Annotated in this window: 857 protein-coding genes, 30 tRNA genes, 6 rRNA genes, 12 pseudogenes and 7 riboswitches (2 of these 912 only partly in view); of the genes and pseudogenes, 247 read left to right on the top strand and 658 right to left on the bottom strand. The window is 44.3% G+C overall.

Annotated features, from left to right (window positions below; all coding sequences use genetic code 11):
* The 20 genes from V5G21_RS16200 to V5G21_RS16105 form a co-directional block, all read right to left on the bottom strand.
* Positions 1–1,530: the 5' portion of a peptidase G2 autoproteolytic cleavage domain-containing protein gene (locus tag V5G21_RS16200; RefSeq protein WP_095295438.1), read on the bottom strand. Its footprint begins 855 nt before the window's first position; the window shows 1,530 of its 2,385 coding nt (coding positions 1–1,530); the start codon lies at positions 1,528–1,530; its stop codon lies off the left edge, out of view.
* Between the two features lie 111 nt (positions 1,531–1,641).
* A tRNA-Arg gene (locus V5G21_RS16195) sits at positions 1,642–1,715 on the bottom strand.
* Positions 1,716–1,741: 26 nt separating this feature from the next.
* Positions 1,742–1,827, bottom strand: a tRNA-Leu gene (locus V5G21_RS16190).
* 29 nt (positions 1,828–1,856) lie between these two features.
* A tRNA-Cys gene (locus V5G21_RS16185) sits at positions 1,857–1,930 on the bottom strand.
* A gap of 11 nt (positions 1,931–1,941) precedes the next feature.
* Positions 1,942–2,013: transfer RNA gene (locus V5G21_RS16180), tRNA-Gly, on the bottom strand.
* Between the two features lie 3 nt (positions 2,014–2,016).
* Positions 2,017–2,090: transfer RNA gene (locus V5G21_RS16175), tRNA-Gln, on the bottom strand.
* Positions 2,091–2,102: 12 nt separating this feature from the next.
* Positions 2,103–2,179 (bottom strand) — tRNA-His (locus V5G21_RS16170).
* A 30-nt stretch (positions 2,180–2,209) separates the two neighbouring features.
* A tRNA-Trp gene (locus tag V5G21_RS16165) sits at positions 2,210–2,283 on the bottom strand.
* Positions 2,284–2,290: 7 nt separating this feature from the next.
* Positions 2,291–2,375, bottom strand: a tRNA-Tyr gene (locus V5G21_RS16160).
* Positions 2,376–2,442: 67 nt separating this feature from the next.
* Positions 2,443–2,515, bottom strand: a tRNA-Thr gene (locus V5G21_RS16155).
* A 13-nt stretch (positions 2,516–2,528) separates the two neighbouring features.
* Positions 2,529–2,604 (bottom strand) — tRNA-Phe (locus tag V5G21_RS16150).
* A gap of 12 nt (positions 2,605–2,616) precedes the next feature.
* A tRNA-Asp gene (locus V5G21_RS16145) sits at positions 2,617–2,693 on the bottom strand.
* Positions 2,694–2,710: 17 nt separating this feature from the next.
* A tRNA-Met gene (locus tag V5G21_RS16140) sits at positions 2,711–2,787 on the bottom strand.
* Positions 2,788–3,224: 437 nt separating this feature from the next.
* Positions 3,225–3,300, bottom strand: a tRNA-Val gene (locus tag V5G21_RS16135).
* Between the two features lie 36 nt (positions 3,301–3,336).
* Positions 3,337–3,411, bottom strand: a tRNA-Glu gene (locus V5G21_RS16130).
* 12 nt (positions 3,412–3,423) lie between these two features.
* A tRNA-Ser gene (locus V5G21_RS16125) sits at positions 3,424–3,517 on the bottom strand.
* A gap of 3 nt (positions 3,518–3,520) precedes the next feature.
* Positions 3,521–3,595, bottom strand: a tRNA-Asn gene (locus tag V5G21_RS16120).
* A gap of 11 nt (positions 3,596–3,606) precedes the next feature.
* A 5S ribosomal RNA gene (gene rrf / locus V5G21_RS16115) occupies positions 3,607–3,722 on the bottom strand.
* A gap of 360 nt (positions 3,723–4,082) precedes the next feature.
* Positions 4,083–7,018 (bottom strand): 23S ribosomal RNA (locus V5G21_RS16110).
* Positions 7,019–7,600: 582 nt separating this feature from the next.
* Positions 7,601–9,151, bottom strand: a 16S ribosomal RNA gene (locus tag V5G21_RS16105).
* Together the 16S, 23S and 5S rRNA genes with 16 tRNA genes alongside form the textbook arrangement of a ribosomal RNA operon.
* A 431-nt stretch (positions 9,152–9,582) precedes the next feature.
* Between V5G21_RS16105 and V5G21_RS16100 the strand changes: the two genes are divergently transcribed.
* On the top strand, positions 9,583–9,948 hold the full coding sequence (locus V5G21_RS16100) for a YgzB family protein (protein ID WP_011246174.1): 366 nt from the start codon (positions 9,583–9,585) through the stop codon (positions 9,946–9,948).
* Positions 9,949–10,018: 70 nt separating this feature from the next.
* Here the strand turns inward: V5G21_RS16100 and perR are convergent, their stop codons facing one another.
* The 4 genes from perR to bcp form a co-directional block, all read right to left on the bottom strand.
* On the bottom strand, positions 10,019–10,450 hold the full coding sequence (gene perR / locus V5G21_RS16095; protein WP_011246173.1) for a peroxide-responsive transcriptional repressor PerR: 432 nt from the start codon (positions 10,448–10,450) through the stop codon (positions 10,019–10,021).
* A gap of 208 nt (positions 10,451–10,658) precedes the next feature.
* Entirely contained in the window at positions 10,659–10,955 is a 297-nt protein-coding gene (locus tag V5G21_RS16090) for a cyclic-di-AMP receptor (protein ID WP_011246172.1), read from the bottom strand.
* 17 nt (positions 10,956–10,972) lie between these two features.
* Positions 10,973–11,935, bottom strand: coding sequence for a D-2-hydroxyacid dehydrogenase (locus V5G21_RS16085; protein ID WP_179289850.1), 963 nt, complete (start codon positions 11,933–11,935; stop codon positions 10,973–10,975).
* Complete coding sequence (gene bcp, locus V5G21_RS16080; RefSeq protein WP_011246170.1) at positions 11,928–12,398, bottom strand: thioredoxin-dependent thiol peroxidase; 471 nt, start codon at positions 12,396–12,398, stop codon at positions 11,928–11,930. The genes V5G21_RS16085 and bcp overlap by 8 nt, the downstream gene beginning before the upstream one ends.
* Positions 12,399–12,565: 167 nt before the next feature.
* Here bcp and V5G21_RS16075 point away from each other — a divergent pair, with 167 nt between their 5' ends.
* Positions 12,566–13,870, top strand: a complete 1,305-nt coding sequence (locus V5G21_RS16075) for a glutamate-1-semialdehyde 2,1-aminomutase (RefSeq protein ID WP_011246169.1) — start codon at positions 12,566–12,568, stop codon at positions 13,868–13,870.
* A gap of 111 nt (positions 13,871–13,981) precedes the next feature.
* Positions 13,982–15,025: an aromatic acid exporter family protein gene (locus tag V5G21_RS16070; protein ID WP_235360840.1), complete on the top strand. Its 1,044-nt coding sequence runs from the start codon at positions 13,982–13,984 to the stop codon at positions 15,023–15,025.
* Positions 15,026–15,179: 154 nt separating this feature from the next.
* Here the strand turns inward: V5G21_RS16070 and V5G21_RS16065 are convergent, their stop codons facing one another.
* The 4 genes from V5G21_RS16065 to fabL all read right to left on the bottom strand — a co-directional run bounded on the left by V5G21_RS16065 (position 15,180) and on the right by fabL (position 18,685).
* On the bottom strand, positions 15,180–16,928 hold the full coding sequence (locus V5G21_RS16065) for an ABC transporter ATP-binding protein (RefSeq protein WP_073304758.1): 1,749 nt from the start codon (positions 16,926–16,928) through the stop codon (positions 15,180–15,182).
* 46 nt (positions 16,929–16,974) lie between these two features.
* The gene (locus tag V5G21_RS16060) at positions 16,975–17,502 is read right to left on the bottom strand and encodes a nucleoside tri-diphosphate phosphatase (RefSeq protein WP_011246166.1); all 528 of its coding nucleotides are present in this window, start codon (positions 17,500–17,502) and stop codon (positions 16,975–16,977) included.
* 213 nt (positions 17,503–17,715) lie between these two features.
* Positions 17,716–17,868 (bottom strand): gamma-type small acid-soluble spore protein, encoded by a 153-nt coding sequence (locus V5G21_RS16055; RefSeq protein WP_011246165.1) that lies wholly within the window; start codon positions 17,866–17,868, stop codon positions 17,716–17,718.
* Between the two features lie 67 nt (positions 17,869–17,935).
* Complete coding sequence (fabL, locus tag V5G21_RS16050) at positions 17,936–18,685, bottom strand: enoyl-[acyl-carrier-protein] reductase FabL (RefSeq protein ID WP_073304760.1); 750 nt, start codon at positions 18,683–18,685, stop codon at positions 17,936–17,938.
* Positions 18,686–18,790: 105 nt separating this feature from the next.
* Here fabL and V5G21_RS16045 point away from each other — a divergent pair, with 105 nt between their 5' ends.
* Entirely contained in the window at positions 18,791–18,991 is a 201-nt protein-coding gene (locus tag V5G21_RS16045) for a hypothetical protein (protein WP_011246163.1), read from the top strand.
* A gap of 15 nt (positions 18,992–19,006) precedes the next feature.
* Complete coding sequence (locus V5G21_RS16040; RefSeq protein ID WP_011246162.1) at positions 19,007–19,357, top strand: hypothetical protein; 351 nt, start codon at positions 19,007–19,009, stop codon at positions 19,355–19,357.
* A 33-nt stretch (positions 19,358–19,390) separates the two neighbouring features.
* On the opposite strand, the gene V5G21_RS16035 is transcribed toward V5G21_RS16040, so the two are convergent.
* Both V5G21_RS16035 and mutY read right to left on the bottom strand, forming a co-directional pair.
* On the bottom strand, positions 19,391–20,140 hold the full coding sequence (locus V5G21_RS16035) for an SDR family NAD(P)-dependent oxidoreductase (protein ID WP_011246161.1): 750 nt from the start codon (positions 20,138–20,140) through the stop codon (positions 19,391–19,393).
* Positions 20,137–21,294 (bottom strand): A/G-specific adenine glycosylase, encoded by a 1,158-nt coding sequence (mutY, locus tag V5G21_RS16030; RefSeq protein WP_011246160.1) that lies wholly within the window; start codon positions 21,292–21,294, stop codon positions 20,137–20,139. The genes V5G21_RS16035 and mutY overlap by 4 nt, the downstream gene beginning before the upstream one ends.
* A gap of 98 nt (positions 21,295–21,392) precedes the next feature.
* Here mutY and V5G21_RS16025 point away from each other — a divergent pair, with 98 nt between their 5' ends.
* The 3 genes from V5G21_RS16025 (at position 21,393) to V5G21_RS16015 (ending at position 22,818) form a co-directional block, all read left to right on the top strand.
* The gene (locus tag V5G21_RS16025) at positions 21,393–22,373 is read left to right on the top strand and encodes a metal-dependent hydrolase (RefSeq protein WP_011246159.1); all 981 of its coding nucleotides are present in this window, start codon (positions 21,393–21,395) and stop codon (positions 22,371–22,373) included.
* A 112-nt stretch (positions 22,374–22,485) separates the two neighbouring features.
* The gene (sspK, locus tag V5G21_RS16020; RefSeq protein WP_011246158.1) at positions 22,486–22,641 is read left to right on the top strand and encodes a small, acid-soluble spore protein K; all 156 of its coding nucleotides are present in this window, start codon (positions 22,486–22,488) and stop codon (positions 22,639–22,641) included.
* Positions 22,642–22,659: 18 nt separating this feature from the next.
* Positions 22,660–22,818, top strand: coding sequence for a YpzG family protein (locus V5G21_RS16015; protein WP_011246157.1), 159 nt, complete (start codon positions 22,660–22,662; stop codon positions 22,816–22,818).
* 39 nt (positions 22,819–22,857) lie between these two features.
* Here V5G21_RS16015 and V5G21_RS16010 read toward each other — a convergent pair whose 3' ends face one another.
* Entirely contained in the window at positions 22,858–23,178 is a 321-nt protein-coding gene (locus V5G21_RS16010; RefSeq protein ID WP_011246156.1) for a YfhH family protein, read from the bottom strand.
* The gene (gene recX, locus V5G21_RS16005; protein ID WP_011246155.1) at positions 23,178–23,999 is read right to left on the bottom strand and encodes a recombination regulator RecX; all 822 of its coding nucleotides are present in this window, start codon (positions 23,997–23,999) and stop codon (positions 23,178–23,180) included. The genes V5G21_RS16010 and recX overlap by 1 nt, the downstream gene beginning before the upstream one ends.
* A 101-nt stretch (positions 24,000–24,100) precedes the next feature.
* Between recX and V5G21_RS16000 the strand changes: the two genes are divergently transcribed.
* The gene (locus V5G21_RS16000; protein WP_011246154.1) at positions 24,101–25,003 is read left to right on the top strand and encodes a TIGR01777 family oxidoreductase; all 903 of its coding nucleotides are present in this window, start codon (positions 24,101–24,103) and stop codon (positions 25,001–25,003) included.
* A gap of 32 nt (positions 25,004–25,035) precedes the next feature.
* On the opposite strand, the gene V5G21_RS15995 is transcribed toward V5G21_RS16000, so the two are convergent.
* From V5G21_RS15995 to rlmD (V5G21_RS15985), 3 genes are all read right to left on the bottom strand, one after another.
* Positions 25,036–25,332, bottom strand: coding sequence for a hypothetical protein (locus V5G21_RS15995; protein WP_011246153.1), 297 nt, complete (start codon positions 25,330–25,332; stop codon positions 25,036–25,038).
* A gap of 120 nt (positions 25,333–25,452) precedes the next feature.
* Positions 25,453–26,526, bottom strand: coding sequence for a S66 family peptidase (locus V5G21_RS15990; protein ID WP_197528316.1), 1,074 nt, complete (start codon positions 26,524–26,526; stop codon positions 25,453–25,455).
* A 35-nt stretch (positions 26,527–26,561) separates the two neighbouring features.
* Positions 26,562–27,977 (bottom strand): 23S rRNA (uracil(1939)-C(5))-methyltransferase RlmD, encoded by a 1,416-nt coding sequence (gene rlmD / locus V5G21_RS15985; RefSeq protein WP_011246151.1) that lies wholly within the window; start codon positions 27,975–27,977, stop codon positions 26,562–26,564.
* A 164-nt stretch (positions 27,978–28,141) separates the two neighbouring features.
* On the opposite strand from rlmD (V5G21_RS15985), the gene V5G21_RS15980 reads away from it, so the two are divergent.
* The 3 genes from V5G21_RS15980 (at position 28,142) to V5G21_RS15970 (ending at position 30,712) form a co-directional block, all read left to right on the top strand.
* A complete protein-coding gene (locus V5G21_RS15980) occupies positions 28,142–28,504 on the top strand; it encodes a hypothetical protein (protein WP_011246150.1) in 363 nt (120 codons plus the stop codon).
* 824 nt (positions 28,505–29,328) lie between these two features.
* Positions 29,329–29,748, top strand: coding sequence for an Rrf2 family transcriptional regulator (locus V5G21_RS15975; protein ID WP_011246149.1), 420 nt, complete (start codon positions 29,329–29,331; stop codon positions 29,746–29,748).
* Positions 29,749–29,815: 67 nt separating this feature from the next.
* A complete protein-coding gene (locus tag V5G21_RS15970) occupies positions 29,816–30,712 on the top strand; it encodes an NAD(P)/FAD-dependent oxidoreductase (RefSeq protein WP_095237423.1) in 897 nt (298 codons plus the stop codon).
* 200 nt (positions 30,713–30,912) lie between these two features.
* Here V5G21_RS15970 and pdaA read toward each other — a convergent pair whose 3' ends face one another.
* The gene (gene pdaA, locus V5G21_RS15965) at positions 30,913–31,692 is read right to left on the bottom strand and encodes a delta-lactam-biosynthetic de-N-acetylase (protein WP_011246147.1); all 780 of its coding nucleotides are present in this window, start codon (positions 31,690–31,692) and stop codon (positions 30,913–30,915) included.
* A 139-nt stretch (positions 31,693–31,831) separates the two neighbouring features.
* Between pdaA and V5G21_RS15960 the strand changes: the two genes are divergently transcribed.
* Positions 31,832–32,653: a DUF368 domain-containing protein gene (locus V5G21_RS15960; protein ID WP_011246146.1), complete on the top strand. Its 822-nt coding sequence runs from the start codon at positions 31,832–31,834 to the stop codon at positions 32,651–32,653.
* A gap of 407 nt (positions 32,654–33,060) precedes the next feature.
* Positions 33,061–34,428, top strand: coding sequence for a hemolysin family protein (locus V5G21_RS15955; protein ID WP_011246145.1), 1,368 nt, complete (start codon positions 33,061–33,063; stop codon positions 34,426–34,428).
* A gap of 137 nt (positions 34,429–34,565) precedes the next feature.
* Here V5G21_RS15955 and V5G21_RS15950 read toward each other — a convergent pair whose 3' ends face one another.
* Positions 34,566–35,213, bottom strand: coding sequence for a histidine phosphatase family protein (locus V5G21_RS15950; RefSeq protein ID WP_011246144.1), 648 nt, complete (start codon positions 35,211–35,213; stop codon positions 34,566–34,568).
* A gap of 168 nt (positions 35,214–35,381) precedes the next feature.
* On the opposite strand from V5G21_RS15950, the gene yfkAB reads away from it, so the two are divergent.
* Positions 35,382–36,491 carry a radical SAM/CxCxxxxC motif protein YfkAB gene (yfkAB, locus tag V5G21_RS15945; RefSeq protein ID WP_011246143.1) on the top strand — a complete coding sequence of 370 codons (1,110 nt, stop codon included), beginning with the start codon at positions 35,382–35,384 and terminating at the stop codon, positions 36,489–36,491.
* Positions 36,492–36,651: 160 nt separating this feature from the next.
* Here the strand turns inward: yfkAB and V5G21_RS15940 are convergent, their stop codons facing one another.
* From V5G21_RS15940 to V5G21_RS15930, 3 genes are all read right to left on the bottom strand, one after another.
* On the bottom strand, positions 36,652–37,455 hold the full coding sequence (locus tag V5G21_RS15940) for a YfkD famly protein (protein ID WP_011246142.1): 804 nt from the start codon (positions 37,453–37,455) through the stop codon (positions 36,652–36,654).
* Positions 37,456–37,631: 176 nt separating this feature from the next.
* A complete protein-coding gene (locus V5G21_RS15935; protein WP_011246141.1) occupies positions 37,632–37,982 on the bottom strand; it encodes a hypothetical protein in 351 nt (116 codons plus the stop codon).
* 105 nt (positions 37,983–38,087) lie between these two features.
* On the bottom strand, positions 38,088–38,237 hold the full coding sequence (locus V5G21_RS15930) for a hypothetical protein (RefSeq protein WP_011246140.1): 150 nt from the start codon (positions 38,235–38,237) through the stop codon (positions 38,088–38,090).
* A gap of 257 nt (positions 38,238–38,494) precedes the next feature.
* On the opposite strand from V5G21_RS15930, the gene V5G21_RS15925 reads away from it, so the two are divergent.
* The 3 genes from V5G21_RS15925 (at position 38,495) to V5G21_RS15915 (ending at position 41,339) form a co-directional block, all read left to right on the top strand.
* Complete coding sequence (locus V5G21_RS15925; protein WP_011246139.1) at positions 38,495–38,665, top strand: FbpB family small basic protein; 171 nt, start codon at positions 38,495–38,497, stop codon at positions 38,663–38,665.
* Between the two features lie 279 nt (positions 38,666–38,944).
* On the top strand, positions 38,945–40,282 hold the full coding sequence (locus V5G21_RS15920; RefSeq protein WP_095255479.1) for a cytochrome ubiquinol oxidase subunit I: 1,338 nt from the start codon (positions 38,945–38,947) through the stop codon (positions 40,280–40,282).
* A 16-nt stretch (positions 40,283–40,298) separates the two neighbouring features.
* Complete coding sequence (locus V5G21_RS15915; RefSeq protein ID WP_212930169.1) at positions 40,299–41,339, top strand: cytochrome d ubiquinol oxidase subunit II; 1,041 nt, start codon at positions 40,299–40,301, stop codon at positions 41,337–41,339.
* Between the two features lie 71 nt (positions 41,340–41,410).
* Here the strand turns inward: V5G21_RS15915 and V5G21_RS15910 are convergent, their stop codons facing one another.
* The 6 genes from V5G21_RS15910 to V5G21_RS15885 all read right to left on the bottom strand — a co-directional run bounded on the left by V5G21_RS15910 (position 41,411) and on the right by V5G21_RS15885 (position 49,639).
* Complete coding sequence (locus V5G21_RS15910; protein ID WP_338464933.1) at positions 41,411–42,211, bottom strand: hypothetical protein; 801 nt, start codon at positions 42,209–42,211, stop codon at positions 41,411–41,413.
* Between the two features lie 134 nt (positions 42,212–42,345).
* On the bottom strand, positions 42,346–44,106 hold the full coding sequence (locus V5G21_RS15905; RefSeq protein ID WP_011246135.1) for a M3 family oligoendopeptidase: 1,761 nt from the start codon (positions 44,104–44,106) through the stop codon (positions 42,346–42,348).
* A gap of 285 nt (positions 44,107–44,391) precedes the next feature.
* Entirely contained in the window at positions 44,392–45,858 is a 1,467-nt protein-coding gene (locus V5G21_RS15900) for a catalase (protein WP_095237208.1), read from the bottom strand.
* Between the two features lie 426 nt (positions 45,859–46,284).
* The gene (locus V5G21_RS15895; protein WP_051881282.1) at positions 46,285–47,589 is read right to left on the bottom strand and encodes a lysine N(6)-hydroxylase/L-ornithine N(5)-oxygenase family protein; all 1,305 of its coding nucleotides are present in this window, start codon (positions 47,587–47,589) and stop codon (positions 46,285–46,287) included.
* A gap of 12 nt (positions 47,590–47,601) precedes the next feature.
* Positions 47,602–48,963 (bottom strand): aldehyde dehydrogenase, encoded by a 1,362-nt coding sequence (locus tag V5G21_RS15890; protein ID WP_035206020.1) that lies wholly within the window; start codon positions 48,961–48,963, stop codon positions 47,602–47,604.
* Between the two features lie 76 nt (positions 48,964–49,039).
* The gene (locus tag V5G21_RS15885; protein WP_011246129.1) at positions 49,040–49,639 is read right to left on the bottom strand and encodes a viroplasmin family protein; all 600 of its coding nucleotides are present in this window, start codon (positions 49,637–49,639) and stop codon (positions 49,040–49,042) included.
* Positions 49,640–49,707: 68 nt separating this feature from the next.
* On the opposite strand from V5G21_RS15885, the gene V5G21_RS15880 reads away from it, so the two are divergent.
* Both V5G21_RS15880 and V5G21_RS15875 read left to right on the top strand, forming a co-directional pair.
* Positions 49,708–49,848, top strand: coding sequence for a hypothetical protein (locus tag V5G21_RS15880; RefSeq protein WP_011246128.1), 141 nt, complete (start codon positions 49,708–49,710; stop codon positions 49,846–49,848).
* 176 nt (positions 49,849–50,024) lie between these two features.
* Positions 50,025–50,276: a hypothetical protein gene (locus V5G21_RS15875; protein ID WP_011246127.1), complete on the top strand. Its 252-nt coding sequence runs from the start codon at positions 50,025–50,027 to the stop codon at positions 50,274–50,276.
* Between the two features lie 176 nt (positions 50,277–50,452).
* Here V5G21_RS15875 and V5G21_RS15870 read toward each other — a convergent pair whose 3' ends face one another.
* The 3 genes from V5G21_RS15870 to V5G21_RS15860 form a co-directional block, all read right to left on the bottom strand.
* Positions 50,453–50,749, bottom strand: coding sequence for an AbrB/MazE/SpoVT family DNA-binding domain-containing protein (locus tag V5G21_RS15870; RefSeq protein ID WP_011246126.1), 297 nt, complete (start codon positions 50,747–50,749; stop codon positions 50,453–50,455).
* A 188-nt stretch (positions 50,750–50,937) separates the two neighbouring features.
* The gene (locus tag V5G21_RS15865; protein ID WP_011246125.1) at positions 50,938–51,258 is read right to left on the bottom strand and encodes a hypothetical protein; all 321 of its coding nucleotides are present in this window, start codon (positions 51,256–51,258) and stop codon (positions 50,938–50,940) included.
* A 39-nt stretch (positions 51,259–51,297) separates the two neighbouring features.
* Complete coding sequence (locus V5G21_RS15860) at positions 51,298–52,665, bottom strand: sodium-dependent transporter (RefSeq protein WP_011246124.1); 1,368 nt, start codon at positions 52,663–52,665, stop codon at positions 51,298–51,300.
* A 625-nt stretch (positions 52,666–53,290) separates the two neighbouring features.
* On the opposite strand from V5G21_RS15860, the gene mreBH reads away from it, so the two are divergent.
* Positions 53,291–54,298, top strand: a complete 1,008-nt coding sequence (gene mreBH / locus V5G21_RS15855) for a rod-share determining protein MreBH (protein WP_011246123.1) — start codon at positions 53,291–53,293, stop codon at positions 54,296–54,298.
* Between the two features lie 105 nt (positions 54,299–54,403).
* On the opposite strand, the gene V5G21_RS15850 is transcribed toward mreBH, so the two are convergent.
* The 9 genes from V5G21_RS15850 to treP all read right to left on the bottom strand — a co-directional run bounded on the left by V5G21_RS15850 (position 54,404) and on the right by treP (position 65,714).
* On the bottom strand, positions 54,404–56,296 hold the full coding sequence (locus V5G21_RS15850; protein WP_035206022.1) for a PTS fructose transporter subunit IIABC: 1,893 nt from the start codon (positions 56,294–56,296) through the stop codon (positions 54,404–54,406).
* Between the two features lie 8 nt (positions 56,297–56,304).
* Entirely contained in the window at positions 56,305–57,225 is a 921-nt protein-coding gene (pfkB, locus tag V5G21_RS15845; RefSeq protein WP_035206023.1) for a 1-phosphofructokinase, read from the bottom strand.
* Complete coding sequence (locus V5G21_RS15840; RefSeq protein WP_011246120.1) at positions 57,222–57,986, bottom strand: DeoR/GlpR family DNA-binding transcription regulator; 765 nt, start codon at positions 57,984–57,986, stop codon at positions 57,222–57,224. Before V5G21_RS15840 ends, pfkB begins: the two co-directional genes overlap by 4 nt.
* Before the next feature lie 157 nt (positions 57,987–58,143).
* Positions 58,144–60,027: an ABC-F family ATP-binding cassette domain-containing protein gene (locus V5G21_RS15835; RefSeq protein WP_035206025.1), complete on the bottom strand. Its 1,884-nt coding sequence runs from the start codon at positions 60,025–60,027 to the stop codon at positions 58,144–58,146.
* 12 nt (positions 60,028–60,039) lie between these two features.
* A complete protein-coding gene (locus V5G21_RS15830) occupies positions 60,040–61,131 on the bottom strand; it encodes a nitric oxide synthase oxygenase (RefSeq protein WP_035206026.1) in 1,092 nt (363 codons plus the stop codon).
* Between the two features lie 52 nt (positions 61,132–61,183).
* Positions 61,184–61,669: a glutathione peroxidase gene (locus tag V5G21_RS15825; RefSeq protein WP_011246117.1), complete on the bottom strand. Its 486-nt coding sequence runs from the start codon at positions 61,667–61,669 to the stop codon at positions 61,184–61,186.
* A gap of 114 nt (positions 61,670–61,783) precedes the next feature.
* Positions 61,784–62,497, bottom strand: coding sequence for a trehalose operon repressor (gene treR / locus V5G21_RS15820; RefSeq protein ID WP_011246116.1), 714 nt, complete (start codon positions 62,495–62,497; stop codon positions 61,784–61,786).
* A 9-nt stretch (positions 62,498–62,506) separates the two neighbouring features.
* The gene (treC, locus tag V5G21_RS15815) at positions 62,507–64,177 is read right to left on the bottom strand and encodes an alpha,alpha-phosphotrehalase (protein ID WP_011246115.1); all 1,671 of its coding nucleotides are present in this window, start codon (positions 64,175–64,177) and stop codon (positions 62,507–62,509) included.
* 103 nt (positions 64,178–64,280) lie between these two features.
* On the bottom strand, positions 64,281–65,714 hold the full coding sequence (gene treP / locus V5G21_RS15810) for a PTS system trehalose-specific EIIBC component (RefSeq protein WP_063609414.1): 1,434 nt from the start codon (positions 65,712–65,714) through the stop codon (positions 64,281–64,283).
* A 285-nt stretch (positions 65,715–65,999) separates the two neighbouring features.
* On the opposite strand from treP, the gene V5G21_RS15805 reads away from it, so the two are divergent.
* Together V5G21_RS15805 and V5G21_RS15800 are read left to right on the top strand one after the other, a co-directional pair.
* Positions 66,000–67,610, top strand: coding sequence for a gamma-glutamyltransferase family protein (locus V5G21_RS15805; RefSeq protein WP_035206034.1), 1,611 nt, complete (start codon positions 66,000–66,002; stop codon positions 67,608–67,610).
* 185 nt (positions 67,611–67,795) lie between these two features.
* Positions 67,796–69,328, top strand: a complete 1,533-nt coding sequence (locus V5G21_RS15800) for a glycoside hydrolase family 10 protein (RefSeq protein WP_073304825.1) — start codon at positions 67,796–67,798, stop codon at positions 69,326–69,328.
* Positions 69,329–69,369: 41 nt separating this feature from the next.
* Here the strand turns inward: V5G21_RS15800 and V5G21_RS15795 are convergent, their stop codons facing one another.
* The 9 genes from V5G21_RS15795 to V5G21_RS15755 form a co-directional block, all read right to left on the bottom strand.
* Positions 69,370–70,704, bottom strand: coding sequence for a polysaccharide biosynthesis protein (locus V5G21_RS15795; RefSeq protein WP_011246111.1), 1,335 nt, complete (start codon positions 70,702–70,704; stop codon positions 69,370–69,372).
* Positions 70,705–70,822: 118 nt separating this feature from the next.
* A complete protein-coding gene (locus V5G21_RS15790; protein ID WP_082111956.1) occupies positions 70,823–72,211 on the bottom strand; it encodes an alanine/glycine:cation symporter family protein in 1,389 nt (462 codons plus the stop codon).
* 126 nt (positions 72,212–72,337) lie between these two features.
* Positions 72,338–72,880: a glycerol-3-phosphate responsive antiterminator gene (locus V5G21_RS15785; RefSeq protein WP_011246109.1), complete on the bottom strand. Its 543-nt coding sequence runs from the start codon at positions 72,878–72,880 to the stop codon at positions 72,338–72,340.
* 3 nt (positions 72,881–72,883) lie between these two features.
* Positions 72,884–74,542: a glycerol-3-phosphate dehydrogenase/oxidase gene (locus V5G21_RS15780; RefSeq protein ID WP_095255475.1), complete on the bottom strand. Its 1,659-nt coding sequence runs from the start codon at positions 74,540–74,542 to the stop codon at positions 72,884–72,886.
* Positions 74,543–74,816: 274 nt separating this feature from the next.
* Positions 74,817–76,319: a glycerol kinase GlpK gene (gene glpK, locus V5G21_RS15775; protein WP_011246107.1), complete on the bottom strand. Its 1,503-nt coding sequence runs from the start codon at positions 76,317–76,319 to the stop codon at positions 74,817–74,819.
* Between the two features lie 117 nt (positions 76,320–76,436).
* Complete coding sequence (locus V5G21_RS15770) at positions 76,437–77,696, bottom strand: ATP-binding protein (protein WP_011246106.1); 1,260 nt, start codon at positions 77,694–77,696, stop codon at positions 76,437–76,439.
* Positions 77,697–77,773: 77 nt separating this feature from the next.
* A complete protein-coding gene (locus V5G21_RS15765; RefSeq protein WP_338464929.1) occupies positions 77,774–79,651 on the bottom strand; it encodes an ABC transporter ATP-binding protein in 1,878 nt (625 codons plus the stop codon).
* A gap of 2 nt (positions 79,652–79,653) precedes the next feature.
* Positions 79,654–81,372 (bottom strand): ABC transporter ATP-binding protein, encoded by a 1,719-nt coding sequence (locus V5G21_RS15760; protein ID WP_212930177.1) that lies wholly within the window; start codon positions 81,370–81,372, stop codon positions 79,654–79,656.
* Positions 81,373–82,079: 707 nt separating this feature from the next.
* On the bottom strand, positions 82,080–84,107 hold the full coding sequence (locus V5G21_RS15755; RefSeq protein ID WP_095237221.1) for a HelD family protein: 2,028 nt from the start codon (positions 84,105–84,107) through the stop codon (positions 82,080–82,082).
* Between the two features lie 504 nt (positions 84,108–84,611).
* Here V5G21_RS15755 and phnD point away from each other — a divergent pair.
* The 5 genes from phnD (at position 84,612) to proC (ending at position 88,919) form a co-directional block, all read left to right on the top strand.
* A complete protein-coding gene (gene phnD / locus V5G21_RS15750) occupies positions 84,612–85,550 on the top strand; it encodes a phosphate/phosphite/phosphonate ABC transporter substrate-binding protein (protein ID WP_011246102.1) in 939 nt (312 codons plus the stop codon).
* A 120-nt stretch (positions 85,551–85,670) separates the two neighbouring features.
* Positions 85,671–86,471 (top strand): phosphonate ABC transporter ATP-binding protein, encoded by an 801-nt coding sequence (phnC, locus tag V5G21_RS15745; RefSeq protein WP_011246101.1) that lies wholly within the window; start codon positions 85,671–85,673, stop codon positions 86,469–86,471.
* Entirely contained in the window at positions 86,440–87,228 is a 789-nt protein-coding gene (phnE, locus tag V5G21_RS15740; protein ID WP_011246100.1) for a phosphonate ABC transporter, permease protein PhnE, read from the top strand. Before phnC ends, phnE (V5G21_RS15740) begins: the two co-directional genes overlap by 32 nt.
* The gene (phnE, locus tag V5G21_RS15735; RefSeq protein WP_011246099.1) at positions 87,225–88,028 is read left to right on the top strand and encodes a phosphonate ABC transporter, permease protein PhnE; all 804 of its coding nucleotides are present in this window, start codon (positions 87,225–87,227) and stop codon (positions 88,026–88,028) included. The genes phnE (V5G21_RS15740) and phnE (V5G21_RS15735) overlap by 4 nt, the downstream gene beginning before the upstream one ends.
* A 90-nt stretch (positions 88,029–88,118) precedes the next feature.
* On the top strand, positions 88,119–88,919 hold the full coding sequence (gene proC / locus V5G21_RS15730) for a pyrroline-5-carboxylate reductase (RefSeq protein WP_011246098.1): 801 nt from the start codon (positions 88,119–88,121) through the stop codon (positions 88,917–88,919).
* 109 nt (positions 88,920–89,028) lie between these two features.
* Here the strand turns inward: proC and V5G21_RS15725 are convergent, their stop codons facing one another.
* The 3 genes from V5G21_RS15725 to V5G21_RS15715 form a co-directional block, all read right to left on the bottom strand.
* Positions 89,029–90,381 carry an MATE family efflux transporter gene (locus V5G21_RS15725; RefSeq protein ID WP_011246097.1) on the bottom strand — a complete coding sequence of 451 codons (1,353 nt, stop codon included), beginning with the start codon at positions 90,379–90,381 and terminating at the stop codon, positions 89,029–89,031.
* Complete coding sequence (locus V5G21_RS15720; protein WP_011246096.1) at positions 90,378–90,968, bottom strand: TetR/AcrR family transcriptional regulator; 591 nt, start codon at positions 90,966–90,968, stop codon at positions 90,378–90,380. The genes V5G21_RS15725 and V5G21_RS15720 overlap by 4 nt, the downstream gene beginning before the upstream one ends.
* 127 nt (positions 90,969–91,095) lie before the next feature.
* On the bottom strand, positions 91,096–91,614 hold the full coding sequence (locus V5G21_RS15715; protein ID WP_235360801.1) for a histidine phosphatase family protein: 519 nt from the start codon (positions 91,612–91,614) through the stop codon (positions 91,096–91,098).
* Between the two features lie 88 nt (positions 91,615–91,702).
* Between V5G21_RS15715 and V5G21_RS15710 the strand changes: the two genes are divergently transcribed.
* Positions 91,703–92,542, top strand: a complete 840-nt coding sequence (locus V5G21_RS15710; protein ID WP_011246094.1) for an alpha/beta hydrolase — start codon at positions 91,703–91,705, stop codon at positions 92,540–92,542.
* A 75-nt stretch (positions 92,543–92,617) separates the two neighbouring features.
* On the opposite strand, the gene V5G21_RS15705 is transcribed toward V5G21_RS15710, so the two are convergent.
* From V5G21_RS15705 to V5G21_RS15670, 8 genes are all read right to left on the bottom strand, one after another.
* A complete protein-coding gene (locus V5G21_RS15705; protein WP_011246093.1) occupies positions 92,618–93,529 on the bottom strand; it encodes an ABC transporter permease in 912 nt (303 codons plus the stop codon).
* Positions 93,530–93,541: 12 nt separating this feature from the next.
* Positions 93,542–94,546, bottom strand: a complete 1,005-nt coding sequence (locus tag V5G21_RS15700; protein ID WP_011246092.1) for an ABC transporter permease — start codon at positions 94,544–94,546, stop codon at positions 93,542–93,544.
* 64 nt (positions 94,547–94,610) lie between these two features.
* Positions 94,611–96,260, bottom strand: coding sequence for an ABC transporter substrate-binding protein (locus V5G21_RS15695; protein ID WP_011246091.1), 1,650 nt, complete (start codon positions 96,258–96,260; stop codon positions 94,611–94,613).
* A complete protein-coding gene (locus tag V5G21_RS15690) occupies positions 96,257–97,255 on the bottom strand; it encodes an ABC transporter ATP-binding protein (RefSeq protein WP_011246090.1) in 999 nt (332 codons plus the stop codon). The genes V5G21_RS15695 and V5G21_RS15690 overlap by 4 nt, the downstream gene beginning before the upstream one ends.
* Entirely contained in the window at positions 97,245–98,234 is a 990-nt protein-coding gene (locus V5G21_RS15685; protein ID WP_011246089.1) for an ABC transporter ATP-binding protein, read from the bottom strand. Before V5G21_RS15685 ends, V5G21_RS15690 begins: the two co-directional genes overlap by 11 nt.
* 288 nt (positions 98,235–98,522) lie before the next feature.
* Positions 98,523–100,352 carry a hypothetical protein gene (locus tag V5G21_RS15680; RefSeq protein WP_011246088.1) on the bottom strand — a complete coding sequence of 610 codons (1,830 nt, stop codon included), beginning with the start codon at positions 100,350–100,352 and terminating at the stop codon, positions 98,523–98,525.
* 64 nt (positions 100,353–100,416) lie between these two features.
* Positions 100,417–100,797 carry a DUF4440 domain-containing protein gene (locus tag V5G21_RS15675; RefSeq protein WP_050748955.1) on the bottom strand — a complete coding sequence of 127 codons (381 nt, stop codon included), beginning with the start codon at positions 100,795–100,797 and terminating at the stop codon, positions 100,417–100,419.
* A gap of 10 nt (positions 100,798–100,807) precedes the next feature.
* Entirely contained in the window at positions 100,808–101,338 is a 531-nt protein-coding gene (locus V5G21_RS15670) for a GNAT family N-acetyltransferase (protein ID WP_011246086.1), read from the bottom strand.
* Positions 101,339–101,443: 105 nt separating this feature from the next.
* Between V5G21_RS15670 and V5G21_RS15665 the strand changes: the two genes are divergently transcribed.
* From V5G21_RS15665 to V5G21_RS15650, 4 genes are all read left to right on the top strand, one after another.
* On the top strand, positions 101,444–102,691 hold the full coding sequence (locus tag V5G21_RS15665; protein ID WP_011246085.1) for a YeeE/YedE family protein: 1,248 nt from the start codon (positions 101,444–101,446) through the stop codon (positions 102,689–102,691).
* Between the two features lie 232 nt (positions 102,692–102,923).
* Positions 102,924–103,910, top strand: coding sequence for an ABC transporter substrate-binding protein (locus V5G21_RS15660; protein ID WP_011246084.1), 987 nt, complete (start codon positions 102,924–102,926; stop codon positions 103,908–103,910).
* Between the two features lie 21 nt (positions 103,911–103,931).
* Positions 103,932–104,942 (top strand): ABC transporter permease, encoded by a 1,011-nt coding sequence (locus tag V5G21_RS15655; RefSeq protein WP_011246083.1) that lies wholly within the window; start codon positions 103,932–103,934, stop codon positions 104,940–104,942.
* Positions 104,926–105,723 carry an ABC transporter ATP-binding protein gene (locus V5G21_RS15650; RefSeq protein ID WP_011246082.1) on the top strand — a complete coding sequence of 266 codons (798 nt, stop codon included), beginning with the start codon at positions 104,926–104,928 and terminating at the stop codon, positions 105,721–105,723. The genes V5G21_RS15655 and V5G21_RS15650 overlap by 17 nt, the downstream gene beginning before the upstream one ends.
* 105 nt (positions 105,724–105,828) lie before the next feature.
* On the opposite strand, the gene V5G21_RS15645 is transcribed toward V5G21_RS15650, so the two are convergent.
* The 5 genes from V5G21_RS15645 to V5G21_RS15625 all read right to left on the bottom strand — a co-directional run bounded on the left by V5G21_RS15645 (position 105,829) and on the right by V5G21_RS15625 (position 110,785).
* A complete protein-coding gene (locus V5G21_RS15645) occupies positions 105,829–106,839 on the bottom strand; it encodes a hypothetical protein (RefSeq protein ID WP_338464927.1) in 1,011 nt (336 codons plus the stop codon).
* Positions 106,840–106,977: 138 nt separating this feature from the next.
* Positions 106,978–108,051, bottom strand: a complete 1,074-nt coding sequence (locus tag V5G21_RS15640) for a sulfate/molybdate ABC transporter ATP-binding protein (RefSeq protein WP_011246080.1) — start codon at positions 108,049–108,051, stop codon at positions 106,978–106,980.
* A complete protein-coding gene (cysW, locus tag V5G21_RS15635) occupies positions 108,026–108,862 on the bottom strand; it encodes a sulfate ABC transporter permease subunit CysW (protein WP_050748953.1) in 837 nt (278 codons plus the stop codon). Before cysW ends, V5G21_RS15640 begins: the two co-directional genes overlap by 26 nt.
* A 3-nt stretch (positions 108,863–108,865) precedes the next feature.
* Positions 108,866–109,690 (bottom strand): sulfate ABC transporter permease subunit CysT, encoded by an 825-nt coding sequence (cysT, locus tag V5G21_RS15630; protein WP_063609406.1) that lies wholly within the window; start codon positions 109,688–109,690, stop codon positions 108,866–108,868.
* A 72-nt stretch (positions 109,691–109,762) separates the two neighbouring features.
* Positions 109,763–110,785, bottom strand: a complete 1,023-nt coding sequence (locus V5G21_RS15625; RefSeq protein ID WP_063609405.1) for a sulfate ABC transporter substrate-binding protein — start codon at positions 110,783–110,785, stop codon at positions 109,763–109,765.
* A gap of 367 nt (positions 110,786–111,152) precedes the next feature.
* Here V5G21_RS15625 and ybaK point away from each other — a divergent pair, with 367 nt between their 5' ends.
* The 4 genes from ybaK (at position 111,153) to V5G21_RS15605 (ending at position 115,897) form a co-directional block, all read left to right on the top strand.
* Positions 111,153–111,629, top strand: a complete 477-nt coding sequence (gene ybaK / locus V5G21_RS15620; RefSeq protein ID WP_011246076.1) for a Cys-tRNA(Pro) deacylase — start codon at positions 111,153–111,155, stop codon at positions 111,627–111,629.
* Positions 111,630–111,726: 97 nt separating this feature from the next.
* Positions 111,727–113,346: a PAS domain S-box protein gene (locus V5G21_RS15615; RefSeq protein ID WP_338464926.1), complete on the top strand. Its 1,620-nt coding sequence runs from the start codon at positions 111,727–111,729 to the stop codon at positions 113,344–113,346.
* Between the two features lie 200 nt (positions 113,347–113,546).
* The gene (locus tag V5G21_RS15610) at positions 113,547–114,932 is read left to right on the top strand and encodes an FAD-binding oxidoreductase (RefSeq protein ID WP_338464925.1); all 1,386 of its coding nucleotides are present in this window, start codon (positions 113,547–113,549) and stop codon (positions 114,930–114,932) included.
* Positions 114,929–115,897: a bile acid:sodium symporter family protein gene (locus tag V5G21_RS15605; RefSeq protein WP_011246073.1), complete on the top strand. Its 969-nt coding sequence runs from the start codon at positions 114,929–114,931 to the stop codon at positions 115,895–115,897. Before V5G21_RS15610 ends, V5G21_RS15605 begins: the two co-directional genes overlap by 4 nt.
* Before the next feature lie 48 nt (positions 115,898–115,945).
* Here the strand turns inward: V5G21_RS15605 and aroA are convergent, their stop codons facing one another.
* Entirely contained in the window at positions 115,946–117,286 is a 1,341-nt protein-coding gene (gene aroA, locus V5G21_RS15600) for a 3-phosphoshikimate 1-carboxyvinyltransferase (RefSeq protein WP_338464924.1), read from the bottom strand.
* Positions 117,287–117,383: 97 nt separating this feature from the next.
* Between aroA and V5G21_RS15595 the strand changes: the two genes are divergently transcribed.
* Complete coding sequence (locus V5G21_RS15595; protein ID WP_011246071.1) at positions 117,384–118,265, top strand: LysR family transcriptional regulator; 882 nt, start codon at positions 117,384–117,386, stop codon at positions 118,263–118,265.
* A gap of 1 nt (position 118,266) precedes the next feature.
* Here V5G21_RS15595 and V5G21_RS15590 read toward each other — a convergent pair whose 3' ends face one another.
* The 3 genes from V5G21_RS15590 to V5G21_RS15580 form a co-directional block, all read right to left on the bottom strand.
* Positions 118,267–119,868: a glutathione ABC transporter substrate-binding protein gene (locus V5G21_RS15590; protein ID WP_338464923.1), complete on the bottom strand. Its 1,602-nt coding sequence runs from the start codon at positions 119,866–119,868 to the stop codon at positions 118,267–118,269.
* Between the two features lie 284 nt (positions 119,869–120,152).
* On the bottom strand, positions 120,153–121,211 hold the full coding sequence (locus V5G21_RS15585; protein WP_095237244.1) for a tetraprenyl-beta-curcumene synthase family protein: 1,059 nt from the start codon (positions 121,209–121,211) through the stop codon (positions 120,153–120,155).
* Positions 121,212–121,303: 92 nt separating this feature from the next.
* Positions 121,304–121,711: a helix-turn-helix domain-containing protein gene (locus V5G21_RS15580; RefSeq protein WP_095237247.1), complete on the bottom strand. Its 408-nt coding sequence runs from the start codon at positions 121,709–121,711 to the stop codon at positions 121,304–121,306.
* Between the two features lie 324 nt (positions 121,712–122,035).
* Between V5G21_RS15580 and V5G21_RS15575 the strand changes: the two genes are divergently transcribed.
* Complete coding sequence (locus V5G21_RS15575) at positions 122,036–122,569, top strand: GNAT family N-acetyltransferase (RefSeq protein ID WP_035206055.1); 534 nt, start codon at positions 122,036–122,038, stop codon at positions 122,567–122,569.
* Positions 122,570–122,852: 283 nt separating this feature from the next.
* On the opposite strand, the gene V5G21_RS15570 is transcribed toward V5G21_RS15575, so the two are convergent.
* The 4 genes from V5G21_RS15570 to V5G21_RS15555 are packed head-to-tail and all read right to left on the bottom strand — an operon-like array spanning position 122,853 to position 127,936.
* Positions 122,853–123,680: a carbohydrate ABC transporter permease gene (locus V5G21_RS15570; protein WP_179290739.1), complete on the bottom strand. Its 828-nt coding sequence runs from the start codon at positions 123,678–123,680 to the stop codon at positions 122,853–122,855.
* Positions 123,680–124,636: a carbohydrate ABC transporter permease gene (locus V5G21_RS15565; RefSeq protein WP_050749031.1), complete on the bottom strand. Its 957-nt coding sequence runs from the start codon at positions 124,634–124,636 to the stop codon at positions 123,680–123,682. Before V5G21_RS15565 ends, V5G21_RS15570 begins: the two co-directional genes overlap by 1 nt.
* Positions 124,629–125,987, bottom strand: a complete 1,359-nt coding sequence (locus V5G21_RS15560) for an ABC transporter substrate-binding protein (RefSeq protein ID WP_051881283.1) — start codon at positions 125,985–125,987, stop codon at positions 124,629–124,631. The genes V5G21_RS15565 and V5G21_RS15560 overlap by 8 nt, the downstream gene beginning before the upstream one ends.
* 23 nt (positions 125,988–126,010) lie before the next feature.
* A complete protein-coding gene (locus V5G21_RS15555) occupies positions 126,011–127,936 on the bottom strand; it encodes a glycoside hydrolase family 127 protein (RefSeq protein WP_035206112.1) in 1,926 nt (641 codons plus the stop codon).
* Between the two features lie 146 nt (positions 127,937–128,082).
* Here V5G21_RS15555 and V5G21_RS15550 point away from each other — a divergent pair, with 146 nt between their 5' ends.
* The 6 genes from V5G21_RS15550 (at position 128,083) to V5G21_RS15525 (ending at position 133,545) form a co-directional block, all read left to right on the top strand.
* Positions 128,083–128,991, top strand: coding sequence for an AraC family transcriptional regulator (locus V5G21_RS15550; RefSeq protein WP_050748952.1), 909 nt, complete (start codon positions 128,083–128,085; stop codon positions 128,989–128,991).
* Between the two features lie 208 nt (positions 128,992–129,199).
* Positions 129,200–129,901 (top strand): lantibiotic protection ABC transporter ATP-binding protein, encoded by a 702-nt coding sequence (locus tag V5G21_RS15545; RefSeq protein ID WP_235360797.1) that lies wholly within the window; start codon positions 129,200–129,202, stop codon positions 129,899–129,901.
* A gap of 3 nt (positions 129,902–129,904) precedes the next feature.
* Entirely contained in the window at positions 129,905–130,660 is a 756-nt protein-coding gene (locus V5G21_RS15540; protein ID WP_011246060.1) for a lantibiotic immunity ABC transporter MutE/EpiE family permease subunit, read from the top strand.
* A 4-nt stretch (positions 130,661–130,664) separates the two neighbouring features.
* Positions 130,665–131,426: a lantibiotic immunity ABC transporter MutG family permease subunit gene (locus V5G21_RS15535; protein ID WP_011246059.1), complete on the top strand. Its 762-nt coding sequence runs from the start codon at positions 130,665–130,667 to the stop codon at positions 131,424–131,426.
* A 62-nt stretch (positions 131,427–131,488) separates the two neighbouring features.
* Positions 131,489–132,151: a response regulator transcription factor gene (locus V5G21_RS15530; protein ID WP_011246058.1), complete on the top strand. Its 663-nt coding sequence runs from the start codon at positions 131,489–131,491 to the stop codon at positions 132,149–132,151.
* On the top strand, positions 132,142–133,545 hold the full coding sequence (locus V5G21_RS15525) for a HAMP domain-containing sensor histidine kinase (protein WP_338464921.1): 1,404 nt from the start codon (positions 132,142–132,144) through the stop codon (positions 133,543–133,545). The genes V5G21_RS15530 and V5G21_RS15525 overlap by 10 nt, the downstream gene beginning before the upstream one ends.
* Before the next feature lie 148 nt (positions 133,546–133,693).
* Here V5G21_RS15525 and V5G21_RS15520 read toward each other — a convergent pair whose 3' ends face one another.
* A complete protein-coding gene (locus V5G21_RS15520; protein ID WP_035206072.1) occupies positions 133,694–134,116 on the bottom strand; it encodes a carboxymuconolactone decarboxylase family protein in 423 nt (140 codons plus the stop codon).
* A gap of 121 nt (positions 134,117–134,237) precedes the next feature.
* On the opposite strand from V5G21_RS15520, the gene V5G21_RS15515 reads away from it, so the two are divergent.
* On the top strand, positions 134,238–134,669 hold the full coding sequence (locus V5G21_RS15515) for an Lrp/AsnC family transcriptional regulator (RefSeq protein ID WP_011246055.1): 432 nt from the start codon (positions 134,238–134,240) through the stop codon (positions 134,667–134,669).
* Between the two features lie 40 nt (positions 134,670–134,709).
* Here V5G21_RS15515 and V5G21_RS15510 read toward each other — a convergent pair whose 3' ends face one another.
* Positions 134,710–135,342 (bottom strand): LysE/ArgO family amino acid transporter, encoded by a 633-nt coding sequence (locus V5G21_RS15510; RefSeq protein WP_095237258.1) that lies wholly within the window; start codon positions 135,340–135,342, stop codon positions 134,710–134,712.
* 107 nt (positions 135,343–135,449) lie between these two features.
* On the opposite strand from V5G21_RS15510, the gene V5G21_RS15505 reads away from it, so the two are divergent.
* Entirely contained in the window at positions 135,450–136,865 is a 1,416-nt protein-coding gene (locus tag V5G21_RS15505; protein ID WP_338464920.1) for a PLP-dependent aminotransferase family protein, read from the top strand.
* A gap of 131 nt (positions 136,866–136,996) precedes the next feature.
* On the opposite strand, the gene V5G21_RS15500 is transcribed toward V5G21_RS15505, so the two are convergent.
* Positions 136,997–137,512, bottom strand: coding sequence for a DinB family protein (locus V5G21_RS15500; protein WP_084140051.1), 516 nt, complete (start codon positions 137,510–137,512; stop codon positions 136,997–136,999).
* Between the two features lie 236 nt (positions 137,513–137,748).
* On the opposite strand from V5G21_RS15500, the gene V5G21_RS15495 reads away from it, so the two are divergent.
* Together V5G21_RS15495 and V5G21_RS15490 are read left to right on the top strand one after the other, a co-directional pair.
* Positions 137,749–138,171 carry a thiol-disulfide oxidoreductase DCC family protein gene (locus V5G21_RS15495; protein WP_011246051.1) on the top strand — a complete coding sequence of 141 codons (423 nt, stop codon included), beginning with the start codon at positions 137,749–137,751 and terminating at the stop codon, positions 138,169–138,171.
* A 346-nt stretch (positions 138,172–138,517) separates the two neighbouring features.
* Complete coding sequence (locus V5G21_RS15490; RefSeq protein WP_095295073.1) at positions 138,518–138,967, top strand: DUF1569 domain-containing protein; 450 nt, start codon at positions 138,518–138,520, stop codon at positions 138,965–138,967.
* Between the two features lie 265 nt (positions 138,968–139,232).
* Here the strand turns inward: V5G21_RS15490 and V5G21_RS15485 are convergent, their stop codons facing one another.
* The 16 genes and pseudogenes from V5G21_RS15485 to V5G21_RS15415 all read right to left on the bottom strand — a co-directional run bounded on the left by V5G21_RS15485 (position 139,233) and on the right by V5G21_RS15415 (position 148,793).
* Entirely contained in the window at positions 139,233–139,607 is a 375-nt protein-coding gene (locus V5G21_RS15485) for a hypothetical protein (protein ID WP_011246049.1), read from the bottom strand.
* Positions 139,604–139,888, bottom strand: coding sequence for a hypothetical protein (locus tag V5G21_RS15480; RefSeq protein WP_338464919.1), 285 nt, complete (start codon positions 139,886–139,888; stop codon positions 139,604–139,606). The genes V5G21_RS15485 and V5G21_RS15480 overlap by 4 nt, the downstream gene beginning before the upstream one ends.
* 115 nt (positions 139,889–140,003) lie before the next feature.
* Positions 140,004–140,474: an SMI1/KNR4 family protein gene (locus V5G21_RS15475; protein ID WP_041823691.1), complete on the bottom strand. Its 471-nt coding sequence runs from the start codon at positions 140,472–140,474 to the stop codon at positions 140,004–140,006.
* A 69-nt stretch (positions 140,475–140,543) separates the two neighbouring features.
* A complete protein-coding gene (locus tag V5G21_RS15470; protein ID WP_212930190.1) occupies positions 140,544–140,975 on the bottom strand; it encodes a hypothetical protein in 432 nt (143 codons plus the stop codon).
* A gap of 226 nt (positions 140,976–141,201) precedes the next feature.
* Positions 141,202–141,396, bottom strand: coding sequence for a hypothetical protein (locus V5G21_RS15465; RefSeq protein ID WP_035206095.1), 195 nt, complete (start codon positions 141,394–141,396; stop codon positions 141,202–141,204).
* 401 nt (positions 141,397–141,797) lie between these two features.
* Positions 141,798–142,040 (bottom strand): hypothetical protein, encoded by a 243-nt coding sequence (locus V5G21_RS15460; protein WP_041823687.1) that lies wholly within the window; start codon positions 142,038–142,040, stop codon positions 141,798–141,800.
* Between the two features lie 9 nt (positions 142,041–142,049).
* Entirely contained in the window at positions 142,050–142,526 is a 477-nt protein-coding gene (locus tag V5G21_RS15455) for a hypothetical protein (RefSeq protein ID WP_011246045.1), read from the bottom strand.
* Positions 142,527–142,714: 188 nt separating this feature from the next.
* Positions 142,715–143,053: a hypothetical protein gene (locus tag V5G21_RS15450; protein WP_011246044.1), complete on the bottom strand. Its 339-nt coding sequence runs from the start codon at positions 143,051–143,053 to the stop codon at positions 142,715–142,717.
* Positions 143,054–143,068: 15 nt separating this feature from the next.
* Positions 143,069–143,446: pseudogene (locus V5G21_RS15445) on the bottom strand (polymorphic toxin type 50 domain-containing protein); the annotation flags it as partial.
* Positions 143,365–143,910: a hypothetical protein gene (locus V5G21_RS21475; protein WP_041823685.1), complete on the bottom strand. Its 546-nt coding sequence runs from the start codon at positions 143,908–143,910 to the stop codon at positions 143,365–143,367. The gene V5G21_RS21475 and the pseudogene V5G21_RS15445, both read right to left, overlap by 82 nt.
* Before the next feature lie 255 nt (positions 143,911–144,165).
* Positions 144,166–144,519 carry a hypothetical protein gene (locus tag V5G21_RS15440; RefSeq protein ID WP_011246042.1) on the bottom strand — a complete coding sequence of 118 codons (354 nt, stop codon included), beginning with the start codon at positions 144,517–144,519 and terminating at the stop codon, positions 144,166–144,168.
* Between the two features lie 11 nt (positions 144,520–144,530).
* Entirely contained in the window at positions 144,531–146,258 is a 1,728-nt protein-coding gene (locus V5G21_RS15435) for an LXG domain-containing protein (RefSeq protein ID WP_338464917.1), read from the bottom strand.
* A gap of 19 nt (positions 146,259–146,277) precedes the next feature.
* Positions 146,278–146,541: a YwqI/YxiC family protein gene (locus V5G21_RS15430; protein ID WP_011246040.1), complete on the bottom strand. Its 264-nt coding sequence runs from the start codon at positions 146,539–146,541 to the stop codon at positions 146,278–146,280.
* A 23-nt stretch (positions 146,542–146,564) separates the two neighbouring features.
* Positions 146,565–146,948: a DUF5082 domain-containing protein gene (locus V5G21_RS15425; RefSeq protein WP_011246039.1), complete on the bottom strand. Its 384-nt coding sequence runs from the start codon at positions 146,946–146,948 to the stop codon at positions 146,565–146,567.
* Between the two features lie 204 nt (positions 146,949–147,152).
* Positions 147,153–148,052 (bottom strand): annotated as a pseudogene (locus V5G21_RS15420) (manganese catalase family protein).
* A gap of 132 nt (positions 148,053–148,184) precedes the next feature.
* The gene (locus V5G21_RS15415; protein ID WP_035203831.1) at positions 148,185–148,793 is read right to left on the bottom strand and encodes a LysE family transporter; all 609 of its coding nucleotides are present in this window, start codon (positions 148,791–148,793) and stop codon (positions 148,185–148,187) included.
* Between the two features lie 150 nt (positions 148,794–148,943).
* On the opposite strand from V5G21_RS15415, the gene V5G21_RS15410 reads away from it, so the two are divergent.
* The 3 genes from V5G21_RS15410 to sda all read left to right on the top strand — a co-directional run bounded on the left by V5G21_RS15410 (position 148,944) and on the right by sda (position 151,357).
* Positions 148,944–150,272, top strand: coding sequence for an amino acid permease (locus V5G21_RS15410; RefSeq protein WP_011246036.1), 1,329 nt, complete (start codon positions 148,944–148,946; stop codon positions 150,270–150,272).
* 110 nt (positions 150,273–150,382) lie between these two features.
* Positions 150,383–151,024, top strand: a complete 642-nt coding sequence (locus V5G21_RS15405) for a spore coat protein (protein ID WP_011246035.1) — start codon at positions 150,383–150,385, stop codon at positions 151,022–151,024.
* A gap of 186 nt (positions 151,025–151,210) precedes the next feature.
* On the top strand, positions 151,211–151,357 hold the full coding sequence (gene sda / locus V5G21_RS15400; protein ID WP_081427575.1) for a sporulation histidine kinase inhibitor Sda: 147 nt from the start codon (positions 151,211–151,213) through the stop codon (positions 151,355–151,357).
* A gap of 98 nt (positions 151,358–151,455) precedes the next feature.
* Here sda and V5G21_RS15395 read toward each other — a convergent pair whose 3' ends face one another.
* Positions 151,456–152,406, bottom strand: coding sequence for a cyclodeaminase (locus V5G21_RS15395; RefSeq protein ID WP_011246034.1), 951 nt, complete (start codon positions 152,404–152,406; stop codon positions 151,456–151,458).
* Positions 152,407–152,556: 150 nt separating this feature from the next.
* Between V5G21_RS15395 and eutB the strand changes: the two genes are divergently transcribed.
* On the top strand, positions 152,557–153,525 hold the full coding sequence (eutB, locus tag V5G21_RS15390) for a hydroxyectoine utilization dehydratase EutB (RefSeq protein WP_338464915.1): 969 nt from the start codon (positions 152,557–152,559) through the stop codon (positions 153,523–153,525).
* Here eutB and V5G21_RS15385 read toward each other — a convergent pair.
* Genes V5G21_RS15385 through V5G21_RS15375 form a run of 3 tightly spaced genes read right to left on the bottom strand, consistent with a single transcriptional unit; the run spans position 153,522 to position 156,437 of the window.
* Positions 153,522–154,772, bottom strand: coding sequence for an Nramp family divalent metal transporter (locus V5G21_RS15385; RefSeq protein WP_251225808.1), 1,251 nt, complete (start codon positions 154,770–154,772; stop codon positions 153,522–153,524). The genes eutB and V5G21_RS15385 overlap by 4 nt on opposite strands.
* Before the next feature lie 21 nt (positions 154,773–154,793).
* Positions 154,794–155,441: a helix-turn-helix transcriptional regulator gene (locus V5G21_RS15380; protein ID WP_082369084.1), complete on the bottom strand. Its 648-nt coding sequence runs from the start codon at positions 155,439–155,441 to the stop codon at positions 154,794–154,796.
* 45 nt (positions 155,442–155,486) lie between these two features.
* Positions 155,487–156,437 (bottom strand): agmatinase family protein, encoded by a 951-nt coding sequence (locus V5G21_RS15375; protein WP_422397343.1) that lies wholly within the window; start codon positions 156,435–156,437, stop codon positions 155,487–155,489.
* 250 nt (positions 156,438–156,687) lie between these two features.
* On the opposite strand from V5G21_RS15375, the gene vanR reads away from it, so the two are divergent.
* From vanR to V5G21_RS15360, 3 genes are all read left to right on the top strand, one after another.
* On the top strand, positions 156,688–157,389 hold the full coding sequence (gene vanR / locus V5G21_RS15370; RefSeq protein WP_338464914.1) for a vancomycin resistance response regulator transcription factor, VanR-F/VanR-M family: 702 nt from the start codon (positions 156,688–156,690) through the stop codon (positions 157,387–157,389).
* The gene (locus V5G21_RS15365) at positions 157,382–158,488 is read left to right on the top strand and encodes a sensor histidine kinase (RefSeq protein WP_035203825.1); all 1,107 of its coding nucleotides are present in this window, start codon (positions 157,382–157,384) and stop codon (positions 158,486–158,488) included. The genes vanR and V5G21_RS15365 overlap by 8 nt, the downstream gene beginning before the upstream one ends.
* A 97-nt stretch (positions 158,489–158,585) precedes the next feature.
* On the top strand, positions 158,586–159,500 hold the full coding sequence (locus tag V5G21_RS15360; protein WP_011246027.1) for a D-alanyl-D-alanine carboxypeptidase family protein: 915 nt from the start codon (positions 158,586–158,588) through the stop codon (positions 159,498–159,500).
* A gap of 119 nt (positions 159,501–159,619) precedes the next feature.
* On the opposite strand, the gene V5G21_RS15355 is transcribed toward V5G21_RS15360, so the two are convergent.
* Entirely contained in the window at positions 159,620–160,306 is a 687-nt protein-coding gene (locus V5G21_RS15355; protein ID WP_035203803.1) for an ArsR/SmtB family transcription factor, read from the bottom strand.
* 95 nt (positions 160,307–160,401) lie between these two features.
* On the opposite strand from V5G21_RS15355, the gene V5G21_RS15350 reads away from it, so the two are divergent.
* Complete coding sequence (locus tag V5G21_RS15350) at positions 160,402–161,022, top strand: flavin reductase family protein (protein WP_095236981.1); 621 nt, start codon at positions 160,402–160,404, stop codon at positions 161,020–161,022.
* Positions 161,023–161,121: 99 nt separating this feature from the next.
* Here the strand turns inward: V5G21_RS15350 and V5G21_RS15345 are convergent, their stop codons facing one another.
* From V5G21_RS15345 to V5G21_RS15320, 6 genes are all read right to left on the bottom strand, one after another.
* Positions 161,122–161,817, bottom strand: a complete 696-nt coding sequence (locus V5G21_RS15345) for an ABC transporter permease (protein WP_063608679.1) — start codon at positions 161,815–161,817, stop codon at positions 161,122–161,124.
* A 5-nt stretch (positions 161,818–161,822) separates the two neighbouring features.
* Positions 161,823–162,752, bottom strand: coding sequence for an ABC transporter ATP-binding protein (locus V5G21_RS15340; protein ID WP_095236982.1), 930 nt, complete (start codon positions 162,750–162,752; stop codon positions 161,823–161,825).
* A 111-nt stretch (positions 162,753–162,863) separates the two neighbouring features.
* On the bottom strand, positions 162,864–163,796 hold the full coding sequence (locus V5G21_RS15335; protein ID WP_257007098.1) for a sensor histidine kinase: 933 nt from the start codon (positions 163,794–163,796) through the stop codon (positions 162,864–162,866).
* A complete protein-coding gene (locus V5G21_RS15330) occupies positions 163,793–164,488 on the bottom strand; it encodes a response regulator transcription factor (RefSeq protein ID WP_095316653.1) in 696 nt (231 codons plus the stop codon). Before V5G21_RS15330 ends, V5G21_RS15335 begins: the two co-directional genes overlap by 4 nt.
* Positions 164,489–164,658: 170 nt before the next feature.
* A complete protein-coding gene (locus tag V5G21_RS15325) occupies positions 164,659–174,168 on the bottom strand; it encodes an isopeptide-forming domain-containing fimbrial protein (protein ID WP_338464911.1) in 9,510 nt (3,169 codons plus the stop codon).
* A gap of 113 nt (positions 174,169–174,281) precedes the next feature.
* Entirely contained in the window at positions 174,282–174,842 is a 561-nt protein-coding gene (locus tag V5G21_RS15320) for a class D sortase (protein WP_011246016.1), read from the bottom strand.
* An 846-nt stretch (positions 174,843–175,688) separates the two neighbouring features.
* On the opposite strand from V5G21_RS15320, the gene V5G21_RS15315 reads away from it, so the two are divergent.
* Together V5G21_RS15315 and V5G21_RS15310 are read left to right on the top strand one after the other, a co-directional pair.
* Positions 175,689–175,895: a sporulation histidine kinase inhibitor Sda gene (locus V5G21_RS15315; RefSeq protein ID WP_011246015.1), complete on the top strand. Its 207-nt coding sequence runs from the start codon at positions 175,689–175,691 to the stop codon at positions 175,893–175,895.
* 172 nt (positions 175,896–176,067) lie between these two features.
* Complete coding sequence (locus V5G21_RS15310; protein WP_011246014.1) at positions 176,068–176,853, top strand: lytic polysaccharide monooxygenase; 786 nt, start codon at positions 176,068–176,070, stop codon at positions 176,851–176,853.
* A gap of 164 nt (positions 176,854–177,017) precedes the next feature.
* Here V5G21_RS15310 and srlD read toward each other — a convergent pair whose 3' ends face one another.
* The 18 genes from srlD to V5G21_RS15220 all read right to left on the bottom strand — a co-directional run bounded on the left by srlD (position 177,018) and on the right by V5G21_RS15220 (position 196,427).
* The gene (gene srlD, locus V5G21_RS15305) at positions 177,018–177,800 is read right to left on the bottom strand and encodes a sorbitol-6-phosphate dehydrogenase (RefSeq protein ID WP_011246013.1); all 783 of its coding nucleotides are present in this window, start codon (positions 177,798–177,800) and stop codon (positions 177,018–177,020) included.
* Positions 177,801–177,819: 19 nt separating this feature from the next.
* Positions 177,820–178,176: a PTS glucitol/sorbitol transporter subunit IIA gene (locus tag V5G21_RS15300; RefSeq protein WP_011246012.1), complete on the bottom strand. Its 357-nt coding sequence runs from the start codon at positions 178,174–178,176 to the stop codon at positions 177,820–177,822.
* A gap of 88 nt (positions 178,177–178,264) precedes the next feature.
* Positions 178,265–179,266 (bottom strand): PTS glucitol/sorbitol transporter subunit IIB, encoded by a 1,002-nt coding sequence (srlE, locus tag V5G21_RS15295; RefSeq protein WP_011246011.1) that lies wholly within the window; start codon positions 179,264–179,266, stop codon positions 178,265–178,267.
* The gene (gene srlA, locus V5G21_RS15290) at positions 179,259–179,828 is read right to left on the bottom strand and encodes a PTS glucitol/sorbitol transporter subunit IIC (RefSeq protein WP_063608601.1); all 570 of its coding nucleotides are present in this window, start codon (positions 179,826–179,828) and stop codon (positions 179,259–179,261) included. The genes srlE and srlA overlap by 8 nt, the downstream gene beginning before the upstream one ends.
* Positions 179,828–180,277, bottom strand: coding sequence for a transcriptional regulator GutM (locus V5G21_RS15285; RefSeq protein WP_063608602.1), 450 nt, complete (start codon positions 180,275–180,277; stop codon positions 179,828–179,830). The genes srlA and V5G21_RS15285 overlap by 1 nt, the downstream gene beginning before the upstream one ends.
* Positions 180,277–181,233: a sugar-binding transcriptional regulator gene (locus V5G21_RS15280; protein ID WP_011246008.1), complete on the bottom strand. Its 957-nt coding sequence runs from the start codon at positions 181,231–181,233 to the stop codon at positions 180,277–180,279. Before V5G21_RS15280 ends, V5G21_RS15285 begins: the two co-directional genes overlap by 1 nt.
* Before the next feature lie 206 nt (positions 181,234–181,439).
* Positions 181,440–182,921 carry a tagaturonate reductase gene (locus V5G21_RS15275; protein WP_338464909.1) on the bottom strand — a complete coding sequence of 494 codons (1,482 nt, stop codon included), beginning with the start codon at positions 182,919–182,921 and terminating at the stop codon, positions 181,440–181,442.
* 13 nt (positions 182,922–182,934) lie between these two features.
* Positions 182,935–184,431, bottom strand: a complete 1,497-nt coding sequence (locus V5G21_RS15270; protein ID WP_095238027.1) for a UxaA family hydrolase — start codon at positions 184,429–184,431, stop codon at positions 182,935–182,937.
* A gap of 3 nt (positions 184,432–184,434) precedes the next feature.
* On the bottom strand, positions 184,435–185,721 hold the full coding sequence (locus V5G21_RS15265; RefSeq protein ID WP_095238028.1) for a Gfo/Idh/MocA family oxidoreductase: 1,287 nt from the start codon (positions 185,719–185,721) through the stop codon (positions 184,435–184,437).
* The gene (locus tag V5G21_RS15260) at positions 185,678–186,385 is read right to left on the bottom strand and encodes a YesL family protein (RefSeq protein ID WP_338464907.1); all 708 of its coding nucleotides are present in this window, start codon (positions 186,383–186,385) and stop codon (positions 185,678–185,680) included. The genes V5G21_RS15265 and V5G21_RS15260 overlap by 44 nt, the downstream gene beginning before the upstream one ends.
* Positions 186,360–186,854, bottom strand: a complete 495-nt coding sequence (locus tag V5G21_RS15255; RefSeq protein ID WP_073304863.1) for a hypothetical protein — start codon at positions 186,852–186,854, stop codon at positions 186,360–186,362. The genes V5G21_RS15260 and V5G21_RS15255 overlap by 26 nt, the downstream gene beginning before the upstream one ends.
* The gene (locus V5G21_RS15250) at positions 186,851–187,963 is read right to left on the bottom strand and encodes a glycoside hydrolase family 88/105 protein (RefSeq protein WP_011246002.1); all 1,113 of its coding nucleotides are present in this window, start codon (positions 187,961–187,963) and stop codon (positions 186,851–186,853) included. Before V5G21_RS15250 ends, V5G21_RS15255 begins: the two co-directional genes overlap by 4 nt.
* Positions 187,960–189,531, bottom strand: coding sequence for a glycoside hydrolase family 43 protein (locus V5G21_RS15245; RefSeq protein ID WP_338464906.1), 1,572 nt, complete (start codon positions 189,529–189,531; stop codon positions 187,960–187,962). The genes V5G21_RS15250 and V5G21_RS15245 overlap by 4 nt, the downstream gene beginning before the upstream one ends.
* On the bottom strand, positions 189,518–190,450 hold the full coding sequence (locus tag V5G21_RS15240) for a hypothetical protein (RefSeq protein ID WP_338464904.1): 933 nt from the start codon (positions 190,448–190,450) through the stop codon (positions 189,518–189,520). Before V5G21_RS15240 ends, V5G21_RS15245 begins: the two co-directional genes overlap by 14 nt.
* Positions 190,451–190,454: 4 nt before the next feature.
* A complete protein-coding gene (locus V5G21_RS15235) occupies positions 190,455–191,330 on the bottom strand; it encodes a carbohydrate ABC transporter permease (RefSeq protein WP_011245999.1) in 876 nt (291 codons plus the stop codon).
* Positions 191,331–191,349: 19 nt separating this feature from the next.
* Entirely contained in the window at positions 191,350–192,309 is a 960-nt protein-coding gene (locus tag V5G21_RS15230) for an ABC transporter permease (RefSeq protein WP_073304870.1), read from the bottom strand.
* A gap of 96 nt (positions 192,310–192,405) precedes the next feature.
* Positions 192,406–193,920 (bottom strand): extracellular solute-binding protein, encoded by a 1,515-nt coding sequence (locus V5G21_RS15225; protein WP_095237000.1) that lies wholly within the window; start codon positions 193,918–193,920, stop codon positions 192,406–192,408.
* 209 nt (positions 193,921–194,129) lie between these two features.
* Positions 194,130–196,427: a helix-turn-helix domain-containing protein gene (locus V5G21_RS15220; protein ID WP_338464903.1), complete on the bottom strand. Its 2,298-nt coding sequence runs from the start codon at positions 196,425–196,427 to the stop codon at positions 194,130–194,132.
* Positions 196,428–196,522: 95 nt separating this feature from the next.
* Between V5G21_RS15220 and V5G21_RS15215 the strand changes: the two genes are divergently transcribed.
* Complete coding sequence (locus V5G21_RS15215; protein ID WP_212930205.1) at positions 196,523–197,401, top strand: AraC family transcriptional regulator; 879 nt, start codon at positions 196,523–196,525, stop codon at positions 197,399–197,401.
* 65 nt (positions 197,402–197,466) lie between these two features.
* Entirely contained in the window at positions 197,467–198,498 is a 1,032-nt protein-coding gene (gene pelA, locus V5G21_RS15210) for a pectate lyase (RefSeq protein ID WP_084140052.1), read from the top strand.
* 138 nt (positions 198,499–198,636) lie between these two features.
* Here pelA and V5G21_RS15205 read toward each other — a convergent pair whose 3' ends face one another.
* The 8 genes from V5G21_RS15205 to V5G21_RS15170 form a co-directional block, all read right to left on the bottom strand.
* Positions 198,637–199,236, bottom strand: coding sequence for a GNAT family N-acetyltransferase (locus V5G21_RS15205; RefSeq protein WP_152024040.1), 600 nt, complete (start codon positions 199,234–199,236; stop codon positions 198,637–198,639).
* A 128-nt stretch (positions 199,237–199,364) separates the two neighbouring features.
* Positions 199,365–200,096, bottom strand: a complete 732-nt coding sequence (locus V5G21_RS15200; RefSeq protein WP_011245992.1) for an NAD-dependent epimerase/dehydratase family protein — start codon at positions 200,094–200,096, stop codon at positions 199,365–199,367.
* Between the two features lie 69 nt (positions 200,097–200,165).
* Positions 200,166–202,514: a glycoside hydrolase family 95 protein gene (locus tag V5G21_RS15195; protein ID WP_338464902.1), complete on the bottom strand. Its 2,349-nt coding sequence runs from the start codon at positions 202,512–202,514 to the stop codon at positions 200,166–200,168.
* 124 nt (positions 202,515–202,638) lie between these two features.
* On the bottom strand, positions 202,639–204,300 hold the full coding sequence (locus V5G21_RS15190) for an ABC transporter substrate-binding protein (protein WP_011245990.1): 1,662 nt from the start codon (positions 204,298–204,300) through the stop codon (positions 202,639–202,641).
* A 23-nt stretch (positions 204,301–204,323) separates the two neighbouring features.
* A complete protein-coding gene (locus tag V5G21_RS15185) occupies positions 204,324–205,220 on the bottom strand; it encodes a carbohydrate ABC transporter permease (RefSeq protein ID WP_041824455.1) in 897 nt (298 codons plus the stop codon).
* Between the two features lie 30 nt (positions 205,221–205,250).
* Positions 205,251–206,216, bottom strand: coding sequence for an ABC transporter permease (locus V5G21_RS15180; RefSeq protein WP_095237004.1), 966 nt, complete (start codon positions 206,214–206,216; stop codon positions 205,251–205,253).
* A gap of 94 nt (positions 206,217–206,310) precedes the next feature.
* The gene (locus V5G21_RS15175; protein ID WP_212930207.1) at positions 206,311–207,792 is read right to left on the bottom strand and encodes a response regulator transcription factor; all 1,482 of its coding nucleotides are present in this window, start codon (positions 207,790–207,792) and stop codon (positions 206,311–206,313) included.
* Positions 207,785–209,584, bottom strand: a complete 1,800-nt coding sequence (locus V5G21_RS15170) for a sensor histidine kinase (protein ID WP_212930208.1) — start codon at positions 209,582–209,584, stop codon at positions 207,785–207,787. Before V5G21_RS15170 ends, V5G21_RS15175 begins: the two co-directional genes overlap by 8 nt.
* Before the next feature lie 448 nt (positions 209,585–210,032).
* Between V5G21_RS15170 and yicI the strand changes: the two genes are divergently transcribed.
* Positions 210,033–212,336 (top strand): alpha-xylosidase, encoded by a 2,304-nt coding sequence (yicI, locus tag V5G21_RS15165; protein WP_212930209.1) that lies wholly within the window; start codon positions 210,033–210,035, stop codon positions 212,334–212,336.
* 105 nt (positions 212,337–212,441) lie between these two features.
* Here the strand turns inward: yicI and V5G21_RS15160 are convergent, their stop codons facing one another.
* The 8 genes from V5G21_RS15160 to V5G21_RS15125 all read right to left on the bottom strand — a co-directional run bounded on the left by V5G21_RS15160 (position 212,442) and on the right by V5G21_RS15125 (position 220,853).
* Positions 212,442–213,665 (bottom strand): MFS transporter, encoded by a 1,224-nt coding sequence (locus tag V5G21_RS15160; protein WP_063608622.1) that lies wholly within the window; start codon positions 213,663–213,665, stop codon positions 212,442–212,444.
* 21 nt (positions 213,666–213,686) lie between these two features.
* Positions 213,687–214,679, bottom strand: coding sequence for an ROK family protein (locus tag V5G21_RS15155; protein ID WP_063608623.1), 993 nt, complete (start codon positions 214,677–214,679; stop codon positions 213,687–213,689).
* A 154-nt stretch (positions 214,680–214,833) separates the two neighbouring features.
* Positions 214,834–216,294 carry a protein adenylyltransferase SelO gene (locus V5G21_RS15150; RefSeq protein WP_212930211.1) on the bottom strand — a complete coding sequence of 487 codons (1,461 nt, stop codon included), beginning with the start codon at positions 216,292–216,294 and terminating at the stop codon, positions 214,834–214,836.
* A 144-nt stretch (positions 216,295–216,438) separates the two neighbouring features.
* Positions 216,439–217,605 carry a UxaA family hydrolase gene (locus V5G21_RS15145; RefSeq protein WP_212930212.1) on the bottom strand — a complete coding sequence of 389 codons (1,167 nt, stop codon included), beginning with the start codon at positions 217,603–217,605 and terminating at the stop codon, positions 216,439–216,441.
* A complete protein-coding gene (locus V5G21_RS15140) occupies positions 217,602–217,892 on the bottom strand; it encodes a UxaA family hydrolase (RefSeq protein WP_011245980.1) in 291 nt (96 codons plus the stop codon). The genes V5G21_RS15145 and V5G21_RS15140 overlap by 4 nt, the downstream gene beginning before the upstream one ends.
* 159 nt (positions 217,893–218,051) lie before the next feature.
* Positions 218,052–219,335, bottom strand: a complete 1,284-nt coding sequence (locus V5G21_RS15135; RefSeq protein ID WP_095237011.1) for a TRAP transporter large permease — start codon at positions 219,333–219,335, stop codon at positions 218,052–218,054.
* Positions 219,313–219,828, bottom strand: a complete 516-nt coding sequence (locus V5G21_RS15130) for a TRAP transporter small permease (RefSeq protein ID WP_035202042.1) — start codon at positions 219,826–219,828, stop codon at positions 219,313–219,315. Before V5G21_RS15130 ends, V5G21_RS15135 begins: the two co-directional genes overlap by 23 nt.
* Complete coding sequence (locus V5G21_RS15125) at positions 219,825–220,853, bottom strand: C4-dicarboxylate TRAP transporter substrate-binding protein (RefSeq protein ID WP_338464901.1); 1,029 nt, start codon at positions 220,851–220,853, stop codon at positions 219,825–219,827. The genes V5G21_RS15130 and V5G21_RS15125 overlap by 4 nt, the downstream gene beginning before the upstream one ends.
* A gap of 168 nt (positions 220,854–221,021) precedes the next feature.
* Between V5G21_RS15125 and V5G21_RS15120 the strand changes: the two genes are divergently transcribed.
* From V5G21_RS15120 to V5G21_RS15105, 4 genes are all read left to right on the top strand, one after another.
* Complete coding sequence (locus tag V5G21_RS15120; protein WP_095237012.1) at positions 221,022–221,873, top strand: helix-turn-helix domain-containing protein; 852 nt, start codon at positions 221,022–221,024, stop codon at positions 221,871–221,873.
* Positions 221,874–222,033: 160 nt separating this feature from the next.
* On the top strand, positions 222,034–222,912 hold the full coding sequence (locus tag V5G21_RS15115) for a fumarylacetoacetate hydrolase family protein (RefSeq protein WP_095316632.1): 879 nt from the start codon (positions 222,034–222,036) through the stop codon (positions 222,910–222,912).
* Between the two features lie 37 nt (positions 222,913–222,949).
* On the top strand, positions 222,950–223,654 hold the full coding sequence (locus tag V5G21_RS15110) for a peptidase E (RefSeq protein WP_095237013.1): 705 nt from the start codon (positions 222,950–222,952) through the stop codon (positions 223,652–223,654).
* A 152-nt stretch (positions 223,655–223,806) separates the two neighbouring features.
* The gene (locus V5G21_RS15105) at positions 223,807–224,628 is read left to right on the top strand and encodes an alpha/beta fold hydrolase (RefSeq protein ID WP_063608627.1); all 822 of its coding nucleotides are present in this window, start codon (positions 223,807–223,809) and stop codon (positions 224,626–224,628) included.
* Positions 224,629–224,983: 355 nt separating this feature from the next.
* On the opposite strand, the gene V5G21_RS15100 is transcribed toward V5G21_RS15105, so the two are convergent.
* Both V5G21_RS15100 and V5G21_RS15095 read right to left on the bottom strand, forming a co-directional pair.
* Positions 224,984–225,439, bottom strand: coding sequence for a CobW family GTP-binding protein (locus V5G21_RS15100; protein WP_306344763.1), 456 nt, complete (start codon positions 225,437–225,439; stop codon positions 224,984–224,986).
* On the bottom strand, positions 225,390–225,962 hold the full coding sequence (locus V5G21_RS15095) for a CobW family GTP-binding protein (protein WP_306344764.1): 573 nt from the start codon (positions 225,960–225,962) through the stop codon (positions 225,390–225,392). The genes V5G21_RS15100 and V5G21_RS15095 overlap by 50 nt, the downstream gene beginning before the upstream one ends.
* Positions 225,963–226,395: 433 nt before the next feature.
* Here V5G21_RS15095 and V5G21_RS15090 point away from each other — a divergent pair, with 433 nt between their 5' ends.
* The 4 genes from V5G21_RS15090 to V5G21_RS15075 all read left to right on the top strand — a co-directional run bounded on the left by V5G21_RS15090 (position 226,396) and on the right by V5G21_RS15075 (position 230,563).
* Positions 226,396–227,397: a metal-binding protein ZinT gene (locus V5G21_RS15090; protein ID WP_212930213.1), complete on the top strand. Its 1,002-nt coding sequence runs from the start codon at positions 226,396–226,398 to the stop codon at positions 227,395–227,397.
* A gap of 64 nt (positions 227,398–227,461) precedes the next feature.
* Positions 227,462–229,036, top strand: a complete 1,575-nt coding sequence (locus V5G21_RS15085; RefSeq protein ID WP_338464899.1) for a metal ABC transporter solute-binding protein, Zn/Mn family — start codon at positions 227,462–227,464, stop codon at positions 229,034–229,036.
* A gap of 55 nt (positions 229,037–229,091) precedes the next feature.
* Positions 229,092–229,799: a metal ABC transporter ATP-binding protein gene (locus V5G21_RS15080; protein WP_073304908.1), complete on the top strand. Its 708-nt coding sequence runs from the start codon at positions 229,092–229,094 to the stop codon at positions 229,797–229,799.
* Complete coding sequence (locus V5G21_RS15075) at positions 229,745–230,563, top strand: metal ABC transporter permease (RefSeq protein WP_011245968.1); 819 nt, start codon at positions 229,745–229,747, stop codon at positions 230,561–230,563. The genes V5G21_RS15080 and V5G21_RS15075 overlap by 55 nt, the downstream gene beginning before the upstream one ends.
* A gap of 176 nt (positions 230,564–230,739) precedes the next feature.
* Here V5G21_RS15075 and gucD read toward each other — a convergent pair whose 3' ends face one another.
* From gucD to V5G21_RS15055, 4 genes are all read right to left on the bottom strand, one after another.
* The gene (gene gucD, locus V5G21_RS15070; protein ID WP_035202054.1) at positions 230,740–232,209 is read right to left on the bottom strand and encodes an alpha-ketoglutaric semialdehyde dehydrogenase GucD; all 1,470 of its coding nucleotides are present in this window, start codon (positions 232,207–232,209) and stop codon (positions 230,740–230,742) included.
* Between the two features lie 50 nt (positions 232,210–232,259).
* Positions 232,260–233,165, bottom strand: coding sequence for a dihydrodipicolinate synthase family protein (locus V5G21_RS15065; protein ID WP_035202056.1), 906 nt, complete (start codon positions 233,163–233,165; stop codon positions 232,260–232,262).
* A 23-nt stretch (positions 233,166–233,188) separates the two neighbouring features.
* Positions 233,189–234,061: a fumarylacetoacetate hydrolase family protein gene (locus V5G21_RS15060; protein ID WP_212937327.1), complete on the bottom strand. Its 873-nt coding sequence runs from the start codon at positions 234,059–234,061 to the stop codon at positions 233,189–233,191.
* Between the two features lie 183 nt (positions 234,062–234,244).
* Positions 234,245–235,021, bottom strand: coding sequence for an IclR family transcriptional regulator (locus V5G21_RS15055; protein ID WP_095316626.1), 777 nt, complete (start codon positions 235,019–235,021; stop codon positions 234,245–234,247).
* A gap of 500 nt (positions 235,022–235,521) precedes the next feature.
* Here V5G21_RS15055 and V5G21_RS15050 point away from each other — a divergent pair, with 500 nt between their 5' ends.
* A complete protein-coding gene (locus V5G21_RS15050; RefSeq protein ID WP_095237020.1) occupies positions 235,522–237,504 on the top strand; it encodes a YjhG/YagF family D-xylonate dehydratase in 1,983 nt (660 codons plus the stop codon).
* Positions 237,505–237,678: 174 nt separating this feature from the next.
* Complete coding sequence (locus V5G21_RS15045) at positions 237,679–239,121, top strand: GntP family permease (RefSeq protein ID WP_095237021.1); 1,443 nt, start codon at positions 237,679–237,681, stop codon at positions 239,119–239,121.
* Between the two features lie 154 nt (positions 239,122–239,275).
* Here V5G21_RS15045 and V5G21_RS15040 read toward each other — a convergent pair whose 3' ends face one another.
* Positions 239,276–239,671, bottom strand: a complete 396-nt coding sequence (locus tag V5G21_RS15040) for a MerR family transcriptional regulator (RefSeq protein ID WP_035202064.1) — start codon at positions 239,669–239,671, stop codon at positions 239,276–239,278.
* Between the two features lie 112 nt (positions 239,672–239,783).
* Between V5G21_RS15040 and V5G21_RS15035 the strand changes: the two genes are divergently transcribed.
* The gene (locus V5G21_RS15035; protein ID WP_073304926.1) at positions 239,784–240,548 is read left to right on the top strand and encodes an SDR family NAD(P)-dependent oxidoreductase; all 765 of its coding nucleotides are present in this window, start codon (positions 239,784–239,786) and stop codon (positions 240,546–240,548) included.
* Positions 240,549–240,769: 221 nt separating this feature from the next.
* On the opposite strand, the gene tkt (V5G21_RS15030) is transcribed toward V5G21_RS15035, so the two are convergent.
* The 26 genes from tkt (V5G21_RS15030) to V5G21_RS14905 all read right to left on the bottom strand — a co-directional run bounded on the left by tkt (V5G21_RS15030) (position 240,770) and on the right by V5G21_RS14905 (position 271,719).
* Positions 240,770–242,776, bottom strand: coding sequence for a transketolase (tkt, locus tag V5G21_RS15030; RefSeq protein WP_212930215.1), 2,007 nt, complete (start codon positions 242,774–242,776; stop codon positions 240,770–240,772).
* Positions 242,777–242,905: 129 nt separating this feature from the next.
* Positions 242,906–244,258 carry a PTS ascorbate transporter subunit IIC gene (locus V5G21_RS15025; protein WP_212930216.1) on the bottom strand — a complete coding sequence of 451 codons (1,353 nt, stop codon included), beginning with the start codon at positions 244,256–244,258 and terminating at the stop codon, positions 242,906–242,908.
* A 34-nt stretch (positions 244,259–244,292) separates the two neighbouring features.
* Positions 244,293–244,574, bottom strand: a complete 282-nt coding sequence (locus tag V5G21_RS15020; protein ID WP_011245957.1) for a PTS sugar transporter subunit IIB — start codon at positions 244,572–244,574, stop codon at positions 244,293–244,295.
* Positions 244,574–246,637: a BglG family transcription antiterminator gene (locus V5G21_RS15015; protein ID WP_244835567.1), complete on the bottom strand. Its 2,064-nt coding sequence runs from the start codon at positions 246,635–246,637 to the stop codon at positions 244,574–244,576. The genes V5G21_RS15020 and V5G21_RS15015 overlap by 1 nt, the downstream gene beginning before the upstream one ends.
* Before the next feature lie 735 nt (positions 246,638–247,372).
* Positions 247,373–247,978 carry an NDxxF motif lipoprotein gene (locus V5G21_RS15010; RefSeq protein WP_338464898.1) on the bottom strand — a complete coding sequence of 202 codons (606 nt, stop codon included), beginning with the start codon at positions 247,976–247,978 and terminating at the stop codon, positions 247,373–247,375.
* Between the two features lie 70 nt (positions 247,979–248,048).
* A complete protein-coding gene (rlmD, locus tag V5G21_RS15005; protein ID WP_338465526.1) occupies positions 248,049–249,425 on the bottom strand; it encodes a 23S rRNA (uracil(1939)-C(5))-methyltransferase RlmD in 1,377 nt (458 codons plus the stop codon).
* A gap of 74 nt (positions 249,426–249,499) precedes the next feature.
* Entirely contained in the window at positions 249,500–249,958 is a 459-nt protein-coding gene (locus V5G21_RS15000; protein ID WP_011245953.1) for a flavodoxin, read from the bottom strand.
* A gap of 178 nt (positions 249,959–250,136) precedes the next feature.
* Complete coding sequence (locus V5G21_RS14995; protein ID WP_095237038.1) at positions 250,137–251,045, bottom strand: diacylglycerol kinase; 909 nt, start codon at positions 251,043–251,045, stop codon at positions 250,137–250,139.
* A gap of 207 nt (positions 251,046–251,252) precedes the next feature.
* Positions 251,253–252,683 carry an Asp-tRNA(Asn)/Glu-tRNA(Gln) amidotransferase subunit GatB gene (gene gatB / locus V5G21_RS14990; protein ID WP_011245951.1) on the bottom strand — a complete coding sequence of 477 codons (1,431 nt, stop codon included), beginning with the start codon at positions 252,681–252,683 and terminating at the stop codon, positions 251,253–251,255.
* 15 nt (positions 252,684–252,698) lie between these two features.
* Entirely contained in the window at positions 252,699–254,150 is a 1,452-nt protein-coding gene (gatA, locus tag V5G21_RS14985; protein WP_338464896.1) for an Asp-tRNA(Asn)/Glu-tRNA(Gln) amidotransferase subunit GatA, read from the bottom strand.
* A 27-nt stretch (positions 254,151–254,177) separates the two neighbouring features.
* Entirely contained in the window at positions 254,178–254,465 is a 288-nt protein-coding gene (gene gatC / locus V5G21_RS14980) for an Asp-tRNA(Asn)/Glu-tRNA(Gln) amidotransferase subunit GatC (RefSeq protein WP_011245949.1), read from the bottom strand.
* A 163-nt stretch (positions 254,466–254,628) separates the two neighbouring features.
* Positions 254,629–255,114: a DinB family protein gene (locus V5G21_RS14975; RefSeq protein ID WP_011245948.1), complete on the bottom strand. Its 486-nt coding sequence runs from the start codon at positions 255,112–255,114 to the stop codon at positions 254,629–254,631.
* Between the two features lie 35 nt (positions 255,115–255,149).
* Positions 255,150–256,118, bottom strand: a complete 969-nt coding sequence (locus tag V5G21_RS14970; protein ID WP_035202069.1) for an immunoglobulin-like domain-containing protein — start codon at positions 256,116–256,118, stop codon at positions 255,150–255,152.
* Positions 256,119–256,292: 174 nt separating this feature from the next.
* Complete coding sequence (locus tag V5G21_RS14965) at positions 256,293–256,652, bottom strand: hypothetical protein (protein WP_035202070.1); 360 nt, start codon at positions 256,650–256,652, stop codon at positions 256,293–256,295.
* Positions 256,653–256,858: 206 nt separating this feature from the next.
* The gene (locus tag V5G21_RS14960) at positions 256,859–257,812 is read right to left on the bottom strand and encodes an ABC transporter permease (RefSeq protein ID WP_011245945.1); all 954 of its coding nucleotides are present in this window, start codon (positions 257,810–257,812) and stop codon (positions 256,859–256,861) included.
* A gap of 2 nt (positions 257,813–257,814) precedes the next feature.
* On the bottom strand, positions 257,815–258,861 hold the full coding sequence (locus tag V5G21_RS14955; protein ID WP_035202108.1) for an ABC transporter permease: 1,047 nt from the start codon (positions 258,859–258,861) through the stop codon (positions 257,815–257,817).
* A 1-nt stretch (position 258,862) separates the two neighbouring features.
* A complete protein-coding gene (locus V5G21_RS14950) occupies positions 258,863–260,401 on the bottom strand; it encodes an ABC transporter ATP-binding protein (protein ID WP_011245943.1) in 1,539 nt (512 codons plus the stop codon).
* Between the two features lie 70 nt (positions 260,402–260,471).
* A complete protein-coding gene (locus V5G21_RS14945) occupies positions 260,472–261,566 on the bottom strand; it encodes a BMP family lipoprotein (RefSeq protein ID WP_011245942.1) in 1,095 nt (364 codons plus the stop codon).
* A gap of 149 nt (positions 261,567–261,715) precedes the next feature.
* A complete protein-coding gene (locus V5G21_RS14940; protein WP_011245941.1) occupies positions 261,716–262,870 on the bottom strand; it encodes a CamS family sex pheromone protein in 1,155 nt (384 codons plus the stop codon).
* Positions 262,871–262,886: 16 nt separating this feature from the next.
* On the bottom strand, positions 262,887–264,902 hold the full coding sequence (ligA, locus tag V5G21_RS14935) for an NAD-dependent DNA ligase LigA (RefSeq protein ID WP_338464893.1): 2,016 nt from the start codon (positions 264,900–264,902) through the stop codon (positions 262,887–262,889).
* A gap of 16 nt (positions 264,903–264,918) precedes the next feature.
* Positions 264,919–267,165: a DNA helicase PcrA gene (gene pcrA, locus V5G21_RS14930; RefSeq protein ID WP_338464892.1), complete on the bottom strand. Its 2,247-nt coding sequence runs from the start codon at positions 267,163–267,165 to the stop codon at positions 264,919–264,921.
* A gap of 12 nt (positions 267,166–267,177) precedes the next feature.
* The gene (locus V5G21_RS14925; protein ID WP_304527869.1) at positions 267,178–267,876 is read right to left on the bottom strand and encodes a heptaprenylglyceryl phosphate synthase; all 699 of its coding nucleotides are present in this window, start codon (positions 267,874–267,876) and stop codon (positions 267,178–267,180) included.
* A gap of 594 nt (positions 267,877–268,470) precedes the next feature.
* On the bottom strand, positions 268,471–269,298 hold the full coding sequence (locus V5G21_RS14920; RefSeq protein WP_011245937.1) for an ABC transporter ATP-binding protein: 828 nt from the start codon (positions 269,296–269,298) through the stop codon (positions 268,471–268,473).
* Positions 269,299–269,314: 16 nt separating this feature from the next.
* Positions 269,315–270,328, bottom strand: coding sequence for an iron ABC transporter permease (locus tag V5G21_RS14915; RefSeq protein WP_338464891.1), 1,014 nt, complete (start codon positions 270,326–270,328; stop codon positions 269,315–269,317).
* Positions 270,325–271,377: a FecCD family ABC transporter permease gene (locus V5G21_RS14910; RefSeq protein ID WP_095255446.1), complete on the bottom strand. Its 1,053-nt coding sequence runs from the start codon at positions 271,375–271,377 to the stop codon at positions 270,325–270,327. Before V5G21_RS14910 ends, V5G21_RS14915 begins: the two co-directional genes overlap by 4 nt.
* A gap of 219 nt (positions 271,378–271,596) precedes the next feature.
* Positions 271,597–271,719, bottom strand: coding sequence for a hypothetical protein (locus V5G21_RS14905; protein WP_255222624.1), 123 nt, complete (start codon positions 271,717–271,719; stop codon positions 271,597–271,599).
* A 257-nt stretch (positions 271,720–271,976) separates the two neighbouring features.
* On the opposite strand from V5G21_RS14905, the gene V5G21_RS14900 reads away from it, so the two are divergent.
* Positions 271,977–272,273, top strand: a complete 297-nt coding sequence (locus V5G21_RS14900; RefSeq protein WP_011245934.1) for a hypothetical protein — start codon at positions 271,977–271,979, stop codon at positions 272,271–272,273.
* Between the two features lie 35 nt (positions 272,274–272,308).
* Here the strand turns inward: V5G21_RS14900 and V5G21_RS14895 are convergent, their stop codons facing one another.
* Positions 272,309–273,190 carry an aldose 1-epimerase family protein gene (locus tag V5G21_RS14895; protein ID WP_011245933.1) on the bottom strand — a complete coding sequence of 294 codons (882 nt, stop codon included), beginning with the start codon at positions 273,188–273,190 and terminating at the stop codon, positions 272,309–272,311.
* A 143-nt stretch (positions 273,191–273,333) separates the two neighbouring features.
* Between V5G21_RS14895 and V5G21_RS14890 the strand changes: the two genes are divergently transcribed.
* Positions 273,334–275,733: a penicillin acylase family protein gene (locus V5G21_RS14890; protein WP_338464889.1), complete on the top strand. Its 2,400-nt coding sequence runs from the start codon at positions 273,334–273,336 to the stop codon at positions 275,731–275,733.
* 226 nt (positions 275,734–275,959) lie between these two features.
* Here the strand turns inward: V5G21_RS14890 and ade are convergent, their stop codons facing one another.
* The 7 genes and pseudogenes from ade to V5G21_RS14855 all read right to left on the bottom strand — a co-directional run bounded on the left by ade (position 275,960) and on the right by V5G21_RS14855 (position 284,745).
* Positions 275,960–277,690, bottom strand: a complete 1,731-nt coding sequence (gene ade, locus V5G21_RS14885; RefSeq protein WP_304527875.1) for an adenine deaminase — start codon at positions 277,688–277,690, stop codon at positions 275,960–275,962.
* A gap of 143 nt (positions 277,691–277,833) precedes the next feature.
* Positions 277,834–278,142, bottom strand: coding sequence for a YerC/YecD family TrpR-related protein (locus tag V5G21_RS14880; protein ID WP_011245931.1), 309 nt, complete (start codon positions 278,140–278,142; stop codon positions 277,834–277,836).
* A gap of 83 nt (positions 278,143–278,225) precedes the next feature.
* Positions 278,226–279,971, bottom strand: coding sequence for an adenine deaminase C-terminal domain-containing protein (locus V5G21_RS14875; RefSeq protein ID WP_095237034.1), 1,746 nt, complete (start codon positions 279,969–279,971; stop codon positions 278,226–278,228).
* Between the two features lie 303 nt (positions 279,972–280,274).
* Positions 280,275–281,326, bottom strand: a pseudogene (locus V5G21_RS14870) (Cfr family 23S rRNA (adenine(2503)-C(8))-methyltransferase).
* Positions 281,327–281,730: 404 nt separating this feature from the next.
* On the bottom strand, positions 281,731–282,663 hold the full coding sequence (locus tag V5G21_RS14865; RefSeq protein WP_011245928.1) for a glycine betaine ABC transporter substrate-binding protein: 933 nt from the start codon (positions 282,661–282,663) through the stop codon (positions 281,731–281,733).
* Between the two features lie 59 nt (positions 282,664–282,722).
* Positions 282,723–283,559, bottom strand: coding sequence for an ABC transporter permease (locus V5G21_RS14860; protein ID WP_063608640.1), 837 nt, complete (start codon positions 283,557–283,559; stop codon positions 282,723–282,725).
* Positions 283,528–284,745 carry a quaternary amine ABC transporter ATP-binding protein gene (locus V5G21_RS14855; protein ID WP_011245926.1) on the bottom strand — a complete coding sequence of 406 codons (1,218 nt, stop codon included), beginning with the start codon at positions 284,743–284,745 and terminating at the stop codon, positions 283,528–283,530. The genes V5G21_RS14860 and V5G21_RS14855 overlap by 32 nt, the downstream gene beginning before the upstream one ends.
* 249 nt (positions 284,746–284,994) lie before the next feature.
* Here V5G21_RS14855 and V5G21_RS14850 point away from each other — a divergent pair, with 249 nt between their 5' ends.
* Positions 284,995–285,540 carry a GbsR/MarR family transcriptional regulator gene (locus tag V5G21_RS14850; RefSeq protein WP_063608641.1) on the top strand — a complete coding sequence of 182 codons (546 nt, stop codon included), beginning with the start codon at positions 284,995–284,997 and terminating at the stop codon, positions 285,538–285,540.
* Between the two features lie 266 nt (positions 285,541–285,806).
* On the opposite strand, the gene V5G21_RS14845 is transcribed toward V5G21_RS14850, so the two are convergent.
* From V5G21_RS14845 to V5G21_RS14755, 19 genes are all read right to left on the bottom strand, one after another.
* Entirely contained in the window at positions 285,807–286,889 is a 1,083-nt protein-coding gene (locus tag V5G21_RS14845) for an AimR family lysis-lysogeny pheromone receptor (protein WP_338464886.1), read from the bottom strand.
* A 413-nt stretch (positions 286,890–287,302) separates the two neighbouring features.
* A complete protein-coding gene (locus V5G21_RS14840; protein ID WP_063608643.1) occupies positions 287,303–287,524 on the bottom strand; it encodes a hypothetical protein in 222 nt (73 codons plus the stop codon).
* A 22-nt stretch (positions 287,525–287,546) separates the two neighbouring features.
* Positions 287,547–288,116 (bottom strand): hypothetical protein, encoded by a 570-nt coding sequence (locus V5G21_RS14835; protein WP_338464884.1) that lies wholly within the window; start codon positions 288,114–288,116, stop codon positions 287,547–287,549.
* A gap of 273 nt (positions 288,117–288,389) precedes the next feature.
* A complete protein-coding gene (locus V5G21_RS14830; protein ID WP_063608645.1) occupies positions 288,390–288,920 on the bottom strand; it encodes an SMI1/KNR4 family protein in 531 nt (176 codons plus the stop codon).
* Between the two features lie 161 nt (positions 288,921–289,081).
* Positions 289,082–289,735 (bottom strand): hypothetical protein, encoded by a 654-nt coding sequence (locus V5G21_RS14825; RefSeq protein ID WP_063608646.1) that lies wholly within the window; start codon positions 289,733–289,735, stop codon positions 289,082–289,084.
* A gap of 18 nt (positions 289,736–289,753) precedes the next feature.
* A complete protein-coding gene (locus tag V5G21_RS14820) occupies positions 289,754–290,005 on the bottom strand; it encodes a hypothetical protein (protein WP_142299401.1) in 252 nt (83 codons plus the stop codon).
* Between the two features lie 263 nt (positions 290,006–290,268).
* Entirely contained in the window at positions 290,269–290,739 is a 471-nt protein-coding gene (locus V5G21_RS14815) for an SMI1/KNR4 family protein (protein ID WP_035206092.1), read from the bottom strand.
* Between the two features lie 69 nt (positions 290,740–290,808).
* Positions 290,809–291,240: a hypothetical protein gene (locus V5G21_RS14810; RefSeq protein WP_063608647.1), complete on the bottom strand. Its 432-nt coding sequence runs from the start codon at positions 291,238–291,240 to the stop codon at positions 290,809–290,811.
* Position 291,241: 1 nt separating this feature from the next.
* Complete coding sequence (locus V5G21_RS14805) at positions 291,242–291,649, bottom strand: hypothetical protein (protein WP_142300146.1); 408 nt, start codon at positions 291,647–291,649, stop codon at positions 291,242–291,244.
* A 298-nt stretch (positions 291,650–291,947) separates the two neighbouring features.
* A complete protein-coding gene (locus V5G21_RS14800; RefSeq protein WP_095237039.1) occupies positions 291,948–292,364 on the bottom strand; it encodes an immunity 70 family protein in 417 nt (138 codons plus the stop codon).
* Positions 292,365–292,377: 13 nt separating this feature from the next.
* Positions 292,378–294,198: an LXG domain-containing protein gene (locus tag V5G21_RS14795; RefSeq protein ID WP_338464881.1), complete on the bottom strand. Its 1,821-nt coding sequence runs from the start codon at positions 294,196–294,198 to the stop codon at positions 292,378–292,380.
* 19 nt (positions 294,199–294,217) lie between these two features.
* Positions 294,218–294,481 carry a YwqI/YxiC family protein gene (locus tag V5G21_RS14790; RefSeq protein WP_251225805.1) on the bottom strand — a complete coding sequence of 88 codons (264 nt, stop codon included), beginning with the start codon at positions 294,479–294,481 and terminating at the stop codon, positions 294,218–294,220.
* Between the two features lie 18 nt (positions 294,482–294,499).
* Positions 294,500–294,883 carry a DUF5082 domain-containing protein gene (locus V5G21_RS14785; RefSeq protein WP_338464879.1) on the bottom strand — a complete coding sequence of 128 codons (384 nt, stop codon included), beginning with the start codon at positions 294,881–294,883 and terminating at the stop codon, positions 294,500–294,502.
* A gap of 628 nt (positions 294,884–295,511) precedes the next feature.
* Complete coding sequence (locus V5G21_RS14780; RefSeq protein WP_051881231.1) at positions 295,512–296,570, bottom strand: ABC transporter permease; 1,059 nt, start codon at positions 296,568–296,570, stop codon at positions 295,512–295,514.
* Positions 296,567–297,793, bottom strand: coding sequence for an ABC transporter permease (locus tag V5G21_RS14775; RefSeq protein WP_338464878.1), 1,227 nt, complete (start codon positions 297,791–297,793; stop codon positions 296,567–296,569). Before V5G21_RS14775 ends, V5G21_RS14780 begins: the two co-directional genes overlap by 4 nt.
* A 9-nt stretch (positions 297,794–297,802) precedes the next feature.
* A complete protein-coding gene (locus V5G21_RS14770) occupies positions 297,803–298,732 on the bottom strand; it encodes an ABC transporter ATP-binding protein (protein ID WP_011245901.1) in 930 nt (309 codons plus the stop codon).
* A gap of 162 nt (positions 298,733–298,894) precedes the next feature.
* Entirely contained in the window at positions 298,895–299,527 is a 633-nt protein-coding gene (locus tag V5G21_RS14765; protein WP_011245900.1) for a response regulator transcription factor, read from the bottom strand.
* Positions 299,505–300,617, bottom strand: coding sequence for a sensor histidine kinase (locus V5G21_RS14760; protein ID WP_338464877.1), 1,113 nt, complete (start codon positions 300,615–300,617; stop codon positions 299,505–299,507). Before V5G21_RS14760 ends, V5G21_RS14765 begins: the two co-directional genes overlap by 23 nt.
* A gap of 16 nt (positions 300,618–300,633) precedes the next feature.
* On the bottom strand, positions 300,634–301,149 hold the full coding sequence (locus V5G21_RS14755; protein WP_338464876.1) for a GNAT family N-acetyltransferase: 516 nt from the start codon (positions 301,147–301,149) through the stop codon (positions 300,634–300,636).
* Between the two features lie 142 nt (positions 301,150–301,291).
* Here V5G21_RS14755 and V5G21_RS14750 point away from each other — a divergent pair, with 142 nt between their 5' ends.
* Entirely contained in the window at positions 301,292–302,239 is a 948-nt protein-coding gene (locus tag V5G21_RS14750; protein ID WP_035204831.1) for an ABC transporter substrate-binding protein, read from the top strand.
* 132 nt (positions 302,240–302,371) lie between these two features.
* Here the strand turns inward: V5G21_RS14750 and V5G21_RS14745 are convergent, their stop codons facing one another.
* The 18 genes from V5G21_RS14745 to purE all read right to left on the bottom strand — a co-directional run bounded on the left by V5G21_RS14745 (position 302,372) and on the right by purE (position 321,846).
* Positions 302,372–303,130, bottom strand: coding sequence for a glucose 1-dehydrogenase (locus tag V5G21_RS14745; RefSeq protein WP_304527884.1), 759 nt, complete (start codon positions 303,128–303,130; stop codon positions 302,372–302,374).
* 25 nt (positions 303,131–303,155) lie between these two features.
* Positions 303,156–304,508, bottom strand: coding sequence for a gluconate:H+ symporter (locus V5G21_RS14740; RefSeq protein WP_011245895.1), 1,353 nt, complete (start codon positions 304,506–304,508; stop codon positions 303,156–303,158).
* Between the two features lie 24 nt (positions 304,509–304,532).
* Positions 304,533–305,573: an NAD(P)-dependent alcohol dehydrogenase gene (locus V5G21_RS14735; RefSeq protein WP_338464875.1), complete on the bottom strand. Its 1,041-nt coding sequence runs from the start codon at positions 305,571–305,573 to the stop codon at positions 304,533–304,535.
* Positions 305,574–305,615: 42 nt separating this feature from the next.
* A complete protein-coding gene (locus tag V5G21_RS14730) occupies positions 305,616–306,368 on the bottom strand; it encodes a glucose 1-dehydrogenase (protein ID WP_011245893.1) in 753 nt (250 codons plus the stop codon).
* Positions 306,369–306,509: 141 nt separating this feature from the next.
* A complete protein-coding gene (locus V5G21_RS14725) occupies positions 306,510–307,520 on the bottom strand; it encodes a LacI family DNA-binding transcriptional regulator (protein ID WP_011245892.1) in 1,011 nt (336 codons plus the stop codon).
* A gap of 154 nt (positions 307,521–307,674) precedes the next feature.
* Entirely contained in the window at positions 307,675–308,799 is a 1,125-nt protein-coding gene (locus tag V5G21_RS14720; protein ID WP_011245891.1) for a M20 family metallopeptidase, read from the bottom strand.
* A 365-nt stretch (positions 308,800–309,164) separates the two neighbouring features.
* Entirely contained in the window at positions 309,165–310,460 is a 1,296-nt protein-coding gene (gene purD / locus V5G21_RS14715) for a phosphoribosylamine--glycine ligase (protein WP_035204828.1), read from the bottom strand.
* 10 nt (positions 310,461–310,470) lie between these two features.
* Positions 310,471–312,006 carry a bifunctional phosphoribosylaminoimidazolecarboxamide formyltransferase/IMP cyclohydrolase gene (gene purH / locus V5G21_RS14710; RefSeq protein WP_011245889.1) on the bottom strand — a complete coding sequence of 512 codons (1,536 nt, stop codon included), beginning with the start codon at positions 312,004–312,006 and terminating at the stop codon, positions 310,471–310,473.
* Complete coding sequence (gene purN / locus V5G21_RS14705; protein ID WP_035204825.1) at positions 312,003–312,587, bottom strand: phosphoribosylglycinamide formyltransferase; 585 nt, start codon at positions 312,585–312,587, stop codon at positions 312,003–312,005. The genes purH and purN overlap by 4 nt, the downstream gene beginning before the upstream one ends.
* A complete protein-coding gene (gene purM / locus V5G21_RS14700) occupies positions 312,584–313,621 on the bottom strand; it encodes a phosphoribosylformylglycinamidine cyclo-ligase (protein WP_035204822.1) in 1,038 nt (345 codons plus the stop codon). Before purM ends, purN begins: the two co-directional genes overlap by 4 nt.
* Positions 313,622–313,644: 23 nt before the next feature.
* On the bottom strand, positions 313,645–315,057 hold the full coding sequence (gene purF / locus V5G21_RS14695; RefSeq protein ID WP_011245886.1) for an amidophosphoribosyltransferase: 1,413 nt from the start codon (positions 315,055–315,057) through the stop codon (positions 313,645–313,647).
* Positions 315,033–317,258: a phosphoribosylformylglycinamidine synthase subunit PurL gene (purL, locus tag V5G21_RS14690; protein ID WP_035204817.1), complete on the bottom strand. Its 2,226-nt coding sequence runs from the start codon at positions 317,256–317,258 to the stop codon at positions 315,033–315,035. The genes purF and purL overlap by 25 nt, the downstream gene beginning before the upstream one ends.
* Entirely contained in the window at positions 317,242–317,925 is a 684-nt protein-coding gene (gene purQ / locus V5G21_RS14685) for a phosphoribosylformylglycinamidine synthase subunit PurQ (RefSeq protein WP_011245884.1), read from the bottom strand. The genes purL and purQ overlap by 17 nt, the downstream gene beginning before the upstream one ends.
* A complete protein-coding gene (gene purS / locus V5G21_RS14680; RefSeq protein WP_011245883.1) occupies positions 317,922–318,173 on the bottom strand; it encodes a phosphoribosylformylglycinamidine synthase subunit PurS in 252 nt (83 codons plus the stop codon). Before purS ends, purQ begins: the two co-directional genes overlap by 4 nt.
* Positions 318,166–318,885: a phosphoribosylaminoimidazolesuccinocarboxamide synthase gene (purC, locus tag V5G21_RS14675; protein ID WP_035204815.1), complete on the bottom strand. Its 720-nt coding sequence runs from the start codon at positions 318,883–318,885 to the stop codon at positions 318,166–318,168. The genes purS and purC overlap by 8 nt, the downstream gene beginning before the upstream one ends.
* Positions 318,886–318,909: 24 nt before the next feature.
* On the bottom strand, positions 318,910–320,208 hold the full coding sequence (gene purB, locus V5G21_RS14670; protein ID WP_035204813.1) for an adenylosuccinate lyase: 1,299 nt from the start codon (positions 320,206–320,208) through the stop codon (positions 318,910–318,912).
* A gap of 19 nt (positions 320,209–320,227) precedes the next feature.
* The gene (gene purK / locus V5G21_RS14665) at positions 320,228–321,358 is read right to left on the bottom strand and encodes a 5-(carboxyamino)imidazole ribonucleotide synthase (RefSeq protein ID WP_011245880.1); all 1,131 of its coding nucleotides are present in this window, start codon (positions 321,356–321,358) and stop codon (positions 320,228–320,230) included.
* On the bottom strand, positions 321,355–321,846 hold the full coding sequence (gene purE, locus V5G21_RS14660) for a 5-(carboxyamino)imidazole ribonucleotide mutase (RefSeq protein ID WP_011245879.1): 492 nt from the start codon (positions 321,844–321,846) through the stop codon (positions 321,355–321,357). The genes purK and purE overlap by 4 nt, the downstream gene beginning before the upstream one ends.
* 113 nt (positions 321,847–321,959) lie before the next feature.
* Positions 321,960–322,061, bottom strand: a riboswitch (purine riboswitch).
* 198 nt (positions 322,062–322,259) lie between these two features.
* Here purE and V5G21_RS14655 point away from each other — a divergent pair.
* Positions 322,260–322,997 (top strand): type II CAAX prenyl endopeptidase Rce1 family protein, encoded by a 738-nt coding sequence (locus V5G21_RS14655; RefSeq protein WP_338464872.1) that lies wholly within the window; start codon positions 322,260–322,262, stop codon positions 322,995–322,997.
* Between the two features lie 59 nt (positions 322,998–323,056).
* The gene (locus tag V5G21_RS14650; protein WP_011245877.1) at positions 323,057–323,608 is read left to right on the top strand and encodes a GNAT family N-acetyltransferase; all 552 of its coding nucleotides are present in this window, start codon (positions 323,057–323,059) and stop codon (positions 323,606–323,608) included.
* A 122-nt stretch (positions 323,609–323,730) separates the two neighbouring features.
* Here V5G21_RS14650 and V5G21_RS14645 read toward each other — a convergent pair whose 3' ends face one another.
* The 11 genes from V5G21_RS14645 to V5G21_RS14595 all read right to left on the bottom strand — a co-directional run bounded on the left by V5G21_RS14645 (position 323,731) and on the right by V5G21_RS14595 (position 332,572).
* A complete protein-coding gene (locus V5G21_RS14645; protein WP_011245876.1) occupies positions 323,731–324,363 on the bottom strand; it encodes a hypothetical protein in 633 nt (210 codons plus the stop codon).
* A gap of 79 nt (positions 324,364–324,442) precedes the next feature.
* Positions 324,443–325,051, bottom strand: coding sequence for a zinc dependent phospholipase C family protein (locus V5G21_RS14640; RefSeq protein WP_338464871.1), 609 nt, complete (start codon positions 325,049–325,051; stop codon positions 324,443–324,445).
* A 157-nt stretch (positions 325,052–325,208) separates the two neighbouring features.
* On the bottom strand, positions 325,209–325,574 hold the full coding sequence (locus tag V5G21_RS14635; RefSeq protein ID WP_011245874.1) for a YybH family protein: 366 nt from the start codon (positions 325,572–325,574) through the stop codon (positions 325,209–325,211).
* A gap of 126 nt (positions 325,575–325,700) precedes the next feature.
* A complete protein-coding gene (locus tag V5G21_RS14630; protein ID WP_073304978.1) occupies positions 325,701–325,907 on the bottom strand; it encodes an NETI motif-containing protein in 207 nt (68 codons plus the stop codon).
* Between the two features lie 350 nt (positions 325,908–326,257).
* Complete coding sequence (locus V5G21_RS14625; RefSeq protein WP_422397437.1) at positions 326,258–326,608, bottom strand: type II toxin-antitoxin system death-on-curing family toxin; 351 nt, start codon at positions 326,606–326,608, stop codon at positions 326,258–326,260.
* A 53-nt stretch (positions 326,609–326,661) separates the two neighbouring features.
* Positions 326,662–326,895 carry an AbrB/MazE/SpoVT family DNA-binding domain-containing protein gene (locus tag V5G21_RS14620; RefSeq protein ID WP_338464869.1) on the bottom strand — a complete coding sequence of 78 codons (234 nt, stop codon included), beginning with the start codon at positions 326,893–326,895 and terminating at the stop codon, positions 326,662–326,664.
* A 263-nt stretch (positions 326,896–327,158) separates the two neighbouring features.
* A complete protein-coding gene (locus V5G21_RS14615; protein ID WP_011245870.1) occupies positions 327,159–328,670 on the bottom strand; it encodes a tripartite tricarboxylate transporter permease in 1,512 nt (503 codons plus the stop codon).
* A gap of 11 nt (positions 328,671–328,681) precedes the next feature.
* The gene (locus tag V5G21_RS14610) at positions 328,682–329,140 is read right to left on the bottom strand and encodes a tripartite tricarboxylate transporter TctB family protein (protein WP_095237337.1); all 459 of its coding nucleotides are present in this window, start codon (positions 329,138–329,140) and stop codon (positions 328,682–328,684) included.
* Between the two features lie 12 nt (positions 329,141–329,152).
* Positions 329,153–330,136: a tripartite tricarboxylate transporter substrate binding protein gene (locus tag V5G21_RS14605; protein WP_422397436.1), complete on the bottom strand. Its 984-nt coding sequence runs from the start codon at positions 330,134–330,136 to the stop codon at positions 329,153–329,155.
* A gap of 175 nt (positions 330,137–330,311) precedes the next feature.
* Entirely contained in the window at positions 330,312–330,983 is a 672-nt protein-coding gene (locus tag V5G21_RS14600; RefSeq protein ID WP_011245867.1) for a response regulator, read from the bottom strand.
* Positions 330,980–332,572, bottom strand: coding sequence for an ATP-binding protein (locus V5G21_RS14595; protein ID WP_179289828.1), 1,593 nt, complete (start codon positions 332,570–332,572; stop codon positions 330,980–330,982). Before V5G21_RS14595 ends, V5G21_RS14600 begins: the two co-directional genes overlap by 4 nt.
* Positions 332,573–332,896: 324 nt before the next feature.
* Between V5G21_RS14595 and V5G21_RS14590 the strand changes: the two genes are divergently transcribed.
* The gene (locus tag V5G21_RS14590; protein ID WP_422397340.1) at positions 332,897–334,852 is read left to right on the top strand and encodes a Na+/H+ antiporter; all 1,956 of its coding nucleotides are present in this window, start codon (positions 332,897–332,899) and stop codon (positions 334,850–334,852) included.
* Between the two features lie 446 nt (positions 334,853–335,298).
* Here V5G21_RS14590 and V5G21_RS14585 read toward each other — a convergent pair whose 3' ends face one another.
* Complete coding sequence (locus tag V5G21_RS14585; RefSeq protein ID WP_041823665.1) at positions 335,299–335,529, bottom strand: hypothetical protein; 231 nt, start codon at positions 335,527–335,529, stop codon at positions 335,299–335,301.
* Positions 335,522–336,127: a sigma-70 family RNA polymerase sigma factor gene (locus V5G21_RS14580; RefSeq protein WP_212930235.1), complete on the bottom strand. Its 606-nt coding sequence runs from the start codon at positions 336,125–336,127 to the stop codon at positions 335,522–335,524. The genes V5G21_RS14585 and V5G21_RS14580 overlap by 8 nt, the downstream gene beginning before the upstream one ends.
* Positions 336,128–336,288: 161 nt before the next feature.
* On the opposite strand from V5G21_RS14580, the gene V5G21_RS21470 reads away from it, so the two are divergent.
* The 5 genes from V5G21_RS21470 (at position 336,289) to V5G21_RS21465 (ending at position 339,676) form a co-directional block, all read left to right on the top strand.
* Complete coding sequence (locus V5G21_RS21470) at positions 336,289–336,444, top strand: YvrJ family protein (RefSeq protein WP_422397339.1); 156 nt, start codon at positions 336,289–336,291, stop codon at positions 336,442–336,444.
* A gap of 676 nt (positions 336,445–337,120) precedes the next feature.
* The gene (locus tag V5G21_RS14575) at positions 337,121–337,840 is read left to right on the top strand and encodes a hypothetical protein (protein WP_095237333.1); all 720 of its coding nucleotides are present in this window, start codon (positions 337,121–337,123) and stop codon (positions 337,838–337,840) included.
* A 240-nt stretch (positions 337,841–338,080) separates the two neighbouring features.
* The gene (locus tag V5G21_RS14570; RefSeq protein WP_011245861.1) at positions 338,081–338,404 is read left to right on the top strand and encodes a PadR family transcriptional regulator; all 324 of its coding nucleotides are present in this window, start codon (positions 338,081–338,083) and stop codon (positions 338,402–338,404) included.
* Positions 338,405–338,406: 2 nt separating this feature from the next.
* Complete coding sequence (locus tag V5G21_RS14565; protein ID WP_011245860.1) at positions 338,407–339,297, top strand: hypothetical protein; 891 nt, start codon at positions 338,407–338,409, stop codon at positions 339,295–339,297.
* 175 nt (positions 339,298–339,472) lie between these two features.
* Positions 339,473–339,676, top strand: coding sequence for a halocin C8-like domain-containing protein (locus V5G21_RS21465; RefSeq protein ID WP_422397338.1), 204 nt, complete (start codon positions 339,473–339,475; stop codon positions 339,674–339,676).
* A 315-nt stretch (positions 339,677–339,991) separates the two neighbouring features.
* Here the strand turns inward: V5G21_RS21465 and V5G21_RS21460 are convergent.
* From V5G21_RS21460 to V5G21_RS14550, 3 genes and pseudogenes are all read right to left on the bottom strand, one after another.
* Positions 339,992–340,116: pseudogene (locus V5G21_RS21460) on the bottom strand (transposase); the annotation flags it as partial.
* A 328-nt stretch (positions 340,117–340,444) separates the two neighbouring features.
* The gene (locus V5G21_RS14555) at positions 340,445–342,442 is read right to left on the bottom strand and encodes an ABC transporter ATP-binding protein (RefSeq protein WP_035204797.1); all 1,998 of its coding nucleotides are present in this window, start codon (positions 342,440–342,442) and stop codon (positions 340,445–340,447) included.
* A complete protein-coding gene (locus tag V5G21_RS14550) occupies positions 342,439–344,190 on the bottom strand; it encodes an ABC transporter ATP-binding protein (protein ID WP_011245858.1) in 1,752 nt (583 codons plus the stop codon). Before V5G21_RS14550 ends, V5G21_RS14555 begins: the two co-directional genes overlap by 4 nt.
* A 786-nt stretch (positions 344,191–344,976) precedes the next feature.
* Between V5G21_RS14550 and V5G21_RS14545 the strand changes: the two are divergent.
* The 4 genes and pseudogenes from V5G21_RS14545 to V5G21_RS14530 all read left to right on the top strand — a co-directional run.
* Positions 344,977–345,467, top strand: a pseudogene (locus V5G21_RS14545) (RNA-guided endonuclease InsQ/TnpB family protein); the annotation flags it as partial.
* Between the two features lie 281 nt (positions 345,468–345,748).
* Positions 345,749–346,861: a hypothetical protein gene (locus tag V5G21_RS14540; RefSeq protein ID WP_011245857.1), complete on the top strand. Its 1,113-nt coding sequence runs from the start codon at positions 345,749–345,751 to the stop codon at positions 346,859–346,861.
* 64 nt (positions 346,862–346,925) lie between these two features.
* Positions 346,926–348,212 carry an MFS transporter gene (locus V5G21_RS14535; protein WP_063608664.1) on the top strand — a complete coding sequence of 429 codons (1,287 nt, stop codon included), beginning with the start codon at positions 346,926–346,928 and terminating at the stop codon, positions 348,210–348,212.
* A gap of 355 nt (positions 348,213–348,567) precedes the next feature.
* Positions 348,568–349,614 (top strand): AimR family lysis-lysogeny pheromone receptor, encoded by a 1,047-nt coding sequence (locus V5G21_RS14530; RefSeq protein WP_011245855.1) that lies wholly within the window; start codon positions 348,568–348,570, stop codon positions 349,612–349,614.
* A 187-nt stretch (positions 349,615–349,801) separates the two neighbouring features.
* Here V5G21_RS14530 and V5G21_RS14525 read toward each other — a convergent pair whose 3' ends face one another.
* Both V5G21_RS14525 and V5G21_RS14520 read right to left on the bottom strand, forming a co-directional pair.
* Complete coding sequence (locus V5G21_RS14525; RefSeq protein ID WP_084140057.1) at positions 349,802–350,353, bottom strand: isoprenylcysteine carboxyl methyltransferase family protein; 552 nt, start codon at positions 350,351–350,353, stop codon at positions 349,802–349,804.
* A complete protein-coding gene (locus tag V5G21_RS14520) occupies positions 350,350–351,450 on the bottom strand; it encodes a type III polyketide synthase (RefSeq protein WP_212930238.1) in 1,101 nt (366 codons plus the stop codon). The genes V5G21_RS14525 and V5G21_RS14520 overlap by 4 nt, the downstream gene beginning before the upstream one ends.
* A 164-nt stretch (positions 351,451–351,614) precedes the next feature.
* On the opposite strand from V5G21_RS14520, the gene V5G21_RS14515 reads away from it, so the two are divergent.
* Together V5G21_RS14515 and V5G21_RS14510 are read left to right on the top strand one after the other, a co-directional pair.
* Positions 351,615–352,370, top strand: a complete 756-nt coding sequence (locus V5G21_RS14515; protein ID WP_073305004.1) for a MerR family transcriptional regulator — start codon at positions 351,615–351,617, stop codon at positions 352,368–352,370.
* 157 nt (positions 352,371–352,527) lie between these two features.
* The gene (locus tag V5G21_RS14510; protein ID WP_011245851.1) at positions 352,528–353,154 is read left to right on the top strand and encodes a GNAT family N-acetyltransferase; all 627 of its coding nucleotides are present in this window, start codon (positions 352,528–352,530) and stop codon (positions 353,152–353,154) included.
* Here V5G21_RS14510 and uxaC read toward each other — a convergent pair.
* From uxaC to V5G21_RS14470, 8 genes are all read right to left on the bottom strand, one after another.
* Entirely contained in the window at positions 353,111–354,529 is a 1,419-nt protein-coding gene (uxaC, locus tag V5G21_RS14505; RefSeq protein ID WP_095326934.1) for a glucuronate isomerase, read from the bottom strand. The genes V5G21_RS14510 and uxaC overlap by 44 nt on opposite strands.
* Positions 354,530–355,360, bottom strand: a complete 831-nt coding sequence (kduI, locus tag V5G21_RS14500) for a 5-dehydro-4-deoxy-D-glucuronate isomerase (RefSeq protein WP_095294785.1) — start codon at positions 355,358–355,360, stop codon at positions 354,530–354,532.
* A gap of 42 nt (positions 355,361–355,402) precedes the next feature.
* Entirely contained in the window at positions 355,403–356,155 is a 753-nt protein-coding gene (gene kduD, locus V5G21_RS14495; RefSeq protein ID WP_011245848.1) for a 2-dehydro-3-deoxy-D-gluconate 5-dehydrogenase KduD, read from the bottom strand.
* Positions 356,156–356,253: 98 nt separating this feature from the next.
* Entirely contained in the window at positions 356,254–357,009 is a 756-nt protein-coding gene (locus V5G21_RS14490) for a DeoR/GlpR family DNA-binding transcription regulator (RefSeq protein ID WP_095237323.1), read from the bottom strand.
* Positions 357,010–357,128: 119 nt separating this feature from the next.
* The gene (locus V5G21_RS14485; protein WP_011245846.1) at positions 357,129–357,668 is read right to left on the bottom strand and encodes a chromate transporter; all 540 of its coding nucleotides are present in this window, start codon (positions 357,666–357,668) and stop codon (positions 357,129–357,131) included.
* Positions 357,665–358,210 (bottom strand): chromate transporter, encoded by a 546-nt coding sequence (locus tag V5G21_RS14480; protein WP_051881235.1) that lies wholly within the window; start codon positions 358,208–358,210, stop codon positions 357,665–357,667. The genes V5G21_RS14485 and V5G21_RS14480 overlap by 4 nt, the downstream gene beginning before the upstream one ends.
* Before the next feature lie 100 nt (positions 358,211–358,310).
* Positions 358,311–359,141, bottom strand: coding sequence for a 1,4-dihydroxy-6-naphthoate synthase (locus tag V5G21_RS14475; protein WP_095237322.1), 831 nt, complete (start codon positions 359,139–359,141; stop codon positions 358,311–358,313).
* On the bottom strand, positions 359,110–359,763 hold the full coding sequence (locus V5G21_RS14470; protein WP_050748947.1) for a futalosine hydrolase: 654 nt from the start codon (positions 359,761–359,763) through the stop codon (positions 359,110–359,112). The genes V5G21_RS14475 and V5G21_RS14470 overlap by 32 nt, the downstream gene beginning before the upstream one ends.
* A gap of 199 nt (positions 359,764–359,962) precedes the next feature.
* Here V5G21_RS14470 and V5G21_RS14465 point away from each other — a divergent pair, with 199 nt between their 5' ends.
* Entirely contained in the window at positions 359,963–361,417 is a 1,455-nt protein-coding gene (locus V5G21_RS14465) for an esterase/lipase family protein (RefSeq protein ID WP_095326933.1), read from the top strand.
* A 198-nt stretch (positions 361,418–361,615) separates the two neighbouring features.
* Here V5G21_RS14465 and V5G21_RS14460 read toward each other — a convergent pair whose 3' ends face one another.
* From V5G21_RS14460 to V5G21_RS14450, 3 genes are all read right to left on the bottom strand, one after another.
* Positions 361,616–363,094, bottom strand: coding sequence for a helix-turn-helix domain-containing protein (locus tag V5G21_RS14460; RefSeq protein ID WP_338464865.1), 1,479 nt, complete (start codon positions 363,092–363,094; stop codon positions 361,616–361,618).
* Between the two features lie 293 nt (positions 363,095–363,387).
* Positions 363,388–363,978: a class D sortase gene (locus V5G21_RS14455; protein WP_011245840.1), complete on the bottom strand. Its 591-nt coding sequence runs from the start codon at positions 363,976–363,978 to the stop codon at positions 363,388–363,390.
* Positions 363,979–363,991: 13 nt separating this feature from the next.
* Positions 363,992–365,662: a hypothetical protein gene (locus tag V5G21_RS14450; protein WP_095326931.1), complete on the bottom strand. Its 1,671-nt coding sequence runs from the start codon at positions 365,660–365,662 to the stop codon at positions 363,992–363,994.
* Between the two features lie 193 nt (positions 365,663–365,855).
* Here V5G21_RS14450 and V5G21_RS14445 point away from each other — a divergent pair, with 193 nt between their 5' ends.
* Positions 365,856–367,028: a hypothetical protein gene (locus tag V5G21_RS14445; protein ID WP_338465535.1), complete on the top strand. Its 1,173-nt coding sequence runs from the start codon at positions 365,856–365,858 to the stop codon at positions 367,026–367,028.
* A 24-nt stretch (positions 367,029–367,052) separates the two neighbouring features.
* On the opposite strand, the pseudogene V5G21_RS14440 reads toward V5G21_RS14445, so the two are convergent.
* Both V5G21_RS14440 and V5G21_RS14435 read right to left on the bottom strand, forming a co-directional pair.
* Positions 367,053–367,994, bottom strand: a pseudogene (locus tag V5G21_RS14440) (adhesive domain-containing protein); the annotation flags it as partial.
* Between the two features lie 1,328 nt (positions 367,995–369,322).
* Positions 369,323–370,171 (bottom strand): glycine betaine ABC transporter substrate-binding protein, encoded by an 849-nt coding sequence (locus V5G21_RS14435; protein WP_011245837.1) that lies wholly within the window; start codon positions 370,169–370,171, stop codon positions 369,323–369,325.
* Between the two features lie 188 nt (positions 370,172–370,359).
* Here V5G21_RS14435 and V5G21_RS14430 point away from each other — a divergent pair, with 188 nt between their 5' ends.
* The 3 genes from V5G21_RS14430 (at position 370,360) to V5G21_RS14420 (ending at position 373,812) form a co-directional block, all read left to right on the top strand.
* The gene (locus V5G21_RS14430) at positions 370,360–370,926 is read left to right on the top strand and encodes a GbsR/MarR family transcriptional regulator (protein ID WP_338464863.1); all 567 of its coding nucleotides are present in this window, start codon (positions 370,360–370,362) and stop codon (positions 370,924–370,926) included.
* Between the two features lie 179 nt (positions 370,927–371,105).
* Positions 371,106–372,581, top strand: coding sequence for a betaine-aldehyde dehydrogenase (betB, locus tag V5G21_RS14425; RefSeq protein ID WP_422397337.1), 1,476 nt, complete (start codon positions 371,106–371,108; stop codon positions 372,579–372,581).
* Positions 372,582–372,603: 22 nt separating this feature from the next.
* The gene (locus tag V5G21_RS14420; RefSeq protein ID WP_338464862.1) at positions 372,604–373,812 is read left to right on the top strand and encodes an iron-containing alcohol dehydrogenase; all 1,209 of its coding nucleotides are present in this window, start codon (positions 372,604–372,606) and stop codon (positions 373,810–373,812) included.
* A 41-nt stretch (positions 373,813–373,853) separates the two neighbouring features.
* Here V5G21_RS14420 and V5G21_RS14415 read toward each other — a convergent pair whose 3' ends face one another.
* From V5G21_RS14415 to V5G21_RS14395, 5 genes are all read right to left on the bottom strand, one after another.
* A complete protein-coding gene (locus V5G21_RS14415; RefSeq protein WP_181291301.1) occupies positions 373,854–374,588 on the bottom strand; it encodes a FadR/GntR family transcriptional regulator in 735 nt (244 codons plus the stop codon).
* A gap of 162 nt (positions 374,589–374,750) precedes the next feature.
* Positions 374,751–375,440 carry a LutC/YkgG family protein gene (locus tag V5G21_RS14410; RefSeq protein ID WP_063609900.1) on the bottom strand — a complete coding sequence of 230 codons (690 nt, stop codon included), beginning with the start codon at positions 375,438–375,440 and terminating at the stop codon, positions 374,751–374,753.
* Entirely contained in the window at positions 375,433–376,860 is a 1,428-nt protein-coding gene (locus tag V5G21_RS14405; RefSeq protein WP_338464861.1) for a LutB/LldF family L-lactate oxidation iron-sulfur protein, read from the bottom strand. Before V5G21_RS14405 ends, V5G21_RS14410 begins: the two co-directional genes overlap by 8 nt.
* A gap of 5 nt (positions 376,861–376,865) precedes the next feature.
* Positions 376,866–377,585, bottom strand: coding sequence for a (Fe-S)-binding protein (locus tag V5G21_RS14400; RefSeq protein WP_338464860.1), 720 nt, complete (start codon positions 377,583–377,585; stop codon positions 376,866–376,868).
* Positions 377,586–377,597: 12 nt separating this feature from the next.
* Positions 377,598–379,385: an L-lactate permease gene (locus V5G21_RS14395; protein WP_338464859.1), complete on the bottom strand. Its 1,788-nt coding sequence runs from the start codon at positions 379,383–379,385 to the stop codon at positions 377,598–377,600.
* A gap of 213 nt (positions 379,386–379,598) precedes the next feature.
* On the opposite strand from V5G21_RS14395, the gene V5G21_RS14390 reads away from it, so the two are divergent.
* Positions 379,599–379,871 (top strand): hypothetical protein, encoded by a 273-nt coding sequence (locus tag V5G21_RS14390; protein ID WP_011245828.1) that lies wholly within the window; start codon positions 379,599–379,601, stop codon positions 379,869–379,871.
* Positions 379,872–379,929: 58 nt separating this feature from the next.
* Here V5G21_RS14390 and V5G21_RS14385 read toward each other — a convergent pair whose 3' ends face one another.
* The 7 genes from V5G21_RS14385 to V5G21_RS14355 all read right to left on the bottom strand — a co-directional run bounded on the left by V5G21_RS14385 (position 379,930) and on the right by V5G21_RS14355 (position 388,145).
* Complete coding sequence (locus V5G21_RS14385) at positions 379,930–381,138, bottom strand: cytochrome P450 family protein (RefSeq protein ID WP_095237135.1); 1,209 nt, start codon at positions 381,136–381,138, stop codon at positions 379,930–379,932.
* 85 nt (positions 381,139–381,223) lie between these two features.
* Positions 381,224–382,756, bottom strand: coding sequence for an AbgT family transporter (locus V5G21_RS14380; RefSeq protein ID WP_095316685.1), 1,533 nt, complete (start codon positions 382,754–382,756; stop codon positions 381,224–381,226).
* A 176-nt stretch (positions 382,757–382,932) separates the two neighbouring features.
* A complete protein-coding gene (htpG, locus tag V5G21_RS14375) occupies positions 382,933–384,810 on the bottom strand; it encodes a molecular chaperone HtpG (protein ID WP_011245825.1) in 1,878 nt (625 codons plus the stop codon).
* Positions 384,811–384,913: 103 nt separating this feature from the next.
* Entirely contained in the window at positions 384,914–385,471 is a 558-nt protein-coding gene (locus V5G21_RS14370) for a cysteine hydrolase family protein (RefSeq protein WP_011245824.1), read from the bottom strand.
* 36 nt (positions 385,472–385,507) lie between these two features.
* The gene (locus tag V5G21_RS14365; RefSeq protein WP_011245823.1) at positions 385,508–385,969 is read right to left on the bottom strand and encodes a hypothetical protein; all 462 of its coding nucleotides are present in this window, start codon (positions 385,967–385,969) and stop codon (positions 385,508–385,510) included.
* 6 nt (positions 385,970–385,975) lie between these two features.
* A complete protein-coding gene (locus tag V5G21_RS14360; protein ID WP_011245822.1) occupies positions 385,976–386,182 on the bottom strand; it encodes a helix-turn-helix transcriptional regulator in 207 nt (68 codons plus the stop codon).
* Between the two features lie 274 nt (positions 386,183–386,456).
* The gene (locus V5G21_RS14355; RefSeq protein WP_338464858.1) at positions 386,457–388,145 is read right to left on the bottom strand and encodes a 5'-nucleotidase C-terminal domain-containing protein; all 1,689 of its coding nucleotides are present in this window, start codon (positions 388,143–388,145) and stop codon (positions 386,457–386,459) included.
* A gap of 436 nt (positions 388,146–388,581) precedes the next feature.
* Between V5G21_RS14355 and pruA the strand changes: the two genes are divergently transcribed.
* Entirely contained in the window at positions 388,582–390,132 is a 1,551-nt protein-coding gene (pruA, locus tag V5G21_RS14350; RefSeq protein ID WP_035204751.1) for an L-glutamate gamma-semialdehyde dehydrogenase, read from the top strand.
* Positions 390,133–390,242: 110 nt separating this feature from the next.
* On the opposite strand, the gene V5G21_RS14345 is transcribed toward pruA, so the two are convergent.
* A complete protein-coding gene (locus tag V5G21_RS14345) occupies positions 390,243–391,778 on the bottom strand; it encodes a sigma-54 interaction domain-containing protein (RefSeq protein ID WP_095326926.1) in 1,536 nt (511 codons plus the stop codon).
* Between the two features lie 171 nt (positions 391,779–391,949).
* Here V5G21_RS14345 and V5G21_RS14340 point away from each other — a divergent pair, with 171 nt between their 5' ends.
* Positions 391,950–392,867 (top strand): proline dehydrogenase family protein, encoded by a 918-nt coding sequence (locus V5G21_RS14340; RefSeq protein ID WP_095294804.1) that lies wholly within the window; start codon positions 391,950–391,952, stop codon positions 392,865–392,867.
* Positions 392,868–392,956: 89 nt separating this feature from the next.
* Here the strand turns inward: V5G21_RS14340 and V5G21_RS14335 are convergent, their stop codons facing one another.
* On the bottom strand, positions 392,957–393,793 hold the full coding sequence (locus tag V5G21_RS14335; RefSeq protein WP_095294830.1) for a metallophosphoesterase: 837 nt from the start codon (positions 393,791–393,793) through the stop codon (positions 392,957–392,959).
* A gap of 150 nt (positions 393,794–393,943) precedes the next feature.
* Here V5G21_RS14335 and V5G21_RS14330 point away from each other — a divergent pair, with 150 nt between their 5' ends.
* Positions 393,944–394,447 carry a YhcN/YlaJ family sporulation lipoprotein gene (locus tag V5G21_RS14330; protein WP_035204745.1) on the top strand — a complete coding sequence of 168 codons (504 nt, stop codon included), beginning with the start codon at positions 393,944–393,946 and terminating at the stop codon, positions 394,445–394,447.
* A gap of 82 nt (positions 394,448–394,529) precedes the next feature.
* The gene (locus V5G21_RS14325; RefSeq protein WP_095294805.1) at positions 394,530–396,119 is read left to right on the top strand and encodes an alkaline phosphatase family protein; all 1,590 of its coding nucleotides are present in this window, start codon (positions 394,530–394,532) and stop codon (positions 396,117–396,119) included.
* Positions 396,120–396,182: 63 nt separating this feature from the next.
* Here V5G21_RS14325 and V5G21_RS14320 read toward each other — a convergent pair whose 3' ends face one another.
* Together V5G21_RS14320 and V5G21_RS14315 are read right to left on the bottom strand one after the other, a co-directional pair.
* Positions 396,183–396,425 carry a hypothetical protein gene (locus V5G21_RS14320; protein WP_142300144.1) on the bottom strand — a complete coding sequence of 81 codons (243 nt, stop codon included), beginning with the start codon at positions 396,423–396,425 and terminating at the stop codon, positions 396,183–396,185.
* A gap of 228 nt (positions 396,426–396,653) precedes the next feature.
* On the bottom strand, positions 396,654–397,955 hold the full coding sequence (locus tag V5G21_RS14315) for an NCS2 family permease (RefSeq protein ID WP_011245814.1): 1,302 nt from the start codon (positions 397,953–397,955) through the stop codon (positions 396,654–396,656).
* Between the two features lie 75 nt (positions 397,956–398,030).
* Positions 398,031–398,132, bottom strand: a riboswitch (purine riboswitch).
* Positions 398,133–398,281: 149 nt separating this feature from the next.
* On the opposite strand from V5G21_RS14315, the gene V5G21_RS14310 reads away from it, so the two are divergent.
* A complete protein-coding gene (locus V5G21_RS14310; protein ID WP_338464855.1) occupies positions 398,282–398,665 on the top strand; it encodes a hypothetical protein in 384 nt (127 codons plus the stop codon).
* A gap of 58 nt (positions 398,666–398,723) precedes the next feature.
* Here the strand turns inward: V5G21_RS14310 and V5G21_RS14305 are convergent, their stop codons facing one another.
* The 6 genes from V5G21_RS14305 to dhaK all read right to left on the bottom strand — a co-directional run bounded on the left by V5G21_RS14305 (position 398,724) and on the right by dhaK (position 403,382).
* On the bottom strand, positions 398,724–399,644 hold the full coding sequence (locus tag V5G21_RS14305; RefSeq protein ID WP_304450470.1) for a phosphotransferase family protein: 921 nt from the start codon (positions 399,642–399,644) through the stop codon (positions 398,724–398,726).
* 42 nt (positions 399,645–399,686) lie between these two features.
* Complete coding sequence (locus tag V5G21_RS14300) at positions 399,687–400,934, bottom strand: MFS transporter (protein ID WP_095294815.1); 1,248 nt, start codon at positions 400,932–400,934, stop codon at positions 399,687–399,689.
* A 108-nt stretch (positions 400,935–401,042) separates the two neighbouring features.
* A complete protein-coding gene (locus V5G21_RS14295; protein ID WP_304450468.1) occupies positions 401,043–401,234 on the bottom strand; it encodes a YfhD family protein in 192 nt (63 codons plus the stop codon).
* A 110-nt stretch (positions 401,235–401,344) separates the two neighbouring features.
* Positions 401,345–401,734, bottom strand: coding sequence for a dihydroxyacetone kinase phosphoryl donor subunit DhaM (gene dhaM, locus V5G21_RS14290; RefSeq protein WP_304450467.1), 390 nt, complete (start codon positions 401,732–401,734; stop codon positions 401,345–401,347).
* 3 nt (positions 401,735–401,737) lie between these two features.
* Positions 401,738–402,352, bottom strand: coding sequence for a dihydroxyacetone kinase subunit DhaL (gene dhaL / locus V5G21_RS14285; RefSeq protein WP_304527907.1), 615 nt, complete (start codon positions 402,350–402,352; stop codon positions 401,738–401,740).
* A gap of 52 nt (positions 402,353–402,404) precedes the next feature.
* On the bottom strand, positions 402,405–403,382 hold the full coding sequence (gene dhaK / locus V5G21_RS14280) for a dihydroxyacetone kinase subunit DhaK (RefSeq protein WP_338464854.1): 978 nt from the start codon (positions 403,380–403,382) through the stop codon (positions 402,405–402,407).
* Between the two features lie 316 nt (positions 403,383–403,698).
* Between dhaK and V5G21_RS14275 the strand changes: the two genes are divergently transcribed.
* The 3 genes from V5G21_RS14275 (at position 403,699) to V5G21_RS14265 (ending at position 406,254) form a co-directional block, all read left to right on the top strand.
* Complete coding sequence (locus V5G21_RS14275; RefSeq protein WP_338464853.1) at positions 403,699–404,160, top strand: ClbS/DfsB family four-helix bundle protein; 462 nt, start codon at positions 403,699–403,701, stop codon at positions 404,158–404,160.
* A 425-nt stretch (positions 404,161–404,585) separates the two neighbouring features.
* Entirely contained in the window at positions 404,586–405,047 is a 462-nt protein-coding gene (locus V5G21_RS14270; protein ID WP_338464852.1) for a MarR family transcriptional regulator, read from the top strand.
* A 22-nt stretch (positions 405,048–405,069) separates the two neighbouring features.
* Complete coding sequence (locus V5G21_RS14265) at positions 405,070–406,254, top strand: MFS transporter (protein ID WP_338464851.1); 1,185 nt, start codon at positions 405,070–405,072, stop codon at positions 406,252–406,254.
* A 170-nt stretch (positions 406,255–406,424) separates the two neighbouring features.
* On the opposite strand, the gene tkt (V5G21_RS14260) is transcribed toward V5G21_RS14265, so the two are convergent.
* From tkt (V5G21_RS14260) to V5G21_RS14245, 4 genes are read right to left on the bottom strand one after another with little or no spacing between them, the layout of a single operon-like run.
* Entirely contained in the window at positions 406,425–408,425 is a 2,001-nt protein-coding gene (tkt, locus tag V5G21_RS14260) for a transketolase (protein WP_338464850.1), read from the bottom strand.
* A gap of 23 nt (positions 408,426–408,448) precedes the next feature.
* Complete coding sequence (locus tag V5G21_RS14255) at positions 408,449–409,723, bottom strand: PTS ascorbate transporter subunit IIC (protein WP_011245802.1); 1,275 nt, start codon at positions 409,721–409,723, stop codon at positions 408,449–408,451.
* Between the two features lie 35 nt (positions 409,724–409,758).
* The gene (locus V5G21_RS14250) at positions 409,759–410,037 is read right to left on the bottom strand and encodes a PTS sugar transporter subunit IIB (protein ID WP_011245801.1); all 279 of its coding nucleotides are present in this window, start codon (positions 410,035–410,037) and stop codon (positions 409,759–409,761) included.
* Positions 410,034–412,097 (bottom strand): BglG family transcription antiterminator, encoded by a 2,064-nt coding sequence (locus V5G21_RS14245; protein WP_220558104.1) that lies wholly within the window; start codon positions 412,095–412,097, stop codon positions 410,034–410,036. The genes V5G21_RS14250 and V5G21_RS14245 overlap by 4 nt, the downstream gene beginning before the upstream one ends.
* Positions 412,098–412,508: 411 nt before the next feature.
* Between V5G21_RS14245 and V5G21_RS14240 the strand changes: the two genes are divergently transcribed.
* The 3 genes from V5G21_RS14240 (at position 412,509) to V5G21_RS14230 (ending at position 414,883) form a co-directional block, all read left to right on the top strand.
* Positions 412,509–413,573, top strand: coding sequence for an ABC transporter permease (locus V5G21_RS14240; RefSeq protein WP_095255244.1), 1,065 nt, complete (start codon positions 412,509–412,511; stop codon positions 413,571–413,573).
* A 10-nt stretch (positions 413,574–413,583) separates the two neighbouring features.
* The gene (locus V5G21_RS14235; protein WP_063608833.1) at positions 413,584–414,252 is read left to right on the top strand and encodes an ABC transporter ATP-binding protein; all 669 of its coding nucleotides are present in this window, start codon (positions 413,584–413,586) and stop codon (positions 414,250–414,252) included.
* Positions 414,253–414,343: 91 nt separating this feature from the next.
* A complete protein-coding gene (locus V5G21_RS14230) occupies positions 414,344–414,883 on the top strand; it encodes a TetR/AcrR family transcriptional regulator (RefSeq protein WP_011245797.1) in 540 nt (179 codons plus the stop codon).
* A 143-nt stretch (positions 414,884–415,026) separates the two neighbouring features.
* Here the strand turns inward: V5G21_RS14230 and V5G21_RS14225 are convergent, their stop codons facing one another.
* Positions 415,027–416,148, bottom strand: a complete 1,122-nt coding sequence (locus V5G21_RS14225; protein WP_212937341.1) for an erythromycin esterase family protein — start codon at positions 416,146–416,148, stop codon at positions 415,027–415,029.
* Between the two features lie 193 nt (positions 416,149–416,341).
* On the opposite strand from V5G21_RS14225, the gene V5G21_RS14220 reads away from it, so the two are divergent.
* The 3 genes from V5G21_RS14220 to V5G21_RS14210 all read left to right on the top strand — a co-directional run bounded on the left by V5G21_RS14220 (position 416,342) and on the right by V5G21_RS14210 (position 420,114).
* Positions 416,342–417,277 (top strand): LysR family transcriptional regulator, encoded by a 936-nt coding sequence (locus V5G21_RS14220; protein WP_073305081.1) that lies wholly within the window; start codon positions 416,342–416,344, stop codon positions 417,275–417,277.
* 76 nt (positions 417,278–417,353) lie between these two features.
* Complete coding sequence (locus V5G21_RS14215) at positions 417,354–418,367, top strand: hypothetical protein (RefSeq protein ID WP_073305083.1); 1,014 nt, start codon at positions 417,354–417,356, stop codon at positions 418,365–418,367.
* A gap of 343 nt (positions 418,368–418,710) precedes the next feature.
* Positions 418,711–420,114: a Na+/H+ antiporter NhaC family protein gene (locus V5G21_RS14210; RefSeq protein ID WP_011245793.1), complete on the top strand. Its 1,404-nt coding sequence runs from the start codon at positions 418,711–418,713 to the stop codon at positions 420,112–420,114.
* A gap of 754 nt (positions 420,115–420,868) precedes the next feature.
* Here V5G21_RS14210 and V5G21_RS14200 read toward each other — a convergent pair.
* From V5G21_RS14200 to V5G21_RS14180, 5 genes are all read right to left on the bottom strand, one after another.
* On the bottom strand, positions 420,869–421,303 hold the full coding sequence (locus V5G21_RS14200; RefSeq protein WP_011245792.1) for a VOC family protein: 435 nt from the start codon (positions 421,301–421,303) through the stop codon (positions 420,869–420,871).
* 1,114 nt (positions 421,304–422,417) lie between these two features.
* Complete coding sequence (locus tag V5G21_RS14195; RefSeq protein WP_338464848.1) at positions 422,418–423,536, bottom strand: erythromycin esterase family protein; 1,119 nt, start codon at positions 423,534–423,536, stop codon at positions 422,418–422,420.
* Between the two features lie 224 nt (positions 423,537–423,760).
* Complete coding sequence (locus tag V5G21_RS14190; protein ID WP_338464847.1) at positions 423,761–427,099, bottom strand: DEAD/DEAH box helicase family protein; 3,339 nt, start codon at positions 427,097–427,099, stop codon at positions 423,761–423,763.
* Between the two features lie 17 nt (positions 427,100–427,116).
* The gene (locus tag V5G21_RS14185) at positions 427,117–428,271 is read right to left on the bottom strand and encodes a restriction endonuclease subunit S (protein ID WP_338464846.1); all 1,155 of its coding nucleotides are present in this window, start codon (positions 428,269–428,271) and stop codon (positions 427,117–427,119) included.
* Positions 428,268–429,725, bottom strand: coding sequence for a class I SAM-dependent DNA methyltransferase (locus V5G21_RS14180; RefSeq protein ID WP_338464845.1), 1,458 nt, complete (start codon positions 429,723–429,725; stop codon positions 428,268–428,270). The genes V5G21_RS14185 and V5G21_RS14180 overlap by 4 nt, the downstream gene beginning before the upstream one ends.
* A 275-nt stretch (positions 429,726–430,000) precedes the next feature.
* Here V5G21_RS14180 and V5G21_RS14175 point away from each other — a divergent pair, with 275 nt between their 5' ends.
* Positions 430,001–431,110, top strand: a complete 1,110-nt coding sequence (locus V5G21_RS14175; RefSeq protein WP_338464844.1) for a hypothetical protein — start codon at positions 430,001–430,003, stop codon at positions 431,108–431,110.
* 209 nt (positions 431,111–431,319) lie between these two features.
* Here V5G21_RS14175 and guaA read toward each other — a convergent pair whose 3' ends face one another.
* From guaA to V5G21_RS14150, 5 genes are all read right to left on the bottom strand, one after another.
* Entirely contained in the window at positions 431,320–432,867 is a 1,548-nt protein-coding gene (gene guaA, locus V5G21_RS14170; RefSeq protein ID WP_011245791.1) for a glutamine-hydrolyzing GMP synthase, read from the bottom strand.
* Positions 432,868–433,066: 199 nt separating this feature from the next.
* Entirely contained in the window at positions 433,067–435,277 is a 2,211-nt protein-coding gene (locus tag V5G21_RS14165) for a transglutaminase domain-containing protein (protein WP_338464842.1), read from the bottom strand.
* On the bottom strand, positions 435,267–436,442 hold the full coding sequence (locus tag V5G21_RS14160) for a DUF58 domain-containing protein (RefSeq protein ID WP_035204717.1): 1,176 nt from the start codon (positions 436,440–436,442) through the stop codon (positions 435,267–435,269). Before V5G21_RS14160 ends, V5G21_RS14165 begins: the two co-directional genes overlap by 11 nt.
* A complete protein-coding gene (locus V5G21_RS14155; RefSeq protein WP_011245788.1) occupies positions 436,442–437,398 on the bottom strand; it encodes an AAA family ATPase in 957 nt (318 codons plus the stop codon). Before V5G21_RS14155 ends, V5G21_RS14160 begins: the two co-directional genes overlap by 1 nt.
* A gap of 126 nt (positions 437,399–437,524) precedes the next feature.
* Positions 437,525–438,082, bottom strand: coding sequence for a thioredoxin family protein (locus tag V5G21_RS14150; RefSeq protein ID WP_035204716.1), 558 nt, complete (start codon positions 438,080–438,082; stop codon positions 437,525–437,527).
* Between the two features lie 120 nt (positions 438,083–438,202).
* Here V5G21_RS14150 and V5G21_RS14145 point away from each other — a divergent pair, with 120 nt between their 5' ends.
* The gene (locus tag V5G21_RS14145; RefSeq protein WP_011245786.1) at positions 438,203–439,147 is read left to right on the top strand and encodes a metallophosphoesterase; all 945 of its coding nucleotides are present in this window, start codon (positions 438,203–438,205) and stop codon (positions 439,145–439,147) included.
* An 85-nt stretch (positions 439,148–439,232) separates the two neighbouring features.
* Positions 439,233–439,442, top strand: coding sequence for a hypothetical protein (locus V5G21_RS14140; protein ID WP_035204711.1), 210 nt, complete (start codon positions 439,233–439,235; stop codon positions 439,440–439,442).
* A 40-nt stretch (positions 439,443–439,482) separates the two neighbouring features.
* Here the strand turns inward: V5G21_RS14140 and V5G21_RS14135 are convergent, their stop codons facing one another.
* The 12 genes from V5G21_RS14135 to V5G21_RS14085 form a co-directional block, all read right to left on the bottom strand.
* Positions 439,483–439,719, bottom strand: a complete 237-nt coding sequence (locus tag V5G21_RS14135) for a hypothetical protein (protein WP_011245785.1) — start codon at positions 439,717–439,719, stop codon at positions 439,483–439,485.
* Positions 439,720–439,783: 64 nt separating this feature from the next.
* Positions 439,784–441,784, bottom strand: a complete 2,001-nt coding sequence (locus tag V5G21_RS14130; protein ID WP_338464839.1) for a penicillin-binding transpeptidase domain-containing protein — start codon at positions 441,782–441,784, stop codon at positions 439,784–439,786.
* A gap of 319 nt (positions 441,785–442,103) precedes the next feature.
* Positions 442,104–442,676, bottom strand: coding sequence for a nitroreductase family protein (locus tag V5G21_RS14125; RefSeq protein ID WP_073305090.1), 573 nt, complete (start codon positions 442,674–442,676; stop codon positions 442,104–442,106).
* Positions 442,677–442,761: 85 nt separating this feature from the next.
* The gene (locus tag V5G21_RS14120) at positions 442,762–443,532 is read right to left on the bottom strand and encodes an N-acetylmuramoyl-L-alanine amidase (RefSeq protein ID WP_063609752.1); all 771 of its coding nucleotides are present in this window, start codon (positions 443,530–443,532) and stop codon (positions 442,762–442,764) included.
* 285 nt (positions 443,533–443,817) lie between these two features.
* Positions 443,818–444,228: a phage holin family protein gene (locus tag V5G21_RS14115; protein WP_338464837.1), complete on the bottom strand. Its 411-nt coding sequence runs from the start codon at positions 444,226–444,228 to the stop codon at positions 443,818–443,820.
* Between the two features lie 112 nt (positions 444,229–444,340).
* Complete coding sequence (locus V5G21_RS14110; RefSeq protein WP_338464836.1) at positions 444,341–444,571, bottom strand: hypothetical protein; 231 nt, start codon at positions 444,569–444,571, stop codon at positions 444,341–444,343.
* A 1-nt stretch (position 444,572) separates the two neighbouring features.
* Complete coding sequence (locus V5G21_RS14105; RefSeq protein ID WP_338464835.1) at positions 444,573–448,628, bottom strand: phage tail spike protein; 4,056 nt, start codon at positions 448,626–448,628, stop codon at positions 444,573–444,575.
* 17 nt (positions 448,629–448,645) lie between these two features.
* Positions 448,646–449,365: a distal tail protein Dit gene (locus tag V5G21_RS14100; protein WP_011245778.1), complete on the bottom strand. Its 720-nt coding sequence runs from the start codon at positions 449,363–449,365 to the stop codon at positions 448,646–448,648.
* Between the two features lie 16 nt (positions 449,366–449,381).
* The gene (locus tag V5G21_RS14095) at positions 449,382–451,163 is read right to left on the bottom strand and encodes a phage tail protein (RefSeq protein WP_011245777.1); all 1,782 of its coding nucleotides are present in this window, start codon (positions 451,161–451,163) and stop codon (positions 449,382–449,384) included.
* On the bottom strand, positions 451,163–451,348 hold the full coding sequence (locus V5G21_RS21455; RefSeq protein WP_422397435.1) for a hypothetical protein: 186 nt from the start codon (positions 451,346–451,348) through the stop codon (positions 451,163–451,165). The genes V5G21_RS14095 and V5G21_RS21455 overlap by 1 nt, the downstream gene beginning before the upstream one ends.
* Before the next feature lie 50 nt (positions 451,349–451,398).
* Entirely contained in the window at positions 451,399–451,848 is a 450-nt protein-coding gene (locus V5G21_RS14090) for a hypothetical protein (RefSeq protein WP_063609758.1), read from the bottom strand.
* Entirely contained in the window at positions 451,838–452,266 is a 429-nt protein-coding gene (locus V5G21_RS14085; RefSeq protein ID WP_220558098.1) for a hypothetical protein, read from the bottom strand. Before V5G21_RS14085 ends, V5G21_RS14090 begins: the two co-directional genes overlap by 11 nt.
* 235 nt (positions 452,267–452,501) lie before the next feature.
* Here V5G21_RS14085 and V5G21_RS14080 point away from each other — a divergent pair, with 235 nt between their 5' ends.
* Positions 452,502–453,332, top strand: coding sequence for an SHOCT domain-containing protein (locus V5G21_RS14080; protein ID WP_035204702.1), 831 nt, complete (start codon positions 452,502–452,504; stop codon positions 453,330–453,332).
* Positions 453,333–453,587: 255 nt separating this feature from the next.
* Here V5G21_RS14080 and V5G21_RS14075 read toward each other — a convergent pair whose 3' ends face one another.
* The 11 genes from V5G21_RS14075 to V5G21_RS14025 all read right to left on the bottom strand — a co-directional run bounded on the left by V5G21_RS14075 (position 453,588) and on the right by V5G21_RS14025 (position 464,458).
* Positions 453,588–454,775, bottom strand: coding sequence for an NAD(P)-dependent malic enzyme (locus V5G21_RS14075; RefSeq protein ID WP_035204699.1), 1,188 nt, complete (start codon positions 454,773–454,775; stop codon positions 453,588–453,590).
* Positions 454,776–454,778: 3 nt separating this feature from the next.
* The gene (locus V5G21_RS14070; RefSeq protein WP_035204697.1) at positions 454,779–456,128 is read right to left on the bottom strand and encodes a 2-hydroxycarboxylate transporter family protein; all 1,350 of its coding nucleotides are present in this window, start codon (positions 456,126–456,128) and stop codon (positions 454,779–454,781) included.
* Positions 456,129–456,328: 200 nt separating this feature from the next.
* Positions 456,329–457,039: a response regulator gene (locus V5G21_RS14065; protein ID WP_035204695.1), complete on the bottom strand. Its 711-nt coding sequence runs from the start codon at positions 457,037–457,039 to the stop codon at positions 456,329–456,331.
* Positions 457,036–458,655 carry a DcuS/MalK family sensor histidine kinase gene (gene dcuS / locus V5G21_RS14060; RefSeq protein ID WP_011245770.1) on the bottom strand — a complete coding sequence of 540 codons (1,620 nt, stop codon included), beginning with the start codon at positions 458,653–458,655 and terminating at the stop codon, positions 457,036–457,038. Before dcuS ends, V5G21_RS14065 begins: the two co-directional genes overlap by 4 nt.
* Before the next feature lie 95 nt (positions 458,656–458,750).
* Complete coding sequence (locus tag V5G21_RS14055; protein WP_011245769.1) at positions 458,751–459,176, bottom strand: ArpU family phage packaging/lysis transcriptional regulator; 426 nt, start codon at positions 459,174–459,176, stop codon at positions 458,751–458,753.
* A 78-nt stretch (positions 459,177–459,254) separates the two neighbouring features.
* Positions 459,255–460,064: an ectoine/hydroxyectoine ABC transporter ATP-binding protein EhuA gene (gene ehuA / locus V5G21_RS14050; protein ID WP_280520386.1), complete on the bottom strand. Its 810-nt coding sequence runs from the start codon at positions 460,062–460,064 to the stop codon at positions 459,255–459,257.
* Positions 460,065–460,072: 8 nt separating this feature from the next.
* A complete protein-coding gene (gene ehuD / locus V5G21_RS14045; RefSeq protein WP_011245767.1) occupies positions 460,073–460,753 on the bottom strand; it encodes an ectoine/hydroxyectoine ABC transporter permease subunit EhuD in 681 nt (226 codons plus the stop codon).
* Positions 460,750–461,421, bottom strand: coding sequence for an ectoine/hydroxyectoine ABC transporter permease subunit EhuC (ehuC, locus tag V5G21_RS14040; protein ID WP_011245766.1), 672 nt, complete (start codon positions 461,419–461,421; stop codon positions 460,750–460,752). Before ehuC ends, ehuD begins: the two co-directional genes overlap by 4 nt.
* A 75-nt stretch (positions 461,422–461,496) precedes the next feature.
* The gene (gene ehuB, locus V5G21_RS14035) at positions 461,497–462,330 is read right to left on the bottom strand and encodes an ectoine/hydroxyectoine ABC transporter substrate-binding protein EhuB (RefSeq protein WP_011245765.1); all 834 of its coding nucleotides are present in this window, start codon (positions 462,328–462,330) and stop codon (positions 461,497–461,499) included.
* A gap of 356 nt (positions 462,331–462,686) precedes the next feature.
* Positions 462,687–463,523 (bottom strand): DUF6612 family protein, encoded by an 837-nt coding sequence (locus V5G21_RS14030; protein WP_095237103.1) that lies wholly within the window; start codon positions 463,521–463,523, stop codon positions 462,687–462,689.
* 128 nt (positions 463,524–463,651) lie between these two features.
* Positions 463,652–464,458, bottom strand: coding sequence for an HAD family hydrolase (locus V5G21_RS14025; RefSeq protein ID WP_257006195.1), 807 nt, complete (start codon positions 464,456–464,458; stop codon positions 463,652–463,654).
* A gap of 271 nt (positions 464,459–464,729) precedes the next feature.
* On the opposite strand from V5G21_RS14025, the gene V5G21_RS14020 reads away from it, so the two are divergent.
* The 6 genes from V5G21_RS14020 (at position 464,730) to V5G21_RS13995 (ending at position 469,928) form a co-directional block, all read left to right on the top strand.
* Positions 464,730–465,686: a glycosyltransferase family 2 protein gene (locus tag V5G21_RS14020; RefSeq protein ID WP_011245762.1), complete on the top strand. Its 957-nt coding sequence runs from the start codon at positions 464,730–464,732 to the stop codon at positions 465,684–465,686.
* A complete protein-coding gene (locus V5G21_RS14015) occupies positions 465,670–466,089 on the top strand; it encodes a GtrA family protein (RefSeq protein ID WP_073305102.1) in 420 nt (139 codons plus the stop codon). The genes V5G21_RS14020 and V5G21_RS14015 overlap by 17 nt, the downstream gene beginning before the upstream one ends.
* Positions 466,079–468,670 carry a YfhO family protein gene (locus V5G21_RS14010; protein WP_338464833.1) on the top strand — a complete coding sequence of 864 codons (2,592 nt, stop codon included), beginning with the start codon at positions 466,079–466,081 and terminating at the stop codon, positions 468,668–468,670. Before V5G21_RS14015 ends, V5G21_RS14010 begins: the two co-directional genes overlap by 11 nt.
* A gap of 120 nt (positions 468,671–468,790) precedes the next feature.
* Complete coding sequence (locus tag V5G21_RS14005; RefSeq protein ID WP_156323107.1) at positions 468,791–468,955, top strand: hypothetical protein; 165 nt, start codon at positions 468,791–468,793, stop codon at positions 468,953–468,955.
* Positions 468,956–469,038: 83 nt separating this feature from the next.
* Complete coding sequence (locus tag V5G21_RS14000; protein ID WP_011245759.1) at positions 469,039–469,218, top strand: hypothetical protein; 180 nt, start codon at positions 469,039–469,041, stop codon at positions 469,216–469,218.
* A gap of 200 nt (positions 469,219–469,418) precedes the next feature.
* Positions 469,419–469,928: a ferritin-like domain-containing protein gene (locus V5G21_RS13995; protein ID WP_095237100.1), complete on the top strand. Its 510-nt coding sequence runs from the start codon at positions 469,419–469,421 to the stop codon at positions 469,926–469,928.
* A 22-nt stretch (positions 469,929–469,950) separates the two neighbouring features.
* Here the strand turns inward: V5G21_RS13995 and fdhD are convergent, their stop codons facing one another.
* Genes fdhD through fdhF form a run of 3 tightly spaced genes read right to left on the bottom strand, consistent with a single transcriptional unit; the run spans position 469,951 to position 474,342 of the window.
* Positions 469,951–470,754, bottom strand: a complete 804-nt coding sequence (gene fdhD, locus V5G21_RS13990) for a formate dehydrogenase accessory sulfurtransferase FdhD (protein ID WP_011245757.1) — start codon at positions 470,752–470,754, stop codon at positions 469,951–469,953.
* A gap of 11 nt (positions 470,755–470,765) precedes the next feature.
* The gene (locus V5G21_RS13985) at positions 470,766–471,392 is read right to left on the bottom strand and encodes a DUF1641 domain-containing protein (RefSeq protein ID WP_011245756.1); all 627 of its coding nucleotides are present in this window, start codon (positions 471,390–471,392) and stop codon (positions 470,766–470,768) included.
* Entirely contained in the window at positions 471,385–474,342 is a 2,958-nt protein-coding gene (gene fdhF, locus V5G21_RS13980) for a formate dehydrogenase subunit alpha (protein ID WP_338464832.1), read from the bottom strand. Before fdhF ends, V5G21_RS13985 begins: the two co-directional genes overlap by 8 nt.
* A gap of 128 nt (positions 474,343–474,470) precedes the next feature.
* Between fdhF and V5G21_RS13975 the strand changes: the two genes are divergently transcribed.
* The gene (locus V5G21_RS13975) at positions 474,471–475,280 is read left to right on the top strand and encodes a formate/nitrite transporter family protein (protein WP_073305111.1); all 810 of its coding nucleotides are present in this window, start codon (positions 474,471–474,473) and stop codon (positions 475,278–475,280) included.
* 14 nt (positions 475,281–475,294) lie between these two features.
* Here the strand turns inward: V5G21_RS13975 and moaD are convergent, their stop codons facing one another.
* Genes moaD through moaA form a run of 5 tightly spaced genes read right to left on the bottom strand, consistent with a single transcriptional unit; the run spans position 475,295 to position 478,708 of the window.
* Entirely contained in the window at positions 475,295–475,534 is a 240-nt protein-coding gene (gene moaD / locus V5G21_RS13970) for a molybdopterin converting factor subunit 1 (protein ID WP_073305113.1), read from the bottom strand.
* Between the two features lie 10 nt (positions 475,535–475,544).
* On the bottom strand, positions 475,545–475,973 hold the full coding sequence (locus tag V5G21_RS13965) for a molybdenum cofactor biosynthesis protein MoaE (protein WP_011245752.1): 429 nt from the start codon (positions 475,971–475,973) through the stop codon (positions 475,545–475,547).
* Positions 475,973–476,488 (bottom strand): molybdopterin-guanine dinucleotide biosynthesis protein B, encoded by a 516-nt coding sequence (gene mobB / locus V5G21_RS13960; RefSeq protein ID WP_167369577.1) that lies wholly within the window; start codon positions 476,486–476,488, stop codon positions 475,973–475,975. Before mobB ends, V5G21_RS13965 begins: the two co-directional genes overlap by 1 nt.
* Positions 476,455–477,741 (bottom strand): gephyrin-like molybdotransferase Glp, encoded by a 1,287-nt coding sequence (glp, locus tag V5G21_RS13955; protein ID WP_035204670.1) that lies wholly within the window; start codon positions 477,739–477,741, stop codon positions 476,455–476,457. Before glp ends, mobB begins: the two co-directional genes overlap by 34 nt.
* A gap of 13 nt (positions 477,742–477,754) precedes the next feature.
* On the bottom strand, positions 477,755–478,708 hold the full coding sequence (gene moaA, locus V5G21_RS13950; RefSeq protein ID WP_249413791.1) for a GTP 3',8-cyclase MoaA: 954 nt from the start codon (positions 478,706–478,708) through the stop codon (positions 477,755–477,757).
* 151 nt (positions 478,709–478,859) lie between these two features.
* Here moaA and V5G21_RS13945 point away from each other — a divergent pair, with 151 nt between their 5' ends.
* Genes V5G21_RS13945 through moaC form a run of 3 tightly spaced genes read left to right on the top strand, consistent with a single transcriptional unit; the run spans position 478,860 to position 480,423 of the window.
* Positions 478,860–479,348, top strand: a complete 489-nt coding sequence (locus tag V5G21_RS13945; protein WP_073305118.1) for a MogA/MoaB family molybdenum cofactor biosynthesis protein — start codon at positions 478,860–478,862, stop codon at positions 479,346–479,348.
* The gene (locus tag V5G21_RS13940) at positions 479,345–479,917 is read left to right on the top strand and encodes a molybdenum cofactor guanylyltransferase (protein ID WP_035204664.1); all 573 of its coding nucleotides are present in this window, start codon (positions 479,345–479,347) and stop codon (positions 479,915–479,917) included. Before V5G21_RS13945 ends, V5G21_RS13940 begins: the two co-directional genes overlap by 4 nt.
* 5 nt (positions 479,918–479,922) lie before the next feature.
* Positions 479,923–480,423, top strand: coding sequence for a cyclic pyranopterin monophosphate synthase MoaC (moaC, locus tag V5G21_RS13935; RefSeq protein ID WP_073305120.1), 501 nt, complete (start codon positions 479,923–479,925; stop codon positions 480,421–480,423).
* A gap of 8 nt (positions 480,424–480,431) precedes the next feature.
* Here moaC and V5G21_RS13930 read toward each other — a convergent pair whose 3' ends face one another.
* On the bottom strand, positions 480,432–481,871 hold the full coding sequence (locus V5G21_RS13930; protein ID WP_073305122.1) for a 4-hydroxyphenylacetate 3-hydroxylase family protein: 1,440 nt from the start codon (positions 481,869–481,871) through the stop codon (positions 480,432–480,434).
* A 105-nt stretch (positions 481,872–481,976) separates the two neighbouring features.
* Between V5G21_RS13930 and V5G21_RS13925 the strand changes: the two genes are divergently transcribed.
* Positions 481,977–482,780 carry an Fpg/Nei family DNA glycosylase gene (locus V5G21_RS13925; RefSeq protein WP_035204662.1) on the top strand — a complete coding sequence of 268 codons (804 nt, stop codon included), beginning with the start codon at positions 481,977–481,979 and terminating at the stop codon, positions 482,778–482,780.
* Positions 482,781–482,908: 128 nt separating this feature from the next.
* Positions 482,909–483,595 carry a queuosine precursor transporter gene (locus V5G21_RS13920; protein ID WP_011245743.1) on the top strand — a complete coding sequence of 229 codons (687 nt, stop codon included), beginning with the start codon at positions 482,909–482,911 and terminating at the stop codon, positions 483,593–483,595.
* Positions 483,596–483,629: 34 nt separating this feature from the next.
* On the opposite strand, the gene V5G21_RS13915 is transcribed toward V5G21_RS13920, so the two are convergent.
* From V5G21_RS13915 to groES, 7 genes are all read right to left on the bottom strand, one after another.
* On the bottom strand, positions 483,630–484,370 hold the full coding sequence (locus V5G21_RS13915; protein ID WP_338464831.1) for an SIS domain-containing protein: 741 nt from the start codon (positions 484,368–484,370) through the stop codon (positions 483,630–483,632).
* A gap of 14 nt (positions 484,371–484,384) precedes the next feature.
* Entirely contained in the window at positions 484,385–485,662 is a 1,278-nt protein-coding gene (locus V5G21_RS13910) for a PTS ascorbate transporter subunit IIC (RefSeq protein ID WP_011245741.1), read from the bottom strand.
* Between the two features lie 43 nt (positions 485,663–485,705).
* Positions 485,706–485,987, bottom strand: a complete 282-nt coding sequence (locus V5G21_RS13905) for a PTS sugar transporter subunit IIB (protein WP_011245740.1) — start codon at positions 485,985–485,987, stop codon at positions 485,706–485,708.
* Positions 485,988–485,999: 12 nt separating this feature from the next.
* Complete coding sequence (locus V5G21_RS13900) at positions 486,000–486,437, bottom strand: PTS sugar transporter subunit IIA (protein WP_011245739.1); 438 nt, start codon at positions 486,435–486,437, stop codon at positions 486,000–486,002.
* Positions 486,434–488,338 carry a BglG family transcription antiterminator gene (locus tag V5G21_RS13895; RefSeq protein ID WP_338464830.1) on the bottom strand — a complete coding sequence of 635 codons (1,905 nt, stop codon included), beginning with the start codon at positions 488,336–488,338 and terminating at the stop codon, positions 486,434–486,436. Before V5G21_RS13895 ends, V5G21_RS13900 begins: the two co-directional genes overlap by 4 nt.
* Before the next feature lie 384 nt (positions 488,339–488,722).
* Positions 488,723–490,360, bottom strand: coding sequence for a chaperonin GroEL (gene groL, locus V5G21_RS13890; RefSeq protein WP_011245737.1), 1,638 nt, complete (start codon positions 490,358–490,360; stop codon positions 488,723–488,725).
* A 34-nt stretch (positions 490,361–490,394) separates the two neighbouring features.
* A complete protein-coding gene (gene groES, locus V5G21_RS13885; protein WP_011245736.1) occupies positions 490,395–490,679 on the bottom strand; it encodes a co-chaperone GroES in 285 nt (94 codons plus the stop codon).
* A gap of 229 nt (positions 490,680–490,908) precedes the next feature.
* Here groES and V5G21_RS13880 point away from each other — a divergent pair, with 229 nt between their 5' ends.
* Together V5G21_RS13880 and V5G21_RS13875 are read left to right on the top strand one after the other, a co-directional pair.
* Positions 490,909–491,631: a CPBP family intramembrane glutamic endopeptidase gene (locus V5G21_RS13880; RefSeq protein ID WP_011245735.1), complete on the top strand. Its 723-nt coding sequence runs from the start codon at positions 490,909–490,911 to the stop codon at positions 491,629–491,631.
* 9 nt (positions 491,632–491,640) lie between these two features.
* A complete protein-coding gene (locus V5G21_RS13875) occupies positions 491,641–491,841 on the top strand; it encodes a hypothetical protein (protein WP_035204656.1) in 201 nt (66 codons plus the stop codon).
* 65 nt (positions 491,842–491,906) lie between these two features.
* Here V5G21_RS13875 and V5G21_RS13870 read toward each other — a convergent pair whose 3' ends face one another.
* The 7 genes from V5G21_RS13870 to V5G21_RS13840 all read right to left on the bottom strand — a co-directional run bounded on the left by V5G21_RS13870 (position 491,907) and on the right by V5G21_RS13840 (position 497,482).
* A complete protein-coding gene (locus tag V5G21_RS13870) occupies positions 491,907–493,001 on the bottom strand; it encodes an iron-containing alcohol dehydrogenase family protein (protein ID WP_011245734.1) in 1,095 nt (364 codons plus the stop codon).
* Between the two features lie 2 nt (positions 493,002–493,003).
* Positions 493,004–493,834 carry a MetQ/NlpA family ABC transporter substrate-binding protein gene (locus V5G21_RS13865; RefSeq protein ID WP_011245733.1) on the bottom strand — a complete coding sequence of 277 codons (831 nt, stop codon included), beginning with the start codon at positions 493,832–493,834 and terminating at the stop codon, positions 493,004–493,006.
* A gap of 55 nt (positions 493,835–493,889) precedes the next feature.
* A complete protein-coding gene (locus V5G21_RS13860; protein WP_011245732.1) occupies positions 493,890–494,558 on the bottom strand; it encodes a methionine ABC transporter permease in 669 nt (222 codons plus the stop codon).
* Positions 494,536–495,561 carry a methionine ABC transporter ATP-binding protein gene (locus V5G21_RS13855; RefSeq protein WP_011245731.1) on the bottom strand — a complete coding sequence of 342 codons (1,026 nt, stop codon included), beginning with the start codon at positions 495,559–495,561 and terminating at the stop codon, positions 494,536–494,538. Before V5G21_RS13855 ends, V5G21_RS13860 begins: the two co-directional genes overlap by 23 nt.
* Before the next feature lie 76 nt (positions 495,562–495,637).
* Positions 495,638–495,744: riboswitch (SAM riboswitch) on the bottom strand.
* Between the two features lie 125 nt (positions 495,745–495,869).
* Complete coding sequence (tatC, locus tag V5G21_RS13850; protein WP_035204653.1) at positions 495,870–496,616, bottom strand: twin-arginine translocase subunit TatC; 747 nt, start codon at positions 496,614–496,616, stop codon at positions 495,870–495,872.
* A 22-nt stretch (positions 496,617–496,638) separates the two neighbouring features.
* Complete coding sequence (locus V5G21_RS13845) at positions 496,639–496,830, bottom strand: twin-arginine translocase TatA/TatE family subunit (protein WP_011245729.1); 192 nt, start codon at positions 496,828–496,830, stop codon at positions 496,639–496,641.
* Positions 496,831–496,846: 16 nt separating this feature from the next.
* Positions 496,847–497,482, bottom strand: a complete 636-nt coding sequence (locus V5G21_RS13840) for a redox-sensing transcriptional repressor Rex (protein ID WP_011245728.1) — start codon at positions 497,480–497,482, stop codon at positions 496,847–496,849.
* A gap of 167 nt (positions 497,483–497,649) precedes the next feature.
* Here V5G21_RS13840 and V5G21_RS13835 point away from each other — a divergent pair, with 167 nt between their 5' ends.
* A complete protein-coding gene (locus tag V5G21_RS13835) occupies positions 497,650–499,563 on the top strand; it encodes an ABC-F family ATP-binding cassette domain-containing protein (RefSeq protein ID WP_011245727.1) in 1,914 nt (637 codons plus the stop codon).
* A 34-nt stretch (positions 499,564–499,597) separates the two neighbouring features.
* Here V5G21_RS13835 and tsaD read toward each other — a convergent pair whose 3' ends face one another.
* The 6 genes from tsaD to V5G21_RS13805 form a co-directional block, all read right to left on the bottom strand.
* On the bottom strand, positions 499,598–500,605 hold the full coding sequence (gene tsaD, locus V5G21_RS13830; protein WP_011245726.1) for a tRNA (adenosine(37)-N6)-threonylcarbamoyltransferase complex transferase subunit TsaD: 1,008 nt from the start codon (positions 500,603–500,605) through the stop codon (positions 499,598–499,600).
* Positions 500,583–501,026, bottom strand: coding sequence for a ribosomal protein S18-alanine N-acetyltransferase (gene rimI / locus V5G21_RS13825; protein WP_035204836.1), 444 nt, complete (start codon positions 501,024–501,026; stop codon positions 500,583–500,585). The genes tsaD and rimI overlap by 23 nt, the downstream gene beginning before the upstream one ends.
* A 4-nt stretch (positions 501,027–501,030) precedes the next feature.
* Positions 501,031–501,750, bottom strand: a complete 720-nt coding sequence (gene tsaB / locus V5G21_RS13820; protein ID WP_011245724.1) for a tRNA (adenosine(37)-N6)-threonylcarbamoyltransferase complex dimerization subunit type 1 TsaB — start codon at positions 501,748–501,750, stop codon at positions 501,031–501,033.
* A complete protein-coding gene (gene tsaE / locus V5G21_RS13815) occupies positions 501,735–502,202 on the bottom strand; it encodes a tRNA (adenosine(37)-N6)-threonylcarbamoyltransferase complex ATPase subunit type 1 TsaE (protein WP_011245723.1) in 468 nt (155 codons plus the stop codon). The genes tsaB and tsaE overlap by 16 nt, the downstream gene beginning before the upstream one ends.
* A 4-nt stretch (positions 502,203–502,206) precedes the next feature.
* A complete protein-coding gene (thiL, locus tag V5G21_RS13810; protein ID WP_011245722.1) occupies positions 502,207–503,199 on the bottom strand; it encodes a thiamine-phosphate kinase in 993 nt (330 codons plus the stop codon).
* A gap of 69 nt (positions 503,200–503,268) precedes the next feature.
* Positions 503,269–503,342, bottom strand: a tRNA-Met gene (locus V5G21_RS13805).
* 442 nt (positions 503,343–503,784) lie between these two features.
* On the opposite strand from V5G21_RS13805, the gene V5G21_RS13800 reads away from it, so the two are divergent.
* Positions 503,785–503,928 carry a hypothetical protein gene (locus V5G21_RS13800; protein WP_156323108.1) on the top strand — a complete coding sequence of 48 codons (144 nt, stop codon included), beginning with the start codon at positions 503,785–503,787 and terminating at the stop codon, positions 503,926–503,928.
* A 69-nt stretch (positions 503,929–503,997) separates the two neighbouring features.
* Here V5G21_RS13800 and V5G21_RS13795 read toward each other — a convergent pair whose 3' ends face one another.
* From V5G21_RS13795 to V5G21_RS13785, 3 genes are read right to left on the bottom strand one after another with little or no spacing between them, the layout of a single operon-like run.
* Positions 503,998–505,134: a trans-sulfuration enzyme family protein gene (locus V5G21_RS13795; RefSeq protein WP_011245721.1), complete on the bottom strand. Its 1,137-nt coding sequence runs from the start codon at positions 505,132–505,134 to the stop codon at positions 503,998–504,000.
* 17 nt (positions 505,135–505,151) lie between these two features.
* Positions 505,152–505,493 (bottom strand): fluoride efflux transporter FluC, encoded by a 342-nt coding sequence (locus tag V5G21_RS13790; protein ID WP_050748941.1) that lies wholly within the window; start codon positions 505,491–505,493, stop codon positions 505,152–505,154.
* Positions 505,493–505,876: a fluoride efflux transporter FluC gene (locus tag V5G21_RS13785; RefSeq protein WP_011245719.1), complete on the bottom strand. Its 384-nt coding sequence runs from the start codon at positions 505,874–505,876 to the stop codon at positions 505,493–505,495. The genes V5G21_RS13790 and V5G21_RS13785 overlap by 1 nt, the downstream gene beginning before the upstream one ends.
* 127 nt (positions 505,877–506,003) lie before the next feature.
* On the opposite strand from V5G21_RS13785, the gene V5G21_RS13780 reads away from it, so the two are divergent.
* Positions 506,004–506,714: an MgtC/SapB family protein gene (locus V5G21_RS13780; protein WP_011245718.1), complete on the top strand. Its 711-nt coding sequence runs from the start codon at positions 506,004–506,006 to the stop codon at positions 506,712–506,714.
* A gap of 1,224 nt (positions 506,715–507,938) precedes the next feature.
* Here the strand turns inward: V5G21_RS13780 and rrf (V5G21_RS13775) are convergent.
* From rrf (V5G21_RS13775) to V5G21_RS13695, 17 genes are all read right to left on the bottom strand, one after another.
* Positions 507,939–508,054, bottom strand: a 5S ribosomal RNA gene (gene rrf, locus V5G21_RS13775).
* 111 nt (positions 508,055–508,165) lie between these two features.
* A 23S ribosomal RNA gene (locus V5G21_RS13770) occupies positions 508,166–511,101 on the bottom strand.
* Positions 511,102–511,350: 249 nt separating this feature from the next.
* Positions 511,351–511,426: transfer RNA gene (locus V5G21_RS13765), tRNA-Ala, on the bottom strand.
* Positions 511,427–511,441: 15 nt separating this feature from the next.
* Positions 511,442–511,518 (bottom strand) — tRNA-Ile (locus tag V5G21_RS13760).
* A 317-nt stretch (positions 511,519–511,835) separates the two neighbouring features.
* A 16S ribosomal RNA gene (locus V5G21_RS13755) occupies positions 511,836–513,384 on the bottom strand.
* 180 nt (positions 513,385–513,564) lie between these two features.
* A tRNA-Ile gene (locus V5G21_RS13750) sits at positions 513,565–513,641 on the bottom strand.
* 31 nt (positions 513,642–513,672) lie between these two features.
* Positions 513,673–513,746 (bottom strand) — tRNA-Gly (locus V5G21_RS13745).
* Between the two features lie 187 nt (positions 513,747–513,933).
* A tRNA-Pro gene (locus V5G21_RS13740) sits at positions 513,934–514,010 on the bottom strand.
* A 3-nt stretch (positions 514,011–514,013) separates the two neighbouring features.
* Positions 514,014–514,090 (bottom strand) — tRNA-Arg (locus V5G21_RS13735).
* Positions 514,091–514,370: 280 nt separating this feature from the next.
* On the bottom strand, positions 514,371–514,733 hold the full coding sequence (locus tag V5G21_RS13730) for a hypothetical protein (protein WP_011245717.1): 363 nt from the start codon (positions 514,731–514,733) through the stop codon (positions 514,371–514,373).
* Between the two features lie 107 nt (positions 514,734–514,840).
* The gene (locus V5G21_RS13725; protein ID WP_035204914.1) at positions 514,841–515,035 is read right to left on the bottom strand and encodes a hypothetical protein; all 195 of its coding nucleotides are present in this window, start codon (positions 515,033–515,035) and stop codon (positions 514,841–514,843) included.
* A 77-nt stretch (positions 515,036–515,112) separates the two neighbouring features.
* Positions 515,113–515,661 carry a hypothetical protein gene (locus tag V5G21_RS13720; RefSeq protein WP_035204917.1) on the bottom strand — a complete coding sequence of 183 codons (549 nt, stop codon included), beginning with the start codon at positions 515,659–515,661 and terminating at the stop codon, positions 515,113–515,115.
* Positions 515,662–515,930: 269 nt separating this feature from the next.
* Complete coding sequence (ant(6), locus tag V5G21_RS13715; RefSeq protein ID WP_338464829.1) at positions 515,931–516,785, bottom strand: aminoglycoside 6-adenylyltransferase; 855 nt, start codon at positions 516,783–516,785, stop codon at positions 515,931–515,933.
* 317 nt (positions 516,786–517,102) lie between these two features.
* A complete protein-coding gene (locus tag V5G21_RS13710) occupies positions 517,103–519,007 on the bottom strand; it encodes a PTS fructose transporter subunit IIABC (RefSeq protein ID WP_338464828.1) in 1,905 nt (634 codons plus the stop codon).
* A gap of 27 nt (positions 519,008–519,034) precedes the next feature.
* Positions 519,035–519,904: a ketose-bisphosphate aldolase gene (locus tag V5G21_RS13705; RefSeq protein WP_035204922.1), complete on the bottom strand. Its 870-nt coding sequence runs from the start codon at positions 519,902–519,904 to the stop codon at positions 519,035–519,037.
* Positions 519,905–519,924: 20 nt separating this feature from the next.
* Complete coding sequence (locus V5G21_RS13700) at positions 519,925–521,793, bottom strand: BglG family transcription antiterminator (protein WP_338464827.1); 1,869 nt, start codon at positions 521,791–521,793, stop codon at positions 519,925–519,927.
* 302 nt (positions 521,794–522,095) lie between these two features.
* Complete coding sequence (locus V5G21_RS13695; protein WP_338464826.1) at positions 522,096–522,491, bottom strand: RidA family protein; 396 nt, start codon at positions 522,489–522,491, stop codon at positions 522,096–522,098.
* 374 nt (positions 522,492–522,865) lie between these two features.
* Between V5G21_RS13695 and V5G21_RS13690 the strand changes: the two genes are divergently transcribed.
* The gene (locus V5G21_RS13690; protein WP_338465523.1) at positions 522,866–524,107 is read left to right on the top strand and encodes an HAD-IIA family hydrolase; all 1,242 of its coding nucleotides are present in this window, start codon (positions 522,866–522,868) and stop codon (positions 524,105–524,107) included.
* Between the two features lie 254 nt (positions 524,108–524,361).
* On the opposite strand, the gene V5G21_RS13685 is transcribed toward V5G21_RS13690, so the two are convergent.
* Together V5G21_RS13685 and V5G21_RS13680 are read right to left on the bottom strand one after the other, a co-directional pair.
* Entirely contained in the window at positions 524,362–524,757 is a 396-nt protein-coding gene (locus tag V5G21_RS13685; RefSeq protein ID WP_011245708.1) for a VOC family protein, read from the bottom strand.
* Positions 524,758–524,863: 106 nt separating this feature from the next.
* On the bottom strand, positions 524,864–525,298 hold the full coding sequence (locus V5G21_RS13680) for a GNAT family N-acetyltransferase (RefSeq protein ID WP_011245707.1): 435 nt from the start codon (positions 525,296–525,298) through the stop codon (positions 524,864–524,866).
* A gap of 173 nt (positions 525,299–525,471) precedes the next feature.
* On the opposite strand from V5G21_RS13680, the gene azlC reads away from it, so the two are divergent.
* The 7 genes from azlC to V5G21_RS13645 all read left to right on the top strand — a co-directional run bounded on the left by azlC (position 525,472) and on the right by V5G21_RS13645 (position 531,222).
* On the top strand, positions 525,472–526,188 hold the full coding sequence (gene azlC / locus V5G21_RS13675; protein WP_011245706.1) for an azaleucine resistance protein AzlC: 717 nt from the start codon (positions 525,472–525,474) through the stop codon (positions 526,186–526,188).
* Complete coding sequence (locus tag V5G21_RS13670; RefSeq protein ID WP_011245705.1) at positions 526,185–526,511, top strand: branched-chain amino acid transporter permease; 327 nt, start codon at positions 526,185–526,187, stop codon at positions 526,509–526,511. Before azlC ends, V5G21_RS13670 begins: the two co-directional genes overlap by 4 nt.
* A 116-nt stretch (positions 526,512–526,627) precedes the next feature.
* Positions 526,628–526,996 (top strand): iron chaperone, encoded by a 369-nt coding sequence (locus tag V5G21_RS13665; RefSeq protein WP_035204935.1) that lies wholly within the window; start codon positions 526,628–526,630, stop codon positions 526,994–526,996.
* Positions 526,997–527,371: 375 nt separating this feature from the next.
* Positions 527,372–527,701 carry an ArsR/SmtB family transcription factor gene (locus V5G21_RS13660; RefSeq protein ID WP_011245703.1) on the top strand — a complete coding sequence of 110 codons (330 nt, stop codon included), beginning with the start codon at positions 527,372–527,374 and terminating at the stop codon, positions 527,699–527,701.
* The gene (locus V5G21_RS13655) at positions 527,698–528,096 is read left to right on the top strand and encodes an SRPBCC family protein (protein WP_035204938.1); all 399 of its coding nucleotides are present in this window, start codon (positions 527,698–527,700) and stop codon (positions 528,094–528,096) included. The genes V5G21_RS13660 and V5G21_RS13655 overlap by 4 nt, the downstream gene beginning before the upstream one ends.
* A gap of 112 nt (positions 528,097–528,208) precedes the next feature.
* A complete protein-coding gene (locus V5G21_RS13650; protein WP_338464825.1) occupies positions 528,209–530,464 on the top strand; it encodes an excinuclease ABC subunit UvrA in 2,256 nt (751 codons plus the stop codon).
* A gap of 50 nt (positions 530,465–530,514) precedes the next feature.
* Positions 530,515–531,222 (top strand): FAD-dependent oxidoreductase, encoded by a 708-nt coding sequence (locus V5G21_RS13645; RefSeq protein WP_338464824.1) that lies wholly within the window; start codon positions 530,515–530,517, stop codon positions 531,220–531,222.
* Positions 531,223–531,517: 295 nt separating this feature from the next.
* On the opposite strand, the gene V5G21_RS13640 is transcribed toward V5G21_RS13645, so the two are convergent.
* The gene (locus V5G21_RS13640) at positions 531,518–532,747 is read right to left on the bottom strand and encodes an MFS transporter (RefSeq protein ID WP_011245699.1); all 1,230 of its coding nucleotides are present in this window, start codon (positions 532,745–532,747) and stop codon (positions 531,518–531,520) included.
* Positions 532,748–532,762: 15 nt separating this feature from the next.
* A complete protein-coding gene (locus tag V5G21_RS13635; RefSeq protein ID WP_338464823.1) occupies positions 532,763–533,806 on the bottom strand; it encodes a metalloregulator ArsR/SmtB family transcription factor in 1,044 nt (347 codons plus the stop codon).
* A 244-nt stretch (positions 533,807–534,050) separates the two neighbouring features.
* On the opposite strand from V5G21_RS13635, the gene V5G21_RS13630 reads away from it, so the two are divergent.
* The gene (locus V5G21_RS13630) at positions 534,051–534,404 is read left to right on the top strand and encodes a VOC family protein (protein WP_011245697.1); all 354 of its coding nucleotides are present in this window, start codon (positions 534,051–534,053) and stop codon (positions 534,402–534,404) included.
* A gap of 145 nt (positions 534,405–534,549) precedes the next feature.
* On the opposite strand, the gene V5G21_RS13625 is transcribed toward V5G21_RS13630, so the two are convergent.
* From V5G21_RS13625 to V5G21_RS13610, 4 genes are all read right to left on the bottom strand, one after another.
* Positions 534,550–535,605, bottom strand: coding sequence for a tartrate dehydrogenase (locus tag V5G21_RS13625; RefSeq protein ID WP_011245696.1), 1,056 nt, complete (start codon positions 535,603–535,605; stop codon positions 534,550–534,552).
* Between the two features lie 220 nt (positions 535,606–535,825).
* Entirely contained in the window at positions 535,826–536,491 is a 666-nt protein-coding gene (locus V5G21_RS13620; RefSeq protein WP_011245695.1) for a GntR family transcriptional regulator, read from the bottom strand.
* 275 nt (positions 536,492–536,766) lie between these two features.
* Positions 536,767–537,627, bottom strand: a complete 861-nt coding sequence (locus V5G21_RS13615) for a VOC family protein (protein ID WP_011245694.1) — start codon at positions 537,625–537,627, stop codon at positions 536,767–536,769.
* Positions 537,628–537,881: 254 nt separating this feature from the next.
* A complete protein-coding gene (locus tag V5G21_RS13610; protein ID WP_011245693.1) occupies positions 537,882–539,066 on the bottom strand; it encodes an oxalate decarboxylase family bicupin in 1,185 nt (394 codons plus the stop codon).
* Positions 539,067–539,272: 206 nt separating this feature from the next.
* Between V5G21_RS13610 and V5G21_RS13605 the strand changes: the two genes are divergently transcribed.
* The gene (locus tag V5G21_RS13605; protein WP_142237595.1) at positions 539,273–539,497 is read left to right on the top strand and encodes a hypothetical protein; all 225 of its coding nucleotides are present in this window, start codon (positions 539,273–539,275) and stop codon (positions 539,495–539,497) included.
* 273 nt (positions 539,498–539,770) lie between these two features.
* Here the strand turns inward: V5G21_RS13605 and V5G21_RS13600 are convergent, their stop codons facing one another.
* The 3 genes and pseudogenes from V5G21_RS13600 to V5G21_RS13590 form a co-directional block, all read right to left on the bottom strand.
* Positions 539,771–541,069 carry an arsenic transporter gene (locus V5G21_RS13600; protein WP_338464822.1) on the bottom strand — a complete coding sequence of 433 codons (1,299 nt, stop codon included), beginning with the start codon at positions 541,067–541,069 and terminating at the stop codon, positions 539,771–539,773.
* A 15-nt stretch (positions 541,070–541,084) separates the two neighbouring features.
* Positions 541,085–541,426, bottom strand: a complete 342-nt coding sequence (locus V5G21_RS13595) for an ArsR/SmtB family transcription factor (RefSeq protein ID WP_035204951.1) — start codon at positions 541,424–541,426, stop codon at positions 541,085–541,087.
* Between the two features lie 151 nt (positions 541,427–541,577).
* A pseudogene (locus V5G21_RS13590) lies at positions 541,578–541,916 on the bottom strand (ArsI/CadI family heavy metal resistance metalloenzyme); the annotation flags it as partial.
* Between the two features lie 173 nt (positions 541,917–542,089).
* Here V5G21_RS13590 and V5G21_RS13585 point away from each other — a divergent pair.
* The gene (locus V5G21_RS13585; RefSeq protein ID WP_035204954.1) at positions 542,090–542,551 is read left to right on the top strand and encodes a CarD family transcriptional regulator; all 462 of its coding nucleotides are present in this window, start codon (positions 542,090–542,092) and stop codon (positions 542,549–542,551) included.
* A 158-nt stretch (positions 542,552–542,709) separates the two neighbouring features.
* Here V5G21_RS13585 and cspC read toward each other — a convergent pair whose 3' ends face one another.
* Positions 542,710–542,910: a cold shock protein CspC gene (cspC, locus tag V5G21_RS13580; RefSeq protein ID WP_011245685.1), complete on the bottom strand. Its 201-nt coding sequence runs from the start codon at positions 542,908–542,910 to the stop codon at positions 542,710–542,712.
* A gap of 373 nt (positions 542,911–543,283) precedes the next feature.
* Between cspC and V5G21_RS13575 the strand changes: the two genes are divergently transcribed.
* Both V5G21_RS13575 and V5G21_RS13570 read left to right on the top strand, forming a co-directional pair.
* Positions 543,284–544,213 carry a Gfo/Idh/MocA family oxidoreductase gene (locus tag V5G21_RS13575; protein ID WP_338464821.1) on the top strand — a complete coding sequence of 310 codons (930 nt, stop codon included), beginning with the start codon at positions 543,284–543,286 and terminating at the stop codon, positions 544,211–544,213.
* A gap of 147 nt (positions 544,214–544,360) precedes the next feature.
* Positions 544,361–545,152, top strand: a complete 792-nt coding sequence (locus V5G21_RS13570) for a TraX family protein (RefSeq protein WP_035204958.1) — start codon at positions 544,361–544,363, stop codon at positions 545,150–545,152.
* 80 nt (positions 545,153–545,232) lie between these two features.
* Here V5G21_RS13570 and V5G21_RS13565 read toward each other — a convergent pair whose 3' ends face one another.
* Both V5G21_RS13565 and V5G21_RS13560 read right to left on the bottom strand, forming a co-directional pair.
* On the bottom strand, positions 545,233–545,706 hold the full coding sequence (locus V5G21_RS13565; protein ID WP_011245682.1) for an HIT family protein: 474 nt from the start codon (positions 545,704–545,706) through the stop codon (positions 545,233–545,235).
* Entirely contained in the window at positions 545,703–546,158 is a 456-nt protein-coding gene (locus V5G21_RS13560) for an NUDIX hydrolase (protein ID WP_095255207.1), read from the bottom strand. The genes V5G21_RS13565 and V5G21_RS13560 overlap by 4 nt, the downstream gene beginning before the upstream one ends.
* A 370-nt stretch (positions 546,159–546,528) precedes the next feature.
* Here V5G21_RS13560 and V5G21_RS13555 point away from each other — a divergent pair, with 370 nt between their 5' ends.
* Positions 546,529–547,041 carry a cupin domain-containing protein gene (locus V5G21_RS13555; RefSeq protein ID WP_011245680.1) on the top strand — a complete coding sequence of 171 codons (513 nt, stop codon included), beginning with the start codon at positions 546,529–546,531 and terminating at the stop codon, positions 547,039–547,041.
* A gap of 164 nt (positions 547,042–547,205) precedes the next feature.
* On the opposite strand, the gene V5G21_RS13550 is transcribed toward V5G21_RS13555, so the two are convergent.
* The 3 genes from V5G21_RS13550 to V5G21_RS13540 form a co-directional block, all read right to left on the bottom strand.
* Positions 547,206–548,015 (bottom strand): class I SAM-dependent methyltransferase, encoded by an 810-nt coding sequence (locus V5G21_RS13550; protein WP_338464820.1) that lies wholly within the window; start codon positions 548,013–548,015, stop codon positions 547,206–547,208.
* A gap of 315 nt (positions 548,016–548,330) precedes the next feature.
* Positions 548,331–548,882: an SMI1/KNR4 family protein gene (locus V5G21_RS13545; RefSeq protein WP_035204960.1), complete on the bottom strand. Its 552-nt coding sequence runs from the start codon at positions 548,880–548,882 to the stop codon at positions 548,331–548,333.
* Positions 548,883–549,386: 504 nt separating this feature from the next.
* A complete protein-coding gene (locus V5G21_RS13540; RefSeq protein ID WP_035204962.1) occupies positions 549,387–551,588 on the bottom strand; it encodes an MMPL family transporter in 2,202 nt (733 codons plus the stop codon).
* Positions 551,589–551,725: 137 nt separating this feature from the next.
* Here V5G21_RS13540 and V5G21_RS13535 point away from each other — a divergent pair, with 137 nt between their 5' ends.
* Complete coding sequence (locus V5G21_RS13535) at positions 551,726–552,259, top strand: TetR/AcrR family transcriptional regulator (RefSeq protein WP_035204963.1); 534 nt, start codon at positions 551,726–551,728, stop codon at positions 552,257–552,259.
* A 125-nt stretch (positions 552,260–552,384) separates the two neighbouring features.
* Here the strand turns inward: V5G21_RS13535 and V5G21_RS13530 are convergent.
* The 8 genes from V5G21_RS13530 to V5G21_RS13495 form a co-directional block, all read right to left on the bottom strand.
* Positions 552,385–552,469 (bottom strand) — tRNA-Leu (locus V5G21_RS13530).
* A 6-nt stretch (positions 552,470–552,475) separates the two neighbouring features.
* Positions 552,476–552,561, bottom strand: a tRNA-Leu gene (locus V5G21_RS13525).
* A gap of 24 nt (positions 552,562–552,585) precedes the next feature.
* A tRNA-Asp gene (locus V5G21_RS13520) sits at positions 552,586–552,662 on the bottom strand.
* A 7-nt stretch (positions 552,663–552,669) separates the two neighbouring features.
* Positions 552,670–552,745 (bottom strand) — tRNA-Val (locus V5G21_RS13515).
* 257 nt (positions 552,746–553,002) lie between these two features.
* Positions 553,003–553,074 (bottom strand) — tRNA-Glu (locus tag V5G21_RS13510).
* A 7-nt stretch (positions 553,075–553,081) separates the two neighbouring features.
* A tRNA-Ser gene (locus V5G21_RS13505) sits at positions 553,082–553,169 on the bottom strand.
* A gap of 1 nt (position 553,170) precedes the next feature.
* Positions 553,171–553,245, bottom strand: a tRNA-Asn gene (locus V5G21_RS13500).
* Between the two features lie 52 nt (positions 553,246–553,297).
* Complete coding sequence (locus tag V5G21_RS13495) at positions 553,298–553,762, bottom strand: SprT family protein (RefSeq protein ID WP_011245675.1); 465 nt, start codon at positions 553,760–553,762, stop codon at positions 553,298–553,300.
* A gap of 81 nt (positions 553,763–553,843) precedes the next feature.
* On the opposite strand from V5G21_RS13495, the gene cmpA reads away from it, so the two are divergent.
* The gene (cmpA, locus tag V5G21_RS13490; RefSeq protein ID WP_094423742.1) at positions 553,844–553,987 is read left to right on the top strand and encodes a cortex morphogenetic protein CmpA; all 144 of its coding nucleotides are present in this window, start codon (positions 553,844–553,846) and stop codon (positions 553,985–553,987) included.
* Positions 553,988–554,014: 27 nt separating this feature from the next.
* On the opposite strand, the gene V5G21_RS13485 is transcribed toward cmpA, so the two are convergent.
* The 14 genes from V5G21_RS13485 to acpS all read right to left on the bottom strand — a co-directional run bounded on the left by V5G21_RS13485 (position 554,015) and on the right by acpS (position 565,010).
* Complete coding sequence (locus V5G21_RS13485) at positions 554,015–556,177, bottom strand: Tex family protein (protein ID WP_051881238.1); 2,163 nt, start codon at positions 556,175–556,177, stop codon at positions 554,015–554,017.
* Positions 556,178–556,276: 99 nt separating this feature from the next.
* Positions 556,277–556,903, bottom strand: coding sequence for a SpoIIE family protein phosphatase (locus V5G21_RS13480; RefSeq protein ID WP_011245672.1), 627 nt, complete (start codon positions 556,901–556,903; stop codon positions 556,277–556,279).
* A 1-nt stretch (position 556,904) separates the two neighbouring features.
* Positions 556,905–557,690, bottom strand: coding sequence for an RNA polymerase sigma factor SigB (gene sigB / locus V5G21_RS13475; protein WP_011245671.1), 786 nt, complete (start codon positions 557,688–557,690; stop codon positions 556,905–556,907).
* Positions 557,650–558,132: an anti-sigma B factor RsbW gene (rsbW, locus tag V5G21_RS13470; protein ID WP_035204967.1), complete on the bottom strand. Its 483-nt coding sequence runs from the start codon at positions 558,130–558,132 to the stop codon at positions 557,650–557,652. Before rsbW ends, sigB begins: the two co-directional genes overlap by 41 nt.
* On the bottom strand, positions 558,132–558,461 hold the full coding sequence (locus V5G21_RS13465; RefSeq protein WP_011245669.1) for an STAS domain-containing protein: 330 nt from the start codon (positions 558,459–558,461) through the stop codon (positions 558,132–558,134). Before V5G21_RS13465 ends, rsbW begins: the two co-directional genes overlap by 1 nt.
* 64 nt (positions 558,462–558,525) lie before the next feature.
* Entirely contained in the window at positions 558,526–559,542 is a 1,017-nt protein-coding gene (locus V5G21_RS13460) for a PP2C family protein-serine/threonine phosphatase (RefSeq protein WP_011245668.1), read from the bottom strand.
* Positions 559,543–559,974 carry an anti-sigma regulatory factor gene (locus tag V5G21_RS13455; RefSeq protein WP_035204968.1) on the bottom strand — a complete coding sequence of 144 codons (432 nt, stop codon included), beginning with the start codon at positions 559,972–559,974 and terminating at the stop codon, positions 559,543–559,545.
* A 2-nt stretch (positions 559,975–559,976) separates the two neighbouring features.
* The gene (locus tag V5G21_RS13450; protein WP_011245666.1) at positions 559,977–560,333 is read right to left on the bottom strand and encodes an STAS domain-containing protein; all 357 of its coding nucleotides are present in this window, start codon (positions 560,331–560,333) and stop codon (positions 559,977–559,979) included.
* A gap of 17 nt (positions 560,334–560,350) precedes the next feature.
* Positions 560,351–561,169: an RsbT co-antagonist protein RsbRA gene (locus tag V5G21_RS13445; protein ID WP_011245665.1), complete on the bottom strand. Its 819-nt coding sequence runs from the start codon at positions 561,167–561,169 to the stop codon at positions 560,351–560,353.
* Positions 561,170–561,438: 269 nt separating this feature from the next.
* Entirely contained in the window at positions 561,439–561,789 is a 351-nt protein-coding gene (locus tag V5G21_RS13440; RefSeq protein WP_011245664.1) for a type II toxin-antitoxin system PemK/MazF family toxin, read from the bottom strand.
* 4 nt (positions 561,790–561,793) lie between these two features.
* Positions 561,794–561,994, bottom strand: coding sequence for a hypothetical protein (locus V5G21_RS13435; RefSeq protein ID WP_050748939.1), 201 nt, complete (start codon positions 561,992–561,994; stop codon positions 561,794–561,796).
* A gap of 142 nt (positions 561,995–562,136) precedes the next feature.
* Entirely contained in the window at positions 562,137–563,369 is a 1,233-nt protein-coding gene (gene alr, locus V5G21_RS13430; RefSeq protein WP_035204969.1) for an alanine racemase, read from the bottom strand.
* 145 nt (positions 563,370–563,514) lie between these two features.
* The gene (locus tag V5G21_RS13425) at positions 563,515–564,537 is read right to left on the bottom strand and encodes a LolA family protein (protein WP_011245661.1); all 1,023 of its coding nucleotides are present in this window, start codon (positions 564,535–564,537) and stop codon (positions 563,515–563,517) included.
* A gap of 119 nt (positions 564,538–564,656) precedes the next feature.
* Entirely contained in the window at positions 564,657–565,010 is a 354-nt protein-coding gene (gene acpS / locus V5G21_RS13420) for a holo-ACP synthase (protein ID WP_011245660.1), read from the bottom strand.
* A gap of 123 nt (positions 565,011–565,133) precedes the next feature.
* On the opposite strand from acpS, the gene V5G21_RS13415 reads away from it, so the two are divergent.
* Both V5G21_RS13415 and V5G21_RS13410 read left to right on the top strand, forming a co-directional pair.
* Entirely contained in the window at positions 565,134–565,895 is a 762-nt protein-coding gene (locus tag V5G21_RS13415; protein ID WP_011245659.1) for a rhomboid family intramembrane serine protease, read from the top strand.
* A gap of 106 nt (positions 565,896–566,001) precedes the next feature.
* The gene (locus tag V5G21_RS13410) at positions 566,002–566,610 is read left to right on the top strand and encodes a YitT family protein (protein ID WP_035204970.1); all 609 of its coding nucleotides are present in this window, start codon (positions 566,002–566,004) and stop codon (positions 566,608–566,610) included.
* Between the two features lie 26 nt (positions 566,611–566,636).
* On the opposite strand, the gene V5G21_RS13405 is transcribed toward V5G21_RS13410, so the two are convergent.
* Positions 566,637–568,520 (bottom strand): LTA synthase family protein, encoded by a 1,884-nt coding sequence (locus V5G21_RS13405; RefSeq protein ID WP_011245657.1) that lies wholly within the window; start codon positions 568,518–568,520, stop codon positions 566,637–566,639.
* Positions 568,521–568,712: 192 nt separating this feature from the next.
* Entirely contained in the window at positions 568,713–569,465 is a 753-nt protein-coding gene (locus V5G21_RS13400; protein WP_011245656.1) for a M15 family metallopeptidase, read from the bottom strand.
* A gap of 335 nt (positions 569,466–569,800) precedes the next feature.
* Here V5G21_RS13400 and V5G21_RS13395 point away from each other — a divergent pair, with 335 nt between their 5' ends.
* The 3 genes from V5G21_RS13395 (at position 569,801) to V5G21_RS13385 (ending at position 572,106) form a co-directional block, all read left to right on the top strand.
* A complete protein-coding gene (locus V5G21_RS13395; protein WP_011245655.1) occupies positions 569,801–570,109 on the top strand; it encodes a hypothetical protein in 309 nt (102 codons plus the stop codon).
* Between the two features lie 92 nt (positions 570,110–570,201).
* Positions 570,202–570,834: a YesL family protein gene (locus tag V5G21_RS13390; protein WP_082111996.1), complete on the top strand. Its 633-nt coding sequence runs from the start codon at positions 570,202–570,204 to the stop codon at positions 570,832–570,834.
* Positions 570,835–570,954: 120 nt separating this feature from the next.
* Positions 570,955–572,106 carry a DNA glycosylase AlkZ-like family protein gene (locus V5G21_RS13385; protein WP_011245653.1) on the top strand — a complete coding sequence of 384 codons (1,152 nt, stop codon included), beginning with the start codon at positions 570,955–570,957 and terminating at the stop codon, positions 572,104–572,106.
* A gap of 42 nt (positions 572,107–572,148) precedes the next feature.
* On the opposite strand, the gene V5G21_RS13380 is transcribed toward V5G21_RS13385, so the two are convergent.
* The 3 genes from V5G21_RS13380 to V5G21_RS13370 are packed head-to-tail and all read right to left on the bottom strand — an operon-like array spanning position 572,149 to position 574,924.
* Positions 572,149–572,892, bottom strand: coding sequence for a sugar phosphate isomerase/epimerase family protein (locus tag V5G21_RS13380; RefSeq protein ID WP_035204971.1), 744 nt, complete (start codon positions 572,890–572,892; stop codon positions 572,149–572,151).
* 11 nt (positions 572,893–572,903) lie between these two features.
* On the bottom strand, positions 572,904–573,941 hold the full coding sequence (locus V5G21_RS13375) for a Gfo/Idh/MocA family protein (RefSeq protein ID WP_073305745.1): 1,038 nt from the start codon (positions 573,939–573,941) through the stop codon (positions 572,904–572,906).
* 14 nt (positions 573,942–573,955) lie between these two features.
* Entirely contained in the window at positions 573,956–574,924 is a 969-nt protein-coding gene (locus V5G21_RS13370) for a sugar phosphate isomerase/epimerase family protein (protein ID WP_035204977.1), read from the bottom strand.
* Positions 574,925–575,098: 174 nt separating this feature from the next.
* Between V5G21_RS13370 and V5G21_RS13365 the strand changes: the two genes are divergently transcribed.
* Entirely contained in the window at positions 575,099–575,950 is an 852-nt protein-coding gene (locus V5G21_RS13365) for a PRC-barrel domain-containing protein (RefSeq protein WP_338464819.1), read from the top strand.
* Positions 575,951–576,174: 224 nt separating this feature from the next.
* Here the strand turns inward: V5G21_RS13365 and V5G21_RS13360 are convergent, their stop codons facing one another.
* From V5G21_RS13360 to V5G21_RS13330, 7 genes are read right to left on the bottom strand one after another with little or no spacing between them, the layout of a single operon-like run.
* Positions 576,175–576,567, bottom strand: a complete 393-nt coding sequence (locus V5G21_RS13360; RefSeq protein ID WP_011245648.1) for a Na+/H+ antiporter subunit G — start codon at positions 576,565–576,567, stop codon at positions 576,175–576,177.
* Positions 576,545–576,820 (bottom strand): Na(+)/H(+) antiporter subunit F1, encoded by a 276-nt coding sequence (locus tag V5G21_RS13355; RefSeq protein ID WP_372513881.1) that lies wholly within the window; start codon positions 576,818–576,820, stop codon positions 576,545–576,547. The genes V5G21_RS13360 and V5G21_RS13355 overlap by 23 nt, the downstream gene beginning before the upstream one ends.
* Positions 576,821–576,828: 8 nt before the next feature.
* Positions 576,829–577,311 carry a Na+/H+ antiporter subunit E gene (locus V5G21_RS13350; RefSeq protein ID WP_035205531.1) on the bottom strand — a complete coding sequence of 161 codons (483 nt, stop codon included), beginning with the start codon at positions 577,309–577,311 and terminating at the stop codon, positions 576,829–576,831.
* 35 nt (positions 577,312–577,346) lie between these two features.
* The gene (locus V5G21_RS13345) at positions 577,347–578,834 is read right to left on the bottom strand and encodes a Na+/H+ antiporter subunit D (RefSeq protein ID WP_095326835.1); all 1,488 of its coding nucleotides are present in this window, start codon (positions 578,832–578,834) and stop codon (positions 577,347–577,349) included.
* On the bottom strand, positions 578,827–579,171 hold the full coding sequence (locus tag V5G21_RS13340) for a Na(+)/H(+) antiporter subunit C (protein WP_011245644.1): 345 nt from the start codon (positions 579,169–579,171) through the stop codon (positions 578,827–578,829). The genes V5G21_RS13345 and V5G21_RS13340 overlap by 8 nt, the downstream gene beginning before the upstream one ends.
* 3 nt (positions 579,172–579,174) lie before the next feature.
* The gene (locus V5G21_RS13335) at positions 579,175–579,597 is read right to left on the bottom strand and encodes a Na(+)/H(+) antiporter subunit B (RefSeq protein WP_011245643.1); all 423 of its coding nucleotides are present in this window, start codon (positions 579,595–579,597) and stop codon (positions 579,175–579,177) included.
* The gene (locus V5G21_RS13330; protein WP_011245642.1) at positions 579,584–582,001 is read right to left on the bottom strand and encodes a Na+/H+ antiporter subunit A; all 2,418 of its coding nucleotides are present in this window, start codon (positions 581,999–582,001) and stop codon (positions 579,584–579,586) included. The genes V5G21_RS13335 and V5G21_RS13330 overlap by 14 nt, the downstream gene beginning before the upstream one ends.
* 627 nt (positions 582,002–582,628) lie before the next feature.
* Here V5G21_RS13330 and V5G21_RS13325 point away from each other — a divergent pair.
* Positions 582,629–583,315, top strand: coding sequence for a universal stress protein (locus V5G21_RS13325; RefSeq protein WP_011245641.1), 687 nt, complete (start codon positions 582,629–582,631; stop codon positions 583,313–583,315).
* A gap of 65 nt (positions 583,316–583,380) precedes the next feature.
* Here the strand turns inward: V5G21_RS13325 and V5G21_RS13320 are convergent, their stop codons facing one another.
* Positions 583,381–583,977, bottom strand: a complete 597-nt coding sequence (locus V5G21_RS13320; RefSeq protein WP_011245640.1) for a nitroreductase family protein — start codon at positions 583,975–583,977, stop codon at positions 583,381–583,383.
* Positions 583,978–584,172: 195 nt separating this feature from the next.
* Here V5G21_RS13320 and V5G21_RS13315 point away from each other — a divergent pair, with 195 nt between their 5' ends.
* Entirely contained in the window at positions 584,173–584,514 is a 342-nt protein-coding gene (locus V5G21_RS13315) for a winged helix-turn-helix transcriptional regulator (RefSeq protein WP_094978853.1), read from the top strand.
* Positions 584,515–584,583: 69 nt separating this feature from the next.
* Here the strand turns inward: V5G21_RS13315 and V5G21_RS13310 are convergent, their stop codons facing one another.
* From V5G21_RS13310 to V5G21_RS13275, 8 genes are read right to left on the bottom strand one after another with little or no spacing between them, the layout of a single operon-like run.
* Positions 584,584–585,582 carry an ABC transporter ATP-binding protein gene (locus V5G21_RS13310; RefSeq protein WP_035204984.1) on the bottom strand — a complete coding sequence of 333 codons (999 nt, stop codon included), beginning with the start codon at positions 585,580–585,582 and terminating at the stop codon, positions 584,584–584,586.
* Complete coding sequence (locus V5G21_RS13305; protein ID WP_051881242.1) at positions 585,582–586,487, bottom strand: C40 family peptidase; 906 nt, start codon at positions 586,485–586,487, stop codon at positions 585,582–585,584. The genes V5G21_RS13310 and V5G21_RS13305 overlap by 1 nt, the downstream gene beginning before the upstream one ends.
* Positions 586,484–587,422, bottom strand: a complete 939-nt coding sequence (locus V5G21_RS13300) for a S66 peptidase family protein (RefSeq protein WP_035204987.1) — start codon at positions 587,420–587,422, stop codon at positions 586,484–586,486. The genes V5G21_RS13305 and V5G21_RS13300 overlap by 4 nt, the downstream gene beginning before the upstream one ends.
* A gap of 60 nt (positions 587,423–587,482) precedes the next feature.
* Positions 587,483–589,129, bottom strand: a complete 1,647-nt coding sequence (locus tag V5G21_RS13295) for a peptide ABC transporter substrate-binding protein (protein WP_011245635.1) — start codon at positions 589,127–589,129, stop codon at positions 587,483–587,485.
* Between the two features lie 13 nt (positions 589,130–589,142).
* Positions 589,143–590,138 (bottom strand): ABC transporter ATP-binding protein, encoded by a 996-nt coding sequence (locus V5G21_RS13290; protein ID WP_035204991.1) that lies wholly within the window; start codon positions 590,136–590,138, stop codon positions 589,143–589,145.
* Positions 590,139–590,141: 3 nt separating this feature from the next.
* The gene (locus V5G21_RS13285) at positions 590,142–591,083 is read right to left on the bottom strand and encodes an ABC transporter permease (RefSeq protein ID WP_011245633.1); all 942 of its coding nucleotides are present in this window, start codon (positions 591,081–591,083) and stop codon (positions 590,142–590,144) included.
* Complete coding sequence (locus V5G21_RS13280) at positions 591,083–592,006, bottom strand: ABC transporter permease (RefSeq protein ID WP_073305729.1); 924 nt, start codon at positions 592,004–592,006, stop codon at positions 591,083–591,085. Before V5G21_RS13280 ends, V5G21_RS13285 begins: the two co-directional genes overlap by 1 nt.
* 15 nt (positions 592,007–592,021) lie before the next feature.
* A complete protein-coding gene (locus V5G21_RS13275) occupies positions 592,022–592,843 on the bottom strand; it encodes a M55 family metallopeptidase (RefSeq protein WP_011245631.1) in 822 nt (273 codons plus the stop codon).
* A gap of 323 nt (positions 592,844–593,166) precedes the next feature.
* On the opposite strand from V5G21_RS13275, the gene V5G21_RS13270 reads away from it, so the two are divergent.
* Positions 593,167–594,435 carry a sensor histidine kinase gene (locus V5G21_RS13270; RefSeq protein WP_304528012.1) on the top strand — a complete coding sequence of 423 codons (1,269 nt, stop codon included), beginning with the start codon at positions 593,167–593,169 and terminating at the stop codon, positions 594,433–594,435.
* Positions 594,432–595,301 carry a response regulator gene (locus V5G21_RS13265; RefSeq protein ID WP_304528013.1) on the top strand — a complete coding sequence of 290 codons (870 nt, stop codon included), beginning with the start codon at positions 594,432–594,434 and terminating at the stop codon, positions 595,299–595,301. The genes V5G21_RS13270 and V5G21_RS13265 overlap by 4 nt, the downstream gene beginning before the upstream one ends.
* On the opposite strand, the gene V5G21_RS13260 is transcribed toward V5G21_RS13265, so the two are convergent.
* From V5G21_RS13260 to V5G21_RS13245, 4 genes are read right to left on the bottom strand one after another with little or no spacing between them, the layout of a single operon-like run.
* Positions 595,298–595,951: an amino acid ABC transporter permease gene (locus tag V5G21_RS13260; protein ID WP_011245628.1), complete on the bottom strand. Its 654-nt coding sequence runs from the start codon at positions 595,949–595,951 to the stop codon at positions 595,298–595,300. The two genes, V5G21_RS13265 and V5G21_RS13260, sit on opposite strands and share 4 nt — an antisense overlap.
* Positions 595,952–596,587 carry an amino acid ABC transporter permease gene (locus V5G21_RS13255; protein WP_011245627.1) on the bottom strand — a complete coding sequence of 212 codons (636 nt, stop codon included), beginning with the start codon at positions 596,585–596,587 and terminating at the stop codon, positions 595,952–595,954.
* Positions 596,588–596,647: 60 nt separating this feature from the next.
* Positions 596,648–597,469, bottom strand: a complete 822-nt coding sequence (locus V5G21_RS13250; protein WP_011245626.1) for a transporter substrate-binding domain-containing protein — start codon at positions 597,467–597,469, stop codon at positions 596,648–596,650.
* A 55-nt stretch (positions 597,470–597,524) separates the two neighbouring features.
* Positions 597,525–598,250, bottom strand: a complete 726-nt coding sequence (locus V5G21_RS13245) for an amino acid ABC transporter ATP-binding protein (protein ID WP_011245625.1) — start codon at positions 598,248–598,250, stop codon at positions 597,525–597,527.
* 155 nt (positions 598,251–598,405) lie between these two features.
* Here V5G21_RS13245 and rarD point away from each other — a divergent pair, with 155 nt between their 5' ends.
* Entirely contained in the window at positions 598,406–599,314 is a 909-nt protein-coding gene (gene rarD / locus V5G21_RS13240) for an EamA family transporter RarD (RefSeq protein WP_338464818.1), read from the top strand.
* 48 nt (positions 599,315–599,362) lie between these two features.
* Positions 599,363–600,427, top strand: a complete 1,065-nt coding sequence (locus V5G21_RS13235; protein ID WP_084140102.1) for a lactonase family protein — start codon at positions 599,363–599,365, stop codon at positions 600,425–600,427.
* Between the two features lie 55 nt (positions 600,428–600,482).
* On the opposite strand, the gene ald is transcribed toward V5G21_RS13235, so the two are convergent.
* The 3 genes from ald to V5G21_RS13220 all read right to left on the bottom strand — a co-directional run bounded on the left by ald (position 600,483) and on the right by V5G21_RS13220 (position 603,872).
* Complete coding sequence (ald, locus tag V5G21_RS13230; protein ID WP_095295134.1) at positions 600,483–601,607, bottom strand: alanine dehydrogenase; 1,125 nt, start codon at positions 601,605–601,607, stop codon at positions 600,483–600,485.
* 47 nt (positions 601,608–601,654) lie between these two features.
* Positions 601,655–602,887 (bottom strand): PucR family transcriptional regulator, encoded by a 1,233-nt coding sequence (locus V5G21_RS13225; RefSeq protein WP_073305725.1) that lies wholly within the window; start codon positions 602,885–602,887, stop codon positions 601,655–601,657.
* Between the two features lie 157 nt (positions 602,888–603,044).
* A complete protein-coding gene (locus V5G21_RS13220) occupies positions 603,045–603,872 on the bottom strand; it encodes a sulfurtransferase (protein ID WP_084140101.1) in 828 nt (275 codons plus the stop codon).
* Between the two features lie 157 nt (positions 603,873–604,029).
* Between V5G21_RS13220 and V5G21_RS13215 the strand changes: the two genes are divergently transcribed.
* From V5G21_RS13215 to V5G21_RS13205, 3 genes are all read left to right on the top strand, one after another.
* A complete protein-coding gene (locus tag V5G21_RS13215) occupies positions 604,030–605,370 on the top strand; it encodes an APC family permease (protein ID WP_035204995.1) in 1,341 nt (446 codons plus the stop codon).
* Between the two features lie 117 nt (positions 605,371–605,487).
* The gene (locus tag V5G21_RS13210; RefSeq protein WP_011245618.1) at positions 605,488–606,090 is read left to right on the top strand and encodes a M15 family metallopeptidase; all 603 of its coding nucleotides are present in this window, start codon (positions 605,488–605,490) and stop codon (positions 606,088–606,090) included.
* A 166-nt stretch (positions 606,091–606,256) separates the two neighbouring features.
* On the top strand, positions 606,257–607,516 hold the full coding sequence (locus tag V5G21_RS13205) for a helix-turn-helix domain-containing protein (protein ID WP_053856811.1): 1,260 nt from the start codon (positions 606,257–606,259) through the stop codon (positions 607,514–607,516).
* 137 nt (positions 607,517–607,653) lie between these two features.
* Here V5G21_RS13205 and V5G21_RS13200 read toward each other — a convergent pair whose 3' ends face one another.
* Positions 607,654–608,796: an alkaline protease gene (locus V5G21_RS13200; RefSeq protein ID WP_011245616.1), complete on the bottom strand. Its 1,143-nt coding sequence runs from the start codon at positions 608,794–608,796 to the stop codon at positions 607,654–607,656.
* A gap of 183 nt (positions 608,797–608,979) precedes the next feature.
* Here V5G21_RS13200 and V5G21_RS13195 point away from each other — a divergent pair, with 183 nt between their 5' ends.
* Positions 608,980–609,123, top strand: a complete 144-nt coding sequence (locus V5G21_RS13195; RefSeq protein WP_156323109.1) for a hypothetical protein — start codon at positions 608,980–608,982, stop codon at positions 609,121–609,123.
* 98 nt (positions 609,124–609,221) lie between these two features.
* Here V5G21_RS13195 and hflX read toward each other — a convergent pair whose 3' ends face one another.
* Complete coding sequence (gene hflX / locus V5G21_RS13190; RefSeq protein WP_050748938.1) at positions 609,222–610,496, bottom strand: GTPase HflX; 1,275 nt, start codon at positions 610,494–610,496, stop codon at positions 609,222–609,224.
* Positions 610,497–610,774: 278 nt separating this feature from the next.
* A complete protein-coding gene (locus V5G21_RS13185) occupies positions 610,775–611,665 on the bottom strand; it encodes an alpha/beta fold hydrolase (RefSeq protein ID WP_063609771.1) in 891 nt (296 codons plus the stop codon).
* A 356-nt stretch (positions 611,666–612,021) separates the two neighbouring features.
* Between V5G21_RS13185 and V5G21_RS13180 the strand changes: the two genes are divergently transcribed.
* Complete coding sequence (locus V5G21_RS13180) at positions 612,022–612,831, top strand: TerC family protein (protein ID WP_035205003.1); 810 nt, start codon at positions 612,022–612,024, stop codon at positions 612,829–612,831.
* Positions 612,832–612,943: 112 nt separating this feature from the next.
* Here the strand turns inward: V5G21_RS13180 and V5G21_RS13175 are convergent, their stop codons facing one another.
* The gene (locus tag V5G21_RS13175) at positions 612,944–613,969 is read right to left on the bottom strand and encodes a PTS transporter subunit IIC (RefSeq protein ID WP_035205005.1); all 1,026 of its coding nucleotides are present in this window, start codon (positions 613,967–613,969) and stop codon (positions 612,944–612,946) included.
* Between the two features lie 149 nt (positions 613,970–614,118).
* Positions 614,119–614,218: riboswitch (TPP riboswitch) on the top strand.
* Between the two features lie 73 nt (positions 614,219–614,291).
* On the opposite strand from V5G21_RS13175, the gene tenA (V5G21_RS13170) reads away from it, so the two are divergent.
* Together tenA (V5G21_RS13170) and V5G21_RS13165 are read left to right on the top strand one after the other, a co-directional pair.
* Positions 614,292–614,966: a thiaminase II gene (tenA, locus tag V5G21_RS13170; RefSeq protein ID WP_338464817.1), complete on the top strand. Its 675-nt coding sequence runs from the start codon at positions 614,292–614,294 to the stop codon at positions 614,964–614,966.
* 39 nt (positions 614,967–615,005) lie between these two features.
* The gene (locus tag V5G21_RS13165) at positions 615,006–615,536 is read left to right on the top strand and encodes a DNA-3-methyladenine glycosylase I (protein WP_063608812.1); all 531 of its coding nucleotides are present in this window, start codon (positions 615,006–615,008) and stop codon (positions 615,534–615,536) included.
* A gap of 221 nt (positions 615,537–615,757) precedes the next feature.
* Here V5G21_RS13165 and V5G21_RS13160 read toward each other — a convergent pair whose 3' ends face one another.
* The 7 genes from V5G21_RS13160 to V5G21_RS13130 all read right to left on the bottom strand — a co-directional run bounded on the left by V5G21_RS13160 (position 615,758) and on the right by V5G21_RS13130 (position 623,263).
* Complete coding sequence (locus V5G21_RS13160; protein WP_011245609.1) at positions 615,758–616,459, bottom strand: TasA family protein; 702 nt, start codon at positions 616,457–616,459, stop codon at positions 615,758–615,760.
* Positions 616,459–616,989, bottom strand: a complete 531-nt coding sequence (locus V5G21_RS13155; protein ID WP_011245608.1) for a signal peptidase I — start codon at positions 616,987–616,989, stop codon at positions 616,459–616,461. The genes V5G21_RS13160 and V5G21_RS13155 overlap by 1 nt, the downstream gene beginning before the upstream one ends.
* Before the next feature lie 44 nt (positions 616,990–617,033).
* Positions 617,034–619,421, bottom strand: coding sequence for a S8 family serine peptidase (locus V5G21_RS13150; protein ID WP_338464816.1), 2,388 nt, complete (start codon positions 619,419–619,421; stop codon positions 617,034–617,036).
* Positions 619,422–619,806: 385 nt separating this feature from the next.
* Positions 619,807–620,619 (bottom strand): histidinol-phosphatase, encoded by an 813-nt coding sequence (locus V5G21_RS13145; protein ID WP_095255197.1) that lies wholly within the window; start codon positions 620,617–620,619, stop codon positions 619,807–619,809.
* A gap of 110 nt (positions 620,620–620,729) precedes the next feature.
* A complete protein-coding gene (locus V5G21_RS13140; protein ID WP_338464815.1) occupies positions 620,730–621,737 on the bottom strand; it encodes a zinc-binding alcohol dehydrogenase family protein in 1,008 nt (335 codons plus the stop codon).
* Positions 621,738–621,845: 108 nt separating this feature from the next.
* Positions 621,846–622,481: a peptidylprolyl isomerase gene (locus V5G21_RS13135; protein WP_011245604.1), complete on the bottom strand. Its 636-nt coding sequence runs from the start codon at positions 622,479–622,481 to the stop codon at positions 621,846–621,848.
* Positions 622,478–623,263: a hypothetical protein gene (locus tag V5G21_RS13130; protein WP_011245603.1), complete on the bottom strand. Its 786-nt coding sequence runs from the start codon at positions 623,261–623,263 to the stop codon at positions 622,478–622,480. Before V5G21_RS13130 ends, V5G21_RS13135 begins: the two co-directional genes overlap by 4 nt.
* 201 nt (positions 623,264–623,464) lie before the next feature.
* On the opposite strand from V5G21_RS13130, the gene V5G21_RS13125 reads away from it, so the two are divergent.
* The 4 genes from V5G21_RS13125 to V5G21_RS13110 all read left to right on the top strand — a co-directional run bounded on the left by V5G21_RS13125 (position 623,465) and on the right by V5G21_RS13110 (position 627,367).
* Positions 623,465–624,535: a DUF3900 domain-containing protein gene (locus V5G21_RS13125; RefSeq protein ID WP_011245602.1), complete on the top strand. Its 1,071-nt coding sequence runs from the start codon at positions 623,465–623,467 to the stop codon at positions 624,533–624,535.
* 12 nt (positions 624,536–624,547) lie between these two features.
* Positions 624,548–625,639: a CdaR family transcriptional regulator gene (locus V5G21_RS13120; protein ID WP_051881245.1), complete on the top strand. Its 1,092-nt coding sequence runs from the start codon at positions 624,548–624,550 to the stop codon at positions 625,637–625,639.
* 244 nt (positions 625,640–625,883) lie between these two features.
* Positions 625,884–627,038, top strand: a complete 1,155-nt coding sequence (locus V5G21_RS13115; RefSeq protein WP_035205018.1) for a glycerate kinase — start codon at positions 625,884–625,886, stop codon at positions 627,036–627,038.
* A gap of 62 nt (positions 627,039–627,100) precedes the next feature.
* Positions 627,101–627,367 carry a hypothetical protein gene (locus V5G21_RS13110; RefSeq protein WP_051881246.1) on the top strand — a complete coding sequence of 89 codons (267 nt, stop codon included), beginning with the start codon at positions 627,101–627,103 and terminating at the stop codon, positions 627,365–627,367.
* A 155-nt stretch (positions 627,368–627,522) separates the two neighbouring features.
* On the opposite strand, the gene V5G21_RS13105 is transcribed toward V5G21_RS13110, so the two are convergent.
* The gene (locus V5G21_RS13105) at positions 627,523–627,975 is read right to left on the bottom strand and encodes a flavin reductase family protein (protein ID WP_011245599.1); all 453 of its coding nucleotides are present in this window, start codon (positions 627,973–627,975) and stop codon (positions 627,523–627,525) included.
* Positions 627,976–628,319: 344 nt separating this feature from the next.
* On the opposite strand from V5G21_RS13105, the gene map reads away from it, so the two are divergent.
* Positions 628,320–629,084, top strand: coding sequence for a type I methionyl aminopeptidase (gene map, locus V5G21_RS13100; protein ID WP_035205020.1), 765 nt, complete (start codon positions 628,320–628,322; stop codon positions 629,082–629,084).
* Positions 629,085–629,151: 67 nt separating this feature from the next.
* Here map and V5G21_RS13095 read toward each other — a convergent pair whose 3' ends face one another.
* Both V5G21_RS13095 and V5G21_RS13090 read right to left on the bottom strand, forming a co-directional pair.
* Positions 629,152–629,607, bottom strand: a complete 456-nt coding sequence (locus V5G21_RS13095; protein WP_011245597.1) for a GNAT family N-acetyltransferase — start codon at positions 629,605–629,607, stop codon at positions 629,152–629,154.
* Positions 629,604–630,884, bottom strand: a complete 1,281-nt coding sequence (locus tag V5G21_RS13090) for an aminotransferase class I/II-fold pyridoxal phosphate-dependent enzyme (protein ID WP_035205022.1) — start codon at positions 630,882–630,884, stop codon at positions 629,604–629,606. Before V5G21_RS13090 ends, V5G21_RS13095 begins: the two co-directional genes overlap by 4 nt.
* Before the next feature lie 337 nt (positions 630,885–631,221).
* Between V5G21_RS13090 and V5G21_RS13085 the strand changes: the two genes are divergently transcribed.
* Positions 631,222–631,728 carry a GNAT family N-acetyltransferase gene (locus V5G21_RS13085; protein ID WP_035205024.1) on the top strand — a complete coding sequence of 169 codons (507 nt, stop codon included), beginning with the start codon at positions 631,222–631,224 and terminating at the stop codon, positions 631,726–631,728.
* 35 nt (positions 631,729–631,763) lie between these two features.
* Here the strand turns inward: V5G21_RS13085 and V5G21_RS13080 are convergent, their stop codons facing one another.
* Positions 631,764–632,111, bottom strand: a complete 348-nt coding sequence (locus V5G21_RS13080) for a hypothetical protein (protein ID WP_011245594.1) — start codon at positions 632,109–632,111, stop codon at positions 631,764–631,766.
* 174 nt (positions 632,112–632,285) lie between these two features.
* Here V5G21_RS13080 and V5G21_RS13075 point away from each other — a divergent pair, with 174 nt between their 5' ends.
* Complete coding sequence (locus tag V5G21_RS13075) at positions 632,286–632,750, top strand: MarR family winged helix-turn-helix transcriptional regulator (protein ID WP_151210669.1); 465 nt, start codon at positions 632,286–632,288, stop codon at positions 632,748–632,750.
* Positions 632,751–632,978: 228 nt separating this feature from the next.
* Positions 632,979–633,143, top strand: a riboswitch (M-box (ykoK) riboswitch).
* Positions 633,144–633,355: 212 nt separating this feature from the next.
* Positions 633,356–634,723, top strand: coding sequence for a magnesium transporter (gene mgtE, locus V5G21_RS13070; protein WP_011245592.1), 1,368 nt, complete (start codon positions 633,356–633,358; stop codon positions 634,721–634,723).
* 120 nt (positions 634,724–634,843) lie between these two features.
* Here mgtE and V5G21_RS13065 read toward each other — a convergent pair whose 3' ends face one another.
* The 4 genes from V5G21_RS13065 to V5G21_RS13050 form a co-directional block, all read right to left on the bottom strand.
* Complete coding sequence (locus tag V5G21_RS13065; protein WP_011245591.1) at positions 634,844–635,443, bottom strand: response regulator transcription factor; 600 nt, start codon at positions 635,441–635,443, stop codon at positions 634,844–634,846.
* Positions 635,440–636,573 carry a sensor histidine kinase gene (locus V5G21_RS13060; RefSeq protein WP_325956099.1) on the bottom strand — a complete coding sequence of 378 codons (1,134 nt, stop codon included), beginning with the start codon at positions 636,571–636,573 and terminating at the stop codon, positions 635,440–635,442. Before V5G21_RS13060 ends, V5G21_RS13065 begins: the two co-directional genes overlap by 4 nt.
* Before the next feature lie 105 nt (positions 636,574–636,678).
* Positions 636,679–637,707: a fatty acid desaturase gene (locus V5G21_RS13055; RefSeq protein WP_011245589.1), complete on the bottom strand. Its 1,029-nt coding sequence runs from the start codon at positions 637,705–637,707 to the stop codon at positions 636,679–636,681.
* 201 nt (positions 637,708–637,908) lie between these two features.
* Positions 637,909–638,793, bottom strand: coding sequence for an AraC family transcriptional regulator (locus V5G21_RS13050; protein WP_035205029.1), 885 nt, complete (start codon positions 638,791–638,793; stop codon positions 637,909–637,911).
* A 138-nt stretch (positions 638,794–638,931) separates the two neighbouring features.
* Between V5G21_RS13050 and V5G21_RS13045 the strand changes: the two genes are divergently transcribed.
* A complete protein-coding gene (locus V5G21_RS13045) occupies positions 638,932–640,233 on the top strand; it encodes an alpha-glucosidase/alpha-galactosidase (RefSeq protein WP_035205032.1) in 1,302 nt (433 codons plus the stop codon).
* A gap of 39 nt (positions 640,234–640,272) precedes the next feature.
* Here V5G21_RS13045 and V5G21_RS13040 read toward each other — a convergent pair whose 3' ends face one another.
* On the bottom strand, positions 640,273–640,884 hold the full coding sequence (locus tag V5G21_RS13040; protein ID WP_035205035.1) for a DedA family protein: 612 nt from the start codon (positions 640,882–640,884) through the stop codon (positions 640,273–640,275).
* Between the two features lie 226 nt (positions 640,885–641,110).
* Here V5G21_RS13040 and V5G21_RS13035 point away from each other — a divergent pair, with 226 nt between their 5' ends.
* Positions 641,111–641,689, top strand: coding sequence for a sigma-70 family RNA polymerase sigma factor (locus V5G21_RS13035; protein ID WP_269029279.1), 579 nt, complete (start codon positions 641,111–641,113; stop codon positions 641,687–641,689).
* A complete protein-coding gene (locus V5G21_RS13030; protein ID WP_011245584.1) occupies positions 641,689–641,937 on the top strand; it encodes a hypothetical protein in 249 nt (82 codons plus the stop codon). The genes V5G21_RS13035 and V5G21_RS13030 overlap by 1 nt, the downstream gene beginning before the upstream one ends.
* 26 nt (positions 641,938–641,963) lie before the next feature.
* Here V5G21_RS13030 and V5G21_RS13025 read toward each other — a convergent pair whose 3' ends face one another.
* The 16 genes and pseudogenes from V5G21_RS13025 to pepT form a co-directional block, all read right to left on the bottom strand.
* Complete coding sequence (locus V5G21_RS13025) at positions 641,964–642,845, bottom strand: carbohydrate ABC transporter permease (protein ID WP_035205038.1); 882 nt, start codon at positions 642,843–642,845, stop codon at positions 641,964–641,966.
* Between the two features lie 10 nt (positions 642,846–642,855).
* Complete coding sequence (locus V5G21_RS13020) at positions 642,856–643,740, bottom strand: ABC transporter permease (RefSeq protein WP_095236888.1); 885 nt, start codon at positions 643,738–643,740, stop codon at positions 642,856–642,858.
* A 79-nt stretch (positions 643,741–643,819) separates the two neighbouring features.
* Positions 643,820–645,043, bottom strand: coding sequence for a response regulator transcription factor (locus V5G21_RS13015; RefSeq protein ID WP_011245581.1), 1,224 nt, complete (start codon positions 645,041–645,043; stop codon positions 643,820–643,822).
* A complete protein-coding gene (locus tag V5G21_RS13010) occupies positions 645,044–646,741 on the bottom strand; it encodes a sensor histidine kinase (RefSeq protein WP_338464814.1) in 1,698 nt (565 codons plus the stop codon). It lies immediately after the preceding gene.
* A 66-nt stretch (positions 646,742–646,807) separates the two neighbouring features.
* Complete coding sequence (locus V5G21_RS13005) at positions 646,808–648,481, bottom strand: extracellular solute-binding protein (protein ID WP_011245579.1); 1,674 nt, start codon at positions 648,479–648,481, stop codon at positions 646,808–646,810.
* 153 nt (positions 648,482–648,634) lie between these two features.
* Complete coding sequence (locus tag V5G21_RS13000; RefSeq protein ID WP_107588585.1) at positions 648,635–649,369, bottom strand: YwiC-like family protein; 735 nt, start codon at positions 649,367–649,369, stop codon at positions 648,635–648,637.
* 63 nt (positions 649,370–649,432) lie between these two features.
* Positions 649,433–650,941, bottom strand: coding sequence for a nitrate/nitrite transporter (locus tag V5G21_RS12995; protein ID WP_035205049.1), 1,509 nt, complete (start codon positions 650,939–650,941; stop codon positions 649,433–649,435).
* Between the two features lie 223 nt (positions 650,942–651,164).
* Positions 651,165–651,812: a response regulator transcription factor gene (locus tag V5G21_RS12990; protein ID WP_011245576.1), complete on the bottom strand. Its 648-nt coding sequence runs from the start codon at positions 651,810–651,812 to the stop codon at positions 651,165–651,167.
* Entirely contained in the window at positions 651,809–652,888 is a 1,080-nt protein-coding gene (locus tag V5G21_RS12985) for a PAS domain-containing sensor histidine kinase (protein ID WP_011245575.1), read from the bottom strand. The genes V5G21_RS12990 and V5G21_RS12985 overlap by 4 nt, the downstream gene beginning before the upstream one ends.
* A complete protein-coding gene (locus V5G21_RS12980) occupies positions 652,885–653,355 on the bottom strand; it encodes a GAF domain-containing protein (protein ID WP_095236874.1) in 471 nt (156 codons plus the stop codon). Before V5G21_RS12980 ends, V5G21_RS12985 begins: the two co-directional genes overlap by 4 nt.
* A gap of 57 nt (positions 653,356–653,412) precedes the next feature.
* Positions 653,413–654,099, bottom strand: a complete 687-nt coding sequence (gene narI, locus V5G21_RS12975) for a respiratory nitrate reductase subunit gamma (protein WP_035205053.1) — start codon at positions 654,097–654,099, stop codon at positions 653,413–653,415.
* Positions 654,096–654,665 (bottom strand): nitrate reductase molybdenum cofactor assembly chaperone, encoded by a 570-nt coding sequence (narJ, locus tag V5G21_RS12970; RefSeq protein WP_212937265.1) that lies wholly within the window; start codon positions 654,663–654,665, stop codon positions 654,096–654,098. Before narJ ends, narI begins: the two co-directional genes overlap by 4 nt.
* Positions 654,658–656,193: a nitrate reductase subunit beta gene (narH, locus tag V5G21_RS12965; RefSeq protein ID WP_035205056.1), complete on the bottom strand. Its 1,536-nt coding sequence runs from the start codon at positions 656,191–656,193 to the stop codon at positions 654,658–654,660. The genes narJ and narH overlap by 8 nt, the downstream gene beginning before the upstream one ends.
* The gene (locus tag V5G21_RS12960) at positions 656,183–659,857 is read right to left on the bottom strand and encodes a nitrate reductase subunit alpha (RefSeq protein ID WP_011245570.1); all 3,675 of its coding nucleotides are present in this window, start codon (positions 659,855–659,857) and stop codon (positions 656,183–656,185) included. Before V5G21_RS12960 ends, narH begins: the two co-directional genes overlap by 11 nt.
* A 255-nt stretch (positions 659,858–660,112) precedes the next feature.
* Positions 660,113–660,232 (bottom strand): annotated as a pseudogene (locus tag V5G21_RS12955) (iron-sulfur cluster repair di-iron protein ScdA); the annotation flags it as partial.
* A gap of 124 nt (positions 660,233–660,356) precedes the next feature.
* On the bottom strand, positions 660,357–661,583 hold the full coding sequence (gene pepT, locus V5G21_RS12950) for a peptidase T (RefSeq protein ID WP_035205064.1): 1,227 nt from the start codon (positions 661,581–661,583) through the stop codon (positions 660,357–660,359).
* Positions 661,584–661,899: 316 nt separating this feature from the next.
* On the opposite strand from pepT, the gene V5G21_RS12945 reads away from it, so the two are divergent.
* Together V5G21_RS12945 and V5G21_RS12940 are read left to right on the top strand one after the other, a co-directional pair.
* Positions 661,900–663,435, top strand: coding sequence for a PTS transporter subunit EIIC (locus V5G21_RS12945; protein ID WP_338464813.1), 1,536 nt, complete (start codon positions 661,900–661,902; stop codon positions 663,433–663,435).
* Position 663,436: 1 nt separating this feature from the next.
* Positions 663,437–664,120, top strand: a complete 684-nt coding sequence (locus V5G21_RS12940; protein ID WP_011245567.1) for an N-acetylmannosamine-6-phosphate 2-epimerase — start codon at positions 663,437–663,439, stop codon at positions 664,118–664,120.
* A 66-nt stretch (positions 664,121–664,186) separates the two neighbouring features.
* Here V5G21_RS12940 and V5G21_RS12935 read toward each other — a convergent pair whose 3' ends face one another.
* The 8 genes from V5G21_RS12935 to V5G21_RS12900 form a co-directional block, all read right to left on the bottom strand.
* On the bottom strand, positions 664,187–664,993 hold the full coding sequence (locus V5G21_RS12935) for a MurR/RpiR family transcriptional regulator (protein WP_011245566.1): 807 nt from the start codon (positions 664,991–664,993) through the stop codon (positions 664,187–664,189).
* A gap of 154 nt (positions 664,994–665,147) precedes the next feature.
* Positions 665,148–665,612 (bottom strand): GNAT family N-acetyltransferase, encoded by a 465-nt coding sequence (locus tag V5G21_RS12930; protein WP_051881247.1) that lies wholly within the window; start codon positions 665,610–665,612, stop codon positions 665,148–665,150.
* Between the two features lie 550 nt (positions 665,613–666,162).
* Positions 666,163–666,669: a PadR family transcriptional regulator gene (locus V5G21_RS12925; RefSeq protein WP_011245564.1), complete on the bottom strand. Its 507-nt coding sequence runs from the start codon at positions 666,667–666,669 to the stop codon at positions 666,163–666,165.
* A 4-nt stretch (positions 666,670–666,673) separates the two neighbouring features.
* Positions 666,674–669,136, bottom strand: coding sequence for an ABC transporter permease (locus tag V5G21_RS12920; protein WP_035205069.1), 2,463 nt, complete (start codon positions 669,134–669,136; stop codon positions 666,674–666,676).
* Positions 669,105–669,824 carry an ABC transporter ATP-binding protein gene (locus tag V5G21_RS12915; protein WP_011245562.1) on the bottom strand — a complete coding sequence of 240 codons (720 nt, stop codon included), beginning with the start codon at positions 669,822–669,824 and terminating at the stop codon, positions 669,105–669,107. The genes V5G21_RS12920 and V5G21_RS12915 overlap by 32 nt, the downstream gene beginning before the upstream one ends.
* 304 nt (positions 669,825–670,128) lie before the next feature.
* On the bottom strand, positions 670,129–670,431 hold the full coding sequence (locus tag V5G21_RS12910; RefSeq protein WP_011245561.1) for a hypothetical protein: 303 nt from the start codon (positions 670,429–670,431) through the stop codon (positions 670,129–670,131).
* A gap of 58 nt (positions 670,432–670,489) precedes the next feature.
* The gene (locus V5G21_RS12905) at positions 670,490–670,984 is read right to left on the bottom strand and encodes a DUF4367 domain-containing protein (RefSeq protein WP_011245560.1); all 495 of its coding nucleotides are present in this window, start codon (positions 670,982–670,984) and stop codon (positions 670,490–670,492) included.
* Between the two features lie 410 nt (positions 670,985–671,394).
* A complete protein-coding gene (locus V5G21_RS12900; RefSeq protein ID WP_156323110.1) occupies positions 671,395–671,565 on the bottom strand; it encodes a hypothetical protein in 171 nt (56 codons plus the stop codon).
* A gap of 502 nt (positions 671,566–672,067) precedes the next feature.
* Here V5G21_RS12900 and V5G21_RS12895 point away from each other — a divergent pair.
* Positions 672,068–673,159: an AimR family lysis-lysogeny pheromone receptor gene (locus tag V5G21_RS12895; protein ID WP_011245559.1), complete on the top strand. Its 1,092-nt coding sequence runs from the start codon at positions 672,068–672,070 to the stop codon at positions 673,157–673,159.
* A 299-nt stretch (positions 673,160–673,458) separates the two neighbouring features.
* Positions 673,459–674,301 (top strand): glycoside hydrolase family 16 protein, encoded by an 843-nt coding sequence (locus tag V5G21_RS12890; RefSeq protein WP_035205073.1) that lies wholly within the window; start codon positions 673,459–673,461, stop codon positions 674,299–674,301.
* 85 nt (positions 674,302–674,386) lie between these two features.
* Here V5G21_RS12890 and V5G21_RS12885 read toward each other — a convergent pair whose 3' ends face one another.
* The 18 genes from V5G21_RS12885 to V5G21_RS12800 all read right to left on the bottom strand — a co-directional run bounded on the left by V5G21_RS12885 (position 674,387) and on the right by V5G21_RS12800 (position 694,103).
* Positions 674,387–674,884, bottom strand: coding sequence for a hypothetical protein (locus V5G21_RS12885; protein WP_035205075.1), 498 nt, complete (start codon positions 674,882–674,884; stop codon positions 674,387–674,389).
* A 273-nt stretch (positions 674,885–675,157) separates the two neighbouring features.
* Positions 675,158–675,661 (bottom strand): hypothetical protein, encoded by a 504-nt coding sequence (locus V5G21_RS12880; RefSeq protein WP_095316390.1) that lies wholly within the window; start codon positions 675,659–675,661, stop codon positions 675,158–675,160.
* Positions 675,662–675,787: 126 nt separating this feature from the next.
* Positions 675,788–676,207 carry a hypothetical protein gene (locus V5G21_RS12875; protein WP_095316391.1) on the bottom strand — a complete coding sequence of 140 codons (420 nt, stop codon included), beginning with the start codon at positions 676,205–676,207 and terminating at the stop codon, positions 675,788–675,790.
* A 572-nt stretch (positions 676,208–676,779) separates the two neighbouring features.
* The gene (locus V5G21_RS12870; protein ID WP_142299540.1) at positions 676,780–677,286 is read right to left on the bottom strand and encodes a hypothetical protein; all 507 of its coding nucleotides are present in this window, start codon (positions 677,284–677,286) and stop codon (positions 676,780–676,782) included.
* A 96-nt stretch (positions 677,287–677,382) separates the two neighbouring features.
* Positions 677,383–677,892, bottom strand: a complete 510-nt coding sequence (locus V5G21_RS12865) for a hypothetical protein (protein WP_095236877.1) — start codon at positions 677,890–677,892, stop codon at positions 677,383–677,385.
* Between the two features lie 15 nt (positions 677,893–677,907).
* Positions 677,908–679,449, bottom strand: coding sequence for a hypothetical protein (locus V5G21_RS12860; protein ID WP_095236879.1), 1,542 nt, complete (start codon positions 679,447–679,449; stop codon positions 677,908–677,910).
* Between the two features lie 24 nt (positions 679,450–679,473).
* Positions 679,474–679,986, bottom strand: coding sequence for a hypothetical protein (locus V5G21_RS12855; protein WP_011245551.1), 513 nt, complete (start codon positions 679,984–679,986; stop codon positions 679,474–679,476).
* Between the two features lie 18 nt (positions 679,987–680,004).
* Complete coding sequence (locus tag V5G21_RS12850) at positions 680,005–680,325, bottom strand: WXG100 family type VII secretion target (protein WP_011245550.1); 321 nt, start codon at positions 680,323–680,325, stop codon at positions 680,005–680,007.
* A gap of 9 nt (positions 680,326–680,334) precedes the next feature.
* Positions 680,335–680,631, bottom strand: coding sequence for a hypothetical protein (locus V5G21_RS12845; protein ID WP_338464812.1), 297 nt, complete (start codon positions 680,629–680,631; stop codon positions 680,335–680,337).
* 60 nt (positions 680,632–680,691) lie between these two features.
* Positions 680,692–681,147 (bottom strand): YueC family protein, encoded by a 456-nt coding sequence (locus tag V5G21_RS12840; RefSeq protein ID WP_011245548.1) that lies wholly within the window; start codon positions 681,145–681,147, stop codon positions 680,692–680,694.
* Positions 681,137–684,298, bottom strand: a complete 3,162-nt coding sequence (gene esaA, locus V5G21_RS12835) for a type VII secretion protein EsaA (RefSeq protein WP_011245547.1) — start codon at positions 684,296–684,298, stop codon at positions 681,137–681,139. Before esaA ends, V5G21_RS12840 begins: the two co-directional genes overlap by 11 nt.
* 26 nt (positions 684,299–684,324) lie before the next feature.
* Entirely contained in the window at positions 684,325–688,749 is a 4,425-nt protein-coding gene (essC, locus tag V5G21_RS12830; RefSeq protein ID WP_338464811.1) for a type VII secretion protein EssC, read from the bottom strand.
* A 23-nt stretch (positions 688,750–688,772) separates the two neighbouring features.
* Positions 688,773–690,083: a type VII secretion protein EssB gene (gene essB, locus V5G21_RS12825; protein WP_035205102.1), complete on the bottom strand. Its 1,311-nt coding sequence runs from the start codon at positions 690,081–690,083 to the stop codon at positions 688,773–688,775.
* Positions 690,084–690,109: 26 nt separating this feature from the next.
* Positions 690,110–690,349 carry an EsaB/YukD family protein gene (locus V5G21_RS12820; RefSeq protein WP_011245544.1) on the bottom strand — a complete coding sequence of 80 codons (240 nt, stop codon included), beginning with the start codon at positions 690,347–690,349 and terminating at the stop codon, positions 690,110–690,112.
* Positions 690,350–690,423: 74 nt separating this feature from the next.
* Positions 690,424–690,717: a WXG100 family type VII secretion target gene (locus tag V5G21_RS12815; protein WP_095317285.1), complete on the bottom strand. Its 294-nt coding sequence runs from the start codon at positions 690,715–690,717 to the stop codon at positions 690,424–690,426.
* A gap of 303 nt (positions 690,718–691,020) precedes the next feature.
* On the bottom strand, positions 691,021–691,905 hold the full coding sequence (locus tag V5G21_RS12810) for a carbohydrate ABC transporter permease (RefSeq protein WP_011245542.1): 885 nt from the start codon (positions 691,903–691,905) through the stop codon (positions 691,021–691,023).
* Positions 691,886–692,767, bottom strand: coding sequence for a carbohydrate ABC transporter permease (locus V5G21_RS12805; RefSeq protein WP_011245541.1), 882 nt, complete (start codon positions 692,765–692,767; stop codon positions 691,886–691,888). Before V5G21_RS12805 ends, V5G21_RS12810 begins: the two co-directional genes overlap by 20 nt.
* A 58-nt stretch (positions 692,768–692,825) precedes the next feature.
* Positions 692,826–694,103, bottom strand: coding sequence for a sugar ABC transporter substrate-binding protein (locus V5G21_RS12800; RefSeq protein ID WP_338464810.1), 1,278 nt, complete (start codon positions 694,101–694,103; stop codon positions 692,826–692,828).
* Between the two features lie 210 nt (positions 694,104–694,313).
* Between V5G21_RS12800 and V5G21_RS12795 the strand changes: the two genes are divergently transcribed.
* Positions 694,314–695,207 carry an AraC family transcriptional regulator gene (locus V5G21_RS12795; RefSeq protein ID WP_011245539.1) on the top strand — a complete coding sequence of 298 codons (894 nt, stop codon included), beginning with the start codon at positions 694,314–694,316 and terminating at the stop codon, positions 695,205–695,207.
* Between the two features lie 100 nt (positions 695,208–695,307).
* On the opposite strand, the gene V5G21_RS12790 is transcribed toward V5G21_RS12795, so the two are convergent.
* Both V5G21_RS12790 and V5G21_RS12785 read right to left on the bottom strand, forming a co-directional pair.
* Positions 695,308–696,120 (bottom strand): ABC transporter ATP-binding protein, encoded by an 813-nt coding sequence (locus tag V5G21_RS12790; protein WP_338464809.1) that lies wholly within the window; start codon positions 696,118–696,120, stop codon positions 695,308–695,310.
* A gap of 353 nt (positions 696,121–696,473) precedes the next feature.
* The gene (locus V5G21_RS12785; protein WP_338464808.1) at positions 696,474–697,346 is read right to left on the bottom strand and encodes a YitT family protein; all 873 of its coding nucleotides are present in this window, start codon (positions 697,344–697,346) and stop codon (positions 696,474–696,476) included.
* Between the two features lie 224 nt (positions 697,347–697,570).
* Between V5G21_RS12785 and V5G21_RS12780 the strand changes: the two genes are divergently transcribed.
* The 4 genes from V5G21_RS12780 to V5G21_RS12765 all read left to right on the top strand — a co-directional run bounded on the left by V5G21_RS12780 (position 697,571) and on the right by V5G21_RS12765 (position 704,091).
* On the top strand, positions 697,571–698,344 hold the full coding sequence (locus V5G21_RS12780) for an acetoin reductase (RefSeq protein ID WP_011245536.1): 774 nt from the start codon (positions 697,571–697,573) through the stop codon (positions 698,342–698,344).
* Between the two features lie 134 nt (positions 698,345–698,478).
* Positions 698,479–700,182 carry a molecular chaperone HscC gene (locus tag V5G21_RS12775; protein ID WP_338464807.1) on the top strand — a complete coding sequence of 568 codons (1,704 nt, stop codon included), beginning with the start codon at positions 698,479–698,481 and terminating at the stop codon, positions 700,180–700,182.
* A complete protein-coding gene (locus V5G21_RS12770; RefSeq protein WP_338464806.1) occupies positions 700,179–702,125 on the top strand; it encodes a DUF1266 domain-containing protein in 1,947 nt (648 codons plus the stop codon). The genes V5G21_RS12775 and V5G21_RS12770 overlap by 4 nt, the downstream gene beginning before the upstream one ends.
* Positions 702,126–702,384: 259 nt before the next feature.
* Positions 702,385–704,091: an IS1182 family transposase gene (locus V5G21_RS12765; RefSeq protein ID WP_338464805.1), complete on the top strand. Its 1,707-nt coding sequence runs from the start codon at positions 702,385–702,387 to the stop codon at positions 704,089–704,091.
* Between the two features lie 13 nt (positions 704,092–704,104).
* Here the strand turns inward: V5G21_RS12765 and V5G21_RS12760 are convergent, their stop codons facing one another.
* From V5G21_RS12760 to yhfZ, 8 genes are read right to left on the bottom strand one after another with little or no spacing between them, the layout of a single operon-like run.
* Entirely contained in the window at positions 704,105–705,298 is a 1,194-nt protein-coding gene (locus V5G21_RS12760) for a phosphopentomutase (protein ID WP_338464804.1), read from the bottom strand.
* A gap of 4 nt (positions 705,299–705,302) precedes the next feature.
* Positions 705,303–706,463, bottom strand: a complete 1,161-nt coding sequence (locus V5G21_RS12755) for a YhfX family PLP-dependent enzyme (protein ID WP_095326772.1) — start codon at positions 706,461–706,463, stop codon at positions 705,303–705,305.
* 9 nt (positions 706,464–706,472) lie between these two features.
* On the bottom strand, positions 706,473–707,579 hold the full coding sequence (locus tag V5G21_RS12750; protein WP_011245531.1) for an aminotransferase class V-fold PLP-dependent enzyme: 1,107 nt from the start codon (positions 707,577–707,579) through the stop codon (positions 706,473–706,475).
* Complete coding sequence (locus V5G21_RS12745; RefSeq protein ID WP_011245530.1) at positions 707,576–708,496, bottom strand: phosphotriesterase family protein; 921 nt, start codon at positions 708,494–708,496, stop codon at positions 707,576–707,578. The genes V5G21_RS12750 and V5G21_RS12745 overlap by 4 nt, the downstream gene beginning before the upstream one ends.
* A gap of 15 nt (positions 708,497–708,511) precedes the next feature.
* A complete protein-coding gene (locus V5G21_RS12740; RefSeq protein WP_011245529.1) occupies positions 708,512–709,807 on the bottom strand; it encodes a YhfT family protein in 1,296 nt (431 codons plus the stop codon).
* Positions 709,808–709,832: 25 nt separating this feature from the next.
* Entirely contained in the window at positions 709,833–710,186 is a 354-nt protein-coding gene (locus tag V5G21_RS12735) for a DUF2620 domain-containing protein (RefSeq protein ID WP_011245528.1), read from the bottom strand.
* 51 nt (positions 710,187–710,237) lie between these two features.
* A complete protein-coding gene (locus V5G21_RS12730) occupies positions 710,238–710,585 on the bottom strand; it encodes a PRD domain-containing protein (protein WP_011245527.1) in 348 nt (115 codons plus the stop codon).
* 59 nt (positions 710,586–710,644) lie between these two features.
* Positions 710,645–711,562 carry a GntR family transcriptional regulator YhfZ gene (gene yhfZ, locus V5G21_RS12725; protein WP_011245526.1) on the bottom strand — a complete coding sequence of 306 codons (918 nt, stop codon included), beginning with the start codon at positions 711,560–711,562 and terminating at the stop codon, positions 710,645–710,647.
* 313 nt (positions 711,563–711,875) lie between these two features.
* Here yhfZ and V5G21_RS12720 point away from each other — a divergent pair, with 313 nt between their 5' ends.
* Positions 711,876–712,931 (top strand): acyltransferase family protein, encoded by a 1,056-nt coding sequence (locus V5G21_RS12720; protein WP_041823603.1) that lies wholly within the window; start codon positions 711,876–711,878, stop codon positions 712,929–712,931.
* A gap of 191 nt (positions 712,932–713,122) precedes the next feature.
* Here the strand turns inward: V5G21_RS12720 and tenA (V5G21_RS12715) are convergent, their stop codons facing one another.
* Together tenA (V5G21_RS12715) and V5G21_RS12710 are read right to left on the bottom strand one after the other, a co-directional pair.
* On the bottom strand, positions 713,123–713,794 hold the full coding sequence (gene tenA, locus V5G21_RS12715; RefSeq protein WP_011245524.1) for a thiaminase II: 672 nt from the start codon (positions 713,792–713,794) through the stop codon (positions 713,123–713,125).
* Between the two features lie 3 nt (positions 713,795–713,797).
* The gene (locus V5G21_RS12710; protein WP_011245523.1) at positions 713,798–715,075 is read right to left on the bottom strand and encodes an acetylornithine deacetylase; all 1,278 of its coding nucleotides are present in this window, start codon (positions 715,073–715,075) and stop codon (positions 713,798–713,800) included.
* Between the two features lie 65 nt (positions 715,076–715,140).
* Positions 715,141–715,249: riboswitch (TPP riboswitch) on the bottom strand.
* 87 nt (positions 715,250–715,336) lie between these two features.
* On the opposite strand from V5G21_RS12710, the gene V5G21_RS12705 reads away from it, so the two are divergent.
* The 3 genes from V5G21_RS12705 (at position 715,337) to V5G21_RS12695 (ending at position 719,181) form a co-directional block, all read left to right on the top strand.
* On the top strand, positions 715,337–716,929 hold the full coding sequence (locus V5G21_RS12705; protein ID WP_011245522.1) for an ATP-binding protein: 1,593 nt from the start codon (positions 715,337–715,339) through the stop codon (positions 716,927–716,929).
* A gap of 51 nt (positions 716,930–716,980) precedes the next feature.
* The gene (locus V5G21_RS12700) at positions 716,981–717,703 is read left to right on the top strand and encodes a response regulator (RefSeq protein WP_338464803.1); all 723 of its coding nucleotides are present in this window, start codon (positions 716,981–716,983) and stop codon (positions 717,701–717,703) included.
* Positions 717,704–717,855: 152 nt separating this feature from the next.
* Entirely contained in the window at positions 717,856–719,181 is a 1,326-nt protein-coding gene (locus tag V5G21_RS12695) for a CitMHS family transporter (protein ID WP_338464802.1), read from the top strand.
* Here V5G21_RS12695 and V5G21_RS12690 read toward each other — a convergent pair.
* Positions 719,161–720,894, bottom strand: a complete 1,734-nt coding sequence (locus tag V5G21_RS12690) for an IS1182 family transposase (protein WP_338464801.1) — start codon at positions 720,892–720,894, stop codon at positions 719,161–719,163. The genes V5G21_RS12695 and V5G21_RS12690 overlap by 21 nt on opposite strands.
* Before the next feature lie 346 nt (positions 720,895–721,240).
* Complete coding sequence (locus V5G21_RS12685) at positions 721,241–721,372, bottom strand: hypothetical protein (RefSeq protein WP_257006176.1); 132 nt, start codon at positions 721,370–721,372, stop codon at positions 721,241–721,243.
* A 256-nt stretch (positions 721,373–721,628) separates the two neighbouring features.
* Here V5G21_RS12685 and V5G21_RS12680 point away from each other — a divergent pair, with 256 nt between their 5' ends.
* The 3 genes from V5G21_RS12680 to V5G21_RS12670 are packed head-to-tail and all read left to right on the top strand — an operon-like array spanning position 721,629 to position 724,662.
* Entirely contained in the window at positions 721,629–722,876 is a 1,248-nt protein-coding gene (locus V5G21_RS12680) for an ABC transporter substrate-binding protein (protein WP_095236700.1), read from the top strand.
* 46 nt (positions 722,877–722,922) lie between these two features.
* Positions 722,923–723,819: a carbohydrate ABC transporter permease gene (locus V5G21_RS12675; protein ID WP_035205551.1), complete on the top strand. Its 897-nt coding sequence runs from the start codon at positions 722,923–722,925 to the stop codon at positions 723,817–723,819.
* 12 nt (positions 723,820–723,831) lie between these two features.
* Positions 723,832–724,662: a carbohydrate ABC transporter permease gene (locus tag V5G21_RS12670; RefSeq protein ID WP_011245517.1), complete on the top strand. Its 831-nt coding sequence runs from the start codon at positions 723,832–723,834 to the stop codon at positions 724,660–724,662.
* 256 nt (positions 724,663–724,918) lie between these two features.
* Here the strand turns inward: V5G21_RS12670 and V5G21_RS12665 are convergent, their stop codons facing one another.
* The 6 genes from V5G21_RS12665 to V5G21_RS12640 all read right to left on the bottom strand — a co-directional run bounded on the left by V5G21_RS12665 (position 724,919) and on the right by V5G21_RS12640 (position 733,524).
* Positions 724,919–725,305 carry a hypothetical protein gene (locus V5G21_RS12665; protein WP_073305685.1) on the bottom strand — a complete coding sequence of 129 codons (387 nt, stop codon included), beginning with the start codon at positions 725,303–725,305 and terminating at the stop codon, positions 724,919–724,921.
* 593 nt (positions 725,306–725,898) lie between these two features.
* On the bottom strand, positions 725,899–728,208 hold the full coding sequence (locus tag V5G21_RS12660; protein WP_073305682.1) for a glycoside hydrolase domain-containing protein: 2,310 nt from the start codon (positions 728,206–728,208) through the stop codon (positions 725,899–725,901).
* 801 nt (positions 728,209–729,009) lie between these two features.
* A complete protein-coding gene (locus V5G21_RS12655; protein ID WP_011245516.1) occupies positions 729,010–730,377 on the bottom strand; it encodes a GntP family permease in 1,368 nt (455 codons plus the stop codon).
* Between the two features lie 72 nt (positions 730,378–730,449).
* A complete protein-coding gene (gene pdxA, locus V5G21_RS12650) occupies positions 730,450–731,445 on the bottom strand; it encodes a 4-hydroxythreonine-4-phosphate dehydrogenase PdxA (RefSeq protein ID WP_011245515.1) in 996 nt (331 codons plus the stop codon).
* Between the two features lie 18 nt (positions 731,446–731,463).
* Positions 731,464–732,750 carry a four-carbon acid sugar kinase family protein gene (locus V5G21_RS12645; RefSeq protein ID WP_011245514.1) on the bottom strand — a complete coding sequence of 429 codons (1,287 nt, stop codon included), beginning with the start codon at positions 732,748–732,750 and terminating at the stop codon, positions 731,464–731,466.
* Positions 732,751–732,768: 18 nt separating this feature from the next.
* Entirely contained in the window at positions 732,769–733,524 is a 756-nt protein-coding gene (locus V5G21_RS12640) for a DeoR/GlpR family DNA-binding transcription regulator (RefSeq protein ID WP_011245513.1), read from the bottom strand.
* Positions 733,525–733,845: 321 nt separating this feature from the next.
* On the opposite strand from V5G21_RS12640, the gene V5G21_RS12635 reads away from it, so the two are divergent.
* From V5G21_RS12635 to V5G21_RS12620, 4 genes are read left to right on the top strand one after another with little or no spacing between them, the layout of a single operon-like run.
* Positions 733,846–735,357, top strand: coding sequence for a spore germination protein (locus V5G21_RS12635; protein ID WP_050748934.1), 1,512 nt, complete (start codon positions 733,846–733,848; stop codon positions 735,355–735,357).
* 19 nt (positions 735,358–735,376) lie between these two features.
* A complete protein-coding gene (locus tag V5G21_RS12630; RefSeq protein ID WP_011245511.1) occupies positions 735,377–736,573 on the top strand; it encodes a Ger(x)C family spore germination protein in 1,197 nt (398 codons plus the stop codon).
* On the top strand, positions 736,573–736,776 hold the full coding sequence (locus tag V5G21_RS12625) for a hypothetical protein (RefSeq protein ID WP_035205133.1): 204 nt from the start codon (positions 736,573–736,575) through the stop codon (positions 736,774–736,776). Before V5G21_RS12630 ends, V5G21_RS12625 begins: the two co-directional genes overlap by 1 nt.
* A gap of 30 nt (positions 736,777–736,806) precedes the next feature.
* Entirely contained in the window at positions 736,807–737,958 is a 1,152-nt protein-coding gene (locus tag V5G21_RS12620) for a GerAB/ArcD/ProY family transporter (RefSeq protein ID WP_011245510.1), read from the top strand.
* Between the two features lie 79 nt (positions 737,959–738,037).
* Here the strand turns inward: V5G21_RS12620 and V5G21_RS12615 are convergent, their stop codons facing one another.
* The 9 genes from V5G21_RS12615 to V5G21_RS12575 form a co-directional block, all read right to left on the bottom strand.
* Positions 738,038–738,619, bottom strand: coding sequence for a DUF4352 domain-containing protein (locus V5G21_RS12615; RefSeq protein WP_035205136.1), 582 nt, complete (start codon positions 738,617–738,619; stop codon positions 738,038–738,040).
* Positions 738,620–738,900: 281 nt separating this feature from the next.
* Positions 738,901–739,758: a tryptophan 2,3-dioxygenase gene (kynA, locus tag V5G21_RS12610; protein WP_063608817.1), complete on the bottom strand. Its 858-nt coding sequence runs from the start codon at positions 739,756–739,758 to the stop codon at positions 738,901–738,903.
* A 20-nt stretch (positions 739,759–739,778) separates the two neighbouring features.
* Positions 739,779–740,420 carry an arylformamidase gene (kynB, locus tag V5G21_RS12605; RefSeq protein WP_095255182.1) on the bottom strand — a complete coding sequence of 214 codons (642 nt, stop codon included), beginning with the start codon at positions 740,418–740,420 and terminating at the stop codon, positions 739,779–739,781.
* Positions 740,420–741,703, bottom strand: coding sequence for a kynureninase (gene kynU / locus V5G21_RS12600; protein WP_095255181.1), 1,284 nt, complete (start codon positions 741,701–741,703; stop codon positions 740,420–740,422). Before kynU ends, kynB begins: the two co-directional genes overlap by 1 nt.
* A 206-nt stretch (positions 741,704–741,909) precedes the next feature.
* Positions 741,910–742,980, bottom strand: coding sequence for a 23S rRNA (adenine(2503)-C(2))-methyltransferase RlmN (gene rlmN / locus V5G21_RS12595; protein WP_011245505.1), 1,071 nt, complete (start codon positions 742,978–742,980; stop codon positions 741,910–741,912).
* Positions 742,981–743,109: 129 nt separating this feature from the next.
* Entirely contained in the window at positions 743,110–744,336 is a 1,227-nt protein-coding gene (locus V5G21_RS12590) for an MFS transporter (protein WP_095255180.1), read from the bottom strand.
* Positions 744,337–744,793: 457 nt separating this feature from the next.
* A complete protein-coding gene (locus tag V5G21_RS12585; RefSeq protein ID WP_035205141.1) occupies positions 744,794–745,141 on the bottom strand; it encodes a YxeA family protein in 348 nt (115 codons plus the stop codon).
* A 420-nt stretch (positions 745,142–745,561) separates the two neighbouring features.
* A complete protein-coding gene (locus V5G21_RS12580) occupies positions 745,562–745,954 on the bottom strand; it encodes a DUF5391 family protein (protein ID WP_011245502.1) in 393 nt (130 codons plus the stop codon).
* A 292-nt stretch (positions 745,955–746,246) separates the two neighbouring features.
* Positions 746,247–748,043: a glycosyl hydrolase family 18 protein gene (locus tag V5G21_RS12575; protein ID WP_338464800.1), complete on the bottom strand. Its 1,797-nt coding sequence runs from the start codon at positions 748,041–748,043 to the stop codon at positions 746,247–746,249.
* A gap of 316 nt (positions 748,044–748,359) precedes the next feature.
* Here V5G21_RS12575 and V5G21_RS12570 point away from each other — a divergent pair, with 316 nt between their 5' ends.
* Positions 748,360–749,106 carry a GntR family transcriptional regulator gene (locus V5G21_RS12570; RefSeq protein WP_041824364.1) on the top strand — a complete coding sequence of 249 codons (747 nt, stop codon included), beginning with the start codon at positions 748,360–748,362 and terminating at the stop codon, positions 749,104–749,106.
* On the opposite strand, the gene chbG is transcribed toward V5G21_RS12570, so the two are convergent.
* A complete protein-coding gene (chbG, locus tag V5G21_RS12565; protein WP_095236708.1) occupies positions 749,103–749,834 on the bottom strand; it encodes a chitin disaccharide deacetylase in 732 nt (243 codons plus the stop codon). The two genes, V5G21_RS12570 and chbG, sit on opposite strands and share 4 nt — an antisense overlap.
* Before the next feature lie 177 nt (positions 749,835–750,011).
* Here chbG and V5G21_RS12560 point away from each other — a divergent pair, with 177 nt between their 5' ends.
* The 4 genes from V5G21_RS12560 to V5G21_RS12545 are packed head-to-tail and all read left to right on the top strand — an operon-like array spanning position 750,012 to position 753,255.
* A complete protein-coding gene (locus tag V5G21_RS12560; protein WP_095255177.1) occupies positions 750,012–751,340 on the top strand; it encodes a 6-phospho-beta-glucosidase in 1,329 nt (442 codons plus the stop codon).
* Positions 751,337–752,650 carry a PTS cellobiose transporter subunit IIC gene (celB, locus tag V5G21_RS12555; RefSeq protein ID WP_179289822.1) on the top strand — a complete coding sequence of 438 codons (1,314 nt, stop codon included), beginning with the start codon at positions 751,337–751,339 and terminating at the stop codon, positions 752,648–752,650. Before V5G21_RS12560 ends, celB (V5G21_RS12555) begins: the two co-directional genes overlap by 4 nt.
* The gene (locus tag V5G21_RS12550; RefSeq protein ID WP_095255176.1) at positions 752,625–752,957 is read left to right on the top strand and encodes a PTS lactose/cellobiose transporter subunit IIA; all 333 of its coding nucleotides are present in this window, start codon (positions 752,625–752,627) and stop codon (positions 752,955–752,957) included. The genes celB (V5G21_RS12555) and V5G21_RS12550 overlap by 26 nt, the downstream gene beginning before the upstream one ends.
* Before the next feature lies 1 nt (position 752,958).
* A complete protein-coding gene (locus V5G21_RS12545) occupies positions 752,959–753,255 on the top strand; it encodes a PTS sugar transporter subunit IIB (RefSeq protein WP_011245495.1) in 297 nt (98 codons plus the stop codon).
* 154 nt (positions 753,256–753,409) lie between these two features.
* On the opposite strand, the gene V5G21_RS12540 is transcribed toward V5G21_RS12545, so the two are convergent.
* Entirely contained in the window at positions 753,410–754,123 is a 714-nt protein-coding gene (locus tag V5G21_RS12540) for an NAD-dependent deacylase (protein WP_095255175.1), read from the bottom strand.
* 77 nt (positions 754,124–754,200) lie between these two features.
* The gene (locus tag V5G21_RS12535) at positions 754,201–754,758 is read right to left on the bottom strand and encodes an STM3941 family protein (protein WP_011245492.1); all 558 of its coding nucleotides are present in this window, start codon (positions 754,756–754,758) and stop codon (positions 754,201–754,203) included.
* 276 nt (positions 754,759–755,034) lie between these two features.
* Between V5G21_RS12535 and V5G21_RS12530 the strand changes: the two genes are divergently transcribed.
* On the top strand, positions 755,035–755,997 hold the full coding sequence (locus V5G21_RS12530) for an arsenic resistance protein (protein ID WP_011245491.1): 963 nt from the start codon (positions 755,035–755,037) through the stop codon (positions 755,995–755,997).
* Positions 755,998–756,270: 273 nt separating this feature from the next.
* Here V5G21_RS12530 and V5G21_RS12525 read toward each other — a convergent pair whose 3' ends face one another.
* A complete protein-coding gene (locus tag V5G21_RS12525; RefSeq protein WP_338464799.1) occupies positions 756,271–757,455 on the bottom strand; it encodes an MFS transporter in 1,185 nt (394 codons plus the stop codon).
* A gap of 423 nt (positions 757,456–757,878) precedes the next feature.
* Here V5G21_RS12525 and V5G21_RS12520 point away from each other — a divergent pair, with 423 nt between their 5' ends.
* Both V5G21_RS12520 and V5G21_RS12515 read left to right on the top strand, forming a co-directional pair.
* Positions 757,879–758,469 (top strand): TetR/AcrR family transcriptional regulator, encoded by a 591-nt coding sequence (locus V5G21_RS12520; protein WP_035205163.1) that lies wholly within the window; start codon positions 757,879–757,881, stop codon positions 758,467–758,469.
* A 217-nt stretch (positions 758,470–758,686) separates the two neighbouring features.
* Positions 758,687–759,271 carry a non-oxidative hydroxyarylic acid decarboxylases subunit B gene (locus V5G21_RS12515; RefSeq protein ID WP_011245488.1) on the top strand — a complete coding sequence of 195 codons (585 nt, stop codon included), beginning with the start codon at positions 758,687–758,689 and terminating at the stop codon, positions 759,269–759,271.
* Between the two features lie 62 nt (positions 759,272–759,333).
* On the opposite strand, the gene V5G21_RS12510 is transcribed toward V5G21_RS12515, so the two are convergent.
* From V5G21_RS12510 to V5G21_RS12485, 6 genes are all read right to left on the bottom strand, one after another.
* Positions 759,334–760,179 carry an SDR family oxidoreductase gene (locus tag V5G21_RS12510; RefSeq protein WP_011245487.1) on the bottom strand — a complete coding sequence of 282 codons (846 nt, stop codon included), beginning with the start codon at positions 760,177–760,179 and terminating at the stop codon, positions 759,334–759,336.
* Positions 760,179–761,255, bottom strand: coding sequence for a mannonate dehydratase (uxuA, locus tag V5G21_RS12505; protein WP_011245486.1), 1,077 nt, complete (start codon positions 761,253–761,255; stop codon positions 760,179–760,181). The genes V5G21_RS12510 and uxuA overlap by 1 nt, the downstream gene beginning before the upstream one ends.
* Positions 761,252–762,289 (bottom strand): zinc-binding alcohol dehydrogenase family protein, encoded by a 1,038-nt coding sequence (locus V5G21_RS12500; protein WP_011245485.1) that lies wholly within the window; start codon positions 762,287–762,289, stop codon positions 761,252–761,254. Before V5G21_RS12500 ends, uxuA begins: the two co-directional genes overlap by 4 nt.
* Positions 762,290–762,743: 454 nt before the next feature.
* The gene (gene tcuA, locus V5G21_RS12495) at positions 762,744–764,246 is read right to left on the bottom strand and encodes an FAD-dependent tricarballylate dehydrogenase TcuA (RefSeq protein ID WP_011245484.1); all 1,503 of its coding nucleotides are present in this window, start codon (positions 764,244–764,246) and stop codon (positions 762,744–762,746) included.
* Between the two features lie 2 nt (positions 764,247–764,248).
* Positions 764,249–765,322 carry an isocitrate/isopropylmalate dehydrogenase family protein gene (locus tag V5G21_RS12490; protein WP_011245483.1) on the bottom strand — a complete coding sequence of 358 codons (1,074 nt, stop codon included), beginning with the start codon at positions 765,320–765,322 and terminating at the stop codon, positions 764,249–764,251.
* 91 nt (positions 765,323–765,413) lie between these two features.
* Positions 765,414–766,283 carry a LysR family transcriptional regulator gene (locus V5G21_RS12485; RefSeq protein WP_011245482.1) on the bottom strand — a complete coding sequence of 290 codons (870 nt, stop codon included), beginning with the start codon at positions 766,281–766,283 and terminating at the stop codon, positions 765,414–765,416.
* A gap of 143 nt (positions 766,284–766,426) precedes the next feature.
* Between V5G21_RS12485 and V5G21_RS12480 the strand changes: the two genes are divergently transcribed.
* The 7 genes from V5G21_RS12480 (at position 766,427) to V5G21_RS12450 (ending at position 772,967) form a co-directional block, all read left to right on the top strand.
* The gene (locus V5G21_RS12480) at positions 766,427–767,551 is read left to right on the top strand and encodes a Bug family tripartite tricarboxylate transporter substrate binding protein (RefSeq protein WP_011245481.1); all 1,125 of its coding nucleotides are present in this window, start codon (positions 766,427–766,429) and stop codon (positions 767,549–767,551) included.
* Between the two features lie 75 nt (positions 767,552–767,626).
* Positions 767,627–769,117, top strand: a complete 1,491-nt coding sequence (locus V5G21_RS12475) for a tripartite tricarboxylate transporter permease (protein WP_011245480.1) — start codon at positions 767,627–767,629, stop codon at positions 769,115–769,117.
* Positions 769,114–769,554, top strand: coding sequence for a tripartite tricarboxylate transporter TctB family protein (locus V5G21_RS12470; RefSeq protein ID WP_011245479.1), 441 nt, complete (start codon positions 769,114–769,116; stop codon positions 769,552–769,554). The genes V5G21_RS12475 and V5G21_RS12470 overlap by 4 nt, the downstream gene beginning before the upstream one ends.
* A gap of 31 nt (positions 769,555–769,585) precedes the next feature.
* On the top strand, positions 769,586–770,740 hold the full coding sequence (locus V5G21_RS12465; protein ID WP_011245478.1) for a 2-methylaconitate cis-trans isomerase PrpF family protein: 1,155 nt from the start codon (positions 769,586–769,588) through the stop codon (positions 770,738–770,740).
* Between the two features lie 286 nt (positions 770,741–771,026).
* Complete coding sequence (locus V5G21_RS12460) at positions 771,027–771,401, top strand: GntR family transcriptional regulator (protein ID WP_011245477.1); 375 nt, start codon at positions 771,027–771,029, stop codon at positions 771,399–771,401.
* Positions 771,398–772,279, top strand: a complete 882-nt coding sequence (locus V5G21_RS12455; RefSeq protein ID WP_011245476.1) for an ATP-binding cassette domain-containing protein — start codon at positions 771,398–771,400, stop codon at positions 772,277–772,279. Before V5G21_RS12460 ends, V5G21_RS12455 begins: the two co-directional genes overlap by 4 nt.
* Positions 772,272–772,967: a hypothetical protein gene (locus tag V5G21_RS12450; RefSeq protein WP_011245475.1), complete on the top strand. Its 696-nt coding sequence runs from the start codon at positions 772,272–772,274 to the stop codon at positions 772,965–772,967. Before V5G21_RS12455 ends, V5G21_RS12450 begins: the two co-directional genes overlap by 8 nt.
* Before the next feature lie 60 nt (positions 772,968–773,027).
* Here V5G21_RS12450 and cysI read toward each other — a convergent pair whose 3' ends face one another.
* The 16 genes and pseudogenes from cysI to V5G21_RS21450 all read right to left on the bottom strand — a co-directional run.
* Positions 773,028–774,749: an assimilatory sulfite reductase (NADPH) hemoprotein subunit gene (gene cysI / locus V5G21_RS12445; RefSeq protein WP_011245474.1), complete on the bottom strand. Its 1,722-nt coding sequence runs from the start codon at positions 774,747–774,749 to the stop codon at positions 773,028–773,030.
* Positions 774,750–774,764: 15 nt separating this feature from the next.
* Complete coding sequence (locus V5G21_RS12440; protein ID WP_338464798.1) at positions 774,765–776,588, bottom strand: assimilatory sulfite reductase (NADPH) flavoprotein subunit; 1,824 nt, start codon at positions 776,586–776,588, stop codon at positions 774,765–774,767.
* A gap of 24 nt (positions 776,589–776,612) precedes the next feature.
* The gene (locus tag V5G21_RS12435; RefSeq protein ID WP_035205182.1) at positions 776,613–777,242 is read right to left on the bottom strand and encodes an NAD(P)-dependent oxidoreductase; all 630 of its coding nucleotides are present in this window, start codon (positions 777,240–777,242) and stop codon (positions 776,613–776,615) included.
* Positions 777,239–778,018, bottom strand: coding sequence for a sirohydrochlorin chelatase (locus tag V5G21_RS12430; protein WP_035205183.1), 780 nt, complete (start codon positions 778,016–778,018; stop codon positions 777,239–777,241). Before V5G21_RS12430 ends, V5G21_RS12435 begins: the two co-directional genes overlap by 4 nt.
* On the bottom strand, positions 777,987–779,417 hold the full coding sequence (cobA, locus tag V5G21_RS12425; RefSeq protein WP_035205185.1) for a uroporphyrinogen-III C-methyltransferase: 1,431 nt from the start codon (positions 779,415–779,417) through the stop codon (positions 777,987–777,989). Before cobA ends, V5G21_RS12430 begins: the two co-directional genes overlap by 32 nt.
* A 36-nt stretch (positions 779,418–779,453) precedes the next feature.
* Positions 779,454–780,062, bottom strand: a complete 609-nt coding sequence (gene cysC, locus V5G21_RS12420; protein ID WP_011245469.1) for an adenylyl-sulfate kinase — start codon at positions 780,060–780,062, stop codon at positions 779,454–779,456.
* 25 nt (positions 780,063–780,087) lie between these two features.
* Entirely contained in the window at positions 780,088–781,164 is a 1,077-nt protein-coding gene (locus V5G21_RS12415; protein ID WP_095326749.1) for an inorganic phosphate transporter, read from the bottom strand.
* A 33-nt stretch (positions 781,165–781,197) separates the two neighbouring features.
* A complete protein-coding gene (gene sat / locus V5G21_RS12410) occupies positions 781,198–782,316 on the bottom strand; it encodes a sulfate adenylyltransferase (protein ID WP_011245467.1) in 1,119 nt (372 codons plus the stop codon).
* On the bottom strand, positions 782,317–783,042 hold the full coding sequence (locus V5G21_RS12405; protein WP_035205190.1) for a phosphoadenylyl-sulfate reductase: 726 nt from the start codon (positions 783,040–783,042) through the stop codon (positions 782,317–782,319).
* Between the two features lie 310 nt (positions 783,043–783,352).
* Complete coding sequence (locus V5G21_RS12400; RefSeq protein ID WP_011245465.1) at positions 783,353–784,657, bottom strand: TRAP transporter large permease; 1,305 nt, start codon at positions 784,655–784,657, stop codon at positions 783,353–783,355.
* Between the two features lie 52 nt (positions 784,658–784,709).
* On the bottom strand, positions 784,710–785,204 hold the full coding sequence (locus V5G21_RS12395; protein ID WP_011245464.1) for a TRAP transporter small permease: 495 nt from the start codon (positions 785,202–785,204) through the stop codon (positions 784,710–784,712).
* 22 nt (positions 785,205–785,226) lie between these two features.
* Positions 785,227–786,237, bottom strand: a complete 1,011-nt coding sequence (locus tag V5G21_RS12390) for a TRAP transporter substrate-binding protein (RefSeq protein WP_011245463.1) — start codon at positions 786,235–786,237, stop codon at positions 785,227–785,229.
* Between the two features lie 455 nt (positions 786,238–786,692).
* Positions 786,693–787,790, bottom strand: coding sequence for a Gfo/Idh/MocA family protein (locus V5G21_RS12385; protein WP_095326748.1), 1,098 nt, complete (start codon positions 787,788–787,790; stop codon positions 786,693–786,695).
* Between the two features lie 58 nt (positions 787,791–787,848).
* The gene (locus V5G21_RS12380) at positions 787,849–789,003 is read right to left on the bottom strand and encodes a Gfo/Idh/MocA family protein (RefSeq protein ID WP_011245462.1); all 1,155 of its coding nucleotides are present in this window, start codon (positions 789,001–789,003) and stop codon (positions 787,849–787,851) included.
* 154 nt (positions 789,004–789,157) lie between these two features.
* Positions 789,158–789,841, bottom strand: a complete 684-nt coding sequence (locus V5G21_RS12375; RefSeq protein WP_011245461.1) for a GntR family transcriptional regulator — start codon at positions 789,839–789,841, stop codon at positions 789,158–789,160.
* A gap of 287 nt (positions 789,842–790,128) precedes the next feature.
* Positions 790,129–790,266 (bottom strand): annotated as a pseudogene (locus V5G21_RS21450) (IS3 family transposase); the annotation flags it as partial.
* A gap of 117 nt (positions 790,267–790,383) precedes the next feature.
* Between V5G21_RS21450 and V5G21_RS12370 the strand changes: the two are divergent.
* Positions 790,384–791,235: a sialate O-acetylesterase gene (locus tag V5G21_RS12370; protein WP_035205198.1), complete on the top strand. Its 852-nt coding sequence runs from the start codon at positions 790,384–790,386 to the stop codon at positions 791,233–791,235.
* 4 nt (positions 791,236–791,239) lie between these two features.
* The gene (locus tag V5G21_RS12365) at positions 791,240–791,788 is read left to right on the top strand and encodes a PadR family transcriptional regulator (protein ID WP_035205200.1); all 549 of its coding nucleotides are present in this window, start codon (positions 791,240–791,242) and stop codon (positions 791,786–791,788) included.
* A gap of 232 nt (positions 791,789–792,020) precedes the next feature.
* Here V5G21_RS12365 and V5G21_RS12360 read toward each other — a convergent pair whose 3' ends face one another.
* The 8 genes from V5G21_RS12360 to V5G21_RS12325 form a co-directional block, all read right to left on the bottom strand.
* A complete protein-coding gene (locus V5G21_RS12360) occupies positions 792,021–792,764 on the bottom strand; it encodes an ABC transporter ATP-binding protein (RefSeq protein WP_011245458.1) in 744 nt (247 codons plus the stop codon).
* Positions 792,765–792,776: 12 nt separating this feature from the next.
* Positions 792,777–793,544, bottom strand: coding sequence for an ABC transporter permease subunit (locus V5G21_RS12355; RefSeq protein WP_338464797.1), 768 nt, complete (start codon positions 793,542–793,544; stop codon positions 792,777–792,779).
* A gap of 13 nt (positions 793,545–793,557) precedes the next feature.
* Positions 793,558–794,667: an FMNH2-dependent alkanesulfonate monooxygenase gene (gene ssuD, locus V5G21_RS12350; protein ID WP_035205211.1), complete on the bottom strand. Its 1,110-nt coding sequence runs from the start codon at positions 794,665–794,667 to the stop codon at positions 793,558–793,560.
* The gene (locus V5G21_RS12345; protein ID WP_035205218.1) at positions 794,667–795,650 is read right to left on the bottom strand and encodes a sulfonate ABC transporter substrate-binding protein; all 984 of its coding nucleotides are present in this window, start codon (positions 795,648–795,650) and stop codon (positions 794,667–794,669) included. Before V5G21_RS12345 ends, ssuD begins: the two co-directional genes overlap by 1 nt.
* Positions 795,640–796,185, bottom strand: a complete 546-nt coding sequence (ssuE, locus tag V5G21_RS12340; RefSeq protein ID WP_011245454.1) for an NADPH-dependent FMN reductase — start codon at positions 796,183–796,185, stop codon at positions 795,640–795,642. Before ssuE ends, V5G21_RS12345 begins: the two co-directional genes overlap by 11 nt.
* 94 nt (positions 796,186–796,279) lie before the next feature.
* Complete coding sequence (locus V5G21_RS12335; RefSeq protein WP_073305650.1) at positions 796,280–796,441, bottom strand: YezD family protein; 162 nt, start codon at positions 796,439–796,441, stop codon at positions 796,280–796,282.
* A 552-nt stretch (positions 796,442–796,993) separates the two neighbouring features.
* Positions 796,994–797,425 carry a DUF4871 domain-containing protein gene (locus V5G21_RS12330; RefSeq protein ID WP_011245452.1) on the bottom strand — a complete coding sequence of 144 codons (432 nt, stop codon included), beginning with the start codon at positions 797,423–797,425 and terminating at the stop codon, positions 796,994–796,996.
* A gap of 76 nt (positions 797,426–797,501) precedes the next feature.
* Positions 797,502–798,158: an MOSC domain-containing protein gene (locus V5G21_RS12325; RefSeq protein ID WP_011245451.1), complete on the bottom strand. Its 657-nt coding sequence runs from the start codon at positions 798,156–798,158 to the stop codon at positions 797,502–797,504.
* A 245-nt stretch (positions 798,159–798,403) separates the two neighbouring features.
* Between V5G21_RS12325 and V5G21_RS12320 the strand changes: the two genes are divergently transcribed.
* The gene (locus V5G21_RS12320; protein ID WP_011245450.1) at positions 798,404–799,309 is read left to right on the top strand and encodes a tetratricopeptide repeat protein; all 906 of its coding nucleotides are present in this window, start codon (positions 798,404–798,406) and stop codon (positions 799,307–799,309) included.
* Positions 799,310–799,352: 43 nt separating this feature from the next.
* On the opposite strand, the gene V5G21_RS12315 is transcribed toward V5G21_RS12320, so the two are convergent.
* On the bottom strand, positions 799,353–800,525 hold the full coding sequence (locus tag V5G21_RS12315) for a hypothetical protein (protein WP_142237585.1): 1,173 nt from the start codon (positions 800,523–800,525) through the stop codon (positions 799,353–799,355).
* 506 nt (positions 800,526–801,031) lie between these two features.
* Between V5G21_RS12315 and V5G21_RS12310 the strand changes: the two genes are divergently transcribed.
* Positions 801,032–801,796, top strand: a complete 765-nt coding sequence (locus V5G21_RS12310; RefSeq protein ID WP_011245448.1) for a hypothetical protein — start codon at positions 801,032–801,034, stop codon at positions 801,794–801,796.
* 87 nt (positions 801,797–801,883) lie between these two features.
* Here V5G21_RS12310 and V5G21_RS12305 read toward each other — a convergent pair whose 3' ends face one another.
* On the bottom strand, positions 801,884–803,254 hold the full coding sequence (locus V5G21_RS12305; RefSeq protein ID WP_011245447.1) for a DUF6612 family protein: 1,371 nt from the start codon (positions 803,252–803,254) through the stop codon (positions 801,884–801,886).
* Positions 803,255–803,651: 397 nt separating this feature from the next.
* On the opposite strand from V5G21_RS12305, the gene V5G21_RS12300 reads away from it, so the two are divergent.
* Complete coding sequence (locus tag V5G21_RS12300; RefSeq protein WP_011245446.1) at positions 803,652–805,289, top strand: AMP-binding protein; 1,638 nt, start codon at positions 803,652–803,654, stop codon at positions 805,287–805,289.
* 161 nt (positions 805,290–805,450) lie between these two features.
* On the opposite strand, the gene V5G21_RS12295 is transcribed toward V5G21_RS12300, so the two are convergent.
* From V5G21_RS12295 to V5G21_RS12235, 13 genes are all read right to left on the bottom strand, one after another.
* Positions 805,451–805,732, bottom strand: a complete 282-nt coding sequence (locus V5G21_RS12295) for a thiamine-binding protein (protein WP_011245445.1) — start codon at positions 805,730–805,732, stop codon at positions 805,451–805,453.
* 292 nt (positions 805,733–806,024) lie between these two features.
* Positions 806,025–807,200, bottom strand: a complete 1,176-nt coding sequence (gene chrA / locus V5G21_RS12290; protein WP_212930156.1) for a chromate efflux transporter — start codon at positions 807,198–807,200, stop codon at positions 806,025–806,027.
* A 206-nt stretch (positions 807,201–807,406) separates the two neighbouring features.
* A complete protein-coding gene (locus V5G21_RS12285) occupies positions 807,407–807,616 on the bottom strand; it encodes a 2-hydroxymuconate tautomerase family protein (RefSeq protein ID WP_035205228.1) in 210 nt (69 codons plus the stop codon).
* On the bottom strand, positions 807,588–808,799 hold the full coding sequence (locus V5G21_RS12280) for a YbfB/YjiJ family MFS transporter (RefSeq protein ID WP_244835561.1): 1,212 nt from the start codon (positions 808,797–808,799) through the stop codon (positions 807,588–807,590). Before V5G21_RS12280 ends, V5G21_RS12285 begins: the two co-directional genes overlap by 29 nt.
* Before the next feature lie 175 nt (positions 808,800–808,974).
* Positions 808,975–809,925 carry an aminopeptidase gene (locus tag V5G21_RS12275; RefSeq protein WP_095255287.1) on the bottom strand — a complete coding sequence of 317 codons (951 nt, stop codon included), beginning with the start codon at positions 809,923–809,925 and terminating at the stop codon, positions 808,975–808,977.
* Between the two features lie 72 nt (positions 809,926–809,997).
* Positions 809,998–810,651 carry an AroM family protein gene (locus V5G21_RS12270; RefSeq protein ID WP_073305641.1) on the bottom strand — a complete coding sequence of 218 codons (654 nt, stop codon included), beginning with the start codon at positions 810,649–810,651 and terminating at the stop codon, positions 809,998–810,000.
* A gap of 1 nt (position 810,652) precedes the next feature.
* Positions 810,653–811,591 (bottom strand): DUF1177 domain-containing protein, encoded by a 939-nt coding sequence (locus V5G21_RS12265; RefSeq protein ID WP_095255288.1) that lies wholly within the window; start codon positions 811,589–811,591, stop codon positions 810,653–810,655.
* A 39-nt stretch (positions 811,592–811,630) separates the two neighbouring features.
* Positions 811,631–812,680, bottom strand: coding sequence for a DUF917 domain-containing protein (locus tag V5G21_RS12260; protein WP_063608744.1), 1,050 nt, complete (start codon positions 812,678–812,680; stop codon positions 811,631–811,633).
* Between the two features lie 18 nt (positions 812,681–812,698).
* Entirely contained in the window at positions 812,699–814,279 is a 1,581-nt protein-coding gene (locus V5G21_RS12255; protein ID WP_011245437.1) for an OPT family oligopeptide transporter, read from the bottom strand.
* Positions 814,280–814,286: 7 nt separating this feature from the next.
* Entirely contained in the window at positions 814,287–814,928 is a 642-nt protein-coding gene (locus tag V5G21_RS12250; RefSeq protein ID WP_041823586.1) for an aspartate/glutamate racemase family protein, read from the bottom strand.
* A 168-nt stretch (positions 814,929–815,096) separates the two neighbouring features.
* Positions 815,097–816,629, bottom strand: a complete 1,533-nt coding sequence (locus V5G21_RS12245) for a PucR family transcriptional regulator (RefSeq protein ID WP_035205241.1) — start codon at positions 816,627–816,629, stop codon at positions 815,097–815,099.
* A 181-nt stretch (positions 816,630–816,810) separates the two neighbouring features.
* Entirely contained in the window at positions 816,811–817,986 is a 1,176-nt protein-coding gene (locus V5G21_RS12240; RefSeq protein WP_095255290.1) for a Gfo/Idh/MocA family protein, read from the bottom strand.
* 79 nt (positions 817,987–818,065) lie between these two features.
* Positions 818,066–818,716: a ThuA domain-containing protein gene (locus V5G21_RS12235; protein WP_011245433.1), complete on the bottom strand. Its 651-nt coding sequence runs from the start codon at positions 818,714–818,716 to the stop codon at positions 818,066–818,068.
* Positions 818,717–818,842: 126 nt separating this feature from the next.
* On the opposite strand from V5G21_RS12235, the gene V5G21_RS12230 reads away from it, so the two are divergent.
* A complete protein-coding gene (locus V5G21_RS12230) occupies positions 818,843–820,018 on the top strand; it encodes an ROK family transcriptional regulator (protein WP_338464796.1) in 1,176 nt (391 codons plus the stop codon).
* Between the two features lie 14 nt (positions 820,019–820,032).
* On the opposite strand, the gene V5G21_RS12225 is transcribed toward V5G21_RS12230, so the two are convergent.
* From V5G21_RS12225 to V5G21_RS12180, 10 genes are all read right to left on the bottom strand, one after another.
* On the bottom strand, positions 820,033–821,067 hold the full coding sequence (locus V5G21_RS12225; RefSeq protein ID WP_338464795.1) for an aldose epimerase family protein: 1,035 nt from the start codon (positions 821,065–821,067) through the stop codon (positions 820,033–820,035).
* 13 nt (positions 821,068–821,080) lie between these two features.
* Complete coding sequence (gene xylB, locus V5G21_RS12220) at positions 821,081–822,580, bottom strand: xylulokinase (RefSeq protein WP_035205250.1); 1,500 nt, start codon at positions 822,578–822,580, stop codon at positions 821,081–821,083.
* A 30-nt stretch (positions 822,581–822,610) separates the two neighbouring features.
* On the bottom strand, positions 822,611–823,930 hold the full coding sequence (xylA, locus tag V5G21_RS12215; protein WP_095294117.1) for a xylose isomerase: 1,320 nt from the start codon (positions 823,928–823,930) through the stop codon (positions 822,611–822,613).
* Positions 823,931–824,201: 271 nt separating this feature from the next.
* Entirely contained in the window at positions 824,202–824,960 is a 759-nt protein-coding gene (locus tag V5G21_RS12210; protein ID WP_035205254.1) for an IclR family transcriptional regulator, read from the bottom strand.
* A gap of 78 nt (positions 824,961–825,038) precedes the next feature.
* On the bottom strand, positions 825,039–826,292 hold the full coding sequence (locus V5G21_RS12205) for a M20 family metallopeptidase (RefSeq protein WP_035205257.1): 1,254 nt from the start codon (positions 826,290–826,292) through the stop codon (positions 825,039–825,041).
* Complete coding sequence (locus tag V5G21_RS12200) at positions 826,289–827,239, bottom strand: DUF1177 domain-containing protein (protein WP_095294114.1); 951 nt, start codon at positions 827,237–827,239, stop codon at positions 826,289–826,291. The genes V5G21_RS12205 and V5G21_RS12200 overlap by 4 nt, the downstream gene beginning before the upstream one ends.
* The gene (locus V5G21_RS12195; protein WP_338464794.1) at positions 827,230–828,225 is read right to left on the bottom strand and encodes a dipeptide ABC transporter ATP-binding protein; all 996 of its coding nucleotides are present in this window, start codon (positions 828,223–828,225) and stop codon (positions 827,230–827,232) included. Before V5G21_RS12195 ends, V5G21_RS12200 begins: the two co-directional genes overlap by 10 nt.
* Positions 828,222–829,238 carry an ABC transporter ATP-binding protein gene (locus V5G21_RS12190; protein ID WP_011245424.1) on the bottom strand — a complete coding sequence of 339 codons (1,017 nt, stop codon included), beginning with the start codon at positions 829,236–829,238 and terminating at the stop codon, positions 828,222–828,224. The genes V5G21_RS12195 and V5G21_RS12190 overlap by 4 nt, the downstream gene beginning before the upstream one ends.
* A 10-nt stretch (positions 829,239–829,248) precedes the next feature.
* Complete coding sequence (locus V5G21_RS12185) at positions 829,249–830,139, bottom strand: ABC transporter permease (protein WP_035205260.1); 891 nt, start codon at positions 830,137–830,139, stop codon at positions 829,249–829,251.
* Positions 830,139–831,104, bottom strand: a complete 966-nt coding sequence (locus tag V5G21_RS12180; protein WP_011245422.1) for an ABC transporter permease — start codon at positions 831,102–831,104, stop codon at positions 830,139–830,141. The genes V5G21_RS12185 and V5G21_RS12180 overlap by 1 nt, the downstream gene beginning before the upstream one ends.
* Before the next feature lie 316 nt (positions 831,105–831,420).
* Here V5G21_RS12180 and V5G21_RS12175 point away from each other — a divergent pair, with 316 nt between their 5' ends.
* From V5G21_RS12175 to V5G21_RS12165, 3 genes are all read left to right on the top strand, one after another.
* Positions 831,421–833,010, top strand: a complete 1,590-nt coding sequence (locus V5G21_RS12175; protein WP_338464793.1) for an ABC transporter substrate-binding protein — start codon at positions 831,421–831,423, stop codon at positions 833,008–833,010.
* Between the two features lie 87 nt (positions 833,011–833,097).
* Positions 833,098–834,189: an amidohydrolase family protein gene (locus V5G21_RS12170; protein ID WP_338464792.1), complete on the top strand. Its 1,092-nt coding sequence runs from the start codon at positions 833,098–833,100 to the stop codon at positions 834,187–834,189.
* Entirely contained in the window at positions 834,186–835,343 is a 1,158-nt protein-coding gene (locus tag V5G21_RS12165) for an amidohydrolase (RefSeq protein ID WP_063608234.1), read from the top strand. The genes V5G21_RS12170 and V5G21_RS12165 overlap by 4 nt, the downstream gene beginning before the upstream one ends.
* Before the next feature lie 148 nt (positions 835,344–835,491).
* On the opposite strand, the gene V5G21_RS12160 is transcribed toward V5G21_RS12165, so the two are convergent.
* The 7 genes from V5G21_RS12160 to V5G21_RS12130 all read right to left on the bottom strand — a co-directional run bounded on the left by V5G21_RS12160 (position 835,492) and on the right by V5G21_RS12130 (position 843,842).
* Complete coding sequence (locus V5G21_RS12160) at positions 835,492–835,986, bottom strand: hypothetical protein (protein ID WP_073305619.1); 495 nt, start codon at positions 835,984–835,986, stop codon at positions 835,492–835,494.
* Positions 835,987–836,135: 149 nt separating this feature from the next.
* Positions 836,136–837,242 (bottom strand): glycerol dehydrogenase, encoded by a 1,107-nt coding sequence (locus V5G21_RS12155; protein ID WP_035205263.1) that lies wholly within the window; start codon positions 837,240–837,242, stop codon positions 836,136–836,138.
* 183 nt (positions 837,243–837,425) lie between these two features.
* Positions 837,426–838,136, bottom strand: a complete 711-nt coding sequence (locus V5G21_RS12150; RefSeq protein WP_035205264.1) for a YesL family protein — start codon at positions 838,134–838,136, stop codon at positions 837,426–837,428.
* Positions 838,137–838,231: 95 nt separating this feature from the next.
* Complete coding sequence (locus tag V5G21_RS12145; RefSeq protein WP_035205265.1) at positions 838,232–839,854, bottom strand: extracellular solute-binding protein; 1,623 nt, start codon at positions 839,852–839,854, stop codon at positions 838,232–838,234.
* Between the two features lie 93 nt (positions 839,855–839,947).
* Positions 839,948–840,817, bottom strand: coding sequence for a carbohydrate ABC transporter permease (locus tag V5G21_RS12140; protein ID WP_035205266.1), 870 nt, complete (start codon positions 840,815–840,817; stop codon positions 839,948–839,950).
* Positions 840,818–840,829: 12 nt separating this feature from the next.
* Entirely contained in the window at positions 840,830–841,741 is a 912-nt protein-coding gene (locus tag V5G21_RS12135) for an ABC transporter permease (protein ID WP_051881268.1), read from the bottom strand.
* 199 nt (positions 841,742–841,940) lie between these two features.
* A complete protein-coding gene (locus tag V5G21_RS12130) occupies positions 841,941–843,842 on the bottom strand; it encodes an alpha-glucuronidase (RefSeq protein ID WP_338464791.1) in 1,902 nt (633 codons plus the stop codon).
* Between the two features lie 179 nt (positions 843,843–844,021).
* Here V5G21_RS12130 and V5G21_RS12125 point away from each other — a divergent pair, with 179 nt between their 5' ends.
* Positions 844,022–844,168 (top strand): hypothetical protein, encoded by a 147-nt coding sequence (locus tag V5G21_RS12125; RefSeq protein WP_157730344.1) that lies wholly within the window; start codon positions 844,022–844,024, stop codon positions 844,166–844,168.
* A gap of 4 nt (positions 844,169–844,172) precedes the next feature.
* Here the strand turns inward: V5G21_RS12125 and V5G21_RS12120 are convergent, their stop codons facing one another.
* Complete coding sequence (locus V5G21_RS12120; protein WP_212937219.1) at positions 844,173–845,840, bottom strand: glycoside hydrolase family 43 protein; 1,668 nt, start codon at positions 845,838–845,840, stop codon at positions 844,173–844,175.
* Between the two features lie 260 nt (positions 845,841–846,100).
* Positions 846,101–847,009: an AraC family transcriptional regulator gene (locus V5G21_RS12115; RefSeq protein WP_249413758.1), complete on the bottom strand. Its 909-nt coding sequence runs from the start codon at positions 847,007–847,009 to the stop codon at positions 846,101–846,103.
* 150 nt (positions 847,010–847,159) lie between these two features.
* Positions 847,160–847,263: riboswitch (SAM riboswitch) on the top strand.
* A 144-nt stretch (positions 847,264–847,407) separates the two neighbouring features.
* Here V5G21_RS12115 and V5G21_RS12110 point away from each other — a divergent pair.
* Genes V5G21_RS12110 through V5G21_RS12095 form a run of 4 tightly spaced genes read left to right on the top strand, consistent with a single transcriptional unit; the run spans position 847,408 to position 851,234 of the window.
* Positions 847,408–848,448 (top strand): methionine ABC transporter ATP-binding protein, encoded by a 1,041-nt coding sequence (locus tag V5G21_RS12110; protein ID WP_094423969.1) that lies wholly within the window; start codon positions 847,408–847,410, stop codon positions 848,446–848,448.
* Positions 848,429–849,109, top strand: a complete 681-nt coding sequence (locus V5G21_RS12105) for a methionine ABC transporter permease (RefSeq protein WP_011245408.1) — start codon at positions 848,429–848,431, stop codon at positions 849,107–849,109. Before V5G21_RS12110 ends, V5G21_RS12105 begins: the two co-directional genes overlap by 20 nt.
* A gap of 37 nt (positions 849,110–849,146) precedes the next feature.
* The gene (locus V5G21_RS12100; RefSeq protein WP_011245407.1) at positions 849,147–850,013 is read left to right on the top strand and encodes a MetQ/NlpA family ABC transporter substrate-binding protein; all 867 of its coding nucleotides are present in this window, start codon (positions 849,147–849,149) and stop codon (positions 850,011–850,013) included.
* A 12-nt stretch (positions 850,014–850,025) separates the two neighbouring features.
* On the top strand, positions 850,026–851,234 hold the full coding sequence (locus V5G21_RS12095; protein ID WP_073305604.1) for a M20 family metallopeptidase: 1,209 nt from the start codon (positions 850,026–850,028) through the stop codon (positions 851,232–851,234).
* 36 nt (positions 851,235–851,270) lie between these two features.
* Here V5G21_RS12095 and V5G21_RS12090 read toward each other — a convergent pair whose 3' ends face one another.
* From V5G21_RS12090 to V5G21_RS12080, 3 genes are all read right to left on the bottom strand, one after another.
* On the bottom strand, positions 851,271–852,551 hold the full coding sequence (locus V5G21_RS12090) for an MFS transporter (RefSeq protein ID WP_304450391.1): 1,281 nt from the start codon (positions 852,549–852,551) through the stop codon (positions 851,271–851,273).
* Between the two features lie 503 nt (positions 852,552–853,054).
* Positions 853,055–853,951 (bottom strand): hydroxymethylglutaryl-CoA lyase, encoded by an 897-nt coding sequence (locus V5G21_RS12085; RefSeq protein ID WP_095294085.1) that lies wholly within the window; start codon positions 853,949–853,951, stop codon positions 853,055–853,057.
* The gene (locus V5G21_RS12080; protein ID WP_095326729.1) at positions 853,944–854,594 is read right to left on the bottom strand and encodes a GntR family transcriptional regulator; all 651 of its coding nucleotides are present in this window, start codon (positions 854,592–854,594) and stop codon (positions 853,944–853,946) included. The genes V5G21_RS12085 and V5G21_RS12080 overlap by 8 nt, the downstream gene beginning before the upstream one ends.
* A gap of 363 nt (positions 854,595–854,957) precedes the next feature.
* On the opposite strand from V5G21_RS12080, the gene V5G21_RS12075 reads away from it, so the two are divergent.
* From V5G21_RS12075 to V5G21_RS12065, 3 genes are read left to right on the top strand one after another with little or no spacing between them, the layout of a single operon-like run.
* On the top strand, positions 854,958–856,169 hold the full coding sequence (locus tag V5G21_RS12075; RefSeq protein WP_035205288.1) for a CaiB/BaiF CoA transferase family protein: 1,212 nt from the start codon (positions 854,958–854,960) through the stop codon (positions 856,167–856,169).
* 14 nt (positions 856,170–856,183) lie between these two features.
* Positions 856,184–856,444: a hypothetical protein gene (locus V5G21_RS12070; protein ID WP_304450392.1), complete on the top strand. Its 261-nt coding sequence runs from the start codon at positions 856,184–856,186 to the stop codon at positions 856,442–856,444.
* On the top strand, positions 856,441–857,970 hold the full coding sequence (locus tag V5G21_RS12065) for a sodium:solute symporter family protein (RefSeq protein WP_304450393.1): 1,530 nt from the start codon (positions 856,441–856,443) through the stop codon (positions 857,968–857,970). Before V5G21_RS12070 ends, V5G21_RS12065 begins: the two co-directional genes overlap by 4 nt.
* A 3-nt stretch (positions 857,971–857,973) precedes the next feature.
* Here V5G21_RS12065 and V5G21_RS12060 read toward each other — a convergent pair whose 3' ends face one another.
* From V5G21_RS12060 to V5G21_RS12035, 6 genes are all read right to left on the bottom strand, one after another.
* Complete coding sequence (locus V5G21_RS12060; protein WP_011245400.1) at positions 857,974–858,771, bottom strand: hypothetical protein; 798 nt, start codon at positions 858,769–858,771, stop codon at positions 857,974–857,976.
* A gap of 319 nt (positions 858,772–859,090) precedes the next feature.
* Entirely contained in the window at positions 859,091–859,711 is a 621-nt protein-coding gene (locus V5G21_RS12055) for a hypothetical protein (RefSeq protein WP_073305599.1), read from the bottom strand.
* A 199-nt stretch (positions 859,712–859,910) separates the two neighbouring features.
* On the bottom strand, positions 859,911–860,531 hold the full coding sequence (locus V5G21_RS12050; RefSeq protein WP_011245398.1) for a hypothetical protein: 621 nt from the start codon (positions 860,529–860,531) through the stop codon (positions 859,911–859,913).
* A gap of 30 nt (positions 860,532–860,561) precedes the next feature.
* Positions 860,562–862,133: a T7SS effector LXG polymorphic toxin gene (locus V5G21_RS12045; RefSeq protein WP_095316408.1), complete on the bottom strand. Its 1,572-nt coding sequence runs from the start codon at positions 862,131–862,133 to the stop codon at positions 860,562–860,564.
* Between the two features lie 14 nt (positions 862,134–862,147).
* On the bottom strand, positions 862,148–862,414 hold the full coding sequence (locus V5G21_RS12040; RefSeq protein ID WP_073305595.1) for a YwqI/YxiC family protein: 267 nt from the start codon (positions 862,412–862,414) through the stop codon (positions 862,148–862,150).
* 14 nt (positions 862,415–862,428) lie between these two features.
* Positions 862,429–862,818 carry a DUF5082 domain-containing protein gene (locus V5G21_RS12035; RefSeq protein WP_011245395.1) on the bottom strand — a complete coding sequence of 130 codons (390 nt, stop codon included), beginning with the start codon at positions 862,816–862,818 and terminating at the stop codon, positions 862,429–862,431.
* Positions 862,819–863,093: 275 nt separating this feature from the next.
* Between V5G21_RS12035 and V5G21_RS12030 the strand changes: the two genes are divergently transcribed.
* Positions 863,094–865,775 carry a DEAD/DEAH box helicase family protein gene (locus V5G21_RS12030; RefSeq protein WP_338464790.1) on the top strand — a complete coding sequence of 894 codons (2,682 nt, stop codon included), beginning with the start codon at positions 863,094–863,096 and terminating at the stop codon, positions 865,773–865,775.
* Between the two features lie 64 nt (positions 865,776–865,839).
* On the opposite strand, the gene aroD is transcribed toward V5G21_RS12030, so the two are convergent.
* Positions 865,840–866,610 (bottom strand): type I 3-dehydroquinate dehydratase, encoded by a 771-nt coding sequence (gene aroD, locus V5G21_RS12025; protein ID WP_095236765.1) that lies wholly within the window; start codon positions 866,608–866,610, stop codon positions 865,840–865,842.
* 134 nt (positions 866,611–866,744) lie between these two features.
* On the opposite strand from aroD, the gene V5G21_RS12020 reads away from it, so the two are divergent.
* Positions 866,745–867,257, top strand: a complete 513-nt coding sequence (locus V5G21_RS12020) for a GNAT family N-acetyltransferase (RefSeq protein ID WP_095236767.1) — start codon at positions 866,745–866,747, stop codon at positions 867,255–867,257.
* Positions 867,258–867,435: 178 nt separating this feature from the next.
* On the opposite strand, the gene wrbA is transcribed toward V5G21_RS12020, so the two are convergent.
* Positions 867,436–868,056: an NAD(P)H:quinone oxidoreductase type IV gene (wrbA, locus tag V5G21_RS12015; RefSeq protein WP_095255299.1), complete on the bottom strand. Its 621-nt coding sequence runs from the start codon at positions 868,054–868,056 to the stop codon at positions 867,436–867,438.
* A gap of 113 nt (positions 868,057–868,169) precedes the next feature.
* Here wrbA and V5G21_RS12010 point away from each other — a divergent pair, with 113 nt between their 5' ends.
* Positions 868,170–868,622 carry a VanZ family protein gene (locus V5G21_RS12010; protein WP_073305592.1) on the top strand — a complete coding sequence of 151 codons (453 nt, stop codon included), beginning with the start codon at positions 868,170–868,172 and terminating at the stop codon, positions 868,620–868,622.
* A 42-nt stretch (positions 868,623–868,664) separates the two neighbouring features.
* On the opposite strand, the gene V5G21_RS12005 is transcribed toward V5G21_RS12010, so the two are convergent.
* The 3 genes from V5G21_RS12005 to V5G21_RS11995 form a co-directional block, all read right to left on the bottom strand.
* Positions 868,665–869,774: an NAD(P)/FAD-dependent oxidoreductase gene (locus V5G21_RS12005; protein WP_073305590.1), complete on the bottom strand. Its 1,110-nt coding sequence runs from the start codon at positions 869,772–869,774 to the stop codon at positions 868,665–868,667.
* Positions 869,775–869,865: 91 nt separating this feature from the next.
* Complete coding sequence (locus tag V5G21_RS12000) at positions 869,866–870,504, bottom strand: DUF2306 domain-containing protein (protein WP_095236772.1); 639 nt, start codon at positions 870,502–870,504, stop codon at positions 869,866–869,868.
* A 22-nt stretch (positions 870,505–870,526) separates the two neighbouring features.
* Positions 870,527–871,561 (bottom strand): DJ-1/PfpI family protein, encoded by a 1,035-nt coding sequence (locus tag V5G21_RS11995; protein ID WP_338464789.1) that lies wholly within the window; start codon positions 871,559–871,561, stop codon positions 870,527–870,529.
* Between the two features lie 212 nt (positions 871,562–871,773).
* Here V5G21_RS11995 and V5G21_RS11990 point away from each other — a divergent pair, with 212 nt between their 5' ends.
* Positions 871,774–872,457 carry a response regulator transcription factor gene (locus V5G21_RS11990; protein WP_011245386.1) on the top strand — a complete coding sequence of 228 codons (684 nt, stop codon included), beginning with the start codon at positions 871,774–871,776 and terminating at the stop codon, positions 872,455–872,457.
* Position 872,458: 1 nt separating this feature from the next.
* Complete coding sequence (locus V5G21_RS11985) at positions 872,459–873,778, top strand: sensor histidine kinase (protein WP_338464788.1); 1,320 nt, start codon at positions 872,459–872,461, stop codon at positions 873,776–873,778.
* An 88-nt stretch (positions 873,779–873,866) separates the two neighbouring features.
* Here the strand turns inward: V5G21_RS11985 and V5G21_RS11980 are convergent, their stop codons facing one another.
* Positions 873,867–874,682 (bottom strand): cytochrome c oxidase assembly protein, encoded by an 816-nt coding sequence (locus tag V5G21_RS11980; protein WP_073305582.1) that lies wholly within the window; start codon positions 874,680–874,682, stop codon positions 873,867–873,869.
* Positions 874,679–875,149: a DUF2243 domain-containing protein gene (locus tag V5G21_RS11975; RefSeq protein WP_011245383.1), complete on the bottom strand. Its 471-nt coding sequence runs from the start codon at positions 875,147–875,149 to the stop codon at positions 874,679–874,681. Before V5G21_RS11975 ends, V5G21_RS11980 begins: the two co-directional genes overlap by 4 nt.
* 166 nt (positions 875,150–875,315) lie before the next feature.
* Between V5G21_RS11975 and V5G21_RS11970 the strand changes: the two genes are divergently transcribed.
* Positions 875,316–876,134, top strand: coding sequence for an MBL fold metallo-hydrolase (locus V5G21_RS11970; protein WP_073305580.1), 819 nt, complete (start codon positions 875,316–875,318; stop codon positions 876,132–876,134).
* A 143-nt stretch (positions 876,135–876,277) separates the two neighbouring features.
* On the opposite strand, the gene dgoD is transcribed toward V5G21_RS11970, so the two are convergent.
* From dgoD to V5G21_RS11950, 4 genes are read right to left on the bottom strand one after another with little or no spacing between them, the layout of a single operon-like run.
* Positions 876,278–877,426 carry a galactonate dehydratase gene (gene dgoD, locus V5G21_RS11965; RefSeq protein WP_073305578.1) on the bottom strand — a complete coding sequence of 383 codons (1,149 nt, stop codon included), beginning with the start codon at positions 877,424–877,426 and terminating at the stop codon, positions 876,278–876,280.
* 22 nt (positions 877,427–877,448) lie between these two features.
* Positions 877,449–878,084 carry a bifunctional 4-hydroxy-2-oxoglutarate aldolase/2-dehydro-3-deoxy-phosphogluconate aldolase gene (locus V5G21_RS11960; protein WP_073305576.1) on the bottom strand — a complete coding sequence of 212 codons (636 nt, stop codon included), beginning with the start codon at positions 878,082–878,084 and terminating at the stop codon, positions 877,449–877,451.
* 9 nt (positions 878,085–878,093) lie between these two features.
* A complete protein-coding gene (locus V5G21_RS11955; RefSeq protein WP_073305574.1) occupies positions 878,094–879,041 on the bottom strand; it encodes a sugar kinase in 948 nt (315 codons plus the stop codon).
* 29 nt (positions 879,042–879,070) lie between these two features.
* A complete protein-coding gene (locus V5G21_RS11950; RefSeq protein WP_073305572.1) occupies positions 879,071–879,820 on the bottom strand; it encodes an IclR family transcriptional regulator in 750 nt (249 codons plus the stop codon).
* 300 nt (positions 879,821–880,120) lie between these two features.
* Here V5G21_RS11950 and V5G21_RS11945 point away from each other — a divergent pair, with 300 nt between their 5' ends.
* Positions 880,121–880,729: a GDSL-type esterase/lipase family protein gene (locus V5G21_RS11945; RefSeq protein WP_073305570.1), complete on the top strand. Its 609-nt coding sequence runs from the start codon at positions 880,121–880,123 to the stop codon at positions 880,727–880,729.
* A gap of 115 nt (positions 880,730–880,844) precedes the next feature.
* Here the strand turns inward: V5G21_RS11945 and V5G21_RS11940 are convergent, their stop codons facing one another.
* From V5G21_RS11940 to V5G21_RS11930, 3 genes are all read right to left on the bottom strand, one after another.
* Positions 880,845–882,107, bottom strand: coding sequence for an AAA family ATPase (locus V5G21_RS11940; RefSeq protein ID WP_011245376.1), 1,263 nt, complete (start codon positions 882,105–882,107; stop codon positions 880,845–880,847).
* Between the two features lie 378 nt (positions 882,108–882,485).
* Positions 882,486–882,686, bottom strand: a complete 201-nt coding sequence (locus V5G21_RS11935) for a hypothetical protein (RefSeq protein ID WP_011245375.1) — start codon at positions 882,684–882,686, stop codon at positions 882,486–882,488.
* A 13-nt stretch (positions 882,687–882,699) separates the two neighbouring features.
* A complete protein-coding gene (locus V5G21_RS11930; RefSeq protein ID WP_011245374.1) occupies positions 882,700–882,981 on the bottom strand; it encodes a DUF2642 domain-containing protein in 282 nt (93 codons plus the stop codon).
* A 214-nt stretch (positions 882,982–883,195) separates the two neighbouring features.
* Here V5G21_RS11930 and V5G21_RS11925 point away from each other — a divergent pair, with 214 nt between their 5' ends.
* Positions 883,196–884,479 (top strand): glycosyltransferase family 2 protein, encoded by a 1,284-nt coding sequence (locus tag V5G21_RS11925; protein ID WP_073305568.1) that lies wholly within the window; start codon positions 883,196–883,198, stop codon positions 884,477–884,479.
* Positions 884,480–884,619: 140 nt separating this feature from the next.
* Here V5G21_RS11925 and V5G21_RS11920 read toward each other — a convergent pair.
* Positions 884,620–884,907 (bottom strand): annotated as a pseudogene (locus tag V5G21_RS11920) (GNAT family N-acetyltransferase); the annotation flags it as partial.
* 245 nt (positions 884,908–885,152) lie between these two features.
* Here V5G21_RS11920 and V5G21_RS11915 point away from each other — a divergent pair.
* The 3 genes from V5G21_RS11915 (at position 885,153) to V5G21_RS11905 (ending at position 889,065) form a co-directional block, all read left to right on the top strand.
* Positions 885,153–886,496, top strand: coding sequence for a nucleotide sugar dehydrogenase (locus tag V5G21_RS11915; RefSeq protein ID WP_063608217.1), 1,344 nt, complete (start codon positions 885,153–885,155; stop codon positions 886,494–886,496).
* Positions 886,496–887,188, top strand: coding sequence for a glycosyltransferase family 2 protein (locus V5G21_RS11910; protein WP_063608216.1), 693 nt, complete (start codon positions 886,496–886,498; stop codon positions 887,186–887,188). The genes V5G21_RS11915 and V5G21_RS11910 overlap by 1 nt, the downstream gene beginning before the upstream one ends.
* Before the next feature lie 173 nt (positions 887,189–887,361).
* On the top strand, positions 887,362–889,065 hold the full coding sequence (locus V5G21_RS11905) for an IS1182 family transposase (protein WP_338464787.1): 1,704 nt from the start codon (positions 887,362–887,364) through the stop codon (positions 889,063–889,065).
* Positions 889,066–889,085: 20 nt separating this feature from the next.
* Here the strand turns inward: V5G21_RS11905 and V5G21_RS11900 are convergent, their stop codons facing one another.
* The 4 genes from V5G21_RS11900 to V5G21_RS11885 are packed head-to-tail and all read right to left on the bottom strand — an operon-like array spanning position 889,086 to position 892,554.
* Entirely contained in the window at positions 889,086–889,991 is a 906-nt protein-coding gene (locus V5G21_RS11900) for a glycosyltransferase family 4 protein (protein ID WP_338464786.1), read from the bottom strand.
* A 47-nt stretch (positions 889,992–890,038) separates the two neighbouring features.
* Positions 890,039–890,734, bottom strand: coding sequence for a glycosyltransferase family 2 protein (locus V5G21_RS11895; protein WP_063608214.1), 696 nt, complete (start codon positions 890,732–890,734; stop codon positions 890,039–890,041).
* A 15-nt stretch (positions 890,735–890,749) separates the two neighbouring features.
* Positions 890,750–891,577: a hypothetical protein gene (locus V5G21_RS11890; protein ID WP_095316413.1), complete on the bottom strand. Its 828-nt coding sequence runs from the start codon at positions 891,575–891,577 to the stop codon at positions 890,750–890,752.
* Entirely contained in the window at positions 891,574–892,554 is a 981-nt protein-coding gene (locus tag V5G21_RS11885) for a glycosyltransferase family 4 protein (RefSeq protein WP_304527707.1), read from the bottom strand. The genes V5G21_RS11890 and V5G21_RS11885 overlap by 4 nt, the downstream gene beginning before the upstream one ends.
* Before the next feature lie 202 nt (positions 892,555–892,756).
* On the opposite strand from V5G21_RS11885, the gene V5G21_RS11880 reads away from it, so the two are divergent.
* A complete protein-coding gene (locus V5G21_RS11880; RefSeq protein ID WP_073305560.1) occupies positions 892,757–893,689 on the top strand; it encodes an SDR family oxidoreductase in 933 nt (310 codons plus the stop codon).
* 243 nt (positions 893,690–893,932) lie between these two features.
* Here the strand turns inward: V5G21_RS11880 and V5G21_RS11875 are convergent, their stop codons facing one another.
* From V5G21_RS11875 to V5G21_RS11800, 18 genes and pseudogenes are all read right to left on the bottom strand, one after another.
* Positions 893,933–894,481 carry a GNAT family N-acetyltransferase gene (locus V5G21_RS11875; RefSeq protein WP_035205313.1) on the bottom strand — a complete coding sequence of 183 codons (549 nt, stop codon included), beginning with the start codon at positions 894,479–894,481 and terminating at the stop codon, positions 893,933–893,935.
* 14 nt (positions 894,482–894,495) lie between these two features.
* The gene (locus tag V5G21_RS11870; protein ID WP_035205316.1) at positions 894,496–895,719 is read right to left on the bottom strand and encodes an MFS transporter; all 1,224 of its coding nucleotides are present in this window, start codon (positions 895,717–895,719) and stop codon (positions 894,496–894,498) included.
* Between the two features lie 5 nt (positions 895,720–895,724).
* Entirely contained in the window at positions 895,725–896,204 is a 480-nt protein-coding gene (tsaA, locus tag V5G21_RS11865) for a tRNA (N6-threonylcarbamoyladenosine(37)-N6)-methyltransferase TrmO (RefSeq protein ID WP_011245362.1), read from the bottom strand.
* Entirely contained in the window at positions 896,201–896,554 is a 354-nt protein-coding gene (locus V5G21_RS11860) for a hypothetical protein (RefSeq protein ID WP_011245361.1), read from the bottom strand. The genes tsaA and V5G21_RS11860 overlap by 4 nt, the downstream gene beginning before the upstream one ends.
* A 10-nt stretch (positions 896,555–896,564) precedes the next feature.
* The gene (locus V5G21_RS11855) at positions 896,565–897,323 is read right to left on the bottom strand and encodes a class I SAM-dependent methyltransferase (protein ID WP_084140090.1); all 759 of its coding nucleotides are present in this window, start codon (positions 897,321–897,323) and stop codon (positions 896,565–896,567) included.
* Complete coding sequence (locus V5G21_RS11850; RefSeq protein WP_142237583.1) at positions 897,316–897,990, bottom strand: hypothetical protein; 675 nt, start codon at positions 897,988–897,990, stop codon at positions 897,316–897,318. Before V5G21_RS11850 ends, V5G21_RS11855 begins: the two co-directional genes overlap by 8 nt.
* 17 nt (positions 897,991–898,007) lie before the next feature.
* Positions 898,008–899,444 carry a coproporphyrinogen-III oxidase family protein gene (locus V5G21_RS11845; protein ID WP_063608207.1) on the bottom strand — a complete coding sequence of 479 codons (1,437 nt, stop codon included), beginning with the start codon at positions 899,442–899,444 and terminating at the stop codon, positions 898,008–898,010.
* A gap of 11 nt (positions 899,445–899,455) precedes the next feature.
* On the bottom strand, positions 899,456–900,748 hold the full coding sequence (locus V5G21_RS11840) for a radical SAM/SPASM domain-containing protein (RefSeq protein WP_073305558.1): 1,293 nt from the start codon (positions 900,746–900,748) through the stop codon (positions 899,456–899,458).
* Positions 900,749–900,809: 61 nt separating this feature from the next.
* Entirely contained in the window at positions 900,810–900,941 is a 132-nt protein-coding gene (locus V5G21_RS11835) for a hypothetical protein (protein ID WP_011245356.1), read from the bottom strand.
* A gap of 147 nt (positions 900,942–901,088) precedes the next feature.
* Positions 901,089–901,289: a hypothetical protein gene (locus V5G21_RS11830; protein WP_073305556.1), complete on the bottom strand. Its 201-nt coding sequence runs from the start codon at positions 901,287–901,289 to the stop codon at positions 901,089–901,091.
* A 43-nt stretch (positions 901,290–901,332) separates the two neighbouring features.
* Positions 901,333–901,593: a glycerate kinase gene (locus tag V5G21_RS21445; RefSeq protein ID WP_367618606.1), complete on the bottom strand. Its 261-nt coding sequence runs from the start codon at positions 901,591–901,593 to the stop codon at positions 901,333–901,335.
* On the bottom strand, positions 901,577–901,765 hold the full coding sequence (locus tag V5G21_RS11825; protein WP_259405931.1) for a glycerate kinase: 189 nt from the start codon (positions 901,763–901,765) through the stop codon (positions 901,577–901,579). Before V5G21_RS11825 ends, V5G21_RS21445 begins: the two co-directional genes overlap by 17 nt.
* A 28-nt stretch (positions 901,766–901,793) precedes the next feature.
* Positions 901,794–901,838 (bottom strand): annotated as a pseudogene (locus V5G21_RS21440) (hypothetical protein); the annotation flags it as partial.
* Between the two features lie 56 nt (positions 901,839–901,894).
* On the bottom strand, positions 901,895–902,161 hold the full coding sequence (locus V5G21_RS11820) for a glycerate kinase (protein ID WP_073305552.1): 267 nt from the start codon (positions 902,159–902,161) through the stop codon (positions 901,895–901,897).
* Between the two features lie 180 nt (positions 902,162–902,341).
* Entirely contained in the window at positions 902,342–902,893 is a 552-nt protein-coding gene (locus V5G21_RS11815) for a PepSY domain-containing protein (RefSeq protein ID WP_035205328.1), read from the bottom strand.
* A 218-nt stretch (positions 902,894–903,111) separates the two neighbouring features.
* Positions 903,112–903,837 (bottom strand): PepSY domain-containing protein, encoded by a 726-nt coding sequence (locus tag V5G21_RS11810; RefSeq protein ID WP_073305550.1) that lies wholly within the window; start codon positions 903,835–903,837, stop codon positions 903,112–903,114.
* A 78-nt stretch (positions 903,838–903,915) separates the two neighbouring features.
* Positions 903,916–905,271 (bottom strand): sensor histidine kinase, encoded by a 1,356-nt coding sequence (locus tag V5G21_RS11805; protein ID WP_035205332.1) that lies wholly within the window; start codon positions 905,269–905,271, stop codon positions 903,916–903,918.
* A 3-nt stretch (positions 905,272–905,274) separates the two neighbouring features.
* Positions 905,275–905,961, bottom strand: coding sequence for a response regulator transcription factor (locus V5G21_RS11800; protein ID WP_035205598.1), 687 nt, complete (start codon positions 905,959–905,961; stop codon positions 905,275–905,277).
* Positions 905,962–906,303: 342 nt separating this feature from the next.
* Between V5G21_RS11800 and V5G21_RS11795 the strand changes: the two genes are divergently transcribed.
* The 4 genes from V5G21_RS11795 (at position 906,304) to V5G21_RS11780 (ending at position 910,447) form a co-directional block, all read left to right on the top strand.
* Positions 906,304–907,044 (top strand): SIS domain-containing protein, encoded by a 741-nt coding sequence (locus V5G21_RS11795; protein WP_011245351.1) that lies wholly within the window; start codon positions 906,304–906,306, stop codon positions 907,042–907,044.
* A gap of 84 nt (positions 907,045–907,128) precedes the next feature.
* Complete coding sequence (locus V5G21_RS11790) at positions 907,129–907,839, top strand: GntR family transcriptional regulator (protein WP_035205335.1); 711 nt, start codon at positions 907,129–907,131, stop codon at positions 907,837–907,839.
* A gap of 57 nt (positions 907,840–907,896) precedes the next feature.
* The gene (locus tag V5G21_RS11785; RefSeq protein ID WP_011245349.1) at positions 907,897–909,249 is read left to right on the top strand and encodes a hypothetical protein; all 1,353 of its coding nucleotides are present in this window, start codon (positions 907,897–907,899) and stop codon (positions 909,247–909,249) included.
* Positions 909,250–909,865: 616 nt separating this feature from the next.
* Positions 909,866–910,447, top strand: a complete 582-nt coding sequence (locus V5G21_RS11780; RefSeq protein ID WP_082111774.1) for a 3D domain-containing protein — start codon at positions 909,866–909,868, stop codon at positions 910,445–910,447.
* Between the two features lie 105 nt (positions 910,448–910,552).
* On the opposite strand, the pseudogene V5G21_RS11775 reads toward V5G21_RS11780, so the two are convergent.
* A pseudogene (locus V5G21_RS11775) lies at positions 910,553–911,051 on the bottom strand (ROK family protein).
* Positions 911,052–911,339: 288 nt separating this feature from the next.
* Here V5G21_RS11775 and V5G21_RS11770 point away from each other — a divergent pair.
* Positions 911,340–911,831, top strand: coding sequence for a hypothetical protein (locus V5G21_RS11770; protein ID WP_338464780.1), 492 nt, complete (start codon positions 911,340–911,342; stop codon positions 911,829–911,831).
* A gap of 85 nt (positions 911,832–911,916) precedes the next feature.
* Here the strand turns inward: V5G21_RS11770 and V5G21_RS11765 are convergent, their stop codons facing one another.
* From V5G21_RS11765 to V5G21_RS11710, 12 genes are all read right to left on the bottom strand, one after another.
* The gene (locus V5G21_RS11765; RefSeq protein ID WP_063608201.1) at positions 911,917–912,405 is read right to left on the bottom strand and encodes a GyrI-like domain-containing protein; all 489 of its coding nucleotides are present in this window, start codon (positions 912,403–912,405) and stop codon (positions 911,917–911,919) included.
* Positions 912,406–912,593: 188 nt separating this feature from the next.
* Positions 912,594–914,513 carry a BglG family transcription antiterminator gene (locus V5G21_RS11760; protein WP_084140085.1) on the bottom strand — a complete coding sequence of 640 codons (1,920 nt, stop codon included), beginning with the start codon at positions 914,511–914,513 and terminating at the stop codon, positions 912,594–912,596.
* Positions 914,514–914,575: 62 nt separating this feature from the next.
* Complete coding sequence (locus V5G21_RS11755) at positions 914,576–915,964, bottom strand: glycoside hydrolase family 1 protein (protein WP_073305520.1); 1,389 nt, start codon at positions 915,962–915,964, stop codon at positions 914,576–914,578.
* A 2-nt stretch (positions 915,965–915,966) separates the two neighbouring features.
* On the bottom strand, positions 915,967–916,302 hold the full coding sequence (locus V5G21_RS11750; protein ID WP_011245342.1) for a PTS lactose/cellobiose transporter subunit IIA: 336 nt from the start codon (positions 916,300–916,302) through the stop codon (positions 915,967–915,969).
* A 9-nt stretch (positions 916,303–916,311) separates the two neighbouring features.
* Positions 916,312–917,607 carry a PTS cellobiose transporter subunit IIC gene (gene celB / locus V5G21_RS11745; RefSeq protein WP_011245341.1) on the bottom strand — a complete coding sequence of 432 codons (1,296 nt, stop codon included), beginning with the start codon at positions 917,605–917,607 and terminating at the stop codon, positions 916,312–916,314.
* Positions 917,608–917,636: 29 nt separating this feature from the next.
* A complete protein-coding gene (locus tag V5G21_RS11740) occupies positions 917,637–917,942 on the bottom strand; it encodes a PTS sugar transporter subunit IIB (RefSeq protein WP_011245340.1) in 306 nt (101 codons plus the stop codon).
* A gap of 189 nt (positions 917,943–918,131) precedes the next feature.
* Positions 918,132–918,947: a pentapeptide repeat-containing protein gene (locus V5G21_RS11735; RefSeq protein WP_338464775.1), complete on the bottom strand. Its 816-nt coding sequence runs from the start codon at positions 918,945–918,947 to the stop codon at positions 918,132–918,134.
* Between the two features lie 184 nt (positions 918,948–919,131).
* Positions 919,132–920,223, bottom strand: a complete 1,092-nt coding sequence (locus tag V5G21_RS11730; RefSeq protein ID WP_338464774.1) for a serine hydrolase domain-containing protein — start codon at positions 920,221–920,223, stop codon at positions 919,132–919,134.
* Positions 920,224–920,260: 37 nt separating this feature from the next.
* On the bottom strand, positions 920,261–920,845 hold the full coding sequence (locus V5G21_RS11725; RefSeq protein ID WP_304527714.1) for a TetR/AcrR family transcriptional regulator: 585 nt from the start codon (positions 920,843–920,845) through the stop codon (positions 920,261–920,263).
* Between the two features lie 163 nt (positions 920,846–921,008).
* Entirely contained in the window at positions 921,009–921,179 is a 171-nt protein-coding gene (locus tag V5G21_RS11720; protein WP_304527715.1) for a hypothetical protein, read from the bottom strand.
* The gene (locus V5G21_RS11715; RefSeq protein ID WP_304527716.1) at positions 921,176–921,562 is read right to left on the bottom strand and encodes a cytidine deaminase family protein; all 387 of its coding nucleotides are present in this window, start codon (positions 921,560–921,562) and stop codon (positions 921,176–921,178) included. The genes V5G21_RS11720 and V5G21_RS11715 overlap by 4 nt, the downstream gene beginning before the upstream one ends.
* Before the next feature lie 398 nt (positions 921,563–921,960).
* A protein-coding gene (locus tag V5G21_RS11710; protein ID WP_338464772.1) for an MFS transporter crosses the window boundary here: on the bottom strand, positions 921,961–922,746 show its 3' portion. It continues 423 nt past the right edge of the window; the window shows 786 of its 1,209 coding nt (coding positions 424–1,209); the start codon falls outside the window, past its right edge — the gene reads right to left on this strand; its stop codon occupies positions 921,961–921,963.

Below are 922,746 nucleotides of genomic sequence, written 5' to 3'. Positions count from 1 at the left end.
CGTTTTAGAAGCTGAAGCTGTTGGCGACGAAGTGCTTGCAAGTATGATCGATTGTTCGGTGGAAGGTGCCCCTGTACTTGAAGCAATCCGTGCGCCTCCTTTAATCACTGTAATTGGCTCTTTATAGGCCACACCACCGCTGCGGACAGCATACTTGTATCCAGTCACGGATACACCGCTAATGTTGACAGAGTTTGTCGCCGCTTCCACTGCATTTTCTCCCTCTCCCTTAGAATTAATTGCATTGACATTGGAAATGGAGACGTTGCTATGTCCGCTGCCGACGTATATTCCGTTATTTTTTCCGGCATCATAAATATGAATATTTGACAAGGAAATGTGGTCGCCACGGTTTCCTCCACCAAATACAATGATAGCGTCGCTGGCGTTATGAAAACGGCTTACGTTAATGCCGTTAAGGGATACATTTTTCGCTTTATATTGAATCGCAATGACAGGCGTATTGCCAAAGTCGTAGGATAGATCGCCAATTGCCGTAAAGTTGGTAATGCTAACATTGGTATAAGCGCTAATCACAAGAGCACGGGGATCTGTATTGTTCTGGAACCCCCTTTTTTTGTTTGGGTGCAGCGATACGAGATTAGTAGCCGTAATATGATAGGCCGTTTTTGAGTCAGGATCATCGCCGGTATGATGGCCGATATGGCGGAAGTTATAGCTACGTGTGTCTTCCCTAGAAATATGCCCAAGAATATGGACATTGTTCGCTGCACTGGAGTTGGCATGGGCTTTAATTTCAATACCCCCATAACAACCCATAGAGTAATTGTTTGATAGAAGCACATGGCGGCTTCCGTCATCGATCTCAATTCCATTTGCATTTCCTCTACTGTTAGGTTCATAGGCATAGCAATTGGAAATGGTGATGTATTCACTATGGTGAGTGGTAAATCCATCATCGATCCAGTCAGTTGCTTTACAGCCATCAATCCAAACATATTGGGAAGGCCCCGAATCAACGGTCCCATCTCCACCATAGTGGTAATCTAGACCGGTCGACGTAACGTCAAATCCATGCAACGTGCTGTTGTAGGCAAATACATCCTTTACCCAGCCGTACTTTACACCATGGAATGTTAAGCAACTGGAACGGCTACCTCCGGCTGGCTCTACACCCCTTCTGCGGTTACCGTCTAAGCTTAGATGACGAACCGCAATATACTCGGCACCATGGTCCTTATCCTTTACCGACACCGTCCATTCATAACTTGGCGCCTGATTAGGCGTTTGGATCGTTGTTAATTCCATCCCTTGCCCTTCTAACACGGTTCGACTTGGTAGCTTGACAGTGGCATAATACCGTTTTGGCCCTAAAATCAGTTTGACATTTCCGTCGCCTAACGCTTCTTCAAAATACTTCGTTTGGTCACTTTCTTCTTCCCCTTCAGGAATAAAGTCATCGATGTAAACTATCCTTGCATCCTCAATTTGTTGCAGCGTTTTCGTCAAATGCTCAAAAGCCTTGTCCTCTTCCTTTGCCTCGCATGTTTCCCATTCGTCGTTTTTCATAAAGGAAAACGCCTCCTTCTTTTATTCTGCTAGTAAAAAGCAGTTACGTTTAAAAGAGAAGGAAGCCATCTAAAAACAAAAAAACTGACATTAAAAATGTCAGTTTGCATACGCGCCCGAGAGGATTCGAACCTCTAACCGCTTGATTCGTAGTCAAGTACTCTATCCAGTTGAGCTACGGGCGCAATTTTCTTCATGTCGTTTCATAAGATGCCGAGGGCCGGACTCGAACCGGCACGGTAGTCACCTACCGCAGGATTTTAAGTCCTGTGTGTCTGCCAATTCCACCACCCCGGCCTATCTAGGACTACAACTGATTTTTAAATTGGAGGCGGCAACCGGATTTGAACCGGTGATAAGGGTTTTGCAGACCCGTGCCTTACCACTTGGCTATGCCGCCGTAAAAACTAAAGCGGAAGACGGGATTCGAACCCGCGACCCCCACCTTGGCAAGGTGATATTCTACCACTGAACTACTTCCGCATATGGCTGGGCTACCTGGATTCGAACCAGGGATCACGGAATCAAAATCCGATGCCTTACCGCTTGGCTATAGCCCATTGCTATTTAAATGGGGCGGCTGATGGGAATCGAACCCACGAAATGCCGGAACCACAATCCGGTGCGTTAACCACTTCGCCACAACCGCCATATTGATACAAGCTTAAACGATTCAAGTTGGCAGGGGCAGTAGGAATCGAACCCACACTGGAGGTTTTGGAGACCTCTGTTCTACCGTTAAACTATGCCCCTATGAAAATGGTGGAGGGGGACGGATTCGAACCGCCGAACCCTGAGGGAGCGGATTTACAGTCCGCCGCGTTTAGCCACTTCGCTACCCCTCCAGTTTCAAAAGACAATACTTATCATATCCGTAATTGATCAAAATGTCAATGATTTTTTGATAAGTGATGCCGGCCAGAGGACTTGAACCCCCAACCTACTGATTACGATTCAGTTGCTCTACCAATTGAGCTAGACCGGCCCAAATCGTATGATGGTGGCTCGAGACGGAATCGAACCGCCGACACACGGATTTTCAGTCCGTTGCTCTACCAACTGAGCTATCGAGCCATTCCAATTAAATGGCGGTCCGGACGGGACTCGAACCCGCGACCTCCTGCGTGACAGGCAGGCATTCTAACCAACTGAACTACCGGACCATTTTTTGTTTTTGTATTGGTTGCGGGGGACGGATTTGAACCGCCGACCTTCGGGTTATGAGCCCGACGAGCTACCAGGCTGCTCCACCCCGCGTCGTTAGGAATAAATGAATTTTTGCTGTACTATTGGTTGAAAGAGCATGGCTGTCTCTTCCTCTGCCAGCTTTTTCGGGGAAGCTTGTTTGCGTCGAGACAACTCACTTCGTTCGTTGCTCCACCCCGCGTCGTTAGGAATAAATGAATTTTTGCTGTACTATTGGTTGAAAGAGCATGGCTGTCTCTTCCTCTGCCAGCTTTTTCGGGGAAGCTTGTTTGCGTCGAGACAACTCACTTCGTTCGTTGCTCCACCCCGCGTCGTTAGGAATAAATGAAATTTTGCTGTGCTATTGGTTGAAAGAGCATGGCTGTCTCTTCCTCTGATAGCTTTTTCGGGGAAGCTTGTTTGCGTCGAGACAACTCACTTCGTTCGTTGCTCCACCCCGCGCTATTAGAAATAAATATAGATTGTACGTTACTCTAATTTGATTGCGATGGTGGAGGATGACGGGCTCGAACCGCCGACCCTCTGCTTGTAAGGCAGATGCTCTCCCAGCTGAGCTAATCCTCCATCATTTCCTACAATTCTATTTATTCTCTTCAAAAATGGTGACCCGTACGGGATTCGAACCCGTGTTACCGCCGTGAAAGGGCGGTGTCTTAACCGCTTGACCAACGGGCCTTTTATGTATGATGGCGGAGAGCGAGGGATTCGAACCCTCGAGACGGTTTTACACCGCCTACACGATTTCCAATCGTGCTCCTTCGGCCAACTCGGACAGCTCTCCTAATGGCTCCACAGGCAGGATTCGAACCTGCGACCGATCGGTTAACAGCCGATAGCTCTACCACTGAGCTACTGTGGAACGATATGTAAGCCCGGCAACGTCCTACTCTCGCAGGAGGAAGCCTCCAACTACCATCGGCGCAAAAGAGCTTAACGGCCGTGTTCGGCATGGGAACGGGTGTGACCTCTTTGCCATTGTCACCGGACTCTACTTCAGATAAACTTCGGATTTCTTCGTCCAGTTCGTGTCTCTCAGTCGGTCACGTACGTTTGGGTACGCTCCCTTCTTCGAGCACTCCTGTCCTCGAACTCCTCGCTTCTCTTCGTAGTTCTTTCAGATAAGCAGCGAATCTCTTCGTCTCGTTCGTGATTCTTCTTCAGTCACGTACATGTGTACGCTCCTTCAGCCGAACACTTCCGATCCTCGACCTTCTTGCTTCTCTTTGTCAATCGCTTTGCTTCAGAGGCGGCGAATGACTTCGTCTGCACTGAAGCGTAAGGATGAAAAGAATGGGTGATTCTTTCAAAACTAAATCCGAAATAGACTCAATTGTCAAGAATGTATATAGGATAAGTCCTCGACCGATTAGTATCAGTCCGCTCCACGTGTCGCCACGCTTCCACTTCTGACCTATCAACCTCATCATCTCTAAGGGGTCTTACTGGCTTACGCCATGGGAAATCTCATCTTGAGGGGGGCTTCATGCTTAGATGCTTTCAGCACTTATCCCGTCCATACGTAGCTACCCAGCGATGCTCCTGGCGGAACAACTGGTACACCAGCGGTATGTCCATCCCGGTCCTCTCGTACTAAGGACAGCTCCTCTCAAATTTCCTACGCCCGCGACGGATAGGGACCGAACTGTCTCACGACGTTCTGAACCCAGCTCGCGTGCCGCTTTAATGGGCGAACAGCCCAACCCTTGGGACCTACTTCAGCCCCAGGATGCGACGAGCCGACATCGAGGTGCCAAACCTCCCCGTCGATGTGGACTCTTGGGGGAGATAAGCCTGTTATCCCCAGGGTAGCTTTTATCCGTTGAGCGACGGCCCTTCCATACGGCACCGCCGGATCACTAAGCCCGACTTTCGTCCCTGCTCGACTTGTAGGTCTCGCAGTCAAGCTCCCTTCTGCCTTTGCACTCTACGAATGATTTCCAACCATTCTGAGGGAACCTTTGGGCGCCTCCGTTACTGTTTAGGAGGCGACCGCCCCAGTCAAACTGCCCACCTGACAATGTCCCTGGCCCGGATCACGGGTCGAGGTTAGAATGCCAGCACCATCAGGGTAGTATCCCACCGACGCCTCCACCGAAGCTAGCGCTCCGGTTTCCAAGGCTCCTACCTATCCTGTACAGATGATACCAACACTCACTATCAAGCTACAGTAAAGCTCCATGGGGTCTTTCCGTCCTGTCGCGGGTAACCTGCATCTTCACAGGTACTATAATTTCACCGGGTCTCTCGTTGAGACAGTATCCAAGTCGTTGCACCATTCGTGCGGGTCGGAACTTACCCGACAAGGAATTTCGCTACCTTAGGACCGTTATAGTTACGGCCGCCGTTTACTGGGGCTTCAATTCAGAGCTTCTCCCGTAAGGGATGACCCTTCCTCTTAACCTTCCAGCACCGGGCAGGTGTCAGCCCCTATACTTCGCCTTACGGCTTCGCAGAGACCTGTGTTTTTGCTAAACAGTCGCTTGGATCCTTTCACTGCGTCTCTCTCGGGCGATTAACCCTACTAGAGCACCCCTTCTCCCGAAGTTACGGGGTCATTTTGCCGAGTTCCTTAACGAGAGTTCTCCCGAGCGTCTTAGAATTCTCTTCTCGCCTACCTGTGTCGGTTTGCGGTACGGGCACCTGTATTCTCACTAGAGGCTTTTCTCGGCAGCGGAGGATCAGGGATTTCGGACCCGAAGGTCCTTCACGGTCACAGCTCAGCCTTATGGAACACGGATTTGCCTATGTTCCAGCCTCGCATGCTTCGACGCGCACAGCCAGCGGCGCGCTCACCCTACCTTTCTGCGTCCCCCCATCGTTCAAACGAATACGAGGTGGTACAGGAATATCAACCTGTTGTCCATCGCCTACGCCTTTCGGCCTCGGCTTAGGTCCCGACTAACCCTGAGCGGACGAGCCTTCCTCAGGAAACCTTGGGCTTTCGACGGATAGGATTCTCACCTATCTTTTCGCTACTCATACCGGCATTCTCACTTCCAAGCACTCCACTAGTCCTCACGATCTAGCTTCGCTGTCCTTGGAACGCTCCCCTACCCAATCCCTTACGGGATTGCCATAGCTTCGGTGATACGTTTAGCCCCGGTACATTTTCGGCGCAGAGTCACTCGACCAGTGAGCTATTACGCACTCTTTCAATGATGGCTGCTTCTAAGCCAACATCCTGGTTGTCTGGGCAACTCCACATCCTTTTCCACTTAACGTATACTTGGGGACCTTAGCTGATGGTCTGGGCTGTTTCCCTCTTGACTACGGATCTTAGCACTCGCAGTCTGACTCCCGAGTTAAAGTCATTGGCATTCGGAGTTTGACTGAATTCGGTAATCCTGTGGGGACCCCTCGTCCAATCAGTGCTCTACCTCCAAGACTCATCACTCGAGGCTAGCCCTAAAGCTATTTCGGGGAGAACCAGCTATTTCCGAGTTCGATTGGCATTTCACCCCTACCCACACCTCATCCCCGCAATTTTCAACTTGCGTGGGTTCGGGCCTCCAGTCGGTGTTACCCGACCTTCACCCTGGACATGGGTAGATCACCCGGTTTCGGGTCTACGGCATCGTACTAATGCGCCCTATTCAGACTCGCTTTCGCTGCGGCTCCGCTTCATCAGCTTAACCTTGCACGATACCGTAACTCGCCGGTTCATTCTACAAAAGGCACGCCATCACCCGTTAACGGGCTCTGACTAGTTGTAGGCACACGGTTTCAGGATCTCTTTCACTCCCCTTCCGGGGTACTTTTCACCTTTCCCTCACGGTACTGGTTCACTATCGGTCACTAGGGAGTATTTAGCCTTGGGAGATGGTCCTCCCGGATTCCGACGGGGTTTCACGTGTCCCGCCGTACTCAGGATCCACTCTGGAGGAAACGAAGTTTCAGCTACAGGGCTGTTACCTTCTTCGGCCTGCCTTTCCAGACAGTTCACCTACTCCGTTTCTTGATCACTCCGTTATTGAGTGTCCTACAACCCCAAGAGGCAAGCCTCTTGGTTTGGGCTGTTTCCGTTTCGCTCGCCGCTACTCAGGAAATCGCATTTGCTTTCTCTTCCTCCGGGTACTTAGATGTTTCAGTTCCCCGGGTCTGCCTCTCGACATCCTATGTGTTCAGATGTCAGTACCATCCCATTACGGATGGTGGGTTCCCCCATTCGGAAATCTCCGGATCGAAGCTTACTTACAGCTCCCCGAAGCCTATCGCGGTTCGTCGCGTCCTTCATCGGCTCCTAGTGCCAAGGCATTCACCGTGCGCCCTTTCTAACTTATCCTTTTTCACGGCAGATCACCGTCGCATCTCTTCGTCTGGTTCATGATTCTCAGTCGGTCACGTAGGCAACTACGCTCCCTCCTTCGAACATTTCCCATCCTCGACCTGCTCGGTTCTCTTTGTGAAACTTTTTTGCTTCAGATCAGCGGCGGATCTCTTCGTCCACTTACGTTATTCTCACTCGGTCACGTACACTCGTACGCTCCCTCATTCGAAAACGTGTGTCCTCGATCTCCTTGCTGCTCTTCGCAAAAATTAAAAAATACATAAAAAGGTATGCATTGAATTCTTGACGTCTCGTTCAAACAGTTATACAACCGATGAACAAAGATCAATTTGAGTTATTTCTGGATTTAGTTTTCAAAGAACCTGAGAGAATGAGTCCTCTCAAAACTGAACAAGGCTACTGATTTCAATTACATCATGTAACACTTCTCAGTTTATGCTTCGTGCTGCCTTGCGACGAGTAACCGCAGGAGCAAAAGCATTTAATCGAGAGTTTTGAGTCCTCTCAAAACTGAACAACAGCACAAGCGCTATATGACCAGAAGGTCATACATCGACTAGAGTAAAAACTCCATAGAAAGGAGGTGATCCAGCCGCACCTTCCGATACGGCTACCTTGTTACGACTTCACCCCAATCATTTGTCCCACCTTAGGCGGCTGGCTCCAAAAGGTTGCCTCACCGACTTCGGGTGTTACAAACTCTCGTGGTGTGACGGGCGGTGTGTACAAGACCCGGGAACGTATTCACCGCGGCATGCTGATCCGCGATTACTAGCAATTCCGGCTTCATGCAGGCGAGTTGCAGCCTGCAATCCGAACTGAGAATGGCTTTATGGGATTGGCTTCACCTCGCGGTTTCGCTGCCCTTTGTACCATCCATTGTAGCACGTGTGTAGCCCAGGTCATAAGGGGCATGATGATTTGACGTCATCCCCACCTTCCTCCGGTTTGTCACCGGCAGTCACCTTAGAGTGCCCAACTTAATGCTGGCAACTAAGATCAAGGGTTGCGCTCGTTGCGGGACTTAACCCAACATCTCACGACACGAGCTGACGACAACCATGCACCACCTGTCACTTTGCCCCCGAAGGGGAAGCCCAATCTCTTGGGTGGTCAAAGGATGTCAAGACCTGGTAAGGTTCTTCGCGTTGCTTCGAATTAAACCACATGCTCCACTGCTTGTGCGGGTCCCCGTCAATTCCTTTGAGTTTCAGCCTTGCGGCCGTACTCCCCAGGCGGAGTGCTTAATGTGTTAACTTCGGCACTACGGGCATCGAAACCCCTAACACCTAGCACTCATCGTTTACGGCGTGGACTACCAGGGTATCTAATCCTGTTTGCTCCCCACGCTTTCGCGCCTCAGCGTCAGTTACAGACCAGAGAGTCGCCTTCGCCACTGGTGTTCCTCCACATCTCTACGCATTTCACCGCTACACGTGGAATTCCACTCTCCTCTTCTGCACTCAAGCTCCCCAGTTTCCAATGGCCGCTCGGGGTTGAGCCCCGAGATTTCACATCAGACTTAAGAAGCCGCCTGCGCGCGCTTTACGCCCAATAATTCCGGACAACGCTTGCCACCTACGTATTACCGCGGCTGCTGGCACGTAGTTAGCCGTGGCTTTCTGGTGAGGTACCGTCAAGGTACCGCCCTATTCGAACGGTACCGCTTCTTCCCTCACAACAGAGCTTTACGACCCGAAGGCCTTCCTCACTCACGCGGCGTTGCTCCGTCAGACTTTCGTCCATTGCGGAAGATTCCCTACTGCTGCCTCCCGTAGGAGTCTGGGCCGTGTCTCAGTCCCAGTGTGGCCGATCACCCTCTCAGGTCGGCTACGCATCGTTGCCTTGGTAAGCCGTTACCTTACCAACTAGCTAATGCGCCGCGGGCCCATCCCCTAGTGATAGCCGAAGCCATCTTTCACCCTCTCTCCAGGTGGAGAAAGGGATTATCCGGTATTAGCTCCGGTTTCCCGGAGTTATCCCAGTCTAAGGGGCAGGTTGCCCACGTGTTACTCACCCGTCCGCCGCTAAGTTTCAAAAAGCAAGCTTCTTAAAACTTCGCTCGACTTGCATGTATTAGGCACGCCGCCAGCGTTCGTCCTGAGCCAGGATCAAACTCTCCGTTAAAAAAGTTTACTTACACACGGATGTGTTGGCTTCGGTGTTGCGACAGGACGTCGCGACCTTAACCGAAGATCCTTAGCTTCATTGCACAACCGAAGTTGTGGCTCACTATGATTGACGAGATACCTTGTATCTCTTTTACGCTTGGCTTTTGTTCAGTTTTCAAAGGACTCGGTTGCGACTTCATGATCTTAACATAGCGAAGACCATTCAGTCAATTTGTTTTTCAATGAATCGCCAGTTCGTTGGCGACATGAAATAATATATCATGGCTACAGAGATCGGTCAACACTTTTTTAAATTTTTTTTTGGGAATGATCTCCTTCTATTTATAGAAGCGCTTTAACGAGATCGGTTAACCTATGTTATACTATACTCGATTCGATTTATTGAATGTAAGTTGCTATTTCAGATAAACACCAGGAGGGCAAGCAATGAAGCTAAAGTATACAAACAAAATCAACAAAATACGCACATTCGCACTAAGCTTAGTGTTTGTCGGGATCCTCATTATGTACGTCGGCATCTTCTTTAAAGAGCATCCAGTCATTATGGTCATCGCTATGATACTCGGTTTTCTAGCCGTTATCGCTAGTACAGTTGTCTATTTTTTTATTGGCCTTCTTTCGACGCGAGCGGTTCCTGTCATATGCCCGTCATGCGAAAAGCAAACAAAAGTACTCGGCCGTGTCGATGCGTGCATGCATTGCGATCAGCCACTAACGATGGACCGTTCACTTGAAGGAAAGGAATTTGACGAAGCTTATAACTCTCCCGCTTCCAAAAAGTCACAAACATAAAAACGGTATAGAAAGGAAAAGAGGAAAGAGCGCTGGCTATTTCCTCTTTTTTCTTTCCTATCAGGTGCCCTTAACGCGCTTTTTTGCAATCTGGGCATACGCCGTAAATTTCCATGCGATGATTGTCAACTTCAAAACCTGTCACATGCTCTGCAAGGGTTTCCACTTCATCTAGTCCAGGATAATGGAAGTCAACAATTTTACCGCATTGCGTGCAAATGACATGGTAATGGTTGCTTGTCACGCAATCAAAACGGCTTGAAGCGTCGCCATACGATAACTCTTTTACAATGCCAACTTCCTTAAAAACACGCAGATTGTTATATACAGTCGCTACGCTCATATTCGGGAAGCGCCCTTCTAATGCTTTATAAATTTCATCCGCTGTAGGGTGTGTCATTGATTCATACAAAAACTCCAAAATCGCGTGGCGCTGCGGTGTCATACGCACTCGTGTGCTTTTAAGCGCATCAATTGCTTCCGATAAGCCTCGATTAGCCATACTATGCGCCTCTCTTTCGGAAAACTATTCTTTCTTTATATTAATTATAAGTTGTAACTTGGCTTTAAGCAAGAGCAGGCAAAAATTTGCTGTTTAGATGCAAAAGAACCACCCTATATGGGCGGTTCTCAGACTAGAGGCAAACATCAAGCATCTGCTCATTCTATTCAGATTGCACTCTTCGCCTGACAAGCGTTTTCGATCGTGTTCATGTTTGTACGAACAACGGTGTTGCGTTTGCAGCTGGAACTAGAAAAGAGGTATAACGATGTGTTTTTTTATCTTTTCGCTGCCGCTTTGATTCAACATTTAAACATGCATTTTTTAGAGCAGCTTGAAGCTGTTCCAAGTCCGATTCATGAACGCCAAACAAAAACGTTGTGCTGCCCTTTCTTAAAAAGCCGCCTGAACTAGAAAGTTCGGTCATCCGATACCCTTGTTTGCGCAAATCTTTTTCTACATCATCAGCGTAAAAATCATCAATAATGCATACTAACAGCTTCATCGTTTTGATCCCTCCCTTTAGTATCCTTTTTCAAAACAAACGATGTTTTTAAGATCCTCGTTGTTTATAAAGGCTTTTAAATTTTCCATAAAAATATCAAGAGCTCTTTTCATGTAATGGGATGTTGCTGCCGAAACATGAGGGGTAATCGTCACCGCCTTATCGTCCCACAAAGGTGAATCAAGGGGAAGCGGTTCTTCTGCAAAAACATCTAAATAAGCGTGATCAATTTGTTTTAATTTTAATGCATCGAGCAAATCCGTTTCAACTACGGATTTTCCTCTACCCAAATTAATAAATACTGTGTGCCCCTTAAGTTGCCTAAACGCCTCTTTATTCAAAATGCCATGCGTTTGTTCTGTATAAGGAAGGATGTTGATCAGAACATCAGCCTTCCTCAATGCTTTATCCCATTCTTCCATAGAAAATGTCTGCTCAAAATGTTTTTGCGGACGGCCATCTGTATTAACGCCAATTGTTCGCATACCAAACATGTTGGCCCGTTCAGCCGTTTTTGAAGCGATGGCGCCCGTGCCAAGAAAAACAGCTGTCATCCCAGTAAGTTCCTTCGGCTTGATGCTTTTATCCCATTGTTTGTTTTGTTGCAACATCCGATAACGAGTAGCGTGTTTTACATAATCAAGCATCGCCCAAATGGCGTGTTCGGACATCGGCTCAGCATGAATGCCTCTGCTATTGGTTACCAACACACCTCTATCATGCAAAAGGCGCAGAGGCAACCCTTCAATGCCAGCTGACATGACGTGAATCCACTTAAGTAAAGGCGCTTTGCTCACAAGCGATTCCGTAATATCGTCACCAAACGTAACTAGAACATCCGCCGTTTTTAAAATTTGATCGTTAGGAACACCTTTTTTATCAGGAAAATAAAAGGACGTATTTGCAAAAGAGTGTTTAAGTAGCTCTTGCCTTTCCTCTGTTTGTTTCATAAAGAAAACAACCGATGCGTTCTCACTCATCATTTTGTCCCTTAACAAAAGCGAGTACATCATCAACATGGTTTTTCACTTTTACATTGCGCCATTCTTTGAGAACCGTAAAGTCTTTGCCAATTACAAACGTAGAGCGAACAATGCCCATGTACTCCTTGCCAAAGTTCTTTTTAAGCTGCCAAACTCCGTACGCTTTTGCAGCCTCCAAGTCCTCATCTGCCACAAGCGGAAAAGGCAGACCATGTTTTTCGGCAAATTTGTCATGTTTGTCTGCCGGATCGGGGCTTACACCTAGTACGATCGCTCCCTCTTTTTTAAAGGCTTCAGTTTGGTCGCGAAAATCACACGCTTCCGTCGTGCAGCCAGGGGTCATATCTTTCGGGTAAAAATAAAGGACAATGTAAGAGCCTTTGTAATCAGACAAACGAATCGTCTTTCCGCCATTTGCCGGCAGTTCAAAATCAGGTGCTTTTTCTCCTTGTCGTACCATTCTATTACGCTCCTTTTCGATCAGTTACTCTCTCTTAAAAGATTAGCGGAATTGGCGAAATTCTTCAATGAAGAGATTTTTCTGTTGGCATATGCCCTTTTCTCTGACTTGCTATAGGACATATGCTATGATAAGCGGGAGAAGTTTATTAGCAGATGGAGGTCCTTATGAATCGCAAAACATCAGAATCCCTTTACCAGGAAGCTCAACATGTAATTGTAGGTGGTGTAAATAGCCCTTCTAGAGCCTACAAAGGAGTGGGCGGCGGCACGCCTGTTTTCATGGAAAGGGGAGAAGGTGCCTATTTTTATGATGTTGACGGCAACCGCTATATTGATTATTTAGCGGCATACGGCCCCATTATCACCGGTCACGCCCATCCAGTCATTACAAAAGCTATACAAGACCAGGCCGCCAAAGGCGTTCTTTTTGGCACGCCAACTCGGCTTGAAAATGAATTTGCACAGGAACTAACAAATGCCATTCCATCCCTTGAAAAAGTACGCTTTGTAAATTCGGGAACTGAAGCGGTCATGACGACGATTCGCGTCGCAAGAGCGTATACAGGCAAAGAAAAAATCATTAAGTTTGCTGGATGCTACCATGGCCATTCTGATCTCGTTCTCGTAGCTGCTGGATCAGGCCCTTCTACACTCGGCACTCCAGACTCAGCTGGCGTTACAGCTGCAACGGCAAGTGAAGTCATTACCGTTCCCTTTAATGACATCGAGGCATTTAAAGAAGCGCTAGCCCATTGGGGAAGCGAAACAGCCGCTGTCCTTGTTGAACCGATCGTTGGCAATTTTGGCATTGTCGAACCTGAGCCAGGCTTTTTAGAAGCTGTTAATGACCTTGCTCATAGCGCCGGCGCTCTCGTGATCTATGATGAAGTCATTACGGCTTTCCGCTTTATGTATGGAGGCGCTCAAGACTACTTGAATGTGAAGCCAGATATGACCGCTCTAGGAAAAATTATTGGCGGCGGATTGCCAATTGGCGCATACGGCGGACGGATGGATATTATGGAGCAAGTCGCTCCACTTGGACCCGCCTACCAAGCTGGGACAATGGCCGGAAACCCTGCATCCATGAGCGCAGGTATTGCTTGCCTCGAAGTCTTGCGAACAGAAGGCGTATACGAGAAACTCGATGAACTTGGGGCACGCCTTGAAGAAGGCCTTTATTTAGCGGCCGCAAAAGCGAATGTTCCGATTTCAATTAACCGGTTAAAAGGAGCGCTAACCGTTTATTTCACAGATGAGCCCGTCATTGATTATGAAGGAGCCAAACGTTCTAACGGCGATCAATTTAGCGTCTTTTTCAAAGCGATGCTAAACGAAGGAATTCACTTGGCACCTTCCAAGTACGAAGCTTGGTTTTTAACGATTGCCCATACAAAAAATGACATTGATGAAACAATTGAAGCTGCGTACCGTTCATTTAAAACAGTCGCTGCGGGTTTCTATAGCTGATCAGCGCATGAAACAGCCGCGACTCAAATATACTAGAAAGGCCCAGAACGGAATGCCATGTTTTTAAACTGAGAAAGGACAATGCGATACATGAGACTAGGAGCTCGTATCTTGAAAACGGGGCTTGCAGTCGTACTTGCCCTTTATCTGGCCAATTGGCTCCAATTTAATCCACCGACATTTGCCGCGATTGCTGCCGCTTTCGCGATTCAGCCTTCGCTGTTTCGGACATTGCGGACTTTCAGCCACCAAGTGCAAGCCAATTTGATTGGCGCTATTATTGGTGTCCTCTTTGTAATGACATTTGGGCATGCGCCTTTCGTAGTTGGTGTTGTAGTAATGCTTTCCATTGCGATCTTTATTAAATTAAAATTGGAGCCGGCTATTATTCCAACAGCAATTGTGACTGTGATCATCATCATGGAGAGCCCGTCCGATAATTTCCTAGAATTTGCAGCACAAAGGTTTATCCTTGTTTTGATAGGCATCCTTGCCGCTTTTCTTGTGAATTTAGCTTTTATACCGCCACGGTATGAGAACAAAGTTTACGACAAGCTGTCTTCCACGACAGACAGCTTGCTCGAGTGGCTAGAACTTGTTGCCCGCCGTGAGGCTGACTCGATTGCTTTGCGTGAAGACATGAAAGCGCAAAAAAACCATTTGGATAAAACAAATGACTTGTTTAATTTGTTCAGGGAAGAACGCAATTATTTTCGCTCGAAAACATTTAACCAACGCCGGAAAGTCGTCGTGTTTAGGCAAATGATTTCTACTAGCGAAAAAGCATACCGTGTCTTGGAAATGCTTGAGCATCGCTCTGAAGACTTTAGCAATCTCCCTGACCGTGTGAAAGGCAGAATCGAAGAGCAAATTACATCGTTGACCGATTACCACCGCCGCATTATTTTGCGTTACAACGGGAAGGTCAGCACCAATGCCCTTGAAGATTATGTGAACGAAATTGAAGAAGGGCAATCGACAATGACGAATCTGTTTGTTACTCTTTATGAAGAAGAAGCGTTTGACTTGGCTCAATGGCATTCTTTCCTGCCAGCAATTTCAGCCATTATTGAATACCAGCAAGAGTTGGAGCACCTTGATACGCTTGTCGAAAACCACCAAATCCACACAACTGAAGACGATGCAAATACGTAAAAAAACCGCCTTTTAGGCGGTTTTTCAGACTGTAGAAAAACGCTCGCATACTTCGTCGTTTGCCTCGGTCATATGCTCATGAACCCACGTTCTATTCGCATCTTCCCTCGCCTGCACTCCTCGTCTGACAAGCGTTTTCTATCAGCCTGATCCTTTACGCTTCCAATTCTTGGACGCTGTATAGTTTGTAATAGGAACCTTGCTTTTCCATTAATTCTTTATGAGTGCCTTGTTCGACTACTTTTCCGTCGTCTATGACCACAATCGTATCGGCATTCGTAATGGTCGACAAACGATGTGCAACGATAAACGTTGTCCGGTCTCGGGCCAGCTTTTCTAGTGCTTCTTGGATAAAATGTTCGCTTTCCAAATCGAGTGCTGACGTCGCTTCGTCAAAAACGAGAACAGGTGGGTTTTTTAAAAATACGCGGGCAATGGCAATGCGCTGCTTTTGCCCTCCAGATAGTTTGACTCCCCGTTCGCCAACTTCAGTATCATAGCCATTTTCCAGCTTGCAAATAAATTCATGGGCGTTGGCTGCTTTTGCTGCCTGAATGACTTCTTCATCTGTTGCATCAGGCTTTCCAATTTTGATGTTCGATTTTACGCTGTCGCTAAACAGGATATTATCTTGCAGTACCATGCCAATATTGTCGCGCAGACTTCTCACGACGAGGTCACGAATGTCTTTGCCGTCAATCAGAATCCGGCCTTTTGTAACATCGTAAAACCTCGGTATCAGGCTGACGAGCGTGCTTTTCCCTCCACCGCTCATGCCAACAAGGGCAACCGTCTGCCCAGCTGGAATGTTTAAATGGATATCTTGTAGTGCCGGGGCCGCTTCATTGTCGTAGGAAAAGGTCACATGTTCAAATGTCACAGCTCCTTTGACATCAGTCAACACATCTGCTCCTTCTTTGTCTGTAATATCGTATTTCTCATCAATAAACTCAAAAACGCGGTCCATCGAAGCAATGGACTGTGTTAACGTTGTCGATGAATTGACAAGCCGCCGTAACGGGCCGTATAGCCGTTCCATATAAAGGACAAAAGCACTCATGGCCCCGAGCTCTAAGCTGCCATTTAGCACAAACAGCGCCGATACAAACAGAACAAGAAGCGGGGCAATGTCCGTCACAGTATTGACGACGGCAAACGTTTTTGCGTTCCAAGCCGTATGATCAAGTGCTTTCGCTAAAAAGCGTTGGTTGCGAACAGCAAATTGCTTTTGTTCATAGTCTTCATTGGCAAAACTGCGGATGACATTCATCCCTTGGACGCGCTCATGCAAATGGCCTTGTACATCCGCAAGCGCTTGTGAACGAGTCCGCGTCAGCTTCCGCAAACGTTGGTAAAAATATTTAATCGAAAACCCGTAAAACGGAAACATCGAAATAGCAACAAGCGTCAACCATACGTTTAATTGGAGCATAATTGCAATCGCGATTAAAATCGTCGCCAAATCGAGCCATATGTTCATAAGGCCAGTGATCACAAAGTTTTTCGTTTGCTCGACGTCGTGGATGACCCGGGAAATGACTTCCCCCACTTTGCGGTTTGAGTAAAAGCGCAAACTCAGCTTTTGAATATGCGTGAACAAGTGGTCACGAATATCGTATAGTACTTTGTTGCCGATCCATTGGGCAAAATACTGCCTGTAGTATTCAATTGGCGGGCGCAAAACGATAAACAAAAACGCCATGCCGCCAATAATCCAATAAAGTTGTGAAGATTGTTCAGCAATAGACAACTCTTCATTGAGAAGAACATCGTCAATAATGTACATCATCGCAAGTGGAAATAACAGCGGGATGCCAAATTTCAGCAACCCAATTAAAATCGTTCCAATAATTTCTTTGCGGTATGGCTTTACAAACACCAAATACCTTTTGATTGTCTTCAAGTAAACCCCTTCTTTTTCTATAAAGAAAGCCTGAAGGCTCAGGCTCTTAGCGGTATTGCAAATACCGTTCGTACCAGTTTTCTACAAATTGGGGCGCAAACGGCCCTTTTCTCTGGTGGATCCACGATATAAGCTCGTCTACACTTTTTCGTAATATAACATCAAGTTCTGGCGGATACTTCATGAGCTTGCTATGCAGTTCGTATTCATCTTCATCGAGCAGCTTCATCGTCATATCCGGATACACTTTAATGTCCAAGTCATAATCAATATACTTCAACGCTTCTTCATCCCATGTAAAAGGTGTTCCAAGATTGCAGTAGTAATAAATGCCATCAGCGCGAAGCATGCAAATCATGTTGAACCATTGCTCGGCATCAAAATAACAAATCGCTGGTTCACGCGTCCGCCAATTTCTTCCGTCCGCTTCCCTGACAATGATGCGGTCATTTCCTGCTACTACGACTTTAGACGTTCCTTTCAACACAATCGTATCTTCCCAAATGCGGTGAAGCTTCCCATTATGCTTGTAGCTGTGTATCTGGATAGTGCTGCCTTCCTTAGGAAAGCTCATAGCGGGCTCCTTTCTCTCAATTTCCACACACGCAGACTCTTCTGCTATCCTTCACAATTTGAATGTACATCCTCTATTATACAAGGTTCAGGTCGTATTTAAAACGTTAAGGCTCGCAAAGGCAAAAGTAGCTTCGTTTTGACAAAAAAAGACACCCCTTAACCTAGTTGGCAAAGGGTGTCTTTTTGCGCCAAAGCGCTCGCGTTTCACAAATTATTGTTGGTTCTTTTTAGCTGCTGATTGAGCGTTTTGTTGTTTTACTTCTTGTACGTCTGTCTCGCTCGCAAATTCAGCATTGTATCCTTGTTCAGAAGCTTGGTTTTGCTTCTTTACTTGGTTTTTGTTTGTTTTTGATGCTTTGTCCATGGTTTATCACCTCCACGCTATATACTTTTCCCGTGGAGTTTTTTTCTATGCAAAAAAAAATAAAACGTTATGCCAGCAAGGAGATACCGCCATCCACGATAATCGTTTGGCCACGAATCATACTTGCTTCATCTGACAATAAAAACATGGCTGCTTTAGCAAGGTCCTTTGGTTCTACGATCCGCCCTGCAGGAGTTCGCTCTGCTGCATCCTTTAGCAATTCATCCCGGTTTGGAAAGTGTGTCAATGCATCTGTGTCCACTGCTCCACCCGAAACAGCATTGACGGCAATTCCTTTTGGCGCCAGTTCAACAGCCAAATAGCGCGTTAATGATTCTACAGCCGCTTTAGACACGCCAACGGTCGTATAATTCTCCAAATAACGGATGGCCCCTAAAGAACTTAGGCTGACAATTTTGCCGCCTCCGGTTTTTTCCATTCTTTTTGCCGCTTCTTGGGCACAAAATAGCAGTGCTTTGGCGTTAATGTCCATCGTCCAATCCCAATGGCTTTCTTCAAGCTCCATCAGCGGCCGTAACACACCAGAAGCTGCGTTGTTTACAAACACATCAAGACGCCCGAAAGTGTCGTCAATTTGTTCAAACATCGCTTTAATTTTTTCCTGCTTGCCAACATTGGCTTTGACAACAAGCACGTCCACGCCAAGTGCGCGAATTTCCGCTGCTGTTGTTTCTGCGTTCGAGCGGCTTCGTGCGTAATTGATTACGAGGTTATATCCTTCTTTTGCCAGGGAAATCGCGATTTCTTTTCCGATTCCGCGGCTGCTTCCTGTCACTAATGCCACTTTCTTTTCCATGTCTACACGCTCCTTGCTAAGTCAGTACGATTTATCCATTATAACGCATAGGCAGGCGCTCGAACAGCCAAACTACACGAAAGCACAGGAAAGGAGCATTTTAGTGTGTATGACGGCAGGGATTTAACCGAGTTGGAAGGCATTTCGCCACACATGTGGACAGACGAAGAACTTGCTTTTTTCCACCACGGAATGCAACAACTTAGTGCCTATTTGAATATCCAAGGAAATTCGCGCCACAACCAAATTTTAAAAGAAATTGAACGCCGCGGCGGCTTGCAAAAAGTAGACCAATCCTTTTCTTAACAGGGAGGTAATAAGATGGATAAACAATTGTATTACGTTAATTTAAATCCGATAAGTATGGACACAATTAGCAACGTGCGTGTAAATGACGGCCAATTAATTGAATACGAAATTGCGGCCACTGAAGAAGAGAAAAAACAGTTTGAAGACTTGCTCAGGCAAGTCAATAAACACGATGTTGAGCTCGGCAACCTTTTCTCATTTAGACATTTTGACGAACGTGCCGGCGATGCCGATAAAAATGAATTTCAAGTTGGCATGAACGATGTATACGAACGCCTATACCAACTTGGCACCGAAGAAACAAAAGCCAAAATAAAAGAAATTAACTTGCTGAATGAAGACGACACAGAGCCTGGCATCTAAAAAACACACCGCGGTTTCGGCGGTGTGCTTTTCCTATATATTCGATTTTGACTGGCCGCCGTCTACCACTAGTGTAGCTCCAGTTACCCAGCTCGCTTTATCTGATCCTAAAAACACGACGACATCTGCTACTTCTTCTGGAGTTCCAAACCGACCGGCCGGAATGTCACGATTCACAAATTCGGTGATCCCCTCTGGATCGGCATCAAGGCGTTTTTGCCAATTTCCAGTCGGATGAAGTATCGAGCCCGGGGCTATGCTGTTGACGCGGATGCCTTGTTTTGCCGTCTCGTCAGCAAGAGCTTTTGTGAAACTAATAAGCGCCGCTTTTGCGCTATTATAAGTCGCTTTCCCACCTGATTCACGACCAAATATAGAAGAAATATTGATAATCGTTCCTCTCCCTGCCGATTTCATCGCTGGCAGTGCAAGCTTTGAGAAATGGACAGCAGAGAAATAATTAAGCTCGAACGCTTCATAAAACACATCCATCGCCGTTTCGGAAATTGCTCCGCCATTGCTGCCGCCTGCATTGTTAACCAATATGTCAATCGGTCCGATCGCTGCTGACGCCTCAGCAAACATTCGCTCACGCTCAGCCGCTTTGGTCACATCGCCGCTAATCGTTTGAATACCTGCTAGTAGTCCCTCTATGCCTTCTGTCACCCTTGCACAAACAGCCACTTTGGCTCCTTCTGCAGCAAAAGCATTGGCAATTGCTTTGCCAATCCCTTTTGTTCCTCCTGTTACGAATACGCGTTTTCCCGTTAAGCCCAAATTCATAGCCATCCCTCCTCCAAACAATGATTCAACAATTTTTGCTGTGAAACTGGAAAGGCATACTGCTCTAGTTCTTCCGCTTTTATGATGCGGCAATTCGCCGGTAGTTCACCATTTCGATTCGCCCTGCCTACGTACAACTCAATTTCCCAAATTAAATGGCTAAATATATGTTTCACTTGAAAATTAGCAGCACTGGGCTCCGCTTCTATATGGTATTTTTCAGCCAACTTTTGTTGGCGCTCCCCTGGATCAAACCGTCCTTCAAGCACAGGAAGCTGCCATAAGCCAGCTAATAGCCCCTTGTCTGGACGCTTTTCAATCAGCAGTTCGCCCTTTTCTGTTTTCAATAAAAACGATTCAAGCTCAATCGATTTTGCTTTTTTCTTTTTCATTTTTATCGGCAGCCGCTCTTGTTGTCCTCGTTCATAGGCGAGGCATTGCGTTCGCACGGGACAAAGCAGGCAGCCTGGCGAAGTCGGTGTACACACAAGAGCGCCTAGTTCCATTAATCCTTGGTTAAAACTTGATGGGTCGCTCTTGTCAATTAGTTCATATAAAATCGCTTCATGCTTTTTTCTCGTTTGCGGTTTGCCAATATCATCTTCCATGCAAAAAACGCGCGACAATACACGCATCACATTGCCGTCAACGGCAGGTTCTGCTTTTGCATAAGCAATACTTAAAATCGCACCGGCGGTATAGGGGCCGACTCCTTTTAATTGTTCGATTTCCTTGCGCGTATCGGGCACGACGCTGCCATAGTGTTCTACGACTTCCCTCACAGCGGCCTGTAAATTGCGGACACGGGAATAATAGCCAAGCCCTTCCCATACTTTCAATATCTCTTCCTCTTCAGCATAAGCAAGGTCTTCCATCTCAGGAAATTTACGCATGAATTGTTCATAGTAAGGAATAACCGTATCGACTCTTGTTTGTTGCAGCATAATTTCTGACACCCATATATGGTAGGGATCGTTCGATTCACGCCAAGGCAATTCCCGTTTATGAGCCTGATACCACTCGATTAGCTGGCGCCTAAAATCGCTGTATGATATGTTTTCATTGTATGTTTCTGTCACTCTTCTCACCTGATATCCCTTTGACTTGACCTGAAAACCAAATGCCTTCATGATGAAGATACGCTTATTTTCCACTAACGTCGGGTATAACTATAGCATAAATTACTTTTAGGTACAGCCGCCAATTACGAAATTGTGCATGATTGGTTGCAAAAGGAGGATGCTCTCTTCGTATGGATACATCCACACATATTGTAATGGGTGCTGGACTGGCTGGGCTGGCGACACTTGATGTCCAGATTGCTTCATCGCCTTACATGATGACAGCCGTCCTAGCCACCACACTGGTTGCCTCCAATGCGCCAGATTTCGATACCGTTTTAAAATTAAAAAACAATGCAATTTACATCCGCCATCATCGCGGCATGACACATTCCATTCCAGCACTACTGCTTTGGCCCTTCATTATCTCTGGCGGAATGATGCTCTTCTTTCAAGATGCCTATTGGCCGACGATTCTTCTATGGGCTGCAATTTCCGTATTTTTACACGTATTTGTTGATATTTTCAATGCGTATGGCACACAGGCACTCTGGCCATTTTCGAATCGCTGGATCGCACTTGGTGTCATGAATATTTTTGACCCCGTCGTCTTTGGCGCCCATGTTGTCGGAATTTTATTATGGGCATTGGGCTTTCCCCCAGGTCCATCCTTTGTCGTTATTTATGTAGGATTGGTTTTATACTATGCATGGCGGATTAGTGAAAAGAGGGACGTTGTCAAGCGTGCAAGGCAACATCACCCAAATGCTACCCATATCTTTGTATCGCCGACAATTCGCTGGAACAAATGGCATCTTGTTATTCGGACACCTGATATGCTTTATGTAGCCCAATCAAAAAATAAAAAAATCACTTTCTTTGAACGTTATGCTTTTGACCCGATTCCAACTGATCCTGTCATGCAAGCAGCGTGCTCCGACAAAAATCTTGCTGCTTTCCTGTCTTTTTCGCCAACATACCGCTGGGAAATGGAGGCGACAACGGACGGTGGCTACGAAGTTCGTTTCTTCGATTTGCGCTATCGCAGCAAAGGCCATTACCCATTCGTAGCCATTGTGCAACTCGATGCCGATTTAAACATTGTCACTTCATACACTGGGTGGGTTTACAGCGAAGAAGCACTGCAGAGAAAACTGAAAATCATTACGTAATTGGCTATCGCCTTTACACGAATGCAATAAAACTGGTTAGCATTGCCACCGATAGCACCTCGCCATCCCGGACATACTAGAGTTAAGCCGATATGGCGAGGGGGTTTCACCGATGCGAAACAAAGCTAAAGGTTTCCCAAACCCGATTTCGTTCAACGGGAATAAAGCGAATAATGCCGATGAGCACGCGTCTAAGCGTCCTGACGGTACAACGCGCGACCGCCCGCAAGAACGAATGAGATCGTCCAACCACTTTAACTCGCTTTAATTTTGGGAGGAATGCCTCATGGGAAAGGAAAACTCGCGTTTCTCACACAGTTTGTATACTGATCCGTTCATGTCACCGCGTGCCAATGCAAAGCACGCTTTCCACCAAGTGAATGGCGAAACCCAACAAAGCCAACACAATATTGTGCTTGAAGCGCAAATGCGCAAACGCACGTAAATGTGCGAAAAACGGGTCTCCTTTTTCGGAGACCCGTTTTTAATTCGCTAATTTTTTATCGCCTAACAATGAGATCGGCACCCCGACTAACTCGCGCTCACCGGTGCGGTAGCCCCAAGCGAAGCGACCATTTAAATAGGAGACTTCAAAAAAAGACTCCCCGTCAGTCATATGGTAAACTTGTCCTGGCTCAATCTCTGCCGGATCCATTAAATACGCTTGCGCAAGTATTTTTCGGCGTTCATAGACGGCGTATTCATTGCTATTTCCTAGCTGCTCCGCTTTTTTTGCTTTTTCGTTTAACATCGCGATTTCCAGCTTTAATTCGTATTCGTCCATGTCGCTAAATCGTTTTTCCATTACGTCTCTTCCCCCTCCATTTCAGTTTGTAAAAAACGGTCAATCTTCGAAAGCGCGAACCCTTTCCGGTAAAGCGCCTGTTTTAATTTATAAGTCAGTTCCCGTCCATTGTATTTTTTTACATATGATTTTAAGAGCTTCTCCCCTTGGTACACAAGAGCTTCCCACTCATTGTCCTCGTTTGCTTCTCGGTTTGCAAGTGCTGCCTGAATGGCCTCATATTCAAACCCCTTAGCCAACAATTGGTGCGTTCGTTTCTGCTTTAATTGCTCATTTGATTCGCGCCGATTGACAGCACGCCTTTCCTGTTTATCTAACCATGCTGTTAACACGTCGATTTGCCACTTTATTTGATACGGCGAAAGCGCCTTCGCCATTGCTTCGGCATTTACACCTTTTTGCAAGAGCTGTTGCCTTATTTTATTAGGGCCGATCAGCGTTTGTGCTGTTTTCGAACGGGCAAACGCTTCGGCAAAGGCGCGGTCGTCGATAAGCTTTTCCGCTTTTAAGGAGACAATCGTTTTTTCAATATGCTCGTCCAGACGGTCCTTTTCTTTTAAATAATCGCGTATTTCCTTTTCTGTGCGCATGCGATACGATAAATAATGAAGGGCAAGATGATGCGTTTTTTTTAGTTCGTCTGCTTCAATGAGCGCCTTGATCTCATTTTCGTCCAGTTCCAGCCCTTTTCTCAAGCCGTATTTTACTAAGATGGCTTCGTCCACACTAAACGCGAACCGTTCTGCTCCTGGCTTGCCAATAAAAACATTGTAGCGCTGTTTTGCTTTTTTTTGGACGGTAATTTTGGAAATCGTCGCCACGTAGGGACGCCTCCCTTCTTTGTAGTCAATAGGTGTGAATAACAGCATAAGCGGGTATCGTGTAGAACGAGTGACAGCCAAAGCGAAAAAGGGGATATGCTATGAAAATCGCTATAGCCGGTGGTACAGGGTTTATTGGTTCTAAACTAGCCAACCGCCTTTATGATGAAGGCCATGATATTTACATTTTAACGCGGAACGCCAAAAATAAGCAAAACAAAAAACGCCTGACATTCGTGGAGTGGCTAAATCCAGCTGCCTCGCCACTCGAGCAACTCCAGGGCACAGAAGCATTTGTCAACCTTGCTGGCGAGCCGCTAATGGGCAGGTGGACAAAAAGCAAAAAAGCTCAGATTGTCGCTAGCAGGCTTGAGGCTACGAACGAAGTAGTGGCGTTCATCAGCAAGATGGAGCAAAAACCGAGCGTGCTTATTCAAGCTTCTGCTATCGGCTATTACGGCCATTCAGACTCCATTACATTTACGGAAGCAGACGGACCGGTTAACAACAACTTTCTAACAGAAGTAGCGAGAAAATGGGAAAATGCTGCTGTTCAAGCTGAAGCCTATGGGGTCCGTACCGTATTAACCCGGATTGGCATTGTTCTTGATAAACGGGAAGGCGCATTAGCCAAAATGATCATTCCATACAAACTTTATGCAGGCGGCAAAGTCGGTTCTGGCAGGCAATGGATGTCATGGATCCACATTGATGATGCCGTCGGTTTAATGGCTTTTGCGATCCAAACGAAGTCAATAAAAGGCCCGCTCAATGTAACAGCGCCCCATCCAGTGCGCATGCAGCACCTCAACCGCTCAGTCGCTAACGTTTTAGGAAAGCCTTATTGGCTACCAGCTCCCGCTTTCGCCATTAAAGTTGCCCTCGGAGAAATGAGTACATTGGTGCTAGATGGCGCATATGCTTACCCGAAAAAGGCAGTCATGCATGACTACCCTTTTATGTATACCAATATTGATGCTGCGCTCAAACAAGTGCTAACGTAAAAAAGCTTAGGTGTATGTGAACCTAAGCCTTTTTAATGGACGAGCACTTGTTCAAAATAAATGTTTTTTTCATCAATTCCGATCTTGCGCAAAAACTCTTCAGCTTCTTTCAGCGTATCAAGCGGGTATTGCGTTTCGCAAAGCAGGGTGGCTCTCCGCAGGCTTTCCTGAAATTGCTTATTCAACGCCAAATCCCGCTTTACATTATACATAGCATTTAATACGCGCTCATCCCGTTCAAAACTGACGAACCCTTCCGTTTCGTTAAAATAGACAATGAGTGGCACATGCGTATGTGGATGAATGATGTGCGTTTTGTATAAGTTCAAGCGTGAAGCCCCCCTTGTTGGTGCATAGGCCACCGTTCTTCTTTATCGTATGGAAAACAAGCGCTTGCGGTCAACTATGAACGCCTAGTTTTACGTTTTTTTAGCCAAGGCTCTTAAGTGCTACCGGACTCCCGGCTCCAAAATGGCAAACGTCCCATTGTTTGCATTGATTTCCCCACGCGCCCCATAAGGCAGCAAACATTTCGGCTCGTTATGGCCGAAACTAGCATTGTAAAGGACAGGCAACTGCCCACAATTAAATTCAGCTAGCACTTTTTTTATGACATGCTTATATTCTTTATAAAACCGGCCATTTTGGGGTTTAGCAAACAGAATGCCGCTTAACCTTTCTAAAATTCCACACACCCCATATTGACGCAGACCGTCTTCAAGCAGCCACTCAGGCGCGTGTACTTCAGACGTTTCTAAAAACAAAATTGCTCCATCAAATTGCGAAGGAGCGGGAAACAACGGCGTTCCTTTTAGAATTTCTAACACTTCAAAACAACCACCGATTAACGGCCCTTGCACGACTCCCTCCCCTTGCACCACTTCATAATCATGATTAGGCTTATATGTACGACGCTTCTCTTTGTTGGCAACCGTCCATTCAAGCCATTCTCCTGTCCATTCGGGAGCCACTGGGATAGGGCCAACTGGAGTGCCCGAGAACAACACCGTTTCAATCCATTTAGCTGTGTAAGGGTGCATCCTACCATTCTCTGCAAAGTCATTGAGCACAGAAACGCCATAAAAGCTAGAAAGCCCGGCTTTCAAGCAAATAAGATGAGCAACTGTGCTATCCGAATAGCCGGTAAAAATTTTCGGGTTTGCGCGAATCAGTTCAAAATCGATGTAAGGGAGCATGCGAATGCTATCATTGCCGCCAATGCAGGAAATAATGGCTTTAATCGATGGATCAGCAAAAGCGGCCATGAAATCTGCCGCTCGCTTTTCTGGATGGCGATATACTTCGTCAGGAGGGCTTAACGTATGGGGCATTTCTACCACCTCAAGACCAAACACTTCCTCAATCCGCCGCTTCCCTTGTTCATAACGCCAACGAATCTCCTCGTCTCCAGCTGCTCCCCAACTAAGGCTCACAGTTGCGACTTTATCCCCTTTTTGCAGTCTAGCAGGCTGTAAAAGTTTAAGCACACCATTCCCCTCCCTTTTTCGTGGGCCTCTTTTCATTTTTCTATTGGAAGCAAACAAGATTTTAACGTTTTTTATTTGAGAATTAGCTCAGTCACACTTTCCACCTGTGCCGTCCATGGGAACATATCGACAGGCTGAATGGATTGAATCGCATAGCCGCCAGCTTCGATCAGATGTTGTACGTCTTTGGCAAGAGTAGATGGATTGCATGAGACGTAAACAATTCGTTTCGGCTTGGCTTTTAGCATGCTTTTTAACAATTGGCGGTCACAGCCGCTGCGTGGAGGGTCTACTAAAATAACGTCTGGTTTAAATCCTTGCTTAAGCCACAACGGCAGCCATTTTTCTGCCGGACCCACTTCATATACAGCAGCGATTCCATGCTTTTTGGCATTGCTGCGTGCATTTTCAATGGCTTCTTCGGTAATATCCATGCCACGGACTTCTTCGGCTTGATCGCCAAGCCATTGGCCAATTGTACCGACACCGCAATACGCGTCAACGAGCTTTTCTTTTCCCGTTAAGTGGGCTGCCTTTTTCGCTTCATTGTACAATTTAACCGTTTGGCTCGGGTTTAATTGGAAAAAGGCCCGTGCCGATAGGTCAAAGCTGTATTCTCCAAGACGCTCATGGATCGTCTTTTCACCGTACAAATGAACCATTTTCTCGCCGAATATAAGCGACGTTTTCTCATGGTTGACGTTTTGCATAACGGACGTCACTTCAGGCAGTTTTTCCCGCACTTGTTTAATAAGCAGCTCTTTTTTCGGGAGTGCTTCGGTTCTTGTAATAAACACAAGTTGGATTTGCTTTGTTTCAAAGCCAATTCGAGTCACGATCGTCCGAATGTCACCGCTATGCGTTTTCTCATTATAAATAGGAATTTGCAAATCTCCGAGCAGCTGCTTAACAATTTGTGCCACCCGGTTCAGCTGCTTATGCTGCACCATGCAAGCGGACAAATCAATTAAATCATGGCTATTTTCCCGATACAGCCCTGCTGCCACTCTGCCGTCTTTTTGCTTGCGCGTTTGCAGCTGGCTTTTATTACGATAATACCAAGGGTTGTCCATGCCTATCGTATTTTTTAGCGGCAGCGTTGATTCTGGCACATTTGTGTAGCGGACAAACGCTTGGCGCACAATGTCCTTCTTGCCTTCCAATGTCGCCTCATAATTCATATGTTGAAGCTGGCAGCCGCCACACTCTTCATAGATGGGGCACGGCGCTTTAACACGGTCATTTGATCGCTTGCGGATTTTCTTGATTTTCGCTTCTGAAAAAGAGCGCCCTGCCTTTGTCACTTCAGCGACAACTTCTTCCCCTGGCAAGGCGCCTTTTACAAAAACAACATGGCGTTTATAATAACCAACGCCTTCTCCATTAATGCCGATACGTTTGATCGTCAACGGAAACTTTTGCCCTTTGACTACAGACACGCCTTGGCTTGATCGAGAAGACGTTTTTTGTTTATTGTTCGTTTTCATCGTCTCACTCCTGTTAGTGGAGGCGGTCGCACTTTTGTTGATTGGCCAACTCGCTTCTTCCCTTAGTATAACAAAATCGACTGCTTTCCTAAACTTTCTAATCCATCTTGCCTGCAGTTCTGTTAGAATGGAGAAGGAATTTTGCATAAAGAGGGGTGAGAGGGTTGTCTATACCTACCGATATCGCATCGCTAAAAATAATGGCACATGTATACAAAAAAAAGGACGTTTACTCGATATTCGCTAAAACAGTGGAAAGCTTAGTCGACACCGTTCCATATATTGATTGGGTCGGTATTTATATGTATGAAAATCTCGACCATAAGCTTGTTGCTGCCTCATGCTTTGAAAATGATTTGCGCTGGGAATGCAACGGCGAATTAAAATTTCCTGTTAAAAATGCAAACAGTACAGAAATCGGCGTTATGGTCGTGCGCACGAAAGAAGCGATCGCCTTCGATGTGACAGATGTCGCAACGCTTGAAACGATTGCAAGTGCCATTGGCCATGAATATAGCCTAAATTAACGAAGAGACTGTCCCTATAGCCTCTAAATAAAAAGGGAACTGCCCTTAGAAAAATACAACCGGCAGTTTCCTTTACGGGACATGCTTGTGATCACCCGGCTTATACCCTCTTTAGTCAGTCCTCCTTTTGTCCGTCAGTTTCAATTGCCATGATTGCTGCTATATCGATCTAGATACTCAAGCACTAGCTCTTTCAAATGTAGCTACAGCCCAAGCAAAGACTATTTTTTCGTTGAACGATTGCGATCCCGTTAAGTTTACTAATCGTAGGGATTGGTATTAAAAATGGATGGATTGAGATAATGAAATGAGATATTTACGCTTTTTACTGTACTTCCTTATTGCAACGACGATGTTCTATTTTGTAAGTAAGTATGTTGCCAATCAGGAAAGTGGTTCTTTTTAAATGATACTAGGATATGTCATCCGTGGTCTCATTATTGTTGCAACGGGTTATTTAGTTGCGATAAAGATGTTTAGAAATGAAAGGAACCAAGCCTAGCTCCAAAGCCAAGGGCTTGATTCCTCGCTTAGATGCGTTGGTACAAGCGTTTCGCTTACGCCTCACAAAGCTATCCATTATCTAAATCTTTTGTAAAGAATTCCGTTTGCACAGGAATAACAGAAAACCGTGTAAATCGAATTTACCCTTCGGTTCACTTTGAAACGTTGCGCAAAATTGTACACATTCTGTTGTGATTTAATCAAACATGCATATTTGTAGCTCCTAAGCAGGCTTCTTGCATTCAAAATCAATTTGGCGTATAGTTAATTACGGACTCAATCGATCTGGAATAACGGCAAAATTGGAGGCGGCTGTAGCAATGAAATATTCAAAGGCAACGAACTATGCACTGCATACAATGGCTTTTTTGACGCTAAATGAAAAAAACGAAGCGATTGGCGTTGAACAGTTGGCGAAGATGCAAAATCTTTCGCCTACGTATCTGTCAAAAATTTTAACTAAGCTGGTTAAAGCCGGGTTAATCGAATCAACGCCTGGTGTAAAAGGCGGCTACCGTCTTTTAAAACGCCAAAAGGAAACGTCTTTTCTTGATGTGATCCAAGCAATTGAAGGTCAAACGAGCTTGTTTCATTGTTCGCTCGACCACAACGAGCTCCCGCACAATCATGGTTGTTTGATTGAGCAAGTCATGATGAACGCCGAGGCAAAAATGAAAGCGGATCTCGATGCCACTTACATTGCAGACATCGCCAGACAAATGAAAGAAAAAAGGGCCTAGTCTCCTTTTTTGCACCGATTACAGATATAAAGAGTCCTTAATATATACAATAAAGGAGCATAGAGCCATGTTTGATTGCATCATTATAGGAGGAGGCCCAGCTGGGCTAAACGCAGCACTTGTACTAGGCAGAGCGAAACGAAAGGTACTGCTATTGGATGAAAACAAACCACGGAATGCCGTCACCCATGCATCACATGGTTTTCTAACTAGAGACGGGATCAAACCGAGCGCGTTTAAAGAAGCAGCATACGCCGATTTGAGAAAATATCCAAATATAGAGTGGGCACAAGTACGCGTAGGCGCAATGACAAAAGAACAAGGCGGCTTTTCTGTGCAAACAGAAACGAAGGAAACGTATCACGCATGGAAAATCTTGCTTGCCACAGGTTTAAAAGATCAATTGCCAGATATAGCAGGAATTGAGTCATTTTACGGCTCGAGCTTATTCCCGTGTCCATTTTGTGATGGCTGGGAATTACGCGATCGGCCCCTTGTCGTCATTTGTGAAGATGAGCGCGTCCTCCACTTAGGAAAGCTCATCTGGAACTGGAGCAAAGACTTAGTCATTTGCACAAATGGCCAGCGCTTTTTAACGGATGAGCAGAAAACTGCGTTTCTAGCCAACGGCATCAAAGTGATCGAAGAAGAAATCGCGGCCCTCGAAGGAGAAGACGGCCAACTACAAAACATTCGCTTTGCCGATGGCCAAGAAATCAACAGAGAGGGCGGCTTTGTGGCAGTCGATTTGCAGCAAGCCGAAGCCTTTGGGAAAGCACTTGGCTGCACATACAACGAGCAAGGCGGCATCAAAACCGATCCGTTTGGCAGAACAAGCGTCGCAGGTGTTTACGCTAGCGGCGATACTACCTTTAACGGGCCACAGCAACTGATTTTAGCGGCAGCAGAAGGCAGCAAAGTTGGGGCAGGCATCGTGATTGATTTGGTTGATGAAGAGTTTTAGTCAATAATAAGGCTCCCTTGTGATTAGGGAGCCTTATTATTGATGATCCATGCCACAACCTACGTAATTACTTCAAAAGTGAAAAGACCCTTTTTCTCTCTTTAATTGTACAAAAAAGCCTGTCGACTGTCTCGGTTTTACCGAGATTTTGCCAACAGGCTGAACTACTTTTGCACCAAACGTTAATTGAGCGGTACACACTAAGGCATGGGAGAATGTAACGACAATTCGTCTAAACTGCGGAACGTGTAGCCTTGGCGCCGGCATTCATCAATAATATCAGGCAATGCTTCGGCGTTATCAGGCGATACGGCGTGGATTAACATAATCGCTCCAGGGTGGATTCGTTTCATTACTTGGTCGTAGGCATACTTTCCACCCTTTTGTTTATCGACTTCCCAATCTTTATAGGCAAGGGACCAAAATACATTCGTATAGCCAAGCTCCTTTGATTTCATGAGCGTACGCTCACTAAATTCCCCTCTTGGCGGCCGTAAATAGCGCATCTCCGTCTCACCTGTTATTTCAGTAAACAATGTTTTCACGTCATCGAGTTCAGCCGCTAGCTTGGCATCGCTTGTTTGTGGCAAACTCGGATGGTGGTATGAATGGTTGCCGACAATGTGCCCTTCCGCCACCATGCGCTTCACAAGCTCTGGCGCTGTTTTTAAATAATGGCCTGTTACAAAAAAAGCGCCAGTAACCTGTTTTTCTTTTAACACATCAAGGACTTTTTCGGTATAGCCGTTCTCATACCCGTTGTCAAACGTTAAATATAAAGACTTGCTGTCACGATCGCCGATAAAGTAGCCATCCGCTTTCTCTAACAGCTCTTTGTACATTGGTTCTGTATCTGCTGGCGTGTGGGCTGGAGCTGGTTTGTAACTCCAATTGTACGTTTTGTTTTCGTACCCGAGCGCCAATGAAGTTTGCCCAATGATAATCGAAAGCGAAAGCAGTAAACAAATTGCATTTTTCATACGTTTCTCCCTTTCATGTGTTTATTCGTAGCTTCCGTCAGCAGAAAGGCTTTTATTCGTTCTTTTTTGTTGCATGTTTTAATGGGCTATGGTTTCATTAGCATGATGCTGTTTTTGCGATCAACTAGGAGGATGCTAAATGTTTAACTGGAAAAATGTTTTTCGAGGTGCCGCGATGGGCATCACCGAACTTGTGCCAGGCGTGAGCGCGAGCACGATTGCTATGCTCTTGGGCATATATGAAAAGTTGCTCCAAGCAATTAGCGACTTGACGACAGGCCATATAAAGCGTGCTTTTCGCTTTTTAATCCCACTCGGCATTGGCATGGTAGCTGCTGTTGCTTTATTCGTGAAACTCATAGAATATTTGCTTCATGTACATAATCAACCGATGATGTTTTTATTTGCTGGGCTCGTTCTTGGCATTTTGCCGTTTTTATGGCGCTCTGCCCATGCAGAAACGAAACATTCGTTTAAACCCCTCCATTATGTGTTGATGATCGGGGCGTTTGTGCTTATTGCAATGACCAATTTTGTCGGCGAATCAAACCAAGCAGTGATGGAAAACCTATCTTTGCCAGACTATGTTTACTTATTTTTTTCAGGCTGGCTGGCAAGCACTGCCCTTGTGTTGCCCGGTATTAGTGGTTCGCTCGTTTTTTTGATTCTTGGCGTGTACCACACAGCGATTGCTTCCCTCTCGACCATGAATATCCCTGTTATTATCGCAATTGGCTGTGGCGTTGTCCTTGGGCTGCTTGTGACAAGCCGGCTCGTCCGTTTCTTTCTTAAAACATATACGCAAGCAACCTATTCGCTCATGATTGGACTTGTTGCCGGTTCTCTTATTGTTATCGTTCCAACTGAGCTGCCTGAGACGTTCCTCTATTGGCTTGTCTCACTTATGGCCCTTTTGTTTGGCCTTGTCACTGCCTTAACATTTGGAAAAGCAGAGCGTTAATGAACGGAAAAATGATTGTACAAAAAGTACCTATCCCCGATGGACAAGGTACTTTTTTGAATTGTGTATCAATTTCTTCAAAATGTTTGACGTTCGCAATTAATTGCCCTAAAATGAAAGTAGTTCATGTGAGAGCGGGGTGATTCGATGGTGGAGAGTACAAAGTAGATAGAAAAACGGTATCGTGCGTACATGCCGTTTGGAACTTCTCGATTGCTTTCCAATCGGGTCGGGCTTCCGCTATTCTTGCGAAACCATCTACCACTTAAAAGTAATTGTGTACGCAGCTAGCCTTTCATAGAGAAACCGTTAGAATTGCGCGTTGCCCTCTGGTTCCAAACTAGGAAATGTGATTCCTAATTTGAAGGACATACAGGAGGTGACTCCCTCTTATACGAGGGGAATATTTGGACATACAACAGGGATTAAGCTTACTTGCGGTCGCCATTCTTATTGCGTTAACCGCTTTCTTCGTAGCATCTGAATTTGCGATTGTAAAAATACGTAGCACACAGCTTGAACCGCACCTTGCTACTGGCAAAAAATCGGCGATTTACGCGAAAAAAGTGACATCCAACTTGGATGAATACCTTTCTGCCTGCCAGCTTGGCATTACAATTACTGCCCTAGGGATCGGCCGCCTTGCAGAGCCGACTTTTGAACAAATGCTTCACCCCTTCTTTGAAGATGTGGTGCCCGCTTCGGCAGTAACCTCATTATCGATTGCGGTTTCATTTCTTTTTGCGACATTTTTGCATGTTGTCATTGGGGAATTGGCTCCGAAGACCATCGCTATCCAAAGAGCTGAGCAGGTTACTCTTCTTTTTGCGCGGCCGCTTGTATGGTTTTACCGTATGCTTTTCCCATTAATTTGGAGTTTGAATGGCTCAGCCCGCCTTTTAATAAAAATGTTAGGCTTCAAGCCAATGTCAGAACATGAAGTGACGCATACAGAAGAAGAGCTGCGCCTCATCATTTCCGACAGTTACAAAGGCGGCGAAATCAATCAATCCGAGTTTAAATATGTAAGCAAAATTTTTGACTTTGACGACCGGATTGCTAAAGAAATCATGGTTCCAAGGACGGAAATTTCTGCAATTTCAATTGAAGACTCGCTTGAAGACAACTTAGCAATCATGCGGGAAGAAAAGTTTACCCGCTATCCAGTTGTAAACGGCGATAAGGATCATATTCTCGGAATCGTAAATGTACGGGAAGTTTTATCGGACATCGTCGCCCCTGATGTGACAGAAGAGATAAAGCTTGAAAATTATATTCGTCCAGTCATTAGCGTAATTGAATCCATTCCTGTTAATGACCTGCTTGTCGAAATGCAAAAGAAACAAACGCATATGGCGATTTTGTACGATGAATATGGGGGCACCGCAGGGCTTATTACAGCGGAAGATATCATCGAAGAAATTGTTGGCGAAATTCGCGATGAATTTGATGTGGAGGAAGATCCACTCATAAGCAAAATTGACGAGGATCATTATTTACTTGACGGCAAAACGCTCATTTCAGAGGTCAACAAACTTTTGCATGTCGAGATTAGCGAAGAAGATGTTGACACAATTGGCGGCTGGCTCTTAACGGAGAAATACGACATTGCAGTCGGCGAAACGCTCACGTTCGGGCCTTATGTGTTTGCGGTTAAAGCTTTTGATGGGCGTCAGATTAAACAAATCGAAGTCTTAAAAAATGACGAAGAAAACCGTTTCAAAAAGGACGAAGAAGAACGTTTCGATCCCCCGTATGAAGCGTCTGGCTCCTAATAAATCTATCAATCTAAATGGCTTGTTGCGAGGATGAAAGCAGCCGTATATGAAATGACGAGCAACGTTTTCGTGCTTTCCAACACTCTTGCAAAAAGCGAGGCAAACGACACACTTTGGTGCGTTTGCCTTTTTTCTTACAGCAAACCGTGCTTGGCTGTTAAATCGGCACGAACGGTTTCAAGGTGCGCTGTCCGGTTTGTGTAGTGAAGGAGGTAGCGTTCGTCTTCTTCTTTCCACTCAAGCAAAGTCACACTTGTATTGCCGATGACAAATGGACGTTCAAACGCAGCCCATTGTTCTCCAACTATAGCATACATAAGCAGACAGCTAATAAAGCCACCATGCGAAACAAGAATGACCGACTCATCATCACGGTGTGCCTTTTTCAATTGACTGAGCAATGAATAACAGCGCTCTGTTAGCGCTTGGGCAGACTCTGTGCCATCGATTCCTGAAGCAATCAATGGCTTTCCTGTTGTTTCAGGGAAGCGATCCGCAATTTCAGAACGTGTCAACCCTTGCAGCGGGCCAAGATGGACTTCACGCAACAATTCCCATTTTCGCGGAGGGAGCTGCGTTTCTTCAGAAATGGCTTGTGCCGTATTAGCAGCCCGTGTTAGATCGCTTGTATACAAATAATCAGCAGCAAGTGTTGTACAAAAACGTGCCACTGCTTGCGCTTGTTTTTCCCCAAGGTCCGATAGCGGAAAGTCCATTGACCCTTGGATTTTTCCTAGCCGATTCCCTTCTGATTCCCCGTGCCGTATCATATATAATTTCATTGTATCCTCCTTGTTAGGGGCAGCTTCCATTGCCTCTATTCGCGCACTTGCGACATCATTTGCCTTGCACCGCAAGTGTACCAAACATGACGGCCATCCTCAATTGGTCTTTTTCTTTTAGCAAAGATGCGCTAAGATAGGAATGGACATTTAAAGGAGATTGATGAAATGAATGTGCAACAGACCATTGCCCCTCACACAGACCCGTGGGAAGCCTATAGGGATATCGAGCAATATGGCGAACTGACCCTTTCAAACATTGAAGTTACAACGACTACGCTATGCAACATGCGCTGTGAGCATTGCGCGGTCGGCTATACATTATCGCCAAAAGACCCAAACCCCCTCCCGCTTGATTTACTCATTCGGCGCCTAGATGAAATTCCCCGCCTCCGGGCGTTTAGCATTACAGGCGGCGAACCGATGATGAACATGAAGTCAGTGCGGGAATATGTTGTCCCTTTGCTTAAATACGCACACGAACGTGGCGCCAAAACGCAAATCAATTCAAATTTGACGATGCCTCTTGAACGCTATGATCTGATCTTGCCCTATTTGGATGTCTTGCATATTTCTCACAACTACGGCAGTGTGGATGATTTTTCGCTCATCGGCTTTGCCCATTCAAAGCATAAACCGAAAGAAGAACAGCGCCATGCGATGTTTCAGCGAATGATTGAAAATGCCAAAGCGTTAACGGCAAGAGGCGTGATCGTTTCAGCTGAAACGATGCTAAATAAACGGACCCTTCCCCATTTGGAGAACATCCATCAGCAAATTGTCGAAATGGGCTGCCAACGCCATGAAGTGCATCCGATGTATCCAAGCGACTTTGCCAGCAGTTTAGAAGTAGCGAGCTTGGATGAGATTAAATCAGGCATCCACCGCCTCCTTGATTGCCGCAATCAAAACGTTTGGATGCTCTTTGGCACACTGCCATTTTATCCTTGCAGCAACAACGAAGACGACTTGCAGCTTCAAAAACGCCTGTACAGCGAACCGAATGTGACCGTCCGCAATGACCCCGATGGCCGGTCGCGCTTAAATGTAAACTTATTTAGCGGCGATATCATTGTCACTGATTTTGGCGATGTTCCTAAGCTTGGGAACATTCAAGACAGCCGTTTTGATGAAGCTTACGCCCGGTGGCGCGATTCAGCGATTAACCGTTCTCTCTCTTGCCATTGTCCTTCCGTGCAATGCTTAGGTCCGAATTTGCTTGTCAAAAACACCTATTACCGTGAAACCGATTTTTCAAAACGATCTGCTCATTTTTAATTGGTGGAAATGAAGAGCGAAAACCACACTCAGACTAAAAGAAACGCTTTAGACGAGGAGTGCAGTCGCAAGAATAGAACAGAGGTTTATGAGCCTAGGCAAACGCCGACGTATGCGAAAAGAACCCATGCCCTTGTTATGAAAGAGGCATGGGTTCTTTTTATTTTGGTTGTGTAGAAGCCATAAACGTAAAAGAGATATTGTCTTGCACAGGAATCCAAGCACTAATGCCTTGCTCGGTTACATTCTTGACATCTAACCTCGGTTTTCCGCCTTTTATCGTTAAATACACTTCCCCATATGTGACATTTCCTTTTTCTTGGACTGCCGGAACATAGCCGTATAGGTAGCCAACTTGGCGTGATGGCACATTGTATTTTTGGTTCTTTTTCGTCCCTTGGCCAACCACTGTATCAAAAGCAAGGGGCAAGCTTGTTTTCTCAGCGGCGCTAATCATCATCATCTTTTTGACTGCCTCTCCGTTCGGTATTTTTGCGCTCAAGCCGCCTGTCACTTTTTTCTGTTGTTCTTGCAGGTAAGACATGCTCTTTGGTGCATTTCCGCCACGGTTGTCAATGTAATTTGTATTGACTTTTTGATACTCCCAATTGACTTCCGTTCCTTTTGATTGGTAAGCTAGAGGCCACTCTCCTAAGTAAATGGAAGCTCTCATCGCAAATCCCAATTGCGGAAACTGGATCGACGACTCATTCATTAGCCGGATTAAATCTGGATTTTGAATTTGCTCTTCCGTTGACCGGAGCAATTGTTTGGCAAACTCGCTTGGCTGCAAATAAGGCAAGTCTTGTGTTGCATTTTTATATGTGTTTTCTTTAGAAATGGATAAGACAGAGTCAGGAATTTTAAAAGATGTTTGTTCAGGCTCATTTGCTTCCGACTTTCCGTACGCAGGAGCCGTGATTGCCAACATAAAAGCCAACAATAAAAGCGCAATTCGTTTCATAAGAAGTACCCTCCTTCTATCGTTTGTAAAGGTATTGTTTGACATCTCTTTTCGTTTTATCCATCAAAGCCATAAAAAAAACAGCAGCATATCGCTGCTGCTGTTTTTACCTAAGCCCGATCTATAAGAAAGAACGCCAACCGTTGCTGCCGTCCTTACTTAAAGAATCCCCTCTCTTATCTTTCGTTATTCATCTCACGCTGCTTTTTTAACAGCTTAATTTCGTCAGCAGCTTCCTTTGCTGCTTGGATCGCTTCCTCAGATGTTTCTTTCATATGGCTTGCTGTTTGTGTCAGCGTGCGCACATCTTCGGAAATGTCTTTCCAAATCGAGCGGACATCCTCCATGACTTCTTTTGCTTGCCCAACCATGTTTTCCCGATTGTCCCGCAAAAAGGCATACGTGTCCCCTGCCTGCTGCTTCAGTTCCTTCGCTTCTTGGCAAAGACGGTTTCGCCAATCTTTTTTTACAAGTACAGCCCCGATGACAACACCTGCAATCAAAATCCCCCATTTTTTGCTGGCCATTTTTATTCCTCCTTTATGTATCCTGTTTCTATTTTAAAACAGATTCTCTCGCATTTGTAAAGCTGAACCCATTCACAAAAAAATGCCAACCGCAATGGGTCAGCATTAGTTGTATGTTTGCACAAGGCAACGGTCTGTTTCAAGGATTTCGAATTTAGTGTGATGATTGCTGTTTTTTAGCTCATCCACCTGTGCAGAAAGTTTTTTTATTTGTTTTTCAAGGGCAATCAATTTTTCTTTTTCTGATTGTGTCATTGTTGGTCCCTCCCCACTTTTAGCTTGCCCGAACAAGCGCTCAATCACCAGTAAAAAAGATCCCTTTAAGTTAGAAATATTCTACCAGTGTTTTTCATTGATGTAAAGTGTCTTCCCTAAAAGGATTTTCTGCTTAACTAGACTTGGTTCGACAAATTTCATCTTTATCAAAAATTTGTAACAAATTACGCTTGTAAAATTACGTTTTCATGGTATACTAATGATAGGAAATATTCAGACACAAAAAGGGTGATCATATGCGTAAACGTCATTTAATCCGTTTTGAGGACTTAATGGCCCAAAATAGAGATGAACTTTTAAACGATCCTGAGGCTTTATCCAAAATTGATGATAAATTGGATGAACGTGCCCAAAAGAAAAACCGTTCACTCAAAAAAGCCAAACCAACTAGAACGAGCCGTTTTTAAGGCTCGTTTGAGGTTGTCGACAGAGTCGACAAAATCCCCTGGCTGATAGAAAACGCTTGTCAGCCGAGGCGCGAAACCGAGTGAAGATGCGAATAGAACATGGGTTCATGAGCATATGAATGAGGTGAGCAACGAAGGATGCGAGCGTTTTTCTACAGTCTGGAACGAGCCGTTTTTTAGGCTCGTTTTTTTATTCCCGCATCTTTTCCCTTTTTGTATATTTTTTTGGCAATCGCACAAAGTAATTTCATATAAAAAAACGGGAAGCGGGGGTCCCTCATGGATCATGTGCTGCTTGCACGCATGCTGTTTGGCACGTCAATGGCCTTTCATATTATTTTTGCGACATTAACAGTCGGCCTATCGCTAATGATTTTTTTTGCAGAATGGATGAGGGCGCTACGCAACGATCTCGATTATGCCATCCTCGCCAAGCGGTTGACAAAAGGGCTTGCCATCCTTCTTGGCGTAGCGATTCCAACTGGTACGATTGTAGCGATTATGCTTTCCCTGCTCTGGCCAGGCTTTATGGAAATCGTCGGTCAAGTGATTGCGCTGCCATTTCAAATTGAAATTTTTGCTTTCTTTTTAGAGTCGTTGTTTTTGGCTATTTATGTATATGCTGCTGATCGTCTTTCTCCTGCTATGAGAATCATTAGTTCCTTTTTTATTGCCTTTGGCGCTGTGGCCTCTGCTGTTTTGATCACTAGCGCCCACTCTTGGATGAATACCCCGAGAGGTTTTGACATCATTGACGGCCAAATTGAAAACGTCAATCCGCTTGCGGCTGCCTTGTCGCCAAGTTTTTGGTCGACCTCGTACCACGTCGTTAGCACGGCCTACATGACAGGCGCTTTCGTGTTATGTGCTGTTGCTGCTTTTAAGTTGTTAAAACCATCCATTACAGCGGCAGAAGTCCGCTACCACCAAAAAGGATTAATGTTGGCGCTTGTGTTTGGATTTTTGATGTCTGTTTGGACTGGCTTTACCGGCCATGACACAACGGTCATGCTTTATGAGGAAATCCCAATCAAATTAGCAGCAGCAGAAGGGCTTTTTGACACACAAACCAATGCACCATTGACGATTTTAGGAACGCCAAGCCCAGAAGCGAATGAAGTGATTGGCGGACTGGAATTCCCTGGACTGCTAAGCTGGCTCGCGACTGGCTCAACGGACGGGGTCGTCCAAGGGTTAAATGATTTTCCTGTTGAACAGTGGCCTCCACTTTTTGTTCATACGCTATTTAACGTAATGGTTGGCATCGGTTTTGCATTGATTGCTGTTTCAGGCCTTGGCCTGCTGTTTTCGTTTTTCAGACGCAAACAGGACGGCATCCGGTTTCCAAAATGGCTCTTAATCGCACTTGTTGCTGCTGGCCCCCTTGCAATGATCGGCATCGAGACAGGTTGGATTTTTAGTTGTACTGGCCGCCAGCCTTGGATTATTTTCGGCGTGCAAACGACTGCCGAGGCAGCGACAACTTCCGGCAACCTCGGCTTGTTATTCTTTTTGTTCTCAACGCTTTACCTTGTTCTGCTCATTTTAACGAGTTTTGTTATGTATTTTTATTTCAAGCGAAATCCGCTCCGCCAAGATATGAGCGCGTTCCGTTAGGTATTAGGAGGGATTTATGGAATCTGTCTATGTTGCGGTACTGCTATTATGGGCATTGCTGTTCATTTATGCTGTTGCGGGTTCGATTGATTTTGGCACAGGTTTTTGGGCCATGTATTATAGCCGCCAGAACCATTATAAAGCAACAACGATTGCAAACAACTTTTTATCGCCTGCATGGAAAGTCACAAACGTTTTCCTTGTCCTTCTCGTTGTTGCATTTGTGGCTCTCTTTCCAGGGGCAGCCCCTACGCTCGGCACATTGATGATCGTGCCCTTTTGCCTTGTCCTGCTGTTGCTTACAATCCGTAGCGCCTTTTTGGTCTACGCGTACAGTACGAAAAAATATTCGCGCATGCTGACGCTCGTCTCTGGGCTATGCGGTCTGTTCATTCCAGCCATTCTCGTCAGCATTTTACCTGCAGCAATTGGCGGATTTGTTGTCGTCGCTGGCGACAAGCAATACATCCTAGTTAACGAGCTATTTTTAAGCCCTGCCTTTTATACACATGTTGGCTTTGGCCTTGTCACTCAGTTGTTTATTTCAGCATTGTTTATGTGCGACTATGCCAAAGAGGCGGGAGACGAAAGCACTGCCTCTTCTTATCGAAAAAACGCGATTTTCCTTGGTCCTGTCACCCTTGTTTTTGCAGTAGCTGCCATCTTTACGCTTATTCCCGAAGCGCCGTGGATGTTTGAGAAATTTTTGTCGCTTTGGCATTGGTATACTTTATCCCTGTTTGCTTTTGCGTTAGGGTATAGCGCCTTATGGTGGCGGTCAAAGACAAGCCATCTCGGTCACCCTCGTGCCGCTTTATTGCTCATTGTTGTCCAGTTTGGTTTAGCGAGCATTGCTTATGGTAGCGCCCATCTCCCGTACTTGCTTTACCCGAACGTCACGATCTATGATGCCTTTACAAATGAAACCATGTTCCGCTATTTGCTCATTGGCTTCCTAATCGGGCTCGCCATACTCGTCCCTGTCTTTCTTTATTTTTGGCGGCTTTTCTTTAAAGATAAAGCGTACTTGCAGAGCGATCAGCACGACTATTCATAGACGCCACTGCTTATTCAAGTGATCGTGGTAATCACATCACATAACTAACAGTGGCGTTAATTATCGTGCGATTACCGCTCGTCCCGGACTGGAACCCCCTCAACAGGAAAGTCAAATAGCTCTGGATCGAAGTCAATGTCTTCTTCAAACGTGGTTAAGATCAAAACTTGACCTGGCTTGCCTTGATAAAATGCATTTTCCCTTACTAGCAACCCTGTTTCAGTATCGAACCACAAATTGATTTCTACATCCCGTTCTTCTGCCGTCGCTTGCACATGGTGTGCGAGGTAGCCGCTGATTTCATAAATGCCTTGATATGTAAGGGCATAGGGAGATTGCTCAGTTATTAGGTCTTCAAGTGGCTCTGGGGAAAATGGCGGAACATGGTCATCGCTAGCCTCGCTCAGTACAGCAAAGCTATCTGTGCTCAGGTACACGTTTCTTCCTTCAGGCGTTTGAGTTTCGATTGTTTCCACGCCATTCCCATCTTCATCAATGTTTTCAGATTGTTTAAAAAAGTAATCCGGGCCATTGTCAGAACTGTATACATGCAACCGCTCAAAAGCATACGCTTCCATGACAGTCCCGTCTTCCGCTACTTCGTGTTTTTGCCACTCTAGGCTAAAATTCCCCAATTTTTTCTCAGCAACAATCGCTTCCTCGATAACGGATTCAGCTGTTATTGCTGCAACCGTTTCCGCCTCCCCTTCTTCTTCAGCTAGTTGATTGTGCTCCTTTTTATCGCTTTCTAATGCGGTTTCCTGATCTTCATTTGTGTCATTATCCGTATTTGGTTTTGATGTTTCTGTATCTCCTGCACAGGCAGAGAGAATGGCAAGTACCGATAACACCGCCATCCACTTCATTTTCATTCAAAAAGGCCTCCTTCTTTGAAGCTCCTAAGCATCGATGACTATGTTCTATTGTTATTTTACTTCAAACCTAAGTTCCCCTTCTACTATTAATTCTTGCGCAAAAAAACAGCGGAGGCTAACCCCCGCTGTTTTTACTGGACAAATTGATGGCTGTCTTTTAGCACAACATCGATCGCTTCTTGCCAGAAGTCCGGTTTTGTCAAATCGACTTGTAAATGCTTTTGTGCTAGTTGTTCGGCTGTCATGCTGCCACTGTCTTGCAGCAACGCAATGTAGTTGTCTTCAAAAGAAGCGCCTGCTTTTAAGGCCCGTGCATATAGGCCCATACTAAACAAATAGCCAAATGTATAAGGGAAATTATAAAACGGTTGTTTCGTTATGTGAAAATGCAATTTTGATGCCCAAAAATAAGGATCGTATGCTTCTACTTTATTGCCATATGCTTCTTTTTGTGCCTCAACCATCAATTCATTTAAACGTTCAGTCGGTACAATCCCCTGTTTGCGTTCTTCATAAAAACGCGTTTCAAACAGAAAACGGGAATGGATATTCATGAAAAAGGCTAATGAACGAGAGAGTTTGTTTTCCAGCAAATATCGTTTTACATCTGGACTTTCTGCCTCAGACACAAGTGCATCAGCGACAATCATTTCGGCGAATGTGGAGGCGGTTTCGGCGATGCTCATTGGATACTGTTTTTGCGACGTGACAGGCATGTCTTTTAAGCACCAGCTATGGTACGCATGGCCCAGTTCGTGAGCGAGCGTTGCAACATTGTCCATTGAGCCGTCATAGGTCATAAAAATGCGCGATTCTTGACGGAGTGGAAAAGTTGTACAAAAGCCGCCTGGGCGTTTTCCGGCCCGGTTTTCAGCTTCGACCCAACCGTTGCTAAGCGCCATTTCAGCAAATTCAGCCATTTTCGGGCTGAAGCGGTTAAAATGCTTGATGATCAGCTCACAAGCTTCTTCGTACGGAATATCGTTTTTAGACGTTTCGCTTGTCGGCAAAGGAGCGTTGACATCAAACAAGCTAAGTTTTTCCAAACCTAACAATTCTGCCTTTTTGTCCATGTATGGGTATAGTTTTGACTTGTTTTTCGTAATCGTATCCCACATCGTTGTTAATGTTTCTTCGGAAATTAAATTTATGTCCAATGGTTCTTTCAAAACATTGTCCCAGCCCCGCTCTTCATACAGCTTCAAACGGAAACCGGCAAGGCGATTTAATGTTTGTGTAATCAATGGCGCTTGCTGAGCCCATGCTTGTAGCGACGCTTCATAAGCACGTTTGCGCACAGAACGGTCTTCATTCGATAAGCGGTTATGGAGTTGTCCAGCCGACAAATGTTTCACTTCCCCATTTTCTTCAAACGGGATTTCCATTCGCCCGACTGCTTCATTATAAACGGATCCCCAGGCGTGATAGCCGTCTTTAGCCAACTTGGTTGCCAATTCTTCCTTGTCTGCGCTCATTTTGTCAGCTGCCCGTTTTCTCGCTTTTTCCAACATAAAAGCTGACGGTTTCATTGCTTCTTCTTCAAGGAGAGAGGCAAAGGCTTGATCGTCAATCGGTTTCAGTTTTTCTTCAAGGAGCAAGTTTAATTTTTGCCATTTGACTTCAAGCTCTTGTACTTGCTCTTGGCGCAAACGCGCCGTTTCGTCCTTTACATTTTGTGCTAGCAAACAAGAAACAAAGGCACTCGCATGGGCAAGTCGAGGAAAAGTTTGTTCAATTGCCGTAACAAGCTCTTGTATGTCCACAGAAGCAGCTTCTGTTTCCTGCCAACGGTCGAGCAAACCGTTTGTTTCTTTTAAGAAGTCGCTAAACGCCTCAGACTGGCTTCCTCCTGCAAAAATCGATTCTAAATCCCATGTTATTGGATATTGCATATACAGCCTCCTGTCGTCAAATTATTTCGTCTACCGTAACAATTTAAATACTACCACTATTGGCTGCTTTTTGCACGTTAGATGGCAAAGAAAAAGCTGCTGACCATGGCGAATAGCGTTGCCACCCCGAGCAACAATAAACTCTTTTCCTGATTTGAATAGCTCGTCCAACGTCTCACACGTACCAACTCCTTTCGTTATTGCTACTTTATGAGACGAAAGGGATGGCTATGCGAATAATTATAAAAAAACCAGCGGACTAAACAGTCACGCTGGTTGTTCGAGTTAGGAGTTGTTCTCTGATCCATGTTTCACATATTCAGAGATGTCCATTCCAATGGCATCCGCAAGGCGTTGTCCGTAGTCTTCATCAGCACGGTAAAAGTTGCAAATGGCTCGGAGCGCTGTTTCTGGAGCAACTTGTTTTAAATCATTTGCAATGTTTTTAATAAGCGCATCTTGGACATTTTTTGGATAGTTTCGATAAATTTTGCCTGCTTGGCCAAAGTTGTTTTTCTTTTCAATCGCAATTCGTCCTATAGTGCCATTAATAGGCGCACGGTAGTCTTCATAGCCTTCCGCTTCTTTTGGCGTATCTTGATAACGGTTCGGTTCATAATTGATCCGGTTTGTTTGTTGGCCGATTGGCATTGCCCCATCTCTAGTATTGTTTGCCTTTTGCGCAAATGGGCAGTTAATTGGGAGATCCAAGTAGTTTGCACCGACACGGTATCGTTGTGTATCCGAATACGAGAAGATGCGCCCTTGAAGCATTTTGTCTTCCGATGGCTCAAAGCCAGGGACAAGATTTCCAGGGTTAAAGCCAACTTGTTCCGTTTCGGCAAAGACATTCTCAGGGTTGCGGTTCAGCGTCATCGTCCCTACTAATTGAGAAGGAATGTCTTCCTCAAGCCAATCTTTCGTTGCATCAAGCGGATGAAAATCGAAATTGTCTAGATCGGCTGGATCAAGGATTTGTACATATAAATCCCACTCTGGATAATCGCCACGTTCAATCGCTTCGTATAAGTCTCTCGTTGCATGGTTAAAGTCATGAGCTTGTATATTGGCGGCTTCTTCCATTGACAAGTTACGGATGCCCATTTTCGGAACCCAGTTCAGCTTGACATAAACCATATTTCCGTGTTCATTGATCCACTTGAACGCATGGACGCTTGAACCCCGCATTTCCCGGTAAGAAGCAGGAATGCCTTCGTCCGTAAATAGATGGGTAAGCATGTTTGTTGATTCTGGCGTTAAGCTCATAAAATCCCAATACCGGTCAGGGCTTTGGATATTCGTACGTGGATCTGGCTTTAAAGAATGGATCACATCCGGAAATTTAATCGCGTCACGAATGAAAAAAACAGGCAAGTTGTTGCCGACAAAATCATAGTTTCCTTCTTCTGTATAAAACTTAACAGAAAATCCCCGTGGATCGCGAAGCGTCTCTGGAGAGGTACCACCGTGTATGACTGTTGAGAAGCGGACGAAAACAGGCGTTTCTTTCCCATCTTCAGAAAGAAAGTTTGCTTTTGTATAACGCTTCATATTGTTTTTTACTTTAAATACGCCATGGGCACCAGCCCCCCGCGCATGGACAACCCGTTCGGGAATCCGTTCACGGTCAAAATGGGCGAGTTTTTCCACCAAATGGTAGTCTTCTAACAAAGTTGGGCCATGTTGGCCAGCTGTACGCGAGTTTTGATTGTCGTAAATTGGATGTCCTTGATTATCTGTTAATCGTCGCATATGTAATCCCCCTTTTGATCATTAAGCTTTACCAATATGTCATCGTTGGCAAATGAACGATACAACTAAACTTATTCCTTAATTGGAATCATTATCGTTAAATATAGTGTACGTGGATTGAGGTTGAAAGTCAATGTTATTTATAATAATTTTTAAGAACGAATCTATACAAATTGCAAACGTACGTTGTTTCCATTCTTTGCTCCGGTGCTTACGAAGCAGTCACTACGAGCTAGTACAAGAGCCGTCCTTTCACAATTAGCGCTTCTTACTTGAGAAACCATTTTATTCTGTTTGGACAAATAATATGATGGGTTTTAAAACTATTTATGAGAAGGATAAGAATGAGGCGCATGCACAAATGATTGCTAAGTCTTAAAACGGAGATAAGGTTGTCATCACAATAAAAAACGGAAGCTGCCCCGGTCAGCTTCCGTCCTCTTCATTGCCGAATTGTTGAAAAACAGATCCTGGGCTTACTTGGAATACCTCATTGCCACATAGTTCATTTACAATCCGTGCGTTCCGTTCAACCGATAAAGCGAGATTGGTGGCACTTGTCCCTAACGCATGTTCGACATTCATTAAGGAAAACATCCGGTTTTTGCGCGCATCTTTAAAAAGGAGTTCTGCATTACGTGTTAGTTTAAACTCGCTTTCGCCTTCCATTTCCAGCTCAGTCTGCATTGCTTCCAACCAGCGGGGGACATTCGGCTTATAGCCTGTTGCTAAAATGACTTTTTCTGTCTGGTAGGCAAACGTCTGCCTTTGTTGTGTTTGTTCTCCGATCACTTGATAGCTCCGCGGTCCCTTTTTCTCAATCGTTGTCACTTCCATATTGGCGCGTATTAAAGCAGGAGAAGCTTTTTTGGCAATGCTGCGGTGGTACAATAGGTCATAAATGTTGTGGAGTGTTTTAGCTTGCACGCCATTGCGCAAATGCCCGAGCAGTGAAAGGGTGTCCTTCCTTGTTTCATAGGGAAGTTCATGAAAATAAGAAACAAAATCTGGCGAAAAAAGCTCTTGCCCAATCTTTGATTCTTCTAGTTGGAAAAAGCCTGGCGATCTTGTAAACCAGTTAAGGGTGTAATGGTGATTCGGTTGGTTCTGTAAAAGGGAGTAAAAAATTTCAGCAGCGCTCTGCCCTGAACCGATTACCGTTACCGACCGTGCTTCCTTTATGTCTTTTTCATAAAAGCGATAGTCGCTTGAATGGATGATGTCTTCGTTGCATGCTTTTTCTAAGCTGCCTGGAAGGAGCGGCACACTACCAGTACCAACAACGATATGGGTTGCATAAACCGTTTTTTCTATTCCAGCCGCTAATAGCACGACTCGATATGCTTCTTTCTCCGCTTCATACTGAACCTCCAACACCTTTGTGCCAAAATGGCAGTTGCTTAGTTGCCCTGCCACCCATTGACAATAGGCATTGTACTCCATTCTTGGAATGTCAAAGCGGTTGAAAAAATAAAAGGACATCAGCCTTTTTTCCGCATGAGCATAATTTAAAAAGGTGTAGCGGCTCTGCGGATTAGCCAACGTTATTAAATCCGCTAAAAAAGGAACCTGAAGGTCGGTTCCATCAAGCAGCATGCCAGGATGCCACAAAAAGACATCATTTTCATCAAAAAAGGCTGCTTTGATATCGGTGCTTTCTGCTATCATGGCTGCCAGCCCTAAATTATAAGGACCAATCCCTACACCAACAACGTCAAACATATCCTCCATTTCGATCCACTCCTATTTGCATATATTACGAATAAATGTATTTGCGATTTTCCCTTGTTTGTAACGAAATGGCACATCAAATGTTGTCGATTGCTTTAACAAGCTCTTTTGATGGGAAAAAGTGCGAAAGCTTTCATAGCCATGGTAAGCACCAATGCCACTCGCTCCTTTGCCGCCGAAAGGAAGGTACGGGTTTGCTGCATGCATAAGTGTGTCGTTAATGCAGCCACCGCCAAACGAAAGCTGCTCCGTAAATAGCCGTTGTACACGCTCGTTTTCAGAAAATACATAGAGTGCAAGTGGATTCGGCAATGAGCGGACTTTTTGAATTGCTTCGGCAGGCGTTTTGTATCGGAACACAGGCAAGATGGGCCCAAAGATTTCCTCCTGCATGATCGGCGCATCCCAAGGAACATTGGTTAAGATTGTTGGAGAGATTAAACGCGCCTGTGGTGAAATTTGACCGCCAAGGGCAATATGACCATTATCTAAATAGCGGCGCAGGCGCTCAAAGTGTTTGTCGTTCACAATTTGCGTATAGGTTCCTTCTTTTGTCTTGTCCGAAAAAAGCGTATATGTTTGCGTTTTTAGCTGCTCGAGAAACGGTTCGTACACGTCTTCATCGACAAGAGCATAATCGGGAGCGATGCATGTTTGCCCAGCATTTAAAAATTTTCCCCAAGCAATCCGTTTGGCCGCCAATTTCAATTTTGCTTCGCCATCCACAATCACTGGGCTTTTCCCACCTAATTCAAGCGTACATGGCGTCATATGTTTAGCTGCTTTTTCTAACACGATTTTTCCGACAGCGGCACTTCCAGTAAAGAAAATAGAGTCAAATGGAAGATTGAGTAGCGTCTCTGCTGTTTTCGCGTCTCCTTCTACCACGGTCACGAGCTCTTTCGGAAATGTGGCCCGGACAGCGGCAGCCATTATGCTTGAAGTCCGCGGCGTCAACTCAGAAGGCTTGAGCACTGCGGCATTGCCAGCAGCAAGGGCACCAATTAAAGGTGCAAATGTGAGTTGAATCGGATAATTCCAAGGGGAAATGATTAAGACGCTACCGTATGGTTCTGTTGCCACCCAGCTTTTTGAACCGGTATGGCTGGTAGGCGTTTTCACTTTCATTGGCTTGACCCATTCATCGATTGACTCCAACGCCAAATCGATCTCTTGGTGTAGAAAAGCCATTTCAACCATCCTAGCTTCAGGCTCTTGTTTATTCAAATCCGCTCGTAACGCCGAAAGCAGCTCTTTTTCATACGTTTGCAGCATCGTTTTTAACTTTTGGAGCTGTTGTTTTCGGTAAGCAACGGCTTTTGTAGCGCCAGTAAACACATGCTCTTTCTGAACGGCTAGCAATGTCTCGTACATAACAGCTCAAGCACTCCTTTTCAAAACAAACCGATTTTTTATATCTATACCCTTAAATTCCCCTTTTTAACGACGATCACTTTCGGCCATAATCGGCTTTTATTTCTCCCCACACATCCGTTTCCCATTTTAACACTGGATTATGGTTAGGGTTTTCGCGCAGCCATTTCTCCGCCCGTTCCACAAGCGACCAAATTTCTTCCGTTTCTTTTGTCCGGCTTAATGTAGAATTGGCTTTTTTCTTTTTTACCCAACCAATTGCAGTCGCAGAATCAGAGTAGACAGGCTTGTCCGTTCCTTGTACATAGGCGAGGCCATGGACAATCGCTAAAAACTCGCCCATATTATTCGTGCCCATGTTAATGGGCGTCTTTTCAAATAAAATCTCCCCTGTCTTGGTGTCAACCCCTTTGTATTCAACTTTTCCAGGATTCCCTTGGCTACCAACATCAACGCTAACGCTGTCCCAAACAGGTGATTTTTGCGCTTTGTCTTTTGGCCTCACTGAAGAGGCCATGCTTTTGCCTTGGAAAGCAGCCTCTGCTTCTGCAAGCGTAGGGAATGATTTAAACCTTGCCTGAGGGTACCCTTTCACTTGGGCTTCACAGTCAGCCCATGACCGGAAAATCCCTTGTTTTCTTCCTTTCCAAACAACGTAATATTTTTGCTTTGCCATTTTTTAACCTCCTTGGATCGTATAGTTTCGGACTGCCATGGAAAACGTATGGATGGAGGTGAGGCAACTTGAAACGAAATAAACAAGCAAAAAAAACCTTGACCAATAACCAGACACCAACTGAATCCATGTTTAATGAAGAAGTTGCAAGTGAACTTATTGACAACGGAACAAACAAATCAACGAGCAAAAAACCGAAACAACGGTAATGTTAAAGCTAGTTAGCATACCCGTAAGGCCAAAAGCGGCCTAATTAGGAACGTTTGTCTCTCACCTGCATTTAGCATACTTGATTTTCCGTTTCAACGAAAGCGCGCTACCACGACGACGATGTATAAATTTGGATCAACCTGGCGATGATTTTGGATAAAGAGGTGAGCGAAACTTGGACATCCATATTGAACGGAAACGGACCGCTGACAAAGCAGGTGACTTCATTTGTACATCTTCGGACAAGTTATTTGTGCTTATCGTTGACCCACCAGAACGCTACCCGTATTTATTGCTATGCCTCGATACGTTCTCAATTGTACAAAATTATAGCAGCATTCCATCGAGAGAAGAATTGGAAGAAGATATCGGGGAAGACATTAAAGAAATTTACAACCAAGAACACGCCACCATTTCGTTTTTATAATAAGAAAAAGGGCATAGGCAGCAACCTATGTCCTTTCAGTCTGTAAACAATACTCGAATAGTTTGTCGTTTGCATGTATTCCAACAAAGAATACCATTGCCTACGAGCCTATGTGCTAATCGCTCTCACTCGTTTCACCGTCTGACAAACGGCTTCTACCTGTCTAAGCTGTCCGTTTAAGCGTTCCCGACAAAACGGCTCTCTTTTTGCTTTAACTCGTCCAATAACTGTTTGGCCGCTTCCTGGCTCAGCACAACATTTCCGTTTGCAAGCTCCAAATGTTCTTCTGAAGATTCACCTGTTACCATGCATGTTTTGATGGAAGGCTCGTACTTCCTGACAATCACACGGTCATCTTCTACATAGATTTCCAATGGGCTGCCAATATCAATTCCCATGGTTTTCCGCAATTCTTTTGGCACGACAATTCGCCCTAGCTGGTCCACTTTACGGACAATGCCCGTCGCTTTCATTCAGCATCCTCCTTATATTCAAACGATTCACATTCCTATTAAACCATGTCAGGGCGCTTCGTTCCATAACCGCTCCACTAATTTACTCGAATCGGTGCTTTTTGCTGTATTTTATGGAATTTAACGGAAATAAACTAAGCGGTAAGCATTACGAAAAACCCCTGGCCATAAGGCCAGGGGCGATTGGTTTAAGGCATGGAATCTGCCGTCTTTTCTTCATACCAGTTATCCAATACTTTCGCATCAAGCACTTGTGCTTCCACATACCTGGATTGCTTTTTTGAAAACAGCTTATGCCAGTTAAAGTCGAAGTCTTTTGCGACTTGAACAAGAGTAAGGAGCTCTTGCCAAGCGACGTAGCGCTTATACCAAAAAAATTGGGGCTGTTCGGTCATATATGGGTACAGGTCATCGAATTCAGTGTGTTTGCAATCAATCGTACGTTCAAATTGCACTTTTGCATCGCTCAACTTTTTCTCAAGATAAACATGCAATTCGTCCTTATTCACAATGATGCCCCCTCTTGCTTTTTGCTATTATAACATATTTCAAGAAAATAGGAGAGCAAATAGATTAAATCCAAAAAATTGGTCAATCAAGACAACGGCAATTGCTACAGGAACGATACCGGTCATAATCGTATACCATAATGTAAAAGCTTTTTTGCCAAGGACGCTGCCCATTTGGAATTCTGCTGCGAGTGTTTGTCGTTTTACTTTAACAAGCAAAAAGATGCATATGAGCAACGAACCAATCGGCATCAATATGTTGGATGCAAGAAAATCCACCAAGTCGAAAAAGGGCATACCAAATAGGTGCACATCCCCGATCACGCCAAATGACAATGCAGAAGGAATGCCCATCAGCAACACAAACAAAGCGATTAGCCAGCTTCCTTTTGCCCGTTTGTCTCCATCCCCTCTCATAAAGGCAGCGACGACAATTTCTAACAGTGAAAAAGCGGTGCTAAGAGCAGCGAAGAAGAAAAGCATGAAAAAGAGGACAACCACGATATCGCCAAATGGCATTTGCGAAAAAATCGCTGGCACGGCTGCAAAAATAAGCGTCGGCCCTTCGCTTGGTTCTAGACCGAAAGTGAACACACCGGGGAATATAACGATTCCTGCCAGCATTGCGACAAAAATATTCATTACCCCTAATGTAGCAGCAGATACAGGCAAATCTTGCTTTTTTGACGCATATGAACTGAAAGTCACCATCACCGAAACGCCAATCGATAAAGCAAAAAAGGATTGGCCAAGGGCGAACAAAACTACTTCGCTTGAAAGGCTTTCCCAATTTGGCTTGAACAGAAAGGCCAGTCCTTCCTTAGCTCCATCAAGTGTGAGTGAATAAATCGACAATAGCACTAAAAGGACAAACAAAGCGGGAATCATCCATTTGCTTGCTCGTTCAATCCCTTTCTGGACCCCTTTTTGCACAACGGCAGCCGTCAATCCTAAAAACAACGCCTGTGCCCCGACAGCCAAATAAGGATTTGCGATCAATCCCGTAAATTTAGCTTGGTACCCGCCTACATCAAGGCCGCCTAGCTGGCCAAATAAGGAGGAACCTAAATAAATCAGCGACCAGCCCCCGACGACGCTGTAAAAAGACAGGATCAAAAAACAAGTGACGACGCCAAGCCAGCCTGTCACACTCCAGACCGAACGGGGCGCCAGCATGTTATAGGTTGAAATCGCGTCTCGGCCTGAATGGCGACCAAGCACGTATTCACCGATAAGTAAAGGAACACCTATCAGCAAAGTAAATGCGAGGAAAAGCACAAAAAAAGCGCCTCCACCGCTTGTGCCTGCAATGTAAGGAAACTTCCATATAGCGCCGAGGCCAATTGCGCTGCCAGCCGTTGCATATAAAAAACCTAATTTTGAAGACCATTGTTGTGAAGTTGCCATGTTGTTGCTCCTTTATTACACACGATTTTTTTATCGTACCAAAGGAAGCTTTAAGAAACAAGCCTGCCCTGTTCTGAAAACTTACCGACTTTTGGCTAACAAAGTATCCAGAAAAATGGTTCATTTTTTGTTGCTTTTATGTTTATTACGCTTTTAAACGGGTATAGAAACTATACAGGAAAACAATGAAAAACCCCCTTCGTTGTTTTCTAAAAGCAAACAACCCTTCCCCCACTACTGAAGCGCCCTTTCCCAGGCGCTTCAACCTGTATACAAACGCTCGCATATTTGTCGTTTGTCTCACTCACTCATCTACTCATGAACCCTCGTTCTATTGGCACCTTTCCTCGGCTATCAGCCTGAGGACGCTCATGTTTTATTGGCAACTTACTCCAATTACACTACGGCTGAACAAGCGCTTTCTAAGTTCATAGTCTTAGGTTTAACATCAACATTCATTCTTGTTCAGGCGCCTCTTTACATTTGTGTAACAAAATAGGTGATTCGTCTCATCTTTCGACATCAATCCACAACAATTTTCCAACCTTTTCCCCTTTCTCGCAAACCGTGTCCTTGATAAACTAAACGTTAGCATAGGAAATCTGGAAGAAACGTGGTGGAAATTATGTGGTCATCTTCACAAATTGGCATTGATTTAGGAACTGCCAATATTCTTGTTTACTCAAAAGAAAAAGGAATCATTTTAAATGAACCATCTGTTGTCGCTTTAAATACGGAAACACGTGATGTTCTCGCTATTGGGATAGAAGCAAAAAACATGGTCGGCAAAACGCCAGCCCAAATCGTTGCTATGCGCCCTCTCCGTGACGGCGTGATTGCCGATTTTGACGTAACAGCTAGCCTTTTAAAAGAAATAATGCGCAAGGCGAGCAAAAACATGGGCATGGCTGTCCGCAAGCCAACCGTTGTTGTGTGCGCGCCGACAGGCTCAACGTCTGTTGAACGAAGAGCCATCCTTGACGCAGTGCGCAGCTGTGGCGCTAAACAAGTCCATATTATTGAAGAACCTGTAGCTGCGGCGATCGGTGCAGACTTGCCTGTAGAAGAGCCAACAGCCAATGTGGTAGTCGACATCGGCGGCGGTACAACGGAAGTCGCCATCATTTCGTACGGCGGCGTAGTCTCTTCGAATTCTGTCCGGGTCGGCGGAGATAAATTTGATGACGCGATTATTTCATACGTGCGCAAGCAATACAATGTCCTCATTGGCGAACGGACAGCCGAGCAAATTAAAATCGACATTGGCTATGCGCCAATTGACCATGAAACGCGGACAATGGAAGTGCGGGGCCGGGATCTTGTCAATGGTTTGCCGAAAACGATTGAATTAAACTCAAAAGAAGTCCAAGGTGCTTTAAGCGAGCTGTTATGGCAATTGCTTGAAGCATTGCGGAGCACATTGGAAGATTGCCCGCCAGAACTGTCAGGCGATATTGTCGACCGAGGCGTTCTGTTGACAGGCGGTGGCGCCATGTTAAATGGCTTGCAAGATTGGATTGCCAACCAAATTGTTGTGCCTGTCCACGTTGCACCAAACCCACTTGAATCTGTCGCTATCGGTACAGGGCGTTCCCTTGCTTTTATTGATAAACTACAAAAAGCGACTTTGTAAAAGCACGATTTAGCCACGCTCAGGCTTTCTAAGGCCTGGGTTTTTTTATTATTTGCTCCTAGTGAAAAAGCCTGTTTTGACCGTTATGTCAAAACAGGCTTTTCGTTACTTGTTTTCAATTGGCTTTTTAATGATTCCATATATGATTCCAGTCACAATCGCGCCAATTGCGATAGCCAACGCATACAGGCCGATGTAAGACCATGTGCTCTCATTGACTAGGAACATTGTAAAAATGCCTCCATGTGGCGCAGGGAGCTGTATATGGAACAATCCGGTTAAACCGCCAGCCACAGCGGCGCCGACAACGCTTGCCGAAATAACACGGATTGGGTCTGCCGCCGCAAACGGAATCGCCCCTTCTGTAATGAAAGAAGCGCCAAGGACATAGTTTGTCCGCCCTGACTCTCGTTGCTGCTTCGTAAATTTATGCTTCCAAAACGTTGTGGCGATGGCAATCCCTAGTGGAGGCACCATTCCTGCAGCCATGACTGCTGCCTGGGGCCCAAGGTTGCCAGCATCAATCATCGCAATCCCAAACGTATAGGCTGCTTTATTAATAGGACCGCCCATGTCAATCGCCATCATGATTCCAAGAACCGTGCCTAGAATGACCATGTTCCCTGTGCCGAGGTCGCCTAGCCAATTTTGCATTCCTGTGTTCACCCAAGCAAGGGGCGCAATTAAGTAGTACATAATTGTGCCTGTAAACAAAATATTTAACACAGGCGTAAATAAGATCGTTTTTAACCCTTCAAGCGATTGAGGAATGCCAGACAGCAATTTGCGTACAAACAAGGCTAAGTAGCCTGCTAAAAATCCAGCGAGCAAGCCGCCTAAAAATCCAGAATCGCCATTTACGGCCATAAACCCGCCAATTAAACCAGGGGCAAATCCTGGCCGGTCGGCTATGCTCATTGCAATAAACGCAGCAAGAACGGGGATAAAGAGTGCAAATGCATTATCGCCACCAATCGCCATTAACAATTCGCGGATCGGGTTATCTGCGCCAAAAGCTGTCTCAAATACAAAGCTTAAGGCAATCAAAATTCCGCCGCCAATGACAAATGGAAGCATATTGGAAACGCCATTCATTAAATGCTTGTAAATAGCAGCGCCGCCTGATTTTTTCTCTTCGCTTTGCTCGTTTTCGCCTTTGCCGCCACTGCCTTGGTAAACAGGTTCTTTTCCTGAAAGGGAACGATCAATTAACTCTGCTGGCTTACGGACGCCATCTGCCACTGGAGCAATGACCACGCGTTTGCCGCTAAAACGGTCCATTTCTACTTTTGTATCAGCAGCAACAATGATGCCGTCAGCTTCGTCAATTTCCGCTGCTGTTAAACGGTTTTTCACGCCTCCAGACCCGTTTGTCTCTACCTTTACTTTATAGCCGCGGTCAGTCGCTTCTTTCTTGATCGCATCGGCAGCCATAAACGTATGGGCAATCCCAGTTGGACAGCCAGTCACAGCGAGAATGAATTTGCCAGAATCTTCGGAAGCGCTTTCGGTTTGTTCCTCTGGCTCCGCTTCTTTGTCTTCCATTGCTTGCTTTTCATCAATCAATGCCAGAATGTCATCCAATGAAGCTGCGTTGAGCAAGCCTTTTCGAAAATCGTCGTCCATTAAATAAGTTGACAGCTTTGCTAACGTTGCTAAATGTTCATTGTTTGCCCCTTCAGAGGCAGCAATCATGAAAAATAGATGGCTTGGCTGTCCGTCCAATGCGTCGTAATCAATCCCTGCTTTCGAGCGGCCAAACGCAATCGCTGGCGTTTTGACAGCTGCCGTTTTAGCATGTGGAATCGCAATGCCGTCGCCAAGGCCGGTCGTGCTTTGCGCTTCCCTTGCCAAAATCGCTTTTTTGTACGCTTCTGCATCGTTTAATCGCCCTGCTTCCCCAAGCTTGGCGATTAATTCATCAATAACCGCTTCTTTCGTCGTTGACGCCAAGTCGAGAATCATTGTTTCTTTCTTGAGCAAATCAGAAATTTTCATTCCTTTGTTTACCCCTCTCTATAAATAGTGACCGCTACCTCGTCCATGAGTGCTTCGATCGTCGTCCGTTCAGCAAAGCCTGTTGAAAAGGCTGTAGCGCTTCCTGAAGCAACAGCAAAACGGAAAGCTTCGGGAAGGGACATCCCTTCCGCCGTGGCGCCGATAAACCCTGCTACAACGGAATCCCCTGCACCGACGGAGTTTTTGACAGTACCTCTTGGCGTCGTTGCCAACAAAATCGATTGCTCTGTAGCAAGCAACGCACCGTCCCCAGCAAATGTAACAAAGACATGGCCGATTCCTTTCGCCACAAGCGCCTTAGCATGGGGAACAGCCGCTTCGAGAGAATCGATCGCTTCGCCTGCAAACTCAGCCAATTCATGTTGGTTAGGCTTAATGAAGTCTGGCTGTGCAGCAACGGCTTCTTCTAGCGGTTTTCCGCTTGTATCTATAAAGACAGAAACACCGCGGTCTTTAAGCAACTTGCTCCATTTCGCATATACATTTGTCTCAAGGCTTGGAGGGACGCTGCCTGCGAAAACGGCCACATCGTTTGCTTTCAGTTGTGTCAACTGCTCTTCAAGTGCTGCTACATCATTTGCTGCAATCGCCGGAGAAACGCCATTGACTTCTGTTTCCACATCCGCTTTTAGCTTAATGTTGATACGAGTGTCGCCGCTTATTTCAATAAAAGACGTGTGGACACCGTCTGCCTCTACATTGGCTTTAATGTATTCGCCTGTAAAACCGCCAATGAAGCCAAGCGCGGTGCTCGGATGGCCGATCCGCTTTAGCACACGGGAGACATTAATGCCTTTGCCGCCGGGTGCTTTGTAGTCATGGGCTGCCCGGTTTACACCTCCCTTATTTATTGAATCGAGCGCGACAAAGTAATCCATTGCCGGATTTAACGTCACTGTGTAAATCATTGTTCTACCACCTTGATTGTCGTCTTAGCTGCAAGTTGTGAAAACAGCTCTGGTTGTTCTTCACGTGTATAAGAGCTTGTGATGATGGCGGCACGCTCCACATCGGCAATTTTTGAAAACGAAACGTCGCCAAATTTTGTATGGTCTGCTAACACATATGTTTGCCGCCCTCGTTTTAGCGCTTGTACTTTTATATAGGCTTCTTCAAGATCAGGAGTTGTATACCCATCACTAGGGGTAATGCCATTTGTGCCAAGAAACACAAAGTCAAAGCGAAAGGCATCAATCGCCTCCAACGCGTTTCGGCCAACAAAAGCGTGTGTGCCTTTTTTTGCATACCCGCCAAGCACATGTGTGTCAATTTCGGCTTCAAGCAAATGGGCAATATTTGTTAATCCATTTGTCACAACTACAATCTGTTTGCCTTTCAAAAAGGGGATCATTTCATAAGTAGTTGTTCCTGCATCTAAAAACAGGCAATCTCCATCTTGTACGAGTTCAGCAGCCTGCTTGGCAATTTTTATTTTTTCCTGACGGTTTTTGAGCGTTTTTTGCGCGATTGTTGGCTCATCTCGCATTTTTTTCAATAACGTAGCACCGCCATGAATGCGCTTTAATTTATTTCTCTGCTCAAGCTCCGTCAAGTCTCGTCGTATCGTAGACTCAGAAGCACCAGTTTCTACAATTAATTCTTGAATTTTCACCACTTCGTTCTTTGCGAGAAGGGCGAGGATTTTTTCTTGCCTTTCCAATGTCAGCATTTCGCACACCTCAGCTCTCTTTGCTTAGTATACAACCAAAAACATTCAAATTCAATCATTTTCACCCAAAAGTAAGCTTTTTGTTGCACCGGGCAAACGGCAAGCAAAAAACACAGCAATCCTGACAAGATCCTGTGTTTTTGCTCGTTCGTATGATCTATTTCGACTGTAATGCTTCTATTTTTTCGGCCAGTTCTGCCCAGCGATTAAGAGCGGCCTCCAACTCACTGTCCAGCATTTCTTTTTCTTTTAGCAAATCAGCAATTCGCCCATAATCACTGCCTGCGTCGGCAATCGCCTGCTCAAGGATCTGCTGTCTTTCTTCAAGCGCTGCTATATGGCCATCAATTTGCTCCCATTCGCGTTGCTCATTATATGATAACTTTTTTTGTTCTTTTTTCGGCTGTGGCGTTGGCACTTGTTCGTGCTGTGGCTGTTTATCAGTGATGTCGTTTCTGCCCGTCATATAATCACTGTAATCGCCGTCATAGCGCAACAAGCGATTGCCTTCGAAAATCAGCATTCGGTCAACAACACGGTCAAGGAAATAGCGATCATGGCTAACCACAACAACCGCGCCAGGGAATGTGTCTAAATAGTCTTCTAGTACAGCAAGTGTTTCGACATCTAGGTCATTTGTTGGTTCGTCGAGGAACAACACATTCGGTTCGCCCATTAGCACGCGCAGCAAATACAAACGTCTTTTTTCACCGCCTGACAAACGGCGAATATAGGTCCATTGTTGCGACCGTGGAAACAGAAAACGTTCAAGCATTTGCTCGGCATAAATAGCATCCCCTTTTGTGGTGTAAACCACTTCAGCAACTTCCTTAATGTATTCAACCACGCGCAAATCGCCGTCAAGCTCTGCATCTTCTTGGCGGTAATAGCCGATCCGCACTGTTTCGCCCACATCAACCGTCCCGCTGTCGGGAACAGTCCTCCCTGCCATCATATTCAGCAACGTTGTTTTTCCGCTGCCATTTTCGCCAATAATGCCAAGCCGTTCATTTTTCCCCATTAAGAAAGACAAGTCGGAAAAAAGCATCTTTCCTTGGTACGATTTGCTAACTTGGCGAAGCTCAATCACTTGTTTGCCAAGACGTTTATGGCCAATTGGCATATCCAGCTGCCTATTGGCATTTGGGCCAGTTTGGGCATTCAGTGCTTCTACCCGTTGAATCCGTGCCTTTTGCTTCGTCGTTCTCGCCTTCGCTCCTCGCTTTAGCCAGGCAAGCTCCCGCCTAAGCAAATTTTTGCGCTTATCCTCCGCTTGCTCTGCTTGCGCTTTGCGTTCCGCTTTTTCTTCTAAATAGGTCTCAAAGTTGCCAACATACCGGTATAGCGCTCCCTCTGATAACTCAAAAATGGTATTGGCGACGCGGTTTAAAAAGTAGCGGTCGTGAGTGATCACGATCAATGCACCAGGATATTGTTTTAAATGTTCTTCCAACCATTCAACCGTTGCATGGTCAAGATGGTTCGTCGGCTCGTCGAGTAATAGCAAATCAGCTGGCTGAATGAGTGCCCGCGCCAAGGCAACACGTTTTTTCTGGCCACCTGACAACGTGCCAAGCTTCGCCGAAAGGGCCGAAACCCCAAGTTTGCTAAGAATGGTTTTCGCCTGTGTAGCCGCTTCCCAAGCGCCAACGCGGTCCATTTCCTCTTGCCATTTCAGAAGCTCAGTTTGGCTCTTGTTATCGTGTGGGTGTGCCTCTAAGTTTTGAAGCGCCTTTTCATAGCTCGCTACCGTTCGCATCAACGTCGATTCGCTCTTGTAAATATAGCGAATGGCTGTTTCATTTTCTGGCATGTCGAGCTGTTGCGGCAAGTATTCTAGCGTAAAATCATTGGCATGAAACAAAGCGCCCCCATCAAACCCTTCGACTCCGGCGAGCCCTTTTAACAACGTCGATTTGCCTGTGCCATTAACGCCAAGCAAGCCAATTCTGTCGCCTTTTTCTAAACTAAAGTGAATCGATTCAAAACAAATCTTGTCGCCAAAAGACTTTGTTAGCCCTTCTGCTCGAAGTAAACTCATGTGCATCTTCCTTTAATGTTCTTCTATTATCCCTTTCCTACAATAGGGTGGCTTTTCTTGGAAGTAATTCGGCGAAACGATGCGATTATCAAACGACTGGTGAAAAATATCCGTCTGCGCTGGGGACATCGGCGGGATTAGCCACGTCCAGTCGCCTGTCACGCCGCGCCCTGCTTCTGTTTCATTGCCAATAAAACGTTGAAACTGTTTTGCGGCAGTATGGTGATCGACTATGCTTACGCCTTGTTCCTGATACGAATAGAGAACAGCACGGTTTAATTCAACAAGCGCTTGATCGCGCCATAGGGATGCTTCACGCTCCATGCTGATTCCGAGCACGGCAGCCACTTCTGGCAAGCGGTTATAGCGGAAATCATCGGCTAAATTGCGGGCGCCGATTTCCGTGCCCATATACCAACCGTTAAACGGCGCTGCGTAATAAGAAATGCCGCCAATTTCTAGGCGCATATTTGATATAAACGGCACTGCGTACCATTTAAGGTTCAGCCTTGCAAATGCTTCGTTATCAGGATGGACAAGGGCCACTTCTTTAATCAGATGCTCGGGGATAGGGAATAGCTGAGGGGGACGTGCACCCACCGATATGACAAGGGGTAGCACATCAAAATCGCCCCCTGCACCAACCCAGCCAAGCTGCTTGCAAATGTCCGTTAATTCAAGGGAAGCAGGATCGCCAATAATGCGGCCATCACCGCGATAGCCTGCATAACGGACAAGTTGCGCATTCCAAATGCGGATTGAAGCCCCTTGTTTAAACACCGTAATCGTCGGAATAATTTTCCCGCCGTTTGTCGCATATTCAATATGCCTAAAAAGCGCTTGTGCGACCGCTTCTTCTGTACGTGCTTCCCGTTCATCAATAACGGTAAGCCGTTCCCAAAATAAGCGGCCAATGCAACGATTGCTGTTGCGCCAAGCGAGCCTCGCCCCAAATGCAAGCTCCTCAGCCGTATGCTCGTATGTGCCGTCTGTACGGATCGCTTCGCAAACGTCGCGAATCCGCGCTTCTTTGCCGTCTAAGCAACGCTCCTCGTAAAAAAGGGAAAGAAACTCAACAGCCTCATCTTCCAAACGATTTGCCATATTGCCATCCTCCTAAAAAAACTGTGCAGCGTCCTATGCTGCACAGCCTTTTCTATGCATCGGCCTTCAGTTCTTCGATGACATCTGCTTCAATCGTTTCCGGTTTTGTAGCAGGCGCATAACGCTTAATGACTTCGCCTTTTCGGTTGACGAGAAATTTCGTGAAGTTCCATTTAATCTCTTCGCTCAACATTCCCTTTTTGGCCGCTTTCAAATAATTGAACAACGGGTTGGCATGTTTGCCTTTCACATCTGTTTTTGCAAACAGTGGGAACGTAACGCCGAAATTGATTTTACACACCTGTTCCATGTCTTCATCGGCAACCGGCTCCTGGTTTAAAAATTGGTTGCTTGGAAAGCCGAGCACATAAAAGCCTTTTTCCTTATAGTCATTGTACAGCTTTTCAAGCCCTGCAAACTGTGAAGCAAAGCCGCATTTAGTTGCGGTATTGACAATGAGCAAAACATTGCCTTTGTAAGCTGATAATGAAACGTCTTGGCCGTTACTCGTTTTAACCGAAAAATCGTACACAGACAAACGGGTTCGCTCCTTTCACTTTAAGTATACTGCGGTTTGGCACCAATTAAAACCGATTTGTTTCACCGGTCGAGCAGCAGCTAAATCGTCCCCACTATGAAAACTGCCATCGATTTAAGGGTTGCGTCTGGCAAAATCAACAAATCGGAAGCGGTCCGCACGATGGCGTGACTCTGTGTACTGGAAAGGCACAGCATTGTCTAAATACGTATAGCTTCTGACAACAACTACACGGCCACTTTCATCGAGGTCAAGCATGGCCTGGTCTTCCTCAGTCGCCGCTTCAACGACAATTTCCTTTTTGGCAAAGCTGATAGCAAGGCCTAGTTGCTTCTCAATGTAGGCATAAATGCTGCCCGCACAAATGTCTTTCGTTAAACCAGGGACAAGACTGGAAACAAACGTGTCCTTATCCAATATAATTCGTTCCCCATCAATTAAGCGGATTCGCTCCACTTGCCAAACTTGCTCACCTGTTTCAATTTCCAACTTTTTTGCGATTGTTTTATCTGCTTTAACAGCTGTAAAGCAGACGACATCCGTCTTAGCTTGCAAACCAAGCTTTTCATTTAGTTCTTGGAAGCTTGCAACCCCTGAAACCGGGAAATCGAGGCGTGCGACATCAAGCACAACAGAACCTCTGCCTTGTATCTTTTGAATATACCCGTGTTCTGATAACATTTTCAGTGCTTTGCGAATCGTTTCCCTCGATGCTTGGAACATCTCTGTCAGTTCGTTTTCAGAAGGCAACGTTTCGCCAGGAGCATAAACACCGCTATTGATTGCTTGTATGAGCGCTTGATAAATCGATTGAAACTTGTTTTTCACGTGCTTCTCTTACTCCTTCAACTGGAATGCTACCGTTTCATAAGGCTTGAGCGAAAATGTTTTTTCCAGTTTTCGTTTTTGGTTGTAGTTGCTTATTAACTGTGTCGCTTTTAATGATACCAGATCTTCTGGGCATTCAAAATCGCAATTTACAGGGTAAAAATTTGAAACGACAAGGAGTTTTTCCGTACCATCCGTGCGCACGTATGCAAATACATGGTCATGTTCAGGCACGAGCAAGCGGTAATCACCTGTTGTCACAATTGGCAGCTTTTTCCGCAGCGCAATGAGCTTTTGATAGAAATAAAAAATCGAATTCGGGTCACTGAGCGCTTTTTTGGCATTGATCTCCTTGTAATTGCTGCTCACCTTTATCCATGGCGTGCCCGTTGTAAATCCAGCTTGCTCGCTTGAATCCCATTGGACCGGCGTCCGAGAGTTGTCCCGGGATTTCTGTTTAAGGATCGCGAGAATATGTTCTTCAGGCACACCCTCTTCTTTTAAGCGAGCGTACACATTCAATGACTCTACGTCGCGGTAATCGTCGATGCTTGTGAAATTCGGGTTTGTCATGCCGAACTCTTCACCCTGATACACATAGGGCGTCCCTTGCATGAAATGGATGGTCGCAGCCAACATCTTCGCTGATTGGTTATGGTATTCGTCCTCATCGCCATAACGGCTAACAACCCGCGGCTGGTCGTGGTTGCACCAAAACAACGCATTCCATCCCCCGCCTTCATGCATACGGACTTGCCATTCCGATAAAATCTGTTTTAGCGCTTTAAAATCAAAATCAGCGACAGCCCATTTTTCTCCATTTGGATAATCCACTTTTAAATGGTGGAAATTAAACGTCATTGATAGTTCACGCTGTTTTGGATTGGAATAGCGTATACAGTCTTCAATCGTCGTTGAAGACATTTCGCCAACGGTTAAGCTATCATACTTGGCTAATACTTCTCGGTTCATTTCCTGCAAGTATTCATGGACACGGGGGCCATCTGTGTAAAATTTGCGGCCGTCCCCTGGCGCAACTGAACCATCATCGTCAGGGAAGCGTTGGTCTTTCGATATTAAGTTAATGACATCAAGACGGAAGCCATCAATGCCTTTATTAAACCAAAAATGCATCATCTCGTAGACATGCTTGCGCAGTTGTTCATTTTCCCAGTTTAAGTCTGCTTGCGTGACATCAAACAAATGCAAGTAGTAATCATCCGTTGCTTCATTGTATTCCCACGCAGAACCGCCAAACTTCGATTGCCAATTTGTTGGTGCACCTCCTTCTTTGCCTTCTTTCCAAATATAAAAATCACGGTACTTCGCTTGTTTGCTTAGCTTCGCATTTTTAAACCATTGATGTTCAGTCGACGTATGGTTGACAACCAAGTCCATAATTAGCTTCATTCCCCGTTTATGGGTTTCATTAAGGAGTTCTTCAAAGTCGGCCATCGTCCCATAGTCTTCGTGGATCGCATAATAATCGGAAATGTCATAGCCATTGTCATTTTGCGGGGAAGCATAAATCGGCGTTAACCAAATGACGTCGATGCCTAGTTCTTTTAAATAGTCTAGCTTTTCAATGATCCCTTGCAAATCGCCAATGCCATTTCCAGTCGTATCGTTAAAGCTTTTAGGGTAAATTTGATAAACCGTACTTGTTCTCCACCATTCCATTTGTGTTTATCCACCTTTCTCTGTCTCTATTTACCACCAGTTTAGCACACTTGTATATACAAGTTCAAAAAAGGAACTGCTTAGCAGTTCCTTGAGAATGTCTTTAATGATCTTCTTGCAAACTTTTTGGCTGACGGAGCCTGCCGTATAACAACGTAATGAGGAATGGCAATACAATCACGATCGCCATGCCAATAAAGAATGGGATCCAGTCTGTTGGACGAATCGATACGAAGCCAGGCACGCCCCCTACGCCGATCGAATTGGCGATGACGTTTTGCATGGTAATAAACATACCGGCGATTCCCGCGCTTACAATTGCCGCATAAAACGGGAAGCGGAAGCGCAAGTTGACACCGAAAAGGGCTGGTTCTGTAATGCCGAGCCAAGCTGATAAACCTGATGTCCCCGCTAGCCCTTTTAAATTGGCATTTTTGACGAGAAAATACATCGCAAACGCAGCTGAACCTTGGGCAATATTAGACAGCGCCAAAATTGGCCACAAGAACGTGCCGTTGCCTGAACCAACGAGTTGCAAATCGACAGCAAGGAATGTATGGTGCATCCCCGTAATGACAAGGGGGCCATAAATAATTCCGTATAAGAAACCTGCAATCCAAGGCAGTGTCGCAAACAGCCAAATAAAACCATCGGCAATCCAATTCCCAATTGCAAATGTAAGCGGGCCTACTGCAATAAATGTAATAAAACTTGTGATGAGCAATGCTAACGGAGCAACCGTCAGTAAATGGAACGCGTCTGGTATCCGTTTGCGCAAGAATAGTTCCAACTTGGCTAAAATGATCGATGCCACAAATACAGGAAGCACTTGCCCTTGATAGCCAAGTTTATTGATTTCAAGACCAAATAAATTCCAAGTTGGGATTTCCCCCGCCTCACGGGCAGCGCCATAATCCCAGGCGTTTAACAAAGCAGGATGGACTAGGATTAGCCCCATCACAATTCCAAGCAATGGGTTGCCGCCAAAACGTTTGACTGCAGACCACCCAATCAGTGCTGGCAAAAACGTGAACGCTGTATTAGCGATAACGTGGATAATGTCAGCAAAATCAGCCCACTGTGGGTGAACGTCAATAATGGACGCCCCTGTGTAAAAAATGTCATTTCCCGTTAAAATGTTGTTGATGCCCATTAACAAACCGGCTGTGACAATTGCCGGCAAAATCGGGATAAAGACATCCGCTAGCACTTTAATTGCCCGTTGCAAAGGGCTCCCTTTTTTAGCGGCTTCCGCTTTCACCTCGTCTTTGCTTTGCTCCTCGCGCCCTGTGAGAGCCATCAATTCCTTATATACTTTATCTACAATGCCATTGCCAAGAATAATCTGGAATTGGCCGCTCGCAGTAAACGTTCCTTTTACTGCTTCAATTGCCTCTAAACCGCTTGTATCCACTTCGTTTTCATCGTTAAGCACAAGCCGAAGCCGTGTTACGCAATGCGTTGCCGAAGAAATATTTTCCTCGCCACCTATAGCGGCAAGAATCTGTTCCGCTGTTTCACGGTAGTTAATTGCCATCTGTTGCTCCTCCTCTGTCAGCGTTTTCAAAACGCTCATTTTCCATGTATCCTCGGAATTTGTATATACAAATATGGATGATAACGCTTCAATAATAACCTGTATATACAAATACGTCAATGGGTTCAACTTGGTCTTGAGCTAATTCCTCTCCCTATTTTGAGCAATAGTGCTTTATTTTACTTCTAAGAAGTTAAAAAAACAGATCCTATTCGGTTTTGCCTCAATATACATAGATTCCTATTCCATGGTACAATCGACTTTATGATAAGGAGGGACTTTGAAATGAATCATGATCCACACTTGCATCCATACCCATCAACTCGAATGCCTGTTTACGCAAAAAATGGGATGGTAGCGACATCGCAGCCTTTAGCAGCACAAGCAGGGCTAGAGATTTTGAAACAAGGCGGAAATGCGATTGATGCGGCGATTGCAACTGCTGCCTGTTTAACCGTTGTCGAGCCTTGTTCAAATGGAATCGGCGGAGACGCGTTTGCGATTGTATGGACGGAGGGCAAACTCCATGGCTTAAATGGGAGCGGTCCTGCCCCTGCCTCAATTAGCATCGACAATGTAAAACAAAAAGGGTTTGAGGAAATCCCTAAATATGGCATGATCCCTGTAACTGTGCCTGGTGCTCCTGCAAGCTGGGCAGCGTTGTCTGAACGTTTCGGCAAGTTGCCTTTGATTGATGTGTTACAGCCTGCCATTCGCCATGCCGAAGAAGGATTCGCCCTCTCCCCTACTGTTGCAAGACAATGGAAAGCAAGCTATGACAAATTTAAAGCGGAGAACAACACCGAAGAATTTCAAGCTTGGTTCGAGACATTCGTTCCAAACGGCCACTTGCCAAAGGCAGGAGAGATCTGGAAATCCCCGGACCATGCCGAGACATTGAGAAGCATTGGCGAAACCAAAGGGGCTTCCTTTTATAAAGGGGACCTGGCTGCAAAGATTGCTGCTTTTTTCGAGAAACATGGCGGCTTCCTATCGAAAGCCGATTTGGAAAATTTCCAGCCAGAGTGGGTCGACCCAATACATGTTAACTACCGTGGTTATGATGTGTGGGAAATTCCGCCAAACGGCCAAGGACTCGTAGCTCTTATGGCACTGAATATGCTCAACCAAGTTGATATTGGTGATAAAGAAGCGGTAGACACGTACCATATGCAAATTGAAGCAATCAAACTGGCGTTTAGCGATGGTCAAAAATATATTACAGATACAAACAATATGAGTGAAAAAATCGAAGACTTGTTGAGCGATACATACGCTAAAGAGCGGCTTCGCCTCATCTCAGATGAAGCACTGCTGCCAACTGCCGGGAAGCCTAAAGCAAGCGGAACGGTTTACTTAAGTACAGCCGACGCTGATGGAAACATGGTCTCATTTATCCAATCCAATTATATGGGCTTTGGGTCAGGGCTAGTTGTGCCTGGTACAGGGATTGCCATGCAAAACCGAGGGCATAATTTTTCGATGGATCCAAACCACGACAATTGCTTGGCCCCTAATAAACGGACCTATCATACGATTATCCCTGGCTTCCTCACAAAAGATGGGAAACCAATTGGCCCATTTGGCGTGATGGGGGGCTTTATGCAGCCGCAAGGACATGTCCAAGTCATCATGAATACAATTGACTTTCACCTGCATCCACAAGCAGCGCTTGATTCACCACGTTGGCAATGGGTCGAAGGCAAAAACATTCTTTTAGAGCCGACATTCCCTCGCCATATTGCTGAAGCATTGGCCCGTAAAGGCCATAACATTTCAATTGCCAATGACACGATGCCGTTCGGACGGGGCCAAATCATTTGGAAAGATGAAGAAAAAGGCACCTATGTAGGAGGAAGCGAGTCAAGAACAGACGGGGCGGTTGCGCCTTGGTAACGGATTAACAAAACGACTAGCCAGCTGACAAACGCACATGTTGTCGGCTGGCTTTTTCTATTTCTGGGGCCCCGTTACTTTGTTCGTTTTTTGTTGTCTCCCTATTATCCCAATACAAAGAAGCTCGTCATTGCTCTACACTTGAAAGTAAGCAGGTTGCTGCAAATAAATGGGGAGGCGATCATATGAAACAAGTAGGAATGGGGCTCTGCTTCACACTCGGGCTGCTTGCCTTCGGGACAGAGGACACATTTGCACAAGAAGAACTCTCGCCAAAACGGGAAATGCGTGCAGTTTGGATCGCCAGCGTTAACAACATTGATTGGCCGTCGCGTGCTGGCTTATCGGCAGAGCAGCAGCAAACGGAATTTGTATCTATGCTGGATGAAACAAAAGAAATGGGGATGAATGCAGTCGTTGTCCAAGTAAAACCGACAGCAGACAGTTTTTATCCATCAGAGTACGGGCCGTGGTCTGAATATTTGACAGGGCAACAAGGCCAAGACCCCGGTTACGATCCCCTCGCCTTCATGGTTGAAGAAGCCCATAAACGCAACTTAGAATTCCACGCATGGGTGAACCCGTACCGGATTACGATGAACCATACAGACATCAACCGTTTAGCCGAAGGCCACCCTGCCAAAGAACATCAAGATTGGGTCGTCGCCTATGGAAACCAACTTTATTTTGATCCAGGTTTGCCGGAAGTACGACAATTTCTCGTAGACGCTGTCCGTGAAATCGTCCAGAATTACGACATCGATGCGATTCATATGGATGATTACTTTTATCCTTACCCGATCGCTGGCCAAGACTTCCCAGATGATGACTCCTTTGCGGAACATGGTAGCGACTTTACAGACAGGGGAGATTGGCGGCGCCACAATGTGAATACGCTTGTTGCCTCCCTCCAGCAAGCAATCAAAGACGAAAAACCTTATGTGAAATTTGGCATTAGCCCATTCGGAGTCTGGCGCAACAGCAGCACCGACCCAACTGGCTCTCATACACGAGCCGGCGTAGAAAACTATGATGACCTTTACGCCGACACCCGCCACTGGATCCAGAACCGCTCCGTCGATTATATTACTCCGCAAATTTATTGGAACATTGGGTTTGAGGCGGCGGCGTTTGATATTCTTACAGATTGGTGGATTTCAGAAACAACTGGTTCCCATACTCATTTTTACGTCGGGCAAGCCGCATACAAAGTAGGTGTCAATAATGTACCGGCATGGCATGACCCTGAGGAATACCCAAGGCAAATTGCTTACATGCGTGAGCGCCCAGACGTAAAAGGCAGCATCCACTTTAGCTTAAAAGACTTGCGTGCCAACCGTCTCGGCGTTAAAGACCGGCTTACAAAAACAGAATACCAGCGTCCGGCGCTAATTCCAGAAATGCCATGGCTGGCTGGGACTGTACCGAAAAAACCGACAAACGTCGATTTAGTGAAACAAAAGAATGGAACGGTGCTCACCATCGCTGATCCTAAAAATGAGCATGCGGCTTATTACGCCATTTACCGATTTGACGGCCAAAAAACCGGTTCTTTGGAAAGCAATGAAAACTTAATCGCCACTGTCCGCAAAGATGGACAGGAAACAACGTTTATTGATCACGAAGCAGCGGCAAATCAAACGTACACATACGTCATCACTGCATTGGACCGCCTTCATAATGAAAGCAAAAACGGCAAGAAAGCCAAGCAAAATTAGAGGTTTCTTCCCCCCCTCGCTTAAAAAAAGGGGGGGGTTCCTTATTTAAATATCCAGCTTTCTCCTGGACGCATGAGTGCGTTTAAATTCAGCTTTTTGCAAATGGTCACGTAATGCAACGAGGTAAGGAGCACAGCACCCATATTCATTCCTAATATGATGCCGTCCATTTTCAAGCTTGGCATCGAGCCGAGGGCAATCATGAGGCAAAACGAAACGGTTGTTGCGTATAACGAATGCAAGAACGCGTCTTTGACTAAGCCAATGCCAATTAAATAGGCTTGCAGCGGCGTTGAAAAATAATGGAATAAGAAATAAGGGATCAATACTTGCAAGTAGCCTGCCGCTGGAGAAGGTCCAAAAAAAGCGGTTGTAATCGGTTCTGCAAAGAAAAAGAAGGCGAGCACGACTGGCGCGCCATACACCACTGTGACAAGCAAGGACAGCCGCAAGTAATGATGGAGCACATCGTAATGGCGTTTTGCATAAGCATCCGATACAATTGGAATGAGCACAACTAACAAGGCATGGGCAATAAAAGCTGGAAAAAAGCCAATTGTAAAGGCAATGCCAGACAATTTCCCATAGTGGACCATGGCCACGCTTTCGATCATCCCTGCATTGGACAAAGCTTTCGTAATCAAAAAAGGTTTAATCGCAAATGTAGCGGAGTGAAAAATGCGCAAACCCGTTGTTGGCAATGACACTTGCAACAGTTTTTGATAAACCTCTTTTTTGGGCCCTTTTTTCTGGACATGTGCTTTTTTCGTCTCTCGTATTTTCCCTATAAATACAATAACCAAATAAATTAATACAAACAGTTCGCTTAATTTTAATGCTAGCAACGCCATAAAAATAGCGATGTGGCTTTCAAAGGAAAACAATTTAAACACAACGAGCAAACCAGCTAATTGCGTCGACCGTTTCAATAAATTGGCCACAGCAATTTTCCCTGTCTCCTGGGCGCCCATCAAATACCCTCTTGCCACTGACGAAAACGTAATGATTGGCACGAGCAGCACGAGCATCCATCTAACGCCTGCATGATAAGAGTGGAGCACACTTAGATGGGGAAATACAATCAAGGCACCAATCATGACAGCAAGGGCACAAACGAACGCGAGTTGCAGCGCTTTGCCGAGTACATGCCAATGGTAGACAGGTTCTTTCTCGGCAATTAACTTAGATACAGAAACGGGCAATTCAATGCTTGCCAGGACGACAACAAATAGCATTGTTGGCAAAATCGCCATGTACAAACCGAACGCTTCATCGCCGAGCTCTCTTGCCAATACAACGTTGATCATAAACTCCAAACATTCCCCTACAAACGCCGCGGCGCTCAGCACGAGAACCCCTCGAAAAAACGTATTCACCGTTCATCTCTCCTTTTTCTCTCTATACAGGCTATGAGACAAGATATTAAAATATGGGTATGTTTTTGAAAGCATAAAAAAGGCCTGCGCTCAGGTGAGTGCAGGCCTCTTTTCGTTATCAATCATCCCATGTGCTGGCATTTTTTAAACCGGGAATGTTTTTGCTTTTAAAAACAGGATTTTTTCCTTGTTGACGCTGGCTCTGGTAATCCGAAATAACCGCAAAGGAAATCCCGCCGATTAATAGAATCGCCATTAAGTTCACCACGGTCGTAAAGGCCATAAACACATCAGCTAAAGACCAAACGAGTTCAATCGCAGCAAGGGAACCGAAAACAACCATAGCGACGACGAGCAAACGGTAAACTTGGAGCCAAATGGTCCCCTCTTTAATAAATGCTAAATTGGTTTCGCCGTAGTAGTAGTTGCCGACGAGCGAAGTGAACGAAAAAAAGAAAATCGCAATCGCAATAAACGGGACAGCCCAACCGCCGATGAGCTCGCTCAAGGACGCTTGTGTTAAGGCGACGCCGTCTACCCCTTCTCCAGCGGTTTGGTAAACATTCGTAAGCAAAATAACAAAAGCAGTCGCAGAACAAATGATAATCGTATCAAAAAACACACCTAAAGATTGCACAAGCCCTTGCTTGACTGGATGGGATACATCGGCTGTCGCGGCGGCGTTCGGGACACTTCCCATTCCAGCTTCATTGGAAAACAAGCCTCGTTGCGCCCCGACAAGGAGCCCGGCAAAAATGCCGACTGTTGCCTCTTTAAACCCAAAGGCAGAACCGATAATAAGAGCAAATACTTGCGGAATTTGTTGATAATTGCTGATCACCACAAAAAAGACAACACCGACATAGGCCACTGCCATAATCGGCACAACAATTCCTGAAAAGACAGAAATCGACCGAATGCCGCCAAAGATAATAACCCCTACTGCTAGAGCAATGACGATGCCGACAGTTAGTCGGTTTAGCCCAAATGCTTCATCCATAGCAACAGCAATCGTATTCGCTTGTAGTGAATTAAAGATAAACCCAAATGTGACCGCAATCAATAAGGCAAATACGATGCCAAGCCAGCGTTTGCCAAGGGCCTTTTCAATATAATAAGCAGGGCCGCCTCGGAACTGGCCGTCGCGCCTTTCTTTGTACACTTGGGCAAGCATGCTTTCTACAAAGCCAGTAGCCATGCCGATGGTCGCAATCACCCACATCCAAAAAATCGCGCCAGGGCCTCCTGTTGTAATCGCAATCGCCACCCCTGAGATGTTGGCTGCGCCTACTCGCGAAGCGGCGCTAATACAAAACGCTTGAAAAGCAGAGACTTCTCCCTTCTTCGCCTTTTTCTCGGTGACAGCTCGAAACATTTCAGGAAACATCCGGATTTGCACAAAGTTTGACCGGAACGTTAAGTACAGGCCAACGGCAACTAAAGAAAACACGAGAAAATAGGAAGTAATCCCGTTCATGCTATCTACGATTTGTTGAACAACTTCCATAATAGCTCCACCTTTGCTTCTCCCAAAAATATGGTTTTTTCCTTAAGCATCATATCACATTTTTTGCTATTTAAAAGAAAACGCCCTATTTAGACTTTTTTCGAATTGTCCAAAAGGGCCTTTTCTTCAAAGCCATAATTCTTGATGGGAAGCAGTCACTGCCTGAGCACCCGCTTTAATGGCTTGCTTTGCATCTTCCATCGTCTCAATTAAGCCGCCGGCAATGACCGGTATCCCCGTTTTCCTATGGACACGGCCAATGTAGTCGGGCAAAATGCCAGGCAAAAGTTCGATCACATCAGGTTTTACTGTTTCAGCCAGGTGATAGCTCGTTTCAAGCGCAAGCGTGTCGAGCAAAAAGACACGTTGAATCGCAAGAATGCCATTCTTTTTTGCAATTCGAAGCATATCGCCCCGTGTTGATATTAATCCGGCTGGACGAATCACTTGGCAAAGAAATTCAGCAGCAGCCTTATCGCTTTTTAAACCTTGGATTAAATCAGCATGGAGAATCGGTTTTTTATTTTCCTCGCGCGCTCTTTTTTTTACTGATGCTAGTTTAGACAAGTGCAAATCCAAGACAACGAAATATTCATGGCTGCTGTTCATAATGACCTCGAAATCTTTCATTGTCTTGATTGCTGGTAAAATCGTTTGGCCGCCAAACATCGCTTAACCGATATCCTCAAGCGTGTGTATCCGCCATTGTTCTGCCAACTCAGCCTCGTAAATGGCCCGCTGTTTGTCGCTCCACTTCAAAACAGAAGCCATAGCCTCCACGATTTTGTCTTTATAAGCGTTGGCTTTGTCAATATCAAAGAGCATATAGGAAGAGCGGCGTAATAAGAAATCGACAGGCGTGAGTGCCATTTCATAGGCCATCGCGTAACGGAGCGACGCCCATACTGCTTTTGGAAGCCCATATTTCTCTGCTTCCCCATCATTTAGAAACGCAAACACGTGCGTCACATTTGAACCGTAACGTGTGACGAGTTCAGCTGCTTCAGCCTCTTCTAAGCCAATGGTTTTTCCAGCTTCAATATGGGCAGCATTAAACATGTCGAGCTGGTCCGATCCACCTACTTCTCCACCTGATAAAACCAGTTTTTTTGTCTGGCACGGTTTATAGACCGCACCTGTTTCTTGTTCAAGCTCTTTGGCGACGATCGAGACAATATTGTCGGCCATCTTTCGGTAACCAGTCAATTTGCCGCCTGCTATCGTCATAAGCCCGCTGTCTGAGTGAAAAATTTCGTCTTTGCGTGAAATATCGGATGGGCTTTTGCCTTCTTCATGAATAAGGGGCCGCAATCCTGACCAGCTTGACTCAATATCGGCAGTTGTGAGCTGATATCCTGGGAATAAGGCATTTGTTGCCTTCATAATATAGTCGACATCTTCCTTCGTCACACCAGGTTCCCGCTTATCGCCTTTATAATTTGTATCAGTTGTGCCTACATACACTTTTTCACCGCGAGGGATCGCAAACATCATGCGGCCATCGCCAAAAGGCGTGTCAAAATAAAGCGCTTGGTTTAAAGGCAATCTTTTTTTGGATAATACCAAGTGGACGCCTTTCGTTAAATGGATCGTTTTTCCGGTCTTTGAGCGATCTTGCTCACGCAAATGGTCGACCCATGGCCCCGTTGCATTGACAACTTTTTTTGCCTGGATCGTGACAGCTTCGCCCGTCAGCAAATCACGGGCAATGACACCCGTAATTTTCCCTTTGTCATAAATAAATCCTTCCGCTTTTACATAGTTCGCTAATTTCGCGCCTTTTTCAGCTGCTGTTTTTGCAATTTCAATCGTTAAGCGGGCGTCGTCCGTGCGGTATTCGACATACATACCGGCGCCGCGAAGGCCGTCTTTTGCCAAAATCGGCTCTTTTTTTAATGCATCTTTCGCCTTCATCATCGTGCGCCGCTCTGCTTTCTTGACGCCTGCAAGTCGATCGTAGACAGCAAGCCCGATTGACGTTGTTAACGCATTAAACGTACCGCCTTTGTAAAACGGCAACATCATTCGCACGGGCTCTGTAACATGGGGTGCATTTTCATAGACGATCGCCCGCTCAGTGCCAACTTCAGCAACTAATTTAACTTCAAATTGCTTTAAATAACGAAGGCCACCATGGATCAACTTTGTCGACCGGCTTGACGTTCCCGCCGCAAAATCTTGCATTTCAATCAAGCCGACATCGATTCCTCGTGTTGCCGCATCCAAAGCGGCCCCTACGCCAGTAATGCCACCACCAATAATTAACAGATCTAACTGTTTGCCTTCCATGCTTGCAATTGCTTTTTCTCTTGTCTTTGCTGAAAACGCCATCTCGATTCCTCCAATATTTGAACGGAAAAAGGGACCACAACAAACAAAACAGGCCTTTTGGCGCCTATTGAATGCTGTGATCCCTCAATTCCTCAGATCCGTTCATTAACTTACATTCATTATAGCGCACTTAAGCTGCTGCGTAAACATTTAGCTATTTTCCACTCAGTGTTCCCTGCTAACGCGTCTTTGAAACCATAGAAAAAAGCAAACGCACAGGCCCCCTGAAGGAAATAACACCTGTGCGTTTTAGCTAAATGGAAAACCATATTATTTATTTTGTCGGCTTAAAAGCCATTGTTGCCTCAATCGCTGTTTTCCAGCCACCATAAAGCGTTTCCCGCTCTGTTTTTTCCATCTCCGGTTCAAACGAACGGTCGATTTTCCATTTGTCGGCAATTTCCTGTTTGTCTTTCCAAACCCCGACAGCCAAGCCAGCCAAATAGGCTGCGCCAAGTGCAGTTGTCTCATTAATGGTTGGGCGTTCAACAGGGGCATCAAGCAAATCGCTTTGAAACTGCATCAAAAAGTCGTTCTTCACCACACCGCCATCGGCACGAAGTTTTTTCGACTCTAAGCCAGAATCCGATTCCATTGCCTCCATCACGTCTTTTGTTTGGTACGCTAGTGCTTCTAATGTAGCGCGAACAATGTGTTCTCTCGTTGTTCCTCTTGTCAATCCATACATGGCACCACGTGCATCGCTGTCCCAATAAGGCGTTCCTAATCCAACAAATGCAGGAACAACATAGACACCTTCCGATGATTCAATCCGCTTTGCATATGCTTCGCTGTCCTTAGCACTTTCTAGCAGCTTGATGCCGTCACGGAGCCATTGGATCGCAGAGCCAGCAACAAAAATGCTTCCTTCTAATGCATACTCTACTTTGCCATCAAGCCCCCAGGCAATCGTTGTGAGCAAGCCATTCTCTGACGTAACGGCTTCATTGCCTGTGTTCATTAAAATAAAGCAACCTGTTCCATATGTGTTTTTAACCATGCCTTTTTCAAAACAAGCTTGTCCAAATAAAGCCGCACTTTGGTCACCCGCGACACCTGCAATCGGTATCTGCTCCCCAAAGAAATGGTATTCCACCGTATTGGCATATACTTCTGACGATGACTTCACTTCAGGGAGCATCGCCTTAGGAATATCCAAAATCCGAAGCAGCTCTTCGTCCCACTGCAAATCATGAATGTTATACATAAGCGTCCGTGCCGCATTTGAATAGTCGGTTACGTGCGCTTTCCCGCCGCTCAATTTCCAAATCAGCCATGAATCAATTGTGCCAAAGAGCAATTCGCCGTTTTCAGCCCGCTCCCGGGCGCCTTCCACATGGTCCAAAATCCATTTTACTTTTGTCCCTGAAAAATAAGGGTCAATCAGCAAGCCCGTTTTGCTGCGAAACGTTTCATTGTGTCCTGCATCACGCAATGTTTTGCAAATGTCTTCTGTTTGCCGCGACTGCCATACGAGCGCATGGTAAACCGGCTTGCCTGTTTCTTTGTCCCATACAACCGTGGTTTCCCGCTGATTCGTAATGCCTATCGCTTTAATTTGCCGCGGTTCCACATCTGTTTCTGTAAACAGGCCGGAAATGACAGAGAGCGTCGAATTCCAAATTTCATTTGCATTGTGTTCCACCCAGCCTGGGTGGGGAAAATACTGTTTAAATTCCTTTTGTACTGTATGGACGATTTCTCCTTCGAGGTTAAATAAAATCGACCGTGTGCTCGTCGTTCCCTGGTCAATTGCCAAAATATATGTTTTCTCCATCCGTTATCTTCGGCCCTCCTTGATTTTTTCGGTTGCATATTCCTTTTATCTTATTTACCTGCCTTTTGTCTTCTTAAAACAAGGCTAGCCTTATTTCTGAATCTCGCTTACAAGAAGCTACAAAGCCTTGTCGTAAAGAGGGAGCATAATATGAACACATGTGCCCTTTTTTGGTTTGCTTGCATAAGAAACGTGGCCGCCCATCATTTCAATCATGCGGATGGAGACCATTGTTCCGATGCCCGTACCACTGTCTTTTGTCGTAAAATAAGCAGTGCCAATTTGTTTTAATTGCTCTTTTGTCATGCCAACCCCTGTATCCTCAATGGTTAACAACAGTTTCTTTTTAGCTGTTTTATCCAATTTAATTAACACGGCTCCATTTGGAGGCGTTGCTTCGATGCCGTTCTTAATAAAATTGAGAAGCGCTTGTTTAAGCTTATTTTGGTCGGCCCATACCCAAAGCGTTTCTTCGCTGCTTTCGACAGACAACTGGACATGCCCTTTTGCAGCATAGGGCCTTAGCAGTGAGACAACAGAATGAACCGTTTCTCCTACTGAAAAAACACGTTGTTGGTCCATTTTAGGTTTTGCTGCACTTAAATATTCATTAATGATCGCTTCCGCCCGGTTCAATTCGCCGACAATTAATGCGTGGTATTGATTTTTCTTTTCGCCTTCGGCCATCAGCTGGACAAACCCTTTCACAACGGTTAGCGGATTTCTGACTTCGTGGGCAATCGTTGCCGCAAGTTCATTTAAGCTGTTGTACTTTTCGGCACGTAGCGATTCGGCAATGACACGGTCTCTCTCGAGCAATGTCTCATATAGATAAGTAATTAAAAACATCGCACCAACGCCAAAAATCGCATAATAAACGGCCACTCCCCACATCGCAGGCAAGTAGCTATCTCTGAATAGCCATTGCATAATGATCAGTGATAAAGTTACTTGGATCAGCACTGGCCATAATGACACGAGGCTGACAAACTTGAGCCTTGGCCATTTGCTTGGCAACTGGTAAAACCTGTTCGTAAAAATCGAAAACAATAAGGCACTTAGCAAAAAATGCACGAGGGCAAAACAAGTAAGATCGCCGCCGACGATCAACCGAAAAACGGCTGAAACGGCGGTTACGCCCCAGCCCGCCCGTTTGCCACCATATAAAAACGCGAGCAAAATGGGAATATAGCGTAAATCCCAGAAAACGTCTCCTTGGCGGATGGAAAAGGACATGCATAAAATAACAGCGCCACTCATGAAATGGAACATCGTAAGCGAACGCTGGATTTTCCAGCCCCCTTCGGCTTTTAAGCTATAAATGATTAAGGGAACCATAATCACAAACACATTGATAAGAAGCTTTTCAATAACCATGCATCCCACGTTCCCCTCGCACCATTTCTCTGAACTCATTCGACACTTTTCGGGGCAATCCTGCTTCTTGCTAAAATTTACAGGATTGCATCCATTTGTTTTGTTTGTTGCATCTCGTAATAAAACCCTTTTGTCGCCATCAGTTCATGGTGGCTTCCTGCCTCCGTGACCTGTCCTCCCTGTAAAACAAGAATTTGGTCAGCGGCTTCAATCGTATTTAAGCGGTGGGCAATAACAAAGCTTGTGCGCCCATGCATCAACCGTTTTAACGCTTCTTGGATCTTCATTTCCGTCACCGTATCAATACTAGATGTCGCTTCATCCAAAATCAAAATCGACGGATTAGCAAGCAGCGCTCGGGCAATCGACAATAACTGTTTTTGCCCTTGGCTAATGCCGCTGCCATCTTGGAAAAGCATCGTCTCGTATCCATTTGGCAAGTGGGAAATAAACCCATGAGCATTTGCCAACTTAGCCGCTTCTTCCACTTCTTGATCCGATGCCTCGAGGCGACCGTAGCGGATGTTTTCACGAATGGTGCCTTGAAATAAAAATGGATCCTGAAGAACAACGCCCATTTGCGAGCGTACATCGTCTTTTTTCAAATGAGCAAGATTGTTTCCATCGATGAAAATCGCTCCCTCATTTACTGGGTAAAAACCTAACAGTAAGTTGAGGATTGTCGTCTTCCCTGCACCAGTAGGGCCGACAAAGGCAATCGTCTCCCCTGCTTTCGCAGTAAATGAAACATTTTTGAGCGTTTCTGTAGCGCCATAGGAGAAACAGACATTTTGAAACGCGACATTTCCGTCTATTTGCTTGACCGCGCTGGCGCCTGCTTGATCCGTTTCAGGCTCTTCATCGATTACCGCAAATACACGCTCCGCACCGGCTAGCGCTGATAAAACCGCATTAAATTGATTGGCAAGATCGTTTAGCGGCCGTGTAAACTGACGGGAATACTCGACAAACACGACAATCACACCAACCGTTACCCCAGCCATTCCATGAACAGCAAGAAACCCACCAATCCCAGCAATAACGGCAAAACTGAGATTGTTCAACACATTCATTAGTTTTGGGATAAAACCAGAATAGACTTGCGCCCAGAAACCAGCATGACGCAACGCGCCATTATATTCCTCAAACGCTTCAATAATCGTGTCTTCCCGTGAAAAAGTTTTTACGACTGATTGGCCAGCAATGGTTTCTTCTGAATAGCCGTTAAGCTGCCCTAAGCTTTTTTGCTGTTCTTTGAAAAACACTTTTGTTCGCTTTGTAATCCACCGCATTCCTACAACCATTAATGGCACAATGAATAAAGTGATCACTGTAAGCAAGGGCGACAAGTATAACATAACAGTTAGAATGCCAATAAAGGTGACGACACTTGAAATGATTTGCACAATGGACGAATTCAACGTCGCCGAAATATTTTCAATGTCGTTTGTCATACGGCTCATCAAATCTCCGTGCTTGTGTTTGTCAAAAAAACCGATTGGCAACTTTTGCAATTGGGCAAATAAATCTTTACGGATCGCAAACACAGTCGCCTGTGCGATTTTGACCATCATAAAGTTTTGCAAAAACGTTGAAATGCTTAAAGCGGCGTACGAACCAAGCAAAAAGAGCAATATGATCTCCAAACCGCCAAAATTAGTAGGAATGATATAGTCATCAATGACAACGCCGATTAAAAAAGGGCCGGCCAGCGTCAATACAGCGCTGGCAAAAACAAGCGCCATGACAAGAAAAAGTGCCCCTTTTTGCCTTGTCAAATAAGCAAAAATTCTTTTGGCCGCTCCTTTCCCATCCTTGGCTGTCTCTGGCCGTCCTCCAGCCCTGGCAGCGTGTGGATGCTGGGGCTGGCTGCTTGTTGCCTGAGACTGGCGGGACGCGCGCCAATTAATGGTTTTATACCGAAATGGCTCTGTTAATGCGGAACGAAGCCTCATCCTCACGCCTCCTTGCCATATTGCGACTTATAAATTTTTTTATAGAACGGCGATGACCGCAGCAACTCTTCGTGGCTGCCGAAGCCAACCAGTTCGCCGTATTCAAGCAATAAAATCCGGTCTGCCTGAGTCGCCGTTGACAATTTTTGCGTAACCATCATCGTCGTGCATGGTTGTTGCTCTAACGCCTTGAGAAAACGGGCTTCTGTTTTCGCATCAAGGGCGCTTGTGCTGTCATCAAGAAGCAACATTTTCGGCTTGCCTAGCAGGGCACGGGCAATGGAAATCCGCTGTTTTTGGCCTCCTGACAAATTGACACCTTGCTGGCCAACGAGCGTATCGTACCCATCTGGCAAACGTACAATCGCCTCATGAATTTGCGCCACTTTAGCAACTGCTTCGATTTCTTCAGCAGATGCTTCTGGAAAGCCCCAGGCAATGTTTTCCCGAATCGTCCCGGAGAACAACCGGACCGCTTGCGGGACATAGCCAATTTGCCTGCGCAGCTTTTGAACTTGCCACGCTGTAACGGATGTTCCATCAATGCGAACCGTTCCTTTTGTCGGTTCATAAAGTTTTGGAATGAGCTGGAATAATGTTGATTTTCCAGAACCTGTTTCCCCAAGAACGGCAACTGTTTCATTCGCCTTTACAGCGAAATCGATGTTTTTCAACACAAAGGGAGCCCCCTCTGCATAAGAAAACGATACATGTTCAAAGCGCAGCTCCCCTTTCATAGCTGGGGGCTCAGGCTTTGCCTCGCTTTCCTTTAGTTCGTCATCAGGCTCTAGCAGCACTTCCTCAATTCGCGTTGCCGAGGCTCTAGCCCGGGAAAAGACGATAATAATCATCGAAAAAACCGTTAACGCAGAAGTAATTCGCGTTGCATAGTTGACAATCGCCACAACATCGCCAACTTGTGTCGCACCATTGCCAATGTCAATGCTCCCAAACCAAAGGACAAGCAAAATCGAGCCGTTCATTAAAAACAGCAAAACAGGCAATGTCAATTCCATTAGGCGAAAAGCTTTTACCGTCCGATCCATCAGCTTGTTGCTTTCCCGAAAAAAACGCTGCGCCTCCTCGGCTTTGCGCACAAAAACGCGGATCACACGAATGCCAGTCAAATTTTCTCGTACCACATGGTTGACTGAATCGACTTTTGCTTGAACTTCACTAAAAATATGTACGCCTTTCTTTAAAATCCACATTAGAAAGAGGATGATCGGTGGGATCGTAATGAATAAAAACAATGCTAAACGAGCATTGACAGCAAATGCCATCACGCACCCGCCAATGATAAGCAACGGTGCTCTAGCCATAATGCGTAGGCTCATAAAAACCGTATTTTGGATTTGTGTTACGTCATTAGACAACCTTGTCATCAAAGAGGATGTTTCAAATGGCTGCAACTTTTCAAGGCTCGAACGCTGGATTGTTTTAAACATCGCATTGCGGATATCAAACCCTGTGCTTTGGCCAGCGTGGCCTGCATAAAAGGAGTTTAGCACGCCGGCTATAAACGCTAATAACGAAAGGCCGACCAATACGCCTCCCCACACAAAAACAGTCTTTAAATCATTTTCGATAATCCCGTCGTCAATAATCCGGGCAAGCAAGAGCGGTTGAATTAGTTCCACAGCCAACTCAAGCAACATAAAAGCAAAAGCAATCACTGCTGCTGCTTTATAAGGAAGCAAATAGGAAAAAACAGTTTTCACAGTAACGCCCCTCTTCCTGCACCAACCACCACAGTTCTTATTTTATATTATTTTCCTATCATAGCTTATTTTTTGTCTTCGTTCTATTATATTATCCTATAGCCGAAAGCAATATCGCCCATTCATTTGTTCTAACTGCATGCCAAGGTGCCCGCAGACAGAACGTCCTCTACCGTTGTTGTTATTTTGAGTAGAAAACGCTAAATTGTTTGTAGGAAATGAATAGCCCGATCTCCCTAGAAATAAAAAAACTTTCTGGGGAGATCCCACAGAAAGTTTACGCTGCAACGAACAACGATAAGAGTATTTGCCTACTAACTATGCCCCCGCCGACATTGCAATTAAAACAGCTCCTACTACACCGGCCACAAAAACGGCTGAAAGGATTTTCACAAACTTTGCGTTCACTAAAGTCACTCCCTATTGCAAATCTAGCTTGAACGAAAGAAATTAGCCGCTTAACCAAACAGCTCGACGTTATTTGACACTTTTCTTAAGTATACAACGGCTAGCACTTAGAAACTATGTAAATTTATCTTTATCATCTCCAAATTTAGCAAAAAACGTTCGAAAACTGACAGACCCTTCCTTTTAACCAGGACTTACTGACAGGAAGATTGTATGTGAACATCTTTAAAATGAGCAAGACACCTGCTTTCCTACTGAAATATCTTTGCAAAAAAGACGAGGTGTCAGCTCATTGACAATTAAGGAGCCAAGATTGGGGACAACGAACCGTCATACCAGACAGTCAGTTCATGAAGGGCCCGTGTGCAGCCCACATACAATAATTTTTTATGGAGTTCATCACAAGGATAATGGTCGTTTGTTACATCAGCTAGTAAGACAGCATCAAATTCAAATCCTTTTGAAAGATAAACAGGCAAAACAGAAATGCCGCCCTCATACCTTTCTCCTCCTGCTATAAGCAAATGGGCATCAAAGCCCGCTGCTTGTAGCTGCCTGCAAATGGCTGTGCTAGCTTTTTCCGTACGTGTAAGAACGGCGATGGTTTGTGTTTGTTTATCCTGCATCGCCTTTACCCAGTGCGCCACATGTTCCGTCGGCCTCTGTTCCACAACCACGTCTTGCCCGCTGCGAAAAACAGGTTTTGCTGGCGCAGGAGCGAAAGCCATTTGCTGAAGGATCCGGTTCGAAAATTCAATAATTTCCATCGTTGACCGGTAACTCCGCTCCATTTGTACATAGGAAACGTTGTTGGCAAATACCTCTTCAAAGGCAGCCCAGTTCGAAATTCCTTCGTCTCCGTGAATCCCTTGGGCTAGATCCCCTAATATCGTAAATCCTCCTGCGCGCGTCCGCTCTTTTAAAACAGCTAGCATAAAAGGGGATACATCTTGCGCTTCATCGATAACAACATGGTCGAAGCGAGCGTCGCGCTCAATTCCGTAAAGCTGTTGGTGCATGTACACAAGTGGAGCTATATCTTCGTAGCCTAACCGCTTCTCTTTCAGACTAGCAGGCACTGGCAGTTGCTGTTCTTTTAAAAAAGCGGTGTACAACTTAGCAAGATCAGGCTTGGGCCAGTAGGAAAGAAAGGAGCGCAAACGTTTAAGCGCTTCCGACTTAAAAGCCTGTTGTTCTTTTTTGTCTTCAAAGCGCTTTGCTTCGATCTCAATCCATCGTTTCGCGCGGGCATGAAAGCGCTCCCGCCGTTTCATTGGCGGCGAAGCGGCAAAATCCTGCTCAATCCACTGTTTCATTGTTTCTTTGTTCAGCACGCAGCCGTCCCACGGGCAAAAATCTTTTTTGGGCACCCTTTCCCCTACATAAGCATCGATAAAACGACGCATTTGCTTTTGGCATGCAAGCGAGCCTTTATAAGCAAGCACATCTTCTGACTGCTGTTCAAGTTTCGATTCAAATTGATTGGCCAAGCGTTTTTTCGTGTCATAAAGCTGATAAGAAGAACCAAGCACCGACAACCCCCAGTTGGCAAATGTACTTTGGGCAATCGTTCCTACTCCGAGCTCCGGCAGGACGTGTGAAATATAATCGAGAAACATCGCGTTTGGCGCAAAAATCACCATTTTCTCAGCCCGTAGCTGCTCGCGGAATTCATACAACAAATAGGCAAGGCGATGCAAGGCGACTGTCGTTTTCCCGCTTCCAGCAGCTCCTTGGATAATAAGCGGTTCTTTGATTGCATGGCGAATGATCGCGTTTTGTTCTGCTTGAATGGTCGCGACAATGTCTTTCAATTTGTTGTCTTTTTGCTCGCTTAACTTATATAACAAAAATTCATCGCCGCCGCTCATTTCTTGCCCTTTCGCATAGCTATCCACGACCCGCTGCAGACGGCGATTTCGAATCACAATGTTTCGCTTCAGCAAAATTTCACCTTCGACTATGCCTTCCGGTGATTGATAAAAAACATCTTCCTCACTTCCTGTAAACGAATAAAACAGTGAGGCAACCGGTGCGCGCCAATCAATTACGAACGGATCGCCGCTGTCTTCATCGTGAACGCCGACTTTTCCAATATAGAGCGCTTTTGTTTCCTGGTCCCACTCACAAAAGTCGAGCCTGCCAAAATACGGTTCTTGTCTGGCTGAATGAAGCGCTGTACGTAAATGCTCTCGCCTATCTTCCAGCACTTGTTCCGTAAAATCGCTCCCGCGGTAGCGCGGCACCTGCTCCAGCTTATCGCCTAGTTCATCCAGTCGGGCAAGCGTCGCCTGCAACTGCGCCTCTTCGGCTTCAAATATGGACATCGTATCACTCCTCCTAAAAGTTCTTCTCTATTGTCGCGAAAAACGAAAAAAAAGAATAGACTTTTTCTTTTCGTTTTGGTAAGCTTTATATAGTTCAAGTGCCAAAAATAAATATGCCATTATATGGAAACCTTCACCGAAGATTCGCTCTTTTGGTGAAGGTTTTTTGTATATTGTCTGATGATCTTCCATTGTTTTTTAAGGCTCGTTTACAATAAAAACATCGATTCTATAAAATCCGTATTTGCTTTTCCTCTATAATAAAATAGGGTTTGTTTGTAAAAAGATTGATCGATTAGGAGGCTGCTATAATAGGAGTTTTGCCGGATTGGTGTCGGACAGCGATTGAACAACCAAAAAGTGGCTTTACGACTCTTACTTCTGCTTTTTGATTGTTACAATCGCGCTCGTTGTCGAAAAAACGATTCTTGACGGTTTCACAAACAAATTCTACAATTATTGAGAAAGCTACATTTTTAACGAATAATTAGGGGGACAATCACATTGAAAAAGAAAGTTTTTGGCTCGTCACTTGTAGCTGTTACTGCCCTAGTTCTTGCCGCGTGCGGCGGAAATGACACGAACTCAGGTAACGGAGGCGACAGTGAGGACGGCTATTCGCCAACAGATGTTCTAAAAGTGCAATTTGTTCCATCACAAAACGCTGAAAATCTTGATGTGATTGCAGCGCCGCTAGAAGAGCTGCTTTCAGAAAGGCTAGATATTGACGTAGAGGTGTCTGTGTCGACAGACTATCCGTCTGTTGTAACAGCGATGGGTTCAAAAACGATCGATGTCGGTTTCTTGCCGCCAAATGCCTATGTAACAGCGAATGAAGAAGGCTATGCAGATGTACTGCTCCAATCGTTGCGCTATGGTGTAAATGAAGAGGACGGGTCCCAAACGGACGAACTAGTTAACTCGTACAAATCTCAATTCGTCGTGATGGCAGACTCTGATATCGAGTCCCTTGAAGATTTAGAAGGCAAAACCATCGCTTTCCAAGGCGCCACTTCCTCAGCAGGATATGTATGGCCAGCAGCTTCTTTGCTTGACGCAGGCATTGACCCGCAAAATGACGTAAAGGGCGTTGAATTTCAAGGGCATGACGCTGCGCTTATTGCGCTTCTCAATGGCGAAGTCGACGCAGCCGTAACTTTCCAAGATGCACGTAATACGATTAAAGAAGAATTCCCTGACGTGTGGGAGCAAACCCGAGTTGTGGCTTTAACAGAAGACATTCCAAATGATACCGTTTCCGTTCGCTCTGATCTGTCTCAAGAGTGGCGCGACAAAATTGCTGATGCCTTTATTGAGATCGGCGAAGACCCAGAAGGGCGCCAAATCATTTTTGATATTTATTCCCACGAAGGGTACGAGCTTTCAGAGGACAGCAATTTTGACATCGTCCGTGATTATGCGGAACGAATCCAACAACCATAAGGATCAATAGAACGTTACTTTCATTTATTCATAGCGAGAGTCCGCCTTGCGGGCTCTCCACTTATGTATTGTATGGCCATTTCCCTATCATGATCAGTTTATAAGAGAGTTGGGATACCGATGATCGAAATAAAAAATGTATCGAAAACCTATCCAAACGGGACGAAAGGCTTAAAAAATATTGATTTAACGATTGAGCGAGGCGAATTTGTTGTCGTCGTCGGCCTGTCTGGGGCGGGAAAATCAACATTGCTTCGTTCCATTAACCGATTAAATGAAATTACTGACGGCGAAATTCTCATTGACGGCCTATCCATTACGAAAGCAAAAGGAAAGGAATTGCGGCAAATACGGCAAAGAACGGCGATGATTTTTCAGAGCTTTAATCTTGTAAAACGTTCCTCTGTCTTGCGCAACGTGCTGTCAGGCCGCGTCGGTTACCATGGAACATTGCGGACCGTTTTAAATTTATTTCCTAAGCAAGATGTCGAGCTTGCCTTGCAAGCGCTCAACCGTGTCAATATCCTTGAAAAAGCCTATTCCCGAGCAAGTGATTTGTCTGGCGGCCAACAACAGCGTGTAGCGATCGCTAGAGCACTTGCACAAGAACCAAGCGTCATTTTAGCAGACGAACCAACCGCTTCTCTCGACCCATTGACAACGAAACAAGTTATGGACGATTTAAAACGCATTAATAAAGAAGACAAGATTACAACAATTGTCAACTTGCATTTTATTGATTTGGCACGAGAGTATGCGACACGGATTATTGGCCTCCGGGCTGGCGAGGTTGTATTTGACGGTCCTGTCTCAGAAGCAACAGATGAAAAATTTGCTGAAATTTACGGGCGCCCGATTCAAGAGGACGAGCTCTTAGGGGAGGAATTGGATGAACCAGCAAGCGAACATGCCAGTCAATAAGCCCCCCCGGACAAAACTTTATATGACATTATTGCTGCTATTTGCCCTTATAGGCGCGAGCGCTTGGTACATAGATGCAAACCCGCTCATTATTTTAAGCAAGTGGCAAAATGTATTTGAACTCGTCTTTAAAATGTTTCCACCTGATATGACTTTTTTTGTGAATGCGACACAGGCAATGCTTGATACGATCCGAATGGCATTAATTGGTACGACGATAGGCGGAATCATCTCCATCCCGATTTTATTCCTTTGCGCACACAATATTGTCAATACGCCTTGGATTTACCAACCTGCCCGGATTGTCTTGAATATGCTGCGGACAGTGCCAGATTTGTTGCTCGCCGCCATCTTTGCCGCCATTCTTGGTTTCAACACATTAGCCGGCGTAGTGGCGCTTAGCATCTTTTCAATCGGAATCATTGCCAAGCTTTCATTTGAAGCGGTGGAAAACATCGACCAGGGGCCGTTGGAATCAATGACATCGGTTGGCGCCAACAAAATCCAATGGATCGTCTTTGGCGTCGTTCCGCAAGTGTTGCCTCAATTTACGTCCTATGTTCTATACACATTCGAAATTAATGTCCGTGCCGCTGCGATTTTAGGGTTAGTTGGAGCTGGAGGCATTGGACTTTTATACAAACAGGCAATTGGCTTTTACAATTTTGACCAAGTATTGGCGTTAATCCTTTATACATTTTTAGTTGTATTGCTAATCGATTTTATTAGCTTAAAAATTCGGGAGCGTCTCATATGAGTGATTTAAGAAGCACAATCGAAAAGCCGAAAAAGCGCCGGATCCAATCAGCCGCGATTATTCTTGGGCTGCTGCTCCTTTACATTTGGGGCTTTGGCGGCATTGATTATAGCGGAATTACGAAAAATGCCTGGGTGATTACAGGCGCGATCATGGACGGATTTTTAAATCCTGATTGGTCTTATGTATACCGTCCAGGCGAAGTCGATTTAATTTCAAATTTGCTTGAAACGTTTGCCATTGCTCTTGTTGGCATTAGCCTCTCTGTCGTTCTTTCCTTTCCAATTGCATTTTGGGCAGCGAGAAACTTAAGCGTAAAGCGAATTGTCTCAGGATCAGGGAAGTCCTTTTTAAGCTTTTTCCGTACATTCCCTGATATGGTCATGGCGTTGCTATTTATTGCGATTGTTGGCCCTGGCCCGTATGCTGGAATGCTCGCCCTTGGCTTTAGTGCGATCGGCATGCTTGGCAAATTATACGCCGAAGAAATTGAATCGATTGATCCCGGCCCTGCAGAAGCGCTCGTTGCCGCTGGGGCAAACAAATTGCAAATCCTCTGGTTTGCGGTCGTTCCCCAAGTGTTGCCTGGCTTTATTTCTGCGACATTGTACCGATTTGAAATCAATATGCGCTCGGCTTCGACACTTGGTGTGGTCGCTGCTGGAGGGATTGGCACGCCGCTTTTGTTTGCCATTCAAGGCAGAAGTTGGGACCGTGTCGGCATTATTTTGATTGGCTTAGTCGTATTTGTGTTGATCATTGATTTAATTTCCAGCGCATTGCGCAAAAAAGTTGTGTAATTGTCAGATTGAGCGAAAATGCTTGTTTCTCTCCAGTCTGACCAATGCCAAATTAGCTGGCATGCATGATTCTTTTTAGGAGGATAAACGTTGCCATCGATTTTATTTATTGGCGCTGGCCGCATGGCTGAAGCGATTTTTTCCGGGTTGTTGCGCCAGCCTAAGCAACCATTTGATTCAATTTATGTCACCAATCGCACGAACAAAGAGCGCCTTGGCGAGCTAGCACAACGTTATGCCATTACGCCAGTTGACACACATGGAGCGATTGCCGCAAAGGCAGATGTCCTTCTGTTAGCGATGCCACCGTCTGCCCATGGAGAAGTCCTTTCCGAGTTGGCCCCTATGATTCGCGGCCAACTCATCATCACCGTTGCTGCTGGAATTGGTCCGAGTGACATGGAAGCACAATTGCCGGAAGGAACAGCAGCGGCATGGATTATGCCGAATACGGCGGCACAAGTTGGCACATCGATCAGCCTCTACGCATTCGGGAAAAACGTAGCTGAAAAGCAAAAGCTGCTCGTGAAAGAGATTGTTCACGCCATTGGAGCAGGGGAAGAGCTATCGGAAGAGCAAATTCATGATTTAACCGCAATCACGGGCAGTGCGCCGGCTTTTGTCTATGAATTCGCGCTGCAACTGGAAAAAATGGCTTTATCCTATGGCATCACCGATAAACAAGCGCGGCATTTGGTAAAAACGATGCTTGCTGGCAGCGTAAAGATGTTAGAAACAGGCGCTCCCCCGCAGGAACTGCGTGACCAAGTGACGACGCCTGGCGGTGCGACTGAGGCAGGGCTTGTTTCCCTTGGCAATGACCACTTTTCCGCGATGCTTGAACGTGCGGTTCATGCTGTGACAGACCACGCAAAAAACAAACGAAATTAACTACTACATGGATCTTTTTAGAAAGCGGCCTATAAATGAACGAAAAACCGCTGATAGCAAACACTGTTATCAGCGGTTTTTATGCACTCTTTTTAACGTGACGGTACCATTAAAGTCCTTTATCCTCCCTAAAAACAATCCGGTTCCGCTTTAAATAAACGAGGATAAATGCCAATACTGCTAGTTCGGCGAACGGAATGGATAGCCAGATCGCATTGGCGCCAAACACAAACGGGATGGTAAGAAGAAACAGTAGCATAAAAAAAATCTCTCTGCCTGCGGTAATCCACGTCGCTACTGCCACAGAACCAATTGATTGAAAATAACTCATTAAGACAAAATTAATCCCCATGACAAAATAAGCAATGAAAAACAAGCGTATCCCAAGGGTAGCCATTTCCTTTACTTCAGTGGGAAAATCACCAAATAAATGGACAATCGGTGTAGCTGCCACTTGGCCAATTAAGAAGCAAGCCGCCCCAGCGATAAAAGCAGTCCTTATAGCGATTCGCATAATCGCCCGTTTTTTCGCGGTTTCATCTGCTCCGTGGAAGTAGCTGATGATCGGCTGAATCGCCGATCCCATTCCTAAGAACATAAGCAACATGACGCCATGAACATAATTTAAAACAGAAAAAGCCGCTACGCCCACTGTGCCCGCTAAACGGGCAAACATAATGTTATGTGAAATCGTAAATACAGAAATGCCTACTTCAGCAAGAAAACTTGGGAAGCCAAATGTAAACGCTTTGACCGTTAAAGGCTTTTCAAATCTAAATGGAACAAGTTTGAGATTGCTTTTCTTCGTAAAAAAATGGGTAGTGAGCACAAGCAACCCTAATGTTGCCGCCAAAATCGTGCCAAACGCAATTTCACGAACCCCCATATCAAACACATATAAAATCATATAGTTGATCCCTACATTGGAAAAAGCGGTTGTTACAAGCGCTGCCATCGCCAAGTTTGGATTGCCGTCATTGCGTACAAAAATGCTAAACGCATTTTCCAATGTGAAAACAAAGCCAAACACTAAAAATACATTCATATAATCAGCGGCAAACGGAGCCGTTTCATCATTGGCGCCCAGCGCATAAACGAGCGGTTCATGGAACATCCAAGCAATGAAGCCAATGATCAGTGTGCCTGACCCAATTAAGACTAAAGAATGGGTAAAAATAAATCGGGCACGCTCGGGCTCTTTTCGCCCCATGCTCTGAGAGTACAAGGTCGCACCGCCAATGCCAAGCCAAAGGGACATTGCGACAAACACGGTGTATACCGGTCCAGCAATATTAACGCCAGCAAGAGCGACTGGGCCCAATTTATTTCCGACCATAATTCCATCAACCGCCAAGTTGACAGCCATTAAAATCATCCCAACTAATGATGGGATTAAATAACGGAGAAATATTTTCCCTATTGGTTGTGTGTCTAAAGGATTTTGTGTATGTTGTGTACTCACGTATCTTCACCTGCCATAATTCCTCGCCAAAAAACGGCCCAGCCAGCAGCCGTCTTTTTCTTGATTCTTTCTTTATCTGCCCCATACACGAGCTCAATAGCCAAAGCATCCAACAATGCCATAAAAGCAAGCGTCGGCGTTTCCGGGTTTTGGCTTCCGATTCGTTTCGCCTTTATCGCTTTCGCAAACAACTGATAGATGAGCCTTTCAATTTGCTCCTCATTGCGCATAAAGATCTCCTCAACTTCATCATAAAGGTGAACGGGCGGGAAAAACGAAATTCGCAGCCAAAAGAAAAACCGTTCATCTTCCTCTACAAGTCGTTTATGTTCAGACACATAACGGTAAAGTTGTTGTTCAAAGGCTTCGTCTTCGAAGTCTTCGAGCAGCTGCTTTTTCATACCCAATTCCAACTCAGCCACATCATGAACGACTTGCATAAACAAATCGTCTTTCCCGTCAAAATGCGTATAAATGCTCTGTTTCTTTATGCCCGCTTCATGGGCGATTTGCGACAACGATGCGCCTTCATAGCCATGCCGTGAAAAAAATTTAAACGCGGCGGCTTTAATGTCTTTAGCTGTCATTTTCCACCCCACCTTCCGAACGTTCGTCAGGAAATTATAGCAAATGCTGCTCGGAAAGACTAGTTTTATTTTTTAAGAGAACGAGCCAGCTTGGAAGCACATGGCATCACAAGCTGGCTCATTTTTTCTAGGAAAGGTCGATTTTTGTGATTGTTTGACCTACTAGATCGACGTGAAAAACTTCGGGGCACTGCATTTGTTTCCATTGCTGAAAACCAAATTGTGGATCGATTGTATGCAACAGCAACGAAATTAGGTTTCCATGGCTAACAATGACAGTGGGTTCTTCAGTTTTTGCGGCTTCCTCCACAACGGCCAATATCCGCTTTTTTGCTTGATTGGATGACTCGCCACCTGGCCATTGTTTGTCCATGTCGTGAAAACTGCTCTCTAACAATTCCAACCAATTGTCTGCCGGTTTCCCGCATAAAACCCGTTCCTGTAAACGTTGGTCTTGCTTTATACGAAGCGCTAATTTTTCTGCGGTTGGTTTAGCGGTCGCCACTGCACGGGCAAATGGGCTTGAAACGATATGTTTAATGCCTTTTCGATGAAAAAAATCAGCTAAGCGTTCAGCATCGCTTTCCCCCTTATTTGTTAAGGGAGCATCGGGCTGTTGCCCAGTTGCCTCGGCATGCCGAACGATATATAAGGATGATTTCAGTGTTTACGCCTCCTTTACATCTTCCTTAAACTCATGGGAAAATAATGAAAAACAGACAAGGAGTTTCCCTATGCACATCCAACTGTCAGATGGCTGTCTCGTCTATGCGAATAAGCGTGTCACCGGATTACCAACACTCTTCCTACATGGCGGCCCTGGATATTGGAGCGGCTCTTTTGAACAGCTCGCTGGCCCCATATTGGAGAAAACAAGAACAATGATTTACCTTGATCAACGAGGTTGCGGTCGTTCACAACATGCGCCTTCGTCTACCTACCGTTATGACCGCTTGCTTACAGATATGGAAGAAGTCCGCCGTTTTTTTGGCTTTCACAAGTGGAGCGTGTTCGGCCACTCGTTTGGCGGCTTACTCGCCTTTCTCTATGCCTTACAGTACCCTAACCGGGTAGATTCGTTAATTTTATGCAATACGACGTTGTATATGGCTGAATCGTTAACCTATCAACTAAAGTACGGGAGCAATCTTCTCGGGAAAACCGTTAACCCGCCTACACAAACAAGTTTATTGGTGAAGCACTTTCAAGATACCATTATCCAACTCCGTGAAGCGGGAAACTGGGAACGTATCCAGTTTCAACACACCGCACATGCAAAGCGGTTAGAACAGGCCGACGATCGCCCCGATAACCAAAGCGACCATCGCTTTCAGCAGGCATTCTTGCATTCTGACTTGTTCGCAATCGATTATCGAAAACGGACAACTGAATTTGTTAAGCCTGTCCTCATTCTTGCAGGCAAGCATGATCATGCAATCGGCCCTCACCATTATCAGCGTTTCTCGTTTCCAAACCAACAAATCGCGCTACTTGATTGTGGCCATCATCCTTACGCTGAAGATGTTGCAAGTTTTTACAAGGATATTGAACAATTCTCAAGTGTGAAGCTGTAAACAGACAAGGGGCTAATGGTGTTTACGACTCGTAGATGCTTTCGCCCCTTAACGCTGCATTCATAACCGATTGCCTTATTTCCCCTTCATTTTCGGGTCCAATGCATCGCGCAACCCATCACCGATCATGTTAAAGCCAAGCACGACTAGCATAATCGACAAGCCTGGGAAAAGGACAGACCAGTAGGCGTTTTGAATATAGCCTCTTGAATCAGCAAGCATTTTGCCCCACTCTGGCGTCGGCGGGCTCGCCCCCATGCCGAGAAAGCCAAGTGCGGCCGCTTCAATAATCGCGACGCCAAATCCTAACGTCGCCTGGACAATGATCGGCGCCATGCTGTTCGGGAGAATATGGTGGAACAGCAAACGGCCGTTTTTCATTCCTTGGGCACGAGCCGCCATTACGAATTCTTCCTGTTTAAGGCTGATGACTTTAGACCGTACAAGTCGTGCAAAAATCGGCACGTTAATAATCGCAATGGCTAGCATCGCGTTGGAAAGCGACGGGCCAAGAATAGCGACAATGGCAATCGCCAGCAAAATGCTCGGAAAAGCAAGCATCACATCAAAGACACGGGAAAGAAGCATATCAACCCACTTTCCGTAAAAGCCTGCAATCAGCCCGAGCAGCGTACCGACAACCATTGCACCGACGACGGCGAAAAAGCCGATCAAAAGGGAAATCCGCGCTCCATAAGCGACTCTTGTAAACACGTCGCGGCCGAGATCGTCCGTACCAAACCAATGATCGCCAGAAGGGGGCAATAACCGAATCGACGAATTGGTTTCAGCAAATGAATACGGCGTTAAATAAGGGGCCAGCAATGCGAGTAATAGAAAACAGATAATAATGATTAAACCAATTAAAGATAGTTTATTTTCGATTAGCTGAACAATCATAGTCGCCCATGGAGACTTTGCTTTGTTCTCCTTTTTATCTGGACGCTTGGGAGATGGGTTTGTTGCTAACTGCGTTTCCGTTTCCACATCCGGTCCCCCCTAATCATATTTAATCCGCGGGTCAATGGCGGCATAAAGCAAATCAACCACTAAATTGATACAAACAAAAATGAAGGCGATCACAAGAATCCCTGATTGAATGACCGGATAATCCCGGTATGAAATGGCGTCATAAATGTAGCGTCCAATCCCTGGCCAACTGAATATCGTCTCCGTTAAAATCGCACCACCTAAAAGAGTGCCCGCTTGTAAACCAACGACTGTGATGACAGGGATAAAAGCGTTTTTCAAGGCATGCTTGTAGATGACAACAGACTGGTTCGACCCTTTTGCTTGGACAGTGCGAATATAATCAGACCGGAGCACTTCAAGCATGCTTGAACGGGTCATCCTGGCAATGATCGCCATCGGAATGGTGCCAAGGGCAACCATTGGCAAGACTAAGTGTTTGAGCGTCGTCTCTAATTGTTGCCAGTTCCCAGTCAATGCTGCATCTAAAATATAAAGATGTGTGATCGCTTCAACTGGTTCACGAGGATTGTTGCGGCCAAAAGCTGGAAACCAGCCAAGCTCCTGGGCAAAAAACCATTGTTCCATTAATGCGAGCCAGAAGACGGGCATGGAAACGCCAATCAGTGCGATAACCATGCTTGTATAGTCAAAAATCGAGTTTTGCTTCCAGGCGCTAATAATTCCGGCGTTGACGCCAACAAAAATCGCAAACAACATCGCAAAAACGGTTAACTCTAATGTTCCGGCCAAATACGGCCACATTTCTTGAGCAATGTCATTATTCGTCCTAAGGGAAACCCCTAAGTCGCCTGATAGCAAATCGGATATGTAAACGCCATACTGCACCCAAAACGGCTCATTTAAGCCAAGCTGTTCTTCAAGTGCTGCAATCGCTTGCGGCGTTGCTTGTTCCCCTAAAATCGTTTGCGCTGGGTTCCCAGGAATGAGCTGGATAATCGAAAATGTCACAAGCGTCATGCCAAAGAGAACCGGTATAAGCAAAAGAACCCGGCGAATCGCGTACGCCAACATCGGCTTCACCTCATTTTATTGAATAAAGACAGGCAGCAGGAAATTGTCTGCTGCCTGCAGTAGGCTAGTTTGAAATTTCTACATGTTTCAAGCTCTCGCTTGTTGACGGATGCGGAACATAGCCGGAAATGGTGTCGACGCCAGCGAGCGCAGGAATGGCATGGACAAGAGGCACCATTGGCGCTTCCTCATGAATGATCAATTGCGCTTCTTCGTACAATGCCGCCCGTTCGTCTGGATCAATCGTCGTCTTTGCTTCTGCTAACAAGGCATCGACTTCTTCGTTGCTAAAAAACATTTGGTTGCTGCCAGGAATGCCGTCTGTAGACAATAAGCTGCCAAGGAAGTAATCAGGGTCGCCATTGACGCCAGACCAGCCAAGCATGAACATATCTTGATAGCCAAGCTCGATTTCCTCCAAGTACGTTGCCCATTCTTTTGTGACGATATTAGCAGTAATGTTTAATTCACTCAGGGCATCTTGGATCACCACCGCTGCTTGTTCAGGATCAGGCATGTAAGGGCGGCTCACCGGCATCGTCCACAAGTCAAATTCAAATCCATCGCCATAACCAGCTTCTTCGAGCAATTCTTTTGCTTTATCCATATCGTATTCATAGGCGACAACGTCATCATTGTGCCCAAGGTAGTCTTTTGGTACAGCATTGGCAGCCGGCTCCGCCAATCCACCGTAAATATTATTAATAATTTCGTTTTTATCAATGGCGTGGTTAATAGCCTGGCGCACGCGGACATCATTAAATGGCTCCTTTTCTATGTTGAAGCCTAGATAGCCAACGTTGTTTGGCGTCCGCTCAAACGTTGTTAATCCTGCTTGCCCTTCAATCATGGCGGCATCATCAGGGGCAAGGCCATCCATTAAATCAATTTCACCAGATTGGAGCGCCGTTAAGCGCGCTGAGTTATCAGGGATCACTTGGAAAGTGACGCCATCTAGTTTTGGCAAGCCCTCCTGCCAGTAATCTTCATTTTTTTCGAGGACAATGCTTGCGTCTTTTGTCCAACTGACAAATTTGAACGGCCCTGTACCAACTGGATTTTCATCAATATCAGCGCCATATTCTTCAAGGGCTGCTGGAGATGTTATCGCAAAATAACTCATCCCCATGTTTTGTAAAAATGAACCAAGGGGTTTGGACAGGACAAACTCGACTTCATAATCATCAATCACATTAATTTCCTCAATCACATGGCCATCATCGCCTTTAAAACCGCCGAACTGGGTGCCATATACACTGTAACTGTACCCTTCATCGGTAAAGGCATATTCATGATCCGGGTCTGCCCAGCGCTCAAAATTTGTTTTCACTGCATCGGCATTAAATGGCGTGCCATCGTGAAATGTAACACCTTCTTGTAAATAAAACACATAACGGAGCCCTTCGTCATCAACATCCCAATCTTTAGCAAGCCCTGGCTCCAATTCAAATGAATCATCGGCAAATTCAATCAACGTTTCATAAATTTGTTTGGTCACACGAGACGATTCCCCGTCTGTAACCGAAGCATAATCAAGGCTTTGCGAGTCGCCGCCACGGGCAAAAATAAGCGTGCCTCCGCTGCTGCTTTCTTCACCGCCGTTGTTGTTTTGTTCGCCATTTCCATCTGTGCTTGTTTCATCGCCTCCGCATGCACCAAGGACAAAGACGGCTAACAACGCCGCAGAGAAAAGAGGCATTTTTGCTTTTTTCATTTGATCATCTCCTTTTCGGTGGTTTCATTATACAAATGGCACGCTGTAAACTGCCCATTGCCGACGTCACGCCAAACAGGCGTTTTTATTTTGCATATGTCCATACACGAGGGGCAGCGCGTGTGGAACGTACAGCCACTCGGTGGATTTGACGGGCTTGGCACATCGCCAGTAAGAACAATCCGTTCATTCGTAATATCTGGGTCAGGAACGGGAACGGCTGACAATAATGCTTTTGTATACGGATGCTTCGGACGCTCATATAACGTGTCTTTGTCCGCCAATTCGACAAGCCGGCCAAGGTACATCACACCGACACGGTCACTGATATGCTTGACCACGCTTAAATCATGGGCAATAAACAAATATGTAAGCTTAAATTCGTCTTTTAATCGTTCCATTAAATTTAAAATTTGTGACTGCACCGAAACGTCTAATGCGGAAACCGGCTCATCGCAAATCACAAGTTTTGGGTTTACCGCCAGTGCCCTAGCAATCCCAATCCGTTGGCGCTGGCCGCCGCTAAACTGATGAGGATAACGCTTTGCATGTTCTGGACGCAAGCCTACCGTTTCTAATAGCTCTGCGACTTTCTGTTTTCGTTCTTCCTTCGTGCCAATGCCATGCACGTTTAAAGGCTCGCTAATGATTTTTTCAATTGTGTGCCGTGGATTCAGGGAAGCATATGGATCTTGGAAAATCATTTGCATATCCCGGCGCAATTTTCGTACTTCTTCAGCGGACAAAGCTGTCACTTTTTGACCGTTAAAAACGACTTCCCCTTCCGTCGGCTCGATCAAGCGCAAAATCGACTTTCCCGTCGTTGACTTACCGCAGCCTGATTCGCCAACAATTCCTAAAATTTCGCCTTCCTTGACCGAAAATGTCACACCATCTACTGCTTTCACTTCTCCGATTTTTCTGGAAAATACGCCGCCATTAATGGAAAAATACGTTTTTAACTGCTTTACTTCCAAAATCGGCTTAGCCGGCATCTTCGTTGCCTCCTTCATATAGCAAACAACGGCAAGCATGGCCGTCCTCTAGCTCAAGAAGCGCTGGATTTTTCTGAAAACAGGCCTCAAAAGCAAATTCGCAGCGTTCAGCAAAACGGCAACCTTGTTCAATTGCTCCTGGCTGTGGGACAGTGCCTGGAATCGAGTACAATTGCTGTTTTCGTTCTGTAAGCTTTGGCAACGAACGGATAAGTCCCTGTGTATACGGATGTTTCGGCTGTTTTAAGATCGTCCGCACAGTGCCTTCTTCCACAACTTGTCCCGCATACATGACAACGACTCGGTGGCAAATGTCGGCAACAACGCCTAAGTCATGGGTAATGAGCAAAATCGCCATGCCCTTTTGTTCATTAAGAGATTTCATTAAATCAAGAATTTGCGCTTGTATCGTGACATCGAGCGCTGTTGTCGGTTCATCTGCAATGAGCACTTCTGGATCGCAAGACATTGCCATTGCAATCATAATCCGCTGCCGCATCCCGCCTGAAAGCTGGTGGGGATACTCATGAATGATTTCCTCCGCTCGCGGTATGCCGACATCGCGTACTAGTTGGATCGCTTTGGCCCGGGCTTCTTTTTTGCTGATTTTGTTATGGTTGCGAATTGCCTCAATCAGTTGGTTTCCGATTGTAAACAGAGGGTTAAGGGACGTCATCGGCTCTTGGAAAATCATTGAGATTTCTTTTCCTCTTAACCGTTTCATTCGCTTGGCCTTTGCCTTTGCAATGTCTTCGCCTTTATAGAGGATTTCGCCACCGGCAATTTTTCCAGGCGGACTTGGAATTAACTGCATAATCGACAGCGACGTTACGCTTTTGCCGCAGCCAGATTCACCGACAATCCCTAACACTTCCCCTTTTCGGACATGAAGGCTGACGCCATCTACTGCAGGAACGGCTGTTTTGCCAGACTGGAACGTTGTCTGCAAATTTTTAAGCTCTAACACCACTTGTTCCATCGGCACCCTCCTTTTTCAAAAGTATCGAAATATATCTTTTAAGATACATAAGTTTTTATAATAAAGCAATAAATTTTTACACTTTTATTATTATTTTTCCTTCATTTTTAATTCTCTATGTTATGTTTTCTAACAAGGCGCGTTCGTTTTCTCACTTACAAACCCTTCCTGTCTTAATTAGTTGCATGTTTCGATTTTCCTTCTATGAATTTCCCTTCCTTTCTCGTTCAAAAAAACAACGGGCTAAAAACGAGCCCGTTGTTTTTCCTGTACATCTTTATTCTGTTCTTACTCGGTTTCTGCTTCACTGTCTGTCTCTTGTTCAGTGCTGTTTTGGTTTTCTGGTTCTCCACCTGTTTGCGTTTCATCGAGTTCAAATTCTTCCACTTCGCCAAATTCGTCATCAACAGTTGCATTCGTAAATTCAATCACTTGCAATACATTTTCTTCTGTATCGACCACAAGTGCTTCAATCTCATCGCCTGGCTCAATAAATACCGCATTAGCGCTAGTGGTGACGTCAAATTCAAGCACACGGCTCTCCCCTTCTAGCAACACTTGCAAAAAGCGGCTATTAAATGTATCGCTTACCCGGTATACCTTACCAGAAACGGTTTCTTGCTCGTATAAATCGGTCGGGATATAGTCATCATCTGCCAAATCAGTCGCCAGCATTTGCCGATAATTATGAAAGGCTTCTTCACGGGATGCGCCTCTTGCCACACTGGAAGAATCGGCGTGTACCATCGCGATTTCACGCATTAAGCCACTTTGGTCGACAACTGGAACGACCCACGTGTAATTGTCATAAACCGAGTAAAGGACAGGTTGTGTTCCTTCCCATTGTTCACGTTGGTAGGAACGGTTGACCGCATCCAGAGCGCCACGGGCATTGGTCATTCCTGAATTTCCTGTATAATAGGTTGCTTCCCCTGTTTGCGCATTTACCATTGTAAAGCCAACCATCGCATTTGAATCTTGATTGGGCCGCATATGGTCAATCATCCAGTACATATCGCCATCGGCCCCTAATACGCCGATCATTTCCTCGTCACTTGTCGGCTGGTGGACGCCTTCCTTCGCAAACAAGGCGTTGATTAAGCCGTTGCTGTAAGTACCAAACCAGTTCGCATAATCGAGGGCGATGCTATAATCAATCGCATTGTCGACAAACTCAGGCTGTTCCCCTAATCGATACTGCTCCATTTCCCCCGTCACTGCATCGACTAGTATCACACCGTCTGCTTTCGGTGCTGTGCGGTAGTGTTTGTAATAAGCATATGAATAGGCGTAATACGGGTTGCCATCATCGTCTGGTTCAAACGAATAGCCAAGTAAAATGATATCACCATATGCTTTGCGGACATGGCGGTCAAGATTCTCACCAAAAAAGGCACTCGGCACATATTTCATTTCATAGTCATCAACAAGCTGTGCTTCCGCATTCGGATTTTCAGCACTAACCATGACATAGCCTGGTGCATGGTCAGCTCGCAGCCACCGCCAAATACTCGAATATTCAATCGGCGATACCCAGAACAGTTCGTCATTGATTTTCTGGATGCTCGTTTCCCCTAATTCATAAAACGAGTAATTGTCAATGTTGCCAAAGACGATTTCCGATTTGTAACGCGCGTATGTATAAGGCACGGAACGAACCCCGTCTTCTGTCACCGATTCAATTTGCTCTTCACTCACCTCAAATTCACCAAGCTGTGCGAGTTCTTTTGTTACGGTCAATGGATACACATAATTCATCGCTAACAAACCAAGCAAAAGCAAAACGCCAATGCCGCTTTCCTTTCCGACAGAAAAACTTGGTTTCTTTAACTTTTTCACCTTACTGCCTGATTTTTTGCTTGGTTGCGGAACGAAATGAACGAGCCCGGAAACAATTAAATTGATTGCGACAACAAAACCAAACGTATTTAATAGGCCAGTGACACTAACGTCAATTAACCATACATAAATAAATAGAAAGCTAAGTACAAGTCCAAATAAATAACGGGCTCCTTGTGCATACAACCATGATTTCGGTCTCTCTTTTAAGCGACTGGCCCATGTAAATACATTTAAATTGACACATGTGAACGCCATAATCAAAATCCAACTGAGCATATCTTTCTCCCCCTCTCTCTCCATTTATACGCATGCTGGCGCTAAAAAGTTTCATACCGCCCCTTTAAGTGAGTAGTGAGTTTAATTGCTCTGGATCCCACTTAGTCACCGTCCCTTGATGAAACACCATCTTCCACTTTCCTTGCTTATTTTGCCATATCGAACTGCGAAGCGTCCTCCTGCCGCTATTTTTGTTAATGATGAAATAAGTGGCAAGTGCCGTATCCACCGCAAGCATCCGAACTTGAAAATGGGACAATTTCCAATGAGGAACTGTTTTTTGATTTTCTGCAAATACATCCTCTTTGTGGATCACTGTACCGGAACTGCCAAATTCAAAAAAATCATCATCCAAAAGCTCACTAAGGCGGTCGAGCGATGTCCGCACTTCTGCAGTAAGCAACGCTTCTTCTTGGCTTTTCAACAACTTCGTTAGCTCTTCCATTGTATCCCCCTTATTTGAGTCTTTTTTCTGCCCATTCCTCTCGTAAAATCGCATACAAGTACTCATCCCACCAACCGCCTGACCGAGTAGGAATGCATTGCCGGCAAAATCCTTCTTTACGCATACCAATGGTCTCCATTAACTTCCAAGAGGCGATGTTTTCCGGCTGGCACGTGGCTACAATGCGATGGAGACCGATGTTAGAGAATCCCTCCTCTATACAAGCTTGTGCAGCTTCTGTCGCAAAGCCTCTCCTTTGCCATTTTGGATCGAATACCCAACCAATCTCATACGTATGGCCGCCAAAGTAATCAAAAAAATCAATATGCCCAATTAAAGAATCGCTGTGTTTTTCGATCACAGCAAAAGCCTTTGCATTATTACCGCTATTCGTTCTCACAAATGCTTTTGCTCCTTGTTTGTCTAATGCTCCACCTGGTATATAGTGCATGACCGCCGTTTGCCTAGCATAGTCATACAATCGGCTCCAATCGCTTTCTTGAAAAGGTCTTATGAATAGACGGTTCGTTTCTAACTCCATGGTCTTCCTCCCTTTCATCCTTATTTCCTCGTTTTCTTGACAGAAATACAAATAGCCTTTACGATATAATTCGGACTAAATTAATAAGATTAGAAGGTGATTTTGTTGTCTGTAATCGCATCATCGCAACCACACCGAGACATCCAACAGAACAAAGCACCCGCTTTAAACCGCCCGCAAAACCGGCTTGTCATTGGCGGCCTTGTGGTCGCGGCAGCGTTAACACTATTTTTGGCTTTTACACAAGATATTGTCCAACCGCTGCTCCTTGTCATCGGTTTAGGGCTTGGGTATACATTATTCCATGCTCGTTTCGGCTTTACATCGGCTTTTCGACGCCTAGCCTCTGTCGGCAACGGCCAAGCGATCCGTGCCCATATGGTCATGCTTGCTGTTGCTTGTTCTTTATTTGCGCCGATTCTCGCAATAGGCACAACATTTTTTGGCGCTGAAGCCACAGGCAACGTCTCGCCTGTTGGCGTCAGTTTGATTGTCGGCGCCTTTTTGTTCGGCATCGGCATGCAGCTTGGCGGCGGCTGTGCCTCAGGGACTTTGTATGCCGTTGGCGGCGGCCGTTCTGTTATGTTTATTACGCTATTATTCTTTATCATCGGTTCAACAATTGGCGCTGCACACTTTAGCTTTTGGATGAACGATATGCCAGCCGCAGAACCGTTTTCCCTTGCTACGTCGACGAACCTTGGCTACGGCGGTGCTTGGCTCGTATCGTTGTTGATTTTTGGGGCCGCCATCCTGTTGTCGCTCTGGATTGAGAAAAAACGCAACCCGCCGAAAATGGCTGCTTTGCCGTCAGCAAGTGGGTGGAAACGGATTTTCCGCGGTTCGTGGCCACTTATGGCCGCTGCAGTTGCCTTGGCAGTGCTTAATGCGCTTACTCTTCTTACGCGCGGTTCGCCATGGGGTGTAACGTCAGCTTTCACGCTCTGGGGCTCAAAAGCAGCAGACGCGCTTGGATTTAATGTAGAAAGTTGGGGTTACTGGCAAGGCAACATTGACGCGCTCCATGCGTCCATTTTCGCCGATACGACAACCGTATTGAACTTTGGCGTCATTTTAGGAGCCTTTATTGCGTCTGCCGCAGGTGGCTTATTCAAATTCTCAAACATTACCGCCAAAAATGCCGCAGCATCCGTGATTGGCGGATTGCTTATGGGCTACGGCGCACGCCTTGCTTTTGGCTGTAACGTCGGCGCTTATTTTAGCGGCATTGCTTCCTTTAGTGCCCATGGCTATATTTGGGGGGTAATGGCACTTGGTGGTACCTTTTTGGCTCTCTATTTACGGCCTCTTTTTGGCCTTTCCGTACCAAAACCGAAAGACACATTTTGTTAAACCGAACCGGCTTGGGAATCTTCTCCAGCCGGTTTTTTTGTGCGCTGACGCCTTCAATTGAGGTTATTGTAGCATAGTGGCAGATGGGCGAAAAAAATTTTCCTAAAAAAACAAAAAAGTTTGGCGCTGTAATGGACTAAATCGCCAAACTGTTGTATGGTGTTTATTATAGAAATTTTCATTCGATATAATGGCATAATCGTTCTTATTTTAAGGAGTAGGAGGACACCCCATGAGAAAACATCTTTTATTTACGGTTGCACTTACATCTATAGCTGGCCTTCTTGTTGCTTGCGGAAGCACAGAGCAATCAGGCGAAGCGGAAGGAGAACGTGTTGAAATTGGCATTGTCCAGTACGCTGACCATCCTTCATTGGACCAAGCAACAGAAGGGTTCCGCGCAGCGCTTGAGGACTCAGCGCTCAACGTAACATTTGACGAAAACAACGCAAACGGAGATGCCAATACGTTGCAAACGATCGCTGACAAGCTTATTGGCAATGAAGTTGACCTTGTATTTGCCAATGCTACACCAGCAGCACAGATTATGGCCTCATCGATAACGGAAGTCCCTATTCTGTTTACCTCTGTTACGGACCCAGTAGGGGCTCAACTTGTCGATTCATTAGAAGAGCCAGGGGGAAATGTATCAGGCACGGTTGACTTCCATCCAGAAGCGATTGAAAAATCGATCGCATTAATGGATGAAGAGTTTGACCTCGAACGGATTGGCATGGTCTATAACGCTGGCGAGCAAAACTCGCAACACCAAGTGAACCTTGCCAAAGAAGCTGCTGAAGCTAGGGGAATGTCCATTGTTGAGGCAACGGTGCAAACATCTGCTGACGTGCAAACGGCGACAGAAAGCTTAATTGGCGACATCGACGCCCTTTATATCATTACAGATAATGATGTTGTTGCTGGATTGGATGCTGTCATCGGCGTCGCGGAAAGAGAGCAATTGCCATTATTTGTAGGTGAAATGGACTCTGTCGAAGCAGGAGGGCTTGCTGGTTTTGGCTTTTCTTATTACGACATTGGCTACAAAGCAGGAGAAATGGCCGTTGAGATTTTAAATGATGGAGCCGATGTAAGCACGATGTCCGTTGAGCTGCCGCCAGAACTCAATTTAGTGTTTAACCGCGGTGCGGCGGAACGAATGGGAATTGAATGGCAAGACGATTGGGAAGAGCTTGCTGATGATGTCATCGATGAGTAACACGAAGGAAGTGAAAACCGGATGTTTACCGCTGTTTTTGGAGCTGTAGAGCTCGGCTTAATTTATGGAATCATGGCGCTCGGCGTCTACTTGTCATTCCGGATTCTCGATTTTCCTGATTTGACCGTTGACGGCAGCTACGTAACAGGTGCTGCCGTTGCTGCGATTATGATCACAAGCGGCTACTCGCCATTGCTTGCTACGTTTTGCGCCCTTGTTGTCGGCTTTATCGCCGGTTGCTTAACAGGAACGCTTCATACAAAAGGAAAAATCAATCCCCTTTTATCCGGAATTTTAATGATGATTGCTTTATATTCGATTAACTTGCGGATTATGGGCAACAGCCCAAACATCTCGCTGATGCGTGAGGATTCATTGCTGACTGTTTTTACAGACTGGTGGGCAGGATTGCCGATTGACAACGCGGTTAATGGCGCCTTAACTTCGATTGGGCTAGGCGGATTTACTCCATCAAGCTGGTCAATCCTTGTGTTCGTCATTGTCCTCGTCTTAGCAGTCAAGCTTGTCATTGACTTCTTTTTAAAAACGGAGTCAGGCCTTGCCTTGCGTGCAACTGGCGACAACCCGAAAATGATCCGCAGCTTATCAGCTAATACAGACCGCCTTAAAATCATCGGCCTCGGCATGTCCAATGCCTTCGTTGCACTAGCCGGTGCAACCGCGGCCCAGTATACAAAATTTGCTGACGTCAACATGGGCATTGGGATGATTATTATCGGGCTTGCTTCTGTCATTATTGGTGAAGCCCTGTTTGGCAAAGGATCGCTCGTTAAGATTACATTTGCCGTCATTATTGGCGCTGTTGTCTACCGCATCATTATTGCACTGGCGCTTCGCGTTGAGTTTTTAGAAGCAGGCGATTTGCGGTTAATCACAGCAGTGATCGTCATTTGCGCCCTTGTTGTACCAATGCTGATCGAGCAGTCACGCAACAAAAGCCGCAAAGCAAAACGGCTTAAAGCGATTCAGCAAGAAAGAAAGGAGGCCAGCAGCCTTGCTTCGCCTAAATGATGTTTATAAAGTCTTTAACGAAGGCTCTGTTGATGAAAAAATGGCGCTCCAGTCAATCAATCTCACACTGGAAGAAGGCGACTTTGTTACTGTGATCGGCAGCAACGGCGCCGGCAAATCAACATTGATGAATTTAATTGCTGGCCACCTGGCGCCTGATGTCGGCACGATTGACATTAACGGAAACAATGTCACCAATCTCCCTGAACACGAACGGGCTAAACTAATTGGCCGTGTGTTCCAGGACCCGCAAGCAGGCACAGCTCCTTCGATGACGATTGAGGAAAACATGGCAATGGCGTACAGCCGCGCCAAAAGGCGTTCGTTTTTCCGGATCGGGGTAACCAAAAACAGGCGCGCTCTTTTCAAGGAACAACTTGCCTCGCTAGGCATGGGCTTAGAAGACCGTTTAACGGCTAAAGTCGGATTTCTGTCAGGTGGGGAACGGCAAGCGTTGTCGCTTTTGATGGCGACTTTTACAAACCCGTCAATTTTATTGCTAGATGAACATACGGCTGCACTCGATCCATCCCGGGCCGAACTGATTACAGATAAAACACGGGAAATTGTTAGCAAAACCAAATTAACAACACTGATGGTCACCCATAATATGCAGCAAGCATTGGATCTTGGCAACCGGTTGATTATGATGGACAAAGGACAGGTTATTTTTGAGGCAACAGCAGCCGAAAAGCGGAAACTGACCGTCGAAAAGCTGCTAAGTGAATTCCAAAAAATTCGCGGCGGCCAATTTGCCGATGATCGGGCCGTTTTAAGTTGAGGCAACGCTTTATGTCTGGATAATGGCGGCTATGTGGCTCCATTAATCGGAAACGTTACAGTCCAAGGGCATTCACTAACAAACATAAGTGAATGCCCTTCATGTTTAGAATGCAGGCTGATGTTGCCTGCTAGGAGAAGTCACTCCAAGGTTCAACTCTGTTTCAAACTCAACCCCGGGAGTACGAACGGCTAAGTCATACCTTGGCTTCTTTGTTTCATCTGTAAAAAACCCACAGCCAATGGCGTCTCCTTTAGCTAGAAATACTGGATTATTTAGCAAAAATTGTTTTATAGCAGGGGATTCGATATTTGCACTTAACAACACCCGCTTGTCCGCGAAAGCAGCAGGCGGCCATTTCACCATTGTAGCAAAGCGCTTTTTATACTGGACCGTTCCTTTCGACAAAAACGGTTCACCGCCTTGGAAGTCGACCTCATCGATGTCTGACTCTCCACATGCCCATTCCAGCAAAAAGTCATAAACGGCAGCTTGCGCGCCACTTTGGCGATGCCGTGCCTCTCCGCCAGCTACCCCTATCAACCTTGCGTCTAAACGGCGATGTGCTTTGTTTATTGCGCACAAACCACCGCTAACGGCAAGCCCGTTTTCTTTAACAAGAAACAGCTTTCCGCTCTTAAATAATTTTTCAAAGGCAGTGTCCACCGGTTCACTGATCGCGCTGTCCCCATGGCGATTATCGATTGTCGGCTTGTGCATATTATAATAAAACGCAAAAAAATCGCTTTCTTTTTCTGCTACCTCATACACAAACCTGCCTTCATTTTTGCGGCGCCGTTTCCTTTCTTGTTTGGCCATCGATTGGACCAGTTCAGAAAACGGTCGCCTCGTGTCAACCGCTTGGTGGATACGGAATGGCAAAGTCCATACGCCATCTGGCACCGCTCTTTTTTTGGCCTCGCCCTTTCCAACAATTTCCAATCGCAAATCGCCTTCCTTTTCAATTTTGCATTCTGTTTCTGTTACTGGCTCGTTGCCAAAAAGGCGTTGTTTGACAAAGGGGAACAGCCAGTGCTTGTCTTCCGTTGCGCCGATAAACTGGAGGGAGATTTCTTCGCCATTTACATTGCCGAACGCCTCGGTTCCATATGGCATTAGCAGCACCTCTATTCCAATTTTTACATTTGCCTTTATTGTACCATTTCTTCTCAATTTTTACATCCATCAATATTTGATAAACGTTAACATTCAAAAAAGCAATCCTATTCATCAGATTGCTTTTTTGAATGAGAACTAAATGGTATAATCGCTTACTTGGAAGACGCCTAGTTTTTCTGGTCGAATGTACGCTTTATCACCGATAGAAAGCCCCAATTGCGCAAATGTTTTTTTAGGTTGCTGAATCTCAATCGTATCGCCTTCTCCCGCCCATTTTGCTTCAATAAATACAATGGGCCCTACAGGATGGACGGAAACAATATCAACTTGCAAATCCCCTTCGCCTTCATACGTTTTGGAAACAGCGATTTCATGGGGGCGAGCATAGCCAACGACTGGTCCATTTGTCGTAGCATCGATTGCAGCAAGCTCCCACTTGGCACCGGCAACGGCTAATTTCCCAGATTGGCTAACGCCTTTAAACGGATAGGCATTGCCTAGAAATTCGTAAACGAATGGGCTGTTTGGCTCCTCATATACTTCCGTTGGCGTGCCAGCCTGTTCAATCTCGCCTTTATTCATCACGACAATTTTATCTGCAACATCTAGCGCTTCTTCTTGGTCGTGTGTAACAAACACAGTCGTAATCCCTGTTTCTTTGTGCAACGTCCTTAGCCAGCGCCTTAGTTCTTTCCGCACTTGGGCATCAAGGGCGCCAAATGGCTCATCAAGCAACAGCACTTCAGGCTTAATCGCCAGCGCCCGGGCAAGGGCGACTCGTTGGCGTTGGCCGCCAGAAAGCTCTGATGGGCGGCGCTTTTCAAGTCCTTCTAGCTTGACAAGCGCCAGCAGCTGTTCGACAATGCTTTTAATCTCTGCTTTGCTTGGCCGTTCCGATCGTTTTAATACATTCAAGCCATAAGCAATGTTCTGCTCAACCGTCATATGGGCAAATAATGCATAGTGCTGGAACACGAATCCCACTTTTCGTTTTCTTGGATTAACGTTAGTGACATGTTTTCCATTGATCCAAACTTCTCCAGAGTCAACTGCTTCAAGGCCAGCGATCATTCGCAATAGCGTTGTTTTCCCCGATCCCGAGGGTCCGAGCAAAGCAAGCAACTCACCTTGCTCTACCCGTAAATCTACTTGCTTTAAAACATGGGTGTTCCCAAAGCGTTTGTCAATTTTGTTCAGTAAGATCGTCATAGCTCCTCCTTTTTTGCCGCCACTCTACCCATTGTTTAACGCCAATTGTAACGAGCGCAAATAGCGACATGAGCGCCGCTACTGCAAAAGAAGCAGTAAATTGGTATTCATTGTACAAAATTTCAATATGTAAAGGCATTGTATTTGTTTGTCCCCGAATGCGCCCAGACACAACTGATACAGCACCAAATTCGCCTATCGCCCTGGCACTGCATAGAATGACGCCGTATAAAAGCCCCCATTTAATCGCGGGAAGCGTGACATGCCAAAATGTCCGCCATCCGCCTGCCCCAAGTGTGAGCGAAGCTTCTTCCGCTTCAGAACCTTGTGCTTCCATTAACGGAATGAGTTCCCTTGCAATAAAAGGCAATGTCACAAACATCGTGGCCAGCACAATGCCTGGGACGGCGAAAATGATTTGGAAACCTTGTGCTTGAAGCCATTCGCCAAAAAAGCCGTGAACACCATATAACAAAATAAACACTAGACCCGCAATAACGGGTGACACAGCAAAAGGAACTTCAATTAAGGTGATGAGCAACTGCCTTCCTCGAAAACGGAATTTTGTCAATAGCCACGCTGCCGACAAGCCAAACAACAGTTGCAACGGCACGGTAATTACGGTCACAAGCAGCGTAAGCTGAATCGCTGAACGTGCAGCAGGCTCATTAATCGCTGCCAAAAACACTGTTAGCCCTTGTGAAAACGCCCCTGCAAAAATGACGATAAGCGGGAGCAATAAAAAAGCACCTAAAAACAAAAAAGCGACAATGATTAATAGGAATTGACTCCACGTTTTGCGGCTGTTTATTTTTTACGCCCCCTTTTGCCCTAATCGTTTTGACAATAGCCACTGCAAGCCATTGGTAAACAGCAACAGCAAGAATGACACGACTAGCATAACGACCGCAATCGCGGTAGCGCCCCCGTAGTCAAATTGCTCAAGCTTCGTCATAATCAAAAGCGGCACTATTTCTGTTTGCATCGGCATATTCCCAGCAATAAATACAACTGAACCGTATTCACCTAGCGCCCTGGCAAAGGCAAGCGCCATACCGGCTAATAGTGCCGGGGCCAACACCGGAAAAATGACTGTTAAAAATGTTTTTACTGGCGTTGCTCCTAAAAGAGCGGACGCTTCTTCTACTTCCTTGTCGAGGTTTTTAAGCACAGGTTCAACCATTCGGACAACAAATGGCAAGCCAATAAAAGTTAACGCAATCGTGACGCCAATCGGCGTAAAGGCAACCTCTATGCCTAAAGGCGCAAGCAATGACCCAATCCAGCCATTTTCCGTATAGAGGCTTGTTAAGGCGATGCCCGCTACGGCTGTCGGTAAAGCAAACGGCAAATCGATCATGCCATCCATCAATCGTTTCCCGAAAAACGAGTAGCGTGCCATCACCCATGCCACTAATAGCCCAAACACGCCATTGATTAATGCCGCCATCAAGGCAGCCGAGAAGCTTAATCGAAATGCGGCGAACACGCGGGGGTCATTTACGGCATTCCAAAACGTTTCCCAGCCGTTGTGGACAGTAAACAACAGCAATGCAGCTAATGGAATGAGCACCACAAAGCTCAAATAGAGCATTGTAAACCCAAAGCTTAAGCCAAATCCCGGCAATATCCGTTTCATAGCAAACTCCTATCGTCTGTTTTTCTAGTTGTTCCATGCTGCTTATGGAACATCAAGGCGGCAACGCTCACCTTAATTGGGCTGGTATATCTGGTCAAATATGCCGCCGTCAGCAAAATGTTTGTCCTGCGCCTCTTGCCAGCCGCCAAATTTATCGTCAATTGTAAATAGCTCTACTTCCGGGAACACATCGCGATGTTCCTCTAAAACTGCTTCATTCCGTGGCCGGTAATAATGGTCGGCGATCAACTCCTGCCCTTCATCGCTGTAAAGGAATTGCAAATAGGCTTCCGCTACTTCTCTCGTCCCTTTTTGGTCGACGACTTTATCGACAATGGCAACAGGAGGTTCCGTTAAAATCGACATCGACGGTGTCACAATATCAAACTCAGAATCGCCAAGCTCATTTGCGGCAAGAATCGCTTCATTTTCCCATGCCAACAAAACATCGCCAATGCCCCGTTCCACAAAAGAAGTCGTAGCGCCCCTAGCGCCTGAATCTAATGCAGTTACATTTTGGTACAAGTCTCCAACAAATTGTTGCGCTGCTTCCTCTGAACCATAAGTTTCTTCTGCGTAACCCCAAGCCGCTAAATAGTTCCATCTTGCCCCGCCTGACGTTTTCGGATTTGGCGTCACCACTTCCACATCATCGCGAATGAGGTCATCCCAATCTTCAATTTGTTTTGGGTTCCCTTTGCGGACAAGAAAATTAATCGTCGACGTATAAGGAGAAGATTGATCGGCAAATTGCTGCTGCCAATTTGGATCAAGAAGCTCCCGTTCTTGCAAAATATCAATATCATAAGCAAGGGCTAATGTTACGACATCTGCCTCCAAGCCGTCGAGAACGGAGCGCGCTTGGCTGCCTGAACCACCGTGGGAAGTGTTAATAGCTACGTGCTCACCGGTTTTTTCCAACCAATGGTCAGCAAATGCCTTGTTTACGTCTGCATATAATTCTCTAGTTGGGTCGTAAGATACGTTTAAAATCTCAACTGAATTCCCCTCCCCTGATGTTTCTTCACCTGAAGGAGCACAAGCCGCAAGCAGCACTCCTACAGTCGCGACAGACACACCATATCCCCTTTTCATAGAATACACCCCTTTAATCCGATTTAATGCATTAAAAATAGATAATTACTTGGTTTTTGAGCGAAAAGAAGAAACCGCTATAGACGGATTCGTTAAAAGAACTGACTCTATATTATTCTCACTATTCCGACCTGTCAATAGGTTTTTCGCTCTTTTCTTGACAAACAACAGTGCTCTTTAGGAATGTATACAGCTTGAATTCGTTCCATGCCCCCTTTGCTGAACTGGCGTTAACGTCGAAAGAACAGTCTGCTTCTCTTATGACGATTACGTTTTTTTCCACCATTGAGGATGTTCCCTCTTTTTCTGGACAGCTGTTTCCTGTAAAATGTAAAAAGAAGCATGAACCCTACTATTGAGGTGTGAGATGAAACAAACTAAAACGAATGCGATTCGCTTGTTAGAACAACATAAGAAACCTTATACCTTGTTTTCCTATCCGGTTTCAGATGGCAAGATTGATGGCCAATCGGTCGCGCAAAAGATCAATAAACCGGAACACGTTGTTTATAAAACTCTTGTTGCCCAAGGAAAAAGCGGTGCTATTTACGTTGCGCTCATTCCTGTGAACGAAGAGCTTCATTTAAAAAAGCTGCAAAAAGTGACTGCGGAAAAAAAAGTTAACATGCTCTTGGCGAAACAGCTCCATGATGTGACCAATTATGTCCGTGGCGGGTGTTCGCCAATCGGCATGAAGAAGCCATACCCGACTTTTATCGATTCCCAAGCGGCACAGCTAGATGCCATTGTCGTAAATGCTGGAAAAGTTGGCTTGCAGATGGAACTTCGGTTAAGTGATTTGGTCGAAGCCGCCAACGCTCAGTTTGCAGATCTAACAATCTAGCTACTCTGTCTTGTGATTAGAATCGCGATTTAAAGCAGCCTTGAGATGTTACGTTGCCTTCAGGGATGCGGGAAGACTACTACGGCCGGAGGCTCTTATGAAACAGAGAACGAAAATTTTATTGCTCTATTTATTTTGTAGCTTAGTATGGGTAGTGGGGTCTGACCTCGTGCTTCTTGCTTTCGACCAAGAAGTCATGCCGCTTTTCCAAGGAATGAAAGGCATCGTGTTTGTCCTTGTCTCTAGTGTATTTATTTATCTCTTAATCAGCAAAACCGAAAAGCTACAGGAGTTGGAAGAGGAAAAGGAAAAAATCGATACATTGATTAACTCAATGGTTGACTTTGTTAACTTTAAGGACGGCGAAGGACGTTGGATTCAAACCAATGACTATGGCCTTAAACTTTACCAGCTTGAAAATGTGGACTACCGTGGAAAGAAAGATTCAGAACTTGCGGCTTATAGCAAGGCAAGCCGCGAGCCGTTGCTTTATTGCGAGCACACGGACAACTTAACGTGGGAAAGAGGAGAAACGACGAGAACCGAAGAAGTTTTTCCGATGAAAGATGGAACAAAAAAGACGTTTGATACAATTAAAACGCCCATTTATGATGAAAACGGGAAACGAAAAGGGCTTGTTGTCATTGGCCGTGATATAACAGAACGGAAAAAAGCAGAGAAACAACTTGCAGAAAGCGAGCTGCGTTACAAAGCTTTATTCGACCATAATCCTGAGCTAGTGTACAGAATTGATTTGCACGGGAACATTGTGGATTTAAATGATAAATTTATGCAAGTAACTGGTTACAAACAAGAGGACGCACTTGGCAAATCAATTCTCACTTACGTCCAGCCAGATGACCACGAGCGGTTGCGCTGGAAATTAGAGCAAGTCAAATTGACACGGAAAGCACACCAATGCAACCAAGTCCGGATTAACCACCGCTATGGCGACCGTGTCATTGTCAACTGTGCATCGGTTCCGATCATCATCGATAATGAATTAGTTGGCATTACAGGTTACGCCACCAATATTACAAAAATAATAGAAACAGAAGAAAAGCTTCGTACGACGGAAAAGTTGGCAGTCGTTGGCGAATTAGCAGCTGGGATAGCACACGAAATCCGCAACCCACTAACATCCCTTAGAGGATTTGTCCAACTTTTCCAGGATGAAAGCAAGGAAAATAACCCCCTTCATCGGATTATGCTCGATGAATTAGAACGCATTAATACGATTGCGAGCGAATTGCTCGTTTTGTCGCGCCCCCAAGAAGTCGCCTTTCAAAGATGCAACCTCCGGCAAGTCTTAGGGGACGTCGTTCAGTTAATGGGGACGAATTCACAGCTTAATGGGGCGACTCTGTCTCTTCAAGCAGAAGAAGGGCTATCTCTTGAGTGCGACCCTAACCAGTTAAAACAGCTGTTTATTAATGTCGTGAAAAATGCGGCAGAGTCAGGAGCGAGCGCCATTGTTGTAAGAGCTTTCCCTAGCGGCACGCAAATCTGCGTGGCTGTGGAAGACAATGGCTGCGGCATCAGTGCCGACCGGATTGAAAGACTCGGCGAACCTTTTTATTCGCAAAAAGAACGAGGAACAGGGCTTGGGCTAACGATCAGCCATAAAATTGTTGAGGCCCACCATGGCGCGATTCAGTATAAGAGTGAGCTAGGAACCGGTACAACGGTTTTCATTGCTTTGCCGAAAGTACAATAAAGCAATTCTGAAGAAAACATAGATGGGAAACACCGCATAAAGCTGCTCTTCGTCTAGCAGCATCACTCAGTGGCCTGCCGATAACAGCAGGTTTTTTTATCTATACAGGGCCACCGTAACGTGATATAATCTGCCATTATTGGACGAATCGTTTTAGCTTTCAAACGTCGCAACATTCGAACAGAAAAGGGGGATGATGCATGTCTGAGTTGGCCGAGGCATTGCAAGCCCATTTAGGGACTCAAAAAGTGACAATCAATGAAACGGCCCTTGCGCTTCATAGCAAGGACGAATCCTACCATACGCCAAGCAAACCTGAAGTGGTCGCATATCCCACATGCACTGAAGATGTGCAAGCCATTATACAAATAGCTCAATCATTTTCCGCGCCTATCTATTCATTTGGCCTCGGCACAAGTTTAGAAGGCCATGCGATACCGTACGAAGGCGGCGTCTCAATCGATTTTTCAGAAATGAATAACATCATCGCTGTCAAAGAAAAAGATTTCCTTGTAACGGTTCAGCCAGGGGTAACCCGTTCTCAGCTCAACCAGGAATTAAAGAAATATGGACTGTTTTTTCCAGTCGATCCTGGCGCAAACGCGACACTTGGCGGCATGGCTGCCACCAATGCCAGCGGCACAACTTCTGTGCGGTACGGCATTATGCGGGATCAAGTCCTTGACTTGGAAGTCGTTTTAGCTGACGGTACGATTATCCGAACTGGCAATCTTGCAGCCAAGTCATCCTCAGGCTACCATTTAAACGGATTGTTTGTAGGCTCAGAGGGCACTCTTGGCTGCTTTACAGAATTGACGTTACGTGTCCACGGCATTCCTGAACATATTGTAGCTGGGCGCGCGGCCTTTCGGACGTTAGACGATGCAGTAGCCGCCGTTGTCGCGATTTTACAAGCCGGCATTCCGATTGCCCGCGTCGAGTTAGTAGATGAACCTTCCATTGCTAAAGTCAATGCCTTTAGCGATACTGCTTATAGCCAAAAGCCTACACTTTTTCTTGAATTTCATGGCAATGAAGCAGGACTCAAACAAGACGTGGCCTTTACAAAAGAAATGGTGGCCGACTACGGTTGCGAAGCCTTTGCTTTTGAAACCGATACAGCAGCCCGCAATAAGCTATGGGAAGCGCGGCACAACTTGGCATATGCTTACGTGCACAGCGCCCCTGGACGAAAGCTGATGGTGACAGACGTATGTGTCCCCATTTCACAACTGGCAGACGCGATTCGCACAGCTCGAAACGCGGTCACTCGCTCTCCTTTTGAAGGAGGCATCATTGGCCATGTCGGCGATGGCAATTACCACGTTTTGCTAATGATTGACCCAGCTAATGCTGATGAGATCGAAGCGGCTAACCGCTTAAATGAAGCGATTGTCAATGACGCACTTGCGCGCGGTGGCACGTGCACAGGCGAGCATGGCGTAGGCATAGGCAAACTGAAGTACCAAGCACAAGAACATGGGCCTGCGCTTGGCGTGATGCAATCGATCAAACATGCCCTTGACCCTGAAAACCGAATGAACCCTAATAAATTGTTGTACACAAAGACGGAGGATGTTGTATGAAGTGGATTGAACGGCTCAGTTCTTTTGCCGGAAAATATTTTGCATTGCTTGTTATTGCAGCGGCTATCACCGCTTTTCTTGTTCCAGAAATATTTATCCCAATTAACGCGTATGTACCGATTTTGCTTGGCGTCGTCATGCTCGGAATGGGAATGACGTTAAAGCCAGTTGACTTTAAACTTGTTGCCACACGCCCACTCCCTGTTTTGCTTGGCCTTGTGGCCCAATTCACAATCATGCCCTTTACGGCTTTCATGATTGCTTATTTGCTGCAACTGCCGCCAGAACTCGCAGCTGGCCTTGTGCTGCTTGGCTCCGTCCCTGGGGGCACCGCATCTAATGTCATGGTTTATTTAGCTAAAGGCGATTTGCCCCTTTCAATTACAATGACGTCAATGTCAACGTTATTGGCGCCAATCGCTACACCGGCTTTGCTTTATTTGTTAGCTGGCCAATGGCTGCCAGTCAATTTCGTCGACATGTTTACGATGATTGTTCAAGTCATTGTCATTCCCGTTATCGCCGGATTATTGATTAACCGTTTCTTGCCAAAAGTCGCAGCAAAAACATCTGTGGCGATGCCTCTTGTCTCTGTGCTTGCCATTCTCGCGATCTTATCAGCGGTGGTTGCCGCCAACACTGGCAGCTTGATCCAAGCAGGCTTGATTAGCTTTGTTGCCGTGATGCTCCATAATGCCGCCGGCCTCGCACTAGGCTTTATAGCAGCTCTCGCTTTCCGTTTGCCAGCCAGCCAGCGTCGTGCGATTTCGATTGAAGTCGGCATGCAAAATTCCGGTCTTGGCGTCGCCTTGGCCACTGCCCATTTTACACCATTGGCTGCCATACCAAGTGTACTCGCCGCTGCTTGGCACAACATTTCTGGACCTATCCTTGCCACATACTGGTCAAAACGGCCACTGCCACCAGAGGCCACATCACCACTAAATAAAAAAAGAGCTTCTTGACGAAAAACCCGCCGCATGTTGCGGCGGGTTTTTCCATGAGTTGGCTGCTTAAGGAGAAACGGCTTTTACCCCTATTCCTGTTTGGGAAAGCATGGAAAAATAAGAGGGGCATGTTTTGGCAACGCAGCCTGGGTCGTCTAGTTCGATTCCATCTACTTTTGCGCCAATCAGAGCGAGTGCCATCGCCATACGGTGGTCATCGTAAGTGTTTACAACAGTTGGCTTCGGCTGGCCTGGATAAACCGTTAATCCATCATGCCTTTCCTCGACACGGATACCTAAGCGGCTTAACTCTGTGCAAATTGCGCGAATGCGATCACATTCATGGTGTCGGATATGGCCAACCCCTTCGATGGCAATTGGACCGTCAGCAAAAGGAGCGATTGCGGCAAGCGTTAAGGCTTGATCGGATAACTCATTCATGTTAACGGTAAATCCACCCCTTAAACGAGTAGGTCCTTCTCCTTCAACAAACGATGGTCCGATTTCAAAGTTGCATCCCATTCGTTTCAGGATAGAGACAAACAGAATATCTGGCTGGCTTGTTTTCGTCGAAAAATGGCGTATACGGATTTTCCCTGCTGTGATTACGGCAAGGGCAAGAAAGTAACAAGCTGTTGAGGCATCCGCTTCAATCGCGATGTCGTTTGCGACATAAGGGGAAGGGTTCACTTCAAGCAAGCTCCAATCAGGCGCTGCTTTCACTTCGACCCCAAAAGCTGCCATCAAGTCGATTGTGATTCGCACATACGCCTGTTGGACAATCCCATCTTTAACAGTGATCGAGACAGGGTTTTTCGCCAATGGGGCCGCCAATAAACAGCCGCTAATAAATTGGCTGGACAGCTGGCCGCTCATGTTCACTTTTCCCCCGTTCAACCCTTCACCGGATATGGAAAGGGGATAATGGCCCCTACGGCTTCCATACTGAATGTTTGCCCCTAATGCCTGTAATGTTTCTACCAAAGGAGCAATGGGGCGTTTGTTCATACTGTGGCTCGCTTCCACATGCCAGTTTCCCGTTGCTGCTGCCAACATTCCAGGCAAAAAACGTCCTGCTGTTCCAGCTGAACCAATATAAAGGGAGCCAGAATGAAACACCCCTCCTCTCCCATAGACAGTCACATTGCTTCCATCTACCGCAATTTCTACCCCCGTTTTTTTTAGCGCCTCGATGCACCAATACGTGTCGTCGCTTTTTAACGCATTCCTTAATGTAGAAGTGCCTGACGCAACTGCTGCTAACAGCAATGCGCGATTTGTTGCACTTTTGCTTCCAGGCACTTCTAACGTAGCGTTTATTCTTTTTTGGCTCGGCGTTAAACGGAGGCGTTCGACGCCTGCTAAAGGCGTCCAAGGGCTACGTGCTTGTGAATCAAACTGAACCATGGTCCAATCTCCTTTGTTTTCGTTCTTCCTTTTATTTTAATGACAGAAATGATATAAATGAAATCAATATTATTAATCGATGACATAGGTGATATTTATGACAAATTTAGAGCATTACCGCATTTTTTATACAACGGCCAAAGAACAAAACTTTAGCAAAGCCGCTTCCTCTCTATTTATTACACAGCCTAGTGTCAGCCACGCCATTAAACAATTGGAAACTCAACTAGGCGTGTCGCTCTTTATCCGGCACTCAAAAGGGGTCTTTTTAACCACTGAAGGCAATGTGCTTTACTCGTACATCAAGCAAGCATTTGCCCATATTGAAACAGGCGAACGGCACCTCCAATCATTGAAAGCGCTTGAAAGTGGATCAATTACCATTGCTAGCAGCGACTCGATTTGCAAACATTATTTGTTGCCACGGGTTCCCTCTTTCTTGAAACGTTGGCCAAAACTTGATATTAAGTTCCAGCATGGCTCGACGCCAGACATTATGAAAAAATTAGAGCAAGGGCGAATCGACATAGGGATTGTGCACTTGCCTATTAACGAGAAGGACGTGGAAATAACCCCTTTTACATCGACTACTTGCCTCTTTTGTGCTAGTCCAACATACAAAACGCTTCATAACGGTACCCATTCATTAACGGAGCTTACCCGCTACCCGCTTGTCTCTTTTTCAGCAGGGAGCAGCACTCGCTCTTTTCTTGAGCGTTTATTCCAACAACAGGGGCAAACGTTTTCTCCAGAGTTGGAAGTCGGGAGCATTGAACTGCTAATTGAGTGCGCCAAGCTTGGCATGGGAATTGGCTTTGTTGCTAAAGAGCTGATCAAAAAGGAACTTGAGCAAGGCGAGTTAGTCGAAATCCCGGTTGATATAGCCATCCCTACTAGGGAAATCGCGCTCATTACAAAAAAAGCAGCGCCACTGTCAATCGCAGCGCGCCGCTTTTATAGCCATTTACTAGCCAATTAAATTACTCGACTTTTTCCGTATCACGTAAATAGAAAATACTTGCTGGATATTGCCAGAACCCTTCAATGTCATCGCCCATGCCGGCCAATAACACAGAGTGGTACAAATTGACGACTGGCGCTTCCTCGGCCAACACGTTTTGCGCTTCTTCATAAAGGGCCAAACGCTTTTGTTCATCCGTCTCTTTACGCGCTTGCTCTAGCAAATCGTCTAATTGCTCATTGGCAAAGAACGTTCTGTTGCCAGGGGCGCCAAAGTTGGATGAATGGAACATCGGGTACAAGCCATAATCGGCATCGACAGTTACGGTTCCCCATGTGCCGATAAACATTTCCGTCTCGCCATCGCCGGTCATTTCCAAATACGTAGCACTCTCAACCGGATTAACGGAAACATGAATGCCAATTTCTTCAAGTTGGGCTTGCAAGTAGGTAGCCAAATCAACTAATGAGGCAGTGCTGCTGTTGACAGTTAATGTCGCATCAAAACCGTCTTCGTAGCCTGCTTCTGCCAGTAGCTGCCGCGCTTCTTCTTGGTCGTATTCGAACGTATCGATGTTTTGGCTGTAACCTGTAACAGTAGGAGCAAGTGGCCCAATCGCCGGTTCAGCAACGCCGTCCAATAAGCCGTTAATAATGCTGTCTTTGTCAATCGCCATATTAATGGCTTGGCGTACTCGCTTATCCGTAAACGGTTCAACTTCAGTGTTAAAGCCTAGATAAGTCAAGTTCGAGCTCGGGGACTGTTTCACAGTCGTATTTTCGGCAGACTCGATTTCCGAAATGCTGCTCGGGTTAACTGGGTAAATAATATCCGCTACATCGCCTTGCAACTCAGCAATTCGCGTGGCTTCCTCTGGAACCGTTTTAAAGGTAATTCCGCTTGCTTTAGCAAGATTGTCCTTGTCCCAGTAATCTTCATTCCGGGTTACAGAGACCGATTCGCCTGATGTACGGCTGTCCAATTCAAAAAAACCAGTGCCGATCGGATGTGCATCTACGTATGAAGAAGCAGGTTCGCCGTTTTCGATTGCTTCATAATCAGCGTCAATCGCTTCTTTGCTAATCATTCCACCAGCTGGGTGAGCTAAATGGGACGGAAGCGGCGAAAATGGGCCGTCTGTATGGATATGAACCGTGTACTCATCGATGACTTCAACATCGGTGATTTTATCAAACAAAAACGCAACAGGGGAACCTAGATCCGGGTCGCGAACACGGTCCAAGTTGGCTTTAACGACTTCAGCATTAAATGCACTGCCGTCGTGGAATGTTACGTCTTCACGCAACCTTGCTTCCCAGACATCATCTTCTATTTGTTCAAGGCTTGTCGCCAAGCTTGGTTGAATCTCATTGTTTTCATCAAACTCAACCAACTTATTATAAAGAGTTCCCATTACATATAATGAATTCCCATCATTTGCCCCATGGGGGTCGAGAGAAACAGGATCAGACGACAAATCAATCGTTAGCTCGGCCCCGCTTGCGCTGTTTTCCGCCTCATCGCTTGTATTTTCTGCTTGTTCAGGGTCGTTTGAGCATGCAGTCACGACAAGCATGGCAGAAGCTGCAACCGCTAACCATAAAGCGTTTTTCTTAAACATGATGTCACCTCTTTTGTTGTTTCCCCTATTATACTTAATCTCCCATAAGATTACTAGACTTTTTATAAAAGGGTTTGGTGAAGTCCATCATTTCTCGCCTCGCCAACAATATCAACGTGCTGTTAGCGCCCTGGCCAGACTGTAGACAAACGCTCGCATCCTTCGCCGCCACCTGTTCATCTGCTCATGAACCCACGTTCAATCTGCACGATCACGCGTCGGCCGACAAGCGTTTTCTATCAGTCTGGGATTTTGTCGACTATATCGACACTTTTGCGCCTTGATTATGAAATTTTACGTTTAAAAATCCAACGGTTGTAATAAAACAGGCTTGCTGGAAAACCGCCTAGTTTGATTAATTGTTTTGCTTCTGCTTTCAAACGAGGATGGCTCATAACTTTTTTATCTGATAAATAGAGCGCGTACAGTCCTGTTTTCAAAAGTAAGTGGAATTTTTTATCAGGAAGCATTTGCAGCTTTTCTGTCGCCTTCTCATCAATGTATTTAAAACGCTCGAACATCTCTTTGCTGTCTCCATAATAAGCGACAAAATTCATTTCGTTTTCTTGGCGGTCTTCTTCTTGATCAATAAAATAATCGAGCAGAATATGGACGCCTTGTACCCAAGGAAAATAGGCCTCTTTTATTTGCTGGCCTTGAGCAGTCTGTACAGGGGCAGCGGCATAAGCAGCCATACAGTATAATGCAAGGGTCGAGGCTGTTCCGCAAGCAAATTCATACCAGCGCATCGTCGGGGCAAAGTGTTTGTTGTGTTCATAAAAATCCTTTAATAACGGCTCACGTTTTTCTTCCTCGACATGCTTGTATACTTGAAAATCAATATAAAACTGGGATACTTCCTGCATATGCGTTTGCATGTCTGCAAATCCAGGAAAAGAAGCAGTCGCTTCCCGGCAAGCATCGACCAATTTCCGCAAATACCCGTTGTCTTCAAAGTGATCACGATACTGATAATAATCGCCATGGGGTTTGTCCGGCGTCAAACAGTCTAAAAGTGCTTGGTGGATGGAACGGAAATCATTTGGATCATGGGCATCATTTTTGTCACAAAGTGTATCAAGATAATCACAAATCGTTTGGTAGGCAACTAAAAATTGAATATGGTTGTCCTTATTTTCTCCTGCCAGCAATGCAAAAATGCTGCCACCTTCACAGTGAAACGTTTTATCATTGACCGTCCAAGCGGCTTGCTCTCGGATATCAACATCGTCGATTTTTAATGCTTCTTGATGCCATTTCTGCAGCTCGGCATGCGCTTTTGGCACGGTTTCCTTAAAAGCTAATTGTATAATTTTAAATGGGTTGGCAGGCACTGTGCCCATATGTATTCCTCCTTCAACAAGGCAAGAAAGTCCGCTGCTTTAACTTTACCATATCAAAGGAAGCAATTCCTCTCAGAAGCACTCACTCTCATTTAATTGTCACGATTAGAAAAGAAACGCTTTATTGAAATGAGCAGATCATCAAAAAATATGAGAAAGGCTAACCCAAACGATATCCAAATCCATGAAGCGCTCCCTTCAAATGCCAAAGCGCCAATTAAAATTAGAATCATCCCTAAATAAAAACCAATGTCTTGTTCGCTGTCCCATTTCCTACTCGAAGTGGGTTCCGCTATTAGCTCGCTCTCCTTTAATAAATAATCAGTCGAAACGTCGAATAATTCACTTAGGCGGACAATATTTTGAATGTCTGGCAAACCTTTGTCTGTCTCCCATTTCCATACGGCTTGCCTCGAAACGTTCAATTCTTTCGCCAATTGTTCTTGTGAAAACCCTTGTTCTTCACGGAGCTGTTTCAGTTTACTTCCAAAAGAATGCATGTTTGCTCACCTCACCCCCTATGATAGCAAATCTAACATCATCGTGTACGCTACTTGCCGTTTATTAATGACCACGATCAGTTAAAAACCTGTTTACAGCCGTTTTACATAGCGGATTATGCTATGTTCAACCCCAGTGTGATCACAAAACATCGTTTTCGATTTATTATGAGCATTTTTCTACTTTCCAAACTTCCTATTGGATTTGCTCGCTCCTTCTGACTACGCTATACTGTAAAAAGACAAAAAGCGAGGTGAACGATGCCAGATAGCCTAAGTTGCCTTTTCTAATACTATTTTTTAATAAAGGAGCTGCTAGGCATAATGAACTCATTGAAAACAAACCGCCTCTACCTTCGGGAATTGGCAGACAAAGATGCCCCCGAGCTGTTCACCATTTGGTCAACACCGGCGGTCACAAAATTTATGAATATCATTCCGTTAACGGATGTCACACAAGCAGAAGACATTATTAAGATGTTTGCACAGCTAAGCAAAGAAAAGAAAGGAAACCGCTATTCGATTTTCCTCGCTGAAACAGGCGATCTGATCGGCACTTGCGGCTTTAACCAGCTTGATGCTGACAATGACAGAGGCGAAATTGGCTATGAATTAGGGGAACCTTATTGGGGCCATGGTTATATGAAGGAAGCGCTCATGAAATTGTTGGAAGTCGGCTTTGCTTCATTTGCATTAAATCGGATTGAAGCAAAAGTCGAACCGGAAAACAGCGCCTCGATTGGCTTGTTAGAGAAAATCGGCTTTCAAAATGAAGGGCTTTTGCGCCAGTATGAAAAGGCAAAAGGCCGGTATATTGACCTTTATTTGTTTAGTTTATTAAAGGAAGAGTGGGCTTAAGCCCACTCTTTGTTTTTTCGTTTTCTTGCGTTTCGATAATGATAACAGCCTCTAACGATGTTGAGTATACACAACCCGCCAAAAATGACAGCGAATGAGAGCGGATTTTCCAAGAGAAAAAGTGAGCCAACAGCAACAGCCAGACAAATCGCTGCGCTTAGAAAATAAACATGATGCCGAAACATTGTGCTTCATCCCTTTGCGGACTTTTTTGTGAAACGCCCGTTTACGGACTTCGACATAGTTGCCAAGGCTCCTCTAATTCGTTGATCATTTTCCTTTTCTATCCTTTGATGCCCGTTAGCGTAACACCTTCAACAAAATATTTTTGCCCCAGAAAGAAAACAAGAATTGCCGGCAACGTCATTGCAGTAGCCGCAGCCATAATTAAATTCCAGTCTGATGTATACGTGCCTTGGAGCTGCAAAAGGCCGAGTGCCAATGTAAACAATGATTCGTCATTTAAGTAAATCAATGGGCCGAAAAAGTCATTCCACACATTCGTGAAAGTGAAAAAGGCAACAACTAGTAGCGCAGGCTTGACAAGGGGCAGGAGCACGAAAACAAAAATTTGCACGTAATTGGCGCCATCGATTAATGCCGCTTCGTCTAATTCCCGGGGAATACTCATAAAAAATTGCCTCATTAAAAAGATGAAGAAACCGCCACCGCCGAAAAAGCTTGGGAACACAAGAGGCCAATACGTATTAATGGCGCCAAGCTCCGTCCAAAGCATAAAAGTTGGAATTAATGTGACGGCAGGCGGAAGCATCATCGTGGCAATAATAAGTGTAAACCAAATATTTTTCCCTGGAAATTGAAGACGTGCAAAACCAAAACCGCACATGCAACTTGTCAACACTGTTCCGATTAGGACAGGAATCAGGATAAACAGTGTATTTTTCACGTACAAACCGAATTCAACAACTTCGAAAATTTCAATAAAATTGCCCCATTGCCAATGATCCGGCAACATTTTCGGCGGAAATTGGAAAATTTCAGAAGAGGTCATGAGCGCACTTCGGACCATCCAGAAAAATGGCAGCAACGACACAGTCGCTCCGAAAAGCAACAAGCAATAAGCGGCGATTTTCCAGCCCCGACTTCGCATTATTTGCCACCTCCGTAAAAAACCCAGCCTTTGCCCCATTTAAAAATCAACACCGTGAACAACGAGACAACAAGGAACAAAATCCACGCTAACGCGCTTGCATACCCCATATTGCTGTGGACAAACGCTTCTCGATAAATTAAATACACATAAAACAAACTGGCATTATTGGGCCCTCCTTCTGTCATAATGTAGGCTTGGTTAAACGTTTGAAATGCGCCGATGAGCCCCATAATCAAATTGAAAAAGATGATCGGCGAAATGGCAGGGAGTGTCACAAAGCGGAACTGATGCCACGCATTTCCGCCATCCAACTCGACTGCTTCCAATTGGTCTTTCGGGATTTCTTGGAGACCAGCTAGAAAAATGAGGGCAGCGCCGCCGCAGCCCCATATGCTTAGCAAAATCAGCGATGGGATAACCGAGGCCTCGTCATAGATCCACATAGAGGCAGGGAGCCCAAAGAAGCGGAGAATGCCATTGAGCAGGCCAAATTCTGGATTAAATAACCACATCCATAAAATATTCGCTGCCACTGCCGGCACAAGCACAGGCAAATAAAAGAGCGTCCGCCACAGCCCTTGCCCTTTTACCTTCATGTTCATCAGCAAGGCGATCAACAAGGCAGCGACGAGTGTAGCAGCAGTGCTGGCAAACGCAAAGTACAGCGTGACGATAAGCGCTTGTTTAAAATAAAGATCTTCCGTGAAAATGGTTATATAATTGTCGAAAGCGATCCAATTGATGGTTTCCGCGATCACTTGGTAATCGGTGAAGCTCAAAACCAAGCTGGCAATGATCGGGCCAATCGTCCACACAAGCAAGCCCAAAATTGCCGGCAGTGTAAACAGGTAGCCAGCAAGATACTCTTTTCTCGCAAACCGGGTCGCCTTTTTCCTTGCCCGTATCGACGGTTTCAGCGGTTCAATGTCCACATTTGCCCCCTCCCTACTCATATTTATCGCCAAACTGGCGTTTCATCCTTGGCATAATGTCTTCATGGACGACTTCCTCTGCTGTTTTGTTGTTTAGCCATAGCTGGTCTAGGGCAGGTGAAATGATGTCGCCTGCTTTTTGCCGATCATCCCAGAAATAATTCGGGTTTTGGACAACATAGTCTTTAGCCCAGTCGATCACTGCCTCTTCGTATTCAGGTGGATGAATCGGCGTGTCGATCCAACGCTCTATTTTTTCACGATCCTCATACCAGGCTGTTTCGTTTGGCATCCACAGCCCTTCATTAATAAGCATTAACACATTTTCCGGATCCATAATGTATGTTAAAAACGTATCGACTGCTTGCCTATGCTCGCCTTCCTTCCCTGTCTCAAAGGCCACAATCGGCGTGCCGTAATTGGTCGTTGCTGGTTGTTCAAAATATGGCAGCACGCCGATGCCAAAATCCAAACCGTCTTCGACACTCGCCCGGCCAAGTTCTTGCATCGCCCATTGGCCATCAACGGCCATAGCGACACGCTTTGTTAATAGCGCCGTGTCTGTCGCTGGAACGGTTGATAAATCCGACGGCTTTGGCATAACATGATGCACATACATTAAATCGGCAACGTGCTGCAACACTTCAATTGATTCAGGTTGATCGATCATCAACTGTTTGCCTGTTTCATCAACAAAACCGCCGCCGTTGCTGAATAAGAACGAGTCGATCCACCCCGTAAAATTGCTGACGCCGTATGTTTCAATCCGGTTCTCATCAAAGCCAGGCTCATTCGCCCTCCGTCCGTTCCGGTCTACAGTGAGCCTTTTGGCAACCTCAACAAATTCATCCCAGCTCCATGCCTCTTCTGCCTTTGTCGGCGGCAATTCTACTCCCGCTTCTGCAAACAATTGTTTGTTGTAATAAATGTTTATCACTTCATTCGCAACGCTGCCCCCAGCAATCGGCCCATCATGAAACTGATATAGCGTATAATCGAGCTTTTCGTTTGCTTCGTTTCCTGTCAACAACGGTGTCAAATCCCGAAGCATGCCGTTTTCCACCCACGGGTACAAGCTGCCTTCTGGAAAATAGCCAACGTCGGGAAGTGTTTTCGATGCAGCCATCACATTCATTTTCTCCACATAGCTATTAATCGGGACAAGCTGTGCCCTCACTTGAATCCCTGGATGCTCGTTATTAAATGTGGAAATTAATGTTTCAACTGCTTCCCGCTCTAGCGGCCCACCCCAGTAGGTAAAACGCAGCTCTACTGGGTCATTGGTGCCGACAGAAGCAAACAGGCAGCCGGAACAACTAAAGGCGGCTAGAAGCGTGACAACATGACAGGCGTCCTTTAACCGACCTTTCATTGGCCTTTCCTCCTTTTTAAAAGCTATCTATGACGCAGCCAAACAGCCATCTCGCCTTCGCCGCGGTTGGCCCAGGCATAATAAGGGATGAACTGCAATGTCACTTCTTCTGTTTGCAACGCCTCTTTAGCTAAATAGAGAGACCCGTTTGCATTGGCTGTGACTGTACGAACGCCTTTTCCCTCGAGCACGATCACGCCATTTAAGCGATCATTAGCAAAGGACGCGTCGATGTTTTCCTGGCAGCGGATTGCCACACTTTGCAAGTTGCTGCCGTTGTCTGCTTCTTCCGCACAAAACACAATCGGGCCCCGTTGCAGCGCAATTTTGCCAGCGTTGGCTCTCACCTCGGGATGAGCATAGATCACTTTCGTTTCCAGCGGAAACTGGATCGAAATATGGTCGCCTTTTTGCCAAGTCCGCTCCACGTAAGCGTAGCCGTTGCGGACTTCCACATCGACAAAGTGGCCATTGACCGTGAGTTGATAGTCGTTTGCCCAGCTCGGAATACGGAAGGCAAGCGTAAATGGCCTGCTCGTGTCCGGATTTACTTCCAATCCCACCTCTCCTTTCCATGGAAAGGAAGACTTCATTTTTAGTCCCACTTCACCTGAACCGATTGTGAGCGTCGATTCGTTTCCGATATAAAGGTGGATAAATCCAGTTTGATTTTTCGTTGTGTAAATATATTGACCAATAGAAGCCAGCAGCCTCGCTATATTGGGCGGGCAACAGGCACAGCCAAACCACGGCTGGCGCTCTGTTTTGACATGCTTTAAATCGTGGCGGTGCTTAGCAGCTTGTGGCCACACTTCAAGGGGGTTGACATAGAAAAACTTCGTTCCATCAAGCTGGATGCCGCTGATGGTGCCATTATAAAGCGCCCGTTCCATGACATCGCCATAGCGGCTGTCTGCTTCAAGTTCCAGCATGTTTTTGGCCCAAAAAACTAGCCCAATCGAAGCGCATGTTTCTGTATAAGCCAAATCATTTGGCAAGTCATAAGCAAATGTAAATGCTTCGCCAAACTCTGCCGAGCCGATGCCGCCTGTAATATACATTTGCTGGTTGGTCACATTGTCCCAAAGCGTTCGGCACACTTTTGCCAACTGCTCATCATCTGTTTCATTCGCTAAATCCGCCATAGCGGTGTACATATAAACGGCACGAACGGCGTGGCCCGTTGCTTCTTGTTGCTGCCGTACAGGTAGGTGTGATTGTGAATACTCGTATCGACCGCTGTACCAAAACGTTCCGTCCTCGCCTCGTTTTTTTGCTTCGTCGTCGAAAAAATGGGGCTCCTTTCCCCGTTCTTCTATAAAAAATTGCGCCAACCGCAAATAGCGTCGCTCTCCTTTAACGCGATATAATTTTAATAACGCAAGCTCGATTTCTTGATGGCCGTCGTAGCCTCTAAGTTTCCCAGGTTCAGGGCCAAACACTTGGTCAATTAAATCAGCAAACTTGCACACCACATCCAAAAGTGCCTGTTTACCTGTCGTTTCATAATAAGCAACTGCCGCCTCGATCAAGTGCCCAGCTACATAAAGTTCATGATTGTCACGCAAATTGGTCCACCTTTTTGTCGGCGCTTTGATCGTATAATGCGTATTTAAGTAGCCATCCGGTTGTTGGGCACGGCTAATGAGTGCGATGAGTTCATCACAGCGTTGCTCCAGCTCAGGATCAGGCCTTTCGGCAAGTGTATAAGCGGCCGCTTCAATCCATTTAGCCACATCGCTGTCTTGGAAAACAAAGCCGTGAAATTCGCCCTCGGCTTCGCCAGCAGCGATTTTTAAGTTTTCAATCGCATGGCTCGGCGCCGCCCCTTCTATGCCATCATGCAATGCTGCCCATTGGTAAGGAATCACCTTTTCCTTTACTATGTCAATGTAACGCCCCCAAAAATCATCGGTTACGTGTATATGGCGAGTGCGTTGTTCAAGCATTGTCATCCTCCTTTTGTTGTAAGCCCTTTCAAAAATGATCATACCAAGCCTTGTTTTTGCTGTCGGTAGCGAGGAAATAAGAAAAGGTGGACTTTTCCGCCCTTCTTTCGTACGATGGAAAAAAATACGGGAAGGCGGACTTATCCATGGAAAGCGACTATTTAATGATTCATGCGCTAGAACCTGTTCGTTATGCATCAGCCGGGCGAGTCGAAACAATGAAGCCCTTTTGCCATCCTACCCGCACGCTGGACAGCTATGTATTGTTGATCGGCATCCGCGGCTCTTTGTTCATTGAGCAAGAGGGCCAGCTATACGAAGTCGGTCCTGGCCACACGTTGCTTTTAAAAAAAGGCATTAAACATAGGGGGATCAAACCGTCTAAGCCTGGCTTATCCTACTATTGGTTTCACTTTAATTTAGACAATCACCGTGCAACGTATCTAGACAAAAAACAAATGGACGAACAGATTATGCGCTTTCGCCAAGAACCGTACAGCCATATTCTTGCTTCATTCATTTTTATACCGACGTTTTTCAAGCCACCAGAAATCGAAAGGCTGAACATTTTGTTTAATCAACTAACAGACCTTGCCCAAGGAGGTGGCCGCACTCATTTAGGCGCCAGTTATATTATGACGTCATTGCTAATTGAATTGTCAGAACAACTGATTGCCTCTTATGCTTCGCCTCTTGCGAAAACAAGCCTTCAACGCGATTTATCCCACATTATGGAATGGATTCGGGTATACGCGAACCAACCTCTTACCGTTAAGCGCGTCTCCGACCAGTTTAATTACAACCCAGATTATTTAACGAGGCAGTTTAAACAACATATCGGCATGTCTTTGCAAAAATACATTACACTTGTCAAAATGACAAAAGCAAAAGACATCCTATCGCGGACGAGACGCACGATCAAAGAAGTTGCTGCTGACGTCGGCATCCAAGACGAAAAATATTTTATGCGCCTTTTCAAAAAAACAGAAGGCATGACGCCGACTGCATTCCGCAAAGCGTTTTACCGAATCCATTTAACAAATTTAAAGGAGTAGGCAAAAACGGGCCTTTCTCCTTTCTCTAAAATTCGATAAGTTTGCTTACACGCTGATCCACTTCAACACACCCTTCGCTATTCCCAAATTTCCTTTCGCCAAATGACGGCATCACGAAACCTACATTTCCCCATTTCTTGATTAATTATTGATAATTATCCGCTATCCTTATCTCAGTTAATGATGACTTGGAAAAGGAGAGGTCTTTGTGAGCACAATCATGTTAGAGACGAAACAACTGAGCAAACGTTTTGGCAAACAAGCTGCTGTAGCAGACGTGTCATTACGCGTACCAAAAAACAGCATCTATGGGTTGCTTGGTCCTAATGGAGCGGGAAAATCAACAACGCTAAAAATGTTAACGGGCATTTTACGCCCCAGTTCTGGGGAGATTTTATTTGACGGGAGCCACTGGAACCGGTCTATGTTAAAAGACATTGGTTCTCTGATTGAAGCCCCGCCCCTTTATGGCAATTTAACAGCATTTGAAAATGTGAAAGTACATGCCTTATTGCGCGGGCTCCCTACACAACGAATTGAGGAAGTCCTCCATACCGTCGATTTAACCCATACTGGCAAGAAAAAAGCTAGCCAATTTTCGATGGGAATGAAACAAAGGCTCGGCATTGCCATTGCCCTTTTGAATCAGCCGAAATTGCTCATCCTTGACGAGCCGACGAACGGATTGGACCCACTTGGCATCCAAGAATTAAGGGAGCTGATTACGTCTTTTCCGCAAAAAGGCATGACCGTCATTTTATCAAGCCACATTTTGTCGGAAGTCCAATTAATGGCAGACCACATTGGCATCATAAGCGAAGGCCGCCTCGGCTACCAAGACAGCATCAAAGGCAAAGATGACTTAGAAGGGCTGTTTATGGAAGTTGTAAAAACAAACAGGAGGAAATAAACAATGTTCATCTCATACATGAAAGCTGAAAACTTAAAGCTAAAAAGAACATTTGCGAGAAAAATGATTGGCATCGTCCCACTCTTAACAGTTGCTTTTTCTTTTATTATGAACATGGAATACTTTGTGTATCTCACCTTCAATTGGTGGTCGATTTTGTTTATGCCGATGATGATTGCTTTGTTTTGCGCTTTGGCCCACGTCCGGGAAAAACAGGCCTCCAACTACAACGGCATCTATTCAGCGCCTGTCGATTTGCGGCTCGTTTGGCTAGCGAAAGCAAGCGTTATTGCCCTTTATTCCCTTGCTTCACAACTCATTTTTCTTGTAATCATGTTTCTGATCGAAATGGTTGTCCCACTATTTCCAGTCGGTCCTTTCCCTGTTATCGCTGCTTGCTTCTTACTGTGGGCCACGACATTATGGCAAATTCCGTTTTGTCTCTTGCTTGCCAAAAAATTCGGCTTTGCGGTTTCTTTGATCGTCAATCTTTTTGGCTGCCTAGCATTCGGCATTATCGCCGCCACAAAAGCTTACTGGTGGGCATGGCCGTGGAGCTGGCCGATCCGAGCAATGAGCCCTACGATTGGCATCCACCCAAATGGCTTGCCCCTTGAAGAGGGCGACCCATTGCTTAGCATGACTGTCATTCCGATTGCTATCATACTTTCTTTATTGTTGTTCGCAGTATTGCTTATGATCTCTGGAAAGTCATTCGCTTTCGCTGTTGTACAGAAGTCGAAACAGGAGGTGGCATAAAGGCGTGCACCTGCTACGATGTTTATATGCCGACGTTCTTAAAACGAAACGCACTGCTTTTATGTGGGTTCACTTACTTGCTCCACTGCTGTATTCAGCGGTATGCCTGCTCTATTTCCACGTCCGGGAACTCGATGGCGCTCATATCTATGAGTTGTTTATGACGCCATTAGCGATTGCCTTGCCTTTTGTCGTTGCCCTTGTGTGCGGTTTATCGGTTTCTCAAGAAGAACGAGCGGGGCACTTCCAAAACATTGTCGGCGCCCCATTACCGAAACTCATTCCGTATTTTAGCAAAATGATCTTTCTAATTTTGTTAAACGGCGTATCCATCTTTTTGGCGATCGGGTTATTGTCGCTAGGTTTCCTCTTATCACATGCTGAACTACCGCTTCTGCCTTTTTTGATTGGCGGGGCATGGCTAGTTGCCACAAGCGTTGTTCTTTATTTTTTCTATTTTTTTGTTAGTTGTTTGTTTGGAATTGGTGCGTCTGCTTTGTTTGGCGTCGCTGGCTTGCTGATGACAGCGCTTATGGGCACAGGGCTAGGCGATGCTTGGTGGAAATACAACCCATGGGCTTGGGGGACACGGTTATCCGGGTATGCGGGAATCGTCGAGTTTGAACAAATGGAACCTGTTTTTTTGTCCTTTCTTCAACAAGAATTGCGTACTGGGTTCATGATCGTCGCATCTGTTATACTATTCGTAACCGTTATAAGCAGTATCTGGTTTCATCGTTGGGAAGGAAAAAAGGCGTTAGAATAAGAGTTTTGACGCTTTTTCTCCTTCGCAAGTAAAAAGAACGTTCAATAAGGAATGGTTAACAGATGGCAAACATTCTTGCAGTCGATGACGAACAAGACATTCTTGTGCTTATCCAAAATATCTTGCAGCGTGATGGACATAAAGTCGATACGATCGCTCAACCAGACAAAGTCGCTCTTAACGCTTTTGCGGGTTACGACCTGATTTTGCTCGATGTGATGATGCCTCATCTTAATGGGTTTGACTTATGCGAAAAAATCCGTCCTATTGTTGATTGCCCGATTCTGTTTTTAACAGCGAAGGCAGAGGAAGCGGCAGTCGTAGAAGGGTTTACAAGCGGTGGGGACGACTATATTTCAAAACCGTTTAGCATACGAGAACTCAGCGCTCGAGTAAACGCCCATTTGCGCCGGGAAAACCGGGAAAAACACCATACTAAACGGGTGATCTCAGGGTTTGTCTTCGATTTTGACAATAAAGAAGTGCATATCAACAACCAAAAGCTAAACTTGACAAAAAACGAATATAAAATTTGCGCCTTTTTGGCGCAAAACAAAGGGCGCACATTTTCAAGGGACCAAATTTACGATGAAATTTATGGGTTAGACGGAAATGCCTTGCATGGCACGATTACTGAATTTATCCGCACCATCCGCAAAAAATGCAAAGAACACGAAGTCGACCCGATTAAAACAGTTTGGGGAATCGGATACAAATGGGAATAGGCAAATCAAACAAGACACTGCGGCGAGAACTGATTTTTTATATGTTAACATTAGGCGTTAGCCTAACGACGGTGGCCGCCCTCTACTTGTTGCTTCATATCATTGCATTAAATGCAGGTTTTGTTTACCCAGCTAATCACTATGAACGTGAAGCTGAAAACCTGAGGCCGTCATTAGAAACAGTGGAACAAGTGACGGATAACATGATCCCTGAAATGATGTCTTACGCCATTTTTGATAAAGAATTAAACGTCAAAACAAAAGGAACGCTATCAGACAAGAGTTTACAAACTGTGCAAAGCATGCTTACCAATGAACCCTATACAAACCATATTCGCCAAACTGGCTATATGGTTGTTGAGCGGCCCGATGAAATAGGCGTCATCGAATACCCATTGCGAGCGGAATTCCGTTCCCCTTTCTTGCGGCAGCATTTGCCGAACTATGAACTAACGAGCATCGCCCTGCTCGTCATCCTGCTTATTGCGACCGCTTTTGCTGTAACGACACACTTTGCCAACAGGATGAAAAAACAGTTTAAAAAACTCCATTCGATAACGAAACAGATTCAAGAGCAAAATCTCGATTTTACTCCTGAGTCTTCTAAAATCAAGGAATTTGATGAGATCATTGACTCCCTGCTGGAAATGAAACAGTCCCTCCAGCATTCATTGAACACGCAGTGGCATATGGAAAAAGCCAAAGGTGAACAAATTGGTGCCCTCGCCCATGACCTTAAAATCCCGGTAACGGTCATTAAGGGGAATGCAGAATTATTAAGCTTGAGCGGACAACAAGAAGAACAGTCGGCGTATACGCACTATATTTTAAACGCGGTCCATAAAATCGAGCAATACATTTCCCAATTGATCCACTTGTCCCATACAGACGGATCTTTGCCGCTAACATTACGTAAAACCGACTTAGCTCCATTCGTTGAAATGTTATTGGCAGACGCTTCAGCCTATAAAGGAAGCAAAAACGTTAAAATCGTCTGCCAAAAAAACGAGTTAACGGCCGCTGAAATCGACCAACATCTGCTCCATCGTGCTTTGCTAAACATTGTCACCAATGCGATCGATTACACACCTGAACAAGGATCTATTTTCATTGAGGCTGCCTGCACGCCAACGACTTTCCACTTTACTGTGACGGACACAGGCAAGGGGTTTTCTGCTGAAGCATTAAAGCGAGCGACAGAGCTCTTTTTTATGGAAGAGAAAAGCAGACATACAAACAACCATTACGGCATTGGCCTCACTTTCGCTTCCAATGTTGCCAAGCTTCATAATGGCAGCCTCTCGATTGAGAATGCCGCTTCAGGAGGGGGTTCCGTACATGTAGCGATTCCAACTACAGCCAAGAACGGGAACGAAGGGATGAAAATGGAATAGTCTTTCTTGGAGGATACAGCCGCTACCGAGGGGGAACGGATAACCGTTTCCACCGGTAGCGCAACCGTGCTTTTTAGGAACCGAGGCACTCCCGATCCTGGCATCACGCCTGGACTGCCTTTGGCTCACTTTCTTCCGATGTGCTTTCCTAGCTATTTGGCGACTCGGCCTCCAACCCCATCATCGCTCCATAATATTGCTGGGCAGTAGTAAAGGCAATAAACGCACAAAGCTCACTTATTTCTTTTGTAGAAAACTGCTCACTCAACAGTTGGAACAGCTTTTCATCAATCGCGTCTCTGTTCTTAAGGAAAACGTCCGCAAAACCAGTTGCCAACACCGTCTTCTCGTCAACGTGGTGCTGATCTGGTTTTCCTTTCGCCTTGCAATAAGCACAGCCGTTTCCTTGGGCCAGTGTCCTTCTAACTTGCTCTTTTAGCTCCACGCTAAGACTTCCTTCCCGCTCTAATTGGGCGGCCAAATTTCCCCATGCTTCTAAAATATTCGGATTGTGGCCAAGCAACTGTTGGAATGGCGTTTGGCCGATAGGTGATTTCTCAATTCTTGCCATTTGTCTGCCTCCTTTGTACAATTCAATTATATAAAGTGATCATTCGGATAAACATAGGAAACGTAATGAATTTATTGTTTTCACTTTATAAATCGAAATCATAAAAAGGAAATACATTAAAATGAAAATGGACGAAACCGACAGAAGTCTATTAAAGCTTTTAAAGCAAAACAGCCGCTTGTCGATGGCAGAACTCGGGCGGCGCGTCAATTTGTCTTCACCATCGGTGGCAGAACGGGTAAAACGAATGGAATCCTTTGGATTGATCAAAAAATATACGATTGAAGTCGATTATGAGAAATTAGGCTTGCCGATCCAATGCATTGTCGAAGCATCGATTAAACATGGACGCTATGATGCGTTCAAACACTATATCCAAACGTTGCCGAACGTCGAATTTTGTTACCGCGTCGCAGGCAAAGCTTGTTATTTGCTCAAACTGCAATTTGCAAGCTTTGCCGACGCCGAAGCATTTATTGATTCTGCAAGCCCGTACGCGTCAACTGTAACTCATTTTATTTTCTCGCAAGTCGATTGCTCGCTGGAAGGCTAGCCACTATAAAGCTGCTAGCCTCCTAACATATCGTTCTTCCTTAAAAAATGATTTGCACGAGTTGGGCGCCAATAAGCAGCGCCATTGCCCAAATGCAAATGGCCGAGACTTTGTTGACGAGCACAAGCCATGTACCTCTCTTATCAATCGCCCGCACCGTCTTCCCAGCAGCAGCAAGCAAACAGAAAGCGAGCCAAGAAACAGCAATGCATGCTAGCGCAAACATCGCTTTCTCACTTAAACTTTCATAGCGAAGCGAACTCGTGCCTATGACGCCAATTGTATCCAATACCGCGTGAGGATTTAAAACTGACACGGACAGAGCAAATAACACTTGCTTTTTCATTGACAACGTTTCATCTACGGCACTGGCATGTTCAGGTTTTGCCCGCCAAATCGATTGTCCGATCCATAGCAAAAAGACAAACCCGCAAACGAGCAAGAACACTTGCAGTCCAGGAATAGCAAGCACCGCTGCCGACACACCCATGACAGCAAGCAAAATGAGAGCCGTATCGCATAATGATGCCGTTATGACAGCGGGCATTGCGTTTAACAGCTTTTTATGTGTCGCTCCTTGATTAAAAATGAACAAATTTTGTGGACCAAGGGGCAATATGAGCCCGATGGATAAAATCATGCCATGTAAAAAAGCGATTCCCATTGCCTTCATCCTTTTATTGATTTTGCTCTTCCTCTCTTACCTTAGCTGTGGTTTAATAAAAACAACACCACCAATTGGCTGGGAAAAGACCCAACCAATTTCGAAGGGATTACACCATGGAGATTCAACTAGACCGACACAGCCAAACAACTCTATTTGAACAAATTTATACACGGATGCTTGACCGCATGTACCAAGGCGAATGGCCACCAGGAACAAAGCTTCCTTCTCAACGAAAATTAGCTGAGCAATTAGGGGTCAACCGCTCAACGATTATCGATGTCCTCGATGAGTTAAAAGCAGAAGGGTGGCTCGAAAGCAAAACAGGCTCAGGCACGTATGTAGCCCACAATAGCTGGCAAACACTCTTCCCCCGTCAATATCACTGGAAAGAACGGATACGAGCAGGCATTCACCAGCCTAACTTGCAGACGATCCAGCTTATTAATGAATATGAAACAAAAGAGATCATCCGCCTGGGCACAGGGGAATTATCGCCTAGCCTCCTCCCGACGAAACAATTGGAAGAAGTGCTGCAATCAATTTCGCTTGACCCGCGCACAATCGGGTATTCAGAGCCTAAAGGGCACAAAGCGCTTAGACATGCAGTAGCGGTCCACTTACAAAAAAGAGGCATCCAGACATCGCCAGACTGCATTCTTATCGTCTCCGGCGCGCTCCAAGCACTCCAGCTCATCTCACTAGGATTGTTGCCACAGCATTCCACCATTTACTACGAGGCGCCCTCTTACATCGAGTCGTTGCATTTGTTCCAATCAGCAGGCATGCGCCTTTCTCGCCTTCATTCTGGCTCCGAAAACATAACGTACAGCAAGTCACAAAAGCACGGATTGTTTTATACAATCCCGACGCTAAACAATCCGTCAGGGACGATATTGACGGAGGCAGAAAGACATGACCTCTACCAGCATTGGACAAATTTGCAAATTCCGATTGTGGAAGACGATGTGTATAATGAGCTCGCTTTTTCCGCCATCCCCCCGGCGATAAAATCGGTTGACACAGCAGGAAATGTCTTATATCTTGGCAGCCTTTCTAAAACAGTCAGCCCTGGATTAAGAATCGGTTGGGTGGTTGCCCCTGAACCAGTCGTCGATAGGCTAGCGGACATAAAAATGCAGTTTGATTACGGGGCCAGCGGCTTTTCACAGCTACTCGCTGCCACTTGGCTCGCTTCGCCACACCATGAAACACACATGCAGCAACTACGGGAAAACCTACAGCAACGGGCCACCTTCACGGAAGCATTGCTAGTTAAACATTTTCACAACATAGCCGTTTGGCAAAAGCCTAAGGGAGGGTTTTACATCTGGCTCCGCTTCCATCAACCGCTGGTGACGAAAGCACTCTTTTTAAAACTATTGCAAAAAGGAGTCCTTCTTCATCCAGGCTACTTGTATGATCGAGACAACCACCACCATTTGCGGCTTTCGTTTGCTTACGCTTCACTTCCAGAGTTGGAGAAAGGAATCGATTTGTTGGCGCAAGCAGTCAAAGCGATGACGACTTGATGGGACATCAGTAAATAGATAAAAAGCCCCCTAAAGCAAACCAACTGTTCGCCTTAGGGGGCACATGCTATTAGCCAAACCCCTTTACGTTGTGCTAACAAAAAGAGGCATTGCTGTGTGAGCCGCTTTAATCACTGACGCTGCCGAAACCATTTTCGCATTAAAACAAGATGGGCTTGATGGTAACGACTATGGTCAGCCATATGCCAAATGCCCCAACCGATTGTCGCTGTATGATCGTTGTATGGGATGATCTTATCCAGCTCTTCATCCTTAAGCGTTTGACACGTTTCCTTAAAAGATTGGAACACGACGTCGTAAGCATCAAGCACATCGACGATGGTCGAGCCGCTCTCAACGGCAGGCAGCTTCCCTGTTGCATCAAGTTCTGGCCCATATGCTTTTTCAAGCTCGACAGGAAGAGGTTCTTCCTTGATTCGGTAATTCCACTGCAAATCCACAAAAGCCAAATGCTTCAACAGCTGGCCAATACTATTGTATGCTTGGCCAGGCCCTTTATAGAAAAGCTCTTCTTCCGACACCTTTTCCAAAAGCCCCCGAAGTCGCTCGTAATTCTCCTCCACCATCGAAAAGAGCATATTCACGCGCGGCTCCATCTCTGTTTGTCTATGTAAATGATAATGCAAAGCAATCCCTCCCTCTCGTCAGCGTACCGAGTATAGTCACAAAAAGCTACTTTCCTGCTTGAGGCAAGCAACGATCCCTTTTTTTCTATTTTGTGGTAAAATGGACGTACAAACGTTAACCACAGCAAAGACGTTAACCACAGCAAACACCACCTATCGCAAATAAAAAAATATCTATAGTAGTTTTTAATTCATCTGCAAATGTTAAACCAACACATAAAAAAGGCGTGGTCTAAATGGGTCCTACTGTTTACGATCCGAAGAAACATGCCGTTATTCTATTTGATGGCGTGTGCAATGTATGCAACCATTCAGTCCAGTTTATTATCAACCATGACAAGAACGGTTATTTTTTGTTTGCCTCTTTGCAGTCGCCGGTAGCGGAATCCTATTTCTCCACACTAGGCATTTCCGACAAAAACCTACGTTCAATCGTGTTGATTGAAGGAGAGCAGTATGTAACCGAATCAACCGCAGTCCTACGAATTTGCAAAAGACTAACGGGACTATGGAAAATTCTCTATGTACTTATTCTTGTCCCTCCCTTCATTCGCGACCCCGCTTACCGCTTGTTTGCGCGAAACCGTTACCGCTTCTTCGGCAAACGAGAGCAATGCATGATCCCCTCCCCTGAAATAAAAACGCGCTTTTTAGATTGATGGTGGAGCAAAAACGGAGCCGCACACGAGCCAGGCATTGCGGCTCTTTTGTTGGGATTGTTTGAGGAGGAAGAGACAAACACAGATATAAATTATGGCGCTCTTCCCGGCTATAGATCCAAGCATATGCCCCTTCTGCCTAAATCCAGACTTATGCCTTTGTTGGTTTCACGGGGAGTTACAAAAGGGTTATGGTATATCTATCAATTGCGTAATGAATGCGATCTCTAAAGTATCTACAATGGAATAGCAATCCCGAAGAAATCGAGTATGCAAGTATAAGGTATACTAAGCTTAGTAACTGTCTCATTCTACACTTGTCAGTCATTCATTTAAGGAGATGCTTATGAAAAACATTTTTAATCAAGCGGACACCACGGAGATCTTGAACCGGATAGACAAATTGAGCCCAAATTCACGCCCTCAATGGGGTAAGATGGATGTTGCCCAAATGCTAGCTCATTGTTCCTCGTTCCATGACATTGCAATGGGAGAAACCTTTCCCCCAAGAGGTTGGTTAGGCATATTAATTGGAACATTTGTGAAACCTATTTTTTATAATGACAAGCCACTGGCTCACAATATGTCTACTATTCCTACAATTATGATTGTAGAAGAAAAAGAATTTGAAACAGAAAAAGGAAAACTCAAACAAAAAATTAGAACATTCCAGAACAATGGCCCGGAAAAATGCACGTCTCACCCACATCCCTTTTTTGGTAAACTGACTCCTGAACAATGGGGAAAAGGATTATATAAACACCTGGACCATCATCTAAATCAGTTTGAAGTTTAGGCATTAAGTAGCACCACCAAAAAGAGACCTTGATAAGCTTTTAGCTAATCAAGGTCAAAATATTTAATTAATATAATATATCAATTAATTCAACCTCATTCAATAAAATTGGATAGGAGTCACAATCTTCAAAAACATTGTTACCCGCTTCCTCATAACTATTAGCAAATTCGATAACGTACGATTTTAATCCTTTAACAAATAGATGCACCCTGTGGGTACCATCAGCTCCTTGGTTGATCCTGTATATACGCTTCCAGATAAATTAGTCTTTAAGAAGCATCCTCTTAGACATGACCCAGCCATTTAATCCATACGAAGCTTGTATCTTATAATAGTGGTAATTATTTTTCTTAATATATTGAACCAATTCCTTTATGTCATTATAGTCCATTGGCCAATAATAACTTTTTCCTTTTTCCAGTAATTCTTTATTCTCTACAACAAATAAATCAATCTCGTCTTCTACAATATCTACAAGTATACTGTTAGGCAGCTGGTCTTCAAAATGAAAAGCATAAAGATCTTCAAACACAATTTTCCCTTTTTCATTTTGTTCACTTACTATTGTCATTTCTATTTTTAAGGATTCAAAATCTATTTGATAATTTACCACCTTACTATCATGGATTTGTTTCATCGATTTCTCTCCTTATCAGAGTTTATGACTTTAAATAAAGTCCATTCGCTATAAAAATCTGAACCGTATTGTTGCTCTAAGTAATTTAATTTTCTAAGCAAAGAGCCTTCATCTGTATTTCTATAGGATAATACACCTTTTTCAAATTTAACTACCATTTTCTTTTTATCTTTTTCATCGCTGAATTCTAATACGATCCCTTCTTTATTATCAATAAAAGTGTCATTGTATAACCTTGAGGGTATTCCATTTGTTGGTACCCACCTTTCCAAATGTTCCAATACTCTTCCTCCTATCATCTTCAACTTATTTCTCTTACTCTTCTGCCCCTTACTAGGTAGCCCCTAAAAAAAGAAACCTTGAGAGGTATTGAACCAATCAAGATTTTTTCAAATTCTATACTTCTTGCTTAACTAAATCTAATAAAAAATCACCAAAGTCATTAGCAATGATTTCATATGTTTGACTCTCTAAGTCTACTCCAGGTACAAGAGATACTACTTTCGGCTCTCCATTATCAGCACGCTGATTAAAGTCTAAACAAAATAGTTCGTCACTTCCAGTATCATATATGACTAAAAGGTTATCTGGTAGACGAATTTCCTTTCGTTCTGTTAGAGTGTACCATATCGCATCTGGAACTGATGAATTTTCGAAATCAGCATCAATAATTCCGTAAATTTCTTGTGCTCCAAAATTACCTGCTCCAAATGTCTTTAAATAATCTAAATATAAACCAGTAAACTTTAACCCTAATTTTTCTTCAGCCAAATTAATTAATTCCTCTGTTCGCCCACCCACAAAATCAGCAATCTCTTCTTCATCCAAAATAATTTCCTTTGCTTTTTGATAAGTCTCTACACTCATTTCCATCCCCCTTTACATTAAATAAAAACCTTGAAAAGCATTTAGCCAATCAAGGTTTCATAGGTATTCCTACCAATTTCCTCTTTCAAAATCTTCGTTATCAAGTTCTTTGACATATACTGAAATCCATAATACCGTGTGTTCTACAGGGTCTGTTTCAATAAATATTCCTTTTGGACTACAGTACACTTCTTCAAAATCATCATACTCAAAGCTTGGCTCTATCGTTAGCACATCGTCAATGTGCATTCCAATATGGATGTTGTCAAACAGTTTACCCTTATAATCTTTTAAAGCTGTTATTTTCCATAATCGCCCATTTAGTATACTAAACCACAAGTAAACTTGATTTTCAATTTCATATCTAACATCAAACATTCCTACTGTTAAAATTTTAGGTCTTGATTTATTAATATACTCATAAAAGTCTTTTAAATGACTATATAGTTCTATATTCCCCATACCTTTCCAAGGAACAATAGGTGCATTTAGATCAACCAATTTATTTCCCCCCTGTGAAGATAATCGTTGCTTTCTCTGCTCCATCAGTTAAATAATTATTTGGACTTCCATCAACAACTTTAATACTACCTTGGTCACTCGTACTTATTTTTAATAATCATGGTAGTAACTAATGATTTTGAATAACACGATAAGACTCCCCTTTTAAAAACAAAAATCCTAAGAAAATTTTCTACTTTTCTCATCCTAGGATAGAATATGCCTCTTAATCGATTAAATCAGCGATATATAAAGGAAACTTACTTGATACTGCTTTTTTAAGGCATTCCATATGACAGAACATTTGTTGTTCTTGTTGACTACTTTTATCTTTGCACCAGTTTGCAACTACAACTAGTTCAGTAACATCTGAAATAATTTGTTTATCACAAAAACAACACTGATACGATTTTTTCTCCATAAAGTCACCTCCAATTGTTTCTGTAATTTTTGGTATTGAGCAGCATTATGTGTAGGATTTCCTTCCCCCTCCCCCCAGTCTTCACCTTCCTCGCTTTCGACAAGTCATATACTACTTCTCCCACTTTCGCTGGCTTCACTAATATAAACGTCAGGGAGAAAGCAAAGGTAAGGTTTTATGAAAGAAAAATTGGTGGTAATTGATAATGTTAAGGTTATTTACGAACAATGAAAACTAGAATTAGGGTATACGTTTTAAAGCGATGTACGTACTAATTGGTAAAATATCCCACATGGATTATGAGGTTTACAATAAGAAACCCTGAAAGGCATTAGCCAATCAAGGTCACTACATTTAATCATCAACTTTTTTCACCTTTAGTGAAGTCTACTCCTATGATGTTATTTCTCTAATATATATGTTTTATAAGGACCATCTTCCCCTTCTTTAAATACATATATTCTCTCACATTTAGGACATCGCCATACTTCATATCGAGGTTCTGGTATAGAGAGAGGGTCAATCTTCTCTGCTTGGTTAATAATATCATCCAATTCTTCATCAGTATAAACCACTAATTCTATATTATTTGGTGATAATGAATTTGTAAGAAGTTCTCCACATTTACAATTTAATCTCGCCATAATTCCCTCCTATGGATAAGTAATCAATCCAGCATTTGTCCATATTTCTATTTTTCCAGGTATTTTATTATCTGAATATGTTCCTGTTGCCCTATTTATTATTTGACGAGCCTGTTCAGTAGTTAATCCTGCCTGTCTCCCATCAATAATAACAGTTTCTGCACCTTGTTTTAATCCTTTTTGTATCCTTGTAACACCTGTATTTATATTTGGATTTTTTAAAGTCTTTAACTCTGTCTTAACACCATTAACCAAGAAATCTAGTGTTTTCACTCCACTTTGAGTAGAAGTAGGTATAATTTCTACCTTCTTCCCATTTGCAAGTAAATCATCTACAACCTTTCTTTCAGCTGATGTTAATCCATCGAGTTTTCCAATTAGATTTCCTTTCCCCTTCCCCCCAGTCTTCACCTTCCTCGCTTTCAACAAGTCATATACTACTTCTCCCACTTTCGCTGGCTTCACTAAGATAAACGTCGTTGCCAAGGCTTTCTCCCCGAGCGAAGCTTCTGGGTCGGCGAGCGTGAGGAAGTCGTCTAAATGATAGTTGACTACTGGGGTAAAGGCTATAACGTGATTTTAATACGCCTGACCGTCCGAGTATCTACATGATTTAAACAAAAAAACCTTGACAAGCTTTTAGCCAATCAAGGTCAAAATTGAAATAACAACTATTATTTAGATGGTTCTCTTTCCCATATCCTCTTTCCATCAGATAAAAATACTGCACTTGGGGGATCATTATGGAGAGAAATTTCAATCAATGTACTTTTTTCTTGTTTCAACCAACTATATATACTACCTTCGTTAGTAGTAGGATGGGATAATATACGCTCTACTTGAAAGGCGACTGCGTCATACTCTATATAATTAACATCATCGTCTTCCAATCCATTGTCGGTTTCATAAAGTGTGTCAGGTTCCCCAATAACCTTTAATCCATTTTTCCATTCTATAATCAAATCGTTATTTTTATACTTTTTTAATGCTGAAATTAAAGAATCATATCCCATTCATATCCTCCTCGGTTATCGTTTCAAAGGTTCTGATGGTACTATATGAGCTCCATTTTTGCTATAATGGATTAGACCTCTAGTAGTCTCCACATAGTTTCCTGTATCTCTGTCATAGTATTTACCTATCGGTTCACCAAAGTCAACTCTCTCTTTATTTTTGGTCACAGTGGTTCCTTTCCCGGCAAACTTATCAAGCAATTCTTGTGCTTTTTTATTATCGCCATAGAAGATACTTTTGTGTTTTCCATTTGCAAGTTCTTGTTTGTAATTTGGAGTATGAGGAATATGCTTCTCTTGTGCACCTGGCTTTACTTTAACTGGAAATCCATTAACTTCTCTATACGGTCAGCTAGGTACTGATTTCTTGCCAATAGAAGGAGCGCCATTCCCCCTCCCCCAGTCTTCACCTTCCTCGCCTTCGACAAGTCATATACTACTTCTCCCACTTTCGCTGGCTTCACTAAAATAAACGTCGTTGCCAAGGCTTTCTCCCCGAGCGAAGCTTCTGGGTCGGCGAGCGTGAGGAAGTCACCGAAGAAAAAGTCGACCACTCCAGCAACAACGAGATTTTCATTCAACCCCTCCTCGTTCGGAGGGTTGTTCTCAAGATACGTGTTGATAGCTGCGACTTCTTGATCCGTAAACATATATCCTGGTGTGGTGACCACTTGCGACGTGTCCGTTTGAATCGCTTGGGTACGGAGCTGGGCTTGGTACCATTGGTATTGGATCGGAACCAGCGGTTTCAGTTGCCGTGTCAGGATTGCCGGCGAGACGGTCGCGTTTGCGGGCAAAGTCGATAGGCGCGCAAACAACGGGAAATACGCCGGGGTAACGGCATGGGTTTCTCCCATCGCTGGCGCTCGACACGCTTGCAGCGCCTGTTCATTGCTTAGAATGGCACTGACAGGTATTGGTTAAATTCTAACTGTTTCTGCTCAAGAGCAGTTAACATTCGTTACTCATTTTTACATTCCCTGTTCTTAGTTGATTTGGTTATAACGGGTTCGTTGTAAAAGAAGACAAAAAAAACGAAAAATGGATTTTTTTAAAATGTCCATTTTTCGAGGAGACAGTTCATTCATAGCTAATCAAGGTTTCTTTTATTATTATTCTTTACCAATTAGTATAGTATTACAAACAACTTCTACATTTAAAGGAGGCATTAAAATGTTACATTTTAACATACTTTTCCCCTCAATCTGCACATCTGTAATCTCAATATCTTGAATAAAATAAGGAATTTGAGTTTTGGTTAACTCTTTTAAGGGTTTCAATCTATCATTAACACTTGTTACAAATGAGAATTTTGAACATCCAGTAAAAAGTAAGATTACATTAAACTCTGTGTCTTCAAATACAATTCTTATCTCGTCCCCAAAAAAACTTGCTTCCATTTGCAAAACTCTAGCATCCCAATAATGCAGTTCTTCAATTTCATTTAGTATTTTTTGTGCATTCAAGTTAACCTACCTCACTTTTTATATGGAATATGGGCATCCGGACTTTTTCTATCCACAACATTTAGGTTTACATCAAGCGGATTACCACTTTCATCAAATATATGAACATGGTCATACTTTGTAACTTTGTCAGGAGGATCAATTCTCATCCGGATATTTCCATTAGCATCTCTAATATGAACAAAACCGTTATATTCAGTGTGTTTCCAGTTACTCGGTAGCCCCTCTAATATATCATTTTTGGTCATGTTAGGAATATTATCGGCATTAATTTTTCCTGTAAAATTACCTACACGATTGCCGTTCCCCTTCCTCCCAGTCTTCACCTTCCTCACCTTCGACAAGTCATATACTACTTCTCCCACTTTCGCTGGCTTCACTAAGATAAACGTCGTTGCCAAGGCTTTCTCCCCGAGCGAAGCTTCTGGGTCGGCGAGCGTGAGGAAGTCACCGAAGAAAAAGTCGGCTGCTGCAGCAATAATGGGACCGATGTCGTTTCTATACGCGATCCCGTCGGCGCCAACACGGGCATCCTTCGTCGGCCCGGGATAACGCCCGTCTTTGTATACTTCCTCGTCAACTTCGGCTATGAGGGGACCGTCGCCGGGAGGGTTGTTTTCAAGGTACGCTTGCATGGCTGCGACTTCTTCCTCGGTTAAAACAGAACGCCCTGTGGCGGCTACTTCCGAAACGGCCGTTTGAATCGCTTGGGTACGGAGCTGGGCTTGGTACCATTGGTATTGGATCGGCACCAGCTGTTTCAGTTGCCGTGTCAGGATTGCCGGCGAGACGGTCGCGTTTGCCGGCAAAGTCGATAGGCGCGCAAATAACGGGAAATACGCCGGGGTAACGGCATGGGTTTCTCCCATCGCTGGCGCTCGGCACGCTTGCAGCGCCTGTTCATTGCTTAGGATGGCACTGACAGGGAAATGGTTCAAGTAATACCAGTTAGCTGCTTTCAGGCTACCGTATAGAGGGGCGTAGGCGCCTGTATACAGAAATTCGAGCGGCAACACGTCTTGGTACAGATCCCCTTCACGGCCTTCGACATGGCTTCGGTCTAGTGGGGCCATTTGGAGCGCTTGTGTCACCACATTTTGGTACAGCTCTTCCATATTCGCATTGATCTCCGCCTGCGTTTCTGGGGAGGCGATCACGCCGCCACTGGTCCAGTTGGCTACTTGGCTGACGACAGTCGTCAGTTCTTGCAAGGTGCTTTTTGCGCTTGCGAGCACCGTTTCGTTGGCTTCGTCCAAGTTACCAAGCCTTTCCGCCGTTACACGGACATGGTCTTTGCCTTGTTGGGCGTAGCGAAGGACCGGTTCCATTGAGAACGGGGGCAGTGGCAATAGGTCGGCGATGGAAGCGCGAATCGACTCAATCGCTGTCGCGTCTTCAATTGCATAGCGCTCGACTCGGTCCAGGCCGTTTTTGACGTCGGCGAGAAATTCTTCCCGGATCAGGGCGGAGCTGCTTTCAAAGTTGAGCAAATTCGAACGGATTTGCTTCAATTGTTCGATGTATTGACCGATGAAAAGCTGGAACGCTGCCAATACAGGGAGATGGAGCGTCGCAAAATGGTCTTTGATTGCTTCGCCCCCTTCACCTTGCAGGGAATCAAGGTGGATGATCTTCTGGATGCTGGCCTGCAAGCGTTCGAGCTGGGCTTGATCGTGAAGCTTTCGTTCCACGATTTCGTCAAGTGCATCGAGTACTTCTTGTACGTCAAGTGTGTTCATCCGTCTGTTCCTTTCTCTATTATCGGCGGCTTGCCAGCATCTTGTCCACAACTCCGTATGTTTGAACGAGTTCTTTTGTTTCTGCTTGTACGTTTTTCACGACGTCCAAATAACGATTGAATTGGTCGGCATACCCGCTTTCTACTTCCAGCAATGAATGGAGAAAAGCCATCGACGACGTATGGAGCGCAGGCTCGTGTCCCGACACGGAATAGCTGGCCTGTTCCCCGGTTTCGCTTAAAGCGCTGAGCACGGAGCCTTCGTCGATTTTGATTTCAGCCATCGGTTCTCTCCTCCTTTCCTTTCCTATTTCGTCGCTTTTAACGTTTGGAGCGATTGTTGCTTTATGTTGATCACGACTTGACAAGAAGACACCATTGTTTGGAGCCGCCTCGTTTCCATTTCAATCGCGCGCATCAGTTGTTCCGTTTCGTCTTGTACGTTCGTGTAAGCCAGTTGCATATGGCGGCGAATGTCATCGTGCGTCGATTCGGCTTGGCCGCGCCACGCATCATGGTCTAGCTCTGGTTCGCTCCCCCATTTTTTATGGTCGTGAAGAGTCGCTTGTTCGGAAACAAGCGCTTGTTTGGCCGCCCGCAATCGCTCCAATTGCGCTTCTGTCTGGAAAAGTTGCGCCCGCATTTGGCTAATTTCATAGTGGAGCTTGGCTATTTCGGTTTGATCGGCCATCGGCCATCCTCCCCCCTGGTGGTTTCATTCTTCGTCTAAAAAAATGGCTATTAATTCCATTTTATTTTAAAACAACTGTTCGAAATCGTCTAGAAAAAACAGACTCGTACGTCAATTAAGTGAAACCAATATAGTAAGGCGTTTCTAAACGGGGAACTATCGACACCCCCCGATCCTCCTGCACATACAAAAAACCTCGAGGTGCTACTCGAGGTCCGTTTCTCGCTGTTGCTGGGACTTTTGGTTCGCCTGATTCGAGGCTTGTTGTTGGCCATTGCATTTTCCAGGGACGGTATTGTGGTAAGCAGGTGGTGCTGGCGGCAAATGAGGCTTTTGCCCCCAGGCATAAGGTTGAGGCGAATAGTGAAAATTCCCTCTACCGTCAAAACTTGGCCCGTATGCCCAGCGGCCTTTCCTGCTAGCTTCTCCTTCTGAAAAGTTGAAGAGCGTATAAGAGACTTCGCTTTTTTCGAGAGAGCGGGGAAAAGTGGTCGGAACGACAATATCTTCTTCACACTCTTCTAATTCTTTAATGGCTGCATACCACATGTTTTGATGGTATGTGTCCCTGGCAATGAGAAATGACAGCATGTCGCGAACACCTGGATCATCTGTCATTCCATAGAGTCTTGTAACTTGCAATCTTCCTTGAGACTCTGCATTCAAATTAGCGCGAAAGTCAGCGAGAAGGTTTCCGCTGGAAATAATATACTTGGCATTCCATGGGTAGCCCTCACTGTCTGACGCCATTGCGCCTAACCCTGAGACAATGGCATGCTGGGGATTGGTCCCTCCTAAAACAGCGGCGAGAGCCGGGTCCATTTCATAAGCGTTTTGTTGTACTTCAAATGGAGCGTTGTCAAGCAGCCTTGCAATCATCGTCGCAAGCATCTCCACATGGGCAATTTCTTCTGTCCCTACGTCTAATAACAAATCGCGGTATTTCTTGTCTGCCCGGCAGTTAAAACCTTGGAAAAGGTATTGCATCATCACGCTAATTTCTCCATACTAGCCGCCTAACACTTCTTGGAGCTTCGCTGCGTATACAGGATCTGGTTTTGATGGCTTCGCTTCATACTGAAGCTCTTTTACGTGGTAAAACAAGGCCCCATCTCCTTTACAGATGGCTGTTATGTACAGCCCTCATTCACTTAAATCGATTTTGTTTCCACCTTCTGTGCATACATACTATACGTTATTTGAGAATGAGCCTGTATCATGCCTGCTTTTTTCCTGCTATCCCAAAAGCAACGCAATGCCATGGTAGCCAAAGTAAACGCCGAAGCCGATTAGGCAGACGCCAGAAAAAGCGGAAATGGCAATGAGCGCCTTTTCATTCATAAAAGCGCGGGCGGTGCTTGAGAGAACAGCCATCGTAAAATCCCATGCCGCTATGCCTATAAAGATCGCCACACTGTACAGCCAAACAGTGGCCATTTCGTATTCAGCAATCGTTTTTGCTAGCACCGAGCCATAAATGCCGAGCCAAAATAAAATGGTCAACGGATTGGAAATCGAGATCAAAAATCCAATTTGGAATGATTGTCTCGGTGACTCGTTTGACCTTACGCCGAGACCCGTTTGTGCCTCTTTTTTCACCTTCATAATGCTCTCAAAACCTGTATAAATAAGGACAAAGCAACCAAACAGCCATAAGAAAACGGTTACGACCTCATACTCTAAAAAACGGGAAACCCCTAAAAACACAGCAAACATGTACAGGGCATCTGCTGCCATTGCCCCAAGGCCAACAGCCCATGAATTCATAAAGCCGCCTTTAATGCCTTTTTCTACTTGAGCCGCATTGACTGGGCCGATCGGAGCTGCCAATGAAATGCCTAACATGATGTAACTTAGAAATACCAATTTTAATCCCCCCTTGTCCCAGTTCTACTATATTCAGGAACAACGGGTTGTACGACCTTAAATTTCGCCTGGTATAGAAACGAAATCAAAGGCAGACGCTAATGAGGAGACAAAGGAGGAAGGTTGGCCTTGAGTAAGAAAAAAGAAAAAAATACAAGTTTAAACTGGTGGCAACTTTCACTTTTAGGCGTTGGCTGCACCATTGGCACTGGCTATTTTTTAGGTTCGAGCATTGGCATTGGCCTCACGGGCCCTTCGATCGTAATTGCCTTTCTGCTTGCTGCTCTCGGCACATACGTCGTCTTTATTGCGCTTGCCAAATTGACGGCTGACGATCCGCAAGAAGGATCGTTCTGTTATTATGCAGAACAAGCATTCGGGAACCGTGTTGGCTTTGCCTGTGGCTGGAACTATTGGATGTCCAACATTTTAATTATCGGCAGCCAATTAACAGCTTTATCGATTTTATCCCGTTTCTGGTTTGACAATGTGCCGCTTTGGGTGTTTGCCTCGATCTATTCGCTTCTCGGCATTGGTGTTGTTTTGCTCGGTACAAAAGGATTTGATTCGGTTGAAAATGTCCTCGCTGCCGTGAAAACGGCGGCCATTCTGTTGTTTATTGTGCTTGGGTTTCTCGCTGTTTTTCAATGGCTAGATGGGACAGGGCCGGATCCATCTGTTCCGTCTTCGTACAATGAGTTGTTCCCCCGGGGGATAAAAGGTTTTTGGGGATCGCTTATCTATGCTTTTTATGCATTTGGCGGGATTGAAGTCATTGGGTTGATGGCGATGCAATTAAAACAAAAACAAGATGCCCCTAAATCAGGTACGGCGCTGTTGTTGCTTTTAGCGATCATTTATACCGTTTCATTAGGACTCGCCGTCAGCATGGTCTCGTTTGACCAATTTACAGACAAAGAAAGCCCATTTGTGACCGCGTTGTCTGACTATCATCTTGCTTTCTTCCCCCATGTGTTTAATGCAGCCATTATTGTTGCTGGCTTTTCGACAATGACAGCGGCGCTATTTGGTGTGACGACGCTGCTAACAACCTTAGCCCATGACGGGAACGCACCTAAATGGTTCGAAAAGAAAATCAAATACAAGGACCTTCCTTTGCCTTCCCTTGGCCTTGCTGTTGTTGGCTTAATCTGTGCAGTCATTGCTGCGCTATTATTGCCCGGGAAACTGTTCGAGTATATTACAACAGCCGCAGGAATTCTTATTTTGTTTAATTGGATATGCATCGTCTTGTCCAATATGCGCTTGCTAAAGCAAACGTTTTTTTCCATAAGTGGAAACATTATTGGCATCTTGTTGATGTTGTTGGCCATCAGTGGCATCTTGGCGGAAAAAACGGGACGGCCAGGCTTTTACTTAAGCATAGGTTTCGCTGCAATCATTGTGCTTATTGCCTGGCTTGTAAAAAAACCGCACAAAGAACAGAGTAGCTCTTGAGCTAAAAGGGCTTACTTTGACGAGAATGGATTTCCATATTTCACTGCATAGATCAAAAAAATGAGTTCATACTAAAAATCGTAAGGACATTTCAATTAGGAGGACAAAAAATGGATTTCCAACAGCAACAAAACATGCACCAAAACATCGAAACAGGCCCTGTGACGCCACAAATGAACCATGGCGGCCATGAAATGTTTGATGTACACGAAGTTCTAGCAGGATCAATTAACACAATGAATACGTACACCATGTTAAGCCAGCATGTTCAAGACCCTGAACTTCGTGACATTTTGGATAGGCAAAAAGCATTTATGAAACAGGAGTACAACACTACTTTAGAATGCTTCCAAACAGGTCAAGATCCTGCAGTGCCGACAAAAAGCTACAAAATGAAACAAGGCAATGATTTTACGTATGGCATGAAGCCAGGCGGCCAACCGAAAAAGCCGATGGAATCAACGGCTGAAATCAACGATGAAACCATTGCCCTTTCGATGTTAAACGCAGTAAAATCAGTTGCTCCTATCAAAACAAACGCGGCAATGGAAGCGACAAACCCAGTCGTCCGCCGTGTGCTTGCCGATTCTTTGCCCAACTGCATTGAAATGGCTTACGAAATTTCGCTTTACCAAAATAAAAAGGGCTATTACCAAGTTCCGCAGCTTGTTCAGCAAGATATGCAACAGCTGCAAAACGGCTATGCCCAAGCTTCGATCAACTCGCAAATGCCTGGCAACTCTACGCATTAAAGCGAGTACATGCCGAGCCTCGTGCTTGGCATTTTTATTGTAAGCGATCAACTGTTTACTTTTACAATATTTTTCACCAATATAATGCTTGAAATCGTCTGATCTTCTGGATTATTATAATAAAGGTTGCTTTTTACATCACTTCGAAGTTTTACATCCAAAATTTATATATTGCGAGGTAATGACATGACGCTACACGACATAGACGATTCATTATTGATCGATTCTTACGTAAAAGCGGTTGAACATCGTCTAGAAGATGATTTTATCGCGCTGTTGCAAGAAGAAGTGTTGCGCAGAGGCATCCGTCTCCCAGAACTTGTTCACTCCTAAAAATAATGATTCATTCTTTTCCTTTTATCCTGTCGCAGTCCAAACAACCGTCCCTCTAGCATTAAAACAAATTCAGACAGCGACAGGCTCGACTTCTTTTATTCGCTCCGTTTCATTTTCGCCAATGCATAATTGGCGATAGCTGTATCTTGCACCCCTGTGCCCGTCAAATCACAAATAGTCCGTTCCCGTTCAGACGTCCTGCCTTCCTTTTCTCCCGTTAAAATCGCCCCTAACTCAATTGTATGTTCAGCTAAAAAATCTTGTACATGATGGAGTTCGCCGATCGTTGAGCTTTGTGAATAAAGATCGCATACTACTTTGTCTGCTTTAAAAAATGCTGCTGGCTCGATTTCTTGCTTATGCTCTGCATCTGAGCCAATCGCATTTACGTGGACACCTGGTAACAGCCAATCGGCTTTCAGTATATATTGTTCGGCTGGTGTTGTCGTCACAATTAGATCTGCTTGTTCAGCAGCCTCTTTTCCATTTTTAGCTACGTGAACAGGAACGTTTAATTCTTCCTCGATCTCTTTTTTATAAAGAAGCGCTTTTTCTTCAGACCGTCCGAAAACAACGACTTCCGCAAAATCACGGACAAGCTTAAGCGCTTTTACTTGCAAGCGGGCCTGCATGCCAGTACCAAATACGGCGACTGTTGAAATCGTTTTTTTCGCTAAACGATCGGCAGCGATTGCGCCTGCTAACGCCGTGCGCACATCTGTTAAGTAGCCGTTATCGGCTAGCAATGCTTTTGGCACACCTGTTTTAGCGTCCATCGCAAGCATTAGTCCTCCTAAGCTTGGCAGCCCAATCGACGGGTTGTTAAAAAAACCACAAGAAACTTTAATCGCGAACGTAGATAAACCAGGGATATACGCTGTTTTAATATCTGCTTCTCCCCGGTGTTCGGGTATATCGACACGGATGACAGGAGGCTGTGAGACAGTGCGGGAATGTAGCTTTTTAAACGCCTCTTCGATTTCAATGAGTGCATCATCGCATAGTGTTACATGGTTGCGGATCGCTTCTTCCTGATAGTGCTCCATAATTATCACTCCTCAGACCTTTTTTGGCATAGCTATCCTTTTTTCCTGCCTACTTCTTAAAATTTATTCGCCAACTGAAACAGGAATTCACCTGTATGTTGTCAAATTGGCAAGTAAGAGCATTTGCTAGGCATGAATGGAGGCATTTCGATGGACACGATTCCTGTCAAAGCGGTATGGCAAGCACGCAAACGGCTTTTTCCTTATCTGCCAAAAACGCCCCTCGTTTATAGCGCTCCCTTATCGGGTCATTTCCGAACGCCTGTTTGGTTGAAATTAGAAACATTACAGCCGAGCGGCTCATTTAAGCTCCGCGGGGCGATGAACGTGCTCTTGTCTATGTCAGCTGAGTCAAGACAAAAAGGCGTTGCTGCTTTTTCCACGGGAAACCATGGCCTTGCGGTCGCCTATGCCGCCAAACAGGCTAAAACGCAGGCGACGATTTTTGTATCGGAAGCAGTACCGACTGCTAAGCAAGCTGCACTTCAAGCCAGCGGGGCAACGCTAACTGTGACAGGGCGCAGCCAAGATGAAGCAGGAGCCGCCTGTATCCGCCATTGCCAGCAAACAGGGCAGACGCTCGTCCCTCCATTTGACGACGACAGGATTATCGCTGGCCAAGGCACACTCGCTTTAGAGCTGCTAGACGATTTGCCTGAACTTGAAACGGTGATCGCTGGATTATCAGGAGGAGGGTTGCTTAGCGGTATTGGGCTAGTAATGAAACATACCGATCCGACGATTCAAGTTGCCGGGGCAAGCATCGTCAACGGAGCCGCTATGGAAGCCAGTTTGGCAGCGGGCCATCCAGTAGAAGTAGCAGAACAGCCGACTGTGGCCGATAGCCTTCTTGGCGGAATCGGTCTGGACAACCGTTGGACGTTTAAGGCGGTGCAACGTTATGTCGACACTCGTGTACAAGTTCCAGAAGAAGACATTGCCAAGGCGATGGCGTATTTATATGAGCATCACCATTTAATCGTGGAAGGAGCAGCTGCCATAGGAGCAGCCGCACTGTTAAATAATAGCATTCGCCCTAAAGGGCCTACCGCTGTTGTCATTACTGGCGCCAGCATTCATCCAAAAGAGCATCACCGCATTATTTGCCCTTACCTCTAGCCGAAAAAAGCGCGGACGGCATCGACGAAGCTATAGATGCCGAGCCCTGTACAGAGGACAACGACAATGCCGCCAACGATATTCATTTTTAATGAATTCACATAGTTGCCGAGGCGGTTTTTGTTGTTCATAATGATCAGCAACATAATGGAAACAAAAGGAAGCAACATTCCATTTAATGCTTGGGCAAACAGGAGGACGTCGAGTGGCTCGAACCCGAGGCTCGATGACACAACTCCGAATAAGATGACAGCCGCAAAGACGATTTTAAAGCGTTTGTCACGCATTCCCCCTGACCATTTTAAAATGCTGCTAGCGGTAATCGCTGCCCCCAGTGGAGAGGCAAGCGCTGAGGAAAAGCCAGCGGCGAATAAACCAATGCTCGTGAATACGAGCGCCCAACTTCCTAAAAGCGGTTCTAATTGGACAGACAAGTCTGACACATTTTTCACTTCCATGCCTTGCATCATTGTAGCGGACGTAATGAGAATAGCCGCAGTAATCAAGCCGCCTACGCTAATCGAAATGACAATATCCCAGCGGGAGTCTGCTAAATGGGCGGGCTTGTTCCAACGCTCAATCACGTTTTCCGAATGAAGGAATAAATTATACGGCACAACTGTTGTCCCAATTAAGGCAATAATCATAATAATTGATTGGTCAGGAACCGTGGGTATGAATGCTCCTTGAAACAATTCGCCTAAAGGAGGTTTGGCGACAACCATCGTCGTCACAAAGGTGATGCTCATAATCACAACAAGGACAATCATTAGTTTTTCGACAAGCTTATAGCTACCGCTCAAGCCTAACGCTAAGATGACGATTCCGAAAAGAGGCGCAAGCACGTTTGGCGATATCCCCGTAAGCGTGGAGATGCCCATAGACGTACCAAGCAAATCGCCGGCCATATAGGCAGATGACCCAACTAAAATCGCGACTAAGACAAGGAACATCGACGCATATTTGAGCAGCGGATGTGCAAAATGCTCACGGATCGCTGCGCCTAGCCCTTTTTGGGTAATAATGCCGAGGCGGGCACTCATTTCTTGTAAGATGATTGTGGCAATAATCGAAAAAATGACGGCCCAAAGAAGGGCGAAGCCAAAGGAAGCTCCTGCCCTTGTCGCAGTTGTAACTGTGCCAGGACCAATGAAGGAGGCTGTAACAATCGCCCCTGGGCCTATCGCTTTCAATTTGTTTTTAAACATTGATGTTTTCATGTTAGTCGGTTCTTGTTGTTTCTCCATTCGTTCCCTCTTTTCTGGCGTTTATCCTTCCGCCCTCGATTGTTCTAAATAGTTATAAATCGTTTGCTTTGATACGCCTAAAATGTCCGCAATCCGCTCCACGGAACCTTGAATGAGAAAAGAACCCTTTTCGTCAAGCTGCTGGACGAAATACATCTTTTCCCGTTTGCCCATTTCTTCAATTGGCACGCCAATTTCCATCAGTGTATTTTTAATAAGCGTCTCAAAAATTTCTTCAATGTTTTCCGCGTAGGATTCATCGGTCACAGGGCTCGGCTGGCCCAAATAAGGGGCAGCCGAAAACTCACTAAGAACCTCACAAACGTTAGAAAAGGCAGTGATGTCATAGTTAATTCCAAAAAAGCCGATGACTTTGCCCGTGTCATTGCGAATAAACGAAATCGACGACCTTAACGTTCGGCAATCTTTCGTTCGGCTCGTAAAGCCCAGTTTATCTGGCACCTCATCGCCGTACTTTCTTAATTCTCTTAACACCACTTCAGTCGTCGGGGCACCGTGTTTTCTTCCTGTCACTGTGCCTTTAATATAAAACAAAGAAGATTGAACGTTCGTCAAATCATGGATAACCGCTTCACAATTTTTCCCAAACGTTGCGACAATCATATCTGCAATTGGAATGTATTTCCTCAGTATAATTTTATTGTCCACTTTCCACCCACCTATTCTCATTAACGTGGGCTTCTCCCCCACTATTTAGGATGATACCATGTTTTTCTCGTTCCATATGTGTCCTGCAAGCGCATAGAGAACGACTGTAGAAGCCAAGTGGGCGGAAAATTGGCTTGGATCTTGTTGTGGGTACACTTCGACAAAATCCATTCCAACGACTCCTTGTTTGCAAATTTCATGGACAAAAGTCAACAACTCATAAGAACTGAGGCCATTTCCGTCTACAGGGCCGCCAGGATTGAACGCGTAGTCGAGCACGTCGCTACAAATGCTTAAATACACTTCATCGACATCTTGGCTCGCTAGCTTGTACATATGAGCCGCATATCCTTTTAAGTCACGCTGTTCACGTATGTCATTAATGGTGATCGTGACAGCTCCAGCCTCTTTTGCATTTCTGCCGCTTTCTGGTTTGTTGCGCGGGCCATGAATGCCGGCATGGACGATGCTTTCATTGCGTACCCCTTCTAATTCATACAAGCGTTTAAATGGGCTGCACCGAGCAAACGGATCGCCTTCGTGGTGGGGAAGGTTATCATAATGGGCATCTAAGTGGATAATGCCTACTTTTTTCCCCTTGTTAGCAAGCGCTTTAACAATCGGATAGGTGACCCCATGGTCTCCTCCTAAGCCAATAAGAAACGTGCCTTTTTTCCAAAACTCAGCGGCAAACCGCTCAATCCGCCTCATCGTTTCATCGACATCCGCTGGAACGACATCCACATCGCCAGCGTCACCGAGGCGAATATGCTCAAATACATCAATATGGTCCAATTCAGGCAGATAGCCGCTATAACGAGCCGAGCAAAGCCTCATTACTTTCGGGCCAAGTTCACAGCCTGTATAATCGCCCCATGTGACCGCCCCTTCCCAAGGAATTCCGTAAACAACGGCATCAATCCCTTCAGTGGACTTCGATTTGGCGATATTTTTTGCATTTAGAAAACAAGGCGTATTGCCATATAGTTTCTCCATCAAATCCCCCTCTTTTTCTACAAGATGATTAGATATCAAAATGGTAATGATTTTTTTACAATTAGTCAATTTATTTTTATTAAAAGTCAAAAATTCTATGTCAAATCATCTTCCATACCTAATGCCGGATTTCCGTACAAAAAGTGAAGCAAACGACTGTACATGTCATTTGCCGCTCTGTTTGTTATAATGAAGCCGTATGAAGAATGTCGTTTCATAAATGGAAAAAATTTTATACAGGAGTAAAAAAATGAAAACGATATCGATTTTAATTGCAGATGATGAGGAGGAAATTGCTGACCTGCTTGCTATTCACTTAGAAAAAGAAGGATACAGTGTAGCAAAAGCAGCAGATGGACAAGAAGCGATTCACATTGTCGAAACGCAGCCCATCGATTTACTTATATTGGATATTATGATGCCGAAAATGGATGGCTATGAGGTAACCCGGCGCATTCGTGAAACGCATAATATGCCGATCATTTTTTTGAGTGCGAAAACGTCCGATTTTGACAAAGTACATGGACTGGTTATCGGGGCAGATGATTATATAACGAAACCGTTCACGCCGATTGAATTGGTTGCCCGTGTGAATGCCCAACTCCGCCGTTTCATGAAGTTAAATCAGCCTCGTCCAGCGGTTGATCCTAAAACACGGTTAGACTATCGCGGGTTAGTTATTTCTCTTGAGCAACGTACAGTCATCCTATACGGAGAAAACATTGAACTTACTCCGAAAGAGTTTGATATTTTATATTTATTAGCAAGTCACCCAAAGAAAGTGTTTAGTGTGGAAAATATTTTCAAGCAAGTATGGGAAGAAGCCTATTTTGAAGGGGCGAATACCGTTATGGTTCATATACGGACACTGCGGAAAAAGCTTGAAGAAGATAAACGGAAAGATAAGTGGATTAAGACTGTTTGGGGAGTTGGGTATGCATTCAATGGCTAAAATGATGCGTAGTTTTCGTGCTAAAATGGTGGCCTTATTTGGATTAAGCATGTTTTTATCAGCAGTGATCACATACGTACTCTTTAAAGGATTGCAGTTCTATTATCACACCGGGGTTGAATACGGGGATCCGGTTACGCACATTCGTAACTGGATAGGTGGATTCGGCGACTTTAACATCTTTTTTGTTTTGTTCATTTCCCTTTCTTTCCTGTTTTTCTTTCTCCTGACAAAACCCTATTCGATCTATTTCAATGACATTTCAAACGGCATTCGCCACCTCGCCCGGGGCGACTTTAGCCATACCGTCGATATCCAGTCAAATGATGAATTTAAAGATATTGCAAAAGACATAAATTTGGCCAGTAAAACATTGCAAGAGGCGATTCAACGGGGAGACTTTTCCGAAAGTAGCAAAGATCAATTAGTTGTCAATTTAGCTCATGATTTGCGGACACCCCTTACCTCTGTTCTCGGTTATTTGGATTTGCTCCTAAAAGACGAACAGTTAACGAAAGAACAAGTTAGACATTATTTAACCATTGCCTTTACGAAATCCACACATTTAGAAAGACTAATTGATGAATTATTTGAGATTACGAAAATGAACTACGGCATGCTTACAGTTGATAAAACCACAATCGATTTAACTGGCCTCCTTCACCAATTAAAAGAAGAACTTTATCCTATACTTGAAAAAAATCACCTAACGGCCCGGATGAATTGTGAGCCCGATTTACTTATGAGTGGGGATGGTGATTTGTTAGCACGTGTATTTGAAAATTTGCTGACGAATGCGATCCGTTATGGAAGCGATGGTCAGTATATTGATGTCAACGGCTTTATCGATGAAAGCGGCGAGGTCGTTGTTCAAATAGTCAATTATGGCAGCAGCATTGCTGCAGAGGAGCTTCCTCATCTCTTTGATATGTTCTATATTGGCGATAAGGCACGAACCGATAGAGAAAATCGGACAGGTCTTGGTTTATTTATTGCCAAGAATATCGTCGAGCAGCATCATGGATCGATTGCGGTGGAAAGCAATGTCATACAGACTACTTTTGAAGTACGTTTGCCTAAAGAGGACGATTCGGTTTAAGAAAAATTTAATATTTACCCTACCTCTTTTTTAAATACTTTTACCTATGCTTTAAGCGAAGACATGAAAAATAGCTTAGGTGAAAGGTAGAGGTTGTATGGGAAAGGCTCCAACGTTTGTAAAGATTTCCGTCATTATAATGATTATGATTATACTCGTGGCATTATTTAAAGTCGCAGATAAAGGAACCAGCGGTGTAAAAGAGTCTTTTCCTTTCTTTCGTACGGACGAATATGTCAGTCCATACATTTATGTGATGGAGCGAGAAACAGGGCGTGTCGTTTATGAAGAAAATGCCGAGGCTAAAGTATATCCTGCATCGCTTACAAAGATCATGACCACCATTGTAGCCCTTGAACAGATTGAGGATCTATCTGCCATTGCCCCTGTCGATGTAACTACGTACCACGAAATGGTTGCTAGCAATGCTTCCATGGCCGGTTTTTTTGGCAGGGAGGACGTAACGTACCGTGACCTTTTATATGGCACGATGTTAACATCAGGTGGAGAAGCAGCAAACTCGTTAGCGGTTCATGTAGGGGGAAATGTGGAAAATTTTGTGCAGATGATGAATGACAAGGCTGCTGAACTTGGATTGAATGGCACGCACTTCACAAATCCAGAAGGTCTTCATAATGAAAAGCAATATACGACCGCTTCTGATATCGCTAAGCTTTTAGACTATGCCTTAAACAACAGTGATTTCAAGACTATTTTTACAACAAAGATGTTTCAAACAACGCCAACCGCCGAACATCCTGATGGCCTTTTACTACAATCCACTGTTCTCACATTCCTCCATAAAAAAGAGCAAGATAGGTTTGACATTCTTGGTGGAAAATCAGGCACCACCTACGAAGCAGGACAATGCTGGGCCACACTTGGCTTGGTCGAAGATACCGAATATATAACGATCGTGATGGGGGCTCCCTTAAAAGACATTAGCCATCCTGATCGGGCCCAAATCGCCGATACGCTCAAATTGTATCGAAAAATCGAGTCTAGTGAATAAAGTGATTGCAGCTGAAACGGCTGCAAGTCGCTTGTAAGAGAAAAGCCAAGTCATGTGATTCACTGACTTGGTTTTTTCTTCTGTCCGATTTGGCAGTTGAAAACAGCGCTGCCGCGTCCCTACATATCGATTGAAAACGTTTCTTTTAAGCCTTGTTTTCCTTCGTCTGTAATTTGAATCGCTCTTGTTTTCGGCAAACGTTGTACCCAATTTAACTCGATGAACCTTTCTAGCAATGCATTCCCCAATGCTCCAGCAAGATGGTGGCGCCTTTCACTCCAGTCTAAACATTTGTGTGAAAAGGAACGGCGTTTTTTCCTGGCGTTTTCCAGGTTAATTTGAAAAGCTTGAAAGAATTCCTCTCCTGATTCAGTAACGACAAAGCCGTCCTTGTCTTCACGAATGACATTCATGTTGAGCAAAGAATCGGTTACTTTCACTCCTAAAGCGCCGGCGAGGTGGTCATAGCACGTTCTTGCCGAACGGATTGCTTTGTCTTGAGAGGCTTGATTGAACGACTTGATTTTTTGTGGCGGCGCAATCGATAAAAGCGACTCCATTATTTTTGCGATTTCTGGATCTTGAATCCCATAGTACCGGTGTCTCCCCTGTTTTTCGACAACAATGACATGGGCTTCGACCATTTTTGCTAAATGGAAGCTCGCTGTTTGTGGCTTGATGCCTGCCATATAGGCCAACTCACTTGCGGGATGGAAACGACCGTCTAATAAGGCGGTTAATATCGCCGCACGAGAAGGTTCGCTTACAAGCGAGGCAACGATGGCGACATTTGGATTGGCATTCATTTGAACACTCCCTCATGTAATCGATATTTCGATTATAATGGAAGTATTTATATTCTACAATCGACTAGGAAGGACAACAGAGGAGGAACAAATGAATGGAACAAGCAGCTCAACGCATTCATACAAAAACAATTAATCCGAGCATTTTATACTACGGAACGCCTGTCGTTTTATTAACAACACTGAATGAGGACGAAACCGTCAATATTAGTCCGATCTCGTCTTCATGGGCATTAGGAGACTGTCTCGTGTTGGGCCTTGGACTTGGGGGAAAAGCAATTGAAAATATAGAACGCCATCCTGAATGTGTCTTAAATATACCAAGCCCTTCCTTATGGGAAAATGTCGAACGGTTGGCTCCACTAACAGGGAAACAGCCCGTTCCAGAAGGCAAGAAACAACTTGGATTTACGTATAAAAAAGACAAGTATGGCAGTAGTGGCTTAACGCCCGCTCCGTCTGAAGGAGTAAAACCGACACGGATTTTAGAGTGCCCGCTTCAAATTGAAGCAACGGTGAAACACATTCGCATTCCAGCGCATTCGCCCGATTTTGCGATTGTCGAAACACAAGCAGTACATGTACATGCTCATAAAGAAATCGTGCTTGGCGAAAACCATATTGACCCAAGTAAATGGAGCCCGCTCATTTATAATTTCCGCCATTATTTTGGCGTAGGCGACCAACTGGGAAAAACGTACCGGGCGGAAACATGAGTACGCTTTATGATTCGGATCATCAAATAAAGCCCGATTTTCTCTTAAACGAGAGTAAAATCGGGCTTTTCGTTGTCTCACGCTTCGCTAACAAGTTCATCATAGTACATCTGTTTTTTCAACAGAATGAACGGCGATCGCAGCAATGCAAAGTCCTACAACTGCCAATGTGAACGGAATGTAAATAATAGTAGCAATTGAAAAGCCTGGGTTGTAAGAGCTAATTAGGGCGACAATGATGATCGAGGATACAATCGTTGCTGGCACTGATTTTTGGCGCATCCCAAAATACAAAGGGATTAAGCTTGTGCCTGCGGCAGCTAATGCATACATGCCCGTACTGCTCACCTTTTCAATTAGCATCGCGAAAGTGACGGTTTGGTCAACGACTTGCAGGACTGAGTTTCCGAGCCACAATGCAGCGCTGACAACGATGTCAGAGCCTAAAATTGTCACGAACGTAAGCAAAAACACAAGCGCCAGTTTTGCCGAAAGCAGTTTTTTCCGCTGCACAGGCAATGCAAATAAAATATTGATCGTCTTGTTTTTATATTCCTCAATCACCAGCTTTGCCAGCAGCACAGCCGCAAACACAATAAACACGGCGCGGACAAACAAGCCACTAATAAAAAACCCTTCTTCCAGCGTATAAAAAGGAATGTCTTCGACCTCAAACTTGCCCATAAACATAAGGGCATAAACGGTGACCACGATTAGAAAATTGGCGACAATCGCTCCTTTCCAATACCAACCTAAGCTTGCTTTCTTTAATTCTAGTTTTAGTAAATGATACATGGCTTTCACTCTTCTTCCTGTGCTTTTTCTTGGTCAAGCACTTGATGGAAATATTCTTCTAACGATTTGTATTTTTTGCTGATCGCTTCAATTTCAACATGATGGTCGAGCATCGCCTGTGTGATTTCGTTTTGCCTATGACCGGCCTCATAGACGCGAATCGTGTTGTTGTGGAGTGCTTTGAAATTGCTTAACTGCAGCACGTCTTCCAACACAAAGCATGCTTGTTTTTGATTTTCAGTTAAAATTTCGATATATTCTGTATTTTCCTCTTTGAGCGCTTTCATAGAGATTTCCTGAAGCCATTTTCCGTTTTTGATAACGCCGATACGGTCAGCAAATAGCTCGACTTCGCTAAGCAAATGGCTTGAAACAATCAACGTTGTCCCGTATTCTTGGCTCATCATTTGAAACATCTCTCTCACTGTTTTAATGCCTGAAGGGTCTAACCCATTCATCGGCTCATCCAAAATCAACAACTCTGGCTTCACCAACATCGCCCGGGCAATGCCGAGCCGTTGTTTCATACCGAGCGAAAACGTATGGACAGGCTTGTGTTGGACTTGCTCCAATTGGACCCATTCCAGCACTTCGTTTATCGCTGTTGGCTCATAATAGCCCATGTACTCAGACACCAATTGCAAGTTTTGCCGTGCTGTTTTCTTTTCATAAAAAGTAGGGTATTCGATCATGCTGCCAACACGGCTTAAATACTGATAAGACGAAGCCTTTATTGGCTCTCCAAACATGTCAATTGTCCCGTAACTCGGTTTTACTAGATTGGTCAGCATTTTCATAATCACGGTTTTCCCTGAACCATTGGGGCCGAGTAGCCCATAAATTTCCCCTTTCCGGACACTCATCGTTACATTTGAGACCACTTCGTGCCCGGCTATGAATTTTGTCACATCGTGTAAACGTACAATCTCCTCCACTATGTTCCTCCTTCTGATCACTTGATTCGTTTATTAGTATAGAACATCGATTTGTCTTTTTTCTTTATCCTTTCTTACAAATTTCTTAACCGGCTTTTTTAGGGAGTGGTCTTACCTGATTTTTTTGAACGTGCAACGAAAGATCGTTTTCTGATAAGGAGTACTGATCGCTGTTATTGTCCCTTTCATGGCGACGACGAGGCGCTTCGTGATGCTTAGTCCAAGCCCGCTGCCGTGGAAGGCTGGGTTTCTAGCGTCATCCAACGTATACATGCGCTCAAATATCCGCTCTTGTTCTGTTTCGGGAATGCCTTTCCCTTTATCCCAAACGTCAACGACCGCTTGTCCCTCTTCTTCCGTTACCGACAGGCCAAAGACATTGCCTTCATACCCATAACGAATCGCATTCGCGATCAAATTGCTCAACACCCGTTCGAGCCCTTCTTCATTGCCTTGAATGTAAATCGGCTTCTCTGGTATGTCAATTTGTACGTCCATTCCTGTTGAAGCCAACCACTCATAATGGTCAAGCACGCTTTGGCGGCAGACTTCATTTAACTCCATTCGCCTTAATGGCAACAGCTCATCGCCTGCTTCTAGCTTTGCTAAAGCAAAGAACTTATTCATTTGCGAAATCACCTGTTCTGTTTTCTCATGAAGGCGGCCAATGATTCGCATTCGTTCTTGTTCAGGCATTTCTCGGTCTAGTTCCAGCTTTTCAATGTAAGCAATCATCACCGTCAATGGTGTTTTTAAATCATGTGAAATATTGGCCAACATTTTACGTTGTTCCAGTTTGGCTTTATGGTAATGAGCCACTTGTTGTTGATTCAAAGTGAGCAAGCGGTTGATTTGCGCAAGTACAAGTTGGAGTTCCTTTTCATCTGTCGCCACAAGCAATTTGCCGCTTGTTTCCTGGTCAACGAGCGCTTTAAGCTTTTCTTCGATAGCAAGCAAACTTTCTTTCGATTTTCTTTGCCGATAAAAATGCCAGCCTATCATAAACACAAACGCTAGGGCGAAGACGACCGTTGCCACACTCATTGTGGTGCTCCTAGTTTATAACCGATTCCCCAAACCGTTTCGATAATCTCAGGTTTGGACGGATTGGTTTCAATTTTTTCCCGCAAACGCCTAATATGGACATTGATGACGTTCTCTTCACCAAGATACGGTTCATTCCAAATTTGTTGATAAAGCTGTTCTTTTGTAAACACGCGCTTTGGGTTTTCCATAAAAACGTGCAGCAACTGAAACTCTTTTGCCGTCAGCTTCACCGCTTGCCCGTTTTTATAAGCCATAAACGCATCTACATCCAAGCGGATGCTTCCGCGCTGAAGGACTCGTTCTTCCTTAGCTTCCGCTACAGTGTAGTCGGTAGCACGCCTGATCGCTGCCTGTACCCGAGCTGTCAATTCAATGAGCGAAAACGGTTTGGCGATGTAATCGTCTGCCCCAAACCCTAGCCCAAGCGCTTTATCTAAATCGCTTCCTTTCGCGGAAAGAATCAATATTGGCACAGAACTATGTACACGGATTTGCTTTAAAAGCGTCATTCCGTTCATTTTCGGCAACATTAAATCGAGCAATACTAAATCCACGTCGCCATTTGCAAACAATCGGGCCGCCTCTTCTCCATCGGCTGCTGTCAATACCCGATATCCTTCATTCTCTAAATGCGCTTTTACTAAATCGCTAATTTCTGGATCGTCCTCAACGAGCAGGATTTGCTTCACTGGTAAAACCCCCTCTTGCAAAAGTTTACCACGGGCACCTGCCCTACTCAACTTGTTGGAAAAGCGGCTGTCTCTTTTAAGAAAGTTTATTATATGCTAATACGAAGCGTACACCTGTTTTTAACATAGAAAAAGGTGAAGGGCATCCGCCCTTCACCTTTTCGTGTTGCTTATGCTGCCTTTTTCCTTCTAAGGAACCAGAGAATGGCTCCAAGAACGAGTAGGCTTGCACCAATGAGAAGCAAATTGTACGTGCTTGTCGCTGTTTTCGGCAACTTGCTTCCATCTGACGGCGACTTGTCTCCTGGTGTCGGCTCTTGAGGTTTGTTCGTGCCGCCATTACCTGGTTTTGGCTCTTCTGGCTTATCGCCAGGAGTCGGATCGACTGGATCTTCTTTGTCTCCATCGCCAGGTGTTGGTGGTGCTGGTGGTTCGGTAATTTCGATTTCTGCTTCAGGTTTGTCTGGATCGTCAATGTTGCTGCCATTTACTGTTGCAACGTTTTTAATCGATGTTCCAGACTCAATGGTTGCTTCAAATGTGACCGTACGCCATTCCGTGTCAGTAATAGTGCCAAATTCAGCTGTAACTGTACCGTCTTCGAAAGTGGCTGTACCGCCTTCACTTACTTTTAGACTGCCTTCAACGAATGCTAAGCCTTCTGGAAGTTGGTCGATGATCGTTAAGTCTTCTACGGCACTATCTTCAACCGTGTTGCGCGCTTCGATCGTATATACGACCGTGTCGCCGACTTCGTAACCGTCTTTGCTCTCATCTGCATTTTTCGCTGACTTTTTCGATTCAAGCTTCGGCTCTTTCGGATCAACGTCTACTTCGTGTTCTGGCTTGTCTGGATCCTCGATGTTACCGCCGCCTACGGTTGCAACGTTCTTGACTGTTTTGTTCGCAAAACCTGGTTCAATTGTTGCTTCAAACGTGACCGTGCGCCATTCGGTGTCTTCGACATTGCCGAATTCGGCTGTAACGGTGCCGTCTTCATAGGAACCTTCGCCACCTTCGCTTACTTTCAGGCTGCCTTCAACAAATGCTAAGCCTTCTGGAAGCTGGTCAGTGATGCGCAAGTCTTCGACTAAGCTATCTTCGACCGTGTTGCGCGCTTCAATCGTGTACACAACCGTGTCGCCGACTTCATAGCCGTCTTTGCTTTCGTCCGCGTTTTTCGCTGATTTTTTCGACTCGAGCTTCGGTTGTTTCGGATCGACATCAACATCTGTGCTTGGCTCATCTGGCTCGTCGATATTTGGCACTTCAACGACTGCGACGTTTTTGATCGTCTCGCCTACATAGCCAGCATCAATTGTTGCTTCAAACGTAACTGTGCGCCATTCGGTGTCTTTGACTTCGCCGAACTCAGCCGTTACCGTTCCGTCTTCAAAGTTTCCTGTACCGCTATGGCTTACTTCCAAGCTGCCTTCCACAAACGTTACCCCTTCTGGAAGAACGTCCGTAATGGTGAGGTTTTCGAGCAAGCTGTCTTCAACCGTGTTGCGCGCTTCAATCGTGTACACAACCGTGTCGCCAACTTCATAGCGGTCTTTGCTTTCGTCCGCGTTTGTTGCTGATTTTCTTGACTCAAGCTTTGGCTCACGTGGGTAGATTTCGACATCTTCACGTGGCTCATCTGGGTCGTCGATATTGTCGCCATCGACAACGGCTGTATTCTCAATATCTTTCCCTGCTTGACCTGGCAACACAACCACGTCAAATACGAGTGTATGCCATTCTGTGTCTTCAACATTGCCGAAGTGGCCCACTACTTTGCCGTCGACATAGTGGCCTTGATCGTCGTCTTCCTCATCCGTTACGGCTTCTCCGTTCACTTTCAGTGTTCCTGGAACATATTCCAGTCCTTCTGGAAGGACGTCAGAGATAGTGAGATTTGCGATCAAGCTGTCTTCGATTGTATTGCGTGTTTGAATCGTATACCGAAGTGTGTCGCCCACTTCTGGGTTGTCCTCATCGGTATTGCCGTCTGCTTTTTCAAGCAGTGCTGCCGATTTTTCTGATTCCGTTTTTGGCTTTTTCGGATCGACATCGACATCTGTGCTTGGCTCGTCTGGATCGTCGATGTTTGGTACTTCAACGAGTGCGACGTTTTCGATCGTCTCGCCTACATAACCAGAGTTGATCGTTGCTTCAAACGTAACCGTACGCCAGTCAGTGTCTTTAACTTCACCAAATTCAGCCGTGACCTTGCCGTCTTCATAGCTGCCTGTGCCGCCATGACTGACTTCCAAACTTCCTTCAACAAACGTCAACCCTTCTGGAAGGACGTCGCTGATTTTTAAGTTTTCAAGCAAGCTGTCTTCGACCGTGTTGCGTGATTGGATCGTATACACAACCGTGTCGCCGACTTCATAGCCGTCTTTGCTTTCATCAGCATTTGTTGCTGATTTTCTCGATTCTGTTTTTGGCTCTTTTGGATCGACATCAATGTCGGTTCCTGGCTCGTCTGGCTCGTCGATGTTCGGTACTTCAACGAGTGCGACGTTTTCGATCGTCTCGCCCACATAGCCAGAATCGATTGTTGCTTCAAATGTAACTGTGCGCCATTCGGTGTCTGTGACTTCGCCGAACTCTGCTGTTACAGTTCCGTCTTCATAGCTTCCTGTACCACCGTGACTTACTTCCAAGCTGCCTTCGACAAACGTCAGACCTTCTGGAAGAACGTCCGTAATGGTGAGGTTTTCGAGCAAGCTATCTTCAACGGTATTGCGCGCTTCGATCGTATACACGACCGTGTCGCCGACTTCATAGCGCTCTTTGCTTTCATCTGCGTTTTGAGCCGATTTTCTTGACTCAAGCTTAGGCTCTTTCGGATCGACATCAATATCGGTTCCTGGCTCGTCTGGCTCGTCGATATTTGGTACTTCAACGAGTGCGACGTTTTCGATCGTCTCGCCTACATAACCAGGGTTGATCGTTGCTTCAAACGTAACCGTACGCCATTCGGTGTCTTTGACTTCACCGAACTCAGCGGTTACCTTGCCGTCTTCATAGTTGCCTGTACCGCCATGGCTGACTTCCAAGCTGCCTTCCACAAACGTTAGCCCTTCTGGAAGAACGTCCGTGATGGTGAGGTTTTCGAGCAAGCTGTCTTCAACAGTATTGCGCGCTTCGATCGTATACACAACCGTATCGCCGACTTCATAGCCGTCTTTGCTTTCATCTGCGTTTGTGGCTGATTTTCTTGATTCTAGCTTTGGCTCACGTGGATAGATTTCGACATCTTCACGTGGCTCATCTGGGTCGTCGATATTGTCGCCATCGACAACGGCTGTATTCTCAATATCTTTCCCTGCTTGACCTGGCAACACAACCACGTCAAATACGAGTGTGTGCCATTCTGTATCTTCGACATTGCCGAAGTGGCCTACCACTGTGCCATCGACATAGTGGCCTTGATCGTCATCTTCCTCATCTGTTACGGCTTCTCCGTTCACTTTCAGCGTTCCTGGCACATACTCCAGTCCTTCTGGAATGACGTCAGAGATGGTGAGGTTTTCGATCAAGCTATCTTCGATTGTATTGCGTGTTTGAATCGTATACCGAAGTGTGTCGCCCACTTCTGGGTTGTCCTCATCGGTATTGCCGTCTGCTTTTTCAAGCAGTGCTGCCGATTTTTCTGATTCAAGCTTTGGCTCTTTCGGATCGACATCAATTTCCGTTCCTGGCTCATCTGGCTCGTCAATGTTCGGTACTTCAACGAGTGCGACGTTTTCGATCGTCTCGCCTACATAACCAGAGTCGATCGTTGCTTCAAACGTAACCGTGCGCCATTCGGTGTCTGTGACTTCGCCGAACTCAGCCGTTACCGTGCCGTTTTCAAAACTGCCTGTGCCACCATGGCTGACTTCCAAGCTGCCTTCGACAAACGTTAGCCCTTCTGGAAGTTGGTCCGTGATGATGAGGTTTTCAAACAAGCTATCAGAGACTGTGTTCCGTGCTTCAATCGTGTACACAACCGTGTCGCCGACTTCATAGCCGTCTTTGCTTTCGTCTGCGTTTGTGGCTGATTTTCTTGACTCAAGCTTTGGCTCACGTGGGTAGATTTTGACTTCTTCTTGCGGACGATCTGGCTCGTCCAAATTGTCGCCATCGACAACGGCTGTATTCTCAATGTCTTCCCCTGCTTGACCTGGCAATACGACCACATCAAATTCAAGGGTATGCCATTCTGTATCTTCGACATTGCCGAACTGGCCTACCACTGTGCCATCGACATAGTGACCTTGATCGTCATCTTCCTCATCAGTGACCGCTTCGCCATTGACTTTCAGCGTGCCCGGTACGTATTCCAAGCCTTCTGGAATCACGTCAGAGATGGTGAGGTTTTCGATCAAGCTATCTTCGATCGTGTTACGTGTTTGAATCGTATACCGAAGTGTGTCGCCCACTTCTGGGTTGTCCTCATCGGTATTGCCTTCTGCCTTTTCAATTAGGCTTGCAGCTTTCTCAGACTCTAACACTGGCTCTTTTGGATCGACATCAATTTCTGTTTCTGGCTCGTCTGGCTCGTCAATATTTGGCACTTCGACGACGGCAACGTTTTTAATCGTCTCGCCTGAATAGCCTGTGTCAATCGTTGCTTCAAACGTAACTGTGCGCCATTCGGTGTCTGCGACTTCACCGAAGTCTGCTGTTACGGTACCGTCTTCAAAGCTTCCTGTGCCACCATGGCTGACTTCCAAACTGCCTTCCACAAACGTTAGCCCTTCTGGAAGGACATCTGTGATGGTAAGGTTTTCAAGCAAGCTATCAGAGACCGTGTTGCGGGATTCAATCGTGTATACAACTGTATCGCCGACTTCATAGCGCTCTTTGTTTTCATCCGCATTTTGTGCAGATTTTCTTGACTCTAGCTTTGGCTCACGTGGGTAGATTTTGACTTCTTCACGTGGCTCATCTGGCTCATCGAGATTATCGCCATCAACGACCGCGACGTTTTCGATGTCCTTGCCAGCTTGACCTTCGCCAACGATGACTTGGAATTCAAGCGTTTGCCACTCGGTGTTCGTTACGTCACGGAAGGAACCAAACGCTTCGCCACCAACGTAATGGCCTTCGTCGTCATCTTCTTCATCGGTAACCGCTTCTCCGTTCACTTTCAGCGTTCCTGGCACATACTCCAATCCTTCTGGAATCACGTCGAAAATGACAAAGTTTTCAACAATGCTTCCTTCAAGTGTATTACGGGCTTGAATCGTGTACAGAAGCGTATCGCCGACTTCTGGGTTGTCAGCATCGGTGTTGCCATCTGCTTTTTCAAGAAGTGTTGCATTTTTCTCTGATTCGATTACTGGTTTTTGATACACAACCGGTGTTTCCACTTCATTGGTATCGGTTGTTTTTTCCTCATCTGCGAGTAAGTCTTTGTATTTAACGTTCGCTTGGTTGACAACAACGTCATTGGCATGACTTGCGAGCGTCTTGACTTTGAATTGGACAGTAATGCCTCCTGGCAAATCGGTTGTATTCGGCAGGTCGCCAAGTTGGATGATGACCTTATCACCATCAAAATGGCCAGCATCGTCACCGTCTGCATCGGTTAAATCACCAGCATTTGGTCCAGTAAGGATTTTAATTGAACCTGGTACATATTCGGTTCCTTCTGGAATCGCATCTTCAAAGACAGCGTTAGCCGCAATGTCCCCACCCGTGTTTTTCACTGTAACTTCATAGGTAAGCTCATCGCCAACAGACACTTCTCCTTCAGGAGAAACTGTTTTTTCAGCTTCTACACATGGCTCCGTTCCAAGGAAAATATCATCTAGGAAGTTACCTGCTCCTAAGCTGCCGCTTGCAGTAGAAACGGCTTCAAACCCGAAACGAGTTACGGTTTGTCCGGCTGGAACGGTATACGTTCCAGTGTACGTCCCCCACGCAGTGTTTCCATCCGACATTTGTTCGATGATTTCCGTATCATAAGGGTCGTCGGTTGCTTGGCCGATGCGAAGTTGCATCGTATCAACACCGTGGCGTCCCATATGTGACAAACGCCATTGGATCGTTTGGCCAGGAGTTGTCGCTACATCTTGATACAACAACCCGTTGTCAAACGCATTTAATTCGGCATAGCGGACACCATCAGGTGGAGCAGGGAAGTTTATTACTCCTTGTGGGTACTGCCGTTCATAATTCCAAATTTCAATAATTTTGACGCCTTGGCTATCATCCGTTGTCTGCCAGCCTGGTACCTCTTCCTCTAAGAAGAAATACGGAGCAGTATACGAGCCCTCAGTAGGCCCTTGTTCAAAACTACCGTTGATCAAGGCAACTGGTGCGGCACAAGCGTCAATTTCTTCCCTTTCAATGATAGGATTCGACACTTCATTCGTCTCAGTCGTTTTGTCTTCATCGGTCAACAAATTTTTGTAGCCTACGGTAGCTTTGTTTACAACCGTCTCGCCGACGTGGCTGGACAACGTTTTAACTTTGAACTGGACGGTAATGCCATCTTCAAGGTTCGTTGTATTTGGCAAGTCGCCAATGTTGATAATGACTTTGTCGCCATCAAAATGACCACCATCGTCATCGTCCTCATCGGTCAAATTCCCTTCTTTAGGACCGTTCAAAATTTTCATTGATCCTGGAACATACTCGGTACCTTCAGGAATGGCGTCTTCAATCACCGTATCCGCCGCAATGTCTCCACCATTGTTTTTTACTGTAACTTCATAGGTGAGCTGATCGCCTTCAAATACCTCTCCTTCTGGAGAAACGGATTTTTCAGCAACGACACATGGTTCTGTACCTAGGAAAACATTATCAAGGTAATTACCGAAAGCCAAAGCGCCAGTCGATGTACTAATGGCTTTAAATCCAAAACGTGTCACTGTTTGGCCTGCTGGAACCGTATAACTCCCTGAATACGTTTCCCATACACTCCCAGTTGAAATTCGCTCTATTTCTGGCGTGGTGTTGAATGGATCGGGCGTAACCGGTCCAATATTCACACTCATCGTATCCACACCAGTATATGATCTGTGATCTAAGCGCCAATAAATCGTCTGCCCTGGTACGGTCGGCAATTCTTGATACAACATACTATGTGTATCAGCATTTAATTCTGCAAATCTACTCGTTAGATTGTCTAGATTCTCAGCATTTGAAGGTATCGTGCTCGGCCGGGCAGGGTCCATGATTTGAATAATCCCTCTTGGTGTACGGGCGACATCAGTCGTTTCCCACCCTGGAACCGTGTCTGCATAGTAATAACCGCCTCCTGCTATCGCGTTATCATAGGTACCAGGTCCCTCCGGCAAATCAAACTCACCATTCACTAATGCCACTGGCTGTGCACATGCATCAATGTCTGGTGTTTCCACAATTTCATTTGTGACTTCATTCGATTGAGCCGACTGCTCTTCATCCGTTTGCAAGTTGCGATACTGGATGTCAGCTTGGTTCACAACCGTTTCACCTACGTGACTTTCCAATGTTTTCACCTGGAATTGCACGGTAACACCATCTGGCAAGTCCGTTGTCGTTTCCAAATTGCCGAGTTCAACAATGACTCTGTCACCATCAAAATGGCCAGCATCGTCATCTTCTTCGTCGGTTAAATCGCCTGTGTTTGGCCCAGCGACAATTTTCAAAGAGCCAGGAACGTATTCCGTACCTGCTGGAATCGCATCTTCAAAAACGGCATCGGCTGCAATATGCTCACCAACATTTTTAATCGTCACGTCGTATGTGAGGATATTGCCTGCAAACACTTCTCCCTCTGGTGAGACCGTTTTTTCGGCTTCAACAACGGGACCTTCACGTGGATAAACCTCAACGAGCTCGCTCGGTTCCTGCGGATCGTCGACATTGTTACCGTCGGCTAAAGCGGTATTTTCAATGTCTCTGCCTGCTTGGCCTGGCAATACGATGACATTAAATTCTACTGTATGCCAGTCTGTGTCGGCGACATCGCCGAAGTTGCCAACTACTCCGCCATCCACATAATGGCCTTCGTCGTCATCTTCATCATCGGTGACCGCTTCTCCATCAACTTGCAATGTGCCTGCCACATATTCCAAGCCTTCTGGAATCGTGTCGGAGATGACCATGCTTTGTACTAAGCTATCGGATACCGTATTACGAGCTTGAATCGTATAGCGTAGTGTATCTCCTACTTCTGCATGCTCTTCATCTGTGTTTCCTTCCCCTTTTTCCAACACTTCCACTGATTTCCTAGCTTCCAACTCAGGTGGAAGGGGGTCGAAAACAGGATAGACGCGTGAAGCTAAATCATAAACTAATGCGCCTGTATCAGAGCCGATGTATGTTGTTTGAAGTGTAGAAGCGCTGAGTACAAAATAGCTTGGTCCAGTTGAATTCGAACCACTTGATATCAGCATGTCACCGTTAGGTAAGAAGCTGAAACCTCGTACTCCTACATAATCAGAAACATTCACCCCATCTGAACTGGTAACAGGGACACTTCGTAAAACTTCCCCTGTAGTTGGATCGACTTGATAAATCATATCAGCATGAAGTGAAGTAAACCATGCGTATCCATTGCTATCAATAACCAAATCTGCTGCACGATCAGAATCGACACCCTTCATTTCAACAGAAGAATGCTCTCCGGTATTTAAATCATATGAACCAATATAGTACGTTCCATCTTCATTTGTGCCCATATAATAATACGTCGTGCCGTCTTGCGAGATAACGCCATTGTCAAGTAGTGGCGGTAAGCTCGTCACAGCTTCAGCAACACCATCAGGAGTAATTTTATAAAGCATATACTCATCATTAGCAGACAAGCCATATGCATAAAAGACATCCTCATCCATTGCGACAGCTAATCCGTTAGAAATGTGACCGCCACTAGGGACTCCGGTGATCGGTACTCTAGCCACAGGAGTTGAGCTAGGGTTGGTTCCACTATATTGATAAATATAAGCGTTTGGCCTTTCCCAAGCTATTCCATAAGAATCTGTATCATTAATGTCTAAAACGTTACTAACTTGGACTTCTTCACTTTCAGTATCTTCTGTAGATTGCCCTTCTTCTGAAACTTGTTCCTCTTCCGAAGACTCTTCACCAACGTTTTCCTCTTCTTGCTGGGCTTCTTCTTCAGTAGTCTCTTCTTCCGCAGGGGCTTCAGCATCAGCTAAAAGCGCGACTGTTACGGGTTCTGCTTTCTCGGCTAATTCGCCGTTGATGAATGCTTCTGCCACATGTTCGATTTCTGTGCCTGCTTCTACTTCATCTTGAAAAGCAGCGGTAATCTTCAGAGTGACATGTTGGCCAGCGACTGTGTCCAGTTGTTCTGGCGTAAGCTCAAGACTGACATCTTGTTCTTCTACAGTTGCCTCCAAATCGCTTTCTTCTTCATTCACAACGACTTCCACATTCTCAATCGCTAGTTGTTTATTGACTTGATTAAGAATCGTTAACGTTCCCTCATTCGATCCGCTTTCTGGGATCAACGCATCGACATTGAACGTAAAGGTGGCGCCTTTTTCAACTTCCTTGCGCTCTTCCCCATCGACATCTTGTTTGAGTTCAAGATCAGAAAGGGAAGGCGTTTCATTCGCTTGCGCATATTGCGCCGAGTAAGGAAGGAAGTTGCTAAGCGAAAGCAAGAAAACCATCGTAACAATGACGAGTTTTCTTAATTCCAGAAGTCTTCTCCTGGTCAATAGTTTTTTCGATTGCAACGTATTCGCACCTTCTTTTTTTAGTCTTCTAACACCTTCTTTTTCTGAAAATTTATTTGGTCACCATGGCCATCACCCCCTTAAAAGGATGTGTTTGCTGGTACGATGTTTGATCAGGCTTCATCCTCCAGTGGATATGCATAAATGACAAACCGTTCTGGAGCGTTGCCAATAAAGTGGAATGGGTAGCAGGTGCTGACCACTAGGACTTCTTCTCCCATTTTGCGGATCACCGACGTATCGTCTTCTGGCACGATTTCGGTATAAGCGATTTCATAGGTAAACGTTCCATAAGGCATTTCAACAATGAGTGCGTCTCCTATTTCTAATTGATCGAAATTGCGGAAAACGGTATCGCGATGTCCCGACAAAACAATTTGTTCATCCTGCCCAGGTAAAGCGGTCTCAGGCAAGTGGCCAACGCCAGCATCCAATGAATCAGGATCAGCCCCTTCAACGATGGGAAGCGTTCTTTCAAGCTTTGGAATCTCCAATGTCGCAAACGCCTCGCCTTGTTTAGCGGAAAAACCTTCTGACGACGCTTTTTCGCCAATCCGCGCCTGTGCTTCCGTCAATGACTGTTGTTCAGCTTTGTGTTGGCTGTATAACTCGAAAGCGAACCACCCTAGAAAAATGAGGCCTGCCAGAAGAAATAAGGAACCCAGTTTTCGCATATATGGCCCTCCAATTTTTTTATCCTAATTGCAACTATTAATAATTTGAAAATAAAGCAATTGTTTTATTTAGATAAAATGGGTAAAAAAAGGTGACATCTATAAATATATCAATCTATTTTTTAATTTAATTCGGTTATAGAAGCAAGTCAAGAGTTCTGAACAATCAAACAACTATAGCCTCTTTTAATTACGTTCGCATGGATTATTTGGATATTTATACCAATTACCAGGTATTATTAACTGATTTTTTATGCCTATTTTTTTGTCATTATTCATCTATCTTCGTTTGTTCATAAAAACTATAAATCTACTACAACTGAAATGATTTTAGGCTACATATCAGTGGTTCTTGGTTTGGCAATTAACCGCTTTAACGGCTTGAAGAGAGTAGGATTTTTTTCCTTCATGTTATCTATTTTTTCCCAACTACCCTTCGCAAGTGCAGAAATTTTGTCATAGGACTAATAGGATTTTAAGTGAAAGAACAAGAATAAGCTGATAAAGAAATCGCCCTCCAATCAATATACGAATGGAAAAACGCTGTATTCGGGACATTCGATAGAAAAATGAATGGGTCGATGTATGTAATTGCCGATTAAATTCGTTCACCAAACCAATTCACAAGACTTGCAGCACATATGCAAGATTTTTGTTATGAGTGACTTAGACCGATGTATAGGCATCATCACTACTAGCACCATAACCGCTGCTCAGCATCATTTTTGTTAAACGGAGAATCAGGATTAAGCCCGGCATAGACTTAGCGTCTTTTCTGCGTTTCTACGTCTCTGCCAGCTTGATTGATAAATGAGAGGCTATACTCTTAAAAAAATGGGGGATTTCATGAAAACATTGTCGGACAACATTTTAATTGAGGCGTGTAAAAATGCAATCAAGCTTAACCTTGATCCAGACTTTATTCATCTTTTACTCAAGGAATGTCAACGTCGAAACATTTCCATTTCACACCACTTGAATGGCAACGACCGTCAAGTACTAGATAAAACATGGAGTGAAAAGGAAGAGGATTCTACATATGAACGTTTTTAATCAATAGACAAGTCTATTCCGATTGACTCTTAAGTATAGACTGGCGATGCTTCCATGTTCTGAAATTAAAATAGATCATGATCACTGGAAAAAATTCGTTATAAAATTTGTATCAATGTTATATACATATTCATGAAAGTTGTAACAACCTAAATGTTTTAAGGAGGACTGTATGGTTAAAGAAAAATGGATGAAATGTTGTCGCGCCGTCTTGTTACAAACAGTCGTGTTTGGGTTGCTTGCTTTTGCAGGAGTCCAAGTTGCTTCCGCTCATGGGTACATTGAAAGTCCTAGCTCCCGTGGGCTCCTTTGCCAGCAAGGGATCAATCAGGATTGTGGAGCGATTGTTTGGGAACCACAAAGCTTGGAAGCGCCAAAAGGATTTCCAGGGCAGAGCGTTCCAGATGGCCAAATTGCCTCAGCAGGTGGCTTGTTCCCAAAACTGGATGAGCAAAGCTCAACTCGTTGGTCAAAAGTGCCGCTTACAAGTGGGACACATACATTTACTTGGCACTTAACAGCCATGCATTCGACAGCAAAGTGGCATTATTACATCACAAAACCAGACTGGAACCCCAATCAGCCATTAACTCGTGATCAATTTGTACTTATTCCCTTTTATGAGAGACATGACAATGGGGCGAGACCAGGTGAGAAGGTCACTCACGAAGTAACGATTCCTGAGCGTACAGGATACCATGTGATTTTAGGTGTCTGGGATGTAGCAGATACAGCCAATGCGTTTTACAATGTGATTGACGTACATTTTGGTCCTAACGATGGCACTTCGCCTGGCGAACCAAGCCCCCCTGACCCTGCGCCGGCCTATCCAGAGTGGAATGCAGGTACTGTTTATCTCGGTGGTGATCGCGTCACCTACGAAGGCCGTGCCTATGAAGCAAGATGGTGGACCCAAGGTGAAAGGCCAGGGACTGCCGAAGTATGGCGCCCCCTTTAACCGCACAGGAAATGATCTTTGGAAGAAAAATGGGACTACTAGTGAATAAAAATCTGCTGTATTTGAGTAAATAGGTGGTTGTAGTGATTTTAATCTGTCTTTAAAACAACATCCCCCTCCTTGTTTGGCCACATGCCAAAGCAAAGAGGGGGATTCTAGTTAACTTAAAACATCACTTGCCCGCCGGTAACGTTGATCGATTGACCAGTCATATAGGCGGCTTTGTCTGAACTATAGAAAACGACAGCATTGGCAACATCTTCATACGTGCAGCCCCTCCTTAGGGGCACTTTGTCGATGTAGACTTGTTCGACTTCGCTTTCTTTGATGCCAAGTTTTTTCGCATAGGAAGGGATTAAACTTTGGAACATCGGCGACGACAGGAGATTCCCTGGCATAATCGCATTGACACGGATGTTGTGCTCTGCTAAATCCAACGCCAAGCTTTGCGTGAGGCCGACGCCGCCGAATTTGGAAGCGGAATAGGCAACATTATGTTTGCTTCCGACTTTTCCTGACTTTGAATTAATTTGAATGATGTTGCCGCTGTTTTGTTTGATCATGATTTTGCTTGCTTCTCTAGCGCAGTAAAAATAGCCTGTCAAATTAACGTCTAGTGCCATTTGCCAATCTTTTGTCGGGAAATGATCAATTTTGGCGCTGCGGGCCACGCCTGCGTTGTAGACGAGCAAATCAAGAGATCCGAACGTATTGGCCGCCGTCTCCATCACATAAGCAACCTCGTCTTCTACCGTAGCGTCAAAGCCAATTCCAAGTGTTTTGCTTCCCGTTTGATTAGCAATCTTTTCGGCGACGGCTTCGGCTCTGCTCCCTTGCAGATCAGCGACAACGACATGATAGCCTTCTTGTGCTAATCGCCAGCTAATATGTTCTCCTAAATTTTGGCCGCCCCCGGCGACAACAGCTGTTTTTTTTGTTTCTGCCATGATATCTCCACTCCTTTATTTATCTAGAAATTGTAATGGTGTCTCCTTCTTTTAGTAGTGGCAGCGACTTTGCTTCGAGTGACAAAGTCCCTGGCAATTCCGCTTCCTTCGCCCCATCGGCTTTTATCGTTATATGCCCGAGGGAGCGTAAATTTTTTTCAACCGCACTGCCAACGGCTGTAACCACAAACGCTTGTCCTGCTAAAATCGCCGTATCGCCTGGTTGGATGTTGTCTATTAATTGGTTTTCCTGATGAAGGACACAATACTCCGCTAACTCTTCTGGCGCATTGTTTTTAAACAAGATCAATATATTCTCTGCCAAAAAATCGCTAGCAAGAGCGCCTAACTTTGTCACAGTTGTTTTGTAAATCATCGTAAATTTCCACCTTTTCGCTTTACTTTCCCTTTTGCAAAAATAGTGATTGCTTGTTAAGCACGTTTTAGCGGTCTCCCGCTATCTGTTATCCATCGTACATGCCGAAACTGGCTAGCCAAGCAACAAAGACAGTTGGCGGGCCGGTTAAGAACCTTCCATACAGAACGGCAGGAACACCGACTTCGACCGTTTCAGGCTCTGCCTCAGCTAAGCCAAGCCCTACAGGGACAAAGTCTGCAGCTGCTTGGGCATTAATCGCAAATAAAGCAGGCAACGCAAACTGGGGCGGAATGTTGCCTCTGCCAATTTCGACGCCGATTAGCGTGCCGATCACTTGGGCAATGACTGCTCCTGGTCCGAGAAAAGGAGACAGCAACGGAAAAGATACAATTGCTGATAAAATTAACAGTCCCCAAATCGTACCGCCAAGTGGCTTTAAGACATTGGCGATGACATCGCCTACGCCAGAAGCTAAAATCAAGCCAATTAAGAGCGACACAAATGCCATAAACGGCAAAATTGTCTTTAAGACGGTATCAATCGCTTCACGGCCAGCTTGGTAAAACACATTGACGATGCCGCCCATCATTTTGCCAATCTTCGCCATTAAGTTGTCGTTTTGCTCGGTTATTTTTTTGCTTGTGTCATAGGTTGCTTGTTTTGTAGCGGCGCTTTCTTCGGTTGGTATGCTTTGTTCTTGTTGATGTCCCTCTTTGTCGACGATCGTCAAATGGCTTGGTTTCACACCTGATACATAAATATCGGGGACGATGAATTTGGCCATTGGCCCGCTTTGGCCAGTCGGCATAATATTGATCGTCGGAATTCGTTTTTTTGGATATAAGCCAGCGCGGAGCGTCCCGCCACAGTCAATCACGACTGCTGCGATTTGTTCTTCTGGCACAGAAGTCGTAAACCCATTGACAAGCTCAGCCCCGCTAAGTTCCGACAACTTTGCAGCCACATCGGAAACGGGCCCGCCTGTAATGTTGACGATCTTATTTTTTTCAGGTGTTGGCGTAATCTCAAGCGGTCCTCCAAATCCGCCTGTCCCTTTTACGACTCGAACGGTTTTAAAATCAGCCATTGCGAACACCTCCTAACGATTCGCTCATAGACGTTTTCAACTTGACTTTCTGCTGCTTTTCTACATACGCGACCATCCAATCAGTCACAAGCCCACGGAACATATTCATGACGACACCGACGAGAAAATACCGTAGCGCTAGCTCAGCGGTGGAGTGGCCTAATTGCGTAATCCCGGCAGCAACGCCAAGAAAGACAAATAGTTCGGCCGGATTGACATGGGGAAACAACCCGTTCATCGAGTGGCAAGAATAGCTGGCCGACGCATAATAGCCAGGCTTGTACCGTTCTGGTAAAAAACGCCCTAATGACAACGTCATCGGATTGAGGAAGAAAAAAGTGCCAATAACAGGCAGGACTAAATACCGGGTAAAGATGTTTTTTGCTGATTTCATCGCCAATTTTTCAATTCGTTCTTGCCCGACAAATTGGACGACCGCATTCATCGCGACAAGCAGCATAATTAAAAGTGGGACGATATCACCGACTAATCCAACAAATGTGGATGCTCCTTCTTCAAATAAACCGATAAAGCCTTCGGCCATTTTTACGAGCCAATCCATTAGCTACTCACCTCACGCTTTCTTGTAAATACCGCCAAAAGTTGGCTAAGCGGGGCTTTCGGCGGTTTTACTTCCCCGCCGGCCTTAACGACGCGATAGACATGTTTTGCGTCCGCCAACGCTTTTCTCGTAAAGGGGTCCAACCGCCTTTCTACCCCTTGGTCGACGTAAAACAACGGCTGCCCTTTTAATGACGGCAATTCCTTAAACCTGGCAAAAATCGTCATTCCTTGCATTCGTTCAGCACGAATAATATTCGCTTTACGGTCTACTAACAACAGCAAGATCACGCCAGTACGGATGATTCCTTTTGAGCGGCCAATCGCCACTTGGCCTTCTTGCCGAAAGGAGCGATAGCGGTTGTTAAAATGCTTGATTTGCCAAAAACCAAGTACACTTTGCAACAGGAAACCGACTCCGAGACAGACAATTGCTAGCAAAATTGCCATTACTGATTCTCCTTCCACTTAATAAGTTCGATCGCTGTTTCTTCATCTGTAATCAAGTGGGAAATATAGCCTCCCTGCAAACCGCCTATGATCGAAGGTACTTTTTCTTTCGACTCGGCGATCGCGACTGTAGCCCGGTTTTCCTTTAAACGATCTAGCTCGACCGCAATCGTCCGTTCTCTTATAGGCGTTTGCACTTCTTTGCCATCAATCGTGTAAAAACGGGAAAGAATATCGCCAATCGCTTGTTTTTTCGCAAGCAGCTGCTGTTCAGCTTCGCCAATAAAACCGCTCCAAACTAAATTGGATGAACGGACGTGGGCACCGATGCCAATGACAGCGACGGTCATTTCCTCCCAAAGCTTTAAAACGTCTTGCAAGTAAGCCGATTCGCGAATGTCTTTTTGCGCGTCGGCTGACGTCACAATAGCCGCAGCATCGATATACTGTGCTTTGCCTTTAAAGGCACGGGCAAAATTGTAGACAATCGTATTGATATGATGCTTGACGTGCATCTTGCCAGGACCGCCTACGATTGGCACAAAAACGGTGTCACGCTTTCGAAAAGAACCAATCGTTTCAGCCATCGTTCCAAGGGTGTCTCCCCATGCAAGACCGATGACATCGCCATCAACGAGGAGGCTGTCGAGCAAATTCGCTCCTGATTCCCCTAATGCTTTTAGGCGCTCTTCTCTGCTCGCGTGACGGTCTACCGGGACAATCACAGCCTCGCGAATGCCGAACATGCGCGCCAACTTTGCTTCCAAATCAACGCGAAGACGCTGTGTGCTGGCAATTTTTATTTGCACAATTCCTGCCTCGCGTGCTTTTTGCAGCATTCTTGTCACCGTTGTCCGGTAAAGGCCTAGCCGTTTAGCAATTTCATTTTGCGTAAGCGCCTCCTCATAGTACATTTTTGCGACAATGACTAGTTGGCGTTCCTCTTGCCACTTCATACCTGTTTGTTCACCTTCTTTCGTTTGCACATATGTGCAACACTCGCTCATATGTGGTTGATAGATCGAATATAACCGCTTTCATTTCATTATGCAATTCGATTTGGCAAATGGAATAAAATTCAAATTCGATTTGCACATTTGTGTTCTTCTTTAGTAAGAAAGCGCAAAAAAAGAAGGCGCGGTCGCCTTCTTTGCCTTCTTTATTATCCTTCTATCATTTTGAACAGATCGCCATTCAACAAGCCATATGCGCAATCAGCAACCTTCTCGCTATAACGGCTTAAATCACGGCCCCACAGTTCGTCTGCTTGCAGCAATGTGGAAATCGTTTCTGCTAATGTCGCTTCACCCGCATCATACTGGCCCCATGTCGCTTCTAGTAGTGCGAGTGCTGTTTCATTTTCACGAATTTGATAGGTTCTGCCTTGCCAGTTTCCTTTTAGAAACGCGCCATCTCTTTCCTGTGACTTCATATAGACAAGCAATGCTGCGAGGCTCGCTAACAACTGACTCGGCTCGTTGTCTTGCTGTTCATGGGCCTCTAATGCTGGCAGCAGCCGTGTCTTAAATTTGTAGATCGCGTTTAAGCCAATATCGGTCAGCTTATGTGCCAAAAACGGGTTTTCAAACCGTTCAATTACGCTAGCCGCATAGGCTTGCTTTTTTTCCTCTGGCGCATTGACAACGGGGATTAGTTCTTGTTCGAGCCCTCGTTCAATAAAGCGCCGCAAGCGCGGAGAGTGAAGGGCGCCTTTGACCGTGTCTTCTCCTGCTAAAAAGCTGAGCGCGAACATCATCGTGTGCAATCCGTTTAAGAGCCTTACTTTTAGCTCCCGATGCAACGCCACAGGTTCCCATTTGACATTGAGCCCTGCTTGCTCGAACGGCAAACGCTCGTCTAGCGGGCGCTCTGGTTCGATCACGAACAAATGGTACGGTTCAGCGACTGTCAACAGGCGGTCTTCGTAGCCGAGCCTGTTTGCCCACGTTTCTTCTTCGCCATGGGGAAAGCCTGTTACAATTCGATCGACGAGCGTGTTGCAAAAGACATTCGCTTTTCTTAGCCATTGCCCAAATTCAATTGGCAACTCCCAGTCTTCGGCAATCGTTTCAACAATGTCTTTTAACACAGCGCCATTGTCTTCGATTAACTCACAAGGCACGAGTGTGATCCCTGCCTCGTAAGCGCCCGCGAACGCTAAAAAGCGTTCGTATAAAAAGGCGGTCACCTTGCCTGGAAACGACAGCGGCGCTTTATCCGCTTCAAATCGTTCCTGTTGATAGACAAGGCCTGCTTCTGTCGTATTGGAAAACAACCATTTTACATCAGGAGAGCGTGCTAATTTTTTGACCTCTTCCCAATCACTGTAAGGGTTAATGCCTCGGGCGATCGATTGGACTACTTCGGCTTCATCGATGACTTTGCCGTCGAGTTTGCCTCGTAAAATCACGGTGTACAGGCCATCCTGTGCTTGAAGGACAGGGACGATTTTTCCGTGTGGCGTCGGCTGTATCGCCGCGACGCGGCCATCATACAGCCGTTGCTGGTGAAGTTGGTCGACCATCCAATCGATGAAACCGCGCATGAAGTTGCCTTCCCCGATTTGAACGATTGTTTCCTTGCCTGCAGGCGTCTCTTGGCCAACGAGCTTTTTTGTCAATTGCTTTGTTTCTATTCGATCCATGCTGTCACTCCTTTTATAAAATGACGCCATCTTTGAACAGGGCGATTTCTTTAAAGCCATTCCGTTCATTATGAGTCGCCCGTTCCCCTGAGGCGACTTGCAGCACATAGGCAAATAGTTCGTCTGCTCGTTCGCCAAGATCTTTCCCGTCAAGGAGTGTGCCTGCATTAAAGTCAATCCAGTTTTTCTTCCGTTCATACAAAGGTGTATTCGTTGATAACTTGACAGTTGGAACAGGGCCACCAAATGGTGTACCGCGCCCTGTTGTAAACAAGACGATATGGGCGCCTGAAGCGGCAAGGGCGGTGACGGACACAAGGTCATTCCCTGGCCCTTCCACGAGTGTTAGCCCTGGCTTTTTGATTCTGCCGCCGTAAGGGACGACATCGGCTACTGGGGCAAAACCGCCTTTTTGTACACAGCCGAGTGACTTCTCTTCCAACGTAGTAATGCCGCCTTTTTTATTGCCCGGGGAAGGGTTTTCATAAACAGGCTGGTTATGGCGGATAAAATAGTCTTTAAAGCCATTGACCATGTTGACAATGCCGTTAAAAACCGTTTCATCTGCAGCTCGTTCCATCAAAATTGTTTCTGCGCCAAACATTTCAGGTACTTCTGTCAGCACTGTTGACCCGCCTTGGGCAATGAGCCGATCGGAAAAGGCCCCGACAAGTGGATTGGCTGTAATCCCTGAAAAGCCGTCAGAGCCTCCACATTTTAAGCCCACTTTTAATTTTGACGCCGGCACTTCTGTCCGCACATCGTTTTTAGCGACAGCAGCGATTTCAGAAACAAGCTGAAGGGCTTCCTCCAGTTCGTCTTCTACTTCTTGGACAGCTAGAAACTTGACGCGGTCGCTGTCGTAAGCGCCAACGGCCTCTTTAAACACGTCAATATAGTTGTTTTCGCAGCCAAGGCCAAGCACAAGGACACCTGCCGCATTAGGGTGGTGGACTAAGCTGCTCAGGATTGCTTGCGTGCTTTTTAAATCGTCGCCTAGCTGGGAACAGCCAAAAGGATGTGGATAATGGTAGACGCCATCAATATTGGCAAAATGCTCTTGTTGGGCGAGGCGGGCAACGAGCTCAGCCGTTTTATTAATGCAGCCGACCGTATTTAAAATCCAAATTTCATTGCGTATGCCTACATCGCCGTTTTTGCGGACGTATCCTTTAAACGTAAAAGCGGGCGTCTCTTTGTCTGTGTCTGCCGTGGCCGCGCTTTGGCTTTGTTTGTATTCATACGCTAACTTGCCGTCTAGAGCAGTCTTTAAGTTGTGTGTATGGACCCACTCCCCTGTGGCAATCGCCTGTTTGGCGATGCCAATCGGAAAGCCGTATTTTAACACCGGTTCCCCTTCGCGAATGTCGCGGAGGGCCACTTTGTGGCCACGTTCGACTGGCTCTGCTAGCTCGAGCTGCTGTTGGCCCACGCTAATGACGTCGCCTTTAGCTGCCTCTTTTAACACGATAAGGACATCGTCTTTTGGGTGGATCTTTACGCCGTCCACAGCCTATACCTCCTCTTTATTGGCGAGCAACGTTTCAATTCGAATCGGAGCGCCCTGTTTCGCCGACTTCCACACCGCTTCGCCGACAGCGACCGAAAGCGCCCCTGCTTCTGCCCCGGCGAGGACGTCGAATGGCCGTGTAGGATCTTCGCCTAAAAACAAGTCTTCCTGGATTACCGGGTCGCCGCCGCCATGGCCGCCCTCTTTTTGGACGACATGGATCGTTTCTTTCGCTCCGAATAGCGGAAATAAGTCAATCGTTTGTTCTGGCACAGGAAATGGCGTCCGCGACGGCGCATGGTATTCCTGCGTCTCAATTCGCCCGTTTGTGCCATTGATCGCCAGGCGGTAGCCTTCATACGGAAGCGAGAAGTTGATCGAATAGCTGAGCAATGCACCGCCATCGTAGCGGATATTAGCGACATACGTATCTTCAATGTCAATTTCTTCGTCAAACACACAGGCGTCGGGACGATAGCCTGTGTACGCGCCAAGGTCCTGCCCTGCCATTAAATGGTCGTCTTTTATTTGCGTCGATTGGTTGCGGCCAAACCAGCGCCTGTAATACGAACAATTTTGCCGGTCGCTGCACGTCCCGCAATGGCGGCCATTTTCAAGCCGTGGGTTTAATTCGCTGTTTGCCCCGTAATAGTGCAGGTCGCCAAAGGCAAACACTTCTTGGGGGCGCTGGCTAATCCACCAATTAACGAGGTCAAAATGGTGCGTCGACTTATGGACAGACAAACCGCCAGAAAAAGCGCGGTTTCGGTTCCAGCGTTTAAAGTAACTCGATCCGTGGTACGTATCGATATACCAATTTAAGTCAATCGACGTTATACGGCCAATTCGCCCTGATTGGATTAATTCCTTAATTTTGATGTGGTACGGGTTGTAACGATAGTTAAACGCGACAGTGACCTTTCCTTTGCTCGCCTTTTCCGCTTCGAGGACACGCCTCGCATCTTCACTTGTTGTCACCATCGGCTTCTCGCTAATTATGTTAAGTCCTAATGCCAAGCCGCGTAAAATGTAATCCACATGTGTATCATCGCGGCTTGCGACAACGGCCATCGTCGCGTTCGTTTCTTTGACCATTTGTTCAAATTGGTCTGGCCGGTAAAACGTGGCATTGGCCAGTGTAGGATACGTTTGCAAACAAACTTCATGCCGTTTCGGGTCAATATCAAGCAAAGCGACAATTTCATTGTCATGATGAAAACGAGCAATAAGCGGTTCAACGAACATCTTAAGCGCCCTGTTGCTCAGGCCGCAAATCACGACTCTTTCCATTTGACACTCCTTCTGGCTCCTTTTCGGAAGAAGCCTTTTGCTGAGAAAGCTGTAATCGTTTCATCGAGCGGAAAATCCGCTCGGCTACCCAAGAAATCAAATAAGCGACGCTTGCTGCGCCAAAAAACAAGATCAGGCCTGGCATCGACATAAACAAAAATTGCAGGCCGTACAAGGAGGCGCCTAACAAAATCACATGCAAGGGATGGCCGCAACTAATGAGCAGTGCAGCGCGGACACGGTTCAAGCCTTTTAAATCAAAACCGACATACGTAGGAAAATAGAGCAGCAGCATGCTGCCGTACAGCACCGACACAATCAGCAATAAGCCACGAACGACCATCATCGCGAGCCCAGAGCCAGCAAACAGCGTAAAATTCCAGTACAGGAGAAAACCGACAAGGAACAAAGCAAGCGCTGCGCCGTTGGCGCGCCAAAATTCTTGTTTGTACGTTTGCCAAAACGTTTTGAAAACAGGCACCTCTTCCCATTTGCCGTTCACCCATCCCCGGGTGACGGCAAACAAAGCGACCGTCGCTGGAGCCACGCCGAACAAGCCAAGCCCGAGCACCGTAAAACCGAGCCAGAGAGCGTTTCCATAAGCCAATTTGGAAATAAATACAGATACACGGTAAAAGCTACCCCACATTCCCGTTAACTCCACGTTGTTCTCCCTCCTGCCATTTTTCGACTTGCTTTTTTGCCTTTCCTTGCTTATCGCTATAAACAGGCAGGACAAGGACAGCTTCATGGTCGAGGGCGAAGCTTGTGGCAAGCACGCTGTCAACAGACACTGCGACTGTCGTCTCTTCTCCCTTTAATTGGACAGGAACGCCGTCCATTCCTTCTAATGAAACGAGCCCTTCTGGATCGATTGCCTCTGTTAGGCTGCCATCCACAAGCAAAATGTCAGCTTCGTGGCCTGCCAACTCAACGACAAGCCTTTCTAAAACGCTTGGAAACACCGTCAGCCTTGCTTCGTCTTCATTGACGAGTTCATGCAACTGGTCTTGCTGTTGATAGAGCTCGTCAGAGAAGGCCATCACATGGAGCCGGTCATCGTCTCCTTGTTTGCCGCATCCTGCTAACGCGATCAAAACGATGGCAGCAAAGCAAACAAATCGCCGGTTCATCGGTGCTTCCGTCCTTTTTCGATTTCCGTACAAGCGAGTGCAAAGGCGCCGACGCCATGCAAGTCATTGGCGCTCGTCGGCCGGCTAATGTAATCGTCATAACGGCCGATTGACGTACCGATGCAAATCATTTTTAAAACGAGCGCGCCGTCCTCTTCTATGTCAACCGCATAGTCCAACAAGCCTGAAAGCCCTTTTTCAGCATGGAAGAACGCGTCTTCGCCAAGCAACCCTAGGCGGTAGCCTTTTGCCAAAGCATAAACAAACAGGCTCGTGCAGGAGCTTTCTAGCCAGTTATCAGGCTGGTTGCCTTTGTCGACGACTTGATACCAGAGCCCTGTTTGTTCGTCTTGGTACGTGAGGAGGCGGGCCATTAAAGACTGGAACGCGCTTTCTAACACAGGGCGTTTCATATGATTCTCGCCAAGCAAGTCAATTAAGTCGGCAAGCGCCATTGCATACCAGCCAAGAGCACGGCCCCAAACTTCCTCTGTCTTGCCTGTTTCTTTGTCGCAGACAGCTACTTGTTTGCTTGCGTCCCAAGCATGGACATACAGACCTGTCGCTTCGTCTTTCGTATGGTTGCGCATCAGCTCTTCTTGCTTCAGGACAAGATCGATCAATTCAGGCTCATTAAATTGTTGCCCGTATTGGACGGCAAATGGGCCAGCCATATAAAGGCCGTCGAGCCACATTTGGTTCGGGTATTTGTCCTTATGCCAAAAGCCGCCAAAGCGGTTGCGGTTTAACGTATGGAGCAAACCTCGGAGTTTGCGGGCTGCTTCTTGGTAGCGATACTCACCTGTACGCCTAAACAGCGGCAAAAGCAAAAGTCCAGCTTGAATCGCGTCTAACTCATCGCGGCGAAACAGGAAGTTGCCGTCTTCATCAATTAAGGCATCGACGTAGTCTTTCACGTACTGAAAGTAGGCTTCGTTGTGATCCATTTCCCAAATCCGGTGAACGCCGCATAAAAACACGCCTTGATGGTAATGCCAGCGGTTGGCTGGCGGCATTTCAACCGGCTCGTACTTGCTCATAATCGCCTCACACGCCTTTTTTCCCCACTCTAACGGCTGTTGGCTCCGTACTTTCGCGAATGATGTCATGTCGATTCCCCCTTGTATTCAAACCAATCAAATGCGGCTGTCGTTGTGCTGTTTTGTCCGTTGCTTGTCGCAAACATGCCAATATAGGTGCCGACAAAGCCCCCTGCTCGATCTGTGCTCAATAGCCTGCCATCTTGCTTATTAGCGACCATGCGCCACTTGCCACCTGGCACACAGTATGAAAACGAAAGTTCTTGCAAATTGGCGGCAACTTGCCATTCAATCGCCGTTGCCGGAATCGACGCCGTGCTTTTACCTGCCACCGTTTCCACGCCATCTTCCACTTTTACGAGCCGTATAAACAACTGCCCACTATGTATAAGTTCAAAGCGGTAATGGTTTTTCTGGCTGTAAAATAAAGCAAGTCCAGCAGCCTCGCCACTTTGCTTAGGATCGAATTCCATAAAAGCGCGGACAGTAAACGATCGATGTTGCTGGCGGCGCCCGATAAAACTCGGATTTGCCTCGTCAGAAAGCGTTTCCGGGCGCACGTTTAACTGTAAATACCCTTTCCTCGCTTCAAGGGAGTAAAACGGCGTCCGCGGCGTGCGGATCATATTCCATTGAAAGCCTAGCTTGCGAGCGTTAAAATCATCCCGGACCGGCAAGGGTTCCACCTTTTGCCGCGGCAAAGACGGGCCTGGCATCTCGACTTCGATTTTCCCTGTCTCAGGACAAACAACAGGCCAATCGTCCTCCCAGCGCATAGGCGCTAAAAACGTCTCACGCCCCATATTGCGGTACATGCCCCCATATGGACGGGAACCTAAACAGACAAGCCACCATTCATCGTCTTGTGTTTGGACGATATCGGCGTGGCCTACATTCGTGATCGGGTAGTCCTGGCCGAGATGGCGGTGCGTCAGCACGGGGTTGCGCCGATTCGCCTCATAAGGGCCGGCAATCTCCCGGCTTCGCGCAACTGTCACCGCATGGGTGAATCCAGTCCCCCCTTCGGCAATAAACAAGTAATAGTAGCCGTCTTTTTTATAAAGATGGGGTGCTTCCTGGGCATGGGCTATTTTTAGCGCACCATCCCAAATCCCAGTTGGTTCGCCAAGCAGGCAGCCTGTAATGAGATCGATTTCCTGGAGCCAAATTTCCATATGCTTGGCGTGCGTTTGCCCTGTAGGTGGGACACGATTGCCTGTGTAATAGACGCGGCCATCATCATCAAAAAACAAGGATGGGTCAATCCCAGGCGCCCCCTTTATCCAAACTGGGTCTGACCAAGGCCCAGCGGGGTCTTTTGCCGTCACAAAGAAATTGCGCCTTGCGCCGTGTTGGCTTTCCACAAACGTGGTAATCATATAGAACAGGCCGTTATGGTAACGGATCGTCGGCGCATAAATGCCCCGTGAATTCGGGGTGCCATCGAGATTGAGCTGCTCTGAACGATCTAACACATGGCCAATCTGCTTCCAATTGACAAGATCTTTTGAATGAAAAATCGGCACGCCAGGGAAATATTCAAATGTAGACGTGACTAAATAATAGTCTTCGTTTACCCTGCAAATCGACGGGTCAGGATAAAACCCTGGAATGATCGGATTGTTAAACGGTTCCACGTTGTTGTTTCTCCTTTCCCAATTCGTTACAAAGCCACGGGATCGCTTTTGTTCCGTTCACTTGATGGCCTCCGGCAAAAAAATCGGCTTCTCCCCATTTGCTTTCTTGCAATGCTTGTTGTACCGATTTAGACGGGAACAGATGATCGTCGTTGCCGCTTTCAATAAACAACGCCCGAGGGTTAATCAATTCAAGCAATTGCGGCGTTTCCCCAATTGCCAGCAAGCCAGGAATATAGTTGTCTAGGCAATGGCGTGAAGCTAAAATGCTGTCGCGCATGAGACTAGCGAAACCGCTCAGTACGGTTGCTTTGATCCGCTCATCTGTTGCTGCCAACAACAGCGCAATCAAGGCCCCACCTGAAAAACCGATACAGCCAACGTTGCCACGGCGCGTTTCGCCTACCCAATCAAGCAAGCGGGCGCATTCAAACACGCGCAGGCCAGCAAGTGTTTTGCCGTAAAGAAGCAAGTGAGAGGCAATGGAAAAACAACTGTTCTGCTCCGCTTGATCTTGCTTTCGTTTCCGGGCGGCAAAGCCGGCGAGCTCAGGCAACACAACAACTGCCCCTTGCTCAACAAGCTTTAAGGCAAAGGCGTTATGGCTCGAATCTTCCTGCAACGCTTCTTCTGCGCCTGCGCCATGGCCATGCAATGCGAGCACAACCGCCTCCCTGTTGCCGCCAACAGGCTCGAATAAACGGAACGGCAGTTTTAGTTCTGCCGTTGTTGGAAGCACGTAAGCGCTCTCCGTAAACGAAGGGTGTTGCCGCTTATAAAGGCATGTCGCCTCAAGCATCGTCGCTTTCGGAAAATCGCCCATCGCTTCGCGCAATGCTGCCAACCGCTCGTCTTTACAAGTGATGGTGCCAACCTCTTGCCGGTAGAGCTCTTGCAAGTAATCATCGATTTCTGCCATAGGCTTACCCTTTCATTGAGCCAATTAAGGCGCCCTTGGCAAAATATTTTTGCAAGAATGGATAAACGAGCAAAACAGGAATCGTTGCGACAACGATCACCGCCATTTTGACGCTAATTTCCGGTGGCGGAACGCTTGTATATTCAGAACCATCGTAGTTCAACCCCGTTGCTAAGACGACAATTTGCCGCAACAATACTTGCACAGGCCACTTATCAGGGTCATTTATATAAAGAATCGCATGCATGTAAGTGTTCCAGTAGGTGACGGCATAAAACAAGGAAATCGTCGCGATGGCCGGCAACGAGCACGGGATGACAATCCGAAACAGCACACCGAAATCGCTACACCCATCAATTTTTGCCGATTCCTCTAGCCCGCTCGGCAAATTCATAAAGAAGCTCCGCAAAATAATCATGTTAAACGCGTTAATCGTTACAGGTACGATAAGAGCTAGCAATGAATCAATTAGCCCTGTTTGCTGGACAACGAGAAATGTCGGGATCATGCCGCCGTTGAACAACATCGTAAAGACGATAAAAAACATGAGAAAACGCCGGCCGACTAAATCTCTCCGCGACAAGCCATAGGCGGTTAAAACGGACAACAGCATGCTCCACACCGTACCGCCTAATGTGACGCCGATGGAAACGCCCATGGAGCGCAGAAGCGTGTCTGTTGAAAAAATATAGCGATAGGCGTCTAGACTAAATTGTGTTGGGAACAGCAAAAAGCTGCGTTGGGCAATTTCAGCGCCTGTCGCAAACGAGCTGCCGATGACATGAATAAACGGCAAAATGCAAAGCAAGGCAATGATGCCTAGAATGATGATATTGGTCGCATTAAAAATGCGGCTTGATAACGATTTATCGCCAACCATAAAACAAACGCCCCCTTTCCTAGTAAATTCCTTCTTCTCCGTATCTCTTCGCCAGCCAGTTGGCCATCACAACAAGAATTAAGCCAACAACCCCTTTAAAAAAGCCAACGGCGGTACTGTAGCTAAATTGGCCTTGCCTCAATCCGGCCGTATAAACATAAGTGTCGAAAATTTCCGCCACTTCGCGGTTGGACGCATTTAACAGCAAATAGACATGTTCAAATCCTAATTCAAGCACATCGCCGATTTTCAAAATGAGCAAGACGATGATGACACTGCGAATCGCTGGCAGCGTAATATGCCACATTTGCCGGAAACGGTTGGCGCCATCCATTTTTGCCGCTTCGTATAACTGGGGATCGACTGCAGCAATCGCTGCTAAGAAAATGATTGTGCCCCAGCCAGCCTCGCGCCAAATAATTTGCAAAATGTACATTGGCCGAAACCATTCAGGGTTGAGCAAGAAATTGATTTGGTCAAACTGGAGTGCTCGCAAAATGTTGTTCACAATCCCGCCATCAAGCGTCAGCATGACATAGCTGATTGAAACGATGACGACCCACGACATAAAATGGGGAATGTAAATCATCGTCTGAATGCTGCGTTGGTACGCGCGGCTCCGCAATTCATTGAGCATAAGCGCCAGTATGATTGGCACTGGAAACGAAATACACACTTGCAACGCAAAGAGAACGAGCGTATTTTTAAAGATCATCCAAAAGTCGGGATCGGAAAACAGCCGGCGGAAATGGTCCAATCCGACCCACTGACTTCCAGTGATGCCGAGATACGGTTTATAATCTTGAAACGCAATGATTAACCCATACATGGGAATATATTTATAGACAAAAAAATAGAGAAGACCCGGTGCAATCATTAAGTAAATCCATTTGTTCTTTTTGATTTTGCGCCATAGTTCCTGGCGCCTTTCTGCTTTTGTCCGGGTCCATTTTTTATTTGCCATTATCGGGCTGTCCATGGCACACCTCTTTCACTCGAATATAAAGGGAGGCAAGCCTCCGCCCGATTAATCGGGCGGAAGCTTGCCAGCCCTTTCAGTCTGGATGATTGCTGCTTATTGCTGGTTGTATGACTCGTTGTACTCGCTGATCATGTCATCGCCGCCTTGGCTTCTCCACGTTTCAACTGCTTGCTCAAAGCCAGCAAGGTCGGTTTGTCCAAGGATATACTGGTACGTTGCATCGTTAATAATTTGCTGCAAACGTTCGCCATGTGTTTGCGCCGTTGGCGAATGAAGCGTCGTTGTCGGGTCGTGAACCAAATAAGACTCGTTATCGATTTCGAGTTCATCGGCCTTTAATTTGACTGGATAATGGCTTTGCCCTAAGTAGCGTCCATTGGTTTCAGCTTCGCCGATTTCAATCGATTGGTACGGTTTGACTTCGCGCTCCGTCCGCTGCGTATCCTCAATCGCGACGGCTTTGCCATCTTCAACGGTGTAGTGCTCGTCTTCGATGCCCCAGAAAATTAAGTTTGCGTTCTCCGGTTCCATGAGCTGGTCATAGAAAGATAGAATGCTTTTTAACTCTTCTTCCGTTTGTACGGCTGATTTTGGGAATATCACCAAATTGCCGTAACCTGGAATCGCCCAAATGTTGTATTCGCCATCTGGCCCTTCGACGTAGTTATGGACATCAAATTCTAAATCAGGATTGATTTGCGACGCTTCTGAATACAGCGTCAATACGTCGCCCATCGAGCCTACATAAATGCCCGCTGTTCCATTTTTTAAGAGCGCTTGTTGGTCTGGCTTGCTTGTAACCGGAAAGTCTTTGTTCATGTATCCGTTTTCATGAAGTTCTTTAAAAAAGTCTAACGTATCGATATACTCATCAAACATAAATTCCGGCAAAAGCTCGCCGTCTTTTTCGCCCCATCCATTTGGCGTCCCATGCCAAGATGCCACTGTTTTAAAGGCCCCATAAATGAGGTCGTTGCGGTCTGTTAAGCCAATCGTATCGTCGCGGCCATTGCCATCAGGGTCGTCTTCTGTAAAAGCGCGCGCCATTTCTGCAAACTCTTCAATCGTTGTTGGAGCTTCAAGACCAAGGTTGTCAGCCCAGTCTTTGCGATAGATGATGCCTGAACGGGCTAACGGACGGCCTTGGTAGAGCGCATATACTTTTCCATCAACCATTGTATTTTCAACGACTTCTGGCTTTAGTTTTTTCAAATTCTCGAATTCCTCTAAATAAGGGCCGATTTCCCAAAATTGCCCATCGCGAATCGCATCTTTAAACTGGTCATAGGTTGTTTGGTTTTTCATATAAACAGCTTGTGGCAACGTCCCTGTCGCAAACGCGGTATTTAACCGTTCTTCATAATTGCTGTCTGGCACCCATTGAATGTCGAGCTCTGTGTTTGTTGCCTCTTCTAATAAATGTTGGACTTCTTTTTCTGGCACTTCTGCTGTATGCAAATTAGCCATGATTGTAAATGTAAACGGGCCTTCTTCCTCCGAAGGCTTTTCCCCTTCAGAGGAAGCGCTTTCATTTTCGCCGCATCCTGCGATTGCTACTAAACTAACGCCCACGCTCAATGCTGCACACATTTGTTTCCAACTTGCCATTTGTAAACCCCCACCTTTTTGTTCATTTTTTCTCCGCTTCCCACCTGCTTGTTTTTTGGCTGCAGCCTTTTTTCTCTGCTTCCCATATTAGCGAGGCGCCGCATTTTTTTGAATAATCATTTGCCCATAATCCCAGCAGCAATCCACGATTTGCGCCTCACCTAACAAAATGATTACTGCCGTTATGGGCCTGTTTTTTGCTTATAACGTCATTTTAATTGTTTTTGTTGCCTGTATTGGCCTGGCGTCATTCCAGTCATTTTTTTGAACGAGCGGATAAAGTTTTGCGAGTTGTTGTAACCAAGCTTTTCGGCAATCGTTTTGACTGGTTCTGATGTCTTCGCCAACCATTCCTTTGCTTTTTTCAAGCGATATTGGGCCAAATATTCACTAAACGTCATTGCCGTGCCTTCTTTAAACACGCTGCTCAAGTAATTGGCATTGTAATGCAAATCAGCTGCGCATTGTTCAAGCGTTACCGCTTGGTGGTAATGCTGGTGGATGTAGTCGATCATTTTTTCTGATAAGTGTTGGAACTGGGATTCGCTCACTTGTTTGAAGGCTGATAGCAATGGGTCAATCAGGCGACTGACAAACCAATTTTTCATTTGCTCTTGGCTAGGAATCGTTAAGCACTCTTGATAAAGGGTGCCTTCTGGCAAGAGCACGCCTTGATCGTGGCGCAATCCGCTTTGTTGGTAAAGTTGCAGCATTCGGTTGAGCAACCGCATAAAGGAAACACGGACTTCACCGAGATGATGGGCTCCTTCGCTAACCTCTGCCAGCAAGTGGTTAAACAAGTCATACGCTTGTTTTTCATCGGCAAGACGGAGCGCTAGCAACAATTCTTCTTCCAAGTGTTCAGGATACTGGAACATACTCGACTTTTCTTTCGCTTGGATGCTTTCGTAATTAATAATGACGTTATCGACAAATTTAAGCCGATGGGTGAGTGCTTCTTTTGCTTCTTTATAGGCGGTGCTCGTCTGGGCCATGTCTGTAAATGGGGCGCTAATGCCAATGCTGACATCAGCATCTAAGTAATGGTGCATAAATGATTTAAGCCGTTCACTCCATTGGTAAATGACTGATTTCCCTTGTTCTTGGCTATCTGTTTCTAAACCGATAAACAGGACAAGCAACTGGTCGACCCACACGGCGGGAAGACGGTATTCATCGGGAATGGTGTCCTCAGCGACATTGAGCATCGCAAACGTAAGCAAATCCATTTCCTGTTGGTCTTCTTCTTTTTGAGTTTGCTCGTAATGGACAACGAGCAAACTGTAGGAATGCCACTTTGCCATTCGGCTGTCGAGCCCATAAAGTTTGAGCCGTTCTTGCCTTTCTGCTTCCGAGAAATGGCCTTGGTACAAACGCATTAAAAATAGCGTCATTGACTGTTTCGCATGGATGCTTAGTTCTTGTTCCAGCATCGACTTTGATGAGAAAAGCTCTTGCAATGTATCTTCAATAACTTGAAACTCCGTCCGCCTTTTCCCAGTTGGCACGCCGTTCTCCTTTTGCGTGACTGCGGCAACAAGCTTTTGCACAGGCAAATACAATTTGCGTGAGAACAGCCATACAACGAGTGCTGACAACAAAATGATCGCAAGCACAACATAAAACGTAAACCAGCCAATGCTTTTTGTTTCAGCCATTAATTCGTCCATTGGTGTAACCGAGACATATTTCCAACCTGTAAATGTAGAAGAGGAATAGGTAATGGCAAATGGCTCTTGATCTCGGTCAACCGTAAACTGGCCGGCTGCCTCCGTTGTCCACACTGGTTCTGAAAAGCCTAATTCAGCTAATGTTTTTCCGACTGCCTGCTCATCAGAGTGGACAATGACACGGTTATGTTCGTCTAAAATCATCAGCTCGTCGTCCACTTCATCTCCGCCGATCATTTCTTGGATCGTACACATCGGGATATTGGCAAAGACAAGCCCAAATTTCTCACTAGCACGCGCTGGCAATTTTTTTATAAGACTGAGACTATACGGACAATTACGCCGTATGATCGGCTCTGTAAAAGAATCATTGGCTATCAATTTCCATGTCGTATCATACGGCAAATCAAAAAAAGTCAAATAGCGTTCATAATCTACGTGGCTGTCTAGGCGCCGAATGCCCTGATTGGTGGCAAGCCAATTCTGGTCCTTGTTTAACACAATCGTTTCCTCTACTTTTGTATCAAATGATTGCAGTTTGCTGAGCTCCGTCCGCAAGTCTCGGTAAACGAGAAAATCCTCGCCATCTAAAGACGTGCGAATGGCTGCTTCCATCGTCGGCGACTCAATCGTATTATTTAAAGAATGGTGGACGGTTGTCAGCACCGTTTCAATATTTGCCTGGACTTGTCTCATCAATTGCAACTTTTCATTTTCAACCCTTTGTTCGGCCTGGTTCGTTGACTGGATATAAGCAAACACGCCAACGACAATAACCGGTATGGTGCTCAGCAGGCCGCCATATAGCAGCAATTTCATCCACATGCTACGCTGCAATCAAAACACCCCTTTTCTGCATATATGAAAGCGCTTAAATTTCTGATAAAGTGAAAGATACCGAGCAGGTCACCCATAAAGAAAGGAGTTTGATTATGGACCGATTGGCCATTTCTGTCCGAAGCCGCTCTATTTATGTAGATTACAACTGCAAGATAAAACCACCGTTTGATATGAACCATTACCATCTCCATAACGATTTTGAGTTTCATTGGCTGGAAGAAGGCGAGCGTTTGTTCATGTCCAAAAACGGCTCGATCTTGTTAAAGAAGCACACCCTTTTAATTATTTCACCCCACTTCATCCATAGAATGAAAGCCGCTCCTGTACCCGAACATGCCCGTTATGTCGTTAATTTCCAACCAGCGGTCCTCTCAAACGAGTTAAAAAAACTGGCTAAACCGCTGCTGTCCCCTGCCTTTACGGTTTTGCAAATTCCGCAAAAGCGGGCAGATGAGTTTAATCAGCTTTTTATGCAGCTTCTTAAAGAGTACAACAGTCCTGCGACGAAGGATAGCCTTCTTTATCAGCAATCGCTGCTGTCACAGCTGTTAATCGAAAGCAAACGGGCGCTTGATTTTACGCTGCACATGGAGCAACAGCCGTTGCCAGCTCTTTCCGAACAAACACGCGTGGCATCACAGCTAATTCAGCACATCGAACAGCATTACCAAGAGCGGTTAGACCTTAATCGGCTTGCCTCTCATGTCCACTTAAGCCCTTCATACGTAAGCCGGCTATTCAAACATGTCACAGGTACTCGTTTAAGCGAGTACATTCAAAAAGTCCGTATTGCAGAGGCTTGCAAACTGTTGGGAGAGTCGAACTTGCCTGTTAAAATCGTCTGCCAGAGAGCAGGCTTTGCCAGCCTTGAACATTTTCATCGCGTCTTTAAACGTATAATGGCGGTTTCGCCGATTCAATACCGTCATTCCTATTTGCACAAAAATAGGCAATCTTTAGGTGGCAGATAAACAAAATGAGTCAATTCTTCTTTGTTATGCTAAAGGCAACTTAACGAAAGGAGGATGGTCCTTTTTTGAAAGCGCTTAAACGAATGTCCAAGTTTGCTATTTTTGGATTATGTGCTGGCTTTTTCGTTATGCTGACATCCACTGCTGCTGCAGAAGAAGCAACGGTTTCCAACGAAACGATCATTAAACAAGCGAACCATCTGTTGACTTGGCAAATGGACCATGGCGGCTGGTCGAAAGACATGCCGCAAATGTATACGCGAGACTGGAACGGCAGGGAAGCGAAATCGGTTTGGACTTCAAATGGACAAGAACTTGGGACGATTGACAATGATGCCACCGTCTCTGAAATTCGCGTTGTGGCCGAAGCGTACCAACTGACAAAAGACGAACGCTTTAAAGCGAGCGTCCACAACGGCATTGATTTTCTTTATAAACTCCAATATCCGAGCGGCGGCTTTCGCCAAGTGTACCCCCAACGAGGCAGCGATCCGTCCAGTTCCGTCTGGTACTCCAATTATGTCACTTTTAACGACCATGCGATGGTCAACGTCCTCCGTTTACTCGAAGACGCCCGCCAAGGAAAAGCGCCATTTGAAGGCGACTTATTCAATGATTCACAGCGCAAACAAATGGCCGCATCCATTGAGGGGGGATTGGATTATATTTTACAAGCCCAAATTGTCGCAAACGGCAAGAAAACAGCCTGGGGCCAACAACATGACCCTGTGACGCTACAACCACAGCAAGGACGTGCTTATGAGCATCCTTCAATTGCAACAGATGAATCGGTAGGCATTGTCCAATGGCTGGAAGACCAGCCAAACCAATCAGCTGCGGTCCAAGAAGCGATTGCTGCAGCGCGGGCGTGGATGGATGAAGCTCGTGTCGCTGATACACGCTACGAGCGCCGCGTTGAGCCCCATTTTTTCTATGAGCCTGGGGCAGAGATTTGGTATCGTTTTTATCAAATCGGCACCAACCGCCCGATTTTTTCAGGGCGTGATGGCGTCATCCACCATGACATCATGAACGTTGAACAAGAACGGCGTTATGGCTATGCTTGGGCTGGCACGTGGCCGCAAAAACTTCGTTAAACGTTGGTTTTAGGTTGTCGTTTGGCTACAGTCAAGGACTTTCACAACGTTGGAAGTCCTTGACCTATCTAGCCCATTACATTACCTGACTGTTTTAAGGAGAAAGAAAAAGCGACCTTCCGAATGAAGAATCGCTTCTTAGCCAAACGTATACTCTTCTTTTCGCGCTTCCACAAATTCATCTTTTGTTAATCCAAACAGAATTAAATCTACATATTGTCCGTCCATGTAGACAACTTGTCGACGAACCCCTTCTTGAATACAACCCAGTTTTTCCATCATTTTAACAGAACCTTCATTTCCTTCGAGAACACAGTCATTAAATTTGTGAAGTCTTCGTTCAAAAAAAGCATATTTTAAAAGAATGTTCATGGCGCTTGTACCGTATCCCTTTCCCCGGTACTGTTTATCAATGATGATCCCAATACTAAATGTCCCATTTCTCTCATCAATACGGTTTAAATTTATACTGCCTATATTGTTACCTTCTTCATTTTCGATCGTAAACATGATTCTTCCATTTGTTGACGCAAAATCGGCATGTTCCTCCGCGAACGTTTTAGAACCTGAAACAGTAGGAGGCAACTCAATCGCACATGCTAAAAAACGACGAGCAGGCGTATCAAACTTACTAAGGTAGTCTGCTTGCCAATCTTCAGGTTGCATCGCACGCAATCTAACTTTATCGTCTTGCCAAAAATAATGGCTATCATCTACTTTTTGTAAAATATCGTCCATATTCATAACCCCTTCATTCTATCTGTTTCCTACCCTATCTTATCATTCATCGTCTATCATGCCATTCTTTTTTAAAAAAAGCTGCCCAACTAGACACGCGGCCTTTTTGGACAACCCTATTTCCTTTCCTACTCCTTTTTGCTAGCTTTTCCGCCAAACCCTAGCTCCTGATAAGCGTTTAATGTGCTCCACGGTTTATGACGATTGTCAGAAACGCCGTAATACGTCCCGTAGTTTTTGTCTGTTTCGATCGATGCTTGAACGAGCGCCACTAAGTCTTCATCGGCGAGCAACGTCCGCTCAAGCCGATCATTCGGCTGTTTTCGCTTTTCGGCTGGTGGAACAGAGGCAATCCGCAAGTTGATGACAGATAGCTTGCCTTCTTTAGCAAACAAATAACCTAGCTGTTCGGAGGCAAATTTCAGCACGCCATAAAGGCTGTTCGTTTTCGGAAAATCGTCAACGGTAATTTCCCGTGGCAATAAAGAGTAGCCGTCTTTTTCGTAACCATCCGTCACGTGGTTGCTGCTCGCAACCACGACCCGGCGAATGCCTTTTGTTTGTGCTGCCAATAACAGATAATAACTGGCATTGAAAAACAGCGCCGTCATCTCGTCAAAATGCGCTTTGCTGTCAATGCCCTTTGTTGACTCGATCCGCAACAAATTGACAATTGTATCTGTGTCATCAGGAAGCGTTTCTAAGAGCCCGTCAAAATCAACAGCATCCCCTTCAATAAAAGCCACATTGTCGTCTGGCTTTTGCACGTCCATAATGACGATTTCATACTTGTCCTTTAGCCCTTTCGCAAGAATAGCACCAACCGTTCCTGCTCCGCCTACTAAAACGATCTTTTTCACCACCGCGCCCTCCTTCTCATTCGGCAAACTCGTGCCTCTTAGTGATTATTACCGTTTTTCTTCCTAACATTAACCATTGTTTTGAAATGTATAGCATTGGCCTTTTTCCGCCTTAAACGCATAAAGCTTGCCTGCATCAATCGCCATTCGCTCCCCGTTTTCAGTCGTACTCATCGCATTCGGGAAGACGACGACGCATGCATTCTCGCAACTGGCATAGACGGTACAAGCAAGAACGCTGCTGTTTTGCCATTTGAGGTCAATCGTAAAACCACCTCGGCATCTGACTCCTGTAATGGCGCCTTGTTTCCAACGACGGGGAAGAGCCGGCAACAACCGGATAAACCCTTCATGGGACTGGACGAGCGTTTCAATCACTCCGGCAACAAAGCCAAAGTTGCCATCTATTTGGAAAGGTGGGTGGGCGGAAAATAAATTCGGGTAGACGCCGCCGCTTTCATGCTGTTCATCGCCTTCGCGCACTAGTTGCATAGAACGAGAAATGAGCGCATCTGTCCGATCCCCGTCAAGAAACCGCGCCCATAAACAGAGCTTCCACGCCAAACTCCAGCCAGTCCCTCCGTCGCCCCGTTCGCTTAACGATTGCTTCGCTGCTTGGTAGCGTTTTTGTTGGTGGTTGCTGCTCCACTGGCTGCCTGGGTAGACACCATACAAATGAGAAAGATGGCGATGGTGCATGTCTTCTCCTGGAAAGCCATGCGTCCACTCTTGCAACGCGCCTTCAGCGCTTAACGGCGGCTTTTTTAACTGATTTAAAGCATCTTTCACATCGGTGGCCAACTGTTGGTCCCCGCCAACTAGCTCGTTGGCCGCTAAAAAAAGGTGAAAGACATCTTCCAGTAAGGCAAGATCCATCACAGCGCCTTCTGATACTGGGTAAGGCTGGCCTTTGTACAAAAAGCGATGCTCTGGCGAAGTCGACGGGCTCGTATAGACGGCGCCGCTTTCATCTTGAACGAGCCAATCGAGGCAAAATAATATGGCGCCTTTCATGACTGGATAGGCGCGCTCCGTTAAATAGGCACGATCGGCTGAAAACAAATAATGCTCCCACAAATGGCGCGTAAGCCACGGAGCGGCCATTGGCCAAAAAGCCCAGACAGGATCGCCGCCACCAAAACCGCCGACTGGCTCTGCTTGCCGCCAAATGTCGCTATTATGGTGCGCTGTCCAGCCCCTACATTGGTAGTAATTTTGGGCGACGGCTTTTCCTTGCTCGGACAGCTCTTCGATAAACGTTAAAAAAGGCTGATGGCATTCTGGCAAAGCGGCCGTTTCTGCCGGCCAATAGTTCATTTGTGCATTAATGTTTAACGTATAATTGCTGCTCCATGGCGGTCGAATATGTTCATTCCATATTCCTTGAAGATTGGCTGCCTCTGTCCCCTCCCTTGAGCTGGCAATAAGGAGATAACGGCCCATTTGAAAGAGCAGCTCAACGAGCTTACCATCATTGGCGCCGTACTTGGCGAGGCGTTCGCTTGTGGAAAGCTTCTCTCGTTCCGTTTCGTTAAGCGTAAACGTCATCCGTTGAAAAAGGGATTGATAGTCTTGTAAATGCCGGCTCTGCAACGTCTCATACGTGCTCGTAACCGTTTCGCTAAGGCGTTTGCGAATGAGCGTGATTGGCTCTTTGCCTTGGGGTGCCTGTGCTGACGCAAAACTAGTTTCCATATGAACGAGCACCGTTGCATAACGGGCATCCTCAACAACGAGTTTGTTGTTTTTAACCGCTGCGTTCCCGTCTGTTTCGAGCAATTGTACCGCACTAGCAAACCGGATCGCCGACGATGTTTCATAGCTTGTGTAACGGATCGGCTCTGAAGACGGGACATAGTTAGGGGCTACATATTCTGGGCACCAGCCTGCTAGGCCGACATGGTCCTGATCGGGCCATCCAATCGTACGCAATGGCGATGTTAGCCACGCCGAAAAAGATAGCGGCAGCTCGGCAACAGCCTCTAAACGCAAAATGATCGCTTCGTCAGGCTTACTAGCAAAAACGCTTCTTTTGTATAACCCGTCTTCCACCGTCACCGTTGCCGTTTCCAACTGAAGCGTCCGTTCATAACGAGTGCTTGAATGCGTACACAAAGGAAACAACATATGCAAATCGCCAAGTGGCAAATACGATTGCGTGTATGGGCCTTGCATGTCTTTTGCGTATCGACTTGCCGCTTGAAAGTCTCTTGCGGCAATGGCTGCGCGCATGTCCGCTACCGTTCCTTTCACAGGGGCTTGGTTCCTTTTAGCAGGCGGCCCTGACCAAAGGCTATCCACGTTTAAAGCGATTTTTTCGTGTTCCACACCACCATAAACCATCGCCCCTATCCGCCCATTTCCAATCGGATAAGCCTCGGTCCACGTTTGCGCTGGTTGCTGTTCGGTCAGTTGCATCTGTTCTTCCTCCTTTTGTATATAAAGTTTAAAAAAGAACCTGCTTGCCGCAGGTTCTCAGACTGTAGCCAAGCGCTCGCACCCGTCGTCTCAGCTAATGTGTCGTGGTCCGCCACCGTCATTGTTAGTCATTCCACAATTCAACGCGTGTGCGCACAAGTTCCGTGTATTCTTTTTCGGCTTCTTCGACGCCAGCTCCTTCAAGCTCGGCCATAAATTCATCCCAAATTTGATCAAATTCCTCTGGAGCAGCTAAAATCGCTTCAGGGACTTTGCGTTTGACAATGTCAAGGCAGCGCTGCATAATGACATTCAAATCGGAGGTAGAATCAACTGGAATGTTGTAAGCGGCTCCCCATGGCTTAACTGGAAATTCGTCTTCTTGCGGGTATAAATCTTTCCACATCTCAATGCCATAGTTGCTTAAGACTTCTTTTTCCACTTCTGTATAGGAATCGATAATTTGTTCTGTATTGGCGATTGTAAATGTTTGCCCTGTCGAATCTTCCACGCCATCGCCGTAAGCTGGAGCGAAGCCTTTTAAGACGCCAATGCCCGTTTCCTTCACATAGTTGGCATTGTTATTCCGTTCCTCCATTTCTTCTGGAGGAATGACGCGTTTGCCATCGACGATTTCATAGTGTTCTCCTTCCAACCCCCAGTTTTGCAGGATTTGTCCCTCTTCTGAAACGAGGTAATCCAGAAATTGAATCGCCTTGACTGGGTCTTCATTGTCGATGGATATGCCGATGCCCCAGCCGCCAAGATACCCAGTATCTTGGAAATTAGGGTGCTTGTATTCTTCCGTTAATGTCACAGGATACATGCCGTACATCCGTTCATGTTTGCCTGCTTCTCGCAATGCCCTTTCCGCATCGTCGACTTGCCAGTCTGCATCAATGAGCCCGAGCACACGCCCTGATGAGATTTTCTCTAAATATTGGTCGTATTTTTGCACGAAGCTTTCTGGGTCCAGTAAACCGCTGTCATTCATATGGTTCAGCCAGCGGAAATATTCCTTTTCTTCCGCACGGCGGTAATGCATCGTCGCTTCATAGGTGTCCGGGTCAATATAAAACTCGCCGTCATCTGGAGCGCCAGTCGCATAGAAAGCCGGATTCGTTGTCGATATCATAATCCGCCAATCATCAGCCAATAACGACAAACCGAGCGTCGGCTGGCCATCAATGGTCGGGTTTTCCTCCATGTAAGCACGAATGGCGTCTTCAAAGTCTTTGACAGTACGAATGTCTGGATAACCAAGTTCTTTTACGACTTCATGCTGGAGCATAAAGCCGTTGCCAGGTTCCCAATACGTATGGTCGATTGGCGAAGTCGGCAAAATGTAAATGCTCTCGTCTTCTTCGCTCCATTTCAGGCGGTTAAAATAGTCGCCATACGCTTTCTTTAAATTCGGCCCGTGCTCTTCGATCAAGTCTGTCAAGTCGATAAAAGCGCCAGCGTTGACAAGTGTGCTCGCAGAGCCTTTTGGCAAAATGAAATCTGGGTAATCGCCACTCGCCGCCATTAAGGCAATTTTTTGCTCGCCTCCATTGACATCAAATTCAGGCTGCAACGTAACGCCTGTTTCTTCCATCACTTTTTGGCTTACAGGGCTTTCCATGTTGTCCCACTGGGAGTGAGGATCGGCGCTAAACAACGTAAAAGTAACCGGGCTATCGTCTGATTCATTGCTAGCATCATCGCTCGTGCACCCTGCCATTCCCAGTGCCACCATAACCGCTCCAGCGATGGTTGATGCCCTTACCACGCTTCTTTTCTCCATGTCTTCTTCCCCCTTTTTACTATTTAGCTTTTTACAGCACCGAGCGTCATGCCTTGGACGAAAAAGCGCTGTAAAAATGGGTAAACCAATAAAATTGGCACGACCGTCACCATGGAAATCGCCATTTTAATCGACTCAGGTGAGACCGTTTGTGCAGCTTGATCGCCGCTTATGCTGCGGTAAGCGTTGGCATCGCCAGAACCGCCCATCGTCGTATTTTGCAAGATTTTCATCAGTTCATACTGCAATGTCGTCAAGTCTGGATTGCTGCCATTGTACAAATACGTATCAAACCAAGCATTCCACTGGCCAACTGCGACAAACAAGGCAATTGTCGCAAGCACTGGCGTACATAATGGCATGATAATGCGCCAAAAAATCGTAAAATCATTGGCGCCATCCATCTTCGCCGATTCCTGAAGGGAGTACGGCAGCCCGTCCATAAACGAGCGGACGATGATAATGTGAAATGCATTCACCATTCCAGGGAGGACATAAACCCAAAACGTGTTAATTAAGTTCAATTCCCTCATGAGCATGTAGCCAGGAATCAATCCTCCTGTAAAATAAAGCGTTAACACAAGCATCGTCGACACAAACTTTCGCCCTTGAAAATCGGCGCGGCTTAGTGTAAACGCAACCATAGCCGAGGAAAAAATGCCAAGGACAGTGCCAATGATCGTCCGCAACACAGAATTGATGAACCCTGTCACTAAATGGTCGTATTGGAAGATCGTTCGGTAATTTTCAAGCGTCCATTCCCGTGGCCAAATGTAAATGCCGCCTCGGACTGTGTCGGTTGAATCATTTAAAGAAATCGCCAGCACGTTTAAAAAAGGGTAAAGCGTTGCTAAAAACACGATCGTTAAAAAACAGTAATTGATGACATTAAATAACCCATCGCCTGTTAAAAAGCGCATCGGCTTGCTATGATTCACTTCCCTCCCCCCTTACATGACACTTTGATTGGCATAGCGTTTGAATAGGCCGTTTGCAATAAAAAGCAGAATAATCGCTACAAGCGAGTTGAAAATGCCGATCGCCGTCCCATAAGAAAAACGACTAAGGTTAATGCCATAATTTAACGCATACAAATCAAGTACTTCAGAATAGTTAACAACTGTCGGGTTTCCAAGCAAAAATTGCTTTTCAAAACCGATGGTCATTAAGCTGCCAATCGACAGAATCAGCACGACTAAAATCGTGGGGCGGATGCCTGGCAACGTAATATGCCAAATTTGCCGCCATCTGCTGGCGCCATCAACTTTTGCCGCCTCATAAAGCTGAGGATCGACTCCGGCCATTGCCGCCAAGAAGATGATCGAGTTCCAGCCCATTTCCTTCCACAAATCAGCAAGTGTGACAATAATCCAAAACCATTCGCCTTTCGTCATAAATTGGATCGGCTTATCAGCGGCCCCTGTCGCCACGAGTACTTCATTGACAATGCCTCCATCAACAGAAAGCATTTTTGTGACAATCCCAGCAACAACGACCCACGAGACAAAATGGGGCAAATACGAAACGGTTTGTACAGTCTTTTTAAACAATTTGGCCCGCGCCTCGTTTAACAGCACGGCAAATAATATCGGAAATGTAAAACCGACAAGCAGCCCTAAAAGGCTCATCACTAATGTGTTCCGCAACACTAAGTAAAAGCGTTCATCTTGGAACAACTCAATGAAATGCTTGAACCCTACCCATTCCTGCTCAAAAAAGGCCAACCCTGGGCGATAATCTTGAAAGGCCATCGTCCAGCCAAACAACGGCAAATAATGGAATACAAACACCCAGGCGACAAACGGCAATGACATCGCATAGAGATACCGTTGCTGCCATACAGTTTGCCTAAAGGAGCGTTTTTGCCCTAAAGGCGCAGCAGCGACTGAATGCGCTTTCTTTTTTATAAGCTTCATTTCACCCCCGCCTCTCTGTCTTTCATCTTAGCTGGATTTCGATTTTGGAAATACCAACTAAATCCGACTAGAAATCAGGTCAAAATTGGAGTGTCTAGTCTTTCTTTCTGAATGCCGACGGCGACATTCCCGTGTATTTTTTAAACTTGCGGTGAAAGTAATCGACATTGGGATAGCCTACTTTTTCTGCGGCTTCGTATACTTTGCAGCCAGCGCGAAGCAGCTCTTTGCTTTTGTGAATCCGGACTTTATCCAAATACGTGTTAAAATAATCGCCTGTTTCTTGTTTAAAGCGTTTGCCTAAATAGGCGCTGTTGTAGTTTAAAACAGCAGATATCGTCTCAAGCCGTAAATTCTCGTCATAGCGGCTATCGATCATGTCGATCATTTTTTTAACAGCGGTGTCGTTGCTGCGCACGTTCGTATTGGCCGCAAGCTCGTCGCACAAACATCGAAGCACATGCCGTAACTGTAAAAAGTCTTCCGCTTCTTGAAGCTGTGCCGTGAAACGATAGCCTTTTTGCGCCCATTCTTTTGCCAACACATGGCTAGCGATTAAGCGTTGGATGACGTTCAGTGCCAATTCACTTGCTTTTGCTTTTAAAGATGCCTCCTTCATACGCCGGGCAGCGACATCCGCCAAAAAATCGGAGACTGCCTGTTTGGCCGGCTCTTTCTCGCCAATGTGGAGCGCCAAGTAGGTGCGCTCTTCATAAAACGAAAGCGGCTTTTTCGCTAGTTGCCCGTCTTGGAGCACAGTCGGCAGCTCTGAAATCACACTGCCTTTGTCTGCATAAAAAGCTAGTGAAAGGAGCTTTTTGGCAGCAGTATAGGAAACTTGAATCGCAGACAGCTTACGGACGCACTTCCCTAATGCCCCATGGCGCAAAGGCGCGAGCAAATGAGACGCCCACTGCTGCAACTCGCTTTTCGTTAGTCCCTCTTGAAGATGGCAAATCAATAAGCCAGCGTCCCCGCCTTTGGCAAAAGGCACAGCGGTGTGGGGAATCTGTTCGGCTAAGTGCTCTAATGCGTCTCTCTCCCCAGCGTGCACCAAAAATATTTGATACCGTGAAGCAGCAAGACCGAGGCGAGAGAAGTCCACACTTGGCGGCAGCGGCTTTCCTGCCAACAAGTTGAGCAGAAGGCGTTCTTGCTCAATCCGTACACTTTGCTGGCGCAAGACATGCGCTTGTTTTCTTTGTTCCAATTTGTGAAAGACGATTTGCAAATGCTCAATAAGCTCATCTTCCTCTAAAGGTTTGAGCAAGTACCCGTCTACGCCGTGGCCGATCGCCTCTTGGGCGTAGTGAAAGTCGGCATGCCCACTAAGCAATAAGAAAGGGACCGCTTCGTTTTCAGTGCGAATTTGCTTCAGCAAAGACAGCCCGTCCATTTGTGGCATTCGTATATCTGCGATGACCAAGTCAGGCTTATCGTGTTTGTATTTTTCAAGGGCATCTTTGCCATTGCATGCTAAGCTAGCCACTTCGAAGCCATAGTGTTCCCAGGGAATTAGATTTTTTACCCCTTCCCGAATCATCCACTCATCATCGGCAATCAACACTTTATACATAGCTTCCTTCCTCCTTCGGAATCAAAAAGCGCACCGTTGTCCCCTCTCCTTGGCTGCTGCTAATTAGGAGGCCGTCGGTGCCGTACGTTTGTTTTAACCGCTGATGGACATTGCGCAAACCAATCCGGTTTTCCGGCTTTTCGAGAGGATCTTCGATCATTGCCCGGACTTCTTGCTGCCGTTGTGGTCCCATTCCGATCCCGTTATCGCTTACTTCAATCCATATCCCATCTTCTGCCCGCTTGATGCGAATGTTCACATAACCATCTGCCTCTTTGGCTTCAAGCCCGTGGGAGACGGCGTTTTCGACGAGCGGTTGGATTGTGAGCGGAATCACAGCAACGTTATCGCTTGTGACAGCATCGTCCATGTCATACGTTAGGCGCTCGCCATAGCGAAACGACTGTATCTCTAAATAGCTCCGCACCATTTCTAGTTCCTCCTTTAATGGAATCATACTGCTGCCGACTTCTAAACTTTTTCGCAATAGCTGCCCTAGGCGTTTGACTGCCTTCGCAATGTCCGTTTCATTGCTCATATGGGCGCGCATCCGGATCGCCTCCAGCGTATTAAACAAAAAATGGGGATTCATTTGGCTCGCCATCATTTTAAATTTCATTTCATTTTGCTTCCGTTCAAGGGCTGTTTTCTGTTCATTGGCTTCGAGCAACTGGGCAATCGATTCGTTCAAGTCATCAATCATTTTGTTTAGCTGCAAAGAAATTTGGCCAATTTCATCTGTTCCATCGAGTGCAACTTTCGTTGTTAAATTGCCTTGTGCCACTTCTTTCATCGTCGCACTTAAACGCGAAAGCCTATTCACATAGCCCCATGAAAACCAAACGATCAAAAATAACGAGAACGCAATGCCGAGCCCGGTAACAAGAATGCCAAAATAACTAAGTTTTTTCGCAGCGCCAACGATATCCTCGGTATGGATGATGGAGACAATCCGTAGTTGGTTTTGGCTTAGCTCGGGAAACAAACTTGTTTCCATCATGTGAATCGGTTCCCCATTTGCTTGGCCTTCGTAAAATCCATGCTTTCCTTCTCCCCTGTCTGTCACTACGACAAGCTCGTCTAAGTTTTCGCCAATGAATGACGGTTCCGACGACGAAATAATGGAATTCTGTTCATCGACAACGACCGTCTGGTGCGTTTCCTGTTGCATAATCGTTTCCAACAGGTCAGGGGCAATCGTAATAACGAGCAATCCGAATGTGCCGTATTCAATAAAATTAATCCGTTTCATTAAACTTAAATAGTGGCCGCCACCTTGCGTCTCATCTTGCAAATAAAACCATTGGTAAAAGCCTACATCCTCTTTTGCGATGGTGTACCAACTAGCCATTTGCGACCCTTCCACTGGTATAAACGTCCAGTTATTCAACAACGTTGGGTTGTCCACATAAAGGCGGATCGTTTCAATTTCTGGGTGGTTTCCTTTATGGTAGGCAAAATCAGGGTAAGAGCGGTATGCTTGAAAGACAGAAAATGAGTGTTCGTAGTCGGTGTTGACCAATTCGCTTAACCGTTCATCAAATTGCAAATGATTCGCAACCATAATTGGCCCTTTCAGTACTTCATTGATTCGCTGTTTGACACGTTCGACATTCATGTCTGCCTGTTCTTGCGCATCCTTTATGGCATTGGCTTTTAATTCATTGGTTAAAAACAAGCCAACAACGGCAATTGGAATGACCACGCTAGACAAGAACATCAGAATAAGCTTATCCCGTATTTTGATTTGATTCAGTTTCGTCGAAACATATTGATGAAAAGCATTCCTCATGTTGTCATCTCCTTTAAGCAAACGCTTTCAATTGTGCCCTCATTATAACGTATGCCTAAAAAGCCGAATCCGCTATGGTTGTCGATTCTTCGACAACAATCAGACTGATGAAAACACTTGTCAGACAAAGATGCGAGTAGACCGTAGGAAAATGCCAACGACGACAGAAGCGCCCGTTTGGCTATCGCTGTTGTTCCTGCGTCTACATTCAGTGTAGGACAAAGGCAAGGACGGCATATAGAGAGAAAATCAGTGCAAATTTCATGTTAAAATTATAGGTAACAAAACATTACTGTTGCTGGAAAACCTCCATGCAATCAAGACTTTTCCCCGGCCCTCCTGTCGTTTTTTTGCTTTTTTCCCTTTAGCCGCCTCATTGCGCATGGCGGCAATCTCATGTACGATAATCCCGATTTCGAAAACGCTATCATATAAATGAGGTGAGACGATGAAGTTCAGCAATGGCTGCTGGATGAACCGAGCAGGCTTTGAAATTCGATCTCCGCAAGAAGTGTATGACATTCGCAAAACAGATTCAGAGGCAACACTGTATGGCCCATTCCAAAAAATCGCCCATCCAGGGATGACGCTTGACGGCGGCATGATGACCGTCACTGTATCGGCTCCTATGAATGATGTGATTCGTGTCCATAGCGTCCACCACGGAGGCGGCGTTGACAAGGGGCCCCATTTCCCTCTATATACGGAAAAAGCAGACATTACCAGCAAAGAAGACGAACAGTCCTTTTCTTTCCAAAGCGGCGAACTTGTTCTAACGGTCAACAAAAATGTTTGGCGCTTCGCTTTTTCACGAAAAGGCGACTTGGTTACAACAAGCGAAAGGCAATGCTTAAGCCATATTGTCGATGATAACGGAGCTCCCTTTATGCGGGAACAGCTGTCACTCGACGTCGGCGAATACGTATATGGGCTCGGCGAGCGGTTTACGCCATTTGTAAAAAACGGCCAATCTGTTGACATTTGGAACGAAGACGGCGGCACTGGTAGCGAGCAAGCTTACAAAAACATTCCGTTTTATGTGAGCAATAAAGGCTACGGTATTTTTGTCAACCATCCAGAACGGGTATCTTTTGAAATCGCTTCAGAGAAAGTATCAAAAGCGCAATTTAGCGTCCCCGGCGAACAGCTTGAGTATTTCATTATTTCGGGTGACACGCTTAAAGATGTGCTCCGCACCTACACAAACCTCACCGGCAAGCCGCCACTGTTGCCAAAGTGGTCATTTGGCCTGTGGCTAAGCACGTCATTTTTAACAAACTATGACGAAAAAACGGTCCATTCGTTTGTCGACGGCATGCTAGAACGGGACTTGCCCTTTGATGTCTTCCATTTTGACTGCTTATGGATGAAAGAGTTCGAATGGTGCAACTTTCAGTGGGATGAACGGACATTTCCAGACCCAAAAGGCATGCTTTCCCGTTTAAAAGAAAAAGGGCTAAACATTTGTGTATGGATCAATCCATACATCGGCCAAAAATCACCGCTATTTGCCGAAGCCAAGCAGAAAGGCTACTTGCTAAAGCGCCCTGACGGCAGCGTGTGGCAGTGGGACAAATGGCAGCCTGGCCTTGGCGTAGTTGACTTTACAAATGAAGAGGCAAAAACGTGGTATACAGACATGTTGGAAACGTTAATTGACATGGGCGTTGATAGCTTTAAAACCGATTTTGGCGAACGAATACCGACGGACGTCGTTTATGCAAATGGAGCAGACCCTTTGAAAATGCATAACTATTACACGCACCTTTATAACGAAACCGTTTACACATTGCTTGAAAAGCGCCTAGGAAAAAACAAAGCGGTCCTGTTTGCCCGCTCGGCAACGGTGGGCAGCCAGCAATTTCCAGTCCATTGGGGCGGCGATAGCTTTTCCACATACGCTTCGATGGCCGAGACGCTCCGTGGCGGCCTTTCACTTGGACTAGCCGGCTTTGGCTATTGGAGCCACGACATTGGCGGATTTGAGACAGGCTCTACGCCTGATCTGTACAAGCGCTGGACGCAATTTGGCTTGCTGTCCTCCCATAGCCGTTACCATGGAAGCGGCGATTACAAAGTGCCATGGCTGTATGACGAGGAAGCGGTAGATGTCACACGGTCGTTTACGAAATTGAAAAACCGATTAATGCCTTATTTATTTGCCAAAGCCGTCGAAGCAAGCAAAGATGGCGTGCCAATGCTGCGGCCGATGCTGCTCGAATACCGAGATGACGAAACATGCCACACACTTGACCGCCAATACATGCTTGGCGACCGCCTGCTCGTCGCGCCGATTTTTAATGACACAGGAAACGTCCGCTATTACGCACCAGCAGGCAATTGGACCAACCTCCTGACAAACGCGTTCATCGACGGCGGAAAATGGCATAGCGAACACCACAGTTATGAAACATTGCCACTGCTCGTCCGCGAAAACACGATTCTCCCTTTCGGCGCAGAAGAGCAAACAGCGGACTATGATTATACCGAAAATGTAGCCTTTCATTTATTCGCGATTAGCGATGAAGCAACGTGTACGATCTACGATGAAAACGGGACAGCTGCCGCTTCTGCCCGCGCCTCAAAATCAGGCAACACACTCGCTTTGAGCGCAAACGGCGTAACAGGAACATGTACTTGGCTGCTGCGCAACGTCGACACCATTCTCTCCATAGACGGCGGGACGTGGATACCACATGAGCTTGGCATCTTAATAGAGGGCGAAGAAGTAAGCGTCACATTGCCTGATTAACGTAAGAACGGGGCAGCCGTCGCTGCCCCGTTTCAAACTGTCTATTGCGGCTTTCACTCTCCTGACTTGTCAGGTTCTCATCAACATTTTTCTCTGTCGTCCTCGTCAACCAACTTCACTTATCCGTTCACTGCCACCTTTTCCCGCTTCTGTAAACAACCGTTTGCGAAAATGGAAGATGAGAAACATTAACGCTGTCATCACGAGCGCAAACGCGAAGATCACGAGCAGTGTTACTTGCACGGAATAATGATCAAGCAAGCTTCCTGTTAGACGAGGCAACAGCGCTCCGCCTAGTCCACCCATCGCAATTAACAAGCTCGTTGTCCGGTCTTCAAGCCCTGGCAGCCCTTCATTGACAACAAGCAATCCTAACGAAAAGATGCCTCCCATTAGCAACCCTGCGAAAAAGATGACGATAAAACTGATGATGTAATGGGGAGAAATCGCAAACAGTCCGAGCGTCGCTAACTGGCCAAAAACAGCAAGCAAAAACAAGGTCGCGACGTTTACTTTGCCGACGACAAAGACCATGACCATCCGGCCAATCGTCATCGCCCCCCAAAAGACGGTAATGCTAAGGGCAAGCACAGACGGGGAAAGGTCAGATGTCATTGCTAAAATCGAAGGCAAATAATTCGGGAACGTCATTTCGACGCCAACATAGCAAAAGAAAAAGATCGAGCCAAATAAAACTAATGGCAGCGACGTTTTTGGATAACGAGCCTTTAATGGCTTCTCTCCCCCATCAGCAACGGCAACGGCTTCTTTTGTTAGCAGCGGCTCATGTTCATCAAAACGAAGAAACAGCCATAAACAGGAGCTAACCATTACAGCTGCGCCGACGACCAAAAACACCATATTCCAAATTCCATTTGCAATCAATAGAGCGGAAAGGACGGGCACAGCCAGCGCGCCTACCCCGAAAAACACTTCTGTCAGCACCATAATCGAAGCCTTTTTTTCCTTCAACTTGCCAATAATTAAACCGGCAAGCACGGTCTCTGTAAGCCCTAACCCTGCACCTCCAAGGGGGATGATGGCAAGCAATACATTCCAAGGCAGCATCAAGAACAGCGACAATTGCGAGGCTGCAAACAACGCTAACGCCAACAGCAAAACGAGTCTGCGGCCAAGTACCTTTATAACAAGAGGCGCAAACAACACCCCTACTAAAAATCCAAGAAATTGGTTCATAATTAGCTGTCCGCCATCACGGTAATCAAGCTGATACGCATCCATCATTGGCTCTAGGACAGAACCGATAATAATATGGCCAAACCCGGCAAGCAAATACGCCAAACAGGCCATCCATACGAGTTTTCTCATCGTTTCCTCCGATTTCGTCTCTCATTCATACGCTTTTTCTTCTAGTCCTCTTAACACCATCGCCTTTAAGCCTCGCAAAAAATCAGCACCATAACCGTCGGATACAATCACTTTCGGCGAGACTGGCATCGGATGATCGTGCTCGTGTGCTTGCCAAGCAGCTAGCAATTCTTCTTTGTTGCAGCGATGTTGGTAAATAATGATTTTGTCAGGGGCAAGCACCGCATTAAGCAGTTGCAGCGTGTAGCAAACGAATTCAGTAAAACGCCTGCTTTCAAGCGGCTGGTACCAATCAACGTCGACAGGCAGAAATTTAATTTCTCCCGCCATCCCGTTTTTGCCTTTAAACAATTTTCCGTCTATATACATGGCTGAACCAGGTGGGCGATGTTCTGGAAAAAAGAGGCCAATGACAGACTCCCCTTCATTTGGCGGATATTTTGCACAATAGCCGCTCAAGGCAGCATTAATGTCATTTTCCCACCATACTGGCAAAGCACATCGCTGTTGGATCGTTTCCGTTAACCTCGCGCCAATTAGTTTTTCATGGCTGCTGACTTTCATTTCTCCGTCCACTTGCTGGCCAGGAATGCCCATTCCAATCATTTTAATCGCCGGATAGGCCGCTACATATTCATCGACAAGAACACAAATCGCGTCCACATCAAAATTGGCAACTACATGTGTTTGTTTTTTCAAGGCATCGCCGTTTAAGTTAATCACCGATACAAGTACTTCTTCCTTATGCTCATGAAGGATTACCAACAACGCCATGCAAACGTCATAGTTGTAATGATACGTGACTGGCGGACGGCCTCCCGTTGAATGAGCTGCCTTTCCTTCGTAGATTTCCCCTATCTGTATAAGCTCTTTTACAAGCGAGGCGATTGTCACAACGCTTAACCCAGTTGCTTCCGCCAATTCCGGTTTTGTCGCACTTCCTGCTGTCCGCATGGCACGGCGCACATTGCCCAAATTGATTTCTTTGAGCAACTGCGTATGCGCTTTTCCCATAGGCACCTCCATCCCTATCTTTATAAATTCGCTTTATAAAGTCATTTAACAAAGTAAGTATGGCTCAGCAAGCACTTGCTGTCAAGACAAAAAAAGAGCATAACACTTGGTTATGCTCTTTCTTTAGAACATGGGTAGCACCCTTTTTTTACACTTATGTGCCACAATAGGTCACATAGCCATGTTGGCAACGTTCTGGCACCTTGGCATATCGTTCTTGCTCTTCGCTGTACGCATAAGGCTCTTTTAATACAGCAATCAATTGTTTCACCAAGCTGTCATCTTCTTCATCGACTGCAGCCGCAAGCGCTTCTTCGACGCGGTGGTTACGTGGGATAACGGCAGGATTGTTGGTTCGCATCAGCTTCATCGCCTCATCCTTCGTTTGCGCTTGCCTGCTTTGCCGCTGTTGCCATTGTTCGAGCCACTCGGAAAATTCAGCAGTTCCATTCATCGCCGTTTTTTCTGGTTGGCCTAGTGTTAACAACCGGAATGTATTGGTGTAATCCGCTTCATGCTCATGCATAAGGCGGAGCAACTTCTCTACAAAGTCCTTGTCACCGTCTTCCGCATTGAATAAGCCTAGCTTTTTGCGCATGCCTGCCAGCCAATTGCTTACGTATTGGCCTTTAAAGCCTTCAATCGCTGATTGGGCCATTTCCACCCCTTTAGTTTCATCTTCAGCAAGCAAAGGCACGAGTGTTTCAGCGAACCTTGCCAAATTCCAGTTGGCGATTTGCGGCTGGTTGCCGTACGCATACCGCCCTTGCGTATCAATCGAACTAAATACAGTCGCCGGGTCGTAGGTATCCATAAAAGCACAAGGCCCGTAATCAATCGTTTCCCCGCTTATCGTCATATTGTCGGTGTTCATGACGCCGTGGACAAAACCAACAAGCTGCCATTGGGAAATTAGGTTAGCTTGGCGGGAAATGACTTGTTCCAACAAGGATAAATAAGGATTCTCGCTTTCTGCTAGTTCTGGATAGTGGCGCTTAATCGCATAGTCAGCCAATGTTTTCACATCGCTTACTTCGCCACGCCCAGCTGCATATTGAAACGTGCCCACACGAAGATGGCTTTTAGCGACACGAGTCAGCACAGCGCCAGGCAGTTCTGTTTCCCGCCATATTTCTTCTCCTGTAGTTACAACAGCGAGACTTCTTGTTGTCGGAATGCCAAGTGCGTGCATCGCTTCACTAATCAAAAATTCCCTTAACATCGGTCCAAGCGCCGCACGACCGTCGCCGCCACGGGAAAAAGGCGTCCGCCCTGATCCTTTTAACTGGATGTCAAAGCTATTGCCATCAGGCGTGATTTGCTCGCCAATCAGTAATGCGCGGCCGTCCCCTAACATTGTAAAGTGGCCGAATTGGTGTCCAGCATATGCTTGCGCAAGCGCCTCCCCTCCCTCAGGGATCACATTGCCTGCAAGGACGGCGACGCCTTCAGGCTGCTGCAACGCTTCCCCATTCAAGCCAAGGACAGTCGCCAACGGTTCATTAAAGAGGACAAGCTTTGGCGACCGCACTGGGTTTGGCTTAAGACGGGCGAAAAACGGCTGTGGAAGACGGGCGTAACTGTTGTCAAAATTCCATTTCGCTTGTTCAGTCATGGTATCCCCTTTTCGTATGTGCCATTGATTATAGTCAGTGTTTGTTGTTTATTTTCCATTATACATGGCATCATTGCACATACCAATGATAACGGCCGCCTTCCCTTTTCGTCAGCCAACGCCAGCGGAGATTGAACGTGCTGCTTAAAAAGTAGGGCCAATCCGCCAAATGCCAAAATCATGCTGTTTTAAGATTTCCGCTTTCGTTCGTTTGCCTGACGCAACTGCAGCGACTTCTGCTAATAGGCGTTCGCCTGTTGATTCGATGCTTTCTATTCCCTCAATAATCGTACCTGCATTAAAATCGATGTTTTCGTTCATTTTTTCAAACATCGCCGTGTTGGTTGCGATTTTAATGACTGGGGCAATTGGCGAGCCAGTCGGCGTGCCTCTTCCACTTGTAAACAAGACAAGTTGCGCGCCCCCTGCCGTCATCCCTGTAAGCTGCTCAATATCGTGACCTGGCGTATCCATCCAGACGAGGCCTTTTTTCGTTGGTCGTTTAGCATAATCAACAATTTCATGCAATGTTCGTGTTCCCGCTTTTGCTGCTGCACCTAAAGACTTTTCTTCTAATGTCGTTAGCCCCCCTTGTTTATTGCCTGGACTCGGGTTACCGGTACGAATGTCAACACCCATTTGATAAGCGCGGTTTTCCATTGCTTCTATCACTTCATAAACACGCTTGGCGACGTGGTCATTGGCTGCCCTGCCGGCGAGTAAATGTTCAGCACCGATTAACTCAGTCGTTTCAGCCAAAATCGATGTGCCTCCATAATCAGCAATGGCATCGCTGACATAACCGACAGCGGGGTTGGCCGACAATCCAGAACAGGCATCGGAGCCGCCACATTCCGTGCCGACAATAAGATCAGAAAACGCAATCGGTTCCCGTTCTAGCATGGACGCGTCTTGCACCATTTTGGTCGCAATCCGCGCTGCTTCACAAGTCGCTTGCAACGTCCCGCCATAGTCTTGGATCGAGACTAGTTCAACAGGCTTGTTGCTCTTCTTAGCAATTTCTTCAGCGACACTTTTTCCTTGGTGTGTTTCACACCCGAGCCCCATTACAACCACTCCGTAAACATTTGCGTTTAATCCCATTCCGACGTACGTCCGAAACGTTTGCTCATAGTCGCTTCCCACTTGTGCACACCCGTGCTGGTGAATGACAGAAACAGTGCCATCGACCAGTTTGGTTACGTTTTGCGCAGCCTGGGTGGCACAGACAATCGTTGGCAAAATGAGCACATGGTTGCGGATGCCGACTTGACCATCTTGACGGCGAAAACCTGTTAATTTTAAACTCATACGCGTTGATCTCCCCTTCCCCTTTTGCCTTCCACATTATGGAGATGGACATGCTCTCCTGCTGCAATATCGGTTGAAGCAACACCGATCACTTCTCCATATTTTGTAATGTCTGCTCCCTTTTTGATCGGACAAAGGGCAAATTTATGGCCAAAGCCTATATGATTTTTTAAATGTAGTCGCTGTTCTCCGGCGAGCGTGACTACTTGCCCTTTTTCAAAATCCCGCAAGGCAGTGGCGACATTGTCCTTTTGCTGCATGACGACATGGGTCTTTGTTTCACTCAAATTGCCTTCATCCTTTCCATTCAAATGGAACAGCAAACCAATGTTTTGGTAGCATTCCAATGTGTGGTCATCACTTCCTTGATCAACCTACATACACAGCCGCAAATGGAGCGACGGCCATTTTCATTGGCAACTGCTCCGACACAGGTCTTTGCGATCTTAAGACAAGACAGACGGCAACCATAACGACAAAGCCGGGATGAAAATAATGATTAGCGTTAAGCCAATCAGCAGCAGCCAAAATGGAATGACCTCTTTAATGAACGTTTCAATTTTCACCTTTGTAATCGAGGCCGTTGTGAACATAATCGTGCCAATCGGTGGTGTAATTGTGCCAATGCTCAAACAAAGAATAAAAAAGATTCCAAAATGAACAGGGTCAATTCCGTATGTCTCTAGCATGGGCATAAAGATTGGCGTTAAAATAATGAGCATGACGTTTCCTTCAATAAACATTCCGACAATGAGCAGAAACACCAACAATAACACTAAAAATGCAAGTGGCTGTTCGACTGAAGTAGTCATTGCAGAAGCAAGCTGTTGCGGGACTTGCTCAAGTGTCAACATCCAGCCGAATGCGGTGCCTGCTGCAATAATAATCATGACAGTGGCAATAATTTGCACGGATTCTTTCGCAGCGGAGACTAAATCCTTGAACGTCATTTCCCTGTATATAAACAAGCCAATAACAAGTGCATACAAGACTGCAACGGCTCCAGCTTCAGTCGGGCCAAACATCCCTAAACGGATGCCACCGATAATAAGAATTGGCAGCAAAAGAGCAAGCAAAGCGTCTTTTGAAGCAATCGCTACTTGTTTGAAAGAAGGGAAAGGGTTCTTTTCTTGCTCAAAGCCACGCTTTTTAGCGGCAAAGTGGACATAAACGAGTAAAATCGCTGCCAATAAAAAACCTGGGATAATACCGGCAATAAATAAATCACCGATGGAGACATTGCCTACATAGCCATATAAGATCAAAGCAATTCCTGGAGGCAAAATCGGCGTAATGAGCGAGCTTGTCGCTGTTAATGCTGCTGAAAAACCAGGCGCGTACCCTTTTTTGACCATTTCTGGGACGACAATTTTTGATTGCATTGCGGCGTCCGCTACATTCGAACCCGATAAGCCACCCATTAGCACACTAAGCAACACATTCACTTTCGCCAATCCGCCAGTCAAGTGTCCGGTTACAAGTTTGGCAAATACAAGCATTCGTTTTGTAATTCCGGTATAGTTCATCAAAACGCCAGCAGTGATAAAAAAGACAATCCCAAGCAACGGAAAGGATTCAACTCCGCTTACTACCCGTTGCGTCAATGTTTCATTCATAAAGCTTGGATTGACAATAAAGTAAATAGCCACACCTGCAAGCATCGCGTAAGCTACAGGAACATTCAGGACAATTAGAAGCACAATCACACTAACGATCAAAAGAAGCATCATCGCTATTCCTCTCTTCCTGGTAAATAAATGAGCGGTCCTTGCGCAAAAGTACGCTGACTAAATGATAGAGCGCAAGGATGCCTCCGACAGGAAGCGCCATATAAATGAGGCGAAAAGGAACGCCAAGCACAGGTGTTACCTTCCAATGAGTATCAACGGCTAGCTTTGCGCCCCAATAAACAAAAACAACGCCTGTCACAGCTAGTAACACAAATAGGCGAAAACGTTGCACCCACATGAACGCCCCTTTAGGCAGTTTGCGGACAAAATAATCAATTCCAACATGTTCATTTCGCTTCATGACAGCACTAATGCCGACAAACGTTAACCAAACAAACAGCGCTAAACTTATTTCTTCGCTCCACGTAATCGGCTGGGACAGCACAAATCGGAAAAACACATTGGCACCAATCAACATGACAATCAGGCTCAAAGCAATCGCACCAATCCAATCATCAACCGACTCAAGCCAATTATTCGCTTTCTTCTTCATTCCTCTCCCTCTTTCGGCCTCTGTGCCATTAAATCGCGCACGTTTTCGTAAAGCCCTGGTGACCATGATGGCATCTTTTCGTAAAAAGGAGCGACTTTTTCTCGGAACAGAGCTTGATCGACGTCATTGACCATCATCCCTTCGTCGACGAAAAATTGCAGCGCCTCCTGTTCCTTTTGTTTGGTAATGTCATAAGTATACTCAGCCGCTTCCTCACTCGTTTCAGCAAGGATCTTGGCAAGGTCATCAGGCAAATCTTCCATCATTTTCGCACCTGCCACCCACACACTCATTACTTTAATGTGGCCTGTTAGTGTTAAATGTGACGTCACCTCATTCGTACGAGTGCCCTGAAGCACAGGTAGAGGATTTTCAGCGCCATCAATGACCCCTTGCTGCAATGATGCATATAAATCACCAAGTGGAAGAGGCGTTGGCGAAGCTCCTAACTCTTGGAAAGCACGGATATACAAGTTGTTATTTGGGACACGAATTTTCATTCCTCGCAAATCATCCGGTGTGTTGACTTCTTTTTTGGTCATCAAGTGCCGCTCTCCGTAAATTGTCCTCTTCCCTAATAGAGAAAGTCCGAGCTCGTTCATCTCCTCTTCAAGCCCTGCATACCAATCGGTCGTCGTCAAATAAAGCAAGTCTTCAAAGCTCTCTGCTAAATATGGCGCCCCTAAAATGCCAAAGTCAGGTACGTAATCCATTAAAAAATCATACGCAGTGAAGACGATGACGTTGTTGCCGCGCATCGCCAACTCAATCATGTCACTTTCACTGCCAAGCTGAGAGCTAGGGTATACTTGAAGTTGCAAGCGACCGTTGCTCGCTTCTGCTGCTAGTTCTTGCCATTTCCTTGCCTGTTGATCAATTGGTTCCCCAGGCTGATTCCCATAAGCAATATTAATTGTATACACATCGTCTAACGCCGTCTTCGATGCCACGGTCGGATACCCACAGCCAACTAACAGCAAGCACCACATTGCACATACGACTGTTTTGAACGTCGCCCCCTTCATTGGCATCCATCTCCCTTTTGCTGTAATCGCCTTTCTCACGATCCAGTGCGACCAACAGAAAGCGCTTTCAAATATGGTCCTCTGTATGCTACCATGATTACCAAACACGATAAATTGCGATTGTGGGTGTAAAAGTTGCTTTTTTTAGTCTAAACCAGGAGGTGCTATATGGGGCCGATTCGCAAATGCTTTAACCAATCTCACATTGTGCCTTTCCAGCTTGTCCATAACAAAACCAAATCATGTGACGACGAATTGCCACACCATTTGCATGAATGGCATGAAATCATTATGGTCCATCAAGGTACGTGCACGTTTTTTATTGATGATTGTTTTTTTGAGCTTGCTTCAGGCGATATTGTGATTGTCCCCGGCAACAGCATTCATTGTTCGCTTCTTGACAAAGGCAAAACCGTAACAACGTCCGCATTGTACTTTTGTCCAAGCTTGCTTGCATCGATGATCGGCTCCGAGTCTGACTCACTCCATTCTCTTTTTACAACGGCTAAAACAACAAAACAGTACCGCTATTATATTGAACGAGAGAAACGGGCGTTTTTAGCTGGCCTCTTTGACGAAATAGCCAAAGAAACTGCTATTGCTGATTTGTATTCAGGCGAAACAGTGGCGTTGCTTATCCGCTACGCAATCGTGTTTGTCTCGCGAAACTGCGGCACTGCCCAAGAAAAACTGTCTCCGCTCGTACCTGCATGGATAAAAGAGAGCTTAGCTTATATTGACGCCCATTTGCACGAAGAACTCGATTTAAAAATGTTAGCCGCCCATGCTTGTGTCCACCCCTCTTATTTCAGCAAAAAATTCAAAGCCTCTATTGGCCTGACTTATATCGAGTTTTTAAAGTCAAAACGCCTTGTTAAAGCAAAAGATTTGCTAAAAACGACTGACCTTAGCATCCAAGCCATTGCTGAAGCCTGCGGCTATCATAGTATGCCCCATTTTTATCGGACTTTCCGGGCTGCAACTGGAACAACGCCAGCCGCATACCGAAAAAACAGCTAGGCATTCACAATAAGAGCAAGAGCCCCATCATTGATAGCACGGATAAAAAGAAGCAACTAGTCTACGAAAGAAGTCGATGATTGATTTCTGATTTTTATGCTAAAATAGAACAATCATCTTTAAAAGCAGCAGTTAACAAACCAAAAAAGGAGCGGTTCCCTTGAAATTATGCACGTTGGAACACAACCACTTAGGCGTCGAACGAAATGGGCAAATTGCGAATATTTATGAGGCTTTGCAAGCTCGCCCTGCTGAGGAAGTCCCAGCAACAATGGACGAATTGATCAATCAGCCGGAATCGCTGCCAGCTTTAGAAGCTTACATGCAAACATTAGAACAAACAGGGCCTTACATGCATGCCATTGAGTCCTGTACGTTTGGCCCTGCCATTCCGAACCCAGAGAAAATCATTTGCATCGGCCTTAACTATAGGCGCCATGCAGATGAAACAGGTTCCCCTTATCCAGAAACGCCGATTCTCTTTAGCAAATTTAATAACACCCTTACTGGTCATGGCAGCAACATTGTCGTTCCTCCTGTAACGCAAGCATTGGATTACGAAGTGGAGCTCGCTGTTGTCATTGGCAAAACGGCGAAACAAGTCACTGAGGACGAGGCGCTTGATTATGTGTTAGGCTACTGCACGGCTAACGACTTGTCCGCCCGTGATCTGCAAATGAAAACAGCGCAATGGCTTTTAGGAAAAACATGCGATGGGTTTTGCCCAATCGGTCCGTTTCTTGTCACAAAAGAAGACATTGCTGATCCGCAAAACTTAGCGCTTGAGACAAGAGTCAACGGCGAAATCAAACAGCAATCGAATACAGCCGATATGATCTTCACATGTGCCGAGATTATCAGTTATGTTTCCCGCCACTTTACGCTAAAGCCAGGGGATATTCTCCTTACTGGCACGCCTGAAGGAGTCATTCTCGGCCTACCTGAAGCAGAGCGGCGTTATTTGCAACCTGGAGACACCGTTTCCGTTCATATTGAACAATTAGGGACATTAACAAACAAGCTCGTGAACGCTGAATAAGAGCAAATCGTTCGTTATTAGAGAAAGGATGAATCGAATGAGGCAAATCATTGCCCTTGGAGGAGGAGGGTTCTCGATGGAACCTGACAACCCTTTATTAGACCGCTACATACTGAATCAATCCGCCAAACCTAAGCCAACCATTTGCTTTATTCCGACTGCTAGCGGTGATGCCGAACATTATATCGCTAAATTTTACCACTTCTTCCGCAACGAACATTGCCAGCCTTCGGATTTGTCTTTATTTAGACCGCCGACTCGAGATTTAGAAAGCTATTTGCTTGAAAAAGACATCATCTATGTAGGCGGCGGAAACACGAAAAATTTGCTCGTTTTATGGAGGGAATGGGGCTTAGATGCGATAATGAAAAAAGCGTGGGAACAAGGAACCGTACTAGCAGGCATTAGCGCCGGTTCAATTTGTTGGTTTGAAGAAGGCGTGACAGACTCTTACGGAAAGGGGCTCGAACCACTAACCAATGGACTTGGGTTTTTAACGGGAAGCAACTGTCCCCATTATGACGGCGAAACAGACAGAAGGCCGCGCTATCAGCAATTCGTAGCGGCTGGCAACATCAAACCTGGAATAGCCGCCGATGACGGAGTCGCCCTTCATTATAAGGAAAAAGACGTGTGGAAAATTGTCAGCTCAAGGCCGCAAGCGAAAGCCTACCAAGTCGATTATGATGGCAAACAGGTGAAGGAAGTCGAGTTAGAGACAACATTTTTAGGGGCTGATTGAAAAGGAGCATCCACGGAACGCATGACTTGAGTAGCGACGTTTGCCTTTGGCGCTGCTTTCCGGCGCCTTTCCTGTCCATGCGCTGCTGAGGCCGAGGCAATCGGATACATGCAGCTGTTTTCAAAATCGGTCAACACAAAAGGAGAAACACAATGAAATTAAAACAACGAGTCCTTGAAAAGGATGGTTGCCCAATTCATTATTGGGTGACTGCCAACCATCGCGGCCCTTGGTTGATTTTCATGCATGGCGCCGGTACGGACCATCGCATGTTTGCTGAACAGCTTCATGTAATCGATGAAACGTACGGCCTGCTTTTGTGGGATGCACGAGGGCATGGGCTGTCCCGGCCAATTGGGACAGATTTTACGATCAAGCTGTTGATCGATGACATGTTGGCGATTATGACGAAAGAAGGCATTGAAAAAGCGACATTTATCGGCCAATCGATGGGCGGAAATGCAGCTCAAGAGTTGGTCTTCCACCATCCAGACAAAGTCGAGAGCTTGGTTTTGATTGATTGTACGTGCAATACGCAAAAGATGACGTTCATAGAGAAAGGATTAATCACCCTCACGCCGCTGCTCTTGTCACTGTATCCGTGGAAGATGTTAGTCAATCAAAGTGCACGCGCTAGCTCGATTAAACCCGATGTGCAAGCCTATTTACGCGAGTGCTTTCATACGGTTGGCCGGAAGGATTTCCCAAAAATCTTTCAAGGCATGCAAGACTGCTTGCACGAAGAAGAAACATACCATATCCAAAAACGATTTTTACTTGTCTGTGGCGTCAATGACCAAACAGGCAACATAAAAAAAACAGCACCACGCTGGGCGAAGCGAGAGCCAAATGGAGAGTTCTATTGGATTGACAATGCCAGCCATTGCGCCCATCAAGATAACCCTGAAGCGTTTAACAAGGTGTTTTTATCGTTTCTTGACAACGTTTATTCCTCGCATTCCGATAACGGATGAATACTGCGCGATTCTCGTGTTGGAGGTTTTATGAAAAACATTCTTCTTGGTTTCTTAGCGGCACTAGGGGCGGCGCTCGGATCGGCAATCATCCAGACCTTTTTTGACAGCATGAACAGGTTTTATGTACTCGGCTCCGCTCTCGGGGCATTCTGCCTTATAGCCGTGGTTAGGCCTCTGTATCTGAAAGCTTATAGAGAATGAGCCACTGTTTTTAGAAGCAGTGGCTCATTCCTTATTCTCGTCCTTATCTTGATCCATGTACACTTTTCTAGGATAGAGGCTTGTCCGTTGTACAAAGATCTGCCAACTATCTATTCATTGTGATCTTCAACCAAGCCAAAATCAATACGATTTAAGTCGCAAAAAATGAAGCACGACAATAGTGAAAGCCTTTCGCTAGTTCCTGTTTGTCAAGATGCTTGCCAATAAAAACAATTTCACTTTGCCTCTTTTCCTCTTTCGCCCACGGCGCTCCTTCTGTACTTGCAAATAACATATGTACGCCTTGAAAAACAACTCTTTTCTCAAGTTGCTTTATATAAAGGACACCTTTATAACGATACAACGTTTCCCCTTTAAATTGGACTAAATAGGCGAACCAGTTGTTCACTTTTTCTAAATCAAGGGGATGACCTTCCTGAAACACAAAAGAAGTCACTTGTTCATTATGGCGGTGGTGATGCATTTCGGTTAATAAAGTTGGATCTATTTTCACTACATTTTTTAAATCAAAGGATTTTTTGCCAACGACATCTCGACTATCTACCTGTGCAAATGTTGTATAAATTTGCTTCGCATGTGGGTTCATATGAGTCAGCCGTTGTCCCAGTTTTTTTTTCATCGTCCGTAATCAAATCAACCTTATTTATTAAGAGAACATCAGCAAAAGCGATTTGTTGCCCAGGCTCTTCTTCCGCTAAATGTTGCCAAATATGTTTGGCGTCAACCATCGTAATCACATGATTGATTTCAAATGAATGGGCCGTTTCCTTATCCATTAAAAATGTTTGAATGACGGGTGCCGGATTCGCCATACCTGTTGTTTCAATCATAATACGGTCAAGCGGTTCTTCTCGTTTAATCAAATTCCTTAATCGATTGATTAAATCAGCCCGTACATTGCAACAAATACAACCACTATTCACCTCTATAATTTCTTCCTTAGTTGGCACGACCAAGTGGCTATCAATCGATGTATCGCCAAATTCATTAATGATGACAGCCACATTTTGCTCATCTATCCCTTTTAAGAAGTGATTGAGCAATGTGGTTTTCCCTGCACCTAGAAAGCCCGTTAAAATCGTTACCGGAACCGTTTGTTGTTTTGGCAAGCCTCTTTTTCCTCCATCGCCTACATTTCCAACTTTGATCGTAACATGTGTTGCCGCAAACACAAATCGTATCAATTACGATTTAAAAGAATTATATGATGTTCATGTAGGAATGTAAATAGTAAAGATGGTGCCCTCCCTCATACGTCGTTTTTCGACACAAACGAAAAACAATGGTCAAATCAATTAGAGTTTTCTCCTCTTTTAACAGCGACTTAAAACAACTATGATTACCCTCCACAAATCCACTTTGATCGAAGCAAAGCGAGAGTTTCAATCAACCAACAGCTCCGATATCCCCCTTTATGGATATCGATTATTATTCGAACGAAAGAAATAAAACTCTTGACGGAATAGCAAAAGAAGTGTTAGTTTGTAACAAAACGTAATAATTACGATTTATACTTTTACCTTAAAGGAGAGGAAAGAAAAAATGAAAAAGCTACTTATTGGCTTATCAAGTTTAGTGGTACTCAGTACTTATTTAACAGCATGTCAAGGGACAAAAGAGAAGGAGCAAGTAAACGGAATAGAAAAAGAAGAATCAGAAGTACATACAGATGAGGATCACTCCCATGGTGATACGAACAATTTTGAGGCTCCCGAAAAGATAAACATTGAAGGGGTTGCTGATCACTACCATACTGGCGATGCAATTGAGCTAACTGCAGAACTGGATGAAGAAACAGACTATGATCATTGGCACTGGTATAGCCGAGAAAACGCGGATGAGGAATGGGAAGTCGTTTCAGGGCAGGAAACGGACACATTTACAGGAGAAGCAACAATAGATGGCTTAGAAATAAAGGCTGTATTATTCGATCATGACCATAAGCCTCACGTTCAATCTGCACCAGTCAAAGTGGTGATTGATGATCATCATGGACATGATGAAGAAAGCCGCCAAATCTATCAAGGCTATTTTGAAGATAGTCAAGTTGAAGATCGCGAATTGTCTGATTGGGAAGGTGATTGGCAATCGGTTTATCCTTACCTTCTATCTGGAGATCTAGACGAAGTGTTTGAACATAAAGCAGAAGATGGAGATAAGACAGCAGATGAGTACAAGCAGTATTATACGGTCGGATATGAAACAGATGTTGATCGTATCATCATTGAAGACAATATTGTCACTTTCTTTGAAAATGACAACGAGTATGCAGGAGAGTACGAGTCAGATGGTTACGAGATTCTTACCTATGAAGCAGGCAATAGAGGGGTACGATTTATCTTTAAATTAGTTGATGGATCAGATGAAATGCCTCAATACATTCAGTTTAGTGATCACAATATCTATCCCGTAGATTCCCATCATTTCCACTTATATTGGGGAGATGACCGCGAGGCCCTATTGGACGAAGTTACCAATTGGCCAACGTACTACCCTTCTGAATTAGACAAAGATGGTATCGTACGTGATATGTTGGCACATTAAATGTCGCAGAAGTTCATTTAAAAGAATATAGTTGAAATTCGTACTAATGTGAGGAGAATATAGGATGAAAAGCACTTGGTTCGCTACCATTTTGTTTAGTTCACTTGTGTGTACGACTCTTATAGGCTGTAGCCAAAATGAAGACGAAAATACTGCAAGTGATAAATTATCGGTTGTAACATCGTTTTATCCAATGTATGAATTTGCTCAACAAGTCGCAGGGGATCGTGCCGACGTATCACTCATGGTTTCTGCAGGAGAAGATGCTCATCATTATGAACCAAGTGCCCAAGATGTAGCGGCTGTGAATGAGGCAAAAGTATTTGTCTATAGTAGTGAAGAAATGGAACATTGGGTTTCAAGTCTATTAAACACAGTCGAGAACGATGATCTCGTCATTGCTCGCACAGCAGATGGTGTGGATGTAGTTGATACGAGTGGATCAGGTCATGCTCATGACCACGATCAACATGGAGACGAGGAAAAGCAACAAGCTGCTGGAACGATCAGCATTCAAGGGGTTGCGGATCATTATCATACTGGCAACATGATTGAATTAACGGCGGAATTAGATGAAGAGGTAGACTATGATCATTGGCACTGGTATACAAGAGAAAGTGCGGATGATGAATGGGCAACTGTTCCGAATCAAGGAGGACCTGAATTCAACTATGAGGCATCAGGAGAAAGCTTTGAGGTCCGGGCAGTCCTTTTTGATGAGAACCACAATGAATACGCCGAGTCAGACCCAGTAGAAATTGTCATTGATGATCATGGCCAGGAAGACGAACATGAGCACGATGAGGAACATGGTCAACACCATGAACATGGAAGTGATAGCGCAATTGAAATAGTTGGATTGGCGGATCACTACCATACAGGAGACGTGGTTACACTCGTTGCGCTGCTTGAAGAAGACGTAGACTACGATCATTGGCACTGGTACACACGTATGAGTGAAGAGGATGAATGGGAAGCTGTATCTGGTCAAGGAACCGACCACTTTGAGTATAAAACGACTGGAGAAAGCTTCGAAGTACGGGCAGTCCTTTTTGATGACGATCATCATACGTATGCAGAATCAGAGCCAGTATCGGTCATTATTGATGATCATGAATCACACGATCCACATATTTGGCTAGACCCTGTATTGGCACAAGAGCAAGTTAATGTTATCCGCGATGCCCTGATTGAGGCAGATCCAGACGGACAAGCGATTTATGAGGAAAATGCAGAAGCCTTTAATAAAGAGCTTCAAGCCTTACATGAGGACTATCAAGTTGCTCTTGAAGATGCAGAAAGCCGCGTTTTTGTCGTACAACACCAAGCATTTGGATACCTTGCGCAACGTTATCAGTTAGAGCAAGTAGCGATTGGCGGTTTATCTACAGAAGTAGAACCAAGTCCATCGCGCATTGCTGAAATTGGAAACCTCGTGGAAGAACATAATGTGCCCGTTATTTATTATCAACAAGGGGCAAATTCAGCCATTGCCGAAACAGTCGCTACTGAAACAGGGACAGAGACCGCCGTTTTGTATGACTTAGAAGTACTGTCTGAAGAGCTACAAGCAGAAAATCTAGGATACGTCGACGCCATGCGTAAAAACTTGGAAGCTTTACAGGTAAGCATCAAATAACAAGATAATTAAACGATGGCAGATAGGAAACAACGAATAGAAAGGTCGTTTCATTATGCATTATATTGAAGTAAAGAATCTCGCCTTTCAGTATGAACATGAACCGCTGTTAGAAAATATTTCATTTGAAGTAAATGCAGAAGATTTTGTGATGCTAACTGGAGAAAATGGTGCCGCAAAGACAACTTTGTTGCGCAATATTTTAGGTTTGCTGAAACCAACAAAAGGCAGCGTCCGCATTTCACCAAAAAATCGTTTTGGCGAGAAGCTCATGATCGGATATGTTTCACAGCAGGTTGCCTCGTTTAACGCTGGATTTCCAAGTACTGTGCTTGAATTTGTGCAATCCGGCCGCTATCAAAGGGGCAAATGGTTTAAAAGATTAGATAAAGTAGACAAGGAGCATGTGCGGCGCTCACTAGAATCCGTGGGAATGTGGGACATGCGCCATAACAAAATAGGCGAATTATCTGGCGGGCAAAAACAGCGGATTTCGATTGCCCGTGTATTTGCAACAGACCCTGATTTGTTTGTCCTAGATGAACCGACGACTGGAATGGATGTGAATTCTAGAGAAGAATTCTATAAATTGTTGAAGCACAATTGTCGTGAACATGGGAAAGCGATTTTAATGGTTACCCATGATCATGAAGAAATCCGTCATTATGCTGATAAACATATTGAGCTAGTCAGGAAGGAGGGCTCTCCATGGAGATGTTTTTCCATGGATTCATGCAAAGAGCTGTCCAAGCCTCCCTGCTAATCTCATTCATTGCACCATTGTTAGGCTTGTTTTTAATATTGCGTAGACAGTCTCTAATGGCGGATACTTTATCCCATGTATCCTTAGCCGGTGTAGCACTAGGTTTGCTAATCGGCGTCAATCCAACGTGGACCAATCTTTTAGTCGTTGCGGCAATTGCCATCATGCTTGAATATTTACGAGTGGTGTATCGTACGTATTCAGAAATTTCGATTGCGATCTTAATGTCAGTTGGCATGGCTCTAGCCCTATTCTTGATGGGGTTAAATGAGGGTGGCGCGACTTTAAGTATGAACCAATTTTTATTTGGCTCCATTGTCACCATTAGTCAGCAGCAAGTATGGATGTTGTTCATCCTAACGATTATGATTAGTCTCCTCTATTTCGTTTTCCGCAAACCTATGTATATTTTGACATTCGACGAGGAAATTGCCTTCACTGCAGGTTTGCCTATCAAAACGATGTCTATTTTGTTTAACGTGTTAACAGGGGTAACGATTGCAATCATTATGCCGATAGTCGGCGCTTTACTCGTTTCAGCCATTATCGTCTTACCTGCTGCAATTTCAATGCGGTTAAGCAAAAGCTTTAATGGTGTTATTTTCATTGGAATCGTGATTGCCTTAATTGGCATGTTGAGTGGTTTAGTCGCTTCGTATGAATTAGGTACACCACCGGGAGCTTCTATCATATTAATCTTTATGATCCTTTTTGCTGCGACTGCACTAGTTAAACAGATTTTGCGTCACACTAAATTAGATTAAATAGAAGTGATGGCGCAAATTTTAATGACCGTTTTGCTTCGCCAGGGCCATGTTGTTCGTTTGGGCAAACCTCGATTTATCGAACCACTTTTAAAAAACGGCTTAAGCTCTAGACATCAGAGCATAAGCCGTTTACATGGTGATTATTTCGACTGCCTACTTGGACAAAGGTTCACTCAACTTCTAATCAAAACCGTTTTAATCGCCGTATAAAATTCTTTGGCCGCTTCCCCTTGTTCACGTGTTCCAGTACTTGAAGCTTTCATTCCGCCAAATGGCGCCTGTAATTCGACACCGGCACTTTCTGAATTGACACGGACTAATCCAGCTTCGATATCATCAATGAAGGAAAGGGCTGAGCCAATATTTGCTGTGTATAAGGAAGCGCTTAACCCAAATTCAGTGTCATTTGCGATATCAATTGCTTCTTCGACACTTTTTACTTTAATAAGAGCAATCACTGGTCCAAATATTTCTTCCTGGGCAATACGCATGGCGGAAGTCACATCTTCAAAAATCGCTGGTTCGACATAGAACCCATTAGCGTATTCATTTTCAGTTAACCGTTGCCCACCGAATAGAAGTGTAGCGCCTTCTTCTTGGCCGATTTGAATGTACTCTAAAACGGTATTTAATTGGCTTTCACTGGCGCACGGCCCCATCCAAATGGTTGAATCCATCCCATCGCCGATCGTAATCTTTTTCGTTTCCGCTAAAAGGGCGGCTTTCAGTTCTTCGTAAATCCCTTCTTGTACAATGACACGACTCGTTGCCGTACATTTTTGCCCTGTTGATTTAAAGGCACCGCTTAAAATTCCTTGCACAGCGCTTTGGACATCTGCGTCGTCTAGAACAATGACCGGATTTTTCCCGCCCATTTCCAGTTGGTATTTTATGCCATTAGCGCTTGCTGCTTTTGCGACTCGTTTACCGGTGGACTCCGATCCAGTGAACGTAATCCCGTTTAATTTCTTGCTATTTATAAGCGCTTCGCCAACAATGGAGCCTTTTCCGGTTATAAAGTTCAATACCCCTTTAGGAAGGCCTGCAAGTTCAAAACACTTAACCACTTTAGCGGCTGTGACCGCACTTTCAGAAGCTGGCTTAAAGACAACCGTATTTCCATAAACCAATGCCGGAGCGATTTTCCATATAGGGATTGCTACTGGAAAGTTCCAAGGGGTAATGATGCCAACTACGCCCAAAGGCGTCCGTTTTGTAAACATTAGCGCCTCTTTATCGGAAGCTGGAATCACTTCCCCCTCTTTTCTCATCCCTTCTGCTGCATAATACCGTAAGATCGCTATCCCACGTTGCGTTTCACCAATTGCTTCGGGCAACGTTTTTCCCATTTCCTTTGTTAACGTTTCGGCAATGTCATCAACGTTTTTTTCTAACTCATTTGCGACACTAGCTAATAGTTGGCCCCGTTGATATGCCCCGGTTTTACGCCAGCCGATTTTCGCTTCAGTCGCCGATTGAATCGCCTCATCGACTTCTTCAGTTGTCGAAGACTGGAGTTGGCCGATCGTTTCAGTTTTGTTCGCTGGATTCACACTATCCATTACTTGTCCGCTCGTACTGTCTTTCCATTCACCGTTGATGTAATTTTGAAATACTTCTACTGTTTGTGTAAATTTCGCCACTTATACGCACCCCTATCTGATTTTATTTAACTTACTAGAATTCCAATCAATCAGTCTTCTTTCCATTTACGATTGATGTTATCGACGATTCTTTCTACTTCTGACCTTGTATTGGCGTTAATTAAATGAAAAGGTTTCTTATGATAGACACGTTCACCGTTAAACCATCTATAGGAAACCGCCTCTTTAATCGTTGAAAAGAATGAGTTGTTTATATCATATAGTTGCATGGCTTCGGCTATTAGGTTTTGGTAACGATTCACTGCTTCGAAATGTTGCTGTTCCATCGCTTTCTTTAGCTTGACGGAGATTTCTGGGAATACGACAGCTGTACTATTAATACTTCCGTTGGTGCCGATCATCATACCAGGTAATAAATGATCATCAAAACCTGTTAAAATTACAAATTCGGTGTTTTTAGGTCTAACGTTTTCAATTAATTTTCTGTATCTGCCTATGTCACTAACCGTTTCTTTTATTCCTTTTAAATTGTCATGTCTTTCTAGTAACTCAGGAATAATGTTTACTGGGATCTCTTGTGATGAAAGCATCGGCACATTATAGAGATAGGCATCTATTTTAATCGATTGAATAATTTCGCTGAAATAATCGATCAGTTGTGCTTCACTTAATGGCCAATAAAAGGGATTAACAATTAAAACTGCATCCGCTCCTGCTTTTTCAGCTTTTATCGCTAAATCTACCGCCTCTTCAACAACATTGCTTCCAACATTCACCATACACTTAACCCGCTTATTGATATAGGGGATGACGTGATCGATATAATCGCTCTTTTGTTGGTGCGTCATAGAAGTGAACTCACCGCTGCTCCCTAATAAGAGAAGTCCATCTACCTCTTTTTCAATCAGAATATCGATTAGTCGGAAATTCGTTTCTTTATCTACTGAGCCATCTTCATCAAAAAACGTAACAAGTGGAGGAATGATGCCTTGCAACAACTTAATCACCTCAGACTTCTTTATTTTTGAAAGGAACCGACATAATTCTTTAATGTGCCGATGGGTTTAGAGCTAATGTCAATCACATCGCCTACCGCTAATGTGAAATCGTTATCGGGAACAATACACGTGCCCGTCAATAAGACCGTTCCAGGTACGATGTCATTGTCGCGTATTAGAAACTCTACTAATTCCTCTAGTTTTCTTTTTAATTGACTCACACTAGCTGACCCCTGGAAAACAACCTCGTGCTCCCTGCTAATCGTACACATAATCGAAAGCTCATATGGATTTTCGATGCCAGTTGGCATAAGGATGGCTGGGCCAATGGAACAAGATTTTTTCCACACTTTCGCCTGTGGCAAATATAAAGGATTTTCGCCCTCAATATCTCTGCAACTCATATCATTTCCTAATGTATAACCAATGATCTCTTCCCCTTCGCCAATAACTAAGCCTAGTTCAGGTTCAGGAATTTGCCAGTTTGAATCACTTCGGATCAATAACTCTTTATTTGGACCTTGGGTGCGCCGTGCAGTCGATTTTAAAAAGATCTCAGGGCGCTCAGCGTCATATACTTTATCGTAAAACGTTAATACATCGAGCTTTCCATTCGTTGCTTCGTAATTTCGGGCCTCTCTGCTTTTCATGTATGTTACTCCCGAAGCCCATACCTCATCTGCCTCTATGGGGATCTCCAAGGCCGTTTCTTCAATTGATACTGGAGCTAGGCTGTTCTCTTTAATATACATTTCTGCTGTTTTCGCATTTTCTTTAAGATAATAATAAAAATTCACATAGTTATCGAAAGGGACGACATACATTTCAGAAAATGTCTGTCCAATCGCAGAATGGACAATATGCTCTTGATCTTTAAATCGAATGAATTTCATATAGAGTTAGTCTCCTTTTTGGATAGATTGTTTAGCCGGGTTTCAAATCGAACCTGCCCACAGCATGATAACGCATTCATTTTTTTAGTCACTAACCGGAATGCATATGAAAGCCGCCTTTTTTCAATCCAAGAAAATGGTCTTGAACCAAAACCATTATTCTTGGATTCTCACAAATTCGTTCTATTGAGGCCCGACAGGTTTTAAAAATCCTGCATGAAGAGAAATTCTCTTGGCCAAGTCTACAATCTCCCGTTCTGCTTCTTCTTGTTTCTTTTCCCAACTTGTTGTTAGCATCGTTACACTAACAGCAGCAATGACTTCATCCTCTTGATTCTTTACTGGGGCAGCAATACAGAAGAAATTTTCTACGGCTTCTTGATATTCCTTAATGTAGCCCTGTTCATCTAATAGGGCAATTTGTGCCCATAGCTCCTCTAATGTTTTGATGGTGTATGGCGTTTTAGCCTCAAGGCTTCTTCCCTCATACAAGTCCTTCATTTCGTTAAACGTATATTTGGAAAGGAGAACTTTTCCCATCGCAGTTGCATGAGCAGGAAATTTCATTCCTGGATCAGTGGCAACCCTTACTGGGGAACTCCCCTCTTTCTTTGCCAAATATAAAATATCGACACCATCCAAAATCGAAAGCTGAATCGTTTCATCTAAATTGTTGACAGTGCTCACTGCCTCCTCCGAAAACGTGCCAATTAAATCAAATTGACTCGAGTACAAAGCACTAAATACACCAAATCTCATTCCAAGGGAATACGTATCATCCTTCCCTTTCTTCACCCAACCGAGCGTTTCAAGTGTATTCAGCAATGAATAAAGTGAGCTTTTATTAATATTTAATTCATTGGAGAGATCAATTAGCCGATATTGATTGGGCCGATAGGCAATAAGATTTAAAATGTTATCTGCCTTCCCAATCGCGGGAACCCAATATTTTTTCTCCATAGCGCCAAACCCTTCTATTTTGTTTAATATAATAAACTTGGTTTTCTTATTAAAACCTAACATGATCAATTCATGTAGTCAATATCGTATTTTTATTTAAGGCAATTGTCCATTCAAGTTGGTTTCATGAGATAGGACGCATCGTTTAGACAGCCATTCATCTTACCGTTCACGGTTTTTCTAATTGAAAAAAATCTATTTCCAACTCATAAATTGTATGCTATCATCAAAATAGTTTAATACAACAAACTAGGTTTCTTATATAAAACCAAAATAACGACGTTTTTAGCTGTATGAAGATGAATGGAGCCATTAACGAAAGATGAATGAGCAAAAAACACCTAGTTGAGCAAAACTTTAAGGGGGTGAATTTCCAATGAAGTTGAAAGCGCTTTATTGAAATTCAGCTTTATCGGTGATTCTTGAAGCAATGATAAGACAATAAAAAGGATTGCTTTCCTTTCGTTGAAAGGAATAATCTCAATCATGGAGGAAAACATATGTCATTGCATTTAATATTTGGCGATGAGGATGTCTCTCTTTACAACATTCAGACTCATGCAAAAGGAGCGGATGGCTCACTCCCCCTTACATCCGAGATGTTGTTAGATTCACCAAGTGGCGACCTTTTTGGACTATCTCAAAACGTTGGTATGGGATGGGCGCCTTCCCGTCTCCTTGGAAAACAAATTTTAATCCTAGGCACTCAAGGTGGAATCAGGCATGAAAATGGCGCTCCGATTGCCTTAGGCTATCATACTGGCCACTGGGAAATAGGCCTGCTCATGAAGGAAGCAGCGGAAGAAATCCGCAGACAAGGAGGCGTCCCTTTTGCCGGATTCGTTAGTGACCCATGTGATGGCCGTTCCCAAGGAACAACTGGTATGTTTGATTCCCTGCCGTTTCGAAACGACGCAGCGATTGTTTATCGAAGGCTAATTCGCTCGTTGCCAACGCGCCGTGCCGTTATTGGCGTAGCGACATGCGATAAAGGCCTTCCGGCAATGATGGTTGCTTTAGCGTCCATGCATGACTTGCCAACTATTATTGTTCCAGGAGGTGTCACGCTTCCGCCTACAAACGGTGAAGACGCAGGCAAAATTCAAACGATTGGAGCACGCTACGCCAATAACGAAATCAGCTTACAAGAAGCTGCCGATCTCGGGTGCCGTGCTTGTGCGACACCGGGAGGAGGATGCCAATTCCTTGGAACAGCTGGCACCTCTCAAGTCGTTGCCGAAGCGATGGGTATCGCGTTGCCTCACTCGGCACTGGCGCCATCTGGCCAGCCGATCTGGATGGAGATGGCTCGACAATCAGCCCGTGCAGCATTAGAGATGGAGAAAAAAGGACTGTCAACTAAAGACATTATGACGGATAAAGCGATCGAAAATGCGATGGTGGTTCACGCGGCTTTTGGCGGTTCAACCAATTTACTCCTTCATATCCCAGCCATTGCCCACGCCGCTAATTGCAAGATACCTACTGTCGAGGACTGGACAAGAATCAATAAGAAAATCCCTCGCCTCGTTGATGTCCTGCCAAATGGGCCTGTTGGTCACACGACTGTTAAGGTATTCCTCGCAGGTGGTGTTCCTGAGGTTATGTTGCATTTAAGAAAATTAGGCGTACTGCATGAAGATGTACAAACTGTGACTGGAGAAACTCTTGGTGCAAACCTTGATTGGTGGGAAAAATCCGAAAGACGCGCTCTAATGAAAAAACAGTTGCTCGAAACAGACGGAATTGATCCAGACGATATTATCATGGACCCAATCAAAGCAAAAGAAAGAGGCCTAACTTCTACGGTTACATTCCCGAAAGGAAATATTGCGCCTGAAGGATCTGTCATTAAATCGACTTCTATTGACCCTTCAGTAGTAGGAGAAGACGGAATTTATAGACATACCGGGAAAGCGAAAGTCTTTACTTCAGAAAAGTCTGCTATAAAGGCGATTAAACATGGAAGCATTGAAGCAGGGGACATCATGGTTGTGATGGGCGGCGGCCCTTCCGGAACGGGGATGGAAGAAACCTACCAACTAACATCGGCATTAAAACATTTGTCTTATGGAAAACATGTTTCCTTGATTACAGATGCCCGTTTTTCAGGTGTTTCTACGGGCGCATGCATTGGACATATCGGACCTGAGGCATTGGCAGGCGGACCAATTGGAAAATTACGCGATGGAGATGTGATTGAAATCATCGTTGACCGCAATGAGTTAGTAGGTTCTGTCAATTTCATTGGAACGGAAAATGAGCGGCTTTCTTTGGCCGATGCAAGTCAAGTACTGAAAGAACGCTCCCTCCATCCAGACCTTCAACCGAATCCAGATCTGCCAGACGATACTCGTTTATGGGCTGCGCTCCAATCCGTAAGTGGAGGAACTTGGCGAGGAAATATTTACGATACAGATCGAATCATTGAAGTTCTAAAAGCTGGAGTAAAAGCGTTAGAGGAAGAACAAATAAACGTCTAAATGGCACACAGGTTAAAACGTGCGTAAAATTTCCCCCATTGTGCTTCATAAATGGGGGATTTATTGAAAGCGTTTTCCGTATATGGTTTTTTTCAATGAACGGCCCTTTCGGATAGTAGACAATCCAAGTATGTTGAAAGCACACGAATACTTATTCATTTTTGGAGGTTTAGGATGCCATTATTTATCGTAGCAGCTGGAATTGTCTTGTTACTCATTTTGATTACTGGATTCAAGTTAAATACATTTGTTTCATTAATTATTGTCGCTTTTATCGTAGCGTTGGCACTAGGCATGCCTTTAGAAAATGTAGTGTCCTCCATTGAAGCGGGATTAGGAGGTACACTTGGCCATATCGCGTTAATATTTGGGCTCGGTGCTATGCTTGGCAGGTTAATTGCGGACGCAGGGGGTGCCCAGCGTATCGCCATGACGTTAATTAACAAGTTTGGAGAAAAGAGAATTCAGTGGGCTGTTGTTGTTGCTTCGTTCATTGTCGGCATTGCCCTATTTTTTGAGGTCGGCTTAGTATTATTAATCCCGATTGTATTTTCGATTGCAAAAGAACTAAGGATTTCTATTTTATACTTAGGCATTCCTATGGCAGCCGCTTTATTAGCAACTCATAGTTTCTTACCGCCGCACCCAGGACCGACCGTAATAGCTGGCGAGTATGGGGCAGATCTTGGAGTCGTTTTACTCTATGGAATTATGATTGCCATACCAACTGTCATTATCGCAGGCCCTCTCTTTACTAAGGTTGCTAAAAAAATTGCACCGGATGCATTCAACAAAACAGGCAATATAGACTCGTTAGGAGAACAAAAAACATTCAAACTCGAACAAACGCCTGGATTTGGTATTAGTGTCTTAACTGCGATGTTCCCTGTTTTATTAATGGCTATTTCTACAATCGTCGATCTCGTCCAGAACTCAGTAGGGTTTGAGGATAATACGATCATAGAAATCATTCGCCTTGTCGGAAACCCTTCGTCTGCCATGTTACTATCTTTATTGCTTGCATTTTATACAATGGGGATAGCAAGAAAGATCCCAATCAAACAAGTGATGGATTCATGTGCATCATCAATTGCAGCGATTGGAATGATGCTTTTAATTATTGGAGGTGGAGGCGCCTTTAAGCAAGTGCTCATTGATGGCGGTGTCGGAGATTATGTAGCCGAACTATTTAAAGAAACGTCCATGTCCCCTCTTTTATTTGCTTGGCTCGTTGCGGCAATCTTGCGTATATCTTTAGGTTCAGCCACCGTTGCCGCTATATCTACAGCGGGATTGGTTGTGCCAATGCTAGCCCAATACGATGTCAATTTAGCCTTGGTCACTCTTGCAACTGGAGCAGGCAGCTCGATTTGCTCCCATGTGAATGATGCTGGATTTTGGATGATCAAAGAATACTTTGGGTTAAGCATGAAAGAAACATTTTCAACATGGACGATCCTATCGACAATTACTTCTGTCGTTGGATTAGGGTTTATTTTATTATTCGATGCATCCTTCATCATCGCAGGAATAGCCATCGTTCTTATTAGTGTGGTAGCCATATACTTCAGCACCATTACCCCAATAAAAGATAAAAGAAAAGCGTTAGGGGCATAGAGTCGTAGACTCGTGCTCCCTCTTTTTTTTTTGATGAAGCTTGCCTTCTACTTCTGTTTTCGACGCCTCATCCTGCTACCGCCTGCCGGTTCACAGTCCAGTAAACGATTACGAGAGAAGCATGCACACCTTCCTATCAAGGACATAGTGTGGCTCATTCTTGTTTTTCGAGCAAGCCGTACTTTTTTTCGGCCTCCTCTGGATTTTCGTAAACGGCGATTTTCGAATCAATAAGCGCCAAATTTTTCTTCAGTGCTTCCATCTGCTTTACGACTTGTTGACGATGGTCGGCGAGCATTGTTTTTCGTTCTTCGATCGTCTGCAAGCCCTCCGTGCACCAATCCGCGTACTGCTTGATGTCTTTGATCTTCATTCCCGTATCCTTTAAGCAGCATACCATAGCGACCCAATTGAGATCCGTGTCCGTGAATACCCGGTTGCCGGATTTATCCCTTCCGATAAAAGGCATTAAACCTTCTTTGTCATAGAAGCGCAGGGTGTGAGCGGACAGGCCAAACTTGCTCGCGACCTCGTTAATGGAGTAATTCAATTTTTTTATTTCACCTCTTGACTTAGAGTTAACTCGAAGTACTACACTCACTATAGACCACTGCTAACGACAGATCAAGTGGTCTCATAACAATCAGAAGGAGAATGGGACTATGATTTCAACGCAAAAGATTGCACTCGTAACGGGAGGCAGCCGAGGGCTTGGCCGAAATGCCGCTATCGCCCTTTCCCGTAAAGGGATTGACGTGATTATCACGTATCATACTCGCAAGGACGAGGCGGACAAAGTTGTTCAAGAAATAGAAAACAGTGGTCGAAAAGCGGCAGCGATCCAGTTAGATACTGGCAACGTATCCTCATTGGACGCGTTTGTTTCCCGGATGTCCGCAGTTCTGCACGAAAGATGGAATCGGGATCAGATCGATATTTTGGTCAACAATGCGGGCTACGGCATTCACGCTTCCGTTGCGGAAACGACGGAAGCACAATTCGACAACATCATGAACGTGCAGTTCAAGGGCGTTTTTTTCCTGTCACAAAAACTGTTCCCTTACATCGTAGACAATGGGAGAGTTGTCAATATTTCAACAGGGCTGACCCGTTTTGTCATTGAAGGGTTTGGCGCTTATGCAGCAATGAAAGGCGCGATCGAGGTCTTAACCAAGTATATGGCTAAAGAATGGGGAAAGCGAGGCATTCGCGTCAACGTGGTTGCCCCTGGAGCGATCGCGACCGATTTTGGCGGAGGAGCGGTAAGGGACAATCCGCAGATGAATGAACATGTTGCCTCTAATACAGCGCTAGGTAGGGTTGGAGAAGCCGATGATATCGGTGGGGTTATCGCTTCCTTGTGCACAGAGGAGTTCGGCTGGGTGAATGGGACTCGCCTCGAAGTATCTGGCGGGCAGATGCTTTAATTGAACAAGGCCCAAGAGCTGCGAAAGCGCTCCGTAACACTTATTTCAACGATGCTCGTTCGATTGCCTTTTTGCATAGGTTCCACATACTTGCTTTAGAATCAAAAGGATGGTCTGTAATGATGATAGACTGTCAACACAAATTTCTCGCTTCTCTTAAAAAGAAAAAGGTAACCGCGTTATCGAGGTTACCTTTTTCTTACTTATGAATCAAATCGGAATCATCGAACGTTTGCTAGTAGCTGTTTAAAGTTGTCAACTACATTTTCGACGGTAAAGCCAAATTTTGCAATTACTTCCTCACCAGGGCCGGATTCGCCAAAGGAATCAATGCTCATAACGGCACCATTGGTACTTGCATATTCTCTCCATCCTAGTTTCGAACCCATTTCAATTGTTAGGCGGGTTTGAAGATTGCTTGGCAATACGCCTTCTTTATACTTTTGCGATTGTTTTTCAAATAAATCCCAGGATGGCATGCTGACTACATTTACATAAATGCCTTCTTTGGCCAATTCCTTTTGGGCATTGATCGCCAAGGACACTTCAGAACCAGCAGCAACCAAAATCCCTACAGGTGCCCCTTCTGCTTTGGAAATCACATAAGCACCGCGTCTTACACCTTCTTCCGCCAAGGTATCGGAATCCTTTAATGTAGGGACATTTTGTCTTCCTAACACAAGCATTGTTGGACGGTCTGTTTGCTCAACAGCTACTTTCCATGCAGCTTTTGTTTCATTCGCATCCGCAGGACGAATTACTGTTAAACCAGGCATTGCTCGAAAAGAAGCTAACTGTTCAACCGGTTCATGGGTAGGTCCGTCTTGTCCAACGGCAACGGAATCATGTGTAAACACATAAGTTACCGGGAGTCCCATTAAAGCAGCCAATCGAATAGCAGGGCGCAAATAATCGGAGAATACGAAGAAGGTACTTACAAAGGGACGAAGGGAATGCAGTGCCAAACCGTTTGCAATGGCGCCCATCGCAAATTCTCTAACACCAAAACGGATATTTCGTCCCCCATAGCGATCATTACCGAAATCGATCTCCTCTTTCAATCTTGTTTTTGTAGATGAATCTAAGTCGGCAGAGCCACCAACAAATTCAGGTATACGTTTGACAAACGCGTTCAAGACTTCACTTCCTGCTACACGAGTAGCCAATGAACTTCCTTCTTCATAAGAGGAGAGATGTTCATCCCAGTTTTCAGGAAGTTGGCCTTCCATGATTCGCTTTAATTCCTGCGCAAGTTCCGGATAGTGCGCTTCATATTGACTGAACAATTGATTCCATTCTTGTTCTTTTTGTTTTCCGCGTTCGCGAATCGTTGCGTAATCAGCATAAACTTCTTCAGGAACATAAAACGCTTCTTCATAATTCCAATTGTAAAACTTCTTCGTTTTAGCAACTTCCTCTTTCCCCATTGGGTCACTGTGGGCATTATTGGTTCCTTGCAAGGAAGACCCATAACCGATCACCGTTTTAATTTCAATAATTGTTGGACGGGTTTCATCGGCTTTTGCTTCTTCAATAGCCTTTGCAATCGCATCTACATCATTTCCATCTTCAACCTTCATGTATTGCCAATTCATAGATTCAAAACGTTGTTGAATATTTTCAGAGAAAGCCAGTTCAAGTCCGCCATCAAGGCAAATATCATTGGAATCATATAAAACGATTAAACGTCCAAGTTTTAAGTGTCCGGCGAGAGATGCAGCTTCATAGGATACACCTTCCATTAAATCTCCATCACCGCAAATGGTATACGTATAGTGATCCACAACGGGAAATCCTTCCCGATTATAGGAGGCTGCCAAATGTCTCTCAGCCATTGCTAAGCCAACACTGGCGGGAATTCCTTGGCCGAGGGGGCCCGTGGTTGCTTCAACCCCTGGAGTGACCCCATATTCCGGGTGGCCTGGAGTTTTGCTCCCAAGACGTCGGAAGTTTTTCAAATCTTCTAGCGTAACGTCAAATCCAGTCAAATGCAGCAAAGAATATATTAAAGTAGAACCATGCCCTGCTGAAAGGACAAAACGGTCACGATTAAACCAGTTTGGATTTTCAGGGTTCACGTTTAAAAAATGTTTCCATAAGCTATAAGCCATCGGGGCTGCCCCCATCGGCATACCCGGATGTCCATGCTGTGCTTTTTCAACGGCATCGAGAGTTAAGGTCCGAATTGTATTAATTGAGAGTTGAGATACATTAATTGTTTTAGTCATTTTTTACCTCCATGTTTTTCTTTTTGAAAATCTGATAGGGATAACTTGGTTTTTAATAATAGAAAGGCCTCTGCCGCCGTTGCATTTGCTTTATCTCCTCCTACTCATTTTTGGTCCAAAATTTAGGTTTTATTTTGCTTCATTTTCTGTTGAAGAAGCTTTTTTACCAAATGGAACCAGCATTAGAGCAACAATTATGACTAGGCCGATCACGATTGCAATGGAGCCAAAGTAGTTAGCCAACGTTCCGAAGAAGATACCAGATACGCCAAAGTCTGTGTCAGAGAAGGTTGTGCTTGCAAAGCCAAGATCTCCTAGTACCGGCATTAAGAATACAGGCAAGAATGAAATAATGACACCATTTACAAAGGAACCAACAACCGCCCCTTTAACACCACCGGTTGCATTCCCTAATACCCCAGCTGCCGCACCAGTGAAAAAGTGTGGAACAACACCAGGCAAGATAATGATTCCACCTGTAAAGGTCATAACAACCATACTTACAATCCCGCCGACAAAGCTTGAGAAGAAACCAATTAATACAGCATTTGGCGCATAGGTATAAATGATTGGCACATCCAACGCCGGTTTTGCATTTGGTACAAGCTTTGTGGAAATACCTTTAAAAGCAGGAACAATTTCTGCAAGAATTAGACGGACACCAGCCAAGATGACAAAGACGCCTGCCGCAAAGTTACCGGCTTGAGTAAGAGCATAGACAATGAAGTTTGTTCCGTCACTTAATTCTGTTTCGATAAAGGGTTGTCCAGCGAACAAAGCCACAATGACATACATAACAGCCATTGTTAACGCGATACTTACAGTACTGTCCCGCAAGAACCCTAAACCTTTCGGAAAATGGATTTTTTCCGTTGAAGTAGGATTTTTGCCTCCGACAGCTTTTCCAACTAAACCACTAACTGCGTAGCCTACCGCACTAAAATGGCCAAGAGCAACCTGATCGTTTCCGGTTAATTTCCGGACAAATGGTTGCACAATTGCCGGGGACAATGTCATGATAATACCTAATGCTACAGAACCAGCAGCAATTAATCCGACTGAGTCAAACCCTGCAACCGCCATGATAATTGCAAGCATACAGGCCATGTATAACGTGTGGTGGCCAGTTAAAAAAATATATTTGTATTTCGTAAACCTTGCTAGAATGATATTGACAGTCATACCAAAGAACATGATAAGCGCTGTTGTTGTACCGTATTCTGAAAGCGCGAGGCCTACAATGGCTTCATTGTTTGGCACAACACCTGATACGTTAAACGCTTTTTCAAACAATGTTCCAAAAGGAATCAATGCTGTTTGTAAAACACCTGCTCCTGCAGAAAGAACGAGGAAACCGATAAAGGTTTTTGTTGTCCCTTTCACAACATCTGCCGTTCCTTTCTTTTGCAGCAACAATCCAACGAGTGAGATTAAAGCAACCACGATGGCAGGCACACTAAGAATGTCTATTAATGTTTGCATAGGATAAACCTCCCAATCAGCTCATATGAAATTTTTAGAGCAATCCATTTTCTTGTAATACTTGTTTCACTTTGTCCCTCAATTCTTCCATGTCAATGATGCTTTCCAAAACAACGACATTCCCTAAATGGGAACCGCCTTCTGCAATATCCTTTGCAAGGAAGAACACATCCGCATCGCCAGGAGTTGCTGAACTTAGGTCAGAATGGTTTACTTCCACTTCCGTTACGCCTAACTCTTCTAAAATTTGTTTAATATTCATTTCAACCATAAAGCTTGTACCTAAACCCGACCCACAAACTGTTAAAATTTTCATCATTTACTCTCTCCTTCATTGTTAATATTTACTATTTCTTCAACCGTTTTTGCTTGTTTCAATTCTTTGAGCTTATCATTGTCAGCCAGTATTTTTGTTAGTTGTGACAATGCTTTTAAATGGGTTTCATTGTCAACTGCGGCTATACAGATAAAAATATCAATTTTATGTTGTTCTTGACCTAAAAGGAGCACCGGCGTTTTGGTTCTTAAGAACGACATTCCGACTTGGTTGACCCCGGCTTGTGGTCTTGCATGGGGAATGGCAATCCCTTTTCCGATATGGATATAGGCCCCTAATTCTTCAACATTGTTAATCATGGCATCCACATAACTGTCTTCAATTTTACCAGTGTCTGACAATGGCTTCGCGGCTAAGCGGATAGCTTCTTTCCAGTCCAACCTTTCATCTGTGAAGCTAATCATATCCTTTGTCAATAATTCTGAAAGCATTGGCGAATATCTCCCTTTCTTAAAACCCTCAAAATAAAGTACATGAACAAGTTCTGAAAATAATCTTTCTTCATCTCGAATATCTGCATATTTTCTGATGACTTCAATAATTTGATCGACAGAGATATTCCGGTAATTCAAACTTGGGAATTCTTTCGCAATTTCTTGAATCAAATAATTTTTTTCGACCTGTGAGAGCAACGGTTTTACTAAATAAACCGGTTTCGTAGATGGAACCCTCACTGTTGAAAAGATAAGATCATAACTGGACTTAGGAATCTCTGTCATCTGATCAATACTATGAACATTTAGGAAATGAATATTAGGAAACATTTCCTTTAACTGCGCTTTTAGCATCAATGAAGAACTAACGCCATTGGAACAAACGATTAACCCATTGACAGTGGAATGGTTTCTTTTATCTTTTTCAAGATAACCGCCAAAGTGCAATGTAAAATAGCCAATTTCCTCTTCGCTGATCACTTGCCCAGTCCACATCGATAGCGGTGCAAGAGCGATTTTCACAAACTCAAAAAGTTCCGGATACTCTTCCTTTATCCTGTTTATTAATGGATTGACTAAAGGAATTTTAAAGGAAATTCTAAAGAATGCAGGAACGAGATGATCATAAAGACTTTTTTTCAATGTTTCTCTATTCTCTAGCGGAAGCAATGTCACCCGTTCAAATTCTTCGATAATTCGTTCTGCCAACTGTTCCAATAAAGCGTTTTCATATTTTGATTCTTGCATTGATATTAACAGCATAAGGCTGACAAAATACTGCTCGCTAACAGCTTCTTTACCAAAGAAAGTTTCGGCCATTTCCTTTCCCGCTAGAAAGGCATTTTGCCTTTCGATAATATGCTCTTGATATTCCGGAAAATTTAAGTTCGCGTATTTTTTTCTTGCTCGAAGGTAAGTCAGAAATGGAAGAATCTCATTTTTCCTGCTTTTGACTAACATGATGGAATGTTTTTTGACGACCTCAGCAAAAACGCTCTCCGTTTCTTCAATAAAATCGTCATAGCCCCAATCATTAAGCGGCAAATGGATTAGTTCATTTCCAAAAGGTGAATCTAACAATATATTCACCGCGTATAAGGCCAAGCGTCTTTTATCAAATTCATCACCGATTAAATAATATCCATCTTTTCTGGAATAGATCATGCTCAAATTCCATTCTTCACAAATCTCTCTCGTTCTTTTTACATCTTCAAGCGCCGTGTTCTTGCTTACCCCTAAAAATGTCTGATAGTGAAAATTAGAAATAGGCTCCTTGCGAATGAACGTATAAAGGTAAAGTAGATAAACCCGATCTTCCTTGGAAATGGTGACTAAGGCTGGATTAATTTCATATAATTCCCCAGATTCAACCGCTTGGATTAAGTTTTCCTCCAAAATAAACGTATTGTTTTTCAATTGAATTGGAGGCAGATGCAAGTTTTTTAACGCATAATTCAGTTTGTCAAAATCATAACCAAATTGTCGTTCCGATACTTGCATCATTCTTAAAACTTCTGGTTTGGTTACTTGTCTGTGCTGGGTAATTGTTTTTAGCAATGTGTAGGATCTTTCATCTAGCACTTTACGTCCCCCATTTCTTGTTTTCATTATAGACCGCCTTTGAAAGCGATACAATTTGATTCAAACCCAATCTTTGTTGCCCATTTTTAAAAACGTTGTACTCAATTGCGCCGGATACGAGTCCTTTCTTTATTGTAAGCCTCTATCAAACACCGCTTATCATGCCGAAGCACCCCCTAGTATGATCAATGTATCAACCAAAAGAGGTGCTTTCTTTCGTAGGGCCGGCCTCCCATCCAATCAAGCCCAAATTTGTATGTAAACGCAACCTCGAGGCTCCAAGTAGTCGAATGCTTTTTCTTCAAAGGCACTCTGTTAGTAACGAACGAAAAGATCTGTAGAGAATCGGCCATTGCGTATCCGCACACGTAAAGTGAGCGTGCTACCTGGGATGTCAGTTGGCGGGGCTAGGAGCCTTGGCGATACTCTTCGCGCCTGTCCCCTCCCGTGAATTTCCTAAAAACAATTGCTGCAAAAGTTCTCCTTGTATTTTTAGGAAACGAATTTGACATAAGTATACGAGCCTAACTATCGATCACCTACCGACTAACAAAACCCTACCTATATTCAATGATTGTCTAGTTGTAATGATATTATGCATATTCCTTTCCCTTACACTGTGCCTCTTTTACTGTACAAAAAAGCCCGTCGACCATCTCGGCAAAAACCGAGTCATTGTCGCCAGGCTGAAGCGGTCCCCATTTAAGATAAAGGGGCGCTTTTTGAATATTATGCGGTTCCATAGATTATCGTTTTTATTTCTTATTCTTCTCGTCCAAAAGCGTTTGTATGAATGTTTTTCTCATCAAGGAATTCTTCTATTTTTTTCTGTTCTTTTCCATTCACTACATCACTTTGATCGATTAATGATTCAAAATCGATTTCCGAAAAATTTCCTTCACTAATGTCGTCAATTAGATGATTGAGCGCATCATTTAATTCATAAAGGTATTGATTGGACGCTGTCATGTACTGACTAATTCTTTCAGCCTCTTCTTGATACCCTTCAGGCAACGTATTATTTAAAATATAATTAGAGAAATTCTCATCGTTTTCTTTTATGAGCTCATTGATTTCGTTAAATGCATCCAAATCACGTTTAGTTAATTGTTCACCTGCATCGATTATCTCCTCGAATGGACCGCTTGCATGATATAAATCTTCGCTGCTGTCTAAATACATTTTTATGCTTTGCTTGATTTCTTCTTCGTCAATGAACTCATTGTTTTTTTCAGAAGTGAAAATCGTACTCGGTATTTCTACGTCGCCTGTGCTAGGTGTGTCATCCTCAGTAGCATCGATAGTTTCTTCTTGCGAACATGCAGCCAACACAAAAATGATGAAGAAGCTAATAACGATTCTTTTCATTCATTTCTCCCTCTTTTCTCTCTCCGCTTTTTCTCCTGCTCTTTAGACTTAACTCAATAAGCTTTTCTTGTTACGAATTTATAACTAAGCTCGCTACAGCTTCTACGTGTGTCGTCTGCGGAAACATATCAACAGGCGTCACTTCTTCCGTCTTGTAGCCGCCATCTTCGAGAATGCGCAAATCACGGGCCAATGTCCCTGGGTTACAGGATACATACACAATGCGTTTTGGCTTCATTTCAATCATTGTCCGCAGCAATGCTTCGTCGCAGCCTTTTCGCGGTGGGTCGACGACAATGACGTCGGCGTCGATGCCTTGGTCATGCCAGCGAGGAATGACTTCTTCCGCTTCGCCGACGGCAAATGTGGCATTGGTGATCTGATTGAGTTTGGCGTTGCGCTTGGCGTCTGTAATTGCTTCGGGGACAATTTCGACTCCGTAAACATGGCACGCTTTTTTGGCTAAAAACAGCGAAATCGTGCCAATGCCGCAGTACGCATCAATAACGGTTTCGTTTCCTGTTAAGTCAGCGTATTCAAGCGCTTTGCTGTAGAGGCGGTTCGTCTGTTCAGGGTTGACTTGGTAAAAAGACCGGGCTGAAATCGCAAAGCGAATACTGTTTATTTCATCATACAAATAGTGCTCGCCCCAGAGCACGTCTGTTTGCTGGCCGAAAATGACGTTTGTCCGTTTGTTGTTAATGTTTTGGACGATGGAGACGACGCCTGGCACATGCTTTCGAATGCCGGAAATGAACGCTTCTTTGTGAGGCAGCTTCTTCTCTTTTGTGACGAGTACTACCATGACTTGCCCAGTCGTTTTTCCGTAACGGGCAACAATATGGCGCAACACGCCTTGATGGCTTTGTTCCTGGTAGGCAGGAATGCGCAGCTCTTTGGCAAGCTGTTTGACTGTCTGCACGACAATGTCGTTTTCTTTATGTTGGATGATGCATTGATCCATATCAACGATGGAGTGGCTCCGTTTCGCATAAAAACCGGCAACGAGATCGCCTTTTTGGAAAGCGACTGGCACTTGCGATTTGTTGCGGTAGCGCCATGGATCGTCCATGCCGATGACAGGGCGGACAGGTACGTCGGGGAGCTTGGCGACTCGGCCCATAACATCTTTTACTTGTTTTTGCTTATAAGCCAGTTGGGCGCTGTAATCCATATGCTGGATTTGGCAGCCGCCACATTTATAGAAAATTGGGCACGGCGGCTCAACGCGATGCTCGCTTTTTGTTTGGACTTGGAGCAAGCGTCCATAGCCATAGCCCGCTTTTGTTTTCACCACTTTAATGTCGACTGTTTCGCCAGGGAGGGCTTGAGGGATAAAGAGGGCGTAGCCGTTTACTTTCGCTACGCCTGCTCCTTCATGGGTCAAATCTTCTATTGTAACGGTGAGCGTTTCGTTTTTTTGTACAGGGGGTGCTTGTTTTTTCATCATTAAAATACGTCCTTTGCAAACATTCCTTTTCCTCGCCCCATTGTACCATGAAGTTTGCTAGGGACAAAGCGCTAAACCATTTGGCGTTGCTTGAGTGCGGTGAGAAATGTGTTTGCAAATGAACGACATGCTGCTCGTTCTTCATCTGTATTCGGATCAAATTCCATTTCAAGCCCTTTGGCGGTGACAGTGGCGCCACCATTTCGTAAAATCGATTCAAATGTATGAACGGCTTCACAAAAAGCAGGGTAAACGCGGTCCCCTGAACCGAAAACAGCGGCAATGACGCCTGTTAAATCTAGTTCAGCTAACTCTTCGGCAAAATCTTCGGCTTCATAGGGCAAGTCGCCGTCTCCCCATGTATAACTACCGATCAAAGCTCCGTCGTAATTCAATAGTTCCGAAGCGTTATAACCGTCCATTTCCTCCATGTCGACTTCAACGCCGTCTGTTGCTAGTTCTGATTTGATCAGCTCAGCCATATCTTCGGTGTTCCCAGACATGCTGGCAAATACAATCAACACGCGCATGGAATTCTCTCTCCTTTCCCGTTCCTTACATTTATAATAAATGATATTGATAATCATTTTCAACGAAAAAACAGGGAACATTCTCGAAAAAACAAGTTAATTTGTTTTTCTGCGAGGGAGCCTCCTTAAAAAAAGGATACAAAAACGCAGCTTTTAAAAGAAAGAAGCTGCGTTTTCACTAGTTTCGTTTGCGGTCTTTCGGCATAAGCATCTGGAAATGGTGATACAAATTTTCAAATTCGGCCGGCAAGACGCCGCCTCGTTCGCCGTCGAGGTTCAGCTTCATTTCATCGTCTCTCATGACCGATACTTTAATGCGCTTCGCTTTTACGTACATTAATTTGGGGTGGTTAATATGCTCGCCCCGGAGTGCAAGCGATGCCAAATGGACAAACTCAGGAAACGATGTCTTTTTGACAATGATAAAATCAAACAACCCATCTTGAATGGAAGCGGCTGGGCATAATTTTTCAAAACCGCCGACGGAGTTTGTATTGGCGATCAAAAACATCATGATTTCGTCTTCAAACTGTTTGCCATCATATTCGACATGGACAAAAGTCGGCTTGACTTGTGGCAATTTTTCCAGCCCTTTAATGTAATAAGCGAGCTGGCCAACCATTGTCTTTAGCTTTGCCGGAACTTCATATGTCAACTCGGTTAATGTCCCTGCGGCAGCGATATTGGTAAAATACTTCTGGTTCATGCGGCCAATGTCAATCGGCTCAAAGTGGCCTTCACACAAAACGTCGCATGCTTTTTCAATATCTCGGGAAATGCCGAGCGCCCGGGCGAAATCATTGGTCGTCCCTGCTGGGATAATGCCGAGCATTGGGCGTTTCTCCAGCCCCGCTAGTCCGTTAACGACTTCAAAAATCGTCCCATCTCCACCTGCAGCAATGACGAGATCAAAGCCCCGTTCTCCTGCTTGGCGGGCAGCCCGTATCGCACATCCTTCCTCTGGAGTCGTCGCGTGTGCTGACGTTTCGTAACCTGCCTTTTCTAGACGTTCTAATATGTAAGCTAAATTCTTTCTTAGTTGCTCACGGCCGGAACTTGGATTATAAATCAATCGTGCCCGTTTCATAACAATCCCTACTTTACTTTTTTGCAATCATGTCATTCTTCTATTGTACTAAAAACAATAGCGAGAATGGGCGTAAGATCTACTCAATTTTGTGAAAAATAACGGCAAGCAACACTTTTTATCTTTTCCCGTTTCTTGCGCTAGTAAACGCTGAGTCCATAAAAAAGCAAGAGAACGGCTTTTGTTCAGCGTTCTCTTGCATGTTCCTTAGCGCTTGTCCATTTCTTCAAGCAAGAGTTTGTTAACCAATTGCGGATTGGCTTTTCCTTTTGTCGCTTTCATCATTTGGCCGACAAGGAAGCCAAGAGCACGATCTTTTCCATTTTTGTAGTCTTCAATCGATTGTGCATTGGCATCAAGCACTTCGGCAACGATTTTGCGTAATTCGCCTTCATCGGAAATTTGCACGAGCCCTTTGTCTTTTACAATTTGTTCAGGGTCGCCGCCATTTTCGATCAACTCTTTAAACACTTTTTTAGCGATTTTTGAAGAAATGGTTCCCGATGTAATCAGCTTAATCATACCGGCAAGACCTGCTGGCGTAAGGGCTGATTCTTGCAGCTCTTTTTGCTCAGCATTCAAGTAGGCAAGCACTTCACCCATCAGCCAGTTGGAAGCAAGTTTGGCGTCAGCGCCTTCGCGAATCGTTTCCTCAAAGAAATCGGACATTTCTTTTGTGAGCGTAAGCACATGAGCATCATAAGCAGGCAAGCCGAGTTCGCTTACATAGCGATCTTTGCGGGCATCTGGAAGTTCAGGAATTTCCGACCGGACGCGCTCTTTCCAATTGTCATCTATGTAGAGATTCACAAGATCCGGTTCAGGGAAATAGCGATAGTCGTCCGAGCCTTCTTTGACACGCATTAAAATCGTTTTATTGCCAGCTTCATCATAACGGCGCGTTTCTTGTTCGATCACACCGCCTGAAAGAAGCACTTGTTCTTGGCGTTTTTCTTCGTACTCTAGCCCTTTGCGGACAAAGTTAAACGAGTTCAAGTTTTTCAGCTCTGTTTTTGTGCCGAATGCTTCTTGGCCGATTGGACGCAATGAAATATTGGCATCGCACCGTAAAGAGCCTTCTTCCATTTTACAGTCGGATACGCCTGTATATTGAATAATCGCTTTTAGTTTTTCTAAATACGCATAGGCCTCTTCAGGCGTACGGATATCCGGCTCAGAGACAATTTCCACTAGCGGCGTGCCTTGGCGGTTATAATCGACTAGCGAATGCCCGTCTGTGCCATGTGTCAGCTTACCGGCATCTTCTTCTAAATGAAGGCGCGTAATGCCAATGCGCTTCTTCTTGCCGCCGACTTCAATTTCAATCCAGCCATGTTCGCCAATTGGCTTGTCAAATTGCGAAATTTGATACGCCTTTGGATTATCTGGATAAAAGTAATTTTTGCGGTCAAATTTCGTGTCAGTCGCAATTTGGCAATTGAGGGCCATCGCTGCTTTCATCGCAAAATCAACCGCACGCTTGTTTAATACCGGCAATACGCCAGGATAGCCAAGATCAATGACACTCGTGTTTGTATTCGGTTCAGCACCAAAATGGTTGGGGCTAGACGAAAAGATTTTTGAGTCTGTCTTCAGTTCCACGTGCACTTCAAGTCCAATAATCGTTTCAAAATTCATTTCCAAGTCCCCCCTTTACAATGAAGGTTTCTCTTTAGAGAAGTTTGTTGCTTTTTCATAGACATCGGCAACACGGTAAATCGTTGCTTCGTCAAAGTGCTTGCCAATGATTTGCAAGCCGAGCGGCAAGCCGTCTTTGAAACCGCACGGAAGCGAAAGCGCTGGCACACCAGCAAGGTTGACTGGTATCGTTAAAATATCATTGGCGTACATCGTTAATGGGTCATCGGTTTTGGCGCCAATTTTAAACGCTGGTGTCGGCGTTGTTGGGCCAATAATTACGTCATAATTAGTAAAGACATCATCAAAGTCTTTTTTAATCAATGTGCGGACTTGCTGGGCTTTTTTATAGTAGGCGTCATAATAACCTGAGCTAAGGGCAAACGTCCCGAGCATGATCCGCCGTTTCACTTCATCACCGAAACCTTCCGCCCGTGTATTCTTGTACATATCAAGCAAGTTGTCGGCATTGTCAGTGCGGTAGCCATAACGAACGCCATCAAAGCGGGCTAAGTTGGCAGACGCTTCGGAAGACGCAATGACATAATAAGCTGCTAGCGCGTATTTCGAGTATGGCAGGGAAACTTCTTCCCAAACGGCGCCTTCTTTTTCCAACACGTTCAGCGCATCGAACACGGCTTTGCGCATTTCTTCTGATACGCCATCGCCAATATACTCAGACGGCACGCCAATGCGAAGCCCTTTTATTTCGCCTGTAAGTGACTCTCTGTATGGCGGAACCGGCAAGTCAGCAGATGTCGAATCAGCTGGGCAGTGGCCAGCAATCGCCTCAAGCAAATAGGCATTATCCTCGACCGTACGCGTAATCGGCCCAATTTGATCAAGGGAAGAGGCAAAAGCAACAAGGCCATAACGGGACACACGTCCATATGTAGGTTTTAAGCCGACAACGCCGCAATAAGCAGCCGGTTGGCGAATCGAGCCGCCTGTATCAGATCCTAACGCAAACGGGACTTCCCCTGCTGCTACTGCTGCAGCAGAACCACCACTTGAACCGCCTGGCACATAGTCGGTGTTCCACGGGTTTGTCGTTACTTGAAATGCCGAGTTTTCATTCGAAGAGCCCATTGCAAACTCGTCCATGTTGATTTTTCCTATTGTGACCGTTTCTGCTCCACGAAGCTTCGTCACAACCGTTGCGTCATAAATGGGATCGAAGTTTTCTAAAATTTTGCTTGAGCACGTTGTCCGCAAGCCTTTCGTGACAATATTGTCTTTAATGCCATTCGGCATGCCAAACAACACGCCTTTTTCACTCGCGTCTACTTCGTCAAGCTTCTTGGCGAGGTCACGCGCCCGTTCTTCGTCAAGCGTTAAAAACGCCTTTACTTTTGAATCAACGTCAGCGATGCGTTTGTAAGAGACATCGACAAGGTCAGAGACGTTGATTTCTTTTGCAGCAAGCAACTCATGCAGTTTTGTTAACGAATGATCAAATAATGACATGCTTGTCCTCCTGTCTATGCTTCAATCTTAAAATACCGACGGAACCCGGATTTGGCCATCTTCATGGTCCGGTGCATTTTTCAGCACTTCTTTTACTTCGAGCCCTTTTTCCGGTTTATCTTCACGTAGGACATTATGCATTTGCAACACATGTGTCGTAGGCACGACGCCTTCTGTATCGACTTCATTCAGTTGTTCTGCAGCAGTAATGATGTCTTCAAGTTGGTTGCGGAATGTTTCAGCCTCTTCTTCCGTAATGGCAAGCCGGGCCAAATGGGCTACATGTTTCACTTGTTCTTTCGAAATTCTTGACATTTTGACACCTCCAAAACGGACTTGTTGACAATATGATTAATGATACCAAATTGCTGCAAGGCAAGCAACTTAGGCGGTATGACGGATAGGTATGTATGAAAAGGCTCCAGTTAAATGGGCATATGTGAACATAAGTCTTTCATACCTATGCCCTTATTCCGACTCACTCCGCTTGACTTGCGGCCAACTTCCGGCCAATGACATTTGCTGAAATTGGTTCCTTGCCAATCTCTCTCGCCCAAACAGACAATTGTCCAATATGATGGATTTCATGGGCAATGATATGGCGCATGACGATGCCCCACGTGTCATCGTACACCTTTCCATTTTCCCCCTTTTCAACATAACGGTTTTCTTCCATTTTCTCATCCCAGCGGTCTACAAACGCCTTTACTTCCACATGGTATGCTTGGTCAAGCGCGCGCACTTTCGCTAAACTTTTAAAGGAATCAAAGTCTTCCTCTGGGTTGGGCTTTCCTTGCAAGTCGCGAATCCAACTCCATTCCACATCGACAATATGGAACAACGTTCTTAAAATGCTGCCCACCCCTCCTGTCCGCTCAGCAAGCAGCTCTTTGTCGCTAAGTTGTTCACACCACTCATACCACTCTTGACGAACTTGCCAATTGTATTCAAAAAACCGTTTCATTGTGTTCACCCCTGAATCTCATGTCTTGCCGTGCTTTATTTTATCTCAAACTGTGCCGCAAGCGTGAAACTAGCATCGATCCCGTGTGCCCATACTTCTTTTACCGCTCTGTACTTGCCTGGGCTAAGTCCCCCAATCTCAATGTCGTCACGGTGCTCCCCACCGATTGGCAATTCGACGCCAATTTCAATAAAAGCCATTTCGAGCGGCACCGTTCGCCACTCTTGGCCGACTTGTTTTTCAATCGTATAATCGACACCTAAAGATAATGGGACAGGGCCTTCATTATGCAAAACAAGCGTTGCCGGTGAATCACTAGCTGAATAAACGCTTTCGGTAAATGCCAGTGTCGCATTCGCTTCAGGAATCGGGACATAGATATAAGACAGTTTGGTATCTTCTACTTCGCCATCAGCATTTAACATTTCAACGCTCAATAAATAGGCTGCATTCTCTTTTTCAGGCAGCGTGTTCTCATAGATTTCGGTTCCGCTCGACTTTACCTTGTCTACATAAATGATGTCTTCATCAATTAAGGCGCTTTTCGCAATTCCATCCCGTTCCGTCAACTGAATGCGGACATCACGCTCTACCGGTTCTCCGTCCATTGTATGGCCAAAAAAGATAATTTCAAGTTTGCTGCCAGCTTGTTGGGTTCCTGTAGTAAGGCCATATCCTCTTATTGGGCTATTTTCTTCTTGTGAAAACCAAACGCCAGTTGGCAAATCATATTCCGTTTGCTGCCAAACCTCCTCTTTAATGTCAAATAAATCGGTAAAAGTAGCATCTACAGCAAGCGTATCGGTTAAACCATCGCCAATTTTAGACGGCAATTCGCCATGCCCTTTTGCCCAAGTTGCTTCATCATCAAGATGAGACTGTTGATCGGAATTAGACGGTGAGTCTGCTCCCTGTATACTCGCTGTGTCTTGTCCGCAACTAGCAAGTGTGACTGCCACACTTGTCGATATAGCGACAAGCACAATGTTTCGAAAACGGTTCATGCCCGTTCACGCTCCTTTATTCTATTATACATATAAATGAGAAAAAGAGGGGGCCCTGCAAGTCACGATTGGGTGGCGTGAAAAGAAGAATGGAAAGGTAGCAAAGGAAAAAGGGAAAGACTCGTAAAGGGGTAAGAGGAAAACGTTCAAGAGGCATAAAGGAGTAAAAGCCGCTTACTTTGTCCGCTCTTTAATAGCGTCAGCAATAGCAGTTAATGCTGCGGCTGTTTTCATTTGGCTGTCTTCGACTTTAGAAAGGCGGGCATTTGTTTCCAACTGGGCAGTCTCTAAGTTGCCAATGCGTCGATTCATTACGACATGCTCTTCTTTCATTTCATCAAAACGTTTGTCCACTTTCAAAAAACGGGTTTCCATATTGCTTTTCATATCATCAAAGCGTTTGTCCATTTCTGAAAAGCGACTCTCCACTTGGTCAAAACGGGTTTCCATGTCATTTTTCATGTCAATCATCACTTTTCTCATCTCTGTGACTAGGGAAAACAACTGGTCAAAATCACGGTCATTTGTCGTCATTTTGTGATTACACCTCCCATTTTTCATCATTATAACCGAGGAAAGCATAAAAAAGAAAGGCTTACTTCCGTGTTTTTGCCATTTGCCAAAAACACATTTCCACCCGAAAAAAGTTGCACAAAAAAAACAAGGCAAACCACGGGCTTGCCTTGTTCAGTTTGTAGCCAATTGCTCACAACGAACAAACGCTTTCTATCATGTATTTTTTAACGCGATCCTTTTATATAAGGCTTGCCTAACGCTTTTGGACCTTCTGCCCGGCCAACAAAACCGGCAAGGGCTAAAATCGTCAGCACGTAAGGGGCAATCAGCAAAAATACAGGCGGCACATCAGAAAGAAACGGCAGCTGCTGGCCGACTACACCCAGTGCTTGGGCAAGTCCAAAGAACAGCGTTGCGCCAATGACGCCAAGAGGGTGCCATTTGCCAAAGATTAACGCTGCCAGTGCCATAAATCCTTGGCCTGTGATTGTAGTTGCGGAAAAGTTGCCGCTGAACGTTGCTGCAAAAACAGCGCCGCCTAGGCCGGCAAACACGCCTGACAACATCACGCCGATATAGCGCATTTTGACTACTCGTATGCCCATTGTATCCGCGGCCTGTGGATGTTCGCCGACAGAGCGGAGACGCAAGCCAAACGGCCGATAATAAATGACATAATAGACGAGAAAAGCAAGTCCAAACGCAAGAAAGGATGTTGCATACACATTTGAAAAAAACAACGGCCCGATGACAGGAATGTCACTTAAACCTGGAATGTTAAAACGGTAAAAGCGGTTTTCAATATAAGCGGTTTGCCCGCTGCCATAAAGCAAATTGATAATATAGACCGAAAGGCCAACTGCAAGAAAGTTTAAGGCAACCCCACTTACGACTTGGTCTGCTTGGAAATGGATCGAGGCGACTGCATGAAACAACGAAAACAACGCGCCGACCACAGCGGCGACAAGCAACCCAATCCAAACAGAGAGAGCGCCTCCCCCTGCCGCCTCAAGAGTGAGCGTTGTGACGATGACAGAAAATGCCCCCATCACCATCAACCCTTCTAAGCCAATGTTGACGACGCCTGAACGTTCACTAAACAGGCCGCCTAGAGCAGCAAGCATTAAAGGGGCAGCCGAATAAATCGTCGTTGAAACAATTAGGGCGAGCACATCCATCGTTACTTATCCCCCTTTTTCCGCTTCAGAAGCATGAGACGAACAACATAGCTTGAAGCGACAAAGAAAATAATCAGTGCAATGACAATGCTAATCAGTTCTGTCGGCACATCGGTTTGCTGGTTCATTGTCAATGCGCCTGTTTTCAAGCCTCCGAATAAAAAGGCAGACAAGAACACGCCAAGCGCTGTATTGGCACCTAGTAGTGCAACGGCAATGCCTTCAAAACCAACGCCTGTAAAGCCTGAAAGAATGCTCATATATCCAAAAGTTCCTAAGCCTTCTGCCGCTCCTGCCAGTCCGGCAAATGCGCCAGAAATGGCCATCGAAAGAATGATATTGCGGCTAACATTCATCCCTGCATAAGTGGAAGCATTTGCATTTAAACCAACTGCGCGAAGCTCATAGCCCGCTGTCGTTTTCCATAAAAAGAACCACATAAACAAGCACGCGGCTACTGCGATTAAAAAGCCATAATGCAACCGTGAATATTCCGTAAGAGACTGAAAGAATGGCGAAGCCAATGAGGCAGAAGGATAAATGCTTTCTGTCCGCTCGCCAGGTATAAGCAAGTAAGTGCGAATAATCGCATTAGCGGTATACAATGCAATATAGTTCATCATAATGCTGACAATGACTTCATGGACATGAAGCTTTGCTTTTAAGATGCCTGGAACAAGTGCCCACAGCGCCCCAGCTACCGCCGCAGCAGCAATAGAAAGTGGGAGGTGGATGGCCATCGGCGCTTCAAAAGCGGCTCCCACGTAAACGGAGGCAAGCCAACCGACAATCAGTTGCCCTTCTACGCCAATGTTAAACAGCCCTGTCCGGTAAGCAAACGCAACAGCGAGCCCCCCTAGGATAAGCGGCGTCATCGTCCGGATCATTTCGCCAAAATAATAGCTGCTGCCAAAAATACCTGCTACCAACGCCCCATAAGCTTCAATCGGATTATGGCCCGTGATGATCATCACAATGGCGCCGACAAGCAGTCCGAGCAGGATGGCAAAAAGGGGAATGGCAATATGCATAGCTTTTCCGGCCAGCAATTTATTCAAGTTCACTTGCTTCCACTCCTTTTTCACGGCTGCCTCCTGCCATTAACAGGCCGAGCTCCTTTTCATTTGTTTGGTCGGCTTCCACAATATCGACAATCTGGCCTTTATGGATCACGGCAATCCGGTCGCTCACGCTAAGAATCTCATCAAGTTCAAGGGACATGAGCAACACTGCTCTGCCTTTGTCACGTTCTTTCACAAGACGTTCATGGATCGTTTCAATCGCACCGACATCCAGACCTCTTGTTGGCTGTGCCGCAATCAACAGGTCTGGAGAACGGTCTACTTCACGGGCAATAATCGCTTTTTGTTGGTTGCCCCCAGACAAGGCTCTTGCCGCCGTTTCCACAGAAGGCGTCCGTACATCGTAGTCTGCGACTAATTCTTTTGCTTTTGCCTTGATGGCTTCCGCGTTCAGCAGACCATTTCGCGAGTATGGCGCTTGGTAATACGTCTGCAGCACCATGTTTTCTTGAACGCTGAAGTCAAGGACAAGGCCAAGTTTATGGCGGTCTTCAGGAATATGACCAACGCCCGCTTCCGTTACTTTGCGGGGGCTGAGATCAGCAACGTTTTGTCCATTTAACCGAATTTCTCCTTTTTCTACCGGGAGCAAGCCGGCAATCGCTGCGATTAACTCCGATTGGCCGTTCCCTTCAATGCCAGCAAGACCGACAATCTCGCCTGCGCGAATCGTTAAATCAAGCTGTTGGACCATTTCCACTCCACGGCCGTCTTTGACATAAAGATTTTTTACCTCAAGTACAGTATCTTTTGGCACAGCCGGCGTTTTTTGTACATGGAAATTGACTTCACGGCCAACCATCATTTCTGCTAGCTCGGCTGTTGTCGCGCTTGCCACTTCGACGGTGCCAATCCCGCGGCCGCGTCGAATGACGGTACAAACGTCGCAAATTTGTTTGATTTCTTTTAGCTTATGTGTAATTAAAATGATGGATTTGCCTTCTTCAGTCAGCTTTTTCATAATATCCATCAATTCTTTGATTTCTTGGGGCGTCAGCACGGCCGTCGGTTCGTCAAAAATGAGGATGTCCGCGCCACGATACAGCGTTTTTAAAATTTCAATCCGTTGCTGCATGCCGACTGAAATATCTTTGACCAATGCATCAGGATCGACGGCAAGGCCATACTGGGCAGACAGGGCTGCAATTTCCTTGCTCGCTTTTTTCTTATTGATGCGGCCGCCTTTTGTCGGTTCCATGCCGAGAATGATATTTTCCGTAACCGTAAACGAATCAACGAGCATAAAGTGCTGATGGACCATGCCAATTCCAAGTTTGCCAGCAACATTTGGGCTTGTGATCGCTACTTTTTCGCCCCGGACTTTGATTTCCCCTTGCTCTGGCTGATAAAGGCCAAACAAAATGTTCATTAGTGTCGACTTTCCAGCGCCATTTTCCCCTAAAAGGGCATGGATTTCCCCTTTTTTCAAGCGAAGATTGACGTTATCATTCGCTACAATGCCTGGGAATTCTTTGCGGATGCCGTTCATCTCAATGACATATTCCATAGGATCAAACGCTCCTTTAATGAACTAAAAAGAAAGGCTAGTTTTTCACACTAGCCCATCTTGATTTCGTTTATCCGGCAAATTCATTAAACTCGTCATCGGTTTTTGGCACTTCCAGCTCACCGTCAAGAATTTGCTGCATATAATCGTCCATGCTTTCGATGATTTCAGGGCTTAAGTTATCGCCAGTCGTCGCGTAATCAATTCCATCATCTTCAATTCCATATTCAAGGATTTCGCCGCCAGGGAAGCTGCCATCCATCGTTTGCTGTGTCACATCTTGAACTGCTGTATCGACACGTTTGATCATCGACGTAAGTGTAACGGATTGGTCGCCTTCATAGACGCCCTCTTCATATTGGTCTTTGTCAACGCCGATCGCCCATACTTGTTCGCCATTTTTGACACGGTTAATCGCCTCTGTAAACAGGCCGTTCCCTGTGTTCCCCGCTGAATGGTAAATGACATCTGCACCTGTCGTATACATCGTGTTGGCAAGCTGCTGTCCTTTTTGCGGGTCTGTAAATACTTCTGCATATTGGACGATGACTTCTGCGTCGGGGTTCACCGCATGAACGCCTGCTTTAAAGCCGTTTTCAAACTTCTTAATTAACTCGCTTTCAACGCCGCCGATAAAGCCGACTTTATTCGTTTCCGTTTGCAAGCCTGCGGCAACGCCCACTAAGAAGGAGCCTTCGTGCTCTTTAAATGTAATATTTGCTACGTTGCTTAATGGATCGCCATTATCATCTGTTACGACTGAGTCAATGATCGCTAATTGTGCATCTTCGTTTTGCTGCGCCACTGTTTTAACAGCATCCGCCATGAGAAAGCCGATCGCCCAGCTAATATCCGTGTTTTCACGTGTAAGAGCGCGCAAATTCGGTTCAAAGTCTTGGGCAGTGCTTGACTGTACATAGTCATAGTTTTTGCCTTCTTCCAACCCGTTAGCTTCGCCAAAAGCTTTCAAGCCTTCCCAAGAAAATTGGTTGAACGATTTATCGTCAATGCCACTAACGTCTGTTACCATTTTTGCAGTAAAATCCGAACTTTCTCCTCCACCTTCTGAACCTGCATTGTTTTCCGAACCATCGCCTTGTCCACATGCACCTAGCACAACAACCGATGCGAGACCTACCGATAATGCCTTGATCCATTTTTTCACGTGAGAATATCCTCCTATAATGACTTCCAGCTGCTGCTGAAAGCGTTTTTCTTCATGTGGCAAGGAATAACGGCAACGTCATTCCTTTTTTGCCAGCAAACATACTATAGCATAAAATCATCATATAAAAAACGAACATTTTTAGCATTTTAATTGATAATGTGAATAAACGGCTCCCGATCTGGATGATACGAGACAATGCTCTCAAGTGAACCGGAAAGCGCTGAAATGTTTACATCTACTGGTATGTTTTCATAGTATTCTTCGACTTGGCCGGCAATGTATTGGGTTAAGGCGACAACTTCTGCCTTGCCTTTATATTGGATATTAACGTCAACATTAAGCTTGACCATTTGATTGTCTTCATAACGTGCACGGCCAACGACGCCGATATTATTTGAGAAGAACGCTTGCACGTCAGTACGGAATTGGGTAAAGCGATCCGCATCGTCACGATGATCTTCATTGGCTGCAGGTGAAGGAAACTGGACATGCTCTTGGTTAATATTTTCCCAATGAGGGTTTTCTCCTGGTTCAAATGTGCCTACTTTAAAAAAATGGCCCGCGTTGACAGAGTCTTTCGGCTGTTGGCTAAATAGCGCCACGACAATTGGCACGTCGCTCAAATCTTCTTCCGAGTCAACGCCTTCGCGCATCCGATTGACAATCGTTTCAGCAAACTCCATTCCTTTTTCCTCTTGGACTGCAGCTTTGATCGGTACAGAATCTGACTTTCCGTCATGGCTAAATTCATATTCGCTGTATAACGATAAGCCGAGCGCGACGCCGCCTGTTGAATAGTCGCCCTCATCATTTACATTCATGTAATTTTGTTCAAGTACGTTCGCTAGCACCCAAGGGCTGTTTTTCTCCTGTTCCATCGGATCGTCTCCATCGCCCAAAGATGGATTTAGCCCATTCGGATTCTCTTCTTCATCGTAGCGGAGCAGCCATGACTTTACCGTTTCCCGAGAAAGATGGGTGCCCTCCTGAAAAAAGTAATCGTTAGGATCAAACCGTTCTTTGGCAATATCCTCCAACCCTAATTCAAGCCAATCCAAGTCTTTGCGGCTATAACCTAAGTCAAGGCCATAGCCACGTGTTTGTCCATGCACATAAGCCCCATCTTGCAGGACGCTTGCATAATAGTTCTCCTCTGATGGTATCGATGGGACAACGGTTAACGAGTCATCCGCTTCCGAAACATCAGGCGTATTGGCCTCATCATCCTCTTCGCCGCCAAAGAAATTGCAGCCAGAGAGGAGAACAGCGCTTGCCAAACCAAGTATCCCCACACGCTTCATCTTTCAATCCCCCTTGTTACTGTTCGCTTTGTTCAACCGCTTGTGTAAACTGTTCCTCTGTCCAAATCTCAATTCCAATGCTCTCCGCTTTTTTTTGTTTAGAGCCCGCATCTTCCCCAGCGACAACCAAATCGGTTTTTTTGCTAACACTGCCCGTCACTGTGCCCCCGAGCGCTTCGATTTTTTCCTGTGCTTCTTTCCGCGTCCACTGGGACAGTTTTCCGGTCAGCACAACCGTTTTGCCGGCGAATACCCCAACTTCTTCGTCAATCGCTGCTTTTTTCGGTCCTGTGTAAGTCATGTTGACGCCAGCATTGGCTAGTTTTTCTAACAACGTGGCCACCTCTGGCTTTTGAAAATAGGAGACAATCGAGTCTGCCATTTTCTCGCCAATCTCATTGACGGCAAGCAATTGTTCAAACGTTGCCTCTTGGAGCCGTTCCATTGTCTCAAACTCATATGCTAGCGTTTTCGCTGCCTTCGCACCGACAAACCGGATGCCGAGCCCAAACAACAGCCGTTCAAGCGAATTTTCTTTTGAGGCTTCAATCGCCGCCAACAAATTGTCGACAGATTTTTCTCCCATCCGTTCCAGCTGGAGCAATTCCTCACGTTCCAACAAATATAAATCAGCCACATCAGCGATCAATTGATGCAAAAACAATTGGCTGATTACTTTTTCGCCAAGGCCGTCGATGTTCATCGCATTTCGTGATACAAAGTGGATGAGCCCTTCACGAATTTGCGCTGGGCACTTCGGGTTTAAACAGCGCAACGCCACTTCCCCTTCCAAGCGTTCCAAAACGCTATGGCACTCAGGACACTCTGTCGGCATATGAAAGTCAACTTCCTCGCCTGTTCGCTTATCCGTCAAAACGCCAACGACTTCTGGGATGATGTCACCTGCTTTTTTGACAATGACCGTATCGCCAAGCTTGACGTCTTTTTCGCGGATCAAATCTTCATTATGCAAGGAAGCCCGCCTTACGGTTGTTCCCGCAACAAGCACGGGATCTAATAGGGCAGTAGGCGTTACCACGCCTGTGCGACCAACATTTAGTTCAATATCGCGTAAAACTGTCAGCACTTCTTCGGCAGGAAACTTAAATGCCGTTGCCCACCGGGGACTCTTTGCTGTAAAGCCTAGTTTTTCATGGTCGGCCAAGGAATTGACTTTGACGACGACTCCATCAATTTCATATGGAAGCTCATGGCGCCGTTCGCTCCATTTTTCTGTATAGGCAATGACGTCCTCAATCGTTTCGCATTTTGCTGCTTCTTCGTTTACTTTAAAGCCGAGTTCTTTCAAAAACATCAAGCTGTCAAAATGGGTTTGCACGTTTTTGCCTTCGACTTCGCCAATCGAGTAGGCAAATAACGATAAATTCCGTTTGGCGGCAATTTTCGGGTCGAGCTGGCGCAAGGAGCCAGCTGCCGCATTACGAGGGTTGGCAAATTTTTCTTCTCCCGCCTGTTCTTTTGCTTCGTTTAAACGTTCGAATGATGCTTTTGGCATATATGCCTCGCCGCGCACTTCGATCGAATAAGGCTGTTTTAACCGCAAAGGAATGGCAGGAACGGTTCTCAAATTGTTTGTTATATCTTCGCCAATCGTTCCGTCCCCACGAGTCGCGCCGCGGACGAGCTTTCCATTTTCATACGTGAGCGATACAGCTAGACCATCAAATTTTAATTCGCACACGTAGGAGACGTGCTCGCCTACCGCTTGGCGGACGCGGCGGTCGAACGCGCGCAAATCTTCCTCATTGAAGGCATTGGACAAGCTCATCATCGGCACTCGGTGGGCCACTTTTTTAAAGGACGGAGCCGGCGGCCCGCCAATGCGTACGCTTGGTGAGTCTTCCGTAACCAAATCTGGATAGTCCGCCTCAAGTTGAAGCAATTCATTCATGAGGCGGTCATACTCCGAGTCGGGGACTTTAGGCGTGTCGAGCACATAATAATGGTAGCCATAGTCCTCCAATAGGAGGCGCAGCTCTTTAAGCCGTTTTTCTGCTTGGTGCTTGTCCATTGGTCTGTCTTCCTCTCTAAGCTTTCGTGATAGGCGCAAATTTGGCAAATAGCCGCTTTACACCCGTAGGCGGAGTGAAGGCGATGTCCAGCTCGATGGAATCCCCTTCTCCTTTTATGCTGACGACTGTTCCTGTTCCCCATTTTTTATGGACCGCTTTGTCGCCGACTGACCAGTCAAAACTTTCTCCGCCTGTTGCTGTTACTCGTGGCGATCCGCTCTTGCCTGCAAAGACGCTTGAGCGCACACGGGCAGCTGCACTTGCGGCGGCTGGCTGCCTAGAACCCCCTGTTCCCCAAGCGGGCATTTGACTGTCTTCTTCAATCAATTCAGCCGGGATTTCAGCAATAAAGCGGGAAGTCGGGTTGGTATTCGTTCGGCCATAGAGCGTCCTCATTTTGGCACTCGTCAAATAGAGCCGTTTTTCGGCACGGGTAATGCCAACATAGGCGAGGCGCCGCTCCTCTTCCATTTCTTCTTCTTCAAACAAGGAACGGCTATGTGGGAACACCCCTTCCTCCATTCCGATCAAAAAGACATATGGGAATTCAAGTCCTTTTGCTGAATGAAGCGTCATCAGCGTAATGGCCTCTTTTTTTGTCGCTTCCTCGTCCTTATCGAGTTGGTCAATATCGGCAACAAGGGCTAAGTCCGTCAAGAAAGACACGAGATCTTTTTCTTCGCTCCGCTTCTCAAACTCTTGGGTGACCGTAATAAATTCGTCGATGTTCTCAAGCCGAGACTGTGCTTCAATCGTCTGCTCGTTTTTAAGCATTTCGCGATAACCGGTTTTATCAAGCAATTCTTCCACTAGCTCTGTCACGGAAAGATAATCTTGCATGTGCACCCAGTTATTCACTTGGTCGCGAAATTCAACAAGTTTCGTCTGCGCTCTGGCCGTAACGCCGATTTGCTCCAATTCCCCAAGCGCTTTGAACATCGAGAGCCCATGGGCATCAACATAAGCAGCGATCTTGTCTACCGTCGTCGCACCAATGCCACGCTTAGGCACATTGACAACACGCTGTAAGCTAATGTCATCATCAGGGTTGGCAACTAAACGCAAGTAAGCAAGGACGTCTTTAATCTCTTTGCGGTCATAGAACTTAGTACCGCCGACGATATTGTAGTCGAGATTAGATTTCACAAAATATTCCTCAATAATACGCGATTGGGCATTGGTTCTGTACAGAATCGCCACATCTTTGTAAGAAAATCCTGGTTCTGCTGCTGCTTCTTTTATTTTTTCGACGACAAACTGTGCTTCAGCTTGTTCTGTAGCCGCCTCGTATACGCTGATTTTCGCTCCTTCGTCATTTTCGGTCCAAAGGTTTTTTGGCTTGCGGTTGCCATTGTTAGCAATAACACTGTTGGCCGCTTTCAGAATCGTTTTTGTCGAACGGTAGTTTTGTTCAAGCAAAATGACAGTCGCATCCGGGTAGTCTTTTTCAAAGGAGAGGATATTTTGAATATCGGCGCCGCGCCAACGGTAAATCGATTGGTCGGAATCGCCGACAACGCAAATGTTTTGCAGACGGTCACCAAGGAGTTTCACAAGGCGGTATTGTGCTTTGTTTGTATCTTGATATTCATCAACATGAATATACTGGAATTTGCGTTGGTAAAAATCGAGCACTTCCGGCACTTCGTTAAACAATTGGATCGTCTTCATAATTAAATCATCAAAGTCAAGTGCGTTGTTTTGTTTCAATCGTTTTTCGTATTCACTATACACGTCGGCCGCTACTTGCTCAAATACGCCTGAAGCGATTTGCGCAAATTTGCTTGCCGTTTGCAATTCGTTTTTAGCAGCAGAAATCATCCCTAATATCGCTTTTGGGTCAAATTTCTTAGGGTCGACGTTTTGGCTTTTCAAAATTTGCTTTATGACCGAAAGCTGGTCAGATGAATCCAAAATCGTAAAATTGCGGCTGTAGCCGATCCGGTCAATATCACGGCGCAACATCCGCACGCACATCGAATGGAAAGTGGAAATCCAAATATCTTCAGCTATTGGTCCAACCAACTGGGCCACCCTGTCTTTCATTTCTCGCGCTGCTTTGTTCGTGAATGTGAGGGCGAGAACAGCCCAAGGCGGCGTCGAATGGCGCCGGAGCAAATAACTGATCCGGTAAGTCAGCACACGGGTTTTGCCGCTTCCTGCACCCGCCATTAACAGCAAAGGCCCGTCTGAATGGGTCACAGCTTTTTGTTGCTCAGGGTTTAACTCAGATAGCATCCGTTCAATTATTGTATCTTGCATGTCACTCACCGCCTACCTGCATTTATGTTCCTTGACGGCCTCCACCGTCTTAAGCGCTTCTTTAAGATTTTCATAAAGCCCATTGCCGACAACGACAACATCAGCATATGCTGCTATCTCAGAGGCATCTGCTGCATTTTTTATCCCGCCTCCATAAATGAGCTTTGTCTTTTCCAATACTGCGCTTGCCCGTTTGACAACATCAATCGGCCCTTTTTTGCCGCTGTATTCCAAATAGAAAAAAGGATAGCGGTACATATGCTCTGCCAGCCGTGCGTAAGCAACAACATCTTCTATATCCAAGTCAGTCTGGGCATTCGCATGTTTGGCCACTCGTGCTTCCCCATTTAAAACACAGTAGCCTTCCAACAGCAGTTCTTGCCAATTAATGATTTCGCCATATTCTTTGACAGCCTTGTGATGGTGGCCAATGACCCAACTAACATGTTGGCTGTTCATGACGGATGGAATCAAATAATAATCGAACCCTGGCGTAATCGCTTCAAGGTCCGATACTTCAAGCGCACATGTCACTGGAAACCGGCGAATGCGGGCAAAAAGAGACAACGTGTTATCCAATGTGACGTTGTCCGTTCCGCCAACAATAATCGCATCAGTACCTGACTCGCAAACGGCTTCAAGCGCTTCATCGGTTATTTCCTTGTTTGGATCAAGTTTAAAAACATGCGCCCATTCATCATAATTTTTCATGTTAAGCGCCTTAACCGCAGGCACGCCCCTCCTTTATTGATAATCAACAAACACTTATCCTCTTAAAAATGCAAAACATACAAACTGGCATGCCACATACCAAGTATACGTACGTTCGTTCTGTCTGTCATTATAGCAAAGTTCCTACTCGTTGTCCCGTATCCATCTGTTGAAAAAATAAGGGATTTCACTGAAAGTTGCCGCCTAGATGATTAGACAAAAAAAGACCTCCGCCAGTAAGGCGCAGGTTAAATGTAGGGGGTCTATATCGACCAGACGTGTATCGTAGCACGTTATCTAAACGATAACGAAAATCATTATCATTGTCAATGAAAATTCGCTAAAAAATTTGCTTCTTTCAGTTATGTTCGATGTTGCCCACGAAATCCCGATAATATTTATAAAGACAACCAGCACTATGCGAGTGCTGGTTGTCTCAGACTGTAGGCAAACGCTCGCATACTTCGTCGTTTGTCTCACTCATATGCTCATGAACCCACGTTCTATTCGCATCTTCCCTCGCCTGCACTCCTCGTCTGTCAAGCGTTTTCTATCAGTCTGCCTGTTGTTGTGGCCAACACCAGGGAACCAGCACTATGCGAGTGCTGGTTGTCTTTCGTCCTGCTGTTGGTTTTGGTCTTTTAACAGATCATACGTCAAACACACGGGTTTGCCTGTTCGTGGATCCATGACGATGTTGGCATCAATATGGAATACATCGCGGAGCACGTCTTGGCACATTACCTCTGCTGGTGCGCCTTCTTTCATAATTTTTCCGGCGCGAATCGATACCATGTAATCGGCAAAGCGTGCTGCATGGTTTAAATCATGGATAACCATCACGATCGTCCGCTGTTGTTCTTTGTTTAGTCGCTCCAATACTTGCAACACTTCGAGTTGATGGGCCAAGTCCAAATAAGTCGTTGGCTCATCAAGCAAAAGAATATCCGTTTCTTGAGCAAGGGCCATTGCAATCCATACACGCTGGCGCTGGCCGCCAGAAAGGGCCTCGATTGGCCGGTCTGCGTATTCGCTCATATTGGTTTGTTCCAACGCCCAGTCGATCATGGAGCGGTCATGGTCCTTCAATTGGCCAAACCCGCGCTGATGAGGGTAACGCCCATATGCAACCAGTTCAGAAACGGTTAGCCCGCTTGGCGCTTCAGGAGACTGTGGCAGTACCGCCATCTTTTTGGCGATTTCTTTTGTTGACTGTTTATGAATGGACTTCCCGTCTAAATACACGGCTCCTCTGGATGCTTGAAGAATACGGGAAATCGTTTTTAAAATCGTCGATTTGCCACAGCCATTCGGCCCGACAATCGTCGTTATTTTCCCATCTGGAATTTGCAAATGCAAGTCATTGACAATCTCTCTTTTTTCATAAGCAATCGAAAGCTTTTCAGTCACTAAACGTGGCATTGGACTTCCTCCTTGTTTATCGGGTTTTCATCAACAAATATAAAAAGTATGGCGCTCCAAGAATGGCGATCACAATGCCGACTGGAATTTCCGAAGGAGCCAGGACGTTGCGTCCAATCATATCTGCAGTAAGCAAAATCAATGCCCCCATTAAGGCTGCAGCCGGGATAAGCACTTGGTGTTTCGGCCCGACGAGGCGACGGGCAATATGGGGAGCGACTAAACCTAAAAAGGAAATGCCGCCGCCGACAGCTACGGACACAGCAGCAAGGCTAACAGCTAAAACAAGAAGCGTTCGCCGTTCTTTCTCAATCGGGACGCCTAACGACACCGCGGACTGAGTGCCGATTTGTAACACATTTAGCGTTCTCGCTTTAAAAAGCGTAATCGGCATCAAAAGGAGGATCCATGGCAAGACTGCCCATACGTGGGGCCACGTCGTCCCCCAAATGCTACCTGTTAACCAAATCGTTGCCTGCATAAAATCATTCGGTTCCATCCGCAATTGGATCACGATCAGCAAGGCACTAAATGCTGCATTTAAACCAATCCCCACCAACACTAACCGCACTGGCGTAATGCCTTTTTTCCAAGCCAGTATATAAATGAGGAAAGCAGCAAGCAGTGCACCGCTTAGCGCAAATAACGGCATCACCAAAAGGTTTGCATTGCCAAGGCCCGTTAAAGAACCTTGTACAAAAAAGATAAACAAGACAACAGCGAGGCCTGCACCTGTATTGATCCCCAAAATACCTGGATCAGCCAGTTCATTTTGGGAAATGCTTTGTAAAATCGCGCCAGAAACAGCAAGACCTACACCAACCAAAAGGGCGATTGCCATTCGCGGCAAACGAAACTGAAACAACACGAGTTCATCTCGGGCAGAGCCATAGCCAAACAGCGTTTTTGCAACCGCATCGGGACTGATCCGAATCGCGCCTGTCTGTAAGCTGACTAAAAACACGATGACAATGGCCAAAAACAGAATCGCTAGCACTGCGATTGGACGATTTTTCAATGCTTGCTTCATGAAAGCCCCCTCCCTTCACGCCTTGCAAGGTAAAGGAAAAACGGTACGCCGATTAACGCGGTCATTGCACCGACCGGCGTTTCATAGGGGGCATTTACCAACCTAGCGGCTAAGTCCGCTAACACTAACAGCAATGCTCCTAATACAGCAGTGCATGGAATAATATAACGGTAATCGACGCCAACTAAGCCTCTAGTAATATGGGGGATCACTAAGCCGACAAATCCAATCGAGCCTGCGACTGCCACACCAGCGCCTGTCAATAACAAGACAGCTACCACACCGAGCGTCTTAACAAGAAAAATCCGCTGGCCAAGCCCTCGCGCTACATCTTCGCCGAGGCTAAGCACCGTCACCGACTTTGATAAAGCAAGAGCAAGGAGCAAACCGATCATGGCGACTGGCACAATCAACTTAATGTTGGTCCAATTCATACCGGATAAACCACCGGCAAACCAAAAGCTTATATCTTGGGCGACGTCAAAATGAATGGCAATGCCTGAGGAAATCGCGCTTAGAAATGCGCCGACCGTCACGCCAGCTAGCGCTAACTTGGCCGGCGTCAAGCCCCCTCGTGCCAGTGACCCGATTGCGAACACAAACGCAGCACCGGCGCCTGCGCCGATAAAAGAAGCAACCATTAAATGAAAGCCAGAGACATGCGCGGCAAAAGCAAACATAATCGCAATCGCTAACGCCGCCCCATCCATGACGCCCATAATCGACGGTTCTGCGAGGGCATTGCGCGTCATCCCTTGCATGATAGCGCCTGAGACAGCAAGAAAACTGCCGACTAGCGCCGCCCCTAAAGCCCGGGGAAGGCGGATTTCTTGGATAATTTGATGTTCGGTCAATCCGGGGTCAAAAGAGAAAACCGCCTGCCAAACGGTTTTAAAGTCAATTTGCGCTGCCCCATAAGAAATGGAAAGAACGAGCGCAAACACAAGAAACCCCAATCCAATAACGAGGACGCTTATTGCCGCTAACGGCTTAGAACGTGCCTTCGCTTTTTCTAAATCTTGTTGTGCTTCCTTAGCCTGTGTGCTCATTTCGTGTTTTTTCCCTTTAACGTTCGATCCGTCATTTTTGATGGTATTGATAATCATTATCATACCATGGACGATCAAGCGGGTAAACAAAAAAACCAGCATTTTGCTGGTTTTAGAAAACTTTTTATTCATTAAAACGGCATGCAGCCAAAAAAAGTCGAATGATTTAGCTTCCGTTCTTTGGTGTTTTCGTATTGGACAAAACGCCAAAGCCGCTAATTATATAAACAACACCTTGCAAAGGGCAATCAACCCGCCCCATAAAGGAATGCTAAGAGCAAGAGCCCAGCCTGCGCCTACAACCATATTCTCGCCAACTTCGTATTGAATATCCTCCTCCAACCTCGACGCCTCCTTTTTATCTTGCTGCTTTCAGCATAAGGGCTATGCATGTAGCCAGCATTAAGCAATCGTAAAGATTCTGTAAGCCTTATTAGCAGGAGACTTTCACTAAAGCTGGCGTCTTTTTCGAAATGTTTTAGCCTCATGTGCTACACTTACGATAGCCTGTTGGATCATACATTTCTTTTCGCTAAACAGGCTCGCTTTTCCTTCGGCTCTTTGTTGATCCATACATAATTCGATTTAGGAGGCAAATGATGTCAGCAAACAAACGAAAAGAACGGCCGTCATTCCTTATGATGGTCTATATGTGGCTCTTTATTTTGGTGGCGGTTGTCAACATTACCGGAATTGCATCAACGAAGTTATATGCAAGCATTTTTCCCTTTTTCATTGTTTCTCTCTTAAATATTTTCCTTGCTGCACTGCTCATCCTGCAAGCATTAAAAACAACGAGCAAAAGTGAACGAAGGCTTTCCATTATTTACTTGATTGGCGTTGCCGTTCTAGCGGCCGTCACGTTTTTCCGCTTTTTATTTATGCAATCAAGCTAACAGTGAAGCAATCGCGCCTCTGTTTGCGCGATTGCTCAATAAACCTTGATCTCATACGATGCTTTAAATGTTTCATTGGCACCAATTTGTTGGATGCCCTTTTTCTCCGCTAACCGCCCTGTTGTATCAACCGTATCGGCAACCCCAAACCAGGGCTCAATACAAACAAAAGGAGCGTTCGTTTTTTCTTCCGAATCATATGCTGACCAAATTCCGACATAAGGGAAACGCGGAAAGGAGACAACAATTTTCTCTTCGGGGCGTTGTTTTGGATAAAGCGCGACTTCGTCGAGATGGCTGTAGACGAGTGCGTCATGTTGAAAGAGCGAATCAGTAAGCCCGATATTTTCTAGCACTGGCACGATTTCCGGTTTTTGGACCAAACCGTTCGAAAGGGCATAACGTTCGATTTGCTTGCCTTCTGCTGCTTTAAAGGAGAGCTCATACTCTGTGAATGTTTCTTCAGAGCGAAAGGGAACCTTAAAAGCAGGGTGCCCACCGATTGAAAAATACATCTCTTCCTCATTGTCATTGACGACTTCCCAGCCTACGATGAGCGTATGTCCGTTTAACTGGTACGATAAATAAACCGTAAATTCAAAAGGATACACATCAGCAAACTGGCCTGATGACTCAAACCGGAATACAGCTTTATCGCTTTGCAAATCGTCAGTAACAAACATTTGGTCGCGCAAAAACCCATGTTGGCTCAGTTGATAAGACTTTCCGTTGTATGTATACGCGCCATCTTTTAAACGCCCAACAATTGGAAACAATACAGGTGCGATCCGCCCCCAGTACGTTGGGTCTCCGCTCCACATCACTTCCCTGCTTTGTTCTTTATGCCAAATGCTCCGAATTTCCGCCCCTTTATTTGCAATTTCAACCGTTAATTTATCATTTTCAATAATGATCATATATAGCCCTCCTATCCTTTCTCTCTTGTAGTATGACGGAATGGACTGAAAATGCAACTAGTACCGTCCTTTGCAGGATTAATCAAACTAACCTGCGAATAAAATACAATATGAAAGCGCATTCAAAAGAGGGGAGGAATTTGATGGATTCCATACCATCCACTGGCCAGGCGCCAAAAAAACGGCGGGTTCTCTTTATTTCTGGAGCAGCGATTTTGGTCATTTTGCTTGCAACCCTATTATGGGCGTACATGCAAATCAAAAAACCGCTGCCGCAAACGACAGGAGAACTCGTCGTCAATGGATTAAATGCTTCTGTCAATGTGTATCGGGATGCGCAAGGCGTTCCTCACATTGAAGCCCAATCAGACGTTGATTTATATTTTAGCCAAGGCTATGTTACTGCCCAAGACCGCTTGTTTCAAATGGATTTAAGCAGAAGGCAGGCGTCGGGACGGCTTGCTGAAGTAATGGGAGAAACCTTTGTGGACTCAGATGTTTTCTTTCGGACATTCGGCTTGCGCCGGGCCGCTGAGGCATCGGCATCTGCCTATGACGCTGAAACATACCGGTATTTAGAAGCTTACGCTGATGGCGTTAATGCTTTTATCGAATACGCCCAGGCAACTGGCACACTTCCACTTGAATTTCGTTTGGCCGGCTATGAGCCTGAACAATGGGACCCGATTGACTCGTTAACGATAGGAAAACATATGGCATACGACTTAGGCGGCAATTGGCAAAGCCAAGCGTTCCATTACTGGCTAAGCCAACATGTAAGTGAAGAAGAAGCACTCGATTTGCTTCCTAGCTATCCAGAAGAAGGGCCTGCTGTTCTTGACTTGGCACAAACGATTGACATGGACGTCGAAACAGCATTTGCCAACGTCGGCTCTAAATTGCCACACCCTTTTAACGGCAGCAACAATTGGGTGCTTTCAGGGGACCGGACAGCGACTGGCATGCCGCTGCTGGCTGATGATCCCCACTTGGGATTGGGGGCGCCTAGCATTTGGTATGAAACACACCTAACATCGCCGACTGTGAACGTTACAGGCGTGATTTTCGCTGGCGTCCCTGGCATTATTCTTGGCTCAAATGAAACGATTGCCTGGGGTGTCACCAATGTCGGCCCTGACGTACAACAGCTCTATTTTGAACAGCGCAACCCTGAAAACCAAAATGAATTTCTCTATGACGGGGAGTGGTATAAAGCCGAAGTCATCGCAGAAGAGATTAAAATTGCTGGTGAAGAGCCTTTTTACCATGACGTGGTTTTAACGAAACATGGCCCGATCCTATCCGAATATGCCCACGTAGAAGACGAGTCCGAGTATGCGTTATCTTTGCGCTGGACGGGGCACGATCCAACGACGGAACTAAAAGCTGTACTCGATTTTAACCGCGCCGATAATTGGGACCAGTTTAAGGAAGCCTTAACCCATTTTCATGCGCCCGCACAAAATTTTGTGTTTGCTAGCACGGATGGCACAATCGCGTACCGAGCCAATGGCCTGATTCCAATCCGTGCAAACGGAGATGACGCATTATTGCCAGTGCCTGGCTGGGACCCGGCTTATGAATGGGAAGGGTATATTCCTTGGGATGAGTTGCCAACAATCGTCAATCCTGAATCAGGAATCATTGCCACCGCTAATAACAAAATTGCTGGAGACGACTATCCTTACCACATTTCCCACACATGGGCCCAACCTTACCGGCAACAGCGGATTATTGAGGTGCTCGCAGCAAAAGACAACCATACTGTAACCGACATGCAAGCATTGCAAATGGACGTCGCCAATTTGCAAGCAACCAACATGCTTCCCCTTCTGACAGAAGCGTTACCGGCTGAGGGACTCCGCGCTATTGACGAGGAGGGATTAGATGTTCTCGCAGAATGGAACCAATTTGACGAGCGCGAAGAAGCTGGACCGCTATTGTTCCATTTTTGGATGGAAGAAATCGAAAATTTGTTGTTTGCCGCTAAAATTCCTGCTGAAATCAACGAGCTTTTTTACGGCCGTGCTGGTGTCGTCGATGAATTGCTAAGACGCGCAGCAACGGGTGATCCAGGTCCATGGGTCGAGGGCGCTGGCGGTTTTGAAACAGTCGTCCTTCAAAGTTACCAAGCGGCAATAGACAAAGCGGCGCGTTTACAAGGAAATGCGCCAGCAAAATGGCGTTGGGGCAACTTTCACCAAGTTGAATTTAGCCATCCAATGGCAGCAATCACACCGCTGAATTACTTATTTGATCGGGCTCCTCTTCCAGCAGACGGCAGCCATGTTACGACAATGGCGGCAAGCTACAATCGCGAAACAGGCATCGTCAACCACGGCGCCGGTTGGCGTGGCGTATTTGATTTAAGCGACATTGACCATACGTACCACATCGTCGCTCCTGGACAGTCTGGCCATGTCACAAGCGAGACATACCGCTCGCAAATGGAAGCTTGGACAGAGGGCCATTACCATACGACATCGATTCATCCGGCAACGTATAAGAACAACAGTGACAAACTCGAATTACGTCCCCAGTAACAATAGAAGGACTGGCGTTCTGGCCAGCTCTTCAGACTGCAGACAAACGCTCGCATACTTCGTCGTTTGTCTCAGTCATATGTTCATGAACACTCGTTCTATTCACATCTTCCATCCCCTGCACTCCTCGTCTGACAAGCGTTTGTGCGGTTATCGACTTTGTCGACAACCTTAAGGACTGGCGTTCTGGCCAGTCCTTAAGACAATGCTTATATACTTCGTGTTTTTATTGTTCGACAAAGGCAAACGCATTGACATCAAACAGCCCTTTTGACGTCAGTTTAAGTGCGGGGATGACAGGGAGTGCAAGGAAGGCCAACGTTAAAAACGGATCGATTTTTTCTTGGTAGCCGAGATGGACGAGTGATTGTTGTAACTCATTGAGCTGTAGTTTGACTGTTTCCGCTGAAGCGGTTGACATCAAGCCGCCCAGTTTAAGGGGCATGGCCGCAAGCACGTTGTTTCCCTTTACGACCGCCATCCCACCCCCTAAGCGAGCGACATGATGAATGGCATGGTACAAACTTTCATCATCTGCCCCTACAGCGATAAGATTGTGAGAATCATGAGCTACAGTCGCGGCAATTGCCCCCTCTGAAAAAGGAAAGCCCTTTACAATGGCGAGTCCGATATGTCCCGTCGCCTCATGGCGTTCCACGACCGCAAGCTTTAGCCATTCGCCGCCAGGTTGAAATATACCGTTTTCCGCTGGAACAGACGCCAGCACTTTTTTCGTCACAATCGAGCCGAGCGTTGTTTCAATAACAGGGGTCGAGTGAGCGTTTTTCAGTTTTAGCGTTAAGTCCTCTCGTGCAAATGGAGCAAGATGGACACTGTTCAACAATCGCTCTGGCACGGGGTAAGGAGTGCGGATCGGGCTCGTTAGTTCGCCTTTTTCGGCTACGAGCATGCCCTTTGCATACACGGCATCGACTTGAAACGTGGAAAGGTCTGACACGAACAGAAACGACGCTTCTTTTCCAGGAGCAATGGCCCCTTTATCATCAAGTTGAAAGCATTCAGCTGCATTCAAGGTTCCGATTTGGATTGCTTGGAGTGGCTCCATGCCAAGTGCAATCGCTTTGCGGACATTAAAGTCAACACTGCCTTCTTTCAGCAAGTCATCTAGATGCTTATCATCTGTCGCAAAGGCAAACCGCCGCGCATTAGCTGCTGTAACAGCTGGCAAGAGCGCCTCGATATCACGGGCAGCCGTCCCTTCACGCATCAGTACATAAAATCCACGCTGGACTCGTGCTTTGGCTTCCTCAGCGGTTACTGCTTCGTGGTCATTGTGAATGCCAGCTGTCCGATATGCATTTAATGCATCGCTATTTAGCCCTGCTGCATGGCCATCAATGGGGCGGCCCTTTGCCTTCGCCATTGCGATTTTTTCAAGCATGTCGTCATCGCCATTTAAAACTGCCGGGTAGTCCATTACTTCTCCTAGCCCGTATACGCCTTCGTTCGCAAAAAGCAAGCGTACATCTTCGGCAGAAAGGGAGGCGCCATTTTCTTCAAAAGATGCGGCAGGCACACTTGAAGGGACGGCCATTTTAATATCAAGCGGCAAGTCTTTAGCTGCTTCAACCATGTATGTCACCGCTTCTACACCAGCAACATTAGCGAGTTCATGAGGATCGGCAATCGCCGTAAGCACGCCTTTTGGCACAAGGACACCGGCAAAGTCTTCAGGGCGAACCATCGCCGATTCAATATGGACGTGGCCATCAATAAGCGGAGGGCATACGTATTTGCCTTGGGCATCAATCACTGTTTTGCCTTCTGTATAATCGCCAATGCCAACAATGTAGCCGTCTGTGATCGCAATAGAAGCTTCATAGATGGTTAACGTATAAACATCAATCAGTTTGCCGTTAATGACCAGAATATCGGCCGGCTCCTGTTTGCTTGCTGCGGCAAGCCGTTTTTTGTACGTAGCGTGATGGCGGTCCATTCTCGTTCTCCTTTTGTTTTTAACGTCTATTGTAGCCGATCTCCCCTATTTGCGCTATCAAAAAAACAAGAAAAAGAACGATCCTAAAAAGAATCGTTCTTAGCCTGTAGACAAACATGTTGCCTCGCTCATAGGAGATGGTGTTAATCTTGCGGCTCTTCCTGGGCTTCAATCCGGTCAAGCGCCATCCGATAGCTATCGTTGCCATAATTTAGACAGCGTTTAACTCGGGAAATGGTCGCTGTGCTAGCCCCAGTCTCTGTCTCAATTTTGTGGTACGTATAACCATCACGCAACATCCTAGCAACTTCTAGCCTTTGCGCAAGTGACTGAATTTCATTAATGGTGCAAAGATCGTCAAAAAACTCATACGCTTCTTCTAAATTTTTGAGAGACAAAATCGATTTAAAGAGCTGATCTAGTTCTTTGCCCCGTAATTTGTTGATCTGCAAGCAATGTCACACCTTTCGAGTATTGTGCAATCTCTACGATGCGTGTCTTTTTTAAAGTTTTAAAGCACCAAAGTAATTCTATTTTAACGCATTATCGCCGGAAATAGTATTCCTTTCTTCCGAACATCGTAGATCCCCCGTTGCGTTACCCGAATATAAGGCAAGTGCGTAGCTGAAAAAAACTGCAAACTATACATCGGATCTTCAAATTTGTAGCCCCGTTCCCGCAGGAGGCTGACAAACGACTGTTCTTCTGCCATAATGTCTTCCATTGGCGCCGCGGACATCATGCCGAGAAGAGGCAAGCGGACACGGCCGATCACTTCCTCATTCTCGACGAGAATGAGCCCGCCCCCTTGTGCTTTTAATTCATTGAACGCTTGGATCATGGCTGGAATCGATTTGCCTATCAAAATGATATCGCCTGTATACGAATAGGAACTGGCCATGCCCATTACCGCCGTGGCAAACCCTTTTAATGTAGTCGTCACAAGCCATTTGCCCTGCTTGTCGACCATCGCAAAAAACGATTCGTCATGGCCTGTCGCTAACTCCGTTGCCGCCGTTTCCAACGTCGTTTGGTAAGGCTTTAAAATGACCGCGTTTGTCATTTCAATTCCCATCGGCATCGAAAAATGGAGCTCATCTTCACCAAGACTCCAGTCGATGTGAATCGGGCCAATCCCATAGTCGCCCCACTCAAATGGCGTTGTTTCTTTTCCTTGTGGAGTGCCATTTCTTAACACCCACTGCCCTTTAGCCAAAACGCTTTTAGGCATTGGATTGTCCATGCTTTCGAGAAAGTTCAAATGGGCAATGCGGCCTGGAGCGATCATGCCGAGTTTATGGTCGATATTATAATAACGGGCGACATAATAGGTAGCCATACCGTATGCATCAACAGGATCAAGGCCGGCTTCCAGGGCGATTTTAATACATTGGTTCATTACACCATCTTTGTAGAACGACGGCGGCGAACCATCAGTCGTCATCAAACAACGCCCAAAATAATCGACGCCTAGCTCCTTCAATTCTTCAAACAAGCGAGGCAAATCAGGGCGAATCGAAGAATAGCGCAACGACACAGTGTACCCGAGGTCCAAACGACGCACAACCTCTTCACCCGTAATGGCTTCGTGGTCGCACGTCACGCCAAGAAGCGCCATTTGCGACAGCGTTTTTTCAGAAGCTCCTGGCAAATGGCCTTCAATTGGCTTCCGCAGCCTCGTTGTTTCCTGCATCCAATGCAATGTCGTGTCATCGCCTTGCAGCACTTTCGGCCATGACGTCAGTTCTCCTCCTTGCACCACCAAATGGTGTTCCAGCCATGCCTTCATTTTTGAATTGGAAAACATTTCATCTTTGATTAACTCGGTTTGTGAATCGTAGCGTGCCCACCAGTACATCGTTGTCGGCAATTCTTCCAGTTTCTCGATCAAGGAAAGCGCTTTCTTTTTTTCCAAGTTCAAAAAATAAACCAAGTTGTCATTGATTAGCGTCGTCGTCCCACGCTCAGAAGCATATTTTGCCAAACTGTATGGATTATACAGTTGAAATGGATGGGCGTGATGTTCAATATAGCCAGGAACAATGTATTCCCCTGTACAATCAACCACTTCCGCATCGCCTATCTGCTCTGGCAAACTTTTGCCGACATAAACAATTTGGTCATCCGCAATCCAAATATTTGCTTTCAGCCATCTTCTTCTGGCATGGTTTAAATACGTAGCATTTTTTAAAACGATTGTTGGCGGGCGCTCCCCTTTTACAACACTTAGATGTTCCCGCAGCCTTGTTTTCGTCCAGCGGTGAATCCGCTCCGTGCTCATCATTATCACTCATTTCATCTCGTCAATCTTAGTTTTATTTTACCATATAAAGAACAGCATTTGATTGTTAAATGTGACATTTCTTCACATCTTTTTTGCTATCGGCTATTTGTGATCCTTTGTCTACTTAACATTCAAACACACTTCTACCACTATATATCCGCCATTCTCCTTTTATGTCAATTTCTTTATTGAAAAGGAACTTTAAGACAAGCAGCTTCGTTACATAGAGCAAAAAGCCCTTGGTAGAACAAGCCAACCAAGGGCCAAGACGAGGAGCGGCTCCCTCATGCTTGAAGGAATTCACCTTTTTTTCGCCTGATACTGACCATATAATTGGCCGCAGGCGGCATCAATTTCTCTTCCAAATTGACTCCGAATCGTTACAGGAATTCGAGCTGATTTTACGACACGGTAAAAAGTTTGCAGTTTCTCTTCTATGGTTTGGCCATAGTTTTCAGGCGTACCCACAGTCGGATTGTAGCGAATCAAATTGACATGATAGAGATGGGGATAGCGATTGTTTAGAATCCGTTTAACAAGTGCTTCTGCATGTTTCTCCGAATCATTGACACCCCGAAGCATGACATAAGCAATATATACTTTTCTCCCTGTCTCGTGAATATGCTGATCCAATACATTCATTACCTGGTCTAACGGGTACTTGTTGTTAATCGGCATCAACTCGCTGCGCTGATCATGAAAAGGAGAGTGCAGTGAAAACGTTAGGTTCATCTGAGGAAAGCTGCTAGTCATTCTTTGGATGTTTGGTATGATGCCAACCGTAGAGACCGTTATTCTTCTAGGACTTAATGCAAATAGTTGCCGATCGACAAGCACATTCAAAGCATCAAATATCCTTACATTGGCTAGCGCTTCGCCCATGCCCATAAAAGAGACACTATCTAAGGAATGCCCCTTCAGATAAAAATAGAGCAACTGGTCTGTCATCTCGTCTGCTGATAAGTTTTGTTTTAACCCAATGGCTCCTGTCGAACAAAACGTACACCCTAACCCACAGCCACATTGAGAAGAAATGCAAAACGACTCCCACCCTGCTTCATAATGCATTCTTACGGCTTCCACTTGATTGTTTCCCGCTACTTTTAGCAACACTTTAGTGACTTGTTGAGACGTTGTTTCTAGCACCGGCTCTACTGTAAGGATGGAAGGACCAAATTCGTTTATGAGCGATTCTCTCAGTGCTTTTGCAATGTGGTCATTTTATTAAACGCACCAATACGATGTTTGAAAATCGCTTCAGTAATCTGTTTATACCGGTACGTTGGTTCATTTAAAGCATTCAAAAAATGTTTTAATCGTTCGTATTTTGTCGCATGATTGACAACTTTCATTTTGTACGCGCCTCCTAATAGATAAAATTTCAATATTAGGAGGCTTTTTCATGTACGGGCACCGCTTGTTTCATGCTTCACCTACTTTCATGCATAGAAAAAGACACCGATTTAGAAACCGGTGTCTCATTCCATCGCTCGATATAACAAAGAAGCTTTTTTATAGAGCCCATTCATCTTAACCCTGTATGAAAATGAATAGCACTCCACATCGCTACTTTCTTAATTTAGAAGACACGATACTTCCGGTCACTGTTTTTATGGTATGAAGTTTATTTATCCCATCATTCATAAAAACAGTAGCCATTGTATGTTGCCTCCTTTCATTCGTTAGAAGCATAATAACATGTTATCTGTTAATCTGCCACCACTTTTTGTTCGTTCATTTCACTTTGTTTCGTCCATTATTCAGCTTTCAAATCTTCAATCGAATCAATATCCATATAACTTGGCACTGCGAGGCCGATGCGTGGCTCGCCATCAAGGTTGACACCTAAATCGTCGACTTTGCTTTCATCGAAGAAGCTGCCGTGTGTAATTGGCAACCATGCAGCCACACTTGCATCTTGGTCGCCAGATTCAAGCGATTTCCACATTGGCCCGTTTTCAACAACACTCAGTTCTACGTCATAGCCAACTTGCTCAAGAGCAAGGGCAAGCACATTGGAAGAAGCTACTTCTGAATCCCAGTTTACGAGCACAAGGGAGAATGATTCTCCATCGACTGTATCAACGCCGTCAATCCATTCATCGACTTTTTCTTGGTTGTTATCAACCCACTCTTGAGCAGCTTCTGCTGGATCAGCGCCTTCATGCACAGCGAGCATTACTTCGTTCATGTCATCTTCGCTCCAGAAGAAATTATCAACGACTTGATAGCCTTCAGGCTTCTCGCTTTCCAAACCTTGGCGAGCAATCGTATGAATCTCTTCTGTACCGCCAAATGAACCTTCTGGATCATCCAAGTATTTCAAGTCATAGGCAGCAAATTTCCAATGTGGATTCCATGCCGTTACAACGATGGGCTCGTGTTTTTGGATGGCCGTATCCAACGCTTGTGCCATCGAAGAGGAACTAGATGTTTGCAAAGTCAAGTTTGTCAAATCATAGTCCTCAATCGCCCGCTCTGCTGCTTGGGAAACGCCTGCGCCTGGGTCAATCCCCGTAATGACCGATAAATCTTTTTGAATATCTTCTTTGGAAATCATGCCTTCATCCGTAGAGCCAACTGGCTTAGAGTCTGAACCGTTGCCGTTGTCATCCCCATTCCCGCAAGCTGCAAGTGTTACGGCAAGGGCCAATCCTGTCGCTGTCATCGTAACGTGTTTTACATTCATTTCATTACCCCCTGAATTTAAATCTATAGTGAAAAGAGCGGTTGCCGCTCTTTTGCCACTTATTCGCTTTGTTTTTTGTTAAAACTTTGCGTTAAACGGTCGAGAATAATCGCCAATATGACAATTGCAATACCACCTTCAAAGCCATTGCCAATGTTATTTTGTCCAACTGCGCTGTAAACAACCTGGCCAATTCCAGTTGCCCCGATCATGGCCGCGATCACAACCATAGAAAGGGCAAGCATGGTACTTTGGTTAATCCCAGCCATGATCGTTCCCCGAGCCATTGGCAGTTGCACTTTAAATAGTTTTTGCGTGCCTGTTGAACCGAATGCGTCTGCTGCTTCTATTAATTCCGTTGAAACTTGGCGAATACCGAGGTTTGTCATGCGGACCGTCGGCGGCATGGCAAATATGACAGAAGCGACAACGCCAGGAACCATGCCGATGCCGAAGAAAGCAACAGCTGGAATCAAATAAACAAATGCAGGCATCGTCTGCATAAAATCAAGTACTGGTTTGATAATGGCTTCTGTACGGTCGTTTTTCGCCATTAAAATGCCAACTGGAACACCGATGACGACAGAAATCAGACAAGCCGTCAAGACGAGTGCCAACGTATCAAGCATGCCGTTCCAAAAACCAAGGCTGTCAATTAACAACAGGCCGAGGATTACAAAAAGGGTCAAGCCCCATTTGCGGTTTGTCCAATACGTGAGCGCCGCAATAATGAGAACAAACAACCAGCTTGGCGGCAAGGCGATGATCCAGTAAATCCCGTCCATGACCTTTTCAATCGTAAAATCAATACCATTAAAAAACCAAGCAGCATGCTGCAGCCATTCTACAAACGCTTCAACCCAACTACCTAGTTCCAGACGGGGTAGAAAATCCATTAAAATCAACCTCACTTCCCGATAACGCTCCAAGAACGGCGCTTCTTACAATAATGCCTTGTAGCTTGTTGCCTTTAATGACAACAAGAGGCACGGAACTGCTCGCAAGCTCCTCCATCAATTCATTAATTGGCGTGTCCATTTCGACTTTCGGCACATCTGTTACAATAATGCTGTCAATGCTATTAATATTTTGCTTGATTAACTCCGAAACATCGCTCGCATGGACGATTCCAACTAGCTCCCTATTCCGTTTCGTTACATAAATGCTAGAAATTTTCGCATCGCGCATCCGTTGCAAGGCAACACGCGGTCCGTCTTTTTCCAAATTAATCGTTTCTGGACGGATCATGACATTTTCCGCTGTAAATACTTTTGAGCGGTCCACATCCTCCACAAACCGCTCAACATAATCATTTTCCGGTTGTGTGAGAATTTCTTCAGGCGTGCCAATTTGCACGACCGAACCGTCTTTCATAATCATGATGCGATCTCCGATACGGAGCGCCTCATCCAAGTCATGGGTAATAAAAATGATCGTTTTGTTCATCGTTTCTTGCAAATCTAATAATTCGTCTTGCATATCTTTCCGAATGAGCGGATCAAGCGCAGAGAACGCTTCGTCCATTAACAGGACATCCGGATCATTGGCAAGGGCACGTGCAAGCCCTACACGTTGCTGCATTCCGCCAGAAAGTTGCGAAGGATAACTATTTTCGTATCCTTTTAAGCCAACAAGTTCAAGCGACGATATCGCTTTTTCACGGCGCACCTGCTTCTCAATGCCTTGCACTTCAAGGCCATACTCCACGTTTTCAATCAACGTCCTTGTTGGAAACAAGCCAAACTTTTGGAAGACCATGCTCATCTTTTTGCGCCTAACTTCCCGAAGGCTTTTCCCATCCATCTTAGCGAGGTCCTCACCGTCAATCCAAACACTTCCTGATGTCGGTTCAATCAAACGGTTCAGCAGCCGCACAATCGTTGACTTACCGCTGCCGGAAAGCCCCATAATAACAAAAATTTCACCGTCTTCGACTTCAAAACTTGCTTGGTTAACACCAACCGTGTGGCCAGTTTCTTTTAATATGTCCGCTTTGGATTTTCCTTGTGCCAACATGTCCAGAGCCCGTTTCGGTTTTTTCCCAAATACTTTTGTCAAGCCCTCAACCCTAATTTTTGACAAGTTTTCCACCTCTTCACTTCAGTCGTGCTGCTTTAGACCTTGTAACTATACCTTATTTACAATTTTTTAATCAAACATGATATATCATTCTTTTAGTCGATATTTTTCATACAGTTTAAACTGTACGAAAGCAATGGTCGGTTTCCTTCTATTTGCTCGCAGATGCTGGCAGATGCTGTACTTTGTCATGCTATCACCTGTTTTTGAACTTTGTTACACTCTCTATAAGCAGGCCACTGGAGGAATGACATGGAGAAGGCAAACGAGCATAGCAACGGCGTTGACCAGCAACTTCAGGAAATCAGAGAACAGTTTATCCATGAGCTTTCGACCAATTTTCATCTATATGGCATTAACGAATCAGTCGGTCGTCTTTATGGTACGCTATTATTTGAAAACGATACTTTAACGCTTGATGAAATGAGCCGGCGCCTAGGGATGAGCAAAACAAGCATGAGCACTGGCATTAGACAGCTTGTTGATGCCAATATGGCGCGGAAAGTGTGGAAGAAAGGCGTCCGCAAAGACCTTTATATTGGAGAAGAAGATTGGTACGCTTCTTTTATCGCGATTTTTTCGAAAAAATGGCGCCAAGGAATCGAAAACAACAAAAAAGCAAGCGTGCAAATGGAAAAACGCTTGCTTGCATTACAGAAAGAAACCCCCGAACAAGCAGAAGTCATCGCTTCCGACTTAAAAAAAATCGCCCATGCCAAAGCATATTACGACTGGCTCGACCGCTTTATCGACTTTTTAGAGAGTGGCGAGATTTTTGAGCATTTGGAGAAGAACTAATCGAAAGCCCGCCTTCACACTTGTTCCATACTAAGCAAAGGCGGGTTTAGGTCTTAACTTAAAAATTTGATTGATTTAATTGCAAAAAATGATTACATAGAAACTTGCATAGTTATATTCAAGGAGAGGGTATAATAACTAAACCTCCTCCACCCATAGCCCCTACTCCAAAAAGGATCAGAAGAAAACAGTAGGGATTTCTTAAAATGAATGCACCCGTTTTTGCTAATTTACAGTTAATTCTTTTCATTTGTATCCCCCATCTCTCAAACTAATTGATTGATCTTCTTCTTTACCAATTCAACCATATAAAAATCGTTTTTAGTGAAACCTTCCATTGCATCTAAAAGCAGCGGCACGCTTTTTTGGGCTAGACCTTTATAATAAATTAGAAAAGGTGTCATTTCTCCCTTATCTTCTAAATTTTTTATTACTGTTAATGCCCGCTGTATATCGCCCCTTACTAAGTATTGATGTGCTTGTTCTTCGGGTTTAACATTCGTTAAGTCAAATACTTCTCCCATTGCATTGCGCATAAAAGGGACGTACTCACTAACCAACATTTCATTGTATTTAGCAGCTTTAGCTCTTTTTGCAAACATCACTGCTCGTTGCCCATATTCAGCACAGAGCTTGTTCTCTTTATTAACCATAACCAAAGCTAAACCGTGGTTTGCAGAACACATAAAAATATCTGGTGTTGTTTCATTGACGAGAACAGCTAAAAAGTTTCTTTCTGCAGACTCAATGTCACCTTCTCGATAAAGATTGATGCTACCTAACAATAAAGAAAGGCGACTAGCTAGAACGGTTTTCATAAAACTAGGCTGAAGCTGAGCAAATAAGGTCTTGGAGCGGCTTTCTAGTAACTTGCTACTGTTGATAATCCCCATTTTGTATAAGTTATTAAACTCAATAAATTCTAAGCGGATGCGAACCAATGGATTATTCGTGTAAGCAAACAAAGTTCTAGCAGACTCGAACATTTGCTCTTCATTCTCTTTCCCTTGCAAAAAATTATATATCAGTTCGTATACTAGAATCCACTCTCTTAATAATTCATCCTCTTTATGGGTATGTATCAATCTCTCCAACATATCTAATTGATAATAACTCGCCGCATACTCAAACGCGTCCCGGACATGCTGCAGCTTCTTTGCCGATGCCGCATATACATTCATAAGGGGAATGTACTCGTCAGGCATTAAGTGTTTTGCAATAAGGAGCACTTCTTCAAACGAGTACTCATCACTATTTGCTAGTTCTTTCATGCGTATTTCGTTTAATAAAGGATCGGACCACCCTTTTTGGCGCAAAAGTGTGCCAGCTTTTTCTTTTACTTCAAGCAATGTTTATCCCTTCTCCCGAAATAAAGTTCCATACTAGTGCTATCCTAGTACTTTAGAACGAATAAGACAACAGGCATGGCAATTTTCCCAATATGCTTTTTGTTAAAAACTGGTGTAGAAGGGAGTATCGGTGGGTGGTTGGGAAAACGTACTAAAGCCCTCTTTTATGCTAGTTGTGTATGGGAATTCATTATAAATGATGGTAGTGCTGTCGTTGTGAAGCTTCTAGGCAAGCTCAATATTGTGTAAAAAAGAGGAAATAAAATGGATTAGCCAAATGAAAAAATGGATATACACAACAAAATCCCAACCACTTAGATTACCTTTTCTTGTAAGGTAAAAAGCGGTTTATTCAGTACTAGGCCTCACAAAAAAACCTTGAAAGGCATAAAACCAATCAAGGTATACAGCATCTATATCTCAATTTCTTTCCATAACTCTTGAATACTTTTCCCATCTATTCGTCCATCCACAAACAATTCATTTGATGTTTTAAAGGATTGAGAATAGCTATCTCTAACTCTTGTTAAATAGTACCCATCTTCATTTCTGCTAATCCAAAAACTTTGATTTCGATAGTAGAATTGAAACTCCTCTCCCATCGCTACTCTTTGTTTTAATTCTTCATAATCCATAGTATCACTCCTAGATTATCTATTAAACGTACCAAGCAGGATTTGGAACCGATGTTGTAGTTGAATGATTTGCAGTGGGTGTAACATCAATTGTCTTACCTTTATTCGATTTCACTGTTTGCTTAGGAATTCTCCCCGCACCCTTCCCCCCAGTCTTCACCTTCCTCGCTTTCGACAAGTCATATACTACTTCTCCCACTTTCGCTGGCTTCACTAAAATAAACGTCGTTGCCAGGGCTTTCTCCCTAAGCGAAGCTTCTGGGGCGGCGAGCGTGATGAAGTCACCGAAGAAAAAGTCGACCACTCCAGCAACAATGGGATTTTCATTCAACCGCTCCTCTTTCGGAGGGTTGTTCTCGAGGTACGTGTTGATAGCTGCGACTTCTTGAGCCGTAAACATATATCCTAGTGTGGTGACTACTTGCGACGTGTCCATTTGAATCGCTTGGCTACGGAGCTGGGCTTGGTACCATTGGTATTGGATCGGAACCAGCTGTTTCAGTTGCCGCGTCAGGATTGCCGGCGAGACGTCGCGTTTGCGGGCAAAGTCGATAGGCGCGCAAATAACGGGAATACGCCGGGATAACGGCATGGGTTGCTCCCATCGCTGGCGCTCGGCACGCTTGTAGCGCCTGTTCATTGCTTAGGATGGCACTGACAGGAGAAGAGTTTAAATTCTGACTTTTCTACTCAAGAATAGTAAAAATCGTTTACTCATTTTTACATTTCTCGTTCTTCTTAGTTGATTTGATTATACCTGGTTCGTTGTAATAGAAAACAAAAACCCGAGAAACGAACTTTTTAAAGTGGCCATTCTTCGGGGGCAGTTCATTATAGCGAATCAAGTTTTTCTAAGTATTGCACGTTAATCTTTATCACTTTTTAATTCTTTTAGAAAATCAGGATCAATCCACACGTCTTCAACTTTGTAATCATCTAAAGCATCTTCATGGCCATATGGTTTCATAAAACTTAAAAATTCTTCAAAACTGCTCGCAACTTTAAAACAAGAATTAGCAGGCAAGAAATCTTTATTCATAAGTTCAGTATCATGGTCCCATAAACTTATTATCCCGTTATCAATATTTAAACAAACTATATTACCTCCCTCTGCCCTACATATAGGTATATTCCTACTTGGTATCCGTTCTTTATAAGTTTCATATTGTGACCTTAAGTCATTTATTTTCATGGTATTAATACCAAAAAAATCGGTAACAGAAAATGACTTTATTTCTTCATTTTTAAGTTCAACAATATTCACTTCCGGAGCGCCACCATTATTTTTTTCTAGGAATTTTTTATATTCAATTGGCAAACTTGCCCCTAGTTCTTTTTGAAAATGGTTGAACTCTCTCTCATTAAACTTTGCAGTACTTGGTTTTATCTCAATCATTATTTACACCTCTTTCAAATAACTTTTCCCTTACGGCGCTAATCCTTTTCTTATCTTTGTTAAAACATCATATTGAGCTTACAAGTATCTCTCTATTGTCTAAGTATGACACTCCGTACTCTAACCAAAAGACGGCTATCATTCGATAGCCGCTACTATTGTTAAATTGGTAAACAATATCCACTACCTAAGTGAATATATAAAACATCTTCCTGATCTTTTTTAAAAACCTCCCACTCCTCATGTACTCCATTATCAAGATAAGCAATAAAACATTCCCAATTGTCTCCTTCTTCTATTAGCCTATCTTTATTTAATACCCAATTATTTTGAATAAGATTATTAAAAGTTGTATCCTGGTGTTCTAAACTTGTAGAGAGTGCAAGGATATTCTTTTTAACTGATTGAATTAGACTTGATGTATCATCAATTCGTTCTGCCCCTCTAGCTCCCATCATCCATATGAGTTTTAATTCATCTGAACGTATATTCTTTATAATTTCTAAATCATTTTCTGCCCTATATTTTAAAAATGTCCATAATTCTACAAACTGCCTCAAAGTAAAAACAATCGTTTTGTATCTATAATCTGAGTCCAATGGAAGTTTTGGTATCCATACTACATGGTCACCAAATTTTCTAGCGAGTACCGAATAAGTATTACTCGTACCGTAGTTTAGTTTTAGTTCTAAATCACCTGTTATTGAAGTTATTAAGTTATCTGTATATCCCTCATATATTATTTGTGAGTCATACTTAAGATTTAACATTTCATCTGTAAATTCTCCATAAGTCTTAAAATCAAGCTTTTTCAAGTACTTTCAACCTCCTATTTATGGAGTAACTTGGGATGGCAACTCCCAACGGTTAGAATACCGTTTCCAATCGCTCTGTGGAATAAACGAACGATGGGTTACTATCTCATTTTTAATTGTTATATGATAGACACCTTGTTGACCGTTGATCGTTCCTGTGTGTAAATATTCTGCACGTCCATCTGGTCTAACAACTGATGGCTTGTTAGATAAAATCGTTTTGTCAAAAGACATAGGAAAATTATGATGTGTACCCGTATCTTCTTTCATCCTTTTAAAAGCTTCAGGTAAATATAGTAGGTCGTATTAAAACCCTTGCCACACATTGAGCGTCCCAACTATGGTTATTTGCTTAACAAAATCCAAGAGTAAATAGGGCATACGTTTTAAAGACGTTGTACGTACTATAAAATTAAAGGGACTATAAGGGGATCTTCTAATCTGATAATAATAAGCGGTTCATTCGGCACTAGGTAGCCCCTAAAAAAAGAAAACCTTGAAAGGTATAAAACCAATCAAGATTTTTTCAAATTCTATACTTCTTGCTTAACCAAATCTAATAAAAAATCACCAAAGTCGTTAGCAATTATTTCATATGTTTGACTCTCTAAGTCTACTCCAGGTACAAGAGATACTACTTTCGGCTCTCCATTATCATCACGTTGATTAAAGTCTAAACAAAATAGTTCGTCACTCCCAGTATCATATATGACTAAAAGGTTATCTGGTAGACGAATTTCCTTTCGTTCTGTTAGAGTGTACCATATCGCATCTGGAACTGATGAATTTTCGAAATCAGCATCAATAATTCCGTAAATTTCTTGTGCTCCGAAATTACCTGCTCCAAATGTCTTTAAATAATCTAAATATAAACCAGTAAACTTTAACCCTAATTTTTCTTCAGCCAAACTAATTAATTCATCTGTTCGTTCACCCACAAAATCAGCAATCTCTTCTTCATTCATAATAATTTCCTTTGCTTTTTGATAAGTCTCTACACTCATTTCCATCCTCCTTTACATTAAATAAAAACCTTGAAAAGCATTTAGCCAATCAAGGTTTCATAGGTATTCCTACCAATTTCCTCTTTCAAAATCTTCGTTATCAAGTTCTTTGACATATACTGAAATCCATAATACCGTGTGTTCTACAGGGTCTGTTTCAATAAATATTCCTTTTGGACTACAGTACACTTCTTCAAAATCATCATACTCAAAGCTTGGCTCTATCGTTAGCACATCGTCAATGTGCATTCCAATATGGATGTTGTCAAACAGTTTACCCTTATAATCTTTTAAAGCTGTTATTTTCCATAATCGCCCATTTAGTATACTAAACCACAAGTAAACTTGATTTTCAATTTCATATCTAACATCAAACATTCCTACTGTTAAAATTTTAGGTCTTGATTTATTAATATACTCATAAAAGTCTTTTAAATGACTATATAGTTCTATATTCCCCATACCTTTCCAAGGAATAATAGGTGCATTTAGATCAACCAATTTATTTCCCCCCTGTGAAGATAATCGTTGCTTTCTCTGCTCCATCAGTTAAATAATTATTTGGACTTCCATCCACAACCTTAATAATACCTTGGTCACTCGTACTTATTTTTACATACGGGTTATTCCCATGTCTTCCTCCACCCGGTGATACTTGAACTTGAGTAATATTTCGACCACTACCGAGATTATTTATCTTAATAATTTCAGCTCCTGAAGATGACCTTTTTGATTTTTCTATTACTATATCATATCCATTATCTCTTAACATTTGGGCTATCTCATCCGTTGATTTACCCTTAAATACGTTAGGGTTGGATTTTATCGCATTAACAGTTACTCTACCTTGCGATGATATAACATTACCCGTGCCCTTCCCCCCCGTCTTCACCTTCCTCGCTTTCGACAAGTCATATACTACTCCTCCCACTTTCGCTGGCTTCACTAAGATAAACGTCGTTGCCAAGGCTTTCGAAGCTTCTGGGTCGGTTAGCTCGGCACTCCACCCATAAAAAATACCCTAAGGAGGGTAATCACCCTTAAGGTATTTATCCATTTATTAGTTATGTCGAATTCGTACTAAAGAATTGGTTAGAACATCGTGTAGGGCTTACAAGGTTTAAGTCTATTATCTGAATAAAAATTGTTTTATTCGGCACTCCGTATCGTAAAAAAACCATGGGATAGTATCCCATGGTTAAGAAAAATTATAGTTTGTGAATTTTTAAATCACATTTATCTTCTTCTGCTACGTCAATTGCTGTACGTAGTACTTCAAAAAATGTTTTCCCATCAGCTGTTGCAAAATAATTCGCTAGACTAGTTACTTTTGGACTTATTTTATCCCCCCACGGTGGTTTTTGTGATAAGTCATCAATATCCCATATAACTTGTTCCGGCGTGTGTTTTGATAATTCCTGTTCAATTTCAATTAAATTAGCTTTTACAACAGAAACATCATTCCAGTTTAGTTTGTCATTATACAACTCATTCATAATTAAAGGATATTTTGTACCCCATCCTTCTTTTTCTAAATGATAGGAGATTGTTGAAAAAAATGAATGTACAAAATCGCTATGACCTAATTCGTAATAAAAACAATCTACTAATATTCCTACCGCCATCTAACTTTCACCTCTAATCCATTTTAAAAATTATTTCTGCTACATCATTTGTTCTTTCATTAATTTTTTGTTTAATGTCTCTTAAAACATCCCTTGAGACATTTTGACCCCTAACATCAATAATAACAGATTGCTTTGTTTGTTCAGGTAAATCACTTATCCGCTTATTTATTTGCTTTGACACATTTCTTATTAAGTTACTTCTACCAGAAGATGTAGTCACTTTATAATTCTTAACTTCTATGCTATGACCTTTGATATAGAAATCTGGTCTTGAACTATTTTTAGTGCCATGACTTACTTCATTACCTTGCTTATATGATACTTGGTCACGATACCCAGGATATTCTTTTCCTACATCAATTTCAGACTGTCTCCAAGATGGTCTAGTTTTATCTGTACCCTTCCCCCCAGTCTCCACCTTCCTCACCTTCGACAAGTCATATCCGAGTTCGGCCACTTTCGCTGGCTTCACTAAAATAAACGTCGTTGCCAGGGCCTTCTCCCCGAGCGAAGCTTCTGGGTCGGCGAGCGTGAGGAAGTCACCGAAGAAAAAGTCGGCTACCGGATCTAGAAAAGTCCTGATGTTGTTCTTATACGCGATCCCGTCGGCGCCAACACGGGCATCCTTCGTCGGCCCGGGATAACGCCCGTCTTTGTATACTTCCTCGTCAACTTCGGCTATGAGGGGACCGTCGCCGGGAGGGTTGTTTTCAAGGTACGCTTGCATGGCTGCGACTTCTTCCTCGGTTAAAACAGAACGCCCTGTGGCGGCTACTTCCGAAACGGCCGTTTGAATCGCTTGGGTACGGAGCTGGGCTTGATACCATTGGTATTGGATCGGCACCAGCTGTTTCAGTTGCCGTGTCAGGATTGCCGGTGAGACGGTCGCGTTTGACGGCAAAGTCGATAGGCGCGCAAACAACGGGAAATACGCCGGGGTAACGGCATGGGTTGCTCCCATCGCTGGCGCTCGGCACGCTTGCAGCGCCTGCTCATTGCTTAGGATGGCACTGACAGGGAAATGGTTCAAGTAATACCAGTTAGCTGCTTTCAGGCTACCGTATAGAGGGGCGTAGGCGCCTGTATACAGAAATTCGAGCGGCAACACGTCTTGGTACAGCTCCCCTTCGCGGCCTTCGACATGGCTTCGGTCTAGTGGCGCCATTTGGAGCGCTTGTGTCACCACATTTTGGTACAGCTCTTCCATATTGGCATCGATCTCCGCCTGCGTTTCTGGGGAAGGGATCACGCCGCCACTGGTCCAGTTGGCTACTTGGCTGACGACAGTCGTCAGTTCTTGCAAGGTGCTTTTTGCGCTTGAGAGCACCGTGTCGTTGGCTTCGTCCAAGTTACCAAGCCTTTCCGCCGTTACACGGACATGGTCTTTGCCTTGTTGGGCGTAGCGAAGGACTGGTTCCATCGAGAACGGGGGCAGTGGCAATAGGTCGGCGATGGAAGCGCGAATCGACTCAATCGCTGTCGCGTCTGCGATCGCATAGCGCTCGACTCGGTCCAGGCCGGTTTTGACATCGGCGAGAAATTCTTCCCGGATCAGAGCGGAGCTGCTTTCAAAGTTGAGCAAATTCGAGCGGATTTGCTTCAATTGTTCGATGTATTGGCCGATGAAAAGCTGGAACGCCGCCAATACAGGGAGATGGAGCGTCGCAAAATGGTCTTTGATTGCTTCGCCCCCTTCGCCTTGCAGGGAATCAAGGTGAATGATCTTCTGGATGCTGGCCTGCAAGCGTTCGAGCTGGGCTTGATCGTGAAGCTTTCGTTCCACGATTTCGTCAAGGGCATCGAGTACTTCTTGTACGTCAAGTGTGTTCATCCGTCTGTTCCTTTCTCTATTATCGGCGGCTTGCCAGCATCTTGTCCACGACTCCGTATGTTTGAACGAGTTCTTTCGTTTCTGCTTGTACGTTTTTGACCACGTCTAAGTAGCGATTTAATTGTTCGGCATACCCGCTTTCTACTTCCATTAATGAATGGATAAAGGCCATCGAAGACGTATGGATCGCAGGCTCGTGGGCCGAGACGGAAAAGCTGGCCTGTTCCCCGGTTTCGCTTAAAGCGCTGAGCACGGAGCCTTCGTCGATTTTGATTTCAGGCATCGGTTCTCTCCTCCTTTCCTATTTCGCCGCTTTTAATGTTTGGAGCGATTGTTGTTTTGTGTCGATCACGATTTGGCAAGAGGCAATCGTGGTTTGGAGCCGCCTCGTTTCCATTTCAATCGCGCGCATCAGTTGTTCCGTTTCGTCTTGTACGTTCGTGTAAGCCAGTTGCATATGGCGGCGAATGTCATCGTGCGTCGATTCGGCTTGGCCGCGCCACGCATCATGGTCTAGCTCTGGTTCGCTCCCCCATTTTTTATGGTCGTGAAGAGTCGCTTGTTCGGAAACAAGCGCTTGTTTGGCCGCCCGCAATCGCTCCAATTGCGCTTCTGTCTGGAAAAGTTGCGCCCGCATTTGGCTAATTTCATCGTGGAGCTTGGCTATTTCGGTTTGATCGGCCATCGGCCATCCTCCCCCCTGGTGGTTTCATCCTTCCGTCTAAAAAAATGGCTATTCATTCCATTTCATTTTAAAACAACTGTTCGAAATCGTCTATTCAATTTTTTATAGAAAAAGCGCTTTTTTATCCCGCCATAATTAAATGGGGGGCGTTGCGATTGAATTAAAATAACAACGCGCCCAAACTAGGACTGCATTTCTATATTCCGCTCTGAACTAAGAATAATCTCATCGTTTTAGAACAAAGCTTCCGTTCATTTTTCCACATAAATTTATTAGACTTAAAAAACTCGCACTTTTTTAACGATACATCGTTCAGGAGGTTCTGTATAACAGTGAAAATAGTAGATTACTTGTTTAGGTTGTTAATTGTAACCTTTTGCTTGTTATCGCTTACTCTTTCAACGCCTTTAGCCTCAACCTTCTTTGTGGCGATTTTGTTTTTATATTTTGTTTTCTTGTTTTTTAAGGAAAAGGATCGGAAATGGCGCTATTTGAATTTGGTTTTAGGTTTTTTCTTTCTATCTTTGGTGTTGCTTTTCACTTAAAAAACCGCTCTGTCAAAGATATAAAAAAACGGCCTCTTCCTCTTTGCAACAGGATTCAGCCGTTTTTTTAAACGTATTTTTGCTTAGAGTGCTTTTCTTTCCATCAGCCGAATGCCAATTCCTGTTACGGTTAGTCCGATAAACAACAGCACAGATGTCGGCAATAAAAATTCGGCTAGGCTTGCGCCTTGGTATGTGGCTCCTTTCATCATGTCTAGCGCATGCCTAATTGGGCTCAAATACGAGAGGGCACGCATCGTTTCGGATCGGACAATTTCTAGCGGCCAGAAGGCGCCACCAATCATAGCGAATACGGTTGCGACAAGGGGAATGACGGCATTTAGTTGCTGGCTTGAACGGACAATGCCGCTAAGCAGTAAGCCAATCGCCATAATTGCAAACACGTATGGGATAAGAACAAGCGACAATTTCCAGAAGCCGCCATAATAGTCGTAACCGAAAACAACGTTAAACAGGACGAGTGAAAGGAAAATTTGCACGTAAGCGAGCAAAAATGAAAATAAAAGATTGCCAGCATATAAAGCTGTTTTGGAAGCTGGCGCTAAAATGAGCCGGTTCCAAATCCCTTCTTCTTTTTGCCTGAGCAAACTCATGATTGAAAAGCTCATTGTAAAAATAGCAAAGTAGAGTGCGAAACCGAATAGCGCTTGCAACGAGCGGTCAAAATTCGTTCCTTCTTGCATCGGCTCCGTTTTAATAGCAAAGCTTCCTTCATCGACTATATCCGTTACTCCTGCCTTGGCTAAGCGTTTGTTTGCATAATAATGGTTAAGTTCTGCTTGTATAAGTGGAACAAATGTCGAGCCTTCATAGGCGGCATGAAGCGTATAGTCGAGTTCCCCTGCCTCAATCACGCCGTCTGCCTGCTGCTTGCTCAGAAGCTGCATTGCCTCTTCTTCGGAAACGATACGCACATTCCAGTTGTTTTCTTCCCAATCCGTTGCTAAGTCCTGTAATTCTGGCTTGCTTAATTCCGTTGAAAACACATGCACGACTTGCGCGTTGCTTCCGCTCGTGCCCCCTGCAATAAGCGCAAAGATGATCGTGAGGCCAAGCATAAATACCAATTCAACTGGGTTGCGGATGACATCTCGAACCAATTGGTAAAGAACAGCTTTCACGATTCCGCACCTCCTTGCCGCGGAAAAAACAGCCAAGCGATTGCAAAACATAGACATGAAAATCCAGAAAGCATAAGAATAGCTGGACGTATCTCTTCAAGAGCCGCCCCTTGAGCTGCTTGTAAAAAGGCAGTTAGCGCACGGCCATTTGGCGTCCATTGGCTTAGCTGCGCCAATAAAGGCGACAAGTCGCTGACTGGAAAAAAGCTGCCGCCGACAGACGCAAAAATGGTGATGATAAAAAACATAAATTGGTTTGCGACTTTTTCAGAGCGAAAGCGAAACTGAATCGCGGTGATGAGCAACGCGACGCTGGCGACAGCGATGCCAAGCATGAGCGAAATGAGCAATACCGCAGGCCAATTGCCAATTTCGATTCGAAATAAAGCCAAGTTGACGGCAAAGATTAACATCAATTGAATGAGTACAAGGAAAACGGTCGTCACGCCTTTGCCAACTAAATATCCTACTTGTGAGACATTGGCGAGAATGAGCCGAGCGTAAACCGATGTTTTCTTTTCCATATACGCATACGATGCCATAAATCCGGCTGTGTAGAACACAAACATGACGCCCATTGCAAACATGTAATATTCAAATGCCGATATAGGCTGACTGCCTTGGTAAATAACGTCTCCGATTCCTTCTAACATACTTGATTCAAGACCGGCGTTTGCCAAAGCTGTCTGTGCATAAAATTGGTCGATAAACTGTTTCATAATTGCCTCGACAATCGCTGCTTGCTGCGGCTCGCTTGTATTGGCATAAAAAGTGAACGTGCCAGTCGATTCCCCGCCCCCGAGAAATTGCTGTTCCCATATTTGCGCCCGGGAGCCTTCGCCAATATGCAGAACGCCAGCATACTCCTTGTCCCTTGCTTCACTGAGCTCATTTTCATAATGAAACGTGATGCTGTCCAAGTCTTCTGTGCTCTCAACAGTTTCAATCAATAATTCTGGAACAGACAGCTGTTCAGCTAAGCCTAAAACGGCTGTTTTTTCTTGGGCAGGCCAATCATCCAGCTCGTCAGAAAAACGCTGTACCGCGTCCGCAAGTGTCTCATCTGAAACGATAGCGACGTCGATTTTTTCCGGCATGCCTGTAAACGCGTCTCCTAGGGCAAAACCAAGAATTAGAATAAGCACGAGAGGCATGAACAACATCGTGACCAGCGCGCCTTTGTCCATTAAAAGCTGTTTTGCGTCTTTTCCTATATAAAACATATATGCCTCCTAATCCCGCAACGACCGGCCAGTTAAGTGCAGAAATACATCTTCTAGCGTCGGCTGCTTGATATGGATGCCTTTTACAGTAGTACCGCTGTCTTCAACCATATGCAAAAGCGTTGGAAACAAATTATTTTTTGCTGAAACGATGCGGTAGCCTTCGTCTGTCTCCTTTAAGGCCTGCACATGTTCATGGCTGGCTAGCTGTTCTTTTAATTCCGCCGTTTTCACAGCAACTGTTAGCTCATAAGTGGATTGAGGGCTAATAATCCGCTTGATTTCGCTTTGTGTGCCTTCTGCAATGACAGAGCCACGGTCGACAATATAAATGCGATTGCACAAAAACTCGACTTCTTCCATGTAATGGCTTGTATATAAAATAGTCAGCCCTTTATGTTCCTGGAGGTCTTTAATAAAATCCAGCAAATGCCGGCGCGAGTGTGGATCAATGCCTACCGTTGGTTCATCTAATATTAAATACTCAGGCTTGTGGATGAGGGCGACGGCTAAATTTAAACGTCGTTTCATTCCCCCTGAGAACGTCCGCACAGGTTCTTTTTTTCGATTTGTCAATTCCATCAAATCCAATAATTCGGCTACCCGCTGTTTTAAAGCAGCTTTTTCAAGTTTATAAAGCTTCCCGAAAAACAATAAATTCTCTTCCGCCGATAATTCTTGAAACAGGGCGATTTCCTGAGGCACCACACCAATTCGGTTACGAAATGGCTTCAACTGGTTTGCGACTGGCTTGCCTTCAAACCGGATCTCCCCTGCTGTCGGCTTTGTTAGTGTCGTCAACATGTCAATTAACGTCGATTTGCCCGCTCCGTTTGGACCAAGGAGGCCAACGGCTTCCCCTTGCCGTACATGGAGATGGACATTTTTTACTGCTTCTACTGCAGCAAAGCTCTTTGAAACCCCTTCTAGTTCCAGCATTCTTTTCCCTCCCTTGTCACTATTATCATACGCGTGCTGCTTCGTTATATCGATTCACTGCGGTCATAAAGTGCTTATCCCCAAGCATGACTTAAGTCATCTTTTTGGAGACAAGGGGCAACAAGCCGTGCTTATGCCCATTTCGGCTTTTTGCACGGCTTGTTAAATATCATGTTTGACTGCAAAAATGGCTAGCTGTGTCCGGTCACGCACCCCTAGTTTGATAAACAATTGGCTAATGTAATTTTTAACTGTCCCTACACTTAAATAAAGTTCAGCAGCGATTTCCGCATTGTTGCGGCCCTGCCCCACTAGGCGAATGATCTCTTTTTCCCGCTCAGCTAAAGGTGGAATCTGTTCTTTCTCCTGCGGAGCTGAGTGCTGCAGAAGCTTTGGCATGACCTTTGCCGCCACTTGGCCATCTAAGACGAGTTCGCCTAAAAGTGCCTTTTCAATCGTAGCAAACAAACTTTCCATATCGGCATCTTTTAATATATAGCCCTTTGCTCCAGCTTTAAGTGCCTCAATCGCATAACGTTCATCAATAAACGTCGTTAACATAACGATTTTCACATTTGGATCCCGTTCAATCAGCCGCTTTGTCGCTTCAATGCCTGTCATCACAGGCATACGCACATCCATTAGCACAAGGTCAATGACATGGCGGCCAGCTAAATCAACAGCCTCTTGCCCATTCTCAGCTTCAATCACTTGATAACGTTGACGATGCTCGATCATCATTTTCAAACCTTGGCGGACAATTTGTTGGTCTTCAGCTAAAAGAATCGTTTTCAATTGCCGTCGTCCTTTCTATCGGAAAAGCACCTTCTACTATAAACATCCCGTCTTCATTGCTTGCCCGAAACCAGCCATGCAACTGTTCAAATCGATTGCGCAACTGCGTCAGTCCAAATCCTTCACGAACCGCTTCTGGCTTTGCTTCATTTTTTAATGTCGCTACATACGTCCGTTTGCCGACAACTGCTAAGTGGACATCAATCTCTTTGGCATAAGAATGACGCATGGCATTCGTCAATCCTTCTTGGACAAATCGGTACAGCGCCACGTTCTGTTCCTCTGAGAGCGGCACAGACAGAGCTCCAGCTTCTGTTGTAAACGTGACGCGAACATGGCCCTCTGCCTCTAACTTGCGAATGAGGCGAATAATCATCGCTACGCCCCGCTCTTCTTCACTTTCCAGTGCTCTAACTGCACTGCGCATTTCTGCGAGCGCTGTCCGGGCGGTTTGTTTTGCCTCTGCGATTACCGGATCTTGGACCTTCATCTCTGCGACTTGCAGCTGCATCATTAGCGCTGTAAGCTGATGGCCGACGGAGTCATGAACGTCTCTGGCAATCCGTGTACGTTCCCGCTGCTTCGCGGCATCTTCATGTTCAAGAAAACGGCGACGCAGTTGTTTCTGCTCGTATTGGAGTTCATCTATTTTTTCTTGTTGCTGGCGGTTTTGCCTTTGCCATAAGGCAAATTGCCACATCATATAAAACAAAATAACCGTAGTCAGCAGCCAGACAAACGTAGCCGCTATACCCGTTGGGCTACATAAAATCGACGCAGCCACTAAAGCGCTTGGCAAGGCGCCTGCCTGCCATTGTCCACTACTTGTTCGTGCAAATGGATAAACAGCCAGCAATATTGGCACGAGCCAAGCTGCGTCCATTCCAGCTAACAATATGTATACGCACGCTATGGCTGTCAGCAAACTATATAGCCACATGAGGCGCCGCCATAGCGGTTCTGAAAGCAGACCGCCTAATATCAATCCACTTGTGAGCCAAAACAGTGGGTCAACAAGTTGCGTCTTGTCACTGAGCGGCCAAATGACAATTCCTGCAAAAATAAAGGCAACGCGCACCCAATACGCCACGGCGCACACCTCCTAGTTAATCGCCATTTGGTAAATGCTTGTAATACAAATTCGTCCCTCGTAAGCCACCATAAGGATTTTGGGCAAATTGGGGAATCATCCCTGCAAACGTATAGCCACTTGTTTTGTACAATACATTCGAGGGCGCGCCTTCTTCCGTATCTAGGATGAGCAACGTCCGGTTATGTTCCATTGCTGTTTTTTCGGCAACGGCTAGCAATTTCCGGCCTATTCCTTGCCGCCTCGCTTTGTTAGCGACCATGAGCTTGGCTATCTCGGCACGGTGGCGACCATTCGCTTTGTCGACGAGGTGAAGTTGAATCGTTCCCATTACGTTATCATCTGCTAAGGCCACCCACACATGGGTATGCTCTGAGAGTTGAAGCGATTGCCAATACGCTTCTGCCTCTTGTTTTTCCATAGGGGCGATAAAGCCAATCGAAGCTCCGCCGTCTACAGTGTCTACCATCAGTTTAGCCAACTGACCAATATAGCGACCTACACTTTCTAGTTTGCTGATTTCAACACTCATCCTACCCCATCCTTCTCTCTTCCTACCGTTATTATAACGTAGCTGTTGCATTTTTGCTTAAAGATCTCTATTTAAGCTTGACATTGATAACGATTCTCAATATGATACTTTATAGATCGAACAAGAGAGGACGTCTATTAAAATGAAATCCCGCAATCTCGTTACAGCCTGTATGGCTACCGCATTATTACTTGGCGCTTGCCAAAGCGAAAACGAAAACAGTTCCGATGCTGGTTCTGCTTCCGAACCAAAGACGGTGACTGACGGAGTAGGCAATGAAGTCACGATTCCTAACAAGCCTGAGCGCATCATCGGCTCTTACTTAGAGGACCCTCTTGTTACACTTGGAGTGACACCTGTTGTCCAATGGTCGGTTGCCAGCCGTGAATCCACTCAAGTGTATTTAGAAGAATACCTCGAAGGAATTGATCCAATTGATTCAGTGCTTCCCCTCGAAGCAGTCATGGATGCTGAACCAGATTTGATTTTTGCGCCAGGGGAGACTAGCTTGCAAAGCGGCGATTATGAACAATACAATTCAATTGCACCTACTTATGTATTAGACCAGGAAACGGCCGATGATTGGCGGGCGGCGTTAACAGAAATCGGCGAAGTGCTCGGTTTAGAAGATAAGGCAGCTGAGGCGCTTGCTACTTACGACGCCCGTGTTGCTGAAGTAAAAGAGGCATTAAATGAAAAAATAGGCGACAGCAAAGTTGCTGCCGTTTGGGTGATTGGCGGCGATTTTTATGTCGTTGCGCCAGATGTAGCTAGTGGTGCCGTGCTCTTTGAAGACTTGGAGCTAGAACCGGCCAATGCCATCGCGAATCTGCCTGAAGATGCTGGCGCCCACTGGAATCCGATTTCCCGTGAGGCGTTGGCTGAACTTGACGCAGACTACCTTTTCCTTGTAGACGGCGACCCAGATACAATCGAATCATTGAAATCAGAAGCGATCTGGTCCGGCATTCCAGCAGTTGAACAAGGCAACGTGTTTGAAGTTTCAGGTAAAAGCAGCTGGCTTTATAACGGCTACCAAGCCAATATGCAAACGATTGATTCCGTTTATGAACATATTATCGGTGAATAAACGTGAAATGGAAATGGAAAAAGACTGGACTCTGTTTATCCAACAGAGATCCAGTCTTTTTCGGTGCTTCGCTAACCGGAAAGCGAGACGGCATGTTCTTATGGGAAGACGGAAAAACCGCCGTCCCTGAGATTACCTGCCTAACCATCCGCCGTCAACAGCAAGCAAATGGCCGTGCACATAACTAGACGCCTCAGAAGCCAAATAGATAGCTGCACCAGCAAAGTCGTCTGCACTGCCCCAGCGCCCTGCCGGAATTCGTTCGAGAATTTGACGGCTGCGGACAGGATCGGCGATCAATGCTTCATTCATATCGGTCGCGACATAGCCAGGTACAATCCCATTTACATTGATTCCTTTTGACGACCATTCATTCGCCAGTGCTTTTGTTAACTGGGCGACAGCTCCTTTTGCTGAAGCATACGCAGGAATGTTGATTCCGCCTTGAAAAGAATTCAGGGAAGCGACGTTAATGATTTTTCCCTGTCCATTTGCGAGCATGTGCTTGCCCGCTTGTTGGCACAACATCCAAACCGCCTTTAAATTCACTTGCATCACAGCATCCCAATCTTGTTCAAGAAAATCAACAGCAGGGGAACGCCGCTGAATGCCTGCATTGTTAATCAATATATCGACTTTCCCCATTTTATCGAGCGCTTGTGGAATGACTTGCTTCACTTCTTCAAGTTTACTTAAATCGGCTTGGATCGATGCGCACCGCACCCCTGTTTCTTCTTCTAGTTTTGATTTAAGCGAGTGGTTTTCAGTACGTTGCACGAGAACAAGATCTGCACCTGCATGTGCTAAGCCTGTTGCAATTCCTTTTCCAATTCCCCTGCTTCCTCCTGTAATCACGGCTACTTTTCCTGATAAATCAAATAAGTTTTTCATGTTTCCCTCCGTATATCTCCTTTGACTAAACAAAAATACTTAATATGAATACGAATAGAAGCCCACAAACGGAAATAATTGTTTCTAACACGGTCCAGGTGGCAAATGTCTCTTTCATGGTTAAACCGAATGATTCTTTGACAATCCAGAAGCCTGTGTCATTTACGTGTGAAGCAATAATGCTTCCTGCTCCTGTTGCCAACACCATTAGGGCCACGTTTACGTCGCTTCCTTCCATGAGTGGAATAACGAGCCCTGCCGTTGTTAGGGCTGCAACAGTAGCAGAACCTTGGGCCAAGCGCATAAGGGCTGCAATCAGCCACGCCAAAACGAGTGGGGATAAGGCACTGTCAATAAAGAGAGACGCCACATAGTCCCCTACTCCGCCTACAATTAGTACTTCTTTTAACGATCCGCTTATCCCAAGAATTAACAAAATCATCGCAATTGCCTTTACAGACTGCTCAGCTGATTCCATTAATTGAGCCATTGTCCGTTTCTGGGAAATGCCCATTGTATATAAAGCAAGCAACAAGGACAAAAACATAGTAGAAGTCGGCATGCCGATAAAAGCAACGACATGAAACAACCAATGGTCTGGGAGGTTTGCCGCTTCTTGCAAAAGGCTAGTGACAGTGGCAATTCCCATCAATAGAACAGGAAACAAAGCGGTAAGCGCACTTTTTGCAAAGCCAGGCGTATCTTCAAGGGGCATCGGTTTGCTGTCGCCAAGTGCTGCCATTCCGCCTTTGTTCGCTTTTTCAAACGCGTCAGGTACAAATTTTCGTGCATACTTTGTAAACAGCGGGCCAGCAATCAGCACGGTCGGAATTGATATAATAAATCCATACAGCAACACCATCCCAATATTTGCGCCAAACTCTCCAGCAATAACTGTCGGGCCTGGATGGGGCGGGAGAAAGGCATGCGTGACGGAAAGCGCTGTCGCCATTGGCAACCCTAAATAGAGAAACGACAAATTCACTTGCTTTGAAATTTGATAGACAATCGGAATAAGAAGGACAAGCCCAACTTCAAAAAAGAGTGCGATCCCGAGAATAAAAGCAGTTAAAACAACCGCCCATTGAATCCGTTTTTCACCAAAAGCGTCAATTAACGTTGTTGAAATTCGTTGGGCCCCGCCGCCGTCTGCAATCAGTTTTCCTAAAATTGCTCCGAACCCGAAAATGAGGCCAACACTTGCTAATGTGCCGCCTAGGCCTCTTTCAATCGACCCAACGATATCTGAAAGTGGAATGCCTAACGCAATTGCAAGTAAAAATGTAACGATTGCCAGTGAAATGAATGTATTGACTTTCCACTTCATAATCAAAAGCAATAGAACCAAAACTCCAACAGCTGTAATAAGCAGTGGCATACCAATTCTCCCCTCTGTTCTACGTTATTTATCTGGGTGGATGATGACTTTTATGCTTTTGTCTTTATTTGATGCAGCGTAGTCAAATGCAGCGCTTATTTGACTCATCGGGAAAAAATCGGTCAATAACAATTGGGCCGCTTCTTGTTCCTTTTCCAATAAGGCCAACGCATGTTTAAACGTATGGCGGTAACGGTAGATCGGTTGGTAAACAATTTCCCTCTGCATCATCTTCAGCAACGGAATCGTAGACTTTGCTCCTCCAGGAAAGCCTATTCCGCCGATAGTGCCTCCCCTTTTTAGCAAGTTCACTGCCATATCAAATGCAGCTTCTGCACCAGACGTATCAATGACCATATCAAACCCGCCTAAACGATCGGCTTCAGCCAAAAGGCCGGCCCTGTCTGCTTCATGGTTGCCTTGAATTGTATCCATTGCGCCAATCTTTTTGGCGATTTCTAGTCGGTACGGTTCGATGTCTGTGACGACAATGTTGGACGCTCCGTACCATTTGGCTGCAAGGATCATGCACAATCCTACAGGCCCCATTCCCATAATGACGATATTCGAACCTGGTTGAATCGATGTCTTTTGGGCTGTGTACAACCCTACAGAAAGAGGTTCCGCAAGAGAAGCTAATTCAAACGACAGGCCTTCTGGCATTTTATATGTAAATTTAGCTGGATGGCATATATATTCCATCAATACGCCGTCATTAGGCGGGCTGGAAAGAAACAATACTTTTGGGCAAAGGTTATAGTGACCTACTCGGCACGAAGAACATTCGCCGCACGGCAATCCAGGCTCAATGACAACATGGTCGCCTACGTTTAAATCTGCTACTTCTGGGCCGACTTTTGTAACTACGCCTGCACATTCATGCCCAAGGACAAATGGCGGCTTTGCGACCCTCTCTCCTATGCGGCCATGCTCGTAATAATGGAGGTCTGACCCACAAATACCGACGGCTTTCATCTGAATCAAAACTTCGCCTGCTCCTGGCTCTGGCTTGGTCCGCTCTTCCAACTCAATCGTTTTTAAAGCTTTTAACACGGATGCTCTCATTATTTATTCCTCTCCTTCTTAATGTTTCCTACCAGACTATCCCTAACGGGCTGCATACCCGCCATCGACTGGCAGGATGACACCGCTTACATAATTTGCTGCATCGGATGCTAAAAATACTGCGGCTCCCCCTACGTCTTCTGGGGTTCCCCAGCGCCGAGCAGGAATGCGGGCATTAATTTGCGGAAGCCTCTCATTTGTTTCCTCTAACAAATCCTTGTTCATTTCCGTTGCCATATAGCCTGGAGCAATGGCATTCACTTGCACACCATAGCCAGCCCATTCGTTTGAAAGCGATTTCGTCAGCTGACCAACGGCCCCTTTGCTTGCTGCATAGGCAGTGGCATTGAATCCGCCAAAGAATGTAAGCATAGACGCAAGGTTGATCATTTTTCCACTTCCCTGCTCTACCATTGTCTTTCCGAAAAATTGGCATGCATGGTACACGGCTGTATGGTTGATTTCCATCACTTTATTAAAATCCGTTACTGGGAGATCAAAGCAAGCACGCCTATCATGAATGCCTGCGCTATTGACAAGAATATCTACTTTTCCGTTTAATAGAGAAATTGCTTTTTGAAACGCCTCTTCTCTGCCTGCAAATGTAGACAAATCGCCATAAACACTGTGAACTTTAAAACGTGGCTTTAATTCTTGGACAATATGGTCAAGTTGATGCGAAATATCAATAAGCACCACTTCTGCGCCAGCGTTCCCTAAGGCGGTGGCTATCCCTTTTCCTAATCCTCTTGCTCCTCCAGTAACAACCGCTTTCTTTCCCGTTAAATCAAACATGAATAGCCCCTTTCAGGATCATTTAATCGATTAGATTTCCTTTTAACTTTGAGTCTTACTGTTCAATTTAATCGATTAGATTTTCTTGTAAGCGTTTTTATTATTGTAAACAATCACCTCCCTAATGTAAACCCTTACAATTTATTTTTTCCATCCACATGTTTTCCGTTTAATCAGTTCAACAGGCAACGTCACCTGAAGCTTCCTTGAATCTGTTCGGTTTTTCATCTTCTCAATTAAACGTTCGGTTGCTCGTTGCCCGATTTCAAACCGGGGCATCCGCACAGTCGTTAATTGGACAGAGCGCAAGTTAGCGAGAAATAAATCATCAAATCCAATGACAGCAAGATCGTCAGGGACGCTCAAGCCTTTGTCTGAAGCTGCGTCAATTGCTCCAAGTGCGCCGATATCGCCGATGTTAATGAGCGCCGTTGGCCGTTTATCTTTTGGCAGTTCAAGTAAGCGCATACATTCTTGATAGCTTTTTTCATAATTAGCTAACCCAGTTGGCAACCACTCCTCCAATATATGAAAACCCGCTAGCTCCATTGCTTTTTTATATCCTAGGGTACGTGTAGCATCAATGGGCGAGTGTTGGACCCCTCTCATAAAAGCAATTTTTGCATGGCCTAACTCGATCAGATGGTTGGCCGCCTCAAAGCCTCCTTGGAAATTGTCAGCCATTACGGTATCAATGTCCATTTCAGGGCAACGATGGGCTAAAACAATGGGGTACCCTTCTTGTAAAAGTTGTTCGAGAAAAGGCACATCCGTGTTTAACGCAGTTGTGACAATCAATCCTTCGACAGTGCCTTCTCTTAATTGCGAAATGGCTTTTGGCAAGCTTCCCTGTTCATCATTTGTATTCATAATCGTTACTGTATACCCTTCTTTCTTAGCCGTCTCTTCACATGCTTTAGCCAAGTCAGGGTAAAACGGGTTTGCAATGTCAGCAATAATTAAACTAATCACTTTGCTTCTTCTTACACGCAATCCTCTTGCGACTGCATTGGGTACATAATTTAATTCTTTTATAGCACGTTCGACCCGTTCTCGTTTTTCTGGGCTCACATACCTCGTATTGTTTATTACATAAGAAACGGTTGCTGTAGAAACATTCGCGCGTTTCGCAATATCTTTGATAGTTGGCATCCCATCACCCCTCCGCTACATGCATCGTTTGTCTAGTTATAGCAAAGAGAATAAACATCTAGACTTCAAACACGTTGCATCTATCATTCTCTTTTGCAGCTTGGCAACCTCAGGAAACAGCTTTTTGCTGTTTCCTTGATGCCATTTTTCCTATTCATTTGGACAATCGAACAAGCGTCCGTTCCAAAAGCAATGATCGCTCCTGAAGGGAATCGATTTCTACATACTCCTCTTCGCTATGAGGATTGCCGCCAACAGGGCCCATGCCGTCAATCGTAGCAACCCCTAATGCCGATGTGAATGAGGCATCTGATCCGCCCCCTGTCGCTGTTTCCGTTAACGTGAGATCGAGAGCTTGTGCTTCCTTTTGGATCACGTTAAACAGATCGACCGTCTGCTCATTCCGTTCCATTGGCGGCCTTGTGATCCCGCCTATTAACTCAATGGCTGTTCCCTCTACGGTAGGAGTCTTGCATATGCTCTGTATTTTTTTCTCCAAAACAGCTGCTTGTTCAAGCTTAGAAATGCGGATGTCTATGCTTGCTTCGGCATAGTCGGCAATTGTGTTGACGGATGTCCCGCCTTTTATTAGGCCGACATTGACATTTGTGCCCGCTTTTTGATCGGATAACCCGTGAAGGGCAACGATTTTATGCGCAAGCTCCTCAATCGCGCTTCTCCCATTTTCTGGTTCAATGCCTGCATGGGCAGCTTTTCCGTTCACTTTCATGACATAAGTACCGCCGCCTCGCCTTGCTGTTACAAGGGAACCGTCTTTGCGTGCCGGTTCCATGACGAGGACTGCTTTTTTGCCTTTTGCTTCGGCTTCAATGATCTTTCTTCCAGAAGGCGCGCCAATTTCCTCATCGCTCGTCAGCAAAATGGCGATGTTCTGTAAGGCGGAATCATGGTTTGCCGCTAGCGCAGAAACAGCTGAAAGCAATGAAACATGGCTAGCTTTCATATCGACTACCCCAGGCCCATAGGCACGGTTTCCTTTGATTGAAAAAGGGCGTTTGGCTGCTGTGCCTGTTGGAAAAACCGTATCTAAGTGGCAAAGCAACAGAATGGTTGGATCACGTGCTTCTTGATGGGTGATCGTCATGTGGTTCCCATAGGTGCTTTGCTCATGGATAACGGCTGAAAACCCTAATGCTTTGTATTGCTCATAAAGAAAAGAGCCTACTCGGTCGATTCCCTCTTTGTCATAGGAACCGCTATCGATATTTACTAGTTTTTCAAGCAAATCTAGCATGTTTGCTTTGGAATAAGTGCCCACTCGCCGGATTCCTCCCTTATATTACTAACATCGACGATCAGCTAATAGCCAATCCGCCGTCGTCAAAAACAAAACAAGCAGTATGACAACGTCAACATCTCTTGATCAATCGTTGCACGGCCGTTCATTTCCATTCTTTAAAAACGATATGGATCCATTATAGCGAAAATAGGGCTCTTGCTCTAGCAAATCAGCACATTGTTTGCTCGATTGACAGGATAATTCCAAAAAAGACCAATGGCACTCATCCCCTAGCGCCATTGGTCACGTTGTAGACAAACGCTCGTTTACGTTGGCGTTTGCGCAAGTCAATTGTTTCAAAGCAAGGAAACCGCTGTTCATAAACGCACATCCGAGTCGATCGCCTACACTCCTCGTCTAACAACGGTACTCTGTTGCTTCGCCGCTTCCATCGCTTTTACTGCAATATCATTTCGGTAATACAAGCCGTCACTTTTAATTTCTTTCACAGCTTGATAAGCAGCCGCCTGGGCATCGGCAATCGAATGCCCAGTGGCAGCAGTCAACAAGACGCGCCCGCCATTGGTTTGCCAAACGTTCCCTTGCTTTGTTGTGCCTGCATGGAACACAAGACCTTTCGTTGCAGCTGCTTCAATGCCAACAATGGACACGCCTTTTTCATAGGAGCCGGGATAACCGACACTCGCAAGGACGATGCCGACAACCGCTTCTTGTTTCCATTCAAGTTCTACCTTGTCTCCGTTTAGCAATTTCACCATCACGTCAATTAAATCAGATTTTAGCCGTGGCAAGACCACTTGTGTTTCTGGATCGCCGAAGCGGGCGTTAAATTCGATTACTTTTGGCCCTTGGGCGGTCATCATCAAGCCAGCGTATAAAATGCCTGTAAATGGCCGGCCTTCTTTAACCATGGCGTCCGCTGCTGGCTGCAATACTTCTACTACAGCGCGTTCCACGTCCGCTTGTTTGAATTGTGGAACAGGCGAATAGGCTCCCATTCCGCCTGTATTCGGGCCTTGATCGCCATCATAGGCACGTTTATGGTCTTGGGCTCCGACCATTGGCACAACGGTATTGCCGCTCACAAACGCCATAAGCGATAGTTCCTCGCCCTCGAGGTATTCTTCGACGACGACTTGTGCGCCTGCTTCGCCAAATGCACTTTCGACTAGCACATGGCGGAGGGCAGCGATTGCCTCCTCCTCTGTCAAAGCGACGGTGACGCCTTTGCCGGCAGCAAGGCCGTCAGCTTTTACTACAATCGGCGCTCCTTCTTGCTTTACGTATGCTACCGCTTCCTCGTAATCGGAAAACGCTTTGGCTTTGCCCGTTGGAATGCTGTATTTTGTCATGATCTCTTTCGCAAACGACTTCGACCCTTCAAGGAGCGCCGCACTTTGGCGCGGGCCGAACACAGGCAACCCTTCCTCTTCAAAACGGTCAACAAGCCCTGCCAACAGCGGCGCTTCTGGCCCAACAATTGTTAAGCCAATATCGCTTTGGATCGCAAATTGCACGAGTGCGTCATGGTCTGATTCGGCAAGCCCTATGCATGTAGCGACCTCTTCCATTCCTGGGTTTCCTGGGGCTACATAGACATTGTCGACTAGGCTGCTTTGTTTCGCTTTCCATGCAATCGCATGTTCGCGCCCGCCGCCGCCAATAATAAGCACATTCATAGGTACCTCCTTAATGTTTGAAGTGGCGTACGCCTGTAAAGACCATGGCGATTCCATATTCATCTGCTTTTTCAATCGATTCGTTGTCACGAACGGAGCCGCCTGGCTGAATAATCGCGGTAATGCCCGCTTTTGCGGCTGCTTCAACTGTATCTCCATACGGAAAGAACGCATCCGATGCGAGGGCAGCGCCTTGCGCCCGTTCACCTGCTTGTTCAATTGCAATTGCTGCGGCACCGACACGGTTCATTTGGCCAGCGCCAATGCCGACTGTCATTTCGCCGTTCGTAAGCACAATTGCGTTTGATTTCACATGCTTGACAACTTTCCAGCCGAGTTTCAACGCCGTCCATTCTTCTTCTGTCGGTTCCCGTTTCGTTGGAATGCGGATGTCCCCGTCGTCAAAACCTAAATGGTCTTCTTCCTGAATGAGCAAGCCGCCATGGACGGAGGCAAGCTTTTTCTCCAGCTCGCCTTTAGTAACAGCGACTTCTAGCAGACGGATGTTTTTTTTCTGCTGCAAAATCGCTTTTGCCTCTTCGCTAAATGAAGGGGCGAGAATGACTTCTAAAAAGATCGCCGCCATTTTTTCAGCAGTTGCACGGTCCACCTCTCGGTTCAGGGCTACAATGCCGCCAAAAATTGATTTCGGGTCTGCTTCATAAGCGCGCGTATAGGCTTCGCCAACAGTGGCGCCAGTGCCAACACCGCATGGGTTCATATGTTTGACAGCTACCGCCGCAGGTTCGCTAAATTCTTTTACGATTTCAAGCGCTGCATTGGCATCATTGATATTGTTGTAAGACAATTCCTTGCCATGAAGTTGTTTTGCTTGGGCAATGGATGACGGCGAACTTGTCCTGCTTTCATAAAAAGCAGCTTTTTGGTGTGGATTTTCCCCGTAACGGAGCGTTTGTTTATGTGTATACGTAACCGTCAAGCTTTCGGGATTTTCCTCGCCAACGGCATCGGTTAGGTAGCTGCCGATCATCGCATCATAGGCCGCTGTATGGCGGAATACTTTTGCAGCTAGTTTTTGCCGTAGGGCAAGTTGCTCTTCTTTGCTTGCGTCAAGGGAAGCAAGCACAGCGTCATAATCGGCTGGATCTACCACTACTGTTACATCGGCGTGGTTTTTAGCAGCGGAGCGGAGCATGCTCGGACCACCGATATCGATGTTTTCGATCGCGTCAGCAAATGACGCGTCTGGGTTGGCGATTGTTTCTGCAAATGGATACAAATTGACGACAACATAATCAATCGGCTCAATGCCAAGTTCTTCTATTTGTTTGATATGTTCATCGTTAGTGCGCATCGCTAAGAGGCCGCCGTGGATGTTCGGATGGAGTGTTTTGACACGGCCATCTAAAATTTCCGGAAAGCCCGTTACATCTGACACATTGACAACAGCGATGCCCGCTTCTTCTAATGCCCGTTTGGTGCCGCCGCCAGTAGATAGGATCTCCACCCCTGCTTCTGCCAACCCTTTTACAAATGGGATTAAGCCTGTTTTATTTGATACACTAACAAGTGCTCGCTTCGTCATTGCTGTTCCCCCTCAACATGCTCGTTTAAAACTTGTTTTACAACCGCCGGATAGAGCGTGTGCTCGACGGCTTGGATTTTTGCAGTTAACGTCTCCCGCGTTTCTCCTTTGGCAATTGCTACTTGCTGTTGGGCAATTACCGGACCTGTATCCATGCCTGCATCGACATAGTGGATGGTTACGCCTGTGGTGTCTGCCTTTGCCTCCAATGCTTGGCCTATTGCGTCCAAACCAGGGAACGCAGGCAAAAGCGATGGATGGATATTGATCATCTTTCCCTCATAGGCTTCAAGCAACGTCGGTCCAATCAACCGCATATAACCTGCTAACACAATAAAATCGATGCCTTCTTTTGTAAGAAGCGTCAAGATTGCTTGTTCATAAGCGGCTTTATCGGAAAAAGATTGTGGGGAAAGATGCTCCGCCTTCACCCCCAAATTCCGCGCTTTTTCGAGTACTGGAGCATGTTGCTTATCGCTGACGACAAGCGCGACTTCTCCGCCAAGTTCGCCTGTTTTTGCTGCTTTGATGAGCGCTTCGGCATTCGTTCCCGTCCCAGAAGCAAAGACCGCGACCTTCATGCACCAATGCCCCCAATCACCGTTCCTTCTGTTGGCGTTACCCGCCCAATAATATAGGCGTCTTCCCCATTAGCTTCAAGAGTGGCGAGCGCTTGTTGGTGTTTGTCCTCAGGTACAGCGAGCACCATGCCAATGCCCATGTTAAACGTATGAAACAAATCCTGTTCAGATAGACCGCCTTGCTCTTGGATCAATGAAAAAATCGGCGGTATCGGCCATGAACCGTAGTCAATATGAATGCCTACGCCTTTTGGCAGCATGCGGGGAATGTTTTCGTAAAAGCCGCCTCCGGTAATATGGGCTGCACCAGCAAGCAACCCTTGTTTGAGGCAGGCAAGCAACGGTTTTACGTAAATTTTTGTCGGCGTCAAAAGCTCTTCTCCAAGCGTCTTGCCTAGTGTGGCACATTCAGTCTGCAACGTCAGGCCTGCATCTTGCAACAATACTTTGCGGACAAGGGAAAAGCCATTGCTATGAAGACCGCTTGATGGGAGCCCAATCAGAACATCCCCTGCTTGAATATGTTCGCCTGTCAGCAAGTCTTTTTTCTCGACTGCCCCGACTGAAAAACCGGCTAAATCGTACTCGTCTTCCTCGTACATGCCAGGCATCTCCGCCGTCTCCCCCCCAATAAGGGCACAGCCTGCTATTTCACAACCATCGGCGACGCCTTTGACAATCGCTTCAATTTTTTCTGGCACTGCTTTTCCACAAGCTAGATAATCCAAAAAATAGAGCGGTTCAGCTCCTTGTACGACAATGTCGTTGACACACATGGCGACTGCATCTTGGCCGATTGTGTCATGCTTATTTGCCATGAAAGCAATCATTAACTTCGTGCCAACGCCGTCCGTTCCTGATACGAGTACAGGCTCTTTTAACCCTAACGTAGAAAGGTCAAAATTGCCGCCAAATCCGCCTAGACCGCCAAGTACCCCTTTTCTTGCTGTTCGTTCCACATGCCGTTTCATTCGGTTTACTGCTTCGTAACCAGCTTCAATATCGACCCCTGCTTCTTTATATGCGTTTGACACGAATGCTCTCCTCCGATTCTTTGCTATACTTTCGCGTGCGGATGCACGGTGTCGGCATAAATCTCCGTTGGGTATTCGCCTGTAAAGCAGGCAAGGCATTGCCCGCAATTATGCATCGCCTCAGAACGGCCAATCCCTGCTTTTAAGCCTTCAGTCGACAAAAAAGCAAGTGAATCAGCCCCCATGATTTCCCGCATTTCTTCGATTGAGTGGTTGGAAGCAATTAATTCTTCCGTCGTCGACGTATCAATTCCGTAAAAGCACGGATGTTTAATCGGTGGCGATGAAATGCGGACATGGACTTCAGCTGCCCCTGCATCACGAAGCATATGGACAATGCGGCGGCTAGTCGTTCCCCGTACAATCGAATCGTCAATCATAACAACTCGTTTGCCTTCGACTACGCCACGCACAGGGGAAAGCTTCATCTTTACCCCTTGTTCCCGTAATTCTTGTGAAGGTTGAATAAAGGTGCGCCCGACATAGCGATTTTTAATCATGCCCAACTCATAAGGAATGCCAGACTGCTCAGCATAGCCAATTGCTGCGGAAATGCTGGAATCAGGCACGCCTGTCACCACATCCGCTTCCACTGGCGCTTCAATCGCAAGCTGTTTTCCTAAATTTTTTCTCGCTGTATGAATATTGATGGTATCCACGTTTGAATCTGGCCGCGCAAAATAAACGTATTCCATGCTGCAAATCGCCCGGTTCCCTGGAGAAACAAAGCGTTCGCTGCGCAAGCCTGTATCGTCAATAATGAGCAGTTCACCTGGCATTACTTCACGCTCATAGGTGGCGCCAATGATGTCGAACGCACATGTCTCTGAAGCAACGACATACGCATCGCCTAAACGTCCGATGGAAAGAGGACGCAACCCATTTGGATCAAGGGCGACCATCAGTTGGCGCTCATTCATGACAGCAAATGCATAGGCGCCTTTTAAGGAAGACAGCCCATTTTTCAATTGTTCTTCTAACGTATAGTAGCCGCTGCGTTTAATGAGATGGGCGAGCACTTCCGTATCCGATGTGGACTGGAAGATCGACCCTTGTGCTTCAAGCTGGTGTTTTAAGTGATTGGCGTTGACAAGATTGCCATTGTGCGCAATCGCAAGACCGCCTTTTTGCGAATTGAAATACAACGGCTGGACATTGGCATAGCCGCCTCCACCGGCCGTCGCATAACGGACGTGGCCAATCGCGCCCTTCCCTTGAAGATTACGCAAGACATCTTGATTAAACACATCATTGACTAGGCCGAGCCCTTTATGGGCAGAGAGCTTGTTTCCGTCGGACACGACAATGCCTGCGCCTTCCTGGCCGCGGTGCTGGAGGCTGTGCAACCCATAATACGTAATTTGCGCAGCTTCTTTATGGCCCCAAACGGCAAATACGCCACATTCTTCGTTCAAGCCTTTGATTTCAGTAAACATGGAATAGCCCCTTTCCAGGCTTTCACTAATTCATCTTGGCAAAGGTCAATGACAGCATTTCCATTTTCGTTACGAATCGTCAATTTTCTACTTTCCGTAACAGCCCCGACGACAACCGCATCAAGGACCGTATTTTCAAATCGTTGTTGATCGCCAGGCTTCACAGTGACAATAAAACGTGATTGGCTTTCGGCAAACAGTTCGGCTGCGCTTAGGGATAGACTGACTTCAGCGCCAAACGGGCATTCCATCATTTTTTCTGCTAAGGAAACGGCAAGCCCGCCTTCGGCAACATCATGGGCAGACTGGACGAGCCCTTGTTTGATTGCGCTCAACAATTGCTGTTGGCGGGCTTTCTCTACAGCCAAATCAATTTCCGGCGCTTTCCCTGACAGTTCGCCAACTAGCATTTTTTGCAGCTCGCTGCCGCCAAACTCTGCTTTTGTTTCACCGATTACATAAATCAAGTCACCTGCATTTTTAAACGACTGCGTCGTAATATGAGCAACGTCTTCAACCAAGCCAACCATGCCGATGACAGGAGTTGGATAAACAGCACCGCCAGACCGTTCATTATAAAGCGACACGTTGCCGCCAATGACAGGCGTCCCTAGCTCCCGGCATGCTTCGCTTAAGCCATCGGTCGATTTTTCTAGCTGCCAGAAAATTTCTGGTTTTTCCGGATTGCCGTAATTCAAGCAGTCTGTTACGCCAAGTGGCTTCGCTCCTGAACAAACAAGATTCCGCGCGGCTTCCGCAATCGCAATTTTGCCGCCCATTTCTGGATCTACATACAAATAGCGGGAATTGCAATCGGTTGTCATTGCTAATGCTTTATTCGTACCGCGGATGCGGATCACCGCAGCGTCTGAGCCAGGCTCGACAACGGTATTCGTTTGCACCATATAATCATATTGCTCATACACCCATTCTTTGCTGGCAATCGTTGGCTGAGCCAAAAGCTTCAGCAGCGTTTCATTCGCTTCTGTGATTTCAGGAATATAAGGGGCCTGTTGTTGAAAAGCATCAAAATAGGCAGGCACTTTTGACGGCTTATGGTAAACAGGGGCATCTTCTGCCAGGGCATCAACGGGCACATCGGCCACGATTTCGCCTTTATGGGTTAAGCGGAGCCGGCGATCATCTGTGACAACACCGACTTCCACAGCATGCAGGTTCCACCGTTCAAAAATCGCTTTAATTTCGTGTTCTCGCCCTTTTTCAACAACGAGCAACATCCGTTCTTGTGATTCTGACAACATCATTTCATACGGCGTCATCCCTGCTTCACGCTGTGGCACTAGGTCCAAGTTCATTTCGATCCCTGACCCTGCTTTGCTCGCCATTTCGGATGAAGAAGATACGAGGCCAGCGGCACCCATATCTTGGATGCCAATAAGCGCATCCGATTGAACCGCTTCTAGGCAAGCTTCCAACAACAGCTTTTCCATAAACGGGTCGCCGACTTGGACAGCTGGCCGTTTGGCATCGGAGGCTTCGCTTAACTCTTCAGAGGCAAAAGTTGCGCCATGAATGCCATCACGACCTGTGCTTGCGCCGACATACATAACGGTATTGCCGACACCTTTTGCTTGGCCTTTTTGAATGTCTTTATGGTCGATCAAACCGACGCACATTGCGTTGACCAGGGGGTTCGCTTCGTAGCACGGATCAAATTGCACTTCTCCGCCGACCGTCGGTACGCCGACACAATTGCCGTACCCAGCAATCCCCGCCACAACTTCTTCAAACAAGTACTTCACTTTTTTTGATTCGAGTTCGCCAAAGCGGAGCGAGTTTAACAATGCGACAGGACGGGCACCCATCGAAAAAACATCGCGCAAAATGCCGCCGACGCCAGTCGCAGCGCCTTGGTACGGCTCAATGGCAGACGGGTGGTTATGGCTTTCAATTTTAAACACAACCGCCTGTTCGTCTTTAATGTCGATAATGCCTGCCCCTTCACCTGGGCCTTGGAGCACGTTCTCGCCGTCAGTCGGAAACTTTTTCAACAGTACTTTTGAATTTTTATAGCTGCAATGCTCAGACCACATGACGGAAAACAAGCCTGTTTCTGTGAAATTCAAAGGCCTGCCGACGATTTTTTCAGCCAGTGCAAATTCATCATCCGTCAAGCCCATTTCTCGATATAATCGCTCGGCTTTAATCGTTTCAGCGCTTGGCTCAAGAAGCTGTGACATGAGATTCCCTCCAGTTGCGTAAGATCGATGTAAAAACAGCCAATCCTTGATCGTTTCCGAGCAATGTTTCCGTTGCCCGTTCTGGGTGCGGCATCATGCCAAGCACGTTGCCCCGTTCATTGGTAATGCCAGCAATGTCGCCTTTGGAGCCATTGACATGCTCATTGTAACGAAAGACAATTTGCTTGTTTTCACGAAGCTTTGCTAGCGTTTCGTCATCACATTCATAGTTGCCTTCGCCATGAGCGACAGGAATGCGAATCGTTTGCCCTTGTTCATAGCCAGAAGAAAACATCGTTTCGTTGTTTTCGACAACCAATTCAACTGTACGGCACACAAATTTTAAATCAATATTGCGCTTCATTGCTCCAGGAAGCAAACCGGCTTCAAGAAGCACTTGGAATCCATTGCAAACGCCGAGTACTGGCTTGCCTGCCTCAGCCGCTTGGATGACTGCTGGCATAATTGGCGCAAAGCGGGCAATGGCTCCAGAACGCAAGTAATCGCCATGGGAAAAGCCACCTGGAAGAAGCACGGCATCAAAACCGTCTAAAGACGTTTCCGTATGGAAGACATATTCGACTTCCTCGCCAAGTCCGTCTTTAATGGCATGGTACATGTCTGCATCGCAATTAGAGCCTGGAAACACGATGACCGCAAACTTCATGATGGGACAACCTCCTCCACTTCAAAGCGGTAGTCTTCAATAACGGTATTGGCAAGCAATTTCTCACACATCTCTTTGACGCGCTCTTCAAGCTTTTCAGTAGATTCAAGCTGCAATTCCATATACTTGCCGATGCGGACATCTGTAACTTCCTGGTAATCCATCGCGTGGAGCGCACTTTTGACAGCGCCTCCTTGGGGATCTAACACACTTTCTCTCAAGGTGACATAGACTTTCACTTTATACATGGTAAAGCCCTCCTAGCCGGGATAAAATTTCTTGATAGCCTTCTTGTAAGTTTCCTAGATTTCTGCGAAAAAGATCTTTATCAAAACGTTCCTTTGTGTCTTTATCCCATAGCCGGCACGTATCTGGCGATATTTCATCGGCAAGGAGCAGCTCCCCTGCTTGCGTGCGGCCAAACTCAAGCTTAAAGTCAATTAATTGCACACCGACCGTAGCAAACAACTCGATTAACTCGTTATTCACAGCAGCGGCCATTTGTTTTAATTGCGCTACTTCCTCTGCCGCAGCGACGTCTAAAATGGCGATGTGGTCCTCGGTCACCAATGGGTCACCGAGGGCATCGTCCTTATAATAAAACTCCACAAGAGGCTTTTTCAGCGCAATTCCTTCTTCAATGCCAAGTCGTTTAGCCATGCTGCCAGCGACAACATTGCGGACGACTACTTCAAGAGGAATAATGTCTACTTGTTTGACCAGTTGTTCTGTGTCAGATAATCTCCGTATAAAGTGCGACGGAATCCCCTTTTTCGCAAGCGTGGCAAAGATGAGAGAAGAAATTTCATTATTGAGCCGTGCTTTGCCTGCAAGCGTCTCTTTCTTTTCCCCGTTGAAAGCTGTGGCGTCATCTTTATATTCGACCCACAGTTCTCCTTCTTCGCTGCTGCGGAAAATCCGTTTGGCTTTGCCTTCGTAAAGCAATTCCCCTTTAACCATTGCTTGCTCAGCCCCTTATGGATATTAGTCGTTTAAACCAAGACGTGTAAAAATTGTATCGACATGCTTCATATGGTGTTCATAGTTAAAGCACTCATTTAATTCCTCTGGCGACAGCACATTCGTAATGCGTGGCTCTCCTTCCACCAGTTCACGGAATTGAACGCCTTCCTCCCACGCTTGTGTCGCTTTCGGCTGGACAAGGTCATAGGCTTCTTCACGGACCATGCCTTTGTCGATTAAGCTAAGGAGCACACGCTGTGAATAAATGAGCCCGTAAGTGCGTGTCATATTACGCTTCATGTTTTCAGGGAAAACCGTTAAATGTTTAACAATGTTGCCGAACCGATTCAGCATGTAATTGAGCACAATTGTTGCATCTGGCAAAATGACACGCTCGGCCGATGAATGGGAAATATCGCGTTCATGCCACAAGACAACATTGTCATAAGCCGTGTTCATGTACCCACGCATCAACCGGGCAAGGCCTGTCATGTTTTCAGAGCCAATTGGGTTGCGTTTATGTGGCATTGCCGAGGAGCCCTTTTGCCCTTTTGCGAAATATTCCTCGACTTCGCGCAGCTCGCTTTTTTGCAGGCCGCGAATTTCGACGGCAAATTTCTCAATCGATGTCGCGATTAACGCCAAGCTTGCCATGTATTCGGCGTGGCGGTCACGTTGGAGCGTTTGCGTGGAAATCGGCGCTGGGTTTAAGCCAAGCTTTTCGCACACAATTTGCTCGACGCGTGGGTCAATATTGGCATATGTGCCAACTGCCCCTGAAAGCTTGCCAAAGCGGACGCCTTCAGCCGCATGGTGGAAGCGTTCAATGTTTCGTTTCATTTCTTCGTACCAAAGGGCGAGCTTTAAGCCAAATGTCGTTGGTTCTGCGTGGACGCCGTGTGTGCGCCCCATCATGATCGTATATTTATGTTCTTGCGCTTTTGTTTTTATAATGTCTAAAAAGCGGTTTAAGTCTTCTGCCAGAATCGCGTTTGCTTGTTTTAGCAAATACGACAGCGCTGTATCAACGACGTCTGTTGACGTTAAGCCGTAATGAACCCATTTCCGCTCTTCGCCAAGCGTTTCTGATACAGCCCGCGTGAAGGCGACCACGTCATGGCGCGTTTCTTCTTCAATTTCCAAAATACGCTCTACACGAAAGCTTGCGTTCTCGCGAATTTTCGCCACGTCTTCTTTCGGAATTTCGCCTAGCTCCGCCCAAGCCTCACAAGCGACAATTTCTACTTCAAGCCATGCATTATAGCGGTTTTCATCTGTCCAAATAGCACCCATTTCTGGGCGTGTGTACCGTTCAATCATTCGTTGTTTCCTCCAACAATTAATGTAAAGTCGTTTGTAGCCACAATTCATCCAGTAAGCGTAGGCAGTGATCGGCATCGTTTCCAAGCGCCGTTACGTGCCCCATTTTCCGCTTTGGTTTAGCATCTTTCTTTCCATACAGGTGCAACGAAACGGAGCCGAGACGGTCAAGGCGGCCAAGCAATGGGGCAACATCGTCTCCAAGGATGTTTTCCATTGCCGCGGCAGCCAACAATTCAGTCGATCCGAGTGGCAGTCCGCACACAGCGCGGATATGTTGCTCAAACTGGGAAGTGCGGCACGCTTCTATTGTATAATGCCCTGAATTATGGGGTCTAGGGGCGAGTTCGTTTACAAGCAACGACCCATCTTTGTTGACAAACATTTCTACCGCTAACAGCCCGACTGCCTGCAAACCATTCACTATTTTGACAGCCAACTCAAGCGCTTGTTCTTCTGTTTCGCTTTGAATGCGGGCCGGAACGATCGTACGATGGAGAATGTTGTCTTTATGTTCATTTTCCGCTACAGGAAATGTCTTCACTTCGCCATTGCGCGATTTAGCGACAATAACCGAGATTTCCCGTTCGAAAGGAATCATTGCTTCGAGCACAAGCTCCCCTGAGGCAAGAAGCGTTTTTACGGCTGCTTCTAATTCCGTTTTTGTGTGTACAACCGCTTGGCCTTTGCCATCGTAGCCGCCGCGGCAAGTTTTCAAAACTGCTGGCAAGCCTACTTCCTTGAGTGCTTCTTCGATATCGGCTTCCTCATAAATCGGGGAAAATGGGGCGACGGGCACCCCTAAAGCAGAGATCGCTTGCTTTTCCTTAAGACGATGCTGTGTTGTCCCAAGCACTTTAAACCCTTGGGGGAAGTCGCTTAACTCTGTGATTTTTTTAGCTGCTTTTTCATCTATGTTTTCAAACTCATATGTGATGACATCACTTACATTGGCAAGGTGTTTGCACGCTTCTACATCATCATAGGCGGCCGTAAACACATGGTCCGCGATTTGGGCACACGGAGCGTCAGGAGTCGGGTCAAGCACGGCAATCCGGTAACCCATTTGCCTAGCCGACAACGCCATCATCCGGCCCAGTTGGCCGCCGCCAATAATGCCGATCGTGCTCCCTGGCTTCACTTCGTTCATACGAGTTCACCACTGCTTTCTAGAACGGTCTTTTTAATGCGTTCACGGCGCGTTGCCAATCGTTGTTGCAAGACCTTGTCCGTTGTTGCAATCATTTGCGCAGCCAAAAGCGCTGCATTGGTTGCACCTGCTTTGCCAATTGCCACAGTAGCCACAGGTACTCCTCCTGGCATTTGCACAATCGACAACAAGGAGTCCAACCCTTTTAAGGCACGTGATTCAACAGGAACGCCAATGACTGGAAGAAGCGTCTTTGCCGCGACCATTCCTGGCAAATGGGCCGCTCCCCCTGCCCCTGCAATAATGACACGAAGCCCCCGCTCTTCCGCTTGTTCCGCGTATTCAAACATATAATCAGGAGTACGGTGGGCGGACACGACTTTTTTTTCATAAGGAACGCCAAGTTCGTCTAAAATCTCACTGGCATGGCGCATCGTTTCCCAATCAGAAGTACTGCCCATAATGATGCCGACAATCGGCTGTTTCATGTCACATCCCCCACTCTTGTCTTTTTTGCAAACAGAAAAAGCATAGAACCGCTTTCTTTCCTGACACTCCATGAGAGAAAGTTCGCAAATTCTATGCCGAAAAGGCTAATATGCGCGTAATGACTTCCCCTCATAGTCCGGCAATTTACGGTTGCCGGGTAGAAACGTTCGAGCCATATTCCCGAGTATATATGAGGTGTTTTCGTTTTTAACTTGCTTTTTCCCTTTTAGTTTACGCATCCTCCTCGTAAGTGTCAACAAATAGTCGAACATTTTATCGAAAGTATTTTACATTGTTCGTTTTTATCTTTTTTAGGCACTGCTGAAACAAATGCCCAATTGCTGCATAGCATAATGTACATTGATTGAATGATATAACTTCATGATTGTGATTGTGATGAGGAGGACAGACAATGAGCGCTTTTGAACAACGAACCAAACGCCTCTTTCTGTTTATTGTTTTCGGCATTGCCTGGGGATGCGCCGCACTCGCGCTTGCTGTCCCGCAAACACCGGTTTTATACCTTGCTATTTTTGCCGCAGCGAGCCCGCTATTTGCTGCTTATACGTTGCATTTATCAAACTATACCGACTCATTCTTTACCCATGTATTTCTATCTGGGAAACCAAACGTCTGGTGGATTGTTGCCGTTTTCGTCCCGCTGTTCTTTTGTTTTGTCCTATTGTCTTCTTTTATGCTTATCGCTCCTGCGCTGATGACGAATCCGTTTATTTGGCTGCTCGTTTTTTTAGCTGCCCTATTGCAAGAGATCGGTTGGCGTGGTTTTTTTCAAAAAGAGTTTACTAGATTGCCTTTTTGGCAATCATCGCTCATTGTCGGCGCCATTATCGCCTGTTGGCATATCCCCGTTATTCTTGTATTTTTCCAAGGCAACGATTGGCATGTTTTGCTTTTGGCTGCATACTTTTTGCTAGCAAGCGCGCCCCTTTCTTTTTTGACAGCGACAAGCAAATCGTCAATAGCAGCTGCGCTTATGCAAACTGGGTTATTTATGGTGTTTTGGCTTAGTGTTCCTTACCTGCAAGCCGTGATTGTCGTTTTTGCTTTGCTTCTCATGCTTAATGGCCTTGTGATGCTCGCCAATGCCGTCTATCCATCGTTATACCGCAATGCGTTTGTCGTTAAGTAACATTGGCTTTTCTCACCCCCCTTGCTATACTAGATGAATCTTAAAAGGGGGGAAGAGACGTGTTTACGTTTGAAATCGACGATCATGTTTACTTAAAAGTACTTGACCTTCAAGATGCGCCGGCGATTTTTGCACTAATTCAAAACTCAAAAGCACACTTGCGTCCATGGATGCCGTGGGCCGAGTCAACGAACAAACTAGAAGACACGGAAGCGTTCATCCGCTCTAGTATGCAGGACTTTGGCGCTAACAGCGGCTTGCACGCTGGCATATGGCATAGAGGCCAAGCAGCAGGCGTCATCGGTTTTCACCAGTTTGACTGGAAAAATAAATCGGCAACGATCGGCTATTGGCTCGGTGAGGCGTTTTGTGGCAAGGGACTCATGACAAAAGCTGCCCACGCTCTATTAAAACTAGCCTTTGACTACTATCATTTAGAACGAGTGGAGCTTCGGGCGGCGACAGAAAACAAAGCGAGCCAAGCCGTCGCCGAACGCCTTGGTTTTACAAAAGAAGGGGTTATCCGCCATGCTGAAATCGTTGGAGATTCGCACCACGACCATGTCGTTTATGGCTTGTTAAAAAAGGAATGGCAAGCAAATGCGGAGTAATCGGACAACGAAACCATCGCCAGGGATTCCATACTAGCTAGATTCCTACATTATACACGCGGATGCGCATCCCTAAAAACCACGTTGTATCCTTTATTCGTGGTTTTTAGGGAAGATGAACCTTATGTCATACTGTTTACAAGATTCCATAGTTCCTCTTCTGTTATGTTTCCAGCTACTCCTGGCTTATCGCGCAAATACGTGACGATCTCCCTTTGCGGCAATCCTACATAGACATACAGCCCTTTCACGATCATCCTTAAGTATTCAAAGGACGGGGCATGGAACGGTACTTCTTTTTTCCACTTTGCCGTAAAAGTGAAAATAGGGAACCCTTCCTCTTCCCCTGCATAAAGCACTGTGCCATACCAAGAAGGAAGTACGGCTTTCCTCCCTCTTTGCTTCAAATCGTCGATGTCAATTGAAAAAGCGAGCCCGTTATTTTCCTGTTTAACGACATCTTCAAATTGCTCCTTCGTTATTAAATATTTCCGGCTGTACGTATAAGCCCCCGCTAAAGGAGTCAAGCCAATAAAAGCAACGCCCTTCTTTTGCCAACGGGTTGAGTTTTGAGCAAAATAAAGCGGGAAAGGCAATCGATGCGCCGTTTCCTTTATTGGGTGGGCAGGATCTGAACAACCAACTTCTTCGATCTCCGCCCCCTCTGGCTGGCCGCCTCTTATATAACAAAGAAACCGCTCCCTGTTCATATTCGATCCGTAGCTGGCATACCAGACATACGTAGCGTTATCCATTCGATTCTCCCCTCCTATTTTTAACCTTAACCTCTCCTTTCATTGTTATAAAATCAGCCTTATTCTATTCCAACTCTCTCTATCGCTTGACGGCCTTCAGCCGTACTAATCCTTTATCAACCGATGTTTCGATATAACCAATGATCTGATCAAACGTAAATACATTTAGTGTCTCGTTTATGACGTCTTCCTCGTACTCCATATCATTGATTACATCAGGAAGAAATGATTCCACATCATGCGATTTTACTTCTTGAAACTCACAAATGGTCGGTAGGGACCGAAGCATGGGGTTCAATTCATTTGCACAGCCATAGTGTTTTAATAACTTTGCGTTCAATAAGCGAAAATCATGATAATACAAGTTAGACAGTTCGTTATCGGCCTCCAACCGGTTTTTCAACCATGGCAAATAAAAACCTTTTAACCATAAATCATCAGCGATCAAATGGACGAAATAGCCTAATATATAGTCACTTTCTGTTTGCGACCGATATTTGTCTAGAAATCCGTTATAGTCAATCCTCCTTGAATAGTCTTGCAACTCCCCTTTAAAGAAATGGGACAACTCTTTCGGCGACACAGCATCCGGAGCAATGCCGCCAAGCAAAAACGCCTGCTTATCTTCAACAGGGAAATACTCCGCTATTCGATTAGCGATCATTAGGTGCATGATTCGTGAACCCAAATTCCTCATCCTCCCATCATTATTCCAGAACTCTCTCCCATCCTAACCATCTTATTAAATGCAACAGCCAACCATACGATAAAGGCACCTCGGTTCTGTTGTCTACACCGAGACACAATACTGGTCATGCATAAAAAGAGTGGTGCAAAACCACTCTTTATATACTCCCGCTTAAATGTTCATGTATTAATTTCCATTCGCCATCATAGACGGTGAAAACATTCGTTGCCCTGCCACTGCCTGAAACAAACTTGCCATTATGGTATCCTTCATACCGGTACGTGTAAATGCATGTTGCGACCTTCTCATCAGCAGCTAACCAGTGAACATTTGTCGCAGAGTAAACTTCCTCTTTAATGATTTGCCACGCGTGTTGGAAGTAGTTTCCGATGTCCTCCAGAGACGTACATGTTTTATCTGTAAACCAGTACACCGCCTCAGGATGCAGAATTTTTTTTACTTCATTAAAATCATGGGTATTCGTTGCGTTAATGTATGCCTCTAATGCTTTTTGATATGTCATGGTGTCCTCCTAAATGATCATGCTTTTCCACCCTTAAAGCTATATGGACGTCTTAGCCTTTGCCGGGTAACGAATTAAAAGGGAAAAGCTAGATGTCGGCTATTTCCCAACTAAACGAAAGAACCGTTACGCAAAATCATTGCCATCTGTTTGAATGCCTTCAAAAACAATGCGCTGCCGCACATACTCAGGCTCTGCTTTGCTGTTTTTCTGGGCAAAAACGGGCTTCTCGATCCGCCTTACTGGCCGGTAGCCTTCACGCTCCATCCGCGCCAAGCAATCGCTAATCGTTTCATTGGCCCCAACTTCAAAAGTTTGTTTTTTCGGTTTCACTTTTTCCTCCTGACATGAAAGCTAGTTTACCTACAGCGATTTTACCACAAGCCACCCTTTTCGCCTCATCTATATGAGTTAAAAAACATTGAACGGCCCATTCCCGATTCGTACCGAGAAAAGGCCGTAACAACCGTAAAATAAGATTTTTTTATAACCAAGTCTATTTTCGCTATTAGAGATTCGTTTTTTAGAATGGAGGCATATTAGCGTATTTTTTAAAAGGCCTGCCAGCCATACAGGAGACCACCTTACATCCGGTTTCAAAACTGCTTGTCAGATAAAAAAAGCCGACATTTTCAGCTCAATAAGCTAAAAAAAGGCTTCTATACTTAATAAAATGGTACGGTTTATCCTTTATGCTCTTGAAGAGAACTGTGCTTGCGAAGCCATTTGCTAATATCGGCCACCTTTAAATGATCCGTCGCAATTGCTACTGTAAATCGTTCAAGCTCAACTTGATCATTTGTCAATTCATAGCCGTTCATAACAAGGAAATATTCAACCGACCATAAGGCCGTTCGTTTATTAGCATTATAAAAACAATGGTTCTGCATTAATGATTGAAACAAAGCTGCGGCTTTCTCATAGATAGTAGAATATGCATCTTTTCCAAGCACTGATTGTTTTGGACGATGTAGAGCCGATTCCAGTAAGTTCATTTCCTTTACGCCAATTTGTTCATCAGGTGAGTATTTCATGATCACATAATGATTAATCCTAATGACTTCTTGCACACTTGGATATTTCATTTTTACCGGTCAACCAAGTTTCGTGTCACTGTCTCAAATTTCTTATCCGTTTTTTTTAAGAAATCGATAAACCCTTGGTCAACTCCTTCGTCTTTTTTCACTGGCTTTACAATCATTGCCCCATCTTTGACCTCAATTTCCACCTCAGAACCGTTTTCAATTCCTAATACTTTACGTACATGGGATGGGACCGGTACAGCACTGCTATTTCCCCAGGGATGGACTTTGAAGGACATATTCTTACCTCCTCTTTGTTCTTTCATTATACTGCCGCTCCTTCTTTGATGTATATACATTAGTATATATTAGTTTATGTCATTATTCCCTAAATGCAACCGGTTTAAAACGACAGGCCTAATTAGCATGCCTTTGTTTGGTATTTACCAGCTTCTAACTAGCTTGTATTGGGCATACTATAATACCATCCAACTCCAAACTTACTGTCCGGAAATGATGTCTTAAGCCACATGAAAGAAACCGCCCATTTCGGGCGGCTTGCCTACATACCGATTGTACGATTGGTGTCCTGTTTTCGGTTTGCTCTTCTTTTCCGCCATTCTGGGAAAATTAACGCAATAAGCGTTAAGGCAAATAGCGATACCGCGAGTGGGCTTTGCAGGAAAATCATGAACGATCCATCTGAAATCGTTAATGATTGGCGCAGCATCTGTTCCATCATCCCTCCAAGAATAAAAGCAAGGATGAAAGGAGCTGCCGGGAAAGCAAAGATCCTCATTAAATAGCCGAGTATTCCAAATAAAACGAGTAAATAAAGGTCAAATGTGCTGAAGCTGACCGCGTATACGCCGACCATACTAAATACGATAACAAGTGAAATAAGCAAAGGCCGTGGGACCGCTAATATTTTTACAAAGTAAGGAATAAGAGGCAAGTTTAAAATTAATAAGAACACATTGCCGATATACATACTGGCGATAACGCCCCAAAACACAGTTGGGTTTTCAGTCATTAACAATGGGCCAGGTTGGACGCCTAGTACGAGAAACGCTCCAAGCATGACAGCTGTTGTGCCTGAACCAGGTATGCCGAGGCTGAGCAACGGCACAAATGCGCCGCTTGTTGCCGCATTGTTTGCTGTTTCAGGAGCAGCAAGTCCTTTAATCGAGCCTTTGCCGAATTCTTCTGGTTTTTTAGCAAGTCTTTTTTCAGAAATGTAGGCGATAAACGATGAAATCGTTGCGCCTGCCCCTGGCAAAATACCAAGAAGAAAGCCAAGGAGAGACTGCCTTGTCATCGGCCCTTTCATTTCTTTAAAATCGGATTTGCTTAATTTTAAGCTGCCGATGTTTTTAAACCCACTCATCGATTCTTTCCGGTTTAAAATAAGAAAGCACACTTCAGCTATGGCGAAGACACCTAGCGCAATAATGAGAAAATCGATGCCATCAAGCAAATTGACGCTCCCAAACGTAAAACGGGTTGTCCCTGTCTGTGAATCAATTCCGATTGTCACTACTATAAACCCAAGCACTGCTGATGTTAGCGCTTTCAATGTTGACCCGTCGCTTAAACTTGCGATAGCAGTCAAACCGAGAAGCATAAGTGCAAAATATTCTGGCGGGCCAAAGTAAATCGCAACGCTTGCCAACATTGGCGCAAACAGCATCAACAACACAACGCTGACTGTACCGCCAACAAACGAACAAATCGCCGATATCGCAAGGGCTTTCCCCGCCTTCCCCTGCTTTGCCATCGGGTAACCGTCAAACGCAGCGGCAACGGTTCCGGCGACACCTGGAGCATTCAACAAAATCGACGACGTTGAGCCACCATACATCGACCCATAATAGACGCCGGCCATCATCACAAGTGCAATCGTCGGATTCATGCCGTACGTAATCGGTATCATAATCGCAATTGCGCTAATTGGCCCGAGTCCGGGGATCATCCCAATGATCGTGCCAAGAAGCACGCCAATAAAAACAAAAAGAATTCCTTCCCAGCTGAATGCAACTTGAAAGCCTTGCAACAGCCCTTCAAATGAGCCCATATTCTCCCTCCTTAAAACGGCAAAATGCCAGCTGGCAGCCTAATCGCTAACCCGTAATTAAACAACCAATAAACGCCGATCGAAAAGACAATCGATGTAATCGCATTAACAAGCCACTTTTGATACCCTAAAAGTCGTGAACATACAAAAATGAATAACGTGGTCATGATGACAAAACCGATTACTTCTAAAAACGTAATAAAGACTAAAATAAGCCCCATGACCGCAAGTAGCATCCACAGTTCTGTTTTAGGAATCGTCCGCTTTTGCTTTTGCTCTTCTGTGTCAGTGTCTTTTGCAAAGAAAAAGCAAACTCCTAGAATGAGCAAACTTGCTCCGAGCAATTTCGGCACTAAGTCTGAATCTACAGGAACAAACGCATATTCTGGCAATTGGAACGCCATCACTAAATAAACAACTGCAATACCAATCAACACAATCGAAATCCCTCGATTGACTGTGAGTCTCATGTTATCCCTCCTTTAGTCGCGGCGAAAGCCTAGTTCATCTAAAACCGCTTCCAAATCTTCTGCTTGTTCTTCCAAAAATGCAGCGAACGACTCGGAATCCATGTACATTTCATCCCATCCATACGCCTCGCGCACTTCTGCAAATGATTCCGACTCAGAAGCTTGTTTAAAGATCGACTCATAATAAGCTAGCTGTTCATTGGTCATATCTGGCGGCCCAAAAATGCCGCGCCATACGACAAATTCTGCATCTATGCCCTGTTCTTTTCCCGTTGGCAATGTTGACAAAAACTCGCCTTCCAACCGTTCAGGGGCTGTGATGCCAAGAATTTTCATTTTGCCGGCACGAGCCTGTTCAGCAGCTTCTGACACACCTGTTGACACAACATCAACGCTGCCATTTAAAACAGAAGTCATTGCCCCGCCTTCCTGATCAGACACGTAACGAATTTTTGTAATATCTACACCAGCTGCATCGGCAAATAAGACAAACTGCATATGGTCCATACTTCCTGGAGATGACACGCCAATCGTCGTTACTTGGCTCGGATCTTCGCGCATATCGGCAAACAATTCTTCCAGTGTATCCCACTTTGCATCAGCTCTGACAGCGAAGGCCCCGTAATCGGCAATTAAGTTGGCAATCGGCGTAAAGTCTTCGTAGCCGTATGGAGACTGCCCGGCCAAGGCGACAAAATGCAACGGTGGCGAGGCGATAAAGATATTATGGGGGTCATTTCGCTTATGGATGTATGCCCAAGCAACCGCCCCGCCGCCGCCAGGTTTGTTGACAACGCCAAAACTATGGTCAGCAATCTTTTCTTCATCGATTGCCTTGGCAAGCATTCTTGCGGTTGTGTCCCAGCCGCCCCCAGCTGCCGCCGGAGCAATAAACTCAATGGAACGGTCCGGCTCCCATTCCCCTTCTGCGTTAACGGATCCGCTTTGAACTGGCATCGAGCAGCCGCTAATTAGTAAAGCAACACCCATACTCATAGTCCATATGCTTTTTTTTATGAACACTCTCTACTTCTCTCCTTTCGTATTATTTTTCTTATCTTACTGAGTTTTCACGATAATGTAACCGTTTTCAAAATAACGTTCATTAAGTGCATATTATTTATTTTGTTCATAAAGTTCACGAAAAAAGCAAGAGATGCCTCTTGCCTTTCTACGTTGCCCAATACTTTCGCTCGGGTCTGCCAACAATGCCATATTCCAGCTCAGCTTTTGCCTCGTTAGTTGAAATTAAATACTCTAAATAGCGCCGTGACGTTGTCCGTGAAGCGCCAAATTTCCGCCCTAATGCTTCGGCCGTTACTCCTTCCGATTGTTGACGGAGCAATGTGCGCACTCTTTCAAGCGTCAACTGGTCGATTCCTTTTGGTAAGGCTTCTGGTGGCGCATGTTTGGTTTTGGCGCCTTGGAAAAATTGATCCGCCGCTTGCTGGTCAACCGGCTGTTTATCTTGGAGCCACTTACGCAAGCTTTTAGCTTTATCGACCGATTGTTGCAAACGCTCAAACGCAATTGGTTTTACTAAGTAATCGACAACGCCATTTTGCAATGCTTTATGGAAAATTGTTTTTTCAGTCGCCGCCGTAATCAAGACGATTTGCATGTCGGGGCATGCTTGGTGCAGCTCTGGCAAAACGTCTACGCCGAGGCGATCTGGTAAGTACACATCCAGCAACAGCACATCAGGCTGGTGCATGTTTGCAAGTGAAACAGCCTCTGTCGCATTTTGCGCTTTGGCGACAACGTCTACATTTTTCATTTTCTTTAAAAACTGTTCGTGAATTTCAGCCACTCGATAATCATCTTCGGCGATCATTATTTTCATGTTGTCAACCCCTCCTGTGCCTTTGGAATATACAAACTAATGATCGTCCCTGTCGGCTTATTCGCCTCGACTTCAAGAAAGCCACCTAGTTCTTTTAATGCCGCTTGTACGAGTGAGAGCCCGAAACCGCGATGTCCGCCTTCTTTTGTAGTAAACCCTTGCTCAAAAAGGCGTTCAGCAACATCGGGATCAATGCCAGTGCCATTGTCGGCAATTTCAATAACAAGCTCCGCCCCAATATCGGTCAAAAACACATCGACTTCTGGTGTTTTTGTTTCCATAACGGCATCAAATGCATTATCAATTACATTGCCAATAATGGTGACTAGCGAAGCCGTTGCTTGTGCTGGCCACATAAATGACACCGCGCTATCTGGGTTGATGGCTAGTGTAACTTTCTTTTCGGAAGCCTTTGAAAGCTTGCCAAGCAAGACCGCCTGAATCGTCGGATCGGCAATTTGCTCAAAAATGACTTTTTCATGACGCGTATTTACGCCTGTTTCTTCATGGATAAATTCAAGCGCCTTGTCGCTATAGCCAAGCTGGAGCCAGCCAGAAATTGCATAAAGCTTATTGGTAAACTCATGTGCTTGCGCCCTGAGATCCTGGGAATACTGCTGCATTTCCGACAAAGCATTAATCAGCTCGTAAAGTTCAGAACGGTCTTGGAAACTGGCAACTTTCCCGCCGTACTCCCCGTTCTCGTCAATCGTTTTATAATGGACAATTAGCCGTTTATCGCGAAAAATCGCTTCGTGTGGCCCTTTACGGTGCTGCTCTTTTAAAACTGCAGCCATTTCAGATTGTGTAAGCACTGCTTCAACGGGCTTCCCGACCGCATCATCTTCAATTTGCAACAAATCTTTCGCCGACTGATTGACAAGCGTGACGATCCCTTTTTGGTCGGTTGCGATCAATCCTTCTTTAATCGATTGGAACACCGCTTGGCGTTCTTTATAGAGTCTGGCAATTTGGTAAGGTTCAAGCCCAAACGTGTCGTTGCGGATGCTTCGAGCCAATGCTGTGCTTCCTGCAATTCCGACTAAAAAAATCAACAGCAGCCAAATTAAAAATACAACCACACCCTGTTTAAAAATCGATTCAATATAGTCGATCATAAACCCGACTGATACAACGCCAATGACGTCGCCTTCTTCATTAAAGACAGGCGTTTTGCCTCGCACTGCAGTGCCAAGGGAGCCATCTGCCAACGAAATATAGCTATTTCCATAAACAAGCGCCTGTTCGTTGTCTCCACCTACCATTGGCATGCCGATTTTTTCATGGTCTGGATGGGTTAAGCGGATGCCATTCTCATCACCAACCACAATATATTCTGCATCTGCCCGTTTTTGGATAGCAGCAATCAACTCCTGAAGCTCGTCTGTGCTCGCCCCCGTCTCTAACGCCTTTTTTACGTCAGGAATTTCTGCAACGGCTTGGGCAGTCGTCAACGCTTGTTCACCAATAAGCTGGCGCGCCTGGTCTCGTTCTAAATAGACATATACCGCTGTGACGAGCACCATAATCAATGTAATAAGCCCGCCTACGTATACGATAAACTTCTTTTCAAGCGACCGCTTTTTCACGTTACGCTTCCCCTCTCTTGTTGTCTAGTATAACGGTTTCAAAGAATCTGGAAAAGGGGGCGGTGGATGACGTTTTTTCTTTCATTATACTGGCTGACTTCCTCTGAGTTAACGACATGTCCAAAAAGTGAACAACACTTCTACCTGTGCTATAATTAATAGCTGAATGGGAAGGGCAGGTTTGGGCAACTTATTAACATACTTACTTCCAACGTTTTCATACGAAAGAAGGTTATACCAATTAGCACGATTTATCTTGTCTTACTTTTGTTTTTCATTATTGGTTTATCAAACATTATCCAACGCTTTCTGCCGTTTATCCCATTGCCATTAATCCAAATCGCACTAGGTATGTTGTGCTCCATTAGTCCAACTGCAGGCCTTCACATTCCATTAGAACCAGAGTTGTTTTTTGTCTTGTTTATTGCCCCATTGCTTTTTAATGATGGCAAAGTCACGCCTCGAGATGAATTATGGAAGCTGCGCCTTCCTATTTTGTTGCTGGCCCTCGGCCTCGTGTTTGCTACGGTTGTGGTGATTGGTCTATTCATCCATTGGCTGATTCCGTCCATACCACTGCCTGCTGCATTTGCACTTGCTGCCATTCTGTCACCGACAGACGTCGTGGCTGTCAGTTCGATTGCCAAACGAGTCCACATGCCAAAAGGGTTAATGCGCCTCCTTGAAGGCGAAGGCTTAATGAATGATGCTTCCGGCCTAGTCGCTTTTAAATTTGCTGTTGCAGCTACCGTTACAGGGGTATTTTCGATTAGCGAAGCATCCGTAAGCTTCTTGCTGATTGCACTCGGAGGGCTTGGATTAGGTGTGCTGTTCTCTTTTATGCTCATCGGCCTAAAAATGGCGTTGCGCCGCTTTGGCATGGAAGATATTACAACGCATATGATTATTCAAATTATCACGCCTTTTGTCATCTATATTGGCGCCGAGGAATTTGGCGTTTCGGGAATTCTTGCCGTTGTAGCAGCAGGCATTGTCCACGCGATTGAAAAAGAAAAAGTCGAGTCGCGCACGCTAGAGTTGCAACGTGTATCCGACACAACGTGGTCAGTCATTCTCTTCATTTTAAATGGCCTTGTCTTCGTGTTGCTTGGCCTGCAAATCCCAGATACAACGCGGCTCATCTTTGAGGATCCGCAAATTACAAATATGGAAGTGATCGGCTATATTCTCGCCATTACGGCTTCTTTGCTTTTGTTGCGCTACATTTGGCTTGCATTGTTTTGGAAAAAAATCAAACCACTGCTTTTCTTTCAAGCAGAGCCAGAAGAAAAGCATCGTGCCATTGCACTCCTAACGTTTTCTGGCGTACGTGGCGCCGTCACACTGGCAGGAGCATTTACCATTCCCTATATCGTCGCCGATGGTTCCCCGTTTCCAGAGCGTGATTTGCTACTGTTCCTTGCCGCCGGCACTATTCTTGTGACAGTATTGCTTGCCAGCATCTTGCTGCCGCTATTGGCCAAAAAACCAGAACTTCAAGAAGCCGACCAGCAGCTTAGCTTTACACGCGCGCTTGAGCAGTTGACCCAAGAGGCAAGGGTGATTTTGGCTGACAAATCCCATTCTCACAATAAACAAACACTGCGCCGTTTACAGCGCGAATATGACCGTATTGTCATCCCGCTGCTTCATGATGCCAATACCAATCACACCTTGATAGCGCCAAACCGCAAGAAAGAGCTTTTTCTGTTGTTCAAAGCGCTGCAACATGAGTATGATTTGCTTGAGGCAACACTTGAAGACCCCACGTTAACAGAAGCGATGGAAAAACGGCTACGTGCTAGAGCGCAAAACATTGGTCAAATCCTAAGTGTCCGCTCGCCACTTGCTTTCTTACGTTTCGGTTCAAAACATTTTATCGACAGAATGTTAAACAAAGCGAATAAAAATCGCCTATCCATTGAGGAAAAGAACCGTCTCTATTTGATTTACACGCGCCTCTTTGCTGACATTATCAAAAAACTCGACGAACAAATGACGGCAGAAAATGAGTCTGTTACCAAACGAGTCATCCATTTTTACAGAATTCAGCTTAACCGCCTTGATCATGTACACTTGAACTACGATGAAAAGCTCTATAAGGAAATGCTTGGATTGCATTACGAGATTATGGAAGAGATGCGCCGCTCTTTGCAAACCCTTTTCCAAAACAATGACCTTTCTCGTGAAACAACACAAAAGCTGCGCCGTTACTTAAACTATATCGAAGCCAATGTAACCGAAGCGCTGCAACTACCTGACGAGAAAAATGGCCATTGACCACGGCTGTGGCAAGGAATGAAAAAAGACGCGAACAGATAAGGGTTCGCGTCTTTTGGTGTTTAGTGGGGAAGTAATTGGGTATCAAACCTCTTGTATTTTGACCTCGTTGCCCGTGGATATGGTTTAAACGTATTATCGGTTAGGGCGAACCATGTTGAATAAGTTTATGGAACAAGAAATCTGGTAGTCGTCTAATGCAAAAAGGTTCCAATCACTTGACAATCGGAACCTTTTTAAACATGTAATTCCCTAAAAATAACTACTCATTTTCTTTTTTAAAAGCAAGGTTTACTTTTCGTAGCATCAAAGCTGCATCTTGAGACAATTCACTGTATATTTTCCTCTCTTCAGGAGTGCAACATTCTAAGCAATGCGAACAAATGGACAAAGTTCGATGTATTGCCGCTACACATTCCATTAATTCACTGGTAGTCCTCATTTTATTATTTTCTCCTTTTTTGATTGTTTTTAATAAATTCAAAGATAGTTGGAGTGTTCTCAAATTTAACTTTGTCAATCGACTGAAATAGTTTGATCCTCACTTCCTGTTCAACGTCATCGCGAAACCTATTCGGTATGGCTTTCATCTGTCTTCTAATTTGAGGTTCCACTTTTCTAAGAACATACTCACGCTTCTGTTTTATTTTTTTAGCTAGATCTAATTTATCATTCATCTTTATCAACCATCTTTTTGTATAACTTCTCTAGTGCACGATTATGGATTGTTGAAATATTTTGATTAGAGACGTTAAGATATTTGGCAGCACTTTGGTTATCCATATCGTAAATATAGAATAACTCTAATACTTGAAGTTGCCTTTTTGTTAAACTGTTAAGAGCATTTTTTAATTGCTTATTACCAACGCACTGACAAATTGATTCACATTTTTTATCAAACAATACTGCTGGATCGGTCGAAAAATCTACGGCAAAATAGCTTTGTAAAGTGTTAGTAACGTTATCAGCAGGAGCGTCTTTATCAAGAATATACACGTGCTTTTTGAAATGGTTCCTGTATCGCTTAATAACATCAATCGTATAATTTTTAATTAATGTTGAAACATACTTTAACAGACGTAACTCGTAAAAAAATAGACGAAATGCTAAGTCTAATTCACTAACATTTTCTTTATTTGGTTGATCTAACACCTTTTGATAAAGCAAATGGTGTTCTTTAATAGAAAGGAAGGATTTAAGTACAGGATGTTCACTTGGCTGTAGATCAGTTAATAAAGAAATACAGTGCTTGTCTATACGATCGACTAAATCCACAACAATTCCCCCTTTTTTAAATATATAGAGGAATAAGTACCGTTTTTATCAACCGTTTCTAGATTTTGTAATAAAAAACACCCTATTTTGTTGGAAATTTTTTTGGATGATGGATTTTATCAAAGTTATTTTCTCTTACCTAATACCTAGGGGGGATTAAAATGCACGATGTAAACAATTGGGTTTTGCTACTTGGTAATTTTGGTTTCCCTATTTTAATTGCTGTTTATCTACTGATTCGGTTTGAAAGAAAAATTGAAGCCCTAACATCTGTTATTAACGAATTAAAGAATAGTATTAAAAATAGGAGAAAGTAAAGTACTTACTACAATTTAGTGCTAATTTTTCGAATTAACAACATGACGCTAGAAAGCTTAAAAAATCGAAGAAAAGAACATCAAAAAAGGGGATCTTTGAACGAACTGATTTCTTACAAATAAAAGTTGGCTTTACACTGTCACCTATAAAAGACAGAAGTCACCGGCTTTATGAAATACAAAAGAGATTATTCTAAAAGCTCACTTAGCAGTATAGCCCAGAGGAAAAGCAAGGGTCTACAAAATTTTTATCTAGGTTCTAATCCGAGTGCTAACATATTAAATTGTACCACTGCCTTCTTTAAAAAGCAGCAAATCAGTATGAAAAAAGCAGAGACAACACACAGTTGTACCCCTGCTTTTTGTCTTTTTATGTTACAACAACCTTTGTTAAACTTTTTCATCATAGTTGATTATTATCCGCCAAGTTTCTCTATATGTTAACGAGTACAGAAACTTTCCTCTTTTGTACTCAATATATTAGGAAAGGAGGGATAGTATTGGACAAAAAAAATAATGAGGTGAAACCTCAATATATTACTGGTTGCGCAGGTGATAGCAGAGCTTGCTGTTACTACCATGAGAAATGTTTAAGAGAAGTAGGTGTTTTTCCGGATGGTACTCAATTTTACACGGGCAGATGTTGTGGACAATAAATTAACCTGGGGGTATTATAATGGGTCAAACAGTTGTTGACGGTTCATTTCTTGACAAATTCCATAAGCAAAAATTATTAAATCGAATCAAAGAACAAAAACCTTATAAATTAATTTTGGACAAATTGTCTGAGGCAGGATTAAAAAATAATTCTGCTGAATCCGTAGTTGCGTATAACGGCAAAGTCGTGAATAGCTTTGAAGGAAATGAGCATGTTTTTAAGCTGACATTTGCACACTTAAAACTTGAAAATGCATTGGTTTATTACCACCTTGTCGAAGCTGGCAAAGAAAAACTAGAAAGTTTCTCTGCGGACCTCCTTCATACTAATGGATCTTTAATTACAACTTTTGTAGTAGAGGATCAAGAAGTTAAAGAAGTTTTGACAACAGAATACGACGGTCAGTTAGATCAAATGATCGAAGAGGAGCTGCCCGATAATCCTAATTATGACCACGATGAAGAATTACTATCGATTCAAGCACCTTGGGATATCTGTATGCCAGGAGGATACAGACATTGTGGAAGTGATTGTGGTGATAAGGGCAGTAAAGGCGGAGGTACACCCATAAATCCAATTGACACTTGCTGTCGATCTCATGACCGTTGTTGGGAGCGGTATGGAAGATGGGATTGTCAGTGTGATCGTAATCTAATTAACTGTGCTCGACCACACAGGGGCAAATATCCTGCGGCTTATGCAACCATATGGGCAGTCTTTGCTTATAATGCATGCTAAAGAATGAAAACCACTTCTGAAGGTAGAATGTGGTAAAATATGGTGGCCTTTTGCGATAATAAGCGAGGAAAGGCCATCGTATTTTTTTCATTTTCATACTTGTTATTGACTCAGTAAAACATCCGTACGTTTTATCGTACCCTAGGAACGTGCCTTTTTTAGGGTTTAATTTGACGAGACATAGTACATCGTTATATATTAGTACATAACATAATAGGGATATTGAAAAGGAGGATAAAATTGGATAAAGAACAGCTTAAAGGGAACTTAGATTTAATTATACTTGCGCACGTTTCCAAAACAGATGACTATGGGGGTGCGATTGTAAAAAAAATATATGACGAAAGTAACCAACAATACAAAATGAGTGAAGGAACCTTATATTCACTTTTAAAAAGACTTGAAAAAAAGGGACTCCTTTCCTCTTATTGGGGAGACGAAACGAATGGCGGCAGGCGCAGGTATTATTCTATAACTGATGCTGGAAAAGTGACATTCAAAGAAAAATTGGAAAGTTGGAGATCAATCAACAAAATGATTGAAAATTCAATAAGGGGTGGATAAGTTTGGCTAACAAATTTGAAAATTATGTTGACAGTATCCTTAATGAAGTCGAGCTGAACAATCAAAATTATAACGATCTAAAAAGTGAAATTTTGACATATCTTAATGAGAAGAAAGAGTTTTACGAAGGCAAAGGCCTGGATTCAGATTCAGCAGCAGACGCTTCTATCGAAGACTTTGGAGAAAGCAAAGAAGTAGGAAAGGATTTACTTAAAACTTATCTTCCTTATCGAAAAATTGCTCTAATAAGTGTCATCATTTCCAGTTTTGTACTTAGCACTTCTGTTTTTTTATATTCTTCTTTTTTCGCAAACTCTGTTCCTTTAATTTGGCTTTTTTTAATGCTAAGCTCAGCTGGAGTAACTAGCTATTTTTACTTTAAACCCCTTAAAACGGCTAAATATCGAGCTTTCTTTATAGGGTTTATGGTTGTTTTTTCTTTTATAAGCTTGATAGGTCAATTTTATCTTGAAGCAATAAAACACGATATAATATACATGATGTTGTTCGTATTATTAATAATTACGTTTGTCGCAATATTGACCAACATAGTAATTGGGGCAATTCATCAGCCTATCAGCTCTCGATTTCAAATTCTAAACACTACTCAAAGAAGAATAAATGTCTTGTTTAATCTAGTTAGTGGCATTGTTGTATTAGGGTACACCTCTTTAATTTCGGTAGGCTTCTTCATTTTTGGCGTGCCACCTAGCCTTGCTCCAATCACTTTTGTTTTATTCATTTTAGGTATATGGGTGATTAGTCTTGTTTTTAGTCTTATTAAAGTAAATTTGTCGATGGTAGGTAGATTATTACAGGTTGGAGTAGTCGCATTAGTTGTGAGCACTTTTTTCTCTCAAAAAATTATTGACGTAATTAACAATCTGTTCTAAAAATATCCCGTTTATAGAACGAGTGTTCTCTTTAAACATTTAGAACCAAAACCTACCTATCTTCTTTCTCTTTGATCACAGGTTGGCTGGTTTTGGTTTTATTCCTGTCAAGGTAACACCAATAAATTACCCGTTTCTGCGTTGATTTTCCTAGGTCTTTGATGGTCACAGGCATATGAATTTTCCAGAATATGTCCCCGCTTCAGCGTGCGAAACCGCAATTAATGTCCTATGTGGAATTGGTGGCAGATCAGCGTGTAATGCCGCATGTCGTGCCATCCCAATTATAGGTCTCTTACTTGGTTTTACTATATATGGAAGTTTATGTGCTACAATTACTGCAGATGGGTGTAACGCAGCTAAAAGACGATTCTGCTAAATTTTACATGAAAGGATGTGAGAAAGATGAAGTTGATAGCAAGTAAAGATACATCTGATAAGTATTCAGAAGTTCATTTTTACTTTTATAAAGTGTTAAACGTCCTTTCTTTCAAAAAATCAAAGCACCTCCGGAAAAAAATTTTAGTAATTGATGAGCATTTGAAATCAAGAAAGAAAAATTATTAAAATGCAGCTGTTTCAGACCATAGACAAAACGCCTTTGAGGAATGAATCCCAAAGGCGTTTTGTTGATCAAAAAGATGTGGAATGACTTTGGAGTTGGAGGAGTGTTCCCCCTTTAAACTTCAGATGGCTAATTTTTAAAGTTCGTCGCAGCAAAAACAAGCATCGCCTGCATTGAACTTTTCCCAACCCTTTCAGGTTAATCCAACGCAGACCATGCTTTTGTTTCAGATCAGCAAAGACACGATCAATTGTTTTTTCGGATATAGCCTTTAGGGGGCATTGGGCGTTATACGGCATGACTGGATGAACGCCTTCTTCTAGAAGCTTTTTGGCAATGGTCGGCGTTTTAAAGCCCGCCCCGCCCTGCTACAATCTTCGGTCGGCACACCGTGTCTTTCAATTGATCAAACAGGTCTTGGAAAACTTGGCTGGCGTGGATATTTGCTGGTTTCACCATGATTCCCAGAATAAATCCAGGCATCACACGCCGTATGGAAGCTATAAGTCTGTCGACTGTCTCGGTAATATCGAGACAGTGTCGACAGGCTAAACAGACTGCATTCCGCGATCTGTTTCCATTTTACACAGCTTGCCCTTGCTGCAAATAGTACATGTGGGCATACGTCCCGCCTGCAGCCAATAGCTCTTCATGAGTGCCTTTTTCTAGAATCGTGCCTCGGTCGAGCACAATGATCTGGTCAGCATCTTTGATGGTGGACAATCGATGGGCAATCACAAACGTCGTCCGGTTCGCCTTCAACGATTCCAATCCGTGCTGAATGATCATTTCCGTTTCCGTGTCAATGCTCGACGTAGCTTCATCCAAAACGAGAATGGCTGGGTCCGCGACTAGAGCGCGGGCAAAGCTGACAAGCTGCCGCTGTCCACTTGATAAAGTACTGCCCTTTTCCGATACTTCTTCATCTAAGCCATTCGTCAGTTTGGCAAACACGTCCTCTCCGCCAACAAGGCGAACGGCTTCCTCAATTTCAGCCCGTGTCGCGTCAGGCCGCCCATAGGCGATATTTTCGGCAATGGTGCCTGAGAACAAGTATGGTTCTTGGAGAACAATGCCCATATGTGCCCGCATTGCTTGGGGCGATAGTGTTTTCGTATTGACACCATCGATCGAAATCGTCCCAGTCTGCGGATCATAGAAGCGGAACAGCAAGTTGATAATCGAACTTTTTCCAGACCCTGTATGGCCGACAAGGGCAACCGTATCGCCAGGCTTTGCGCGAAACGACAGACCTTTCAGGACAGGCTCGCCGTCTTTGTAAGAAAAACGGACATCCGTGAACGCTACTTCACCTTTAAAACGCGGAATTTCACTATCATCCACGTCTCTTCCTTCTTCATTCATTAATTCAAATACCCGTGTGCCAGCTGCACGGGCTTGCTCCAAATTAGCAAGCTGATTAATAATTTGGTTAACTGGCTCAAACAGACGATTGATATAATCCACAAACGCATACAGCACGCCAAGTGTTAAAAAACCTGCTGTTCCGCCGCTAATCCACCAAATCAACCCCACAAACACCACATTTTTGACAACAAACGTCAAATTGTGGGATGTTAATGAATTGAGTTTAAGCAGTTTTACTTGATACGTATAATGCTCTTCGTTTAACTTTTCAAACGCGGCTTCTGTTTTTGGTTCTTGGCGAAATGCTTGGATAATGCTCATGCCTTGGACTGCTTCGTTCATTGCAGCGTTAATTTCCGCATTTTTGGCGCGGATTTTCCGGTTATAGCCTGCAGCAAATTTACGGTACACTTTAAACCAAGCATACAAAATCGGCAATAGCACAAGCGCCATTAGCGCCAAACGCCAATCAAGGATAAACAAAGCAACATAAATGCCGGCAATGTAGATGCCGCTTGAGAAAAAGTTGGCGAGCACGGTCATATACAACTCACGAATTGCTTCGGTGTCATTCGTAATGCGGGCAACAATTTTCCCAGCAGGCTGATGGTCAAAAAAGCGTACAGGTACTCGGGAAAGCTGGCCAAATACATCAACCCGCATCCGCTGGATAATGCGGTGCGCTGCTTTCTTTAAATAGTAACTTTGGCCGTAGCGGAAGAAGGAAGCGACAAACACAATCCCAAGGTAAAGCAACAACCAGTTGATAATAAGCGGGATTTCCGGCGAATAAAACGCAAGCACTTCGGAAGTTGACAACGGTTCCGCTTCCGCTGTATAAACGTCTCCCCCTGCTTCAATCCTCAGCTCTCCGTCTTGAAAAGAACGACTTCCATCAAGAGGAAGTGGCTCTTCCGTAAAGTAAAACGACGTGCCGATTTGCATAATTTGTATAGGTTCGCCTTGGATTTGGCTGCTATCGACGTAGGCTTCCCGTGTGTAATAGGCGCCGTTATACGAGACTGCCTGGCTGCCTGCTTCGGTCTCATACCAAGGCTCTTCAATTCCTGAAATATGGCGGTCAATCACTGTTTTTGCAATAAAAGGCCCCGTCAACTCTGCTGCTACAGCGACGGCTAACATAAGCAAAGCAGTCATAATTGTCCACTTGCTTGTTAACGCATAACGAACGAGCCGTTTTTCCGTACTCATATATTCACCTCCTCTTCACCAAGCGATTGGTTCCTAACTTGCTCTGCATACCAGCCGCCTTCTTCCATTAATTGCGCATGGGTGCCCCTCTCTACTACTTTTCCGTCTTCAAGGACAATGATTTGATCGGCATGTTCAACCGCGGACATCCGGTGCGTTGTAATAATGGTTGTTTGGCCAGCACGTTCCTTTTGGATGTTGGCAACGATCTTCGCCTCTGTTTTAGCATCGACAGCTGACAACGAATCATCCAAAATTAACAGTTCCGGCTTTGTCACGAGCGCACGTGCAATCGAAATCCGTTGCTTTTGTCCACCAGATAAAGACACGCCATTCTCGCCAACAAGCGTATCAAGCCCCTCAGGCAAAAAAGCGAGGTCTTGGGCGAAAGCCGAAGCTTCGATTGCTTCGTTTAACTGAGCCTCTGTGGCACCATCAGCAGCAAATAGAATGTTCTCACGCACTGATTTGGAAAAGAGCACATGGTCTTGCGGCACATAACCGATCGCACCGCGTATTTCTTCTTGAGGCAAATCGGCAATCGACACACCCGCAAAAGAAATGTCACCGCTTAGTCCTGGATAATACTTCATTAATTGTTTCACAAGCGTCGACTTGCCGCTCCCCGTCTTTCCGACAATTCCAAGCGTTTCCCCTTTGTTGATTGTCAGGGAGACGCTTTCCAACTGATTTCCTTTTGCGCCTGGATATGAAAAGCTGACTTTTTCATATCGGATCGGCAAATGGTGGCCAAGGCCTTCAACAGGCGCATCCGGCGCTTGAACCGCTTTTTCAACCGTTAACGTATCGTTGACACGGTCATAAGAAGCACCACCACGTTGCATAATGTTAACCAATTCACCAATTGCAAACATTGGCCAAATTAACATCCCTAAGTACATGTTAAATGTAACGATTTGTCCGAGCGTCACTTGTTGGTGGAACACCAAATAAGCACCGTAGCCAAGCCCGATCACATAACTTAAGCCAACGACCATATTGACAACAGGGTCAAAAAACGACTCAACACGCGCCACTTGCATGTACCGCTTGTATACGTCGTTGCTCTTTTCGGCAAATAATTTCTCGTCACGACGCTCGCTCCGAAAGGCCCGGATAACGCGCATGCCTGCCACTGACTCAAGCACACGGTTGTTCAAATCACCGAACGCCTCTTGTGCTTTTGAAAAACGGGAATGGATCATACTCCCTAAAATCGTGACGACTAACGCGATCAGCGGCAACGGCGCAACGGCCGCCAGCGTCAGACGCCAATCAATCAAAAGAACCATCGCAGCAAGCAAGATCCCCATAAATAAGACCGAATCCAACAATGTCAGAATGCCGAATCCAGCAGTCATCGAAATGGCCTTCATGTCATTCGTTCCACGGGCAAGCAAATCGCCTGTTTTCCGCTTCTCGAAAAACGGCGGATCCATCGCAAACAAATGGCGCATAAAACGGGAACGCAATTTCCGTTCCAAAATAAAAGCGCCGCCAAACAGTTGCTGCATCCAAATAAAACTAATCCAATAACTAGCTATAATGATAACAACCAACAGCGCTATCAAGCTAAAAGCATACGAATAAGACAATGCACCGCGCTGGAACGCGTCCACCGCTTCCCCAATTAATAAAGCGGGCATCAAATCAACAACGCTGACTACAAGTAGCAATACAACCGCTGCGGTGTACCGTTTTTTTTGTTCTTTAAAAAACCAGGCCAATTGCTTCAATACACGAAACATTTTTTCTCACTTCTCTCTATTCAAACTTTGATCATTGCTTTGCTATCCACCCTCTAGCTCCCCTAAATCAAGCAAAAGTGGAATTCGGCTCATCAACCTATTCACATGTTGTTCCTCCTTTTTATTTCCTTTTATTCCCAATCATTTTGCCTACAAAAAAGACGCTGCGGCATGCCGCAACGTCACTTATGTAAGCATATACGTGTGCAAAGGCGCGCTGATAGGCGCAGCCTCGTTCTGAAAGGCGCAACCTACCGATGAAAAGGCAGCTCGCCGACGAGACAAACGCAGTATTCCGTTTTTAACCGTGCAGTACCAAAAACATTACGTGTCACTTGTCTCATCCCCTTTCAAAAAAAGTAAAAAGCTGTTTATAGCTTACCTGATTTATCTGATAAAAAGCAAGAGGTTTTTGCAAGGTGGTTTGTCATTGCGACCGGTTCTTTCTTAAGCGATTAGAATCATGAATACCCCTATCCCAATCTGAAGAAATATAAAAATCGATTCATCACCAGATTACGTAATGGTAAAAATCATGATGTAAGAAAAGAATCAATTACTTCTCGTCACAAAAATGTTTTATAAACTGCATTAAAAAAGTGTCTATACGTTGCTGCTTTAAATCAACTGCATTCAAAAGCCGTAAATTTTCTCTCATAGAATTAGTACTACCGCTTTAAGGATTTTTTTAAGTTGGTTATGTGAGACCGATCCTCCCCATAATTTATGATAGATAAAAATAAGTTTATTGAGACTAAATAACAATAAAAATATTGGTAGCTTTGAAAAGGAGAGAAGCCCCCTACTCCTGCCAAGTACAAAAAAGAGTATGAGTGGTTGAAAGAAGTAGATATTAGCGTTAGCGAACGCACAACTTAATTTGAAGAAGGCATATAGAGCCTTCTTCAAAGGACGCACCAAGTTCCCAAAATTCAAAAGGAAGCGTCATAACCAAAGCTACACAACGAATATCGTAAAAGGGAATATTCAATTGTTAGATGGTCATATCAAATCACCTAAAGTAAAAATGGGCAAAATCAGACAACATTGAGAAATCCCTTCAGCATACAAACTCAAATCGTGCACGATTTCGATGACTTCATCAGATTCTTACAGAGTACGAGAAGGAGATTGAGAGTAAGGAAATGAAAAAAGTGGTTGGATTAGATTTTGCAATGAACGGGTTATTTGTCGATAGCGAAGGGAAGAAAGCCAATCACCCACGTTTCTATCGTCAAATGCTGGATCGATTAGCAAAAGAACAACGCAAACTATCATCCCCTATAACAACTTGAGACAGTAGCCTCAAAAGATACTATGTTTATCCGTTGAGCCATTAAAGCTCTCCCCCCTAGAGTCTTATTTATAGTTCCTAGTACTGCCAATTCAAAAATAGCCTTTAAATTAAACCATTATACGACTGAACGGAAATTATTCTACTTAAAAATAGTCTATTTTTAAGAAATGCTTGACAATTTAAAATACGAATTTTATAATAAGCACAGTTGATAATTGATTTATTATTATTAACAATAAAAATTATTCAGGAGGAGATTCTGTGGCTGTTGAACAAGTGAGAGGTTTTGTGCAAAATGACGGAAATTTTTGTCAGTTAGATTTGCAAGACAAAAATTTTAATGGCCCTATTATGAGAATTGAAACCTTCAGGTGCAGTCAACCAGAAGGAGAATACGGGGTAACTGGCGCTGGAACTAAGGTAAAAGATTTAGCCGGCATTGATCACTTAACTCCAGAGAGTAATAGGATTTTCCGTCATGTATTCTCAGTAGGCTACGATCCAACAAAGCTAAAAGCTACACTTGAAATACGCGAAACCTTCACTGAATCCGGGAAGTGGGAAATAAGAACAAGAGATCTTGATCCCGAAAGCGCAAGTTTTGGAACTATTTTACTTGCTTACATCTCACCGGTCGAAAATAATGTTTATCACCTCAGATACGAACTCCTAACTAAACCATCTGTAACCCCCATCTTAGTAAGCTCACCACTAACTGCTTCTATAACTGAAATTGCAAAAGGCTTGCCAGACATTGGATCTCCTGTAGAAGAATTAGGTGAAATTGATACCCAATTTAATGGAAACCCGTTAGACGGGCTAATAAATTGGACAACAGAGTCTCAAAAAGCGCAAGAATTATTTAAAAACTTTTCCGCTATTTTTCAGAAAGCCCCGTTCACTCAATGGACAGAAAATGTGAAAGTCTACGAACGAATGGGCGATTTTAGGGATAAATGCATCCATCCAGGCACAAATCTAACTGGTCCACATAGACAATTGGCTTCCGAATTTGTCATGATTCGTGCATACCGCTCTTCCCTAACAGGACTCGCTCCGGTTTTTGATGCCGATATGGCTAAAGGGGCAGAAGATTTGTGGGACAGCCAAGACCCACTTTCTATTGATACAAAGCCAGGAGTGTATACTGTGTTTCTGAGCGCTTACATTTTAAATGTGGGTATTCATAAATTAGGCTTGGATAAAGTTCACAGCGACTACGGTGGAGTACCAATGAAGCTTGCTCCTGGAAGTAAATTAGAAACAGGAATTAATCCAATTGTCGATAGTAGGAGAGCCAACCAGACAATTGCAGAGATTGCATACGCGCTCTTCTTATCTCCTACCGCTCACAAAGAGAAAGTACTTTTATAAAATTGGGTAATACAGGATATAAGAAGGTTTATATCCTGTATTACTAAGTCAAAGAGGGGATTTTTTGAAACATAAGTTCGCTCGTTTATTTGAAAACTATATACCCATTTGGGGTAATAAAGACTATTTATGGTTTCTATTAGTCTCTATGTTTTCATTGGCTGGAGATCTAGTTGCTTGGGTGATCACAACTTGGGTTTTAACAACTCAATTCGATCATCCTGCCGTTTACTTAACGGCTCTTGTCATACTCACTCAATCCGTTTATGCGATTATGTCTCCCTATATGGGGCATTTAGTAGACAAGTGGGGACCGTTTACTAGCTTAATCTCTAGTACTGGAATTCGCACAGTTATTTTAACGTTTTTATTTATATCGCTATTATATGTCAAGGACGGCGTTAGTCCGTGGGTGATTGTAGGACTGATGACTTTAGAATACATATTTGTTCCATTAAGCAAACAATCGGAATTCGTCATGATCAAGGTTTTAGTAAGAGATGAAGAGCAGCTAATACCTGCAAATGCTCTACAAGGCATTCAATTTGATGCCTCTTACATTATCGGGCCATTAATCGGTGGTTTATTTGTCTCTACAATTGGCATTTATTACGGCCTCGTTCTTAACATGGCCTCCTTTCTTTTTCTCGGGATTGTCATGCTAATCATTGCGCAAAGAAACAAAAATTATCGAGACCATTTCAATGTTGAACAAGCTGATAACAAAGAAGCTAAGCCAAAAACGTTTATAAATTCCTTAAAGACGGGAATCTCGTTTATCGTAAACACACCCCCTATGCTATCCATCTTGCTTATAGGATTTTTGTGGAATTTATTTGTATTTGGACCGATTGAAGTCCTTTACCCTATTTTCACCGTTGACGTTCTCGAAAGTAACGGATTTGTTTATGGATTACTTATGTCTGTAAACTCAGTAGGCTTTATATTAGGCTTATTTTTGGCGGGCAATATGAAATGGAAAGTTCCTTTTGCTATGACGATGGGCATATTGATAGGTCTACATGGCCTCCTATATTTCTTTATTGGAATCGTACCGAATATCGTCTTCGTATGTGTCATTCTTTTTTTAGGCGGCATTGTCATTGCACCAACCGATATTTTTTCAAAAACGATACGCCAAAAAATGATTCCCTTTCATATGCTTGCTGGTGTCAGTTCGGTGCTAGCTTTTTTCAGCTTTATAAGCAAACCTATCGGCGCTTTCCTTGTAGGCTCATTAATAAACACTTATGGAAACCAATACTCTGGTTATATTATGGCGTGCCTTGGACTGATCTTGTTCATAGCTTGTATGGTCATTTCATTCAGGCCAGTTATGAAAAAGATATAATGACACTATTTAAAAAACAGCTTAAAAGCGAAAGCTGTTTTTTTATTTCGATTGCCGTCTGATGGAGTGTTTTTAATGTGTGTTTTAATGCACACACAGCCCCTTCACCCAAAACACTTCTTTCCACTTCCATTTAAACAAACTTTTTTCCTTATCAAAAGACAAAAAGCAACTGTATTCCTCGTTTTTTCTTCAGAAACGACAAAAATTAACTAGCTGCGTATTGGGAAAATCAAAAATTAGCAGAAAGTTGTTGATTTGTGTCATTTGCTGTACTATCCTTTAAATAAGCCCAACCACAAAAGGAGGGGAAAACATTCAACAACCTGTAGTTGCAATTGCCAATAACGGTGTATTGCAGAAAGAACAAATTACAGAACAATTGATGAAAGACCTCGCAAACAACCATCCAGAACTTTCATTTGAACAAGTGTTGACAATGGTGAAAAAAACGCTGCCGAATGATTACGTTCCTTTAATGAATATTTACGCCTTACACGTTAAAAAACTCCGTCATGTGCAAGATGCATTTGAGTATGCGAATTTGTTTAGGCAAGTTGACACATTAGGAGAAATGATCCAGATCCATGAAAATGACGATTTATTACATGAATGGGTCAAAGTCTATCGGTTCTTCTATGATTTTTTGCCCCATTTAAAAACCGATGATGTTTTGATCCGTAATATCCGAAATTTATTCGGCTTAGTCGAACATCCCCAATTGCGAATGAGATTAGAAATTGCTGAACTAAATTATTTTGACATTCACGGGAGCATCAATAATTTAACACCCATGATGAAACAATTTAAAGAACAATTTAAAACGATGCCTAGTGGATTTTTCAAAAGTGCACTTGCAGCACGGGTGACTTTGCTTGCAGGCAATGCTAGCTTATTCGGCGATGGGGACTATGAGGAAGCAGAACGTTGTTATTTAGCCGCCACAGTAATAGAGGCCATTCCCGATGTACTTCTGGTCACTGCTTATCATGGCCTTGGGCTTGTGTATTTAAAAGACAACAAGCAACAATGCTTAGATGCACATCAAAAAGCTCTTTTTTACGCACAACGCTCTAAGTTGGATCATTATCATCAGAACTTGGAATATGACGATATCCCGTTTGTTAAAAATATGCTCGGCGAAATTTTCGACATTGATCATGTGATACCGAAAGAACAAGCACATCAATATGTGGTTAGGGGCGAAACTCGAAAAGCTTTAGAAATCATTTCCCAACTAGAGACGCCTGGAAAAAAAGACGCACATTTGCTGTTTTACAAAGCAAAAGCACTTAAAAGTATTCCCTTGTTTTTCGAGGCGATTAAAGCTTTTTCATCTGAAGGATACACCCATATGATTGGATTTGCGGAAAAAGAAATTAAAAAAATCAAATTTTTTTAAGAAGGAGTTAATTTACATGAAAAAATGGTTCGTAGTATCTTCAACTCTCGTCGTTCTTTTTTCCTTTTCCCTTGGATCATTTACTACTGAACAAAGCTCTGAAATTACCACACAAGCTAAACCAGGACAACTCCTTTAAAACTCTGTGCCCCAAACCTTCTTCAAGGCTTGGGGTTTCTATTCGTTTTCACACCAACCAAAACCGCTTCTTTTCCTTAAATCGTTCACCATAGTCTGTCTCTCCTTGCAAGGCTGCCTCTTCCGTGGGAATCCGGATCATCAGCATGACCGCATTTAATAGACTAAACACAATAGCCGTCCAATACGCTTGAAACAGCAATGGGACAAACGCGATTTCTGCTACTACGACCATGTAATTAGGGTGGCGCAAAAAGCGATAGGGCCCTTTTTCGATGACTGGTGCTTCTGGCAACACGATGATTTTCGTGTTCCAATATTTCCCGAGTGAAGCAAGCGCCCAGATACGTATGATTTGGGCAATGACGACAACCGTAAGGGGAATCCCGCTCCAACGTGAAAACCCTGCATTGGATACGGTTACTTCGATCAGCAACGAAATGAAAAATCCACAATGGAGCGCGACCATCCACGGATAGTGGGCCGTTCCCACTTCAACGCCCCCTTGTGCTTTCAGCCAACGTTCGTTTCGTCGCGCTACCCTGACTTCCACGAGGCGTTGGATGATGATCAGTGCCATCATAATATAGGCCCACGTCAATGGACGCCACCTGCCCATTCAAGCACTAACATTTCTGAACAAAATCCAGGGCCGAGCGCCGCAACGAGGCCGACATCGCCGTGCTTATGCGTTTCTTCCATTGATTCCTTTAGCACGTAAAGGACAGTGGGGGAAGACATATTGCCGTGCTCTTTTAACACTTTGCGGGAAAGCATTGTCATTTCTTCTGGAAACCCTAGTGCTTTTTCATACGCTTCCAACACTTTTTTTCCGCCAGGATGGGCGATAAAAGCATTGATCTCCCCGATCTCTTTCCCTTCTTGGTGAAGGAGCTCCTCAACGTTCGGCTTCAGCCATTGGGCAACTAATGTTGGAATATGCCTTGAAAAGATAACATTTAATCCATTGTCCCGTACATCCCAGCCCATGACATCTTCTGAGTCAGGCATCAGTACCGATTGGGTCGCACGGATTACTGGGCGATAGGCTTGGGCGGCGTCTGCGAGCAGTGGCGAGGCTTGCCCAGCGACAAGGGCACATGCGACACCATCAGCAAAGAGCGACGTGCCGATTAAATTGCTTTTCGATTGGTCTTCTTTTTGGAAAGTTAGTCCGCATAGCTCGGCACAAACGACTAAAACGGCTGTTTCCGGGTGGGCGAGGCAATAGTCGTAAGCACGGCTTAAGCCCGCAGCTCCTCCCGCGCAGCCAAGTCCCCAAATAGGCAACCGTTTTGTTTCGGGGCGAAAAGGCAGTTTGTTCATGATGCGAGCGTCTATCGATGGCGTTGCCATGCCTGACGAGGACACAAAAATAATCGCATCGATTTCTTCGGGAGCGATTGTTCTTGATACAAAATGGCCATTTGCCAAGCAGCTTTTTACTGCTTCTACACTATAGTCTGTTGCTTTTTCAATGAAGAGATCGTTCCGCTCTCCTAGACGGTGGCTTGTTTGAAACCATTCCAATGGCACGGAAAAATGGCGCTTTTCAATTTCCCCATTGGCAAAAACGTTTAATAACCGTTCGATGTCTGAAAAACTTTCAGCGAATAATTCCCGGGCAAATTCCACTGTCTGTTCCTGTTTGATTGGATGGGGTGGATCATATGTACTAACTGATAAAATCGTAGGCACGATCGCTCACCTCTACGTTAGAATGCCTATAGCATGCCCGATCCTTTCCCTGTGCATGCATCCCTTCTATGGAGGAAATCTAAACGTAAGAAAAAAAGATTTTATTTGTGTATTGACATTAACGTTACGTAAACCTTTATTGTTAACGCAAGGGGGGAGTTGAAATGGAATATACGGTCAAAAAACTGGCTCAATTAGCAGGCGTCAGTGCACGGACGCTTCGTTATTATGATGAAATTGGTTTGCTTAAGCCAGAACGGGTCAATTCGTCAGGTTATCGGATATATGGGCCAAAACAAGTCGACCTGTTGCAGCAAATTTTATTTTACCGTGAGCTTGATGTAGACCTTGAAACGATTATGCAGCTCGTGACCGACGATTCCTTTGATCCTGTCATGGCGCTCTATGAGCACCGCGCCCACCTCCTAAATAAACGCGCCCGTCTTGACCGCATTATTGCCACGGTTGAGCGGACGATCGCCTCAAAGAAAGGAGCAGAAACAATGAGTGACAAAGACAAATTTGACGCTTTGAAAGAAAAGCGAATTGCAGACAATGAAAAAGCGTATGGAGAAGAAATACGCCAAAAATACGGCGACAAGAAGGTTGATGAGTCTAATGCAAAATTACGTGGCTTCTCTAAAGAGCAATATGAAGCCATGCAAGCGAAAGAGCAGGAGGTTTTTGCCTTGTTAAAAGAAGCACTGGCAACGAACGATCCTACTTCTGCAGCCGCCCGAAAACTGGCCCAGGCCCATAAAGAATGGCTCCAGTTCTCGTGGACGTCTTACTCGAAAGAAGCACATGCTGGCGTTGCACAGATGTATGTCGACGATGAGCGCTTTGCTGCTTACTATAACAAAGTAGTACCTGGTGGCGCCGTCTTCTTGCGCGATGCGATATTGGCTTACCTTCAATAATGTGACGAGAAGTGTGTGGAATAACCCAGTTGAAGAAACTGGGTTATTTCTAGTAAGCTTGCTCTTCCAAGCTGCTCGCCATTATTCATAAACCAGCCTTTTTTCCCATACATTGAACTAATGCTGGATTTTATATGAAAGGAAAAGAGGCGTTTTGATGTATCGGCCCCATTCGCAAGCGTCAACTGAGCTTTTGACTAAACGGTTATTCCTGAGGCTGCCACTGCCTGGCGACGGGTTTGCTTTGTATCAAGCGCTCCAGGCTTCCAGAAAAGAATTGGTGCCATGGATTCCATGGGTGGAGAGAATGTCATCGCCAGAGCAAGCTGAACAAGGTGTACAGCAAGCACATGTTGATTTTTTGCAAAAAAAAGCGTTTCATTTCCACTTATTTGAGCAGCGTTCCGGCACTTTTGTCGGCTCTTGCGGGCTCCATCACATTAACTGGGACGTCCCGCGTATGGAAATGGGCTATTGGATCGATAGCCGATTTGCTGGAAAAGGCTATATGACTGAAGCGGCTAAAGCGCTTATGTCCTATGCTTTTTTTACACACGATACTCACCGCCTGGAAATTCGCTGTGATCGAAACAACAACAAAAGCCGAGCGATTCCTGAGAAGCTCGGCTTTATGCTTGAAGCGACATTGCTAGAGAACGAACGGAGCCCACATACAGGAGAACTGATGGATACGTGCATTTATACAGCTTTTCATCCGTCTGTCTCCCGGCCACCTGAGTCTATTTCGGAAAAGCAAAATAGCGCTTTGCATTATAGTAACTGATGTCCTCTACCACTTTGCCGAGCCATTTTTCGTCAGCTGGCCATTCGCCCCGCTCAACCCATTCACCAATGCGATTGCACAGAATGCGGCGAAAATATTCGTGACGCGTGTATGAAAGGAAGCTGCGGGAATCTGTAAGCATACCGACAAACAAGCTTAACAAACCGTTGTTTGCCAAGTCCGTCATTTGTTTTTCCATGCCATCTTTCGTATCGTTAAACCACCAGCCTGAACCGAACTGGATTTTGCCAGGTATGCCGCCTCCTTGGAAGTTGCCAATCGTAGTCGCGATCACCTCGTTATAAATCGGGTTTAATGTATACAAAATCGTCTTTGGCAGTTCATTCGTCCGCTCTAGCTCGTTTAAAAAACGGTTTAATGATTCAGCAAAGCGGTCATCAGCCATAGAATCAAAACCTGAGTCTGGTCCAACTTGCTCAACCATCCGCGAATTGTTGTTTCGCAATGCCCCTAGATGAAATTGCATAGTCCAGCCGAGTTTGTTGTACAACCGTGCTAAAAACAACAATACGTATGTTTGGTATTTTTCTTCCTCTTGCGGCGTAAGCGTTTCTTGGTTTAGCGCTTTTTGAAACGCCGCTTCTGCTTCTTTTTCGGTCGTGTCTACAAACGGGAGTGTGCGAAGCCCATGGTCAGAAAGAACACAGCCTTCCTCGGCAAAGAATGTCGCCCGTTTTTCAAGCGCCTCCAATAAAGAGCGGAGCGATGAAATGTCCACTTCTGCCGCAGCCCCTAACGTTTCTAAATACGGGACAAAGCTAGGCGCTGAAGCAACTAATGCTTTGTCTGGGCGAAAGGCAGGGTACACCGCTGCTTGGCACGCTCCCTCTTTTCTAATTTGCTGATGGGCTTCTAAATGGTCGCTCGGATCGTCTGTTGTGCAAATCACTTTGACATTAGATTCCTCGATGATGCCTTGGACTGACCGCTCTGGTGCTGCCAGTTGTTCTTTCGTGGCGCTCCATATGGCTTCAGCTGTCTCACTGCTTAACAGTTCGTCAATGCCAAAATAGCGTTTCAATTCCAAGTGCGTCCAATGGTAGAGAGGGTTGCCCATTGTATAAGGGACTGTTTCCGCCCATTTAAGAAACTTCTCTTTGTCATCCCCATCGCCTGTAATAAACATTTCCTCGACGCCGACAGCACGCATTGCCCGCCATTTGTAATGGTCCCCATGGAGCCAAATTTCGCTAATGTTGTTAAATTGGCGGTTTTCGGCAATTTCTTGTGGGGGGACATGACAATGGTAGTCTATAATCGGCAGCGTTTTTGCATACGTATGGTAAAGTGTTTCTGCTGTCTTATTTTGCAACATAAAATTTTCGTGAATGAATGCTTTTCCTGTTGAGATCATTTATTTCAGCTCCTCCATCGCTACTGTGTCCATATCCGTAAACGTGTAATTTTCTCCAGCCATCGCCCAGATAAATGTGTAATTGCTTGTGCCAACGCCTGAATGAATCGACCATGGCGGCGAAATGACAGCCTGTTCATTTTTGATCACTAGATGGCGCGTTTCCTGTGGCTGACCCATAAAGTGGAACACACGCGTATCTTCTTCCATATCAAAATACAAATAGGCTTCCATCCGCCTGTCATGAAGATGAGCAGGCATTGTATTCCACATATTGTTTGGCTCAAGCAGCGTCATCCCTACCATTAACTGGCAGCTTTCAATTCCGTCTTTATGGATATACTTGTAAATCGTGCGGTTATTGGATTCAGCATCTGAACCTAATTTCGTCGGTTGCGCTTCTCCAATCGGTGCCAATTTTGTCGGATATGTTTGATGGGCAGTGGCTGACACTAAATAAAACCGGGCTGGTTGTTGTGGATCGTTGCTTGCAAATTCGACATGTTCATTGCCTCTACCGACATAGAGGCAGTCACGCTTTGCCATTTTATATGTGTCTTTTCCGACCGTTACTGTCCCTTCACCACCGATATTGATAACAGCCAACTCCCGCCTTTCAAGAAAATAATCGGTTTTTAAAGCATCGCCTGCGTCTAGGGCAATCGCTTCATGGCTTGGAACAGCGCCGCCGATTATTAATCGGTCATAGTGGGAGTAGCTTAAATGGAGCGCCCCCTCTTCAAACAGCGATTCGACTAAGAAAGCTTCTCTCATTTCCTCTGTTGTATACGTTTTGAAATCTTTTGGCCCTACTTCATAACGAATATCCATTTCCATTTCCCCTTTTCACTTGTTAGAGTCGCAATGGTTCGTTTATGCACTTAACCAACCGCCATCGACAGCTAGAATATGGCCATTCACATAGTTTGACGCCTCCGATGCGAGAAAAACAACAGGGCCTTTCAAATCATCCGGCAACCCCCATTCGCCTTTCGGAATTCGTGAGCTAATGTAAGTATAACGGCTTTCATCTGTACGAATCCCTTCTGTATTGTCTGTTACCATATACCCTGGGGCAATCGCATTGACACGCACCCCTTTTTTGGCCCACTCATTGGCAAGTGCTTTCGTCAAACCGGCAACGGCATGTTTGCTTGCTGTATAGGCGGCAACGCGCAAACCGCCTTGGAACGACAGCATCGAGGCCACGTTAATAATCGATCCTGATCCCTTTTCAAGCATATGTGCGCCAATTTCCCGAGACAGCGTAAATACAGCATCCAAGTTGACGTGCAGCACTTCCCGCCAAGATGCATCATCCAACACGTTTGCATCAGCCCGCTTAATGATACCGGCATTATTGACCAATATGTCAACGCTTTCAACATGATCCAAAACTTTAGCGGCCAATTCCTTTGCCCCATCAGGCTGAGATAAATCGGCGTTTATCCCATAAAATCGCCCGCCAAGTTCCTCTACTTTTTGTTTTGTTTCCATCATATCGCTAATTCCTGCACCAATGATGTTAGCACCCGCTTCGGCAAGTCCGAGCGCCATCCCTTGGCCAAGCCCTCGGCTAGCGCCAGTGACGACGGCTGTTTTTCCTGCAAGCGAAAACATTTCCATCCCCACTCCCCCTTATTTGTTTGTTTTGGTTCATTTACGTTTGATCATACCATAGCTTTAAACAGCTTACAACTAGGCATTGTTTTTTACTGCACTTGTTAATAAACATTGATGCCGTATTCATCCTCCAAGACGCTTCGTGTTTCACTGTCTAACAAGTCATCGCTGACAAGTTCGTCAATTTCTGTGATGTCTGCAAATCGCATTAAACCAACTTGGCCAAACTTGCTTGAATCAGACAGCAAGATCGTTTTTCGTCCGCAATTGATGGCCGCTCTTTTCCATTCATAGTGAAAGCTGTTTAGTATCGATAAGCCGTGATCAATAGAGACGCCAGTCGCCCCTAAAAATACTTTTTGCACATACAACGACTTGAGCATTGCCGTCGTTTGCTGGCTATACAGTGCCGAAGAAGTGCCAAGGCGTGTTCCTCCGAGCAAAATAAGCTGGATTGCTTCTTTTTCGTAAAGGGCGTTCGCGATCCGGATGTCATTAGTAATGACTGTCATCGGCTTGTCGCCAAGGCGCTCAGCAAGGGCAAGCGTCGTACTGCCGCCATCTAGCAAAATCACGTCATTCTCACAAATCAACGCTTTTGCTTTTTCCGCAATAGCGTGCTTTTCCTTTTCATTTCTTTGCTCCCGTTCCTGAATCGGAAACAAGCTTGTATCGGTTTCCATTAATACGGCACCGCCATGAACACGCTTGAGCAGCTTTTTTTCTTCGAGGCGCTCTAAATCTAGGCGGATTGTTTTTTCGGTAACACCAAGCCATTCGCTCGCTTGGGAAACGCGTATCGATTTGTGTTTCGCTAAATAGGCAAGCAGTTTTTCGTGCCGTTCCAATGTGAACATGATTCTTCACCTCTCTGTTCCATTATCACACATAACCGAACATAAATAAACATAAAAACAGGCAGCTTATTATAAAACTGCCTGTGTGTATACCGCATACCGACTCTCTTATTAACTGCCTACCCTAGAAATGGAATGACAAGACCTCCGTAAACAAATGAGGCGACAATCACTAATGCCGGATGGACTTTTGCCTTTGTCAATAGCAGAAAAGCAACCGCTGCAATTGCCAATGACTGAAGCCAACCAATTTGGGCAGCAGCATCGCCAATGATATCGAACGTCAACACTACCATCAATATGCAAATAACAGGTTGAACAGCAAGGGAAATGCCTTTGACCACATTTGACTGGCGGTACTTTCGCAAAACACGCATCAACAAAATCATGGCCAGCGCTGATGGAACAATGGTCGCTGCATGAGCAACGATAAACCCTGGCCAGCCCCCGGCAGCAAACCCGACATACGCAGCAATTTTTGTTGCAATCGGCCCTGGCAGAGCATTGGCCAAGGCAAGGACATTGGAAAACTCATCGCTCGTCAACCACTGATAGCGGTTGACAATTTCCTCAAACATAAGCGGAATGGAAGCCGGGCCTCCACCATAGCCTAGCAAGTTAGCAAGAAAAAATGCGATAAATAAATATAATAAAATCATGACGACTCTCCTTTTTGCCTGCTCCGCCATTTATCCATCAGTTTATAATGAAACACACCGTAAATAATGAAGGCAATAATCACAAAGCCAGGATGTACGTCAAACCCTTGCAAAGCGGCAAAGGCAATAACAAAAGTGAGCATGCCAAAAACCCAGCCAAAACCTTTAACCGCCTTCTTGCCAAAATCATACGCCATTTGCGCAAGCAAGACAGCGATAACAGGTGTAACTGCGCCTATCATGCCAGCAACCACTTCCGAACCACTGATAGCATCAACAAGCGAAAAAAGCAACACCATCGCTACACTCGTAGGAAAAATGTGCCACAACGTTGCCCAACAAGCGCCCGTCCAGCCCTTCAATCGATAACCTAAATAGGCTGCCATTTTCGTTGCCACTGGTCCTGGCAACGTATTAGCAATCGCCAGCGTCTCGCCAAATTCTTCATTGTCCATCCATTTATACGTATCAACAGCTTCCACTCGAAACAGTGGCATGACAGACGGGCCGCCGCCAAACCCAAACAGCCCTGTCCGCAGCATCGCTAGTGCTAGCTGCCTATATTGCGTTGTGGTTTCCTTCTCCACTGCCGTTATCCCTCTTTTCGCTATTCATTCGTAGTTTACAAAGCTCCGCTTAGCGCTATAACCGAATTTTAGCAATGTCAAAGTCAGGGACAAGCCCTTGTTTCATTGCTCGGCCTAACAAGTTCTCAATCGCTTGATAGCCATCTTCTCCAAGTGACTTCGTAAACTCATTTACGTAAAGTTCAATATGAGCATTGGCGACTTCTGCTGAAAGCTCTTGGGCATGTGAAAGCACATAATCGCTTGTCTCTTCAGGGTGTGCCCATGCATACTCAACTGATTGTCGGGCCCACTTGGCCAATTGCTCTTTATCGAGAGAACGCTTGGCAATAATCGCGCCTAACGGAATCGGATATCCTGTATCTTTTTCCCACCATTCGCCTAGATCTTGCAACAGGGACAAGCCATACGTTTCGTATGTAAAGCGTGCTTCGTGGATGACAAGCCCTGCATCGACTTCTCCTTTTGCGACTGCAGGCATAATACGGTCAAATGGCATCACTTTTATAAAGATGTTATTTTTAGGAAGTTTTTGTTCAGTCCAGAGACGGAACAATAAGTATGCAGTCGAGCGGTCACTTGGCACAGCAACCGTTTTCCCTTCAAGAGTCGCTGCTTCTTGCGGCTCTTTCGTTAACACAAGAGGTCCGCACCCACGACCAAGAGCGCCTCCGCTCGGCACTAGACAATAATGGTCCAGTACATACGGCAACGCAGCATAAGAAATTTTCATAACTTCAGGCCCCGTCTGATCAATCGCCCAGTAGTTGGTGCGGTCAATATCAGCATAGGTTACATTTAACTTAGGGGCACCAGCAATCTTTCCGTGAACCCATGCATAAAAGACAAATGTGTCATTTGGACATGGTGAAAAGGCAATCTCCAAGTTGTTCAACCTCCTTCAATTTTTCTGCTGCTTTCGTCAACGACGAAAAAGCACTCGCAAATTCCCAGCTTGCTTTATCGCGAATGCCTACTTGGTTTGAAATGGACCTAACCTCGGCAAAAGGCAAGCCAAACTCCGCTGCTGCACTAGCTACTCCAAACCCTTCCATCGCTTCCGCCACTACATCTTTTCCATAGGATTGGCGGACGTTTAACGTCGCTTCTGTCCCAGTCACAGTCATCACGGACAAAATTGTACCCGTTGCCACAGATACAGCTTCTTGAAGTTTCCCAATATAAGAATCGTTTGCAACTGCAGGCAACGTTTGTGTACCAAAACCGAGCGCATCAATCGTCAAAAACCCTTCAGGTGACTCTGCTCCTATTTCCGGGGCAATAATCGACGTTGCGACAGCAACCGTGCCATTTGCCGCTTTTCCAGGGAAGCCACCCGCAATCCCCATGTTTATCGTTCCCTGATAATGTTTTTGGGCGAGCTGCCTTGCTGTACGTGCAGCTGCCTGGGCCATCCCTACGCCGCCAACGAGTACTTCATAGGCTGAAGAATTTCCCAACCCTTGTAAGACAGCCTGTTTTTCAGGTTCTACGGAAACGACAATCAAAATAGGCTTCCTGTCTACCACGCGCCAACAATCCTTTCCAACGATTCTAACGGTCTAGTATACCATAAATGAAGTTGCCAACAAAGTCCATTTGTTTGCTTTCGAGCCAGTTCAATATAATAATCGCTTCTATTACCTATACATGCAACAAGAAATCGTTCATAGAATGTATTATCTGACAAATAAGGAGTGAATTTGGATGAAAGAATCATTTTTGAAAGCGCTTACTTTATTTTTGTTGTCCTTCCTGCTTTTATGGCCGCATGCTTCAGCACACGCTGGGTTTCTTGGCGCAGGAAAACCAGCGCCCGGCGCTCCGCCAGGAACCTGGGTTGTTGGTGATACACCAGCAACGACTGCTGGATCGCCGATCTTGTTTGTCCATGGTCTTAATAGTTCCGCGCTCACTTGGTTCGAGCCAAATGACATGTTCGTACACACATATGAGCAAGGATTTCCGAGTGCTTACATCAATTTGCACCCAGATAAATCAAACTGGCAAAATGGCGAGTTACTAGCAGAAAAAATTCGCGATATTTACCACCATTTCGGTGAAAAGGTCACAATTGTTGCCCATAGCAAAGGCGGCGTCGATACGCAAACTGCGCTCCTACATTATGGGGCTGAACCTTATGTAAAAGAAGTCATTACGCTCGGTTCGCCTCACCACGGAAGTGAACTCGCCAACTTAGCATATAGCAACTGGGCTGGCTGGCTCGCGGAAATCATCGGCCAACGCTCAGAAGGCACAGACTCTTTGCAAACAGGGAACATGGCCTATTTTCGAGCGCAAACAGACGGTTTAATCTCTGCACAATCTGTCCCCTTTTCGACGATTTCAGGAACATCTTGGGGCTCATTTGGATCTGCTCTCTATTTCGGCGGAGTGTATTTGCAATTTTTCGGCACGAATGATGGGGCTGTGACAGTGAATAGCTCTAGACTAAGCTACGCCCGAGAACTTGCTTCCAACCGGTGGGATCATATGCAAGTGGCGCAAGGCCATCTTATTTTCCCTTTGCTGCAAGCGCAAATGGGTGCACAAGCGAATGAAGAAGAGCATGCGAAGTCCATGAGCGCCACTATAATCCGCGGCGGCCAATTTAACGAAAATGGCAGCCAGGCTTTTGCCATCGAGCCAAACGTAAAAAAAGCACAAATCTCGGTACTTGCTAATGAAAAGCTTGACTCCGCTGAACTTCACTCTCCAGATGGGCAAGTCTATTCTGTTGCCGCCGTCGCTGCCGAGCAAGAGCACAGTGTTTTTTACGGAGCTTATGCTCATCATTTTAAATTGGACCATCCGAGTGCTGGAGAATGGGAACTAAAAATGAAACACCCGCAAACAACAGCCTATTTAGCGGTTATCGCACTTGAAGGCGGCGTTTCGCCAGCCATCGCTTTTGACGGCGTTCGCCTCCAGTCTGACATTGACCCGAATGCCATCGATGTCAGCAAAACACGCTACACCATCCATGTCAATGATGACAACATCACAGCCAATGCTGCTTCGCTTCACGCGCTGCCGCCCCAAAAAGATACTTCGCAAACGATTACCATTGATATTGAAGGAATGACAAGAAACGGTGATCGCTTTGAACGGACGATCGTTGCCAACCGCTATGTCGACAAGCATGGCACTATTTATGAATGATCGAAAAATCATTTTGATGGCACCGGCAAGTTTTAGAAACCCTACACTCAATTACCCGTAATAACAAAAAGGAACCATACCAAAACAGCAGGTCCATTAAAACATTGAAGTGACAAATACTCAATAATAGTTAAAGGTTCCTTTTTCGATATCGAAAAAGGAACCTTATCGACGAAACATAACTGGCAGCTGCTGCTTTCAATGAATGACATTGCTTACTGTCGGTTGCAACTCATTCTCTTTTAATATAACTCTAATACAATTTTCCAGCCTTAAATAATCTTGTTTCGTTGGATTGTTCACATTCAATATACAGACGACCGCTCCGTTTGCCTTTTCTTTTTTTAACGTTACATAATCGCGGTCTGAAACAATCAAATCTGGCGTTTCCCCTCGCTCACAAAAACGCGAGTGGGGATAAACTTCTTGCACCATTTTTAAACCTACGTTTTTTCCTGCTTCGCCAAAAATGGAATACAGCTTTATTTTTATGGGTTTTACTGCACCATCAAAACCCAGTACATTTCTTAATAAAAATCGATACCTATCTAACAATTCTCGTTTTGTCTTTTTATCTAACCAAACCACTTGTGTGGTCAAATGATTCAGAAACGAGTCAATCAATTGGTCAGGTTCTGTTTCAGAAAGGTCGTTACTGAAAAAAAAGGAATTCCCCCTAAAATAACTTTCTGCCAAATGAATGTTGATTAAGTTAGCATATAATGTCGTATATTCTTCGCCACTAATCGCGACGCCAAAAAAATCAATAAAGCGATCCAACCATTGAATCGTATGTTTTACAAAATCTGCAGAAGCGTTGGAAAAAGCATTCTGGATAAAAGAAACGGAACGTTGGTCACCCTTTTCTATATAAGAAAAAGAAATAAACGCTAAGAATAAAAAAGCAATTTCATCCTCTAAATCCCGATCATTTATTTTTGTAAGCTCCTTATAAAAGGTATAGATGTTTTTCCGAAATTGCTCAAACAAAGGATGTGTTTTCACAAACACGTCAAAAAAACGATCCCTGGCAATGGTAAACCCTTTGCGGATTCTAGTTACGTTTACACCTACCCAATACAACAACGATTCCTGGCAACGCCCAAACGCCTTGTCCAATAACGCTTCTGCTTGTTTAATACTAATTACGTCAAATGGCCATTCTTCTGCCCAGTTGGAATCCCAATAAAAAAGATAGTAAAAATAACGGATTTGTTTTTCGTCTCCATGAATAATGGGCTCCCTTTTTAATTGAATGTCCAAATCAAACGTATTTAAAAGCGGCACTAATCGTTTGAGAGAACGATAAAGGGATCCATAACTAACATATGCTTCATTTGAAAACTTCACGCTATTGACAAACTGACCCTTGAATACAGTATCCAAAAATTGATAAGGCAACGAGTGTTGGTTATACATCCGTTCGATTGTCTTAACAGAAAACGCAAATGAGCGTTCCAACCAATAGCCTTTTGTTTTTTCTGAGCGAACGATTTTGGCTTGGTCTGTTAAGGTTTCTAGTTCCATAGCCAATTCATGTACATTTTTCTTCGCTGTTCGTTTTTCAATACCGCATACTTCTGCTATTTGTGTAAGTGAGACACTTTGACTTTGGGCCTCCAAAAACCTTAGAATTCGTACTTTAGAAACTGCACTCCCATTCAAAAAATAATCCAAGCCATTCACCTCTTCTCTTGCTTCAATAAATTAAATTGTTCTATTCATTCTCTGTCTTTATTTAAATCTATGCTACTGTCGGAGAGACGCTCATGCCTATTTTTTATGTTTATTTACAATGCATTCTCCTTACGAAAAACGCGTCACATAGACCTTTGACATTCAGGTTTGAGAGGTGCATTGGCAAGAAGCATGCCCTCTGGTGACATGCTTACGCAGTATGTTCGCTTTTTCCAAAAGCAAAAACCAATACTTTTGCCTCGTTCACTTTAAGGCTAAAAACGATGCACTGTTTAAGTTGTAGGATACGCATAAATAACAAATCGCTCAGGGGCGCTTCCTACATAATGAAAAGGATAACAAGTCGTGATGACTAACACTTCCTCCCCCATTTTTCGAATGACAGAAGTATCATCTGCGGAAACAATTTCAGTTTCTTTTAGCTCATACGTAAATTTGCCATAAGGCATCGTTACAATAAAAGAGTCGCCTATTTCCAGCTCGCCAAAATTACGAAATACAGTGTCTCTATGGCCAGATAACAATATCTGTTCATTTTGCCCAGGAAAAGCAGATTCGGATAAATGACCGACTCCATTTTTCAAAGCCTCTTCATTGGTCCCTTCTACAACGGCGATTGTCCGATCTAGCTTTGGAATCTCTAATGTTGCAAAGGCTTCGTGAGCGTCTGGACGAAAGGTTTCGACAGCACCGCCGTCTTCGTCTCCTCCAGCATGTAGCCATTCACGTTCGGCTTTTTCTATATACGCTTTCGCTTCTACCAGTGATTTGTCTTGAGCGCGTTCATGAGCCATCAGTTGATAAACAAATGCCCCCAAAACAATTAGACCTGTTATGATTAGCAAATTTCCAATTCGTTTCATATCGCGGTCCTCTCTATTTAAACAATCGTGATTCAGCCCTCATGTGCACAAAATAGCGACAGTAGCCAGATAAGTAATGTTCTACATCATCAATACGGCTTCGAAATGAATGATGGCGAATAAAAAAGCTACCAAGAATCCTAGAAGGGTTTTTATAATACATAGCCAATTCTGGATAAAAATATCCATTTCGTTGATATTCTGCGCGTTTGTGAATGGTGTCTTGAAGTTTTTTTTCATCGAATTCTGCTAAAAGGGTTCGATGCTCTGTTTCTTTCATTCGCTGAATCATATTGTAAGCTGCCAATGTCAATTCTAAAAAAGTCGGGTATGTGGTGATGCGATGATAGATAAAATCCAATTTAGCTTGAACATTTTGTAGGCCAAATTGAAAGTACTTCCGCAATGGCTTATAACGTGTCAATTCCTCTGTACAATAACTAAGCCAGTGATCATGATTTTTCCAATATTCGTTAGCAATGAAGTAATCAAACGCTTTTTCAACTGTCTTCATCCATTTTTCATTTTTGTCTAATTGATAGAGCCTTAGCAAAGCAAAAGCAGCTTCTCCATCATAATAAACAATTCGAAACGCATCTTTTAATTCGAAAGATGGATAATGGAGGACATGGTGAAAGCCGCCATTTTCTTGTTGAAGCTGACATATCCCATTTGCCAGCTGTTGGGCAACTTGAAGGTAACGATCATTTTGGAAAACGTCCGTATACTTTGTAAAAGCAAGGATGGCGGCTGCATTCGCTCCTAATTTAACTTCCAACTGATCTTGTTCGACTCCGTCGACAACATAGGCAGTCCCTTGCTTTTTATCAACATGTAGCCCCTTCAGCAAATATTCGAGGCCTCTTTCAATTGCCGGAATGGCTTCTTTATCCTGAGTAATTTCTAGCGCTTCGATCATCGCATAAAGTGTACTGGCATGTCTCAACAAATTATAAAACTGAATTTCTTTATCAAAACAAGAAAAATACCCATATGTAAATTGGCCTGCCGCTTTATTCATTTTAGCCAAATAATTAAGTCCACTAGCAATCATTGCTTTTACTTCCGCAGCGTCTAAAGCAGTATCCCGTCTTCCGTTGTCCCTTGGCCCCTCTTTAAGGGCATAAAGCTGCTGATTTTCTAAAAAGTAACCTTTCGTTGTAAAGGTGATAACCGAGGAAACTTTGTTGAAGTCTAATTGTTTTAAATGAGGGCGATGGTTCCGAATATAAGATTGAATGTTTTTTTCATTTAAATACCCTCGCTTTGTATCTTTGTCAATTTGAATCATGGCGTTTCCATTGATCTCTTGCTCTAAAAAAGCATGGCTAAAGTTTTCATCAAAACTGATTCCTTGCCTAAAGTAATTCTTTTTTGTTTTGGTCATAATGTTAATAAACGACAAAAGCGAGTGTTGTTCAATACTGGTAACCCAGTCAATTTTCAAACAGGAATATTCCTGCTTCATGAGGGAAATCCCTCTGTTGTAAAGACGTTTCCAAGCGCGCTGAAAACTATTCTCCTTGACGGTTAATACGGTTGCTCGTTTATCTAAATAGCCGATAGAAAGAAACAAGATAACCGGCTTTTCTTTTCGTAGTTCCTTGTACTCCTCTGATTCGGTCATAAATGCATGCAGTTGATCCATATCACGATTAAATATTTGGGTAAGGTTCTGGTTCATGGCTCAACCTCCTGGATTAGTTAAAGGGAAGCAAATGCTAATAGCGCATTTGCTTCCTTATTTAACACTTCTATTTCTTTCTTCTAAATAGACGAGCACTTATTCCAGCTAATAGTGCTGCCATTCCCGTAACTCCTACAGTCCAAATGGAAGTTGCTGTATCAGGGAGCTTCTTCCCATCTTTCGAAGAGTCTTGCCTACCAGTATAGTCTCGATCAACCCGATTTTTATCAGTAACCCTGTCCTTGTCCGTATCAGCGTCCGCGTCAGCATCCGCGTCGGCATCGGCGTCAGCGTCCGCATCCGCATCCGCGTCGGCATCCGCGTCAGCGTCCGCATCCGCATCCGCGTCGGCATCCGCGTCGGCATCAGCGTCAGCATCCGCATCCGCGTCGGCGTCCGCATCCGCATCCGCATCCGCGTCGGCATCCGCGTCCGCATCCGCATCCGCATCCGCGTCGGCATCCGCATCCGCATCCGCGTCGGCATCAGCGTCAGCATCAGCGTCCGCGTCGGCATCCGCGTCGGCATCGGCGTCCGCATCCGCATCCGCATCCGCGTCGGCATCCGCATCCGCGTCAGCATCAGCGTCAGCGTCCGCATCCGCGTCGGCATCCGCGTCCGCGTCGGCATCCGCATCCGCATCAGCGTCGGCATCCGCATCGGCGTCCGCATCCGCATCCGCATCCGCGTCTGCATCAGCGTCCGCATCCGCGTCGGCGTCCGCATCCGCATCCGCATCAGCGTCGGCGTCCGCATCCGCGTCGGCGTCCGCATCCGCATCCGCGTCGGCATCGGCGTCAGCGTCCGCATCCGCATCCGCGTCCGCATCGGCGTCAGCGTCCGCATCCGCATCAGCGTCCGCATCGGCGTCAGCGTCAGCGTCAGCGTCCGCATCCGCATCCGCGTCCGCATCGGCGTCCGCATCCGCATCCGCATCAGCGTCCGCGTCGGCATCCGCGTCAGCGTCCGCGTCGGCATCGGCGTCCGCATCCGCATCGGCGTCGGCATCCGCATCAGCGTCCGCATCCGCATCCGCGTCCGCATCCGCATCAGCGTCGGCATCGGCGTCCGCATCCGCATCGGCGTCCGCATCCGCATCCGCATCAGCGTCGGCGTCCGCATCCGCATCAGCGTCCGCATCCGCATCAGCGTCCGCATCGGCGTCCGCATCCGCGTCGGCGTCAGCGTCGGCATCCGCATCGGCGTCCGCATCGGCGTCCGCATCCGCATCCGCGTCGGCATCCGCATCCGCATCCGCGTCAGCATCCGCATCGGCGTCAGCATCCGCATCGGCATCCGCGTCCGCATCCGCATCACTGTCATCATCAAATATTACTGTATCATAATCACCAATGCTATTTAGCAATTGAAGGTCAATTGTGCTATCGTGTACACCTGCGCCGTAAATTGGAACTTCTCCAGATACGTCGGTGCCATCCACTTTTGCGTTCAGCGTAACTTCTGTACTTCCAAGCAATTGCACGCCTGCCAAGTCATTGGATAGATCAACAGCTCCACTGGAAATATTATCAATTAGACCTAAAAGCGGTTGGACAAGCGCTTGAAGAGGCTCTAGAGGAACAGAAATACCGCCGCCCAAAATGTCAATGCTGACATTGCCGATTGCATCTACAACATCATTCAGTAATTGAACCACCACATCTTGAACCGCTGATTCAAGGTGGTTTCCTAAGCCATCTGAAAAATTAACAAGAATTGAACCGTCTGGCTGGACGACTGCTTCTACTTCATCATTATAAGCAAGCAGATCAGCTAGCGCCCCATCTATATTATTAAGCGCACTTAGAGCATCTTGTAATTCTGTTAATCCACTTACCCGAATTAAAGGAGCCGTAATTGGATTATTTACAATCCCATCCACTGTATTAACCAAGTCATTAACTACAGAGTTTAATTGCTGCGTGATATCCCCTATTAAATTGCCTAAAGTTGGCAAAGCATCCATTGTAACTGGAAGGATTTCTACCCTGACTTGCGCTGGCCCTTCTACGGTCCACTTATCAGCAAGGTCAGGAGAATAAAAGATAACCGTACGCTCTGGACCGAAGAGCTCAGCATCAGCAAGGCCTCGCCCAGTTAAAGAAAGCCCAAGATCATAAAGCCCATTTTCATCAGCATCACCAAGTTGAGCATTGACTGCAACATCCGTCAATAATTGAAACTCTGTTAGACTAGCTGCCGAAGCATAGGCACTTGGGTTCGTCAATACATTTCCAGATACACCTTCAGCATTAATAAGATTGCTGAAAGGCACTATTGTTAGAGTTGTAATCGCCGTAGAAGCGACCACTTTTGAAAGAGTGTTCATTTTTCTTTTTTGCCTATTTTTCATCTTTTTCTTGTAATCGTACTTTTTCGAAGACAATAGTTCACACTTCCTCTGTTAAGTATTTTTTCTCGGTAACTTTATTGGTAAAAAGCAAAAAAGCATACATAATAAAGCCATTTTTCCGAATATTGACCGCGCACTAAAAAGCTATTTTGAATAGCCATTGCTGCCCTGAATCGTATATGCGCTGATAGCCGACAGCGGTTTTGTTTACCGAGAAATGACAAGGATTGCTTGCGAATGCTTCATAACGTACTTTTTAAAATCTGCTTAAACGAATAGGAAAAGAAAAACGATCACTCCCCTTTTCATGTTTGGTTTCTCCTAAGCACACATCTTAAACAAAGAGGAACTAAGGCCTATTTATACGAAACAAATAGGTCTATTTATTTATTTTAGTGTACTTGATACGCATGATAGCATACGAATAGTCTAGTCACGTATCATCTTTTCCCTACTTACATACCATTCACACAACCCAACACAACACTTAAGGCCTGTACCAAAAGATGCATAAGATTGACTGTACGATCCTTCTAGGGAACTACTCCCATTGAAAAAAGACCTGATATGAAGCCACTACTTTTAGCAAAGAAACCGTTAATGTCAGGCGGATTAACACCATTAAAACCCTTTAAATAGAATATGTATGTTGGTTTAATAATTCATTTTTCCTAGTATGTTTTTAATCTATTAAATTTTATTTTCTGTGATAGAAATATCTCAACAAACCTTTAAAAGATTTCCCTTTATTTAGACATGTTATGATAGGTATTCTTTAAGATCTCTATTAAAATTGCTTAACTATATTCATATATATATAAAAATAAAAGCGTTGATACAGGGCTTTGATGAGGATTAAGTAGGAACAAAGGAGATAAAAGACGTGGAAGATTTGGTAGCTTATGAGAACGATTTTTGAAAGGAGGTACTAGAAAACAATTCCGCCATTTAGCCCTGCTTTAAACTAAAAACGGTACATTCTATGCCTCCTAAATTATTTATGGGAGGTTCTTTTCTGTACTTAAAAATCTTTTTTAAACGGCCTCTTTTAGCTGACTGTAAAAAATAAATGGGGCTACTATTAGAGTTGATGACGATGGAGAGACAGCCATACGGGCCTGCTTTGTGCTTTAAGAATACACTTGATCTCCTTCAGCGCTTAATGATTGAATGAATCTGCCTCCAAAAGGGGATTGGTGCCAATTTTGGTGGAAAACCCAGTATCAGCCTTTAACACAAAAAAGCCGGAATGAACCAGCTTTCATGATCCCTCACGGCGTTTCAATGTACGGTTCCTTCTAAACCTATACGCCTTTCAACCACTCATCGACTTTATCTTGGTTGGCATTCACCCATTTTTCCGCTGCTTCTTCTGGCTCCATTCCGTCTTTTGCCATATACAACATGACTTCATTCATATCATCTGCTGTCCAGTAGAATTGGTCGAGAATCCGATACGCTTCTGGCTTTTCTTCGGCCAAGCCTGCGCGGACAATTGTGCGGATTTCTCCATTTGCTTCATAGATGCCTTTGCTGTCCTCAAGAAATTTTAGATCATACGAATTAAACTTCCAGTGAGGTTGCCAAGCGGTAATGACAATTGGTTCTTGCGCCGCATAGCGGTTGCCAAGCTCTGCCGTCATAATCGCATCTGAACTTGCTGACAACGTAACGTCATCCATTCCATATTCACGAAGCGCCTCTTCCGTTGTCATCATTACGCCTGCGCCAGCGTCAATGCCTGTGATGGTACTGACGACGTCAGCCGACAATTCTTCGATGCTGTCAATCTCCATATACGTTGGGACAGCTAAGCCAGTTTGTGCCCCTTCCAAATTAGCTCCTAAATCGATAATGTCATCTTTATGCTGTTCATAGTGGACTTTCATATCTTCTGGCAGCCATCCGGCAACATGGGCATCGGCGCTTCCGTCTGCCACTGACGACCACATGATTCCTTGCTCAACACTTGTTAACGTCACATCATAACCGGCTTGTTCCAAAGCAATCTTCACTACATGGTTTGAAGCGATTTCAGAATCCCATACAACGTAAACGAGTTCAATTTCTTTGGCTTCTTCCCCTTGGGCGCCACAGGCCGACATCATAGGCAAAGCCAATAGCAAAAACGCAAGCAAGCGAATGGTTTTCATTACCGATCATCCTCTCAATTATGTATAATATATTTAAAACGAATTAAATATTTTAGACACTATACTAACATAGCCTCTCGTTCTGTCAACATCCAACAGAACCCGCCAGTCTTTCGCTACCTTGCTTTATTACAGGTAAACAGCTATACTATCGCTAAATTTCGTTAAATTGCAATTGAGGTGTTGAAATGGAAAAGGATGAACATGCTTTTGAAAAATTAGAGCAAGCGCACGCTATCATTAAAGACGGCATAGCCGATACGATGGACATTTATGGTGTAAACCGTTCAGTCGGGCAACTTTATGCGACTTTGTATTTAAACGACGGGCCAATGACGCTCGATGACCTTCGCGATGAATTAGGAATGAGTAAAGGCAGCATGAGTATTGGTGTACGCAAACTTCTAGAAGAAAAAATTATCCACCGCGTGTACCGAAAAGGCGAGCGTAAAGACTTGTATGAGGCTGAAAAAGACTTCTTTCAATTTTTTATTTCCTTTTTTACGCGGAGATGGGAACGGGAACGTAGCGTAAACCTTCAGGCAGTTAAACAAGCCATTCCTCTGTATGAAGCATTAGTGGATGATGCTGAGACGCCAGATGAGGTACGGGCGGAAGCCGCACACACATTAAAAAAAATAACGGCTTCTCTTGAATATTATGAGTTTCTTGGTTTGCTAGTCGAACAGTTCCAAACTGGAAACCTTGCCAAAGATCTAGTAGAACGCTATAAAAACAAAAACGGCACCTCCTAACAAAGAACTTAGCTGCTACAACCATATCAAGTTTTCGTTAAAGAACCTCCTAAAATAGTGATCCTTACAATGGGCAACTATTTTAGGAGGCTTTTTTTTGACACAAACAAACAGAAATGCTATGTTTATTTTGTATAAAACGTTTAATATATATTAAATAAAACAAAGGAGAGAGGTTGATGATTCGCGGAAAGATGTTTATTAACGGGGAATGGACGGATGCAAAGAATGGCCGCGTTCGAGAAATTATTAATCCTTTTAACCAGGAAGTGATCGCAACAGTGCCAGAAGGTTCGGCTGAAGACAGCCAAGCTGCGATTGCAGCCGCCCGAGCTGCCTTTGATGAAGGCGTTTGGTCCGCTGCATCCGCAAGTGAACGAGGTGAACGGGTGCGTCTAATTGGCCAAAAAATAGCCAATCAAAACGAGGAATTTGCCCGTTTGGAGTCGCTTGATACAGGTAAAACGCTTGAAGAAAGCCGAACAGATATGGAAGACATCGCCAATGTGTTTTTTTATTTTGCTGGTCTGGCGGACAAAAATGGGGGCGAGGTCATTCGGAGCCCGCTTCCGAACTCAACAAGCATCGTTGTCCGTGAACCTGTAGGCGTGTGCGGGCTAATTACGCCTTGGAATTATCCGTTGTTGCAAGCAGCATGGAAATTGGCGCCTGCACTCGTTGCCGGAAATACCCTTATTTTAAAGCCAAGCGAACTTACACCTCTTACGACGATGAAGCTATTTGAGCTGTTTGAAGAAGTCGGGCTTCCAACAGGAGTGGCCAATCTTGTGCTTGGCACAGGCAAGGAAGTTGGCGCACCGCTTGCCGAAAGTACAGATGTCGACTTGATCTCATTTACTGGAGGCATTGAAACAGGCAAGACGATCATGCAAGCGGCAAGCAGTAACGTTAAAAAAATGGCTTTAGAACTTGGCGGCAAAAACCCTAATATCGTCTTTGCTGATGCCGATTTTGAAACAGCCGTTGACCAAGCCTTAAACGCTGTCTTTTTCCATGCTGGACAGGTTTGTTCTGCTGGCTCGCGCTTGCTTGTGGAAGAAGCGATTCATGATGATTTCGTAGAAGAATTAGTAAAGCGGGCTAAACGTATCAAGCTCGGCAATGGTTTTGATGAAAAAACAGAGTCTGGGCCGCTTATCTCTGCCGCCCACCGCGCCAAAGTTGAAAGCTACATTCAAATCGGATTAGATGAAGGCGCTACACTTGCTTGTGGCGGAAAACGTCCCGACGCCCCTGAACTTCAAAACGGCTTTTTCTTAGAACCGACTATTTTTACGAACTGCCATAGCAACATGCGCATCGTCCAAGAAGAAGTGTTTGGTCCTGTGCTTACAGTCGAAACATTCAGAACAACAGAAGAAGCGATCGCAAAGGCAAATGACACCATCTATGGGCTTGCTGGCGCTATTTTTTCCAATGATATTGGCAAAGCAGAACGCATTGCAAGCAAACTTCGTTTAGGAACGGTATGGATCAATGACTTTCACCCATACTTTGCCCAAGCACCTTGGGGAGGTTACAAACAATCTGGCTTCGGGCGGGAATTAGGCAAAATCGGCTTAGAAGAGTACACGGAAACAAAGCATATTTTCCGCAATAAGCAACCGCAACCAATCGGCTGGTTCCGCGGGTAAAATGAATTGAGGAGCGATAAACATGAGCATGCATATGAAAATTGAATCAATGTTAAACTACCATACTTTTGAAGTGCCGACCGCTATTAAGCATGGCATTGGCGCTATCTCCCACCTTGGCGAAGAAGTCCGCGCCCTTGGTTCCAAAAAAATATTGCTTGTGACGGACCCTGGCATTTACAACGCAGGCATTACAAGACCAGTCGAACAAAGCCTCGAGAAAGCGGGCATTGACGTCGTCCTTTTCAACGAAGTCGAGCCCAATCCACCAACACGATTAATCGCCAAAGGTTCCAGCGTTTATGCGGAACATCGCTGCGACGGCTTAGTGGCTGTCGGCGGCGGCTCTTCTATGGATACAGCTAAAGCAATTGGCGTGGAAGTGACACACGAAGGCACAGTCCTTGATTACGAAGCAGCAGAGGGCAAGAAGCCGCTTGAACGGCGAATTCCACCATTGGCAACTGTTCCAACCACTGCCGGAACAGGTTCGGAAGTAACGCAATGGGCAGTCATTACGGATGAACAACGGAAATACAAATTTAATACAGGCGGCCCTCTTATTGCTGCACACGTAACCATTATTGATCCACAATTGCATACTTCGATGCCTCCTCATGTCACAGCGATGACAGGCATTGATGCCATAGCCCATGCCATTGAGTGCTACACGATGAAATATGCACAACCGGTTACAGATGCTGTCGCTTTATTGGCGATCGAATATGCAGCCACCTATATACGCCGTGCTTTTGCAGATGGTGACGACTTGGAAGCACGCTATGGAATGGCACAAGCAGCAATGTTAGCGGGGCTTTCCTATGGCAGTGAGTCTGCTGGGGCCGCCCACGCAATGAGCCAATCCCTTGGCGGCATCGTCCCTGTAGCTCATGGACAATGTGTGGCAGCGATGATGGGACCGGTCATGGAATTCAACTGGAAAGGAGCGCCTGAACGTTTTGCCCGCATTGCCCAAGCATTCGGCCTAAACACAACGGCTATGACAACCATTGAGGCGGCCAAGGCAGCAGTCCGCTATATGTATGAGTTAGTTGAAGAGCTGGAAATCCCATCGCTTGAAGACCAAGGTGTTGACAAAACACAAATTAGCCGTTGGGCCGAAGAAGCGTTGAAAGATCCACAAACCATCGGAAATCCTCGTGACTTGACGCTTGCTGATTATGAATGGATTTACAAACGCTGCTTTAACCTCGTACCAAGCACCCTTTAAACAAAACGAAGAGCAAGCCGCTTTTGCGCGGCTTGCTCAATTTACTGGCTGTCGTCCTCTTGTTTTTGCTTATCATATTCCATTAATGCTTGTTCGACATTGACTAAATGAACCATCATCGCCTGGTGGGCTTTGTCTTTGTCTTGCGCTTCCACCGCCTTATAAATTTGCTCATGCTCATCATGAAGCTGTTTAAGCGTTTGTGTTTCGGCGTAAAGGCTGATTTTTCGGCTTTCATACATGGTCATCACGAGCGTGTCAGACAACTTTTGCATCATTTCCATCAGCAAATCGTTTTCTGTCGCCTCGGCCAAGGCGAGATGAAATCGAACATCGGCCTCCTCGCCTAAATCCTTGCCAGCTTCTGCCTTGGCCATTTGCGAAAGCGCCTCTTCGATCTTGGCAAGATGGTCAGCGCTGCGGTTTTCAGCCGCCAAACTCGCGACGCCGACTTCGAGAATTTTTCGCACTTGGAATAAATCCTGTTTCTCTTTATTCGACAAAACGCCCTTGATGCCGACTGGTTTGACCATACTTGAAAAATCGAATTTATTAACAAATGTGCCTTCTCCTTGGCGGATCGTCACAAGCCCGACTGCACGCAATGCGCTCAATGCTTCCCTAACGGCTGATCGACTTACTTGAAATGTCGTCGACAGCTTTTCAACTGAATCGAGTTTTTCTCCTGGTTGAATATCGCCGCTCCGAATCATGTCCTCGAGTTGGTCGCGGATTAGTTCGGACACTTTTTTAGACTTTACTTGTTTTAAGGACATAGCAGACACCTCATTTGCAACTTCTCGCTTTAAGTATAGCATATGCAAACGAGCAACATCCTTTTGCTGACTAGTAAAAAGCATCTGCAGTATCCTTCTTCTACCTGAAGCAACATTTAACAACTAAAAGGCCAGCGGTAACGCGCTGGCCTTGGGTGTTTTTTACTTGTCGTCGACTACTATATAGCACGCTTTTAGCGGGCCGTGCACGCCAACTACTAAACTCATTTCAATATCCGCACTGTTGCTTGGCCCTGAAATAAAATTGATACATGATGGGAGGCGTCCTTCGCCTGTTAGTTGCCGAATGTGGCGCGCCGCTTGCGTCATCCGCGCTACTAGCGTGCTTTTCGGGATGATCGCGATATAATAGCGCGGCAACAAACTGACAGAACGCCCTTTGCCATTGCTGCTAAACAATGTCACTGTTCCCGACTCAGCAAGAGTGATATCGGAAAAGGTAATGCCTACGTCTGCTTTTTCAGCCTGCTCGATTGAACGTTTGCTGTCACGATTGTCCCATAATGAAACAGAGGGGCGTGTCAAAAAGGAGCCGAGGCCAAACTCATGAAAACGACGGTCATCCCAAGCAATGACCGATTTCGCTCCATACATGTCGATTGTTTCATCAAGTGCCGTCTCTAACTGGCCGCTCTCCACTTGTTTAAAGTCTGTATGAATCGCCACGCATTGTTCTTTCAGCACTGTGACCAACTCATCTTTTGAAGCGTTTTTTAATACTTCAAATTGAGGGGAAACTCGATAATTTGGCCGTAACACCCCTTCTGTTTGGCGAGGCCGGCCAAGTTGATTGGCCACATGGTCAAGAAAAGAATCGCGGTTTTTAATCATGCGACCCCTCCTTTTGCCGTGCTTTAAACCAATCACGGAACCGTTCTTTGGCCGGAGCTGGCAAATGGCGGACATCTGTCCAACCTTTTAGCGGCCCTGGCCCTTTTGGAATTGCGCCATCCTTTACAAACGGGAACAGCAAAAATGGCACTACTTTGGTTCCAGCCTTATACAACATAGGCGAACTTGCACCAATTCCAAACCCTTTCATCGCCAACGCCTCCGTTCGCGCAGTCCGCTTTTGTTCGGCGATAACGCGACGATGCTTAATTAACAGTTCGTGAAGGGGAATTTTGACAGGGCACGCATCCGTGCAAGCCGCACATAAGCTTGACGCGTAAGGCAACTCTTTGTGGTCTTCATACCCTTCCAACAACGGTGTTAATACTGCCCCAATCGGCCCTGGATAAATCGAGCCGTAGGAATGACCGCCGACGTGGCGGTACACAGGGCAGACATTGATGCAAGCTGCGCAGCGGATGCAATGAAGCGCTGCTTGGAATTCAGTGCCGAGAATATTGGAGCGCCCATTATCGACAATGACGAGGTGAAACTCTTCAGGACCATCGGCATCGCCATCTTCACGAGGACCTGTGAGGCCTGTCACATAACTCGTTAATTTTTGGCCGACTGCACTTCGGCAAAGCATGCTAACTAAAATGTCAAGTTCTTCCCATGTCGGCACAATCCGTTCCATCCCCATAACGGCAATATGTGTTTTAGGCAGTGCGGTCGCGAGGCGGGCATTTCCCTCATTCGTGACCAACGAAATGCTTCCTGATTCTGCTACGGCAAAATTGCAGCCTGTAATGCCCACATCTGCTGACAAAAACTCTTTGCGGAGCTGTTCACGAGCAAACAACGTCAGCTCTTGGGGATTCTCTGACTTTGTATAACCTTTGCGGGCTTTAAACGTATCACGGATCTGTTCTTTATTTTTGTGCAATGCTGGCGCGACGATATGGGAAGGGGGATCATGGTCGTCTATTTGTAAAATGTACTCCCCCAGGTCGGTTTCAATGACTTCGCAGCCAATGTCTTCGAGCGCATTGTTCATGCTAATTTCTTCGGTTACCATCGATTTGGATTTGACGACTTTTTGCGCTTCTTTGCTGCTTACAATTTCCTTGATATACTGATTCGCTTCTTCAGCCGTTTGCGCAAAATAAACATGTCCTCCCGCCTTCTCAACGTTTTCGCTAAGCTGGTGCAAATAAAAATCAATATGATTGAGCGTGTGTGAGCGGATTTCTTCTGCGAGTGTGCGCCACTCCTCCCAATTGCCAAGCTCCTTTTCCGCTGAACCTTTTGATGTTTTCAGCCGTTCCTGGGCCGAGCTGACCGCTTGGCGCATAAAACCGTCTTGGAGCCCTTTTTCAACCCGTTTTGAAAAAGGGGCATCGCTTATTTTAATGGCCACATTCCTCACTCCTTGCTATTTAAGACTTGGGCAATATGCTTTACTTCAATCGTTTTGCCGTTTCGTTCGATCCGCCCGCCAATGTTCATCAAACAACCGCAATCGGCGCCAATAAGCAGGTCAGCACCTGTGGCTTCGATATGGCCGACTTTTTCTTCCACCATTTGTTCCGAAATTGCAGACATTTTGACTGAAAATGTACCGCCAAAGCCACAGCACGACTCCTTGTTTGCCAGTGGAGCCAGCTCAAGGCCCTTTACTTGTTCCAACAAAGAAAAGGGTGCCTCTGTTTCCCTTAATAACCGCGACATATGGCAAGAGGTATGGTATGTCGCTTTTTTATGGCAAACTGCGCCAATGTCTTCGACTTTTAGGACGCGGACAAGGAATTGGGTCAGTTCATACGTTTTGCTTGCAAGCTCTTCTGCTCGTTTTTCCCACTCAGGATCGTCTGCAAATAGTTCCTTGTATTCGAGGAGCATAGCAGCGCAGGACCCTGACGGCAGTACAACATAATCGGCATCGGCAAACGTTTCAATAGTATGTTTGGCTGCTTTTTTCGTATCTTCATGATAACCGCTGTTAAATGCCGGTTGCCCGCAGCAAATCTGGTTTTCTGGAAATTTGACGTTACACCCATGGCGTTCAAGCACTTCTACAGTGTCTTTCCCAACACCTGGATAAAAAATGTCCGCTAGACATGTGACGAATAGCGAAACGTTCACATTACCATCCCCTTATAGCGTTGATACTTTTTTGTTGTTTTCTATGTTGGCCAATTTGGCTTTACGCTGGTATTTGAGGATCATGATTAGAAAAACAAGTAAGACAGTTGCCACAAACAACGTGCCGATATGAAGCCCAAACCCATGTATGGCTACGTAGCCTAGCCCACCAGCAAAAACGAGATAATATGTTAGCGGAAGCAACACTTTTCTAATAAGTACGCCTTCTTTGCCAATAATCCCTGCCGCTGCCGCTGCTGCCACAACGTTATGGACACAAATGATGTTTCCTGCTGCTCCGCCAACAGCTTGCAAAGCAACGATCGTAGCAGGAGAAATGCCGACATTTTCTGCCGCCCCAAATTGGAACAAGGCAAACATCATATTGCTGATCGTATTGCTTCCGGCTATAAATGCGCCTAGCGCGCCAATAACTGGCGCTACGACTGGCCAATGCTCGCCAACCATTTTTGACACGCCTTCAGCCAGCAAGAGCGGCATCGACTCATACCCATTTGCATTGACGCCAGAGTTAATAAACACTTGCACCATTGGCACGGCAAACAAAAGTGCTGGTGCGGCACTGACAATCATTTTTGCCGAGTTGCTTACTGCCGTACGGTAAGAAGAGCGATCCATCTTGTAAAGAAAATAACCAACGACCGACACAGCTACCATAATCGTTCCTGGTAAAAACAACGGAGTGCTGGAAATGTCAATCGTCGTTCCAAACACTTGTTCAATGGTAATCGCTACTTTTTTTAAAGCAGCGCCAAAAGGAAGCGCCTCCATGCGAGTAATGACTAGGATAAAGCCAATGAGTATATACGGAAACCACGCTTTAAACATTGAAATGGTCGGTTTAGTAAGAGGATCTGCCGAAAGCATTCCCATCCAGTCCTGTTCCCATTTGGAAAGAGGAGGAAAATCCCAGCTCTTTTTTGGCATGAACCATCCTTTTTTAGCGGCAGGAACAACAATTGCTAACCCAATTAGCCCACCGAAAAGCGACGGAAATTCTGGACCGAGTACATTGGCGATCAAGGCGTAAGGGACCGTAAATGCTAAACCGGCAAACAGCGCAAACTTCCACACTTCCAATCCAGCCCAAATGGAGCGTTTCTCACCAAAGAACAAAGTAAGCATCATGACCAACACTAATGGCAAAAACACACCGATCATCCCATGGAATATCGCCACTTCGCCACCGATAGAACGAATAAATTCGTCGGTCGTCATTCCAAGTGCCGCCGCCTGTTCAGCCACATTGGGCGCTCCCGAGAGCCCAGAGTTCACTCCAATTAAAATCGGCGTGCCGACAGCGCCAAACGAAACTGGCGTTGATTGGATAATAAGAGCCGACAGGACCGCAGCCATCGCTGGAAAGCCAATAGCGACAAGAAGCGGTGCAAGTATGGCCGAAGGTGTGCCGAAGCCAGATGCCCCCTCAATGAACGAGCCGAACAGCCAGCAAATAATAATAGCTTGTATCCGCCTATCAGGCGTAATAGTTGTAAATCCAGCACGAATGGTGTGGATTGCGCCACTTTCTCGCAATGTATTGAGCATTAATACAGCGCCGAACACAATAAATAGCACTTCTATAGCCGTAATAATCCCTTTTGTGCTTGCGGCCGCCACATAGTTATATGGTACACCCCAAAAGAAAATGGCAACTAAGCCTGTCATTAGAAAAGCAAGCGGCATCGCCCGCTTAGCAGGCCACCCCAAAAGAACAAGAAGCAACAACACTGTTAAAATTGGCGTCAGCGCTAAAAGCGCAAGCGACCAAAACCCCATCCTTTCTCCCCCTCTACCATAATGATTATATCATATGGTCATCAGATGACTATATGTAAGCACTTACAAATATAGCTTACTTTCATGAATCAGGCAAGCCAATCTAGTACATTTTTTAAGAAAAGGAGGTTTTGGCTTATCGCTAAATAGCTTCTTTTTTGCTGTTCTTGTCCTTCCTTTTCCATTATACTAAACCGAGAGGAGGTGAAGAAAATGACAAACGACCAATTTAAGCAAGTCATGACTGCATTTCGGGAAGTTAACAGCCAATTGCGGGAAATCAAAGGGGATGTTGCCACGTTAAAAGACGATGTCGCTATCTTAAAAAGTGATGTTTCTATCTTAAAAAAGGATATGGCTGAACAAAAAGTCATAACTGCCCAATTACAAAAACATGCAGAACATGCCTCTACTACGTTTGACTTTATTAAAGAAAAACTCATTAACCACGAACGTGATATTTATGCGTTAAAACGCCGTCCATAACTCTTGCCAACCCCAAAATAAGCATGCTGAAGCAGGACACTGCTTGGCAGTGCCCTGCTTAACCTGTTTCCACAGGCAAATTTTCTAATCCTCTAATGATTAAGCTTTGCCGCCACGCTAACTCGGCTGGTTCCACGCCTAGACGTATGTCAGGACATTCTTCTAAAAGGACACGGATCGCCGATTCTGCTTCCAATCGTGCAAGCGGAGCGCCTAAACAATAATGGATTCCTTTTCCAAATGATAAATGGGGGCTTTTTTCTCTAGTGATATCCAGCTTATCAGGATGTTCAACAAGCGCTTCATCATGATTGGCAGAAGCAAGCGACACAATGACGAAGTCTCCCTTTTTTATATCTTTCCCCATAAACGAAAATGATTCACGAGCCCATCGGTCTGTGCTAAATTCAACGGGACTGTTATAGCGAAGCAACTCTTCAACTGCTTGAGGGATTAGTTGATCGTCGTTTTTCAACAACGCCAACTGGTCTGGATGCATAAGCAGTGCCAACATCCCATTTGCAATCAAATTAACGGTTGTCTCATGGCCAGCAACAATGAGGAGCATGACAACACCATAAAGTTCATTTGTCGTTAATCGGTCACCATCTTCCTCGGCGCGGATTAAATCAGATAAGAGGTCCTCTCGCGGGTCTTGGCGCCGGGCATGAATCAACGCTTGCAAGTAAGCAAGAAAGTCGTCCATGCCCTCCTGCACTGTAGAAGACTCGCCGTATCCATCGTTATCAAGATCAACGATTAACTTTGACCAATATTGGAATTTATCGCGGTCAGAATCAGGGATGCCGAGCAGCTCGCAAATGACGATAATCGGGATTGGAAAAGCATATTCTTCGACAAGGTCAAAGCGCTTTTTTTGCTTAATCCGGCGCGCTTGTTCCATCGCGATAGCATCGATTCTGCCTTTTAGCCTGGAAATCCGCTTTGGGGTAAACCCTTTTTGAATAAGGCCCCTAAGCCGCTTATGGTCTGGAGGATCGACAAACAGCATGCTCTTGCTTATCGGCAGCATTTGTTCGTCCGAAACTTCATCTGGAAAAACAGTACGTGCATCTTTAATAAACCGCTCATCCTTTAACACCGCTTCCGCCACGTCGTAATGGAAAGCCATCCAAGCCGGGATTCCATAAGGCAGCATGACTTTCGCAAATCCGGTTTGTTCCCGAATATCTTTGTAATACGTATAGGGCTGCTGGTGAAATTGATCGGAAAAAAGATCAATTGGCTCGCTTGAGGTTGGCTTCAATTTTATCTTCCTTTCAAATGCGTCGTCCCTTCTACTATTCGTTCCACCGCAACCAAACTCCTTTATACGGCAACCGCTTTCACAATTAAGGCATATAAATAGGCGCATTTGGCCCTAATGGAAGGCCAGTAAAAATCCAGACGATTAACAGCAATGACCATGAAATTAAGAACCAAATCGAAAAGGGCAGCATAACTGAAATCAGTGTACCAATCCCCATATTTTTATCATATTTCTGGGCAAAAGCAATGACAATGGCGAAATAGGTCATCAGTGGCGTAATGATATTGGTGGCCGAGTCTGCGACGCGATAAGTCGCTTGCGCCAACTCAGGCGAGTAGCCAATTTGCATCATAATCGGTACAAACACAGGTGCCATCATCGCCCATTTTGCCGATGCGCTGCCGACAAACAAATTAATGAAGGCGGTGATTAAAATAAAGCCAATGACCACTGGAATGCCGTCTAAATTCAAGGAAGTCAGCATTTCACCACCTAAAATCCCTAAAAATAAACCTAAGTTCGATTCAGAAAAGTAAGCGACGAATTGGCCAGCTGTAAAAGCGAGGACAATAAACATGCCCATTGATGCCATCGTGTCTGTCATTTGCTTCGCCACATCTTTATCGCTTTTAATGTTTTTCGTTACAATCCCGTAAACAAGCCCTGGTATGAGGAAGAGCAACAAAATAATCACAACGAGAGAGTCCATAAACGGTGAAACGACGATCGGTTGGTCGCCCGTGCCCCGCATCGGTCCCCATTCTGGCACAACAAGCAAACTGATTAAGGCAGCAGAAACAGCAAAAGCGATGCCAGCATAAAACATGCCTTTTTTCTCGATTGGTTTTAAGCGTTCTAACTCGCCTGTATAGTCACCTTTATAAGTGCCTAACCGAGGCTCCACAATCTTTTCGGAAACAATCGTACCAACAATCGTAATCAAAATCGTTGATACGATAATAAACCAGTAATTCATCGCGTTATTCATTTGTTCAGCGTAAACTGGGTCTACTGTCGCGGCTGCTTGCATCGTTAATTCGCCAAGCATTGGGTCGGTCGCCGATAAAAGCAAGTTGGCGCTAAACCCACCGGAGACGCCGGCAAACGCAGTGGCAAGCCCTGCTAGTGGATGTCTGCCAAGTGCTGCGTAAATGACAGCGCCTAAAGGAGGGAGCACCACGTAACCCGCATCCGAGGCAACGCTTGACATCACTGCCGCAAAAACGAGGCCTGCCGTGATGAGGCGGTTTGGAATCGAGAGCACAAAGCCTCTTAATCCGGCACTAATCAAACCGCTGCGTTCACAGATTCCGATACCGAGCATCGTTGCGAGTACGACGCCTAATGGGGCGAAGCCAATAAAGTTGTCAACCATACTCGTGAAAATATAGGAAATGCCTTCACCGCTCAGCAAGTTTTTTACGGCAATCGTTTCTCCAGGATTAGCTGGATCCTCGACTGAAATGCCAAAACTTGCTACAACGCTAGATATGACCACGACAAGAACAGCAAGAATCGCAAATAGCGTCACTGGATGTGGCAACTTATTGCCTGCTTTTTCAATCCCATCAAGAAAACGTTGGAAGATCCCCTTTTTCCTTTCCACTGTGGACATACAATCACCCTTTCTATGAAAATGGTCTTCCCACGCCTCCAGGGTAAACAGGTCGTTTCTCAGAGGCAAGGCTACTAAAAAAAGTCCCAATTGCAAATCTTTTTATCGTGAATTTCGTCTCTATTGAAAAAGCCTGCCGACATTGATCATCGGCAGGCTTTACCAAAAGACGGATGTTAAACCATGACTTTGCACATGTTTTGTGAGAATTCGACTGGGTCTTCAAGAGGCAGCCCTTCAATAAGGAGCGCTTGGTTGTATAGCAAGTTGGTATATAGCTTTAATTTGTCTTCGTCTTCCTCATATGCTTGTTTCAAGGAATGAAAGACGTCATGGTTTGGGTTGATTTCCAATACTTTTTCCGCTTTTACATTTTGGTTGTCTGGCATTGCTTGTAAAACTTTTTCCATTTCTAACGTAATCTCACCATCTGCAGCTAAAAAGACAGGATGGCTTTTTAAACGTTTGGACGTGCGTACATCTTTTACTTTTCCATCTAAAATGCTTTTCATTTTCTCAAATAGTTTTTTGTTCTCTTCGCTGTTCGTCTCTTCCTCTTGCTTTTCGTCAGTTTCAATATCCAAATCGGCGCTGGAGACAGACATAAATTCTTTTTCATCATAAGAACGGAGCATTTTAATCGCGAACTCATCTACATCTTCAGTGAAATAGAGAATTTCATAGCCTTGGTCAGCTACCATTTCCGTCTGCGGCAGTTTGGCGATTCGTTCGTTCGACTCGCCCGTCGCATAATAAATGTACGTTTGCCCTTCTTTCATCCGCGATACATAATCGCTTAACGACACTAGTTTTTTCTCTGTTGAGGAATAGAAGAGCAGCAAGTCTTGCAAGTCGTCTTTATTGGCACCAAAGTCATTGTACACGCCAAATTTTAATTGGCGCCCGAACGCTTTATAAAACTTCTCGTATTTGTCCGGCTCTTTCTTCAGCATTGTTTTCAGCTGGCTCTTGATTTTTGACTTAATATTTTTAGCGATCAGCTTTAGTTGCCTGTCATGCTGGAGCATTTCCCTAGAAATATTGAGTGAAAGGTCTTCTGAATCAACCATCCCTTTCACAAAACTGAAGTAGTCAGGTAAAAGCTCTGCGCATTTTTCCATAATCAACACGCCGTTGGCATAAAGCTCTAAGCCTTTTTCATACTCTTTGGAGTAATAATCAAACGGCGTATGCTCTGGGATAAATAAAATCGCGTTGTAACGGATAGCGCCATCTACTGATACATGAATATGTTCAAGGGGCTTATCAAAACCGTAACGCTTGTCTTGATAAAACTGTTCATAATCGCTGTCTTTTAGCTCACTTTTGTTTTTGCGCCAAATCGGCACCATGCTGTTAATCGTTTGCTCTTCCTGGTACTCTGCATATTCGTCTTCATTGTCTTCTTTTGGTTTGCTTACTGTTACATTCATTTTGATTGGATAGCGGATAAAATCAGAGTACTTTTTAATAATTGCTTTTATACGGTACTCCTCTAAGTATTCATCATAGGATTCATCATCCGTATTTTCTTTTATGTGGAGTGTGATGACCGTGCCGACATCTTCTTTTTCAGCCGGTTCAATTGTATACCCATCTGTGCCATCCGATTCCCATTTATAAGCTTGGTCGCTATCAATGGACCGTGTAATGACAGTCACTTTATCAGCGACCATAAAGGCAGCGTAAAAACCAACGCCAAATTGGCCAATAATGTCGTGGCCGTCTTCAATTTCCGTTTCTTTTTTAAAAGCGAGTGAACCACTTTTGGCAATCGTACCTAAATTGGCTTCGAGCTCTTCTTTCGTCATGCCAATCCCTGTGTCTTTCATTACAAGCTTGCGGTTATCTTTATCCGCCTCTACATAAATCGCATAGCGGTCTTTTTCAAATGAAAGCGAGTCATCCGTTAACGAGCGATAATACATTTTGTCAATTGCATCACTTGCATTTGAGATCAGTTCGCGCAGAAAAATCTCCTTCTGCGAGTAAATGGAATTGACCATCATTTCTAACAAACGCTTTGATTCAGCTTGAAATTGCTTCTTTTCCATTAAAAGAGCGCTCCCTTCCATCCAATCACGAATCTTTTAGCACTCGTTTGTTTAGAGTGCTAACAATTCTATTTTACTAAAATTCACTTCTGCGTCAATTCTTTTATCGGTTTAGGCGTTTTTGCAGTTCTTTTGAGGAAGACACATCCGCCTTCAAAACCGTGGTGAAATGGTTTAATGAAGCGTCGTACTCTTCTTCTGTAAAACAGGCAAAACCGTCTTTAGGGATAAGCAGCTGATAATCGCGCATGTAGGCATCGTTGGCCGTAAACTCGACGCACATGTTGCCAACTACTCCTGTCAAAATGAGTGTCTGAATATTAAGCTCCCTTAAAAGCATGTCTAAAGGAGAAGCGAAAAACCCCGAGAATTGGGGTTTTAACACCGAATAGTCCTCTGTATCAGGAGCAAGCAGCTTCGCAATTGGTGCTCCTGGCAAACGATTGTTGACAATATGATTATAGACCTGTGTAAATTCCGATTGCCAATCGCCATAATTGTCGTTAACATAAATGATTGGCCATTCTTTGGCGCGTAGTATTGCCTTTAAGTTAGCAATCGCTTTCGCGCAGTTCTTTGCATCTGGCAATAGCTTATCAGCATCGTCAAAATCAAACGGATTAATCATATCAATAATAAGAAGCGCGCAACGTTCCTTCATGTTAGACCTGTCCCTTCTTTTGAATTAAAGCCAGCATTAAGACAAATACCCTTTTCGCCATGAAACCATATAAACAGATGCCTGCAAAAGCGGCCCTGCCATAACAAGAATGATCGGCAAGTACGGCAGTTTCGTTTGCACCAACGGATAAACAACAAGTAAGGCCGCTAGGACGGGATAGATAATATACATGCTTAAATAAGCAGTACGGCAAGCATTAGCAGTGATTTCTTTCTCACGCTCATCACGCTCCGAAAACTCTGGAGGCATCAACAGCCCTTTTTGGAACATGATACCTTTTTTCTTTAAATAAACGCTCACAATCCCGTAAATGATCGCGCCAATAATTAAAATAGTCATTGGAAGTATATTAATTGACATTTCCCATGAACCTGTTGCTGTTTCAATCTCCCCAAAGCCACGGAAATATTCAACGAGCTGCCATGTAAACAACCCGATTGTAACCACTAAACTTACGATCGTAAACCACCATTTCAAATTCGATCACTCCTCTTCAGTTAAAAAAAACACATCTTCTACAGGTAATTCAAATTGCTTCGCTATTTGAAAAGCGAGCAATAATGAAGGTGAATACCGCCCTTTTTCCAAGGCAACAATCGTTTGCCTTGTCACCCCCACTGCCTCGGCTAGTTCTCCCTGTGTCATTCGTTTTTCAGCACGCAATACTTTTACCCTGTTTTCAATCTCCATAGTCCACCTTCTCGATTCAATTCTGCTTTTATTGTATAGTACATTTTACTTTTTGTCTAGTTGACTTTACAATTAAACATTAAAAAAGTACGGACGTGGATACGTCCGTAAAGGTTATCGACAAGTCGATAACCTCAGACTGATAGAAAACGCTTGTCAGACGAGGAGTGCAGGCGAGGGAAGATGCAAATAGAACTGGGGTTCATGAGCATATGACCGAGACAAACGACGACGTATGCGAGCGTTTTTCTACAGTCTGAAAATACGGACGTGGTTACGTCCGTGTGTGCGGTACAAGAATGGTTTCTCCTGAGAAGATGACATCTTCATCTCTAATTACAGGGTTCATTTCAAGTAATTTTGGCCATTGAACATTTAAACGAAGGCCGATTTCAAACAACGTATCTCCTGGCTGAATGACGTATTCAGCATGTAAAGGTGCTTGTGTTTCTGCTGGTATGGCTGCCATTTGAATTCTGCCTTCTCTTTTAGGAGCGATTTCGCCTGCGTCTTGCAAGTACTCAATCAGCAATTCATCGACTGCGCTAAATTCATTGACAATCGGTGCATTAGCCAAATCCGTGTATTCATCTCCGCCAGCAGCAAGAAAATCATTTGTAGCAAGCAAGTATGTTTCGTTTTCTTGCAGCGGCTTGCCTTTTACGAGAACAGAATGGACTCTCTGTCCAGGTTTATTGTTGGGATCGAACTGAAACGAAAACCCGCTGATTTGCGGAAAACCGCCGCTCGGTTCTGGATAGCCACTCACTCCGTTTTCCAAAACTTTACGCAGTTGGGCACCTGTCACTTCTATGGTTACGGCGTAATTGCCAAAAGGGGAAACCTCGACTAAGTCCCCTTTCGTTATCATTCCTGCTTGAACGGAAGCACGGATGCCGCCTCCATTAGTCAAGGCAATGTCCGCCTCCGTTGCGTTACGAAGCACATCCGCAATGAAGTTGCCTAAATTCGTTTCTTCCACTCGAACATGCTCCCGCTCGCCATTTAAGTCGACGGCAGTGTGCCCGACAGGTTCAGCCAAAATGGCTTGTTGCCCCTCTTCTAACTCTGCCAGCAATGCCTCTATTTTTTCGTCAGGTTCGATCGCCTCTACTTCACTTTGCTGGATCAGCTTTGCGCTTTTTTCAACAAGGATGCCATCTGCAAACACCAAATCGACTACGCCAAGGTTTTGCAAATATTCCCCGGCGCTTGCAATGAGCGTATCATTTTCTCCTGCAAGTCCTGTTGGCAACTCCGAGTGGCTGTGCCCGTCAATAATCACGTCAATCCCTTGGACTTCAGCCGCTACTTTCTGACTTGTGTGTTCACTCGTTTCATCAATGCCTAAATGGGCAAGCGCCACAATGACATCAGCGCCTTCTTGCTGTAGAAGATCGACCATTCTTTGTGCAGCAGCTGATGGGTCTTCAAACGTAACCGCTGCGACATGATTTGGATGTGTTTTGAAAGCAGTTTCCGGTGTAGCTAACCCAAAAATGCCGACCGTTACATCATCGAATTCTTCCAGCATGAATGGTTCAAACAATGGCTCTTCTTCATCGTTAAGGAGGTTAGCAGCAATGACTGGAAAATCAATTGTTTCCTCAAGCTCATACAATCGATCAAGCCCATAATTAAAATCATGGTTTCCAGGTACAAAAGCATCGTAACCGACTGCATTTAATACATCTGCAATCGTTCTCCCTTCCTCAAGAGAAGCAAACGTCGTCCCGTGGAACGTATCGCCTGCATCCACTAACAGCGAGTGCTCTCCGCGGTTTTCAGCGATCAGCGTTTTCATTTTTGCATAACCGATGCCATCTAATTCCCCTTCAAATGCACGGCCATGGGCGTCATTCGTGTGGAGAATACGGATCGTTGTTTCCTCTGCATATGCTTCTTCTGAAAAAAGAATGATAAGTACACTAACCACGCCAATAAAGACATTTTTCTTAGCCATTTTCGCCTCCTTTTTCTTCTATATTAGCTTACGAAGGTTAAACTTGTTTTAACTTAAGTAATTTCCCACTAAAGTTTCCATAAAAAATCAGGAAGCATAAGCCTCCTGATTACGCTTTTGGCGCTTTAGCCGACTTGCCTTCAAGCACAAACCGGTTAATCATTTTTTTGACTCCATAGACAGCCACAATTGTTAGTACTTGTGCGGCCAGTTTACGCATAAGATCCCCTCCTCCACTTTTTATTTGTATACCCGGATGATAGAAAAAACATGTCGTGTATTTCTGCCAGCGAACCGATGCGTTCATGATTCAAGTGGTCACCCGCCCACATTTATGAGCCCACTAGGCCACCGTTATCGATTTTGTAACCATGTTAATTTGGCACGCATCTTGCATGATTCATCATGAATTTAATTTTTAAGGAGGAATTAGCCAATGTTTACCCCTTATAAGCATGAACCATTTACTGATTTTACAATTGAGGCAAACAAACAAGAACTGCTTACAGCGATTAAGCAAGTGGAGGCGAACCTAGGCGGCCATTACCCATTGGTCATTAATGGCGAACGCGTTGAGACGGATGACACGATTTCATCTTATAACCCGGCGAACAAACAAGAATTGATTGGTACGACAGGCAAAGCGACAAAAGCGCATGCCGAGCAAGCGATTGAGGCCGCCAGCACTGCGTTTGAATCATGGAGAACGGTAGCGCCTGCAGAACGCGCCAATATTCTTGTCCGCGCAGCAGCAATTGTGCGCCGCCGCAAACATGAATTTACGGCGCTGCTCATAAAAGAAGCCGGAAAACCTTGGAAAGAAGCCGATGCAGACACTGCTGAAGGCATTGATTTTATGGAATATTATGCCCGGCAAATGGTTGAATTAGCCGAAGGAAAGTCTGTTCACAGCCGGGAAGGCGAACTAAACCGCTATATTTATACACCAACTGGCGTTACCGTTGTTATTTCACCTTGGAACTTTGCGTTTGCGATTATGGCAGGCACAACGGTAGCTCCTCTTGTCACTGGCAATACCGTGTTGCTTAAACCTGCAAGCACAACACCGGTGGTTGCTGCTAAATTTGTCGAAGTGTTAGAAGAAGCTGGCGTTCCGAAAGGGGTTATTAACTTCGTCCCTGGAAGCGGCAGTGAAGTAGGCGATTACCTTGTTGAACATCCTAAAACCGCGCTTATCACATTTACAGGTTCACGGGATGTCGGCGTCCGCTTGTATGAAAAAGCGGCAATCGTCCAAGCCGGACAAAACCATTTGAAACGTGTGATCGTGGAGATGGGCGGGAAAGACACGGTCGTCGTTGACAATGAAGCCGATATTGACACGGCGGTTGAAGCAATCGTTATTTCCGCATTTGGCTTCTCTGGACAAAAGTGTTCAGCGGGCTCACGCGCAGTCATCCATGAGGACCTTTATGACGAGGTTGTCGCAAAAGTAGTGGAAAAAACAGAAGCGCTTACCGTTGGCAACCCGGCAGATGCGACGAACTATTATATGGGGCCTGTCATTGACCAAGCGGCATTTGACAAAATTACAGGTTATATTGAAATTGGCAAATCCGAAGGGAAACTAGTTGCTGGCGGCAAAAGCGACGATGCAGAAGGTTACTTCATTCACCCAACCGTTTTTGCCGATGTTGATCCAAAAGCGCGGATCATGCAGGAAGAAATTTTCGGCCCTGTCTTAGCCATTAGCAAGGCGTCAACATTTGCTGAAGCGCTCGAAATTGCCAACAATACAGAATACGGGCTAACTGGGGCTGTAATAACAAATAACCGCGCAAAAATCGAGCAGGCTAAACAGGATTTCCACGTCGGAAACCTTTACTTTAACCGTAACTGCACAGGGGCGATTGTAGGCTACCATCCATTCGGTGGCTTTAAAATGTCAGGTACCGACTCAAAAGCAGGCGGACCAGATTACCTTACTCTCCATATGCAAGCTAAAACCATTTCAGAAATGTTTTAACTGCTCCTTTGAGAGAGGTTATCGACTTTGTCAACAACCTTAGACACAATCTTGAACAGATTGTGTCTATTTTTTGTTTATACACTTTTGTCTATTTAGACAGTTTCCGCTTACAATTTGTAGTGTTTTAATTTATTGTATAACGTTGCCCGTGAAATGCCTAACAGTTTTGCAGCAGCTGATTTGTTGCCATATGTTTTTTCTAGCGCATTGATGATTTCCATTCGCTCGTCTTTTTTTGGCTTGTCTTTTGAAGCCAACGGCATGTGTTTCAATTTCTGTTGGTACGATTCAGGCAAATGGTACCAATGAACGGACCCTTCGTGGTCGCCGTTCAAAATCACAATTCGTTCGATTAAATTTCGCAATTGGCGAATGTTTCCTTCCCATTTCTGCGTCCTAAGCGCGTATAGTACTTCTGGATCCAATTTAGGCACCGGTTTTTCATAGCGCTGGGCAAATTCCTGTAAAAAAGATTGGACGAGCTCAGGTAAATCTTCTATGCGCTCTCTTAAAGGCGGAATGGAAATGGAAATGACATGGAGACGATAGTAAAAATCTTCACGAAAACGGCCTTCCGCAACCATCTTTTCTAAATCACGGTTCGTTGCCGCCACAATACGGACATCAAGCGGAATCGCTTCATGCCCGCCTACTCGGTAGTACGCTCGTTCTTCCAGCACACGCAACAGCTTTACTTGCAATTCAGCAGGCATTTCTCCAACTTCGTCAAGAAATAGCGTGCCTCCTTTGGCTGCATCGAGTTTTCCCTTTTTGCCACCTTTAGCGGCACCAGTAAAGGCGCCTTGCACATAGCCAAATAATTCGCTTTCAAATAACGCTGCAGGAATGGCGCCGCAATTAATGGCAATAAACGGTTTTTCTGCTCTGTCACTTGCCTGGTGGATGCCCTCCGCGAACAGTTCCTTGCCAACGCCGCTTTCGCCTGTAATTAAAACATTCGCCGTTGTTTTTGCCACTTTAGCGGCAAGATGGATGGCCCGCCTAATCGGTTCACTGCGCCCGATGATTTTCTGAAAAGGTTCATCTTCGCTAGTCGTATTCAAATGATGCAAAGACGCGGTTTTAGACGATAATTCTTCATTTAAGCGAACCACATCTGTAATGTCCCGTTCGATCGAGAGGCCGCCGACGCACGCTTCTCCTTCAAATACTGGAACCGTATTCACTATGACATGCAAGCCAGGCTTCGGCTGGTTGTATTGATGGACGACTGGTTGTTTATCTTTCATAACGGACCAAAGCACGAGCGCTTCCTCATCAAAGTAATCGCGCAAAGGCTTGCCGGCAATGGCACAGCTTGTTAGCGCATACAATTGTTCTGATTTGGCGTTAATTTGGATAATCCGCTGTTCTTCATCAACCATGGTGACTGCGTCATCCATCGCTTCCATCATTGTTTGTAAAAAAGCATTTGTGCGCTTTAGCTCTTCTAGCAAAACATTGGCCAACACTTGTTTTTTGACAATCCCAACCACGTTGTTCATGTGATCTACCGTATAAATGTCTTTTGGTTCTAACAACGGCGGCAACTGTGCAATCAATGTGTCTTCAGGCAGCCGCCACTCGCTGTTTTTTGGTTGATCGGCAATTGGCACCGCCACATCTTTAAGAGATCTACGCAACAGAGTCACACTCCTTTACGGATTTATCCGTTATACACAATTGTCTTATTGTCTTTTATTTTAGACGAACCTGGCCAATAAACAATCTTTTTTTCTTCGCGTATTTTTCATTATTGGCACATTTCTTGCATTGTTATTAGCAACTTCACATTTCAATAGGAGGAATCATCGATGGTTCTAGATCAACCGCTTCGTTCATTCTTTATGCAGCTTGCTAAAAGCAAACCATTAAATAAAGCAGCTAAAAAATGGGGATTAAAATTTGGCGCGCGGCAATTCGTCGCTGGACAAACACTGGAAGAAGCGATGGCCACAGTTATTGATTTAAATAACAAAGGCCTAGTTTGTACATTAGACCATTTAGGCGAATTCGTCACCGAAGAACAAGAAGCGCTCGACTCGACAGAAGCATGCTTAGACGTCCTACGCGCCATTAATGAAACAGGGGCTGACTGCAACCTTTCCGTCAAACTGACGCAGCTTGGCCTTGATATTGATGAATCGTTCTGCCTCAAAAACATGAAACGGATTGTCCAGACGGCACGTAGCTTCGGAATTTTCGTCCGAATCGATATGGAGGATTATGCGCACTGCGAACAAACTTTGCGTATTTTAGAGAAACTCAGGAATGAATACGACGGCGTTGGCACTGTCATCCAAGCTTACTTGCACCGAGCAGAAGAAGACGTCCGCTCGTTAAAAGGCGTTCCTCTCCGCCTCGTTAAAGGGGCTTACAAAGAATCAGCAGAAGTGGCATTACAAGAAAAGGCCCTTATCGATGAAAACTATTTCAACATTATTCGTCTTCACCTTGATAACGGTTCGTATACGGCGATTGCCAGCCACGACCACCATATTATTGAAAAAGTTAAAACGTATGCGGCGGAAAACCGCATTCCTAAAAGTCAGTTTGAATTTCAAATGCTTTATGGTTTTCGCGAAACGCTACAAAAGGAACTGCTCGAACAAGGCTACAAAGTCCGGTTATACGTGCCTTTTGGAACCGATTGGTTCGGTTACTTCATGCGCCGCCTTGCCGAACGTCCGCAAAATATTGCCTTTGCTTTGCGGGGGTTCTTTTCAAAATGACTTAAGCCTCCAAGAAAGAGGACACCCTTTCTTGGAGGCCCTTCTCTTAGTGGCAAGCACCTAACCAGCTAACGTGCTATTATTTTTTGTTAACACCCTAACGCGAAATGGTGCAGCGTAATTTCAGGGCGGCTTCCAAGGCGGATATTTAACCCTGTTTGTCCTAAACCTTCACTAATATAAAACGGTTGTCCTTTATGGTGATGCAACCCTTTTACCATTTTCAAACGTACTAATTTTCCCATTTTCACAAGGTGATAAGGCTTTGGCCAATGGATTTGCCCGCCATGAAAATGACCAGCAAGCAAATAATCAAACGAGACATGATCCATATCAAGGACAATATTCGGATCATGGGTCAATACGAGGTTATATCCATTGGCTACGCCATTAAACGCTTTGTCTATATCCTCTCGGTTAGATCCAGCATCATCAATGCCGATAATATTTAACCGTTTCCCGTCGATCATGATCGCCTCATTTTCGTTTTGCATCGTCTTACAACCATGCTTTTCTAATACTTCCTTCAGGTCTTGAAAATCAGGGTTCTTCAACCAATAATCGTGATTGCCAAATACAGCATACATCCCATAGAGCGGCTTTAATCGGCTGAACATCTTCAAGTATGGAATCATTTTCGGAATGCTTTTCTTGCGGTCTGCGAAGTCACCCGTTAAAGCAATTAAGTCTATCCGCTTATGGCGCAATTTTTCATAAAGCTGGTCAGGAGTGACGGAAATCCGTTCAAGATGCATATCAGAAATATGCAGGACGCATAAGGAATGGTTAGCCTCCCGATCCGACTCAGATGCAGAAACCGTGTTGACTACCAAATGTTGCGTGTTTTTGTAGCCTCTATAAAAAAGCAAAATAACCAATATCGCTAATAGTGTAAAAATAATCACGGAACGTCCTCCTCTATACATCAAGTATAGAAAATTTAACGACGCGTTGTTACCTGCAATTATTGGCATGGCCCCCATAATCGCCCAACAAAACAACCTTCTCATTTTCCTGTGAATAATAGGCAAACAATCATCACATCCTACCAGTACCAAGATTAGGAGGGATAATTGATGAATCGTATCAAACAGTTTTCTGCTATTTGTCTCATAGGCCTCGTCTTAACGGGTTGTGGCATGGCTCAAAACAACAATGATCGTGACCAGCAAGTGGACGACAATGACAACAGAGAAACAGAAACACGCCAACAAGGGTATGATGATAACGCCGGGCCGGTAGAAGATCGCCTAGAGGTCGCTGATGAAACAGCTGAACGCGTGGCCGAACTCGATGAAGTGGAAAGGGCTAACGTTCTTATTGCTGGGGATAATGCCTATGTTGCTGTGATGATGACCGATCGCGGCGAAGATGAAGTCACAGAGGAGTTAAAAGAGAAAATCGCTGAACAAGTTAGGAAAACAGATGAAAATATGAACAATGTCTATGTCTCTTCAAACCCTGACTTTGTTGAACGAGCAAGGGATTATACAGACCGCATAAATAATGGAGAGCCTGTGAAAGGGTTTGTTGACGAGTTTAATGAAACCATTCGACGAATCTTTCCAAATGCAAAGTAATACGTTTAACAACACAACCGGCGTTTCCTGTTGAGATGCCGGTTGTCTTTCTTCCCTTAACGCTTTAAAGGAGTGCGCTCGTATGAAGAAAAAGCTCTTATTTGTGTTTTTAATCGTGTTCTTGCTAGCTGCAGTTTCGATCATTGGATTACACACTCCCGCCAAAAACATCAATCAGCACCATGCTAGCAACAAGCAAGGCAAACCTGTCATCCTCTTATTGGTTGATTCGCTCATGGACGAGCCATTGCAAAAAGCAGTGGCGGACGGAAATGCTCCAGCTTTTGAGTTTCTCATCAACAATGGCCGTTACTACACTGATTTGGTTAGTTCGTATCCAACAATGTCTGTGACCATTGACAGCACTTTGCTTACAGGGACGTATGCAAACGGTCATCGCATTCCCGGTTTGGCCTGGTTTAAAACAGATGAAAATCGCCTTGTTAATTATGGCAGCGGCTTAAATGAAATCATCGCCCTTGGCGTCAAGCAAGTCACAACTGATAGCATGCTTCATTTAAACCAAAAGCATTTAAACAAACAGACGGCAACGATTTATGAAGAACTAGCTTCCCGCAACCTCAAAGCAGCATCTCTTAATGGTTTAATTTATCGAGGCCCAAAGCCGCACACATTAACGACACCTAATGGAGCAGCGTGGCTAAATATGCTGCCGAAAACGATTCAAACACAAGGGCCATCGTTGTTGTCAATGGGGGCGTTTTCCCATTTCAGTCCGAAAAACGATCTTCAGTTATGGAAATCAGCTGGATTAACAGATGCAGCGACCGCAAATGAGTTAGTCTATCTTATCGAGCAAAACCAACTGCCTGCTTTTACGCTCGCTTACTTCCCTGAATTGGATAAACAAGTCCACAAACACGGCTCGATGGCAGTGAAAGGCATTTTACAAGTTGACAAAGAGCTGCAAACGATTTTAAACACGTATCGATCTTGGGAAGAAGCAATGGAACAAGCGATCTGGATAGTTTGTGGGGATAGTGGTCAAGCCGATATTTTGGCTGATGGGCAAACAGCAGAAATTGACATAAATCAGCTATTGTCTCAGTTTACCGTTTGGAATGCTGGTGAAGAGGCGTCTCCAGCATCTTTTCAAATCGTTCCTGCCCTTAACGCGCGCATGACTTATTTGCATTTGCTTGATGAGCAACTTTCCTACTTAGAAGTAGCAGCAAAATTAACAGCCGACTCACGAATCGGCTTTGTTGCCTGGAGCGAAAATGGCATCCATTATGTCTCTTCTCCAAAGTCAAACGAGCTGTTTACCTTTTCTCCCAACGGCGACTATACAGACCCTTACCAACAAACTTGGTCGATCGATGGGGATGAGACAATTTTAGGTCTTACAACAAATGACCAAAATGACATACAGTTCGATGACTACCCCGATGCCCTGGCAAGGCTCCACGGCGCCCTCCATTCACACGATGGCCGCTTTTTAATTGCAGATGCTCTTCCAGGCTATGAATTTATCGCAAAGCATACACCAAAACATTCAGGCGGAGCAGGCCATGGTTCTTTGCATAAGCTTGACTCAACCATCCCATTAATCATTGCCGGCACCAGCATTGAACCCGACTATAGGCGGCTTGTAGACTTCAAACAGTGGGTCGAGGCATTAACAGATTCGCAAAGCAAAAGGATTGAGTGATCACTGCTTAGATGGACGTTGGAACAAGGACAAAATCACCAATCGCTGGCCAACGGTTCGCGATCATTTGATCGTTCTTAAATCGGCAGCAAAAAAAGCGGCAAAAAGGGATAACAACAAAATTGTGCCAAATGTTAAGACGTCACGAGTGCCACTGCTCACTACTTCTATAAGTACGACACCACTTATTAACATGCAAAAGAAACTGGCCAAATAATTGGACTTTATTGTGTGTCTACCAAATACAGAGACAATAAAAGCAATGACACTTATCGAGGCAATGATTAGTATTCCTATAGTAGCCACTAATACATCATTCCTTTAAAAGTTGGGTACCTAAAAACATACGATACTGTCGCAGTTAACAATAACAATGGAAAAACGATCACTCAACCATTTAGACAGTTTAAGAGTTATTACGACAAATATAGTTTTCATTCGGCAAATGAGTTAACCACCTTATCAAGAGAAAACAAAAAACTCCTCCTTACCTCTATAGCAAAAAAGCTGGCGACAGAGCGCCAGCTTTCTTGCTTAATGATGGAGAAAACCTAAATAGACGATAAACACGACAAACAGTAAATACATAAGTGGGTGGAGTTCTTTTCCACGCCCTTTTACTACCATCGTAATCGGGTAAAGCACAAACCCAAGAGCAATACCAGTGGCAATGCTGTACGTAAGCGGCATGGTGACAACCGTGAAGAAGACAGGGATCGCTATCTCCATTTTGTTCCAATCGATAAAACGCAATGATGTCGCCATCATGACGCCAACGATAATTAATGCCGGAGCAGTCACATGGCCTGTAATGATGCTAAGCAACGGCGAGAAAAACAGAGCGACGACAAACAGCAATCCTGTAAAAATAGCCGTTAGCCCTGTGCGCCCTCCGACAGCAACGCCTGATGTGGATTCGACGTAAGCAGTTGTTGTCGATGTCCCGAGCAATGAGCCAATGGTCGTAGCGCTCGCATCGGCAAACAACGCTCTGCCCGCACGTGGAAGTTTGTTGTTCTTTACAAAGCCTGCTTGAGTGGCAACGGCAAATAAAGTGCCTGCTGTATCGAAAAAGACAACGAATAAGAGCGTTAACACAACACCAACCATTTGCACAGTAAACACTTCATTTTGCCAATCTACTTGGAATGCTTGTAAAAACGTCGGTGCGATGCTTGGCGGAGCACTAACGACGCCTGTTAATGTCGTAAAACCAGTAATGACACCGACGATTGCAGTAATCGCCAACCCATAGAACACCGCGCCCTTAAAGCCGAGGACGACAAAAATAATCGTAACGACAATCCCAAAAACAGCAAGCAAAGGGCCAGGAGCTGACAAATCGCCAAGCGCCACAAAGGTGGCAGGGTCGCTTACGATAATCTCCGCATTTTTAAAGCCAATAAAGGCAATAAACAACCCAATCCCTGCACCGGCTGCGTATTTTAATTCTTCTGGAATCGCATCAATAATTTTTTCACGGATTTTAAAAACGGTGATGCCAAGGAAAATGACACCTGAGAAAAATACGGCAAGAAGCGCAGCCTGCCAAGATAAGCCCATGCCAATGACAGCAGAAAAAGCAAAAAAGGCATTCAGTCCCATTCCAGGTGCAAGGGCGATTGGGTAATTGGCAACGAGCCCCATAATGATAGAACCAGTCATTGCTGCAAGTGCTGTCGCAACAAACACTGCCCCAACATTCATTCCCGCTGCCCCAAGAATATCAGGGTTGACAAACAAGATGTACGCCATCGCAAGAAACGTGGTGAACCCAGCTAGCAGTTCTTGCTTAACAGACGTCCCATTCTCTGTAAGCTTAAAAAAACGATCCATCTTTTTCTTCCTCCTAACGCAAAATAACCCCAGGGATCTTCTACCTGAGGCTGACACAAACGGCGCAACGATGTTGCGCTCCATTTATCATGCCGTAGTCAAGCCATTTACGGTGGCTCGGTAGAAACGTGCAGGCCTTATTCCTGCAATTATACGGGTATTTTCCTATTGGACATTGTTAGTGTAGCAATGGTTGGGAAACGTGTCAATATAAAAAACGAACAATGGGAAGTATAGCCCTCCCATTATTCGTCTTCAACTTTGTTGGCTTCATTCCTAAAATCTAGTATACTAACAACACGATTTAATGAGGAGGATTGACATCGATGTATGCCTGTAAAGTCACTTGCAGGACAACGCTTTACCACGATTTCGGAAATGGCACTCCTAACCTCGCCTCTACGAAAGCGCTGTTCCACGCTCATTATCAAAACCCTGTGTCTGATTGCCTCCGTGTTACGGATCTCTCAAACTATAAACATTGGAAAAACCAATTCAACGAAGTCGCGGCCACTGCACTCGTAGAAGTGCTTGTCCCCTATGAGCGTCATGTCGATTTCATCGAAGACTATGAATCACTGGCTTGCCGCCTATCACGCCGCCTTCTTCCTATTAAAGGGGCAGCGATACAAGTTATTGAAAGCGAATGGCTCACTCCCTATCGTAGCGAAAGATTTTATCGAGAAAGCCAGCCTAAAAAGAAAATCTAGTAGAGGGCACACTCATGGCATATGTAGATTTCCATCAAAATGAATAAGGAGGTGGCAGCTAAAAAAACATACCTGCCTTTTGCCGATACCAACTAGGGATGATTTCCGTAAAATCATGATGATCATTCACCACGTCAAGAGAGTAGGCCAATAGCGTGTCATACTGTTCTTCGCTAGTCCGCTTTCCCCAAACGATGGCAGACACTATATGCATCGCGCTATACAGGGCATAAAGTTGCCAAAAACGCTCTCCTGGTTTTTCACCGTTATGGTAGCCGTCAATGGCACCAATGGAAAAGGGAATGCTTACTCGAATGGAAAAAAAGCCAAGTTTTTGCAAGTCATGAAGCGGATCGCCAAAGTCGAAGCGGCCAAAATCAACCAAACCGACAAAACGGTTACGGTCAATAATCATATTCGCCGGATGAAAGTCATCGTGTTGGAAACGATTCGGACGCCCTTTCAGCAACCATTCATTTTCTCCAATATAGCCTGTTAACAACTGTTTAAGGGCAGGGTCAAGCTCTTCTATTTTTTCTAGCGCTGACAAATAGCGGTCGCTCTTTTGTTTTTTGGCTATTTCCCAAGAAGGCCAGTCCTGATCCGCTTCTATTTCATGCAGCTTAGCCAGCTCTTGCCCCGCCACAAAACCGATTTGGTATTGCTCCTTTTCAGACAGCGCTGGCAGTGCTTCTTCACCATCTTTTCCCGGCATGTAAGTCAGCACCATATACGCTTTGCCATCAGCTGGCAAGTGGCCAAATGCCAATGCCTTGGGGACGAAATCAGAATGGGCGGCACATGTTTGAACTAATTCAAATTCTTTTTTACGCCATTCTGCTTCCGTTAACGGAAATAGCCGGACTAGATAGGTTTCATCAAGTACATATTTTTCATCATTGGAAAACCCTTTGACGAGCTGGCGGATAGACTTAGCCCCAGCGACGTACGGAATTCCTTCTAAAGTGTTTTTAAACAAATGACCGCCTCCTTTTCTAAACGAAAACAACTTAGCAATGACCTACCTTGCTTGTTGCCCCGTTTGCTCGTTTGTTGTTTGATCTTCAAAAAATGGTCGATTGCCTGGTCGGAAAACGGAAATCGCAAATAAACAGGCGAGGACAGCCATCGCAAGGGCGAGCACCACAATGGTTAGCCGTAAGGAAAACCAATCAGCCATCACGCCCACCGCTAAAATAAAAAGAATTTGAAAAATGCTTTGGCCTAATTGCATCATGCTTGTAACTCGCCCCATCATTTTTACTGGAATGTGGTTTTGATAAAAAGTCGCCATTCCAGCGTTCACAAATACGTTAAACAAGCCGAGAACGATAAAGCCAGCGGCAATGGACCAAAACGACCAAGAAAACGCGTACATGAGGTAACCTGCTGTCATTAAAAGGAGCCCACTGCCAATCATATGCCGCAACGGAATATGATTGGCAAACAACGCCAAAACGGCGGCGCCAACAATCGAACCGATCCCGGTAATACTAACAAGCAAACTATATTCAACTTGCGATAAACCAACAACTTGCTGTGTAAAGACAACTTCTTGCGTATCCATGGCAAACGAAAACAACATAACTAGCAAAAAAACAACGTAAATGAATGTAATATATTGGTGGTTTCGCAAAAACGCGGCGACAGCAGTAAAATCTTTAGCAACTTGTGCAACCGTTAATTTTGGAACCGTTGCTTGGTTGATTTTCTCTGCCTTTGGCAATAGTGCAAGGAAAATAGCAGCAACGACAAAAAACAAAGCATTTGCCCAAAGTGTCCAGGAAATAGAGGTTGCTAGAATCATAGCGCCGCCAATCGCAGGACCGACAATAAACGCACTCGATGAACAAAACGAGCGAATGGCGTTAAAGCGCTTCCGCTTTTCAACAGGAACGAGCATGGTCGTATACGTCATCGAAGCTGGCGTAAAAAAAGATTGGGCCACACTTAAACAAACAAGAATCAAATAAATAATAGCGATGTTGGGGGCTAAAGGAAGCAAAGCAATAAAAGCGGCCCTAAGTCCGTATGTCACCATCATTACTGCCCGTTTGCTTCGGTAATCAATAAAACTCCCCGTCCAAAATTTCGTGCAAATGTTCACAATTGGGCTAACAATCCACAACCCGGCTACGGCGGCAGCCGAACCAGTCATGTCAAAGACAATAATATTAATCACCACTAAATAAACAAAATCACCAATGTTGGCAATACCGATCGAAGCAAGCAAAATCGCTAACTTGCGCCACTCTTTTTTCTTTTCCATCCTTCCCCCCTGCTTTGCCCTCTATAGGAAAGAATACCGAAGAAAGAACATTCACGCAACCATCTTTTTACAAACAAAAGCCAACCTATTCGGGTTGGCTAATATGCATTATGCTTCGTTATTAGGGTTGGCGCGTCTGTCAGCAGCGGCAGCCCGTTGTTGAGCCTCTATATCGTCTTGGTCCGCAAGTTCGGTGGAATATTCTTCGTCAATTCCATCACTTACGATTTCCTGTTTTGGCGTTTGCGACAATTTAGCTTTGTCTTTATGTTTATTATTACGAGACTGTCCTCTTGTCATTTCACCATCACTCCTTTGTTCCATAACATTTCCATTCAAATTGCTTTCTATGCATATTTAAAAAGAAACAGAAGAGTGACCCGCTCGTTTTTACAGAAATGACAGTTGGTTTACTCCCCTTTCTGGTAGCTGCTTTCTGCATTCCTTTTTACTTCATCGATCCCTTTTCCAAGCCCTGCATGAATCGTCGCCACATATCCTCCTTCGATTAAAGGTGCGTCGCTAATCATGATCGTTCGGTTCGGCTCAAACTCTTGTGCCATTTCCGCATTCATTTTCGCACTTCCTATATCGTAGAAAACCAAAATATCATGATCACTTGGTATTCTGTCTATAACTGTGCGAATCCGTTCGATGCTTGTGCCGATCTCTCCGTCTTCCAAACCGCCACAAGCATAAATACCAACATCACGGTTTGCTTGTTGCATCAATGCTTGGGCGCCGTCCGCCAGTGCTTCCACATGGGAAATAAGCAAAATCGCTACACGTGTGTCTGCCATACATCACTCACCTGCCTTCATTGTGTTGCATAGCGTTTTAAACAAATAATAGCTTGAGACTGCCCCAGGATCGATATGGCCTACTGACTGCTCGCCTAAAATCGCGCCCCGGCCACGTTTGACGACCATATCCTTCGTTGCTTCCATCCCGTCTCTAGCAGACGCTTCCAACTGGTTCCAATCCATGCCGGTTTCCTTTGCTTCATTCGCCACCGTGGACCAAACATCAAGAAGTGTCCCTTCTCCTGGCGCGGCCTTTCCGCGCTGGGCGATGCCTTCAGCTGCTTGTTTGAGAGCAACCACCATCGTCTCATCATCAAGTGTCTGTTTTCCTTTGCATGCAGCGGACATACGTAAAAACGCGGTACCGTATAAAGGTCCTGACGCTCCTCCTACTTTTGAAATGAGAATGGTAGCGACTTTTTGCAGCAATGCCGCCGGCTCATCCTCCTCCTTTATGTTTGGCAGCTCGGAAAGCACTGCTTGAAAGCCGCGATGCATGTTAAGGCCATGATCCCCATCCCCTAATGCTTGGTCTAATTTCGACAATTCGTCTCTGTTGTCCGCAATAACAGCCGCCAGTTCTGTTAACCATTGTTTAAGCTGTGTTGTATTCATACCGGTTCCTCCTCTGTCAAAATGATCGCCCATTGTTTCAAAAACGAGTTGCTTACGATTGCCATTGCACGGTCCTTGCCTCTGCTTGTAAGTAAGGCGCTAACTCGTCATCGACAACAAACAACGTCAAGGAAATGCCTGCCATATCAAGGCTTGTCATATAATCGCCTACATAGGTGGCATGTATTTTATAGGACTGCTTATCTAGTTCAGCTAGCACGTCACGAGCAAAACTGTACTGCTCTACTAACGGCGTGCTGCCCATGCCGTTAATAAGGACAGCTAGTGGATCAGAGCCAGGCAATTCAGCGGCCACTTTCGACACGAGCAGTTTGGCAATTTCTTGCGATGGAGCGACTTTTTCTCGATACATCCCTCTTTCACCATGTATGCCAATGCCGACTTCCATCTCGTCTTCTGCCAAAGCAAAGCTAGGTTGGTCAACGCCAGGCAATGAACAAGGCGTTAAAGCCACACTCATGCTGCGGATACGGCTTATTGCTTTTTCAGCGACTTCCTTTACTTTCGTTAAACTAGCGCCCGTTTCTGCACAAGCTCCTGCAATTTTATGGACAAGAACCGTGCCAGCGATGCCACGCCGTTGTGCTGGATCAGCCACAGCTACATCATCGTTAACGACCACCATTTCTGTCTGAATACCTTGTGCCTCAGCCATTTCCATCGCCATTTCTGCATTCATTTGATCGCCGTTGTAATTTTTTATGACAAGAAGCACACCTTTTCCTTGGTTGGCTGCTTCAATCGCCGCTAAAAATTGATCAGCCCCTGGCGAAGTAAAGACTTCACCGCATACGGCAGCATCGAGCATCCCGTGACCAACATAACCTGCATGAGCAGGCTCATGACCACTGCCCCCTCCGCTAATAACACCGACTTTATCCGTTTTTGGCTGCTTACGGACAACCACATTGCTATTTGGAAGGCGTTTCAATTGACTCGTATGAACAGCAGTAAACCCATCTAGGAAATCGGACACTAACTGATTCGGATCGTTCAACAATTTTTTCATTTTTATATTCCCCTCTCCTTAATGAGCAAATCGATGCTTATCATATAATTATTCGCATACATCTATATTCCCTGCCGCGCCAATCAGTAATCAAATGATCTGTGACAGTTTTTCTAATCCCTTAATTGCGAAATGCCTTAAAGATCTCAGCGAACAATCATATGAACATTGTTTCACATTTTTAAGAGTCGTTTGATTGTATAATCTGTATAAAAGTATATAAGCAAAAACGGTTAAGAAAGGATGATGACAACTGAGCAACTACGCGAATAAACAAGCTTTGATTGATGAAATAATGAAAAGAGCAACGTTATTCATGAATGAATTTCATGCTATTGATGATCTTGATAAAGATGTATTCGTAAAAGAAGTGGACCGAACGCCAGCCCAGATGATTGCCTACCAATTAGGCTGGATCAATTTAATCCTCTCTTGGGAACAAGATAATAAGGATGGAAAGCACGTCATAACACCAACGGAAAATTATAAATGGAATAACCTTGGTGGCCTTTATCAGAGCTTTTATGACAAGTACGCAGCGTGTTCCCTTGAAACATTGATTGACCTGTTTCAACAAGATGTTCATAAAATCGTTCAATTAGTTGAGAGCTATAGCGACCAAGAATTATTTGAACCAGGTGGTAGACAATGGGCGACTTCTACGCCAGCCAATTGGCCCATTTGGAAATGGATTCATATCAATACAGTGGCTCCATTTAAAAGCTTTCGAACGAAAATTAGAAAGTGGAAAAAGATGAAAGGGCTAGGATCAAAGTAACCGAAATATCTAAAAATAGTTATTCAAAAAGTGTAGTTTTTTATGATTACTATTTGATTGAAGTTCGCTGTACCTATTTAAACTTCTATTAATATTGAGATCTTAAAAACGGATTGGCTTAGGATAGACATCTATAAAAAGTTAATCCGTTTTCATTTTGTGCGCTCATTTCCCATAAAAACACAGTGTTATGAATCATCTCCTATCGATCCCCTTTTAACGCCATTTAATGGTCATCCCCTCCTCTACTTAATGGATTGCTGAACCTTTTCACTTCACCAACGCATACGCCACACCAATATAGTAAACCGGATAACTAATAACAAAAAAATATTTTCACACATTTTTAAGGGTTGAATTCTTATTAAAAAAGTCATACAATCAATATTGTTAACCAGTTAATAAAATAAAGATAGGTGAATCAAATGAATAAAAAAGAACAAGCACTCGAAGCACTGGAACAAGTCATTAAAGAAAGAGAAGCCGCTGACAGAAGAAGGAAGGCAATGAAAGGCAGCCAGGAGGAATCGATTGTTTCTGATTGGACACTGACTCAATTACACATTGTGGCGATTGTAAAAGAACAAGAACGAGCAAATAATACCATGCTCGCAGAACATTTAAACGTATCGAAGCCAGCTATTACAAAAGCAGTAAAGAAATTATTGGATCAGCAAATCCTGGAGAAGACACAACTAGCAGATAACAAAAAAGAAGTATATTACCGTCTAACGAAATCAGGAGAGGTGCTCGCCTTTATCCATAGTCAATTGCATGAACAGGCAAGGAATCGCTATATGCGCATCTTTGCTGAATTTAATTCAACAGAATTAGAGACAATTATTCGTTTTTTACATGCTCTTGCAGAAAATATCAAGTCACATTAAAAATGGAAGAAGGAAACGAGGTATGTTACGGCAACAGGCTTATGGAAAAATGCTTATACTATCTTTGTTGAGCATTAGCAGCTTTTTCGCTTCCTTGAATCAAAATATTTATACACCGGTCATTCCCCTTATTCGAGATTCTTTTAACGTGTCGATTCATTGGGTAAACTTCACAGTGAGCAGCTTCATTCTGACTATAGCGCTTGTACAAATCTGTTTAGGCTCAGTGGTCGATCGAAAAAATCAGAAAAGGTTATTAATACTAGGTGTTGTCTTAATGGGGATCTCGACGACCATTTGTGCGTTTACAGATGATTTTCTGCTCTTTACAATTTGTAGGCTCATTCAAGCGGTTGGTGCTGGAATTATTCCACTGGTAACAATCACTATGATTTCACACGTATTTGAAGGGGAAGAAAGAGGAAACGCAATGGGTACTTATCAAATTGTACTGACTCTTGCCCCAGCGCTTTCTCCAGTACTCGGCGGATTAGTAGGAGAGTACTTTGGTTACGAAGGAATCTTTCTATTTCTTTCGGTTATTTGTGTTATATTGCTTTTGTCTATGATGTACGGACTTCCTGACAGCGGCTATAAAATAGAGTATTCACAAAAGCAAGACCATTTTTTACAGACGTACCGTTCCGTTTTTTCTAATCGTGTTGTTTTTATGATGATGTTGATAAGCTTCTTTGTATTTTTTATATACTTTGCCATTCTCGTGTTTTTACCACTATTACTTCGAGATCATTATCACGTTGATTTACAATATATCGGATTATTGTATTTACCTCTAACTGTAAGCATGATTTTAGGCAGTGTGCTCTTTAAAAAGTTACAAAGAAAAATAGCATTAGGTAAGCTGTATAGAGCCACTCTGTTTGTCATGCCAGCGTTGATTATCCTTTTTGGCATATTCCATACGAAAACGATTATCGGTTTAAGCACGTTGTTGTTTTTATATGGCGTCACTATCGGTTTTGCGCCCCCATTGTTTTCGACAATGATCAGTAATAAAATTTCAGAATATAGAGGTGCTGCCTTAGGCTTGTTTAATTTTATCCGTTATTCTGGCATGGCCATCGGTGGTATGTTTACAGGATTAAGCCAAGTTCTACCGAGTACACTTATCTTTATTTCTTTAGGCATTTTGCTATTGATTGTTTCTTTTTGCCAGTACCCTCTTTTCATGAGAAAAGATTTGTGACAGACTGAAGTCTCCTATTTTATTTTCAAGGCTAGAATCGTTGATTTCTTTTTTGTTAGGATAACTTCCCCCTGTATTTTCAAGTACAAGGGAAAGGTTAATAGCTCATGCAAACAACCATTTCTTCAAATTATGGTGAAGAAATGGTTGTTTATGGTTTGTGCAGATCCTTATAAGTTCCTTTCTTTCAATTCGATAAATCTATGTGCAATGTTTTCTGGTGTGAAGCCTAATTTTTCAGCCAATTCCTGCCCGTTTCCTGAATCTCCAAACGTATTAATCGTTATTGTGTCTCCTTTAGGGCCAATATACTCTCTCCATCCAATATCAGACCCCATCTCAACAGCTAGCTTATTATCAAGGTTTGATGGTAAAACACTATTTTTGTAGTCTTCATTTTGTTGGTTAAACAATTCCCAACTAGGCATACTTACGACATTCACAAATATATTTTTACTTTCCAAAATCTTCTGTGCCTTTATTGCCAATTCCACCTCAGATCCAGTCGCAATAATAATACCTGTCGCCTCTTCCGCTCCTTCAGAAATGAGATATCCTCCTTTTTGGACCCCTTCTAAAGAAGCATTGTCTAATACGGGAACGTCGTGCCTCCCAAGTATAATCGCAGTTGGTGTTTTTTTAGAATTCGCTGCGATAAGCCAGGCAGCTTTCGTCTCATTCGCGTCTGCCGGCCGAATCACATTTAAGTTCGGCATAGCCCTTAAGCTAATCAGATGTTCAATTGGTTGATGTGTAGGCCCATCTGGTCCTAGCATGATGCTATCATGCGTAAACACATAAGTTACTGGAACTTTCATAATAGCGGACATTCTAATGGCCGATCTCATATAATCCGAGAATACGAGGAATGTACCACAATATCCTTTTATTCCACCATGCAATGCAATCCCATTAATAATCGCAGCCATTCCAAATTCCCGAACGCCAAAATGAATATTTGATCCACGATAGTCTTCCTTTGTCATAAACTCATTATCACGAAGGGTTGTTTTATTTGATGAAGCTAAGTCTGCTGAACCACCGATAATGGACGGCACTTTAGAAGCAATCTCATTTAATACGGTACCTGACGCTGATCTTGTCGCTACTTTTTCTTCCGTGAACTCCGTTGATAATTCATTTATTTCTATTTCATTTTCCATGCTACGAATAAATTCAGTAGCCAATGCTGGGTACTTCTGTTGGTATTGCTTGAATAATTCGTTCCATTTATTTTCATTATCCAAACCATTCGAAAGGACTTGCGAAAAATCTTCTTTTACCTTATCTGGGATGTGAAATGGATCCTCAAAATGCCATCCGTATTGCTGCTTAATGAGTTGAGCTTCTTTTTCACCAACTGGATTGCTATGAATATGTTCAGTTCCACTTAAGTTTGGAGAACCGTAGCCAATAACGGTTTTAACTTCAATTAAGGTCGGTTTATTCGTTTCTTTTTTACCTAATTCGATCGCTTGTTGTATTTTTTCAAGGTCATTTCCATCTTCCACCAAAATCGTCTGCCAGCCCATTGTTTTATACTTTTCTTGTACATTTTCCGTGTTGCTATCAGTAACAGAGCCATCTGAACATATGTCGTTAGAATCATATAAAACGATCAACTTGCCAAGCCCTAAATGACCTGCAAGCGACATGGCTTCTTGCCCTACACCTTCCATTAAATCGCCATCACCACAGATTGAATACGTGTAATGATCGACGATGTTTAGATCGTCTTTATTATATTTAGCAGCTAGATGGCGTTCTGCGATTGCCATCCCCACAACCATCGGCAGACCTTGGCCTAATGGCCCAGTTGTTGCCTCTACGCCAGGAGTATAACCAACTTCCGGATGACCCGGTGTCTTACTGCCAAGCTTTCTAAAGTTTTTTAAATCAGATAGGGAGACATCATATCCAGTAAGATGCAGTAAAGTATATTGCAGAATCGATCCGTGCCCTGACGATAAAACAAATCGATCTCGATCATACCACTTTGGATTTTTAGGATTATGCTTCAACACATTTCTAAACAATGCATATGCCATCGGAGCAGCTCCAAGCGGCATTCCCAAATGCCCATGTTGAGCATATTCGACACTATCGATAGACAATGTTCTCACTGTAGTGACTGATAATTCTGATATGTTTTCTTTTGTTAATGGCTTCATGATTGAACATCCTCCTAGTAACATTAGAATAAATTTATGAGAAATTGGCCAATGTAATACACCAGTACCCCTACAATCGTAAAATCAGTCTCTGGGAATGCTGTCCCGGTTAAACCGATATCCGCCATAATTGGATAAATAATCGCAGGACCGATTGCAATGAGAATACCGACGACAAAGCTACCTGCCAATGCACCCTTCCAACCTCCTGAGGCATTTCCAAAAACGCCTGCTGTGGCACCAATAAAGAAGTACGGAACGGCGACAGGGATGATGACAGATAGATCAAATACACCAAACATAACCATACATAGTAGTCCACCAGCATAGGCAGATAAGAATCCAATGACTGTAGCTGTAGGAGCGAATGGAAATACAACTGGGCAATCTAATGCCGGTTTCGCATTCGGTATTAGTTTTTCTGATATTCCTACAAAAGCATTCACAATTTCGCCAAGCAACATTCTCACGCCAGTGATGATGACATAAAGCGCTGCGGCAAATGTCAGACCTTGAATCAATGGATAGACTAACCAATTCATGCCACCTGATAAATCCTCCACAAAATTTGGGCCTGCCGCAAAGGTAGCAATATAGTAAAATACAATCATTGTCAAGCTGACCCCTACAACATAATCCTTAAACATCGATAACCATTTAGGTAATTTCAAGTTTTCTGTCGTATCTTCAGGCTTTCCTACCTTTGACCCAACCCATCCAGAAATGGCATAACCGACTGTTACGTAGTGGCCTAATGCAATCTCATCATTACCTGTCACTTTTCTCATATAAGGTTGAGCGATGGCTGGGAAAATACAAGCTGAAAATCCTAATATTATTCCGCCAACAATAACGATAGCTGTATTCCCTACATCTAATGCTTTTAGCATGACGGTCAGTAGTGCAGCTAAATAGAGATTATGTTGCCCCGTTAAAAATATATACTTAAATGGCGTGATACGGGCAAATAGTAAGTTGAACGCAAACCCTACTAGCATAACGAGAGAGACAACTGTTCCAAACCTGTCTTGTGCAAGTGCAGTGACTGCTTCTGCTAATGGGAGCACCCCGTTTAAACCAAATCCTTCACTAAATAAGCCTTGAAAGCTATCTAATGCGAGAACAGCTGCCCCCGAACCGACCGAAAATATTAAAAATCCTACAATCGTCTTAAGGGTTCCAGATACAATATCATCCCATGGTTTCTTTTGTAAAACCAATCCGATAAAAGCCATTAACCCTACTAAAATAGCTGCCGTTCCAAGTAAATCTATAACAAACGCTTTAATAAACTCCATATTGCTCCCCCCTGTTTATTATTTCGACGCATGCATTATTTCGTATCCTCCATAAACTTTTCTAACTTCCTTTTAATTTCTTCCTTATCCATCAAATTTTTAATTCCAATCACATACTTCACTTTATCTTTAACATCCGGTATTAAATCCTCTATCGTAATTAATAAATCCCCATTAAATTGATTCACTGCGCTTAATGTGTCATGGCTAACTTTTATTGGATACTTGTTCTCTCTTACAACTTGATCCACCTTGATTTTTAACATCATACTGCTTCCCATTCCTGTACGACATACTACCAATGCTTCCTTCATGATAAACTCATCTCCTCTTCATATTTTTCTATGAAATTTATGATTTCACTAGGTTCTTTTGCCTTTTCCAATGTTTCGTAAAAGGCATGGTCACCTAACAGTCCAACTAACTCTGATAAAGCATTTAAATGCGTTATATTGTCTAATGCACTTAAACAAAACACATACTTCACCGGATCATTTTCGCTATTTCCAAATTCAACCGGTTTTTTTAAAGTAGTTATGCTAATTGCTAACTCATTCGCCCCGTCTTCAGGCCTGGCATGTGGCAATGCCACATGCTTTGTAATCACAATATATGGACCGCTTTCTTCTGCACTGTCAATCATGGCTTTTACATATCCTTCTGTAATTTTGTGATGATTAACTAAAGAGGTCGCACTTTTTTTAATCGCATCTTTCCAATCAACCGCCTCAACATTCAGTTGAATTAACTCTTTAGTGACAATTTCACTTAGCATCGGTTGTCTCCCTTCAATACCATCAACATATGAATAATTTAAGATTAGATTATTTAACTCTTCTTTTAATTCTGACGGCCTTTTAACTACAGCATGTTTGATAATGACTTTTAGTAAATCTTCCACATAGTAATTTTCAGTAACAACCGTCTTCCCTATTTTCCGATAAAAATTTTTAATCAAAGTCGCTTTTTCTAAATTATTCATAATAGGGCTTACGACAAGAATAGGCTGTGTTGCTTTAATTAATTTTGTAGAAAAAATAATATCTATATCATCTCTTAAACTATCTAATTTACTGATTGGAATCGGTTTCAAAAAATACACTTTAGGAAAAATATTTTTTAATTCCTTGTATAACAATAAAGAAATCCCTGTTCCATTTGGACAGACAATCGCTGCCTTTATCATTTTCGTACTATTTACAGTTGTTACATCTATATCAATTAAAGTCGCGAAGTGAATTGTCAAATAGGCGATCTCATCATCAGAAACCGTTATATTATTCGGTAAATTTAGCGGTTCGAGTATATCCTTTAATAGTTTAAATAAAGCATTGTACTGCTTTTTGATTTTATCTTTTAATGGATTGACAATCGGATATTGAAATATGATTCGATAATAGGCTGGTCTGAAATGCGCATATACTTGCTCTAAAACTTCCTCCTTACTATTTAGCTGAATCCCATACGAAACTTCTAATTTTATCATTATTTTTTCAATGATCTTTTTAAGCATTGGATAATCTGGTGTGTTTAAATAAGAATCCCCAATTGAAAACGCTAACAATAATGACGTTAAAAATTCAATATGTTCATTGTGATCCATACCTAATTTATCCAGAATTTCTCCTGCTACAGCATATTCGTTATGGCCTTCAAAAACAAAGTTGTTTTCTTGTAAAAAGTCTTCTTTGATTCCCCGGCCTCTCATTAAAATAAAGGTGGCGATATACGTTACTTTTAATAGATCATTATCTGAAAAATGAATATTATCTTTGTAAAAACAGGTTTTACAGACAGAAGTTAGTTTGTTAAATAACGATAGTCCCTGTTCTTCCATAATTAAATGAAAAATGTAGTGGCTACGATTATCATCAATTAGCTTCGTTATTAATAACAGAGCAACATACTTAATCGTACTTTCTTCCCCTTCAATGTGATATCCTCTCAACCTTGAATAAGACAGCTTTAATGAATAATCTTCTAACTGATTGGCTAGCTTCTTTAAATCATCATTTATCGTACCTCGACTTACATCCAACATTTCTGTGAAATGAAATAAGGATATTTCCTCTCTACTTACATATAAATAAAGATAAATAGCCATCAATCGTTCGTCTTCATTCAGTATATATTTCACATTTTCCTTCAAAAGGGCTTTGAGTACTTCATTTGTATCATTTTGAAAAAGAAAGCCTTCTTTTCCTTGTTTTTTTATTTCTTTAAATTTATTTTGTAAGAGCCAATCATTAATTCGCGTTAGATCGTAGTTAATCTGTCTCCTCGTTAATAACGTTTTTACCTCTAAATCTTTCATGGTAATATTATGATTTCCCATTATTAATTCTAGGATGTTAAGGGATCTTTGCTGCAGCATAAGCATTCCTCCTCCTACTTATTACATTATATCGAAGCGCTTACATATTCAATCACATTTGCGTTCAGTTTTTGTTCGCTTTATAACCAAGGATTATACTCACAGATCATAAACCTCATTATTAACGTAACTAAACCAATTAGAAACTCAGAATGTTGCGTTGCTTTTATTCTAACTGAGGTTAGGGAAACTAGCTCCTTGTAATTTTAGGAAACCCATTTTATGTAATTTATACGCACTACACTCTGACTATCAAAAGAGGCTTGTCTAGATACTCTAGCGATACTAGACAAGCCTCTTTTATTCATTCACTCACCGACTGTTCGTTGCCTCTGCCCTTACTGTTGAAGTCCCTTAACAAACATGTTACGCTCATTTTATCGTTCGATAAAATCGAGGAGGGGCGTTAAGATGTTTTTAGCAATCAATGAAATGAAGCATTCCAAATTACGCTATGCCTTGGTGATAGGTGTCATGTTCTTGATTGCCTATTTGGTCTTTTTTTTAACGGGATTAGCCTATGGGCTGGCACAGGAAAATCGCATGGTTGTCGATAAATGGGACGCCGATCACATATTATTAGCGGAAGAATCAAATAACAATTTAAACATGTCAATGGTCTCAACCAATGTATTTGACGACGTTTCCGCTGATGAGAAAGCGATTTTAGCGCAAACGGCCGGTGTGATTACACAAGAAGATGTCGATGAAAAGGTCAATGTTCAGTTTTTTGGCATTGTGCCAGATCAATTTTTAGTCCCGAACATAATTGAGGGAGAAATGTTTACAAACGACAATGAAACGGTCGCAGATGTGAGCTTAAAAGAGCAATACGGCCTGTCATTAGGGGATCGTATAACATTAGCAGGCAACGATAAAGAATTGACAATCGTTGGTTTTACGGATGATGCAAAGTTCAATGTATCCCCAGTTTTATACACGTCAATCAGGGCTAACCAAGAAATTCGTTTTGATCAGCCAGAAACAGTCGATGAGGCGCCTATTAATGCAATTGTGACGAGAGGGCAACTGAATGACACGCCTGATGAGTTAGAAACAGTAAATATCGCCACTTTCATCAATGAACTTCCTGGTTACAGTGCACAAGTACTAACGTTTGGGTTTATGATTGGATTTCTCATTATCATTGCCGCCATTGTGATTGGCATATTTGTTTATGTGCTGACTATGCAAAAGTCGGAAATTTTTGGGGTAATGAAAGCCCAAGGCATTTCTAGTCGATATATCTCAACTTCTGTTATTGCGCAAACGTTCTTATTAACAGCATTAGGTGTCATGATCGGCTTGCTGGCCACATTGGGTACATCCTTGCTGTTGCCAGAAGCGGTGCCTTTCCAAATAAAGATCGAATTTTTCACAGGAATTAGTGGGCTCATCATAGTCATCGCTGTTTTAGGTGCATTTTTCTCAGTAAGAAGCATCGTAAAGATTGATCCATTGAAAGCAATTGGATAGGAGTGGAAACATGGGGGCAATTGAATTTAAACAAGTGAAAAAAACGTTCAAAGATGGTGCTCATACAATTGAAGCGTTAAAGAAAACAGATTTCGCGGTAGAAAAAGGAGAGTTTGTCGCTATTATCGGCCCATCTGGTTCTGGAAAGAGCACGTTTCTAACGATTGCCGGGGGATTGCAAGCGCCTTCCGAGGGAGAAGTATTGATTAATGGTAACCCTTTTAGCAAAAAGAAAGAACAAGAGCGCGCCAAACTTAGATTTAAAGAGATTGGTTTTGTTTTACAATCATCAAACCTTGTGCCATTCTTGACCGTACAACAACAACTACAGCTTGTTGATAAAATCAGCAAAGAAAATAGAAAGCAAACAGCCGACAACCTCTTTACACAATTAGGAATTGACCAATTGAAAAAGAAATACCCAGAAGAGCTTTCTGGCGGTGAGCGTCAACGAGTCGCCATCGCTCGGGCTTTGTACCACGATCCAACGATCATTTTAGCCGATGAGCCGACCGCAAGCTTGGACACAGAAAAAGCGTATGAAGTTGCTGAGATTTTGGCAAAGGAAACGAAAAAAAACAATAAAGCGACGATTATGGTCACCCATGACACACGTTTAATCGATTATTGTGACCGTGTGCTAATCATGAAAGACGGGATTTTGAAAGAAAAAATATAGCAAAGGCAATTGTTCGCTGAGCCATTGCCTTCCTCTCACAGCCCCGGTGTTGAAGCAGGTAACATTAAACTCAATTTCTAGGTGATGAAACATGTATGATGAAATTTTAGATGTGGCTGAAACATTATTTATGCAACAAGGCTATCAGGCTACATCGACGAGACAAATTGCTGATACGTTAGGCATTACTCAGCCCAACTTATACTACTATTTCAAGAAAAAAGAAGAAATTTATTATCATGTCATGCTCCGCTTGGCCACAGAGGTATCTGGAAATTTAGAACGGATGTCTTCAAATAATGAACAGCCCTTTGAAGAGAAAATACGAAACATGGTTTATTATTTGCAGCAACGCCATCCCTTTAATCTGTTTATGATGTTGCATGATATCCAACATACGTTATCGCCAGACATTGCAGACAAATTATTTGTCCTTTGGACCACGTCCTATAAAAAGCCGTTTATTGAGTTGCTCACAGAAAGTAAATTGCAGCTAAGAAGTAACATTGATCCAGAATTTGCGGTAAGTCAATTGTTTATCTCAATTTCCTCTTACTTTCGTTCCCCTCAGAAAGAGGGGCAGATAGACCGAGCGATTGATCTATTTTTATATGGAATATTGGATGAATAGAATGAATCAGCCTAGATTCGAGCATACAGCTATCTAGGCTGATTGACTGTACCGATCAGTTACCAGATTAGTTCGGCCGCCGAGGTTCACTTTTTTGATAAACGTTTATAGTGGATGGAACAGGCAGTTTTGTATGGTTTAATTTAAGCATAAATATCCTTTGCTGGTGTTACGTGTCTAATGCCGATTACTCCATCGTACTGTTGAGATGGAATAAGTTTGCGTTTATCTACTCCGGCTTCACGTTCAGTTTGTTCATGGTTATACCACTTGTGGGGATCCTTGTTTTTGAAAGACTCACATATAATATCATGATTGTTTGTAGAAAAAAGATGGTTTTCAAGGCTATTTTTTGAATGACTTTTTATGTTATAAGGTTTGCCCTTATTATTTGCAGCACTGCCCTCCTTCATATAAATCCCCAAATGATAGCTATTGTTGTACCTTTCTGAATAAAATTCACCTAGCGATTTTTCATTTAGCCAACCCTGACTTAATGAATTGTTTTTTCTAATATGGTAGTTGTGCGCCCAAATGATAAACTTTTCTTCAGGCCATTTGTTTACTAGAAAAGAAAGATGCTCAAACATATACTTATCACGATAATAAGAATACATGTTAAAATTCATTAAACATAGTTCTAACAAGTTCATTCTATTCTCGATAGCTCTTAGCATGAACATGTAGGTAGCCTCATCAATAACGTGATTTAACATAACTTCTTGTTTCATATCTGTTAAAAATGCATATACACGACCATAGATCAAATCTAGTCTTTTCTTCGTCGATAACATTTTCTTTCTCATAAACGTTCTAGCAGTTATTGTATCCACCGTTTTCTCAGCATCAGAAAAATCATTCGCTAAACCGTGATTATATTTATCTAAAATTGGAAAAATGTAATTATGCAAAGAATGATTTTGGTATTGAATATCGATACCAAAAGCCGTTAACTCCCTATTTTGGATGATTTTAAATAACTCTAATAACTCTTTCGTATGCCACACCTCGGGCAATGAATCCATTAAAAATGATTTAGTGGACAACTGATGTTTATTATGATTGGCAATCGCTATTTCCCCCATACCGCCCTCAAAGACAATCTTATTAAAACCAAACTGTTCATGAAGGTATTCAACCATCTTTAATTTTAGTTTTTGTATTTCAAAAACGCCATGCCCATTTTCACCAAGAAAAATGATTTTCTTTTCTTTAAAAACATCGTTATATATAATTAATTCCTTATCTAATTGTTGTAGATTCATAAAATAACTCCTTAACACGAAATTCTTGACGCTCCCCTTTATTTTTTGGGGTGTTTACTCGATAAGAATGTTTTGATGTTTTCTTGTTACTATATGATTTAATTTGTAAAGTTGGTCGTTCGTATTTGAAAATACCATTTAGTAATCTATAATAAATTTGATTAATGGACAGTGCTAAAAGGAAGGAGAAGGCATGAATATCAATTACTTAACGTTAAGAAGCTTTTTAGAAATTGCCAAGCACTTAAATTTTAGTAAATCCGCACATCAACTAAATATATCTCAGCCTGCTCTGAGTCAGAAGATAAAGGCATTGGAAGAGGAACTTGGCGTGCTGCTGCTTAACCGTTCTAAAAACCAAGTCACTTTGACAAAAGAAGGAGAATTTTTATATCGGACGTTGGTTCCGTCATTTACGAATATTGATAGTTCCTTTAAACATTTACAACAATTTAAAAGTGTGCCGAAACCTGTTTTACATATTGCAGCCACCCCTTCAGCAGCTATGAGCATTGTGCCGACTTTAATTAAAAGACTAAAAGAGCAACATCCATTACTGGAATTCAACATATTAGAGACGTTGTCTAGCCAAGCGCTTGATTACATAAAAAAAGGCGACTTTGATATGGCACTTATACGTACACCTTTAGATATTTCTGCTGAGTTTCAACAGCCATTAAGATGGCGTACCGTTACTCGTTCTCCCCTATCCGTTGCTGTTGCAAAGGAACATATAATTTCTGGTTATAATGAAGTGGATTTGAATGAACTTAAAGAGGAAGACTTTTTGCATTACGACCCTAAAACATCTTCCACCTTGTATTATCTTATGGAATATGCATGTATGTCAGCAGGATTTTCACCTAAAATCGTTGCAAAAGGGGCCGAGTTTATGAGCCGGGCTGTATTGATTTCTAACGGTATTGGCATTTCCATTATACCGGAAGATATGATTCAGCTATACAGCGCTTATGAAATTAAAGCTGTGCCTATAAAAGACATCTCCGTTATGAGTTCTATTTCAATGGTTTGGAACGAATCAAGGGATAATGACATTTTAAGAGATGCAAGAAAGGTAATAAATGAAAGTTTTTCAGCACCTATTAGCTCAGCTTATAACCATATATGAAATTCGTATTTCCTATAACTAATTTGATTTGCTATATTGATTTTTGTAACCGATTACAAAGAAGGGATGGAAAAGGATGAAGGAGATTAACGTATTATTATATGGATTAGGACCTATTGGTCTCGAAGTTTTTAAAAGTTGTACACGTTCTAATAACATTACAGTGATTGGCGGGGTAGACATTGACCCGAATAAAGTCGAGAAAGATTTGGGTGAAATAGCTGGCCTTTCAAATACGGGAATTAAAGTGACTAGTTCATTAAGCAACATTCCACATGGAGCAAATCATTCTGTTGCTCTCCATACAACCGGTTCAAGTGTTCCACAAGTTTGGCCACAAATTAAATCTCTGTTAGACCATGGCTATTCTGTTGTATCTTCTTGCGAGGAACTTTCGTTTCCATGGGTGAGATATCCTGAGTTAGCTAAGGAGATTGATCAATACGCAAAAGATAAAGGACTTTTTGTCATTGGAACAGGCGTTAACCCAGGTTTTGTCATGGATTCTCTTGCTGTATTTACATCAGCAGTTACGAGAGATATCGAGAGTATTCACATTTCCAGAAAAGTGGACGTTTCCAAACGGCGCATACCTTTGCAACAAAAAGTCGGTGTTGGTAAAACGGTGGAAGAATTTAATGCACTTGCAGAAGAAAATAATATTGGGCATGTCGGTCTTGAGGAGTCCCTTCGATTAATTTTAAATGGGCTGGGTCTCAGTCAGGAAAAAATAAAAAAATCAATTAAACCGACAGTTACTTCAACCGACCTAGAGTTATCCTCTGGTCATGTTGGTAAAGGAAGAGTAAGTGGTTTACACGAAACAGCAGTAAGCAGTGGTACTATTCCTATTACCTTAGATCTGGTGATGTCAGTCAACGTCGAGGAAATCGACCGCATCATTTTTGAAAGTAAGGACCTTGGACATTTGGAATTTACCATACCCGGAGGGTTATTTGGGGATACCGTTACAGCAAATGTGCTGGTTAATGTAGCACAATCACTAATGTTTTATCGTCAACAAGGCTTGAGAACAATGACTGACATCCACACAGTCCGTAATATACTCGATTACGAAAAACTCAGCTAACGACCTTTAATATTTTTAAATATTTTTGAAATTTACGGCATGTACCGGTTCCTCTTTAGAAATAGAGAACTAGGAGTCGGTGGAACAAGCGAGTTGATTCAACTAACAACTTATTAAAATGCGGAAGAAGGAGCTCATCATAAGCCCATGACGTTGTAAGACGATGCTGTCAATATTCGTCGTGTAGGAAATAATGATGAGCCCCTTCCTGCTGTGAAGTATCGCTTCATACTCTTTCAAGGTTGTTTTTAAAATAGATTTCTTAGATTTTATGGTACAATTACAAAGTTTGGTACCCTATATAAAGAATCTATTTGTATTTTGTTAATAAGGAGGAGGGACTATGAAGGATTCAAAACTTAACATGTATGGAGGCGCTATCGGCGGCAGCTTCCCTTTATTGATTTTTATTGTTGGCATGATTATTCTCACTTTTTCGGGAAATGGGGGAATGACTTCATTTTGGGCAATAGGCTGGTTAGCTTTTTTTCTCGGAATCTTCTTGGCAAAAAATAAAAGTGACTACTGTGCTGCACTCATAAGGGGTGTTGCTAACAGCAACGGCGCTGTGGTTATCACATTATATTTGTTTGCAGGAGTTTTTGGGCAAATCTTGACAGCTGGAGGCCTGATTGAAGGGTTGCTCTGGGTGGGATTGGAAGTAAACGTACAGCAAAATTATTTTGCGTTGTTAGCCCTTTTATGTACGATGTTTTTTTCCTTAGCTACTGGTTCCTCGGTTAGTACAGCAGCAGCTCTTACACCTGTACTTTATCCTGCTGGTATTTTATTAGGAGCAGACCCTGTCATGTTAGCAGTAGGGATTTTAGCCGGTGCTGGTTTTGGAGATAACGTCTCCCCTCATTCGGATACGACTATTGCCTCTGCTGCCACACAAAATGCTAGTATTAGAGAAGTTGTTTTAGCTCGTATGCCAATGGTTATTATTGCCGCGCTAGTTTCCATGCTTATCATATTCTTGACAGGTGGAGGCGGCGAAGTAGTAAGTGCACAACAAATGGGAGTGGATGTAGACCCATCTGGGCTTCTTATGTTTATTAGTGTTTTAGTGCTTATTACAGCAGTATTCCTTAACAGGCATATGATTGAAGCATTTGTGTGGGGAATTGTATCTGCTGCTTTATTAGGCATTCTAAATGGCTCAATTGTATTATCCGATTTCTTCCACATCCCAAAAGAAAGCGGTGTCTCATCTGGACTTATTGAAGATGGGATCTTAAGTATTAGCAATACGATGATTTTTGTGTTGATTATCTTAGCTATCACTCAAATTATGGTAGAATCAGGGGCGATTGACCGCATTTTGGACTTTGTTACTAAAAAGGTTGCAAAAGGGGTACGTTCTGCAGAATTATCTATCATTTTTGTTACGACGCTTATTTCTACACCTATTTCGCATAATACAGTTGCAGCGTTACTTGTTGGACCAGGATTTGTTAGAAAAATTGGCGATAGGTTTAATCTGTCACCGTCCCGAAAAGCCATCCTGATGGATTGTTCTGTCACAACCCTTTATTTCACGATTCCGTGGCATAGCACGATCATCACATGGTACGGACAGCTATCCTTAGCGGCTAATAAATGGGGAATTCCATTGCCAAATATTTTAACTTCATTCCTTAATCCGTACGCCTGGTCTCTTTTTATCATCATTGTTATTGCTGCCATTACAGGCTGGAAACGAACTTATGCTACTCAAAAGGATGATGAAAGCACGGCGATATGAGTATGTGCTAAACAGGGTAGCGTTCAGTCGTGCCGTTTTTATTTAAAAAATTGTCAATTCAAGCGCAACAGTTCATGGGTAACCTGCCTCGTGGGCTGTTCGCCATCGTAAGCATTTTCTTAGTTGGCCATTGATAGAATCAATACAAGCAAAATCCGTCCCTTCGGGTAGAACTCTCGCAGAAACCGATTTTCATTCTCGTTACTGCCTCTTGGCCAAGAAGAATAAGGATCCGCAAAATAAAGGAAAGAGTTTGTTTACTCGATGGATGCATAACAAGCAAACTCTTTTCCACGCTCTACGGTGGCTGTTTGAATGGCGTATTTAGGTAAAGAAGTTTTCAGCTTTCAAATGGCTTCCTCCGTAGAGACGGCCATGTCCAGTTCCCAATGGCCAAATGTCTGTCGTTTTCGGATCTCTTTAAGCCGCTGCTTGATTGATGGACTGGACCAACAGTGAGCGCCCACGGGGGCATAGTGTTTTTGGTTTTCCATTGACGACGACGCAGCACAGACGCTGTCCGTTGTAAACGCCCTTGATAGACCCACCACTCTCTCTTTCTTTCTTATTCCTTTGGCTGAATCTTGGTGAGAAACCTATTCGACTCTACTAGTTTATTCATTTGTTACATAACCATCAAGAACTAACATTCGTTTCTGCCTTTATCTTCTCGATACCAAACATCAAAATGAAATGTAAAAAAAATCAAGATTAGGAAACATTCCCTTCACTAATCTCGATTTTTTAAGAAATCCTATTCAAAGTCTTCACTTAGAATGTCTACACGTTCTTCAAAAGATACCTCCCGATGAATTTCATGCAACATCCACACGTAACCATTACTATCAGAAAACATCGCATTGGAGACGCCCATTTTTTCAATTCTTGTGACAGGCTGAATTTCTTTTACATTTGCTGCAATTGCTTTCGCATAGGTTTCTTTAATATCTGGAACCACGATATTAAACCAAAATGATTGTGTGTCACCTTCTTTTGGGGCAAAAAGTTGATATTCATGATTTTCATCAAGCATATGGAAACGTGTACCATAGATATTAAATACTGCTTCGTTATTTCCAACTTTAAAATTTGTCTCCTCCACTACCTCAACATCAAAAATAGCTTTGTACTGCTCCAAAGCAGCTTTACTGTCTTTTACAACAAAATCGAATTCAACTCCATGAAACATTTGACCACTCTCCTATGACTTAGCTTCGCCTTTTACAATTCCTTTAATCATATTCTGCGATAAAATTTATTATATAGCCTGCTTTAAATATTTATTAAATCATATGAAAAAAACATTACATTTGTTTTCAGCATGTTAATCTAATGATTACCATTGACCTTGATATTTTGATTCAATTATTCAGTCCATATAAGAGTAGGTCTTATTTATAACAGAGTCAAGTCGTTTACTTTGTTCGCAATATTGTTCCAGAATATGACTGATTGTGGTATAAGCTTATTTTACTTTCTCCTCCCCTTTAAACAAAGCATATCTACAGGGGTAATTTCACGACTTTTTAAACCATCACGACTTTGTTTTTAACATTATCGGCTGAATAAGACCATTAACCCCTAAAGCACTTTGAAAATAAAACAGACCCCCCCTGCCTAATAAAGAGTGTGCCGTGTTTGCATGGAAATGTGCATTCTCGCTACCAGTGATATCTCATCCCGTATGAGCCGAAGGTGCACCTGAAATTTTCATTCTAACGGAGATCGTCGTGGCCGTATTTTGTATGGAGCGTTCGTTTGTAGTAGCATTGCGACTGCTGCCTCGCCCGTCTTGATTCTCTTCCAGATACGTTTGAATTTCGGCTCGCATAATGGTCTCCAAATTGTCTGTCACGAAGTGAGTAACAAGATATTCAACTAGATCTTTCAATGTACTTTGGGATATAGTAGTCATTGAGAAGGGGGGGGCCTTTCTTGGTGGTTTCGTTACTGCCGAGAATACCCTTCTTTTTTATGCTTAGAAAAAACTCCAAATCTTGCTACATGAACGTTTAATTTGATGGCATTTCATCCTCATTTATAAATTCGTATTCTACTGTGTAGGTGCCTTTGGCGAGTACTTTTAAAGAGTGTTCCTTGATCGATTCTAGTACTGGTGGTAATTGAATAATTTGATTTATGGCCTTCTAATTTCCAATAGGTGGGAAGTATAATCAAATGATGGATTATAAGGATTCCTTCATCAAATTTTTAATTTTTTTCCATTTACTTTAAATTAGACATCAGCAAACTAGATATGAGCTCGTTTTGTCTGAAATATATTTTGAGCATGGGGTTTTAAATTAAGCATTAATATCCTTTGCTGGTGTTACGTGTCTAATGCCGATTACTCCATCGTACTGTTGAGATGGAATAAGTCTGCGTTTATCTACTCCGGATTCGCGTTCAGTTTGTTCATGGTTATACCACTTTTGTGGATCCTTGTTTTTGAAAGACTCAAATATAATATCATGATTACTTTTAGAAAAAAGATGGTTTTCAAGGCTATTTTTTGGATGACTTTTTATTTTATAGGGTTTGCCCCTATTATTTGCAGCACTGCCCTCCTTCATGTAAACCCCCAAATGATAGCTATCGCTGTACCTTTCTGAATAAAATTCACCTAATGATTTTTCACTCAGCCAACCCTGACTTAATGAATTATTTTTTCTAATATGGTAGTTATGCGCCCAAATGATAAACTTCTCTTCAGGCCATTTGTTTACTAAAAAAGAAAGATGCTCGAACATATACTTATCACGATAATAACTATACATATTAAAATTCATTAAACATAGTTCTAACAAGTTCATTCTATTCTCGATAGCTCTTAGCATGAACATGTAGGTAGCCTCATCAATAACGTGATTTAACATAACTTCTTGTTTCATATCTGTTAAAAAGGCATATACACGACCATAGATCAAATCTAGTCTTTTCTTCGTCGATAACATTTTCTTTCTCATAAACGTTCTAGCAGTTATTGTATCCACCGTTTTTTCAGCATCAGAAAAATCATTCGCTAAACCGTGATTATATTTATCTAAAATTGGAAAAATGTAATCATGCAAAGAATGATTTTGGTATTGAATATCGATACCAAAAGCCGTTAACTCCCTATTTTGGATGATTTTAAATAACTCTAATAACTCTTTCGTATGCCACACCTCGGGCAACGAATCCATTAAAAATGATTTAGTGGACAACTGATGTTTATTATGATTGGCAATCGCTATTTCCCCCATACCGCCCTCAAAGACAATCTTATTAAAACCAAACTGTTCATGAAGATATTCAACCATCTTTATTTTTAGTTTTTGTATTTCAGAAACGCCATGCCCATTTTCACCCAGAAAAATGATTTTCTTTTCTTTAAAAACATCGTTATAAAATATTTCCTTATTGAATTGTTGTAGATTCATAAAGTAACTCCTTAACTAGAGTTTTAAAATATCTGTAGTAAAATCAGTCATAGGAAGTCCTCTTTTCTGTGAATTTGGTACTCGCATTCTACTAAAAAGAGGCTTCCTTTTTCCGTCGTTTATTCATTATTTACACAAGATATTTAAAGCTCTCATCACCTATTTAACTCAGCAAAAGACACCTAAACATAGTTTCTTAGGTGCCTCTTTTGTATCTTTTTGATTTATGCCCCGGCAATCTCTTCAGAATTCCGGTTGATCTCATCAATAACGCCCATAACCTTTCGGGCATCGTCGATATTATCCTTAAACAATTCGACAATACTGCCGACTGACTTAAATGGATCTTGTTGCAGTACTTTTTTATCCATTACGCCGTTTTTCACCACATAGTCAATAATCAGCTTGACGAACCTACATTGCTGAATGTTTAATTTCTCATTGGATAGGAATTCTGAAAATGCTTCATTAGCTGCTTTTGGATCTAACCCGACAATTTGCCGAACAAGCTTTGTGATCGGGGTATCGCCGAAGTCCTTTTCATAATCTTCTCTTGTCCCTAATTCATTCCACAGAATGGTTTCTAATGAGTGTAAATCTTGTTCTGTCAGCTTCTTATTGTGTCGAAGCTTATGAATGGCTAATTCATCCCGATGTTCTTGTAAATAGTGATGCACTTTCTTTTTATAATTCTGTAAGTCATTTGTATGGAACAGTGGGCCGCTTTCTTTTACCTCTAGTACTTGGTCTTTGAAGTTGGTGAAGTACATCTTTTGCTTTTCTTTTTCAATAAATTTGACGAGATCCCGGAGCGTTTCACGAACATGCTCTAGTTCAAAGATATCAGCATTTTCCCAGAACTCTTCCGTTAACACTTTATTAATGACAGGCTTTTGCTCAACAACTTGTGGGATGGTTCCTAACTTAGATAATGCTTTAGCAGTCGTTATTACACTACTTATAGGTTTGGTTGCATTTTTCGTTTGTAACTTAGCTAATTCAATCGTGTACATGACCAGATCAAAGCGTTTAGCAAATTCATCCTCATGAAATGGGAGGATAATAGGTGAGATGTACTCTTTGATCTCATTCACATTCATCACGGTTAATGAATTCCAGTTCGCTTTGTTTTTATACTTATGAACAAACTGTAAATGTTGGCGAACTCGGAAATTTTCATCATCCAATGCCTGAATGTCTGCAAAAACCTCATTTATGATTTCATTACGATAGGCTATATACTCTTCTGTCTGATATTCTATACCTTGAAGTTCTTTAATCAGTTCAACCTTTAAATTAAAAAGTTTTTCGGTTAAACTTTCAGTTGCTTTTCCTTCAATCCCTTTTGGATTTTCTCTAAAGAATTCAAAGTTCCCGCAGTAGTCAAAGATGAGAAAATGTGTTTTATTTTGCCCTATTCCTAGCAAATCCGGACACAAGCGCGTTCCACGTCCAATCATTTGCCAAAATTTTGATTTTGACCTCACCTTTTTAAAGAAGACAAGGTTCACTACTTCAGGAATATCGACTCCAGTATCAAGCATGTCTACTGAAACAGCGATTTGTGGCATTTTTTCTTTCGTTGAAAATTCTTCAATTAATGTTTGATAGTGGCTCACACTATAGTCAATTACTTTAGCAAATTCTCCGCCATATTCCGGGAATAAGACATCAAACCGTTCGACTATCTTTACTGCATGTTGGTGGTTTTTAGCAAAGACAATTGTCTTGCCAAGCTTGTCTCCTCCTTCAAAGTGAATACCTTTTTGCATTAAATCCTTGAGAACGGTATCAATTGTATCAGCATTAAAAAGCCATTCATTCAAGGCCCCACTGTCAATATCCTCTCCAAACTCATCCTCAAATGTTTCTTCATATAATTCCTTTTCTTCATCAGATAGATCATCATAATGAATGCCTTCCTCAAGGAATTTCATCTTAGTTTCAATTCCACGAGGTTCAACAAGATATTCATCATTTATAGCTGTTGTTAATTCATATGGATATGTGGGTACACCATTTTCCAAATTAAAGATTTCATACGTATTTTTATCAATTTCATCTTTTGGAGTCGCCGTAAGTCCAAGCAAGATTCCATCAAAATAATCGAATATAGAGCGATACTTTTTATAAATACTACGATGCGATTCATCGATAATGATTAAGTCAAAATGGCCGATTGTAAATAATTTCTTGCCATCTTTTCGTTTGGCTTCATCAATCGCATTCATCATGGTTGGATACGTTGAGAAGACCATCCGACTTTCTTCTGGGTTATCTTTATTATCTAAAAGATTACATAACGATAAGCTCGGTAAAAGGTTGTTAAAGTTTTTCTTTGCTTGAAGGACAAGTGTTTTCCGGTCAGCTAGAAACAAAACGTTTTTAATCCAATTGTGGCGAGAAAGAACATCGACAATGGAAATCGCTGTTCTTGTTTTCCCACTCCCCGTTGCCATAACTAGCAGCATTTTTCGCTGATTTCGTTCCAACGCATCGCAAACAGCTAAGATGGCTTTCTTTTGATAATAACGATTCGTAATGTCTTCGTTAATGTCAACATTTTTTAGTTCACGCTTCATTGTGAGACGGTCTATCACCAGTTTTAAATCAGAAGGATGATAGAAGCCAGATATTCGTCTTGGAGGATAAGGCTTATGCCAAATATACGTTTCAAATCCATTCGTATAAAAAATAACAGGGCGTTGCCCGTGCATTTGTTCAATGCAGTCAGCATATAATTTCGCTTGTTGCTTACCGACATTAGGGTCTTTTGATGTTCGCTTTGCCTCAACGACAGCTAAAGGTTTCCCGTTATCACCTAACAATACATAATCAACAAAACCAATCTCTTGCTCATTTGGCATTCCGGTTATTTGAAATTCCTTTACAATGTTTTTACCAAATTCCCAACCTGCAAGCTTTAAATCAAGATCAATATACTTCTGTCTTGTCTCAAATTCACTGATTTCATCGACTTGGAAATCATACTGATCGGTATTGGCTTCGCGTTTCATTGTATTGACCTTGCGGAGGGCTTCGTTTTCCTTCATCATCTCTTCTAGACGTCGGTCTTTCGAACTTAGCTGCTCATATAAATCTTGTAATTCTTTCGGTCGAACCCGTTTTTCCTCGCCATGCTGCAGCAAGGATTCATCAAATTCTTTGGCTGTATATTCATCCGAATAGCAATAATCAATCCAAGAGACAAACTGATGAAGGTTGTGCAACGAAAGAACCGCTTCGTCACGGCTAACATTTGCATTCGTATGTACAGAGACATTTCCAAGTTTGACGATGTACTTTAACAAAGGGAGTAGATCGCTATCAATCACAGCCAGAAAAGTGGCATCGTGAATCAAACTCGATAAATTGTCCTGGTAAGGCACTTTTAATTCACTGTCCGAACTGTATAGCCATTTGACAGCAAGCTCAAGAGAGCGACGTGACAGAATCGCACACGTCGCAGGACTAACAAGCAGCGCTTTTTCCGCTTCTAAGCAGGCATTGGCAAAGCTTTTATACTGGGTTTTATCTTTAAGAAAGCCAAAGTTTGTCGTCAAGACGATCTCTCCTTTGTTTAAGCGGTAGGAAGTTTTTCCTCGGTGAATAATTCGCCTTTGAAGGCGCGTTGGATGATGGAGTTAAAGTTATGTTCTAATAAGTGTTCACTTTGTTTAAACTTTAACCTTTGTTCTTCTATTTTCATTATGAATTCAGCGAATTTATCTTGTAATTCTATGGGTGGAGCAATTATTTCTAAACGTAGCAGCTTCTTTTTTGATATATTAGGCATTGATCCAGAACTTCCTTCAGCTAACGAGGTTATTTTTTTTCTGAAAAGTTCATTATTTAGCAATCTCCACAAAAATATTCTATCGATCTCCTCTTTTGAGTTAAAAACCAATCGATATATTGTATCCGGTATCATTAAAAATTTTGGTGTTTTAAAAACATATACACATGCTCCAATCAATTCTCTTGTATTTTTTCTAGTTATAAGGATATCCCCTTGTTTAACCTCTAACTGTGCTTTAAATATAGAACTATCCGGCAATGCTTTATTTTCTGAAGGGATATAGATCCCTTTTGTCACCGCACTAAGTTTTAATACTCCTTTTTCATCATTATTAGCCGGAAAAGCATTACACTTCGGACTCCAGCCACTATCAATTCTTTCTAAAAAGTAGCCTAAGGGTTTAACACTCCACTTTTTCTCATTCAGCAAGGGATCCCCAAACATCTCCAAAAACACACTTTGCGTTAATTGGTCTAATGCTTCAATTTGGGCTTTGCGTTTTTTTACAAGTGATGTTGCTAAGTCCAGTATACTAACAATTCTCTTTTGTTCATATAAACTTCGTAGCGGTATTTTTGCCTCAGTTAAGTGCCCAAGCTTTATATATTTAATTACTCCCCCAATAGCCAACTCTCTCAACCTTGCAACATAAAATTCTAAAAAGTAATATAAATATCTAACATTAAGTTTTGTAGTATCTAGAGATTCAATGATATACGTACGTTGATAAGCATCAAATTTCCCCTTATAATGCTTAACATTTAAATCACCATTCCCTGCTACTAAAACGCACTCGCAGTCATATGAATAACTATCAATTCTTAAAGTATCTTTAGAACAAGTGAAAAAAGGATATAAACCATTAGGGTTATTAGCATTAGCATCTAATTTTCCTGTTTTTATTTTTGTCGTTGAACCTAACGAGATAAAATTCACTTTAATAACCCCTCCAATTCATCTAAGCTTTCCATAATTCCTTGTTCCATTTTTTTTATATTATTAATAATTTCTTTTGGTGCTTCATACTCCACGTCTTCATACTCAATCTCTTTATACTTATTAATCGACAGGTCATAGTCATTTTCACGCAACTCATCTACGGGTACAAAGAAAGACTGTTCTGTACGTTTTCTTTCTTTTTCGGCCTCGATATTATTAAATCTCGCAATGATGTCAGGGATATCATTTTGTTCGATCGGGCTTCGTTTATCGTCAAGGGAATACCCATCAGCTTTCATGTCATAGTACCAGACATTGTCTGTACCACCAGCACCTGTTTTCGTAAAAATCATGATCGCAGTCGACACTCCAGCGTATGGCTTGAATACACCGCTTGGCATCGAAATAATCGCTTCTAGTTTATGAGATTCGATAATTTCCTTTCGAATTTGCTTATGTGCTTTGGAGCTTCCAAATAGGACACCATCTGGCACAATAACAGCGGCACGTCCTCCCGCTTTCAAAATGCGGATGAAGAGAGCTAGAAATAGCAATTCGGTTTTCTTCGTTTTCGTTAGCTTTAATAATTCGTTTGAAACTCCTTCTTCATCTAGCGAGCCTTTAAATGGGGGATTCGCAAGGACTAGCGTGTATTGTTCTTTATCTTTGTTTACTTCTGCCAGTGAATCACGGTAATCAATGTTCGGGTTCTCAATCCCGTGAAGCATCATATTCATGGCCCCGATACGCAACATGGTTCTGTCCATATCATTTCCGTAAAACATCGTGTTGTTAAAATGCTCTTTTAAGCCTTGAACTAAAAATAAATCATTATGGTGTTTGCGCAAGTATTCGGCAGCAGATACAAGGAAACCTGCGGATCCCATCGCCGGATCAATAATGATATCTTCAGGAGTAGGTTTCACAAGTTCCACTATCATATCAATAATATGCCTTGGCGTACGGAACTGGCCGTTTGTTCCTGAAGTGGCTACTTTTGATAGTAAGTACTCATATAAGTCCCCTTTGGTATCACGATCTTTCATTGGAATGTTATCGATCCCATCTACAATTTTAGACAGCATGTTGGGGGTAGGGATCATAAACATTGCATCGTTCATATATTTGGAGTAAGCGGAATCTGTCTTGCCATGTAAGCTTTTGATAAAAGGAAATACTTCCTTCGATACGACTTCATACATTTCTTCGGCAGACCCAAGCTGTTTAAACTGGCTCCAACGTAAATTCTGCTTGTCTTTAGGAAATAAGCCTTGGTGCTCCATCCCCAAGAACTCCGCTTCTCGCTCTTTCGTTGTTTCTATTTCATCCAGTCCTTTTATAAATAACAAATATGTAAATTGTTCAATAACCGTAAGGGGGTTTGTTATACCGCCTGTCCAAAACGTTTCCCAAATTTTATCAACTTTATTTCTTATTTCACCTGTTAGCAAGTTATTACCTCCTTGAAATTACAATTTTTATTATACCTCTTTTTATCTATAAGGAAAACAATCGACTCTCATACCGGACTTAACTCCGACTCCTACCTATGATTTAAAATAAACGAGCTAGAACACAGACCAGCGGGCACAATTTTTTTAAAATCACTAAGCTGGAATGGGTTCGGCTTTTTTAATATACCTTTTATAATTTCCTCTTGTATATTAGACCAGACGCTATTTAGAAATGGTGATATAATTATACAAAAAAGATTAAGAGGAGATAAATGAATACAAGGGAAATCGCCATATTGCTTTGGGTCTTTATTATTATTATATTAGCAATCTTTTTTGGAAGAAAAAATGGGGTGTTTAAATCATTCTATGGTATTGCGGTTGCTATTAAGGGGCTATTTTTAAACCCAATTTCAATTTTTGTTAACGGTTTTAACTTCCTTATATTAATAATGATTTATACGATAATGATTAAATTTAATTTTAATCTTTCTATTTGGTACATCAAAGATTACCTAATTATTCTTTTCTTTTCAATTTATCCTGTCTTGGAGATTTTGAAAAATACACCTCTAAAAGTTTTATTCACTGAAAAGAAAAAAGAGCTAATTACATTTGCAGCTATACCTTTGTTTATAAGTTCAACTTATACTTCCTCCATCTTTTTAGAAATGATTTTACTATTTGTAATTGCCATTCTTTCTATGTCTATAGTATTTACAGCAAAGGATAAAGAAACGAAGGCACATAATAAGTTTTTCTATACTATGATGGCTATACTCGGTGCGTTTATGATTTTCATGTCCACAAAACAATTAATTTACAATATATATGATATATTGACTTTGGATTTTTGGCTTTCTTTCGGATTAGAGATAATTGTATGGGTAATAAATATACCCGTCATATTTATTGCAAAAATGATGATTAATATTGAAAATAAAATAATTTTTAGTTCACTTGATAACAAGGTTTTCTCTTATTTGAAGTACTACGGAATAATTTTATTCAATAGAGTTAAGTATCGAAAATTTTTTTCACGAGATAATAATATAAAGAATTATATATTAAATGCAAAAGAGATATCAGCTATTGGTGGAAATAGAATATTAATAGATTTAAATGTAGAAAATATTAGTGATCATATTTTATTAGTATTAACGTTCGATGCAATATATGGAAAAAACAATCATACGGGTATCACAAATATGCGTGGGAAATATCCAAATGTGGTAGAAATACGAAACAGTAAGTCTGATGAGATAGGTTTATGGGAAGATCATTTTTTAGATAAAAAATGGAAAAGGAATGATTTACGTTCACTATGTCGAAAACTTTTAATCAATAACATATATAGAATTAATAATGATTCTAGAGGCTGAAATGATAATTCATTCGCCTCTTTACTTCTCGTACCTACTATATGAAAAGTGAAGGATATCTTAAGTAACTATCTATACTGTTCTATGATTCGAAAAAGCACAAAGATCTGTATTTAGCGCTAAAACCAAAGCGTTACAGTTTGCAAAAGCTGTGAATAACCATCGCCCTAAAAACCCTGCAATTACCAGGACTTTTAGGGCTCCTGCAATTACTCCCACTCAATCGTAGAAGGAGGCTTGCTCGTAATGTCGTACACAATCCGGTTGACGTGTTCGACTTCGTTGACGATCCGGGTGGAGATGATTTCAAGCACATCCCATGGAATGCGCGCCCAATCTGACGTCATGCCGTCAATGGAAGTAACGGCGCGGATGCCGACGGTGTAATCGTATGTGCGTGTGTCGCCCATGACGCCAACGCTGCGCATATTCGGCAATGCCGTAAAGTATTGCCAAATTTCGCGGTCAAGCCCGGCTTTTTTGATTTCTTCGCGCAAGATTGCGTCTGATTCACGGACAATTTTTAGCTTCTCATCGGTAATTTCGCCGAGGACGCGAATGCCGAGGCCTGGGCCAGGGAATGGTTGGCGCCATACGATCTCATCTGGAATGCCAAGTTCTGTGCCAAGAGCACGCACTTCGTCTTTAAATAGCGCATTGAGTGGCTCAATTAATTCAAACGCCATGTCTTCTGGCAAGCCGCCAACGTTATGATGCGATTTAATCGTTTGGGCCGTGTCTGTTCCTGACTCAATGATATCAGTGTAGAGTGTTCCTTGAGCGAGGAAGTCCATTTTCTTATCTTTTAGTTTTGCTGATTCTTCATCAAAGACGTAAATAAATTCGTTGCCAATAATTTTCCGTTTTTGTTCTGGATCGGTGACGCCTTTTAATTTAGTCAAGAACCGTTCTGATGCGTCAATTTTGACGACATTCATGTTAAAGCCTTGGGTGAATGTTTCCATGACGCTTTCTGCTTCCCCTTTGCGAAGCAAGCCATGGTCAATGAACATGCATGTCAATTGATCGCCAATTGCTTTATGGATGAGCACCGCTACTACAGAGGAGTCAACGCCACCGCTTAATGCACACAGGACGTGGCGGTCGCCAACTTGTTCGCGGATTTTCTTGATTTCCTCTTCAATGAAGTTTTCCATTGACCAATCGCCTTTAGCGCCGCAAATGTCAAACGCAAAGTTTTTCAAAAGGTCATTGCCAAATTCGGAATGGCGCACTTCTGGATGAAACTGCACGCCGTACAAGTTGCGGGACTCGTCGCTCATAGCTGCAACTGGGCAAGAAGGATTGGAAGCGTCGACGGTAAAGCCCTCTGGCGGAGCCACAATTTTGTCGCCATGGCTCATCCAGACGGTTTGCTCAATGGGCAAGCCTTTAAAGAGCGGCGATTGGTTTTCGACATTTAGTAACGCTTTTCCGTATTCACGATGGGAAGCCTTGTCGACTTTGCCGCCAAAGTGGTGCGTCATTAATTGGACGCCATAACAAATCCCTAAAATCGGAATGCCTAAATCATAAATGGCAGGGTCGCATTTAGGAGAGCCTTCTACATACGCGCTGTTAGGCCCGCCCGAAAAGATAATGCCGATTGGGTTCATTTCTTTTAATTCATCCGCCGTCAGTTTGTGCGAATGCAGTTCGCTATACACACCGAGGTCGCGGATACGTCTTGTGATCAGTTGATTGTATTGCCCACCAAAGTCAAGGACAACAATCGTTTCATGATTCGTTACTTGCATGCAGCTTCACCCTTTGCTAAAGAAATTCTATATAGGAAAAAATCAATCACTATCGCAAATAAAACGGCTACAAGAGCAATCGCCCCTCGGCATTGCCTTTGCAGCCATATAAATGAATGCTCTCCCATTTGTTTGGGGCTCACGCATTTCTTTATGCAGCTTATACGCCAATAATCATAACAAGCCCACTTGAATGCGGTCAAGTTCTGATTTTGTTCAGGATGTTTTTCCAATTTTCATGAAAGCGGTCCCCGTCAATGTCAGGTTTTTTATTGCTGTATAAATATTGCTCGTAAGCTTCGGTTAGCTCCCGCATTCCAGTAGACTCCAGTTCGCTGTCCACGTCGGTTGCATATTCACGCAATGTTTGCGTTGTTTTTCGCTTGTAGCCATGAAAACCGAGCAACCATAGCAAGCGCTCATAAGAACGGACAAAGGACTCTGTTCGCCCGTCATTTTTGTACATACCGCTTACGTAAGCACGGGCAATTGCTTTGCGGAACAGAAACAAAACCAACGCCGCCACTGCAAGTATCCCTATGGCGGCTCCTAGCCACCAGCTCGGGCCTTCTTTTGTTTGGCCTAACGTTTGTGATGCCTCTGTTTCTTCTTCGTTTTCAGGCTCTTGCACTTCGTCTTCATCCTGCTCTGGCTCTTCTCTTTGTTCAGGCTCGACATCCTCCTCATCGCGGTTTTCGATGTCGATTTCGGGCTGCTGAAAGGAAAAACCTGAAAAACTAGGCGTCGGTTCAAACGGCACCCAGCCGACTTCCGGGAAATATACTTCTACCCAAGAATGGGCATTGCTATTGGCAATTACGTATTCTTGATAGGTTTCATCTTCGCCGACAGTTCCCTGTGCTTCCCCCTCTGTAAACCCTTTGGCCCATCTAGTCGGTATGTCAAGTGTTCGCAGCATAACGGCCATCGCTGTTGAAAAGTTATCGCAATACCCTCTCGCTGTTTCAAACAAAAACTGGTCGACATAGTCTTGGCCTTCTGCGGGAATAGCCACATTTTCTGTTTCGTATTCAAAATTGGGCCCGCTTAAATATTGTTCAATCGCAACGGCCATGTCGTACTGGTTGTCCGCGTCTTTCGTAATGTCTTCGGCCAACTCACCGATACGTTCAGGCAATTCTTCTGGCAATGCTAAATAATCGGCTAGCTCTTCGTCGTTGCTGTAATCAGGTCGGCCAATATTGCGCAAGCCTTCCACATAGTACGTTTGCTCGTAAAATTGAAACTCGTATCGTTGCGGCACCAATTCGCCATTCGCGACTGTGGCCATCGCTGAAACAGGGTCCATTTGCAACGGATAATCTTGTTCGCCGACTAAATCTGTTACCGTTGGCGAGGCAAGCTCTCCTGGGTAAAATAAGTGGCCGAATTGTTGCTCCCCTTCACTATACAATTGCAACTCCGCCTGCTGCGTTTCTACTTCAACGGCATCAGCACGTTTGCTTTCTTGCAACGGCGGGGTCACACTCCGCTCTTCGACTTCTAATGAGTCAGAAAGCTGCCAACCTCTTCCCGTATACTCGTTTTTTGTCTCCCCTTTCCAATATTGGCCGCTTTCTACCCGAGCAATAAAAATAGGCGTGTCATCTTGGACAAAGCCGCCACCAAGACGGCGATCATCCTCACTGTAGCCAATCCGTTGCACAGGTGTGCCTATACCGCTCGGAACAAAGCCAAATACCGATTGGATATAAGGAAGAGGGTCAGGCCACTGCGGCTCAGGTTTTGGCATCGCATAGCCAATCGACGCTGCTAGCATGATAAACACGCCTAGCAAAGCAAATGAGCGGCCAAATGTGCGAAACGATAAAACAGCGTGCGTGCCTTTCTGTTCGCCGCGTTTAAGCAACAGCAGCAGCCCAAACAGAAACAACCCAACGATAAAGGTGCGAACAATCGCCCAGCTCCCGCTATAATCGGTAAATGTGTCAATTATACCAATATAGACGATGCTGATCGCTAAAAAGAGCAATATTCTCCGTGCTTGGACAATCCAGTAAAACAGTAGGTAACTGAGGATGGACAAAAGAATTAAAAATAAAAACGTCCGGTGCATATCGGTAATGTCCGCCAAATTGCCAGCCGTCAGCAAATAGATGTTATAAAAGAGATCATCTAAAAAAGTAAACATCCACATTTGCTCAGTGCTTGATTCTGGAAACAACAGATACAACGCTCCAAGAATGGCAGCAAGGCGAAAAAGCAATGACCAAACAAGGTGGATTTTAAAGAATGTGATCAAGAAAAACACAGCAGAAACGGCGACAAATAGAGCAATCGAATCTGTGTGCGTAATTTCTGAGACAGGATAGAGCCATTCCATCAGTAAAAGAAAACCGAACATGTATAACACAAAATCACGATAAAGTTGCCTTTTTTTATGCATCATCCGCACTTTGCCTCTTGCCCTCCTCAAACTGGGGATGGAAAAGCTGTGCCTTTAACCGCTTAAATTGCTCCTGTTCCCACTCGCCAACTGGAGCAGCAGAAGCAACAAACACAAGCGTTTTACGTTTTTCAAGCTGCCGTACTAAACGAATGGTATTCTCTTCTATTTGCGGCGTTATCAATAGAGTCACCCCTCCTAGTAGCTGAAGATTAGGAGGCAGATGGGCTTGCTTTTTCGTTTTCAATGGCTTCACTTTGGCAAGCAAACGCAAGCCTGATTTCCACGTTCGCTCATTAAGTTGCAGCTGATTCCAACCATTAGGATACGTATGCAAACCAACCTCCGTACGTGCTGACACAAAAGTGGCTGCCAAAGACGCGGCCCAACTCACACTTTCTTCAAACCATTCTTTTTCTAGCTCGGTTTCCACTACGCTCGGCAATAAAAATAACGATATTTCTTCGCTCTGGTCCGTTTCAAACTCTTTTGTGACGAGCCCTCCTACACCTGCCGAGCGCTTCCAATCAATTTGCGCCATGCGATCGCCTGCCACATAGGGGCGTACGCCAGAAACAGCGTGGTCCTCATGATTCTTTTTTAATTGCTTGGCTACATGTGAAACGCCGATTGTTCCTAAGCCATGCTTTACATAGTGATAAGCAGGGTAGACAAGCAACTCCGTCTGAATCGGAATCCTTTTTTTAACGCGGATAAGGCCAAACAAGTCATTTGCTGTTACAACCAGTTTGCCAAATTGTTGTTCCCCTCGTTGCAACGCTTTCGCCTCATACGAAAAGCGCAGCTCTTTTTTTAACGTGAAAAAGAAAATGGCTTCATGCCGCTCTGCCAATATCGAGGCAGGAACGTCGTCACTCGCTTCATAATAAAAAAATGGAAGCAGCCATGGCCTTGAGATCGTGATCTCTACATTAAATTCTTCACCTGCTCTTAGTTCCTGTTTTGATATATGGCGCGTGGCCTTCACTCCAAACAAGGAAAGACAAGAAACAAGACATGAACAAATAAACACAATGACGACGCTATAAAACAAAAACCAACTGACAAAGCCGCCTTGGAACATGCCAAAGACAAAGGTAGCAGCTAGAATAAACAGGACAATCAACCATCGGAAAGCAAAATAAACAAATGGTTTTACTCGTTTCATTAGGTTGCATGCCTTTTCCGCTCTACCGGAACGCGGATTTGTTTTATCAGATCAGCCAGTACTTCATCTGCCGCTTCTTCACGCATGTGGACATCGTGCTGCAATCGAATTCGATGCCCGAGTACATAGGGTGCAACAGCTTTCACATCATCAGGAGCAACAAAATCACGCCCCATTATGAGTGCGTAAGCTTGGCTTGTCCGCATCAGTGCAATGGAAGCGCGGGGGCTTGCGCCTAGTTCAATCTTTCCGCTCGTTCGAGTGGCATGGACGATGTTTACTAAATACTCTTTGACATACTCGTCAATGTAAATGTTTTTGACTTCTTGCTGCAAAGCAGAAATTTCATCAAGTGTGACGACCGCTTCTAGATCCTCAATTGGATGTTTTTGCTCGACACGCCCTAAAAGTTCCAACTCTTCTTCAATCGTCGGGTAGCCTAAGCTAATTCTGACTAAAAACCGGTCCAATTGCGCTTCTGGAAGAGGAAATGTTCCAGAGTATTCAACTGGATTCTGAGTCGCCATGACAAAAAAGGGCGAATGGATGACCATCGTTTCCCCGTCAACAGTGACGTTTCCTTCTTCTAGTGCCTCAAGTAAAGCAGATTGGGTTTTAGGCGACGTACGGTTAATTTCATCAGCAAGCACGACATTCGCCATAACTGGGCCAGGACGAAACTCAAATGCTTGCTTGTTTTGGTTGTAAATCGATACGCCCGTCACATCCGACGGCAGCAAGTCAGGAGTAAACTGGATTCGCTTAAACGAGCCGTTAATTGTTTTCGCCATTGCTTTGACAAAAACGGTTTTGCCAACACCAGGCACATCTTCAAGAAGCACATGCCCCCCTGCAAGCAAGGCGACAAGGCTAAGGCGGATTTCCGCTCGTTTGCCAATCATCACTTTTTCAACATTTTCAATGATCTCATCTATTTTAGCTGTGCTTGTAGTCAACAAATCCTAGGCCCCTCTCCGTTTCTTTTTTTCATTGTACCATTGTCCTGTTCTTTTATCATTACAGAACAAGCGTTAGCTTTCACCGAAAAAACCGCGCACCTTTAAAGTGCACGGCTTTGCTTGTTACAGTTGTGACATTGTTTGCAGCATGTCTGCTTCAATTTTATCCCAAGTTTCTTTTTGCTGGAATAGTTTTCGCGTTTTTGGGATTAGTTCTGTCTTAAACGCTTCTTTATAGGCATCCGTTGCAGGATCAGGAAGCTGCTTTTTCCATTCGGTTACGAGCGCTTCTATCTCGCCAGCCCGTGGCCCCCATTTGCCTGCTTCTTTCCCTTCTCTATCGAAAAAGACGATAATCGGAATTGATCGAGCTCGCCCATTGGTTAAGTACTGATCCATCAACTCAAGGTTTTCATCGCGGATTAAAAAACGAACATCCATTAAAGCCGTTTGCGCTAATTTAAGAAAAATCGGCACGTTTACCATCGCATCCCCACACCAATCAGCGGTAAGCACAACGGCTTTCATGCCTTTCCCTTGGAGACGTTCCATTTCTTGCACGGCGTCCCCGCTAGGAATGTACTGATTGTATATGTGAAGCAACGTCTCTTTGTTTACTTCCATCGACTCTATGTAGTCTTGGGCACTCGCCCCTTTTTCAAACCAATCGAGAAGTGTCATAAGCTTGCTCCTTTTTTATTACTGATCGTACCATGCCTTAAGTCATGGGCGCAAAAAATTTGATCTTTCTAGACATATTTTTGCTGACAATCCAAACACTACATTTAAAGGAGTGGTGAGATGTTCAAACGTTTTTTGCTTGCCCCAACCCTTATTATCCTTCTGCTTTTAGGCATCGGGCAAGTGTCAACTCCAATCGCCTATGCGATCGGCGATAAGCCGTTTACATTCGTGTGGATGTCTGACACGCAATATTACTCGCAGCATTACCCGTATATTTACGACAGCATGACGGAGTGGATTGTCGAAAACGAACGGAACCAGTCCATTAAATACGCGATTCATACGGGCGACATCGTTGACCATATGACGAATGAATTCGAATGGGTTCAGGCAGACTTAGCGATGAAAAAACTAGATCAAGCCAAAATTCCATACGGCGTGCTGGCAGGCAACCATGATGTCGGACATAGCAAATTGGACTACAGCACATACAGCCGCTATTTTGGCGATGCCCGTTTTAAAAAAAGCCATGTGTTTAAGGGATCTTATAAAGACAATGAAGCCCACTTTGATGAAATTCAAGTTAGCGGGCACAAATTCCTCATTCTTTACCTCGGGTTTGGTTGGAATGACGAAACGCTTTCGTGGGCCAAAGAAGTCGTTCAAGACCACCCTCACCATGCAACGATTGTTGCGACGCATCGTTACTTGCAAGTCAATGGCAAACGCTCTGAAGATGGAGACAAACTGTTTAATGAATTAATTAAGCCAAACCCTTCCATTCAGCTTGTCCTGAGCGGGCACTACCACGGCACGGCTCAGCGGTTTGACCGTATTGATGACGATGGCGACGGTGTAAATGAACGGACTGTAGTACAGATTTTATCTGATTACCAAGGCTATCAAAAAGGCGGGAATGGCTTTATGCGCCTCCTGACGTTTCAACCAAAATCCCAAGCAGTGACGATCAGCACCTACTCTCCTTATACAAAGGAAGACTCATTAGAAAACGAGGACTTTCATAAAGCGCCGATGACGTTTAGTTTTCCAATGGATTTTTAGCCCCATGCCCAAATTATAACGGTTCATCACCTTTTTAGATGGATATCCATATCGTGTACTATCCTAGAAAAAGGTGGTGCAATGCTTGGGCTATTATTACGGAGGATTTCAAAACAACTGCTGCTGCCCTCCCCCGCCTTGTGGAGGATACGGTTATGGACCGGGCCCTTACTGTGGGCCGAGAGGATTTGGCGGCGGCGGGTTTGCGATTGCTATAGTTGTGGTGCTTTTCATTTTAATTATTATCATTGGCGGCGCCGGCTTTTGGGGCGGCGGACGCGGACTGCCTTGCTAACTGAAAAGAACATTAGCGTCCATCGCTAATGTTCTTTTATTTAGTAATAATATCCATAAGGTGGGTACCCATAAGCTCCAGGTCCGTAACCATAGGGCGGATAGCCATATCCGTACCCGTAACCTCCGTATAAAAACGGCGCGGCAATGAGTGATCCGCCTAGACCGCCTACGAGACCGCCTAGAAATGCACTTCCCCCATAGCCAAATGGCCTTCCGCCATAGTAACCAGGTGGGCGCCGGTAAACGGGCTGATGATAATGCCATTGCGTTTGCATCGTGGTCCCCCTTCACATCTGATGGGGTATCTTATGCACTAGCAGGCAGGCATGTGCGGAAGTTTTAACGAGTTGCTTCAAAAACTGCCTTTACTTTTGGGACAACTTCGCCGCTCCTTGCCCCTTCCTGCATAAACGCCACCAACATTTCAGGATCATCTTGGTTATAGGCGACAACCCATCCAAGAACATCGTCATTCGATTCACCTTGACTACCGCTTAATTCAGCTGTTCCTGTTTTTGCTGCTAACGGAAAGCCATCGATTTCCATTGCATGGGCCGTCCCTCTTTTTTCAGACACCACTTTCCCAAGGGCATCATCAATAATTGCAGCGGTTTCAGGCGACAGATGGTCTTTCCACACGACGCCGGTTTGTTCACTTTGCTCAAGTACTGGTTGAATCATAGCGCCTTCATTAGAAAAAGCTGTATACATCGTGGCAAGATGAACTGGATTGACGAGCACTTGCCCTTGTCCAGACCCTGAATAAGCGAGCTCAGGCTCGGAACGAAATCCGTCCTCTCCGGTTATTTGCGACTTCTTCAACGGATACAAATAATCCAAAGTTTCCCCAAAACCAACAGCTTCAGCATGCTCAATTAGCTTCTCTTCCCCTAATTTTAGTGCTTCCATCGCAAAATAAATATTATCCGAGTACATAAGGGCACCTTCTAAATCGACTGGACCACCTGGATCCGTAACACGGTGTATATGGTAATCGCCCCAACCAGATGCATCGTCTGGCTGCCAATCGTGGCCGCTTACTTCCATTGTCTCTTCGGGGACAAGTGTCCCTGCTTCTAACCCAAACGCAGCAGTTAATGCCTTCATTGTCGATCCTGGAGAAAAACTGGCACTAAAACGGTTCAACAGCGGCATTTCTTCGTTTTCCTCGATTTTCTTGCGCTCCTCGCTAGAAAACCCAAGTGCTGCTAAATTCGGATCGTAAGCTGGCGAACTAACCAATGCCAACGTTTCCCCTGTAAGAGGGTCTAGCGCCACACTTGTACCTGATTTCCCAGCAAATTCGTTAAAAATCGCTTCCTGGACGTCCATATCAATCGTTAAGTGGATATCCTCGCCATCTTCGCTTTCAGACTCGATAATGGTTTCTTTCCGCTCGCCATCTGCGCTTGCTGTATAAATTTCTATTCCGTCTTTTGCGCGCAAACGGTCTTCGAGCACCAATTCCAATCCGGCTAGACCAATTTTGGAAGAAGAAGAGTATCCTTCGCTACTGCGCTTTTCTAATTCTTCCGCCGTAATCGGCCCAATGTATCCGGTTAAATGGGCAGCTGCTTCGCCAAATGGGTAAACCCGCCCGTTCAAGCGCCTGTAGGAGGCGGCTGTTACTTGCTCTGTAATCGAATCGGCTAGGCGATTTTCGCTAGCAGGTAATTGCTTAAGCGGCACAAACGCCTCTGGTGTCACCCAGCCTTGACTCAACTGCTCTTCAATATAGTCTTCCGTTAGCCCTAACTCATTGGCTAAGATGGGCACAGCATCATCTTGCCCTTCAAGCAAGCTTGGCTGCACACCCATTTCGAGCACTTCGCCATTAGTCGCTAGCGCCTGCCCATGGACATCATAAAGATCGCCCCGCATTCCTGGCGTGCGGTCAAGCCTTACCACATCATCGCCTTCCAACTGAGGAAATAAAAGGCGCGGCTCCCACTCCAAATACCACTCATTTTCTTCTTCCGCTGCTTGAACCCATTCCATTCCTTCCTCAAAGGAATAAGGTCCCGCAACCGTTTCCATTGAAATGGAAATCGGGATCGATTCGATTCCTTCACCATCGTAGTCATCTGGAAAACTCGGATCCACTGAAAATTCTGCTATCAAATCACTAAAAATGCGCTCGTGTTTCGTAATAAACGTCTCCTCGTCGACGTTCTCCTTTGCTTCATTCGTAAGCATAGCGTACATATCCTTGTATTCGCCGTTTTTCCAATGTTCAATATAAGTGTTAGCAGCATCTTCTGGAGACGAACTTGAACAAGCCGCCAAAGCAAGTGTCATTCCGGCGAATGCCGAAAAAAGTAGTAATCCCGACCGCTTCAACTCCCTAACAGCTCCCTTGCTAATTGGTAAGTCTTCGAAAAATATGACAAAAATCATAGGATAAAAGATTCTACTGTTAGAGTAGCATACTTGTCGATACCTTTGAACCTCTTACGTCTAAAGTCACAAGATTGTTTGGAAAAAACAGCCTCAACTTTGCTCTTCTTTCGAAGAGAACCAGGAATCTTACACTTTTTATTTTTCCTCTAAGGAATGGTCACAAAGACACTATACCCTCTACTATCTCTTCTTTCCTGTGTTAGACCCATATTAAGTAAAAAAAGCGTACGAAAGCAGAGGCTTTCGTACGCTTTTGTCATTACGAGCGAATAATATTGATTTTATCAGCAATCGGCGTCCGTTCTTTTGCTTCAGGAATAAAATCGCCATAACCAATCATTAATGTTGCGACAATTTTTTCCCCAGGCTGAACACCAATGGCTTCACGGAAGACAGGATTGTAAATCCAGTCATTCGTACGCCAAATCATGCCAATGCCTCTGGCCCAGGCAGCAAGCTGGATGTTTTGAATCATGGCACAAACCGCTCCATAATCTTCATCCCATGTTTTTTGACGAGGGTCCTCAGGCATGACAACAACAAGATGGAGGGGAATTTCCCTAAAATAAGCTGCCTTTTTTTGCGCTTTTTCGGGGATCTTCCCATCGCTCCCTGCTTGTGTTTTCAAAAAAGCGTCTACAAACTGGTTTTTCCCTTCTTCAGCGTATAGAAGAAAACGCCAAGGTTCCGTTAATTTATGATTCGGCGCCCACTTTGCCACTTCCAATATATCGACTATTTCTTCAATGGATACAGGATCAGGTTTGAATTTCTTAATTGAGCGCCTTCCCTTTATAAGCTCGTCAATTGCTTTTACTTGGTTCAATTCCATTTTCACTCATTCCTTCGTTCTCCATTCTTATCTTTTAGTCTAACGAAAGAATTAGGCAAACGCAAGGAATGATTCTCATTTTCATTTAGACCGTGATAACAATCGCATCATATCCCCGGCTCTTTAGTTCAGCAACAAGTGCTTCTGCATTGGCTTTAACCGAAAAAGCGCCAACTTGGACACGATAAAGGGAACCGCTTTGGATAATTAAGGCTTCGTAGCCGTCTGCTTGAAGTCGTGCTTGAAGGGCTTCTGCATTAGCTCGTTGGGAAAAAGCACCTGCTTGCACACGGTAAATCGTGCCGTTTCCACCGGAATTGCGCCGCAAATTGAACGCTTGCGCCAACCCATTGACATGACCACGAGCGACGCGCGTCAAAAAGGCCGGATCCCGAAGCTTGGCCGCATCGTTGGCATGATCAATAAACAGGTTTTCTGTTAGGATGGCTGGCATCGTTGACGTACGCAACACTGCAAAATTAGCGGTTTTCTTTCCTCGGTCCCTTTCACTAAGTTGCTGCATAATTGCTGGATGGATAATATTTTGTGCCCGAACAGACCCGCTTGTCTGCGATGTGTGAATATACGACTCAAATCCAGTCCCACCTCCAGCATTAATATGCACCGATAGAAAATAATCAGCCCCCCAGTTATTGGCCATATTCGTCCGTTCTGTTAAAGAGACGGCTGTATCGCCTGTTCGGCTCATCCGGACTTCTGCGTTTTCATATTCAGACACTAACATATCACGAATTTGCGTCGCAATTGACAATGTTAAGTTCTTCTCTTGCATACCATTTCCTACTGCACCTGGATCGTTACCACCATGTCCTGGATCAATAAAAATTTTAACCATAAATGATTCCTCCTTAATAATAGTAGGTGCTTGTCCTAAGCGTCTAAGGCTGAAGGCAGCGCCAACAGCCTTCTGCATATAAGGATAGGACTGCTCCCATCCTGTAAGGGTTAATCTCCATACCTCAACTAGTGGCAGTCAACCCTTATAATCTACTTGTATGAAACAAAGGGTCTTGCCGACATGGACAAACGTTAGAAACGAATTGAATTAGGTGAAAAATCCCGCTGATAGCTAGGATTTCTCCTCTTCTTATTTCCATTACACACTAAATTTGGAAGTTACCTATAAATCCTTTTCGTTTTTCTTATTCGGCTTGTCTTCACCTGAGTCCCTATCATCATCGCTTTTCGCAAAACCTAACAATTTTTCCCGAATCACAGGCGGGATTTTCACTCCACTGGCCGCTAAATTTTCTACAACGCTCAAACACTCATTCGCGATATAAAAAAGCACAGTTGCCGAAGCAACCATGCCTTTCAAATCTAAGACGATATCAACCATATTGGCAACAACAATGACAACAAAAATCCCAATTTTCTGAGCAAAGCCATACAAAGAAACCCGGCTGCGAACGCTTTTGTTTTTGATTGCTTTTGCAATGCCGGTGACAATGTCGAACACCATCAGCAATATGAGCAAGTCTAGAAATTTGACATTGCCGAAAAGGTAAAGGCGAGCGACATCTAAGGACAAGTCAGCGAATGTGCCTATATAGCATCCCCCCTTTCAATGGCATGCTGTTGTTTTCAAGCTGTTCTAGTTTCCTGTTAGTAATCCGTTAACCGAATACATTTAATAGAGTATGTCACTCAGAATGGCTTTCTTGTGTTTCTTCCTGCTTCATGTCTTCCTTTTCTTTTTGCAGTAAAGCGTAAGCGTTTTTAAAGGTTTGTAATTGCGCATCGATTTCTGATAACTCTAACTCCCGCTGCCCCAGCCTTTCCGCTAAATACTCAACACGGGCGTTCGCTTTTTGTACCTCATACTCAAGTGATTGGATATATTGCTTTTGTTCAGAGGATAACTCTTTACTCACATCAGCGACCTCCTTTCAGAGCATTGACTTGCTTTTGAATCTCTTTAATCGCGTTTGCCTGTTCTTTCATTATCCGGTCTTGCACTTTCACTTTAGCTAGAATTCCAGCGATAAAGTCATCCATTGACAATGCCGGACCTTCATCAGACGGCGTGCGAAACTCTTCCGGTAAATCCTCTGAAATAGGACCATAATTCGGTCGGACATAAGCACCGTTTCTATCGGGTGTTTTGTAGTGGTAAGACATTAATTCAACTTGATCTATTAAACGGGCGAAGTAATCCAAGTCAAGAGGTTCAATGTTTTCCTTTACGTTACGTGATGAAATTTTGTGCATCGTAAAGTAATGCATGTTATTGGTCCAAACTTCCCATAACCGGAAATTACTCATCCCTACAAGACCCCACCCAGAGGTATCAGGCCTAAAAGTCGGATGAAGTCCCGATTTACTTGACGTATTTCCCCTTCCCATGACCCAATACCTACTGCCGGTACTGCCACGCATTGGATCAAAACGAAACTCCCCGGACCTTGAGATAATCCGGTCGACGGAATCAATAAATGTAGAACTTGCACTGTAAATGGTAAATGTATCGTTTGTGTTTGCACCAACATAACCCATGTTTTTGCCGCCAGGGTCGAAAAACCTAACAAGGGCCGGATCGCTGCCCTGACCATTAAAATTTCGTATGCCGATTAAAATTCGGTTCCGAGCATTGCTGTCAAACGCCTTAAATCCGTCCGCATCCATCTGCACAGCCATACTGCCATTCATCGCCCTAACCATAATATTGGCTGCATCTAACGTGCCACTTGTGATTTTAGCGGCACTAATGTCGCTAATTTTAGCGTTGGTAATCGTGGCATTTGCGATTTTCGCGTTGTCAATTTGCCCATTGCCAATTTTTGCGTTGGTGATCGCGCCATTCTCGATCTGTGCCGTGCCGATAATGGCGTTTTGCAACTTCGCCTTGCTGATCGATGCATTAGCGATCGCAGCAGTCCCGACTGCTGCCTCTCCAATATGGGCCGTCTTAATCACGCCATTGTCAATCAACGTTTGCCCTGTGATGCGTGTTTTTGCGCCATCAATGCGGACACCCTCGCTAGATAAGTTAATAGCAGCAATGACACCGTTTTTCTCGACACGCGCATTGATTTGATCGGCTTGTACACTTAGCTTAGACTCTGCTTGTGACAGGCGGCCACCAAGGACATTGGTCTCAGACGCCACCAAGCTGACTTCACGAGCGGTTTGATCGATTTTTGTTTCTGCTGATGATACTCTATCTTCTATGTCCTCTGGAGCAGGCGTCCAGTCTGTAGGCTTGTTCCCCTTTTCCAATTTTATTTTTCTTATTCGGAATAGCGATTCCTCAGCATTACCCGGGATTTGAAATCTAAGCATTTTCCCCGCCGCGTTATCCTTAAACTTAAAAACGTAAGTATAAGTTTGCCACCCATCCGAGGCTGGAATGTTAAAAACATCCCTGGCCCAACTATTGTTTACGCGGGAGAAAACCCTAAACTCTAGTGTACGACTAACATCTGCTTCAAAAGATATTACATACTCTTGTCCATTTAGAAATCCTTGTGTATCTGCGACATTTGTAGAACCTAACTGGTAATATCGGTCAGTCGAAGAGTCCCCTGTGTTAGTCATAATCAAGAAATCATCCTGGTAGCTGACTGTTATGAAGTTCGCATGCGAAAATGAATCATACACTAATCTTGGTCTTTCATTGTTACAACTAGATCGTGAGATTAAATTTCTTCCGCCTATTTCCAGATTGTCGAAATCCGAACGAAGTTCAGTAATGGATGTGCTAAATCGATCAGCCCTCAACTCTAGCTGAGATGTTCGACTACTGACATTAGTGATAGCTCCGGCATTATTATCTACTCTTGTCTCCACGTTTGAAACATCGGCCTTTAGCCCATTAATTGTTGTCTCAAAATTAGACTGTTTCTCTGACACTCCTTCAACCGTCTTGCTCAGTTCGCCAAAATCAGTCCTTAACCCGCTAGCGGTTAACTCTAATTCGCCAATTTGGCTGGAGAGTTGCCCTGTCGTGTCCTCAAACTCGTCCTTGGTGATTCGTGCAGAAATGGCGTCTGCATTGGCTCGTATGTCTGCTTCTTGAGCACTCAGCTTTCCGTCTATATTCGTTAAACGGCTAGCTGTCGCCGATAGTTCGCCTTCGATGACGTCTACGTTAGTGGCGATGTTAGATACAGTCCCATTAATATCGCCAACCTCACGGGTTAAATTATCGGTAATGCTGTCTAACTCAGCTAGTTTGCCATCTGTGAATTGGAACTTGCCGTCGACATACTCTAACCCGGCTTTTTCGGCCAATTCGCTATTTATTTGCTCGGTAACCGCCTTAATTTCCTCATCGGTGTATTGCTTAGCATCTTGCTGTAATTGCTCGCGGACCGACTCTTCCAGTTGATCCAAGTTAATCGACCCATCGGCAATAATTTGCGCTTCCTTACTCAGTTCGCGCAGTTTGGCAGCCAAGTCTTCGCCAAAGAAAATGTCCTCTGATACGATTCGTGCTGTCGTAGCGCTCACTTCTTCCGACAAAGGCGAGTAACGCTCGTAATAGTTAAAAGCACGGACACGGAAATAATACTGTTTGTTCGGTTCGCCATGAAAGCCATAGGTATTGCTAAACCCCCGATAGACGAGTGTTTCAGGGTTTCCTGCAAATCCTTGTACTTCGCTTGCATAGACTTCAAAGCCTGCAATATGCGTATCTAAATGGCTAAAATCCCATTCCACCATGACGGCAGCGTATAAACCGGTCGCTGTTACATTTGCAGGTACTTCAGGGACAATGTCCGGATACGAATTAGGTTGTATAGTCCTCCCTGCCCGATCCCACACATGGGAATTCTCTTTCACTTTTGCCAGTACTCTTTCCATTTCTTGATTTGGGTTTGAAAAAAGCGGTAGAAACTCCCCTAATACGACTTCATCATTGCTAGGATCAAGCAAGTCGCGTTTCAGCTCAATTACTCTCGTTTTTTCTTGGATGACCGGATAAATGTCTTCATCAAGGACAGCGGCCGTGTCTCCTAATTGAATACGTTCATGTTCAAAATTGGATAGTCTGAATAAATCGACAACCTTTCCAGAATAATGGACAAGTGGCGTACATACCGTTTGCAAATATTCATAGGTTTGTTCCAATAAACGGACAGGGTTGTCTTCATCCGATTCTTCCAAAATGCCAAAGCGGTGCCTTTTTCCTTCATAATCCCCTCGTCCCCATAAGGCTCTTGCCTGTTCATCGCCAAGCCAGTCTTGCCCTTTTGGTTTATCAATAGGGTCGCCTTTCGCTTTGCTCCATTCGATCTCTTTAAACGTAATCGGTTTGCCTTGGTCCCCGTTTTCATCCTCAGTCGGTTTCCCGTAAGCTCTGATCGCCGTTTTGACACTGCTCATATCAATCGTGCGTTCAATTTCAGTTAAGTCTTTTCTATATTCAAATCGTTTGCCAGTATCTGCCCCTCGGCGTGAAAGAATATCAATGTACCGACCGGTAATTTTGCTTCCGTCAATGGTCACACGGCATCTTAGTTCGCCCTTAAACGTATTTAACAACTCGGCTACACAATATTTGGCATTGGTTTGGCCAAATTCTACAGGAGCTTCCCCTAACTCGGCAACGACGCCTGGCTGCCAACGTGTCCGTGCAAGAATACTAGAAAGGGCTTGCCTTGCGTTTGTCCGATGAAACTGAATATGTTCTATAGGTTCATCAAGCAGTTCATTGACTGCATGTTCACATATAACCGTTTTATAGGCAGCATCGCCATGGCGATCTTCTACAACCACAATTTCAAAAAGTTGAAAATCGCCATCGACATCATAAAAAGCAACTTGTTGTCCTTCAACGATTTCAAGGGCATGGTCACAATCAGCAAGGATTGTAAATTCAAAGGAATGTGCATTGTTTAGCTGTTCTGTATGAACCGCTTCAATTAAATGCCGTTCATCGAGAACAGCTCTGCATGTTTCGTGCTTATCAAAAATGAATACGTTCATTCTATCCCCCTCTCCCTTTATAACCATTTCTCCTTATATGCGATCTCTACTGTCGCAGTTTCGGGATGAACGGCAATATGATTTTCTCCAGGATGTAAAAATAGATCTTTAAATCCTGAACGCAGATCAAGCAAAGGCATCGCCCATTCATCGTTATAGCGGATCGCTGACTTTTCACTGTCAATCACAACCCGGTCGCCTGAATGGAACATTCGATTTAACTTAAATCGGTTCCCGTCTTTTTCTATTTGTACGTTTTCTGCTTCTTCATGGAAAAGAATCGAGTAAACCGGCATCGCTGGTGCAGTAGCTACATAGTCGACAGCTATGCTACCTGTGAAATCAAGCTCTTTTTTTGCCCCTTCTGCGACGGGATCCGATACTTGAAAGACTAATTTTCCCGTTTTCAACAACCCTTTGCCTGTAAAATCGGAAAAGTCGACTACAAATGCATGATAGGCTTTATCTGGCTCATCAAAAAATACCAGTTTTCCTTCTTCTGCTGAAAGGTAATAAGCCATTTCCCGCATTGCTTTTCTTTGTTCTTCATAACTTGTGGAAATCATTAAAACATCAAGCTCGATCAAGTACTCGCCCCACCGTTTATTTGAAGCATGGACGCCGTGGTGGACTTCCGTGTTCGTAAATTTCCGTGGCGGCAATGAGGCACGATTGTCATCGACCAGTTTGAGCCACTTTGAAAAATTCACGCCATTAAAAGAAAACCAAGCATTCATTTTCTCGCCTCCTTTTTTAGTAGTGTCCTCTTGCACGCTGTGCCATTTGTCCTCTCCGTCCAAGTTCAACATCCATAAACGGTGCGGTCACTTTAGCAATTTGTTTGCCTTCAAGGTGGACTGGCACTTCAATCGTCATGTTGCTAGAAGGATTTGCTGACAGTCCCTGCAACTCTCTTGCTTGTACATTGCTATCTAGCCGCGCCAACCCCCGGCCAAGTGAAGAACCAATGTCGTGAAGAGAAGGCAGTGTTAATGCTTTCTCAAATGCATGTTCAATTTTTGGCACATCTCGGTAAATTGAGTCTTTAATTGGTCCTCCAAAGTTAAGACGGTGAATGTCTTGCAGCGGGCCTTCTTTAGCAGGTGAGAAAGGCAAGAAATCCCGTATCTTTCCAGCGACATTAGAAATTGCATTTTTCACTGCCCCAATTGCACTAGTAATTCCTTCTGCAATGCTATTAACAATGTTTTTCCCTGCTTCGCGAAAACGGCCAACAAAATTCAAGACCGCTTGCCAGGCGCTTTGAATTCCATTAGAGATAGCCGTTTTGATATTAGTCATTGCAGTTGTCACACTTGAACGGACAGCGTTAAAAATGGTTGTAAATGTGGTTTTTATCGCATTAAGAGCACTTGTTACCGCTGTACGGGCCGCCGAAATTCCGGTTGAAATAAAATTCTGTACAAAGCTAATCGCCGTTGTAACTACATTGCGAACAGCATTAAATACAGTTAAAAATACTGTCCTAATTGCCGTTAACACAGTTTGAACCACATTCGAGGCTGTTGTTAAGCCAGTTGAAATGGCATTGCGGATAAAGCCCATTACTGTCATGACTACGTTTTGAATAGGAGTAAAAATGGTGGAGAAAAACGACCTTATTCCATTTAATGCCGTCAAAAACAAATTACTTATTGCTCCCCACATTTTTGAAAAAACACCCATTAAACCGGTAAACAAAGAACTAGCAATTTTTAAAAGCCGCCCAAACAATAATAACTGAACGACGTTCCATATCGCTTCAAGCGCGCCAGAAAAAAGCTGCTTAATGCCTTCCCACATTAAAGAAAAATCTCCAGTAAAAAGACCTGCAAACGCCTTTACTAGCCCCATGATGATGTTCAATGCTCCCGAAATGACTCCTTGAATATTGCCCCATACCATTTGAATAAGCGACACAATGAACGGCCAAACAAATTGCATAATCGCCAAAATGCCGTTCATAACTGGTTCAATAATGCTCTTTATTCCATTAAAGATATTGGTTACTGCTTGCATAACAGCAGCCCCGTGCTCATCCCAAAACGCTTTGATTTGCGCCAGTTTTTCAGAAACAAAAGTAACAATCGTAGCCACTACCGTTTCCATCGTGGTCTTTATGGCTTCCCACGCTTGGATTACACCATTGCGAAACGTTTCATTTGTCTGCCAAAGATACATAATGCCTGCAACAAGAGCGGCAATTGCGGCGGTAGCGAGTGCTATCGGTACAATAAATCCTGATAAAGAGGTTACTATTCCTCCTAAACCGCTTACAATCACTGGTATTATTGTTGCTAGGCCATCAAAAGCTGCTTTAATAGCTACTATACCTAGTAAGGATGTCCCGGCTCCTGATATAAGACCTAAAAAAACCTCTCCCCAATTGCCATCTGCAAAGCCTTGTGTCACCTTATTAACTTCAAGAACTATATTTTTTAAGCTCTGTTCTAAGCCCGCCAGAGCCTTTCCGCTTTTTTCTATATCGTCAAAATTAAGTCTAACATTAGCTGACTCTCCTATTGAAATCGCCATCATCTTCCCCCTTTCCATTTGTTCGCTTCCATTTGCATGTTGCCTTCATCCCATTCGGCGGCACTGCGTTTCTTTTTGTCTTGCAAAAAACGCTGGAAGGCGCTGTCTTCGGGCAAGCCTCTAACAAATACTAAGAACCGCCTCCAAGATAGGCGGTTCTCAAATCCCTCTTTTGTTAAATTTATGCCATAAAACCGGTAGAAATCTGCTTCTAACGCTGCCCACGCCCAAATGATTATCCGCGAATCTTGGTTTTTTTTTGCGCCGCGGCTGATTGTGCGCCTGAGCCTTTGACATCATATCCCCAAAGTTTCATAATGTCAGGCACAATATGTTTAAAAACGAAATTGACGCCTGCTTTCGACTGTTCGAGATGGGCTAGAAATTCCTTCCCTAACATTAGTTCAATAAATTCATACATTTTTTCTTCTGGCACAGCCATTTGCGTTTTGCCTCTCACTTTTTGTACACAGTGCCGAAAGTAAAATGTCGCAAACTGGAAGGGCATTTCAGTTGGAATTTGAAAATATTCGCCCGCAAACTTGACGTATTGATGCTTTTGTTCATTCGCTAGCTCAGCTAAAGCATCATCATAATCGGCAACAAGCTGTTCTTGTTGGATTTGGGCAAGCTCTTCCGCCTTTTCATTTAGCAATTGCAAACGGTCCGCCGATTTATTCGCCACCTGGAGCACCATCTTCCACAACTGCTTGTTTTGTGTTTACTCGGAACTCGCCAGAGAATGTATATACACCTTCAGATACAGAACCTTCCTCTTCATACGTAGTAAAGAACCCTGTTAAAGCGTATCCAGCTCCGTTAGCGTCTGTATGCTTAATAACCGCTTCTTGACCTAATTCAGCTACTCGTTTTAACTCTGTTTGGCCATCATCTTCAAGTAGTGCGATCCCTTCCATCGCCACCGTCTCCCCTACAGACGCAGCAATGAATTTTTGGCGGAAAACGCCGCCACCATCGACTGTATCCCCAAGACCAGTTACATCTGCCTCTTCAACCTCTAGTGAGTGTGTGAAAGACGTTAATTTTGCCACTACTTGTCCATTAACTTCTACTCGTGTTCCAACAAATTTCTTTTCTGCCATGTCAATTCCTCCAAAATTAAATGTAGTTTCTCCGTTTATCCAAAGCAAAGGCGGTGCCGGCACCATTAACAAATGGATAACGAATGTGCAGCTCGGTTTTAGCTAACCTTGCTACACTACCATCATAATACGGAACAAGCGTTCGATTCTGTCGTGTTTCTGCCATGATTCTGCCACGATTATGGTAAGATAAGAGAAATAGGAGAACACCTTTACGAAAGGATGGTTGCTAGCTATGGAACACACTTTTAAAGGGCAAGGGTCAACATTAGTAGTTTTAGAAGATAAATTAATCCTAAAACATGGAAGAAATAAACGCTTCACTAGTAGTCCTACTGTAGAAATCAAATATTCGGACCTCGATAAGTTGATTTTACAAAAACCAAGTATTGTCTCAGGCTATTGTTATTTTCTACGTAAAGGATTTGATATTCAGGATCTCTCCAAACTAGATATTATGGCTGACGAATACGCTATAACAATATCTTTTGCCCATCAGTTTAAACGTTTTCTAAAAGCTGAAAAGCTTATTAATCAATATCTGGATAATATAGACCAAAATGATACTCCCGTAGTATCTTTTGCTCACGAGAAATTACTAAATGAACTAATAAATGGGAAGACAAAAAGCTATGACTATAGTGGTTTGACTGGGAGTATAGTTATTTCAAAAAGTACGATAACGTTAAAATATAAAAAGTTTCTACATACTGGAGGAAAAGGTTCAAAAACAGTAGATATCCAAAAAATCTCTAGCGTATCCGTATCAAAACCAACTATGACAAGTGGAAAAGTTAAAATTCATTACGAAGGGTTTGCTAATCGGGGTTACTATAGTCCAAAAGAAGAGGCTAACGAAATCACGATCACAAACATTAATCAATACAACCAAATGCTTGAAGCCAAGGAGCTCATTCTCGCTCTCAAACGTTATCTTGAGAATCAAGTACATTCGACTGATTCGCTCTCCCCCGCCGACGAAATCCGCAAGTATAAATCATTGTTTGATGAGGGTATCATTTCTGAAGAGGAATTCGAGAAAAAGAAGAAGGAATTGCTTAATTAAAAAGGGGGTTTTCATGGGAACTGTTCCTACGTTGCAATTGCTTGGGCTTTGTGCAAATAAGCTAGGTGGTTAGTGGTTGTTCCTGTAGCCAAGTACTTGATACACCAAAGTCACCGTTCCTGTTTTTACTAAAATTTCCTCTTCATTTTTCCATATATGTTTGTTCTCATTACCCATTTTTAAATAATAAAGAAGCGCCCTTTCTTTACAGAATGGGCGCTGTTCTGTTCATGCATCTTTCTTCATTATTCATTATTAACTACACACTTTCTCCTTCGCTTCATCCGCAACGGCCTTGGCCACGGCAGGGGCAATTCGTTCATCGAACGGAGACGGGAGAATGTGGCCGGCATGCAAGTCTTGCCCAACAATGTTCGCAATTGCTTTTGCAGCTGCCAGCTTCATCGAGGTGGTGATGGTGCTAGCGCGGGCTTCCAAGGCGCCGCGGAAAATGCCGGGGAAGGCAAGAACGTTATTAATTTGGTTCGGAAAGTCTGAACGTCCAGTGCCCACAACGGCCGCACCAGCAGCGGACGCATCTTCTGGGTAAATTTCAGGCGTCGGATTAGCGAGAGCAAATACAACAGCATCGCTATTCATCCGCTTGACTTGTTCGCCTGTTAAGGCGCGAGGGCCGGAGACGCCAATGAAGACATCGGCGCCTTCGATTGCTTGGTCGAGCTTGCCGGTAAGATGACGTCGGTTTGTTTGGGCCGCTAATTCTTTTTGGCGTTGGTTTAGCCACGGCTCGTTTTCTTGGACAATTCCTTCTAAGCTGACAAGGGTGATGTCGCTGCAACCTGCTTCTAGCAAAAGCGTGGCGATTGAAAGGCCTGCTGCCCCTGCCCCGTTGATGACAATGCGGGCGCTGTTCAACCCTTTATCGACGACTTTTAATGCATTGATTAGCGCAGCTAGGACAACGATCGCTGTGCCGTGCTGGTCGTCGTGGAAAACCGGGATGTTTAGTTCTTCCTGTAGGCGTTGCTCAATCTCAAAACAACGGGGCGCAGCAATGTCTTCCAAATTAATACCGCCAAATGTAGGCGCGACCGCTTTAATTGTCGCGACAATTGCATCGACGTCTTGTGTCTCTAAACAAAGCGGGATTGCATCCACTCCGGCAAATTGCTTAAATAAAACGGCCTTTCCTTCCATAACTGGCATAGCCGCTTCTGGCCCAATATTGCCAAGACCAAGCACTGCAGAGCCATCCGTAACAATGGCGACAAGGTTGCCCTTAATGGTATGGTCGTATACTTCGTCTTTATTCTCAGCGATGCGCTTGCATGGCTCAGCTACGCCAGGCGTATAAGCGAGGCTCATATCGTATTCATTTATTAAAGGGACTGTGCTTTTCATTTCCATTTTCCCATGCTTATGCAGCGCAATCGCTGCCTCCCTTTGCTTTCGTGCTTGTAACACGTTATCATACTCCTTCATTTCTTAAAGTCCTAACCAACGTAATACAAATGTTGCTAAAATAACCGTCCCTGCTCCGCCTAGTCGCGTCGCTACTTGCGCAAACGGCATTAGGCTCATGCGATCGGACGCCGATAAAATGGCGACATCGCCTGTACCGCCTAGGCCGCTGTGGCAACCGGTGACAATCCCCGAGTCGACAGGGTGCATGTTAAGCCACTGTCCGACAAAATAGCCGGTTGCGATCATGGCAAAGACGACTGTGGCGCAAATCAGGACGTAGGAAAAGCTAATAATGCCTGCCACATCTTCAAGGGGAATAAACAACAATCCAAGCCCTACCATAAGCGGCCACGTAAAGCTTGTTGATACAAACTTATATAAATGAAAAGCGCCTTGCTCAAGTTGTTCAGGAATCAGCTTTAATACTTTCGCAATCGCAGCAATCAAGATCATTAAAATTGCTGCTGGAATATGCAAGCTCGATTCCATTAAGTGGCCAAACACATAAAAACTGCAAGCAACGAGGAGCCCAGCTCCCATTAGCGCAAAATTGACTGGTTTTGTATCATCAATCGATTTCGGCATTACTGGCCCTTTTGTCTTAACAAGCACTCCTTTTCCTGTAAGATGGGGCTTTTTTGCGCCGAGCTGTTTTAAAAGGGCTGCTCCGATAATGGCAAAGATATTGCCGATGATCGCTGCCGGAATTAACTGTGATATTAATTCAGCCGCAGGTATTCCAAGAATCGTGCTGTACCCAGCTGACAACGGCAAAATGCCTTCGCCAATGCCGCCTGCCAAAATAGGCACAACAATAAAAAACAATGTATGCTTTGCCTCATAGCCGAGTAAAAGGCCCATGCCGACTCCTGCAGCCATTGAGACAGCGGTTCCGGCAACAAGAGGAACCAACATTTTCGTGATTCCTTGCATGAGTACCACGCGGTTCATGCCAAGAATGCTGCCAGCTACTAAACAAGCAATATAGAAATATAAAAAGTTAGATGTCGTCATTAAATTCGATACAGCATTTACAGTTGTTTCATTTAACCATCCAAAAAACATGAATGCGGAGGGTACGAACAGTGCTAGTATTGCTGGGCCGCCAATGCTTTTTATAATCGGCAGGCGGGAACCAATTTCCCCAAGTAACATTCCGGCTACCATAATAATCGCAAACCCGCCAATCATGTCAGCAGGCAATTTTTGAAAATACGCTGCAGCCAGGACGATGGCAGCAATAGCTATATAAATAGGGAAAGGCAACACTCCTACCTTCCAATAAAAGGGGTTCCAGCGAGAGGATGCTCGATCATGTTCATGCTGGTATTTTCGCTCGCTTGGCTCTGAAACCGTTTTTATTTGCTCCAATTGAAAGACCTCCTCGTTTCTTGCTTTATCTTAAACAAGCTCGAGCAGGGTGAATAGTTTATGTAAATAAGCGCTTTCTTTTTGTAATTAAAAAAAGCAGGCCTTTCTTTTAAACTCAAAACGAAATAAGCCAGTTATTGATTCTAACTGGCTGGAATCCGTCCTAACCTGGCAAAACAGTAGGCTAGGGCACGTATTCGTTACAAATAGGGCTTTATTTTCCGAACATTGTCTTTATCGATTCGATAAATGTGAATCGGTCGGCCTATTGATCCATACGTTGGCTGTAACTGCAACACGTCTAATTCTTTTAAAAACGTTAAGTATTTTTTCACAGAAACACGAGAGAGACGAGCATGAAGGGCGATGTCTTCTGTTGAAAAGCTATCTTGACCGACTTGCCTAATCGCCTCCCAAACTTCTTGCAGCGTTTCTTTCGTAAGCCCCTTTGGCAACGTTTGTTTTTCAAGCGTATGTTTTTTTTCAAAAAACGTTTCATCAAGCTGTTTTTGATCGGTCGTTTCTTCTTTGCGAAAGAAATTGTAACGGCTTTGGTAAGCATGCAATGCTTTTTGGAAACGGGAAAATTGATATGGCTTTAAAATATAATCAACTGCCCCGAATCGAAGTGCAGTCTCGATCGATTCTTTGTCTGAGGCCGCTGTCATCAGGATGACATCTGCTTCGATCTTGTTTTCGCGCAAATAAGGCAGCAGTGACAAGCCATTTTCCCCAGGCATGTAAACATCAAGCAACACTAATTGGATTGTTTTGTTTTCTTTAAGATGCTGCTTTGCTTCCTCTACTCCGCCAGCCTCAGCCGCCACTTGAAAATCTGGCACATCGCGCAAATAACTTTTAACAACAGCGGCAACCATCGGATCATCTTCGACGATAAGCACCTGAATCATGTGTGCCTCCCCCTCTCTATTGGCACAAAAACAGTAAAAGTCGTGCCTTGATTGATTTCGCTTTCCACTGTAAAAGCTGCCCCAATCGCCTCGACGCTTTGCTTTACAAGAGACAAACCATAGCCGCGGTCTTTTCCTTTTGTTGAATAGCCACGCACGTACATCTTCTCCAGTTCTACTTCACTCATTCCTGGGCCATTATCGGCAATGCGGATAATCAATTCTTCATCGAGCACATACAAAGTAACCTTCACGCTTCCGTTTTCCTTGCCAGAAGCAGCATCAATCCCATTATCGATCAAGTTGCCGAGAATCGTGGTGAGCTCAAGCGCCAGCCTTTCTTGGGGCAACGGTTCAATCACCGTGTCAATGACAAGTTTCATATCGACCCCATTTTCCCGGGCGTCGCTTTTTTTGCCGAGCAAAAGCCCTGCAAGGACCGGGTCTTTCACCCTATCGGTCGTTTGCTTTAATTCTTCTGATTGGTTGCCAACAATTTGGGCAACATAGGCCTCTACTTGTTCATACTCTTTTGTATGCAACATACCGAGAATGACTTGCAGGCGGTTTTTAAATTCATGGGTTTGTGCCCGCAGCGTACTAGCGTACGTTTTAACGCCCGTCAGTTGTTCTGCAAGCTGTTTCATTTCCGTTTTATCGCGGAATGTGGCAATCGCGCCAATAATTTGGTCATTTATCCGAACCGGAACGCGGTTAACGACAATGGTAAGTCCGTTTAAATCTTGTTCTTTGTTGTATTCTGGCTGGCCGCTAGCGAGCACATGACGGAGCCTAGAATTTTGCATATAGGCTTCGACATCGACACCTTCTGGCTTTGGCGGCAGGCCAGCACGGTCAAAAATCGCTTGTGCTGACTTGTTGACTAGTGTAATTTTCCCATCGGCATCAACGGCGATCATTCCTTCAATGGTCGATTGCAGCATGGCGCTTCGCTCTTCTACTAATGTGGCGATTGCTCGCGGTTCGAGATGGAATAGTGTTTTTTTAATAAAGCGTGATAACAGAACGGCGCCAACTAAACCTGCGCTTAATCCAAACAGTGTGCCAATGAGCAAATTTACGCGGTTTGCTTGGAGAGCTTTTTCCACCACTTCGAGGGAAATGCCGACCGCGACTGCTCCCACTTGCTCGCCTGTCTCGGCATAAACAGGCGTAAAGGCCCGCAATGACCTGCCTAACGTTCCAACAGACGTGGAGACACTTTCATTCCCGTTCAGCGCTTCTGTTTCATCTCCACCAACGAAAGCTTTACCGACTTTTTCTCGGTCTGGGTGGGCATAACGAATTCCGTCCATGTCTATGATAACGACAAATTGGACATCAGCTTGTCCCATAAAGGTTTCAACGTACTGTTGCACAGGTTCCGTCTCTTTTTCGACTAACGCTTGCTGGACAACAGGCATAAGCGCAACCGCCCTAGCAAGCTGCTGCGCTTTTTCCGTTTGATTTTGCTCAATTTCTTCTTCAATCGTCCGATGGATAAGAAGGTCCGTTACAAGCAACGCCGCAATGACGACTGCCGAAACGAGTAAAAAAATCGTTGTCCTCAATGTTGGCCTTTTATAGGAGCGTTTTTTCTCTCTCGCCTTTTGCATAAATGTCTCCTTTTTCCTGATCCTAACAGGCAGTATAGCACAAAAAAGACCAGCGTTCATTTGCTCATGAACGCTGGCAACGTGTTGACGTTCGCTCAGATGCCTTCCAACTCTCCCTGTTCTTCCTCCCACACAGAAAACAAATAATGTAGCTTTGTAAACGCCCTGTTTTTTATGCGGTAATATTGGCGCTCGCTAATGAGCATATCCATGTATACTTGATAATCAAACCGGTCTGCCTCTTGCAAATAGCGGCGGACAATCAACTCCCGTTCAGCAGGCGGCAAGCGATTGACACATTGTTCGATCATCGTCATGTAGTTCTTCCTTTTTTGGGCTGCTTCAATATTTTTTAGCGCTGTCTGTTCGGTTGTAGAAAAGAACGATCGAGCTCCCGTGTGAGCAGGAACGAATTGAAAGCTCTGTGTCGTCTTTGGAAGTTCTTCATAGGCCATTGTCAGGCGATAAAGATTGTACGTTTCAAGTTTTTTTTCGACATAGCGTTTTTCTGTTTTGTTCATAGCCATTCCCCTTCATGTTCGCTTTCCTACTAAAGAGAACGAAGGTTCGCTAAATCAAAGAAAACAAGAAAATTTTCCTTAGGCGTGAAAACGCCCTAAAAATGTTTTTAGCCGTTCTGTTTTTGGGTGGTTTAAAACGTCATCAGGCGTGCCTTGTTCGGCAATGCTGCCTTTATCAAGAAACAAAATCCGGTCAGCAACGTCACGGGCAAAATCCATTTCATGGGTGATCAACATCATCGTCGTTTTTCCTTCTTCTGCAATGTCGCGAATCACTTGAAGCACTTCCCCGACCAACTCTGGATCAAGGGCTGCTGTTACTTCATCAAACAGCATCACTTTCGGTTGCATAACCAGTGAACGAGCAATGGCTACACGCTGCTGCTGCCCACCGGACAATTGCGATGGATACATGTCAACTTTGTCGGCAAGCCCGACTTTTTCAAGCATGGCCACAGCCCGTTCTTTTGCCTCGTCTTTGCTCAAGCCAAGGACGTGGATAGGTGCTTCAATACAATTTTTCATGATCGTCATATGGGGAAACAAATTGTATTGTTGAAACACCATTCCAATATTGCCCCGTACTTTGCGCAAATGCTTTTCGTCAGCCGGCTTTAGCTCGCCGTTCACTTTTTTATGCCAGAGCATTTCTCCATCCACTTCGATCGTCCCTGCCGTTGGCTGCTCCAATGTCATCAACATGCGAATAATCGTTGTTTTGCCAGAGCCAGACGGGCCGATTAGAGCGATTTTTTCACCTTTTTTCACGTCAATGTCTAAATTGTTCAAAACGACCGTATCGCCAAATGCTTTTTTCACATTGCGGTAACGGACAAGCGTTTCTGCTTGCTCCATTTGCACAACTGAAGCTGGTTCCACTTTCTCCATGACTTCACTCATGTTTTCACTCCTCTAGTTTCAATTTTATTGCCGTGCAGCGTACCGACTTTCCGTTCTAAATAGCGAATAAACACAGCGGACGGATAGCTTAACACTAAAAATAAGAAACCAACGATCGTAATCGGCTCTACATAACGCCAATCGCTTGTACCGATTGACTGGGCAACAGCCATCATTTCTACGACAAAAATCGCCGAAAGCAACGGTGTTTCCTTAAATAAGACAATTAAATAGTTTCCAAGCATTGGAATGACTGGAGGAATAGCTTGTGGCAAAATGATTCGTCTCCATGTTTGGGCACGCGTGAAATTTAACGCCTGGCTTGCTTCCCATTGGCTTTTAGGAACAGCTTCAATCCCCGAGCGGTAAATTTCCGAAACGTACGTAGCATAATGGAGGCCGAGCACGATAGCGCCTGTTTGGAAGCCTGTTAATGGTGTTGTATAGTAAACGAAAAACAGTTGGACAAGCGGTGGTGTTGCCCGAATAAATTCAATCATACCGGCAACCGTTAGTGCCAACGGCTTAAAGGATGCACGCCGCAAAAGCGTTAAAACGAGGCCCGCTGTTAGCGAAATGCAATAAGCAATGATCGTAGCTGCAATCGTTACTGTAATAGCGGAAAGAATTTCGGGAAAAATTGCGATCGCAAATTCCCAATCCCATGTTTTGTTCATGATGTGCTCACTCCTTTAGAAGCCCTTTTTTCCAGCCAGCGGGCAAGGAAAATCAAAGGCAGCGCTAAAATAAAGTAAGCGACCAGCAAGTATGTGTAAATTTCAATTTGGTTGGACAGCGAATTGTTGCTGCCTCGGAGTACATTGGCTTGGAACGTCATATCGGCTAGCGCGATAAAATAAACAAGCGACGTCCCTTTCAATAATTCAATCGCGTTATTGCCAAAACCGGGCAACATCAAACGGACCGCTTGCGGCAAAATCACAAGCCTCATCCGTTGCCATTTTGACATGTTCAATGAAATGGCAGCTTCCGTCTGGCCAACGGCAATTGAATGAATTGCCCCTCTCACCACTTCTGAAGCATACGCGCCGTAATTTAGACCGACAGCAATTGAACCAGCTAAAAAATTTGACATCGACAGGCCAGGGAAAATCATCGGTAGCGCATAAACAAAAAAGAACATTTGCACAAGCAACGATGTGCCGCGGAACAGCTCCACGAAAACAGCAGCCACACTGCGGATGACTGGATTTTTTGATGTTCGCATCAAACCAGCAACGAGAGCGATGCTGTACGCGACGACAGCGCCTACTAAAAAAACTTGGACCGTGATTTCTAGCCCTTTTAGAATAAACGGCATAAAGCTAGAAAAGTTATTGAACATCCTCTCACCTCTTATCAACTAAAAAAGGGAGCATGGGATTCCACCTATGTGAGCACCATGCTTCCCTCTTGCCCTTTAGGCATTGCAGCGATCTTCCATAGTGATGTCTTCAGGAGGCAAATTGGCTTCAGTGAAGCCGAACTGTTCAATGATTTCAAGCAACTCCCCTGAATCAATGAGTTCTTGCAGTGCGGCATTGTATTCTTCCCGCATCTCTTCTCCTGCTTCCGATTGTGGGAAGACGGCTGCACCGTAGGCGATTTGTTCCTCGCCATCAATCACAGGCTGTGTAAAATCTTCCACAAATTCGACTTTGCCTGACGTATTGTTTTGAGCAGCTGAGTTTGCTGTCGCATCTGTGGCGACCATCACATCTGCCTGGCCATTTTCAACAGCAGCAATATTGTCGGCAATGCTGTTTCCGCTGACAAATTGGCTTTCATCTGCTCCTAGTGCGAGCAGCATCGCTTCTTGGTTCGCCCCTGCCATAAGCGCAACACGAATGTCTGGATCTTCGGCAATGTCTTCATAGCTTGTGATGTTTAGCGGGTTGCCTGAGGCGACCACAATCCCTTCCCCGTACTGCATTTCAATATTGCCGAAATTACCATTTGCGCACCGTTCTGGCTGGATGTCCATCCCGGCTGTAACGATGTCAAACTGTCCGCTGTTGACGCCTTGGATCAATGCTCCAAAATCAACAACAGTCCCTTCAATATCCTCATAGCCCATTTTTTGCAGCACAGCCCGGGCAATTTCTGGGCTGGCCCCCGTTACTTCTCCCGCGTCTGTGTCAATGTAGCCGTATGGCTCTTCATTGGCCACACCTACTTGGATTGTGTTTCCGCCGCCACATGCAGCCAATACAACAGCAGATGTTAATAAACCGAAGATTCCTGCTTTTTTCACTACTCGATCTCCTCCTGCTGTCCATCATCAAAAACAAGCTATTTTTTACTTTCCCAACCAACAGCCTCTTTTTCATGAGGACACTTTTTCGGTCTGTTTTTAACATGATAGCACAGATACACATTCTTACAAATTTCGTATCACTTAATATTAGCGCATTTATTCGCCTATTTCTTACTTACGTTCGTTGTCGTTCGAGTATGTCTTAATTTCTTATGAATAAGCCCATATCCTCTTTGATACGCAAATATAACTATAATTTTCAATTTTCTTCATGTTAATTGTCGGCTTTTTTCCTATTGTTGAGAAATCCTAAACAAAAAACCCCTTTCCACTGCAGAAAAGGGGCGCATTCGCTATTCTTCACTGTCTTCGTTCGGTTGTGCCTCTTGTTCCAACTCGGCTTGTTGCTGCTCCATCATTTCCTGTGCTTCTTCAATATCGATTGCTTCGTTTGTGACTTCGTCTGGCACATGAATGTCTTCTACTTCGTTAAATTGACTATACGTGCTCGTAAGCGATTGTGTTTGCACGGCTGCTTCCTCTTCATTTTCTTGCTGGTTAGGCATTTGAAATCCTAATGTCATTGTTGCCTCTTTTTGCAACAAAGAGCTTTTGTCAATCACAATTTCGATATCAAAATCGGTTACTTCTAAGCCCATCTCTTTTGCTTGTTGGCCTCCAGCCATTTCCAAGGCCAATTCCTTTAGTTCCCCGTCCGTTCCTGAGGCAGAGAGGATATAGTCATCGCCTTTGTCATTTAGTTCAAGCTGATCGCTATACTGTTTCATCATGTCTAGTTGCGCTTCAGCCGGGCGGAGACTTTCCGCGCCAGTTATGCCAGCCTCCTCGGCATCAAGCTTAATCCATTCGCCTATGCTTGGCTCTTCATAATAGTAAATGCCGTCTTCAATAAACTCCGTGTTGACATCTGTTTCTCCACTTACAGCATCCGGCTGCCTATGTTCGTTCGTTAAAGCGACCGGATCCCTTGTAAGTTGAAGGGAGGCATTGTTTTCGAAATCATCGCTATGCACAGCCGTTTCTACGGCATAACTGTTCAAATTCCCCATCGCTTCATTTGAATCGGTTAGCAGCTGCTCGATTTCTTCGCCAGTTGCATTGTCACCACAAGCAGTAAGCGCCCCTGCACCCACAAGTACTGAAACAACTGCTAGTCCATATTTTTTCATCGCCTTACGTCCTCCTTTAAACCTTTGTTCATTGCCGCTTGTGCCACACTAACACAAGTGTCTGTAACAAAAAAGGAGTAAGCGCGATTTCCAGCTACTTTATAGATTCATTTGTTATTTTTGCATATTTACCATAGCTCAAGAACAGTGCTTACAACACGCACTTGCTCAAGATCAATCTTTGGCCGTTGTGGATGAATGTATACCGCATCCATTCCGAGCAAAACAGCGGGGGCGATTTCGTTAATGAAATTATCGCCAACACTGACTGCTTCTTCAGGTTTTACTTCATAGTGGGATAAAAGTTGCTCAAAAAGGCCCATCGTTCTAGTCGGTTTCTTGGCAGATGAAATAATGTGCTCAAACACGCCTTCAAGCCCTAATTCTTTAAATAAGCGGCCAACATCATCCCGGTCACTATTTGTCATCACCACCACATGTGTGTGTTTCTTCAGCTCAAGAAGCTTGTCCCGCAGCCCAGGAAGAGGCTCAAGTTGAAATTTGTCTGATACCATATATTCTTTTGTCGCTTGATAGCTGGAATAACAGTCTGTTACTCCATAGTGTTTGGCACAGACAAATGGATACCACCAACCGTCGCCAATTGCGATCATGTCTTCAAAGTTAAACGACAATTCACCAGTATACACTTCTTCGACAGAAGCCTGGTCGTACTGTTCGCCTTCCCATGTATGGGCAGCAGTTACTTTTAATGTCATTGGATCAATCGTTAGAACAGCGTCACGGGCGACATCGTATGCTTTTCCAATTTGCACAACATGATTCCCTGCTTTCATCGCCTCGTAATCAAGCTGAAATTCAAGCCGATCTTTTTTAGCCACCTTTTGTTGCAAATGGGTTGCATAAAAATCAAAATGGTCGGTCCCTTCGTATAACGTTCCATCCAAATCAAAAACAACCAATTTATAGTTCATAAAAAACTCTCCTTTCAAGTCCCTTTCCAGTTTAAACCGATCTCATTTGGCGCGCCAGCTGTTAGCGACAAAAAACACGGAAGTTCAGCAAACTCATCTGTCGGCCACGAGTTTGTACTTTTATTTACAAATTGAAAACGGTTCACTGAGATACTTTTTTACAAGCAACCATAGTTTTTCGCATTTTGCAAACGAACTGTAAGATTGAATAGGCGTGAAACAGGGTAAGATAAAATGGAGGAATATCTTGTAAAGAAATGGAGGCTCGGAGATGAACAAGCCGTTGCTTTCTGTTATCGTCCCTTCATTTAATGAAGAGGAAAATGTTGAACCATTTTATTTTGCTTTAAGGGAAACGCTTAAGGATACCCACTATCGCTGGGAAGTCATCTATATAGACGATGGCAGTTCCGATAGCACGCTGCCGTTGCTCCAGCGTTTATCTACTTGGCATCCACAAGTTCATTATGTGTCGTTTACACGGAATTTTGGCAAGGAAGCTGCTATCGTCGCAGGGTTCCAGCATGCCAAAGGAGACTGCGTCGTTGTCATTGACGCTGATTTGCAACACCCGGTCCATTTGATCAAAGACCTGTTAGAAGGATTTGAAGAAGGGTATGATCAAGTGATTGCTTGCCGCGATCGAAAAGGAGAGGGGTTTCTCCGCAGCACAGCCTCAAAGCTGTATTACAAGTTCATCAATAAAATTGTCGATGTGGAGCTCGAAGACGGTGTCGGCGACTTTCGCCTGTTAAGCAGACGCGCTGTCGATGCGCTTTTAATTATGAGCGAAGGCAACCGCTTCTCAAAAGGGCTGTTTTCTTGGATCGGTTTTGACCAAAAAGTCGTTTATTACGAAAATGTTTCGCGGCAAAATGGCGAATCAAAATGGTCCTTCTCTAAATTGGTCAATTATGGCATTGATGGAATTGTATCTTTTAATATGAAGCCATTGCGCATTTGCTTTTACATGGGCGGCTTTATTTTAGCGGCTGCTCTTCTGTACATTTTCATCATGTTTGCTCAAATCATCCGTACAGGCATTGATGTCCCTGGCTACTTTACCATCATTTCAGCCGTGTTGTTTTTAGGAGGCGTACAGCTTGTGTCTCTTGGGATCATCGGTGAGTATATTGGCAGGATTTACAATGAAACGAAACGTCGCCCCCATTATTTAGTGAAAGAAACAAATGCGACTAAAGGAAAACGGTATGAACGAGCGCACTAACATTTGGAAGAAAATCTACCATAACTCGTTTGTCCGTTTTGCTTTCGTCGGCGGAATTAATACAGGAACGTTTTACTTGCTTTACTTGCTGTTTCAGCAAGTCTTTTCGCTCCATTATTTAGCTGCCCACGTGACAGCTTTTTTGCTGAGTATGATTGGCTCTTATTTTTTAAATGTATTTTTTACATTTGGCGTCAAGCCTTCTTGGAAAACATTCCTGCAATTTCCGTTGACGCAAGCTGTCAACTTTAGTGTATCGACAGTGCTTGTTTTTGTACTTGTTGAATGGATCGGGTTGCCTGCCCCCCTTGCACCTTTAGTGGCCGTGCTATTCACTGTCCCAATTACGTATCTTGTTACAGCAAAAATTTTAAAACGAGATGGAGTCCAGCATGAAGTTTAATTTAAGGACATTGCTTTCTTTATTGATCGGAAGCGTGCTTTTTGCAGCAGCTGCGCACGCTTTTTTCTTTTATCAGTCGGCAAACGGCCAATTCATGGTCGGTCCAAATGATGGTACAGCACAAATGTTGCCCTTTAAGCAATTTCTTTACACCCTGTACAGTGAAGGATCGTTCTTTTACTCCCTTCAGTTTGGCCTCGGTGGAGGGATTTTCAGCCAACTAGCTTATTATTTTGCCACAAGTACTGTATTCTTTCTTACATTTCTTGTTGTCTATTCTGGCGAAATACTTGGACTGTTTGCTGATCCTGACACAGTCCTTTTTTGGGGCCAAGCGGCTGTCTTTGTAAACGCATTCCGTCTTGCGGCTGTTGTGTTCATTACATCACTCTTATTTTGCTATATGAACATAAAAGCAAAGTACGCCTTTATCGGAGCCGTGTTATATGGCGGAAGTGTGATGTATTTTAGGCACGCTGCTTTTTGGGAATTTTTTGCGGATGCTTATTTATGGTTGCCTTTACTCGTGCTTGGCGTTGAGAAAATCATTCGCGAACAGAAGCCATGGTGGTTGATTGCTGCGATTGCTTTGTCACTAGTGAACAATTTTTACTTTGCTTACATAAACTTTCTGTTTATTGGCCTTTATGCACTCTTGCGCTTTTTCTTTCCTTTGGCCGATCATGAAAGTTCCATCAAGCAACAGCTACGCATGTATATCCCGTCTGTTTTCATCGGCTTTTTGATCGGAGCAATTGCATTTATACCGGCGGTTTACGGGTACGTCAATAATTTTCGTCCCGCCTTTACTGATCCAATCCAGTGGATGGACTTGCATGACAACGTTTTTTATACGAGCAGGCTGCTCATTTTGCCAGCCATTTTCATCTTTTGCCTGTTTGCACGCTCTCTTTATAAACAAAAGCCTTTTCGCTTTTTTGCGTTTATGGCCTTGTTGTTTGTTGCTTTCCATTATAGCCCAATGATCGGTAGCGTTTTTAATGGCTTCTCAGCTCCCCAATACCGATTCCAATATATGGGGTCTTTTTTGCTAGCTGCTGCTGTTGCCTTTGCTTTGCCGTCATTAAAATCACTGGCCAAACGCGACTTTTGGATTGCCTTTTGTCTAACAGGTTTTGCTTTCGCGCTCAGCTATGTATTAGGGTATAACACGTCGTCCTTATTCCAATCTGGCCAAGCTTATTTGCTGATAATTAGCGCAGTGCTAACACTTGTGCTTTTGCTCTTCGTGCATAAACATCCTAAAGTTTGGATGCCTGTCCTACTCGTTAGCCTTGCCGTGTTACAGCTTGGACTTGCGAATATTTATCAAAAAGAGCGGCTCTATGAAAACGGAAACTTGAGCCAGACATCGGCAGCATTTTTGCAAAGCCATGAGTATGATCACGACGCTCAGCGGGAGCTGTTTACACAAACAGTCGATGAAAGGCCTCTTTCCAGAGTAGAGTGGGTAGCTGATTTCCGCAACAACACACCGCTTGTCCAGGATTTTTATGGCACGAGCGCCTATTCGAGTGTATTAAATAAGCATCTTCTGTTCTTCTACTATCATGATTTGCAAATTGACATGAACCGGGAAAGCGTCAGCCGTTATTCTGGCTTTGGAGATCGTGCTAACTTGCATAGCTTATTCCAAGTCAAATATAAACTCGTGGATCAACAAAAAGAAACGCCGATCCCTTACGGTTTTTCAGAAGTGGCCAACAATGAACGCTATGCCCTTTACGAGAATGAAAACGTCCTTCCTTTTGCCCGTGTTTCTTCTTCGACCTATAGTGAAGATCAGCTTTCGTCGTTAAGCGTCCTTGATCGGGAACATGCAATGCTTGAAGGCATTATTGTCGAACCAGGTTTAGAAACGGGCAAGTTTATACCACAAGCTCAAAACCGTATAAACGATGCTGAAATTGAAGCAGTAGGCGGAACATACGAAAATGGCCTATTGACTGTGACGGAAGAAATAGGCGGGCTTGACATTTACATAGGTGAACGGGATGAAAGCGAGATCGATGACTACTTATCCTTTTATCTCCGAAACAATTCTGAGACTGCTCCATTATTTCAGTTAACAGTCAATGAGTTCAAAACGTCGCGCAAATCCCGTGAGTCGATTTACCGAACCGATGTAAACCACATAACGATTCGTGTAGCCGCCAATGACGTATTATCGTTACGCGTCCCAGAAGGAAGCTATACATTAAACGAGTTGGCGCTTTACACAGAAACCTATCGCCACCTTGATGAAGCAGTTGCAACAAGCGAAGACATTCCAGTTCAATTGTCTTCGCGGGAAATATCGGTTGATTATAACAATGATGAGGAAAACAACGTGCTGGCCATCCCTGTGCCTTATGAAAAAGGCTGGGAAGTAACGGTTAATGGCGAAAAGGCCGACTTGCTTAAAGTAAACTATGCCTTTCTCGGCGTACCCTTACAAGCAGGGGAAAATCACATCGTCTTTTCTTATTGGCCACCATTCTTCCGCCTTTCCACCTTTTTAACAGCCACTGGTTTGCTTTTAGCAGCAGGTTGGGCGATTGCAAGAAAAAAACAGCGATAACGCTGTTTTTTTTCTTGCCTTTAAACAACGAAACTGTTATTATGGAAGTTAAATCTATAAAAAACGGCCACGGCAATATTCATATGATTATGACAAAATATTAAAAAAGGAGGATTCTTAATGAAACGAATTTTTATTGGCTATGTTGCTTTGCTCATCGGGCTTGGCGTTCTACTGCTTTACTTAGGTGTTTCAGAATTGGCAATTACTTGCACCATGTTTGTGTTACTCGTACTCGGTTCAATCCTTTCTCTCCTATTCAAACCCCGCAAGGCTCAAAGCTAACCATGAACCAGGAACCAGCGACCTTTTGACCGCAACAGAGTTGTCCGCTACAATACATGTAGCGACACTACTGGAGGTTGGACATGTCCAAAGCTACCCAAAAGAAACCACCTAATGAGACATTTGGAATGATTTTTGGCCTTTTGATTGGAATTGGCGTTAGTATTGCTTTAAATAGCATCCCAATTGGAATCGCTATTGGCATTGTTGTCGGTACAATGGCAAGCTTTTATTCAAAAAAACAGAAACCTGACAAAGATTAACCGGCTCATTTCAGGCCGGTTTATTTTGTGAAACGCTAGCAGCTCATTTAATTGTTAATTGTGGCTCTCGTTTTTGGTTGCTCATTCACATTCATCCCTCAACGGATAAGTCTAGTCTAAGTAAAGCCGGTTATTTGTGAATGTCTGCCTTCTTCAGCGCATAAACATAGGTTTATACGATTTATGCGAGGAGGCAAACTATGTTTAAAAAACGGGCCGCTCCCTCTTTCTCGGGGCCTCCACCTACTCCATCTACTGGTCCAGTGACGCGGGGAGCAAGTTCGCCAACTGTATCCAAGGAGCAGCGGGCTGAATTGCAGCAATTTCTCCAGCTAGCTTACCAATCCGTACTAGAATATGAACAACTTCGCAGCCAAGCGCCTACGCAACACTTGGCTTCTCTCATTGATGCTACGATTGAAGAAGAAAAAAGTCATTATCAAACACTGCTTCATGCTTATAAGCAATTAAGCGGCAAAGACCCTACGATTACCGAACCTACTTTACCTCGAAACGACTATATCCCTGCTTTAAAAGCGGCGTTTGAAAAAGAACAAGCTGCGGCTTATACGTTTGAACAGGCAGCTCGCTTTACGACTCATCCTGCTTTGAAAGAAGTGTATGCTTCTCTTGCTCGTGATGAGCAGCGACATGCCTTATGGCTGCTTTCTTTCTTAACGATTTATAGCACTGGTCGAATTTCCCATTAAAAAAAGCTAGAAGCGCATTGCTCTAGCTTTTTAGCTCGATTCGTTCTGGCACCGTATAGACATTCATCGAGCGATTGCGGATAAAACCGACTGTTGTAATGTCCAATTCCTCGGCAATTTGCAGCGCCCTATCGGTTGGGGCTGATTTGGACAAAACTAGCTCACAACCGATTTTAGCCACTTTGAGAATAATTTCTGCCGACAGCCGGCCGCTAAAGACCACTAATTTGCCGTGCAAGGAAAGACCGTTCTGCAAACAATGCCCATAGAGTTTATCTAACGCATTGTGGCGGCCAACGTCTTCTCGCATGAGAAGCAAGCCATCCTTCGTGGCCAATGCTGCATTGTGGACACCGCCAGTTTGTTGAAAGGTACGTGCATTTTCCTGGAGCTCCGCCATTAACCGGAAACAATCGCCAGCATTTAACTTTACATCTCTTGTTTGCACTTTCTTCGCTGTCTTTGCATCGGACGCAAAGACGAACCCTTGCCTGCTCATCCCACAGCATGACCCCATATACCGTTTTGTTTGCAAGTGCTGGTGCAAGCGATCTATGGGCCGTACTAATTCAATATGGATAAACCCTTGCCTATCATCGATCCATATCGTCTTTACTTCTTCATACGCTTGGATGAGGCCTTCGGAAACTAGAAATCCAATTGCCATTTCTTGCAAATATGTTGGCGTACAAACAAGCGTAGCAAACTCCTCACCGTTGATTTTCAGCGTTACAGGCTGTTCCCTCGCAATTGGATCGTCTATCCGCACTGGCTCTCCTGCCTGAAAACGCCATATTTGTCTTGATGTTTGTATGTTTTTTTCCATCGGCATAACCCTTACTTCCTTTTCCAAATAAGCGGAAGTGCGCAAGCAAGAGCGCCCGCCGCAAACATGTACCACTTTCCTTGTGCTGGTCGGCGCTTTGGCGCATTCCGACGGTTAACAGGCTCGGAACGCTCGTGCATCGCTTGGTTTTCTTCTATGTCTTCCTGATTGATGCCCAATCCTTTTACGATTGCAAGCAACACATTCATTCCTTCGATCACTTGCTCGTCTTTCAACGCGCGGAGCAAACCGGCAAAGCCTCCACCTTGGCCCTCAACGTGTTCATAATCGGCGACTTTTTCAATGCTTGAGTTGATTTTATAAACGATTGGTTCCAAGTCTGCCATTTTCACTGTACCTAATGCTTCAACGAGTAATAACATGTTTTTGAGCGACTGTGTCACATTTGGATGATCAAGTGCTATGACAATTCGCTCCAATATTTTATCGCTTTGCCCTATCGCGCCGTGGGCGATATCAAGCGCCCCCTTTTCGTGGATACGGCCAAGGAGCTTTACGGCAGACTCGATCGCCTCCTTATTGTCTAAAAAAACGTCTTCTAGCTCTGTTAAATCGTTTTGGCGCTTTTCTGCTGGGTCTATTTCAAGCTTGCGGATGACCGTCGTCGCCTTAGCCATTGCTCTGCGCTCTCCTTTCCTTTACTACATCGCCAGGAAATACATAATCCTTTCGGGCCCACTTTTCTTGAACGCGCACGCCTATTTGTGGCTGAGGATTGCCATAGCGGTGGTTTGTCTTTGGAAGTGGGTTTTTGCCTTGTGGCTCTAACACTTCCAATTTAGCTGCAACTTCTTTATAGGCAGGCGTGTCGGTATCTTTGTCTGAATGAGAGCTTGTCAAATAATTGATTGCTCCCTCTCCGCTCGTATTCATCGGCAAATAAACTTCTTTTCCGGCGACTCGTTCCGTGACAACGCATCTTACTTTCACGCTGCCGTATGGCGATATAAGCCGTACTTTTGTGCCATCCGTAATGCCCCGGTCTTTCGCAAGTTCCTTCGATACTTCTAAAAATACTTCTGGCGTTTTTCCGCTGATCGCTTTTGACCTATACGTCAGATTGCCTTCATGGAAATGTTCAAGCAACCTTCCATTGTTAACGTGAATGTCATATTCATCCCCAAATTCAAGCGGTTTCGTCCATGTAACAGGATATAGGTGGGCTTTCCCTTCTGGCAGCGGGAATTTGTCTTTAAACAGCAAAGGTGTATCTGTGCCATCTTCTGCAACTGGCCATTGCAAGCTGTTGTAGCCTTCAAGGCGATCGTAGCGTACGCCAGCGAACAATGGAGCTAGCGATGCTGCCTCGTCCATAATTTCAGATGGATGTTTATAAGACCAAGCGGCACCAAGCCGATTGGCAATGTCTCGGATAATCATCCAGTCAGGGCGAGAATCGCCAAGTGGTTCAAGGACTTGATATAGCCTTTGCACACGCCGCTCCGTATTCGTAAATGTCCCTTCTTTTTCAAGGCTCGGGCTTGCTGGCAAGACGACATCGGCGAATTGGGCCGTTTTCGAAAAGAACACGTCTTGGACAACAAAAAAATCCAGCTTTTCAAAAGCAGCTTGCACATAGTTGGCATTTGAATCGACTATGCCCATGTCCTCGCCTTTTAGATAGAGGATATTCAACTTCCCTTCATGGATGGCGTCAACCATTTCATGGTTATTCAAGCCAGGTTCTGCTGGGATTTTAACACCCCATTTTTGTTCATAGCGCTGGCGCACCTCATCATCGCTAACAAATTGGTAGCCAGGAAACCGATCAGGCATGCTGCCGAAATCACTAGCACCTTGGACGTTGTTATGGCCACGCAGCGGGTAAGCTCCTGCGCCTGGCTTCATGTAGTTGCCTGTAACTAGGAGTAAGTTTGAAATGGCTGTGCTCGTATCGCTTCCGCCACCGTGTTGGGTAACGCCCATTGCCCAGAGAATGCAGCTAGTATCAGCCTCGTGGATGGCTGTAGCGACCGCAATCATTTCGTCTTTTGACAAATTTGTTGCTTTTTCAGCGTAATCAAGTGTATATACGGCTAAGCTGTCAATAAATGTTTGCACATTGTTGACATGCTTTCGCAAAAATGCTTCATCATGCCAACCTTGGTCAATGATGTATTTCGTCACAGCCGACAGCCAAACGAGGTCGCTGCCTGGTGCTGGCTTAATAAAGACATCAGCACGCTCAGCAAGCTCATGCTTGCGAATGTCGGCGACAATCACTTTTTGTCCATGTAGCTTTTGCGCTCGTTTCACCCTTGTTGCCAAAACTGGATGTGATTCTGTTGTATTGGAACCGATTGAAATAACCAAACCTGCCTTTGCGATGTCTTCAATTCCCCCTGAATCGCCGCCGTAGCCGACAGTACGCCACAACCCTTTCGTCGCCGGAGACTGGCAGTAGCGAGAACAATTGTCAATGTTATTCGTGCCAACTACAGCTCTGGCCAATTTTTGCATCAAATACGATTCTTCGTTCGTACATTTGGACGAAGAAATAAAGGCGAGTGAATCAGGTCCGTTCTGATCGATCGCTTCCTTAAATTTACGAGCAATAACGTCGAGCGCCTCTTCCCAATTCGTTTCTCGGAATCCGTCCCCTTCACGAATCAATGGTTTTGTCAGTCGCTCTTCACTGTTGACAAAATCCCAGCCGAATTTGCCTTTGACACAAGTAGAAATGCCATTTGCCGGCGCTTCAGGCTGTGGTTCGACTTTTAAAATCTGTCTCCCTTTTGTCCACACATCAAACGAACACCCTACGCCACAGTACGTGCAAACAGTTTTTGTTTTATTGATCCGCTCTTCTCGCATGATCGCTTCTACATCAGAAACAGCCATTAATGATTGGTAGCCTGTTTCTACATTCTTTGTAATGTTAATCATCGGCCGCATTGAGTTTTCCTTAATCGCTGTTAAATACCCTGCCTCACCTTCCATGCCAACTTCCATCATTGCATTGCACGGACATACGGTTGAACAATGTCCACAGTTGACACAAGATGATTCGTCAATAGGTGAGTGCTTGTCCCAAATAACACGTGGCCGTTCCAAACTCCAATCAATCGATAGCGTTTCCGTTACTTGCACGTCTTGGCATGCTTCCACACAACGCCCGCATAAGATGCACTGATCAGGATCATAGCGATAAAACGCGTTACGCTGTACTTCTGCCTTTTTTGAAGAATGTTCCGTTTCCTGGTGGGTCATTTTCATTTCTTTGACCGCATTATGTATCTCGCAGTTGCCGTTATTGTAATCGCATACCGTACAATACAGTTCGTGATTGCCAAGAATGCGGTCCATTGCGATCAATTGAGCCTCATGCACGCCAGCGCTTTTTGTATGAATCGTGTCGCCAGGCTTGATGTCTGTCGAGCATGAGCGGACGAATTCGCCGTTTACTTCTACAATACAAGTGTCGCATGTTTCGATCGCCCCTAAACTTGGATGATAGCACAGGCTAGGCACTTCCACCTTTTTCTCCGCTAAAAAGGTTAAGAGTGAACGTGGATTTGTAACCGTTTCCTTTTTCCCATTCAACGTAACTTCGAACTGTCTGGCCAATTTTTATTCCCCCTCTATTTCCTCTTTCCTCCCCTACCCGTAAAATCCTGCAATAAAACCTAGACATCTTAACCGTTTTAAAATGAAAACGGCTGGGTATACGGGTAACGATGAAAGGAGGGCCATTTATGTATAACAACACACTGGCCAAGCTAGACTCTCAGGCGAAACAGAAACACGGGCTGCTCGACTCTTCTCCTCTCCGTTATTTTCTTGCTGCTATGCTTGCCGGTGCTTATGTGGGCGTCGGCTCGATCGTGCTTTTTTCTGTTGGCGATCCGTTCTATCAAGTTAGCTCACCATTTCTGTCTGTCGTGACTGGCGCTACGTTTGGACTCGCTTTAGCGCTTGTGCTCTGGGCCGGCTCCGAACTTTTCACAGGCAGCCATTTAATTTTTACGGCCAGCTCATTAAGCGGCACCACTACTTGGAAACAAACAGCCTCAATTTGGAGTTGGAGCTTTGTAGGCAATTTAGTCGGCGCACTACTGCTCTCGTACCTCGTCTTCCTTACTGGCATTTTTGCTGATGCTGGCGCCCATCATTACATGATGTCTCTTGCGGCCGATAAGATGAATGCGCCTCTACAGGAGTTGTTATTTAGGGGCATCCTCTGCAATTGGATCGTGTGCCTTGCGATTTGGACTTCCCTCCGAGCGGAAGGCGACATCGCCAAACTTTTTCTCATTTTTGTGCTCATTTTTGCCTTTATCGCATCTGGTTTCGAACATAGTGTGGCCAACATGTCTATTCTTGGTATGGCTCTATTCCATGGCGGCAATGATATGGTCACCATTGGCGGATTTTTTTATAATTTGATTCCTGTTACGATCGGCAATGTCATAGGCGGCGCTCTATTTGTCGCCGGTGCTTATGTAGCCATTAGCCAAAAAAAGAATGAGTCGTCGCCCGAACAAGTTGACAAAAAAAGCGGTTAAAACCTTACAAGGTTTTAACCGCCGCTTACAGGTGGAATAAAAGCCACGACATCCCCTGCTGTCAGCTCTGTCGATTGGCTCGCAAACTCTTCGTTTACTGCAACCATGGCGCCGTTCAGCGAATTAGGAGAAAGCCTATGCGTGTCAATGGCCCACTCTGTCAATTCTTTTACTGTCCTTCCAGCAAAATCAACTTCTGTTTCTGCCTGGCCAGCTTGTTCGGCTAGCCCGGCAAAAAAAAGAACTTTAATCATGTTGTCCCCCTTATGTATACCGTTTGGTTTCAAGCTGATCGCCAATCCACGAACTGCCGTCTTCCCAAATTTCTTTTTTCCATATTGGCACCATCGCTTTTATCCGTTCCATTGCGTATGCATTGGCCTCATACGCGGCCTGTCGATGTGGTGAACTGACTGCGATCACGACCGCTGCTTCAGAAATGTCGAGAACGCCGAGCCTGTGTACAATCGCGACATTTGTACCTGGCCACCTTTCGTTTATTTCAGCGCCAATCCGTTTCAGCATTTTTTCAGCCATTGATTCATAGGCGATGTATTCTAGACGCACTGTTTTTTTGCCATTGGTAAATTCACGGACAGTGCCGATAAAAGTGGCAATCGCTCCGCAGTTTCTATCGGTCACTTGGTTGATTACCTGTTGGACATCAATTGGTTTATTGGTTAACTGAAACACTAAAAATAAGCCCCGCTTTCTAGAATTTGCTTTTTCATGTATGACATATAGCGTTGACGTTCATCAATTCCAAAAACAGGAAAATCCCTCGTTCTCTTGTTATTGCCCCAATCGATGGCGCATTGTACATGTTCCAACTCGAGCAGGGACTGGTCGCTGTCATCGCGCAGCAAAACGACTTTCGGGTACGGAGCGTTTTTCCATCCTTCTACTAAAATAACGTCTGGTTGATCGATAAGCACTTGAAGCTGCAACAATTGCACAAGCGTCCATTCTTGCTTTTTCGCAACGATTTTTAACACACCATCTCCCTCGACCGAGCTCCCATTGGCTCCGGCAAGAAGAAATCGGTCACTGTCTGTGCTGCCTGTAGGTGCTCCCCCATGGCCATGGTGCTTCAGGCAGGATACAACCATCCCTTCATTGCGAAGGACCGCGATTAATTGCTCCATTAATGTCGTTTTGCCTGCATTTTTGTAGCCTACGACTTGGAAGATACGGCAACGCTTTTCCACGGCCATTCACTTCCTTGTTGTTCACCTAAAAGCAATATATCCACTTCCATGCCTGATTGATAGCCACGCGTCCCTCCTGGCAACATTATCAACACATCTGCTTCAGCAAGAGAAATGACCGACCCTGACTTGTCAAGGCCAGAGGGCGCCACTTTATGAATGCCATCTTCTTCTGAAAGAATGCCGCGCACCAATCTTGTAAATGGGTTCGGTTTTGGAAAATCAACCGCTAAAATTGCTTTACTCTTTTTCAAATGAATGTTTTGGGCTTGAAGGCTACGCCGGATAAGGGGGCGGACAAACAATTCGCAGCCAACAAAACAAGCCCCAGGATTGCCTGACAAACCGAAAAACGGCTTGCCGCCAACATGGGCCGCAGTTGTGACGCTTCCTGGCCTCATTGCTACTTTATTAAAAATTTGCTTGGCGCCTAATGTCTCAATTAATTGAGGCACAAGATCATAATCACCGACAGAAGCTCCTCCAGTTGTAATAACAATATCGACTTCTTCAAGCATGTTGCGCACTGCCTGCTCACACAGCTTAAGATCATCTGGTAGCTGTCCATACATGACGGGCTGCCCACCTGCTTGCCTTACTTGGGCTGCAATCATATACGCGTTGCTGTTGCGGATTTTCCCAGGCGTTAGCGGTGCGCCGACTTCCAGCAGTTCGCTCCCCGTCGACAAAATGCCAACGGTTGGCTGAACGGCCACAGGCACGTAATTGTATCCGAACGTCGCCAGCAAAGCGGCGACGCCTGGATGGACATAGCTTCCTTTTTTTACAAGGGGTGTCCCCTTTCGTGTGTCTTCTCCTTGAAAAGAAATATTCGTGTTTGCTGCAAAAGGGCGGACAACGGTGATATAGCCATCGCTCTCTTCTTTTACGACTTCAAGCATGGCTACGGCATCACAGCCGTTCGGAATCTTTGCCCCAGTCATAATGCGCACCGTTTCCCCTGCTTTCACGTCTCCTGCAAAGACAGTTCCCGCACCGATCTCACCAACTGTTTTTAAACGCACTGGGTTTGTTCGGCTTGCTTGTGCCGTATCAAACGAACGAAGCGCATAGCCATCGTAAGGCGAACGGTCAAAAGGAGGGACGTCGTGGTCTGCAACAAGATCAGCAGCCAAAAAACGCTGCGTCGCATCTAAAAGAGGGACTGACTCTGTACGAACAGGGACATCCATTTCTTGCAATACACGCCTTACTGCCTCTTCAATTGGAAGCGGCAATCTTTTCTCCACCATTTTTTACCTCCTATTAACCTCCAATATAAGACATCTCAATTTTTTTTCTTGTTTTTGCTGTTTCTTCTGTCCGAAGCTCTGAATAGCGATCAGCCCGTGCTTCCCATAATTGCTTGATTTTTCGCTGCAATGCCTCGTCTGAAAGTCCCTTGCGCAAATCAGCACGCAAGTCTGTGCCATTTTCCGAAAATAAGCATGTGAATATTTTCCCATCAGCCGATAGGCGCGCACGAGTGCACGATTGGCAAAACGTTTCGGTAACCGAAGAAATAAAGCCTACTTCCGTCTCTGTGCCGCTATAGCGATAACGGGAGGCTACTTCCCCGTAATACGCTTGATTTACCGGTTCTAATGGCGCAATTTGGGAGACGAGCTTGTACAATTCCTTTTTCGATACAACATAGGAAAAATCCCAGCCATTCGTTTGGCCAACATCCATAAATTCAATAAAGCGCAATGTGACACCAAGCTCCTTTGCATAACGTGCAAGGGGAATGACCTCCTGTTCATTTGCGCCTCGTTTGACTACCATGTTTATTTTCACGCCGAGTCCTGCATCCTTGGCAGCAGCAATACCGTTAAACACCGCTTGCGGCTTCGTCTTACGTCCGCTCATTTTTTGAAATGTTTCCGTGGACAATGCATCTAGGCTGATATTGACCCGTTGCAATCCAGCGGCTTTAAGGGCTTTCGCCATCTTTGGCAACATCACGCCATTTGTCGTCAACGCTAGATCTTCTAAGCCCTCTATAGCATGAAGTCGGCCAATCAAATGCGCCACTTCTTTTCGAAGCAGCGGCTCTCCCCCTGTAATGCGGATTTTTTTGACGCCTAACTGCACAAACTGCTCTGCTGTGCGTACTATTTCGTCAACAGAAAGAAGCTCGCTTTCATCCATAAAAGCATGGTCTGGGCCAAACACTTCTGCTGGCATGCAATAAGAGCAACGGAAATTGCAACGATCCATAATTGAGATGCGTAAATCTTGCAATGGCCGCTCTAGCTTATCACAAATTCGTTGGTTCGCCACTTTACGCCTCCTTCCTTCCTCACTTACAATAAGTATGAAGAAGCTATTTCCACAATTTTAGTATAGCTGAAGTGGGGGGTAAAAGAAAATGCATCATACGCACGATGTGCCAGTCGTAAAAGTTGCCGTCCTCACACTATCAGATAGCCGCAGTGAGGCAGAAGACAAAAGCGGCCAAACCATTCAATCACTATTAGGGGAGCACCATCAAATCGTCCGTTACAAACTGATCGCCGATGATGCAGAGAAACTGCACCAGACTGTTACAGAATGGGCGCAAGCCGTTGATATTGATGCGATCATCACAAACGGCGGCACTGGGCTTAGCAAGCGCGATATCACGATTCAAACCGTTTACCCGCTTCTTGATAAAGAAATGAAAGGGTTTGGCGAATTGTTCCGCGTTAAAAGTTACGAACAGATCGGCGCAAAGGCACTCCTTAGCAATGCACTAGCTGGTGTACGTGAGAACACAGCCATCTTTTGCCTGCCTGGCTCAAAGAATGCTGTTGCATTCGCAATGGAAGCCTTTATTGTGCCGATTTTATCTCATTTAGCTGGAGAATTGCGCAAATGAACATTGCCGGCCTTGTCCTTGCTGGCGGGAAATCTTCCAGGTATGGAAGCCAAAAACTATTTGCCGACCATCAAGGACTTCCCCTTGTCATGCGTAGTTTTATCGCATTAGAACAGGCTGGCATTGACGATGTTTATGCCGTAACCAACAGTGCCTTAGCGCCTGCTTTTACCAACATCGGGGTGCCAGTCATTTGTGATACGACCCCTTACGAAGGGCCGCTCATTGCCCTTCAACACGCGATGGAAAAAGGAAGTGCTTTAGGGCATGAGTGGTTCCAAGTCTTGGCCGGTGACTTACCCTATGTCCACTCGGCTATGATCAAACAGCTCGTCAATCAAGCTCGCTCTACTCCGGGCGCTGATATCGTCTTGCCAATAAGCGGCACGAGAGCACAACCGCTCCATGCTCTTTACCATAGACGCTGCTTGCGTTATTTTCCTGAACTCGGGCAGGAAGAAAAGCGAATGCGTGCTTTATATCAAATCGCAACGGCTAAACATGTATCTTTTTCAGAAGATGAACCTGCATTTACCAACATTAATTTCCAGTCAGACTGGAAGGAGTGATTCCCTTGAGCCAATTCTCACACTACAACGAAGACGGGCTTTCTAAAATGGTTGACATCTCCTCTAAATCAGCAACAAGTCGGACGGCGACAGCAGAATGCCGTGTCCGGATTTCGCCTCGCCTTTACGAGGCGATCCATGAACAATCATTAAAAAAAGGAAACCCATTGCCAGTTGCCCAAGTAGCAGGAATCATGGCCGCCAAGAAGACGGCAGAATGGATTCCAATGTGTCACCCTATCCTCATCCAAGGGACTGACCTTTCTTTTAAGTATGAACCAGTCAAAGACGGCTACATGCTCGTGATTGGCGCAACGGTTACCGTTGATGGCAACACAGGCGTTGAAATGGAAGCATTAACAGCTGTTACAGCTGCTGCGCTGACTTTTTACGATATGTGCAAAGCGGTCGATAAAAGCATGGTGATTGAAGAAACATTGCTCGTCAAAAAAACAGGCGGCAAAAACGGCGACTTTTACCATCCACGCAGAGAAAAAATGGATTAGGATTGACCCTAATCCATTTTTTTTAAAAAGGTTTGCACCCATTCCACGTACTTCTGTTTTTGACAATCTGCAAAATGGTAAAGACCAGAAGCGACACGAACTGGATCACCGAAAAAATAGCGTTCGTACAACATTTGCCGGGAGCCAAATTCGCTAATGCTTAAGTCGCGAGCAAGGCGGAGCAATTTCGTTTTTTCCTTCGCGCTCGTATATTCGCCGCGCATAAAACGTTCCAATCTCCCAGCGATCGGCGAGGCAAAATCCTTTTTACTTGGCGCTGAGATGAAGTGGCTCGCGCCAAGCAATTGAATGATCTCAATCAAGCGCGCGTATGTCATTTGAAAATAACACGCACTAGCTTTTAACGGTTCTAGCTTCGGCACCATGATCTCGTACTCATTGGCTTGCGCTTGCGTTTCCGCTGAATAAACAAATCCACGCATTGCTTCCAGAGCGACAATTACTTCTGATACTTTCCCTTGCACATGAGTGTGTTGGCCTATATTTAGTGTATCGACAAGCGCTTGGGCAACGCCGAGCAGCCACTCCGTTTTAACGATTTGCCTGTTCGCCGCCTGATACAGCAAAAATGCTTCAATGCCTGTTCTCGCAAAGAGCTGGCTCATTAGCCATTCATTTCTATACATAAATACCCGTTCCCACGGGACAAAGACGTGGTCAAACACGACAACCGCATCGCCCTCTTCAAGAGTAGCAGATAAAGGATAGTCAAATTGCGTTTCTTTCCCGAAAGAAGGCCTGCTTAAAAATAGGAGCCCTTCTGTATCTGAGGGGACAGTGCAGCCAAACAAGTAATCGCTATCGACAAATGCAGCTGATGGAAGGACCAACAGTTCGTCGGTAATCCCCCCTTGTGTCGCCAAAAGCCGGGCTCCGTCTATCACGACTCCTTTTTCGTTTTCCTCGATAATCTTTGCAGCAACGGGCTGCTCGACACTTTCTCCGTCAGGATAAAATGGTTTCCTGCTAATCGATGGGTTCACAAACGTGTGCGTAAATGTATAGTCGTTCTTTACAGCTCGTTCATAAATGGATTGTATGCTTTCCCCATACTCTTTTCCATCTTCGGCAAAGAAATCTTTTGCCCCTGCCATAATTGCAATCATTGTATTCACGTATTCAGGAGAACGGCCTAGCACGCCTAAAGTCGATTGCGCCCACAATTGAGTTGCTTTCCTGCGCTTCGTTAAGTCTGCTTTTGTACGTGGAATTTCAAAAGAAAAATTAGCGTTTTTGTCGCTTGCTTGCAAAATATCTGCATAGTCATCATCCAGCACCATATCGTACAAGCTCGCTTTTGCTTCTAACACTGCCTTAAAAGCAGGATGTTCTGTGCTTTTTCCTTTTACGAATTCACCATCAATCCAAATTGTGCTTTCCAATTGGGCAATTCGCTTTAAATATTCAGCACCAGTCACCATTGCCATATCAACGCCTCCTTAGACGATATTAGCCTATGCGATGGACACAATGGAGGTGTATAACGACATGAGCCCAAGCAAAAACTAGCTAAAAAGAGAGGAGTGGTTGCTATGCCTGAGATGCCTGAAATGGCCACTTATCAAAAATGGCTTACCCGCACTGTAGTCGGCCAAATGATCACAGACGTCGAGGTAAACCGGGAGAAGTCCATTAATGTGCCTGTATTCGAATTGAAGGCAGCGGTACAACATCAAATCGTTACGGAAGTGTCACGACGGGGTAAGCAATTGCTCTTCCACTTGGCAAACGGGCACATGCTTTTGCTTCATTTAATGCTAGGTGGCTGGATGTATTGGGGGACAGAGGAGGATGCGCCAGATCGAACCAAACAAGTGATTCTCTCCTTTTCAAGGCACAAACTTTATTTTATCGGGCTGCGCCTTGGCTACATTCACCTCCATGACCAACAATCTGCTAAGCCCGTTCTTGCTAAACTTGGTCCAGAAGCAAGCAGCATAAATGCTGACGAATTTAAGAAAATTGCTAAGCATAAGCGCACGATGGTAAAACCTTTTTTAACGAACCAAGCCCACCTGTCTGGGATAGGCAATTGCTATGCAGATGAAATTTGCTACCATGCAAAGATGATCCCTTTACGGACAATCGACTCCCTCTCTTCCAAGGAATTAGCAGCATTGCACCAAGCAATCGCACCAACGCTGCAAGCGGCTGCCGATGCGGGCGGCTATATGAGTCACCCTTTCACTTCGTCAGATCGGTTGACAGGCGGTATGAACAGCAAACTTTATGTGTATGACCGCGAAGGTGAAGCTTGCTTCCGTTGCGGCAATCCCATTATTCGCCAGGAGGCATCAAAGAAAAACGTATTTTTCTGCCAAGTCTGCCAACATTAGTGGTGGTTTATGTACGTTTGTCACAAAAATCTACCTGTACTTCTTAGCTTAGATGTGGTAAAGTGTCCTACGGCAACAACGCAGTTCGAGACCTTCCTGCGTTATCAAAACTAAGGAGATTTTGCTAAATGCCTACAGAGTTATATGGGTTCATTTTTGCCCTCATCAATTTTTTATTGCTTGGTCTATTTTATAAAGTATTCGGCAAGACCGGCATGATTTGTTGGATCGGCTTTGCTACCATCCTTGCCAATTTGCAGGTTGTAAAAACGGTAGAGTTGTTCGGGCTAATTGTCACACTCGGAAATGTGATGTATGCAACTACATTCTTGGCTACTGATTTGCTAAATGAAAAACATGGCAAACAAACGGCGCGGACGGCTGTATGGCTTGGGTTTGCCACTTTATTCATTTCCACTGTCATCATGCAGTTCGTGGTCCACTTCCCGCCGCATAGCGAGGACTTGGCGCAAGAACATCTAGCTTTCATCTTTGACTTCGCGCTCCGTATTGCCGCAGGCAGCCTTATTGCTTACTTAATTAGCAACCATTTGAATGTATACATTTTCGCTTTTTTCAAAAGGCTATTTCCAAAGCCGTCGATGCTCTGGCTCCGCAATAGTGCTTCCAGTTTTATTGGCCAAGCCTTTGATACACTCATCTTTTGCTCGATCGCCTTCCTCGGCGTTTACTCGTTTGATGTCTGGCTCGAAATTGCTTTCACCACGTATTTAATGAAATTTCTTGTCTCGTTGCTTGGCATCCCATTCATCTATTGGCTGAGAAGCATTAAACCATTAGAGCTGATCAAGTAAAAAAAACAGGACTGATTGAGTCCTGTTTTTTTACTTACATATAGTGAATTTGATGTTTGTGCCGTTCCATCATCGCTTCATTATATGCGTCGCCGCCATCTAAATTAGCGCTGCGGAAGACTGGGACTTCACGGCCTGCCTCTTCAAGTTGTTCAATCATTTTTAAAACGATTGAATGAATGATAAAGCTGCCAACGATCGTTGACGTCGGAGCGACTTTTTGCGACAACGACTTTACTGAAACAGCCGCATCACCTGGCTCGCCGTGGTTATCAATTACCAAATCGCTTACTTCAAACAGCCTTTTCCCAGAAGAGTGACGGGACTCGACACTTTTAGAGTAAGAAACGTTTGTCAGCGAAATAACGGTCATTCCTTTTTGCTTTGCTGCTATCGCCATATCGACCGCAACAGGATTTCTGCCAGACACCGAATGGATAAACAACACGTCGCCTTGTTTGACAGGCTTTGATTCAAGCAGGATCGTCCCGTATCCTTCAAGCCGTTCCAATTTAGAAGTCAACGTGATCGGTTCAACATTCAGCATAAGCGCTGGGCTAAAAATCGGATTAAACAGAGCCAAGCCGCCGGCGCGGTAAAAGGCATCTTCAGCAATAATGCCCGCATGGGAAGCACCAAATAGATAGAGCGACTTGCCTTCATTTATCGCATGGACCATGATATCAGCGGCTTTTCCGAGAACCTCTTCCCCCTCATCGACCGTTTGCCGTAAGAGACGGCTAATTGACTCGTAATATTGCTCCACGTAAGACATTGATTTCGTCCTCCTTAAGGAAAGAGTTTGGCAACTAAGTCACCAATAAAAGACCAAAGCGAGAAATCGTTTCCGCCAAAAATGACGATCCAATCTGACACCGTTCCACTCAACACCGGTACAGAAAGGCCGACAAGTAAAATCATCACGACACCGGCTGTGGCTGATCCAGCAATCGCTCCTTTTAACCCGCCAGTTGCGTTTCCAATAATAGCAGCCGTGCCAATTTCAAAAAAGCATGTAATCGTAAGGGGCACAATGACAAAGCTAAACAAACCGAGGCTGCCAGTCACGAAAATTGTTGCCACCGAGGTAATCATAGATACAATAAACCCAATTAGTACAGCATTTGGGGCAAACGGAAACAAAATGGGCGCATCGAGTGCTGGAACAGCATTCGGAATCCATTTTTGTGAAATCCCTTGGAATGCTGGAATAATTTCCGCAAGCATCATTCGTACACCTAGCAACAAAATCGTTAACCCGGCGCCAAACAAAATTCCTTGCATGAGGCTGTAAATAAACAAGTTCTGCTCCGCCCCAAACGCTGTTGAAGCAGCGTCGAACCCGATAATAAGAGATACGACCATATATACTAAGAACATTGTAATCGAAGACGTAATGCTAATTTCGCGCAAGAATTCGGTAGATTTAGGGAATTTTATTTCTTCCGATGATTTTCCTTTTGTACCAAACAGCATTCCCACCCAGCCAGAAACAAGAGATAGGATTGTGGTTGGATGCCCAATGATAAAATCATCTGAACCCGTTACTTTGCGGATAAATGGGCGCAAAAGCGCGGGCGCTATAATAATATAAAGTGCTGTCATCAGTGAAGCAAACAAGATTATTTGCGTATTGCTAAGAGCGTTTTCAACTCCAACGGCTACAAAGATAAACGGAAACCAAAACAACATATGGCCAGTTAAAAACACATGTTTGATTTTCGTAAAGCGTGCGACAAGCAAATTAATGACAAAAGCAATGAGCATCGCGATTCCGATTTGCGTCCCATATTGGCTTAAAATCGTATCAGACCCTAGCGCAGGCGCTACTTCTGCTTCTTGGATGTCATACATTAAATTAAACCCTTCTGTTAGCGGTGCAATCGAGCTTGTTAAAATATTTGTCCCCTGTGTTAAAATAACGACACCAATGATCGTTTTCGCCGTTCCTGAGACAACCGTCGAAAAATCTTTTTTCAACAACAACAAGCCAATCAATGCAATAAGCCCAAGAAAAATTGCTGGTTCCCGGATGATTTCAATAAAAAAGTTCATAACTCCTTGCATGGGAAACCCCCCTTTTTATGTTGGAAAGCAAAGCGGCCAAGGCTTAAGCCTTGATTTCCGCTGCTGCTTTTTCTTTGATCTCTGCCTTATTGACAAAACTGTTAATGATCACAACTGGTTTCCCAGCTGACTCCTGCAACTTTTCCCCTAACTCTTTGCTTGTGAAAATATAGTCCGCAGGCGTACTTTGCGCAGAAGCAACATCTCCAGTAAACACATCGGCTTCTATGCCTAACTCTTTTAAAACACTTTCCAAGTTCATTTTTAGGACCATGGAAGAACCAAGGCCAAACCCACATACTGTCATAATTTTTAATTTGCTCATACGACACACTCCTTATGAAATAATTTGATAAACGTCCTCGGCTGATTTGGCTTCACGTAGCTGACCGACTTTTTCTTCATCAAGCAAAAGACGCGATAGCCTCTCAATTAAGTGCAAATGGGATTCTGCTCCCGTGGCTGAAAATGAAAAGACAAGGTCAACTGGGTCATTCTCTTCATTGCCAAACGGCACAGCCTCTTTTAAGACTGCCAACGAAACGGCGTCCGTATGCACCGCCTCACTAGGCCTGGCATGGGCCATCGCCATCCCGGGGCCAATGACAATGTAAGGCCCGTTTTCTTTGACGGAATCAACCATTTGCTTAACATACTCTGAAGTTACCGCTCCTGACTTGACTAGCAAGGAACCTGATGCTTCAATGGCTCTCTCCCAGTCTTTTGCTTGAACGCCAACAGCAACATGTTCTTTTTTTATTAGTTCTTCTGTCATGTTGCACTCTTCCTCCCAATCCATTTCGTTATAAGCTGCTCTCTTTTCTCTTGTGTTTCCAAATAGCGGAAAAGCTGCAAGAAATCCTGGTTATGTGCTTCTTTAATTGCTAGCACGATCACGACTTCCACACGTTCAGGGTTAAAAGAGCCAAAATCAATTTCATGTTCAAATATGGTCATGCTAATGCCTTCTTTAATGACATTTTCAGGTCCGGCATGGACAAACGCTACCTTTGGCAAGAACACCATGTACGTGCCATTCCGTTCCACAGACATAATCATTTCTTGTACATATCCTTGGCGGATGTAGCCAGCCTTGAGCAGTGGTGCTGCTGCCAGAGCAATGCTTTCCTTCCAGTCGCTCGTGTTGGCCGTATGAACGGTTTCGTCAAAAAGCGTTGGCTCCACAGCTGAGGCATGGGCATATACTTGGTTGAAACAAGCGAGCTGTTTACGATTAATCATCTTTTGCGCTTCATGCTGAATCGTCCGTTTGTCTTCATCATTTAACAACGGGCTTACACGGAAAATTTTCGTTTCATTCCATTGTTTGATCGGCAGCTCTTGCGTGGTTAAGACAAAGTCGACATCGCTTTCTTCAAGGGCTTTTTCTAAATCCTCGGTGTTCACCACGTTAATTAAATGGAAACCTGGCTCAGCCTGTTGCAATTTTGTCGTCAAAATGGAAGAAGTAGCAAGTCCAGTTGAACAAACGACAATCACAGTCGGCAAAAACCGTTTGCTTTTGCTACGGTCAAAACCAGCGCTCACATGCATCGTAATAAAAGCAACTTCCGCAGCTACAAGCGTATACCCCATATCTGCTGTAATTTGGTGGACCATCTCGTAAATGGCACGATACCGAACTTTAATTTCCTCTGTATACGGGTTGTCAATAACAAGCCCTTGTTCGATTCTCAAAAAAGCCGCTTTCATGTGATAAAGCAAATCATTCATCAGTTTTTTATCTTTTAGCAAGTCGACTTGGAGAATGGTAGAAATTTGTTCAAGCAAAGACGTGCAAAAATCTTTTTCCTTCTGATAACTCTCCCCTAAGACAGCGTCATTTTTATAGGAAACGACTTTCGCTTGTCCGAGCAACGTATTCAGAAATGCGTGCTCGTGCTCAGCAGTACGGTTATCGCATAGCGCGGAAACAACTTCACTTAATTCACCAAGTCGGTGTCCTGCTTCGCGCTCTTCCTGAGGAATATACACATAATGGCCGTGCAAAATCCGCTCATACCACCAACAAAGGAAAATCGTCAATACACGCAAAGAGCCCTCGCTATAAAACACTTGCCGGTCCTCTTGGCAAGAACGAAGCCACCTATCAATTTGGCCGCGACCGCCATCCTTTTCACAGTCAAACCAACGCTCCACTCGCTCTAAGTCAACCTGTTTGTCCGTCAGCCAATGAAAAATGGCCCGGCGGATGCTCCGCTCCGTTCCATTCACCAAAAACCCTTTACGTGCTTGCCTTGCCAGCTGTAAACCAAAACGGTCAAGTGTCTCCTCAATATCAGGTAAATATTTTTGAATGCTTGACCGGCTTAAATGAAATTCATCCGCCAGCTGCTGGATCGTTACGGTCTCATGCATAATCGCAAACAAGCTCATCATCGCAATGTGGACATTTTTATCAAAAAAGACTTGATGGCCTTCGGCAATACGAAACAGTTCAGCACGCTTTTCCTCACCAACATGCAAAAATACGCCTTTGCCAGGCTCTCGCTTTAACGGGGCACCTGCCTGTTTTAACATGTCATCAATCGCATCTAAGTCATAACGTATTGTGCGACCGCTAACATTTTGCCATTTCGCCAAAAACTCAATAGTGACATAGTGGTTGCTACGGAGCAATTTCGTTAAAACGCTTTTTTGTCTGGACGATAACATCTTCATCACCCTTGCTGTAATCATATCTTGTGGCTGCCTGTAATTAAAGAGTGAAGTTTATCACAGTTGTGGCAAGAAAGTGATGGTTGTTGTCAAATAACTTTACATCTACTAAGCAAAAAACAAAGGATGTTGAAGCTCTCGTTTTCACAAGTAGTTGGCAAAAAATAGTGTGCCCATTCATACTAAAAAAAACCAAACTAGTGGAAAAAAACTAGCCGGCTCGGAATTAGAATAAAAAGACAAAGGAACCTGTTGATGTTTAGCCAGATTCCTTTGTCTCTATCTGTTTTGTTTTTTAGTCAATGTAACGCTAACTGCATGCGGGGACTGCATAAAAAAGAGGCTGCTAGGAGCAACCTCTTTGTAGGATGGAAGAATGCCTTACATCATGCCAGGCATTCCGCCGCCCATTCCTCCCATGCCGCCCATGTCAGCGCCGCCAGCATTTTCTTCTGGCTTATCAGCGATAACAGCTTCAGTGGTGAGGAACATTGCGGAAACACTTGCTGCGTTTTGTAGAGCAGAACGCGTCACTTTTACTGGGTCAAGAATGCCCGTTTCAACCATGTTCACATATTCGCCTGTAGCCGCATTGTAGCCAACGCCAACCTCTTCAGCTTTTAGCTTCTCTACGATGATAGAGCCTTCAAGACCAGCGTTGTGGGCAATTTGGCGAACTGGCTCTTCAAGAGCGCGGAGCACAATGTTCACGCCTGTTGCTTCGTCCCCTGTAGCGTCAACTGCTTTAACTGCTTTAATTACGTTGACAAGTGCTGTACCGCCACCAGCAACGATGCCTTCTTCTACAGCAGCACGTGTAGAGTTTAGGGCGTCTTCAATGCGAAGCTTGCGTTCTTTCATTTCTGTTTCAGTAGCTGCGCCTACTTTAAGAACAGCGACGCCGCCAGCAAGTTTAGCAAGACGCTCTTGTAGTTTTTCTTTATCAAATTCAGAAGTCGTTTCTTCTACTTGCGCTTTCAATTGGTTGACGCGGCCAGAAATTTGTTCTGGGTCGCCAGCACCTTCAACAATCGTTGTGTTTTCTTTTGTTACAACGACTTTTGCTGCGCGTCCAAGCGATTCGATTGTGGCAGATTTCAAATCAAGCCCAAGGTCTTCAGTGATCACTTGGCCACCAGTAAGGATGGCAATGTCTTCAAGCATCGCTTTGCGACGGTCGCCAAATCCTGGAGCTTTTACAGCTACAGCATTAAATGTACCGCGAAGCTTGTTCAATACAAGTGTCGCAAGCGCTTCCCCTTCAACATCCTCAGCAATAATTAAAACTGGACGGCTTTGCTGTACCACTTGTTCAAGTACAGGAAGCACTTCTTGGATATTCGTGATTTTTTTGTCTGTAATAAGAACGTATGGGTTGTCGAGGACTGCTTCCATTTTGTCTGAGTCAGACACCATGTAAGGAGAAGCATAGCCACGGTCAAATTGCATACCTTCTACTACTTCAAGTTCTGTTGAGAAACCTTTTGATTCTTCAATTGTAATAACGCCATCGTTGCCGACACGTTCCATTGCTTCCGCGATGATTTGTCCTACTTCTTCATCAGCAGAAGAAATCGCCGCAACTTGAGCAATCGACTCTCTGCCTTCGATTGGTTTTGAAATTGCTTTAAGCTCTTTCACTGCAGCAGCCGTTGCTTTTTCAATTCCTTTGCGGATGCCCATTGGGTTTGCACCGGAAGTAACGTTTTTCAAGCCTTCACGGATCATTGCTTGTGCAAGGACTGTCGCAGTCGTTGTTCCGTCACCAGCAATATCATTCGTTTTGCTTGCTACTTCAGCAACCAGCTTAGCGCCCATATTTTCAAAAGCATCTTCAAGTTCGATTTCTTTTGCAATCGTCACACCGTCATTGGTGATGAGTGGTGAACCGAATTTCTTTTCTAGAACAACGTTGCGCCCCTTAGGCCCAAGCGTTACTTTTACTGCATTTGCAAGAGTATCTACGCCTTTAAGCATGGAACGGCGCGCTTCTTCACTAAATTGAATATCTTTAGCCATTTGTATTCGCCTCCTAGTGTGTTCTTTCCCTTACTTAGCCAATAATCGCTAGTACATCGCTTTCGCGAAGAATGAGGTATTCTGTGCCTTCATACTTCACTTCTGTACCTGCATATTTAGAGAAGATGATTGAATCGCCTTCTTTTACTTCAAGTGCCACTTTTTCGCCGTTGTCTGTTACGCGACCAGTGCCGACAGCAACAACCTTGCCTTCTTGCGGCTTTTCTTTTGCAGAATCAGGCAAAACAATCCCACTTGCAGTTTTTTCCTCAGATTGAATTTGCTCAATGATGATGCGATCTCCTAATGGTTTTAACAAGGAAAACACCCTCCTTTGAAGACGTATGTAGTCTTATTAGCACTCGGATTCGATGAGTGCTAACACATTTATTATAATAATCATTCCCCACTTGTTTTGCAAGGGGGTTGCTTAACTTTTTTTGTCGATTTACAAGAGATTTTTATTCTAAGTGCTGTTCACTGAATTTATGGATAAACTATGGTATGATGAAGCAACGAAAATCTGATTAGGCTAAAGGAGTTACGCTGTGACAAAACGTTATTTACTCGTCGTGTTTGCTTATATCGTTATGCAGACTGGTCTGGCTATTTTGGTAAGCTGGCTGCTGATTCGTTACTTTGCCATTTCCGGCGCCTTGAACATCGGCTTGTCATCCATTATTACATTTACGATTGGTTTAATCGCCATCCTCCTTATTTTACGCAAAGACGAAGACAGAGGCGGGGGCCTTCCTGGAAAGAAAGCGACCGTTCCAGAAACAATCGCGTGGTCGCTTATCGGTATCTTCCTTGTATTTGCGACACAAACTGTTGCCGGCTTGATTGAACAACAGCTTCTTGGGATTGACCAAGGATCTGAAAATACTGCGCAACTGGTTGAAGTCGCCCAAGATTTTTTGCCTTTTATTCTTGTGGTAGCGATTCTTGGGCCGATTATTGAGGAACTCGTTTTCCGAAAAGCGATTTTTGGCTGGATTTATGTCCGCACCAATTTTTTTGTTGCGGCTCTCATAAGCTCGATAATCTTTGCTGTCATCCACTTTGATTTTGAACATATTTTGGTTTATGCTGCTATGGGTTTTTCGTTTGCCTTCTTATACGTAAAAACGAAACGGATTATTGTACCTATTATCTCCCATATGGCGATCAACAGTTTTGTCGTCATTGTCCAAGTCGTGTTTGCTGAGCAACTGGCGGAGATTATGGAGCAATACGAGCAGCAGTCATCCTTTATCCAGTTATTCTTTTAGGGGTGCCCTATGACAAAGTCGCCAATTTTTATAGGTCTATCGTATGTGTTGCTTGGTGTTGGCTTCATTGCGCTGACGTTTATTAACGTCAACCAAAATGGTTGGGGATTTATGTCTTTTTTTACCGCCTTTATCGCAGCCGTCGATTTGTACGTGGGCTGGCTCAACCTTCAACGAGGGTTTAAAAAGAAACCAAATCAATCAGACTGAAAGTAAAGATGGGAAAAAACGAGGGTTGGAAACATTTGAGTAAACGTGTTGAGGCTGCACGCAGGTTACACTCCTGCTTGCAGCCCTTCGTTTTTTTCTTCCAATTTTTTTATGGCAGAGACCACAGCATCCGCTGATACTGGAAACGGCATTACATGAATGGATTCTTCTGCGACTGTCGCTTTTTCAGCAACTGAACGCAAATCAGCTTGGAGGGAAATGCCTAACTGAGTTAATGAATATGGAAGGCCAACTTTTTCATAAAATAGCCGCAATGCTTCGATTTCGTGCCATTTCTCTTCTAACGCCAATTGGACGAGAATGCCGTATGCCACTTTGTCGCCGTGGAGAATACCATGTGTTTCCGCTAAAACCGTCAAGCCGTTATGGATCGAATGGGCTCCTGCAATCCGTCCATATTGGTCCCCAAATCCTCCAACCATGCCACCTAGCATAATAATCGTTTCTGCAACTTTACAAAAAGCAGTGCTCACTTCGCCTATGTCAAAAGCGCGCAAAGCTTCATCGCTTTTTTCCAACAAAATGTCACGACATAGTTTAGCCGTATAATAAGCCACCTCTAATGCTGGGGACTTTTCATCCATCGAACCAAGCTGGACATCCGCTTCGTACCATTTTGCAAGCGTATCGCCTATGCCAGCGACAAACAGCTCTTTTGGCGCAGTCAAAAGCAAGCGCGGTTCAAGTAATAGCAACGACGCATTTTCTGGGTAAACGTCGTAGTGTGTATAGGTCCCCTCATCTGTATAAACGGCCGCAAGCGGCGTCCAAGGGGCACAATTTGAGGCTAGCGTCGGCACGAGCACATAAGGCCGTTTCGTTTGGTAAGCCCCTCCTTTGACTAGGTCAAGGAGTTTGCCGCCCCCCACGCCGACAATCGCATCGTACTCGCCGCTTTGCACAACAGCTGCCAGTTGGTCCATTTGATTTTGTGAACAAATTCCATTGTATTGCCAGTAAGTTGCCTCAACAGCTGTAAATTCCGGCCAAAATCGTTCTGCCGCTTTCCAAGAGGCATCGCCGTGGACCACTAAAACATGGTGAAATCCTCTCGCTTTTAGTTTAGTTTCTAAGGAAGACAGTATCCCTTCTTCCAATACATATTCATGTGGTGCTCCGCGAACAACAAGCGACTCCATCCTTATTCCTCCATCCAACTTGGCTTGCCAAAGCCTGCAAATTCTTTATCGATTACTTCTTCAAATTCAGCGGACTCAACAACCTCTTTAATATCGTTAGCCAACTCTCCGTCTGCATCTTCTGAGCGAACAGCCACGACATTTCGATATTGGTCAGGCATGTTTTCCAACTTGATTGCGCTGTTTAAATCAAGTCCAGCCGATAAAGCAAAGTTGCCAGGAACAGCCGTCAATGGCTTTTCACCCACTTCACGTGGCAATTGAGCAGCTTCTAGCTCTACGAATTGAAGGTTCTTTTCATTTTCAGTGATGTCTTTTACAGAGACAGTCAGCGGGTCTATGCCATCTTCAAATGAAATCAGCCCTTCCTCCTCAAGCATTAAGAACGCTCGGGCTCCATTCGTTGGGTCATTAGGGATAGCGATCTCGGCACCATCTTCAATTTCATCAAGCGAACCATATACCTCCGAATAAATCCCCATTGGCGCTGTCGGGACAGAAATCAAACTAGATAACTCTAAGTCATTATTCTCGGCAAAATCATCTAGATAAACTTGGTGCTGGAATAAATTTGCGTCATCTTTGCCTTCAGCCAATTCACGGTTCGGAATGATGTAGTCTTGATATTCATTTACCGTTACAGTGTAGCCTTTCTCCTCTAAACCAGGAATAATGGCTTTTGTAATCATATCGCTGTATGGGCCAGCGGTAGCTCCAAACCGAATTTCTTTTGAGTCTCCAGCATTTCCACTTTCACTTCCACTTCCACATGCGCCGAGAGCGAAGATGACGCCTAAACTTATTGCACTTTGTACCCATAATGTCTTTTTCATCGTTTCTCTCCTTCTTTTCCTATCTATTTAACAAAAGGCAAGCTTGCCTTAACGTTTATTTTCTTTTATCTGTCGCTTTTGCAGTCAAATCTCCTATAAACTGAAATACTTGGACGAGAATGATCAATATCACCACAGTCGCAATCATAATTGTATGGTCATAGCGATAATGCCCGTAGCGAATCGCCAAATCGCCAACTCCGCCACCGCCAATGACACCCGCCATTGCCGAGTAAGCAATTAAGCTGATAATCGTAAGAGTAAGCCCTTGTACCATCGAAGCACGCGCTTCTAAAAAGAGCACGTCTTTTATAATCATCCATGGCGTCGCGCCCGAAGCGATTGCTGCTTCAATTAACCCTTTATCTACTTCCCGCATTGAACTTTCCACAATCCGGGCAAAAAACGGAATCGCAGCAACAGACAACGACACGCTTGCTGCGATCGGACCTGTCGTTGTACCGACGAGCGCTTTCGTAAAGGGATAAAGGGCCACAAGCAAAATGATAAACGGAATGGAACGAACAATGTTGACAATAAAGCCCAACCCTGATTGGACAAGTTGATTTTCCCAGAATAAGCCTCGGTCAGTCGCAAACAAAATGACGCCAAGTGGAAAACCAACGATTATCGCCACAGCTGTTGAGATGCTGATCATTAACAACGTCTCTACAAAGGCGTTCCACATATCTGGCAACATCTCAACTAAATGCACGAAGTCCATCGCGGATCACCTCCACTTCAGCGGAACGTTGCTTAATATAAGCAATTGCTTCCTGAATCGCTGTTGGCTCGCCCTTCAGTTCCATAATAAAAATGCCAAGCGGGCGGCCGCCGATATATTCGATCGCTCCATGGAGAAAGTTTCCTTTTACAGAAAACTGTTGCAATGTATCCGAGATAATGCCTTGTTGGGCAACGCTACCTTTAAAGATTACTTTAGCAATCGTGCCAGAAAATTGGCTCAATGTATGTTCAGGAATATGAAAAGAGACGACATCTCCAATAAACTCTTGTGTTAACGGTGCTTTTGGCGCAGCAAACACATCATACACATCTCCCTGCTCAATCATTTTGCCATCTTGCATAATCGCCATTTTATGGCATATTTCTTTAACGACTGCCATTTCATGGGTAATGAGCACGATTGTCAACCCTAGTTCTTCGTTCAACTTTTTTAATAACGCCAAAATCGATTTAGTTGTTGTTGGGTCAAGCGCAGATGTGGCTTCATCACACAACAGCACGCTTGGTTTGTTGGCTAGCGCTCGGGCAATGCCAACACGTTGCTTTTGGCCGCCAGAAAGCTGCGCTGGATACGCATTGCGTTTATTCGAAAGGCCAACAAGCTCTAGCAGTTCTTCCACCCTGGCTGGAATTAGATCCGCTCTCACGCCAGCAGCTTTTAAAGCAAAGGCAATATTGCCGAATACCGTTTTTTGGTTAATTAAATAAAAATGTTGAAAAATCATGCCGATCTTTAGACGTGCTTGCCGAAGCTCGCGTGTACCTAGTTTGGTCAAATCCAAGCCGTCAACACGAATCGTCCCACTCGTCGGCCGCTCTAATAAATTAATACAGCGAAGCAGTGAACTTTTGCCCGCTCCGGAGTAGCCAACGATACCAAAAATCTCCCCTTTGCCTACTTTAAAAGAAACATTGTCTACGCCGATAACACGTTTTTTCTTTGTTTTGTATACTTTTGTTAACTCGCTTGCCTCAATCATCGGTTCTCCACTCCTACATAAAAAAGCTTCTCTCATCATCATGAAAGAAGCTGCGAAAATCCGTTTCCGTTTTTCCGGCTTATCTTTCAGAATGATCCCATTCTGCAGGAATTGGCACCTTCCCCGTAACGGGAGGTTGCTGGACGTCATTGGGCCTAATCCCTCAGTCGCTCTTGATAAGTCCTTTTTTAATTGATGTAACCCGTATATTACGCTTTTTAAACAAAATTGTCAAAACATTTATCGGCAGCAACGCCAAAAACACGTTTTTCAATGTGAAAAACATGTTTTGGTTTTGTATGTTTGTTTCATTTAGCACTTTCTTGGCCATTATGGTCGGTAGTTCCATGGTATTTTCGGTATGTAATCGCCGAAATGGTAATGCTGATCTCATATAAAATAAGCATCGGCACCGTAACAAACAGATGCGACGTTAATTCAGGGGGTGTAATAATGCCAGCGATCACAAGCAAGGCAAAATACGCGTATTTACGGATTTTCCGCAGGAATGCTGGCGTGACCACTCCTAGCCTCGTTAAAAACATCACAACTACCGGGAGCTGAAACAAAAGCCCAAAAGGGATGGTCAGTTGGAACAAAAATGAAAAGTATTCATTGATTCCATACATCTCATTTATTTCGAGGCGGTCGGCCATTTGCCCCATAAAAGAAATGACAAAAGGCAATAAAATAAAATAGGAAAAAGCAATTCCTGCCAAAAACAATAGGAACGCAATTGGAATGTACGCGAGCGTCGCTTTTTGTTCGTTTTCTTTTAATCCCGGTGAAACAAAGGCCCATAATTGGTACAAGATCACTGGAATGATAAGCACAAGCGCTGTTATGACAGCAAAGTTCATATAGACACGAAGCGGGTCGGTCAATCGAAAAGCATTAAACGGCATATCAGCGGCTTGGGGGGAGTTCTGCAAAAACGTAATAACGGGAACCGCCAAGAAAAAACCGCCAATAAGCGCGACAATAAAAAAGGCGAGGACCACAAAAATCCTGCGCCTTAGCTCTTCCGCGTGATCCATAATGGACATGTCTTGCATAGGGACACGCCCTTTTCTGCCTTTACGCTTTTTCTTTTTGGACGTTTGTTGATTTGGTGTCATCATCGTCATCCGCTAATCCTTTGGTAGCATTTTTAAACTCACGCAATGTGCTTCCCGCTGCTTTTCCGAGTTCCGGCAGCTTTTTCGGCCCGAAAATTAGCAATGCGACTAGTGCAATTAATACGACACTCCCTACAGAAAGTCCTCCCATTGTTGTTGCCTCCTTCTTATAGTGGGTAATGCTTTAAAAAGTAAACAAGCGCCTGCAGTTCCACTGCAAGGTCAATATGATGAACGCGAATATGGGCTGGTACGGATAAGCGCACTGGGGTAAAGTTTAAAATCCCTTCAATTCCCGCTTTAACGAGGCGGTCGGCACTTTTTTGTGCCTGGGAAGCAGGCACAGTCAGAACCGCAATCGAAACATTTTGCAACCCAATTTCTTCAAGCTTGTCCCAGTTATACACAGGAACTTCGCCGACTTTTGTACCAATTTTTTTTTCATCGACATCAAAAGCATGGGTGATCACGGTATTGTTGTTTTTTGAAAAATTATACTGCAATAATGCAGTTCCAAGGTTTCCTACACCGACTAAAATCACGTTTGTCCGCTCATCTTGGTCTAACGTCTCCCTAAAAAAAGAAAGGAGATATTGGACATTATACCCATACCCTTTTTTTCCTAACGCGCCAAAGTAAGAAAAATCTCTTCGGATTGTTGCAGAATCTACTTTTACTGCCTGGCTTAATTCAGTTGAAGAAACCCGCTGTTTTCCGGCAGCATGCAAGCTTTCGATAAAGCGGTAATAAAGCGGCAAGCGTTTTGCTGTTGCCTGAGGAATCTTCAGTTGTTCTGATTTCATGTCCGCCCCTTTCTGAGCTTTGGCTGCTGGCGCAGCATGATTCAACTCTATTGTACACGATTTTCGCTAAAATGAAAGAGCTCTCATTATGAACCTTTATTGTTGTTTCGATCTAAATTGATGTACACTTATTAAAGAACTTATTATGAACGCGAGGTTTGCTTTTTATGATTGTACTACAATGCGTAAACGTATCAAAGGCTTTTGGCACAGAACCTGTGCTCGAACAGGTGAAATTAGAAGTACAGGCGAGAGATCGAGTAGGCTTAGTCGGGCGAAACGGGGCAGGCAAATCGACGCTTTTAAAAATAATTACTGGTGAAATGAGCCAAGATACAGGCGAAATCGTCATTCCAAAGCAAACAACAATTGGCTACCTAGCCCAGCATACGGGGCTTGCTTCAAACCGTTCTATTTGGGATGAAATGCTTGAAGTGTTTGCGCCGCTGTTGGAAATGGAACGCTCACTGCGTACGTTGGAACAGCAGATGGCCAATCCAGAGGCGATAGAGCAAAACAATTACCAAAAACTGCTTTCTGAATACGACCAGTTGCAGCTCGCTTTTAAAGATTCCGGTGGCTACCAATACGAAGCGGATATTCGCAGTGTGCTGGCTGGACTCCATTTTCATCATTTTGATTACAGCACAGCCATTTCTACGCTTAGCGGCGGGCAGAAAACAAGGCTCGCTTTAGCCAAACTGCTCCTTTCGAAACCAGACATTCTTGTCCTTGATGAACCAACGAACCATCTGGATATGGAAACATTGTCTTGGCTCGAACAGTATTTGGCTAACTACTCTGGGGCAATTTTAGTCGTATCCCATGACCGTTATTTTCTGGACAAACTTGTGACGAAGACAGTGGAATTATCACGGGGCAAAACGACAACTTTTCACGGGAACTATAGCCATTACCTCGACGAAAAAGCAAAACGGTATCAACAAGCAGTCAAACAATACGAGAAACAGCAAGAGGAAGTCGCCAAATTAGAAACATTTATTGCCAAAAACATTGCCCGTGCTTCGACTACGAAACGAGCCCAAAGCCGAAGAAAGCAACTCGAAAAAATGGACATGGTTGATCGCCCTGATGGCGATAAATCAGTTGTTTTTTCGTTTAACATCAACAAGCAAACAGGAAACGACGTGCTCACCATCCGTGACTTAGCTGTCGGATACGGACAAGACACAGTGTTTGAAGGCTTGCATCTTTCATTAACACGAGGTGAATCAGTCGGGTTAATTGGTGAAAATGGAGCAGGCAAATCGACATTATTAAAAGCCATTACCCAACAACTCTCCCCACAAAAAGGGTCGATCATTTACGGCAGCAATGTCGTTATTGGCTACTACGATCAAGAACAAGCAAAACTGTCGAGCAACAAAACCGTTTTACATGAATTATGGGACGAGTATCCCACTACTCCCGAAAAAGACATCCGCGCGGTGCTTGGCCGGTTTTTATTTACTGGCGACGATGTCCTCAAACCCGTTTCCTCACTAAGCGGCGGCGAGAAAGCCCGTGTCGCACTCGCCAAATTAATGATGCAGCAAGCCAATTTTCTCATTTTAGACGAGCCGACAAACCATTTGGACTTGGATGCTAAAGAAGTATTGGAAGCCGCACTGCTGGACTATCCAGGGACAATTTTATTTGTTTCCCATGACCGTTACTTTATTAATCGCCTAGCGACGCGAATCATCGAATTGGATCAAGGTGACACAAATGTTTATTTAGGCAATTATAATGATTACCTTGAAAAGAAACGGCAAAACGCCGAGCGTGCTGCTTTGAAGAAAGAAGAAACCTTAACAAAGCAGGCAGCGGAGACAGATAGAAATTCGTTTCAGCTTGATAAAGAGGCGAAACGACAAGAGCGGCAAAAACAACGGCGGATTGAAGCAATCGAAACAGAACTGGAACAAATTGAAGCGTCCATTTCCGCTCTTCACGAACAGCTTGCTGACCCAGACGTTTATACCGATCATCAAAAAGCGCAAACGATCCAAGCCGAACTCGAGCAACAAAACAACGCTCTCGAAGCGTTAATGGAAGAATGGGAAACACTATCGACATAAAACAAACAGCCTAGAGTTCATAGGCTGTTTGTTTTTAAAATGAGGAAAGCGGCAACCCTGGCCGTGCATTCATAGCCATATTCCCAGCAATGCCACGTAACCACATGCTGTGGGCACAAGCGCCAATCATCGCAGCATTGTCCGTACATAGTGATAGCGGTGGAACCAACAACGTTACGTCTTTGTTGGCAAACGCTTCTGTCAATGCTTTGCGCAGCCCCTTATTAGCAGCGACGCCACCGGCAAGCACGACTTGTTTCACGTTAAATTGCGCTTGCGCTCTTACCGTTTTAGCAACCAGAACGTCAACCACACTTTCTTGAAACCCTTTTGCGAGCGCCGCCCGATCGGTTACAATTCCCCGCTGCTTGTCATTGTTCAGCCGGTTGAGCACAGCCGACTTCAAGCCGCTAAAGCTAAAGTCATAGCTGTCTTTTTCAAGCCACGACCGGGGCAAGTCCAGAGTCGCTTCAGCTGTATCGGCTAATTGCTCCACATTCGGGCCCCCTGGGTAAGGCAAAGCAAGAGCTCTTGCCACTTTGTCGTACGCTTCTCCCACTGCATCATCCCGCGTTTGCCCAATGACTTGGAATTGCCCGTCTTTCTCCATATAAATCAGTTCCGTGTGTCCCCCGGAAACGACTAAGGCGAGCAACGGGAACTGTAGCTTCGCAACGAGTTGGTTTGCATAAATATGCCCAGCAATATGGTGGACGCCAATTAGCGGCAACCCATGGGCAAACGCAATCGCTTTGGCAGCATGGATCCCCACTAAAAGAGCACCGACAAGACCTGGTCCCTCAGTCACCGCCACAGCTGTTAAGTCCTGATAAGTCACCTTTGCTTTTTCTAACGCTTCCTCTACAACGGCAGTAACTACCTCTACGTGGTGCCTAGAGGCTATTTCGGGCACTACCCCGCCAAAGCGGGCATGGCTTTCCATTTGTGTCGCAACAACATTCGAGCGAATTGTATCGCCATTTTCAATGACGGCCGCTGCCGTCTCATCGCAACTTGTTTCAATTGCTAGTATCGTTGTCATTTAGCTTCACCCACATGACCCACGCATCTTCTTGGTTGTCTGCGTAGTAGTTTTTTCGAATTCCAGCTTTTCGGAAACCGAGTTTTTGATACAAAGACTGGGCTGGCGTATTCGATACGCGCACTTCTAAGGATAGGCTCACGACGCCTAGTGCCTTTAACCACTCCATCACGTAACGCATTAAGCTTTCTCCATAAGAATGGCCGCGGTATTCCGAAGCAACTGCCACATTGGTAATTTGCGCTTCATCCACCACTTTCCACAGTCCACAGTAACCAACGACTTTCCCGTCTACGACGACGACATAGTAACAAGCAAATTGGTTTTTCGTCAGCTCTGTTTCAAAAGCTTCCCGTTCCCACGGCGTCGTAAAGGCATCACGCTCAATCAGCAGCACCTCGTCGATGTCGTCGAGCACCATTTGTCTAATATAAGCCTTCGTGTCTGTCCTTTTGGGCACGCTGCCAGTTCACCTCCGCCTCCGCTTGGCGCAAGTATGTTGGCTCAAACGCATGGACATGTTGAACAGGCTCCCGCTTGCTCGCAAGCGCACAAAGCTCGCCAGGCCGTGCATCAGCAAGCATCCTAGGGGCAAATACAGCCTGTTCCCCAAGGGCTGCCACGATCGCTTCACGGTGAAGACGGGCATCCTCGCCGACAAACAAAAATGGGCCATCGAGCGTTTGCAAATCGGAGAGCCAGTCTGTTAAAGAGCTATGTCGATCAGGCAGTTCCATCATTATGTCTCGAGCCCCACCGCTGCGATAAGCACCTGTAAACACCGTTTGTCGTCTCGCATCAATGATTGGGACAACATAGCCATGAAAATAAGCACCTGCTTGTGCCATAAGCTCAATCGTTGAAACCGCCACAAGCGGAAGGCCAAGCGTCCAAGCCAATGTCTTCGCAGCTGTTGTCGCCATCCGCACTCCTGTATACGAACCGGGACCTTTCGCCACAGCAATGGCATCAAGATCTGTTGGCTTTATCCCTACCTCTTGTAAAAGAGCTTCTACAGCAGGCATAAGCCGCAAAGCATGGTTCTTTTTCAACTGTGTCATGTATTCCCCTATAACGGTATCACCATCACTTACAGCAACACCGAGCTTATAGGAGGATGTATCCATTGCTAAAATTTTTGCCATTGCACAAGCCCCTCCAAACGTGTCCGATTCTCCTCGCCAACGGGTTTTAGGATAAGCTCCCTTTTCGTTTCGCCAAGCAAATGAATCGAACAGGCAAACCGGTTGTTCGGAAGCGCTTCTTCCAAAAGGCTCGCCCACTCTACAACCGTTACGCCATCCCCATAAAAATATTCTTCCAACCCTAAGTCTTGAACTTGCCCTTCTGCTCGGTATACATCCATATGATAAAAGGGCATGTTGCCCTCATATTCTTTAATAATCGTAAATGTTGGGCTATTGACGACACCATTTACGCCAAGGGCAACGGCAATGCCTTTCGCAAAATGGGTTTTTCCTGCCCCAAGGTCGCCATCGAGCGTCACGACATCTCCAGGCTTTAACATGCTTCCAAGTGCCGCTGCTAGCTCAATCGTTTCCTCAACAGAATTTGTTTGTGCTCTCCAGACAGTCATGTCATCACCTACGTTTAAAATGATTGTATCCACTCATTTGCAGCGCTTGTTCACCTGTTTCAGAAGCCAATAAAACCGCTGGCTCTCCGGCGCGCACAAACCCTATTTTATATAAATGCCGCCCTTGCTGCTGTGCTGCTTCACAGCAAGACGAAAAGGCGCTATCAGTCATTGTCCCTACCAACTGGAAATCCTCTCCGCCATTCAAACTCCATTTTACCCTTTTTTCCGGCAAAACAGAATCCATTTGCGGAGAAAGCTCCAACACTTTCTGTTGATCCAAAACGAGTTGGACACCGCTCGCTTCTGCAATTTCCATACTCTCGCTCGCAAGCCCGTCACTAATGTCATTGAGTGCCACTCGATAAGGTTGTTCAGCCAGCATCTTCCCCATTTCCACTTGTGGGACTGGTTCTTGATGCATGTGCACATACCGTCGTTCCTGTTCAGTAAATGCCCCAAACCGGCCGCGCTGATCAAGCAACTCCAATCCAGCCGCAGATCCTCCAACAGGCCCCGTTACAAACACGACATCTCCCGGCTGCGCTTGGTTTCTGAAAAGAGCGCAACCTTTCTTGACACGTCCTATTGCCGTCACAGAAAGAACAAGCGAATCTTTTATAGAGACTGTATCACCGCCAATTAAATCCATCCCGTAACGATCGCCAACTGCCCTCATTCCTTCGTAAAGGGATGTTAGTTCTTCAGCACTCCAATTTGGCGGGATCGCAATCGAAACCAAATAAAATTGGGGAACGGCTCCCATTGCCGCCAAGTCACTGACATTGATCGCAAGTGCTTTACGACCAATTTGGAATGGACTTAACGTGTCTTTACGAAAGTGGACACCTTCTACCATGGCATCTACACAAACCACTTCATCCCAAGCATCCTGACCTGTATAAACAGCCGCATCATCCCCAATTCCATGCGTTAGCCTCTCCTGGTATGTTTCCCGCGGCACGATGCTGCGAATAAAGGAAAATTCATCGTCCATGTCAGTACCCCTTTCTTTAAAAGGCTCTAAAACAGAAAAAAGCCGAGACATCAGCCTCAGCTTTTGGTATTGCGGGGGACGGATTTGAACCGCCGACCTTCGGGTTATGAGCCCGACGAGCTACCAGACTGCTCCACCCCGCGTCGCTCTAAAAATGTTGATTTTCTGGTGCTACTGTTTGAAAGAGGACTGTCTCTTCCTCTGCTTGCTTATCCGGGGAGGTTTTTGCGTCGAGACAACTCGCTTTCGCTCGTTGCTCCACCCCGCGTCGCTCTAAAAATGTTGATTTTTTGGTGCTATTGTTTGAAAGAGGACTGTCTCTTCCTCTGCTAGCTTATCCGGGGAGGTTTTTGCGTCGAGACAACTCACTTCGTTCGTTGCTCCACCCCGCGTCGCTTAAAATATTGTAGTATTTCACTACTAGTATTTCCGTCGACAACAATTAATATACCATATTTATTTTACAATAACAATGATTTTTTTATAAAAAAAGAAGCTAAATTAGTTGCGTTTCTTTGAAAATAGGAGTATAGTAAATTTCAAGTCTTTTTCATGACAGTTTTGTGACAAAAAGGAGATGATTTTATGAAACGAGCATTCCGTATGATCCTGCTCACACCTGTCGCGCTTATACTTGGAATTGTTCTCTTGCCAGCACTAGTTGCAGTGGATTTACCAATGTTTACCCAGTTTATTGATTCGATTGTCTCAGGCAATCACAGATCATAACTTTTTTGCTTGGCTACCATATTTAAAAACGGCGGATAAATCCGCCGTTTTTTAGTTTTTTACTGTTATTTATAGCAAGCTTTTCCTTACCGCTTCCTGAAACTCGGCAATAATATTTCGGCCATCTTCAATTCCTACTGAAATTCGGATAAGATGGGTACCAATATTTAATGCTTTTCGCATTTCTTCAGGAACAGACCGGTGAGACGTATTTAATGGATACGAAATGGACGTCTCTACACCAGCTAATGTTGGTGCAACTTTAACGAAAGTAAAAGCAGAAAAAAAGCGTTCGACATTAGCCTTTTGGTCGAGCTCAATGCTAACAATCGCCCCGTTTCCTTTTTCAGAGACAAATGGTGGATAGTAAACATGCTTCACACCATCCGTCTCTTGCATCGTTTTAGCAAGTTCGGCCGCATTTTGGCATTGCCTTTCCATGCGCAGAGCAAGCGTTTTAAGACCACGGCAGGCAAGCCACGCTTCAAAAGGGCTCAAGTTGCTTCCTAACGCAATCACGCGGGCCCTCGCTTGATCAACAAGCTCCTGTCTGCCTACAATTACACCGGCAGTTACATCACTATGACCGCCAATGTATTTGGTAGCACTATGGATGACCAAATCGGCACCTAACGTATAAGGCTGCAACAAATATGGCGTCGCAAACGTGTTATCAACGATTACTAAAAGGTCATGCCTTTTAGCTGCGTCAATCAAATCCTCCAAGTTCTCTACTCGAACAAGTGGGTTGGAAATCGTTTCGGCAAATACACCCTTTGTATTGCTTTTAATAGAAGCTTCCCAATTCTCGTTCGGATGGACAAAACTTACTTCAATTCCAAATAAAGAAAGCTCTTTCTCAAGCAAAGCATAAGTGCCTCCGTAGACATCCATCGTCGCAATTAGGTGGTCACCTGTTTTGCAAAAAGCTAAAATGGCACAAAGAATAGCCGACATTCCTGAAGAAGTAGCAACTCCATCTTCTGCACATTCAAGCAAAGCTACCCCTTTGCCAAGATCATCGGTATTCGGATTTCCATACCGAGTATACAAATAATCCTTCTCGCCTTTGAAATATTGCTCCATATCAGCTAAATCCTTAAAAACAAAGGCTGAAGTTTGGTAAATAGGCCGTGCTTTGCTTTGATTTTCCCCTTTTTCTTTTTGCAAAAAATGTACAGATTTTGTGTTAAAAAATGGTTCCACGTTTCTCTCCCTCTCTCCTATGCTCTTACATTCCATCCAAACAAAAAACCAAACAGCGAGCCAACAATCGATATAACCAGGTAAATCATAGCTTGTTTACGCTTTTTGAGGCGCCATAGCTCTAATGCTTCCATGCAAAAAGTTGAAAACGTCGTAAATCCGCCCAGCATACTAATAAACAGCAACTCAATCCCTTCTGGCAAAGGCTTGGCCAAAATCCATCCTAACATCGCACATCCACTTATATTGATGACAAATACTGCCGTCATTAATTGAGCGTTCTTTCCAAATTTCAACCAACACTCACTTACAGCAAACCGTAAACACGCTCCAACTGCGCCGCCTATTATTACATACATCATCTTGTCCTCCCTCTTGCTCCTAAAACGAATCCAAGGGCGACAAAGCCCATTCCCCCTGTAACAGTGGCCAACAAATACACGCTTCCTCCAAGCAGATGACCGTTTTGCAACATGGCGATCGTATCAGCCGCAAACGTGGACATCGTTGTAAATCCACCAATCAATCCGACTGTAATGCCTTTTTTTACAGCAAGAGGAATAGACTTTTTTAACTGCAAAATTGGAGTGAGAAAACCTAAAAGAAAACACCCACCTAGATTTGCAGTGAAAATTCCCCATGGCCAGTTGTGAAAAGGGAAGATAATCGTTAAGATAAAACGAAAAGCACCACCGAGGGCGCCTCCTAAAGCGACAGCGACGTAGGTATAGACGAGTTTCACGTAATTGCCCCATTCTGTAAGATTAAACCGATTTTACTATAAGTCCATTCCTTTAGACAACTTGTTTTGAATGGCGTCATTCATTTTCCCATATAGATAAACTGATACTAATGAAGAAGGTGATAACATGGATATTATTTTACTAAAATTAAGCGCCGCCCTGTTTTCAGGGTTCCTGATTGGCATTGACCGGCAAATCAAGCATAAGCCACTCGGTTTAAAAACAAGCATGGTCATCTGCATCGCAAGTTGTTTAATAACCATCGTCTCAGTAGAAGCCTACATGCACTACTCATCTGCTGGCGAGGGAACGCAAAATATGGACCCAATGCGACTCGCTGCTCAAATCGTCAGTGGCGTTGGTTTCCTTGGGGCAGGGGTCATTTTACGGAGAAGCAACGATGTTATTTCCGGACTAACAACAGCAGCCATGATTTGGGCCGCATCTGGAATCGGCATTGCCATTGGCGCCGGTTTTTACGTTGAATCGCTTATCACAGTCATACTCATTCTCATTGCAGTTAACTTAATTCCAGCTTTGTTAAAGCACATCGGTCCTACATCGCTAAGTCAAGTCGATGTTGCTCTTCGCGTTGTCATGTTTGAAGAAGCAGACTCCACACACTTGATTAAACAACTGCAACGAAAAGAAAGTACTTGGAAAGAACGGAAACAAAGAAACATCGTCATTCGCGACGTGAAGATAAAAGATGTTGACCAAGGCGGCCAACAACTAGACATGGCTCTTTCTATTCCAAGAACCATGTATATGACAGAGCTATACGATCGGGTCAAGAACATCGAACATGTGAAATCAGTGGCTGTTGAACAACGGTAATAGAATAATTACCAAGAACAGCTAGCAATTCTTCATGGAAGTCCCATTAACGAGTTAGATGAAACTATTGGCGTGGCCATTCTGGCGAATGCAAATAGCCATTTATTTGGAACGGCGTTAATGTGACCGACAGTTAGGCTGCCAAGACGAGAACAATTGGTTTTTTTTCATACCAAGATGGAATGAACACTTTGCTATCTACGATGAAAGGCAGCCGTGGCATCCACGATACGAAAATCGATGACAAGCCGTGCAACCATGCTTTAGAGGGGTATGCAGGGACGTACACTCACACTGGCTATGGAGAAATCTCCATAGCCTTACCGTCCAAGGCAACGCACCACATGGACTATCATGGCCACATCTCTTCACTACAATATTTTTATCTCTTTTTTTAAAAAAGCGAGTCGACGCTCGATAAAACAGAGCCTTTCTTAACTGCTGGGTAGAGTGAGGCTTGTGTTTACTCTACCTATTGACTCAAGATGCTGCTTTATACAAAATGGGTAGTTCTCAAAGATTCCAAGTTAGGAAGTGCGAAAATGAGGGTGTTAGCTAGAAAAAACACAAAATTTTTTAGTTTATTGGCGGTATTTATTATAACTGTTGTCCCTAAAGTCGGTGTATACATTAACACTAATAATTACAATACTATTAGGTATGATCTCGGTTTTCCTGCTACATGGCTATTCAGTAACACAACAGTTTAATTTTGCAGATATTAATCTGATAGGGCTCGTACTCAATGTTGCCTTTTTTTACTTATTTTTTGTGTTCGTTGATATGGGTATTAAAAAAATTGTCAATAAGCTTAGAAGAACCGACTGAATGGATAGCGCGGAATAAAGGGCAGAGTTGCTGTATGGTTGATTCTGTATGTATTTTACTGCGCAGCAGCACTCTTTTGCTTCCTGCCCATAACAAAAAAAGACACCTATTCAGGTGTCTTGCTGTTGCCCGGCAACGTCCTGGGTCCGGGATCTTTTCCTACGGGAGAGTTGAGCATGAAGCTTTTTCAAGATGTTTTTCATGTTGTTTTACGAAAATGATCCCTACGTCTCGCAGGAGGGCACGAGGCTTTTCCAGTGAAGCCTATTCACGTAGTTTTTTATATGAGCTTATCTCCAAATACTCCTAATAAGCATTTAACTCTGCTTCTTCGAAGCAGCCCTCTTTTGCCTCCTGCAAAAACAAAAAAGACACCTATTCAGGTGTCTTGCTGTTGCCCGGCAACGTCCTACTCTCGCGGGAGGAAGCCTCCAACTACCATCGGCGCAAAAGAGCTTAACGGCCGTGTTCGGCATGGGAACGGGTGTGACCTCTTTGCCATTGTCACCGGACTCTACTTCAGATAAGCGGCGAATCGCTTCGTCTGCACTGAAAGGTATGGAAAGAATCAGTGATTCTTTCAAAACTAAATCCGAAATAGACTCAATTGTCAAGAATGTGTATAGGATAAGTCCTCGACCGATTAGTATCAGTCCGCTCCACGTGTCGCCACGCTTCCACTTCTGACCTATCAACCTCATCATCTCTAAGGGGTCTTACTGGCTTACGCCATGGGAAATCTCATCTTGAGGGGGGCTTCATGCTTAGATGCTTTCAGCACTTATCCCGTCCATACGTAGCTACCCAGCGATGCTCCTGGCGGAACAACTGGTACACCAGCGGTATGTCCATCCCGGTCCTCTCGTACTAAGGACAGCTCCTCTCAAATTTCCTACGCCCGCGACGGATAGGGACCGAACTGTCTCACGACGTTCTGAACCCAGCTCGCGTGCCGCTTTAATGGGCGAACAGCCCAACCCTTGGGACCTACTTCAGCCCCAGGATGCGACGAGCCGACATCGAGGTGCCAAACCTCCCCGTCGATGTGGACTCTTGGGGGAGATAAGCCTGTTATCCCCAGGGTAGCTTTTATCCGTTGAGCGACGGCCCTTCCATACGGCACCGCCGGATCACTAAGCCCGACTTTCGTCCCTGCTCGACTTGTAGGTCTCGCAGTCAAGCTCCCTTCTGCCTTTGCACTCTACGAATGATTTCCAACCATTCTGAGGGAACCTTTGGGCGCCTCCGTTACTGTTTAGGAGGCGACCGCCCCAGTCAAACTGCCCACCTGACAATGTCCCTGGCCCGGATCACGGGTCGAGGTTAGAATGCCAGCACCATCAGGGTAGTATCCCACCGACGCCTCCACCGAAGCTAGCGCTCCGGTTTCCAAGGCTCCTACCTATCCTGTACAGATGATACCAACACTCACTATCAAGCTACAGTAAAGCTCCATGGGGTCTTTCCGTCCTGTCGCGGGTAACCTGCATCTTCACAGGTACTATAATTTCACCGGGTCTCTCGTTGAGACAGTATCCAAGTCGTTGCACCATTCGTGCGGGTCGGAACTTACCCGACAAGGAATTTCGCTACCTTAGGACCGTTATAGTTACGGCCGCCGTTTACTGGGGCTTCAATTCAGAGCTTCTCCCGTAAGGGATGACCCTTCCTCTTAACCTTCCAGCACCGGGCAGGTGTCAGCCCCTATACTTCGCCTTACGGCTTCGCAGAGACCTGTGTTTTTGCTAAACAGTCGCTTGGATCCTTTCACTGCGGCTCTCTCGGGCGATTAACCCTACTAGAGCACCCCTTCTCCCGAAGTTACGGGGTCATTTTGCCGAGTTCCTTAACGAGAGTTCTCCCGAGCGTCTTAGAATTCTCTTCTCGCCTACCTGTGTCGGTTTGCGGTACGGGCACCTGTATTCTCACTAGAGGCTTTTCTCGGCAGCGGAGGATCAGGGATTTCGGACCCGAAGGTCCTTCACGGTCACAGCTCAGCCTTACGGAACACGGATTTGCCTATGTTCCAGCCTCGCATGCTTCGACGCGCACAGCCAGCGGCGCGCTCACCCTACCTTTCTGCGTCCCCCCATCGTTCAAACGAATACGAGGTGGTACAGGAATATCAACCTGTTGTCCATCGCCTACGCCTTTCGGCCTCGGCTTAGGTCCCGACTAACCCTGAGCGGACGAGCCTTCCTCAGGAAACCTTGGGCTTTCGACGGATAGGATTCTCACCTATCTTTTCGCTACTCATACCGGCATTCTCACTTCCAAGCACTCCACTAGTCCTCACGATCTAGCTTCGCTGTCCTTGGAACGCTCCCCTACCCAATCCCTTACGGGATTGCCATAGCTTCGGTGATACGTTTAGCCCCGGTACATTTTCGGCGCAGAGTCACTCGACCAGTGAGCTATTACGCACTCTTTCAATGATGGCTGCTTCTAAGCCAACATCCTGGTTGTCTGGGCAACTCCACATCCTTTTCCACTTAACGTATACTTGGGGACCTTAGCTGATGGTCTGGGCTGTTTCCCTCTTGACTACGGATCTTAGCACTCGCAGTCTGACTCCCGAGTTAAAGTCATTGGCATTCGGAGTTTGACTGAATTCGGTAATCCTGTGGGGACCCCTCGTCCAATCAGTGCTCTACCTCCAAGACTCATCACTCGAGGCTAGCCCTAAAGCTATTTCGGGGAGAACCAGCTATTTCCGAGTTCGATTGGCATTTCACCCCTACCCACACCTCATCCCCGCAATTTTCAACTTGCGTGGGTTCGGGCCTCCAGTCGGTGTTACCCGACCTTCACCCTGGACATGGGTAGATCACCCGGTTTCGGGTCTACGGCATCGTACTAATGCGCCCTATTCAGACTCGCTTTCGCTGCGGCTCCGCTTCATCAGCTTAACCTTGCACGATACCGTAACTCGCCGGTTCATTCTACAAAAGGCACGCCATCACCCGTTAACGGGCTCTGACTAGTTGTAGGCACACGGTTTCAGGATCTCTTTCACTCCCCTTCCGGGGTGCTTTTCACCTTTCCCTCACGGTACTGGTTCACTATCGGTCACTAGGGAGTATTTAGCCTTGGGAGATGGTCCTCCCGGATTCCGACGGGGTTTCACGTGTCCCGCCGTACTCAGGATCCACTCTGGAGGAAACGAAGTTTCAGCTACAGGGCTGTTACCTTCTTCGGCCTGCCTTTCCAGACAGTTCACCTACTCCGTTTCTTGATCACTCCGTTGTTGAGTGTCCTACAACCCCAAGAGGCAAGCCTCTTGGTTTGGGCTGTTTCCGTTTCGCTCGCCGCTACTCAGGAAATCGCATTTGCTTTCTCTTCCTCCGGGTACTTAGATGTTTCAGTTCCCCGGGTCTGCCTCTCGACATCCTATGTGTTCAGATGTCAGTACCATCCCATTACGGATGGTGGGTTCCCCCATTCGGAAATCTCCGGATCGAAGCTTACTTACAGCTCCCCGAAGCCTATCGCGGTTCGTCGCGTCCTTCATCGGCTCCTAGTGCCAAGGCATTCACCGTGCGCCCTTTCTAACTTATCCTTTTTTGCTTCAGATAACCTTCGTATCTCTTCGTCTGGTTCATGTTTCTCAGTCGGTCACGTACCTTTGTACGCTCCCTCCTTCGAACATTTCCCATCCTCGATCTACTCGGTTCTCTTCGCAAAAATTAAAAAATACATAAAAAGGTATGCATTGAATTCTTGACGTCTCGTTCAAACAGTTATACAACCGATGAACAAAGATCAATTTGAGTTATTTCTGGATTCAGTTTTCAAAGAACCTAGTAAATGGTGGAGCCTAGCGGGATCGAACCGCTGACCTCCTGCGTGCAAAGCAGGCGCTCTCCCAGCTGAGCTAAGGCCCCATTTTGTTCCGTTTATGGTGGGCCTGAGTGGACTTGAACCACCGACCTCACGCTTATCAGGCGTGCGCTCTAACCAGCTGAGCTACAGGCCCCTCTTTTGACATCCCTACCTTAAATACACATTATTAAAGTTTAAGTTGTATCTAAAAGTATGGATTAGTCAATACATATGGGGAAAATATTAATGGAACAAATGAGAGTATTGAGTCCTCTCAAAACTGAACAAGGCTACTGATTTCAATTACATCATGTAACACTTCTCAGTTTATGCTTCGTGCTGCCTTGCGACGAGTAACCGCAGGAGCAATAGCATTTAATAGAGAGTTTTGAGTCCTCTCAAAACTGAACAAATAGCCTAAGCGCTATACGACCAGAAGGTCATACATCGACTAGAGTAAAAACTCCATAGAAAGGAGGTGATCCAGCCGCACCTTCCGATACGGCTACCTTGTTACGACTTCACCCCAATCATTTGTCCCACCTTAGGCGGCTGGCTCCAAAAGGTTGCCTCACCGACTTCGGGTGTTACAAACTCTCGTGGTGTGACGGGCGGTGTGTACAAGACCCGGGAACGTATTCACCGCGGCATGCTGATCCGCGATTACTAGCAATTCCGGCTTCATGCAGGCGAGTTGCAGCCTGCAATCCGAACTGAGAATGGCTTTATGGGATTGGCTTCACCTCGCGGTTTCGCTGCCCTTTGTACCATCCATTGTAGCACGTGTGTAGCCCAGGTCATAAGGGGCATGATGATTTGACGTCATCCCCACCTTCCTCCGGTTTGTCACCGGCAGTCACCTTAGAGTGCCCAACTCAATGCTGGCAACTAAGATCAAGGGTTGCGCTCGTTGCGGGACTTAACCCAACATCTCACGACACGAGCTGACGACAACCATGCACCACCTGTCACTTTGCCCCCGAAGGGGAAGCCCAATCTCTTGGGTGGTCAAAGGATGTCAAGACCTGGTAAGGTTCTTCGCGTTGCTTCGAATTAAACCACATGCTCCACTGCTTGTGCGGGTCCCCGTCAATTCCTTTGAGTTTCAGCCTTGCGGCCGTACTCCCCAGGCGGAGTGCTTAATGTGTTAACTTCGGCACTACGGGCATCGAAACCCCTAACACCTAGCACTCATCGTTTACGGCGTGGACTACCAGGGTATCTAATCCTGTTTGCTCCCCACGCTTTCGCGCCTCAGCGTCAGTTACAGACCAGAGAGTCGCCTTCGCCACTGGTGTTCCTCCACATCTCTACGCATTTCACCGCTACACGTGGAATTCCACTCTCCTCTTCTGCACTCAAGCTCCCCAGTTTCCAATGGCCGCTCGGGGTTGAGCCCCGAGATTTCACATCAGACTTAAGAAGCCGCCTGCGCGCGCTTTACGCCCAATAATTCCGGACAACGCTTGCCACCTACGTATTACCGCGGCTGCTGGCACGTAGTTAGCCGTGGCTTTCTGGTGAGGTACCGTCAAGGTACCGCCCTATTCGAACGGTACCGCTTCTTCCCTCACAACAGAGCTTTACGACCCGAAGGCCTTCCTCACTCACGCGGCGTTGCTCCGTCAGACTTTCGTCCATTGCGGAAGATTCCCTACTGCTGCCTCCCGTAGGAGTCTGGGCCGTGTCTCAGTCCCAGTGTGGCCGATCACCCTCTCAGGTCGGCTACGCATCGTTGCCTTGGTAAGCCGTTACCTTACCAACTAGCTAATGCGCCGCGGGCCCATCCCCTAGTGATAGCCGAAGCCATCTTTCACCCTCTCTCCAGGTGGAGAAAGGGATTATCCGGTATTAGCTCCGGTTTCCCGGAGTTATCCCAGTCTAAGGGGCAGGTTGCCCACGTGTTACTCACCCGTCCGCCGCTAACGTCCGGGAGCAAGCTCCCTTCTGTCCGCACGACTTGCATGTATTAGGCACGCCGCCAGCGTTCGTCCTGAGCCAGGATCAAACTCTCCGTTAAAAAGTTTGACTTGCTCATTGCACAACCGAAGTTGTGGCTCACTATGATTGACGAGATACCTTGTATCTCTTTTACGCTTGGCTTTTGTTCAGTTTTCAAAGGACTCGTTTGTCAGTCGTTTTTTAGCGACTTTCCTATCATACAAATTCCCACCGAAAAAGTCAACTACTTTTTTCATAATGGTGGGCCTGAGTGGACTCGAACCACCGACCTCACGCTTATCAGGCGTGCGCTCTAACCAGCTGAGCTACAGGCCCAGAAAATCACAATCTACTAAAACATTGATTATGGAGCGGGTGATGGGAATCGAACCCACATCATCAGCTTGGAAGGCTGAGGTTTTACCACTAAACTACACCCGCATATTTTATTAAGCAATTCCCTATTAATCCCTGTCCCGAACACCATGCCTCTTCCTCTGCTCGCTTATTCAGCGATGTTGATGCGTCAAGGCAACTCGGAGACTATTCGCAGATGTTTCGCTCGTGGCTGAGGTTTTACCACTAAACTACACCCGCATATTTAATGTAAGACATTTGACGTTACAGATGGTCGGGAAGACAGGATTTGAACCTGCGACCCCTTGGTCCCAAACCAAGTGCTCTGCCAAGCTGAGCTACTTCCCGCAATGGCGCGCCCGAGAGGATTCGAACCTCTAACCGCTTGATTCGTAGTCAAGTACTCTATCCAGTTGAGCTACGGGCGCTTGTTGTCATTAAATTGTTTTCGCTAGCTCGCCAGCGACAAGTAATAATATAGCATAATCATTCTGCATAGACAATACTTTTTTAAAAAATATTTATTACAACGCAACCGTAACACTAACTGTTATTATACCACATTTTATATGGATCTACGAATATCATAGTTTTTATTATGATTTAAACAAAAAAGTGGAAGGCTTTTCCTGCCGTTATTTAAGCATAAGCCTTCCCTAGCCTCTATTGCTTGACACTATGAGATTAAACTTAGAACCACAGTAAACATTATCCCCATTTAAGGACAATTGACATTGCGCAGCAATTGCCGCCTTCACTAATGACCGGAGACGCTAGCTGGAATACAATGCCTGTTGGTGAAAACTTAATGTCGTTGACAGCCGTTAACCCTGGAACAGATTGAATCATGTGCTGCACGGTTAGGTGGTCGCTCTTTTGCGCAGCTTCCATTAAATGCTTCGCAAATGGCCGATTTCCTAATTGGTGCAACAGGAGTTGGCCCTGTTTAAGCAAAAACTCAAACTGATGAACAGACTCCGTCAATTCAGTCGTATCAACCGGGGGAAATTGCCTGTAACACCCAGCTTGTTGTGGGCATTGCTGAAAAGCCCATCGCTTATAGTCGTTCATCTTCTCTTCCTTTCACATCGCATACTATCTTACATTTGTATGCATATATGCCTATCCAAGCTACAAAGGAAAGAAAGGAACAAACTAGGCTTTACTTCTTAGTTCTATTACTGCTGTGCAAGTGCACCAATCGTTGATAAGATAAAAACAGCAACAGCCAAAATAGCAAATAGCAGCCAAAACTTAGGCATTTTTTTCTTTTTAATGCCACGGTACACGAGTCCGCATAGCCATGTGATCAATAATGCAATCAAACATGCCCCTAACAATCTACCAATCATATAACCGATTACATAACCCATTTCCTTCGTTTCCCCTCACGTTCCATCTTTTATAAGAAAATTATACAGAAGACCAAAACCAGTTGCCTCGTTAGCTACTAAAAGAATAATTGATATAAACCCGTTTCATCATCAATTGCTTGCGCTCGCTCAAAAGCTGTCCTTTTTGTACTACTATTATTTATTAGTTCATACATAAACATTAACACGAATAGAAGAGAAGCATTTCCATCCACATCATCCTTTGGCGCAATGTATGATTCCGCTTTGCCGTGTTTAAACGCTTCTGCTAGTTTTTTATCTCCTAAAGTACAACCTGTAGCCACGACGTGAACGCCCTCTAGATGTGCATGCTGCAACACTTGTGCGGCTCCGAAATAACAGGAACGATGTTCATTTTCTTCATAAACGTCTTCAGCCAATTCTGGCAATATAAATTGCCCTTCTTCTCCATGAAAACATAAAATTAGATATTCGCTTTTGTCCCTTGTTTTTCCTGATAAAATGCCAACTAAGTCATTGGGCCTCCCTATCCAGTGCATATGTACACGCGCTCCATAATACTCAAGGACAGACCGTAAGGAGAATGCTTCCAATTCACAATTTGGCCCTACCGCTAGTGTGATACGCATATTTGGCTCGCTCAATACGAATCATCTCCATATGAAATTGTTTATGCATTGCTATTGTAATTGAAGTTTATTGAATTTGAAAGATCAAGTAGTTGACCATTCAAGGGAAGCCAGCGGATTTGCCCGCTAGCTATCGGCGATTTTTCGTCCTTACATTTTGTCGCTAATATTCTCCGTTTCGAGCATTTCTTTGAGCCCACTAAACATCAAACTCCAGCCATGCTCACTCTCATCATGATACCCTCTTAGCGCTTTTTCAATATCCGCTTCAAGAATAAACAAGTTTATGGCAGTGAATCGTAGATACTAGCAGAATAGGCTGTAATCGCTTCGTCGTAATCTGGATAGTTGTAGCCAAGACTGGCCGACAATCCTTTCGAGTATTTTCTAAAAAGCTCATAACAAGTAAATAAAGATTGCCACGTTTCTGCGTAGCCCTTCTCACAATAAGTCGAAAGCAGTGCTTCCCAATCCTCTTTAGGAAGATAGCGATCAATAAATTTATAATTTTTCCCCACACTAAACGTATATCCTCGGTCTGAGCCCACGTACCAAGCCATCATTCTCAACAAGTTAGGCCGAGCAATTCCATTTAAATGGTCGATAGCAAAGAGGATTTCCTTTCTGGCTAATCCTTTGACCACATAGGTGGAAACCATCCAAAATTCATTGCAACAATCATCAAATTCTCTTTCTGTTGGCTTTTTTAGCCAATAGTGGCGATCATCAGCAACGATTTCGTTTTTGACGAGCCGATCTTTATCAAGCAAAACCTCAACTAGGCCATCACTTTGAGAGAAGTAATCTTTGACTTCGTTGAGAGGAATAAGGGTTAAATCCAATTTGTTGCCATCCTCAAAAAGAATAATATAAGAAAACCAATTGCCTAATTCAGGCGGAAAAAGCTTCATGTCCTCTGGCTTTTGCATCATTATTGCTTTTCCGAATGGATCAAGCCACTGGTCATTTTCTTTAAACGAGTCGATATCCGTTACAAAGTAAGAAATATCGTAATCCTGGAATTTATCAGGAGTGATCGCTTTATTTGTACGTGACCCTTCTAACGTGACTAAGCGAATTCGCTCATCGTTTTTCGCAAAATCTAAAAACAGCGCCATCATTTCTTGTTCGCTTCGCAATGTACTCTCCTCCGATCTTCTATTTTATTCTTATTTTTATACCCTCTTCCCTTTCTGCAAGACTTTCATTCGCTTAAAGTTACATGTCATTGGCTTTTTTATATCTTACCTTAATACCCCGCTCGGGATGTGCGTTTAAATAAAAAAAGCCCCCTTGGCGTGAAAGGAAGATTGACTTTCCACTCAACCAAGGAGGTTCATACTCCCAAAGGCTAATCCAGAAACCAGTGTAGTCTCATCATTCAATCTTAATGAAACCCTCGATACAAAACGCTTGTCCGAGCGTCCTGCCCTCTATTAATGGCACAACTGATGCCTTAAAGAACACTGCTCATTTTTTTGACGTTGTTTCGGTCCTTCTCAGGAATTGGTTTTTTCAAAAAGCCAATGATCAAGCATGTAATGATCGACCCAAGCAAGATGCAACCAACGTACAATAATGGTTTATCACTTGCAATCGGGATCACAAAAATCCCGCCATGAGGGGCCTTTAATGAAATATCCAGCGCCATGCACAATGCACCGCCTACTGCAGCACCGATAATATTTGCCGGAATGATTCTTAATGGATCAGCAGCGGCAAAAGGGATTGCCCCTTCGGTAATAAAGCTTGCTCCTAAGACATAACTTGCTTTTCCTGCTTCTGCTTCTTGAATCGTAAAGCGATTCTTAAAGATTGTTGTCGCCAGCGCAATTCCAAGTGGCGGAACCATTCCGCCAACCATCAATGCCGCGGAAGGTTCAAAAATATTGGCAGCAAACATCGCTAGCCCAAAGGCAGAAGCCGTTTTATTAATCGGCCCGCCCATATCCGAAGCCATCATACCGGCTAATAAAGCGCCTAACAGTGCCGCATTTATGCCAGTAAGACCTTTTAATACAGCTTCCAAGTATTGGTTAAGCATAGACATAGGTGTGTTCAAGATAAAGAACATAAACGCGCCAACGACTAACGTACTTAATAATGGAACAATTAAAACAGACACTAAACCTTGAAAAGATTTCGGTATTTTGGCCATTGCCTTGCCAATAAATTTTGCAGCAAAACCGCCTACAAAGCCAGCTATCATACCACCAAGGAAACCAGAGCCTCCGATTGTAGCAACCATGCCACCAATCATGGCTGGGGCTAACCCTTGTTTGTCGGCAATGCTGTAGCCAATAAACCCAGCCAGAATAGGAACCATCAATGCAAACGCCGCTTCTCCACCGACCTGACTAAAGAAATGGGCAATCACATTGTATTGATCGCTTTCAGGATCTGCCGCATAAATGCCAAACATAAAGGAAATCGCGATAAAAATGCCGCCGACTACAACGAATGGGATCATATACGAAACCCCACTCATAATATGCTTGTAAAAATTCAATCCTGTTTTTTCTTCTTCTAACTCTGGCTCCTGCTTCTGTACGGCTTGCTCAACCTTTTCATCCCGAATACGATAGGAAAGCGCTTGGTCAATTAAATGATCTGCATCACTAATCGCTTTCTTTACAGGTACATCAATAAAACGTTTGCCTTGTAATGAAGAAGTATCCACTCGTACATCGTGTGCAACGACAATGGCGTCTGCTTTCTGAATATCGGCTGCTGTTAGTTTGTTTTCAGGGCCATTTGCGCCATTGGTTTGAATTTTTACTTTCATGCCCCGTTTTTCGGCTGCTTCCTTTAATGATTCTGCCGCCATATAGGTGTGGGCAATTCCAGTCATACATGCCGTAATTCCGATTAAATATTTTCCTGAGTCTGCTTCGTCAGTTGTATCCTTTTCCTGTAAGCGGTCCTGTTCCTCAATCGCTTTCATCACCTCATCTACTGATGTAGCGACAAGGAGCTTTGCTCTAAACGTTTCACTCATTAAAAAGGTTGAAAGTCTAGACAAGAGCGCTAAATGTTCATTTGAAGCATTTTCCGGCGCAGCAATCATAAAGATTAAATTCGTATGTTGCCCGCCAAAATCAATTCCTTGCAGTGTCCGCCCCATTACAATTGTCGGTTCCGGCACAGTGCTAGATTTTGCGTGTGGAATCGCAACGCCATAGCCGACTGCTGTCGAAATTTCTTGCTCTCTTTTATAAATCGCTTTTTTGAATGCTTCCGGGTTATCAGTAAGGCCGTTTTGTGCCAATTTATCGACTAACTCATCAATAACAGCTGTCTGGCTATTCCCTTGAAGGTTCAAAATTATATTGTCACGCGTTAAAATATCGACCAATTTCACGTTATTCCCTCCTTTAAGTGTATGAGTTTAGCAAAAATAGAGGTGTGCCTTATTTGTCGAATTAAATAAATCCATTTTTTGTTTTACAACTTGTTGTGCTGCTTTCCGCGCACTTGGCATGATCACGTCTGGCTCATAGGCGCTTTGGTTAGCCGTTAAGAAACGCCGCATTTCTTCAAAGAAAGCACTTTTCATATCTGTCGATAAATTGATTTTTGCAACACCATGAAGATACGTTTGCGATATCTCTTCATCTTTATTGTCACTTCCTCCATGAAGGACAAGAGGAATTCCTACTTTTTCGTTGATTTCAGCGAGCAAGTCTAGCTTTAACTCTGGTTTGCCTGCGTGCTTATATTGACCATGAGAAGTACCAATCGCAATCGCCAACGTATCGATCCCTGTATCTTCAACAAATGTTTTTGCGTCGTTAGCGTCTGTATACAATATTTCGTCAGCCCCGCCTTCAGAGCTTCCTTCATTTGATCCAATTGTCCCTAACTCAGCTTCTACGGAAACATTTACGTTATGTGCAAGTTTGACGACTTCCTTCGTGATCGCGATATTGTCGGCAAACGAGGCATGTGAGGCATCAATCATCACAGACGTGAACCCATTTCGAATCGCTCTCATCACATCTTTGACAGACGCGCCGTGATCAAGATGAATGGCCATCGGCACTTTTGCGTTTTTGCATCTTTCCCGGACGTAGGCCACAAATTCATCGCCAAGCAACTCAATTTCATTCGGATGGATTTGGATGATGGCAGGGGCATTTTTTTCTTCGGCTGAATCGACAACGACTCGTACAAACTCACTGTTTGCGACATTAAAGGAACCTACTGCAAAGTGGTGTTCGTATGCTACAGCTAACAATTCTTTCATATTCATTAACATGGATTTTCTCTCCTTATTGGTTAAATCTGATTCCAAACTTTGATAAATTCTGTTTTCTGTTCTGTATGAAGAAGCTCTCGTACATGTTCGATTCTCTTTGTCTTCTGAAAAAACTCTGTAAAAGCGTATTCATTCCGTTCAATATCGGAAGAGGGAATGTAAATGATAATTAGCTGAACTAGCTCATTCCCCCACTGGATCGCTTTCTGATTAACGCCAATGATCACCCTCTCTTTATATTCTTCCATTTCAAAATAAGGGTGAGGAATAGCCACTAAGTTGCCTATCGACGTATAAGACATGCTCTCCCTTTTCATCGTTGGTTCATAGTAATGCTCTTGGCCATTTAGCGTAAGCAAGTGGCGGATCGCTTCTTCAGGGCTATTCTCATTCATCCAGTGAATCGCCGCGTCCTCAATAATCGAATTCTGGGCTTCAAGGAAGAAACGAATTTTCTTTATATCAATGCTTTGAAAGCCATTTTGAATCATAATGAAATTGGCAGTCGTTTGTGGTGTAAATGCTAGATTGATGCCAATGTATAAATAGGAATGGTCAAATACATAATCGGTCGAGCATTTTTCGATTTTGCAAATGTCTAGTTCATCAAAATATGTTGCAATTTTAGAAGCAATAAGCTTTGTCCGCTCATAGCTTCTACTGTAAAGAATGATGGTTTTTAATTTCTTCCTCTTTTTATCCTGTGAATCGAGAATGACTTGAATATGATAGGCTAAATAAGCAATTTCACTGTCCTGAATTTCGACAGTAAATTCTTTTTCAATTTGTAGAGCAATATTAGAAGCAATACTGAAAGAGAAAAAATATTCTGCTTTCGTTTCTTTCACAAACGGGTTATAGATAAGCAAATTATGTGAAGCAGGATTAATAATTCGATAAATGTGATTGGAAATGTTATTTCTAAACCTTGTCTGTGAATAAGTAGGAACTTGATAGACCTGTTCCACTTGACGTAAAATCTCTTCAATTTTGCCTATCACTTCTGGGTTCTTGTTTTTTATTTTGGCATCGTCTAAGTCTAACTGTAACGATATTAAATAATTGACAAGAAAAATCGCTTCATCGTCTGTGATATGGACGCATTCATGCAACTGAGACCGAAACGCTTCTGCGACTTCAAATTCCTTAAAGTCTGTCAAATTCACCAGCTCTGTATCTTGAATAGCGACAAGATGACCAGCATTGATTTGATGGATAATAATAATCAATTGAGTAGTCAGTTTTTTGTAAATCGAGAACTCCATGTTAAGCTGGTGATTTTTATTAATTTCATCCACTACTTTAAAGACACTTTCAATCGTTTCTGGCTTCACCCATGACCGGAATCCATTGATGACAAAATCCTTGAACATCTCTTTCTTTACAGAAATGGACGTAAAAAAACTTTCCAACAAAATTCGTTTTTGCATTTCCGTGCCAATCAATTTCATGCCTTTAAACACTTTTGTATCTATGGAAACATCGATTCCTAAAGCGTCAATATTCATTGTAAGCCGTTGCATTCGACTGCGAATCGTCTGTGGGGAATAATAAAACTGGTCGGCAATTTCGTCGTATGTGGTGTACCGATCCTCATTCATTAAGAACTGGATAATTTCAAACTCCAGAAGCACTTCTTCCATTTCTTTATTCGTTGATCCGACTCGCTCTTGATCAATTTGGCTATCATCTTTGAGAAGTTTATAGCCTTGCGGCGATGAAATAATGACGATGTCACTAAAACTTTCATTAATATCCTTAATATAGTTGCGAATCGTGCGGTCCGTGACATTTAAGATCTCAGCCAACGCGGAAGCGGATACATATTCTCGATTTTGGTTCGCTAGAAAGTCAATTAATTGATTACGCTTTTTCTGCAATCTAACCACCACCTTCCTATGTCATCACTGTATAATAGGAATGACATAGACGCTATATCCGTATATTTTCCTATAGCTAGGAAAATATGCGCTTTCCATTTCTAAACAATAGGCGATTTTGCTCATATAGCCTAAATACTTTACGCAGAGGAAAACTTATAAATGTAAAAACGAATGGTCTAACTTGGATTACGTTGAATGGATACTAGAAGGGCGATGACGCTTAGAAGGAAGTGAATGGATAAAGGGTAAGAGGGTTGTTTCCTTTTTTAAAGCATAAAAAGGGGGACAGAACGCTCCCCCTTTAATAGTTATACTTTAGCTGCCCAAATTTCGATTTCAATTTTAATCTCAGGTAGTCCTAACTCCGCAAGGTACCCAATGGTCATCGCTGGATACTCCTTTTCAAACAGCCGATCCCACTCTGCATATAAAAAATCCCAATCGATTTGCTCAGTCCCCCATATGTTGACCTTTATAATATTTTCAGCACGTAGCCCTTCAGATTCCAACACTGCTTTCACATTCGAGAACGTATTGCGCACTTGGTCATTCATATTTCTCGGGAATTGCCCTTGTTGATCGACGCCAACTTGACCGGATGTGACAAATAACTCTGCATTTCTAGGAATCTTTGTAATATGCGTATAGTTGCCCACTGGTGCTGGCACACTTGCGGGGTTTTTTCTTGTTATTTTTTCACGCATTCGTATCCCACCATTCTAAGATTTTTCCGCTGTTTCCCACTACACTTTAAATGACTTCGCCTGTAGTTGCTATTCTTGTAGTTTATCAGCCTTACTTACGTAATCAATAGCCTTAAAGATACGCACATCCCTATACTAACACGAACAAGCGATGAAACCGTCGTCCAAAGCACAGACTCCCAGTAAGTTTGAAGCCTATCATGATATACTCAATTCTAGTATCCTTGATGTATAACGCGGGGAGAAACGTTTTATAAAAACAAGGAAGAAGGTCTAATCATACGCGACTTTCATTGCCCTTTATGGGAACAGAGGTAGAACTTCCCTCTATTTTAACCCCTTCCGTAACAACAGCTTGCAAGGAGAGATAAATGATGATTGCCGATAAGTTTGATGTATTTTTATTTGATTTAGATGGGGTCGTCTATATAGGACCAGACCCACTTCCTGAGGCCGTAGAGTCGCTTCAACGATTACGAAAAAAACAAAAGGGCATTCGATTTTTAACAAATAACCCTTGTACCACACGAGAAAAAACAGCAAAACGATTGCGCACTTTAGGTATAGAAGCAAGCTGCGACGAAATTATCACCTCTAGTTGGGTGACGGCACAATACCTCCGTAAGGAGAACATCAAAACGGCCTTTGTTTTAGGTGATCAAAATTTAAAATGGGAATGCCAACAGGCTGGTATTGATATACAGGACCAAGTAGATGTAGATGCAGTCGTTGTTGGATGGGACGACCAGGTGTCTTTTCATGACATCAAAAAGGCAGCAAACCTGATTCAAAAAGGGGCCACATTCATTGCTACAAATACGGACAAAACCTTTCCGACACCCGAAGGTCCTTCACCTGCCGTAGGGGCCATCGTGGAAGCGTTACGTGTGTCAACAGCAAAAGAGCCTTTGGTTATAGGGAAGCCCTATCCTCATATGTTTAAGGAAGCGCTTCGTGATTTTCACCCGTCTTCTCAAGCAGTAATGATAGGCGATACTCCTTATACCGACATTTTAGGAGCGCATCAGGCAGGAATACCAGCTATATTAATAGCGGACAACGATTTTAAACCATATCCTTCAGCAAGAGATTTGCGTAACCCAGATGTTGTCGTGCCTCATCTAAAGAGTCTATTTGACGACAATATCAACATAAAACCATCAGTCACTCCTTCCTTTTCTTGGCCCGATAATATCAAGGCAGGAGTAGCGGGCATTATTTTTGATAAAAAACAGAGAGTTCTCCTCATTAAACGTCTCGATAATGGATTATGGGGTATTCCCTCAGGTCATGTTGAACCAGGAGAAACAGTCGAAGAAGCGATCATTAGGGAGATTTGGGAAGAAACTGGTTTGAAAGTAAAAGTGAATAAGTTAATTGGGATTTATTCAGAGCCTTCCTCTCAAGTTTTCTCTTATCCAAACGGGAAGATAAGTCAGTTTATCACCTCATGTTTTGAATGCGAGGTTGTAGGCGGAGCACTAATCAAAACAAGCAACGAAACATTAGATGCGAATTATTTTGATTGTGATGATTTACCAAGCAACCTTCTTCCTATGCACCCCATGTGGCTTCAAGATGCGTTAGCAAAGGAAGTAAAACCCTTCATTAGGTAGTATTTATATACGATGGGCAACGGTCCTTTCGTCGATAAAGAGCATGTACCAAGATAGGCGCATGCTCTTTTTACTGACAGCTCGATAAAGTATGAGGCAACAGTGTGCAAAAGTGACTAGTATGAGGACAAAAACAATAAAAACCTCTATGTCATTTGATACAAGTATGCCAAGAGCCTAAAACAAAATTAGTTAGACAAGGGGCATAAAAAATTTCAAGAGTTTAGGCTCTTGAAATTTATAACGAACTTGATTCACTTAGAAAAATTCAATTCCCATGATACCCCATTTCTGTCCTTGACAATTGCATGCTTGGCTCCCCAAAACGTATCTTGCAATTCCATCTGCACTTCTCCGTCTTTTGACAACTCGTTGTAGATACGCGTTATTTCTTCTTCGCTGTCAAGGTCAGGCCCGAGCAAAATATGACTGCCTTGGATCGTCTTTTGCCCAAATACATCAGCCATGTATAAAATGCAATTCTCATTGATATGCAATTCGGCATGAATGTACTTTCCTTCATGGCCTTTAAACATTTCAATGCCGTCAGACAACTGGGTATTTTTGATTTCTCCGCCGAAAACGTTTTGATAATACGCAATTTCTTCTTTGCAATTCTCGATCCTGAGATGAGGCACGATTCTTTTCATGAATGCTTCCTCCTAGTATGGCTTATAAGGCATAGCGTTTCATAACAGTATACCCTTTATTCAATGAAACATCCTTCATTCCTTCTTCTAAAATCTGCGGCTACTATCATTTTTTCAAAGATACTTTAAACACATAACTTACTTTTTCATAGTCCATTTTTTGTTCATAAAATCGATGTGCGCTTTCCCTTTGTAATCCTGAAGATAAGGCCACTTGTTCATAATGATGGTTTTTTGCCCATTCATGTACATATGTAAGCAGCTTTTCTCCGTACCCTTTTGAACGTTTTTTCTGATCTGTGACTAAGTCGCAAACCCAAACAAATCGTCCGTAATAGAGCGTCACCATTGGTTTAAAGCCAATAACCGCCACGATTTCATCCTCCTCAAACAAAGCAAGCATTTTGTATCGATCCTTTTCCTGCGCCTCGATTACGAATTCAAGATACTCGCTTTCGTCAAGATGAGTGCGCAACTGCTTTACTACTGGAAAGGCGGCGAGAATTTCTTTTTCTGATTGCAGTTCTTTTATCATTACCATGTATATCCCTCCAACTTCTTTAGCTGCTTAAGAAATTTAATATAGCCCGTTTCTTTATTCCATTAAACCTGTTAAATTCTTATTTTGGCAGTGCCTTATGGGAACAAAAAGGTTCTTTGAATCGCCTTTGTATGTTATAACTAATGAAGTTGCTTGATCAAGGAAGTGAGCCAATGTCAGACAAAAATAAACTACTACCGGCTTTAAAAGCAGCGTTTCCGTATACCATACCGATTCTAGCTGGTTTTTTATTTTTAGGAATCGCTTATGGAATTTACATGAACGCTTTAGGATTCGCGCCCATTTATGCTATTTTAATGAGCTTAACGATCTTTGCAGGGTCGATGGAATTCGTCGCAGCGCATTTGTTGCTCGTTGCCTTTAACCCGCTTAACGCGTTATTGCTTACACTCATGTTAAACGCAAGGCATTTATTTTATGGCATATCGATGTTGGAAAAATACAAAGGGACTGGGAAAAAGAAGTTTTATTTAATCTTTGGTCTTTGTGATGAATCGTTTGCCATAAACAATACCGTTCAAATACCACCCCATGTCGATAAGGGCTGGTTCATGTTTTTTGTCACTTTGCTCAACCACATTTATTGGGTTGTGGGCGCCACGATAGGAAGCCTCTTCGGCTCTATTGTTACGTTTAACACGACTGGTTTAGAGTTTGTGATGACTGCTTTATTTGTCGTGATTTTTCTTGAACAGTGGTCAAAAGAGAAAACGCATCAAAGCTCATTAATAGGGTTAGGCGTTTCCATTTTGACGTTAATCGTATTTGGTGGAGAAAACTTTATTATCCCTGCAATGGCACTGATGTTAGCCATTCTAACCTTCATGAGAAAACCTTTAAAGAAAGTAGAGGGAACAGCTAGACAATGACCGTGCCGCAACAAGTTATCATCATTCTCATCGTTGTTTTTGGAACAATGATGACTCGTTTTTTGCCCTTTTTAATTTTCTCAGCTGAGAAACCAACACCTTCATATATCAAATATTTGGGAAAGGTTCTTCCACCAGCAGTATTTGGCTTACTTGTCATTTATTCGTTAAGAAAAGTGAACGTCTTTGAAGGAAATTACGGCATCCCAGAACTCGTTTCTGTCCTTGTCATCATCGTTTTGCATTCCTGGAAAAGAAATATGTTGCTGTCTATCGCAAGTGGGACCATTTTGTATATGTTCCTCGTGCAAATCGTATTTTAAACGGATTTCATAGATTGTGAAGAATGGTTTGAAACGAAAGAAGAAAGACTACTAAATGCTTACAAATAAGTTTACCGACGTTAAATAAAAATTTTTTTATTTTAGAGGTGAATCATATGGACGCTTTTAAAGAATTTTTAGATCGTATTGATAACCCGCAACACCGTGCTCGAACGGAAGAGGTTTTGGCCTGGGTAACGAAAACATTTCCACATTTAGTCCCGAAAATCGCGTGGAATCAGCCTATGTTTACCGATCACGATACATTTATTATCGGCTTCAGCGTCGCTAAGCATCATCTGGCTGTTGCCCCTGAACAAGCGGGGATTCATCACTTCGTTGATGAGATTGAACAAGCTGGCTATGATCACACTAAGGAACTGGTACGTATCAAGTGGGATCGTCCAGTTGATTTTTCATTATTAGAAAAGATGATCGAGTTTAATATACGGGATAAAGCAGACTGCACAACTTTTTGGCGGTAACGAGAGACAGTTGATGGAACAAATTTTTGGGGGAGGCATTGTGGTACGATGCCCCCCTTTTTACATACACTCTGGCTGAATCCTACTACTGAACATGCCCTTTTTCAAAATATGTCCTAAGGCAAGCCGCAATACTAGTGAACCGCTCTCGCTAGAGGGACATTTCAAGTTCATAACAACCATCCCTCTCCCTCTACACTGCTACCATCACTTAAGATTTTTTTATTCACGCCTGGACTCGTCTTATAAAAAAGATTGACACGCAACCAAACGGTGTCCTATAATCAAAGCGTCACTAAATGGTGTCCAATTATAAGTTGTCAAACAGCCACTAGACGGGCTGACTTTTGGCAATCATTATTAGGAGAGGGTGTTGTGAACGAGTATAGCCCATCGCGGGACGTGTTTGACGCGATTGCCGATCCAACTCGGCGCCATTTAATTCATCTTTTGGCAGAAGCAGATGAAATGCCACTTTATGAATTGACGGCACAGTTTCATATGGGCCGAACAGCCGTATCAAAGCATTTGACTGTCTTGAAAGAAGCCGATTTAGTTCGTGACCGAAAAGTCGGCAGAGAAACGCGATTTCGGCTAAACGCTGCTCCTCTGAGAGAAGTTCAAGATTGGGTCGCTTTCTACAGCAAGTACTGGAATACGAACATGTTGCGCTTAGGCCAACTATTAGAGGAGGACGAAGAATGAGTTTAAAATTAGAATTGGATTTCCAATACAAGACGTCGATCGAAAAACTTTGGTCAGCTATCACTGACTCAAACAAGCTTGCCCAATGGATTACGGAAAATGATTTTAAGCCTATTGTAGGTCATCGCTTTCAATTTCGCCATGAGCCATCCGAATGGTGGGATGGTATTGTCGAAGGCGAAGTGCTTGTTGTCGATGAACCGAATCGCTTGTCTTATACTTGGGCAACCGGAGACGAAAGACATACCGTCACTTTGACGCTTCAGGATTTAGGGGACGGAAAGGTGAACCTTCATCTCGAACAAACTGGATTTTCGAATGTTCATGGCCTCGAAGGCGCGAAGCATGGTTGGAGTGCTTGGGCCAACGAACTTCCACAAGTGTTGGAACAATAACTTGCACTCGGTTGTTAATCGTTGCAAACCGGCTGCAAACAGCATGCAGCCGGTTTCGTAATGACTAAGCGAACCATACAAGAAAACGATTTCTATTGGAAGGATGTTACGTATGAGCGAATCGAATCGAGAATACATCGTCATCTCGGGTGCAAGGGAAAACAATCTTCAAAACGTCTCATTGCGCATCCCTAAGCGAAAGATCACCATTTTCACAGGCGTTTCTGGATCAGGCAAGTCATCGATTGTCTTTGATACCATCGCCGCAGAATCGACCCGTTTGCTGAATGAGAACTTCAGCATGTTCGTGCGCAGCTTCCTCCCCCGCGTTCCTCAGCCAGATACAGACGCGATTGAGAACCTAAGCATGGCAGTAATCGTAGACCAGAAGCGGCTAGGCGGCGGCTCTCATTCCACAATGGGCACGATTACTGATATCTCACCGATTCTCCGTCTTCTTTTCTCCAGAGCAGGCCAACCCTACGTTGGAGAATCAAACATGTTCTCCTTTAACGACCCCCAAGGTATGTGTCCCGAATGTAACGGTATTGGACGCAAACTGAACGTCGACATGGACAAAGCAGTTGATCTGTCAAAATCGTTGAACGAAGGGGCCATTAAACTACCTGATTATAAAGTCGACGGTTGGGACTGGTCATTGGTTGTACAGGCAGGACCCTTTGACCCTGATAAAAAACTGAGCCACTATTCGGACGAAGAGCTAGAAAAACTGCTTTACAGCAAAGCGAAAAAAGTAAAGATGGACTTTGCAGGAAAAGCAACAAATGTCACAGTAGAAGGCGTCATTGAGAAGTTCACCAACAAATACATCAAGCAAGATTTGAAGACGAAGTCTGAGCGTACACAAAAAGCAGTTGCGCCATTTATCACCGAGGGCACGTGCTCCACTTGCCACGGCTCGAGACTTAGTCAGGCAGCACTCAGCTGCAAAATAAATGGCTTTAACATTGCAGAAATGTCTTCCATGGAGGTCGGACAGCTCATTCGCATCATTCATGAGGTCGACATCGCTGTTGCTGCGCCGATCATAAAGTCGTTGTCAGAGAGGCTACAACATCTTGTCGATATTGGTCTTGATTACCTAACATTAGATCGGGAAACAGATACATTGTCCGGCGGCGAATCGCAGCGCGTCAAGATGGTCAAGCACCTGAGCGGTAGCCTAGTAGATGTCACGTACATCTTTGATGAGCCGAGCGTAGGCTTGCATCCCCGCGACGTACACCGCTTAAACGAACTGCTGCAAAAGCTGCGCGACAAAGGCAATACGGTAATTGTTGTCGAGCATGATCCTGATGTAATCAAGGTCGCAGATCATATTGTTGACGTCGGGCCTCACGCTGGCAGCCATGGAGGTACGATCGTATACGAAGGAAGTTTTCAAGGCCTGTTGGAGTCAGGTACTTTGACCGGTACCCATATGAAGCGGCCACTTGAGCTGAAACATGACACAAGGCAGCCCTCCGGCAAGCTGTCCATCAAGAATGCGACATTGCATAACTTACTGGACGTAAATGTCACAATTCCAACAGGAGTGCTGACCGTTGTTACAGGTGTGGCTGGCTCAGGCAAAAGTACGCTCATTAACGACGTATTCCTCAGCCAGAATCCAGATGCCATTGTCATCGACCAGTCGGCAGTAGGCGTGTCTACACGTTCAAATCCCGCAACCTACACGGGCATAATGGATGATGTGCGCAAAGCGTTTGCTTCTGCTAACAAAGTTAACAAAGGATTGTTCAGTTTCAACTCCAAGGGAGCTTGCGAAAACTGCCAAGGGCTCGGCGTCGTGTATACAGATCTTGCCTTTCTTGAAAGCGTGAAACTGCCATGTGAAGTATGCAGAGGCAGACGGTTTAAGGAAGAAGTCCTTGCCTACAAGTTAAATGGCAAGTCTATTGCAGAAGTTCTTGAGATGACTGTAGAGCGGGCATTGGAATTTTTCGAACAAAAAGAGATTGTCCGCAAGCTTCAGGCAATGAGTGACGTAGGGTTGGATTATATTACACTTGGCCAGCCACTTAGCACCCTTTCAGGCGGGGAGTGCCAGCGTATCAAGTTGGCAAGCGAACTTCACAAGCAGGTCAGCATCTACGTGATGGACGAGCCGACAACTGGCCTGCATATGTCAGATATCGGCCTGCTTTTAACGATCATGAACCGCCTTGTCGATGCCGGCAATACAGTAATCGTCATTGAGCATAACCTCGATGTCATTAGCCAAGCGGATTGGATTATTGATATGGGACCAGACGGAGGCAGCAACGGCGGCGAGGTCGTGTTCGAAGGCACGCCTTCACAGATTATCCACGCAGAGCAGTCGATCACAGGAAAATATTTGGCATAGAGCAGGAAATCGTTTAGAAAAGCCCGCTATTCGGGAAAAGGAGCTGAAACATGACATTTTTTCAAGATGTATTCTCGGTATTCAAAAAGAGAGAATTGGTTTTTCAACAAAGCTACAAAGAATCCGATGACATCTATTCTTTTCTTTTTGAAAAAGAGCACAATGTAACATGGAAAGCAGGACAATATGGATTGTTCAGTATTACGCATAAAAAAGTGAAAAATCCTACAAAACCGTTCAGCATAGCCTCTGCCCCCACAGAGAATGTCATAAAAATAACAACGCGCATTAGCAATAACCCCAGTGATTTTAAAAAAGCAATGCTCGAATTAAAACCAGGTGTGAAAGTAAAAATGAGCGGGCCAGTAGGAGCTTTTACTCTTCAAGAACAAAAGCCCTCACTCCTGATCGCAGGAGGAATTGGCATCACCCCATTTCGATCGATCCTCACACAACTAGAGGCAGAAAAGAATGGAGACGACAAACACATTCATCTCCTCTACCTCGATAGCAAAAAGTCATACCTATTTAAAGATGAACTTGATGCGATTGCCAACCGCGCATCTATTCACGTGACTTACCTTGATTCACAAGACAGCTTGCATCAAGAGATTGACCAGTTTGCTGCTTCACATCAAAACAATGGCGTTTACTTTATTGCAGGACCAAAATCCATGGTCGAGTCCATTTCCACTTACTTGAAAAACAAACACATTTCAAAACGGAATATTAAGAAAGATACTTTTTTCGGGTATTAAAGGGAAAGAAGGTAGAGCAGGTATGGAGACCGTTCTACCTTCCTAATTGATACAGGCACGTGCCGGCAGACCAGAGCCTTAGTCTCAGTGACCATAGGAATCGGCGCCCTAGATGATAAAAACGAAACGCTAGCTGCGTTTGTCACTTGTGGTCTTTTTATAATTCTTTTGCATCACCACTATAAAGTACTATAATCTAAAGACCAATATACAGGAGTACCCTAATAACACTATGTCAGGGATGGAAACTGTCATCTAAAAACCAATAAGCGAATCATTAATTTTTTATTGTTAATTAAGCGGCCGTTTCCTTTATTGTTTCTACTTCATTATCAATGAACTTAAAAAAAGGCAAAGTAAGGCCGACGAAAGCCGCTGTGCTAATAATCAATCCAATCAATAAATAAAGTGGTCTAACACCAAATGCTTCACTTAATAACCCTCCTAGCAATATACCAAGAGGCATTGTCCCTCTAATGATAAATAATCGAACAGAAAAAACTTTACCCATTAAGTCGTTTGGAATCACTTGCTGACAAATCGTAGTATTGTGTATACTAAAAATCGCCATCACTATACCGCCTATTATTTCTGTTGTTATTGCGAAGGATATACTATGATTAAAGGCTAGAACGAGAAATGTGATTCCACCGATAAACAAGGAACCCAACATGATTAATCTTCGACTCTTAAATACAATTTTCGGTACTAATATCGCTCCTATAAAATAACCTATAGGGAAACCTGCCATAAAATAACCATATTGCGCATATGAGCCATTCAAAACCTCTGTTATATAAGGAAGCGTTGTGACCATAGTTACACCTACTCCAAATTGAACAAAAGCTAAAAAAAACCCTAACCAAACGACAATACGTTGTTTAAAAAAGAAATAAATGCCTTCTTTAAATTCCAACAACCACGTACTTCGTACTGTTTGATCTGCTTTTTTTCCTTCGTTTATAAGTAATAAGGTACAGCCACTCATTAAGAGCAGAATACTAACCAATAATAGTGTCACGTCTAAACCTAAATATTGTATGACAATGCCTGCCAGTATTGGCGCTAAAAAAGACATGATACGAACCGTTCCATCAATATAAGCATTAGCCGACTTTAATTGTTCTTTCGGTACGATCATAGGCGTCAATGCATGGTTAGCGGGCACGTAGAGAGGCGAAATGAAACCGACTACAATTTGTACAGTGTATATTTGCCATACCTCAAGGTTTCCAGTATATAACGCTATTAAAGGAATGAAAAAGATCATCCCTCTAGTCCATTGAGACAAGACCATAATCCACTTTCTACTCCAACGATCGATATATGGACCAATAACCAATTGCAAGATAAGGGATGGAATAAAATACAACAACCACATACTCCCTAACGCAAAAGTTGACTCGGTTAATTGGTATACTAAGATCGAGTTGCAAAATGTGCCAAACGCCCCTCCCATTTCTGAAATTCCATTTCCTGCCCAAGTAGAAATAAACGAACGATTTTTGAAGAGTTGTGTTTTCATTAGAGAACCCCTTGATCAGCGATTTAGATACTCGCTTAATTCTTCTGCTAGCATATTTAACGCATTTTCTTTTAAAGCGTATTTCGTTTCTTTCATACCTACAATTTTTGACGCCCTTAAGATTTTTAAGTGATGGTGAACAGTAGATTTTCCCATGTCCAGCATGTTAGTAATATCTTGAAGCGAGCGATCCTTTTCACATAACAACTTAACAATTCTGAGTCTTACATCATCTCCAAGCGCTTTATACTTTTGAACTAAGAAGTTGGATGGCATGTATTTATCGTCTGGCGACAGGCTTTCATTAGCAACTGGATAATAAAATACTTTTGTCCCCTCAATGTCTGCTTCAATATTCCAAGGACGATAAATAAATTGTGGTATTAATAATACTTTGTAAACACTAGGCTCCGGCACATAATGCACGCCTCCCGTCGCCCAATGAACCAACTCTTCCGGGTTTAATTTTTGTTTCCTATTTAGCTTGGATTTATAATCAAACTCAAGTATCTGCTCAATACGCTCCAATTTAGGTTTGATAACAGTATTAAACCAACTTGTCATGACATAAATGAGATGTTGCTTCAATCGTGCCGTTTCTACCTTGAATAGAAAATCTACGTATTGTGGAAAAAATGGATTATCCTCAGTAGCTTTAATTAACTTTAAATTGGCAGCAGAATCTCCTTGGGCAGCGCTTTTCCTTACCTCTTGATAAGGTTCCCCAATATAAGGAAAGCAAATAAATTTGAGTTCATAAGCGTCTAGCTCATTAATATACTGACAGAAATCAGAAAGGCTAGTTCCTTTATAGTAATGAAGCAATTGTAATAATGCCTTCCATGTATTATTTTCCTCTACATACAGTAATTCCCTCAATAGTTCATCTGAAAAATTTTCTTTTAACGTTGGCCAATAGGAGTTTGGTTTTTCTAGTGTGTCGATTAATTGTTTATTAGTAATAGCCGCAATCCCTAAAGCACATTCCCATAATGGGGAATGGGTTAATTCGACCTGGTATGTGTCTCTTTTTCTACTTGTTATATGTAATATGTCCACTGGCACCCTCCTACATTTGTTTATATACAGAGTACACTAAGAAAGAACACCGTTCAATATTTTTCGAATGAATAATTCTAAAACAACCGAACGATTTGTTCTGTCTTCCACATCCACTCAGGGCGACACAATAAGCAGGAGTTTTAAGTTAAACGCAGAATAGCTACCTATCAAGGTTTAAAGGAGTTGAAAGAGAGTTAACTCTGGTGGGCGTTGGGAAATAATTTTAGGAGGGGGTGGGCTCATGGGCAATCCAATATTAAAACAAATTGGCACTGTATTCATTCCTGTCAGTGACATAGACAAAGCTAAAGATTGGTACTGTGATATTTTTGGATTTAATGGAGATGGGGAGATTCTGTTTGGTCACCTTTATGTCATTCAACTAGAAGGAACGGGGATTGTACTAGATAGCAAAATATATTCGCCAGAAAAAACGTTTCAAACACCAGCTTTTCACTTCAATACCAATAATATTGAAGAAGCTTATCAATATATGCAGAGTAAAGGCGTGAAACTTCTTACAGGAATAGAAAACAACCATTACTTTAATTTTGAAGACTTAGACGGAAATAGGTTAATGGTTTGCAAGTGTTAATTGATTCCATCGATCATCATTGGATTAAGCCTATTAGGCAGATAACACCTCCCCAGGCGATAGTCCGATACAACTGAAGAGGTGATTTTAGATTTTTTATAACCTATTACGGAAGGTTCTGTTAGTAACCTCTCTGTTATAACCGTTAGCGTAAAAGAGTTTTGATGATCTCCGATGTCACTTCAGTAGTGGAACTAGTTCCACCAATATCTGGAGTTCGAATACCTCTGCTAGTTACTTCTTCTATAGAATCAAGAAGATGATCTCCTAATTCAGTTTCCCCATGATGATCTAACATCATCTTAGCAGTCCAGATCTGACCAATAGGATTAGCGATTCCCTTCCCTATAATATCAGGTGCTGATCCATGAACTGGTTCAAACATAGATGGATATTTACCATTGATGTTAATATTAGCTGCAGGGGCAATGCCAATACTCCCCATAATCGCAGCACCAATATCGGTTAAAATATCACCAAATAAGTTTGAAGCAACAATAACATCAAAACGTTCAGGTTGGGTAACAAAAAATGCTGCTAGTGCATCGATGTGTTGCGAATCAACTTCAACTGACGGATAATCTTTACTAATCTCTTTAAACACATCATCCCAAAAAGGCATGGAATACACGATACCGTTTGATTTTGTAGCACTTGTCACATGTCCACGTCTCGTTTTTGCTAATTCAAAGGCGTAACGCATTGCTCTTTCAGTTCCCCGTCTTGAAAATACAGCGTTTTGAATCGCAAGCTCTTCATCTTCATTATAAATTCTGCCACCAATCGAACTATACTCCCCTTCACTATTCTCCCTAACAACAAGCAAATCAAAATCTTTCGGGTTGGATAACGGGGAGTTAATACCTTTAATTAATTTCGCTGGTCTTACGTTAATAACTTGTTCAAATTCTCTGCGGATTTTAATTAAAAGCCCCCATAAAGATATATGATCAGGAACTAAACGTTGATTTCCCACAGCTCCTAAGAAAATCGAATCAAAATCCTTTATTTGCTCCAATCCATCTTCAGGCATCATACTTCCATTTTCTAAGTAGTATTCGCAACTCCAAGGGAACGATGTAAATTCGAATGTCAATCCTCCATGCAATTCTGCAATCGCTTTCAAAACACGTTCTGCTTCAGGGACAACCTCTCTTCCAACTCCATCGCCAGGAATACTTGCAATGTTTACTATCTTCATTGGACATCCTCCTATTCTCCTAAAAGCGACAGTCGACTAACGACCGTCGTTCTTTTCTGGATTATACTATTAGAGAATCTGAAAAACAATACCCGACTTAGTGTTTTATATATCAATTTAAAAATTTGTAGGGATATGTACAGAATGAGGGGGTTTATATCTTCTAAATAAAAATCAGCAGTAATGATCTCCTATCACTCTGCTGATTTATATTAACTTATCATCTTTTGGGAAGTACTTTTATGAGATGGGCTAAATCTAACTCAAGATGTGAAATCATCGCTTTAGCAGCTTTTTCCGGATCTCGCTTTTTTATAAATTCAAAAATCCGGTAATGTTGCTCAAGGATAACGTTCGCGCGATTATCCCCTTGGAAATTTAATATACGAAAATAATAAATCAACGCTTTTAAATCATTGATTTGCTTTTTTAGTCTTAAGTTCTTTGTATAATCTATAATGGTACTGTGAAACAATTCGTTTAATGAAATGATGCGATCCTCTTCCTTTTTTGAAGAAATAGCTTGGTCGGTCCTTATTAATAGCTTCTCTAATTCATGAATGTCTTCATCTGATGCAATCTTAGTAGCCTCACTTACTGCAAATGATTCAAGTGCCATTCGACAGAAATAAACCTCTTCAACATCTTTTTGGGTTGGTTTGTATACGATAACCCTTGATTTTTCATCTACAATCACTAAACCTTCTTTTTCTAGAATTCTAATAGCCTCTCTAATTGGACTCTTACTAACATTAAACTCTTTTGCTAGTTGAGTTTCAACTATTCTGTCACCAGGTTTAAAGTGTCCGGTAAATATCATTTTCTTGATTGAATGATAAAATTGTTCGTAATACGGAATAGGTCTTTCAACGACAAACTCTTTCATTTAATCACCTTATTCTTCCTCTATATTTCACGAATTTCCGGAATGAATCTTGGTTAGCTAGCATTCAGAAGGCTTCTTTACAAGTCCTATTTTACGTCATCCTTATAATTGTGCAAAGAGAAATCCAAAAACCGTTTACTTTATCTAACATTCGGTAGCATAAAAAAACCGACTGGCTTTGTCAGCACAAAATAGTCGGTTTCAAATAATCTCATGAAATTTATAGCTGGTACGACACCAAATTTATATTGATTAAATCGATTACCCAACAACAATTAGTTCACATACAAATGAATTTGGTTTCCAGATGGATCTTCGGTGATAAACTCCCCATTCTCTTCAATGACTCGATAACCCATAGCCTGTAATTTTACAACGATTGATTTTCTTTTTTCCTCGCTTGGAATAACAACCGTATAAAAAAGCATCCTCACACTATTGGACACAGGTTTTGGGGCATTTTTTCCAAACCACATGTTGGTTCCAATATGATGGTGATAGCCACCACTAGAGAAAAAGGCCATTTGATTTGGTATATCCATAGTAATGTCAAACCCTAAACCTTTATGGTAAAAGTCCTTCGTTTTTTCTAAATCAGATACATGTAGATGAATATGACCAATCAGTGTTTCATTTGGAATCCGATTCCATAGTTCTCCGTTTGTTTCAGCAATAACGCCCTCGACATCCATTGGAGCTTGCTTCGAAAAGTCTAATTCTCCTGCTGTATTTCTCCACGTCGATGGATCAGTGTCTACAGCTACTTCGATACCATGACCATCAGGGTCTTGAAAGTATAAAGCGTCATGGGTCCCATGATAGGTAGCACCTTGTAATGGATACTTTTTATTCAACAGATGAATGATCAATTTCCCTAAATCTTTGCGAGTCGGAAAAAGTAAAGCATAATGATACAAACCGGTTGTCCGCTCTTGCCTAGGAATAATAGTGTCAGGTTGTTCAATCGTAAGCAAAGGCGTGGTTCCGTTTGCTGTCAATACTGCTTTTTTTCCTGATTGATTTAATACTTGAAATCCCATTAAGCCTTCGTAAAACTCAAGCGAACGACTTAAATGTTCAACTTTTAAATGAACGTGATTCACAAATGTATTTGGTTTTCTATGATAGACATTCATTTTTTACCTCCTAATAGATTCTACAAACAAAGGTTCATATCAGGCAGAGCGTATAGTGGGTCCCAATGTTATTGTTTAACGATTAAGGTCATAATAACCCCTTAGAATAATAAAAGGAAGTAGGCACATTAACGTTCTATAGTATACAAAAAGATACCAAAGGATAATAAAATAGCTCTCTTTTTTTAAAATAAAAAAGCACCGAAGCCTAAAAGACTTGGTACTCCTCACTTTCAAACTATTATAAACACCATTTATATTGTAGGGTACTTCACAACAGGCCATTTTTCTTTCCTTAACTTATTAGTAAACTTGGAATCGACATGTATATTATGTTGGACAAGTTCCGTTGGAGTAAGAGCCAACCATTGATTTAAAGATACATCTTCAAACCGATCACTTTTGAACATTTCAAGAAACCACACTGATTCGTTGCCTGTATTTTGAATATAGTGCCCTGTGGCAAAAGGAACATACCCAACATCGCCAGCCCGATAATCAAATGTACGCGCTACGCCATTCCCAGTAAACACAGTCATTCTTGCCTGGCCAGTTAAGTAATACTGCCATTCATCATTGTTCGGGTGCCAGTGCATTTCCCTCATAGCTCCTGGTTCAACTTCAACCAAAGCAGCAGCAATTGTTTTGGAAACAGGAAAATTCCTTGAATCGACAATACGTACACTGCCTCCAGGTGTGACCAATGGGGGCTGTTTTAATAATTCATGCTTAAACGTTTGTGGCACAGCGCCATAAGGGGAGTTTATTTGTTGCGACTGCAACGGTCCTGGAACTTCATCCTGGTAAATATACACTTGTTCAGTTGGAATGGTTGCAAATACAGATTCAGGTACACCAAAATTTGCCGAAAGAACGTCTTTCGGCGTGTGGGCCATCCAATCGGACAACGACAATGTACTTAAATCAGAGAACATCCCATCATCAAAAACAAGCAAAAATTCACAACCGTCATCCAAACCTTGAATCGAGTGGGGAATCCCAGGGGGAAAATACCATAAGTCTCCTGGGCCGACATCTGCTATAAAGTTCCTGCCATTTTGGTCAACAGCCGTAATCCGGGCATGGCCAAGTAACATATAAGACCATTCTGCTTGCTTGTGCCAATGAAGCTCACGTACGCCTCCTGGTGTTAAACTCATATTCACTCCGGCAAGTGTTGTCGCAATCGGCAAATCCCTTTGCGTAATTTCTCTTGACCAACCGCCATGATTTAATTGCATATGGGCATCGGAAAAAGAAAAACGCAAATTAGGAATCAACCCACGATCGGTTTCCGGTGGAACAAGTATATTAGGATTCTGAAGATCACGCATCAAATTCCGCGGACCACGATCAACGCCTCCAGCGCCATCAGCTCGAATAGGCTGCGGAATATTTGGATTCCCTTTTAGCGGCTTCACGTTATCTCCCCGTTTCATTTTTTAATCCCTCCCATCATATTAAACAAGAAGCCGCTTTATTCTTAGTAGTTCGTCAACTTAAGAACTTGTCTTATTTTGAATATAGTTATCCTCTATATTTTTTATCCTCAATCGTCTACTTGAATAAAATAACTTTTCATTGGTATAAATAAATCATTCGTGTTTTAATAGATTTATCAACCGACGAGGTGAACGCTATGAAATTGAAACCATTCATAATTTTTGGTTTAGTTGGTTTTATTGCCGGTGTATCAATAAGCCTGTTTGACCCGAAAGTTTTTCAGGAATATTATTATGGTGGCGTGATCATTGCTTATACTGGAATGGAGATTTTTTTTAACATAGCTAGATATGGCGTTCTCGGCGCTATAACTGCGCTCGTATTCGTATTGGCCTATCAGTTAAAACCGAAGGCAAATGTAGGCTAGTCCAGAAACTAATCCATTAGAAGATGGATGTTAAGCCAGCGTGAAAGACTGTTGGCTTAGTACCATTTCCACATTAATTAATATGAAAAAAGGCGCACTATCTAGTGAAAGTGCGCCTTCTCCATGTCATCTACGAATTTACATGTTCCTATCTCATCTCGGACTCTTGAAAACCATCCATTTCTCTTCTGTGGTGTGCTGGCGTTAACGGGCATTTGGCTGTTTCCTGTACATAAAAGTTAATGGTTTTCTTTTCCATATACTTTCCACTCCTTAATGGATGATCATTAACCAGAAGTATAGACTTAATAACGTTATAAACAACACAGGCAGTGTAATAACTATACCAGTCTTAAAATAAGTACCCCATGAGATTTTTACACCTTTTTGTGTTAACACATGGAGCCACAATAATGTGGCAAGCGAACCAATAGGTGTTATTTTTGGCCCTAAATCAGAACCAATCACATTTGCGTAAACCATCGCTTCCTTCATTAATCCAGTCGCGCTTGTCGTATCAATGGCAATCGCATTAATCATTACTGTTGGCATGTTGTTCATCATCGAACTTAAAACAGCGGCAACAAACCCCATCGCCATCATAGCAGCAAAGACACCTTGCTCCGCGATCCTCTCAAGTCCCAAAGCGAGCAAATCAGTTAAACCGACATTTTGTAAACCGAACACGACAACATACATCCCAATCGAGAAAAAAACTATGTTCCATGGCGCGCCTTTCAATATAGATCGGGTTTGAACAGCAGGGCTTTTTCTAGCTATCACTATAAAGAGCAACGCAATCAGTCCTGCAATCATAGAAACGGGAATATGCAAAAACTCACTGACTAAGTAACCCATTAACAATAGAACAAGCACCCACCAAGACAAGCGGAACATGTTATTATCTTTAATTGCCGATGCAGGTGGTTGCAACGTCTCGTAATCATAGTTGTTCGGGATGCTTGTTCGGAAGTAGAGATACAGCACAAGGATACTAGCGATTAAAGAGAAGACATTCGGAACAATCATCCGTGTTGCATATTCAATGAAGCCAATCCCAAAAAAATCAGCCGAAACAATGTTCACTAAGTTACTTACAATGAGCGGCAGCGACGTTGAGTCCGCAATAAACCCACTGGCCATGATAAAAGGGAACACCATGTTTTCATTAAAGTGTAAAGCACGCACCATCGCTAAAACGATTGGCGTTAAAATCAAGGCAGCGCCATCATTGGCAAAAAACGCCGCAACTACGGAACCAAGAATGCACACATATACAAACATCAGCTTGGCGTTCCCCTTCGCTGCCTTGGTCATATGTAAGGCGGCCCATTCAAAGAAACCAATCTCATCAAGGATTAAAGAAATAATAATAATTGCAATAAACGTCAACGTGGCGTTCCACACGATCCCCGTCACTTCCACCACATCGGCAAATGAAACAACGCCAAATAATAAAGCGAGAATAGCTCCCCCACACGCTGACCAACCAATATTCAAGTTACGTGGCTGCCAAATAACCAACGCGAGCGTCGTAATAAAAATCAATGAAGCGAAAAGAACCGATAACAACGCTTAATCCCCCCTTTACCCACAGTCTACAGGTGTTTCCTTCTCTATAAGACTGCGGTAACGTTCATCTTGATCTGAAATTTGCTTCAAGACGACTTGAATAAGTTCAGCTTTCGGAGAGGACTGGTTCAAAGAATAAAAACGCCATTGGCCTTTTCGCGTTTCCACTACTAGGCCAGCTTCCTTAAGTTTCTTTAAATGCTGACTAATTGAAGGTTGACTCGCATTAAACATATCGACAAATTGACAAACGCAATATTTTTTCTTTGAAACAAGTTTCAACATAAGCAACCGAGTAGGGTCACTAAGCACTTTCATGCATGTCGCAATTTCTTCGGAACTTAAACTGAATACCATTCATGATCTTCCCCCTTCCAGACACCATTATAAATGCAGCCATTATATAAGTAAACGCTAATATATATGACAATAATTTATGTGTTCCATAAAAAAACGAGCACCTGAGCACTCGTTTTTTTATCGTTCAAGATATTGGAGTATTGCCTTTCTACTCACTGTCTTGTTTTGTGTAGAAATATTCCCATCCGTTTCGATCGGGATCCGTTACCCCAAATTTATCTTGCACAGCATAGCAGCAAGTAGTATTCAATTCTTCACGGGCAAAGAAACCTTCACGTTCGAGCCTTTCTTTATGTTTAAGTACATCTTCTTTGGTCTCAACCTGTATACCTAAATGATTAATTTGATTTCCTGCCACTTTATTTCTTTGTGTTAACGTCAAATTTAAATTAGGTTCTTGGGTCAGAAATTTGACATAATCGTCTTATACTTTTACCGGTTTAACACCTAAGAATCGTTCATAAAAGGTTTGACTTTCACTTAAGTTTTTTTACATTCACCGTGACCGACGACGCGGTAATGTCTTCTTTTGCTTGAGACTGATATCCGAAAAAATCTGTTTGTTGACATTAAAAAAATCATCGTGTTATAATTAAAAATTTGTTAAATAAACAAATGTATGGTAACCTTAAGACAGTCCCGTATATGGAGGTGGATTATATGTTTCAAATTGGCGATAACATTGTTTATCCGATGCACGGAGCAGGTGTAATTGAGGCGATAGAAGAAATAGATCTTTTAGAGGAAAAACAACAGTATTATATCATAAAAATGTCAATCAACAATATGAAAGTTATGATCCCAACAAGCAAAATTGTGAGTTCAAGAATACGGCCAGTTACTGATATACTTGCGATAAACCACATTATACACATATTTCAGCACGGAGAATCAGATACGTTACTGCCGTGGAAACAAAGGTATAAAGTAAACGCGGACAAAATAAAAATGGGTGAAATGCAAGAAGGCGCTGAAGTGGTACGCGATTTAAGGCGCATTAAGAAAGAAAAGACACTTAATACAAGCGAAAAAGAACTGTTGGATAATGCCTATGAATTTTTGCTTAGTGAACTGGAAGTCGTTAAAGGAATCACCGATAGGCAAATAAAAAGTTTCTGTTAAAAATAAACATCATTGCACATCAGAAATTCACTAAATTTTTTGGTAATATTATAATTAAAAGTCATCATTTCAAAGACGTTCAAGTAGGTTTTTTAGTGAGCATGATACAGAGAACATAAAAAAACAGGCCCTATTTAAGGAGCCTGTTTTTATGAAAATTAATTTTTTTGAACGTTAGCAGCTTGAGCTCCACGAGCACCTTGCTCAATGTCAAACGATACTTTTTGACCTTCGTCTAAAGATTTAAATCCTTCACTTTGGATAGCAGAGAAGTGTACGAAAACATCGTCTCCATCTTCGCGTTCGATAAAACCAAAACCTTTTTCTGCATTAAACCATTTCACTGTACCTTGTTCCATTTTTGTTGCCTCCTAGTGTGTTGCCACACATTATATTACTACTCTTGTCCAAAGTATCATCAAGACGAAAAGTCAATATTCATACTATCCTTTACACCGAACAAAAATAATTCTCTTTATTATAACAGGAAACGGAAGTAATAGCAAATTAATTTTAGTTTTTTTTCCATAGCCGTATAACGTGTAGATGTCAGGGTAAGAACGGCATCGAGCATGTCATCATCTCCCCTAAAAAATTTTACTTTTTAGCTGGCGAGATTGCTTCACGTATGGTATATGATGACTATACCTAAACAGTGAAGATTTGTATGTTTATTAAGTAAATGCCTTGGAAGAAGTTATATAAGTAAAGGCTAATTGGAGGATACGTTAGATGAAACCTAGAATTGGTATGATTGGATTAGGTGGGATTGCTCAAAAAGCGTATTTACCTATTTTATCAAAGGAAGTAGATTGGACCTTTGTCGGAGCATACTCGCCGAACAAACAGAAAAGAGAACAAATTTGCAACCACTATCGCATCAAAGCATTTGAAGACCTACCTACATTAAGTGAATCATGTGATGCCATCTTTGTTCATAGCTCAACAGAAACACATTATGAAATTGTATCTCAACTACTTCGCGATGGAATCGATGTTTATGTCGATAAACCATTAGCAGCTACTATTCAACAGGCTGAGGAATTGGTTCATTTAAGTGAGACGCTTGGCAGGAAGCTCATGGTTGGATTTAATCGACGCTTCTCACCAATGTATGTGAAATCAAAAAAGTTACTGAAAGAAAAAGACACTGCTTGGATAAACCTTGAAAAACATAGAATCGTCTCAAACAATGATACGCTTTCTTACGAGCACATCCTGTTGGATGACTATCTCCACCTAGTAGATACAGTTAGATGGCTTTCGGATGGAAACATACGTTTTGAAAATGGCTTCTTAAAAACGATTGATTCTAAGTTAGCCTTTACACAGCAACAATTCCAGTCTGATGACAATATCATCTATAACAGTTCCATGCATAGGAGTGCAGGCACTAATTTAGAACAATTAGAGATAGTAACAACTGGGGGAATCTTTCGTGTGAAAAACATGAACATCTTTGAATGTGAAACAGATAATCACCTTTCCACTTTTTATTCTGGCTCCTGGGAATCGATCCTCAAACAAAAAGGATTTGAGCATGCTGTAAACCATTTCATTCAATGCATTCAACAAGATATTAAGCCAAGTGTACCAGCTAGAGAAGGTTTAGAGTCGCAGGTTTTGTTGCAAGAACTCATTCAACAGTCCAAGCGCCTTTAAAAGATCGCCAACAGAAATTAAATCATTTATAGTCGTGTAAGTCTTTTCCTCCTCATGTTATTTTTTCGTTTATACGATTTTTATATGTGTCTAATTTCTTATAATCGATGTAATATAAAATAATGAGTATACTAGGAGAGGAAATTTATGTCGACGACTACATTGAAAATAATCGCCTTATGCGCTATGTTCATTGATCACATCGGGCAATTTTTTCCTGAGACACCGGAATGGTTTAATTGGATTGGAAGAATATCCGCCCCTATTTTTATTTATTGTGTTGTTTTAGGAATTAAACACACTATGAATAAAAAGAAATACCTGATTCGGTTATACTTATTTTCATTAAGTATGGCGATTATAAATATGGTACTGAATCAACTATTTGATTATACCCATTTCTATATTTGGAATAATTTTTTTAGTTCTTTATTTGTTGTTGCGGTAGTGATACTTTTACTAGACAACTTTAAAGCAAAAAACTTGTTTTTCTTCATCATTTGGCAACTATCCACCCTTATTTTATGTTTCGTTTTAGTTGAAAAATATGAGGTATTAAGACTAAGTGACCCATCAGGTACATATTACTTTTTAGGTTCAGTATTTGGTAATATCCTCTTTGTGGAGGGCACTTTTTTAGGGGTTGTACTTGGAGCTATATTTTATCTTACTTTATCGAACCGAATTAATTTAATTATTCTATATAGCTCCTTCTCCTTGTGTTTTTATATGCTTCATTTAAAGGTAAGCAATTACGGAAACCCAGTCATTCACACATATTTGTTCCCGTTTGCAGACTATCAATGGATGATGGTTTTCGCCCTTCCATTTTTATTGCTCTATAACGGCAACAGAGGGATTGGCTTAAAGTATACCTTCTATATTTTTTATCCATTACACTTAGTTATTCTGTATTTATTAGCTGTGTCTCGATTGTAGGAGATTAGGTTAATACTTTTAACCTGATAAAGCTTTACCTCAATACAAATTTTTATTGGAATTACGACATATTTTTTCTTTTAATAGGTAAATTTCATTCGATCTTCCAACTCCTTTTTCAAACTTTCTTTTAAGTTTCCATGTTTATTTTCGGCATATTGATATTCTTCATCGCTCCATTTCAAAGCAGAGTATTTCCAAACAGGTTGAGTAATCATTTCGTTTGATTCCCAATTGTACCTAGGAAATATATGCGCATGTAAAAATGCGTCTGTGTTTCCATAGATTGAATAGTTGATTCTTTTTGGTTTACACACTTTTAAAATTGCCTCTCCAATTAAGGTCATATCAAGCATATAATTCATTCGATCTTTCACGACTAAATCTTCGATTGAGTTCACTCGATTGAAAGGAAGTAATACACAGTACCCAGGAAGAAATTGAGTATCGCCAATGACAGCATAACCACTTTTCATAACGGTAATAACCATAGGGTTTTTACCATTTCTTGCTGCTAAGATCCGGTCTTTTTTCCAATCAGTTAATTCCTTCATTGTAAATCGCCCTTTTCTTGTAAAGGTTTTATATAACTTCTATACTCCTCTGTCAAACCATTTGGTAAATTAGTTAGTTTAAAGAACTGCAAATCGATTGATTTCTTATAATCTATCCTTATGTTTCCTTCCGCTTGTTTAGTAACATACACAGCCGTAACGGAATAAACTTCGTCTCCATTATCAAACTTAAAAAAATAATCAGAACCAGAAAATACATCTAGTAATTTTAATTCACCAATAATAAGCCCTGTTTCCTCTTTTACTTCTCTTCTTGCGGTATCTTCCAAACTCTCTCCCAATTCCATTAACCCACCCGGTAATCCCCATCCCCCATCTGATCTATGTTGTAATAACAACTCATTTTTGTTATTTATGATTAAAACACAAGCACCAGTTAGAATTAAAGGTCTATTACCTACTACCTTTCTTAAACCCATAACATAGTCCATCTTTATCCTCCTTCTTAATGGAAGCAACGATACACTCGTTTTTATATGTATACCTGTACAATTTGTAATTCTATAACCTTTTCACAAATCCCCCCATAAAATGAAAAGCAATAGAAAAACATTAGACAACTACGAATCGTAAACATTTCATTCCTTTAGTGAGAGGACTCAAGCCTTTAGGGAATTTAATTCCTGATTTCATGGACGTTTGATTTCAGTCATGATAGCCCAAGCCCTGTAAGAGGTGTTTTCCAATTAAATCCAACCTGTCTTGTCATCAAGTTACAAAACCAAATATATGCTCGTTAAATGCAAGCACTCTTACTAGGCAGTTGCATATACTGTAAAAAAGCCTAAGGAGAGATTTGCTGTGAATTACTACTATAATTCATTTTACAACAGTCCCCAAAACCTACCTGAATGGAGAGGTATTCCCTATTACCAAACACATAACATGTACAGAACAGTGCCATACCAACAACCCAAAACGGATTTTGGGAAAGAGCCCTTTACATTAAACATCTCACAGGCTTCCAAAAATAATAATACCTACCGCACTGTCATTTGGACTGGTGAACATCTACAAGTAACCTTAATGAGCATTAATGTTGGTGACGATATCGGGTTAGAAATACACCCTCAAACGGATCAATTTTTAAGGATAGAACAAGGTCAAGGCTTGGTACAAATGGGTAGCAGCCCCAATCATTTAACGTATCGAGCAAATGTTTCCGAAGATAGCGCAATTATGGTTCCTGCTGGCACATGGCATAATGTTACCAATACTGGCCCTGTCCCTTTAAAACTTTATTCCATCTATGCGCCTCCACATCATCCTTATGGAACAATCCAACCAACAAAGGCAGATGCTATGGAATCGTGAGAAGGAAAAAGGCCTTGCTTCGGCAGGGTTATTTTTTATCGTTTGCGCTCCTTTTTTTGGGTTTGTGGTTTTTAAGACAGCACCATCGTAACCAATCTTAAATCAAGGGGGGTCCTATTAGATTACGACAAAAGAAGAAACCTGGTATTCAGCAAGTTCTTTTCTTAATAAGGTTCACTTACAACATACATTCCTGAGTCTTTACTAATATGGATATATCCTTGTGTGTTTTTCTTACTTTCTAAGAAACTAATAAATTGATCATATCTGCCTTGCTTGTTTAAAGCATCTTCAAGTCCTGTATCTATCGAAAAGATATAATCAGCCAAATCTTGAACATTCGTAACTCGTAAGTTAGATTCGTACTTCAATAACTGAACACGATTAAAAGAGCTTCGTAATGCTTTTTCCCCATTCTCAAGACCAAAATACGTTGAATGGATCGGTTTAATGAACGGTAATGAGGAATCAAACTCTTTAACAAAATGATAAATCTCTTTCATATGACTATTACCATTAGTCGCAGCATAAAAAAGACCATTAGGTTTCAATATTCTTTGAACCTCTTTTAAAGCTGCTTCTATGTTTGGAACGTGATATAACATATGATTCGCTATAACAATATCAAAAAGTGAGTCCTCCAAATGCGTAGCTTGAATATCCATTTCTCCAAAAGTTATATTTTGTTTTTCAGGAATATTTCGTTGCGCTTGACTAACCATCCCTTTAGAAAAATCAGTTAGTATAATACTCCAGTTTTCTCTAATTTTCATTAAATTTTCCGTCCATAAGTATCCTGATCCGCAACCAAATTCTATAATGTTACTCTCATCATCAAATTGAATATTGTCAAACACCCATTCATGCCAATCTATTCGATTGGTGCTATATTCTTTATGTAATCTTATTCGAGCATCAAGTTTTGATGAATTTACGTACTGTTGGTTTAAGAATTGATTAGAGTTAGTTCGCATAAGATTCACCTCTCTGCTATTTTAAAATATGATTTTAACTTGGATAGAGTTGTCTATGTATACATTCACTAAATAATTCCTTTAACCTGCAATAAATAATCGTAAGAGAAGGTGACTAGCCTCCGACCTCTGTCACCACAATACGCACGGTTCCGTATATAGCGGCTCAATTTTAAGCACGGAAGCTATTGTAATGTTGTACACAGGAAATTAGCCGAAAACATATCGTTCGGTCTTTTATGTCTTCACATCTCCTTTTTCTAATCCCAAGCCCCTATCATTGAAAAGATTGACAGATAGAATACATTATTCATATTAAAAAAGGCTATCTTTTCTTGGATAAGAACGATAATACACTTCCGCACTGGCATTCCAATCCCAAAATACTGATCCTTGTGAAAGAATGTATCTCTCCAGAAACATTTCAAAACTTGAATTCAAAGGTCTAGGCTCATCCACATCTTCTAAAATATAAAGATAGTTCGGGTTTCTTTTTTTAACCTTTTTCTTATTGATAATTAAATGACACTCTTCAAGTAGAAATGCAATAGGGATGTCTTTAGTGTCAAGATACTTCTGAGCTTCTTTCATTTGATCAAGATTAAACAGCCTTAAGCCACCACCCGCAGGCTCACCAAAAAGCAAATTCCCATAAATCCTTGCTCCATTATGGAGAGACAGGAACTCTTTAAAATCTGAAGGGATGTTTATGCCTTGATCTTTTTCGAATTGTGAAAGATGATTTTCAGTAACTGGCTCATTGAATGAACAAAAGCATTCCTGTGATGTGAGAAGTGATTTAATTTTCCCCTCCTCATTTAATGCTTCTTTAAGACTATCTAAGATTTCCTTCAAAGTGCTCGACATTTTCTTGCCTCCTATTATCTAGTAAGCGTTCCACCAAGGTGTTGCTTTTTTGTAATGAAAGTCTCTAGGTAGATGAAAAAGGTTGTTCATTGCATTCGTCCCACCGTACTCTAAAGGAATGACGTGGTGAAGATCATAAGCTTTCCAACTTATTTTTGGAGCAGCATACTGACCAATATATTAGCGTCTCTTTGATCAGCACGTACAACCTTCATATCTGCTTGCGCAGGAGCTAGCATATACCTTTTATTATGTAAATTATAGTGTTAAGGATTATAACACTGCTTTGCCGTTTGTCAAAAATGCCCAGTAGAATGTTGCTTGTAATGGGAGCTAGCCCTGTCCACGCTGCTAGCATTATTAATAAATCAATAAGAAGACCATGTAACTGGTAAAAATTAAAAAAGCACCAAAGCTCTAAAAGCCTTGGTACTACTAGTATGCGGTTGAGAGGAATCGAACCTCCACGGAATTTAACTCCACCGAAGTTTTTGGATTGTCACCTTATTCTTTTTCTTCTTTTTTAATCTCATGTAATAATTTTTCACCTTCTACATCAATGTTAGGCATGATTCTGTTTACCCACTTAGGTAAATACCAAGCATGTTTACCTAAAAGAGTCATTACCGCCGGTACTATAGTTAACCTTACAATAAATGCGTCAAACAACACTCCAAAAGCTAATGCCATACCGACGGATTTTATCATTGTGTCAGGAGTCGCCATGAATGCAAAAAATACAGTCATCATAATCAATGCAGCTGTTACGACTACTTTGCCCGAATCCTTAATCCCTTGTAAAACAGCTTCTTTTGCATTTCCAGTTTCACTAAAAACTTCTCTCATTTTACTAACTAAGAATAACTCATAGTCCATAGCTAATCCAAAAAGAATTCCAATAGTTACAACAGGTAAAAATGATAAGATCGGACCGGATGATGGAAATCCGAATAGTTCAATTAGGTTACCATCTTGTATGACAAAAACCATAAAACCTAAAGTAGCACCTATTGATAAAACAAATCCTAACACGGCTTTTAATGGTACAATTAATGATCTAAATACAGCTACAAGTATTACATAAGCTAATACGATAATTAAACCACCGAAGATTGGCAATGCTTCAAATAACTTGGTCGAAATATCAAAATTCATAGCCGTAGTTCCACTAACCATAAGATTAATGTTATCTTCGTTTTCAACGTCAACTGCATATTCTCTAATATCATCTATAACATCTTTAGTTTCTTGATCGTCTGGTCCAGTATTAGGTGTTACGTTAAAAAGAAAGAAGTCTTGTGATTCATTAGGTATTGGCCCGACTACTGAACTTACCCCATCTATTCCTTCAATGTCTGTTAAAATTTGACCTAAAGATTCTTCTGTATTCTCAATGTTAGTAGGAACCTCGGCTCCAACAATTAATGCAGAATGAATACCTTCACCATAAGCCTCCGTTTGTAAATCATAAGCTTTTCTTTCAGTGGTATCTTCATGATTGGTCATCTCAGTTGATGGTAAGCCTAATTGCAAATTAACTACTGGAATACTAATCAATATAAGTAATCCTAATGAAACCAGTACTACACTTTTGGGGCGTCTTACTATAAACTCTCCCCATTTATTTGATGAACTTCCGTTTTTATTCCCTTTTTTAGATAATCTTCTTAATAATTTATTTTCATTGTCCGGACTAATTTTGTTACCCAGTAATGACATAATTGCTGGGAGTACAAGTATAGATACAACTACTGATAAGAATATGCTAATGGCTGATGTTACACCCATTACCGTTAAGAAAGGAATACCTGTAACGGCTAATCCTAATACACCAATAATAACAGTGATACCAGCAAAAACAACGGCTGTTCCAGCTGTACCATTTGCAATCGCAATTGAATCAACAATGCTATTCCCTTTTGCCCTTTGTATCTTAAATCGATTAATAATAAATAGTGCATAATCGATCCCTAAAGCCAAACCTAGCATGGCAGCTAACACGATAGAGACAGATTGAATTTCAAAAATATGTGTTCCTATAACGATCGTTAATAAACTAATACCTAACCCTAGAATAGCTGAAACAATTGGCAATCCAGCTGTAACAAACGATGCAAACATGATAGACAAAATTAGAAATGCGATTACGACTCCCACTGCCTCTGTCATATGAGAAAAGCCATTCGCACTAAATACTACTGAATCACTAATTAGTTCTGACTGAATATCATTATCTCTTGTAATATCCAAGGCACTTACAATATCATCTTTAGTTTCTTCTGAAACTTCTGCCCCAGCTAGATCGAGATACAGTTCAGCATATCCAATCATATTATCCTCACTAATATTTCCTAAATCCCAAGGTGGAATAACTCCTTCCACATGAGCAATATCCATCAACTCAGATATAAGTTCACCTATATTTCCTTGCACCGAATCTGAATTTAAATCTTCTCCCTCAGGAGCTTTAAATACAATTTCAATAGTACTGGTTTCATCATCTTCCATACCATCACTAAAATTTTCGGTAATGAATGTTGCCGCCTCATCTGCCGGTGTACCTGGTATAGTCATATCCTCTTCGAAATTTAAACCAAGGTTTAAACCAACAATTGCAAGCAATACTAGTATTGCAACCGTTGAAAAAATTACTTTCTTGCTATGAGTAATTGACCACTTAGCAATATTGAAAAGTTTATTTGCCATTTCTATATATCTCCCTCTATCCCAAATTTAAAACTAACAAATGTAAGTACATTTGTTATCATAACAACTAGATATTATATTCGCAAGCATTTAATGTTACAATTTTAAGAAGTAGTTTAAATTAAGGAGGTATACTATTGGAAAAATTAACAAGCGGTTTATCTCAATCTCAAAAATCAATTATGCAGGCAGTAGCTACCCTATTAGAAAAAGAACAATTAAAAAACCTTACAATCACCAAGGTTTGCAAAGAAGCAGGTGTTGCAAGAATTACTTTTTATAAATATTACGACACCATTAATGACGTCATTGAAGCTACAGCTCACTTGAAAGTAAGTGAGTTATTCATGCAATTTAGTAATAATACAATTGAAGATTTAGATGACTTTATTAATGGATTAACTTTAAGAATTTCAAGGAGTAAGAGTAGTATTAAAAATATGTTAGACCTTAATATGTCTCATATTTTATTAGTACATTTCATTTATGCAACCAAAGTTTACTTAGAGAAAAGTAACTTAAAGGTAACAAGAACAAAGCTTAATTTTTTTGCTGGTGGTATATTCAATGTAATCTCTGAATGGGTAAGGGATGATTTATCACTCGAGGATGAACTAAGAGGTCAATTAATCGAGATATTTGAATATATGCGTGTACTTAGTAATGAATAAGGACTAATAAATAGTTCTTATTCGTTTTTAACTTGAATCGATTATTTTAATTTCATACTTGCAATCCCTAAAATAAAAAAAGACCAAAGCTTTAAAAGCCTTGGTACTCCTACATTTCTTCTGTATGCGGTTGAGAGGACTCGAACCTCCACGGGATTTAACTCCCACTAGGCCCTCAACCTAGCGCGTCTGCCATTCCGCCACAACCGCGTATTCTGGTGCGGGTGAAGGGACTTGAACCCCCACGTCATAAAGACACTAGATCCTAAGTCTAGCGCGTCTGCCAATTCCGCCACACCCGCTGGCAAATTAATTTAAAATATAGATGGCGGTCCGGACGGGACTCGAACCCGCGACCTCCTGCGTGACAGGCAGGCATTCTAACCAACTGAACTACCGGACCTTGTTGATGGTGGAGGATGACGGGATCGAACCGCCGACCCTCTGCTTGTAAGGCAGATGCTCTCCCAGCTGAGCTAATCCTCCATTTTAGCTGCAGATAAGCTGCAAATCTCTTCGTCTAATTCGTGATTCTCTGTCAGTCACGTACGTTTGTACGCTCCTTCCTTCGAACACTTCTTATCCTCGACCTTTTTGCTTCTCTTTGCTAAACGTCTGCTGATAAGCTGCAAATCTTTTCGTCTCGTTGTTCATTCTCTAACAGCGATTGAAACGAACTGGTGCTGGAAAGGAACAATGGAACAGAACATGTCCATTTTCCTTTCAGCGCCTCGTTTTGCAAATGACCCGTACGGGATTCGAACCCGTGTTACCGCCGTGAAAGGGCGGTGTCTTAACCACTTGACCAACGGGCCAGAAGAGCGGAGAAGGAGGGATTTGAACCCTCGCGCCGCTTACACGACCTACTCCCTTAGCAGGGGAGCCCCTTCAGCCACTTGGGTACTTCTCCATGGCTCCACAGGCAGGATTCGAACCTGCGACCGATCGGTTAACAGCCGATAGCTCTACCACTGAGCTACTGTGGAATATGTACGCTTTTTTCCGCCTCTCCTTGGCGACTCTTATAATATAGCATAGTCACTTCCTTTGATGCAATACTTTTTTCGATAAAAATTTTAGTTTCCCGTGGCAGGTACCACAAACATATTTTTGCGTATTGATTTTTCGCCGCCGGTGGTATGTTCGGCTACAAGATGTACATGTATACACAAGAACGGTCTGTTCGTCTTGCGCTGTTTTGCAGTAGCGAGGTGCTCCTGTTTTGGCAAGCCATTCCTGAAAATCTTTATCGCCATGTTTGTAGCCTTTCCCTTCGAGATGAAGGTGGTAATGGCAAAGTTCATGTTTAATGATGCCGATCAGTTCTTCTTTGCCGTAGCGCTCATATTGCTTTGGGTTTAGCTCGATATCATGGCTTTTTAGCAAATACCTTCCCCCCGTCGTGCGAAGGCGGTTATTGAAGCGGGCTGTGTGTGTAAAAGGGCGCTTAAAAAAAGCAAGAGAAATCGTTTCTGTTAGCTGTTGCAATTCTTTGTTTGTCATTCTTTGTCCTCCATTAAAAACTATTCAACTCTGACAAACAGCCCAACATATACTACTTGAAACATGAGAGGAGCGTTCGATATGCCTATTTGGTTAAAGAAACAGCTTCGTAAAGCGTATGCTGAAAAAAATCGCCATCAATTGAAGCTTTTAAATCAATGTTGGTTTTATTATAAAGCAACTCATGGAGAAAACACGCTTTCTCAACATAAAGAACCGATGTAGGGAGCTTGAGACGCTCCCTTCATGCAGTTAGACAACAATTGGCGCCTTCATTGTCAGGCTGATGCGTCCTTTTTTCTCGTCAACGTCCTCTACCCAAACAGTAACAACATCGCCAATGGATACGACTTCCATAGGGTGTTTAATGTAGCGGTCCGACAATTTGGACACATGCACGAGACCGTCCTGTTTGACGCCAATATCGACAAAGGCGCCAAAATCGACGATATTGCGCACGGTTCCTTGAAGTTCCATGCCTTTCTCCAAGTCCTCCATCTTAAGAACATCTTGTTTTAACTGTGGCGCCGCTAATTCATCCCGTGGGTCTCGGTTCGGACGGGCAAGTGCGTCGATAATATCGGCTAATGTTAACGTGCCAATTTCAAGTTTTTCTGCTAATTCGCCTTGATTGAGGCTGTTTAGTCTTTGTTTCAGTTTGTCTGTGCCAATGTCTTTTGGCTCTGCCTCTACATACTGAAGGAGTTTTTTCGCCTCGTTGTAGCTTTCTGGGTGAATGGCCGTCGCATCCAATCGATTTTTGCCGTCTGGGACACGTAAAAAGCCAATGCATTGCTCATATGTTTTGGCACCTAAACGGGGAACGCTCTTTAACGCTGTTCTTGTTGGAAATGGCCCGTGTTCGTCTCGATAGGCAACAATGTTGGTCGCTTGCGTTTTATTAAGCCCAGCCACATAAGAAAGCAATGCTGCTGAAGCGGTATTGACATTGACGCCGACACGGTTGACGGCGGTTTCGACAACAAAAGCAAGCGACTCATTTAGCTTTTTTTGTGACACATCATGCTGGTATTGGCCGACGCCAACTGATTTTGGATCAATTTTGACTAGCTCTGCCAACGGGTCTTGCAGGCGACGGGCAATCGAGATCGCGCTCCGCTGCTCGACTTGGAGATCAGGGAATTCTGTGCGGGCAATTTCAGAAGCAGAGTAGACGCTCGCCCCCGCTTCGTTGACGATACAATAGTAAAGCGTATCATCGATCTCTTTAATCGTATTTGCGACAAATTGCTCGGTTTCACGGGAAGCTGTTCCATTGCCGATGGCAACCATTTTAACGCCGTATTTTGTCGTCACATTCCGTATGATCGCTGCTGCTTCTTCCGTTTTATGGTGTGGCGCTGTTGGGTACATGACCCCTACTTCAAGCGCTTTGCCTGTAGCATCTACAACCGCCCATTTGCAGCCTGTCCGAAAAGCTGGATCGATGCCTAACACGACTTTGCCTTTCATTGGCGGCTGCAAGAGCAGTTGCTTTACATTTTCTGCGAAAATCGCGATCGCCTGCTCTTCGGCTTTTTCAGTCAAAAATGCCCGTACTTCCCTTTCTAGCGAAGGCTCGACCAAACGCTTGTATGCATCTTCAATCGCCTCTTCCATAATGGGAACGACCGGTGAACCATGCTTTTTGATAATGAGGCGTTTAATTTGGTCGATAAAGGCATCGCTTGGGAAGCGTACGTGCACGCGCAATACCTCTTCTCGCTCACCGCGGTTAACGGCGAGTGTCCGGTGGGGCACCATTTTTTTAATAGGCTCTTGGAAATCATAATATAGGGCGTAGACGCCTTTTTCATCTTCTGCGCCGCCATTTTTTCGGCTTGTTTCAATGGTTGATTGCTTTAACGCCCGTTCACGGAGCGTCGACCGTATTTCTGGGTCTTCGGCAAACATCTCTGCTAGTATATCTTTCGCGCCAGCGATTGCCGTTTCACTGTCTGGCACTCCTAATTCTTGATTGATAAAGGGCGTTGTCGCTGTTTCTAGCGAAAATTCTCTCGGGAAAGATACTATTTCTTGCGCCAATGGCTCAAGCCCTTTTTCTTTGGCTGCGGTTGCCCGAGTGCGCCGCTTTTGTTTATATGGCCGGTATAAGTCTTCTAATGTTTGCAGCTTTCGAGCCGCTTTAATTTGCGCCTTTAATTCGGCTGTCAATTTGCCTTGTTCATCAATGAGGCGAAGCACTTCTTCTCGCCGCTGCATGACGCTTTCAGCATATTCGTGCGCATCTGCGATTGCTTTGATTTGCAATTCATCAAGACCGCCCGTTTGTTCTTTCCGGTATCGAGCAATAAAAGGGACCGTATTGCCTTCCTTTAACAACTCGACAACTTGCCTAACTTGTTTCGGGGCTAAGCCTGTTTCCGTTACCGTTTCGTTTACCAATTCCTCCATTGCCTTACCGTCCTCCAATCTCCGTTTATCATAGCACAAAAGCAAATAAACAAAAAAGAAACACCTCGCCCTGTAAGGTGTTTCTTTTCGCTTATCGCCCTATCCCCTATGTACCGCTGCAGGCACTCTAAATTTGCCGACCATTAACGTCGCGTCATCTTTTTGATTAAACCGTTTGGCTGCCACCACGTTCTCACTTACGTTGTATAAGCCACTCTGGTCAATTAGCGCTTGTTTTGGCGGAAGCCGGTCGACGCCATCTGTATAGATCATAAAGGCGCTACCAGGAGAATATAAGAACTTGTCGCTTTTGATTTTGCTTTTGCGGCCACACAAATAGCCTCGCGTCGGCATTGGCTGAATAAACGAGCCATCAGGATGGAATAAGACAAAGCCAATGTTTCCGAAGTTTGCGTAATGGAGGATGTTGCTTTCGTAATCAATTTTAATGACTGTCATAACAGCCCCCCGTTGATGGATCAAAGCCCTATTGCAATGTTCAAGAATCACATCGGCAGACTCAGCATGATACGTTTGCACCGCTTCTAGTGCCGTCATAGTAGAATGGTATGCCCCTTGGCCGCTCCCTAAACCATCGACAACGGCACATACTGTGTATGTGCCTTTTTGGATCACCATGTGCCCGTCGCCGCAAACAGCATTACCTGGTTTGATTTGCTGGACAGTCGCAATATCCGTATATTGGTCTTTAAAATACGTTAGCATTTCAGAAAATCTCCGTAGGCTCCACACGTATGGAGTCGCGCAGTTTTTGAAGTGCACGGCGTTGCAAACGGGATACATGCATTTGTGAAATGCCCAATTTTTCGCCTGTCTCTTTTTGGCTTAAATTCTCATAATAGGTGCATTGAAGAATGTCCTTTTCCCGTTCGTTTAGCACCTCGAACGCTTTTTCAAGCAATAACTTTTGGTCAGCTTGCTCATAGCCAGCCTCTTCATTGCCAACAAGATCAAGGAGCGTCACTTCTCCGCCTTCTTGGTCTGCCTCAAGAGGGCGATTGACGGATAGTGCTTGGTAACTTTTGCTCATTTCCATTGTCTCAAGCACTTCTTCCTCTGTCACTTGAAGGTACTCGGCAATTTCATGAACATAAGGGGAACGTTGCAACTCAATGGTTAGCGTATCCGCTGCTTTCTTAATTTTTGGCCCCAGTTCTTTGATGCGGCGCGGCACATGGACACTCCATGTTTTGTCGCGAATAAAGCGCTTGATCTCTCCTACAACTGTAGGAACTGCGAACGATTCAAAGCTTCTGCCATAGTCTTCGTTATAACGTTTCATTGCGGCGAGCAGACCAACCATGCCGACTTGATACAAGTCTTCATCGTATTCTCGCCCTTTTGAAAACTTCCTAGAAAGGGAGCGGACAAGCGCTTCAAAATGGTTTACCAATTTGATTTGGGCTTCTTCACTTCCAGTTTTTTGGTATTGTTCAATCCAAAGATAGATATCATCCTTGTTCTGACTGTAAGGAAGAGATTCCGTCGACACTTTCCTCCACCCCACTCTCGTAAAGATACTTTGTCATGACGAGCATCACGCCGTTATCTTCATTGATTTCAACTTTATCCATTAAACTGCTGATGAGGAATAAACCAAGCCCTCCTTCCTTTAAATCTCCAACTGGCTTTTTCGCATCAACTGGACCTAGTCGACTTTCCACATCTTTAATGTCAAAACTCTTGCCTTGATCAGCAACGACTACTTGAATTCGATCATCATAAATATAACAAGCTAAATAAATCGATCCACCTTCAGAATAGGCATGTTCTACGACATTCGTACATGCCTCGGCAACTGCGATCTTAATGTCTTCAATATCGTCGTAAGAAAAACCAAGACGGTTCGCGACGCCAGAAACGGTTAAACGCGCAATGCTGACGTATTCGGGCTTGGCAGGGATTTCCACGTGGATACGGTCATGTTGTTCCATTAACTCTGCCCCTCCTTCACTTCTTCAATCGTAATCACTTCATCCAGTCCCGTTATTGAAAATAGCCGTCTAACTCGACTAGACATGCCACAAAGCTTTAAGTTGCTGCCATTTGCATCCGTTGTTTTCAACACACCAACAAAAACACCAAGTCCAGTGCTATCAATATATTCCACCTCATTAAAATGAATCGTCATCTCAATACCTTTTTCCTTTGCTAGAGGAATGAGAGATTCACGTAGTTGAGGAGCTGTATAAGCATCAATCTCGCCAGCAAGGTAAATATGATAGGCGTTGTCTGTTTGTTCTGATCGTATTGTAAGGTTCATATGTAAACCGTCCTCCTCAAGCAATTAAGTTCCATTTCTCTTTCATACCCGGCCACTCCTATTTTTAAACGGTCCTCCGCAAAAGAATAAGCGTAAAATCATCACGTAATACAAAATCTTGGATTTTTACAAGTTCCTCATAAACGCGGTTGACCGTTTCTTGGGCAGGTAAATGCATATATTTACGAATTAATTTCGTGATTTCTTCCCGCTCAATAAATTCGTCGCCTATGCGGCATTCTGTTACACCATCAGACAAAAGCACAATAAAATCGCCTACATCCAAATGGCGGGTATATTCTTTATATTTGGTTTGCCGGGACACGCCTAATACGAGCCCTTTGGCGTGCAATTCTTCAAATGCATCGTTGGCCACGCTGTAAAAAAAACCTGGTTCGTGGCCTGCACCTGAATAGTGGAAATCACCAGTTGTTCTGTTATAATACCCGTACATCATCGTAATAAACATGCTGTCTCCAACGTTTTGGGCAACAACACGGTTTAAATTTTCAAGTAAAAGCGAAGGTTGGAGTTGCTGCTCTGACGGCAAACTGTCCATCGCATATTTGATCATAGACATGCAAAGAGCCGCAGGCACGCCTTTGCCAATAATATCGGCAATAGCCATACCCAGCCCTTTGTCATCTTCATGTACATAATGGTAATAATCGCCGCTCATTTTCTTTGCTGGTTTACAAACAACACCGACATCAAGAAATTCTGTTTCTGGCTTTTCTTGCGGGAGCAGAGTCTGCTGCATACTAGCTGCGACATCAATTTCTGATTCAAGTTCTTGCTGTCGGTTCCTCAATACTTGATGTTCTTGATAAGCAAGCCCATATCCCATCATGACTTCCAATAGGAGAACAAACGAATCTTGAACTTGCTCGTCCAATTGAGGGAGCATTTCTGTCAACACTTTAAAATGGATGCTGACAAATTCTTCAGGCGAAATTTTTTGCTCCAACAAAAACTTGCTTACTTTTTGCGCCTCGTACAGACTTTGTTCCGATTTGTTCTCTAAAAAGTCTTTCAAGATGCGCTTATAGGAAAGCTGTAACTTATAGTCTACAACAGACATCTATCTCACATGCCCCCTCATTTGGGCCCATTTTGTTGCCGTGATCGTTGTTCCTACGCCTATTTCTGAATCAATTGTGAATTCATCCATAAGCCTTTTCACGCCAGGCAAACCTGCCCCTAGGCCGCTGGAAGTCGTAAATCCATCTACCATTACTTGCCGTATATCTTGAATGCCAGGACCATCATCTTTAGCAATCACACGGATGCCTTTGATGATCCCGAGGTTGGAGGGTTTCTCCACCAATTCAAGGCGAATTTCTCCCCGCTTCGCATACAAGTAAATGTTTCTTGCTAGTTCAGAAATGGCTGTCGTGATCCGAGCTTGATCAACACTGCCAAAGCCGATTTGGCGTGAAAGGTCGCGCCCTGCCTGCCTAGCAGCGACGATTCCCCATTCATTTTTCACTTCCACACAGGATTGGATGTCCATCTCTAACCCTCCAATTCCTGTTGCAAGCTTGCGAGTCCTTGTTCAAGATCTAACGCGGTTGAAACACCTTCTAATTTGATTCCCATATCAATTAATGTAATAGCAACAGCAGGACGAATGCCGGTCAGTACGACACGAGCCCCCATCAAATTGGACATGTCGACAACATCGCCAAGTACTTTGGCAATGAACGAGTCAATCATATCGACACTCGTTAAATCAATAACGACTCCTTTTGAACCTTCTTCGTGGATTTTTCTAAGCAAATCTTCCTGAAATTGGAGGGCAGTTTGATCATCTAACTCAATTTGGATGCTGATTAATAAATATTGTTTGAGCTTAAGAATTGGAATCCTCATTGCATTTCCACCTTCCATCATAAATCGACCACTTTCTTTCCTGTCATTTCTAAGGCCAACACAACCCCTTTGCGTAGTGTGCTCTGCGTTGGAAATCTAGCCAAGTCAATGCCCAAGTTGACAATGGTCTGGGCAATTTCAGGACGAATCCCCACTAATACAGCCTTCGCTCCAATTAAACGGACAGCTTCGGAAGCTTCAATGATATGTTGGGCAACCATTGTATCGACGACCGGGACACCTGTAATATCAATTAAAACGACTTTTGAGCGGTGTTCGATCACGCCTTCAAGCAAATTTTCCATGATCAGTTTCGCTCTCGCTGTGTCAATCGTCCCGATTAACGGCATCACCGTAATCTCTTCAAAAACAGGAATCAGCGGAGCGGATAACTCTAACAGCGAAAGCTTTTGCATTTCGATCGTATATTCCCAATTCCCTGCATAATCGTTTACAATTCGATCCGTCCGTTCATCAATCCATTCATTTAATTCCGCTAACATTTCCACAGCCTGACTTTCTTTTACATCAGACGCAATTACGAACCTTTGGCATACCTTCCTAAACAAATGCATCGATTTTGAAAATAAGATTAGTGAACCGCCATTTTGAATAAAACGGTCGACATGCTCTTTTAATTCCGCATAATAACTGTCTTTATGCCCTTCAGCCGTAGACAGCACCAATTCCATTAGTTTTTTGTTCGTATGTTCAAACGCATCGTTAGGCTGCGTTTGCAAATCACTCTCTGAACGAAGCTTCGCCCATTCTTTTCCCCATTCCTCAATAAGTCTTGTCCGGTTTTTTAAAAGATAAGAAGCAATAAACGATTGCATAGCCTTCCCCTTTCACCCTGTATTTCTCTACTGCTATTATTTCATGAGTCGAGATCCCATGCAAAGATTAATCGTTTCCAGCGATCGTTTTTCTCAGTGTTTGACAATTCCACATTTTAAGGAATCGTTCTTATAAATGGCAAATAAAAAACCCTGTACGAGTGCTGTCCCCAGTTAGGGTCACTACGATGTACAGGGAATTGCCTGAAAAAAGATTCGTGATGCACACCAAATAAATGGTTGCCACGCTTTCTTTTATCCTCAAATGTCTAAAAATCAATTAATCCCAAACTGATTGTGAGTGCCTTGTCAACAGACCTCATCATTTTGTCGTCAAGATGGGTAATTTTATCTGTCAGTCGTTGTTTGTCAATCGTGCGTACTTGCTCAAGAAGAATGACCGAATCCCGGTCGAACCCATATTTGCTCGCATTGATTTCCACATGTGTTGGGAGTTTTGCTTTTTGGATTTGGGCTGTAATAGCTGCTACGATCACTGTCGGGCTAAATCGGTTACCGATATTATTTTGTATGATGAGTACAGGCCTGACCCCACCTTGTTCTGAGCCGACAACGGGGGAGAGATCTGCAAAATACACATCGCCGCGTTTGACTATCACATCGCTACACCCCACTAACGAGACGCGTCAGCGTATGATTCGCTTCCTCCTCAGCAAGAAAGGCTTCTGATGCAATTGTAAGATTGATTTTCGCCATCTCCATATAGCCTTGTTGCATTGACTCACGAATTTCAGCTTTTAGTTTTGCACGCTTATTGCTGTTTTCTTCGTTGTCCCACTTTTCCTGCTCAAGCACAGCATCCACCTCATTTAATCAGTGTAAGGCCTATTTAGGCAATTCGTTTCTACGTCCGACATTTCGCCGCAAGTTATACATCATTTATCATAGCATTGCCAATAGGTCTTTGCAAAGCTCTTTTTCAAAATCTTGCTTTGCTATTTAGCCATTATCCATTCTGTTGGTCATTTTTCCCTTGCTCTTCTATTTTATGCATAACCCTTGATTCTATTTGCACAGATTGATATTTGCCGTTTTTTACGTAAATACGGGGCAAGCGAGGATTGAGCATACAGGCAGCTTCATAATTAATCGTATCAAGCCGCTTCGCGACGTCATCAAGCTCAATCTGCTCTTGGCCGTCTTTGCCAACAAGAGTAACTGTTGTACCATTTGGCACTGGCTCAGAAAGTTCAATCATGCATTGGTCCATACAGATTCTCCCTGCAAAGCGCGCTGTTTGCCCATTGACGAGTGCATACCCGCCTTTCGTGCTGTTTTGCCTTGCCCAGCCATCAGCATAGCCAATTGGCAACGTCGCAATCCATGTCGGTGCTTCTGCTTGATAAGTAGCTCCGTAACTGACAGCGTCCCCTTTTTGAATAAGCTTCGTGAAAACTGTTTTTGTTTTTAGCGATAAGGCTGGAATAAGCTTAAATGGCAGTGCTTGTTTTATTTCTACTGAAGGGGTGAGCCCATACATGGAAATGCCGAAACGTACCATATTGTACATATCGCCTGGATAGCGCATGCTTGCTGCACTATTGCCAGTGTGGATGAACGGAATCGAAACGTTTGCTTCTTCCAATTTGTCAACACATGCTGCAAACCGTTCTTGCTGTTTTCGGTAATACGTATGATCGAGCTCGTCAGCAGTGGCAAAATGGGTAAACAGCCCTTCAACAACACCGATTTTTTGCGCAGCACAGACAACCGCCATCGTGTTTTCAACCGTTTGTTGGCCTAGGCGGCCCATGCCCGTGTCCATTTTGACATGGATACGGAGTGGATCGTTCGGTGATTTTGCCAGAAACCGTGTAGCCTCTTCTAGCCATTCTTGCTCAAATACAGTTACCGAAATCCCCTCAGACCGGGCAAGCTCTGCATTTTCTGGGCGTGTTTTACCAAGGACAAGGATCGGCGCCTGAATGCCTGCCTTTCTTAGTTCCAATGCCTCGTCTAATAAAGCAACACCAAGAAAGGTCGCTCCAGCGGCAAGCGCCTCCTTAGCAACGGCTATAGCCCCATGGCCATAGGCGTTCGCTTTCACAACTGCCATAATGGCGACATTGTGGCCTTGGCTTTTATAAAAGCGCGCTAGCGACGAAACATTGCTCGAAATTGCATTCAAATCAACCTCAACCCATGTATCCCTAAAGAAAGGGAGTGCCGTTCGATCCATCTAATTACCTCCAGGACAGTTCACATTCTCACCCTAGTATAAAAGCTTAATGGAAAATTGTCGAACGGTGTTTGGCAACAACGTGCCTTTGTTTATATATAAAAAAGCCACGAGTTCGCTCGTGGCTTCAGACTGTAGACAGTGGTTACTTTTCGGTCGTGGCGTAAACAGAGCGCGCCACATCGGCCATCTCTTCTTCTGACAAGCTCTCTGAAATCAGGGAGTAGTCGATGCCTTCATGGGACCACATAATACGGTCAGCCGATTGGATTCCAATCGTGAAACCGAGGTCAACGGGTTCTCCCTTTACTAAATTTAAGGGCGCTGTTGTCGCTGGGACGATCGAGCTCTTCTCTTGAATCAGTGTAAAAGGCTTATCGCCAGAATATTGTTGCACATAAGCTGTACGCTCGCCTGTTTCGACGGTCTCCAATTTAGGCTCACTATCGACTCCATCTGGGATAAACATCGGGTAGCGAATCGAAATTTCTTCCTCTTCTTCAGGAGTAGCCATTGTCGGTTCGGACATTTGTGCGCCATCCATTGTTTTTTCTGTATTAAAGTCTTCATTCGACAGCTCTGGATTTCTCTCGAATTCAGTAAACGTCAAGTCGACTAAAACATTGTTATCCGCATCCATAATCTTAACGGAAACTGGCGCTAAATCTTTTTTATTCAGCCGGATTTCTTGGCTGTTTAAGTTTTTGTTTTGATACGTTGTCGCTGTTTTAAAGACATAATGGTTTTCGTCTTGTGAAAACATGACATCAGCGTCAAGGCTAATATCCTTTAAAAGCGATTCATACAGATAAGCTTGGCTGCTCGTTTTGGGCCAATCGCTTTGGAAACGGAATGTTTTGTTTAGCGCTGGGGTCAAAACGAAAACGCCGTCGTCATTTTTTAAGATGATTTGACTTTGTTCGTTTTTCGCATTTTTTAAATCAACTTTGTAATAAGCGTTATCTTTTTGCCACACTTCTACATCATACGTCTGTGGTTCTTGGCCCGTTTCCAGCACCATCGTCGCCTTTGACTTGTAGCTCTCCGTGTTTTCTAGGGCCTCTTCTACGTCGTTTAAAACATCCTCTTGCGACTTTTCTCCACACGCTGCCAATACGACTACCATTAGGACAGCAACCATGGCCAGCCATGATTTCGTCTTCTTCATGCCTACCTTCACCCCTTCGGCTCACTTTAGGCATGGACGGCGAGTCCATTGCCCTGTTGCTGTAAACTATATGAGCCGAATGACGGCAATATGCAGACGAGTATTGACAAGTAGCATTTTTATGTTTCAATCACGACTTGTGCAGCAGCGTATTCTTTTGAATGTGTAATGGAAAGATGGACACGGGCACTGTCGTCGTTTACCACAATATACGGTTTTCCACTGCCTTCAGTGCGGATTTCAATATCATGCCAGGAAAGGCCGGCGCCAATTCCAGTCCCTTTCGCTTTCGCAAATGCTTCCTTTGCAGCAAAACGGCCTGCCAAATATTCAATTTGGCGGTTCGGCGCTAGCTGTGCCATTTGGTCTTGTTCATAAGAAGTCAATACCCGGCCTGGGAATCGAGGCTGTCTCGCAAAAGCAGCCTCAATTCGCTTTAGTTCAATTAAATCAATGCCAATGCCAACAATCATTTGCACACCACCTGTTTATCATTCTGTCCGGTTATGCGGCACAAGGCGCAAGCTGCTATAATGAGACTAGTTCATGATGGTCATGACACCTTACACGGCTAATCACCAAAAAGGGGGAATCCCATGTTTCACCGCAACGAAACCTTTTCGAGCTATATTCGCAACTACCCTGTGATCACCGCCATTATAGCAACCAATGTGATCATTTATTTCCTCTTCCTCATTATACCTTACGGGGGCTGGCTTCACTATTCTGGGATGGGATGGAATGCAGCGATTCTCGCAGGCGAGTACTGGCGCCTCGTGACGCCGATCTTTTTGCATGGCGGGCTGTTCCATTTGTTTTCAAACATGTTCGCTTTGCTCATTTTCGCTCCTGCCCTTGAAGTGATGCTTGGAAAACGAAAATTTGTCACCATTTATCTCATTTCAGGCGTATTGGCAAATGTGGCCACTTTGTTTTTGGAATCGCCAAGCTATACCCATGTCGGTGCATCAGGCTCCATCTTTGGCTTATTTGGCGTCTTTTTGTTTATGTACCTTTATCGTAAAGATTTAATGGATAGCCAGTCAGGGCAAACGATTCTTCCGATCATTGTCATTTCTGTGATCATGACGTTTGTCGGCTCCCATATTAACATTTTTGCCCACTTATTCGGGCTGTTATTTGGCTTCTTGCTAGCACCTTCCTTTCTAAAAGGAGCTCGTCCTTTTTATAGCCAGCAAACGACCAGTCGTGTTCGCCGCGCTTATTTTGACGACGATGAAATCCAGTTTAACCCTCAGCGCTGGAAACGTGCGAATAGCAATCGGAAACTGAAAAAAGTGTTGTGGGTGCTTGCAGCGATTATTGCCATTATCCTATTGGGAACGATTCAGTTATAAGGGGCTTTGTGCCCTTAAAGGCTCATACACATCACCCGTCATAGCGATACGTTTGTCCGCATAGAATGAAAGAAAGCTTGGCTACTGAGTGGGTGAGGGTGATAGGGTGATAAAAGGACTTCGTTACGTAATAGTGTTGTTTGTAGGCTGTTTGCTAATTAGCCTTGGGATTAACTTATTTTTTGTTTCCTACCATTTGCTAGACGGCGGCATTATTGGCGTCGGATTGATCGCCCATTACATCTGGGATTTTCCAGTCGGTATGACCATAATCGTCGTCAGCATTCCCATTTACATTCTTGCTTGGATATACTATAGGCCGTTTTTTTACAACTCACTGGTAGGCGTCATCGTTTCTTCCTTAATGATCGATTACTTTGCCGCTTACATACCGGCTACTCCCCTTTTGCCTCCACTTCCTAGCGCCATCATCGGTGGCCTGATGCTCGGCATAGGCGCTGGTATTATGTTTCTCCTAGAAATTAGCACTGGGGGTTTTGACTTGCTGGCGCAGATGATTGCTGCTAAAACAAAATGGAATGTTGGTGTTTTAATTGTCGGTTTTGATTTAGGAGCAGTCGTAGCTGGCATTCCCATTGTGACACACGATGAGATCATCTTATCCGCAATTGCCGTCATTGGTACTGGCTTTGCTACCACTGTGATTACAGCCGCCGGCGGCGTGAATGGCCATGGCAGCATGTCAGCGAAATAAAAAACCGTCGCATACGCGACGGTTTTTTATTCTTCAGAGCGATCAAACATATCGTTGTCTGGCTCGAAAAAGCGAAGTAAATCACCATAAATAATTTTATCGGAGTACTCTAAGTCTGATTGCGCACGTGGGATAAACTCTTCACAGCTTGATGGATCTTCCATCTCTTCTCCTGTATGTTTGTCATAACACGTGTTGCTGGCATACACAAGATCATCCGTGATAAAGTTGCCGTTACGTAAAACCGCATAAGACTCATGTTCTGGCGAAAACAAGTCGCTGCCAAACTGGATGTCCTCTTTTGTCGACAGACCGAGCAAATGCATGAGCGTTGGCTTAATGTCAATTTGCCCGCCGACTGTGTCAAACGTTTCCCCTTCATGGCCCGGAATATGAATGATCAGTGGGACACGTTGAAGCTGGACAGAATCGAATGGGGTAATCTCCTCTTTGTCGAGGTACATCGCCATTGCCCTGTTATGGTTGTCAGAAATTCCGTAATGGTCTCCATAAAGGATAAAGATGCTGTCTTCATATAGGCCGGCTTCTTTTATATCCTCAAAAAACTGCTCCACTGCATAATCCATATAACGGACAGTCGGAAAGTAACGGTTTAACGTGCCGCTGTTCGAATCGTATTCCTCGATCATTTTGTCTTCCTCGCCCAGTTCAAATGGAAAATGGTTTGTCAGCGTAATAAACTTTGTATAAAATGGCTGCGGCTGTTCCTTGAGCAAGTCAATCGACTGTTCAAAAAACTCCTTGTCTTTTAAGCCCCAACCGACCGAATTTTCTTCCGTTACTTCATAAGAATCCACGTCAAAAAAGCGGTCATAGCCGAGTGTGTTATAAACGACATCACGGTTCCAAAACGTTCGGTTATTGGCATGCATGACAGACGAGTAGTAGCCATTCTCCCCTAAAATTTCCGGCAACGCATTGTAGTCATTTTGGGCATGGGTAAAGAACACGGCTCCACTGCTTCGGCCAAACAGCGAATTGGCAACAATAAACTCAGAGTCCGATGTTTTGCCTTGTTCCGTTTGGTGGTAAAAATTCTCGAAATAATAACTTTCTTCTTTTAATTGGTTTAAAAACGGCGTGATTTCTTGTCCATAAACATCGTTGTCAATGACAAAACTTTGCAGCGACTCAAGAGAAATCATAAACACATTTTTGCCTTCAGCCACGCCAAATAAATCTGGGTTTGGCTCTTTATGGTTTGCCTGTGTATAGTTTTTCACTTCGACAATGTCGGAACTATCGGCTAATACACGCTGTGCTCTCGATTGTGATTGCAAAAAGACGTCGTAAATATGGAAGTTAAAAACGCCGATGTTTTTAACGATCATATCCCTGTCAAAAGAGCGCGTAAGCAGTTGTGGACGTTCTGTTTGCGCTAGGGATAGATTCCCTAAGAATAGCAAGATCGCCAAAGCAAAGATCAAGCTAGGTTCTCTTTTTAAGCGTCCCACTACAGGCACTTTTTTACGTGCGACCAAAATCCAAAGTACAGCAACATTTGTAAATAAGAAAACATCCCAAAAGCTCATCAGTTCAAATACGCTGCCCGATAAATCTTGCATATTGTTAGTTTGCAGCAGTACAGGAAGGGTCAAGAAGTCAGTATAGAACCGATAAAACAACAAATTGACGTACAAAATGAGTGAACCGACAAACGATAGGACGACAACCATGATGTTGCGCATTCTGTTTTTGAATAACAGGGCAATCCCTAAAAGCAGGACAGACGAACTGATCGGATTAATGAGCAGTAAAAATTCTTGCATCATGTTATCGGCAGGGATCGCAAACGCGACTTTGTAAAGCACGTACGTTGTAATGGTTAGCAACGCGACAGCCAGCCAATAAAATGTCAGTCGCCTGAAGCCGGCTTTAATTTTTGTCATGAATTTTACTCTCCTCTCATGAACTTTGCGTTTAAAACTACTTCCGCCTAACTGTTATCTATTTGGCGGGCCAGAAAACGGTTTTATCTATCATCAAGCAAAAACAGTCATTTGCCATTCAAGCAATCAGTTTATCAAAATTTCTGCTCCTTGAACATAGTTCCTTTGACATACCGAACTTTCACATCGTTTTTACAACTTCTTGACATTTTCTAGATATTCTTCAAGGGTAATAAAGTGGTTGTAAATGTCGTTGGCCACATCGCCCACATAGCGCAAGTGCCATGGTTCATAGCCGTACCCTGTAATTCCTTCTTTTTCGGCCGGATAGCGTATAATAAAGCCGAACTGGTGGGCGTGTTCCGCAACCCACTGCCCTTCTGCCGTTAAACCAAATGCCTCAATCAAGCCATAATCGACAGAAGCGCTGCTAATATCCATCGCTAATCCCGTTTGATGTTCACTGTGCCCTGGCATGGCCACTAAATCTTGGTCTTCTCCTTGATTTTCCAGCGCTTCTTCATATAAAAGCTCTTGCCGTTCATATGATCTAAAACCTGATATGGCAAACAGGTCATAGCCTTCCTCTGCTGCGGCAGCAAACAATGCTTCCAAAGCTTCGGCAGCTTCCACCCTGAGATAACGCCTGTCATCTTCCTCATCAAAAGGAAAAGGAACATTCGGTATGGTTAAGTCGCCAGGTCGATAATCTTCGGGAAGACGGTAGTCTTTATTGACGTTGACCACAATATTGTCCGGATTCATAATGGTCATTTGCCCATTTACGACCTCGGTTTCGTTAAAATAACGCTCTTCTAAGAAAAAAACAGGTGCAGAATCGCCGCCTTTTTTCATTTCCTTTTCATGTAGTTGCGGATGAGAATCGCCTCCACAAGCTGTCATAACCACGAGTGCGCAAACAAAAGGGATAACAAGTTTGAGCATAGTCCTACCTTCCTCAAAGGTTTAATTTCTTCACTATAGCACAGCTCGTCCCGATAGAAAATCCCCTTCAGGTAGGATTTATTGACGATCATTCAACGGTTTGCCATAAGCATAGACAGGGTATGGCTTGGTTAATTGTTCCGCTAGTTGTAAGCTTGGCATATCCATTATTGTATGTTAGAGATACAGGTTCTATGTCTTAGTGTGTCGCTTTCTGTTTTGATACCCAAAATTCTGAAAACGAAACACGTTCTTCCTTTTTTAAACCGTGTAGGTGTAAAAAAGGAAGAATCGGGTATCAAGAGGGAACAGAAAAAATTGGAGGGACGATTGCAATGGGCCGAAAACGTTATTTTGTTACAATTGATATGGCAATGATGCGCCTCTCGACCACAAAAACGCCTGACAACTCGATCCAATATGAGATCTATGCAACTGATGAGGAAGCAGACAAAATTAAAGCGCTGCTGGAGCAAATCCGATCTGAAGACTTTCGTGAGGAGCAAGTTTTTCAACACCCGTTCCAAGAAAAGAAAGCCGACCAAGAAAAAGAAGCCACACAAAATGAACTTCAAGAGTTGTATCAAATCATTTATGATTTAGGGACAATTGAAACAAAAGAAGTCGTGAAAGATTTAAAATAAGTGAGCGATGTAAAGGGAGCGGCAATTTAATAAGCCGTCTTCCTTTTTTTGTGGTACAATTAGGATAACGCTTTCAAAAGGTGGTTAGTGCAATGGAAATGAATGGATTCATGGGAGGGATTTACAAAGCTGCCGAGTGGATCATGCGGCTTGCCATCGTCAACTTGCTTTGGCTTGGGTTTACATTTGCTGGACTGATTGTTGGCGGTTTGTTCCCAGCAACACAGGCTGCCTTTGCCATTTGCCGCCAGTGGATTCGTGGAGAAACAGATATTCCTTTGTTTAAAACATTCCTTTCGTACTTTAAAAAAGACTATTGGAAAGTACAGCGCCTCGGCTGGATACTCGCCCTAATTGGTTTTGTCCTAGTCGTTGATGTCATGTTTATTTACAACCATACCAACCCTTATGTGACGATGCTCGCCATGCCGATTCTTCTTCTTTGCCTTTTGTATATATTAACAGCCGTTTACGCGTTTACGTTATTTGTCCATTACGAGATGCCCATTTTTCGCCTATTAAAACATGCAGTCCTTCATGTGCTTGTTCGTCCTTTTCTGAGCATAGGCATGCTAATTACATCATTTGGTATCTCTATACTCATGCTTCGTTTTCCAGGCGTTCTTCCTTTTTTCGGTGTGTCAGTCCCCGTCTTTTTACTCATGTGGTTTTCCCATACGGGATTTGTCCGCAACGAAGAAAAACAACGGAGCCAAGCGGCATAGCTTGGCGCTGATTTTGATGTGCCATTCTCACTGGGAAAAGCCTATATTGCCAGCTAACGCTCCTCCTCTATTTTTGTTTTTTGTCGCCTTGCATTTTCTATAGAAAGGACAGATCGTCCATTGCTTCTTATATCGAAAAAAACGGCACGGGCCTTTTTGCATAAAACATTTATTGCCACACGCTATTCAAGCATGCCCGACCTTCTTAATGGCTTGGAAGCGATTCAACTTGATCCTGTTGCGGTTATTGAGCGTAACCACCATTTGACTGCAAGTTTGCGAATGAAACGGTATGACCCAGCTGAATTAGAGCAGCTGCTTGAAAAGCAGCAAGCATTCGAATACTACGCCCAAGCTGCCTGCTTATTGCCGATCGCCGACTTTCCCTTGTTTGAAGATGTTCGGCAGCGGCTCTTAACAGCTTGCGCTTCCGATTTATCCGCCCACAAGGATGCCATTCGCGTCATATTCAACCGGCTGGCAACCGAAGGTCCTCTCGCTTCAAACGCCTTTCAAAGCGAACGAAAAGTGATTGGTGGTTGGGATACAAACAGCGCCTCCACTAAAGAAACGTCTCATGCCTTGCAATTGCTTTTCCTAACAGGGCAAATCCAAGTTGTAAAACGCCAGGGGGCGAAACGGTTTTTTGCATTAACGGAAGACGCGATTCCAAACCATTACTTGAAATCGCCTTTGTCGACACAAGAACGGACAAGGGCGTTACTCCTTAAATATGCTCGCGCGTACCGGTTATTTAGCGCTGACGATCCCCGTTATGGATGGCAGAAGCACCGAGCTGCAATGCGAAAAAAATGGCACGCACAGCTTGTTGAGGAGGGCGTCTTGACTGAAGTGGCGATTGAGGGCGTAAAACGGCCTTATGCCGTGCTTTCAACAGATGTGGACGAGCTGCTTTCACATAGCGACAACCAACCTAAAGGCATTGCCTTCCTATCGCCGCTAGACCCTCTTTTATGGCGGAGAGAACGTTTGCAAGATATTTACGACTTCCACTACCGCTGGGAAATTTACACGCCAAAAGCAGCCCGGAAAGTGGGCTCCTATGGAATGCCGATTCTCTGGCATGGAAAACTAATTGGCCAAATTTCGCCATTAATGAATCGGGAAACGGCTACTTTACATATTGAGAACATTGTGGTTGAGCCGTCATTCAAATGGACTCCAACGAGAAAAAAAGCGTTTGCCCACGCTTTGGAACAATTAGCCAAGCGTGTCGGCGCAAAACAAGTTGCCTATGATTGTTTATTATAGGTAAAAAAATGAAACGCCCACATGGCTTGGGCGTTTCATTTTTTAAGACAAGCGTTGTATGTTGTTAAAGCTAATTGAAATGCTTTCTAGAGGGGAACGCTCACAAATGTCCTGTTCGACAAAAAAGTAGCGAGCCCCTGCTTCTTTCCCTGCCTGGATAATGTCTTTTATATCCAATGTTCCCTCTCCAACTTCGGCAAACGACTTATCGGTTGCTTTCATGTCTTTCAAATGAACCATTGGCACACGTCCAGTGTATTGGTTCATGTAACGTTTGGCATCCACACCGGCAAACTCGACCCAGTACGTATCACATTCTAATTGCACATGTTCCTCTGTTGTCTGGCTTAACAACAAATCAAGGGCATACTCGCCATCGAATGTTTGCAATTCGAAATCGTGGTTATGGTAGCAAAATCCAATGCCAGCTTCTTTGCAGGCATTTCCAATCGTTTCAAGATCTTTCGCCAATTCGAGGTAATCGTCTTTTGCCTGCCGCTCTTCTGGCGTTAAGTATGGACAGACAATATATTGAACGCCGACTTCTTTATGGTAGGCAAGTACATCGTCAAGAGACTCACGAAGCTGAGCAAGAGGCACATGACTGGACCATGCTTCTAGACCAACTTCCTCTAACATTGCTTTTATCTCTGAAGCAGAGTGGCCGCCAAAACCTGCAAATTCGACACCCGCATACCCAATTTCTTTTACTTTTGCTAATGTGCCTTTAAAGTCTTTTGCCAGCTCGTCACGCAGTGTAAATAAGGCAATTCCCCATTTATCCATGCTTTTCCCCCTTATTTGATCGTTGCTACAGACACAAACGTTTTGGACTTCGTTGACTCCAGCGCTGCAAGGACAGTGCGTAGTGATTCCATTGCCGATTCTCCTGTAATGGAAGGCATGCGGTCATTGGCAATCGCATCAACAAACTCGTCAATCACACCACTTGCAACTTGGCCTCCAGCTTCATTGGTGGCAATTGCCCCCACTGAATACCTTTCAATGGTGCCATCGGCTAGCTTTACAACAACTTGGACATTAGGATCATCGTGGATTTCCAACACACCTTTTTCGCCGTAAATCGATGTCGTGTTGTCTTCACCTTTGTAGTACGTCCAACTTGCCGCCATTGTGCCAATGGCTCCGTTTTCCATGCGCAGTAACGTTGTCGCATTATCGTCTACATCGGCATCCTTATCGAGCGTCTCAACAAATGCAGCCACTTCAGCCACTTCTTCGTCAAAAAGCCAGCGCATTAAGTCAATCTTATGGACGCCTAAATCACCCATTGCCCCAACAAAAGCCTTGTCTTTTTGAAAGAACCATGTGTCTTTGCCTTGAATGCTCCAGGAATCAGGGCCACCATGGCCAAATGTCGTTTTAAATGTTAACGGCTTGCCGATTTTTCCAGATTGCAAGATTTCTTTCGCTTTTACATGGGGCGGCATAAGCCTTTGATTGTGCCCTATCATCAACTTGACATTGTTGGCTTTAGCGGCGTCAATCATTTGTTGCGCTTCTTCAATCGAAGTAGCCATTGGTTTTTCGCACAATACATGGCAACCTGCGTTTGCTGCATCAATCGACACTCGTGCATGGTCCACATTTTGTGTACATACACTAACTGCATCCATTTTTGCCTCTTTAAGCATCGCTTCGTGGGAGTCGTATACCTGCTTGACTCCATATTGATCAGCGAGTTTTTGGGCGACTTCGATGTTTAGGTCACAAAAAGCGACCAGTTCTACATTTGGATTGGCCGCATATTCAGGTACATGGCGGTGGATGGCAATCGACCCACAGCCAACTACTGCTACTTTCAATTTCGACATTGTCTTTTTCCTCCTTACAGCCACCACATGTCTGGAGCTGGCTCTTTCATTAAAACTTGCTGCAAATTGGCAACGGCTTTTTGGAAACCTTCGTCAATGGACATTAGCCCATCTTCATGTTCAATGCTGACTGCCCCGTCATAACCTACAAGGCGCAGAGCACTAATAATATCCGCCCACGTTTTCAGGTCGTGCCCATAGCCAACTGAGCGGAAGTACCAAGCCCGATCTTGCATATTTGCGTAAGATTGCATATCAAGTAAACCGTGCATATTGACATTTTCTTGATCGATGTACGTATCTTTTGCATGGAAAAAGTGGATGGCGTTATGCTTGCCTAGAATTTTAATGGCTGCAACTGGATCGATTCCTTGCCACCATAAATGGCTCGGGTCTACATTTGCGCCAATCGCTTCGCCACACGCTTCACGAAGTTTTAACAACGTCGCTGGCGAATGCACTAAAAAACCACCATGCAGTTCAAGGGCGACCTTGACATTGTGATCAGCTGCATATTGGCCCCATTCGCTCCAGTAAGGGATCAGTTTTTCTTGCCATTGCCATTTCAATATATCTCCATACTCGTTCGGCCACGGGGCGACAGGCCAACTAGGCTGCTTTGCGCCTTCATACGCGCCTGGCGTTCCTGAAAAAGTAGTAACGGTTGGCACTTCTAGCTTTTCTGCCAATTGGACTGTTTTCACAAAGGCATCATGCGACTGATTAGCAAAATCGGCATCTGGCGTTAGGGCATTGCCATGGCAGCTTAAGCTAGAAATCGTCAAACCGCGATCCTCTACTGCCTTTTTAAACGCTTTCAATTTCGTCTCATTTTCGAGTAGTTCGCCTGGATTGCAGTGCGCGTTCCCAGGATACCCTCCTGTACCAATCTCGATTGTTTCTAGGCCAAGCGCTTTTACGTGGTCTAGCATTTCTTCAAACGGCTTTTCCGAAAATAGGACAGTAAACACGCCTAATTTCACTTTTACCCCTCCTCTGAGATCGATCTCATATTAAATGATAACGCTTTCTAGATTATTGTACTTCTTTTGCTGTTCGATTTTAACCCCTTTTTTTGATTTTCCTAAAAAAGATTTGCGTTTGGTCTACCTCGAAAACGGCTATACGAACATTAATACGAATTCTGGAGGGAGAAAATGATGCTGATCCATGCAAAAACGCTCGAAAAGTACACGATGCGCGCCACCGATGGGGAACTTGGTTCACTTGCTGATTTTTATGTGGATGCAGACACGTTGCACCTTCGCTACTTTGTTGGAGATACACGCACTTGGTTTTTTGGCGGTAAAGTCCTCTTAAGTCCCCATGCATTTTCGAACGTGGATAAAGAAAACATGGCCATCGACGTTGATGCGACGAAAGCTCAAATTAAAGATAGCCCGAAGCCAGAAGAACATGCACCCATTAACCGGAAATATGAAAAGGAACTGAACGAGCATTATGGCTGGCCACTTTATTGGTTTGGGCCCGCAGCCCCCCTCAATCAAACATATGGAGCCGGTTCTCCAGCAAGTGCGCCGCTAATCCCGCCTGTTCATATCCCAGAGCGCAAAAACCCGGAAGGCACAGCCGATGCAATACGGACAGGTGCAAACGAAGCTCAAACAGAAGCACAATACCAAGAACAAACTCGCCTATTTAGCCTGGAAGAGCTAACAGGGTATACCATTCATGCCAAGGGCGGCAAAGTCGGCAAAGTCGTAGATTTCATCATTGAAAAAGCAGTTGACTGGCTTGTCCGTTATTTTGTCGTTGATACAGGAGGTTTTTTGCAGCGGGAGCTTGTGCTCGTCCTCGTGGAAGACGTCGAAGAAGTTGCTTGGCATGACCATGCGATCCTTGTCAAGACGAGTAAAGCCCAAATTGAGTCGGCACCTGCCCATTCACAAGAAAAAGAGCTGACAAAAGAGGATGAAAAAACCGTTTATGAGCATTATGGCAAAACGCCACATTGGAAACATGAGGGGAGTCTAGGCAACAGCCATTAACCCTTTGCACTTCCACAAAAAAGAGCCGTCTGTCAAAACAGCAGCCCGAACGCTAGATTCATTTAAACACTTGTCAGCCGATAAGTGAAGGCGAGAAAAGAGGCGAATAGAACAGGGGTCACCTTGCATAGGAAACGATTGTTCAGTTCAAAGCAGCTGACCGAGACAAACGCTAGTGGATCGGGGCGTTTGTCTACAGTCTAAAGGGGCGTGCACACGCCCCATTATTTATTTGCATCCGTGTGCTCAACTGGTTCGTTGTAATTTTCTTTGTTTAAAACTTCCTTCAGTTCATCTTCTACGCTTTCTTCCGTAAGTGGTACTTTAGACCGATATGCTGCACGCGTAATCAAATGTCCCGCCACCGGCGCTGTTAAGAACACAAATACAATGCCGAGTATGAGGCGAATGCTAATATAAGCGTCTGCAAGCCAAAAATAGATAAAGCAACCTGTCAGCGTCAACAAAACGGCAAGCGTTGCACTTTTTGTGCCGGCATGGGACCTTGTATACACATCAGGAAGGCGGATAATGCCAATCGCGCTAATCACACTCATTATCGCACCAACAATAATCAAAATAGAAGCCAGCAGTTCACCGGTTACGCTTGCGTTCAATAATGACACCCCTCTCTATAAACTTCGAGAAAGCAATGGTGCTAATAAACGCGAGAATGCCTATAATTAAAATAACTTCCAAAAACGCTTTTGTATCAAGGATAATCGACACGATCGCAGCAATCGAAATTAAATTGACGCCAATCGTATCCAAGGCAACGACACGATCTGGCATCGTCGGCCCTTTTATAATCCTGAACGCACAAATGCCAATAGCTACTGCGAAAAGCACAAGAGATGCGACCATCGCCATTCCAAACATTATCGCGTCACCTCCATAATCGCTTTCTCAAATGTAGTCATTGCCCGGAGAACCGAATTTTTAGATTCGGGGATGTCCATCGCATGGATGTAAAAAACATCATTCGATGGGGAAATTTCAATCACGACAGAACCAGGCGTCAACGTAAGCAAAAGTGCTAAGGCCGTTATCTCTACATCACTTTTTAACTCTGTTCGATACGTAAAAATTCCCGGGGTGATTTTAAGTTTTGGGCTTAAAATTTGCTTGATGAGCACGACGCTCGAGTAAAAGAGCTCACGGATGAAAATGAACAACAGTTTCACTACCGCAAACAGCCTATGCAAATAAAATTCGTTAAAAAAGAAACGGCGCATCACATAAAGAATGCCGATCCCCACTAAATAGCCGGCAAAAAACGTTGAAAAGTAAAACTGGTCCTCATCTTGCAATAATACCCACAGAAAGGCAATCAAAATGTTTAGCAAAAGCTGTCCGAACATCGAACCACCCCCCTTTGTTGTCGATCCTTCCATACTTAAGCGCCTCCTCGATTTAACACAGCATCAATATAGATTTGTGGGTTTAGCAACGTATTTACTGCATCTTGGACAATGCCAGAAATACTTTCAGCGCCGAGACCTAATGCCAGTGTTGCTGCACCAAGAAGAGCGCAAGGGAGGATCATGCCTGTTTTCAGTGGAACCATCTCGTCAGTGCCAATAATCGTTTCGCCCCAAAACACAGTGCGGAAAATCCGCAACAGCGAATAAAGGACAAATATACTTGAAATGAGCGTAACGGCCAATAGAACAAACGCTTGGCCGTCAATGGCACCCTGCGCGACAAACACTTTGCCGACAAACCCACTTAATGGCGGAATACCAGCTAGTGAAATGGTTGCCAGGAAAAACAGCCAGCCTAGTAACGGATAGTTGCGAATCATGCCACTCATCCGTTCAAGTCGTTGTGTTCCTGATAAATAAATCGTTACCCCTACTAATAAAAACAAAAACGCTTTGACGATCATGTCATGCACAAGGTAATAGATCGAACCTTCAATCGCCGCTTCGTTGAAGATCGCAAGTCCGCTCAAAATAAAGCCTACTGCGATAACAACATTATAAGAAACAATTTTCCGCAAATCATTGTAAGCGACCGCTCCAATGCTGCCACCAACCATCGTCACAATCGCCATAACCGCTATGATCGTATGGGTTAGTTCTGGTTCGTGGTAAAACAACATCGTGAAGAAGCGGAACAATGCATATATCCCTACTTTGGTAAGCAATGCCCCAAACAACGCTGCAATGGCCATAGGCGGCGCCCCGTATGCCCCAGGCAACCAAAAATAAAGGAGCAAGCCAGCTTTTAAACTAAAGACGAGTAAGAAAACAATCGCAATTGTCGTTAGGATTGGTGGTTGACCAGCTTCAGCAATCCGCACCGACAAATGGGCCAAGTTTAACGTCCCCGTCACACCGTATAAATAAGCGATGGCAATTAAGAAAATAAAAGAAGATAGGACATTGACAAGCACATACTTAATTGCTTCCCGCAACTGGACACGTTCTCCGCCAAGCACGATCAAGGCGTACGAAGCAAGAAGCATGACTTCAAAACAGACATACAAGTTAAACAAATCGCCTGTTAAAAACGAGCCAGAAACGCCCGCCAACAGCAAGTGGACAAGAGGATAAACAAACATGTTTTCTTTGTCTTTGCCCATGGTTGAGAACGAGTAAAGCGAACAAATGGTGGCAATGAAATAGGTCGTGGCCGTTAGCAACAATGAAAACGAATCGCCGACAAAAGAAATACCAAACGGAGGAGACCAACCACCAAAATCAAGCGTTATAATGCCTTCCTGCTGAACATGAAACAACAAATAAATACTAAGACCAAAAGTAAAGAGCAACGTCGCAAAACTAATGACTCGCTGCCATTTGACAAAAGGCCGCAAAAAAATGAGAAGGATGCCTACAAGCAGCGGGAGAACCATCGGCAGTACAAGTAAATTATTCATCATCATCGAGTCCCCTTAACTTTGTAAGATCATCCGTGCCTAAGTCTCGGTACGTCCGATAGGCCAATACTAAGAAAAGCGCCGTTACGCCAAAGCTAATCACAATTGCAGTTAAAATGAGCGCCTGTGGGAGTGCGTCTGTGTAAGAAGTTGCTTCCTCCCCAAGCAACGGGGCGCTTGAGTCTCCCGAAAAGCCGCCCATAATCATAATGAGCAAGTGAACAGCGTGGGACATAATGGCAGTGCCCAAAATCACACGGAGCAAGCTTTTGGAAAGGATTAAATAAGTGGCGACCGTAACAAGCACGCCGACCAATAGAGACATCATAGTTTCCATAAGCTAAACATCCTCACTTATACTCAGAATAATAGTAATGACAGTGCCAATAACGGCGAGTGCGACACCTGCTTCAAACAAGATGACAGACGCAAACGCCACATCACCTAAAATCGGCAAAGGTAGATGGACTTCTTCTTGAGTAAGAAAAGGAACACCAAAGGCAATCGACGCCGTCCCCGTGGCCACAGAGAGGAAAGCCCCTGCCCCTGCAACCATTTTAAAATCGATTGGCATGCCTCTTTGCACGGTTTCGATATCAAATGCCAAGTACATCAGCACAAATGCCGAAGAGAGGACGAGTCCCCCGACAAAGCCGCCGCCAGGTTCGTAATGCCCGGCTAAAAATAAATGAACGCCGTACGTTAAAATGATGAAAACGGCCACTTTCGTCACTGTCCGTAAAATGACATCATTTGCCTTCAAGGTCACGTCCCCCCTTACTCGCCTTCAGCTTGATAAGCACATACACGCCAAGACCAGCTATGAGCAACACTACGACTTCAAGCATCGTATCGAATGCACGGAAGTCGCCGAGAATGGCGTTAACAATATTCTTTGCGCCTGCAAGTTCATAGGCATTTTCATAAAAAGCGGAAATGGAGTCAAACAAGCGATTGCTGTTGACTGACAGCGCCAGAACAGTCACCATGGCTCCTGTTGCCACTGCAATAAGCCCGTTGAGTAGCTTTGGCTTCGTCTTGTGCTTTTGTTTGTCCCAATCAGGCAGGAAATAAAAACAAAGCAAGAACAATGCAGCTGTTACCGTTTCGATGACAAGCTGTGTCAGCGCTAAATCAGGGGCACGGAAAAAGACAAAAAACAATGCTACTAAATAACCAAGAACGCCGTTTAAAAGAATGCCAGTCATTCTGGATTTAGCAAATAGGATTGAAATCGCTGTAATCGCCATTACAGCGGCGAGAATTCCTTCATAAATACTAATAGGAGCATCATTCGAGACATTAAAAGACAACGCGCCTGTCGTTAAGGCAACCGTATATACAAGCCCCAATATCACAAGGAATATATAGAGCAAATAGTGGTACATATTCCCTGTCATATAGCGGTTTGTTATTTCATTCGAGCGTCTTTCAACCGAAATCAGCGCTCCATTGTATAGGCGATCAAGCGATAGCATTGCCGGAAAGAGAGAATACACACCAACCCAACGTGGCAACGACCGGTATAGAACTAGACCTAAACCAACAATCCCTAGCGTCATGAGCAATTCTGTATTGATCCCGTGCCACGCCTTGATCTGATAGTCGAATACTCCTGCATCTATAAACGCAGGCATAACGGCCCCGTATGCTGGTTTAAGCAAAAATTCGCCTAATACATTCGGGAAGAAGAAGAACGCGACAACCAGGCTCGCTAAAATAACAGGCGAGACAAGCATGCCAAACGGTGCTTCATGCGCTGACTTTTCCAGTTTTTCTGGCTGATGTTCACCAAAAAACGTTTTGAATATGAGAATCAAACAATAGACAAAGGTGAGCACGCTCGCCAGCCATGCAATGATCGGAAATAGCAGGCCCCATGTCTCAACTGAGAAAAATGGCAGCTCTATTATGCGCAAAACGGCCGTAAAAAACATTTCTTTGCTTAGAAAGCCATTAAATGGCGGCAAACCTGCCATCGAAAAGCTGCCAATCACCGCTACTGTAAACGTGACTGGCATGACTGTCATCAATCCGCCTAGCTTGCGAATGTCCCGCGTCCCTGTTTCATGGTCGACAATACCTACAACCATAAACAGTGCCCCTTTAAACGTCGAATGGTTTACGAGGTGGAACAAAGCTGCAAAAATCGCGAGTGAATAATAAAAAGATTGATTGTCTATAACGTCAAAATGCAGCGCTGCCGAACCGAGCCCGAGCAATGTCATAATCAATCCTAATTGGCTGATCGTCGAGTAAGCAAGAAGGGCTTTTAAATCGGTTTGGCGAATTGCTGTAAATGAGCCCCAGAATAGCGTCACAATTCCTACGATACTGACAACCCAAAACCAAACGGCCTCTCCGCCAAAAACAGGCGTAAACCGGGCAACTAAGTAAATGCCCGCCTTGACCATTGTAGCTGAGTGGAGATACGCACTAACAGGCGTTGGGGCCTCCATTGCGTCAGGCAACCAAATATGAAACGGAAATTGGGCTGATTTCGTAAATGCACCTAATAGAATGAGCAGCATCGCTGGCACAAAGAGGGCATGGCTAGCATAGTCGCCCATCCCGCCAATAATTTCTCTTACGCTGAATGTGCCTGCAAACGAACTAAGCATTAAAAATCCTGCAAGCATGCCAATTCCGCCCATCACCGTAATCAACATCGATTTTTGGGCGCCGTATCGAGATTGGCGGCGATGGTGCCAGTAAGCAATAAGCAAAAACGATGAAATGCTCGTTAATTCCCAAAATACATAAAGCACTAGCAAATTATCTGAAAACACAACGCCGAGCATAGCTCCCATAAACATGAGTAAATAAATATAAAAATGATGCAATGATTCCCGTTCTTTCGAAAGGTAATAAATCGAATAGAGGATCACCAAGCTTCCAACGCCTGTGATAAGCAACGCAAAGATTAAACCTAACCCGTCTAAATACGCTGTAAAATTAATGCCAAGTGACGGCAGCCAAGGGATTGAGGAATAGAATGTTTCTCCATTAGCAACAGCTGGAATATAACTAGCCAATATCGCGAAAAGGGCGACTGGTACAGCCAGTACAAACCAACCCGTATGAATGGCAGATAACCTTTTATATAGGAAGGGGATGAAAAGAGCGACTATAAAAGGTGTTAAAATAGCAATGTTTACAGTGTACAAAACGCGACCTCCTTTTTCTCAAGTTAAACTGCGTAAATCTATGTACGTATTCATTCCTTTCGCTTATGTCCTTCCAAGTGTACCCTAAAAAAACCAAGCCAATCAAAGCTTGTGCTTCCTAGAGAGAAAGTGTATGATGAAAGCAAAATATTGGAATGTCTGCTTTATGCCAGCTCGAAATCGCGCAACGGAGTGGATGCTGCACGGAAAAGCCAATTCGCCTGCTTTGGACGCTAGGCCTTTTATATACTTTTCCAGAGCACGAGGGAAGGCCAAAAAAGCATGAGGGTTGTTTGTAAAAAATGAACCGTTGGTGATTTACTTGTCGATTAAAAGTATATACTATTTTTAAAGGCAATGCACACAATACGCCTTGGGCCACACAAAAATGTCACAGGCAGTATGTCGGCCCAAGCAAACGAACGTAATTGGCATTCAATAAAGAGGAGAAAGAAATTTAATCTTTTTTGTAGAAACAATTGAAATTCGTCCATCGCCGTTATATAATAACAAAGTTTTCAATATGCCTCGGTGGCAATGAGCTGACTGAGGGCAGAAGCCATATTCAGACCTAAACGTCATTCTTCATTGTTGGTTCGATAACATAATTAACTGAGGTGATTTTTTATGAAAAAAGCTAAAGGACGCATGGATGAAAGCATCCTCGTATGCGTTTATTACGGGCCAAACGGCGAACGGTTAATTAAACGCGGTGCTAAAATTGCTAACATGCTTGACTGCCCTTTATATATATTAACGGTTGACCCACTCCCTTATGATGAGTTAGATGCCGAAAAATCGGCCTATATTGATAGGTGGAAAGAGCTGGCGGAAGAATATGATGTTGAAGAATTTATTATTCGTGATAATGAAAAGAAACCGGCGGTAAAAGTAATCGCTGAAGTGGCGAGAGAACATCATATTACGCAAATCATTATCGGCCAAACAGCTAAAAGCCGATGGGAAGAAATTACGAAAGGTTCCTTTATGAACGTGCTTCTCCGCGAGATTCCTTTCGTCGATTTCCACGTCGTTTCCTGTGACCGGGCGATCAAAGGACTCGAAGGCCACTTTGAAAAAGGCGTGCGTGCCTATCTTGTAGAAGACGAAGAAGGGTATCGTCTTATGTTCAGCCATACGAAAGATGCTAAATATGAAGGCATATTCTTTAAAGAAACGGGAACGGACTTCAATAACGGCATTTTCAAATTTATGCGCCATAACAAAATGTGCCAAGTCCACATTACTGATGACCGTGTGACAGAGCCGACCAAAATTTATCCACAATTAAAAGAAGAAGCGTTGCGAAAATAAGATTGTTGCCTTGTCGCGGCAATCAAAAAGCCAGTTGAGGACATAAACTCAACTGGCTTTTCGTATTACTTATATAATTTAACACGATCTTCAAGCGGCAAAAATTCTTTCTCTCCTGGCTCTTGCACAGGTTTGCCAAAAGGCATTTGCGCACGAAGTTTCCACGTTTCTGGAACATTCCATTCTTTTATCACCAATTCGTCAACAATCGGGTTATAATGTTGCAACGAAGCACCAAATCCTTCGTTTTCTAAACCAGTCCATACAGCAAGTTGATGCATGCCTGAGGATTGCTCTGACCAAATCGGAAAGTTTTCCGCATAAAGCGGGTAAGACTCTTGTAGCTTCAGAATTGGCTCCTGGTCTTCAAAAAACAATACAGTACCGTACCCTGCTTTGAATCCATCCATTTTCTGTTGTGTGCCTGAGAAGTCTCCGTCTCCGACTACTGCTTTTAAAGCATCTGTCGTTAAATCCCAAAACTTGTCATGTTCTTTTCCAAGCAGAATGATCACGCGTGCTGATTGGGAATTAAACGCAGACGGAACATGTTTTACAGCATGCTCGACGACTTCTTTAATGCGTTCATCTGATGCGACAGGGTCTTTGCTAATTGCGTAATAGGAACGCCGTTTCTCAATTGCTTCAAAAAAAGTAGCCATTGAAATTCTCTCCTTTGTATGGTTTTTCTTTTTTAGTCTATCCAATCCCCAATGAATAAAACAGTACGCACTTTAAAGTACGTTAGTATAATAAAAGAAACTATAGAGGCTAAAAAGGCCAGGCAAAAAGATTGTCTATATCCATTTGTTTGTCATATAGTATATAAAAAGAAACTGTTAAAAGGAGTGGAAACGATGGAATCCTGCGAAGTAGATACAGCGTTAGAAATTCTGGTCGGAAAATGGAAACATAAAATTTTATTTCAGTTAATGACACATGACGTTATGCGGTTTAATGAATTGAAACGTGCTATTCCGGGCATAACCCAAAAAATGTTAACATCACAACTTCGAGAGTTAGAATCTCATGATATTGTAGAGAGAAAAGTTTATCCACAAATCCCGCCCAAAGTGGAATACTCCATTTCTGAATATGGGAAAAGCTTACAGCCTGTTTTAGACGCCATGCACGAGTGGGGAAAGAACCATACGGACCACCTCAACAGGACATACGCTGAAACAAACGAACAATCTTAATCAAAGACCCCCCTCGCCAAATGAAGGCAGGGGGTAAACGTATTTTAGCGCTTGCTCCTAACGGGCTAGTTAACCGTGAGTCGCAGCGGCTTCTCCATGTTTCGGCGTGGTGCCTTCGTATAGATGACAAGCTGCAAAATGGCCGGGCTGGTATTCCAGCATTTGCGGTTCAATGAGCGCGCATCGCTCCATTGCTTTCGGGCAACGTGTCCGAAAAACACAGCCACTTGGCGGCGAAAGCGGGCTTGGAATCTCTCCCTTTAGCAAAATTTGCTCACGCTTGTCTTCTAAATCTGGGTCTGGAATCGGAATCGCTGAAAGCAATGCTTCTGTGTATGGGTGAAGTGGATTCTTATAAAGCGCCTCGCTTGTTGTCAGCTCGACTAGTTTGCCCAAATACATCACGCCAATGCGATCGCTTATATGGCGGACCATCGATAAGTCGTGGGCAATAAACAAAAAGGTTAATCCCTTTTCACGTTGGAGTTTACGTAGCAAATTGACTATTTGTGCTTGGATGGAGACGTCTAAAGCCGAAATGGGCTCATCAGCAACAATAAACTCTGGATCGACGGCAAGAGCCCGAGCAATGCCAATTCTTTGCCGTTGGCCGCCACTAAATTCATGTGGATAGCGATTGGCATGCTCAGCGCCTAAACCAACTGTTTGCAACAGCTCATAAACCTTTTCCTTACGGCGGCTCCCTGTATAGAGCTGATGGATGTCGATTCCTTCGGCAATAATGTCCATTACGACAGAACGAGGATTTAATGAAGCGTATGGATCTTGGAAAATCATTTGCATGCTTCGATTCAGTGCTTTTGCTTGCTTTTGTCCAGTTTTATGGACATCGGTGCCTTTAAACTTCACCGACCCAGACGTTCGTTCATACAAACGAAGGATTGTGCGGCCAAGCGTTGACTTTCCACAGCCTGATTCGCCAACAAGTCCTAGCATTTCTCCTTTCTTAATGGCAAAAGAAACGCCGTCGACCGCTTTAAGCGTTTGGTTTTTGCGTATAGCAAAATGTTTTTTTAAATCCGTCACTTCCAAAAGCGGCTCACTCACTAAATGTCCCTCCAACTAGGCGCGCTTAAAAAACGGCGCACTGCGCAAAGTTCTTTTTCATATATAGTTCCAGCAAGGGGTATTTGCTCGACTGTTTTCCCTGTTTTTGGAGCATGAATCATTTCTCCATTGCCAGCGTACATGGCTACATGGTGAATCGCTCCTGTTCCATTGTCATGACCAAAATAGAGCAAATCGCCGATAGCCGGCCTGCTTGTATCAACGATTTCCCCGGTCAAGACTTGATTGGAGGCATCCCTCGGAATAAGAATGCCGCTGGCACGATGGATCGCATAAACAAACCCGGAGCAGTCAAAACCAAATCCACTCATTCCTCCCCATAGATAGGGAAGGCCAATAAACTGGCGAGCGCTTTTTAACAATGCCTCCCCTGTCCGTTCCCTCGGCCCCTCTTCTATATCAGTCCGTTTAACAATCCCTGTTCCAAGAGGCGTGTCGACATGGATGACATACTCTTCAACTTCCACGACTGCTAGTTCTGTACCAAAACTAAGCGTCAGCCATTTTTGGTGTTTTTCAGTAAACAACGGCGCGACCGTGCTTGAAATCCGGACTGTTTTCATAGCAGGAGGGCTTTTTTCCTGGAGCTGGCAAAGGGGGATCCATCCTGGGTACCCTTCCTTATGTTTCGTAGTTGGCTGGTTTGGCAATAGCACTTCAGCCCACTTGCCTACTTCCTGTATGATCAGCACAGCCTCGCCAAACAAAACCTGGCTTTGGACGCGGTTTTCCGTACAAAGTGCTAAGCGCTCGTTATAGGAAAGTTGTTCAAGCCACTCTTCATAGCAACTGGTTGCACAGATTATTTTTTCGTCAATCGCTCTTGGCGAATCCTTTGATGTCCAAAGTGTCACAACTGGCTCAGCTGCCTGTGCTTCCTTCATTGCCCTTCCCCCCTCACACCAGCTTCAACGACAAAACGTTTGCGCTCCGTATCTAAAACGGCCATGGCTCCATATGGAACAGACAATGCAGGAGAGCAATGGCCAATTTGAAAACCGCTTATACACGGCTTGCCAGATGCAGAAAAATATTCATCCAATACTTCTTGCAGTGTAAACGAATGTTGGCGCTTTTTCGGCTCACAGCCGTTAAAGTTGCCGATAACAAAACCTGCAGAATCATCAAGCTTTCCGGCAAGCCTAAGCTGGTTAAGCATTCGGTCAATTCGATAGGGTTCTTCCTCAATTTCTTCAATAAACAAAAGAGCGTCTTTTGTATCGATTTCATAGGGCGTTCCGATCATGCTAGCAAGCAACGTCAAATTCCCGCCAACCAATTTCCCTGTAGCCATGCCTTGTGCTAAAACGCGCAACGGCTGACGTGTTTGCTCAAACACTTGCTGGCGAGGCGCCATGATCTGTGATAATCCGGCTAATGTTGCCCCTTCCAATTCGCTATTGCCAAGGTCAGAACTAAGCATGGGCCCATGAAACGTCACTAACCCTGTTTGCTGATGGATCGCAACATGCAAGCACGTAATGTCGCTATACCCCCAAAATACTTTCGGATGTTCGGCGATTAATTTGTAATTCAGGCGGTCTACAATTCTTGGTGTTCCATATCCTCCGCAAGCACAAAACACGCCACGCACGTCTTCATTGGCAAACATCGCTTCCAAATCAGCCACACGCTCGGCATCCGTGCCCCCTAAGTAACCGTGGCGTTTGCCTACCGAGGGAGCAAGCAACACCTGAAGCCCCATCTCTTCATACAAAGATTTTGCTTTTTCAATACGGGCGAGATCTGGTGGACTTGCCGGAGCGACCACGCCAATGACATCACCCTTTTTTAACGCTTTTGGTAAGATAGCCTCCACAAGCCATTCCCCCTTTGCAAAACGGGCATGAGGGAAGAGCGCCCTCTCCCCTCATGCCTTTTAATTAATGTCAGCCCATTTCAGCTCAATATAGCCAACAGGATGGCGGACAACGCCTGTCACGGAGTCGTTTTCTAAGATTGGCTGGTTATAAAAGTAAAGAGGGAAAATCGGCATTTCTTCCATTAACAGTGCTTCTGCCTCATGGAGCAACGCAAACCGCCGCTCTTCCTCGCCTTCCTCCTTAGACTCGGCAATCAACCGATCATACTCTTCGTTCTCCCAACCAGTCCGGTTCATAGAGCTGCCTGCGACAAAACTTTCAAGGAAGTTGACTGGATCAGCGTAGTCGGCGATAAACGAAGACCGGGACATTTGCAGTTCTAAATTGCGTTGCTGATCTAGGAAAACACTTGATTCAACGACTGCCAGCTCAACGGAAACGCCTAAGTTTTCTTGATACATTTGTTGGAGTGTTTCAGCAATGCGCTGATGCTCATCCACTCCTGAGCTATATGAAAGCGTGACAGGAGGCAATTCTGAATAGCCTTCTTCAGCCATCCCTTCTTCAAGCAATGCTTTTGCTTCGTCTGGGTCATACTCAAGCAAGTCACCGCCTGATTCACGGAAGTCACCGCCGCCAGGTTCGGTAAATCCGTAGGAAACAAATGCCCCTGCCGGTTCCTGGTTTTGGCGAATGACGCTATCAACTATCGCCTGGCGGTCAACTGCTTTGGCAAATGCTTGGCGGATTTTTTGATTTTGGAACGGCTCTTCAGTCACTAAAAACCGGTAAAAGTATGTGCCTGCTTGTTCTAATAGGTCAACCTCTCCCTCTGCAATCAGCTGTTCGGCCATGTCTGCCGGCGGTGCGGCTGCATGAAGGTTTCCTTGTTCATACATTTGGTAGGCAGTCATTGCATCTTCAAGCATGAGCCATTTGACACCGTCAAGAGCGACATTTTCCGCATCCCAATACTGGTCGTTTCTCTCCATCCGCAATTCCGAGTTATGGTCCCAACCAGCGAGGACAAATGGACCGTTGCTTACATACGTGTCTGCTTCTGTATGCCAATCAGGGTTTTCTTCTGCTGTTGCTTTATGAACTGGGAAAAACGATGGATTGGCAATGATGCTAAGGAAATATTGTTGCGGGCTAGTCAATACAACCTCAAGTGTTTTGTCATCGATAGCCGTCACGGCCATATCCTCGGCTGAGCCTTCTCCTGCATTGTATTCAGCAGCCCCTTCAATCAATTCAGCTAAAAAAGCTGCTGAGGAAGCGGTCTCTGGATTGACAAGTTCTTTCCAGGCATATTCAAAGTCTTCTGCTGTCACAGGCTCCCCATTGGACCAATTGGCATCATCGCGGATATGGAACGTATACGTCAAACCGTCATCGGAGATTTCCCAACTCTCAGCTGTTGCTTCCTCTGGCGTATGGTCAGAACCAAGCCGTGTAAGCCCTTCCATTATGTTATTCAGCGGCGCATTCGAAACTGCTTCGAACGCAATTTGTGGATTCAAAGAGACAGGCTCATTGCCATTGTTCAAAATCAAGATTTTTTCCTCTGCTTTTTCTTCTGTCCCTGTTTCCCCCTCTGTTGTTTCTGGTGGATTTTCGTCAGTTGACGTCCCGGTTGTACAAGCCGCGAGCGTCCATACAAAGCTTGCCGCTAGTGGAGCATAATACCATCTCTTTTTCATCGTGCTTCCCCCTTTAAGCTAACTCTTTAAAAACTTGTTTGGCGCGTGGATCTTGGAGCCAGCATGAAACAGCATGCGTTCCTGTTATCTTCGTTTCCGCTGGCATATGGGAACGGCAAACATCCATGGCGTACGCGCAGCGTGGCGCAAATGGACATCCTGCCGGCGGTGCAAATAAATCAGGCGGCGTGCCGCCAATTGGTTCAAGCTCAGCTTCACTGCCGTCTAGGCGGGGAACTGAATGTAACAATCCTTTTGTATAAGGGTGCTGAGGGTTATAAAACAATTCTCTGCGATTGCTTGTTTCAACGATTTTTCCGGCATACATGACATGCACACGGTCAGCAAGCTGAGCGACAACGCCCAAATCATGGGTAATTAACATGATCGCGACTCCTGTCTGCCGTTGAATGTCTTTAAAAAGCTTTAAAATTTGTGCTTGGATCGTAACATCAAGCGCCGTTGTTGGTTCATCAGCAATGAGAATGTCCGGTTTGCAAATAAGCGCCATCGCAATCATGAGACGCTGCCTCATCCCGCCACTAAACTCATGAGGGTACTGCTTTAGCCGTTCTTTCCCGTTGGCAATGCCCACGACTTCAAGCATTTCCAACGCTTTGTGATTAGCCTCGCTTGCAGAAATTGACGTATGCTTGCGGATGCCTTCAGTCAATTGTGTGCCGACTGTTAATGATGGATTGAGCGAGGTCATCGGGTCTTGGAAAATCATCGAAATTTCGTTCCCTTGGATACGGCGCATTTTTTTAGCGGACAGCTTCGTCAAATCTTGGCCTTTAAATAAAATTTCTCCCTGTTTGATCGCGGCGCTCCCTTTTGGCAACAGGCCCATGATGCTTTGTGCTGTTACGCTCTTGCCGCAGCCGCTCTCGCCAACAACAGCAAGTGTTTCTCCTTTTTCCAGACTCAGATTGACTCCTCGGACTGCTTGAACTTCACCGCCATATGTTTTAAATGCTATATGCAGCTGTTTTAATTGCAATAAAGCCAAATGCTACCGCCTCCTTGTTTTTGGGTCGAGTGCATCTTGCAAACCGTCGCCAAAGACGTTAAAGGCAAACATGGTGAGCGAGATGAAAAAGGCAGGGAAAAACAGACGCCACCAATGGCCTGTCAATATAGAGGACAAACCGTTATTGGCGAGCGATCCCCAGGAAGCAAAAGGCGCTTGAATGCCAAGCCCTAAAAAACTTAAAAATGCTTCCGCGAAAATCGCTGAGGGGATGGTCAACGTCATTTGGATGATGATCGGCCCCATTGTATTCGGTAAAAGGCTCTTTCGAATAATATGCGAAGTGCTCCCGCCAAATACTTTTGAAGCAAGCACATATTCATTTTGTTTTAATGACAGCACTTGACCGCGGACAATTCGGGCCATTCCGACCCACCCGGTTACAGTCAACGCGATAATAATCGTAAGCAAACCTGGCCCCATAATAACCATAAGCAGTATGACAACTAGCAAGTAAGGCAAGCCGTACAAAATTTCAACAATCCGCATCATGGTCGAATCGACGCGCCCACCTTTGTAACCAGAGATTCCTCCATAAACAATCCCAATTAGGCAATCGATCGCGGCTGCAGCAAGGCCAACAAATAGTGAAATTCGGGCACCGTACCAAGTTCTGGCAAACATATCACGGCCAAGCTCGTCTGTACCAAACCAATGTTCAGACGAAGGGGGCATGTTGACTTTCGTTAAATCGCCGGCAGTGACGCTATGAGGAGTAATCCATGGGCCGATCACCGCCATGACGCCAAGAGCGACCATCGTCGCAAGTCCAAACATCGCCAATTTGTTTTCTCGCAAGCGGACCCACGCTGAATGCCAATAAGACAAAGAGGGACGAACGACTTTTTCGGCACTGTCAGTCTGTACCGCTTTTTTAAATAAAGCGTCATCAACTGGCTGCTGGTTCGAATCAAGAAGCGCCATTAGTGGCCCTCCTTCCGATGCAGTTTAATTCTTGGGTCAAGAAAACCGTAAACAATGTCAACAAGGAACAGCATAACCAGCAGAATGGCGCTATAAAAAATCGTTGTACCCATAATCACTGGATAGTCGCGGTTATTGATCCCTTCGACAAAATAACGACCAATACCTGGTATGGCAAAAATCTTTTCAATCACAAAACTGCCAGTTAAAACGCCGGCGATTAGTGTGCCCAGTATGGTCGCAACAGGCATGAGGCCATTTCGCAACGCATGTTTGACGACAATTGTCACAGGGGATAGCCCTTTTGCCTGTGCCGTCCGGATATAATCTTGTGTCAGTACATCAACCATCGTTGACCTTGTTAATCTAGCTATAATCGCCATTGGCGACGTAGCAAGGGCAAAAACGGGCAAGATCATATGCTGCCAGCTCTGCCATGTCGCAATTGGCAAATAATCTTTAAATGAGTGTATAAGTAAAGCAGCCAAAATGAAATTAGGAACTGAAAGGCCAAGCACAGCAAAAGTCATTAGCGTATAATCGATTAGGCCATTGCGCTTTAGCGCCGACAGGACCCCTAAAATAACGCCTGAAACAAGGGCAATGGCAATGGCATACACTCCAAGTTCCAAAGAAACAGGAAAGCCTCTTGCGATTAAATCATTGACGGATACGCCTGGTTGTGCAATCGAAGGCCCGAATTCAAACTGCATGAGTGATTGCAAATACGAGAAGTACTGGTCGATCACTGGCTGGTCAAGCCCAAAGTAAGCTTCTAAATTGGCACGTACTGTTTCATTTGTCGTCTGTTCACTATTGAGCGGCGAACCTGGCACTGCATGCATAAGCGTGAAGGTAGCCGTAATAATGACCCATAACGTGAGTAACATTGCTAAAAAACGTCTGCTCACATATTTAAGCATGTGGATCGCCTCTTTCTAGCAAAACGTCGTTTGCATGGCAAGCTCAGTCATGACAAGCATCGCCTGGTACGCTTCCTTAACGTCTTTTGCTGCAAATTTAACAGTTGTGCCTGTCTCTAATTCAGCGCCAGGCATTAACGCTGCCCATTCCGCTTGCCCGTAATTGGCAAATTCAATATGTAAAATAGGCTGCTTGTTTGCAATGAGCGGTTCCACTTTGCCGCTTTTCATTAAAGCTTCCTTTGTTTTTGTTTGCAACAACGCTTTGCTTTTTGCAGGCGTTAAACAGAGAGCAGACGAACGGGATTGTGCTGTTTTTACTATAGCAGTTGTCACATTAGGAATGAGCGCTTCCGCTTCTTTTGCGGCCTGGTCATCTCCTGCTACAAGCAATACCGGAACGCCGTAATAGCCGGCTAAATAAGCATTTAACCCCATTTCCCCGATTTCATGGCCATCAAGCCACATCGAACGGACGCCAAAAATCATCGTATGGCTCATGACTCCTGGCATAGAAGCCCTGGAGTGGTAGCCTATAAAGAAAGCGCCGTCGAACGAATCGTCGAGCCCTTGTACCATTGAATACGGTTTAACCTCGCCAGAAACCAATTCAATTTCTGCAAGAAGCCGCTCCACAAGCAAATTATTCATTTTCCCATGTGAGTCATTGACGACAAATCGTTTGCAACCAAAGGCAAACGCAGCTTCTGCTACATGGTTTACCTCGTCTGTCATTAACTGTTGGCCCCGTTCATAAAACCGTTCGCCGGGCGTTACAAACTGGCGGTCAACAAGCCCTGTGATCCCTTCCATGTCAACTGACGAATAAATGTTCATTTATTTCCCTCTCTTCAGCCTTATCTGTCCAGTATGATAGTTAGTATTCTAAGAAAAAGATCGTTTTCCTGCTCTTCTTGCAGAAAATAAAAAAGAATCGTGTCAACTTTTCTGGCAAAGCCATGACTATAGCACATTAGACTTACGCTGAATGAACTAAAAAACTTCTTATTACGACAATAAAAGTGCTGATTTATTTTACTCCTTGTGTATAATATATGGACATAGCGTTATTTCTCCTAGATATCGGCTAGTGCTGCATTGCCCGCTTTGGGGCTCAATTTTTGTTCCATTTGCAATTTTTCAATGAAACAGGTGGACTTATGCGTTCGAAAAAATGGCTTACTGTCGTCTTCATTGGCGTGGCGACTGCTCTAATGGGTGAGCTCCGTTTCGCCCCATTTGGTTGGGAATTCCGGTTTGGCATGGGTAGTAGCACATTCTTTTTTCTGCTCCTTGCTTTTAGGCAAGCCCCCCCTTTTCTAACGGGGATTTTGACAGGAGCGGTTGTCGTACTGTTTCGGGTATTAACAAGTACCTTATTTTTAGAAGATCCCTACTCTTTTGTAGAAGTTCTATTTGTCCATCTTTCAGCTATGTTTTATTACTGGGCTTTCGGCTTAGGAATCACCCTTTTACCGACCAAGCTTGTCCAAAAGAACATGCTCTGGTTTGGATTATTTGTTGTCGTTATTGATATTGCCTCTAATTTAACTGAGCTCTTTGCCCGTTCGGTCTTACAAGACATTACGACTCTGTCGTGGACAGATTGGTTGGCATTATTGGTGGTTACCGTTATTCGGGTTTATTTTGTCCTTGGCGTTTACGCCAGCATCGCCCAGCATAAACAGCAGACGATCTTAAAAGAACAAAAAAAACGCTATGAAACGTTATTAAACGTAAGTGCAAGCCTTTTCGGCGAAAGCTATTACTTAAGCAAAGTGATTGAAACAGTGGAAAACATGACGAACAGAGCATTCTATCTCTATCGGAAACTAAAACAAGAACAGTCAGCGTACCACCAAGAAGCATTGCAAATTTCACAGGAGATTCACGAAATAAAAAAAGACGCACAGCGCATCCAAGCAGGATTAGCGAAACTAAACAACCATGGCCACACATTTGAGCAGTTAAACCTCAAACAATTAGGCGATTTTGCCATCAAAGGAAATGAAAGCTATAGCTTTTTTCTAAACAAACGTATTCGTTTTCGCCAAGAAATAACATCTACTTATTTAACAAATAAACATGTCGAACTTTTAAGTTGCTTAAATAACTTGTTAGCAAATGCAATCGAATCTATTGACAAGGAAGGCACGATTTTACTTTCTATTTATGAAAAAAATGAGATGACTTATTTTGAGGTGACTGACAATGGCGCTGGCATTGCAGAAGAAGATATGCATCATTTATGCGAACCGGGTTTTACAACCAAGTATCGTGAGGACGGAAGTCCCTCAACCGGAATCGGACTGACTCACGTGCAGCATATTGTCACTGACTTAGGTGGATTCCTGCAATTTGAGCGCAGCCATGTCACAAAAGTTTGTCTAGTTATTCCAACGAAGCGATTGGAGGGAAAACAACAATGATAACGTTCGCAATTATTGACGATGAGCCTGGTTGTCGGCGTATGTTAGCGTCCATTATTAAGAAAACCGGACTTGGAGAGATTGTTTTAAGTGATGAAGGGAACGCTGCTTCGATTCATGCCATTATTGCTCGCCAACCGGATATCGTCTTAATCGATCTGCTCATGCCGAAAATCGATGGTCTTGATATGATTGAGCAGTTGAAAACTGCTGGTTATCGTGGGCGTTTTGTTATGATCTCGCAAAATGACAATAAAGAATTAGTAGGTGAAGCCTATCAGCTCGGAGTGGAGTTTTTCATTCATAAACCAATCCATGCGATCGAAGTAGAGTCTGTTTTATCCTATGTAAAACGCCAGCTTCAACCTTCCCTTCCAGAAATGCAACTGGCATTAGCTCATGTGAGCCATGCGACTCATCCGCATGTTGCCCTGCAACGAGCAGCGCGGCGGACACTTGCAGAGCTAGGGATTTCAAACGAAGCAGGCGCCAAAGACTTTATCCATGCGATGGATTATTTGGCCGAGACAGGGAGCGAGCCCCTTTCATTGCGTACTTTATATAAAAAAATGGCCATAGCCCGCTTTTCCAAACCTATCGATCAAGAAAAAGAGGCAAAGGCCATTGAACAACGGATGCGCCGAGCAGTAGGAAAAGCACTGACAAACATTGCTTCCCTTGGTCTAACTGATTACGCTCATCCAAAATTTGAGTATTATGCGCCGCTTTTCTTCGATTTTCGTGAAGTGAGGCAGCGGATGAAAGAAATCGATTTAGACATGGCTCATAGTGTCGTACGCATTCATATTAAAAAATTTTTATTTGCACTTTTTGATGAAGCAAACGAAAGTAGAAAAGGTGCTTAAACGTGCTTCGCTTCAAGTTTCTTTGCAATTTTGGACAATGCAAAATTGACGACAAAGTACATGACCGCGACAAAGAATAGAATCGCGAAGACCGAATTGGAGTTATGGGCACTTAGAATGCGTGCATGGTGCATGACTTCTGGCAATGTAATAATGACCGCAAGCGAAGTATCCTTTAAAAGGGCAATGAATTGAGAAACCGTCGGTGGCATCATTTTTCGTGCTGCCTGAGGAATCAAAATCGCCCGCAACGTCTGTGTGTACGTCAATCCAGATGAACGCGCGGCCTCAATTTGCCCTTTCGGAATCGAATTTAAACCACTGCGGATAATTTCAGAAATCATCGCACCTTCAAATACGGTCAAAGCGACAATAGCTGCTACAAACGGGCTTACTTGAAACCCTAGTTCCGGTAGCAAAACAAAATGGGTAAAAAATAAAATCAACAGCAAAGGCAAACAGCGGATAATATCAACGGCCGCGCCTAATACTCTCGAAAAAACCGGAATCTTTGCATAGCGAAGAATGCCGAGTACAATGCCGACTACATAACTGCAAATGATGGCGATTAATGCCAATAATAATGTAACTTGAAATCCTTCCCATAAATAAAGGAGGTTGGATGGCGTATATGCCGATAGAAAGTCCATTTAGGCGCCCCCTTTAGCAAGGCGTTTCTCATAATAGCCGATTCCCCAGCTAAGCGGAATCGTTAAAAGTAAATAAAATAACGCAACAATGCCATATACGGCATACGGACTAAACGTCATGCTGTTAATGATATCGCCTTGGTACATTAAGTCAGCCCCTCCCACTACTGCAAGAATCGAGGAGTTTTTCACCAAGTTCAATGTTTGGTTCCCAAGTGGGGGAATGACTGTTTTGATCGCTTGCGGCAAAATGACGAAGCGCAATGCTTGTGTATAAGTTAAACCTGAGGAGCGCGCCGCCTCCATCTGGCCGGTTGGGATTGCCTGAATGCCTGCTCGTATAGCTTCAGCAATAAAGGCGCTTGTATAAATCAATAAACCTAGCGTCCCTGCTTCAAAGCCGCCTAGGCGAAATCCAAGCCAAAAAATAAAGACAGTGAGCAACAGCGGGATGTTACGGAAAAACTCAACGTAAGCAGTTCCTAGCCAATTAAGTACACGGATCGTGGAAATGCGCATGACTGCAATTAGCGTGCCGACGACGAAGCTGCCTACAAGGGCATAGGTGCTTGCTTTTAACGTCTGCAAAAAGCCAGACAAAAACGCATCCCAATAGTCAATTAAGATTGTAATCATCGTTTCGCCCCCTTTTTAAAAAGGGCAAAAGCGCAAGTTTGCGCTTTCCCCTAAGCAGTCTTATTCTGGAGACTCGCCGATCCATTTTTCATAAATTTCATCATACCGGCCAGAAGCTTTTAAGTCTGCAAGAATTTCATTGATTTTTTCCGTGAATTCGTCGTCGCCTTTGCGGACAGCAATCCCATATGGCTCGTCGGTAAATGTACCGCCAACGACTTCATAATCGCTATTTTCCTCAGCCATACCATAAAGAATGGAGTTATCCGTAGTTAGCGCATCTCCTTGACCGGACTGAAGAGCCAAGAATGCCTCTTGGTAATTTTCGAGCTCAATCACTTCGGCATCAGGCGCTTGTTCTAGCAAGTTTTGGCCTGAAGTTGCGCCCTTAACTGCAAGCACTTTTGTTCCGGCCCCGATATCGTCAATTCCTTGAATGTCGCTGCCTTTTTCCACCAATAACGACTGTCCTGCTTCAAAATACACATCAGAGAAGTTGACTTCCTTTTTGCGTTCTTCCGTAATGGTCATCGTCGCAATAATGGCATCGATTTGCCCATTGTCTAATAGTGGAATTCGTGTTTTAGACGTCACTTCTTTTAATTCGATTTTGTTTTCATCGCCTAGCAGCTCTTTTGCAATTTCCTTGGCAATATCGATGTCAAACCCTTCCACTTCGCCAGTCCCAGGATCCTTTAAGCCAAACAACCTTGTGTCAAATTTGACTCCGACCACAAATTTGTCCGCTTCCTCAATTTTTGCAAGCGTGCTTTCTTCATTGCTATTTTCTGTGCTTCCGTCTACCGTTTCATCGCCACCACCGCATGCAGAGAGAGCCAACACAGCCGCTCCTGCAAGCAATCCATTCATCCATTTTTTCATTACTTTTTCCCCCTTTAAAGTATGTGATGACCACAGCAAATACGCCTTTTAAAGCCTAATGAAGCAAACGGCTTAAGAAATGCTGTGACCTTTCTTCTCTCGGGTTTTCAAAGAAATCGATAGGCCTCGCCTCTTCTACAATTTGGCCTTCATCCATAAATATCACTCGGTCAGCTACTTCTTTAGCAAATCCCATTTCGTGGGTGACGCATACCATCGTCATCCCTTCTTTCGCTAACGTTTTCATTACGTCTAGCACTTCGCCTATCATTTCTGGGTCAAGTGCCGATGTAGGCTCGTCAAAAAGCATAATTTTCGGCTTCATCGCCAACCCTCTGGCAATCGCCACTCGTTGTTGTTGTCCGCCTGAAAGCTGGGATGGATAAGATTTTGCTTTTTCGGGTATGCCTACTTTCGTTAAGTACTGCATTGCCGTTTCTTCCGCTTCTTCTTTAGAAACTTTCAATACTTGGCGTGGGGCTAATGTAATATTGTCCAATACATTCATATGGGGATATAAATTAAAGTGTTGAAAAACCATGCTAATGTCACGGCGCAATTTATTGATATTTACTTTTTTATCATGTAAAGCAAAATCATTGACTAACAGTTTCCCATCAGTGATGGTTTCAAGCCTGTTAATGCAGCGAAGCATTGTTGATTTTCCAGACCCGGATGGCCCAAGTACAACGACCACTTCTCCACGGTCAATTGTCGTTGTTATATTTTTCAGAACATGGAAATCGCCATAATGTTTATTTACCGACTCAAATGTGATCATTGCTGTCCCCCCTCTCGATTTTGTCCATTCTTGGGCTTATACGAATGGTAAAGGCCTGCCTATAAAAACCTACAAAAACTTATAGAAACTTATTTATTCGCCCTGCGAAACAAAAATAAGGTAAACTAAAAAAAAAGTGAATTGGGGAGAGACAATTGAATACGCACAGAGGAGATACATTTGGCATTGTCGCGGCTTCTAGTTCTTATTTCATTTGGGGATTGTTGCCGCTCTATTGGGCATTGCTAAAACATTTGCCATCACTAGATATTTTAATGTACCGGATCGCGTTTGCTTTTGTTTTCATCGCTATGCTGCTCTTGTTTTCGAAGCAAAAAGCCCATTATCGTACAGAGTTGAAATGGGTATTTACGAACGGACGCGTTTTTATGAGCATCTTCGCAGCGTGTATTTTAATAAGTTTAAACTGGTTTATTTTCATCTTTGCCGTCAGCGGCGAAAAAGTGGTTGATGCAAGCCTTGGCTATTACATCAACCCCCTTTTAAATGTTGTCCTTGCCACTTTTTTCCTAAAAGAAAAACTGAGCAAAGCGGAAGTCGCAGCAGTTGCCTCAGCGACAATAGGCGTATTGCTGTTAATTATCATTGATGGCCACATTCCGTGGGCCTCTTTCGGCATGGCGCTCACTTTTTGCTTGTATGGATTCATTAAACGTGCTGCTCCATTAAGTGCCACAGGGGGCTTATTCATTGAAACGCTCCTTGTTGTCCCTGTTGCGCTTTGCTATTTCGCTTTTTTCACAGCCTATCCACTAACTAGCTTTACGCCTCTGATGATCGCCCTTCTTTTTGGTGCAGGGGTGGTGACGGCAGTGCCGTTGCTTCTTTTTTCTTATGGGGCAAAGCGGATTTCCTTTTCATTGATTGGTTTTCTACAGTATGTCGCGCCAACATTAATGCTGTTGCTAGGAATCTTTGTATTTGGCGAGCCCTTTTCCATTGTTCAGTTTTTCGCGTTTTTCTTCATTTGGGTTGGCTTAGTTGTCTTTACTTCTTCACGGCTCCTTGGCCATCGTCAGCAAAGAATAAACGCTAAAACATGAATGATTTCTGCAAATCGGTTATACTGTTGGAGACATTGTACGAGAGGAGTGTTTGGTTTGGCGATTTACCGAGGATACATTGGCACTTATTCCAAAGGAGATAGCAAAGGTGTTTATACGTTTACACTAGATACGAATACAAAGGAAATAACCGATCTTAAGCTAGCGACTGAGTTGAAAGATGCAACTTATGTGACGATCTCCGATGACAATCAATTCCTTTATGCAGTTATGAAAGAAGGCGACGCTGGCGGCATTCAATCCTTTTCCATCAATGCGCAAACCGGGGCCCTCGAACCGATCAATAAGGAAATAACAGCAGATGGTGGACCTTGCCATATTAGTGTAGACAAAGCAGGAAAACGGGCGTTGTCCGCCAACTACCATAGCGGTATGATTCATGCTTTTGCCTTGAACAATGATGGCTCAATCGCAAAAACAGTAGCAAGTGTTCAACATAAAGGCAGCGGCCCAAATGCAGAGAGGCAAGAAAAAGCCCATGCCCATTTTGCCGGTTTTACGCCTGATGAACGATACATTGTAGCGGTCGATCTAGGTACAGACGAAGTCGTGTTGTATACACTTGATGGCGAAAACGTGGCAAAACATTTTACGTTCAACGCCACGCCTGGCTCTGGGCCCCGTCATATTGCTTTCCATCCGACGGAACCATATGCCTATATTATGACTGAGTTATCCAATGAAGTCATTGTGTGTGCTTTCGATGCGATTCCTGGAACATTAAAGGAAATTCAAGTCGTGCCAACTTTGCCTGAAGGCTATGAAGATCTTAGCCAAGGCAGTGCGATCCATGTTTCCCGCGACGGCAAGTTTGTTTATGTTGGCAATCGCGGGCACAATTCAATTACAAGCTTCCGTGTTAATGAACATTCTGGCGAACTGAGCCTAGTCGAATTTGTTTCGACTGAAGGCAATTGGCCGCGGGACTTTCGCCTCGATCCAACCGAGTCCATTGTCGTTGCTTCTAACCAAGAATCAGGGGATTTAACCGTCTACTCCCGAAACAAAGATACAGGCAAACTAAGCCTTCATAAAGCCAATATTTCTGTGCCATATCCTGTTTGTGTAGCATTTTTAAGCACGCCGCTTTAAACGCAGCCAAATAAAAAGAACGCTTGCCCCACATGTGGTCAAGCGTTCTTTTTGTTTAAGGCAACTCAGCTAAAACTTCTTCTGCTTGCTTATAAGGATAGTTTAGATCACGTGCAACTGCTTCATACGTAATAAAGCCATTCGCTACATTTAAGCCTTTGGCAAGTGCTAAATTCGTCCGTAATGCCTCTTTAGCGCCTTTATTGGCAATTTGTACAGCGAAAGGAATGGTGACGTTTGTCAACGCAATCGTCGATGTCCGCGGCACCGCTCCTGGCATATTAGCGACAGCATAATGGATGACATCATACTTCGTATAAGTCGGGGCATCATGTGTTGTTACTTTATCAGCTGTTTCAATAATGCCACCTTGGTCTACAGCCACGTCGACAACGACACTCCCTGCCCCCATTTTTTGAATCATTTCTGCCGTTACGAGTTTAGGCGCTCTTGCTCCTGGAATGAGCACGGCGCCAATAACAAGATCGGCCTCGGCCACAGCACTGGCAATATTTAAAGGGTTCGACATGATCGTCTGAATGTCATTTCCAAATTGATCGTCCAGTTGGCGCAGCCTTTCTGCACTCACATCAAGCAGAGTGACATCAGCGCCAAGGCCAACAGCCATTTTTGCCGCGTTTGTGCCAACAACGCCGCCGCCAATGATCGTTACTTTGCCCCGTTTAACCCCAGGCACACCGGAGAGGAGGATTCCCTTCCCTCCTCGCGTCTTCTCCAAAAACTGGGCGCCCACTTGCGTTGCCATCCTTCCAGCCACTTCACTCATCGGCGTTAACAATGGCAATGTCCGGTTTATCTCTACCGTCTCATAAGCAATCGCCGTCACGCCTGAGTCGACTAGTGCCTTTGTTAACTCAGGTTCTGCCGCCAAATGCAAGTACGTAAACAAAATTAACCCTTTGCGGAAATACCGATACTCTTCAGAAAGCGGCTCTTTGACTTTAATGATCATGTCTGCTGCCGCCCACACATCTTTCGCGTTTTTTTCAATGATTGCGCCTGCCTTCTCATACTCCTCATCTGTAAAGCCGCTGCCAATACCTGCGGCTGCCTCCACTACGATACGGTGGCCGCTGCCAACAAGTGCATCCACTCCAGCTGGCGTAATCGCTACCCGATTTTCATAGCTTTTAATCTCTTTCGGTATTCCGATAATCATATGCCAAGACCTCCCTCGTTAACGTTTATTTTCTTAGTATACCCGAGTTACGGTCTTTTTTTCTTTGGGGCATCCACCCTAAAATTTCCTATGCCATTTGTGGAATTCACCGAAAGTTGCGCTTTTTTGCGCTGTAAATCTAAATATAAGCCGATTCGTTCAGCTGGGTTACGCAAATGCAAGCCCGTCAATTCGGCAATTCGCTTTAATCGGTATTGGAGAGAATTAGGATGAACATGAAGCGCTTTCGCTGCGGCGGTAAGGTGCCCGTCTTTTTCGATATACATGGCCAATGTTTCCAACAGACTTGTTTGATTTTCTGCATCATATTCACGCAACTGCTCAATTGCTGGATGGTCACCAGCGATCATCGCTGTGTCTTCATAAGGTTGTATATATTTGTACGCCCCTGCTTCATAATAGAACAAGCAATCCGCGAGCTCGCTGCCAAACCTCTTTTTCAATTCCAACAATGCTTTCGCCTGTTCATAAGCCCGGGCGCATCCATCAACGGCAAACGAAGGATTCCCCGCGGCTATGTGGACACCGTCTGGCAGTTTCTCAGCAAAGGCGCCAACTTGTTTCCTTAAGTCTTTTCCATAAATAAAGGCAATAAAAAATTCACCATCAAACATAAAAAGCACAGCGTTGCTGTTTTCAAATAGTGTTTGTACAGTCTCCATATGTTCAAGCTGGTTTGCCAAATCGATTAAAAGGATGCTGCTTTGCCGCTCCTCCTGCCGCACTTCTTCTGGTATGTCGCCCAGTTCGTGGGTATTCGTCAATAGTTTCCAAAGTCGCTCCTCATTTGAAGCTTCCCCACGTTTATATCGATTCGCTTTTTGCATAAGCCGTGCTGCTTTTCGAGCCGCCTTTTTCAACCATTGCTGTTCATATGCCGTAAGGGTTCGATTGGTTTCCGACACCCAAATATAACCAAGCACACGACCTTCCTGGTCCCGAACGGATAAAGCAACTCTTGGCCCAAGTCCCATGTCAGGAATCTCAGCAATTGAAATCGGTTCAGACGATTGATTTAACGAAGCCATAATCCCGTCTTTCCAAAAACGGTGAATTAACGGCGCTGGCACTTTACGGCCGATAATGGTGGATACTCGTGCTTGGTCTGTTCCTTCTCCATGCTCTGAATAGGCCAGTAAATGATGGTGACTGTTTTCTACTGTAACAGGACATTTCAGCAAGTCGCCTAATTCTTCCACAAATTGATCAAGGGTGGAAAACGAATGGCGCAAAAATTGATCGTATGCAAAAGCCAACATGATCACCACTTTTTCTCATTCAATCGCTCATTTGCGGGAGCGATTGTTTTTTACTAGTATAGCAACTGGAACATTTTTCTGCCTAGCATCTCTCCACAAAAAAACTCGCTGACGTGGGCGCTAACAGCACCGACCCCGTCTCGCGAGTCTATTTCATTTATTGGCTTGGGTGGCCTGTCTCTACTGGATAACCGCTGCGTGAAGACCAATCGCTCCAACTTCCTGCATATAGTGTGACCTGTTTAAAGCCTGCCCGCTTTAATGCAAGTACATTTGGACATGCGGAAATGCCTGAGCCGCAGTAGACAATCACTTCCCGATCACGCGGGAGAGCGGCAAAATGCTGCACGAGTTCCTCAGCAGTCTTCCAGTTTCCGTCCTGGCGCAGCACGCCGCCCCACGGAAAATTGAGTGCGCCTGGAATATGCCCGGCTTTTGGGTCAAGTGGTTCCTGTTCCCCTTGATAACGTTCTCTAGAGCGAGAGTCAACCAAAACAGCGCTTCCCAACTTATTTTTCACTTGTTCGGCGGTAACTAGCCAATCTTCCTTCACATGCGGATCAAATCGCGCCTCATCTGGGGGCTTCACCTCATCCGTCGTCGGGTAGCCACTGTTCTTCCAAGCCTGAATCCCACCGTCAAGAATAGCGGCGTTGTTGTTGCCTAGAAATTCAAGCATCCACCATGCTCGTGCTGCCGCTATTCCACCATTTTGGTCATCGTAAATAACGACTTTGCTGTCTTTTGATATGCCTTTTTTGGCAAACATCTGGGCCATGTCCTTTGGAGATGGCAGCGGATGGCGCCCTGCCCCTTGGATGCGTTTGTCCGCCATTTCTTCGGCCATATCGATAAATAGAGCGCCTGGCAAATGTTCTGCATGATAAGCCTGTTTTCCCTTCTTTTCATCAAATAAATCAAAACGAGCATCAAGGACGATGACTTCACCAAGCCTGTCATAAAGCCATTTAGGCGTTACAATCATGTGCACTCCTCCCTTTTCTATCCATCATACCAAAGAACAATCCCAAAATGAAAAATGTGAACGTAAATAGCAGAATGCCGTTCTGGGGAAATGGACTATTGCACTCTTGTTTTCTAAGCCGTACAATGAAGTGTACATTTTTTTGGGGGTGGTTCCTTTGGAGAAAGAACAGCAGTTAAAGCGTACGCTTACGCTGGTACCGCTGCTCGTCATTGGCCTTGCCTATATGGACCCGCTAGTCGTCTTTGATACGTACGGCGTGGTCGCGCAACTCACTCAAGGCCATGTAGCAACATCATACTTGTTTACAATCGCAGCACTACTTTTAACCGCTTATAGCTATGGACGAATGGTCCAAGCCTTTCCAAAAGCGGGCTCAGCGTATACGTATGCGCAACAAAGCATCCATCCAAATGTTGGTTTTGCCGCTGGTTGGTCTTTGCTTCTTGATTACTTGTTTTTGCCAATGGTCAATTTTGCAATTGGCATGGCTTATTTAAACGCCGCTTTTCCAGAAGTGCCCGCGTTTATTTGGGTCGTTATTTTAGCAGCGGCGATTACGACCGTCAATATTCTCGGCATACAGTTAACTGCAAATATAACTGGGTTATTCGTCGCGTTCCAAGTTCTAGTTGCTGCCGTATTTGTTGTTTTTATGATTCGTGGTTTGATGAATGGCTTAGGCACTGGCGAGCTATTATCGCCTGTGCCCTTTTTTAGTGACACATTCGCATTCCAAACCGCTTTTACAGGTGCGTCCATTCTTTGCTTTTCCTTTTTAGGGTTTGATGCGATCTCGACTTTGTCAGAGGAAACGAAGAATCCGAAAAAAACAGTCCCACTGGCGATTGTACTAGTTGTTTTAATCGGGGGCGCCTTGTTTGTAGCTGTTTCTTACTTGCTGCAGCTTGTTTATCCTAATTATGATGCGTTCATTTCTGCCGAAGCGGCATCTTTGGAAATCGCCCAGTACGTCGGGGGCGCATTTATGCACGCCTTCTTCCTTGCTGGAACAATGGTTGCTGTGGTCTCATCCTCCATGTCTTCCCATGCAAGTGCTTCAAGGCTGCTATTCGCGATGGGACGCGACAATACATTGCCTAAGCGCTTTTTTGGCTATGTTCATCCGCGTTTTAAAACGCCAACGTTTAACATTGTCCTAATTGGCCTCCTTTCTTTAACCGCCATTTTTGGCGAATTGGAAATCATATACTCATTCATTAGTTTTGGAGCGCTTATTGGTTTTATTAGCGTAAATGCATCGGTCGTGTTCCATTACTATATTCGCGAAAAACGCCGTTCCCTTAAAGGAACAGTGGCAAATTTGCTGTTGCCAGCACTAGGAGCGGCCTTTTGCATTTGGTTGCTTTATTCCATTGATAGACATGCGTTAACGATTGGCGTTATCTGGACCATCCTTGGGCTTATTTATTTTCTTGTACGTCGAAAAAACAGTCCACATTTTACAGCAGACGCTGCCAACCGCCATAAGGAATGAACGGGGGAATTTCCCCTAGCCTGCTGAGTTCTATAAGGCAATTGCCTCGCTTGCCTTTCTGCCAGTCTGGTTTGTACCATAAACAAAAAGAGCTAGCGTCTGGAAGGGGGGCATTTTGTGCGGCCATTTTTACGATTGCTGCTGTTTTTGGTGATCTGCGTCGGCCTTGTGTTCATTGCAGGATTTATCTCTAGAACAGGTTGGTTCAACGGTTTGGTCCAACCTTCTCTTACAGCGATAAACAATACAGAAGTCGAAATAGAAGAGATTGTCCCAGCGGATGGGCTTCACCCAGTTGTAGCTGACTATACGGAAAAATTGATTGAAGAAGCAGAAGCAATCGGTATCTCGATCCTCATTACAGACGGTTACCGCACCCCTGAAGAACAAGACCGTCTCTATCAAAAAGGACGCGACCAACATGGGCGTATTGTCACAAATGCAAAAGGCGGTCAGTCTTACCACAATTTTGGCCTTGCTATTGACTTTGCCCTTTTAGATGAGGGCGGCGAACCTTTATGGGACATCGCTTATGACGGCAACGAAAACGGCGAACCCGATTGGTTTGAAGTCGCAGAATTGGCGAAAGAACTTGGTTTCGAATGGGGAGGAGATTGGGCAAATTTCACCGATTATCCACACTTGCAAATGACATTCGGCTATTCAATCGAAGAATTGCAACATGCCCACACTGAGTTTGAAAAAAGCGAGCTTCCTTAACGTAAAGGGATCTCGCTTTTTTTGAACAAACTCTTTGTTAGGCCGATTATTTTCACTCAATTTGCAGGAATTTAAATATTATTGGCGAATAAAGTATATATAAAATTAAACATTTTGCTTCTTATAAATAGGTTAACGATACTTATACAAAGTGGGTTGATGAAACGTGGAGTTAGGCAAAACAATCAAATACTACCGAATTAAGCATAATATGACACAGGCAGAACTCGCTGATGGTATTTGCTCCATTCCACACCTTAGCAAAATTGAAAACAACATCTATAAGGCCAACCATGCTACAGCTTCCCTTTTGCTTGACCGGCTTGGCGTCAATATAGAAGATGAATATGCCCAACACAACGAGATTAAGCAGTCGCTGGAAGCCTTTATTGAAGCGATACAATTTGTGGATGTACAGGAAGCAAAACGGATTCAAAAATTATTAGTCGAGAAGGAATTTATCATTGCCCGAACGGATTACATTAATACGTACCATTTATACATGATGCGCTACCATTTGATGAACGGAGCGAACCACCTTGCCCAAGAGCAGCGAGCCATCTTAGATAAAAACCGCACGAATTTGTCCGCGATCGAAGAACTGTCTTATCGTCTGTTCAACGGCATCCTCCTAGTAAACCGTAACCGCTTAAAGGAAGCAAAAGAAATTTTGCTTGACTTGCAAAGTGAAGACTATTCTTCCAAGTACATTTTTGTCCGTGAAGTCGCTTTCGTGCTTGCACAGTGTTTTACACAGCTAAATGAGCCAGAAAAAGCAATCATTTATGCAAAAGAGGCGCTTCAAATTTTTAAGCAAGAGGACAATTACATTCGCGCTTTTCACACGCAAATGTTACTAGGGGTCAATTATACACAAATGAATATGACAGAGGAATCCCTTCGCCTCTATAAAATCCTTTTGCGAAACACACGCTTGTTTAGCCGCGACACGCTTTATTACCAAGCCATGTACAATTACGGCGTCTTGCTTAAAAAAATCGGCAACTATGAACAAAGCCATGAATGTTTTACAAAATGCAGTGCCTATTACGATAAAGACAGCCAAAATTACGTATTCAGCCTTCTCGCAGACATAGAAGTTCTCTTCCAATTGAAAACGGACAAAAAACAAATTGAATCAAAATTAAATGAAATTATTGAAATTAGTGCAAAACGTGGATACAAACGTTCTGAGCTTCAAGCCCGCTACTATGCGCACCGCTTAAAAGCCGACGATGCGATGTACAACTTTATCGAACAGGAACTGCTCCCTCATCTCGATAAGCTTGATAATAAAGAAGAGCCAGTCCACTATGCAATTGAGCTGGCACAATGGTATCAGAAAAACGGAGAGTATGAAAAAGCAAACGAATACTTAAATAAATACGCCATGAAAGTCAAAAGACGTGAATTTTCCATCGTGTAGCGGCAAATCCTGCGAGCGTAAAGAGCTTCAATAGCCCTTTACGCTCGCTTTTTGAAATCGGCGATCTATGCTCTTTTTCGATTCATACACACTAAAAAACGCTGTGTGCTTAAAGCACACAGCGTTATTATTATTGATTAGCGTGTTGCCGCTTCTGCATTGACAAGCCCGCTTCCATACAAGTTCGTGTTTCCTAAGCCCGTTGCCGTATTCTTTAGATGATTGCGGATTTGTACATTGGACCAAGATGGATTCTTTTGTTTAACAAGGGCTGCTACACCTGCAACATGAGGAGTAGCCATCGATGTACCGTTTAAGCTGGCATATGTTGAACCTGGGTATGTGCTCTGCACATTGACACCTGGCGCGACAATGTCAAGCCCAGCTCCATACTGTGAAAAGCTAGCGCGGTTGTTGTTTTGGTCAGTCGCTCCGACTGCCATTGCGTTCGCATAACGGGCCGGATAGCTGATTGAGCCTGCACCTGAATTACCAGATGCTGCTACGACAAGAACGCCTCTAGAAGTAGCGCTATTAACAGCTTGCTCAAGTGTTGCACTCGGCGACGGGCTTCCTAAACTCAAATTCGCAACGTGCATGCCATTGTTCCCTGCCCATTCCAATCCTTGGGCAATCGAGCTGACCGAACCTGAACCGCTCGCGCCTAATACTTTTACAGCGTATAGTTCCGCGCTCGGTGCTACGCCCAGAACGCCAATCGAATTGTTTAAAGCAGCAATCGTCCCTGCCACATGCGTGCCATGTCCATTTCCATCTTGAGTGGATGGTTCCCCTGGCACAAAGCTAGCACCACCGCGAATATTTAAGTCTGGATGGGTGGAAATACCCGTATCGAGGACAGCAACTTTTACACCAGAACCTGTCAATCCACGGTTATGGGCAGCTGGGGCTTGTACACGGCTAATTCCCCATGGCACTGATTGCGCCATTGTCGTTACTTCTGCATCCTCTTCAATATACGAAATCGTTGGATCGAGCTCAAGCGCGTCCACATCTTCTGGACTTAACTCAACAGATAAAACAGGAATCGTTTCAAACTCATGAAGCAATTCAATTTCGACTTCCTCTTCCTCAGAGAGAATCGCGACATCGTCATTTGCCTCTATTTGCTCTACAAACTCACTAACTGCTTCCTGCTCATTAAAGCCAATTAAATATTTTTCTTTTGCTTCCTCAGCAGCCGATGCGATCGATGAACTAAAAGCAACAGAAATGAGTAGTGCGGTGCTTGCGACAATTTTCCCCAACGGTTTCTTCATTCGGTTCCCTCCTCACTTTTATCCCAACTCGTCCAAGCTGGTAGTTTAAACGTATCAAAGTTAGAAAGATTTGCCTATTGGGAAACAATTATTAACATTAAGTTAACAGAATTTTCCCACTTTGTTTTTTGATTAAAACGGTTTCAAGTGGGGAAAGCTACCAATAAAAGGAGGTTGATGGGTTTGGAATCTGTCCACAAACCAGCCAGTACAGAACGAAAAAGACTGCGCTTCAATACGCGGCTTTCTAAACATATTCTCACTTACAGCGACTGGTACGACTCGGCGACAATTGAACGTGCGAAAACGGATTTAAAAAACGCGTAACAGCCAGATTTGTCTTTGTCGTAAAACAACGAAACAAGTGTTCATCTGTCTACGCCAAAAAGCCATTTGAACGAGAAGCATTCAAATGGCTTTTTTCATTATTGTTCTTTTGACACACAGTAGCTTTCAACCCGCTTCAAGTCTCGTTCATGCAAATCGGCAACGATATGCCAGCCGTCTTCTTCAGCACGTTGTGTGTGAACATGGGCATGGTTGTTTAAATAAGCAGCCGCCTCCCCGTCACGATAAGGAACGATGAACAGATGTTTTTCCAAATCTTGAAAAACATAGCTTGCTATTTTCTGTGCTAATAAATCAAGCCCTTGTTTAGTCTTAGCTGATATAAACAGCTCATCGCCATGCGCTTGAGGAAATGCCTCTTTCAATCGATCCATTTTGTTATAAACATAAATCATCGGGCGGTCAATTTCCATCGCCTGGAGTGTTTCATTTGTCGTCTTTGCCATTTCGCGATGGCGTTCATTTGAATAATCGACGACATGGAGGAGCAAATCGGCTTCCCGCGCTTCTTCCAATGTTGAGCGGAATGCTTTAACGAGGTGTGTTGGCAATTTAGAAACAAAGCCAACCGTATCCGCCAATAAAACAGAATGGTTTTTGTCAAGTTCCACTTTACGCACAGACGTATCGAGAGTGGCAAACAACATATCTTTTTCAAACACTCGCTTTTCCTCGGCATTGTCCAGCATCGCATTCATCAGCGATGATTTCCCTGCATTTGTATAGCCAACTAAGGCAACGACCGGCAGCGCTTGTTTTTTCCGGCGTTTGCGCTGTAACTCGCGGCGTTTGACAATTTCTTCGAGATCTTTTTCCAACGCATGAATACGTGCTTCAATTTTACGGCGGTCGAGCTCCAACTTTGTTTCCCCGGCGCCGCGGTTGGCCAAGCCAGTGCCGCTACCGCCTTGCCTGCTTAATGAAGCGCGCATGCCGACGAGCCGTGGCAGCAAATAGCGGAGCCGCGCCATTTCTACTTGAAGTTGAGCTTCTTTCGTCTTCGCCCTTTCTCCAAAAATATCTAAAATCAACATGGTCCGATCATATACGGTTACTTCCAGCAATTTCTCAAGATTGCGGATTTGTGAAGGCGATAGCTCATCATTAAATACAACGAGCGTAGCCCCAAGGGATTCACACATCATGGAAAGTTCAGACGCTTTACCAGCACCAATATACGTCGCTTGATTTGGTACAGGCAGCTTTTGCGTGAGCTGTCCGACAACCTGCAAATCAAGAGCATCGGCCAAATTGTTTAACTCTTCCATCGAATAGTGGAAATCTGTGTCTTTTTGCAACTCCACACCCACAATAATTGTTGGTTGTGTCGTTTGTCTCAATTGTTCATGCATATAATAAGTCCTCCAGTTGTTATGTCTATTTTGATTTTACTAGGCATAACAAAATACACACGCCTAAAAAGCCTGTGTGGGCAAACGAGGGTATTTAATTTAAGGTTCGGCCTTCATTACTTAGACGCACCTTTCCCGTTTACACTGGTACACAGTAGACAGTATTCAGTTAGCGGCCTTGGCAATCGTCTTTGTAATGATCATGATAAAAACCTCCCTTAAGATAACACATGTATCGTACCAGACTGATTGCCAAAACGCAACGGCGCGGCACAGCTTCACACAGGCCAAAGCCGCTTTTTTTGTTTTTGTAAATGCTCAAGCATGAGATGATTCACAATTTCAGGATGCTCATGGTGGAGCCAATGGGTAGCGCCATCTACTAACACGGCATCGCCATTGCTACACCTTTTCAAACTGGCTTGTGCGAGTGCTTTACTTAAAAACAGGTCATTGGCTCCCCAAATGATCCTTGTCGGCACAGAGACTGGCAGATCAATCTCGGTCTTCCTGTCTACCCCTTGGAAACGGATGGCACGATACCAATTAAGCATTCCTTTCAGCGCTCCTGGCTGCCGCCAAGCCAGTTTATAGTGACGCAATTCCGCCTTTGTAAAAGCCCGCTCATTGGCTGTTTTCGTCATTCCAGCTTCCAAGTAGGCAAAATCCCTGGCGGCAAGCAGCTTTTCTGGGGCATGGGGCACTTGGAAAAACAGCATATATGCGCTGCGGAACAGCTGCAAAGGGTGCTTCTTTAAAGCAACACGCATATCGGCTGGATGGGGAATATTAATGGCGACAAGCTTTTTCACAACTTCTGGCTTTGAGGCAGCTAGATGCCAAGCAACTGCTCCTCCCCAATCATGACCGATTAAATAAGCTTGTTTCCGCCCAAACGCTTTAATAAACGCTACACAGTCATCACGAAGGACATCGAGCGTGTAAGCTTTAATGTCTTTAGGCTTATCGGACTGGTTATAGCCACGTTGGTCTGGCACAATGACGCGGTATCCTGCTCTTGCCAATGCATTGATTTGATGGCGAAATCCGTACCAAAACTCAGGAAAACCATGCAGCAAAAGGACCAGTTCTCCATCTTCTTGTCCAGCGGACACGATGTGAAACGTGTGGCCTCCTGTTTCGACGATGTGATGTTTGTATTTTTCCAACCTGAATCACACCTTTCTCTTATAGTTCATGTTTACCCAAGAGCAGGCTTATTCATGCCCTGTCCATTCTATTTTTTAAAAAGGCTTGACGTTTCTATTAATCTTCACGTATACTATCGTTAATTGCATAACATTCCTTCAAAGGGGAGTAGCTGCAAGTTATTGACATAACTTGAACCAAAGTCGTCATTACGTGGATTTTCCACCGGCTTTGTTGTTGGCATGATACATAAATGTCTAGCAAGACCTTTGCCTCGTTTTTAAAACCAAGGCAGAGGTCTTTTTTGTGTATTTTTTCCTCTCTTTGGTGAAAACGAGCTGGAGTGGACATTAACTAAAGAGAGGCGAGTGGAGCGATGGATGTATCATTACTTTTAGAGTACAGCTGGGTGCTTGTTGTGCTTATTGCATTGGAAGGTGTATTGGCGGCTGATAATGCGCTAGTTCTAGCGATTATGGTCAAACATTTGCCTGAGACAGAACGTAAAAAAGCGCTCTTTTACGGTTTGGCTGGCGCGTTTGTTTTTCGGTTAGGTTCGTTGTTTATCATTTCTTTTCTTGTCGACATTTGGCAAGTTCAAGCGATTGGTGCCGCATACCTATTATTCATTGCGCTAAACCATTTATACCGAAAGCATATTGTCAAGAAAAGCGAGGAAAAGGCCGGCATTGCAAAAGCTAAAAAAGGAAGCGGCTTCTGGACGACTGTGTTAAAAGTCGAAGTCGCCGACATCGCCTTTGCTGTTGACTCGATTTTAGCTGCCGTTGCCTTGGCCACCGCTTTAACGCCAACTAACCTCGGCACGGTCGGCAGTATGGACATCGGCCAATTTATTGTCGTCTTTCTTGGCGGTTTCATCGGCCTCTTAATCATGCGCTTTGCAGCTACAAAATTTGTTGCACTGCTCGAAAAACGGCCTGGCCTTGAAACGGCCGCATTTATTATTGTTGGCTGGGTTGGCGTCAAGTTGACGGTGCAAGTGCTTGCCCATGATGCGATTGCATGGATCCCACACGAATTCCCACACTCAACGGGCTGGAAGCTCTTTTTCTACGGCGTTTTAGTTCTTATTGTCATTGCCGGATGGTTCTTATCAAGCAAACCACAAGATGGCGAACAAGAAGCGCAGTCAGAAAAACGAGCTGAACGAAAAATCGAAGGATAAGAAAAAACAAAGCTCAGCTTCCGCTGAGCTTTGTCTTCTATTCCAACGACAGCCTCGGCTGGCCATCATTACGTCTATGTTTGGCGTAAGCCTGAAAGTACCTTCTTCTCCATTATTGCAGTTTAATATGCAAATCGCCTGTTTTCGCCCAGCCAATCCGTTTGATTAACTCATATAACGCCAATGAAATGATCCCTGGCAAAATGATGCCTGTGCCTATAAAAATGAACAAGCCTGTTATTCCTTGTGTGGAAAAAATCGTAATAGGCGCAATCAAAGAATTCAAGCCTAAACCGGCAAGCTCATACGAAACTTGGAACTGAAAGGCTAGTGAAGCAATCGGAGCGCAAATAATTGCTGCGGCAAACGGAGGCAAACAGAGGCGCGGGTTTTTAATTAAATTGGGAAACTGTACTTTTGGCGTGACAAGCCCTTGGGCAAGTAATGCCCCAGCATCGTTTTGTTTCCAAGACATAAGGGTGAAACCGACAAACTGAGCTGTGCAACCAATTAATGCTGCACCACTTGAGATCGGGTCCATTTGCAAGGCAATCGCAAGTGCAGCCGATGAAGCTGGTGTCATAAGCAAAATGCTCCATGTGAGAGCGATGGCCATTGGAGCGATAATAGGCGATCCTTGTACAGACGTAGCCAGTTGCGCGCTTATCCATTCTAGCATCGGTGTCGTAACAGCTGCCATAACAAGTCCTACAAGCCCGCCAACAAAAATACCGGAAAAAGGAATTGCCATCATATCCAGTTTCGTCTTTCCAGTTATTCGTTTGCCGACATAAGTCGCAGCGACTGCTGCAATAACAGCGCTCACAGGTTGTCCTGGTGCGAGAACTGGCAGCCCTTCGACAAAACTAATCGCATTGCCGCCCACCGTACTCGAAGCCATAGCTGCATAAATGACGAGCGTGTTTCCTCCTAGCTGGTAAGCGATCCCGGCGCCAATTGCTGGAGCGAGTAGAATTTTAGTAATGGAGCCAATTGTGACAAACGCACTCCAACCAAAAATATTGCCGAAAGATTCAAACAAAAGTCCAATACCTAACGTAACAAGCACTGCATTGGCGACCCCTGCAGATGCTTTATACATCCGATCAATTACGTATGATTTCATGCTGTCTCCCATCCTTACAATATTTCATTTATCTGTCTATTTTTAGTCTCCGAAGCATCATAACACCTTCTAGCGTGCCTTGCAAATGTTTTTTGCCAGTGGGCAACGTACCGTTAACAGCTATTCATTGCACTTTGTCTGAAGATATGGTTCACTTTAAGAAGAACCACTAGGGGAGCCATCTGGCTGAGAAAAGCGCTGCTTTGACCCTTTGAACCTGATCTGGCTTGTACCAGCGTAGGGAAGTGGAGAACAATTGCTTATTCATGTAAAGCAACTCTCCTTTCTTTGCGTCAGGCATCCCTTTGTGGAAAAAAAGGAGGAGACGATTTTTATGAGTTTTACTGCCGAACTTCGCAAAACCGCCGACCCGATTTACAAAGCCATATTTAGCCATCCGTTTGTACAAGGTATTGGCAAAGGCTCGTTGCCCGCAGATTCCCTTATTCACTACGTCAAACAAGATTTTGAATACTTAAATACGTTTATGCAAATATACGGCATTGCTATTAGCCGGTGCGAAAACCGCGAAGACATTGCGATGTTCGCGGAACAAATTGGCTTTATTTTGCACAGTGAAACACACCCTCACCATAATTTTTGCAAGGTGGCAGGCGTCCGCTATGAAGATTTGCAATATGAGCCTCTCGCCCCAACTGCCCACCACTATACACGCCACATGCTTGATGTCGCCCACCGTGGTTCTCTCGCCGAAATATTGGCTGTGCTTCTGCCTTGTCCGTGGACATACCAAGCGATCGGCGACTATTTGTACGAAACGTTCCAGCCAAAAGCGAACCATCCATTTTTCGACTGGATTTCCTTTTACCGCTCAAACGGAGAAATGGGGGTAACGAAACAATTTTGTAAACGCCTCGACGACCTTGCGGCACATGCTACCGAACAAGAAAAAGAACGGATGCAAGACCATTTTTTAAAAAGCTGTCAACTAGAGTATAGTTTTTGGGAAATGGCTTATGTAAAAGAAAAATGGCCGGTTGCTTATTAACAGTGCTCCGGCTTATCGTTCAAATATGAGGAGGTTCCTATGCCAAAGCGTTGTAGTTGGGTAAGTAACAGCCCCCTCTACGAGCACTACCATGATAGCGAATGGGGGCGCCCTACTTATGACGACCAACAGCTATTTGAAATGCTTATGTTAGAGCTTATGCAATCAGGATTAAGCTGGCTAACTGTCTTAAAAAAACGAGATGCGCTCCGAACTGCATTCGCTAGCTTTAACTGGGAGTCATTGGCCCGTTTTACAGAAGAAGATGTGGCGCGCTTAAAAGAAATGAAAGCGATCATTCGCCATGAAGGAAAAATCCGTGCCGTTCTTACAAATGCGGCTGTAGCTCGTACACTTGCAAACGAGCATGGCTCCTTTGCCCATTTTATCTGGTCCTTTGCTCCAAATAAACAGGACAACCTTTCCGAACAAGCTATAGCGCTCAGCAAAGTGTTAAAGTCTGCTGGTATGGCCTTTGTTGGGCCAACCACTTGCCAGTCTTTTATGGAAGCTGCTGGCTTAGTCAACAGCCATGAACAAGACTGCTACCTTTATCAACCAGCAAAATAGGAATTTCTGTTTTAGTAGACAACAAAAAATAGGTTGTCGGCAAAGTCGCTAACCGCAATCAGACTGATAGAAAACGCTTGTCAGACGAGGAGTGCAGCCGAGGGAAGATGCGAATAGAACGGGGGTTCATGAGCATATGAGTGAGGCAAACGACGAAGTATGCGAGCGTTTGTCTACAGTCTGAGGTTGTCGGCAAATGCCGACAACCTCCACTGACTAAATTATTTCGCGCCTTGGTCTGTTTGCTTGGCTAATACTTCAAGTGAAGCAGTATAAACAGCTCCTTGGTATTCATTGCCTGCATTCTCGTCTAATTTCACGCCAAAATTAAGATCAATGTATTGGCCTTCATCCAATTGCCAAAATTCGTTGTCAGGTCCTTGCAAGCTGCCATCGCCAAGCACAAACTGATCAGCATTTTCGTCATAAGCTTGTTCATCAATTAAGGCAGCTACAACTTCAACGCCATTTGCCTCGGCCGTATGTGAAAAAGACTGAACTTCATTAGTAATGCCATTAAACAATTGGTCTAACTTATATTGTGCATCTTCATACACATCCCTGCCTGGCGTTGTTGTATACTTAATCGCAATGTAGCCAACTTTATACGCATCGATGGGTACATTCAAGTCGACAGAGTGGTCATAGGTTGCTTGCAAATGAGTGTCCAGGGTGCCTGTATTTTCAATTGAGAGCCAATCGCCAAAGATTAGCTGTGAAGGAGCAAAACTTTCCGCTTGGACGATGTTGCCGTCAATGTCCTCGCCATGGTTAATTTCCAGCGTTCCATTTTTAATTTCCCCAGTAGCAGACGTTTCCCCTGTAAACCATGAAAACGACCCTCCTGAGCCGAGAACAATAACTAACGCTCCTACAAAAGCTGTAGCGATCATGGCTAATTTCAATGATTTTACCTTTTTCATCAAGAAGCCTCCTTGCGTTTTTTTTGGATAGTTTCGTAGAACGATAACAGCAAATACCCAGCAATCGGCACGACAATCAACAAACCATAACCAATTGGTTGATTGATTTTTTCAGCAACTAAACCAACTTTAGGAATGGTGAACATATGGGTGCCGACAATTTGTTCTTTTACGATTGGGTCTTCGTCTACAACGTTGTTGTTATCGCCTTGCGTCTTATAATACGTCTTTCCATTGCTTTCAAACTTCTCAACAATCCGGTGTGTGAACAAGCGCCGTTCAGGAGCCATAAACGTTACAACATCGCCAATGCTAGGCTCCTCATTCTTTTTCATGATGACCACATCTCCGGCGGAAAATGTCGGCTCCATGCTGTTGGACAAGATGGTATAGCTTGTCCAGCCAAACAGCTCAGGTCCTCTGCCGTCACTGCCCTTTCCTTGAAGGACAAAAAAGAGAACGAGGAAGAACAAAAACGATGCAATCCCGGTAATCGCCAATTTTCCGATTGTTATCCACATGTTGACCATAAATAAACCAGCTTCCTCAAAAAAAGGGGATCCCCCCTTCTTTATTAAGATGCAAAATCGAAAGCATAGACAGGCGTGCCAATTGGTTGCGCAACCAATGCTTCTTCTGAAACATACGTGCCAAACGGAATTCGATATACTTCACTTTGGTCAGCGACGTTTGTCAACGTCATATACCCTCCGTACAACCCTTCTGCTGCCGTTTTCGGTGCAATGAGAAAGGCATTGTTCTCGACTGTCTCGCCTGCTGGCACCGTAATCGTTGAATTGGTTTGCAGAGTAAGGCCATTCTCTCCGGCAGGAAGCGTTCCATTGGCAGTGTGGAAGGATGCATGTACATTGAATGTCTTTGCTTCAGTACCGCTATTTGTCAAGCGTAGGCTGTGACGTTCCCGGATATTGCCTGCATCCGTACTAACGAAACCAAAGCTTAACCCGCCTGTTTTGTCTTGAATCAAGGCTAAAAGGTCGTCCTCGACGTGGTAACTGTCAATCGATGCCTGAATCATGACCGTTGATTCAATCGCAGCCACTGGGTTGATCCGGCCTGCCCCTATTTCAAACACATTGTATTCCTCTGTCATTGGCACAGCCGTATTCATTAATTTGGTCTTGATGTCCGCAGGTGTCTGTTCTGGATTGGCTTGAATCATGAGTGCCGCAACCCCGGCCACGTGAGGGGAAGCCATCGACGTACCTGACGAGCGTCGATAAGCAAACTCATAATCGCCAGTGAACTCCGGTCCTGCCATATAGCTTGGTACGGTAGAATGGACATCGACCCCAGGGGCAACAACTTCCGGTTTAATTGCCGCTGTGTAGTTGACCGGCCCCCGTGAACTAAAATCGGCTAGCAAATCACCGGTCGTCACGCTTCCACTCATTTCGCCAAATGTTACTGTTGCCCCGTCTTCCAATAATGAAGCGATCGCCTCTCCGTCCTCATAAGTTAAAGAAAAACTAGGGACATAGTTGTGGCCCGCACCAGCATAGATCGGATTATGGCCATCCCCTGGAAGATTGTTATAAATAATGATTGCCTCTGCTCCTGCTGCTTTAGCGTTTGCAATTTTATCAACAAATGCAAGTTCGCCACGAATCACAAAAGCGACTTTTCCGCTTACGTCTACTTGTTCAAATTCTGCAACGGTACCAAGCCCGGCATCAACTAGCTCAAGCGTTTGGTTGCTGAAATCCTCTAGGTTGCCTGTAAACGATTCGGCAATGACACGGAGGTCGCCTGTCAGCTCTTCCTCTCCTAATTGATACGTACTCGAAAATTCAGGGATCGTAAGAGAAACATTGCTTGCCCCTACAGAAATAGGCAATGCTGCTGCCCCAGGAGCGCCTACTGTGCCGAGCCCATTACGGCCATTGTTTCCAGCTGATGTCACAACCGTCACTCCAGCCAAGGTAGCATTGTTTGTTGCTATGCTCGTCGGTGCTATTGGATCGTTGGCATTGTTTCCGAGTGATAGATTGATCACATCCATGCCATCCATTACGGATTGCTCAATGCCAGCAATGACATCAGCCGTTGTTCCGGAGCCATATGGGCCGAGGACACGATAGGCATACAAATCGACTTCAGGGGCGACGCCAGTGACAGCATATTCTGAATCATTTTCTCCTGTTCCTGCCACGGTACCGGAGACATGTGTGCCATGGCTCGTATAATAGGAGCTTCCATTTGCATTAAATTCTGGCATTCCCGAGTTTTTCCAGTCCTCATAAGTCGCTTCCATTGGGTCGTCATCATCGTCGACAAAGTCATAACCGCCTTTGTATACAGCTTTTAAATCTGGATGTTCGTAGTCAATGCCTGTATCAATAACACCGACTTTTACACCTGCTCCTTTCAGCCCTTGTTCATGGAGCTCATGAACACCGAGGAAAGGAATGCTGTCGACCATCATTGCTTCCACAGGCTCATCAACGGCCTTTTCCTCAACAGGCTTGATTAACTCAATGACATCATTGCTATAAATCGCTTTTACGCCTTCACGTTCAAGCAATTCTTCCACTTTGTTTGCTGGCAAGTTTACAGAAACTCCATTAAAAATGGTCGTATATTCCCGTTCTACATAAGAAGAAGCGTTCTCGGACGTATCTAGCACATCGGCCAATGTTTCTTTAAATTGCTCGTGCGATTCTTCTACATTTTCCCGTGCTTCTTCCTCTGTCAAATCGTCTTCAAGCTCTTTCGAAACAGCAAGGGCCACTTGTTCTGGAAGTTCATCAAACTCGACAATAACCGAAACGTCTTCTGTACTGGCCAAATCAATCTCATCAGCTAAAAAGAGCGATTGCGCCTCGCCCCTTTCAGCGATTGCCAACTGGGGTGCAACCGGTACAGAGCTTGCCACCATACAAAGAGACAGCGCACTCATATACATCGTTTTACGTCCGCTTAATGCACGCGCTTTTTTCAAATAAAAACACCCTTTCTGAATCTTTTTGTCATGCATAACCGAATTATATCGAAAATGCAGAAAACAACAACAAAATTCATAGGGCTTTTGTCTATTCAAGAAATCGTCATTTCCGCGAGAAAATAGAACCATTTTTTCATTTTTAGGCTCCAGAAAAGACTGTGCCAATACCTTTTTCTATTTTCCCAACTCATCTTCAATTTTTAACTGAAAGAAAAAAACCAGCCCTTCTCCCTATTTTTAAAACATGGTCAATTGCATAGATTAATGGCTTTATTATCCAAATGAATAAAACTTTACACTCATTTCCGGGTTTCCCCTCTACTCTTTCCACTGCTCACTATATACCCGTTAAAAAAGAGCCTGCAAGGCAGGCTCTTTTCGCTTATAACATCACGGATTTCTGCTCTTTCCCAACAAAGAAAACCATCTCTTTAAATCCAATCTCCTTTAGCATACGTTGAACTTCATGATAATCATCAGCAACGCGCTCAGGCGTGTGGGCGTCGGACCCAAACGACACAGACACACCATAATGGTGGGCTCGCTCTAATATTTCATGGGAAGGATACCAACCACCACAATCTTTTGTTTTTCCTGACGTATTGACTTCGATTGCGACCTGTTCATCGGCAATCACTTTAAGCGTTTCTTCAATAATGGGTGTTTCAATAGCTGAGAACGCTGGATAAAATCCTTTCATAGCATCAATATGGCCAAGCACTTGAAACATTCCACTTTTTGCAGATTGTTGAATCAGTCGATAATAGGCCTCTTTCACTTCGACACGCTCTGCCTGATTTAACCCTTCCCAACGCCCTTTTCGAAAAATGTTGACCTCATTTACATAATGGACGGAGCCAATAACGTAATCAAAAGGGTATTTCTCATACATACGTTTGTACAGATCTTGGTGGTCTGGAAAAAAGTCGCTCTCCATTCCTAGTAGGACATGGATTTGCTGCTTATACTTTTTCTTTAACGCCAGCACTTCTTCGACGTAGTTAGCTAATTCGCTTTTCCCCATCGCAATGCCCGGATACAGTTGGTCTTCATCGCTGTAAAAATACGGCGAGTGGTCAGCAATGCCAATATAGTCCATCCCTTTTTCAATCGCCGCCTGTATGTAATCTTCTATCTCCCCAAGGGCGTGGCCACAGCGATGGTGGTGGGTATGCAAATCAAATACAACAGTCATCAAATCGCTCCTTTCTTATTGTGCAGCCTTATTATACAACTTTCCTTTCGGACGGTTTAGCGAAAAAGACCGCCCTTCTTGGCAAAGGACGGAAAACAGCCAGTGTATGGTCATTCGTTTATGATCACAAGCTTGCCAATCATGTTTCCTTGTTCTAACAGCCGATGCCCTTCTTTAAGCGTTTCGGCATTCATCGGTGAAAGCGTTTTTGTCATTGTCTGTTTTAATTCACCACGATCAAACATAGCAGCTATATCGATTAACAAGCGATGCTGTTCAATTTGATCTTCTGTTTGGAAGACAGGACGGGTAAACATCAGTTCCCAAGAAAAAGTAACGCTTTTCGAACGTATTTTGCCCATATCAAGAGGCCGTTTATTTTCAACGATCGCACAAATGGCGCCTTGAGGCTTGATGCAAGCAGCCATCCCATCCCAATGCTCATTCGTGTCAGCCATGCAGAAAATATAATCAACGTCTTTATAGCCAAGCTCTTGAAGTTGAGGAAGCAATTCCTGTTTGTGGTTAATCGTATGATGGGCGCCCATGCTTTTGCACCATGCTGCCGTTTCCTGTCTTGAAGCAGTCGCAATGACATTCAAGTTCGCTTTAGCGGCTAATTGGATCGCAATGGAGCCAACGCCTCCAGCTCCGCCAATCAGCAAAATCGATTTCCCTGCATCCCCTTCGCTAATCCGCAGACGGTCAAACAATGCTTCCCAAGCGGTTATAGAAGTTAACGGCATCGCTGCCGCTTCTGCAAAAGATAACGATTTTGGCTTTGGTCCTACAATTCGTTCATCCACCAGTTGAAATTCGGCATTCGATCCTTGCCTCGCAATATTGCCAGCATAATAAACTTCATCGCCTACATCAAATAGCACACAGTCTTCGCCTACAGCCTTTACAACCCCGCTCGCATCAAAACCGAGAATACGAAGCGCCTCCTCCGTTTTGTCTTTAGGAGCTCTTACTTTCGTATCAACGGGATTGACAGACACAGCCTTTACTTCGATCAGTAAATCCCGACCGCTTGGCACAGGATCTGGTACTTGTTCTTCTACTAAACTTTCCTTGTCATCAATCGGCAAATAGCGGTACAACCCAATTGCTTTCATGTGAACCAGCTCCCTTTTTTTGAGTTTTATAAAACCATTCCCAGAAAAGCGAGAAGCAAACATTTGGCTAACTTATGGGAGAATGCACAGAAATGACAGTCGAACTCTCTAGCGCTCAACTGTCATTTTTTTAATCACTTGCTCGTGCCCAGCAACTGGCCTGCCCTCTTGGGCACCACCTGTTTCTGTCTCTGTTTGTTCGGCGATCTCATCGACTACGTCCATGCCTTCAATCACCTTTCCGAAGGCAGCATAGTCGCCATCAAGGTCTAAAGCATCTTCATGCATAATAAAAAACTGGGAGCCGGCTGAATCCGGTTCTTGCGTTCTTGCCATCGAAATGACGCCACGCTCATGGGAGAGGGGGTTATCAATACCATTATTTGAAAACTCACCTTTAATTTCATAACCTGGACCACCTGTGCCATCTCCATTTGGATCGCCACCTTGAATCATAAACCCTGGTATTATCCGGTGAAATGTCAGGCCGTCATAAAAACCATCTTCCACAAGCGCGACAAAATTATTGACTGTTTTAGGAGCAATCTCTGGATAAAGTTCTAATTTCACAATGCCGCCATTTTCCATTTCCATTGAGACAATGGGTGTCTCTGTCTCTCCCACAGCTACGTCCGGTGCGCCTTCTTCATTTTGCCCTTGCTTGCTGTCGGTTCCTCCGCACGCTGCAAGCGTCAACAAAAAGCAAGCCACAATGAACATGCCGATCTGTTTCTTATTTATCACTCATCTTCATCCCCTGTATCGGCAGAGCCCGACTCCTGCTCTTCCGTTTGCTCATCTTCGTCTTCTTCTGCTTCCTGCTCAAGGCTCTCTAACTCTTCTTTATCCTCATCCACAACGACGACACGGGCAGCATCTGCTTCCTGTGGTATAGTTTCCTCTACATTCCCTCTTGGCACCACTTCTACAACGAGGCCACTCTCTAAGTCTTGTGATTTTAATGGTTCATATTCGTCCTCATCGACAAGCTCTAGTACTTCGGTTGCTACGTCGTAATGAAAACGCGTGCCAGATTCATAATGGCCATCTTCCCCTAAAACAAAGAATGTGTTTTGCTCTTCATTGACATTCGATACAATCCCTTTAATGGAATATTCTTTTGTTAAGATGACAATTTTTGTCGCTTTCGTTTCTTCTGGCTGTTGAGACGTTGTTGGTTCTCCATACACTTCTACTTCTAGCTCGGGCTTTAGAAAGGACTGGTCGACACGTAAATAATCATTTAAGTGTTTGACATATATTTCCGTTCTTCTATTTATAAGGACATTCATTTGCGGATTTGCGTCTACATCAAACGAAGTGATCGTTGGTGCAGGTTCGCTGCTTTCCCCAGAAACGCCCACGCTTTTGGCGTCTGCATTCGCTTGGTAATCGCCCTCAAATTCGACGTCTACAATCGTCCCTTCCGTTTGAACAACATCATCTTCTGTCAAAGAGATGCCGTCATTTTGTCCGCAGCCTGCCAAACACCATAGCGCACCTACAGCAAACAGGACTTGCTTCAACGCATTTCACACCCCTCTTGCTCCTTTTTACCTAGTATAACCGATTCTATATTTGATGTAGGGGATTCAAGCAGATTTCATTAATATCACACAACCAATTTGACAAAAGCCCATAGTTTGCTTTCTTTTGGTCGTTGACAGTCACCATGCTATACTGTTTGTTAAACAAAAGCAATCACGATGATTTAATAGGAGTACGATATGGAATTTACCGTTCAATATTTATCTTTTTATGCCGTTCAAGTCGACCATGAGTCGGATACAAAACAATATAGCCATTACCAAACGTTAGACACCGATGCTTTTGAAAAAAGCCCCCTTTCTTCCTTTTTAGAAGGGGAGCTAAAAAAAATCGTCAAACGAAAAGCCCAGCACCATCCAAATTCAGACGCAGCGCCGACTAAAATCGGCCGCTTTGTCGCAGAACCTGGCCATCCTTTAAGTTCTAATCCAAATTATAACCTCTTTCAACGTGCCTTAACGGCCGACTCAGTTGCTGCTTTCCAAAAAGAAAGCGAAGCCTTTGTGAAAACCTATCTACAGACAAGCGCAGTACGTGGAGGCGTCTTTTTAGTTTGCAAAGCTGTGCCCAAAAAGTATTACAGTGACTTATTTTTATTCGTGCTCAAATGCGATTTTCAGGAAAACGTCGCCACGCTTGCCGATTCCAAAACACTGATTAAAAAAGTCGAACGGGCTATTACAACGAAAAATATGAAATCAATTCAATACCCACATATGATTGAGGAAGGCATGGTGGAACAAGCGGAAGTCAAAATCCACCAGTCTTCCCACGCCCGATACTTCGAAGATTTTCTTCCTTACGTCGAATATGGCGATTCAATGCCGCAAATTTTGCGGACACAGGTACAAACGATTATGGAAGAACATGCAGAGGAAGCATTTGCCCACTCTGTAGAAGAACGCAACGCTTTCACCGAAAAAATCGAGCTTTGGGCTTCAAGCGAAACGAGAGAGCTGCAAGAACAATTTTCTACCCATGAAGTGATGGAAGCGTCTGCACAAATCGCCGAACATGCGCCTGATGCTTCGACACGAATGAAGCTCGGCGACACAGACATTAAAGTGCCCATTGCTGAATTTGGCGAAACCGTCCATTTAGCAAAACTCGGCGACCGTTATATGCTGCTTGTCGAGGCAGATCAAGTCCAGTTTGACAAGCATGTATCGCCAATTGAGTTTTTAAAGCCAGAAGATGTTCAAACCGTGTTTGAGCGCATTAAAGCAAAGTCCTTGTCTGTCCAGCAATAAGGGGGTGTCTAGATGTTGACGCATGAACTGGCAAATGAAATTGTCACACGGACAATGGACATCGTTCCTAGTAATGTGAACATCATGAATGCAGAAGGGGCCGTGATTGCAAGCGGTGAAAAAAAGCGGCTTTTTAACATTCATTCGATTGCAGTCGACGTTTTGCGAACAGGGAAATCGATCTCTATCAACCCAACTGGCGACTGCCCCTCAGGGACAAAACCTGGGATCAATTTGCCGATCCGTTTTCAAGGGAAATCAGTCGGCGTCATCGGCATAACGGGGAATCCCGTGGAGGTGGCGCCATATGCCGAGCTCGTGCAAATGGCAGCCGAATTGTTAGTCAACCAAGCTTATTTAAGTGAGCAGCTTCGGCAAAACGAACGAATTGCCTACCAATTACTGCGTGCCTTAGTCGTTGGCGAAGTCGAAAACGAGCGTACTTTTATGGAAAGGCTCCAAGCAACTGGTCTTGACTCCCTTTTCCTGCCGCTGCGCGCCTGGGCGTTGTCAAAGGCGCACGAGCAAACATTCCCGAAAGAACTCGGCCATTTTTTCCAATACGAAGAGCGTGGAGAATTATTCTTTTTTGAAACACGTCCTGAAGAAAAACGGTTCGAATCGTTCTTGCAAAAAAACAACTGCTTGCTAATCGCCACGTCAGGGCCAGTCGCCCATTCCTTTGGCACCGTTGCTTCCTCATGCAACATAGCCAGGGCAGCACTGTCTCTTTATGAAGAAGACGTACCCACCACTGAAAAGCGTCTGCTCTACTTTGAGGAAACAATGCTTGAAGGACTTGCATTCGAGTGGCAACAATCAGGAACGATTCAACCTTTTTTGGCGCTACTCTCTCCACTGCTCGCATCTAATCAATCTGCTGAACTGATAGAGACCATCAAACAGTACTTTATTCATAATGGCGATATTAAGAAAATCGCCAATCACCAATTTGTACACAGCAATACAGTCCACCACCGTTTAAATAAGATCAAGGCGCTGACTGGAAAAAACCCAAAAGTGATTCGTGAGTTAACTGATTTGTTTATCGCCTGTTTGCTGTACCAATTAAATGGTATACAAGCACAAGGAAAACTCTTGTAGATTCGTTTTCTTTGTGCTTCGCCACAGTGCTTACAGGCTAGCGTTGCTTTATAATTGTTATTGTAACCGATTTCAAATATTGAATTAAATGCAACGGCGCCTAGCGTAACTGTGAAGTGGAACGTTGCTGACAGTGCGAGTCCCTTCACATGGTTTACTTAGCGCAATCGCATTTAAAACTCGGCACCCGCTCCTCAATAGCGACGGATGCTATCCACGATTCCATGCACGAAAGGAGAAAACGATGCAAAAAATTTCAATTGCTCCTGATTCGTTTAAAGAAAGCTTGACAGCCCTCCAAGCAGCACAAGCGATTAAAGCAGGATTTAAACGAGTTTTCCCCCATGCCATTTACGAATGCATCCCTATGGCCGACGGAGGAGAAGGAACAGTTCAATCACTCGCCGATGCACTTGGCGCTACAATTCGTACAGCTACTGTAACAGGACCTCTCGGCAACCAAGTCGAAGCAGCCTACGCCTTCGCCAAAAAAGAACAGATAGCAGTTATTGAAATGGCAGCTGCGTCTGGCTTGCATCTCGTGCCAAAAGATAAGCGCGACCCGCGGAAAACAACAACGTTTGGAACAGGCGAGTTAATAAAAGACGCGCTGGAACAGGGCGCTAAACGGATTATTCTCGGTCTAGGCGGCAGCGCTACGAATGATGGCGGCGCAGGTTGTGCACAAGCACTTGGCATCCGCCTCGAAGATGCCGAAGGGAAAGAGCTTCAACAAGGCTGTAGCCCCCTTATTAAGCTTGCTCGTATTCGTACAGAAACAAAGCATCCCTTGCTTGCGGATGCTTCGCTTGAAATTGCCTGTGATGTCGATAATACGCTGCTTGGTCCAAAAGGGGCTTCAGCCATTTATGGCCCGCAAAAAGGCGCTACCCAAGAAATGATCGCAGAAATGGAAAGGGCGCTCACTCATTATGCAGCCGTCATTAAACAACAGCTCGGCAAATCTGTTCAGCACATTGCTGGCGCTGGCGCGGCAGGCGGTTTAGGAGCAGGATTGCTCGCCTTCTTTCAACCAAGAATCGAGTCTGGCGTTACGCTCGTTTTAGAAGCAACCGGTTTTCATAAGCGAATTGCTGGTTCAGAGCTGGTTGTGACAGGAGAAGGACGGCTCGATTCGCAAACCCCTTACGGCAAAACACCAATAGGCGTGGCGAAAGCAGCCAAAGCACAACAAATCCCTGTCATCGCCGTAGCTGGGCAATTAGGCGATGGTTATGAAGCGATCTTCGACCATGGGATTGACGCAGCCTTTTCTCTTGTCCCAGGCGCGATCCCATTGGACGAGGCAATTGCCAATGGGGCCGCCTACTTAGAAGCCGTTGCAGAGCAAATCGCTCGAACGTACGCACTGGGTTTGGAAAACAACCGAAACGACTAATTTACATGGCATTCTCCCCTTTCTGTTTGCATACGTTGTAAGGAAAGGGGTTGTCTGTTTCTATGGCCATTTTGAGGCACTCATTTAACGCTGTAGCCGGCATCTTAGTTTTTCTCGCGTCCCTTTATTTAAGCTCCCATAATGAAAACGTGGAAGGCACCAGGCAATTCGCTCCTGCCTACTTGTTGTTATTTGTTGTATGGGTATGCGGCTTCTCCCTCCAATTTCGTCCATCTACACGTCTTACCGGCATTGCGATTACGCTCGTCCCACTGTTTTTTTTGTTGTTTTCCTTTTTCTTTCATATTGAACGAGGCGGGCTTTTTTAACGATAAGAAGCAGGCAACATAATAGCAAAAAGGGTTCTGACTGTTTCATCAAAACCCTTTCCCGTTTTTTCATTTATCCTGTGCATCCAGTCTGCTAAAAAGAGAGCCGTTTCCCTTTTATTCTCCACTTCGAGCCCCAGACTACCGCTTGTACGTTAGATTTTTTTATATTTTCCTTCGTAATAAACAAGCGGCTCTCGGTCTGTAACGAGCACATCCCTCACTTTGCCGAAAAACAACGTGTGGTCACCTTGCACGACAGTATCGTGAACATCACAGGCAATTGTCGCAATTGCCCCTTTTATCGCGGGAATGCCTGCAAACTCGCTAAAGTCGACATGGGCCAACTCTTTTTGCCCGGCAAAATGCATAGACAATTCTTCATGGCCTGTGGCCAATATATTGACCGAATAATTTCCGGATTGTTCGATAATCGGTTTCATTCTCGCTTTATTAGCAATTGAAACGACAATCAACTTCGGCTCTAGGGAAACAGACATAAATGCATTTGCTGTCATGCCATGGTTGTCATTTTCCCACTTCGTCAATACAACAGTGACGCCTGTGGCGAACTTTCCCATCGCCGCTTTAAACAAACGATCATCCATCGATATAACCTCCTCTAGCGCCAATTGCTGTATACGCATTTCTTTCCAGTCCATAATAGCCAGAAAGATTTAAACTTTGCAAGGATAAGGTCTTCTGCATGGAATACACCAATTGCTTTGCCTACACTTACGTTTATGCAACATACAGGCCATTTACAACTCGTTTCCGGCGTGGACGTTCGTTTAACCTTTACAAACATTGTTTTCGTTCCCACGAAATTGGAAAAAGCACCCTCTCTGCTACCTACTTTTGCAAAAATGCGTTACACTAATGAAGAATGCATCACTATTGTGAACGTGCCCAACCATAAGCACATATGTTAAGAAAGAAAGTAGGCGATACGATGATAACACTTAAATCGAAGCGTGAAATTGCGCTAATGCATGAAGCGGGGAAATTGCTAGCCGATTGCCATAAAGAAATTGCGGAACGGATCAAACCTGGAGTGACAACAGAAGAAATTGACCACTTCGTTGAATCCTACTTAAAAAAACATGGCGCAACCCCGGAACAAAAAGGCTATAACGGCTATAAATACGCCACGTGCGCGTCAATCAATGATGAAATTTGCCATGGGTTCCCACGAAAACAGCCTTTAAATGAAGGGGATATTGTCACGATTGACTCTGTTTTTAACCTTAATGGCGCCCTTGCCGATTCAGCTTGGACTTACGCGGTGGGGAATGTATCCAAACAAGCTTCAGATTTGATGAAAATTACCCATGAAGCCCTTTACAAAGGGATTGAACAAGCACACGTAGGCAACCGCCTAGGCGACATCGGTTACGCGATCCAATCTCATGTGGAGCAAGCAGGCTATTCCGTTGTCCGCGACTTCACTGGCCATGGAATCGGACCAACGTTGCATGAGCCGCCACAAGTGCTCCATTTTGGTGCTCAAGGCAAAGGACTGCGCTTACGAGAAGGAATGGTCATTACGATCGAACCGATGGTAAACATCGGCAAGTACAACAGCACGCTTGATGCTAACGGTTGGACAGCGCGGACAGTTGACGGCACATTGTCTGCCCAATACGAGCACACGGTCGCAATCACAAAAGACGGCCCATTGCTATTGACCGACCAACAAGAAGAACGCCCGTTTTAGTCTGATAATACGATTGACTTTGTCGATAACACAAAAAAGGCAGCTAAATTCGCTGCCTTTTTTACATCTATAAGTCTTGCGACAAGCGGATCATATCGACACATGGCAAACCGTTCTCTTCAATAGGCTCTTCGTAATGACGCACAAAGAAATCACGGTCCACATGAGTGATGCGAAACCCACATTTTTGATAAAGCATTAATTGGCTCGCTCCTGAGTTCCCTGTCCCTACTTCAATCGTTTTATAACCCTGTTTTTTTGCTGTTGCTACCGCATGCGACACAAGCTGTTTCCCGATTTTTTTGCCTTGGTGTGCCTCTTCCACAGCGACGTTGACGAGTTCAACCGTATCTGGTCGGGTCGGCACTAACACATATTCGCCAATAATCGTGCCTTCTTCATCCTCTGCTACATAGCATGTGCCCCGCTGGCAATAGTCTTGGACAAGTTTTTCAGACGGATCTGCCAATAGCAAGAGTGTCCATGGCAACGGTTCGCCCGCTTCTAGCCTTCTAATGTTCATGCAGCTAACAACTTTTCCACAGAAGCCAGTTCGACACAGACAGACACGACTTCCATTGCTTTTTTCAACTCTTCAACAGACGGGAATGTTGGTGCAATCCGAATGTTGCGGTCACGCGGGTCTTTTCCATAAGGGAATGTGGCTCCAGCACCTGTCAAAATAACACCAGCTTCTCTCGCCAAAGAGACAACGCGCTTTGCACAGCCATCTAGCGTGTCAAGGCTAATAAAATAGCCTCCTTGCGGTTCGGACCACTCGGCAATGCCTTTTCCGCCTAACTCCTCTGTTAGTGTGCGGTTGACTTGATCAAATTTTGGTTTGATCAGTTGGGCATGTTGTTTCATAAGTTCGCCAACGCCGCCAATTTGCTCAAAGAAGCGCACATGGCGAAGCTGGTTGATTTTATCGTATCCGATCGTTTGCACTGACAGCTGCTTTTTAGCGTAAGCAAGGTTGGCTTCTGAGCTAACGAAGGCAGAAATGCCTGCTCCAGGAAACGTCACTTTCGATGTGGATGCAAACATGTAAACGCGATCAGGGTAGCCAGCCTGTGCACAAGCAGCAAAAATATCGGCTAGTTCATCTGGTGTGTCTGTCAAATGGTGAAACGCGTAGGCATTGTCCCAAAAAATGCGGAAATCTTCAGCCTTGGTTTTCAATGCAGCTAGACGTTGAACGGTTTCATTTGAATAAGTGACTCCACTAGGGTTGCTATATTTAGGCACGCACCAAATGCCCTTAATCGTTTCATCGTTGGCCACAAGCGCCTCTACTTGGTCCATATCCGGCCCTTCAGCGGTCATATTAACAACAATCATATCGATATTAAATAATTCACAAATGGCAAAATGGCGATCATACCCAGGGGATGGGCATAAAAATTTCACTTTCGGCAGCTTTCCCCACGGCGTCTGTCCCTCACCTGTCCCAAACAACACCGCGCGGGCGACCGCGTCATGCATGAGGGACAAGCTCGAATTGCCGCCGACAAATACGTTGCTTGCTTGTACGCCGAGCAACTCGCCAAAGAGCGCCTTTGCTTCAGGAATTCCATCCAGCTGGCCATAATTACGAATATCGCCATTGTGGGTTGCTTTCACATCTTCTTCCGATAAAGCACGGAGGAGGCCATGTGAAAGGTCAAGCTGTTCTGGTCCAGGTTTTCCCCTTGACATATCAAGCTGTATGTTTTCCATTTTGTACATGTTGTATTGCTTTTCCAATTCTTCTTTTCTTAACTCCAGTTCCGCCGTCGACAAATTTTTCAAATCGCTCATGCTGTGCAACTCTCCTCGTTTTAGCTTCTATCTATTTCATTGTAGACCAGCTTTATTCAAATGTTCAACTGCATGATAACACTTTTAAAAAAATCGAAAAATGAAAGAGCGATTGGGACATTTTAATTGGGGGAGACTAGGCAAAGGTCGGCGATGATTGCATTAACGTGCACAGCGTTTCCATTACGAGCAGCTATGACATTAAAATAGAGCTTGGCAAGCGCTACCAGATGCCTTGCTTTTCCAACACACCTATGGTATTTTTAGAGCGCTTTTTCCATACTGTTCCTATTAAATTAGGCTCGACGTATTTCCTAATAGAGTGGAGTGAGATGCAATGATTCGCCAAGGCACGCTGAACGATTTGCCACAAATCGAGCAAATCGCCATCGATGCAACCAAGCAAATGAACTTAGAAGGCAGCGATCAATGGACGAGCGCCTATCCTACAGCTGCCCATTTTCAGGAAGACATCGAACAAGGCACTCTTTATGTTTATCTAGAAAACATGAGGATTGTTGGTTCCATTTCAATTGATCAAAACCTTCCAGTTGAATTTAACGAGTCCCAATTAAGCTGGAAAACGAAACACGAAACAGCCGGAACGTTTCATCGTTTAGTTGTTGACCCAGCTGCCCAACAAAGCGGCGTTGCTGTAAAATTGGTTCAGTTCGCCGAATCGTATTGCCGCGAGCAAGGCTTGGCTTCTTTGAAAATGGATACATACTCGAAAAACAAGAAAGCGCAAAAGCTGTTTGCCAAACTCGGGTATAAACCAGTCGGAACATTTTACTATCCGAATAAAAAAGACCCGTTTTTTGCTTATGAAAAAGCATTAACATGAATCTAGCAAAACAAAAAAGAAGGGTACCCCTTCTTTTAATGCTTTTCCAATTTACTCATATCTAGCTCGTAATCGCCCTCTGCTGCTTTAGCTGGTTTAGCGTTAAAGATGCTGTCGCGGTTAATGTTCAACTTTTCTGCTGCACGGTCAGCGTAAGGGTCGATCAACTCCGTATCTTCATTCAACACGAATTCCAATGCATTGATTTGCGTGCGCAAACGTTGCATCGTCCGGTCTAGGTAAATGTAAACTTGCTGGTCATGTTGGCTCATGTTTTTAAAACTTTGTTCGTCGACTTTCATTTCTTTAACCTTATTAATACACTTGCCCAATTCTTCTCTTAAAATATTGCGTTGTTCTTTTACGGTTAGTACGCTTCTCATTTCTGTCATCCTTTCAGAATGCCATTAGTTTTTTGGGAAAGCCCATAGTGCATTTACTACAGTATAAATGTTTTATTCAAAAATATCAGCTCATTGCAGACATTTCCTCATAGATTTACAAAATCCGTAATTGACAGCTACCAAGAGCTGCGTTATTATAATTTCTAATTCGAGATGATTAATTTCGAGGTGAATCCATTGAACCAAAGCCAAACAGATTCGCTGAAGCTGTTTACGGTGATGACGAAAGCGCTTCAGTCTGTGCGCATAAAAGCGATTGCCGATATTAAAAAACACGGTTTTAATCCAACCGAGTTTGCCGTGCTAGAGTTGCTTTATTCAAAAGGCGAACAGCCAGTCCAAAAAATTGGCGAAAAAGTGTTGATTGCTAGCAGCAGCATTACCTATGTCGTTGATAAGCTTGAAAAAAAAGGGATGATTGTCCGCAAGCCATGCCCAACGGATCGGCGTGTGACGTTTGTTTCCCTTACAGAAAAAGGGCATGATTGGATGGCTGACATCTTTCCCCGCCATGCTGAAGCAATTGACACCATCTTTGCTTCTCTTGACGAGGCAGAAAAACGCCAGCTCATTGATCAATTAAAGAAAATCGGTTACTATGCCGCTCAACTTCCTTGATGGGGGGGCGGCACAAAAGCCGCTTTTCCAAACAGCTCGCAGCAACAGCCCGTTCCTCGTCAAGACTCGTCTTTCTACTGCGTTCGTTTGCGCAAGAATGGCCTCTGCTTTCTTTTCCTTTTCTCGCTTTCTCTTTCATTCCATTTTCATCGGCTTTTCCGATTTTCAACAAAGAAACGATTGACATTGCCGCTTAACAGTTGTAAAGTGAAGCATGCAAGAAAACGATATATTCCTCGTTAGGTGAGGCTCCTGTGCAGGAGATACGCTGCTACCCAAAAATGTCCAAAGACGCCAATGGGTCAACAGAAACCATCGACATAAGGTGGTTTTTAATGTAGCTGGCAATAGCCTATGCCGCACAGTGCTAAAGCTCTACGAATGGAGGCTATTTTTACGCATGCGCGTTTATTCGCGTTTATTTATCATGTGTTCGAACACCTCCATAGAGGTGTTTTTTCATTTTCTTATAAAAGGTGGTGGTGTGGGATGGATAGTTTGCCCAATCCGAGGTTAGGCTGTTATCGAATGATCATAAATAAAATAATGGAGAGGGTTCCTCCTGCGCCACGTGGAAGCAGCCCTCTCGTTTAGGGGGGATACACATGGATCAATTAAAAACCGATCGGAAACGAAATGAATATAAAAAACAAATCGTCAAACACCTCGTCTCCCGGAATCTCCGCGCTTTTCGGGAAACCTTTCTAGAGCTTCATCCCGCAGACCAAGTCGAGTTGTTCCATGAAATTGAAGTGGCACAACAAAAGCAAGTGCTGCTATTTTTAAGCCCAGCGGAATTCGCCGATTTGTTTGAAGGACTTGAGCTTGAAGACCAGCTCACGGTATTCCAAGGCCTCAGCTATCAATACGCTGTTTCGATGTTCAATAACATGTCTGCCGACGATGTTGCCGACTTTCTCGCTGAAATTGAACCGGAACGAGCTAAAGACATTTTAAGTTCCATGGATATGGAAGAGGCAAAACGAGTCGAAGAACTGATGGCCTATGCGCCAAAAACAGCTGGCGCGATTATGACTAAAGAATTTGTGCGCTTGTCCGTCGAATCAACCGCCAAGGAAGTCATTGAGGAACTTCGTGAATCAGCACCGGATGCGGAAACGATCTATTATTTATACGTGGTTGACAAAGACCAACGTCTTGCTGGCGTTGTCTCATTACGTGACCTCATTATCGCCGTCCCAGAAATGACGGTTGACGAGATTATGAGCACACAAGTCGTATCGGTCAACGAAAATGAAGACCAAGAAGACGTTGCCCGCCTGATCCAAGAATACGACTTTCTCGCCGTTCCAGTCGTGACGCCAGACAAGCGCCTCGTCGGCATTATTACCGTCGATGACGTGATGGACGTCCTTGAGGAAGAAATTACGGAAGACTTTGGCGAGTTTACTGCTTCCCGGGGCGCCACCGACTTGTCGTTGACCGCCTTTACCGCCGCGAAAAAACGGGCGCCTTGGCTGATCCTCCTCATGTTTTTTGGTTTGATTACGGCTAATATTATTGGCCAGTTTGAACAAACACTCGAGCAAGTCGTCTTACTGGCAGCGTTTATGCCGATGTTAATGGGAACGGCCGGCAACACCGGCACACAGTCACTCGCTGTAGCCGTCCGCGGGATTGCCACCGGCTCGTTTGAGCGGGGCGGCGTTATGAAAACAGTGAAGCGGGAACTTGGTACAGGCATTATGCTTGGCATTACATGCATGATTGTCCTTATGGGCATTATTAGTTTGTTTTACAAAGGGAATTTCTTGCTTGCTTTTATTGTCGGCATCTCCCTTTTCTTTGCCTTAAGCGTCGCGGCCGTCATTGGCGCTACCGTCCCTATCATTATCAACAAGCTGAAAATCGACCCTGCCGTTGCTTCTGGCCCGTTCATTACTACAATGAACGACATCGTCAGTTTGCTGATTTATTTTACAGTCGCAACGACATTGATTGACAAACTGTAAAAACAATCTAGGTTTCTGCTTTTTCAAATGTCGAGTGGAAATGAGCGTGACAACAACTTACCGTCCTGATCCAGGGCGGTTCTTTTTATCCTTTTCGCCCCTAATGCGGCTCCTGTTCTGCTATCTTAACCAGCCTTTTTTCTGATAGTACGAAATCGCTTCAATCCGGTTGCCGACTTCGAGTTTATCGAGAATAACCGACACGTAATTGCGCACCGTTCCGTTTGTTATCTTCAGCTCATCAGCAATTTGCTGGGTCGTGCGTCCTTCGGCAATAAGCTTAAGAACTTGCTCTTCTCGCTCCGTAAGTGGCGTTTCATTGTGGTAGACCATATCAACCAATTCAGGTGCGTAAACTCTACGCCCATCCATAATCGTGCGTATCGCAGCAGCCAAATCCTCACTTGGACTATCTTTTAGCAAGTATCCCTCAACACCTGCTCGCCGAGCCCGTTCAAAGTAGCCTGGCTGTGCAAAGGTGGTCAACACCATGACTCGACAGGAGTGGTCTTTCAGTTCATAAGCAGCATCTAACCCATCCATGACAGGCATTTCAATATCCATAATACATATATTCGGGTTTAACGCTTTAACCAATTTAATCGCTTCTTCGCCGTTGTGCGCTTTGCCAACCACTTTCATATCAGCTTCAAAATCAAGAAGCGCTCCCAGAGCCCCTAACATCATTTGTTGGTCTTCAGCTATGACAATTTCAATCATTGTACACTTCCTCCGTCTTTTTCACCGGTAACTGGAACACGCATAGCCACCAAGAATCCGTCTTGCGACTCGTAATGCAAGTCCCCATTAATAAATTCTAGCCTTTCTTTCATTCCTTGGAGCCCGCCCTGTTTCTCATCTGTCTTGCCAGTGAGGCCGTTTCCATTGTCTTTTATCTCCATGCAAAACTCTGTCGGTGTCTGGGCAAATGTAATCGTACACCTATCCGCTCCGCTATGTTTCACGATGTTGGTCACCGCTTCTTTAAGGCACATACATAGAACATTCTCAAGAAGAGGTGGTTTTTTCAACAATGCATCATCTTCCCCTTTTATCTTCAACTCCACTTCCGCCGCCGTAAGAATTTCTTTTATCCGTGCTATTTCATCACTTAAACGGCTACGTTTTATATCAGATACAATCTCTCTCACCTCATTAAGAGTGGTTCGGGCGATCTTTTGAATTTCCTGTAACTCTATATTGGTTTTTTCTTGATCGATCGGTAGCCACTTTCTCGCCAAGTCACTTTTAATACCGATCAACGAAAGCTTTTGGCCAAGCGTATCATGGAGATCACGGGCAATCCGCTGCCGTTCTTCCGCTAATAACAGTTGTGCTATTTTTTCATTCGCTGTCTCAAGCTGACTTTCAAGTCGCTCCCGTTTATGGCGGTTCGAAATGGTAAACGGCAATAAGAGAACGCCAATTAACGCAATGGCTATAAATGGGAGCTGAACCATAAACGTCTCATTCTGAATGTAAAAGCCAATCGTTGTGGCAGCAGCCGTAGTCGTTACATGTGCAGCATATATAGCAAAGAACCCTTTTCTGTTTTGTACATTCCCGATGAAAAAGGCCAGAAACAAAGCGAAATAAATATACCCAAAATAAACCGTCATCCCAATGTTAATGGCCATTTCAATTGCCACCGACACATACATCGTCCAGCCTTTTTTAATGAAAGACAGTCGGTATGTTGTAAAAAACAGCATAATCATAATGCTGCCGATTGTAATCTCAATAAACGTTGCCGATGAAATCACAAAATAAAAGGGCAAGACACAAAAGATAATCCAAACATAGAGGCTTAAGCCCGTATTCTTAGGAAAAATATGAAACCAATTTTGCACTGTATTCCCTCCTTGCTCTAGTATACCAAGTAGCGCGTTGAATAGCCTTCCCCGCAAACAAAAAAGGCTATTCTAATCGAACATTAGATAGCCTACACGGATTCATTATAAGGAGCGATGGGCCGCCAGCTTCATCTTTCTCATCTTTTTAAAGTCTCCAAAACTAACGAACGTCTTATTCTTCTCATCAAACAAGCGAAATTTTAGTGACGCTAAGCTTGTCGCAAGGGTGATGGTAGTGGCTTTTTGTAATGGCACCACTTGTTGGTGTGTCTTTTCCAGATTGTAATTAGGCACTTTAGGGCTTAAATGATGGACATGGTGGAAGCCAATGTTACCCGTTATCCACTGCAATGGCTTCGGCAACTTGTAATAAGAGCTGCCCTCCACAGCCGCCTTCACAAAATCCCATTCGGCTTCATTTTCAAAATAGGAATCTTCAAACTGATGCTGAACGTAGAAAAGCCAAATACCGGCTGCACCCGCAATAAACATAAGCGGCCCTTGCACCAAAAGAAACGCTTGCCAGCCAAGCAACCAAATGCCGGCTGCATATAGCGCCACTATTGCCACATTGGTAACATGTGTATTGAAACGCTCCTTACGTTTCGCCCCTCTTTTATTCAACCGATTTTCAATTAAAAACAAATAGAGTGGCCCAAGCCCAAACATGATAAGCGGGTTGCGGTATAACCTGTACGCTGCTTTTTTCCAGATGGAGGCTTGTTCATACTCCTCAATCGTTAACAACCAAATATCGCCTGTGCCTCTCTTATCCAGATTTCCGCTAGTCGCATGGTGCATCGCGTGGCTCCGCTTCCACTTTTCAAAAGGGAAATGAGTAATGATGCCCAAAAATGTCCCTAGCACCCGATTGGCCTTGGCGTGTTTAAAAAAAGAACCGTGTGTACAGTCGTGGAAAATAATAAACAACCTGACAACAAATCCACCGCCTATTACCGAGAAAAGCAGCGACAGCCAAATAGACAGAGACAGGCTTTGATAAGCAGCCACCCATAGAAATGCTAGTGGTAATACCGTGTTACAAAGTTGCAGAAGACCTGCTCTTGTATCTGCTTGCGCGAATGTCGCCGCTTTACGTTTAAGGTTCATTTGTTTTGTTTGGCTCTTCATGGCTCACTCCTCCAGTCATTCTGTATGGATTCATGATACGAAAATCAATCAGCCATTTACAGTCACATCTGTCAGGAGCGTTACATGACAAATGTCATGTAGGGTGGGAAGGCTTGCCAAAAGCCCACTCCTCCATTTAAACGCCAAACAAAAGAACAAGATCGAAATAGTTAATCACGGTTTCTATCGATGTGGTCTCTCTTACCACTCTGTGACAATGTAATCAATTAAATGGTTGTCTTCGTTTTTACGAAATTTGCTAGCAGATACGCCTACAGTCTTTTTAAATACTTTTGTAAAATAATTGGGGTCATCCATTCCGACTTGGTAAGCCACTTCCGCAATGGTGTCATCGGTTTGCGCCAGCAAAGAGGCCGCTTTTTTAATGCGGATAATCGTTACATAGTTCATTGGCGTAATGTTTAATTCTGTCTTAAACTGCTTAATAAAATAATATTTCGACCAGCCTGCTTCTTGTGCGATTTCCTCTAATGTCAGTGGTCTTGCATAGTTCGCTTCAATATAACGGATTGCTCTTGCAAGGGGTTCTTTTACTACTTGTTTCGGAGGAACTTCTAGAAAGCGGAAACACGACAGTATAAATTCATATGCTTTTTGTGAACCTGTATAGGAGTCTTGGATTTCTCCAGCTGCCGTTTCGGCATACAATTTAAACAAACGACGAATTGGTTCGCTGTCTTTTTGTAAGGAAAAAACGGGCCCGTACTTGTTCTCCATATGTTTTTGCATACGCAATGCTTCTTTTCCTTCAATCGTGACATAAAGAAATTCCCACGGCTCTGTCTCTTCTTCTGGATAGTAATAACAATGGGCACTTGGCAACGAAACGAAAAAAGCTTGGCCCGCTTCCACTTTATAAAGTGTCCCTTCATGGACCAATTCTCCGTAGCCTGAAAGCGTGTATTGAAACACAATTTTTTCTCGTTCCATCCGTTTTGTGCCATCCCAACGATAAGCTTGATCGGTTTGTGTTTCCCAACCAACATTCCATAAATTCATGACAAACGGATAAGGCTGCTCCTGAAAACGAAAGCCATAGGAAACGTTTTCACTTGTTTTCGACATTGCGCTCCCCCCTTTCTCCCAGTATAAAGACAACCGTTATGAAAGCGCAATATTATCCATAAATCAAACAGCAATTTTCTACTGTTTTCACAGCCGCCTCTCTATACTATGGATAAATGGAACAAAGGGGGAAACGCCATGAAAAAGATTACGTTTATCGGCGCAGGCAGCACCATTTTTGCGAAAAATGTACTCGGTGATTGCATGCACGTGCCGGCGCTGCAACAATTTGAATTTGCGCTTTATGACATTGACAAGCAGCGGCTTTCGGAATCACAGACATTGCTTACACACTTAAAAAATAACTTAAACTCAACGATCACAATAAAAGCCTATGACGACCGCAAAGAAGCGCTACGCGGCGCCTCCTATGTTATTAACGCCATTCAAGTTGGCGGCTATAAACCAAGCACAGTCATTGACTTTGAAATCCCTAAAAAGTATGGCCTGCGCCAAACAATCGGCGACACCATCGGAATTGGCGGCTTGTTCCGGTCATTGCGTACCATTCCAGTTTTGCTTGATATTGCCCAAGACATTGAAGAAGTGGCGCCAAACGCTTGGTTTTTAAACTATACGAACCCAATGGCTGTCTTAACTGGCACGCTTTCACGCTACACAAACGTGCAAAATGTTGGCCTTTGCCATAGCGTTCAAGTATGTACACGTGACTTATTTAAACATCTTGGAATGGACCATACAGGGATTGAGGAAAAAATTGCTGGCATTAACCATGTCGCTTGGCTCCTTGAAGTGAAAAAAGACGGCCAAGACTTATATCCTGAAATCAAACGGCGCGCCAAAGAGAAAAACAAAGAAAAACACCACGATATGGTACGATTTCAGCTAATGGAACGGTTTGGCTACTATGTAACCGAGTCTTCCGAGCACAATGCCGAATACCATCCGTATTTCATTAAATCAGCCTATCCTGAGCTGATCGACGACCTCAATATCCCTTTGGATGAATACCCACGGCGCTGCGTCAGCCAAATTGAACGATGGGAGCAAATGAAGCAAGATCTTGTCGACAATGCTCAAATTACCCATGAACGTTCGATCGAATATGGATCTCGAATCATCGAAGCGATGGAGACAGGTGAAACATTTATGTTCGGTGGAAATGTTCTCAATATAGGTGGCTTAATCGCCAATCTTCCTGATAAAGCGTGTGTAGAAGTACCATGCGTTGCCAATCGTTCTGGCATTACGCCTACCTATGTTGGCGAGCTTCCAGAGCAACTGGCTGCTCTAAACAGGACGAACATTAATACACAGTTATTAACGATTGAAGCGGCAATAACAAAAAAACGGGAACATATTTACCATGCTGCTATGCTCGACCCCCATACGTCTTCCGAACTGTCCCTCGATGACATTGTTAGCTTATGTGACGATTTAATCGAAGCACATGGCAATTATTTGCCTGAATACCGTTAAGGCAAAAGACGCGATTTGCAACATGCAAAATCGCGTCTTTTATTTCCTTTTCGTGCGCAAGCGAATATACCATAGTAGGATCGCTATCACAGCAATCGCTATTCCTACATAAACGACGTCTGAAAAGACACTCATCGCCTCAACAATATCATGCCAGTTCTCACCAACAGAAGCCCCTAAATGAACAAGAATGGTATTCCAAACAGCCGTGCCAAGTGTCGTTAAGCAAATAAATAGCCAAATGTTCATTCCTGACATGCCAGCTGGAATCGATATTAAACTACGGATAAGGGGAATCAGGCGACAGAACAACACCGTCCACGGACCATAGCGATCAAACCAACGATCAGCCTTCCGTACATCCTCTTTCGTCAATCGTAATACATGCCCGTACCGATCAATCAGCACTTCCATCCGCTTCACATCAAGCCATCTGCCAACGGCAAACAAAATGAGCGCTCCACACAGCGAGCCGCCTGTGGCAGCAAGGACGACCCCTGTTTTACTAAGTTCCGTTTGCTGCGTCATAAACCCGCCAAATGTCAAAATCACTTCTGACGGAATCGGCGGAAACACATTTTCCAATGCAATCAACGCGAAAATTCCCAAATAACCGAATTGTTCCATTAGTTGAAGCAGCCACTCTTCCACTTCATCTCCTCCATCTCGTTCCTTCCTAAAAAAGTATAGCATGCCCTTTTTTGATTCTTTGTAAAAAATTGTGGTACAGATTTCCCAATCGAAAACGAATTGCATTAGGAACGTATGTTCGTTATACTCGATTATACGAAAGCATGTTCGCCTTTTTTATTTTTTCTTTGATTTTTTCTGGATAGCTTTCTCTTTATACAAAAAAGACTGACAAGGAGGCACTCTCATGAAATCGTATGAAGAAGAACTTTGCCGGAACCCGATCATTTCTAGGTTTTTAGAAGATCCGGAAAACAAACGGCTTTACACCCAGGCAGTAAACGAACCAACATCTAAAAACAAGCAAATCCTTGACGAGGCTTTTAAACATTTTTTCGTCCGTGTTAAAGTGATCCATTATATTAGCCGCTTAATAGCTGGCTATTCTGTCGATTTTGACAAGCGTATCCGTAAAAACGAACAACAGCTGCTTTCCTTAGATGCCCTCTTCCACAATGGACAAACGACATTGCTTGATATGTTGGCAGCTGGCGATGTCATTAAAGATGCGGAACTCGTTCAAGAAGAGGACGGGCACTATGAGGAGCTATTTGAAAACGAGGTACTGCAACAGGCCTTCCAGGAACTAAAGCCTTTGCAACGTGAAGTGCTCGTTTACTCGTTCTTTTATGGATACCGGAATAAAGACATTGCCAAGCGGCTTGCTATATCGGAACAGCGTGTTTCTTACAACAAAAAACGAGGCCTCGAACTGCTGAAACAAAAAGTTGCAGGGCAAACGAAAAAACAAGGAGGCATGCCCTAATGGCGAAAGAATACCAGGACTATGAAACAATTTTGGCAGCCTTTGATTTAAAAATAAAAAAAAGCCTCTATTCAACAGACCCGGCTAACCGCGAAGATTTAGAACAGGAAATCAAGCTCAAAATCTTTGAAAAAATGCCTGTGATCGAAAATATGAACGCCCCTGGCTTTTACGAATTCGTCCATGGCGCTAATATGGCAGCGGAAACAAAGGCACTGTATGCACTAAAAAAAGACGGGCGCCGATAGCGCCCGTCTCAGACTGTAGACAAACTCTACTCTTTTACCGAACCAAGCACAATCCCTTTGACAAAGTACTTTTGCAAAAATGGATATACAATGATAATCGGCAGTGCGCCAATGAAAATTTGAGCAGAACGGACTGTCCTCTCAGACAATGCTTTCACTTCATCAGGATTGACATTGAGCTGTGAAAAATCATTTTGGACAATAATTGTTTGCAAAAATGTCGATAACGGATACTTGGTGGAGTCAGTCAAATAAATGAGCCCGTCAAACCATGAATTCCATTGGCCTACCATGGTGAACAGCCCAACTGTCGCCAATGCTGGCAAAGAGATAGGCAAATAAATTTTAAATAATATTTGGAAGTGGCCCGCCCCATCAATAAAAGCGGCCTCTTCCAGTGACTTTGGCACGCCTGTTCGGAAAAAATTTAACAACAAAATCAGATTAAATACATTTACAGCTCCAGGTAAGACAAGGGCCCAAATCGTATTGATCAAGCCAAGATTTTGGACGAGGATATACGTGGGAATGAGGCCGCCATTAAAAAGCATGACAAACACAAGTGCATACATGTACATTTTTCTGCCTTTAAATTCCCGGTCTTCTTTTGAAAGTGCATAAGCGGCAAGTGTAATCGTGACGAGGCTGATTATGGTGCCAAGGACTGTCCGAAAGACGCCATTCCATAACGCACGCAAAAAGTTTTGGTTGCCAAACGTCTGCTCCCAAGCAGACACCGTAAAGTCGACTGGCCAAAAACGGACAAGATTGGCATTGGCGGGAGCGGGCGCACTAAAGGAGACGGCGAGTATATGGATAAGTGGCATGATGCAAATGGCGCTAAGCACCAGTAAAAAGACAATATTAAACACAGAAAAAATTCGGTATGTCCGGCTGCGGTAATGCATGCCACCCCTCCTAAAAAATCCGGTAGTTTGCGTATTTGTAGGCAAGGCGATACCCAATTACAATCAAGATGAACGCAATGACTGATTTAAACAAGCCAACGGCAGTTGCATAGCTAAAATTACCGCCAATTAACCCTTGCCGATACACATACGTATCAATAATATCGCCTTTGTCATATACCAGCGGATTATATAAGTTAAAGATTTGGTCAAACCCTGCATTTAAAATATTACCGAGCGCCAAAGTCGCTACTACAATTGTAATAGGCAAAAGCGCAGGCAACGTAATATAAAGCACTTGCTGAAAACGATTGGCACCGTCAACCACTGCTGCTTCATACAGACTCGGGTTAACCCCTGCAAGGGCAGCTAAAAAGACGATCGCCGAAAAACCGAAGTCTTTCCAGACATCACTGGCAATGACGGTTACGCGAAACCAGTCGCCATCGCCTAAAAAGAAGATTGGATTAATGCCAATGCTAGCAAGGATTTGGTTCACTAAACCGCCATCGACCGACAACAAATCTAACAAAATGCCACCTAAAATCACCCATGAAAGAAAATGAGGCAAATACACGAGTGTTTGGATCGATCGTTTTAACGCCATAACCCTTACTTCATTTAACAGCAAGGCAAACATGATCGGAATCACCAGTTGAAAGACAATTTTAAAACTAGAAATAACAAGCGTATTCCAAATCACTTGCCTGCCTTCACTAAATGCAAAAATTCGCTGAAAATGTTCAAATCCAACCCATTCTGAGCCGGCAAAGCCAAACCAAGGTTTGTATTCTTGGAAAGCCATAATGATGCCGCCCAATGGGATGTAGTTAAAAACGATGGCTAATAAAATGGCAGGCATGACGAGGACATGCAACGGCCAATTCCGTTTCATGTCCCATGATTGTTTTTTCTTCAACAAAGTCGGCAGCGGTTGCCCTTCTGTCTGAGCTGACTTCACGCAATTCACTCCTTTACCTGCTTCTAAACTCTTGTGGGGTCATATGAAACTCTCTCTTGAATACTTTGATAAAATAAGATGCATCTTTGTAGCCAAGTTTTTTTGCGATTTGCGAAACTTTCATATTTGTCTCTGCAAGGAGCTCCACCGCACGATCCATGCGTAGACGATGGATGTAATCGCTAAACTTCTCGCCTGTCTCTTCTTTAAACCGCTTCGATAAGTAGGCCGCGTTTAAAAAGAGGTGATCTGCTACCTCCTGCAAGCTAGGCTGTTCAAAAAAATGCGCTTCTACATATTCATAAACGCGAACGGCCAGCTGTTCTTTTTTATGGCGAACTTCCTGAACCAATGGCGATGTCCCTGAAAGGAAGCTTTGGTAAATCTTAGGCCCTTCTTCCCAGAACAAAAATGGCAGCGAGGTAGTCAATGTGATAGGTGCCTGGCATTGTTTTCGTAATTGCGTTTTCAGCAACAATATTTGCGGTTTCACTGCGTTTAAAAGCGATTCATCCCCCTGCGTGCGGAGAGGATAAAGCAATATGGCATAGAGGTTTTTGTACAGATTGAATGTTGCTGTTGCCGTTATTTTCGTTAGATTGCTGGCCAGCACCGATTTCATTCCATCAACATCGTCCGTTGACGGCTCCTTATGAATATGAACGAATAACCATAGTGCTTTTATGTTTGTATCCGTTGGCAAGCCGTAGCTTTTTAGCTCTTGTTTGGTTTCAAAAGTGCTCTTTTTACTGGACAGCCACGGTGCTATGACCTGTTCAAAATAATCGCCAATGTTGTTGCGAATCGCTTCCATTGAACGCTTTTGCAACTGCAACTTCTCCAATTCGCTTTTCCGTATCGACAAAGCGCGACCAACCGCTTGCATTAGTTCCTCGTCGCTGACTGGCTTTAGTAAATAATCAACTGCTTGGGCTTGAATAGCTGCTTGCGCATAGGCAAATTCTGCGTAACCAGATAGCAATAAACATTTTGGTGCATGTGGACTCTTTTCCACTTCTGCGAGCAAATCAATGCCTGACTTTCCTGGCATTCTAATATCGGTCACAACAACATCTACATTTCCTTTTTCCAAAGAGGCTAGCGCTTCGCTTGCTGAACATGCGCAATGTACACGGTTGATGCCAAGCGTTTCCCATGGCAAAGCCGATAAACCAAGCACCGTTGCTTCCTCATCATCAACAAGTAGCAATTCGAACGATTTCCCTGTATCATCCATTCAGACGACCTCCTGTTCGAATAAAATTTCGACTTTTAAACCGCCGAGCTCTGATTCCGATAGCACGAGGCCAGAGCGGCCAGCAAATGTCTGTCTTAAACGTTGATGGACGTTGCGCATGCCGTAACTTTCAGAAAGTACGTCCTCTTCAAGCATTCGTTGTAATTGATTGATTTTGCCTACGCCAAGTTTCGGGCCATTGTTTTCTACTGTCAGGCGGCAGATATTATCCCCGCTTATTTCACCGGTAATTTGGATGTATCCATCGCCTTCAATGTTTTCAATTGCATGGACAATCGCATTTTCAACAATCGGTTGTATTATGAGCCGGGGAATCGTAATCGTCTTCATTTCATCCGGAACTGCAATGTCATAGTGCAAACGCCTTTTTCGCAGCGCATGGATCGCCAAAAAATTTTCAACAAGGTTTATTTCTTCTGCTATCGTTGTTTTTTCTTCCTCCACTTTTACACGATAGCGGAAATAATCACCTAAATGCAGGGCCATTGCTTCCACAGCATTGGTGTTATTCACTTTTGCCATATTTTTAATGTAAAACAGGCAATTGTATAAAAAATGAGGATCAATTTGTGCTTGCAACAGCTTCAACGATGCCTCTTGAGAGCGGATCTTTTCAGCAAGCACCTGTTCAATCAATGTTTGTATTTGTTCAGCCATTTCATTAAATCCATTCATTGCAATGGCGAACTCTTTTTGCTTAGGCACTTTCATCCGCACGCTATAGTCGGCTCCTTTAAACGCCAAAATCCCATCTTTTAACCTGTCGATTGGCCGATGAATTTGCGTGTATAAAAGCCATGCAGCCGCAACACCAAAAAACAAGAGCATCGCTACAGTCACATAAAACCACAAGCGCGTCGTTTTAATCGGCTCTAATACCTTTTCCATAGGGACAACGTCAATTAATGCCCAGCCGAGTGAAGGAGATTGTACATAGGTGACAACGTATTCATTGTCATCTTCTTCATACGTGAACATCCCCTCCCTTTGATTGCCGCCATGTTGGTTAAATTTTTCAATCACGGCCTCGTGATTGCCGGCCGAAACAATCGCATGATGGTCTTTGTTGTAAAACAAAGCGGTTTCTTCCCCAGAAGACTCTAGTGAGAGCAAATGGGCTCGTATGCTTTCCGCATAAAGCCTTGCCTCAATGACAACATTGTTGCCGACAGGTTTCCCTTGGCTTGGGTACTGAAAATGTTGGATAAAATACGGTTTAGCATGGTCATTATGTGGTCCAGCATCCACATACGTCCACGAAGGTGATAGCGCCCCAGGCTGTTCTGGCACTTGCGGCATTGTCGAAATCGTACGTTCGCCATCAGGCAAATAGACACTTACATCGACAAGCATGTTGCTAAGTTGCTGATAAAGAAGGAGTTTTTGCTGGACTGCATCTTTATTCACAACCGCCTCATAGGGGCTCATCAGTTCGATATTACGAAGCTTGTCTACATCTGAATCAATGCTAAGCGCGATCAAAAACTGCGAAAGCTGCCAGATGTCTGCCTCCAACCTGTTTATTGTCACTTCAAGGCGGCTTAAATTACGGGAGTGCACTTCCTCACGGACAACTTGTTCGCTAACATAATAAAAGTACGTATAAAGGGCCATAACCAGTAACAGCAATAAAACGATACTAGCGACCATTTTTTGAAACAAAGATAATTGCTTCATTTTATTGGCTCTCCTCCTTCGCTTTTAGGATACAACCTATTCAGCTTGCAGAGGAGAGCTGTTTTTTTACTCTTTGTTTTCTTGAACCGATTTAAACCATTCATTCACTTCCGCTGTCATATCATCGCCACCTGAAGCTTTCCATTGGTCAACAAGAGACTCAAAATCATCAATTGGTTTTTCTCCATAAATCATTTTGCTAAAATTCTCCTTTAGCAAACTATCAAGCGTATCGCCTTTTTGGAGCATGGTGTCAGTCGGGGCTCCCGTAAACATGCTTGGAATTTGAGCATCCTCCCCATCTACGACAATCCGTGCTCCCTCCCAGGCTAGTTCTGGGTATTGTAAGTACATTTTCTTTTGGAACGGCGTTTCTGGCTCCTGTCCTCTGGCAAAATCAGCAAGTGTTTTAATATAAAGCGATGGCATCCGCGCTCCGTCAAATGTAAGCGTATATTTTACAGGATCAATGCGGCCGCCAGGAATGTCGTCATCGCTGTATTTCACTTCCCCATCTTCTATGACGTAGTCGTAGCCTTCTGCAAATCCATATTCAAATTCGCTACCTTCAGTTGGGTTGGCAAAATGATCAAACAAATAATTTTGGTAAACAAAGAATGCTTGGATTTCTTCTTCTGTCGCGTTCGCATTGATCATCACTGCCCCATTGTGAGATGAAATTCCAGTAGAACGCCCTTTTTGCCCGTCTGGACCACTTGGAATGTCGTAAGCCTGGTACTCAGCACCCTCTACATTTTGCTTTAGCTCGCTTAAAGGCCAGTCAGGCATCCAATGAGGACCAGCAATGATGCCGGCTCGCCCAGACGTGAACAGTTCCGCCGCTTTGCCCTCGTCCCAAAGGCCTGACTCTGGATGGATATAGCCTTTCTCCATCCACCGCCTCATGGTTTCCAGTCCTTCTTTTATTTCTGGTTGAACCGAGCCATGTTCTAAAGTACCATCGTCAGCTAAATTCCACTGGTCAGGCATGCCGCCATAGGCGCCAAACACCCAATCAACTTCAGACATCCATGTGTTTAAAGCATTGGCAAACCCAACAGCTAGCCCATACGTTTTCTCGCCAGTGCCAGTCGGATCTTCATTGACAAAAGCATCCATAATTTCTTCGATATCATCCATCGTTTCTGGAGGTTCGAGCCCAAGGGCGTCCATCCAGTCTTGGCGGATAAACAAGACCGAATCGCCATTCATCTCGTAATCCAAAATAGGGATAGCCATCCGCCCTTCCTCACGGATATAGGGATCCCAAGCGTGTGGATCAGCGGCCATTGCTTCTTTCCATGTGTCTGAGGCATACTTGTCAAACAGTTCACCGACTTCCATCACACGGCCAGAATCAATGAGATCTTGTGTAATATCGCTGCGCAATGCTAAAATCGACGGCAATTCTTCATTAGCTGACATGCTTAGCTGTAGCTTGGTGTCAAAGGTTTCCCCTGGCCCACTCGTTGTCCATAAATAATTCAAGTCAATATTAAATTGTTCTTTGACCCAATCTGTGTGGACATTGTCTTCTATCGTTTCCCCGTCGCGAAAGAAAATATCGCCCGACACATGCTTGATGACATTAAGCGTCACCGGCTCTTCAAACGTTTGTGGCAACTCATTTGCAGATGCGACTGGTTCGACTGAGCTTTCCTTTTGGTTTGACTCTTCGCTACACCCAGCAAGCACCAGCGTGAGCATGCCAAAACATAAATAAGTGATTTTCGTCTTCATGCTTGCTCCCCCCTCATTAATGAAAACCCTTTCATAAATGAGTGTACGCGCTTTTCTCGTTCGGATAAATAGGAGTTTTTTAAGCTTTACGGTATTTCTTTGTGAATGATCGGGCTCCCTTGAGTAAACAGAAAAAAGCCCTTAAGAGGGCTTTCAGACTGATAGAAAAATCACCACTGCCACAATAAGAAACTGAACGGCGTCGACAATTTCCAGAATGCCCACTTTCATTGGTTTCATGGTTGTACCGGAAAACTTTAGGGCGCGCAGCAGTGGAAATAAATACGCCAGGCTCAGCCATGGATTGCCGAACAACAATGGCACCGCTAAAATGACAACATGATAGATCTTCGAGTAGTATGTATATGGCCTGTTCTTCCGCTCACGAAATACGGATTTTACGAAAAACACCGTCCCGGTAAAATAGAGGAAATTAAACAGAACCACAGCCGTAAGCCCGTTATCGAACCTGCCTCCACCTAGAAAATAAGCGGCTGCACCTCCAGTGCAGAACAGCAGAATCGCACAAATATCATTGAATAGCGCGCGCTCCGCTTTTCGGCGAACGTGCCAGATATGGACCATCATGAATGCAAGCAGTACAGGCGCGAATCCTAGCAACAAAGGTTCCAGCAGCACGACTGGAATGAGAAACGCAGCAGCGCTGGCAGCATAGCCGAACCCCCATTTTAACCAGCTTCTTTTCTTGCTCCCCCTCCTTAACGCTTGCAACAATGGATAGGAAGCTAAATACAGCAACAGCCAGGCAAGGAAGAGCGGCAGATGGAGCAACACGGGCTGTGCGGCCATCATGCCGATGATATAGGGCACGCTGATCATCGCCCAGCCGCCATGCTCTCGTGGAAGGACCACTTTTGTTTTTTTCATCTCTTCGCCCCCCTTTTTCAGCCGAGTGGAGCGTGCTTGTCGCCCCTAGCTTGCTCATTTGACTCAGGCGTGCTTCCTTGGGGGGTGATCTGTAATATCGCTGAAGGTGCCGACATAATGAACGATGTCCCCGGTTTCGTCCTTTACAGCATTGATGGTTAACAGTTCGAGATACTCTTCCCCATTCTTTCTGCGGTTCCAAATTTCACCCTGCCAGCTGCCCTTCTCCATAATTTCCGTCCACATGATCTGATAAAATGCCGATGATTGCCGCCCTGATTTAAGCAAGTTTGGATTCCTGCCCAATACTTCCTCTTCTTCGTAACCCGTCAATCTCGTAAAGGCGGGATTCACAGCATGTATGCGCTTTTTAGCATCAGTCACCAAAATGCCTTGACCAGTCGAGTTGAACACTTGGGAAGCAACAGTCAATTTGTCCTGATAATACATCCATACGACTAGCACAAAGCTGGCGAGCGCAACCTGCGATAAAGCCATGAATCCAATCGAGTATTGACCTGTCACTGAATGGATGAACGAGAGCATCAACGGCGGGAAAAATCCACCCAAACCGCCCATCATCGATACGATTCCATTGACAATGCCTGCTTGTTTATTAAAATAAAACGGCACCAACTTAAAAATAATGCCGTTGCCAAGACCTGCACAAACGGCTATCGTCAGACATCCAACCGTATACAAAGCGAGTGATGGGGAAAACGCCAGCACCACCGCCGCCAATGTCATACCGATAAATACCCCCATTAGCAAAAACAAAGGCTTGAATTTATCGGCAAGCCACCCTCCAACGGGACGGAGAAACGTTGCAATCAAGATAAAGCCTGCGGTCCGCAGCCCTGCATCCACTTTCGGCAGCTCGAAGTGACTGACCAAAAAATTCGGCAAATAGACAGTGAAGGCCACAAAAGAGCCAAACGTAATGAAATAAAAGAGTGAGAAATACCATAATTTGTCGTTTTTATATACACCCTTGACCTGTTCCATAATCGGGGTTTTGACTTTCGTTTCTTTGCGGTCGCCGAAGACGGCGTTTAGGGCAACAAATACCAGCAGCAAAATTAAGTATAGTTGGACGGTAGCTGACCAGCCGATCTGCGTAGCAATGACTGGCGCTGCAAATGTCGTGATCGCCGTCCCCAAATTGCCCATTCCATATATGCCGTTTACTAGACCTAGCTTTTCCTTCGGATGGTATTTAGGTAACGAAGTGACCCCCACCGAAAACACCGCTCCTCCGATACCAAGAAACAATCCCCCGACCACGAGATGGGTAAAACTTGTCGCGATGCTGATAAAGTAAACCGGAAACAATAGCAGAATAAAACTAGTGATAAACACCATTCGCGCGCCCACGACGTTGGCGTAATAGCCGAGAGGAATCCGTAGAACCGATCCAAGAACAACAGGGATTGCGGTTAAGATAGCAACCCGATCGGCGGGAATTGCAATATCTTCCTGTATAAAGGGCAACAGCGCCGAGATGATTACCCACACCATAAACCCTAGTACTAGATTCATCGTTTGCAGCGGTAGCTGCAGCTTATTGATCATTCTCATCACCTTTTCTGTGCATAATGAATGGCTCTTGCGCTTGATCCCCGTCTCTTATTTTAAGTGAATTTATTCACAAACATAATAGGGAAGTTCCCTGATTCTTACCAAGGAACTTCCCTATGATCTTATCAACAGACTCCCTAAAGCCCTTTAAAAAGAAGTAGATAAACGAAGATTCTGCCAATCCCTAACATAATAAATGGCCGTGTAGCACACGGCTCTAAAAATCTAGCAGTTTTTTCTTCAACGCATATTCAACCAACTCCGGCCGGCTCTTCAGATTAAGCTTCTCCATGATTTTAGCCTTATGCGCCTCGACGGTCTTGACGGATACATACAGCTTCTCGGCAATCTCCTTGTTCCCAAAGCCTTTTGCAATCAACGGCAATATTTCAACCTCTCGCTGGGACAAGCCGTTGAACAGATCTTGCTCGGCCCTTTCGCTGTCTTTTTTTATGAATTCCCGGACCAAAGAAGTAGCCATTTGAGGATGAATATAAGTGCCACCAGAATGAACCGTTCGTATGGCCGATAGGAGTTCGTCATCAGGCGCGTTTTTGAGCACATACCCTGCTGCTCCATTCTTGAGTACATGAAACAAGTAATCCTCGTCATCATACATGGTCAAAATAATAATTTTCGTATCTGGAAACTCGCTGCTGATTTTGCCTGTGGCAATGAGCCCACTTTCCCCGGGGGGCATGCTTAAATCCATTAGCAGCACATCTGGACGATGCCTTGCCACCATTGCGTAGGCTTCCAGGCCATCGGCTGCGGTGGCTACCACCTCCATATCCGGCTGATAGTTCAAAATCATAGAAAACCCGCTTCGAACGACAGCATGATCGTCTGCAATGACAATTTTCATGCCCCCACCTCCCGTTTCTCCTTTATCTTCGGCAGCGGGATGCTTAGCTGAACAGTAGTCCCTTCGCCCACGGCGGAGTGGATCGTAAACTGACCGCCCACCAGCTCGGTCCGCTCACGCATTCCATACAAACCGAGTCCAGTTCCCTTTGCTTCGTTAATGACCATATCAAATCCCACGCCCTCATCTCTAACCACCAGTTGAAGCTGACCGTGCTCCTCGCACAGCCGCACGTAGACCTCATCAGTTTCTGCATACTTCAAGGCGTTAAGCACGGCCTCTTGACATACACGATAAACGACCGTCTCAATTTCGCTTCCATAGCGAGCTGCGGCAAGCTCTGCGGAAAACTTCACCAGCAGTCCGTAATTTTTCTCCATCCACTTAAAATGGGAGCGAAAGGCTGCTTCCAGCCCGAGATCATCTAGCGAAGAGGGGCGCAGCTCCACCGCTAAATGGCGGATGTCATCGAGCAGCCGTGTCAAAGATTGCTCGGTATGCTGGAGCTTCTTCAGCACATCTTCCCCGACATCCATATATTTGACAACACGCAGGTCGACGAGTGAGCTTAACAGTTCCTGGGCTACGCTGTCATGAAGCTCCCGAGAAATCCGCTTACGCTCGTCCTCCTGTGCTTTAATGACATATTTAAGCATATGATTGCGCTGTAGCATCTCCTGCGTTTTCTGCTGCTTCGTCAGATCCAGCAACATGAGCACCCGCACGCCAGCTTCCTCGTCAATCGTATGGTAGCTCGCGGCAAACGGAACGACAGCCCCATCCTTTGTCTTAAGAAACAATTGAAAGGATGAAAACTCTCCTTGGGGATAATCGAGGTAGCAATTGGCACAAGAGATCAGTTCTTGTTCATCCGTGTAGCCTTTGCAAGTTTGACAGAACGATTCGTCAGTTCCGGCGCGAATTCGCCTAATGACTTGCGGGTCAATAATCTGCTCCGCCGCGGGATTCATATCAATCACGTTGCCTTCTTCATCGATGAAGATCATAGCCTCCATGCTATTCCGGTACAGCTTGTTCATCAATTCGCTCAAGTGTTCCCCGGTCATCGTTTTCAAGGCTGTGACACCTCCCTGATCTGAAAAGCTCCAAACGTCGAGCCTAAGCTTTCTTGGAAGCTCGCAAACGATGGTTGATTTAAAACATTCTCCTTGCGAAAGCCGACTAACAGCACGCCAACGACACGCGCCCCTTCCCATAGCGGCAACGCCCCGAGGCTTTTCAACTGTTCTGACACAATAATAGGATAATTGAACAAGTCCCTTGTGCCGATATCGCTGTTCACATTTTGGAGCAGTATTGCTTTTCCTGTTTTAAAAACGATCCCGGCAACGCCTTTGCCTGAATGGAGCACAATCCGCTTGTACCGGTCATTCATGTTCCCGGACACATACTGCCACGTTAATACAAACCGATCTTCGGCCGGCTGGACGAGAGCTAGAGATACAAAGTCAAACTTCCATCTCTTCCGGATGTCGTCAATCTCCTGTTGATAATTGATTGAAGGGAGATCCGCCATTGTCATAACCATAACTCCTCTGGCGTAGAAAAGAAGGCTGCTTTAGCCTTCTCTTAGCTACGTTCATATTTTACGGTGCTTTCTATAAAGGATATATCGTCTACCGATATAATTCAACGGCACACTCCATACATGGACAAGTCTAGTAAACGGCCACAACGCAAAAATGAGCAAGCCAGCAGTAATATGAATTTTAAATGACAGCGGCACGTCTATCATTAAGCCCGCGTCCGGCCGGAAGAGAAAAAGCTGGCGAAACCAGACCGACACCGTCTCCCGGTAATTGAAGTCCGGCTGCAGAGCATTGGTGACAAGGGTGCTGTACATGCCTACCGCTACAATAAACAGCAGCAGGACATTTACGATCATATCCGAGGCGGAGCTGAGCTGGCGCACATTTTTCATCGTAAATCGTCGAAAAGTAAGCAGGACCATTCCAGCAAGAGTTAAAAATCCGAACGCGCTGCCTATATATACGGCTCCGATATGGTATAGATGTTCATTCACACCGACTGCCTCCATCCAGGACTGGGGTATGCCCAGTCCTGCCACATGGCCCATAATGACCGGGATGATGCCTAAGTGAAACATCAGGCTGCCTGCCCTTAGTCTTTTTTTCTCAACAAACTCGCTCGACTTCGCCGTCCAGTTAAACTGGTCTGTTCGATACCGGTAGATATGTCCGACCACAAAAACAGAGAAACATATATAAGGGTAAATCACCCACAAAAACGGATCCATTATACTCATGTGCCTGGAGCCTCCTGTATAACGCATACCTTAAACGTTTCCCGCAGTCCCTTAATTAGATGAAAATAAGGGCTGTCTGCTTTTTCTAAAGCATTTAGCAAATGATAAGTTCCATCCTCCATTACCGCCAGCATCAAATCCAGGCTGCTTGCAGCTTGCTGCTCATGGCCCTGCCAAGGGGCGGCGTACAGAAATTCACACATGAGCGGCAAGTAATCTGAGAGTTCGGTGCCTTCGATCGCAAGACCAAACAGCTCATATGCTTGTTTGAGCCGTACGAGGAGCGCTCCCCGCTCCCGGCTGTCCTCATATTTGTAAAAGGTCATGTACAAGGTTGTGTCTTTTTGAAAATCAAACGTCTTCACATACATCTCTTCGATCTGCTCGAAGCTGTAATTTTGCATGAGATGCCAGTATTTCTGGAGTGAAGGATGGGCCGGGTGTCCGGCAGTCAGCGCTTCCGTCCACACATCAGGATGAAAATCCAACTTCTCTGGGTACATAAGCTGGCGGGCAAAAAAGGCGAATCGTGACTTCTGCTCATGTAGCTTCTCAAGATCAATCACGCCAAATCCCCCCGTAGAAATTTTCTTCATACATCTCTTTGCCGCTTTTGCCGCCAAAGCCCTCTGGGCCGCAGCCCGTGCAACCGAGCCCAAAGCCTTCATCCCCTTGGGAGCGATACACATCCATGTACGCCTCCTTATGCGAAGTAGGGATGACAAACCGATCTTCATATTTGGCAATTGCCAGCAAACGATACATTTCTTTCACCTGAGTTGAAGTGAGCCCCACCCGTGTTAAGCGACGTTCGTCAAAGGCAGCGCCAGAGGAGACGGCCCGCATCATCGATCTCATCATGGCCATTTTCTGAAGCGCTCCCTTTACCGTCTCGGTATCCCCGGCCGTAAGCAAGTTCGCTAAATACTGAATCGGCGTGCGCATCTCCTCGATCGCAGGGAATATTAAATCTGGGTTCCCGATCGAATCCTTGCCTTCAAATAGATTCATGATCGGGCTGAGCGGCGGTACATACCAGACCATCGGCAGCGTCCGGTACTCTGGATGAAGTGGAAATGCCAGCTTGTATTCAATTGCCAGCTTATACACAGGCGACTGCTGTGCCGCTTCGATCCATTCCTCAGGAAGCCCATCTGCCCGGGCCTGGGCAATAATGGCCGGATCGTTCGGGTCAAGAAACAAATCACACTGAGACTGGTACAAATCCTGCTCATTCGCTACGGAAGCCGCTTCTTGTACACGATCGGCGTCGTAGAGCAGCACGCCGAGATAGCGGATCCGTCCAGTACACGTTTCGGAGCAGACAGTCGGCAAACCGGCTTCGATTCTTGGAAAGCAAAATGTACATTTCTCCGCTTTATTCGTTTTCCAGTTGAAATACACTTTTTTGTAAGGACAGCCTGTCATACAGTACCGCCAGCCCCGGCAAGCTTCCTGGTCAACTAGTACAATTCCATCCTCATCGCGCTTATACATCGCCCCTGACGGGCAGGAAGCGACACAGCTCGGATTGAGGCAGTGTTCGCACAACCGTGGCAAATACATCATAAACGTTTGCTCAAAGTTGAACTTGATTTCTTCTTCGATCTTTTCGATATTCGGATCGCGGGGGCCTGTTACGTGGCCTCCCGCAAGATCATCCTCCCAATTGGGTCCCCACTCTAGATCCATCGTGTCCCCGGTCACTGCCGATTTCGGACGGGCTACTGGCTGATGCTTCTTCTCCCCAGCGTTTGTCAAATGTTCATAGTTGTAAGTCCACGGTTCATAGTAATCCTTCATTTCCGGCATATCAGGATTGTGAAAAATGCTGCCAAGGGCGATTTTGGACAACTTGCTGCCAGATTTCAGTTCCAACTTGCCGTTTTTAAGTGTCCAGCCCCCTTTGTATTGTTCCTGATCCTCCCAGCGAACCGGGTATCCGATCCCCGGTTTTGTCTCGACATTGTTGAACCATATATACTCGGCCCCTGGTCGGTTGGTCCACGTACTCTTGCAAGTCACGCTGCAAGTATGGCAACCAATGCATTTATCTAAATTCATCACCATGGCCACTTGCGCTTTAATCTTCAAGCCAATCCACCTCTTTCATTTTGCGAACAGCCACGTACACATCCCGTTGGTTTCCGATCGGTCCGTAGTAATTAAATCCATAGCTCAGTTGGGCATAGCCCCCGACTACTTGTGTCGGCTTCACGTGGATCCGAGTCGGGGCATTGTGACTACCGCCGCGGTTTTTCGTAATTTCGGAGCCTGGGACGTAAATATGTTTGTCTTGGGCATGGTACATAAACATCGTCCCTTTTGGCATCCGATGGCTAACGACAGCTCTGGCTGTGACCACTCCATTTCGGTTGTATACCTCGAGCCAGTCGTTGTCCTGAATGTGATGAGCAGCAGCGTCTTCATTGTTCAGCCATACTGTCGGCCCGCCCCGGAATAGTGTCAGCATGTGCAGATTATCCTGATACGTGCTGTGGATATTCCACTTCCCATGTGGTGTTAAATAACGCAGCACGAGCGTTTCGTCGCTGCCATCCACCTGCCTGTCGCGAGGCCCAAATACCATCGGCGGCAACGTCGGTTTGTACACTGGCAGCGCTTCGCCGAATTGCAGAAAAATCTCATGATCGATATAAAAATGTTGTCTGCCAGTCAATGTCCTAAAAGGTACCAAGCGTTCAATATTGGTCGTAAATGGGGAATACCTTCTTCCCATCTTATTGGATCCGGTAAACACCGGTGTTGGGATAACTTCCCGTGGCTGGGCCGTGATGCTTTGGAACGTAATCCGCTCCGCTGACCGATCCGCTGAAATATCTGCAAGCTGGACGCCGGTATCCTGTTCGAGCGCCTCCCAGGCACGCTGGGATACACGGCCGTTGGTGGCTGATGATAGCGTCAATATGGTTTCAGCCGCATGACGTGCCGTATACAATTTCGGCAGTCCCTGCTTAATCGTGTCGTCCTCATAGATGCCGTTGATCCGCTTCAGTTCCTCGTATTCCTCGGCCACCGGGAAGCTGACGCCGTGCGCCCCTACCTTGCCGTTGGCCAGTCCTGGGCCAAGCGAAATATATTTGTTATAAATTTGTGTATAGTCCCGTTCCACAATCGTCAAATTCGGCATCGTTTTGCCAGGCACCGCTTCAATCTCGCCCTTGCGCCAATCCTTGACGACGCCATAAGGCTGGGCAATTTCACTCGCAGAATCATGGGCGAGCGGCGTAGCGACCAAATCTTTGTGTACGCCGGGGAGGTGGTCTTTGGCCATTTCTGAAAAGGTCTTGGCAAGGGTTCTGTAAATATCCCAGTCTGAGCGCGATTCCCACAGAGGATCAACGGCCGGATTAAACGGATGGACGAACGGATGCATATCGGTTGAAGAGAGATCCGTCTTCTCGTACCAAGTTGCTGCAGGCAGGACGATATCGGCATAAATCGGCGTTGCAGTCATGCGAAAATCAAGCGCAACTAGCAGGTCTAGCTTGCCGACTGCTTCTTCCCGCCAGACCATCTCCTCTGGCTTTTGCTCCTCGTTCGGAGAAGAGAGCAAATTATCCGACGTGCCTAGCAGATGTTTCATAAAATATTCCTGCCCCTTAGCCGAGCTGGAAATTAGGTTAGACCGCCATACAAACATCGTGCGCGGAAAATTTTCCGGTGCATCGGGATCCTCGGCCGCAAATGTGGTTTTGCCAGAGACGATTTGCTCATAAGCATGCTTGACGATGTCCTCGTTGTTTGTTTTTCCTTGCTGCTTCGCCTCCTCTGCAAACGCTAGACTGCTCTTGTTGAACTGAGGATAGGACGGGAGCCAGCCAAGCCTTGCAGCCAGAACGTTGTAATCGGCAGGATGGGTGTACCGAGTTTCGCCACCAGTAGGCGATTTCAACGATTCGGTGTCCATCTCCTCATACTTCCATTGATCGGTGGCAAAGTAGAAGAAGGAAGTCGCGTTTTGTTGCCGCGGTGGCCCCTGCCAATCTTTCGCAAACGCTACAGTTGACCAGCCTTCGATTGGGCGGCATTTTTCTTGACCGACATAATGGGCCCACCCGCCTCCATTGACGCCTTGAGATGCGGTAAGGATAACCAAGTTCAGAATGGCTCTGTAGATTGTGTCGCTGTTGAACCAGTGATTGATCCCAGCTCCCATAATGATCATGGAGCGTCCACCTGTATCCAAAGAATTCTGGGCAAATTCCCGGGCAATTTGTACGACAACGGAGGCTTTCACACCAGTGATGCTCTCCTGCCAAGCAGGCGTGTACTTCGAGGTTTCATCCTCATAGCCATCAGCCTCCCACTCGCTTCCGATACGCTGGATGCCGTACTGGCTCAGCATTAAGTCGTACACAGTTGCTGCCAGACGTTTCGTTCCATCGGCCAACTGGATCGTTCGGACGGGAATCACCCGTTTAAATGTGCCGCTGCCTGCGTTATCAAAGAACGGAAAATAAATCGTTTGAAACGCCTCTCCATGGGGTTCCACCGAGAGTGCAGGCGATATCACCGAACCGTCCTCGCGCTCCAAAATGAGGTTCCACTGTTTCCCCTCTTCCCAGCGCTGTCCCATCGTCCCGTTAGGCACCAAAACTTCTTCTGTTGTTTCATCAATAAGAACTGGCTTCCATTCCGCATGAGGGGACGTTTCCCCGAGATCACTTGCCCGGAGGAAGCGCCCTGCTTTATAGCCGTCCTCAAACTCCTCTAACAAAATTAGAAAAGGCATATCTGTATACTGCTTCGCATAATCCAGGAACATCGGCTCCTGGCGTTTATGATAATATTCGTTCAAAATAACATGAGTCATTGCCTGAGCAATCGCTGCATCAGTTCCAGGATTCGGCGCCAGCCAGTTATCAGCAAATTTAACGTTTTCGGCGTAATCTGGAGCAACAGAAACTACCTTGGTTCCTTTATAGCGTACCTCGGTCATGAAATGGGCATCTGGCGTGCGTGTCAGCGGTACATTCGACCCCCACATAATAAGGTAGCCGGCGTTATACCAGTCGCTCGATTCTGGCACATCGGTTTGCTCTCCCCAAATTTGCGGAGAAGCAGGCGGAAGATCGGCATACCAATCATAAAAGCTAAGCATCTCGCCTCCCAGCAGAGAAATAAAGCGAGAGCCTGAGGCATAGCTGATCATCGACATTGCCGGAATCGGCGTGAATCCGGCTATCCGGTCTGGACCGTATTTGCGTATCGTATAGATTAACTGGGCGGAGATTAGCTGTGTCGCATCCTGCCAGGATACGCGAACATGGCCGCCCTTTCCTCGTGCCTGCTTGTATGAGTTAGCCTTCTCGGGATCCTCCACAATGCTTGCCCAAGCGGCGACTGGATCATCGTGCTGCTTAAGGGCCTCTTTCCAGAGCCGCCATAGCCGTCCACGCATATAAGGATATTTCACGCGCAACGGACTGTACTCATACCAGGAGAATGAGGCTCCCCTCGGACAGCCTCGCGGTTCAAATTCAGGCATATCCGGCCCGCAGGAAGGATAATCAATCTGCTGGTTTTCCCACGTAATGATGCCACTCTTCACAAACACCTTCCAGCTGCAGGAGCCGGTACAGTTAACCCCATGGGTGGTTCTGACCACCTTGTCATGGGACCACCGGTTTCGGTACATATCCTCCCATTCCCGGCTCTTCTCCTCGAGAATGGACCAATTGTCCGAATAGCTTTCTACTTTTTTAAAGAATGTCAATCCCTTGTTTCGTTTCATAGGACGCTTCAACTCCTTGTGCTTGAATGACGATGATTGGCGGGGAATCAATGCGTCGTCCATTCGTATACCTTTATTATGAAGAATCCACCGCGGCTGCTCCTATTAGGGAAACGCCTATATTGCTTCGTGAACTCCCTTGTTTTGCGGGATGAACCGTTCTAACCCAACAAAAAACGCCGCTCGGATCTTATCGATCCGAACGGCATTTTTCAACGATTCTATATTTGATTGGTTTTTAAGCTTTGGTTTCCATCATATCACTGTACAGACATTCCGGAATAATATGTTGTTTTCTAGATGAATATGATCATACGTATCTTGTTCAAGGTAGGCAAGGCGCTGATATACAAGACGATAAGTACCGCAAGCATCAGCCGCACGGTTCCATTGCTCGGCAGTGCTTGTCTTGTTTTCTAACGGCCTTTCTCCACACAGCCTTCGCCTCAAACAGCGATTTTGCTTATAGAAGTGCTTCCCCGTCATCAGGCGGCATCACTTATTTTGCCCGCTGAGCAACAAGATTGGCGATATTGACAATCACATGGACTGCTTTTTCCATATTATCTACTGACACATATTCATAGCGGCCGTGGTAGTTTTCTCCTCCAGTAAAAATGTTTGGTGTAGGCAACCCTTTATAAGAAAGTTGCGAGCCATCGGTGCCGCCACGAATCGGCCCTACTTTCGGGTCAATGCCAAGCTTCTCCATCGCCTCCAACGCAACCTCGACTATCTCCTTCTGTGGCTCTATTTTTTCACGCATATTGTAATATTGGTCACGAAGCTCAATGGATACTTTTCCCTTTCCATGCTTTTCTTGCATTTCCCAGGCAATGGCCTCCATTTTTGCTTTCCTATTTGCAAATTGCTGACGGTCAAAATCACGAATAATATAATGGAGTTCAGCAAAATCAGCATTGCCTTCCATTGAAAGCAAGTGGTAAAAGCCTTCATAGCCTTCCGTGAATTCTGGCGCTTCGTTCGCTGGAAGCTGTGAATGGTATTCGATCGCCCGTTTGATCGCATTCACCATTTTATTTTTGGCCGTTCCCGGATGAGTGCTAACGCCATAAAAGCTGACTTTTGCTGCCGCCGCGTTGAAACTCTCATATTGGAATTGGCCTAAAGGTCCGCCATCAAGCGTATAAGCAAAGGCAGCGCCAAAAGCATCAACATCAAAATGAGCCGGTCCCCGTCCAATTTCCTCATCTGGCGTAAAGGCAACACGAATCTTCCCATGCTCTATTTCTGGATGCTTAATCAAATAATCCATTGCTGTCATTATCTCGGCAATCCCGGCTTTGTCGTCGGCGCCAAGCAGCGTGGTTCCGTCTGTGGTAATCAACGTATGGCCTTCGTACCCTGCTAATTCCGGGAATTGCTTAGGCGAGAGCACGTAGCCATGGCCAAGCTCAATGTCACCGCCGTTGTACTCGTGCACTTGCGGATTAACGTTTTTGCCTGTAAATTCCGTTGCCGTATCAAGATGAGCAAGAAAGCCAATAGTCGGGACTTCCTTATTCGTATTGCTTTCCAATGTCGCCATCACATAGCCATTATCGTCCATCGTCACTTCTGTTAAGCCAAGCGCTTTCAACTCTTCTACAAGGATGCGGCCTAGTTCCAATTGTCCTTCTGTTGTCGGAACAGTATTGCTCGCCTCTGTTGATTGTGTGTCCACTTTGGCATAGCGAGTAAAGCGGTCAATGATCTCTTGTTTCATATTTTGCAATCCCTTCACCGATTTGGTTTATTTCTTTCCATTATAGCAAAAACCGCAGAAGAAACAGAAAAATGCACTCTACATTATTTTCTCGCTAACTGGAAACAGTCGCAGTGACCTCTACTCAAGTATTCAACGTACAGATGATAGAAGCGAGGGATAAATCGTTTAAAGCTGAGGAAAAATGAATTTAGCAAATGCCTCTCTTCTCATTCATCTATGAAAGAGTCAAACCGCTTTCATTTATTTCCATTGCCAAATTAGGAAAACAACTATATAATCTTTGTAAATAATTTACCTATAAGGAGTGAAAATGATGAGTGTTTTCTTTGAAAAAGCACAACGGTTCGGTAAATCGTTTATGCTTCCCATCGCCGTGTTACCTGCCGCTGGTTTACTATTAGGCATTGGCGGCGCTTTAAGCAACCCGAATACGCTGGTTGCTTATCCGTTTTTGGACCAGCCGTTTTTGCAAGGCTTGTTTACGATCATGAGCTCAGCAGGAAACATTGTCTTTACTAATCTTCCGCTTTTATTTGCGATCGGCCTTGCGGTCGGACTAGCACGGGCCGATAAAGGCACCGTCGGCCTTGCCGCCGTTATCGGCTACTTTGTTATGAATGCGACGATTAATGCCATGCTAACGATTACCGGCACGCTCGCGGAGGACTCTCTTGCTGATGTCGGCCAAGGGATGAGCGTAGGCATTCAAACACTGGAAACAGGCGTTTTTGGCGGTGTACTCGTCGGAATTATGGCGTATGTTCTCCATAAACGTTACTATAAAATTGAGCTCCCTCGTTTTCTTGGTTTCTTTGGCGGCTCCCGTTTTATTCCGATTATTACCTCTGTCGTTGCGATGGTTCTTGGTGTCCTATTGTTTTATGTATGGCCCTTTATTCAACAAGGCATTTTCTCGCTCGGTTCTTTAGTAGAAATGACCGGCTATATTGGAACATTTTTATACGGCTTTATTCTACGTTTGTTAGGGCCATTTGGCTTGCACCATATTTTTTACATGCCATTTTGGACAACAAGCCTTGGCGGCTCGATGATTGTCGATGGCACACTTGTCGAAGGCACACAGCGAATTTTCTTCGCACAGCTCGCTGATCCAAGCGTGACTCAATTCTACGAAGGCACTTCTCGCTTTATGTCCGGGCGTTTTATTACGATGATGTTCGGTTTGCTCGGTGCATGCTTAGCCATTTACCACACAGCAAAACCTAAAAACAAAAAGATCGTTGCTGGCCTTTTACTCTCAGCAGGGCTCACTTCCTTTTTGACAGGCATTACTGAGCCAATTGAGTTCTCATTCCTGTTCATTGCTCCTGCTCTTTATGTCGTCCATGCCTTTTTTGATGGTCTCGCCTTTATGCTCGCCCACATCTTTTCGATTACAATCGGGCAGACATTTTCTGGCGGCTTCATCGATTTTATGTTGTTCGGCGTGCTTCAAGGCAACGATAAAACCAATTGGGTGTTTGTCCCGCTTATTGGCATTGTCTGGTTTTTCCTTTACTATTTCACGTTCCGCTTTATGATTAGGAAATTCAATTACAAGACGCCAGGCCGAGAAGACGAGGAAATCACTGCACAAACTGTATCTGGCACAGAGAGAGCCACCGCCATCGTCGCTGCTCTCGGGGCTGCGGCAAACATTAAAGATGTTGATGCCTGCGCTACCCGCCTTCGCGTTAGTGTCCAAGATGGTGAGAAAGTCGATAAAGATCAATTCAAAGCAACAGGCGCCAAAGGTGTTATTGTTAACGGCAATGGCGTACAAGTGATCTACGGACCGGAAGTGACGGTCATTCGTAATGAAGTTGATGAACTGTTAGGAGATAAATGACATGCATGCTGTGTTAAAAAAAATGAAAAACAAACTGGTCGTTTCCTGCCAAGCATTAGAAGAAGAACCGCTTCATTCTTCCTTTATTATGGGGCGCATGGCTCTCGCCGCTAAACAAGGCGGCGCTTCAGGAATTCGCGCCAATTCGAAAGAAGACATACTTGAAATCAAATCAACGGTCGACTTGCCTGTCATCGGAATTGTGAAGCGCCATTATCCAGGAAGCGACGTTTATATTACGGCGACAATGACGGAAGTGGACGAATTAATGGAAGCCAACGTGGACATGATTGCCATGGATGCGACCAAACAAAAACGCCCTAAGCAATCGCTGGCGGAAATGGTAGCAGCAATCCGCAACCAGTATCCGTCCGTTGCCCTTATGGCGGACGTTTCTACGTTGGAAGAAGCAATCGAAGCAGACCGCCTTGGCTTTGACTGCATCTCGACCACATTAGTCGGCTATACCGCTTATACCGCTGGCGCGTCGGCGTCAGACAATGATTTTGCTCTTTTAAAAGAGATGGTCCAAGCGGTGAAAGCGCCAGTCATCGCAGAAGGAAAAATGAACACTCCTGCCCTTGCCAAATGTGCTCTTAAAGCAGGCGCCCACAGCGTTGTTGTCGGTGGAGCGATTACCCGCCCTCAGCAAATCACAAAGACGTTTGTGGAAGCCTTGCAGTAAAATTCAGTTATAGACAAAACGCCTTTGGGAATGATCTCAAAGGCGTTTTGTTTATAGCAGCGGCTACTAGATCTTTTTTAATTGGCTGAGCGCGTGAAGTGTTTTTCGGCGCGCTTTTGCTCGTTCTTCATTTTGGGCGAGTACAAGGCTGATTAAATCAAGCACGTGGACGATGGAGAGCTGGGCGTTGAGAAAGCCACGGGCGTAAAAAGGTTTAGGGCTGAAACTTAATAGCAGCAAGTCTGCCATTTCGCTTAATGGCGTATGTTCATGGTTCGTCAACAAAATGACCGTTGCCCCATTTTCTTTGGCTAACGCTACCGCTTCCTGAATATCAACGGTATGGCCAGAATTTGAAATGGCGAGAACCACATCAGCCGCTGTCAAAAGCGAGGCGTTCATCACCATTGTATGGGAATCGATATGGCAGTCAACGCGCATCCCCATCCGCATTAGCCGAAACTTCATTTCCTGACCAGACAAGCCTGAACTACCGATTCCATAAATTTCAATCCGGTTCGCGTTCTCAAGCAATGTAGCCGCTTGGACAATGTCGTCCTGATTTATCAGTTCCCGACTTCCGCCAATAATCGCTTTGTAAATCGACTCCATTTCAGCGATTAGTTCTCCGCCCTCTTCTTCTGTTCGAATGCTGTCTCTCACCGACATTTTAAATTCAACAAAATTGGCGGCTCCGACTTTTCGGCAAAAACGGGTGATTGTCGCTACAGAAACACTGCATTTTGCCGCCAAGTCTTTAATATGGATATTGGCAAGTTCTTCTGGCGCGCTCATCACATAATCAGCAATACGTTTCTCCGCAGCGCTGAGCGCATGATAATTCACTTGGATTTGTTGCAGCATTGGCAACATGAGCGAAACCTCCCTGCCGTTCTTTCTCTATCATACACGATTTTTCGTCGTTTTACCCTTTAAGCGATATCCGACTTTAACTAACAAATTAAGACAAGGCTCAAAATAGCGTACATTCTTGAGGGCATTCGCAACATGAATCACTATGAAACCATTACACGCCATCCCTGTTAAGTTCCTTGATCATCGAGCATGTTTCTACTTGATAGCCGGCCTTTTGATAAAGAGAAATAGCACGCTTATTTGCTCCAAAAACATCTAATTTCAAGTATGTATAGCCATGATCCTTGGCCCATTGCTCCCCTTTTGCTAATAACCTTTTGCCAACATTCTTTCCCTCATGCTCACTAGCAACCACAAGAGCAGCCACATACCCTTGCTTTTCCTCTGTAAAATAATGCATGTGTTCGCGAAGAGCAATATACCCGACAACCGCCTCTTCTTCTTTGGCGACATAGATCGTAAACGATGGATCGGTTAATGTTTCATTTAGCAACGTTTCTTGTTTTCGTCTGAATGATGTGAAATCATTGACGCCAACCACATCCGTCCTGTTCAAACGGACGGCTAATGCGACAATTTGAGCTTTATCATTTTCCTTCATCTCCCTAATAACCATCGTTTCCTCACTCCTATCTTCAATTATAAACCATCTCCTACTATCCAATTTTTGAAGTTATTTTAAAGTCAAATCTCTTAATCAATACCTACTTACGCGAACTTATGTTCTCATATCTTTAAATATGGTATAATAAAACAAGGCAATTGAATAAGGCTTTGGAGTGGTCGTTCGCCCCCTTGCATGTTTTTGCTAACGAAAGGGGGTGAGGCCTTGACAGTATTTGAAACGCTAGTTGTCACGTTTGCAGCAGCAAACCTACTCGTTGCCATACTGTCGTATAAGAAAGACAAATAACCACTCCTAAGCCCGGGAAGCTAGAGTGGTTATTGGAATCACTTAGGCGAACGCCCCTTTAGGGCATTCAATTGCCGCTGGCCTCGGTGTTCGCGCACCAGGCCTTTTTTATCCTATGTCTTTGTATCCTTATTATACCGGCGATTTGGCCTAAACGCAAACGGAGCTTATCAAAAAGGCATTGTAGCGGCATTTGCCGTTTTAGACTCTCCCCCTAAGAAAGAGGTTGATCGGAAGACCATCCACCCACTTTTTACGAAAAACTTCGATTCGCGACTTGGTTAATCCAGTTCAAGTCTGCTTCTAAATGCAGCAACATGCCTGTAATTAATAAGTACTTGTTTTCGTCGCCTTCAAGCAAAAACGTTGTTTTTAATTTCGTTAACTCCATGACTTCTTTAATCACTAATGCTTTTTGTTGTTCCAACATGTTCTTTTCTTGGGCAAATTCGATTTTCCGTGCACAACTCCATTTAAAGAAAAAATCATCTTTTGTTGAATCGTACGTTACTGGTTCCAGCAACCATTTTTGTAGCTCTTTTTCACCGGCAGGCTCCAACGCGAATAACTTCCGTTCCTGCTCATCCGACCCGGGAGAGGAAACGAGTTGATCCCGAATTAAGCGATCAAGGGTCGTATAAATTTGGCCCGGATTGATCTTTCCTTTAATCCCCAATAGCGAATCGAGTTCTATTTTCAATTCGTATCCATGGCGATGTTGCTGGAACAATAATGTTAAAATCCCATATTTAACTGACAAACGATCACCCTTCTTTAAGAGATGACTGTATATCCATTTTACTTGCACTGTGGCTAGATATCCAGGCTGCACCAAGGCTTAACCCAATTCCGGCAATTAGAGCTAAGACCATATTGCCAACAGGCAACTGAAAAGACATAAAGCCTTCCATTATTTCAGATTGACTGGTGACAAAAATTAATAATACACCAATAGCCATCCCTATCACCACGCCTGCTAAACCAATCAAGAATCCTTCAGCCATGATCATTTTTCGAACTTGTTGCTTGGTGAAGCCAAGTGCACGCATCGTCCCAATCTCCGTTATCCGTTCCATTGTATTCATTACCAACGTATTTGCAGTGCCAATACTCGCTAATCCGATCATCATAAACAACATAACAGAAATCAGTTCATTCATGCCGGACACCGCTGACGTCGTTGAGCGAATTTCATCTTCTACCGTTTCCACTTTTGAAAGCTGCCCACCAAACTCAGACCATATCTGTTCGCGAATCGTATTATACGCTTCCTGCTCGGCAGTAAGCAACAAATCAAAGCTATTGGTCCAGCCAAATTCGTGCTGAAGGTGGCTCTCGTCCATAAAAGCGACATAACCTGAATAGTGGGACGTCTGCACGACCCCAACTACTTCAAAAGATTGTCGGCCGTTTGGCGTGTTCATTTGTATATGCTTGCCTATCTGTCCTCCCCATTCTTTAAAAGCGCGCTCCCCAAGCAAAATAGATGGGTTCTGGTTTAACTGTTTAAGGAGCTCCTTCTCATCAGGATCGGCAAATAAGGAAGGGCCCTCTTCGCTAGCAGCAAGAACAGAAAATTGCCTGCTTTCTCCACTCATCGTTTCCCACGTTATCGGCGTTGCTTCTGTAAACGGCTCAACCGCTGTAATCTCTTCATAAGAAAGGAGTTTGGCACGATCTTCCTCTGTCCATGGCGCCTCAGACGTTAGTTTCAAATCTCCACCATACGAGTTTCGAATGTCGTTCTCAAATCCTTCTGGAGCAGACTTTATGACTGCGCCAAGCAATAATATAACCGACATGCCGATGGCAAGAATCGCCGCTGTATTGGCATTGCGATTTAACTGCTGGCTTATATGGTTGGTAGCCATGATCCCTGGATACTGAAAAAGCTGTTTCAATAGCGGTCTAAGGAGTTTGTTTAACCCTAATAACAGCAAAGGAAACAACAGAATCACACCAGCTACAATAGCAGCGTAAGCGGCAGGATGGTCGAAAAATCCTAAACAAAGAAGCCCAGCGCCAACTACGGCCCGTTGCCACAACCGTCTCGACGAATGTTTCGTTTCAGTTTCCATTTTTAACGTCAGTAAAATCGACGTCTTGCCAGCATGGTAAATCGGGAAAAGAGAAAAAGCAATCGGAAACAGCACACCAATGATGATGGCCATCAATGCCGGCAGCTGCCAGTTTAGCGTATAGACCATATCAAATTCAAAAACACTAAGAAGAACTTCCATGAATACATCCCCGAGCCATACCCCGAGGGGGACGCCTATTGCCGTGCCTAACAACGACAAAAGCAATATTTCCATAAGCACGAGCTTAGAAACAGCACGCTGTGTGTACCCTAAGCTTTTCATAATCGCAAATTCTTTTCTTCTTTCAATGACGCTCGTATAAATCACATTAAATACAATAAAGCCACTAATAAACATCGACAAGCCTGCGACTAAATAAAAGAATGTATAAAGCCCGCCAATATCGTTGCTTTGCAAGTCATCAGCCACTACAGGTTGAATAAATACTTGAGTATCTCGAAATTGTTGTTGCAATGACTGAAACAAATCCGTGCCGTCGCCTTGCACTTGAAAACGCATATAGGAAATGGCATGGTCGTTTCCTGTCCACTCTCTTAATAAATCAAGTGGCGCCATAATCCGAAAACTAGACGACTCTGCGATTTCCCAATTATTAGGACTTGCTAGCAGTTGCGTATACTCAACGATCGCAGAGACTCGCGCCTCGCCCATATTAGCTAGGCGAACCGTATCGCCAACCCCTACCCCTAAAAGATTGGCGACGCTTTTGGGTACGACCAATCCTTGATTGTCTAGTTCCCCTTCTATCACAGGCAATTTTAGCAAAGGACTGTTTTGGTCACTAACTCCTGTAATTCTTACAGCCCGTTCATTTAAAGAGCGGTCGCCCTCAAGCTCAAAAAAAGCGTGCTTGTCGAGGGCTTCTAATGTATGGGTGACAATCGGATCATTTTGGATGGGCGCAATCATTTCTTCAGGATACGTATGTTCATCGCTTAATACCCAATAATCAGCATTGCCGACATACATTTGCTCGTAGTAATCAAAGACGTCATTTGTTGTTTTATCAGCTACTAGCATAGCTGTTACAAAAGACGTCCCTAGTATAATAGCGAGCAACGTCAAGCAAAACCTTTTTTTGTTGTCGGTAATATTACGCCAAGAAATTCGCCAGGTATTTAGCATAGTCACGATCCTCCCTTGAAATAACTTGGTCGATGACCCCATCCCTAAACAGAATGATGCGGTCTGCAAAACCAGCAGCAAAAATGTCATGTGTTACCATCACGACCGTTTGCTTGTCCTTTCGGTGGAACGTTGACAACAAAGCAAGTATCTCTTCTGCTTTTGCTCGGTCTAAATTTCCAGTCGGTTCATCTGCCAACAAAACAGTCGGATTATGAACAAGTGCTCTCGCTATCGCTACGCGTTGCTGTTGACCCCCACTGAGCAAGTTCACCCGTTTGCGGTTCAACCCCTTTAATCCTACTGAATCAATCAAGTCATTGACCGCTTGGCTATGTTCACTCGTCCACTTACCGTCCGCATGGAGGGGAAATGCGACATTCTCTTCTACCGTTAACGTAGGCAACAATTGATAATTTTGGAACACAAACCCTAACTTTTGTCGCCGAAAGATCGTTCTCTCTTTTTCCTTCATCTGATGCAACGGTTTTCCGTCTATCTCTATTTCCCCAGCAGTAGGCACATCCAGTCCACCTAGCAGTTGAAGCAACGTGCTTTTCCCAGAACCACTCGGCCCCATGATGGCCACGAATTCGCCTTCCTTTATAGTAAAATCAACCCCTTTTAACACTTGTGTGGCCTCTTGCCCTTGCATAAATTCTTTCGTCAGGTTGCTCACTTTAATCATTCTGTCCCCTCCTATTAACAATCTAACTCATTATATACTAAGTATATATAAAAAAGAAGAAAAAAATGTGGAATTCATTTTTTTTGCGTAATAAACCACAATAAGATGTCCAAATTGTTATATACTAAGTAACTACCCAGAGTAGTAGAGCGGGATTGGTGTAAACAAGAAGTTCGCTAGTCAGCCAATTGGTTAAAAGGTGACACGGTTATCCTCCGACGTTATTTTTAAACATCGGCCATTTCTCATAAAAAAGAGCCCCTTGAAAAGCATTTTTCGCTTTTCAAGGGACTCATAACCATACTTACATGTCGTTTTCTAAACGCGACAGTTTCACTGTCTCATTCGGGTCAGGGACGGGAAGTTTTTGCGGGCTCAAATCTTCTTTTTCCGCGGCGGCATTAGGGTTCACTTTGTTTTCATGCTGGTCTTCCTCAAACTCAAACAATCTTGGCGTAGATCCTGTCGTTGGCTTAAGTTCTCCCTTGCTTAGTCGATGCTCGTTTTCGCTTTGCCCGTACATACTAATAGAGGCTGAGAATACAAGCAACGTACTAACAAAAGCAATCGCTGATCCAAAGATCAAAATGTTCTTTTTTTTCAGCATCTATATCACCCTCCTATACAAATTGTACCATATACAAGGGTAAAATATAACAATTGCTTTACAATACTGATCGTGCAACCTTAATTAATTGGTCTAGGTTTAAATCTGAGGACTCAAGTCTATACCCTAGACCACCTTTATCCCAACCTAGTTGTTGAACCGATCCATCCCACCCCTTTTCAGCATCTTCAAAACTCTGATTGTCTTTAATCAAGACTCTTCCATAAGTCCAAAAAACGTTTTGCTCTGTTAGTTCGTTTTTTTCGGATATATTTAGCACATTTTCAGCAAGTACCTGAGCACCTGAAAAATGACCCTGTCTAAATAAAAAAGTATTTTTCCCGTTAATATAAGTCAAAATAACCGTCTCATTCTTATTAAATTGTTCATCCTTACTATCCGGGATAAAGTGTTGTACGTGCAAAAGGTTATATCCATTAGGTATAAAAGTAGGATTTAGGATGTTAAAATTAGATGCTGTATTTGCCTCTTCAACAGTTTTAAAAATCCTTCGTTTTGTCTCTATAATTTGTACCTTTGCTTTTTTATTCATTTTAGAGTTCCTCCTTTTGATAACAGTTTAAATGTAACAAGATCCACAACTACCTGTATGAGCACTACAATTTCGACAATTACTCGTATAGCAAGTAGGACTAATTACATACCGACATTGCTGTATATTCCCACATGGGCGACATTGATATGTGTAGCACTGAGACATACCATTACATCGTTCATTACATTTACAAAAACGATCCCTACTAACGCAAGCAAAAATTCCACAACTACTCATTTTTTACCTCCAAATATAAATTTAGTTATTTTTATCCGAATGACCGTGCTCTTTTACTTAACCGATAAAACCAAAATACATATCACTTTAGTCAAATAACTTTAACTTTCATTTACCTCCCTCCTTTCACTTCAAAAAGAGAGTAAATAAACGAAAAAACAAAATAGCAATTATTTTTTTATTGCATCTCTAAGTTTATTTATCATCACTGCCGAAGTCTCAGCAAGTTCAGCATAAAGCTCTTTTTCCTTCCCATTACAGCAATTTAAACATTTCGAACAAATTGACAATGTTTTATGCACAGAAAGTAAACACTTTATAAGAGCATCTTCTCTATTCATCAGTTTCTCTCCTTTCTTCCTTATTCTTAGGATCACTCAAAAACTCTATCCCGTATAAACTAAAAAGACAGTTCAACACAATTATCAAAATCCAATGGTAAAAACAATTAAAAACCCTAAACGGACTCACTTTTTTGAAAAAAATCGATTTGCTGTATGCCTTAACTGTGTATGAAACAGATCTTGTTGAGCCACTTGAGGAAACGGGCTTATATCAACATCTAGGCGATATACAAACAGAGCAAACCGTATCTTTCAAAAAGGCGAGGCTTTTTTTAAATTGATTAAATAAATCGAGAATGATCATCCGCTTTGTCTCTACGAGCATTAACCTAAACTTGCTAATTCCTAACATCGATATTGTTTTCTCTCCTATTTTTAATATTAAGACAGGAAAAATAGGAAAGGGCAAGAAAACATAAGACAAAGGTCAATTCGCAGTTTGATAAAAAGATCAATTGGTAGAAAAGTCCAACTTTAAAGAGCTTAAAGGGGTGGTAGGGTGAACTATTCAAGAAAAATGGTGGAATTGCTTCTTACACAGAAAAATATAAAGCTCCACGAACTATTTAGTTCAGAAAGCATGATTAAAGAAATAGCACAACAATCTTACTTCCGTTTTGAAGAGTGGATGTTATTGATCAAATATATATGTCCCCAAGACACAATTTCAATTATGAATGTTTATGCCCCTAACGTGAACCAAGTTGATGATATACGTGATGCTTTTGAATATGCGACTATTTATGAAAAACTTGACCTTTTAGAGAAACTTCTTGCACTCCATAAAGAAAGAGAGTCTTTACGAGAATGGATTGTTGTTTATGAAATTACTTTTCAGGTACTCTCTGGTTCGATGTCTTTGAAACAAGCATTGGAACAAGTTAAATATCAATATAGCCGTTTGCAACATCCAATAACGCGAATGCGCCTACAATTAATCGAACTAACCACAAACTTTAAATTAGGCAATGTTAGAAATGCCCTACTTTTTGCCGACCAACTGCAACGTGATCTTATGAAATTGAATCCGTGCTACACAAAAAGCGTAACGGCCTCAAGGCTTCTTTTATTAATGGGGCTGGGAAAACTATACGGTGAAGGAAATGCATCAACTGCAGAGGAGTATTTACAAGCAGTTCACTCAATTAAAGTTGCACCAGAACCTGTACGCGCATCTAGCTACCATGCATTGTCAATCTTGTATTCAAAAAAAAATAAAGAGCACTGTTGGGCCTACAGAAAAAAATCGATTATCCATGCTAAACAAGCAGAGTTACGGGATTATATTAAAGCCTTGGAATATCACAAAGTTCCATTTATAAAAAATTTGCACGGCGAAATGTTCGAATTAAATAATACGATTCCAATAGAAGAACATATTCATCAATATGTTATCCGAAATAACAACGAAACAGCATTAAACCTTATTCACAAACTTGAAAACGAGGGAAAACAAAGCCCTTTCATGCTTTATTACAAAGGCAAAGCTACTAAAGACGCAAACCTATTAATGGAAGCAATAATGAGTTTCTCCACAAACGGGAGAGCAGACGTTGTCCCTTTTATTAAAGAAGATATTGCTGCTTTATAGGCAGTAGTGGATATGTTGATGACGAGCAGGAAGACTAACAGATAAGGTTGTTGTCTTTGTTGGCGTTTGCGACAGCCTGCTATATTTTCTGTTTTTCTTCATGCGGGAAGTTGTCTCTCTTCACCATTGAGATTTGCCAAGAAAAAACAAACCTCTATGGGCGTGTACTCGTGTTTTTCTCATTGCAAACAAAAGCTACTTTTTCCCAACTGATTTCTATTGTGTTCTTTTTTATAATGGGCTTAGAAGCTTAATAACAGCCAAGTCTAACACCATTTTTCTTTTTAGGAGGATGGCTAATGAAAAAGACTATTGGTACGTTGATTGTGGTGACTATGATGGCAATGGGGGTTTCATCTAAAGTCGCTGCATCAGAAAATTCCGCCGAACAGGAAGGGTGGAGACTCGTCTGGAGCGATGAATTTGACGGCAATACTCTTGACCAGAGCAAGTGGCGATACGACATTGGAAATGGCTATCCAAATTTGCCTGGCTGGGGAAACGAAGAATTGCAATACTACAGCGATCACCCGAAAAATGTACGGGTGGAGAATGGCGAGTTAATTATTGAAGCTCATCAAGAAACTGTTTCCGACCAATATGGTACCTATGGCTATACATCAGGAAAAGTGTTAACAGATGGCCGCTTTAGCCAAACATACGGGCGGTTCGAGGCAAGAATGCGTTTGCCTGCCGGACAAGGGTTTTGGCCCGCCTTTTGGATGATGCCACAACATGACCGTTATGGCGGTTGGGCCGCATCAGGCGAAATTGATATTATGGAAAACGCAGGCGCTACGCCACATAAAGTCGGAGGAGCGATTCATTACGGCGGCCCTTGGCCCGACAATCGATTTTCTGCGGGTGATTACTATTTCCCAAATGGGACAAACGCTACTGACTACCATGAGTACGCGGTCGAGTGGGAGCCAGGTGAAATTCGCTGGTACGTCGATGGGAACTTGTACCTGACACTAAACGATTGGTACACAGTTGGAGGCCCTTACCCCGCACCCTTTGACCAAGAGTTCTATTTGATTCTCAACCTTGCTGTTGGCGGTTGGTATGGCGGCAACCCAGATGGCTCTACCCCATTCCCTTCCACCATGGCCGTTGATTATGTTCGCGTGTATCAGCGATAGTATTAAAGCTAGGTGGCTTAAATGAGTTGCCTGGCTTTCACTTTTGTTTATGGCTAATATAAGATGTCCATTGATTTCGATTTATTTATTCAATGATCCCCTTTTCCTTTAATAAATTTTCAAAGTTGTCTTCTTCTATATTTCCATTATGTACATACAAATAAAGGCTTTCCGTTCCGCCTACCTCTTCTCCATTTGAGAGTACAAGAGGTACGCTTCGCATTTCTCCAAAGCTTTTAGTAATTTCTTCATATACTTTTATCCAATTTCCTTCCCCTACTTCTTTTTGAGGAAATTCAATCGTAGGGAAAGCTTTAGAAACAGCCTTCCACCTTTCCATCATCTCTTTCGTCCGTTCTGTAGGCGTTAGCGTAATATCATCAACATTTTCTCTTTTTCCATAATCACTATAATCAATTTCCATACGAAGAAAGTCCGCTGTTTGAGCATAAACCTTTAATGCATTTTCTTCTATCCGCATTCGCTGTTGTTGCTTTTCCTCATGCTGAAAATACCAAAAAAATAAGGAACCTACACTTATAACTACCATTGTCACAAGGACTATCCATTTCGTCTTTGTCATTCAAAACGCTCCATACGATTCCTTCTTTAGTTTCTCACGTTCTCCCCAAGTCTAAAAGACGGACGCCTCGTTACGTGCAACTCCATATTTGAGAGACCATTTGTCACTTTTCCCTATTCTTAGTTGATGGTCGATTCTCTCTTGCCCAGCTTGGTGCCTGCCCATTTCGTTCGAGAGATTCCTATTACAAACTCCTACAACGCTATTCCTATGTAATATCGGACTCTCAAGACAACGCTTGTTTTAACTTAAGTTTCCTATCATTCTTTTATGTTAAAAGAAAAAGTCCGCATAGATCGCTTCAACGATTTCCGCATCATTGATTTTCCATTCTCCGTCTTCTTTTGTCATTTCGATGTCGACATAATTTATTTTTTCAGGTGGTTGTACTTTTTGAGGATGGAGCCGAAACTGGACCGTCCCTTTTTGTCGATTGACTTTTGTATGGAGGACACCGTATTGAGGATTAGCCACCACGGCATATTCGGTTGTTCGTATGAAAAATATATTCATGCTTGGGGATTGACCAGCTTCTATTAATTCATTTATTTGATTTTGATAATCTTCGGTAAACCACGCACCGTACTCCCTTTCAATTACTTCCTGTATTGGTTCGCTACTGCCGTGCTCTCGAAGTATTTTCCCATCCTCATGGAATGCCAGTAGCGTTTCTAATGCCTCTAAACTTTCTCTTTCCGCGGCTTTTGTATTCACAATGCAGCCTGTGGCAAACAAAGCGATCGCAGCTAATAAAATAGGCAACCGTATTCGTCTCACTTGATCACTCTTTTCCACTTGTAGCGTAAAGTATGAACTTTCATATCAATTTGCCTTCATCATGCTTATTCAATAATTTCTTTTTCCTTTAATAACGTTTCAAAATTTCCTTCTCGTATCACCCCGTCACGAACATATATATATACTTTCTGTTCCCCCTAAATCTTCCCCTTCTGGTAATTCTTTAGATAGAGCGACTACTGTATCCTGCATGGTCTTTTGACTTCCAATGAGCTTTCGATACACCTTAATCCAATCTCCTTTATCGACTTCATCCCAAGGAAATTCGATTGAAGGAAACGCTTTAGACACAGCTTTCCACCTTTCCATCGTATGTTCTGTTTCTACTGTAGGCGTCAGCACAATATCTTTCACGTTTCCGCTCTGTTCATAGTCACTATAATCAATTTCCATGCGAAGGATGTCTGCAGTAGTAGCATACATTTTCAATTCACTTTCCTCTGCATGCATTTGCTGTCGTTCTTTTTCTTGATATTGTAAATACCAAAAAACTAAGACTCCTACACCGACAACCATTATTGTCACGAGAACTCTCCATTTCCATTTTGCATTCTTAACGCTCCGGCCCCATAACTAATTTTCCTCATTATATCGTTTGTTCTGTTCAACTAATTTCGAAACCGTGACATTCCCCAATTTGGTTGCGAGTGATATATTCCTGTAAAGCAGGATAAATTGCCGTATTAGAATCATGACCGCTTCCCCTCAAACTTCCACTGACCGTTTGCCATTCTTGATTTCGAATCACTGGAAACTAGCACTTTGTCGTTTATCCGTGCTGGCAAAGGCTATTCTCTAATTGCTCACGCTTTTCAATTGATTTATGCACTAGAATGAAAAACTACCGTTCAAGTTTTGGATTGCTGATGAAGGAGGAAAAAGGAAGCCATCTAGCCTCCCTAAGTTGTGTTTCTTATTAAAATTCGTTCTTCCCTCGGTTATTTCCACAAGCATCTTTTCCTCATGTGACACTAGCAATCCTCACTACTCTAACCTCCTCTGATCTGGCGCCTCAATTCCACTTCAGGAAATTCACGGAAGTAGTCATTGTGTACAGATTCTTTATATAAATATAATTATTAATCCTAGAAAGATCATTAAAAGAAAAAGTCCGCATAGATCGCTTCGACGATTTCTGCATCATTGATTTTCCATTCTCTGTCCTCTTTTGTCATCTCGATATCGATAAAATTGAGGTTTTCATGAAGCGGGTTTACTTTTTGAGGAACTAATCGGTATTTGACTGTTCCCTCTTGGCGTTTGACCTTCGAGTAAAGGACACAATACTCATTATTAGCAGACAACCCAGCCTCAGTTTTTCTTAAAAAAAATAAATTCATGCTAATAGACTGGCCTGACTCAATGATTTTACTCACTTTGCCTTGATAATCTTTAGTGAACCATCTCTCATATTCTTTTTCGACCATACCTTGGATCGGTTCTTCATTACCTTCTTCTAGCAATATTTCACCCGTTTCAAAAGCTGATAAAAATCCTTCTAATACTTCTAGACTCTCTTTTTCTGCTGCTTTCGCATTTAAAATACAACCTGTAGTAAATAAAAGTACCATTCCAAATAAAATAGGCAACCGTATTCGTCTCACTTGATCACTCATTTCCTTATTACTTTAAAAGGCTAGCGTCATCTGATCTCAAAAAATACAACGTAGCAAACGTCCCAAAGGCTTTGTTGCTGAAATTCATTTGATAACCCCTTTCTCCTTTAACATTTCTTCAAAATTCCCTTCTTGTATAACTCCATTCTGAACATATATATTTAAACTCTCTACACCACCCATAGTTTCTCCTTCAGGCAACTCGGAAGCTAGAGACACAACTACTTCCCTCATTTCTCCTTCACTCCCAAGAAGCCTTTGACATACTTGAACCCAATCTCCTTCTTCTACTTCTTCCTGTGGAAATTTAATTGATGGGAACGCTTGAGATACAGCTTCCCATCTTTCTAAGGTTCTTTCCGTCTCTATGGTAGGCGTTAATACTATATCTTTTACAGTTCTAGTCTTCTCGTAATTACGGTAATCAATTTCCATACGAAGTGTGTCGGCGGTACGTATATACAGTCTTAACTCCCTTTCCTCATCTCGAAGCTGCACACGTTCCTTCTCCTGATAATTCCAATACCAGAGGGATAAGGCCCCTACAAAGACGATACTCAATATAATAAGGATTTTCCATTTTCTTTTTTTCATTTCATCGCTCCGCTTCTATTCCTTACTTTCATGACGCTGTTTATTTCTTTTTACTAGATCCTCCACCGTATCATCCTCCCGAATGTCTCCACTTATAATATACTCTTGCAAACTTGGATAAATGGTCGTCGTTGAATCATCACTGCTTCCTCTCAAGTTTTGACTGACCGTTGGCCAGTCTTGATTTTGAATCGCTTCTTCTGGATACTGAATGTTTGGATCAATTAATTTAACTTCTTTCCAACGTTCCAGTATACTATAAGTTACATCGGTTGGCTGTACCTCTACGGCATATTGGTTCTTACCATAAACATTCCGCTCGGAAATAAGCAACTCCATTCCTAAATTGCCTGCTGTTACCTTCGCCTCTTTCACTGTTAACTGATTATCGAGCTCCTGTTTCCCCGTTTCGTGCCTAGTAACTACATCAGCTATATTAACTACTCCACCGACTCGCTTACTAAGCTCCCCTAGTACTAGCTGCTGTATTTCTTCTCCAATAAAGTTTTCTGTATAATTTGCACGCTCTTTCATCAGTTCTGCATACTCTTCTGCTTCCAAACTATTTACTGCATTCCCACCAATATAATAGTTCACTGTCGATTCATTGATTCGGACTAAAACTGGGAACTCCATATTGAGAAATTCTTCCCTCGTCATATCGCCGGCATATTGCGAGATGTTTAACGTCAGCTCTGTTTCAAAGGTATGAATATGCGGATCTACGTTTCGTTTATATGATAAATGGTCAACTTTGGCAAGGAAAGGAATATCGACCCCGCCTGTTTTAGCCTCTGCTTCCAAATCCAAAATAGCAGTTTTGTATTGGGTTAACAACGACAAATATGCTCTCACTTTTTCAGCACTATACTTTTCCTCTTCACCACCAAAATGAGTGTTTGGCCCATTATTCCCCAAGTACAAATACGCTTGTAACATCGCTATCTCTTGATCAAGGGCTTCTTTGGATACTAACACTTTATCATTTAAACGATCCTGCAAAGCCTCTACACCTTCGTTGCTGATCATGCTTTCGATTTCTTTAATTTCGGCGATGGTGGCCTCGTCTAACACCTCACTCTGTATATACTGGTACAGCAACTCTCGCTCAGCATAGTTGAGGGCTTCGCCGCTTTCCATTTTGATGAGCAGGCTGGTAATCAGGCTCTTGTCTTCGAAGATCGCTTGTTTTAGCTGTTCGACGTTTAAGGTGGCGAGGTTTTCGCCATTTTGGCCGAGTCCGTTTGTGAAGGCGTTCAGGGCGGAGTCGAGGGCACTCAAGCCGGTTTGTGCGGCGGAAAAGTCGGCTTTTGCGGTTGAGTCGGCTGTGACCATGCCGTCCCAAAAGCGGTGGATGGCTTGGAGGTCTCCGTAAATGTCGCCTTCTTCTACGACTGCAATGTGGGGAGGGGAAAAGCCTCGTTTCGCCAATAGTTCTTGCGCGCCTATTCGGACGGAGTTTGCACGAAATACGCTATCCATGTAATCTGCCATAATCTGTTTGTATTCCTCAATTAACCGGTTTAGTTCCTCGCGGTCGGCGCGGTGGTTGCCCACAGGATCACCTTCCTCCTATTGATTTTATAGAGCACGGAGCTTGCTTTGTGTACTGGCGATGTTGGCTTTGACAGAGTGGATCGACGCTTCGTTGGTGGCGATTAGGCGCTCTAGTTGAAGGGTCGCTGCCTGTTGTTGTTTAATCTCGTGTTGGATTTGCCGGGCTTGATGCTCTAGTTGTTCGATCATTTCTTGGATGTTTTGTCCTGTCGTTTGTTGGGTCATCCGCCGGGATTGTATTCGTTCTTGGATCTTTTCTAATGCTCGGCTTTCCAGTTGGCCCGTTTTGACGAATTGGACTGTGGCCATGGGAGATGCTTCGCCGCTAGTCAATTCCTCGAGTCGTGCTTGTTCAAATGCGATGTTTTGTTGGTATTGCCGAAGTTCTGCTAATTCTTGTTCTAGTTTTTGGATGGCCATCATGCCGCTGTCGTAGCGTTGCTGGTAATCGGCATTTTGCCGGTATAGCGATTGTAACTGGGATTGGTTCGCTGACAAGTGCGCGTTTAGCTTTGTCAGTTCTGCCTGTTTGTCCATAGTACCCCCCTTATCGGCTTATTGGTCCGCTAGATAATGGTCGACTTTCGTTTCAAATTTGCTGCTCATTTCTTCGTCTGTCTCGTTCATCTGCTCGATGGCTTGGTCGAGCGTTGCTAGCATTGCTTCCATCAACGCCTGCGTTTGCACAAGTGCCTTTCTCAAGTCTGCGCTTGCGAGGTCGTGCTCGGCTTTGGCGTCTCCTTTCCAATCGGACACAGCGTCGATTAAGGCGTCTAGTTTGCTAATCGCTTCTTCCATCCGTTCGCCTGGGATTATTCTCGCTTTCTCGATTAGGCTTTGTACGGCAGCGGGGTCGACTTTGATTTCAAGTGACATGTGTTCACCTCACCCTGTAAATGGTTCGACTTCATTGATTTTTTGTTGGAATGTCGCAGCGGCTGCTTGTAATTCTTCTAGCGACAGGGAAAAGCGGGTTAGGAGATATTCTTTGATTAGCGCGCTGCTTTCCGCAAAAGCGTAAGCGGACTCGCCTGTAAAGATGCCCTCACTTTGCATCAGTTCAAAAGGTGTAAAAAAATCAGTCAATATGCTGATGACTTCTTCTAACAGCTCTGCATACGTGTCGTTTAACTTGTTTAATTGCTCGTCGCTTATTTCAATTTTGTCTGGGCCGACCAACATCGTCTCTTCACCTCTATTCTCGCTTGCATGTCCGTATTTTCTGTTTTGACAAAAACATGGTTATTCGTTCATTTGCGCGGTTTTAGGAATAATATAAATCAATAAAACAGAAACGAGCACGGTGGCCACAGCTGCTAATATCCATGGCAGCACGTTTACTTTTTCTTCTGCCTGCACCACTTGGCGGACCAACTCTTTTTCCTCTGTAAACAGCCCGGCGCTTGCGGCGAGGTTTTCCTCACGGTTTGCATCAGCACTACTCGCAAACAGGCTGTCTTGCAGTTCCGCGTATGTTTCTTCCAATGGCTGAGTAAATGTGAGTATTTTTTGCTCTTCAGGCACTCTAATTTCTCTCTGCTCTGCTTCTGGTTTGTACTGCCGGAGCTCTAACAGCACTTCCCGCTCTTTGTAAACACCAGGTTCCACTCGTTCTTCTTCGGCAAAGCTTGGAGTTGCCAAGGACAAGAGCAGCGTGACGCATGCTCCTGCCCCGGCAATGATGGCCTTACATTTCATAATCGTCATCCTCTTCTTTTCGGCTGTTCACGACCAAATGGCGAATGATTGGCAAAGCAATCGTTGCTGCTGCAATGAGAGCCAATGGGATCATGCCTGCGAGAAACGCATTTTGCGGGCTCGCCTGAATGGAAATGTATAGCTCCGCAATTGGGTTATTGGTACGGAAGTTTGGCATCGCCATATCAAGAAGCGGGCTTGTAAAGAATAGAATAAATGCGACACTAAGCAGCCATCCGACCCACGGGCCAGCCATAAAGGCAACGCGGATAAGGCCAGCTGTCGCCAAAATCAAGAGGACGGTAATGATCGTCCATTGAATCGATTGGCTCTCGCTCATTGTGTAAATCGTCAGTCCATAAATGCTGATGACTAAACCAACAATGATCGATAAAATGCTAAACAACGCGATATTAACGGCAATTGGCACAGAGCTATAGTGGTGTGTCAAAAAGCCGATCAGCAAGCTCGACAATAGTACGATCACAAGAACAATGATTGGCGGCGTCATTCTTTCTGCAGGTCCTGTTACTTGCTCTCCGCTTATATCAACAGGGCTAGAAAGATGGTTATAGACATAGTCATTATGGTGCCCGTCTGACAGCGCGTTGCCAAGAATCGTGTGAATGTCCTCGTAAACAAGTTCAGTTGTTTGGACATTGTCCGACCATCTCGAGTTTAAATCATCGGATTTGGCTTGGACTGCCGTCACATTGTTGTGTAGGTCTTCTGTTTGGGCAATAATATCGTCTTGGCGGTTGCTAAGAGACTCAACTGCTGCTCCTAATTGTTGGACTTCGCCTAATGACATTTGTTGATTGGTCACGACCATTTGCCCATTTAACCCTTCGACAGGCGCTGGTTCTGTTTCAATCGCTCCATAGCTTTCAGATAAGTTCGCTCCAATAGCGTTGCCCGTTTCTGCAATCGCCGCCACTTCTTCGCGAATCGCTTGTTGTTCTTCAGCAATTGCTTGTTCTAACTCGTTCAGCACGTTGTTTGCATCGGCGATAAATTGATTAAATTCTGCTTCTGCTTCCTCAACCGATTGTTGGGCTTCTTCCAATTGCGTTCGCTTGCCCATAAACGAATCGACTGATTGCCGCGCCTCGTCAATTTTTTCCTGAACCTCGCGGACACGGTTGTCTTCATCGACAATTTGCTTAATCCGGTCTTGATTCAAATAGCCTTGCTGGCTGTATGCCCAATCCAATTTGGCCAGCTCGCCGTAATAGGTAAGCAGTTCACGTACATTTGTTGACTGAATCGGACTGTTAATAACGGACGGAGATGCGCCTATTCGGTTGAAAACGGCTTGTTCTTGCTTGTGCACTTCCTCGATGACTGGATCAATCACTTGCGCTTCCAGTTTCTCCACATACTTTTCCAAACGCGTTGCATAACGTTCCAGTTTTTCGACGTATTCGAGGAACGCCTCGGTCACTTCTCGATGGTCATCGATTTTCCACTGTGCCACTTCTAACGTTGGCTCCATACTTTCAAGAAGCTCCATTGCTTCTTCCCAAACGATTTGCAGTTCTTCAGGCGTAAAAGTGACAAGTTGGGCATGGTACGGCGTAAAGGACAGCGCTTCTTCTCTATCTTCTTCTTGTTCGCCTTCTCCTGCTGGTGGCTCTTGCTCAGTATCCCCGTCGCCGTCTCCGTCGCCATCTCCACCGCCATTGCCGTCTCCGTCGCTATCTTCAGGAGGCTCTGTTGAATCTGGCGGGGGTTCCTCTCCACCGTTCCCATCATCATCGCCATCTCCTGGTTCTGGCGGCGTAGGCTGTTCATTATCGTCGCCGTCACCGCCATCGCCATCTCCGTCCCCATCGCCTGGATCAGGTTCTGGTGGCGGCGGCTCTGGAAATTCAATTTCTTCAGGGTTTAACTTGCCGACTAGCTTTTCAATTTCGGCAATCGTTTCTTCTGCGTCTTTCAGTAGGTCTTCGTCAATCGGCTCTAGTGTTTCCTCTGGTTGTTCAGGGCGAGGGATGTTCTGTGGTGGCCGCTCGTCCTTTGACAAATGGCGGCGCACATTTAACGTTTGCCGGAACTGCGCTTCTGCCCGTTCTCCTTGCGTCGCATTTGCATATTTTCCAATCAGTTCAGCCTGTGCATTTGGCAGCCGATCGACGGCTAGATCTTGGGCAGCATATACTTGGTTTATTTCGCTATTAAACCCATTCATTTCGCCATTAAACTTATAGGCGCCAATTGCCCAATCATCAAACAAAGAGAAAACTTTGTCGCCTTCATTGGAAAGCTGTGGCGCAAACGCATGCTGGCCTTCCTGGACGTTGCCGCTTCCTGCCTGCAATGCCTGTTGGTAGTCAGCCACTGCTTGGTTGACAAGCTCCCCATTTTGAGCGTTCGCCTGCACCATCATCTCCGTTTGCTCATTATGGTAAGCCATGTAGGTATCAATCGCATTGGTAAGTTCATCAAAGCCAGCTTGCGCTTCTTCTAAACTAGTACGAGAGCTTTCCGACAAATTGACAGTGTCCGAAGAAGTAGCGAATAACTGGTCAAGACGGCCTCGCTGCGTTTCAATTTCATCTGCCAATTCTTGTGAGCTTGGCGAGTAAAATGAATACATTTCATTTAGGAAATCAACTTCTTTTTGTAGCACTTCATCAAAGTTGTTTCGAACTCGGTCGACTTCCTCAGACACATAGCGCCAATATTGGGTGCTAATTTGCTGGTTCATTTTTAGTTGGGCACTCTCTAGCTCTTTTTGCACCCGTTCTTGGTTTTCAGCATTTAAGTTATTATAAATTTCGTATTGTACACTGGCTCGGTTCGGCATTGAATCTTGAAAGGACATAATGTTCTCGGAAAAAGAGGAATCAATATAAACGATCGCATCATATTCCTGATTCGCTAGTCCTGCTTGGGCAGAGGCCCTGCTAGCCACTACCCATTCGTATTCCGAGTCATCTTGCAATGTTGGCACAATATCATTTCCTAAAATAAGGGGATCATTCTCCTCATATTGGTACCCTTTGTCCTCATTGACAATCACGATCTTGCCAGACGCTTTTTTTTCTTCACGCATCGGTTCTTTCCCGATGTACTGAAAAAAGGCAAACGGTACGGCGATGATGATTGCCACAAGCACCAATAGTTTTAACATATGTTTTTTCTGCAATTAAACCACCTCGCTTGTTCTTTCATTTATGGAGCTTCCGGTATTTTGATTTTCGTCTCGATTCCATTGACGACATAGTAGCCAAAACCTGGGGCAATCTCTTCTTCATTTCGCGTGAACGAAAGATTGACAAGGGTTTGGTCTGACTTTTTCATGACGATGATATAGTGGCGCACCAACTTCAATTCTGCAGTAAGAGGATCGAAGCCTTTCGTAAATTCTACGGAATTGCCGCACACAATCATACGAAAGCCTAAGTGGCTCGAATTTTTCATTAGCTTCGCCAACTTATCTTGAATGGCTGCATCAACCGTTTGTTGGAAGCGGATCAGGCTGTCGATTAATAACAGCACTGGGGCAAAAGCTGGAACCGTTTCTCCATTGTTTAACGCGTCCATATAAGCTTGTTCCCGCACAGCCATTTTTTCTTCAACGGCTGACACCCAGTCTTTAATCTGTTCTTTTTGGTCTATATAGGAAATAAGCTTTTGTCCGACAAAAGCAGACAGCTTGCGGTCTGTGCCGTCAAACAGCCCAATTTCGTCAACTTCCTGTTGCAAATAGTAGTTTAATAGGACTTTGGCAACGTTTGTCTTTCCTTTCCGCGGTTGGCCGACAACTAACAAATGAGGCTCTGACTTCGTTTGCAGGAATACGGGCTTGACCGTATCTTCGTCAAGAGCAAAGGGAATGCTGTCGCCTGGATCGCCAACACGCGTTTGGAAAGAAGCCAGCGATAGCTGTGTAGGCAGCATCGCAATTTTTTCCGGGAGCTTGGCGTCTTGATAACGCTGGCCTAAATCGGCAATTGTATTTCTTGTGGCTGCCATCATTTCCTGGTCATCTTCACCGGCTTCTGGCAAATACATTTGCGCAAAATAATGGCTGTCTTTCGCTAAAATGGCGCGGCCAGGTATCGGTTCGATTTCGTACTTGCTGCGGCCGAGCAGCGTGATAACATCGTTTCGGTCGTTCATAAAGTGGACGATCTTTGTTTTCATTGTATTCATGAGTGGCTGACGCAAAGCATTTGCCCGCGTCGCTGTTAGGCTTACGTAAATTCCTAGAGACTGGCCATCACGGGCAAATTGGATAAAGGTTGATTCCAACTGCTCGTATTCTTCCTTGATTAAATCAAAGTTGTCAATGAACATAAACAGAACAGGCAATGGCTCTGTTGCTGTTTGGTTATACATCGTCAAACTATTGACTTCTTGAGCCAGGAACCGTTCGCGGCGATCGTCCATCTCCGCTTTTAGCAAGGCAATGGCCTTTTCGATTTTGCGCTTTTCATCGATTTTAAAATAATCGGCTGTATGAGGAAGTTGCCTAAACGGCAATAACGCGCCATTCCCAAAATCAAAAATGTAAAAGTGAAGGTCTTCTGGGCTAAACGACTTTGCAAACTGGAGCATCAACACCATAAGCGTTGTCGATTTTCCGTAACCGCCAGAGCCAAATACAGCAATATTGCCGTCTTTTAGCCATTCATAATGAACATTGAATTGCCTTTGTTCCTCTGGCTCATCAGCAAGCGCCAACGGAAACATGCCAGCCTCTGTATCTGTTTGCACAGGAGAGAGCCATTCTTCAAGAGGGTCAAGCCATGGGCTTGAAGCTTTTTGAATGCATAGACGTTCAGTTGTCGCTTCAATCTCTTTAACAACAGCTTCAATTTCAGAGATGCTCTTTTGTTTTTTCCCAGTAGCAGCTTGGACGTTGGAAATGGGCACTAAGCCTGCATCAGTGACTAATGCCACATCTTCCTCGCCTTCATGGGTTTCGCGCAAATACGGCGCCCCGCTCCATGCGGATTGGAACAATTCATATAGTTCGTTATTGCCGACTTGCAAATAGGCGCGCCCTGTTACCGTCAAATTGGCGGCATCGGGATTTTTCAGAATTTCTTTAGAATCTAGAGCGTCTTGCACTTTTAATGCGACTCGGAAGCGGGCGTTACTCCAAATTTGGTTGTCGATAATTCCGCCTGGCTTTTGTGTGGCAAGAATGAGGTGGACGCCAAGGCTACGCCCGATCCGCGCTGCACTTACGAGTTCTTTAATAAATTCAGGTTCCTCGTTTTTCAATTCCGCAAATTCATCAGATATGATAAACAGATGTGGCATCGGTTCCAATACCTGCTTCTGTTTATACAACTCCATATAATCATCGATATGGTTAACTAAGTTTTGGTCAAACAGCCGCTGCCGCTTGCGCAGTTCGCTTTTGATCGACGCCAACGCCCGCATACTAAAGTTCTTGCTGTCGTTGATGTTGGTAATGGTGCCGAGCAAATGGGGAATATTTTTAAACGGCTGTGCCATCCCCCCGCCTTTGTAGTCAATGAGAAGAAAAGCAACTTCATGGGGATGGTAATGGACGGCTAACGATAAAATATACGTTTGCAGAAATTCACTTTTTCCCGAACCTGTTGTCCCTGCAAGCAAACCATGGGGCCCATGCGCCTTTTCATGGATGTTCAGCTCAAGCAGTTCATCCTTTGCTTTAAATCCGACGGGCACAGCAAGCGACTCGGCGCTGTTTGTCGTTTGCCACCGTTGTTCAATAGCAAGTTCTTTTGTATGCTGGACGCCAAACATTTCGAGAAAAGACGCCATCTCCGGTATAGAACGGCTCATGCCTCGTTGGTGGTTCAATGATGCCAGCAAGCGGGCATACTTTTCATTTGTTGTTGCATCCTGAGGGTCAAAGGTAAAGCGTTTATGCTCCGCTTTCCGTTCCCGGATGACAATCTCGCCTTCTTTTTGGTTAACAACCTTGACGATCGTATGGACATACTCCGTTAAATTTTCTTGTGCATCGGTGAGAAAAATAACCGACATGCCAAGAACTTTATCCGGGCCTTCCAAATACTCCATGATGGCATGGTCGCTTATCAAACTGCGATTGGCGACTAAAAAGACAAAGTGAGGGATGAAACGCTTTGGCTTGTCTTGGCTTTGTTCCAACTCCCGCTCCCGCACCATTTCATAAATCGATGTCAATAGTTGGTCTCGTGTCCGCTCATTGTAAATAAACCCTTTCGCGTACATGTGCGGTAATTGAAAATGAGGGAGCCATTTCATCCATTCCCAATTTGCATACTGCTCTTCGCTGAAAACAGCAACGAAACGAAGGTCATGGTAGCTTTGAAAAAAGGCAAGTTGCCCAACCATTTGAGCGACTTCCCGTTGTACCGTCTTCAGCTGGCCGACATAGCCAATGGAACCGCTCGCTAAGCTAAGGCTAAGGGGCGCATCATTAATATGAGAATAATGCTCTTTTAACTTTTCGCCTTCTTCTAGCAGCTCGTCACGATCTCGATTCGCTAAATCGCCACCTGGATCGGCAATCTGAAAACTTATCGGGATCGACGATTTCCCAACACGGACATGCATAAAATCATCGTCGCCAACTGTTTTCTCCCAGATACGGCCATTCAAGTTCGCTGCCATATATTTATTTTCCTCAAACGACGGAAAATGGTAATCAAGTACATGCCGTTGTTTGTCAGCCATTTCCTGGAGTTCGACGCGCTTTTCCTTCAAGTAGCGTGTATAAACACGTTGCCGTTTTTCCTCTTTTTGCTTGCGGATTTTCCGCTCGCGAAAATAGTTGACGGTCGAAGTAATCAGCGTTACGGTGAACATGGTGGCCGAAATAATGATAAAAATGCCCCGAGGAATGAGCAATGCGACAATTCCCATGACAATGAGCATCGCTAACGGCGGCAATACGATGAGCCAGAGGGCACGATGATTATCGTCCAACTCCTGGCCTGGAATGGAGAAAGTCACCCGGTCTTTTGGCTCTTCATAAATGATCCGCGGCGTCCGCCTGTACTCAGGGTATTTTTTTTTGCTTTCGGAAGTAGGAACCGCTATGCGTGCGAGTCGCGTTTGCAAAGGATCGCTTGATTCAATTGCCAATAAGTCGCCTTCTTTAATGACAAGCGCTGTATAGCCAAGCAATAGCACATCGCCATTCTTTAATCGTTGCTTGTTTGTAAGGGCTTTGCCATTTACAAACGCATGGCTGTGCTTTTCTGGATAAGCAAACCAATTGCCGCCTTTCTTTATGAGCGTACAAGAGGCAGAAGGCTTCTCACTAGGCAGGACAATGTCGGCTGATTCCTCAGGCCCAATGGAAAGGAACGTTTCTTCACCAATAAAATACATCCGTTCGCTTGCCGCTTCGTTTTTATATACAAATGTGACGGCAGCGTCATTTTCTTTATACTGGAATGATTCACCAGCCGCTAAAATTTGCTCACCTGCTCCTTCTATGTCAAGCACACATTGCTTTTGGTCACTTGCCATTTTCGCGCGGATTTTAGCATGCAGAGGCGGAACGAGCAAATCAACGTCCTCGCTTGCGCCTAACAAACGCTCTGCTTGGCTTAAGTCAAGTTGCTGTACATACGAATCATAAAATACCCACAGTCTATCCATTGTCCCATCTCCTACGTGCGCACTTACTCATCTGCGTTCTCCTCTTCCTCGTTTTGCTCAGGCTCGTCCTCTTGCTCGTTTTCTTCGCCATCTTCCGAACGCTCTTCGCTTTGCTCTGGCTCTTCTTCAGTCGCATTGTCATCAGCAGCGGCGTCCTCTTCTTCCTCCGCTTCCCGTTCTTGTTGCTCTCGCATATAACGGTCAATATCCGCTTGAATATCGTTAAGCAATTCTTCCCGCTCATCTCCTGACAAGCTGAGATCCTGGCGAATCGCATCACGCCACTTTAAATTCGCATACATTTCCAATTCCCCGTCCTGCAACTGGCGAGCAATTTCATTGGCTTCCTCATGTTCACCACGGCCAATCGCAATCCAATATTGGAAATAAAGCTCTTCAGCTTGAAGCGTCAACGTATTTTGCACATTTGCAGTCTGATCCATGTTCAAGTCTTCATTAGCAACATACGATTGAGCCAACTGATACTGGACAACGCGGGGCATTTGGCTCGGGTTATATGGTTCTAATGCCGTAATGACATCGCTTGGCTTGCTGTTAATATAGGCCTCATTGCTGGCAATAAAGGCGTCGTGACGCGGATGAAGGAAAAAAAGCGCATAGACGGTAAAAACAATAGCCGGTATAAGCAGTCCTGTAACAGCAAAAAACAAGCTTTTTTGCAAGCGCCATTTTTGCTTTGGCACCATATGCATTTGGCTAGCGCGTCGCTCTTCTTCTTGGATCCATGTCTCTACACAGCTCAAAAGCGCTTCAATTGTATCAGCCTCTAGCAATTTTTTTGCTCTTGCCGACAATTTCATTGTGTCAGTAAAATTCATATATTCAACAAAGCGGTACTCGCCATCAAGCAACACAAGCAACGTTGTCTTAAGCTCAGTGAACAGCTTCTCTTCGTTCTTTTCATATGGTGGGAGGCTTTCTTTGATGCCATAATGGATAAAGTGAACATCAAGCCCCTCTGTTACTAATAAATTCTCCGGACAGACAATTAAATGCAGCCTGGAACTGTGATGCTCGGCAACCGCGCGAATAAGTGAGTGGCCGATGATTTGTTTTGCGTAATCGCCCTTTTTCCGAAACTTGCTAAAAGGCTGCATTGTCTCTTGCGGATGAATGGTAATGACAAGCTCATCTTCTGCTTCAGCAATTGTACGCTCGAGCAGCGGATCTTGTTGTTTTAACAACTCCGCTTCTAGCGAATTCGACAGCTTTATTTCTGCGGTTTGAAATGTTAATGTATATGTATTCGATTCTGCGTCCCTGTAAAAAGCTGCACCCGTTTGTTCTTCTAAATAAAATCGCTTTTTCTCCATTGCATGTCCGACCCCTTCAACCAATGCTATAAGATTTCCAAGCGGTCTCCATTTGTTACACCACGTTCAGCAAGTATTTGGCTGCCGTAGACATGAGTTTCTTTGTTTTGGACACGGATCCAGCTCCCATCACGCCGTGGAACTTCCAGCTTCTCAATGCCCCAAACGAGATCAATGACTTTTTTTGCTGTATATTGATCAGAGAGGCGCAAATCAAACCGTTTCCCTGAGTATCGGTTCATGTCAACTGTTACAGTGATGTACATCAAATGCCACCCTTTCATAAGGAAGGACGCAATTGTAAGGAATTGCGTCCCAAGATGTTTCTATTCGCCGCCAATTAACCGCGAATGTTGCCCGCGATTTGTTGGTCTGTTTCTTCAAGTGTCCGTCCGCTGCTGCGAAGCTGTTCAGATACTTCACCAAGCAAATCGCCCATGCGGACAAAGGATGGCTTCAATTCATCGTACTGTTGAATGAACGCCTCTGAAGCTTGACCATCCCACATTCCTTGAAGCTGGTCTCTGTAACCATCTAATCTGCTCACGAGATCATGGATCTCACCACTTGAGCGGTTGTAATCATCAGCTTTTTGGTAAAGTTCTTCTGGGGTAACGCGAATAAGTCCAGACATAGTAAATCCCTCCTTAATGGTTTATATTATCATGGTAGCCAGTGGAGATTTTACCAGTCAACCATGATCTTACAAATTTATAGAAAACAGTTATATAGTACTGATATTATCAATTTTCACACACCGAAGTCGAGACCTTCTTCCTAGAACAACTTGGCTAGTTTTTTGCCTCCCTAATACTAATTTCAAAATCATATGATAAAAGATAATAATCATTTTTATTTAGGCATAAACGCACTAAAAAACCCAGCCTATTTGAACTGGGTTTCACAGAAAATCCTCTTTTCCCGCCTAAACGACTGTTTATCCTTTTACACCAGTAAGGGCAATCCCCTCAATAATTTGCCGTTGAGCAAAAAAGTAAACAATCAGCACAGGGACGACGGAAATGGTTGCACCTGCCATCATGAGCGGCCAGTTAGTGACGTAAAGTCCTTTAAATGTTGCTAGCAGCAACGGAACAGTGAACAATGTCGTATCGCTTAAAAACACGAGCGGCTGGATAAAGTTATTCCAAATGCCGATAAACGAAAAAATCGCGAATGCTGCTAGTGCCGGTTTAATGAGTGGCAGCATGATTTTCGCATAAATATACAATGGGTTGGCGCCGTCCATCACGGCCGCCTCTTCCATTTCTTTTGGAATTCCCATCATAAATTGCCTTAACAAAAACACGCCAAACGCATTAAATAGTGCATTCGGAACAATGATTGACAGATGCGTGTTGACCCAGCCGATGTTATCCATAATGATGTAAAGCGGAATGAGCGTTACTTGCATGGGCACCATCATCGTTGCCAAAAAGGCGATGAACAACACCTTGGAACCTGGAAATTTCAATTTGGCGAAAGCGTAGGCTGCCATTGAACAAGTCAAGACTTGGCTGACGACAACAATGGTTGAGATATAAAAGCTGTTAAAATAGGCACGTCCAAAAGGCATCGCTTGCAAGGAATCGGTGAAGTTGCTCCAGACAAACGGATCAGGAATCCAAACAGGCGGAACGGCAAAAATTTGTTCAAACGATTTTAAGCTGCTAAGCGCCATCCAAATAAACGGACCTGCCATAACGATCGAGCCGATGACTAAAGTCACATGTAACAAGATTTGTGAGATGCGGATCCGGCCGCGTTTTTTTTGCTTAACTGGCCCTGGGTTAAGAACTGGATTATCTGCCGCCGTCTTCATAATGCACCCACTTTCTTGATACAGAGAATTGGATTAAGGTAAAAATGAGGATGATCGCAAACAAAATCATTGCTGAGGCTGTACTTGGCCCAAATGCCGTCCGTGTAAACGCCATGTCAAAAATATGGTACACAAGCGTATAACTCGCTTTTCCAGGGCCGCCTTGAGTCATGACATAAGCTTGGTCAAACACTTGGAAGGAGGCAATCACAATCATGATCGCCACGAAAAAAGTCGTTGGCGATAGTAGCGGAAACGTAATATGCCGGAATTTTTGCCACGGTGTCGCCCCATCAATGTCAGCCGCTTCATAATAACTGCGGGAAATTCCTTGCAACCCTGCTAAAAAGATGACCATGTTTGTCCCAAGCCCCCACCAAATGCTAAGGGCAGCAATCGAAGGCAACACAAGCTTTTGATCAGTCAGCCAGTTTGGTCCGTCAATGCCGGCCATGGCGAGGAGCTGATTGATCAAGCCAATATCCCCATTTAAGAGCCACATCCAAATAACCCCGATCGATACAGAACTAGTTACAACAGGCATGAAAAACAGCATTCGATAAAAATCTTTGCCTTTGACTTTATTTAATGCAAGCGCAGCGCCTAGGGCGGCAATAATGCCTCCAGGAATGACGAACAACGAATAAAGCGTCGTATTTCGCATAGCTGTCCTAAAAACAGGGTCTTGAAATTGTTGAATATAATTATCTAAGCCGACAAACGTCCGCTCCCCAAAACCGTCCCAACTCATGAAACTGAGGGCAAATGCGAATATGAGTGGAAGCAATGAAAACACAATCATGCCCAGCAGCTGGGGAGCGATGAACGCATAGCCCCACCATTTTTCCCGTTTTGTATACATCTCCAGCTCCTCCTTAATCGATGCGCAAGAATTCAAGGGGCACAAGGCCCCTTGGCTGTTACTCTTCTAACGCAGCTTTCGCAATTTCCGTCGCTTCTTTAAGAGCGTCTTCAGGCGTCTTGTCGCCAAGTAGCATCAATTCGTATACATCATTTATGTCCCTATGGAGCCCCGGCGATGTATATTCAAGACTGACGACACGCCCTGCTTCGCGGGCATCGAGTAAGTACTGGCCATGCTCTGGTTTATCTTGGTTTAATACCACTTCATCAATTCCAGTAACGGAAGGGACAGCGTTGCCTTCACCATCAAGGCGTGTTTCCTGGCCTTCCTGGGAAGTGTAAAACGAGATGAACTTCATTGCCTCTTCAACGTGCTCACTTTTTGAGTTTGCAGCCATATACGCTGTGGCAATATTCGCTGTTTCTAACGTATTTTCTGTATTCGAAGGCCATGGAATATAATCAAAATCAATGCTTGTTTCCAAAAACATTGGCGTCAGCCAACGTCCGGCCCCTACAAAGCCAACTTGGTTCGACATAAACATCGCGTCCATGCCCTGTCCTTCTGGCAGTGTCCCTGCAAAAATAAAGTTGCCTTCTTCTACCATACGATGGACAAATTCGAACGCTTCCAGCACTTTTGGATCAGCGTCGCCTATGACTTCGTCATCTGTCGCAAATTCGCCACCATTTGTCCAAATCCAGTTTAGCAAGTGTGGGTGTCCACCCTCTTGGACAAATCCGTATTTGCCGTGGTCACGCAATTTTGCAGTGACTTCTTCAAACGCTTCCCAGTTCCAATTGCCTTCTTCGTAATATTCTTGCGGCGACTTTGCGCCAGCTTCTTCAAGCAATGTTTTATTGTAGTACATTAAATACGGATTACAATCAACAGGCAGTCCGTATATCGTTTCGCCTTTCCGTGACGCTCCCCAAATGTCATCGGTAAACTCATCTGCTTTCACGTAAGAATCTTCTGTCTCCAAAAAGTCGGACAGCGGTTCAATCGTTCCGTTCTCAATTAACGTTGAGATATCCTCTGCTCCAACGTAGAAAATATCAGGCGCTTGCCCTCCTTGGAGGCGTGTTGTCAATGTTTGAAAGTAATTGTCATTCGGAATACCAGTGAGCGTGACTTCGATCTCGTCTTGCATGTCATTAAAGGCATCGACTGCACGATTGTACACTTTTAGCTCAGCCGGATTGCCCCATGCCGAAAATGTCAGTTCTACTTTTCCATCAGCGCCTCCCCCGCCTGAAGTATTACCACTACAGCCGATGAGCAAACCAGTCGCAAGTGCAACAGACAGAGATGAGCATATAACCTTTTTCATTGAAAAGCCTCCTTTTTCACTTTAGAGTAAACGTTTACATAAATAATTAAGAACGACCAATTTTCTGACGCGTTCTTCTATACATCTGCGAAAGTTGGTATATAATAAGTATACAATGTTAGCGCTTTCTTTTGGCTAGTAACATTTTTGCGAAAGAGGGTAATATTTTGCGGTATAGACCATAATAAGGATGTATGAGGAGGCTCCCAAATGAATAAACAACAACCATTTACAAGAGGGTCCCATTCTTTTACTTTCCATTTATTCCCTGAGACTGGCTTGCTCAATTTATGGAACGTCGGTTGGGAAGTGCAAACCGACACAAGTTACTACTGGGACGGGAACAAACGCGCTAAAGATAATGACAGCATCATTTTCCAATATACAATTGCTGGTTCAGGCGTGCTGGAAATCGGCAAGGAGCGTTACACCGTTGGCCAACATCAGGCGTTTATTGTATCTGTACCAAGTGACCATCGCTACTACTACCCTGAAAATGCGAAAGAACCGTGGGAATTCATTTACATTTCTTTGCAAGGGGCATCTGTGCAAGACATTTGGCAACGGCTGATCCAAAAGTCAGGGCCGATTGTTTCACTGCCGCCAAATTCGCCGCTTATCCGCTCCCTATATTCGATTTATGCGGACACAAAAGCGGACGGGCTGCGCGATCCTTATTTGGCCGCAACGCAAGGGTACCAATTTTTAATTGAATGTTTTCGGGCCATGGCAGAAGAGCGGCCGCAAAATGAGCCCTATCATTACCAGCGTGCCCTCGCTTATATCGAAGCCCATTATCATGAACAAATTTGCCTAGATAACATTGCAGAAGAAGTAGGCGTTTCCCGTTATACACTGACACGTTTATTTAAAAAGCAATTGCACACAACACCAATATCCTATGTGACAGACTTGCGCATGCGCAAAGCTTGTTCGCTTCTTCTTCATACAAACCGGACAATCAAACAAATTGCTGCAGATGTCGGCTATCCAGACGACAATTATTTCCACAAAGTATTCAGACGTTACACCGGTTCAAGTGCAACCCAATTCCGGCGCAACGGCGATTTATCGCAGTTATATGCAAGAAAAATCGTCAAATAAAAAAACAGAGGCTGCCAAAGATCGTACAATAACGTCTTTGGCAGCCTTTGTAAGTTCTCCTAATGAAACGACTTTCTTCATTAAATATCGCAACGTTTTCTCAGTCTCCGTTGTCCAGCCCATGTGCAAATGCGGTTGTTGCTTTTACCCATGGCCGTCCATTTGCCCACTCGACCGTAAGAGGCAGCCCCAACGCCTCACTTATTAGGCTAGCTGTCAATACTTCTTCTTTCCTGCCCGCAGCAAGGACTCTCCCCTTTTTTAGGAGCAATACATGGCTGATGGACGGAAGAATTTCTTCTGGATAATGAGTCACATACAGCAACGTTGGCGCTTGTTTTCTTGTCAACATCCGTTCTACTTCAGCGAGCAACTGCTCCCGCGCAGACAAATCAAGCCCGCTTGTTGCTTCATCCAGAATCAGCAATTCTGGCTCATTGATTAACGCCCTCGCCATAAAAGCTTTCTTGCGTTCCCCTTGCGAAAGCTGGCTTAGAGGCGAGAAAGCAACATGTTCTAACCCCATTGAGCGTGCTAGCGCTAACGCCCTTTCCCCATCTGCTTTTGTGATCGCTTCGTGAACACCAATCGAGGCATGAACACCACTGACAATCACATCTGCACATGGCATCCCTTCATGCATTTGGTAACGCTGGTCAAGAGAAGCACTGACCCAGCCAACCTTCTTCCGCAACTCATGGATATTGACAGAGCCAAAAACAGACCCTAATACCGATATCCTTCCAGCAGATGCCCATTCATACCCTGTAATCAGCTTTAATAACGAGGTTTTTCCTGATCCATTTGCGCCTAATATCGCCCATTGCTCCCCAGGCCTTACTTGCCATGAAATGTCCTGTAGAATAGGTTTTTTCGCTTTTTGAAACGAGACATTTTCTAAATCGATAACCATGTTTCTCTCCCCACCTCTTGTCCTTTTCCCCTTTGGAACCACTTTGCAAAAATGCCGATTTTGCCGCAACAGCTCACCTTGCAGCAGGCAATTCCACGACTTCCCCTAAGGCCATACCGAAAGTTCGACACGATCATCGTGCTATTGGCCATTAGCACGATTATACAACAAAAAAGACAAATGTTTCAGAACAAGGAAAAACATCTTTCTAGCGGGAGAAGAGAAGGAGACCAGAATAACTCTCGGCCTTTGAGTGAGTCCACATTTAAAACGGGCCTCCTTCGCATCCTTATTTGAATCAGTTTAAGTACGGTCGGTCTGCGAGACCGTGAAAAATCGCCAAGATCCTGTCGCTAATGAATATTACGTTTTCTGAAATTGCCGCCCCTCACTTCTGCAACGTCATATACAGTCACAAACGCATCTTCGTCAATTTCTTGAATAATTTCTTTCATTTTACTTTCTTCCAAGCGGTTAATGACGCAAGTGATTTCCCTAAATTTTTCTTTCGTATAACTGCCATATACTTCATTGTACGTGGCACTTCGGCCTAAGCGGTCACGTATCGTCTCCCCCATTAATTCAGGTTGGGTTGTAATGATTTTAAAGGTTTTAGACCCACTTAAACCAACCTCAACGACGTGAATCACTTTAGAGGCGATAAAATAAGCAATACCGGAAAGAATGGCGCCTTGCAAACCAAATACAGTTGAAACAAAAATAAATACAAACAAATTTAAGAAAAGGATTAGATCGCTTGTCCCAAACGGTAATTTTCGGGAAAGCAGCACAGCCAGCATATCAATCCCATCCAATGCCCCACCATTGCGCAATGCCAGTCCCATCCCAAAACCGAGGACAATACCGCCCACAACGGTAACCAACAACGTATCCCCTTCAATAATCGTGGGAATATGGTGCATAAGACTGGTGCTAACCGCTAATGAAGCGATCCCGATAATCGAATAAATGGCAAAACTTTTGCCTATTTGTTTATAACCTAACCAAATAAAAGGGATATTGATGACCGCAATTAAAACACCTAACGGCAATTCAAATAACTGTGAACCTACGATGCTTAGGCCAGTGACCCCCCCATCAGAAACGTTGTTCGGGATTAAGACCGCTTCTAACCCGTATGCGGCAATAAACCCACCAAGCACGATGGCCATTCCCCGCAAAATCAGTTTAAGTTTTTTCGACTTATGATGTTTTATCGTGCTCATATGTAACCTCTTTCCACTATTTTTTCTCCACTTTCGATAAAATGACGTTTTCTGACCTGGTTTTATAAAAAAGGGATAAACTTAAAGAACCCTTCATTGAAGTTATGGTATTTTTTATATCAAACCAAGCAAAAAAGTTAAAGCAATATGTACTTTTTGTTATAATTTTATTACGGCAAGGAACCAATCCTTAGCTATTTTAATTTAAAAAAGAGGGATAGACTATGGCAAAAGTAGCAATTGTAACTGGTTCTGCAGGCGGCTTAGGTAAAGGGATTGCGGAAAGATTGTGTAAAGATGAATTTAGCGTTGTTCTCCATGATATTAATGAATCACTATTAAATGAAACTGTCTCAGAGTTCGGTAAAAAAGGGTATAACGTGATTGGCGTAAAAGGAGACGTTGCTAAACGAGAGGACCAATTCAATTTGGTAAAAGAAGCTGTAAATACATTTGGTCGTTTAGATGTCTTTGTAAACAACGCTGGTATTGATGCGGTATCTCCATTTTTAGAAATTACGGAAGACCAACTCAACAAATTATTCAGCATTAATGTAAATGGTGTGGTTTTTGGCACTCAAGCAGCGGCAGAACAATTTATAAACCAAAAATCAAAAGGGAAAATCATCAATGCTTGTAGCATAGCTGGACATGAATCTTTTGAAATGCTTGGAACCTATTCTGCAACAAAGCATGCGGTTAAATCTTTCACTCATTCAGCTGCTAAGGAATTAGCCAAACATCAAATTACTGTTAATGCTTATTGTCCCGGCATAGCTAAAACGAAAATGTGGGATCGAATTGATGAAGAAATGGTGAAGTATAGCGACGATCTAAAACCAGGTGAAGCATTTGAACAATACTCCTCACAAATCGCCTTGAAACGATACCAAACACCGGAAGACGTAGCAAACTTAGTTTCTTTCCTTGCATCCGATGAAGCTGATTATATTACAGGCCAAGCAATACTAACCGATGGCGGCCTGGTTTATAGATAAGAACCAACTGAAAGGCCTGCGGAAATGAGCCCCCAGGCCTTTCAGTTTTTCATCCAGCTGTCTTGAAGCGCTCTTCTTATTCCCTTTTTTTTCACTTATAGTAAGATAGCTATGAAAGTTGAGGAGGAGTTTCCATGGTGAGAATCGGAATTGACTTAGGAACAACCAATAGTTTAGTAGCCTACTGGGATCATGATCAGCCTCGCCTTATTCCTAATGTTTTAGGAGAATACCTTACTCCTTCTGTCGTAAGTGTAGATGAAAATGGCGAGGTCTTAATAGGGCAAATTGCAAAGGAACGCCTCTTAACCCACCCGCATTTAACCGCTTCGATCTTTAAGCGGTTCATGGGTACAGATAAAAAGTATACGTTAGGCGCTCACACTTTCACCCCTGAAGAACTTTCATCGTTTATCATCCGAGTATTAAAAGCAGATGCGGAATCCTATTTCCAGGAGAAAATCACAAACGCCGTGATCAGCGTCCCCGCTTATTTCAATGATGCCCAACGAAAAGCAACCAAACGAGCGGCTGAACTTGCCGGGCTAACAGTGGAGCGGCTTATCAGTGAACCGACAGCTGCTGCACTTGCTTACGGACTAAACCAAGAAAAACCGGAAACGAAATTTTTGGTGTTTGATCTAGGCGGTGGAACATTTGACGTATCGATACTTGAATTATTCGAAGGGATTATTGAAGTTAAATCGATTGCCGGTGATAACTATCTTGGTGGCGAGGACTTTACCAATCTATTAATCACGTATTTTATCGATACCCATCAATTAGATAAAAGTGCACTAAATGCAAAAACGATGTCATTTCTCTATACGCAGGCTGAACGATGCAAACTTGCCCTCTGCGAGTCATCCTCTAGTTCGATGAGCGTTACGATTGATGGCAAGACATATGAAACGACGCTTCGCAAGGAGGACTTTGAAAAACTTTCGAATCAACTGCTCTTGCGGCTGCGCTACCCGATTGAACGGGCATTGCGTGACGCTGATTTATTGCCAAGCGACATGGACGCTGTCATCTTAATTGGAGGGGCAACACGCATGCCGCTTATTAAATCAGTCGTCTCCAAAATGTTTGGCCGGATGCCTTATACACATATACACCCTGACCAAACCGTTGCTTTAGGAACCGCTATTCAAGTTGCTTTAAAAGAAAGAGATAAAACGTTGGAAGAAGTGATTTTAACGGATGTATGCCCCTATACCCTTGGAACACACGTTGTGGAAGATTTCGGGAATGGCAAAACAGAAAGTGGCTATTTCTTTCCGATTATTGAACGCAATACGCCAATCCCGGTTAGCCGGGTAGAGCAATTGTATACGGTCCAAGACAATCAAAAAGTGCTTAACGTCGAGGTTTATCAAGGGGAAAGCAGGAAAGTCGCCAATAATATCAAACTGGGAGAACTCTCTATCCAAGTACCTCCAGCTCCCGCCGGGACACAAGCCATTGATGTCCGTTATACATACGATATCAACGGCATTCTTGAGGTTGAAGTGGTCAGTAAAGCGACTGGAGCGAAAAAAAGAGTCGTCATTGAGCAAAATGCTGGAGACCTTTCTAAGGAAGAGATTGAAGCCAGATTAAAAGAACTAGAAAATATTAAAATTCATCCGAGAGATCGGACGGAAAATAGGTTGTTGCTCGCTAAAGGAGAACGGCTATATGAAGAAATGCTTGGAGAGGAACGAGATAAAGTAGCCTTCTTTTTACGGGAATTTGAACGGGTATTGCTGACTCAGAATGAAAAAGAAATCAAAAAAGCAGCAACAATATTCAATGAGCAGTTGGAAACGATTGAAAGGTGGATGTACTCTCGATGACCGCTTGGGAAACGTTAGAAATCGAACCAACGGATAATCTAACAGCTATTAAAAAAGCCTATGCGAAAGGGTTAAAAAAACATCATCCGGAAGAAGATCCTGAAGGCTATCAGCAGCTTAGGGAAGCCTATGATTTTGCCATGAAACAGGCTAAGCAAGGGATTGTACATACAGCGACAAAGACGGCTGAACCTTTACAAGACTGGGCATTGGATGAGAAGGCAGTGATTCCAGAACACCCAGTAGACGAATTTATCAAAAAGGTTCAGAACCTCTATGATGATTTTTTCGCACGTCTTGAGATTGATAACTGGGAAACGTTACTGCAGGCAGACATTATTTGGAACGTGCAACATTCGGAACAGCTTCAAGATGAGTTAATTGATTTTTTACAGGAGCATCCTTATTTACCCTCCTCCGTTTGGCAGCTTCTTGAACAAACATTCCATTGGTCCGAACAAAAGGAACAATTGCAAGAACGCTATGGGGAAGAAACGACATCCTTTTTGATCGAAAATATAGCCCATTATCAACAAGTAGGCTATGATTGTTTCCAAAAAGAAGTCGATATAGATTATGAGCGCTACCTTCAATTACGGGCGGATGCACAAGCTTATTTACGTAATGATCAATTAGAAGCCGCCAAAGCAGCAATTGACCGGGCCTTCCAATTGTTTGCCCGTGACCCTGACTTATGGCATTTAAAGGGGGTCTACTATTTACGAAACAACGATTACCGGGCTGCTTTGCACATGTTCCAGGAAAAGCTGGCATTATCTCCAGCAGACCCAGATGGATTGCTTTATAGCGCTCAGCTGCATTTTCACTTCAAAGACTTTCAAAAAGTCATTGCCGACTGTGACCAACTTCTTGCCTACCACGAGCATCACGTTGAGGGATTATTTTTAAAGATTAAAGGCCATTTAGAATTAAACGATGAAGTAACAGCCCATCAGTGGATTGAGAAGGCAATTGAATTACATCCTGATCGGCCGGAGTTTTTTCCATATCGATCAAGAGTGCTCAATGAAAAAACAAGAAATGAGCAAATTGAACTCCCGGAACCGACATCCAAAAAGAAAAGACGCTTGAATAATATGCTCTTTTATTTATTTATGGTTCTACGGAGAGCATGGATATACGTGTTCGTTTTTCTTATTATGCTTATCCCGCCCATCCCTTTTCACTATACTGCGCTTTTTCTAATCCCGATCCTTTGGGAATTTGGGAGAGTGGCATTGGTATCCCTTAAGCCGGCAGGAATGTTCAAAAAAACAAAGAAAAGACGGCAAGCTCTTTATTTCCGCTGTCTTTCAGCGGCTTGCATCAAAAGTGATTTTCTTAATCATTATTTTACTGTATACGATTTTACCTATGTTAGAGATCGCCTGATCGGGAAAAAGTTTTTGCAAAAAGTGTTAGAAAAATGGGAGGTTTCCAGTGCCGCCGAGTTAAAACAAAGGATTCAATGGTTAATGGACGTTGGGACCCGCCGGGAATTCGATTACTATCTCGATCAGCTGACGCCTTTATCAGAAGAAGCACGGACCCGGTTCGTCCAATCCTTAACGAAGGATGACCCTGACTATCCGAAATTCTTTATAGCGAATCGGGGAATTCATACGTTAACAGAAGCAGGAGTTGCAGCAGTAGACTGGGCTTGGAGCATTTACTTGTGTCGCGTCGGCAGACGACTAGGCTGGTTATCAAAAACAGAAGCAAATGAGATGATGTTAAAGGCTGCCCAACAATCGCAACAGGCCTATTTAAATTGGAATGAATATTTCACAGCCTATCATTTGGGCAGTTATTTCAATGCCGACGATAGTGAACATGATCAATATGCGAAACATGGCCTTTCCATCATATTTACCTTACTTATCCAAGGTAATTCTCCGTTATTAAAGCTCGACTGGAAGAATGAGGAGCTTGTCCATAAATAAAGGAAGAAACATGCAAGCGCCTTGCATTGCTGTATGGGACCGTGCCACTGTCATCATTTACGCGGTCCTATACTTTGGAGAGATCATTAAGTTCGTTATTGACTTTATCAACACAATTAGGAGTTGTCCCAAAAGGTCATAGATAAATGACCTTTTGGGGTGGCTTTTTTGCATTTAGATAAAAAAGCACAAAAAAACCGCCCAATCGTTTAAAATGAAGGTACCACTACCAAAATTCAAACGAAAGCAGGCGATTTTTTTGCGTAACCCAAAGGTCACTTTCCAAGAGTATACCATGAATCAACTCTATCTGCCTATGGATTTTTCCGATCTTATCCCCGAACATCATGTCGCGCGTGTGGTCAGTGACGTGGTGGATGGGTTGGATGACGATTTCTTTGTTCGTGCGTATGAAGGCGGAGGCAGACCCGCCTATCATCCGAAAATGATGACAAAGATTGTCCTATATGCGTATACGCAACGTTGGTTCTCGTGCCGAGCCATGGGACAAGCCCTCAAAGAAAACCTGCCGATGATGTGGCTCGCTGCTGGACAAGCCCCGAACTTTCGGACGATCAATCGCTTTCGCTCAGAACGTTTCCAATCGTTGATGGAAGGCCTGTATACCGAAATGACGCATCTCCTAATCGAGGAAGGCTATGTCGACTTGGAGGCGTATTTTCTCGATGGCACCAAAATCGAAGCGAACGCCAATAAATACTCGTTCGTTTGGAAAAAGAGCACGCTTTCCCACGAAGAAAAGCTTCAAATGAAAATCGAGGAAACGTTAGAGGTCATTCAAGAAGCGATTGCGTTGGATACCGAAACCTTCAAGCAGGAAGATGCCACGTTTGAACGGCAACGGATCAGCCACAAACGTCTTCAAGACGTCGTCACAAAGGTGGAAAAGGAACTGAATGCGATGGACCAAGCAATCGCAGTAGCCCCATCCAAAGAAGAAAAACGCGCCCACCAAGAAGCGAGCAAGCCACTACGAAAGGCCTACCGAAGCTTAACGAAAGACCATCTTCCTCGTTTGGAAAAATACGAAGAACAGATGGGCCTCTTTGGCGAGCGCAACAGCTTTTCTAAAACCGACCCAGATGCCACGTTCATGCGGATGAAAGACGATCACATGAACAATGGGCAACTCAAGGCAGGGTATAACTGGCAAGTGGCGACACAAAACCAATTCATTCTTCACTACACGGTTCACCAAAACCCAACCGATACCCGTTGTTTGATCCCGCATTTTGAGCACTTTAAAGCGACAGGTCTGCCTTTGCCAAACTGGTTCATTGCCGATGCAGGCTACGGAAGTGAAAGCAATTATCTTTACATGGAAGAGCAAGAAACGGTCACATCGCTCATTCCCTACAACACCTATCGCCAAGAACAAAAACGATCATTCCTAAAGCAAGCCTACCATCCGTATAACTGGCGGTATGACGAACACGAGGATGTCTATTGGTGCCCAAACAACCGGAAGGTCGCCTTTAAAGCCTATAGCCGACGTACCGATCGTTATGGATTCAAGCGCGACTTCAAGATGTATGAATGCGAGTCCTGTGAGGGGTGTCCGTTCAAAGCAGACTGTACGAGGGGCAAGGGGCCTCGGCAAATCCATTACAACCCCATCTACGAGGAACTCAAAGCCAAAGAAGCGGCAAAACTACATAGTGAAAGAGGAGCCACACTCTACGCGCAAAGAAAAACGGACGTCGAGAGTGTATTTGGGCATGCCAAACAAAATCTCGGGTTTCGACGATTCCACCTTCGCGGGTTGGAAAAGGTGACGGTGGAGCTTGGTTGGCTGGGGTTGGCCCTCAATCTGAAGAAAATGGCGGGCCTTGCCCGCCATCATTCACCGAAATACCGATCCATCCAAATAAAGGGGAGTCGAGATCAAGTCAGATCTCGACTCCCCTTCTTCATTTTAAAGGCTTTTGGGACAACCTCTCACTAAAATGATTTCCCCTCTACTTCCCCGTTAATTCCGGCAAGAAACTTGTACCAAATTCGGGCGTTTGTACGCCTGTAAAGTCACTTAGTGTCGCCGCAATATCGGCCATCGTGTCTCGAACACCTAAACATACTGGCTGAACTTGTTTTCCATATACCAGTATAGGGGTGTACTCCCTCGTATGTTGGGAGTGGCCGCAAGTCGGGTCATTTCCATGGTCGGCTGTAACGATAAGTAGGTCGTGCTCTGCCAGTGTCGGCAAAAACTCAGCCAAAAAATGATCGACCGTTTCAAGCACTTCTTTATACCATGACGGATCTTCTTTATGACCGGCCAAGTCAGTTTCTTGGACATTCACGAGGAAAACAGCATCTTCTTCCGCTTCATTGTACATTTTTTTGTATATTGAAAGCAATTCAGGCGTATGGACGACAGGGTTTGCAAAGCCTTGCGCCTGAATAACATCCGCTGTTTTGCCAATTCGATAAACTGGCTTTCCTGCTTGTTCGGCCAAATAGGCAAATTGCTTTTCAAATGTCACGCCATAACCTAAATGGAGCACTTGATACCCTTCGCCGTATACACCTGTTTTAGGCGCATTAATGCCCCACTGGCCTGGTTTCCCTTCTTCTGCCGCGGCTACAATGTCTGTCAGCGGCACAGACTCGTTTCCAAATACAATCACACGGCTTGTATCCACATGCTTTCTGACTACAGCAGCCATCTTTGTTGCCGCTTCAAAGGAAATTTGGGTTAAATCAGCAGTCATATTGATGATATTGCCGAGTGCCGACTCTAAATTGTCTCCTACGACGACAGCGCCGTCAACTAGCAAAATCGGCTTGCCTTCGATTAGTTCTTCTACATGGTACCCATTTGCGATTAAACCGTCGGCGATTTGCTGCCCAACTTCTTTCATGAGGCGCTTAGCTGGTTTTCCTGGCTTCGACCCCATTAGTTCTTGGTGGCCCATAAATGTATCCGCTCCGTGATGGGCAAGTTTGCTTTTGCCATAAGCGGCAATGGCTTCGCCTTCATTGTTGACGATTTTTCCTAAGCCCATTTTCATGAGTGTAGGCAAATTTAGTCCGACGGTTTCCTGTAGATGGGCGTATGTGGAGGCGTGGATGTCTTCTGGTTTGGTTTCACGGCAATCTGCCATTGCGCCAACACCAAAGCCATCCAACACGAGCAACGTTGCTTTTCCCATATAGCTACATCCCCCTTTTTTGCTGATGGACGATAACCGGCTTGCCGTTTGCCACACCTCTGACAAAGGCAACGTGGGAACGGGTCACAAACACTTGTGAACGGTAAGCATATACAACCGTATCACCTGTCTGCATTCCCTGTTCACGCTTCAATGCACCATAATAATCAATATTGCCAGGTGAAACGAGATCGACTTCCGCTTTATTGAAAATCGTCTTAGGTGAATCACCGTAAAACGCATAAGCCATATTTGAGCGTGGGTAAAATCCCCCAGCAATCGTATAAGCATGGGTTTGGTCCTGGTGAGAAATTTCAGAGACATACACCATAGCCGGCAGCTCAGCTAAATCCTCGCGGTAGGCATGCAACGGCGTTGTACCAGTAAGGGCATGGCCTGGCTCTGCGTGTGTTGCGCCAAGTTGTTTAAGCATTGGGATTGTATTTACACTCGTGGCGCTTGGCGTATTCACATGCTTCACTTCCACTCCAGCTTGTTGGAGAAGACCGACGGCTTTGACAATCGTTTGCGCATTGCTTGCATAATGGTAGCTATTGTCTCCAGCGGTATACGCTAAAACGGGAAAGCTCGTCACACCGATTAAGCGAATTCCTGTTAATGCCGTTAACTCTTTGATTGCTTCAGGCAATTCTTCCAATAAAAAGCCGCCATATTGGCCTGGAAAAACGCAATCTCCTTTGCTGATAACACGGACAATAACGTCTTGTACTACTCCTGCTTGTACAGCGGCTTCATTTAATTGTTTAGCCCGTTCAAGTGAGAAGAGCGTGACGACTTCCGGTTTCATGTCTGTTAATACAAAAGGCCATTGGTTTTTGCCAGGTTGGACCAAATGCCCTAAGTTGCCGATCGCACAGCCGCCGTCCTTTAGTTGAATTGCTTCATCGATATCGACAGCAACAGCTTTGTGAATGCCGCTTTTCTCAATGTGTTTGCCGACAAAGCCGCTTCTGCCGATCTGCTTCGTCATGTAATACAGCGTCATGCCATATTCTTCCGCTGTCTTCGCAAGAATGGCGGCATTTCGTTCAAGCGCATCGAGATCGATTAAATGGGTATTAGGCGCAAGAGCTCCGCTTTGATGAAGGCAGACGGCTGCTTCCACCAACTTCGGGTTACGCTTAGCGATCATGCTAGTAAACATCTCTTGCATTCATCCTTTCTGTGCTTCTTTCACAGCCAAGTGTAAGATGCGCAGAACAGTGCTTGCACTTGATTTCATCGGGTTAACACGCAGGCCATGCTTTTCTAACTTTGGATCTGCTTCCCTAAAGCTGCCAGATGGACGGTACACCATTGGGGCCAACTCATAACGGGACTCCGCGCCGACTGGATAGGTGGCTGCACCAAGACGGGCCGCGTTGGCAATGACTTGGCTCGCAATCGGTTCAGCAAGCTCAATCATCACGTTTTTAGACTGGGCATTGACCATGTAAACATCTTCGACTCCAGGTAAAGCACCATTTTTAATACGTTGATAAAGTTCTTCGACTTGTTCATTTTGCGTCGCCAACATGACTGGCGCTAGCGTCAAGCTCCGTAACAGCTCATGAGCTTCATGGCCTTGTACTTGGCCCCCTCCTGAATAATTGCGGGCATGGAGGCGTTCAATCGCTGCTGCTTTTCCAACAATAACGCCAATCCCTTCTGGCCCAAGCAATTTAAAACCAGAAAAAGTCGAATAATCCGCGCCATATTCACAGCCGATTTTTGGCATCTTGAAGGCGCAATAGTTGTCATCGACTACGACTGGCAAATCAGGACGTATCGTTTTCGCCGCTTCAATGACTTCGCCAAGCTGATACGTATCATGAGGAGCCTGACGTGCATGTTGGACATAAACGAGCTTTGCTTCTGTAGCAGCCACGGCGCTTTTAAAAGCAGAAAGATCATTGTAGTCAACCGCTTCTTGCTTCAGTCCAAGCTGCCGAAATGTTTCTTTTGTCGTCATGTACATTGGCGCTGTATGAACAAGGCATGTATCGCCTGCTGCCACTAATTCTGCTAAAATGAGCCGAATCGCCCCTGTGCCGCTACCACGGACAAGTGCACAAGCTTCGCTGTCAAATACTTGAGCTAACACACGTTCTGCTTTAGCTGTGGTTTGCGGGCGCCCAAAATCAGGATGCAGCCCGACATCGCCAAGTTGATAAAATTCGTTGTCGGTAAACTCTTTTGTTATTTCATCGACCATTTTAAATTGAAGAGACTGCGCTTCTTCCATTGACCGATTTTTCAACAGTGCCTCGCTGTATTTCATGATGTCCCTTCCCTCTTTGAAAACGCGTTTGCTGGGTTTTCAATCAAAAGTTTTCGTATTTCCTGCTGCGACAGCCCAGACGCTTCCATTCTCGGTTGAAACTCCCGTAGCGTGTAATCAAAGCCTTGCCCGCCGGCAGCAAAAAGGTGGGAATTTCTTGTGATATCAGTGGATAACATAATTTTGTCCCCATAGCCTGCTTCGATAAAGCGCAACAGCGAAGTGAGACGTTCCTGATCAGAACGGTAATTTTCTTTGCCAATCGTATCCATAGCGACGTAACAGCCAGCTGCTAGGACTTCAAGCACCACGTCATCGTTTTCATTTAAATCTTGGTGCCCAATAATTACTTGGTCGAGCGGCAACCCTTCCTTAGCGAACAGCTCGACTTGCTCAAGCGCCATTGTCCCCAATGTGGTATGTGTGGCCAACGGCAAACCGCTCTCCTTCGCTGCAATGATTGCCCCATGAAACAGCTCTGTCTCCACTGGTTTGAATTCATTTAAACTGCTGCCGATTTCCCCAATAACACCGGGCTTGCTTGGAGAACCATCAATGCCTTCCTCAATCTCTTGCAACATAAACGCTGCAAATTGCTCCCGGTTCCATGAAAGGGCCTCCGCCGGAATAAACGGGTCTTTGTAACAGCCTGTACTGGCCACAATATGCATATCGAGCTCTTCAGATAAACGCCGCATAAATTGAATGTTCCGCCCCATGCCGACATTGGTCATTTCAATAAAGGCTTTTCCGCCGGCTTTAATAAAACGGGCTACGTCTTCTTTTACACGGTCATAATCGGTTAATGCGGTGTCATTAGACTTTTTAATATGGCTTAAATCAATATGGACATGCTCATGGCAAGCACATATGCCAAGTTCTTCGGGCTTAATCGGTCCCCTCACCGTTTCAATCATCGTTTTTCCTCTCCTCTATGCTGGTGGCGTGAAAATCCCTAATAAGGCTAAGATGTTGCCAATAATTCCAACAGCTATCGCGCCAACAGGGCCTACTGCCATCCGTACAATTGGGCGGCCTCCGGCTTCGTTTAGTAAATAAAATCCGGCGATGGCAAAGAAGCCAAATCCAGGGACAATCGCATTTGCCGCATTGGCGCCGCCGATGAGCAATGCTACTTCAAGAACACGTGTCATCGCGGTACGGATATTTTCCCCAGAAGCACGCACGCCTGGATAACGGTCAAGAAACTTCGCTAACTTTGATAACAGCAGGACTTCAAGCAAGATCACAATCGCACCAATCGCCGCGGCAATAAACGGGTTTGGCGAAAAGATACCAACAGCAAAAACGAGTGTAAACCCGGCTGGACCATATACGCCTGTAGCAATAGCGGTGCTGGCAATGAGTGGCACAAAGCCAAGTGCTTTCGCTAGTGCGGCAATGCCTCCCTCATTAATCCGGCCATCTGCAAGCAAATTCAGTGTGATCGGATCTCCAGATACAATTAACAAATTTGCAGCTGCAGCAAGCAACGCACCTGATGCCATGAGCACAACTGCAAACTTTTTAATCCGGTTCACCCGGTCGACAAACAATGTCGCCATTTGTTCCATGCTAGTGTCATCCGATTTTTCCTGCATGGCAAACGCCATTAAAAACACCATTCCTACAACGAGGGCAATCCCTTCCGGACTAAGGGTCACCGATGAACCACCAATTTCAATAAGGCCTTTTTCATTGGAAAATACAATCAGCTGCCGGGCAAGCGCTGCCACCAAAAACGTGACAACCCCTTTCTTGACAGAGAACTGCAAAGCAACAGCAATCGCTGGGAAGACCATAAAGGCCACAACAACCGGTTCGCCAACCAAATTGAAGCCATCTACAAAGTTCAGCGGCAAGCGAGCAAACAAATCAACAACGACTTGAAGCCCATAATAGATGCCTGCTCCGTAAAGTCCCCCTAACACACCTGCTGCCATTGTGGAAAATTTGCCTCTTGCGATTGACAGACCAATGATATCCGTTCCTAGCAAAATGCTATGGATCAAAATAATGCTGCCAGCAATAGATATAGGAATGCCGAAACCAATGACAAGCCCAAAGCTCATTGCAAATGCGGTTACTCCTAATTCCTTCCGTGACATGCGCCCTTCCAAGTTCTCTGGTACAATTGGGCGCAACCCATCATTAAAAACGGCGATTCCTAAATTGGCCATCACTGCGCTTAGCGCACCGATTGCAATGAGCAAAATTACATCTACCATGGTATCCCTCCGTTAGCTCTTTATATTAAGCTTTTAACGCATCGAGTAAATATTCGACCGCTTTTTCTTTATGATCGCCGGTGAAGCCAAATGCCTTGCCGCCTTCCTGCACGGCTTGTTCAACTTTTTCTTTCACAGGTGGTTTCCCAGGCATCGAGATCGTGTGGCAGCTTGCCTTGCCAACCAACGAAATCGCCATCGCCAAAGCACCGCCGCCCCCAGTATGGCATGCGCCAAAATAGTAATCTGCTTGGCCTTGTTTGAGCAGCATCGCTGCTTCTAAATCAGACTTGACAACGGTTTCAATATCAGGATTCTTCTCTTTAATTAATTTCTCTATTTCCTTCTTTTCTACTTGGCCGCCAATAACAATTTTCATCGAAAAACACTCCTTTAGTTTTTGGTTTATTTTCTCACTATACTGCTTTCCTTATGAAACAGACGAAAATGTGCTGACAAAATGCATATAGAGAAACTGCTGTTCTTCTTTAGGGAGCGGTTCGCCAACAAGGGATTCAATTTTTTCGACGGCCTCCTTAGCAGCAGGCAAATGTGGGGAAGCAAGGACTTCTTCCATAACGGCATCCCCTGGACCAGTCAACGCTTCGTTCTGTTCAATTCTTGTCAACGCCATTGCCAAATGGGTCACTAACATTGCATAATTCTCATGCAAGTGGTCAGGAACTTGCTCGTCCACTACTTGGGTGGTGACACGGTATGCTTTGTCCGTGATCGTTCCTGCTTCTTTTAAAATCTGCAAACGTGTATACAATTCCATCTTCAACCCTCCTTAATATAATGTACATTTTTTTGTATATTGAATGTGAAGGAAAGTTCCTAATAAGAAGGAATGATCTTCCCTTCAACGACTTGCTTCTGGATCGTTAACAGTTCTTGTTTGTCTATTAATCCTAACAAATAAGAAATCGTTTGTTTATCTCCATGGGCCACAAGCGCCGTTTCACTAATCTCCTGCGAGTTTCTGACTGCAAGAGAAGAAGTAAGTTCTTTTGCATAAAGTGTCGGGCGCTGCACTTCATCTGCATTCCACACGGTCGCATCGATCAATCCAGCTTCTAGACTTTGCAGCAAGTGCATGTACGTCGTTTCTACAAATGTTACCTTCTTTCCTTGTGCTTCCGCTTCAGCTAACGTTCTTTGGTCAGCCGATTTTGAGTCAATACCGATTCTCATGCCATCTTCAATTTCGGTTTTGTCGCTGTCAGCAAAATAGATTTTATGCTTGCTGACGTAAGATTGGGCGCCTAGTCTTTTTTCAATCGTGATGTTTGCCTTTTCTACGGCATTTTTGGCAGCCATAAACGAAACAACGGCAAAATCATAACGTCCTTCTTTGACTCCTTCAAGGCGCGGGTTGCTTCCTCTCATGAAGGCAAGGTTTAAGCGAATGCCCATGTTATGGAAAACAGTCGTCAGAGCGGTCGCCAAGCCTTCGTATTTTTTTGAGTACGGCAAAGGCATAACCGCCGTAATCGTGTTGACACCAGCAAACTCCAATAATTTCGAGACATCTTTCTGTAACAGGAATGTGCCCAAGTGACCACGGGATAAAAGCTCAATCGCCTTCGCTTCTTCCAGTATTTTTAAAGAACTTTGTATAGTGCCTCGTCCTACATTTAGTTCTTGTGCTAAAGATTCGACTTTCGGAATCCGTTGGCCTTTCTCAATCGTGAGTAACAGGGACGCAACTCTTAGTAATGTTTTCCCTTTTTTTGACAGAAGTGCTTCGTTCATGTTCACCTCCACCAATATACTGTTTTTTGTACAATGAAACATTATCATAGAAAGCGCTTTTACACAAGTGTTTTTGTTAAGATTTCTAACGTACATTTTCTTAGTTGTCATTTTCCTACTATTACAATTCGGTCACACCGCGATTTCAAGTTACGTAACACTCTTCAAAAATTACCGCAAACTACAAGCAAATGACTGCACCACCCTATAGCCCTATGTAAGTTTTGCTCACAAGGTTTTTCGAAAACAGAGGATGTGTATACTAGCATTGTAGAGCCACACCTGGAAGTTGATACAGAAAGGGGTTGCTTTGATGGACAGCCGAATTAAATGGATCGATGCGGCGAAAGGGCTTGGCATTGTTCTTGTTGTCATGAGCCATGCGCCCATCGACGAAACGCTTAAAGCCTTTTTGTTTGCCTTTCATATGCCTTTGTTTTTTTACTTGTCTGGAGCAGTATTTCGTCCTCATTCCATGAGTATTTGGGCCTTTATTAAGAAAAAAGCACGAAGCCTGTTATGGCCATACTTCGTTTTTTCAGCTGCCTCTTATCTCATTTGGTACAGCATGACAAGACATTTTCCTTTCACTGCCGGTGACGACGTCAATCCAATTAATCCGTTTGTCGGCATCTTTTTGTCGACACCTGGGAATTATCAACTTACGTACAACCCGGCCATTTGGTTTCTCACTTGCCTATTTGTTGTCGAATTGCTCTTTTTTCTTTACTATCGCCTGTCTAAAGGAAGATTCATTGCGACGTTTCTCATTGTCGCTGCTATCGCCGGTTACGGGTCGACCATGCTTTCGTTTGCATTGCCTTGGAACATTTTCGTTGCTTTAACGGCGATTGTATTTTACGGCCTTGGCCATTTGACAAAACATTTATGGAAGACGCTCCCATGGTCAAGAGTACTGCTTATTGCCATGCCCTTATTTATATTGGTGTTTTTCGTCCAAGCGTTCAATACAGAGCGTGTTGACATGCGGGCAAATGTACTTGGCGAATTCGGCTACTTTTATTTAGCTGCAATTGCAGGCATCGCCGCCTTTCTTGTGCTCATTCCTAAGCTGCAGCACTCAAAGACACTATTGTTTCTCGGCCAAAACTCGATTGTGATCTTGCTTATCCACTTGCCAATGCTAAACTTTGTCCGCGCTGCCCTTTATTACGGATTTCAAGTTGACTTAAGCACCGCTAACAGTTTGCCTTGGACGTTGTTTTTCACCGTCGTTACGATTGTCCTTGTCGTCCCATTTATCTATTTGTTGCAGAAATACCCATGGCTGCTTGGAAAAGCACCATTGAAAAGGCAGGGGCGGTTGCAGAAGCAACACGCCTTACAAGGAAACGCTGTGCCCCGCTAACAGGGCACAGCGTTTCAGACTGTAGACAAACGCTCGCATACTTCGTCGATTGTCTCGGTCATATGCTCATGAACGCCCGTTCTATTCGCATTTTCCCTCGCCTGCACTCCTCGTCTGACAAGCGTTTTCTATCAGTCTGATGATTTTGTCGACAACCTCCACTATGCCCGCTAACAGGGCACAGCGTTTTTTTAACCGATCGGCCAGTTTTCTTGTTTATAAGCCATATCCCAGAACATATATTCATAGCGGCTCGTATTCATAAAGATCGTTTCAATGCGGTCTAGTTCGGCCTCGCTCTTTTCTGCGGCAAGCTCGTCTAGCTTGGCAATCAGCCAGTCCGCAATTGCGCCAAACTCAGGCGAAGAGTACATTTTCACCCATTCTCCGTATGCCTCATGTTCTGTGGCGCCTGGAATCTTCGCGAGCGCTGTGCCAATTTCATAATAGCTCCAAGCACACGGCAAAATCGCCGCAATGAGCTCGGCAAGGGATCCTTTTTGTGCTTCAGCCATCATCGCGCTGCTATAAGCAAGCGTTACTGGGCCAGGAACTGTCTGTTCCAACTGTTCCTGTGTAATTCCGAGGCGCTTCGCATATGCGCGATGCAGATCCATTTCGCTGTTAAGCGTTTCATCAAGCGCTTTCGCAAAACCAGACATCGTTTCCAAATCAGGTGCCAATACTGTGCCTAGGGCAATGACGCGGGCATACTCAATCAAATATTTATAATCCTGGCACATATAATATTGAAATGCTTCTAGTTCAAGAGTGCCGTGGCCAATTCCTTGGACAAACGGATGATTGTGGCTCGCTTGCCAAATCGGATCAGCGTTTTTACGAATACGTTCTGAAAACTTCATAAGTTATTCTCCCCTTTTTTCGGTATTGCACCATTTATAAATGAAGGCGACAAGCGCTTTCGTATAACGGACGAGTTCATCAATGTCAAGCTGTTCATTCACGCCATGGGCGTGTGCTAATTTCCCAGGCCCATAACAAATCGTCGGCATTCCATATTCGGCCAACCAGCCACCGTCGTTCACGCTAGTTGACATTTCTATTTCCAATGGAGCCTCGAAAACAGTCTGATGGACGGTCTTTAAAACAGATAATGCAGGATGAGCTTCATCGATTGAAAAAGCAGGGAATACTTCCCCTTTGTCTTCAATCATAGAGGCGCCGCCCCAAGTAAAGGTTGGAAGGTGGTCCTTCAACCACACATCCGCTTTAGCTGTAGCAAGAAGATGGGCTTCAATTTCGTTGGCCACTTCTTCGGCAGATTCATTTGGATAAAAATGCACCGTTACCCACAACCTGCATTCATCAGCAATAAACGCTGGATGGCGCCCGCCTTCAATGACAGCTGGATTAATCGTATTGGTTCCAGGCGGAAAACCTGGATACGACTTTGTCACAGCCCAGTGGCGCTCAAGTTCTTGCAAAGCAGCAATCAGTTTAGCCATTTTTTCAATCGCACTAGCTCCCTTTAAGCCGCCACCGGCATGGATCATATTCCGCCGCGTGCCATCATGGTGAGTCGAGTCACTTTTTACGGTAATCCAGCCAGTAATGACACCGCCTTGTCCATGGACACGGCAGTTGCTTGTGTCGGCTACAAGTGCATAATCTGCCGTATAGCCTCGCTCACAACATTGTTTCGTGCCAGCCTCGCCGACTTCTTCGCCTGTAACTGCTTCAAGCAGGACGTCGCCCTTTAGTTCAATGCCATGATCATGCAAAAGACGCAAGGCGAACAAACAAGCGCCAAGCCCGCCTTTCATATCGGCGGCACCACGGCCATACAGCGTCCGTTCTTCTACTCTAGGAGAAAAAGGAGCGTATTTCCATTGGCTTTTTTCTTCCTCTTCGACTGTAGCGACATCGACATGGCCATTTAAAAGGAGGCTATGGTACTTCGTTCTATCTGTGCCTTCTTTCTTTGCCGCGATATTCCAATCGCCTGGGTACGATTCCCACTTATCGACAGCCATCCCCGCAGCACGCAAATAGCCTTCAATATACTGCTGGATATCGGCCGTATTTCGGGCTGGAGGGGCTATGGTCGGATAGGAAATCAAATCAGACACAAGCCGAATGAGCTCCTCTTCCCGTTCTTCCACTTGCTTAAGCAACGATTCCACCTGGTTGTTGTCCTCCTTTTCCACACAAAAAAACCGCTACTTAAAAAAGAAGCGGGTGGCATGTCGAGAAAACGTGCCCGCTTCCCTCCGCTGGTCCGAACCAGATCAGGTGATAAGGGTTAAGGCGTTTGCCTCTCTCAGCTTCCATCATTCGAAGCACCCCTAGCGGTTTTAGTGATTGTTTTGATATACTAACGCTACCATATGTAAGCGCAATCGGCAAGGCTTGATCTTTTATGAACACGATAGGAGATGGCTTTTATGGCTTTTCCACGTAAATTGAAACGCTTGGGTCTTTTTGGGCAAATGACTGCATTAATGGCTATTGTTCTTCTCGTTTCATTGCTGCTTGTAACGGTGTTCTTTTCATCCATTATCGACGGGATGATTGAGCGAACCACGGGAGAAAAAGCACTGGCGGCAGCGGAACTAATCGCTGAACACCCGGACATTATTGATGCGTTTGCCGACCAAAATCCAGCAGCACGGATTCAGCCAATTGCTGAAACATTGCGCAAGCGCACGGGCGCTGATTATGTTGTTATTGCCAATACGGAAGGGATTCGGTATTCTCATCCTCATGAAAACCAAATTGGCCAGAAGACAGAAACAAGCAACGAAGCGCCTCTTGCCGGCAAATCAACCGTTTTTATTGGCAATGGAATTCTTGGCGAGGCTGTAAAAGCCAAAACGCCGATTTTCAACAGAGAAGGAAACATTATCGGCGTTTCATCAGTTGGTTTTCTAACGACTGAAATTAAGGATGACATTCTTTTTTACCAACTGCGCGTTGCTGGCTTTGGCGGTTTAGCCCTCTTGATTGGCATTCCCGGCGCACTCTATATCGCTAGACGCGTCAAAAAACTTATCTTCGGGTTAGAACCGGAGGAAATCTCGCGCGCCTTTTCGGAAAAACAAGCAATTCTCGAATCGGTAGGGGACGCAACGCTGGCAGTTGGCCCCGATCTCCAGATTCTTTCAGCAAATAAACGTGCACGAGTAATTTTAGGGAGCCATGTGGATGGCGAATTAACTGAACCTCAATTGCAAGCGTTTATTAAACAAGCTGCTGAAAACCCGGAAAAGATGACCCAACAGAGGCTATTAATCGCTAACACTCTTTATATTGTGGATGCGGCGCCAATTTTAGCTAAACATGCAGCAATCGGCTTTGTGTTGACGATCCGCCCGTTTTCAGAAGTAGAGGACCTGGCAAATGAATTGTTGGAGATTAAGCAACATACCGAACATATGCGAGCGCAAACCCATGAATACTTGAATAAGCTTAATACATTAAATGGCTTATTGCTGCTTGAGAAATACGAAGAAGCAAAAGCGTTTATGAAAGCGGAAGTAACAGAGTTGCAAGAAACAGTCACCTTCCTCATGGCTTCTGTGAAAGACCCGCTTATTGTCGCAGCTTTGCTTGGCAAAGTAAACCGTGCCAAAGAAATGAAAGCAGCCCTTACATTTGCAGAAGGAAGCACTTGGCTCGATTATCCTGCGACAATCAAAAGCGACCATGTTGTGACTGTCATCGGCAACTTAATTGACAATGCCTTAGAGGCGGCTGTTGCTCACCAAGGAGCAAACGCCCATGTCCATATTGCTTTTACCGATTTTGGGAATGATATGATTATGGATATTGAAGACAACGGCAAGGGTATGACCCCTAAAGAAGAAGCGCACTATTTGGAAACAGGGGCAACAAGCAAAAGCGAGGGCCAGCACGGCCTTGGTTTAACCATCATGCAACACGCCCTTCACCAGCTTCATGGCACTTGGTTCATGGCCGAACGCCCTGGGGGCGGCATGCGTATGACGATTGCTATACCTAAACATAAAAGACTGTAAATCATACAATGCATCTTTATAAGGAAACAAATCAGAGGAGCGAATCAAACTATGCAAACCCCTTCCATCGGCGTGCTGATTGTTGAAGATGATCCAGTCGCCGCTTCTGTTTACGAACAATTGATTCAAAGCAAACTAGATTTTACGATTGTTGGAAAAGCGGAAACAGCGAAAGCGACAAAACAGCTTCTCCAAGTCATTACGCCAGATTTAGTGTTGCTCGACGTTCAATTGCCCGACGCTAACGGCATCGACTTGCTGTTTCACATTAAGCAACTTGACCATCATGTCGACGTCATCCTTATTACTGCCTCTAACGATGCCCAAACAGTAGGAGAGGCCAAACGAGGAGGCGCATTTAGCTATATGCTAAAACCAATTATTGTAGATCGTTTTTTCCAAACACTTGAGGAATACAAAGCAGCGAGAACGAAAGGCAAGCCGAAAAGTACCGATGCCGAAAGAGACATTCAACGTTTGTTCCACCATGATAAAACGGGCCAACCGGCTTCCAATGTTGGCCTGCGTACGTCTGGGCCACTCCCAAAGGGAATTGACAAGCATACGTTAAAAAACGTGGAAAAAGCACTCGTACATATTACTGAAAGTGAAAGCCTAAACGCTGAGCAAGTCGGCAAACGCATTGGCACTAGCCACTCCACAGCAAGACGGTATCTCGAATACCTTGTTTCGATCGGCGCTGTCAAAGTGGATGTCGTTTATGGACATGTGGGCCGGCCAGAACGGCGCTATAAGCAAGCAGCACGCAAATAAGCGGCTTGCTTTTTTTCTACGACTGCCGAGAATGAAAAAAATGAAAATAATAGCCACTTATGCAAAAAACGCAAGTAAACTATCGCTTTCGCACCTTCCTTGCTACATTAATAAAAAAGAAAGCGGTTTCAGTAAGGAAGGGGAGAATGTCTATGCTTGCAGTTTTAGGCTACAGCATGATTGTTGTTTTTATGGCTTTAATTATGACGAAACGAATGTCAGCTTTGCTTGCATTAATAATTGTTCCAATTGCATTTGCCTTAATTGGCGGCTTTTATTTGGGCATCGGCGAAATGATGTTGGACGGCATTTCACAAGTTGCTCCTACTGGTGTCATGCTCGTATTCGCCATCCTTTTTTTCGGCATCATGATCGATGCCGGTTTGTTTGATCCCATTGTCAATTTGATTTTGCGTGTTGTCAAAGGCGATCCGCTAAAGATTGCGATTGGCACGGTTTGCTTGGCATCGCTTGTTGCTTTGGACGGTGATGGCACGACTACATTTATTATTACCGTGACGGCGATGCTTCCATTATACAAAAAGCTTAAAATGAACTTGTATATGTTAGCGACTTTGGCGCTTCTCTCGATTGGCGTTATGAATATGACGCCTTGGGGCGGACCAACTACCCGGGTAATCAGTTCATTGCAGTTAACGACAGAAGAAGTTTTCTTGCCGTTGATCCCAGTAATGGCATTCGGGATTGTTTTCGCTTTACTTGTTGCTATTTATTTTGGCTTGAAGGAACGCAAACGCCTTGGCATCCAGCAAATTGGCGAACCAACTGCTGTAGATATCCATGCTTCGGAAAGCCAAGTCGCCGCTGCTGTTGCGAGCGAAAACGAACTAAAGTCATTGCAACGTCCGCGCCTTATTTGGGTAAATGCCTTCTTAACTGTTGCTTTGCTTGTTGCTTTAGTTGCCGGAGTGCTTCCACTCCCGGTACTGTTTATGATCGCCTTTGCTATTGCAACTATGATTAATTATCCGAACCTAACGGAACAAAAAGAACGTATAGTGGCTCACGCCGGCAATGTCCTTTCTGTTGTCGCTCTCGTGTTTGCGTCAGGCATTTTTACAGGCATTATGAATGGAACAGAGATGGTCGATGCGATGGCAACCTCACTCGTTAACATTATTCCGGAAGAGCTTGGTACGCAACTGCTGCTCATTACGGCTTTAACAAGTATCCCATTTACGTACTTTATGGCCAATGACCCGTACTATTTCGGCATTGTTCCTATTATTGCTGAAACGGCAAATAATTACCAAATTCCCATTGCCGAAATTGCCAGGGCTTCTGTCTTGAGCCAACCAACTCACGTACTAAGCCCGTTGTACGCTGCTGGCTATCTCCTTGTTGGGATGCTTGGCATTGACTATGGGCAAAATCAACGCTTTGCTCTAAAATGGGGCCTCGGCTCAACCCTGTTTATGGTTTTAGCAGCCATCTTGTTAGGCGTCATTTCTATTTAAGGGAAAATGCAAAGAGGTTGTCCCAAAAGCCTTTAAAATGAAGAAGGGGAGTCGAGATCTGACTTGATCTCGACTCCCCTTTATTTGGATGGATCGGTATTTCGGTGAATGATGGCGGGCAAGGCCCGCCATTTTCTTCAGATTGAGGGCCAACCCCAGCCAACCAAGCTCCACCGTCACCTTTTCCAACCCGCGAAGGTGGAATCGTCGAAACCCGAGATTTTGTTTGGCATGCCCAAATACACTCTCGACGTCCGTTTTTCTTTGCGCGTAGAGTGTGGCTCCTCTTTCACTATGTAGTTTGGCCGCTTCTTTGGCTTTGAGCTCCTCGTAGACAGGGTTGTAATGAATTTGGCGAGGCCCCTTGCCCCTCGTACAGTCCGCTTTGAACGGACACCCCTCACAGGACTCGCATTCATACATCTTGAAGTCGCGCTTAAACCCATATCGGTCGGTACGTCGGCTATAGGCTTTAAAGGCGACCTTCCGGTTGTTTGGGCACCAATAGACATCCTCGTGTTCGTCATACCACCAGTTATACGGATGGTAGGCTTGCTTTGGGAAGGATCGTTTTTGTTCTTGGCGATAGGTGTTGTAGGGAATGAGCGATGTGACCGTTTCTTGCTCTTCCATGTAAAGATAATTGCTTTCACTTCCGTAGCCTGCATCGGCAATGAACCAGTTTGGCAAAGGCAGACCTGTCGCTTTAAAGTGCTCAAAATGCGGGATCAAACAACGGGTATCGGTTGGGTTTTGGTGAACCGTGTAGTGAAGAATGAATTGGTTTTGAGTAGCCACTTGCCAGTTATACCCTGCCTTGAGTTGCCCATTGTTCATGTGATCGTCTTTCATCCGCATGAACGTGGCATCTGGGTCGGTTTTAGAAAAGCTGTTGCGCTCGCCAAAGAGGCCCATCTGTTCTTCGTATTTTTCCAAACGAGGAAGATGGTCTTTCGTTAAGCTTCGGTAGGCCTTTCGTAGTGGCTTGCTCGCTTCTTGGTAGGTCCGTTTTTCTTCTTTGGATGGGGCTACTGCGATTGCTTGGTCCATCGCATTCAGTTCCTTTTCCACCTTTGTGACGACGTCTTGAAGACGTTTGTGGCTGATCCGTTGCCGTTCAAACGTGGCATCTTCCTGCTTGAAGGTTTCGGTATCCAACGCAATCGCTTCTTGGATGACCTCTAACGTTTCCTCGATTTTCATTTGAAGCTTCTCTTCGTGGGAAAGCGTGCTCTTTTTCCAAACGAACGAGTATTTATTGGCGTTCGCTTCGATTTTGGTGCCATCGAGAAAATACGCCTCCAAGTCGACATAGCCTTCCTCGATTAGGAGATGCGTCATTTCGGTATACAGGCCTTCCATCAACGATTGGAAACGTTCTGAGCGAAAGCGATTGATCGTCCGAAAGTTCGGGGCTTGTCCAGCAGCGAGCCACATCATCGGCAGGTTTTCTTTGAGGGCTTGTCCCATGGCTCGGCACGAGAACCAACGTTGCGTATACGCATATAGCACAATCTTTGTCATCATTTTCGGATGATAGGCGGGTCTGCCTCCACCTTCATACGCGCGAACAAAGAAATCGTCATCCAACCCATCCACCACGTCACTGACCACACGCGCGACATGATGTTCGGGGATAAGATCGGAAAAATCCATAGGCAGATAGAGTTGATTCATGGTATACTCTTGGAAAGTGACCTTTGGGTTACGCAAAAAAAATCGCCTGCTTTCGTTTGAATTTTGGTAGTGGTACCTTCATTTTAAACGATTGGGCGGTTTTTTTGTGCTTTTTTATCTAAATGCAAAAAAGCCAACCCAAAAGGTCATTTATCTATGACCTTTTGGGACAGCTCCTTTTTGTGTAATTAGCCCCGATGGTTTGCATAGAAACGATTCGCTCGTTCACGTTTGGGTTAAAAGTGGCAAGCAGATAACATGACCACCATTAACAAAGGGAAAAGCACACAACTACCTTGAGATTTTCCCACTATCTATTATCCTCTTCTTCCTCCTTTAATTCAGGAAAATTCTCAATCATTGATCGAACATCTTTAACAAACTATTCCTCTGTATATTGACCATCCGCATGTTTTAAAATATCCAGTTTGCCACAAATAATCTTCATGATTCCCTTTGCGTGCTCTTCTTTCAAGCCGTTTACTTTATCAATCATCTTATCCAACTCAAGCATTCAATCATTACTCCTTCCGCTTCCTCTACACCTAATATTAACATACCACCAATTCGTTTTTATAGATGAAGGCCCATCCTTGCTATACGAGCGCTTTTAAGGAATGGTTTTGTTCCAACTTGTTATTGTCAAAAATAAACATGTATTATTTATTGAAAATACAGTATAGTATAATCTACATTTATATTTTCATTGGTTTCAACTATTTTGTAAGCGCTGTCATACATGCCAATGATCCTTAGAAGGAGGTTCCACCATGAAACGTCTTTTCCTGTTTTTCAGTGTGTCGCTCCTTGTTTGTTCTAGTTGTCAATTTGCCCCTATGTCAGGCGAGTCTAAACCGGTCATTACACTTTGGTATTGGAACCGTAGCCTGAGTGATGATGTGATTACGAAAGCGCAAGAAGCCTTTCCTCATGTGACGATTGATGCCCAAAAGATCGGCGGAGATGAATACAAGACGAAGTTGCATACGGCACTCATTGCGGGGAGGGGGCCTGACATTGTCGCCATGAATGACTGGGCCTATGAGTATATCGCTTACGCCGAAGAGTTTGTCAATTTGCTGGATTATGGCGCAGATCAATTAGAGCAGGAGTACTTGGATTGGAAATGGCAGGCTGTACAAGACCCAGAAACCGGTGCGCTCATTGCCCTGCCGATAGACACTGGCCCAACTGCCCTTTATTACCGAGCAGACTTATTTGAGGAAGCGGGATTGCCTACCGAACCCGATGAAGTGCATGCCCAATTGCAGACATGGGAGGATTATATCGAGGCGGGCATTCAAATGAAAGAAACAACAGGTGTCCATATGTTTGAATCGATTACAAAACCTTATTTGCAAGTGATTGAGCAGCAATCAGACAAATACTTTGCTGAAGACGGCACTTACATCGGCGATGGAGAAGCGATTCAATATGCTTGGAATACAGCAGTCCGCATCCACGAAGAAGGCCTGTCTGCACGTCTGACAGAAGGGCAAGAAGTCAATGCCGCTTTAAACGGGGGCGATGTTGCTTCACGGGTAGGAGCAGTTTGGGAATCGCAAATTTTACAGGATGCTGCTCCTGATACAGCAGGGAAATGGCGTGTTACGAGAGCCCCTGGCGGAGACGGCAATAACGGTGGTTCCTTTATTGGCGTTCTTGATAGCTCCGCCCACAAAGATGAGGCAGTGGCGATTACAAAATGGCTTGTATCACCAGATGCCCAGCTCGACCATTTTTTAGACGTCAATCTTTTTCCTTCTGCGATTGAGACGCTTGAGTCAGAGCTTTTGCGTGAACCTGATCCTTTTTATGGCGACCAAGTAGTAGCGGATGTTTTTGTTGAGTCGGCGAAAAACGTCCCTCCTACTTTCTATGGAGAACATTACGGCAAGTTTCGCACGATTTTTAATGATGAGATGGTGCTGATCGATCGAGCCAATAAGAATCCAGAGAAGGCTTGGGAGGATGCACAGAAGAAAGCGCAACGGGAACTGTCAAGAATCGATCAATAAGGAGGAATACGCGATGATCACTAAACCACAAACAGAACTCGATGAGATGCTCCGTCAATATAAGCCTTCTCTTTGGGCTGAAATATGGAAAAAACGCACCCTCTATCTGTTCATCTCTCCTTTCTTTCTTTTATTTGCGGTCTTTGGCATTTTTCCAATCTTCTATTCCTTGTATCTGTCTTTCCACAGTTGGTCTGGATTAGGCGAAAAGACATTTGTCGGCCTGTCCCAATTTCAATATTTGCTTGGCGATGCTGAGTTCTGGCAAGCTGTCGGAAACACATTTGCGATTTGGTTCCTCTCAAGCATTCCTATGTTGTTCTTTGCTTTAGTTATCGCTTTCTTACTTAATCTCCCTTCCCTCAAAGGGAGGAGCACCTACCAAACGATGTTCTTTATCACGAATGTCACCTCCATTGTTGCCGTAGCGATTATCTTCGAAACGATTTTCAGCAACCAATACGGCTTAATGAACTACTTGCTCTCACTCATTGGCATCGCGCCTCTCGAATGGCTGAACTCAGGTTTCTTAGTGAAAGTCGTCATCGCCTCCATGGTTGTTTGGCGGTTTGTCGGCTATAATGCGATCATTTATTTAGCTGGCTTGCAAAATATCCCAAAAACCCTTTATGAAGCTGCCATAATTGATGGAGCCAATAAAACGCAAATTTTCTTTCGCATTACCATTCCTTTACTGCGCCCAATCATTTTGTTTACGGTCATCATGACAACAATCGGCTCGATGCAAATTTTTACCGAGCCGCAAATATTACTAGGCAATTCTGGCGGTGTTGGCGGAGCTGGCATGACGATGACACTTTATATGTATAATGAAGGATTTTTAAATAACCAATTTGGTTATGCTTCGGCAGTTTCATGGGCCATGTTCATCATCATCGCCTTGTTCTCCCTTATTAATTGGAAACTAGTCCAGAAAGCATAAGGAGGAAATCAGATGGCATCCGATAAATTTCTCACGAAAGCATTAACCCATTTTGTCTTGCTTATTGGCGTCATTATCTCGATTTTCCCGTTTTACTGGCTAGTCGTCATGGCCACGAATACAACAAGCGATATTTTAAGATTTCCTCCAAAACTGACTTTCGGCCATGAACTGTTTACAAATGTGAAGAATGTGCTGGCTTCGATTGACTTTTACCAAGCTTTTTTTAACACGTTATTTGTGTCAACCATCACGGTCATTGGCGTGTTATTCTTTTGTTCCCTTGCCGGATTTACATTCGCGAAATTTCGTTTTCCAGGAAAAAACATGCTGTTCACTGCTTTGCTGTTAACGATGATGATTCCTTCACAAATGAGCTTTGTCCCGTCTTTCCTGCTGATTGCCGAGTTTGGCTGGGTCGATTCGTACAAAGCGTTGATCATTCCTGGCCTCGCCAGTGCGTTTGGAATCTTTTGGATCCGCCAATTCTGCCAGGACGCGGTTCCTGACGAATTGCTTGAAGCAGGAAGATTGGATGGCTGCAACACGTTCCGCCTATACTGGAATGTAGCGCTGCCCTCGTTGCGGCCAGCGCTGACCTTTCTCGGCATCTTTACATTCATCGGTGTCTGGAATGACTATTTATGGCCGCTCGTTACGATTAACTCACCAAGCCGTTATACACTACAAGTCATGCTCGCACAACTAAATGGGGTGTATGACACCGATTACGCGATCATCATGACAGGCACATTGATGGCGACATTGCCACTCATTGTCTTATTCATCATTTTCAGCAAGCAATTTATGAAAGGTGTCGCGGAAGGAGCTGTGAAGGAGTAAGGTACACCTTCGTACCTAATGCGAGAATTACCATTCCTCGAATTTAACGCGTGCGAAAGGGAAATATTTACGGCCTTCCTTTAGATTGAAGACAATGGGAAGGCCGTTTTTTTGAGTACAGAGGGTAGGTTGCGAAAACTTGAATAGAATACTACCTCAAGATCAATAAATTTCCGTAAGTAAAGGCCTAATCGACTCTACCTTCAACCAAAAATATTCCAATTTTTCGAAGATCTTCTTGTCCTGAATACACGTTTTACGTCCATCCTAACCTAGCTGCGACCATCTCTATAAAATCGTTTTTATAATTTTGAGCTGTATTTCTATGCATATTCAGCTCTATTGCAATTCCTTCCCAAGTCAGATTCTTTTGACTCCAATACCTAAGTTCAATCACTTTTTGTTGATCTTTAGTCGCTTCATTATAGGTCTCATTAATGGCATCTATAATATCTTGCATTTTACGGGCCCTTTTATTATAGAAAGCAACTGTTAGACTTTTTCTTGGTATGTGGTTCCTGTCCTCACCCTCACACTCCATATACATTTTTGTTAACTCTTTTTTAGTTTCTTTAATAGTCTTAATCTCATTTTCAATATGCTTTATAGTCCCACTCTTTAATTTCATGTTCGAAGTATTCATTTCTAGAACAACTCCTTTGTATATTAAATAGGAACACCTGTTCCTATAATACATAACTCTTACGTTAAAATCAACCTATTATAAAAGTCTTTATCGTTGTTACTTACGCTAGGGAGGTATAGAATATATGTAATATGTAATGGCTTGAAACCAGAGGTAGAACTTTTTCTATTTTAATATATTTAATTCTTTTAATTCTTTCGGTATCATGTTTATAGCCTAAAAATACCATGAATCTATCATTGGTTTTACAAACTAATTTTTGTTAAAATCCTTTTGAAGGATAGTGATAATTTGTCTAATCTAAGTAAACAAAATGAGATAAGAAGAAAGCTAAATCTTATTATTTTAATAACTGTCATTCCTTTATCTATTACACCATTTTTGTATATCGAATTGCTCCGTTCTACACTATATTTTTACTTACCCTATCTTTTGTTGATTTTAATCTTTTTAAATAACAATAAAAAACACAGAATCATTATGCTCATTGTAGGGGCACCATTATTTTTATATACGTTGTGGGTAGTTTTACTACTTCTGATTCTGTTCTTTACTTGGAGATAAAAAACATGGCCCGAAAGCCATGTTTTTTAATCCTCTTTATCAAGCCACTCTGCACAAACATCTCTAAATGCTTGCGCAACACTGTCCGCCTCGTTATCTGTCCAATCAGATACATTAAATGCAGATTTAAATTGGCTTCGCGCAAAAGCAATTGCAGGCTGCGAAGTTGTTAAATACCTTTTCGCCTCGTTATAGAACTGTTCCCTATTATAATCAAATCGTGCGCGAGCAGCTGCTTTAAACCTACGTCTGTAGCCTAAACGATAATAGGTATCCATTTCTTCGAATAGATTTGAGGTTCTATCATTCATATCTAAGGCCCTACCAATATTGATTGCATCCATATCTCCCAATAAATCCTCTAATGGGAATGTTCCTGCCGCATCCGATGTATGACCAATATAATGTCTTGCTGCGCTATACACTGAAGTGAAATTCCCATTTTTGTAAGCATCTTTTGCATTATCTACTACGGTAATCAAATCCCCTAACCAACCTGCAAAATCTGAAAGTGATGCCGTAAAATCGCCAATAATGAATGTTTTTTGGAATAATATTGCATTAAGCGTTGCAGCCATATGCATAAAATCCATATCCGTCCCTGTAACTGGATCATAGAGAACAGGGAAACTTGACGGCTTGCCAAAACGTCTTTCCGCTGTCTCTACAAAAGTAGAATCAATGGCACCAGCTATAGGAGTCCAAACGCTTGAATTATAATTTTCGCTTCTTAGATAATTTAATACTAAGATGTTGGCTATTCGATTGTCCCCGTCTGAATTTTCATAAGAAAAATTATATAATTCTCTCAATTTTTCAATGAACGGTTTATTGTATTGAACATAATCATTAACTTCTGGACTTTCAACACTATGATCTTTAGCATTCACTCCTCTATCCCTATTTGAAACAATTAGGTTGTCGATCGCTAATCTACCTGACCCAGAACCAATAAAATGTTCTTTCACTTGGTTGAATGCCCAATTCAACGGTAAGACATGACCTTTATTTCCAAAAAATCCTGTAGACATACCACTTACGAAACTATATACAGTTAAATTTTGATTCATTAAAACTGTACAAGCATAACGTGGCCCATAAACACCAATCCGATAAGATGCACCTGCATTACGATTTCTTCGAATTTCCTCATTAACGCCATCAAAATATGGGATAATATGGCTATTTATTTGACTAAGAGACACGTCAAAATCAACCGCAAAATAAATGACTGTTTCATATGGAAATTTCAAAGCTGTAGCAGCTCTTACTGCATCTCTTGCATCAATAATACCTTGGTTGTAAGAAAACCATTCAACATTGTCCGCAAAACGCTGATAGATAGGAAACACCCGGAATCCATTGCTAAACAATGTGTTTAATTCAGCAGATGAAAGCGCAAATGACCCCGTTAAATATCGCCCAACCATTTCCCGCCCGTCTGCTTTTAGAGTCTCTGCTCTAGAGTGGGTAATGGTATTTGATGTATCTATTCCTTTCCCCTTAACATCTGGATTTCCTGTGCTAACTAACAAAGACATCCATGTGTTAAGATCGACTATACCATTCTGAGGGAGCATATGAAATCCTTGAAATGCTTTTAACCTTGTTTGCATAGCTTCATCAAATGTTCCATTGAAATTCCCCGGATGGTAATTGTTAACGTACATAGCATACTGTACTAATCGGACATGATTTACACGACTATCTCCTAATTTAATTGTTGGTGTAGCAGCTTTTGTTCCTTCTCCAAAATGCCCATTGGCACCTGCCACGTTGCTTTCAATTTGCAAGCCATATATTAAAGCAGTATTTGTATCTCGTGAATAATTTCCATCCGCTGGAAGGATACCTGTATATTTATAATACTTTCCATTCAAATAACGTTGCATATCTACGACATTCTCATCTGCTGAAGGACCTACCGCTCGATAAGCATCCATCCTCAACATGGCTTTAAAAATGTCAGGGTCTACAATTCCATTTACAGGTACTCCAGCTTCTTCCTGCATTTTCCGAACACCTGCAGCGGTTCCTGGACCAAACTTGCCTGTAAATCCCCCTGGACTATACCCTTTACACCACATAGCTCCTTGTAAAATCCATACAAATTCATGTTCATCGCCTTCTCGTAGCGTTGGACATAACCTATAGGTCGTGGGACCAAATGAATTGACTGGATTCTCTATACCTAATTCGATTTGAAGAGCACGAGTTAAAGCATACATGATCTCCCAACTGGTACGTCCATTTTCTTCAACGGGACTTCCAAAATTAGGTCTATGAGCATAATTGACATTAACGAACTTTTGAACTTGCAACACCATTTCATCCATATTAACAGCTCCTTAATAAGCAAATATATCCTTTTAGTTTCTAATGATAGTGAGACAAAAAATATAAAAAGGTATTTATACTATAGTCCAAATAAGTAATAACGGCTAAGAAAGTGACCTTCTGACTGTGTGGATCAGCAACAACCTCGTTATGTTGATTGATTTCTACAGTGATGATATTTTAAAACACGCTAGAGCAATTACCCCTATGGTAAAAAACAGATGCTATAGAGCAGTTTTCATCTAAATCCTCTTGAACAAGCAGTAAAGTATAGCAGTGAGTACAGCTCTCATAGAATACCCGCCAAGTCATTAATACACGGTAGATTACTGTCATAAAAAATCTCTCCTTTCTATTTAGTAGAAACATGTTTCTTTAAATACATTTTAAAATTGTTAAATTAATAAAAAGTACATCTTTTGCACATGCTTTCTAATTCCGTAATTTTAAACAATGTAAGGTAGGCCAGAATACATGGTAGTCCATCCACAAAAAAGGGCGGTCTTTTTCGGATAACTCTATATTTGGAAAATACTAAGGATCACGCTTCCCTCAGAAATCTTGACCGATTTACCGATAATGTTTTCTGCTAAGTCTTTCAATGGAAATGCAATCGGTGCGCAACTTCTTCATTATTCTGTTTACGTATGTGCAGCGCAGTCCTAACAAGGAAGTAACGCACAATCACCCCTTCCTTTTTTCTTTCACCAAGGCCCTGTTGGACAACCGTTTTTCCAGTCTCATAGTTACTGCAACCAGTAGCCAAAAGAAAAAGCTTCCCGCATAGGAAGCTTTCCACCTTAAACGAACATATTTGCAATGAGTAGCATAATAAGGGAGATAAACCAGGCAATCGTAGTCGGCACTGACCAGACAAGGATTTGCTCTTTCGCCTGCTTAATGCCAATTGTGCGGTTGACTACCCAGAACAAACTATCATTAAAATAAGAGAAGAATAATGAACCGAGAGCGGCTGCTTGTCCAGCAAGCACCATATTGACATCCATATCGGCTAAAATTGGCGCTGAAATGGATGCAGCTGTAATCATCGCGACAGTGCCGCTGCCTTGAATAAAGCGAACGAGTGTAGCAATGACGAAAGGAAGCATAATTGCAGGGATTCCTGTGTTTACGACGATTTCTCCAATATGCTCGCCTACGCCTGTCTGTCTTAAGACAAAGCCGAGGGCACCGCCTGCGCCGGTGACAAGCAATACGATACCCGCTTGCTTAATGCCTTCTTCCATCCGCTCCAATGCTTCTGAGCGCTGGATATGGCCGAACAAGCCGTAGATAGCAAGCAGTACAGCGATTCCTACTGCAATGACAGGCGAACCAAAAAAGGTCATATAGTCGACAAATGGGCCTGATGCTTCCATTGCATTTAATGTAGTATTCATAAAGATCAGCACGATCGGCACCACGATTGGCAAGCACGAGCGGAGCAATGAAGGCAGCTCTTTTTGTTCTTTTTCTTCCAACCATTGTTCTACATCTAGCTGTTTTTCGGGACGAATCCAATCCATTCCGTCTTCGCTCGGAACTTGGTAAATCCGCTTGCCAAGCCACTTTGCGTAAATGACCATTGCAATAACAATTGGAATGGCAAACAACATGCCAGAGATAATCATCCAACCGATGTCAATATCGAATATTCCTGCAACTCCAAGGGGACCCGGTGTCGGTGGAACAGCACTATGAATGACAACTGCGCCACCAGCGAGAGCAACAGCAAGAGCGACAATTGATTTTCCTGTCTTTTTTGACAACGCTTTCGCAAGTGGACTCAAAATAATAAAGGCTGAATCGACAAAGATCGGAATCGCGACGATATAGCCTGTAATGGCCATCGCCCACTCTTCCTTACGTTTTCCAAGAACTTTAACGATCGTGTAGGCAAGCCGTTCAGCTGCACCTGATACTTCAAGAATTCGGCCCATCATCACGCCAAAACCAATCACAATTGCAATCGAGCCAAGCGTGCTGCCAAATCCTTCTGTAATGGCATTCACCACATCTGGAGGCGCCATTCCGCCAACGAGCCCTGTAATTGAAGCAGCAATAATTAAAGCCAAAAAGACATGAACCTTTGTTTTAACGACAAGAAAAATGAGCACAACGATAGCTAACACGAGGCCGACCATCATTTGTGTTTCAGATACTTCCATAAGTGTTTCCTCCTTCTTGTAAGCGCTTTATAATAAGATAATTAGCTGGGCTGCTCGTCGCAGCCCAGTCGGTTACGCCTGTTTAAAATGAGGCGCGTATTTAGCGGCAAGCTTAATGCTTTCTTCCATGCTGACTGAACTTGCAATTCCTTGGCCGGCAATATCAAATGCTGTGCCGTGGTCGACAGACGTCCTCAGGAATGGAAGTCCATTTGTAATGGAAATGGTGCGATGGAAATCGGTCATTTTCGCAGCAATATGCCCTTGGTCATGGTAAAGAGAAAGCACGGCATCGTAACGTCCATTTAACGCTTGGAAAAAGACCGAGTCAGCAGGAACTGGACCGACAGCGTCTATCCCGTCTGCTTTAGCAAGCTCAATTCCTGGCTTGATTTCATCCACTTCCTCATATCCAAATAATCCATTTTCTCCACTATGTGGATTTAAGCCAGCTACAGCGAATTTGCGCTTTTCAACACCAAGCTTTGCGAGCGCTGCATCACAGCGGAGCAAATAATCGTGGACACGTTCCTTCGTCATTTGTCCAATCGCATCTTTTAACGACAAGTGGCGTGTCAAAAAGAAAATGCGCATGTTGCGGACTTCAAACATCGTAAGCGGATCAGCAACATCAGCTAGGCCAGCAAGCATTTCCGTATGCCCAATGTATGGTACATTTGCTGCTTTAAGGGATTCTTTATTGATCGGTGCTGTTGCCATTGCTTGTACTTGGTTGGTTTTGCAAAGCTCAACCGCATGTTCAATATAAGCAAATGCTTGTGCACCGCATTCGGCGCTAACTTTCCCAAACTGATAATCACCGAGGTTTGGAAAATCAATGACGTCAATTGTTCCATATTCGCCCCGTGCTTCAGCTGGAGTGTTAACTTTGTTAATCGTTAAGTCTGCTTTGACTACAGGCAACAGTTTTTCTAGTACTGCTGCATTGCCAATCACGACAGGCGTGCAAAGATCATAAATTTCGCTCTTATTCAGTGAACCAACTGTAATTTCAGGTCCAATTCCTGCTGGATCGCCCATTGTTACTGCAATAATTGGTTTTGCCATGTTATCCCTCTCCTTTGTTTACATTGCTTTTGTCTCAATAAATTTGACACATTCGTAAATCGCTTTTTTATCGCCAATTAATCCGCCTTTTGTCACAACTGGCAAACCGTCAAAATAGCCGCCGTCAAATGTGCCATATGCAGCAAGGGGCATGACTTCGTCTTTTAAAGCAATGCCATTCGCGCGCCCGAGCGCACAGACGGATGCTGTCACATCACCGCCGCTTGTAAAGCAACCAGCAAACTGGACACGCTCGCTTGTTAGCAATTTCCGGCTAATCGTTGCCAGCCCATCGGTAATCCGTTTCGCAAGGGCATCACTGCTCTTTCCTTCTTCTATCGCTTTTGCTTTTAAATCGACTAGTTCTTGGCCAGGCTTGTGTGTTGTTACAATGAGAACGCGGTCTGTTTCAGCTTGCTTTAATGCAGCTTTTGTTGCTCGCTCCACTTCCTGTTTCCAAGACCCCCCATAACTAGCAAGGGGCTCAGGGTTCACATACACGGGCGTGGAACCTGTTTTTTCAATCAGATACGCTAGTTGCGTCCCTGTTAGACTTGTTGCACTGCCGACTGCCACTAAAATGTTTGCTTTCTTCGCATAGTCGCGGGACATCGCTCGAGCATAACTAGCCGTCAGCGGGCCAGGATCAGCACACAACACTGTTCGCCCACTAGACGCAAGTGCTTCGGCTACTTCATCAATCTGTTCATTGGTCATCGCATCAACAACGATGATTCGTGCCCCAGTTTGCAATTGGAGCGACAGCTCATTTAAGAAAGACTCTTGGCCTTCCATGACAGCGCTAAGCCCGACATAGCCCACTTGGTGATGGGATTGGTCTCCGATTAAATCAGGGACATAAGACTTTTTAATTGGTGCGATCGGGTCTTTTGACACATACGTTTCTTGAAGGGGAATGCCATCTAGCAACAAATAGCCCCCTGCCATCGCCCGGCCGGAATCTGGAAAAGACGGCATGACGATGCTTATGGCATCTTCCGCCATTCCTTTAAGCATTTCATCGATCTCTGCACCAATGTTGCCTCTTAATGTGCTGTCAATCCGTTTTGTAAAAATGGCAGCGCCCCAATTTTGCAACTGCTCCATCGCTCGGGCAACACGCTGTTTGGCGACGCCTTCCTCAATGTAACGGCTATCGGTATCCATAATGACTGCATCGTAGAAACTGTTGGCAGGCAACGTAGCACTATGGACAATCGTTGACGCTTGAAACCCTTGTCGAACCAGTTTCACGCCAGAGGCATTCGCCCCTGTTAAATCATCAGCAATAACGCCTATTTTCATTGTTCTCCCCCCGTTCGCCTACATCGGCGCCAACCGCATGTTTTCATGGCATGCCTCCATCTCGTGCCCTTGGATTCTCGAGTCGGTCACAATTCCTTCCAACTCATTCAAACCACAAACACGGGCGAATGACGTTTCATCAAATTTTTTGGAATCGCATACAAGCCATGTTTTTGCTGCTGCTTGCATCATCAACTTTTTGATTTTCGCCTTTTCAAGCGTAGGCGCTGTGATCCCGGCTGAGGCATGGACGGCATGGGCGCCAAGCAAAAATAAATCAACGTGAATATTGCGCAATAGCTCTTGGGCATGGGGTCCGTGCAGCGCCCCGAGTTCGGGCTGGACTTCACCCCCGGTTATAATACAACGCGGCTTTGCCTCAATCAGTTGTGAAGCTATCTTTATATCATTGGTAATAATGGTTAAATCATTCCGGTCTTTCAATAACTTAACAATTTCAAGCGTTGTTGTCCCCGAGTCTATTAGTACTGTTGATCCGTTTTCTACAAGTTGTGCCGCTTCCCGTGCAATTGCCTTTTTCGCTGGCAATTCTTTCGTTTCTTTACGGGCATAAGGCGTCTCCTTGACAAGTGCTTTTTGCAGCACAGCTCCGCCATGTGTACGAATAATTTGGTTTTCCGCTTCAAGCAAAGCCAAATCGCGCCTTACTGTCATATGAGAAACATCAAGGGCCTTGGCCAATTCATCAATATCTGCTTTTCCAGCGGTCGCCAACAACTTTTGAATATACAAACGTCTTTCTTTAGGATTCATGTTCTTTTTTCACATCCCACATTGTTAATTTAGAACAAAAAATAGCGGTTGTCAATTAAAAAATGTTCTTTTTAAACATAAATCGACATATTTCTGCACAAACCAAACAAAAAAGCGGTATATCCTTATTATACCTGATCGTTTTTCACAAGTGTACTAGCGTGAAAGAATGAGATTGGAAAAGTTAACGAGTAAAGAAAGGGAGGAAATCATCAATTGAGCCTTCGATTTGCACTTAATGCCAGAATAAAACGCATAGAAAGGAGTTGGATGCTACATACTACAACTATTCTCACTTCAGGCAGGAGGTGTCCCTCTAAGATGAAACAATCCGCACCGCCTCATGACTACTTAGCAAACAAGAAGCCTAGCTCTCATCTCGCTGATACGATTGACTTTATTTTAACTACTACCGGACATAGCGAAGATATACTCGTACGGCCTTTTTCGTTTGGGAGAAACCAAACATTAAAAGCAACTTTTATTTATGTAGAGGGACTTTGCAATGAAGACGCAATTGAAAAAATGATAAGCAGAGCGAAATTTTTTGATGAAAAGGAACCTGTGTTTGAAAGCGCACAACAGTATTTAGAGGAAGTAGGCCATACAGAAACGCTTAATTGTTTCCGCCCCCTCATTGACAAACTTTTCATTGGCTATGCCATTTGTGTAATCGATGGTTTTTCTACACCTATTGCTGTCGCTATTCCCTTTTATAAAGAAAGGCCTGTATCAGAACCGATGACAGAAAAGGTCGTCCGCGGCTCACGAGAAGGATTTGTTGAAAATGTGCGGACGAATATCTCCCTATTGCGAAGGCGAATAGGCGACGAACAGTTATGGGTTGAGACAAAAACAATCGGCACCCGCACCAAAACGAAAATCATGATTGCCTATATGAATGATATTGTCGATAAAAGCATATTACGGGAACTACATACAAGACTAGATCGCATCTACACTGATTCGGTTTTAGAAGACGGAAACATCGAGGAATTAATTGAAGACCAAGTATATACGCCTTTTCCGACTGTATACTCAACTGAGCGCCCTGATACAACGGCAGCTCATTTATTAGAAGGCAAAATTGCGATACTGAGTGATGGTTCGCCAATGGCTCTTATTGTTCCGGCCCTATTCGTGCAATTTTTTCACAACGCTGAAGACCATACACAGCGTGCTGACATCGGAACCCTTATTCGTCTGTTACGGTTCTTGTGTATTTTTATCGCGATGTTGGCCCCCTCTTTTTATATCGCGATCACCACATTCCACCAAGAGCTGATCCCCACAGGGCTGCTCGGCAATTTAGCCGCGCAACAGGAGGGGACGCCATTTCCGACATTTGTTGAAACATTAATGATGGAAGTCACGTTTGAAATTCTCCGCGAAGCTGGGATTCGCATGCCTCAGCCAGTCGGCCAAGCCGTATCGATTGTCGGCGCTATTGTCATTGGCCAAGCCGCAGTGCAAGCAGGCATTGTCTCCGCAGCAGTTGTCATTGTTATCTCGATTACGGCGATCGCCAGTTTTGTGTTTCCAACATACAGCATTGGCGTACCAATCCGTATTTTGCGATTTGGGTTTATGGCTCTTGCTGCTTCTTTTGGCCTTTTAGGCATTTGCATTGGCTTTACTGCGGTGCTTTTACATTTATCTACTTTAAAATCATTTGGCGTCCCTTATTTAAAAGGGCTTTCCCCATTTATATGGAAAGACCAAACCGATACACTTTTCCGCGCGCCTAAGTGGTTGATGAATGAGCGGCCAGAAGCTACGACAAAGTCGAATCAAACGCGGCAACGCACGCCAAAGCCTAGCCCTAAAGATTGAGTGAAAGGAGGAAACGGCTTTGAAAGCAAACATACAGAAAACGATGATCATGGTCGTCTCCTTTTTTCTTTTAAGTGGTTGCTGGGACCGTTGGGAGCTCAATCAGCTTTCCTTAATTGTCGGCATAGCTGTTGATAAGGAGGGAGATGATTATGTGTTGACGATGCAGGCAATGAACCCTGCAGAAATCGCTTCCCAGGAAACCGGCAGAGGCTATGCACAAGGAATGGATGTCCGTGAAAAATCGGAAACGATTCATGAATCGTTACGGAAAATGATCCAAAAAACACCAAGGCGATCGTTTGTTTCCCAATTAAAAGTGTTGATTCTTAGTGAAGATGTTGCGAGAGACGGTTTAGACCATGTATTGGATTTCTTTTATCGGGACCACGAAATGCGCTCTGATTTTTTCGTGTTAATTTCCAAAGATACAGCCGCTGAAAACATTTTAAATGTGCTCACACCGTTAGAAAATTTGTCTGCACAAAGCCTTTTTGATTCGGTCGAGTTTTCAGGCCGTTCTTATAGCAGTACCAAAAAACTGACAATGGATCGTCTGTTTTATGAAATAAAGGCTGTCGGCATTGATCCTTCGATTATGGGCGTAACGGTTTCCGGAGATATACAGCAAGGGAGGACGAAGAAAAATGTCGAGCAAAACATGGCAGCTGCCTTTGTCGAAACGAATGGCTTAGCTATTTTTAAAGGCAGCAAAATGATTACGTGGCTTTCTCAACCACACAGCAAAGACATTGAATACTTAAACAGTGGAATTGAAAATAGTGTCAAAAGCTTCACTTGCCCTGGCGGTGGCAACATCGCACTAGAAATCCATTCAAACAATCCGGCTATAAAAATGGAGCTAAAAGATGGGATGCCTTCAGTGACATACGATCTCTCACTTGAAGCCACTATTTCAGAAGTAGATTGCGTGGATTTGGACTTGTCCGTCCCTTCTTCCTATGAACAGGTCGAAAAACAGGCGCAAACCGAGATGGAGGCTAACATTCATGAAGCGATTGTCGCAACCCAACAAGCGGGTTCGGACATCCTTGGCATCGGACAGGAATTGTATCGAAAATTCCCTGATTACTGGGAGCAAATCCAGGACGACTGGTACTCGATCTACCAAGACCTCGATGTAAAAATAAATATTGCTATCACCATTACTGATAGTGGAAGCATTATCAATTCTTTTTCAGAAGGTGAACAGTAATGGTGCTATCCTTTGTTTGCGTCCTGTTAAGCGCATTTGTAATCACATGGGTAAATTGGCGCGACTTAAAAGGCAATCGAAAATTGCAGGTTGTCTTTTATACGATTTTGGCCATTGCTACAACATACGGCGCACTATACACAATAGGATTAGAGATACCGAGCATTGCCCGAGGGCTCACTTCACTCGTTAAGTCATTTTAAAAAGCAACGGCAAGAAAAGGAGGATCAGAATTGAGAAACACAGTGGAAACATTTTCATCGCGTTCTTTTGCTACGATGGTCCTTTTCGCGACAGTTAGCACGGCAATGCTCGGTCTTCCAGGGTCGTTGAGCTTTTTTATCCAGCAAGATGCGTGGCTTATTCCAATTATCGGCAGCATCGTAGGCATTCCGATTATTTTCCTTTACACGTTGCTTGCCCGGTGGATGCCTTCTGATGTCATTTTTGACATGAACAAGCGTACTTTCGGGAAAGTTATCGGTTGGCTTGCTTCCTTTTTCTATATTTTGTTTCCACTGATTCATTTCCCAGCGATTATGAGCTATGCCGTTACGTTTATTAACCATTTTTTGTTGCCGTCGACGCCTTTTTTCGTATGCTACTTGCTATGCTTGTCCATCATTGTATTCGGCGTCATTTGCGGGATCGAAGCCATAGCCCGGACAGCATCGCTATGTTTGCTTTTCTTTTTCGTTCCACTCACACTGCTAATTGGCTTAACTTTGCACGACGTTGATATTGGCTATATTATGCCCATTGCCCATTCTCCAATGGCAGCAACGATCGAAGCGTTCGCCATTTATATGGGCAATGTCGTTTGCAACGTCGTCATCCAACTTTCGATTTTCCCTAAGCATATAACCGATAAAAAAGCAGCCGAGAAAGCGCTCTGGCTCGGTTATTCTCTTGGTTGTCTGATTTTAATCGTGTTTACATTCCTATGCATCACGGTTTTAACGCCGCAAGTTGTATCTCGTGATTTTTACCCAGCCCTTTCACTTGCACAGCGCATCGATGTCGGCCAATTTTTCCAGCGAATTGAAGCAACAATCACAGTCATATGGTTTATCTCAATTTACTTCAATTTACTTCTATATTTCTATGCGATCTTAACGGGAATTGGTCATTTATTCAATTTGAAAAAAAACAAACCATTAGTGTGGCCAATCGCGATGCTGTTATTGTTTCTTGGCGTCACTTATTTCACAAGCATTATTGAAGAACGTGAATTTTTTCGATTCGTAAGCATTCCTCAATCAATTTTAACTGGTTTTTTCCTGCCTCTGTTTCTCGTTGCCGTCGGCCTAATCAAACGACGCAAAAAGAAACAGCCTCTTTGGCCGAAGCACGCTAAAGAAAGCACAGGGCTGCCTACTTCCTAACAAAACGGAGTTACACCCACTCATTCAGTCTCTAACGAGAAAAGAGCTGCCCTTTTGTGGACAGCCCTTTCTATGGCTATTATTCGTTTGGAATTTCCCAAATTGCTTGGCCTGACAAGAGAATTTCTTCAAAAATAAGCTCATAATAGTCGGCTTCACTTACATCAAACACCACTTGTCCAGCCATTGTCCGACCAGCGCCTATCGTACCGTCGAGTTCCCCATCTTGGTCGCTTACAATCGTTATATCTTGTGAGCGACCCTCGTTTGTCACCAATTCAAATTGCATTAGTGAAGAAAGCGTATAGTCTTCGTCACCATTATTTACAACCGTTATATCGATGTACGCATACTTATCCTTAGAAGGCTGCTCCCACTCGCTGCCTTCACTAAAATCTACACTGTTGACAGTGATTGAAAGGTCATTAAAGTTTACTTCGTCGCCAATTTGAAAACCTGAAACTTCTTCCCCTTCGTCAACCTCAGCTCCGTCTTCAGCCTCTGTTTCACTGTTGTCTTCGCTTTCCTTATCGGTGTTTGTCTCTTCCGCCTCAGCATCCGTATTTGAATCGCTGGCGCTAATATCAGCTTCGTCCCCGCAAGCCGCAAGAGCCAATGTCGATGCAAGCACAAGCGCTGACAGTGTCATATACTTTTTCATGCCAGACCCCCCTATTAACCTATAAATATATGTAACAATCCTCCAAAAATATAACATAATGGACCTAGTAATGTAAACAAGAAATTTTGCATTTTTAGTAAATTTCCCATGCTTTTCGACAGATAGACGACAATTCCGTCTAGTTTTATTATCGGTGGAATTTCATTTCATTTAAGGCTTATAGCTAAAATTGCCCTTTACAGAGTACGATCAAAGCAAAAAGAGCATTCTTGCAGAAAGGATCTAAGGAATATGAATCGAAGGACACTCCCGCTACACGTTTAAATTTCCGTCCGTAAATCCCAGAGCTCAGGGAAAAAACGTTGCTCAAGGACACTCTTTAAGTAGTTGACTCCAGATGAGCCACCTGTGCCAACTTTAAAGCCAATGATTCGCTCAACTGTTTTCATATGGCGAAAACGCCATTGTTGTAACCAGTCTTCAATATCGACCAGTTTTTCCCCTAATTGATAGAGGTTCCAATAACGATCTACATGTCGATAGACGGTCAGCCACGCTTCTCGGACAGAATCATTTGCCACATAAGGTTTTGAAAAATCCCGTTCTATCACGTGTTGGTCAACGGCTAGGCCAGCATTTGCCAAGGCTTGAATCGAGACGTCATACAAACTCGGTGCATGATAGGCTTCAACAAGCCTTTCATGCAACTCCTTGTCTTTTTCGTAGATTTTTAAGATCGCTCTCGTTTTATGGCCAAGAGCAAACTCTATGAGACGATATTGATACGACTGGAACCCTGATGCCTGGCCGAGTTGTTCCCGAAATTCCATGTATTCAGTTGGTGTCAACGTAGAAAGAACGTCCCACGCTTGAATGATTTGTGATTGTGTTTTCGAGACGCGTGCTAGGCGCTTAAACGATGATGGCAAGTCGTTTTCTTTAATAGAAGCAATAGCCGCGTAAGTTTCATGGAGGATGAGTTTCATCCAAAGCTCGCTTACTTGGTGGATAATAAGAAAGAGCATTTCATCATGATGATTCGACAACCGTTCTTGCGCTGTTAAAATTTGATCAAGTTTCAAATATTCCCCATACGTCATCCTGTTTTTAAAATCGGTATGGATTCCTGCTTCTTCCTGTGGCGTTTGTTGGGGAAAAGGCTTCTGTTCGTTTGTCATACCCATGCCCGCCTTCCTGTTTAAATGGCTCGGATAACAGCCCGTACTGGACTACCATCTGCCTCTTCCATTGGCAAAGGCAAGGCAATCAACTCATAATCGCCTTCCTTGACCTTATCTAACATGAGGTTTTCTAAAATAGAGATGCCATTGTCTGCTAAAGCATGGTGCCCTTCTAGCTCTTTACTATCGAGTGGGTCAACAGAAGGAACATCGACGCCAATTAGTATAATCCCTTTCTCCTTCATGTAGGCAGCACCGTCTGGAGTTACATATGGAATGTTTTCAGGAAATGCCGTTGCCTGGTTAGGGACAGCTGTCTTTATTAACAACCTTTTTACTCCTTCTAAATGGAGAGAACAAAGGGCAGCTTGGTCGATTTTTTCGTATTTAGATAAATCAACGACTCTCGCTTTTCCTATAAACACATGAATATCCAAGTCTGTTATTTTGGCACCGTCATTTTTAAAATGAAACGGCGCATCAACGTGAGTACCAGAGTGGACACTCATCGCCATTTGGCCAATATTGACAGAACCTGTTTGCTGTTTGGAAAACGTCAACTGGTACGAATACGGCAAATCACCTGGCCAGTGGGCAAGTTTTTCATTAAGTGGCTGTGATACATCGATCCAGCGGTTCATGTTATTTGTATGATTCATTAAGCAACCACATCCCGTTCATTTTTAAATTTTTTGTAACGCTCTTCTTTCATAATGAACTTTAATACTTGAATGGTATTCCATACTTCTTCAAACGTATTGTAAAGGGCAACCGGTGCGAGGCGAATGCCTTTCGGGCTGCGAAAATCAGGAATGACGTTTTCTTCCTTAAGCGCTTTGCAAATACGAGCGGCTTCATCATGTTCAATGTAAAGATGGGCGCCTCGTCTTTCATCCCTTGGGTTTTGGATCGTAAACTGGTAATCGGAAAGCTCGTGCTCAATTAGTGTCATCATATAGTCAGTCAGTTTTAACGACTTTTTGCGAATTTGTTCGATTCCTGCTTCTGCAAAAATGGCAAGAGACCCAATCAAAGGGGCGATGCTAAAAATATGAGGTGTACCAATTTGAAAGGCGCCGGCATGTTCAGCGGGCGTGAGCGTATGCTCCATGTCAAACTGTTTTTGTTTGTTTGAACTAAACCATCCGGCCAGGCCAGGACGCCTGCCAAAGTGCTTTTCGTTTACAAATAGCGCTGCTACGCTGCCTGGCCCACCGTTTACGTGTTTATACGTGCACCAAAAAGCAAAGTCGACATCCCACTTTTTTAATTGGTGGGGAATAGCACCAATTGAATGACATAAATCAAACCCGATCAGAATGTTTCTTTGGTGAGCGGCTGATGTCAACCGTTCCATATCGAGGATTTGCCCGCTTCGATATAAAACACTCGGCAAAACAATTAAAGCAATATCCTCCTTCATTTCCGCGATAATGTCCCCTTCATTTAGAAGGTGGCCATTATCACTTTTCACTTGAATAAGGTGTTCCTCTGGATCAAAGCCTTGAAGATGGAGCTGGCTTTTTAATGCATAAATATCACTAGGAAAATTCAGCTCATCTGCCAGTATTTTTGTTTTCTTTCCTTCAGGCCGAAAAAAGGAGCTAACTAATTGATGAAGATTTGTTGTCGTTGACCCAGTAACGATCACTTCCTCCGCCTTCGCCCCTACAAGGGAAGCCATTTTCTCTCCCAATGATTCAGATAAATAAAACCAAGGATGCTTCCCTTTCGTCCAGCCATCAATCCCATACTGTTTCCAGGAGTCCAATACGTCAAGCAATGACTGCTCTGCCCGTGTAGATAGCAAGCCAAGTGAATTGCCGTCGAGATATATGCTATCTTCATCTATGTAAAACTCATTACGAAAGCGGGCAAGTGGATCAACTGCATCCAGTTGTTGCGCATATTCTTTTGTGTAAACGCTATCAAAACAAGGCATAGGAGCCCTCCTTAATAATTATCGTTCCCGTTCATTTTACTGTTCCTTTTGAGACCGCGTCAATGCTAAGGAATTCGTAACAGTGGCTATAATTAGTTACACGATTGAGGCGGAAAACACCGCGCGAAATCAATTCGTCCATCATCATTGCGCCTTTAACACACAAAGACCCAATCCTGCCTTTTGTTGCAGGATTGGGGTCTTTTTTAGTTAACCTTTACTTTTTTCTTCTCTTGTTTGCTTCTCAGTTGGCCGCAAGCCGCATCAATATCTGTGCCGTGCTCTAAGCGGACGCCGCAATTGATGCCCTTTTTCTTCAATGTGTCGAAAAACTGGGAAATGGCCTCAGGTTCGCTGCGTTGGTATTGGCTATGCTCATCGACTGGATTGTACGGGATCAAGTTCACATAGGAAAGGTGGCGTTTATCACCAATTAGCTCAGCTAACTGCAATGCCTCTTCTTTATGATCGTTGACATCCTTGATTAAAATGTATTCATAGGTCACACGGCGGTTTGTTTTTTCTATATAGTAGTTGATCGAATCCATTAATTTTTCAATCGGAAACGCTTTGTTGATTTTCATAATCCGTGACCTAAGCTCATTGTTTGGAGCATGCAAAGACACAGCTAAGTTGACTTGCAGTTTCAAGTCGGCAAACTCATAAATTTTGTGGGCTAGGCCGCTCGTTGATACGGTAATATGCCTTGCTCCAATCGCCAACCCTTTATGATCTTTAATGATCTCAAGAAAATCGACTGTATTCTGGAAGTTGTCAAATGGTTCGCCAATGCCCATTACGACAACGTGGCTCACGCGCTCTTCTTTTCCTACTTGATCCAAATGGAACTGGACTTTCATAATCTGCTCGACAATTTCACCGCTGGACAAATCGCGGTTTTTAGTCAATAAGCCGCTCGCGCAAAAGCTACAGCCAATGTTGCAGCCGACCTGTGTGGTGACGCAAACGGAAAAGCCATACTTGTGGCGCATGAGCACCGTCTCAATTAAATTGCCATCTTGAAGGCGGAAAAGAAATTTAATCGTACCGTCCTTTGACTCTTGCCGTACATGTTCGCTCATTGTCTCAATCGCAAAATGGTCTTCCAAGAGCTGGAGACAGTCTTTATTGACGTTGGTCATTTCTGCAAACGTCGTCACCCGTTTGCGATAAAGCCAGTCCCACACTTGCGTGGCACGGAACTTTTTATGGCCACGCTCCATCAGCCAGTCAGTCAACTGAGCCATTGTAAGGCCGTAAATCGATTCCTTTGACATGTTTTTACCCTCATTTCGTTCGTTGCATGCTTATTCGAAGTTCGCCTCATGACACGGCAAACGGATAGTCGTATTCTCAAACCCTAATTATAGCATAGAACACGAGAGAAAGAAAATTTGTTTTTAGGTTCACCTTTCTGGTTCAGGAAGGAGAAACTTACAGATGGTGGCCGCCACCAGCAACGCAATGGAAATATAAATCGCATACTGATAATGACCGTATTCCGAATAGAGCCAACCTGGCAAGTACGCTCCTAGAGCAGAACCAATTTGGTGACTTAAAAACAGCCACCCAAGAATAAAGCCGACTGAATAACGTTTAAAATACTGTGTGATTAACATTTGCGTAGGCGCGACCGTGGCAAAGCTGACCAACCCATAGATCATCGCAAATAGAAACAATAAGGCAGGGTTATGGCTATTTAATAAAATGAACAACGCGACCGCTCTCGTCAAATACAACAACAGCAAAAACTTTCGGCTACTAAAGCGGTCCGCGACAACACCTGACGCTAAAATGCCAATGACATTAAATGCTGCTAAAATGCTGACCGCGGTGCCGGCAACTTGGGTGGAAAACCCATGGTTATGGGAAAAAGGAATTAAATGTGTATCCATTAACCCCGTAGTCGTAAAGCCACAAATGGCAAATGGCAGCAAGACAAGCCAAAATTCACGCTTAACGATGACTTGCTTAAAAGAAATGTCTGCTCTTTTGCCTTCTTGGCTAATTTCTGCCTCTTCTTGCCTTTCTCCGCCAACCGGCGCCAATCCTTTTTCACGGGGGTGGTTCCGCAAAAATAACATGATGATTGGAAAGACGACGACGATTAAAAACAACCCAAGTATAACAACCGTCATCCGCCAATCAGACCAATGGATTAATGACAAAGAGACGGGCACAAGAACCATTTGCCCGGCGCCAAAGCCTGTCTCCATAATCCCAAATGCCAACCCTCGCTTTTCGTTAAACCAGTTCGTAATCACAACCGTTGCCGCAACATTGGAGGCACCACCGACACCAAGTGAAACGAACAAGCAATACAAGACAAACAGTTGCCAAGGTTGGTGAACAAAAGCGGTTAAACAAATGCTGATGCCGACAATGAGCGTGCTGAATGAGAGAACAAGACGTGCTCCCCATTTGTCTACTAGCTTCCCAATAAGAGGTTGGGAAACGCCGTATACAACGAAACTCAATGTCGATATAAGCGATGTTGTCCCTCGATCAAGGGCAAAGTCTTTTTCCCACGGTTCCACAAAAGCGCCAAATGAAAGGCGTAATCCTTGAACTGCCAGAAATGTCAAAAAGATAATGATGACAATCATCCATGCGTAATGAACCTTTCTGTTCATCTTCTCCCCACCTACCTCCGATTCCATCCTACTCTCATTTGAAAGCACAAACGATTTTGGCTATTTTGCCTGCCTATCCTCTTTTTCTCTCCTTGAGCCATTGCACGCAAAGAAAACGCAACTGGCTGCAAACAGCCTGAGACGCTCTCCAAAAATTGCATGTGTAGTCGGCGTTAATCCAGTAGCTTACTTATAAAAAAGACGGCCAAAAACAAGCTGGCCGGAGACTGAAGACAAACATTTACATACGTTGTTGTTTGCCTCGCTTATCTGTTTATAAATACACGTCCTGTCCCATCTACACTTTCCATGAAACGTTTTCTATTCTATCAGCTAGCAACGGTTTTTCACTTAACGATGTCACAAATTATTTATGTTCGATAATGCTATCTGATTGTTTCATCATTCTATTAAATCAACTATTGGGACAGCTTGTAAAGAACATTTTTATACTTCTTTAAAATGACGTACGGATTTCGGCAGGAATATCTTCTAGCTGGACTTCTTCCCAGCTATCGACAAACGCTTTTTTTGTCTTTAACCGCAAAAACGCCCCTTTCCGCAAGTTTTTGTTTGCTTTAAATTCGACTGTCCTCTCTTGGCCTTGTTCGTCAACCCCCTGTATTTCATACACGTAGTCACCCAATTCATTTTTAGTGCCGTCTTCATCTATTTCTACATACACATCTGTTACTGCTACAAATGGATTTACTTTCAACACGACCACATTGTCCTTAAACAAAAGCCAGCCAGCAATGATTAGAATGGCTCCTATACTGAAGGCGATAGCTAGTTTGCGTTTCAATGGACTCACTCTCTTTCTTTTTTATTCAATTGTCTCTTTTCTCTCTTTAGAGAACCATTGATCTGCCTTACAATTCGCGGCACCTCACTTACAATTTTGTCACCATCTATATAAATAGCAAAAAGCCTTCCTAGGATAGGAAAGCTCTTTTAAATGAGGCAAGACGCTTAAAATGCAGCATACGACGCTTTTTAAACGCTGTAGTTTTTTTGTAATGATTAACAAAACACGGTGGCATCTTAGAATGACTTTAAGTACTCTTAAGATCAGAGGTCTAGTTTTTAGCCAAGATTGAGTATACTGTTTTCACAAGCAGCAATTTTTTCTTGGCTAAAACAAAAAATAAGAAAAAATTCTTTTTACTGAGATCAATAGCCCTTTAAAATAGCAAAAAGCCTTCCTCGAATAAGGAAAGCTGCTTTAATGGACCAGACGGTGCTTGCGAAAGGCGGCAAAAAACCAGATCACATTTACAATTATCGACAACAGGCTACAAGCTGCTGCTGCGACTCCAGCCGCCGTGAAAAATGTCGAGATAAGAAGGAGCACGACTATAATGAAATGAATAAATATCCCAAAGCCTGATAGAATCGCCAAGATCGCTTTTGAAAACGGCAGTCCTATTCGATACAATCCAAGGGGAACGATGTACATTCCAGCAATCATGGCTACAGCAAGCCACATGCCAATACTGTTAAACTCATTTGCTGCATTCCCATACTCTGCTAATGGCGTGAGCGATAGGAGTATCACTTGCACACAAAACAGCAACATCGACAACAACGCCCATCTTGTCACACTACGCTTTTCCATGTCTTCCCCCCTCTTCCTCTTCCAGCTTACAACGAAAACAGCTTTCGTTCATCCGTCTGCAGTCGGAGAAAGGAGTTCCTTGAACAAGCAAAAAAAGCCAACAAAAGCGTTTCACCCTTGTTGGCAATTAGATTTAATGGCTGGCAGATTCATGTCAACTTGCCTTGCATTGTCGCAAGTTTGTCGTTTTTCCTATCACAAATGATGGGTTTTTTAAGCTTTAGCTAGTACGTTCGCTTTCCTTCAAATGATACAAACATGCTATAATTTCCCTACGCAGACAGCCAAGATACTATCCGCACTCTCCAAGCAACTTCCATACGCCCCATTCTCCTGTTGTTCCTGGTTCTTCTCCTGTCGTCCACCATTTCGCCTCATATAAATGTCCTTTATGCTGGACTTGGTCTCCGCCTGTGTAGACGGCCGTCTGTTCCCAGTTAGGAGCAGCACATGCCTCACCGCCATTTTCTGCTTTCGTCGTCACGCTTAAAGCTTGTCCGGTGTGCCGGCTGCCATCTTCATATTCAGCAGAAACAGTAAATGTATACGCCGTGCTTGGTTTCAGGTTGGTAATCGTTAGAGACGTTTCGTCTGTCACTTGTTCCTCTGTGCCGTATTGAACGATATACCGTGTCGCTGCTTCGTTTGACGGTTCCCACGAAAGGGTGATGGATGTGGATGTAACGTCCACGGCGCGAATATCGCGAGGCGCCAATGATGGTTCTTCAGGATGTTGCCCTTTTCCCGGCTTAAAGTCCAGTTGCTCCGCTAATGCTGTAAGCAATGTTCCATTTCGGTCCCCGCTTACCTCCCAAAACATCGAACCTGCGAGATGGTTGTCTTTTATAAAATCGGTCTTATGCTGGAAGGATTCTACATCATCGTACGTAATAAAGCCACCGTTTGCTGCATTGTACAAGAAAGGAACTTTCGCAACATCGTTCCAATAGCGTTGATAGCCATTTTTGTTTACATAATTGTCCTCAAGGTCTGAGAAGTCAAATATGCCATTTTCCCACGTTCCTTCTTGAGGGGGAGAGCAATGTTGATACTCGCCATAATTTGCTTCTTCGCAGTTCATCCAGCCTCTCCCATAAAAAGGCATCCCTAATACAAGTTTATTTCCAGGTACTCCCGCCTGTAAATGGCCCTCGACAGCGCTTTCAACATTAAATTGCTCAGGTGTTGGAAGCTCTGAATCAGCTGTAGCAGGATCAAAGTAGAGTGGGGCGTTGTGGCCGCTCGTATTTTGCCAACCGCCGTTAAAATCATAGGTCATAATGTTGATCCAATCGACCACTTCAGCAATTTCGGCTAGCTTGTTATTTTCTACATATTCAGAACTGGCTCCCGAGGCAATTGTCACTAAGTACTCTTTCCCGTCCTCTTGGCCTGCCTCGTTTAATTTGTTGCGTACTTCTTGCAAGAGCAGAAGATGATTCTCCTTATCTTCAGGACGGCGGCTATTGCCTGGAAGCCCTCCGCTTACTGGGTATTCCCAATCAATATCGACGCCGTCAAACCCATATTGACGGACAAAATCAACCGCCGAATTTGCAAAGTTTTCTCGTGTTTCCTTTGTTGCGGCGACGTCAGAAAAACGGTTCGACCATGACCATCCGCCAACAGAGATCAACGTTTTTAAATGGGGATGCTCTTCTTTCAGTTTTTGCAACTGCTTAAAGTTTCCCCGTATTGGCTCGTCCCATGTATCGCCTGGGTTCGACTTTTGTGCATCGATCCAAGGATCGCCCATAACAATTGACCCGTTCGGTACATCGATGACGCCATTTTCATCTTGACATGACCAAGTTTGCGGGTTTGGACTCGCAGGGTCTGGATTGCCATGCCTGCCATCCCAGCAAATGTTGGCAAATGCGTAATTAATGTGACTTACTTTCGAAGCATCGATCTCCCAAACTTGAAAATCGCGTCCATAGGCGCCCCAAGATGGATAATAAGCGACAATTTTGTAAGGGTCGTCATCTGACTTTGTTGCAGCATTTACTTGTCCGCCTCCATCAGATACAAGTAGCAAGATGACAACAAATAGAGGTGTGAGCAGTTTTCTCAATCGTTTCCAGTCCATTCGTACTCCCCCCAGTCCATTTATTAAGTAGCATCAACTCAAAGTTGTTACTACTAATTCGATCATAAAGGTAATGACAATAACAATCAATGTCATTATTATAATTTTCGAAAAATAGTTCTTTTTATCTATATTGGACTTGTAAATTCATTGGTTTTGCTAGTTTCATACAATCGTTTTTCTATTTCATTATCTGATTTTTAGCTGTTACTACCTTTTAGACGTCCGCAAATACATATTCGTTAGAAAATGTTATAATAACTGTTGACATAAAACGTCTTAGTCGTACCAACTGAAAGGAGTAACAACATTGAACGTGAATAAAAAAGGCACTGACCAGTCGCTCCATGCTTTCGTTAAACAAGAGTTAGTTACCGCCATTCAACAAGGAGTTTATCCCGTTAAATCCCAGCTGCCAACTGAGGCAGAACTGTGCAAGATGTATGATGTTAGCCGAACGACGATCCGAAATGCACTACAACAACTTGTCATCGATGGGTATGTAGAACGTATCCAAGGGCGGGGCACCTTTGTCGCCAGCAGAAGGGTGAAGCAAACGTTGTCTGCAACGCAAGGGAATTATCGAGAGCAATTGCAATTGCAAGGAAAAAAACCAAAAATACAAGTGATTGATTTGAAAGTCGTTCCTTCTGATGAATTTTTGTCTGCCATGCTTGAAATCGAGGAAAATGAGCCGATCCACCGCCTAGAACGAATTCGTTATGCAGATGATGCCCCCTTGCAATACGAAATCGCTTATTTGCCTTGGCGCAAGACGACTTGGCTCACGAAAGAAGGGGGAGAACACTCACTCTATCAATTACTGCAAAGCCAGCCGGACCTCTCGCTTCACCAGACAAAAGAACATTTGCATATCGCCCTCGCAGATGAAGAAGTAGCCGCAAAGCTAGGGATTTCAGTTGGCGACCCTTGCATACAAATTGAAACACACGCTTATTTAGCGGATGAGTCTAAAATCGAATATTCAATCGCGTATTTCCATGGAGAAAAAGCTAGTTTTACGATTGAACGAAATTATCAAAAACCGACTAAGACTGGTTAAGTCTGAGTCGGTTTGTTTTTTTTGAGCATGTGTCCTACCGTTTGTTTTACTTGTGTCAAAACCCTAAGCTCCCGGGCACGGTCGTCAACATAGGAAGAATATGTTCTTAACGTTTCATCTATGTATGCTGGGTGGCACATCACTTCAATGGTGCCATCATACCCTTTGTATTGTTGGGATAGTTCAGCAAAATAGTCCTCGTTTACGCCTTCTTTATAAAAGTTTGTATCGAGTAGATCAGACCAGAAGCGCAGGCCAGCAGGTGCTTGTTTAAAGCCGGTCCTTACAGGCAGGTCATACGTTTGTGCGAGGTGCTTGATTACTGGGATGACAGGCTCCCACGTATGGATGTGGTGGTGGCTGTCAAGGTGCGAAGGCGTGATCCCTCTTGTATAAAATTGTTGAATTTGTGCATTCCACTCCTTCTCTACTTCCTCCACGTTGATCTCATCTGTTGCTTGCCGAAATTGACTAGTAAGACGAAACTCGCCTTGTTGGTTGATTAATGTAGGGCAGTCGGACGTTAATGGCGCCCCGCAAGTCAACGTTAAATGAACACCCACTTGCAAATCAGGATAACGATCCATTAATTGAAAGGCATGGTCTGTTGCAGGCATGTTTGTAAGCATAGTCGTTGATGTGACGATACCTAGTTCATGGGCGTCCACGATCCCGTAATTGACACCGCGGGATAGTCCAAAATCATCTGCATTTACAATCAGCTTCACGGTATGATCCTCCTCTTACTCCTTGCTTTTTCCTTCTCTATCATACCACAAAATTGTAATCTCGTATAAAAACAATGCCAAAATAGGTAGTTACAAATTTAAGTTGATTAGTAATTACAAATGTGATATATATGGTTTAGAGGAAGCGCTTCCTCTGCAATCAAGGGAGGAGAAAACATGTCACTTAAAGTCGTTATCATCGGCGGTGGGTCGAGTTACACCCCTGAAATTATTGAAGGATTTATTGAACGGTATGAACGAGTGCCCATTAGTGAAATCGTTCTTGTCGATATTGAGGCTGGCGCAAAAAAATTAGCGATTGTTGAAGCGCTATCAAAACGAATGATCGAAAAATCAGGCTATCCCATCCACGTACGCAGCTCATTTAACCGGCAACACGCTTTAGAGAACGCTGACTTTGTTACGACGCAAATACGAGTAGGCGGGTTGGAGGCAAGAGAAAAGGACGAACGAATTCCATTAGAGCATGGGCTAGTCGGCCAAGAAACGAATGGAGCAGGTGGCATATTTAAAGCGTTTCGCACGATTCCCGTTTTGCTTGAGATTGCCGATGACATTCATAGGATTTGCCCGCAAGCGTGGATGATTAATTTTACCAACCCAGCAGGCATCGTGACGGAGGCGTTGCTCCACCATAGCCTCCATAAAAAAGTAATCGGCGTATGCAACATTCCATTCAATATGAAAACTGGAATTGCAGAGATGTTCTCCTGCCCTGTAGAGCAAGTGGAGATCGAGTTTATGGGGATGAATCATTTTGTCTTTGGAAAGCGTGTCTTTATTCGCGGCGAAGACCGCACCAACGAAGCATTAGCAAAACTCACGGCGGACAATGTCCATTACTCTCCTGCAAATATTGTCTCTCTTGGATGGTCTAAGGAGTTTGTTCGGGCACTACAGCTTCTTCCAAACCCGTATCATATGTATTATTTCCAAACGGAGGATGTGCTGAAAAGGGATCTTGCAGCGTTTAAAGAGCATGGGACGCGAGCGCAAATCGTCAAGCAAGTTGAAGAATCACTTTTTGTTACTTATGAAAATCCAGCATTAGCTGAAAAGCCAAAAGAACTGGAACAGCGTGGCGGGGCTTATTACAGCGAAGCGGCGTGCAATTTAGTAGAAAGTCTTTATACGAATAAACAAGATATTCAAACAGTGAATACACGTAATAACGGTAGTATCCGAGATTTGCCTGATGATGCAGTTGTTGAAATCAATGCTGTCATTACGAAAGAAGGCCCTAGGCCTCTTGCTGTAGGAAACATCCCTCTACAAGTCAAAGGAATCATCTCGCAAATGAAAGCGTTCGAACAGCTCGTCATTAAAGCTTCATTGTCCGGCGATTATGACGATGCGTACAATGCACTTGTTATGAACCCACTCGTTGCCGACGAGAAAAAAGCCACGGCCATTTTAGACAAACTGCTTGAAGCCCATAAAGACCACTTACCACAATTTTATCGTAAAGGAGTTGTTAGCCAATGAATCCAGTGATGCAGTGGATGGAGAAACATTTTATTCCGATCGCGGGACGGATCGGTTCACAACGTCACTTAGTTGCGATTCGCGACGGTTTTGTCGCGATCATGCCGTTAATCATTATTGGCTCATTTGCTGTCTTGATTAACAATTTGCCCATTGCGTTTTTCCAAAACTTTATGGCCGATCTGTTCGGCGAAAGCTGGACAACGCTTGGCGGCAACATCTGGGATGGGTCGTTTGCGATCCTTTCATTGCTTGTTGTAGCAGGAATTAGTTACAATTTAGCTAAGTCTTATGATGTCGATGCGCTGTCTGCTGCACTTCTTGCTGTTGGCTGCTATATCATTCTGACGCCAACGACCGATGATTGGGGCCTTTCCTATGCCTGGACGGGAGCGCAAGGTCTGTTTGTCGGTGTATTAACAGCTGTTCTTGTAACGGAACTTTTCAGGCTTTTGTATCACTCAAAATTCACCATTAACATGCCTGAAGGCGTCCCGACTGGCGTTGTTAAATCCTTCCGTGCCCTTATTCCAGCTGCTGTCACTCTCATTGTCGTCTCCAGCCTGCAAATGTTGATTACAGCGCTAACAGACGGCAGCATTCACGAACTCGTCTTTGCCGTCATTCAACAACCATTGCAAGCGTTAGGAAATACGCTACCTGCCGCATTTATCATTACCTTTTTGAATCAACTGCTTTGGTTCTTCGGTTTGCACGGCACGAACATCTTAGGACCCGTCATCGATTCGATCTACCTTCCTTTGCTCGAAGAGAACATTCGTCTATTTGCAGAAGGCACTAGTGCAGCCGATGTCCCTTACATTGTAACGAAACCATTTTTAGATGCCTATGTGTTCATGGGCGGATCAGGTACGACACTTGCCTTAATTGCCGCAATCTTTCTTGTAAGCGCGTCCAAACATTATCGAACGATTGGGAAATTATCAGCGCCAGCAGGGGTGTTTAATATTAACGAGCCCGTCCTATTCGGCTTGCCTGTCGTGCTAAATCCCGTGATGCTCATCCCATTTTTAACGGTTCCCGTACTTTTAACACTCACGTCCTATCTCGCTATTGCCAGCGGACTTGTGCCAAGGACTGTTGCGCTTGTCCCGTGGACGACGCCGCCCTTCATTAGCGGCTATTTGGTGACAGGTGGGTCATTTGCTGGCGTCGTGCTCCAGCTTTTTAACATCACACTTGCGACTATTTTTTATATTCCATTTATAAAAGCAGCAATGAGAGCCGAACAAAAGAATTTTGATGACAAAGGAGATACTGGCGATGACGGCACAACAAAAGCCTCTTGAGGAAATTTCGTTTCAAATCATCCTTCATTCAGGAAACGCCCGTTCATTTGCGATGGAGGGAGTCCAGCTAGCGAAAAAAGGAGAATTTGCAGCAGCGCACGAACATCTCGAACAAGCAGACAACGAATTCTACCAAGCCCACCATGCACAAACGAATTTGCTGCAAAGCGAGGCTAGAGGCGATCAAGTTGCCCCTTCTCTTTTGTTAATCCACGCCCAAGACCATTTAATGACATCAATGACAACGAAAGAGCTTTGCTTGGAAATCATTGAACTACACGAAAAATTTGCTGAGGAGCGTCGTTAATATGAATATTTTACTCGTTTGCTCTGCTGGAATGTCAACAAGCATGCTTGTTGACAGAATGAAAAAAGCAGCTGAAGAATTAGAAGTACACGCCACAATTACGGCAACGGCTGAAGCAGGGTTGGCTAATGAGCTAGACACGACAAACGTCATTTTAATTGGACCGCAAGTACGCTATTTGGAAAACAAAATTACCAAAAAGGCAGAACCCCATGGCATTAAAGTCGCTGTTATCGATTCAATTGCTTATGGGACGATGGATGGAAAAAAAGTGCTGCAACAAGCATTGGCTTTATGAACGTTGCCGACACCATCATCGAGCGCGTTTGTTTAACCACGACGCCAAACCGAGTAAAGTCTAAATCGCACAGGGAAAGGAACGTTTAGCGAAAGTCAGGCTTGCCACGGATAACGGTGGCAAGTTTTATTTTCACCCCGTTAGGAACTGGCGTTTACTTTTGCAAAGCCCGGTTGGTTTCTACTAAAAAGGAACCAATCGGTTTATCATTGACTACATAATCGGCGATTGTATCCAATGGGGTAGAATCGTGGTTTACAATGATGAGCTTTGCCCCGTGTTCTTTCGCTATTCTTGGAAAAAGATTAGCTGGTGATACAACTAGGGACGAACCTAGCACGATGAAAACATCTGCCTCTATCGAATGCTGCTCCGCTAAAGCAAGTATGTTTGAATCGAGCGGTTCTCCGAATAAGACAACGGATGGACGAATAAACCCACCGCAGGAACAATTTGGTTGGTTATTCATGTAGCAGTCAACGTCGTAGTGTTGACCGCATTGAATGCAGTATAGCCTTTGAATCGATCCATGGAGTGGGAGTACCCTCTGATTTCCTGCTCGTTCGTGTAATCCATCTGTATTTTGGGTAATGATCGCGGTGACTGGGAGCTGCTGTTCCCATGAGGCCAACACATCGTAGCCTTTATGAGGTTGTACATGCTGAAGCTGCTCCATGCGCAGCCGATAGAAGTCAACAAACGCTTCGCGATTATCGGCCATTGCTTGTAAACTCGCCAATGCCTCTGGGTTGTTCCCTTTCCACAAACCTCGGCTCGAGCGAAAATCAGGGACACCGCTTTCTGTACTCATACCTGCTCCGGTGAAGACGACAATTCTCTGCGCTTGGCGTAACGATGTTGTGAACAAGTGACCACCTCCATACTGAGAATGTTCATCGTCTCCATAGGTTGTCCTACCCTTTTATTCAGACCAAAGATTGTTGGTCAAACACTGGCTTTTTGTTTTTCCATGAATTGCTCCATGTATGTAATCACTTGATCTAAAGGAACCGAAATTCCTTGGGCTGGAATGTTGATTGGCGCTTCAAATCCTTGATTCATACGCATCGCCATTTGTTTAAACCCTTTTTGTTTGGCTAACACACGATCTATGTCTTTCGGAACAATGCCGAGAAAATGTTGCCCTAATACAGAGTAAATGAAGTACCGATCTACTTCCTCCCAGCGAATAAGCCCTGCCCCGGCCGCTGATGCATTGTCTATAATCCCTTCTTGGTTAATGTGCAACGAAGGCTTTGGCTTCAATACACGGTATAAAAGATAGATAAAGCAAAGACCAAAAAAGACAATGGCTACAGGCGCGACAATCGGAAAAAGCGTCTCAAAGATTCCCGCGCTTCCTTGTACCAAACTTTCCTGGTTCATCGCCAAAACAGCCGTCAATGCCGTAAGCAGAAAGGCAAGTGTACATAATAAGGCTAATTTAACCGGATTCGGATAAATAATGACTTGATTCTCTTCGACTATTACTTTCTTAGACATACTCCACTTCTCCCTTTTTTGAAAGATCAATCGCTCGAACGAGCAATGTTGGCCAACGCTTCATTTCTTGACCCGTCAAGGTAGCGATTCGGCCATTTTTATTTTATCCCATTGTTTGCCAACATGGAAGAGCTTCAATTGTATAGTTTTTAACGAAAGGGGCGTGTTTCCCTTTCCTTCTCCCCCATAGGACTCGTCGCCCCCTCACCATAGACTGAGCGAACGTTTGATGATAAGATGACAGCGAACAACGCGTATAAAAGGAGCACACGTTAAGTGGATCGATTGGAAAAATACCAGACTGGCATTTTGTTTATTGCGGTCATTGTTGGCGTCTGCCTCGGCCAGATCGCCCCTATTGCCCAAAGCGCAGAAATGCTTATTCTTCCGTTCTTACTGTTAATGTTATATGGTCTTTTTTTAAACATTCCGTTAAAACAAATAAAGCAGTCCTTCCAACATAAGCGCTTTTTTTGGGCAAGCCTCCTTCTTAATTTTGTCTGGACGCCACTTCTCGCTTGGGGGCTTGGAGCCGTCTTTCTCAACGATCATCCAGCTTTATGGCTCGGTTTTATTTTATTGTTGGTCACACCTTGCACGGACTGGTACCTCGTTTTTACAGCTATGGCCAAAGGAAATGTTCCGCTAGCTGCTTCGTTATTGCCTGTTAACTTGCTTTTGCAGTTGCTGCTTTTGCCGCTCTATTTGCTACTTTTTGGCGGAACTACAGAGCTGCCTTCCCTTCAGTCAGCTGCCCAAGGCGCAATTGGCGTTTTGGTGATTCCGTTTGCATTGGCTTATGGGACAAGGGGAGTATTAAAAAAACGAAAACGATTTTTAGAACAAAAACTTGTTCCGTTCTTTTCTTCCGCCCAGCTGCTCTTTCTGGCATTGGCGGTTATGGCATTGTTTGCTTCTCAAAGCCAGAGTCTATTTCAGCACGCTTCGCACTTATTAAGCTTGCTGCTGCCGATTTTTCTTTTCTTTATCATTAACTTTTGCATAGCCCTAGCAACTGGAAAATGGCTTTCATTCTCTTATAAGGATACAGCTAGCCTACAGCTCACTGTTCTGGCCCGCAATTCGCCACTTGCTCTAGCTGTAGTCGTTGCCGCTTTTCCTGGTGAACCTTTCATTGCCCTTGCCCTCGTCATTGGCCCTTTGCTTGAGTTGCCGATCCTTGCGCTCGTAGCCTATGCGTTGTTGTATATAAAGAAGCGGACCCATGTTTTCATCTAAGCGTAGCTCTTATGGCAGCATTCTAAGATGAGTTCGTCCCCCTGCTAGCATGCAGCGTTTCATGCCTGCTGCTTTTTCCACGTTACAAAGCCTACCGACTTTTTACGAGATCGATAGGCCTTGTTTTTTATTTGGTTGGCATTGATTCTAGTTCGACAAGCGTTAACCAGTTTGCAGCGCCTTTTCGACCAAAAACACTATGTGCCGTTGACCAATATACCAATCCGTCCCATGTCGCCAAGAAATATCGGTCCAGCGGAAAACATATATGCATCACTGCAGTTTTTTATCCGCTGACTGCGCCGCCGAATACCGTAGCCCCGTGCTGAACAAAACAAACACGGCAATGATGGCGATAAGTACGCCGAGTACCCCGAACCAAGTAATGGATGCCAAAGAAATACGGTTAACGATCAGCCCACCCATTCCTGCGCCAACAGCCATGGAAAGCTGCATCATGGAACTGTTCAAGCTCAACATTACTCCTGAGGATTCAGGAACAAGAGAGACCAGGTTAAATTGCTGCGCAGGTGCGGATGACCAGGCGGCAAAAGACCAGAGGATCAAAATGGCAAATACGGCGATGACCGATTGCCCGACTAAGGCTAGCAAAAGCAACGAAATGACATGAAGCACCATCCCTGAAATAAGCGTGAATTTGATGCCACGTTTATCCGTACTGTAGCCACCGACTTTTGAACCAATTAAACTGGCAATGCCGAACACAAACAGAACTGCACTTATCAATGATTCATTTATATGAGTCACCTCTAGCAGAAAAGGGGTGATGTAAGTATAGGCGAGGGAATATCCTCCCAACCAGAAGAACGTAATCGCTAAAGCTACCAGAACCTGAGGTTTTTTTAACAAAGCAAATTGGTTGATTAGTGGAACAGGTTTGTCGCCCTTCATACGTGGAAAAACTGCAGCTATGACAAGCATGGAGATGGCCCCGACAATTGCGATGACCAAAAATATCGCTTTCCAGCCAAAAGCCGAGGCTACCATTCTGCCGAGCGGGACGCCGATGATGAGCGATGCGGTAATGCCCATAGTAACGTTAGCGATGGCGCTGGCCTGCTTGCCGGACGGAGCGATTTTGGCGGCGATGCTGAGCGCGTTAACGGTGACTACCCCGGCGCCTATTGCCGTAATGATTCTCGCGGCAATGAAAAGACCGAAGCCGGACAATATATATGTCAGCAAATTTGCGGCAATAAAGAGACCTAGCGAATAAAGAAGGAGCTTGCGCCGGTCCATCTTGGCCGTCAGCGCCATCAATATAGGTGTAACGACCGCGTAGGCCAGGGAATAAACCGTAATAAGCTGGCCTGCTGTCGCAACGCTTATTCCTAACGTCTCTGCGATCCGGTCTAATATCCCAGAAATGACGTAATTGGATGTTCCAACTAAAAAGCTAATCAAGGCTAGAACGTAAACTTTCCATGCGCTCTTCATCATTCACTCTCCCGATGTATTTTAAATAACCATTTTTCCAAATTACCCCTTAAACATTTTGTTAAAGAAAAGTGCATCATCGACTGCCGGCCTCGTCGTCGGATGACCGGACTTCGCCGCCTTTTGCGCGGTAACAAGCATGAGTGGCACCGATACTAGCACGTTATGACTCTCCAATCTTCCAGTACTACAATGACAGCCGAAGCCTCAATCTCTTGTTTGTGAAACCAACATGTTTCCCTCCTCCTTTTGGAAAAGAAGTATTCTGAGTTCGTATCTATGCAACATTTGTTGCTTGAACAACATTCGTTGTATTCATATGTTATAATTCCAACCAGATGGTGAGCAATCATCAATAGCCATGAACCGTTGTATAAACAACACCCTTTCTATAATGTCGTTTTATTGGGGGAGATTTTAACAATGACAACTAAAAAGAATGAAGCTGATCCTCGTGTGATACGTACACGGCGACTTCTTCAAGACGCTTTTGCTTCATTAATTCAAGAAAAAGATTTTGAATCGATCACCGTTAAAGATATAGCAGAGCGGGCTACTGTTAACAGAGCAACGTTTTATGCGCACTTCATAGATAAATTCGAAATTCTTGAGGCTAGACTAATGGAATCATTTATGACAATCATAAATCGTAGAATTTGCGGTCACGAAGTATTAAATGAAGAAACCATTCAGAGCATCTTTCTGGGTGTATGCGATTTTCACAAGGATCTAAGCGCTATGTGCAAAAGAAGGAATGCATCGCTCGGAGCTGTATTTGAAACTCAAATAAAGGAAAAAATCCAAACGATACTTCTTTCCTTTATAGACAAAGACAAGATGCTATCAAGTTCAAACGCGCAATTCTTAATCAATACAGCTTCTATTATGTTAAGTTGGGGGATGTATGGATTGGCTTACGTTTGGAACAAGGAGGGGCGTCAAATAAGTGCGGAATCATTCGTTAAACAAAGTATGCCCTTAGTAATGAATGGAGCCAAAGCACTGCTGGAATAGCTCCTGTCGCTATTGCTGTGGAAGAAACAAGATGCATACAAAAAAGACCCACTCCCACGCGAAGTGATCGCGCCCACCATATGATTTATAAACACAGCTATAGTATGATAGATTGGCTGCTACCTCTTTCTTGTTTAGCTAAAATCGATCATACTGAAATAGAAACGAAGAACACACATATACTTGCATGAGAGAATGATGAAGCGGAGTGGTCTGAATGAAACTGATTATAGGAATGACAGGGGCTACAGGGGCCATTTTTGGCATACGTTTGCTCCAGCAACTACAAAAAACAGAAGTGGAGTCCCATTTGGTGATGTCGCCATGGGCTGCTGCTACGATCCAAGCCGAGACATCTTTTACCGTAAAAGATGTTGAACGGCTTGCCGATTATACGTATTCGCCTAAAGATTTAGGCGCAGCGGTTTCAAGCGGCTCTTTTCAAGTCGATGGCATGATGATCGCCCCTTGCAGCATGAAGACGCTCGCTTCAATTCGGACAGGCCTCGCAGACAACCTGGTTACACGGGCCGCTGATGTGATGTTAAAAGAACGAAAACCGCTATTATTAATGACACGGGAAACGCCACTTAATGATATACATTTAGAAAACATGCTGGCTTTGTCGCGAATGGGGGCTCATATCGTCCCGCCAATGCCCGCTTTTTATAACCAGCCGCAAACGATTGATGATCTTGTTGACCATATCGTTTACCGCGCTCTTGACCAACTCGGCATACACTTGCCTGAAGCAAAACGCTGGCAAGGATTAAAAGCAGAGCGCCGCGATCCTGGTTTTTAGGTGAACTACATGTAAAAGGAGCTGACACCCAGTGTCAGCTCCTCTTTTTTATAGGCATGCCCTTAAACGCCTGAATACGCCATGAATCCTCCATCTACGGGGATCGTAACGCCTGTTACAAACCGCGAAGCGTCTTCGTCAGCAAGCCACAAAAGTGTTCCGAGCAAATCTTCTGGTTTGCCAAAACGGCGCTGCGGTGTGTGAGCGATTATTTTTTCTGCTCGCTCCGTTAATGAACCGTCTGGATTTGTTAATAAAGCGCGGTTTTGCTCGGTCAGAAAGAAGCCTGGGGCGATGGCATTGGCGCGAATGCCTGAGTCAGCAAAATGAACGGCAAGCCACTGGGTAAAGTTGTTAATGCCTGCTTTTGCAGCGCTATAGGCTGGGACTTTTGTCATCGGTGATGGAGCGGACATGGATGAAATATTGATCACCGAACCACCGCGGCCGAGCATTTGTTTAGCAAAGGCTTGCGTCGGAATGACGGTACCTTGCAAATTTAATCGAAAAACGGAATCAAACCCATTTGGCGACAAATCAAAAAACGATTTTGCTGATTCGTTTTCCAAATCGCCTTCCTCATAAGTCTCCTTATCCGTAATGGCGTCGGGGTGGTTTCCGCCAGCACCATTTATAAGCAAATCACAAGGGCCAAACTCTTCCTTGACCGTAGACGCCGCTTGTTGGACCTGTTCTTCCTTAAGCACATCACACGCTAGCGCAATCGCCTTTCCGCCTTGTTCTTTAATTTCCTCGGCAACTGCCTCGCCTTTTTCTTTTGTTCGGTTGAGGATCGCGACTTTCATACCATGTGCAGCAAGCTCTTTTGCCATTTCCCGGCAAAGAATACCGCTTCCGCCAGTCACAACCGCGACTTTCCCTTTTAAAGACGCATGCCCAACTGCCATTACGATTGCCTCCTTTTTGCTTCAAGCTCATACGCATCCCAAAGTCCCCATAAATGCATGATGCCAAGAGCACGGTCATAGAGGCCATAGCCTGGACGGCATTTTTCATTCCAAATATGGCGGCCGTGGTCAGGGCGCACATAACCAGTAAAGCCATTTTCATGGTAGGCTTTGACGACATCAGCAATATTAACAGAACCGTCTTGTGAACGATGAGATGTTTCGATAAAATCGCCATTTTCATAGATTTTGACATTGCGGATATGAGCAAATGGAATTCGGTCGTGGAAACGGCGAATAATTTTCGGAATATCGTTTTCTGGGTTTGCACCAAGAGAACCGCTGCATAGCGTGATGCCATGGGCTGGGCTGTTTGACAGTTGCAGAAAACGCTCAACGGCGGCCTCACTTGTTATGATGCGCGGCAAGCCAAAAACAGACCATGGTGGATCGTCAGGATGGATCGCCATTTGAATGCCATGTTCCTCGGCAACTGGAAGTACTTGCTCTAAGAAATACTGCAAATGCTCCCATAAATCGTCTTCTGTCACATTTTCGTAAGCTTTGAGCGATTTTTCAATATGGGCCAAACGCTCTGGCTCCCAGCCAGGCATCGTAAAGGCCGCGTTGCTTGTCGTTTGTCGAACCAATTCGCGGGGATCCATGTTGTCCACTTTTGCTTTTTCATAGAAAAGAGCAGTAGACCCGTCTTCCATTTCTTTAAACAAATCTGTGCGTGTCCAATCAAACACAGGCATAAAGTTGTAGCAAATCACCTTCGCACCGACCTTGGCGACGTTGCGAATGCTTTCCTTATAATTCTCAATGTATGCATCACGCGTCGGCAAGCCTAGTTTAATATCTTCATGGACGTTAATGCTTTCAACCACATCTAAATGAAACCCATAACGGTCGGCCTGTTCCTTTACTTGCATGATGTCTTCCAAAGGCCATACTTCGCCAGCCACTTTATCGTGCAACGCCCAAACAAGCCCTTCTACTCCAGGGATTTGTTTGATTTGCTCCAGTGTTACGCTGTCGTTGTTTTCTCCGTACCACCTAAATGTCATTCTCACTTGCTCTCATCCTCTCTTTCAAAGATTAACACTGCTTTACGGACATGAGCAGGCTCCTTTTCAAGCAACTCAATTGCCTTCTTCACCTCATCAAAGTCAAAACGATGAGATATAATCGAGGCTGGGTCAACCTTTTGCTCATTTACTTGCCTAATAACGTCGGGAAATTGGTTTGTTTGCAGCCTTGAGCCTGCTACAGTTAATTCTTTTTTCGTTAACAACAAAGACGGAATATCCGAGGGCGTTTCATTGAATCCTAATGTCACTACGGTTCCAGCAACTGAAGCAAGCTTAACGGCTTCAGCAAATGTGGTACTCGTACCGACTGCGTCAATGACAACATTCGCGAATTCGCCATCGGTTTTTTCAAATAGGACTGCTTCCGGCTTTTCATGCGGCAAATGAATCGTAAAATCAGCGCCTACTTGTTTGGCATAATCGAGTCGGTTGGCTTGTAAATCAGAAATGAAAACCGTTGCGCCTTTTTGCTTCGCCATGATTAAACAGGCGATGCCCGTCGGCCCTGCCCCCATGATAAAAACAGTGTCTCCAGGCTCAATGTTTCCACGATATGCCGCCTGGGCGCCGATTGTCATTGGTTCGACAAGAGCAGCTGCTTCAAAAGGCAAATCCCCGTTTACTTTGTGCCAGTTCGCTTCAGGAGCGACCATCCATTCACGCATCCCCCCATCACGGTGTACGCCAAACACCTCCAACTTTGCGCAAACATTCGGGCGGCCTTTCTTGCAAGCGTAGCATACGCCGCATGATGAAATGGGCTCAAGCGCTACACGGTCGCCCCGACGAAGGCCATGGACACCGCTCCCCACTTCTTCAACAATGCCTCCGACTTCATGGCCGATAATGCGCGGATAAACCGTAAACGGGTTACTGCCATGGTAAATGTGCATGTCCGAACCACATATCCCTACAGCTTGCACTTTAACCAGCACATCCTTGTCCGTTTCAAGCTCTGGCTTTTGGACTTCAACTACGTGAATGTCCCCTGGCTTTCTTACTTCAATTGCTCGCAAATGCGCCACTTCCCTTTCCATTAGTTTGGCTTTTTCATGAATCCGCTTACAGGATAGGCTGTAAAAATACGAAATAAGAGGATGCCAATGTAGCCTGCACACAATGTGGAATACGATTCTACCATACTACCATACAAGTGTGGTAGTCAAGAGATTTGTTACTCATGAGACGAAAAATGGGGAGAAATTGTTTTTTTCAATAAAAACATTAAAAAGCGATTGACTAACGTTTTTATAATGGCTAGCACTGTCAGATGCGCGAAGGGAAAATTGGCTCTATTACACCCTTTTACCGTGGTAATCTTCGTAAATAGCCTGCGGGAACAAACAACATGTGCATTCCCTTCAAGACTCCTTTGAAATAGACGATTTGCTGATCGTACTCTTGAGAAGAAACAAACAAAGACTAGGGACTCGAGTCTCCTAATCTTGTTTGTTCTTGTTATAAGAAGCATTATGATTTCGAGGATAACGGTTTTGTTCGATTGCAAAAGGTAGCTGCTTGTTCTCCAGCAAGCCGCCCAAACACAGCGCCTGCCATTAAACCAGAACCACCAGGATAGTTATGGTAAAACAGCCCGCCAACCATTTCTCCGGCTGCAAACAAGCCAGCAATTGGGCGTTTATCATCGCCGAGAATTTCGCTTTCTGGGCTGACGTGTATGCCGCCAAACGTAAATGTAATGCCGCATGTTACCGGAAATGCATAAAATGGCGCTTTTTCAAAAGTTAGCGCCCAGTTTGATTTAGGCGGACACACTCCTTTTGTACATTTCCCGTCTTTTATCGCTGGATTGTACGGCCCCGGTTGGACTGCCTGGTTATATGCACGGATCGTATTTGCTAACGACTCAGGACAAACGTCCATTTTCTCTGCTAATTCCTCCACGCTATCTGCTTTGTAACAGGTTGCTTCTGGCAGGTGGTATTCCTTGCGGAGGTTAGGGCTCACTTGTGCATCGAATAATTGAAATGCTTTTTGCTCAGGCTGCTTCAATGTTTCTTTTCCATACTTTGCATACGTGTAATTGCGAAAATCGGCTCCTTCATCTACAAACCGTTCTCCTTTTACATTTACAATCAACCCTAACGGATAAGATGATTTTTTATAAATGTCCCCTGGCTTGTTAAAATCGCCTGTCTTTGGGGCATGATAATCGGTCGTATGGGCGTGGCAGCCATCCCATTGTCCATATCGGACGGCCCCAGCTTTCAGGGCGAGTGTTAACCCTTCGCCTGTGTTAAAGGCTGTGCCACGGACGACTGCTTTTTCCCATTCATTCCCTAGGTGGGTCTTGCGCATGTTGGCATTGGCTTCAAATCCTCCGCAGGCGAAAATGACGGCATTGGCTGTGATTTCAACAGGTTCTCCCGCTATTTCAACAATTAGCTTTTTTAATTGGTCTTCTTGTTTTAACGCTGTTGTCTTTGCGTCGTACTTGATGTCGATGCCAAGTGCTTCGGCACGCTGAAACAAAGCTTGAACCAGCCCCACTCCTTTGTTTTTCGTTTTTAACGGCAGCCCTCCCCAAAACTGGCGCTTCCCGTCTTTCTCATAATATTGGTTCTCATTGACTGTAAATTGCACGCCTTGTTTCATCATCCATTGAATCGTATCAAAAGAACGCGACACGAGCTGGTTTGCTAATTTTTGATCTGTCTGACCGTCCGTTAAACGCAACAGGTCGGCCATAAACGCTTCCTCTCCATAGTCAGGCATGCTGATTTGCTGGATCTGCTCCTCATCCAAATCCGGGAGAACAGCCCGTAAATCTTGAAAACGACCATATGCACAACGAATGGCTCCGTCGGTAAAATACGAATTTCCGCCTCTCTTGCTCTTTGGCGCCCGTTCCAACATACATACGCTGGCCCCTTGCTCTTTTGCAGCAATCGCTGCACAAAGGGCGGCATTTCCTGTCCCTAACACAACCACATCGACGTCTGTTTTTTTCATACTCATTCCGCCTCCTCGATCTTCTCGCAAACAACATCTGTAAATTGCTGTGTGCTTGCTGTTCCGCCTAGATCCTTGGTACATACTCCACTTACCAATGTGTCGGCAACCCCTTGGTTAATTCGTCTCTCGACAGTGCTGCATAATTGGCTTTTATGTTTTTTGCCAATCCAACCTAACAACATTGCACTGGAACGAATCATTCCAATCGGATTGGCCAAACCTAGGCCAGCAATATCAGGCGCTGAGCCGTGTGCCGCTTGTGCCATTGCTTTGCTTTCACTTGCATTGATCGAGCCGGCAAGCCCTAAACTTCCAACAAGTTCTCCAGTAAGATCCGATAAAATATCGCCGAACATATTTTCTGCAACAATGACATCAAACTCAGCAGCGCGCCTAACCAAATGGGCACACATGGCATCGATGTGGTAATCATCAACAGACACATCTGGATAGTGGTGGCCGACCTCTTTGCAAACGTTTAAAAACAAACCAGATCCTAGGGAAATCACATTCGCCTTATGGACAATTGACACTTTTTTTCGTCGTTCCCGAGCAGCACGAAACGCAGCATGGGCAATACGTTCAATCGCTTTGCGCGTAAAGACACCGGCTGTTACAGCAACGTCTGCTGTTACCATCCATTCGCCGATTCCTTTATACATATTGCGGTCAACATAAAACCCTTCTGTATTTTCTCTGTATATAACCAAATCTGCGCGTTCCACCACTCCTTTTACATACGGCTCCGACTTAGCTGGCCTAATGTTGGCATACAAATCGAAATGGTGCCGCAATTCTCCGCTTGGGTTGCGTACGTTTTGTAGCTGTTTTGGGTACGACTGTGAATCATGGGGGCCCATTAGCCACCCATCGAGTTTGTCGAGTGCTTGTACCGTCTCCGCTGGCATGCTTGAACCTGTCTGTTTAATTGCGTCCAGTCCCATTGGCAACACATGCCAGTCAATAGCCAAACCTGATTTTGCGGCGGCAGCGCTTACAATTTTTACAGAAGCACTTACGATTTCATAGCCGATTCCATCCCCGTATAATACGCCTAGCTCTAATGGCTCCATGGCACCCTCCTTAACAAGACTTACCTTTAGGCTACTAGGAAAATGTTATAGAGGGAAATATTGATTTTCTTTGACATTTCATAAAAATTTTTTATGATCGCTCTTGTTGCCACTGGCAGATGTAATCGATAAAATGCCTTACGACTGCCAGCTTTGCTGCCTCCCTGCTCGCTAATAGCCATGTCCGACGCAAAAGTGGCGACCCGTCCAAATAGTAGAGTGGCTCTATGTAAAGCTGGTCTTTTTCTGAAAGGGAAATTCCCGGCACAATCGCGTAGCCTAGCCCGTGTTTGACCATTTCCTTGCATGTTTCAAACCGATCTAAATCCATTTCCGTGTATGGCGGCTCCTCAAATCGGTCGTTCCACCAATGCTGAATCGTATCTTTAAGTGAACTGTCTGTCCGGTAACTTAAATACGGCTTCTCAGGCAATGTACCTAGTTCAAGCTTTTCCTTCGAAATGAGCGCCAGCTGTTCTTCCCCCAGTAGATGCTTTTCTCCTGGCCATGTAAAGTCACTTCGCAAAATGCCGACATGAACAGAAGCACTTTGTAAATGTTCTAATACTTGCGTACTCCATCCTGTCCGGACTTGGAAACGAACATTGGGATAGTGGCTTGAAAACCCTTTGAGCACTTTTGGCAGTAAGTATTGGGCATAATTGCTCGATGCACCAATGCGAAGCGTTCCGCTTACATGCTTTTGCATATGCAGCAACTGGTCTTTTGTTTGTTGGATTTTCTCTAGCATTTCATTTGCGCATTCTGCAAGATATTCTCCTTCTGCCGTAAACCCGATCCCCTTTTTCGTTTTGAAAAACAACTCCACTTGAAATTCTTGTTCCATTCGTTTTAATCGGTAACTCAAGGACGGCTGTGAAACAAATAGCTTTTCTGCTGTCTTGGTTAAATTTTTGTATTTATACAGCGCGTTAATTAACTCCCAATCTTTTTGGTCCATTATGGGCCCCCCTTGCCGTTTTTGTGTGCCTATTATACATGATTATTAAAAATATTTATCGGATTTTATAGAATTCTACTATTTTACTTATGTTTTGCAATCGCTTACAATTCGATTCAAGACATTGCAAAAGAGGTGAAAGAATGAGAAAAACGTTTGGGCTCGTAATAGCTTATTCTGTATTATTGTTTGCAGCTGCAGGCTGTAATACGATTCAAGCAAATGACAAGCAGGCGGACAACGAAGGAAGCGAAGGCGCACTCTATGAAAATGAAGTCATTTCGTTTGTTGTCCCCTACCAGGCCGGCGGTGGTTCCGATGTATTTGCCCGCTTTATGGCCAACTACTTTCCTAAACATATTGAAGGCTCCCCACGGGTTCAAGTGGAAAATATTCCTGGAGGAGGCAGCATCACAGGGACCAATGAATATGCACTTTCGCGGCAAGCGAATGGACGAAATATTTTAACAACAAGTGCTTCCACCCATATTCCGTATATTCTCCAACAGCCGTCTGTCAAATACGACTTGTCGAAAATGACGCCAATCATTGGCGCTCCTACAGGTGGCGTTGTCTACACTTCTCCCGAATTAGCGGCATTAGGAATGGACGATCTTTCAAAACAGCAAGGGGAGCTTTTCTATGCCGGCATTTCTCCAACTGGGTTGGACCTTGTGACGCTATTGTCGTTTGAAGTCCTTGGCCTTGACGTCAAGGCTGTGCTTGGCTATGAAGGCAAGGGGCCAGCCCGTGTCGCCTTTGAACAGGGGGAAAGCAACATTGACTACCAAACAACAACGGCCTATAAACGGAATGTCATCCCTTTAGTCGAAGAAGGCAGCGCTGTCCCCCTCTACAGCCTTGGACAAATGAATGAAGACGGTGATTTGGTAAGAGATCCCCAGTTTCCTGACCTGCCCACGATTGAAGAAATCCATTACGATCTATACGGGACAGCACCAGTCGGCGAAGCATGGGAAGCCTATAAACAATTTGTAGGTGCTTCCTTTACGATGCAAAAAGTCATTTGGATCCATGAAGACGCACCAGAACAGCATCAACAACTTTTACAAGCATCGATGGAAACACTTATCCAGGACGAACAATTCATGGCCCAATCAGAGGAAATTTTGGAAAATTATCAGCCTTTGGTCGGTGACGAGCTGCAAACAAGAATTGATTCGATGTTAACGATGTCCCCTGAGACATTAGAATGGGTTTCCCAATTTCTTTTAGATACCTACGATGTAGATATTACTAAACTTTGATTTAATGGGAATGCTTGCTCTATCTATTCAACTTTCTTTTGAAACGACACCATCCATAAAAAGGAGGCGACTGCTATGCTCGAAGCTGCATGGGAAGCATTGCTTATCGTGTTGCACCCATCTAGAATCGGCTTCATGTTTCTTGGCATATTTATTGGTATTTTTGTAGGACTTCTCCCAGGTTTAAGCGGAACGGTAGGCATGTCCTTGCTGCTACCCTTTGTGTTTGGCCTCGACCCATTTGTCGGCATGGCCTTGCTGATTGGCATGGTTGCTGTCGTCCATACGGGCGATACATTCCCGTCAATCTTGCTTGGCATTCCCGGCACTTCAGGGTCCCAAGCAACGATCATGGACGGTTTTCCTTTAGCTAAACAAGGGCAAGCCTCCCGGGCTATGGGAGCCTCATTCTTTTGTTCCATGGTAGGTGGCGTCATTGGCGGCCTTGCCCTTTATTTAACGATCCCGTTCGCCCGCCCGCTTATCTCTGCTTTTAGTTCACCAGAGTTATTTATGTTGACGATGCTAGGACTTAGCATGGCTGGGCTGCTTGCTGGCAAATCGCCGATGAAAGGGATTATATCAGGACTGCTCGGCTTGCTGATTGGCTCAATCGGCAGCGCCCCAGCTGTCGCAGAATACCGCTACACATTTGGATCACTTTATTTATCAAACGGCGTCTCTTTGCCTGTCGTGGCATTAGCGATCTTCGCTTTCCCGATTATGATCACGATGTTGACCAACAAAGGCGCTGTTTCTAACCATGGCCCTTTAAAAAGAGGCGTTTTAACAGGGGTTATGGACGCGCTGCGCAACAAATTCCTTGTATTTCGCAGCGCTGTTATCGGCACGTTGATTGGTTTTGTTCCAGGACTTGGAGGCAGTGTTGTTGACTGGATTGCTTATGGCGCTGCCCAAAAAACAGTTAAAGGAAATTCATTTGGAAAAGGCGACATTCGCGGCGTCATTGCTCCAGAGAGCGCCAACAACGCCAAAGAAGGCGGCTCCCTTGTGCCAACGCTTTTATTTGGCATCCCTGGCTCTGGGACAACAGCGATCTTGCTAGGCGGGCTTACCTTAATGGGATTAGAAGCAGGACCACGAATGCTTGGCGCCGATTTGCCGGTAACGTTATCGATTGTATGGACGCTCGTTTTTGCCAATATTTTTGGCGCACTGCTGTGCATGCTGCTTATCCGGCCAATCTCCAAGATTAGCATGGTGCCTGGAGAAAAAATTGTCCCGTTTCTCATCGTCCTGCTTGTACTAGGCGCTTACCAATCAAACTTCTCATGGGGCGATCTTATTGTTTTCGTCGCCATTGGCCTCCTAGGCTACGTGATGACGATTCTAGATTGGCCACGCCCGCCGCTCTTAATTGGGTTTGTCCTTGCTTTGAGTGCTGAACGCTATTATTGGATATCGATTGAGCGGTACGGTTGGTCGTGGATTAGCAATCCACTTGTCATTGCCCTTGCTCTATTTATTGTTCTATTGTTGTCAGGCGGGGCGATTATGAAAAAGTTTAGTAAATCCGTTGAGTCAGGAAAAGGGGTCTCCTCATGACAAAAGACTTACTTAATATTGGTTTTACTAGTTTCTTGATGCTTGTTTTTGGATTTGCTGTTTTTGGCGCTTTGCAATTTTCACGGTTGGCACAGTTTTTTCCACTGTATGTTTCAATTGCCGGAACCGTTTGTACAGCGATTTACTTAGTTGTTTTAATTATCCGTTATCGAAAAGAAAACGCATCAAGTTCAAGGGCGGTCGTTTCCATCGCCCGGCCACTACGCTATATGGCGTGGCTTCTTGGCTACATTGCGTTCATTTATCTTGTAGGCATGTTGATTGCCACTTCGCTGTTTCTCGTCGCTTTCTTGATGTTTGAATCGAAAATGCCATTTATCAAGACTGCCCTTTCTGTCGCAATCGTACTGATCGGGATTTCAGCCGCTAGCTCCCTGCTCGGTGTTTACTGGCCGACTAACTTGCTCGGGCTGTAAAAAAGAACAATAACCATTAGGAGTGAAAAAGATGAGAGAATATGAACGCATACGCGCTGCCATTATTCGCGGCGGCACAAGTAAAGGTGTCTTTATTTTACAAAACGAGCTGCCAGAAGACCCTAACGTACGCGACCAAGTCATCCTGTCCATCTATGGGCAGGATGCACGGCAAATTGACGGCCTTGGCGGAGCAGACGCCTTAACAAGCAAGTTTGCGATGGTCCGTCCGTCTCCTTTGTCAGCAGCTGACATTGAATATACATTCGGCCAAGTGGGGATTGGCACTGGCCATATCGATTACAATACCAATTGCGGGAACATCCTTAGCGGCGTTGGACCGTTTGCCGTCGACGAAGGGCTTGTTTGCGTGACAGAACCCTATACAAAAGTTCGTATCCATAACACCAATACAGATCGGATCATCATCGCCCATGTACCCGTAGAAAACGGACGCGCCAAGCAAGTGGGGAACTTTCATATTGACGGCGTCCCCGGCGGCGGTGCTAAAATTATGCTTGATTTTCAAAACGCTGCTGGAGCAAAAACGGGTGCCCTGTTTCCAACAGGCGCACGAAAAGATTGGCTTGATTGCTCGCATGGCAAAATAGAAACGAGCATTGTCGATGTTACTACGCCAGTGGCTTTTATAAACGCTTCTGCAGTAGGAATGACAGGAGTAGAACTTCCCGAGCAGCTGACTCAAGAGCAACTGTTTCTGCTTGAGGAAATACGGGGAACAGCGGCAACGAAATTAGGTTTTGTCGCCCAACCGTCAGACGCTGCCCACTTGACACCTGCAAGCCCGAAATTAATCATCGTTTCTGAAGCACAAGAATACCAAGCAGCTGCCGGACAGTCTGTTCATAAGGCAAATATTGATTTCGTTGGCCGAGCAATGTCGATGCAACAGATGCATAAAACATTTCCTGTCACAGGCGGGCTGTGCACGGCTGTTGCTTCTAAACTACAGGGCACTGTCGTCCACGACTGCTGTTCTGATCATGCTCAAATGGAGGAAACCGTCCGTGTGGGACACCCTTCTGGCACAATGGAGTTTCATGTGTCCGTCAAAGAAGCAAACGGCATCGAACCAACGATTGAAAAAGCAGCTGTCGCCAGGACAGCACGGCGTATAATGGAAGGATTTGCGTACGCACCAGCTGCTTTGTTTTGGGGGCACTGATCTGTAAAGCGATTTAGAGATAAATAGACGCTGAAGCAAATCAATTAGACAAATCACATCATCTCTCCCCCATGAGGGAGAGAACACTACTCCAACAAAGATAACGGCAAGCAATCAAGCACCTAAAGCATTACGCTTTGGGTGCTTTTCCTTTCATTTGAGCTTTCTACCCACTTGACAATTAGCTCCTTCTCATATATGGTTAACTACATAACCAGCTAACCAAATAACAAACTCCTACTGCCCATCTTCATGCTCTCTACCATTCCAAGAAAGGAGGGGTCACATGAAATCTTCACTGGATGAAAACAAACCTATCTTTCAACAAATACGGGAGATGATTGAAGATGACATTGTGAATGGCACACTGACAGAAGAAGCACAAGTCCCGTCAACGAACCAGCTAGTGGCTGCTTATCAAATCAATCCAGCAACGGTTTTAAAAGGATTTAACCAATTGGTTGACAATGGCATTTTGTACAAGAAAAGAGGCGTTGGCATGTTCGTCAAAAGCGGAGCTAGAAGCACGCTTATTAAAAAGCGAAAACAGGCGTTTAAAGAAAGTTATGTCCGCAGCATGCTGCAAGAAGCACGAAAACTTGGCATTACTGACGGAGAGTTACAAGAAATGATTAAGTCGATAGGAGGCGAAATAGAATGATTGACCCTGTGATTGAAGCGAAACAGCTGACGCTACGTCTTTCGGACAAAACGATTATTGACAATGTCTCGTTTACACTTGAACAGAACAAAATCTATGGATTGCTTGGTCGGAATGGCGCGGGAAAAACGACGCTATTGTCCTTATTGGCGGGATTCCGAAACCCGACAAGTGGAGCGATTACTGTGAATGGCGAGGACGTGTTTGAGAACAGAGCAGTTGTTGAGAACATCAGCTTTATTCGCGATGTCAAAATGGATTCAGATTCAGATCGATTAGAAGATTATTTAAAAGGCGTTGCCCTCTTTCGTCCCCATTTTGATTGGGAATATGCAATGACGCTTGTAGAACGGTTTAAACTGCCTATTGATTCGCCAATGAATAAATTGTCACGGGGGATGCAGTCTGCCGCCCATGTCATCATCGGACTAGCAAGCCGGGCACCCATTACGATATTTGACGAAGCTTATTTAGGGATGGACGCGCCAGCTCGGGATATTTTCTATAAAGAAGTACTCAATGAATATATGGAACGTCCGAGGACGATCATCCTGTCCACACACCTTATTTCCGAAGTAGCTTCGATGCTAGAAGACGTTCTCATTCTTCATCAAGGTTCCCTCATGCTCCATGATCGTACAGAGTCATTGTTGTCGAGGGGAACGACGATTACGGGCGATGCCGCAGCAGTTGATGGATTTACACGAGAAAAGAAAGTACTAAATGAACAGATACTAGGACAGACAAAGTCGGCAATGGTCTATGGAGAGTTAACTGAAACAGAGCGATCACAGGCCGAACGACAAGGTTTGCAAATTGGCCCAGTTGCTTTGCAAGAACTATTTATCCATTTGACAGGGGAGAAGCATAATGAATAAAAGCACACTTGTTGCTAAGGCGACATTGCATACGTTTGTGAAATGGAGTAAATGGTATACGGCAATGTTTATTGGCATCTTTCTCGTTATTGTCGTTTTGCTCAATCATCTATCAACCTATGACTGGTCCCTTCTGCAAGGCTATTTGCAATCAACGCGGATTTTCTTTTTGATTCTTGGTTTGATGTCTATGAGGGGCTTCTTAGAATATTTTGTATCGAACGGCGTTACGCGCAAAGACTACTTTAAAGGCATGGCGTCAGCCAGCGCGCGCTTGGCCATTGTTATGACCATAGCTGGACTTATCTTGTACGGCCTGGAACGGCTCGTCTACTTCGTTGCCGGTTGGGAACTCAGTCATACGTGGCCCTTTATGGAACAATCGCTTTTCATCCAAACTGTAGCGATGCTTTCGACTTTTTTCCTGTTCTACTTGTTAGGTTGGTTCATTAGCGCCGGGTACTATAAATTTAACCCTTATGCTGGTTTTGGCATGGTCATGCTTTGTGTTGCAGTCGTCATTGTCCACAACCGCTTTTGGGGCTTAGACGTGCCAGATCCCGTGGTTACTTGGAGCGATGGCCTCGCGTCTTCTCCCTTTTTGTCGATTCTTCTCACTGCAGCGTTCATTGCTGGTTTGCTATGGTTGCTGCGGCAGATGACGAAAAATTTGGAAATCACCGCTTGACTTCTCTCTGGCATAAAAAGAAGCCGCCACTAAGCTCAGTGCTTATGGCAGCTTCTCTTTTTATTGATGGAAATCGGTTCCCGACTCGACTGCTTTTACATAGCCTTTGCGGATGACAAAATCGCCAAAATGCTCGCCTTCTTCTCGTTCTTTCGCATAAGCAAATAGGATCGGTTCCAATGTTTCTAAAATTTCCGCCTCGCCGATATTTTCTTTGTACATTTTGCTCAAGCGTTCCCCAGCAAATCCCCCGCCAAGATAAAGGTTATACTTACCTGGCGCTTTACCAATAAAACCGATTTCGGCTAATGCAGCACGTGAGCAGCCATTAGGACAGCCAGCCATGCGGATGACGATGTCTTCTTCGCGGATGCCCGCTTCATCGAGGATAAACTCCAGTTTATCAATGAGCGAAGGCAAATACCGTTCTGATTCAGCCATTGCTAAGCCACATGTCGGAAAAGCAACGCAAGCCATCGAGTTTCGGCGCAATGCTGAGACATGTTGGCCGTCTGTCAGCCGATAGGTTTCGACAATGGCTTGAATCGCTTTTTTCTTCGCGGCCGTTATGTTGCTAATGATCACATTTTGATTGCCAGTCAAACGAAATTCTCCTGTATGAATTTTAGCAATCTCGCGCAAGCCAGTCATTAGTTGGTAATCGTCTGTATCTTGAATCCGGCCATTTTGGATAAATAACGTCAAGTGCCAACGCCCTTTTACTCCTTTCGTCCAGCCATAGCGATCACCGTTATGATCAAACTGAAAGGGGCGTGCTTCTCCTAGCTCCCAGCCAAGGCGTGCGTGCAACTCGTTTTTTAACCAGTCTAAGCCACGGCGATCAATCGTGTACTTAAATCGGGCATACTTCCGAACGGAACGGTTGCCATAATCCCGTTGAATCGTAATCAATTTTTCAGCAACATCCATGATTTGCTGAGGCTCGCAAAAGCCAATAATACGGCCAAGTTGCGGGTAGGTTTTTGTATCGCCGTGTGTCATGCCCATTCCTCCACCGCACGCAACATTAAAACCGGTTAGCTTGCCTTCTTCCAAAATGGCTATAAAACCAATGTCTTGTGAAAAGATATCCACATCATTTGCAGGTGGAACGGCAACGCCAATTTTAAATTTTCTTGGCAAATAAAGAGGTCCGTACATTGGTTCTACTTCATCTTGCTGAGGCGTGCCCGCGACTTTTTCTTCGTCAAGCCAAATTTCATGATAAGCCCTTGTTTTTGGCAATAGCGCTTCACTCAATTTTTTCGCCCAGTCGTAGACTTCACCATGGACTTCAGATTGGTACGGATTGGGCGTGCTCATCACATTTCGATTGACGTCGCCGCAAGCAGCAATCGTATCCATTAAAGCAGCATTAATGCCTTGGATGTTTTTCTTCATATTCCATTTTAAAATGCCATGCATTTGGAACGTTTGCCGTGTCGTTAGCCGAAGCGTGCCATTGCCGTATCGATGGGCTAGATCATCCATAGCCAGCCATTGTTTCGGTGTGGCGACCCCTCCAGGAAGACGGACGCGCACCATAAATTGATAGGCCGGCTCAAGCTTTTGTCGGCGCCGCTCTTCACGCAAATCACGGTCATCTTGCAAATAACTGCCATGGAATTTCATTAACCGGTTGTCGTCGTCTGGGATGCCGGCGCTTAATGGTTCGTTTAATGATTCTGCTAAAGTGCCACGTAAATAATTGCTTTCTTCTTTAATGCGTTCGACATCACTAGGAGGTCCATCTTGTGTCGGTGCAAATTTTTGGTCTGCCATTATTTTCTCCCTCCATTAATACACGTCGCGCTGGTAACGGTTATTTTGCTGTAAGTGACTGAGATAGGCTTCTGCTTCTTCTTCGCTGCGGTTGCCTTGTTGGGCGATAATCGAAACGAGCGTTTTATGGACATCTTTCGCCATTTGTTTTTCATCGCCACAAATATAAAGAACAGCGCCATCTTCTAGCCATTGGAACACTTCATCGGCTTTTTCTAACATTTTGTGCTGCACATAGACTTTTTCGTCCTGGTCACGGGAGAAAGCGACATCCATTTTCGTTAATACGCCTTCTTTCATCCAGCGCTGCCAATCCGTTTGGTATAGAAAGTCAGTCGAAAAATGCTGATCTCCAAAAAATAGCCAAGCGGGCCCCTCTGCCCCCGTCTCTTCCCGTTCTTCCAAAAAGGCTCGAAAAGGAGCTACTCCTGTTCCTGGACCGACCATTAAAATCGGTGTGCTCCCATTCTCAGGCAAGCGAAAATTTGGATTACGCTGAATAAAAATGGGCAATGTCTCCCCTGGCGCTTTGCGCTCAGCGCATTGTACGGAGCAAACACCTGCCCGTTTACGCCCATGAGCGTCATAGCGGACAGCGCCAACAGTTAAATGGACTTCGTCTTCATTTGCACGGTAGCTGCTAGCAATCGAATACAGACGTGGCGGGATTTTGCGGAGAATAGCGGTAAAGTCTCCTGCTGTTCCTTCCCATGGAGCGAAATCCCTAACCAAATCAAGAATGTCCCGTCCTTCTAGGTAAGCTCGAAGCTGCTGTTCATTGCCAGCTGCCACTAATTCCTTTAAAGCATTGTTTTTGGAAAGCAGCGACGCTTTTTCGAGCAAAGGCTTTGTTAAAACCGTTATTTCAAAATGACGGATTAGCGCCTCCCGCAATGGCAACACATCGCCTTGCTTGCCAATTGGCACCGATTCATCACCGTTCCAACCCATTTTGGCAATCAACTGATCAGCCAAATCACTGTCATTTTCCGGAAAAATACCAACCGAGTCGCCAGGCTCAAATGTAAATCCCGACCCTTCAAGAGAAAGCTCCAAGTGGCGCGTCTCCTTGTTTGAACCACGGCCATTTAAATTGATATTTTCAAGTATTTCTGCTTGATAAGGATTTGTACGGCTGTAAGTAGTAGCCGTGGTATCTGGTGATAGCAGAGCTGTGGAACTCGCCGACGACGTACCCGTTGCTTTTTCAAGGCCAGCAACAACACCTGCCATCCATTCAGCTGCATCCTCGTCAAAATCAATGTCGCAATCAACACGAGGATACAAGCGCGTTCCTCCAAGCTCCTCTAAGCGTTGGTCCAACTCTTTGCCTGTTTGACAGAAAAATTCATAAGATGAGTCCCCTAAAGCGAGCACTGAAAAATGCAAATCCGCCAATTTCGGCGCCTTGCGCCCAAGCAGAAATTCGTGGAAAGCAATAGCGTTATCTGGCGGTTCGCCTTCACCATGCGTACTAACAATAAGAAGTAAATTCGTAACGTCTTTTATGTTTTTTGGCTTATATGTATGCATCGATGCCAATGTCACATGATACGCTTTGTCTTCCAGTTTGCGGCTAATTTCTTCAGCAAGCTGTTGGCTATTTCCTGTTTGTGAACCGTATAACACAGTCACTTCTTTGTTTTCCTGGGCAGCTTCGCTCGGTGCGCTAAGTTCAGCTGGTACCGTTGTCGCTGCTTCACTAAGAACCGTGTTTGCTGTTGCTGCCAAATAACCGCTTATCCAGCTTTTCTGCGTAGCGGTTAGCGTTGGCAGCAACTTATTTAAAAGCTCTATTTGTTCTTGGCTGAATGGGCTGTTTGTCGTCTGGAGCTGCACCACAATCCACCTCTCGTATCGTCTTCATTTTTGGTTATCTTCGGCTATCCGTCGCAGTTGGTCATCTAGCCATTGCTCGCGCCTTTCATCTTGCAGGCGTTCTGGTGAAGCAAGCTCTTGCAAAAGCGCGCGTTTTTCCCCGTTTCCACCATTGCTCGCTAATACAAGCTCCCGTGCTTTCTGGAGAAATGCAAGTTCTTCGGCAGCATGCTCTGGCAACATGTTCGCGATTTGCCCCTTTATTCGTTTGGTGTAACTTGGGCTTGCTCCTGCTGTTGAGATGCTAACAGTGAGCAACCCTTTTTCAATTTTAGCTGGCACATAAACATGGCCTGCTTGTGCTTGGTCGCCAACATAAACGAGCTGACGCGGGGCACGGTTTTGCAACAACTGTTGGTGCAAAAGTGGCTGATCGGTACAGAGGAAAAGCAAATCAGCGAGAAAGCATTCATCTCCACTTACATAACGTGCTTCCCAACGCAGCTTTTCGGCTAACGCTAACGCGTGGAGCTGCGGATGAAGTGTGGGCGCCACAACAGTTACATGTCCGCCTGCTTCAATGATGCTTAACGCCCGCTTATAAGCAAGCTGCCCCCCGCCGACTATGACGGTATTTAACATGCTTAGCTCGAGCATAAACGGCAACGCACTCATCCGCATCCCCCTTTTATTTCACGAAGCGCCTCATTGACGCGGCCTACCAGAACAGGGGCCAGCCCGTCATCGCTCCCAAGGAATTCGCATAACACATAAGCAGTGTCTGTGTTTCCTTTTCTGTCTGCCAACGTATCCGCCAATTCGTTCATTAAAATGCCGGTAAAGAGCAAATACGGAAGCACATAAACACGCTGCGCACCAAGTTTCTCCACTTTGGCTAACCCTTGGGCCACTGTCGGCGTTGTTGCTGCCATAAAACACGTTTCGACATTGTCACATGCTGTTTTCTCATAGAGCAAACGGGCAATTTTAGCGACATCACTTGGTTGATTGCCGTCACTCGATCCTCTGCCGACCACAAGAACAGTCGTACCTTCTTGCCGTTTGCCTTCCTCCGCAAGCAGTGGCAGCCCTGCATCAGCAAGCCGCTTTAAAGCAACATCAACGACATCCGCTTGAATGCCAAACGGTTTGCCATAGGCAAATACAATGTCGGGATATTTCCTCTTAGCCGCTTGTATTTCCTGTGGGATGTCCATATTCGCATGGTTGGCCGTCAATAACAATACAGGAATGACGGCAATTGCCGTTGCCCCGTTTTGTACACACCGATCAATCCCTTCGGCAATCGTCGGTTTACTCAATTCAATAAACGCTTCCGTTTGGAAATAATCGCCGGAAAAATCGCTTTTGGCTTTTTTAATAAAAGCACGAAACTGGTCATTTCCCTCTTTGACTCGGCTACCGTGGCCCACATATAAAATCGCCTGCATAGTTCCCCTCCATCCATGCCGACAGTACCGATTGCTTAATTTGCGGCGACAAACCATAGGAAATCGCTGCTTTTTCCGCTTCATCGCTTAAACAAAGCACAGTTAACTCGCTTATCTCCTTCTCTCTGCCAATCGCAGCAAACGCTTCACAAAAACATTCAACGGACTCACGGCTTAAAAAGACAAGATCAGTCAAGTGCCCTTCATCGAGTAGACGGTTTATCGTCGTTTGCGTGGATGGGGCAACGGTTCGCTCCCGTGTTTGAATGTGTTTCCAGCCAGGCTTGCCACCTAAGCCCCCTCGGCTTAAAAAGAGTCGGTCTGACCCTATTGGTCTGCTCCCCTGAACAGGGGCAAGCCCACGTTGTTGAAGAGCCTGCACCGCCGAATCCGTTTCACCGCTAAATTGGGCAGAGAGGGTACGGATATCAAGTCCTCTTTTTTGGAGCCATCGAAAAAAGACAATGACATCCTTCTCATCATAGAAGGCAATGTCTGTAGCCGTTTCCCAATGAATAAGCGGGGCTTCCTCCTCTACCTCATGGAAACGGGGGTATACAAACGTTTCAGCCCCTTCTTCTTTTAATAAAGATGCAAGCTGGGCAGCACCGTCACTATTGGCAATTAGCGGAAACGAACCAAACAATGGTTTACGCTCAAACCAACTTTTTCCTTGGTTAAGGCCTGCAACATCACCAATGAGGGCAATCGCCGGATTCGTGAACTGTTCCGCTTCTGCTTTTCGGGCAATCGTGCCTAAGTCGGCGGTAAGAGTCCGCTGTTTGCTCGTTGTCCCCCATTGAATTAACAACACTTTTTCGTCCTTTGGGCGGCCATGTGTGATTAAATTTTCTGCAATGGTGGGCAAGTGTTTAATGCCCATATAAAAAGCAACCGTGTCGATGGAGGCAAGCCCATTCCAATCGATTTCAGGCAAGCCGGTGTCTCTGCGGCTATGCCCTGTCGCAATGGCAAAGTTGGCGCCGTGAAGGCGATGGGTTACGGGAACGCCTGCATAAGCCGGCGCCGCAATTCCTGCTGTCACCCCAGGAACGATTTCGTAAGGTATGGCGTATTCGTCGAGAAAGGCTGCTTCTTCGCCAACGCGCCCAAATACGCTTGGATCGCCGCCTTTTAAACGGACGACGCATTTTCCTTTTTGGGCATGGCGCACCATTTCGTCATGAATCGCTTCTTGGCGAAGAATATGGCGGTTCGGCAGCTTGCCTGCATACAGCAGCTCAGCCCCTGGTTTGGTTTCTTCTAGCAAAAGTGGGTTGACAAGACGGTCGTATAATAAAACGTCCGCCTGGCGAAGAATGTCAAGCCCCTTTGCCGTCAATAAACCACAATCGCCCGGCCCTGCACCAATTAAATAAACCGTTCCCTTTTGTGCCATTGCTATCACTGCCTTCCGTTTACTTTGCCTGCCTGTTCACCGAGTGAGAATATGATGCTTTTCTAGCCAGCCAATGATTTGTTCTACTGATTCTTCCACTGTTTGTACGCTCGTATCGACGGTAATTTCAGGCGTTTCCGGCTCCTCATAAGGGGAACTAATGCCAGTAAATTGAGGTATTTCCCCATTACGCGCTTTTTTATAAAGTCCTTTGACATCACGGCGCTCACACTCTTCAAGGGGACATTTCACGTACACTTCTACAAATTCGCCGTCTGCCAGTAGAGCCCTTGCCTGGTCTCTATCCGATTGAAACGGCGAAATAAAGGCTGTCGATACAATTGTACCAGCATCAACAAACAATTTGGCAACTTCTCCAATACGGCGGATGTTTTCCTGCCGATCTCTATCGGAAAAACCTAAGTCCTTATTTAAGCCATGGCGGATGTTGTCGCCGTCTAGTACGTATGTTGACAGCCCTGCATCAAACAATGAACGGTCTAAAGCGTTGGCGAGCGTCGATTTTCCTGAGCCTGAAAGTCCTGTAAACCAAAGCACGCAGCCTTTATGGTTATGGCGTGCATGCCTTTCCTGTTTGCTGACACTTGCTTCATGCCAAACAAGATTTGAATTCGTTTTTGTCATTGCTAAGTCCCCTTATGTAAAATGTTTATATGCCTTCCCCATCACGCATCGTTTGTTCTTTGTCTTGGCGGACGGAACGGTATAAGCTGATTGCGCCTACTGTCGCGATAAAAACGCTGACAATTACAACAAGCGTATAATAGTCTTGCGAGCGGAAAAGCAAAATCAAGCTATAGGAAACAGCCAACGCAAACAAAGGTGATACAATCCAAACTTTAATAATCCGTCTTATGACAGACTTCTGCCATAAGACAAATCCGTTTTCCGCTGTGCCGATGCCGACAATGGCCGCAGTCGTAATTTGCGTCAGGGGCACAGGAAGACCAAAAATCGAAGCAATGATCACAAGCGCTCCACCCGTAAAGGAGACTGTACTTCCTTGCAGCAGCGAAAGATTGGTAATGTGTTTGCCATTGGTCTCGAGCACTTTTCCGCCGAGCAACAAGGCGCCAAGGGCAACAAAAAATCCACCAGCAATAACAGCCGTTGTCACATCTAGCGCCCCTACCCCGACAAGAGGGCCGACAGCATTGGCCACATTGTTCATCCCAGCTGAGAAAGCTTCAAGGCAACCACAAGCAATTAAAATGAAGGTGAGAGGCTTATGCCATTTTCCATCGCCACGCAAAAAGGGCAAATGGGCTTGATACTTTTTGATCATTTTTCCAGCCCCGAATGCGAGAAAAAACGCGGCAAACGGAATGACAATCCAAAAGCTCACAATCACAAGCAAGTACTGCCAATATAGAGCTTGGTACGCAAGGCCAGCCCCAACAAGGGAGCCGACAACGACTTCGCTCGTTGACAAGGGAATGCCAATTAGGTTGGCAAAAAATAAGGTAAAACAAGCCGCAGCTAACACAATAACAACGACTTCCATTTGCATCACGGTAGGCGGCAGAATCCCTTCGCCGATCGTACGCACGACTTCGCCACCTGCTAGCGCGCCAAGCCAAGCGCAAGCGCCCACAAGAAGCATCGCCACTCGTTTCCTTTTAATCGCTCCACTTCCGTAAGCAGGGCCCATCGCTGCCGCTGTTCCGCTTGCGCCGATATTCATTGCGAAGAAAAAAGCAATCACAAATGCTGCCGCCTCTATCATTGACGCTCCCTCTTTCTCTATTTTTCTATCGCCCTATCCACGCATCAACACTTCAACCACTTCTTTGCGGCTGAATTCTTGTGGAGGAAGCACGCCTTCTTTTAACATTTGCCGCACTTTGGTCCCCGATAAAATAACATGGTGCTCAGAATCATGAGGGCATGTTTTTTGCGAAGCCATGTTGCCGCAAGCTTTGCAATAAAAACTATGTTCAAAAAACAACGGCTTAATGCCAAGCTCGCCTTCTTCAAACTCTTTGAAAATCTCTTGTGCGTCGTAAGTACCATAATAATTGCCGACACCTGCATGATCGCGGCCAACAATAAAATGAGTACAACCGTAATTTTTGCGAACTAACGCATGAAAAATAGCTTCCCGGGGACCGGCATAACGCATGGCTGCCGGGAACACCGATAAATGGACACGGTTTTTTGGATAATAGTTTTTAAGCAACACTTCATAGCTTTCCATGCGCACATCGGCTGGAATGTCCCCTGCCTTTGTTTCCCCGACAAGTGGATTCAAGAACAGTCCGTCAACCGTTTCAAGGGCTGCTTTTTGAATGTATTCATGGGCGCGGTGCACCGGATTTCGCGTTTGGAAGCCAACGACCGTCTTCCAGCCCTTTTCAGCAAAAATCCGCCGCGTATCGATTGGATCGATATAGTAAGAGGCAAAGCGTTCATAATTGACACGTTTTGTTAATACAATCGGCCCGCCTACATAAATCGGAGGACGTGCATACATCTTCGCTACCCCAGGGTGGGCTTCGTCAGTCGTACGGTATACTTCCTGAGCTTCGACTTTCTTATCAGGCGTATAAATTGATTCGATTTCAATGACGCCGTAAATGTCATTCTTGTAAACGAGCTTTGCACGTTCGCCAACGCGCAAGGCAGAAGCCTGGTCGGCGCTAACAGGCAGTGAAATCGGAATGCTCCAAGGCGCTCCATTCGCTAATCTCATTGACTTGACAACAGAATGGTAATCATCTTCGTTTAAAAAGCCTGTTAGCGGCGTAAAACCACCAATGCCAAGCAACTCCAAGTCAGAGAGAGCAAAACCATCGAGTGCAATCTCGTTTGTGATGCCCGTTGTATCATACGCCGGATCATATCGGTGAACCAGTTCTGTTTCTTTTACTGCTTCCATTCATGAATCTCCTTTCGTTGGTGCATGCAACCCGCATTCCGTTTTTCCTGTTCCCGCCCAGCGGCCGCTTCGAGTATCTTCCCCAGGCATGACCGCTTTCGTGCAGTACGTACAGCCAATGCTCGGATAGTGCTGGTCGTGCAACTCATTGTAGGGCAATTGATGCAATTTGATGTACATCCATATTTCTTCTTCCGTCCAATGAATCAACGGACAAACCTTCACCTTTTTAAAGCGCTTATCCTGATTAACAAACTCGGTATTTGCTCGTGTTGGAGACTGCTCACGCCTTAAGCCTGAAAGCCAAGCATCGTAAGGCTCAAGCTCACGGGCCAGCACATCCAATTTTCGAATTTGACAGCACTGGTCTGGATTTTTAAGCCATAGTTCATCGCCGTAACGTTCCGCTTGTTCCTCTGGAGACAAAGCCGGTTTAGCCATGTTAATACGAAATGTCGGGTATCGTTCTTTTACACGTTCGATCAATTCGTACGTTTCGGCAAAATGAAAATCTGTATCTAAAAACAAAATGTGGGCTTCTTTTTGTATTTTTGACAACAAGTCAAGCAGCACCATGGCCTCGGCTCCAAAACTGCAAGCATACACGAGCTTTTCACCATACGTTTGATTCGCCCAGCGCAAAATATCCAGGCTATCCCGATTTTTCAACTTGGTATTTACCTTTTCATAGTCGGTAGCCTCCATTTGCTCAAAAACGTAAGCCATTACTCTCCCCTTTCTCCTCTACAGACAAACCCATGTAAGTTGATATGATTTATAAAAATTCTAACTGTGTTCGAATAGACTGTCAATGGCAGATTTTCAATCCTAGAACTGCTTTAAACATGAAATAAGCGCCAACGCCTTCTGATTGTACGTGTTTTTTAAATAATGGATACGAAACAGGGGCATAAAAATAGCCAGCAAAAAAACCGCCTTGTAGAAAAACAAAACGGTTTTTGGCTATGACCCATTTGTAGGTACGAGAGAAACAACCATCGGCAAGAGAAAAAATGCTTTGTTTATCCTTTTATGTTTATAACAGGTTAAAAAGTTTAGGGATAATTAGACTAATGGAAGGGATATAAACCACTATAAATAATGCTGCAACAAGCGCTATAAAGAAATAGCTCAAAGGTTTTATCACTTCTTCAATGGACACTTTCCCTACGCTACAACCTATAAATAAAACACTCCCTACCGGTGGTGTCATAGCACCAATAGCCAGATTAAATACAAGCATGATTCCAAAATGGACAGGGTCTACCCCCATTTGCACAACAATCGGCAAGAAAATAGGTGTAAAAATGAGTACTGCTGGCGTGAGGTCCATAAAAATGCCAACAACTAATAAAATCAACATCATAATCAACAATACAATATAGCGATTATCTGAGATACTTAAAAGCCCGTTACTAATAGCTGCCGGCATGCCTGTTAATGCCATTGCCCATGACATGATAGAAGAGACAGCAACTAAAAATAAAACAATTCCTGTCATCACAATTGTTTCCTTGAAAATTTTAGGAATATGGGCCCACGTTAAGGAGCGATAAATCAATGAAAGAATTAAAGAATATAGAACCGCAACTGCGGCACCTTCTGTAGCAGTAAAAATGCCTGCTACAATTCCACCAATCACAATAACAATCAATAGTAAACTAGGAATTGATTGTATGATGATTCTGTTTGCCTCTTTTAGACCTATTTTTTCAGAAATCGTATAATGATTTTTTTTAGCAATAAAGTAAGCAACGATCATAACTGTTAATCCCATCAAAATGCCAGGCAAATATCCAGCCATGAATAATGCAGAAACAGAAGTTCCTCCACTGACTAATGAATAGAGGATTAATACACCACTAGGGGGGATCAAAATGCCCACTGGTGAAGAAGTTATATTTACAGCTGCCGAAAAACCTTTGTCATAGCCTTCTTTCTTCTGCAAAGGAGCCATAACACTGCCAATTGCTGCCGCAGAAGCCACTGCTGACCCTGAAATAGAGCCAAAAAGCATATTCCCAACTACATTTGTATGTGCCAATGATCCAGGTAACCTTCCTGCAATCAACTTTGCTAAATTAATTAATCGTAATGCGATTCCTCCATTATTCATAATGCTTCCTGACATAATAAAAAAGACGATAGCTAATAACGCAAAACTGTTCATTCCAGAAAATAAACGTTGCGCACTCGTATAAAGGATCACGTCTAACGGCGTAGCTACCATAACAGATACAATAGAGGATAGACCAATGCTTATTGATATTGGAACACCTATCGCAAGAAGAAAGAAGAATATTCCAAAAAGAAGTAATACCGATAATATTGCTATATCCATTTTGAATACGCCCCCTAAATTTACTCGTACGAGACGAAACAGAAGGATTTATCTACTGTTCCGAAGATTCATTCTGCCCTCGCCTTTCCGCTAGGCTTAATAATTGATAGATGATTATTAATACCCCTGTTACAGGAAGAATCGCATAAACATAGCCCATTGGAATACCAAGGATAGGGGAAGTTTGGCTTAATGTCTGAGAAGCAAGATTGTAGCCGCCTTTAATTAAAACCGATCCTGCAAACATAATAATGGTGACGTCAATAAAAATCTCAACTAATTTCTTTTTTAAACCGCTTAATTTTGATTTCAGAAAAACGATTGCTAATTGTTCTTTTGAACCGAATGCATAGGCGGCTCCTAGCATTGCTGCCCATATCAGAAGAAAACGGGATAACTCTTCCGTAATAATGCTAGGGGAACCTAACACATACCTGCTTAATATCTGCCATAATGCACAACAAACTAATACAACAGTTAGCATAGAGGCAACGGTCATAATCAACCGGTTTAAGAAAGTCTTCACACTTTTGACTGTTAAAAGCATTGGAATCCCCACTCCTTCCTTTTTAACGCATTTCATTAAAAGCATCTAGTAATGCTGCGAGCCTTTCATCTTTACGATATTCCTTGTATATTGGACTTGCGGCTTCGCGGAACGGACCTTTTTCAGGATAGTAAAATTCTACTCCCAAGTTCTCTGCTTCTTTCTTTGCTGCTTCTAAAGCTTCAGCCCAAATTTCTTTTTGATATTCAGTCGATTCCTCCGCAGCCTCTTTTAATATGTTTTGTTGCGTTTCTGTCAGATTATTCCACGCACTACTGCTAATGACAACAATATCTGGAATACGAGTATGTTCATCAAAAGAGAACGCCTTTGCTACCTCACCATGTTTCCCAGTTGTTAGTGCTGTTGGGTTACTTTCAGCACCATCGATTACGCCAGATTGCAGAGCAGTATAAATTTCACCATATGGCATTGGTGTAGGTGCACCGCCTAATGTTTTCACCATTTCAATTTGTGTTCGACTATCTATTACACGAATTTTTAACCCCTTTAAATCATCTGGATGCATAATTGGTTTATCTGCCGTGTAAAAATTACGAGAACCAGAATCATACCAAGTTAGTCCTAGAAATCCCTCGTCTTCTGTAGAAGCAAATAAATCACTTACTGCATCAGATTCCATTGACCGAAAAAAATGTTCTTCATCATCAAAAACATACGGCAAGCTAAATATTGAATATGATGAAGCAAAACTTTCAAGTGAAGCCGCACTTACTTTCGTAATATCTATTCCCCCGCCTTGTATTTGTTCCAGCATTTCACGTTCATTTCCCAATACTCCGTTAGAAAAAATTTCAACTTTCATTTGGCCTTCTGAGCTTTCTTCAACGGTTTTAGCAAACTTTGTTAACGCTAGATGGACGGGATGATCCTCCCCTAAATCGTGAGCTAATTTTAGTGTCTTGCTGCCACCTTCTGTATTCGTTGCTCCTGAGGTTACTACCGTTTCCCCACATGCAGCTAATAATACTAGTAGACTACCAATCATTAGACTATCCATTATTTTTTTCAATGATGTTCCTCCTTAGCTGTCAGTATGAGTTCAATAGCCTCAACCTCGTAAACCCCTTCATTGCGTGATGAACGCTCCAAAAATAATACTGAACAGTAATACGTACAGACATGTTTTTATCAAGTAACAAGATACGTATTCCTATTATATCTTCCAAAATGTGCAATCTTTTCTAAACACTGTTTCGTTTTGTTAAGAAAAAAGCCTAAAGCTATGCATTGACTTGTATACAATACTAATTCATATGCACAGCTAACGTTGGCGTAAAAATAGTACTGCGAGCTTTGGCTATTTAAATCTTCAACATTAAGATTAAAGGTCTCTTCTTCAATTCCCTCAAGATGATTTCTGTCTATCTTCACACTTTGTCTTAGAACGCTATTGCCATCCACTAATACTTGTTATTCCCGCAACTTTTCCTTTTCGATTTTCATTATCGATAACGACTTTTGTATTTACTTTGCAACAACGCTATTTGCTGCCTCCACTTGTATCGCCATATTCTGCGCTTCAATACATAATTCAGCGGCTTTAAATGCATGTTCCTGTGTCATCGCATTTTCTGTTCCGTTCAAACAATCTAAAATAAATGCCCCAAAAAATGGATACCCTATGTTCCCTTGGCACTCGTAATGCTTTTCTCCTTCATGATTTACTAAATAGACATGATCCCCACTACCACTACGGGCAATATCAATATATTTACGCACCTCAATATACCCATCTGTCCCTAAAATAATAACGCGCCCATCACCCCAAGTGCCCAAACCATCAGGAGTCAACCAATCGACCCGAAAATAAAAAGTAGCACCGTTATCAGCAACGAGAGTGGCATCGCCAAAATCTTCAAATTTAGGATGCTCTTTAAAGTTGTAATTGGCTACTTTACTATGGAGTACTTTTGCGTCCTTGGCTCCAGCATAATGGAGAAACTGTTCAATTTGATGGCTCCCAATATCACATAAAATGCCTCCAACATAGTCCCTATCGAAAAACCAGTCAGGTCTAGCTGACGGACTTGCACGGTGTGGCCCTGTTCCAATCATCTGTACTACCCTGCCAATCGCTCCCTCTTCTATTAACTGCCCCGCAAAAACAGCCCCTTCTACATGAAGTCGCTCACTGTAATAAATTCCCCATCGTAAACCAGTCTCTTCCGTCTTCTTTTTAGCCTTTTCCAACTGTTCTTTTGTTGTAAATGCAGGTTTATCAACAAAATAGTGCTTTCCATGATCTAAAACCCTAAGTCCTAAGTCACAGCGCATAGATGGAATACTAGCACCTGCAACAAGTTTTATGGAAGGGTCTCCTAATATTTCTTCTTCTGAATTGGCTATTCGGGTATTAGGAAATTTCTCCACAAAAGCTTTTACCTTCTTTGGATCAGAATCATAAACAGCTGCTAACTCTCCCCCTGCTTCTAATAATCCGTTGCACATTGCATAAATATGCCCATGATCTAAACCAATTGCGGCAAAGAAAAATTCTCCTTCTTCTACTACGCGATTGGGTTTTCCTTTTGGAGCATAATTCATTCCATCGTTTTTATTCATTTTTAACCCCTCCATGAAGTGATTCCCGCTAATGTAACCGCTTTAATTTTTTGGCAACTTACTCGTATTTTCCACCTGTTGTAATCTCGTTTACTTTGAAATTTTCGATACTCGTTTTTTTCTCATAAAAATATGTCGCATTCTCAATAATTCCTTCTCTTGAATAAAATGGACTCGTTTCATCTAAAGGGAGTTTTACCGTCTTTCCCAAACTTGCAGATTCGAAAATGGCAGTAATCAATTCGAGTGTCTCCCTTCCCTCATTTCCATCTACTAGTACCTCTTTTTTCCCCTCAATCGCGTGCAATACATCTTCTATTTGCCCAGCATGTCCTTCATACTCTAAATCATTTATAGACTCATACTCTTTCTGCAGCTTTTCCTGTAATTCTTTATCCTCTACAGGGAACCCATTATCAAGCGATTTAGATGCCTTCAATTTCCACGGTACAGAGACACGGGCATTTTTCCCTTGGAAAATAAGCTGTTGCTCTTCTCCATGATGAACAACTGAACTTGTAATTTGTGCAAGACTTCCATTTTCATAGCGCCCTATCGCGATAGATATATCTTCTACTTCTGCATTATCATGAGCAACATTACTCATTACTGCTGTGATTTCTGAAGGCATTCCATTCATCCAGCGAAAAATATCAATATGGTGAACTGCATGGTTTAATGTACAGCCGCCGCCTTCTTTTTCCCAAGTTCCTCGCCACCATAAATCGTAATAACAATGGCCTCTCCACCAAAAAGAGTCTACTTGAGTATGTACAATGGGACCCATTAATTTCGTATCTAATACATGTTTTAATTTCATCATTGGTGAAGTAAATCGATTTTGGGCAACAACTGACAAGATTTTCCCAGACCTTTTAGCAGCTTCATTCATTGCGTCACATTCTTTTAAAGATGAGGCCATTGGTTTTTCTACAATTACATTCTTGCCTTGATTTAGAGCTTCTATTGTAATAGCCGCATGCGTATAAGGCGGGGTGCAAACAGATACAAGATCAATATTCTCTTGCCTGAGTAGTTCTTTATAGTCACTATAAATAGCTACGTTTAAATCAAATTCTTTTGCTTGCGCCTCTGCTTTTTCAGGATAAATATCGCATAAAGCCGTAATTTTGCACCTATCTTGAAATTCTAAATACCCTTTGATATGGGATGGACAGATTGCCCCTGTCCCTATAATGGCAACGTTCATCATCTCTACCTACCCTTTCCTTATTTTATCTACTTACATCATTATTAAAAACGATCTTACATTACTGAAAATAGAAAGCGCTATCATTTTTATCTTGACTAAACCATCAAGAAGTCGGCCTCTGTCACTTGTTCAAACAAAGTGAAACCAGAAAATACTAATTAAAGTATTCCGGGTTTTCGGCCTTTAATTCTTTCGATTCTACAAACACAAGTTTCATATGCTTTTCCATAATCGCTTCTGCTTTATCAGGATTTTTTTCAGAAATACATTCAAAAATTTCTTTATGCTGGCCTACAATTACTTCAAAATCATGGTTTTTCGCCAGCCTCAGCATTCTTAATCGATCAAAATGACTATTCATTTTTCTAATATTGTTCCAGGTTCTGATCTTAGTGCATATTTCAAATAATAATTGATGAAATTCTTCATCTAATTGAAATAATTGATTGTGCGAGCCTTTTTTTAAGCAAAGCTCTTGCATCAAAAGGTTCGTTTCTAATTGAAATAACTGATCATCACTAATTTTTGTACAAACCTCTCGGACAATCGCCTTCTCAATATGCTCCCTTACAAATCGGCCTTCTTCAACTAAGCTTAAATCTACCTTGGAAACAATAGTCCCTTTTTGAGGAATAATGATTAATAGCTCTTCTTGCGCTAGTTGTAAAAAAGCTTCTCTGACAGGTGTCCGACTCACATTAAGGTTTTGGGCAACTTCCTTTTCAGAAATTTTTGTACCTGGTTTTAAATCCCAGTTTATAATTTGTTCTTTAATGTGATTGTAGACAAAATCACGTGTCGATCCTTTTATTTCAACATCGATGCTAATCTGAATCACCTCCCGTTTTCTACTTATACTAGTATGGTAGATATACAAGCATTGTAAGATTGTTCTGTTATTTTTGTCAAGTGGCCTATCGAGCATGTATGAGATGGATTTCAAGAAGCGTTTAATAGAATCAACTGAATGACCAAAAATGAAAGATTGGAATGTCAACATAAATTGGACAAATTTCTAAAGGTGTAAGGCTTTGTAGTCAACGGGTGATAGATAGTTGAGTGAACGGTCGATGCGTATATGGTTGAATCAGTAAAAAAAGCAAGTTTTAGTTCGTGTTACATTCTCGATTTAAAGGTGGCTTCTGCGACGGCGTTGTCATACGGGGTGTCTATGTTGCTGAGCGAATGGGCGATCCCAAAGGTCGCTAGTATCTCGTCTATCTTGTGGTTGATAAACGCTCTACCACAATCGGTATGAAACAAAGCAACAATGGAGATCAGCCAAATCGAACAATTTGTCTTGACAAAAATCTAATTAGACCTCACACTCAATGCCTAAAGTCTAATTAGACTATCACAATTAGAAAAGAAGGTTTTACGATGAAATCGATATTATTAATCGGACAATCAAATATGGCTGGAAGAGGATTTGTTAAAGATGTACCGCCTATTTATAATGAGCATATTCATATGTTGCGGAATGGCAGATGGCAAATGATGGCTGAACCGCTCAATTTTGATCGTCATGTATCTGGTATTGGGCCGGCTGCTTCTTTTGCTCAGGCTTGGACAACGGATCATCCAGGGGAATCCATTGGGTTAATACCATGTGCGGAAGGTGGCAGCTCTATTGATGAGTGGGCAATGGACAGTCCATTAACAAGACATGCGATCTCTGAAGCCACGTTCGCTACGGAAACAAGTGAATTAATAGCAATTTTATGGCACCAAGGAGAAAGTGACAGTTTCGGAGAACGTTTTAAGACATATGAGAATAAGTTGCTCTCATTATTTACACATTTGAGAGAAGAATTGAATGTACCAGATACCCCAATTATTATCGGTGAATTAGGGCACTACCTTGGAGAGAGCGGATTTGGAGAAAATGCTGTAGAGTTTAAGCAAATAAACCAGATTTTGTATAAAATTGCTTATAATGAAGAAAACTGCTACTTTGTAACATCGAAAGGCTTAACAGCAAATCCAGACGGCATTCACATTGATGCGATTTCCCAAAGGAAATTTGGATTACGGTATTATGAAGCTTTTTCAAAACAAAAACACGTTTTAGATCCTTTGGGCATCGAGGATGAATGGATTGCTAAGGAAGCAAAGCGTGAACTCACTAAAAATGAAGCTATATTTGTTCAAAGTACGAAGTTTGCTTTAGGACAATTAAGTTTTAAAGAATTTTCTTCTCATGTTTCCAAAATCCATCAAAGCGAGGAGTGATCGATTGATCCCACTTTTAATTTTAGGTTTGTTAAAAGAAAAACCAGGTTCCTACGGGTATGAGCTTCTAGCCATTATGAATGAGAGACATTACAAATTTGTTGTCAATTACACCAAAGGATCCTTTTATTACAATATTCAACAGTTAGAGGAAAAACGAATGATTCAACGCATTGTTGAAGAAAGAGAAGCTGAATCAAGAGAAAAAAACAAATACATTCTTACTGATTTAGGAGTGGAGGAGTTTAATCGTTTAATGACAACGTACGGGTCAAAAACAGATTATATAAATCTATCTTTTTATAGCGCAATGCTTTTCGAAGGGGCATACGACAAAGAAAAAATGAAAGAACTCGTCCTTGTTCAAATTAAACAAACAGAGAAAAAAATTGCTCTCTTAGAAGACACTTTGAAAAATCGGACAGATCTTATGAAAAATTTCCGCCGCATGTTAGAAAATTCCCTTTCACACCATAAAGTGAACGTGGACTGGTTTCATGAAATTTTAAAGGAAATCGATACAGAAATCACGGAGAACAGGTTATCACATTAGACCTTTGAACCAATTTTTTCTATACCTACGCTGATGTGGTGAATTATCAATGTTATACGACGCTGCTCTAAAAAAGAAAGAAGTACTCCCCAAACAGTTAAATGGGCTTACCCAGGAAACTAAATGGGGACTACTTCATGGCTACGAGTGTGTTTCCTTTTTCAATTCCTATAGAATTTAGCCCCATCACACAGGAGAGGCGCTACTCTAGTGTCTAATCAAGAAAACCACTTTACTTGATATTTGATAACGAAACAAGATGGCCGTTCGTTGCATTTACACCTAGCACCCGGTTTAAAATTTCTTCTGCTGTTTCGACAAATTCGTAAGAGGATCGTTTTCTTGGGCGTGGAAGATTAATATCATATGTGTTAGCGATGCTCCCGTTTTCAATCACATAGACCCTATCCGCTAATGTGACTGCCTCATCAATATCGTGTGTAACAAGGACAACACTAAAGCCACGCTGTAGCCATATTTTTTCTATTAATTGCTGCATTTCACGTCTTGTTAGTGCGTCAAGTGCTCCTAACGGTTCATCTAAAAGCAAGACATGAGGAGAGTGGACAAGGGTACGGGCCAAAGCGACGCGTTGTTTCTGTCCACCTGATAATGCCCGTGGCCACTCATTTTCTTTGCCTTCGAGCTGAACGCTTTTGATCGCTTCCAGCGCCTTTCGTTTCCGGTCGTGCTTTAAACCTAACATGACATTTTGCAAGACCGTCTTCCAAGGGAGCAGGCGCCCTTCTTGAAACATCATCCGGACAATGTCTCCGTTCGGGATGTATACTTCTCCAGCGGTGGGCTGCTCCAAGCGGGCTAACAAGCGCAATAAAGTACTTTTTCCACAGCCGCTTTTGCCGACAATGGCAATACATTCACCTTTTGTTAATGAAAATTCTACGTTTTTCAATACACTCGTTGTGCCAAACGATTTATGGACGCCTGATAAAGAGAGAGCCATCTGTGCGCTCATCGGATCCTCCTTTTACTTCTGATAGCTGAGATGCCATTTTAAAAAGCGAAATTCTAGCGCTTTGGCCATCATGTCGGAAAGTTTGCCTAATAAGGCATATAAAATGATCGATAGCACGACAACATCCATTTGCATAAATTCTCTTGCATCCATCGCCAAAAAGCCAATCCCGTCTTTAGCGGCAATGGTTTCGGCGACGATCAACGTCACCCACATGATACCAAGCGCATAACGCAGGCCTACTAAAATAGAAGGAAGGGCTCCAGGGAGAATAATGTGCCAAAAGGCCGCCATATTCGATAGCCCATAGTTGTTGCCCATCTCTATATAGTCTTTGTCGACAGAACGAATGCCGTGAAACGTGTTTAAATAGATAGGGAACATGACCCCAAGGGCAATTAAGAAAATTTTCCCTTCCTCTCCGATTCCAAACCATAAAATGATTAATGGAATCAAAGCCAAGTGGGGGATATTCCGCAACATTTGAATGGAAAAATCGAAAAACATAGCTGAAATTTTCGATACCCCATTGATCAAACCAAACATAAAACCAATGCCTCCACCAATGAACAAGCCGATTACTGCTCTGTTTGTACTTGCCCATAAGTGCGGCCATATTTCACCGGAGTGAACAAGGGTATAGGCTGCCGCGGCAATTTCCGAAGGCGCTGGCAGTATACGTGTTGGCAAAATCTCAAATTGGGAGGCCAATTGCCAAATGAGGAGCAGCAAAAGCGGGATCACCCATGGAATGACTTGAATGACCATTCGTTTACTCATGTCATCACCCTTTCTATCTCGCTGCGATGCCGCCAAAAGGACTGGTCCACTGCTTTTCCGGCACGGCTTCTTTCTCCTCCTGGAAGTAAGGGAAAACCAGCTCCGCAAACCGATAGGCTTCTTCCAAATGGGGGTAGCCTGACATAATAAATGTTTCGATTCCTAAGTCTTTGTATTCTTGAATGCGGGCAGCCACACTTTCTGGGCCTCCTACAAGAGCCGTCCCAGCGCCACCCCTGACTAATCCGACGCCAGCCCATAAATTCGGACTGATTTCTAATGATTCTCTGCTGCCTTTATGGAGCGCAGCCATTCGTCTTTGGCCTTGTGAATCAAAGCGCGCAAATACTTTCTGTGCCTCATCAATATCTTTCTGCGATAAATGTTGGATTAGCCGGTCAGCTTCTTGCCATGCCTCTCCTTCTGTCTCTCTGACAATGACATGGAGGCGGATGCCAAATTTGATTGATCTTCCCGTTTTCCTTGCGTATTGCCTTACTTTAGCGATTTTTTCTTTGACTTGTGCAGGTGTCTCCCCCCACGTTAAATAAACGTCAATGTGCTTGGCCGTTACTTCCATTGCTCCGATGGAGGAGCCACCTAAATAAAGGGGTGGGTATGGTGTTTGAACAGGCGGGAAATTCGTTTTCGCCTCTTTAATATTGACATGCTTCCCTGCAAATGTAGTGGGATTTCCAGTCACAATAGACCGCCACGCTTCCAAGAACTCATCAGTTAATTGATAGCGCTCTTCATGGTTTAAATGAATGCCATCTCCGCCTAATTCGAGTGGATCTCCTCCAGTCACCACGTTTAATAGCAGCCTTCCATGGGATAAACGATCAAATGTAACCGCCATTCGCGCTGCTGCAGTTGGACTGATAACACCTGGCCGTAAAGCAACAAGAAACTTTAATTGTTCTGTTGCGGAAATGAGGGAAGAGGCTGTTACCCATGCGTCTTCACACGACTGTCCTGTAGGAAGCAATACGCCTTTGTACCCTAATTGATCGGCAGCTTGTGCTACTTGCCGGGCATAGTCAAACGTAACAGGCCTCCCACCAACGGTTGACCCTAAATATCTGCCGTCCCCGTGTGTTGGTATAAACCAAAAAAAACTCATTATTCGCCCTCCTCTAAGGTCGCTTCTTTAATCGAAACTTCTTCCGGAATTAGCCCAAGGTTATAAAATGTATTGGCGATGCTCTGCTGAGCTTCTAACACTTCTTCGTCTATCGGATCCATTCCAAATTCGTACCGTGTGAGCACTTTCTTTAATGTTTCTTCATCGATCCCGACTTGCGGCGACAAAAATTGGGCAGTCTCTTCGATATTTGTTTTAATGTTTTGCTCAACTTTTTCCAATTCCTCTAAAACAATGTCAATAATCTCCGGATTTTCTTCCGCAAAGGCACGGTCTGCCAACAAAAATTCTCGATTTGCAGCCAGCCCTTCTGCATCCCTAATAATACGGGCGCCTATATCATCTTCTGCCGCCTGTAAAAACGGGTCCCAAATGACCCAAGCATCCACGTCTCCTCGCTCAAATGCGGTTCTCGCTTCTGCAGGGGGGAGGTATATTGTTTCAATGTCTTCATTAATGGATAGTCCCGCTTCTTCCAGTGCTTTTACAAGCAAATAATGAACGTTTGAGCCTCTGTTTAAAACAACTTTCTTTCCTTTCAATTCGTGAACATGTTCAATTGGCGAATTCTCCTGCACAACAATAGCCTCACTTTTAGGCCGAGGTGGACCATTCCCTACATAAACGATTGGAGCGCCTGCCGCTTGAGAAAAAATTGGTGGCGCTTCGCCAGTATGGCCAAAATCAATGCTGCCTCCATTTACTGCTTCTAACAGTTGCGGCCCAGCCGGAAATTCTGTCCATTCAACATTAACGCCAATAGCCTCCAATGCACCTTCCAGCGTATTTTCTGCTTTCAGAATATTTAACGTTCCAAATTTTTGATAGCCAATATGGATTGTGTCTGCCCCGTTCTCCTTTCGGTCCTTTCCTGTACTCGCCGTTTGCGCTCCTCCTGTGCAAGCAGTGAGTAGCAAAAATACGCTTAAGATAATGCTTAATTCCTGCCATTTAAGATTCATAGCTTGACGCCCACACTTTGTTTAACAGGTGTTCAATCGCTTTGTCAATTCGCTCTTTCCCTTCTTTACTAACAATCTCTACTCCTATTTCTGTTCGTTTCAAATGGGTATCAAGGATAAAAATCGATTTTAAAATCGTTGTAGCACCCAATGTTTGTAAAACAGGTGTAAACGAATAGTCCAAAGCGAGATAATGGGCCAGCGTTCCCCCTGTAGCAATTGGCAAGATTGTTTTTCCTGCAAATGAACGTTCAGGAAATAAATCAATCAAAGATTTAAGCACGCCAGTGACAGAAGCCTTATAAATCGGGCTGCCAATTACAATGACGTCAGCTACCTCTACTTTTTTAATAATAGAAGCAACTGCTTGTGAGTTAAAATGGGCAAACACCAAATCGGCTGGCGGCACATCCGTGACCGAATAAAAAAACGTGTTCGCGCCTTTATTTTGGAACGCTTCCTCGATCTGTCGCAAAAGTTTATCCGTCTTTGAAGAAAAAGAGGGGCTTCCTGATAAAAATAAAACGGTAGTCATAATGAATCTCCTTTCTGTCACTTTGGCTCTTTCCTGCAATCACAGAAAAGCCCGTTATTCCTAAGAATAACGGGCTTTCAGTCGTCTGATCAGCCTATTTTACTTTTTGCTTTTTTACATTTTCAAATCGTTTTTTCTCCGTCCTCTCAATTTGCGTGATCTGGCCATTATGGATCGTAATGTGCAAGGAACCAAAATCAATTTCCTCAATAAACTGAACAATTGCTTGTATCTTTTCCTCTTCAATTGCGCCCATATTCACCCTCTCCTTCCCTCAACTTATCATCACTTCGACAATTCCAATGTGTTAAGTTGGTTTTAATGCAAAAATTTAATCATTTTTTGACGCCATGTTTCCTTTGTACATCAAATGGATTATCGGTTTTCCTCAAGGACACATAGGATCAACCCTTCCTATAATGCATATTGACAGAAAAAAGCGCAACCTAATCTTACGAGTAAATTGCGCTTTCGGTTTTCCGATCAGCTGTTTTTATTTCCCCTTATATTATTCTGATTTATCTTATATGTCAAGAAGGTTTTAATTATGTACCGGTTAATGTGCTTTAGCATTTATTAGGAAAAAGAACAGGATCAATTGTTAATGACACCCATAATAAAGCACAAGAAATAAAATTGGCCAGTAAAAAAACCGCCTTGTAGAAAAACAAAACGGCTTTCGGCCATGGCCTAATTTGTAGTTAAGCAAACATTTGTGTTTGCGACATTTTCGTTATTGGAAAAGGCGGAAATGTCTCACTAGAACTTAGAGGCAGCTTATTATTTTTTTAGACTAATATGCCGTGGCTTATGGAAACACTTCAACAACAAACTCTTCAAAAAACTCATCATCTACATAAGCTTTGACTTTCCAAATACCCTCCGACGGAAACATTACTTGTGAGGGGGAATGACTAATTAAGCCATCTTCTGTAGGAATTAGCATTTCATAATCTATTTTAATAGGATCAATCTCTTCATTGGTTCCTATGTTTATAGCAACGGCACTAAATTCTTTGTATTGAACCTCTTCCCCCCAAAAGTGCCACATCCATTTTTGATCTTCACCAGCAGTAACCTGGCCGCCAATGATACCGATTTTTTCCTTAACCCCAAACATTTCACCAAACTCATTATCAAACGAAGGACTCACCTCAATTTGCTCATTACTGTCAAAATTTGAGCATCCAGCCAGTGCATTAGAAATTACGAAAATAGAAAGAAAACAAAACCATTTCACGCCACTACCCCCTCTAATCCATAATTATAAAGAGAAAGTGCACTTATATTTTAATTATCCTTCAGGGGCTATTTCGTCATGCTTCCAACTTTTCCAACCTTTTTCGCATTTTCCCTTTCCACTCATCTGCTAGGGCATCGACTGCTAAAATTCGTTCCATCGCCTGCTTGTCTGTTGGCTTGCGGAAATACGTGTCACAGACATATAACACCGACACTTTGTCAGGGTGTGGGTCAAGAAGGGCTACTTCCCCATCTGCTCGTACAATCCCTTCATGGAGCACACGCGCTAAATAACCAGTATATCCTGTTTCGACAATTCGTTTTAATAGCGAGTGAAACCCTGTATGTTTGTCGATTGTACTGCATGGGTTGCGTGCTTGTGTAATTTGAATGATCGCCTCTCCTAATTGAAAAATATCTCCTATGTGAACATCTTTTTCTAGCATATTCGTCACCGTCACGTTTTCACCAAAAGCTGCTGGTGGGAGAGGCTTTCCAAATTCTTTCTCCCATTTTGCATAATGTTCGTATGGATATAGGCAGACAGCTCGATCTGGGCCGCCGTGGTTTTTCTTATCGGCAACATCATCGCTGTCAAAGCCATGTTTAGACAAAAACACCGCTTCTGTTTGCTGTTTCTGGATGCCGCTAATCATCTGTTTGCCGTCACCATACTCGAGCGTGTTTGGCTTTCCAATCGACAGCCTCTTTATTTTTATCGAACTTGTCATCCATTACACTCCTTTTCAAGACGAAATGTCGTTTTTTCGTTTGCTCCATTATCGCATGATTTCTCGTTTTATACATGTTTTCTCTCCTTGTTTGTATAGAGGGTAAAGTATATTTTCCTTCTGCGGTTTTAGTCTTGCCCATTTTTTCAACATTATCGTCAGATTGCTATTGAAATATATGAAAAATAAGGTTATAAACTAGTATAAAAGGTCTATTCCTTTATTCTTACGAAGGAGGTGCACGAATGTCAGAAGACGCCTTTATAACAAAACGCAATGGAGGAGAAGAAAGCTCGGTTTCTATCAACCAAGCCAAGAGTGAAGAAGGCAATTGCCGCGAGTCATTACGTCCAATTGAAAGAGAGGGCAGTAAACATTCGTTGTCTACCTACCCTATCTTGGCCGATGTACTAAGCTTAAAGCTAGATGAATTGCCGTTAGAAACGGAAAAACCAGTCGATGATTGGGTTTCCTTCATTCTGGAAGAGATTAGGCATGCGATCCGTCGTGATGACTTTGCAGCAGTGAAAGCTCTTATCGTAGAGCACTTAAATAACCCGGCTTTTCAGTCACCTAAACTACGGCAGTTTCTACTCTGGCATCAAGCTATCCTTGTTTACTATGTAGACCATAATCAACACAAAGCGATGCATATGCTCAACAGCGCGTTAAACGCTACAGGATATGCGACTAAATCAATGCCTAGCGCCCAAGAGCTAGGGATTCTAATCAGTTTAGCGCTTCTTCATTCCGAAGAAGGCAACAATGGCCGAGCAATTGGCCTTTTCAAGCAAGCCTTAAAAAAAGCAACTTGTCCAAAAACTGTCCGTACAAACCTCACCTTCTATTTACGCATATACGACCATTTGGTGCAGTTGTTGTTTGAAAGCAACGATTTTCATCAAGCGATTGAATATGCAGAAAAAGGATTGAAGCTCACAAGTGAGGACGACTATTTGCCTATAAAAGGAGACTTCCATTACATGCGCGGCCAATCGTTTCATCGCCTTGGCCAACAAGAAAAAGCGCAATTAGAGTTGCACCTGTCCTTTTCACTCTTTCAAACCGTTGGCCTGAAAAGCAAGGCTGAAATGGTGCAAAAACAGTTAGCACTTCTTCAAGAAGGGAAGGAACTGCCTTTTCACTGTTAACATTGCCTAAACGTATATGTACGCAAGAAGCACTACCATGTATTCATGCAATCATCAGGCTACATGCATAGGCGATCACAACGATAAACAACAAATAGCTAAAAGCAAATGCAAAGTTTTTGCGAATAATGCTATACGGATTGGCATTTAGCTGCATTGCCAAGATTGTTGGCGTAACATTAAATGGGCCTATCATGACTGTGCCAAGTCCAACGCCAATGAGCAATAGGCTGATGCCGTAAGGATAGGCTGCAACTTGTTCTTGTAAAAACGGTGATAGAATCGCAATTGAAATAAGCGGATGAAAGCCGACAAGGGCAAAGCCAAAAATGCATAATCCAACGAGCAAATAAAACAAAAACAACGATCCTTCTTGATAAGTAAAAGCAAACAAGGCATTCATATGCTCAAACCAAACCGTGTAAGGGAACACTTCAACAAAAAAGCCAGCCGCCAAGAACAAGAAAAACAAGCTGTGCAGCTGTGTCGTATTGCCTTTTAAATAGAGAAAAGCAAGTTTTTTAAAGCGCCTTGGCCTTTTAATCACCAGTGCCCATAAAAACGTGAAAGGAATAATGAGCACGGTTACTGAAAATAAAAATGATTGCGGGATACACGCATTTACAGCAAGAAGCAAAACGATAAAACTCATAATCGCGATTGCGAGCTGCATTAATTTCCGCCGCAATAATTTAGGGTTCCCGATTGGTTCCTGCTGTACGATAAGCTCTCCCCCTTTTAATTGGCGGTTGTGCAACAACCAATCAATTGAGAGAAACAGGACGCTTGTCACAAGTAGTGTCGGCAACAACGCTACATAACTTGTACCTGTCAAATCAATCGTGGAAGCGACGAGAATTTCCGTAGGGCTCCATAACAAAACAAGGGCATATGCCCGCAATATACTGTGGGCAAAAAAGCGTTGGATGACCGCAGAGCTGAGTTGGCTAAGTTTGCTCTTGACCGTCGCCACAACAACGGGGACAGTGGCCACATTTAAAAACAGCGTTAGCATATACGACATCACCGATGTGCGTCGATATAGCCGAACCATGTTTAATGTAGGAGGCTTGCTAATCATTTGCCCAAGTGCGCGGTCGTACTTGCCTGCTGCTATAATGGTACTCATAAACGGTAAAACGAACAAAAGTGCCAACAACCCGGTCATTGAGCCAAACAAGTTAAAAAAACCAACGTCTTTTGGAACATAAATCAAATAAAAAAGAAACCCTAACAAAAAGAAAGAAAGGCCAGCCCATAAGTATAGCTGACGAGCTCTTCGAATATTAACGACTATCACAATAAATGCGAGAATACCACTCACTGTTTGAACCACTGGAGTGTGGTATATCTGGTCAGTTATATAGAGAAGGACGATTAGAAAATATAAATAAAAAATGGCCCGCACCTCCCTCTGTTATCATTCTACTCAGTATAGCACCAATGATTGCACCACTTGAACCTATCTATGGCTAATCGAAAAAAAATCATCCTCTTATGAATGGACATCAAAGCGCAAATTCCAAAGCAAAGATTGAATCGGCATTCGTTATTGTCAATTAATGAGAAGTATGATATATATGTAAAAAGACTTTGTGAAAACGTTTTCTTCTAAATATTCCACATCGATTAATTGTTTGTTTATGGTCTACTTATTCTTTAAAGCATTTGGAAGGATGGACAAGCCTTGAAAATCGCTATTATAAAGGAGACTACTTTGCCATGCCATTTCCTACTTATGATGAATTCATGAGCATGAAAACAGCAGACCAACGCCGCTTGTTGGAAGAAGAGCGTAAGCAGTACGGAAACACGCGCATCATTACAGTCGAAGGTTGGAATACAGCAAACTTAGCAAATGTCCTCAACATTCTTGGCTTGCCGAAATTAGACAGAAAACCCCCTACTGGCGAAAATCATTCAAGCAAAATTAGGCAACTGCCCTTTTTGCCAAAAGACCACTTGGAAGAGTACAAACATAATTACAAGAGAATGAAAGACTTCACAGAATGGGAAAAAATTAATATTACAGACCGCAAGGAATTAATTACTGCCTGGATTGAAAAGAAAATCAAACCTGCTGATTTAGCAAAGCATTTCGGAAAAAGCCCAAGCTATTGGTATAACTACATGCACCGTGTGAGACAATCACCGGCTTTGCGCCCTTCCGCCACCGAGAAACAAGTTTCAGCTACCATTGAAGAGGCAGGGGAAATCATTCATTCAGAACATAAGCTAGACAGCCAACAAACCCAGTTAGAAGCGATCCCATCCAAAAAAAGTGGCCTCCATTATCACATCGAAGGCGAGTACTTTGCCAGTGAGGCGAGGCGGCGGATCCAAAGCCTCGACGCCCTTCTCGCAAGTTTGGATAGCAAATTTAAGCTGACCCTTTCTTTAGAAGAAATCGATACAGACGAAAAGGACCCTGAATTTTCCGAGCAGGAAATTTTAGAGATCGCGCGCTTGCTCAAACGAAAACGGTAACGCCTTGAACAGACAGCAAAAACCAAGTTGGGTATACGACTCAACTTGGTTTTTGCTTATATGAGACCACTTTATTCGCTATACGATTTATTGGATAAACGCATCTAAGTATTGGTCTTGATCTAAGATCATATAGCTACCGCCAGCGCGGTTTACTTCCACACTTACTTCGCGCGCTTCTGCCAAGTGGTCTTCAGCAGCCACTTTTTCAAGCACGCTTACCATCGCCTGAACAAGCTCTTCTTCTGATGATTCTTCACTAATGCTGCCGCTACTCAATTCATTTTGCAACAACAAGTCAATTTCGCGCTGAATGTTATCAAGCATAATGCCTTCTACGCTTACTACGACTTCAAACGTGTCCTCGCTTTGGGCATTTGATTCTAGCATTAAGTAATTGGAGCCTTGTAGCAACTTCAAGTAAGCTGCAGACGCTTCCTCGATGACGTCTTCATTAACGTTCAACTCTTCCAAACCTAACCCAAAAAACATTTTGAATAAGTCGCCAAATTCATCCTTTTGCTTTGCCCCTTCTTCCTTTTTCTCATCCTCTGATTGATCTCCAGGAGCACGGGCGGCATACTCTTCTTCATTTTGGAAAACAGTTGCTTGAATCACAGCATCGACATAATCGGATGCCTCTTGTTCATACTGTTCTTGCTGCTCGTAAGACAAGTTCCCAACAGCTGTTAAATCTTTGTCTGGCTTTTCAATTGCTGCTACTTCGTCGAACGCAGAAAAGATATAACTGTCATCTGCTTCAAATTCACGTTCGTAGCCGTCGATGTCAATTGCATAATCAGCCTTTATTTTGTAGCTCATAATACGGTTTGTATCTTTATCAATATCAAAAGACAACTCAAATGAATCAGCAGTGACTTCATCAAATTCAATGTCTTCTGGGTCCTCTTCCCACATTCTTGCATTGTAGTCTACATATGATTGCGCCAAACTTTCAATCAACAATAGCTGGTCGTCCTCACTACCGTTATACGTTAACAAATAAGAACCATCCTTTTCTTCGAGTTCAAATTTGTCGAAAAGGTTTTCATCATACTCCTTGAAGTGAGCAAGCGGATTTTTATGTTGGCTTGTCATTCTGTCTAAAAGGCTTTCGTATTTCGCTTTTTCGTCCCGCGTATAAGTAGAAATATCGCTAATAAACAAAAACTCTTCGCTGTCTTTAAACAGCGTCAATTTAGGCGACTTTGTTTCGATATGAGTAACGTTTTCAGCAAAATCATAGGAAGCAACACCCTCTTCTTCCCAGCCATAATCATCCATTTGTGAAAAGGACACTTCAACCGATTGCAGGTCTTGATGGGCCTTTTCAGCTGCTGTTAGAACCGATGAGGCTGTAAGTTCCTCCTCTTTTGCCTTTTCCTCTTCTCCTCCGGCGCCTTGATTACATGCTGCTAACATACTGACTCCGATCAATACAGCTAACTGCTTTTTCATATCCTCTCTCCTTTTTACCATGACAATAGTCCTTATTTTCACTAAATTTCACCTAGTCGTCTGACCCTGCTATTCCTTTTGTTTCCTTTTCAAACCTCCCGTTGCAAAAAAATGCCGCTACACTGCTTTTTGATTTGCCACAACCCATATTGTGCCTCTTTAATCGTAACGAATCATTGTTTTTTTCGCAACTACATATTTTATAAAGGAACGTGCTCTGAAGGGGCCTTTCTTTCTTTTAGGTGTTTTTTCAACGTAGCTCCTAAATCATCTGTTATGATATACTTTCCAACGTCCTAATAGGTTTCACCCTTTATGAGGCCCGGGAAGGATTTGCCTTCCTATTAGCGAACTTTACCAGACAATCAATTGCTCGATTTTGACAAGGAGGGACAACATGTTAATGAGAGAAGAGACAATCGGAAGTTTATTAGAAAGAATGGCTGAGGAGTCCCCTTCGACCGAAGCGCTAGTTTATCCTGACCGTCATTTACGCCTTTCCTACAAAGACTTTAATCACTCGTGTAGACAGTTAGCAAAAGGGTTTATGCAATTAGGCATCCAACGTGGGGAGCATATGGCCGTTTGGGCGACAAATTGTCCAGAATGGGTGACCACTCAGTTTGCTACAGGGAAGATGGGGGCTGTCCTTGTTACCGTCAATACGAATTATCAGCAATCTGAGCTTGCTTATTTGTTAAAACAATCTGATACGACCACATTGCTCGTCATGGAAGGATATAAAGGGACTTCCTATTTAGAAATGCTTTACCGGCTAATTCCTGAACTACAGACGGCCGAACCTGGAAAACTAGAATCAGCTGAATTTCCATATCTTAAGCATATTGTTTACTTAGGAAAAGAACGCAAGCCTGGCATGTGGCTTTATGACGACATTGTCAAAATGGGCGACCAAGTAACCGATGCCGCCCTTGACCGCTTAATGAGTGAGCTGGATGTCGATGATGCCATTAATATGCAGTACACTTCTGGCACAACAGGCTTTCCTAAAGGCGTCATGCTGACACATCGCAATTTAATCCATAACGCAAGCAATATCGCTGCTTGCATGGAACTTTCTCAGCAAGACCGCCTCTGTATACCTGTTCCATTTTTCCACTGTTTTGGCTGCGTCCTTGGGACACTGGCCTGCGTTAGCGTTGCAGCGACAATGGTGCCTGTAGAAGAATTCCATCCAGAGAAAGTTTTGCATACAGTCCAAGCTGAAAAGTGCACAGCGCTTCATGGCGTACCAACAATGTTTATTGCCGAGCTGAACTTGCGGACATTCGATACGTATGACCTTTCTTCATTGCGTACTGGCATAATGGCAGGTTCAAACTGCCCTGTTGAAGTGATGAAAGATGTGATTGAGAAAATGGGCATCACCGAGATTACCATTGCCTATGGCCAAACGGAATCTTCTCCTGTCATAACGCAAACACGCGTTGATGATTCGCTAGAACGGCGGACAGACACGGTTGGGCGAGCTTTGCCAAATGTTGAGGTGAAGATTGTCGACCCTGATACACAGGAAGAAGTAGCTGCAGGCGTTCAAGGGGAACTGCTAACCAGGGGTTATCATGTCATGAAAGGCTATTACAAACAGCCTGAAGAAACAGCCAAAGTGTTAACTGGGGATGGCTGGCTTCATACAGGCGACCTTGCGATTATGGATGAAGATGGCTATTGCAAAATTACGGGCCGCTTAAAAGACATGATTATCCGTGGTGGGGAAAACATTTATCCACGTGAAATAGAGGAATTTTTATATACACATCCATCCATTTTAGATGTTCAAGTCGTAGGCTTGCCTGATCCTAAATACGGGGAAATCGTGTCTGCTTGGATTCGCCTCAAGGCAGACCACTCTCTGACAGCAGCCGAAGTCCAAGACTATTGTAAAGGGCAAATTGCCCATTTTAAAATTCCACAAGTCGTTGAATTTGTTGACCATTTTCCAATGACGGCTTCAGGGAAAGTACAGAAATTTAAGCTACGTGAACAAAAAGAAAAACAAGAAGAAAAAGCTTGAGCAGTTTGCGATGTCATACCTAGTTTTATAGACCTGTCAAGGTGAAAGCTTCCGCCATTTGTCGGAAGCTTTCAGTCTGTAGATAAACGCTCGTAAACGTCGCCTGGATTCTCATCCCGTTATATTTCGTCTTCCCTCGACTGCCAAATCGATCAACCCAATTAGGTTGATTGTTTATCTTCGAGTGAGACGCCGCTTGTACGGTAATGCATTTTGACGTTGGTTAGAACTTCTTCAGCTCCTGCTTGGACGGCTTGTTGGTGAACATCGCGCAACAATGCCATTAAGGAATCGAAGTCTCCTTCAACTACCGTTTCAAGCGGGCCAACCCGGTGCCGCAAACCAGACTGTTCAATGACGTCAATCACTTTATTGGCAATGCCTCCTGTGTGGTCTTCTTTGCCATTTGGTATAAGCTGAATGCCCGCTAGCATCGTGGCCATGTAGAAAAACCTCCTCGATTTTTTATGCCGTACTACACCATTTCCTGATATCGACCGATTTAAACATTTGCGATGATTTTCAGATTCATGTTTGTAGCATGCCCCACTTGTGGCCGAACATTCGTCTCATAACCAAGGGCCTTTTCTACTGCCTGCTCGTCACCGTTTTTTCCAATCCTTAAAGCCATCTCGTTCCTGGCGCTTCACCTTGTTGTAAACAGGAGTTGACGCCTAAAATGAATGAACATGGGCGATTTAACAAAAACGAGCAATTCAATTAATAGCAAACTGCTCAGAAAAACAGCAAGCCACATCCTGCCCCGACAACAACAACGACCCATGGCGGCCATTTCCAATAAGCGAGCATAGAAAACAACACAGCGGCTAAGGCAAAGTCAGTGGGATGTTTGATCGTACTTGTCCAAATCGGTGTATAAAATGCTGCAATTAATAGACCGACAACCCCAGCATTCGCTCCCATTAACGCCGCCTTCATTTTCGCGTTTTCCCGTAAGGCGCTCCAAAAAGGCAGTGTGCCATATATAAGCAAAAACGCAGGCAAGAAAATCGCTGCTGTCGCCAACAATCCTCCTGCCCATCCGTCCATGACTGCCCCCAAGTAAGCGGCAAATGTAAACAACGGTCCTGGCACAGCTTGGGCAGCCCCATAGCCAGCCAAAAACGCTTCCTCGCCTATGTAACCAGTTGGAACAAACTCCCCCTCCAATAGTGGCAAGACGACATGGCCGCCGCCAAACACGAAAGAACCTGCCCGGTAAAACGAATCAACCATGGCTAGCCATTGAGAGGGCATTGCCGTTGCCAACATGGGCAAACCAACAAGCAAAATGAATAACAAGGAAAGGGACACGACTCCAATTGTTTTCGATAACGGAAAGGCAACGGAACGATCGTGGTTCGTGTTACCCTCTTTTGCAAATATAAAATAGCCGAGCAAACCTGCCAGCAAAATAACGACCACTTGCACAAATGCATAGGGCACAAGCAAAACGGCAAGCAAAGCAAACAAACAAATCGTTTTGCGGCGCAAGTCAGGAGTCAAGTTTTTCGCCATGCCGAGAATCGCATGTGCCACCACCGCTACAGCAACGATTTTCAGCCCGTGAATAAGGCCCATTTCGCCAACGCCAAACTTGCCGACGAACAACGCAAATCCAATTAAGGCAAGGACTGAAGGAAGAGTAAAACCAATAAATGAAACCATTCCTCCTAATGCACCTGCGCGGATAATGCCAATCCCTATCCCTACTTGACTGCTTGCCGGCCCAGGAAGAAACTGGCATAATGCAACGAGATCCGCATACCGTTCTTCATCAAGCCATTTTCGTCTTCGTACATATTCTTCGTGAAAATAGCCTAAGTGGGCAATGGGACCGCCAAAAGAAGTGAGGCCCAGCTTTGTGGAAATAAGTAGTACTTCAAGTAACGATCGTCGTCTATTATTCATGCCAGCCCCCCTTAATAGAATCATTTAATCAACATGCCAGTATGAGTATAGCAAAAAAGCGCCCTTAAAGCCTTTACATTTGACAATTGAACATTTTTGACTATTCCCCTATAAACTCTCTCCAAACAAAAAACAAAAAATCTCCCTAAAGGCCGTGTTCTGCTTCCTTTTAGGGAGATGGCTAATTAGAAATCCCATGCTCTCTTTTATTTTCCTGCTTTTCTTCGATCAGAGATTTGCTCAGCTCCAAGTCCATAATTATCCATGTCAATTTCATCAATGACCACTACGGTTGAAGCCGGATTTTTGTTTAATGTTTCGGCCAATAAATTGGTTACACCTTTAATTAAAGTCAGCTTTTCCTCTTTTGTCAGACCTCCATTTTCTTTAGTAACTTTGATGTTTACGTACGGCATTTGACGCATCTCCTTTCCGTTCCTTTATGGAATTTATGGTGATCAAAGCAGCTACAAGCACAACTGCTGAAATCATAAATGGAAGGGTAAAGTCATTTACGGAAATAATTGTTCCAGCGACAATCGGTCCTAATAATTGACCAATCGCGTAGGCTGCCGTTAACCCACTTACTAAATTGGGCCCTGCCGCCTCTAATGATTTCGCAAGAGTGAGGGTAAGCGTCGTAATCCCCATAAACGTAGCACCGAATCCTAACGCCGAAAGCAATGTCAGCAGCAAGTGGTCTGTAAACACTGGTATTAAAATACTAATGATTTGCATCATATACGCCCATTTAAGCGCACGAACCGGAGACAGCCTTGTTCCAAGCCAAGACCAGAAAAGGCAGGATGGAATGGCGCCAACGCCTACGATCGCCCACACATAAGAGGATTCAAACGCAAAAGATGGATTTTTGACCAACATAGCCGTTATAAACGTACCAAAGATAATATAGCCAAACCCTTCACCTGTGTACGAAATATATAAAGCATACTTTGCTTTTTTTGGATTTTGCACGACTTCCGGATGCCTATTTTTTCGTATTTGGCCACTTAGAGAAGCTGGTCCCGGGCTTGTCCCTTGCTTCCACATCCCCAGCATGATCGCAACCATAAAGACGCCACTGAGAAGTCCTAAACTGATCCATGTGCCTTCCCAGCCATAATTGGATTGGATGGTTGGGATCGCTGCTCCTGAAACGCATATCCCAAACCCTACCCCTCCATATAGGAAGCCAGAATAATACATTTTGCCGGTTTGGTTTAATCGAGATAAAATCAAGTTAGAGACAATGACAAATACCATGCCACTCGTCATGCCTGAAAGCAACCGCCATATAGACCAGATCATATAATTATCCAGTAAGCCCATTAATAATGTCGTTCCAATATTGACACCTAGCCCAATGTATAGCCACTTGTCGCTTCGTGGTACATATCTAGCCCCTAATGCCCCTAAAAAATAGCCTATGTAATTAAATGTTGCTAACAGCCCTGCAGAAAAAGGAGTCAGCAATTGGTCCAATTCCATATAGGGAAAGATCGGTGTATACGAAAACCTTCCTATCCCCATAACCACTGCTAAACTTAAAAAGCCTGAAAGCAATAACCGATTATGTTGATTTGCAAATGTATTCTCCATTTGTTGGCCCCTCGTTATGTCCGTCATATACTCTACACAGATCATATTGGAGTGCTGTACTGAACTTGCAAAGGAATTCCCTTCGCTTTTTCTCAGTTTACCATTTTTTAGGGGTATTGTCCCCTCCTGCCTAACAAAAAAAGCTCCTCCCTGTCTCCAGGCAGAAGCTTTTCCTTCATTGCACCATTTTTCCCTTTTCCAACACATGCTCGTCTCCAAGCCAAACACTTGGTGAAAGAGTCACACAGTCCAAGTGGACACCGGCTTCGATTGTGCCGCCGAATGTTTTACTTGAGCCAAAGGCAATGTGAATCGTACCGTATGCTTTTTCATCTTCAAGGATATTGCCAGTTACGCGGGCAGCTTCATTTGTGCCGATGCCAAATTCGGCTATGTAACGTCCGTCGCCGTCACCTAGCAATTCTAACAACTTAGCCCCTTCTGTCCCACTGGCGCTCGTAAGCCGTCCATCTTTGACTGTAAGCAACGTTGGCTCTGACAGTTTGCCAATGCCAGCGATCGAGCCGTCCACCCAAAATTGGCCGTATGAGCCTTCAATTTGCGGGGCAATATAGCTTTCTCCGGAAGGCAAGTTGCCTGACGCCCCTTGTCCTGGAAATACGCCTGTGCTGCTAATGCCGTTGCGTCCGTTAAGATTTAGGAACAGTTCATATTCGCCATTTGGACCTGTCTTAATCACTGCTGAATCAATTTCGTCAAGGCGTTTCGTAAATGATTCTGTTAAAGCGACCACTTTCGTGTAGTCTGCTTTCATTGCCCCTTCGGTGAACATGTCCATCGTGATCCCTGGCATTGTCAGCACTTTGGTTCCTTGGCTACTTGCCGCTTTTCGAGCGCTTGTATGTGTTAAGGAATGTTGGCAAATGCAAAAACAAATGTCCGCTGCTTTCATCATGTCGGCGACTGTGGACGGCGGCTCTTCCCCTGAACGGCTCCGTGTTTGCATTAATACAAAGTCAGTAGCGTAGCCGAGATCACATAAAGAGTCAAACACGCGCCGGCCAATTTCTTCTTTCTCTAAATCAGCAAGAACAACAACATGCTCGTCCCCTAATGCGTTTACATTTTGTACCATCATATTACTGACAATCTGTTTAAATTCCATTTCCAGTCCCCCTTTCCTTTCCATACAGTATAAAGCGAATAGGCGAAATTCGATAGCTTTTCAATCAGACGCTCATGCCAGCTCTGCCGCTGCCCGTGCGACTGCACTGCGGGCAAGAATTACAGGCAGCCCCGTCGCCGCTTGAGCCCGCTGTTTATGGGCATTTGTATACCCCATGCAGTCGAGGACGAGCAACGTAGCACCTTGTTGTTTTAGAGCTGCGGCCGCTCCTTCAATATCAGACGACGCGTAAGGCGTAGCCGCTTCTGAAACAAGAGGGAGTTCGCCCCATTTGCCGGCAAGCTGTTGTATTTGTTCTTCTAAAGGCACAATCGCGCCAAGTGTCCCGTCACCGATAACGGCTTGGACAAAATGGCAGAGGATTTTGTCAGGAAACAACAGCGGCTTTTCATGTTGAATCGTTGGGAAGTGGCCGGTGCAGACAATGATCGAGCTTGAGACGAGCTTCTCGACTTTTTGCAATTCCGCTTGCAAATGTGGAAGCAACTTCCGCTTAGAAAGTTTAGCACTGTCCCCGTTCCTGAGGCGTGAGACATACGTCTGCTCATCAGGATCGGGAGCGAGCGCTTTTATTTGCTCAGTTGATAAAGAATCAAGAGCGCCTGCTTCCACAAACTCGACGTCAGCGCCAAGAAAGGGGCGCATTTCTGGGGTCATGTCCACGCGCGGCGACTGTCCAATTGTGACAAGCGCTATTTTTTTCATGTTACTTGCCCTTCCCCATCGTTTGCAGAACGTTCATCGGTCCATACAACTGTTGCAAACGAGCGTATTCATTTTCATCGTAGAAACGCGTGGTTCCCGCCGTATATTCCTTCGCTGTCTCAATCGCAAACCGCACCGCTTGGGCAATGTCAACCTCATGGCTAGCGCCTGTGCCACAACCAGGTACAGCAGAAGTGGCTGTAATGGCGAGACCAACAACTGGCGCATTGGTCGCAACGGCAGGTTGGAGAATGGAATTGATATGGTACACATCATTGCCATAAGGCGTAATGTCCTGTGTCGTAATCGCAAATGTAGACGGAAGGTCGCCTGTCGTCATTTCCATAATCCGCAAAAGGTCATCGCTAAACTTCAGAATATATCCTTCTTTGACTGTAGGCGAGATGGCGACCCCTTTATGTTTAATGATTTTATTGCCTTTCGTCGTGTCAATCGAAAGAATCGCTTCCATTTCCGGCAGCACTTCATGTTTGTTCATTGTCAAAATGTCAACAGGAGAACCCATGAAATCAACTGGCTCATGTGGAACCGTTGGCGCATTGGGGCAAATATGTGTCGTGATCAACACATCGCCAGGAAGGCGATCGCCTTTTTCAGCCATCTCCGCTAACTTGAGTGCAGCGGCAATTGCTGCAACAGCGCCGTCTGCGTCAGAGACAAGCCCAATCCGGCTTGGACGAGCGCCAATCCCGCCAAGGCGGCCGACGATTCCAAAAGTCGGCGCATTTCCGCCAGATTGTTTTCCGTTTGTGCCTTTGATCTCGATTTTCACAAAATCAGTCGAGCCTTGCTCACCAGACACCGTTGTTGTTTCTGCTTTTGCATAAGTATAGCCGCTAAACAACGCCGCTACTTTCTCGCCATTAATAGCAGGATCGTCTAACATTTCAACTATTTGCATCGTATACGTCAATGACATCTTCGCTCTCTCCCTTGTGTCTATGTTTGTAATATGCCTTCACACGATTTTCTTTTGAATAACTGGTTCAATCGTGCGTAGCAACCGTTCATTCTTCATTGTGGAGCTAAGAAGTAGCTCCGATTGCGGCACGCAAATGACCGCCAGTTTTTGGCCGTTTTTCACTTCAGCGCTTACGACAGGCTGCCCCGTATCGGCATCAAATGTCATGATTAAATCAGGAAAAGTGCCTTTCCGTTCGCCGTTTTCTTCTAATGTCATAAATTCATTCCAAAATGTTAGTTCGATTCCGTCAACATCCAAACGGCCGACATCAAATCCGCCTTCTGTTTTCAATTCAAAGCCGCTCACATGGCCAACTTTGACCACTCGGCCATGTAAAGCTGCTGTGACAGCCTCAATTTTACTGCTGCCTTCTTTTTCTGCTAAAAAAGCTTTGCCAATTTCCATCGCTTTTGAGATGCCGCCGACTGCCCCGTGAGCCTTTACATAAGCGACACTGACTGGATTGCGGGCAACGCCCACCATTCCACCAGCCTCAACCGACATGCGGCGAATGACATTTCCGACATAGTCAAGCGTCCCGGAGACAAATCCGCTAATCGCATGGCTGCCAAACCCGCCAGCAGCTGCCTGGTACGATACATAATCTTGTTGCTCAGACAAGTTTAGCGCCCCCATCGCCCCGGTAGGGTGTGCTCGGCCGTTGCAAGGAGCGTCAATAACAGGCAGGCCAGTCAATGCTGCTTGAAGCCAGCCATTGACTGTCGTCGCTGCGCCATTTTCGTTGGTCATAATCGCTTTAATGGTGCCTGGATAATTTTTTTGCAACAATTCAACAGTCATAAGCAATTGGTTGTCGTCAACATACTGGTCTTTGGCGGCTGGTGCACCGACGAGGGAAACGCATACGGCTTCATCATCGTCGTTCAATTCATCAATGCTAATGAGCTCTACTGTGCCTTTCGCCAGAGCGGCACGGCCTTTTTCAAGCCCTTGGGCAATCCAGCCGCCACCGCCGCCGCCCAGGATCGCCCCGCCGTAAACAGCTTGTTCAACCATCTCTGCTGTCAATACTGTTCGTGCCATTCTCTCTCCCCTTCCAAATTACCGCGCTTTAAAGACAGAGCTAAAGAAACTGTAAAGCGCATCTCCAGCAATGAATCCAGCTGCGGTTGTAAACATCGCCGATTCACCGGCTTCGCCTTTCCATTTCAAAATCACGACCCGTGCTAGTATGCCCACAAGAACGGCCCAACCAGCCCAAGGGTTCATCACAAGCAACCCAGTTGCTAGCATAATGCCAAGCTGGCGTTTGGCGCCGCCAATCAATTGGATGATCGCTCCAGGAATCGCCCAAATTAGCAAGTACTTTCCTGTTTCGCCAGCAATGCCTTCTTGTATTGTTGCCGCAAATACACGGTCGACAGGAGGAACCAAGTCTTGGGCAAAGTACATCTGGTGGAAAAGGAGCACCATCACAATCGCTACAACAAGACCAATCATGCCAGCAATCAGCTGCAAGCGCCGGCCATAGAGCTCTTGTTCCCAATTGGTGCGGCCCCTGATTAGAAATCCTGTCTTTAAATCAAATCCAAAATCGGCAAAAGCTGGTCCTGTAGCAGCTGTGTAACCGGTAAGCAACGCTAAGGCGATTGGCGGAAACCCAAGCATGATCCCGATTAACAGCACGATCAGCGTAACGGCAAAAGCCGGGAACCAGCCAGAGTGCATCGCAGCAACACCAACAATCATTTCTGAAACCAATGTCGCAAAAGCAGCGAAGAGAATAAATAGCACTAATTGGCCGACTGGCAATTCAGTGTAAAGGCCAGCCATAAAAGCAACGAGCATGGCGCCAATGACATAGGCAAGAAACCCAAAGCCAAACCCTTTTGCTACGTCAAGTTCACTGCGTGTATACACATGATTGGTAGCCTGTTCTGATTTCTTTGTAATCGTCCGTTTTTTGCTCGTTTGTCCTTTGACAATGGTATAAATGAACTGAAGCAAAGCAACGAGACCAGCGCCGATCATCATCCCGTGGGGAATGTAATAATCGTTGATGTTAAAGTGAAACCATGGCTGTGAATAGCCGTTGATCAACAAACCAATGCCAAACATCGACAACGCCCAAATGTTGCCAATAAAAGCAACGCCTAACGCTGACATAGGAATGCCTAACGCCGAACCGGCCAGACCGCCGGCAATGCCGATGCCAAGGAATTTTGCCTTCTTTCCGCCTTCGTCTCCTGCACGGAGTGCTTCTGCGGTCGCAACGCCAGACGGCCATGCTTCATTGGCACCAAACAGTTTGGAATCAAACACTTTGTATAAAATAAGGGCATCAATGATTAAAGCGAAACCTGCCCCGACAAGCATCGGGAAAACAAGTTCAGGCAGCCCCATTACGAAAGGGATGCCAATCGGGATAAGCAAACTGTTTGCTGCTCCAAAGGTGGCCGCTGAAATGGTCGTCTGCACCAAGTTTTGCGTTTCCAATTGGCGATAGCGTTGGAACATTTGCATCGGAATACGAGCAATTAACATCGCAATCATCGCGCCAATAATAGAAGTATTTGGCGTTACGCCAAGAGTAGTAATAATTTGCATCCCGATAATCGCTCCAAAAACGGCAATTAATACGGAAAGCAAAATTAAAGTCCAATCAAATGTGCGTTGTTTCATGTTTCCTCTACCTCCTCTGGCGTATCATTGAATACGCCATGCCCTGTGCTTCAACTAAATCAATCACAGGCACTGCGAGTTCCTTTATAATGGTTTCTTTTAAATGAATGGTCGAATAGCCTGTACAAGCAAACAAGATAGCAGTCGCGCCTTGGTTAATAAGCTGCCGGGCCGCTGAAACGGCTGCAGCTGGCGTTTCTTTTTTAACCAAATCAGTTGTATTGGTCACGCCTTCCGGGACAAGGTGGCCAACTAGCCGTTCGCCTAACACTGTTTCAATGGCCTCAGGTATTTTATTTGTTAAGCCAAGAACACCAATCTTGTCGCTGATCATGCATGCGGCATGCGCTCCTGCCTCGCCAGCACCTATAACTGGAATGGATACGGCTGCCCGGCTCAAGTCAAGCGCTGGATCAGCTGCACAACTAATGGAAATCGCATCAATGTCGGCATCGGCCGCCATCTCTTTAACTAGCGCTGTTATTTTCGGCAAAGCGGCAGCTTTTGATTCCTGGTTGTAAATGCCATATGGTTGATCTGGAATGCAATCGCTTTTAGAGTGAATGCCCATCCGTTGCCGCATTAGGACAGAATGTTCTTGCAATAATTGCTCGTCTTCGGTTGTCCATACACGAACGATGCCAAGCATATTCCCCACCATCCTTTTTAGACACTATAATTTTTTGATCCGATATTAAAAATGCCCAATGTGTGCAAAATGATTAAAGCATTCATTGCACACATTGGGCAGAAGCATTGTCAAAATACGCGCTGTTGCTACGATTTAGCGCTTTTCTCATGTCATGTTTTCTTACATCTATTTTCTCATTTTTAAAACAAAATAAAGCAAAAACCGGACTTCACTATCATTAAGATCGACCATTAGTCGCTCTTCTATTTTTTCTAAACGGTATTTTAACGTACGTCGATGAACAAACAGTTTTTCCGCCGTTTTTGAATGGTTGCCATTTTCACGTAGAAACACCTCTAGCGTGTGAAGCAACGCTTCGCCTGCATAGCGGTCCGCAGATTCTAGCGATTTTAATGTGTTCTCGGCAAAGGCCTGAACATCGTCATCATTTTTGAGCTTCGTCATGATCCGCTCAAACCCCATCTGTTCGTACAAACAAATTTTTTGTGTTTCCCCGCTCTCCTCCAAGGCAGTACGAGCTTCCAGATAAGCCTGTTTAGCCAGCGCGATCGCGTCGTAAGCGAGGCTCACCCCTATCTGAAACGAAACATCCATTTCTTCCTCAAGCTCTTTTAACATACGACCAATGGAAGATATCGTTTCTGCACGGCCTTGATCACGAGTAAACGTATACAGAATGCAAACGTTTCCGTCTTTGCAAAACAAGGCGGCATTTGGGAAATAACGGTCCAATTTTTTATATAATTGATGTAAAAATAAAGCAGAAATCGGTTCTTTTTCCACGGGCGCCCCCGCTACTCTTCTCATTGCCAAAAAGCCGAAATAGCTCGTTTTGTCAATCAACATACGGATCGAGGAATGATCGGGCACAGCGTTTTTGTCAATTAGCTCCGTCATCCATGCTTTTTCTTCATCGGCGCGTTTATTCACTTGGTAAAGCCGCTTCCGCAATAAAAACCGGATTTGTTCTTCTAAAAAGGTCGCCGCTTTCTTTAATACAGATGTCCATACGTGTTCCTTTTCGTGTGGCACACCGATTACTACAGAACAGCGCAAACCTGCCTCTGCTTTTTTGAAAACAAGTCGAACTTGCCGTTTATCAAAGCGCGTTTGTTTTGCGGGTTGCGAAAAAAAGATAAACGATTGCCGCTCTGCTGTCACTCTGTTATTCGCGTAAGCAATGAGCTGCTTCTCTTCGCTTTCAAGCAACACATTCTCCCCTGTAAGCTCTCCTAGCCCTTCCAAAAAATGATGTAATCCCCGGGCTTCACCAAGCTTATAGACCGCCTCTAGAAGTTGCGCTTCCACAGACTGGGCTTCTTTAAACTTTGTCTCGAATAAGATGGTCAGTAAGCCCACGAAAGAAACTTCTACTGGAATGGCAATAATGGGCATATTATGTTCATCAGCAAGGCGCAACATTGTCTCTGGCAATGTATGAACATAACGGCCAATTTTGACAACAAGGCCGGCGCCATTTACTTCAATTAACTTCCGAAACATGCTAATTTGCGCTTCTGGATTGTCTTTGACTGAATAAAAGGTCGAAATAATTAAGATTCCTTCTGTTAGCCATTCATTAATATCCGGGACTTCCATCACTTCGGCTGCTTTAATTTTCCGATACAAACCACCTTCACCAGCAAGTACACGAGCGAGCTTTAAATCACCTAACTGTAAAGCTTCGCCTACAATCATTTCCAACACCATCCTCTATATAAATAGTATTTTACTATGGACCGACATATATCGACAAAATCTTTTGCCGGTTGTTAGCAAGATTAGCCAATTAATGAGCAATTATCTACATGCCATAACAAAAACCGCCTGTCTTGGTTTTTGCACCGAGACAGGCGGTTTTTGTCGTCATTTACATGTACTAACTCTTTACAAGCAGTTCCTCGACATTGACCCAACATTGCTGTTGAATCGATTGTTCTATGGCAGTAAGGACAGCTTGGTTGCGCAAACCGTCAGCAAAATCAGGTTTTGGCTGTTCGCCACGGGCAATGCCTTGGAGGAATTCATACAACAAATGAATAAAGGTGTGTTCATAACCAATCATATGGCCAGCGGCCCAATAGGATCCAACATAAGGATGGCTGGCTTCGGTTACGTCGATCGTCCGAAACCCTTGCAAACCTTCTTCGTCGTGAGCAAAGTACACTTCCAACTGATTCATGTTTTCCATATTCCAACGCACAGATCCATGTTCACCGTTGATTTCAAATTCATTTCGATTGCGGTTCCCGCCAGCAAAACGTGTCGCTTCAAACGTGCCAAGGGCGCCATTTTCAAATTTAGCAATAATCGCAGTGGCGTCATCAACGGTAACAGGTGCCATTTTCCCTTCGCTTACTTTCGCGCTTAGCCCTCCCGTCATAGAGCCGATTGGCCGCTCTTTAATAAATGTCTTTGCGGTGGCAATGACTTCAGTGATTTCACCAACTAAAAAACGTGCAATGTCGAGGCTATGGGCTGCAATATCGCCAAGTGCGCCAGAACCAGACACCTTTTGATCGAGACGCCATGTTAGCGGAAAGGAAGGGCTCATAATAAAGTCTTGTAAATAACGAGCACGAAAATGATAGATTTCTCCAAGCTTTCCCGACGCAACGAGCTGTTTAGCTAGCTGGACAGCAGGCACATAGCGGTAATTGTGGCACACCATATGGATCACATGATTTTCCGTAACTGCGGCATGCATACGCTGCGCTTCGTCTAAATTCATCGCTAGAGGCTTTTCGGTGATGACATGTTTGCCTGCTTTTGCCGCGGCGATTGCGATTTCTGCATGTGTGTTGTTCGGCGTCACGATGTCAATGACATCAATGTCATCACGTTCCACAACTTTGCGCCAATCCGTTTCGTAAGATTCGAATCCCATTTTTTCTGCCGCTTGTTGCACAGCTTCCTCATTGCGACCGCAAACGACCTTTAAAACCGGCTTTGCCTCCACATCGAAAAAGAAAGGAATATCACGGTATGCATGGCTATGTGCTTTCCCCATAAACTGATAGCCAATTAAACCAATGCGAAGTTCTTTTTTCTCCATTCTGTCCCCTCCAAACGATCATTTTGTTAACCAATTCCACTTATATGCGGCGATTCCCTTTTTTCATTATGAAAACGTGCTATCTAGCGGCCCAAACCATGCCTTTCCTCATCAATTCCATTACTTCAGGCATGCGGACAATTTTAGCTACGTGGCCCAGGGAGCAATAGTAGACATTGCCCTTTCCCCATTTCTTTGTCCATACAACTGGCATTTCCACGCTGCCGTTTACAGCATGGGGGCCATCAGCAATCGGAAAGGTGGTAGTCGCATGTACGGAAACGGCGGGATCAACATGCATATAATACTGCTCCGATTCTACTTCGAAATCGGCCATTCCGTTTGTTAATGGATGGTTACGGTCCTTTATCTGGACTGTATAACGAACGCCGTCATTGCCAGGATGAGCGACCCACTGCCCTCCTACCATAAACTGATAGTCCGTTGCCATGCGGAACGAGTCCCCCATTCCGCCATGCAAACCGGCAAGGCCTGTTCCTGTTTCAATTGCTGCCATTAATGCTTTAAGCTGATCGTCTTCAATTTGCCCTTGTGTCCAGTTTGGGACAATTAAGTCGTATTCAGGCAAATGTTCTTCTGTTAGCACCGCCAATGAATCGGCAACATTAACAGAAAACCCTTCTTCAATAAGAATGCCTTCAAGAATAGAGGCGACTTGCTCTGGTTCATGTCCATCCCAACCACCTTGAAAGATCAATGCTTTTTTCACGTGTACACCCCTTTATTAAAATTGTTTGTCACTTGAATAGGCAGCGCTAAAAAATCAACTGCTTGTTGTAGACGCTTCCATTGCTTATAATGTTTATTATCTAAACAAAGTCAAGGAGTCCAATGGATGATTACCATCGACCACGAAACAATGAAAGACATGAACAAATCAACGGTTTTCCGCCTCATTCAAAGGCACGCTCCCATTTCCCGGGCGGATATAGCCAAGAGAAGCGGATTAAATAAAGCCACTGTCTCTGCTCTAGTCGCACAGTTAATTGAAAACCAATTTGTCTATGAAATCGGTACTGGCGACTCAAGTGGAGGCAGAAAACCAGTGTTGTTGTATTGCAATGATCGGGCCAGCCATGCCATCAGTGTGGACATTGGCGTCAATGGCTTGCTCGGCATTATTACGGACCTCTCTGGCAAAACGATAGCCAAACGGGAAATGGCGCTAACTAGTAAAGAATTCAACATTGTTCTGGCCAACACAGAAGCAATCATTGAGCAATTGATTCACGAAGCCCCTCCATCGCCGTATGGGATTTGCGGGATTACCGCTTCCGTCCCTGGCATCGTCGATTCGAAAGGCAACATATTGCTTGCCCCCAATCTAGGCTGGGAGAATGTTGATATCAAAACAGCACTTGAGCATACATTCAAACTTCCCGTTGTTGTTATTAACGAAGCAAATGCTGGAGCGCTCGGCGAAAAACAATATGGCGTCGGCAAACCTTATTCGGCGATCTCTTATATTTCCGTCAGCATTGGGATTGGCACTGGCCAAATTATTGACGGCAAGCTATTCACAGGTGCAAATGGCTTTGCAGGCGAATTTGGCCATATGTCCATTGACCGCCATGGAAAACAGTGCCGGTGCGGGAATCAAGGCTGCTGGGAGCTGTATAGTTCTGAAAAGGCGTTACTTGAAATCGCCGCAATCGACATGAACCGACGAAGCATTTCATTTGAAGAAGTGCTCGCAGCTGCCGAAACCGGAAACCAAGCTGCTCTAGATGCCTTTGCCACAGTCGGTCATTCACTTGGCATCGGCCTTGTCTCGATGATTCATTCCATGAATCCTGAGGCGATCATCATAGGCAACCGTTTTGCTAAATTAAAACCGTATATTCAAATCCCAATTGAAGAGACGCTCGCAAAACATCTTCCTTCCTATTATCAAAAAGCAGTCAAACTGTTGTTTTCAGAGCTTGGCCAGGAGGCGCCTTTACTAGGCGGATCTCTTCTTGCAACAAGCCAGTTTTTCAACCGCCACCGCATCCACTTAACGGTTCATTAGTACAGGCGACCCCTTCATTGTGTCGAGAAGCGGTACACCGTTTCATGTTTGTAAATCGTACCGGGTTCAAGCCAAATGTGCGGCAAATCGTCATATTGGAGGGAGGCAGGGGAAGCTTGCGCTTCTAAGCAAAAACCGCCATATTTTCTTGAAGGCCCGTCTGTAAGTTCTGGTTCTGAACCAAGCCCATTACCTGTATAGAGGACAAGACCAGGCTGTGTGGTTTCCATCGATAGCACACGGCCGCTTTTTGGTTCATAAACACGGACGCTTTCATGTTTAGTGTGATCAAGTAAAAAATAATGATCATAGCCATTGCCGACACACCGGTTTTGCTCTATCCCGTCTTCTAGTCCTTGCCGGAAAGCACGGCCTTGGCTGAAATCAAATAAACTGCCTTTTGCCTTTACGACGTTTCCAGTTGCAATCAACTCATTGTCGAGCTCAAGGTAGGCAGATGCATCCATTTCCAGCACATGGTCATGGATTGTTGCCCCTTTTTCTCCGGCCAAATTAAAATAGGTGTGGTTGGTTAACGTAAGCGGCGTCCGCTTGTCAGTCTTCGCTGTGTATGAAAGAATCCATTCATTGTCATCGGTCAATGTGTACGTGATGTCGATGTCAACATTGCCAGGATAGCCGCCATCCCCGTCAGGAGAACGGTGATGAAACCGCACGCCTGAACCCCTTGCAGATGTAAACGTTTCTGTTTCAAAGCGGATTTGGTGAAGCCCGTTAGCTCCGCCATGCAAATGGTTTGCCCCTTCATTTGCTTGCACATGTATTTGTTTCCCCTCTGCTGTAAATGAAGCGCCTGCAATCCTACCAGCAACTCTGCCTATTAACGCCCCAAAATAGGGACTGTTGTCCGTATACTCATTCATGTCCTTGTAGCCGAGGGCAACGTTTGCTAATTGCCCGCTGCGGTCAAAAGCATCTATTCTCGTTACGATGCCGCCGTAATCTAGGCAGTCAAGGCACATCCCATGATTGTTTTGCAAACGAATTTGGTTCCAGCCATTTCTGACCATGTTTATTTTCGGTTCCATCAACTGTCTCCTCTTATTTGCGGAATGACGAGAGCGCTTTGCAAATGGCTGCTGTCGCCGGATAGACTTGTTTATACAATTCATATAACGTCTCATATGTTTTTGCCCTGTTACAGTCTGGCTCAAACACTGCATCCTGTTTAATAAATGCCTCTGCACATTCCTTCAGCGAACCAAACCAGCCAGCTCCGTATGCAGCCAGCATCGCCGCGCCCATGCCCGGCCCTTGCTCACTTGTCTGCTTCACAATTGGCGTTTGAAAAATGTCAGCTTGCATTTGTAGCCACGTCTCGCTTTTTACTCCTCCGCCAATGGAAACAATTCTCTCAATCGTCTTTCCTTGTTCTCTGAACAAATCGAGTGACTCTCTTAATGAAAAAGTAATGCCTTCAAGGATCGCCCTAGTAAAGTCGGCCTTCGTATGGCTGCTATCAGCACCGATAAAACTAGCACGGATAGTAGCATCAGCATGAGGCGTCCGCTCTCCAGCAAGATAGGGGGTAAACAACAATCCATTTGCCCCTGGGGGGACTTCTGCCACTCCTGCAAGCAATTGCGGAAACGTTTCTTCAGGAGCAAATGTTTGCTTAAACCAACTTAAACTATATCCTGCCGCTAATGTGACGCCCATTGTATAAAATGCATCTTCAGCTGCATGGTTAAAATAATGGACGCCTCCTCCAAATGTCTTCCCTTTTTCTTCCTGATACGAAAGCATAACGCCTGACGTGCCAATGCTAGCGAGCGTCTTGCCGTCTTCTAAAATTCCAGCTCCTACTGCTCCGCACGCATTATCGGCTCCTCCAGCAAAAACGGGTGTTTGGCGAGGCAGCCCTGTTGCCAATGCGGTGTCTTCCGTTAATTGGCCGACACAAGCATGTGATTCCACTAGCGGCGGACAAATCAATGGATCAATGCCAAATGCGGAACATAGCGGTTCGCTCCACGTTCTTCCTTCGATATCAAGCAAGAGTGTACCTGCTGCGTCAGAATAGTCGGTATGCAATGCACCAGTCAACTTCAAGCGCACGTAGTCTTTTGGAAGCACGAATTTGGCCGCTTTGGTAAACACTTCCGGTTCATGCTCCCGTACCCACATCAGCTTTGGCAATGTAAATCCTTCAAGTGCTGGATTTTTGGCTAATTGTTGCAACCTTTCAGCGCCTAGCTTTTCGTAAATCGCTTTGCATTGAGGCGAGGTGCGTGTATCATTCCATAAAATCGCCGGACGCAACACTTCATTTTGTTCATCGAGCAAGACGAGTCCATGCATTTGCCCTGAAAAACTGATTCCCTCAATTTGGGTCGTTGCTTGTGGCAAGGCTGCTGCAACCTCTGATAATCCAGCAATCGTTTCCCTGACCCAATCATTTGGATCTTGCTCGCTCCATCCTGATTTAGGATGAGACAACGGGTACGGTTTAGACACTTCCATGACCACTTCACCCGTCTCGTTGACGACAAGCAATTTCACTGCGCTTGTGCCTAAATCAACACCAATGACATGTTTCAATTTGATCGCTCCCTGCCGGTCGTCTACTTTTTATGCGAATGCATTTAATAAATACTGGTTAATGATTGCTTTTATCCGCTCCACTCGCCCTGAACGGGTTTTGATTTCGCCAAGTGACAGCGCATGCGCTTCAAGTTGGTGAAAATCCGTATTTCCTAAAACAATCTCACGGCCGATTCCTTCCTTATAACTTTGATAACGGCTGTCGACAAACTGTTCAAGGACGTGGTCATCTATAAGCTGCTGCGCAACTTTCAAGCCGATTGCAAAACTGTCCATGCCAGCGATGTGGGCGAAAAACAAGTCATCAGCTTCAAATGAACCACGCCGTACTTTCGCATCAAAGTTCAAGCCACCTCTGCCAAGTCCGCCGTTTTGCAAAATTTCATACATCGCCAGCGTTGTCGAATAAAGGTCTGTCGGAAACTCATCAGTATCCCAACCAAGCAAAGGGTCTCCTTGGTTTGCGTCCACTGAACCAAGCATATGATGAATACGGGCATAACGCAGCTCATGCTCAAATGTATGTCCTGCAAGCGTTGCATGGTTTGCTTCAATATTAAATTTAAATGAATCTTGGAGCCCATAATGCTGGAGAAAGGCATATCCTGTAGCCACGTCAAAATCATATTGGTGTGTTGTCGGTTCTTTTGGCTTAGGCTCAATTAAAAACTGGCCATCAAAGCCAATTTCTTTTGCATAATCAACTGCCATATGGAAAAAGCGTCCGAGATTGTCCATTTCAAGCTTTAAGTCCGTATTTAATAATGACTCATAGCCTTCGCGGCCACCCCAGAATACATAATTTTCAGCGCCAAGCTCTTTGCCGATTTCCAAGCCTTTCTTTACTTTTGCAGCGGAGTAGGCGAAGACATCAGCTTCATTAGAAGACGCGGCACCGCCTACAAACCGAGGATGTGTAAAATTATTCGCTGTGTTCCAAAGCAATTTTGTGTTGCTGTCTTTCATATAGTCCTTGATCATCGCGACGATGACATCTAAATTGGCATACGTTTCTTTCAAAGAACTTCCTTCTGGGGCAATATCGACATCGTGGAAGCAAAAGTATGGGACATTGATTTTCTCGAAGAACTCAAATGCTGCTTCAACACGGGCCTTTGCTAAGTCCATCCCTGTGTACGCATTCCAAGGCCTTATCGCTGTCCCAGCCCCGAACGGGTCTGACAACGCTTCTGTAAATGTGTGCCAGTAGGCAATGCTAAAACGTAAATGTTCGGCCATTGTTTTACCGCTAACGATCTCATCCGGATTATAAAATTTAAATGCAAACGGGTTGTCAGACTTAGCGCCTTCATAAGAAATGTGGTTTACAGCAGGAAAATAGCTCATTCGATGACCTTCTTTCATTAGGTTTGTTTATTATTTAAACTAAGTTTAGCCTCTTTTTGTAAGCGGTGTCAATCAGATTATGAAAAAACGTTTAGGCGATATTAGGAAGGAGCAGCAAACCAGACACGTTTACTATGGAAAGTAGGTAAAAAGAAACGTGCTCATGGAGAGAAATAGAAAATGGGAATGCAGAGGATGTCTGCATTCCCTCGTAAAATATGTTTTTGATTTAGAAGTTCGTTCGGCCTCACCAGACTGGGATATGATCCTTTTATTTCAGCACAATTTGGTACCGTTCGATTTTTTCGCTAATGTCTGTAATCGCTTCCCGTAATAGCGGCAAGCAGGAGTCAAAACGCTCCTCATTAAAGCGATAGGCTGGGCCGGATATCGTAATCGAACCGACGATCCGCCCTTCATGGAAAAGCGGCATCGCCAAAGCGATAACATCTTCCGTATATTCGCCATGGCTTATAGCAAACCCGCGTTTGCGAATGGTTGCCAGCTCATTGCGCAATTCAATTTCACTCGTCATCGTCCTGTCCGTATAGGCTTTCAATCCTCCCGCAATCACTTCCTCGATTGCCTCGTCAGGCATATACGCCAAGATGCTGCGGTAAGACGCACCTACATATAAGGGAGCCCGGCTGCCAGCAGACACGGAAAACTTGACTTTATTGGCTGGTTCAACCACTTCAAGCGTAAGCGCTTCTTTGCCGTCCAAAATTGTTAGAAACGTGGACTCGCCTGTTTTCTCTGTTAAACGGGCAAGGCTTGGGCGGATCAATTCTTTTACATTTAACTGGTCATACATAATCGAACCTAGCTCCCACACGGCAAACCCGAGGCTATATTTCTTTGTCTCTGCATCTTTCGTTAGAAAGTTTTGGGCTTCCAGTGTTTCAAGTATCCGATATATTTTCGTATGATTGATCCCTGTAGCGTTGGACAGCTCCCTACCTCCCCAAACAGGCTTTTCTTTCGTAAACATTTTTAAAATCTCCAATGCTTGATGTACAGTTTTTAACACAGCTCCTCCTAGGCCATTGCGGCAAGCTTAATTATTACTAGTTTTCAAAACACTGCCCATGGGTGACTGACGTTTCACTTACTGTTGCAAAAAATCAATCACAGCAGCTACATACACTTTTGCACAAAGGACAACGTCCTCCACTTTTACTTTTTCGTCAAAATTATGGATGCTTGGCAAATACGCAGGCCCGTATTGGAGAACTGGAATATGGTGATCACGGAAATGGCGAGCGTCGCTGCTTGCCCACTGCATCACGCCGTACGCTTCTTCTTTCGTTACATAGGAAATATTATTGATAATGGCTGTGCAAACTGGATCGGTTGCAGGCGTATGGTTGGCATTGCTGCGAAATCCAAAAGGCGTAATCGCATAATCAATCCCTAGCTCATCAAGGCGCGCTTCAATGTACGCATACACTTCCTTTTGCGTAATCCCAAACGGCAGGCGGCAGTCAACTTCGACTGTACAGGTGTCAGGGATGACATTGGATTTTGTCCCCCCATGGATCGTGCCAATGTTGACGCTTATTTTTTCAAGAATTTCTTTGTATTTTTCACGTTCAACTTCGACTTCTTCCATATATTTTCGGGAAACAGCAAGGAGCGGTTTCACTTCTTCAGGGATATCGACGTCGATGTCAAAAACGGTACGGATTGCCGCAATTGCCTTGATTGCATCGGTGATCGCATTTCGGCCTGCAAGCGGGGACAAGCTTCCATGGCCCGCTTCGCCGTAAACGTCCAATTTAAACCAGCAAGACCCCTTCTGGCCAATTGTCGGATGCAAACGAGAAGAAGGCTCCGCAATTAAGCAACCGTCTCCCTTAATTAAGCCCCTTTCTAGGAGCCAAGGAACTCCGTACTCTCCGCCTGTTTCCTCGTCAGGGACGATTGCAAGCGTAAGTTTCCCAGGCAGTTTCACTCCCACCCGTTTAAGCAAAGCAGTCGCAAATAGCAAGCCGCCAAGGCCCGCTTTCATATCGCTAGCGCCACGTCCTAGGATCCAACCGTCTTCGACAATGCCTGAAAAAGGGTCGAACGACCACTTATCCCGGTCCCCAGCAGGAACAACGTCCGTATGGCCGCAATATATTAGCTCTTTTCCGCCTTCCTCGCCAATGCTTGCAATCAAATTATACATCTGTTCATTCGATTGGTGCCAAGTAACATCGATTCCATCTTTGCCTAAATAATCAGCAATGAAGCGACTTATTTCAGTTGTATCGCCAGGGGGGTTTTCGGTATTGATTTGAATAAGAGAACAGACTAAGTCGATAAGCTCTTGTTTGTTTTCTTCTACAGCCACAATTAGTTCGTCTTTTATATTCATTTTACAGCCGCCTCTTTCCCGAGCGTTTGCAAATGCGTCATTTTTCCGTACAGTTTTTCTAACAAGGCAAATTCTTCTTCATTATAAAACTGGCAATTTCCTTCGCCGTATGCTTTCGCCGTTTCAATCGAAAAACGGGCTGCTTGTTCGACATCTTCCAAATGGGTCGCTCCAGTGGCACAGCCAGCAACCGCCGCTTGCGCTGTGATCGCAACACCGACAACTGGACTTTGAGTAGCGACAGCCGGCTGCAGAATGCTGTTGATATGGTAAACCCCGTTTCCATAAGGCGTAATATCTTGTGTGGTAATTGGCAACGTAACAGGCAATATTCCCGTTGACTGGCTATAGAGAAACAGCAAATCTTCGCTTACCCGTAACACATACCCTTCTTTTACAGTTGGCGTTACGGCAATGCCTTTATGGTTTGTAATTTGGTTTCCTTTCGTCGTATCAATGGACAAAATCGCTTCCATGGCTGGGTCGACTTCATAATGATTCATAGTTAAGATATCCACTGGCGAACCCATAAACGGAACCGGATCATGGGGCTGTGTTGGCGCATTGCCGCAAATGTGCGTGGTCAGGATAACGTCCCCATCCAAAAAGTCGCCTCTCTCTTGCATGTCTAGAAGCTTCGCCGCTGCTGACATCGCTGCAAGAGCACCGTCCCCATCGGAGACAAAGCCTGTCCGTTCTGGACGGGCTCCAATTCCGCCAAGCCTTCCAATGATACCCATGGTTGGCGCTGAACCTCCTGCTGAGCGACCGTGCCGTCCACGAACATGGACTTTAACAAAGTCTGTTGAGCCCTTTTCCCCATCGACGCGTGAAATGTCGACATCTGCATGAGGCGAAACCTCCTTTAAATAAGCAGCGACCTTCTCTCCTGATACACGGGGGTCGTCCATAATGGTATACAAACGCAAAACATGATTTAATGGCATATTGCTTCCTCCTCGGTGTCGTTCATCAAATGGCAAGCGACTTGCTGGCCATTCGTTTGTTTAATGAGCGTAGGGGCCACTTCCTGGCAAGACGGCATCGCCTCTGGGCAACGTTTGTGGAAGGGGCATCCTGGCGGCGGATTGACCGGGCTCGGCACATCGCCTGATAAAATCGTTCTCTGTTTTTGTTCAAATGGGCTTTCTTTCGGAACAGCTGACAACAGCGCTTTCGTATACGGGTGTTTCGGGTGATGGTAAATTTGTTCATATGTGCCCATTTCCACGATTTTCCCTAAATACATGACCGCAATCCGGTCACACATATAACGGACAACATTTAAATCATGGGAAATAAATACGTATGTCAATTGGAACTCATTTTGCAAATCCTTTAACAAATTGATGACTTGCGCTTGGACAGAGACATCCAGAGCGGAGACCGGTTCATCGCAAATAATAATGTCAGGATGAAGTGCTAACGCCCGGGCAATATTGATGCGTTGTCGTTGCCCGCCTGAAAATTCGTGTGGGTAACGTTTGGCGTGTCCTTCATTCAGCCCGACTGTTTCAAGCAACTCATAAAGCCGCTTTTTTTGGCTATCCCTCGTGCCAACGCCATGGATGACAAGTGGCTCCATAATGAGTTGGCCAACGGTTTTACGTGGATCCAGCGAGGCATACGGGTTTTGGAACACCATTTGGATATGTTTACGCACTTTTCGAACTTCAGCTGCAGAAAGGCCAGCTAAATTTTTACCATGAAAGTGAACGGTCCCCTCCGTCGGCCGAATCAGTTGATTGATCACCCTAGCTAGCGTTGATTTGCCGCAGCCAGATTCGCCAACCACACCGAGCGTTTCCCCTTTAAATAGGTCAAAACTAACGCCGTCGACCGCTTTGACCGTTTGCGTTTCCCGCTTCAACAACGATTTTTTGATCGGGAAATGCTTCTTTACCTGTTCGACTTTCAAAATCGGTTCAGTCATGCCAACACTCTCTCCTTCCGTTCGAGCGTTTTGTCTTTTGTCTGAAAATGACAAGCCACTTGGTGCCCTTCCTCTGTTTCGATAAGCTCCGGCTTTTTCTCTTGGCACACCGCTTTTGCATAAGGGCAACGGTTTGCAAATGAACAACCTTTCATTTCAGCACGTAAATCAGGAGGCGAACCAGGAATCGGGTGAAGCCGTTCTTGTTGGCTGACTGTTGATAAAATTTGCGAATCAAACAACCCCCATGTATACGGGTGTTGTGGATTGTCATAGAGCGTTTTAGCAGACGCTGTTTCCACCGCGCTGCCAGCATACATGACAATCACTTTGTCGCAGCTTTCCCATACAACGCCTAAGTCGTGTGTGATCATAATAATGGCGGTATTAAATTGCTGCTGCAGCTCTTTCATCAACGTTAAAATTTGCGCTTGCACGGTTACATCGAGAGCCGTTGTCGGCTCATCAGCAATAAGCAATTTTGGGTTGCATGCTAGCGCAATGGCAATCATCACACGCTGGCGCATTCCCCCTGAAAACTCATGTGGATACATCGAGAGCCTTTTTTTCGGCTCTGGAATGCCAACAAGGCGCAACATTTCCTCTGCCCGTTCTTTTGCTTCTTTTTTGCTAAGCCCATTGTGAAGGCGAATCACTTCCATGATTTGATCGCCAACTGTAAATACAGGATTTAAAGACGTCATCGGATCTTGGAAAATCATTGAAATTTCATTGCCGCGGATGCTGCGCATCCGTTTTTCAGGCAACTTTAGCAAATCTTCGCCGTTGTAACGAATTACACCTTTTGGATAATTCGCGGGTGGCGATGGCAATAGCCGTAAAAGCGAGGTGGCCGTGACGCTTTTCCCAGAACCCGACTCGCCGACAATGCCGACTGTTTCCCCGCGATGAAGTGTAAAACTAACACCATTTACCGCTTTGACTGTATGGGCGGAAGAGCGAAAATGAACATGCAAATTGTCTACTTCCAATAAACGTTCTCGTTTTTCCATGAGCTCCCTCCTATACTTTCATTTTCGGGTCTAAGGCATCACGAAGCCCATCGCCGAACAAGTTAAACCCGAGTACAGTCACTAAAATTGCTAATCCAGAAAACAATGCCATATGAGGCGACAACACCAGATAGCTTGTCCCATCTTTCAAAATGCTGCCCCAAGATGGCGTAGGCGGCTGCACGCCTAAACCGAGAAAACTAAGCGCAGCTTCAGAAATGACAGCGCCAGCAATGCTCATTGTTCCATATACAATTAAAGGGGCAAGGCAGTTTGGCAAAATATGCGAAAACATAATTCGGCCATTTTTAGCGCCAAGAGAGCGTGTCACTTCAATAAATTCTTCTTCTTTTACAGATAGGACTTGGCCACGAATTATCCGCGCAAATCCGGGAACACTTGCAATGCCAATTGCGATGATGACATTGACAAGCCCTTGACCGAGGACAGCCATAAGTGAAATCGCTAGCAAAATAAATGGAAATGCAAATAGACCGTCCATTGTCCTCATAATGATTGAGTCTAGTTTTCCTCCATAAAATCCAGCAATTAAGCCAAGGAATGTACCGACAAGCGCTCCAAGGACAATGGAACCTAAGCCAACAATAAGAGAAATCCGTGAGCCATAGACGATGCGCGAAAACAAGTCACGGCCATAATTGTCGGTCCCAAGCAAATGGCCGCCTGACCCTGCAGGTTTAAGCGAATTGGCGGCATCCATCGCATTTGGAGAATGAGTTGCGATCAAAGGAGCAAACAAGGCGAGAATGACCATCATGACAATAATCGCCATCCCAATGGCAGCCAGTTTGTTTTTAAGAAGTTTGCGAAAAAATCGGAATTTGTTTCTTTCTTCAAACGAAACCGGTTGTTGTTGTTCGATGACAGGCGGCTGTTCCATTAGGATGTTCCTCCTTTTGAGCCATTTAAGTCGACTCTCGGGTTAACGACTTTGTACAATAAATCAACGACTAAATTCACTAATACGAAAATGAGGGCAATAAACAAAACAGACCCTTGGACAACAATAAAGTCACGTTTGTCGATTGCATCAACAATCATTCGCCCCATTCCTGGCCACGCATAAATCGTCTCTGTCAACACCGCGCCCCCTAGTAACATCGACACTTGCATACCCGTTACAGTCAACAAAGGCGTCAACGCATTTTTAAACGCATGTTTGCTGATGACCCAAAATTCTTTTAATCCTTTTGCCCGTGCCGTTTTAATATAGTCCTGCGCCCCTACTTCAAGCATGCTGGAACGAGTAATACGGGCAAACTCAGCCATTGGTATCGTCGCGAGTGTCACACTAGGGAGAAGCAAGTATTTAAAGAAATCCCACAGGCCGTTGTCAAGTGAGCCCATCCCTGTTGCTGGCAACCAGCCAAGCTGGACGCTGAAAAAAAGCACAAACATCACGCCAAGCCAAAAAACAGGCATCGATACACCGACAAGGGAACCGAATGTGACAAGGTAATCAATGACAGAATTTCGTTTTGCTGCGGCTATCATTCCAGCCGGCACACCGACTAACAAAGCAATGGCCAGTGCGGAGACGGCGAGCAGCAATGTGTTGGGAAAACGGTCCATGATTAAAGACAAGACTGGTTCGTTATAATAGGCAGATGTGCCAAAATCAAGCTGGAGCAAGTCTTTGAAATAGTGGAGAAGCTGCTGAAAAAACGGCTGGTCTAGCCCCAGTTCGCCTCTTAATGCTTCCACGTCTTCTACACTTGCTTGTGGACCAAGCATGACACTTGCCGGATCCCCGGGCAAGAGTCGGGTAATGATAAAAATAACCAATGAAACGACGAATAAAGTTGGGATTAAATCCAACAACCGTTTGCCGACAAAATGAATCATGACGATCCCCCTAGTAAAAATTGAATCATTGATTCGTTATCTGAAATTTAAAGCTGATTATAGCATAACAACGACCTTTGTAAATGGTTAATTTTCTGTATTTCAGAAAGTTTAATTTTCGCCGTCAGAAAATCTGACAGTGAAAAACCCTTTGTTTAATTGGTTTTTTAAATGAAAACCCTTAAAAATAGACGGATAAAATAAAAATCTGAAAAAATAACCATTTACTTTTCAGACTTCTTGCGCTAAAGTGAGCGTAGGAATTTTCAGAATCAATGTTTCACTATTAGAAACACACAAGGGGGATATCAGCAAAATGAAAAAAACAGCACTTCCATTCCTTTTGGCAGCTTCGCTGTTTGCATTAGGTGCTTGTGGCGGAGGGGGAAGCGATACGGCTTCAGAAGGCGATGCTAGCAATGGCGGCGCCAGTGCAAATGCCGATGGCACATTGACAATAGGTTTATCAGCCAATCCGAAAACGTTTGATCCAGTTGATTACTCTGGCCAATATGAAAGTCATATTATTCGCAACGTTGCTGACACGCTCGTCGTCTATAACGAAGATCTAACCGAAATCATACCTTCCTTGGCAACCGAATGGGAAGCTGCTGACGACTTAATGAGCTACACCTTTAAGTTGCGCGACGACGTTTACTTCCAACCAGGCGACTACCAAGACGGCCGGAAAATGACAGCGGAAGATGTAAAATATAGTTTGGAACGTTCAGCGAACGAATCGGCTTTAAACCGCCTCCGTATGGTAGAAGAAGTCGAAGTTATTAACGACACAGAAGTCAAGCTTATTTTAAACGCACCAAACTCTGCCTTATTGGCTGTTTTAACCGATGCCGGCAATGTGATTGTTCCAAAAGAAGAAGTGGAAGGCCACGGGGATAGTTTTGGCTCACACTTGGTCGGAACAGGCCCTTTTACACTGGAACAATGGCAACAAGACCAAATGGTGAAGCTAGAACGTCATGAAAATTACTGGGGGGAGACACCTAACTTAGCCCAGTTAAACTTTCAAATCATTCCTGATCCAACTATGATGACAAATTCCTTGCGTTCAGGCGATATTGATATTGCCACTGATGTGAAAGGACAAGACCGGGAATTGATTGAACAAGATGGCAACTTAGAACTTTTATCTGTACCTGGGTTGGCAACAACATACTTGGATTTAAACAACGTCGAAGGACCGACAGCAGACCCGAAAGTACGTGAGGCCATTTACAAAGGCACGAACGTGCAAGAAATGGTAGACGGTGTGTACCAATGGGGTGGGGCAGAAGTTTCTTATTTGCCAATTCCGCGTCAATCATGGGGCTATGATGAAGCACAAGAAAGCTTAGCGCCTTCCTATGACCCAGAAGCAGCAAAAGAGCTTTTGGCCGAAGCAGGTTATCCTGATGGCTTCGATACCGAAATTTACGTAGCAGAGAGCCGCGTCCCATACGCGACAATTTTCCAAAACCAAATGGCAGAGATCGGTGTTAACGTAACGATCAACACAGTGGAATGGGGCACTTATTCCGACATCGTCTCTAAAGGCCAAGCACCAATGTCGATTGGCGGATGGACATGGTATCCTGACCCAGATTTCTATTTGTACCAGCTGTTCCATAGCGACCAAATTGGCGCGCTCGGAAACGGAAAAGGCTACAAAAATGAGGAAGTCGATGCGTTGCTCACAAAAGCGACGTCGGAAACAGATGACCAAGAAGAACGTGCAGCGATTTATCAAGAAGCACTTGAACTCATTATGGCCGATGTCCCCCGGATCGAACTTGATAATACGGAAACAGCGGCTGGCGTTTCCTCCCGCGTTCACGGCTTTAACGTTAACCCAGACGGTTCTATCCGCATCGTTACGCCTTACGGTACCAATGTCTCCGTTGACTAATGCATCTAGAAGAGAAGCGAACAAACGCGCTTCTCTTCTTTTGTACATGCCCCAAAGTAGCCATCATGTTAGAAAGGATGTTCTCTAATGTATACAGCTATTCGTTCTACCCACGTCTACGATTCCGATTTAGCTGCGTATCAAGCGAAAACGATTCTGCTCCAAGGCCCGTCCATTGAGGCATTGCTTCCCTATCACGCATCGCTCCCTGACAACTGCGTGGTTATCGATGTAGGCGACCACTATGTTCTACCGGGTTTTATAGATGGATTTAGCCAAATTGGCGCAAAAGAAATCGGTATTCGCTGGGAAGGCGAGGATGAGACAGAAACCGCACAAAGCGACGACTTGGCTCCTTATCGAATCATCGACAGCATTTATCCTTTCGACGCTGCCTTTAAAGAAGCGCTTGCCAATGGCGTGACGGTATCCCACGTCGCTTCCGGACCAGGGAGCGTGATCGGCGCACAAACCGCGATCGTGAAGCATGACGGAGTAACTGTGGATGAGATGGCGATTACGCCTTCGTTTGGCCATGCTTTTTCACTTGGTGACATTCCTAAACGTACATTTAAACAACAGACCAATCAACCATTAACGAGAATGGGCATTGCTGCTTCCTTGCGACGTTACTTTGACAAACACGGCACGCCAGCAAACGTATTTATCCGCGCTTACCACGGGACTGACATTGACACAGCGTTGCGCCTCCAAGAGGAGTATGCATTTACATTGACGCTTGTCCATGGTACAGGCGCCAATGAACGTCAACTGAATGAGTTAAAACAACGGGGGGCGTCTCTATTTGCAGGGCCGATGTTCCAAGCGCGGGAGCGTCACGAACAACAAACATTGTGCCCTTCCTTTCATAAAGAAGTTGTTTTATTAGGCATCCCCCATGCGATCATTTCAGACCACCCTACCACTTCTGTGCGGAACTTAAAATTAGAGGCCTCGCTGGCCGTACGTGAAGGTTTGGACGAAAAACACGCATTAAACGCCCTTACACTTGCCACTGCCGAATGCTTAGGGATCTCTGACAGAACTGGCTCGATTACAGCAGGAAAGCAAGCTGACATTGCCATTTGGAATGGCGATCCTTTATCGTTAACAAGCTCCGTCACCCACACGTTTGTAAGTGGCAAACTCTGTTATGAAAAGGAGAAGGAACAGCGATGAATACAGTATTTCGTGGCGCAGATTTGTATACAGTCGATACCGATTTCACGGTTATCCAATCAGGAGATCTTTACGTCGCTAATGGCAAAATTTCAGCGCTTGGCCGCCATCTGAATGTGCCAGCTGGCACAAAAGAAGTCGAGGCAAAAGGGATGGTTATAACGCCAGGTCTCATTGATATCCACACCCACGTCGGGATCTGGGCTGAAGTGACAGAGGACGTAAACGATGCCAATGAATATTCTGAACCGTTTACCCCCCTCATGGAGGCAACGGACGGCATCCATTTAGACCATTTTTCCTTCCAAGATGCCGTGCGTGGCGGCGTTACCACTGTACAAACGGGGGCTGGAAGCGCCAACCCGATTGGCGGCATTTGGTCCATTTTGAAAACAGCTGGCGCTACATTAGAGGAGCGACTCTTAATAAAACGAAGCGGGCTGAAAGGCGCTCTAGGCGAAAACCCTAAAAATGTATTCGGGCAAACATACCGCAAAAAGCCATTCACACGTATGGCAGTTGCTTCGATTATCCGCAATGGCTTCTTGAAAGCTTTGCCTTATCGGCACTTGTCAAAAGAGGAACTCAGTGTTGATCTCCAAGAGCTGTGGCCGTTTATTGAAGTTTTAAATGGCAGCATGCCGCTCCGCCTCCACTGCCATCGTGCCGACGACATTGCAACTGCTCTTCGCATTGCCAATGAATTTGGCGTCAAGCTCCATCTCGAGCATGCGACAGAAGGCTATATGATGATCGATGCGATCAAAAAAGCAGGGGTGGCGGTCACACTCGGTCCATTTATGATGTCTGCTTCTAAATATGAATTGCGGAACAGCACTCCTAAAAGCCCTGCCCTAATGGACGAAGCAGGCATCCCATTTGCAATTATGACAGACCATCCTTTTACGCCTATTCAATATTTATCCGTCTGCGCAGCGGAAGCAGTCAAATACGGACTTTCCTCTGAAACCGCACTCGCAAGCATTACTCGCACTGCTGCAGAATTAGCCGGCATCTCAAACCGCGTCGGCTCACTCGAAGTAGGAAAAGACGCTGATCTAGCTGTTTGGACAGGTCATCCATTTGCAACAAAAACAAAACTTTGCGCCACTTATATTAATGGTAGCTGCGCTTACCATTCTAATCCACAATAGACGCTAAAAAGCCGCCAAATGATCCTTGGCGGCTCAGACTGTAGACAAGCGCACGCACCTTTCGTTGCCCACCGTTCATAGACTTATGAACCTCCGTCTACTTGCATCGCCCATGTTAAGCGACCTTGTTCTATTTACTACTCTGACGTTACGCCTCCAACTTTTGTATTCGCCTGCGGATTGCTCGGATCGCCACGTCATGTTCGCTCAAAATTTCATAGGTTGATTTTTGGTTCTCCAATAACTGTTTCACATTTTTGTTCGTTTCCATCACTGCTTGTTTGATCATGCCTTGTTCTTCTTTCAACTTATTCACGTCGTTTTCTACTCGTTGAAAACGCTTTTCTAACCCATCAATACGTTCTTCTAAACCGTCAAAACGCTTTTCTAACCCATCAATACGCCCTTCTAAACCGTCAAAACGCTTTTCTAACCCATCAATACGCCCTTCTAAACCGTCAAAACGCTTTTCTAGCCCATCAATACGCCCTTCTAAACTGTCAAAACGCTTTTCCAATCCACCCAAACGGGCAGCTAATTCCTTGACATTCTTTTCCGTGGCCACCGTTTTTTCCAAAATCAATTTTAACAGTTCTCTTTCCTCCAAGTAGATCGCCTCCTTTACAATTTGATGCCCGTCCATGTTGTTCACTCTTATTTTATTCTACCAAAAACAAAAGAAAAGGGGAACATTAGTTCTGTTTTTTTCACATTACCCAATTTAATCAGACTCGAGTTTATGGCAAAAAAAGAGCCGAATCGGAATTCGATAGCGGCTCTTCTTCTATTGATTTATTTTCCGAGATAGGCAATGGAATACTGGTCTGCAGCAACCATGGCATCAACGAGGTCATCGGCAGAAGGAACGCTTGCCAAGTTATGGCTGCTTTCGCCTTCTTGCAAAGCTGTTTGTGCGACTTTTAATAACTCATCGCGGCTTATTTCTTCAATATGCAGGTCTTTAAATGTCACAGGCAAACCAAGTTTTGACAGTAATTGAATGTAACGGTTAATCTCGAATTGATTGCGGTCTTCCCACGCTAGTTGTGTCAATATGCCAAACGAGACCTTTTCCCCGTGGCTTAGATGATGGATATCGCCATCAAGCACGGTAAAACCATTATGGACAGCATGCGCCAATGCGAGACCCCCACTTTCAAACCCGAGGCCGCTTAACAGTGTATTGGCTTCTATGACTTGTTCAAGGGCGTGGGAAACAACTCCCCGTTTATTGGCTTCATAAGCAAGCAACCCGTAATCAAATAAAACTTGCTCACACTTCTCAGCAATCGCTAACCCAGCGATGGTTGCTTTTCCTCCTGCCATTGTAGTGCCACGCCCTTCAAAAGAAGCTCGAGCCTCGACCCAAGTAGCAAGAGCATCAGCAATGCCTGCTGCTAAAAATTTCGGCGGAGCACTAGCAATGACGGTCGAATCGACAAGGATCATATCTGGGTTCTTGCTATAAAAGGAATAGCGTTCAAACACACCGTCCTCTGAATAGATGACCGACAAAGCGCTTGTCGGCGCATCGGTTGAAGCCGTGGTCGGAACAATGGCACAGGCGGCACCTTTCAAGCGATCTCGAACCCCTTTAGCTGTGTCCAATGTTTTTCCGCCGCCGATTCCAACGATAATATCAGCACCTTCACTTTCGGCTTTTTTTACAATCCGCTTAATTTCCGCTTCTGACGATTCACCTTCAAATGTGACTTCCACCACGTCAAGCCCAACTTCTTTCAAGCTGTCCGCCACTCGGTTTGCAGCTATCCCCCAGACAAATTCATCAGCTATAAGCAGCGCCTTTTTGCCTAAGTCTTTCACGTATTCTCCTGTCTTGTCGAGAACCCCTCTGCCTTGCACATACTTGCTTGGACTAATAAAAATTTTCTCGTCCATTCTGCCTATCCCTCCTATCGATCTTTCTACCTATATAATTCCACAGATCGACATGATGCAAACCTTTTCGAGGAAAATATATAAAACTAGATCCCCTTTATCCTTCCGGAGATAGACCGAACGCTTGCTTATTCGCTGTCCCTCCGTAAGATGTTACTTTATGTTATAAAAGCAAGAAATTACTTAAGCTCTTGATTGTTTCCCTTTTGAGGGCGTCACCAAAAAGTGGTCTTCAATATCGGCAAAAACGGCTTTCATATTTAACACAATCAAGAAAACAATTACACTTCCTGTAAACAGGATAAAAAAATTCGTTGTGCTAGCCGTGATGACTCCAACGATAAATAAGATTAACAAATTTCCTGTCGTTTGTTTCACTTTCGTAAAACCATAATAAATCGACAACCTGAACAGATCGCGCACCCTGAATTTGTAGCGCGCATTGATTACTAAAACGTTTAACATTACCATTGTCCACATAATCAATAGAACAACTAGGATTGTCGATCCAATTTGACTTATGTGTGATGGCGATTTGCGAAAATAGTGGAAGTCGACTAATAAAATAAAGCAGATGACGAGCATAGGCAACCAGATGGAAAATGTATCTTTTAGATTTTTTTTATAACCTTCAAAAAAATCCCGTGTAGGGGACAACTCCTTCGTTCTCACGAGCTTCTCCATTGAATAGCACATCGCAGCAATCGCAGGTCCTGATGGTATCAATGCCAAAAAGTATAAAAGGATGTTGGAGAAAGAAGGTTGCAATGTCATGAAGAAGAATAAAAATACGCTATTCATTAAGATAAAATAGATATTTGTCAAAAGAAACCAATAAATATAGTTTGTCACCGTAAACAAGATTCCTTGACCATATTCTTTTTTATCTTCCATGTCCGTTCACCCCTTCCTTAGTAATTTCATTTATGTAATAACATGATCGGCAAAGGCTGCCCTTCAAAGGAGAAGGACAACCTCGAATACTCCGATCAGTTATGCTTATAGTCTTGGTATGTTTGGTTGGCGAGGTCGACATACCTTTGCAATCCTTGTCCTTCCAACTCTGTTACAAACGTGTCAAATTCATTTAAATCACGTTCCCCCAAAATAAACTTTAATGTATTTTGGTCTGTATAATCCTTTAATGGTGTGCTCAATAATGTCGCCTGTTCTCTATCCTCTGCTGTATAGGGAATGAGCGGTTCTAAAGGAATCGTCGTTTTTATGTTTGCCATATCCTCTTGAAATTTGATTTCTTCTTCAGTAAACATTGAATGGAGCAGCTCTGTAGTCCCTCCATAAGCAAAGACGCCGCCAGAGAAACCATAATCAACACGTAAATCCGTTGTTCCGTCAGGGTTTAATCCATTGTAATTTACATCGTCTACTAAATTTCGCACCCCATCTGCTTTCGTATAGGTCGTGCCTTCCACACCCCATTTTGTAAATTCTTGCCCCTCATCACTGTAATAAAGCCAATCAATAAATTGCAGCAGCGCTTCGAAGTTTTCGCTTTCTTTTGCTTTAGACGAGATCATGACGCCATTCTCGAAGCGGCTGCCAGCCATTAAATGGCCGGCAGGGCCGCCTGGCACCGTTATTTTTGCAATTGAATAATTGCCTTCACCTAGTAATTTGTCCATGCTTGTTCTATATGTCACAACGTCTTGGGCATTTCCATTAATAATAAAGGAATTTCCAGAAACAAATTTTTGGGTAGCTTGTTCATCTCCCTGTGTAAAGCTTTCTTTATCTAAAAGGCCTTCTTTCACCAGTTTATTGAAATATGTCAACAGTTCTTTGTATTCGTCTGTCGTTGCGCTATACACAAATTGATCTTTTGACTCATCATAGGTTAAGCCATTGCCAAAACCCCAGCCTGCCTTCGTGCCAAAACCTGTTGCGGCAATGCTTAGAGTGCTGTTAAATTCATAGCGGTCGGAAAATGGAGTCACATCGGGATAAATGTCTTTTAGCTTCTTCATTGCTTCGTACAATTCGTCCCAAGTAGTTGGCAGCGCAATATTATTTTCCTCAAAAATATCGGTTCGCACAATCAATGTATACTCTGGCCATACGTTCTCATGCAAGCCTGGAAGAAGATAAAATTTTCCGTCACTTTGTCGCAACGTTTCTAATTCATCTTCCATTTCCCATTTCTCAATTTTATCTTTAAAATGGGGCATTTTATCCATATAGTCACTTACAGGAAGAATCGCTCCAGAAGGGACAAATGAGGCCTCTTCTCCCGGGTACGTTTTTGGGATAATGAGTGGTGATTCCCCAGAACTAATTAACAAGTTTCGTTTTTGGGTGTAATCGCTCATTGGAATAATCGTCGGATTTAGCGTCACATTTGTGAGTTCTTCGATTTTCTCCCACAACAACCAATCCTCTTTATAAGGGTAATTTGGGTGGTCGCTGTACATCATCGAAAACTCAAGCGCTTCTTCAGCTTTAAATGTGTCGCCGACATTATACGATTCCATCGCCCCTTTGGAATTCATTTCTTCTTCGCCGTCAGAGTCTGTGCTGGAACAGCCGGCAATTACTAGTAAAAGCAAAGCCGTTAGACAAAAAGCAGTCCATTTCTTTTTTAGACACTCGTTCATTTCTATTCCCTCCCTTTTTATTCGAAAAGCACTAAGCTTCTTCTTCCTATCTTTAGCGGTAATGACTGACACCATTGCTCGTTAGCACTTAATTTACTTAACAGACCCTAACATCACGCCTGAGACAAAGTATTTCTGGACAAACGGGTAGACAGTTAAAATCGGTAATATCGTCAGGACCATCGTAACCGATTTGATATTGGCTGAAATCTGTATTAAATTATCTGCTGATGTTGCGCCCGCTGCCGCGCCGCCAGTAGCCCCAGCAATCATATTCCGCAAGTAGATCGTAACGGGAAACAAGTCTTTTTGGTCAAGATACAAAAAGGCTGGAAACCATGAATTCCAGTGTCCCACTGCATAAAAGAGAACCATTGTTGCCATCACAGCTTTACTAAGTGGTAGAACAATTTTGAGAAGAATTCCATACGTATTCATCCCATCCATTGCGGCTGCTTCTTCTAGCTCATCAGGCATATTTTCAAAAAACGATTTCATAATAAGCATGTTATAAATACTAATCGCTCCCGGGATCACAATCGCCCAAATGGTATTATGAAATCCTAAGTTATTGATTAGTAGATAGTTCGGGATTAAACCTCCATTAAAAAACATCGTAAATACGGCAAATAATGTTAAAAAACGGCGGCCAACTAAACGTCTTTTTGACAGTGCATAAGCAAAGATCGTCGTAAAAAACATAGAAATCGCTGTACCAACCACTGTATAAACAACAGTATTTTTATAGTTAATCCAAAACATTCTATCTTCAATCACTGTCTTATACGTTTCCATATTAAAGCCTTTTGGAATTAAATTGACTTCTCCAGCGCTAATATAAGCTTCACTACTAAAAGATTGTGCAACCACATTTAAAAAAGGATAAAGCGTACAAAAGACAATGACTAGCAAAATAAACACATTGAATACTTTAAAAATCTTGTACTGGATGGATTCCTGCATATTTCCTCCTCCCTACCACAAGCTTCTTTCCGTTAACTTTCTAGAAATACCGTTTGCTGTTAAAATCAGTACTAAGCCTATGATGGATTCAAATAAGCCAATCGCCGTCGCATAACTAAAGTTGCTCGATTCCAGACCTACTCGATACAAATAAGTTGAAATGACATCTGACGTTTCATAGGTCAATGGGTTGTATATAAGTAAAATTTTCTCGAAACCAACAGCCAAAAAACTCCCAATATTTAGAATTAACAATGTAATAATCGTTGGAAGAATTCCTGGAATGGTAATGTGCAACGTTTGCTTCCAACGATTGGCTCCGTCAATTTTTGCTGCCTCATAGAGAGAGTCATCAATCGTTGTTAAGGCAGCCAAATATAAAATTGCACCCCAACCCATCCCTTGCCAGATGTCAGAAGTAATATAAATGGTCCGAAACCATTCAGCCTGCTGAATAAAATTAATTTTTTCACCTGTAAAGAATTCAACGATCACATTAATCGAACCGTTGAGAGCCGTTAATTGCAAGATCATGCCTGCTACAATAACGATGGATAAGAAGTGAGGCAAATAGGAAGCTGTTTGAACAAATTTTTTGAATTTTTTAGCCTTGATTTCATTTAATAACAACGCAAAAATAATTGGCATTGGAAAGCAAATCAATAACGTAAGCCCGCCAAGCATGAGCGTATTTGTAAAGACCTTCCAAAAGGTAGGATCATGAATAAACATTTTAAAATAGTGAAAACCTACCCATTCTTCCCCAAACAAATGGCCCCCAGGAACAAAGCGCCTAAATGCAATGACATTTCCAATCATCGGACCATATTTAAAAATTATTAAGTAAATAAGCGGTAATAGCAGTAAGGAATACAGTTGCCAATCTTTCCGAATAACAGTTCTTAATCGTGTCAGCTTACGCATTTTTGTCCCTGTCAAAACATGCGCATTTCTAGCTTTGTCTATCCCTGCCATGTAACCCTCCCCTAACTTTGATAAACAGCTTTCCTACGTTACTTATTTGACAGACAATAGGTTCAGGCGCTTACGGTCCCCCTCTGCCAAAAAAAGAACCGCCGTCCCCTAATGAAAAGTGCCTTTGACAGCACAGCTTTTGTGATTTTCACTTATAAATTGTTCTGCCCCGTTCGTCGTTTATCCCCGACATCCGGTAGTAATACGTATTTACTTGGTCGCGCCATTCGCGGGCATTCGCTAATTGAGCTTCAAACCTTTCTTTTACATGCATATAAAGACCGTCAGGCATTGCTTCCTTCTGTCCCTCCCATGCTTCTAGAAACGCTTCAACCTCCTCTACCCCTTCAAAATGGGCATCATAAATATGTTGTATCACAGTCTTTCCACTTTTTAGCATATGGGTATAAGGAACATGGTGAAAAAACAACAACAATTCGTCTGGGCACGTCGCTACATTTCCATACAACTCGGTCACAGGTTGTTTGTATTGGCTAATGTAATTACTTCCGGTTTTCGTACGGTCAACCCCTAAGCCGTTTCGGTCAGAGAAATGGTACGTCCCCCACGGCGAGTATTCATACCCATTTACATTTGGCCCATAATGATGGCCTGTGTTGACCATCCAACCGACACCAAGAGGGGCTGTATAAGCTTCATAAACAGACCATGACCGCTTTAAAATCGAACAAATCGTTTGCCGCACCTCAGCCGACAAGTGCGCATACGTCCGCTTTGCCCATTCTTCGGCAATCTTTCTTGGGCACTGCTCAGGATTCCAGGCGAGTTGGCCATAACCGTATAAATTGGCTTGGGCAAATGGATGCCCCGTCCAGTTTTGATTGTTTCCTATGTTTGTAACAGCTGTTACGCCTTTCCCCTTTCCGTCCTGTTGGCGGCTAGATAGAAGGTCGGCTATTTTTGTGCCCTCTCCATTTGCATGTGTGTCGAATGACCATATTTCTTTCCATTGCATTGGCAAATAACAAACATCTATTTGCTGCCCGGTGTATTCCTGGGTAATTTGTAGTTCCATGACGTAGTTCGTTTGTGTTAATGCCCCAAATAGGGGCGAGACAGGTTCCCGCACTTGAAAATCCATTGGGCCGTTTTTAATTTGCAAAATGACATTGTCTGCAAATGTCCCATCCAAAGGAGCAAAATGCTCATAGGCCGCCTTAGCCCTATCGGTCGAACGATCACGCCAATCTTGCAAGCAATCATAGACAAAACAACGCCAAAATACAACGCCACCATATGGTTTTAATGCATCAGCAAGCATATTAGCGCCTTGTGCATGCGTCCTGCCATATGTAAATGGTCCAGGCCGATGTTCGGAATCGGCTTTTATCACAAAGCCGCCAAATGTAGGAATGTACTTGTATATTTCCTCGACTTGCGTTTTCCACCAGTGAACAACACGCTTATCAAGGGGATCCGCTGTTTGCAAATGCCCCAGTGTCATCGGACTGGCAAAGTTTGCACTTAAAAAAAGCGTAATGTGGTAAGCATCAAATAAGTTTGCTACTTTTGCCAATTGTGGCAGCCACTTTTCTGTAATCAGTTCTGTTTCTTTTGCATGGACATTTACATTGTTAATAGTCAAAGCATTGATGCCTATGGAAGAGAGCATTTCCGCATATTGGACGATTTCTTCGTCTGACGCTGCCCAGGCATTGTTGTCAAAAAAAAGCGATTTCCCTGCATACCCTCTTTCAACCGAACCATCCAGGTTATCCCAATGGTTGATCATCCGCACTTCCATCGCAGGCTGGTCTTCCGCTTCCATCGTTAGCAACGGACACCCTTGTTGGCTTTTCTTTAGAAACTCGTAAAAGCCATATAGCACGCCAAATTCTGTATCGCCTGCAATGATTAGCTGACTGCCGTCAGCGAATATACGGTACCCTTCTTGATGGCCCACCCGTTCGCTACGGCCCAAGTCGGCAAATGTTCCTACGATTACATTTGCAAACTCGGCATCTACTATGTCCACATCGGCAAATATCCGTGGCAAATATGTCTGCGCCACCTTTTTAATCGTGTCCAATCTAAAACCATTCCTTACTACGGAAATGTGGACTTTTTCGGCTCGGTGCCCTTGCCCTTCTTCAGGAAGCCAGCAAGTATCTCTTGCTCTAGTTTTCTCTTGAATAGGCATACTCCCAGTCACCCTTTTCTTTTTCGCTCGTTTATTTCCAATCCCTTGCTCTAATGCAGAAGTCCACGGTGGAAAAGCGCGCTAACGACGTTGGCGTCGAATGGGGAAGCCAGTCTGGCAGGCATTTATACGAAAAAGGCGATTGTATAAACTTCCTTCCCCCTTCGATATCGTTTGCTTTTCACTTTGCCAAGCAATCGTATGTCGTCGCCTAGTCCGTCATCCATGAATCACACTTTTCCTAGCGCTTGTACCTCCTTCTGCTTGATTGAGACTGTTGCTCTCTAACTCGTGATAAGAAAACGAGTGGAAATCTGCATGTTTGCGTACACCTGACGTGTCTTGGCAATGCATGCCGACAAACGCTCCTGTAAAAAACCCACCATGGGCGATGTAGTCGTCAGAAAGTTTATAGGTGTCAAAAGAAACGCCAATATCCTCAAAATGGCTGCCATCAAAAGAATAAGCAAACGAGAATGTATTGTAACGGACGCTGACTTTAAGGTGGACAGTGGCTGCCTGTTCTGGCACAACGATTTCGCTGCCTTGCAATGGCTGGGAGACATGAAAATGGTCGCATTGGACAAGATCTAAAATCCGTCCTTTCTGCTCATGCCAAGTTACTTGAAGCGAAACCCAATTTTCAGTATCGTAATAGCAAATTAACCCGGCTGCCTGTTGAAAAGTTTCTGGGTAAAAAGATACTTCCGTCGCAGCGTCAAAGTGAAAACTTTGCCAGCGGCGGGCGACAAGTGCTTGTGTATGTTTGGAGTGGAGTGATTCCCGCCCAAACAGGCGCAGAATGCCCGCTTCATGGTCGATCATACCAATTTCTTGATTAAATGGAATTCGCAATGTTTGATAGTGGTGGTTCAACACCGGGTGATCAAATGGATCACACTCGGGATAGTCTTGTGGCCATTGAACTTCTGGCAATTTTGGTCCAGCGACTTCTACTGATGGCAAAGGGCCATTGACAACATAAGGCCAGTCATCTTTCCACTCTATTTTTTGGATCGCCGTTTCACGGCCAAGTGGGCAAAAGCCTCGCTCCTCTAAGAGCTTCTTCCCTTGCCTCTTAATGGGCCGGCCTAATAAGTGAGCCATATACCAGTCGCCATGTTGCGTTTCTACAAGAGAGGCATGGCCAGCTTTTTGCAACGGATGGCTCGGATCTGCCCAGCTCGACAATATTGGGTTTTGTGGATGGACTTCGTAAGGGCCATAAATATCTTTCGAACGGGCAATTGTGGCCGCATGCTCATATTTCGTTCCACCTTCTGCTGTCAGTAAATAATAATAGCCGTTTGCCTGGTAAAGGTGAGGGGCTTCTGTTAACCCTAATTCCGTCCCTTTAAAAATCATTTGCGGTTTGCCAACTAATCGTTTTTCCAATACGCTGTATTCCTGTATGCAAATTCCATAAAAACGATGATTGTACACCCGTTGGTCCCACACCATATTCACCACATACTTGCGCCCGTCTTCATCATGGAATAAAGAAGGATCAAAGCCAGAGCTGTTCAAATAAATAGGCTCGCTCCATTCCCCATCAATCGTTTCACATGTCACAAGATAGTTATGGCCGTCTTTCCACGTATTGCCTTCCACTACTTTTACATCAGAGTAAACAAGCCAAAATTTCCCATTGGAGTAGCTCAAGCACGGCGCCCACACACCACCAGAATCGGGGTTGCCAATCATGTTTAATTGACTGATGCGATTAAGTGGCCGACTAATGAGGCGCCAGTTGACTAAATCGCGGGAATGGTGGATTTGTACACCAGGAAACCATTCAAACGTGGAAACGGCCATATAGTAATCATCGCCCACCCGGCAAATACTCGGGTCTGGATTAAAGCCTTTTAAAACAGGGTTTCGTATCATTTGTCCGCTCCTTATTCATTCTTGTTACCGCTTTCATTTTACCAACCAATTAGAGGGAAAAACATGTACGTTTCTGCGCATTATTTACCCATACCTGCACAAAAGGGCTTCAAACATGGGCCTGATAAAAGCCAGATTCAGAGTGAAAACGAGGGGAATTGCAGATCGAACGTTTACTCGCCAGAAAGCAAAGCTCTGATACGCTCCCTCCTAAGACGAGAGCAGACATTGTGGCATGCCTGCTCCCTCGTAAATTATTTTCAGTAAAGTGACTCATGTTTTGCGCGAAACTGGCTTGGTGCTAGGCCAGTCCATCGTTTGAATTGGCGGCTAAAATGGGAGATATCGTAATAGCCAAGTTGATCGGCAACCATTTCAATCGTCATATCTTTTTGCACCAACAGCGCTTTTGCTTTATTTAATTGTTTAAAGGACCAATACTTGCGCGGAGACATTTGGTATACTTTTTTAAACAATTGATTGCAATACGAAACACTTATGTTCATTTTTTTGGCAATTTGTTCAATATTGCTTTTTTCTAACTGTCCGCCTCCCTCCAAGTTCTGTTCAATTTGCTCCGCTATTTGATAGGCGAGTGCAACGGTCCGTTCAGAAAGACGCTTGCCTTCTAACTCTTCGAGCCCCATCACAAGCATGCCCAGCATTTCAAACATCACTGCTTGCATATTCATTTTTTCGACGAGGCCAAAGGTATCGTGCCCCAGCAATTTAGCAATCCGTTCAAGAAATGGTGCCATTTTTTTGGCGAGGCTGCCACTGGCTTTAAAAAACAATGGGTCAATATTGGTTAAATAAGGTAAAAACAGTTTGTCATCAATATTAAAATGAATGCATAAGTACGTGAAAGGCTCTGTATTTCCACCTTTGCTAGTATGAAATTCCCCTGGCCTTACGAGCACCAAGTCACCAGCATTTTGTTCATGGCGCTTCCCATTCGTTGTAAAAATTTGCTGCCCTTCTATGACCCAATTGATTTCATAAATAGCATGCTGATGTTCTGGATAGAACCATGAGCCCTTCACTGTACGAACATGGACGCCAAACAGTTCAAGTTCCGTTTTCGTATTTGGGTAAACCGATTCGCTGATTAAATATCGTTTGATTATATCTGCACTTGTCTGCCCGTTACCTTTAAAAATGAGGTTCATTGCGCTCCCCTCCATTTTCTTCCATTATAGCGACAAACTCTTTTAGGAAAAAGGCGCGTCGATTTGTTACGGTAAAGTGTAAAAATTTTCTCTTGCCAAGATAAGTTGCTTTTGCTACACTTAATTTCAACAACTTTAATTGTATACGAATTCTTATTAAGAGGAGCAGAGGGACTGGCCCAATGATGCTTCAGCAACCCCGCCATGAGCGGAAGGTGCTAATTCCAGCAGGACTACGTCCTGGGAGATAAGAGATTGAATTGAACATTCACCCCTCTTTCTTTCCAGGAAGAGGGGTTTTTCGTTTTTCTTAAAAGAAGGCCAAATCCGTTGTTGAACAAGACTTAAAAACCTAGTAAGCATAGCTGTTTACTTAATTTAAGAGGAAGTGAATTTTCGTGATTGAATTTAAACAAGTGACAAAAACATTTCATTCAGGCAACCAGACAGTCACTGCCCTCGACAACGTGAATTTACATGTCGCCCGAGGGGAAATTTATGGTGTGATTGGTTTTAGCGGCGCCGGGAAAAGTACGCTCATTCGAAGTGCCAACTTGCTTGAGCGACCGACATCTGGCGAGGTCCTCATTAATGGTGTTAATTTGGCCACATTAAAAAGCCGAGAACTGCAAAAGGCAAAACGAAATATCGGCATGATCTTTCAACATTTTAACTTGCTCCAAAGCAAGACAGTGTTCGACAACGTTGCCACGCCATTAAAATTAACAAGAACGCCAAAAGCGGACATTCGCAAAAGAGTTACCGAACTGCTGTCATTTGTCGGTTTATCTGACAAGGCAGATAACTATCCAGAACAATTGTCTGGAGGGCAAAAACAGCGGATCGGCATCGCCAGAGCGCTTGCGACGAATCCAGAAGTGTTGCTTTGCGATGAAGCCACTTCCGCTCTTGATCCAGATACGACAAGCTCGATTTTACAACTATTAAAGAAAATAAACATTGAATACAACATTACGATTTTAATGATTACACATGAAATGTCGGTCATTCGCGAGATTTGCGATAAAGTCGCCGTTATGGAAAAGGGGCGCATCATCGAGGAAGGATCGGTGTTGTCGATTTTTTCAAATCCACAACATCCGACAACGGAAAAATTCGTCCGCTCCATTATCCCGACTGGCCTGCCTGCCCGTGTCAAAGAAGCGCTGCAGCAGAAAGAGCCGAACCGGCGCATTTATGAAGTGACTGTCACAGGCGATAGCTCCCACTCAGATTTGCTGCGCTCGTTAATCCAGACATTTGGCATTGAAGTTGACATTTTGCATGCGACAATGAACGACATTCAAGGCACATCGTTTGGGCGGATTTACTTCGACTTACGGGCAGAACCAGAAATACTTGCAGAAGCATCCAATTACTTAAAATCGCATCCGCTTCAACCGAAGGAGGTGACAGGCGATGCTCGAGTGGCTGCCTGAAGCAATTCGCCCTAATATTACGAGCGAGCTATTGCTCGAATCCTTATATGAAACTGTCTATATGGTCGGCTGGTCCTTGTTGTTTTCTGGGGTGATCGGCATTTTGCTTGGTGTTACCCTTGTTGTTACTCGGCCAGGGCACATACTCGAAAACAGCTTTGTGTTCCATACGCTCAACCCAATCATTAACGTGCTCCGCTCTGTGCCTTTTATCATTTTGTTGGTGGCGCTGATTCCCTTTACCCGTTTTTTGATGGGCTCTGCGATTGGAACGACGGCCGCGATTGTGCCGCTCGTGTTTTACGCCGGCCCTTATATTGCCCGGTTAATTGAAAACTCGCTGCTTGAGGTGGAACCTGGCATTATTGAAGCCGCTGACGCAATGGGCGCATCAAAAGCGCAAATTATTTTTCGCTTCATCTTACCCGAAGCGCTGTCTTCTTTGCTTCTCAGCTTAACAACAGCGACGATCGGTCTTGTTGGCGCGACAGCGATGGCAGGAGCAATTGGCGCAGGCGGAATTGGCGACGTAGCGATCACATATGGCTACCAGCGTTTTGACAATGGCACGATGCTCATCACAGTATTGTTGTTAATTGTCATTGTCCAAGGCTTGCAATCTTTAGGAAACATTTCATCGAAACGCGTCCGTAGACGATAAAGAGACCTACAGATATGAAAGAGGAGAGAAACCATCTATGAAAAAGACAGTTACGACCGCATCGCTTTCCATTTTAGCCGCATTTGCCCTCACTGCTTGCAATGCTGGCGCAGACAGCTTAGACGAAACGACGGACTACAGCCCCGACAATCCTGTTAGCGTCAAAATTGGCGTTACTGGCACAGATACGCCGCAATGGGACTTCATTGCTGACATTGCTGCTGAAGAAGGCATTGAAATTGAAATTGTTCGTTTTAATGACTACGTCCAGCCAAACCAGGCTCTAGCCGACGGCGAAATCGACGCCAATGCATTCCAAACGATTTCCTATTTTGACCACTTTATCGAAGAACATGACCTTGACTTAACAGCGATCGGTTCTACAGTGCTTGCGCCAATGGGGCTTTATTCCACTAAGTATGATTCAGTTGACGACATTCCTGATGGTGCCGAGATTACCATTGATAAAGAAGCGACGAACCAAGCACGCAACTTAATGCTCTTGCAAGAAGCAGGCCTGCTTGAACTAGAAGATGACTTCGGCGTTACAAGCGGCGTTGACCAAATTAAAAACAATCCAAAAAACATTAAATTAACGGAAATTGTCGCTGGCAACGCTCCTCGTCTCATGGAAGACGTGGATGCAGCCCTCATCAATAATGGCATTGCCGTTGATGCCGGGCTCGTTCCACCTGAAGATGCGATTGCCTTGGAAAGCGAAACAGCTACGCCGTACATTAACATCATAGCGGCACGAAGCGAAGACGCAGACAACCCTGTCCTACAACGCATTGTCGACATTTACCAAAGTGATGAAGTCAAGACGTTTATTGAAGAAGAATACGCAGGCGCCACTATCCCAACCTACATTTCACTGGATGAGTTAAACAGTTATCCACGTTAAGGAGCGAAACCAATGCCGACCTATACTTTTGCAAAGCAAGCAATTGAATCAGCGATTGACAGCCAAGCAGAAATCTTTATTCGCACAAGCCAGCAAATCCATGAAAACCCTGAAATCGGCAATGAAGAAGTGTTTGCTTCTTCCCAACTAACGGAGCTCCTTACATCCGCTGGCTTTAGTGTCAAACTCGATGTGGCTGGCCACAAAACCGGCTTTTTTGCCGAAAAGGGCGACCCAGCTGGACCAACCATTGCTTTTCTAGCTGAATACGATGCCTTGCCTGGCATTGGCCATGCCTGCGGCCATAACATTATCGGCACTACAAGCGTCGCTGCAGCCATTGCCTTAGGGGAACAACTCCATGAATCAGGTGGGCGTGTCGTCGTTCTCGGTACACCAGCTGAAGAAGGCGGCGACAACGGCAGCGCGAAAGGCAGCTTTGTCCGTGAAGGGCTCTTAGCTGGCATCGACGCTGCACTGATGATCCACCCTAGCGGAGAGACACGAGTATCAGGCCGTTCTCTCGCTGTCGACCCTGTCGATTATGTGTTCCATGGCAAGCCAGCTCATGCTGCCGGTGCGCCTGAAAAAGGCATTAACGCCCTTGATGGGGTCATTCAACTTTTTAATGGCATTAATGCATTGCGCCAGCACGTGACCGATGATGTGCGCATTCATGGCATCATTCCTGACGGAGGCGACGCGGCTAATATTGTCCCTGACTATGCACGGGCACGCTTTTACATTCGCGCCAATACACGTCCAAAAACAGACATCATCCGCCAAAAAATCGATGCGATTGCCCAAGGGGCTGCCCTTGCTACAGGGGCAACTCTTGAAATTGTTGAGTTCCAAAACAAAGTCGACGACCTGCTGCCAAACGATGTCTTAAACGAACGATTTGTATCCATTTTTAAAGAGCTAGGCGAAGACGTCCAAACAGACGAACGGGACGGCCTCGGCTCCACGGACACAGGCAATATTAGCCAAGTGGTGCCTACGATACACCCTTACATTAAAATCGGCCCAGACGATTTAGTCGGCCACACGGTTGCCTTCCGGGAAGCTGCCGCTTCGCCCCAAGGCAATCAAGCGCTCATTACCGGAGCAAAAGGCCTAGCCCTTATCGGCTTTCAGCTATTAACCGAGCCAGAATTGCTGGCAAAAGCTAAGCAAGAACATGCTGAACGGAAACACGCAGCAGCACAAGCAGTTGTATAAACAAAAAGGAGTGCCCCAGTTATGGCACTCCTTTTTTTATTGGTTCCCAGCACGGTGACTGCTTATTTGTTCTGTAAGTTCCTTAACCGTTTGGTGAAAAGTCGTGCGCAATAAACTTATCAAGATAACAGCGGATAACACAATATTAATCACGAATAAAAACCGAATATTAAGGAACTCTGCCCATAAGCCGCCAGCGATAATCCCGAGCGGCATCGTCATTTCCACGAGCGTTGCTATTGAGCCTGAAACCCGTCCCAGCATCTGATTAGGGGTAATCTCTTGCCGGACAGCAAGATAAATCACATTCGATACGCTTGTGGAAAAATTAAATAAAGCCATAGCAATTGCAATCATCCACCAAGAGGTAGCGAAAGCAAGGATCGTAAAAGCAACCACATCAAACATGTTCGTATATGTATAGATTTTCCCTCTTGGCAAGAGTGTGGCTAACTTTTTAACAATAAGCACTCCGACAAGCCCGCCCGCTGCACCAATGCTAATATACAAGCCAACTTGTGCTTCTGTTGCTTGCAGCTGATCGACTGCGAAAAAGACCAAAACTCCCATCATCAAACTAAAGCCAAAGTTTTGAAAAAAGATCACGACGGTTGTCACTTTTAGCAGTGAATTGTTAAAGAGTTCATGGAACCCTTCTTTAGCATCTTTCCAAAAGGTGATCTTTTCACGATCTTCTAGCCCCTCTATTTTTAGAGAGGGCAGCAGTACCGTACATAGAAGTGTTAGTGTTATAAAGACAAGCTGGACAGCCATAGTTCCAGCAAAGCTTAAGGCAGCAAGCGTTAACCCAGCAAACATAGGTCCAATCAAGCGCACAACGTTTGAAACGATGCCTAGTTTTGCATTTCCCTCAGTTAGCTGGTCTTTCTGTACCACCTGTGGGAGTGCAGCATGTGTGGCGTTTGTATGTAGAAGACCGGACGTAGCAAAGAAGAAACCTAGGAAGTACAAACTCCATAGCTGTACATTTTCAAAAAACAAAAGTAATGTTAAAAGAGCGATTGTCACCCATTGAAGCCCCGCCGCTGTAACAAGTACTTTTTTACGGTTGATCCGGTCAACCAAAATGCCTGCAGCAACCCCTAGTAGGCCACTTACTAAAAACTCCATTAAGCGCATTGTACTAATAAGCAATGCACTTTCCGTCAAGTCATACATCAATAAAGGAATCATGACAATATACATGTAAAGCCCTAAGTTACTAGTTGCATCACTCCCTAATAACAATAAAAAAGGGCGATTTTTCCAAAGAGAGTGTGAAGGCTCGATCGATAGTTTTCGTTCCCGATTCCCCAAGTAGTAAACTCCTCCCCCATTTTTTAAGCCAGGATTTTATACAAACTTCTTCAAATCCTCTCCAACGAAAAATCAATGTACAAAAAAGCGTTGTGGAGGGTTATCCTTTTCCTACACAACGCATGTTTCCTCATTTCGACTGTTTAAGGAGGACTCCTTTTTTTAACGCTTGAAAATTTCCGGAACTGAAAACAGCGAGTTATGAAATTCACTCAAAAAAAGTTAGTTTGGCAGAGTTATGATCAAATTTTTAGTAAAAACACCCCGACAATGAAGTGAATCCTCATTTTCGGGGTGTTATCTGCTTTTTTACCATTTTTACTTAAAAATGAAGTAAAAAGGATAGGCACGCTTAACAATAAAATGCTACCCACGCCACCAATGGATACCACTCTTATTACATCTTTTTTACTGTGCTTTCACATCTTGGCTGACCAGCGCTTTCGATCTAAGCGGAGCCGAATCCGAAACACCCTTTATTAAGTACACGCTTACTACTATGTTTACACAGCAAGCTCTGACCGCTTCCCTGCCTTCATGACAAGGCCTTCAAGGCGTTTTCCCATCCACTTTTCAACTTGTTGGGCAAGTGTAATAAGGCCATCCAGGTCGGTGCCTGTGTCAATGCCCATTTCATGGAACATGTGGACTAAATCCTCTGTACAAATGTTTCCTGTGGCTTTTGGCGCAAAGGGACAGCCACCAAGACCTCCAACAGCCGAATCAAAGCGTCTGACGCCTGCATCATACCCTGCCACTGCATTAGCCAGCCCGAGCCCCCGCGTATTGTGGAAATGGAGGCCTAAAGGAATATCCTCTCCAAATGTACGATAGAACCCACGAACAGTTTCTGCTACTTGGCGAGGGTTTGCCATCCCTGTCGTGTCAGCCAAGACCATTTCCGTTGCACCAGCTTTAAGGAAAGACTCGCATACCGAAAACACGGTCTCCATTTGCACGTCCCCGCTAAAAGGACAGCCAAAAGAAGTGGAAATGACCGCGACAACTGGCAAGTGGGTACTTGCCTCACCTACAACCGGAAGCAAATCGCTTAAGCCTTCAGCAACGGTTTTGTTGGCATTTCTCTTATTAAATGCATCACTTGCTGAAATGGTAATATGGAGAACGTCAATTGGTGTTTGCAATGCACGTGTTATTCCTGAACGAGATAGCGCTAATCCGGCGATGCGGACACCTTCCCGGCGATGCCATGCGGCCATTACTTCTTCGGCATCAGCCATGGCCGGAACGAGCTTTTTGTTTACAAAGGAAACGGCTTCAATTTTTGAAATGCCAGAACGAGCAGCGTGTTCCATCATCTCTATTTTTTGTTCCACCGACAGCTTTACCTGTTCATTTTGTAGCCCATCTCTAGGTCCAACCTCACAAATCTCAACCAAATTTGTCCCCTCCCTCGTAATAATGAAGCACATAATCCCTGCCTTTGAAAATATGTTCGTTCATTGCCGCTTTTGCCCGTTCCCCATCCCTCTCTTCAATCGCTGCCACAATCGTTTTATGGGCAGCGAGAGACTGCTGCAACCCTTCTTCGCCAAACCAATAAAAAGATCGGTAAATAAAAGGCAACACGACTACTTTTGCGATTAATTCTTGGATATGCTGGTTGCGGCTCGCACGGTATACCGCATCATGAAATTGAGTGTTGGCAGCAATGACCGCACTGATCCGCTCTTTATGGGGCAAGGACGAATCCAATATCGTTTGTTCATACTGGCTGTTTGCTTGTTGGATGGCCGCCAAATCTTCTGATTGGTGATGTAGAGCAGCTTGCCCGGCGCCATAGCTTTCAAGCATTGCCCGTAAATCGTAAATTTGCCGTAAGTCTTCTTTTGAAAAGGAGCGGACGAAAAATCCCCGTTTTAGCGGTTGGACTAGCCCATCAAATTCAAGCTGTTTTAATGCGCTTCGAATAGGCGTCCTGCTCACATTCCAGTCAATTGAAAGCGCTTCCTCAGTTAGGCGCTCCCCTTGTTTATAGCGGCCAGTTATGATGGCCTCTTTAATTAGTTCGTATACGCTCATTGCCACACCTCTTTCAAATTAGTGTAGCTGATGTTCCCAATGATGGCAACGCTTAAGTTGTATACAAAACAATCCCCACTCGATCTTAGTAAGTATTTCCCCTCATCATACACTTACTACAAAAAGACGAATATTAACAGAAAGAAACTCTGTTTAAAATCGACATTGACGCGTATAACAAACATTTAACTGGCTAAAACGTGTTTATCATTCGCCTTTAAATCTATTTATCTCTTTAAATTCCAATATTCTATACTAGGTAAAAAGACTCAATATCTAATTTTTCTAACAAATGAGATAGACTTTTTGTATACAAAGTGATAGATTGTTTTAAAAGAAAGCGCTAACAACAGGAGGGTATGTATGTCACACTCAACACCAGCGCCTTTACCATTGGACGGCATTCGCGTGCTTGAATTAGGATCTTTGATTGCCGGCCCTTTTACGGGCAGATTGCTTGCCGACTTTGGCGCAGAAGTCATTAAAATCGAATCACCGGATAAGCCAGATCCCATGCGAAAGTGGGGAAAACATAAAAATGGCATCGGGCTGTGGTGGCCGATCCAATCAAGGAATAAACGCTCCATTACACTGAACTTACGGGAACAAGAAGGGCAACAACTCTTTAAAAAGCTTTCCGAAAAATCGGACATCATCATTGAAAATTTCCGCCCTGGCACGATGGAGAAATGGGGACTCTCGTATGAAACGCTTTCTAAAGAAAATGAAGGGCTGATTATGGTACGCACATCCGGTTTCGGGCAAACAGGACCATACAAAAACCGTGCTGGCTTTGGTAGCGTTGGCGAAGCAATGGGCGGCATTCGCCACGTAACTGGCTACGAAGACCGTCCTCCATCCCGGATTGGCATATCGATTGGCGATACACTAGCGGCTTTATTTTCGGCAATCGGCTGCTTGGCTGCATTGCAAGAGCGCAACCGTTCAGGCAAAGGCCAAATCGTCGATACCGCGATTTATGAATCGGTCTTTGCCGTCATGGAAAGCACAGTGCCTGACTACTTGCTCGCAGGGGCGATCCGTGAACGGATGGGCAATACGCTTCCTGGCATCGCTCCTTCTAACATTTATTTGACAAAAGACCGTACCTTCATTGTCATTGGCGCTAATGCAGATGGCGTGTTTCGCCGGCTTTGTGAAGCGATGGGCGAACCGGAGTTGGCAAACCATCCCGATTACTGCAGCCATGAAGCACGCGGGGAAAATATGAAAGCGCTTGATGAACGAATTGAAAGGTGGACAACCTCTCTTTCTGCCGAGGAGGCGCTTGCGATTCTCGAACAAAAAGGCGTTCCGTCTGGACTGATTTATTCGGCAAAAGAGATGGTTGAAGACCCTCACTACCAAGCGCGGGAAATGATTGTCCACGTCGATCATCCTACACTTGGGCCTTTTCCAATGCCTAGTGTTGTTCCTAAACTTAGCCGGACGCCAGGAGCGATCAAACACACTGGCTCTCTTGCTCCTGGTAGCGATAATGAAGCCGTCTACGGGCAGTTGCTGAACCTTGACAATGAGGCGTTATCCGCTTTGCAGAAACGACAAATTATATAAAACGGAGGTGCCAAATGCATAAGAACATAAAAGAACCTGTGAAAAAGCCATGGATTTGGGTGGTAATGGGCTTGCTCGTCCTTTTTAACGCGCCATGGTATTTGCCTCGGGGTAGCGCTGAGCCTTTTATATTTGGGTTCCCGTATTGGGCTGTGATTACCATTATCCTCTCACTCGCCCTATGCGGCTATATCAATTGGTTAATGTTTAGCCAGTGGAATATTGTTGAAGACGTTGAAGAAAAATCCGACGAAGAAAGAAGGAGCAGCCTATGAACTTAACGTTTTCCGGAACAGACGGAATCATTATTTTATGTGCGTACGCTGTCATCACGTTATTGATTGGTTGGTGGGCAGGCAGGGGCGAGAAAGTGAGCAATACACTCGGCGATTATTATTTAGCAGGCAAAAACCTAGGGCTGATTTCCCTATTTTTCACGCTGTATGCCACCCAATATAGCGGAAACAACGTTGTCGGCTATGCACCAACCGCATACCGGGAAGGCTTTTCGTGGCTGCAATCGATTCCTTTTATGACGATCATTATTGGCATGTATTTGCTAATCGCGCCGCGCCTTTATGTATTATCCAAACGTTTTCAATTTATCACACCCGCTGATTGGATCACACACCGGTTCCGCTCAAAAAGCGTCACGCTTCTCGCTGTTGCCTTAATGCTTTGGGCGCTTTGCAACTATTTGCTTGAGCAGCTTGTTGCCATCGGCCATGCGGTTGCCGGCCTAACTGGCGGGGCGATTCCGTATGAATATGCAGTGATCGGGTTTATTCTTGTCATGCTTGCTTATGAATGGATGGGCGGCATGAAGGCAGTTGCCTATACCGATGTCCTACAAGGCCTGTCCTTATTAGTTGGCATCATTATCTTGCTAATTGGCGCCCTCACATTGACAGGTGGCAACTTCGCGGAAATGACACAAGATTTAGCAAACACCGTTCCTGAGAAAATAGGCGTCCCTGACACGATCACATCGATCAACTGGCTAAGCATGATTGTGCTGATCGGGTTTGGTGCGATCATCTATCCCCATGCGATTCAGCGAATTTATTCTTCCAAAAGCGAACGGACGTTAAAACGGTCGCTGGCAAGAATGGCGTGGATGCCGCCAGTTACAACTGGTTTTGTGTTCATCGTCGGCATTATTTGCCTTTCCCTGTATCCGAATCTCGATGTTGCCCAGTCCGAACAGCTGATTGGCATCCTTGCCAATGATGTAGCAGCCTTAAACAGCATCTATTATTGGGCAATGGTCATTTTTTTCGGGGCGATCGTATCAGCCATCATCTCAACCGCCGATTCGGCTTTGCTTAGCTTTTCTTCGATCATTTCCAAAGATATTTATGGCGAATACATAAACCGTAAAGCAACAGAAGCACAAAAAGTAAAAGTAGGCAAAGTTGCCGGTGTAATCGCTGTTGCCTTGCTGCTATGGATTGCTTGGAACCCTCCAGGAACGTTGTACCAAATATTCGTCTTGAAATTCGAATTGCTTGTTCAAGTGTTCCCGGCATTTGGGCTTGGCCTCTACTGGAAGAAGCTTGCCCCTAAACCTGTTTTTATCGGCATGTTAGCTGGAGCGCTCCTCGCCGGGCTGATGACACTCACAGGCAACAACACCTTTTACGGTATTCACGGCGGCGTGCTTGGACTTGCTTTAAATGTCTCTATTTGTGTGATCGGTTCACTAATCGCGCCAGCTTCTCATGAAGAACAAGAGAAAGCAATCGCACGAACGGAATTAAAAGTCGCGGACTTCCGTGACAAAAAAGCAACAATCGGATAAGGCCTATTCCACTGCATCGTGCTTGTAAAAATCGAGCATCACATAGACCGCGGCCTCAAAACACTCTTTTGGGGCCAGTGCTTTTACATGAATTTCGTTTGTTTCTTCAATTAGACTATAGTCGACGTACCACATGAACCCTTTGCTGCTTTTTAGAAAGAAATTAACTTGAATGAGCTCACTTTCATCACGGGTATAATGAGAGATCATCATGGAGATGTTGTCCAGTGAAAAGCCATGGTTGCGAAAATCATCTAAAAAAATATTAAAGTTCTCCGGATAAATTTGATCACGGATAATCGCATCAATTTCCTCGCTTGTCGCTTGCGAAAACAGATCAAACCCTTGGGATCTCAGCCTAAAATTCTCGGGCAAGTCAACGTCCTCGTCTGCTAAGCCAAAGAAATCAGCCATACGCTCCCATAGCGAATCCGAATGTTTGCACAGCTCAAAACGATGCTCCATGCCTTTAAACGTTTGGACAATCATTTCGTCCCCTTCAATTTGATGAAAAATCAACACATGGTTCCCATGGACACAGCGTGTTTTTTTCTGCGATTTGATCAGCAAGTGGATAAAACTTTCCAACCCTTTGACAAGATTGCTAGAGCGTGTTTCGTCCCAGTAACCACGGTTGTTTAAAAGGGTTTCCGCCTGGTTTGAAAACGTAACAAGCTGCTCCTCCGTTTCCGCTAATTGCAATTCATTTATAATATCTGCAGCCGCTTCCTCATACCCACATAACACTAACGCAGCAACAAATTCCTCTGTCGAAAGGGCGATTTGCTTGTCCTGTATCATCCATTCCACCTCAATTTTTTAGTTTTATTTGTATAGATTTATCTAAATGGGCGATAAAAACTGTTTTGGTTGTCTTTTTCAAGCGAAAGTAAGTTATGGGAGGACAGAATGATAAAAAACAGGGACTAATAAAACAAGAATTCCCCCTATAGTAAAAAGAGATAATACTTTCATTACGTCTTTCTTTTCTTTATTGTCCAGAAAGAACCCCCCAACTCCTATTGTTATTTTCAAGATGATTCGATAAAAAGGGGAGTAACCTTCCCTCCACCACTCTCCCTTTTAACTACGATCAACTACGCTTTACGTTTCCCTTTTTTTACAAGCCAAACATATTAATAATCCCACCTAATACAAGAAAATACCAGATACACAAAAGCAGCGTAATCGGCCTCTGAACGTAGAAAGGAAAACGGGATAATAGATTTTGAATCTCGCCATTCAATCCACAGAAATAGATAGCGATATAGCGAAAGCCCTCACTCCATGCCGTTTTCGATTTGTCATATGCATTCGCTGCATAAAACGTCAACACATAACTTGGCATGATGAAGGATAAAAAACTAAGCGAACAATTAACCATAAGAAAAACCGCTAAAATTCCTGACGGAAAAGGAAGTCCTCCATCAAAATCTGCATACCAAGTGACGAGCGTAAAAAATAGCAGGACAGGAATGAGAAACCATAAACTTTTGAGAAACCCTCTAAAAGTAAACACATTCCCTCTTTCTTCCGGTTCAATCTCAACTGTCTTTTTTGTACGAAAGCCGTCAATAAAGGCAAGTAGGAAAATGACAGGCTGTATAAATAAAACAATGAGTGTCCAAGCCAAATAAGGATCTTGCCAATATGTAACATAGCTTAGGAGTATTAACAGCATTAGAAGGAACCATAGCTGCCCTTTGACAAATGTTTTTAGACTCTTGCGGATGGAAAACATTTAGTACGCTCCTGGCTTAGAAAACTAATTTTTTTAGGAGGACATTCATAAATACCTTTTTAGATTCACACTAGATAATAATAGTGTCAACTTAAAAGTCTGCCACGATTAAAGCCCTGTTACGAAGGAAGGAGAAGTCTTTCACTTAAGGAAAACCTTTAAAAACAGACGGATTCCCTCTTCCTTCCCCTCCAACCTATTACCAACCAAACAACGATCCAATAGATATATAAGCAAAGATATACCATATACACAGAAGAAGTGTAATCGGCCTTTGAATGTAAAAAGGGAAACGGGATAATAGATTTTGTATCTCCGCATTTAATCCAGAGAAATAAATAGCTATATAGCGAAAACCCTCGCTCCACGCAGTGTTTGCTTTGTCATACGCATTCGCTACATAAAACAAAACCACGTAACTTGGCACAAACAATGATAAGAAATTAAAGAATCCATTTACCAGCAAAAACCCTAAGATTAAGGCAGAAGGAAAGGGAACAACAGCATCACGGTCAAAATGCCCCATCGTTAATGTCATAAATAGTAGCACAGGAGCGAGAAACCATAAACTTTTGAGAAACCCTTTTAATGAAAACACACTCCCTCTTTCTTCGGGTTCCACTTCAACTGCCTTTTTTGTACGGAAGCCATCAACAAATGCCAGCAAGAAAATGCCCGGCTGGATTAACATTAGAATTAAAACCCAAGATGCTAGTGGATCACGCCAATGCGAAACATTGGTCAGCAAAATGAATGTCATAAGAAGGAAACAAAACTGCCCTTTGGCCAATGTTTTTAGACTTTTTTTTAGTGAAAACATTACAATCTCCTATTGTCTGTCTGGATTAAACTACTTAAACCAGCTGGTAACAAATTTTTTGGCACTATTAACGGTATCGCCAATATTGTCTGCCACCTTTGAGGCCGTCTCCTTTATTTTATCAACACCCTTATCTATTTGTTTTCCTACCTTCTCTCCCAAATCCTTCACTTTCTCATCCAAAGCGATCGATCCAATGATTCCAACTGTCGCTCCTACTGCCCCGCCAATGACTGTGCCTGGCCCTGGCAGAATCATGGAACCGATTGCCGCTCCTCCAGCGGTTAGTCCAGCTACACCAGCATCCATTGCGAACCCAGCTGCTACTCTGCCAGTTTTTTCTGCGGCACTTTTCTCTTTATTTTCATCCTTAAATGCTTCCATTATGTTGCTTCCGGCTGACACAATCGTACCTACATAAGGCACGCGCTTAAACGTATTGACAAATGTCTTTTTAGCTTCTTTGGCTGTTGCTTTTAAGTCAGGTTTAGCGACATATTGTTTCGCTTTTGCGTCATCGATAGCTACGCCGGAGGCATTTTTGCGAAATAACTTAGTAAATGCTACAGAGGAATGGCTCGGATCTACATTGACTAGTTTTCTCAAAATGTTGGTCGGTTGGTTATTGAACCTGCCAAGTTCCCGGAACAACTTAATCGGTGAATTTTTATTGCCGAATTTGCGCATGATTGAGTTTAGGCCCGCTGCTAACTTTGAATTGTAGACGCCGTTTTTCTTTACCCAGTCTTGATGGTTTTTAACGCGGAAAATGCCGTTTCCAGCTTTTTCAAACTTTAATCTTCCCGAGACAATAACGGCAAGAGCGCCAATGCCTTTGGCAACATCCATTCCTTTATAGAAGGTGCCTGCTGTACTAAACCAATCGGCGATTATTCCCATCAGTGTTGGGTCTTCAATGGAAGCAAGCTCCATTGCTTCTGACCACATATTGTAATAGACGTCGTTTTCTTTAAAATAACGGTCAATTTCTTCTTGTACAGCTGGGGAAGCAATTGGCCCTCCCGTTGTCCAGTTAATGACCTTTTCAGTTGACTGCATTAATTCTGTTAACGTCGCTTCGGCTTCGTTGGCGAGATTGATGTTTTCTGCATCCAATTCTTCGAGACGATCGGCTGTGTCTTGGGCATGTTGTTTTAACATGTCTGCCCATGATTGCACGCCATCCATTGTGAATGTGCCGGTGTGGACTAAGTCTTGGATCGAGGCGCACGCGCTGTTAATTGCCTCTGTGCTCGCTTCGGCATTTTGTTTGATGCGGTTGATGCCATTTGGGATTGTTTCTGTTAGAAAATCTTGGCGAAGCAACGCGTTGCTTGCTTCGAAGTTTAATAGATTGTTTTTCATTTTCCCGAGTTGCTCGATGTACTGCTCGAGATAGGTAACGAAAAAGCGCAGCGCCGGCAAGTGCAGCTGTGAAAAATGGTTTTTAATCGCTTCTCCCCCTTCTCCTTGGAGTGAATGGAGATTATGGATTTTGCGAATGCTTGATTCCACCGCTTCTAGCTGGGCAATGTCTTCTTTTTTCGCATCAACTAACTTATCAATGCCATTGATTACTTCCTGGACATCTAATACTTTCATCTCTTTGGCTCCCCTTACCCTTGGTTTGCCAAGGCCCTGTCCGTCTCACCGTACACTTTAATAAGGCGCTGGCTTTCCTGTTCCATTTTGTTGAGTGCTTCCATATACGCTTGTATTTGCGCTTTATAACCGTCCTCTATTTGATTGACTTTCTCAAGAAATTCGAGTAACGATGTCGCCATTTCGATATTCGCGTTTGTTGGCGTAAAGCCATTGGCGGCATTGGCGACATTTTCGAATACTTCGAGTGCTTCGGCTTCGTTCACTTTAATTTCTGCCATCGTTTTCCTTCACCTCATTGTTTTTGCAAGCGCTTGAACATCGATACTTGTGCTTGTTTTGCATCAATTAATCGGTAGCTGTTTTCAATACTGCTTTGCAAGTCGCTTATTTTTGTTTCAATCGATGAAATGATTTCCTCAAGATGGTCTTGGGAGTGTTGATAAGACGTTTCCAAATAAAATCGTTTGCCGTCATGGTCGTTGGCCTCATTTCCACGCCAAGCGTCATAGCTTAATTCTGGATCTTGGAGATACGTCTTGTCTTGGTGGAGAATGTTCTGCTCTTCTATTAATGTGCTCTTTGCTTCCTGCAGCCGCTTCACATCTTGCTGGGCAGTTACAATATCTCCCCGAAGCGAACCCATTTCCTGCTGAAGTCGTTGAATGCTCATTGAATAATCCATTCGTATACGTCACCTTCTACCATTTCCATATATAACTAGCATAAAAGACTGTGGCAGGATGTTCAATATACCAATAGCCCTAACCACGCCTAACAAAAACAAAAATTTGAATGAAAAAGATTCTTATTACCTAGTTCTTTCGTTCAAATCAACCATTTTACATAAAATGGAGGCTTCCTAGCGCCAAAACGTTTATGCCGCTCCCCTCTTCTACTAGCTTGTTTATTCCTGGTAAACTACTACTAATACCGTTTTAATAGACTGGGGGAATCAACGTGAACGAATTTCCACAATCGATTCAATTTCGTTATCAATGGCGTACATACCAAAAAAAGATCTTAGCGGACATGGCTGCCCTTCTCCAAAACAAACGCGTCCATCTCGTTGCGCCGCCAGGCTCTGGCAAAACTGTTTTAGGGCTTGAACTAATGGTGCGCTTAAACAAGCCAACGTTTATATTGGCTCCGACAGTGGCGATTCGCAACCAATGGGCGGAGCGATTTCTAGAACTGTTCTGGCAAGGCGATAAAACGCCGGATTGGGTTAGTACAGACATCCGCCAACCTGCTTTTGTGACGATTGCCACTTATCAAGGGTTGCACAGCCTTTGCAGCTTTGAAGATAGTGGAGGCTTTGAGGGAGATGACGTAGACATTGCGACTGAACATCAAACGGAATCACTAGGGGGAAAAGAGAGGAAGGAGGCATACAAGCGATTGCTAGATATGGACTTTCAAACGTTGATTGTCGATGAAGCCCATCATTTGCGTGCCGCTTGGTGGAAAAGCACGATCGATTTTCGGCGTTCCCTTAACAAGCCAACGATTGTCGCACTTACTGCCACTCCACCTTACGACGTTTCCCAAAAAGAATGGAAAAACTATATTGATCTGTGCGGGCCGATTGATGCAGAAATTCACGTCGCCGAATTGGTTAAAGAAGGCGACCTCTGCCCTCATCAAGATTATATTTATGCGACAACGCCAACGGTGAAAGAAGCCGAGCCGCTCCTTGCGTTTCACAACGAAGTTACGTCATTTATGCAGCAGCTTAAAACCGATAAAGCGTTTATTTCGTTTGTAGAACAGCACCGCTACATCACTGATCCAGCAAATCAAGCCCAAGAAATGCTCGCCAATCAGGCTTACTTTTCAAGTTTGCTTATTTTTTTGCATGCATGTAGTAGCGAAGCGTGGAAACAGCCGGCAAAATTGGCTGGCCTTTATGAAAAAAACATCCCACCTTTTGAAGAGGAGTGGGCGGAAGAGCTTTTAGACCATCTGCTGTTTAAAGATGCCGAAATGGATGAAAAGCAGTCGCCATTAAAGGACATTAGACAACATCTACAGCGAATTGGCGCTATCGAGCGTAGAAAAGTCACGCTTCGTTCTACGAAAACGTTTGACCGTTCTCTTGTCAATAGTCTATCGAAGCTTGATGCAATGACAGACATTGTTTCTTTTGAAGCAAGCAAGTTAGAAGACAAGCTTCGCCTTGTCATTCTCGCTGACTACATCCGTCTTATTGATTTGCCCAAACACCGAGGTGATGAGCAACCATTAACACGATTAGGGGTCATCCCGATTTTTGAGCAGCTGCGCCGGCACATCGATTCGAAAGTTAAGCTAGCGGTCCTGACTGGCTCGACGGTTATTATCCCCACTTCAGCTAAGAAACGAGCCGAAAAAGAGGCTGAAAAAGTAGGATTGGAGCTCAAGCTGCAACCGTTGGCCCATGATCCGAATTACTTACTGCTTACCGTTGATGACAACACACGCGCCAACATGGTTAGCATTATCACCGCTGTTTTTACAACTGGCGGCATTCACGTCCTAATCGGCACAACGGCTCTGCTAGGAGAGGGCTGGGACGCACCTAGCATCAATACGCTTATTATGGCATCCTATGTCGGCTCATTCATGTTGTCTAATCAAATGCGCGGCCGGGCGCTGCGAATTGAACGAGATAATCCAAATAAAACCGCCAATATTTGGCACATGGTTTGCATAGACACGGAACAGTATGATGGTGGCCATGATTGCCTCTCGCTCCAACGCCGCTTTAAGTCGCTTATCGGCCTTGGCACAGAGGACAATATCATCGAGTCAGGCATCAACCGCCTTGCTTTCCCTAAACCACGTTATCGCCGCCGTTTATTGAAAGAGTCAAATGAAAAGACGTTTGCCCAGGCAGCAAATCGGCAACTACTTGCCGACCGTTGGAAAAAAGCGGTTGCGATGGAGGGAAGGCCGACTGAAGAAATAAGCGCCGATGCTCGTTCTATCCCTCGACCACTTTGGTTTGGAACAACATTAAAGGCGATGATTGTGATTGGCTTTCTTACTTTATGGCAGGGCGTAACTGTAGAGCGTCCTTCTAGTTATGGTAGCAAAACAGAGATGACCTTTTACCTTGTTTACCCAATTGTCGTTAGCGCCCTTTTTGCGGCCCCATTTTTTTGGAAAGCGATTCGGATTTGGTGGCGCAATTCGACGATTGAAAAAAGCATGGAGAGTGTTGGGGAAGCCCTTTACAAAGCACTACATCAAGCGGGCATTGTCGAGACTCCATGGGAGAAAGATGCGATCTCGACTATAAAAGCAGGGCATGGCACCCTCGAATGCTGGCTTAAAATCGGGACAACGTATGAGAAAACCGTTTTTCTAAAAGCGCTCCAAGAAGTGATCGATCCGATTGAAGATCCTCGTTACCTTCTATACCGGCAATCAAAGGCCCATTTCCGCACGCGCAAAGACTATTTTGCCGTTCCTACCGAACTAGGGCGTAAGAAAGCTACTGCTGAAATGTTCCACCGTGAATGGAAAAAACATCTTGGCAAAGCAGAACTTGTCTACACCCGCAGTTTTGAAGGCAGGCAAATCCTATTGCAAGGACGGGTAAAAGCGATGTCGGCTGTATTTGTACCTCGGTCTGAACGAATTAGCGCTTGGCGGTAAACAAACGGATCCCGTGCCGCATAGAGCAGGACGGGATCTTTTAGTAGAACGGCAATACGCACGTTTATGACCCAGTGACATATCGGTCGATGACATCTAAAACAACACGAAGCTCCTCAATCGGCATTTGTCCAGGAGCGGAGCTTTCATTGGCGATCGCAAACGTAAGTGCTGACCCACAAGTGCCGCCTGCCATTCTTGATAATGTACCTAGACGGCCCATGGCCATGGTGATGACTGGAATTGTCAGTGTGGAGGCGGCTTTTTGCGTTGCCTGCATTAAAGTGAGCACATCGGCCATTGTCTCGGGCATCACTGCGACCTTGCCTACATCGGCACCATACGTTTCCGCTTCTTGCAGTTTTGCCAATATATCCGCCTCAGACGGCGTCCGCTGAAAATCATGGTAGGACAGAATCAATTGCGTTTCCGTTTCCTTAGCAATCGCTCTCAGGCGCTCCTTTTCGGCTTCTGGGCAGCTAAGCTCTACGTCAACTACGTCGACAAGCCCTTGTTTCATTACTTGCTCATAGAGCACAGTCACTTCCTGCTCGCTGACAGTGATCGGTTCGCCCCCTTCTCGGATCGATCTGCGCGTAAACAAAATCGGGATCCCTTTGCTATGCGCCTTTAAAAGGGAAGCCGTCTCAAGGACATCCTCGGTTTCGCCAATATGTTTATAAAAATCGACTCTCCACTCTAGAAGATCCGGCTTTTTTGCAGCGACAGCGTCGATTTCTTCTATCAGCGCTGCTTTTGTTTTTCCGACTAGCGGCGCACAAATCAATGGCCTTTGTGGCGTAGGCCCATCTGTTTTTTGAATCGGTTTGCCCATGCAAACACCCCTTTATCCCATTTGGTCAATCGGCAAGCGGCTTTTCTAGTTCACAATGCCTTTATTTTTGCGCTTTAAAGCAGCACTGTCAACCTTTTTCTTATTTCTTTTATGGCGCCAAACAGGAAAATGCTGTGCTTGCAACGAACTCACCTGTAGCTCCAAACAGAAAGGCGCTGATGATGTTGAGTGACATGCTTGTCCCGTTATATAGCCTGCCTGAGGAACCATCCGTTTCAAAGGAAATCACTATTAGACGCGCACTTGCCCCAGAGAAAACGATTGTGCTTAACTGGGTCAAATCCCATTTTAGCCAAGGCTGGGCTGATGAATGCGACGTTGCTTTTAGCCGCGCTCCTGTTTCTTGCTACCTCGCTGTAAGTGGTGAGGAGCTTCTCGGCTTTGCCTGCTATGATGCAACGCTTAAAAATTTTTTTGGGCCTACTGGCGTGAAAGAGGACGCCCGTGGCCAAGGAATCGGAAAAGCGCTATTGCTCCGCTCTTTCCATGCCATGCGCGAATCAGGATACGGCTATGGCATCATCGGTAGCGCTGGTCCAGTAGATTTTTACGAAAAAGCGCTAGGCGCGATCGCCATTCCAAACTCAAAGCCAGGGATTTACAAAGGCATGCTTCGCCAGAATTGAGAAGGCTTCCCGAAGCGCCTTCACGACTGATAGCAGCAGGAAAGCGCAATGAAAATGAGAATAGTCACGTCGCTGTTAGCGACAGGAAAAAACCGCCCTCCGATCCAAAGGCGGTTTTTTCCTGTTGGCACACCATCGCACCCTCGTTTTGCCTATAGCTCTGGCAAGTCGATTTCTTTCAGTCTCCAGTTTGCAAGCCTGTAACAATGGCTTTAGCGACTGTGACTGTCCGTTTTGCTTGCTGTTTGACAGCCTGTTCGACGTCTTCTATTTGATTTCCGTCTTGGTCAATTGTCACGCTCGTTCCGTAAGGATTGCCGCCTGAAGTGAAAGCACTTTGGTCCGTATAACCAGGCGCAACAACAATTGCACCCCAATGGTACATCGTTGTATACACAGACAAAATTGTCGCTTCTTGGCCGCCGTGTGGATTAGAGGCAGAGGACATGGCGCTTACTACCTTGTTAGCGAGTTTGCCTTGTGCCCACAAGCCGCCGAGCGTATCAAAAAATTGTTTAGCTTGTGCTGGAAGAACGCCAAAACGTGAAGGCACGCTAAAGATATAGGAATCGGCCCATTCCATGTCATCTGGTGTTACTTCTGGCACGTCTTTCGTCGCTTCCACATGGGCACGCCAGGCTGGATTGGAGTCAATTGCTGCATCTGGAGCAAGTTCTGGAAACTTTAATAACCGCACTTCCGCGCCTTCTTTTTCAGCTGACTCTTTTGCCCATTTTGCCAATTGGTAGTTTGTTCCGGTGGAACTATAATAGATGACCGCTGTTTTCACATTTGCCATTTTCAAACCTCCTTTTTACTTTATTATATGTATACCCATTTATCTCGAATTTAATATATCTTTTTTCGTCCTATGCTAAAATAATAACAAACGAGTAGGAAAGGCAGACGTTTATGTACAACAAGGCAATTGTTTCCTGGATAGCGGCGATTTTATGGATGGCTACGATTTTTCTTCTCTCCCACCAGCCAGCAAACGACTCTTCAAAGCTAAGTTTGGGTGTGCTTGACTTTTTCATGCAGTCGCTATCGGCGATGATGCCACAGGTAGAGATGCATGCCGATCTTCTCCACACAGTTGTCCGCAAAGGTGCCCATTTTGGCGCTTACTTTATTCTTGGTATCCTCATGCTGAATGGACTTCGCCAAGTTGGCGGCAAAGGGGTGAAGGCGGCGGTCTTGGCGCTCTTCTTATGCTTTTTGTATGCGATCACCGACGAAATCCACCAACTGTTCATTCCAGGACGCAGCGGCCAATTTACCGATGTGCTTATTGACACTGCTGGAGCGGCAACAGGCATAGGCATATTCTCGCTCGTCCTCCACCTTTTTAGGAAAAAAACGTGAAATAGAGCGAGCTGCAATAAGCTCGCTCTATTTAAGAAAAACTTAACACTTCCGCAATGGATCGTATGGAGCTAAATCAATAGGTGGCTCCTCGCCTACTGCCAAAGCGGCTGCTAACGTCCCTACATAAGGCCCCATTGTCAAACCTGATGCGCCAAGCCCTGTTGCGATCACTAGCCCTTTTAATGCTTTTACTCTGCCTAGAAGAGGCTTTAAGTCTTTGCTTGCTGGGCGAAAACCGATTCGGACTTCGCGTAGCGAACCTTCACTTAGTCCAGGGGCAACACGGAGCCCTTCATCAAGTACTTCATAGACGCCCCCTGCCGTTAGGCGGTAATCAAACCCTGATCCTGTTTCTCTCGTTGCCCCAATGACGACCCGGGCATCATCAAAACAGACTAGATAATGGCTCGTTTGTGGAAGGACGACTGGCCATTTCGACGTATCATACCCTTCCATGCCAATGTGGGCAATTTGTCCTTTTTGCGGCTCAACTTCTATCGTTATTCCAATAGACTCGGCCAATTGTTTCGCCCATGCCCCTGATGCGGCAATGACCGTGTCGCCTTCATATACGGTCCCCTCTACTTCAACGCCGCAAATGGCTTCTTCCTCGTATACAAGACACGCTTCACCCTCAACTACTTGTGCGCCATGCTTTTTAGCGGCACGGCACAAAGCGTCGCGTAACAACCGACCGTCAAGGCGGGCAGCTCCTTCGACATAAACAGCTTCTAGCCCTTCCTTTAGCGGTGGGAATAACGCCTTCGCCTCCCCATACGATAACCGTTTAATTTCGCCTACTTCTGGGGTATCTTGTTTCCTTTGATGGGCGCGGGCTTCCATTGCGGCAAGCTCGCTTTCCTCTTCATTGACACCTAGTGCTCCGACGAAAGCAAAGCCAACATGCTCCTCCCCATCTTGTTTCAGTCTTTCCATCAGCTCTGGGTAGTAAAGCGCTCCGTTACGAGCAAGCCTGTACCAATCTGGATCATCTGTTTTCGAGATCCACGGACAAACAATGCCCGCGCCTGCGGCTGTTGCTTCCCCTTTAAAACGTTTATCGACCAAAATAACATCTTCCCCTTTTCGGGCTAGATGATAGGCCGCGCTTGCCCCAACTATCCCGGCTCCAACTATAATTGTTGTCATTTGCCTCCCCCTTGCTCCTATCGCTTTTTAATTAGTCTATCATTTCAGTTTCAGCGATGTAAGCTAAAGTAGAAAACAAATATAGATTTTGCTATGAAGTCACTTGCCAATCGCCGATCAAGCGGATGACGATAGCAGGAATAACGAGCAGCACTACAATGGCGCCATAAACACCGATTGTATAGCTAGTTGGATAATCAAGGCCAAATCCTCGGTTCACCATGGCAGTAATTAAATGAAGAACCATGTTCGTAAAACAAAAGGCGTAACTGCGGATCATCCAATTGCGATGTTGGGTCATTCGTTTCTTTTTGATCTGAACGAGCGCGATTATTGTGATAAGCGGCCAAATGATGTTGATTGCATTGAAACCAATGCTGACGATTTTGCCTCCTGTTGCGTATGGAGCCATGTAGCCTGACGTGAGGACGACAATAAAGACAGATACGAAATAAAGGTAGCCGTTTAAGCGGTGGAACTTGCGACTTTTGGCAAAGATTCGTTTTGAAAAGTTAAGCAGTCCCGCCGCCATCGCAACACAGGCAAACGCCACATGAATGTACATTACGTTTAGCCAGACCGGCACATTTAACTCTCGCGTGAGCCCGGTTTTATGGCTTAAAAATGTTTCTGCTCCTGGGTCAATGACATAATTGTATACGAACGCGTAAACGATAAAAACAATACTGATGCAGACGAGTAGCCTAAAGAACATTTTCTGCTTATTCATGTATAATAAAACCCCATTTTCGTCATAAAATCCGCTTCCCGATCAACTTCGACGCAGGCAACACACCAGCCTTAGCAGTTCCTATCATCTTGTCTCCGTCTACACTGACTTCAAATTTCAAATTTAAACGCAAAGGTTTTGTAATGGGCAGCGACCAAGTCATCTTATTGCCTTGAATGACGGGATGGATGAATTGGACCGTTTCCTCTCCTTGTGTGGCTTTGCCACGGATCGTCTCCTTGTCTGTCGAGATCGATAGTGCAACATCCAGTTTTCCAATTGGCGTCATGATTTCTGTGGCCCATTCGCCCTCGAAGATAGACGCTATTCTAGATTGGTTAAGCATGGCGCTATCTGTATGTCCAACTTTATTCGTTGTACTGTTTTCATCGTCCTCTGCCTTCGCTGTACCATGACGTGGGACAAGTCCTACGTCTCGCCAAACCGTTCCCCTCCGTTCAAATTCAAATAGCTGCTCAACAGCATGGGCGATGCGAGGGCCAAGTTCTCGTTCAACAAGATAGAGGGCAAGATCCAGTCCCGATGTGACACCGCCGCTGCTTACGAAATTGCCATCATCAACGACACGTGCTTGGACAGTGGTCACGCCAGTAGCAGCAAGTGCATCCATGCCTAGATGATGTGTAACCCCATGTCTGCCTTCCAGCAAGCCACCCATCGCTAACAACAGGGAGCCGCCGCACACCCCAGCGATGACCATGTCTTTCTGGTGGAGGGCATGCTCGACCATTCTGGTTAATTCTGTATTCATCGCCCGGCCTAATATCGCCGGGATTGAATCAGGCCCCTCCCCATCGACAGCCCCGGCTGCGCCAGGGACGAGAATGATTCCTGGACGTGTCGGGTCTAGTTTTTCCTCTGCTTCGAGTAGGACGTCGTTGACGCCGCTCTTCACAGATCTTGGTCCTTCAGCAGTCACAAATTCGACGCTGAGATTGTCTTTGACATTCATTGAAGCTGCGTGAAAAACTTCATAGGGGGCAATTGCATCCAAAAGGTCGAATCCATCAAATAGAACAATTTGTATCGATACCATCTTCGTTTCTCCTCCACATCCATTTAGTTAACAAACTGAGCTCCTTGCATTGGAAAACGAGGGGAACTGCTTCGATACAAATCATAACAACGAACACTCTCAAATGACGTGAGAAAAAAATCACAAAACGATCAACAATCGATCACAAAACAGGCGTCTGCATTGGTTTTGACCGGAAAAATGATAAACTAAAGTGCAAAGGTGGGAAGTTTATGAATGCAAAGACCATACTCGTTGTCGACGATGACCAAAGTATTGCCGATTTGTTAAGGGATTTTTTAGAAAACGATCATTTTTACGTGTTAACCGCCTCCAATACAGAGGAAGCATGGGAGGCTTTCCAGCAAAGCGCTGTCGATTGTCTAATCCTGGATATCATGATGCCTGGAGAAAATGGATTTGCGTTCTGTCGTCGGATTCGCGCAAAAAGTGACGTTCCGATCTTGTTCTTGAGTGCACGGAGCGCTGATGTCGACAAAATTCGCGGCCTGACCCTTGGAGGCGACGATTATATTGTAAAAACGGCTTCGCCGGGAGAAATTGTTGCCAGAGTGAAAGCCGTCCTACGACGCTCTGCTTCAAATCAGCCACCGACTGAAACGATCTTGGAATTTGGCCACCTTACGTTAAATCTGACAACACGAGAACTTGCTGTGGACGGAAAAAACGTGATGCTGACCCCAAAGGAATATGAACTGCTGCAATTATTTTTAGAACACCCCAGGCATGTTTTTTCCTATGACCAACTTCTCGATAAGCTGTGGGATGGCGTAGGCGACAAGCACACCGTTCGCGTTCATCTTAGCCGTCTTCGCGAGAAAATAGAAGCGAACCCGAATGACCCTCAATATATTGTAAACGTATGGGGAATTGGGTATCGCTTCGAAGGAGGATAACATGCCTACATTGCGTATCCGTACATTTACAGTACTCTGTTTTTTCTTCATTCTATCATTACCGTGGATTTTTTATGTGACAGCACACTTCATAGAAACAAAAACGTTTCGCTTCTCTACACCTGATGAAAACTTGCAAAGGCATGTAACCGAGACCATTCATACGATCGAAACAAATGCAGACAACTGGACAGACGCCAATTGGCAACGCCAACTAGAAACCCAACTGCGGAAGGCCAATTTGGAAGTTGCGATTTTGTCGGCGGCGTCTAATCAGGAAATGTATCGCTCGAATCCAGAAAGCAGCAGTTGGTTTTCGTCAACAGAACGATTCTCCCTCATCGAGGACGGCCAGTTACTTGGCAAAGTGGTCATTTACGTGCCAAGCTCACGAATGGTCCCGACGATTTCAGCAATCGTTGGCTTTTTGCTCGCATTTATCATTGTTGGCATCGCCTTGCGCAGGTTCTTTCTTCAACCACTCGAAAGAATGGGTTTGGTCGCTCGAAAAATAGCCGCCGGAGAGTTTGATGGACAATTGCCAATAGGCAGGATAACAGAAATTGCCGATGTAGGCGCTGGATTTGAAGTGATGATGAAAGGACTGCGGACATCCCAGCATAAACAAATGGCACTGGAAGAAGAACGGCGCTTCATGATTGCAGCGATTGCCCACGATTTGCGAACGCCGCTGTTCGCCTTACGGGGATATTTAGATGGGCTAGAACAAGGCATTGCTAAGTCTCCAGACAAAATAACAAAGTATGTGGCGGTTTGTAAGGAAAAGTCAAGGCAATTGGACCGGCTAGTAGAGGATTTGTTTACCTTTACAACGATGGAGTATATGGAGCAGCAAAAGAATGTACGTCCAATTGATTTAAAAGACCTTTTTCAACAGACGATTGACGGCTTCCGCCCACTCGCCCAACAAAAACACATCTCGATCTCAACAGATTTTGAAGAGAACTGCATGATTCGCGGCGACAGCCACTTGCTAGAACGTGCTTTGAACAACCTTTTCGATAATGCCATTCGCCATACACCCTCATCGGGCAATATCGTTGTCCGTTGTTATAAGGAAGACGCTAACGTGACGTTTTCTTTAAAAGATACAGGGCCAGGCTTCTCCTCTGAAGAATTAGAGCGTGTGTTTGAACCTCTATTTCGTGGCGAAGTGTCACGAAACCGTTCCACAGGAGGAAGTGGGCTAGGATTAACGATTTCTCAACGAATTATAAAGCAACACGGGGGCGAACTAGCTGCCAAGAACCACTTAGATGGCGGGGCGTTCATAAGTGGTTGGCTGCCTGGAGACAATTAACGCGAAACAAGGAACGCTTGCGTTTGCCAAAGCGTTCCTAAAAGTTGTTGTGTTGTCGCCATTTCGTTACAACTAGGGCCATTTCTATTTATATGTTCGCTCTGCTGTTTTCTTGCAACAATAAAGAGGCGCGTGCACTCCGGCGCGTTGCTTTGTACCACTGAAAACAAAAAACAACTAGAAGAAACAAGTCGATTGCATCCCCGCCATAATACATGAGCATCGCCCCTGTCTGTGCTTGTTCAGGAGCAACACCTACGGGCGGATTGGCATAAATCCATTTCGATAAAATGCCGTGTCCAGCGAGCGCGATGACTAGCACAATCGCCCTGTACAAAAAAGGTTTGCGATGTGACACAGGGTCAATGTAGATCATGGAAATCGTGAACATATAGCCTGCCAAAAAAACGTGAATGTGGATCAAAAAGTAAAGAAATGGATGGGCATGCATGAATGCAAACAAGCTTGTTGTATAAAGAAGCCATAAAGCGCCAATGTTTAATAACGATGCTACACTAGGATCGGCAATCATTTGTGGTATCTTGCTGCGTAATAATTGGCTAACGCCTTTTGCCATTGGCACAGGCAATGTCCGCACCAACAGCGTCACCGGCGCCGCTAATGCCATCAACAGAGGCGCAAGCATTCCTAACAGCAAGTGTCCGATCATATGGAAGGCAAAATCAGTATGTGCCTTTTCCGCTATTGGCCCCGCCCCCGCTAGATAGGCGGCGAAACAGCCGGCGATCCAAATGAGCGACCGGTAAAGGGGCCATGGCTTTCGAGTCCTATAGGATAATAAAGCAGCAACGATATAGAAAACGAAAGCACCGACAAACGGCAATGTGAGTAACAATTGGGCAAAAAACCATTCTAACTCGTTTGCCATAGCTGGGTGGTTCATGGCTGCCGCCTTTGGCCTGTTCTGTATACAAGAACGGCACCGCAGATCACTAAAAGAATGGCAATCGCATTCCAGACACTATCATAGATATACACATTTTCCACGTAGCGAATTTGATGAATCCGCATCCACTTATGTTGAATCGTGCCATCATACAATTGGAAAGCCCCTGAGCCAAGTAGAATTCCGCCAAGCCACCTTTTGCCCCACCAACCGCGGCGGGATTTCAGGTCGGCCAGCAAGAACATCCCCGAAACGCTCGCAAACCAGCCAAATGCATGAAAGATACCATCCGAAATGATCCCTATTGTTCTAGTCGACTTGTCGTAGAAATGATGCCATTGCAATAATTGATGGAACAAGACTTCATCTAAAAAAGCAGCGATGCCGACGCCAACTAACACGCCGGACCAAAGATTGCGTTTTAAGTACAAGTGCCGCAGTTCCTGCTTCATCGGCTTTGGCATTCTCCCAACCTCCTTAATCGTTCACTATTATTAGTCTTTCCTTCTAGCAATTAAATCAAACACATGGTATAAGGCAGCCAAAGCGGCAAACGCAATAGCCAGAAAATAATTCTTTTTGTTATAATGTAGTGAATGATTACTCATTCATAAAAGAGGTGGAGCAAGGATGCGTATGAAGAAAACGATGGAGCAACATTCCGTAAATGGCGTGTCCATGGCGAACGGGACCGTTTCATTTCGTTCGGTCACTTTAAATGTATATAGCTTCGCTATCGATGGGATTATCATTGACGCTGGTGCTTCCGCACTAAAAAACGGCTTTCTCCCTTTCTGGAAACAACAGCCAATTGATGCTCTATATTGCACCCATCTCCATGAAGACCATACAGGCTGTGCCACTTGGTTTGAACAACACCTGCATGTTCCGATTTACTTGCACGACTCTTCTCTTGCTGCTGCTAAGAAGACTGGCGACTACCCCCTTTATCGAAAACTGTTTTGGGGCAAGCGCAAACCGTTTCACCCAGCTGCAATTCCAGCAACATTCCAAACGAGGCACTCGAACTGGGTCAGTATTTTTACGCCTGGACACGCCACTGACCACGTTGCCTTCCTAAACAAATCGACTGGGCAACTGTTTACAGGCGACCTCTATGTACAAACAAAAACAAAACTTATTATGGACAGTGAGTCTGTTCCACAAATTATCGCCTCGCTCCATAAATTGCTGCAGTATGATTTTGAAGACGTTTTTTGCAGTCATGCTGGCTATTTAAAGCAGGGCCGCAAAAAGCTAGTACAAAAACGAGACTATTTAGAAGCATTAAGCAACCAAGTCCACGATCTTTACAAAAGCGGACTCCCCATTAAAGAAATCCAAAAGCGCCTGTTTCCTCGGACATACCCCATTACCCGTTTTTCAAAAGGCGAATGGGACTCTGCTCACTTGGTCAAGTCGGCATTAGAGTATACCGGAAGCAAATAGTAGAAAAAAGCAAGCAGCCTCTACACAGGAAGCTGCTTGTCTATGACTTGTCCGCTTTTTTAGGCGGCTTAGTCAATACACTGCCGCCTTTCGACGATCAACCAAGTAATAACCTCCAAATTTCAGCAATGATGTTTAGCAGCTTACCACTCTGCAACGCTGTTGTCTTGATGTCTCCAGACAGGGTTTCGCCAATTGTGGCCTGTTTCGCTCATCTTGCGGACATGGTCCTCATTGATTTCAATGCCAAGCCCAGGTTTGTTCGGTATGTCCACATACCCATCTTTATAGTGGAAAACGCTGCCATCGACGAGATAATCGAGAAGATCAGATCCTTCATTGTAATGGATGCCAAGGCTTTGTTCTTGGATAAACGTATTGTGGCAAGTTGCATCCACTTGCAAACATGCCGCGAGTGCAATCGGGCCGAGTGGGCAATGGGGAGCGGCAGCCACATCAAATGCCTCAGCCATTGATAGAATTTTCTTGCATTCAGTAATGCCGCCAGCATGGGACAAATCTGGCTGGATAATATCGACATAGCCGTCAACGAGCACTTGTTTAAAATCCCATTTCGAAAACATCCGCTCTCCTGTTGCGATTGGAATAGCTGTATTTCTGGCAATTTCCCGTAACGCTTCATTGTTTTCTGGCAACACAGGCTCTTCAATAAACATCGGCTTAAATGGTTCTAACTCTTTGGCTAGTATTTTGGCCATTGGTTTATGAACGCGTCCATGAAAATCAACGCCTATCCCGACATACGGGCCAACAGCTTCGCGAATCGCAGCCACATTAGAAAGGACGCGGTCAATTTTTTCGAAAGAATCAATGTATTGCATTTCATCGGTTGCATTCATTTTCACTGCAGTAAAGCCTTTGTCAACTACTTGTTTCGCTGCAGCGCCAACTTCATTAGGGCGATCTCCGCCAATCCATGAGTATACTCTTATCTTTTCCCGTGCTTTGCCGCCAAGCAACTGGTGGACAGGTACGTTGTGATACTTCCCTAAAATATCCCACAATGCTTGGTCAATACCGGAAATGGCGCTCATCAATATTGGCCCACCACGATAAAAGCCGCCGCGGTACAGGACATTCCAATGGTCTTCAATATGAAAAGGATCTTTGCCAATCAAGTATTCCATCAGCTCATGGACAGCAGCCTCTACAGTAGCAGCACGCCCCTCGACTACAGGTTCTCCCCAGCCAGTCATTCCTTCGTCCGTCTCTATTTTCAAAAACAGCCACCGTGGCTGGACTTTGAACAGTTCATAGCTTTTAATTTTCATTTGTTGTTCTCCCCTCTTTCTGTTATTTCATTGCTTGCTCTAGTGCCGCTACATAATTTTTCGCTTTTGCCGTAAGCTTACGCAGATAGGCAGGCGTCACTTCGGCCTTGCTGTCTACTAAAGAACTGCCAATGCCAAATCCGACAGCGCCTGCTTGTTTAAAAGCGGCAATGTTCTGGTCATTGACTCCGCCTGTTGGCAAAAGCGGGATATGGGACAATGGCCCGCGAATGTCTTTCACGTAGCCTGGGCCGGCACTTGCCGGAAAAACTTTGACAATATCGGCGCCAAGCTCGTAAGCGCTTAAAATTTCTGTCGGCGTATAGGCACCAGGGATGCTGACTTTGCCATAGCGTTTCGTCGTTTCAATCGTTGCCGCTTTTACAGTCGGGGAAAGGATAAAATCGGCCCCCGCTTGAATCGACAAAAACGCCGCTTCTGGATCTAACACCGTTCCAGCGCCAATCTTCATTTCGCGGCCCAGTTCCCTTGATAACAACCGAATCGATTCGAATGCGTCAGGGGAATTGAGGGTCATTTCAACTAAGCGAATGCCTCCCTCTTTAAGAGCGCTTCCAATTTTCACTGCGTCCTTTGGCGGTACGCCACGGATAATCGCAATCAGTTGGTGCTGATAAATGGCTTGTAACGTTTCCATATTTTCCTCCTAACGATTCACGTCTTCTCGATTTTGTTGGAAAGCATGCAATGTTTGCCGAGAAGGCAAGCCTTCAATGTCGCCGTGCACTTGGGTCACAAAAGCGCCTATCGCACAACCGCGTCCGACTGCCTCTTTAATGGCGAGCCCATCGAGCAAACCAGACAAAACGCCTGCGGCAAATCCGTCGCCAGCACCAATTGGGTCAACCACTTCCTTTACTGGGATTGGAGCAACATAGCCAGACTGGTCTGTGCTCTTGTAATAAGCACCTTTCTCACCGAGCTTGACAACGGTTAGCTGGGCGCCAAGCTGTAAACAGCGATCGGCAATTTCCTCGCTATTGTTCGTGCCGAATAAATAGTGGCCTTCTCCATACCCTGGCAAAACAATATCAGCAATGCCAATCAAACGCTCTAACAAATGCTTCTGTTTCTCTTCCGTCAGCAATTTTTTGCGTATATTCGGGTCAAACACGATTTTGACATGATGCTTCTTGGCCATTTCTATTAATACGAATGTTGTCTGCTCGCATGATTTGCTCAATAATGGCGTAATTCCTGTTAAATAAAGAAACTTCGCGTTCTTAACATAGTCCTCATTAATATCGGCAGGCTCTAGACGGCTCGCCGCAGAACCCTTTCGGTAGTAGAGGATATTCGCCGTCTTCACAGTCGTTTGTTCTTTCAAAAATAGCCCCGTTGGAGCCTGCTCATCCATGGCTACATACGTTGTATCAACGCCTTCACCACGGACAGATTGGATGATTTTCGCTCCTAACTCGTCAGCGCCGACTCGACTAATCCAGCCTGTTTTATGACCAAGTTTCGCTAATCCGATCAGCGTGTTCGTCTCTGCGCCGGCCACACGGGCTGAAAAATTAGAAGCGTATCGAAGCTGACCATCCTCCTTAGAGGCAAACAACACCATTGTTTCGCCTATGCTTACTACATCCATTCAAACACCTCTTCATGTACTGGCTTCCTCTACAAAACGTATCCAAGCTTTTGTGAAATGCCGTTTGCTGTGTCGATAACGTTGTTCACGATTTGACTTTTTTGTCTCAACATCCGCTCTTTTGGCCCTGCTACGCTAATCGCCGCCTGCATTCCTTTTGATGCATCAAATATGGGCGCCGCCACACAGTACAGCCCTTCTTCATTTTCTTCATCATCAATCGCGTAACCTAGCTGTGCATATTCTTGTAAACGAGCCAGCAGTGTGTCTTTATCGGTAATTGTGTGGGGGGTGATCCGCTTAAGGGATACATGTTTTAAGTAATCGATACGTTGCTCCTCCGGCATGAATGTCAAAAAAGCCTTGCCAAGTCCCGTGCAATAAAGGGGCTTTCGTCCGCCTAAATACGCTGACGTCCGAATCGAGCGATTGCTATCGATTTTCGCCACATATACAAGTTCCTGGTTGGCTAGTAGCGCCATAAATACCGTCTCCTCTACTGCTGAAGCTAACCGTTGCAGCGATTCAGCGCTTAACAAAGCAAGGTCGAGTGATTCACGAGCAGCATTGCCAATCGGAATCAGTTTTGGACCAAGAGCAAATTTTTTCGCTTGGTTTACAGATAAATAATTTTCACGATAAAGCGTATGGACTAAAGCTGACGTGCTACTTTGCGGCAACTCAAGGGTTTCGCTAATTTCTTTAATACTGAGGCCATTGACATGGCTGCTTAACAATTCAAAAATACGCAGAACCCTTTCCGCTGATTTAACGGACAATCATACTCGCCTCCTAAAATCACATATGTGATTTTCGATCATTAATGTGATTTGAAAACACTCTAACATAGCGATTTGCGTTATTGCAACAAAATTTTCAAAGCGCTTTCAAAATGTTTGCTAGTTTGCTCGTTTCGGTGATTCCCCATTCGCCCTACTTGTATTTTCATAAACGGCAGCCCAAAACTCCATGTTTGGAACAAACCTTTTTTCACCTGATATCACGACATAAATTAGGGTATGATGGCCGCCGTTCCACCTTTTCCGACTGTCCATACACTAAAGAAAAGGAGGGAGGCCATGTATGTATATGTTGCAATTGGGGATTCGCTTGTAACAGGGGTTGGCTCAACCAACGGATTTGTCGTACCTTATCGGGACATGGCTAGCCGCCGATTAGGACAGCCGATCCAACTCATTAAACTGGCTAGAAACGGGCTAACCTGTGAACAGATCTCCAGTTTGACTTTTAGGCATTCTAAACAAATCGAGCGCGCCAATATCATAACGATTACAGCTGGAGGAAACAATTTTTTAACAGCCTTACGGCAAACGAGTAGAACAGGCTCTGTCGATCATCTCCCTAAAACAACGGCTGGCGTTTATGCCTGTTTACATCACCTTATCCGTCACATCACTTACGTAAAACAACATGCTCGAACACCATACATCGTCCGTGTGTTTAACCTTTATAACCCGTTGCCAAATATTCCAGTTCTTCAGTCGCATTTGTTTCGTTTTAATCAGAGCTTATATACGTTGGAACGCTATCCAAATGTGCGGATCGTTGACATTAGCTTTCTTTCAAACGGAGTTCATTATCTAGCAAAAGATGGGATCCACCCAAATAACCGAGGCTATGAGAAGATGGCTGAGGCAGTTTATCAGACGGGGTTCCATCCTCTGTAGAGAGCCCGCTTGATTTACATCATAAAAGCCAGCTAACTAGACAGATAGCTGGCTGTTCTTCTATTTAAATTTCCGTTCAACACAATCCTGCCTTACACCACCACAAATCTTTTCCCTAATGAAAACCTAGCTCGTCGCCGCCTTCCCACCACTTGCCAGTCTTGCTTTTCTTTTGTTCTTTTTTCATCGATTTGATCAGTTTGTTGATATCTACTTTGCCAGCAGCATGCTGTTCCATTGCCGCCGCTATAAACAGTTCTTTGATTTGCGCAAAAGAAAACCCTTCGGTTTCACTAACAATTTTGTCTAAATCGGCTCCTTGGACAACCGTTTGGAAATTAAGAACCTTTACGTAACGATGGCGTAGCTCTTTATTAGGAAGAGGGATTTCATAGCCTCGGTCAAATCGGCCAGCCCGGTTAATCAAACCTGGATCAATTTCTTCTGGATAGTTGGTTGTGCCAATTAAGAAAATCCCCTCTTTCGAAGTAGCGCCATCCAGCGTATTTAAGAAATAGGAACGAGCTTCTTCAGGCATAGAGTCGATGTCTTCTATGACTAAAATCATCGGCGCAAGACGTGTCGCTGACTCAAACACTTGGCTAATCGATTCACTTGAAGTAAATTCGGTAATTTGCCAATAGGCCACAGGGGCGTCAACGGTGCCAGCAATTGATTTAACGAGCGTTGTCTTGCCATTGCCAGGAGGGCCATAGAGCAAGATCCCCCGTTTATAAGGAATGTTAAACTTGGTAAAAAAAGACCGGTCTTCTGCGAAGAAATGGTCCAACATCTGGTATATTTCTTCCTTTACATCAGCCCGAAGCACAACCTCTTCCCGAGAAATAGCCCGCGTTACAGGTTGCTGTTCTTGAACAAACCCGTCCATCCCTTCTTTAAACACAAGCACTTCGTTCCGACTTTTATGCCACAGCCGGTTCCGTAACGTTTGCAGGAAGTTTTCCATTTCTAGAGGACTTGTCGCCAACACACACTGCATGTACATAATGCTTGAATCATCAAAAACCGGAATGCGAGCAAAAGCAATGCCTGCCTTTTTATAGGCATACACATTATTCTGGAGTGCCCGATGCACCCGATAAACAGGTTCACGCGCTTCCTCATCATACTCGAACGTTTGTGTCTCCAGCTTATCAAAAATTTTGGCTACATGCTCCACTTCTGGATTTTCATTTTTAACGTCTTCTTCAAAAATCGTCCATAATTCAAAATGGGCGTCATCCGTTTGATAAGGCTCAAATGTTTTGCCATAGGCAGCAAACAATGCATCTTGAATGCCTCCAATCAACCTCGCATACCCTGGATAGCCTTTCACGTCGTTTTTTTGGTCTGCACTTTGCTCATAAATGCACTTCATCTGCGTTACTCCTTCTCCTTTTCTCTTGAAGAAGTTCCTAAAACATAGCCTTCTTCCCCATAAGTATAGCGCAACTTTTGTCCTAGGAGTATCCGTGCTTATTCATCAAAGTTGCTTCAATCATATTTTCAAAGGGGCGAGATCGTCGGTAATGCGTCCCACCATAAGTTCAACTGCTTTCTCTCGCTGCATAGACAGTGACAAAAAAAGCGCTTCCTGCCTTTTCAAGACAGGAAGCGCGAAAGTGAACATCTACAAGACAATTGTTATACAGCCAGTCACATTTTTTTAAGCATTCCACTCAACCATTACAGCGCGTTCTCTGCTCATTTCCTTAAAGGCTACTGGCCGCTTTTTGTCCTATTAGGAAGCCCAAACTTACGGAAAACGGACAAAGTTGATAGCGGCGACGACGACACTTACCTGGATGTTTGGCCCGTATCCAGTTGATGTTATTACAACAACAATATTTGCCGTTGCACTTAAGAGAATGCCTTCTATGAGGTTGTTATCTGTTGCAATTTCAACCGTTTGGCCAATTCGGGTCGCCAACTCATTTGTAAACAAATTTTCAAACACGTATATCCCTCCTTTACTGTCCGCTTGCTGATTCAATTTCTGCTAAACGCACAAGCACTTGCGACCCGGTGTCTTCAATTATCACGATGTAGTCAGTCAGGACGGAAAGCAATGTCCCTGTTATTACACCAAATGGCGTTGTTACCGTTACCGGTTGACCAACTAAGCCAAGCAACAAATCTCTAATGGCTCCTGTCCCATTTGGAGGAGTTGTTCCATTAGTCTGTTTCGCCAACCGAATTTCCAATAACAAGTTTAACAACTCGAGAGTGAGAGATAATTCTCCGTTTGCCATAATGATTTACACTCCTTTCTTGTCTACAATCAATAAATGCGAATTTTGTCATCTTGTATAGATACGTTCCTACTTTTTAAACCTATTTTGCTAAAATTCCACTGGAATCCAAGTTCCCTTCAAATGGTTAACTTGAATACCATGGCTCATAAGACAGCCGTCTGTCATTTGCCCCATTAGAAAAAATGGTCGGCAACATAAGGAGGAATGAACGATGCGCGACATCTTGGTATTTTTTTTAAACTATGAGAGCGGGGTTTCATTGCAACAAGCACTGTCTTCACTCAGCTCTCTCAAACCCCGAATCAAGACGGTTTACCTTATTCACCCGCCAACAGCTATTGACAAGCAACAATTTCAATACGAAATACAAACCATCGCTGTACCCAATGGAGAAATTGCTGGCGCTTTAAACACTCTCCTCCAAACATGCGACAGTACGTATGCCCTTTTCTTGCATAACGGCGACACCCTTTGTCCAAACATACAGCCTAACCGTTTGACACTTCCTTCTGGTAAAGCAGTAATGACATTTAAGCAGGCAATTGGGACCCAGTATGTGGAACAGCCTTTCTTAGTACGGACAGCTTTCTTCCAGGAAAAGACGTTCGCTGATCTTGATCACTTGCCTTTTCCAGACGCATTATTTCCAGCTTGGCTGCAAAACGTAGAAACACGCCAAATTGTTCAAACAAAGGATCCCTGGATCAAACGGCCAAGAGCCAACACATCAAAAAGCGAACGCGAGAAATATGCATACATGATGAAATACAGACGAGCAAAAGCAGAGATCCCTTCGCCTACCCTGGCCATCATCATGTCCGCCTTTAATATGACGGACTACCTTGAAACGGCGATTGCCTCTTGTTTTTTACAACAATCACCGCCTGACCAATTGCTCATGATCGACGACGGGTCAGAAGATAATAGCTACGAAAAGATGTGCAAGTGGAAAAAAAAGCGGGGCGTAAAGGTGTTCAAACAAAAAAACGGCGGCAAAGCCCGTGCTTTAAATGCATTGCTCCCTCACATTACAACCGACTTTGTGATGGAGGTAGATGCAGATGATTGGCTTGACCCCGATGCCCTGTTCACAATCAAGAAAAAATTGCAACATCTCCCTAAGCATGCTGCCGTTTTATATGGCAATTTTAGAAGGTGGAAACAACAGCCAACAGGCACGCTCCTTTATAAAACAATAGCGAAAGGAAAACCTGTCCGTTCAGCAAGTGAACTCATGTCCTATCCATTTCCACTAGGCCCCCGCATTTATCGCACAACGATGTTAAAACAAATAAACGGGTTTCCTGTCACACCTTTTGAAAACGGCCGCTTATATGAAGACGTGAGTGTGTTAATGAAATTAATCAAGCAACCTAATTCCGTTTTTTGCTATGACGATTTCACTGTTTACAACATTCGCGAACATCCTACAAGCATCACCCGACTCAATCACCATAAATGGAATGCATTTTTGCCTTACGCAGATAGTGATTGATAGACAGGTATGTGTTTATCTAGGTTCATTTCAATATAAACAAATAAAGGATTATTCATAGCAGTCTGGTGACTAAAATGAATAATCCTTTGTGTCCTAATTTATTTTATAGGTTGCTCGACAAAAGCATCCTTCCAGTATTAAACTTTCAAACTCATAATAAGCTGTTCGCCAATTGGGCCGATTTTCCTTTTTCCTGTAGCGTGAAATCCTGTTTTTCCATACAGTTGTTGGGCAGCTATGTTTTTATGGTTCACAGCCAGTACAATTTCATTGCAGTGAGGGAATTCCGTGGTGACAAACTCCTTTAGCAACAACATCGCCTGCTTTGCATAACCTTTTCCTTGTTTCGCTTGGTTAATGGATAATGCAATGAGCAACATAGCCTATGGATTGTCGGAATACTCTTTTACTCTATCCGTCGAATGTCTCCACCTCTACGTTGTGATACAACAAGAACAACCGTTCCGCACCTCTTGACTGCCAGGGCTCACATCTCGTCTCTCGCACTACTTTTATTCCATTCCCCACATAATTAATTGATTCCCGCATGGCCACACATCGACTTGCCTAATTCGTTCTCTGATGGAGCCAAATGCCGTTTCCGTTTTTTTGAACTGAAATAGAATGAAGAAGCCGCAAAAAGAATGGTGAGAAAGGAGCTAAAAACCAATTGCGTCCATATGAAAATCCGCAACTTTATGACCCCGTCCATACGAAAGTTGGCGTTATTGGTTTAGGATATGTTGGCCTTCCGCTTGCGCTGTTGTTTACAAAAAAAGGCTACCATGTTACCGGAATCGACATTGACGCAGACAAAGTCGCCTCGTTGCAACAAGCGTCGAGCTATATTCCCGATATTGAAAATAGGGAACTTGCTCAAATGTTGGCTACAAACAAGTTAACGTTTGCTGCTGATTATCAAGGAATCGAAGACTTGGATATTATTGTCGTATGCGTCCCAACACCGTTAGCAAACGATAACAAGCCTGATTTACGCTATTTAAAGCACGTAAGCGAAGCCCTTTATCCTAGACTGCAAAAAGAACAGCTCGTTATTGTCGAAAGTTCGACTTACCCTGGTACGACACGCGAAGTGATCCAACCTATTTTAGAAAAAAGCAATTTGATCCCTGGAAAAACGCTGCACTTGGCTTATTCGCCTGAGCGGATTGATCCAGGAAACAAATCGCTTGCGATTGAGGAAGTGCCTAAAATTATCAGTGGGCTTTCCGAGCAATGCCTCATGCGTATTACAGCCTTTTATGGGCGTGTGTTTAACACCATTGTTCCTGCCTCCTCACTGGAAGTTGCCGAACTTGCCAAGCTTTTAGAAAACAGCTACCGCTTTATTAATATTTCGTTCATCAATGAAATGGCGATGTTTTGCGACAAACTCGGCATTGATTTATGGGAAGCGATTTCGACAGCAACTACTAAGCCTTATGGATACCAGGCGTTTTATCCTGGCCCTGGGATTGGCGGGCACTGCATCCCGATCGACCCTTTATATTTATACTGGGTCGGCGCACAGCGTGGCTTCCATGCCCAATTTTTATCATTATCCGAGCAAATGAACCAGACGATAACCTCTTATGTTGTCGAACAGATTAAAAAGCTAGCTGAAACCAGCAAATCCATTTCCGATGCATCAATTGTGTTATGCGGGCTCTCTTATAAAAAAGATTCCAATGATGTCAGAACATCTCCTTCACTTGACATTATGAAGGCACTCATCCAACTTGGCGCCAACGTCAGTTATCATGACCCCCATGTTCCGGCGGTGGAAGTTGGACAAACGCTCTATTCTTCGCAACCACTCTCTCAGGAGTTGCTGGAAAATGCCGATCTTGTTGCCATTTTGACCGACCATTCCAACTTGCCAATAACATCGATTCTCGAACATGCAAAAGTGGTATACGACACAAAAAATGTGACAAAAGGGTATAAAGGCAAAGCAAAGACAGTCGTGTTAGGAGACGGGGGAACGAACTACCTAGCGGATGGGAAAAGCTAATGATTTCGGTCATTACATGCACAAACAGAAGCGACAATATGCAGACTGTATTTGACAACTATGTGCGCCAAACAATGAAGAACAAAGAGCTTATTGTCATCTTGAATCATAACAAGATCGATCTTAGCGTTTGGAAAGAGCAAGCAAAAGAACTGCCTCGCGTCTCCGTTTTCCAAGTGCCAGAGCACTTGTCTGTCGGTGAGTGCAAAAATATCGCCGCCGAAAAAACGGCCTACAGCCATATTGCGAAATTTGATGACGACGATTATTATGCACCACTCTATTTAGAGTCAGCATGGTCGGCCTTTGAAAAACAATGTGAGGCGGATATTGTTGGAAAAAGCAGCGTTTATTTCTATTTCCAAAAAAGCAAATGCTTAGGTTTATTTCCTTCTTTGTATGAAAATCAATTTGCAACACAAGTGGTTGACTCGACATTGGTATTTAAAAAAGAACTATTAAAAGACGTTTGCTTTCCTAAAATGAAAGTTGGTTCCGATAAAAAATTCCAAAAAGATTGCGCAGCAAAAGGATTTCGGATTTTTTCCACTGATCGCTATAACCATGCCGTGATCCGAAATGGAAATCCTAATTTCCATACGTGGAAAGCAACTGACGAGCAATTATTAAAGAAATGCACCAACCTTGTATACACGGACGATTACCAAGCATTGGTTTCCAGCCCTAGCTAAGTCTTCTAGGAAGACGGCTGTCAAAAATCACTATGGAGTTGTCCCAAAAGGTCATAGATAAATGACCTTTTGGGGTGGCTTTTTTGCATTTAGATAAAAAAGCACAAAAAACCGCCCAATCGTTTAAAATGAAGGTACCACTACCAAAATTCAAACGAAAGCAGGCGATTTTTTTGCGTAACCCAAAGGTCACTTTCCAAGAGTATACCATGAATCAACTCTATCTGCCTATGGATTTTTCCGATCTTATCCCCGAACATCATGTCGCGCGTGTGGTCAGTGACGTGGTGGATGGGTTGGATGACGATTTCTTTGTTCGCGCGTATGAAGGTGGAGGCAGACCCGCCTATCATCCGAAAATGATGACAAAGATTGTCCTATATGCGTATACGCAACGTTGGTTCTCGTGCCGAGCCATGGGACAAGCCCTCAAAGAAAACCTGCCGATGATGTGGCTCGCTGCTGGACAAGCCCCGAACTTTCGGACGATCAATCGCTTTCGCTCAGAACGTTTCCAATCGTTGATGGAAGGCCTGTATACCGAAATGACGCATCTCCTAATCGAGGAAGGCTATGTCGACTTGGAGGCGTATTTTCTCGATGGCACCAAAATCGAAGCGAACGCCAATAAATACTCGTTCGTTTGGAAAAAGAGCACGCTTTCCCACGAAGAGAAGCTTCAAATGAAAATCGAGGAAACGTTAGAGGTCATTCAAGAAGCGATTGCGTTGGATACCGAAACCTTCAAGCAGGAAGATGCCACGTTTGAACGGCAACGGATCAGCCACAAACGTCTTCAAGACGTCGTCACAAAGGTGGAAAAGGAACTGAATGCGATGGACCAAGCAATCGCAGTAGCCCCATCCAAAGAAGAAAAACAGGCCCACCAAGAAGCGAGCAAGCCACTACGAAAGGCCTACCGAAGCTTAACGAAAGACCATCTTCCTCGTTTGGAAAAATACGAAGAACAGATGGGCCTCTTTGGCGAGCGAAACAGCTTTTCTAAAACCGACCCAGATGCCATGTTCATGCGGATGAAAGACGATCACATGAACAATGGGCAACTCAAGGCAGGGTATAACTGGCAAGTGGCGACTCAAAACCAATTCATTCTTTACTACACGGTTCACCAAAACCCAACCGATACCCGTTGTTTGATCCCGCATTTTGAGCACTTTAAAGCGACAGGTCTGCCTTTGCCAAACTGGTTCATTGCCGATGCAGGCTACGGAAGTGAAAGCAATTATCTTTACATGGAAGAGCAAGAAACGGTCACATCGCTCATTCCCTACAACACCTATCGCCAAGAACAGAAACGATCCTTCCCAAAGCAAGCCTACCATCCGTATAACTGGTGGTATGACGAACACGAGGATGTCTATTGGTGCCCAAACAACCGGAAGGTCGCCTTTAAAGCCTATAGCCGACGTACCGACCGATATGGGTTCAAGCGCGACTTCAAGATGTATGAATGCGAGTCCTGTGAGGGGTGTCCGTTCAAAGCGGACTGTACGAGGGGCAAGGGGCCTCGCCAAATTCATTACAACCCCATCTACGAGGAGCTCAAAGCCAAAGAAGCGGCCAAACTACATAGTGAAAGAGGAGCCACACTCTACGCGCAAAGAAAAACGGACGTCGAGAGTGTATTTGGGCATGCCAAACAAAATCTCGGGTTTCGACGATTCCACCTTCGCGGGTTGGAAAAGGTGACGGTGGAGCTTGGTTGGCTGGGGTTGGCCCTCAATCTGAAGAAAATGGCGGGTCTTGCCCGCCATCATTCACCGAAATACCGATCCATCCAAATAAAGGGGAGTCGAGATCAAGTCAGATCTCGACTCCCCTTCTTCATTTTAAAGGCTTTTGGGACAACCTCATAGCTGTTAATCAGTGTCACCGCCTACTCTTTTAAGGATAAAAAGAATGTCTCCCACTCTTTTTTGCATCGCTCAAGTGTCCAATGGTTGACGACTGTTTTACGGATCGCCTTAGAGAACTGCTCCCTTTTTGCAGTGTTATCCATAAGTATCTTCACGCCCTTCTGAAAGGCATTCGCTTCTCTTGGAACAATGAATCCATTGGTATTGTTTTTAATGAGTTCTGGGACAATGCCGACTCGTGTGGAAATGATCGGCACCCCGCATGCAGCGGCTTCTAAAACAGGCAACGGAATATGTTCGGATGAACTCGAACAAATAAAACAATCTAATTGCTGGTAAAAATCAACCATTTTTTCACGAGGCACACGATCTTGGTACGTGCGTATATCCAGCTCTACATCTAGCTTCTCTAATCCTGCGGTAACGATGTCATACCCTTTCAGTTCTCGGTAATCTTGTTGGTCTATTCGCCCTACCCATCCTACTTTGAAACGATCGTTTTGCTTTTTAGGGACTGGGGGTTTAAATTGCTTTTCATTGATCCCCACTCTCGTTTTCTTAATTGGCACCAACGGCCCCAATAACGTTGCGATTTCGTCAGATCCGGTGTTTAAGCCACGAAACTTTTTTAAAAATTGGATGAATGCTTTTTTATCCCCATCGTTTTTCATATGGTTGTCAAGAATACGGATCGATGTCATCCCTGTTGCCATTTGATCGTATGGAATGGTTGTTAGTTTATGAAGCTTCCTCGCTATATTCACTGACATCGGGTAAAACAAATCATAGCGGCTTCGGTCGCCTGCTTTTACTTGGTTCACATATTTGAGGTGCAAGTTGATTTTTTCATACTGAAGAGACAATAGATCTTTTGCACGGTAGTCAAACGCCCAACCAGGCCCACCTGCGACTAACAAAATGTCCATCGTACCCCCCCTTTCAAGCCGACTGTATCACTTTCAGCACCTGCTATTTACATGCTATCGCCCTGTTTTTTAAAATAGGCAATGTGCTTTTCAAACAATTGGTCGATCCGATTGTCGTAATCTTTATCTTTTGTAATCGCAGTAGGGCCGCCCATTTTTTGGATCCAATTATCAGGCCGTTTAATCGCAATTATAGGCACTCCCTCTTTCGCGGCTTTACAGGCAATAAACGCATCCCTCATATTCTGATATGGAAAATCGCTCGGTTTGACAACAAAAGAACTGGAGTGCATGCATGACGTTCCCACTCCTGGAATGAGGACTTGGGAATCAACGTCTAAGCCTTTATAGGAAAGATGGGGATTCGTTTTGTTTTTAAATACTTGCTTAATAGGGGCTCGGTAATCAAAGCTCGAACCATGCACACAAGCAATAATGTTGTTGTTATGGGCCTTCATTAACGCCACCATTCGTTCAACATAGTTCACAGGGTAGATTAAATCGTCGTCTACGCAAAAATAGTAGCCTTGTGTTTGAGGATAGCCTCGAAATGCCATTTGTCCACCTAAGTTTTTGTTGGAAAAGGACAGTTTGATTTTGCTTTCTTTTTTTAAAAACGCCGGACAATCATTGGCTCCGTTTATATGAATGTACATAATGTCGCACTGTTCTAAAAGAGTCGGTATAATCTTTGGCAAATGGGAAAACCGACTAGGCAGTGCAGCCATGCCAATCGCAATCATGAACTTTCCCCTCTCTTAATGCTGTTTAAGCAGTTGTCCCAGCAAGTGGATTTCTTTGGTTGGCACCAAGTTCTTGATTTCTGTAAACAAACGATCCTGGTAAAAAGCCAATAGCGATTTTTTTAATGAATCGTACGGGGGAAGCTGGTGATATGGGTTCGTATGTCCTTGTTCCACATAATTTTTAAAATGGTCTGGCCCGTTTCGTAATATGCCTAAATGGAAACCATGATGAGGCCGATAATGGTGCTTATCGATGTCGCCAAAACCAATTCTTTTCTCCACTAAGTTATAGAGAAATTCTTCATCACGGATGCCCGTACGAAATGCTTCTTCAATTTTTTCTGGGCGCTCCAAGTAATAGGCAATTAAGGAATCCATTTTCTTATAATATTCCTTTGTTTTAATAAAATGGAGGCCTGTTAGCCGTTTTGACTGAGGGCGAATTTGATTGCTGTAAGGCAAGCCAATCTTTTGGCAATGCTCGATATGCCCCTCTAATAAAGGCGTGTTTTCTTTAATGATTAAAAAATCGACATCACCAATATAGACATAGTCAAATCCAGCAAATTCACTTGCTGGCAATAAAAAACGCCGTGCTTTGCCTTCATTTGCTAGCGATACTCGTTTTAACAATTTGGTTTCTTTGATTTCCACATTTTTCGATAATTGTTGTTTGATCCGTTCTAAGCTTGCGTGTTCATCCGTTGACAATTGGCCGTTCACAAAAATCTTGATAAAATAATCGGGATAGCTTTTTAGAATGCTATAAACGTAATAAGGGATGAACTTTTTGTAATTTCCGTACACGTAGGTAGTTACACACAACCGTTTCGAGCTCATGTCGATTCTCCTTTGCTTGGCTTTGGTTTAATCGCAAACAAGACTTCCAACCAATCGCCAATCGTCTTTTCAACTGTAAAATGGGCCACCATTTGCGCCCGCGCTTCTTGTTTCAGCTCTATCAAATAGTCCTTGTCTGCTTGCAGCTCTCGAATTTTGTTTGCAAAATCTTGTAATGCGAGGCTATCGATAACAAGCGACCGACATTTAGGACCTGCTACAGTTTTGACATAGCCTACATTTGTCGACAATACTGGCACGCCGCTCGCATAGGCTTCCATCGCTGGAGCTGGGCCCCCTTCGTTGGAAGAAGTGATTAGCAGCAAATCCAACTTGTTATAAAAGGAAGGCATCTTTTCTAACGGCACCGTAGCCGATCGGGTTGCTTCTATAAAAACAACATTTGGGTCATTAGCAAATGCGCGCACAAGTGCCTTGTATAATGTATGGTAATTTTTTACTTTACGCTTGTCATTTCCCACCCAGCCAATGACGATTTTTCCTTTATTATCAGCTGGCTTAGTCGGAGACGGGCAAAACCGCTCCGTATCCACAAATGGCCGGATAAAAGAAACGGTCTTATGAGGAAGCCGTTTTTTCACCTCGTATGCCAATTTAGGGCTGATCGCCCCGTACCTAGCTGCTTTCATCGTGCGCCGAAAAAAATCATGATTGGCTTTAAAGTGGTCGCTCCATTCCCGGTAGGCTTGGTGGTTTTTCGTCAGGTAATTATAGGATCCGATTTGAGACGAATCGACACGGATGCCAATAAAAGAAAGGGTCTGAGCGATCCCTAACCCCAATGCGGCGATGACGTCATAGGAAGAATTAATCGCGCTAGCCCCCTTTTCGGCTACACTTCCTTTCAGTTCTGCCAATGAACAAATGTCTAGAAAAGGATGATGTTGTTGAATCATTTTTGCTTTTGCTCCTAACACCCACCAATCATAATCGTATACGAGCAAGTGTCTGGCCACCTTAAGCGCTCCTTTGCTATTTTGGCCAGCTATGTTCATGCCTCCGGTCTGACCGATATTCTGATAACCCATCGTATGCCCAAAAGCTTTTTATTATGCGTTGCTGGCACGGTGAATCACGACTCCTGTTCAATTTTGGAAACACCGGATTTTTATTTGCATAAACTAAGAGGGATGTTTACCAATAGAAGGGGGTGTCCAAGTGGCAACTTACCTAATTACAGGGGGAGCTGGCTTTATTGGCTCTAATATTGCTAAAGCACTTGTGGCAAAGGGAGAGAAAGTCAAAATTTTAGACAATTTTAATACAGGAAAAAAAGACAACATCGCTGAATTTATAGATGAGATTGAAGTCATCGATGGCGACTTTACAAACGAGAAAACGGTCCAATCTGCGTTAAAGCAGGTTGATGTTGTTTTTCATCAAGGAGCGATTCCGTCTGTGCCGAAATCGATTCAAAACCCGATTGAATCGAACCATGCCAATGTCTCTGGTACGCTTCAGCTCTTGCAAGGTGCGGTTGAAGCAAGAGTAAGTCGATTTATTTATGCGGCATCGTCATCCGCTTATGGGGACTCGGAAACATTGCCTAAACATGAACAATTGCCTGGCAACCCTATGTCCCCCTATGCGGTCAGCAAATACACAGGCGAGCTTTATTGTAAAGTTTTCTATAACCTTTATGGTTTGGAAACCGTTTCGCTTCGCTACTTTAATGTCTTTGGCCCTCGTCAAGACCCCAATTCCAAATATGCAGCCGTTATCCCAAGCTTTATAAAGGCAATGCTAAACGACAAACCACCGACTATTTTTGGCGACGGCACACAATCACGTGACTTTACGTTTATTGACAATGTCGTTGCTGCCAATTTATTAGCAGCCAATGCCCCTAAACTACAAGGAGAATCGGTAAACATAGGGGGAGGAGCCAGCATTGACCTCAACTCCCTGGTAGATGAAATCAATGTACTCTTAGGCAAACAAATTCAGGCAAATTATGGGTCTGAACGGCCAGGGGACGTAAAACATTCCCTTGCCGATATCCACCTTGCCGAAAAGCTCATTGCCTACCGCCCTACCGTTTCATTTCAGGAAGGATTAAGACAGACTGTCGAGTGGTTTAAACACCACTGACTAATCGCTGAGCCTGTCAATGAGCATTCCAATAAAGCTGAGTCAATTTAAATGCTGGTCACATGTAGGTGTGCTTTACTAAGTTCCTTGGATACTAGGAATACGTTTTTATGTATCGGCTTGTTAAACGGATGCTTGCGCAAATGTGGCCCTAACGGATAACATCAAAAAACAGCACCCAATGGAGGTGCTGTTTTGCGTGGCGATTTGTCGGGAAAAAGTACTGCCACCGGAAGCATGCGCCTATTTTATCTTTTCGACTTCCTTGCCTAAATCGTACCTTCCTAGATCCATGGATGTGTCATTGATTTTTCCATAATAGTGGACATCGACAAAGCGGCCATTTTTAAAAACGGCCTCTTTGCGGACACCTTCACGTTCATAGTGGCCTTGTTCCATCATCGCCAAAACCCGTTCGTTAGTGGCCAGCACTTCCGCTTCAATGCGCCTTAACCCAATGTCGTTAAAGCATATATGTTCAAGTTGGCGAAGAACTTCTGGCCCATATCCCTTTCCCCAAAAAGCAGGCTTAATCATAATCCCTAATTTGCACGTACGATTCACTCCATGGATATCGTGGATTTGCGCAATGCCAACTGCTTCTTCAGCCATAATTTTAAAATGCTTTTGCGATTTATTCGTAATCCAAGACTCCAATTTCCCTTTAAGGAGCAAGCGGCTTTGCGGGTAGTTATATCCCAAAATAGCGGTTTGAAATACCGCTTCATCATTGTACATTTCATCAACCAATTCAATGTCTTCCATATTCAAAGGCTGTAGAGCCAGTTTCATCTTCTCCACTCCCTTTAGCTAATTCTTTCAAGCGTAGTGGTCGCTTCCTGGTTAAATGGATGGAACCAATAGCGTACGATCAACGCTAATGATAAAATACACAGCAAGGCGAACACGATACGGATATGAATAAACTCTGCCGCCACACCACCGATTAAACCAGCAACAGGCAACGTCGACTTGCTTAGCATTAAAAACAGTCCGTTGACTCGGCCAATTAAATCATCAGGGACAATTTGCATCCTTAATGTTTTATTAACGACATTAAAAATAATGATCGGCACTGTATGAACCATCATCGCTAGGCCTAGCGTCACCCACCCTGTGCTAAGCGAAATAATGCCAATGCCGCCGCTGCTGACCATTAAGCATACGAGGAGCATCCGGTTCGTTCGTTTGAATGTTTTCGTAATCAATGGAATAAAAAACGTCAGAAGCACTTGCGAGACGGCAGCGATCGTATAAATAAGGCCCGTCTGTGATGAATCCAAAGCCAATGTATCTCTTGCAAAAAAGACAAGCAAGGCGACAACGACGGCATTGGAAATGTTGACTAACATCATAATCAAAAGAAGCGGTTTAAGAATTTCATGGTTTTTTACGTAGCTTGCTCCTTGAACTAGATATTTCCAAGAGCTGCCGCCAGCAATCTTTTTAATGTTTTCTTTTTTGATTCGGTAAAACAAGACAACGGCGCAAATGATAAAAAACGAAATAGCGTCAAAAAGCAACACCGTAAAACCGCCGAACATGCTAATCAACATCCCTGCCAAAGCACTGCCAAACAGCAGCGAAGTGGAGTCAAGGAACTGAAATGACGAATTCACGTTCACAATTTTATCTTTTGGAAACATTGACGGAATGATACTGTTTAATACAACGCTAAACACCGCTCCCCCACAAGCAATAAAAAATCCGCAAACAAAAATCCAGATAATCGGAATTTGGCTAACTGCTGCGTTTCCAATGACAATTGTTAACAAAAAGAACCCTTGTAAAAAAGCAGAAAGAAACAGCAACAACTTATGGGAAAAGCGATCCGCCAACAGCCCTGCCAATGGGGAGACGAACAAAAAAGGAATCGTCTCTAGAAAGAACATGACTCCCATATAAAAAGAGGAGCCCGTTAATTCGTAAATGATCCATGGCATGGCAATCAAATAGAGCTTATCGCCTATTTTCGAGACGAGCGACCCGAAAAAAAAGAGAATGAAATTACGGTTTGCTAATAGCTTCAACTGCTTCAATCCTTGTAGTAGTTTTTCATCAACTCGGTGATCCACCCCGGTTGCCTAACTTCACCAATCGGGCCAAACTCGTTGACATAGGGCTTAATGTCAATGACAGGGGTGCCATCGATCGCGTCTAACGCTTTTACAGTTAGCTTATTTCCGTTCATTTCCAACAACGCACATCTAGACACACCAATTGCGTTCGGCCTGCCTTTCGCTCTTTGCGCAAATATGCCGACGCTTGGCCAGTCTGTATTATTGCGTGGATGGCGGTCTTGGTAGACAATTTTGTTTTGGTCCACTTGATCCATGTGGAAGACGATTTCCAAATGGGAAAAAGAATCTAGTCCTTTTAAGGCAGAAAGGGGAATCTTCTCGTCCACAACAATTTCGCTAATGACGGAGCCCCAATGGTCATCAGTCATTTCAGTCCGCGGCGAACGGACGTGGCCAATGTATTCTATCGTTGTCGTTTGCTTTTTGCCTGTCATGTCCACACCTCGTCTCGAATCAGCAAATAGCCTCTTTCAATCTTTTGTACACAGATGAAAATCTCTTCTTCCTGACACCCTTCACAATAAGCAATCACTTGCTTCATTTTTGGCAAAAGCGCTTCTAGTTTTTCAGATGAATGGCTTTGTTTGCAAACCATTTTGACAATTGGAGCAGGACAAGGGTTCATCAGCCAATCTTGTTTATAGGCGTGCTCAATTTTGTTCCATAGTACCCAGCAATAGTCTGCGGGGATCGCCAACTCTTTTGTGACCGTGTTGGCGATTTTGCCTAGTAACTCTTCATTTGAGGGACAGTCAAGCGGCGAATGAATTGTAATCACTGGCATCCCTTTTCCCTCATTTCGTCAGAAGGAACATTGCTGTCCTTACAGGAATGTAAAAATCATCTTCTCGTTTTTCAATTCCCATCGTCTTTAAAAAATGGGCAGGTGCTTGTTCCAATTTAGCGCGGATTTCACGCTCTGCTTCCCAACCAGAAGAAGCAATTTCACACCACCGTTTGATGCTGATGCCTCCTGGCTTTTCGCTTAAATCGCTAAATCCTTCTACTACTGTTAGGTCTTCGTGTGTAAAAAGGTTGAGCCATTCTTGGTAAGAGTAGCTTTTAATATGCGTTTCGTCGTGGAGCAGCTCCAATTCATGATTGAATTGGTCAACTTGTTTGTCTTCATACCCTTCCAAGTCAATAATCGCGATTGTTCCACCTTTTTTGGTTACTCGTTTCATTTCTTTTATCGCTAACGCGATATCGGTAAAATGGTGGGCTGCCAGCCGCGTTACGACAATGTCAAATTGCTCCGAGTCAAAAGGCAAGTCCTCAGCGTAAGCGCAAACGGTTTTAACGCTTTTTCCTTTTGTAGCAGCAAGCTTTTCAACATTGGCCAACATAGATTCAGAAGGGTCAACACTCGTCAATGAGTGGGGTGCAAGCGCCAACCCCAAATGGCCCGATCCGCATGCAACATCACAAATCGCTTTGTCATGCACCTCTCCTAACAGCATCTTTAACTGGTCAATCGAAGGACTTGCTTTGTGGACCTCGCTATTTAAAAAATTGTCTGCGATTTGGTTAAACCGTTGGGCACTTTTATTCATGAATCGATTTTCCTCCTCCTACTAGGCGAACAAGACGGGCAATTGGCCCTTCCGCCTCACTGTTCATTGGATTGAGCGAGTGTCCCAATCCTTTTAAAATCAATGTTTCGACTGGCGCTGCGCTGTTTATACAGCTTCTCACAGTTTGGCTGTACTTCGCAGGCGCGATCAAATTAGCAAGGCTTATATTCTCACCAAACGCAATGTAATCCTCGCTTCCATATACAAGACTGATCGCTTCAACTTGTTCGGCAACAGTAACCGGCTCATCAACATACAAACCAATTAACACTGCTGACGAAGGGCTTGTAACGCTTTGCAGCTTCTCTAAAACGAGGTTTGCTCCTAATGACATCCCTATAAACGTAAGGCCACACGCAGGGTGTGCTGTTTTAATCCGTTGGTAAACCGCACTTAAACGCGACGCCCGATCGCGATACTCTTCGTCTGATATGCTTTCTCTGCGGTTGACCCGGTCAGGAAAATCAAACCGGCAGACACCGATTTTTTCTTCGACCAAACTTGCTTCCAATTGGTCGTATAGCTTCCGCTCTCCTTCAGCGCCTTCTTCATCGAATTTTCCCATTTGCCCCGATTGGACAATCAAAACGATTTTTTTAGAACGAAAAGGGATGTTCTCGTGCAATCGATATCTGGTTGAATTCATTTCCATGTGATATCGCCTTACTTATGGCAAATTTCCGAAGAAAATTGCCCAATTTGCCCGTGGAAATAGACAGAGATGATTTCTTCATGCAGCGCTTCCCCTTCAAGGGTAGGCAACAAGCGGTCGTCATCCAGTTTCATTAATAAATTACTTTCGAGCAATGATCGAATGACTCCTGCATAAGGTTCGTCATTGATCAAGTCGACATGAAACTCTTTTTGATAGCGGCTCAACTGAATTGGTTGGTTTGACTTGTAATTAAACCCTAATGAAGTGGAAATCGCTTCATTTCCCGTTAGCATCCTGCCAAAAGAAGACGGTGATTCATCGTTTTCCATCCGTTCCACGTAGCGATTAATATCGCTAACATTATGGGTTTGCAAAATAGTGCCTTCCTTATCATTTAGCCAGCCATATACGCCTGGTCCGTAGGCAATCATGGAGTCATAGCGCTCCCATTTATTTTTCGAAATTTGTGGAATATTCCCTTCAGGATACGTGTTTTTTCGACTCCACCATCCGCAAGGGCTAGGCTCATAACCATACTTGAGGAACACCTTCAAAATCTCCTCGCGCATTTGATATGTTTGCTCCAATGTCGGAAATAGCCCCTCAGCTTCCATCTTTTCCCTCACACGGTCATTATTCCATAATGACACATTGCCAATCCCCATCTTTTGCCTATCGGCATTGCGCAAACGGTAAATCGTAATCGTCGGCACACCCATATCGCAGAGCACTTCTATATCACGGGCAACACTGTTCGCTGTTTGGTGAGGCAACCCAAAAATAATATCGACATTGAACGGTTTGTTAGACAAAAGCAACTTGTTAATCGCATCAATTGACATTTTTCTGTCATGTTTGCGGCCGACCGCTTTAATCACATCGTCTTCCAATGATTGCACACCCATGCTAAAGCGGTTAAATCCCATTTCTAGCGCCTGTTCAATTTCATCGCCCTGGTAATTGTCTGGATTTCCCTCGAGTGATATTTCACAGTCATTCGCGATCGTGTAATGTTCCCTAATGTGTGCAACAATCTTTGCCAGTTGATGCGGTTTCATCAGTGAAGCAGTCCCGCCGCCTAAGTAAATCGATTCAATCTTTGCTTTCGTTACCCAAGGCGCTTGTCCAATCGTGCTGGTTGATTCTTTAATTAAAAGGTTTACCCACCGATCGAGCACTTCTTCTTCTTTCCCATTTTGAGGCAAATACTTTTTCACGTAATTGCAAAAATAACAGATGTAGGAACATAAAGGCACATGAAAATACAATGTTGCTGGCTTGTTTGCGCCATCAAAGTGGTTATACAAATCAGCCAACGCTGCTCCTTCAATTGTTTCCCCGAAATTAGCAGTTACATTAATGTTATAATTATTGTGAGAAATTTGCAATTCAGGATGCCTCTTAAGCAATTCGCCTACATTCAATTCCGTTTGATTCAGAGCCATCTGTACTCCCCCTATTGGTCAATTTGCAATTGCAATTTGTAACCTGCTCGCTTCCTCTCTTCCCAGTAACGGTTTGCCTCGAGCATAAAGCGCTGTAAATATTCGGTTGCCCCACACCCAAGCTTGTCGCCAGAAACATTCTTTGCCAGTGGCGGGCAACGGAACTGGCACCAAATGCCTTCTTGGTAAACATCACAACTTTGGCATCCTGCAAATTCATCAAATGTAATGCTACGAAACTCGTCAAAGCCTTGTTCCCATATGTCTTTAAAAGAATGATCTCGTAAATTGCCTGCTTTGTAATCGTCGTTGCTCATACAATTGCTGCAAGGGTAAACATCTCCAGCACTGTTAATGTAGGCAATCGTCCTTCCACATTTCTCTTGGTTTGTTTCTCGTTCAACTTTCTGGCAAAACTTAACCGTTTCTAAACTAAACATCCGCGTCGCTTCAACTGGTTCACTAGCAGGTGGTTTCTCAAATTCGGGCTTGCTGAAACGATCCATGCATTTCTTATAAATGGCAATTGATTTATTAACGAGTTCCGGCGGCAACAAGATGTCGGGATGCATAAGCGCTCGGCCAATTGGATGGGTTTCGAGCCATTGCGGGCGCGGATAGCCGTTTTGGGCACACCATTCAAAAATTTCCTCAGCGTCATCTAAGTTATAGCGATGGACAGAAATCGCTGTCCTGAACGCATGTCCATACTTTTTCATCCATTCAAACTTTTGCCTCAGTTTCGGAAAATCCATTCCCCCTCGAATCGTCCGCTCTGGATCAGCGGTATCAAAACTAATGAAAAAAGACGTATTTGGCGCTAGCGCCGCCAGCTTTTCTTCTGTAATGAGAAGGCCATTAGTAAAAACTTGTGTATAAAAAGGCTTTGTTCTCGCGTAGTTGATAATTTCCACCGCATCTCGATGAGCGAAAATTTCTCCCCCGCTTAAAAACAGTTGGAGAATGCCAGCGTCTGCAAGTTGGTCAATCGTCTCTTTGATTAACTCGGTTGACATCTCATTTGGCCTTTTGTACGCCGAGTTAGCGTAACAATGCTTGCAGCGCAAGTTGCATAAATTCGTTGTTTCAATAAACGCAATCGCAGGCGCGCTTAAATGAAATTTATTTAAATCGACTAACGGGTCAGGGATTATGTAACGATTTAAAGCTGTGAGGTCAATGCGCTCACCTTTATTAAACCGGTCGAATTCCGCCTTGGCCGCCTCTTCAAAAAAGTGAACCTTCCCAGTCGGCAACAGCCCGACAATCCCTCCGTCGTTTACTTGATACGGAATCATTACCATTAAAACCACCACCCACTATGTTAATGGGAGGCGCTGTTGCACCTCCCGAAGGCCAATTAAATTAATTGAGTTCCATGTCTTCTAATTTCACGCTACCTGTCCCTGCTCCAACCACAGCTAGTGTGATACCGTCTTTTGGTTGCTCTTGGTCCAAGCGGATTCGTTTTAAGTTGCTAGATGATTTCTTTTTCATCGCCATCCCTCCTCCCTCGCGGTTTAAAACATAATAATTATGTTTGCTCAGGTTATTCTGCTTCCCCAACAGAACCCCTGCTTCTTTGCAATAGATTCATGTTGGGAAATGTTTTTATTACTATTTCACTAGGCTGAAACCCTCATTTTAGACAAATTTACTAATAGAGCCATCACCAGTACGTATTGAAAAATATGAATGATTAACCCAAAATAAACCAATGCCAGTAAGCAGCTCAAAAAGAAATAAGTCATTCGCCTTAAAACTCGGTTTTTCTTCAAAATAAATTAAAAGCGCTTTAGAACTAATTGGAAAAGTTAAACAATCATTAAGAGCAACCATTGTCATAAACAACAACACTTGTGGTTGAAGCCTTTTGCTAGCTCTAAAGCTAACAATGGCGGGACAAGTATGACCGCTCTATGTAAAGGTGTGCGCTCATACAAATAGCAATCAGGAAAAAGATCGTCAAGGATTCTGAAATGTCCCTTACACGGACGCTAGTTGTTTCCACGATTCGTTCTGCCAAATTTTGAAGACCACGATCCAATAAATCAATTTGCATCTGGGATGCGCCTTTTTGCGCCCCAAAAATACGGGCAACCCTATTTTTTCCACATAAGACGTTATGCCAATTACAAGCAACATCTATGGGGATATAAGCTAGACCGGTCTATGCCACTAAGGTCAATGGCAGCAATAGATGGCAAAACAACAGCCCCCTTCCTTGCGTCGAATACCGATCCAGTTTGATCGAAAAAACGAATGCCTAACGCTTGTCCCATCCCTATGCCCATCACTAATGCCTGAATCGCCACAGCCAACAAGGATACGCTCCGCCCCAAAATCGAGGGCTTTTTTGATCAATTCCCCTACACCAAATGATGACGTGAACAACGGGTTCCTCTTCTCTCTCGGTACATGTTTCAACCCCGCAGCTTAAGCAATTTCAATCACAGCCGTACGTTTCTCACCAGTGCCAAAAAACCAAATATCGCTTTCACCTGTTGGTTTATTGGTCCAGTCACCTCAGCTGAATGCAATGTGCCGTCCGTCCACGCTACCATCGTTTCTGTAAACCCTTCCCCTCCATCGAATAAAGGGACAGAGATCACCTTCGCCTCAGGCAAAGCCCAAATAATTCCCTCCTTCATGTTGGCAGCGACATGTTCTGCGCTGACACTCTCTTTAAAGCCTGATGGAGCCAAGACAATATTCATAAGTGATCACTCCTAACTTTTATAAACCAAGAATAAACAGCAAAAAATAGAAAGCGCTGTGAAGTATATGAAGAGACAATTATAAAACGGTTTTATTTTGCTTAAAAACCGATATAGAGCAACAAAAAAAGCAGCTAGGCATAATGCCTAGCTGGTCGTATAAGTGTGGTTTATTATAATTTAGTCATCCATCTCCACTTCTAAGACTTCTCCGCTTACAGCAGCAATGTCAATGGTTGTTTCATCATTCTTGCTGGTTTCGACTTCGATTTCATACACATACTGCCCATCCTCTTTATCCAATTCCACTTCCGATACGGTACCATCTACTTCTTCAAGGGCCCGTTTGATGGCTTCATCGGTGGAAAGCGCATCAGCTGGCAGTTTGCTGCCTTCGTCGTCATCGTCGTTATCCTCGTCGTCTATGCGCTCACTTTTCCTTTGTTTGACCTCGCCCGTATCAGCAGCAATGTCAAATTCATATTCTTGGCCATCTTTGTGGATTTCTACTTCATAGTGATCTTCCCCGTCATCACGATCTCGCTCCAATTGCAGAATATGGCCGCCTCCTGTTTCACGAATGGCAATCTCCTCTGCTTCTTTATAAGTGATGCCTGACTGATTCTCTGCCTTTTCATTCGCTAATACGGCATCACTGCTCAAAGCGTATCCACCCAACGCAAGCCCACTGATCAAAACGGTTCCCGCAAGCACCAAATTCATTCGTTTCATCATGTTCCACTCCTTTGTTGTTGTTATGTTTATCATAAGCAACAAAGATTAAAACAAAGGAAAGGAAAGATTAGAAAACAATGAGAATCTCTTTAGAATGTGTTTGGTCATTGAACAATGATTAACCTAGTGTCACACAAATGTTTCTAGCCCTACCTTTCTGTCTAGTGTCAACCAAGTCGTTAGTGAAAACGAACTTTCTGCATTGACGGTCTTTTCTAATCATCATCGTCACGGCCTTCAATAGCGACGCTCTCAATCGCCCCGGTAAATGCATTGACGACAATTGTTCCTTCTTCGCGGTCTGTTTCAATTTCAATCTCATAGACAAGCAAACCATCTTCTTCATCTAATTCACTGTCGACAACCGTTCCATTCAACTCCTCTAAAGCAATTTGCTTTGCCTCTTCGACGGAAATTTGCCCCCCAGTTTCAACTGGTTTTTCTTTGGAACGTATGACGTCACCGTTACCCCCGTCAATGTCCACTTCGATTTTTTGGCTGTTCTCTTTTATTACAATCACTTTATAAACGTTCCTTTTCTCATCATAATCGATTGACTCAACTATGCCGTTCCCTTCAGTAGCGGCAATTTTTTCAGCGTCTGTTTGTGGAATTGGCTCCTGATTCTCTCCATCATTGGGGTGGTTGTCATTGTTCTTCTTATCTTGTTGAAGCTGCTCAATCTTTCCAGTCCCTCCATCAACAAAAAGCACATACGTATTGGCGTCTTCCTCTAGTATAATTTTATATTGCTCTTTTCCCTTGGCGTGCGTCAGTTCAGAGGAGACAATGTTGCCGTCATATTTGGTACTTACTGTTTGCCTGACTTCCTCTTCCGTCAAAAGCGGGTCATTTGTCCCCATTACGATCGTAGTAGTACCAAATACAGCTGCTGTGGTAACGACAACAATGCCTATTACCCAATACCATTTCCTTTTCATAGCCATCCTCCTCCCTTCTCATTTTCCCCCAACTTTATTACAGCTACAGGAAAAAGACATTAAAATCTGCTGAGAAGCTCAGTGATTTAGGTGCAACGGAAGATAAACAGTTGCGGTTGTCCCTTCGCCCTCTTTGCTTACAAGCTCGATCTTTCCATGATGGGCGTCCACGATTCGCTTAGCAAGCGGCAGTCCTAAACCAGTTCCACCTGTTCCCCTTGTGCGGGACTTATCCACGCGGTAAAAGCGATTATACACGTTGTCTAATTCATCTTTCGGAATGCCTATGCCCCTGTCTGTTATTGCGATTTGTGCTTCGGCTTCAACTGAGGCAACCGTGATTTTGACAGGCGCGGCGCTGTATTTGATGGCATTGTCCAATAAAATAAACAGCAGCTGCTTTATTTTTTGGGGGTCGCCGTGCAATTCAACTTTGTTTGTGGCTGCATCTACAATGATTGACCGTCCAAATGCTCTCTCTAAATTTAGCGCAGATTCCCTTGCCACTTCCACTAAGTCGATTTTTTGGCAATCAATTTTAAACTGCGACTCATCTTCGGCCAAGAGCAACATTTGCTGGGCCATCTCCTTCATGCGGACAGATTCTGAGTAAATGGCCTCTACCGCTTCTTCCAAAACCTCAGGCTTTTCCTTCCCCCACCTTTTCAACAATTTGGCATAACTTTCTACGACCGTTAATGGCGTTTTTAGCTCGTGGGAAGCGTCGGAGACAAATTGTTCTTGTTTTTTATAATTGGTTTCAAGCAAATCCATCATTCGATTAAACGTTTGCGCCATTTTGGTCAGTTCGTCATTTGACTTCTTTTCAAACGCGATACGTTTAAATGTGCCACGTTTTTGGATTTCCTCCATTGTCTGGATCATGGCAGCAATCGGATTAACAATCAAATTGCTTAAGACGCGCCCGCCTATAAAAGAAGGAATTACAATCATTAAGGTGGCGATCGCCAAAATGACTTGCAGCACTCTGAGCGTATTCTCCATAGTCCCCTGTTTTTCCGTTAGTTCAAGGGACACTACTTCTCCATTCTCCCAAATGACTGGATGAGCTGCTACAGTATACAATTCCCCCTCTATGCGGCGCATTTCGCTCTGTTCCCCTTCACGGTAAACCGTAGGTAGCTCTGTCATCTCTCGACTTCTCGCTACGTCAAGCAAACTTTTTCCATCTTCCGATATGATCCGAATCATCGAATCGGCAGGCAAATAAGCTCTTAGAAAGCGAGACATATCCATACTGGCATCAGCGGTGTGCAATGCCTCGGCCATATTATCCATTTGTGTTTCAGCACGCTCAACTGCTTCATTCTCTATTGTTTTTTGGAAAACGACATAAATCGTCCCATTTGCCGCCAACACTAATAAAAGCAGCCAAATAGTGGAGAACAAGGTAATCCGGTTTTTAATATTCATCGCTCATTCCTTCATCGTATAGCCAACTCCCCGGACCGTATGGATGTATGGCTTAGAAAAGTGTGTGTCAACTTTTTTGCGTAAATAGCGTATATAAACATCGACAACGTTCGTTTCTCCGTAATAATCGTATCCCCAAACGTGCTCGATGATCTGTTCGCGGCTCAGTACTTGGCTTTTATGAGAAACAAGAAAAACGAGCAAGTCAAACTCCCTTGGCGTCAATTCTATCGGCTTAGATTCTCTTGTGACTTCCCTTGTTTGCACATCGATTGCCAAATCGCCTAATTCGTACCGCTCCTCTTTTTGCGAAGCCTTGTAAGCCACTGACATGCGCAAACAGGCACGAATCCTCGCAAGCAGCTCTTCAATTTCAAAAGGTTTTGTAATATAATCATTTGCCCCTAAATCGAGGCCGCTAACTTTATCAGGCAATGAATCGCGTGCTGTTAGTAAAATCACTGGCGTCTTACTTATGCTACGGATGCGCCTCAACACTTCCATTCCGCTTAATTCAGGAAGCATGACATCGAGGAGCACCAAGTCCCATTGCCCTCTTTTAAAAGCTTCTAACCCAGAAAATCCTGTCGATGCTGCTTCTGTTTCATACCCTTCATGTTCAAGTTCTAACTGTATTAGTCGGGCAATCTTTCTTTCATCCTCAATAATCAAGATTGATTCTCCGCTCATTCGCTCCTCCGTTTCTTCCTGTTCCATCCCTCTTTTCTGATAGGATACTCGAACCAGCCAGTTTTTATAAAATCATAGCACAGGAGGGGACAATACAAAAGGCAAGCCAAATTAGGCGTTTTGCCCTTATTATGCCTGTCCTTTCTCACCACATTGCGCTGACCTTTTCGCGCTTATGTCCGTTCGTTTACTAACTATTACAGCGAAATAACGCTATTCCTATTCCCTTACAGAATACTTGTTGCCAATTCTTCTTAACGTATTTCCATTAAAACCTTTCTATTGACTTGTCAATACAACTTGTTATAACATGTATGTATAACAAGTTAGGAGGAGAAATGAATGGAAACAAAAGCGGAAATTACACGGTACTTGGATTATTTGACTGAAACATGGAAGTCTGTCACCGAAAACGAAATTGACCACATTAATCAAGCTGCTGAGTTCATTTTTAATTCTTGTAAAGATGGAGGCCGTTTTTATGTGTTTGGATCTGGCCACTCACATATGATTGCCGAAGAAATCTATATTCGTGCCGGTGGGTTAGCCTATGTAAAAGGAATATTACCTCCAGAATTAATGTTGCATGAAATGCCCAATAAAAGTACTTATCTAGAAAGATTGGATGGATACGCCAAAAGCATTCTAAATCTATACAAAGTGGATGAAAAGGATACGTTAATGGTCGTTTCGAATTCTGGAAGAAATAATATTCCTGTAGAAATGTGTTTGGAGGCAAAGAAACTAGGAACAAAAGTGATTGCATTGACATCAATGGACCATGCAAAGAATGTGTCTTCTCGTCATTCCTCTAATAAAAAAATACATGAAATTGCAGATGTGACGATTGATAATCATGCTCCTAAAGGAGACGCTGCCTTTCAAATGCCTGGTGTCAAAGCAGGACTAGGACCAACCTCTGACTTCACAGGAATAGGCATTGCCCAAACGATTATCATCGGTGTCATCCACAAGTTAAAAGAAGCTGGATTGGATGTTCCTGTATTCCAAAGTTCCAATTTAGATGGCGCAGACAAATATAACGATCACCTATTTGACACTTACTACGGTTACTGGAAGTAATCCCTTCTCCTTCTCAATTTTCAAGTAAAATGAACATACATGTTATAATAAGATGTATTAAATTTTCTTTAAGGACTGAAAAGGATGAAGGAAGCATTACCGAAATATCAAGTTGTAAAAGAATATATATTGGCGCAAATAAAAAAAGGGGTTTATTTGCCGCATCAAATTATTGAATCAGAATTAGAATTGATGGAAAAGCTGAATGTCTCAAGAATAACCATTAGAAGAGCGTTAGAGGAATTGGTGCATGATAAAGTATTGACAAAGAAAAAAGGGGTGGGCACATTTGTGAACCCCCTTCCTAAATACACGGGTTTTAAACCAGGTGTAAGCTTTACTTTGGAAGCAAAAAACAGAGGGATGCGACCCTCCACCGAACTATTACAATTAACAAAAGTGTTTGCTGATGATAAACAGGCAGAGGATATGCAAGTGGCAATTGGCGATCCATTATGGCTAGTTGAGCGGATCCGATATGCAGACAATATCGCCGTATCTTATGAGTTAGAGTATTTTGATCATCACTTGGTGGGCGATCTTACAGGAGAAATATGCAACCATTCGATTTATGAATTTTTAGAAAAAAAGGGCCTTGAATATGAGTTTGTTGATCAAAAAATTTCTGCTGTGTTAGCTGATGAGACTTCCTCAAACCATTTAGGTGTTCCTATAGGGTCTCCGCTCATATCAATTAAAAATATTGCTTGTTTAAAAAATGGCAAACCGTTTAATGTTGGCTTTGCTTTATATCAAACCGATTCCTTTTATTTAATGCATACGATTTATCGATAACGACAAAATGGCCCCAATCAAGGATTAAGCTTTTCTTTCGTAAAGGAGAATCATACGATGAAAGTAATATTGGTGTGTAGCGATTACCAAAAAAAGATGTTTCCATATGATAAAGAATGGCAAACGGCTAGTCTAGAAATTTTAAACACGCCTAATATTATTCGGCAAATCGACTTTTTTCTACAAAATGGTATACAGCCAAATGATCTATATGTGTATCTAGCCTATCAGCAAAACCAAGTGATTCCCCTTCTTAAACAATACGAAGGCATCCATTTAGGTAAGAATTATAAAGACTTCCGAGAATTTCTTTCAGCATATGTCTCCACCTTTGATGATCAAACACTTATTGTGAAATCTGATTATGTGTTTGTCAATGAAGATCTCCATCAAGTGATAAACCACCAAGATACAGACTTTGTATTGTTAACCGAGAAACAGGAAAGTACGAAAGCCATTTGTGCAAAAGTGGCAAATGAAAAAATCACTTATTTTTTAGGACATCCCCGAGATCATTATGTGACACATGAAGTTGCTGGTATCTATTGTTTAAGCAAACAAGCATTAGATTATGTTATTCATAGTTCAAATGGGTTTGATAAAAGAATTTCTGGTTCTATGATACCTGATCAGTTTTATATTGAAAACGGCTTGAATCAATTTATTGAATCCGGAAATCAAATCAAAAGTGTCATTGCTCAATATAACGTATTTCAACTATTGTTTCCGTGGAGTATTCTCGATGCCAATAGTTATCATCTGAATCGATTAGTCGATCTCCTTTCAGAAGAGTCTATTAGCTCCAGTGCGAAAATCGAACCATCTGCTTCTATAAACGGGAAATTGAAGATGGGGGAAAACTCCTATATTGGAAAAAATGTAATTATTAACGGAAATGTTGTTATAGGCGAAAATGTTGTAATCGACAATGGCGCCATTCTAAACGGCAATATCCTCATTGGAGATCATTCGTATGTAAAAGATTATGCAAAGATTGAGGGACCAACAGTAATTGGGAAAGAAAACAAATTTGGTCACAATGCAGAATTCAAGGGCGTTTCTATGAAGGGTGTCTCTGCCATTCATTATAGTGAAATGTTTGGTGTGATTGGACGTTACGTAGATATTGCGGCAGCATGCGTATGCGGCATTTTGAGATTTAATGATACAGAACAACCTCATAAAATCTCTGGCCAAACTTACACAGCAAAAAATTCAAACGCCGTATTTATAGGAGACTATACCCGTACAGGCATCAATAATGTATTTTTGCCAGGAAATAAAATCGGTAGTAATTCCGCGTTATACCCTGGCTTAATTGTTGAAAAGGACGTACCTCATGAAACCATCGTGCTCAAAAAACAAGAAACCGTTGAGCGGCATTGGGGTCCAAACAAATACGGTTGGTAAAGTTCTTGAAACACCTCTTTTGTTAAGCAACCGACTAAATTAAAATGGGAATAGCCTACTAGCATTACAAAAGCATTACAAGTCATAATTGAATGGCTATAACGCTTATACGGCAAGTGATATTCCTGTAATCTAACTTACTTGATTATGCCCAACTGATCTCCATTCGGTTGGGTTTATTTTCTCTTAAAAGGACTATTGAAAAACACACGCGGCTTTGTTTCTATGGCTTTACAATGCCTGTTCATTTTCCGTTTAAATAGAGAGCAAGTCTCACATCTACTTAAACGAGCCTACCCCGTTTATGAGAATTCTCCTGCCCCGAATTTTCTCATCGAATTGAAACTTCCAATCTTGCATTTCACCCCATTTATAGTCTCCCCTACCCTACACTATTATTCTGACTTTTTTGTTGATTACTAGCTATTACAGCGAAATAACACTATTTCTATTCCCTTACAAGTAGATTACTTGTTGCCAATTCTGTTGAAAACGGCTTTTGCTTTCTGTATAGTGTGTACTTGCGAACACAACATCCCCTTTTTAACTCGTTATGTTCTAAAACAAACAAACTAGTGTTGGGGGATTCACTAGTTGAATAAGGAGAGTGCAAGACATGAAAAAACTAATCGCTTCACTTGCAGTAGTCGGCTCAATACTTATTGCTTCTCCTGCTTTTGCTTATGAAGTACAAAGTGGAGATACGCTAAGCAGCATCGCTAACAATAATCAAGTTTCAGTAACGGCATTAATGGAGGCCAACCCGCAAATTTCTGATAAGAATCTAATTTTTGCTGGGCAAGAGCTAAATATGCCAGGAGCTGAAGAAAGCAACGAACCGCAATTGAAAGGCGAGACGGAAACAAATGAACAAGCTCCTTCTGAAACCGAGTCCAGCCCGAAGGAAGCTTCAACGACTTTGACTGTTGAAGCAACTGCCTATACCGCCAGTTGCAATGGTTGCACAGGCGTTACCTATACAGGAATTGATTTAAATGCGAACCCCAACCAAAAAGTAATCGCAGTTGACCCTAATGTGATCCCTCTTGGCAGCAAGGTCTATGTTGAAGGCTATGGTGAAGCCATTGCCGCAGATATTGGCGGAGCTATTAAAGGCAATAAAATTGACGTGTTTATCCCTAATGAAAGCGAAGCTTTACAATTCGGCCGTCAAGAAGTAACCGTCCACGTCTATTAAACAAACGAATGGGCGCCTGATGGCGCCCATTAACGTTTATCTGCTAAATAAATAACAAGGCTCTTTAGCGTTTATATACATAATCTCAAACTCGTTTTATCGTCACTATTGCCCCTGTTGTTGCATGAAATGGTGCATAGCGCCAATGAGATTGGCGTTTCCTTGGAAATGGCAACGTGCAAAGCGTGGCATTTGCAGGGTGTAGCCGGAAAGCTGGTCTATCAATTGCATATAGGCATGGCGGACACCGTCCAATAAATCATTACGTGCTGAAATGCCGCCGCCAAGCAATATTTTTTTTGGATTGTAGACATAGTGGACATTGTGGATACCTGCCGCTAAACAAAAGTAAAAAGCATCGATCGCCTTTTTTGCAGCATGATCGCCTGCTTCATAAGCAGCAAACACATCACTTGCGGTTAAACGATCCCCTTGCTGACCTGTCCAGTTTGCGTAGCGACGGACAATCGCAGAAGCGGAGGCCATCTTTGATCAACGCTCCGCCAATGCCTGTGCCAATCACGATTACAGCCACACCCTTGCAGTCCACGCCGTTCCCTTTCCACACTTCAGCTAATGCGGCGCAACAAGCATCATTCTCAATCGAGACGGCCAGTCCAGTCGCTCGCTCAAGTTCTTGTCGGAAATGGCCTTCGTGAATGTAGGGAATCGCGCTTGTCCCTTCAATTAAAAAAAGCCAACCCCTACGATTTAGGAGTTAAGCCCTTTATTGCTAAATTCAAATATTTCTCTTGCCACGTGTGCTACTTTATCAACCGGCACACAGCCTAATTGACATCCACTGTCAGCCGCCTTGCCGAATTGAAAACAACCAACAAGTGTATGCTTTGTTTATAATGGTTCATAATAAGCTCCACAGGAGAGTGATTTTATGACTTTAAACAAGCTTCTATCTGGATTACTTGTTGTTATTTCTCTATTTACAGGTGGTGTGGAGGACCCTTTAACCCCTGATCCAAACAAACCTTTAGGCGACGTTCTCCCAATTGAAAAAGCCGTACAAGAATTTAATTACCTGTACGGAATTGAAGTGGTTTTACCTCAATACTTACCGATTCATTACACAACTCAAGGTGGGTCGATTGATCAAGGTGCACTAAGAGTCGACTATATGGATCAATCCAATAATGATGACTTACTAAGTATAAACGTTTTTGTCGGGGAGGAACATCTAGAAAGTGAGAAACGGGCTAAAGAAGTATTACTAAATAAAAATATTACAGGCTATCATTTCATTATGCCTGATTCCAACATCAATTTCTTAATCTTTAGACAGGATAGGCTAACCTATATCATTGCACTAGCCTCACACTACAAGGACAATAAGGTGGATGAACTAATCAAAATCGCCAATTCAATATGATTTTGATAGCCCGAATAATCACTTATTCCCTTCTCCTCCTGCCAATTCATTATAAGAGGGGATTTAACACCAAGCACAAAAAGATTTACTTTGTCGTGACCGGGATAAGAATTTCAAAATGAGGATCCAGCAAATCTCGATCCATTGGATATCGTTCATGCTTAATTGGTAATGGGTCATAAAATTGTCTACTCGAATCTTGAAAAGGAGTATATTCACTTTCAGCTAACCATTGCTTAATTTGCTCGTAGGTTTGTCCGATATTTTCTCCTTTTTGATGAGTTGTAACGAAATACGTCATTTCGGGCACGTCTATTTCTACCATTCCTTCAAGGAGAGGTTGTGTGCGTTTTACTTCAAATACCGAATAATGTTCAAAGCCATCGTTTCTAGTATGATACGATAATCCGAGCTGGATATTTGGATTTATGACATCCTTTAACTCTTCTACTCGATGTTCCATTGTATGGATAACTTCTTTTAACTGACTGACATCTGAATAGGGACCATTCCATTTCATCCCCATCGCTCGATAAGCGGGCAAAGTGACAATATCACACTGAAATTTTTTCATCGAGTGCACTCCCTTTTCTAATCGTTCCTCTCTATCATATTCGCCTGTTTCTAGTTGAATCCTTTCTAAACATAAACAAAACGGCTTTTTCTAGTAGACACTCCAAAAAGCTGAACCTGTATGTTCAGCTTAAGGTAGCGAATAGATCAGTGTTTCTCGGGCAAAGGTTTTTGTGCCGGGAACGACGTTCACCGCTGTGAAACGGCCGCGAGAAATCGGGTTGCCTCCTCGGCCTTTATGCACTCTTGGACAATGTCACGATGGTCAAGTACATAAAGCAATTGGTTATAGACACGTTCTAAATCTTCGGTGCTGCCTTGTTTGACACATAATAAGCATACCAACTGGACCGGTTTTCCATTCCAGCTTACCGGTTCTTTTAAGGTGACAAAAGCTAGGAATGTTTTTTCTGTTTGTGGTGTAATCGGGTGTGGGATCGCGACTAAATTTCCGTACGCGGTTGAGGCAAGATTTTCCCGTTTCACTAGTGCTTCATAAAAGCCTTTGCTTACCACCCCTCTTTCTCGTAATTGTTTATCCAGAAACCGGAGAACGTCCTCCTTGCTTTTGAGCGATTGTTGTAAAAACACAAGGCCTGCTTCGGTATAAGAGAGCAAGCTGTCACCGTGTCTTAACTGGATTTCAATTCGTTCTAAGTCTTCCGTGCCTAATATCGTATTCACCTCTACTACAGGGACTGGCATCTTTTTTTTAATAGGGATAGAAGTGACGATTAAATCAATATTTGTTAAGTCGGCTTGGTCGATTTGGTAGTATTCAGTCGTATCAACAATAAAAAGCCGCTTCTTAAAATTGGCTTCTAATTTATACTTTAATAATTGAGCGCTGCCTCTGCCCGACGCGCATACAATTAAGATGCGCTTCGGTTCTTTTTGTTGGTTGCGGCGTTCAAGGGCAGCTCCTATATGAAGGGCAAGGTAGCCAATTTCGTTTTCATCAATGCTGATGCCAAGCTTATCTTTAATTACTGCTTGGCCAATGACAGCTGCTTCAAAGGCCAGCGTATAATGCTGTTTAATATCGGCTAGCATTGGGTTGCGAATATTCATGCCGTAACGGTAACGGTTGATCGCGGGCTTTAAATGGAGCATAAGGCTAACAAGTAGCTCTTGGTCATTTGCAATGTTCAAATCGAGCTCCCTCTCCACTTTCTCAACGATAGCCTTGGCAAGCTTATAATACTCATCATCAAACACTTTTTTTAAGTTATCGTTTGCTTGCTCGTTTTCTGCAACTAGGCGAGTGCCTAATAAATGAATAGCAATATAAGCAATTTCCATTTCAGGAAAGGATACCCCAAGATGCGTGTTAAGACGGGCAATCATTTTTTGGGCAACGTAATATTCATGTTGGCTGCAAATATCCGACATATCTTTTCGGTAAAGGGAAATATGATGGCCTGCTTCGATTCGTTTAAAGGCGATGACAATATGAATAAATAAATTATTAATAGCAATATCAGACAACGTGACTCCATTTTCTTGCATCGTCGTCACCAAAATGTCCCAAATGTCGGCCAATTGTTCTTCTTTCATAAACGCCGTCAATTGCAGGCTTGTTAAATCAGCCGCAACGTTTTTTCGTTCAAACACATACTCAGCCATGCAAAACCGGCGCTTAAGTTCATCACCTTTAAGATATAAACCGTAATTGGGCCTTGTAGCAACTTGAAGCCCGTACCTAGCTAAAATCAATTTGGCGTTTTTTAAGTCATTTTGCAAACTTGATTTGCTAATAAACAGATCATCAGCTAAGTCGTCTAATTTAATATACTCTTCAGCTAGCAATAGTTTCTGAATTAACCAGGTCACTCGCTCTTCTGGGCTGATCGGGGCGCCGTGGTTGCCCGTCGTTTCTCGTTGTAAAAATTGGCGGAACTGCGCCTCATCTTCAATCGTCAGCTTATAGCCTTTGCCAGGCACGGATTCAATGCCAGCATGAATTTGCGATAACTCACTTTGCAGTTGTTTCACATCTTCACGCACTGTCCGCGGTGTAACTTGGTTGACGCTGGCCAAGTAACGGCTGGTGACGTACCCCTGTGTGCCAAGCAGCTCTCTTAAAATTGATTGTAAGCGTTGATTCATGATGCCCTCCTTCCTGTGAAAAGAACGCAAAAGGAACACTCCTTTTACGTTCTCAACCCTCGTTAAAACCCATTTTGCTGCGATACTGCTTTTATCCACTCCGCGCTCTTTTTCGGTGTCCGTTTTTGCGTTTGCACATCGACTGAAATGAATCCATAGCGATTTTTATAGGCATTGGTCCATGACCAATTGTCCATGAACGTCCACAAATGGTAACCGCGGACATTGCAGCCTTCTTGAATCGCCTGGTGGAGCCATTTTAAATGCCCTTTTATAAACTCAATCCGGTACTTATCTTGAATTTGCCCATTTTCCATAAACCGTTCTTCGTTTTGTACGCCCATGCCATTTTCAGATACAAACGACTCAATGTTTCCATAGTTATCTTTTAAATTGACCATAATGTCATAAATGCCTTTTTCGTAAATTTCCCAGCCACGGTAATGGTTCATTTTCCGTCCAGGCATGTCATAATGGTCAAAAAACCATTCTGGCATAAACGGCGACGCGGGATTAGGCAGATGTTCTTTTGCTTTTACACGCCGGGGCTGATAATAATTAACACCAAGCAAGTCAATCCGCTGTGCGTTAATCAGAGCAACATCTTCTTTTTCATAGGTAGGCAATTGCCCATACTCATCAAGCAAGGCGACAAGCTCTTTAGGAAAAGAACCAAGGACAACAGCGTCTAAAAAACTGCGGTTAAAAAACAAATCGGCAATCGCGGCTGCTTTTTGATCCCCTAGATGGTCGCTGCGCGGGTATGAAGGCGTCAAATTAAGGATGATGCCAATCTTTCCATCTTCGATAGAGCGTGTACGGAAGGCCGCCACTGCCAGTGCATGGGCTAAAACGGTATGGTAGGCGACCTGGAATGCCCTTCTTGCATCCACTATGTTTGGGTAGTGAAAATCGTAAAGATAGCCGCCCTCGACTGGCACAATCGGTTCGTTAAATGTAAACCATTTTTTCACTCGATCGCCAAACAAGTCATAACAAGTAGCAGCATACTGGGCATACAATTCGACCACTTCGCGGTTTTCCCAGCCACCTTTTTCTTGCAGCTCAAACGGCATGTCAAAGTGGAACAAGTTGACAAACGGCTCAATGCCATTAGCGATCAGCTCATCAATGACATTGTTGTAAAAGGCGACTGCTTCCTTATTCACTTCTCCCTCGCCGCCTGGAATCAGCCTTGACCATGAAATCGAAAAACGAAAACTATTATGCCCGATCGCTTTCATCAACGCAATATCGTCTTGGTAACGGTGATAAAAATCAGACGTTGCACTCGGCCCTACTTCTTCAAAAAAGCGGTTTGGCTCGAGTTCATACCAGTGGTCCCAGATGTTTTTTCCTTTTCCGCCTTCATTGGCAGCTCCTTCGATTTGCGTTGCCGATACAGCCGATCCCCACCAGAAATCTTTCGGGAAAGAATACGCATGTGCCATCTTTATAAAAGTCCCCTTTTCGTACGGTATATTTCAATGATTTCAATTGCTAAATCACGTACGGTCATCGACGTCATCAAGTGGTCTTGGGAATGGATCAGCAGCACGTTTAACTCTGTCCGCCCTCCATTTGCTTCTTGCTGGATTAAATTTGTCTGAAATTCATGGGCTTTGGCCAGCTCTCTTCCTGCCTCTTCTATTAACTCGTCCGCTTGTTCAAATGAGCCTGCTTTTGCCGCTTGAATTGCTTCCATCGCGCTTCCTTTCCCATTTCCAGCGTGCAAAATGATACGGAAGGAAACCTCTGTTATATCCGTCGATTTCTCCACTTTTCTCACCCATCCTATCTAAGCTGTTTTCGTTGGTTTGCCTTCGCTTTGTTCATTTTCATAGTATTGCTTATCCATCACTTTCAAGAATGGCCACCAAATGACAAACACGATCGCCATGTTTACCACTTGTAAGACCGCTCCTTGCCATGAATTCGTTGCCAGTGCTCCGCTAATAATAGGCGGCATTGTCCATGGCACGATCGCTCCATACGGCGCCGGCACAAGCCCGGCCGCCATCGTGAAATACGTGAAAATCGTTACCACGACTGGCGCGAACAGCCACGGGATAATGACAAGCGGATTCATAATGATCGGCAAGCCAAAAATAATCGGTTCATTGACATTAAACAAACCAGGAGGACCGCCGATTTTTCCAAGTTGTTTTAGTTGGCGGCTGCGGCCAATCAAGAAAATCGCAATAATAACGGCTAGCGTCATACCGGACCCGCCAATACCGACAATAAACGATTCCATAAACGGCTTGCTGACAATATGAGGCAACTCATTGCCTGCGTTGTATGCATCCAAGTTTTCTCCCGCCAATGTGAACCAAATCGGGTCAAGGACAGAGTTGATAATGATTTGGCCATGCAAACCGAAAAACCAGAAGATTTGTGTCAACAGCACGGCAATGATTGTTGCAGTCAATCCGCTTCCAAGTGCCGTTAACGGCGCTTGAACCGATGTGTACACAAAATTTTGCACGGTCTCAAAAGGTGTAAACGAAAAGGCGATACGCACCAACAAGAAAAACGAAAGGGTCATCGTAATGGGAATCAAAGAACTAAACGAACGGGACACCGCATCTGGTACGCCGCTCGGCATCTTAATTTGCCAATTTTTGTTTACAAAAAAGCGATACAGTTCCGCAGACACAAATGCTGTAATAATCCCGACAAACATTCCTTGTGCGCCTAACACGCCAACTGGAATAACACCGGTCGTCTCATCGACGTGTTGCGGGATTAAAATCAGAAAAGCAGCAAGAGCAGTCACGCCGCCAAAAAGCGCCTCGCCTCCGTAGCTTTCCGTCAGTTTATAGCCAATGCCGACGATGACAAACGTCGCCATAATCGCCAACGTTGCCGACGAAGCACTGCCGATCAGTTCCTGGTACTGGGCGTAAGTGGCCTCAGTCATCAAACGGTCAATAAATGGAAGGTTGGCGATAACGACAAAAATTGAACCGAAGATAATGAGCGGCAGCGCCACCATAAAGCCATCACGCAATGCTGTTAAATAACGATTGTTGTTTAACTTGTCTGCAAGCGGCATTAATACATTTTCAAGTACATCCATGAAGCGATTCATCAACCATCACCCTTTCCGGCGACTATTTTTTACTTATCAGCTAGTTCTAGTGCCCGCTTCATCACAGCCATGCCGTCGACACGCCCATACGCAACCGCATCAATAATCTCAACAGGAACACCAACTTCCTTGCCTTTTGCCTCGTATTTCTTTTTCATAAAGCGCATTTGCGGTCCTACTAACAGCACGTCCGCTTTTTCGATTTCTACCAATGCCTTATCTTGGGCAACCGCCCAAATTTCCGCTTCTACCCCTAATTCGGCTGCAGCTTCCTTCATTTTTGCTACAAGCAAGCTCGTAGACATTCCTGCTGAACACGCCAACAACACGTTCATCGTGCATTCCCCCTTAACTTCGCATCTTTCACATTCATCTTAAAATGAATCCGCTTACAACTACACCTAATTTTTTTCCGCAGACTGCGGAAATGATGGAAATTTAGCCATATAAACGGAAAAAACAGGCATAAAAAAATAGAGCAAACAAACTCATAGCGAGGTTGTTCCCTCTATTAAAAACACTTGTTAACTTCCCCAGTGTTGGGGCCTCTCCACATAATCAGGCAATACCGTTGTTTTATCCCCTTTAGCCGATTGAATCTGTGACTGTGTTAAGAAGAGTGCTCCAGCCAAGTTTGCCCCGCTTAAGTCGGCATCTCGCAAGTCTGCGCCAATAAAGTCCGCTCTTCGTAAGTCACTATTGGTCAAGTTGGCAGCAATGAGAAACGTCCCTCTTAAATCATGCCCTTTCATATCGACGTTGGCGAAGTTTGCGCCTATATAATCTACCCGTTTCTTTTTTGTCCCGCTGCCTTTCCCCTTCTTCCGATATTGTGACCGGTATATGTCACTAACTTCTATGAACATAGGATTTATTTTATTTCTATGTGCTTCAACATCTAACGCCAATATTTCTTCCGGTGCTTTAATTGTTAATGTATAAGTTAAATCATACAAAGCCTGAATTTCTAGTTTGAAGTCTTTGGCTTCTTCTAACTCGATCGCTTGTTTTAAATAGAAAAGCATCTCGTGGAGCTGTTGAACAACTGGAAATACAGAAAACATTTCCTCGGCCATTCGATTATCTTCACGCCAGTCCTTACCCTTATAGACAACTTGTGATACCTTTTGCCCTGCCCCAAAACATTCGTAACTCACACAGCCACGAAATCCTTTGTCTCGTAGTGACTCGTGAATCGAACAGCGATGATCGGAACATAAGTGGCGGCACGGCTCTCCACTGTCTTTATCATAAGGGAAGTCATTCGATTTCATGTAAGGCAGGGACACACAGCACAACCCAAAACAGTTTAAGCAATCTGATTTTAAATCACTTTGCATTGATATATACAGCTCCCTATAATGGCAAACAAGATATGTTTATTATAAAGAAGTTTTGTGCCTAAGCAATCATCGATTTTTCAACACTCGTTTGCTTTGTATACCGGACGTCTGCCAGATTTCTAAATGCTCGCAGCAAACGAACGCACCAAAAAAGGCAGGCAATATCGTTCGTCAAAGCAGCTCAATCAGTGATCTTCGCTAATTTACGTAGGACGTTTATAAACAAATAATTCATACTTTTTGATTGGTACGTCGTCTGATTAAAACTCCCTGTAAGATAGACATCCATCGCTGGCAAATAGAGCATAAAAGAACCGCTAGCGCCGAGATGCCCCCATACTGTGTATTTTCCTGTGAACGGGAGAAATTGCAGTTTCATAAGACCATATCCGTATTTCAATCCTAACCGCATCTTTCCCCAGTTTTGCATGAGGCGCATGCTCTCTTCTGTTAACAGTTGATTGTTAACAAATGCTTTCATAAAAAGCAAGAGATCTTCTAATGTGCACACTGTCTGACCACCAGAATAAAAACTACTAAAACTGCGGTATTGCTCCACATTTACTTTAAGATCGTCAAGATAAAGATGGGCAACTGGATAGTCGCTTTTTGCTGCCGGCTCGGAAAACTGCGATAAATATGAGTGTTTCATCTTCAATGGCTTAAAAATGTACTCATGCAATACGTCCTCATATGACTTTGACGTAATCGACTCAATAATCAGCCCGAGTAAATTGTAGCCTGTGTCTGTATAGTGGAAACCTTGCCCCGGTGGAAAATGCGGTAATAGATGTTCTTTCGACCACTGAACCGTTTCTTCAGGTGTCCAGAAACGGGACGGCTCAGCCAGTATTTCCTGTAGAAATGGTTTGTGGCGTTTAGGCTTATCTTCGAAAAAATCGGGCAGTCCTGATGTATTGCTTAATAAATGTTTAATCTGAATATCAGACGAATACTCTTTTTCTTTATAAATGTGTAGCCCTTCCACTAGGTTTCGAGGCAAATAATTGGCAATTGGATCTTCAAACTTGGCCAGACCGTTTTCAACTAACTTCGCAACGATCGCTGAAGTGAATGTTTTTCCCACACTTGCCGTATGAAAGAGCTGATCTGTATTCGCCTCGATATTGTCTGTGCGTCCTGCTGCCATCGGCCAGTGAATGCCGAGTCGTTCTGAATGTACTAACAAGTAGACGTTATGCAATTTCGGATCGGCGTTCACTTTCGTTGCTAGCCTTTGCTCGATTTCCGATCGAACCGCTCCTTGTTTCATTTCGTTTCCTCCCCTTCGTTTGCCTAGTCTGTAACAATCAGTCAGATGAACCCTCTTGTTTACGTATCTTAGCAGCGATTACAATCTCTCCGGCAACGCTATCCAAAAGCTCTCTCATGCTCTTTAAGTCAAACTCAGGTGGCAGTTGCCGATTGACAACCATCATTGTTAATCCTGTTTGAAAAGCCCTCATCTTGAGTAAAATCATTCTCAGTTCCTTTTCATCAAAACCTGCCAGCTCCGGATCGGTTTTCATATGATTTACAAGCTCTGTTCCCATATCCTGGTCATAATTTTGCAAGTAATCATTTGGCTTCATAACTAAATCTCTGACCAACGCTGGATACTCCTGGGCAAACTGCAGGCTCGCAGCTCCGATATCACCGAATGGACTCCCTGTATTTTGCTCATGAATCATCTGTTGCCCGAATTGGCTAACTTTCTTTACCACTGCTTGTTTAAGCTCCTCTACATCTGAAAAATTCACGTAAATCGGCGCAATCGAACTTCCAAGCTGGTTCGCCACTTTTCGAATCGTTATGCTGTCGATCCCTTCCTCTTTCGCAATGCTCCACGCCGCTTCAATGATTTGTTCCGTTGAAAATTTCTTTTTAGGTGGCATATTGACGCTCCTATTATATATATCAGTTGTTATATATCATATGATATTTAATTAGCAAAAACCAGCTTTTTATCATCCGGTAAGAGCAAAGCTTATAGCCAGAAGGGAAATTGAAGCAGCTAAAAGACACGCTACCGGTTAACAGAGGCAGAATTAGACTCGTTTACGTGGTGATAAACGCCTGATCTGAAACATGAGCGTGATTACCTATATAAACAAAAGGAAGCAACCTTCCTCCTACCAAAAAGGTTGCTTCCTTTTTTACGATTACAAAACTTAAGCCAAATGCGCTATCCCTCGCCTCGCCGGCATTGATCGCTTTGTAAGCAATCACTTTTTCTCCCTCCAGCTGTAAGGCAATAGTTCTTGCAGCGAAACGATTTGGTCTTCTGATACCATAACCTGAGTCTCGCCATTAGCATCATTGATTTGGCTAATAAATTCCCGGCACCTTCCACAAGGGGGTAAAACACCACCATCCCAATCAACAGCAACCATTTTCTTAATATGGCTTTCTCCAGCCGTAATCATCGTCGCCGCTGCCGCATGTTCCGCACAAAAACCCATGGAACAGGCAGTATCAATACAAACACCTGTATAAATGTTGCCGCCCGCAGTTTCAATTGCCGCTCCGACACCGCCGACTTCAACGACGTCAGATAATTTCCGAGGTTGTATAACCGCTTTCGCTTCTACGTAAAGTTGATCAAATGTCACTTTACCACTCCTTTATTGGAGATATCTTGACTGAAGTATATCAAAATTGACTCATATAAAGATATTACAAATGACATGCTCTCTTTCTTTGACACCCTCCGTTTGTCATAAATTCTTATGTTGCCACCGTGTTAACGGAGAAAGTACAAAGCCAAGCGCTACTCCGATAACGTCCTTCAGCTATTTAATAGAAAATTCAATCATATAAGTACATAAATTTATCAGGCAGAGAGCGAGAACAAAAGTGGAACTTGTAGAAGCTTGTCCGAATATGAAACCCTACTTTATTCCACTTTAGCCCTCAAACTATATAAGAGACTCTTTATTGCACTCATTTATTTAACTTAGTCTAATTAAGCATTTATTTTAACTAATAATGGGCTCTTCTAGTAAGAGCTTTATACAGTGTGATTTTTTGACGCACCTAGGCCGCATAGGAGCAGCACAGCGCTAACGACAAACAACAACAATAGTGGCAGATTCCAACCTGCTGTGACATCATGAAGGAAACCGAACAAGATCGGTCCTGTTGCCGCCAACAAATAGCCAACAGATTGGGACATACCGGATAAAGAAGCCGCATCGTAGGCATCTTTCGTCCGCAAGCTTAAAAAGATCATAGCTAAACTAAACGCACATCCTCCAGCAATTCCGAGTAAAATCGTCCATAAAAAAATAAGTGCATGATCGCCGAAATAAAAACCGCCTAATGAAACAAAAAACAAGACAGCCATTATGATAACCAGTAAACGTTGGTTCCTCATGCGTCCTGCAAGAATTGGCACGATAAAGGATACAGGAAGCGTAGCCATTTGAAAAAGCGATAGCATCCAACCAGCGCTATCTTCACTCAAACCCCTGCTTGTCATTATTTCAGGCAGCCAAGTGATCAAAACATAGAAAAGGAGAGACTGCATTCCCATAAAAAGTGTAATTGTCCACGCCAGTGGTGAACGCCACAGGCTTCGCCTTACCACTCCACCAGGCGTTGGGACTACGGCTGATGTGTGACTCCCACGGACTCTAGGGAACCAGAATAGTGCGGCGATCAAAGCAAGTATGCCCCAGACTCCAAGTGCGCCATTCCAGCCGAAACCGAGATTACGGGCGAGTGGAACACTAATGCCAGATGCTATCGCACCGCATAAATTCATCGACACTGCGTATATCCCGGTCATTAGTCC

The sequence above is a fragment of the Shouchella rhizosphaerae genome, from assembly GCF_036700015.1.
GTDB classification, from domain to species: Bacteria; Bacillota; Bacilli; order Bacillales; family Bacillaceae_D; genus Shouchella; species Shouchella rhizosphaerae.
The sequence above is the reverse complement of the archived record's forward strand: the minus strand, read 5'-3'. Positions and strand labels throughout refer to the sequence as shown.

Coding starts and splice junctions, on each gene's coding strand:
- V5G21_RS16100 (WP_011246174.1), top strand. CDS start 9,583: ATGAAGCTAAAGTATACAAACAAAATCAACAAAATACGCACATTCGCA.
- perR (WP_011246173.1), bottom strand. CDS start 10,450: ATGGCTAATCGAGGCTTATCGGAAGCAATTGATGCGCTTAAAAGCACA.
- V5G21_RS16090 (WP_011246172.1), bottom strand. CDS start 10,955: ATGAAGCTGTTAGTATGCATTATTGATGATTTTTACGCTGATGATGTA.
- V5G21_RS16085 (WP_179289850.1), bottom strand. CDS start 11,935: ATGAGTGAGAACGCATCGGTTGTTTTCTTTATGAAACAAACAGAGGAA.
- bcp (WP_011246170.1), bottom strand. CDS start 12,398: ATGGTACGACAAGGAGAAAAAGCACCTGATTTTGAACTGCCGGCAAAT.
- V5G21_RS16075 (WP_011246169.1), top strand. CDS start 12,566: ATGAATCGCAAAACATCAGAATCCCTTTACCAGGAAGCTCAACATGTA.
- V5G21_RS16060 (WP_011246166.1), bottom strand. CDS start 17,502: ATGAGCTTTCCTAAGGAAGGCAGCACTATCCAGATACACAGCTACAAG.
- V5G21_RS16055 (WP_011246165.1), bottom strand. CDS start 17,868: ATGGACAAAGCATCAAAAACAAACAAAAACCAAGTAAAGAAGCAAAAC.
- fabL (WP_073304760.1), bottom strand. CDS start 18,685: ATGGAAAAGAAAGTGGCATTAGTGACAGGAAGCAGCCGCGGAATCGGA.
- V5G21_RS16040 (WP_011246162.1), top strand. CDS start 19,007: ATGGATAAACAATTGTATTACGTTAATTTAAATCCGATAAGTATGGAC.
- V5G21_RS16035 (WP_011246161.1), bottom strand. CDS start 20,140: ATGAATTTGGGCTTAACGGGAAAACGCGTATTCGTAACAGGAGGAACA.
- V5G21_RS16025 (WP_011246159.1), top strand. CDS start 21,393: ATGGATACATCCACACATATTGTAATGGGTGCTGGACTGGCTGGGCTG.
- sspK (WP_011246158.1), top strand. CDS start 22,486: ATGCGAAACAAAGCTAAAGGTTTCCCAAACCCGATTTCGTTCAACGGG.
- V5G21_RS16015 (WP_011246157.1), top strand. CDS start 22,660: ATGGGAAAGGAAAACTCGCGTTTCTCACACAGTTTGTATACTGATCCG.
- V5G21_RS16010 (WP_011246156.1), bottom strand. CDS start 23,178: ATGGAAAAACGATTTAGCGACATGGACGAATACGAATTAAAGCTGGAA.
- V5G21_RS16000 (WP_011246154.1), top strand. CDS start 24,101: ATGAAAATCGCTATAGCCGGTGGTACAGGGTTTATTGGTTCTAAACTA.
- V5G21_RS15990 (WP_197528316.1), bottom strand. CDS start 26,526: ATGAAAAGAGGCCCACGAAAAAGGGAGGGGAATGGTGTGCTTAAACTT.
- rlmD (WP_011246151.1), bottom strand. CDS start 27,977: ATGAAAACGAACAATAAACAAAAAACGTCTTCTCGATCAAGCCAAGGC.
- V5G21_RS15975 (WP_011246149.1), top strand. CDS start 29,329: ATGAAATATTCAAAGGCAACGAACTATGCACTGCATACAATGGCTTTT.
- V5G21_RS15970 (WP_095237423.1), top strand. CDS start 29,816: ATGTTTGATTGCATCATTATAGGAGGAGGCCCAGCTGGGCTAAACGCA.
- pdaA (WP_011246147.1), bottom strand. CDS start 31,692: ATGAAAAATGCAATTTGTTTACTGCTTTCGCTTTCGATTATCATTGGG.
- V5G21_RS15960 (WP_011246146.1), top strand. CDS start 31,832: ATGTTTAACTGGAAAAATGTTTTTCGAGGTGCCGCGATGGGCATCACC.
- V5G21_RS15950 (WP_011246144.1), bottom strand. CDS start 35,213: ATGAAATTATATATGATACGGCACGGGGAATCAGAAGGGAATCGGCTA.
- yfkAB (WP_011246143.1), top strand. CDS start 35,382: ATGAATGTGCAACAGACCATTGCCCCTCACACAGACCCGTGGGAAGCC.
- V5G21_RS15940 (WP_011246142.1), bottom strand. CDS start 37,455: ATGAAACGAATTGCGCTTTTATTGTTGGCTTTTATGTTGGCAATCACG.
- V5G21_RS15935 (WP_011246141.1), bottom strand. CDS start 37,982: ATGGCCAGCAAAAAATGGGGGATTTTGATTGCAGGTGTTGTCATCGGG.
- V5G21_RS15930 (WP_011246140.1), bottom strand. CDS start 38,237: ATGACACAATCAGAAAAAGAAAAATTGATTGCCCTTGAAAAACAAATA.
- V5G21_RS15925 (WP_011246139.1), top strand. CDS start 38,495: ATGCGTAAACGTCATTTAATCCGTTTTGAGGACTTAATGGCCCAAAAT.
- V5G21_RS15920 (WP_095255479.1), top strand. CDS start 38,945: ATGGATCATGTGCTGCTTGCACGCATGCTGTTTGGCACGTCAATGGCC.
- V5G21_RS15915 (WP_212930169.1), top strand. CDS start 40,299: ATGGAATCTGTCTATGTTGCGGTACTGCTATTATGGGCATTGCTGTTC.
- V5G21_RS15910 (WP_338464933.1), bottom strand. CDS start 42,211: ATGAAAATGAAGTGGATGGCGGTGTTATCGGTACTTGCCATTCTCTCT.
- V5G21_RS15905 (WP_011246135.1), bottom strand. CDS start 44,106: ATGCAATATCCAATAACATGGGATTTAGAATCGATTTTTGCAGGAGGA.
- V5G21_RS15900 (WP_095237208.1), bottom strand. CDS start 45,858: ATGCGACGATTAACAGATAATCAAGGACATCCAATTTACGACAATCAA.
- V5G21_RS15895 (WP_051881282.1), bottom strand. CDS start 47,589: ATGGAGGATATGTTTGACGTTGTTGGTGTAGGGATTGGTCCTTATAAT.
- V5G21_RS15890 (WP_035206020.1), bottom strand. CDS start 48,963: ATGTACGAGACATTGCTAGCCGTTCAGAAAGAGCATGTGTTTACTGGC.
- V5G21_RS15885 (WP_011246129.1), bottom strand. CDS start 49,639: ATGGCAAAGCAAAAATATTACGTTGTTTGGAAAGGAAGAAAACAAGGG.
- V5G21_RS15870 (WP_011246126.1), bottom strand. CDS start 50,749: ATGAAAGCGACGGGCATTGTCCGTAAAGTGGACCAGCTAGGGCGAATT.
- V5G21_RS15860 (WP_011246124.1), bottom strand. CDS start 52,665: ATGGCAACTTCACAACAATGGTCTTCAAAATTAGGTTTTTTATATGCA.
- mreBH (WP_011246123.1), top strand. CDS start 53,291: ATGTGGTCATCTTCACAAATTGGCATTGATTTAGGAACTGCCAATATT.
- V5G21_RS15850 (WP_035206022.1), bottom strand. CDS start 56,296: ATGAAAATTTCTGATTTGCTCAAGAAAGAAACAATGATTCTCGACTTG.
- pfkB (WP_035206023.1), bottom strand. CDS start 57,225: ATGATTTACACAGTGACGTTAAATCCGGCAATGGATTACTTTGTCGCG.
- V5G21_RS15840 (WP_011246120.1), bottom strand. CDS start 57,986: ATGCTGACATTGGAAAGGCAAGAAAAAATCCTCGCCCTTCTCGCAAAG.
- V5G21_RS15835 (WP_035206025.1), bottom strand. CDS start 60,027: ATGAGTTTACTTCGAGCAGAAGGGCTAACAAAGTCTTTTGGCGACAAG.
- V5G21_RS15830 (WP_035206026.1), bottom strand. CDS start 61,131: ATGGCAAATCGTTTGGAAGATGAGGCTGTTGAGTTTCTTTCCCTTTTT.
- treC (WP_011246115.1), bottom strand. CDS start 64,177: ATGGAATGGTGGAGAACAAGTACGGTTTATCAAATTTACCCTAAAAGC.
- treP (WP_063609414.1), bottom strand. CDS start 65,714: ATGGCAATTAACTACCGTGAAACAGCGGAACAGATTCTTGCCGCTATA.
- V5G21_RS15805 (WP_035206034.1), top strand. CDS start 66,000: ATGAATCATGATCCACACTTGCATCCATACCCATCAACTCGAATGCCT.
- V5G21_RS15800 (WP_073304825.1), top strand. CDS start 67,796: ATGAAACAAGTAGGAATGGGGCTCTGCTTCACACTCGGGCTGCTTGCC.
- V5G21_RS15790 (WP_082111956.1), bottom strand. CDS start 72,211: ATGGAAGTTGTTCAACAAATCGTAGATAGCATGAACGGGATTACTTCC.
- V5G21_RS15785 (WP_011246109.1), bottom strand. CDS start 72,880: ATGTTTGGCGGCCAAACGATTTTACCAGCAATCAAGACAATGAAAGAT.
- V5G21_RS15780 (WP_095255475.1), bottom strand. CDS start 74,542: ATGGCGTTTTCAGCAAAGACAAGAGAAAAAGCAATTGCAAGCATGGAA.
- glpK (WP_011246107.1), bottom strand. CDS start 76,319: ATGGAGAAAACATATATTTTGGCAATTGACCAGGGAACGACGAGCACA.
- V5G21_RS15770 (WP_011246106.1), bottom strand. CDS start 77,696: ATGGTTATTGAAAAGCTTCTTATCAATGTGTTTGTGATTATGGTTCCC.
- V5G21_RS15765 (WP_338464929.1), bottom strand. CDS start 79,651: ATGAGGCTTCGTTCCGCATTAACAGAGCCATTTCGGTATAAAACCATT.
- V5G21_RS15755 (WP_095237221.1), bottom strand. CDS start 84,107: ATGTCCATATTTGAAGCCGAAGAGGCGCAGTTGCAGGCGACGCTTGCC.
- phnC (WP_011246101.1), top strand. CDS start 85,671: ATGATCGAAATAAAAAATGTATCGAAAACCTATCCAAACGGGACGAAA.
- phnE (WP_011246100.1), top strand. CDS start 86,440: ATGAACCAGCAAGCGAACATGCCAGTCAATAAGCCCCCCCGGACAAAA.
- phnE (WP_011246099.1), top strand. CDS start 87,225: ATGAGTGATTTAAGAAGCACAATCGAAAAGCCGAAAAAGCGCCGGATC.
- V5G21_RS15720 (WP_011246096.1), bottom strand. CDS start 90,968: ATGACAGCTAAAGACATTAAAGCCGCCGCGTTTAAATTTTTTTCACGG.
- V5G21_RS15710 (WP_011246094.1), top strand. CDS start 91,703: ATGCACATCCAACTGTCAGATGGCTGTCTCGTCTATGCGAATAAGCGT.
- V5G21_RS15700 (WP_011246092.1), bottom strand. CDS start 94,546: ATGTTGGCGTACGCGATTCGCCGGGTTCTTTTGCTTATACCGGTTCTC.
- V5G21_RS15695 (WP_011246091.1), bottom strand. CDS start 96,260: ATGAAAAAAGCAAAAATGCCTCTTTTCTCTGCGGCGTTGTTAGCCGTC.
- V5G21_RS15690 (WP_011246090.1), bottom strand. CDS start 97,255: ATGCCGGCTAAGCCGATTTTGGAAGTAAAGCAGTTAAAAACGTATTTT.
- V5G21_RS15685 (WP_011246089.1), bottom strand. CDS start 98,234: ATGGAACAAGTGGTGTTAGAGCTTAAAAATTTGCAGACAACGTTCCAG.
- V5G21_RS15680 (WP_011246088.1), bottom strand. CDS start 100,352: ATGCTCAGTTGGATTTTGATTATGGCGTTCACATGTGTCAATTTAAAT.
- V5G21_RS15675 (WP_050748955.1), bottom strand. CDS start 100,797: ATGGAAGAGCTAACGAAGTTGTTGAAAAGCCAAGAAGAAGCGTTGCTT.
- V5G21_RS15670 (WP_011246086.1), bottom strand. CDS start 101,338: ATGGAGTTAGAAACGAACCGTCTATTCATAAGACCTTTTCAAGAAAGC.
- V5G21_RS15660 (WP_011246084.1), top strand. CDS start 102,924: ATGAGAAAACATCTTTTATTTACGGTTGCACTTACATCTATAGCTGGC.
- V5G21_RS15655 (WP_011246083.1), top strand. CDS start 103,932: ATGTTTACCGCTGTTTTTGGAGCTGTAGAGCTCGGCTTAATTTATGGA.
- V5G21_RS15645 (WP_338464927.1), bottom strand. CDS start 106,839: ATGCCATATGGAACCGAGGCGTTCGGCAATGTAAATGGCGAAGAAATC.
- V5G21_RS15640 (WP_011246080.1), bottom strand. CDS start 108,051: ATGACGATCTTACTGAACAAAATTGACAAACGCTTTGGGAACACCCAT.
- cysT (WP_063609406.1), bottom strand. CDS start 109,690: ATGAAACGGATATTGCCGGGATTTGGCTTAAGCTTTGGGTTTACAATG.
- V5G21_RS15625 (WP_063609405.1), bottom strand. CDS start 110,785: ATGAAAAGGGGATATGGTGTGTCTGTCGCGACTGTAGGAGTGCTGCTT.
- ybaK (WP_011246076.1), top strand. CDS start 111,153: ATGAAACAAACTAAAACGAATGCGATTCGCTTGTTAGAACAACATAAG.
- V5G21_RS15615 (WP_338464926.1), top strand. CDS start 111,727: ATGAAACAGAGAACGAAAATTTTATTGCTCTATTTATTTTGTAGCTTA.
- V5G21_RS15610 (WP_338464925.1), top strand. CDS start 113,547: ATGTCTGAGTTGGCCGAGGCATTGCAAGCCCATTTAGGGACTCAAAAA.
- V5G21_RS15605 (WP_011246073.1), top strand. CDS start 114,929: ATGAAGTGGATTGAACGGCTCAGTTCTTTTGCCGGAAAATATTTTGCA.
- aroA (WP_338464924.1), bottom strand. CDS start 117,286: ATGGTTCAGTTTGATTCACAAGCACGTAGCCCTTGGACGCCTTTAGCA.
- V5G21_RS15595 (WP_011246071.1), top strand. CDS start 117,384: ATGACAAATTTAGAGCATTACCGCATTTTTTATACAACGGCCAAAGAA.
- V5G21_RS15590 (WP_338464923.1), bottom strand. CDS start 119,868: ATGTTTAAGAAAAACGCTTTATGGTTAGCGGTTGCAGCTTCTGCCATG.
- V5G21_RS15585 (WP_095237244.1), bottom strand. CDS start 121,211: ATGGGCACAGTGCCTGCCAACCCATTTAAAATTATACAATTAGCTTTT.
- V5G21_RS15580 (WP_095237247.1), bottom strand. CDS start 121,711: ATGCATTCTTTTGGAAGTAAACTGAAACAGCTCCGTGAAGAACAAGGG.
- V5G21_RS15575 (WP_035206055.1), top strand. CDS start 122,036: ATGAACTCATTGAAAACAAACCGCCTCTACCTTCGGGAATTGGCAGAC.
- V5G21_RS15570 (WP_179290739.1), bottom strand. CDS start 123,680: ATGCGAAGTCGGGGCTGGAAAATCGCCGCTTATTGCTTGTTGCTTTTC.
- V5G21_RS15565 (WP_050749031.1), bottom strand. CDS start 124,636: ATGAGTAGGGAGGGGGCAAATGTGGACATTGAACCGCTGAAACCGTCG.
- V5G21_RS15560 (WP_051881283.1), bottom strand. CDS start 125,987: ATGAAAGGTCGGTTAAAGGACGCCTGTCATGTTGTCACGCTTCTAGCC.
- V5G21_RS15555 (WP_035206112.1), bottom strand. CDS start 127,936: ATGCTTGAACAACGCACTCGCCATATACACGTAACCGATGATTTTTGG.
- V5G21_RS15550 (WP_050748952.1), top strand. CDS start 128,083: ATGGAAAGCGACTATTTAATGATTCATGCGCTAGAACCTGTTCGTTAT.
- V5G21_RS15540 (WP_011246060.1), top strand. CDS start 129,905: ATGTTCATCTCATACATGAAAGCTGAAAACTTAAAGCTAAAAAGAACA.
- V5G21_RS15530 (WP_011246058.1), top strand. CDS start 131,489: ATGGCAAACATTCTTGCAGTCGATGACGAACAAGACATTCTTGTGCTT.
- V5G21_RS15525 (WP_338464921.1), top strand. CDS start 132,142: ATGGGAATAGGCAAATCAAACAAGACACTGCGGCGAGAACTGATTTTT.
- V5G21_RS15520 (WP_035206072.1), bottom strand. CDS start 134,116: ATGGCAAGAATTGAGAAATCACCTATCGGCCAAACGCCATTCCAACAG.
- V5G21_RS15515 (WP_011246055.1), top strand. CDS start 134,238: ATGAAAATGGACGAAACCGACAGAAGTCTATTAAAGCTTTTAAAGCAA.
- V5G21_RS15510 (WP_095237258.1), bottom strand. CDS start 135,342: ATGAAGGCAATGGGAATCGCTTTTTTACATGGCATGATTTTATCCATC.
- V5G21_RS15505 (WP_338464920.1), top strand. CDS start 135,450: ATGGAGATTCAACTAGACCGACACAGCCAAACAACTCTATTTGAACAA.
- V5G21_RS15495 (WP_011246051.1), top strand. CDS start 137,749: ATGGGTCCTACTGTTTACGATCCGAAGAAACATGCCGTTATTCTATTT.
- V5G21_RS15490 (WP_095295073.1), top strand. CDS start 138,518: ATGAAAAACATTTTTAATCAAGCGGACACCACGGAGATCTTGAACCGG.
- V5G21_RS15485 (WP_011246049.1), bottom strand. CDS start 139,607: ATGAAACAAATCCATGATAGTAAGGTGGTAAATTATCAAATAGATTTT.
- V5G21_RS15475 (WP_041823691.1), bottom strand. CDS start 140,474: ATGAGTGTAGAGACTTATCAAAAAGCAAAGGAAATTATTTTGGATGAA.
- V5G21_RS15465 (WP_035206095.1), bottom strand. CDS start 141,396: ATGGAGAAAAAATCGTATCAGTGTTGTTTTTGTGATAAACAAATTATT.
- V5G21_RS15460 (WP_041823687.1), bottom strand. CDS start 142,040: ATGGCGAGATTAAATTGTAAATGTGGAGAACTTCTTACAAATTCATTA.
- V5G21_RS15450 (WP_011246044.1), bottom strand. CDS start 143,053: ATGGGATATGATTCTTTAATTTCAGCATTAAAAAAGTATAAAAATAAC.
- V5G21_RS21475 (WP_041823685.1), bottom strand. CDS start 143,910: ATGGGAGAAACCCATGCCGTTACCCCGGCGTATTTCCCGTTGTTTGCG.
- V5G21_RS15435 (WP_338464917.1), bottom strand. CDS start 146,258: ATGAACACACTTGACGTACAAGAAGTACTCGATGCACTTGACGAAATC.
- V5G21_RS15430 (WP_011246040.1), bottom strand. CDS start 146,541: ATGGCTGAAATCAAAATCGACGAAGGCTCCGTGCTCAGCGCTTTAAGC.
- V5G21_RS15425 (WP_011246039.1), bottom strand. CDS start 146,948: ATGGCCGATCAAACCGAAATAGCCAAGCTCCACTATGAAATTAGCCAA.
- V5G21_RS15415 (WP_035203831.1), bottom strand. CDS start 148,793: ATGTTAGGCATTTCATTGGCAGCTCCGATCGGCCCAGTCAATGCGGCT.
- V5G21_RS15405 (WP_011246035.1), top strand. CDS start 150,383: ATGGATTTCCAACAGCAACAAAACATGCACCAAAACATCGAAACAGGC.
- sda (WP_081427575.1), top strand. CDS start 151,211: ATGACGCTACACGACATAGACGATTCATTATTGATCGATTCTTACGTA.
- V5G21_RS15395 (WP_011246034.1), bottom strand. CDS start 152,406: ATGGAGCACTATCAGGAAGAAGCGATCCGCAACCATGTAACACTATGC.
- eutB (WP_338464915.1), top strand. CDS start 152,557: ATGGACACGATTCCTGTCAAAGCGGTATGGCAAGCACGCAAACGGCTT.
- V5G21_RS15385 (WP_251225808.1), bottom strand. CDS start 154,772: ATGGAGAAACAACAAGAACCGACTAACATGAAAACATCAATGTTTAAA.
- V5G21_RS15375 (WP_422397343.1), bottom strand. CDS start 156,437: ATGGAGAAACTATATGGCAATACGCCTTGTTTTCTAAATGCAAAAAAT.
- vanR (WP_338464914.1), top strand. CDS start 156,688: ATGAAAACGATATCGATTTTAATTGCAGATGATGAGGAGGAAATTGCT.
- V5G21_RS15365 (WP_035203825.1), top strand. CDS start 157,382: ATGGCTAAAATGATGCGTAGTTTTCGTGCTAAAATGGTGGCCTTATTT.
- V5G21_RS15360 (WP_011246027.1), top strand. CDS start 158,586: ATGGGAAAGGCTCCAACGTTTGTAAAGATTTCCGTCATTATAATGATT.
- V5G21_RS15355 (WP_035203803.1), bottom strand. CDS start 160,306: ATGAATGCCAATCCAAATGTCGCCATCGTTGCCTCGCTTGTAAGCGAA.
- V5G21_RS15350 (WP_095236981.1), top strand. CDS start 160,402: ATGGAACAAGCAGCTCAACGCATTCATACAAAAACAATTAATCCGAGC.
- V5G21_RS15345 (WP_063608679.1), bottom strand. CDS start 161,817: ATGTATCATTTACTAAAACTAGAATTAAAGAAAGCAAGCTTAGGTTGG.
- V5G21_RS15335 (WP_257007098.1), bottom strand. CDS start 163,796: ATGAGTGTGGCAACGGTCGTCTTCGCCCTAGCGTTTGTGTTTATGATA.
- V5G21_RS15320 (WP_011246016.1), bottom strand. CDS start 174,842: ATGCGAAAACTGGGTTCCTTATTTCTTCTGGCAGGCCTCATTTTTCTA.
- V5G21_RS15315 (WP_011246015.1), top strand. CDS start 175,689: ATGAAAACATTGTCGGACAACATTTTAATTGAGGCGTGTAAAAATGCA.
- V5G21_RS15310 (WP_011246014.1), top strand. CDS start 176,068: ATGGTTAAAGAAAAATGGATGAAATGTTGTCGCGCCGTCTTGTTACAA.
- srlD (WP_011246013.1), bottom strand. CDS start 177,800: ATGGCAGAAACAAAAAAAACAGCTGTTGTCGCCGGGGGCGGCCAAAAT.
- V5G21_RS15300 (WP_011246012.1), bottom strand. CDS start 178,176: ATGATTTACAAAACAACTGTGACAAAGTTAGGCGCTCTTGCTAGCGAT.
- srlE (WP_011246011.1), bottom strand. CDS start 179,266: ATGGCTGATTTTAAAACCGTTCGAGTCGTAAAAGGGACAGGCGGATTT.
- srlA (WP_063608601.1), bottom strand. CDS start 179,828: ATGGATTGGCTCGTAAAAATGGCCGAAGGCTTTATCGGTTTATTTGAA.
- V5G21_RS15285 (WP_063608602.1), bottom strand. CDS start 180,277: ATGGCAATTTTGCTAGCAATTGTCTGTCTCGGAGTCGGTTTCCTGTTG.
- V5G21_RS15280 (WP_011246008.1), bottom strand. CDS start 181,233: ATGAAGTGGCAAGAGGAACGCCAACTAGTCATTGTCGCAAAAATGTAC.
- V5G21_RS15275 (WP_338464909.1), bottom strand. CDS start 182,921: ATGGATCGAATAGAAACAAAGCAATTGACAAAAAAGCTCGTTGGCCAA.
- V5G21_RS15265 (WP_095238028.1), bottom strand. CDS start 185,721: ATGGAAAGAGTCGTGATTTGCGGCCTGAGCAACAGGGCGCTTAAGATG.
- V5G21_RS15255 (WP_073304863.1), bottom strand. CDS start 186,854: ATGAACCGGCGATTTGTTTGCTTTGCTGCCATCGTTTTGATCGCGTTA.
- V5G21_RS15250 (WP_011246002.1), bottom strand. CDS start 187,963: ATGACATCATTCGCGAAAGTACGGAGCCAACAGCCGTTAGAGTGGGGA.
- V5G21_RS15240 (WP_338464904.1), bottom strand. CDS start 190,450: ATGGCAGAAATCGATGATTACTTGCAAGAGCTCTACCGGCAAGAGGTT.
- V5G21_RS15235 (WP_011245999.1), bottom strand. CDS start 191,330: ATGGTTGGCGATAAATCGTTATCAAGCCGCATTTTTAATGCGACCAAT.
- V5G21_RS15230 (WP_073304870.1), bottom strand. CDS start 192,309: ATGGACAGCCCGATAATGGCAAATAAAAAATGGACCCGGACAAAAGCA.
- V5G21_RS15225 (WP_095237000.1), bottom strand. CDS start 193,920: ATGGCAAGTTGGAAACAAATGTGTGCAGCATTGAGCGTGGGCGTTAGT.
- V5G21_RS15215 (WP_212930205.1), top strand. CDS start 196,523: ATGGACCGATTGGCCATTTCTGTCCGAAGCCGCTCTATTTATGTAGAT.
- V5G21_RS15205 (WP_152024040.1), bottom strand. CDS start 199,236: ATGGACGATATTTTACAAAAAGTAGATGATAGCCATTATTTTTGGCAA.
- V5G21_RS15195 (WP_338464902.1), bottom strand. CDS start 202,514: ATGCAACTGACCGAACAGCAACCAGCGCAAACGTGGACCGAGGCTTAT.
- V5G21_RS15190 (WP_011245990.1), bottom strand. CDS start 204,300: ATGGAGAAAAGAAGCGTGGTAAGGGCATCAACCATCGCTGGAGCGGTT.
- V5G21_RS15185 (WP_041824455.1), bottom strand. CDS start 205,220: ATGCGCTTTTTAACAGGCGATGGGTTATTTAATGTCATCAATTACTGT.
- V5G21_RS15180 (WP_095237004.1), bottom strand. CDS start 206,216: ATGAAGCTTATAAAAAAGAAAGCGCATTCAGTCGCTGCTGCGCCTTTA.
- V5G21_RS15175 (WP_212930207.1), bottom strand. CDS start 207,792: ATGTATAAAGTGTTGATTGCCGATGATGAGTGGATGATTCGGGAAGGG.
- V5G21_RS15170 (WP_212930208.1), bottom strand. CDS start 209,584: ATGAGGAATGCTTTTCATCAATATGTTTCGACGAAACTGAATCAAATC.
- yicI (WP_212930209.1), top strand. CDS start 210,033: ATGAAGTTCAGCAATGGCTGCTGGATGAACCGAGCAGGCTTTGAAATT.
- V5G21_RS15160 (WP_063608622.1), bottom strand. CDS start 213,665: ATGAGAAAACTCGTATGGATGGCCTGTTTGGCGTATTTGCTTGCCGGG.
- V5G21_RS15155 (WP_063608623.1), bottom strand. CDS start 214,679: ATGGGAAAAGCGCATACGCAGTTGCTCAAAGAAATCAATTTGGGCAAT.
- V5G21_RS15150 (WP_212930211.1), bottom strand. CDS start 216,294: ATGACTGAACAAGCGAAATGGAATTTTGACAACAGTTACGCCCGTCTT.
- V5G21_RS15145 (WP_212930212.1), bottom strand. CDS start 217,605: ATGAGTTTAAAATTAACAGGTTTTCGCCGTCAAGATGGTCAAGTCGGC.
- V5G21_RS15135 (WP_095237011.1), bottom strand. CDS start 219,335: ATGATGCTTCTTTTGATCGTTAGTGTGATTGTGCTTCTAATTGTCCTG.
- V5G21_RS15130 (WP_035202042.1), bottom strand. CDS start 219,828: ATGAAGAAGAAAGCGAATAATTGGCTTGAGTCGGTTGATGATTGGATT.
- V5G21_RS15125 (WP_338464901.1), bottom strand. CDS start 220,853: ATGAAGGGGGCGACGTTCAAAACAGTCGTATGTGCAATGTGGTGCTTG.
- V5G21_RS15120 (WP_095237012.1), top strand. CDS start 221,022: ATGGGGCCGATTCGCAAATGCTTTAACCAATCTCACATTGTGCCTTTC.
- V5G21_RS15110 (WP_095237013.1), top strand. CDS start 222,950: ATGAGGCAAATCATTGCCCTTGGAGGAGGAGGGTTCTCGATGGAACCT.
- V5G21_RS15105 (WP_063608627.1), top strand. CDS start 223,807: ATGAAATTAAAACAACGAGTCCTTGAAAAGGATGGTTGCCCAATTCAT.
- V5G21_RS15100 (WP_306344763.1), bottom strand. CDS start 225,439: ATGAACCCACATGCGAAGCAAATTTATACAACATTTGCACAGGTAGAT.
- V5G21_RS15090 (WP_212930213.1), top strand. CDS start 226,396: ATGAAAAAGCTACTTATTGGCTTATCAAGTTTAGTGGTACTCAGTACT.
- V5G21_RS15085 (WP_338464899.1), top strand. CDS start 227,462: ATGAAAAGCACTTGGTTCGCTACCATTTTGTTTAGTTCACTTGTGTGT.
- V5G21_RS15080 (WP_073304908.1), top strand. CDS start 229,092: ATGCATTATATTGAAGTAAAGAATCTCGCCTTTCAGTATGAACATGAA.
- V5G21_RS15075 (WP_011245968.1), top strand. CDS start 229,745: ATGGAGATGTTTTTCCATGGATTCATGCAAAGAGCTGTCCAAGCCTCC.
- V5G21_RS15060 (WP_212937327.1), bottom strand. CDS start 234,061: ATGAAATTCATTCGATTTAAAGATCAAGAGCATATTGTCCATTCTGCG.
- V5G21_RS15055 (WP_095316626.1), bottom strand. CDS start 235,021: ATGGAGAAAAAATATTGGGTTCCCGCGATTGGGAAGGCAGATAACATT.
- V5G21_RS15050 (WP_095237020.1), top strand. CDS start 235,522: ATGTCATTGCATTTAATATTTGGCGATGAGGATGTCTCTCTTTACAAC.
- V5G21_RS15045 (WP_095237021.1), top strand. CDS start 237,679: ATGCCATTATTTATCGTAGCAGCTGGAATTGTCTTGTTACTCATTTTG.
- V5G21_RS15035 (WP_073304926.1), top strand. CDS start 239,784: ATGATTTCAACGCAAAAGATTGCACTCGTAACGGGAGGCAGCCGAGGG.
- tkt (WP_212930215.1), bottom strand. CDS start 242,776: ATGACTAAAACAATTAATGTATCTCAACTCTCAATTAATACAATTCGG.
- V5G21_RS15025 (WP_212930216.1), bottom strand. CDS start 244,258: ATGCAAACATTAATAGACATTCTTAGTGTGCCTGCCATCGTGGTTGCT.
- V5G21_RS15020 (WP_011245957.1), bottom strand. CDS start 244,574: ATGAAAATTTTAACAGTTTGTGGGTCGGGTTTAGGTACAAGCTTTATG.
- V5G21_RS15015 (WP_244835567.1), bottom strand. CDS start 246,637: ATGAAAACAAGAAATGGGGGACGTAAAGTGCTAGATGAAAGATCCTAC.
- V5G21_RS15010 (WP_338464898.1), bottom strand. CDS start 247,978: ATGAAAAGAATCGTTATTAGCTTCTTCATCATTTTTGTGTTGGCTGCA.
- rlmD (WP_338465526.1), bottom strand. CDS start 249,425: ATGAAAAAACAAGCACCCCCTGTACAAAAAAACGAAACGCTCACCGTT.
- V5G21_RS15000 (WP_011245953.1), bottom strand. CDS start 249,958: ATGCGCGTGTTGATTGTATTTGCCAGCATGTCTGGGAACACCGAAGAT.
- V5G21_RS14995 (WP_095237038.1), bottom strand. CDS start 251,045: ATGAAACGGGCACGATTGATTTATAATCCAAGTTCCGGCCGTGAGCAA.
- gatB (WP_011245951.1), bottom strand. CDS start 252,683: ATGAATTTTGAAACGATTATTGGACTTGAAGTGCACGTGGAACTGAAG.
- gatA (WP_338464896.1), bottom strand. CDS start 254,150: ATGTCATTATTTGATCATTCGTTAACAAAACTGCATGAGTTGCTTGCT.
- gatC (WP_011245949.1), bottom strand. CDS start 254,465: ATGTCAAGAATTTCGAAAGAACAAGTGAAACATGTAGCCCATTTGGCC.
- V5G21_RS14975 (WP_011245948.1), bottom strand. CDS start 255,114: ATGAAACGGTTTTTTGAATACAATTGGCAAGTTCGTCAAGAGTGGTAT.
- V5G21_RS14970 (WP_035202069.1), bottom strand. CDS start 256,118: ATGAACCGTTTTCGAAACATTGTGCTTGTCGCTATATCGACAAGTGTG.
- V5G21_RS14965 (WP_035202070.1), bottom strand. CDS start 256,652: ATGACGACAAATGACCGTGATTTTGACCAGTTGTTTTCCCTAGTCACA.
- V5G21_RS14960 (WP_011245945.1), bottom strand. CDS start 257,812: ATGGATGTGCTCGCCCTAATTGTTTCAACGACGATTTATTCGGCTGCC.
- V5G21_RS14950 (WP_011245943.1), bottom strand. CDS start 260,401: ATGGAATATGTCATTGAGATGAACGGCATCCGCAAAGAATTCCCAGGC.
- V5G21_RS14940 (WP_011245941.1), bottom strand. CDS start 262,870: ATGAAGCGTGTGGGGATACTTGGTTTGGCAAGCGCTGTTCTCCTCTCT.
- ligA (WP_338464893.1), bottom strand. CDS start 264,902: ATGGACAAGCACCAAGCAGAAAAACGGCTTAAAGAGCTGCGCCTCCTA.
- pcrA (WP_338464892.1), bottom strand. CDS start 267,165: ATGCAAGATACAATAATTGAACGGATGCTATCTGAGTTAAACCCTGAG.
- V5G21_RS14925 (WP_304527869.1), bottom strand. CDS start 267,876: ATGAAAAATTATGATGAATGGGCGCATGTTTTTAAACTTGATCCAAAC.
- V5G21_RS14920 (WP_011245937.1), bottom strand. CDS start 269,298: ATGCCACGTTTAGTGACTGAAAAGCTTTCGATTGCTTATGAAAAAAGA.
- V5G21_RS14915 (WP_338464891.1), bottom strand. CDS start 270,328: ATGAAGCAAGCATTGAAAAATCGTCCAATCGCAGTGCTAGCGATTCTG.
- V5G21_RS14910 (WP_095255446.1), bottom strand. CDS start 271,377: ATGAGCACACAGGCTAAGGAAGCACAACAAGATTTAGAAAAAGCGAAG.
- V5G21_RS14900 (WP_011245934.1), top strand. CDS start 271,977: ATGTCAGCAAACAAACGAAAAGAACGGCCGTCATTCCTTATGATGGTC.
- V5G21_RS14895 (WP_011245933.1), bottom strand. CDS start 273,190: ATGATCATTATTGAAAATGATAAATTAACGGTTGAAATTGCAAATAAA.
- V5G21_RS14890 (WP_338464889.1), top strand. CDS start 273,334: ATGGATTCCATACCATCCACTGGCCAGGCGCCAAAAAAACGGCGGGTT.
- ade (WP_304527875.1), bottom strand. CDS start 277,690: ATGGACCGCCATCACGCTACGTACAAAAAACGGCTTGCCGCAGCAAGC.
- V5G21_RS14875 (WP_095237034.1), bottom strand. CDS start 279,971: ATGAGCACGGAGCGGATTCACCGCTGGACGAAAACAAGGCTGCGGGAA.
- V5G21_RS14865 (WP_011245928.1), bottom strand. CDS start 282,663: ATGAATGTAAAACACGTTACGATGACAGCGACAGGATTGGCCCTTGCC.
- V5G21_RS14860 (WP_063608640.1), bottom strand. CDS start 283,559: ATGGATTTTCTACCCCGTCTGGAACTAGGTAGTTGGGTTGAAGCGTTT.
- V5G21_RS14850 (WP_063608641.1), top strand. CDS start 284,995: ATGGAGAAGGCAAACGAGCATAGCAACGGCGTTGACCAGCAACTTCAG.
- V5G21_RS14840 (WP_063608643.1), bottom strand. CDS start 287,524: ATGGATTATGAAGAATTAAAACAAAGAGTAGCGATGGGAGAGGAGTTT.
- V5G21_RS14835 (WP_338464884.1), bottom strand. CDS start 288,116: ATGCCGTTATCCCGGCGTATTCCCGTTATTTGCGCGCCTATCGACTTT.
- V5G21_RS14830 (WP_063608645.1), bottom strand. CDS start 288,920: ATGATTGAGATAAAACCAAGTACTGCAAAGTTTAATGAGAGAGAGTTC.
- V5G21_RS14820 (WP_142299401.1), bottom strand. CDS start 290,005: ATGAAAGAAGATACGGGTACACATCATAATTTTCCTATGTCTTTTGAC.
- V5G21_RS14815 (WP_035206092.1), bottom strand. CDS start 290,739: ATGAGTGTAGAGACTTATCAAAAAGCAAAGGAAATTATTATGAATGAA.
- V5G21_RS14800 (WP_095237039.1), bottom strand. CDS start 292,364: ATGGCGGTAGGAATATTAGTAGATTGTTTTTATTACGAATTAGGTCAT.
- V5G21_RS14795 (WP_338464881.1), bottom strand. CDS start 294,198: ATGAACACACTTGACGTACAAGAAGTACTCGATGCCCTTGACGAAATC.
- V5G21_RS14790 (WP_251225805.1), bottom strand. CDS start 294,481: ATGCCTGAAATCAAAATCGACGAAGGCTCCGTGCTCAGCGCTTTAAGC.
- V5G21_RS14785 (WP_338464879.1), bottom strand. CDS start 294,883: ATGGCCGATCAAACCGAAATAGCCAAGCTCCACGATGAAATTAGCCAA.
- V5G21_RS14775 (WP_338464878.1), bottom strand. CDS start 297,793: ATGTTTTATATAGGAAAAGACGCAAAACAGCTTTTAATGGACAAAGGC.
- V5G21_RS14770 (WP_011245901.1), bottom strand. CDS start 298,732: ATGCTGGAACTAGAAGGGGTTTCAAAGAGCTTTGCTGCAGTAGAAGCA.
- V5G21_RS14755 (WP_338464876.1), bottom strand. CDS start 301,149: ATGAGTGTTGAAATCAGCAAACTAGAAAGTGTAGGTCGCTATATTGGT.
- V5G21_RS14750 (WP_035204831.1), top strand. CDS start 301,292: ATGAAATCCCGCAATCTCGTTACAGCCTGTATGGCTACCGCATTATTA.
- V5G21_RS14745 (WP_304527884.1), bottom strand. CDS start 303,130: ATGAAAAACTTATTTGATTTATCAGGAAAAGTAGCCGTGATTACAGGA.
- V5G21_RS14740 (WP_011245895.1), bottom strand. CDS start 304,508: ATGCCACTGCTTATTACAGCTGTTGGAGTTTTGGTTCTATTGCTTTTG.
- V5G21_RS14735 (WP_338464875.1), bottom strand. CDS start 305,573: ATGAGAGCATCCGTGTTAAAAGCTTTAAAAACGATTGAGTTGGAAGAG.
- V5G21_RS14730 (WP_011245893.1), bottom strand. CDS start 306,368: ATGTTTGATTTAACGGGAAAGAAAGCGGTTGTTACTGGAGGAGCAAGA.
- V5G21_RS14725 (WP_011245892.1), bottom strand. CDS start 307,520: ATGCCAACTATCAAAGATATTGCGAAACGCGCGAATGTTTCTACAGCA.
- purD (WP_035204828.1), bottom strand. CDS start 310,460: ATGAATGTGCTTATTATTGGCGGCGGCGGGCGCGAACATGCGATTGCA.
- purH (WP_011245889.1), bottom strand. CDS start 312,006: ATGACGAAGCGAGCACTTGTTAGTGTATCAAATAAAACAGGCTTAATC.
- purN (WP_035204825.1), bottom strand. CDS start 312,587: ATGAAGGTCGCGGTCTTTGCTTCTGGGACGGGAACGAATGCCGAAGCG.
- purF (WP_011245886.1), bottom strand. CDS start 315,057: ATGTTTACTGAAATCAAAGGCTTGAACGAAGAATGTGGCGTATTTGCC.
- purL (WP_035204817.1), bottom strand. CDS start 317,258: ATGTCACAGCTTCTTGAGCCAAGCGCTGAAACGATTAAAGCCGAGCGA.
- purQ (WP_011245884.1), bottom strand. CDS start 317,925: ATGAAGTTTGCGGTCATCGTGTTTCCAGGCTCTAATTGCGATGCAGAC.
- purS (WP_011245883.1), bottom strand. CDS start 318,173: ATGTATAAAGTGAAAGTCTATGTCACCTTGAGAGAAAGTGTGTTAGAT.
- purC (WP_035204815.1), bottom strand. CDS start 318,885: ATGGTTAAAGGGGAATTGCTTTACGAAGGCAAAGCCAAACGGATTTTC.
- purB (WP_035204813.1), bottom strand. CDS start 320,208: ATGATTGAACGGTACACACGCCCAGAAATGGGTGCTATTTGGACAGAT.
- purK (WP_011245880.1), bottom strand. CDS start 321,358: ATGAACGAAGTGAAGCCAGGGAGCACGATCGGCATTATTGGCGGCGGC.
- purE (WP_011245879.1), bottom strand. CDS start 321,846: ATGAAACAGCCGATTGTCGGCATCATTATGGGCAGTACTTCTGATTGG.
- V5G21_RS14655 (WP_338464872.1), top strand. CDS start 322,260: ATGAGCGCTTTTGAACAACGAACCAAACGCCTCTTTCTGTTTATTGTT.
- V5G21_RS14645 (WP_011245876.1), bottom strand. CDS start 324,363: ATGGATAACGCTACGTATGTCTGGTATGCCAGCTACGGATCGAATATG.
- V5G21_RS14635 (WP_011245874.1), bottom strand. CDS start 325,574: ATGACATATCAAAAAGCATTAGAGGCATACATTAACGCAACGAATACC.
- V5G21_RS14625 (WP_422397437.1), bottom strand. CDS start 326,608: ATGAAATACTCACCTGATGAACAAATTGGCGTAAAGGAAATGAACTTA.
- V5G21_RS14620 (WP_338464869.1), bottom strand. CDS start 326,895: ATGTCCTTCAAAGTCCATCCCTGGGGAAATAGCAGTGCTGTACCGGTC.
- V5G21_RS14615 (WP_011245870.1), bottom strand. CDS start 328,670: ATGGGCTCATTTGAAGGGCTGTTGCAAGGCTTTCAAGTTGCATTCAGC.
- V5G21_RS14610 (WP_095237337.1), bottom strand. CDS start 329,140: ATGAGACTCACAGTCAATCGAGGGATTTCGATTGTGTTGATTGGTATT.
- V5G21_RS14605 (WP_422397436.1), bottom strand. CDS start 330,136: ATGAGTATGGGTGTTGCTTTACTAATTAGCGGCTGCTCGATGCCAGTT.
- V5G21_RS14600 (WP_011245867.1), bottom strand. CDS start 330,983: ATGAAAATAATGATCGCCGAAGATGATTATCGAGTGGCTGAAATTCAC.
- V5G21_RS14585 (WP_041823665.1), bottom strand. CDS start 335,529: ATGAATGATAAATTAGATCTAGCTAAAAAAATAAAACAGAAGCGTGAG.
- V5G21_RS21470 (WP_422397339.1), top strand. CDS start 336,289: ATGCACGATGTAAACAATTGGGTTTTGCTACTTGGTAATTTTGGTTTC.
- V5G21_RS14575 (WP_095237333.1), top strand. CDS start 337,121: ATGGGTCAAACAGTTGTTGACGGTTCATTTCTTGACAAATTCCATAAG.
- V5G21_RS21465 (WP_422397338.1), top strand. CDS start 339,473: ATGAATTTTCCAGAATATGTCCCCGCTTCAGCGTGCGAAACCGCAATT.
- V5G21_RS14555 (WP_035204797.1), bottom strand. CDS start 342,442: ATGAGTACGGAAAAACGGCTCGTTCGTTATGCGTTAACAAGCAAGTGG.
- V5G21_RS14550 (WP_011245858.1), bottom strand. CDS start 344,190: ATGTTTCGTGTATTGAAGCAATTGGCCTGGTTTTTTAAAGAACAAAAA.
- V5G21_RS14515 (WP_073305004.1), top strand. CDS start 351,615: ATGGAATATACGGTCAAAAAACTGGCTCAATTAGCAGGCGTCAGTGCA.
- V5G21_RS14510 (WP_011245851.1), top strand. CDS start 352,528: ATGTATCGGCCCCATTCGCAAGCGTCAACTGAGCTTTTGACTAAACGG.
- uxaC (WP_095326934.1), bottom strand. CDS start 354,529: ATGATCTCAACAGGAAAAGCATTCATTCACGAAAATTTTATGTTGCAA.
- kduI (WP_095294785.1), bottom strand. CDS start 355,360: ATGGATATTCGTTATGAAGTAGGGCCAAAAGATTTCAAAACGTATACA.
- kduD (WP_011245848.1), bottom strand. CDS start 356,155: ATGGAAATGTTTTCGCTTGCAGGAAAAACAGCCGTCGTCACTGGCGCT.
- V5G21_RS14490 (WP_095237323.1), bottom strand. CDS start 357,009: ATGTTCACATTGGAACGGCACGAAAAACTGCTTGCCTATTTAGCGAAA.
- V5G21_RS14485 (WP_011245846.1), bottom strand. CDS start 357,668: ATGATTTTATTATATTTATTTATCGCATTTTTTCTTGCTAACTTGCTA.
- V5G21_RS14480 (WP_051881235.1), bottom strand. CDS start 358,210: ATGCTGCGGACAGGGCTGTTTGGGTTTGGCGGCGGCCCGTCTGTCATG.
- V5G21_RS14465 (WP_095326933.1), top strand. CDS start 359,963: ATGAAAGAATCATTTTTGAAAGCGCTTACTTTATTTTTGTTGTCCTTC.
- V5G21_RS14455 (WP_011245840.1), bottom strand. CDS start 363,978: ATGAAACGAATTGGAAATTTGCTAATCATAACAGGTCTAATTGTTTTG.
- V5G21_RS14450 (WP_095326931.1), bottom strand. CDS start 365,662: ATGAACCAGAACCTTACCCAAATATTTAATCGTGATATGGATCAACTG.
- V5G21_RS14435 (WP_011245837.1), bottom strand. CDS start 370,171: ATGAAAACCATTCGCTTGCTTGCGTTTTTGCTATTGGCTTTGCCTATG.
- V5G21_RS14430 (WP_338464863.1), top strand. CDS start 370,360: ATGGAAAAGGATGAACATGCTTTTGAAAAATTAGAGCAAGCGCACGCT.
- betB (WP_422397337.1), top strand. CDS start 371,106: ATGATTCGCGGAAAGATGTTTATTAACGGGGAATGGACGGATGCAAAG.
- V5G21_RS14420 (WP_338464862.1), top strand. CDS start 372,604: ATGAGCATGCATATGAAAATTGAATCAATGTTAAACTACCATACTTTT.
- V5G21_RS14415 (WP_181291301.1), bottom strand. CDS start 374,588: ATGTCCTTAAAACAAGTAAAGTCTAAAAAAGTGTCCGAACTAATCCGC.
- V5G21_RS14410 (WP_063609900.1), bottom strand. CDS start 375,440: ATGATTAAAAACCGCGATTCTTTTCTTGACCATGTGGCCAATCAACTT.
- V5G21_RS14395 (WP_338464859.1), bottom strand. CDS start 379,385: ATGGGGTTTTGGTCGCTTGCGCTTTTAGCGCTGACGCCAATTTTAACA.
- V5G21_RS14390 (WP_011245828.1), top strand. CDS start 379,599: ATGACAAACGACCAATTTAAGCAAGTCATGACTGCATTTCGGGAAGTT.
- V5G21_RS14380 (WP_095316685.1), bottom strand. CDS start 382,756: ATGTCCACAGTGGAAAGGAAAAAGGGGATCTTCCAACGTTTTCTTGAT.
- htpG (WP_011245825.1), bottom strand. CDS start 384,810: ATGGAAAAGAAGCAATTTCAAGCTGAATCAAAGCGTTTGTTAGAAATG.
- V5G21_RS14370 (WP_011245824.1), bottom strand. CDS start 385,471: ATGAAGGAACGTTGCGCGCTTCTTATTATTGATATGATTAATCCGTTT.
- V5G21_RS14360 (WP_011245822.1), bottom strand. CDS start 386,182: ATGGAGATTGAAAACAGGGTAAAAGTATTGCGTGCTGAAAAACGAATG.
- V5G21_RS14355 (WP_338464858.1), bottom strand. CDS start 388,145: ATGGCTAAGAAAAATGTCTTTATTGGCGTGGTTAGTGTACTTATCATT.
- pruA (WP_035204751.1), top strand. CDS start 388,582: ATGTTTACCCCTTATAAGCATGAACCATTTACTGATTTTACAATTGAG.
- V5G21_RS14340 (WP_095294804.1), top strand. CDS start 391,950: ATGGTTCTAGATCAACCGCTTCGTTCATTCTTTATGCAGCTTGCTAAA.
- V5G21_RS14335 (WP_095294830.1), bottom strand. CDS start 393,793: ATGTATAGAGGAGGACGTTCCGTGATTATTTTTACACTATTAGCGATA.
- V5G21_RS14330 (WP_035204745.1), top strand. CDS start 393,944: ATGAATCGTATCAAACAGTTTTCTGCTATTTGTCTCATAGGCCTCGTC.
- V5G21_RS14325 (WP_095294805.1), top strand. CDS start 394,530: ATGAAGAAAAAGCTCTTATTTGTGTTTTTAATCGTGTTCTTGCTAGCT.
- V5G21_RS14315 (WP_011245814.1), bottom strand. CDS start 397,955: ATGGATCGTTTTTTTAAGCTTACAGAGAATGGGACGTCTGTTAAGCAA.
- V5G21_RS14310 (WP_338464855.1), top strand. CDS start 398,282: ATGTATGCCTGTAAAGTCACTTGCAGGACAACGCTTTACCACGATTTC.
- V5G21_RS14300 (WP_095294815.1), bottom strand. CDS start 400,934: ATGGAAAAGAAAAAAGAGTGGCGCAAGTTAGCGATTTTGCTTGCTTCG.
- V5G21_RS14295 (WP_304450468.1), bottom strand. CDS start 401,234: ATGACAAGAGGACAGTCTCGTAATAATAAACATAAAGACAAAGCTAAA.
- dhaM (WP_304450467.1), bottom strand. CDS start 401,734: ATGGCAGACACACGTGTAGCGATTTTGCTTATTTCCCATGTGGAAGCA.
- dhaL (WP_304527907.1), bottom strand. CDS start 402,352: ATGAATACAACACAGCTTAAACAATGGTTAACAGAACTGGCGGCTGTT.
- dhaK (WP_338464854.1), bottom strand. CDS start 403,382: ATGAAAAAATTGTTGAACGATCCGAATCAGTTAGTGTCCGATTTCCTA.
- V5G21_RS14275 (WP_338464853.1), top strand. CDS start 403,699: ATGAATGAATTTCATGCTATTGATGATCTTGATAAAGATGTATTCGTA.
- V5G21_RS14270 (WP_338464852.1), top strand. CDS start 404,586: ATGAATAAAAAAGAACAAGCACTCGAAGCACTGGAACAAGTCATTAAA.
- V5G21_RS14265 (WP_338464851.1), top strand. CDS start 405,070: ATGTTACGGCAACAGGCTTATGGAAAAATGCTTATACTATCTTTGTTG.
- tkt (WP_338464850.1), bottom strand. CDS start 408,425: ATGAAGCCATTAACAAAAGAAAACATATCAGAATTATCAGTCACTACA.
- V5G21_RS14255 (WP_011245802.1), bottom strand. CDS start 409,723: ATGGAGTTTATTAAAGCGTTTGTTATAGATTTACTTGGAACGGCAGCT.
- V5G21_RS14250 (WP_011245801.1), bottom strand. CDS start 410,037: ATGAAGGAAGCATTGGTAGTATGTCGTACAGGAATGGGAAGCAGTATG.
- V5G21_RS14245 (WP_220558104.1), bottom strand. CDS start 412,097: ATGCTGCAGCAAAGATCCCTTAACATCCTAGAATTAATAATGGGAAAT.
- V5G21_RS14240 (WP_095255244.1), top strand. CDS start 412,509: ATGTTTTTAGCAATCAATGAAATGAAGCATTCCAAATTACGCTATGCC.
- V5G21_RS14235 (WP_063608833.1), top strand. CDS start 413,584: ATGGGGGCAATTGAATTTAAACAAGTGAAAAAAACGTTCAAAGATGGT.
- V5G21_RS14230 (WP_011245797.1), top strand. CDS start 414,344: ATGTATGATGAAATTTTAGATGTGGCTGAAACATTATTTATGCAACAA.
- V5G21_RS14225 (WP_212937341.1), bottom strand. CDS start 416,148: ATGAATCTACAACAATTAGATAAGGAATTAATTATATATAACGATGTT.
- V5G21_RS14220 (WP_073305081.1), top strand. CDS start 416,342: ATGAATATCAATTACTTAACGTTAAGAAGCTTTTTAGAAATTGCCAAG.
- V5G21_RS14215 (WP_073305083.1), top strand. CDS start 417,354: ATGAAGGAGATTAACGTATTATTATATGGATTAGGACCTATTGGTCTC.
- V5G21_RS14210 (WP_011245793.1), top strand. CDS start 418,711: ATGAAGGATTCAAAACTTAACATGTATGGAGGCGCTATCGGCGGCAGC.
- V5G21_RS14200 (WP_011245792.1), bottom strand. CDS start 421,303: ATGTTTCATGGAGTTGAATTCGATTTTGTTGTAAAAGACAGTAAAGCT.
- V5G21_RS14195 (WP_338464848.1), bottom strand. CDS start 423,536: ATGAATCTACAACAATTCAATAAGGAAATATTTTATAACGATGTTTTT.
- V5G21_RS14175 (WP_338464844.1), top strand. CDS start 430,001: ATGAATACAAGGGAAATCGCCATATTGCTTTGGGTCTTTATTATTATT.
- guaA (WP_011245791.1), bottom strand. CDS start 432,867: ATGCAAGTAACGAATCATGAAACGATTGTTGTCCTTGACTTTGGTGGG.
- V5G21_RS14165 (WP_338464842.1), bottom strand. CDS start 435,277: ATGATGCATAAAAAAAGGCAACTTTATCGTGATTTTGTGTTATACATG.
- V5G21_RS14160 (WP_035204717.1), bottom strand. CDS start 436,442: ATGAAACGAGTAAAACCATTTGTTTATTTTGCTTTCCGATGGTTGATT.
- V5G21_RS14150 (WP_035204716.1), bottom strand. CDS start 438,082: ATGACACTTCTCGATTGGTTTGAAAAAGGGGCGAGTGCCCAAGACTAC.
- V5G21_RS14145 (WP_011245786.1), top strand. CDS start 438,203: ATGTTCAAACGTTTTTTGCTTGCCCCAACCCTTATTATCCTTCTGCTT.
- V5G21_RS14135 (WP_011245785.1), bottom strand. CDS start 439,719: ATGCAAACGCAATGGCATTATCATCAGCCCGTTTACCGGCGCCCACCT.
- V5G21_RS14125 (WP_073305090.1), bottom strand. CDS start 442,676: ATGGAATTGAACCAAGTAAAAGCAATTGACGAGCTTATAAAGGGAAGG.
- V5G21_RS14120 (WP_063609752.1), bottom strand. CDS start 443,532: ATGGTTAAAATTTTTATTGATCCAGGACATGGTGGTAACGATCCAGGT.
- V5G21_RS14105 (WP_338464835.1), bottom strand. CDS start 448,628: ATGAACGTATTCATTTTTGATAAGCACGAAACATGCAGAGCTGTTCTC.
- V5G21_RS14100 (WP_011245778.1), bottom strand. CDS start 449,365: ATGAATGCTTGGTTTTCTTTTAATGGCGTGAATTTTTCAAAGTGGCTC.
- V5G21_RS14095 (WP_011245777.1), bottom strand. CDS start 451,163: ATGGCGATTTCAATAGGAGAGTCAGCTAATGTTAGACTTAATTTTGAC.
- V5G21_RS14085 (WP_220558098.1), bottom strand. CDS start 452,266: ATGGCAGAAAAGAAATTTGTTGGAACACGAGTAGAAGTTAATGGACAA.
- V5G21_RS14080 (WP_035204702.1), top strand. CDS start 452,502: ATGGAACACACTTTTAAAGGGCAAGGGTCAACATTAGTAGTTTTAGAA.
- V5G21_RS14075 (WP_035204699.1), bottom strand. CDS start 454,775: ATGAAGGAGTATGATAACGTGTTACAAGCACGAAAGCAAAGGGAGGCA.
- V5G21_RS14065 (WP_035204695.1), bottom strand. CDS start 457,039: ATGATTCAGGTGCTTATCGTCGAAGATGATCCGATGGTTGCCGCTGTT.
- dcuS (WP_011245770.1), bottom strand. CDS start 458,655: ATGCAAAAGGCGAGAGAGAAAAAACGCTCCTATAAAAGGCCAACATTG.
- V5G21_RS14055 (WP_011245769.1), bottom strand. CDS start 459,176: ATGAACAAAACAGAAAAACGCTATGTCGAAAAAAAACTTGAAACGTAC.
- ehuA (WP_280520386.1), bottom strand. CDS start 460,064: ATGGAGAAAGTGGAACCAGCTTCAGTTGTGCAAATGGAGCAAGCAGAA.
- ehuD (WP_011245767.1), bottom strand. CDS start 460,753: ATGAACAAAACATGGGATTGGGAATTTGCGATCGCAATTTTTCCCGAA.
- ehuC (WP_011245766.1), bottom strand. CDS start 461,421: ATGTTCAATAACTTTTCTAGCTTTATGCCGTTTATTCTAAAAGGGCTA.
- V5G21_RS14030 (WP_095237103.1), bottom strand. CDS start 463,523: ATGAAAAAATATGGACTAGCAGTTGTTTCAGTACTTGTGGGTGCAGGG.
- V5G21_RS14025 (WP_257006195.1), bottom strand. CDS start 464,458: ATGAACTATAAATTGGTTGTTTTTGATTTGGATGGAACGTTATACGAA.
- V5G21_RS14020 (WP_011245762.1), top strand. CDS start 464,730: ATGAACAAGCCGTTGCTTTCTGTTATCGTCCCTTCATTTAATGAAGAG.
- V5G21_RS14015 (WP_073305102.1), top strand. CDS start 465,670: ATGAACGAGCGCACTAACATTTGGAAGAAAATCTACCATAACTCGTTT.
- V5G21_RS14010 (WP_338464833.1), top strand. CDS start 466,079: ATGAAGTTTAATTTAAGGACATTGCTTTCTTTATTGATCGGAAGCGTG.
- V5G21_RS14005 (WP_156323107.1), top strand. CDS start 468,791: ATGAAACGAATTTTTATTGGCTATGTTGCTTTGCTCATCGGGCTTGGC.
- V5G21_RS14000 (WP_011245759.1), top strand. CDS start 469,039: ATGTCCAAAGCTACCCAAAAGAAACCACCTAATGAGACATTTGGAATG.
- V5G21_RS13995 (WP_095237100.1), top strand. CDS start 469,419: ATGTTTAAAAAACGGGCCGCTCCCTCTTTCTCGGGGCCTCCACCTACT.
- fdhD (WP_011245757.1), bottom strand. CDS start 470,754: ATGGAAAAAAACATACAAACATCAAGACAAATATGGCGTTTTCAGGCA.
- V5G21_RS13985 (WP_011245756.1), bottom strand. CDS start 471,392: ATGGCTAAGGCGACGACGGTCATCCGCAAGCTTGAAATAGACCCAGCA.
- V5G21_RS13975 (WP_073305111.1), top strand. CDS start 474,471: ATGTATAACAACACACTGGCCAAGCTAGACTCTCAGGCGAAACAGAAA.
- moaD (WP_073305113.1), bottom strand. CDS start 475,534: ATGATTAAAGTTCTTTTTTTTGCCGGGCTAGCCGAACAAGCTGGCCAG.
- glp (WP_035204670.1), bottom strand. CDS start 477,741: ATGGTGGAGAAAAGATTGCCGCTTCCAATTGAAGAGGCAGTAAGGCGT.
- moaA (WP_249413791.1), bottom strand. CDS start 478,708: ATGGATCGTTGCAATTTCCGTTGCTCTTATTGCATGCCAGCAGAAGTG.
- V5G21_RS13945 (WP_073305118.1), top strand. CDS start 478,860: ATGCATCATACGCACGATGTGCCAGTCGTAAAAGTTGCCGTCCTCACA.
- V5G21_RS13940 (WP_035204664.1), top strand. CDS start 479,345: ATGAACATTGCCGGCCTTGTCCTTGCTGGCGGGAAATCTTCCAGGTAT.
- V5G21_RS13930 (WP_073305122.1), bottom strand. CDS start 481,871: ATGGCAATGGTGACTGGTGCTGAATATTTAAAGCGAATTGCCCAATTG.
- V5G21_RS13925 (WP_035204662.1), top strand. CDS start 481,977: ATGCCTGAGATGCCTGAAATGGCCACTTATCAAAAATGGCTTACCCGC.
- V5G21_RS13920 (WP_011245743.1), top strand. CDS start 482,909: ATGCCTACAGAGTTATATGGGTTCATTTTTGCCCTCATCAATTTTTTA.
- V5G21_RS13915 (WP_338464831.1), bottom strand. CDS start 484,370: ATGTCTTACGTGGAGCAATATTACGAGTCAATTAGCCGTCTCTTACGG.
- V5G21_RS13910 (WP_011245741.1), bottom strand. CDS start 485,662: ATGCAAGGAGTTATGAACTTTTTTATTGAAATCATCCGGGAACCAGCA.
- V5G21_RS13905 (WP_011245740.1), bottom strand. CDS start 485,987: ATGAGCAAATTAAAAATTATGACAGTATGTGGGTTTGGCCTTGGTTCT.
- V5G21_RS13900 (WP_011245739.1), bottom strand. CDS start 486,437: ATGACAGAAGAACTAATAAAAAAAGAACATGTTGCTGTTGGCGTTCAA.
- V5G21_RS13895 (WP_338464830.1), bottom strand. CDS start 488,338: ATGTTATCGTCCAGACAAAAAAGCGTTTTAACGAAATTGCTCCGTAGC.
- groL (WP_011245737.1), bottom strand. CDS start 490,360: ATGGCTAAAGATATTCAATTTAGTGAAGAAGCGCGCCGTTCCATGCTT.
- V5G21_RS13875 (WP_035204656.1), top strand. CDS start 491,641: ATGACAAAGTCGCCAATTTTTATAGGTCTATCGTATGTGTTGCTTGGT.
- V5G21_RS13870 (WP_011245734.1), bottom strand. CDS start 493,001: ATGGAGTCGCTTGTTGTTCGCGGAGCACCACATGAATATGTATTGGAA.
- V5G21_RS13865 (WP_011245733.1), bottom strand. CDS start 493,834: ATGAAAAAGACATTATGGGTACAAAGTGCAATAAGTTTAGGCGTCATC.
- V5G21_RS13860 (WP_011245732.1), bottom strand. CDS start 494,558: ATGGACTTCGTGCATTTAGTTGAGATGTTGCCAGATATGTGGAACGCC.
- V5G21_RS13855 (WP_011245731.1), bottom strand. CDS start 495,561: ATGATTGAGGCAAGCGAGTTAACAAAAGTATACAAAACAAAGAAAAAA.
- tatC (WP_035204653.1), bottom strand. CDS start 496,616: ATGCAAGACATGTCCATTATGGATCACGCGGAAGAGCTAAGGCGCAGG.
- V5G21_RS13845 (WP_011245729.1), bottom strand. CDS start 496,830: ATGGGAGGACTTTCTGTAGGGAGTGTCGTATTAATTGCACTAGTCGCA.
- V5G21_RS13840 (WP_011245728.1), bottom strand. CDS start 497,482: ATGAAATCAGAACAACTGAAGATTCCTCAGGCAACAGCAAAACGCTTG.
- V5G21_RS13835 (WP_011245727.1), top strand. CDS start 497,650: ATGATTGTACTACAATGCGTAAACGTATCAAAGGCTTTTGGCACAGAA.
- tsaD (WP_011245726.1), bottom strand. CDS start 500,605: ATGACAACGATACTAGCAATTGAAACAAGTTGCGATGAGACGGCAGCG.
- rimI (WP_035204836.1), bottom strand. CDS start 501,026: ATGGTGCTCGACGACATCGACGAGGTGCTGCTGATTGAGCGTGATGCC.
- tsaB (WP_011245724.1), bottom strand. CDS start 501,750: ATGGCAAAAATTTTAGCAATGGATACATCCTCCTATAAGCTCGGTGTT.
- tsaE (WP_011245723.1), bottom strand. CDS start 502,202: ATGACTGTCTGGAGAGCACAAACAAATTCTGTTGAGGAAACGATTGAG.
- thiL (WP_011245722.1), bottom strand. CDS start 503,199: ATGGACGATGAATTTTCCTTTATTCGCAGCATCGTGCCGCGGGAAACA.
- V5G21_RS13800 (WP_156323108.1), top strand. CDS start 503,785: ATGAAACGAGCATTCCGTATGATCCTGCTCACACCTGTCGCGCTTATA.
- V5G21_RS13790 (WP_050748941.1), bottom strand. CDS start 505,493: ATGTATGTAATAATAGGCGGCGCAGTTGGAGCGTGTTTACGGTTTGCT.
- V5G21_RS13780 (WP_011245718.1), top strand. CDS start 506,004: ATGGATATTATTTTACTAAAATTAAGCGCCGCCCTGTTTTCAGGGTTC.
- V5G21_RS13730 (WP_011245717.1), bottom strand. CDS start 514,733: ATGAACGACTATAAGCGATGGGCTTTTCAGCAATGCCCACAACAAGCT.
- V5G21_RS13725 (WP_035204914.1), bottom strand. CDS start 515,035: ATGGGTTATGTAATCGGTTATATGATTGGTAGATTGTTAGGGGCATGT.
- V5G21_RS13705 (WP_035204922.1), bottom strand. CDS start 519,904: ATGTTAATGAATATGAAAGAATTGTTAGCTGTAGCATACGAACACCAC.
- V5G21_RS13695 (WP_338464826.1), bottom strand. CDS start 522,491: ATGCGTGAAAAAATAACAAGAAAAAACCCCGCAAGTGTGCCAGCACCA.
- V5G21_RS13690 (WP_338465523.1), top strand. CDS start 522,866: ATGATTGCCGATAAGTTTGATGTATTTTTATTTGATTTAGATGGGGTC.
- V5G21_RS13685 (WP_011245708.1), bottom strand. CDS start 524,757: ATGAAAAGAATCGTGCCTCATCTCAGGATCGAGAATTGCAAAGAAGAA.
- V5G21_RS13680 (WP_011245707.1), bottom strand. CDS start 525,298: ATGGTAATGATAAAAGAACTGCAATCAGAAAAAGAAATTCTCGCCGCC.
- azlC (WP_011245706.1), top strand. CDS start 525,472: ATGTCAGACAAAAATAAACTACTACCGGCTTTAAAAGCAGCGTTTCCG.
- V5G21_RS13670 (WP_011245705.1), top strand. CDS start 526,185: ATGACCGTGCCGCAACAAGTTATCATCATTCTCATCGTTGTTTTTGGA.
- V5G21_RS13665 (WP_035204935.1), top strand. CDS start 526,628: ATGGACGCTTTTAAAGAATTTTTAGATCGTATTGATAACCCGCAACAC.
- V5G21_RS13655 (WP_035204938.1), top strand. CDS start 527,698: ATGAGTTTAAAATTAGAATTGGATTTCCAATACAAGACGTCGATCGAA.
- V5G21_RS13650 (WP_338464825.1), top strand. CDS start 528,209: ATGAGCGAATCGAATCGAGAATACATCGTCATCTCGGGTGCAAGGGAA.
- V5G21_RS13645 (WP_338464824.1), top strand. CDS start 530,515: ATGACATTTTTTCAAGATGTATTCTCGGTATTCAAAAAGAGAGAATTG.
- V5G21_RS13640 (WP_011245699.1), bottom strand. CDS start 532,747: ATGAAAACACAACTCTTCAAAAATCGTTCGTTTATTTCTACTTGGGCA.
- V5G21_RS13630 (WP_011245697.1), top strand. CDS start 534,051: ATGGGCAATCCAATATTAAAACAAATTGGCACTGTATTCATTCCTGTC.
- V5G21_RS13625 (WP_011245696.1), bottom strand. CDS start 535,605: ATGAAGATAGTAAACATTGCAAGTATTCCTGGCGATGGAGTTGGAAGA.
- V5G21_RS13620 (WP_011245695.1), bottom strand. CDS start 536,491: ATGAAAGAGTTTGTCGTTGAAAGACCTATTCCGTATTACGAACAATTT.
- V5G21_RS13615 (WP_011245694.1), bottom strand. CDS start 537,627: ATGAATGTCTATCATAGAAAACCAAATACATTTGTGAATCACGTTCAT.
- V5G21_RS13610 (WP_011245693.1), bottom strand. CDS start 539,066: ATGAAACGGGGAGATAACGTGAAGCCGCTAAAAGGGAATCCAAATATT.
- V5G21_RS13595 (WP_035204951.1), bottom strand. CDS start 541,426: ATGGTATTCAGTTTAAGTTCCGAAGAAATTGCGACATGCATGAAAGTG.
- V5G21_RS13585 (WP_035204954.1), top strand. CDS start 542,090: ATGTTTCAAATTGGCGATAACATTGTTTATCCGATGCACGGAGCAGGT.
- cspC (WP_011245685.1), bottom strand. CDS start 542,910: ATGGAACAAGGTACAGTGAAATGGTTTAATGCAGAAAAAGGTTTTGGT.
- V5G21_RS13575 (WP_338464821.1), top strand. CDS start 543,284: ATGAAACCTAGAATTGGTATGATTGGATTAGGTGGGATTGCTCAAAAA.
- V5G21_RS13570 (WP_035204958.1), top strand. CDS start 544,361: ATGTCGACGACTACATTGAAAATAATCGCCTTATGCGCTATGTTCATT.
- V5G21_RS13565 (WP_011245682.1), bottom strand. CDS start 545,706: ATGAAGGAATTAACTGATTGGAAAAAAGACCGGATCTTAGCAGCAAGA.
- V5G21_RS13560 (WP_095255207.1), bottom strand. CDS start 546,158: ATGGACTATGTTATGGGTTTAAGAAAGGTAGTAGGTAATAGACCTTTA.
- V5G21_RS13550 (WP_338464820.1), bottom strand. CDS start 548,015: ATGCGAACTAACTCTAATCAATTCTTAAACCAACAGTACGTAAATTCA.
- V5G21_RS13545 (WP_035204960.1), bottom strand. CDS start 548,882: ATGTCGAGCACTTTGAAGGAAATCTTAGATAGTCTTAAAGAAGCATTA.
- V5G21_RS13540 (WP_035204962.1), bottom strand. CDS start 551,588: ATGGCAAATAAACTTTTCAATATTGCTAAGTGGTCAATTACTCATAGC.
- V5G21_RS13495 (WP_011245675.1), bottom strand. CDS start 553,762: ATGACAAACAAAGAATTGCAACAGCTAACAGAAACGATTTCTCTTGCT.
- cmpA (WP_094423742.1), top strand. CDS start 553,844: ATGCCTATTTGGTTAAAGAAACAGCTTCGTAAAGCGTATGCTGAAAAA.
- V5G21_RS13485 (WP_051881238.1), bottom strand. CDS start 556,177: ATGGAGGAATTGGTAAACGAAACGGTAACGGAAACAGGCTTAGCCCCG.
- V5G21_RS13480 (WP_011245672.1), bottom strand. CDS start 556,903: ATGCTAACGTATTTTAAAGACCAATATACGGATATTGCGACTGTCCAG.
- rsbW (WP_035204967.1), bottom strand. CDS start 558,132: ATGGAACAACATGACCGTATCCACGTGGAAATCCCTGCCAAGCCCGAA.
- V5G21_RS13465 (WP_011245669.1), bottom strand. CDS start 558,461: ATGAACCTTACAATACGATCAGAACAAACAGACAACGCCTATCATATT.
- V5G21_RS13460 (WP_011245668.1), bottom strand. CDS start 559,542: ATGTCTGTTGTAGACTATAAGTTACAGCTTTCCTATAAGCGCATCTTG.
- V5G21_RS13455 (WP_035204968.1), bottom strand. CDS start 559,974: ATGGACATCCAATCCTGTGTGGAAGTGAAAAATGAATGGGGAATCGTC.
- V5G21_RS13450 (WP_011245666.1), bottom strand. CDS start 560,333: ATGAGGATTCCAATTCTTAAGCTCAAACAATATTTATTAATCAGCATC.
- V5G21_RS13445 (WP_011245665.1), bottom strand. CDS start 561,169: ATGCAATCGTTTATTGCTTCTTATCTTTTAAAAAACCGGACAAGACTT.
- alr (WP_035204969.1), bottom strand. CDS start 563,369: ATGGATCGAACGGCACTCCCTTTCTTTAGGGATACATGGGTTGAGGTT.
- V5G21_RS13425 (WP_011245661.1), bottom strand. CDS start 564,537: ATGAAGAAGACGAAATCATGGCTGGCCATGGTTGCTGTCCTAATGGTA.
- acpS (WP_011245660.1), bottom strand. CDS start 565,010: ATGATTGTTGGCATTGGCATTGATTTAATTGAACTAAAGCGAATTGAG.
- V5G21_RS13415 (WP_011245659.1), top strand. CDS start 565,134: ATGTTTCACCGCAACGAAACCTTTTCGAGCTATATTCGCAACTACCCT.
- V5G21_RS13405 (WP_011245657.1), bottom strand. CDS start 568,520: ATGACAAAAATTAAAGCCGGCTTCAGGCGACTGACATTTTATTGGCTG.
- V5G21_RS13400 (WP_011245656.1), bottom strand. CDS start 569,465: ATGCTCAAACTTGTTATCCCTTTTGTTTGCGCACTCGTGGTTATGACA.
- V5G21_RS13395 (WP_011245655.1), top strand. CDS start 569,801: ATGGGCCGAAAACGTTATTTTGTTACAATTGATATGGCAATGATGCGC.
- V5G21_RS13390 (WP_082111996.1), top strand. CDS start 570,202: ATGGAAATGAATGGATTCATGGGAGGGATTTACAAAGCTGCCGAGTGG.
- V5G21_RS13380 (WP_035204971.1), bottom strand. CDS start 572,892: ATGGATAAATGGGGAATTGCCTTATTTACACTGCGTGACGAGCTGGCA.
- V5G21_RS13375 (WP_073305745.1), bottom strand. CDS start 573,941: ATGTCGAAATTGAAAGTAGCAGTAGTTGGCTGTGGGTCGATTGCCATC.
- V5G21_RS13365 (WP_338464819.1), top strand. CDS start 575,099: ATGATGCTGATCCATGCAAAAACGCTCGAAAAGTACACGATGCGCGCC.
- V5G21_RS13355 (WP_372513881.1), bottom strand. CDS start 576,820: ATGGCGATGGTCGCATCTCTTGTGCTTTTCGCAGTAGCTATTGGCATT.
- V5G21_RS13350 (WP_035205531.1), bottom strand. CDS start 577,311: ATGTTCGGACAGCTTTTGCTAAACATTTTGATTGCCTTTCTGTGGGTA.
- V5G21_RS13345 (WP_095326835.1), bottom strand. CDS start 578,834: ATGAATAATTTACTTGTACTGCCGATGGTTCTCCCGCTGCTTGTAGGC.
- V5G21_RS13340 (WP_011245644.1), bottom strand. CDS start 579,171: ATGGAAACTATGATGTCTCTATTGGTCGGCGTGCTTGTTACGGTCGCC.
- V5G21_RS13325 (WP_011245641.1), top strand. CDS start 582,629: ATGAAAAAAGCTAAAGGACGCATGGATGAAAGCATCCTCGTATGCGTT.
- V5G21_RS13320 (WP_011245640.1), bottom strand. CDS start 583,977: ATGGCTACTTTTTTTGAAGCAATTGAGAAACGGCGTTCCTATTACGCA.
- V5G21_RS13315 (WP_094978853.1), top strand. CDS start 584,173: ATGGAATCCTGCGAAGTAGATACAGCGTTAGAAATTCTGGTCGGAAAA.
- V5G21_RS13305 (WP_051881242.1), bottom strand. CDS start 586,487: ATGAAGGAAGCACAGGCAGCTGAGCCAGTTGTGACACTTTGGACATCA.
- V5G21_RS13295 (WP_011245635.1), bottom strand. CDS start 589,129: ATGAAAAAGAGATGGTATTATGCTCCACTAGCGGCAAGCTTTGTATGG.
- V5G21_RS13285 (WP_011245633.1), bottom strand. CDS start 591,083: ATGGCGCTTCTTGATTCGAACCAGCAGCCAGTTGATGACGCTTTATTT.
- V5G21_RS13280 (WP_073305729.1), bottom strand. CDS start 592,006: ATGCTTAAATATGTGAGCAGACGTTTTTTAGCAATGTTACTCACGTTA.
- V5G21_RS13275 (WP_011245631.1), bottom strand. CDS start 592,843: ATGAACATTTATTCGTCAGTTGACATGGAAGGGATCACAGGGCTTGTT.
- V5G21_RS13270 (WP_304528012.1), top strand. CDS start 593,167: ATGCGTTCGAAAAAATGGCTTACTGTCGTCTTCATTGGCGTGGCGACT.
- V5G21_RS13265 (WP_304528013.1), top strand. CDS start 594,432: ATGATAACGTTCGCAATTATTGACGATGAGCCTGGTTGTCGGCGTATG.
- V5G21_RS13260 (WP_011245628.1), bottom strand. CDS start 595,951: ATGGACTTTCTATCGGCATATACGCCATCCAACCTCCTTTATTTATGG.
- V5G21_RS13255 (WP_011245627.1), bottom strand. CDS start 596,587: ATGATTACAATCTTAATTGACTATTGGGATGCGTTTTTGTCTGGCTTT.
- V5G21_RS13250 (WP_011245626.1), bottom strand. CDS start 597,469: ATGAAAAAATGGATGAATGGATTGCTTGCAGGAGCGGCTGTGTTGGCT.
- V5G21_RS13245 (WP_011245625.1), bottom strand. CDS start 598,250: ATGATCACATTTGAGTCGGTAAATAAACATTATGGCGATTTCCATGTT.
- ald (WP_095295134.1), bottom strand. CDS start 601,607: ATGATTATCGGAATACCGAAAGAGATTAAAAGCTATGAAAATCGGGTA.
- V5G21_RS13225 (WP_073305725.1), bottom strand. CDS start 602,887: ATGTTGGCTTTTGCATACGATCAATTTTTGCGCCATTCGTTTTCCACC.
- V5G21_RS13220 (WP_084140101.1), bottom strand. CDS start 603,872: ATGATTGTAACGCCTAAATGGCTTTATGACAGGCTTGGTGAAGTCATC.
- V5G21_RS13200 (WP_011245616.1), bottom strand. CDS start 608,796: ATGAAGAAACCGTTGGGGAAAATTGTCGCAAGCACCGCACTACTCATT.
- hflX (WP_050748938.1), bottom strand. CDS start 610,496: ATGCATGAACAATTGAGACAAACGACACAACCAACAATTATTGTGGGT.
- V5G21_RS13180 (WP_035205003.1), top strand. CDS start 612,022: ATGGATGTATCATTACTTTTAGAGTACAGCTGGGTGCTTGTTGTGCTT.
- V5G21_RS13175 (WP_035205005.1), bottom strand. CDS start 613,969: ATGGGAGACAGCATGAAATCATACGTAATTGATCGGATGTATAAAGCA.
- tenA (WP_338464817.1), top strand. CDS start 614,292: ATGAGTTTTACTGCCGAACTTCGCAAAACCGCCGACCCGATTTACAAA.
- V5G21_RS13165 (WP_063608812.1), top strand. CDS start 615,006: ATGCCAAAGCGTTGTAGTTGGGTAAGTAACAGCCCCCTCTACGAGCAC.
- V5G21_RS13160 (WP_011245609.1), bottom strand. CDS start 616,459: ATGAAAAAGGTAAAATCATTGAAATTAGCCATGATCGCTACAGCTTTT.
- V5G21_RS13155 (WP_011245608.1), bottom strand. CDS start 616,989: ATGGTCAACATGTGGATAACAATCGGAAAATTGGCGATTACCGGGATT.
- V5G21_RS13145 (WP_095255197.1), bottom strand. CDS start 620,619: ATGACTGTTGTATTTGATTTGCATACCCACCACCATCGCTGTGGCCAC.
- V5G21_RS13140 (WP_338464815.1), bottom strand. CDS start 621,737: ATGAAAGCAATTGGGTTGTACCGCTATTTGCCGATTGATGACAAGGAA.
- V5G21_RS13125 (WP_011245602.1), top strand. CDS start 623,465: ATGGAATTTACCGTTCAATATTTATCTTTTTATGCCGTTCAAGTCGAC.
- V5G21_RS13120 (WP_051881245.1), top strand. CDS start 624,548: ATGTTGACGCATGAACTGGCAAATGAAATTGTCACACGGACAATGGAC.
- V5G21_RS13115 (WP_035205018.1), top strand. CDS start 625,884: ATGCAAAAAATTTCAATTGCTCCTGATTCGTTTAAAGAAAGCTTGACA.
- V5G21_RS13110 (WP_051881246.1), top strand. CDS start 627,101: ATGGCCATTTTGAGGCACTCATTTAACGCTGTAGCCGGCATCTTAGTT.
- V5G21_RS13105 (WP_011245599.1), bottom strand. CDS start 627,975: ATGGATGATCGTTTGTTTAAAGCGGCGATGGGAAAGTTCGCCACAGGC.
- map (WP_035205020.1), top strand. CDS start 628,320: ATGATAACACTTAAATCGAAGCGTGAAATTGCGCTAATGCATGAAGCG.
- V5G21_RS13095 (WP_011245597.1), bottom strand. CDS start 629,607: ATGAACATTAGAAGGCTAGAAGCGGGCGAACCGTTGCCATGGACACTC.
- V5G21_RS13090 (WP_035205022.1), bottom strand. CDS start 630,884: ATGAGCGATTTGAAAAATTTGTCGACGGCGGAACTGGAGTTAAGAAAA.
- V5G21_RS13085 (WP_035205024.1), top strand. CDS start 631,222: ATGATTCGCCAAGGCACGCTGAACGATTTGCCACAAATCGAGCAAATC.
- V5G21_RS13080 (WP_011245594.1), bottom strand. CDS start 632,111: ATGAGAAGCGTACTAACCGTAAAAGAACAACGCAATATTTTAAGAGAA.
- V5G21_RS13075 (WP_151210669.1), top strand. CDS start 632,286: ATGATTAATTTCGAGGTGAATCCATTGAACCAAAGCCAAACAGATTCG.
- mgtE (WP_011245592.1), top strand. CDS start 633,356: ATGGATCAATTAAAAACCGATCGGAAACGAAATGAATATAAAAAACAA.
- V5G21_RS13065 (WP_011245591.1), bottom strand. CDS start 635,443: ATGATTGAAATTGTCATAGCTGAAGACCAACAAATGATGTTAGGGGCT.
- V5G21_RS13055 (WP_011245589.1), bottom strand. CDS start 637,707: ATGAAGAGCCAAACAAAACAAATGAACCTTAAACGTAAAGCGGCGACA.
- V5G21_RS13050 (WP_035205029.1), bottom strand. CDS start 638,793: ATGTCGAAAACAAGTGAAAACGTTTCCTATGGCTTTCGTTTTCAGGAG.
- V5G21_RS13045 (WP_035205032.1), top strand. CDS start 638,932: ATGAAAAAGATTACGTTTATCGGCGCAGGCAGCACCATTTTTGCGAAA.
- V5G21_RS13035 (WP_269029279.1), top strand. CDS start 641,111: ATGAAATCGTATGAAGAAGAACTTTGCCGGAACCCGATCATTTCTAGG.
- V5G21_RS13030 (WP_011245584.1), top strand. CDS start 641,689: ATGGCGAAAGAATACCAGGACTATGAAACAATTTTGGCAGCCTTTGAT.
- V5G21_RS13025 (WP_035205038.1), bottom strand. CDS start 642,845: ATGCATTACCGCAGCCGGACATACCGAATTTTTTCTGTGTTTAATATT.
- V5G21_RS13020 (WP_095236888.1), bottom strand. CDS start 643,740: ATGAAACGGAATTGGCCGTTGCATGTCCTCGTCATGCCTGCCATTTTA.
- V5G21_RS13015 (WP_011245581.1), bottom strand. CDS start 645,043: ATGGATGATACAGGGAAATCGTTCGAATTGCTACTTGTTGATGATGAG.
- V5G21_RS13010 (WP_338464814.1), bottom strand. CDS start 646,741: ATGAAGCAATTATCTTTGTTTCAAAAAATGGTCGCTAGTATCGTTTTA.
- V5G21_RS13005 (WP_011245579.1), bottom strand. CDS start 648,481: ATGAAGACGAAAATCACTTATTTATGTTTTGGCATGCTCACGCTGGTG.
- V5G21_RS13000 (WP_107588585.1), bottom strand. CDS start 649,369: ATGAAAAAAACAAAAGTGGTCCTTCCACGAGAGCATGGCGGCTGGGCG.
- V5G21_RS12995 (WP_035205049.1), bottom strand. CDS start 650,941: ATGATCAATAAGCTGCAGCTACCGCTGCAAACGATGAATCTAGTACTA.
- V5G21_RS12990 (WP_011245576.1), bottom strand. CDS start 651,812: ATGAAAATTGTCATTGCAGACGATCATGCTGTCGTTCGAAGCGGGTTT.
- V5G21_RS12980 (WP_095236874.1), bottom strand. CDS start 653,355: ATGACAATGGCGGATCTCCCTTCAATCAATTATCAACAGGAGATTGAC.
- narI (WP_035205053.1), bottom strand. CDS start 654,099: ATGAGTATAATGGATCCGTTTTTGTGGGTGATTTACCCTTATATATGT.
- V5G21_RS12960 (WP_011245570.1), bottom strand. CDS start 659,857: ATGAAACGAAACAAGGGATTGACATTCTTTAAAAAAGTAGAAAGCTAT.
- pepT (WP_035205064.1), bottom strand. CDS start 661,583: ATGAAACAAGAGATCATTGACCGCTTTACTCGCTATGCCAAAGTGGAC.
- V5G21_RS12945 (WP_338464813.1), top strand. CDS start 661,900: ATGAGTGTTTTCTTTGAAAAAGCACAACGGTTCGGTAAATCGTTTATG.
- V5G21_RS12940 (WP_011245567.1), top strand. CDS start 663,437: ATGCATGCTGTGTTAAAAAAAATGAAAAACAAACTGGTCGTTTCCTGC.
- V5G21_RS12935 (WP_011245566.1), bottom strand. CDS start 664,993: ATGTTGCCAATGCTGCAACAAATCCAAGTGAATTATCATGCGCTCAGC.
- V5G21_RS12930 (WP_051881247.1), bottom strand. CDS start 665,612: ATGGTTATTAGGGAGATGAAGGAAAATGATAAAGCTCAAATTGTCGCA.
- V5G21_RS12920 (WP_035205069.1), bottom strand. CDS start 669,136: ATGCTAAATACCTGGCGAATTTCTTGGCGTAATATTACCGACAACAAA.
- V5G21_RS12915 (WP_011245562.1), bottom strand. CDS start 669,824: ATGATTAAAGTGAGCAACCTGACGAAAGAATTTATGCAAGGGCAAGAG.
- V5G21_RS12910 (WP_011245561.1), bottom strand. CDS start 670,431: ATGCTGAAAAAAAAGAACATTTTGATCTTTGGATCAGCGATTGCTTTT.
- V5G21_RS12905 (WP_011245560.1), bottom strand. CDS start 670,984: ATGAATAAAAAAGCAAAGGTACAAATTATAGAGACAAAACGAAGGATT.
- V5G21_RS12900 (WP_156323110.1), bottom strand. CDS start 671,565: ATGAATAGAGAAGATGCTCTTATAAAGTGTTTACTTTCTGTGCATAAA.
- V5G21_RS12890 (WP_035205073.1), top strand. CDS start 673,459: ATGAAAAAGACTATTGGTACGTTGATTGTGGTGACTATGATGGCAATG.
- V5G21_RS12885 (WP_035205075.1), bottom strand. CDS start 674,884: ATGACAAAGACGAAATGGATAGTCCTTGTGACAATGGTAGTTATAAGT.
- V5G21_RS12865 (WP_095236877.1), bottom strand. CDS start 677,892: ATGAAAAAAAGAAAATGGAAAATCCTTATTATATTGAGTATCGTCTTT.
- V5G21_RS12855 (WP_011245551.1), bottom strand. CDS start 679,986: ATGGACAAACAGGCAGAACTGACAAAGCTAAACGCGCACTTGTCAGCG.
- V5G21_RS12850 (WP_011245550.1), bottom strand. CDS start 680,325: ATGTCACTTGAAATCAAAGTCGACCCCGCTGCCGTACAAAGCCTAATC.
- V5G21_RS12845 (WP_338464812.1), bottom strand. CDS start 680,631: ATGTTGGTCGGCCCAGACAAAATTGAAATAAGCGACGAGCAATTAAAC.
- V5G21_RS12840 (WP_011245548.1), bottom strand. CDS start 681,147: ATGAAATGTAAGGCCATCATTGCCGGGGCAGGAGCATGCGTCACGCTG.
- essC (WP_338464811.1), bottom strand. CDS start 688,749: ATGGATAGACTGTGGGTATTTTATGATTCGTATGTACAGCAACTTGAC.
- essB (WP_035205102.1), bottom strand. CDS start 690,083: ATGGAGAAAAAGCGATTTTATTTAGAAGAACAAACGGGTGCAGCTTTT.
- V5G21_RS12820 (WP_011245544.1), bottom strand. CDS start 690,349: ATGTACATCACTGTAACAGTTGACATGAACCGATACTCAGGGAAACGG.
- V5G21_RS12815 (WP_095317285.1), bottom strand. CDS start 690,717: ATGTCTGGACTTATTCGCGTTACCCCAGAAGAACTTTACCAAAAAGCT.
- V5G21_RS12810 (WP_011245542.1), bottom strand. CDS start 691,905: ATGAAGACGGCGGCAGATAATCCAGTTCTTAACCCAGGGCCAGTTAAG.
- V5G21_RS12805 (WP_011245541.1), bottom strand. CDS start 692,767: ATGTATACAAAACGGGAAAAATGGTGGGGCTATGCGTTCATCGCTCCC.
- V5G21_RS12800 (WP_338464810.1), bottom strand. CDS start 694,103: ATGAAAAAGGTTATATGCTCATCTCTGTCTGTTGCACTTGCGACTGGT.
- V5G21_RS12795 (WP_011245539.1), top strand. CDS start 694,314: ATGAATAAACAACAACCATTTACAAGAGGGTCCCATTCTTTTACTTTC.
- V5G21_RS12790 (WP_338464809.1), bottom strand. CDS start 696,120: ATGGTTATCGATTTAGAAAATGTCTCGTTTCAAAAAGCGAAAAAACCT.
- V5G21_RS12785 (WP_338464808.1), bottom strand. CDS start 697,346: ATGAGCACGATAAAACATCATAAGTCGAAAAAACTTAAACTGATTTTG.
- V5G21_RS12780 (WP_011245536.1), top strand. CDS start 697,571: ATGGCAAAAGTAGCAATTGTAACTGGTTCTGCAGGCGGCTTAGGTAAA.
- V5G21_RS12775 (WP_338464807.1), top strand. CDS start 698,479: ATGGTGAGAATCGGAATTGACTTAGGAACAACCAATAGTTTAGTAGCC.
- V5G21_RS12770 (WP_338464806.1), top strand. CDS start 700,179: ATGACCGCTTGGGAAACGTTAGAAATCGAACCAACGGATAATCTAACA.
- V5G21_RS12760 (WP_338464804.1), bottom strand. CDS start 705,298: ATGGGAAAAGCAACGTTGCTCGTGTTGGATGGCTTTGGTGTTGGCGCA.
- V5G21_RS12755 (WP_095326772.1), bottom strand. CDS start 706,463: ATGTTTACTAGCATGATCGCTAAGCGTAACCCGAAGTTGGTGGAAGCA.
- V5G21_RS12750 (WP_011245531.1), bottom strand. CDS start 707,579: ATGAAATACAGCGAGGCACTGTTGAAAAATCGGTCAATGGAAGAAGCG.
- V5G21_RS12745 (WP_011245530.1), bottom strand. CDS start 708,496: ATGATTGAAACGGTGAGGGGACCGATTAAGCCCGAAGAACTTGGCATA.
- V5G21_RS12740 (WP_011245529.1), bottom strand. CDS start 709,807: ATGGTAGATGTAATTTTGCTCATTGCAATCGGTGCGCTAAGCGCAGTG.
- V5G21_RS12735 (WP_011245528.1), bottom strand. CDS start 710,186: ATGAAAATTGTTATTGGCGGCCAAGTAGAAAAGAAGGAAATAGAGAAA.
- V5G21_RS12730 (WP_011245527.1), bottom strand. CDS start 710,585: ATGGAATTGTATACACGTTTGCAGATTTTAAAAGAAGCAGGAACGATC.
- yhfZ (WP_011245526.1), bottom strand. CDS start 711,562: ATGAACGAAGCACTTCTGTCAAAAAAAGGGAAAACATTACTAAGAGTT.
- V5G21_RS12720 (WP_041823603.1), top strand. CDS start 711,876: ATGGACAGCCGAATTAAATGGATCGATGCGGCGAAAGGGCTTGGCATT.
- tenA (WP_011245524.1), bottom strand. CDS start 713,794: ATGAAGTTTTCAGAACGTATTCGTAAAAACGCTGATCCGATTTGGCAA.
- V5G21_RS12705 (WP_011245522.1), top strand. CDS start 715,337: ATGGCTTTTCCACGTAAATTGAAACGCTTGGGTCTTTTTGGGCAAATG.
- V5G21_RS12700 (WP_338464803.1), top strand. CDS start 716,981: ATGCAAACCCCTTCCATCGGCGTGCTGATTGTTGAAGATGATCCAGTC.
- V5G21_RS12695 (WP_338464802.1), top strand. CDS start 717,856: ATGCTTGCAGTTTTAGGCTACAGCATGATTGTTGTTTTTATGGCTTTA.
- V5G21_RS12685 (WP_257006176.1), bottom strand. CDS start 721,372: ATGCTTGAGTTGGATAAGATGATTGATAAAGTAAACGGCTTGAAAGAA.
- V5G21_RS12680 (WP_095236700.1), top strand. CDS start 721,629: ATGAAACGTCTTTTCCTGTTTTTCAGTGTGTCGCTCCTTGTTTGTTCT.
- V5G21_RS12675 (WP_035205551.1), top strand. CDS start 722,923: ATGCTCCGTCAATATAAGCCTTCTCTTTGGGCTGAAATATGGAAAAAA.
- V5G21_RS12670 (WP_011245517.1), top strand. CDS start 723,832: ATGGCATCCGATAAATTTCTCACGAAAGCATTAACCCATTTTGTCTTG.
- V5G21_RS12665 (WP_073305685.1), bottom strand. CDS start 725,305: ATGAATACTTCGAACATGAAATTAAAGAGTGGGACTATAAAGCATATT.
- V5G21_RS12660 (WP_073305682.1), bottom strand. CDS start 728,208: ATGGATGAAATGGTGTTGCAAGTTCAAAAGTTCGTTAATGTCAATTAT.
- V5G21_RS12655 (WP_011245516.1), bottom strand. CDS start 730,377: ATGGAAGTATCTGAAACACAAATGATGGTCGGCCTCGTGTTAGCTATC.
- pdxA (WP_011245515.1), bottom strand. CDS start 731,445: ATGGCAAAACCAATTATTGCAGTAACAATGGGCGATCCAGCAGGAATT.
- V5G21_RS12645 (WP_011245514.1), bottom strand. CDS start 732,750: ATGAAAATAGGCGTTATTGCTGATGATTTAACAGGGGCGAATGCCTCT.
- V5G21_RS12640 (WP_011245513.1), bottom strand. CDS start 733,524: ATGAATCCTAAAGAAAGACGTTTGTATATTCAAAAGTTGTTGGCGACC.
- V5G21_RS12635 (WP_050748934.1), top strand. CDS start 733,846: ATGAAACAATCCGCACCGCCTCATGACTACTTAGCAAACAAGAAGCCT.
- V5G21_RS12625 (WP_035205133.1), top strand. CDS start 736,573: ATGGTGCTATCCTTTGTTTGCGTCCTGTTAAGCGCATTTGTAATCACA.
- V5G21_RS12615 (WP_035205136.1), bottom strand. CDS start 738,619: ATGAAAAAGTATATGACACTGTCAGCGCTTGTGCTTGCATCGACATTG.
- kynA (WP_063608817.1), bottom strand. CDS start 739,758: ATGACAAACGAACAGAAGCCTTTTCCCCAACAAACGCCACAGGAAGAA.
- kynB (WP_095255182.1), bottom strand. CDS start 740,420: ATGAATCATACAAATAACATGAACCGCTGGATCGATGTATCACAGCCA.
- kynU (WP_095255181.1), bottom strand. CDS start 741,703: ATGCCTTGTTTTGATAGCGTTTACACAAAAGAATATGCGCAACAACTG.
- rlmN (WP_011245505.1), bottom strand. CDS start 742,980: ATGTCAAAGGAATCGATTTACGGCCTTACAATGGCTCAGTTGACTGAC.
- V5G21_RS12590 (WP_095255180.1), bottom strand. CDS start 744,336: ATGAACAGAAAGGTTCATTACGCATGGATGATTGTCATCATTATCTTT.
- V5G21_RS12580 (WP_011245502.1), bottom strand. CDS start 745,954: ATGGAAAAGCGTAGTGTGACAAGATGGGCGTTGTTGTCGATGTTGCTG.
- V5G21_RS12575 (WP_338464800.1), bottom strand. CDS start 748,043: ATGGACTGGAAACGATTGAGAAAACTGCTCACACCTCTATTTGTTGTC.
- V5G21_RS12560 (WP_095255177.1), top strand. CDS start 750,012: ATGTCACTTAAAGTCGTTATCATCGGCGGTGGGTCGAGTTACACCCCT.
- celB (WP_179289822.1), top strand. CDS start 751,337: ATGAATCCAGTGATGCAGTGGATGGAGAAACATTTTATTCCGATCGCG.
- V5G21_RS12550 (WP_095255176.1), top strand. CDS start 752,625: ATGACGGCACAACAAAAGCCTCTTGAGGAAATTTCGTTTCAAATCATC.
- V5G21_RS12545 (WP_011245495.1), top strand. CDS start 752,959: ATGAATATTTTACTCGTTTGCTCTGCTGGAATGTCAACAAGCATGCTT.
- V5G21_RS12535 (WP_011245492.1), bottom strand. CDS start 754,758: ATGTCTAAGAAAGTAATAGTCGAAGAGAATCAAGTCATTATTTATCCG.
- V5G21_RS12525 (WP_338464799.1), bottom strand. CDS start 757,455: ATGAAGAGCGCATGGAAAGTTTACGTTCTAGCCTTGATTAGCTTTTTA.
- V5G21_RS12520 (WP_035205163.1), top strand. CDS start 757,879: ATGACAACTAAAAAGAATGAAGCTGATCCTCGTGTGATACGTACACGG.
- V5G21_RS12515 (WP_011245488.1), top strand. CDS start 758,687: ATGAAACTGATTATAGGAATGACAGGGGCTACAGGGGCCATTTTTGGC.
- V5G21_RS12510 (WP_011245487.1), bottom strand. CDS start 760,179: ATGGCAGTTGGGCATGCGTCTTTAAAAGGGAAAGTCGCGGTTGTGACT.
- tcuA (WP_011245484.1), bottom strand. CDS start 764,246: ATGAAAAAAACAGACGTCGATGTGGTTGTGTTAGGGACAGGAAATGCC.
- V5G21_RS12490 (WP_011245483.1), bottom strand. CDS start 765,322: ATGGAGCCATTAGAGCTAGGCGTATTATACGGGGATGGAATCGGCTAT.
- V5G21_RS12485 (WP_011245482.1), bottom strand. CDS start 766,283: ATGGACCAAAAAGATTGGGAGTTAATTAACGCGCTGTATAAATACAAA.
- V5G21_RS12480 (WP_011245481.1), top strand. CDS start 766,427: ATGAGAAAAACGTTTGGGCTCGTAATAGCTTATTCTGTATTATTGTTT.
- V5G21_RS12475 (WP_011245480.1), top strand. CDS start 767,627: ATGCTCGAAGCTGCATGGGAAGCATTGCTTATCGTGTTGCACCCATCT.
- V5G21_RS12470 (WP_011245479.1), top strand. CDS start 769,114: ATGACAAAAGACTTACTTAATATTGGTTTTACTAGTTTCTTGATGCTT.
- V5G21_RS12465 (WP_011245478.1), top strand. CDS start 769,586: ATGAGAGAATATGAACGCATACGCGCTGCCATTATTCGCGGCGGCACA.
- V5G21_RS12460 (WP_011245477.1), top strand. CDS start 771,027: ATGAAATCTTCACTGGATGAAAACAAACCTATCTTTCAACAAATACGG.
- V5G21_RS12455 (WP_011245476.1), top strand. CDS start 771,398: ATGATTGACCCTGTGATTGAAGCGAAACAGCTGACGCTACGTCTTTCG.
- V5G21_RS12450 (WP_011245475.1), top strand. CDS start 772,272: ATGAATAAAAGCACACTTGTTGCTAAGGCGACATTGCATACGTTTGTG.
- cysI (WP_011245474.1), bottom strand. CDS start 774,749: ATGGCAGACCAAAAATTTGCACCGACACAAGATGGACCTCCTAGTGAT.
- V5G21_RS12435 (WP_035205182.1), bottom strand. CDS start 777,242: ATGAGTGCGTTGCCGTTTATGCTCGAGCTAAGCATGTTAAATACCGTC.
- V5G21_RS12430 (WP_035205183.1), bottom strand. CDS start 778,018: ATGCAGGCGATTTTATATGTGGGCCACGGTAGCCGAGTCAAAGAGGGA.
- cobA (WP_035205185.1), bottom strand. CDS start 779,417: ATGGCACAAAAGGGAACGGTTTATTTAATTGGTGCAGGGCCGGGCGAT.
- cysC (WP_011245469.1), bottom strand. CDS start 780,062: ATGACAAAAACGAATTCAAATCTTGTTTGGCATGAAGCAAGTGTCAGC.
- V5G21_RS12415 (WP_095326749.1), bottom strand. CDS start 781,164: ATGATAGAGGCGGCAGCATTTGTGATTGCTTTTTTCTTCGCAATGAAT.
- sat (WP_011245467.1), bottom strand. CDS start 782,316: ATGGAAGCAGTAAAAGAAACAGAACTGGTTCACCGATATGATCCGGCG.
- V5G21_RS12405 (WP_035205190.1), bottom strand. CDS start 783,042: ATGGCTTACGTTTTTGAGCAAATGGAGGCTACCGACTATGAAAAGGTA.
- V5G21_RS12400 (WP_011245465.1), bottom strand. CDS start 784,657: ATGGATATAGCAATATTATCGGTATTACTTCTTTTTGGAATATTCTTC.
- V5G21_RS12395 (WP_011245464.1), bottom strand. CDS start 785,204: ATGCTTTTAACAGTCAAAAGTGTGAAGACTTTCTTAAACCGGTTGATT.
- V5G21_RS12385 (WP_095326748.1), bottom strand. CDS start 787,790: ATGAATAAAAACGATGGAATGAATTATGCTCCAAAAGGAAAACCCAAT.
- V5G21_RS12380 (WP_011245462.1), bottom strand. CDS start 789,003: ATGATGAACGTTGCCATTATAGGGACAGGGGCAATCTGTCCATCCCAT.
- V5G21_RS12370 (WP_035205198.1), top strand. CDS start 790,384: ATGAAATCGATATTATTAATCGGACAATCAAATATGGCTGGAAGAGGA.
- V5G21_RS12360 (WP_011245458.1), bottom strand. CDS start 792,764: ATGAGCGCACAGATGGCTCTCTCTTTATCAGGCGTCCATAAATCGTTT.
- V5G21_RS12355 (WP_338464797.1), bottom strand. CDS start 793,544: ATGAGTAAACGAATGGTCATTCAAGTCATTCCATGGGTGATCCCGCTT.
- ssuD (WP_035205211.1), bottom strand. CDS start 794,667: ATGAGTTTTTTTTGGTTTATACCAACACACGGGGACGGCAGATATTTA.
- V5G21_RS12345 (WP_035205218.1), bottom strand. CDS start 795,650: ATGAATCTTAAATGGCAGGAATTAAGCATTATCTTAAGCGTATTTTTG.
- ssuE (WP_011245454.1), bottom strand. CDS start 796,185: ATGACTACCGTTTTATTTTTATCAGGAAGCCCCTCTTTTTCTTCAAAG.
- V5G21_RS12335 (WP_073305650.1), bottom strand. CDS start 796,441: ATGGGCGCAATTGAAGAGGAAAAGATACAAGCAATTGTTCAGTTTATT.
- V5G21_RS12325 (WP_011245451.1), bottom strand. CDS start 798,158: ATGACAAGTTCGATAAAAATAAAGAGGCTGTCGATTGGAAAGCCAAAC.
- V5G21_RS12320 (WP_011245450.1), top strand. CDS start 798,404: ATGTCAGAAGACGCCTTTATAACAAAACGCAATGGAGGAGAAGAAAGC.
- V5G21_RS12310 (WP_011245448.1), top strand. CDS start 801,032: ATGCCATTTCCTACTTATGATGAATTCATGAGCATGAAAACAGCAGAC.
- V5G21_RS12305 (WP_011245447.1), bottom strand. CDS start 803,254: ATGAAAAAGCAGTTAGCTGTATTGATCGGAGTCAGTATGTTAGCAGCA.
- V5G21_RS12300 (WP_011245446.1), top strand. CDS start 803,652: ATGTTAATGAGAGAAGAGACAATCGGAAGTTTATTAGAAAGAATGGCT.
- V5G21_RS12295 (WP_011245445.1), bottom strand. CDS start 805,732: ATGGCCACGATGCTAGCGGGCATTCAGCTTATACCAAATGGCAAAGAA.
- chrA (WP_212930156.1), bottom strand. CDS start 807,200: ATGAATAATAGACGACGATCGTTACTTGAAGTACTACTTATTTCCACA.
- V5G21_RS12285 (WP_035205228.1), bottom strand. CDS start 807,616: ATGCCGTACGTAAACATCAAAGTTACTAAAGAAAATGGAGGTCTGACA.
- V5G21_RS12280 (WP_244835561.1), bottom strand. CDS start 808,799: ATGGAGAATACATTTGCAAATCAACATAATCGGTTATTGCTTTCAGGC.
- V5G21_RS12275 (WP_095255287.1), bottom strand. CDS start 809,925: ATGGAATTTAAACAGATTGTCAGTAATATGATGGTACAAAATGTAAAC.
- V5G21_RS12270 (WP_073305641.1), bottom strand. CDS start 810,651: ATGAAAAAAATAGCGCTTGTCACAATTGGACAGTCGCCGCGCGTGGAC.
- V5G21_RS12265 (WP_095255288.1), bottom strand. CDS start 811,591: ATGTCATTGACGTATACGATGCAAATAGTTGAAATGTTAGACGATCCT.
- V5G21_RS12260 (WP_063608744.1), bottom strand. CDS start 812,680: ATGGCACGAACAGTATTGACAGCAGAGATGGTTGAACAAGCTGTTTAC.
- V5G21_RS12255 (WP_011245437.1), bottom strand. CDS start 814,279: ATGAAACAACGCACATTTGATTGGACTTTAATTTTGCTTTCCGTATTA.
- V5G21_RS12250 (WP_041823586.1), bottom strand. CDS start 814,928: ATGCTTGGCATCGTTCGTGTATGGACAACCGAAGACGAGCAATTATTG.
- V5G21_RS12245 (WP_035205241.1), bottom strand. CDS start 816,629: ATGATTGTAGGCGAAGCTTTACAGTTAGGTGATTTAAAGCTCGCTCGT.
- V5G21_RS12240 (WP_095255290.1), bottom strand. CDS start 817,986: ATGGAGAAAAAAGAACTTCGCATTGGTTTAATTGGCTATCAGTTTATG.
- V5G21_RS12230 (WP_338464796.1), top strand. CDS start 818,843: ATGATTACCATCGACCACGAAACAATGAAAGACATGAACAAATCAACG.
- V5G21_RS12225 (WP_338464795.1), bottom strand. CDS start 821,067: ATGGAACCGAAAATAAACATGGTCAGAAATGGCTGGAACCAAATTCGT.
- xylA (WP_095294117.1), bottom strand. CDS start 823,930: ATGAGCTATTTTCCTGCTGTAAACCACATTTCTTATGAAGGCGCTAAG.
- V5G21_RS12205 (WP_035205257.1), bottom strand. CDS start 826,292: ATGAATATAAAAGACGAACTAATTGTGGCTGTAGAAGAAAACAAACAA.
- V5G21_RS12200 (WP_095294114.1), bottom strand. CDS start 827,239: ATGCCATTAAATCATGTTTTGCGTTTGTATACCATTATGGACGACCCC.
- V5G21_RS12195 (WP_338464794.1), bottom strand. CDS start 828,225: ATGACTGAACCGATTTTGAAAGTCGAACAGGTAAAGAAGCATTTCCCG.
- V5G21_RS12190 (WP_011245424.1), bottom strand. CDS start 829,238: ATGGAAAAACGAGAACGTTTATTGGAAGTAGACAATTTGCATGTTCAT.
- V5G21_RS12185 (WP_035205260.1), bottom strand. CDS start 830,139: ATGGAACAGCCGCCTGTCATCGAACAACAACAACCGGTTTCGTTTGAA.
- V5G21_RS12180 (WP_011245422.1), bottom strand. CDS start 831,104: ATGATTCATTTTGTCGGCAAACGGTTGTTGGATTTAATCCCAACTTTA.
- V5G21_RS12175 (WP_338464793.1), top strand. CDS start 831,421: ATGAAAAAAACAGCACTTCCATTCCTTTTGGCAGCTTCGCTGTTTGCA.
- V5G21_RS12170 (WP_338464792.1), top strand. CDS start 833,098: ATGTATACAGCTATTCGTTCTACCCACGTCTACGATTCCGATTTAGCT.
- V5G21_RS12165 (WP_063608234.1), top strand. CDS start 834,186: ATGAATACAGTATTTCGTGGCGCAGATTTGTATACAGTCGATACCGAT.
- V5G21_RS12160 (WP_073305619.1), bottom strand. CDS start 835,986: ATGGACGGGCATCAAATTGTAAAGGAGGCGATCTACTTGGAGGAAAGA.
- V5G21_RS12155 (WP_035205263.1), bottom strand. CDS start 837,242: ATGGACGAGAAAATTTTTATTAGTCCAAGCAAGTATGTGCAAGGCAGA.
- V5G21_RS12150 (WP_035205264.1), bottom strand. CDS start 838,136: ATGGAAGATAAAAAAGAATATGGTCAAGGAATCTTGTTTACGGTGACA.
- V5G21_RS12145 (WP_035205265.1), bottom strand. CDS start 839,854: ATGAACGAGTGTCTAAAAAAGAAATGGACTGCTTTTTGTCTAACGGCT.
- V5G21_RS12140 (WP_035205266.1), bottom strand. CDS start 840,817: ATGCAGGAATCCATCCAGTACAAGATTTTTAAAGTATTCAATGTGTTT.
- V5G21_RS12135 (WP_051881268.1), bottom strand. CDS start 841,741: ATGCGTAAGCTGACACGATTAAGAACTGTTATTCGGAAAGATTGGCAA.
- V5G21_RS12120 (WP_212937219.1), bottom strand. CDS start 845,840: ATGATACGAAACCCTGTTTTAAAAGGCTTTAATCCAGACCCGAGTATT.
- V5G21_RS12115 (WP_249413758.1), bottom strand. CDS start 847,009: ATGAACCTCATTTTTAAAGGTAACGGGCAGACAAGTGCAGATATAATC.
- V5G21_RS12105 (WP_011245408.1), top strand. CDS start 848,429: ATGCTCGAGTGGCTGCCTGAAGCAATTCGCCCTAATATTACGAGCGAG.
- V5G21_RS12100 (WP_011245407.1), top strand. CDS start 849,147: ATGAAAAAGACAGTTACGACCGCATCGCTTTCCATTTTAGCCGCATTT.
- V5G21_RS12095 (WP_073305604.1), top strand. CDS start 850,026: ATGCCGACCTATACTTTTGCAAAGCAAGCAATTGAATCAGCGATTGAC.
- V5G21_RS12080 (WP_095326729.1), bottom strand. CDS start 854,594: ATGAGCGTATACGAACTAATTAAAGAGGCCATCATAACTGGCCGCTAT.
- V5G21_RS12075 (WP_035205288.1), top strand. CDS start 854,958: ATGTCACACTCAACACCAGCGCCTTTACCATTGGACGGCATTCGCGTG.
- V5G21_RS12070 (WP_304450392.1), top strand. CDS start 856,184: ATGCATAAGAACATAAAAGAACCTGTGAAAAAGCCATGGATTTGGGTG.
- V5G21_RS12065 (WP_304450393.1), top strand. CDS start 856,441: ATGAACTTAACGTTTTCCGGAACAGACGGAATCATTATTTTATGTGCG.
- V5G21_RS12060 (WP_011245400.1), bottom strand. CDS start 858,771: ATGATACAGGACAAGCAAATCGCCCTTTCGACAGAGGAATTTGTTGCT.
- V5G21_RS12055 (WP_073305599.1), bottom strand. CDS start 859,711: ATGTTTTCCATCCGCAAGAGTCTAAAAACATTTGTCAAAGGGCAGCTA.
- V5G21_RS12050 (WP_011245398.1), bottom strand. CDS start 860,531: ATGTTTTCACTAAAAAAAAGTCTAAAAACATTGGCCAAAGGGCAGTTT.
- V5G21_RS12045 (WP_095316408.1), bottom strand. CDS start 862,133: ATGAAAGTATTAGATGTCCAGGAAGTAATCAATGGCATTGATAAGTTA.
- V5G21_RS12040 (WP_073305595.1), bottom strand. CDS start 862,414: ATGGCAGAAATTAAAGTGAACGAAGCCGAAGCACTCGAAGTATTCGAA.
- V5G21_RS12035 (WP_011245395.1), bottom strand. CDS start 862,818: ATGGATTATTCAATGAGCATTCAACGACTTCAGCAGGAAATGGGTTCG.
- aroD (WP_095236765.1), bottom strand. CDS start 866,610: ATGGGCAAACCGATTCAAAAAACAGATGGGCCTACGCCACAAAGGCCA.
- wrbA (WP_095255299.1), bottom strand. CDS start 868,056: ATGGCAAATGTGAAAACAGCGGTCATCTATTATAGTTCCACCGGAACA.
- V5G21_RS12010 (WP_073305592.1), top strand. CDS start 868,170: ATGTACAACAAGGCAATTGTTTCCTGGATAGCGGCGATTTTATGGATG.
- V5G21_RS12005 (WP_073305590.1), bottom strand. CDS start 869,774: ATGACAACAATTATAGTTGGAGCCGGGATAGTTGGGGCAAGCGCGGCC.
- V5G21_RS12000 (WP_095236772.1), bottom strand. CDS start 870,504: ATGAATAAGCAGAAAATGTTCTTTAGGCTACTCGTCTGCATCAGTATT.
- V5G21_RS11995 (WP_338464789.1), bottom strand. CDS start 871,561: ATGGTATCGATACAAATTGTTCTATTTGATGGATTCGACCTTTTGGAT.
- V5G21_RS11990 (WP_011245386.1), top strand. CDS start 871,774: ATGAATGCAAAGACCATACTCGTTGTCGACGATGACCAAAGTATTGCC.
- V5G21_RS11985 (WP_338464788.1), top strand. CDS start 872,459: ATGCCTACATTGCGTATCCGTACATTTACAGTACTCTGTTTTTTCTTC.
- V5G21_RS11980 (WP_073305582.1), bottom strand. CDS start 874,682: ATGAACCACCCAGCTATGGCAAACGAGTTAGAATGGTTTTTTGCCCAA.
- V5G21_RS11975 (WP_011245383.1), bottom strand. CDS start 875,149: ATGCCAAAGCCGATGAAGCAGGAACTGCGGCACTTGTACTTAAAACGC.
- V5G21_RS11970 (WP_073305580.1), top strand. CDS start 875,316: ATGCGTATGAAGAAAACGATGGAGCAACATTCCGTAAATGGCGTGTCC.
- dgoD (WP_073305578.1), bottom strand. CDS start 877,426: ATGAAAATTAAAAGCTATGAACTGTTCAAAGTCCAGCCACGGTGGCTG.
- V5G21_RS11960 (WP_073305576.1), bottom strand. CDS start 878,084: ATGGAAACGTTACAAGCCATTTATCAGCACCAACTGATTGCGATTATC.
- V5G21_RS11955 (WP_073305574.1), bottom strand. CDS start 879,041: ATGGATGTAGTAAGCATAGGCGAAACAATGGTGTTGTTTGCCTCTAAG.
- V5G21_RS11945 (WP_073305570.1), top strand. CDS start 880,121: ATGTATGTATATGTTGCAATTGGGGATTCGCTTGTAACAGGGGTTGGC.
- V5G21_RS11940 (WP_011245376.1), bottom strand. CDS start 882,107: ATGAAGTGCATTTATGAGCAAAGTGCAGACCAAAAAAACGACGTGAAA.
- V5G21_RS11930 (WP_011245374.1), bottom strand. CDS start 882,981: ATGGCAAACGGAGAATTATCTCTCACTCTCGAGTTGTTAAACTTGTTA.
- V5G21_RS11925 (WP_073305568.1), top strand. CDS start 883,196: ATGCGCGACATCTTGGTATTTTTTTTAAACTATGAGAGCGGGGTTTCA.
- V5G21_RS11910 (WP_063608216.1), top strand. CDS start 886,496: ATGATTTCGGTCATTACATGCACAAACAGAAGCGACAATATGCAGACT.
- V5G21_RS11900 (WP_338464786.1), bottom strand. CDS start 889,991: ATGGACATTTTGTTAGTCGCAGGTGGGCCTGGTTGGGCGTTTGACTAC.
- V5G21_RS11895 (WP_063608214.1), bottom strand. CDS start 890,734: ATGATTGCGATTGGCATGGCTGCACTGCCTAGTCGGTTTTCCCATTTG.
- V5G21_RS11890 (WP_095316413.1), bottom strand. CDS start 891,577: ATGAGCTCGAAACGGTTGTGTGTAACTACCTACGTGTACGGAAATTAC.
- V5G21_RS11875 (WP_035205313.1), bottom strand. CDS start 894,481: ATGAAACTGGCTCTACAGCCTTTGAATATGGAAGACATTGAATTGGTT.
- tsaA (WP_011245362.1), bottom strand. CDS start 896,204: ATGACAGGCAAAAAGCAAACGACAACGATAGAATACATTGGCCACGTC.
- V5G21_RS11860 (WP_011245361.1), bottom strand. CDS start 896,554: ATGCCAGTGATTACAATTCATTCGCCGCTTGACTGTCCCTCAAATGAA.
- V5G21_RS11855 (WP_084140090.1), bottom strand. CDS start 897,323: ATGAATAAAAGTGCCCAACGGTTTAACCAAATCGCAGACAATTTTTTA.
- V5G21_RS11850 (WP_142237583.1), bottom strand. CDS start 897,990: ATGAATTCAACCAGATATCGATTGCACGAGAACATCCCTTTTCGTTCT.
- V5G21_RS11845 (WP_063608207.1), bottom strand. CDS start 899,444: ATGGCTCTGAATCAAACGGAATTGAATGTAGGCGAATTGCTTAAGAGG.
- V5G21_RS11840 (WP_073305558.1), bottom strand. CDS start 900,748: ATGGTAATGATTCCGTATCAAGTAAACGACGGAGGGATTGTCGGGCTG.
- V5G21_RS11835 (WP_011245356.1), bottom strand. CDS start 900,941: ATGAAAAAGAAATCATCTAGCAACTTAAAACGAATCCGCTTGGACCAA.
- V5G21_RS11830 (WP_073305556.1), bottom strand. CDS start 901,289: ATGACAATGGTTGCTCTTAATGATTGTTTAACTTTTCCAATTAGTTCT.
- V5G21_RS11820 (WP_073305552.1), bottom strand. CDS start 902,161: ATGAATATTGTCTTGGCTCCATCAGGCTTTAAAGAGAGTGTCAGCGCA.
- V5G21_RS11815 (WP_035205328.1), bottom strand. CDS start 902,893: ATGAAACGAATGAATTTGGTGCTTGCGGGAACCGTTTTGATCAGTGGG.
- V5G21_RS11810 (WP_073305550.1), bottom strand. CDS start 903,837: ATGAAAAGGAAATGGTATTGGGTAATAGGCATTGTTGTCGTTACCACA.
- V5G21_RS11805 (WP_035205332.1), bottom strand. CDS start 905,271: ATGAATATTAAAAACCGGATTACCTTGTTCTCCACTATTTGGCTGCTT.
- V5G21_RS11800 (WP_035205598.1), bottom strand. CDS start 905,961: ATGAGCGGAGAATCAATCTTGATTATTGAGGATGAAAGAAAGATTGCC.
- V5G21_RS11795 (WP_011245351.1), top strand. CDS start 906,304: ATGGAAACAAAAGCGGAAATTACACGGTACTTGGATTATTTGACTGAA.
- V5G21_RS11790 (WP_035205335.1), top strand. CDS start 907,129: ATGAAGGAAGCATTACCGAAATATCAAGTTGTAAAAGAATATATATTG.
- V5G21_RS11785 (WP_011245349.1), top strand. CDS start 907,897: ATGAAAGTAATATTGGTGTGTAGCGATTACCAAAAAAAGATGTTTCCA.
- V5G21_RS11780 (WP_082111774.1), top strand. CDS start 909,866: ATGAAAAAACTAATCGCTTCACTTGCAGTAGTCGGCTCAATACTTATT.
- V5G21_RS11770 (WP_338464780.1), top strand. CDS start 911,340: ATGACTTTAAACAAGCTTCTATCTGGATTACTTGTTGTTATTTCTCTA.
- V5G21_RS11765 (WP_063608201.1), bottom strand. CDS start 912,405: ATGAAAAAATTTCAGTGTGATATTGTCACTTTGCCCGCTTATCGAGCG.
- V5G21_RS11760 (WP_084140085.1), bottom strand. CDS start 914,513: ATGAATCAACGCTTACAATCAATTTTAAGAGAGCTGCTTGGCACACAG.
- V5G21_RS11755 (WP_073305520.1), bottom strand. CDS start 915,964: ATGGCACATGCGTATTCTTTCCCGAAAGATTTCTGGTGGGGATCGGCT.
- celB (WP_011245341.1), bottom strand. CDS start 917,607: ATGAATCGCTTCATGGATGTACTTGAAAATGTATTAATGCCGCTTGCA.
- V5G21_RS11740 (WP_011245340.1), bottom strand. CDS start 917,942: ATGAACGTGTTGTTGGCGTGTTCAGCAGGAATGTCTACGAGCTTGCTT.
- V5G21_RS11735 (WP_338464775.1), bottom strand. CDS start 918,947: ATGCAAAGTGATTTAAAATCAGATTGCTTAAACTGTTTTGGGTTGTGC.
- V5G21_RS11730 (WP_338464774.1), bottom strand. CDS start 920,223: ATGAAACAAGGAGCGGTTCGATCGGAAATCGAGCAAAGGCTAGCAACG.
- V5G21_RS11725 (WP_304527714.1), bottom strand. CDS start 920,845: ATGCCACCTAAAAAGAAATTTTCAACGGAACAAATCATTGAAGCGGCG.